The following is a 905958-nucleotide window of genomic DNA, read 5'->3' as shown; positions in this document are numbered from 1 at the left end:
GCTGCGTTCGCCGAGCCGCCTACGGGGCCGAATCAGGTGTGGCAGCTGGATTTCTCTGAGTTCGAGACCACCCGTGGTGGGATCTGGCGGATCGCCGGGTGCGCGGACTACTACTCGAAGTACGAGTTCGGCTGGCACCTCGCGACCACCTGCAACGCCGCCGATGCCGAGCTCGCCGTCCGGATCGCGATCGCCGAGGCCGAGCGGCTGGCCGGTGGCGTGCCGTTGGCCGAGCAGCTCACCAACCCCGAGACCGGGCACATCAAGCGGATCAAGGTGGTCACCGACAACGGTGGCGCCTTCAAAGGCAGCAGGTTCGCCGCGTTCATCGCCTCTCGCCCCGAGCTGCTCCACATCCGCACTCGGCGTCGCTCACCCGGCCAGAACGGCGTGCGGGAACGGGCATTCGGATCGCTGAAGTACGAGCACCTCTACCGGATGGAGATCGACGACGGGCAGACCCTCGCCGCCGAGGCCGAGCGCTACCGGCACGTGTTCAACCACATCCGCCCCCACGAGGCACTCGGCATGCAACGACCGATCGAGATCCACCAGCAAGATCAACAAGCACAACTTTCATCCAAGAAAACTGAGCCAGATTCTTGACGCGGGACACCGACCTCGTGCACAGCCTGTCCGAGCACAGTCAGCGCGATCTCGTGCTCGCCCAGGAGCTGTACAGCCTGGCCGCTCGCCGGCCGGAATACCGGGAACTCACCCACGAACGGACGCGCCGTAGCCGTGCGCACCTGGAGAAGCACTTCGACCCGGACACGGCCCGGCAGCTCGACGCCCTCGTCGAAGGGCTCACACTGCACCGTGCCCTCTCCCAGGATCCATACGACCACGCGCTCACCCTCGACGCCGTCGTCCGCATCACCACATCCGGGTAGCGGGGGCATCCGGCCGCTCGGTCTCAGCGGTCGCTTTCACCCCGGGCTGCGAGTGCCTCACCCAGTTCGTCGGCGTGGCGGAGGGTGCGGACCAAAAAGGGCACGGCGAACGCGGTCGGTGAGCGTTCCGCCCCGCGTGCCTTGGCGGCCTCGCGTACCTGGGCGGAGGTGCCGGAGAGGACGGCGATGGCCTGTAACGTGAGTCCGACGAGCAGGCCCAGCCGGTCGGGTCGGAGCCCGAACCGCCGTAGGGGCCGGGCACCGCGTTCGACGGCCGACACCACGTCGTCGACGCGTGTGGTCAGCGTGAACAGGTGGGCGGCGGCCAGCGCGGTCACGATCCGCAGGCTGACCACGAGCGCGCCGTACGCGCCGACCAACCACCACTGCAGCGCGAACACGAACACCACCAGCACGGCGAGACTCCGCGCCAGCAATAGGCATCGGCGAACCGGAATCCTCGCGACGGCGTAGCCGGTGGCCACCGCAGCGCAGGTTCCGCCGAGCCAGCCGGGGGAGGGCAGCGCCAGCACGACAGCGGCCAGTACCAGCAGTACGAGCAGCTTCGGCCCGGCAGGGGTGCGGTGCAGTGGGCTCGTTCCCGGCTCGTACCAGTTCACGGCATGTCCTCGGTCAGTCGACGAGTTTCCGGTAGTAGCGCAGGGCGGGTTCCGGGTCGTCGTCGGCCACGACGCGGCCTTCGTCGAGCACGATCACGCGGTCGAAGTCACCGAGCAGGTCCAGGTCGTGGGTCACCAGGACGACCTGCTGTTCAAGGTCTTCCAACACGCGTACGAAGCGCCGCTTGTTACGGAGATCCAGTAGCGTGGTCGGTTCGTCACACACGAGTACGTCCGGTTCGAGCACGAGCATCGAGCACAGCGCGAGGAGTTGTTTCTGCCCGCCCGACAACTGGTGTGCGGGGTGATCGGCGTATCCGTCGAGTCCGTATGCGGCCAGTAGTTCCGCCGCCCGCACCGCTCGATCCTTTTTGGATAGACCGCTGCGACGCAACGAGAAGGCGACGTCCTCACCGGCCGTGGGCATGACGATCTGGCTGTCGGGATTGGTGAAGACGAACCCGACCTGCCGCCGTACCGTTCGGCCGTGGCGGGCGGGGTCCAACCCGTTGACCAGGACTCGGCCGGTGGTGGGCAGGACCAGGCCGTTGATCATCCGAGCCAGCGTGGACTTGCCGGATCCGTTGGCACCCACGAACGCCACCCGGTGCTCGTCCAGCCGGAGATTCACTTCGGAGAGCACGGTACGGTCGCCGTAGCGATGTGCGACGCCTTCGAACTCGATCACCGGATCACCTCCCGCTCCGGTGCGACGCCGAGCCCGTCGCGTGCGACGCGTTGGCCGACCGGTGCCGCCGCGTGGAGCGGCCACGGCGCGACCCCGGGCGCCCGCTCGCGGTCTTCGCGCCTTCCCCGACACTCCGGTCCGTCGTCCTGGGAGCAGGGATGGCGTCCAGGAAGGTCATTCGGTGCGTCTTCCGTTTCCGGTCGCCACCAGCCGTCCGGGCAGTGCCCGGTGCGCCGCGGCCGCGATCGTCGCGGCGGCCACCACCTTCACCGCGTCCCCGGGCACGAAGACCAGTGACTGCACCGCCGCCGCGGGCAGGCCCGTGTACACGCCCAGCCATGGGATGCCGATGGCGTAGTCGGTGAGCAGCCCGGCCACGGCGGCCACCAGCAGCACGGGCAGCCGTGGCCCGCGAAGCCGGGTGGCGACGAGTCCGGCGACCGCCGCCGAGGCGAGCCAGCCCACCAGGAACCCGCCGCCGGGTCCGAGGAACGGTGCGATACCCGCCCGGCCCCCAGACAACAGCGGCAAGCCGATCGCGGTCAGGACGAGGAACAGCAGCACGGAGGCGGCACCACGCCGGGCGCCGAGGACGCATCCGGCCAGAAGCGGACCGGCGTTCTGCAGCACGATCGGCACGCCGGAGCCACCCATGTGGATACCGGGGAAGATCCCGAGCACGGCGATGAACGCTGCGAACACGACCGTGTGCGCCAGGTCACCGGCGGCGAGGGGAGAACGTGAGGTGGGCCTCGGTGTCGTGTCGATCACTGTGGAACCACCGGCGCATTGCCGTCCTCTGTGGACGCATGTTCGGTGACAGTGAGTGCTGACACGCTACCGCCCGGTTCGGCGGGAATCCGGCGCTTCGTTCTCGTCGCACCGGAAGTGACCGCCGCCATACCGACATCTGCTGCCGTCACGCCACAACCTGTCCTGCTTCGTCGGCTACCACACGGCGTCCCGGGGTGCGGGAAAGCCGGTGTGGCAGGTGCCTGCCTGGAACTCGGCTCAGTCTACGAGCCGACGCCACGGAGGCGTCGTCGTGGCGGTGTCCCGGCCGTGCCTCCGCCCGCGTCCGGTGGGAAGCCGCGGCGGCGGGTCGCGCCGAGTGCCCTGCCGTCCGATCGGCGAGACGGCAGGGCACTCGGCGGACGTCCGGTAGCGGGGTCAGGCGTCGGCCGGCGCCTTCTCCTTGGCGGTCAGCGCGTGGTCGACGCTGAAACGGCCGCCGTTGAAACCGAGTGCCAGCGCGGCGGCGGCGAGCAGGAGCACGAGTTCGATCCCGCCCTCCGAGGCGAAGAAGCCCTGCGGCAGGTGAACGAGGAACAGCGCGCCCGCCATGACGGCGGCCAGCAACACCCCGGCGAGGGGCAGTGCGACCCCCGCCAGCAACGCGAGGCCGCCCATGGTCTCGACGAGCGCGGCGATCCAGGCGGACACTTCCGGCAGTGGAACGCCCATCTGGCCGAACGAGGCCGCCGTCCCGTCCATGCCCCACTCCAGGAACTTCTGCAGGCCGTGTGCGATGAAGACGGCCCCCACCGCGATCCGGGCCACGAGCAGGACCAGGTCGCGGACTGTCTGTGTCGGCTGCGGCATCGAGTGTCTCCTTGTGGGTCGTACGGCGTGGCGGTGCGAGCGTCACGCCCGGTACCGAGGTGCTTCCCGGCCGTGGCGCAGTCGTTCGAATTTGAACTTCTTCTACAATCTAGCGAGTAGTTCAATTTCGAACAACAAGTCCGGGGAGCTACGATGCCCGGTATGGCCGGACCTCGGTGGCTGAACCGACAGGAGATGGAGGCGTGGAAAGCCTTCCTGGAGGCAAGTCACCTCGTCGAACGGCGCGTGGAGCACCAGCTGCGGGAGCGCGCCGGGCTGTCCCACCCCCAGTACGAGATCCTCGTTCGCCTCGCCGATGCGCCGGGCGGTGCTCTGCGTATGACCGAACTCGCCGAACTGGTGGTGACATCCAAGAGCGGGCTGACCTACCAGGTGGCCAAGCTCGAGGAATGGGGACTGGTGCGCCGTTATCGCTGTCCCACCGACGACCGGGGTGTCAACGCGGTGATCACCGAAGAGGGCCGGGGAAAACTGCGGGAGACCGCACCGGAACATGTCGCCGTCGTGCGGTCGTCGTTGATCGATCTGCTCGACGACACCCAGAAGCAGGCCATCGCCGAAGGACTGGACGCTGTGGTGCGGGCTCTTCGTGTGGCCGGAGTCGACTGAACGTGGTGGCACCGGGAGCGAGCCGCTGATCGATCGCGGCCCCGGCCGCGTCCGAAGCTGCGGCTTCTCCGCTACGAGCGTCGACGTGGTTTCCGTCGCCGGCCGCCCCGGGGACCGCCGGGCTGCCGCTTCTTCCCGGTGGAGCGGCGGACGGCCGCTTTGGCGCCCTTCTCACCGTCACCGTCACCGCCGCCCGCGCGGGAGCGCGTGGCCGGGGTCGGGGTCGGGGTCGGTGGGCGGCCCCGCGTGCTGTTGACGGTCCGCCCGCGGACGATGCCGATGAACTGCTCCATCAGGTCGGTGGTCTCGTCCTCCGGCCACGCCAGTGCGACGCGGGACTGCGGCGCGTCCGTGACAGGCCGGTGGGTGAGGTCCCTGCGGTGGTACAGCCGGGCCAGTGACTGGGGGACGACGAGCAATCCCACCCCCGCCGCCACCAGCGTGACGGCGTCCGCGGTCGTGGCCGGGCGTTCGATCGCCGGGCGTCCGGGCGGCCGTTCCCAGCCGAGGGTGTCGTCAAGGGGGTGGAGGACGATGTCGTCGGCGAGGTCGTCGAGAGTCACCTCGTCGGCCGCGGCCACGAGGTGGTCCTTCGGGATCACGACCACGGTCGTCTCGGTGTAGAGCGGAATGGCGTGCAACCCTGTCCGGTCTGTCGGCAACCGCAGGAGAACCGCGTCGACATCGCGGTCTCGCGCCAGTGCGGCGGCGTCGGCGGCGGGCGTCTGGACGAGGGTCAACGGAACCCCGGGCAACCGTTCCTGCCACCTCCTCACCCACTTGCCGGGCATGACGCCGGGCACGTAGGCGAGGGTGAACGTGGGCTGTCCGTCCGGCACCCGCCCAGACTACCGACCCATCCGGGACAGGCCGCGGGAGCGGCCCCGGAAAGCGGGGTGTCCACGGCCGGTCGGAGCGGCCGGGAATAGTCACGGTGAGTGCCGGGTTGTCCCCGGTATGTCCTCGCCGATTCGTGTCGCTGTCTGGTCCGACATCGCGTGCCCGTGGTGCTACATCGGTAAGCGCAGGTTCGAGGCCGCCCTGGCGGACTTCGACGGCGCTGACGACGTCACCGTGACCTACCACAGCTTCGAGCTCGCCCCGGACACCCCGGTGGACTTCGAGGGCAACGAAGTCGACTTCCTCGCCGCGCACAAGGGGATGTCCCCGCAGCGGGTCGAGCAGTTGCTGCGGCAGGTGTCGGCGGTCGCCGAATCGGTCGGACTGCACTACGACTTCGACGCGCTGCGCCACACCAGGACCCTGCTGGCGCACCAGGCGCTGCACCACGCCAAGGAGCGGGGCAAGCAACTCGAACTCGTGGAGCGACTGTTCCGCGCCTACTTCACCGAAGGCAGGCACGTCGGACGGGCCGAGGAACTGGCCGACCTGGCCGGTGAGGTGGGCCTCGACCGCGACGAGACGCTCCGGGCGTTGCAGGAGGAGACCCACGCCGACGCCGTGCGCGGCGATCTGCGGCGGGCTCGGGCGTTCGGCATCCAGGGCGTGCCGTTCCACGTGTTCAACGAGCGGTATGCCGTCTCCGGCGCGCAGCAACCCGAGGTCTTTCTCCAGGCGCTCCGCCAGGTGCGTTCCGAGGCGGTGTCGTCGTGACGGAGTCACACGCGAGGCCGGAAACGGCCGCCACCATGGAGGAGTCCCAGCCGATCGGCGGCTCCGGGGAACAGGCGGGGCCCGCCGGGGTCGTCGGCCCGTTCGTTCCGGTCGGTGTCTCGGACGCGGGTATGTGTGTGGGCGGCGTCTGCTCCCTGCCTGCGCAGACCATCGACGGAACCCCGCGGCACGAGCAGGTCGACTGAAGGCACGCCCGGCGCCGGCGCGGGTCGTTCGGGAACCCGTGGTGGCTCACTGCCGTGAACGCGGGTCGCGGTCACTGCCGACGCAACCGGGCCAGCCACGCGGGCAGGTCCACGGTGTCGCCGGAGTCGACCCCGAGCCGCTCGGCGGGCTCCCCACGGGCGACCGCGCGGTAGCGTGACCGGTCGAGACCGTCGAGTCGCCATCCTTCGGTGAACGCCTCCCGGATCGCGGTGTCGCTGATCCGGGGCCCGAAGCCCGGCTCGTCGGTGAGCGCGAGGGCGAGGACGTGTACCCACGCACCCGGTCGGCAGACACGATGCAGCGCCCTCGCGTACCGTGCGGCGTCGTCCGGGGCGAAGACGTGAAACAGCGCACTGTCCACCACGGTGTCGAAATGCTCGGTGTGGGTCGGTTCCAGCATGTCCGCCACCTGGAAGCGCGCCGGCACGCCGTGCCGCTCGGCGTTGCGCCGAGCGAGGTCGACGGCCACCTCGGAGAAGTCGACTCCCAGTACGTCGTAGCCGAGACGGGTGAGGTGGATGGTGTGTTCGCCGGTGCCACATCCGGCGTCGAGCACGCGACCGCGGACGAACCCGGCGCGCTCCAGGTCGACGATCGTGGGCTGCGGCCCACCGATCACCCAGCCGCTGGACTCGGTCCGGTAGGCGGTGTCGAACTGCTCTCGCTTCACTGACTCGTCCACGTGTTTCCCGTTCCTCGGTGAGTGCGCCATCGTATCCAGCCTCCAACCTCCACCATGGTGGAAGTCAATGCCACCGCTCGGCGGAGTTCGAGCAGGCCGGTCGGATCGTGTGACGACTTCGCGACCACCGGTATGACACCGCGGGTGGGGAGGAAGCGGTGCCCGGCCGTGTCGATTGAGCCTATTGTGGACGACTGATCGAGGTGGCACGCATCTCGGGACGCCGTCCACAGCGGTAACGACTCACCGGTCCCGGTCGCTCGGCGAGATCGCGCGCTAGGAGTCGAGGAGCGCGGTCGCGAGCTGGTCCGCGAGCGCGGCGCGGGTCGTGCCCAGCGGAGAACCGCTGCGCGCCCGCCGATGCAGGGCGGCGGCGGGACCGTCGTGGAGGTACCCCTGCGCGCCCAGCGTCTGGATGGCGGCGCCCGTCGCGGTGAGAGCCGCGGTCGTGGCGGCCAGCTCCGCGGTCAGGAACGGCTCGTCGGTGTGCTGGTCGTCGCCGGAGTTCAACGTGGCCGCGGCGCGGTAGGCGAGCGCGGAGGCGAACTCCGTCTCGGCGAACGACTCGGCGAGCGGGTGGGAGACCGCCTGGAACGTGCCGATCGGCTTTCCGAACTGCCGCCGCATGGTGGCGTGTTCCACGGCGAGGCCCAGCGCGCGGCGGGCGACACCCACGGCCTCGCAGGCGGCCATCGTCCGGAGTCCGCGCCGGATCACGGCCAGGGCCGCCGTGGTGTCGTCGGCACCGAGCAGCGGCTCGGCCGCGGTCCCGGAGAAACGCACGTCCACCACCGGACGCGTGTCGTCGAAACCGGGTAGGGCGGTGACCAGCGGCGGGTCACCACCGTCGACCACGCGAACGAATTCGGGTCCCGACGCACCCTGGGCCAGCACGACCACCTCGCCTTCCCGGTCGTGCCACGGCACGTGTCCGCACCGTCCGCGCAGGAGGAGGCCGGTCGCCGACCGGGTGATCGTGGGGCGTGGCGAGCGCTCGGCCAACCCCGCGACCGCGACGGCGCCGGTGATCGGCAGGCCTGCCGCGCCGTACAGGGGTGCCGCGGCCGCCATGGTGACGAGCCACTGCTGCGTCAGCAGGGCGTACCCGCTCTCCTCGGCGAGGACGGCCAGCTCGACGGGACCGAGGCCGGTGTCCAGCCAGCCGAGATCGGCCAGTTCCCCCCACGGGGCGTGAGTGCGTCCGGAACCGTCCCTCGACGCCGCCGCGAGGTAGTCCCGGGCGGTCTTCCTCAGCAGCTCCTGCTCCGGGCTGACGGTGAAATCCATGCTCACCGGCTCCTATCGTGCTCGGGGAAGGCCCAACACCCGCTGGGCGAGGACGTCGCGGATGATCTCCGAGGTGCCGCCTTCGATGGTGCTGGCCCGACTGCGCAGGGCGTGATGTCGCCAGCGCTCGAAATCGGGGCCGTCCTCGCCTGTGACCACGTCCAGCGCCAGTTCCGCGACCCGCTGGTCGGTGTGGGCCCAACGAAGCTTCAGTACGGACAACTCGGGTCCGGGAGCCGTGCCGCGCGCGAGGTCGCAGGCGGCCTTGTTCGCGGCCCAGCGCAGACCGGCGACCTCCGTCCACAGTTCGGCGAGGCGCCCACGGACCGAGGCGGGCAGGTCGGGGGCGCGGTGCCGAACCAGATCGACGAGCCGCGCGAACTGGTGACTCAGTTCGGCGGCCAGGCGCAGTGCGAACGTGCCGCGTTCGTGGGCGAGGGTCGTCATCGCCACGCGCCAGCCCGCGCCGGGATCGCCGAGCACCGCGTGGTGGGGTACCCGGACATCGGTGAGGTGGATCTCGCCGAAGCGTTGCTCGCCGGTGAGCTGCCTGAGCGGTTCGACGCGCACGCCCGGAAGTCTCAGGTCCACCAGCAGACAGGTCAGCCCCTTGTGCGGGGGCGCGGTCGGATCGGTCCGCGCGAGGAGGAGGCAGTGATCGGCCACCGGTGCTTCGGTCGACCAGACCTTGTGCCCGTTGAGTACCAGGTGTTCGCCGTCCCGCTCCGCGCTCGTGCGTACGGCGCTGAGGTCGGAACCGGCCTCCGGCTCCGAGAACCCCTGGCAGAAGAGGGTCTCGCCGGTCAGGATGCGAGGCAGGTACTCGCTTCGCTGCTCAGGCGTCCCGAAGGCGATGATGGCGGGGCCGGCCATCCCGAGGCCGACGACGTTGACGTCGCCGGACCGCCCGGCTCGAACCAGTTCGTCGAACACGATGCCCTCGAACGACGGGGGCAGTCCCCGGCCGCCGTAGCGACTCGGCCAGCTGACACCCGCGAACCCCGCACCGTGCAGCTCGGAGCTGAACCACTGGATGTGGTCTCGGTCGAGGGGCTGGGATGCGCCTTCACGGGCCGGGGGCAGCGAGGCGAGCCAGTCGCGCAGCGAACGGCGGAACGACTCCTCGGCCGGGCTCTCCTTCAACTCCACGGCGGCGACCGTACGACAGCGTGCTCGGCGGGGGGTACGGTTGCTGCGCACTCGCGCACAGGACCGGACCGTGCACAGGACCGGACGTCGCCATCACCGACCACGAATCCGTTCCCCGAGCAGCGGCGTGCCCGAAAGCCGACCGCCGTGAAATTCGTGTGAATTCCGGACGGTCGACCGTCCGGTGATGTCAGTACTTTTCGTGCACGGTCCTGTGCGAGCGGTGATAAGGTGGAGTCCGCCTCGACTTTCAAGAATTGAATTGAAAGGCGGGGAGCTCCCGGATATTATGGCGCCGCCCCGGTGTGGCCATCGGGCTTGGGTGCGGGGCTTCTGCTGCTGTGCCGTGTTATTCATGCGAAATTCTGCCTGAGTTTCCGCATGTCGAGCTGAGCTGCCTGTTCAACCGGGTGGATTCGGATGTTGAACGTCCGCAGGACCAGGATACTGGTCTGAATGGAGCAGTCGTGGCGGACTTCGGCTTGTTCGTGTGGTTGTTCCGAACTGCTACCGGTTCATGAGAGTTCACATTTCCTTACTTGCCGGTGAGCTCCTTCTCGACAACTATTCGGCGTGTCACCGATTGTCGTCAGCTGGAGCCGGGGGACACGGCCTTGGATGCAATTACCGGAAGGGTCGACGCTGGTCGGATTGAACCGGCACGGCCCATAGACGGATCCCCTGACGCGCTGTGCTCGCTGTTGAGCGAGCCCGAGTGGGTGCCCATCCACCTGTTGCGTCCTGCGGATTCGCCGCGTCTGTCCGGAGAGGACAACCACCACACCGAGGTGCTCGCGGAACTCGGGGGGAGCCTTCCGCCCATCATCGTCCACCGGTCGTCGATGCGCGTCGTCGACGGCATGCACCGCATGCGCGCCGCGGTCATCCGTGGTGAGGACCGGATCCGGGTCAGGTTCTTCGAGGGAGCCGAGGCGGACGCCTTCCGCCTGGCGGTGACCATGAACGTCAGCCACGGGCTGCCGCTCACCCTCGCCGACCGCCGGGCCGCGGCCTCGCGCATCCTCACGGCCCAGCCACACCTGTCGGACCGGTGCATCGCCAAGACCGCCGGTCTGTCCCCGAAGACCGTCAGCTCACTGCGGCAGCAGCTCATCGGTGACGCGGACGAGCCCGTGCGTATCGGCTCCGACGGGCGCGCCCGACCGGTCAACAGCGCTCAAGGACGCCGGATCGCGAGCATGCTGTTCGCTGAGCGGCCGAACGCGTCGTTGCGGGAGGTCGCCCGCCGCGCCGGTATCTCCCCGGCGACCGCCAGAGACGTCCGAATGCGACTCGAACGTGACGAGGACCCGGTTCCCGCCCGGCTGCGGGAGGCGGAGCAGGGCTGGCACTGCCGACAGCAGGAGCAGCCCACGGAGGAGAACACCGAAGAGCGCCGAACTCCGTCCATTCAGGCCGTGGCGGTCAAGCAGGGCCGGTTCAGGCGGAATCCGACGGCGATGCTCGCCACGCTCGCGCACGACCCGCGCCTGCGGTTCACCCAGTCCGGGAGAGCGTTGTTGATGTGGTTCCGGGCCCACGTGGTCAACTCGGACGAGTGCGAGTCGCTGATCCGCTCTGTTCCCGAGCACCTCACCGGGCGGGTCGCCCAACTCGCGAGGGAGGTCGCGGCGGAGTGGATCTCCTTGGCGAACCAGCTGGAGGACCCCGAGGCGCGCCGAGCGTTGCTGGCCTCGGCACCCGAGCAGAGGGAGCAGGCACTGTGACCGGCGCAGGGGAGCCCTGCGCGCTGGTGACCGGCGCGGCGAGGGGCATCGGCAGGGAGGTCGCGCTGCGGCTGGCACGGGACGGCTACCGGATCGCGGGCTGCTTCAGGCAGCGCGGTGAGGACGCGGCGCGCGTGGAGCGGGAACTGGCCGAAGCCGGTGCGAGGACCTTCTTCCAGCCGTGCGACGTCCGTGACGCCGATGCCGTGAGCCGGTTCGTGACCGAAGCCGAGGACGCGCTGGGACCGATCACGGCACTGGTGAACAACGCGGGCGTCACCCGCGACGCGAACACGGTGATGATGTCGCCCGAGGAATGGAGCACCGTGCTCGACACGAACCTCACCGGTACGTGGAACGTCTGCCGGGCGGTGGTGTTCCGCATGTTGAAGCGCCGCGCGGGAGCGGTGGTCAACATCTCCTCCATCGCCGGCGTCCACGGCAACGCGGGGCAGAGCAACTACGCCGCCTCGAAGGCGGGCATCATCGGGCTCACCAAGTCGCTGGCCAAGGAGACGGCGAGGGCGGGTGTGCGCGCGAACGTCGTCGCCCCCGGGTACATCGACACCGAGATGACCTCGGCGCTGCCCGCGAAGGGCCAGGACAAGGCACTGGCCGCCATTCCCCTGCGCCGGTTCGGACGGCCGGACGACGTGGCCCCGCTGGTGGCGTTCCTGCTCTCCGACGAAAGCTCCTACATCACCGGTCAGGTCTTCGCCGTGGACGGCGGGATGGTGCTGTGAACCCGCCGTCTCCGCTGCCGCCCCCAGCGGCGTCCCCGGTCGTCCTCCGGCGGCTCGACGCGGTACCCGACGACGACGGCACCACGGTCACCGCACAGGTGCGTGTGGACCCCGCCGACAGGTACCTGGGGGGCCACTTCCCGGGAAACCCCGTGTACCCGGGGGTGTTCCTGCTCGATCTGCTGGAACGTGCCGTCCTCGCCGTCCTGCCGGAGAACAGCCGGTTGCTCGGAGTAGAGTCGGCGCGGTTCACGACCCCGGCCCGCGACGGCGACACCGTGGAGCTGTCGGTTCGCGTGCCGCGTGGTGAGCCGGGACGCCCCCGCACCGTCCGGGCCGTCTTCACCGGCCACGGGGAGAGATTCGCCACCATCCGCGCCGTGTTCGGACACCAGGAGGCGCCGTGACACCGGGGCACGCTGATCTCCACCGGTTACTCCCGCATGGGCATCCGATGGTGCTCGTCGACGCCGTCGACCATCTCGTGCCCGGGCGCGAGCTCGTCGCGACGAAGGCGGTCACGTTGAGCGAGCCGTGCTACGAGGCGCTGGACGGCACCGCCGCGAACACCGCCTGGGCGTTTCCGTCCTCGCTGGTGGTGGAGTCGTTCGGACAGTCGGCCGTACTGCTCTGGCGGGCCACCCACGACGCGGACCTCACCGCGACGGGGGTCGTGCCGATGCTGGCGGTGATCCGCGACTGCCGGTTCCTCGGGCGGGCCTACCCGGGTGACGTGCTGCGCCACCACGTGCGACTCGAACACTCCGGTCCGAACACCGCCATCGTTTCTGGGCATACGGCCGTGGGCGGGTGCACGATTGCGGCGTTCGGCGAGTTGATGGCGGTCACCGCGACCGCCACCAACCGGGGACGAGCGGACTGATTCCCCTCGCACGAACGGGAAGTCGACAGGACAAGGAGCGTTGCGGTGACCGATGTGGACGAGCGGAAGGCCGAACTGCGCGAGCTGGTCGCGGACGTGCTGGAGATCGAGCCGGAGGAGCTGACCGATCACGGAGACTTCGCCGAGGACTACGACGGCGACTCGCTGCGCGCGATCGAGATGCTGGCGCGCATCGAACGTAAGTACAAGGTAGAGATTCCGCAGCAGGAGTTGGCGACCATGCGCAACTTCGACTCGGTCTTCACGGTGGCGGCGAACTACGCCGGATGGCGCGTGTAGGCATGACCCGCGCAGTGATCACGGGAATCGGCCCGGTGTCGAGCATCGGCATCGGTGCCGCCGCGTTCGAGAGCGGGCTGCGCGCGGGGCACTGCGGCATCGCACCGATCACCAGTTTCGACACGACCGGCTTTCCCCGGATCCTCGCCGGAGAGGTTCGGGCGTTCGATCCGGACTCGATCCTGCGGCGCATCAATCCCCGTGAGTGGGGCCGGTCGAGCCAGTTCGCCGCCGCGGCGGCCCGCCTCGCCGCGCGCGACGCGGGCCTGCAGTGGGAACGGCTCGACCTCGACCGGGTGGCGGTGGTCATCGGGACCACGAGCGGCGAGGCGAAGGCCACGGAACTGTACGGACAGTATCTCGCCGAGGGCGGCTTCGACGCCGTTCCCGACGAGATCGCTCAGAACCTGCCCGCCGACCGGCTCTCCGCGGCGGTCAGCGCGGAGCTGGACGCGCGTGGTGAGTCGATGACCATCGCGACGGCCTGCTCCGCCAGCAACTACGCACTCGGCTACGCCTACGACCTCATCACCAGTGGTGAGGCCGACGTCGTGTTCAGCGGTGGTGCCGACTCGGTCTGCCGCTGGGCGCATGCCGGGTTCCTGCGGCTCGGCGCGGTGGCGGGCGAGGCGTGTACCCCGTTCGACCGGGACCGCGCCGGAATGGTGACCGCCGAGGGCGGCAGCGTGCTGGTGCTGGAGTCGGCCGATTTCGCGCGCGGGCGCGGTGCCGTGCCCTACGCGGAGTTCCTCGGTTACGCGTCCAACTGCGACGCCAACCACATGGTGACACCGGACGCGGGTTCGATCGCCGACTGCATGCGTGCCGCACACGCGAACGCCGGTGTGGAGCCGGGGGACGTGGACTACGTGTGCGCGCACGGGACGGGAACCCCGGCCAACGACCTCACCGAGGCACGCGCACTCCGAGAGGTGTTCGACGGTGACGTGCCTCCGGTGAGCTCGATCAAGTCGATGCTGGGTCACACGATGGGAGCGGCGAGCGGCTTCGGTGCCATCGCCTCCGTGCTGGCGGTCGCGCGCGGGTTCCTGCCGCCCACCATCAACTGGTCCACCCGCGACCCCGAAATGCCCTGGCTGGACCCGATCCCGAACCAGCACCGCGAGGCGAAGGTCCGCGTCGTCCAGAACAACGGTTTCGCCTTCGGCGGCAACAACGCGATCGTGATGCTCGGAGCGGCCTCATGAACACCATGGCCATCACCGGGGTGGGCACGCTGAGTGCCGCCGGGCGGACACCGACGGAACTCGCGGCGGCACTGCGCGGTCCCGCGGCTGTTCCCGGGAACACGGAGGAAACGGACCCGGAGTCGTTGCCCGGCGGACCCGGTCTCACGGTGAGCGACTTCGACATCCGGACCGAGCTCGGTCGCAAGGGAACGAGCTTCTTCGACCGCAGGACCGGGCTGACCGTCGTCGCGTGCAGGCAGGCGCTCGAGGACGCGGGCATCGATCTCGGCACGCTCGATTCGACGAGGATCGGCATCGTGCTCGGCACCACGGCGGGCAGTGTGCGGTCCTCCGTCGACTACGCCGTGGACACGTTCGTCCAGGAACGGCCGTACATGGTGAACGCGGGCCTGTTCCCGACGACCGTGATGAACTGCGCGGCGGGACAGGCGGCGATCTGGTTCGGGCTGCGGGGTGTCAACGCCACCATCGCAGGTGGCGCCATGGCACTGATGAGCGTGCTGCGCTACAGCGCGAACCTGCTCCGCACCGGGCAGGTCGACATGTTGCTGGCCGGTGTCATCGACGAACTCAGTCCGCACGCGGCGTGGCTGGCCCGCACCGCGGGACTGCCACCGGCCACGTATCCGGGGGAGGGCGGTGCGATGTTCGCGCTCTCCACGGGGGGCGGGACCGACCCGGATGCCGAGATCCTCGGGGTGGCGCTCGGTTTCTCGGCCACGTTCGCCGACCGGCCCGCCGCGCTGGGTGGCTGTGTGCGCCGGGCGCTGGCCTCGGCCGAGCGTGCGGGCGCCGGTCTCGGCAAGGGCGTCACCGCCGCATGGGTCCGTCCCACCGCGGACGAACGGGAGGACAGGGCGATGTGGCGTGAGGTGTGCCGCGAGCTGGCCGCCGCGGGTTCGCCGAAGCCGGAGTGCCTCACGACGCAGGCACACGCCGGTGACTGCGGTTCGGCGACCGCCGCGCTGGACCTGACGGCGGTCCTCGGACGGCACCGGGACAGCCCCGAGCGTGACGGGGAACTCTCGATACTGGTCTCGCACTCGCCCGACGGGGCCGTCGGGGCCACCGTGGTGAGGGGATGGTCGCGTGGCGCGCATCGTCGCTAGCGCCGTGCGCACCTGCTTCGGCGACGGCGCCGCCACGTTCGGAGCGCTCCTCGAGGGTCGTAGCGGAGTGGGGCCACTACGGCACGTCGACGCTGCTTCGGTCAACGTGACGCGAGCCTATCACCCGGCCGACGACGGTCCCGAGCCCCGATACGGTGCGAGCCGGCTGCTGACCTCCGTCGTGGCGCGTGCGCTGGCGGACGCCGGTGTGGACGCCGGAACCGAGCGCGTGCCCGTCGTGGTCGGCACCGGCCTTCGCGAACTGCGTGCCGTCGAGCGGTGGGCCGAGGGCAGGGACGAACTCGAACTGCATCGGCTGCACTTCGGCCCCTGCCTCGCCGAGCTGGGCGAGGGACTGGGCCCGGTGATCACGTTGTCGAACGCCTGCAGTGCGTCCGGTCACGCGCTGGCGCTGGCCCAGGACCTGGTCGACTCCGGTGCCGCCGAGCGGGTGGTCGCGGCGGGCACCGACGTGATGACGGCGTCGATGCTCGCGATGATCGGGCGGGTCACGCCGGCTCCGACGACACAGGTGCGGCCCTTCGACGAAAACCGCACGGGTGTGCTGCTCGGCGAGGGCGCCGCCGCCGTGGTCGTCGCGGCCGGGACCGCCGGGCCGGGAGAAACGGGACTGCTCGCCACCGGGTTGTGCTGCGACGCGCACCACGAGACCGCCCCGGACGTGGCGGGCATGGTGCGGTCGATGCGGGACGCGTTCACGCGAGCGGGGGTGGGTGCCGAGGAGGTCGATCTCGTCGTCACCCACGGCACGGGAACCGAACAGAACGATCCCGCCGAGCTCCGCGCGTTGCGGCGCGTCTTCTCCGGGCCGCGCCGCCCCGTGCTCACCGGGGTGAAGGGCGCGGTCGGGCACACCTCGGGCGCGGCGGCGCTGGTCAACGTCGACGTCGCCATGCGGGCGATGCGAGCGGGCCGGGTACCGGGTGTCGTCGGGTTGCGTGAGGCGATCGGGGAGGCGGACGGGTTCCGGTTCGCCCACCCCGCCGAGGTGCCGCTGCCGGTGAGGGTGGCGCAGGTCAACGCCTTCGGCTTCGGTGGGGTCAACGCCGTCACCCTGCTGGCCGCTCCGGAGGTGGCAGCGTGAACCGGCTGGTCGCGATCACCCGGCGGGCGGTGTGCCTTCCCGAGCCGGTCCCCGGTACGCGCACGGAACACTGGGAGCCGGACCCCGTCCCGCCTCCGGAACGCGCCGCCGAACTGCTCGGGCGCAAGGGACTGCTGGCCAAGGAACCGGCGACGAGGATGGCGTTGTGCGCGGTGCACCGGGCGTTCGGCCTCCCGGAGCGGGCACCGCGCCGCTCGGCGGAGGAGATGGATCCGCGCACCGCGGTGATCGTCAGCTCCAACCTCGGCAACGTCGCGACCGTGGCCGGGCTCGGTACCGCCCTGCGCGACGGCGGCGTGCGTGCGGTGAGCCCGCTCGATGCGCCCAACGCGTCCAGCAACGTGATCGCCTCCACGGTGGCGATCTGGTTCCGGTTCGGCGGTCCGAACCTGACCGTCTGTTCGGGCCACTCCTCGGGACTCGACGCCGTCGGGCTGGGCAGGTTGCTGCTGCTGTCCGGCCGGGCCGGCCGGGTCGTCGTGGTGGGTGTCGAGCCACGCGACGAGGTGACCGACGCCCTGCTCACCCGCGCCACCGGTGCGCCGGGGGTGCCGGTGGCGGCCTGCGTCGTACTGGAGGCAGCGGGGCACGCCGAGGACGGCGGAGCGTTCCTGCACGACGTCATGGTCGAGTCCACCGCACACGACAGCGGGCTCTTCGCCGATTCGACAACACACGGGAGAGTCACAGTGGACACTGGGAGTGGAGGGCGCGGTTACGGCGCCGAGGGTGTGCTCCAGGTCGCCGTCGCGGCGGCCGTCGTCGCCGCCGACTCCACGGTGCGTTCGATCACCGCGGTGTGTGGTGCTCCGGAAGAGGGTTTCCGCTCCACCCGGATCACCGCGGGGCGCGGATGAACGCCGAGGTACGTCCGAAGCGGCTCGGCCCGTCGCGGCCGGATCGCCCCCTGGCCGTGTTCGTGCACGGGCTGGAGGACGACTGGCGCTCGTGGCGGTCCGTGTCGGAGTCACTCGGTGACGGCTGGGACACCGTGGCGCTCGACATGCCCTGGCGCGCGGGCAACGACTACGGCTGGCGGTGGACCGCGCCGCCCGCGTCGTGGATCGCGACCGGTCTCGACCGGCTCGACCGCAAACCCGACCTGCTGGTCGGCCACTCGTTCGGGGCGAACGCGTCGCTGGAGGCGGTGGCACGGGAGTACTGCGGCGCGGGAGCACTCGCGATGATCGTTCCGTTCTACCGTGCTCCGGAGCCCCGTCCGACCTGGCGGACCTGGAACCGTTCCCGTGAGGCGTTCGAGTTCCAGATGCGGGAGGCCGTGCGGGCGCGGCTCGGCGGACGACTCGAACGGATCGGCGAGGCGCTCGTCGAGTCGATGACCGACAAGGTGTTCGAGCGGATCGGGTTGACGGGCTTTCTGGCCGTCTTCGAACAGTACGTGGCGAGCGGGCACCTTCCCATGGAGTCGCTCGGCATCCCGGTCCTCGTCGTCGCGGGCGAGCGCGATCCCGGCGCGTCCCGCGCGCAGCTGTCCAGGCTCACCGGCGCGCTGCCGGACGCGACCCTGACCTGGCATGCGGAGTTCGACCACTTCTGCCACATCCGGCATGCGGAACAGGTTGCCGAGCTGCTGACGCGGTTCGCGGCGTCACCCACCGCACACCGAGCCGAAAGGAGCGAAGACCGATGACCGCTGAACCGCTCGCGCGGGAGGTGGAGGAGCGCAGTGTCGTCACGCACCTGCGCCCTCGTTACGAGAGCGCCAACATCCGCACGTGGATCGGGTTCAAGCAGTTCATGCAGCTGGCGCAGGAGGCCGTGCTCGGCTGGTTCCGCGAGCGGGATCTCGGCCCGCAGCGGCTGTTCCACGAGTACGGCGTCGGGCTGCGCGTGCTCGACTCCTCCGTGCTGCTGCCCGCCACACTGGAGGTGGACGACGAGGTGACCGCCGAGGTCACCCGCACCGGCGGCGCCACGTTCACCGTGCGGTTGCGGACCGGTGGTGAGAGCCCTGCGCGGGTGTTGCGGGGCAGGCTCACGGTGGCACTGGTCCCGGAGGCGGCCGCCGAGCGCCACGGTGCCGAGGTGCCCGAGGAGTTGCGGGCGCTGCTCACCTCCCCGGTCGCCTCCGAGGAGATCGCGGGACGGCCGGGGGAGTTCTCCTGGGACTGGACGGCGCGTTACTTCCACTGCCACTACTCGGACGTCGTGCAGCACTCGACGTACGTGGCGGCGATGGAGGAGGCGGTGGACCGCTACCTCGCCGCGGTCGGCCTGTCGGTGCCGAGGTTGCTCGCCGAGCGTGGCTGGATCCCGGTCGTGTCGAGGGCCAGGGTCGCGGTGTACGGCGAGGCGCGCATGGACGACGTCGTCCGAACCACGTTCGCCGTGGACGACATCGTGGCCGGGCGCGCGTTCGACGGCCGCATGACCTGTCACGTCGTCGAGGGAGACCACACCAGGCTGGTGGCGGCGGGCACGATCCTGCACGGTTACGCGGTGACCCGCGGCGAGTCCGTCGGTCAGCTCGCGGAGCTGGACGAGGAGACGGTGGAGACGCTGCGGCGAGGTGAGGGCCGGTGAGCGCACGCAGGCCACGGGTGCACTTCTCCTTCCGCAGCCCGTTCAGTTGGATCGCCATGACGAAGCTGCTGGGCGCCGTGCCCGATCTCACCGAGAGGGTGGAGCTGCTGCCGTACTACGACCCGGACGAGCGCACCACGGCGGCGTTGCACGAGCGTGGCGCCGACTTCCACTACCAGCAGATGAGCAAGGCCAAGCACCTGTACATCCTCTACGACGTGCGGCGCCAGGTCCGCAAGCACGGGCTGACCATGACGTGGCCCGTCGACGTGGACCCGTGGTGGGAACTGCCGCATCTCGCGTGGATCCGAGCGACCGAACTCGGCAGGGGAGCGCAGTTCTACGCCGGGATCACCGCCGCCCGGTGGGAGCGCGGGGAGAACGTGTGCACGCCCGAGGTGGTACGGGCGGTGGCCGAGGCGGCGGGACTGCCCGGCGACGAACTGGTCGCCGCGCCCGACGATCCCCGGCTGCGCGAGGCGGGCACCGAGGCGCTGGTGCGGGCGTACGAGGACGACGTGTTCGGGGTGCCGTACTTCCGGATCGGACGGGAGCGGTTCTGGGGGCTGGACCGGGTGGACGACTTCGTGGCCGCGCTGACCGGCGAGCCTGTGCCCGAGGTGCCACCCGCGCCGGCGGCCGTGCGGGACCTGGTCGGTGCGTACGACACCGACACGGCGGGAGGCTGCGGATGACCTCCCGCGCCGTCGTCGTCGACGCGGTGCGGACGCCGATCAGCAAGCGCGGCGGTGTGCTGTCCGGAATGCGCCCCGCCGAGCTGTTGCGGACCGTGCTCCTGGAGCTGTTGCGCCGCAACCGTCTCGAACCGTCCGCCGTGCAGCAGATCGTCGGCGGCTGCGTGACCCAGGTCGGCGAGCAGGGGTTCAACGTGACCCGCTGCGCGTGGCTGTCCACCGGGCTCGACCACACGGTGCCGTGCCTCACGATCGACGCCAGCTGCGGGTCGGCGCAGCAGGCGAACGAGCTGATCCGCGCGCAGATCGACGCGGGGGTGCTCGACCTCGGCATCGCGTGCGGTGTGGAGAGCATGAGCCGCGTGCCCGCGGGAGCGAACATTCCCGGTGGCAAGCGTGACTACCAGACCGACGACTACCCCTGGGACGACCCGCCGGGCCTGCAGTTCGGGGGTGCCGAACGCATCGCCCGCAGGCAGGGCCACACCCGGGAGCAGCTCGACGCCTTCGGGGTGCGGTCGCAACGCCTCGCCGCGGCGGCTCGCGACCGTGGCGTGTTCGCCGAGGAGATCGTGCCGGTGGAGACCCCGAACGGCGTGGTGACCGAGGACGAGGGAATCCGGGACTCGACGCCGGAGACCCTGGCGACGTTGCGGACGACCCTGCGGGAGGGCCTGCACACCGCCGCGACCACCTCGCAGGTGTCGGACGGAGCCGCGGCCGTGCTGTGGATGTCGGCCGAGCGGGCACAAGCACTCGGCCTTCGCCCGATCGGCCGCGTGGTGGGGCACACCTTCGTCGGGGCCGATCCGTACTACCTGCTCGACGGCCCCGTCGACGCGACCCGGGCGGTGCTCGACCGGACCGGGATGGCGCTGGCCGACCTCGACCTCGCGGAGGTCAACGAGGCGTTCGCGAGTGTGGTGTTGTCGTGGGTCGAGCGCACCGGCGCCGATCTCGACCGCGTCAACGTCAACGGGGGAGCGATCGCGCTCGGGCACCCGATGGGAGCCACCGGAGCCCGGCTGGTCGCCACCGCGCTCGGCGAACTGCGCAGGCGCGACCGCGAGCACGCGCTCGTGACGATGTGCTGCGGAGGATCACTCGGTACGGCCACGGTGCTGCAGCGGCTGTGACGGTCCGGGACGGTCCGGGACGGGCTAGACAGGCCGGATCCGACGACAGGGGACAGGTATGACGGAGACGCCGGCCGTGGTGGAGGTCGATCGCACCCTCACCCGAGGCGAACTCGACGAGATGGTGGACCGGTTCGCCACGGCACTCGCCGCGCACGGGGCGGGGCCTTCGGGACGGGTGGGCTGGATCATGGCCAACCGCGCCGAGGTGCTCGCCGTCGCGCTGGCCGCTCGCGGACTCGGCGCCCCCGTGGTGGCGTTCGGGCGGCGGTGCACGGCGGAGGAACTGACGGGCCGGATCGCGGTCGCCGCACCGGCCGTGATCGTCGTGGACGGTGCCGAGCGACAGCGGGTCCAGGACGTGGCGGACGGGGTGCCGGTGCTCGACGTGACCGAACCGCTGCCGGAGGGGGCCGGGCTCGTGGCGGCCCGCGCCGAGCCGACCGGTGACACCGACCGGCTCGGCGCGGGCGCGTCCCTGCTGTTCACGTCGGGCACGAGCGGCCGCCCCAAGGCAGCGCTGCGGACGAGGGGCGACCGGCGCCTCGCCGAGCGGATCGCCAACGGCTTCGGTCTCGGGGCGAAAACCCGCTTCCTCGTGTCCGGACCGCTGACCCATTCGGGCCCCTGGACGTGCGCGCTGATGTCCCTGTCCCGAGGCGGCACCGTCGGACTGCTACGCGGGTTCGATGCCGAGGCGTGGCTGGACTTCGCGTCGGAGCACGGCATGAACAGCGGATTCCTCACCCCCACCCAGCTTCGACGGCTGGTCCGCGCGGGGCGGGACCGGCGGGATCGGCTTCCCACACCCACCCACGTCGTGGTGTCGGGTGAGCCGTTCCCCGACGCGCTGAAGCGGGAAGCGGTGCGCCTGTTCGGGCCCGGCTTCGTCGAGTGTTACGGCAGCACCGAACTGGGGCCGACGACCGCGCTGCACGCCCGCGAGTTCGCCGACCACCCCGGCTCGTCGGGGCGACCGTTCGACGGTGTCGAGGTGGCCGCTTTCCGCGACGGGCGACGCCTCGGAGCAGGGGAGGAGGGCGTGCTGCACGCGCGGACACCGCTCGCCTTCGACGGCTACGTGGGCGGCGACGAGCGGCTCGGCACGGCTCGCCGCGAGGAGCAGGCTCCCGGCGGCGGTTGGCAGACCGTCGGTGACGTGGGCTTCGTCGACGCCGACGGCTATGTCCACGTGACCGGACGTGCCGACGACATGATCATCAGTGGTGGCGTGAACATGGTGCCTGCCGACATCGAGGCCGTCCTGGGCGGGCATCCCGACGTGCGGGAGTGCGTGGTGTTCGGTGTGCCCGACCCGGTGTGGGGACAGCGTGTCGCGGCGGCGGTGGTCAGCGACACCGACCTCGACGCCGCCCAGGTGCGGGACTGGATGCGGGGCCGGATCTCGGACGACAAGCGACCCTACGACGTGCTCAGGCTTCCCGAGTTGCCGATGACCGCGAACGGGAAGGTTTCGCGCCCCGCACTGGCGGCGATGCTGGCCGCCGTGCGGGGCGCCGACGGGTGAGCGGCGCCCCGCGCTCACGAGCGGGCGCGAGGGCGGGAGCCTTTCGGCACCGTGCCGATGGCCGCGTCCCCTCGCAGTGCCGCCAGCCTTTCCGGCGAGTAGTCGAGCCATTCGGTGAGGACCTCGTCGGTGTGCTGGTCGAACATCGGTGCGGGCCCGTCCGCCCGCAACGGTTCGCCGTCGAGGGCGACCGGGATACCGAGGTAGGCGCGTTTTCCCGCCACCGGGTGGTCGACGAGTTCGAGCATCCGCTGCGCGGCCAGCGTGCCCGAGTGGAACAACGACCGAATGTGCTGGACGGCCACGCAGCGGGCACCGGCCGCGCGCAGCGCCTCGCGAACGGCGTCGGTGTCCCGGTGTGCCGCCCACGCGGTGAGTGCCTCGCTCAGCGCTGTCCCACCGGTCCCACCGTCCCGTTCGAGAAGTTCGCGCACGGCACGTGCCTGTTGCTCCGTGGCCACCACGTAGGCGAGGTGGCCGTCGGCGGCCGACAGCACTCCGGCGTCGGCCGCGCCCGGCTCCGCGTTACCGAGCCTGGCCGGTGAGCGGCCCTGCTGTCCCGCGAGGACGACACCCTCGCCGAACTGCAACCACAGGGCCTCCTGCTGGGAGAAATCGATGGCGGCGCCCGGACCGCCTGCCGCGCGCGCGGCCAGCGCGGCCAGCACGGCCACGGTGGCGTGCACGCCGGAGACCGCGTCGGGGTAGTAGGTGGGGCTCGTCCGAGCTCCCTCCCCGGGCGAACCGAACCTCGCCGCGAAACCGCCCATGGCCTCCGTGAGCATGCCGAAGCCCGGCATGGCGCGGTCCGGGCCGACCGCGCCGAGCGCGGGCATCGTGATGTGCACGAGCCCGCGCTCCACCTGTTCGCGGACGAAGCCGTCCAGACCACGGTCGGCGAGTACGCGGTGGTTCATGTTGACCACCAGCACGTCGGCCGCCGCGACCAGCTCCCGGAAGACCCGCGCCCCGTCCGGCCGGGACAGGTCCACCGACACGGCGCGCTTGCCGCGGTTGAGGCTGTTGAACTGTGCCGAGGCGTCGTAGGTGACGTCGGTGGGAGCGTGCTGCTCACCGGGTGCTGTTCCGAGGTCCCGCAGGCGGAACCGGGTCCGCCACCCGTCGGGATGCGCGCCGGCCTCGACCCTGATGACGTCGGCTCCGGTACTCGCCAGGAACCGGCCCACGAACGGGCCCGCCCACGCCCAGGTCAGCTCCACGACACGCAAACCGTTGCGTACGGGCCACAGTGGCCGGGAACGTGGTCGGCGCGGCTGGAACCACCCGTCGTCCTCACCGCGCCGGGCGAGTCGCACCACGGTGGGCGCGGTGGTGTTCTCCACCCGCCAGGGCCGCACCGGGATCGGCCCCCGCGCCGCGCCGGAGACGGTGCCCACGAAACCGCGTTCCCGCAGATGCGGGTCGGTGAGCACGTCCTGCGCGGACAGCACCATGCCTGCCGACCAGCCCGACTTCAACGCGAGGTCGAAGATCTCCCGCCGGGTCCGGGCGAGATACCAGTCGGCGATCTCGGCGCGCAGTTGCTCGCGGTTGCGCCAGCGGTCTCGCCAGCTGAACCTCGGGTCCAGCACCAGGTCGGGGCGGCCGTACAGTTCGCACTGGGTGGTCCAGTCCTTGCCGCGCACCGTGCCGGGCACGACGTAGCCGTCGGCGCACGCGAAGGCGCCGGAGGGGAAGGTGTTCGTCTGGAAACCCGCCTGGCGCACCTCCTCCTCGCGCTCGTCGCCGTGGGGTGCGGTGACCCCGTACAGCGTCGCCGCGGCCTGGCACTCCACCGCCGAGCGCGCCGCGCCGACCCAGGTCACCTCGGCTCGGCCGTGCCTGCCGAGACCGGCGAGTGCGGCAGCGGCCGCGTACGCGCCCGCGAGGTACTGGGACTGCCAACCGGGGAAACGCCACAGTTGACCGTCCTGCTCCGTCGCCGCCAGCAGACCGGACGCGGCCTGGACGAGCAGCTCGTCCGAGGGGCTGCCCGGGTCGTCGTGGCCGGTACCCCAGGCCGTGACGGAGACGAGCATCGGCGGGTCCGCCACCGAGCCGGTGTCCTCCCACGGTCCGAAGTCCCGAGCGACCCGGTCGCTGAGCACGACGTCGGCCCACGCCAGACCCTCCTCAGGCGTGATCGACTCCGCGCCGACCGAGCGTTTGCCCGCGTTGAGGTGGACGAACAGCGGGCTGGGTGAGACCTGCGGCCCGCCGTCGACCGGGATCGTCCTCGCGGGATCGCCCTCGGCCGGCTCGACCTTCACGACCGTGGCGCCGAGCATCGCCAGCAGCCGCCCCGCGTACGGGCCCGCCACACCGGTCGCCACTTCGAGCACCCGCAGACCGGCCAGCGGCGCGTGCGGTGTCGCCGCGTTGTCCATGCAACCCATGCCACGCACGATCAGGTGCGGCGCCGGTGCGGGCAACACTTCCGGTGCCGTTCGCGGCGCGTTGACACCACACCGCGGAAGCGGCGAGCGTGAGCGCGACCGGGTACGGGAGGGCGCGATGACGTTGCGGATGTACTGGTTTCTGCCGCTCCACGGTGACGGTCGTGACCTTGCCGAAGGCCGTGTCGGCAACGGACAGCGACGTGAACGCCGGCGGGATATCGGTCTGAACTACCTCGCGCAGGTCGCCAGGGCCGCGGAGGGGCAGGGTTTCGACGGTGTGCTCGCGCCGTTCGGACTGTTCTGCGAGGACCCCTGGCTGGTGTGCTCCGCGCTCGCCGCCCACACCGAACGGCTGCGCTTCATGATCGCGCTGCGGCCGGGCCTGATGGCGCCCACGCTGGTCGCGCAGATGTCGGCGACGTTCCAGCGCCTGTCCGGCGGCCGGTTGCTGCTCAACGTGGTCACCGGAGGTGACCCGCAGGAGCAACGCCGCTACGGCGACTTCCTCGACCACGCCAGCCGCTACGACCGTACCGAGGAGTTCCTGGCCGTGCTGCGTTCGCTGTGGCAGGGCAGGACCGACTTCGAGGGCGACCACTTCACGGTGGCGGGCGGCCGGGTGATGCGCCCGCCGAGCACGTGGCCGCGCATCTTCCTCGGTGGGTCGTCCGAAGCGGCGATGCGGGTGGCGTCGCGGCACGCCGACGTCTACCTGTGCTGGGCCGAGCCGATCCCCCAGCTGACGGCGCAACTCGCCCGCGTGCGGGAGCAGGCGGCGGTCACGGCGCCGGACCGCACCCTGGAGTTCGGCACCCGGCTCCACATCATCAGCCGCGACCGGGCCGAAGACGCCTGGGCCGTGGCGAACAGCGTCCTCGAACATCTCGACCCGGAGCAGATCCGGGACGCGCGGCAGCGGATGTCCACCGCCGACTCCGTGGGCCAGCGCAGGATGGCCGCACTGCACGAAGGCGACGCGTCGAGCCTGGAGGTGGCCCCCAACATGTGGACCGGCTTCAGCCTGATCCGCCAGGGCCCCGGACTCACGCTCGTCGGCTCGCACACCGAGGTGGCCGACCGGATCACGGAGCTGCACGAGGCGGGCGTCGAGCACCTGATCCTGTCGGGACAGCCGCATCTGGAGGAGGCGTACTGGGTGGGTGAGGGGGTGCTGCCGCTGTTGCGGGAGCGCGGCGTGCTCGACCCGGGCGAAGCGACGGCTCCGGTTCCTGCGCAGGTGGCGGGAGGCGGAGCCTGATGGCGACGGGGCAGTCCCGGCGGCCCATCCGCACGATCGAGGAGGAGCGGCTGCGGCGCAAACAACGCCTCGCGGCGACGTTCCGGCTCTTCGCCGAACGGGGATTCGACGAAGGTGTCGGCGGGCACGTCACCGCCCGCGACCCGGAGCGCACGGACCACTTCTGGATCAACCCGCTCGCCGTCCACTTCGCCCACGTCAGGGTCAGCGACCTGCTGCTGGTCGCTCCGGACGGAACGGTCGTCGAAGGCGAGGGCCGGATCAACCCGGCCGGGTTCGCCATCCACTCCGCCGTGCACGCCGCCCGCCCGGACGCGGTGGCCGCGGCCCACACGCATTCGCTGCACGGCCGCGCGTTCGCCGCGCTGGGCCGGCCGCTGCTGCCGATCACACAGGACGCGTGCGCGTTCTTCGAGGACCACGCGGTGCACGACGACTTCTCGGGTGTGGTCACCGACAAGGAGGAGGGCGAGCGGATCGCCGGGAGTCTCGGCCCGTTCAAGGCGGTGATCCTGCGCAACCACGGTCTGCTCACCGTCGGTGGCACCGTCGAGGAGGCGGCGTGGTGGTTCCTCACCATGGACCGCTCCTGTCAGGTGCAACTGCTCGCCGAGGCGGCGGGTGAGCCGCACCTGATCGACCCGGCTTCGGCGCGGCACACCTACGGCACCATCGGCACTCCCGAGATGGGCCGGTTCAACTTCCGCCCCCTGTACGCCGACATCGTGCGCCGTCACCCCGACCTCCTGGACTGAAACGGATGCCGACCATGCCCACACCCGACGACGTCCGCACCACCTCGATCGCCGACGCCGCCGCCTACCGGCAGGGACCGCCACTCGCCGAGTTCGCTCGGCTGCGCTCCCAGGCACCCGTGGCGTGGGTGCCCGAGCCCACCCGGCGGCTGCGCTCGGGATCCGGCTTCGTCGAACACACCGGAACCGGCTTCTGGGCGGTCACGCGGCACGAGACCGTCGTGGCGGCGTCCCGGCAACCGACGCTGTTCTCGTCGGCGGCCAGGGGAGCGTTCCTCAGTGACCCCAAGTCGTGGGCCGATCTGGAGCGTTCCCGGCAACTGCTGATCGGCATGGACCCGCCGGAACACGGCGTGCTGCGGCGCCGGATCGTCTCCGCGATGCCGACCCGTGCCGCGCTCGCCCAGTCGATCCACGACCACGCGGCCTCGCTGGTGTCGGCCTTCGTGGCCGAGGGCGGTGGGGACGTCGTGGCCGACGTGGCCGCCGAACTGCCGCTGCTGGTGCTCGCCGACCTGCTGGGTGTGCCGAGCCAGGACCGGCACCTGTTCTTCGAGTGGAGCAACAACCTCGTCGGGTTCGACGACCCCGACATCGGGGGCAACGACGTCACCACGTTCACCCGCACGATCGCGGAGGCGTTCGGTTACGCCCGCAGACTGGCGAACGACCGTCGTCGTTCGCCGCGTGACGACTTCGTCAGCGCACTCGTCACGGGACCCGAACCGCTCGACGAGTCGGCGTTCTGCCACGCCTGGTTGCTCATGGTCGTCGCGGGCAACGAGACGACGCGTCACCTCATCTCCGGAGGGATCGATCTGCTGCTGGAGCACCCCCGGCTGGCGGAGCGGTTCGTCGCCGGTGCCGACGTGTCGAAGGCCGTGGACGAGATGCTGCGGTGGGTCACCCCGATCATGCAGTTCCGGCGCACGGCGACGGCGGACACGGAACTGGAGGGCCAACCGATCGCCGAGGGCGACAAGGTGATCCTCTACTACATCGCGGCCAACCACGACGAGACGGTGTTCGACAGCCCCGAGGTTCCCGACCTCGCCCGCGACCCGAACCCGCATCTCAGTTTCGGTGTCGGCCCGCACTTCTGCCTCGGCGGGCACCTCGCGCGGCAGGAGGCCGTGGAGCTGTTCACGGCGCTGCGGCCGCACGTGGCGCGGCTCCGGCGGGCGGGGTCCGGGTCGCGTCTCGCGTCGAACTTCATGAACGGCTTCAAGGAACTGCCCGTCACACTGGGCCGATGACCGAGGGGGCGTGTGGAACAGCGGGAGTTCACCGCGTGGCTGCGCTCGCCACGTGAGAGTACCGGGATCCGGTTCGCACACCGCGACGGCTGGGACCACTGGCCGTACCCCCGTCTGGCCGGGCTGGCCGGACGGTTCGCCGCGGTGTACCGGTCCGAGGGAGTGCGGGAGGGCGACGTCGTCGCGATCCTGCTCGACACCGGGCCGGAGTTCGTCGCCGCCCTCTACGCCGCCGCGGCGGTCGGCGCGGCGGCCGCGCCCGTGGCTCCGCCTCCACTGTTCGGCCCGGCGGCGGAACACACACTGCGGATCGAGGCCGTGCTGGACAACGCTCGGCCCACCCTCGTGGTGACGAGCACGCGGCATCGGGGCCACACCGGTGATCGTCGCGCTCTGATCGCCGAGGAGATCGCCGAGGAGGCCACATCGGCTATGACGGGGGCCGGTCGGCACACCGGGGGACGGCTCACCGGCGAGCCGGTGGGCCTGCTCGCACCGGCTGAGCCGGACCGCACGGTGCTCGTGCAGTTCACCTCGGGGTCCACGGCCTCGCCCCGCGGCGTCCGCGTCTCCGAAGGAGCTCTGGCCACCACACTCTCCACGCTCGGCGGGTGGCTCGACCACACACCGGACACGCCCACCGCGTCGTGGCTGCCGCTGCATCACGACATGGGCCTCGTCGGCTGCCTGCTCGGTCCGGTGGCGCACCAGGCGGATCTGTGGTTGCTGCCGACGGCGGAGTTCGTCCGCAGGCCCCTCCGGTACCTGCGCTGTTTCTCCGAACACCGGGCGGCCCTGTCCGCGATGCCCGTGTTCGGGCTCGACCACATCAGCGCGCGGGTCCGTCCCCGAGACCTCGCCGGGGCGGACTTCTCCTCGTGGCGGGTGCTGATCCTCGGCGCCGAACGGATCGACCCCGACTCGCTGCGCCGGTTCCACGACCTGCTCGGGCCGCACGGCTTCGACCCGGCCGCGTTCGCGCCCGCGTACGGGCTGGCCGAGGCGACCCTCGCGGTGACGGGAACCCCGGCCGGACGTGGCTGGCGTTCGCTGACCGTGGACCCGGCCACGCTGGTGCCCGGCGCGCGGGTGGTCCGTGCCGACGTCCCGGCGGCGCGCGAGATCGTCAGTTGCGGTCCTCCGCTGGGCCGTGCCCGGGTTCGGGTGCTCGACGACCGCGGCGATGCGGTGGACGACGGTGTCGTCGGTGAGATCAGCGTGGAGGGGCCGATGGTGGCCTCCGGTTACGTCGGCGATTCCGAGGCCACGGGGTCCCGCCTGGAGGGGAGCGGGGTTCGGACCGGCGACGCGGGTTTCCTCCTCGACGGCGAGTTGTTCGTCCTCGGCAGACTCGGCGACGCGATGAAGATCCGCGGCCGGACGGTGTACGCCGAGGACCTGGAGGCGGTACTGGGGCACGAGGGTGCGCGCCCCGTGGTGGCCCTCGGTTCGCGGGCGGCGCGACCGGTGGTGCTGGCCGTGGTCGGCACGACGGAGTCCGGAGCGCGGATCGAGCGGATCCGCTCGACGCTCGATCGTCTCGGTGAGGGAGCGAGCGTGGAGGTGCGGCGCGTACCGGCGGCGCGCGTGCCCCGCACGACGAGCGGCAAGCCGCGTCGGCGTGAACTGTTCCGCCGGTTTCTGAACGGCGAACTCGACGAGGCGGGCAGCACGGTCGGGGAGTTGGCGAAACCTTGACTGCCACAAGGAGTTTTTGTGACCGTCGCCGCATGCCGCGGGGCAGCGGCCTTGGGCGCGTCGTCCGGTTTTTCGATCTCGATGAGGGAGAACCATGCTCGAAGGAACGGTGCCGGTGCCGCGCGAGTTCGCCGCGCGATACCGGCGGGAGGGCTACTGGATCGGTCGAACCCTGGCCGACCTCGCCCGGCCGCAGGCGCGAACGGACGGCACGAGAACGGCGGTGGTGACCGCGCGCGAACGCCTCACCTACCGTGAGCTGGACGAGCGCGCCGACCGCCTCGCAGCGGGATTCTCCTCGCTCGGCTTCGGCGCCAACGACCGTGTGGTCGTGCAGTTGCCGAACCGGCCCGAGTTCGTCCTGACGTGCCTCGCGCTCTTCCGCCTCGGGGTGATCCCCGTGCTGGCGCTGCCGTCCCACCGCCGTGACGAACTGGTGAGTCTGTGCGAGCACACCGAGGCGGTCGCCCTCGTCGTACCCGACGTACACCAGCGGTTCGACCACCGGACGCTGGCCCGCGAGGTGAGGGACGGCGTGCCCGGCCTGAAGCACCTGTTGGTGGCCGGTGACCCGGACGGCCTGACCGGGCTCGCCGAACTGGCGGAGGCGGCACCGTCCGAACCCGAGACACCGGGCCCCGAACCGTCCGACGTCGCCGTGCTGCTGCTGTCCGGCGGCACCAGCGGGCGTCCCAAGCTCATCCCCCGCACCCATGACGACTACGCGTTGCAGGGCAGGTTGTCCGCCACGGCGATGAACTTCGACGAGCGCGGCGTCTACCTCGCCGCCCTGCCCGCCGCGCACAACGCGGCGTTCGGCTGCCCCGGCGTGCTCGGCACCCTCCAGGTCGGTGGCACGGTGGTCCTCGCGGGCAGCCCCAGCCCCGACGAGGCGTTCCCCCTGCTGCACGGCGAAGGGGTCACCCTCACCACCCTGATGCCCGCCCACCTGTCACTGTGGACGGAGCTCGCCGACGTGCTGCCGTCTCGCGCCGAGGGACTCGTGGTGGAGGTCGGTGGCGCCATGCTCGACCCCGAGGTGGCGCGCAGGGCGGAGGCCGCGCTCGGTGTCACGGTGTCACGGTGGTTCGGCATCACCGAGGGCGTCATGTGCTGTACCCGTCCCGACGAGCCGGAGGAGCTGCGGCTGGGCACCGACGGGCGACCGTTGTGCGAGGCCGACGAGATCCGGATCGTCGACTCCGAGGGCCACGACGTTCCCGACGGCCACGACGGCGAGCTGCTGCTGCGCGGCCCGTACACGCTGCGCGGCTACTACCGCGCGCCCGAACACAACGCGGCGTCGTTCACCGAGGACGGCTTCTTCCGCACCGGGGACCTGGCCCGCAGGACACCCACGGGCCACCTCGTGATCTCGGGCCGGATCAAGGACGTCATCAACCGGGGCGGGGAGAAGGTGTCCACGGCCGAGGTCGAGCGGCACGTCCGGTCACACCCCGCGGTCGCCGAGGTGAGCGCCGTCGCGGTGCCCGACGCCTCACTGGGCGAGAAGTCCTGCGTCTTCGTGATCCCGGTGCCGGGAACGGAACCGCCGACCCTGTCGGACCTGCGCACGCATCTGACGCAGCGCGGCTGCGCCGACTACAAACTGCCCGACCACCTGCGCCTGGTGAGCGAGCTGCCGAAGACGCCGGTGGGGAAGGTCGACACGAAGCGGCTGCGGGCCGAGTTCGTCGCAGGCCGGAAGGAGCCGAGCCATGTCACGGACTGAGGGATCGCTCGACCGCGTTCGCCGGGGGGTGGCCGAGGCGCTCGGCCTCGCCCCGGAGGAGATCGGGAACGACGACGACCTGCGTCACCTCGGCCTGGACTCCCTCGCCGTGATGCGGCTGGCGACGCGGTGGAAGTCCGAGGGGCTGGACGTGTCCTTCGGCGAGCTCATCGAGTGGTCCACGCCCGCGGAGTGGGCGGCACTGCTCGACCGGACCGCCGGTGAGGAACCGGTGCCGGAGCCCGAGTCGACGGAACTCCGCGCCACGGCCCCGCTCGTGTCACCACCCGAGTCGTCGTTCGAGCTGACACCACTGCAGCACGCCTACCACTACGGGCGGTCCGAGGCACTCGCCCTCGGCGGTGTCGGGTCCCACTTCTACGTCGAGTTCGAGGGCGACGCCGTGGACCCCGACCGGCTGGCCGACGCGGTGCTGTGGCTACAACGACGCCATCCCATGCTGCGGGCCCGCTTCGGTGACGACGGTCTCGGCCGCGTCCGGCCGACCGGGGCGTGGTCCGGTCTAGTGGTCGACGATCTGCGTGAGCTGTCGGAGGACGAGCGGGCGGAACGGCTCGCGCGCACGAGGCACCGGCTCGTGCACCGCAGGTTCGCCGTGGACAGGGGCGAGGTCTTCGACGTGCGGCTCACACTGTTGCCCGGCGGCCGTGGTCGGGTGCACGTCCAGATCGACATGCTCGTCTGCGACGCGACGAGCTTCCGCATCCTGCTCGACGAACTCGTGCGCCGCTACACCGATCCCGGATTCGACCCGGCGCCCCCGGCGGTGGACTTTCCCGCGTACACCGTCGCGGCCCGCGCCGCGACCGCGCGGGCGAGGGAGCGGGCCGAGGCGTACTGGCGCGAGCGGCTCGCCGAACTGCCCGACTCCGGGCCCGCCCTGCCCTACGCCCGTGACCTCGCCGGGATCTCGGGGCACACCACGATCCAGCGCTCGTTCAGCGTTCCCGCCAGGGCGCGCCGCACGTTCGCCGCCCGCGCCCGGAGTGCCGGGCTCACCGAGTCGTCCCTCGTGCTGGCCGCGTTCACGGAGGTGCTGGCGGCCTGGAGCGAGCGGGACCGGTTCCTGCTCACCGTGCCCTTCTACGGTCGCGAGCCGGTTCACCCCGAGGTCGACACGATGGTCGGCGACTTCACGGGCATGGTGCTGCTCGACGTCGACGCGGGCGAGCCGATGCCGTTCGCGCGGCGGGCGCGGGCGTTGCAGGACCGGCTGCGTGCCCGCCTCGCGAACGCCGCCTACTCCGGCATCGACGTGCTCCGCGACCTGTCGCACCGGGACGGCGAGGCCGTGCTGTCGCCGATCGTGTTCACCAGCGCGCTCGGTCTCGGTGAGCTGTTCGAACCCGAGGTGCGCCGCTGCCTCGGAGAGCCCGTCCACTCGATGTCGCAGAACCCGCAGGTCGCCATCGACGTGCAGCTCACCGACCGGCAGGGCGCGCTGCACGTGCACTGGGACATCGCCGACGGCGTGTTCCTGCCCGGGGTCGCCGACGCGCTGGTGAACGCCGTCTCGGCCCTCGTGGAGTGGGCCGTCGAGTCCGAATGGGACGTTCCCGCACCCGATCCGCGCGGGGTGCGGCCGGAGGACCGGCCCGGCTTCGTCGACGACTCGCCCGCGCCTTCCGGGACGCTGCACGATCCGGTGTTCGCCATGGCCGCGCGCACGCCGGACTCACCCGCCGTCCTCGGTCCGGACGGCTCGCGCGGTTACGCCGAGCTGACTTCGGAGGCGCTCGCCGTCGCGGGTGGACTCGTCGAGCGGGGAGTGCGGCCGGGCGATCTCGTCGCGGTGTGCCTGCCGAAGGGCGTCGAGCAACTCGCCTGCGTGCTCGGCGTGCTCGCGGCGGGCGCGGCCTACGTGCCGATCGGCGTCGAGCAGCCACCCGCACGGCGCGAGCGCATCCTGCGTCGTGCGGGCGTCACGCACCTGATCACCCAGGCTCCTCGTCGAGAGGGCACGGACCCCGGGGTTCCCGTGGTGTCCCCTCAGGAGCTGCGTTCGGCGGAACCGCTCGAAGCGCCCTGCCCGAGGTCCGGCGAGGACCTGGCGTACGTGATCTTCACGTCGGGTTCGACGGGGGAGCCGAAGGGGGTCGAGATCACCCACGCGGCGGCGCTGAACACGATCGTCGCGGTCAACGAGCGCTTCGGTGTCGGGCCGGGCGACCGCGTACTCGCCGTGTCCGCCCTCGACTTCGACCTGTCCGTGTACGACCTGTTCGGGATGCTGTCGGTGGGCGCTGCGCTCGTCACCGTCACCGAGGACCAGCGCAGGGACGCCCGCGCGCAGAGCGAACTCGTCGCCGAGTACGGCGTGACGGTGTGGAACACGGTGCCCGCACTGTTGGAGATGCTGCTCGTGGCGGCGGACGACGGCAGCCTGTCGACACTGCGGACCGTGCTGGTGTCCGGTGACCGGGTGCCGCTCGACCTCGCCGAACGGCTGCGCCCGCACGCCCCGGACGCCCGCTTCGCCGCGCTCGGAGGCGCCACCGAAGCCGCGATCTGGTCGAACTTCTACGAGCCCGGGCCGGACGGTGTCGTGCCGGCCGTGGAGGCCGGTGAACCGGCGTGGCGCTCGATGCCGTACGGCTTTCCGCTGCCCCGGCAGCGGTTCCGGGTGGTCGACGCGCGCGGCCGCGACTGCCCGGACTGGGTCACCGGCGAACTCTGGATCGGCGGTGCCGGTGTCGCGCTCGGCTACCGCGGCGACCCCGAGCGCACCGCCGAGCAGTTCCCGGTGGTCGACGGTGAGCGGTGGTACCGCACCCGCGACCTCGGCCGCTATCGGACGAGCGGAGTCCTGGAGTTCCTCGGCCGCGCCGACAACCAGGTGAAGTTGCGCGGCCACCGGATCGAGCTCGGCGAGGTGGAGGCGGCGCTGTCCGGCCACCCGGGCGTCGACGCCGCCGTCGCGCTCGTGGTGGACGCACCGAATCCGTATCTCGGCGTGGTCGTCACCACCGCCGAGCCGGACGCATTGGAGTCCGAACAGGTGCTGCGGCACGCGGCCGAGCACCTGCCACCGCCCATGGTTCCGGAAACGGTCGTCGCCGTGGCGGCCCTGCCGTTGACCCCCAACGGCAAGACCGACACGGGCGCCCTCACGACGCTGCTGAGGCAGCAGCGAGAACGCGGACAGGACGCCGGGGGCGGCGAGCCCATGGGGCCTGCCGAGCGGCTCGTCGCGGAGGTGTGGGCGGACCTGCTCGACGTGCCCTCGGTGCGCCGGGACGACAACTTCTTCCTCGCGGGCGGCGACAGCATCATCGCGACGCGAATGCTGGCGCGGCTGCGGGACCGCGGTATCGAGGTGCCACTGCGCAGGCTGCTCGACCATCCGGTCCTCGCCGAGTTCGCCGAGGGGCTCGTCTCCACCGGACAGGCATCGGCGCCCGTCCTCGCCACGGACCCGGAGAACCGCTACGAGCCGTTCGGAGCGACCGAGACCCAGCGGGCGTACTGGCTCGGCCGCTCCGAACAGTTCGCCCTCGGCGGTGTCGGCTCGCACTGGTACTGGGAGTTCGACGGTGTCGACGTCGATCTACCCAGGCTGGAGGACGCGCTCAACGGGCTGATCGAACGACACGACATGCTGCGGGCCGTCTTCGACGAGGACGGGCGGCAGCGGGTCCTGCCGGTGGTCGAGCGGTTCCGCATCCCGGTCACCGTCACCGACGACCGGGGGGAGCTCGACCGGCTGCGCGACCGGTTGTCCACCCGCATCGCCGATCCGGCACGCTGGCCGCTGCTGCACGTGGAAGCGGTCACGATCGGGAGGAGCACCCGCCTCGCCTTCAGCTTCGACTACCTGGTCCTCGACGCGCTCAGCATCGTGGTGCTGCTGCGGGAGCTGGCCGTTCGCTACCGCGACCTGGAGGCACCCCTGCCACCACTGCGCCTGACCTTCCGCGACTACGTCCTCGGGGCCACACCACCCGCCGACGAGGTGGCGAGGGCACGCGAACACTGGCTGGAGCGCCTCGACGACCTGCCCCCCGCGCCGCGGTTGCCGCTGGCGGCCGACCCGGAGGCGATGGTCGCGCCCAGGTTCACCCGGCTCGAGGCGCGGCTCGAACCGGAACAGTGGCGACGGCTCACCGCGCGCAGCCGCGAGCACGGGGTGACGACGTCGGCGGTCCTGGCCACCGCGTACGCCACCGTGCTGTCGCGGTTCAGCGACCGCGCCGATCTCACGCTGAACCTCACCGTGTTCGATCGCCGTGACGTCCACCCCGACATCGACGCGGTCGTCGGCGACTTCACGTCCCTTGTGCTGGTGCCGTTCCGGCCCCGGCTCGGCGCGGGCTTCGCCGAGCACGCGCTCGACGTGCAGCACCGGATCTGGGAGGCCATGGAGCACCGTGCCGCGTCGGCGCTGTGGGTGCTGCGGGAGCTGGCCAGACGCACCGGTGACGCGGCGGTGACCATGCCGGTGGTGTTGACCAGTGCGCTGGGCGTCGCCCGCGACGACGAGCCGTTCCCGTTCGGTGAACCCGTGTGGGGACTGTCGCAGACCCCGCAGGTATGGCTGGACAACCAGGTCGCCGAGCGCGCCGGTGGCCTGTCGGTGACGTGGGACGCCGTGGAGGGCCTGCTGTGCCCCGGCGTGCTGGAGACGATGTTCGCCGCGTTCGTCGGCCTGCTGCGGCACCTGGCGGACGGCGACTGGGACGGCCCGTCGGTCACCGTCACCGGCGCTGCCGCATCCCCTCCGGTTCCCCTGATCGGCGCGCCACCCGCTGTGGTGCCCGCCACCGGCACGGGCGGTCTGCACGATGCCTTCTTCGCCGCCGCCCAGCGCGATCCGGACGCGACGGCGCTGGTGACGCCGGACGGCGCGGTGAGTTTCGGTGAGCTGTCCCGGCGGGCGCTGGCCGTGGCGGGTGGACTGGCCGCGGCGGGTGTCGGGCGAGGGGACGTGGTGGCCGTGGTGCTGCCGAGGGGGGCCGACCAGATCACGGCCGTCCTCGGTGTCGTCGCGGCGGGAGCGGCGTACGTGCCGGTCGGGGCCGACCAGCCGGCGGCACGCCGGCGCAGGATCGTGGAGAACGCGGGCGCGAAGCTGGCCGTGACCGAAGCGGCCACCGCCGACCTGCCGGATGCCGTGGTCTTCACCGACCTGCTCGCCGTGTCCCCGCTCGCCTCGCCGGTGCCCGGGAAGGACGACGATCTCGCCTACGTGATCTACACGTCCGGTTCGACGGGAACCCCCAAGGGGGTCGAGATCACCCACTCGGCCGCGCTCAACACGGTCGCGGCGATCACCGACCGCTTCGGGGTGGACCACACCGACCGGGTGCTCGCGGTGTCGGCCATGGACTTCGACCTGTCGGTCTACGACGTCTTCGGGGTGCTGGGAGCCGGTGGCGCGCTCGTGCTCGTCGGCGAGGACGCCCGGCGTGACGCCCGCACCTGGGTGAGGCTGGTGCGGGAACACGGGGTGAGCCTGTGGAACTCGGTGCCCGCGCTGTTGGAGATGGCGTTGACGGTGGCCGACCCGGGTGATCTGGCAAGCCTGCGCACGGTGCTCGTGTCGGGGGACTGGGTTCCCCTGGATCTCGGTGTTCGGCTCGCCGAGCACGCCCCGGACGCCCGCCTGGCCGCGCTCGGCGGTGCCACGGAGGCGTCGATCTGGTCGAACGTCCACGACGTCACGGGCGTGCCGTCGGTCGAGCCGGGCGAGCCGCCGCTGCGTTCCGTGCCGTACGGCCGTCCGCTGCCCGGGCAGGCGTACCGGGTCGTCGACGAGTTCGGCCGGGACTGTCCGGAATGGGTCACGGGGGAGCTGTGGATCGGCGGTGCGGGTGTCGCCCGCGGCTACCGAGGTGATCCGGAACGCACGGCGGACCGCTTCGTGGAGGTCACCACGGAGGACGGGCGCGTCGAACGTTGGTACCGCACCGGTGACCTCGGCCGGTACCGCCCTGGCGGGGTGCTGGAGTTCCTCGGCAGACGTGACACGCAGGTCAAGATCCGGGGACACCGCATCGAACTCGGTGAGGTGGAGGCCGCACTGCTGCGCCATCCCGCTGTGGAACGAGCCGTCGCGGTGGTGCTGGAGCGCCCCGCCGCGCACCTCGCCGCCATGGTCACCACGGTGGAACGCACGGACACCGACGCGTACGCCGCGCTGCCCGACCTGCGGGCCCGGCTCTCCGACGAGTTACCGGCGCACATGGTGCCGGACCGCGTCACCTCGGCCGCCACGCTGCCACTGACCGCCAACGGCAAGATCGACCGCAAGGCCGTGACGGCCGCGCTCACGGAGTCCTCGGACGCCGCACCGCTCGTGGAGCCCCAGGGCGAGCTGGAGACCGAACTGGCCGCGCTGTGGGCCGAACTGCTCGACGTACCCACGGTGGGCCGCACCGACAGCTTCTTCCTCCTCGGCGGGGACAGCCTGCTCGGCACCCGCCTCGTCGAGCGGATGCGACGCCGGTTCGGGATCGGGATCTCACTGCGTGAGCTGACCTCGGCTCCCACGGTGGAGCGGCTCGCCGCCGTCGTGGAGGACCTGCGTGGTTCCGAGGCCGACATGGAAGAGGGAGTGCTATGACGATCACCGCAGGGCAGAGCCCCGCCGTGGAGCTGCTCACGGAACTCGAAGGTCTCGGTGTCGTGCTGTGGGAGGAGGACGGCCGGCTGCGTTATCGCGCCCCGCGCGGCGTCATGACCGAGGAGCGTCTCGGGCGGCTTCGGGACCACAAGGAGGACGTGCTCGCGGCCCTGAAGGCCGCCGACGCGTTGCCGGAGGTGCGCCCCGATCCCGCCGCGCGACACGAGCCGTTCCCGCTCACCGACGTCCAGGCCGCCTACCTCCTCGGCAGCCGCTCGTCCTTCGCCTACGGCGGGGTCGGCTGCCACGGCTACGGCGAGGTCTCCTACCCCACGTTGGACCCCGAGCGGTTGCGGACGGCGGTCGCCGAGCTCGTCGCCCGGCACGACATGCTGCGCGCCGTCGTGGACGCCGACGGAAGCCAGCGGGTCCTGCCCGACCCCGGCGTGCCCGAGGTGCTGGTACGGGACCTCCGCGGCCTTCCGGTGAGGGAGGCGGAGGAGGAGCTCGCCCGGATCAGGAGGGGCTGGGAACACCGCGAGTACGATCCCGGCACCTGGCCGCTCTTCGGTTTCGGCCTGACCCTGCTCGACGAGGCGGCGCTGCTGCACGTGTCGTTGAACTTCCTCATCGCCGACTTCGTGAGCATCCAGGTCCTGCTCGCGGAACTGCACCAGCTCTACACGGACCCGGCGGGTGCGCCGCCACCACCCGAGCTGACGTTCCGCGACTACCTCGAGGCCGAACGTCGGATGCGCACGGGACCCGCGTTCGAACGGGCCCGCGACTACTGGATGTCGCGTGTGGACGATCTCGCGCCCGGACCGGCACTGCCCGTGCTCGACAGCGGGCGCACCACGGAGGGCGACGTACGGTTCGAGCGACACGCGGTGCGCGTCGAACCCGACGCGTGGGCCGCGCTGTGCGACCGCGCACGTCGGCACGGTGTCAGCCCGTCCGGTGCGGTGCTCGCCGCGTTCGCCGAGGTGATCGGCAGGTGGAGCCGTACGGCCCGGTTCACCCTCGATCTGACCCTGCTCAACCGGGAGCCGCTGCACCCCGACGTCGGCAGGCTGGTCGGCGACTTCACCGGCATCGAGCTGCTGGAGGTGGACACGGCGGCGGGTGGCTGCCTCGCCGACCGGGCGAAGGCCCACCAGGAGCAACTGTGGCGCGACCTGGAGCACCGGCGGTACTCGGGGATCGAGGTGATGCGTGAGATCGGGCGCAGGCGCGGACCGGACGCCGCCCTGTTCCCGGTGGTCTATACCAGCGCGATCGGGCTGGGCGACGGTGAGCACGTCGGCGCCGACGAGGGCGGCGAGTTCGTGCGTGGTCTGTCGCAGACCCCGCAGGTGTGGATCGACTGCCAGAACGTCGAGCGCCGGGGCGGTCTGGACACGAACTGGGACGTCCGCGTCGGCGTGTTGCCCGCCGACATGGTCGACGACATGTTCGCCGCATACGCCGACCTGCTGTCCCGGATGGCCGAGGACGACGAGGCGTGGACGCAGCCCTTCCCGGTCGCCCTCCCCGCGGAACAGCGGGAGCGCAGGACCGCGCTGAACGACACGGCGGCGGACCTGCCTCTGACCACCCTCGGGGCCGGGGTGCTGGCGCAGGCGCGGCGGACCCCCGAACGTCCTGCCGTGATCACCGGGAACACCCAGGTGACCTACGGTGAGCTCCTCGGCCGCGCCGATGCCGTCGCCGGAGCGCTGCGGGAGGGCGGGGTGCGGCGCGGTGACCTTGTCGGCGTCGTCCTGGACAAGGGCGCCGACCAGGTGAGCGCCGTGCTCGGGGTGCTGCTGGTGGGCGCGGCCTATGTTCCGGTGGAGACCTCCCAACCCGTCGCCCGGCGCGACGGGATCCTGCGCGACGCCCGGGTGCGGGCCGTCGTCACGACGTCGTCCGTGGCGGAGCCGCCCGCCGACCTCGTCGTGTGCGTGGACCGGCTCGGACCCGGCCGCGCGTCGGTCGCGGAGGTGCCGGACCCGCCCTCGGACCTCGACGACGTCGCGTACGTCATCCACACCTCGGGTTCCACCGGCAAACCCAAGGGTGTCGTGGTGAGTCACCGGTCGGCGGCCAACACGGTCGCCGACCTGCTCGCGCGCTACGGCATCGGTCAGAACGACCGGGTTCTCGGGCTGGCGGCTCTCGGTTTCGACCTGTCGGTGTTCGACGTGTTCGGCCTGCTGAGCGTCGGGGGAGCCCTGGTGCTGCCCGACCCGCACCGGCGCGCGGACCCGTCCCACTGGGCCGAGTTGGTGTGCGACGCGGGGGTGACCGTGTGGAACTCGGTGCCCGCCCAGATGCAGATGCTCACCGACTACCTGTCGTTCGCCCCCGACTCGCTCCCCGCACGGCTGAGGCTGGTGCTGCTGTCCGGTGACTGGGTGCCGCTGCCGTTGCCCGACCGCATCCGTGACCTGCTGCCCGGCGCACACGTCGTGGCGCTCGGTGGGGCCACGGAGGTGTCGATCTGGTCCATCGCACACGACGTCGTGGAGCGCCCCGTCCCCGCCGACTGGAACAGCGTGCCCTACGGGCGTCCGTTGGCGAACCAGACCGTCCACGTCGTCGACGAGCGCATGCTGGAGTGCCCGGACGGCGTGCCGGGGGAGATCGTCTTCGGTGGTGTCGGCGTCGCCCAGGGCTACCTGCACGATCCCGAGCGCACCCGCGACCGGTTCGTCACGTGCCCGCACACGGGGCAACGCCGGTACCGCACCGGCGACCTGGGGCGTTACCTGCCCAACGGGGAGGTCGAGTTCCTCGGCCGCACCGACGCGCAGGTGAAGATCCGGGGCCACCGCATCGAGCTGGCCGAGGTCGAGGCGGGCGTCGTGGCCGCACCGTCGGTGTCCGCGGTCGCGGTGGTCGCGTACGGCAGCCAGCCCCTGGAGCGGTCGCTCGTCGCCTTCGTGGTGCCCGAGGGTGGCGAGGGCACCGCCCAGTTGGATGTGGAGGCGCTCCTCGACGACGTGGCCACGCGGCTTCCGGAACACATGCTGCCCGCCAGGGTCGAGGTTCTCGACGCGTTGCCGCAGACCGCCAACGGCAAGGTCGACCGCGCGGCACTGGAGCGAAGGCTCGCGCCCCGCCGGACCTCGGGTGAGGCGCCGATGGGAGCGTGGGAGTCGGCGATCGCCGCGTGCTGGGCCGACGTGCTCGGCTGCGACGAGGTCGGCAGGGACCAGGACTTCTTCTTCCTCGGTGGCGACTCACTGCTGGCCGCGCGGCTGGCGGGACGGCTCCGGGAGGAGCTGTCCGACGGTGAGCTCGAGTTCGACGAGGTGCTCAGGGCGCTCCTGGAGGGTGCCACCGTGGCCTCGCTGGCCGAGCTGCTGCGGCCCGCGGCGGGGACACCCGACGTTTCGGCGACCCCCGCCACGCCCCGCGACCGCACGCCGGAGCGCACCGGAACCGAGGCGGCGGCCGTCTCACTGGTCGATCTGGGTTCGGTGGGCGAGGAGCCGCTCACCGTGCTGCTTCCGGACGGCACCGGAACTCACGGGGTGTTCGACCCGCTGGTGCGTGCGCTGGCGGGCACCACGAGCCTCGCGCTGGCCACCGTGGCCGATACGCGGGCCTTCCTCGACCGCGCTGCCGAGGAGCTGCCCGAGTGGGCGGCGGAGCGCTACGCGGAGGCCATCGCGGCGAGCGGCCAGCAGCGCGTGCGGCTGGTGGCCTACGATCTCGCGGGCCGGGTCGCGGTGGACACCGCCCGGCTGTTGCTCGACGGCGGCGTGGAGGTGACCGACGTGGTGGTCGTCGGTGACGACCCCCCGTCGCAGGCGCTGGCTCACGGCGACGAGGCGCACCGCGTGCTCGCCTGGTCGCTCGGACTGGCGGGTGAGGGGCGGGACCGCGCTGGCCTGGACCTCTCGGCGCCGGTGAGCGACGACGTGGCCACGACGCGGCGGCTCGCGGCCGAGGCGGGCTGGGACGGTGACGTGGCCGCCGTGCTGCCGCTCTACCGGCACTGGCTCACCGCGGTGGCCGCGGACCGGCAGGACGACCAGCCCTATGTCGGTGACCTCACCGTCGTACGGGCGGGTGAGGCCGACCACGACGAGGTACGGAGTCGCTGGGAGGAGCTCTGTCTCGGAGACGTCCGCGTCGTGGAACTTCCGGCAGCCACCCCCGCGGAACTGTTGCGTCCACCCCTCGTCGAGGAACTCGCCGATCTGCTGCTCACGACGGACGTTCGGCCGGGGGACGCGCGGTGAGCGGCCTGGTCGCGGTGCTGGGCGCCAGTGGCGGAGTCGGCCTGCACACCGCCCGCCAGCTGGTGCGGTCGGGAGTCGGACTGCGGCTCGGAGCGCGGCGCCCGGAGGTGATGCGTTCGGTCGTTCCGCCGAACGCCGAGACAGCCGAGACCGCGGGGACCGTCGAGGTCGTCGCCGTGGACCTGTGGGACGACGCGGCACTGGCCGAGTTCTGCGCCGGGGCTTCCGTCGTGGTGAACTGCGCGGGACCGTCGTACGCGGTGGTCGACCGGGTCGCACTCGCCGCGCTGGCCTCCGGTGCCCACTACGTCGACCCCGGTGGTGACGTGCCGCTCTGGCGTGCCCTGTCGCACGAGGACTGGGCGGCCAGCGGCCTCACCGCCGTCATCAACGCGGGGCTGATGCCCGGACTGACGAGTGTGCTGCCTCACTGGCTGGCGGAAGGCATGGTCCAGCGCCGGTCGCTGACCGCGTACGTCGGCCTGCTCGACCGGATGACACCGGTGGGGGCTGCCGAGTACCTGCTCACCCTGGCGGGCGAGCACGGCGAGGCCATGGCGGCGTGGCGGGACGGACAGCGACGTTCCCGCGCGCTGGGGCCGGTCTCGGGAGTGCGGGTGCCGTTCTTCTCGTCCCCCGTGGACCTGCAGCCGTACCTCAGCCTGGAGACCGAGCGACTCGCCTCGTCCCTTCGTTTGTCCGAAGTGGACTGGTGGAACGTGTTCGACGGCGAGGGCCACGTGTTGCGGACACTGGCCAGACTCCAGGCCGACGGCCTCGACGGTGACCTCTCGGCCTCGGCGCGGCTGCTGTGTGAGGCCGCCGAACTGGATCTCTTCGGCCGCACGCCCTACCAGACCCTGGTGTTCCAGCTCGACGGCACCACGCGGGACGGTACTCCGGAGAGCCGCACGGCACTGCTGCGCGGCACCGACACCTACGCCCTCACGGCGGCCGTCGCGTCGTTCAGTGCGAGGCGACTGCTGGAGGGCGCGGAGCCGCCCGGAGCCCAGCACGTCCAGGACGTCGTCGACGCCGACGCGCTCTGCGCCTGGCTGCGGGAACAACCCGAGGTCACCGTGCTGGAACGGTTCACGTCCCCCACGACCTCGGACGGCACCGCGGAGCGGTCCGAGGTCGTCGACGACGTCGAGGAGGGAGTGCTGTGACACCTGCGGAGCGGCCGCCCGCGGTGGTCTGCGGCACCGGCTTCGGCCGGGTGTACCTGGAGGCGCTCAGCCGCCCGGACAGCCCCTACCGGCCCGCCGGAGTGCTCGCCAGGGGCAGCGCGCGGTCCGTCGCGTGTGCCGAGCACTACGGGGTGCCGCTCTACCGCGACGTCGACGAGGTGCCCGACGACGTCGCCCTGGCCTGTGTCGTGGTGGGTTCCGGACTCGTCGGAGGGCCGGGCGCGACACTCGCGGAGCGGTTCCTCACGCGGGGTGTGCCCGTGTTGCAGGAGCACCCCCTGCACCCCGACGAACTGGCCTCCTGCCTGCGCGTCGCGCGACGGCACGGCACCGTGCACCACGTGGACACGCTGTTCGTGCACGTCGAGCCCGTGCGCCGGTTCGTGGCGGCCGCGCGGCGGTTGCTCACGCGGCAGCCCGCGCTCTTCGTCGAGGCGACGTGCGCCTACCAGGTGCTGCAGACACTGCTCGAGGTGCTCGGCGAGGCACTCGGCGGCGCGCGTGCGACCGGACTGACCGCCGCGCCCGGCGAACCCGGCCCGTTCCGGACGGTCTCCGGCGAGCTGGCGGGAGTGCCGTTCGCGCTGCGCGTACAGCACGAACTCGACCCCCGAGCGCCGGACAACCACGCGCACCTGCTGCACCGTGTCACGATCGGTACGGAGGGCGGGCAGCTGACACTCGTCAACACCCACGGGCCCGTGGTGTGGACCCCCCGGGCGCACATGCCCACCGACCTCGCGACGGCGGTGCGCCTGGGTGACTCCGCCGCCACCCACCTCGACCTGCCCAGCGCCCGGGTCGTCGGACCGGCGGAGGCGCCGAGCTACCGCCACGCGCTCGCCGAGTTGTGGCCGAACGGCATCCTGCGCGCGATCACCGCGTTGCGCCACGACGTCGTCGCCGGCGACGGGGGCAGGGCCCACGGCCAGCGACAACTGCTGCTGAGCCGCCTGTCCAGGAAGGTGAACGAACTGCTCGGTCCCGTACGGTTGATCCACCGGCCCGATCCGGAGGTGCTCGACGTGGACGATGTGCTGGCCGGAACCGAGCCGACGACGGGAGCACGCTGATGAGCGCGACGAGAGCCGACACCTGGCTGCGGCGGTACCGGCCGAGTCCGCGACCGCGACTGCTTCTGGTGTGCCTGCCGCACGCCGGGGGCTCCGCCCAGTTCTACCGGACGTGGGCGTTGCGGTTCCCACCCGGTATCGAGGTGGTCGCCGTGCAGTACCCCGGCCGGGCGGAGCGGAGTCGCGAGCCTTTCCGCACCGATCTGCGGACACTGGCGGGAGAGGTGGCGACCGCTCTCGACACCGAACTCGGTGAGGACGCCACGACGGTGCCGGTCGCGCTGTTCGGGCACAGTCTCGGAGCGGCGGTGGCGTTCGAGGTGGCGCTCGCGCGGTCGCGAAGCGGTGCCCCTCCCGTACACCTCTTCGTCTCCGGCCGTCCGGCACCCGTGTGGCCCGGCGTGCGGCATCTCGCCGGCGACGACGAGATGTGGGAGGACGCGTGCAGGCTCGGCGGCACACCGGCGGAGCTGGCCGACGATCCCGACGTGAAGGCGATGGCGTTGCCCGCGCTGCGGGCCGACTACGCGCTGAGCGAGACCTACACGGGTGATCCCACCGCCACCGTCGAGTGTCCGATCACGGCGCACGCGGGCCGCGAGGACCCCGAGGTCGATCCGGACGCGATGAAGGCGTGGGCGGCGTGCACCACGGACCCCGACTTCGAGTTGCGCACCTACTCCGGTGACCACTTCTTCCTGGTACCGATGCGCCACGCCGTCGTCTCCGACGTGCTGCGCCGCCTCACGCCGCACCTGCCCGGTCAGCTGTGGCCGTCGACCCCGTGACGGCCACAGCCGACCGGCATCAGGAAGTGCCCGCGACGAAGTACCACTGGTGGCCTTCGGGGTCCGCCGCGCCGTAGGAGCGGCCGTAGTCGCGGTCGGTCAGTTCGGCGACGACGCGCGCCCCGGCCGCCACGGCGGTCTCGTAGTGCGCGTCGACGTCGCCGACCGTCACCAGTTGCATCTGTGTCGGATGCCCGATCGCGGCCGGGTTGCGGAAGTCCTCGCCCGGGTAGCCGAGCATCACCGTGCCTTCCCCCGCCGCCAGTTCGGCGTGGACCGCCCGGCCCTCGTCGTTCTCACTGCGGTGGCGCAGCGTGAAACCGAACGCCTTGGTGAGCCATTCGACCTCCGCGTCGATGTCGGAACACAGTAGGTATGGCACCACGCTCATACCGCTCTCCCTTCGACCAGCGGGAACGCCCCCGTGGGGATGACCCGCGTCACCTTCAGGTCCGCCCCGGCGAAGATGTCGGCCAACTCCTCCCGGGAACGGCACCTGCCCTGTCCCATCGCGAGCACGTACAGGTCGTGCAGCTTGCCGGAGTCGTGCCGGTTGTCCGACCGGACGACGCCGTCGAGCACGAGCACGCGCGCGTCCGGCTTCATCGCCCGGCGAACGGAACGCAGGATGCGCGTGCACTCGTCGTCGGTGAAGTCGTAGAACACCCGCTTCAACAGGTAGGTGTCCCCGCCCGAGGGCACCGACTCGAAGAAGTCGCCGCTGACGATCTCGCACCGGTCGAGCACCCCTTCCCGTTCCAGCACGGTGCGGGAGCCGGGAGCCACGTCCGGCAGGTCCAGCAGGACGCCCCGCATCGCCGGGTGTGCCTTGAGGATGCCCGCGATCATCTGGCCGGTCCCGCCGCCGAGGTCGACGAGGGTGCCGGTACGCGACCAGTCGTAGACCCGAAGCACGGCCGGGATCTCCAGGGTCGCCATGGACCACATGTTGTGCTGGTAGCGCTCGTGGTGCTCGGGGTGCTTCGCCGTGTACTCCCAGAAGGTCGTGCCGTGCACGTGCTCGAACGCCGACTCGGCGTTCCGCACCCCGTACTCCAGTTCCGCCACGGCGTGCACGTCGGCGGGGGAGAGCCGGTACATCCCGCGCATCGAGTACGGGTGCCCGTCGCGCAGCAGATCGGACACCGGGGTCAGGCTGAACCGGTGTGACCGGTCCTCGTGGAAGACACCGTTGGCGGTCAGCGCGCGCAGCACCCGGTACAGCGACGGTCCGTGGGCCCCCACCTCCTCGGCGAGGTCCTCGGCCGTGCGCGGGCCGTCGGCGAGCGCGTCGGGCACGCGCAACTCGACGATCACCCGTAGCGCGATCGGCGTGACGTAGTCACCGATGCGGACCAACTGGTTCATCGCGGCGACGTCGGCGGTCTCGTCCGTCGTCGCGGCGTTCGTGTCCACGGTCATGTTCAGACCTCCACTCCAAGCTTGCGCAGGATCTTCACGCCGTCGGCGTACGTTTCGAGGTCGACGATGTCGTCGAGGTCGAGCTCGACGCCGAAACACTCCTCGATCCGGGCGACGAGCTGCAGATGGGTCACCGAGTCCCAGCCGCTCGTCTCACCGCGTCGGCAGCTCGCGGGGTCGGCGGGCGGTGCCCCGTCCTCGTCGACGAGACACTCGGTGAACACCTGCCGGAGCCGGGTCTGCGCGTCCACGTCGAGCTCGTCGACACCGGTGTCGTTCTCGGCTGTCACTGCTGTCCTTTCCTGCCGCCGTCGCGGCCGTCGTGAGGGGCGAGTGTCGGGGCGGGTGTGGGGCACCGCTACGGTCGCCGGCCCCAGCGCACCATCGTCGCGGCCCAGGTGCAGCCGGTGCCCGAGGCGACGAGGAGCACGTGGTCGCCGGGGTCGAGCCGGCCCTCCCGCGCGGCCCTGTCCAGGGCGAAGAGGGTGTCGACACCGGTCATGTGCCCGGTGTCGTCGAGATAGACCGACCGTGCCACATCGACCCCGAGCGCGTCGAGCAGAGCCTTGTGAGCGGTGCGTTTGACGTGTGAGGTGCAGACGAAGTCGATGTCGTCGAGGGTGAGTCCCGAGCGGGTGGCCGCGCCCCTGGCCGCGGCGGTGAGCTGGTTGAGGGTGATGAGCAGAAGGCCCGCCATGGACGACGGGTTCTCCACGCGCAGGACGTGGCGCTTCGCGTCGACCGACTCGTGGCTGACCGGCTCGACGGTGCCGCCCGCGGGAACCATGGCGTCGTCGGCGAAGCGGCCGTCCGTGATCATGTGCGAGCCCAGGACCTCCACCTCGGGAGGTTCGTCCACAGGGGCCAGTACCGCGCCCGCCGCGCCGTCGCCGTAGGTGAACAGGAACTGCGACCAGCGGTCGCTGTGCTCGATGAGTGCCGACTCGCGGGAGGCACCCACCGCGAGTACCGGTCCGATGTCCGGCTCGGCGAGCAGCATGTTGCGGCACACCCGCATCGCGACGGGACCGCCACAGGAGACGTAGTCGAGCTCCAGCGCGAACGCCCGGGTGCAGCCGAGGTTGTGGGCGATCTTGGGAGCGGCCTGCCAGACCGCGTAGTCCTTGAACGTCGATCCGAAGTAGACCACGGCTCCGATGTCACCGGGGTCGACTCCCGCGGCGGCCAGCGCGCGTTCACCCGCGGCGGTCGCCAGGTCGGAGACGTGCTCGTTCTCGGCGGCGAGGTGTTTGCCGTTGAGGCCGAACTTGCCGGTGATGGTGGACTCGCGCATCCCCACCAACTCGGCGAGTTCGCTCGCGGACTGCCTGCGGCGCGGCAGGTAACCGCCGGTGCCGAGGATCGCGACGTGCGTGCCCATCTACGCTCCCAGGAACTCCGTGACCAACCGCGTGAGTTCGCGCGGCTGCTCGATGAACGCCCCGTGGCCGCAGTTGCCGATCTCCCGGTACTCGGCGTTCAGCAACCGGGCGACCTCACGGGCGCCCGAGGCCGGGGTGAGCACGTCGTGCTCGAACCCGATGACCCGGCACGGCGTACGGATGGCCGCGATCCGCTCCGGACTCGGCTCGTGTCGCCGCGACGCGGCGGTGAGGCCGGGAACGTTGTGCCCCTCGGTCGGGGGTAGTTCCAGCACCTGACGGATGGCACCGGTGAACGCGTCGCTGGCCAGCCGCCGTGGCCCGAACATGAGCCGCGCGCGCAGCAGCATCTCGGTCAGCGGAGGCGGGTCCGTCTCGCCTGCGGCGACACGGGCGAGGAACTCGTCGTGCATCTCGGCCGAGGCGAACGGGTGCGTGGTTCTGGTACCGCCGAGCACGGCGCGTTCGACGAGGTCGGGGCGTTCGGCGAGCAGTTCGAGCGTCACGTTCGCGCCGAGCGAGTAGCCGTAGACACGCAGCGGTGCGAGTTCGCACTGCTCCAGCAGGGCGATCAGGTCGGCGGTGAGTTGTGAGACGGTGTAGTCGCCGGGCGGCACGGTCGACGGTGGGATCCCTCGGTACTCCACGGTGATCAGCCGGAACCCGGCCGCGGTGAAACGGGGGCCGATGAAGCCGCGCATCAGCTCGGCGCTGTGCGGCCCGCCGAGCATGAGCAGGTCGGGACCGGCGCCGTCGAGGTTGACGCTGGCGGTGATACCCGTCCGCAGGGGGACGGTGAACGTCTCGGTGGGAACCGACGGGGCGGCGGTCATGACACCATCCGAATCGAACGGGCGAACGTACTGATCTCCACAGCGGTGGCCTCCGGTGAGTCGAGGGGGCCGCCACCGCAGTCGATCGTGCGCAGCGTCGCCGAGGGCAGGCCACGAGCGACCGTGCGGGCGGCGTGGGGGGAGGTGACGGCGTCGAGCGTCGAGGCCAGCACGAGGCACGGTGTGGTGACGGCCGCCAGGGTCTCCGGTTCGACCTTCGTGCGGGCCGCGACGTCGAGGACCGCACGCTCCGCCGCCGTTTCCGGTGGCCACGCCGACAGCCGGTCCAGCAGCTCGGCCAGAACGGTGTCGTCCGCGAGCCGGGAAGGGCGCAGGAGGCTCGCGGCGCGCAGCAGCGCCAGTGTCCTCGGGTTCACCGCGCGGTCACGGCCGGTGAGCTCGGCGGCCTCCAGTTCCTCCAGAGCGCTCGGGGTCGTGCGCGCTCCCGACAGCACCGCGCACTCCGACGCGTCCGGTGTCACCGAGAGCAGATCGAGGACCACGAGGGCGCCTGCCCGGTCTCCGAACAGGACGGCGGGCCGAGGGCCCGCGGCGAGCCGCTTGCGCAGAGCGGCCGCCATTCCCGCGACCGTGCAGGCGGCCGGGTCGCGAACGAGGTCTGCACAGCACACGACGTCGAGGTCCAGCCCGGCCTCCCGCAGCGTCGGAGCCAGTGCCTCACCGACGAGCGCCACTCGGTAAGCCGGAGCGCCGACGAGCACGGCGCGAGCGGAGGCGCCGGTCATCGGGCCGCCGCCGTCGTCCCGGCGGCCCAGCCGAAGGCGACGGCGAGCCCCAGCGTCATTCCGGAGGACAGGATGCCGGGTCCGATCACGGAGTCCGCGGCGTTGCCCGCGGCGAACAGGCCGTCGATGGGCCGGCCCGACCAGTCGAGGACTCGGCCGTGTCCGTCCGTGCTCGGCCCGCCCTTGGTGCCGACCATGCCGGTGCGGACGGGAAGTGCGAAGAACGGGGGGCGTTCGATGGTGCCGAGGTTGGGGTGGGGCGCGGTCGGATCGCCGAGCCCGCGGTCGTAGGCGTGCGATCCGCGACCGAACTGGGAGTCCACACCGGACTCGACCGAGCGGTTGAACGTGGCGACGGTGTCCGCCAACGCCGCCGCGTCGACGCCGACATGCTCGGCCAGAGCGGTGAGCGAGTCGGCGGAGACCGCACCGTCCGGCAGCGCGGACCCGGGGGGCGTGCCCGCGAGCGCGTACCGCTCCCGGTAGCACGCGTCACCGATCACGTAGGCGGGCAGGTTCCGGGGCCCGCCGGTGGCGGGGTCCGTCTCGGTGAAGGCGAGTGCGCAGTTGTGGCTGGCTTCGTTGACGAAGCGGCGACCCGCCGCGTTCACCCAGATGGCGTGCGGCAAGGCGCGCTCGGCGATCATGATGTCCGCGCGCGGGGTCGCCGCGTCGTCGTCCCAGGTGGCCTTGCCGACGATCACGGGCCAGCACCAGCTCTCCGACAGGTGGCCCAGCATCGCGCCCGCTGCCGCGGCCATCCGCAGCCCGTCACCGTTGCTGACCGGTGGGGAGCACGGAACCGGGTCGGGGAGGTCGAGCAGCCGCCGCGACATCTCGTCGTCATGCTCGAACCCTCCGGTGGCGAGGACGACCCCCCGGCGTGCGGTCAGCGTGCGCTGCTCACCGTCGTGATCGGCGACGACCCCGGTGACGCCGCCGCCGGACCGGACGAGGTCGAGGACCCGGCAGCTGCGGCGGATCCGGACACCGGCGTCGGCGCAGCCTCGCAGCAGGCCGATGACGAGTCCCACGCCGAGGGTCACCTGTGAGTCGCGCATCCGCTGCCCGATGAGATCCATCGGCGGGGCACCCCCCGACATCATCCCGGACGCGGCGACCTCGGCGTTGGTCAGTACGGCGGGGTAGGGCGGGGACCACGTCCACTGCTCCCACGGCGTGAACGGGCCCGTCCCGACCGGGGCGACCTCGAGGTTGCGGCCACGCGGACGCCCGCCCGGATGCTCGGCGAACGAGTCCGGTGTGTCCATCGGGACGAAGCGGAGCGGCGTGTGCTGCTCGATGCCGCGCACCGCTTTCGGCGCGACGTCGAGGAACGCGTCGATGAGCGCGGGGTCGCGGTGCGGCGAGTGGTCGACGCAGTAGGCGCGGGCATCGGCCAGGGCGTCCGACTCGCCGAGTTCGGACATGTGGTGGTTGCGGGGGATCCACACCTGCCCACCGGACACCGACGTGGTGCCGCCGAGCCTGGCGGACGCCTCCAGCACCGCCACGCCTGCTCCGGCGGTCGACGCCGCGAGCGCTGCCGTGAGTCCCGCGGCTCCCGATCCGACGACGATGACGTCGAAGTCGGATTCCTGGTCGGCAGCGGTCACATCGTCCCCCTTGGTGACACCGGTGGCTCGTACCGGGGTGAAGGTAACACCGAACCGCCGGGTCCACAGGTGATCGGCCTACGCCGTTCAACCTGCCCGTCGTGCCCCGGGCCGCCGTTCCTTGCCCTGACGTGCCGGGACTGGTGACACTCCCGGCGTGGACACGTACGTGTCGGGCCTGCCCCCGAAGTTCGACGCACTGGACCGGGAACTGCTCGTCGACCCCTACCCGGTGTACACGCGGTTGCGGGAGGAGTCGGCGCTGTGCCGCGGCGGCCCCGCCACCTGGGTCGTGACACGGTACGCGGAGGTGTCCGCGCTGCTGCGGGATTCGCGCGTCGGGCACGAGTTCCCCGAGCGGCTCGGCCGTCCCGACATGGTGCTGGGCACGCAGCCGAACTTCGAACTGCCGACCATCGTCTCGGCGATCGAGCCACCCGCGCACACGCGTGTCCGCGGTGCGCTGAGCCAGGCGCTCACACCGCCCGTGGTGCGGCGGATGACAGCGCTCATCGAGCGCACCGTCCACGAACTCCTGGAGCCCGCCCTGCAGCGCGGCTCGTTCGACGCGGTCACCGACCTGGCTTTCCCACTGCAGACCGCGTTGACGTGCACGCTGGTCGGCGTGCCGGAGGAGGACCGGGCGGAGGTGACCCGCTACGGCGTCGAGCTCGGCCGGTCGCTGATCCTGTTCCCCTTCGTCTCCCCAGAGCTGGGCAACGGCGTGCCACAGGCGCGGTGGCTGCGCGAGTACGTGACCGGCCTGGTGCGGGCCCGGCGCGCGAAACCGAAGGACGACCTCGTGTCCACGCTCGTGACGAACGCGGACCGCACCGGCGAGCTGTCGGACGACGAGATCGTCGACAACGTCGTGTTCCTGTTCTTCGCCGGATTCGAGACCTCGATCCACGTGCTGGCGAGCGGAATCGCCGCGCTGCTGGCCTTCCCCGACCAGCTGGGCCGGCTGCGGGAGGATCTGTCCCTGATGCCGACCGCGGTGGAGGAACTCGCCCGCTACGACGCGCCGATCCAGTGGATCGCCCGGGTCACGAAGGAACCCGTCGAGATCGCGGGACGCACGTTACGCGGCGAGCGCGTGCTGCTGCTCCTGCTCGCGTCCGCCAACCGTGACCCGCGTCAGTTCCCCGACCCGGACCGCCTCGACGTCGGGCGGAAACCGAACGGGCACCTGTCGTTCGGGGCCGGTATCCACCGGTGCATGGGACTGCACCTGGGCCGGGCGCAGGTCTCGACGTCGCTGCGAGTGCTGCTGGAACGTTGCTCACGACTGGAACCCGCCGGGGAGCCCGTGGTGCGACCGCATCCCAACCTGCGCGGGTACTCCGCCGTGCCCGTCGCGGTGCGCGCGGCATGAGCGGCGGCGCGGGAAGGAGCCCGCTTCCCCCGAAGTTCGACGCGCTCGACCCCGACGTACTGCGTGATCCCTACCCGCGCTACCGCGAGCTGCGTGACGCGGGACCGCTGTGCCGTGGCGCTCCCGGCACGTGGATGGTCACCCGCTATGCCGAGGTCCAGGCACTGCTGACCCACCCCGCGCTGACCAACAGCCTGCCCCGGGGAGCCGGGCGTGACCTGCCGCTGTTCGGCACCGGACCGGCGGGCGAGTTGTCCGGTCGGATGATGAGCGCACTCGACGGGGCCGACCACGACTCCGTGCGGCGGGTGGTGCACAACCGGATCTCCCCGGCGGCGGTGGCCCGGTTGCGCGGCTTCGCCGCCGAGGCGGCGGCCCGGCTTCTGGAGCCGCACGCCGACGGCACGCCGTTCGACCTCGTGCGGGACTTCGCCTACCCGTTGCAGGCCGAGGTCGTCGCGCGTCTGATCGGTCTTTCCGACGAGGACCGGCCACTGGTGTGGCCGCCCGCGCTACGCCTCGGGCGCACGTTCATTCCCTACCGCATCCCGACCGCCGACCAGGTCGAGAAGGCCGACGAGATCACCACCGGACTGCGCTCGTTACTGGGAGCGAGACTGGCCGAGCGCACCACCGCGCCGCGGGACGACCTGCTGACCGACTTCGCCGGTGCCGTGGCCGCGGGGCGGATCTCCCGGGAACTGGCCGTGGACAACCTGGCTTTCCTCTGCTTCGCCGGTTTCGAGACGACCATGAACGTGCTCGGTTCGGTGAACGAGCTGCTGCCCGGCCGATCCGGGGAATGGCGGGTGATCGCCGAGGACCGCGACCTGATCCCCTCGGCGGTCGACGAGCTGCTGCGTTTCGACGCGCCCGCGCAGTACACGATCAGGCTGACGTCGGCTCCGCTGTCCGTGGGCGACCGAGTACTGCGACCGGGGCGCATGGTGCTGCTGATGATGGGGTCGGCGAACCGGGACGAGCGGAGGTTCGTCGACCCGGACCGGCTCGACGTGCGGCGCAAGGACCTCCGGCACGTCGCCTTCGGCGGCGGACCCCATCACTGCATCGGCAGAGCGCTGGGTCGCGCGGTGTGCGAGGAGGCGATCGGTGCGCTGGTGACCCGCTTCCGGGAACTGGACCTCGCGGCGGAGCCGGTGCGGGCACTGCACCCGAACTTCCGCGCCCACGAGTCGGTGCCCGTGCTGGGCAGGCCTCGCTGAGTCCACCGGGCTCGGACGTGACAACGTCACGGAAATCTCTGCCCGGCGGTCTTCTGCCGACAGCTCGAACGACGAGAAGGGACCCGGCCACCGAACGGCCGGGTCCCTCGTTCGTGTCGGCGCCTCAGCGCGGGACGATCTCCATCATCGGGAACATCATCGTGCGCACCACTCTGGCGAGCCGTAGCCCGGACTTGTCGAGGAGCGCCTCGATCTCCTCCAGCGAACGCAACCCTCCGCCGGCCATCGTCAGCAGGATCAGGTCGTAGAGCTTGCCCGCGTTCAGCTCGTCACCGGGCTCCGCGACGGGTTCCAGCAGCAGCAGCCTGCTGTCCGGTCGCATCGCGGAACGCAGGTTGCTCAGCAGCGTGCGGGCGTGGTCGTCGTCCCAGTGGTAGAGCACCCGCTTGAGCAGGTACGCGTCCGCGCCCTGGGGAATCTCGTCGAAGAAGCTTCCTCCCACGACGGTGCAGCGGTCTCGTACACCCGCCGCCCGCAGGACCTCGTCCGCGCCCGCCACCACGTGGGGGAGGTCCAGCAGGGTGCCGTGCGTGTCGCGGAACCGCCGCAGGATGCCCGCCAGGAAGGCGCCGTTGCCGCCACCCGCGTCGACGAGCGAGCCGATGGTGGCCCACCCGTCGTAGGCAGGCAGGATCGTGCGCAGTTCCAGCCTGGTCGCCGCGCGCTGGGTGCCGTCGAAACGGTGGGCCTCCTCCGGCCGCTCGGCCATGTGCTCCCAGTAGCCCTGGCCGTGCACGTGCTCGAACGCCGAACCCCCGGTGCGCACGCTGACGTCGAACCTCGACCACGCCTGGATGTCGGCGGGGATGAGCGGGTAAGCCTCGCGCATCGACAGTGGATGGTCGTCGCGCAGCGGCTCGGACAGCGCCGTGTGGCCGAACAGCCCCGGCTCCACCTCGGTGAAGATGCCTCGCGCGGTCAGTGCGCGCAGCAGGCGAAGCAACGCGCGCGGGTCGGCGCCCACGGACCGCGCGATCTCGTCGACGGTGCGGGGCCCGTCGGCCAACTCGTCCGCGATCCGCAGTTCACAGGCCACCCGGATGGCGAAGGGAACGACGATGTCGGCGAGTTCGGTCAGTCGCATCACGGAGGGCACGTCGAAGCGCGGGTTCCGCGACCGCGCCTCGGTCGCCTCACTCCCGGCCGGCGATTTCACCGCGTCCAGCCAGATTGTCGACGACGTGCTGCTCGACCTTCGCCACGGTGGTGATGGCGCGCGCCACCGTCTCGTCGATCGGGGGGAGGTCGAACTCGTCCTCGAGGGTGAAAGCCAGTTCCAGCAGTGCCAGTGAGTGGAACGACAGGTCTTCCACGAGGTTCATGTCACTGCGGATCTCCACGTCGCCCCCGGGGGCGACCTCCGCGATGATGCCGCGGATCGTCTGGCGGACTTCTTCCTCGGAACGCTCCTCCGCGACCGCTTCCGTCATGATGTGCCCCTCACTTCGCGTGTGGACTCGTGGGATTCTCCGCTGATGTCGAGCACGTTAGGTGTCCGGGCCGATGTGGACAACGTGCCGTGAACGGCTTTCCGGTGCGGCGTCCGGTTCCATCTCAGGACCCGACGGCGTGGACGGGCAGCCGGTGCAGCCCCCGCACCACGGGATGCCGCCTGACCCTCGGTCTGCGGCCTCCCGCGCGGGGAGTGGGCGCGTGGGGCAGGATGCGTTCGACACGCCCCGCGATCGTCAGCTCGGCGACGCGGTCGAGCAGGGTCTCCAGCACCACCCTGGCTTCGAGCCTGGCGAGTTGCGTACCCAGACAGAAGTGGATCCCGGTGCCGAAGCCGAGATGCTCCCGGGTCGACCTGCCCGGCAGGAACCTGTCGGGATCGGGGAACCGGTCGGGATCCCGGTTGGCGGAGCCCTGGAGCAGGAGCACCCTGGCACCTTCGGGAACACGTGTGGCTCCGATGTCGCATTCGGCCAGTGTCAGGCGCCAGACGGCCTGGACGGGGGCGTCGAACCGGAGTGCCTCCTCCACGGCGGGGCCGATGAGCGTTCGGTCGGCACGGACCCGCTCGGCCTGCTCGGGATGTTCCAGCAGGGCCAGGCACAGGTTGGTGATGAGGTTGGTGGTCGTCTCGTTGCCCGCGATGAGCAGCAGTGTGCAGAACGCCTGCCGTTCGGTGTCGGTGAGGTCCTCGCACAGTGTCAGCCTGCTGATCAGATCCTCGCCGGGGGTCCGCGTACGCGCCGCGACCGTGTCGGCGAAGAACCGGTTCATCTCCCAGGTGGCGACCGCGATGTCGCGCGGCGGCATGTCGAGCCCACCGATGGTGGCGTCCGACCACCGTTTGAAGTCGCCGTGGCGTTCGGCGGGGACACCGAGCATCTCGGCGATGATCGTGATGGGAAGCGGGCCCGCGATGTCCCGGACCAGGTCGGCCCGGCCTGCGTGGGAGGCCGCGAGCAGGCGGTCGACGAGTTCATCGGTGACCTCGCGGACGCGGCTTTCGAGGTCCCGCACCGTCTTCGCGTCGAAGAACCGGTTCACCGTGCGACGCAGGGCCGTGTGCTCGGGAGGGTCGGAGTTGAGCAGGAAGCGCGCGCCGTCGGGCGAGCCGCCGGGCGGCGCCGACGAGAGCACGTCGTGGTTGCGGAAAGCGGCCGACACGTCCTGGTGGGTGCTGACCAGCCACGCGTCCAGCTCCGGCGAGTAGACGGCGCCACCGGCTTCCCGCAGGCGGGCGTAGTAGGGGTAGGGGTCGCCGGCGACCGCCGGGTGGAACAGGTGCTCGGCGGTGGTCCCGGCCGGGTCCGCGTCACGTCGGGTCATGGTTCACCACGCCAGGGACGGGTCGATCTCGCCGACACGGGTCGCGCCGAGGAGCTTCACGGATTCGCGCGCCGTGGTGGCGTGCTGGGTCAGGGTGTGCACGTCGCGCAGCCGGCGTTCGGTCGGTGCGCCGGTGTAGGCGGCGGAGCCGCCCGCGAGGGCGTGCGCGGTGTCGACGGCGCGGGTGACGGCGGAGGCGATGTGGTGGAAGCCGCCACGCACGAGTGCCCGCTCACCCGGGCTGGGATCGGTGCCCGCCTCGGCGTGGGAGTGGAGCAGCTCCGCCATCCGTTCCAGCAGGCATCGTGCCGACTCGACCTCCAGCAGGGCGCCGCCGAGGCGGTCCTGGAACACCGGTGACTCCGCGAGCGAGCGCGGACTGAACGACGGCCGTTTGCCGGCCTCGGCCAGCGCCACGACCTCCTCGATCGCGCCCGTGGCGATTCCGACGCCGCTCGCGGCGACCATCATCCCGCTGTACTCCACCGCGGGCACCCGGTAGGCCGGGCGGTCCAGCGTCGGTGTGGACCCGCTGAGCACGGCGGTGCGCTCCTCGGGACAGTCCGTTCGGCGCACGACGACGTCATGGCTTCCGGTGCCACGCAGTCCCGTGGTGTGCCAGGTGTCCTCCACGGTGTACTCGTCGGGCCACAGCAACGCCATCCTGGTGTGCGGCGTCCCGTCGGAGCCCTCCGGCACACCGGGTCCGAACGCGACACATTGACCGTAGAACCAGGACGCGTGTCCGATCCCGGAGGCGAAGGGCCATTGGCCCGACACCCGCCACGTGTGCTCGCCGCGCCGGGCCTTGCCCTTCGGAGCCGCCGCCCCGGCCCCGACGACGTCGCACCCTCCGGCGTACACCGCGTCGATGGTGCTGCGGGGGAACCTCGACAGAACGACCTGAGCCATCGCCGCCTGCCCGACCACCCAGCCCACCGAGCCGTCCGCCGTGGCGAGTTCCCGCACCACGGCGACCACGTCGGGCAGCGGCAGCTCGTCACCGCCGTGCTCGCGGGGTGCGACCATGCGCAGGCAGCCCGCGGCGGCGAGTGCCTCCAGCAGTTCGCCCGGCAGCCGCCGCTGGTGTTCGACGTGCTCGGCGCACGCCGTGATCTCCGCCGACAGCGCACGGGCCCGTGCGGCGGTCGTGGGTACCATCTGCAGTCCTCCAGTCCGATGTGTCCTCCGCCCGCGCGCCTGCGGGCACGCGCTAGCCCGTCGCGGTGTCCGGGGACGGCGCCGGGCGGGTCGGGTACGGCAACCTGGCGTTGCCCGCGCCCCGGTACCGCTCACGCAGCGTGGCTTCGGCAGGGTCGTAGGCGGTCCGGAAGAGACCACGCCTCCGCAACTCCGGTACGAGCAGGTCGCAGATGTCGTCGATACCGGTCGACGGGGGGAAGGGAACGAGATTGAACCCGTCCACACCGGCGATCTCCCGCCACGTCTCCATCTGGTCGGCGACCTCGCTCGCCGAGCCGCAGAGCATGAACCGCCCACCACGCATGGGCAGGTGCACCGTGGAGACCGTGCGCCGGACGTCGCCGACCGTCCACTCACGGCTGGGATCGGTGCGCCGGACGGCGTCGAGTGCGCTGCGGGAACCCTGCACGGGAAGTTCCGACAGAGGCAGCTCGTCGGGGTGACCGGCCAGGTCGATGCCCGTCCAGCCACACCACTTCGCCAACCTGCCCTCGGCGCTGTGGAAGCGGTTCATGAGCTCCAGCCGTGCCTTCGCCTGTTCCTGGGTGGCACCCACGACCACCGGCATGCCCTGGAGCACGGTCACCGACGAGGGATCCCGGCCCGCTTCGGCGACCCTGCGTCGCAGGTCGGTCACCACTTCCGCGCCCCGGCGGGGATCGGCCAGCGTCACGAACACCACCTCGGCGTGCTCGGCGGCGAACCGCAGGCCGCGTCCCGAGGTGCCCGCCTGGTACAGCACCGGGGTACGTTGGGGGGTCGGCGCGCACTGGTGCGGACCTCGCACGTCGAACCAGCGCCCGTGGTGGTCGATCTGGTGCACCCGCTCCGGGTCGGCGAAAACCCCGCCCTCGCGATCGATCCGCACGGCGTCGTCGGCCCAGCTCCGTTCCCACAGCGCCCTGACCACGGCCAGGTACTCGTCGGCCCGGTCGTAGCGCTGGTCGTGCTCCAGGAACTCGCCGATGCCGTTCCCGGACGCCGACCGCAGGTAGGACGTGACGATGTTCCAGGCGATCCGGCCCCCCGTGAGGTGGTCAAGTGTGGAAAGTACCCGGGCGCACAGATACGGGGGGTGATACGTGGTCGAGTACGTGACCGCGAAGCCGAGCCGGTCGGTGACGGCGGCGAGCGCCGGAATCAGCGGCACGGGATCGATGGAGGGGATCTGCACGCCGTTTCGGACGGCGGCCGCCCACGAACCCTCGTAGACGTCGTAGGTACCGTGCACGTCGGCGAAGAACAGCGCGTCGAAGCACGCGTCCTCCAGCTTGCGCGCGACCGACGTCCAGTACTCGAGGCTGCCGTAGCCTTCGGCCGTGCGATCGTCCGGATCCCGCCACAAACCCTCGAATGACGGCACGGGGGCGCATTCTGTGAACAGGTTCAGGTGCACGCGGCGAGGGTAACGACGGCTTCGGTGGTGCGAGGCCAGTTCGTGAACGCGGCAGGCGGCTCAGCCCGCCAGTGCCTGCAGTGGCATGGCGGGGGAGCGGGCGACGAGCGCGGCGGTGGCGAGGTAGCGACGGAGCAGCGAGGCGGGTAGTCCGGCGGGGAAACGTCCGGGCGCGGCGAGCAGCACCACCCGCATCGCGGCACCCACCGGAATCACCCCGATCTCGAGCCCGAACCTCCCGCCGACACCGTCGGGGACGAGCGCTTCCACTTCCACCGGTCCCGCCGGGACGGAGTACACCCGGTCGTTGATCATCTGGAAGACCACCTCGTCGGCGCGGGCGTCGATCGCCTCCGAAGCCGGACGCGGTACCAGGTGGTAGGGCACCTCCTGGTGGCGTACCGCGCCGGACACGGTGTCGTGGACCTCGCGGAGCAGGTCCACGAAGGTGCCGGCACGGGGAATCCGGGAACGGAGCACGAGCAGGTTGGCCAGGAAACCGACCGTGCCCGCCGTTTCCGCCGCACCGCGGTTGGCGAAGACCGACGCGATCGTGAGGTCCCGCTGCCCTGTCGTGGCGTGCAGAACGGTGTAGTGGATCGCCAGCAGCACCGTGAAGAGTGTCGTGCTGTGGGTGCGTGCGACATCACGCAGGGCCTCGGCCAGCTCGGCGCCGAGCTCGCCGCTGACCGTCCCTCCGGGATCGGCGTCGGCGCCGGGGCCGGGGCCGGGAAGGCGAGTGAAGCGGACTCCGCCCAGCCGCCGTGTCCAGTAGTCGAGTTGCTCGGCGATCTGCGGGGAGGCCAGTCGCTTTTGCTGCCACCGGGTGAACTCGCGATAGGTCAGCGACGGTTCCGCAGCGGAGGGCGGGGCCGTGCCGGGAGCAGCGCCTGCCAACTCGACCAGGCGGCGGAACAGCAGGGCGTTGGACGTCGTGTCGGTGGCGAGATGGTGCAGGTTCAGGCACAGTACGTGGTCCTCGGCGCCGACCCGCCACAGCGTCGCGCGCAGCGGCCACACGGCGGGGTCGATCGGGCGGGCGAGTTCGGCGGCCATGGCCTCGGACAGGGCGGTTTCCGGGTCGTCGCACTCGTCGAGCGCGACGAAGGTCAACGCCACGGGGGCCGGAGGGTGCACGACCTGCCGTAGCCGGTGACCGCCGCCCTCGTAGGTGGTTCGCAGCGTCTCGTACTCGGTGACGAGCCGGTCGAGCGCGGACTGCCAGACGGCCGTGGGCAACGGGCCCCGCAGCCGGGCGAGCACGGGCAGGTTGAGCACCGAGGGATCGGGGCTGTGCCGGGCGAGTGCCCACAGCATGCGCTGGCCGAGCGACGCGGGAGCCCGCACCGGTTCGTCCGGCTCGGGGCTCGTCCGTGCGGTGATCTCGCTGCTGCTGGACCGGCTCATGGCGGCGACGGTATCGGCCGCGTCCCCACGGCAGCGAGCGATCGCGTATCGCTTGCCTTCCGCGCACCGGCGTGATGAGGATGCGCCCATGTCCCGGTTACAGGTTCAGGGCGTTCTCGAGTCGGTTCTCGACTGGCAGTACGAGCCGACGCACCAGTCGCTGCGCGCGTTGTACGAGCGGGCGAAGAGTGCACAGTGGAGCGCCGAGGACGACATCGACTGGTCGATCGAGGTTCCGTTCGGCGAACCGCTGCCCGACACGTCGTGGTTCTCCGTGGCGGCCTTCTCCGCCTCTCCACTCGCACACGGCGGCAAGCCCCTGTGGGACGCCTTCCAGTGGGAGCTGCAGTCGTGGATGGTCTCGCAGTTCCTGCACGGGGAGCAAGGAGCGCTGGTCGTCGCGGGCAGACTCGCGGCGACCCTGCCCGACCTGGAGAGCAAGTACTGTGCCGCGAGCCAGGCCGTCGACGAGGCCAGGCACGCCGAGGTGTTCTCCCGCTACCTGCGCGAGCACGTGCCCGAGCCCTACCCCATCGCGTCGTCTCTGGAGACGCTGCTCACCGACATCCTGTCGGACGCGCGGTGGGACATCACGGCCCTGGGCATGCAGATCCTCGTCGAGGCGCTGGCGATGGCCGCGTTCCGGCTCGCCGACCGCACGTTCCACGACGCCCTGATCCGTATGATCGTCAGGCTGGTGGCACGCGACGAGGCGCGGCACGTCTCGTTCGGCGTGCTGTCGCTGGAGGGAATCTACTCCGAACTGACCACGGCCGAGCGGGCGGACCGCGAGGAAGTGGTGCTCGAGGGTGCCGCGTTGATGCGTAGGCGGTTCCTGCTGGAGGACGTCTGGGAGCGGCTCGGTATCGACACGTCGGCCGGGGTGGAGTTCGCCGCCACGAACGAGCTGATGGTGGCCTATCGCCAGGCGATCTTCGCGCGCGTGGTGACGTCGCTGGGACGTATCGGGCTCATGACCCCGAAGGTGCACGAGGGATTGTCCAAACTGGATCTCCTTGGTTACTCGTCCGCGCGGGCCGCGGCGGCGGGACTGGGCACGCGGTCATGAACGGTGGAAACACGGCCTCGCTCGGTGGCGCGGCCCGGGCACAGGCGCTGTCGGCGAGACTGTTCGCGGCCAGTCTCGGTGCGGGCGAACTGATGACCGTCTACCTCGGGATGAAGCTGGGCCTCTACGCCGCACTGCGCGACGCACCCGCGCGGGCCGACGAACTCGCGGAGCGGACCGGGGTCGCGCCCCGCTACGCACGAGAGTGGCTCGAACAGCAGGCCGCCGCGGGCTTTCTCGACGTCGACGACGCCGAGGCCGGCGTGACGGAGCGACGCTACACACTGCCGAGCGGGCACGCCGAAGCCCTGCTCGACGACACGAGTCCGTTCGCGGTCGCCCCGCTGACCCTGATGCCGGTGGGGGGCATGGGCCCGGTGCTGCCCCGCCTGCTCGATGCCTACCGCAGTGGTGAGGGAGTGCCGTACGCCGACTACAGCGCGGACTTCCGCGGCGGGCAGAGCGGGCTGAACACCCACGTCTTCCGTACCCAGCTGCCGGGGTGGATCCGACGGGCTCTGCCCGACCTGCATGCCGTTCTGGGGCGTGAGGGCGCGAGACTGGCCGACGTCGCCTGCGGCACGGGGACCTCCAGCTTCGCCCTGGCCGACAGCTACCCGGCCCTGCGGGTGTGCGGGTTCGACGTGGACGAGCCGTCGATCTCCGTCGCGCGGGCCGAGGCGGTGCGGCGGGGTGTGGGCGAGCGGGTGCGGTTCCACGCGGTCGACGTCGCCGACGTCGCCGCCGTGCCGGACGGGGACGGCTACGACGTGGTCACGGTGTTCGACGCGCTCCACGACATGCCGGATCCGGTGGCGGTGCTTCGCGGTTGCCTCCGCCTGCTCGCGCCGGGCGGGACGCTGCTGCTGATGGAACCGAGGGTGCGGGAGACGTTCCAGGCCCCGGCGGACGAGATCGAGCGGTTCTTCTACACCGTCAGCGTGCTCCACTGCCTGCCTGTCGGGCTGTCCACCACACCGTCGGTGGGCACCGGCACGATGATCCGCCCGGCGCTGGTGCGCGAGTACGCGACCGAGGCCGGTTTCGCGAGCGTGCGGGTGGTCGACGTGGCGCACCGGTTCCACCGCCTGTATCGCCTCTCGGCGAACTGAGCGAGCCCGTGCGGTCCGTCCTACGCGGCGAGGAACGTCACCGGAAGCCGGGACAGCGAGCGGAACGACGTGGTGCGCCTGCGCTGTGGCGTGCCCGCCGGCACGAGACCCCGGCACCGGCGCGCGAGGCGGTCGAACACGATCCTGCCCTCCAGCCGGGCCAGCGCCGCACCGAGGCAGAAGTGGGCACCACCACCGAAACTGACGTGCGGGTTGGGGCTGCGGGTCACGTCGAGCCGGTCGGGATCGGCGAACACCCGCTCGTCGCGGTTGGCCGAGCCGAGGAGCAGGACCAGCAACCGTCCGGGGCGGAAGGTGTGGCCGTGCAGCGACATCGGCTCACGCACCAGCCGCGCCACGGCCTGGATCGGCGCGTCGAACCGAAGGAACTCCTCGACAGCCGAGGGGACGAGGTCCGGGGACTTCCGCAGCAGTCGCTGCTGGTCCGGGGCGTCGAGCAGGGCGGCGACGCCACTCGCGATCAGGTTCATCGTGGTCTCGAAACCCGCGAAGAACAAGAACACCACGTTGTCGACCACCTCGGCGAGGTCGACCGGGCCGCCGTCGGAGGCCGGCGTGAGCAGGTGGGAGAGCACGTCGTCGCCGGGCGAACGCAGGCGCTCGGCGGCCAGTTCTCCGATGTAGTCGCGCAGCCACGTCACCGCGGCGTGCGTGGCGGCCCGGTCGGGTTCGGCGACCACGAGACCGAAGCCGCGAGCGAGGTCCACGGCGTGGGGCCGCACGAGCTCGCGGTCCGCCGCGGGAATCCCGAGAAGTTCACAGACCACACTCACCGGCAGCGGGAAGGCCAGATCCTCGACCACGTCGCAGTGGCCCCGGTCGAACGCCGGCTCCAGCAGATCGTCCACCATCGCGCCGATCCGGTCGGACAGTGCCCGGACGGCGGCGGGGCGGAAGGCCGGGTGCATGGCTCTGCGCAGCCGGGTGTGGTGCGGCGGGTCACGGTCGAGCAGGATCCGGGAGAAGAACGACACGGCGGGCCCGTCGCCGACGGACATCCGGTGGTACTCGACCGGGTATTCCGTTCCCAGCCGGGGATCCGCCAGACACGCCGTGACGTCGGCGTGGCGCGTGAGCACCCATTGCCCCGTCCCGCCCCGGCACACCGGGCCGTGCGCGCGCAGCCGTCGGTAGACGCTGTACGGATCGGCCAGAACGGCGGGATCGTGCGAGTCGAAACGAGGAAGAGTGCTCCGGCGAGTCGGGCTCATGCGGCGACAGTAGGAACACCGTCGGCGGCCGGACAAGCCGAGCCGCCCGGCGTCGAAGAAGTCGGTGAGGAACCCAGGAGGGACGAGGCGACATGCAACCGCAGCGGGACGAGGCGACGGACCTGACCGGCAGGGTCGCGGTGGTGACGGGGGCCCTGCGCGGCCTGGGCAGGGAGACGGCGCGCGGACTGATCGAGAGGGGAGCCCACGTGGTGCTGGCGGGTCGGGACGCCGAGCGTGGCGCCGCCGCCGTGGCAGATCTGTCCACAGAGGATGGCTCGGGGGGAGAGGCCTCCTTCGAGCACCTCGACACGTCGTCGTTGGCGAGTGCCGCGGCCTGCGCGGACCGGTTGGCCGCCCAGTTGCCGAGGATCGACCTCGTGATCGCCAACGCCGGTGTCATGGCGGTGCCGTTCGCCCGCAGCGTCGACGGTGTCGAGTCGCAGTTCGCCACGAACTACCTCGGCCACTTCGTGCTGGTTCGGCGGTTGCTGCCCACGTTGCTGTCCTCGGGCGGAGGACGGGTGGTGACGGTGACGACGAGCACCCCGGTGCTGCGTCCGATCCGGTGGGACGACCCGAACTTCGAGACCGGCGAGTACGACCCGTTCGAGGCGTACGGGCAGAGCAAGGCGGCAGCCGTGCTGCACGCGGCCGAGCTGCACCACCGGTTCGCCGCCGAGGGGTTGACGGCGGTGTCCGTCGCGCCCGGCGTGGCGGTGACCGATCTCGGCAAGCACCTGACCCGGGACCAGGTGAAGTACCTCATGTCGCTCGTACCTCGGGATCCACAGAGCCGCCGCCGGATGCGCCCGAGGACACCGGCGCAGGGCGCGGAGCAGATCCTGTGGGCCGCCACGAGCGACGACGCGGCGGCGGGCGGGTTCTGCGAGGACTTCGCGGTGCACGAACGTCCTCGCGAGGCGGGCGGGCCGGAGGCGCCGACACGGCTGTGGGAACTCTCCGAGCGGATGGTCGCGTCCGTGCTCGGTGACGGTGTTCCGGGCTGATGGACACCGGGCGGTGTGCCGGGTAGAAAGTGCGCCGGACCACTGTGGACACGGCCACTGCGGAGGGAGGCAGCCATGGGGTCCGAGACCCTGGTCGCACCGGGGGCCCGGCTCGTCGGCTCGGTCGAGGGGCGCGTACTCGAGGGAGCCGGCCTGCGCCGGGAGATCGACCGGGTGAAGACGGCTCTGGACCGGCTGCCCGGTGGAGCGGTCGCGTCACGGACGGCGCCGTGCCTTCCCTCGGTGCTGCGGCTGCTGGCCGCGTTCGAGACCGGCAGGCCGATACTGCTCGTGCCGCCCCGGCTGTCGGCGGGGCAGGCCGCCACCCTCGCGGAGGCGTTCGGCCTGCGGGCGGTACTCGGTCTCGACGACGTCGAGCCGGTCCGGGAGGAACCTCCGGCCGGGTTCCGCGTGGACGACGATCCGGAACTGTCCGGCTGGGTGCGTTCCGGCCGTCTCGACGTGACCCCGCACGACGACCTCGCACTGTTGCTGACCACGTCGGGGTCGACAGGGGCGGCGAAGGCGGTGCGGTTGTCCGCGGGCGCTGTGCGGGCGAACGCCGTGTCCATCGGCCAGGCACTCGGTATCGACGGCCGCCAGGTGGCACCGACCAGCCTGCCCCTGCACTACAGCTACGGGCTCTCCGTGCTGACGAGCCATCTGCTGGTGGGCGCCACGGTGGTGCTGTGCGACGGCGGCGTGCTCTCGCCGCGTTTCTGGCGCGCGGTCGACGAGCACGGCGCGACGTCGCTGGCCGGTGTCCCCCACACCTACGAGACGCTCGACGGCATCCGCTGGCGACCCGGCCGGAACCCGACGCTGCGCACCCTCACGCAGGCGGGGGGCAGGCTGGCGCCCCGGCTCGTGCGCCGGTTCGGCGAGCTCGCCGAGGCCGACGGGTTACGCATGTTCGTCATGTACGGACAGACGGAGGCCACGGCCAGGATGACCGTGCTGCCTGCGGAACGGCTGAAGGACAAGCTCGGTTCGGTGGGGCTCCCCATCCCCGGCGGCCGCGTCGACATCGACGACGGGGAAGTGGTCTACCACGGTCCCAACGTCATGCTCGGTTACGCGGAGGGGCCCGAGGACCTGGCACGCGGCGACGAGCTGGGCGGGACGTTGCGCACCGGCGACCTCGGCAGGCTCGACGAGGAGGGCTTCCTGTGGCTGACGGGGCGGCGCAGCCGGGTCGGCAAGGTCTTCGGCACCCGGGTCGACCTGGACGTCGTGGAGCGGGCACTGGACGACGTCGGTCCGGTAGCGGCGCTGGACGCCGACGACCGCGTGGCCGTGTGGTCGGCGAGCGGCGCGGGCGAGGACGAGGTGCGGGCCCGGCTCGTGCGCGAGTTCGGGCTACCGAGAGCGGGTTTCCTCGTTCACCACGTCACCGCGTTGCCTCGGCTGCCCAACGGCAAGATCGACTATCAGCGGCTGCGCGCCACCGACCCTGGGCGGACCCGATGACGACCCCACCGGAGCCCGCTGTGCACTCCCGCCGCGCGGAGCTGTTGCCCGACCTCGTCGAGCTGGTGGAGTACCACCGCCGGCACTGTCCGGAGTACGCGCGGATCCTCGCCGCCACCGGACACGAACCCGGCCGGCACTACGCCGCCCTGTCCGACGTGCCGTGGCTGCCGGTCCGGCTGTTCAAGAACCACGTGCTGCGCAGTGTGGCCGCCGACGCGGTGTCCTCGGTGCTGACGTCGAGTGGCACGACCGGCAAGCCGAGCCGGATCCACTTCGACGCACCGGCGGCCCGTGCCCACCAGCGTGCTCTGCTGAACACGTTGCGCCCGCTGCTCGGCGCCAGGAGGCTGCCGATGCTGGTCGTGGACTCGGCGGCCCAGGCGAGGCGGGGCGCGACCCGGTCGGCCAGGGCGGCGGGAGTACTCGGCCTGATGAACGCCGGGCGTGACCACACGTTCGTGCTGGATGACGACGACCGGCTCGATGTCACCGCGCTCCACGGTTTCCTGCGCCGCCACGGCGGCGAGCCGTTCCTCGTCTTCGGGTTCACCTACCTGGTGTGGACGCGCCTGATCCGGCCCGCGGAACAGGAGGGGCTCGACCTCTCAGGTGGGATCCTGCTGCACTCCGGGGGCTGGAAGCGGCTCACCGACCAGGCCGTCGACGCCGCCGCGTTCCGGGCGGCCGCGGCGCGGGTCGGCTTGAGCCGCTCGCACGACTTCTACGGCATGGTCGAGCAGATCGGGGTGGTTCACCTGGAGAGCGACGAGCCGGGGCTGCTGTCCCCGCCGCAAGGGGCCGAAGTGATCATCCGCGATCCGGTGACATGGCAGGAGGCGAGGCCCGGTGAGACCGGGCTCGTCCAGGTCCTCAGCACGCTGCCCCGCTCGTACCCGGGACACTCACTGCTCACCGAGGATCTCGGTGTGGCGCACCGGGTGGACGGCCGTACCCGCTTCACCGTGCTGGGCAGGCTGCCCCGTGCCGAGGCCCGGGGCTGCAGTGACGCGGGGGTGGGTTCATGAGCGTGGTGACGCCCGCTGCCGGTGGAGCACCGACCGAGGTGACGCTCCTGCTCGACGAGCTGGCCCGGCCGGGGAGGCCGTTGGAGGTCGGCGACATGCGAGTCCGGCCGTTCCTGACGGACCTCGCCTCCCGATTGCTGTCGCCCTCGACGACCCGGCAGCACCCCGATCTCGCGGCGCTCGGCTTTTTCCTGCGCGACACCGCACTGACGGGTCTGTTGTCCCGGCTCGCCACCCGCGACGGTGAGGTGCGGATGCCCCGTGGTCTGGTGTTCCACATTCCACCCGCCAACGTGGACGCCTTGTTCGGATACTCGTGGGCACTGTCACTGCTCGCAGGCAACAGCAACGTCGTGCGGCTCTCGGAGCGGGCCTCGACCACCGCCACCGCGCTGGTGGAGGCGGTGACCGACGCGCTCGCCGAAGCGGACCCCGATCTCGCCCGCACCCAGCACTTCGTCCGCTATCCGCGCGACAGCACCGTCACGGCCACCCTGTCCTCGGCGTGCGATCTCCGCGTGATCTGGGGCGGTGACGCCACCGTCACGGCGATCCGGCGGCATCCGCTCGCGCCGAAGGCCCGCGACCTCACCTTCCCCGACCGATCGTCACTGGCGCTGTTCGACGCGCGGGGCTGGGCGGCCGCGCCGGAGTCACAGCGCAAGGCCGCGGTCCGGGGACTGCACGACGACGTGTTCCTGTTCGACCAGGCCGCGTGTTCCTCCCCCCGGACCCTGGTGTGGGTCGGTGGTGAGGACCTCGTACGGGAGGCGAGTGCCGAACTGGTGACGTTGCTGCGGCAGCGGGTCGCCGAACGAGGCACCGGTGTCGACGCGGCGATGGCCGTGGAGAAGCACGTGGCCGCCTACGGGCTGGCCGCGACGTCGGTGGTGCGCCGGGTGCGCTTCCACGGCAATGACGTCGCCGTGCTGGAGCTGGCGCCCTCGGCGGAGCTGCCCCGGACCTGGCTCGGGGCGGGCACGCTCGCCGAGGTACGGCTCGACGACCCCGGCGACCTGGTCCCGTTGCTGCGGCGGCGTGACCAGACGATCGTCCACTTCGGTTTCGAGTCCGAGGTGCTGGCGCGACACGCGCGGGCGTTCGCCGCCTGCGGTGTCGACCGGCTGGTACCCGTGGGGGAGGCGACGAGGTTCGGCGCCGTGTGGGACGGCTACGACCTGCTGCACGAGTTCAGTCGCCTGGTGACGGTGCGCGTATGACCGCCCCGGTTCCCGCCCGGCTGGGCGTTCACGCGGAAGCCGGTCACCCGGTGTGGAAGGTGCTCGCCGACCTCGGCGAGTTCTTCACCGTGGTGGCCGGACCGGACCAGGACATCGACGCCGCGTTCGTGGTGGACGGTGGGGAAGCGGCGGCCGAGCGGGTCGAGGAGTTGCTCGGCTCGGGTGTGTCCGTGCTGGTGCAGCCCCCGTGGGGCAGCCGGGCGGTCACGTCGGCCCTGCGTACGGCACGGAGGGCTGGGGCGCACTTCGCTCTGCTGGACCTGGCGGAGGCGGTGGGGCCACTCGCCGAGGTGGTCTCCGAGCGCATCGGCCGGGGCGACGTGGCCGAGGTGGAACTGGTGACGTCCCCCGCGGGGCTCCACACCGCGCTACGTGTACTGCACGGACTCCTTCCGTCACTGCGGCCGTGGCGGCTCGTGGCCAGGGCACCGGAGTTGCTGGCCGGCACGGTCGGCACCACCACCGTGACGCTGGTGGTGCGGACCGAGGGCGGTACCGCCGACCTCGTTCCCGACCGGATCGCCGTGAGGGGAGCCGCCGGGACCGTGCTGGCCTCCCCGGACGGGCTGACGTGGCTACCCGGTCCGTTCGGCGGCAGACCGGAAGCCGTGAGCAGGCGACCGGATCTCGGGTCCGTGCTGCACCGGCAGCTCACCGCCCTCCACACCTCGGTGGGGGAGCGGACCGGGGCACGCGACGTGGCGGCGGCCCAGCTCGGTCTCACCGTGTCCCGGTTGGCCGACGACGTCACCGACTCCCTCACCGCCGCCGAACACCCCCGGTTCCCGGCGGGGCTGGCCGACGAGGCACATCGAGCGGGGCTGGCCCACGTCACAGACCCGGAACCCGCGGTCGCGGCCGGGAAGGAGGCCGAACGTATCGCCCTCGCCACGATGGCGCGGGTGCTGGCCGACGCGTGCGCGGACGGACGAGCACGCACGGTGGAGGAGATCCTGTCCGAGGCCCGCGTCGCGCCCGGTACGGCGTGGCTCGTGCGGAGGTGGCTCGCGGTGCTGGTCGAGGAGGGGGTGTTCGAACTCGACGGCGGCCGGGTCCGTCCCGTTCCCACCATCCCCACGGCGAGTGCGGAGGCCGATCTCGAACCGGTGTACTCCGCGCTCGGTTTCCCCGCGACCGTCGGTCGGTTCCACTCGCGGGTGCGCTCCCGGCTGCCCGAGCTCGTCCGGGGTGAGGTGGCCTTGAGCTCGCTGCTGTTCCCCGGTGGCGACACCGGAATCGCCGAGGCCCTCTACGGCGAAGGGTGGGCGAGTCGCTATCTCAACGCGGCCGCCGCCCGTGCCGTGGTCACGGCTTTGCGCGGTGTCGACGGCACCGCCACGGTGCTGGAGCTCGGCGCCGGGGTCGGCGCCACGACCAGAGTGGTCCTCTCCGAACTCGACACCGCCGGGTTCGACGAAGTCCGTTACGTCTACAGCGACATCTCCCGCCTGTTCCTGGTCGCCGCGGCCCGCTGGGACGCACACCGGCACCGGGTGCGTCCCGCGCTGCTCGACGTCAACGACGACCTCCTGGCGCAGGGTGCGCCCTCGGCCTCCGCGGATGTCGTGATCGCCGGACACGTGCTGCACAGCGCTGTCGATCTCGGTCGCACACTGCGCTCGGTACGGGCCACCCTTCGGCGAGGCGGCACGCTCGTCGTCGTCGAGTCCACGGTGGAGAACTACGCCCTGCTCGCCTCGATCCAGCTGTTGCGGTCGGCCGACGAGACGGCGCCGCTGCCGGGCTCCGCCGACGGGCGGGCACGGAAGGGCCGCATGTTCCCCGACCTCGACGGTTGGCGGAGTGCGCTGGCATCGGCCGGGTTCACGGTGCAGGCCTGCCTTCCTCCGGCGGACCACCCCGGGGCCGGGCTCGGGCAGGCACTGATCGTCGCCACCGCGACCTGACCGCTCTCGGGGAAGTCGGTGTCCACGCGCCCGGGACGCCCGTTCGGGCCGGTTCGGCTCGGTCCCGCTGATCGCGATGGACACGGCAGCCGATGGCACGGCGTCCGACCGGTGGCTCACGCCGGTGTCACCGCCCTTCCTCCAGCACGCCGACAGGGTGCGAGCGAACAGTATTTGCGGTGGTCAGGGCGTCGTGGACGCCGGTAATGCCCGGTCGCCGGGCCGCGGCAACAGCGGTGTCACGCCGCTGGGCGGACACACTCCCGGGTTCGGCCAGCAGCAGGAAGCGTTGCTGTAGGTGATCAAAGTCTTCACACTGGGTGATTCACGCTGGACGTCTTCGTTCGAACGGGTGAGGTTTCACTCGGGTGTTGCTCCATTGGGCTTCCGTTCGTCGCGGGAGAAGGGGCACCCCTTCCTCCGCACCTCTAATTAGGTTAGCCTTCCCTATGACTGCACGATGATCACTGACCGATCGGAGGGTTCGATCGGTGAAGGGAGGTCGGTCCCGGGCGCGATCGCGAGAACTCCATCGAGTCACCGTTCGGAGGGGTTTCCGGTGGTCACGGTGATGGTGGTTCGGCCGCGAGGTGGTCGCGCCGTGATGTGCGCCGTCGAACTCGTCGCAGGGTGCGAGCTCGCCACGTCGCGCGGCGACCGCAACGGTGTCCTTTGCGGACTGTCGGACCCGGCATGGCCGTGGTTGGTGCGATGTCGACACCACCGAAAGCGTGGTCCGCGGCGAGACGACGTCCGGACATGTTCCCGTCCGCGCCGGAGATGCCGGCGTGACGTGGTGGTGGCGGTGGTCGTGAGAGCGACCCGCGGGGTGTGTTCTCCGATCGGGTCCGCCAGGCCGATCGCAAGGGCTCGTGGTCGTCGGAGTGTGGCCGGGTGAGCACTGGTCGCCGGTGTCCAATGTGTTCGGCGACCGGCGTGGATGGCGTGGTGGGGCAGGGATTCGTCGGTGCCGTCGTCGCGGTGTGAGGTGAGTCTCGCCGGTTTCCTCCGGTGGTCGTCTTGTCGGCGATCCCCAAACCTGGTTAGGTAAGGCTAACCATAGTAATTGTGGGGGTGGTGAGATGTCCTCGTCTGTGCTGGCCCGCCCGAGGCCCACGCACCGGGCGGCGGACCTGCTGAGCGCGTATCTGCCCGGGTCGTTCTACTACTCCTCGCCGGGCGGCACCGTGCTCGCCGACGGCGTGCTGCGGTCCGTGCGGGCCGAATCCGGGCGGCGTGCCGAGGCGGTCGCCGCGGAACTCGCCGCGGCGGTGGCCGACGGCGTGGTGGAGCCCATCGTCGTGGGGGCGCTCGGGTTCCGCCCCGATTCCGAGTCCAGTCTGGTCGTCCCGGCCGTCGTGCGCAGGGCTTCGGCGCCCGAGAGTGGAGACGGCGCGGTGCTGTCGCGGCAGGATCGGCTCGGCCCGTGGGACATCACGCCTCGGCCCGAGCGGGAGGCGTACGCGGCGGCCGTGGTCAGGGCGTTGCGCAGGATCGAGGACGGGGAGCTGGAGAAGGTGGTGCTCGCGCGGTCGCTCGAGCTCACCGCCGACGCACCCGTTCCCGTGCCTCCACTGCTGGCGCGCGTGGTCCAGGCCAATCCGGCCGCGCACGCGTTCGCGGTGGACATCACCGCGGTGGGTGATGCGGCCCCGCGCACGCTGGTCGGTGCGAGCCCGGAACTGCTGGTGTCGCGCAGGGGCGTGACCGTGGTGGCCAACCCGCTCGCGGGGTCGCGGCCCCGGAGCACCGACGAGGCGGAGAACCGGCGTCGCATAGCCGAGTTGCTGTCGTCGGACAAGGACCGGCGGGAGCACGCCCACGTGGCGGCGCAGGTCGCCGAGGTACTCGGGCGGTTCTGCGGCGAGCTCGACGTCCCCTCCGAGCCGGAGGTGATCGGGACGCCGACCATGTGGCACCTGTCCACCCGCATCACCGGGACGCTGGCCGATCCACGGGACCCGGCGACGTCGTCGCTGGCGCTGGCCGAAGCGCTCCACCCGACGCCCGCGGTGTGCGGCACGCCGACCGCGTCCGCCCGCGACCTCATCACCGAACTCGAACCGGACGACCGCGGCTACTACGCGGGGCTGGTCGGGTGGACCGGTGCGGACGGCGACGGCGAGTGGGTGGTCACCATCCGGTGCGCCGAGGTGTGCGACCGGACGGTGCGCGTGTTCGCCGGAGCCGGGATCGTCGAGGGTTCCGACCCCGCCGCGGAACTCGCCGAGACGAGCGCGAAGTTCCGCACGCTGCTCGGCGCGCTCGGGGCGGAGGAGACATCGTGAGCACATGTTCCGCCGGTCCCGACCACACCGCCTGGCCCGACGAGGTGGCGGCCCACTACCGCGCCGCCGGGTACTGGCGAGGACAGACGTTCGGAGCGCTGCTGACCACGCTCGCCGCCGCGTACGCCGAACGCCCCGCGGTGGTCGGGGAGCGCGCGGGCCAGGTCACGCGATGGACCTACGCCGAACTCGACGAGCGGGCCCACCGGCTGGCCGCCGGGCTCGCCGCCCTCGGGCTCCGCGCCGGGGACCGGGTGCTCGTGCAGCTGCCGAACGTGCCCGAGTTCGTGTCCGTGATCTTCGCGTTGTGGCGGCTCGGCGCGTGGCCGGTGTTCACGCTGCCCGCCCACCGGCACACCGAACTGCGGTACTTCGCCGAGAAGGCCGAGGCGAGCGCGATCGTCACCGTCGCCGAGCACGAACGACACGACCACGCGGCCACCGCCCGCGCCGTCGCCGGCGAGGTGGACAGCCTGCGGGAGGTGCTCGTCGTCGGCTCGCCCGAGTTCACCGAGTTGGGTGCCACCGAACCTCGCGAGTTCGATGATCCGGACCCGGAGGGGGTCGCGTTCCTGCAACTGTCCGGAGGCAGCACCGGGCCGTCGAAGTTGATCCCGCGCACGCACGACGACTACCTCTACAGCGTGCGCGAGAGCGCCCGGATCTGCGCGCTGCGGCCGGAGAGCGTGTACCTGGCGGCACTGCCCGTGGCGCACAACTTCCCGCTCAGCTCGCCGGGCGTGCTCGGCGCGCTGCACGCGGGCGCCACCACGGTGCTCTCCCCGCGCCCCGATCCCGATGTCGCCTTCCGGCTCATCGAGTCCGAGCGCGTGACGATCAGCGCGGTGGTGCCGCCGCTGGCGGCGGCGTGGGTGCAGGCGGCGGCCCGCACCGACCGGGATCTGTCCAGTCTGGACGTTCTCCTCGTCGGGGGCGCCAAGTGCGCGCGGGAACTGGCCGAACGCATCGGTCCCGCGCTCGGCTGCCGGTTGCAGCAGGTGTTCGGCATGGCGGAGGGGCTGGTCTGCTACACGCGGCTGGACGACCCGGACGAACTCGTGCTCGGTACCCAGGGGCGGCCGATCTCGCCGGACGACGAGATCCGCGTCGTCGATCCCGGCGACCCGGACGCGACGTCGGCCGACGAGGTCGCACCCGGTGAGGTGGGAGCACTGTTGACCCGGGGCCCCTACACCATCCGCGGCTACTACCGCGCGGCCGAGCACAACGCCACCGCGTTCACCGCCGACGGGTTCTACCGAACCGGTGATCTCGTGCGACGGCACCCGTCCGGGCACCTCGAAGTGGTCGGACGCGCCAAGGAGCAGATCAACCGGGGCGGCGAGAAGGTCTCCGCCGAGGAGGTCGAGAACCACCTCATGGCACATCCGGGGGTTCTCGACGCCGCGGTGGTCAGCGTGCCCGACGAGTACCTGGGGGAGCGCACGTGCGCCTACGTCGTCCCCGCCGACGGTGCCCACCCGGGCGAGGCGGAACTGCGCCGGTTCGTCCGCGAACGTGGCATCGCGGCCTTCAAGGTCCCCGACCTGGTGGTCGTGGTCGAGAGCTTCCCGGTGACCGGTGTGGGCAAGACGAGCAAACGCGAACTCCGGGCCGCGCTCGCGGCTCTGGCCAGGAACAGGTGATGTGGGTGTCGCTTCCGAGAATCCAGCCGTACGCCCTTCCCCGCGCGGCCGAGCTCCCGGCCGGGCGGGTGGACTGGCGGGTCGACCCGTCGCGGGCCGCGCTGCTGATCCACGACATGCAGCGCTACTTCCTCGCCCCCTACGTGGGAGCGCCGATCCCGGACGTGGTGGCCAACACGGCGGCCCTCGTCACGGCGTGCCGCGAGGGCGGGGTGCCGGTGTTCTACACGGCCCAGCCGGGTCGCCAGGCTCCCGCCGACCGCGGGCTGCTGACCCAGTTCTGGGGGGAGGGGATCGGAGCGGTCATCGACTCCGACCCCGGCGCGGCCGACGTCATCGACGAACTCGCCCCCTCGTCGCACGACGTCGTCCTGACCAAGTGGCGCTACAGCGCCTTCCAGCGCAGCACCTTCGCCGACCAGCTCGCCGCGGCCGGGCGCGACCAGCTCGTCGTCACCGGCGTCTACGCCCACATCGGCTGCCAGGCCACCGCGCTCGAAGCGTTCATGCGCGACATCCGGCCGTTCCTCGTCGCCGACGCGGTCGCCGACTTCTCCCGCGCCCACCACGACCAGGCCTGTTCCTACGTGGCCCAGCGCTGTGGCGCCGTCAACACCACCGCCGACGTCCTGGCCGCCCTCGCGGCCCCGATCACCACAGGAGTGAGCTGAATGAACGACCAGCCCGGGCTGTCCGCCGAGCGAGTGCGCGCCGACGTCGCGGAGCTGCTCGGCAGGGAACCGAACGCGCTCGCTTCGGAGGAGAACCTCCTGGACCTCGGTCTGGACTCGATCCGGATCATGAGCCTCGTCGAGCGCTGGCGGGCCGCGGGGGCGACCGTGGAGTATCCCGACCTCGCCGAGCGACCCGAACTGGCTCACTGGATCACCGTGGTCACCGGTGGAGCGGCGGCATGACCCGTACCGACCACCGGCACCGCCACCTCGACCGCATCGCCGAGGTGCGCGCGGGCACCGTCGCCGAGAAGGTGGGCTATCCCATCCACATCCGCACGGCCGAGGTCCTGCGTACGCGCGCGCTCGGGAGCGGGTTGATCCGCGTCACGCTGGGCGGGCCAGGTACGGAGGGGTTCGAGGCTCACGCACCGGACGAGCACGTCAAGCTCGTGTTCCCCGACTCCGACGGCGTGACCCGGCTGCCCGAGCCGAACGGGCTGATGCTGCGCTGGCCCCGTCCTTCGCCGACGGCCCGCGAGTACACGGTGCGCGCCTACGACCCGATCACCGGTGAGCTCGACATCGACATCGCCGTGCACCCAGGTGGCCTCGCCTCCGGGTGGGCGCGCTCGGTGCGGCCGGGGGAGCGCGTGCACGTCGCCGGGCCACCGGGTGGGCTGATCGTGCCGTTCGTCTACGACCGGTACGTGCTGGCCGGTGACATCACGGCGCTGCCCGCGATCGCGCGCTGGCTGGAGGCCCTGCCGCCGACCGCGGCCGGGTGGGCGGTCATCGAGGTGGCCGGTCCCAGCGAGGAGATCGACCTGCGTCCGCCCGCGGCGGTCGAGGTGCGCTGGCTGCACCGGGGCGACCGGCCGCCCGGCTCCACGGATCTGCTCGAACGCGCGGTGCGCGCCCTGCCCGTCTCGACGGACGAACGAACCTACGTGTGGGTGGCCGGTGAGGCGGGGACGGTGAAACCGCTGCGCCGCTGGGTGCGCCACGAGCTGAGACTCGCCCCTCACGACTACGACGTCACCGGCTACTGGAAGCGCGGGGTCGCCGACTACGACGACCACCACGACGACCATGACCACCACGACGATCACTGACCGTCCCGGCGTGCCCGGCGCCGACCGACCGAACACGTGTGCCAGGCCGTCCCGGCCTGCCCTGGACAACCGAGGAAACCACCGATGTCACTACGCAGACCACTGAGCCCGGCGAAGAGCCTCATCGTGGCCACCGTGCTCGCGCTCACCGCGACCGTGGCGGGATGCGCGTCGGGTGGAGGTGAGCAGGCCGCCGCGCAGGACGGAAGCACACGCGTCTTCACCGCCGACAACGGTGACATCACCATCCCCGCCGACCCCCAGCGCGTGGTCGCCACCGGATACGCGGTGCCCGCACTGATCGAGGCCGACGCACCGCTGGTCGGCATCTCCACCTGGAAGCGCGGGGAGCCCATGATGACCGAGGAGGACCTCGCCACCTACGACGAGCTGCCGAAGGTCGCGGGCGAGTCCGCGGCGGAGACCAACTACGAGGCCATCGCCGAGGCCGATCCGGACCTCATCGTCATCGGTGTGCCCGCTCCGGTGCTCAAGGACGTCGACGTGGAGCGGCTCGAGTCGATCGCCCCGGTCGTCGCCATCGGACCGACCGTTCCGTCGGCGTGGCGCGAGCTGTCCCGCAAACAGGCCGACGCCGCGGGCGCGCTGGAGAACTTCGACGCCATCAAGGCCGAGTACGAACAGAAGGCTGACAAGCTGGCGAAGAAGTACGAGGACGTGCTGCCGAAACTGAAGTTCGCGCACGTGGGCGGCTACGGCCAGGTCGAGAACGGCAACTTCCAGCGGGAGTTCGACGGTTCGTGGGGCACCAACGTCGCCAACGACATCGGCGCCACGTACTACGGCCAGGTCAGGGAGAAAGGGGAGGGATCGCGCGCCGTCAGCGAGTATCCGTCCATCGAGGAGTTGCCCTCGGCTCTCGGCGAGGCGGACGCCATCACCTACACCGTGAACGCCGACGGCTCACTGCCGGAAGCCGTCAGGTACGTGACGGAGTCGGAGCTGTGGAAGAACCTGCCTGCGGTGAAGGCCGGTAAGGCCTTCCCGATCCGCTACACCGAGGCCGCGACCTACCGGCAGGCGATGCGGACTCTGGACGCCCTCGACGAGGCCTTCGCGCCCCTGCTGGACCAGTGACGATCGCACCTCCAGCTCCGCGTTCCGCGGCGAGAACGGCCCGTGTGGGCGTTCTCGCCGCGGGCCTGGCGATGCTGGTGCTCACCTGCGTCGCGAGCTTCGCCGTCGGCGCGGAGGCCGTGCCACCCGCCGAGGTGGTCCGGGCCTTGTTCGCGTTCGACGCCTCCGGCGAACACCTGATCGTGCGCGACGTGCGCCTGCCCCGCACGCTCCTGGGGATCGCGGTGGGCGCGGCGCTCGCGGTGGCCGGGTCACTGATCCAGACGCTGTCGCGTAACCCGCTCGCCGAGCCCGGTGTGCTCGGTGTGACCCAGGGGGCCGGGTTCGCGCTCACCCTCGGCTCAGCGCTCGGCCTCGCGGCCACGGCCGTGGGGGAACTCGTCGCCGCGGTGGTGGGAGCGGTGCTGGCCACGGCGCTCGTGTACGCGGTGGGACGCCACTCGACGTTGCGCCTGCTGCTGGCCGGGGTCGCGTTCAGCGCGGTGCTGCAGGGACTGTCGTTGGGGATCCGGCTGGTGTCGCCGGACACGCTCGACCGGTACCGGTTCTGGTCGGTCGGTTCACTGGCGGGGCGGGAACAGACGGAGCTGACGCTGCCGCTGGCCGCGATCGCCGCCGGACTGGTCGGTGCGCTGCTGCTGGCCCGCTCGCTCAACGCGGTGGCGCTCGGTGACGCGGTCGCGCACACCCTCGGCGCGAACGTCGCCAGGGTCCGCACGCTCACGCTCGTCACGATCACGGTGTTGGCGGGAGCGGCCACCGCCGTGGCCGGACCGATCCTGTTCGTCGGGTTGATCGTGCCGCACCTGCTGCGCAGGCTCACCGTGGGCTCGGTGCCCTGGCTCGTCGGCTACTCGATGGTCGCCGGGCCGATCCTGTTGCTCGTCGCGGACACGATCTCGCGAGTGCTGCTGCCCACCGGCGAGGTGCCGGTGGCGATCGTCACCGCGTTCCTCGGTGGGCCCGTGCTCATCTGGGCCGTCCGGCGTTACGGGGCGGGGCTGTTGTGAGCGGGTCGGTGAGCACGGTCGCGGTGCGCTTCCGGGGCCGAGCGTGGTTCGTCGAGCGGCGGACGCTGGTGCTGGCGGGCGTGCTCGTCGTCGTCATGGTGGGGCTCGCGTTCGTCGGGCTCTCCTACGGCTCGACCTGGAGCACGCCGGGTGAGGTGCTGGCCGCGTTGACCGGAACCGGGGACTCCAGCGTCGTCATCGTGGAGTGGCGGCTGTCGCGTGTGGCCGCCGCGATCGTGTTCGGCGCCGCGCTCGGCGTGGCCGGTGCGATCTTCCAGAACCTGACCCGCAATCCGATGGGCAGCCCGGACGTCATCGGCCTGGACGCCGGGGCCTACACGGGCACCCTCGTCGCGTTGACGGTCCTGGCGGGCTCGTCGGTGCAGCTCGCCTTCAGCTCGGTGGTGGGCGGACTGGTGGCCGCCGCCGTGGTGTACCTGCTGTCGCGTTCGAACGGGTTGTCCGGGCTTCGGCTCGTGGTGATCGGCATCGCGGTCAACGCGATGGTCACCGCGTTGAACTCGTGGATCGTGCTGCGCGCCGAACTCGAGGTCGCGATCGCCGCCGTGGGATGGAGCTCCGGTTCGCTCAACGGTGTCGACTGGGCGGATCTGACCGTTCCGTTCACGGTGATCGCCGGACTGCTGGCGGTCATGGCGTTCGCGGCGCACACCATGCACCAGTCGGCGCTGGGCGACGCGGTGGCCGTGGCGACCGGGGTCGGTCTGGACCGGCTGCGCCTGCTCCTGGTGCTGATCGGCGTGGGCTGCACCGCGACCGTGACCGCCGTCGCGGGCCCGATCGTGTTCATCGCCCTCGCGGCGCCGCAGATCGGACGCAGGCTCGCGAGGGCGCCGGGGATTCCGCTGCTGCCCGCCGCGCTGACCGGGGCGGTGCTGCTGCAGGCCGCTGACCTCATCGCCCAGATGCTGCTGGCCCCGGTCTCCCTCCCCGTCGGTGTGGTCACCACCGCGATCGGCGGGGGCTATCTGATGTGGCTGCTGGCCCAGGAGGTGAGGCGGACGTGACCGCCCGGTTGCGTGCTCAGGACCTGACGCTGCGCTACGGCGAGCGAGTCGTGTCGACCCGGCTCAGCCTCGACGTGCCCGACGGCGCCTTCACGGCGGTGGTGGGCCCCAACGGCTGCGGCAAGTCCACTCTGCTCCGAGCGTTCGTGCGGCTGTTGCGGCCCGCCGAGGGCAGTGTGTCGTTCGACGGCCGGGAGGTCGGCGGCTACCCGGCGAAGGCGTTGGCGCGCTCACTGGCGTTCCTGCCCCAGGACCCGCTGGCCCCGGAGGGCATCAAGGTGCGGCAGCTGGTGGCGCGAGGCCGTTACCCACACCAGTCGCTGCTGTCGATGTGGACACCGGAGGATGAGCGGGCTGTCGCCGAGGCCCTGCGCACGGCGCGGATCGAGGACCTCGTCGACCGGCCGGTGCAGGAACTCTCCGGCGGGCAGCGCCAGCGGGTCTGGGTGGCGATGGTGCTCGCGCAGCAGACGCCGTACCTGCTGCTCGACGAGCCGACGTCGTTCCTCGACATCACACACCAGTACCGGCTGCTCGACCTGCTGGCCGGGCTGCGGGACGAGGGCCGCACGGTGATCGCGGTCCTGCACGACATCAACCAGGCCTGCCGGTTCGCCGACCACCTCGTCGCGATGAAGGAGGGACACGTCGTCGCCGAGGGCGCGGCGGCCGACATCGTGGACGCGGCGTTGATGAAGGAGGTCTTCGACCTGCCGAGCGTCGTCGTGGCCGACCCGGTGACCGGCACCCCGATGGTCGTGCCCGAGTGAGAGCGCACCCAGGCACCGGCGGACGAGTGCCGGCCGATCGATCCAGGGAGTGAGAGTGAGCACGGTCCGAGAGCAAGCCCCTACGACTGCGCGGACTCCGGCCGGTACGGCTTTCGAGCTGACCAGTGCACAGCTTGGTATCTGGAACGCGCAGCGGCTGGAGCCGGAGTCGCCGTACTACCTCGTCGGTGACGTCGTGCAGATCCGCGGCCCGAAGCCCGTCGACGTCGACCGGCTCGCCGAGGCGATGGTGGGCACGGTCGGTGACGCGGAGTCGCTGCGGCTGCGGTTCTTCGAGACCCCGGACGGGCCGCGCCAGGTGGTGTCCGACGAGCCGGTGAGTCCGCCCCGCGTGCTCGACGTCAGCACTGAACCCGACCCGGTGGCCGCGGCGGACGCGCTGGTCGTGCGCGAGCGGCTCGCCGCAGCGGAGGCGTGTCGTGGGATGGTGGACCGCCCGCTGTACTCGCAGACGATCATCCGGTTGTCCGAGCAGGAGGTCTGGTACACCCAGTTGGGGCACCACCTGCTCTTCGACGGCTACAGCGCGGCCATACTCGCCCGTCGGACCGCGGCCCGCTACACCGCCCTCGTCCGGGGCGAGGCGCCACCACCGTCGTCGTTCGGTACCTTCGCCGAGTTCGTCCGCGCCGACCGGGAGTACCTCGCCGGTGACCGGCCCGAGCGGGACCGCGCGTACTGGGTCGACCGGCTCACCCCGCTGCCCGAGACGGCGGAGTGGACCGCAGGCGCGTCCGGAGCGCCGTCCGACACCGTGTCCGCCCAGGCTGCGCTGTCCTCCACCGAGTTCGCCGCGCTGCGTGCCTTCGCCGACGAGGTGGGCGTGAGCTGGGGCGACGCGCTGCTCGCCTGCTACGCCGCGTTCCTGCACCGGGCGTTGGGACGCACCGACGTGGTGTTCGCTCTGCCGCTCATGTGCCGCACCAGCGCCGCCGAGCTGCGCACCCCGGGCATGGCCGTGAACGTGCTGCCGCTGCGGGTGGAGGTGCGGAGCTGGGACCGGTTGGACGTGCTGGCCGCACGCGTCGCCGAAGCGATGCGGGAGATGCGTGCGCACCAGCGTTACCGCGGTGAAGACCTGCCCCGCGACCTGGCCGTGCCCGGAGCGGGCGCGTTGCTGCACGGCTGCGGCGTCAACCTCAAGGCCTTCGACCTCACCCTCGACTTCGCGGGTGCGGCCGGTGTCCTGCGCAACGTCGCGGGCGGGCCGCCCGAGGACATGGGCCTCAGCGTCCTGCCAACCCGGGACGGCGGCCTGTTGCTCGGGTTCGAAGTGGACGCCCGAACCCACGACCGGGACGCCGTCGAGGCCCGGCTTTCGGCCGTTCGCCGACTCGTCACCGAACTCCCCGGACCGGAGCGGCCCGCCGTGGGGCAGGTCGAGCTTCTCACCCCGGAGAGGCGGCGGGACCTGCTCGCCGCGTGGACCCCGGCCGCGCCACCCGGCACGCCACGGGACGTCCCCGAGCTGCTCACCGAGCTGGCCACGACCCGCAGTGGCGAAACGGCGCTGGTGCACGGTGCCGACCGTCTGGACTTCGCCGAGCTCGCCCGCCGCGTGCATCGACTCGCCCGCGCACTCCGGGCCCGGGGGATCGGGGCGGAGGACGTGGTGGCGCTGGCGCTGCCCCGTTCGGCCGACCTCGTGGTCGGTCTGCTCGCGGTGCTCGACGCCGGCGCCGCCTTCCTGCCGCTCGACCTCGCGCATCCCGCCGACCGGCTGCGGACCCTGCTGGCCGACGCGCGCCCGTCACTCGTGCTCACCTCGGGTGCTTCGCCGGGTGTGGACACCGACGTGCCACGACTCGTGCTCGACGCTCCGGCCACGGTCGCCGAACTGGGCGCGTTGCCGGACGGCCCGCTCGCCCCGCACGAGCTGTCGGCCGAGCGCCACCCGGAACACCTGGCATACGTCATCCACACCTCCGGCTCGACCGGGAAGCCCAAGGGCGTCCAGGTTCCGGTTCGGGGTCTGCGCGCGCTGCTGCACCACCACCGATCGACGATCATCGCGGACACCGCCGACACCGCTCGCCCCGTGGGACGGCGACTGCGGGTGGCGCACACCTACTCGTTCGCCTTCGACTCCGCTCTCGACCAGTTGTCGTGGCTGCTGTGCGGGCACGAACTGCACCTCTACGACGCCGAGGTGACGAAGGACGTCGACGCGCTGCTGGCCGCCTTCGCACGTGACCGCGTCGACGTCGTGGACACCACGCCGTCCCTGGCCGCACCACTGGTCGAAGCCGGACTGCTCGACGGCGCACACCGGCCGTCGCTGCTGGTACTCGGTGGTGAGGCGACCCCGCCCGCACTGTGGCGGCGGATCGCCGAGTCCGGGATCGCCGCGCGCAACATGTACGGCCCGACCGAGGCCACTGTGGACAGTGTGAGCGCGCCGCTGGACGCGGGCGAGCCCGTGATCGGACATCCGCTCGCCGGGATGCGGGTCTACCTGCTGGACAACGCGTTGCGGCCGGTGCCGCCGGGCGCGGTGGGGGAACTGTACCTGGCCGGACCGCAACTGGCGCGCGGCTATCTGAACCGACCCGCGGGTACGGCCGAGCGATTCGTCGCGGACCCGTTCTGCGAGCCCGGGACTGTGGCGCCTGGCGCCTCCGTGGGGGGTGGTGGCCGGGTGACGGGTGGAATTGTGGCGCCTGGCGCCTCCGTGGGGGGTGGTGGCCGGGTGACGGGTGGAATTGTGGCGCCTGGCGCCTCCGTGGGGGGTGGTGGCCGGGTGACGGGTGGAATTGTGGCGCCTGGCGCCTCCGTGGGGGGTGGTGGCCGGGTGACGGGTGGGAGGATGTACCGCACCGGCGACCTCGCCCGCTGGGTGCCCGGCAGGGGCTTCGTCTACCTCGGCCGGGCCGACGGCCAGGTCAAGATCCGGGGCCACCGGGTGGAGGTCGGCGAGGTCGAGGCTGCGCTCGGCGCGTTGTCCGGGGTGAGCGCGGCGGCGGCGCTGGTGCGTCACGAGACCGGATCACCGAGGCTGGTCGGCTACGTCGTGCCGGAACGTGACGCTGTCCTCACTCCCGAGTCGGTGCGTGACGCGCTCGCCGATCGCTTTCCCGATCACCTGGTACCCGCGGCCGTCGTCGTGCTCGCCGAGCTGCCGCTCACCGTCAACGGCAAACTGGACCGGGCCGCCCTGCCCGCGCCACGCTCGGCGAGCGGTGGCCGCGCCGCCTCCACGCTGCGGGAGCGACTGCTGTGCGCGACGGTCGCCGAGGTGTTCGGGCTCGACGAGGCCGGGCCGGACGACGACTTCTTCGCCCTCGGCGGTGACAGCATTTCCGCCATCACCGTGAGCAGCAGGCTCCGGGCGGCCGGGTTCGAGCTCCGGCCACGGGACCTGCTGGCTCGCCGTGAGCTCGGCTTCCTCGCGACGCGCATGTCCGAACTGGACAGCGGAGCCGGTGAGGTGGTCGACGACCCGGTCGGCACGGTGCCCGCACCGCCCATCGTGCGGGGGCTGCTCGACCCTCATCCGGATCCGCGCGTGGTGGCCGGATACGCGCAGTGGACCGCCGTGTCGATGACCTCGCCCCTGCGGGTGCCGCACCTGGTGGCCGGCGTGCGTGCGGTGCTGGACCGGCATCCCGCGCTGCGGCTGCGGCTGACCGGGAGACCGGGTGAGCTGGAGGTGCTGCCTTCCGGAGCCTCCGGAGCTGGGGACGTCGAGCGGATCGTCAGCGAGGTCACCGAGCCCATCGAGGCCATCGGGGATGAGGAGAGCCTGGCCGCGATCGCCGCGAGGCTCGCGGGTGAGCTCGATCCGGCGGCCGGGGCCGTGTTGCGTGTCGCGCTGGTCAGGGCCCGCGACGGAGCCGGTGATCGGCTTCTCGTGCTCGCTCACCACCTCGTGGTGGACGGGGTGTCGTGGCGGGTGCTGTTGCCCGACCTGCACGCGGCCTGTACGGCGGCCAGGGACGGGCGGCCCGTCGAGCGGTCCACACGGGGAACGTCGTGGCGCAGGCACGCGACACTGCTGGCCGAGCAGGGCCGCACCGGAGCCCGGCGCGCCGAACTCACCTACTGGCGGCGGGCGCTTGACCCCGACTGCCGCCCGTTGCGGTGTGCCGCCCTCGATCCGGCTCGCGACACCGCCGCCACCGGGAGGCGCACGGTGACCCTCGCCGCGCCGGAAGTGTCCGACGTGGTGCTGACCGCGCTCCCCAACGCCTACCGCGCCGGTGCCGACGAGGTGCTGCTGGCGGCACTCACCCTGGCGCTGCGTCACTGGCACCATCGCCGGGGGACACCAGCCGCCGACGCGATGACGATCATGCTGGAAGGCCACGGTCGCGAGCCGCTGGCGGCGGATGTGGACCTGTCCCACACGGTCGGTTGGTTCACCAGCGAGTTCCCGGTGCGCGTCCCCGCCGACACGGTGGGTACCGAGGCCGAACTGCGTGACGCGCTCGCGGGTGGCGAGGCGGTGGGCCGGTTGCTGCGGGCTGTGAAGGAGGCCCGTCGGGCGGTGCCCGACGGCGGTGTCGGCTTCGGGGTGCTGCGTCACCTCGACCCGTCGATCGCACCGGAACTGGCCTCGGCCGGTGCGCCCGAGGTGCTGCTGAACTACCTGGGCCGATTCACCTCCCCGGCGGGCGAGGACTGGCGGTTGCCGGACGGCGACGCCTTCTCGGTGATCGAACCTCCGGGCAAGGCGCTGGAGCAGGTGCTCGCGCTCAACTGCTTCGTGCGTGAGACCGGCGCCCCGCGGCTCGCCGTCGAGTGGACGGCCGCGGAGCGGTTGCTCGATGCCGAAACGGTTCGGGAGCTGCAGGACGCCTGGGAGGCGGCGCTGGCCGCGCTGGCCGCCCACGCGGCGCGGATCGGGCCCGACGGCGGTGGACTCACCCCGTCGGACCTGCCGCTGGTGAGGCTCGACCAGGCCGACATCGACGCCCTGGAACGGCGACGGCGGATCGCCGACGTGTTCCCCGCGACGGCTCTGCAGGTGGGGCTGTCGTTCCACACCCTTGCCAGGGACACCCGCGACACCGACGTGTACGTCGTGCAGGCGGTGTTGTCGCTGACCGGGGACCTCGACGCGGCGAGGCTGGCCGACGCCGCCCGCGAGCTGCTACGCCGTCACCCCGCACTGAGGGTTCACCTCGCCACCACGGCGGCCGGTGAGGTCGTGCAGGTGGTGCCCGCCGACGTCGACCTGGACTGGGAGCGGATCGACCTGAGGGACACCGGGGACCGGGATGAGATCCTCACCGCGCACTGCAGTGCCGAGCTGGAGAGGCCGTTCGACCCGGAGACGCCGCCGTTGCTCCGGTTCCGGCTGTACGAGCTGGGGCCGCGTGAGCACCGCTTGGTGCTGACCAACCACCACGCGCTGCTGGACGGCTGGTCGATGCCGCTGCTCGGGCGCACGCTGCTCGCCCTGTACGCCGAACTCGGTGGCGGTCCGGAGGTGCCCGCAGCGGCATCGCTCTCGGCCTACCACCACTGGCTCGCCGACCGCGACCGGGACGCCTCCCTGCGCGCGTGGCGCACCGCGCTGGCCGGGATCGACGAGGGCACGCGGCTCGCCCCCACCACCGTGCGGCCGCGGGTGGACCGTCCCGGGCGGACCACGATCGGACTCGGCCGCGAGTTCAGCGACCGGCTCCGCGCGTTCGCGCGGGAGCGGGGCATCACGGTGACGACGGTGTTCCAAGCGGCGTGGGGACTGCTGCTGGGCAGGCTCACCCGGAGCCGCGACGTCGTGTTCGGCTGCCCGGTCTCCGGCAGGCCCGCCGAGGTGGACGGTGTCGAGTCGATGATCGGACAGCTCGGCAACACCATCCCGGTCCGGGTGCGCCACGCTCCGCACGAACCGGTGGAGGAGCTGCTCGCCCGCGTACACGCCCAATCCGTGGAACTCACCGAACACCACCACCTCGGGCTGCCCGACATCCAGCGCGCGGTCGGGGTGGGCGAGCTGTTCGACACGATGCTGGTGATGGAGAACTTCCCGTTCGCCGGACGCGGGCCCATGCCGGTCGAGTCGGGACTGGAGCTCTCCGGCGTGCGGATCAGCGACGCCACCCACTACCCGCTGACGGTGGTGGTGATCCCCGACGACGAGATCACCGTGGGGCTCGGCTACCAGCCGCACGCGTTCGACGAGAACACCGTGCGCGACTACGGGCGCTGGCTGTGCACGCTGCTGACCGAACTCGTCGCCGACCCACGCCGCCCGGTCGGGCGAGTGCCGATGCTCGACGCGGACGAGACCGAACGAATGCTGCGCGTCGGCACGGAAACGCGACCGCAGCGCCCGCGCGGGCCGTACCTGGCCGAGTTCGGGGCGTGGGTGCGGCGCAAACCCCACGCCGAGGCCGTGGTGTGCCGGGACCGACGGCTCACCTACGCGGAGCTGGACCGGCTGGCCAACCGCCTCGCGCACGCGTTGCTCGCGGCCGGAGTGCGCCAGGAGGATCCCGTCGCCGTGCTGCTCGGCCGGGACGTCGAGATGATCGTGACCCTGCTCGGCGTGTTGAAAGCCGGTGCGGTGTACCTGCCGCTCGATCCGGGTTATCCGCGTGACCGGCTCGCCTACATGGTCGGTGACGCGCGGCCCGTCGCTTTCGTCACCGACTCCGCGGCGCTGGAGACGCTCGGCGGCACGGTGCCCGGCGAGTCCGACGGGGTGGTGCTGCGGGTGGACGACCCGGCCGTGCTCGGCGACCCGGCACGGCCGACGGACCGCGACGACGACCCCGAGCACGCGCGCTCCGGACTCACCGACGACTCGCTCGCCTACGTCATCTACACCTCCGGTACGACGGGCAGGCCGAAGGGCGTCGCCGTGCCGCACCGTGGCATCCCCGACCTGATCGCGTTGCAGGAGGACGTCGTCGGTGTGACCGAGCACGACCGGTACCTGCACTTCGCGTCGACGAGCTTCGACGTGGCGTTCTGGCAGACGATGGTGCCGCTGGCCTCCGGCGGGACACTCGTCGTCGCGCCGGAGGAGGTCCGCGTGCCGGGCGAGGAGCTGTTCGACTACATCGCCGAGCAGCGGGTGACCGGGGTGAACCTGCTGCCGTCGTTCCTGGCGGCGGTGCCGGAGGAGCACACCGTGGACCCGGACGTGTTCTTCGTCGTCGGCGCCGAACGGCTCGACGTGGAACTCGCCCGGCGCTGGGGCGAGGGACGCCGGGCGCTGTTCAACGCCTACGGGCCCACCGAGGCCACGATCAACGCGGTGACCTGGCGCTACGAACCCGGCGAGTCGGGCACCGTCCCGATCGGACGGCCGGACCCGAACGTGCGCGCCTACGTCCTCGACGACGGGTTACAGCCGGTTGGCGTCGGTGTTCCGGGGGAGCTGTACCTGGCCGGGCCGAAGCTCGCCCGCGGTTACCTCGGACGGCCGGGCCAGACGGCACAGGCCTTCGTGGCCGACCCGTTCGGTGCCCCAGGAGATCCGGGGGGCGGGAGGATGTATCGCACCGGGGACGTGGTCTACTGGCGGCCCGACGGGCAGTTGGTGTTCGTCGGCCGAGCCGACCGGCAGGTCAAGATCCGTGGATTCCGGATCGAGCTCGGCGAGATCGAGTCGACCCTCGCCCGGCACCCGGACGTGCGGGGCTGCGCGGTCCTGGTCCGCGACGGCCGGCTCGTGGGCTACGTGATCCCCGCCGGGGGCGCGGCGGTCGACGCCGACGCCCTGCGCGAGGACCTGCTGGCCACGCTGCCCGACCACATGGTGCCCACGGCTTTCGTGACGCTCGACCGGCTGCCGCTCACCCCGGGCGGCAAGCTCGACGAGGCCGCGCTGCCCGCACCCGAGTCGGGCCCGGCCTCGCCTTCGCGAGAACCGGCCACCCGGGCCGAGGAGGTGCTGCTCGACATCGTCCGTGAGGTACTGGGCGACGACGGGATCAACCTCGACGACCGCTTCCTGGAGATCGGCGGCGACAGCATCGTGTCGTTGCAGGTGACCTCGCGTGCCCGCCGGCAGGGATTGCGGCTGGGGCCCCGGGACGTCCTCGACGGCGCCACGATCGCCGGGATCGCCGCCCGCTGCGCCGAAAGCGACCCGGGCGACGCCTGTGGCACCGTCGTCGGACCGGCCACCGGCGACGCGCCGCTGACCCCGGTGATGCTCGATCTGCTCCGCCGCTGCGCGGAAGCGCCCGGCGGTGTGGAGGCGGTCCGGGACTTCTGCCAGTGGACGGAGATCTGCGTTCCGGCGGACGGATCCCTCGAAGTGTGGCGGGCGGTGCTGGACGGCCTGCTCGAACGGCACGACGTGCTGCGGGCTCACCTGGCCCCGGGCGAGCCCGACCCGGTGCTGCGGATACCCGGACCGGGCGCGGTCACCGCGGCCGACGTGCTCACCCGCGTGACCGCGCGACCCGGCGAGGACGTGCGTGCCCTCGTCGACGCCGAGATCGCCGCCGCTCGCGCTGAACTGTATCCGTGGAGCGGGCCGCTGTTGCGCGCCGTGTGGGTGGATCGCGGACCGGACGCGCTCGGCAGGCTCGTGCTGGTCGCCCATCACCTTCTGGTCGACGGGGTGTCCTGGCGCATCCTGCTCGACGACCTGTCGGCCGGGTACGCCGCCGTGACCTCCGGTGCGGGCGGCCTGGCCAGGCCCCGGCGTGGGGAGCCGTTTCTCGGGTGGGCCCGTGCCCTGCGCGCGGCGGCGGAGAGCCGGCGGTCGGAGCTGCCGCACTGGCGGCGGATCGCGGACCACGCCGGAACCTCCGAACCGTTGTCGGCGGTGTCCCGAGTCGAGTACGACGCGGCCCGGGACACCGGCGCCACCGCGGTACACCACGAGCTCCGGCTCGACCCCGAACTCACGCGCGCCCTGCTAGCGGCGGTGCCCTCGGCCTACCACAGCACACCGGACGCCGTGTTGCTCACCGCGCTGGCCCGGGCGGTCGGGCAGTGGCGCGGCCGGGCGCCCGAGCTGTACGTGGCGCTGGAGAGCCACGGAAGGCCCGCACACAGCCCCGACGAGACCCGTGAGGTGGACCTGTCGCAGACGGTGGGCTGGTTCACGGCCGTGCATCCCGCCTGGATCGCCGTGCCCGAGGGCTCGCCGGCGCGGGCGCTGAAGGCGGTCAAGGAACAACTGCGCGCCCAGGGCGACGGTCTCGGCCACGGCATCCTGTCCGCGGCGGGGGAGCCGGAGTTGCGCGCGGCACCCCGGCCCGAGGTCAGCTGGAACTACCTGGGCCAGTTCGCCCCCTCACCGGCGGAGGAACGGCCGTGGCAGGCACCGCCGGGAACGACACCTTTCGGGTCCGGGGGCGACGCCCTTCCGCTGCCGTACAGCCTCATGGTCGACGCGATGACGTGGGACGACGGTGACGGCACCGCGCTGCGGATCCGTTTCACGTGGCCGCGCGCGTTGTTCGCCGACACCGAGATCGCCGCACTCGCCGGGATCCTCCGCGACCACCTCACCGCGCTCGCCTCCGATCCGGACGTCCTCGCCGGAGCCGGACGCACCCCGTCGGACTTCCCGCTGGCAGACCTCGACCAGTCCGCTGTGGACGAACTGGAACGGCGCTATCGCGTGGCCGACGTGCTGCCGCTGGCTCCGTTGCAGGAACTCATGTTGCGGTACTCCCGCGCATCGGCGGGCGGAGCCGACCCGTACATCGTGCAGGCCGCGTTCTCGCTGGTCGGTGAGGTGGAGGTGAAGAGCCTGCACGCCGCCGTGGGCGACCTGCTGGCCCGGCACCCGAACCTGGGCGCGGCGTTCCCGGACGAGCCTGGCCTGGAGGCGGTGCAGGTGCTGCTCACCGACGCCGAGCCGGACTGCCGCCACGTCGACCTGTCCGGGGTGACCGACGCGGCGGAGCAGCAGCGGGCCGTCGAGCGGGTGCTGGAGGACGACCTCGCGGAGCGGTTCGACCTCACCTGCGGCTCAGCGGTGCGGTTCACCGTCGTCCAGCGTGGGGCCGAGCGCTTCGAAATCGTGCTCACCAGTCACCACGTGCTCTCCGACGGCTGGTCGGCGCCGCGGATGCTCGGGGAGGTCTTCGCCGCCTACGCCGCGCGGGTCCGGGGCGAGGACCCGGCGCGGGTCCTGCCCGCTCCCGTCCCGTTCACCCGGTACCTGCGGTGGCTGGCCGATCGCGACCGCGAGGCCGAGCTCGCCGTCTGGCGGGAGGAGGTCCGCGGACTGGGCGAGGGGAACCATCTCGTCGGCGACCGCCTGCCTGCCGAGGCCGTGACCGAGTTCCCCGCGCCGGTCGTGTTCGACGTCGAGCCCGGCCTGGTGCGCGCACTGACCGTCGCCGCGGCTGCCCACGGCCTCACCGCGAACACGCTCGTGCAGGGCGCGTGGTCGGCCGTGCTGGCGGCCCGGTCCGGGCGCCGGGAGGTGTGCTTCGGGACGATGGTGTCCGGACGACCACCCGAAGTGGACGGAGTGGAGGAGGTTCTGGGGCTGCTCGCCAACACCGTCGCCGTCCGGGCCCGGCTCTCCGGGTCGGTCGCGGAGACCCTCACCGACCTGCAGGCGCGGCAGCAGGTTCTCGCCGAGCATCCCGCCGTCCCGCTCACCGAACTCGAACGGGCGGTCGGTGTGCGCCGTCTGTTCGACAGTCTCCTGGTGTTCGAGAACTATCCGATGGATCCGGCCGGACTGGCCGAACCCGCACCGGGCCTGCGGCTCGTGGGAGCCCGGTTCCGCGAGTTCACGCACCATCCGGTGACGGTCACCGTCATGCCCGAGGGCGCCGGGTGGCGCGGGATCGTCGGTCACCGCCCCGGCACGGTGACCCGGGCGGACGCCGAGACGCTGGCCGCGTCGCTGCGACGGGCGTTGTGCGAGCTGAGCCGCCCCGGCGTCCTCGACGCCGACGTGACCCGCCTGCTCGACGTCTGCGCGGACCCTGCGGGGCAGCTGTGAGCGGCGGGGCCGACCGCGTCGACGGCCGGCTGCTCGGCATGGCGTTCGTGCTCGTGCTCGGCACGTTCATGGCGTCGCTGGACTCGACCATCGTCAACATCGGGATGAGGACACTGCGAGTCGAGTTCGGAGCCTCGCTCACCGAGGTCCAGTGGGCGGGCACGGCGTACCTGCTCGCCGTCGTGGCGGCGGCACCGACGTCGGGCTGGCTGGCGGAGCGGTTCGGGGCTCGGCGGACGTGGCTGGGCGCGTTGCTGGTGTTCCTGGCCGGGTCTGCGGCCTGCGCGTTCGCCTGGTCGATCACCTCCCTCGTGGCGTTCCGGGTGCTGCAGGGAGTCGGTGGGGGACTGCTGCTGCCCACCGGGCAGGCACTGCTCGCGGCCGTAGCCGGTCCAGGGCGCACGGGGCGGATCATGAGCATCGCCGGAATCGTCCCGATGCTCGCGCCTGTGCTGGGACCGCTTCTCGGCGGTGTCGTCCTGCGGGTCGCCGACTGGTCCTGGTTGTTCTACGTCAACCTCCCGACAGGACTGGTCGCGCTGGTGCTCGCGCGCAGGCTCGTCCCACGGGTGCCGCCGTCCGGCACCGGGCACCGCTTCGACGTCCGGGGAGCGCTTGTGCTCTCCCCGGGACTCGCTCTCCTCGTCTTCGGCCTCACCGAGCTGGCGTCGAACCGGTCTGGCATAGGCGTGGCCCCCGTGGCGATCGCGGTCGGTGCGGCCATGCTCGTCGTGTTCGCCCGGCACGCGCTGCGCACGCGCACCCCGCTGCTCGAGCTGCGCCTGTTCACCACTCCGCCGTTCAGCTCGGCCGCGCTGGCCCTGTTCGTGGCGGCGGCGTCGGTGTTCGGCACGATGTTCCTGCTGCCCATGTACCTTCAGGCGGGCCGCGGTCTGACGGCGTGGGACACGGGGCTGCTGCTGGCCCCTCAGGGTGTGGGCGCGGCACTCGGCTCGGTCGTCGTCAACCGCACGATCGACCGGCTCGCGCCGCGCACGATCGTGGTCACGGGTTTCGCGATCGTCGTTGTCGCCACGGTGCCGTTCACCCGGCTCGACGGCCTGCCGGACGCGTTGCTCGTGTCCGCCCTGTTGGTACGCGGTTTCGGCACGGCGATGATCGCGTCACCGGTGATGACCGTGGTCTACGGCAGCGTCGACCGCGAGCTCCTGCCGAGGGCGGCGAGCGCGTTGAACCTGCTGAACTACGTCGGTGGAGCGCTGGGCACCGCGGTGGTGGCGGTCCTGCTCGAACTCCGCGTCACGGCCGAGGCGCCGGACGTGGCGAACGCGTTCGGCACCACCTTCTGGTGTGTGCTCGGTCTGTGTGTGCTGGCCCTGCTCGGGGCGCTGCGCCTGCCCGGGAACGGACCCGGCGGGCGGGGCTCCCGGCTCATGCCCGCAGGGTCGCCCCACCGTCCACGTAGAGGTCGTGCATCGTGATGTGCCGGGCCTGGTCGGAGGCCAGGAACACGACCGCTGCGGCGATGTCGTCCGGCTCGGCGATCCGGCCGAGCGGGATACCCACGCGGTAGCTGTCCAGGTCCCCCCGGATGACCGGATCGGCGCCCTTGTCCGTCCACATCGAACGCTGCATCGGCGTGTCGGTGGAGCCCGGAGCCACGATGTTGCAGCGGATGCCGTACTCGGCGAGTTCGAGACCGAGGCACTTGGTGAACATGGTGGCGGCCGCCTTGGAGGCGGCGTAGGCGGCCATGCCGTGACGCGGTACTCCGGCGGCGTTGGAGGACACGGTGACCACACAGCCGCGCCGCCGGGGAACCATCCGCCGGGTGACCTCGCGGGACACGGTGAACACCCCCGTGGCGTTGACGCCGAACGTGTGTGCCCAGTCCTCGTCGGAACATTCCGCAACCGGCCCGGTGCGCAGCACTCCCGCCACGTTCACGAGAACGTCGATGGGGCCCAGCGTGCGTTCCACGTCGGCGACGACGTCCGCGACGGCCGACGAGTCGGTGACGTCGGCTGTGAATCCGGTGATTCCGGCTTCGTTCTCGTAGGCCGAACGCACGTCGGCGGATCGGTCCGCTGCGGCCACGACGGCCCCGTTGTCACGCAGCGCTCGCGCCACGGCCGCGCCGATTCCCTGTCCCGCACCGGTGACGAACGCGATCTTTCCGGCGATTCCCTCTTGTCCCACGACGCCCCCGCCAGCTCGTTGCCGATCGGACCCGAAAGTGTTCAAGCCGATTTGGTACCACGTTCCGGCGTGGTTGTCGGTAGCCGTGGAAGAAACGCCACAGTGAACGCGAGAACGGCCACGGGCGGTGCCGACCCCCCGGGGGGAGGGATCGGTCAACTCCGCCCGTGGGAAGCCGTGGCCGTCCTCCGCGTCACCGGGTCCGCACGACGGTGTTCGTCACCGCGTTCCCGGAAGTACCTCCTGTGCCTTCGTCTTGGCCCCCTGCACGAGGACGTGCCAGGCGTTCGGGTCGCCCTTCAGCAGAGCTTCCGTCATCGACTTGATCTGGTCGAACGTCGCGTGCGGGGGAATGGGCGGCAGTTCCGGGTCGCAGTGCACGTCCAGCACGGCGGGACGGTCGGCGGCGAGCACCGTGTCCCAGGCGGGGCCCAGCTCGGCCGGGTCGTCCACGGTGATGCCCTGAAGACCCACGAGTCTGGCGAACTCGGCGTAGGAGACGTCGGGCAGGTTCTGCGACTCCTCGAACTTCGGTGCGCCGCCCATCGCCCGCAGCTCCCACGTGACCTGGTTGAGGTCCCGGTTGTTGAACACGCACACCACCAGCCGTGGGTCCTGCCACAGGTGCCGGTAGCGGGACATCGTGATCAGTTCCGCCATGCCGTTCATCTGCATCGCGCCGTCACCGACGAGTGCCACGACGGGCCGGTCGGGGTGGGCGAACTTCGCGCCGATCGCATAGGGCACGCCCGGGCCCATCGTGGCGAGGGTGCCCGACAGTGAGGCCCGCATGCCGTCACGCAGCTTCAGGTTGCGGGCGAACCAGTTCGTCGACGACCCGGAGTCCGCCGTGACCAGCGTGTTCTGCGGAATCCGCTCCGACAACTCGTGCACCACGCGCATCGGATTGACCGGGTCGGCGTCGAGCATCGCCTGGTCTCGAAGAGTGGTCCACCAGTCGGCGACGTTGCGCTCGACGGTGTCCCGCCACGACCGGTCGGTCTTGCGCCGCAACAGCGGCAGCAGCGCACGCAACGTCGCCTTGGCGTCGCCGAGGAGGTTGACCTCGGTCGGATACCGCATGCCGATCATGCCGCCGTCGATGTCGATCTGCACGGCCCGCGCCTGACCGAACTCGGGCAGGAACTGCGAGTAGGGCAGGTTGGACCCGACGATCAGCAACGTGTCGCAGTCGCGCATCAGCTCGTAGCTCGGCCGGGTGCCGAGCAAACCGATCGAGCCGGTCACGTACGGCAGCTCGTCCGAGAGTACGTCCTTGCCCAGCAACGCTTTCGCGATACCCGCACCGGTGAGGTCGGCGACCTGCTTCAGCTCGTCGGTGGCGTCACGTGCGCCCTGCCCGGCGAGAATCGCCACCCGGCTGCCCGCGTTCAGCACCTCCGCGGCGTGCGCGAGTTCGTCCTCGTGGGGAACCAGCACCGCCTTCGGTGTGCTCGGCGGGCTCGACGGCACCTGCTTGAACACGTGCTGAGGCGGTGTGTACTCCTGCTCCTGCAGGTCCGCCGGGATGATCAGCGCGGTGGGTGCCCTGCGCGACAGCGCGGTGCGGAACGCCCGGTCGAGGGCGTTGGGCAACTGCTCGGCGACGTTGACCTCCACCAGGTATTCCGACGCGACGTCCTTCATCAGCGACTGGAGGTCGACCTCCTGCTGGTAGCTGCCGCCCATCGCGCTGCGCGCGGTCTGACCGACGACGGCGACGACGGGCACGTGGTCGAGCTTCGCGTCGTACAGGCCGTTGAGGAGGTGGATGGCACCCGGGCCGGACGTCGCCATGCACACACCCACGTTGCCGCTGAACTTCGCGTAGCCGACGGCCTGGAAGGCGGACATCTCCTCGTGTCGCGACTGCACGAACCGCGGTTGGTTGTCCGCTTTCCCGAACGCGGCGACGATGCCGTTGATGCCGTCGCCGGGATAGCCGAAGACCTGGGCCACGCCCCATTCCCGCAGCCGTCGCAGCAGGTAGTCGCCGACCGTGTCGGTCATCGATGTGCCTCCTCACCGTGTACCGCGCTTCCGGTTGGGAAGAGCTGCCGAGGAGACGGCTACCCGGTCGGGTCCTGTTCAATCACCCTGGCCGGTGATCCGGTCGCGGGACCGGCGGCGGGACGTGGGTCGCCGCGGACTCCGCATGCGGCCATGGTTCGGGTGTCCACCGGTGTCGATTCCGGTCGTGGTCGTGTTCACTGGAAACACGCGGCTACGTGGGAGATCGCGGTGGTTCACGACCGCACGGGGTGTCGCCACGTGTGGTCGGGTGTGGCGACACCCCGCCGCGGCGGTGTGCTCAGGGACAGTTGGTCGTGCGCCGCAGGTTGGTCTTACCCCAGTAGATGGGGCTGCCGTCACGGAACTTCACCTTCTGCGCCGCGCCGTTGAGCTTCTGCTCGTAGTGCAGGTGCGGTCCGGTGGAGCCACCGGTGCTGCCGACCCGGCCGATCATCGTCTTCTCGGTGACGCGCTGACCGACGGAGACGTCCTGCGAGCTCAGGTGCGCGTAGAGCGTCTGCCAGCCGCTGCCGTGGTCGATCACGATGTAGCGCCCGTAGGAGGTGCTGCCCGTGTTGGCGACCCTGGACACGGTGCCGGGGGCGGAGGCGTAGACCTTCCAGCCGTTGTCCTCCGGGTAGTGGTTGAAGTCCACGGAGTTTTGTGGGTTGTGGTTGGTGCGGGTGCCGGCCTCCCACGTCTCGCCACAGGGGAACGGCAACCAGAACTGACCCGTCGTGCCGGGGTTGAACTGGTGCGAGGCGTTGTTGTTCTTCAACGTCGCGTTGAGGTTGCCCTTCGCGCCGGGGGCGAAGTCCTGGTACGCGCCGCCGTAGTAGGAGTTGTAGTACACCCGGACCTTGACGCCGCTGCGGTTCCACACCGACGCGGCGTTGTTCTTGACGCACAGCCCCTGGCCGTTGCCTGCGCCCTTGAACTCGTAGCAGGTGGGTTGGGTGCTCCCGTAATTGGCCAGTGAGCCCGTGAAGTCCGAGACCGAGCCTTCGTTGTTGCTGTTGTAGTAGTAACAGAACTCGCCGCTGTTGCAGACACCGTCACGTGCCGCGGCGCTGGCCGGTGCGGTGGACACCATCGTGAGTCCCGCAGCGGTGAGAGCCGCCGCGGCGACCCCGACTGCGGTTTTCTTCCAGTTCGTCAGTCTGGCCATTCCGACTCCAATCTGGTGCGGGGTGTCCATACAACGACAAGGAAGCCGGAGTGGTACGGCGAAATAGAAGAATCGAAAATCGCCGTGATTGACGTAGCTGTCGAAACGCGAATTTCACGTCTGCCGCAGAATGACTGTTTCGTCCGGTCCGGAACCGAGCGTGGGAGCAGGCGGGTTCCCGCCCAGAGAGCGGTCCGCCGCCGCGGGGCGTTTCCCCGGCGCGTTCACGATTACCGTCGACCCTCACTGGTAATCCGACGGGGTGACCGCAGGGGCGGTCATGCGAACACGATGGACACAGAGGGTGAGGTATGAGCAGTCGGGACCGGTTTCCACCCCGCGTCAGGTGCCGGTCACGCGGAGACGGGGCGTGTGATGGTGCGACTCACCCGTAGTGATCTGTCGTCTCCGGGGGTGCGCAGGCGCAGGCGAGGCCGTGGATTCGAGTACCGAGCCCCGGACGGGCAGCCGCTCCGTGACCCGGAGGCACTCGCGCGCATCCGGAGCCTCGCGGTGCCGCCCGCGTGGCGGAAGGTGTGGATCTGCCCCAGCCCGGACGGGCACATCCAGGCCGTCGGCTACGACGACGCGGGTCGGCGCCAGTACCTCTACCACTCCGAGTGGCGCCGCGCCCGCGACGAGGAGAAACACGACCGTGCCCTGGCCCTGGGGAAACACCTGCCCGAGGTCCGTGCACGTATCGAGGCCGATCTCGCCGGTCGTGGGTTCGAGCGGCGGCGGATCCTCGCGACGGCACTGCGGATGATCGATGTGGGCGTGTTCCGGGTGGGCAGCGAGGAGTACGCGGAGAGGAACGGCTCGCGAGGCGCCGCGACGTTGTTGCGTGAGCACGTGCGAATCCACGGGGACGAGTTGCTGTTCCGGTTCCCCGCCAAGGGCGGTGTCGACGCCACCGTGTCACTGCACGACCCGGCCCTACGCCGGGTGCTCGCGTCGCTGCGGCGGTGCCGTTCCGGGAGCGACCGACTGCTGGTCCACCGGTCCGCGGACGGTTGGCACGAAGTGCGCGCGGACGAGATCAACGAGCGCTTCAAGGAACTCGCCGGGGAGGAGTTCACCGTCAAGGACCTGCGCACGTGGAACGCCACCGTGCTGGCCGCGGTCGCGTTCGGCACCATGGACGTGCCGCGCTCCCAACGCGCGCACAAGCGGGCCGTGGCGTCGGTGATGAGGGAAGTCGCCGAGGAACTCGGCAACACGCCCGCCGTCGCCCGGCGATCGTACGTGGATCCTCGCGTGATCAGGGCTTTCGGCGAGGGCACGACCATCGCCCGCAGCATACGCTCGGTGGGCAGCGCCGGATGCCTCGACGAGGCGAACCGTGCCCGCTTGGAACGCGCGGTGATCCGTATGATTCAGAAGATCGATCGGTGAGACTCGAACGGCGGAGCGGGCCGAAGAACCCACCCACCCAGGGGGCCCACACCGTCACAGCACTTGGTGACAGGAATCCTGCTTTCTGTGCCGATGCGTGCCAAGGCGACCGACGAAGTCCCTCCCGTTCGCGTCTGCCGCCTCCGGTCCGTCGCAGCGGTTGCCCCCTGGACACCGGGAGGCCGCGCCGAGTGTGTCGGCGCGGCCTCGATGGAGCGATGTCGGCGGCCCCGAGGGTCCGTTCGTCATTCCTTTTTGAGCTTGTCCTGGGTCGCCCCGGCCATCTTCTCCATGGTGTTGGGCAACTCCGTGGTGCCGTAGAACCGCGAGTCCGGATGGGTGGGGGGCGGCATGGGGGCGCTGGTCGTGGGACCCTCGTGGTAGCTGAACTCGCCGTTACCGTCCGGAGTCGGCCCCGACGCCCACGGCCCTTCGGATGCCCGCTGCCCGTCGCTGAAGTTCAGGTACTGGTACGAGACCTCCCGGTGTTCCTTGTTCTGCGGGAAGTTGCTGGGCACCGGCAGGTTCTCGGCGCCTTCCTCCCGCAGTTCGGCCGCCGCGGCTATCCACTGGTTCTGGTGCATGGTGTCGCGCGCCAGCAGGAAGGCCAGCATGTCCCGCACACCGTGGTCGTCCGTCATGTGGTACAGGCGGGCGACCTGAAGTCGTCCCTGCATCTCGGCGTTGGCGTTCGACGTGAAGTCCGCCAGCAGGTTGCCGCTCGCCGTGATGTAGGTGCCCTGCCACGGATTGCCCATGCTGTCGACAGGGCGGGCACCGGCACCCGCCACGATCGCGTGCTGCAGGTCCGTGCCACCGATGACCGCCGCCACGGCCGGGTCGGCCTGGACGGCCTCTTCGGTGATGCCCAGCGGTGACTTCTCCAGCAGCTGAGCGATCATGGTGGCGAGCATCTCCACATGTCCGAACTCCTCGGCGCCGATGCCGAACACCAGGTCCCGGTACTTGCCCGGGATGTGCATGTTCCAGCCCTGGAACATGTACTGCATCGCTACCGTGATCTCCCCGTACTGGCCGCCCAGAACCTCCTGCAGCTTCCGTGCGTAGACGGCGTCAGGCTGGTCCGGGGTCGCCTTGTACTGCAACTCCTGCCGGTGAAAGAACATCGGGGGGATCCTCTCCTCGTCTTCGCTGGGCACCGTTTCCCCGGTGAGGCAGTTGAGGTCATTCCCTCTGAGGTGGTGCCTAAACCGGCTCTGGCCGTTCGGCTGCGCGGTGACCCGGCAGCCATGAACCCGAGGCTCCTCGTGTCCGTACCACCACGGACTCGACATCGAACGGCCCCGGGCCGCACCCGGAGGACCTCGCACGAGTGTCGGTACGGACCGGTCGCCTGCGTTACGACGACCCGGAGTTGGCCGGGTAACTCCCGTCGGTGAGGACTGGCCGCGGTGTCCGGTTTGCCTCATACTGTCGGGCGAGGGGAGTACTTCCTCGAGTCGACCTGGTCAGTACGGGCATCCACTGGTGCCCCCGGGCGGCTGCCCGTGGCGGCGAAGGAGACCTCAAACGAAAACGTGTTCGAGGAGGTTCGTGTGCTCAGCGCTGCTGCGCCCCCCGGTGCGCCGGAGTCGGTCGGGTCCCCGCTGTTGTGGGCGATCAGCATTGCCGTTCTGCTGGGGCTGCTGGTCATGGATTTCGCCGTCACTCGCCGTCCGCACGAGGTGAAACTCGGGGAAGCGGTCGGCTGGTCGGTGTTCTACGTCGTCCTGCCGGTGCTGTTCGGACTGTGGTTGTGGGTCGACTACGGCGGCACGCAGTCACTGGAGTTCTTCACCGGATACCTGGTGGAGAAGTCGCTGTCGGTGGACAACCTGTTCGTGTTCATGCTCCTGCTGACCGCGTTCGCGGTGCCGGAGGCGCTGCAACAGCGGGCGCTGCTCTACGGCATCGTCGGCGCGCTGGTGCTGCGCGGAGTGTTCATCGCGCTGGGGGCGGCGATCCTGCAGGCAGGCACCTGGGCGTTCCTGCTGTTCGGCGCGATCCTGGTCGTCACCGCGGTGAAGATCCTCAAGGACGAGGTGCGCGGGAGGGGGCACGAGGGCCCCGACATCTCGGAGATGCGCTCGGTGCGGCTGTTGCGCAGGCTGATGCCGGTCACCGACGACTACCGGGGCAGCAGGCTGACGGTGCAGGAGGGTGGACGGCGCATGCTCACGCCGTTCGCCGTGGTCGTGGTGGCGATCTTCGCCACCGACGTGGTGTTCGCGGTTGACTCGGTTCCCGCCGTCTACGGCATCACCGAGGATCCGTACCTGGTCTTCACCACCAACGCCTTCGCGCTTCTGGGACTGCGCGCGCTGTACTTCGTGCTGCGCTCGACGCTGCGCAAGCTGGCGCACCTCAACTACGGTCTCGCCATCATCCTGGCACTGATCGGCGTCAAACTGGTGCTGCACTGGGCTCACGGCATCTGGCCCAGCGTGCCGGAGATCCCCACCCTCGTGTCCCTGCTCGCCATCGTGGCCATCCTGGCGACCGTCACGCTCACCAGCATCTACGCCCGGCGCCGAAGGGAGGACGAAACGGTCGAGAAGTGATCGTGCACCCTGGCGTGCTCACCCCTGCCAGGGCCCGGCCTCGTCACGGCCGCAGGCACGCGTCCGGGCCGCGCCTATGCGTCGTCGCCGCTCGAGGACGACTCCAGACTCCCACTGGAGCTCGTAGTGTCTTCGAGCAGCGCGTCCGCGTTGCCGTCGTCCTTCAGCGTCACCCCCGACCGGCCGAGTTTCCTGGCCCCGGTGACCAGCCGGAGGACGATGGCGGCGGCTTGTGCGTAGGCGAGACCGTCCGGTGGATGAATGTTCGACACGCAGTTGCGTTCGGCGTCGGTACGGCCTGGACGCGGCTGGTGGGTCAGGTAGACGCTGAGGCTGTCGGCGACCGAAAGACCAGGACGTTCCCCGATCACGACGAGCACGGTGGTCACGCCGAGTGCCGCACCGATGTGGTCGCCGATCGCCACCCTGGCCTGCGTGGCGACGACCGGAGCGGCGACCGAGCACACCGGGCTCAGTTCGTTCACCAGGGCGGACAACAGTGGTGCTCCGTGGACCGCCAGCGCCCTCGGGGACAGGCCGTCAGCGAGCACGATCCCCACGTCCGCTCCGTCGGGAGCCACCGCGTCAGGGTCGACGGGGACGCGGCCGAGGTCGGGTCGGCGCAGGTACTCCTCCCGGTCGCGGGCCTGGCTGTGCACGACGGTGGGCTCGCCCGCGCCCAGCGCGGCCACGTCGGCGCACAACGCGGGGATGTCGACGGTCTGGTGGATGGCGTCGCGGGCGTTGGCGTGGTCGGCCCGGAACTCGAGCACTCGCCGCAGCGGAACGGCGTCGCCGGTGCGCCCGAGACCGATTCGAGCCTGGGTGAGCCGTCGCAGCGGAAGCCACGCGTCCACGGGGGTGGACTCCCCACCCGTCACGGGATTCGGTTCGTTCACAGCCCGCTCACCAGCTCTCGCAGGGGTGAGGCGTCCAACGTGGTCGGAAGCACCCTGCCGAGGTCGTCGGCCAGGCCCAGACCTCGCAGCCACCGTTCGAACTCCGGTGCGGGGCGCAGTCCCAGCAACCGGCGAGCGTAGAGCGCGTCGTGGAAGGCCAGGCTCTGGTACCCCAGCATCACGTCGTCGGCACCGGGCACGGTGATGACGAACGCGCAGCCCGCCGCCGCGAGCAGCGTCAGCAGGACGTCCATGTCGTCCTGGTCGGCGACGGCGTGGTTGGTGTAGCAGACGTCCACCCCCAGCGGCAGGCCGAGCAGCGCGCCGCAGAACCGGTCCTCCAACCCGGCTCGGATGATCTGCTTGGCGTCGTAGAGGTACTCCGGCCCGATGAACCCCACGACGGTGTTCACCAGCAGTGGTTCGAAGGCTCGGGCGACCGCGTAGGTCCGGGCTTCCAACGTCTGCTGGTCGACGGGCCTGCCACCGGCACCGAGGTGGGCCCCGGCGGACAGTGCCGAGCCCTGCCCGGTCTCGAAGTACATCACGTTGTTCCCGACCGTCCCGCGCCGCAGCGAGCGGCCCGCGTCGTGGGCCTGGGTCAGCAGGTCGAGGGAGATGCCGAAACCGCGGTTCGCGGCCTCGGTCCCGGCGATCGACTGGAACACCAGGTCCACCGGAACGCCCTCGTCGATCAGGTCGATCGTGGTGGTGACATGCGTCAGCACGCAGGACTGCGTGGGAACCCGGTACCGTTCGCGGATCTCGTCGAGCAGGCGCAGCAGGTCGGCCGTGCGGCGGGGAGCATCACCGGCCGGGTTGACCCCGATGACCGCGTCACCGCATCCCAGGAGCAGCCCGTCGAGTACCGCGGCGGCGATTCCACGCGGATCGTCGGTCGGATGGTTCGGTTGCAGCCGGGTACTCAGCCTGCCCGGAAGGCCGATGGTCGTGCGGAACGCGGACGTGTTGGTGACGGCGTGGGACACGGCGATGAGGTCCTGGTTGCGCATCACCTTGGAGACCGCGGCGACCATTTCCGGTGTCAGGCCCGCGGCGAGCGCCGACAGTGCCGTGCCCCCGCCCTCGCGCGCGGCGGTGGCGAGCAGCCAGTCCCGGAACCCTCCGACGGTCAGGTGTGACACGGGCTCGAACGCCGCCGCGTCGTGACCGTCGATGATCAGCCGGGTGACCTCGTCGTCCTCATAGGGGATCAGGGCGTCGTTCAGGAAAGTGGTCAACGGAATGTCCGCGAGCACCCATTGCGCGGCGGCGCGCTCACGATCCGATTCCGCGGCGCAACCGGCGAGTTCGTCGCCCGACCGCCGGGGCGTGGCTTTCGCCATCACCTCGACCAGGCTGGGGAACGTGTGGTTGATCCCTCGGATCTGCTGGCTGTACACGCCCCTCGCTTTCTCGGCACGGACGGACGCTGAATTTCGTATGGTACGTCAGCCGTGGTGATCCAACCTCGCGGAAAGAGCGGGGAAACATTCGGCCGATCGACGATTCCGGATATCCGTACGCCTGATCGGGGGACTGGTCGACATGTCGAATGCCGACCATTTCGGAGCGCGACCTCCGGACACCGGTTCCCTGCGCTGGTTCGAGGCGGCTTCCGACCTACGAGGACGCGTCACCGGGTGGGGCGTCGTCGGCGTGTCCGAGCGGGCGGAACAGCAGTTGCAGGTCACCGTCGGCGAATACGCGCCGCACACCGATGTGGTACACGGGTTCGAGGACCTCCGGGCACAGCACCTCGTCCGGTGTGCCGGTCGCTCGCACTCTGCCGTGGTCGAGCAGGACCAGTTCGTCGCAGTACCGGGCGGCGAGATTGAGGTCGTGGAGAACGACGATCGTGGTCACCGAGAGAGTGCGCACAAGCTGAAGTACCTCGTGCTGGTACCGGATGTCGAGATGGTTGGTGGGCTCGTCCAGAAGCAGGTGGTCGGCTTGTTGCGCGAGTGCTCGCGCGATCAGTACCCGCTGCCTCTCACCTCCCGACAGCCCGATGAAGAGGCGGTCGGCCAGGTGGCGGGCACCGACCCTGCTCAGCGCGGCCGCGGCGATCCGGTGGTCCGCCCTGGAGTAGCGCTGGAAGGCCGTCAGGTGCGGTGAGCGTCCCATGAGGACTGTCTCGGCCACCGTCAGCGGGACTTCGGTGGAGTCCTCCTGCACGACGACAGCGAGTCGTCGGGCCAGTTCCCGCTGGGGCAGGGTCGCCACGGCGGCGTCGTCGAGGCTGACGAGTCCGGCACGTGGAGTGAGTGCGGCGTAGAGGGTGCGCAGCAGGGTGGTCTTGCCGCTGCCGTTCGGCCCGATCAGCCCCACGAACCGACCGGGGCGGACTGTCACCCGCACGTCGTCGAGGACGAGTGTGCCGTCGTAGGCGAACGAGACGTGGTGAGCGGTGATCATGATCCGGCACCGAAGGTCGCGTGGATTCGCTCCAGACCGTCCACCGACAGTGGGGTGGGAGGCTCGGCGAAGTTGAAAAGCTGTACGAGGACGGCGCCGTCGCGCACCGCCTTGAGTGCTCCGGCGCCGGGAAGGTCGGCCACCGCGTCCCTCACCGCACCGGGATCGCCGTCGCTGTGGAGCAACACCAGCACATCCGGGTTCCTGCCGATCAGGTCCTCCACCGTCACCTCGAAGACTCGTTCGTCGACGTCGGCGTAGACGTTGGTGAACCCGGCGGTCTCGAGTTGCGGATGCGCCATGCTCTCGTTGCCGTAGGCGTAGACGGGCCCGCCGCCGACCGTCGGGTACAGCACCGCCGCTGTTCGCGCGGGTTCGCCGGCCACGGCTTCCTCCACGGCCGAGACCCGTTCCTGCAACGACGTCACCAGCTCCGCTGCCTCGGATCGCCGGTCGAAGAGCCGACCGTAGGCGGTGACCTGGTCGTAGACGTCGTCGAACGTGGTGGCCTCCACGCCCGACGGGCACATGGTGGGGTGTACCAGCGCCCTGATGCCCACGTCGGCGAGCGCTTCGCGGGAGACCCCGTCGGGCAGTCCGAGAACCAGGTCGGGCTGCTGCTCGATGATCACTTCCGTGGAGAGTCGCAGGTGCCCGCTCGGGTCCAGGTCCTCGCCGAGGGAGGGAACGGCCTGGATGGCCGCGTTGGTCCCGGCGTCGTAGTACTCGGGTGGGAACGCACCCGCGCGTAACACCACCGAGTCCAGCACCCCGAGTGCCCGCATCGTGGGGACCGGTGCACTCTCCAGCAGGACGACCCGCTCGGGAGGCGTCTCGAAGGTGACGTCGACACCGCAGTTGGTGATGGTCACCGGGTGGTTCCCCGGTCCCGGTGCCGGGTCCGGCCCGGTGATAGCCGGTGTACCGCAAGCGGTTCCGAGGACCGCGATCGTCGACGTGGCTGCGAGGGCGGCGGGACGGCGGGGGCTGCGGCGCATGGGCTCGTTCCTTCGGTGTCGGGAGACGTCAGGTGCTCGCGGCGTGGAAGCGGCGGACGAGGAGGAGAAGGAACGGAGCGCCCACGATGGCGGTGACGATGCCGATGGGCAACTCCCGGGGGTACAGCGACACCCGTGCCAGGACGTCCGCCCAGACGAGGAAGACGGCCCCGAGGAGCGCGGCCACGGGAACGACCCGGCCGTGTGCTGCTCCGACGAAACGCCGCGCCAGGTGGGGGACCACCAAGCCCACGAAGCCGATACCGCCGGACGCGGCCACGACGGCCCCCACGCAGAGCGAGACCAGAACGAGCAGCCGCACCCGCAACCGGGTCGGTGAGACACCCAGGGTGTGTGCGGTCTCGTCACCGACCGCGAGAGCGTCGAGGTGCCGGCTCCCCAGGGTCAGTACGGCCACGGTGGCGCAGACGACCACCAGCACGGACACCAGCGGCACGCCCCACCGGGCGAGGCCGAGGGAACCCAGCAACCAGAACAGGACGGAGCGCGAGCCTTCGGCGGAGTCGGAGGCGAAGATCAGGAACCCGGTGGCGGCGTAGAGCGCGTAGCCGACGGCGACCCCGGCCGTCAGCAGCCGCAGTGAGGTGATCCGGCCGCCTGCCCGCGCGACGGCGAAGACCACGACGGACGCGGCGAGCGCGCCGAGGAACGCGCTCGTGGACAGGGCGTTCTCCCCGAGCCCCGCTCCGAAACCGAAAAGGATGGCTCCGGCCGCGCCGGTCGATGCTCCGGACGTGATGCCGAGCAGGTAGGGGTCGGCGAGCAGGTTGCGCACCATCGCCTGGAGTGCGACGCCGCACACCGCGAGCGCGGCTCCGACCGCGGCGCCGAGGAGCACGCGGGGCAGCCGCACCTGCCAGACGATGGCGTCCTGCGGGGCGGTCCAGCTCCACTGCGCGGGCGTGCCGAACGTGTGGTGACCGATGATCTGGACCACGGTTGACGGCGACAGGCCGATCGCGCCGATGCCGACCGCGAGGACGACCGTGGAGGCCAGGGCGAGGCCGAGACCGCTGATCCAGAGCCGGCCGTGGCGTCGCCGGGCACTCCGACCGAGGTCGTCGGTCGGTGAACGGTCGTGGGCGTCGGTCCGCGTGGTCGCGGTCAAGGCCGTCACCTCCCTCGGCCCGGTGAGGTCGGATGCGAAGAGTGAGAGCGCAGTGACAGTCAGTACGACATGGTCGCAGGTGCGACAAAGTCGCGTCAAGGAGCCGTGAGTGTCGGCGACCGCGGCGTTCCCGGAGGTCAGCGGGCCGTGCCGCGACACCCCACGCAACGCCCCGACAGGGCGATGTGAGCGGGGTCGAGTTCGAACTCACCGTCGCGCGCGAGCCGCTCGACCACGGGGTTGAGCAGGTCGCCGGGGAGGTCGACGATCCGGCCGCAGTCGCGGCACTTCGCGTGCAGGTGCGCGGGACGGGCCGGGTTCAGCGCGAGGTGATAGGTGCTCGCCCCGTCCCCGATGCGGACGTGGGTGACCACGCCGAGTTCGGACAACGTGTCCAGGGTCCGGTACACGGTGGCGCGGTGAACGGTGGGGTGGTGCTCGCGCACCCACCGCAGGATTTCCTCCGCGCCCGGATGGCCGCCGATGCGGGCGAGGGCCTCGATGACGGCGCTGCGGGCCCCGGTGATCCGCTGTCCCCGGGCCCGGAGCAGGCCGAGCACGGCGTCGATGGCCTCCTGGGGGCGCATCCCCAGAGCGCGAGCGTGGGCAGTCATGCGCCCAGTCTCGCCCTCCCGGCCTGCCGCGGGCCAGTGACCGATCTTCCCCGGACGGAGGCACTTCCGTACCCGGCCGCGGTCTTTTGCCTGCTCAGGGACACCGGCAAAAAGTGGCCGCCAGATGGCCCTTCCACTTATGCACGGCGAGACCCAACATTGGACCACGCCGACGACGGGGTGGCGTCGGGAAAGGGGATCCTGGGGTGGCGAGCGAGACAGCAGCGGGCATGTTCGGCGTGTGGGACGGGTATTTCGGCCTGCCCGCTCCGCCGGAGGGCGGCGTGAACTGGGAGGCGTACAGCCACGAGGAGCTGTACCAGATGTTGTGGCAGGACGCCGACGTCGCCGACGTCAGCGCCATCGCCGCGGAGTGGGCCGGACATCGGGAGGCGCTGGCCAACCATGCCGAGGTGCTACGCGAGCAGCGCGCCGCGTTGCTCGCGAGCTGGGAAGGCACCGGAGCGGAGGAAGCCGCGCGCAGGCTCGACGTACTCGCCGAACGGATGGAGGAGATCGCCGAGCTGGCCCGTGCGGGGGAGCGGGCCGCGGCACAGGCGGCCGACGCGCTGGCCGCGGCGAGGGCGGCGATGCCGCCACCACCGGGCGAGGTGTCCGCTCCCATGAACGACGCGATGACGAGCTGGGCGGAGCTCACGACCGTTCCACCGTCGAGTGCGCCCGCGAGTCAGCCGGAGGTGTCGTCGACTCCCGTGGCTCTCGACTCGGAGCACGTGCCGGCCACCGGAGCGGAGATCCTGGCCGCGCAGGACGCCGAGGGTGAGCAGCGGTACCAGGAGTTGCCCACGAGACCGGCGACCTCGACGTCCAGTACGTCCAGCACGTCCGGCTCGGACCTGGGCATGGCCTTCGGTGCGGTGGGTAGAGCCGAGTTCAGCTTCTACGTCGGGGCAGGTACCACGGACCTGCAGAAGCAACAGGCCGTCCGGGCCATGCAGACCTACGAGTCCAGCCTGACCAGTTCGAGCCAACTGCTCGGCCAGGCCCAGGGCTCGATCCAGTCGGCCACCACGATGTCGACGTCCTCGACCATGCCCAGTGGTTCAGCCGGTGCGTCCGGCGAGACCGGCGGCACACCGTCGTGGCAGAGCCTCACCGGCTCCGGTGGCGGCACCACCGCGGCCAGGGGACTGGCAGCGGGGTCCGCGCTGGGCACGTTCGCCGGTGGTGCGGGGATCGCGGCGGGGCTGGGTGCGGGCATGCGAATCGGTCCTGCCGGGCATCCGCTGGCCACGGGCCTTCGGGTCGGTGCCATGACGATGCCGGGTGGGTCCGCCGCGAGTGCCGCGCAGCTCGCCGCCGAGTCGGCCACGGCGCGTTCGGGCGCGATGGGAGGAATGATGCCACCCGGCGCGGGTGCGCGCGGCACGGCCGAGGACGAAGAGCACGAGAACCAGATGCCGACGATCGATCACCAGTTGTTCCCGGTCGAGGAGCCGGGCAGCGAGGTCGTGATCGGCCTTCCCCCGGAGGAGAACCGGTGAACGACGGCAAAGGAATCAGACTCGAACTGGATTCGCTCGAGCTGCCGATCACGACGCTGACCGAGCTGGGAGATCTGGCCGGTGAGCTGGTGAGCACCGCGAGCCGACTGGCGATGCGGTTGCCGATGCTCGGTACCGCACCACCCGCCGTGCACCTGGCGATGCGGCTGCGCGAGGCGGCGGGCAGTTCCGGCCTGGAGGGCGCGCTCAAGAGTGCGGAGCGCGAAGTGCGCGAATACGGGAAGATGCTCGAACAGGCCAAGGCGAAGTATCAGGAGCAGGACGCCCGGTCCGGCGACGACCTGAAAGTCAAGGACGTACCTACCGACGCGGCCGGCGCTCCCCGGGGGGACGCCGCCGGCTCGGCGGGGCGGTCCTCATGACGGTCACGGCCCACCAGGGTGTGAGCATCGGCTTGCTGGAGCTGGACCTCCTCGCCACCTACGCGGGCACGCGCCCGCCGTTCCCACTGAGGGCGCCGTCGTTCGGCCGGATCGAGGACGAGCGCAGAACCCTGCTGGCCTCGGCGGGCCGCACTCTGGCCGAGAGAGGACTCGCCAGGGAGCACGGGCCGGTGGGGGTCGCGGCGGAGCTGGTCACCGCACTACGCGAGTACCGGAGCGCGGTCGACCTCGTCGTGGTCGCCGGTGGCACGGTCACCGGCGTCGTGGCCATGAGCTACGGTCCCCGAGCCGTGGTGTGCCGCCAGTCGATCGGCGGGACCCCCGGGCCGGTCAGCGTCGAGCGGATCGCCACGGACTCATTGTCCGATGAGGTCATCGGTCACATCCCGAAGGTCGAGGCCGCGCCCACGATGCCGATCACCCTGCCTCCGGGGGTCGTCGGGGACGCCACCCGATTGCTCGAGAACACAGCCGGTGCCGTGGCTCCCCGGGAACGAGTGCGCGCACTGGTCCGGGAACGTGGGGGAAACGCCGACGCCGTCGACATGCTCGTCAGCCTGTTGCCGTCCCTGGTGGGACGTGGGCAGCTCGGTGCCGTCGTCCGGCGCGCGGGCGGCGTGGTCGAACGCCCCCTCGAACTGTCGTGGCTGGACAGTCCACGTGGTCGGGTGCGGGTGAGCAGGGACGGCAACGGTTGGACGAGCGTCAACCCCCTGCGGCACAGCGATCTCGTCCGGTTCGTACGGGACGCGACAGCGTCGGCGAACGGCTGACGCCGAGGCACACGGCAAGCTCCGACACCGGGGAAGAACACTGGGGAAGAGAAGAGGGACCATGGACGCAGCACAGTGGCTGGCCGACTACCGCGACAGGCTGGAGCGGATCGCGCACGGCGCGCGCCAAGCGCAGGAGAACCTACGGCAGGTCGGCGCGACGGCGAGCTCACCGCGGGGTGAGGTGACGGTGTCGGTGAACGCCACCGGCGCGCTCGAGGACGTCAAGCTGACGCCCATGGCGCGCAAACTCGAAGCCCACGCGCTGGCTGAACTGATCGTCGCCACCGCGCGCGAGGCCCAGCGACTCGCCTCCGGGCGGATGGCCGAGGTGATGGCGGGCTACCTCGGCGACGGCCCCGCGCTCGCGGAGATCACGCAGCATCTGCCCTCGGAGGTCCGGCGATGACCACGCCGCGGTCGTACACCGTCGAACCAGAGCAGCTGCGCGCGCACGCGGGCAGGCTCGCCGCGCACGCCGATGCGTTGTCCTCGGCCGGCTCGGCACTTCCGGGCGAGATGAGCGCTTCCTCGCTGGGGGCGTTCGCACAGTTCATCACGGCGGGGATCGGCGCGGCGATGGCGGAGACGATGGACGCCTTCGCCGAGGCCGCGGACACACTGGACAAGGTCGGTGACGGGATGCGGCGAGCCGCCGACCGGTACTCCGACACCGACGACGAGCACGCCACCGGTCTCACCGACATCGGGGCCGGCCTGGAGGAGGGCGTCCGATGACCTCGCCGACGACGCGACCACACGCCCGGTCCCAGGACGGCGCGGGGCAGGGCCACCCCGACGGTCCGCGGCTCACCGGTGACTCCGAGCAGACCGCGGCGGACATCAGCGCGGCGCTGTCGCAGCTACGACTCCTCCGAGACACCGTCGGCAACAAGGAGTGGCTGTCGGCCGAACTCGCGGACGGGTCCGCCGCTCCGCTCGGCACGCTCTCCTCCACGGCCAGCCCACTGGCCGCCCTCTCCGATGCGGGCTGTGGCTTCCTCCACCCGATGATCTCGTTCCTCGAGGAACCGCTCGGCCAGTTGCGCGGTGAGCCGGACGCGGTGTCGGGGCCTGCCGGCCAGCACGACACGGCCTCACGGCAAGCGGCGTCCGTCGCCGACGACTACCTGTCTACTGTGGACAGGGAGACGAGCGAGTGGTCGGGTGACGCCAAGACGAACTACCTGCAGACCGCCACGAAGCTCACCGACGGGGTGCTGTCGATCGCGGAGACGGCGGGTACCAACGCGAAGGCGATGATCGCCGCGGGCGAGGTGGTCGCACAGGCCATCGAAAGGATCACCGAGGAGATCACCAAGGCCGTGGGCAGGATCGTCCCGATCATGACCGAGGCGATCGCCGCGGCGCCCCTGACCGGTGGGGCGAGCATCGCGAAAGCGATCCCGGAATGCGTGGCCATCGCAGCCGAGCACGGCGGGGTGATCGCGGCGCAGCTGGCGGCGCTGCTCGCCAGCGGCGACAACCTGGTGAAGCTGATCGAGGGCGCGGTCGGTGCCCTCAAGGTCGTCCGGGAAGGGCTCAAGGTCATCGGCGACCTCGCCGGCGGCGACTCGCCCGGTGCCGCCTCCGCGGTGTCCGCCGGGTCGGACCCGGACGGTGAGTCCAGCGGTATGCGCGGACCCCAAGGTGAGCGTGAGACGTCGAAGAGCGAGCACGGCAAGCAGCTGGACAGCGACGACCCGGACAACAACCCCGGCGAGCTGGACGACCCGCTGGCAGGTGAGTGGATTCCGATCAGGGGGAACGAGGAGGTCTGACCGGGAACACCGCGGCATCAGCCCGCGAGCAGGACTCCACTGTCGAGACGCAAGCCACGGTCGGCGACCTCGCGTACCGCCGGGTCGTGGGTGACGGCCACCACCGCAGTGCCCTCGTCGGCCACGCGCCGCAGCAGCGTCAACACCGCGTTGGTGGACGCGGAGTCCAGGTGCGCCGTCGGTTCGTCCACCAGCAGGACCGACGGCCGCAGGGCCACGGCGCGGGCGAGCGCGACGCGCTGTTGCTGACCGAAGGACAGCTCGGCGGGGTATCGATCGGCCAGTTCCGCCACGCCCACTTCGTCGAGCACGGCCGCCACCGTGGCCTCGATCCCGTCCGTCGGCCCGGGTCGCAGCCGAAGTGGCAGCGCGACGTTCTCGGCACAGGTGAGTTCCTCGGCCAGGCCCAGAGCCTGCGGCAGTACCGCGCACACCCACCACGGAGCACCGTGAGCGGGCCGGCCGTGGAAGGTCACGGTGCCCTCGTCGGGAGTGTCGAATCCGGCGAGCACCGTGAGCAGTGTCGTCTTGCCCGAGCCCGACCGGCCCGTGATGGTGACGATCTCACCTGCCTCGGCCCGCAGGTCCGCGCCACGCAGAACCTCGACCTCCTCGCCCGCCACGGGGAAGCGGCGTCGCAGCCCCTCGGCGTGCAGGGCGGGTACGCGCTCCCGGGGAGGTGAGGTCTCCGGCTCGGTACGTCCCACGGTCATCGTTCGCCCTCCTCCGCCGACACGCGCCCGGCACGGAGCCGGACGACACGGGAGCCCTGCCTGATCAGTCGTTCGTCGTGGGAGGCCACCACCACGGCGACACCTTCGGAACGCAGCACGGCGATGGCGTCGAGGACATGGTCCGCGGAGACGTCGTCGAGCTGGGACGTCGGCTCGTCGGCCAGCACCACCGGCGTTCTCCTGGCGAGCGTGCAGGCGAACGCCAACCGCTGTTGCTGCCCGCCGGACAGCGCCGTGATCCGTGATCGGCTCGTCCCGCCGAGCCCCAGGCGCTCCAGCAGTTCCTCCGGCTCGCATCGCCGGTTCGCCGACTGGGCGGCGGCATGGAGGTTGTCGGCCACGGACAGGTGCGGCACCAGGTTGTCGACCGGGGTCTGGAACACCAGGCTGATCGAGTCGCGGCGCAGTGTCCTGCGGCGGCGTGGCGAGGGGTCGACCGGTGTGCCGCGGAAGACCACCCGGCCGCGCGTGGGGGCCTGGAACAGCGACAGGACGCGAAGCAGCGTGGACTTCCCGGACCCCGACGGTCCGGCGAGGACGGTCAGGCCCGACCCCGGGATGGTGAGCGTGACGTCCTGGAGTCCGGTCACGGCCTCCTCACGCGCGGAGGGCAACGGGTAGTCCACACCCACACCGGCCAGTTCGTAGATCGGGGCGTCAGTCACGCAGCAACTCCGCGACTCGGGCGGTGCGCACCGAACGCACCGCGATCCAGCAGGCCACGGCCACCACGGCCGCGCCGAACGCCACCACCGTCACGACGAACGGGGCAGGCGCGGGCAGCTCGGACGACGGCGGCAACCACCGGGCGGGGTCGAACCGCCGCACCGACACGGCTGCCACCGTGATGCCGCAGACGAGACCGACGGTCACGGCCACCAGAGCCACCGTGCCGAGTTCGGTGGCGTGGCTCGCCCACAGAGACCGGGGCCGCAGCCCCATCCGCATCGCGAGCGCGCCGGAGAGCATGTTCTGCCGCCGCCGCACCTCCACCGCGATCAGCAACGACAGGGCGGCCGCCACACCGAGTACCACGCCGAGCAGCGCGACGAAGGAGAACGTCCACTCCACGACGTAGAACGGCAGGGCGTCGAGTGCGGTGTCGCGGTCGGCCGGGTTCATGTGGACGACACCCGCCTCCCTCAGCGCGGTACCGACCTGTTCGACGGAGAGCGTGGACAGCACGGCCCACTGCGGTACCTGGCCGATCCGTTGTGCGTCCAGGACGGTGCGCGACACCAGGTAGCCCGACTGCGCCCCCAGCATCGGGGCCACCTCGACGGCCCCGACCGCGCGGAGCTTCCCCAGTGAGGTGTCGGCGGTTGCGGAGGCATCACCGACCCGGATCGCCGGCACGGTGTCACCGGACGGCGTGGTGAGCAGGCCGAGCAACCGGTCCAACTCCTCGCGGGGCAGGTGGTCGACGTACGCGGCGGTGGTGAACGTCGCGGGGTCGATCACGAGGACCTTGCCTGCCTCGCCGACGCCCAGGGTTCCCACCACCGTGCTCGTCGAACGCACGGGTTCCGGGAGCGGAGCCTCGCCGCGGCCGACCGCGTTCTCGACGTCGGTGCGCGACTCGGCCCCCACGAAGACCCCCGACTTCTCCGCGAGCGCCTGTTGTTGCCCCGCGGCGATGGAGGAGCCGACGGCCAGCGTGCCCACGGCGAGCACGGCGACCACCAGAACTCCCGTGACGGGAGCCCGTCCGTGCGCGAGACGGCGCACCGCCCACTGCAGTGCGGGCCGAGACCACCAGCGCATTCGGTGGGAGGCGCGCAACGCCCACCACGCGAGGCGTGCGGTCACCAGCCCGACCGTGAGGACCACCGCCACGGGATAGAGCAGTGCGAGCGGGTCGATCTCGGGTACGGGTCCGGTAGCCGCGACATCGCCGTAGCGGGGTAGCCGGGACCAGCCCAGCACGGCGACCCCCGCCGTGAGCAGCTCCCACGGCACGAGGACCAGCCGGCCCTTCCGCCGCCGGGGTGCGGTGAGCCCGAGGCCGAACTCGCGGTGGGCACGCACGGCCACCACCGTCACCAGCAGCGCCAGTGAGACGAGCAGTGTGCCCGCGGCCACCGCCGCGCCCGCGAGTTCCGCCCCCGGTCCGAACCGGCCCGGCGGAGCGTAGAGCGGCAGGACCACCCTGGCGAGCACCGCACCGGCCACGCCACCCGTCACGACCGCGAGCCCCAGCTCCGCCGAGGCGAGCAGACCCACGGCCAGGGGGCCGTGTCCCCGGGCGGAGTGCAGCCGTACCTGCGCGTGCCTGCGGTGATACCACTGGAGGGCCACCGTGGCGGAGCCGACGAGACCCACGCCCACGCTGAGCGCCGCGAGCGGCAGGATCGACCACGCCACCGTCGCCTGTGCCCGTTCGGCCAGCTCGGTCGAACGCGCGAAGGGCACGGACAGCAACGCGTCCCCGAGGCCCTGCGCGGTCAGCTCCTCCCGGACATCGGCGAGCAGGGCCTCGGCGCGACGTCGCGTGTCCTGAGCCTCGGCGAGGGTGGACGGCGCGGCGGTGGGGAAGGTGATCGTGAGTCGTTCGAGAGCGGAATGCCGCCGGGTGGCCTCGTCGAAGGCGGCGCGGTCGGTGGCGAACACGACCGAGCCGGTCGCGATGTGGTCCACCAGGCGGTTCTGCACGGCGAGGTCCTGCACCGAGCACCACCAGCGGGGTGCGGGGTTGTAGAGGTCGGTGTAGACGCCGGTGACCGGCGGCCAGTCGGCGTTGGTGGCCCGGCTGCCCGGTCCGAGGCCCGCGAAGTCCGCCAGATCACGGCCCAGCCACAGTCCGGCGTCGTCGCCGCCACGCACCTGGGACAGGTGTTCGGTGCCGCCGTCGCGGTAGGCGAGCCGGACGTCGTAGCCCTCACCGCCGCCGAACTCGACCCCTCTGACCAGACCGCTGAACAGGCTGACCGTGGGCGTGCCGAAGCCGTGGGCGGCGGCGTGCCGCGCCACGGCTTCGGTGACGGTCCGCACCTCACCGGGTTCGACCCTCGGCTTGGTGATCACGGGACCGTAGGAGTCCGGACAGACCGTCCCGGCCTGGTAGTCGAGGGTGGAGCCCGCCGATGCCGAGACGTGCAGTACCGCCCCCATGCCGAGGAAGCACGACAGCAGCGCGGTGACGGCGGCCGCCACCAGGGTGAGTGGACTCGACAACGCCGCTCGCGGCGCGGTGGTCCACGGCAGCCGGGGCGCCGGACGCGATGGTGGTCTTCGCCATGCGGGCATGCCGCATGCTAGCCGCTTTCCTGATCACCACGACAACGACGCCGATACCGCCTCAGCCGTTCTCCCGCCACCACTGCTGCCCGGAGTCCGGCAGGGTCGACACCGGGTCGTAGTAGGGATAGCGACGACGCAGCGCCTCCGGGTCGTCGTACTCGATGCCGGTGCGGTAGTTCTTCGTCCAGTACGAGATGCCGCGTTCGCGGTCGTACTCGGCGATCTGGTGCACCCACCGCTTGCCCACGTACGGCACGTCACACACGATGCGCGGGGTGGCGTAGCCGGGCAGGTAGCCCATGATGGCGTGCTGGAGTTCCTGCGCCTCCCACACCGCCAGCCGCCAGTGCTCGGCGTTGGGGATCATGTCGCACATGTAGAAGTAGTACGGCAGGATGTTCGCCTCGCCCTGCAACGCGAAACACAGGTCGAGCAGGTCGGCGGGAGTGGCGTTCACACCGCGCATCAGCACGCCCTGGTTGCGCACGTCCCGCACCCCGACGTCCAGGGCGGCGCGGGTGGCCTCGGCGACCAGCGGGGTCACCGACTGGGCGTGGTTGACGTGGGTGTGGATCGCGAGGTTGACGCCGCGACGGCGCGCGGTACCCGCCACGCGGGCGAGCCCCTCGACGACCTTGGGCTGGAGCCAGTGCTGCGGCAGACCGGCGAGTGCCTTGGTGGCGAGCCGGATGTCGCGCACGGTCTCGATGTCGAGCAGTCGCATGAGGAACGCCTCGAGCTGGTGCCACGGCACGTTCGCCACGTCACCGCCGGAGACCACCACGTCGCGCACGCCCGGCGTGCGCTTCAGGTAGTCGATCATGGCGTCCTGCCGGTCGACCGGCTTCAGCGTGAGCTTGTGCTTGTCGATCTGCGGCGTGGAGTTGCCCACCAGGTCCATGCGCGTGCAGTGCCCGCAGTACTGCGGGCAGGTGGACAGCAGCTCGGCCAGCACCTTGGTGGGGTAGCGGTGAGTCAGGCCCTCCACGACCCACATCTCCGCCTCGTGCAGCGAGTCGCGCTGCGAGTGTGGATGGCTCGGCCAGTCCGGGTGCCGGTCGCTGCGCAGCGGCATCATGTAGCGCCGGATCGGGTCGGCGTAGAAGGCGTCGGTGACCTTGGTCGGGTCCGTGCCCGCGTGCGGCGCCATGGTGTTGAGCATCTGCGGCGGCAGCAACATCGACATCGTCGCCATCTGCTGCTGGTCGGCGACGAGGTCGTCGTAGAACCGCTCGTCCAGCAGATCGCCCATGACGGCACGAAGCTGCTTGACGTTCCGTACGCAGTGGACGCGTTGCCACTGTGCGTCGCGCCACTCGGCCTCCGTCACGTCGCGCCAGCCCGGAAAACGCCGCCAGTCGGGTTCGACCAACTCGACGCGCCGATAGGTGTAGGGCTGTTCCGCGAGCTCGGTAGCAGGTTCCTGGGTGGCAGTCACTTCTGCTCCTCAGTCTCGACTACTCGTGGAAATTATCCTGTCATATCCACTCATGAACGCAAAACTTATCGTGTCGGCGAGGGTGGCAGACTCAGGGGCGTGAGTAGCAGCAACACGACGCTCCTGGTGGGCGGCCGCATCCACACCCCGAGTTCGCCCGACGCCACGGCCATGGCGGTCACCGACGGCACCGTCGTCTGGGTCGGCCAGGACGCGCCCGGGCGTGCGCTGCATCCCGACGCCGAGGTCGTCGACCTCCACGGCGCGTTCGTCGCTCCGGCGTTCGTGGACGCCCACGTGCACGCCACCAACACGGGTCTGCACCTCACCGGACTCGACCTCACCGGCGTCCGCGACGCGGCCGGACTCCTCGCGGCCGTCCGGAAGGCCGCCACTCCCGGCGAGGTGCTGCTCGCCCACGGCTGGGACGAGACGACCTGGACCAGTGCCCGGCTGCCCAGCCGCGCGGAACTCGACGAGGCCGCGAGCGGGGTGCCCGTCTACCTCAGCCGGGTCGACGTGCACTCGGCGCTGGTGTCCAGCGCGCTGCTCGACCTCGTACCCGACGTCGAGCGGGCCGAGGGCTACTCGCCCGACGGCCCGCTGACCCGCGCCGCCCACCACGCCACCCGCAAGGCGGCGTACGGGGCGATCACGTCCGAGCAGCGGGAGCGCGCCCAGCGAGCCTTCCTGAAGGCCGCCGCGGCGGCGGGCGTCGTCAGCGTCCACGAGTGCGCGGGCCCCGACATCTGCGGCGAGGACGACCTGCGCGCGCTCCTGCGCGTCGCCGCTGAACCCGGGTTCGTCGAGGTGGTGCCGTACTGGGGGGCGCTCGCCGACACCGCCGCGCTCGACCTCGCCCAGGAACTCGGGCTCCGCGGTCTCGGCGGCGACCTGTTCGTCGACGGCGCCCTCGGGTCCCACACCGCGGCACTGACCGAGCCCTACGCCGACCTGCCCCACACCGCGGGCGCCCGCTACCTCGACGCGCGGGCCATCGCCGACCATGTCATCGCCTGCACCGAGGCGGGGTTGCAGTCCGGGTTCCACGTCATCGGCGACGCCGCCGTGGCGGAGGTCGTCGAGGCGTTCGCCCTCGCCGAGGAGGAGGTGGGACAGCGAGCGCTGGCCAGGACGGGACATCGGCTCGAGCACGTCGAGATGATCACGCGGGAACAGGCCGCCGCCCTCGCGCGCTGGAACGTCACCGCCTCCATGCAGCCCGCGTTCGACGCGCTGTGGGGCGGTACGGACGGCATGTACGCCACCCGGCTGGGGCCCGACCGCGCCGCCACACTCAACCCCTTCGCCGCGCTCGCCGCCGAGGGCGTCTCCCTGGCGTTCGGCTCCGACGCTCCCGTCACCCCGCTCGATCCGTGGGGGAGTGTGCGGGCCGCCGTGCACCACCGCACCCCCGGCTCCGGGATCTCCGCCCGAGCCGCCTTCAACGCCCACACACGGGGAGGTCACCGTGCCGCCGGGGTGAACGACGGTGTGACCGGCAGCCTCGTCCCCGGCGCACCGGCCCACTACACGGTGTGGGAGGCCGACGAACTCGTCGTCGCCACGCCCGACACCCGTGTGCAGCGCTGGTCCACCGATCCGCGGTCGCGGGTGCCGGGGTTGCCGCCGCTCGATCCCGACGCCCCGCTGCCGCGGTGCGTGCGCACGGTCCGCGCCGGAGAGGTCATCTACGACGGCGACGGTGCGGACCGGGTCGGTGGTGAACCTTCGGCCGCTCCCACCAGGGCATAGGCTGAGCGCGTGACCGCCACGGCCTCACCGCCGGACGCCCCCCGGGGCGCCCGCCTCCAGTCGCCCGGCACGGCTCCGCCGACTCCTGCCCGTCGCCGCCCGTGTCGTGCTCGCCGCGGGGTCCGGCCTGCTGTTCTGCGCCGGGTTCGCCCCGCGCCCACTGTGGTGGGTGGTGCCCTTGGCCTTCGCCGGGCTCGGCCTCGTGCTGCACGGGCGCCGAGTGTGGGGCGCCGCGGGCTACGGGCTGGTCTTCGGGCTCGCGTTCTACCTCGCGCACATCGTCTGGATCCAGGACTTTCTGGGGGAGGAGTTCGGGCCCGCGCCGTGGCTCGCGCTCTCCGGCGTGCTCGCCGCCTACGTGGCGTTGGCGTGTGCCCTCATGCCGATCGTGTCCCGGCTGCCCGGGGCGCCGGTGTGGCAGGCACTGGTGTTCCTGCTGCAGGAGTCGGCTCGGCTGCGCTGGCCGTTCAACGGCTTCCCCTGGGGCCGGGTGGGATTCAGCCAGCCGGAGGGTGCCTACCTGTCCCTGGCTTCGCTCGGCGGCGCACCGCTGGTCGGGTTCGCTGTGCTCGTCACCGGGTTCGGGCTCGCCCAGCTCGTGGTGCGCGTCCGCGCCGGCGGTGTCCGCCCGAGCCGGGCGTGGGCCGCGCCGGCACTGGCCGTGCTTCTCCCTCCTCTGGCGGGGCTGGCCACCTGGCCCAGCGTCGACACGGCGCAGGAGGCCGGTACCCGCACCGTCGCCGTGGTGCAGGGCAACGCGCCCGATGTCGGCATCGGCCTGCTCGGGCAGCGCGACACGATCCGCGCCAACCACTTCGCCGAGAGCGCGGACCTGCTCGACGGCATCCGCTCCGGCGAGGTCCCTCGCCCGGACCTCGTCGTCTGGCCGGAGACGGCCACCGACGTCCGAGGCCCCGACCCGCAGCTCCAGACGCTGGTCGACGAGTTCGGCGTCCCCGTCCTCGTCGGTGCGCTCTACCAGCCGCCGGGCAGCGACCTGACCGAGAACGCCGCGCTCGTGTGGGAGCCCGGTGCGGGGATCACCGACCACTACGTCAAGCGGGAACTCGTGCCGTTCGCCGAGTACGTGCCGATGCGCGACATCGCCCGCTGGTTCACGCCGTTCGTCGACGACACCCGGGACATGCGATGGGGCGGCGAAGGCGCCGCCCTCGACGTCGCGGGAGCCCGGATCGGGGCGGTCATCTGTTACGAGGTCGCCTACGACTACGTCGCCAGGGACAACGTCCTGGCCGGGGCCGAACTGCTCGTCGCGCCCACCAACAACGCCTGGTTCGGGCGTGGGGAGATGAGTTACCAGCAGCTCGCGATGTCGCGGGTACGCGCGGTCGAACACGGCCGTGCCGTCGTGGTGGCGGCCACCAGCGGGGTCAGTGCCGTCGTCGCGCCGGACGGCGGTGTCACCCGCTCCACCAGCCTCTACACCGCCACGTCAATGGTGGCCGACGTGCCCCTGCGCCAGCAGACTACGCTGTCGGATCGACTCGGTGCGTGGACCGAGTACGCGCTGGTCGGGGCCGCGCTCGCCGCTGTGGTCGCCGGGTTCGTGCTCCGGTCGCACCCGAGCGGGACCACAACGCGCGCAGATGCGACAGAAGGGGAGCAGCATGGCGGAGGGGACACAGCACAGGGATGAGACTGACCCGGTGCTGGTGATCATCCCGACCTACAACGAACGGGAGAACCTCCCGCCACTCGTACGCCGCCTGCACGCGGTACTGCCGCAGGTCCATGTGCTCGTGGTCGACGACGGCAGTCCCGACGGCACGGGGGAGGTCGCCGACAAGCTCGCGGGGGACGACGACCGCGTGCACGTGCTCCACCGCACGGAGAAGGCCGGTCTCGGCGCCGCCTACATCGCCGGGTTCCGCTGGGCGCTCGAACGCGACTACGCCACCGTCGTCGAGATGGACGCCGACGGCTCGCACGCCCCCGAGGACCTGCCTCGGCTCCTCGACGCTCTCCGCGACGCCGATCTCGTGATCGGCTCCCGGTACGTGCCCGGTGGGGCGCTCGTGAACTGGCCGCCCCACCGGCAGCTGTTGTCGCGAGCCGCCAACCTGTACTCGCGGATCGCGCTCGGGGTGCCCGTCGCCGACATCACGGCCGGGTTCCGCGCCTACCGCCGCCGGGTGCTCCAGCGGCTGCCGCTGGACCGGATCGCGTCACAGGGCTACTGCTTCCAGATCGACCTCACGTGGCGCAGCGCGCAGGAGGGGTTCCGCATCCTGGAGGTGCCCATCACCTTCACCGAGCGCGAGCTGGGACAGTCGAAGATGAGCAGCGCCATCATCGGCGAGGCCATCCTCAAGGTGGCGCAGTGGGGGCTGAAACGCCGTGGCGACCAGGTGCGGGCCTGGCGCGACCGCGTGCGCCGCTGACGCGCAGGGCGGGGGAGGTGCGCCGGACACGCTGAAGGCCACCCTCCCGGTCGGGGAGGGTGGCCTTCACAGCACGGGTGGAAGTGCGGTCGCTACACCTAGCGGCCCCTGCGGTTCTTGAGCTCGGCGAGCCGCTCGTTCAGCAGCTCCTCCAGCTCCGGAATCGACCGCCGCTCCAACAGCATGTCCCAGTGCGTCCGGGGCGGCTTCGTCTCCTTGGGTTCGGGTGCTCCGCCGTTGACGATCTCCGACTCGCTGCCGTGCAGTCTGCACTCCCAGGTGGAGGGAATCTCCGCGTCGTCGGAGAACGGCACCTCGAACTCGTGGTTCTTCGGGCACCTGTAGCGCACGGTACGTCGGGGGGCTAGGTCGTGATTGCGGTCGGTCTCGTAACTGACCGCACCCAACCGGCTTCCACGAAGAACACGGTCGGCCATGATGGGTCCTTTCGGTCGGCTCCCGAAGGAGAGCCCGGGCGGTGCTCACCCTGTGCAACGACGGGAGTCGTCGGTTGAATTCCCAACAACACCGTCGTTACGCATGATGAACTACGTCACCCGCGTGAAAACTGCTTTTTCTCAGGGGAGGCGCTGCGCATCACACTGTGACGCGACAACGACAACCCCGCTCCTCATATCCCCCGCCTGGGTGAGAAGGCTCCGGCTGTTCAAGCCAACTGGAGTTGCCCTGGACCGGACGCGTCCGGCCCCACCTCGCCAAGACGGAAGTGCCGTCGACAAAGTACCTGGTAACGGACGGTAGCCGTCTCCGTCGACGAGCGTGTCGTGTCGGAGTTCACCTCACCGGTGGACACGGCACCGCCCGCGTTCGACGTCGTGTCGGCCACGAACACCGTGTCGCCGGTGCGTAGGACGACGCCGTCGCGGACCCGGGCGTTGAACCGGCCGGGCCTGCCGCACCAGCACAGCACCTCCACCTGTACGGGCTGGAGCTCGTCCGCCAGCTCGAACAACCGTCGGGCGCCCGGGAACAGTTCGCTGCGGAAGTCGGTCGCGATGCCGAAGCAGTACACGTCGATGCAGGCCTCGTCGGCGAGTTCGGTGAGCTGCTCCACCTGGACGGGCGACAGGAACTGCGCCTCGTCGACGATCAGGTAGTCGACGTGCTTGCCGCGTTCCCACGCCTGCCGCACGACCGCGCGTACGTCGGTGCCGGCCTCGACCTCCAGTGCCTGCCGCGTGATGCCGATGCGGCTGCTGATCTGGGCGGCGCCCGACCGGTCGTGGCGGACCAGCAGCAGCCCCTGCCTGCCCTGTCTGGCGAGGTTGTGGTCGATCTGCAGCGCCAACGTCGACTTGCCACAGTCCATCGGGCCGTAACAGAACTTGACTCTGCCGGTCACCGGCATGTCCCGGCGCCATGCCGCGGCGGGCACGGGGGAGAGGGCGTCTGTCGGGTCGGTGTCGTCGTCATGCGGAGCGGTCACGACGAAGCACCCTATCCGTACGCGGTGTCGCGGCTCTCGCAACACCGCGTACGGCTACAGCACCGACGGTTCGGGGTTACCGACCTCCGCGATCGCCCGCCGCACCGGGATCAGCGCCACCAGCACGAACCCGACGACGAAGAACACGAGCAGCGCGATGATCGCGTAGCGGAACGAACCGGTCGCCTGGCCGACGCCGGCGAACAGCAGCGGTCCCAGCCACGACGTGCCGCGCTCACCGATCTCGTAGAGCGAGTAGTACTGCGCTTCCTTGCCCGCCGGGATCATCTGGCTGTACAGGGAGCGGGACAGTGCGTTGGTGCCGCCCAGTACCAGGCCGATGCCCGCCGCGACGGCGTAGAACTGGAACTGCTGGCCCGCCTCGATGAAGTACGCCGAGGCGACCACCACCATCCACACCGCGAGGCTCGCCAGGATGGTCTTCTTCGCACCCCAGCGTCGCGCCACGAGTCCGTGCAGCATGCCACCGACGTAGGCCACGAACTGGATCACGAGGATGGTCGCGATGAGTACCTCGTTGTCGAACTTCAGCTCCTCGGAGCCGTACTGCGCCGACACGGAGACCACTGTGGAGATCCCGTCGGTGAACACCAGGTAGGCGCCGAGGAACGCCAGCGTCAGGGGGAACGCCTTCGCCGCGCGCAGGGTGTCGCGCAGTTCCACGAACCCGGCCTTCAGCACCGAAGCGCCGTGCTCGTGACCGTGAGGCGGTTGTCGTTCGGTCAGGCGGCGCAGCGGGACGAGCGTGAACAGTGCCCACCACAGTCCCGAGGTGAGGAAACAGATCCGGACGGCGAGCGACTCGCTGATGCCGAAGGACTCGTGGCTGAGGTAGAACACCAGCTGCGCCGCCAGTGCGACTCCGCCGCCGAGGTAGCCGAACGCCCAGCCACGCGAGGACACGTCGTCGCGCTCGTCGGGGGTCGCGATGTCCGGGAGGAACGAGTAGTAGGTGACGATCGAGGCGCCGTAACCGATGTTGCCGATCATGTACAGTGCCACGCCGAGTTCCCAGCGGTCGCCGGAGACGAAGAACAGCAGCGCCGAGGCCGCGGAGCCCAGGAACGCGAAGAACCCCAGCATGCGCTTCTTGTTCTGGCTGCGGTCGGCGATCGCTCCCGTGATCGGCAGGATCAGTACCTGGATGACGGTGGAGGCGGCGAGGAGGTATCCCCAGAGCGATCCGGCGGGGAACGTGAGTCCCAGCAGGCTGATGTCGCAGTTGACGAGGTTGTTCTCCACGCCGTGCTCGTCGACGCAGGGGGTGGGGCCGTTGCGTTCCGGATGGGACTTGGCGTCCAGTGCGGCCACCGAACTCATGTAGAGGGCGCCGAACACGGTGATCACCGACGTGTAGAACGTCGAGTTCGCCCAGTCGTAGAAGTACCAACCCCACTGTTCCCGCCGACGCTGCCGCTTGTCGGCCGTCGGTGACGGGCCACTGCCCACGGTGCTCATCCGGGCTCCTCGCTCGGTGATCGTTCCAGGTGAGCGGAGACTACTCGGCCGCGCCGCCCGGCGGAGCGGCGACTGCCGGACCGCAACGTCGTCGTCATTCCCGCATCACCGCGCCGACACCGCCACGTGCCGGTCCACGCGTCCGAGCACCGGCGGTCCCGCCGTGTCCGGTGCCTTCCAGGCTTCCAGGCGTCGCGCCGCGAGCATACGAGTAAATCGTATAACGACCTATACGGCAGGGCTTTGTGACGCTTTCCCGACGGAGCCGGCCAGCCGCTCGGCAGGAGCTCGCACCCTATCGAGCGGCTCCAGAGGCTCGTGGGCGAGCACGAGCCGTTCACCGGGAGCGCAGGTACTCCTCCCAGGTCACCCTGGGCACCTGCGGTCCGTCGTCGGGGCCGTTGTTCGCCAGTCCGTTGCGGCCGAGGTAGTACATGCCGACCTGCTTCTGCGCGGGTGTGGACAGATCGGTGTCGTTCACCGCGATCGCGTGGACGTGCCACGGCCAGTCGCCCTGGCTCGGGCTGCGCAACCACGCCGCGAAACCCACTCGCCGCAGCGCGGTGACCAAGGCGGTTCGCTGGGCCCGTGTCAACGCTTCCGCGTCGAGGTCGACGGCGCCTCCACCGTCGTGGGTGCCCGCGGAGGTGGGGTCGTTGCCCGGAGAGTACGAACCCTGTTCGACCACGAGCGGGATTCGCGAGAGTCTCGTGGCCTCGTCGAGCATGGCGACCGTGCGGGTGTTGAACGGAAAGCCCTGACGAGTCGTGCGGGCCCCCGGGGTGAGGAGACGGGTCAGCGAGAACCGTCCCTGCGCGAGCGTGGTGAGCGAGGTCCTGCCAGGCAGCCCGTTGGCCGCCAACCCGGTGTATCCCAACGATTCCTGCCACCGCGCGTACGCGGCCCGCGTCGCCGTGCCGAAATGCCCGTCCACGTACTGGCGCGCCAGCAGTCCTCGGTCGGCGAGTGCCTGTTCGACCAGTCGCACGCTCGTCCCCGCCCCCGGGGTGAGCCCCGTGCCGCTCTTCACCGGGTCCAGTTGCGCGGCGAGCACCACCATTTCCATGTCGGCCGCCGCGCCCGCGGTGGCGACGTGCGGAGCCAGCACGGTCGCCGCCGCGATCCCGGGAACCATGGCGAGAAAACGGCGACGATCGAGGTGGCTCGGCATGGTGTCACTGTCGTCCGGTCACATATATTTTTCGTACAAAACCGGCCTCACCTGCGGCTTCTCTTGCTTTCCCGTTCACCTCGGCCGCGTGGGCAGCCGGTCGAGGTGCTCCGAGTCGCAGGACCGTGGGGCATTGACCGGGTCGCACCGGGCGGGTGTGCCGCCGGGGACGCGGGCCACGTAGTCACTTCCGTGCCTGGCGGCGAGTCCCACGGCGGGGAAGTCGGTGCTGATGATCTGGGCTCCGCTGGCCAGCGCGGCCTCCAGTCGCGACGTGTCTCCGGAGCGGGCCTCGGAGAACGGCACGTCGGCGCGCGTGCGCACGAGGTAGCCCGCCCGCACGAGAGCGCGGATCTCGTTCTCGTGGGAGCCGGTGGGGTCGTTGCGCTGCACGTAGGCGGCGTCGGGTTGACCGGGGTTCGAGTTCGTGAACAGGACCCTGCCTTCGAGGCTGGGCCTGCCTCGCAGGTAGTTGTCCCGCGCGGGGCCTCGGTTGTTGTCCATCAGGAACAGCACCGTGCCGCGCGCCTGACGCAACGTCGGCCACCCGCCGGAGAGCACCGACTCCTCCAGCGTGCGGCCGGGGAGGCGGACGTCGTCGGGTGTGATCATGTCGTCCTCGCCGAACACCGACCGGATCTCGGCGTCGACGGCGTCGAGGTTGGCCTCGTTCCACGGCGGGCTCTTGGGGCCGCCGAGTGCTTCCTTGGCGGGGTCGGTCCGCTTGAACTCCAGCATGACCACGATCGGGACGTGCCCCGGGTTGGCTTCCGAGAAGTCGCGGACCTGCCGCAGGCAGGTGACGAGCGTGGCGCACGACGTGCCGTAGTCGTGGTCGGCCCAGTGCAGCACCTTGGTGCCGGGGCGCCGCATCGCCGGATCCTCGATCGGTCCGAGGCCGGCTTCCGTGCGCACCAGTGGTTGGGGGTAGAGGCCGCCCTCGGGGTCGGGGAAGAGGTCGAGTTCGATGCTGCGGACCGCCTGCTCGGTGAGCTGGTCGGGGATCGACGCATGCGAGTAGGCGAGGTTCCACCAGTTCCGGTCGGTGCGCTGCTGCACCGCCTTCTCCTCGTCGGTGAGTTCGCGGTGGTAGCTGTTGTGGGTGCCGACGGCCTGGATGTGGTTCAGCCGCACGACCTCGCTTCCGGCGCGTGGGCTCTGGTGGGCGTCGCCCGGCGTGGGCGCGAGGAGGAGTCCGGTGGTGGCGGCGACCGCCGCCACGGTGAGGTGTGTGCGGAATCGGTGTGGGGGCATGGCCGCTCCTGTCACGACAGGATCGTCTTTGGGGAGGAATGGTGCGCCGCGCCGGTGAACGCCTCGCGGCGGGATCGTGACCTCCGGTCGACAGCTCGAAAGACACGCGGGTGGGTCGCGACAGAGCCGTATAACGCTCTATATGCGGAGGTGTAGTGAACAAATCTGTGTCAGGCGACCTCGGAGGCTGAAAGCCTCGTACTCGCCGTGGCCGAGGTGATCACTTTGAGTGATCTTGTGTCATGGATGCTCACATCGCTCGACCGATAAGTACATACAAGGGCGTGAGCGAAAACCACTGCGTCCGCGCCTCTCGTGGCTTCCGAGCCCTTGTCCCCGCCCCCGCCTGGTCACAGCTTGTCCAACACGGGGTCCGTGCTTCTCACACCGCGCAGGAACGGCTGCTGCACCAGGGCGATTCGGGCGGTTGGGTGCTGCTGTGTGTGTCCGGCAGGCTCAAGGTCGTCTACGCCGAACCCGACGGGCGAGAACTTTTGATCGCTGTGCGCGGCCCCGGTGACGTGATCGGTGAGTTCTCCGGTTCCGACGGCCATCCCAGGTCGGCCACCGTCGCGGCGATCGAACCGGGCATCACCTCGAAGCTTTCCGCGCGGCGGTTCACCGACCTCGTTCGGCGGCTCGGCCTTGAGCGGCATCTGAACAGCTACATCCTCGGCAAGGTGCGGGAAAGCGCGGCTCATGCCTGGCAACTCGCTCACCTCACCACGGCGGCGCGCCTCGCCGACCTCGTCGCAACCCTCGTTGAGGCGGCGGGTCCGGACCACCCCACCCCGACCACGATCGCGATGTCACAGGAAGAGCTCGCCTCCGCGCTGGGCCTGGTGCGCTCGGCCGTCACACCGGTGCTCGCCAGGTGGAAGGCCTCGGGACTGGTGCGGATCACCCGGGGCCGCTTGGAGGTGCTGGACCTCGCCGCGCTCGCCGGCTCTGTGTCCAGTTCTGGACAGAACCGCCCGTGAGAGCGCGGCAACCTGATCTCTCGTCAGGAAGGCGCACCCGGGAAGGGACAGGGATGGAGCAGGAACTGTCGCAAGACCGCGGCTTCGGTGAACTCGTCGGAATCCTCGCGGTGGACGTCCGGCGCTTCAGCGCCCACAACGACGCCCAGCAGAAGACGATCGTGGACCTGTTGCCCGTGGTCCTGCGGGACTCCGCGACGAAGGCGGGGCTGCGGCAGTTGTGGGACGGGCACGGCTTCCGGGCCTTCCGGGGGGACGGCTATCTCGTCGGGGTACGACCCGAGTTGGTGGGTGCCGTCGTGGACAGGTACTTCGACTCCCTGCAGAACGAGCTGCGCCGCAGGGCGTGTGACCTACAGGCAGCCGGGGTGCGGCTGCGGTTGCGCGCGAGTCTGCACCTGGGGCCGGTGGAGTCGTTCGACGTGCTCGTCACCGACTCACCGCACGGCAGGGTCATGGTCGAGGCCGGGCGCATGGTGGACGCCGCGCCCGTCAGGGCGCTGCTGGACCACTCCGACGCCGAGGTCACCTTCGTGGCGTCCGTGATCTCCCGCTCGGTGATGGAACACGTCGTGGAGGCTGGCAGGTGTCTGCGGAAGCCGAGTGAGTTCGTCGAAACGTCGTTGAAGGTGGACGCGAAGGAGTACGAGGGAACGGGTTACCTGCGGGTGCCGACGCCGTCGGGTGAGCTGCTCACTTCGGGGCTGCTGGCGGTGCAGCAGCGACCGGAGGCGGAGGTGACCGAATCTCCCGAGGCAACCCGGAATGACGGTGGTGACACCAGCTCGTCCAACGTGGTCAAGGGGACCGTCGACACCGTCTCGCAGGTTCGGGATGTGCGAGGGGGCTTCGGCAACGGGGCCGTGCGCGGCGTCAGCGGTGGGATGGTGGTGACCGGGAACGGCAACGTCGCGGCGGGCCGGGATGCCAACGTGAACCGGTCCACGACGACGCAGGAGTTCTCGGGGACGTTCTTCACCCAGGGGGACGGCAACTTCGGGCCGGGCAGCGGGCGGCGTGTCGCTGACGACACCCGGCCCGCGGGGCGGTGAGGGGCGTGGAACTCGACGATCTCGACGCGTTCGGCATGCTTGCCGACGCCGAGCCCGCCGGACCAACGCCGGTCACCGCGACGCTCGGACAGCACGACGAGCACGCCCAGCCCGCACCTTCGACGAGCGTCACCGGGGACGGCAACAAGTTGGCGCAGCATGACGTCAACGACTACTCGTGGAACTTCGCCATCGAATCCGCCGTCATCCTGGGGACAGGGGAACCCGCCCGGGTGCGGCAACGCAGTGGGCGAGGGCTTCAGGACCCGGAGGCACTGCGGCGGCTCGCGCGCCAGTATGTGGCACCACCGGGACTGCTGGGAGACGACCCTGGCACCGCCTTCCGCGTTCTCGACGAACGGAACGTCCTGTTCCTGACCGCGGAGAACCGCAGCGGTGGGCAGTTCGCGGCTGGGCTGCGGCTGGGGCACGAACTGCGGAAGAAGTACCCGGGGCTCGCCGTTCGTGAGGAACTCCTCGATCCGGGCTTCCGGCTGAGCGAGCACGACCTGTTGGGCAAGCAGGGGAGCACCGCACTCGTGCTGGATCTCCGGGAGGCGGGCGAGGATGTCGGTGAGCTCCGTCGGAGCCTGGTGGAATTCGCGCGGGTACTCGAGAAGCGCCGGAGCTTTCTGATCCTGATGGTGCCGCGCAACCAGGTTCGCGAGTTCGACGAGACCTTGCCCGGCCGGGTGCACCACCTGGGCAAGCCGCCGTCTGTAGAGGTGCTCGCCCGTTACCTCGACGGAGTGGACGCGCACACCCTGGTGCAGGAGGCTGGCTGTGCCGAACAGCTCGAACACCTGTGGCCGCCCGGGGTGAAGGAGGTCGCCGAGGCGGTCACGGATCGCAGCCGTGAAGGGGAGACTCCGGCCGAGGCGCTGCGCACGGTCCTCGACAAACAGCGGTACGGCTGGGCTCCGGCGCTGCGCAAGGAGATCCGCAAGCGGCAGGAGAACGGTGACACCGAATGGCTCGCCCTGCTTGTGGCCTCGGCCGTGCTGGAACATGCCGAACCCCAGCACGTCGTCACCGCGGCCGATCAACTACTGGCCGCCAACGGGGTGGACACCGCGAGCGTGGCGCCGCTGTTGACTCCGAGCCCGTACGCCCGGTTGCACGACTTCGCCTCTGAGCACTTCGACCCGGCGAGCAGGAAGTTCCGGCCCCGCGGCTTCGCCACCGAGGTGGTGCGGCATCTGTGGCGGGAACATCCGGAGCTTCGCCAGTTGCTGCTCGACTGGTTGGCTGGCCTGCCACGGCAGATTAACGACCTCGGACGTGAGGAACTGGAGCGGATCGCTGACCGTTCCGCCGACCTCGCAGCCGAGGGAGGCCATCGGGTGGCGCTCGTGCTTGCGCGGCGTTGGGCGACGACTCACGCGGGGCGGGTGTCCCACGGGCAGCAGACCTCCGACCGGTGGCCGGACCGCCGTCGTCGGTCGATCGCAGTGCGGTTGCTGACGGCTACCGCCACGGACTCGTCGCTGGGCAGGGCGGTCCGGCAGGAACTGTGGGAATGGTCGAGGAAGTCCGACGCCGATCTCCAGTTGCTGACGGCCGAGGTGTGTGCGGGGATCGGTCAGTTCTTCCCGCGCGTCGCGCTCACCCGGCTCAAGCACCTCGCCGGTGCGAGGAACCCGGACGTGCGGAAATCCGTTGTCGCCACGCTGGGGCAGCTCGCGGAGCAGCTCGGCGTCTCGGCGTTTCTCGGCTATCTGACGGAGTGGTTCGACAACGCCCCGCCGCCGAGGTTGCAGTTGCTGGCCGACGCGGCGGCCGAGTTGTTTGAGACCCGTGCCCGCGACCTCGCCGCCAGCACGGCCGCGGCGTTCTGGGAACGTGCGCTCGACTCCATGCCGCCCGAGAATCTCCGGACCGCGGTCGACGGCTGGCTTCACGCGGCAGACGGTGCTCCACCCGAGCAGCGGGAGAGCCTTGTGGAGCTTCTCGTGCGAGCGACCGGCGCCAGCTCGCTACGCATTGCGCAGGTCCAGTACGCCAGCCGGAACGATCGAATCTTGCCGGACCTGCGCTCGTGCGGCTCGCAGCAGCGGGCCGAGACCGTGCAGTTGCTGTGGACGCGGCTGGACGAGGTCGATCCCGTGTGGGGGAGGGAGGGCGGCCTGTGACGAATTCGGGTATTTCCTGGCTGCGGCAGCTCCGAGCGGGAAGGGCGGGCAACGGCACGTCTGTGGGGAGTGGCCACACCTGGCAGGGTTGGCCTTCCCCCACTCGTGCTTCCGGAGAGCTGCCGTTGCCGAGTGCGGACGAACACCTCTTCTTCACGGCCGAGATCGTCTTCGAGGCGTGCTGGTGTGGCAACGAGGCGGCCCCGGCCGCTCTCCTCGACATCGCGAGGGAAGGCATCACCCGGCGGGCCCGCGAGGTGAGCAGGCGCCGGACTCTCACCGCTTCGGAGCAGGTGCGAGGTGAGTTGAACACCGCCCTGTTGAAGTGGGGCTGGGTTGCGGAGACGCCGGTGCAGGCACGGGGGCACTGCGTGTCGGTCAAGGCTGACCCGGAGTTGGTCGAGGCAGTGGCAGGACGGGAGCAGGCTCTCGCACAGCAGGTGGCGCTGTCCTGGCGAGCCAGGGATCGGGCCCTCCGGATCGAACAGATGTGTGCGCTCCTGCTCGACCCGCTGCGAGCGACCGCGTCATGGTTCCTCGACCACCCGGACAACCCCGATGAGCTGGTGTCGATCGCGCGGCAGTTCCAGGAACTGCGGGGGATCCTGGAGGCCGAGCAGCGAGGGGAGAGCGTGGGCGGGCTTCTCGACGAGCTGCTGGCCGGGGCTGACGAGGCCGTGAGGCTGCGACTGTCGAACGTCTTGCGGAAGGTCTTCTCCCAGTACGGGAGAGCGGACTTGGCGACTCGCCTCCGGCCTGGGGAAGACGATGAGGCATCCGGGACAGAGGTGTGAGCGGGCTTGTAAGAGAGAGGACTGGAATGGATCCGGTGTGGGAGGCGGTGGCGACCGCGCTGGCGGGGAAGGCCGGTGAGGCCGCCGTGGCGGGTGGCCGCAACGCGTGGGAAGCGCTCGTGAAGCTCGTGCGTACGCGGTTCGGCGACGACGTGGGTACGGCGGTCCCGAGCGAGGCGGGGGAGGGCCGGCCCGCGGCTGGTGCCACGGTGGAGTCCATGGCCCACGAACTCGCCGAGGCCGAGCGGGAGGATCCGGAGTTCGGTAGGCGGTTGAGAACCCTGTGGGAGCAGGTGGGCGATGTGGGGGCCCGCTCAGGAGAGGTGGTCAACCAGGTGTCGGGGCTGGTGTTCGGTCCTGTCGTGCAGGCGCGGGACATCCAGGGCGGGTCGTGGGTGGGTTCGCGACCGGATCGGCGAAGCACCGAATGACACACCTGGATGTATAACGTCCTATACGCTGGGGTTTGCGGGATCTTGTCCGATCGACCTGGCAAGTCGATCAACAAGCGTTCGGACCGTTCCGAAAAGCTCAGGAGGCTCCTCGACCTCGAACGGAAAACCGAGTACTGCCACCCACAGTGCGAGTTCGTCGAGGGAGTTCGAGCCCACGTGCAGTACGCAGGAACGGTCGTCGCGGGCTTCCAAGGTGCCGATCGTCGGGGCGATCCGGTCGGCGGCGACCTCCGCCGGGACGTGCAGTACGAAACGCCCGTGGTAGCGGTAGGCGCGGGTGGTGATGCCGAGGGCGGTCGCGGCCGCGGCCTCGGACTCCGGCAGGGGGCGGGGTGAGAACCGGGGGCCGGCCGGGATGCGTGGGCGGAGCCGGTCGACCCGGAACCGTCTCCAGCCGGATTTGTCCACGTCCCACGCCAGTAGGTACCAGTGGCGCCCACTGTGCACCAGCCGGTGGGGCTCGACCCGGCGGAGACTGCCGGTGCCGGTGTGGTCGGTGTAGTCGAAGCGGAGCTGTTCATTGGCATGGCAGGCCGCCGCGACGGTCGTGAGTACGTCCGGGTCCACGCCGGTGGCTCCGGACGGCAACGACGTCGTCACCGCCTCCAGCGTGCGGACGCGGTGTCGCAACCGCGTGGGCAGCACCTGGAGCAGCTTGGCCAGCGCCCGCATCGCGGTGTCCTCGATGCCGGTGACCGCGCCGCTGCTCGCGGTGCGCAGGGCCACCGCGACCGCGACCGCCTCGTCGTCGTCCAGCAGCAGGGGTGGCAACCGTGTCCCCGGACCGAGGCGGTATCCGGGGACACCGCTGCTCGCCGTGACGGGGTAACCGAGCGCGCGCAGCTTCTCGATGTCCCGCCTCACCGTGCGCACGTCCACGCCGAGCCGGGCGGCGAGGTCGGCGCCGGTGTGGTCGCCGGCGACCTGGAGCAGGGACAGCAGACGGAGCAGTCGGGCGGAGGTTTCCAGCACGCCTGTCAGTCTGGCTCACCGCGAAGGTCGTCCCGTGGCTGTGTCCACTCCCGTGCCCGTGACATGGTGCGCTGCCGGGTAGTCAGTGTCATGGCTGACTGGACCGGCATGTTCACCCTGGAGACCCCACCGCTCGAACTCTTCCTGCGGGGAACCGTCATCTATCTGACGCTGCTCGTGCTCATGCGCCTTGTCGGGCAGCGGGAGGCCGGTGGGCTCGGGCTCACCGACGTGCTGATCGTCGTGCTCATCGCGCAGGCCGTCGGCGGTGGCCTCATCGGTGACTCGCAGAGCCTCACCGATGCCGCCGTTCTCGCCGCGACCATCCTGCTGTGCAGTGTGGTCGTCGACGCGGCCGCGTACCGCTTCCCCCGGCTCGCGGCGTGGACCAAGGCCCGGCCGCGACTGCTGATCGAGCACGGGCGAATCAACCAGGCGGTGCTGCGACGGGAGTTCATGACGACCGAGGAGCTGCGCAGCCATCTGCGGTTGCACGGCATCGAGGACCTCACCGAGGTGCGACGTGCGTACCTCGAACCGAACGGGATGATCAGCGTGCTGACCGACGTGGGCGGGACAGAAACAGTCTCCCGACCGCCCGGGGTGTGACGGGTCCGAGTCGAGGAAAAGACAACCGAGGAGCTAGGGCGGTAGTTGTCCTCTTCGACCCATAGTGTCGATGCCATGAAGACCAGCACGGAGATCGCTCCCTTCTCGCTCGACATTCCACAGGCCGACCTCGACGCGCTGCACGCCAAGCTCGACGCCACCCGGTGGCCCGCCGCGCTGCCCGGCGGCGGCTGGGACACCGGGGTGCCCGTGGCGTGGTTGCGGGAACTCGCCGAGTACTGGCGGCACGGTTACGACTGGCGGAAGGCTGAGGAGGAACTGAACACGTTCCCGCAGTTCACGACCACGATCGACGGGCAGAACATCCACTTCCTGCACGTGCGTTCGGCGCGGGCCGACGCGACGCCGCTGCTGCTCACACATGGCTGGCCCGGTTCGATCGTCGAGTTCCTCGACCTCATCGGCCCGCTCACCGATCCGCGCGGACACGGTGCTCCGGACGCACCCGCGTTCCACGTCGTCGTGCCGTCGCTGCCCGGGTTCGGGCTGTCCGGTCCGATCACCGAGGCGGGTTGGGACAGCACCCGGATCGCCAGGGCGTGGGCCGAGCTCATGCGGCGGCTCGGCTACGAGCGTTACGGTGTGCACGGTGGTGACATCGGTGCGGCCGTGTCCCCCGCGGTCGGCAGGCTCGCCTCGGGCGCGGTGGTGGGGGTGCACGTCAACGGCACTCCCGGCCTGCCCCCGATGTCGATTCCCGAGGACGAGCGGGCTTCGCTGTCCGATGTGGAACGTGACAGGCTGCGGCGCATCGAGGCGTTCATGCAGGAGGAGTTCGGCTACATCGCCATCCAGTCCACACGCCCGCAGACACTCGGCTACGGCCTGTGCGACTCACCGGTGGCGCAGCTCGCGTGGATCATGGACAAGTTCCGCGAGTGGACCCACCCGCGTGAGGCGCTGCCCGACACCGTGATCGACCGCGACCGACTGCTCACCAACGTGATGCTGTACTGGCTGACGGGCACGGCGGGCTCGGCCGCCTATGTCGGCTACGCGCAGGACGCACCGTGGGGCGCGGTCAAGGAGAACTCGGGTGTCCCCACGGCGGTGATCGTGTTCGCTCACGACGTCGGCATCCGCCGCTACGCCGAGCGGGAGAACACGATCGTCCGCTGGACCGACGTGGACCGGGGTGGCCACTTCGCCGCGCTGGAGGAACCCGAGTTGCTGCTCGCGGACCTGCGTGAGTTCTTCGGCGGCCTGACCGGCTGAAGCGCCGGGTGTGCGAACGCCCTGCTGTTAAGGCACGAGACAGCAGGGCGTTCGTGGCTCACCAGGGGTAGCCGCCCTTGGGGCGAACGCCCTCGAAGTCGGTGTCGAGCGCACCGTCGTGGTCGATGACCGACTCGTCGTGTTGTTCGGGATCGACCGTCTGGTTGTGCGCGACCTGGTCGCTGTAGGCGATGCGGCCCTCGCCGTCGAGCACGATCGTGTCGCCACGATTGACGGCCGCGTTCACGAGTTCCGCCAGTTCCTCGGGGCTGGCGTCGGGGTTCTGGACGGCGATCTGGCGGCCGAGTTCGTTGTTGTGCAGGTCCATCGCCTCCGACTGCATGTCGTTGGTGGCCCTGCGCTCGTGGGAGGTGGCGAACGCCTCGGCCCACTCCTCACCGAATTCCTGTGTCATCCGCGCGTTCCAGTACGCGTGCCGGAACGCGTCCGTGTGGCTGTGGGTGGTGTGTTCGAGGTGGGGGAACCGCTCCTCGCTCACGACGTAGGCTTCCTGCTGCACGCGGTACCACGTGTACATCTCGTCGGGGCGCAGTTGCCGGAACAGTTCCAGTTCCTCGGCGTTCCAGTTGCTCGACGGGATCTCCTTGCCGAATTTCTCCAGGATCGGGTTGATGATGTCGGCCAGATCCGGCGGTGGGAACTTCACCTGCGGTGAGGCGGAACCGGCGACCTGGTACTGCCGCAGGATCTCCTCCAGTGAACGACGTCCCCGCGGTGTCTCGCCGACGAGCTCGCTCAGGGCGACACCGCCGTAGAGCACGGTGCTCAGGTTCTTCGTCGCGTCCGCGGTGTTCTGGTGCAGTGCCGAGTACACGTCCGCCGCTTCTCGGAGGGTGGTCGCGGCCTGGTCGGCGAGGTCGGCCGCTTCGGGTTCCTCGCCGGTGAGGGCGGCGGCCCTGTTGGACAGATCTGCGAGATGTCCGTGAAGGCCGCTGTGCCGTTTGTGCGCGTCACGCGTCGCGTCGGCCAGAGCGGTGAGCACGCGCGCTGTGGTGCGCAGTGTCTCGGCCTCTGTCTCGGTGGCCTCGCGCTCGGTCTCGACGCGTTCGACGGCCTTGTCGGCTGCTTCGCCCTCCCACGCCTCGCGGAGGCGGCCGACGATGGGGGTGAGGGATTCGGCTGCGGAGTCGAGGTCGTCGGCGGCCCGGCCGCAGGCAACGCCGAGGTCCTCGATGCCGTCGGGATCGCCGGGAATCTCGGCTGTGGCGGTCACTGCCGACGACAGGACCGTGGCGACGTTGTCGGCCGTGACCTCGCCGGACCAGTCGTGAAGACGTTTGGCGAGGGAGTGCAGTTCGCTCTCGGGAAGCTGCCCCATGTCAGTTGCCTCCGAACAGGTCGGTGATCTGGTCAGGGACGACGCGGTCGATCGCCTCGCTGACCGCGTCCTCGACGCGCTCGTAGGCGGAACGGCCCTCCCGGATCGACTCGGCGACGCCGGCGTATTTCACGGCGCGGTCGTGCAGCAGAGCGGCGACGCCGGAGCGCACGTCGGAGAAGGCCGCGCCGCATTCGACGGTGGCGAAGGCGGCGGCGCCGTCACCGGTGCCGGAGTTCCAGGTCTCGCGAACCGAGCGGACGTCGGATTCGATGTCATCGACGGAGGACGCGATGTCCCCGAGATCGTCGTTGGATGTGAAGAAGCCCGTCACTGCTGTCCCCTCAGCTCGTGAGTCCGTGACCGACGATCGTATCGGGAGCATCAGGGCAGGACGGGCGTTTTCGGAATCTTTCTTCGCTCCGAGGTCACCGTGGGGCGGCTCCCGTGCTCACGCGGCGGTGTGGCTTGGTGAATCGGCGCGTGAGAGAAGCTGACCCCGGTATGCCGCGAGGCGGCCGGTCCGGTTGACGGTGAGAGCGCCGACGAGGTGTCCGTTGCGGTGGTAGCTCACGTCGAGGCGTCGCCCTTCGGGGTCGTGTTCGTGCACGCGGACCTCGTCGTGCAGCGCGGGAAGGCCGACCGAGCGGATCCGGGCGTCGTACAGGTCGGACCAGAACGACGGCACACCGGTGAACGCGGGCGGGTCGTCGGGGGCGAGGAGTGTGCGCGCCGCTGCCGTGCCCTGTGCCACGGCGTTGCTCCAGTGGCCGAGCGGCATCGCTCGGCCCTCCGCGAGTGGTTGGGGGACCCGCGCCACGTCACCGGCCGCCACGACGCCCGGCACCACGGCTCCGTGGACGTCGAGGGCCCTCAGGTGGCGGTCGCAGCGCACACCCCGCTCGATGTCGAGCCCGGAGCCGGTCAGCCATCCCGTGGCGGGGACGGCGCCGAGGGCGAGCAGCACCACGTCCGCGGACAGCGCCGTGCCGTCGGCCAGTTCGACGCCCGTGAGGTGGCCTTCGCGTGAGCGGAACCGGGCGACGGTGGTGCCGGCGCGCAGGTCGATTCCCGCCGCACGGTGCAGTGCGGCCACGAACGAGCCCGCTACGGTACCGACGAGGTGGTCCAGTGGCTGTTGCCCGGAGTGGACGAGGACGACCTCCACTCCTCGGGCGCGAGCCGAGGCCGCCACCTCACTGCCGAGGAAACCGCCACCGACGACGACGAGTCTGCGGCCAGGTCGCAGGTGCGCGCGGAGGGTGGTGGCGTCGTCGCGGGTCCGGAGGGTGACGACGCCGTGGTCGGGAACCTGTGTCGGGTCGGGCCAGCCGCGCGCGTGCGCGCCCGTGGCGACGAGCACACCGTCGTAGTGCAGGCGTGTGCCGCCGGCGAGGGTGAGCACTCGGTGGTCCGGCTGGAGCCGTACGGCCGACGTGCCGAGTCTCCATTCCACGTCGAGGTCGTGAGGCACGGGCAGGGCGGGGTCCGGTGCGATGTCGGAGGTCAGTAGTTGTTTGGACAGTGGTGGGCGGTCGTAGGGCGGGTGTGCCTCACCGCCCACGACGGTGAGGCGGCCGGTGAAGCCGTTGTGCCGCAGCGACTCGGCCGCGCGCAACCCGGCGAGGGACGCGCCCACGATCACCAGCTGTTCGGCGGTCACGGGGCGGTCTCCGTGACGGTGATCGCGCGCACGGGGCAACTGGCCGCTGCCGCCGTCACGCGGCCGAGCAGGTCGGCGGGTGCGGTGTCGGCGTGGACGAGGCGGTCGTCGTCGTCGAAGGAGAAGACCTCGGGAGCGGCGAACACACACTGGCCGTGACTCTCGCACAGGTTCATGTCCACGTGGATGCGCATGGGTGATTCCTTTCCGGGTGGGAGTGGAGCGGGAGGTGGGATTCAGCGCGTGGGCGGGTTGAACCGCGAGAAGGCGGGCTCGCTCCACCGCAGGGGGCTGGCGTGGGTGATCTCCCGGACCGCGTCGATCGAGAACTCGACGAGACGCTGGGCGCCGGGGAACCGGGCGGCAGAGTCCGGCTCCCACACGGTGCGGGCGGTTCCGGTGAGGTGGAGTGCCGTGCCCGTGTCCCAGCCGGGAAAGACGAGCCCCGCCGAGGGGTTGACCGCGAGGTTGCCGAGGGTGAGGAACATGGCGTTGCCGACGTAGTCCGGCCAGCGCAGCGTGGTGGGGGAGAGCACGTCGACGAAGCCCGGATTGCCGCCTCGGTGGGAGGCGTCCGCGTCGCCGGTGTCGGAGGCGGTCGCGACGAAGAAGGTGTCGGCCGCCCGGATCATGTCCTGCTGGTCGGGGCGTAGTGAGGTGCTGTCGGTGATGCGGCGGTCTTCCGGCCGGACCGCTCCGGTGCGGAGTACGGGCTGTCTTTTCTGGATGTACTTCGGGCAGTTGGCGATGACCTGGTCGAGGTCGATCTCCATCCGGTCCGTTCGCGCGACGGCGCGGCCGTTGAGCCGCATGCGACGGCGTGTCGCCGGCTCGATGGCGATGGCGCCGAGCCGCAGCGGCCGGTGTGGCGCCGTCCGGGCGATGGCGTCGGCCAGCGGGTCGCCGGGATGGGGCACCGCGTCGATGACGAGGCGGTCGGGGGCGGGTGTGTGCAGGAACCCGGGGTCTCCGGTGAGCTGGGTCGCCCAGAGCCTGCCGTCGGTGTCGGTCGCGCCGATGACGATCATGGGCTGTGTGGCGAGGAACGCCGCGGCCACCTCGGGAACGGCGTGATGGATGCCGCCGAGGGAGAACCGAGCCTGGTCACTGAGCCCGGCGCGCTCCTGTACCGCGAGTTCACCGCTGTGGTAGGTGGCCACGGCTGTCCTTTCCGGTGTTCGGATCGATCAGAAGAACCCGCAGGTGGGGGCACCGGCGACCGGTGCGTCCGCGGGGTCGGCGCCCGTGGGCGCGTAGATCTCCAGGCGGATGCCGTCGGGGTCGGTGAAGAAGATTCCGCCGGACTCGCCGTTCTCGCCGTGCGGTACGACGCCGTCGTAGGAGAACTCGGCGCCGAGCTCGCGCAGCACGTCGGCCTTGGCGTTCACCTCGTCCATGGTCTCGACCTGGAACGAGAGGTGGTGCAGGCCCGGTGTGCTGGGGCTGAACGCGCCCTCGCTCTGCTGCCACAGCGTGACGAGCAGTTGCCCGTCCCTGCCGAGGAAGGCCCACCTGCGACCGTCCTCCTTGCCCTCCGCCATCACCTCGAAGCCGAACACGGTGCCGTAGAAGGCGAGTGACCGATCGAGGTCGGTCACGTTCAGTCCGATGTGTCCGGTGGTCAGCTTGCCGTCAGGGGCCACAGTCATCACATGCCTTGGGTCGGTGGTCGCGATCCGTCGCAACCGTTGAAACGGACTTTAACGGTTAGAATTGAAGGCGTCAACCGGTGATCCGCGGATCATCGGTTAGGCTCGGGTGGTACGGCCGCGAAAACCGACCCTCGGAGGATGAGTCCGGTGACATCCGCAGCGGACCCGCGCCCGCTCACCGGCGAGCCGCTGTCCATCGACCTGCTCAACACCCGCTGGATCGACGGCACCGGCCACCACGACCTGCTCGCCGACGTCGAGGGCCTCGCCGTGTGGCTGGACTCGCCACCCGTGCGCCGGGCGCTCGGCGACCTCGTCGCAGGCGCCGACCGCCCCACCCTCGATCGGTTGCTGCGGGCGAGGGCGGCGTTGGACGGTCTGGTCGCGTCGTCGCCGGACTTCGACGGCGACGCCCTCGCGGCGGCGAACGCGGTCCTGTCCCACGGCTGGACGACCCGGTCGCTCACCGCCGAGGGGCCACTCAGCGCCGTCCGGGTCGAGGAACCCTCGTGGGGGCCCGCGTGGGCCGCGGTCGACGACTTCCTCCGGCTGCTCGGCGAACACCCGGAGCGCATCCGGGCGTGCGCGAACTCCGAGTGCGTTCTGTACTTCTACGACACGTCGAAGAGCGGCAGACGTCGCTGGTGCTCGATGGCGGGCTGCGGAAACCGGGCCAAGGCCATGCGGCACTACCAGCGCACCACTCGCAACTGAACGCCGTCCCGGTGCCGCTCGTGCGCCGAGCGACGGCCAGGGAAGCGACTCCGTCCGCGCCACGCTCAGGCGCCCGGGGAGGTGACTCCGCTTCCGGAGTCGGCCGGAGTCTCCGTCACCCCCGGGCGGCCACACCGGCCTTCGCTCGCTGTTGCAGTGCCTCGTCGGCGGCGCTCAGGGCCAGGCGTACCGCGCCGAGGACCACGGCCTCCTGGCCCACGGTCGAGGCCGCCAGTCGTGGTGTGCGGACGCAGACGTCGGAGATGTGCTTCTCCAGCCGGGGCAACAGCAGGTCGCCTGCGCTCGCGAGCCCACCACCGAGCACGATCATCTCGGGGTCCACGGTCAGCGTCATCGCCACCGCCTGCCGGGCGAGCACGGCGCAGAACTCGTCGACGATCCTCACGGCGTCGGCCTCGCCGGCTCTGGCGCGATCGAGGATGCGACCGGTCACCCGGTGGTCGTGGGACCGCCCCGAGTCGCCCGTGGCGGGGCCGAGCAGCAGCTCGCGTGACCGCTCCCAGGTCGCGAAGTCGAGCAGGCCGATCTCGCCCGCCGCGCCGCCGAAACCGCGGTGTACCCGGCCGCCGAGGACGAGCCCCGCGCCGATGCGTCGTCCGATCAACAGGTAGACGAGGTCGTCGACGTCACGGGCGACGCCGTGTGCGCGTTCGGCGAGCGCCGCCAGGTTGGCGTCGTTGTCCACCAGCACGGGGCAGGGGAACGATCGGGAGAGCCTGCGAGCCAAGGGGAAGTCGACCCAGCCCGGGATCACTGTGGACAGTGTGACGGTGCCGTCCGAGGCGATGATGCCGGGGCAGCCCACGGCCACCGCCATGACGCTCGACCGGTCGACGCCCGCGGTGTTCAGGCAGCGGGTGCCGACGTCGCGTACCACGGAGAGCCGGGCGTCGGCGTCGAGGCGCGGATCGACTCGGGTCTCCGCCACGTGCACGGTGTCGCCGTTGAGGTCGGCGAGGACGCCGAGGACCCGGTGGGCGCCCACGTCGAAGCCCAGGACGTATCCGCTGTCGCCGCGGAACACGAACCGCCGTGCCGGTCGGCCGACCCGGCGTTGCCCGCGCGCCTCGTGCTCGGCCGCCCAGCCCTGCGCGACGAGGTCGTCCACGGCGGCCTCGACCGTGGGGCGGGAGAGTCTCGTGACGCGGGTGAGGTCGGTGATCGTGGCGGGACCGGATTCGCGCAGCGCGGACAGCACCGCCACGGAGTTGATCAATCTCAGGAGCGACTGGCCGCCGCCCTCGGGACGCGAAGTGGACACGAACTCTCCCTTGACCGGACGCCAGCAATCGTAGACCATGCCGTATTAATTAAAGGAAGTTTCCTAAATAACTGCCTGGGAGGACCTGTGCCAGCGCCGGTCACCATCGCCGTAGTCGGGGCGGGTGTGCGAGGACGTACCTACGCCGCGTGCGCCGCGGCCACGGGCAAGGCGAGGGTCGTCGCCGTCGCCGAGCCACGCGCCCAAGCCCGTGACACGCTCGCCACCGAGCACGACATCCCGTCCGACGCCGTGTTCACCGACTGGCGCGCGCTGCTCGACAAGCCCCGCATCGCCGACGTCGCGGTGATCGCCACCCAGGACGCGGACCACGTCGAGCCCGCCGTCGCGCTGGCGCGCCGGGGCTACCACCTGCTGCTCGAGAAACCGATGGCCACGTCGGAAGCCGACTGCGAGCGCATCGTCACCGCCGCCGAGGACGCCGGCGTGCTGCTGGCCGTGTGCCACGTGCTGCGGTACATGCCGTACTCGCGGCGGCTGAAGGCCATCGTGGACAGCGGACGCATCGGCGACATCGTCAGCGTCGAGCACCTCGAACCGGTGGGGTGGTGGCACCAAGCGCACTCGTACGTGCGAGGCAACTGGCGGCGGGAGGACACCTCCACGTTCATGCTCATGGCCAAGTCGTGCCACGACCTCGACTGGCTGTCGCACCTGATCGGCAGGCCCGCCGTGCGGGTGTCGTCGTTCGGCGGGCTGTACGAGTTCCGGCCCGAACGCAGGCCCGAGGGCGCCGCGGACCGGTGCCTGGACTGCGCCGTCGAGTCGACGTGCCCGTACTCGGCACCCCGGATCTACCGGCCCCTGCTCGCCGAGCCCGACCGGCTGTGGCCGCTGTCGGTGCTCACCGACGACCGGACCGAGGAGGGGTTGCTCGCCGCTCTGCGCGACGGCCCCTACGGGCGGTGCGTCTACGCCTGCGACAACGACGTCGTGGACCACCAGGTGGTCAACCTCGAATACACCGGTGGGGTCACCGCCTCGTTCACCATGACGGCGTTCACCCCGCTGGACTTCCGGAAGACCCGGATCTTCGGCACCCGCGGTTCGATCGAGGGCGACGGTCGCTCGATCACCGTGCACGACTTCCTCCACGGCACCGAGGTGATCGACGTCGGCGTGTCGGAGGGAGCCACGGCCGACGACGGGCACGGCGGTGGCGACCAGGCCCTGGTCGACGCCTTCGTGGAGGCCGTGGCCACCGGCGACGCCGGAGCGATCCTCTCGAGTGGCAGGGAAAGCCTCGCCACGCACCAGCTCGTGTGGGCGGCGGAACACGCACGGCGCTCCGGCACCGTCGTCACCCTGCCCGAGCCCACCACTCCCACATCCTCAGCGGCCCACATGGAGGTGGCACGATGAAAACGGCGACGATCGCCCGGATCGCCGCGGCGTTGACCGGCGTCCTCGTGGCGACGGCATGCGGTTCGGACCCAGGCGGTGAGGCCCAGGGCGACCCCGACGGACGTGGCCCCATCACGTTCGCCACGATCAAGGACGGCACCGGCACCGTGCCGGAACTGGTCGAGCAGTGGAACGCCGAACACCCCGACGAGAAGGTGACGATCGTCGAGCTGCCCGAGGGCGCCGACGGCCAGCGGCAGAAACTCGTCCAGCAGGCACAGACGGCCTCCGACTCCTACGACGTCATCACCATCGACCTGCCGTGGAACGCCGAGTTCGCCGCGCGCCGCTGGATCACCGAACTGCCGAAGGAGTCCTTCGCCGTGGACGGGTTCTTCCCGGCGGCGCTGGAGGGCTCGCAGTACCGGGGCAAGCTGTACTCGATCCCGCACTTCACCGGCTCGGCCATGCTGTACTTCCGCGAGGACCTGCTGGAGAAGGTGGACGCCGAGCCGCCGACCACGTGGGACCAGATGTGGGAGGTCTGCGAGCAGGTACTCCAGCTGCCCGAGGCGAAGGGCATGTCCTGCTACGCGGGCCAGCACGACAAGTACGAGGGCCTCACCGTGAACTTCGCCGAGGCCGTCGCCTCGGCGGGCGGGCAGGTCTTCGACGAGACGGGCAAACCGACCGTCGACACACCGGAGGCCGCCGAGGGTCTCGGGTTCCTCGTCGACGGCTTCCGCGAAGGACGCATTCCCGCCGACGCCATCACCTACAAGGAAGAGGAGGGCCGCCGCGCCTTCCAGCAGGGTGAGCTGGTGTTCCACCGCAACTGGGCCTACATCTACAACCTGGCGAACGCCGACGACGGCTCCTCGAAGGTGGCGGGGGAGTTCGGCGTCACCGTGATCCCCGGCCTGGACGACGCCGGTGTGTCCGCGCTCGGCGGTAACAACCTCGCCGTGTCGGCGTTCTCCACCAAGCAGGCCACGGCCCGTGACTTCATCGCCCACCTGACCAGCCTGGACGTGCAGCTGAGGCACGCGAAGGGCTCGGCGTACCCGATGACGCGCACCGAGGTGTACTCGGATCCGGGGCTGCAGAAGCAGTACCCGTACCTGACCGTGCTCAAGGAGGGCATCGAGCGGGCGCAGCCGCGGCCGTCGATCGTGCGTTACGGCGACGCCAGCACCGTCATCCAGACCCACGTCTACGCCGCGCTGAAGGGCGAGAAGTCGGTCGACGACGCCCTGGCGGCCATGCAGCGGGAACTGACCGAGCTCACGCAGGGGTCCTGAGGTCGATGGCACGGTCGAGTCAGGGGCGCACGGCGGCGCTGCTGCTGTCCCCGACGGTTCTCGTGCTCGGCCTGGTGGTGGGATATCCGCTGCTGGCCGCACTGCGAGAGTCGCTGTACCGCAGCGGTGACGAGATCGACGAGTCGGGGTTCATCGTCACCGGGGACCGGTTCGTCGGTGCGGACAACTTCGCCGACGCCTTCACGGGTGACCGGTTCTGGAACGCCTTCGGCAACACCACGTTGTTCACGGTCACCACGGTGACCGCCGAGGTGATCATCGGTGTGGCGATGGCGCTCGTCATGCACCGGGCCATGCGAGGCCGGGCTCTGGTGAGGGCCTCGATCCTCGTGCCGTGGGCGATTCCCACGGCCGTCGCGGGCCTGCTGTGGCAGTGGATCTTCCAGTCGAACGGCGTGGCCAACGCCGTGCTGGGCACCGATCTGCTGTGGACGGCCGACGGGTGGGCCTCACAGCTCGCGGTGATCATCGCCGACACGTGGAAGACGGCGCCGTTCGTCGGTCTGCTCGTCCTCGCGGGGTTGCAGCTGATCCCGAACGACGTCTACGAGGCCGCACGGCTGGACGGCGCGAGCGGCTGGCAGCAGTTCTGGCGCGTCACACTGCCGCTGGTGAAACCTGCCCTGCTGGTGGCGGTGCTGTTCCGGCTGCTCGACGCGCTGCGGATGTTCGACCTGCCGTTCGTTCTCGTCGGAGCGCAGAAGGCGTCGGTGGAGACACTGTCGATGCTGGCGTGGGACGAGGCCAACCAGGTGCGGTACGGGCCCGCCGCGGCCTACGCGGTGCTGCTGTTCTGCTACATCGCGGTGGTGGCGTTCGTGTTCGTCAAACTGCTCGGCGCCGACCTGCTGGGTGAGCGCCGAGCCCGCAGGACCTCGGAGGTGTCGGCGTGAGCACGACCCGGTCCGGTCTCGCCACGGGAACGGTCGGCGCGACCGTTCGCCGTATCGCGCCCTATGCGGGCGTCGCGGTGATCATCCTGTACTGCCTGGCGCCGTTCTACTGGATGGTGGTGTCGAGTTTCCGGCGCACGAGCGACATCTTCGACCTCTCGGCGCTGCCGTCACCGTGGTCGCTGGAGAACTACCGCGCCGTGTTCTCCGGCGACAACGAGTTCGGTCGCGCGCTGCTCAACAGCCTGCTCGTGGCCGGTGTCACCACCGCGGCCACGATCGTGGTGGCGACACTGGCCGCGTACGCACTGGCCAGGTTGGAGTTCCGCTTCAAGAACGCGGTGCTCGCGGTGGTCATCGCGACCTCGATGTTCCCCGGGATTTCACTTCTCGTACCGCTGCTGAAGCTGTTCACCGACATCGGCTGGATCAACACTTACCAATCGATGATCGTGCCCAACCTCTCGTTCGCGCTGCCACTGGCGATCTGGTATCTCACCACGTTCTTCCGCCAGTTGCCGTACGAGCTGGAGGAGGCGGCGCGAGTGGACGGCTGCACACCTGGGCAGGCGTTTCGCAAGGTGATCCTCCCGATCGCGGTTCCCGGCGTGTTCACCACGGCCATCATCGTGTTCGTGGTGGCCTGGAACGAGTTCATCATCGCGCTCACCATGGTCAACGACCCGTCGACGCAGCCGGTCACCGTACGGATCTCGCAGTTCGTCGGGGTGGCCGCGCACGACAGCCCGTTCGGCACCCGCATGGCCGCGGGCGTCATCGCCACGGTGCCGCTGGTGATCGCGGTTCTGATGTTCCAGCGGCGCATCGTCGCGGGACTCACGTCGGGGGGCGTGAAATGACAGTCGACGACGGGAGCAGTGATGCCGCCCCAACCTGATGCCCTACCGAACAGACGTGACTTCCTCGCCCTGGCGGGGCTGAGCACGGCCGCTCTCGCGCTCGGCAGCGGCATGCCCGTCCACGCGGCCCAGTCCGCGGCACCGTCGTGGGGCCGCGTACCGGGCGAGCCGTTCACCCTCGGCGTGGCCTCCGGCGATCCCGAGTCCACGAGCGTGGTGCTGTGGACACGGCTGGCTCCCGATCCGTTGGCCGCCGACGGCCACGGCGGGATGCCCCGGGAGAACGTCGACGTGCACTACGAGGTGGCCGAGGACGAGCGGTTCTCCCGCGTCGTCCACCGCGGGCGCGCCGTGGCGACGCCGGAGCTGGCGCACTCCGTCCACCCCGAGGTCCACGGGCTGCGTCCGGGACGCGAGTACTTCTACCGCTTCCGCGCGGGTGACCACATCAGTCCCGTCGGCCGCACCCGCACGGCGCCGGGCCGCCACGACCGCGTGGACGCGCTGCGGTTCGCCAGCGCGTCGTGCCAGGCGTGGTACCACGGTCACTTCACCGCCTACCGCCATCTCGCCGACGAGGACGTCGACCTCGTGTTCTTCCTCGGCGACTACGTCTACGAGTACGCGATCAACGACGGCAACCTGTGGCGGCGGGGCGTGGACCTCGACCCCGTGCACGACACCACGGTGCGGACCCTGGAGCAGTACCGCCTGCGGTACGCGCTGTTCAAGACCGATCCCCACCTGCAGCGCGCGCACGCCCTGGCGCCCTGGGTGTCCACCTGGGACGACCACGAGGTGCAGAACAACTACGCCGACGCCCACTCGCAGTACGGCATCTCGGTGTCCGACTTCGAACGGCAGCGGGCCGTGGCCTACCGCGCCTACTACGAGAACCTGCCGCTGCGGCGATCCACCCTGCCGCACGGGCCGGACATGCGCCTGTACCGGCGGCTGCGGTGGGGATCGCTGGCCGACGTGCACGTGCTCGACACGCGCCAGTACCGTGACGACTTCCCCGCCGACACCAGCGCGGGCGGTGAACACACCGACCCCGAGCGCTCCATCCTCGGCCGCGAGCAGGAGCGGTGGCTCGACCAGGGACTGCGGCGGTCGTTGGCGACGTGGACGGTGTTCGCGCAGCAGGTCGTCATGGCGCAGATCGACCGCGACACCGGGCCGGGCCGCACGTTCAGCATGGACCAGTGGGACGGCTTCACCGCCAACCGCGGCCGGGTGTTCGACGCCGTGCGCCGCTACGGGGTCGACAACCTGGTGGTGCTGACCGGCGACATCCACCGGCACGTCGCGGCCGACCTCAAGGCCGACTTCACCGACCCGGACTCGGCCACGATCGGCTCCGAACTCGTCGTCGGTTCGGTGGGCTCCGACGGTGACGGCGCTCCCACGGACAACTACACGGACCTGTGGCTTTCGAACCCGCACGTGAAGTTCTACGACGGTCGCCGGGGCTACCTGGTCGGGGCGATGACGCCGCGGGAGCTGACGGCGGAGTACAAGGTGGTCGACTACATCGAGCGGGACGACCGGGCACCGGTGTCCACTGTGGCGCGGTTCGTCACCGAGGCCGGCAGGCCGGGTCTGAAGCGGGAGGCGTGATGAGTGCGAGCAACGGCACGGTGCCGTCGGTGGTCGACCTCTCCGCGAAGGGTGACATCGGCCGTATCGAGGCGAGTTGGACGGCGCGGCGGCAGTACCAGCCGCTGGTCGACCACTTCGCGGTGTACGCGGCGAAGCACCGCGACTTCCGTCCGTCGGCCGACACGCTGATCGGCAAGACGATCGACACCCACTTCCGGCACGACGGCCTCGGGCCCGCGGGGCAGACCTGGTACTACCGGGTGGTCACCGTGGCCGCCTCGGGGCAGACGAGCGCACCTGCCGGGCCGCTGCGGGCGACCTCGGCGGAGTCGGTGACGGTGTCGGGTACTCCGGTCGCGGTGATCGGCGACTTCGACCGCAGATCGCTGGAGCTGGCGCTGGCTCCGAACGGCTACGGCGACTACCTCGACAGGTTCCCGAACGGCGCCGACTACACCCACGGCGTCAGCACCCCGGGGACCGACTGGCCGTACCTGCACCCCGGACCCTCCGACCGGTGGGCGGGCAGCAGGGCGCACACCTTCCGCCTGCGTTTCACCCTGCCGGAGAAGCCCGCGACCGACCTGGCGCTGGCGATCTGGCTGATCGACACCCACGCCAGCATCCCGGGAGTGCTGGAGATCTCCTGCAACGACACCGCCGTGGCCGGGATCGAACTGGAGAAGGGTGCGACGAAGGGCTCGTTGCAGGGCGACGCCACCGTCCCCGGCAACCCGCTCGTGCCGTCCATCGTGGAACTGCCGCTGCCCGCCGACGCGGTGAAGGCGGGCGAGAACGTCCTCACCCTGCACAAGGGAGAGGGCTCCTGGCACGCCTACGACGCGCTCGGGGTGTTCGCCCCGCGCCGGTAACTCCTCCGATCCGGTCCCCGCCGACCGTTGGCGGGGACCGGATCGGAGGGGGGAGACCGTGAGCACGGCTTGCCACATCATGTCAACGGTCGGATACACGTTGTTATCGTCGGGTGCATGTCAACCGAACTGGGGGAAAAGGAATCCGATGACGGCACGGGCTCGGCGCCCGCCCGACGTCGTCGCTTCGGCCGGGTAGCGCGGGGAGCACGCCCGCACTGGCGGGGCGCCACCTCTGCGCTGCTCGCGCTGACCGCGGCGCTCGTGGCGTGGAACACCGCTGACCAACTGGTACCGGGTGTCGGTGGCGAGCTGGCCGGTCAGCTCGCGGTGAACGGGGTACTGGCCGTGGCGATCGCGGCGGTCGTCACGGGCCTGCTCTTCGTGACGGTCGGACGACGAGCGGCTCTGCCCTGGACATACACGGCCACGTTGCTGATGAGCCTGGTGCTGCTACTGACACTGGGGGCGGGCGCGACTCGGACCGGGTACTTCGCCGCAGTGGGAATCCTCGTCGTCGGGGTCTCCCTGCTCGGCGGCGCCGTCGGCGGCCTGCTGCCCCACCGGGGCCGCCGACCATTGCGGAGCAGGGACCCGCGCGTCATCGCGTTCGCGCTCGCGGTGCTGGTGGTCGGTGGGCCCGCAGGGTGGCTCGTGACGGCAGGGCAGAAGCCGGTGACCGTGGTCGACGACGGCGAGGCGACACACACGCTCGGGCGGAACCCGGCGGCAGCGGGCCCGCACTCCGTCGCCGAACTCACCTACGGCAGCGGACACGACCGCCGCCCCGAGTACGGCGCCGACGCGGACCTGACCACCGACTCCGTCGACGTCTCCGCGCTCGTCACGGGATGGAACGAGGACCGGCACGACCTGTGGGGGTTCGACGCGGACGCCTTCCCGGTCAACGCCCGCGTGTGGTACCCGCAGGGCGACGGCCCGTTCCCGCTGGTACTGCTCGTGCACGGTAACAAGAGCAACGCCACCTCGTCGGAGGACGGATTCCGTTACCTCGGTGAGCAGCTCGCCAGCCACGGGGTGATCGCGGCGTCCGTGGACCAGAACTTCCTCAACACGGGCGTGCTCGACCGCAGCGGCGGACTGCGGGGCGTGGAGCAGGTCCGTGCCCGGATGCTGCGCCACCATCTGACCGTGTGGAAAGCGTGGACCGAGCAGGACGGTAATCCGTTCACGGGCAAGGTGGACCTCGACGCCGTCGGGCTACTCGGGCACTCCCGTGGTGGTGAGGCCGTCGCCGCGGCCGCCGAACTGCTGCAGAACGAGCGAGTGGACGGTCTGCGGGTGCGGTCGGTACTCGCCCTCGCGCCGTCCGACGGCCAGTCCACTCCGGACGGGCAGGCCGTGACGTTGCGTGACGTGAACTACCTCGTGCTCCAAGGCTCCCACGACGCCGACGTGGTCAGCTTCGGTGGCCTGAACCAGTACGAGAGGGTCGAGTTCACCGGCGCCGAGTACCGCTTCGCCGCCTCGTTGTACATCGAGCGCGCCAACCACGGTCAGTTCAACAGTCGCTGGGACCGGCACGACGTCGGGTACGGGCTGCCGAAGCTGTTCCTCGACGACGACGCACTCCTGCCGGGCGAACAACAGCGCCGCATCGCGAAACTCTACGCCACCGCCTACTTCACGGGCACACTCGGCGGCGAGACCGCCGACCTCGCGCTCTTCCGTGACCATCGTGCGGCCGCGTCGTGGTTGCCCGACACCAACTATGTCAGCCGATTCACCGACTCCACCGCCGTCGTGGCTGACGAGGAGTCGGTGCGGATCGACGGGGCCGAGGAAGCCGTCCTGTCCCCGTTGCCACTACGGTCGGGGCCCGGTGAGGACGTCATGCACCACGTGGAATGGGCCGCCGAGCAGCGCCCTGTGGTCACCGCTGCGGCGAAGGCACGACCGGGAATCGACGCGGTCGTCTTCGACGCCGTCGCCACCGGCGAGTCCGGCACCGTCACGGTGCGGCTCACCGACGCGACCGGGGAACACGCCGCCGTGCCGCTGGCCGACGTGCGGCCACTGCACACCGCAGTACCGGGACAGTACCTCGTTGCCCCATGGCTGCACACGCTGCCGGTGACCGAACCCGTGCCGCAGACCCACCGCGTTCCCGTGGAGAGCATGACGAGGCACAACCCGGCGTTCTCCCCCGAGGAGTTGACCTCCGTGGAACTCGTGTTCGACGGCGAAGGAGGCGGATCGGTGTTCGTCGGTGACATCGGTGTGACCGGCGGGCGGCCCGCGTAGCCGGAAGCAGCCACGGCCGTCCTACCGCGGGCGATCTGGTTGATCGACACCCGTGCCGGTATCCACGCGGCACCACCACAGCCCGCCGGTGCGTTGCGGGCGGGCGAGCACGTCCTCACCCCGCACAGGGGAGAGGGCTCCTGGCACGCCTACGACGCACTGGGCGTGTTCGCCCCGCGCCGGTAACCGTCGTGATCCGGCCCCCGCCGGCCATCGGCGGGGGCCGGATCACGGGTGACGTTGTCACGCAACCGATCGAGAAGCGCCTCCAGCTTGTCCGTCTGCTCCGAGTCGAGGCCCGAGTGCAGCCGTCGGTCGAACGCCACGGCGGCGTCACGCATCCGTCGGAAGGCGGCTTCCCCCTCCGCCGTGAGTTCGACGAGGTGCACCCGCCGGTTCCCGGGGTCGCGCCGCCGCGTGAGCAGCCCACGTTCCTCCAGGTTCGTCAGGTGTTGGGTGAGCGTCGCTCCGCGGATGCCGATGGTGTCGGCGAGGTGGCGCTGGCTGGCGCCCGAGCCCGCCTTCAGTGACATGAGGATGAGCCACGCGGGTCTCGACCCTCCGACCTCGGCGAGCGCGTCGTCGAACGCCTGACTCACCGCCTTGGCCGTGCGGGCGAGGCGCAGTCCGAGCGGGGGGCCGTGTGGGGGTACCGGCATGACGATCAGTGTACCCACCACCGTTCGTAACCTAATAAATTGACGCCTAACGGTTCGGTACCTAACGTCGGTGGTATGCGTATCAGCATGGCGCTCACCGACTATTCGGTGCCTGGTGGGCCCGCCGAGCTGGCCCGGCACCTGGCCGGTGTGGCGCGAGCCGCGGAGGACGCGGGCCTCGACACGGTGTGGGTCACCGACCACCTGGTCCAGGGGGATCCCGCCGACAACCCGGACGAGGCCATGCTCGAGGCGTACACGACGCTGGGGTTTCTGGCCGCGCAGACCCGCACCGTCCGCCTCGGTGCCATGGTCACCCCCGTCACCTACCGGCAGCCCAGCGTGCTCGTGAAGGCCGTGACGACCCTCGACGTGCTGTCCGGAGGACGGGCGTGGTTCGGCGTCGGTGCCGGATACCACAAGGCGGAGGCACAGACGATGGGACTGCCGTTACCGCCCGTCGCCGAGCGGTTCGACCGGCTCGACGAACTGCTTCGGCTGGCTCTGCACATGTGGTCGGGCGACGACACGCCCTTCCCCGGCCGCTACCACCGGCTCGACCGCGCCGTGTGCAGCCCGCCGCCCCTGTCGCGGCCGCATCCGCCGATCCTCGTCGGCGGCATGGGAGAGCAGCGCACGCTGCGGCTGGTGGCCCGTTACGCGGACGCGTGCAACCTCTTCGACATCCCCGACGGCGGGCGGACACTGCGACACAAGCTGGAGACGCTGGCGGAGCACTGCAGGACCCAGGGCCGCGACGTCGACGACATCGAGGTCACGGTCAGTACCCGACTCGAACCGGGGGAGACCCCCGAGGCGTTCACGCGGCGATGCCAGGCGCTACGGGAACTGGGTGCCGAGCACGTCGTCGTGCTCGCGGACGGCCTGTGGACCGAGCAGGCCGTGGGCGTGCTCGCGGACGTGGTCGAGTCGCTGGGGAGGCGGCGATGACCCGCGCGGCCGCCCCGACCGCCACCGGCACGGCGACACCGCGCAGGCTCGGCCGACGGGCCAGGAAGACCACACTCGTGGTCCACATCGTCACGGCCGGTGTGTGGCTCGGGCTCGACGTGGCCATGGCGGTACTCGTGGCCACCGCGTGGCTGACCGACGACCGGTTCGTGGTCACGGCGTGCTACACCGCTCTGGCGGCCGTCACCGGGTGGCCACTGCTCGCCGCGGGAGTCGGCTGCCTGCTCAGCGGAGTCGTACTCGGACTCGGCACCCGTTACGGCCTCGTGCGCTACTGGTGGGTGGTCGTGAAGCTGGCCATCGCGGTGGTTTTCGTGGCGCTCGTGGTCGTCCTGCTCTGGCCCGCCGTCGAGCAGGCGGCCGGACAGGGCCGCGCGGCGGGCGGAGCGCCCGCGACCGACGTCGCCCGGGCCCTGCTGTTCCCGCCGATCGTGTCGACGACCGGCCTGCTCGTCGCCACGACCCTGGCGGTGCTGAAACCGTGGGGACGCATCCGGCGCCGCTGACGCCCGCACACAGCCCGTGCAGTCGGTCAGCCTCGCCAGTCCCGGCTGTCTTGCCTCAGCAGCTCGTACTCCACGTCGCCGTGCTCGGAGCCGGGGATCGGCTCGGGCCAGTCCTCGTGGAACGTCCGCACGTGACGCAGTCCGGTCTTCTCCAGCACCCGGCGGGAGCCGTGGTTCACCGCCATCGTCGTGGCGTACACCCGGTGCACACCGAGCTCGGTGAACCCGAGACGGACCAGTGCCTGTGCCCCCTCGGTGGCCAGACCCCGGCCCCAGCACCGGCGGTGCAGCCGGTATCCGAGCTCCACGTCGTCGAGCGCGTCGGCCTCGGAAGGCCGGAACTCGAACCAGCCGAGGAACGCCCCGTCCGAGGAGGACTCGGCGGCGAACACGCCCAGCCCGCCGAGCCGGTCGTAGTCCGACACCAGCGACGGCAGGGTCCGGCGACGCACCACCTCGGCGGGCACGGGCCTGCCGTTGCCGACGAAGCGCATCACGTCCGGGTCGCCGTGCAGCGCGGCCAAGTCGTCGCCGTCCTCGGCGGTGAAGCGGCGAAGCACCATGCGTTCCGTGACGCAGAAGACACGCATGTGTCGACGGTCGCCTGGGCGGGCGTCCGCTGCAACCGATTTTCGGTGTTCTTCCTATGATGTGTCGGCCCGCCGCGATCATGAGCGAGCACACGGGGAAGGAGCGGCGACATGTCCGCGAACACCGATTCCGCCACGCCCGACGAGGAGCCGGCGGCGACCGCCTACGAGGAGCGCGGCGAGGTCGGGTATCGGAGATCCCTGTCGCACCTGCAACTGCAGATGATCGCGTTCGGTGGCGCGGTGGGTGTGGGGCTCTTCCTCGGACTCGGTGAGCAGCTGAGTTCGGTCGGTCCCGGCCTGATCCTGTCGTACCTGGTGGTCGGGGCGCTCGTGTATCTGCTGATGCGGGCACTGGGTGAGATGACGGTGTACCGGCCGGCGACCGGTGGCTTCGTCTCCTACGCGCGGGAGTTCGTGGGGCCGAGGTTCGCGCACCTGACGGGCTGGATCTACGTGACCGTCGCGGTGCTGGTCGGCATCGCCGAGATCTCCGCCGTCGGCGTCTACACCGCCTACTGGTTCCCGGACGCGCCCGCGTGGCTGTCACCGCTGGTGGCGCTGTGCCTGGTGTTCGGCACGAACGTGTTGACCGTGCGCGCGTTCGGGCTGATCGAGAGTGCGGCGGCGGCGATCAAGGTGATCGCGATCGTGCTGTTCCTGGTCACCGGTGTGCTCGTGGTGCTGTTCGGTGGCTCGGGCGCACCCGAGGCGAGTGTGACGAACCTGTGGGAGGGCGGGTTCCTGCCTCACGGGGTGTGGCCGGTCGTTCTGGTGATGCAGGCGGTGGTGTTCTCGTTCTCCGCCGTGGAGGTGACCGCCACGGCGGCCGGTGAGGCGAAGGACGCCGCGAGGTCGATGCCCAAGGCCGTGCGCGGCGTGGTGTTCCGACTCGGCCTGTTCTACATCGGGTCGGTGCTGGTGCTGTCGATGCTGCTGCCCACCGACCACTACAGCGGTGACGAGTCGCCGTTCGTCACGGCGCTGTCGAGCCTCGGCGTCCCCTATCTCGGCGGCATCATGAACCTGGTGGTGTTGAGTGCCTCGCTGTCCGGTGTCAACGCCGCCCTCTACGCGACGATCCGGTTGCTACGTAACCTCGCGGCCCACGGCTCGGCTCCCAAGGCGACCGTGTTGATCGACCGCAGGGGAGTGCCGACGGGAGCGCTGGCGTTCACCAGCCTCCTGTATCTGGTCGGGGTGGTGCTCATCCTGTTCGCCGACGCCGGGTCGGTGTTCTTCCTCGCGTTGGACGCCGCGTCGGTGGGCATCCTTCTCGCCTGGATGGCGATCTTCGTGTCGCATCTGCGCTTCCGCGCGAGGGTGCGGGACGGCTCCATCGCGTCGGTCGACTTCCGGATGCCCGGCTTCCCCTACACCGACTGGGCCTGCCTGGCCGTCCTCACGGCGATCTTCTGCTCACTGGTCTTCGACAGCGGCACGGCCTACGCCGGGCTCATCGCCACGGTGGCGCTGCTCGCCGTCCACGGGGCGACGTACGAGATCGCCAAACGCCGGGTCGCCCGCAAGGGCCTTCCGGACGTGACACCCGTCGGGCGGGCGAGGGGCTGATCCCCTCGCCCGCCCGACGGGCCCGGTCGTCACACCTTCTCGGCGGTCCGCTCCGGGTCGTTCTCCCAGCACTGGATGCCGCGCACGTCCGACATGGTGTCGCGCGTGAACACCGGGTCCAGGCCGTTGCGGCGCTGCTGCTGGTAGTCCTTGAGCAGCCGCACCACGAGCGCCCCGAGCGGGGCCACGGCGAGCAGGTTCACCACCGCCATCACGCCCATGGTGACGTCGGCGAGGCTCCACACCACCTCCAGCGAACTCACCGCACCCAGGAACAACACGCCGAGCACCGCGAGCCGGAACAGCGGCACCACGCGGTCGTCGCCGGTGAGGAACCGCAGGTTGGCCTCACCGTAGAACGTGTTGCCCAGCACGGAGGTGAAGGCGAGCAGGAACACGATGACCGTCAGCAGGTGCACGGCCCACGCCCCGAGGTTGGCCTCCAGCGCGCTCTGCGTCAGCGACGCGCCGACCTCCTCGCCGTAGACGGGGTCGGAAACGAGGATGATGAACGCCGTGATGGAGCACACGATCAGCGTGTCGAAGTAGACGCCGAAGGTCTGCGCCAGCCCCTGCTTGGCGGGGTGACTCACCGCGGCGCTGGCACCGGCGTTGGGCGCGGAACCCATGCCCGCCTCGTTCGAGAACAACCCGCGGCGGATGCCCTGCATTATCGCCGTGCCCACGGCAGCGCCGCCGACCTGCTCGAAACCGAACGCCGAACCGACGATGTCGGCGAACACCTCGGGCACCTTCTCCAGGTTCATGCCCACCACGACGAGACCCACGAGCAGGTAGATCAGCGCCATGAACGGCACGGTCAACTGAGCGACGTGGGCGATGCGGCGCACACCGCCGAACACCACGGCACCCACCAGAGCCACCAGCAGCAGCCCGACCACCGGCGCCAGCCAGCCCTCGGCCTCCGCGGCGCCGGTCGCGGTGGTCACCGAGTGCGACACGACGTCGGCGATACTGTGGGCCTGCACCATGTTGAAGCTGAAACCGAACGTGAAGATGATGACGACCGCGAAGATCACACCCAGCCACCGGGCGTTGAGCCCGTACTGCATGTAGTAGGCGGGACCACCGCGGTATCCGGAGCGGTCGCGGACCTTGAACAACTGCGCGAGCGTGGACTCCGCGAACGCGAGCGAGCTGACGACGATCGCCATCAGCCACATCCAGAACACCGCACCCGGACCGCCCACGGCGATGGCGATCGCCACGCCCGCCACGTTGCCCGTGCCGACGCGCGCCGCCGCGGAGATGGAGAAGGCCTGGAACGACGAGACGGCCTTCTTGCCGTCCTGGGCCCGCTCCGGCTTGCTGCGAAGATCCCGGATCATCTGGGGCAGCATCCGGAACTGCACACCCGCGGTGCGCACGGTGAAGTAGAGCCCCAGTATCACCAGCAGCGGGATGACGAGGTAGGTCCAGAAGACGTCGTTCACCTCGCCGATGGATTCCATCAGCGCGTCCATGCGCTCGCTCCTCACCTTGTGGGTAGTCGAGGACTTCGATAGTCGCGACAGTGTACGCAGGTGACGACGTGGTCCATCCCACGCACGGCGTTCAGGGACGCACGATCTCCCTCACGATGCCGAGCCGCACCAGATCGGCCGGGCGCAACCGGAGCTCGTCGGCCGTCGCGGGGACTTCGAGCGCGCTCCGTTTGAGGATGGCCGCCGCGGCCTCCGGCGACGTGACGGAGAAGTAACCGTCCGGAGTGGCCCACAGCCGGCCCGGCGCGGCGAACGCCAGCGCTCCACCCGAGCCACCCTCCCCGATCAGCACGCTCGTCACGGGGACTCGCGCCGAGGCGATCGCCTCGAACAGGGCCGCGATGGAGGGCCCCACACCGTCGCGTTCGGCGGTTCCGTCGGCCGCCGCACCCGGTGTGTCCACGAGGGTGAGCACCGGGACACCGAGCCGGTCGGCCATCCGCACCAGGCGAGCCGCCGTGCGGAACCCGGCCGGGCGCGTGGCCGTGCCGCACTGCGCGGCGTAGGCGACGGCGGCGCCGTCCCGCCACCCGAACCCGCACAGCACCCCGTCGTCCACACCACCGGCCCGGTCCCCCCGGACCGGCTCCCGCCACGCGAAGTAGGCGTCCAGGTACCGCGCCGCGCGAGGCCGTTCCGGCGCCCTGGCCCGGATGACCGCCTCCCAACCGGTGCGGGATGAACCCGCGCCGCCCAGCGCCCTCGGAGGCTCCGCCGCCCGCGGGGCCGGAGTGGTGAGCAGCCTCAACCACCGCGCCAGCGCGTCTCGCAAGCGGCCCCGCTCGACGATCTGGTCGACCTGCCCCGTGTCCCGGTGCGCCTCGGCGGTGTACGCGCTCGCGTCGCCCCCGGGCCGCACGCGCGAACCGGCGAACCCCACCTGGGCGCCCGGCAGCGCCAGCACCACGTCGGCGCCGGCACCGAGCGTGGCCCACCCGCCACCGGTCGTGGGATCACACAGCACGGACACCTGGGGCAGCCCGGCCACCCTCGTGGCCGCGACCTCACGGGCCAGCACGTGGAGCTGGGTCAGGGCGCGCATGCCCTCCTGCATCCGGCTGCCGCCGGTCGCGATCAGTGACACCACCGGAAGTCGCCGCTGCCGCGCACGCTGGAACGTCAGCGCCACCCGGTGACCCACGGCCTCACCGATCGAACCGCCGAGGAAGCCGAACTCGAACACCACGAGCGCGACCTCGGTGTCCCCGATCGTCGCGCTGCCGCACACCACCGACTCCGGCTCGCCCGTGCGCTCGGCCGCCCGGGCCCGCGCGTCGTCGTAGCCGCGCCAGCCGATCGGTCCGTCCACGAAAGCCCCGCCCGGGGTCTCGGGCAGCCACTCGGTGAACCGCGTCGCTATCGAGTCGATGAGACCGCGAGCCGATTCAGCCATGCAGCGCCCGTTTCATGACCTTGCCCATGTCGTTGCGGGGCAGCGCGTCGAGGAACCGCACCACGCGGGGCCGTTTGTGCGGGGTGAGCAGACGCGCGACGTGCTCGGCCAGTTCCTCCTCCGCCGGTGCGGTTCCGCGCGGCACCACCCACGCCACGATCCGCTCTCCGAGGTCGTCGTCCGGCTCGCCCGTCACGGCCACCTCGGCGACACCCGGGTGTTCGAGCAGCGCGTTCTCGATCTCGCCCGCGCCGATGCGGTATCCGCCGCTCTTGATGAGGTCGGTCGCCTTGCGTCCCACGATGCGCACATACCCGTCCTCGTCACGGACAGCCATGTCGCCGGTGCGGAACCACCCGTCGTGGAACGCCTGCGCCGTCGCGTCGGGGCGGTTCAGATACTCGGTGAACAAGTTCGGACCCCGCACCTCGATCTCGCCGACGGTCTCGCCGTCACGCACCTCGATCGGCGTGCCCCGCTCGTCCACCAACCGCAGCTCCACCCCGCGCAGCGGCAACCCCACCGTGCCCGGCCTGCGTTCACCGTCGGCCCGCACGCTCGTGTTCATCAGCGTCTCGGTCATGCCGTAGCGTTCGACGACCCGCTGCCCCGTCGCGGCGGTGATGCGCTCGTGGTCGCGCACGGGCAACGCCGCCGAGCCCGAGACCAGCAGGCGAGCCCCGGCCAGCGCCGCCGCGAGTTCGGGGTCGTCGTCCACCTCGTTCGCGATGCGGTGGTACATCGTCGGGACGCCGAACATCATGGTGGCGCCGGTGGTCAGCTCCGCGGCCACGGCGGCGGGGGAGAACCGGCCGACGTGGCGCACACTGCCGCCCCGCCGGAGCGGTCCGAGGACGCCCAGGATCAGCCCGTGGACGTGGAACAGCGGCAAGGCGTGCACCAGCACGTCGTCGGCCGTCCACTGCCAGGCGTCCCGCAGGGCGTCGAGCGTGCTGGTGACGGCGCGACGGGGGAGCACCACGCCCTTGGGGGCGCCGGTGGTGCCGGAGGTGTACACGATGAACGCCGGTGCCTCCCCGCCCGGCTCTTCGGGCAGCGGCTCCGCCTGCTGCGTCCGGTCGTCGAGGGTGACGTCCAGCCGGGTCACGGTGTCGAGGCCGGAGGGCAGGACGGTGCCCGGCTCGACGAGAACGAGGCCCGGCCCGCTGTCGGCGACGATGTGCGCCAGTTCGCGTTCCCCGATCTTGGGGTTGATCGGCACGGCGGGCACACCCGCGAGCAGGGCCGCCACCGTGCCCACGGCGGTCTCCAGGCTCGGCGTCGCCCACACCGCCACCCGCGGCGGCTCGCCCACCGCCGAGCGGATGCGGTGGGCGAGCGAACCCGCGACCCGGGCCAGTTCGCCGTAGGTCAGGGCGCGGTCGCCGAACCGCAGCGCGGGTTCGTCCTGGGCCGTGTGCAGGGCGGGGAAGAGCACGGTCACCGATCTCCTTGTCGTCGAGTTCCGGGCACGGTCGGGGCGGGCTCAGCCGAAACCGGGCACGATCAGCATCAGCCACACCGCGGCGGGAGCCGCGGCGACGACGATGCCGCCGTACACCAGCAACTGCCGGAAGAAGCGGTCGCGGTCGACGTGCTGCGCGCTCGCCAGCACGAGGGCACCGTTGGTGGAGAACGGGCTGACGTCCACCACAGTGGACGCCACCGCCAGTGCGGCGATCATCGCGACCGGACCCACCGCCCCCTCCAGCAGGAACGGCACGGCCAGCGGGATGAGAGCGCCCATGATGCCCACCGACGAGGCGAACGCCGACACGATGGCACCGATGTAGCAGATCAGCAGCGCGGCCAGCAGCGGGACACCCACCTCCGACACGGCGTTGCCCGCGTATTCGATGGTGCCCATCTCCTGCATCACTCCGACGTACGTCAGGATGCCGCAGATCAGCAACACGGTGGGCCACGTGATCTGCCCGATGGCCCGCTTGCTGGTGTCGGGCCAGAACACGCTGAGCAGCACGGCGAGCGTGATCGCGGTCAGCCCCACGTCGAGGTCGAACCCCAGTGCGCACACCACGAGCGCGACCAGTGCCGCGAGGGTCGCGCCCCGCACGGGCGTCAGCGTGGGTGGCTCGGCGTCCGGTGCGCCCTCGGCCGACGCACCGGACGCCGAGGTACCGCCGGAAGCCGAGCCCACGGGGGCGAACCGCCGGATGGACACGGCTCCGGCGCGGGTGAGCTTGAGCCCGCCGCAGACGACGAACACGATCGCCGCGATCGCGAGGTTGGCGACGAGGCTCGCCAGGAAGAGCACCAGCTCGTTGCCGGGCAGTCCCTCCCGGGCCACGATGCCGTTGACGATCGAACCGTAGACGCTGATCGGGGAGAAGCCGCCCGCCTGAGCGCCGTGCACCACCATCGCGCCCATCAGCAGTGGGCTGATCCGGTACTCCGCCGCGAATCCGAGTGCCAGCGGTGCCACGATGGCCACCGCGGCGGGACTGACCGCGCCGATGGCGGTCAGCGCGGCGGTGATCACGAACATCACCCAGGGGACGAGGGCGAGCCGTCCGCCCACGAGTCTGATCGACGCCTGTACCAACCAGTCCGTGGTGCCGTTGGCCTTGGCGATCGCGAAGAGGTACGTCACCCCGACGAGCACGACGAACAGGTCACCCGGGAACCCCGCGAAGATCGCGTCGGCGTCCATGTCGGCCACCAGCGTGCCCACGCCGAACGCGGCGGCGAACGCGAGCGCCCCCATGTTGACGGATCTGGTGGTGGCGACGAGGAACACCACAGCCAGAACGATGATCGCGACGACTTGGGGGGACATACGCGAAGGCTCCCGTCTTTGGGCTCGCTCAGGTGCGTCCGAGTGGCCTGGTGGCTCAGTGGCTGAACCACTTTGCGTGAGCCGGACCACACCTGTCAAGATCCTTCGTGGCTCGGTGGCTGAGCCGGTCGCGCCGCCCGCGCGCTGCTAGGCTGCGGTGACCGAACCGGCGGGGGACCACGTGCCGAAGAGGGAAAACGAAGTGTCCGACGCTCTACGTCCGATGGCGCGGCCGAGGCTGTACGAACAGGTCGTCGAGCGGCTGCGCGAGTACGTCGCCCACTCCCGGCTGCGTGCCGGAGACAGGTTGCCCGCCGAGCGAGAGCTGGCGCAGCGGCTCGGAGTGAGCAGGGCGTCGGTGAAGCAGGCCGTCGTGGTGCTGGAGGTGCAGGGGCTGGTCGAGACCCGGCACGGCGGAGGCAGCTACCTCGTTCGCGACACTCTCGACGTCGAGCCGGTGGAGCAGCTCGTCGCGCGACGGCAGCGGTTGCCCGACGTCCTCGAAGCGCGCGAGGCGATCGAGACGAAGCTCGCCGAACTCGCCGCCGAGCGCCGAACGCACGAGGACCTCGACGAGCTGGAGTCGGCCCTGTCCCATATGCGTGCCGAGATCGAGTCGGGTGGACACGGTGTCGAGGGCGACCGGCGTTTCCACGCCGCGGTGACTGCCGCGGCCCGCAGCGCGCTGCTCGCGGAGTTCATGCACTCCATCTCCGAGCAGATCACCGAAAGCCGCACCGAGTCGCTGCGCCAGCCCGGAAGGCCCCACCGCTCGCTGCGTCAGCACCAGGCCATCTTCGACGCCATCAGCGTGGGCGATCCCACGCGCGCGGCGGCGGCCATGCGCCGCCACGTGCGCACGGTGGCGAAGGTTCGGCTACTCGACTGGGACCCGGACGAGGACGCCTGAGAGCGGTCGGTGACCGGTCATACCTTCCGTACGGTCACACCCGCTCTGATCAGTGCCTCCGTCTCGTCGTCCGGGGCTGCTCGGTCGGTCACGACGGCGTGCAGGTCGGCGGCGGGGGCGACGAAGGCGAGGGCGGTGCGCGTGAACTTGGTGGCGTCCGCGACGGCGATGACGCGATGGGCCGAGGCGATCGCGGCACGCTTGACCGCGGCGTCGTCGAGGTCGTAGGCGGTCAGACCGTGTTCCGCGCTCAACCCGCAGCAGCCGAGCACCGCCGTGTCGAAGCGGAGGGAAGCCAACGCCGCCATGGTCAGGGGGCCGGTGAACGAGAGCTCACCCGGCCGTGGTCGGCCACCGGGGACCAGGAGTGTCAGGTGTGGCGCGCCCGCCAACGCATTCGCCGCGTGCAGGGAGAGCGGCATGACGGTGACACGGCGCTGTTCCAGTGCGCGAGCCACCTCCAGGCAGGTGGTGCCGCTGTCGAGTACGACGGACTCGCCGTCGGCGAGCAAACCGGCGACCTCGGCGGCGATGCGCTGTTTGGTCTCGGGAGTCTCCTGCACCCGGAGCGCGAACGGTGCTTCCTCGCCGCGTAACAGCAGTGTGCGGGCGCCTCCCCGGTATCGCTCCAGCACCCCCTGGGCGGCCAGGGTCTCGAGGTCCCGGCGGATGGTCATGGGGGAGGCGCCCGTGAGTTCGGCCAGTTCGGCGACGCCGATGCTGCCCGCCTCGCGGACGGCCAGGGTGATCCGCCTCAGCCGGTCTGCGGTTGCCATGCTCGGTATTGAACAAAAATCTCGTTCGAAAATCAAGATATCGAACAAGGAAGCTGTTCGATATGTTCACTAACATGGATCGATCGCTGCGGGCCGCGCGGCTGGCCACCTTCGTCTACTTCGGTTTGAACGGCTTTCTCATGGGGATGTGGATCGTCCACATCCCCGCTGTGGAGGAGCGAGCCGGGATCAGTCACGCCGTGCTCGGCTGGCTTCTGCTGCTACTCGGTGCGGGTGCGTTCGTCGGCATGCAGCTCGCCGGCCCGCTGGCCGACCGTGCCGGTGCTCGCGTCGTGGTCCCGGTCAGCGCGGTGCTGTGCAGCGCCACCCTCCTCCTGCCCGGCCTGGCCTCCGAGAGCTGGACGCTGGGAGCGGCGCTGCTGGTGTTCGGCTTCGGCAACGGGTGTCTGGACGTGAGCATGAACGCTCATGCCGTCCAGGTGGAGTGCGGCTACCGGCGGCCCGTCATGTCGGCCTTCCACGCCACGTTCTCGATCGGTGGAGTGCTCGCCGCGCTGGCCGGGGCGCGCACTCTTGGGTGGGGTTGGAATCCGGCGGTGACTCTCGGCGCGGTGGCCGCGCTCGGTGTCGTCGTCGCCGTGCTGTTCACACCCGCACTGTTGTGTCCCGACCCGGTCCAAGGCTCGCGGGCTTCCGAGGCGGTGGGGTCCCGGCGTCGGACTCCCCGACGTGTCTGGCTGCTGGCCGGGCTCGCGCTGGCGCTGATGCTCTGTGAGGGCGTGGCGAACGACTGGAGCGTGCTGCACCTTCGGGAGGTCCTCGGCGCCTCCGAGGCCACCGCTGCCCTCGCCTACGGTGCCTTCGCCACGGCCATGACCGCCGGGCGCCTGCTCGCCGACCGTGTGACCGCGCGTGTCGGCCCGGTGGCCGTACTCCGCTACGGCGCCGTCGCTGCCGCGTTCGGTCTGACGGTCGCCGCGCTGTCGCCGTGGACACCTCTCGCTCTGGCCGGTTGGGCAGTGTTCGGACTCGGCCTCTCCGGGTGTGTGCCCCAGATCTTCAGCGCGGCCGGACACGCCGATGTGGACGCCGCCGGAGCCAATGTCTCCCGGGTCGCCGGGCTGGGCTACCTGGGCATGCTCGCCGGGCCCGCCGTCATCGGCCCGCTGACGCAACTCGTTCCGCTCAACCTGACCTTCTTCCTGCCTGTGGCGCTCTGTTTGGTAGCCGCGGTCACGGCAGGGCTCCTGTGTTCCGAGCGGGCCACGCCCGTGGCCGCGGAAGCGCGGTAGTACGGCCGGTGCCGGTGTCGTGGCTTCCGGGACATGCCGGGACGTGCGGCGGTCACCAGTGCCGGCTCAGGCCGTCGAGCAGGGCTCGCACCGGCACGGCCGGGTCGAAGGCGGGGTCGGGCAGCGTGCACTGGTGCAGCAGCAGCCCGTCCAGCAGGGAGCGCAGCGCGGCGAAGTCGCGCTCGGGGTGGGTCGAACCCAGTCGCTTCAGCCACGGCGCCCCCCAGGCCTCGAGGCGCCGTCTGCGTGTCTCGATCTGGGCGCGGAGGTGCTGGTGATGCGCGGCTTCGAGGAAGATCGCGTGTCGGGCCAGTGTGGCGGTACGGGCGGTCGTCGCGAGTTCGTCCACGAACTGGGTCACGGCGTCGGCGAAGCCGTCGAGAGTGAGCGTGATGTTGGCCAGATCGGCCGAGAACAGCCCCCATGCCTGCTCGTCCTGGGCCACGAGCCGGTCGAGAACGCCCGCGACGAGCGCGTCCCGGTTGCGGAAGTGGTTCGAGGTCGACCCCTCGGGCAGCCTGGCTTCCGCGTCGACGGCCCGGTGGGTGAGTTGCCGCGTGCCCTGGGTGCCGAGGACGCGGATCGCGGCGTTGAGTACCTGGTCCTTCCGTGTGCTCACAGCCGTACACTACACCCGTAGTAAGGATCACTACATCCGTAGTACGGTGGCGGAATGGAAGCACGGATAGTCGGTGGCGGAATCGCGGGGCTGGCAACGGCGGCTGGGCTGACGCGCGCGGGCTGGCGGGTGCGCGTGCACGAGCGCGCGGAAGCTCTGGCGGACGACGGCACGGGCCTCGGCATGTGGCCGAACGCCGTACGGGCTCTCGGCGAGCTGGGACTGGCCGATGAGCTACGCCGTCGTGGTGAACCGCAGCGGCCGGGCGTGATCCGGCGTTGGGACGGACGGACCCTTGCCGAGATCGACACCGACCGCATCCGTCGGCGTACGGGTGAGGACGTGTACGTGGTGGCGCGGCCGGAGTTGCTCGCGCTGCTGTTCGAGTCGTTGCCCGACGGTACCGTCCACTTCGGCCGGGAGGGGACGGGCGACGCGGACGTGCTGATCGGCGCCGACGGCGCGCACAGCGCGGTTCGGCGGCGACTCTTCGGCGCGCGTCACGGCCTGCGCGACACCGGGCTCACGGTGTGGCGCGGGGTGGTCGGCGCCGGTGTGCGCAGTGCGGGCGAGGTGTGGGGGCCGAAAGCCAAGTTCGGCTATTCACCGCTGACGGCCGACCGCACCAACTTCTACGCCGTTCTGGAGACGCCGCCCGCCCGACGCGGCCCCGCCGAGGAACACGCGTCCCTGCTCGCGCACTTCGGCCGGTGGCCGGAGCCGGTCCCTTCGGTGCTGCGGCAGGCGAGTCCGGACGAGCTGCTCCGTCACTCCCTGCACTACCTCGATCCGCCGTTGCCGAGCTACGTCGTCGGAAACACCGCCCTCGCGGGCGACGCCGCCCACACCATGACACCGGACCTCGGGCAGGGCGCGTGCCAGGCACTGCTCGACGGGCTGACGTTGGCCCGCTGCCTCGCGCGGGCCTCGACCGCGGCCGACGTGCGGGCGGCGCTGCGAGAGTACGACCGGCGGCGTCGCAGGCCGACTCAGCGCATCGCGACGGCCGCGCGTTGGCTGGGGCGCGTCAGCACGGCGCGACGGGGCACCGGGGTCCGCGACGCGGTGGTGCGCTCGGCCGCCGTCCTGTCCGGGTGATCGGACGGCGCTTCACTCCGCCAGCTCCGCCGCGGCCTCGGCGAGGTCGGCGGTGAGGGTGGCGGACAGGGCGGCGTCGCGCTGCACGCTGTTGCGGCGTTCCCAGTAGCCGCGGGTGGTGGAGGCGTGGGCGTGCCCGGCCCACTCCTGCACCTCCTGCAACGGCTTCCCCTTGTCGAGCAGGGCGGTGATGGCCGTCGCCCGCAGCACGTGCGGGGTGACCTTTCGCGGTTCGCGCAGCCGGGCGTGGCGGGCGAGTCGCCGGGTGATGCTGATGAGCTGGTGACGGTCGCGTCGCAACCCTGTTTCCGGGTGGACGAGCACGGGGCCGGTGAGTCGGCCGTCGAGGTATGCGTCCAGGTGCCGCGCGGCCGTGTCGCCGAGCCTGCGCCGTACCCACCGGCCTCCCTTGCGGGCCACCGACAGCACGGGGGGCACGTGGGCGCGATCGAGGTTGTCGATGTCGAGGGAGACCACTTCGGACTCCCGAAGTCCCTGGGTGAACAGCAGTTCGAACACCAGGTGCTCCTCGTGGTCGGAGCACGCGGCGGCGAGCGCGGCGACCTCCGGCAGCTCCAGGACACGGGTGGCGCCGGGTGGACGGCCGTTGGTCGAGGTGCCGATCGGGGGTGCGTGGGTGGCCAGGTGTACCGGGTTCTCCACGGCGAGGCGGTGCGCGCTGCGGGCGTGGTCGAACAACGACGACAGTGCGGAGAGGTAGCGGCGCTGGGTGCGCGCCGACCAGCCCTTGCTCTTGGCGTAGAGCGACCAGGCGGTCACGGTGTCGAACGTGACGCCGTTCAAAAGGTCTGCGGGGCGGCGACCGGTGGCGGCGCTGAACCACTCGGCGATGCGGCAGACGTCCTCGGCGTAACCGCGTTTGGTGTCCAGCGAGCGGCGCTGGTAGCTGGACAACCAGTGCAACACCACGCCGAACGTGGTCCGGTCCAGCGACCGCGACAACGCCTCGAGCCGCTGCGCGCCGATGTCGGCCACCAGTTGGTGGCGCACCGCGTCGTCCACCTGGCGGGCCGACAACCCGGGGGAGGGGAGGGCCAGATGGGTGGGTCGCAGCACGGCGCCGGGAACGGAAAGGCCGGTGCGCGGGGACGTCATCATGGTGTGGTCGAGCGGGTCCATCATGCTCCGGTGAGCAGGGAGCGCGTGCGGGCGGGTGCCCATGGCGGGATCTCGTCGAGGATGTCGGCGAGGGTCACGCTTCCGAGGCTCCGCCGCCATGCCTCGTGGGCGTCGGCCATCTTCGCGGCGAGCACGCAGGTGTCGCGACAGTCCTCAGGCGACAGTGCGCCCCGGCCCTGCTGCCGGATCTCGTGGCACTCGTAGGGGGAGGCTCCACCGTCCACGGCTTCCACGATCTGCAGGAGCGTGATGTCGGAAGCCGGGCGGGCGAGCCGGTAGCCGCCTCGCGGCCCCGTCGTCGCGGCGAACACGCCGGCCTTGGCGAGAGCCTTCAGTTGCTTGGCGAGATACGGTGCGGGCAGATCGTAGTAGTCCGCGAGCTGTGCCGCCGACACGGTGGCTCGTGGTTCGAGCTGCGCCAACGTCGTGGCGCAGTGCAACACCCATTCCGTACTCACTGGCAGCTTCACGCGTCCAGTGTATCGGAGATATTGTGGATCTGTTAAGTCTGCGATACTGTCGTGTTCCCGATACACGAAGGAGATCGTCATGCGAATCGCGGTTGCCGGTGCCACGGGCAACATCGGGGCTCTCACCGTCGCCGTCCTCGAACGCGACGGACACGAGGTCGTCCGCATCAGCCGTTCACTCGGCGTGGACCTGCGCACCGGCGAAGGCCTGGACAAGGCGCTCGCCGGAGTCGACACCGTCGTCGATGCCATCAACATGACCGCGTCCGACGAGGCCACCACCGTGGAGTACTTCGGTGCCACGACCCGCAACCTCCTGGCCGCGGGCGAACGGGCCGGTGTCCGCCACCACGTACTGCTCTCGATCGTCGGGATTCACGGCGTCGACGGCAATGCGCACTACGCGGGCAAGCGGGAACAGGAGCGGCTGGTGGAAGCCGGGCCGCTGCCGTGGACCATCGTGCCGTTCACGCAGTTCCACGACTTCGCCGCGATGGTGACGGGGTGGACCGAGCAGGACGGTGTGGCCACGATCGCGCCGCTTCTCGTGCAACCCATCGCGCCGTCCGACGTGGCCGAGATCCTCGCCGAGGTCGCGACCGGAGAGCCCCAGGGCCGCCACGTCGACGTCGCCGGACCCGAGCCGCACGACCTCGTCGACATGGCAAGGCGAACCAACCAGGCGCGCGGACGGGAGGTGAAGCTCGTGCCGACGTGGTCGGGGGTGTTCGGGCCCTCCATGGCGGGCGAGGTGCTCCTGCCCGGCAAGGACGCGCGCGTCGCCCCGACCACGTTCGACGAGTGGCTGCGTACTCAGGAGCCGATCGCCGGGGCGTGATCGGCGTTCAGCCGAGCCAACTGGTCGGCGCTGAGTTCGGTGTCGAGCGCGGCGAGGTTCTCCTTCAGGTGCCGGATCGACGTGGTGCCGGGGATGGGCAGCAGGTGCGGCCCACGGTGCAGCAACCATGCGAGCGCCACCTGGTTCGGGGTCATGCCGTGCTCGGCCGCGACCTCGCCGAGCGAGGGCACCGCCGCGTGGTCGAACGACAGGGGGAAGAACGGCACGAACGCCGTGCCGGAGTCCCGGGTGTGTTCGACGACGGCGTCGTGGGAACGGTCGGTGAGGTTGTAGAGGTTCTGGACGGCGGCGATGGGAGCCACGCTCCGCGCCGCGTCGACCTGCTCGGCCGTGGCTTCGGACAAACCGAGATGCCGCACCTTCCCGGCGTGGACGGCATCGGTCAGCGCGCCCACCTGTTCGGCGAGGGGATAGGCGGGATCGATGCGGTGCAGGTACACCAGGTCGATGACGTCGCGGCCGAGGCGGCGGAGGCTGAGTTCCACCTGCTGGCGCAGGTAGTCGGGATGTCCGAGCGGCACCCAGGTCGCGGGGTCGGGCCGCACGACCCCGACCTTGGTGGCGAGCACGACGTCGGACACTCCGGCCAGAGCCTCACCGAGCAGCCGTTCGCCCTCCCCGAGTGCGTAGGCGTCGGCGGTGTCGAACAGGTTCACCCCGGCGTCCGTGGCCTCACGCAAGAGTCGCGTGAGGTCGGCGCGGTCGGTGGGCGCGGCCCACACCGGCGCGCTCGCTCCGCGGCGGTTCGCCGGCTCGTCGGCGAACCGCATGGTGCCAAGGCCGATACGGCGCACGTGGAGGTCGCCGCCGAGTTCGAAAGTCGTGGTAGTCATGGCGAAGAGCATCGATGCTGACATGCATGAGAGGGGCAAGGCGAGAGTGAGCCAGAACACGCGAAGGACGCTGCGGATCGGTCAACTCGCCGCCGAGACCGGGGTGAGTGCCCGGTCGCTGCGCTACTACGAGGAGCAGGGCTTGCTCACGCCGTCCCGAACCCCGTCGGGGCAGCGACTCTACGACGAGTCGGACGTCGAGCGTGTTGGTCGTGTCCGGCGGTTGCTGGACGCCGGTCTGTCCACGACGGTCATCGCGCAGGTGCTGGCGTGCTCGTGCGGGGGTACCGGTGATGTCGAGCCCTGCCTCGATCCGCTGCTGCGGGAGGAACTCGCGCGGCTTGACGCGAGGCTGGCCCAGCTGGCGTTCCACCACGGCCGGCTCCGCGAGCTCGTGGAGCGCGGCACGGCGCCGGTGAGCGGTGATCGGCCGCATGACCCCGGCCTGCTGCTCAACCGGCCGACGACGGGAAACCGGTGTCGCCGTGCAGGCGTGACCGGCACTCCTCCCACAGTCGGGACAGCAGTGCCGACCGGGCGTGTTGTCGCCGTCCATCCGGAGTCTCGGCGTCGAGTCGCCGTTCCCGAGCCAGCACCAGCGCCCGGTTGAGCAGGAACGGCACCTCGATGCCCGCCTGTTCGGCGATCCGCTCCACCCGTGCGGACGCACCGGGCGTGGTGGCGAGGACGGTGTGGAGCAGCGCGAGGTCGAGCCCCGGCAGATACAGGCCGGTGAACTCGAAGTCGACCAGCACGCACCCGCCATCGCGCGGGATCAGCAGGTTGGGCGGGATGGGGTCGCCGTGGTTGGGCTGCCACGGCATCCCGTCCCGGGACACTTCGGCGAGCAGGCGGTGCAGGGCCGCGTGGTCGCTGTCGTCGAGGAACCCGAGGCCGTGGTACTTCGCGATCCGGGCCGGGTAGTCGAACACCGTACGCAGCACCCCGGACGGCGGTGTCCACCGGGCGAAGACCGAGACGGTGTCCACGGCGGACTCCACCAGCGGTGGGGGAAGTGAGCGCGGAGCGTATCGCCGGGTGCTCACCGGATCGCCGTCGATCCGTTCCAGCACCAGCGAACACCGGCCGTCGGTGTGCACGAGGGCGGGGATGCGCACCGGTGGCGGGTTCTCGGTGAACACCAGGTACAACCGGATCTCCTCGGCGAACGTGCTCACCCACGGCTCGGCGTCGGTACGCAGTGTCTTGACGACCACGGGGTTGCCGCCCCGGTGGCCGAGGGCGAGACAGGACTTGTCGGTGACCCGCAGCACCTTCTCGACGACGGTGCCGCCGAGGTCGGGGTTCGTCGGTTCCGGCACGCCGTCCATGGTGGCCCTTCCACGGGCGGTCTGCCGTGACCGGCACCGTTCCGGCTCGCTCCGGGCATCCGGTCCTGCCGGGTCCGGTCGCGTGAGACGACCGGACGGTGTTGAGCTGCGTCACATGTCGCTGGGGCGGGAACTCGCCATGCCCCGCACAACGTAGGGAGGGACAAGGACAAAACCGACATCACCACTGCGAAGGACGTCCATGGACCCCTCCCGAAGTACCGGCAGCGCCCTCACCGGGCGCTGTTCCTGTCCGCCGTTCGCCTGGGACCTGACTCCCGGCGTGCGGACCGACCGCCGCCGCGAGGCGGTGGCCGACTCGTGACTGTGGTGAACATCCTGCTCGGACTCCTCGTGGTACTTCTGCTGACCGCGGCGACGGGCTACTTCGTGGCTCAGGAGTTCGGCTACATGGCCGTCGACCGCTCACGGCTCAAGGCGAGCGCGGCGGCCGGGGACGGCGGCGCGCGGCGGGCGCTGGACATCACCCGCCGCACCTCGTTCATGCTCTCGGGTGCGCAGCTCGGCATCACAGTGACGGGGCTGCTCGTCGGCTACGTCGCCGAGCCGATGATCGGCGCCGGAATCGGTGAACTGCTCGGTGGCGTCGGCGTTCCCACGGCGGTCGGCGTGGGGGTGGGAACCGTGCTGGCGCTGTCGCTGTCCACGGTGGTGCAGATGGTCTTCGGTGAACTGTTCCCGAAGAACCTCGCCATCGCCCGGCCGGAGCCCGTGGCTCGCAGGCTGGCCTGGTCCACCCGGCTCTATCTCGCCGTGTTCGGCTGGCTGATCCGGTTGTTCGACCATGCGTCGAACTTCCTGTTGAGGGCGTTGCGCATCGAGCCGGTGCACGACGTGGAACATGCCGCCACGCCGCGGGATCTGGAGTACATCGTCGCCGAGTCCCGGGAGACGGGGGACCTGCCCGAGGAGCTTTCCACGCTGCTGGACCGGGTGCTCGACCTGCACGAGCGGACCGCCGAACACGCCATGATTCCGCGAACCCGGGTGACCACCGTCCCGGCGGGTGCTCCGGTGGACGAGGTGGTGGCTCTCATGGCGTCCGGGCACTCGCGTTACCCCGTGGTGCGCGACGGGGTCGACGATGTCGTCGGCGTGGTGTGCCTGCGGGACGTGCTGGAATTGGATCCTGGGGATCGGCGTACCACGGAGGTGGCGGACATCGCTCGGGAGCCCGTGCTGGTGCCGTCGTCTCTGCCGCTGACCCAGGTCGTCGCCCGGCTCAGGGCAGCGGGTGAGCAGCTCGCCTGCGTGGTGGACGAGTACGGCGGCCTGGGCGGGGTGATCACGCTGGAGGACATCGGCGAGGAGCTGGTCGGCGAGATCGCCGACGAACACGACCCGGCCGGGCACGAGCAGCCCCGGATCGATGAGGACGGGTCGTGGGTGTTGCCGGGCACCACGCACATCGACGAGGTCGAACGCCTGCTCGGTCTGGACCTGCCGACTGGGGACTACGAGACGATCGCGGGTCTTCTGATCACCGAGCTGGGCACGCTTCCGGAGCCGGGGGACACCGTCACCGTGACGCTGCCGGGAGAACCCGGTGCGGAGGACGAGCCTCGGGCGCGGTTGACCGCCGTGGTCGAGGACGTCGACCGCCGGGTTCCGAGGACGGTGCGGTTGCGGCGGCACGACGCCACGACGGCCCGGGAGGTGAACCGGTGAGCGAGCTGAGCCCGTGGGCCGCGCTGGGTGTTTCCGCGGCCGTCGTCGCGCTGAGCGCCTTCTTCGTCGCGGTCGAGTTCGCGTTGATCGCGGCCCGCCGCTACCGGTTGGAGGAAGCCGCCCACACCAGCCCTTCCGCGCGGGCGGCGTTGCGGAGCGCCCAGGAGCTCTCCCTGCTGCTGGCAGGGTCGCAGCTGGGAATCACGTTGTGCACGCTCGCCCTGGGGGCGGTCGCCAAACCCGCCGTGCACCACATGCTCACTCCCGTGATGGAGGGCTGGGGGCTCCCGGCGACGAGCGCCGACGTGCTCGCGTTCGTGGTGTCGCTCGTGGTGGTCACGTTCGTGCACCTCGTGGTCGGTGAGATGGCCCCGAAGTCCTGGGCCATCGCCCATCCGGAGAAGTCGGCGACGCTGCTGGCGATTCCGATGCGGTTGTTCATGTGGGTCTTCCGGCCGGTGCTGGTGGTCCTCAACGGAACGGCGAACTGGTGTCTGCAGCGGGTCGGCGTGCGGGCGGTCGACGAGGTCGGTGCCGGGCACACGCCCGAGGCGTTGCGGCAGCTGGTGGAGCATTCGGCTCGGACGGGCACGCTCGATCCACATCGGCGTGACCAGCTCGCCGCCGCCCTGGAACTGCACTCCCGGCCGTTGCGAGAGCACGCGCGGCCGAGCGAGGACGTCGTCGCGGTGACCCCGGCGGCCGACGTCGCGCGGATTCAGGCGACCGCGCGGGCGAGTGGGCACCTCCGGCTCGTCGTGAGAGCAGGGGACCGGGCCCGGCCGCTGGGTGTGGTCCACGTACGGGACACGCTCACAGCGCCGACCGGGACGACGGCTCGCGACCTGATGCGCCCGGTGCTCGCTCTGCAGGCCACGACACCGGTCCACAGTGCGGTGAGCGTCATGCGGGAACGCCGAAGTCACCTGGCCGTGGTTCTCGACGGTGACGACGTCACAGGGATCGTGACTCTGGACGACCTGCTGGAACCGTTGCTCACAGTCGGTGAGGACCGCCCGGCCGCGTCAGGTTCGTAACTCTCCTCAGCGAGGGGTCTCACCGGGCTCCCGGGAGGGCCCGGTGAGACCGTCCACCACGAGACCGTGGCGTGAGAGGACGTGGCCGGTAACGAAACGGGAACCACCCGACCTCCAAAATGTATAACGCTCTATACGGCAGGGAGTTGTGCGGCCGTCCCGGAGCGACTGCGGGAATTCCTGCGGCACGTTCGCCCGCGTACGTTCCTCAGCTCCCGTCGAAACGCGCTGTCCAATCCGGTGCCGCACCACGGGCGGTGACGTCGATTCACCCAAAGGTCTGGACGAATTCAACGTGAGGGCCGTCTAACCTGCGAGGTAACCCGGTGGCTGGTCCGTGGACGCTCGATGTTCTGCCTCCGGGACGCCTGCTGTTCAGTTCGGTCCGGAATCGTCTTGTGGGCCGGTCACAGCGGCCGGTACCTCCCCGACGACTCACCGGAGGTCAGTGAAAGTGAGGCCCTCAGTGCGAGAACCGAGGAAGGTCCGCGCTGGAGTCACCGCGCTCGCCGCTCTCGCGGTGGTCGGCTCCGGCACCGTGATCGCCACCGCGCCGGACGCGGTGGCCGACCCCGTATCGACATGGAACGACTCCGCCTACCGCGGTCAGGTCGAGGTGGTCCGCGCGCAGGACGGAACCGAGCGTTCCGTCCTGCGCGGCAAGGTGTTCGTGGACCGTGACCGCGACAGTGTCAGCGACGCCAACGAGCGGGGGTTGCGTGGTGTCCTGGTGTCCAACGGCCGGGATGTGGTGACCACCGACTCGCGAGGGCGCTACGAGCTGCCCGTGTACGACAACATGACGGTGTTCATCACCCAGCCGTCCGGGTATCAGGTTCCGGTCGACGAGCACAACGTCGCACAGTTCCACTACAACCACCTGCCGGAAGGATCCCCTGACCTGCGTTACGGTGGTATCGCGCCGACCGGGCCGGTGCCCGCCGCCGTGAACTTCCCGGTCGTGCGCAGCCGCGTCACGCAGGACCGGAAGCAGCACTGTGTCATCGGCGGTGACCTGCAGACGTACGACAAGACCGAGGTCTCCTACGCCCGCAAGGGCGCCATCAACGATCTGGCGCAGCGCAGCGACTACCAGGGCTGCGGCACCCTGTTCATCGGTGACGTCGTGGGTGACGACCTGTCGCTCTACCCGGACGTGAAGAACCTGACCAGCGTTCTGAACGGGCCCGCCCGCTTCCTGCCCGGCAATCACGACCTCGACTTCGACGCCGAGACCGCCGAGCATTCGTTCGACACCTTCCGGGCCCAGCTCGCGCCGGCCTACTACTCCTACGACGTCGGCGACGTTCACGTCGTGGCGTTGAACACGGTGCGCTACCCGTGCACGCCGGACGTCGACAACGCCGACGGGTTGCGTCCGAACTGCGACGACCCGGAGAACAAGCCCGCGTACAACGGACGGCTCGACGAGCGGCAGCTCGCGTGGTTGGAGCAGGACCTGGCGAGAGTCCCGAAGAACAAGCTCGTCGTGATCGCGAGCCACATCGGACTGCTCAACTACGCTGACGAGGGCAGTCCCGTGCACCAGGTCGACCAGGTCCGCGAGGTGTACAGGTTGTTGGAGGGCCGCAAGGCCGTCGCCGTCAGCGGGCACAGTCACTCCATCGAGAACATGAGGACCGGGGATCTCGCCAAGGGCTGGCGGGACCTCTTCGGTCTTGAAGGGCTGCCGTTCCCGCACATCACCGCGGGCGCGATCTCCGGGGACTGGTACTCCGGTCAGCTCACCGAGGACGGTTATCCCGTCGCGGTCGGCCGGGACGGTGGTCGACCGGGTGTGCTCACGCTGGACATCAAGGGGAACTCCTTCACCGAGCGGTACACGGTGACAGGGCAGAGCGACCAGGTGCAGACGCAGTTGGGATTGAACACGCCCACCTACCGCGACTGGTACGTCGCCCGGCAGGAGTGGAACCGCACGCGTGACGGCGCGGCGCCGGAGTTGGTCGAGCCGACCGTGGTGAGCCGGGCCGACCTGAAGGGAACCACGTGGCTGACCACGAACTTCTGGATGGGGTCCACCGGTTCCACGGTGGAGGTGAGCCTCGACGGTGGACCGGCCCGTAAGGCGGTGCGCACACAGCGGATGCGGGGTGAGGACCAGTTCGTCGGTCCCGAGTGGTCGGACCCGCATGCCGTCGCTCAACAGCTGGTCCACGGCGGCAGCCTCGCCGACCGGTCGATGCATCTGTGGCGGTTCGAGCTGCCTGCCGATCTCGCGGTGGGTGCGCACGAGGCGAAGGTCACCGCGACCGACGTCCACGGTCGCACGTTCACCGATGTTCTGGCCTTCGAGGTCGTGGAGCAGCGGTAGTCGGACAACGTCGGAAGTACCGGCGCAGGGGGCCGTCACCAGGAGTGGCGGCCCCCTGCCGTGCGTTCACCGCAGTCGACTCCGGGGGTCGCTGACACGCGACGGCGGCCGTGTTCTCGACGGATCTCGGGACCGCTTCCCGCGCTGGCGAACCGGCGGATTTCCGGAATGCGGAGGTGTTCTGACGTGATCATCGGTACCTCGTGGACTCGCCGCAGCCGGTGGGGCAGGGGAGGGGACTGACCTGCCTGTTGCTGGCCGTGGGAGCGACCACTGGCGGTTCGTAACGCGGGAGAAGGTCGCCGGGCGGATCTGCCGCGACGTCAGGTCCGCCCGGCGATGTCGCGTGGCTGCGAGAGTTCGCTGACACTCGAGTGGTGTATAACAACCTATACGGCCGGGCTTTAAAGGACAGTTTCCCCATACAAAGCACCGCCCAACCGCCCAATCGCTACTGAAGCAAGGAAAAGAGGAGCCGAACGAGGCCGGCGGCGACTTCCTGTCGAACCGGCCAGGTGACGCCGATTTCGGCGAGGGCGGCCGGCGCGAGAAACAGGACCGAGCGGAGAACGAGCCATGGCACTTCGCGGTGTGGAGGTCGGTCGGCTGCCGCTTCACCGCTGGTAGGGGCGGTGTGTCATCGGCGAGTGGTCTGGACATCTGATCGATAAAGGGCTGGACCAATTGGGCGGTCTTGCTTGATCGTGGTGCGGCTTGCCCGCACGATTCGGTGGACGTGCCCGGCACACGTGTGACCAGATCCCGGCTTTCCGGAGGGACTGCCATGCCTGTCGAAAGACCGCGTGACCCGCATGCACGCACTCGAACATCCCGCCACCGACGCTGGACCACGGCCACGCTGGCCGCCGCGCTCGTGACAGCCGCGTTTCCCTCAGCGTCCTGGGCCGCGCCCGAGCCTGCCGAGGGCCCGGTTTCGGTGTGGCCCGCGCCGCGCGAGCTGACACACCGTGACGACGGTTTCCCGCTCACTCCGGTGGTGGGGCTGGTGACGTCCGGGGACGCCGACGCGGCCACGGAGAAGGAGGTGCGGCGGGTTCTGCGTGAGGTCGGGGTACGGCGGATCGTCCCGGCACACGACGGCTCGCGCGCTCCCGTGACCGTGTGGCTGGGTGACGGCGATCGGGTGTTGTCCGAGCTGGGTGTGGCCGGTGCCGACGCGTTGGCGGCCGAGGGATTCGTCGTCGCCGCGGGACATGACGACGACGGGCGTGGGCAGGTGGTGCTCGACGGTGTCGACGCTGATGGCACGCACTACGCCACGCAGGTGTTCGAACAGGTCGTGCGGCCGCGCCGGGGTGCCGACTGGGTGCCGGGTGTGGAGGTCAGGGACTGGCCCGCGATGGCGTACCGGGGGGTGATCGAGGGGTTCTACGGCACACCGTGGTCGCACGAGGACCGGCTCGCGCTCATGGACTACCTCGGTGACCATCGCATGAACACCTTCGAGTACGCGCCCAAGGACGACCCGTATCACCGGGAGCGGTGGCGGGAACCGTATCCGGAACAGGAGTTGGCGAGGCTGGGCGAGTTGGTGGACCGCGCCGCGGCGAACCGGGTGGACTTCACGTTCGCGCTGTCGCCCGGGCTTTCCGTCTGTTACTCCTCGCAGGACGACTTCGAGGCGGTGGTCGCGAAGTTCGAGGCGTTGTACGGGTTGGGGGCGCGGTCGTTCAACATCCCGCTCGACGACATCGACTACAACGCCTGGCACTGTGACGCCGATGTGGAGCGGTTCGGTACCGGGCCCGGTGCGGCGGGGCGTGCGCAGGCGCATCTGTTGAACCGGGTGCAGCGGGAGTGGGTCGAGGCGAAGGGTGACGTGGCGCCGTTGCAGATGGTGCCGACCGAGTACTACAACGTCGCCGAGTCTCCCTACAAGCGTGAGTTGCGGGAACGGATGGACAGCGACGTCGTGGTGATGTGGACGGGCACCGCTGTGGTCCCGGAACGCATCACGGTGGCCCAGGCGGAGCGGGCGCGGCAGGTGTTCGGGCACGAGATCCTGATCTGGGACAACTATCCGGTCAACGACTATGCGGCGGGGCGGTTGTTGCTGGCGCCGTTCTCGGGTCGGGAGAACGGGTTGTCGGAGCAGGTGGCGGGGATCGTGTCGAACCCGATGAACCAGGCGGCGTTGAGTGAGCTCGCGTTGTTCTCGTTCGCCGAGTTCGGGTGGAACGACGTCGACTACGACGCGACGGAGTCGTGGGCGGCCGCGACGGTGGAGTTCGCGGGTGGTGATGCGGAGCTTGCGGCCGCTGTGCGGGTTTTCGCCGACCTGTCGTGGTATGACGGGACGCTGCACCGGGTGCGGTCGCCGCGGCTGGCGGGGGAGATCGACGAGTTCTGGCGGGTGTGGCGTTCGGGGCAGCGCGCCGAGGCGCGTGCTCGGCTGGTGGAGGTGTTCGACTCCTACGTCGCGGCGACGGTGGAGCTGCGGGGCTTGCCCGATCCGCGTGCTCGGGTGGAGATCGATGCGTGGTTGAGGGCGGCGGATCACTGGCTTGCCGCTGGTCGGGCGGCTTTGGACATGCTCGCCGCCTATGAGGCCGATGACCGTGGTGTCGCGTGGGAGCACCGTGGTCGGGTCGCGTCGCTGGTGGAGCAGGCGCAGGCGGTCCGTGACGACAAGGCGCCGCATTCGTCGACGTGGCCGAAGATCGCCGATGGTGTGTTGGACTCGTTCCTCGCGGAGGCGAACGGTCTCGTGGACGAGTGGTTCGGTGTGGGTGTGGGGCGTCCGGTCGCCGAGGTGAGTCTTCCGACGTATCAGCAGCATGTGCCGGCGAACATGGTGGACGGGGATCCGGGCACGTACTTCTGGAGTTCGCGTGCGTCACGGGTCGGTGACCATGTGGGTGTCGATCTGGGTGTGGTGACGGAGATCGGGCGCATCGATGTGCTGATGGGGAAGTCGGGTAGTCCGGACGACTACTTCCGTGAGGGAGTGTTGGAGTACTCGGTGGATGGTGAGGTTTGGACGGCGTTGACCACGGCGTCGGCGTCGGAGGTCGGTGTGGCCGCTCCGGAGGGCACGCGGGCGCGTTACGTGCGGTACCGGGCGACGGCGGACGGTGCCGGGTTCTGGCTTGTGGTGCGGGAGTTCGCGGTGGAGACGCCGGAGCTGGTGTCGTACACGGTGGAGGCCGTGCCGCCGGGTCGTGAGGGTAGTGGTGCGGGCAGGGTTGTCGACGGTGATCCTGCGACGGCTTATGTGGCGGCTCGGCCTGCGGAGTCGGGCGAGGCGCTGGTCGTGAGGTTGTCGCGGGTGCGGCCGGTGGAGCGGGTGGTGGTTCTGCAGGATCCGGGGGCGCCTGTTTCGGCGGTGGTGCAGGTGCGTGAGGGGCCGGGTGAGTGGGTGACGGTGGGCGAGTTGTCCGGTGGGTACACGTCGGTGGACGTGGGTGGTGTGCCGGTGGGTGAGTTGCGGTTGGTGTGGGCCGGTGGTGCGCAGCCGAGGGTGCACGAGATCGTGCCGGTGTTCGGCGGCTGACGGGTTGGGTGGTCGTGCTGCTGTCGTGGTGGTGCGACCACCTGGCGGCCTGTGGGTTTTCGGGTGCGGTGGGTTGTCAGGGGGCGAAGACCGTGCTGGCCAGGGTGACGTGGACGGCTGTGCCGCCGAGGATGCTGAGTAGGGCGTTGCGGCGCCACAGGTGCAGTCCGGCGGTGACGGCCAGGGCCGTGAGTGGGGCCAGAGCGCGGAGTTGGGGTAGCGGTAGGTCGCGCAGGCAGTAGACGACCAGGATCATCATGACGCCGGCGGGCATGCGGGTGCTGAGGAATCGGATGGTCGCGCTGGCGCGGAGGGGGGCGAGGGCGGTGAAAGGCAGGGCTCGCAGGGCCCAGGTGACGGCGGCGGCGACGAGGACGGCGGCGACGGCGTGGAGGGGGTCAGGCACGGTTCCGTCTCCTGGCGGTCGTGAGGTGTCGGATCAGCAGTCCGGCGGTGAACAGGGTGAAGGCGGCCAGGAGCAGTTGGTTCGGGAAGAGAATGCGGGCGGCGACGGCGCTGAGTAGGGCGAGTGCGGGGGTGGGCAGGTCGCCGTGTAGGTCTTTCAGGGCGTCGAGGGTGAGGACGGTGAACAGGGCGGTCAGGGCGAAGTCCAGGCCGGTGATGCCGTCGGGGATGAGGGTGCCGAGTAGGGCTCCGGCGGTCGCGCTTGCGGCCCAGTACAGGTGCATGAAGAACTGCAGGCACAGGATGCGTCGGCTGGGCCAGGAGTGGGCTTCGTTTCCGGCGGTCAGGGCGTATGCCTCGTCGCTGAGGGCGAAGGTGCCGTAGGCCTTGCCGAGGCGGCCGGTCAGGCGGTGCAGGGGGTAGGACAAGGCGTAGAAGACGTGCCGGACGTTGACCATGAAGGCGGTTCCGGCGATCGTGGCCAGTGGGGCGGTGGTGGTGACCATGCCGATGAGCAGGAACTCGAACGAGCCGCCGTAGATGAGCGTGGCGGAGAGTCCTGCCCACCACCAGTCGAGGCCGGACTGGGTGGTGAGTGCTCCGAAGGCGAGGCCGAGCGGGACGAAGGCCAGGCCCACGGAAGTGGAGTCACGGAGGGCGGCTCGTACCGGGGACGGGGTTGGTGGTGGCGGGGTGGCCGCCGACCGGGATTGGCCTCTGGCATCGGCGGGACGTATGGGCATGGGGACATTCTAGGAATGTTTGTGTCTCATATGGTTTCCTGTTGTGGCTCTATCATGGCGGTATGGGCAATGAAGTGAGCATTGACGCGGTGGATTGGGAAATTTTGTTTCAACTGCGTCAGGACGGGCGGTTGACGAACGTCGAGCTGGCCAAGCGGGTCGGCCTGACCCCGCCTCCTTGTCTTCGCCGGGTCAAGCGTCTGGAAGAGGCCGGTGTCATCGCCGGCTACCGGGCTGTCATCGATCCCGAGGCGCTGGGTCGTGGGCTGGAAGTCCTCGTCGACGTCGAGGTCGGTGCCGGTGATCTCAAGACCTTCGAGGAGTTCGAAGCCACGGTGGCCTCCTTCGAGGAGGTCGTCGAGTTCCGCCGCATGTACGGCCGCCCCGACTACTTCCTGCGTGTCGCGGTCGCCAACCACGCTGCCTATGAAGCTTTCCTCACCAGCAAGCTCAGTGGTCTGCCCGCTGTGCTGCGCATCGAGTCCCACCTCACCATGAAGAAGATCAAGGCCTGCGACTGAGTCCGGGGGAGGAAGCAGGTGGTCCTGCCGTCTTCTCGGTCGCGAGGTGGGGCGTTTCGTGTCGGCGGGGCCCCGGCGAGGTCACTGGTGTGTGGGGCAGGGTGGTGCGACGGTGTCGAGGTCCACGGTCGTGACCGTGCCGCCGAAGCCTTCCTCGCGGTAGCGGCGGCACGCCTCGGCGACGTTGTCGGGGTCGACCGCGTAGTCGACCGCCAGTACCGTCTTGCCCGCGTCGCGCAACGCGCGGACGTGGTCGAGGTTCTCGGTGCAGTAGTCCTGCACGCACGGCCGGTCGGTGTCGAGGAAGAACAGGTCTTCCATGCCGATGCCGTCGATCGCGTCGACGTAGCCGTCGACCTCTCGTAGCTCGGGCGCGTTCTGCGGGAAGACGAGGAACTCCGGGTTCTGGGTGTGGGCGTGTTCGGCGATTCTCATCACGAGGTCCGCCATCGCTTGGCGCAGGCTCTGCCTGCTGTGGTGTGGCAGTCCGGAGAGGTCGATCTGCTCGTAGGCGATGAGTGTGTCCAGGTACACGCCGTCGAATCCGGTTTCCATCGCGCGGTCCAGGCGGGGGCGCACGGTGTCCTGCCACCATCGTTGGTCCCAGTACCGGACGAAGTGCTCGCCGGGCCAGGACGGCACGTCGCTGAGCAGCAGGTCGGTTTGCCGGGTTCGGATGTGGTCGAACTCCGGCCGGAAGTCCTCGATGGACCCGATCTCGAAGTAGGCCAGCACCGTCTTGTCCGAGTCCCGTAGCCGCGTGATCTCGTCGGTGGTGAAGTAGCCCTGCCGGCCGTCGCGTGCGAGGTCGATGACGGCGACGTCGTGTGGCGCTTCGGTGAGTGCGTCGAGTTCGCCGTCGGGGTAGCCCTGGAGTTGGTAGGCCATTCGGGGCGTGGGTGGTGGGTCGGTGGGCTCGCCGGGGCTCGGCTGGCAGGCGGCCAGCGCCACCGTGAGGGCGGCGAGCAGCGACGATAGGTGGTGTGTGGTGGCGGTGGCGCCACGGCGCATCGGGACCCCCGGTTTCGATCCGCCGCATTGTAGCGAGCGCAGGCTGCGCACGCGTGTCCGTACTTCCTGTACGCGCTGTTGGGGTCAGGCGTCGGGTGGCTGCTCGGTGCCGGTCCTGTGGTGATCGCTGTCGCGGTCGCCGGGCCGGGGTGGGCGGTCGTGTTGGTCGGTGAGGATGCGATCGAGGCGGGCGTGGGCCTGCCGTAGCTGGTCGGTGAGCTCGGCGATACGCGCGTCCTTGTCGGTGGCCGCGGCCTGTGCGGCTGTGGCCTTGGCTTCGGCCACGGAGCGTGCGGTGCGTTCGGCCGCGAGCTGTTCACGGATGGCGTCGAGGTCGGCGCGCAGTGTCGTCGCGTCCTCGCGGGCCGAGATGAGGTCGGCGCGGGTCTGGTCCAGTGCGGCGCGGAGCGTGTCGTTCCGGGTGGTGGCGGCGGAGAGGCGTTCCGTGGCCGTCGAGTGCGCCGTCGTGAGCTCGTGCAGCTCGCGGTTGGTTGCCTCCAGTTGTCGGGCCAGGTCGTCGCGTTGGGATCGTGTGGCGTCCAGGTCCTGTCGTGTCCTGTCGAGTTCGGCGGCCAGGGTGTCGCGAGTCCGTAGTGCCGCCTCCGCGGTGGACTCCGCTGCTCCGCGGGCGCGTTCGTGGTCGGCGATCGCCGACCACGCCTGGTTCTTCACCGTCTCGGCCTCGGCTCGCGCGTGCTGGGCGGCGAGTTCGGCCTGTTCCCGCGCGGCGCGGTCGTCCCGGGCCTGTGTGAGTGCCTGGTCTCGGGCGCGTTCGGCCTGCTCGGCGCGCTGTTGGGCTTCTTCGGCGTCGGAGCGGGCTGCCAGTGCCTGCTCTTCGGCGTGTTTCACCTGTGCGAGTGCGTGTTCCTCGGCTGTGGTGAGCCGCTGTCCCATGTCGGTGAGCGCTGCCAGCAGGGGAGCGGACGCGGTCTCGAAGGCCTCGGCCGCTCGGCGCAGCTCCACGAGTGGTTCCACCACGGCTGCTGTGCGCGCGGCCCGGCGTTGTCTCGAGGCGGCGTCGGCGTGGGACTTGCAGCAGTAGGACGACGGTCTGCCGCCTTTGCGTCGCCCGTTGGTGTCCACCGCGGGTGGCGGTAACGGGTTGTCGCAGCCGTCCAGCGCGCACACGCCCTGTGGGTTGTTCTCCCGCGCCGGTTCGGCGCTCACCAGCTCCTCGACCACCCGTCCAGTTTCGCCCACGCCGTCGCGCGGTCAGGCTCCGGGCGGTGCCGCCGTGCCTCCGGCGCTGTCGTGTGAGGCGGTTTCGGAGGTGGGGATGATGCTGATGCCGCCCGAGCTTTCCAGGATGGCGTACTCGATCTGGTCGAGTCGCAGCAGTCCTTGCTGGTTGCGGGCCACGGCGAGTATGTCGTCGACGCTGATGTGTTCCTTGCGCAGGTGGTGTTGCACCGGCCTGCCGTGTTCGACCAGCACCACCGGCGCTCCCTCGATCAGCCTGTTGACCTTTCTGGACTTGAACTTCAGCAGGTCGGCGACGCGGTCGAGGAACACGAGCGTGATGATCGCCAGTGCGGCCGTGGTGATGGAGAAGTCGTCGCCGAGCAACGCCTGCTGAGTGGCTTCACTGATGACCAGCAACAGCACCAGGTCGACGGTCGTCACCTGCGCCATGGTGCGTTTGCCCGTGACCCGGAACAGCACCACGATGACCAGGTAGATCGCCAGTGCCCGTACCACGATGTCCACGACGCACCCCTCCCGGTCACGGGTAGACGAGCTGCCGGAAGTGCGCGGGAGCCGCGGACGAGCCGCCCACCGTCGCGTCCAGCATGCCCATCCCCGAGGTGGGGCGCAGGTCGAACGTCACCGTCAGCGGGCCGTTGCCCCGTACGGGGAACTCGTAGACGAGGCGGTCACCCTCGGCGGTGACCGTGTCGGGTTCCGGGGTGGTGGCCATGATCTCGTTCTCGGACAGGTACTCCTGGGAGATGGACAGCCGGATCGAGCCTTCCCGCGCGCTTCCCGGGGGGAACCGCACCTGCAGCGTGGTCTCCCCGAGGTTGCGTACGAATCGTTCGTAGTCGACCTGCAGCCGTCCATCGGCGCCGGTGGTCTGCGCCTGGCTGCTCACGCCGCCGCCCCACACGCCGGCGAGGCCGGCCGCCACGATCAGCGCCATCCCCGCCCAGGCGATCCGGTTCACGACCCACTCGCGGCGCTGGGACGACGGGTCCTCGTCGATGAGGTCGGCGATGTCGGAGTCGTCGCCGGAGTCGCTCACCCTGCCTCCTCCCACACGGAACGGGCAGGTTCTTCCCAGCGGCGCCGGTTCCGAAACCACGGTGCCGGCGAGCGGGTTCGGCCTGGCCGGATTGTCGTACCGGTGCGCTAGCCTGCCGGGCCGTGACCGACCGACCTTGCGAGGGTTCCGCGCTGCACGTGATGCGAGTCCACTACACCGGCACGGAGGCCGACGCCGCGCCGTTCGTGGCGGCACACGTCGAGTACCTGCGACGGCACCACGCGACGGCACCTTTCTGGTGTCCGGCCAGACCGTGCCGTCATCGGAGGGCGGGGTGATCGTGGCCCACGGTGTCGACCGCGACACGATCGAGGCCATCGCCGCGCGGGACCCGTTCGTGGTCGCCGGGGTGGCGCAGTACTCGATCACCACCGTGATCGCGGGTCGTGTCCATCCCGGCTTCGTGGACTTGTTCACCTCAAGGTTGTGAGGCCGGTGACTGCCCACGCCGTCGAGAACCCGGGGGAGTGAAGGGTCGGTGCGTGGACCGCATTGACGAGGAGATTGACGAGGAGTTCGAGCAGCTCCGCCGGTTGGCCCGCCTCAGGTCCGACAACCCGGTACGAGCCGACGAACTAGCCGCTGGTGGATCACGCGGTCTCGGCATGCGCTTCGCCACGGCCGCACTGGCTTGATGGGCCGTGGATGCCTGTCGTGTCCGATTTCGGTCACCCGGGTGGATGTCTTCGGTGTGGCACGATCCATAATCGATTCAGAACCGGTGCCCGTTCTGGTTACCGTGGACACCGTCTGTGAAGCGCCAGCGTCGGCCGCTTTCCTGCTGAACCGCTGCCCGTCGACGTTCCCCGCGCACTGACGCGCTCCGTCGGCGCAGCGTGAACGACACGTCCGCACGTTCGCTTCCGGAGACAGCCATGTCCTTCGCCCTGCTGGCCCTGGCCATCGCCGCGTTCGGGATCGGTACCACCGAGTTCGTCATGATGGGGCTGTTGCCCGACGTCGCCGCCGATCTCGCGGTGTCCATCCCCGATGCGGGCGGCTACGTCTCGCTGTACGCGCTCGGGGTGGTGATCGGCGCGCCGCTGCTGACCATCCTCGGGATGCGGACCCGGCGCAAGTCCCTGCTGCTGAGCATGCTCCTGCTGTTCACGGCCGGGAACCTCTTCTCGGCCTTCGCGTCGACGCACGGGCTGCTGCTCGCGGCGCGGTTCGTGTCCGGCCTGCCGCACGGCACGTTCTTCGGCATCGGGGCGGTGGTGGCCGCCGACCTGGCGGCCCCGGGCAGGCGGGCGCAGGCGATCTCCACGATGTTCCTCGGCCTGACCGTGGCCAACATCGTCGGTGTCCCGCTCGGCACCCTGCTGGGACAGACGTTCGGCTGGCGTTGGACCTTCGGGCTGGTCGCGCTGATCGGTGTGGCCGCGCTCGCCGCCGTCGCGGTCCTGGTGCCCGCGCAGCCACGGCCCGCCGACGTCAGCCTGCGCGGCGAGCTGCGGGCCTTCCGCAGCCCCCAGGTCTGGCTGGCCTTCGCCGTCGTGGTGTTCGGCTTCGCCGCCACGTTCTCGTTCTACAGCTACATCAAACCGGTGCTCACCGACGTCACCGGCTACTCGCCGACCGCGGTGACGGTGCTGCTGGCGTTGTTCGGCGTCGGGATGACCGTCGGCACCGCCGTCGGCGGTCGTCTGGCCGACCGGGCGCCGCTGCGGACGCTGTACGTGTTCCTCACCGCCCTGGCCGCGAGCCTCGCCCTGTTCGTGGTCACCGCGCACCACGCGGTGCTCGCGCCGATCACGGTGCTGCTGATCGGCGCGACCGGATTCGCCGCGATCCCCAGCATCCAGACACGCATCCTGGACCACGCCCGGGAGTCACCCGCACTGGGCTCGGCCAGCGTCCAGTCGACGTTCAACATCGCCAACGCCCTGGGCGCCTACCTGGGGGGCTTGGTCATCGCCGCAGGGTTCGGGCTGACGTCGCCGAGCTGGGTGGGGGCGTTGCTGGCGGTCGTCGGCCTCGGCTTCGCGCTGCTGTCCGGGTGGCTGGAACGACGGTCGCAGCCCGCGGGCCCTGTTCGGGCACAGCACGCCGGTGGGCCCACCGACTACGCCACGGTGGGCCCACCGTCTCCCGAGTGATCGATCCGGTGACCGGCCGGGGAGGGAGAACGGAGTTCGGATCCGGGTCCATCGCCCCGTCGCGATCCGGGCCGAGTGGGGCGCCCGCGGCGCCACGCCTGTTCAGGGCCACCGCGTTCACGACAGGTGGTGCACCTCCGCCAACCCGTACACCGGGGTGGGAACGCCCTCGTAACGAGCCTTCAGCTGCAACGCCAGGTACAGCGAGTAGTGGCGTGACTGGTGCAGGTTCCCGCCGTGGAACCACAGTCCCGGTTGCCGGGTGGGCTTCCACATGTTCCGCTGCTCGCCCTCCCACGGCCCCGGGTCCTTGGTCGTGTCCGAACCGAGGCCCCAGCACTTGCCGACCCGGTCGGCCATCTCCTGGCCCGCGAGGTCGGCCACCCATCCGTTCATCGACCCGTAGCCGGTGGCGTAGACCACGAGGTCGGCCTCCAGTTCCGTGCCGTCGGCGAGGACGACGCCCGTGTGCGTCAGGTGGTCCACCTCGCCGTGCGCCAATTTGATCTTTCCCTCGGCCACGAGCTCCGACGCGCCGACGTCGATGTAGTAGCCCGAGCCGCGCCGCAGGTACTTCATGAACAGCCCGGAGCCGTCGTCACCCCAGTCGTGCCAGAATCCGGCCTTCTCCAACCGCTCGTAGAAGTCCGCGTCCCGCTGCCGGATCCGCTCGTAGATCGGGATCTGGAACCGGTGCATGATGCGGTAGGGCTGTGACGCGAACGTCAGATCGGCCTTCTCGGTGGTCATGCCCGTGGCCAGCGCGCGTTCGGAGTACAGGTCGCCGAGGCCGAACTCCATCAGCGAGTCCGACTTCACCACGTGTGTCGGGGAGCGCTGCACCATGGTGACGTCCGCGCCGTGCTCCCACAGCGCGGCGCAGATGTCGTGTGCGGAGTTGTTCGACCCGATCACGACGGCTTTCCTGCCCGCGTAGGCGTCGGGGCCCGGATGCTGTGACGAGTGGTGCTGGTCGCCCTCGAAGACGTCCATGCCGGGGAACGACGGGATGTTCGGCTTGCCCGACATGCCCGTGGCGAACACCAGGTGGCGGGGCGTGAGCACGACCGTTTCGCCGTCACGCTCGACGGTGACACTCCACTGCTCCGTGCGCTCGTCCCACGACGCCGCCGTGGCCTCGGAACGCGTCCAGTAGGGCACGTCCATCACCCGCACGTACATCTCGAGCCAGTCGGCGATCTTGTCCTTCGGCGCGAAGACCGGCCAGTTCTCGGGAAACGGAAGGTAGGGCAGGTGGTCGTACCAGACGGGGTCGTGCAGGCACAGGCTCTTGTAGCGTTTGCGCCACGAGTCGCCGGGGCGGTCGTGGCGTTCCACCACCAGCGCGGGCACGCCGAGTTGGCGCAGCCGTGCGCCCAGGGCGATGCCGCCCTGCCCGCCCCCGATGACGACGACGTAGGGCTGGCGTTCGTAGCCGAGTTCCCGCGCCTCCCGCTCGCGTTCCTCCGCCCACGACCGGCGACCCCGCACGACACCGTGCTCGACGCCCTTGGGGCGGCGTTCCCGTCGGGGTTCCTCGAACCCCTTGAGTTCCTGGAGTGTGGTGAGCAGCGTCCACGCACCGTCGTCGGTCAGCCGGAGATGCCCTTTGCCCCGGCCGGTGGCGGTCTCGAACTCCAGCCACGCCTCCGTGACACCGTCGGCCTCGGTCGGGGTCTCGGTGGTGTGGAAGCCCGACGGACAGGTGTGGTCCAGGCACGCGCCGAGCATGTCCGCGACTCCGTCGCGGCCCTCCACCGTGGTGATGTTCCAGGTGAACGACACCAGGTCGCGCCAGTAGCTGTCCACCGCGAACATTCCGGCCGCCGCCTCGACGTCACGGGCCGTCAGCGCGGCCTCGAACCGCTCCAGCCAGGCGTCGACGCGGGCCTGCGGGGAACTCGCCTGCGCCGGCCGGTCGGTGATCTGTGTCATTGCCGCTCCTGTCCTCGCCGCCTGCGATGTAGGCGTCGATCACACGGCAGGGGCGCATCGGGCGGCAACGGTTGCAGCGGATTGCACACCTTGGCCGGGTCGCGGAGGGCACTTATCCTCGGATCTCTCGACGCAATGGTGCGGGAGGTGGACCGTGGCCGTGCCCAGCGCTGTCCCTCCGGGGCGGAGCCTGCCAGCCCACGCGCGTGATCTCGTCCGCATGCACGACGCCGTCATCGCAGGCGGCCGCCCCCCGCTAAGTCCTCGCGCGGTGGTGTCCCGGTCGTGGTCCCGCGTGCTGCGCCTCGGGCTGAGAGCCGACGGGCTCAACACCCGCGGCTGGCGCAGCGACGCGGAGCTGGCCCGCAGGCGGGAGACCTCGCCGCTGCGCGACGTCGTGGCCGACCTCCGGCAGGCGGTCGCCGCGATGGCCGACGCCTCCCAGGTGCTGCTGGTCGTCACCGACCGGGACGGCGTCATCCTCTGGCGGGAGGGCGCCTCCGCCGTCCGTCGCCGCGCCGACCGCCTCGGGTTCGCGGAGGGAGCCGAGTGGAGCGAGCGGTGGGTGGGCACGAACGCGATCGGTACCGCGCTCGTCGAGGCCGCGCCCGTGGAACTCCTCGCCGGGGAACATTTCGAGCGGGGGCAGCACTCGTGGTACTGCACCGCGTCCCCGGTGCACGATCCGCGGACGGGCGAGCTGCTGGGCGTGATCGACCTCAGCGGTCCCGCGTTGACCCTCCATCCGGCGATCGGTGCGCTGGTCGACATGGGACGCCGGCTCGCCGAGTCGCAGGTCCGGCACCGGCACCGGCAGCGTCTGGACCGGTTACGCCGGGCCGGTGAGCCGCTGCTGGCCTCTGGGCCCGGCCTGGTGGTCGACGGCGACGGGTGGGTGGCGGCGAGTGCGGGCGTGTGGGTGGGGGAGCGGATCGCCGCTCCGAGCGGCCGCGAGCCGATCGCGGTGCCCGGCCTGGGAGCGTGTGCGCCCGAGCGTCTGGGGGAGGGCTGGCTCGTTCGTCCGTCGGGACAGGACCGGACGGTGTGGCTCGACCTGGACCTGACCGCCGCACCGGCGCTGACGTTGCGTGGCGGCGACATCGGCTGGACGCGTCCGCTGACGCGGCGGCACGCCGAGATCCTGACGCTGCTGCACCGGGCGGGCCCAGCCGGGTTGTCGGCGGAGGGGTTGAGCCGGGCGCTGTACGGGGACGCCGAGCACGTGGTGACGGTGCGGGCCGAGGTGTCCCGGCTCCGGCGGTTGCTGGGGGCACTGGTCACCACCCGGCCGTACCGCCTGGCCGACGGCGTGCGGATGACCGTCCGGCCGGGCGATCCGGGCAGCGGTAGCGTGCTCACCCGCGGGCCGGGTCGGGCTCCTTCCTCCTGCGGTGGTGCCGTTCCCTCCGCAGCATCACGGCGTCACGCAGGTTGACAGGCGACGCATGGCAGGAGCTTCTGCGAGGGTCGACGCCGCGGGGCACCTCGACGGACTCGCCCCCGAGCCCCGGCACCTGCCGTGGTCGGGACCAGTCGCCGTTCCGCCGCGACTCCGGTGCCGACCGCCCGCGAATCAGAGCCTCAGAGCGCGGGAGCGAGGCCCTCCCAGCGGACCACCCAGCCCTCGTCCGGGAAACCAGGGGCCGACCCCGCCGGTCCGGGGCGGCCCCTGACGCCCTGAGGTCCTTCGGGCGAGTCCCCCCATCCCGCGCACATCATCGCGACGGCGTAGAGCAGGCCACCGGCCGCCGGGAAGTACGGCGAGGGCACGCCACTTTTGCCGCTCGCGGGCAGACCCGTGTCGGTGAACCCGAACCGTTCGTGCAGCAGGTAGTCCACCGCGGTGCCGGGATCGCCGAGGCGGGCGGCGTTCATCGCCAGCAGCGGGAAGTCCCAACTGTAGAGGTTGCTGACCGGCCAGGTCTCGCGGACCTTGCGCGTCGTCGCCCGCATGATCCCCACGTCGACGCCGTCGCCGGGCAGCATGCCGAACGGTGCGACGGGGTCGGGGTGGTTGGTGTTGTGCTCGGTCCACATGTTCTGCACACCCTCGTAGAGCACGTAGACACCGTCCTCCACCGGCAGTGGCGCGAGGCCGTCGAGCACCTCGTCCCAGCGGGGGTCACGGCGCAGTCCCAGACGCTCCCGCCACCGCTGGGCGATGCGCAGTCCGAAGCGCCAGTAGGACAGCTCGAAGGCGGGGTTCAACGTCTCGGCGGGCGGGTTGCGCTCGTTGCAGCACATGATCGGAGGTCCGATGACGAACCGTCCGCTCTCCTCACGGTGGGCGAACGAGGCCATGAACTCCGCGGTGTCGTGGACCACCTCGCGCCACTTCAGCAGGGTGCGCCGCCCCGGGTGCGCCTGGTGATCGAGTTCGGCGAGGAAGACGGGATGCGGCTGTTGCCAGATCAGCAGGCAGGTCGGTGTCCCCGGTGACTCGCGGCCGATCGCGTCGCCGTGTGTCGTCGTCATCTTCGGCCACCGAGCACCGTGAAACCCCTGGGACCGCGCCAGCCGCCGAGCGGTGGGGAGCAACCGTTCGTAGACGTCGACGCTTCGGTTCAGCAGCGGCCAGCGGTTCCAGAGCGCGTACTGGAAGGCGTGCCACCAGTACATCTCCATGTGGAACTTGCCGTACCAGCCGTTGTTGACCAGACCGGACTCCTGCGCGGGGTCGTTGCCGGCGTCGTTGACGGCCAGGTGGTACTGGCTGAGGACGACCCTGCGTTCGAGCTCCCGCCAGCGTGGATCGGTACTCGCCGAAAGATCGATCGCCCCGCCGCTGCGCCAGTACCGCGGCCACCACGCCGCGCTCTGGTGCACGACCTCGGCGGCGGTCGGCACCCGGTCGGGAGCGGCGGGAGCGAAGAGCGCGGCCACGTCCAACCGGTTCCCACGGCCGGTGACCTCGTATCGGTGCCGTCCCGGATCGCACCGGACTATCTCGGCACCGGGTGAGAGCGCGAGGCCGACCCGGTAGCGGGTGGCGTCCATCGTGTGCGTGACCACCGCCGTGCGGCCGCGGCGACTCAGGGCGGTGGAATGGAGTTCGGGGCGGTCCCACAGTCCGACGTACGGCGCCTCGAACTTGCTGCGGCCCGCTGTCGTGGCGTACGGGAAGTCCAGGAACACCGCCAACCGACCGAGCCCCACGAGGTCGGATTCCACACGCGCGGCCACGACGTCCTGCCCCGGGTGGCAGGCGGTGAGGACCGTGATCGCGTGGCCCTCGAGCCGGAACCTGCTGCGCAGAAGTCCTGTCCAGGGATCGAGTTCCTGGACGACGTCCGTGAGGTCACTCTCGACGGCCTCGCTCCCGTCCTCCCTGAGCAGTCGCAGACCGATCCGGCCGAGGTTCACCCGGTGCGGGTTCTCGCGTAGCCAGTTGTGCAGTTCCGGCTCGGCGTCGTCATCGGTCCAGTAGTACACGTCCCGGCCGTAGGTGTCCCAGATCGTGCCCCGGTAGTCCGAGATCCTCTTGCCCGGTGGCAGGGCGTCGACGTGCCAGCCCCAGTCGGAGAGCGTGTTGAAGGGCACGAAGGTCTGCAGCCCGGTCACGTCGGCGCCGAAGGCGAACCGGCCGTTGCCGACCTGGGTCGGCAGTTCGGGATCGCTGTCGTGGCGCACCACCCGGTGGCGTGCCACGACAGCGGCGCGATCGACACGGGCGCCAGGACGGTCGGTGCCGGGTGCGGCCGCGGCTGCCTCCGCTTCGAGGATCCGGGACATCAGCGTCGCGGAGGTCGCTGCCGCGATGCCCTTGATGACGGTTCTGCGAGAGTGCTGCTGGTCGGTCACGAACGATTCCTTCCTCGGACGGGTATGTCCCCTGTGCTCCGAAGCCGGGAGGGCGTGCCACCGAATCGCTGAAACGTTTCATTCCACTGTGAGTGCCGTCACAGTACAGAGTTCGGGTCTCGGCGACAACCCCGGTGGAGCCCGTCTGACCGTGTTCGGCCATCGGAGCCGGGCGCGGTCTTGACAGCGGTCGCCGTCGCGTACTTCACTCGATGAGCCCGAAACCGGTTTCTCCTGGTGTGTACGGACCGTTCCGACTCACTCCCACCGTCACCTCGTCTCGCCTGCCGGGGAGAAACCGAGCGTGACCGTGGAGAAACCGCTTTCACCTCGACGAGGAGGTTGCCGCATGCGGATGTTCGGGAAGGCCCTGGCTTGTCTGATCCTGTCGGTGGCGTTGGCGGTGCCCGCCGTGCCCGCTGTGCCCGCCGCGGGCTCCACGATCCCCGATCCCACCACCGGAGCCGGGCAACCGGGGAATGAGCCGGGCCGCGTGCCCATGGGATGGGACCTCGCCGCAGAGATCCGGGACCGTGTCGTCCCGCCGGACTTCCCCGACTTCGAAGTGTCGATCACGGACTTCGGTGCGGACCCCACCGGGGAACACCTGAGCACGGCGGCGTTCCGGGACGCGATCGAGGAAGTCAGCGCGGCGGGTGGAGGCCGCGTCGTCATCCCGGCAGGCGAGTTCCTGACCGGTGCGATCCACCTGCGCAGCAACGTCGAGTTGCACGTCGGCAGTGGCGCGGTGGTGCGGTTCAGCCAGAACCCGGACCACTACCTTCCCGCCGTGTACACCCGCTGGGAGGGCGTCGAGCTGTACAACTACTCGCCGTTCATCTATGCCAGGGGGGTCGAGAACGTCGCCATCACGGGGTCGGGTGTCCTCGACGGGCAGGCCGACGAGAAGCACTGGTGGAACTGGAGCGGCTCCACGCAGGCCGAGGACCGGGAGACGTTGTTCCGGATGGGGGAGCAGGGCGTGCCCGTCGAGCAACGGCGGTTCGGCGCGGGCCACCACCTGCGGCCCAACTTCGTCCAGTTCTACGACAGCCGGAACATCCTGGTGCAGGGCGTCACGTTGAAGAACTCTCCGATGTGGATGATCCACCCGGTGTTGTCGCACAACATCACCGTCGACGGGGTCGTGCTCGACAGTCCCGAAGGACCCAACAACGACGGGGTGAACCCCGAGTCCAGCCGGGACGTGGTGATCAAGAACTCGCGGTTCGACAACGGGGACGACTGCATCGCCATCAAGTCCGGCCGCAACGCCGACGGCCGCAGGATCGGTGTGCCGAGCGAGAACATCCTGATCGAGAACAACCACATGCAGGACGGTCACGGCGGCGTGGTCATGGGCAGCGAGATGTCCGGCTCGGTGCGCAACGTCTTCGCCCAGCACAACGTCATGGACAGCCCGAATCTTCACCGCGCGCTCCGCATCAAGACGAACTCGGTGCGCGGCGGGATCGTGGAGAACGTCTATTTCCGCCACAACACGGTCGTCGAGATCGGTGACGAGGTCATCCGGGTCAACTTCTTCTACGAGGAGGCGGACAGCGGCCCCCACACACCGATCGTGCGCAACATCCACATCGAGGACCTCCGCAGCGACAACGGGGAGTACGCGCTGTACCTGCGCGGGTACGAGCGTTCCCCGGTCAGCAACGTCACCGTCACCGACTCCGTCTTCACCGGGGTGGAGCACCCGCAGCTACTGGAGAACGTGCAGGGGCTGCGGATGAGGAACGTGACGATCAACGGCGAGAGTCACGACACCGGGCACGTCTGCGACGGCCGGGTCTGGAGCGGATACGTCCTCACCGGCGTCACCGACCGCGCCCTCGACGAGGGCCGGTGCCTGTCGGATCTCATCGCCGACGACGGGGGCTGGCGTTCCCAGGACTTCTACCGCGCCCATGTGAACCGGGTGACCGCGCAGCTGGTCCACCAGGGTGCCATCACCCCCGCCGAGCGTGGCGAGCTGCGGGAGGCTGCCCGGCAGCCGGTGAGCTCATGAGCCTGACCTCGTGCGCGGCGGGGCGTGGTGCCGGGCCGCGCGTACGACCACCGCACTCGAACAGTCACCCGATCGTCGTTTCTCCCTGTGGAAGGTGATGCGGATGCCACGCGTCCTGCCTCTCGTTCTGGCCCTGTCGCTGGCCGGCTCCGCCGGGTCCGCGGTCGCCGCGCCGGCGAGCACACCGAGTACCGACTGGCACCATGCCGCGGAGATCGTGCGCTCCATCGACGAGCCCGACATCCCCGCACGCACCGTCGACGTGACCGACTACGGTGCCGTCGGAGACGGCAGTACCGATGCGCGTCCCGCGATCGAGGCAGCTCTGGCGGACATGGAGCGGGCGGGTGGTGGCCGCGTGGTGCTCCCGCCGGGAACCTGGTTCAGTGCGGGTCCGATCCGGTTACGCAGCCACGTCGACCTGCACGTCAGCAGCGGAGCCACGCTGCGGTTCAGCGAGGATCCCGCCGACTACCTGCCCGTGGTGCCCAGCCGCTGGGAAGGAACGGAGATGTTCGGCTACTCACCCCTGCTGCACGCGCACCGCGTCCACGACGTCGCCGTCACCGGTGGCGGGCTGATCGACGGCAACGCCGAGGACGGGTTCGCGGCCTGGCGCGAGTTGCAGGGCGAGGACCAGCAGGCGTTGCGCCGGATGGGCAAGGAGGGCGTTCCGGTCGAGGAGCGGGTCTTCGGCGAGGGGCACTACCTCCGGCCGAGCATGTTGCAGTTCTACGAGTCCAGCGACGTGCTCGTGGAGGGCGTGACCATCGTCGACGCACCGATGTGGGTCAATCACTTCATCTACAGCGATGACATCACCGTGCGCGACGTGACGGTGAAGACCCACCGTCCCAACAACGACGGTGTCGCCATCGACTCCAGCAGCGACGTCCTGGTGGAGAACAACGACTTCCAGGGGATCGGTGACGACTGCGTCGTGGTGAAGTCGGGGCGGGACGAGGACGGCCGGAGGGTCGGCAGGCCCAGCGAGAACATCGTCGTCCGCGGAAACAGGATGAGCGGCACCGAGGGCGGGTTCGCGATCGGCAGTGAGATGTCGGGTGGTGTGAACACCGTGTTCGTCGAGAGGAACACCATGGACACCATCGGTTCCGCCCTCTACATCAAGGCGAACCTCGACCGCGGCGGTGTGGTGGAGCGAGTCCGTATTCGCGACATCACCGTCGGTACGGCGGAGAAGGTGCTGCGGTTCCAGACCGACTACTCCGGATACCAGGGTGGGAACCATCCTCCCGCCTTCCGCGATTTCGTCGTGGAGAACGTGCGGGCGGGCATCGTGAGCGACGCGGCGATCACTGCCGTCGGGGTGCCGTCGTCGCCGGTGCGGGATGTCACCGTGCGCCGGATGTGGGTGGACCAGGCCAGGATACCGCTCGAGCTGAAACACACCGAGAACGTCCACCTGCACAACGTGTGGATCGGGGGCCAGCGGATGGACGACGCGGAACCGACGGCAGGCTGATCGCCTCGAAAGTCACCGGACCCGCGCCCTCACCACACCGAGAAGCGCCCCCCCCCCCCGCGAGCGCCACTGCGACACGATCGGCCGATGTCGGCAGACGCCGGGCGCGGGAGACTGAGCACCGTAACGACGAGGTCGATGTCACCGAGGGGTGTCGATGCCGACGGTCGTACTGCTGGGAACGTTGGACACCAAAGGCGCCGAGTACCGATTCGTGCGGGACAGACTGCGGGAAGCCGGGATCGGAACAGTACTCGTCGACTGCGGCGTCCACGGCACCGACGTCGCCGGGGTCGACATCGACGCGCCCGCGGTGGCCGCCGCCGCGGGCGCGTCGCTTCCGGAGCTGCGTGCCGCAGGCGATCGCGGGACCGCGGTGACGGCGATGGCCGCCGGTGCGAGGAAGACGCTCGCCCGGCTGTGGGAAGCCGGGGACCTGGACGGTGTGGTGGCGCTGGGAGGGTCGGGCGGCACCGCGCTCGCTGCCCACGCCATGCGTGCCCTGCCGGTGGGGGTGCCCAAGTTGATCGTGTCCACCGTCGCGTCCGGGGACACGCGCCCCTACGTCGGGTCGCAGGACCTCACGATGATGTACTCGGTTGCCGACATCGCCGGGATCAACCGGCTCACCGCGCGGATTCTCGGCAACGCGGCAGCGGCGATCGCGGGCATGGTGCGTGCCCCCGTCCCGGTGGCACCACGGCGTCCCGTCGTCGGCGCGACGATGTTCGGCGTGACCACGCCGTGTGTCACGGCCGCCCGGCAACGGCTGGAGGCCGACGGTTACGAGGTCCTGGTGTTCCACGCCACCGGAACCGGAGGCACCGCTCTGGAGGGGTTGGTGGGGGACGGGACGGTCCACGGAGTCCTCGACATCACCACCACCGAGCTGGCCGACGAGCTGGTGGGCGGCATCATGAGCAGCGGACCGGGGCGGCTGGAGACCGCGGGTCGGCTCGGCATACCGCAGGTGGTCTCCCTGGGCGCACTCGACATGGTCAACTTCGGACCGATCGACACGGTCCCGCCCCACTTCCGCGACCGCTTGCTGTACCGGCACAACCAACATGTCACCCTCATGCGCACGACACCGGAGGAATGCGCCCAGCTCGGCCGCACACTGGCCGAGAAGCTCAACGCCGCCACGGGGCCCGCCGCCATCTTCGTGCCGTTGCGAGGTGTGTCGGCGATCTCGGTCGAGGATGGGGTCTTCCATGACCCCGAGGCGGACACGGCGCTGTTCTCGGCTGTGCGGGAGACTGCCGACACCGCTGTGGTCGATCTGGTCGAACTCGACACCCACATCAACGATCCCGCGTTCGCCGGAGCCATGGTGGAATACCTCGAAGCGGCGGACACCGAGTGAGGACGGGAGAACGGTCGATGAACCGCAGGGACGTGCTGTCCGGACTTCGTGGCGTCGCCGAGCGCGGTGGCGCGATCATCGGTGCGGGAGCGGGAACCGGGTTGTCGGCGAAATGCGCCGCGGCCGGGGGCGCGGATCTCCTGATCATCTACAACTCCGGGCGCTACCGGATGGCGGGACGGGGCTCGCTCGCGGGTCTCCTGCCCTACGGTGACGCCAACGCCATCGTGCTGGACATGGCGCGTGAGGTACTGCCGATCGTGCGTGACACTCCGGTACTGGCCGGTGTCTGCGGCACCGACCCCTTCCGGCGGATGGACGTCTTCCTGCCCGAAATCCAGCGCCTCGGGTTCGCCGGAGTCCAGAACTTTCCCACTGTGGGCCTGATCGACGGGATCTTCCGGGCCAACCTCGAGGAGACCGGAATGAGTTACGACCTGGAGGTGGAGATGATCCGGCAGGCGCGGGACCTCGACCTGCTCACCGCGCCGTACGCCTTCACCCCCGAGGAGGCGGAGAAGATGGCCGCCGCCGGTGCGGACATCCTCGTCGCCCACGTGGGGCTGACGACCTCCGGCACGATCGGCGCGCGGACAGCCGTGGACATCGACGAGGCGGTGTCGCGCGTGCAGGCGATGCGCGACGCCGCGGCGGCCGTCGACCCGAACGTCCTCGTGCTCTGTCACGGCGGGCCGATCGCCACACCGGACGACGCCGCCTACGTACTGCGGCGCACGCGCGGGGTCGTCGGCTTCTTCGGGGCGTCCAGTGTGGAACGCCTGCCCACCGAGCACGCCATGACCGAGAACATGCGCCGGTTCAAGGCGCTACGCCACGCCACGGCGACGTAGGCCGCGAGCGCCGCTCGATGCCGACACCGGAGAGGAAGCCGGCGGGCGGAACCCGGTGTTCCCGCGGGCCCGGGGCCCAACGGTGCACGGCCTACCCGATGGAGCCCACGTCACCCTGATGCCCACACCCTTCGGATCCACGGGCGACTACCGCCGGCTCGCCTACGCCGAACTCGAGATCTTCGCCGACTACAACAGCTTCAACATCCACGACGAAACCCTCGACTTCGACCCCAGCGACGACTTCACCGACCTCCTCATCGACAACCTCATCGCCGCCGAAGCCGGCGGCATCGGCATCGGCACCGCCCACCGCATGACCGTCCCCGTGATCTTCGAAGCCCGCACCACCGAACCCACCCACGACCCCGAAGCCTGGGACCACATCGCCGAGGCCAGCCTGCACGTCGACAGCGGCACCCTCGTCATCGCCACCTTCAACATCACCGAGAAGTCCCCCCGGATCCAACTGCCGCCCGGCGACTACCGCCTCCGGGCCTACTACACCGGGTTCGACACCATCAGCCCCGACGGCATCGACGGCCTCGACCGCTACTACCTCATCGCCTGGCCCGCCCCACCCGCACCACCCGCAGTCCTCAAACGCTACCCACACCCCCTGCCCGGCGGCTGAGCCCTCACCGCACGCAGGCAGGCAAACTACGATCAGCGTCCATGGACCAGCCGAGATGTGAAGCGGGCCCAAGGGCGAACGCCAGCCGGGTGGTGGTGAAAGCGAAGCATGCTCGGCTTCAGGCGGGGGAGCCGCACGTCGCTCCGCTGGTCGAGTTGGCCGACCGCATCGCCATCGCGCGTGGCTTGCCAGCCGGGCGTGCCGAGGTGCCGTACCCGGACCCCGACGGCGGCGGTATCCACGCCCGTGCGCTTTTCTTGCTCAGCGATCCCGGACCGGCGACAGACCTCGACCATGCCCGCGGTAACGGCTCCGGCCTGCTGTCGATCGACAACGACGACCCGACCGCTCAGCGCCTGTGGCTGGCCTACAAGGATGCCGGGCTGGAACGCCGACGGTGCCTGCACTGGAACGCCGTGCCGTTCCCCATCACGGGCAAGCAACCCTCCGCCGCCGAGAAGAACGAGGCGGCGCTCTGGACCATTGAGCTGCTCACCACGCTGCCCCACTTGCGCGTCGTGGTGCTGATGGGCCGGGTAGCCGAAGACAGCTGGCATCGGGTGACCGCGCAGACCACCACGCCCGACGTTCGCGTACTGAACACGGTCCACCCCTCCAACAGAGGCATGAACGGTGGGCTGGGAAAGACGGCGAACACGAAACGCCTAGCAGCGGTGGTGACTGAAGTCGCCGCTGTCCCGCGTCAAGAATCTGGCTCAGTTTTCTTGGATGAAAGTTGTGCTTGTTGATCTTGCTGGTGGATCTCGATCGGTCGTTGCATGCCGAGTGCCTCGTGGGGGCGGATGTGGTTGAACACGTGCCGGTAGCGCTCGGCCTCGGCGGCGAGGGTCTGCCCGTCGTCGATCTCCATCCGGTAGAGGTGCTCGTACTTCAGCGATCCGAATGCCCGTTCCGCACGCCGTTCTGGCCGGGTGAGCGACGCCGAGTGCGGATGTGGAGCAGCTCGGGGCGAGAGGCGATGAACGCGGCGAACCTGCTGCCTTTGAAGGCGCCACCGTTGTCGGTGACCACCTTGATCCGCTTGATGTGCCCGGTCTCGGGGTTGGTGAGCTGCTCGGCCAACGGCACGCCACCGGCCAGCCGCTCGGCCTCGGCGATCGCGATCCGGACGGCGAGCTCGGCATCGGCGGCGTTGCAGGTGGTCGCGAGGTGCCAGCCGAACTCGTACTTCGAGTAGTAGTCCGCGCACCCGGCGATCCGCCAGATCCCACCACGGGTGGTCTCGAACTCAGAGAAATCCAGCTGCCACACCTGATTCGGCCCCGTAGGCGGCTCGGCGAACGCAGCCTTACGGGCCTTGGCTAGCTCTCGTCGTTCAGCCTGATATTTCGTGGACTGCAACAGATTCCGCCGCCGCATCGCCCGCTCCACGGTCGAAACGGACACCTCGTGTCCATCGGCGCGCATCAATGCGTGGATCTTGCGGTGTCCCCACGCCGGCCAGGCCTGGGCATACTTCTCCACGACCGGCTCGAACGCCTCGACCGCCGGTGCCGGCCATGGGCCCTTCGGCGGGTTCCCGGCGCGCTGTTTGCTGATCCAGCGGGTATAGGTGCGGCGCGGGATGCCGATCAAGGCCGTGAACCTCGAGACCGGCATCGCCGCGTCTTGGCGAATCACCTCGAGGTCCTCGAAGGGGCCAGCCGCTCCGCGGAGCGCTTCCACACCCGCAGCTCGACATGCGCCTCGCCCAGTGCCGTGGTCAACTCGTCGATCTGGGCCTGCAACTGCTCCTCACGACTCGAGGGACCGGCCTTACCGCCCTCGGCAACCCCGGCCCGGCCGCCCTCGAGGAACTGGGCCTTCCACCGCGACACCGACTGCTCCGAGACCTTGTTCCGCCGAGCGGCCTCGGCGATCGTCATCTCCCCGGACAGCACGCTCAGCACGATCCGGATCTTGTCCTCCACCGGGAACACCGGGGGACGGCTCATCGTCATACCTCCTGCTCAGGAACCTACATAACCCCTGAGCCACAAAGTCTGACGCGCGACAGTTCGCCGCGATCGACAGCTCATGCGCCGACACCTGATCCCGCATGTGCCGGGCGACCTGCGCGGGGCCGAGCAGCGTGCCGTTGGCGAACACGGTTAGGACGTAGCGGGCCATCGCGTCGCGGATCTTCGGGTCCGATCCTGATGCCGGCCCGAAGTGTCGGGGCCAGCCGACCAGGTGTGCGGTGCGGGCCAGGATGTCCAGCAGGCCGCGTTCGGGCAGCCGCTGGTGGATCGACTCCTCCAGCGCCAGCGCGGACGGGCGCCGGTCGGCGCCCTTGCGGCGGCGCAGGACCGGGCGGCCGTCGGCGAAGGACAGGTCGGTGTTGTGCGGGAACCCGGCGTCCACCACCGCGGCGATGTCGCCCAGCGCCGCCCGGTAGTGCGCCGTGAGCTCCTTCGGGTCCGAGGGGATCCCGGCCTGGCCGCAGAACTGCTCGGCCAGCGGGACGCACTCGTCCCAGGACATCAGCTGCGCGTGCAGGTTGGCGTAGGAGTTGGCGCCGACCACGGCGATGTCCCCGGAGCGCAGCTCGGAGGCGAGGTAGGAGAACACGCACACCTCCAGGTGGCGGCGCACCAGCTTGCCCGGCTGGTCCTTCACCACCAGGATCTTGCGCCACGCCTCGGTGACGAAGTCGATGTCGATCGCCACCGTCACCGCGTCCGGCCCGTGCCCGACGGTGACCTTTTCCGGGACGTACTCGCCGGTGCGGCCCCGGATCGCGCGCAGGAACTCCACCGCGTCGGCCACGCTGTGATCCGCGCTGGTCGCCTCCAGTTCCAGCGTGTCGAGCAGGGTGAACAGTGCCGAGCGGTGACTCTTGTAGAACTGCTCCAGCAGCGGCAGATAATTGTTGCCGTGGTGCGCCGACACCGCCTCGTGCGCCGCCGACAGCTGCTCCACCCCACCCGCATCCGTCAGCGTCTTCAGCAGCAGACGCCCGACTCGCTCGGCCACCGCGGCCGCGGCCTCCGGCGAGACCGTGCCGTCTTCGGTCACTGCGGTGGCTTCCCGGGCGCCAGCCAGGACGTCGCCGAACACGTCCAGCAGCCGCTCGGACTCGGCTCGGTGCTGTTCGTGCAGCTCGACCAGCCGCTCCCTGCCCTTCTTGTGGAGCACGGCCATCCGCTTGCAGAACATCGTCGCGACCTCGTCCCGAGCCGTGGTCCGGCACTCGTGGATCAAACTCGCCAGCAACGTCCACCGCTTCGCCTCGCCGATATCCCGCATGTCGCCGACGTCGGTCACCCGCGCCTCCCCGGCGAAATGCGCGATCTTCGTCGCCGGGATGCCGTCGAGCCACTGCTCGGTCGCGCCGAGCTCGTCCAGCGCTTGCAGGTGGGCCAGGCGAAGCTTGAACTTTCCCACCGACGCCGCCTTCGCCGGCGTCTTCAGCCGGTCAAACTCGCTGCGCCGCGATGTCGGGTCCAGCCACAGCAGCCGCGCGAGCCGCCGCCGGTCCGCCGCGTCCAGCCGGGTCGCGACCAGCCCGAACAACGCGGTGTTCGTCTCGGTGCGGATCGCGGAGACCATCTTGTCCAGCGTGGTGAACCCCGGCAGCTCGCGCCGTGCCCGGACCAGCTCCTCCAGCGCGACGTTGATCAGGTCGGCCGGGTTGTCCTTCGTGGTGACCGCCTTGCGGATCGCTTTCTCGGCGATCGCGCGTGCCTCGGCGGGCTTGTAGACCACATTCAGTCGGTCACGGACGTAGTCACGGTGGCGACACAACGTCCGATCCGACTCGTGCACCGCCAGGACGTCCTCGGCCAGGCCCAGCGCGGCCCGGACATGGTTGATCACCACCACCGGCACGTCAGCCAGCTTCGGGAAATGCCCCAGCCGCTGGTAGCACTTCAGCAGCACCACCAACGCCAGGAAGTTCGGCTCGCCCTGACTCCGCCCCCGAGCCCACTCAATCTCGCCGGCGACCGGCGTGAACGCCTCCGCCAGCTCACGGACCGACACCACCCGCTTGAACCGCGGATAGGCGGTCCGATCGATCGAAGCCACCCAGCACCCCAGGCCCAGCCAGCGGACGTAACCCAGCGCACCCTAACCAACACCCGCCGCACCCACGTCACACGGGCTCTCTAACGATCTCTAGCGCCCTCTACCAGGCACTACCCGACCACTTGGCAGGTTTCTCCCGTATCCCGGCGGTCCCCCTAGGAGAAGGTGACGCCCGCGCAGTCCGGGCACAACGGCCCGGCGGGCTCGCGGCGGAACACCGCGGCTAGTTGGCCGCAGCAGTGGCAGTGCTCGTGTGTGAGCCGTACCGCGTCCACACAGGACAGGCAGACCGGGCCCTCCGGCCAATGTCGTTCGGCGCGGGCGGTGGTTCCGCATCGGGTGCAGGGGACCTGGGCGGCCAGGTAGCACGGCACGCACCTGGCCACACCGTCCGTAGCTGGCACGGACATCGACGGTCGTTGCCCGCAGTCGGTACACGGCGGACCGGGCCGCACCACTTCCCAGCACGCTTTGCACCACGGTCCATTATGGTCACGCGCGCACACCACCTTGTGGACGCCGCAGCCCGAGCACGGTTCGGCCAGCGTCTGGCGGCGGCAGCCGTCGCACCACGGTTCGCCGTCGGCGTCGCGGTAGGCCACCAACCTGGTCCGGCCGCAGTTGTGGCACGGCTGGCGTGGCCCAGCTTGCTGGGCGCAGGCCCGGCAAACCCCCGTGCTCAGAATCCCGACCTTGCGGGTCTTCCCGCAGCGCGGGCACAGCACCTCCGGCGCACGCCGGTTGTCGCACTTCTCGCACAGTGGCCCGTCCTCGATGAGCCGAGCCGCAGGCTTGTCCTCGCCGCAGTCGATGCACCGGCGCAGCGGCCGTTGATGCCCGCGCTGCCAACACCGCCGGCACACCGGCCGTTTCTCGTCGTCGCGGACGGTGACCGGCGCCGTCTGGCCGCATCGTGAGCAGGGCTCGGCCAGATGCGTCCGGCGGCATCGTTCGCACCACGCTCCTTCCTCGGTGTGGGCGGCGGCCAGCACGACCTTGCCGCACATCCAGCAGGGCTCGCGGGGAACGGTCTTGCGGTGGCAGGTGTAGCAGACCCGGCCCTGCGGGCTGTTCTTCGTGGCCTTCATCGTCCGCCCGCATACCGAGCAGGGCAGCGGGACGCGCCGCTCGCGCTGCCAACACCGCGAACACACCGGCTGCCCGTAGCGCCGCGCGGGCACCCGCCCCGACCGACCGCACAGCGAGCACGGTTCGGCCCGGCGCTTTCCGTTGCAGTTCTGGCACCACGCCCCCTCCGCCGTACGTCCAATCGGAACGGTCAGACGGCCACACCCGACACAGCTCTCCTTGTCCCGGCGGGCGTGGTAGCAGGTATGGCACAGCCCGCTAGCGACCAGAGATCGGTCGCATCCACAGCTGGCGCAGACACCTCGCCCTTTCCCCACGTGCGTGACCCGGTGTCCGGTCAGCTCTCGGCGTCGAAGAAGTCCGCGGACAACAACGGCATGTCCGGCACGGCCGGCCGCGGACCCCGGCGAGCCGGCTCCTCGGTGGCCGATTGCGGCTCGACCTCCACCGCCAGGTCCTCGAAGCGGCAGTCGAGGATCTTGCACAAGGCCAGGATCAACTCGATCGGCATCTTCGGCGGACGTTCGGTGCTGACGAGCCGGTAGATCGAGCTGCGGTCGAACTCGAAGCCGTACTTGCGCAACTCCGGGATCAGCTTCGTGGTGGTGTACCAGTTCTTGCGGACCGCCATCAGCTCACGCAGCCGCCACTCGTAGCGCGGCTGCCGGACCTGCACGTCGTCGTTCTGCTCGTCCGGTCCTTGCCGGGACACCGCGTTCATCGCACCCTCCTCCGGCGGCCAGCAGGCTCACCTGACGTGTGATCGCTGAAGTCGTCGTCCATCTCCGCCTCCGTCTCGGCCATCGCGAAGGCGCGTTGCAGCACGGCTTCCTCGGCACCGCGTCCAGGTGCTCGCGGACCTTTAGGTTCTTGAAGTCGCTGCTGACCGCCGTGTAGATCGCCGTGGTCGCCGCGTGGGAATGACCGACCTGGTCAGTGACGAACTGCCCGTCATAGCCGGACTCGATCAGCCTGGTCACGTACGTTCTCCTTCTTCCCGCACTCGGCGTGTGCGGTGGGGTTCGTGTGGCGATTGAGCAGGGACGGCCTTTGTGACTTTGTTCGCCGCGCCAGCGACGGCTCTCAGGCTGCGCGTGGCCTGGTGTCGTGTGCGCGCTTGTTGGTGTGGCTGCTGATGCGGAGTTCGAGCCGCACGGTTTGGTTGTGGCAGCGGTACAAGGCGCGTGGGTCGAGCCAGTCGGCGTCCCGGTTGTCGTCCGGCGCGAGGCCGACGGCGGTGGGTATGCCGAGATCGGCATCGGTGTCGGTGAACAACGTGCCGGCGCCGAGCGTGATCTCCTCGCCGACCGTCGGCGTGACGGGTGCCAGGGACCGCGCTATGTCGCCACAGTGCTCGGAGCGACGTGTCTCGACCACGATGGCGACGAGTCGTCCCGGTTGGCCGACGGGTGCGTTCTCGAACGAGACGTAGTCCTCGGCATCCGGACCGGTGAGCAGGAACACGGTGCCGTAGCGGTCGGACTGGCGTTCGAACCTCGGCCACCACAGTTGGCCCTGGCCGAGCTCGATCGTGGCTGTCTCCTCGGTGTGTCCCGCGGTTGCGGCTTGCTCGGCGGCGGTGATGATCTCGGCCATGGACAGGTCGTTGCGGAACCGGTGCCCGATCTCGGCTTCCAGCTCCGCGTACTCGGCGGCCAGTTCCGGGCGTAGTTGTGCGGCGCGAACCAGATCCGCGCGGCTGGCGAGCACACAGAGGGAGCACGACAGGCGGGTCATGCCCTGGTCGTAGGCCGGGTGGTACGGCACACCTGACGCATGGATGCGTTGCCATACCTGGGTTTCGGTCCAGTCGTGGATCGGAAGCCAGGTGTCGACAGTGCGCCGGCCGCTGCTGGCAGCCTCGCCACGACTCAGGCGAGCCTGCTGGCGCAGAGCAATACCGTTCCGCGTCGAGTTCTCACCTCTCGCGATCACTCATGGTGACTGTCGCTGCCGGGTGAAACTGACCCGGTCTGACCAACCGCTCGGGTCCAGGACGTGGGTAAGCGGGTCAGTGACCGAGGGGCGTGGTCAGGGATTGCGTGCCGAGGGGGGCTCGCCGCTGATGGCGCGCCAGGCCGCGTCGGAATCAACGGTGTCGGCGAGGTCGTGGTTGGTGAGTACGGCGAGCGCGTCGATGGCTGTCAGCCAGTCGCGGCTACGCCGGTGCACCTCGTCGCTGGGGTCGTATCGGTTCAGGACGACTAGCACCTCGTGTCCGGTGAGGGCTCGCGCGGCGAGGCGCACCTGGGACACAACTCCTAGGACAGGCTCGGTGACCAGTAGCACGAGGTCCGGTCTCACCCGCTGCGCCAGTGAGAGGGTGTCGCCGTCATGGGCGATTGGTGAGCACAGCCCGCCTGCGCCCTCGACGAAGCCGATGGCGACGTCTGAGGGCCAGTCGAGTTCGGCGACGAGGTCGTCGAGCAGGATCGGAGCCAGTTGTAGGGTGTCGGCGGCCATCGGTGGCGCGAGGGGTACCGGGTACCACCGGTGTGGCGGGCACACCGTGTCGGCGGGCGTGTCAGTTGCCTCGCCGAGCACGGCGGCGTCGGTCGCGGTATCACCGGGTGTGAACGACTGCGCCGGTTTGCGGGCCGCGACCTCGATGCCAAATGCTCGCAATCGTCGCGACAAGGCGGCGGTCACCCAGGTCTTGCCGACCTCGGTGCCGGTGCCGGTGACCAGGATGAGTCGGCTAGGTCGGGTCATGGAGCGCCCACCGGGTCAACCAGCCGAGATCTTGCCCAGTCTGCGCCAGGGCACCTGCCCTGATCAGTGTGGAGGTGTTGGATGTCCTCGTGGCCCATCATGATCCCTGTTGGCGCAGGGGCGCGGCCATGGCGTGGTAGCCGCCGTCGACGTGGAGGATCTCGCCGGTGATAGCGCGGGCGAGGTCGGAGAACAGGAAGCAGACGGCGTCGGCCACCGGGGTCGAGTCGGCTGGGTCCCACCGCAAGGGCGAACGGGTTGCCCAGGCGTCGAGCAGGGCTTCGAAGCCGGGGATGCCGGTGGCCGCCCGGGTATGGATCGGCCCGGCCGCGACGAGGTTGACCCGGATTCCGGCAGGCCCGAGGTCGCGTGCGAGGTACCGGTTGAGCGACTCCAGTCCGGCTTTGCAGACGCCCATCCAGTTGTAGACCGGCCACGCGGCGCTGGCGTCGAAGTCGAGCCCGACCAGGCTGGCGCCGGAGGGTGGGGCGAGCCGGTTCACCGCCGCGGCGAGCGCGGCGAGGGATACGGTGCTGGTCTGGAACGCCAGTCCGATCCCTTCGGGGCGGGCGTTGAGTAGGGGGCCTTCCAGGGCGTCGGCGGGTGCGAAGGCGATGGCGTGCAGGGCGCCGTCGAGTCTCTCCCACCGCTCAGCGATCGTTGCGGTGAGCCGGGCGGTGTCGTGGGAGGCAGTGGCGTCGAAGGGGATGACGTCGATGTCGCCGGTGAGCTGCGCTGCCGCCGCACGGGCCCGATCGAGATCGCGGGGGAGCCCGGTGAGCAGCACCTCGGCGCCGAGTTGTTGGGCGCGGCGGGCGACGGCGAAGGCGATGCTGTCGGTGGTGACGACCCCGGTCACCAGGATGTGCTTGCCGTCCAACACAGTGCGGCTCCTTCGCGGGGGTTGGTGTGTGCGGCCCGGCAGGCGTGGGTCGTGACCGCTTGGTGGACGTCGATGGCCCGGCGGATGCAGGGTCCGGTCGTGGCGGTGATTCCTTCGACAGGGCGGTCGGCGCTGGCGGCACCGCCGATGCGCCCCGCAGGCCGTGCCGCCGGCACGGCGATGGGAGAAAAGCCGGATCGCTCGCGTGACATGATGGTGTTTGCGTCGGGTGGGGCTGCTCATCGTGGGGTGGCGCCGACGAGCGCCCCCTGCGAGGCGCAGCCGACGAGGCGGCTGTACTTGGCTAGGAAGCCGTTGCCGGTCGGGGCAGGGGGTGGGTGCCAGCGGTGACGGCGTCGTTCGAGTTCGGCAGGGTTGACGTCGAGATCGATGGTGCGTGCCGGGATGTCGATCATGATCGGGTCGCCGTCGGCGACCAGCGCCAGCGGCCCGCCGGCAGCGGCCTCGGGGGCGACGTGGCCGACGCAGAGGCCGGTGGTGGCGCCGGAGAAGCGGCCGTCAGTGACCAGCGCCACCTGGTCACCCAGGCCGGTGCCGCGGACAGCGGCGGTGACGGCGAGCATCTCCGGCATTCCCGGTCCGCCGCGTGGGCCTTCGTACCGGATCACGATCACCTCGCCTGCGGTGAGGCGACCGCCTGAGACGTAGCCCATGGCGGCGTCTTCGTTGTCGAAGACCCGGGCTGTGCCGTGGAAGCGGTCGACGGTCAGGCCGGCCATCTTGACCACCGCGCCGCTGGGGGCGAGTGCCCCGCGGAGGATGGCCAGGCCGCCGTCGGGGCGGAGCGGGTCATCTGGCGTTCGGAGGACCGTACCGTCGGGTTTCGGGGCTGCGAGTTCGGCGAGGTTCTCGGCCAGGGTGGCTCCGGTCACGGTCAGGCAGTCGCCGTGGAGCAGTCCGGCGTCCAGCAGCGCGGCGAGCACTGCGGGCACGCCACCGACCTGGTGCAGGTCGGCCATGACGTGGCGCCCACCGGGACGGAGATCGGCGATGTGGGGGGTGTGTCGGCTGATCCGGTCGAAGTCGTCGAGGGTCAGGCGGACGCCGGCTTCGTGGGCGATGGCGGGTAGGTGCAGCGCGGCGTTGGTCGACCCGCCCAGGGCCATGACCACGGTGATGGCGTTCTCGAAGGCTTCGCGGGTGAGGATGTCGCGTGGGCGGATCCCGGCGCGCAGGGCGGCGACGGCGGCCGCTCCGGTGTCGTGGGCGATGCCGGGGCGTGTGGGGTCGATGGCGGGGGCGGATGCCGAGCCGGGCAGTGCGATACCGAGGGCTTCGGCTTCGGCGGCGATCGTGTTGGCGGTGTACATGCCGGCGCACGATCCGGCTCCTGGGCACGCGGCGCGCTCCAGCTCGTCGAGGTCGTCGGTGCTGAGCAGGCCGCTTGCCTGCGCGCCGACGGCCTCGAACACGTCCTGGATCGTCACCGGCCGACCCTGCCAGCTCCCGGGGAGGGAGGAGCCGCCGTACAAGAACGCCGTGGGTACGTTGAGGCGTGCGGCGGCCATGAGCATCCCGGGAAGGCTCTTGTCGCAGCCGGCGATGGTGACCATCGCGTCGAGTTGTTCGGCCTCCATGACACACTCGACCGAGTCTGCGATGAGGTCCCGGCTGGGAAGGGACGCGCGCATGCCGCGGTGCCCCATGGCGATCCCATCGGACATGGCGATGGTCGAGAACCGCATCGCCACCCCGCCCGCCTTCCTGACCCCGTCGGCCGTCGCGCCTGCCAGGCGGTCCAGGGCGATGTTGCAGGGTGTGAGGTCGTTGGCGGCCGCGGCCACACCGATCTGCGGCCGGGTGAAGTCCTCGTCGGCGAACCCGACTGCCCGCAGCATCGCCCGGGCCGGTGCTCGGGTGACGCCGTCGGTGACGATTCGGCTACGGTGACGCGGGTCCATGTCTTCTCCCGGCTTCGCTTGGTCAGCTCGGCCCTTCATTGGCCCTGGCCTCGGGTGAATGCGGGTTCGCCGTCGAAGGCGTAGAGTCCTTCGGTCTTGATCGGTTCGATGCCGTGCTCGACCATGCGGGCCTGGAGGGCGACGACCTCGGCGGCGGTGGTGGTCCCGCGCGGGTCGAGGAAGCGGCATCGCCAGTGGTCGGTGAGCAGGGTCTCGGGCGCGCCGCCTGGCCAGACCTTCTGTCCCCGGTTGGAGATCATGTCAAGGTGCAGGGGTGCGGCGAACGGACGAAGCTTGGCGGCGAGTTCGTCTGGGGTGGTGTCTGGGCTGTGGACGAACACGTCGACGCCGAGCTGGGTCTTGGCGGCAGCGGATCGGCCCGCGAGCTTGACGGTGATCGGCCTGTGCTGGGCGTAGTGCGTTGCCGGCAGCCGGGTGGGTTCTTGGCCGAGACGGTCGATGACCGATGCCGCGAACGCCGTGGTGCCGACCTTGGAGGTGCTGGTATCGGGCTCGTAGATGTCGTAGGTGTGGATGCCGTCTTCGATGGTCCGCAGCCAGGCGTTGTGGACTCGGCTCGCGACGTCGGCTTGTCCGATGTGGACCAGCATCTGTACCGCGGCCAGCAGCAGCCCTGAAGGATTCGCAACGTCTTGGCCGGCTCGCCGGGGGGCGGATCCGTGGATGGCTTCGAACATGGCGACTCGCTCGCCGATGTTCGCGCTTCCGGCGAGGCCGACAGATCCGGCGATCTGGGCGGCGACGTCGGAGAGGATGTCGCCGTAGAGGTTCGGCAGGACGACGACGTCGAACGCCTCGGGGGTGTCGGCGAGCTTGGCCGCACCGATGTCGACGATCCAATGCTCTGCCTGGATATCGGGGTAGTCGGCGGCGACCTCGTCGAACACCCGGTGGAACAGGCCGTCGGTCATCTTCATGATGTTGTCCTTGGTGAACGCTGTCACCTTGGTTCGCCGATAGGCTGTGGCGTACTCGAAGGCGTAGCGAATTACCCGCTCGCATCCCTGCCGGGAGATGAGCTTGAGGCACTGCACGACCTCGTCGGTCTGGCGGTGCTCGATGCCGGCGTAGAGGTCCTCTTCGTTCTCCCGAACGATGACGACGTCCATGCCAGGGTGCTTGGTGGCGACGAACGGTGCGTAGGCGACGCATGGCCGGACGTTGGCATAGAGACCGAACGTCTTGCGCACGGTGACGTTGAGGCTCTTGAACCCTCCGCCTTGCGGGGTGGTGATGGGCGCCTTGAGGAACACACCCGTGCGGCGGATCGACTCGAGCGCCTCGGGAGTGACGCCGGCGGGGTTGCCAGCCTGATAGACCGACTCTCCGATGGTGATCGTGTCGATGTCAAGGGCCGCGCCTGCGGCGTTGAGCACCGAAAGGGTGGCTTCCATGATTTCCGGACCGATTCCGTCTCCGTGGGCGACGGTGATCGGTGCGGATGTGGAATGCGTGGTCATGCTGCTCCTGAGACCGAGGACGTGACGGGACGGGACGCTGGATGGGCTAGGGGCGAGTCGTGGCGGTGCCGCGTGCGAGCCGGCATCCGGCGCTGGTCGTGCCGCACGGTCCACTGATGCCCTGCTCTGGGTCATCGATGTACCAGTGGGTCGCGACCAGGCGCGGGTAGCGGCTGCCGAGTTCGGTCAGGGTGGCGTGGACGGTGTCGCGGGAGTCGGTGTGCGCGAAGACCGGAAAGAACGCTCCCGGCAGGCTCGCTGCGGGCGCCGCGCCTTGCACCAGGACATCGAGGATCAGGCGCCGTCGCTGGTGGGGGTTGTGTGCCTCGCGCAGGGCGGAACCGTCCAGCCAGCACAGCGACCACAGCCCGGACACCGAGGAGGAGGTCCGGATCCCCACCGGCACTGCTGGCGGGCGCCCTTCCGTGGGGTCCCCGACGGCGCATCCGCAGGTCTGCACATGCTCGCCGCACGGGAACAACGTGGGCAGGTCCGCGTCAAGCTCGCGGCGGATCCAAATCCCGAGCAGGGCGTCCCGCTGAGCTGGATCGCCGCCGTAGCGCCGGTGGTGGACCAGGTAGTCGCTCGCCTGCTCGACGGCGACCTCGGCGTGGTCCACACTTGAGATCAGTAGAAGCGCGCTCATCGGGTACCTCTCTTTCCAAGCGGCTCTGTTACGTGGGGAGTTAGGACAGGTCGTTCCGGGTGGGACGCCGCCATCGGGTGGTGTGGAGCGGTCACGGGAGCGCCTGCCGGGATGTCGGTGCTGGCGTGTCGGTGCTGGGGTGCCAGGGCTGCCACCCGGTGGGGGTGTAGCGGTGCCACGGGTCGTCGGGCTGTTCCCGTGCGGCGAGTCCAATCCAGTCGTGGCTGAACATGTGGTGCAGCATTGTGTGGCGGGCGATGAGGGTGTCCAGCCTGGGCAGGGGTGCCTGCACGATGGCGAGCAGGCGTTGCGGTTCATGTCGGGCGTGGTGGCCGTCGGTGAGGGACTGCCAGGGCAGGCCGGGCTGGAGGTCACTGGTGTGGCCGGTCATGACGCCCAGGCCCCCACCGGTGACGTTGTGCAGGGTTTTGCTGCCGGCGCCGAAGGACTGCGGGTCGACGGTGGCGAAGTAGTACTGGCTGTTGATCCAGTGTGCGACGACGAGCGGCGCGGTGAGGATTGTTTCCAGGACGGTGCCGGTCGGGTCGAGGTCGGGATCGTAGTCGTGGAGGAACACGCGGCTGTGCAGGTCGATGCCGCGGGTGAGGGCGCGGGGCGCGATGAGGAAGGCGGCGTTGTCGGCGAGACCCCATTCCGGGAAGACCTGGGCCCAGTCACGGGCCCGGGCGCGGGTGTGGCGCGCCGCGTGCCGCGGGCGGGGCCGGGTGGGTGCGCCCGGCAGGATGGCGCAGCGTTCGGCGGCCAGCCGGGTGCCGGCCGTGCGGAGGTCGGCGGTGAGCCTGTCAGCGTCGCGGCGGTGGGTGGCGGGCAGGAGGTGGGTGTCCAGCAGGCGTACGGTGTCGGTGGTGGTGTCGTGTTCGGCCGGGACGAACCAGGTGTCGTCGGGAACGGTGATGCCGCGGTCGGCCAGGTGAAGGCGGACCTGCGGATCGTTGAGCAGGGCGGCGGCCGTGCGGGCGTTGGGACCTCCGGGATGTCCCCCGCAGGCGCCGCAGTCCAGCGCGGCCTGGTAGGGGTTGTTGTCGGTGTGGGCGCGGTGCCCGCAGAACACGACCAGCCGCGCGAACCCGCGGGTCAGGCCCATCAACGTCAGGATGGTTTCGGCGGTCGCGGCACGCTCCTCGGGGGTGAGCGCCTCGGCGATGGAGATCTCGGTCTGCGGCTCGGGCGTGATGCGGCGGGCCCACCACGCGCCTGTGGCGCCGGCGGCACGGGGAGTGAAGGTCTTGGCCGCGGCCAGCGGCCCGGCCAGCCAGCCGGCGGCTTCGGCGAGGGCGAACGGCGCCAGCAGGTCGTCCTTGGCGGCGTGCAGGGAGTGCTCGGCGGCGGCGAGCACCCTGCGGCCGGCCAGTGACCGCTCGGCCGCGCGCCGCCGACCAGGGGCGGGGTGCTCGGTGAGGGTGTGGCGAGGCGTGATCGGGCCGGGACACTGGGTGCGAGCGGCACCCCCGGCGAGGTCGCGGTAGCGCATGGCGACGGCGAAGAAACCGGCGAAGCCCAGGGTCTGGTAGCTGCCGAGGACCTCCAGGTGGCGGCGCAGTCCTTCGGAGCGGGGATCGATGCAGCACACCACCTGCGCCCGCGGTGGGGCTTCGGGCAGTTCGGGCTGGGGCCGGCCGAGGATGCGCAGCAGCAGCCGGCTCCGGTAGTGGTCCTCGTAGGCGTCCAGCCAGACCAGCGCCCGCTGCTGGATCGGCAGCTGGTCGAGCAGCTCCACCAGCTCGCTCCGTTGGGCGGCATCGGTGTCGGTGACTTCCAGCGCTCCCAACAGGTGGTAGGCCCGGTCGTGCGGGTCGACGGTGGCCTGCCGGGTGTCGAACCGGCTCGCGGAGGCCCAGGACCACGCTGTGCCGGGAGCGTGGGAGCCGGCGAGCGCGGCGGCTTCGACGGCCAACCGCAACGCGAGGTAGTCGACGAGGTCGATGCCGCTGTCGGGCCGCTCGCCGCGCCACCGGACGTGGGCGGCGAAGCCGGGCAAGCAGGCCAGGTGGGCCTGCAGGTAGCGGGTCCGCTGGTCGTCCGGGACACCGAGCGCGGCCAGCGCGTCCAGGATGGTGTGCTCGGCGCGTTCGGGCAGGTGCCGCAGCCGCGCCCGCACCGGCCGCGGCAAGGTTCCGTCATGGGCGGCCAGCGCCCGCCACGCCGAGTAGAAGCCGCGGTCACGACCCGGCATCCGCCAGGTGGACTGGCCTTCGTCCAGGTAGGCCGCGCACCACTGGATCGTGTGGGTGTTGAGCAGGGCGGCCACCTCCGGGGCCAGTGCTTCGGCCGCGGTGCGTGCCTGACGGCGCGGCGGTGGACACGCGATGCCCTGGTGCAGATCGGCCACCAGCAGGTCGACCGGGTCGTAGGCGCGGTTGCCGAGAGTGAGCGGGCCCCGCTGTAGCGCCGTGGGGTGGCGGCGGGCCAGCGCGGCGCGCAGGTCGTCGTCGGTGATCCGGCCGCGCTGCCAGGCGGCACGTAGCCAGGTCTCGTCTGGGGTGACTCGTGCTCCGAGCAGATCCGCGGCGGTGGTGGCCGCGTCGGCGAACGGGCGGTCCAGCAGGCCGGACAACGGGTTGACCGCGATGAAGTCCGCCAATGGCCAGGTCGGAGCCAGGAATCCGGCCGCGTCGGCGATCTCGGCGCGCACTGCCGCCTGCTGTGTGGCGACGTCAGAGACGGCATCGGGGGCGAGGTTGGTGGCGGGGCCGGTGGTCATGAGTGTGAACCCTCCTGCGCGAGCACGACGCGACAAGTGGCGGAACGTGCGACCGTGGAGAACAGGGGAAGCCACGCGTGCGGGACAGCCGGTGACTCACCTGTCATGGCGGCGACCCGCTTGCGCGGGATGCCGTCGAGCGCGTGGGGGCGAGTCACGCCCGAGCTCCTTCCAGTTGGGGAACCGGCCGCGGACGCGGTGTCGGTACCAGCCGTGGCGGGTGACCCCAGGCGGCGGTGTACGTGCGCTGCTGCCCGGCGGACAACGCCGCCACGTACAGCCGGTCGCGCCACCGGCCCAGACCGACCGCGGGTGCCAGGTGGAGCAGCAGCGCACCGGCCGCCAGCACCGCCACCACGGTCGCGAGAACCCAGGCCGAGACAGCGGCGGGCCCGCTTGCGGGCAGGCTCGGGGCCAGGAGCTCGGTGACCGCGCCCACCAGGGCCAGGTACCCGATCGCCACGCCCGGCAGCACGATCACCACCGTGACCAGCGCGCCGCCGGTCGGGTGACGACGCAGCCAGCCCCACGCCAGCCGCGCGGCGGTGGCCACGGCGAAGAGCGACAACGCGACGCCGCCGGCATGAAGGGGTAGCAACCAGGCCGCCACCCCGACCGCCGCGACGGCGGCGACCCCGGCGAGGACAGCGACCTGCGCTGCGCGGGCAGGAGCCAACCGAGGCGCGGGAGGAGCCGCAGTGTGGCCAGCGTGCCGCTGCACGGCCGACCCCGAGCCGAGGAACAGGGTGGCTTTGAACAGCCCGTGCGCCACCAGGTGCACCACCGTCGCGGCGTAGAGGCCGAGCCCGCAGGTCATGAGCATGAACCCCATCTGCCCGATCGTGGAGTGCACCAGCGCCCCTTTGATGTCGGGGCGGGTCAGCATGATCGCGGTGGCGGCCACGACGCTGGCGGCTCCGATGGCGAACGCCAGGTGTGTCGCCACCGGCGCGGCACCGACGATCGGCGACAGCTTCACCAGCAGCACCCCGCCGGCGTTGACCACGCCGGCGTGCAGCAGAGCCGAAACCGGGGTCGGTGCCGCCAGGGTCGCCGGCAGCCATCGGTGCCAGGGCAGCTGCGCGCACCGCACGGCCGCGGCGACCACCAGCGAACAGGCCACCACCGTGCCCACCGCACCGCCGAGGGCCGCGTCGCCCTGGTGGCGCAGGTCGAGATCCCCCCAGACCGTGACCGCGAGGACAACCCCAGTCCACAACGCGGCGTCCCCGGCGACGACGGCACGGGTGGTGCGCCGTGCGGCATCGACGGCCGAGGGCGCCGGCCGATACATCCCCACCAGACGGCACAAGATCACCCCGGTCAGCGTCCACGCCACCGCCAGGGTGACGAGAGTCGCCGCGGTCACCATCACCGTGGTCGCGGCGGTCAGCGCCCCCGCCGCGACAGCGAAGCGGGCCGCGGCCGGATCGCCGTGCAGGTAGCGGCGGGCGAACGCCTGGACCACGGCGCTGACCGTGCACACCAGCAGCAGAACGATCGCCCCGACGTGGTCGACCACCAGCCCGGTCCAGGCTCGCCCGTCCGGGTTGGCCAGCACCATCGCCACCGGCCCGCCGACTACCACCGTCACGGCCAGCGTCCCCGCCAGCGCGGTGGCCACCAGCGCCGCACCCGCACCCAACGCGGGCGCCAAGCTCCGTAGCCGCCGGATCGACCCGGCCATGGCCGCAACAGCGGGAAGGGCCACCAAAACGAGCAGCGTCACCCCTGTCACGCCGTCGTACCTTCCTGACCCGCGCGCGCCGCCGCGCCGCGCGTCGCCGGGGCTCCGGCGAGGTCGGTGGCGCGCGGCTCAGCACCGGTGCCCGCAGCGGGCTCGGGCGGCGAACCGAGGTGTTCCAGGCAATGCGGAGGCAACGCACGCCCGTCGAAACCCCCGATCCGCACCCGGACGAACTCGTCGTGGACCACGCAGTACAGCGACCGCCCCCGTTCCAGCTCCCGGGCGATGTAGGCACCCACGCTCTGCGCGGCCCCCCGCCGCACGCCCGGCGGGCTGGTGTCGATCACCACGTCCGGCGGCGGCGAGGCCCACCGGTGCGCCCAGCGCCGCGCCACCTCATCGGCCGCGCGCTCGCCGGTCAGTACGCCCGCCATCTCGGCGTCGACCACCGCGCCCACCTCCCGCAGCAGGTTCTCCCACGGGAGCGCCATCTCCTCGTCGCCCATGACACCCACCTCCCAAGCACGCTACCAATGACCTGTGTTCTAATACGCGATATGAATCATACGACATTGATGACGTGCTTTGGCAAGCGTGACATGCGTTACCCCCGACGAGGTACAGTTGCGGCCATGCAGGAGTGGACGTTCTTGACCAATCACGCCCACGTACTGCTGTGCGTGGTGCGGGATCCACAAGTTCGGTTGCGGGATGTGGCCGAGGTGGTGGGCATCACCGAGCGGGCGGCGCAGCGCATCGTGGCCGACCTCGTCGAGGCGGGCTACCTGGAACGCACCAGGGAGGGGCGGCGCAACCGGTACCGGTTGCATCCGGATTTGCCGCTGCGGCACCCGATGGACCGTGACACCGCCATCGGGCAGCTCGTGGCCCTGCTCACCGGCATCGACGCCCGATCCGGCAACCTCGTGTAATGCTCGCCGTGCACCCCTACGCGGGCGCACCGGTCGCGATGGCCACCCGACACGGCAAGCAGCGAGCCCTCGCTGCCGCCCTGGCGCGGATCCCCGGCATGCGGCTTGTGCTCGCCCACGATGTGGACACCGATCAGCTCGGCACCTTCACCGGTGAGATCCCCCGCGCCGGGTCGGCGGCCGAGACCGCGGTCCGCAAGGCGCGCCTCGCGATCGAGTCGACCGGCCTCGGACTCGCCGTGGCCAGCGAAGGCTCCTTCGGCCCGCACCCGGTCGCGCCAATGCTGAGCGCCGGCCAGGAGATCCTCGCCTTCCTCGACACGGTGCGGGACGTCTGCATCCTGGAGCGCCGAACCACACCGACGAACTTCAGCCACACCACGACCCGCCGCCTCGACGAGGAAACCGACGCCTACCTGGCGCGCGTCGGTTTCGGTGCCCACGCGGTCATCGTCCGTCCCCACAGCCCCGCCGACGTGCGGGCTCCAGGCCCCATCTGCAAGGGCATCCAGACCCGTGCCGACCTCGATGCGGCGATCAGCCGGTGCACCGCGCACTCCACCGATGGCCTGGCGCGACTGGAGACCGACATGCGCGCGCACGTCAACCCCACCCGCATGCGGGAGATCAGCGTGCTCGCCCACCAACTCGCCTCGCGTCTGGCCACCCTGTGCCCGGCCTGCGGCACCCCCGGATTCGGCCCGGTGGACCGCGAACCTGGTCTGCCCTGCGGCACGTGTGGCGAGCCCACCCGCCTGACCCTGGCAACGATCCACGGGTGTGCCCGCTGCCCGCACCGCGGCCGCCACCCTCGCGATGACGGCCAACGACGTGCCGATCCCACGTTCTGCGAATGCTGCAACCCGTAACCCCCGGACACCACCCCCGCAGACCCACCCGGCCGGCCCCAGCCACTGCACGTCCGAAGGAGCGTCACCACGATGATCCCCCTGACCGCCGCCGCGATCGCCGCGGCCACCGACGGTCACCTCGTCCCGGGGACCGACCCGTCGCTGCTGGTGACCGCACCCGCCAGCATCGACTCCCGCCAGGTCCACCCCGGCGGCGTGTTCGCCGCCCTCCCCGGCCGGCGCACCGACGGGCACTACCACGCATCAGCGGCCCTCGCCGCGGGAGCCGCCCTGGTGCTGGCCGCACGCCCGGTGCCCGCCCCTGCCGTCCAGGTCACCGACGTGACCCGCGCGCTCGGCGACCTGGCTCGCCACGTGGCAGACCGACTGCCGGCCACCGTGATCGGCATCACCGGGTCGAACGGCAAGACCACGACCAAAGATCTCGCCACCCAGGTCCTGGCACACCACGGCCCGGTCGCCGCCACAGACCGCTCCTTCAACAACGAGCTCGGTTTTCCCCTCACTGTCCTGCGCGCCACCCCCGACACCCGCTACCTCATCCTGGAAATGGGCGCCCGGGGCCGTGGACACCTCAGCTACCTGTGCGGCCTGGTCACCCCCCACGTCGGGGTCGTGCTCAACGTCGGCACCGCCCACCTCGGTCAATACCCCGACGGGCAAACCGGGATCGCCGCGGCCAAAAGCGAACTACTGACCGGGCTCCCCTCTGCAGACCACGGTGGGCTGGCCATCCTCAACGCCGACGATCCGCTCGTCGCCGCGATGGCCCCGCTCACCCCCGCCCGCACCCGCTGGTGGAGCCAGCGCCCCCACCCCAACGGCGTATACGCCCGAGATGTGCACGTCACGCCGCGCGGCCGGGCGTGCTTCACCCTGCACACTCCCGAGGGCACGGCACCCGTCACGCTCCGCCTGACCGGCCGGCACCACGTCGGCAACGCCCTCGCCGTCGCCGCCCTCGCCCTCGGCCTCGGCCTTGACCACCACACCATCGCCGATGCCCTGAGCGCCGCTGAACCCGCCAGCGGCGGGCGCATGCAAACCATCGTGCGGGGCGACGGGGTCACGCTCCTCCACGACGCCTACAACGCCAACCCCGACTCCATGGCCGCCGCGCTGACCACCCTGAGCACCATGTCCGCCCGCCGCCGGATCGCCGTCCTCGGCGAGATGGCCGACCTCGGCGACCACGCCGCTGGCGCCCACCACCACCTCGGCGTGCTCGCCGCACGCGCCGGCCTCGACGTCCTGATCACCATCGGCACCCGGACCGCGCCTCTGATCGCCGACGCGGCCGACACCGAGCACAGCACCCTCGACATCATCGCCGTTCCCGACAGCCAGGCCGCCCACGACGTGCTAAGTCGAATCCTTCGTCCCGACGATCTCGTCCTGATCAAAGCATCCCGCGCCGCCCACCTCGAACACCTCGTCGCCGCGCTCAGCAACCGCTGAGCAGCCCGGAGTCGCGGCCGTCTGGCTGCGCGACCCGGCCGCTCGGCGGAGCCGATCCGCGATCGCCAATCCGAGCCCGTCCGGGGTAGGAACCGAGGCCACCACGACCTCGCACTCATGCCGGTCGAAGTCACGGAGGAACTCGAAAAGCCGCCGCGCGTACCGCGCACCCGAGTCCGGCACCGCGATAACGCGCTGCCCGGCACACGCACCGGCACCGCCCGCGAACTCGGGCGGCAGCAGGACGCCGACGCGCCGGCCCTGCGCTGCCAGGTACTCGGCGTGGCCGATCACCTGGCCCGGCTCGACCAGGACAACCCGTGCCCTCGGCGCGTAGTGCGACGGATGCTGGCCCGGAACGCGTACGGCACTCCTCGCCCGCACCGGCACGGAGCAACCCAGTGCGCGCTCAAGATCCTCTCGTGTCACGCCGCCTGGGCGCAGTATCGCAGGTGCGCCGGTGAGGTCGACGATCGTGGACTCGACACCCACCGCACAGGGGCCGCCGTCCAGCACGTAGTCGACGTCGGCGCCCAACCCGTCGCCAACATGAGCAGCCGCCGTGGGACTGACCGAGCCGAAACGGTTGGCCGATGGCGCCGCCACACCGCCACCGAACGCCGTGAGCAGCGCGCGGGCGACCGGATGGTCGGGCACCCGCAGCGCGACCGTCTCCAGACCGCCGGTGACCGCGCGGGGAACACGGCGGCCCCGACGAAGAACCAGGGTCACCGGGCCAGGCCAGAAACGGTCAGCGACGCGGCGCGCCGCGTCGGGCACCTCCGCGACCCAGTCGGGGAGCTGACGCGCCCCGCTGAGGTGCACGATCAGCGGGTGCGTCGAGGGCCGCCCCTTCACGGCGAAGACACGCTCCACCGCGTCGACGTTCTCCGCGTCCGCGCCGAGCCCGTACACGGTCTCGGTCGGGAACGCGACCAGCCCACCCGCGCGCAGGGTGCCAGCAGCGCGTTCCACATCGAGTCCCACGCGCTCAGGCGCGATGCCTGGTTGATCCGACATCACCCGTTCACCCCTCACCACTGCAGTCTGACACACCACCGGCTCGCGCGATCACCGTTGCCCCCGCGCCGCCGGACCCATTTCGAGACCGGATCTCGTACCCTCTCTTCCCGATCAGCACGCGCGGCGCTCAGCCCGGGCAGCACGGGTGGTCACGTCACCAGCGCTCGCACGACGGGCAGCGCCTCGCCGATCACATAGAGCGACCCGGTAACTACCGTGAGCGTGCTATCATTCGCCGCCGCCGCGCGGCGCACCGCATCACCCACATCCGCCTCGACCGCGACCGATCCTGCGCCCACCGCCCGCGCGGCGGCGGCGAGCCTGGCGAGCGGCACCGCTCGCGGTGTCCGGGGCGAGGTGCAGATCACCCAGTCACCAGCCCCGACCCCCAGGGCACTCAGAAACGCCTCCGGCGCGCGGGTCCCGGTCATACCGACCACCACGGTGCGGGAGACGCCGTCGAACCGCTCCCGCAGCGCCCGTGCCAGCGCGGTGGCCGCTTCCTCGTTGTGGGCGCCGTCCATCAGCACAGGGCCGGGGGTGTGGACAAGCTCAAAGCGGCCCGAAGCCCGCAGCGCCCCGCAGACCGCCCGCACCACCTGGTCGGCCACCGGCCGGGCCAGCCACACCTCGGCGGCGGCCAACGCCGTCGCCGCGTTCGCCGCCTGCCACGGTGCCAGCAGACGCAGGAAAACGTCGTCATAAGTCGCCCCGGGCGTGAACAGCGACACCGTCCGGCCATCCGCGACCGGCGCGTCGGCGGCCACGCCGAAGTCACGATCCACGGTCACCACGCGCGAGGGGCGGCGGCCCAGGAACGGCGGGTGCATGGCCGGGTCCGCTTCGGCTAGCACCACGGTCGCGCCCTCAGGAACCGCGCCAGCCTCAGCCACGGCGTTGTCCCACCGCGTGTCACCGAAGTACTCGACGTGGTCGACGCCCACCGACGTGACCACCACCAGGCCGGCGCCGAGCGCGGCGGTCGCGTCGCCGCTGCCACCCAGACCGGTCTCGACCACCGCGACATCAACACGTTGGTCGGCGAACCAGCCCACCGCGGCCGCGGTCATCAATTCGAACCAACTGGGCCGCCCCAGCTCTGACGCGGTGCGCTCGTCCGCCACCAGCGGGTCGAGCACCGCCGCCAACTCGTCGTCGGTGATCGTGACACCATCGATGGTGATCCGCTCCTGCGGCCGGTGCAGATGAGGACTGGTGTACAACCCGACCCGCAGTCCACTGCCCGCCAGCACCGCGGCCAGGATCCGGGCGGTCGTGCTCTTGCCGTTGGTGCCGGCCACCAGGATCACCGGCACCCGCTGCTCGGGCCGGCCGAGCGTGCGCAGCAGCCGCTCGATGACCACGGTCGTCGGGGCCTGCGACACCACCCCACCAGCAGCGACCCCCACCCCCCGCTCATGGTCGACGTGACCGTCCAGCCACTGCCATACCCCGGCGCGCCTCACGCCACCGATCCTAGATCCACCCCCGATCAACCTTGACAGCCACATTCCGGCCAGTGACACTGCGTGCAGAGGGGAGTACTTCCCTAAGTGTCTGCCTGGTCAATACGGACACCCCATGGTGTCCCCGGGCGACCGCCCTCACCAGGGTGAAGGAGACCTCGAACGTCGTCCGTGCGCGGAGGTCTTCGTGCCCTTTCATCCCGTGGTGTCGTCTCTGTCCGTGGCCGCGCCCGCCGACTCGGTGGGGTCCTCGTCGATCGGGTCGCCCTGGTTGTGGGTCGCCAGCATCGCCGTAATACTCGGCCTCCTCGTCACCGATTTCGCCGTCACCCGCCGTCCCCACGAGGTGTCGATACGGGAAGCGATTGGCTGGTCGGTGTTCTATCTCACGCTGCCCGTCCTGTTCGGGATCTGGCTGTGGGCGGTGTTCGACAGCGGGCCGGCACTGGAGTTCATCACCGGCTTCGTGGTGGAGAAGTCACTGTCGGTGGACAACCTGTTCGTGTTCATGCTGATCCTGGCCGGGTTCGCGGTCCCGTCCCCCATTCAGCAACGGGTGCTGCTGTACGGCATCGCCGGTGCCCTGGTCCTGCGGGGCATCTTCATCGCGGCGGGCGCGGCGCTGCTGCAGGCAGGCACCTGGGCGTTCCTCCTCTTCGGCCTGATCCTGCTCGTGTCCGCGGGCAAGATCCTGCACGAGGTGCACACCGGTTCGGCCTTCGCGGGCCGCGACGTATCCCAGATGCGTATCGTGCGACTGCTCCGCAGGTTCATGCCCGTCACCGACGACTACCGAGGCACCCGGCTGACCGTACGGGAGCACGGACGACGCGCGCTCACGCCGCTTGCGGTGGTGGTCGCCGCGGTGTTCGTGACCGACGTGGTGTTCGCCGTGGACTCGGTCCCCGCGGTCTACGGCATCACCGCGGACCCCTACCTGGTATTCGCCACCAACGCCTTCGCGCTGCTCGGCCTGCGCGCGCTCTACTTCGTGCTCCACGCCACGCTGGCCAAGCTCGTCTATCTCAACCACGGCCTGGCGGTCATTCTCGCGTTCATCGGTCTGAAACTGGTGTTGCACTGGGCCCACGGAATCTGGCCGGCCACCCCGCAGATCCCCACGCCGGTCTCCCTCGCTGTCATCGTGGCCATCCTCGCCGTCGTCATCGCGGCGAGCCTGCGCACCCGCCGCCGAGCCGAGCAGCACGTGATTGAGGCCGAGCAGCACGTGATTGAGAAGGACTGACCATGTTCACCATGCTCACCGGATTCCTCATCGACATCGCTGTCACGGCACTCATTCTGCTGGCGTTGGTCATCACCTGCGCAGCGTTGGTGCCGCCCCGCCCGCCACGATGAACACACGCCGTCCCGGGTGGCGTGTCAGTGTGGGGTGCGAAGCGAGAGGGGCGCTGGTCGTCGCGAGGTCCTGTCCGCACACCGCCCGGCCACGCCACGTAGCCCTTGCCAGGGCGTGCTTGGTGGTGCTGGCGTCGGTGGCGTGAGGTTTCCTGGACCCGCGCGGTGGGGCGGCGGGTGCCTGCGCCGGATCCGGGTCGGCCAGATCGTGTTGACGACGCGGGGCTTGGTCGTTGAGGTACTCCCCCTCAACGTCGAGAATGACGAACTGTGGTTCGTTTACCAAGGGTGGCGAGTTATCCGGTGCGGCGACGACGCGGAGGAGTCGAGGCGCCGTCAGCCGAAGCATCACGAGCATCGTCAGGGGTGGCGGGACCGACGGCGGTGATGAGGTCGGCGATGCGGTGGTGGGCTTCCAGCGGGTGGCGCAGATGGCCGTCGGGGTTGATGCGGTAGTGGTTGCGGCGGCCGACTTTGGTGCGCTCGATGTAGCCGCCCTGGATGAGGTCGGTGAGGATGAGCTGGACGGCGCGGGTGGTGATGTCGCGCGTCAGACTTTGTGGCTCAGGGGTTATGTAGGTTCCTGAGCAGGAGGTATGACGATGAGCCGTCCCCCGGTGTTCCCGGTGGAGGACAAGATCCGGATCGTGCTGAGCGTGCTGTCCGGGGAGATGACGATCGCCGAGGCCGCTCGGCGGAACAAGGTCTCGGAGCAGTCGGTGTCGCGGTGGAAGGCCCAGTTCCTCGAGGGCGGCCGGGCCGGGGTTGCCGAGGGCGGTAAGGCCGGTCCCTCGAGTCGTGAGGAGCAGTTGCAGGCCCAGATCGACGAGTTGACCACGGCACTGGGCGAGGCGCATGTCGAGCTGCGGGTGTGGAAGCGCTCCGCGGAGCGGCTGGCCCCTTCGAGGACCTCGAGGTGATTCGCCAAGACGCGGCGATGCCGGTCTCGAGGTTCACGGCCTTGATCGGCATCCCGCGCCGCACCTATACCCGCTGGATCAGCAAACAGCGCGCCGGGAACCCGCCGAAGGGCCCATGGCCGGCACCGGCGGTCGAGGCGTTCGAGCCGGTCGTGGAGAAGTATGCCCAGGCCTGGCCGGCGTGGGGACACCGCAAGATCCACGCATTGATGCGCGCCGATGGACACGAGGTGTCCGTTTCGACCGTGGAGCGGGCGATGCGGCGGCGGAATCTGTTGCAGTCCACGAAATATCAGGCTGAACGACGAGAGCTAGCCAAGGCCCGTAAGGCTGCGTTCGCCGAGCCGCCTACGGGGCCGAATCAGGTGTGGCAGCTGGATTTCTCTGAGTTCGAGACCACCCGTGGTGGGATCTGGCGGATCGCCGGGTGCGCGGACTACTACTCGAAGTACGAGTTCGGCTGGCACCTCGCGACCACCTGCAACGCCGCCGATGCCGAGCTCGCCGTCCGGATCGCGATCGCCGAGGCCGAGCGGCTGGCCGGTGGCGTGCCGTTGGCCGAGCAGCTCACCAACCCCGAGACCGGGCACATCAAGCGGATCAAGGTGGTCACCGACAACGGTGGCGCCTTCAAAGGCAGCAGGTTCGCCGCGTTCATCGCCTCTCGCCCCGAGCTGCTCCACATCCGCACTCGGCGTCGCTCACCCGGCCAGAACGGCGTGCGGGAACGGGCATTCGGATCGCTGAAGTACGAGCACCTCTACCGGATGGAGATCGACGACGGGCAGACCCTCGCCGCCGAGGCCGAGCGCTACCGGCACGTGTTCAACCACATCCGCCCCCACGAGGCACTCGGCATGCAACGACCGATCGAGATCCACCAGCAAGATCAACAAGCACAACTTTCATCCAAGAAAACTGAGCCAGATTCTTGACGCGGGACAGTGATGCCGACCTTCTGGGCGATGACGGGCAGGGTCTGGTGCGGGTCGGCGGCCAGGCAGAGCAGCACGTGGGCGTGGTTGCTCAGGAACATCCACGACCCTGGCGTCTGCGACGCGGCGGCGTCGGCCGGTTCCGCACCAGCATCCACCACGCCAGAATCCACCGTGCCGGAGTCGGTGGGATCCGAGCCCGCTGGGGTGGGGAGGGCGTGGTCGGGTGGGGGTTCGGCAGGCCGCATGGGGCCGACCATAAGGCATTCCTTCCACTCTCGATGCCGCTGTCGGCGCGGGGTCCGGATCGGCGGGGAGCTGCTCGACCGGGTGTGATCAGACCAGCATCGCGTCGGGCAGGGTGTGCTCGTCTGCGCGGCGGATCCGCAGCCGAGGTTGAGTGAGGCCGAGCAGGTACTGGCAGGTCGCAGGCGTGAGGAGCTCGGCGCGAGGATGGGCGGGCAACACGAGCACGTCGGCGTCGTGCACTCGGCACAGTCGCAGCAGGGCGGCGGCCACGCGCCGATGCCGGCCGCCCGGCCCGCGACGGTGATGCCACGCGGTGGTGTGGATCCGCACGCCCCGCTCGGCCAGCCCGGATGACGGGAGCCGTGACAGCGCGGGAGCGAGCGCCGCGGCGGTGACCTGCTCCCGGCGGACCTGCTGCCAGGCGATCAGCCGCGCGTTGAGCGTGAGCCCCGGCGGCGGGTGCAGCACGGCGAGCACGAGGTGGCCGTGGTCGGCGATCAGTTCGACCGCCGCGGGCAGCTCGGCGGCCGGCGCGGGATCGGTGGCGTCGACGACGCAGACGAGGGTTGTGCACTGGGCGGGCATCAGCGGACCTGCTTTCCACGGCACGGATCGAGGAGGCCGCGCGCTGGCCTCATTTCCAGATTGACGAAGTACGGTTCGCCAGTCAAGCCTTGACAGGCGAACCGTACTTCGTCATTCTGGTGGTGCGGAGGGGAGTACCCACCACGTCCGGGATCGTCATTACGGCAGTTCGATGGCTGCCCGGTCCCGGCGCCACCGGACCCAGCGCACGTGCTCTGGCGGTTGGGGAGACCTCCGGTTTCACTCGACGTGACCGGAGGTGCTTGACTGTGGTTGTTCCGTTGTGGGCGTGGGCCGCGGTGCTCGGCGTGATCCTGGTGATGCTCGCGATCGACCTGTTCGCCCACCGCCGCGCACACGTGGTCGGGGTCCGCGAGGCCGCCGCCTGGTCGGCGGTGTGGGTCGCGCTCGGCCTCGGGTTCGGCGCGATCGTGTGGTGGGCGTGGGGCAGCGAGTTCGCCGCCCAGTACTTCGCGGGCTACGTGATCGAGAAGTCCCTCGCGGTGGACAACGTGTTCGTCTTCGCGATCATCTTCGGCTACTTCGCCGTTCCCCGCGAGTACCAGCACCGCGTGCTGTTCTACGGCGTGCTCGGCGCACTGGTGTTCCGGGCGGTGTTCATCGCCGCGGGCTCGGTGCTCATCGCGTCCTTCGCCTGGATCCTGTACGTGTTCGGCGCCTTCCTGGTCGCCACCGGTGTCCGGATGGCCGTGCACCGCAACGAGACCATCGACCCCGACCGCAGCGTCGTGCTGCGCCTGTTCCGCAAGGTCATCCCCACCACCGAGGAGTACCACGGGCAGAAGTTCCTGGTGCGCCAGGCCGGGCGCTGGGTGGCCACCCCTCTGTTGGCGGTGCTGGTGCTGGTCGAGGTCACCGACATCGTCTTCGCCGTCGACTCCATCCCGGCGATCTTCGCCATCACCCAGCAGCCGTTCCTGGTGTTCACCTCCAACGCCTTCGCCATCCTGGGCCTGCGCGCCATGTACTTCCTGCTCGCCGACCTGATGCACCGCTTCATCTACCTCAAGCTAGGCCTCGCCCTGGTGCTGGTGTGGGTCGGCATCAAGATGCTGCTGCTCGACCTCTACAAGATCCCCACCTGGTTCTCGCTGGCCGTGGTCGCCCTCCTGCTCGCCGTCGCCGTCACGGCCAGCTGGATCCGCACCCGCACCACCCCGGCCACCCCAGCGGCTGCCTCTGCCGATTCGCTGGCCGGTGCGGAGCCCGACACGGTCACGACCGAGCCAGCCCAAACCGGGGCGGCCGCAGCCGAGACGGCCCCGTCCTCGCCCACTGGCCTGTCGACGCGCGACTGACGCGCGTCGACCGCCCCGGTGCCGCCCACCGCTCACTCCCCCCACCAGCGGTGGGCGGCACCACCCCACAGACCCAGCCCATCCGGAAAGGAACCCGCTCATGCGCATCTCGACTCGATGGACCTCTGTGCTGCTCGGCGTGGGCGTCGTGGCGGCGATCAGCGGCTGCGGCGCTGTCCAGCAGGCCGGCGACACCGCCGGTTCGGCCGCGGACACCGTGACCGGCGCGGTCGCCGCCGCCGAGGTGTGTAGCGACGCGCTGGCACTGGTCGCCAACCCGCCCGACCTCAGCGCACCGCAGGCCGCACTGGACCAGGCGCACACCACCGCCACCGAGCTCACCGACCTGGCCGCGACCACCAGCGACACCGACATCGGCCGCGCCATCACCGACCTGGCCGCCACCCTGCAGACGGCCACCCTGGACACCCTCACCAGTGCTCCAGCCGCCTGGCTGCAGACCAGGGCCGATCAGGCCGCCGCGCTCACCACCGCCTGCGCGCCCTGACCAAGTAGGGTCACGGGCACGACAGGAAGCAGCCCGTGATGAGCACCGTCGGCGACCCCGCTGAACGTTCGTCGGTCGTCCCTCCCTTCCAGGTGAGCGGCCCACTCGCAGGCGAGGTCAGGTTGTCGAGAGCTCCACCCCAAGCTCCTGGGCGAGGGTTTCCTGGGTGAAGCCGAGAGCCTCGCGCCGTGCTGCGAGAGCATCTCGTCGTATTGTCGCGCGTCAGACTTTGTGGCTCAGGGGTTATGTAGGTTCCTGAGCAGGAGGTATGACGATGAGCCGTCCCCCGGTGTTCCCGGTGGAGGACAAGATCCGGATCGTGCTGAGCGTGCTGTCCGGGGAGATGACGATCGCCGAGGCCGCTCGGCGGAACAAGGTCTCGGAGCAGTCGGTGTCGCGGTGGAAGGCCCAGTTCCTCGAGGGCGGCCGGGCCGGGGTTGCCGAGGGCGGTAAGGCCGGTCCCTCGAGTCGTGAGGAGCAGTTGCAGGCCCAGATCGACGAGTTGACCACGGCACTGGGCGAGGCGCATGTCGAGCTGCGGGTGTGGAAGCGCTCCGCGGAGCGGCTGGCCCCTTCGAGGACCTCGAGGTGATTCGCCAAGACGCGGCGATGCCGGTCTCGAGGTTCACGGCCTTGATCGGCATCCCGCGCCGCACCTATACCCGCTGGATCAGCAAACAGCGCGCCGGGAACCCGCCGAAGGGCCCATGGCCGGCACCGGCGGTCGAGGCGTTCGAGCCGGTCGTGGAGAAGTATGCCCAGGCCTGGCCGGCGTGGGGACACCGCAAGATCCACGCATTGATGCGCGCCGATGGACACGAGGTGTCCGTTTCGACCGTGGAGCGGGCGATGCGGCGGCGGAATCTGTTGCAGTCCACGAAATATCAGGCTGAACGACGAGAGCTAGCCAAGGCCCGTAAGGCTGCGTTCGCCGAGCCGCCTACGGGGCCGAATCAGGTGTGGCAGCTGGATTTCTCTGAGTTCGAGACCACCCGTGGTGGGATCTGGCGGATCGCCGGGTGCGCGGACTACTACTCGAAGTACGAGTTCGGCTGGCACCTCGCGACCACCTGCAACGCCGCCGATGCCGAGCTCGCCGTCCGGATCGCGATCGCCGAGGCCGAGCGGCTGGCCGGTGGCGTGCCGTTGGCCGAGCAGCTCACCAACCCCGAGACCGGGCACATCAAGCGGATCAAGGTGGTCACCGACAACGGTGGCGCCTTCAAAGGCAGCAGGTTCGCCGCGTTCATCGCCTCTCGCCCCGAGCTGCTCCACATCCGCACTCGGCGTCGCTCACCCGGCCAGAACGGCGTGCGGGAACGGGCATTCGGATCGCTGAAGTACGAGCACCTCTACCGGATGGAGATCGACGACGGGCAGACCCTCGCCGCCGAGGCCGAGCGCTACCGGCACGTGTTCAACCACATCCGCCCCCACGAGGCACTCGGCATGCAACGACCGATCGAGATCCACCAGCAAGATCAACAAGCACAACTTTCATCCAAGAAAACTGAGCCAGATTCTTGACGCGGGACATGTTGGCGAGGGCGCGGTAGAGCGAGGCGACTGAGGGGTGCTGGCCGGTCTTGGTGGGTCAGTTTCTTGACGATGTCGGGCATCTGGGTGCCTTTGTCGCGGGGCGCGGGCGAAGAACCAGCATCTCTTCGTCGATGACTTTCGGGTGCCGCCGTGGTTGCCGTGTGCGGTGGCGGCTTACTTACCTTCGAGGGTTCTCGTGGATGTAGTCGCGGTCGAACTGGGTGGTGACGGCGAGCACGGCGAAGAGCATGGAGCCCATGCCGCGCGGGTCGTAGATCCCGTCAGTGGTCGGGTGAGCAGCTCCTCTAGCCGCACCCCGGCGTTCTGGAGCTGGGCGGAAAGGGTCATCAGCTCGGTGGCGTTGCGGGCGAGGCGTTTCGTCTCGTGCACTGTCAGGAGCACCGGTTGGTCTGGTGCGGCGGTCTTGATCTCGTGGGCGAGGGTGAGTGCCTTTTCCAACTCGGGGCGGATCTTGATGTGGGTGCTGATCTCCTCGGAGAACACCCGCGTGTAGTGCGCGGCCGCGAGCGCGTCGAGCTGGGACTGTAGTTCTTGGGTAGCGGTGGAGCAGCGGGCGTAGCCGATGCGGATGGGCGTCCCGTTCGTCTCCGGTTTTACTGCGACCATCTCCGCGCTCGGCATCCTGCTACGCCTGTCCGCGTCGGTCCACAGAACGACGGAACAAACACGCTGGTGGCCCCTGGAACTGCTACGCGGCGCTCCGAGCGCACCGTCACTAAATACCCGCAGATCCGAGGGTGAGCTGTGCTCGGTGAAAGGCGAAATGCTTCGCTGGATAGCGGTAGACGTCGGCAAGGGTCATGTGGTCGCGGAAAAACGGGTCCCACCGAGTCGGAAAGTGCATCCCGCGCGCTAGCTCCGCGTCACTCGCCCGGTCGAGGCTGCGGTGTAACGCGGCGATGATGTGGTCGAACCATGCGTCCATGAGACGCGGGGTGAGCAGACCGCCACCGCAAGACCCCCAGTAGTTGAGGATGTGGAACAGCCCGGTGGCCGAGTTCAGCGACCAGGCGAATATGCGGCTGATCGGGTCGGGCAGGCGCCCGAAGGCGCGCACGAGCACGAGGAGAGCACGCACCACCTGATAACCGAACAGCAGATGGAACAACAGCTGCTGGTTGGTCCACCGGGTGCCACGTGACGGTCGGCGCAGGTCCTCAACTGTCGCGGCCGCGACCAGCTCGTGGAAGGCGGCGCGATCTTGCTCCCACTGCTCGTGCACGACCTGGCGCTGCATGACCTGTCCTCCCGGTCCCGCCTATAGGTTGGCACGACCGAACTGAGGCTCGCCTCAGCGCCCGGGCGTGCGCGCGTCGCGTAGGTCGCGGCGACTGACACGGCGACCATCTCGTCACGGCCGAGGCGCTGGCCGCCGAATCCGGAGATGCCTGGAAGCAGTATGCGACGGGCGACCATAGTCGGTGCCGGAGAGAAGGAACACGATGACTGTTGACGACGATGCCGCACCTGCGGTCAGACGCCAGTCGCCGCCGATGGTGTTCGTCGCAGGAGCGGCAGTGGGGCTGCTCTGCCGGGGCATCATGGCAACTGTGAAGGTTGAGCTGTTCTATTTCGATGGATGCCCGAACTGGCGCCTCGCCGAGGAACGTCTCCGCGAGGCCCTCGCGGCCGCGGGCCTCGCCCCACTGGAGATCTATCACCGCACCGTCGAGACGAAAGCGGAGGCCGAAGCGCTGCATTTCCCTGGATCGCCCACCATCCTCATCGACGGGCTCGATCCTTTTCCCTCACCGCCCCAGACCCATGGGTTGTCCTGCCGCATGTACGCCACGCCAGCGGGGCTTGCCGGCGCACCCACCGTGGAACAACTCGTCCAGGCGCTCACCAACGCACGCTGAGTTGCTGTCCTACAGCACCGGGAATAGGAATGTCAGCCGCGGGGGGCGTACATGATGACCGCGACTCCGGCCAGGCAGATCAAGGCGCCGATGACATCGAATCGGTCGGGTCGATAGCCGTCAGCGATCATGCCCCAAGCCAGCGATCCGGCGACGAACACGCCACCATAGGCGGCCAGGATGCGCCCGAAGTGGGCGTCGGGCTGCAACGTCGCCACGAACCCGTACAGGCCGAGGGCGATCACTCCCGCGCCGATCCATATCCATCCTCGGTGTTCCCGGACACCTTGCCACACCAGCCAGGCGCCACCGATTTCTGCGATGGCAGCCAGCACGAACAGCACGATTGAACGCAGGACAAGCACGACGAATCTCTCTCGGACGACGACGCAAGCGGCTGAAGGCCGCACGTCGAGGGTAGTCAGTCGGTGGTGCCGAACACCTCGGCCAGCAGCGGCGCGGCGTCGGGTGAGGCGTGGACCTTCAGCTCCACCCGACCGTCTCGCAGCCGCACTGCGAATTTGAAGAAGGCGCAACAACGTTGTTCGGCAGCGGCGAGCTCGGCCACTGGCCCGGCCCGTTCGGTGGGCAGGCGGAACAATAGGCCGTCGTCGACGTTTTCCCGTTCGGCTCCGGCGAGCAGTTGCCGCCATTGGGCGATGCGTGCGGCCTGGTTTTCGGCGGTCAACGTGCACGCGATGGGAGCGGGCTCCGGCAGGGCTGGTGGCCGGCCGAGGCGGACGCCGTTGGCGCGGACGGCTGCTAGACCTTCGCGGGTGCCTTCGGTGATGAGTTCGCGGATGAACTCGGGCCAGCACGGCGAAGACGTGGAAGACCAGGCGGCCGCCTGGGGTGGTGGTGTCGAGGTTCTCGTGCGGCGAGGTGAATCCGATCCCGCGGCGACGCAGCTCGCTGACCAGGGACAGCAGGTCGGCGAGGCTGCGGCCGAGGCGGGAGAGCTCCAGGACGACGAGGTGTCGCCTTCGCGGAGGTAGTCAGGCACGCCCACAGCTCGGGTCGTTCGGCGTTCTTGCCGAACAGCTTTTCCTCGAACACCCGGATGCATTCGGCGCCGGTGAGGGCGTCGCCCTGGCGGCGCAGGCTCTGATCCCGGGTGGAGACCCGGCGTAGCCGACGTGGGCGCCGCCGCCGATCGCGTCGAGCGGGTCGCCGTCCAAAACGAGGTCAGCTGGGGTGTCGATCATCGGGCACATTCCATGATCGCGAGCAGCCCGACTGTACGACAAAGGGTCCTGATCAGGTTGTTGGATACCCCGATTTAACACGTTTTTCCGGCACTGCGGAGCCGGTCTGGAGCCCGGTCGGCGGCCTGGTCGAGCTGCGTGTTGAGAAACGTTCCTTTTCTGAACAGGTGGTTCAAGGGTCCCGGCGTTGGCTGTTGTCGGGGTTGGTGTGGTTTTCGATGATGCGGCAGACGACGGCGTTTTCCCCGCGGCGTTGGCTGTCTCGGGCGGCCTGGCGGGCACTGGCCAGTGAGCGGCGGAGCTGGCGGAGCTCGGCGAGGGTGCGGTCGATGTCGGCGATGTGGGTGTCGAGGAGTTCGGTGACGTGCCCGCATGGGGTGGCGCCGTCGCGCTGCAGGTTGATGATGTTTTTGATCTCGGGCAGGGTCAGGCCGAGGGTTTTGGCCTGGCGGATGAACTGCAGCACGGCGACGTCGTTGTTGCTGAACAGGCGGTAGCCGGCCTGGGTGCGTTCGGCGGGTGGCAGGAGTCCTTTGGCTTCCCAGAGCCGGACCGCTTTCGCGCTGACGCCGGCAGCTTTGGCCGCGGTTCCCACGGTCATGTCCATTACGGCTTCCTTCACGGGTGAGTTCTTCCTTGACCTTACCCCTAGGGCAAGGTTCTAGCGTGTGGCACGAGGGCAAAAACCGCAGGTCAGAAGAGAGGAGCGCGTGGTCGTGGACACGCTGGTGTTGCGGGTATCGGGGATGTCGTGCGGCGGGTGCGAGCAGCGGATCGGCGCGGTGCTGCGCCGGGTTGAGGGGGTGCGGGAGGTCGCGGCGGATCACACCACTGGGGCGGTGCGGGTTCACGTCGGTTCGGCGCTGCTCGATCGCGGTGTGCTGGCCGAGCGGTTGGAGTCCGCCGGTTACGAGGTGGTCGAGGGGACGGGACGGTGAGCACCGCGGTCGCGGCACAGCCGGAGTTGTGGGCGGCGGAGTCCAGCCCTACGCCGGGGCATGAGCGGATTCGGGCGCGGATTTCGGGGCTGCATTGCTCGTTGTGCACCGGCACGATCGAGAAAGCCTTGGGCCGGCTGGAGGGTGTGGGCACGGTGGCGGTGAGCCTGACCCACGAGCAGGCCCTGGTCGACTACGACCCAGCCATTGTCGAGCCTGAGCGGATCTTGGGCACGCTGCGCGATATCGGTTATGAGCTGTACGACCCGCGTAAGCTGCGCCCCTTCGAAGACGAGGAGCGTGATCTGGTCCGCGAAGGCCGCCGGTTGTTGGCCGCGATCGCCGCATCGTTGGCGGCGATCGGGTTGATCGCCGAGGTCACCGGTATCTGGTCGGTGCTGGTGCCGTTGAGCGTGATCGTGCTGATGGTGCCGCTGTCGTATGCACTGCTACGCCCTGCCGGTACGGTCAAGGCCCTATTCGGGGCGACCGGGATCGTGGCGCCAGGGGTGGCGGCTTTAGCGGCCCGCGCCACCGGGGTGCTAGGGCCGCCTGTGGTCGGTTGGGTGGCCGGGGCACTGGCCGTCGGGGTCGTGGTCGGGGTGGCTGCGCACATCCTGCGGATGGCCTATCAGTCCGCGCGGCGCGGGATTCTCAACCAGCACGTGCTGCTGGAGATCGGCGCGTTCGCCGGCATCGCCGGCGGGATCATCGGGCTGACCGGGATATTGCCGGGCTATCCCACGGCGGCGTTCTTCGCTGTGTCGGTGCTGGTGGCCAACTACCACATCTTCTCGGAGTGGCTGTCGCTGCTGGTCAAGACCCGCTCCAGCCAGTCGATCAAGAAGCTGCTGGACCTACAGCCCGACCTGGCCCGCCTGGTCACCGACGACGGCAGCGAGTCGGAGGTGCCCGTCGAGCAGGTTGAGGTGGGTCAGCTGGTGCGGGTGCGGCCCGGCGAGCGCATCCCGCTGGACGGGCGCATCCGCTCCGGGTATTCGGCCATCGACTTCTCCCTGGTTACCGGGGAACCAGTGCCTGTCGAGCGCGGAGTGGGCGAGGAGGTCGTGGGTGGGGCGATCAACGGCACCGGCAGCCTGCTGATCGAGGTCACCGCCACCGGGGCGGAAGGATTCCTGGCCCAGGTGGTACGTCACGTGGAGGACGCCCGGGCGCTCAAGCCCGGCATCCTGCACCTGGTCGACAAAGTGCTGCGCGTCTACACCCCCACCGTGCTCACCGTCTCCGCGATCGCTCTCCTGGGTTGGCTGGGCGCTAGCTGGGCGATCTCGGGGCAGCCGGATGTGCACCGGGCCGTGTTCGCCGCACTCGGGGTGCTGGTGATGGGCTACCCGTGCGCGGTCGGGATCGCCGCGCCGCTGGCGATCGTGCGCGGCACCGGGCACGCCGCCGACCGGGGCATCATCATGCGCACCGGCGAAGCGTTCCAGACCTTCCGGCTGGTGCGCCGCGTCGTGCTGGACAAGACCGGCACCCTCACCCAAGGCCGCCCCACCGTACGCGCTGTCGAAGCCGCCGACGGCGACACCGCCGGGCTACTGGCACTGGCCGCCGCGGCCGAGCACCACTCCGAACACCCCTTGGCCCGCGCCGTCGTGACCGCCGCCGAGGACGCCGGCGTGACCGTGGGCCAGGCGCATGAGTTCGAGTCGATGACCGGCTCCGGGGTGCGCGCCACCGTCGACGGCCAGCACGTCCTGGTGGGCCGCCCAGGACTGCTCACCGACACCGGCGTGGACCTGACCGGAATGTCAGACTGGATCACCGCACAGGAAGCCACCGGGCACACCGTCATCGTGGTGGCCGCCGACCAGGCGCTGCGGGGCGCGCTCGCACTCGGCGACCAGCTGCGGCCCGACGCCGCCGAAGCGGTCGCGGCCATGCGTCAAGCGGGGATGGACCCGGTGCTGGTCACCGGCGACAACCACCGCGCCGCCCGCCACGTCGCCGACCAACTCGGCATCACCGAGATCCACGCCGGGGTGCGCCCGGAGGGCAAGGCCGCAATCGTGCGCGAGCTACAGGCCGACGGCACCCGGGTAGCCATGGTCGGCGATGGCATCAACGACGCACCCGCCCTGATGCAGGCCGACGTGGGCCTGGCCGCCGGCGGCGGCACCGACATCGCCGTGGAATCCGCCGACATCGTGCTCCTGCGCGAAGACGTCCACGCGGTGCTCGACGCCCGGGAGATCAGTACCCGCGCCTACGGGCGCACCCGGGCCAACGTGGGCTTGGCCTTCACCTTCAACGGCCTGGGCATCCCGCTGGCTTCCACCGGGCTGATCTCCCCGGTGTGGGCCATGATCGCCATGGCCGCCTCGGTGACCACGATCTTCCTCAACTCCTTCGGCACCCGCCCCTCCCTGCTGACCAACGCCATCGCCAGCGTCGGCCGCTCCCGCAGCGCAGCAGGCCAGCAGTCCCCCGAACCGGCGGTGCCCTGACCGGCCACGACAACACCAGATCTCTCCTGACATCACCCGCTGCCGGCGCGCAGGGATCGACCTGCGCGCCAGCAGCGGAAGACCTTGAGCTCTTTCCATCTTGGTTTCAGCTGATTTGGATGAGCGCTGTCACGGCTTTGACCAGGTCAGTTGCTCGACTGGGGCAGCTGCGGATCTTGCGGAGGATGTGCCAGGACTTGAGTTGCGCGTTGGCCCGTTCGCCCGGACCACGCAGGCGGGCGTGTGCGGCGTTGACTTGCTTTTGTGCGCGAGACAGGCGCCGGTAGCGGCCGGTGTCGGGGTCGAGGCGCGTCGGCGCTGCGGAACCCGGATCGTGGGCCCGCCACCCTGGTAGGCGGTATCAGCGATGACACGGACCCCGATGGTGTTGAGCCTGTCGATCAGGCCGTGCTCGCGAGCGGCGCCCATGTCGTGCCGTGCTCCGGCAAGTGCGGGTGAGGCCCAGATCAATCTGCCGGCAGGGTCTGCGATGACCTGCACGTTCACGCCGTGCCGTTTGTGCTTGCCAGAAAAGAACGCGCGGTCATAGCCCGAGGCCGTGCCGACCCGGTCGATCGACAACAACGTGCCGTCGAGGACGACGAATGCCTTGCGGCGGGCGACATCGAGCGCCTTGTCCAGCGTCGGCGCGGTGGCGGCAAGAACGTCGGTGCCTTCGTGGACGTAGCGGAACACCGTGGTGGTGCCTACTCCAAACCCACTGGCCAGGGCGGTGTAGGTCTCGCCCTTGTTCAAGTACGCGAGCACGAGCAACGCCTGCTCGCCAGCCGAGAGCCGCCGCCACCGACTTCCCATCACCGCGCGGCGATGACGGAGCGCGTCAGAAAAAACCTGCAGGGCACGCTTGGATACGGGCATCGACGAGTGGTAGACAAGCACTCTGAAGCTCCTGGTCGGACGAGTTGATCTCAGCAATCGCCCGTCTACCAGGAGCTTCACCCATTCCAGCGGCACCACGCCGTCATCCTGCCAGCCTGATCCTCAACAGGATGGAAAACGCTCCTTGTCCAGAAACTCTCCGCCCAAGGAAAAGACGTGTCTGATCCACTGACAAGGCCCGCCGCACCGCGGGGGATGCTGGCGCTGCTGACTGCTGCCGCATTTGTGATCTGCGCGCAGAAGTGAACCAGCGGGTCGCGCGGCATCGACCGATCGTAAAGGGAGCCAGACTTTCTAACGACGCAGAGGCTGGGGCGAGTGCTTAGCAGCTTAGACATCTGGTCGGCCCCAAGATGGTCGGGTCTCGTGCGTGCTGCCTGTGATGTCAGATCGAGGTGGCATAGTCGTTCCCGTGCCTCACATCATGCGGCAGGACACCAGCCGCGTTTCCGATCTCGACCTTGGTTTGGCGACGTATGCCGACTCAGTGCACCAACTGATCGCAGGGCTCGCTGAGGATGAGATGCCGGATGTCGAGGTCGATCTCCTCTGGACCCCGGACTTCGTCGCAACCACGCAGGAGATCCTCGATGTAGCCCGAGTAGATGGCGGGCAAACAGTCACGTACGGGGCTGATCGACTCGGCGGGACGGCCGTGGCCAAAAACATCGCACAGAGCGCGGACTCGTCCCGGGTAACGATCGTTGTGAACCACAACGTGCTCAGCACCGCGGTTGATGAGCAGACCACCGCGCACTCGATCTTCGTGTTGGCACACGAACTCACCCACCCGCTGATCAACCGCATGCGTGCCGATTCGGGTGTGCTCGATGACGTGCCGTTCCCCTCAGAAACTCCAACGGAATTGGCCAGGAGCATCACACGTACGGCAACCGATGAGTACCGCGCGGACCGAATCGCGAGCATCATTCTCGGCCACTTCGCTTCTGCCGAACAGGATGGCGAACGGGTTCGGCTCCACCAGGGACACATATGGGCTGGTGTCGAGGACTACCGTGAGCAACTCGCACAGGTCCTGGACTCGCATATTCACCCTGGCTGGCCTGACCTTGTCCAGAGCTATCGGGAATGCCGGACGAGCCTCGACGCCCTGTGGAGGCAAGTGGTTACGGAGACCGACCAGGTCTTCACCCTCCTCGCCCACGCGCAAGCCTGCGAGGACGCTTCCCAAACTGGTGGGCCCTTCGCGGGTCCGATGATGACCAGCAACCCAGGCGCCAGCCTTTACCTTGAACCTGCGTGGACACAAGTTCTGACCGCAGTGCACGACACATCCCTACTGCCCTCACGCGAAGACTTCGCCGCTGCGGATCTGGCCGTGGCCAGGTTTGGAGAGGTCGCGATCAAGTCGATATGGGAGGAGCTGGGTCTCACCTTCGATGAGTACGAAGACCGTTCGTACTACATACATGTGGCACAACCGATGCGGTAGGCAAGCACGCCGTTCGTGATCGACGGGTCACCAGGTGCGGGTGAGAGCTCACCAGGCTCAAGCCTCGGTTTACTTGCACCCGTGAGGTCACGGCTTCCATTCAGTTCACCGAACCTGCGGCCGCCAGCTAATCCGGCCGGAATCGCTGTTCACAGCAAGCCGGAAACCGGGCACTGGGCGATGAGGGACGGCACCGTGGAGGTCGCGCGAACGTGGGCGGCGGCCGACGGTGCGACCCAGTCGAAGAGCTCCTCGATGTCGCGTAATCGGTCATGAAGACCGGAGGTTGTCGAGAAGACCGGCTCGTTGTGGGCGAGGCGATTGCGGAACTTGTTGATGCGGGCGACCCGCTCGTGGACTTCGCCGCGCGTGGGGGTGCCGTGGAAAGCACGCCGGAGCATCGGCGTCCAGAACGTGGCGGTCCGGTCGCGGTCGGTGAGCTTGACCCAGAACCCGAACGTCGTGGCCGCGAGGACCTTGCCGTGGTTCGGGGTCGCGCCGAGGCCACGCTTCGCTGCGGTGAGCGCCGCCACGCTGCCTTTGTTCAGCTCGACCTGCTTGGTGACTGCCCGGCCATGGCCCTGTGTCCGGCGAAACAGGTCGCTGTCGGGATCGACCGACCAGTTCGGGAAGCGCTTGCTCAGCTCGCGGTCGTAGGCGTTACGTAGGGCTACCTCGAGGTGGCAGGTGTCGACCAGAGCTGCGGCTGCCAGCTGGCTATTCCAGCAGTAGAGCTCAAGCGCTAGGTCGCGGTCCTGGTTGCAGGCAGCCAGGTAGGTATTCAAGCGGGGAGCACTCAGCCATGATTGCAAGTCGGCCATGGAGAGCGTCGAACGTGCGCCTTGGGCGGTGGCGGCCATCACGGTGTTGGTTTGCTCCCCGGCTGTCACATGCGTATCCTAGGGGCATCGCCCCGCGGCAACTGTCCTCTGGCGCGGCTCGAGAGAGCCGGGTTAGGCACCGCGGGGCTTAGTCATTTCTGCAGCCAGTTCGAACAGGGGCGCGAAGTGGCTTCGAGCTCGCTGGCCAGGTGGTCGCCGACGTCGACATCATTCTGTGCGGACGCTGCCGGTGTGACGTGATCGAGCACGTTCGCACCGAACCGCCGCGCTGACGTCGCGGGCCCGGCCGTGGCTGGATGCTCGGAGCCGTGCCAGGTGAAGGTGAAACCGGCCTTAGCAAGCTCCTCACACGCCGCCAGAGCCTCCACGCCGATGCCGACGTCCGTGACCAGCGCGAGCGCCTAGCCCCGATGCGTCGCGGAACTTCCGCTAGTGATCTCTCGTGCCCGCTGAGCTGCGTGTTCGTCAGGTGCCCACAGCCAGGTCATGCGCGGGCTGGTGGAGACCTGTAACTCGGTCATGTCACCACCGTCGGCAACTGCCCGCCCAGCTCAGCGATAGCGTCGATGACCGTCCCACTCTGCTCCAGGTCTCCATCGACGGTCCAGCCGTAGTACGTATCGGTCGGCCATCGGGTGCACATCGGCCAGGATCGCGTCGACCAGGACGGTGAGATCTTCGTCGTTGTCCTCGGTGCCGCTGCTGCTGCCTTGCAGGCTCCACTCCGCGTGCCAGGACACGTAACTATCCTCGGGATCGTCGTCGCATACTGTCCGGAACAGCTCAATCTCCACTCCGCGTTTCGGAAGCCGCGGTCCGCTTTGGCTGCACGGCGTTCACGAGCGCGGCGAAATTGACGGGATTCAGTCACCCCAGGGGTATCGGCAACACGGTCCGCCTACTGGAGAACGCGAAGGGCAGCGCGAGGCGCGTTCCTCAAGCCTGCGGGGCTCGTCGAAGGAGATCGTCCATGCTTCGCCGAGCAGCGACTGCAGCTGCGCGTGCGCCTCGTGCACTATCCGCGTACGGGGCCGTGTTGTCTCGCTCATAGCCATGGCAAGTTAAGTGATGAGGGGCGAACCCAGCCATTGAGTGATGCTGCTGGGCGTTCCGGTAGCGCACACAGACAACAACGTCAGCGCTGGTCACCTGCGCACGACCGGAAGTAGCCCCATGGTCTCTGACCGTACCTGTGAAAGCGCAAGAGTTGATTTTTGGCTTCCGCTACCGGAAAGCCTGATAGGGGAGGTCGGCCAGTACGGCACGCAGTTCACCGATGGTGCGTGCCTGAGTGGCTTCATTGCTGCGCTGCTCGAATTCGTCCAGTGTCAGCCGCCCGGCAGCGACATGCGTCTGCAGCGTTTCGATGACCTGTTGCCGATCGACATCCGCGGCACGTTGACTGTCGGGGACCGATGTCTCGCGAATCGGCTCGGCTGGGCGCGGTGGCGGGGTGAGACGATGCTGTGCAGTGGGTGCAAGCAGCCTCCGAGCAGCCCACATGCCACCAGCGACAAGGACCACTAGCGCCACCAGGCCAATGATCGCCCAGATGAGTGTCCCGGCCATCATACCGCCCATCATGCAACCCATCGCGGCGACTGCCTTCCACCTGCATGCCGTTACCTGGGGCAACACGCCCTGAGCCCGAGGCTTCCTCGGTCAGCGTGCCTGCTAACCAGTATCCGCCTGCTCTTTGCCGGCTGCCGCTGGTGGAGCGCCAGCCGACGAGACGGACGCAAGGGCGTGTTAGCAGCGGGCCAAGGCCGTATCACATCCACGACCTTCCGTGGCGGTGCCCGGCCGGGCGTGGGTTCAGCAGCATTTGTAGCCGCAGGCCTCGGGCGGGCCGCCCGGGTCGTCGCAGCAGTAGGTCAGCATCAGGATCATCTCCTTTTCGGTGTGGATGCTGGTGTGGTGTGCAGCGCGGCGAGGATGAGTAGCGCGGCGCCGCCGATGATGAGCGCGTCGGCGAGGTTGAAGGTGGGCCACCAGCCGGTGTGTAGGTAGTCGGTGACCACGCCGTCGATGCCGCGGTCGGCGAGGTTGGCCACGGCTCCGGCCAGCATGGTGGCCAGGCCGAGACGCGTGGCGAGGTTGGCGGTGGGGGCGGTCCGCCAGGCGAAGACCGCCAGCCCGGCGGTGATCAGTGCGGTGGCAGTGAGCACGATCCAGCTGGGCAGGGTGGCGCCGAGGCTGAAGGCGACGCCGGGGTTGTAGGCCAGGCGCAGCTGGAGCAGTCCGAGGTCGATGGAGTGGCCGTCGGCCAGCGCGTGGGTGGTCCAGGTTTTCACCGCGAGGTCACCGGGGTTTCGGTGCGGGTCACGCCGAGGCCCCCACCGGCGCGGGCCGTGCCGCCACAGGCGTGCCGCCGGGCAGTGTGGGTACGGCCTCGGGGAACAACGGAACAGCCATTAGCGCTAAGCGGAGCATCTACAGGCAAGATGATCTCCGGTGCTTGCCCGCCGGTCTGACTCGAAAAACAAGGGGCCTGTCGTGCCTTGTAAGCGATACGTCGACCGGTCGGGCGGGTGCCACCGGCGCGGCCGGTGGCGAGGATGTGGCCTGATAGGAGCCCGAGCGATCCCACTGTAGTTCTGCCCTCCATCGCAACCGGTTGTGCTGGCCGGAAGGTCATCGAGTTGCGAGGAGGACACGTGCCCGCTGGTGTGCAGGATGCCGACGTTGTCGTGACGGTGGGAGTCGACACGCATTCCGAGATCCATGTTGCGGCAGCACTGGACCAGTTCGGGCGTCTGCTGGGCACCACAATGGTCCCACCACCACCGCCGGCCATGACCAGCTCGTGTCCTGGGCGACCGGATTCGGCGTGCTGCACTGCTTCGGCTTGGAAGGCACCGGCTCCTACGGCGTCGGTCTGGCCCGCCATCTGCGGACGCAGAGCCTGGAGGTCATCGAGGTAGTCCGGCCGAACCGGCAAACCCGCCGGCGCGCTGGCAAGACCGACGCGGTTGATGCCGAAATCGCGGCCCGCGTGGTGCAATCCGGCACTGTGCTGGGTGAGCCGAAGACCGCCGACGGCTCGGTGGAGATGATCCGCACGCTGCGGATCGCCCGCCGTTCTGCGATGAAGGCCCGCACACAGACTGCGAACCAGCTCCGCGCCGTGCTCATCACCGCCCCTCAACAGCTGCGTGACCGTCTGCGGAAGCTGTCCATGGCGCAGCTGGTCGTCACCGCCGCGCGGATGCGACCGGGCGCGATCACCAGCCCGGAAGCAGCCTGCAAACTCGCGCTGAAGTCGCTGGCTACTCGGTATCAGCAGCTCAGCACGGAGATCGACGCTCTCGACGGCCAGATCGCAGAACTGGCCAAGCAGGCAGCCCCGGACCTCGTCGCGATCAAAGGCGTGGGCACCGACATCGCCGCCGCGCTGCTCGGGCCGCCGGAGAAAACCCCGAACGCCTGCGATCGGAAGGAGCATTCGCGCACCTCTGCGGCGTCTCACCGATCCCCGCATCCTCCGGCAAGACCAACCGCCACCGGCTCAACCGTGGCGGAAACAGGGACGTCAACCGGGCTCTGCATCTGTTCGCGATTGGTCGTCTGAGCAACGACGCCAGGACCCGCACCTACGCCGCTCGACGCACCTCAGAGGGCAAGTCCAAGCGGGAAATCATCCGGTGCCTCAAACGCTACCTGGCGCGCGAAGTCTTCAAGGCTCTCACCAGCCATAACACCGCTCTAGCAAGCAAATCAAGGCCGCCGAACTACGAGCCGCTTGACGCATAGGGGCATCGATTAGCCGTGTCGGTGCTGGTCAGGGTGTCGTGGTAGCTGGTGGATGATCTGCTTGGCTGGTGGCCCGGTGTTGGCCTGCGGAGGTTGTTGGTGAGGATGTGCCCGTCACTGATCGTTTCGGGGGTGGGGTGGTGTCTGGGGTGTCCACGAGGTTCTTCTCTGATGAGGAGATCAGGCGGCTATGCACGTTGCCGTGGCTGGGTTTCGTTCCGGACGGCGTGGGCGCGTTGCGGTGCAGCTGGGTGTTCCGATCGCGGATCTGGCCGGGTACGGGGCGCAGAAGCAGACCCGTGCGGGCCGGACGGAGTGGAAGGATCTGGAGGAGTTCCTGCTCGCGCGTGTGGTCGAGCACGACGCGCCGAGCGTGTTGTTCCGGCTGGGGTACCCCTGCTATTGCGTTGATCATCGCGCAACGCCGCCGTGGATGCCAAAGCATTCTGGTATCGGCGAGAGCGTGTGTTGAGGGTTCATGCGCTGAATCGTGTCCGCGAGGTGTTATCGCCTCCTTCGCAGCGCTCGAGGTGCGGGAACCCGCGGTCCACGGCAGTCTTCTCGTCCATAACCCTGTGCCCTGTGCTCGAGTACGAGCCGCCAGCATCGCCGGTGCCGCACGAGTCCGCCCGACTGTGTGCTCGCCGCAGCGGGGTCACCAGTCCGTCTATAAGTCATCACGTTTGTCTACTAGGAGGTGGCGTCGTCGCTGGAGATCTCGCCCACGTGACGGGGACGCTGGTGTGAGTGTGCTGCGGCCAGGATTCCGACGACGGCGAGGATGGTCAGTCCGCGTTCGGTCCAGGGTCCGAGGCGGTCGGCCAGGGTTGTGGTGTGGCGTAGGGGAACGTCTTCGATCAGGGATGCGGTGGTGAACATGTCCGTGATCTGGGCGAGACTGCCATCGGGCCGGATGATCGCGCTGACACCGCTGGTGGCTGCGACGATCACGGCTCGGCCGTGTTCGACGGCGCGCAGACGGGACATGGCCAGTTGTTGGTAGGTCATCTCTCCGCGGCCGTACCAGGCGTTGTTGGTCGGGACGACCAGGAGCTGGGCGCCCTGGTTGGTGGCTTCGCGGGAGACGTGGTCGTAGGCGGCTTCGTAGCAGATGGCGATGCCGACGGTGGTGTCGGCGATGTCGAGAACGCCGGGTCTGGTGCCTGCGGTCAGGTCTGTGGTGTCGGCGAACGGAGTGAAGAGGGCGGCGATGGACCGCAGCGGTATGTATTCGGCGAAGGGAACCAGTTCCTGCTTGGCGTAGCGCTGGCCCTGGCCGGTGTGAGGGTCCCAGGCAATGACCGCGTTCTGGCTGGACCCGGTGGGCGGCTGGTACAGCGCCCCGATCAGTGTCGGTGCGCCGAGGTCGGCGACGATGTTGTCGATGGCCTGATCGGGGCCGGTGATCTCGGTGGCGGTCTCCGGCCACACCACGAGGTCCGGTCGGGGCAGCGCGCCGGAACGGATTCGGGTCGCCAGCTCCTGACTGGCCTGGAGGTGGTGGCGGCGCAGGGTGGAGCGTTGCCCGAGTAGCCCGAGTCCTATGTTGGGGGCGTTGCCCTGCACAACGGCGACGGTGCGGGTGCCGTCTTGCGGTTCGGTGCCGACCGTGGGCCACACCAGGAGCGCGGCGATGACGGGCACCAGGGCTGCCGAGACTGGTGTACACCACGCCGGGCTGGGTCGAAGCCCGTGCTCGTGGACGTGTGCGATCAGAGCGGCCAGCCCGAATCCGGTGAGTAGCACGGCGAAGCCGACCAGCGGGGCGCCGCCGATCGACCCCAGGGACAGGAACGGGCCGTCGACCTGGCCGAAGGCGACTCGGCCCCACGGAAATCCGTTGAACGGAAACCGGGAGCGGACTGCTTCCTGGGCCAGGAACACCAGCGCCATCCATAGCGGCGCGGCGGGCAGCCGGCCGACCAGGGGCAGCAGTGCGCATGCGGCCGCCACGAAGGCGGCCATCACCGTGGACAGCGCCAGCCAGGGCACGGGGCCGAGTTCGGCGCCGAGGAAGTCCTGGATCCAGAAAAGGTGCGGCAGGAAGAACGCCAGCCCGAACACGAACCCGTAGCCGGCACCGGCCCGGGCGCGGCGTCCGCGCAGGGCGAGGCCGAGCAGCGCGAAGGCCACCGGTGCCAGCCACCACCACGGGCGGGGCGGGAAGCTGACGGCCAGCAGCAGACCCCCGGCAGCGACGCTGGTGATGGAGACCACCCACCGTCGCTTGACTTGGGAAGCCCCGACACTCTCGTCCCGCGCACGGCCGGTCGACTGCGTGCCGGTCTCGCCCGACCCCTGCGCGGGGAGCACCTGGCTCATTTCTGCCCTGTTCCGGTGGTGTCCTCGTCGGCAAGGGAGCGGCTCAGGGTCTGCGTGAACTGCTCGACAATGTGGAAGGGCGTGGGGTGCTCGGGCGCGACGGATGGTGCCGTCGCGCCCGAGCACATAACAGCACGGCTCCAGTGGTGGTGGCGACGGCGAAACCGGCGATTCCGAGCAGCGGGTTGGGGTTGGGAAATCCGAATATTTCGGCTTGTGGAGTGCACATGGTGCCACAGCTGAGGATGGCCCGACGAAGCTTTCATGTTCCGGGTCATGGGCACACCGTTCCTTCAAGAATTCGGGCCGCTGGGTGTTAGAGCGGGGTGGTGAATCCGGCGATGGGGCCGCGTAGCACGGCGACCAGGTCGGCCCACAGGCCGGTCACCAGCAGTACACCGACGCAAAGCAGCAGGACCCCGCCGGTGATCTGGACAGCCCTGGTGTGTCGGCGAAGCCATCCGGCGGTGGTGACCGCCCAGCGGGCGCTCACCGCGAGCAGTACGAACGGCAGGCCGAGGCCGAGGCAGTAGGCCAGTACGAGGAGGACACCGCGCCAGATCGGTGGTCCGGCCTCGGTGCCGCTGGCCAGTGCGATGACACCGGCCAGGGTTGGTCCCAGGCAGGGGGTCCAGCCCAGGCCGAAGACCGCGCCGAGCACAGGTGCACCCCACAGGCCGTGCTGGGGACGGTGGCGCAGCCGGATGTCGCGCTGCAGGGCGGGGATGAGGCCGAGGAAGGCCAGGCCCATGGCGATGGTGACCACGCCGCCGATGCGTTGCAAGAGTGGTTCGTTGGCCAGCAACGCATCCGACACGCCGAGCACGGTGAGCACGGCCGCGCCGAACACGATGGTGAAGCCAAGCACGAACAGCAGAGCCGCGCCGGCGACCCGCCAGCGGTCACGGCGGCGCGCGGCCGTTTCGGCCTCGTGCACCGCAGGTGCCTCGGCGCCGACCAGTCCGGCCAGGTAGGCCAGGTAGCCGGGAACGAGGGGGATGATGCAGGGTGAGGCGAAGGAGACGGCGCCGGCGGCGAAGGCCACCAACGCGGCCAGCAGCAGCGGTCCCGTGATGGCCAGGTCGGTGAGAGTCACGGCCGACCCCCTGTGGTGGGTGATGAGGCGGCTGGTTGTTCGGCGGCGATGCGCTGCACCACGGGCAGCAGGTCGGACTCCAGCAGAGCGGTCAGGAACACCGCCGCCACCCGGTGCTTGCGGTCGAGGATGATCGTGGCGGGCACCACGCTGCGGGGGAAGCCCTTCAACGCCAGCAGCGACCGGCCGGCCGGGTCGTACAGCGAGGGATAGCTGACCTTGAAGTTGGTCATGAAGTCCTGGGCGGCGCTGCGGTCGTCGCGGACGTTGACGCCGAGGAACTGCACCCCGCTGTCCTTGGTTTTGGCATAGACCGTTTCCAGGTCATCGGCCTCGGTACGGCAGGGTCCGCACCAAGAGCCCCACACGTTGAGCACCACAACCTTGCCCGCGTATTGCGATAGGGACAACTCGCGGCCCGGCTCGGTCAGGCTTTCCCCGGACAGCTGCACCGCTCCGCGCTGCTCGGGAGGATCATAGAAGATCTTGGTCTGGCCGCCGGGGGAGGCGAACTCGAAGCTGCTGCCAGTGGTTGCGGGGCCGCAGCCACTGGCCACCACCAAAACGACAGCGGCGGTGGCTCCGGTAATCCTGCGGCGGAACTTAGTGCGCCAGTGCTGAGAGTGGCGACGGGGCGTGCGGCTGGGAGCGCACCGCATGGTGGCGGACCGCCGTCGGCGTGACAAGACGGCTATACGGAAAGGATTCACGGGAAGGTACCTCCGGGCGACCTGGGCAGGCCAAACGTGGCCAACGACTCGACGTCAGACACCGCATGTCCTGCCTGGACAGGGTGGGGACGTGCGTGGAGTCGTCTACGTGCGCAGGACGCAGAGTTGCGAAAGCCGGGGAGCGCCGGTACGTGTCCGGTGCGCGAATCGCGTCGGGGTTGTCGGCGGTGGTGGCGCGGTGACCGCGCCGGGCCGCAGCAGCCAGACGAGTAGGAACAGCACCGCCAGCATGGCCAGGCACAGTCCGACAACACCACCGAGATCATTTGGTGATCCCGTGGTGTCGGCCGGGGCGGCCCATGCGGCAGGCTGCGTTGGCGCTGGAAGGTGGTTGCCCGACAGCAAGAGCGACACGCAGTCGCCGGTTGTGTCCGCGGCGGGCTGTGGTGCGGAGTGCACCGGGGTGCTGCCACTGCTGTGCTCAGCATCCGAGACGAGCACCGGGGTGCAGGGCGTTGCCATCGCCGTCGCGTTGCCGCACAGGGCGCCTTGCAGCAGTGCCACCAAGGTGAGCGCGGCGAGCACGGCGACGAGCCGCGCGAGGCCAGCTCGCACGGCCCTTGGGGCGCTCGTTCCGTCAGGCACGAGCATGAGGGTAAAGGCTGGTCGGCGGTGCCTGACCCACACCCCCGCACTGCGGACACCACCGACGTGCAAGCTCGCCCGACGCTCGCGGCGGTTGTTCACCGGAGCGGGACGATCCTGCGGTACTCGCCGCCAGGTGACTGCTGCGCCCGTTGCTCGACGCCTTCCACGGTGACGTCGTCGAAGTGGCGGCAAGGGCTGAACTGGCTGCTCACCGCCTGCCACACCCGGGTCGGCATCGGCGCCGGCCGCCGTGTGCAACCGCAAGCTGTTCGGTGTGGTCTGCACGAGTAGGAACATCTCAGCCCCCGGGGATGCGGTCGATCAGCGAGCCGAGCACGAGCGGAGCGATCGTGACCCGCTCGCCTGTCGGGGTGGTGAAGGTGAGGGTGCCGGCAGTGCGACCTTGGACCCGCAGCCCAGGCAGCGGGTCGCTACACGGGCAAGGCGTCGGGCCGGGCCAGCACCCTCTCGTCGAGGTCGTGCGCAGGAGCGGCTGGATGCGGATGACAATGACGTCCCAAGCCACGATGAACCAGGCCAGCCAGCGCGCGAGCCCACGGCGGACCAGACGCGTCTCACCTTGCTGTGTCCTAGCTGATCACCCCGAACCGGTCTCGACCGTGCGTTCGGCGTGCATAGTGGCGAGCACGAGGGCGATCGCGCCGAGGGTGATGAGCACGTCGGCGCCGTTGAAGGTGGGGAACCAGCCGGTGTGCAGGTAGTCGGTCACGACGCCGTCGGCGACACGGTCGATGAAGTTGGCTAGCGCGCCGGCCAGCATCATCGCCAATGCCGCCGACAGGGCCAGGGTGGCGGTGCGGGTCGTGCGCCAGGCGAACACGCCCAGCCCGGCGGTGATCAACCCGGTCACGGTGAGCACGACCCAGGCGGGCAGGGTGTCGCCAAGGCTGAACGCGACACCGGGGTTGAACGCCAGCCGCAGCTGGATGATCCCGAGATCCACCGCCTGGCCGTCGGTCAGGCCGCGCTCGGCCCAGGCTTTCAGGCCCAGGTCGAGCGCGGCCAGCACGACTACCGCGCCGATCAGCGCGAGTCGTGCACGGGGTGCCCGTGTGGCGGGGGCGGGGTGACCGGTGGTCACGAGGACGCCCCCACCGCCGCAGTGGGGACCAGCGGCGCCTGCCGGTCGCCGGGGGTGATCGCCAAGGGCTTGGCGCGGCCGGCGCGCACCCCGTTGGCGATGACCACAACCTCGGCCACCTCGTGCACCAGCACCACCGCCGCCAGGCCGAGCACCCCGAACAGCGCCAGCGGCATCAAGGCGATGATCAACCCGAGGGAGAGTCCGACGTTCTGCAGCATGATCCGGCGGGCGCGGCGGGCGTGGTCGAGGGTGTGGGGCAGGTGCCGCAGGTCCTCGCCCATGAGGGCGACGTCGGCGGTTTCGATCGCGACGTCGGTGCCCATGGCGCCCATGGCGATGCCCAGGTCGGCGGTGGCCAGGGCGGGGGCGTCGTTGACACCGTCACCGACCATCGCCATCGACCGCTGGCTGCCCAGTTCGCTGATGATGCGGGCCTTGTCCTCCGGGCGGAGTTCGGCGTGCACGGTGTCGATGCCGGCTTCGGTGGCCAGGGCGGTGGCGGTGGCGTGGTTGTCGCCGGTGAGCATGGCGACGTGGTAGCCGCCGGAGTGCAGCCGGGTGATGACCTCGGCGGCTTCGGGGCGCAGTTCGTCGCGGACGGCGATCGCGCCGATCACGCGGCCGTCGTCCTCAACAAGCACGGCGGTGGACCCGGCTTGCTGCATGCGCTGCACGTCGGTGGCCAGCGGCCCGGCTTCCAGCCAGCCGGGGCGGCCCAGCCGCACCGGGCGGCCGTCGAGCTGGCCGGTCAGCCCGGCGCCGGTGACCGCCTCCACCTCGGCCGCGGGGGTGATCGTCTCGCCGTCGACGGCAGCGAGGATCGCGCGGGCCAGGGGGTGTTCGCTGCGGGCTTCCAGCGCCGCGGCCAGCTCCAGCACCCGCTCGCGCGGGGTCCCGTCGGTGGTGGCGACGTCGACCACGGCAGGCTGGTTGCGGGTCAGGGTGCCGGTCTTGTCCAGCGCCACCCCCCGCACGCGGCCGAGGGCCTCTAGGGCGGCGCCGCCCTTGACCAGCACACCGTGCTTGCTGGCCGCGCCGATCGCGGCGACGACCGTGACGGGGATGGAGATCGCCAGCGCGCACGGCGAAGCGGCCACGAGCACGACCAGGGCGCGTTCGATCCAAGTGCCCGGGTCGCCAAACAAGCTGCCCAGGCCCGCGATGAGCGCGGCGGCGATCATGACGCCGGGTACCAGGGGTTTGGCGATGCGGTCGGCCAGGCGCTGGCTGGCGCCCTTGCGGGACTGCTCGGCCTCCACGATCCGCACGATCCGGGCCAGGGAGTTGTCCTCGGCGGTGGTGGTGACCTCGACCTCCAGCACGCCGGTGCCGTTGATCGACCCGGCGAACACCTCACTGCCGGGACTGGCTTCGACCGGCACGGACTCGCCGGTGATCGCGGAGACGTCCAGCGCGGTGCGGCCGGTGCGGATCACGCCGTCGGTGGCGATGCGCTCCCCGGGTTTGACCAGCATCCGGTCCCCGACCCGCAGCTCCGAGGGAGCCACCACGGTCTCGCTGCCGTCGCGCAGCACCGTGGCTTCCTCGGGGACCAGGGACAGCAGCGCCCGCAAGCCCCGGCGGGTGCGGGCCAGGGAGTATTCCTCCAGGCCCTCGCTGATGGAGAACAGGAAGGCCAGCATCGCGGCCTCGCCGACCTCACCCAGGATCACCGCGCCGACCGCGGCGATGGTCATCAGGGTGCCCACCCCGATCTTGCCCTTGACCAGCCGCTTCAGCGTGGAGGGCACGAAGGTGTAGGCGCCGGCGACCAAGGCCAGCGCTTTCAGGGCGAGCGCCAGTGTTGAGCCCGCTCCGGCCCACTCCACCGCGTATCCGGCGATCAGCAGCACCCCGGCGATCGCGGCGAAGCGCAGTTCGGTGACCTGCCAGAGCCGTTCCGGTTCGTGCTCTTCTTCCTCGCCGGTGCGGGGTTCGTCGCTGCCGCAGCCGCAGGCGTCGCTCACCGCACGACCTCCTCGTTCTCGGTGTCGCCGGTGGTGTCGGTGCCGTAGGTCGGGCACAGCGCCACCGCGTTGCCGGTCGCGGCCAGCAGCGTCTCAGCCGAGGCCAGCAGGTCCATCAGCTCCGGGCGGGCCAGGCTGTAGAACACCTGCCGACCCTGCGGGCGGCCCACCACCAGCCCGCAGTCCCGCAGGCACGCCACATGCGCCGACACCGTCGACTGCGCCAGCCCCAGTTCAGCGATCAGGTCGGCGACCCGGGCCTCCCCACCGCTCAGGCGCTGCACGATCGCCAACCGGGTGGCGTCCGAGAGGCTGTGAAACAACGCGACCGCGGGATCCAGGCCCGCACCCACCGCACTCGCTGCGAGACATCCGTCCCTAGTATTTATCGCCATACGGCGATGATAGCAGGGAGAAATGATGGAATCGAGGTTCGGCGATCAACCAGTCAGGTCGAGACCGTGCCGGGGAACTCTCGGGCCCGACGCCGCCAGCCACTGGGCGACCGTGGCCGCCGTCGGTGAGCGGGCGGTGTGGTCCGCCGCGCCGTGTGCCGGCCGCACGCCGCGGAGCTGACGATGTGGCAGGGCACCGTGGCTTTGCGGCCGGGTCGGTTGGTTTACGCCGGTCAGGTAGGCGACGCGCACCGGCACCGGCACGCGGCGGTGCAGCTCGTGCTGGCCACCGAGGAACTCGTGTGGCTGTGTGACGGATCCGGTGCCCAATGGCGGGGCCGTGCGGCGGTGATTCCCTCCGGGGCCGAACACGAGATCGCTGGTGGCGGGGCGGGGGTGCTGGCCTGGATTGATGCTGATGGGGCGCTGGGCCAGGCGTTGACCGCGCGGGTACGGCGCACCGGGTTGCCGGTCGGCTCCGTGGCCGCGTGGGCATCCGCGGCGCAGCCGCTGCTCGACACCAGCCTCGCCGTCGGTGACTCCGCCAGCGGGATGGTCGACCAGGTTCTCGCCACGCTGGCTCCGGCGGGCGCGCCTGCCCCAGTGTCGTTGCACCCCGCGCTGCGGCAGGCGATCGCGGTGTTACCCACCATGCTCGACCAGTCTGTCCGTCTGGAACGGCTCGCCGCGGCCGTGGGGATCTCGGCCAGTCGACTCGGTCACCTGTTCAGTGACGAACTCGGCTTGCCGTTTCGCGCGTATGTGCGGTGGGCGCGCTTGCAGCGCGCGATCGATCACGCCCGGCTAGGCGGCACACTCACCGAGGCCGCCCACGCCGCCGGGTTCGCCGACAGCGCCCACCTCACCCGGGTCTGCCACGAGATGTTCGGCCTGGCCCCGTCAGGGTTGGCCCGGGCCGTGCACTGGCACCGGCGGCGCGCTGTGAGTGGTTAGCGAGTTTGTTCAAGCCACACGGGGTCCTCAGCCGCCACGCTCAGCAGCATGCGCACACTGATCCGATACGGTTACGTGCCCTTCATGCTCCTGGCCATCAACGGCACCGGCATCGCCATCCTCTCCTCCGGCGGCCACAAACTCTGGCTTCTCGGCCTGCTGCTGCTGGCCATCGCAAGCTCCTTCGCCGCCGAGCGCGTCCTGCCCTATCGGCAAGACTGGAACACTTCACACGACGACAGCCGACGCGACGCCCTCCACGCCGCGGTCAACGAAACCGTCACCCTCGGTAGCGTCGCCGCCCTGCCGATTCTCACCGCCATCGCCTCGATCGACGGCGTCTGGCCCCATGACTGGCCTTTCCTCGTGCAGGTGCTCATCGCGGTACTCGTGGCCGACCTCGGCATCACCCTGGTCCACCTGGCCAGCCACAAAATCCCCGCCCTGTGGCGGTTTCACGCCGTGCACCACAGCGTCAAACGCGCCTACGGCTTCAACGGACTGATGAAACACCCCCTCCACCAGACCATCGAAACCGCCGCCGGAGTCGCCCCCCTGATCCTGCTCGGCCTGCCGACCAGCGTCGCCTACGCCCTCGCCCTCTGCGTCGCGGTCCAACTGCTCCTCCAGCACTCCAACGTCGACTACCGAGTCGGCCCCCTGCGCGCCGTGCTCGCCCTCAACCAAGCCCACCGCTTCCACCACCTGAAATGGGCCGGCATCGGCGACGTCAACTTCGGGCTGTTCACCCTGATCTGGGACCACCTACTCCGCACCTACTCCTACGACCCCGAACGTCGCTTCACCAGCGACGACCTCGGCATGGCCGCCAAACCGCACTACCCCAACGGCTACCTCGCCCAACTCGCCGAACCCTTCCGCCCCAGCGGGGCTTGCACCACCGACCAGCCACACACAAACCCACTGCCCCAGGTAAAGCCCGGCGCAGCACCTCACTGACCGACGTCGAGCCTGCTCATCGTTGGTCGTGGTTACAGGAGGCGGCGTCGGTGCCGCAGCAGTCCACGCTCATACCGGATCCGCCTCCACCTCGGGCGCCGTGGTCGCCGACAGCAACTGCTCCCCCGAGGGCGCGAGCCGATACATCACCAGCTTGCCGTCCCGGCGCGAGCTCACCAGTCCCGCTGCGCGCAGCTGACGCAGGTGGTGTGACACCAGTCCTTGCGATGAGCCGACGATCCAGGCCAGATCGCACACACACAGCTCGGTTCCGACCAGCAGGGCATGTGCGATCCGCAGCCGGGTCGGGTCGCCCAGCGCCCGCAAGCGTGTCGCCTGCCGGTCGAGCGGGTCGGCCTCCGGAAGCGCCGCACGCAAGCTCTCCGCGTGGTCGAAGTCGATACACAGCAGCTCGCACCGGTCATCACTCATGAGGCTCAAACTAACGAGCGTCAATATGTTCGGGCGAGCACGTATAGAGTTCGGACTCGAGCGGCCAAAAGCTGGCCGAGGCGAGGATGAAGGTGATGACGCGCAATCTGAAGGTCACGATCGTGCTGGCAGCGGTGGCCACCGTGGCCGTGGCAGTTCTGCTGGTCGCCACCCGCCCGGACACCGCACCGCCGGCGGAGGCTCACGGGAAGAACACGAACGCCGAACTGCTCGTCCGTCCCGACAGTCATCGACTGTCCTCGGCTTCCGACGACAAGGTCACCCTGGTCGAGTTCCTCGACTTCGAATGTGAAGCCTGCGGCGCGGCCTACCCGGCCGTGGAGCAGCTCCGCGAGGAGTACGCGGGCCAGATCACCTACGTGGTCCGGTACTTCCCCATCCCCAGCCACCCGAACGCCGAACTCGCGGCATGGACCGCGCAGGCAGCAGCCGAGCAAGGCAAGTTCGAGGCCATGTATCAGATGCTGTTCGAGAACCAAGCCGAATGGGGACACCGTAAGCAACCACAACGGGACATGTTCCTCGGCTACGCACGGCAGATCGGGCTCGATCTCGAGCAGTTCCGTGAAGACTGGGACAGCGCGGCGACCAAGGACCGCGTGCGGCGAGACCAGGCCGATGGCCAAGCCCTTGGAGTCCAGGGCACCCCGACGTTCTTCCTCAACGGCGAGATGATCGCACCACAGTCCCTGGATGACCTACGAACCGCAGTCGAGTCCGCGCTGGCCCGACCGTGACTACCGCACCAGAGGAGCTGGCATCCGGGCCGGACCGGAACGCGGCTCCGGAAACACGCTTCTTCCTGACGCGCGCGGCCGCGTGGGTGCTGGCCGTGGGTGGCGCGGTTGGCTCGCTGGCCGCGGTGGCACTGTTGATCGAGAAGATCAACTCGCTGGCCGATCCGAACTACATTCCTCTCTGCAGTATCAATCCGATCTTGTCGTGTGGCTCGGTGATGTCGACACCACAGGCGGAGGTGTTCGGGTTTCCCAACCCGATCATCGGCGTGGTTGCCTTTCCCGTGGTCGCCACCATCGGGATAACGGTGCTCACGGGAGCGCGTCTGCCGCGGTGGTTCTGGCTTGGTCTGCAGGCGGGCACCCTCTTCGGGGTGGGGTTTGTGCACTGGCTGTTCGTGCAGAGCGTGTACGAGATCGGTGCCTTGTGCCCGTACTGCATGGTCGTCTGGGCGGTGACCATTCCGATCTTCTGGTACACCACCCTGCACAACCTCGCCGCCGGAAACCTCCCGCTCCCGACAGCGCTGCGCCCGCTCTCGGGCTCGCTGCTCCGCTACCACGGTGCGATCCTCACAACGTGGTACCTCATCCTCATCGCCCTGGTTGTCCCGCGTCAAGAATCTGGCTCAGTTTTCTTGGATGAAAGTTGTGCTTGTTGATCTTGCTGGTGGATCTCGATCGGTCGTTGCATGCCGAGTGCCTCGTGGGGGCGGATGTGGTTGAACACGTGCCGGTAGCGCTCGGCCTCGGCGGCGAGGGTCTGCCCGTCGTCGATCTCCATCCGGTAGAGGTGCTCGTACTTCAGCGATCCGAATGCCCGTTCCCGCACGCCGTTCTGGCCGGGTGAGCGACGCCGAGTGCGGATGTGGAGCAGCTCGGGGCGAGAGGCGATGAACGCGGCGAACCTGCTGCCTTTGAAGGCGCCACCGTTGTCGGTGACCACCTTGATCCGCTTGATGTGCCCGGTCTCGGGGTTGGTGAGCTGCTCGGCCAACGGCACGCCACCGGCCAGCCGCTCGGCCTCGGCGATCGCGATCCGGACGGCGAGCTCGGCATCGGCGGCGTTGCAGGTGGTCGCGAGGTGCCAGCCGAACTCGTACTTCGAGTAGTAGTCCGCGCACCCGGCGATCCGCCAGATCCCACCACGGGTGGTCTCGAACTCAGAGAAATCCAGCTGCCACACCTGATTCGGCCCCGTAGGCGGCTCGGCGAACGCAGCCTTACGGGCCTTGGCTAGCTCTCGTCGTTCAGCCTGATATTTCGTGGACTGCAACAGATTCCGCCGCCGCATCGCCCGCTCCACGGTCGAAACGGACACCTCGTGTCCATCGGCGCGCATCAATGCGTGGATCTTGCGGTGTCCCCACGCCGGCCAGGCCTGGGCATACTTCTCCACGACCGGCTCGAACGCCTCGACCGCCGGTGCCGGCCATGGGCCCTTCGGCGGGTTCCCGGCGCGCTGTTTGCTGATCCAGCGGGTATAGGTGCGGCGCGGGATGCCGATCAAGGCCGTGAACCTCGAGACCGGCATCGCCGCGTCTTGGCGAATCACCTCGAGGTCCTCGAAGGGGCCAGCCGCTCCGCGGAGCGCTTCCACACCCGCAGCTCGACATGCGCCTCGCCCAGTGCCGTGGTCAACTCGTCGATCTGGGCCTGCAACTGCTCCTCACGACTCGAGGGACCGGCCTTACCGCCCTCGGCAACCCCGGCCCGGCCGCCCTCGAGGAACTGGGCCTTCCACCGCGACACCGACTGCTCCGAGACCTTGTTCCGCCGAGCGGCCTCGGCGATCGTCATCTCCCCGGACAGCACGCTCAGCACGATCCGGATCTTGTCCTCCACCGGGAACACCGGGGGACGGCTCATCGTCATACCTCCTGCTCAGGAACCTACATAACCCCTGAGCCACAAAGTCTGACGCGCGACAGTGGATACGCACCGACCTGTGCACCGAAGCCCTGCGCCTCGGCCGCATGATCGCCGAACTCGCCCCCACCGAACCCGAAGTCCACGGCCTGGTGGCACTGCTCGAAATCCAAGCCTCCCGCACCCGCGCCCGAACCGGACCCACCGGCGAACCGATCCTGCTGCCCGACCAGGACCGCTCCCGCTGGGACCGACTACTCATCCGCCGCGGCCTGACCGCCCTCGACCGCGCACTCACCCTCACCGACACCCCCGGCCCCTACGTGCTGCAAGCCGCCATCGCGGCCTGCCACGCCCGCGCCGCCACCCCCGACGACACCGACTGGCACCACATCACCGCCCTCTACGAGGCGTTGGCGCGGATCAACCCCTCACCCGTGGTGGAACTCAACCGAGCCGTCGCCATGTCCATGGCCCATGGGCCAGCCGCCGCGCTCGAACTGGTCGACCAGCTCACCGACGAACCCGCACTCGCCCGCTACCACCTGCTGCCCAGCGTGCGCGGCGACCTGCTCACCAAACTCGGCCGCCACGCCGAAGCCCACCACGAGTTCACCCGCGCCGCCGAACTGACCCGCAACGCACGCGAACGCGCACTGCTACAGCAACGCGCCCGCGACGCCGCCGCACGCTCAACCGACAGCGGCGCCGAACCACCGAGGTAGCCGGTCGAGCAGCTCCTGCTGGTCCTCACCGGCCCACGCCACGTGACCGTCCGGCCGCAGCAACACAGCGGGCACGTCCAGCTCGTCGCTGACGTCCACGACGTGGTCGACCCGATCCGCCCAGCCCGCCACCGAAAGCCGACCGGTCTGATCGAGCAGCAACCCCCGACCACCGTGCATCAGCTCGTACAGGCCGCCCCGCTTCAACCGCACCTCCCGCATCCGCCGACCGAGCAGCTCGTGCCCCTCCCCGAAGTCGTAGCGAACCCCGATCGCGGTGATCTTCTCGATCAGATACCGGTTCACTTCCTCGAAGTCCATCAGCTCCGCCACCAACCGGCGCACCGCCTGAGAACCCGGATCGAGGGACATCAACTCCATCTGCGCGCGGGTGTTGTTCAGCACGTCGGCGGCCACCGGATGCCGTTCGGCGTGATAGCTGTCCAGCAACCCCACCGGCGCCCAGCCACCCACCTCGGCGGCCAGTTTCCAGCCGAGGTTGAACGCGTCCTGGATACCGAGGTTGAGGCCCTGCCCACCCGCCGGCGGGTGGATGTGCGCCGCGTCGCCCGCCAACAGCACCCGGCCGACACGGTAACGCTCGGCCTGCCGCGTGGCGTCACCGAAACGGGAAAGCCAGCGCGGTGAGTGCACGCCGAAGTCGGTGCCGGCCACCACCCGCAGCTGCTGCTTGAACTCCTCGAACGCCGGTGGGGACGTACGATCCTCGGAAACCCCCGCGGCAGGCACGACGACGCGATACACCCCGTCTCCGGCGGGCCCGACACCGAACCGCTTCTGAGTCTTGCGGACTTCGGCCACCACAGCGGCCACCGTCTCCGGCGGCACGGCCACCTCCATCTCACCCAGCAGGGTCTCGACCCTGGCGGGCTCCCCGGGGAAACCGACACCAAGCAGCTTGCGCACCGTGCTGCGGCCGCCGTCGCAACCGACGAGATAACGCGACCGCAACCGCGCACCCCCACCGGCCAGCTCGACGGTCACCCCGCTCTCGTCCTGGCTCAGCCCGACCACCTCGCAGCCACGCCGAATCTCGGCACCGAGCTCGGCGGCACGCTCGGCCAGCAGGCGATCAGTGATGGTCTGCGGGATGCCGAGGACATAGGGATGCGCGGTGTCCAACCGCTCAGGCGAGGGTTTCTCGATACCGGCGAAGAAACCACCCACCGGGTACTGCCGACCGTGCGCGAGGAACCGCTCCAACAAACCGCGCTGATCCATCACCTCGATACTGCGCACGTGCAGGCCGAGCGACCGGACCACCCTCGTCGGCTCCGCCTCCTTCTCCAGCACGAGCACGTGCACGCCGTGCAGCCGCAACTCACCGGCCAGCATCAAGCCGGTCGGCCCGCCACCAACAACGATCACGTCGAACATCGAATCCCCTCCCTGACCGCGCTCTCGACCCAGCCGCTTTCGTACGGTCCGGCGGTGCCGTCCCGTGAACCCCGTGACGGCGAAGAGCGCACACATTTCGCGAACCAGGATTTCCGCAGGTCCTGGCCTTGGACGGGAATTCTGCGGCACGACCCGGGCCTTGCCGCAAGTCCCCCCACGCGCGGTACAGTGAAAACGGCGGAAGACGAAGTCCTCGTTCGCGGCGTCCGCTGTGGACGAAAAGACCCTCCCGGCCGCCACCCACCCAGAACGACAGGAGAGCGACCCGGTCAGCATCCGGTCGATCGGTGACCGGACCCGCGCTCGCTCGCCACGAGCCCACCCTCCCGCCGCATCGCCACCCCACACGACGCGGCGGGAGGTCTCAGCGGGCGACGAGCCGCTCCAACTCCGGGTCGGTGAAGAAGGCCCGGTTGGAGTAGGCGAACCGCACCGCCAACGCCAGGTTCGCGGCGCGGGCGACGGGCGCCTGCGTATCGCCCGGGGTAGCCAGACAGTCGAGTATGAACGGTCTGACACGCGCGACGAACTTGTCGAGCGTGCTGGCACTGGTCCCGGCGTGGGCGGCGATCTGCCCCCGGTTGTCCAGCCCCAGCGCCAGTGCCTGCCACAACCGTAGTTGCGTACGGGTGCCACACACGGTGTGGAGACGCAGGTGATCCGGGCGGAAAACGTAAGGACGAAGAGGTCCCAACGGCGGGTCCTTCCCGTCCAACAGGTCGCAGATCGTCTCGGCCTGACTCTCCGGCGGCGACGACTTGCTGATCCAGGTACTCGGCTTGTGCGGGCAGAGTTCGAACGCGGCCCGCAGCATCAACTCCCTGTTACCTTCGACGTCCGCCGTGTACAGCGCTGTTCTGGTGGCCGGCGTGTGCTCCGCCAACAACCGCAGCGCCGTCAACCCGTGACTCTGTGAACCACCCGCACGGTGCGCGCCGAAATCAAGATCCACCAGTGCCAGGCTGTAACCTCGCCCCAGAGCCGAGGCGAGTTCGACGGTGGCGGGGATGTCATCCGGACTGGTCACCTGCGTGACCTCGAAAGCCAGACGCCCCGACACGACAGCGGCATGCCGGTTGAGCATGCCCTCGATGCTGTACTCGATGGTGCCCAGGTCGTCGACGACAAGAATGTTCCGGACCGCGGTGGGGTCGTTCGACTCGTGAAGACTCTCAGCCAAAGGCAGTCACCTCCCGGCTGTGAGGGACGGGAGAGCCAGTTTCCCAGAAGCCGGTGGTAGCTGTCAGTGATTCGCCGAAACCGGTGTGTGCCGACAGCTCAAAGCGCCAGCCACGTCGCCCGAACCTGCGCCCCACCGGCGGGAGAATCGCTGAGGTCGAGGCCCCCACCGCGCCGACGGAGCCTCCGGTCGAGCACAGCCAGACTCGAATCTGCCCGGCTCAGCGGTGTGGTGGCGTCGAAACCACGGCCGTCGTCCTTCACGACCACGGTGACCCGACGCCGTGAACCCTCCCTCGTGGTGCTGACCGAAACCCGGATCCCGAACATCAGCCTGCCCTGCCGATTGGCCTCCCGCACCGCGTTTCCACACAGGTCGCCGAGAACGATCTCGAGCAAACTCAGATCGGTCGGCCGTAGGGGAGAGCCCTCCTCCAGAGAACGCTCCACCGACACCTCGATCGCCGAACTGTCGGTGGCGAGAGCGAGGCAAGTCGACTTCACCCCGTCGAGGACGTCGTCGATGCCCACACCACCGTCCTCCCGGAACGGATACCTCCGCAACGACTCCACCTGGTGCATCAGGCTATGCCAACTCGCCTGGACCTCCGCCGACTGCGAATCGAGATCCAGCTGATGGGAAAGCAGACGCAACTGGTTCTTGACCTTACTGTGCAAAGCGCTCGACACCGCGTCGGAAAGGTCCTTGCGCTGGTCACGCAGAGAATCCGGAAGAGCCGTCAACAGCGAGTTCACCAGACTGACGTCCACGTAAAGACGCACCATCAAACCAGCGATCACCACAGCCCCGTCCGGCCCCACCGACGCCGTCGGCGCACACACCCGGTAGAGCGCGAAACCGGCGCCCGCCAACGCCAGCGGCAGCAGGAACCGGAACCACGCGAGCCCACCACGCCCAGCCAGATCCGGCTGGTACCACGCCGGGTCGATGACGTACTGGGAGCACGGGAAGTACAACAGCATTAGCGTGAACGCGATCGACCACTCCACAGGGGCCACCTCACCCACGGACGGAGCAACCCACGCGGTCAACGCGGTCATGGCGAGCAAGCTCGCACCCTCAGCGGCCCCCGGAACATCCACCGCGACCCGCCTTTCCCGCGCGGTGCGACGCAGATAGGCGGACAACCAGTCGAACACAGCGCGGTCGCGCATCCAGTCCAAGACACCATCGTGGTGATGAGCCCACGCGGCCACAGCCGCCACCACACCCGCCGCCCCGGCGGCGACAACAGCGCCCGCTACACCCCCCGCCTCCCCGGAGGCGTACAGCGGAACCGCCAGGAACACCGTCCACAACAGGGCCACGACGAGCCTGCTCAACGCCATCCGCCGGTAGAAACCGTGCAGTGCACGCCGGACCATCACCGCGTGGTGCATGGTGTTCAGGTCCGGGTGGTGCGCCGGAGCCAGCACCCGCTCACCGAACAACCGGTCCCGTAGCGACAACACCGCACGCGCCGAAGGCATGGCCACGATTATGGTTCATCCCGACTCTCACCCGAAAGACAAACATTCCCATCCCGCGATACAAAACTTTGCCGCCGACCGGGTAAACCAAAACATTGCCCGGACAAGCCCTCCTGAAGAAACTGGAAAACACCGGAAGGCGCCAAACATCGCGCACGTCCGGGAACCGTAGAAGTTATTTCGGAAATGGGGGAAACGTCATGTCCACCGACCACTTCACGCTCTTCCAGGAAGCACTCGGAAGCACCGACCGACCCACCAAGGTCATCCTGTTCGCCGACCTCGCCGGATCCACGGAGATGAAAGACCGATCGGGAGAGGTCGGCTGGCTTCCCACCATCGGGAAATTCCTGGACATCACCACGGAAGCCACCACCGAGCACGGCGGAACGGTGGTCAAGTACCTCGGTGACGGCACCCTGGTCGCCTTCGACGGAGAAAACGCCGCGGAGGCGATCTGCTCCGCCATCCGCATCCAGGAAAAGCTGCGCTTCGCGAACTCCCAAGGAGTTCTCAACGACTGTCTCGCCACCGTCGGAATCGCCACCGGGCGAGTCGTCGAATACAAGGCGCCCGGCGGGGGCCTCGACTACGTCGGCTCCGTGGTCGACCTCGCCGCACGGCTCTGCTCCGCCGCCGCACCCCAAGCCATCTGGGTGGACAGCGCCACCGTCGCGTCCGCGAACATGAGTAAGGTCTCCTCCCGAATGGGCATCGCTCACGACTACTCCCCGGACGACTATCTCTCCGAGGAATGGCGCGTCGAACTCAAGGGATTCTCCAAGCCGATCAAGTACCGGGAAGTCATCTGGCGCGGAAAGCCCTTCGGGGCCACCAACGCGCTCGTCGACGAGATCAGCGAACGCACCAAGACACAGACGAACCACCAAACCTCCACACGCCCCAACGACTTCTGCGAAGGCGTGGTCAGGAAATGGGACCCCGAGCAGGGGAGAGGCTTCATCTCCACAGTCTCGGACGGGGACTACTACCTCGACCGCCGCCACGTCGCCAGCGGCGAAGACCTCGTCGAGGGACGCTCGGTCAGGTTCGTCCTGCGGCCGCCGTTCAAAGACGGCGGCCGCCCCGTCGCCGGCTGCGCCATCCAGGAAGGACACCACGTGCGTGCCACCTTCCAGCGCATCTTCGCGCACAAGGGATACGGATTCGTCGACGTCCGCGACTCGCTGGGCAACCAGCAGAGCCTCTTCCTCTACCTCGGCGACGACACGGTGAAACACCGCCCCGGAGACACGGTGACGGTGGAGGCAAGCCGTAACCACAAGGGAATCTCCGCCCGAATCGCCGACGAACCCCAGACCACGGGTGGTGCGGATGACGATCAGTGAGCCGCGGACACCCTGGAGCGTCGAATCGGCACTGTCAGAAGTACGCACCGAGCTGGGACGCACGGACCAGAAAGCAGCGACCCTGCTCACCCTGTTCTCCGTCATCGCCGCCGGCCTCATCGCCGGCTTCGCAGGCAAGTCCGGACTGTCGTCCCTGTGGAACGGCGTGGAATGGATGGCCTGGACAGGGATCGCCCTCCTGGCAGCCAGCCTCACCCACCTGCTGATCGGCGTCCGCCCGAGCGGCGCCACCCGCTCGAAGGACAACGGCAGCGGCTACTTCGCCCGCTACGCACACTACGTCGACCAACCGGACGCACTGCGGGAACACCTGGCCACCACGGCCACCGAGGACGAACGGTGCCACCAGCTCGTCGCGCTGTCCGTCCTCGTCACCCGCAAGTACCGCCTCATCGCCCGGGCGGTCGACCTGCTCGGCGGCTCACTTGTACTGATCGGCGCAGCCGTGCTGATCGACATGCTGTACCAGCAGTGAGGTGAAAAGAGGTGACACGTGGTCTGTGCCCGCCGGCGGGCGACTCGGCGGGCACAGACCGCCCACCCCGAACGACAGGGGAGGGGAGCGGCATCACACCGACGGCCAGCTGCCCCGCTCGATCAGCAACTCCCGCAGCAGGTCCGGCCGATCGGTGACGATCCCGTGCACACCCAGATCGAGCAGCGAACGCATCCGCTCCTTGTCGTTGATCGTCCAGGTGTGCACCTCGACACCCAGCCGGTGAGCCGCCGCGATGAACGCCTTGTCGACCACCGTCACCGGCCCCCGGCGCAACGGCACCTGCGCCAGCACACCCCGGCTGAACGAACCGAGACGCAGAAACGGCAACCAACCGTCCGCCCGCAACAACGCCGCCGACCGAGGACCCAGCGACGTCAGCAGGCGAGGACCCGCCAGCTTGCGCAGCCGGGCCAACCGCGTCTCCGAAAACGCCGCCGCCGCCACCCGGTCGAACGCCCGCTGCCGCCGCACCACCCGCACGAACGGCTCCACAGCTGCGTCCGACTTGACGTCGATGTTGAAGAACACGTCCGGCAACTCCTCCAGGACGTCCTCCAAACGCGACACCGGCTCACGCCCATCGATCTTCGCGTGCCGAACGACGTTCCACGGCTGCCGCAGGATCGCGCCCGCCCGATCGGTGGTGCGGTCGAGAGTCGGATCATGGTGGATCACCACCGTGCCGTCGGCGGTGGCGTGCACGTCCGTCTCGACATAGCGGTAGCCCTCGGCCACAGCACGCCGGAACGCGGACAGCGAGTTCTCCATCCCCGCCAGATCACCCACGTGCCAACCACGATGGGCGAAGGCACGCGGCGGCGGGGCTTCGAGATAGGGGTGCACGGCTGTCATGGACACCAGTCTGCCTCCGCGGCGTGGCCGCGGCATGAGTACGTGACGAACAGCTAAGGTCGCGCGAGATGAACGACAACCACGCAGCCCAGCACGCCACCAGCGAAACGTCACGTGACGAAACGATGGCCGTGGCGCGGCGCGCGTCAGCGCCGGAGCACTGCGGCTGGTGTGGGCGCCGCATCGACCGGTCGAGCACGGTCGGCCGCCGACGCCGATACTGCGGCCACGCCTGCCGCCAGCGCGCGTACGAACGGCGTTCGGCCGTGGAGCGCAGCGGACTGCCCACGGACGCGGTGATCCTGTCGACCACCGAGGTCGCGGCACTGCAGGACCGGCTGTTCCAGCTGCGGTGCGCGGCGGAGGACGTGGCGACCGCGGCACGAGAAGGCGCCGACCCGGAGGAGCTGCGGGAACTGGCGAACGAACTCGCACGCACGGCACACGAACTCGAACGACTGCGCTGAACCGACCGCACGGACCAGGCGAAACGAGCGACGTTCACCGCACTGTCCCGCCCCGTCAGAAAAAGCCGATAATGTACATTATGTTAAGTAGAGTTCGCGCGTGCCCACCGAGTGCTCCCCTCCGCCAGGCCAGGCGGAACCCGGGCAGCCGCGCGCCCACCCGCCTCGGTACGGGCGGACACGCGACCGGAACGCGTCAGGCTATCGACCGACGGGCCGGACACCACGGTCGAGCTGGAGGTAGTCGATGTTGAAGTTCTGGAAGCCCTCGGGCATGCGGACCACCAGATCGTGAGTCCCGGCCCGCAGGTGCCGCGTCTCCAGCGGCTGGAGCTCGAAAGCACCGTGGTGGGTGGTGTTGCCGATCTCGTGCGGGACCCCCGCCTTGCCGTCCCACTCCAGAACCACCGTGCCCGCCGGCGAATACGGTGACGACACCCGCGCCGAGACCCGGTACCGCCCCGTCTTCGGAACCTCCACCTGGTAGCGGATCCACTCGCCACCACGGATCCAGTTGACCCCGACGGCACCGCGGTTGGAGCAGATGTCGACCCCCTCGTCGAGCCGCATGATCGTGCAGCGGTTGGGGTCGGTGTCGTGGTAGGCGACGCCCTCGCCGCCGGTGACGTAGTCCTCGCCCTGGATGCGGATCGTGCGGTCCCTGCCGGGCAGGAACCCGTACCGGTCCAGGTTCCCGCCGTCGCGCCAGTAGTCGAGCGCCTCGATGTTGTCGGTCTGGATCATGCTCGCGCCGAACTCGTCCACGAGTCGCTTCCAGCCCAGGTCCTCGTCCCGCAGCGACGACTCGTCGGTCATGCCCGCGGCAAGCGACTCCCACATCGAGTTGATCCAGACGCGGCTGGTACGTCGGACCTCGGCGAGTGCCTCGGGCTGCACCTGCGCGTCGGTGACCTCGTCGAAGGTGATCTCGTAGGCGACGGGGTCCTCGGCGAAGGCACCGATGCTTGCGGCGTTCGCGTCGCCGACCACGTGCATGTAGAGCGCGTCGGGGTGTGCCTTTCTGAACGTGTCCACCTCGGCGACCGGTGCGCTGCTCTTGAACAGACCGTGGTCGACGGTGTCGGTCCTCGCGAGGACGCGGTAGATGTCCTCGCGGATCGTCCAGCCCTTGTCGAGGTTGACGAACGCGCGGCCACGCAGGACTTCGAGCGCCTCCTCGAGGGTGGGCACGCGGTGGTCGGTGAGTGGGGCCTGGGCGCCTCCGAGTCCCTTCTTGAGGCGCAGGTTCTTGATCTGCGCGAGGGTGAGGTCGGCGACGGCGCCGGTGCCGTTCGTGGTCCGGTCCACGGTGGTGTCGTGCATCAGCACCAGGTGGCCGTCCTTGGTGCGCATGATGTCGAGTTCGACGATCTCGGCGCCGTCGGCGATCGCGGCCTCGATGGCGGCGATCGAGTTCTCCGGGGCCTGTCGCCACTGGGCCCGGTGGGCGGCGATCATCAGGGGCGCATCGGCGCTGTGGTCGTGCAGCGTGGCCACGAGCTGCGACCACTTCGGTGCCCGCTCCGCGTGGGCGGCCGGGGCCACGAACGGCATGGTCAGGAGCAGCAGTGCTGCCGGGACGAGGCTCCGCGCTTTGCGCAGCATGAAGGGTTCCTTCCTCAGGGCGTGCGATCCGCGTCGGATCGGTACCGGGACTTCCGGGATCGTCGCCGAGTGGATCGACGGCGTGGTGGCACGACCGTGGACGCCGAGCCACCTGATCATGAACGAATGTTCGCGCGGGGTCCCCTTCTCGCACTGTTCCTCTGCCGCGCACCCGGAATGTGAATCCATGTCGTGTATTGTGCATTCCACGACTTGGGTATGATCTTGACGTGGCGAAACCGGAACGGCTGTCCGACGTCACCGTACGTGACGCGACACTGGAATACCTGGAGATCCTCGAACGGCGTGTGATCCGCTCGCAACTCAGCGCCGCCACGCTGACGTCCTATCGCCGCGACCTCACCGAGTTCACCACTCTCCTGGGCCCGGACACCGACCTGGACTCCATCGAGGCCGACGATCTGGAGATCGCGTTGACCAGGTTGGCCAAGGCGCCCGACCGTCGTTACCGCGTGGGTCTGAAGATCGCCGAGGACGGCTCCACTCCCCCGGGTCGGGGCCCGTACTCGCTGGCGCGGTGGTTCGCGGCGGTGCGTGGGCTGTTCCGCTGGGCCGCCGACAAGGGTTACGTGCAGGTGGATCCGACGTTGAAGGTCACGCCGCCCCGCACGCCGAGCCGGGTGGCGGGTGCGCGGGTCGGGCTCCGGCTCGACGAGGCGCTGGTGTTGCGTGGGGCGCCGTCGGCGCGTTCGTCCGGGCAGTTGCGGGCTGACCAGCGGCTGAGTCTGCGAGACGAGGCCATTCTGCGGTTGCTCGTCGAGTCGGGTCCGCGCGTGTCGGAGTTGTGTGGTGCGAACCGGAGTGACATCCGGTTGCACGAGGAGACGCGCACGCCGGTGCTGCACGTGCGTGGCAAGGGGCGTAAGGACCGTGACCTGCCGTTGTCGAAACCCACGGCTGAGCTCATCGAGCGTTACCTCGCCGAGGAACGGCCCTCTCCCCCGGTGCCGCGGTCGGCGCACGATCCGGTGGAGCGTCGCCGTATCGACGACGCCGCGGGGGCGTTGTTCGTGTCGATCCGGGGTTGGCGGTTGGCGCCGAGGGACGTGCAGCGCATGGTGCAGCGTTACACGAAGGAGTTTCTGGGTCGGCGGGCGACGCCGCATTCGTTGCGGCACACGGCGTTGACGATCCTGGCGCGTGCGGGTGTGGACATCGCGACGGTGGCGCAGATCGCGGGGCATGCGAGTCTGTCGACGACGTCGGTGTACATGGACGACTCGATGAGTGCGGCGGCGGAGGCGATCGAGGAGTCTCCCCTGGCGCAGCCGTGAGGTGTCGTGGGCGGTGTGGCCCCTGGGTGGGTGGCGGCCGGGGCCGCCGTCGGGACGGGTCTTCCGTCGCCTGCCGGTGACGAGAGTGGTCTCCGTGTTGTCGGACCGTTCGGCAGGCGGGCGCGTACGCTGCGGCGATGGTCGAGTACGAGCTCGTGGTGGAGCGGTTGCGCGCGGCGGGGTGTGTGTTCGCCGAGGAGGAGGCGCGGCTGCTGGTGGCCGCCGCGGCCGATGAGGTGGCGTTGGCGCGGTTGGTCGAGCGGCGGGTCGAGGGTGTGCCGTTGGAGCATCTGCTGGGGTGGGCGGAGTTCGGGGGGCTGCGGGTGGCGGTCGAGCCTGGGGTGTTCGTGCCTCGGCGGCGCACGGAGTTTCTCGCGGAGTCGGCGGTGGCGTTGGCGCGGGCGGGGTCGGTGGTGGTGGATCTGTGCTGCGGGGCGGGGGCGATCGCGGCGGTGGTGGCGGCGTCGGTGCCCGGGGTGAGGTTGTTCGCGGCGGATGTCGATCCGGTGGCGGTGCGGTGTGCGCGGCGGACGTTGGCAGGTACCGGTGCGGTGGTGTGTGAGGGCGATTTCGACGCGGCGTTGCCGGAGGGGCTCCTGGGTGGGGTGGATGTGCTGGTGGCGAACGTGCCGTACGTGCCGAGTGAGGCGGTGGAGTGGATGCCGTCCGAGGCGCGGCTGCACGAGCCTCGGACGGCGCTGGACGGTGGGGGTGACGGGTTGGACGTCGTGCGGCGGTTGATCGGGGTCGCGCCTCGGTGGTTGGGGTCGGGCGGTCGGGTGTTGTTCGAGGTGGGGTCGGCGCAGGTGGAGGCCGCGGTGGCGGAGGTGGAGGCGGCGGGTTTGGTTCCGCGGGTGCGCTCGTGTGCGGAGCGGGAGGCGACGGTGGTCGTGGGGGCTCGTTGACGGACCGAGCCGGTGTGGGTGTCGTGTCCGCAGCCTGTGTCCGGGTGTTCGCGTCGCACGTTGCGGACATGCGTGCGTGAAGTGCGGACACGGTCGTTTATTCGGGTGATCGGGGGGAAGTCACCCGGGACCACGACGTCATGGATTGGGGTGGGCGGCATGGTGACCTACTCGTATCGGTGTCGGGAGTGCGGGGACTTCGATGTGCGGGCTCCGATGGGTGAGGCCGCACCTCGGCGTTCGTGTCCTCGGTGTGGGGCTTCGGCCGCGCGCCGGTTCACCGTTCCGTTGGTGCGTCGTGGTGATCCCGCCGTGTGGCGGGCGGTGGAGAGCACCGAGCGGAGTGCTGAGCAGCCTGACGTGGTGTCGGGGCCTCCGCCGGTGTCCGGGGCGGCGCGGGTGAGTCGGGATCCTCGGCACGCGCGGCTGCCTCGACCGTGAACTGGCACGTCGTGAGGGGGTTCTCCCATGCCTGAGGTGAAGTTCAGTGTCGATCAGTCGCGTCGGTTCGCCGAGCAGGAGGTGCGGGGTCACAACCGGTGGCATCCTGATGTGCCTGCGGCGGTGACGGTGCGTCCCGGGGACGAGTTCCGGGTGGAGTGCCGGGAGTGGTTCGACGGCACGATCTACAACGACGATTCGGCGAACGATGTGCGGGATTGTGACCTCTCGATGGTGCACCAGTTGTCGGGGCCGATCGCGGTGGAGGGTGCCGAGCCTGGGGATTTGTTGCTTGTGGACATTCTCGATCTGGGTCCGGTGCCGCAGGAGCAGGGTCCGGTGGCGGGTCAGGGTTGGGGGTACACGGGGATTTTCGCGCGGGACAACGGTGGGGGGTTCCTGACCGATCATTTTCCCGACGCGTACAAGGCGGTGTGGGATTTCCACGGGCAGACGGCGACGTCGCGGCATCTGCCGGGGGTGTCGTTCGTGGGGATCGCGCATCCGGGGTTGATGGGGACGGCGCCGTCGGCGGAGTTGCTGTCGCGGTGGAACGGTCGTGAGGGTGATCTGATCGCGACGGATCCGTCGGCGGTGCCGCCGTTGGCGTTGCCGCCGGAGCCGCACAACGCGTTGCTGGGGTCGTTGTCGGGTGAGGAGTTCGATCGGGTGGCGGCGGAGGCGGCGAGGACGGCGCCGCCCCGGGAGAACGGTGGGAACCAGGACATCAAGAACCTGTCGCGGGGTTCGCGGGTGTTCTATCCGGTGTTCGTGCCGGGGGCGAAGTTGTCGTTGGGTGACCTGCATTTCAGTCAGGGCGACGGGGAGATCACCTTCTGCGGCGCCATCGAGATGGGCGGCTACATCGACCTGCACGTGGATGTGATCAAAGGTGGGATGGAGGCGTACAACGTGGAGACTCCGCTGTTCATCCCGGGCCGGGTGGAGCCGCGGTATTCGGAGTTCCTGGCGTTCGCGGGGTTGTCGGTGACGGAGTCGGGTGAGCAGCGGTATCTGGACTCGCAGTTGGCGTACAAGCGGGCGTGCCTGCATGCGATCGACTACCTGACGACGTTCGGGTACACGCGGGAGCAGGCGTATCTGTTTTTGGGTGCGGCGCCGATCGAGGGCCGGTTGTCGGGTGTGGTGGACATTCCGAACTCGTGTGCGACGGTGTATGTCCCGGTGGATGTGTTCGACTTCGATCCGAGGCCGTCGTCGCAGGCGCCGAGGAAGGTGGACCGGGGTCAGTGTGCGGTGAGCAGCGGTTGAGGCCGCTCCCCCGGCGGGTCGGATCGTTGTGGTGGGGCGGGTGTGTCCGCCCCACCACGTTCCCGTGTGGGCGTCAGGCGTTGGACAGCAGGTCGCGCATCTGGTCGGGACCGTAGGCGTTCGCCCACTTCACTCGCAGTGTTCCTCGGGTCTGGCTTTCCAGCGTGAAGGCCGCGAGTTTCTCCGTGTCCGGTGCTTCGATGACGCAGACGATGTCGTAGGGGCCGCCGGGGGTCCAGTAGATGTGGGAGATCGTGACGCCCAGGCGTTCGGCGAGTTTGGTGGTGGCCTCGTACCGTTGCACCGTTTCCCGGTACGTTCGTGCGCCCTCGTCGGTCCACTTCAAGAAGCCGATGGCAGTGGTCATGGCCGGTTCATCCTCTCTGTGAACACCGATCCGAATCCCCAGAGTCGAAAATGCCGGGAGTGCTGGGGAGGGTCGAAAGTCACCGCACCGGGTCGGTCGTGGTGTCAGGGCAGCATGCTCAGGTAGTGGGGGCTGTGCATGAGGCCGAGGATGTTGCCGAAGGGGTCGGTGACCGAGGCGGTGACGAAGCCCGCTTCGCGGTCGACGGGGGCTTCGTGTTCGGTGGCGCCTTTGGCGAGCAGGGTGTCGTAGGTCTTCCGCACGTTGTCGACGTGCCAGTAGGTGACGGCGCCTGCCGGGTGTGGTGGTGCGGGGTGGGGTGCGTGGGCGCGGGCGATGATGCCGAGCTCGTGCTGGAGGTCGCCGAGCCGGTATTCGAGGTAGGCGGTGGGGCCCTGTAGCGGTCGGACGAAGTAGGGCTCGACGCCGAGTACGTCGGTGTACCACTCGCGGGCGGCGTCGAGGTCGTCGGCCTGGAAGACGACGGTGGACAGTCCTCGCAGCATGGGGTTCTCCCTGGGTCGTGTGGTCGCTGGGTCCATGGTGCGGGGGCTAAGTGCTCATCCTGTGCGCACTTTTTCGCGCGAGGATGGGGGGATGCGTGCGGATCGGTTGGTGGCTGCCCTGTTGGTGTTGCAGGCGCGGGGTCGGGTGACGGCGTCGGAGTTGGCTGAGGAGTTGGAGGTGTCGGTGGCGACGGCGCGGCGGGATCTGGGGGCGTTGTCGTCGGCGGGGGTTCCGGTGTATGCGCAGCCGGGGCGTGGTGGGGGTTGGTCGCTGGTGGGTGGGGCGCGCACGGATCTGACCGGGTTGACGGAGGGTGAGGCGCGCGAGGTGGTGTGGTCGGTGGCGCGGGCGATGTCGCGGGGGTCGGTGTCACCGGAGTTGCGGGCCGCGTTGCGGAAGTTGGTTCGGGCGTTGCCGGAGCCGATGCGGGAGCAGGCGTGGGCGGCGTCGGGCTCGGTGGTGGTGGATCCGGCGGGGTGGGGGCGGTCCGAGGGGGCTCGGCCGGAGGTGTTGGGGGTGTTGCGGCGGGCGGTGGTGTCACGGCGGGTGGTGCGGTTGGTCTACGGCGAGCGGCGGGAGCCGCGGGTGGTGCATCCGTGGGGGCTCGTGGAGAAGGAGGACGTCTGGTACCTGGTGGCGGGCACGGACGCGGGGCGGCGGACGTTCCGGCTGGATCGGGTGCGGGATGTGGAGGTGTTGGAGGCGGCGGCCGAGCATCCCGAGGGGCTGGATCTGGGGCGGGTGTGGGACGAGGTGGTCGGGGAGGTGGAGCGGCGGCGTTCTCCGGTCGGGGCGACGGTGGTGGTGGATCCGGGGTTGGTGTGGGTGTTGCGCAGGCAGTTCGGTCGGCACTGCACGGTGGTGGACCAGGAACAGGCGCGGGTGCGGGTGGCGGCGCACACGTCGCGGTCGGTGGCCGAGCAGCTCGCGGGGTGGGGCGCGCTGCTGGAGGTGGTGGAGCCGGAGGCGGTGCGGGCGGAGCTTGCCCGCATCGGTGGTGAGCTCGTGGCGCGGTACGGGTGAGGTGAGGTGGACGCGGTCCGCCTCACCTCACCCGTGTTGTGGTCAGCGCCAGTGGAGGGTTCCGTCGACGCGTTGCCCGGCGACGGTGACGCCGTCGAAGGTGAGGTCTTCGACGTTGTCGAGGATCATCGGGGTGTCGGTGTGGGCGACGGTGATGTTGCGCAGTGTCACGTCGCGTAGGGGCGCGGCGTCGGGTCCGTGGATTTCCAGCAGTGTGTCGGCGCTGGTGACGGTGAAGTCGGAGAACACGATGTCGCGGTAGACGGGTGGGAAGTCGCCTCCGAGTTCGCCGGGGTAGTCGAGCTGGAACCAGATGAGCCGTTCGAAGGAGTCGATGTCGAAGTTGCGGACGCGGATGTGTTCGACGGTGCCGCCGCGGTCGAGGTTGCCCTTGAACCGGATGGCGGCGGCGCCGGAGCGCAGGGTGTTGTCGGTGAAGTAGACGTGGCTGATGCCGCCGGACATCTCGCTGCCGAGGGCGATGCCGTCCTCGCCGCCCATGTCGTTGTGGCGGACGACGACGTTGCGGCTGGGTCTGCCGATGTCCCGGCCGTCCTTGTCGCGTCCTGACTTGACCACGACGGAGTCGTCGCCGGTGCGGAAGGTGTTGTGTTCGATGAGGACGTCGGTGCTGGAGTCGACGTCGACGCCGTCGTTGTTGGGGTTGTGGGAGTCGACGGTGAGGCCGCGGACGACGGCGTCGTCGGTGTAGACGAGGTGGTTGATCCAGAAGGGCGAGTTGCGGACGGTGTAGTCGGCGAGCAGGACGCGTTCGGCGTCGAAGATCTGGATCATGCTGGGGCGTAGGTGGTGGCCTTCGCCGAACTGGCGTTGCTCCAGGGGGACGCCGTCGAAGCCCATGCGGCGCAGTGCTTGTACGTCGGCGTCCTGTTTGTCGGTCCAGGTGTGGAACTCGCTGTCGGGGTTGCCGTCGATGACACCGTTGCCGGTGATGGCGACGTCGTGGACGTCGTGGGCGTAGATGAGGGGTGAGTAGCCGTACATCTCGGTGCCTTCCCACCGGGTGTGGACGGCGGGGAGGTAGTCGGCCGGGTCGGGTCCGAAGATCAGGTGGGCGCCGTCGGAGACGTGCAGTTCGATGTGGCTTTCGAGGTGGAGGGGGCCGTCGGAGCGCCAGGTGCCTTCGGGGAGGACGACGCGGCCGCCTCCGTCGGTGTGGGCGGCGGCGATGGCGGCGGTGATCGCGTCGTGGGAGTCGGTGCGGCCGTCGCCGACGGCGCCGAAGTCGGTGACGAGGTAGTCGCGGTCCGGGATGGAGGGTGCTGCGATGTCGCGGACGATGCGCATGGCGTGCGCCCAGTCGCCCCGCTCCCCCGGCACCTGTTGGTCGGCGGCCGCGCCGGCGGTGAGGGTGGTGGCGAGCAGCACCGCGGTTACTACTGCTGTAGTGCGGGTGGGGGTCATCGGTGGCTCCTCGCGCCGTGGTCGATGGTCTCGTCGTAGGGGGTGCCGTTGATCGTGACGTTCTCCAGGGCCAGGCCGCGGACGTGTTCCAGCAGCATGGGTGTGGTGACCTCGGAGAACGTCGAGTCGCGGATGGTGACGTCGGTGACCGGTGAGCGTTCGTAGCCGCGCAGGTAGAGGGCGAACTCGCCACCGACACTGTGGACGTTTTCGATGTGGAGGCCGCGCACGGTGGGGGTGAAGTCGCCGGTGTCGCCTTCCTCGTAGTGGAAGTTGACCCGGATGACGGCGTCGGCCACTTCGGGGATGTCGTTGTCGCGGAAGTAGACGCCCTCGACGGTGCCGCCGCGCACGGAGTTGGTCTTGATGCGCAGGGCCCGGTCGAGGCGGGGGCTGTCCATGACGTTGCGCTCGGCGAAGACGTTGCGCACGTCGCCGGACATCTCGCTGCCGATGACCACGCCGCCGTGGCCGTCGAACATGCGGTTGTCGTGGATGACGATGTTCTCGCTGGGCACCCCGATGCGGCGGCCGTCGGCGTTGCGGCCCGACTTGATGGCGATGCAGTCGTCGCCGTTGTCGAAACTGGAGTTGCGGATGACGACGTTGCGGCTGGACTCGGGGTTGACGCCGTCGCTGTTGGGGCCGTCGGGGCTGTCGAGGGTGACGCCGTCGACGATGACGTTCTCCGACAGCACGGGGTGGATCATCCACATCGGTGAGTTGGTGAGGGTGACCCCGGAGACCAGGATGTCGGAGCTGCGGTAGAACTGGACGAAGTTCGGCCGCAGTTTGCTGTCGGTGAAGCGGCGCTGTTCCACGGGGACGCCTCGTTCGGCCATGGCGTGCAGGGCGTCGCGGTGTTCGGTCTCGATGACGCCGCCGCGCCCGTCGGGCTCGGTCTTCCACGGCCACCAGTGCTGTGGGTTGGCCTGGCCGTCGAGCACGCCGCCGCCGGTGATGGCGACGTCGTGGACGCCGTGGGCGTAGACGAACGGCGAGTAGTTGTAGAGCTCGATGCCTTCCCAGCGGGTGTGGACCATGGGCAGGTAGTCGGCCGGGTCCTGGCTGAAGCGCAGGGTGGCGCCGCGGCTGATGTGCAGTTCGATGTTGCTGCGCAAGTGGATGGCGCCGGTGTGGTACTCCCCCGGTGGCACGACGACCTTGCCGCCGCCCTTGCGTGCCGCGGTGGCGATCGCGGCGGCGATGGCGTGGGTGCTGTCGCGGTGCCCGGTGGGGTCGGCGCCGTGGTCGGTGACGGTGAACCGGCGTTGCGGGATGCGGGGTGGTTTGACGGTGCTGCGGATCTCGTCGGCCAGTTCCCAGCCTTGGGCGGTGGGAGCCGGGGGTGGTGGCGGTGCCGGTTCGGCGGTCGCGAATCCGGGGTGGGCAGAGGTGGTGAGGGCCGCCACGACGAGGGTGGCGGTGAGGAGGCGGGTGAGCGGAACGGCCATGGGATCTCCTCGCTTGAGCACTCGGCGTCGAGCACGGTCGGCGGAGCTGGAGAGCACGCTCGCTGATCCGGTCCCACAGGTGGGAAACCGGTTTCCGACGGAATCACACCGCCGGTGGGACTGTCAACGGCCGATGGTGCGGACCTCCCCGTTCACCTGGGGCGCGACGCCGGTACGGGCGCGTGGCGGTGGGCTAGCATCGGGCCTTCCGTGAGGCATGGGGATGAAACCGGTTCCACCCCAGGCCGCAGCAGGTGGGAGGGGCGCATGGGCAGACCACAGCGGACGCGGACGGTGACGATCCGGGACGTCGCCCGGGCGGCCGGGGTCTCCCCTGCCACCGTGTCACGCGTGATGAACGGGCAGGCCAAGGTGGCCGCCGAACTCGCCCAGCGGGTCCAGCGGGTGGCCGGATCCCTCGGCTACCGGCCGAGCGCGCTCGCGCAGGGCCTGGCCACCGGCCGCACCGGTCTGGTCGCCATCCTCGTGCCCGATCTGGGCAACCCGATGTTCCAGTCGGTGTTGCGCGGCATCAGCCGGGCCGCGAACGCGCAAGGGTACCGGGTCGTGGTCGGCGACAGCCACGAGACTCCCGGGGAGGAGCCGGTGCTGGCACGAGAGACCCGGTTGCGCACCGACGGGCTGGTGTTGTGCTCGCCACGCGTGGCCGACGACGAGTTGTGTGAGCTGGTCGACGGGTTGCGACCCCTGGTGCTGGTGAACCGTCAGGTGGCTGGCCTGGACGTTCCGACGGTGTGGGTGGACTACGCGGCGGGGGCGCGTGCGGTGGTGGCGCACCTGGTGGGGCTCGGACATCGGCACGTGGCGTACCTGGCGGGGCCGACGGCCAGTGTGTCCAACCGGCAGCGGTTGGACACACTGCGGGCCTGCGTGGGTGAGCGGTTCCGGTTGAGCGTGCTGGAGTGCGGGTCGATGCACGACGACGGGTACGAGGCGGCGGAGCGGGCGCTGGCCACGGGTGCCACGGCGCTCATCGGCTACAACGATCTCGTGGCGCTGGGGGCGCTGGCGTGGTTGCAGTCCGCCGGGGTGGCGGTGCCCGGGCGGATGAGCGTGGTCGGGTTCGACGACATCCCGTTCGCGAGGTACACCAATCCGGCGTTGACGACGGTCGCGGTGCCGCAGGAGGAGTTGGGCCTGCAGGCGTGGGCGCGGCTGTCGGCGCCGTTGCACGGGCTGCCGTCGCCTGGCGACGTGTGTTTCACGCCCCGGTTGGAGGTGCGGGCGAGCACCGGTCCGGTCTGCGGGTGAGGTTCAGCGTGTGGTCGTGACGAGGAGGTTCAGCAGTGCGACGAACGCTGGTTCCGGGCGGGCGAGCGACCGCGGGGCGCCTTTGCCGCTGCTGTCCGCGCTGTTGACCCAGAAGACGGTGCCTTTCCCGACGGTGCGTCGAGTGACCAGCGGAGTGTTCTCGTCCCTGTCCCAGACGTAGAGGAATTCGACATCGTCGTTCCATTCACCCACGATCACCTCGTTGTCGGTGAGTGAGAACGTTTCGGGCGCGCGGGTTCGCAACGTGTTGTGGGTGGTGGCGCGCGGCCCGTCGTCGACCCGCACGTAGCGAACGCGTTCGCGGGTTCTGGAGAAGTTGTCGAGGGCGCATCCGGCGAGTCGTTGGAGATGTTCGTTCCTGGAGCGGCGGTAGATGACGTCGTGGCCGAGAACGAGGCAACCACCGTTGTGGACGTAGTTGATGAGCCGGCGTTGGAGTCGGACGCGGTCGCGCTTGTCCGTGTCGAGTTGGGTGACATCGGTCAGCAGCACGAGAATGGCGAGCACGGCTTTCGGGGAGAACGAGCATCGGCCGAGGTCCACGCCGTCGCGGACGACCTTGACCTTCACGCGCCGGCCGTCGGCGCGAACGGTGGTTTCGAGGTGGTTGGCCAGGGTGCGAGAGGTGTGCAACTCGTCGTCGCAGTCGGTGTAGAGGACGATGGTGGTGCCGCCGGTCAGGCGGCGGAGTCCCACGCGGGTGCGGCGGTACAGGCGAACGGACCTGGCATACAGGTCGAATCCCAGGAGTCGGCCCAGGAAGACGATGAAAACGGCGATCAGGTTGATCGCGACATCCGATATTGCTTCGCCCACCTGATGTCACCCCCAGACGGTGGAAAAGCGTCCTACGACCGTATGGGCGGGCGCATGTTTTCGAAAATCACGTTGGCACCGTACCGGAACGCGCGGTGATGTTGCCGCGTTGTGCGCACGGTCCACAGCAGGAGCGGGACACGCAGCGTTCGACGCCACACCGACACCCACGCGCTGGGCATCGAGTCGACGTCGAAGGCCAGGAAGTCGGGGCGGGTGACGACGTTGGCCGCCATCGAGCGCAACAACGCTTTCTGCGCTCGTGGCAGGGAGTGGTCGGTGAGTGCTCCGGCGAGCTGCCCGCGGAGCACGCTCGGTCGTTCCCGGCGGAACCAGTCGACGATGCGCGGGTCGAAGGACTGGACCGCCACCGGGCCGCGGTAGGTGCGCAGCAGCTTCGCGACCGCGGGTCCGATCTGGTGTGCGCGGGTGCCGGGTTTGATCTCGACGAGGACGGGGACTCGCCCGTCGACGAGGTCGAGTACGTCGTCGAGCAGCGGGACGGTGGCGTCGGTGCCGAGAAGCGTCAGGCGGGAGACCTCGGTGGCGTCGAGCGCGGCGACTTTCGCGTTCGTTCCCGTCATGCGTGCGAGGTCGTCGTCGTGCATGACGACGAGTCGGTTGTCGGCGGACGGGTGGATGTCCAGTTCGACGCCGTAACCGGACCGGAGGGCCGCTTCGAAGGCGGGCATGCTGTTCTCCGGTCGCCGGTCGTCGTGTAGACCGCGGTGGGCGATCGGTGTGGTTCTCAACCAGTCGGCGCCTGCTCTGTGCACTCTGCCCTCCTGTCGCCGTGCGTCAACATAGCGGAGAGGTGGGTGAGGCCTGTGCGGTCCGGTGGTCGCTGTCCCGCCGGGCGTTCGCGCGTGATCGTGCTTTCGCGCGAACGCCCGGGCCGGACCCGCGGCGCGAGCTCGGCGGGAGCGTGCCTGGCGGCTACGCGACCGTGCTCGCTCGCACCGGTTCACCCTCGCCCGGCGGCGCGGCTGAGCGACTCCCAGCGTTCGAGGTCGGCCTGCCGTTGCCGGGAGATGTCGCGCACGAGGTCGAACGAGGTGCTGCCGAGGATCACGCGCCGGGGTGGTTCGGGCATGGCCACGATGTCGCGGACGACGCCGGCCGCCTGGGCGGGGTGGTCCTGGGCGCCCTCGCTCCACATCGCGGCGAGTTCGGCGCGCAGGTCGGCGTAGACGGGGTCGGGTTCGGTGGCGGTGGTGCCGCGGGTGAACAACTCGGTGTCGTAGCCACCCGCGTTGAGGACGGTGACGGCGATACCGAACTGGGCGACCTCCATGGCCAGGGCTTCGGTCATGGACTCCAGGGCGGCCTTGCCCGCGGCGTAGAGGCCGACGCTGGCGTGGCCGCCGACCGAGCCCATCGACGAGACCTGCAGGATGCGTCCCCCGCCCCGGCGACGCAGGTGGGGAACGGCGGCCTGGGACACCCAGAGGGCTCCGAAGAAGTTGGTGTCGAGGTGCGCTCGGGCCTGCTCCTCGCTGGTCTCCTCGATCATGCCGTAGTGGAACTGGCCCGCACTGTTGAGCACGACGTCGAGTCCCCCGAAGACGCTGGCGGCCTTGTCCAGGGTGGACATGACGGCGGCGCGGTCGGACACGTCGAGCGGAAGTGTCACGAGCGCGCCGTCGTGGGCGGCGACCAGATCGTCGAGGGGGCTGACGTCGCGGGCGGTGGCGACGACCCGGTCACCGCCTGAGAGTGCGGCTTCGGTGAAGGCGCGGCCGAGTCCGCGGGAGGCGCCGGTGACGAACCAGACGCGGGTGGCGGAAGAGGTGGTCATGGAACTCCTTTGCGAGACGAGACGTTTCGTTCCGGTTCACTATGCGGCCCACACCTCCGCTTGTCAAGACGGTGCGTCTCGTCTCGTTGTAGGGTGTGCCACATGTCGTCCCCTCAACGCTCGTCCCGTCGCAGTGAACGCTCCCGGCGCGCGATCCTCGACGCCGCCCGCGAACTCGTCGTCGAACTCGGCTACGCCAAGGTCAGCATCGAGGCCATCGCCACCCGCGCCGGAGTCGGCAAGCAGACGATCTACCGGTGGTGGCCCTCCAAGGGCGCGGTGGTGTTCGAGGCGGTGCGTGCCCTGAGCGAGAACACCGACGGTGAACTCGCCCTGCCCGACACCGGTGATCTGGAAGCCGACCTCAAACTCGTGCTGCGTGCCACCGCGGCCGAGTTCGCCGATCCCGCCTTCGACGCGCTGATCCGCGGCCTGACCACCGAGGTGGCGCACGATCCCGAGCTGGCCGCCGCCTACGCCGAGCACACCGCGCGACTGGAGGAGGCGAAGCGGCAGCGGTTGCGCAGCGGCCAGCGGGCCGGGCAGCTCTCCCCCGACGCCGACCTCGACGTCGCGCTGGAACTGCTCTACGCCCCGCTGTTCCACCGCTGGCTGCTGCGCACCGGCCCGTTGACCGCCGACTACGCCGACACTCTCGTGGAGGCGGTACTGCGCGCCTTCCCGCCTCCGGCGAGTGTCACCGCTTCCTGATCACCTCGTACAGGCTGGGCCAGCCGTCCTTGCCGTGGCCCGCCGCGATGGCGCAGTGGTAGTAGGACTGCACCGCACGAGGCAGCGTGGCGTCGACACCCGTGGCGTCGCTGGTGCCGACGATGTGGTCGGCGGTGGCGCCCATCACGGTCGCCGACGCCCCGTCGCCCGGGTACTCGCCGCGTTCGAGCTGCTCGGCGACTCCCCGCAGGAAGTACGACATCGTGTCGAACGTCTCCGTGGCGTAGGGCGCGAACGTCGGCTCGGGCACACCCGCGGCCCGCCGCAGCCGTGACCCCCCGAGCCGTCGCGCTCGGCGTGGAGGGACTGGCCGGGGTCGAAGCCCTCGCGGGCAACACCCGGCGGGCACGACGGCTGCTCGCGGTGGCCGCCCGCATCCGCGCGGGTGTGGGCACGCCGTTGCGGCACGGCGAGCGAGGCGACGTGGACCGCATCGCCACCCGCGTCGCCGAGGCCGAAACCGGTGTCGGCGTGCGGTGACGGCCTCACCGCGCCACGGTGAGTGACCGGTTTCGGTCATCACATCCCACGTTTCGCCGATACCGCTCGGCAATGGTGTGTACCACTGTGGATCTTCTCGGACCTTCACCGAGGAGGGTGACGATGCCCGTGTTCCACCGCAGGACCGTGTCACACCGCGTGACCACCAGGATCGCCGGACCCACGGCCGTGGGCGTCGCCGCCGTGCTCACCACCGGGCTGACGACCGTGCCGCACCCGCTCGCCGCGGCCGACACCGAGCTGATCCCGGTGACCGTCACCGAAGGCACCAACCTCACCGCCGCCGCCGCGCCCGACGGCAGCGTGGTCATGGACCTGCAGGGCCTGCTCTTCCGGGTTCCCGAAGGCGGCGGGAAGGCCGAGCGGCTGACTGGTGTGGAGGCCGAAGCCGCGCAGCCCGACGTGGGCCCGGACGGCCGCATCGCCTACCAGGGCTACGCCGACGGCCGCTTCCACGTCTGGATCACCGGGCCCGACGGCAGCGACCCGGTACAGCTCACCCACGGTGGGTTCGACGACCGCGAACCGAGCTGGTCACCGGACGGCCGCACGATCGCGTTCTCGTCCGACCGCGGCGGCTCCTACGACATCTGGACCGTCGACGTCGCCACCGGCGAACTCACCCGCCGCACCGACGCGCCCGGCCAGGAGCACACACCGGCCTGGCATCCCGACGGGCGGAGCCTGGCCTACGTCGCCGACGAAGGGATCGCGGCCGTCGCCGCCGACGGCACCACCCGCACCCTCGCACCCGCACCCGGCGGCGGGGCGACCCTGCACGCTCCCTCCTGGTCGCCGGACGGCGAGCACCTCGCCTACGTGCGCCACGACGGCACCCGCGCCGACCTCGTCGTCGACGGCCGGGCCGTCACCGACGGCGAGGACGTGTTCCTCTTCGCCGCCGAATGGCTCGACGACCACCGCCTCCTCTACACCGCCGACGGCGCGCTCCGCACCCGCGACCTCGACTCGGGGACCACCCGCGACGTGCCGTTCGAGGCGACGTTCGAGATCCCGCGCGCCGACTACCGGCGTAAGGACCACGACTTCGACGACCGCTCGCGCCACCGCGTGCGCGGCATCCTCACCCCGGCGCTGTCACCGGACGCGCGGCACGTGGCGTTCGTCGCGCTGAACGACCTGTGGCTCATGCCGCTCGACGGTGAACCCCGCAGGCTCACCCACGACCGCTTCGCCGAGAGCAACCCCGTGTTCTCCCCCGACGGACGCTCCCTGGCCTACGCCGCCGACCGTGCGGGCACCCCCGACCTGTATGTGCGCGACCTGCGCAACGGCCGGGAACGCCGCGTCACCGCGCTCGACGGCGCCGAGACCTCCCCGGCGTTCTCACCCGACGGCACGAAGCTCGCCTTCCAGGACCAGGCCGGCGCCACCTACGTGCTCGACCTGCGCACCGGCAGGGTGCGGCAACTCGTTCCGTCACTGTTCGGGCCCGGCCGCCCGAGCTGGTCGGCCGACGGGAAGACCCTGGCGTTCGCGGCGGTCAAACCGTATTCGGCGCGGTTCCGGGAAGGCACCAGCCAGATCCTCACCGTCGACGTCGCCACCGGGAAGCAGACCTTCCACGCCCCGGGCGAGGAACACGCCTCGATCTCCACGCGCGGCGACGACGGCCCCTCCTGGTCGCCGGACGGGCACTCGATGGCGTTCGTGGTCGACTCCACGTTGCGGATCATGCCGGTGGACGCCGACGGCACCCCCACCGGAGCTGCCCGCGAACTCAACGGCGAGGTCGCCGACGCGCCCTCGTGGAGCGGCGACTCCACCCGGCTGCTGTATCTGTCGAACGGAACACTGCGGCTGGCCGACGCCACCACCGGCGCCGCCCGCAGCATCGACGTGCCCCTGCACTACCGCCCCGACGTCGCGCGAGGCCGCACCGTCATCCACGCGGGGGCGTTCTGGGACGGCAAGAGCCGGCAGTTGCGCCACGACGTCGACATCGTCGTGCAGGGCAACCGCATCGCGTCCGTGACCCCGCACCGCGCCGGCTCCCACCACCGCGGCCGGTTCGTCGACGCCTCCGACCTCACCGTGATGCCCGGGCTCATGGACTCCCACGTGCACCAGGAGTACGAGTCCCGCTTCTACGGCGACCGCCAGGGCCGCGTCAGCCTCGCCTACGGCATCACCTCCACCCTGTCGGTGGGCGACCAGGTGTACCGGGCGATGGAGGACCGCGAGTCACTCGACTCCGGCGCCCGAGTCGGCCCCCGCTTCTACGCCACCGGCGAGCCGATCGACGGCTCCCGCGTCTACTACAACTTCATGCGCCCCACCACCAGCGACGCGCAGGTGGAGCGTGAGCTGTCGCGGGCGGAGGCCCTCGACTACGACATGATCAAAACCTACGTGCGGCTGCCCGCCGACCGCATGCGTACCGTCATCGACGCCGCCCACGAGCTGGGTGTGCCCTCGGCGTCGCACTACCTGTCCCCGGGCGCGCACCTCGGCCAGGACGGCACCACACACCTGGCCGCCACCCAGCGGCTCGGCTACGCGCGCACACTCACTGCCACCGCCACCTCCTACGGCGACGTCGCCGCCCTCTACGGGCAGGGCAAGCGCTCGGTGACGGCCACGCTGTTCACCACCGAGTTCCTGCCCGCCGAGGAGATCGCCGCCGACCCGCGGCTGGCGCTGTACCCGTCGTGGACCCGCGGGAAACTGCTCGCGGAGACCCGTGACAACACCACCACACCGTCCGACCCGGACTGCGACACCGCCGACTGCCGCGAGGTGCGCGCCCTGCGGGCCGTCGCCGACGCGGGAGGCCGCGTTGTCGCGGGAACCGACTCGCCGCTGGCGTACGTGGGTGTGGGCCTGCACGCCAACCTGCGCGAACTCGTCGGATACGGCTGGACGCCGTACGACGCGCTGCGCACCGCCACCGCCAACGCCGCCGAGAACCTCGGTGTCGCCGACGACGTGGGCACGCTGGAGCAGGGCAAGGTCGCCGACCTGATCATGGTGCGCGGTAACCCGTTGCGCGACATCGACGCCGCGATGAACGTCGAGGCCACCATGGTGGGCGGGCACCTGCACACCCGCGACGAGCTGCTGCGGCCCTACACCCGCGACCACAGCGCCACCCCGGCCTCCGCGGTGTCACCAGCCTCGGAAGAGGACAACGAGCCCGCTGCGGCCACGGCGGTGTCGGAGTGGGCGGATCCCCACGCCGGGTCGCGTTACTGGTGGCACGCCCCCGACGTGGTCGCCGACGCCTACGACCACTCCTGCAGCGCCTACGACCACCTCGGTCACTCACATGGTCACTCGTGAGGCGACGATCATCGACACCCGACCGGCTCGGTGGCAATGAGGAGAGTCCTCGATGCCACCCGGCCCAGCAACACGGGACGGCATGCCGTCTTCGAGAAGTCGCTCGTTCGATCCGGTCGGCGGCCGAACGGGCCTGGTGGATGTCGGTGGCGCCTCAGTACTGGACCAGACCGCCGACCGGGACGGGATCGACGTGGCCGGTCGCTGGAAGGGTCCGCGCCAGGGCGAGACCGATGTCCACCAGCGATGACCGGCGCAGGCGAGCGACCTCGGGGGTCGGGGTCCAGGCCGACTCGACGGTTTCGCCGTTCGGCTCAGGCCGGAGTCGGCCGCCAAGGATACGGACCTGGTAGAAGACGCCGACATTCTGGTGCTCGACTCCCGCGTGCGCCGCGGCCGCGGGGATCACCCTCGAATCCACGCCCAACAGTCGTTCGACCACCGCCTCGCAGCCGGTCTCCTCGGCGACCTCCCGGATCACCGCGTCGAAAGGATCCTCCGCGTGCTCGACTCCGCCGCCCGGGAGGGTCCAGTTGTTCGACGAGTGACGGGCGAGCAGCACCCGCCCGTCCTCGATGCACACCGCATACGCCGCCAGCCGGAAACTTCCCCGCTTCAGCTCGCCGGTGCTCGTCTCGGCCGCGCCGTCCGTCTCGTGACTCATGGGAGCATTGCACCATCCCGGCCCGATTCGACTCGGCACTCGATCCGGCTGATCAGGCGGGGACGTGCTCCAGGTCGGCGCCGCCGAAGGGCGGGTAGTGCTCGCCGCCCGTCCGTTCGGCTGCGGCGATGTAGTCGGCGAGTGCGCTGCGGGAGCGGGCGAGCCGGTCCAGCTGCTCGTCCAGCCGCCGCAGCCGGGATCGCATCGCCGCCAGCAGTTCCGGGCACCCGAGCAACTCCGGGGCCTCCCCGGTCGCGCAGGGCAGCAGGTACGCGATGTCCTCGGACGACAACCCCGCACCGAGCAGGTGCCGGATCTGCCTCACCCGCAACACGGCGCTCTCGTCGTACTCGCGATAGCCGTTCGCGCTCCGGTCCGCCTCCAGCAGGCCCTGAGCCTCGTAGTAGCGCAACTGGTGGGCGTTGACGCCCGTCCGACGACTCAGTTCGCCGATCCGCACCGAAACCTCGCTTGACCTTCACACCGGTATCAACGTCGACGATGCTGCCATGAACGACAACACCGACACACCCGTGACAGTCCTCGGACTCGGGCTGATGGGCCGGGCACTCGCCGGCGCGTTCCTGAAGGCCGGGCATCCCACGACCGTGTGGAACCGGACGCCGTCCAAGGCCGACCAACTGGTGGCCGAGGGCGCCCGGCTGGCACCGACGGTCGGCGACGCCCTCCGAGCCGGTTCCCTGACGGTTGTCTGCCTCACCGACTACCAGGCCGTGCACGAACTGCTCGGCGCTGCCGACAGTGAACTGGGCGGCACCATGGTGGTCAACCTGACCTCGGGCGACTCGACTCAGGCCCGGGACACCGCCCGTTGGGCCGAGCAGCGAGGGGCTCGCTACCTGGACGGGGCCATCATGGCCATCCCGTCGACGATCGGAACCGTCGAGGCGGTGATTCTGCACAGCGGGCCGCGGGCGGACTTCGAGACGCACGAAGCGACGCTCGGCGCGCTCGGCACCGTCGACTACCTGGGCGCGGACCCTGGGCTCGCGTCCCTGTACGACGTGGCGGGCCTGGCCATGATGTGGAGCGTCCTGAACGCCTGGCTCCAGGGAACCGCCCTGGTCCGCACGGCGGGCGTCGACGCCGCGACGTATGCGCCGTTCGCGCGGCGGATCGCGGCCGCCGTGGCCGAATGGCTGCCCGGCTATGCCGAGCAGATCGACAACGGCTCCTTCCCGGCCGAGGTCTCGGCTCTGGAAACCGACGTGCGGGCGATGGCACACCTGGTCGAGGAGAGCGAAGCGGTCGGCGTCAACGCCGAACTGCCGAAGCTGATCAAGGCGATGGCCGACCGCGCGATCGCCGCCGGGCACGGCGGGGAGCAGTATCCCGTGCTGATCGAGGAGTTCAGCAAGCCCACGGAGGGTTGAGGCGAGCGCGGACGGTGGCCCCCTTCGGCTACCGTCCGCGCGGCTTCTTCGCGTCGGTCCAAGCGACCGTGTTCAGGTCGACGCGGAGAGTACACCCCGTGCTTCGGCCAACGCGAAGCCCAGCAGGTTCAGCCCCTGCCACTGTCTCGGGTCCTCGACACGCGGATCGTCGGCGGCCAAGCCGATCCCCCAGATCGGATCCACCGGGCTGGCCTCCACCAGAACCCGGTCTCCGGTGCCGAGCAGGAACCGGCGCAGATCGGCGTGCTGGCCGAACTTCGCAAGGCAGCCCGCCAGCACGATCCCGTACCGGCACTCCTCCCAGCGGCGCTGGTCGAAGCCCCGCACGCCGCGCCCCAGCTCCTTGGCACGGTGCGGGTGGGGCGCCCGCAGGATCTCCTCCGCGCTGTCCCGGTCGCCGAACAGCATCGCCTTGCGCCACATCATGTAGTGCTCCGCAGTGGCGAACTCCCGGCCGTCGACGGTGAACGGAGCGGGCCACCACTGGCTCAGACAGCCACGCCCGACTCGGCCGTCACGTTCGGGCCGATGACCCCAGAAGAACAGGAACTTGACCCGCTGCCCCTGCCGTATCCGGCTGATCACCTCTGCGACGGCTGCTGACGGAGTGTCCACAACGGTGATCATGCCTGTTCGGCACGGCGGCAGGCGACCGAGTTCCTGTCGGCAGCCCACAGCTACTCGCCCGCGTACACCTCCCGCAACCGGGCCAGCTCGTCGGAGTCCACGACGATGTCCAGTGAGCGCAGCACGTCACCCAGCTCGTCGGGAGTGACGCTCTTCGACTCGGTCGGCCGTCCGTCGGCGTACTCGACCTGGTAGCCGCGGCCGAGCAGCTTGCGGCAGTTCCCGTGGTCCTTGCGCTGGACGATGAGCCGCCGCGTGAACGGTGATTTGGGGTGTGTGGCGATGTAGTGGTTGGCGACGACGTAGTCGACGAACCGCTGCGGTGTCTCGTCGAAACCGTGCGCGACGTGCCAGCCGTCGTCGTCGGTGGGTGTCTCCAACAGCCAGTGGCGCCCCTCCTGCCGGAGCCGGAACGGCCACCCGCCGTGTTCGGTGCGCGCACCGTCGGTCAACGGCAGCGGCACCAGTAACCCCGACCCGAAACCCACGTCGGCGAGGAACCGTTCGTCGCCGACACTCACGAGCGACAGCAGGTGTGTCAGCGGCGCGTCCGGCTTGTCGAACCCCACCCGCGCCATGCAGCGGACGACGTCGTAGCCCAGCCGTTCCAGCGCCGCCGCGAACAGCAGTCCGTGTTCGAAACAGTACCCACCGCGTTGCCGGTGCACGAGCTTGTCGGCGATGTCGGGCAGCTCCAGGCTCGGTGTCCGGCCGAGCACGACGTCGACGTTCTCGAACGGGATCGTGCGCACGTGCGCCTCGTGCAGGGAGGCCAGCGCCTCCGCCGACGGGGACGCGGCCGGTTGGCCGATGCGGCGGAGGTAGGCGTCGAGGTCGAGCGTGTCGATCCGCCAGTCGAGGGCCGGGGCCGTCGTTGTGCTGGTCGTGGTGGTCGTAGTGGTCATGGCGTTCACGACGTCACCGTCGCACCTCGACCGCACTGGAGGTCAAGCGCCACCGCCCTCGAACTGCATAGTTGCTGCACGCAACTTTTTTCGTTAGCCTTGTTAAATACCCGATCTCTGTCCGGGAATCCCCCTGCCCGAAAGGAGCCACCACGTCCGCGCCCTTTAGCCCGCCCCCGCCCAACACCGTGTCGATGCCGCACCGACAGATCCTCAAGGCGTTCACCGGCCTGCTGTCCGCCCTGCTGGTGGCGATGCTGTCCTCCACCATCGTCTCCAGTGCGCTGCCCACCATCCTCGCCGACCTGCACGGCACCCAGAGCCACTACACGTGGGTGGTCACCGCGATGCTGCTGACCTCCACCGCCACGACGCCGATCTGGGGCAAACTCTCCGACCTGTTCAGCAAGAAGGTGCTCTACCAGACGGCGATCGTGATCTTCACCGTCGGTTGCGTGCTCGGCGGGTTCGCCCAGTCCATGCCGCAGCTCATCGCCTTCCGCGCCCTGCAGGGCATCGGCATGGGTGGGTTGCAGGCGCTCATCCAGGCCGTCATCGCCGCGATGATCGCGCCACGTGACCGTGGTCGCTACGCCGGCTACATCGGCGCCACGTTCGCCGTCGCCACCGTCTCCGGCCCGCTGGTGGGAGGACTCGTCGTCGACTCCCCGCTCGGCTGGCGCTGGTCGTTCTGGGTCTGCGTGCCCATCGCCGTCATCGCCTTCATCCTGCTCGGCCGGACCCTGAAGCTGCCCGTGGTCAAGCGCGAGGTCTCCATCGACTGGCTCGGCGCCACCCTCATCGTCGCGGGTGTGGCCCTGCTGCTGATCTGGGTGACCCTCGCGGGCAAGGACTTCCCCTGGTGGGGCCCGCACACGGCCGCGTTCCTCGGCGGTGCCGTGGCCATGGTCGCCGCCGCGATCCTCGTCGAGAGCCGGGTGCGGGAGCCCGTCGTGCCGCTGCACCTGTTCCGCAACCGCACGTTCACCCTCGCCGTCGTCGGCTCGCTCGCCGTGGGCACAGCCATGTTCGGCGGCACCGTGTTCCTCGTGCAGTACTTCCAGACCGCGCGCGGCTTCTCCCCCACCGCCGCCGGGTTGCTGACCCTGCCGATGGTGCTGGGCATGGTCGGCTCCTCCACGATCGTCGGCCGGATCGTCTCGCGGGTCGGACGCACCAAACCGTTCCTCGTGGCAGGCTCGCTCGTCCTGCTCGTCGGCCTGTCACTGCTGTCGCAGGTCGACCACGACACCAACCTCTGGTGGATGGGCGTGTCCCTGGCGCTCATGGGCATCGGGGTGGGATCGGTCATGCAGAACCTCGTGCTGGCCGCGCAGAACACCGTCGGCATGAGCAACGTCGGTGCCGCCACCGCCACCGTGACGTTCTTCCGCACCCTCGGCGGCGCCACCGGCGTCTCGGCCCTCGGCGCCGTGCTCGGCATGCGCGTGACCGACCTCGTCACCGAGTCCCTCACCGCGCGGGGCCTGCCCGCAGGCGGCGGGCTCGGCACCGGCGGCGGCACCCTCGACGTCGAAGCCCTGCCCGCGCCGGTGCGGGAGATCGTGCGCACCGCGTACGGCGACGCCACGGGAACGCTGTTCCTGCTGTCGGCCTGCGCCGCCGTGATCACCGTGCTGGCCGTGGTCTTCATCCGGGAGACGCCACTGCGCGAGACCCTCGACCTCGACGAGGAACCACAGCCGGTGCGGGCACCTTCCGGGCACCGCCCGCCCTCCACGCACGTGGCCAACCCGCGTCTCGCCTGCACCCGGCCTCGGACCGACCCCCGGCCCGAGACCCGGCGGCCGACGCCCGGAGCGCACCGCCCGGCCGCCCCGCGCGTCCCCACCACCCGCGACACCTGAGTCGCGGACGGAGTGTGACCAGGGCGCCGCGCCCGGCCGGCCTCGGCAGTGTCGCCGTCGCCGGCCGGTGAGCCGGGTGGCCGTCGTGGTCGTACCTCCGGCGAACACCTCGGTGCCAGCCGCCGGTGCCTCGGCCGAGGTGTTCCCCCGATTCAGCGAGCCGGGCGGTCCGGCTCCGGCAGAGCTGGTTCCAGCAGGGAGACCAGGCGGGCCGCCACCGTGGAGCTGTCGGCGCCACTGGTGTCGACGACGACGCTCGGGTCCGTGAGCCGCGAGCGAAGCGTGCGCGCCTCCTCAGCGGCGCGCTCGGCGAGTCGGCTCTGTCGCCACGGTGGCACGGCGGCCAGTGAGTCGCCCGCCAGCCGTGGGCCTTCTCCCCGGGCGCGACACGCGACACGCTCGGCCAGCTCGGCGGGCGAGGCGTCCAGACGCACGGTGGTGACGTCCTCCCCGGCGAGTGCCTGCTCGTAGACGTCGGGAGCGCCGCGCGCGACGACGACCAGGGCTCGGGCACCGGCTTCGCGGTAGCCCTGCCAGACCCTGATCAGGTTCTCGGCCTTGAGCCGCATCCCGGTTTCCGGTGCGGAGAACCCGAGTTGGTCGACGTCGACGTAGGCAGCGGCCATGCCGCGTTCCCACAGCGTGCTCAGGACTTTCCAGCCGACCGTGGACTTGCCGACGGCGGTAGGGCCGACCACGAGTAGTACCGGTACCCCGCCGGGCTTGCCGTCGATGGACTGCGCGGGGCACGGACGCGTCTCCGGCGTTCTCCTGACTCCGGTGTGGTCGGCCAGCACGTCGGCCAACGCGTCGGCGACCTCGTCCGGCGACATCGCGGAGGTGTCCAGCGCGACACCCACGTCGTTGTGGTCGAGCGCATCGGCCACCGACATCAGCTCGTCCAGTCGCTCGGCCGAGGAGCCGCGTCCCAGGTAACGACGTCGCAGCTCGTCGCGGTCGCAGCGCAGACGAACCAGGGTGAAGTCCAGATGCCGAGCGTGCCGCACGTACGGGTCGATGCCGCGATGTGGATCGGAAATCCCGGACACGACCAACTGCTGCGCGCCGTGCCGCGCGAACGTGGCCAGTACCTCGACAAGGATGGTCGCCTTCAGCCGATGGCGCTCCGGATCCGTGGGCAGGACCGGAGCGAACAAGCCCAGTTGGTCGATGTCGACATAGGCCACTCGGTGCCCCGCCGAGCCCATCCGCGTGTAGAGCACCCAGGCGGCCGTCGACTTGCCCACCCCGGGTGCCCCGGACACCCACAACACCGGCACAGGCCGCACTTTCTGTTTCCTCCCCAACCACCCCGACCGGACACCGTCGAGGATCGACCACCTGAGCGCGGCACCGCAATCTGTTTTGCGACCCCGTGGGTCCGCCGAGGGCCTGGGGGTGGGACGACTTGGAAAGGGCCGCGCGGCGAGCGGGTCGGCTCTGCCTGTGAGCACGAGCGTGGTGGCCCCGATGCCGCCCGGCCGTCTCTGCGGGGGGAACGGCCGGGCTCTCCCTCGTGGTCAGACGCCGAGCAGTTTCCGCAGCTCGGCCACGTGCCCCTGAGCGTTGACGTCGTAGAGGGCGTGCTCGACGACACCCTCCTCGTCGAGCACGAACGTCGACCGCAACGGACCCGTTCTCGTCCGGCCGTCGACGGTCTTCTCACCCCACGCGCCGTAGCGCTGATGCACCACGTGGTCCTCGTCCGGCAACAGTGGATACACCAACCGCTCCTGGCGGGCCCACTCCCGCAACCGCTGCGGCGAGTCCGGCGAGATGCCGACGACCGCGTACCCCGCGGAGCGCAGGGAGGCCAGGTTGTCCCGGAAGTCGCACGCCTCCGTGGTACAGCCGGGCGTCCCGGCCGCCGGGTAGAAGTAGATCACCACTTTCGACCCGCGCAGCGACGCCGGCGAGACGGTGTCGCCGTTCTGGTCCGGCAGGGCGAACTCGGGTGCCCTGTCACCCCGGCGAAGTCGCACTCTCCGCATGCGGATTCTCCTCCGTCCCGTGCTGTCAGTGTGTCGGCAGGCCCGCTCGGCCCAGCGTGGCGTGCCGGTTGACGTCCTTGTAGAGCAGGTAACGGAACCGGCCCGGCCCGCCCGCGTAGCAGGCTTGCGGGCAGAAGGCCCGCAGCCACATGAAGTCGCCTTCCTGCACCTCGACCCAGTCCCGGTTGAGCAGGTAGACGGCCTTGCCCTCCAGCACGTACAGCCCGTGTTCCATCACGTGCGTCTCGGGAAACGGGATCGAGGCTCCGGGTTCGAAGGTGACGATGTTGACGTGCATGTCGTGGCGGACGTCGTCGGGGTCCACGAACCGGGTCGTGGCCCAGGCGCCGTTCGTGTCCGGCATCGCCACCGGCTCGATGTCGCGTTCGTTCACCACGAACGGTTCCGGCACCCCTACTCCCGCCACCCGCTGATACGCCTTGCGGATCCAGTGGAACCGGACCGGCTCGTCACCGTCGTTGCGGACCGTCCATTCGGCGCCGGGCGGGAGGAACGCGTAGCCACCCTCCGCGAGGGGGTGCGGTGTCCCCTCGATCGTCACGAGCAGCTCGCCGCCCACGACGAACAGCACGCCCTCGGCGCCTGCGTCCGGTTCAGGTTGTTCGGAACCCCCGCCAGGGGAGACCTCGACGAGGTAGTGGGAGAAAGTCTCGGCGAAACCGGACATCGGCCGGGCGAGCACCCACAGCCGCGTGCCGGTCCAGAACGGGAGGCGGCTGGTCACGATGTCGGTCATCGTGCCGCGCGGAATCACCGCGTAGGCCTCGGTGAACACAGCACGGTCGGTGGTGAGCTGTGACTGTGGAGGAAGCCCTCCCGTGGGTGCGTAGTACCGCCTGTTCATGCTGCCGTCCTCCTCGCCTTTTTCGTTCACTTCGTCTCCCTGCCGGTCATGCGTCAACCCGGGTGAGCAGACGTCCACGCGGCGAGGCGGCGAGATCCACCGGCTCACCCCGCAGCCACGTCCGTCGCACCACCCCAGCCAGCCGACGCCCGTCGTACGGTGTGATCGCGTTGCGGTGGTGCAGGGTGGTCGCGTCCACGACGAACTCCCCGTCCGGTGCGAACACACAGAGGTCGGCGTCGTAGCCGGGGGCTATGCGGCCTTTGCGGTGCAGCCCGACCAACGCGGCCGGCGCCTCGGACATCCAGCGCACCACGTCGGGAAGCGCCACCCCGCGCCTGCGCGCTTCGGTCCACACCACGGGAAGGCCGAGCTGGAGTGACGAGATCCCGCCCCACGCGGTGCCGAAATCACCGCTGTCGAAACACTTCAGGTCCGCGGTACTCGGCGAGTGGTCGGTGACCACGAGGTCGAGCACGCCGTCCCGCAGCGCCTCCCACAACCGGTCCTGGTTGTCCCGCTCCCGGATCGGCGGGCAGCACTTGTACTGGGTCGCTCCGGCCGGTACGTCCTCGGCCGTGAGAGCGAGGTAGTGCGGGCAGGTCTCGGCGGTCACCCGCACCCCGTGTTCCCGTGCCCGGGCCAGGACGGGCACGACCTCCGCGCTGGACACGTGCAGGATGTGAACCCGGCACCCGGTCCGCTCCGCGAGTTCCACGACCCGGCGCACCGCCCGGTTCTCCGCCTCCCGGGGCCGGGAAGCGAGGAAACCGTCGTAGTCCGTGCCCCGGCAGGCGGGCGCGTGGTCGATCGTGTCGTGGTCCTCGGCGTGGACGATCAGCAGCCCGTCGAACGACGCGATCTCCCCCATCGCCGCCTCCAGCTCGGCGGACGCCAGTGGTGGGAACTCGTCGACCCCCGAGTGCAGCAGGAAACACTTGAATCCGAACACCCCGGCCTCGTGCAGGGCGCGCAGTTCCGCCCGGTTGCCCGGTACGGCGCCGCCCCAGAACCCGACGTCCACGAACGCCTGCTCGGCGGCGGTCCTCCGCTTCGTCTCCAGCGCCGGAACGTCGACCGTGGGCGGAAGACTGTTGAGCGGCATGTCGACCAGCGTGGTCACGCCCCCGGCGGCGGCGGCCTTCGTGGCGCTCGTGAAGCCCTCCCATTCGGTGCGGCCGGGATCGTTGACGTGGACGTGCGAGTCCACCAGCCCGGGCAGCAGCACCTCGTCGGCGGCGAGGTGCACCTGCTCCGCGCCCGGCACGGCGGTGTGCAGAGACTCGATCCCGACGATCCGGCTTCCCCTGACCACCACGGAGGCCGCCGTCTCCCCGGCCGGGGTCACCATTCGGGGCGCCCGGATCACCAGGTGGTGGTCGTTCCCGCCTTCCTTCCTCACCGTTGCCTCCGTCATGCGTCACCACCGGCGGAAACACCGCTGGGGTAGTAGTCGGGATCGTCGAGTCGGTAGCGGCCGACAGCCTGCGTGGGTACGTGCTGGGGCACCGCACCGGTGGCCGCCAGTTCGCCGAGCGTCACCGCGACGATCGACTCCGCGTCCACCCCGAAGTGCCTGCGCAGCGCGAACCTCGTGTCCGAGCAGCCGAAGCCGTCGGTGCCCAGTGAGGTGTACCTGGCGGGGACCCACGGCCGGATCTGGTCGGGCACGGCCCGCATCCAGTCACTCACGGCGACGACCGGGCCGCCGGCCTCGGCCAGGGCGGAGGTCACGAACGGCACACGTGGAGCCTCACCGGGATGCCGCCGGTTCCAGGCCTCGCAGTCGAGCGCGTCACGGCGTAGTTCCGTCCAGGACGGTGCGGACCACACGTCCGCGACCACGTTCCAGTCCTCGGCGAGCAGCGCCTGCGCACGCAAGGCCCACGGCACCGCGACCCCCGACGCCAGGATCCGCGCCCTCGGCGCGCCGGGGGCACCGCTCTGCCCGGCCGAGTACCGGTACAGACCTCTCAGCAGCCCCGCGACGTCGAGGTCTTCCGGCTCCGGCGGCTGCGGGTAGGGCTCGTTGTAGACGGTGAGGTAGTACCAGACGTCCTCGGCCGCCTCGCCGTACATGCGGCGCAGCCCGTCACGCACGATGTGCGCCACTTCGAACGCGAAGGCCGGGTCGTACGACACGCACGCCGGGTTGGTCGAGGCCAAAAGCAGCGAGTGCCCGTCCTCGTGCTGCAAGCCCTCACCGTTCAGCGTGGTGCGCCCCGCCGTGGCGCCGAGGAGGAAACCCCGGCCCAGCTGGTCGGAGAACGCCCACGCGGCGTCACCGGTGCGCTGGAACCCGAACATCGAGTAGAAGAGGTAGACCGGAACCATCGGCTCGCCGTGCGTGGCGTAGGACGTGCCCGCGGCCGTCACCGAGGCCATCGAGCCCGCCTCGTTGATGCCCTCGTGCAGGATCTGCCCGGCCTCGGACTCCTTCCACGACAGCAGCAACGCACGATCCACCGACTCGTAGGTCTGTCCGTGCGGCGAGTACACCTTGGCGTTGGAGAACAACGGGTCCATCCCGAAAGTGCGGCCCTCGTCGGGAACGATCGGCACGAACCGGTGCCCGATCCCGGGATCGCGCATCAGGTCCTTCAACAGCCGGACGAACGCCATCGTGGTCGCCACCGGCTGTGTGCCCGAGCCCTTCCGCAGACCCGCGTACACCTTCTCCGGTGGCTGCGGCAGGGGCTTGGTGACGTTCCGGCGCTCTGGGACGAAACCGCCGAGCTCGCGGCGGCGGTCGAGCACGTAGCGGACCTCGTCGGAGTCCGGGCCGGGGTGGTAGTAGGGCGGCAGTCCGTGCGCCACGCCGTCCTCGATGGCCTCGTCGGTGATCGGGAGCTGCAACCGGTCGCGGAACGCCTTGAGATCCGCGGCGGACATCTTCTTCATCTGGTGGTTGGCCATGCGCGACGCCATCGAATGCGGCAGCGTCCAGCCCTTCACCGTGTGGGCGAGGACGACCGTCGGTTGCCCGGTGTGTTCGGTGGCGGCCCGGTAGGCGGCGAAGATCTTGCGGTAGTCGTGACCACCGCGTGGCAGCCGCTCCAGCTCGTTGTCGGACAGGTTCTCCACGAGAGCGGCCAGCCGCGGGTCGCGGCCGAAGAAGTGCTCGCGGATGTAGGCGCCGGACTCGGTGGCGTAGGTCTGGAACTGGCCGTCCGGCGTGGTGTTCATGGCGTGGACGAGCACGCCGTCGCGGTCGGCTGCGAGCAGTTTGTCCCACTCCCGGCCCCACACGACCTTGACGACGTTCCAGCCGGCTCCGCGGAAGAACGACTCCAGCTCCTGCATCACCTTGCCGTTGCCGCGTACCGGTCCGTCGAGGCGTTGCAGGTTGCAGTTGACGACGAAGGTGAGGTTGTCCAGCCCCTCGCGCGCCGCGAGCCCGATCGCGCCCAGCGACTCGGGTTCGTCCATCTCGCCGTCGCCGAGGAAGGCCCACACGTGCTGGTCGCTGGTGTCCTTGATACCGCGTGCGTGTAGGTAGCGGTTGAACCGTGCCTGGTAGATGGCGTTGATGGGGCCCAGCCCCATCGACACCGTGGGGTACTCCCAGAATTCCGGCATCAGCCTCGGGTGCGGGTACGACGACAGTCCCCGGTCACCCCGGGACAGCTCCTGACGGAAACCGTCGAGCTGGTCTTCCCCCAGCCTGCCCTCCAGGAACGCGCGGGCGTAGATGCCCGGGGAGGCATGGCCCTGGATGAACACCTGGTCGCCGCCTCCGGGATGGTCCTTGCCTCGGAAGAAGTGGTTGAAGCCCACCTCGTAGAGGGAGGCGGCGGAGGCGTAGGTCGCGATGTGACCGCCCACCCCGATCTCGGGACGGTTGGCGCGGGTCACCATGACAGCGGCGTTCCACCGGATGATACGGCGGATACGCCGTTCGCGGTCCTCGTCTCCGGGAAACCACGGCTCGTGTTCGGTGGAGATCGTGTTCACGAAGTCGGTGGCGGGCAGCGGCGGCACCCCGATGTGCAGGGCCCGCGCCTTCTCCAGCAGCTTCACCATGAGAAACCGCGCCCGGTACGCCCCCTGCGCCGCGACCACCGTGCGCAGGGAGTCGACCCAGTCGCGGGTCTCCGCCGGGTCGACGTCGGGGAGCTGGCTGGCCAGGCCTTCACCGACCACCGGGTGCGGTGCCGACGGCCGGACGGGCGAGAGAGTCAACGATCGGTCCCTTTCTCGGAGATCTGAGTCAGGTGCTCGGCGGCGATCCGCTCGCCGAGAGCCCGCAGCAGGGGGGGTGCGTTCCGGAAGCAGGCAGCCAGGTCCGGTGCGAGTTCGGCGAGCGCGTACGCGGTGCGGATCCCGGCGACGCGGAGGCGTTGCGCGGGGAGGTTGTTCGTGCCGCACACCGCGACCACGGGCACGCCCGCGGCGGCCGCGGCCCGCGCCACCCCCACCGGGGCCTTGCCGCGCAGGGTCTGTTCGTCGAGCGCGCCTTCCCCCGTGACCACCAGGTCAGCGCCCGGCAGGTGCCGCCGGAACCCGACCAGGTCCAGCACCAGCTCGATGCCGGGGCGCAGGGCGGCGTCGAGCACGGCGAGTCCGGCGAAACCCACTCCGCCCGCCGCGCCCGCTCCGGGAACGTCTCGCAGATCGCGGCCGGTGGCGTGGGCGACCACGTCAGCCCAGCGAGTCAGGGCGGTGTCGAGCACAGCGACCTGCGCGGGATCCGCGCCCTTCTGAGGTCCGTACACGGCCGCCGCCCCGGCTGGCCCGGTCAACGGATTGTCGACGTCGGAGGCGATGGTCACCGACGCTCCCCGCAGGGTGGCGTGCAGGCCGGTGAGGTCCACGGTGGTGACTTCGCTCAGCGCTTCCCCGCCGGAGCCGACCGGCCGTCCCCGGGAGTCCAGTAGACGTGCGCCGAGGGCGGTCACCAGACCGGCTCCGCCGTCGGTGCTCGCGCTGCCGCCCACACCGAGGACGATGTCGCGGCAGCCCGCCGCGAGCGCGGCCGCGACCACCTCGCCGACTCCCCGGCTGGTGGCGCGCATCGGCTCGCGGCGGGTATCGGGCAGGCGACTCAGCCCGCACACGTCGGCCAGCTCCACCACCGCGGTGGTTCCGCGCCGCGCGTAGCGGGTGCGCGCGGGCTGTCCGGTCGGGCCGGACGCCGTCACGGGTACCTCGGTGAACCCGGCGGCGAGGGCGGCGGTGAGCGTGCCGTCCCCTCCGTCTGCCACGGGTGTACAGCACACCCGGGCGTGTGGGAGAACCCGTCGCACCCCGTCACCCACCGCGTCCGCGACCTCGGCGGCTGTCAGCGATCCCTTGAACTTGTCGGAGGCGATGAGCACGGACGGCATAACGGGTCCCGGTTCCTTTCGGCTTGTTCAGTCCAGCGGCGAGATGGCCGTCGGAGCGTGTTCGCGGCGTTCGGCGAGTTCCTCGAACTCCACGACGTCGTCGATCTCCATGCCCATCGACACGTTCGTGATCCGTTCGAGAACGACCTCCACCACGACCGGCACGCGCTGTTCCTCGGCGAGGGTCTTCGCCTTCTCCAGCGCGGGCCGGATGTCTTCCGGTTCGAACACCCGCAGCGCCTTGCAGCCGAGCCCCTCGGCCACCTTCACGTGGTCGACGCCGTATCCGCCGAGTTCGGGCGCGTTGATGTTGTCGAAGGACAGCTGCACGCAGTAGTCCATGTCGAAGTTCCGCTGTGCCTGCCGGATCAGCCCCAGGTAGGCGTTGTTCACGACGACGTGGACGTACGGGATGTTGAACTGCGCACCGACGGCCAGCTCCTCGATGAGGAACTGGAAGTCGTAGTCCCCGGACAGGGCGACGACCGTGGAGTCGGGGTCGGCGGTGGCCACCCCCAGCGCGGCGGGGACCGTCCAGCCGAGGGGGCCCGCCTGACCGGCGTTGATCCAGTGCCGGGGTTTGTAGACGTGCAGCAACTGCGCGGCCTGGATCTGCGAGAGCCCGATCGTGGTGACGTAACGGACGTCAGGACCGAACGCCCGGTTCATCTCCTCGTAGACGCGCTGAGGTTTGATGGGAACGGTGTCGAAGTGGGTCTTGCGTTGCATCGTGCGGCGACGTCGCCTGCACTCCTCCGCCCATCCGGTGTAGTCGGGCAGGCGCCCGTCCCGTTTCCACTCGCGTGCGACCTCGACGAACAGTTCCAGTGCGGCCTTGGCGTCGGACACGATGCCGTAGTCGGGGGCGAACACCCGGCCGATCTGGGTCGGCTCGATGTCCACGTGCACGAACGTGCGGCCCGCCGTGTAGGTGTCGATACCGCCGGTGTGCCGGTTGGCCCACCGATTGCCGACACCGAGCACGAAATCGCTCGCCAGCAGCGTCGCGTTGCCGTAACGGTGGGAGGTCTGCAGGCCCACCATGCCCGCCGTGAGCGGGTGGTCGTCGGGGATCGTGCCCCATCCCATCAGGGTGGGGACCACCGGTACCCCGGTGGCCTCGGCGAACTCGACCAGCAGGTCCGACGCGTCGGCGTTGATCACACCACCGCCGGAGACGATCAGCGGCCGGTCGGCCGCGACGAGCATCGACAACGCGCGCTCGATCTGCTTGCGGGTGGCCGCCGGTTTCACCACCGGCAGCGGCTCGTACGTGTCGGGGTCGAACTCGATCTCCGCCAGTTGGACGTCGAGTGGCAGGTCGATGAGCACCGGCCCCGGTCTGCCCTCGCGCATGATCTGGAACGCCTTGGCGAAGGTGCCCGGAACCTGCGCCGGTTCCAGCACCGTCACCGCCCACTTCGTGACCGGCGCGGCGATCGAAGCGATGTTGACGGCCTGGAAGTCCTCCTTGTGCAGCTTGTCGACCGGCGCCTGACCTGTGATGCACAGGATGGGGATGGAGTCCGCCGAGGCGGAGTACAGGCCGGTGATCATGTCGGTGCCGGCGGGGCCGGAAGTGCCGACACAGACGCCGATGTTGCCCGCCTCGGCACGGGTGTAGCCCTCGGCCATGTGCGACGCGCCCTCGACGTGCCGGGCGAGCACGTGGCGGATCCCGCCGTGCGCGCGCAGAGCGCTGTAGAACGGGTTGATCGCCGCGCCGGGCAGGCCGAACGCCTGCGTGCTCCCCTCCTTCTCGAGGATGAGGACCGCCGCGTCGACGGCTCGCATACGTGCCATGGTTTCTACGTCCTTTTCGGTTTCGACGGATCGGGCGTCGGACGCCCGGGATCAGCGGTCGGCGCGGCCGCTCAGGCGCTCGACGCCGCGCAGCAGGCCCGAGTGGTCGAGTTGGCCGTCGCCTGCGGCCTTCGCGGAGGCCATGAGCTGGGCCACCAGCGCGCCGACGGGGACGACGACACCGGCTTCGCGGGCGGCCGCGGTGACGATCCCCATGTCCTTGTGGTGCAGCTCGATGCGGAAGCCGGGCTCGAAGGAACGCGTCAGCATGTTGCCCTTCTTCTGCTGCAACACGGCGGAGCCGGCGAGTCCGCCGCCGAGCACGGTCAGGGCGGCCTCGGTGTCGACGCCGTACGCCTCCAGGAACACGACGGCTTCCGACAGGGCCTGGATGTTGGCCGCGACGACGAGCTGGTTGGCGGCCTTCACCGTCTGGCCCGAACCGTTGGGCCCGACGTGGACCACCGTCTTGCCGACGGTGTCGAACAGCGGCCGGGCCTCCTCGAAGTCCGCGGCCTCACCGCCGACCATGATCGACAGTGCGGCGTTCCTCGCTCCCGCTTCACCACCGGACACCGGCGCGTCGAGCATCCGGAAGCCCCGGCGCCGCGCCTCCTCGGCGAGGGTGACGGTGACGTCCGGCCGAATGCTGGAGAAGTCGATCACGAGCGTGCCCGGCTTCGCGTTGTCGAACACGCCGTCCTCGGCGGTCAGCACCTGTTGGACGTCCGGGGAGTCGGGCACCATCACACAGACCACGTCCGCGTCCGCGACCGCCTCCGCGATCGAGTGCGCGGCTCGGCCTCCGGCGTCGGTCAACGGCTTGGTCTTCTCCGGGGATCGGTTGTAGCCGACGACGTCGTGTCCCGCGTTCGCGAGGTGCACCGACATCGGACTACCCATGATGCCGAGGCCGACGAAGGCGATGTTCGTCATCGTTGTCTGTCCTTTCCGGACGTTGTAGGGGGTGGTGGGTCAGGCGCCGCGCCGCTCGCGCGGCAGCCAGTCGAAACCGTCGGCGGAGGCTCCGGTCGGCTTGTACTCCAGGCCGACCCAACCGGAGTAGCCGTTCGCCTCCAGATCGGTGAGTTGCCGGTCGAGCGGCAGCTCACCGGTGCCCGGCTGGTTGCGGCCGGGCGCGTCCGCGAGCTGCACGTGCGCCACCCGGTGGGTGTGGTCCGCGATGACCTTGTCGACGTCGTCGCCGTTGACCGCGAGGTGGTAGAGGTCGGCGAGCAGGCCGACGTTGGTCGCGCCCGTGTCGTCGCGGACCCGGTCGATCACCGTGAGCGCGTCGGCGGCGGTCTTCAGCGGGTACCGCTGCGCCCCGCTGACGGGCTCCACCAGCACCGTGCCGCCGATGCGCGCCACGGCCTCCGCCGCGAACGCGAGGTTCTCCACGGCGAGGTCGTCCTGCGCTTCCGGGTCACCGTCGACACGGTTGCCGTAGAGCGCGTTGAAGCCCTTGGTCCCCAACCGCTCGCCGATGCCGACGACCACGTCGACGTTGTCGCGGAACTCGCCGGAGCGGCCGGGCCACGACACGAGACCCCGGTCGCCGCCGGGCATGTCACCCGCGAAGAAGTTGAGGCCCACGAGTTGGACACCGGCGTCGGAGACGGCGGTGACGAACCGGTCGACGTCGGCGTCGCTCGGGACGGCCTCGGGGAACGGCCACCAGAATTCGACACCGCCGAACCCTGCGGCCTTCACGGCAGCGGGCCGTTCGAGCAGCGGCAGTTCGGTGAACAGGATCGAACAGTTGACCTCGAAGCGAAGGGAGTGCGTCACGGAAGTTGCCTCTTTTTCCATCTCCCCCGCGGGTCCGCGGGAGATTCGTCGTTCGTCAGGTTGCCTGCCCGTCGGCGGGCCGTGGCCTGCTGCGCGGCACCGGCCTTGGCTCGCCGCGGATGTCGTCGTCGAGTGTGTCCCCGAACCGCTCCCTGCTCGTCTCCGCGGCCTCGAACACCGAAGCGCCGGCTCTGTTGCCGATCTTGAGTTCGTTGAAGGCGAGATTGAGTACGACGGCGACCACGGCCGTGGCACTGATGCCCGAGTGCATCACCACGCCGAGCCAGTCCGGGAACGAGTTCCAGAACTCGGGCGCGGCGATGGGGATGATGCCGATCGCCATCGAGACCGACACGATCACCATGTTCAGGTTGTCCTGGTAGTTCACGCGGGCGAGCGTGCGGATGCCGCTGGCCGCCACGGACCCGAACAGCACGATGCCCGCGCCGCCGAGGACCGGGTACGGGATGGCCGCGACCACGGCGCCCACCACCGGCAGCAGGCCGAGCACGATGAGCACTCCACCACCGACGGCCACGGCGAACCGGCTCTTGATGCCGGTCAGCGCCACCAGACCGACGTTCTGCGCGAACGCGCTGCACGGGAACGCGCCGAACACCGGGGCGACGGCGGTCGCTGCCATGTCGGCACGCAGCCCGCCCGCCACTCGTTTCTCGTCGACCTCGGTGCCCACGATCTCACCGATGGCGAGGATGTCGGCCGTGGTCTCGATCATGATGACCACGACGACGATCGTCATCGACACGATCGCACCCACTTCGAACGTGGGTGCGCCGAAGTGCAGCACCCGCGGCAGGGAGAAGATCGCCGCCTCGCCGACCTGGGAGAAGTCGGCCTTGCCGGTGAACACCGCGACCACCGTGCCTGCCACGAGCCCGAGTAGGATCGACAGGCGCGAGATCGCGCCCTGGAACGCTCTGCTGATCACCAGGATGACCAGCAGGGTGAGGCCCGCGTAGCCGATGTTGCCCATCGACCCGAAGTCCTCCGCGCCACTGCCGCCCTGCGCCCAGGTGAACGCCACGGGCATGAGGGACAGGCCGATCACCGTGATGATCGTGCCCGACACCACGGCCGGGAAGAGCCGCACGAGTTGCGCGAAGAACGACGAGGCGACGAGGCCGATCAGCCCGGCGACGAGGATCGCCCCGAACACCGGGCGCACGCCTCCCTCGGAGGCGATCGCCACCATCGTGGAGACGCTGGCGAAGGAAGCGCCCTGCACGACCGGGAGCCGGCTGCCGAACGGGCCGAGTCCGATCGTCTGAACGAGCGTCGCGAGTCCACTCACGAACAGGCCCGCGGTGACGAGCAGTGCCAGGTCGGTCGCGGACAGGCCTGCGGCGCCGCCGACGATCAGCGGGGGCGCGATGACCCCGCCGTACATCGTGAGGATGTGCTGGGTACCGTAAGCCAGCAGCTTCGGGAAGGGATAGGTCTCGTCCTCCGGCCGCCCACGGTACTTCGAGGAGCGCTTGAACAGCCCCATTGCTGATCGCCTCCTTCGAGGTCACACCCAGGCGGGCACGGCGTGCCAGGCGGATCCGCGCTCGGACGCGTCGTCACGCACGACGCTGGCTTCGATGAGCCCGTACGGACGGTCGGCCGCGTAGAACACCTCGCCGGGGTTGTCGACACCGAACGGCGAGAGGTCGACCAGGAAATGGTGCTTGTTCGGCGCGGAGAACTTGATCTCGGCGACCTCGGGGTGCTTCTCCAGCACCGCGTGCCCCATGCCGTAGAGGGTCTGCTGCAGGGCCCGGGAGTGGATCTCGGCGAACTGTTCCAGCAGCAGGCTCCGGATCGACTCGAACGTCTCGTCCCAGCCCACGTCGGTGCCCTCGTAGCGCCACCGCGCCACCAGGGAGGTCGCCAGGATCCGGTCGTCGGTCTCCTCCAGTGTGGTGTACCGGTCCTTGAGGAAACCGCGGAACTCCGAACCCGTCGACTTCAACAGTGTCAGGTCCTTGATCCCGGACACGACGTGGGCGGTGCGGTCCGGGCCCCGTCCGTCCACGTTGACCACAGTGGTGCGGGTGCCGAGGCCGCCCTGCACGAAGGAATGGTCGTGATCCCTGCCGTCCACGTCGATGCGCTGCCAGGGCATCTCGTCGATCTCGATGCGGGCCCCGTCGGCGGCGGGGGTCTGCGCGACGAAGTGGTCGGCCAGGGTGAGCGCGAAGTCCTCGATCGCCCCCACACCCTTCTCCTTGGCGAAGGAGAAGACGGTGTTCTTCTGGGTGTCCGTGGGCAGAACGTCCTGCTGGTCACCGTCGATGTGCGCGGCGGAGAAGTCACCGCGCAGGGCGCTCGACACGGTCAGGTCCCGAATCTCGTGCCGGGACGTGCCCCGGTACACGCGCACGAGGTGGTTCTGCGCTTTTCCGTACTGGTTGGGGCCCAAGACGATGGCCATGAGGCTCAGCTCCCTCGGTAGGTGGAGTAGGCGAAGGGACTCAGCAGCACCGGGACGTGGTGGTGCTGCCCGGGGTCGGCCACCAGGAAGGTGATGCGGACCCGGGGGAAGAACCCGATCTGCCCGGTGGCGGCGAAGTACGTCTCCGTGTCGAACACGAGCTGGTAGGTCCCCGCCTCGACCCGGTCGGGGCCGAGCTCGGGAACGCGCCCGTCGCTGTTGGTGGTACCGACGGCGAGCAGGTCGGACCGCGGTGTGCCGTCGGTCTCGACGACGAGCCGCTCCAGGCGTACGGGCACGCCCGTCGCGGGCCTGCCGAGCGCCGTGTCGAGTACGTGCGTGGTGATGGCGCTCATGCCGCCGTCACCAACTTCCGCACGCGCAGGGCCGCGATCTTGCGCAGCTCGTCGGCGACGACCTCGGCCTCGCGCTCGGGATCGTTGCCCAACCGGGTGCGCAGCGCCGCGAGGATCCGCTCCGCGGACAGCCCGGTGGCGCAGATGAGGAAGACCCGGCCGAACTTCTCCTCGTAGGCCCGGTTGCCCTCCACCAGCGCCTGCTGGGTGGCGTGGTCGCGTCGCACCGTGGACTGTTCCTGCCGCGACCATGCCGATTCGACGTTCGAGCCCTCGGCGCGTTCCCCGATCCGGGGGTGGGCGGCCAGGGCCCGATCGATCTCGTGTGCTTCGAGTGACGCCGCCGCCTTGTCGGCGGCGGCGACGAGTGCGTCGGCGTCGGGATACGGGCGGCCGGCGCTGACCGTTTCGGCCCACCTCGGTGCGTCGCAGCACGCGAGCAACGCGGCCATGAGGCGCTCACCCGTCGCGGCGTTGAATTCCTCCAGAGTCACCCGCACTCCTCTCGCATTGCGGAATTTTGATTCCGGCAAACGAAAGGATGACGTGTGGGTCATCACTACGTCAACAGTTTGTTGAAAAATTAGGCCGAGGGAATTCTGGATCGATCAAGTGTCGAGGCGACGTCAACCCCGACATCGACGTCATGCCGGATCAGCTTCGAAAGCGGTTCAGGTAGTTGTACACGGTGAACCGGGTGACGCCCAGCGCTTCGGCCACGGTTTCGGCGGACTTGCGGTAGTGGAACGCGCCGCGTTCCTCCAGCAGCCGCACGGCGCGCTGCTTCTCCGCCCGCGGCAGGTCCGCCAGCGGCCCGCCCAGTTCGGTGGCCACGTCGTCCAGCAGCGCGTTCAGGCCCGCACCGGTGTCGGCGCCCGGCAGCCGGACACCGGCGACGGTGCGGCCCTCCCACCGCAGCGGTACATCCGACGGCGACATCTCCTCCACGGCGACGACGCGGCCGTTCACGCGCTCCACCAGCGGAAGCACGGCGGCGACGAGTGGATGGACCACGGGATCGGAGCCGACCTGTTCGGGACCGGTCGCCTCAGACACCGAAACGCCCTCCCATCGCGGACCCCGGTCCCTCGTCGGCCTTCTCGACCTGGAACGTCACGCGCGTCGCCCCGCTCGCCAGCGCGGCCGACACGATGCGTTCCAGAGCCGGCAGCAGACGATCGTCCTCACCGGACACACCGGTGCCGAGCGGTCCGAAGTCCACGGTGAGCCCGGCGTCCTCGGCGGCGCGGAGAGCCGCTCGCGCATGAGCAGGCGGCTCCCCCTCACCGACGAACGGTTCCGTGGTGAATTCCGCGTTCAGCCGCATGCCCGCAGGTTACCGGGAGGCGACGCCTTCTCGGGGTGTCGCCGGGCCAGCACGGCGAGGCGGCCCGGGTCCAGGCCGGTAGCGGCGGCGATCTCCTCGGCCGTGACCCCTCCGCAGTCGACGCCGCGGAGCACGAACCCGGCCAGGGCCGCGGCCGTGGCGGGTTCGTCGAGATAGCCCGAGTCCCCTCCGCCGACGTAGGCGCGCAGGCGGGCGAGCGCGTCCCCCAGCCCCGCCCGGTAGAAGGTGTAGGTCGCCAGGTAGCGGGTCGGCAGCTGCGCCGGATGGAGGTCCCAGCCCTGGTAGAAGCCGCGTTCCAGCGATCGGCGCACCAGCCGGGCGTGCAACCGCCACGCCGCGTGCACCGCTGCCCGGTCGCCGACGGGAAGCACGTTGGTGGACCCGTCGGAAAGGAACACGCCGGTGCCGGCGGCGGTCACCTGCATCACCGCCTTGGCGTGGTCGGCGGCGGGGTGTTCCATGCTCTGGTAGGCCGCCGCGATCCCGCAGGAGGCGGAGTAGTCGTAGGTGCCGTAGTGCAGCCCGGTGCACCGGCCGGCGGAGGCGTGCACCATCCGGGCCACGAGCACCGTGCCGTCCGGCCCGAGGATCGACTGCGGTGTCTCGACCTGGATCTCGAACCGCAGGGTGCGCGCGGGCAGTCCGTGCTCGGCCTCCAGCCGCTCGCAGACGAGCACCATCGCCTCGACCTGCGCCACCGACGTGACCTTGGGCAGGGTGAGCACGAACCCGTCGGTGAGCCCGCCCGCCGCATGCAACGCCTCGACGAACAGTCGCAGGGTCCGCAGCCCGCGCCGCCGGGTGGCCGCCTCGAAACTCTTGAACCGGATCCCGTGGTACGGCGGAGCGGAGCCGTCGCGCACCGCCGTCGCGAGCGCCCGCGCGGTGGCCGTCACCGCGGCGTCCTCCTCGGCGTCGGGCCGCGTACCGTAGCCGTCCTCGAAGTCGATGCGCAGATCCTCGATCGGTTCCCGTGCGAGCTTGTCCCGCACCCGCGGCCACACCTCACAGACCGTTTCCGGTGTGATCCCAGTGATCTCGCCGAACTCCTCCGGCGTGGTCACGTGGTCGTCGAGCGCGGCGAGGGCCTGGCGACCCCACTCGGCGGGGAGCGCGCCGGTGTAGCGATCGCCCGGCACGTACACCGTGTGTACGGGTTGTCGCACGCCCCGGTCGCCGGGGAACCGGTCGGCCAGCTCCTCGTCGGAGTCGGCAAGGCGCATGTCGAGCTCGTCGGCGAGAGTGTCCACTGGCGCAGCACCTTTCTCGATGTCGTCGGCCATCGGTCGGGAATCGGTCATCGGGGCTCTCCCTCCGATGACCCGGCGGCGCGGACGGCCGCGGCGACCGCGGGGGCGACCTGGGGATCGAACACCGAGGGCACGATGTAGGCGGCGTTGAGTTGCTCCGGCTCCACGGCGTCGGCGACGGCCCCGGCTGCGGCGAGCATCACCGCGTCGGTGATCTCGTGTGCACCGGCGTCGAGCATGCCCCGGAAGAACCCCGGGAACGCGAGCACGTTGTTGATCTGGTTCGGGAAGTCCGACCGGCCCGTGGCCACCACGGCGGCGTGTTCTCGGGCAGCGAAGGGATCGACCTCCGGATCGGGGTTGGCGAGGGCGAAGACGATCGCGTCGTCGGCCATCGTGGCGATGTCGTCGCCGGTGAGCAGGTTCGGCGCGGACACCCCGATGAACACGTCCGCGTCCGCGAGCGCCTCGGCGAGTGTGCCGGTGGCGTCGCGGGGGTTGGTGTGCTCGGCGATCCACTTCCGCGCGGGGTCGAGCCCGTCCCGGTCGCGGTGCACGATCCCGCGGCGGTCGCAGGCGACGATGTCGTGTACGCCCTGGGCGAGGAGCAGCCGGATGATGGCGTGACCGGCCGCGCCGACCCCGCTCACCACCGTGCGTATCGCGCCCTTGTCCTTGCCCACGACGCGCAGCGCGTTGGTGAGGGCGGCCAGCACGACGATGGCGGTGCCGTGCTGGTCGTCGTGGAAGACCGGGATGTCGAGCTCCTCGCGCAGCCGCCGCTCGATCTCGAAGCACCGGGGCGCGGCGATGTCTTCGAGGTTGATCCCACCGTAGCCGGGGGCGATGGCCCTGACGATGTCAACGATCTTGTCCGGATCCTTGGTGTCGAGGCACACCGGCCACGCGTCGACGCCCGCGAACTGTTTGAACAGCGCGGCCTTGCCCTCCATCACCGGCAACGCGGCGGCCGGGCCGATGTCGCCGAGACCGAGCACGGCCGATCCGTCGGTGACCACCGCGACCGTGTTGCGCTTGATGGTGAGCCGCCGGACGTCCTCGGGGTTCTCCGCGATGGCCCGGCAGACCCGGGCGACGCCGGGAGTGTAGGCCCGGGACAGATCGTCGCGATGCCGCAGCGGCACCTTCGAGTTGACCTCGAGCTTGCCGCCGAGGTGCAGCAGGAAGGTTCGGTCGCTGACCTTGCGCACCGACACCCCCTCGACCTCACCGAGCGTCGCGGTGATGGTCTCGGCGTGGTCGGCGTCCGTGGCGTCGCACGTGATGTCGACGACGATTCGGTCGGCGTGGGACTCCACGACGTCGAGCGCGGTGAGCGCTCCGCCGGCGCGGCTCACCGCCGCGACGAGGCCACTCGTGGCACCGGCGTCGGCCGGTGCGTCGACGCGCACGGTGATCGCGTAACCCGGACTGGTTCTCGACATCACACCTCGCTAGCGAGACGGGAACGACTGGGCACAGGAAACCCCTTGTTTCCACTATGCGGATGCTAATGTCTGCATGGCGGAAAAACAACGCTCAAGATCCGGTGTCGGGGTCCGAGCAGGTCTCCGCTGGCTGTCCGGCCCGCGCCGTCCGGGTGGCGGTCGGGTACCGAAGACCTGCTCGGGGTGGTCCGGCGTTGAGCGGGCGCAGGCAGGACGCCGCACGACCTCTGCGCCGCTGTTGAGTCTCAAGTCGGTGGGCCGCCATCGAAGCCCGCGGCGGGCGCCCGGTCCTCGGCCACGGGAGTGCGCTCGCGGCGAGGACCGGTGGCGTCGGAAGCGCACTCCGGGTGGTGCGCTTCCGGCTGGGAGCCCGCTTGGCGTCGTCGCCCGCGTGGACGGAATGCGTCACGTGCGGTGTTCGTAGTCGGTGAGCAAGGCGCTGAGCAGGTCGGCGAGTCGCTCTCGGTCGTCCTGGTCGAGGGCGCGCAGGAAGTCGGCTTCGTTGGCGAGGTGGCGGGGGATGAGGTCGTCGATGGTGGCGAGACCCTTCGGGGTGAGCTGGACGCGGACGACGCGGCGGTCGGAAGCGTCGCGTACCCGTTCGACCAGCCCTTTGGCCTCCATGCGGTCGATGCGCAGGGTGATGGCACCGGAGGTGACCAGGGAGGCGCCGAGGATCTCCCCCGCGCTGAGCCGGTAGGGCTCGCCGGCTCGACGCAGCGTGCTGAGCACGTCGAACTCGCCGGGGTCGACGCCGTGCCGGGTGAGGAAGTCCTTGATCGCCTTGTCCCACAGTCGGGAGAGGCGCATCAGGCGCCCCACCACGGCAATCGGCTCGAAGTCGACGTCTGGGCGCTGCTTCCGCCACTGCTCGACAACACCGGCCACTGCGTCCGCCATGAGTCACACCTCACAATTATCTGAGCACTAAGAGTCTTGCTGATCAACTAGTTCTCCTGCTTTTATCTAGCGCTAAGATTATCAGCACTCAGAGAAGGAGGGGCGATGCGATACGCCTCCGCACACGGGAGCCGCGTCCATTACGAGGTGGACGGCACCGGTCCCGGTCTGGCGCTGGTCCACGGCATCGGCGGCGACGCCGACAAGGTGTTCGCTCACGTCACAGACCACTTCAGCGGCTCCCGGACAGTGGTCCGGCCCAACTTCAGTGGCAGCGGCGGCACCACCGACGACGGTGGGCCGCTCAGTATCGAGCTGATCTCCGAACAGGTCACGGCCGCCGTCCGCGCCGCCGTGGACGGTCCCGTGGACGTGCTGGGCTTCTCCCTCGGCGCCGTGGCCGCCGCCGCGGTCGCGGCACGGCACCCCGACCTGGTGCGCCGCCTCGTCCTCGTGGCCGGTTGGTCGCACACCGCGGGCCCGCGCAACCGGTTCTACTTCCAGACCTGGCGCCGCCTGCTCCACACCGACCGCGAGCTGCTCAAGCGGTTCACCGCCCTGACCGGATACAGCGCGGCCGTCCTGGACCACTTCGGCCACGACGGGCTGGCTCATTTCCTGTCCGACCCCTGGCCGCCGGAAGGCATCGCTCGCCAGATCGATCTCGGACTGGACGTGGACATCCGCCCGTTGCTGCCGACCATCCAGGTGCCCACCCTGATCGTCGGCTTCGGCCGGGACGCCATGGTTCCCGTCGAAGAGTCCCGGCGGTTGCACGAGGCGATCGCGCGCAGTGAACTCGCCGAGATCCCCGATCAGGGGCACATGGACTGGTTCGTCCGACCGGAACCACTGCTTCGACTCGTCGACGGATTCCTCGACTGACCAACCGCAGCCCGTGCCTGTAAGGACACCCCACCGAAAGGAAGATCATGACGACATGACGACAACCGACGGCCTGACCGGCGTGGCCAGCCAGGTCACCGTGCTCGGTCTCGGTGACATGGGATCGGCGATCGCCAAGGTGTTCGTGAACCGCGGATACCGCACGACGGTGTGGAACCGGACGGCGAGCAAGGGCGCGCCGCTGGTGGAGGCTGGTGCCACGGCGGCCGCGACGGCCGCGGAGGCGGTGGCGGCGAGCCCGCTCGTCGTGGTCTGCCTGCTCGACAACACAGCGGTGGAGCAGGTGCTCGGGTCCGTCGACGCCGCGGTCGCGGGCAGGGTGCTGGTGAACGTCACGAGTGGGTCTCCTGCCCAGGCGCGGTCCAACGAGCGCTGGGCGAGTGAGCGCGGCGCCGAGTATCTCGACGGCAAGATCATGGGGGATCCGCCGTATGTGGGTACGCCGAACATCGTGTTCCCGTTCAGTGGTGCTCGCAGGGCGTTCGAGGCCCACGAGTCGACGCTGCGGGTACTGGGCAGTGTCGAGTACCACGGCGAGGACCCCGGGGCGGCGGCGGTGGAGTTCATGGCCCAGGTCGCGGTGGCCTACGAGCTCCTCATCGGCTTCCTGCACGCGTTGAGACTGGTCCAGGCGGAGGGCGTCGACGTGGCGGAGTTCGCCGAGCGGGTCGCCGGCTCGTTGGGCGCTTACCCGCCGTTGTTGACCTCGTTCGGGCAGGCCGTCAAGAACGGCGAGTACGGACCCGACCTCGGTTCGCTCGACGTCCAGGCCGCGCTGATGGACGACATGATCAGCCATCGCGAATCCATGGGCGTGGAAGCCGTACGCATGCGCGAGGTCAAGGACCTGATGGACCGCCGCATCGCCGACGGCCACGGCGACCAGGGATTCTCGAGCCTGTTCGAGGTGATCACGAAGCGACGGTGACGCTCATGCGGTGCCACGGTGCTGTGCCTGCCTCGGGCGAGGGCCCGGGGCAGGTGGTCCGGCCGCCGTCGACGAGCGGGTCAGGACCTCGAAGGCTCAGCGCCGGTTTCCGTTCCATGGTCCTCAAGTCCAGGTTCCCCTCCCCTGTCGGAGGAACTTCTCGCACAGCGGTTCACTCCGGCGCCCCGACACACCGCCCGGTCGCCACACACGTGCTCGCGGCCCGCCACGCCTGGGGCGCGGGTGGCGTGTGGTCAGGACACCGCACTCGCCGGTGTCTCGGCGGCGTTGACGAAGCCGACCAGTTCGGTCGCGAAGCCCGGAGCGCGCAGTGCGCTCATGTGGTCCCCGGGGACCCTGCGCACCACCGCGGAGCGCAGGGCGCCGGCGAGCAGCTCGGGCCGCGCGGCGAGCGGGTCGTCGTCGCCCGCGAGCACGAGCGTGGTGGCCTCGATGCGGTCGAGAGGAATGGGCCGGGCGTGCACGGAGGCCGCCTGCGCCGCCAACGCCACCCGGTCACCACCGATCGCGTCGGCGAAGGCTCGGAACGAGGCAGCCGGGGAATCGGCGACCGAGGCCGGATCGTCGGACCGCAGCACCTGGACCAGAGTTTCGGCGGGGATCACCCGTGTGTCCACCCCGCCGAGTTCCACCACCCCGGCGCCCACTCCACCGACGACCAGGCGCCGGACGCGCCGGTCTCGAACCGCGGTGAGCAGCGCGACGACCGCGCCCATCGAATAGCCCACCAGATCGACCTCGGGTTCCGCGAGCACGTCGATCAGCGTCGTGACGTCCTCGGCCATGCGTGCCTCGCCGTAGTAGGCAGGGTCGTGGGGCTTGCCGGAGTCGCCGTGACCTCGGGCGTCGATCGTGGCCACGCGGCGTCCCGCCTCGACGAGCTTCCTGACGATGCCCGGCGCCTCCCAGTTCGTCCGGCCGCTGGCGACGAAACCGTGGTGCAGCAGCACCAGCGGCAACTCGGAGTCCTGCTCCCAACACCGGTAGGAGATCTCGACACCGTCGGTGGCCCGGAAGCACGGCATAGAGATGGTCCTCCCTCAAGCGACTGTCCCGCTGTCCTCGGCCCGGCCAGCCTACCGACGACCTCGGCGGTCGATGATGCGCTGGCCGTAGCGGAGACGTGCGGCACTTCGGGGTGGCCTGACGTGGACACCCGCGGCTGAGCCCATAGTCGAGTGGATGGCGGGCATTGCGTTGCGTCGCCGTGAGCGCCTACTCGCCGATGCGCTTCCGTGCGGCCTTGAGCGCCGTCTCCAGCGCCTGGTCCGCCGGGACGGGTACGTCGGGGATCACTCCGGTGCCTTCCCAGTTGGTGCCGGTGACACTGTTGACGGTCCGGGCGGTCGGCACGGTGACAAGAATGTGCTCGGTGATTGCATGACGGGCTGTCGGGTGCGCGCCGCCACGCGTCGTCTCGCCGACGAGGACAGCTCGCTTGTGCGCCTGAAGGGTGTAAGCCACGTCCTCGCCGCCGGAGAACGTGATCGCGCTGGTGAGCACGTAGACCGGGCGGTCCGTGTAGCGTGGTGCGGGCAGGTGCGGGAGCGTCCAGAACTGCCGTGTCACGCCGGTGGAGCGCTCGAAGATGTCGTTGAGGTGTACCTGGTCGTCGCCGAAGAAGTAGCTGCACCACATCGCGGCTCCCTCTGGAGCGCCTCCGAGACATGCGCGGAGGTCCACGACGAGCGCGGAGCTGTGGGCGACCAGTTGCATGGCCGCTCCGATCGCGGCGGCGCCCTCAACGGCCGAGGCAATGCTCCGGACGTCGATGAGCCCGATGTTCCCGTCCACGTGTTCGACGCGGCGAATCCCCTGGTTCTCCGCTCTGAGCAGCGCGAGGAACGCGGCCCAGCCATCGTCTGCGGTCTGTGGATCCAGCGACTGCGGCTCGTCCGTCCAGAGCAGCCGCAGATGCTTGTCCGCGCATACCTCCTGGAGGTGAGCGGTCACGGTTTCGCAGAGAACCGGACCGTCCACGTTGTCGTACTCACCCGCCGCGAGGCGGCGCCGGATCGCGGCGTCGATGTCCACGGCTTTCTCGGGGAAGACGTACTCCGCCGTGATCCGATCCAGGGCCCGCCTGATTGTCTGTTCGTTCGTAAGCACAGCGGGCCACGCTACATCGTGGACAGCTTCGTGTGTCAGCTTCGGAAAAGCCCGATGTCGCCTGCCGACGTACGGCGCGGTCCTGCCACAAGCGACACAGGCCGAGACCTGAAACGGATGGCAGCGTCTGCGCGCCGCACTAGCGTCCTCGGCATGGACGTTCTCAAGGAACTGCGCTGGCCGCTTGTGCTCGGTCTGGGCGTTCTCGCCCTCGCTCGTCCGGTGGTGAACACCGTGTTCGACCACATCGACGCCGACCGCCCCGCAGGCCTGCCCGTCATCCTGACGAGCGTGATCACGGTCCTCTGGATCGCCGCGGTCGGGTTCAGCGCCGTCACCCGCCCCGTGTTGACCCTGGTGTGCACCGGACTGGCTTACGCGGTGCTCTCGACCGTACTCAGCGGCGTTCTCTCCCCTCTGCTCACCGGTGAGCTGCAAGGCCCCTTGGCCAAACCGTTCGCGATCGTCCCGATGCTGCTGGTCAACGGCTTGTGGGGTGCTGCTGCGGGGAGCCTGGCGCTCCTGCTGCAGCGTGCCCGCGGCGTCCGTCCGCCCACCGGCACACCGTCCGCATGACGACAGTGCTCGGGGCGCGACCGGCTCCGTTGTGGCGCGCGACACACCACCGATCCCCATCGTGCGCCGCGACGGTCACACGGTCGGTACCCCGCCGAGGACGAAAGGCGATCGAGCATGGGCGACAACACGGGCGACAACGTGCAGGCACTGGTACTCGCCGCCGTGCGTGACGGCGACCAGGCCGCGTTCGGTGAACTCACCGACCGCTACCGGCACGAACTTCGCGTGCACTGCTACCGCATGCTCGGCTCCCGTGACGACGCCGACGACATCGTGCAGGAGACGCTGCTGCGCGCGTGGCGGCGCCGGCAGACCTACCAGGGACGGTCGACGTTCCGCGCGTGGCTCTACAAGATCGCCACCAATGCCTGCCTCGATCTCATCGACGAGCGGGGGCGCGTCGCGCGGCCCTACCGGTCCGCGCCGCTGGCCGGGAATCCCGCCTCACCGCCCACGGAAGTGCCCTGGTTGCAACCCGCGCCGGAGGCGTTGTTCGCCGCTCCTGACGCACCGGCCGAGACCGCCATCGCCCGCGAGACGGTCGAGCTCGCGTTCCTCGTCGCGGTGCAGCGGCTGCCGGCGACCCAGCGCGCCGTGCTCATCACCCGCGACGTGCTCGGCTGGCCCGCAGCCGACACCGCCGCGCTGCTCGGCACCAGCGTCGCGGCGGTCAAGAGCGCTCTGCAGCGCGCGAGGGCCACCCTGCGCGAACACCTGCCGCCCGACCGCGGCGCCTGGAGAGCCAGCGCCCCCACCCGCGACGAGCGGGCGCTCGTCCGCCGCTACGTCGACGCCCACGAACGTGCCGACCTCGACGTCCTCGCGTCGCTGCTCGCCGACGACGTGCGTCTGACCATGCCGCCGTACCCGGCGTGGTTGCGAGGGCGCGATGCGATGCTGTCGTTCACCCGCGAGGTCTTCGACCCGGACTCGACGTGGTACCACGGGCAGTGGCGCAGCGTCGTCACACGGGCCAACACGCAGCCCGCCGTCGCCCACTACGTCGAACGCCCCACCGCCGACGAGACCCGGTCGCTGCCCGGCACGTTCCGCGCCCAGGTGCTCGACGTCCTCACCGTCGAAAGTGGACGTATTCGCGCGGTCACGTCGTTCGAGCCGCGTCACTTCGCCGCGTTCGGCCTGCCCCTGGTGCTGTCGTGAGCCGCGAACGAGTCGTCCTCGCCGCGGGTGAGACCCGGCCCTACGACCGGAACGCGTGGGCGGGGCTGCTCGTCGTCGTCGCCGCCGGCGAACTGGAACTGGAGACCCTCCACGGCCTGCGGCAGCGGTTCGGCCACGGCAGCGTGCTGTCGCTGGCCGGGCTGTCCCTGCGGCTGCTGCGTGCCGTGACGCCCACCACGCTGATCACCGTCCGCCGTCGGTGAAGCGATTCCTTTTCCCGCTCGGCGCCGTCACACCCTCAAGGACAGACACCCCAGCACGAAAGGCAGCTCATGCCCACGACCTCCACCACCGACACGGTCGTCACCCGTGACGGCACGCCGATCGCGTTCCAGCGCAGCGGCCAGGGGCCCGCCGTCGTCCTCGTGGCGTCCGCCCTCGCCGACCGCCGCGACACCCGCAAGCTCGCGGCGCTGCTGTCGCAACACCACACCGTCGTCAACTACGACCGACGCGGACGCGGCGCGAGCGGGGACCACGCCCACTACGCCGTCGAACGCGAGATCGACGACATCGCCGCACTCGTCGAGCAGGTGGGCGGCTCGGCGGCGCTGTTCGGCAGCTCGTCCGGCGCCGTGCTGGCGTTGCGCGCCGCGGCCGCCGGTATCGGAGTGACGAAACTGGCCCTGTACGAGCCGCCGTTCGTGGTGCGCCGCGACAGCGGGTTCGGTCCACCCGCGGACTTCGGCGAACGGCTCGCCGCGCTGCTGGCCTCGGGCGACCGGGCAGGTGCCGTGCGGGCCTTCATGACCGAGGCGCAGGGCATGCCGTCGGCCCTGGTCACGATGATGCGGCTCGTTCCGGGTGTGTGGTCGACACTGACCGGACTCGCCCACACCCTGCCCTACGACCTCGCCGTCATGGGCGACACCCAGCAAGGCAGGCCGCTGCGCGCCGAGGACTGGGCTGCGGTGACGTGCCCGACGCTCGTGCTCACCGGCGGCAGGAGCCCCGCCGGATTCCACGACGCCGCCCGGGCGCTCGCCGACCTGCTGCCGCACGCGGAACACCGCACACTTCCCAAGCTGAACCACGGTGCCGTGATGCAGGCACCGCGCAAGCTCGCTCCCGTTCTGACCGAGTTCCTCCGCTGAACCGCCTCCGGAAAGGAAACCCATGACCACGATTCGCGACCTCGATCGCCTCACCGGCACCTGGACCGTCACCGGTGGCGCCACCGGCACCGTCACCTACACGTGGCTCGACGGCGGCCACTTCCTCGTCCAGCACATCGATCTGCACCAGAACGGGCAACACGTGACCGGGATCGAGATCATCGGCCACCACAGACCCTTCGGCGCCGAGCAGGCGGACCCCGACGTCACCTCCCGCTTCTACGGCCGCGACGGCGAGACGCTCGACTACGTCTACGACATCGACGGCGACACCCTCACGATCTGGGGAGGCCACCGCGGCTCTCCCGCCCGCTACCGGGCCGACTTCGACGCCGAGGGCACCACGCTGTCCGGCGAATGGGTGTGGCCGGGCGGCTCCTACCGCGCGACCCAGACGCGGGTCCGCTGACCACGCCACCCGCCCGGCGTTGACCTTGCCCCGGGGGCAGGCCACACGCTTCCCGGCACCGGGCGAAGCGCCCGGGGCGAGGAGGAACCCATGACGACACTGAGCATCGGCGAGTTCGCCGCCGCCTGCGGGCTCACACCCAAGGCGTTGAGGTTGTACGACGAGCTGGGGCTGTTGCCCCCGGCGAGGGTGGACGCGTTCACCGGCTACCGGCACTACGGCACCTCGCAGTTGGACCGTGCCCGGCTCATCGCGTGGCTGCGCGGCATCGGTATGCCGCTGTCCCGTATCCGGCTCGTCTGCGACCTCCCGGCGACCGCCGCGGCCCAGGAGATCGGCACCTACTGGCGGCAGGTCGAGGCCGACGTGTCCGCACGCAGGGAGACCGTGGCGTTCCTCCTCGACCGACTCTCCGGAAAGGACGACGACATGTCCGTCAGCCACCCACCTGTGCGACTCGAGCACGCCACCGCGCTCGACCGGGGTCTCGTCCGGGCCCGCAACCAGGATGCCGTCCACGCGGACGGCATCCTCTTCGCCGTCGCCGACGGCTTCGGACTGCCCGAGGAAGCCGGGGAACCGGGTTCCTCCTCGGCCGACGCGGCGCTGCGTGCGTTGCGCCGGACTGCCTCGGCGGTGCCTCCTGCGCGGCTCACCACCACGCTCACCACGGCGTTCCACACTGCCAGGGCGGCCGTGAGCGAGTTCGCCACCGCGACGTCCTCACCGCGAACCGGTACGACACTGACCGCGCTGCTGTGGGCGGGAGCCGACCTCGCGATCGCTCACATCGGCGACTCGCGGGCCTATCTGCTGCGGGACGGCGACCTGTCCCGCATGACACAGGACCACACCTACGTGCGGTCACTCGTCGACGAGGGCAGACTCACCCCGGCCGAGGCCGAGACACACCCCGACCGCACCCGGCTGCTGCGTGCCCTCCACGACGGCGAAGGCGCCGAGCCCGACCTGCACCTGCGACGCGCCAGGCCGGGCGACCGCTACCTGCTGTGCACCGACGGCCTCCACGCCGTCGTACCCGACCTGCGAGCCGCGCTCACCGGCTCCCGGCCCCAGGAGGCGGTCGAACGGCTCGCCGCCGAGGCCCACGCGGCAGGCGCACCCGACAACCTCGCGTGTGTGGTGGTCGACGTCCACGGCGCCGACGGCTGAACACCCGCGGCACACAAACCCGTTTTCGAATCTCGAAACAGACCGAGCCCACCGAGGGAGGTGCGTGGCCGGGAGCAGGCGCGTCCAGCGTCCGGCGAAGGAGCCCCGCACCAGCCCTGACGCGGCCATCTCGCGTGGCAGCCCGCCGACCGCGCGCAGCTGACCTGCGCGTGAACTCTTCGCATACGTGAGCGTGCACCTCGACGAACCGCCGCCACCGCCCCTCGGCCGCCGCTAGCATCCCCGCGAAACGATCACGGACTGGAGTGGGGCATGGACGGCTACGGTGTCGATCTCGACAGCCTCGTGGCGACCGGCGAGGCGTTCGTCGAGCTCGCCGACGCGGCCCGCGGGGCGAAAGCCGAATTCACCGGGCGCGTCACCGGACACGACGGGGCCAACGAGGGCTTCACCACGGCGAGCGAGGCGAAGTCCCTCGCCGGAGCCTGGGAGTACCAGATCGAGGATCTGTGCAAGCGCACCGCGATGGCGGGCGGGCTGCTCCAGGACAGCGCCGACGGTTACCGCGCCATGGAGCAGGCCGTGCTCGACACCCTTCCCCCGCTGAGTTCCACGGAGTGATGCGCCGTGGTCTCCTTCCGCGACCTGCGTGACGCCGACCCGTCGGCCTTCGACGACCTCGCGGAGGCGTGGTCCCGGCTGGCCGAGGAACTCACCGCCACCTCCAGCGACGTCAAAACCACGGTCGGCGGCCTCGACGGCTGGCACGGCCAGGCCGCCGACACCGCCCGCACGCACTTCGAGGACGTCCGTTCCTCCTACGACACCGCCGCCGAGTACATCGAGAGGATCCCACGGGCACTGCGCAACCTCTCCGACGTGGTCACCGGGGCCCAGCGCACGGTCGACGACGTGGTCGAAACCGTCGACGCCTACCGCTCCTTCTCACTCGACCCCGACACCGGTGAGGTCCGCGCCGACTCCGGCGGCCTGCTCGACTGGCGCAGCGACGAGGAGAAGGCACGCGACCGCAACACCGCACAGGAGCTGACCGACACCGTCCGGTCCGTGTTGACTGCCGTCACCGAGGCAGACCAGGTGGCGACCGCGGCACTCGCGCAGGCACTGCCCTCGGCCGCGGGACTGGAACTCGAAGCCATCGGTGAAGGCAACGTCCTGCATCCCGCCGACCTGCCGGGCGACGACGCGTCGCCGCAGGAGGTCAGACAGTGGTGGGACAGTCTCACCCCGATGGAGCAGGAGTCCGCCATCTACACCCACGGCGACGTGATCGGCGGTCTCGACGGCATCCCCGCCTCCGACCGAGACCGCGCCAACCGCGTCCGCTTCGCCGAGGAACACGCGGAACTCACCGCCAGGCGCGACGAACTCGACGAGCTCGGTGACGACCGCACCGAGGACCAGGACCGCGAACTCGACCGCGTCAAGGACACGCTGCGCGGGCTGGACGCCATCGACGAACGGCTCGAAGCCGAACCCGGCGACACCCAGCCGCGCGCCTACCTGCTCGACTTCTCCACCGAGGGCAACGGTCGCGGCATCGTCGCGCTCGGCAACCCCGACACCGCAGACAACGTCGTCACCTCCGTGCCCGGCACCGGATCCAACCTCTCCGGCATCGGTGGTGAACTCGAACGCAGCCAGCTCATCCTCGACGAGGCGAACCGGCAGTCCCGCCACAGCGACACCGCCGCCATCACCTGGGTCGGCTACGACGCACCGCAGGACCTCGGCCAGGCCACAGACGACGACTACGCCCGGAACGCGGCCGACGACCTGCGCGACTTCCAGGAAGGCCTGCGTGCCACCCACACCGGCGACGGTTCCCACAACACCGTCGTCGGCCACAGCTACGGCTCCACCGTCGTCGGCCACTCGGCGCAGGGCGAACGACTCGACGTCGACAACGTCGTGTTCATCGGAAGTCCCGGCGTGGGCGTCGACCACGCCTCCGAACTCGACCTCCCCGACGACGCCGGTGTCTACGCCAGCACCGCCGAGAACGACATCATCCGCGGCACACCGACGTTCATCCACGGTCCCCAACCCATCGGGGAGGACTTCGGCGCCGAGGTGTTCACCTCCGATCCGGGAACCGAGGGCGACTGGTACACCGGGGGATACTCCACCGAGGCACACTCGGAGTACTGGAACCAGGACTCGGCATCGCTGCGCAACATGGCCACCATCGTCGTCGGCGGGCAGCCCGACTGAGCGGCCGAGCGCGGCGAGAAGGGACACACGTGATCCGAAAGGCGGCGGCCCTCGCCTGCCTGCTGCTCGTCACCGCCTGCGGCGGTGGCGGGGACACGACCCCGTCCGGCACGGACGCGACAGCACCAGGGAGCGACATGCGCACGATGACCGAGGACGAAGCCGCCCAGCGCGCCGAGGAGCACATCCGGCGGGCCGTGGCCGCGCTGCCGGTGGAACCGACCCTGACCCTGCTGCGAGCCGACTCCGCCGAATGCCTCGACCCCACCGACGACGGACCCCGCGGCCGCTACGAGGTCGGCAGGTCGTACTGGCTGGACAACCTGCCCGAAGGCCGCAACGCCGAGTTCGTCGACGCCCTCCACGAGTACTGGACCTCGAACAACTTCCGCGTCCTGGCCGACAAACGCGACGGGCACGACCGGTTCGTGTCCGTGGAGAGCAACGACGACGCCTTCCGCATGTCGGTCAAGCAGAGCGTCGAGGGCGACCTGTCGCTGGGTGCGTCCTCACCGTGCGTCTGGCCTGACGGCACCCCGCCCGAAGGCGTGGAGGGCTAGGTGTTGCGGGCCTGCGGGCCAGAGGATCGTTGACGGTGGCGGCGCCAGTTCGAGGCTGGCCGAACTTCACCTCGTGGAGCGTGAGGCCTCGCTGCTGAGCGGTGCTTGCGGTCGTCGGGTGATCCCGTTCGGCAGCGAGGCCCCGTGACGTGCGGTCAGTTCCTCCGCAGGACAGTGGTCGTATCGACGTTCGCGGGGGCACCGTGTGAGTCGGTGGGGCGTAGCTCGGCGAGCGGAAGCCCGCTTTCGTCGACGAGAACAGAGTGACCCTCGTTCGGGGCGAACGCGTGCCGTTCGCCCCACTGACGCATCGCCACGATGACCGTGAAGAGGTCGCGCCCCGCGTCGGTGAGTGCGTAGAGCTGCCGGCGTCCTGAGGATGCCGTCTGTCGGTCGAGGATGCCGCGCTCGACCAAGCGCCGGAGGCGGTCGGTGAGGATGTTGCGCGCGATTCCGGTGCGGTGCTGGAAGTCGGTGAACGATCGTGCGCCGTCCATCGCGTCGCGAATTATCAGCAGGCTCCACCGTTCCCCGACGAGGTCGAGCGTGCGCGCGACCGGGCAGGTGGGGTCGGTCCAGGACACGTCGACGCGGCGCGTCGCCTGAGTCACGGCTCCTCCCAATGAGTTGCGGATTGAAACCATTCTGCCGTACGGTCCGATCAGTTGCAATTTGCTACTGATCGGAGAGATGTCGGTGACTCTCACGTTCGGCCGGAGGATGCTGCTCGCGACGATCTGCTCGGTTGCCGTGGCGGCGATCTACGTCGCGCAGCCCTTACTCACCCAGGTCGGTCACGAGCTGGGGGTGCCGGAAGCCGATCTGGGATGGATCGTGGCAGCGGGGCAGGGCGGCTACCTGATCGGCCTGGCTTTCCTCGTACCTCTGGGGGACATGCTCGATCGGCGTAAGCTCATCGTCGGTCATCTGCTCCTCGCCGCGGTCGGCATGGTGCTGGCAGCGGCCGCGACCCAGCTCTGGCTTCTGCTCGCCGGGATCGCCGTCGCGGGCCTGTTCGCGGTCGTAGTCCAGATCACCGTCGCGTTCGCCTCGGACCTGTCGACGGCAACCGATCGGGGCCGCACGCTCGGAGCCGTCACTTCCGGCGTCATCATCGGCATTCTCGGTGCGCGCGTGTTCGCGGGAAGTCTCGCTGCGCTCTGGGGGTGGCGAAGTGTCTACGCGGCACTCGCCGTGCTGGTCAGCGCTCTCACCCTCCTCGTTCTGAAGTCGCTGCCGACCGACCGTCGCTCCGTACACGCGACGTATGGCGAGGTGCTGGCCTCGCTCGGTCGTCTCTTTCGGGAGCGTCTGTTCGTCTCGCGCGGACTGATCGCGTTCTTCCTCTTCGCTTCCTTCGGCACACTCTGGAGCGGCCTGGCGTTACCGCTCGCGGCTGAACCGTGGCACCTGAACACGGCGCAGATCGGCCTCTTCGGAATCGCCGGGCTCGCCGGTGCCCTAGGGGCTGCGCGAGCGGGGCGATGGGCTGACGCCGGTCGCGCCGATCTCGTCACGGGGGGCGCGCTCGTACTCCTGGCAGTGTCCTGGTCGGCGTCCGGACAGGCGACCTGGTCGCTCTGGCTGGTCATCGTCGGTGTGGTCGTCCTCGACTTCGCGGTTCAGGCGGCGCACGTCGGTAATCAGCACCTGCTCACCACCGTGTATTCACACCGGACGAGCAGCGTCATCGGCGGCTACATGCTCTTCTACTCGCTCGGTTCCGCCCTCGGAGCATCCGCCACCACCACGGTGTATTCCGCCGCGGGGTGGACGGGGGCCGCCTTTCTCGGAGCTGCCTTCGCTCTCTGTGGGTTCCTCGTCTGGGTCGTCAGCCAGCGCGCGGTCGCGCGGGTGCGACGAGACGTCCTCTGTGATCACGGTTCCTTCCGGCTCGCCTCGGCCCAGAGGAAGAATCGACCGTGCCTCGTGCAAACGCGTCGCTGTTCGTCGAAGGCAGGCGTCGGCTGATCGAGAGGAGCGTGTCCGGCGGGCCCCGTGGGCGCTACTTGCGGTCGAGCAGAGTGTCGAGGGTGATCTGTCGCTGGATGCGTCGACAGGTACACAGGAACGGGTCGACACCGCCGCCGCATAGTCCGCCCCACACGGGGTACGCCGCAGGACAGGGCGACCGTCGGAAGCGGGGAGGACGACAGTGACGGAGTCGGCGAAGTCGCTGAGGATCGGGGCGGGCGTCGCCGTCGCACTGGGAGCCGCGACGGGTGCTTCTCTGGCGGCGAGACGCCGCCGCACCCAGAACTCGACCCGGAGATGGCTGGTGGTCACGGTGAACACCACTCCCGACAGGGTGACCGCCGACGGTCGGCTGGTGAAGGCTGTGGCGGGTCTCGACGAGGACGTCGAAACCCGCGTCACCCCGGCACCGGGCCTCCGCGGGACCGAGGTGGCGGTGCGGTTGCGGACCCCGCCGCAAGGGGGCCTGCTCCGTCGAGCGAGGGGCCAGGACCCACGGCAGGAACTCCGGCGTGCGCTGCGCAACCTCAAGTCCGTCATCGAGACCGGCGAGGTCATGCGCCCCGACTCCCCACCGACGACGGGTAAGCCCACGCCCGGCGGAAAACTGGTGCGCTTCGCGACACGCCGCGCAGGAGGAGAGGGACGACTGTGAAGGCGCTGTGCTGGCAAGGGGTCAACGAACTCAGCACGGAGACCGTGCCCGACCCGCAGCTCGTCAACGACCAGGACATCATCGTCAAGGTCCGCTACAGCACCACCTGTGGCTCGGACCTGCACCTCATCGGTGGTTACATCCCCGCCATGCAGGCCGGCGACGTGCTGGGGCACGAGTTCCTCGGCGACGTGGTCGAGGTGGGGCCGGGTGTGCGGCGACATCGGGTCGGCGACAGAGTCGTGGTGGCGTCCTTCATCGGCTGTGGCCGGTGCTGGTACTGCGAGAACGGCCTGTGGTCGCTGTGCGACAACAGCAACACCAACCCGGGTATCGCTTCGGCGCTGTTCGGCTACGAGCCCGGCGGTATCTTCGGCTACTCCCACGCGATGGGTGGCTTCCGAGGAAGTCATGCCGAGTACATCCGGGTACCGTTCGCCGACTACGGGGCCTTCTCCGTGCCACCCGAGGTGGACGACCGGAGCGCGCTGTTCGTGTCGGACTCGGTGCCCACCGGGTGGATGGGCGCCGACCTCGGCGGTGTCCGCCCCGGCGACGTGGTGGCCGTGTGGGGTTGTGGCGCCGTCGGGCAGATGGCCGCCAGAGCCGCCATGCTGCTCGGTGCCGAACGGGTCATCTCGATCGATCGCTATCCCGAGCGGCTCGCCATGACCGAACGCTACATCGGTTCGGAGACCATCGACTACACCCGCACGGACGTCGGTGCGGAGCTGCGTGAGCGGACCGGTGGCCGTGGGCCCGACGTCTGCATCGAAGCCGTCGGCATGGAAGCGCACAGCGCGGGACCGCACCACCTCTACGACCAGGTCAAGCAGCAGCTGCGACTCCAGACCGACCGGCCGACCGCCGTCAGGGAGGCCATCCACGCCTGCCGTAAGGGTGGGATGGTGTTCATCCTGGGAGTCTTCGGCGCGGTCGTCGACAAGTTCCCACTGGGAGCTGTGATCAACAAAGGTCTCACCGTCCGCGGCGCTCAGCAACACGGCCAGCGCTACATCCCCATGCTGCTCGACCGCATCGCCTCAGGCGACATCAGCACCGCCCACCTCGTCACCCACGAACTCTCGTTGGACCAGGGCCCGCTGGGCTACGAGTTGTTCAAGAAGAAAAAGGACGGTTGTGTGCGGGCGATCTTCGACCCGACTCGCTGACCCGCGCTCCCGCCCCGCGCTCCCGCAACGCGTGAAGCTCGAAAGCCCGTTTTCGTCCGCGGCCGACCTCTCAGGAACGTGCCTCACGTTCCTCGGGCGGTTCCGGATACACGTTGCGCCGCCGCTCGACCGCCGTCGCCAAAACGCCAAGCCCGATCATGCCGAGCCCCAGGCCGAGGTGCAGCCAGTCGTCGGCGCTGTTGAGCGGCACGAAGTTGGCCGCGCTGTCGTCGTGGGTGCCGACTCCGTAGATCCACAACAACAGGTAGACGCCCCCACCGCCGATGAGGTACCCCCGCGAGGCCGTCGCCCGGGCGGCCGCCGCGACACCCGCGACACCGAACAGCAGATGCACCAGGTTGTGCAGGATCGAGACGGCGAACACGCCGAACAGGAACGCGTCCGAATCGGGGCCCGCGAACGTCATCTCGCCGACCCCCTCGGTGATTCCTGGGATGAAACCGGCGATGCCGACGAGGACGAACACGATTCCGACGGCGAGGGAGAACATCCGGACGAGACGGTGGTCGTACTGCGTCCGGTGACTGGCATCCTCCGACACGGCCTGCTCCTTCTCGGTGCCTGCTTCCCTCTCCCGGTGCGGGTCGGGAACGGGTGGTCGTCCTTCCAGCCCGGCTACCCGCGACAGCGGCATCCAATCGCTACGGAGCACGACACCGGGGTGGTGGCGGGACGCCCCGCCACCACCCCGGCGCTGTGGAACCGTGGTTCAGCCTGTGATCAACCTCAGGCCGTAGGCGTTGAGGACCTCGTTGACGGGCTGGAAGTACGTCGTGCCGCCCCAGGTGCAGTTACCGGAGCCACCGGAGGTCATGCCCTGGGCCTGGTTGCCCGAGATGAACGAACCACCGGAGTCACCCGGCTCCGCGCACACGTTCGTGCGCGTGAGGCCGTACACGGTGCCCTCCGCGTACCGCACGGTCTGGTTCTTGGCCTGGATCGTGCCGCAGTGCCAGCCCGTGGTCGAGCCCGACCGGCACACCGACGAGCCCACCGGCGCCTCGCTCGAGCCGGACACGACACGTGCGCTGCCGTTGTACATGTTCACCCACGGGCGCAGCGTGTCACCGGAGCCGGTCTGGACGAAGGCGTAGTCGTTGCCGGGGAACGACGAACCGGCGAAGCGGCCCGTGGGCGAGGAGGTGGAGGTGCCGGTGGTGCCGCAGTGGCCCGCGGTCACGAACCCGCCCTGCACCGCGAACCCGATCGAGCACCGTCCGCCACTACCCATGTAGTAGGCGTTGCCGCCGATGATGTCCATGAGCGCGCGCGGCGATTCCTTCGACTCCACGACGGCCACGGCATCGGCGTCCACACCCGCGCGGTCCACGAACCGCTCGGCCTGCTCGGCGGTGCCCACAGCCGTGGTCACCACGACCGAGTTGGCCTCGACGTCGACGTACCAGCCGGTGACCGATTCGGGAGCGCTGTTCTCCTTCGCGTCGAGCGCGGCCGCGGCCTGCTCCAGGTCCGCGACGGTGTGCTCGACGAGCCGCGGCTTGGCGCCCGCCGCCCGCACTTCGTCGAACTCGGCGGCGTCGGTCACGCCCACCACCAGCTTGCCGAGCGCGGCGTCGTAGTGAGCGCCCGCGAAGTCGGCTCCGAGGTCCGCGGTCACGGCCTCGTGGACCTTGCGGGCTTCGGCCTCGCTGCGCAGACGCTGCTCGGCCTGCTCCTTGGTGAGGCCGAGGTCGCGCTGCATGGCCTTGACCACCGGGTCGGCCTCGGTGGTCGGGACCACCGAGTCGGGTGCTGCCGGTGCGGCGGTCGCGGGCAGGGTGAATGCCATTGCCGTTCCCGCTGCCAACGTCACGGACGCGATCAGGCGTGCCGCGGTTTTGCGATTCATCACTTTCCTCCTGGGGGCGAGGATTGCGTCGTTTTTCGACGACTGCTGGAGTATGCCGCGCCCGAAATGCCCGCACAGCCGCTCAATGGTTCGCGACGAATGGTCCGGATTGGGCTGAGAGGATCACGACGAAAGTGGGAAAAAGACGATTCCCGCGCCTTGAGCCATCAGATTGTGGAAACGGAGTGGACAGTTCCTCCGACCGGTGACACGAAAAAGCCCGCCCACTGGACGAACCAGCGGGCGGGCCGTAACGCCGGGTTTCAGCCGCCGAAGGTGTCGGGGTCCGGGCCCACCCGGACACCGGTCTCCAGCGCCGTGATGGTGGCGACGTCCTCGGCGGACAGCTCGAAGTCGAACACCTCGATGTTCTGCTTGATCCGGGACGGGGTCACCGACTTCGGGATCGTGACGTTGCCGAGTTGCAGGTGCCAGCGCAGCACGATCTGCGCCGGGGTCCTGCCGTACTTGTCGGCCAGCGAGGCCAGCGTGGTGTCGTCGAGCAGTCCCTTGCCCTGCCCCAGCGGGCTCCACGCCTCGGTGGCGATGCCGTGCTCGGCGTGGAACGCCCGCAGCTGCTCCTGCGGCAGGTTCGGGTGCAGCTCGATCTGGTTCACCGCCGGCACCACGTCGGTCTCGTCGAGAAGGCGGCGCAGGTGCGGAATCTGGAAGTTCGACACCCCGATGGCCTTGGCGCGGCCTTCGGCGTGCAGGCGCTGCATCGCCTTCCAGGTGTCGACGTAGCGGTCCTGCGACGGGACCGGCCAGTGGATCAGGTACAGGTCGACGTAGTCGAGCCCGAGGTGGGTGAGGCTCTCGTCGAACGCCGCGAGCGTGCTGTCGTAACCCTGCTTGTCGTTCCAGAGCTTGGTGGTGACGAACAGGTCCTCCCGGGCGACCCCCGACTCGGCGATGGCCCGCCCGACGCCCTCCTCGTTGCCGTACACGGCGGCGGTGTCGATGCTGCGGTAGCCCGCCCGCAGCGCCTCCAACACCGGCTCCACGACCTGGTCGGGCGGCACCTGGAAGACGCCGTAACCCAGCTGCGGCATCGCGGCGCCGGTGTTCAGGGTGATGTTCGGAACCTGTGTCATGGGATGGTGCTTCCTTTGCCGGTTGCGGTTCTGGTGGCGGCCTGACGGCCCCACATCATTGTGGTTGATGACGAACCGATTCAGCTGCGTCCGCATTCCGCGATGTGTCCCACGCCGCAGGCGACGCTCGCGGATGGTGCCCCGTCGTCGCAGCGGCCGGCCGGGCGGCTGTCGTGCCCTGGCGCGTCCCCTCGGCGACGGCTGGACGACGACTCGCTCACCGCGGCACTCGGCCGAGTGACCTGGTCACGCCACACCGGAGGACGTGAAGCACCACAGGCCCTGCGGCAGTTCCCCTGCCAAAACCCCCGGAGCGGCGAAGGTGCGCGGTCGTCGGACGACACCTGCACGTGAGTGGTCGTGATTGGCGAGTCTCAGCGGGGGTATGAGAGCAGAGGAACCACCCGGACCGGGTGCCACGGGCTCCTGTGCCGGGCCGCTGTGCGGTGAACGATCTGTGTGAGGTGCTGACATGTCCCAACCCGATCAGGCCACGAGGAGCCGACCGGCGGAGCGGGCTTCCAGCGACCCGTTGTCCTCCGATGCCGGCCGCATCAGCGTGTCCCAGAGCGTGGTCTCCAAGATCGCGGGCGTGGCCTGCCGGGAGATCAGCGGGGTGCACGACATGGGGACGACCGGTGGGCGCACGGTCGGCGCGATACGGGAACGCATTCCCGGCAGCTCCGGCCCCAGCGTGTCCCAGGGGGTCGGAGTCGAGGTCGGTGAGACCCAGGCGGCGATCGACCTGGACATCGTGGTCGAGTACGGCATCTCGATCGCGGAACTCGGCAGGAGCATCCAGCGCAACGTCAAGCAGACCGTCGAGCGGATGACCGGGTTGGAGGTCACCGAGGTCAACATCAACGTGGACGACGTGTACCTGCCGGACGAGGGACAGGAAACGCCACCGAGGGTGTCATGACCGCACCGCGCGGTCCTGGGCTCGTGGACGGTGTCGACGTCGACAGAGTCGCCGACACCACCCGAGCCTGCCCGGGAGTTCTCGGGCTGGAGGGCGGTGTGGCCAGGCCTGCCCAGGCGCCCGCCGTGTCGTATCTGCCCGGACGTACGGTGCCCGGTGTCCGGGTGGAATCGGACCGCGTGACCGTGCAGGTCATCGGCGAGTGGGGTGTCCCCATCCCGGAACTGGGCAGGCGCATCCAGGCGGCTGTCGCGCCGCACGTGGCGGGACGGCGGGTGGACGTGATCGTGGCCCGTCTTGCCGGAGCGCCCACCGAGCGCGCCGATTTCGAGTTCGAGTTGTGAAGGTGAGGACCATGACCCGCGCGTACATGGGAACGCTCGTCGGGGTGGCGTTCGGTCTTGCCTGGGCCTTCGGCGGTTTCGGGCAGATGCTGATCGTCCTGTTCGTGACGCTGATCGGCTACGTGATCGGCAAGGTCCTCGACGGGGACATCGACGTCTCCCGCTTCGTACCGGAACGACGCCAGAGCCGATGAGCGGCCAGCAGGACACCGCCCCGATCTCGGTGGGACAGGCCCGGCCGGGCCGCACGGAGTTCGGCCGCATCGACATCAGCGAGGACGTGGTCGCCAAGATCGCGGCGCACGCGGCGTCGGAGATCGCGGACGCCGGTTCCGCCGCGGTCGGCAGGCTCGGCCGGGCGCTCGGGCACCGGAGGACACCAGGTGTGCGGCGCACGAGCCTCGCGGTGGCGCCGAAGACGGTCGCGCGGGTCGACGGCGCCTCCGCTCGCCTGTCTCTGGTGATCAGTGTCCGGTGGCCCGCACCGGTCCCGCGCGTCTGCGCGGCGGTGCGCAGGCACGTCGGTGAACGCGTCGCGGAACTGACCGGACTGGTGATCACCGACATCGACATCGAGGTGACCGACCTCGCCACGGGGTCGACAGCGCGGACACGGACGGGGGACGAGGAGAGCGCATGAGGTTGCTCAATCGATTGCTGGCCACTCTGCTGTGTCTCGCGCTCATCGCCGGGAGTGTCCTGGTGATCGCCGAGGTGATCGCGGCCCTGCTCGACCGGGGACCGGCGGTGTGGGACTGGCGGGCCACTCAACGGTGGGCCGACGACACCGTGTGGCAGGACGTCGTGGTCCGGATCGTCTGCGTGGCGTTGCTCGTCGTCGGCCTCGTCCTGCTGGTCGCCGAGGTCAAGCGCCCCCGGCTGCGCCGCCTTCCGGTCGACCACGGGGCCGAGGCCGACTCCGGAGTCCGGCCGGTGGACACCGCCTACACTCGCCGCGGCGTGGCGGCGGCGGTGCGCTCGGCCGTGGCCGAGGTCGACGGCATCCGGGCGGCACGCGTGAAGGTGAAACGTCGCGCGGTGAAGGTCTCGGCGACCACGGGCAGCCACAACAAGGCGATGGTGCGCCAGCTCGACCGGACCGTGACCGAGGCAGCCCGCGAAAGCCTCCGGCGGCTCCAGTTGCGCTCGGCACCCTCGGTCTCGGCCCGCACACGGAGCGCATGATGCACGCCGACCGCACCAACCGCACCATCCTCCTCATTCTCGCCCTCGTCCTCGTCGCCGCGGGCGGCCTCGGTGGGGCAGCCTCCTTCGGCGTGTTCGGGAGCGGGTTCCAACGCCGGTCCCTGACCGACAACGTGGTGGCCGACTACGTCGGCCGTAACGGCTCCTGGCTCTGGCCGGTGGTGGCCGTTGTGGCGCTGGTGCTCGTGCTGCTGTGCCTGCGGTGGCTGCTGGTGATCCTCTTCTCCACCGACCGCACCGGGGACCTGGTGGTTTCAGCCGAAGGGCCGGGACGCACGATCCTGCTGTCCGACGCCGTGACGCGCGCCGTCACCGAGGAGATCGAGAGTTATTCCGGTGTGTCCTCGGCCGGTGCCCGGGTGATCGGTGATCCCGACGACTTCGAGCTCGTGGTCACCGCCACCGTCGAGAACAGCGCCGACCTCTCGGCGGTACGGCAGCGGATCGAGACGGAAGCGCTCGCCCACGCCCGAGCGGCCCTGGACGACCCCGGACTGCCGATCCAGCTCGATCTCACCGTCACTACAGCACGGTCGGCCCGCGTCAGCTGACGCCCCCGGGGTCGCTCCGTCTCCAGCCTGGACCACCGCGGCCGACGAGGCGACGGATGCCGCGGCGCGGGTTCGAGCCGGTCCGGAGGCGGCTGCAGGGGTCGGCGCCGCACGGACGATGCCGCCCCTCCGTCACTGTCAGGCCAGCGCGGCCTCGATGCGGGCGGCGGCAGCCACCACCTGCGTCCCGTACCGCGCACCGGGACTGGGTTCGAGTCGCTGGATCGGCGCCGACAGGCATACCGCGGCGACGACGTCGCCGTGCAGGTGCACGGGCGCGCTCACGGAACCCACTCCCGGTGCGCGGCCCTGCATGGTCTCCACCCAGCCGTGCCCGGCGGGATCGCGCTCCCCCAGCAGCACCTGCGCCGACGAGCCGTGCGGCAGCGGGAGCAGGCAGCCCTCCGGCTGACTGGCCCGCAGCTCCTCGCCGCATTCGACACTCACCACGCACAGGCGGTGGTCGGCACGTCGCACCCACAGTTGCACGCACTCCCCCGCCGTGGCGCAGAGTTCCTCCAGCACCGGGCGGGCGACCTCGGCCAGCGCGGAGGTGGCGAAGCGGGGGCCCAGGTGGAAACGGCCGTCGGTGTCACGCCGCAGCAATCCGTGCGCCGCGAGCGCCGTGACCAGCCGGTGTGCGGTGGACACCGTGAGCCCCAGCGCCCTGGCCAGCTCGCTCGTGCCCATCGGGCGGCTCTCCACGCAGTCCAGGATCGCCACCGACCGGTCCAGGACACCGACACCGGTGGTGGAGGAGCCCTTCACGACCGGCTCCGCACCACGGCCGGCGTGGCGGGAACCTTGGCCAACGCCGACGGCAGTTCGTGTCCGACCAGCCCGGCCAGCTCGTCACGCAACGGGCCGAGCTTCGCGGTGTCGATGCCGGTGTCGATGCCTTCCCGGTGGAACAGGTGGATCAGGTCGTCCGCGGCGATGTTGCCCGTGGCACCGGGCGCGAACGGGCAGCCGCCGAGACCGCCGAGCGCGGCGTCGAACCGGCGCACACCGTGACCGTAGGCCGCCCACGCGTTGGCCGCCGCCATGCCGTAGGTGTTGTGCAGGTGCAGCCCGATCCGCTCGATCGGGAACACGTCGCGCACGGCGGCGAGCGCGCGTGTGACGTCGCTGGGCGAGGCGGCGCCGATGGTGTCGGCGAGATGCAGTACCTCGACGCCGAGGTCGGCGTAGTGCCGGGCCACGCGCACCACCCTTTCGACGGGGGTGTCCCCGTCGAAGGGACAGACGAACGCCGTGGCGATGCAACCCTCCAGGCGGATCCCGGCCTCGCGCAGCACGTCGGCGGCACGCGCCAGCCTGCGCATCACCTCGTCGGTGCCCGCACCGGAGTTCGCCTCGCTGTGACCCTCGCTGGCCGACATGACCAGGCGTGCGTGGCGCGCTCCCGCCGCCACGGCTCGACGGGCGCCGCGTTCGTTGAGCACCAGCGTGTGGCAGGCGGCCCGCTGGTCCGCGAGACCGGCGACCACCTCGCCGGTGTCGGCCATCGTCGCCACCCTGGCGGGGTTGACGAACGCCCCGACCTCCAGGCTCGAAAAACCCGCTTCGACCAAACGTGTGGCGAAGCGGATCTTGGCCTCGGTGGGCACGACCACCGGCTCGATCTGTAGCCCGTCGCGCAGGGACACCTCGGTGATGAGCACCATGTCAGATCACTCCCTCGGCCCGCAGGTCGTCGGTCTCCGCCGCGGAGTAGCCCAGTTCCGCGAGCACCTCGTCGGTGTGCTCACCGAGTTCCGGTCCCAGCCACCGGGTCCGGCCCGGGTTCTCGGACAGCTTCGGCACCACTCCGGGGAAGACCACCTCGCGCGTCTCGTCCCCCTCGATGCGCACCCGGTGCCGTTCGTGCATTCCCCTTGCCGCGAAGTGCTCGTCGGCGACGATGTCGGGAATGTCGCAAATGGGTCCACTCGGGACGGACGAGTCCGCGAGTGCGGTGAGAACCTCCCGGCTGTCCCGCTGCCTCGTCCAGTCGTTAATGGCCTCGTCGATCTCGTCGGCGCGTCGTACCCGGCCCACGTTGCTCGTGAGTTCCGGATCGTCGGCGAGGTCGGCCCTGCCGACCAGCCGCATGAGGCGGTCGAAGATGGCGTTGTTGTTGCCGCCGACCACCACGTAACGACCGTCGGCGCAGAGGTACGTGTTCGACGGCACCACACCCGGGATCGTCGCGCCCGTGGCCTGCCGGGTGACGCCGAACGCGTCGTAGTCGGGCACCGACGACTCCATCAGCGAGTACACCGCCTCGTACAGGGCGACGTCGACGGTGTCGCCACCGTCGCCCGCACGCCGCCGCAGTAATCCCAGCAGCGCGCCGATCACCGCGTACAGGCCTGCCACCGAGTCCGCCAGGCTGACCCCGGTGCGCACCGGCGGCATGCCCGGGTAGCCGGTGAGGTGGCGCAAGCCCCCGAAGGCCTCGGCCACCCCGCCGAAACCCGGCCGGTCACGGTAGGGGCCGGTCTGCCCGAACCCGGAGATCCGCACCAGCACGGCGTCCGGGTTGACGCGTCGGATCTCCTCGGGGCCGAGGTTCCACCGCTCCAGGGTTCCGGGCCGGAAGTTCTCCAGCACGATGTCGGCGTCCGTGACCAGCCGCCGAGCGACGTCCTGTCCCTTGGCGGAACGCAGATCGAGCGTCACGGAACGCTTGTTGCGGGCCATGGTGCGGAACAGCAGTGACACGTCACCGCCGTGCAACCGCCAGGTGCGTAACTCGTCGCCTGTTCTGGGCCGCTCCACCTTCACGACGTCGGCTCCGAAATCGGCCAGAATCCGGCCTGCCGTGGGGGCCGCGATGAAGTTCCCGAGTTCCACCACCCTGACCCCGGTCAGTGGACCGTTGCCACTGCGTGTCATCAGCTCGTCTCCAGCTCTCGCAGGTCCGTGCGATGTCCGTCTTCGCCAGTCCCCGCGTCGCTTTGCCAGTATTCGGCAAACGTCTTGCTCTATCTGGCAAGGGGCCAACATAGTCCCGGGCTCGCGGACAAAACAAGGCCTTGATCTCGGCGGAACGAGGGCTAGACTGCGCCCGTCCGTCTTCGTCGCCGCGCGAGTGCACCGATCCACTCGCGGCGTCCACAGTCGACGCGCGCGATGCACAACAGGAGTCGGTGTGGAGCCGACCCGACGGAAGCGGACCCGTATGTCAGACATCGTTGTCTTCGCCAACACCGCGATCACCATCGTCGGTGTGGTCGTGCTCATCCTCAAGGCGAAGGTCAGCCCGGCCATCGCCCTCGTCATCGGCGCGCTGTATCTGGGGCTGGTCTCCGGGCTCGGCCCCGAGAAGACCATCACGTCGATCACCACCGGCTTCGGTGACCTGATGGCGGAGGTCGGACTCCTCATCGCCTTCGGCGTGCTGCTCGGCTCACTGATGACCGCGCTCGGGGCCATCGAGAAGCTCGTGGCGCTGCTGGTCCGGACCTTCGGCCCACGCGCGTTGCCCTACACGTTCGGAAGCACCATCGGCACGGTCCTGCAATCGATCTTCGCCGACGTCCTGCTGGTGATCACGGCTCCGCTGGCGAGCCGCCTGTCCCGCCAGATCGGCCCCTACGGTGCGGCCCGGATGTGCGCGGCCATGGCGCTCGGCATCGAGGTCGGCCTGGTGTTCGTACTGCCCGGCGTGGGGGCGGTCGCGCTGGCCGGGGTGATGAACCTGTCGTTCGGCACGATGTTCGTCTTCGGCGTGGTCACGGCCGTGTTCACCATCGTGACGACGCTGGCGCTGTTCACCGCGCTCGCCAAGCGCGGCCTGTGGAAGCCCGAACTGGACGAGACCGAGGAGCTGCCGGTCGCCGAGGACGTGGAGCAGCCCGTCCCGGAGGGTGGCGAGGACGGGCGTGGGCTCCCGCCGCTGCGCCTGTCACTGGCCCCGCTGCTGCTGGCACTGCTGCTCATCGCCTTCGGTGCCATCGCCGAGATGGTGGGCTTCACGTCCCCGGTGGTCGACCTGCTCGGCAACCCCGTGGTGGCGCTGCTCATCGGCCTCGTCGGGGCGCTCGTGGTCGCCCGCCGGACCCTGCCCGCCGAGCGTTCGGCGGCAGCGTTCCGCCGCGGTTTCCACGAGAGCGGGCAGATCCTGATCCTGACCGGCGTGGGCGGGTCGCTCGCGCAGACCGTCAAGGACATCGGTCTCGGCGAGCTGCTCAAGGGCTACTTCTCCACCAGCACGGTGCTACCGCTGCTGCTGGTGTGGCTGGTGGCGGCCGTGCTGCACATCGCGATCGGCTCGGTGGTGCTGGCCTCGATCACCGCGGCGGGTGTGCTCGGGCCGGTGATGCCGCTGCTGGGCATCGACCCGGTCTTCGTGGCGCTGGCCGCCGGAGCGGGCTCGCTGTTCGTCATCCACGCCACCAGCAACACGTTCTGGCTGTTGCAGACCCTGCTGCCGCAGACGACCCGGGGCGCGCTGAAGTCGGTGACGTTCACGGTGTCGTGTGCGTCGGTGATCGCCATGGTGCCGATCCAGCTCATGGCGCTGGTGTTCTGATCACGTCCGCGGCACGGCGGAGGGATCCATGTAGATGAACGACCACTGGTGGCCGTCATGTACTTGAAGCCCTCGTCGTCCGCCTCGCCCAGTGACCGAGCTCCGGCCTCGATCGCCTTGTCCGCCAGCTCGTCGACTTCCTGCCTGCTGGTGACTCAGCCGCGTCCGTCGATCTCCCGCCAGAACCGGTCGACCCGGGCGTTGAAGAGGTCCGGCACTTCCTGGAACGGCTGGTGCGCCTCGCCCGGCAGTACCTCGAAGACCGCGCCCGGGATGGCTTCGGCGACCTGCCTGCCGAGGTGGGGCGGCGTGGCGAGGTCGAGCTCACCGGCCAGCACGAGCGTGGGCGCGGTGATGCCGGGCAGCCGGTCGAGGGTCTCGTGGGTGGCGAACGGCGCGAGCTGGCTCTGGAACGCCTCCGCGGACTGGGGATGCGGGAAGGCCAGCGCCTCGTCTATCAGCCGGTCGACCGTGCCGTCGGCGTGGGCCCGCCGGGTGTAGATCCACAGGTAGAACGCTTCCAGCATGGCCCGTTCGTCCGGTGCCCGGTCCACCATCCAGTGCCAGAATCCCGTCATACGGCGGAAGTAGGGATCGGGGCGGGAGAACGTGCTCATCAGCACGAGACTGCGCACGAGCTCGGGGTGCCGCAGCGTCAGCTCCTGGGCGATGAGGCTGCCACCGGAGAACCCCGCGACATGGGCCGCGCGCACGTCGAGTGCTCTCAGCACCGCCGCGGCGTCGTCGGCCATCATCGCGACGGTCAACGGCTCGTCGGGTAGGGGCGTGCGGCCCGCACCGCGGTTGTCGAAGGCGGTGACCCGGTAGTAGTCGGACAGTCCGTCCAACTGTGCCCGCCACGCTTCGGCGGGGTCGCCGAGCCCGGCGACGAGGAGCACGTCGGGGCCCTCACCCCGCCGTTCGACCCAGATACGGGTGCCGTCCGCATCGATCATTTCGCCCGTCATGGAACCTCCCCGGGGTGGGTTTCGTGGATGAGTGACGACGGAGCCGCATAGCGGCGCCGGGAATAGACCCGGGGTGCCTCCGCCCATCGGGCCCCGCCGGGCATCAGCCGGGCGTGCGTTCGAAACCCGCGAGCAGCTCCTCCAGCGCCTGCTGGTCAGGGCCCACGAACGCGCGCGAGCCGGGAGCCGCGGCCAGCATGTCGAGCATCGTGTCGGTGCGACCGATCGCAGGCGGCAGGTGGGTGCTGAGGACGAGTTCCGGTTCCGTGACCTCCAGCGGTCGGATCGTGGCGAGGTATGCCGCGCGGTCCACGTTCTCGATCCACGGGCTGTCCACCGTCGCCCACAACAGTTGCGCCGCCCGTAGCTCGTCCGGCGGCACGTCGAAGGCGTCGTTGCCGCCGGCTATGTCGGCGCTGGCCATCGGTGCTCCGAAGCAGTCCGAGCTGAAGCAGGCGCGGGAGCGCGGGTCGTAGAAGCCCACTGTCGCCGGGTTGTCGAACAGCGGCGGACGAAACGCGAACAGCGTGCGGTCGCCCACGTCGAGTGTCTGGCCCGGGTTGACCAGGAACACCCGGTCGAGAGGCAGCGGCCGTTCGGTGGACATGATCCCCATACCGAGGAACGTCGTGACCACCTTCGCGGGCGGGGCGGCGTCGAGAAGGTCGAACAACGCGCCGGTGTGGTCGCGATCCGGATGCGTCAACCAGATCCACCGCACGTCGCTCGGGTGGATGACCGAGCCGAGTGCTTCCATGAACCCGCGCCCGGGCAGGCTGAGTCCGGTGTCGACCACGACGGGTTCGGCCGCTCTCAGTACGAACGCGTTGACTGGCAGGAAACCGAGTCCGGGCACGGCGAGTGGATCGCTGAGCATGCTGATGTCAGGTGCGATGTGATGGATTCGCATGAGGTTCTCCGTCGGGAGCGGTCTGCGGGCGTCGATGTCGCCTCCGCCGTCTCTGCACCTCGGTAAGCACGGTGCGAACACCGCGACGACGAGCACGGCGAGTACCCGACCGTTCGGATGCTCGTCCTGTGGTGGGGCAGCGTCAAGGTGGGGCGCCGTCCGAAGCGGATCGAGTGGGTGTGCCCACGGGATGTGACGCGTGGCGCATGAGCTGCCGAAACACCCGCCCCATGTGGGTTATACGCATTGTTAACAGTTCGCTGTCACGAACGACGTTCGAAGGAAGGCACGAACGCTTCTGGCGTTGCTCGAACCAGGGCCACGACACGGCTACGACCTCGAACGGGCCTACGACGAGCGTTTCGCCCAGGGCAAGCCGCTCGCCTACGGCCAGGTGTATTCGACGTTGTCCCGGCTGCTGCGCAACGGCCTCGTGGAAGAAGCCGGAGTCGAGCAGGGCGCGGGACCGGACCGCAAGCGCTACACAGCTTCCAGGTCTGCTCCATCGACGGTCAGGCCGGTTCGGTGCGCGGCGGGACCGGGAGGGTTCCGTTGTCGTGGAGGTGCGTGCGCGCCGCGGCGATGGCCTCGGGGGTGGTCGCGAAAACCCGTCCTTCCTCAGCGAGCCGGGTGATCACGCCCAGGGCCTCCAACGGCTTGTGGTGGCCGTCCCGGATCCCGGAGACGTAGACGACGATGCCCCGGTGCTCGAGCTTCTCGATGGCGTCCTTGAGCACAAGCGCGCCGCTGGCGTCGATGGTGGTGACGCGGGACATCCGCAGGATCAGCGCCGACATGTCCGTGACGTCGGGCAGCTCCAGCAGGAACCGGTGCGCGGCCGCGAAGAACAGCGGCCCGTCGATGCGGTAGGCGACGATGTGCTCGGTCAGGAGGGCGTGCTCCTCGTCGGTCGTGGCGCCGGGGAGGTCGCCGATGAGGTCGACCTGGTCGAGCCGTGCCTGCCGCGCGATGGACCGCAGCGCGAGCGTGCCCGCCATGAGCATGCCGAGCAGCACCGCGTAGACGAGGTCCAGTACCACGGTGGCCACGGCCGTCGAGACGAGTACGACCGCGTCGGGCCGGGTCGCCCTCGCCATCGCCTTGACGCTGCCGACCTCGACCATCCTGACCGCCGTGGCCAGCAGCACGCCCGCGAGCGCGGCCAGCGGAATCGCCGACACCAGGGGCGCGGCGGCATAGACGATGACGGCGAGGACGGCGGCGTGGGCCAGCGACGCGAGCCGCGAGCCGGCTCCGGCTCGCACGTTCACGGCGGTGCGCGCGATCGCGCCCGTGGCGGGCACACCGCCGAACAGCGGGGCCGCGAGGTTGGCCAGACCCTGCCCGAACAGCTCACGGTCGGGATCGTGTTTCTGCCCCACCGTCATGCCGTCCGCGACGGAGGCCGACAGCAGCGATTCGAGAGCGGCCAGTGCCGCCACGGCGAGCGCGGAGGGCAGCAGCGCGGAAACGGTTCCGAGGTCGACGAAGCCGAGCGACGGTGCGGGCAGCCCGGCGGGTAGCTCACCGATCGGTGTCACGTTCCATCCGACGAGTTCGACCACGACGGTCGCCGCGGTGATCGCGAGAATGGAGAACGGTACACCCGGACGCCAGCGGGCACCGGCGAGCATCACGACCGCCACCGCCACCGCCACGACCACCGACGTCCAGTCCGGGTGCCGGGCGAACGCCTGGACGGCCTGCCAGGTCGACGTGAGGACGTGCTCGCCGCCGACCTCCCCCACACCGAGCGCGTTCGGGATCTGCTGCAGGCCGATGACACAGGCGATACCGAGGGTGAAGCCTTCCACCACCGAGGCGGGGATGTAGCTCATGAACCGCCCCGCGCGGGCGAACGCGAGCACGACCAGGATGACGCCTGCGATCAACCCGACCGTGAGCACACCCCCGGCACCGTGTGCTGCGGCGATCGGAACGAGGACGACGGTCATCGCACCGGTGGGTCCGGAGACCTGCACGTTCGACCCGCCGAACACCGCGGCGAGAGCACCGGCGACCACGGCGGTCGCCAGCCCGGCCTCCGCGCCGAGTCCCGAGGACACTCCGAACCCGAGCGCCAGCGGCAGCGCGACGATCGCCACGGTCAACCCGGCAAGCAGATCGCGGCGGGGATTGCGCCGGATCGCCTGGATGTCGGCGCGGCCGGGCAGCATGGACCACAGCCGCTGCCACGCGGCGGGCGACGTTCGGGTCATCGGGTGTCTTCCGCGCGCAACTCGTCGAGCAGTTCGTTCTGCCCGGCGAGCATCTCGGTGAGGATTCGCCGGGCCGCCCGCATCAGGTCGGCGACGTCACCACCGGCGAGCGCGTAGACGACGGTCGTGCCGTCGCGCGTGGCTGTGACGATGCCCGAACGCCGCAGCACGGCCAGCTGTTGCGAGAGGCTGGGGGCCTCGATCTCCATGGCAGCCCGGAGTTCGTGGACCGGCTTGGGCCCGTCCTGGAGTAGTTCGAGGACCCGGATTCGCACCGGGTGGCCGAGCATGCGGAAGAACTCGGCCTTCGCCTGATAGAGCGGTACGGGCACGGCACTCCCCACGCCTCGGGAACAGTGGCCGCTCCATCATGTGAGAAATTGCAGAATTATGCAATTGTGCTTCTGGTCACCGCGTGTCCTTCCGAGGTGCCGGGCCCGGTTCTGAGGTCGGGACCCGGCTGCCACGGGAGTTACCCGGCGGAGGGGGTGGCTGCCGGGGCGGGCCGGTAGCACAGGCAGACCACACCGGAGGGGAAGGTCGTCGTGTTGAGGAGTTCCAGCCGGACGGGCCCGAGGCCGTCGAAGACCCGTGGCCCGGCCGCCCACAGGTAGGGGCTGACGTTGAAGCGGAACTCGTCGACGAGGTCGTGTGCGATGAGGTCCCGGGTCAGTTCGCCCGCGCAGGGAACGATCAGGTTGCCGTCGTGTTCGTCCTTGAGTCGGCTCACGCTCTTGACGAGGTCGCCGTCGAGCAGGGTGGCGTTCCATTCCAGTGGACCGGTCAGCGACCGGGACGCGACGTACTTGGGCATGCCGTTCATCCGGGCCGCGTACGCCTCGAAGCCGGGGACGTCGGCGAGTTGGGGCCAGGCGGCGGACAGTCCCTCGTAGGTCTTGCGCCCGAGCACCATGGCGTCGGCCGCCTGCCACATCTCCAGTCCGGCCTGCATGCTGCCGGGGTCGGTGACCAGCCATCCCTGCGGTTCGGGTGCCGGTGCCTGGAAGGCGCCGTTGGCGGTCACGGCGATGTTGACGATCAGTCGTCCCACGAGAAGCTCCTCGCGTCGGTGGTGTGCTCGGTGGTGTCGGTGCCGTGTGGGTCCGCGGTGAGGGTCGCCGCGAGCTTGTCCAGGCTCTGGCCGAAGCCGATCTCGATGCCCGCGATGAAGTCGGCGGAGTCGACGGTGCTGCCGGTGATCCGCCAGTGGGCGTCGAGTTCGGTGCCGGTGCCGGTGCCGGTGCCGGTGCCGGTGGCTCGGAGGTCGAGGGTGACGTGCGCGGTGAAGGCGGTGCTGCCGTCGGGAAGCAGCGGGGAGAGCCGGTAGGCGATGCGCTCACCGGGGCGCAGGTCTTCGACGACTCCCTCCGCGCGTCCGGCGACCGGGTCGGAGCCGCCGGTGTCCTCGGCGTCGCGGTACTCCTGGACGATGCGCCCGCCCGGTCGTGCCTCGAAGACGAGTTCGGAGACCCGCAGGTCGTCGGGTGTCCACCAGCGGGTGAGCAGTGCGGGATCGGTCAGGTGGCGCCAGACCGTCTCGGGGCTGCCCGCCAGCGACCGGCCGAACCGGAACGAGCGGCCGTCGGCCCACCCCGGTTCCCCGGCGGCGCGCCGTTCCACATCGAGGCTTGCCTCGTAGCGGTCGTAGGTCTCGCGCGGACCACCGATCTGGTCGGCGGTGTCGGCGAGCCGGTTCAGGGTTGCCGCCAGCTCCCGCAACGGGCCGGGCCGGAGGGCGTAGATGCGGCGCTGGCCGCTGCGCTGGGAGGTGACGACACCGGCGCGTTCGAGGGTCTGTAGGTGTTTGGTCGTCTGTGGCTGGCGGGCCTCGGCGAGCTGGGCCAGCACACCGACCGGGCGCGGCCGTTCGGCCAGCAGCCTCACGAGTCGCCAGCGGGCCGGATCGGCCAACGCGGCGAGGAGCGGAGTGTCCATGGACGGAAGTCTTCTTGAGGAAGAATATTCCCGTCAAGGAATAAAAGCTTCTCATCGGAGCGGACCCTCCCGGGCGACACATCGAAGTAAAGGTCGACTGCCGGGCGCCGATTCCCGTGTCCGACCTGCTCACGTGGTGTATACGCCTGGTGAATACACCGAGTGTATAGTTCGGGGCACAGGTGCTGATCCAGGAAAGGAGGGTCCATGTCGGTGTCACGAACGCTTCTGGCGTTGCTCGAACCGGGGCCACGACACGGCTACGACCTCAAACGGGCCTACGACGAGCGTTTCGCCCAGGGCAAGCCGCTCGCCTACGGCCAGGTGTACTCGACGTTGTCCCGGCTGCTGCGCAACGGCCTCGTGGAAGAAGCCGGAGTCGAGCAGGGCGCGGGACCGGACCGCAAGCGCTACACCATCACCGACGCGGGCGTCACGGACGTGGACAGCTGGCTTGCCACGCCGGAGGACCCGCAGCCGTACCTGCAGAACACGCTGTACACCAAGGTGGTCCTGGCGCTGCTGTCCGGCCGCAGCGCCCACGACCTGCTGGACACGCAGCGTTCGGCCCACCTGCGCCTCATGCGCGAGCTGACCCGGCGCAAGCGCGACGGCGACCTGGCCGACCAGCTCATCTGCGACCACGCACTGTTCCACTTGGAGGCCGACCTGCGATGGCTGGAACTCACGGCGGCCAGGCTCGACGCGTTGAAGGAGGCGGTGCGCTGATGGCCGAGTCACTGCTGGTGGGCCGCGACCTGCACAAGGCCTTCGGCCCCACACAGGCTCTCCGAGGCGCCGACGTCGCTGTGCACGCGGGCGAGATCCTGGCGGTCATGGGGCCGTCCGGTTCGGGCAAGTCGACGTTGCTGCACTGCCTCGCCGGCATCATCGCGCCGGACTCCGGCACGATCCACTACCGGGGCCGCGACCTGGCTGCGATGAACGACGGCGAACGCAGCGCGTTGCGCCGCACCGAGTTCGGGTTCGTCTTCCAGTTCGGCCAGCTCGTCCCGGAACTCACCCTGCTGGAGAACGTCGCGTTGCCGCTGCGGCTGGGCGGTGTCCGACGCAAGGCGGCGGAGGCCACGGCACGGGAGTGGCTGGATCGCCTGGAGGTGGGCGAGCTGGGCGACCGCCGACCGGGCGACGTCTCCGGAGGGCAGGGGCAACGCGTCGCGGTGGCGCGCGCTCTGGTGACCAGGCCGAAGGTCGTGTTCGCGGACGAACCGACCGGGGCTCTGGACTCGCTCAACGGCGAGAAGGTCATGCAGCTGTTCACCGACGCCGTGCGCGACACGCAGGCCGCCGTCGTGCTGGTCACCCACGAAGCGCGAGTGGCCGCGCACTCCGACCGCGAGATCGTCGTCCGTGACGGCCGGGTGGGTCACCCGGAGCTGGTGGCATGATCCGCGACCTGTCGCTGGGGCTCCGGCTGGCCGTCGGGGGCGGCCGGGTCTCCGGCCAGGCCCTGCTGAGACTGGCCATGACCACACTGGGGGTCGCGCTGGTCGTCACGGTATTGCTGGGGGCCGCGTCGGTGATCAACGTCGTCGACGAGCAACAACAGCGGGAAGCCGGGCAGGTCCCGCTGACCGAACCGCAGTCGGGTGTCGACCCGCTGTATCGGCTCGACTGGTTCATCGACGCCGGGGAGGACTACGTCCAGGCCGTCGTCGTCGCGCCGAGCGGGGACAACGCACCGGTGCCGCCCGGTCTCGACCGCATTCCCGACCCTGGTGAAGTCGTCGCCTCCCCCGCAGCCGCGGAGTTCCTGGCATCTCCCGAGGGGCGGCCTGCGCAGGCTCGCATCGACGGCACCGTGGTCGGCGAGGTCGGCAAACCGGGCCTGACCACGGCCAGCGACATCGTCGTCTACGTCGGAGCGCCGCTGGAGGAGCTGCGGACCGCGGAGGACGTGGAGCAGGTCTACGGGTTCGGAACGGAACGCAGCGGTGTGGAGCTGAACGTCACCACGGCGGCTCTCGTCACGCCGCTCGCGGTCATTCTGCTGCTCCCCTTGCTGATCTTCGTCACCACGGCGTCCCGGATGGGCGCCGCGCAACGGGAACGCCGGCTCGCGGCGTTGCGGCTGCTGGGCGTCAGCAGCCGTCAGGTCCGCCGGATCGCCGCAGCGGAGTCGCTGCTCGGTGCTCTCGCCGGGCTCCTGGCCGGTGGCGCGCTGTTCGCGGTGTTGCGTCCGCTGATCGGCCGGGTCGAGCTGTTCAGCCTGCGGTTCTTCCCCGAGGACTTCACCCCACCCCTGCCCGCGGCCGTGGCGATCGCGGTGCTCGTGCCCGCGCTGGCCGTCGGCGCGGCCGTCTTCGGGCTGCGCCGCGTCGTGGTCGAGCCGCTCGGTGTGGTCCGCCAAGGCCGCACTCAGCGCAGGAGGATGGGCTGGCGCTGGACCATCGCCGGGCTCGGTGCCGCACTGATGGCCGCGACCCTCTTCGTGGAGGAACGATCCGACACCGAGCTCGTGAGTATCGTCCTGGCCACCGGCAGTGGCCTGCTGCTGGTCAGCGTCGCGGCGTTGCTGCCCTGGGCGGTCGAGAGGCTGGTGGCCCGATTGCGCGGCGGCTCGCCCGCGTGGCAGTTCGCCATCCGCAGGCTCCAGCTCGAGAGCGGAACCGCCAGCCGGGTCGTGTCGGGACTCGTGGTCGTGCTGGCCGGGGCCATCTTCGTCCAGACCCTGGTCGGCGCGGTGGGCACGCAGGAGCCTCGGGGCAGCCGCTGGCAACCCACACCGGCTGTGGCAGCGGAACTCTTCTTGCCCGCTGAGCACGTCACGGAGGCACAACACCTGCTCGCCGACACAGCCACGATCACCGACACCCACCACGTGGTGCGCGCGACGCTCGAATCGGTCGACGACTCCGGCGAGGGCGCGTTCGTGGAGATCGGTGACTGTGCGGCCCTGGCGACCCTGGCGGATGTCGGCGCGTGCGCCGACGGTGACGTGTTCGTCGTCGGCACCGACGAGGGTGCTGACAGCGCCGACGTTGAGCGGCACGCCGGTGAACCGATGCGGTTCGTCGACTACACGACTGACGAACCGGGATACGGTCCGGCCTGGACCGTGCCCGGCGACGCTCGCCCCGTTCCCTCGGAGAAGGCGACTCGCGCGGTCGTCGGGAGTGTGCTGGCCACTCCCGGAGCTTTCGCGGGCATCGAGATACCGGACGCGCAGCAGATGCTGTACGTGATGGGCGACGGTGACCGCACCGCCACCTACGAGGCGGCAGCGGTGGCGATCAGCCCGTTGAAGTGGGACGTCGTCATGACGTCAGGGCCGGGCATGTTCGAGACCGAGCGGCTCGACGAGGTGACGAGCACGATGAAGGGCCTGCTGCTCACCGCATCGCTCTTCGTGCTGGCCGTGGCCGCGCTCTCGCTGCTGTTGCTGTCGATCGAGCAGATCGTCGAGCGGCGCCGCCCACTCGCGGCCCTGTCCGCGTCGGGTGTTCCGCTGTCGGTGCTGGCGCGCAGCGCGCTCTGGCAGAACATCGTTCCCGTCGCGGTCGGCGTGGTGCTCGCCGTGGGCGCGGGACTGGCCGTCACCCTGCCCACGCTGCGCTACCTCGGCCTGGACCTTCGCCTGGACGTCGGGCTCGTGGGGATGGTATGTGGGGCCGCCGTCCTCGCCGTGCTGGTGGCGACGGCGCTCAGCCTGCCCTTGCTCCGGCAGGTGACCAGGTTGGACGCGTTGCGGTCCGAGTGAGGAGCACGGGTGGTGCGGCGGGGTTCGCCCCCGCACCACCCGTGCTCGGCGGCGTCAGGCGGTGACCTGGTCCGCTACGCCGGGGTTGTTCTCCCCCGGCACGGACAGCGCGGGCAGGCCGTTCTCGATCTGCTCGCGGTCCGGTTCCAGCCACGGCGGGAGCTTGAGCGCGCGGCCCAGCTCCAGCAGTGGCTCGTCGGCGGTGAACCCGGGTTGGTCGGTCGCGATCTCCAGCAGCGTCCCGCCGGGTTCGTGGAAGTAGATCGACCGGAAGTACTGGCGGTCGCGGATCTCGGTGACGTCCTCGCCGCGGTCGACGAGTTCGTCGCGCCAGCGCTCCTGCGTGGCGTCGTCCGGCGCGCGGAAGGCGACATGGTGCACCGTTCCGCCCGCCACCAGGCCGCGTGGCGCGGTGGCGTCCACGAGTACGTCCACCAGGGCGCCGGGTTCGCCGTCCCCCGCGGCGAAGCGGAGTCTGGGCCCGTACTGCCCGGTGAGGCTCAGGCCGAGTTCCTCCAGCATCGAGGCGGTGCCGGACTCGTCGGCGGTGGACATGGTCACCGAGTGCAGTCCCCGCACTGCGTGCTCGGCGGGGACGATGCCGTTGTCCCACGGTGCGCGCGGATCGTCCTGCCGGTGGGCGACGAGCATCAGTTCCAGCCCGTCCGGGTCGTGGAAGGTCAGGGTCGCCTCGCCGTCGCGCTCGACGACCTCACCTGCGTCGGTGCCGTGCTGTCGCAGGTGTCGCCGCCACCAGCCGATCGACTCCGCGGGCACGGAGAACGCCGTGGTGGTGGCCTGGCCGTGCCCGCGCCGCCCCGGCGGCACCTTCCCGAAGGGGAAGAAGGTCAAAAGGCTGCCAGGCCTTCCCTCCTCGTCCCCGTAGTACAGGTGGTAGACGTCGGGGTTGTCGAAGTTCACCGTGGTCTTGACCAGCTGGAGCCCGAGGGTCCGCAGGTAGAAGTCCGCGTTCGCCTGCGGGTCTCCGGCGATGGCCGTGACGTGGTGCAGGCCGCTGCTCGCGAGTGTCATGGAACAGTCCTCAGACGCTTGCCGTCCGGCTTCAGTCCTGCTTGATGGCCGAGATCTCGAACTCGAGGACGACCTTGTCGCTGACCAGCACGCCGCCGGTCTCCAGGGCCGCGTTCCAGGTGACACCGAAGTCCTTGCGGTTGATGGTGGTCGATCCCTCGAAGCCGACGCGGACGTTGCCGAACGGGTCGAGGGCCTGACCCTCGAAGGTCAGCGGGATGGTGACCTGCCGTGTGACGCCCTTGATGGTGAGGTCACCGGTGACGTCGAAGCTGCCCTCTCCGGTCGAGGCGATCCCGGTGGACCGGAAGGTGATCTCCGGGTACTCGTCCATGGCCAGGAAGTCGTTGCTGCGCAGGTGCCCGTCGCGGTCGGCGTTGCGGGTGTCGATGCTCGCGGCCTTGATGACGAGCTCCACCGACGAGTCGGCGGGGTTGTCGCCGTCGATCCTGGCGGTGCCGTCGAACTCGTTGAACGCGCCGCGCACCTTGGTGACCATGGCGTGTCGGGCCACGAAGCCGATGCGGGTGTGCGAGGGGTCGATGGTGTAGGTGCCGGTCAGCTGTGTGTAGTCCACGCTCGCGGTCATGTCCGTGCCTCCAGATTGTTGACGTGTCATCCTGACACCTCCTCCAACATAGGTGACGCATCAACAATTCCCGGTAGAATGAGATTCATGACACGCTGGCTCGACGATCACGAACAACGCGCCTGGCGCGGCTACCTCACGATGCACGCCCAGCTCACGGCGCGCCTGAGCCGTCAGCTACAGGCCGACTCGGGCCTGTCCATGTCCGACTTCGAGGTGCTCGTCCAGCTCACCGACCAGCCGGAACCCCGCATGCGCGTGGGACAGCTCGCCGCGGCGCTGCAGTGGGAGAAGAGCAGGCTCTCCCACCACCTCGCCCGCATGCAGAAACGCGACCTCGTCTGCCGCGAGGACTGCCCCAGCGACGCCCGCGGTGCTTTCGTGGTGCTCACCGCCCGTGGCCGTGAGGCGATCGAACAGGCCGCGCCCGGCCACGTCGACACCGTGCGCGACCTGGTGTTCGACCAACTGACCCCCGACCAGGTCACGGTGTTGGCGTCGATCGCCGAGCGCGTCCTCGACCGGCTGGAGGCCACTGCCCCGGACGCCGGGCTGGAACGTGTGCCCCGTGGCCCCCAACGTGGCGCGGTGTGAGGCGTCCTTCCAGGTATGACGGTGCACAGGGAACTCGCGTGGGACGGGTGCGTCAACGTTCGCGACCTCGGGGGGCTGGGGAAGATCAGCCGCGGTGCGGTGGTCCGTATGGAAGCCCCGACACACCTGAGCGAACGCGGCTGGGCGGCGGCCTGGGGCCACGGAGTGCGCACAGTCGTCGATCTGCGCAACTCCGACGAGATCGTGCCGAACCGGGTGCCGACGCCGCCGGGTATCACGACCGTGCGGGCGCCACTGGACCCAGTTGGGACGCCGTTCTACGAGCATTGGATGGAGATCGACAGACTCGCCTCGCCGTTGTACTTCCCGGTGCTACTGGCCGAACACCCGGAGCTCGTGATCAACGCTGTGCGGGCGGTCGCCAACGCGGCACCGGGCTGCGTGGTGTTCCACTGCGCCGGCGGCAAGGACCGGACCGGGTTGCTCGCCCTGGTGTTGCTCGCGCTGGCCGGGGCGACACCGGAAGACATCATCGCCGACTATCTGCTGACCTACCACCGGATGAAACAGCGATTCGACGAGCTCGGCGTCCGTGATCAACTCACTGCGGTGAGTGAATTCCTCGCTGAACACGGCACCACCATCGAGAACTCACTGACCTCGACGGTCGAGTCACTGACCATGCCCGAGTTCCTTCTGGAGAACGGTCTGTCCGAGACGGAACTCGCCGCCCTGCTCACCCGCTTGGCCACCTGAAAGGGCGCCCGCGCGGCTTCCGTCAGGACGCGAGACTCCGACGTCTTCCGGACCAGTTCGACGTCCAGCGCGGCATCGCAGAAGTGACCGACCGTGGTCGGGACAAGTTTTCTACCTCCGTTGGGGCTCAGGCGCAGACCATCGCGGCGCCTGAGCCCTAGTGCTGGTGGTTGCCGCCTCGCAGGGCGAACGACAAGATGGCTCAAAACCCAGACCTGACTGGCCCGGAACTCAAGGAGCGGCACTATGTCGGACAGGGCAACCGTCATCATCCTGATAACGCTGGCGGTAACCGCAGTCACGACTATTGTTGTTGGAGTTCTTTGGTATCTCCTGAGGGGACCCCGGGCCGGAGATGGTACCTATAGATTCCATGCCACCGGCGGCAACGGCAATTTCGCTGTCGCCGGATCGTCTATGCCAGTAGTGCTTTACGGGAGGCGACTGGAATAAGACCCACTGTGCATCTCTTTCAGGGTTGCCGCGATACTCGCCGAAGGAAGATATCCACAATAACCTGCTCCGGGGAGCATGGAGAGTGCCCCATCAGCCAACCTCCCCGGCTTCCCTCTGCACCATGCCACTTTCGTCGGAGTAATGGCAACGATCATGTCCCATGGGTACTGTTGCAACAGAACAGAATGGGAAACTGATCACACCATTGCGTCATCGATGCTCTCGTAAACGGAAGAGGCCCCTGCTGCGCCAACATGGTCTTTAATTCCATAGCCGTTGCCCAAACTGGACACCAAGACGAACCCTTAACCGCAACAGGGAAAGTCGTGGTGACTGGGGACGAGATCGGTCCAGACTGGCCAAGTCGCGTGCGAAGTTCGTAGGTTTTCTCCGCTACATCCGCCGCAGGAAAGTAGAATACGGTCCCGCGCGGCTTCCGTCAGGACACGAGATGCCCCGGCGCGGCCAGCCGTGCCGGGGACGAGAGCCCTGCGGGCGTTCCGGCGTGGTCCCACAGTTCCAGGGAGATCTCCGGCGACAGTGCGTGAAGGAAGTCGCGCGCGTCGAAGATCTCGCCCGCGGACGCGACACCGACCGTCCTGGTCCGTCCGGCGAGGATGCGGTCGACCGCTTCCACCGCGAGGGACGCACTGACGGCGTAGATGTCCTGACCCCTGGCCACAACGCGTCGTTCATCGCCACCGGAGCGCACGACGACGTCGACGAGGAAGGTCTGGTCAGAGCGCCCACGCTCGTCGACCGCGGTCGGGGTCGGTGTCTCGGAAGCCGACACGTCTCTCGCCGCCTCGACCGTCATGTAGGTGCGCACCTCGGGGACAGGCAGGTGACTGGGGATGGTGACGACGTCGGCCATCGTGAACTCCCCGATGACGTCCCGGGGCCCCATCGGGTCGGGGAACGGCCATTCCAGGGTCGGCGGCTCGTCCTGGCGGTACTCCAGCCGTCCGTTCGTGTAGCGGACGCGTCGGCCGCCTCGCCGTTGCCGGGAGACGGCGCCCGCGGCCCGCGTCCCGGCGGTGGGGTGCCACCCGCTCAACGCGTATGCGACGTGCACTTCGTCGGCGACGGTCCAGTCACCCATCGCGGCGGTGGTCAGCAGATCACCGAGTCCACCGTAGAAGGCCATCGCAGGGACGATCACCGACCCGGCGGCGCGGGCACGGTCGGTGAAGTGTGTGAACGTGTCGACGTTGGCTTCGATCTCGGCCGCCACGTCCACGTACGGGATCCCCGCGCGCAGAGCCGACTCGATCACGGGTGCGGCCGTCGTGGCGTACGGACCGGCGCAGTTGATCACCGCCGCCGCGCCGGACAGTGCGCGGTCGAGCGAGGCCGGATCATCGACCGTCGCCGGGCGGGCGTCCAGTCCGGACTCGACCGCTGCCAGTGCCGCCAGCTTCGCGGCGTCGCGGCCGGACAGGATCGGGACGAACCCGCGCCTTTTCAACTGTGACACCACGAAACGCCCGGTGTGTCCGTATGCGCCGAACACCACCACCGCAGACCCCGCGTTCATGAACTCTCCCTGCTCGAACCATCCGCTGTGTTCTCTCGGTCCCATCCTGGCAAGGGCGAACGTGGCCTACGAGTGTCTGGAACGCCATAATCCATACAATTCCAGACATGACCACTGTCGCGTTGGCCGTCACCGACGGGATGTTGCATTTCGAACTGGCCTTGGCGTACGAGGTCTTCGGCGCCGTTCCGGCCAGCGTGGCGGTGCCCTGGTACCGGGTGTTCGTGTGTGGCCCCGGCCCGGTGCGGGCCGGCCGGTTCCGGCTCGACCCCGATCACGGTCTCGACCACCTGACGCGCGCCGACACCGTGATCGTCCCGGGCTGGGCGGACGTCGACGAGGAGCCACCCACCGACCTCGTCGACGCGGTGCGCGCGGCACACGAGGCGGGTGCACGCGTGGCCGCTCTCTGCACCGGCGCCTTCGTGGTGGCCGCCGCCGGGCTGCTGGACGGGCGACGCGCGACCACGCACTGGGCGCACACCGGAACCCTGGCCGCCCGGTATCCCCAGGTGACGGTGGACCCCGACGTCCTCTACGTGGACAACGGCACCGTGCTGACCTCGGCGGGCAAGGCCGCCGCCATGGACCTGTGTCTGCACCTGGTCCGCCTCGACCACGGTTCGTCGATCGCCAACACCGTGGCCCGCCGCCTGGTCGTGCCGCCACACCGGGACGGTGGGCAGGCCCAGTTCGTCACCACCCCCGTGCCCCCTCCGGACAAGCATCCGCTCGCCGACCTGTTCGCCTGGGTGCTCGAACGACTGGACCACCCGCTGACCGTGGAGGACCTGGCCCGCCAAGCGCGGATGAGCTCCCGCAACCTCGGTCGCCACTTCAGATCGGTGGTCGGTACCACCCCGTTGCAATGGTTGCTGATCCAGCGGATCCGCCATGCCCAGACGTTGCTGGAGACCACTGACGACAGCATCGACGCCATCGCCACCGCCACCGGCATGGGCACCGCCACAACGCTGCGCCGACACTTCAACCGCACGGTCGGTGTTCCTCCGGACACCTATCGCCGCACGTTCCGTTCGCGGACCCCTGCCGTCCCGCAGGGCCGGGTGCCTCACGGCAGGGCTGTCGAGTTCTGAGACAGAGCACTGTGGCGGACACCGGGGAGGTCACCGCAGGCCCGAGCGGCACCACGCCACAGCTTCGGCCTCAGCCGGAGCGCAGCGCCTGGTCGAGCAGCGCGCCCGGCGCCAGCGTCGCGGTGACGTAGCCGAGGCTCGTGACCCGCTCGGTAGCCGGGGGCTCTGGATCGAGCACCACCGTGGCCGGGTCGCTGACATCCTCCAGCACACGCAGGCCCCGGTAGTAGGCGAGCAATCGGTCATCCTCCGCGTGCGGGCCGTAGCCGCGCAGGAACGCCTCCTGTTGCCGCTGCGTGACGAGTCGTTCGGCGAACACACCGCCGCCGAGAACGAACATCAGATCCCGTTCCGGCGGGGCGAGCACGGCGTCGTCGAAGTCGATCAGCGCCACCGTGTCGGCTCCGGTGACGACGAGGTTGCCCAGGTGCGGATCGGCATGACACGGCACGGCGTTGAGATCGTCCGCCCGAGAGGCGAACCACTCCCCCAACCGCAGCGTGTCGTCGCGCACCACACGCAGCTCCGCCCGCCGCTGCCACCACACGGCGCGGAGCCGCGTGAGGCAGTTGTCCTCGGCCGGGCCGGCCGTCCGGGTCAGTCGCGCGTCGATGTCGTCGAAGACGTCGACCCAACGCGACGGGTCGAAGTCCTCGCGCGGCAGCCACCGGCGCAGCTCGCAGTCGACGGGCAGACCGTGGAGTGCGGAGAGAAGGCGGCCGCACGCGACCCAGTGCCCCTCCTCCGGAGCGACGTCGACCGCGCTACGACCGGCGACCCACTCCACCACTGACAGCCGCCGCCCACCCGCGGCGGCCCACAGCGCGCCTGCCCGGGTCCGCACCGGCATCGGTGCCGCCCCCGGGCAGGCGGTGGCGAGAGCGGACGAGAGTACCAACCCCGCCGGAGACCCGCCGGCGGTCCACTTGACCGCGTACTCGCGACCGTCGTGGCCGCGCGCCTTCCACAACGACGCCGCCCGGTCGGCTCCCGCGTCCACCGGGACGAGTTCACGGACGTCGAGGGCGTAGTGCTCACTCAGCAGTGGTCCCGGGTCGAGTGCGGTCATCGTGCCCGCAGCCTACCGACGGCGACGTGTCACCTGTCCGGACCACCCGAGGGGTCGTCCTCCCAGCGCAGGGCCTCGACCAACCGCGTCTCGACGATCGGCGACATCGTTTCCAGGTAGGTGGCGGTGACGTGGTTGTCGTCCATGTACACGAGCACGTTCCCGATTACCGGCGGGCAGGTCTCGGCGTTGCAGAAGTAGTCACTGAAGTCGAGGAACGACACATTGGGCGGCACGTCGTCGAGCCCGGCATACGGTGGTTCCGGGGCCAGCAACTCCGCTCTCACCCCCGAGCAGCGCGGCGCGTCCGCACCGTGTTTCTGCACGCACTCCGACGGCTCGAAGTCGTATCGGGGGCTGTCACGAATGGCCACCACCGGGATGCCCGCGGCGTCGAGGGCCCGCCACTGCTCCACGTAGCCGGGCGGGGTCCACTCCGTCAGCCCCACCCGCACGTCACGCGTGGCCATGGTGATCACGGCGTCCGGCCGGGTCTCGATGATCTCCTGCAGCACGGCGGCGTTCCACACGCGGCAGTCCTCCTCGGCTGCGTCGGTGGTGAACGGGCAACCGCCCTTGCCCATCGAGATGACCTGCCAACTCCGACGGTCGACGATCGGGCGCAGCGCGGCGATGTACTGCTGGGAGTGCGAGTCGCCCACGACGACGACCCGCCGCACCGGCTCCCCCACGGGGTCCACCGTGCAGATACGCAGCTCCTCGTTCTTCGGCGAGTAGCGGCACTCCTCTTCGCCGAAGCTGTCGAACTGCTCGGGCAGGGCCGCATACGGCGGGAGGACCGGCTTACCGGCGTCCACCAGCGGCGCGCGGGCGTGGAGCGCCTGAGCCCCGAGTGTTTCGTTCTCCTCGGCGGCCACGGTGAACGACGCGCGCTGCGCCGTGACGAGCTGCCAGCTTCCCGCTGCCAACAGCACCGGCAGCAACGCCAGGATTCCGAAACGGTAGGCACCCCACGGGGTCGCCGTCACCATGCGCGCGTTGCGGGCAGGCTGCTCCACGAAGCGGTGGGTGAGCACCGCGAGCACCACCGACACACCGATCACGACGGCGCCCTCCACCACGCTGACCGTCTCCTGGTCGCGGGTGGTGAGGAAGAACAGCAGGATCGGCCAGTGCCACAGATACAGCGCGTAGCTCAGATCGCCCATACGCACCAGTGGCCGCGCCGACAGGAACCGGTCCGCACCGATCCGGCTGTCGGTGGCGCCGGCCACGAGCACCAGCACCGCCGCCAGCGTCGGCCACAGAGCGGCGTAGCCGGGGAACACCGTGCCGACCTGCAACACGAGCCCGCACGACACGAGCGCGAGCACACCGACCCAGCCGCAGACGATCCGCACCACCCGTGGCACCCGGACCGCGTCGATCGTCAGGGCCGTCAATCCGCCCAGCGCGAACTCCCACACCCGCGTGGCCGAGTGGAAGTACGCCAGCGGCTGGTTCGTCGCCGTCAGCCAGACCGAGTACGCGAGCGACAGCGCGAAGGTCACGGCCAGCGCCGCCACCAGCGAACGACGCAGCGTCCAGCCCGCCCGCCGGGCGAGCAGCGCCACCATCGCCACCAGCAGCGGCCACACCAGGTAGAACTGGCCCTGGATCGACAGTGACCAGAAATGCTGCGTCAGGCTTGCCGTCGAGTGCTGGGCGAAGTAGTCGGCCGAGTCCGCGACCAACTGCCAGTTCTCGAAGAACAGCGCCGACGCCACGACCTCCCTGGCCGTCTGCATCCACCGGTGTTCCGGCAGCACCAGCACGGCGACCGCCATCGTCACCAGCAACACCGTCAACGCGGCCGGGAGGAGGCGCGTGAGCATCCGCCCCCACATGCGCCGGAACTCGATGCGGCCCCGACAACCCGCCCGGTACAGCTGTCCGGTGATCAGGAACCCGCTGATCACGAAGAACACGTCCACACCACCGGACACCCGGTCGAGCCACACGTGGTAGACGACCACGAGCAGCGCCGCCAGAGCACGCAGCCCCTGGAGCTCGGGCCGGAACTTGCGGGGTCGTGTCGACACCGGGTCGGCGCTCACACGCGGGGGTAACGGAACGGACACAGACAACTCCTGCAACGCCTCTTGCCAAGGTTCAGCGCGCTGACGGTACCGGTCGTGGGAAACCGGCGTCGTCCCGTGTCCGACGGGGTGTGCCCGACCGAACAATCCACCGGCGTCTCCGCTACCCGAGGTGTCCGGATGGTGGCACCACCCGTCGGGGTGGCGCGGGACCACGGGAGTGTGTCTCGTGTCCACGAAGGGGCAGGACCACGAGCTTCGTGACGCGGTCCTCGGTGCGATGGTGGCCTGGTATCAGGCGCCGGCTGCCTCGTCGGGCGTTTCATACAGCGGCCAGACCTCGACCACACCGTGGGCGACCGCGCACGGAGTCCGAGAGGCCATCGCCACCGCCTCTTCCAAGCTGGAGGCTTCGATCAGCGCGAAGCCCGCGACCGGCAGCGCGGACCGCAGGAACGGTCCCTCCACCGTGTCGGTGCGGGCGGCATCGTGGTTGCGGACCTGGACCGGCCTTCCCGCGATTCCCATCCGCGCACCGCCGGCACGTAGGCGGTCGTCCTGTGCGTGCGCCTCGGCCCGTACGGCGGCGTCGGTGCGGTCGTAGCCGTCCTGATCGCCGTAGCCGATGGTGATGAACGTAGGCATGTGCATCCTTTCCCGGTACTTCTGCGACGAGTCCGTCACTGAGATGGACACGGTTCGGCGACCGAATTCATCGGGCCACGCCTCGCCGATCCGGAGATGAGCGGACGGCATGCCGTGACCCGGCCGTGGCCGGACCAGCGACGGCCGGGCGACCGAGGGATTCCGACAGCGCGGTGGACAACCCACGGGCGATCGGCATCGACATCCCTCGGCTACGGCTCGGGCGGTGGAACGGCGAGGCCCGTCTTGATCGGGTCGAGCACGGGCAGCGTGTCGTAACGCCGCACGTTCTCGTCGTTCAAAAACAGCCGGTCCGACAGCACACGGCACTCGGTGAGGCTCTCGGCGACCAGGACGACGACGTAGTCCCACGGCCCGGCCACGTCGTAGCACTGCTGCACACGCGGTTCCGCCCGCATGCGCGAGCGGAATTCGGCGTGGTGTTGCGCGGACTCCCGGTCCAGCGTCACGAGCACCACGGCGAGAGTGGTGGCGCCGAGCACCGTCGGATCGAGGACGGCGACCTCGCGGGCGATGACTCCGGCGGCGCGGTAGCCGCGGAGCCGGCGCTGGACAGCGCTGGGGGAGAGACCGACCTGCTCGCCCAGTTCCCGCAACGTGCGGGAGGCGTCCTCCTGGACGAGCCGCAGCAGCCGGTGGTCGATGGAGTCCGGTACGAAACGCACGCAACATTTTTGCGCTGCGGCGGCAATCTTTACAATCGCGGTCACCACGCGCCGGTCTGGCGTTGCCGTGTCGTCATCAATCCCGTTCGTCATCGGAGGCGCACGCATGCCCGGTATGGACCTCGACCTCTCGCGGATCGCGGACGCGTCGAGCCTGATCGACCCGGTCTTTCTCGACACGCCGCAGTTCGTCGACGAGCAGCTCTGCGCCGCGCTCGGCAGGCGGGTGGTCGTCAAGGTCGAAACCCTCAACCCGCTGCGCAGCTTCAAGGGGCGGGGTGTGGACCTGCTCGCGCGCGAGTTCGAGCCGGGCACCCGCCTGGTGTGCGAGTCGTCCGGCAACTTCGGCCAAGCCGTCGGCTACGCGGCGGCCAGACACGGCCTGCGCGCGGAGGTGTTCGTGCCCGCGGGCGTCAACCCGGTGAAGCTGGCCAGGATGGTTTCCCTGGGTGTCCGCGTGCACGAGATCGGTGACGGCCGCGCCGAGGAGGCCGCCCGCGAGTACGCCGCCGCCCAGCCGGGCAGCGTGTTCGTCGAGGACGGCCTGCACCCGCGCATCTCCGAGGGCGCGGGCACCATCGGCGTCGAGTTGCTCGCCGTAGGCGCGATCGACACGGTGGTGCTGCCGGTCGGCGACGGCGCGCTGATCACCGGCGTCGCTCGCTGGATCAAGGCCCACGCCCCGAGCACCCACATCGTCGGAGTGTGCGCGAAAGGCGCGCCCAGCATGGCCGACAGCTGGCGAGCCGGGCGCGTGCTTCCGACAGAGCGTGCCGACACGTTCGCGGAAGGCATCGCGATCAGTTCGCCGATCCCGGAATCGGTGCGCCGCATGCGCCTGCTGGTCGACGACATGGTGGTCGTGGACGACGCGGACATGCTCGCGGCCATGCGGACGGCACTGGACAACCTCGGTGTGCTGCCCGAACCCGCGGGCGCGGCCGGTCTCGCCGCCGTCGCCACGCACGACCTGCCGGGCGAGGTGCTGGCGACCGTGATCACCGGGGCGAACGTCTCCCCCGCTCTGTTCGGCGACGTCCTGGCCGCCGCCTAGCCGTGGAGTGACCGAGCGTCGGAAGGCACTGCTGCCGGGTGGGACCCGGCGGCTCGGCTGGCCTTCGGGAGGATCGGTCCGGGGTCTGGCGACAGCACGTTCCGTGACGTAGGTGACTGATCACGCAAGAGCGGGATCTCGTGCTGATGATCCTCGTCCGATCTGCTTGCCAGGGAATGGCCTCCACACGGGTGCTGCATGTGTCTTTCACCCCGGCACCGACGAGATTGCGCCCGCTCTGATCTGCCGACCGGGCGCAATTCCGTCAGTGAGTCATCCGACTGTTTCCTCGGACGGAGAGGCGGGCATGGCAATACGCCAAGCAACCACTCCAGCGGCCGTCAGCCCTGCGACGGCGAGGAGACTGCTCGTGAGGAACGGGTCGATGTCAGCCAGGGCGGGGGCGAACCCGATGCCGACGTAGAGGGTGGTCCCGGTGGACCCTCCGAGCTGGTCGGCGGCTCGCTGGATGCCGGATGCGATGCCGGCGTCGTTCTCGGTAACCCCGGTCACCGCGGTGTACTGCAAGCCGACAAGCCCGAAACCCATGCCTGCGGCGATGAGGAGCATCGCCGGAATCATCGCGAGGGCGTTCGCTTCCAGGTGTGTGGCGAGGGCGAGGGAAGCCATGGCCAGCACCGTGAAACCGATACCGGCCAGGGTGCAGACCTGGGCGCCCCAGCGTCCGAGCAGTTGCGGAACGAAGACGGACGCCGCGATGAGAGCCACGGCAAGGGGCAACATCGTCAGGTCCGCTTCGAGAGGACTCAGCCCCAGCTGGTCCTGCAGGTAGTAGGTGAACAGCAGGAACGATGTGGACAGTGCCGCGCTCAGGAGGGCGGTTGCAAGGTTCGCCAGGACCCGTGGTCGACTGCGGAAGAACCTGAGCGGGACGAGCGGGTTCGCCGCGCGACGCTCAACCATGACGAACAGGATTCCGGCGATCACCGCGCCGGACAGCGCCGCGGACGGTAGCCATGGAAGCGAGCAGAAGCGCTCCGGGCCATTCCAGCGGGGGTGCGCCTGACCGGCGGATCAGCCGGAACGAGGAGGATCACCGCGCAGAGCACGACCAGGACGAAAGGTACGGACACGACTCTCTGAGTGCCCTGACCATCAGCACCGGCATTCGACCCCATCCTGCGGAGAAGAGCCGTGGTCGTCTGTGACTTCGACGAAGCCGTCGCTGTCCGCTCACCACCTCGTCTTCCTGCCGTACATCCTGGTCAGAACCGGTTCTCCGCTGTCCGCCGTCCCGGTGCCGGCCGTGTGGGAGCCGTCGATCGTGTTGGAGGGTCAGGGCGCCGACGCACCGTGTGGCTGGCGCCGGCCGAGGAGCTTCCTGAGATGTAGAGGCTGCTCCACCAGATGACGGCCTCGAGCGCCAGACCAAGCGTGCCGATCACGCACCGGTACCCCTGGTCGTGCAGGAACTGGAGTTCAGCGACCAGGGACGATGAGGGCTTAGCTCATGATCTGGCACGGATGTTGCTCAAGGCGTCCGATCCCGGGGAGGAACCGTCCGACGCGGGCGGCGTAGTCGCGGTATTCCGAGCCGTGGACGTGCAGCAGATGAGGCTCCTCCACGGCTCGGACCTGGATCTGGACCGCGACCACCAGGATCACGAACGCGGCGATCGTCACCGGGTCGCCCGCCAGGAGTGCGAGCCCCGCACCGGTGGCGATCATCGCCGTGAAGACGGGGTTGCGCACCCACTCGAAGGCGCCGGTGGTGACCAGATCGGTACTTTCCTGCGGGTCGACGCCCACGCGCCACGACGTGCCCATCACGTGCTGCGCGAGCAGTGTGGCCGCGATGCCTGCCGTCGTGAGGGCGAGTCCGGTGCCGTGCACCGCGCCATGGTCCAGTACGGCGATCGCGGAGACCACGCCGAGCAGTTGGAGCAGTGGTCCCGACAAACCGAGGGCCAACGCGAGGACGAACAGCACGCCGCCCCACCACCCGGCGCCGAAGGGGCGGCCGCTGACACCGCGGAAGCCGGTGGAACCGGTGTGCCGGTACTGCAGCAGGCTGCGGACTCCGAACGCCGTCAACAGGTAGCCGAGATACAGGCCGAGGGCCACTACGGTCACACCACACTCCCGTCAGTAAGAAGACAATGATTCAGTGCTTGCTGTTATATCAGTAGCAGCTGTACTGTTGCGGCCATGCTGATGTGTGAGACTCGGGAGTCGGCTCTCGCCCGGTTGGGGCGGGCACTGGCCGATCCGACCCGCTGCCGGATCCTCGTGGCGCTGCTGGACGGCGTGCAGTATCCGGGCAAACTCGCCGCGACACTCGGCCTGACCCGGTCGAACGTGTCCAACCACCTGTCCTGCCTGCGTGGCTGCGGGCTCGTGGTCGCCAACTACGAGGGTCGCCAGGTCCGCTACGAGCTGGCGGATCCACACCTGGCCCGCGCCCTGAGCGAACTGGTGCAGGTGGTGCTCGCGGTGGACACCGACCAGCCCTGCGTCGACGACGAGCCCGCCGTGTCGGCGGCAACCGATGTGGCGGGGAAAGTGGACGTGGCCCCATGACCGGAGAGGACACCGGCCACCGCCGCGGCCTCACGGCCACGCCGTCGGCATCCGACGGATGCACCGACGGGTGCCGCACTGCCGCCCCGGCCACTTCGGACGGACTCACGCCGCAGCGGCGCGCGTTGTTGTCTCGCCGGATTCGCCTGCTGGTGGCGGCCACGATCACCTACAACGTCATCGAGGCGGTCATCGCGATCGCGGCCGGGACGTTGGCCTCGTCGACCGCGTTGATCGGCTTCGGGCTCGACTCGGTGATCGAGGTCGCCTCGGCGGCGGCCGTGGCATGGCAGTTCGCGGGTAGGGATCCCCAAGCGCGCGAGCGTGTCGCGTTGAGGGTGATCGCGGTGTCGTTCTTCGCGCTCGCCGCCTACGTGACGGTGGAGTCGGTGCGCAGCCTCACCGGCGCGCAGAGCGCGGAGCACTCCACGGTCGGCATCGTCCTGGCCGCGGTGTCGCTGGTGGTCATGCCGTTCCTGTCCGCCGCGCAGCGCCGGACAGGTCGTGAACTCGGCTCGGCGAGCGCGGTCGCGGACTCCAAGCAGACACTGCTGTGCACGTACCTGTCCGGCGTGCTGCTGGTGGGCCTGCTGCTCAACTCCCTTCTCGGCTGGTCGTGGGCCGACCCGGCCGTCGCGCTCGTCATCGCCGCGGTCGCGGTCAAGGAAGGTCGCGAAGCGTGGCGCGGGGATGCCTGCGGCTGCGCTCCGCCCAGCCGCTGAGCAGCGCGCCCGGCACCGTTTCGGGAGGGGCTGCCGGTCCAGACCTCGGTGCTGCCGGTGGGCCGTTCAGCCCTTCGCCTGCCGCGCCGCCTGCGCGAACGACCTCATGTCGGGGAACTCGAGGTCGTAGGAGTACTCCGCCTCGGGTTCGGGCGTGGCGCCCCAGCCCGGACGGTCGTGACGGCGATTGATCCACACCGACGGCAGCCCGTGGCGCTTGGCGGGCACGTGGTCGTGGAAGAGGCTCTGAGCGACATGCAACAGCCGCTCACGCGGCACGCCCATTTCCTTCAGGGCCTCGTCGAGGGCGTCGAAGTGGTTCGGAGCCGGCTTGTAGGCCTTGACGTCCTCGGCGGTGATGACCCGGTCGAACTCCACACCCAGGCGCCGGTTCGATCCCGCGAATCCCTCGCGGTGCACGTTGGACAGGATGACGAGTTTGTAGTCCCGCGCCAGGGAGGCGAGCGCGTCGGCCGAGTCGTCGAAGGCAGGCCAGTCGGGCACCGAGTCGCCCAGACGCTGCGCCCACTCGTCGCTCACGGGCCGTCCGAGCCTGTCCCCGGTGCGCCGGAACGCCTCCGCGAGAATCTCCGAGTAGAGCGCGGCGGGCGTGTCCCGCACGGCCTGGGCCTCGTTCTCGGCGTAGGCGACGAGCAACTCCTCGTCGGTCAGGCCCAGACCGGCTTCCTTCGCCCATGGAGCCAGGACGGCGGCGATACCGGTCTCCCAGTCGATGAGCGTGCCGTAGCAGTCGAAACTCAGCGCGTCGTAGTCAGCGAGGTTCATGGGATCTCCTTGTGCGGTCACCTGGTGCGGACGTTGTCGAGTCAACTGATCCTGGCGTTGTCGAACGTCGTGTCCCGCGCATCACGTGTCTCCCGCGACCGCGACCGAATCGTCCACGGTTCGCAGCGCCAGGTCGCGAGCGTGGCGCAGCAGTCGGGCGTTGCCTTCGAGGCCCGCCCGGACCATCGCGCCCTCCAGCAGGAAAGCGAGCTGGTCCGCCAGGCCGGCAGCACGCTCGCCCGCCAACCCCGGAAGTTCCGAGACGTGGGAGGCCAACAGTGCCGCGACCTCCTCCTTGTGTTGTCGAACGACTTCACGGCCAGGAGCTCCGGCGGGGAGTTCGGCCGCCGCGTTGAGCAGCCCGCACCCACGGAACCCGTGCGCGTAGGCCGATTCGGCGTGATCGAGGTAGGCGTCGAAGACGGCGGCGATCCGTGCGCGGGCATCGTCTGCTCCGGCCAGCCTGCGGCGGTAGAGATCCAGCCACTCCTGGTGGCGGGCCTGCAGATACGCCAGGACCAGCTCGTCCTTCGACGCGAAGTTGTTGTACAGGCTCATCTTCGCGACACCGGCCGCGGCGGTGATGGTGTCGATGCCGGTTCCGTTCACGCCGTGGGCGTAGAAGCACTCGGCGGCCGCGTCCAGCAACCGCTGCCGCGCAGGACTACGCGAACCGGGGCCGGCTCGTGTACTCGGGCCCCGGCGTTGCCGCTGTCCACTGTCGGACATGGTCGGAACTCCTCGCGTTCGATTAGGTAGATCAGTCTACCTAATCGTCGGGACGAGGCAAGATGCCGCAGCAGCCCGAGATGGGACAGGTGGTGCGACCGCACACCTGATGGTGGTATCGGCGGTGTTGAAGACTGCGGCTTCATCACTGTCAATGGTCGGGGCGAGCCCGGTCCAGAACTCCGCGCCGGTGTCCCGGGCGGAGGACGAACTCCGGCCACGGTGCACACACGACACTGCCGGACCGCACAACAGGCGTAGTGTGCCTGTTGTGCGGTTGCCGGTCCGCCGCTTCGTTCGACGAGGGAACCGAGGTGCTGGGGATGAGCGAGACCGACCCGCCGGTCATCGGGGACGCGTTCGGTGCCGCGCTGGCCCGCTGCTGGGCCTCGGGTGCTCGGCCCGGTGCCGCTTTCGAGATCGTCGAACGCGACGACGGATACATCGGTGTCACCGACATGGCCCGCTACTTCGGCGGCCGCGACTCGTGGCCGGACCTGGAGCGTGCCGCGCTCACCGACGTTCGAGGCCGCATCCTCGACGTCGGGTGCGGTGCCGGTCGCCATGCCGTGCCGCTCCGGCAGGACGGGCACGAGGTCGTCGGGCTGGACTCCTCCCCCCTCGCTGTCGCGATCACTCTCGAACGCGGCGCACCCGCGGTGTCGGGCACCGCTCAAGCCGTCCCCGCCGGGATCGGCCGCTTCGACACGATCCTGATGCTCGGCGGCAACCTCGGCCTGCTCGCCGACCCTGAGACCGCCGTGGTCACACTCACCGAACTCGCCCGGATCACCGCGCCGGGCGGGCAGCTGCTGGGCACCGGCATGGACCCGTACCGCACCGAGGATCCCGCTCACCTCGCCTACCACGACCGCAACCGCGCCAGGGGCCGCCCGGCGGGGCAGCTGAGGATGCGTGTCCGTCACGGCAGGCTCGCGACACCATGGTTCGACTACCTGCTGGCCGCCGCTGACGAACTCACCGACCTGATCACGAGTACTCCGTGGACCCTGAACTCCATCGAAGAACACGGCGCCGGCTACGCCCTCAAACTCGACCTGGCCGCACCGACGCCCGCTGCTGTGCGCCCCGGCCCGGAGACGTCGTGAACCTCGACTCGGTCCGGTTGAGCTTTCCGAGCACGACGTGTGGCTGGGAAGCCTGTCGTGGTAGGTCGGTCGTTCCGAGTGACCGTGGCATCGAATACTCGTTTCCCCACGGCATCGAGGTCGTGCCAGGGTCGGCCGGTGACCGCCTCATCGAACGAACCCGCCCCGCGAGACACACTCGACCTGCTGCGCTGGCAGTTCGACCTGACCTGGTCGCTGTTCGAGTACCACCTGGAGCGGCTTGAAGTGGACGACTTCCTGTGGGAACCCACCGCGAACTGCTGGACGGTACGCCTGGCCGACGACGGGACATGGGTGCCGGACTGGGCGGAGAGCGAACCCGATCCCGTTCCCGTACCGACCATCGGTTGGCTGAGCTGGCACATCGGCTGGTGGTGGAGCGTGGCCATCGACCACGCTCATCGCAGAGCGCCTCGGCAGCGGAGCGACATCGTCTGGCCGGGCGCGGGCAAGCCGGCCGTCGAGTGGCTACGCGGTCTCCGTGCGGACTGGCTGGAGGCACTGGACCGGTTCACCGACGCCGGGCTGGGCTCGACCGCCCCGTTCCCGTGGCAGAACGACCCGCGCCACACCGTCGCACACATGATCGCCTGGGTGAACGCCGAACTGATGAAGAACGCCGCGGAGATCGGCCAGCTCCGCCTCCAACGAGCTGCCGACCGCGCGTCGACTCGAACGGAAACGATGAAAGTCCGGCCCGGCCTGCCCGGCGACCACTCGACGGCCGGGCAGGCCGGGCACTTGGCGGCTTCCGCCGGTCAGCGGGAGAACTCGCGGTTGAACAGCCGCCTCGACCAGAGGTAGCCGCCGAGGGCGATGAGGCCGCACCAGATGAGTGCGAGCCACGCGTGGTTCCCGAGCGGCCGGTCCATCAGCAGGCCGCGCAGGGTCTCGATGATCGGCGTGAACGGTTGGTACTCGGCGAACCAGCGCAGCCCGGCAGGCATGGAGTCGGTGGGGACGAACCCGCTGCCGAGGAAGGGCAACAGTATCAGCGGCATGGGCAGGTTGCTCGCGGTTTCGACGCTCTTGCTCACCTGGCCGAGCGCGACGGAGAGCCAGACCAGTGCGAAGCTCACCACCAGCAGGAAACCGGCCGTGGCCAGCCACGCGCCCAGCCCTGCGGTGGGCCGGAACCCGACGAGCAGCGCGACGCCGATCACGACAGCCAGGGCGAACATCGCTTGGATCACGCTGCCGAGGACGTGCCCGGTCAGCACCGAGACGCGGGCGATGTGCATGGTGCGGAACCGGGCGATGACGCCTTCGGTCATGTCCATGGCGACCGAGATCGCGGTCCCCTGGACCGTGGCCGCCACTGTCATCAGGATGATCGCGGGCGTCACGTAGTTGGCGTACTCGGCGCGCCCGCCTGCGATGTGCGTCGATTCGCCGATCCCGGCGCCGAGCGTGCCACCGAACACGTAGACGAACAGCAGCAGGAAGACGACGGGCATCCCGACGAGCATCAGGGTCATCGACGGGTATCGCAGCATGTGTCTGAGGTTGCGGCGCAGCATCGTCGCCGAGTCGCGCAACGGGTGGAACTTCAGAGCCACCGGGGAGGGGCCGGTGAGGGCGTGGGCACTCATCGAGTCAGCACCTTCTCGTTGGTGGGATCGCTGGTGAGGGTGAGGAAGACGTCGTCGAGATCGGGGGTGTGCACGGACAGCTCCTCGACCTCGACGGCCTGGCCGTCGAGCCGGTCGATCAGGGTCTTCAGCGAGCGCAGGCTGCCGTCGCTGGGCACCCGCAGGGTGAGCGCGTCGTCGTCGCGTGAGGCCTGCCCCAGTGCGCGCAGGGCCGTGTCGAGGCCCTGCTGGTCGGCGAACCGCAGGCGAACGTGTCCGCCGGGGATGCGGCGCTTCAGCTCGTCCGCGGTCCCCTCGGCGACCAGCCGGCCGTGGTGGAGTACGGCGATCCGGTCGGCCAGCTCGTCGGCTTCCTCCAGGTACTGCGTGGTCAGGAAGATGGTGACTCCGTCGGCCACCAGTTCCCGGACGATCCGCCACATGTTCCGGCGGCTACGCGGATCCAGTCCGGTGGTCGGCTCATCGAGGAAGATCACTTGCGGGCTGCCGACCAGGGTCATCGCCAGGTCGAGGCGCCGCCGCATACCTCCGGAGTAGGTCGATGCCGGTTTCCTGCTCGCGTCGACCAGGTCGAACTGTTCGAGGAGCTGGGCGGTGCGCCGCCGCCTTTCGCTCTTGGCGAGGTGGTTCAGATCCGCCATCAGCAGCAGGTTCTCCTCGCCGGTGAGCAGGTTGTCCACCGCCGAGAACTGACCGGTGACCCCGATCGCGGCGCGCACCGCGTCGGGTTCACGGGCGAGGTCATGACCGGCGACCTGGACGTCACCGGCGTCAGCACGGATCAAAGTGGACAGAATCTTGACCGTGGTGGTCTTCCCCGCGCCGTTGGCACCGAGCAACGCGAAGATCGTTCCCCGCCGCACGTCGAGATCGAGACCGTCGAGGACGACCTGGTCGCCGAAAGATTTCCGTAGCCCGGTCGCGGTGATGGCCTGCCGGGAGCGGTTGCTGGTCATGGTTTCCTTCCCCAGTTCCGGAAGTGGCTCAGGAGCGGCGGATCGTGATGTCGCCGTAGGAGGTGCGGCCACGCACCTCGACGGTCTCGTCGGCCTCTTCGGGCCGGACGGCGTTCTGCAGCAGGTTGTGAACACGCCCGCAGTCGGTGTTCACCTCCAGCCAGGCTGCGGTGCCCTCGGCGATGCCGATCTCCAGGTCGCCCATGGCGGTGCCGAGGGTGACCGAACCGCGGGCCACCTCGCCGAGGCGGATGCTGCCGTTGGACGTCTTCGCGTCGACATCCGCGCCCGCCCGGTCGACGGAGATGTCGCCGTTGGCCGCGCGCACCCGCACCTCACCGGTGATCGCGCCGATCGTGGTGTCACCGTTGGAGTTCTTGATCACCGCGGTGCCCTCGACCTCACCGACCTGGACCTTTCCGGAGCCGGTGGAGATCTCGGCGTTGCCGGTGACGCGGTCGGCGGTGACGTGACCGGCCGACGTGTCCAGGCGCAGCGGACCGGTTCGTTCGAGCCGGACGTTCCCGGCGGAGGTCTTGAGCCTGCACTCCCCGACCCGACCGGTGCAGTGGATGTCGCCCATCTGCAGTTGTGCGGACACCTGGGAACCGCTGGGCAGTTCGACGGACACGTCGACCGACCTGGTCTTACGGGAGAAGTCGAAGACGCGCGCCTTCGGGCCGGTGACCCGGAGTGTGCCGTCGGTGTAGTCGACACGGACCTGCTGTGCGGCTTTCACGTCGGACTCGTCGGTGGCGTCGCTCGGGCGGACCTCGACGACGGTGTCGGTCCGGTCGCTCGCGGTGATCCGCACCTCGCCGACACCGAGTTCGAGTGCGGCGGAAATCGGTGCGGGCGTCTCGTATTTCGGCATGGTTGTCTCCACAACATGGGTAGGTGAGTCATCCCCGCAGGTCGGGGGCGTGGTGTGAGAAAAGCGGGCGGTGGGGCTAGCGCACCCAGCCGGTGAAGCGCTGCTTGGCCCGCTTGCCGCCGCGTGGCTCCGGACGTTGCTCGCGAGCGGACTGCTGCAGGGCAGCGGCTGCCGCCCGGACCAGCCAGGCGTTGACCGAGCGTCCCTCCCTGGTCGCGGCTTCCTCGATCGCGGTCTTGAGCTGCTCGGGCATGCGCACGTTGATCCGTGCGGTGGGGCCTTCCTCGGCGATCAGCAGGTCGCTGTCCGGCGCGTTGTCGACCGTCGCCGCGGCGTCCTCGTCCGCGACATCGAACGGCTCGGCGGGTGGCGGGGTCACGACGAAACTCGGATCGCGTCCGCGCAGGCGCAGCTCCACCGAGCCCGGGGCCAGGTCCCGGGTGATCTCGTCGGCGGCGGCCGACAGCGCGTCCAGCAGTGTCATCCGGATCGCCGATTCGAGCGACCCGGTCAGGCGCTCGACCAGCGCACGCGCCTCTTCACCACCGGTTTCGGCCAGCGTGGCGAACTCACGTCCGAGGTTGCTCACATACGAGGTCAAGTCCATGGCATCACTATGGCACACAGATGGCACCCATACAAGCCATTATGGCTCAATATGGCATCATTCGTGGCGCCAATTGGTGTCCGTTGCTGGAAAAGCACTGGTCAGCGTCGTGTTCAGAAGAGCGAAGCCGCAGTTCACTACGAAGACGGTGTCCCCGAACACGGCCAGGCCACTCAGGCGGCACACCCGTCAGCGACGATCACTGCCCGCGCACCCGGTCGACGCCGACGGGGTCGGGCAGCAGCCGGGGCACCACCCGGACGTAGACCACCATGCCGACCACCTCCACCAGGGTCTGAGTGACCACCACCAGCGCGGTGATCGCGAGTCGATCGGGAAGCGCCAGGGCCAGGGGCAGAACGACCAGCGAGTTACGGGTCGCGCCGGTGAACACGACCGCCCTCCCGGCCGGAACGTCCAGCCGGAACAGGCGAGCGACGGCGAGTCCGGCGAAGGCCATCACCACGAGGAACAGCACGTAGAACGGCACGACGGGAGCCACCGCGGCCAGACCGTCGCCCAGCTTGGGCACCTGGGAAGCCACCACTGTGAGCAGGGTCGCGGCCATCAGCGGCACCATCGTCGTGCCCACCGCGTCGGCGACCCGCTGACCCGTCGGCCTGCGCGCCGCCCAGCCCTGGGTGAGCCAGGCCAGGGTCAGCGGGATGACGATGAGCACGATGAACGCTTCGACGAACGGGCCGATCTCGACGACGTCGGCCAGCTCCGGGCCCAGGAACAGCAGCAGATATCCAGGCAGTAACGCCATCTGCACCAGCAGCAGCAGGGGCGTGGCCGCGAGCAGTTTCCCGCTGCTGCCGCCCGCCAGTCCGCTGAAGGCGATGACGTAGTCCACGCACGGGGCCAGCAGGACCAGCAGCACCCCCAGGCGCACGGCCTGGTCGGCGGGCAGGAAGGCGAACATCGCCGCGACCACCAGCGGCACCACCACGAAATTCACCACCAGGGCGGCGCCCAGGAACCGGCCCGCCCGCAGGGAGTGGCCCAGCTGGGCAACAGGCACCTGCAAGAACGTCACATAGAGCAAGGCGGCGAGCACCGGGTTGATCGCGTACTCCAGTCCCGGCCCCGCACCGGGGGCAATCCAGCCCACCAGGGCCCCGACCGCGAGCGCACCCACATAGACGGCGACCTGGTGACGTTCCATACCTGCGACCAGGCCGGATGAGGACGACAACGATGGGCTCCTTGCGGCGTCGTGTGACGGCAGACCGGAAGACGGCGGCGAAGCGCGGGTGGTCAGGTCGCCGAGGTGAACAGTTCGGTGAGCAAAGCGGCGCCCTCGGCAGGGGCACGTACCTCCAGCCGCAGCACCGGGCCATCCAATTGCAGCCGGAAGTCGAAGAACGGGCAGCACCGCTGCTCGGCGGCGGCCAGCGCGGCGATCGCCCCGGCTCGCTCAGCGGGCACGACCAGGCGCACCCCGTCGTCGATCTCCTCACGTCCGGCCCCGGACAACAACCGCTGCCACTGCCCGGCCCGCTCGGAGAGAGCCTCGCCGGTCAGGGAACACGCCACGGCCGCCGTGCGCCACCGCTCGGCTGTCGCTTCGGCCTTGCTCGGACGCGAGGACGTCACCGGCGGCCCCACTGTCTCGCTGGGCGAGAGGAAAGCGCACCCCGGGTCGCAGCGACCGCTGCGGTTCGGCAGCGCGTCCAGATGCTCCAACGCCCGGTGCAGGACGGCGGTGAACGCGGTCAGCTCCGTCATGCGGCGCTCGGCATCCGCGATCCGGGCGGTGAGCCGGGGCCGCAGGTCGGCCTTCACGTCCTTGCAGGCCCCCGACTCCCACACCCGCAGCAGCTCGGCGATCTCCTCCAGCGGCAGCCCGAGATGCTTGGCCGCGCCGATGAACGCCAGCCGGTCCACGGCGTCCTCGCCGTAGAGGCGGTAGCCGGCCGGAGTCCGCTCGGCGGGCAGCAGTCCCGCGGTCTCGTAGAACCGCAAGGTCGTGGCCGGGGTACCGGTGCGTTCGGCAAGCTGAGAAATCCTCATCGTGCCCACCCCATGACGGTAAACCTTCGAGTCGACTGGAAGGTCAACCCTGCTTCGGGGCCGGGTCACCCGGCGAGGCAAGGAAGACCCCGGCCGAGATGCCGGTGCTCAGCGCCGTGGGGTTCGTCAGCAGCGCGGACACCGCGTTCCCCTCGCCTCGGCTACCTCGCTACGTCCGGTCGAGCAGCGTGAGGTAAGCGTCGAGCTGGGCCGCCCCGGCGAGAAGGTCGCGGCTGCGCGTGGTCAGCCGGTGTTGCCAGGAGTCGAGGAAGGCGCTCAACGCCTCCGCCCCACCGGCTTCGCGCAGTGATGCGATGAACCGCGCGATCTGGTGCAGCAGGTACCCGCCCCGGCGCAGTTGCCGTGCGATCTCGGCGTCGCGCACGCAGTCCGGTCCGTATTGGCGGTAACCCGTCGTCCGGTCGCGTTCGGGGCGGAGGATGCCCTCGGCTTCCCAGGTCCGCAGCGTCGCTGGGTGAACGCCGAGTCGGCGCGCGAGTTCGCCCACGGTCAGAGGACGACCGTTGACGGGAGTGGGTGTGGTGGTGGACAGAGCACCGAGGGCCGTCGCGACCTCGATACGGGTGTCGCGTTCGGCGAGCAGCGCGACGTGTGCGGCGTCGACGAGCCGGTAGGCGGACTCGGTGTCGCCCCGGTTGAGCGCACGCATGATCTCCACCGCCTGCTGGTGTCCGTGGCCACGGCGCAACGCGAGGAAGGCGCGCAGCGCCTGCGCATGCAGGGGCGTGTAGCGCCGGTAGCCGGTCTCGCTGCGTTCGGTCGGCGGGAGGACGCCCGCGTCACCGTAGTTGCGGATCGCCTGTGCGGACAACCCGTGCTCCCGGGCGAGGTCGATAGGCCGCAGCTTGCACCTCCGATTGAGGCTTTGTCCTCGACAACCCTGGTAAATGTCGCAGGAGTTTCACTCGGATATTCAACGATACGGTCGAGGATAGTTCCTTTTCGAAAAGAGGTGTTCATGTCCACGGAACTGCGTGGAATCGGCCGTCAACTCGACTCCCCGGCGAGCCTGGGCCGTGCCATCGACGAGTTGATCGCCGCACGAACCGAGCCGCCTACCCTGTTCGCCCTCGGCGAGCCAACGCACGGTATCGAAGCGTTCCCGTTGCTGCGCAACGAAATCCTCGACCAGCTCGTCCAAAGGGGATATCGGTCGGTCGTGTTGGAGACGGATGTCTTCGCCGCGTCCGTGGTCGACGACTACGTAGCCGGGGCATCGGCGGATGTCGACACGGTGCTCGCGACCGGATTCAGCCACGGGTTCGGCGCCGTGCCGGGCAACCGCGAACTCGTCGAATGGCTCCGCGCACACAATGCCGACCGCGCGCCGCGGGATCAGGTCCGCTTTCACGGCTTCGACGCGCCGACGGAGACCTACAGTGCGCCGAGCCCGCGACGCGCACTGTTCGCAGTCACCGACTACCTGCCCGCGGCGCTGCGACCCGAGTCGGTCCGCGACCTCGACGCGCTGCTCGGTGAGGACGCGGACTGGGCGAACGAGGCGGCCGCGTTCGACCCGGCGGTGTCCATCGGCGACTCCGACCGCGCTCGTGCCCTGCGCATCGTCGCCGACGACCTCGCCAGCGCGCTGCGCCGCGCGGCACCCGGCCTACGGCCCACCGACCCGGTTGGCTACGACCACGCGCTCGCGCACGCGCGCACCGCCCAGGGCCTGCTGCGCTATCACGCGGCCATGGCCACCCCCGCGCCCGGCCGTATCGCGACCCTGCTCAGCCTGCGCGCCGAGATGATGGCAGACAACCTGCTCGCGATCGTGGCAAAGGAGCGGTCACGCGGGCCGAGCCTGGTCTTCGCGCACAACGTGCATCTCCAGCGCGCGCAGTCCAATATGCGGATCGGCGAGCACGCCGTGAGTTGGGGCAGCGCCGGCGCACTCGTCGGACTCACCCTCGGCGAGCGCTACCTGTTCGTGGCAACCGACGCCGCCCCCGACAGCGCTCCCGGCACCTTCCAGCACATGCTGGCCGAGGCGACCACCCGACGCGCCCTGTTCCCGGCACCGGCCCTGCGCGCCGCGCTCCCCCCGGCGATCGACGCGGGCGAACCGATCGTGTCCGGCCACATCCCGCTCGACCCGGCGGACCTGGACGGCGCCGACGCGGTCGTCTTCGTCGCCGACACCGACGGAAAACGGCACCGGTACTGGTAGCGGCACAGCCGCTCATTCGCCGGCTCCGGCGTAGGTCAGTAGAGCGGTTCTTCGGGGGCAGGACTGCCTCGCCGGTGGGCCTCGCTCGTGAGGTGGCAACCGGTGCTGAGGCTGACGATGGTGTTCTTGGCCGTCCCGAAGATCAACTCGGCGCCGTACGGGTCGTAGAGGGCCACTTCGTGATCGCCGGGCCGGTCGACCACGGTCCGTGGGTCGGTGAAGCCCTTCTCCGCGGCCAGCTCGGTGACGAGCTCCACGGCACGAGGCCAGTCCTCGTCCGCGAGGTTGCCGGGCGAGCGGCTCGCGGCGATGTGGCGGACCTCCGCCTCGCGAACGGTGGACAACTCGCCCGGGCACGCGGAACCGCTGATCGGCTCTTCGGCGTCGAGGACGAACGGCTCGAGTCCGAGGTCGCTGACCAACCGGTTGCGGACGAGCTCGAGCAACGCGAGGTAGTCGCGCTGCACGGTCTCGATGTCGGGCCGGTCCAACAGCTCGTTGAACAGGGGGTTCACTGATCCGTCCTTCGCTGGGTCGGAGCCGCATCCGGTCACGAACAGCGCGACGGCGGATGCGAGTGCCGTGAGCAGGTGTCTTTTGTGCATCAGTCCGAGAAGGGCTCCGTCAGGGTATCGCCGAAGCCCTTCTCGGCGCCCTCTACGACTCGGTCCGACAGGCCTGCGGTGATGACCGCCATGTTGTACTGGCTGGTGCTGCCGTCGTCGAGATACGACGTGTGGCCGGTGACGCCCGTCAGCACGTGCCCGTCGCCGGGGTGTCGTGACTCGGCCGAGGAACCGTACTGCATACCGTCCATGTGGCTGGGGTCGATGCCGAACCGGCGGAGATCGCCCACGGCGTCGTTCTTCGCTTCGATGTAGGTGGAGTGACCGTCGGGGACCTTGACGTCCTCGAGGTCGTCGGTGCCGATTCCCGGCGAGCCGAAGAACACCGCATCGTCCACCCCGGTGTTGTTCTGGAGCGCGAAGCCGGTGGTGGTCGAACCGTAGGAGTGGCCGAGCGCGGTGAGGTGGGCATCGGTGTCCCGCGCGGTGTCGATGCCTTGCAGGAACGGGGTGAGTTTCTCCGCACCGGCCTTCGCGGCGCTGTCGAGCGCCACCGAGTTGTCGGAGAACAGGCTGCCCAGCGTGAGCTGCGGGGCCTGGTAGCCGATCCAGGTGACGGTGGCGACCGTGCCGCCGTCACCGTAACGGTTGAGTTCGTCTTCGGCCCGCTTCTGGAGGTGGTCCATGTTCGAGTCGTAGCCGGCCATGCTGTCCGGCACGTTGGACGTCAGGCCGGGGACGAACACGGAGACGTGGTCGGCGGTGTCGACGTTGCCGTTGGCGATGGCCGCCTCCGCGCGCTCGCTGTCCGTGTTGAACAGCAGGAGCTGCCGCTCACCCGGCCTGGCAAGGGTTTCCTCGATCGCCTTGATCGACTCGAGTTTCTCCTTGACCCGGTCGAGTTTGTCGTCCGTGTCGGTGAACACGCCCCCGAAGAGGTTGTCGTCCAGGTCGGCCTGCAAACGGCGGGCCTCCTCCTGTAACCGTTCCTTCTCACTGACCAGCAGTGCGCGGTTGGCCTCGTCCCTCGCGGTGAAGGGGACCCCGTCACGGTTGCCGATCCACTCCGGATGGTTGGTGATGACGTATTTCCGCTCCTCGTCGGAGAGCGTGTCCCACCATCCGGCGTTGTCCCCGGGCGTGCCCTTGCCGCTGGGCGGTTCCAGCACCGACAACACACCTTGGCGTTGCCCAGCCTCCGCCGCCGCGGCGAGCGTCGTCGCGCCGTCGTCCCCGATCTGCCCGCTCGCGACCTTGCCCAGTACTCCGGCGAGGTCGGAGTCGATGTCGTCGGCGCGGCGGAGGATCTGCTCCACGCGGTCGACGAGTTCGGCGCGGATCCGTTCCCGTTCGCGCCGCACCTCGTCCTCCTGCTCGGCGGGCACCGTCCGCGGTGGTGCGACGTCCTTGACGGAACCGTCGTCACCGATGGCGAACCCGTTGGCGGAGGCCAGGCCGTCGACCTCCTTGACGGCGTGCCCCAGACCGATGACGGCGTCCGCCGTCCGGCCGATCGCCGAGCGGGCGGCGGAAACCTCGGCGACGAGGTGTTCCATCCGGTCGATGATGGCCTTGTGTTTGCCTTTCGCGGAGTCGGCGGCGTCGCCGGCCCACTCCGCCGGGGTGCCCGTCGCGGCGAACTCGTCGGACAACCCGAGCAACGTGTCCGAACGGCGCTTGAGCTCCTGCTCGGCCTCGTCGAGCGGATCGGGGCGCCACTGTCGCACGTCTCCGTAGGTGGCCATCAATCCGCCCCCGTGCCACCGAACGCGGCGCTCGCGGCGTCTTCGTTGGCGCTGTAGTCGTCCGCCGCCGAGTTCAGCGCATCAGCGTAGTCATCAGCCTGCCTGACCCATCCGGTGAGCGCGGAATGCCACGTCTTGCCCACAGCGTCGAACGACTGTACACAGCGCGATCCGGGCATGCCGGCTCCAGCGCCGCGAACCGCCCCGACCAGATCGACGGCGGACACCTGTTCGGATGCCTTGCGCACCGCCACCGCAGCGGTCCGCAGGGCGCCGATCTCCGCCTGGTACCCGTTCACCCGGTACCTCCCCCATCATGTCCGCCCACACGGGCGCGAACGATTGCAGGAATGATGCCACTCACCGGCGAGCGTGCGCAGCAAAATCATGGCGAAGAGCCCGGTCACCGTCCTGATGCCGCTGGAACCAGTCCGGGGAGACCGTTTCACGCTCGTCCGTTCGGATATCGCGGTCGCTCCGGCCTGTTCAGCACCTTCAGGCCGTTCTTTCCTGCCGTCGCAGCGGCGCACTGCCCCTCAGCAGGCTCGCCGGGCGCGGCGTCGTTGTCGGCCGCCGGATCGGCGGCACCATGGCATCTTCCGGTCAAGACAGACCCGCTCCAGAAGGCACGGAGCTAACGTTCGCAGGCATGAACCCACTTCGACGTCCTCGTCTCTGGGGGCGGCTCGCGTCCTCCGTCGCGCTCGGCTTCGCGCTGTGGCTCCTGCTGGTCCCCCGGATCGCGCTCTACTACGTGGGTGAGGGCGGAGCGCCCTACGACGTCGATGTCAAGTACGCGTGGGGCCGCGGCACCAGCGACCAGGTCATGATCCTGCCCGCCGACCTGCTCGGCGAGGACGACCCGGTGATCGGCGGCGGGACGGTCGGGCTGGTCACCAGCGTTCGGCTCAACTGCGGTCTCGTATTCACCTCGGGCGACAACGAGGCGGACAGCCCCGGCGGGCCGGCGGCTTGCTCGGAGGTCGAGACACCGCGGCTGCTCACCGGTATCGGACTCGGTGTGCTCGGTGTCGCCGGGTTCGTGCTCGCCCGTCGGCTCCCGTCGACCCGGCACGAAGCAGAGCACGCATAGGAGGCGCCATGTCCACACAAGATGGTTCTGGGTCGACCTGCGGCCAGAGGTTTCGAGGCCCGCTTGTAAGCAGCCAACAACAAAGCCCACACCATCGCGAGCACACCGGCGGTGACGATTCCGTAGCCATCCGCACCACGACACCCTCGGTCCCGAGGGCAGACGTGGTACTACCGGGTGGTGACGGTGGACGCCGGGCCGCTGAAAGCCGACTCGGGGGCCGGGCACAATACTTCTCACCCCTGCGGAAGGCCGAGGGTTCCTGGCACGTCTACGGCGCGCTGCGTGTGTCGCTCCTGCTGTAAACCGTTGGCGTCGGACCGGGTTCTCAACGCCTACTCTTCCCTCCGCCCCCGCTACCACGCCGCTTCCGCTTCTTGTTGTCGCCGCACGCGACGAGGAAAGGCGCGGTGAAGAAACCGACAAGAAGGGCTCGGCGGTTGACTCGCTTGGTCATCAAAGTCTGCTCCCCAAGGATGTGTCGACAACAGCGCGCCGGAGAGTAACGCACACCGATTCCGTGCACGCCAATCCCCTTGTCTTCGGTCAGCACGGTCGTGCTCGTCATCGGGTTCGCCTTACCGGTCTTGTCACCACCGACCATGTTGAGAACCGATACTGCCCACCCGGCCTGGGCCTCCCGAAGGCAGCCGCCGATGAGCTCGGCTCATGGCTTAGCGCTGTCCACCGTTCCGATGTTTCTCAAGCTCCGATCAGCACAGTATCGGCATCCCACTTTCGCCTCGTGCGCTGGGAAGCAACGACGGAACGCAGGCTCAGTGGTTGAGGCGGAGCCATCCGGCGTAGCTGGCCGGATCGGAGCTGAATCGGCGAGGCGGACTGACCAGCACGGCGGTGGTGTCGCGCACCATCGGGTGCGGGCGGGTTTGCTGAGATGTGATCCGGTGTGCCTGCTGCGACGCCGTCGGCGAGGCGTCGCGGTCGCCGTGCAGCAGGTGGGCGCGAGTGAGGTCGATGTAGTGGTGTCCTGGGCGGGGGCGAGGCATGGGGTTGGAGAGGCTGCCGAACACCGGCAGCCTCTCCAACGACTGTCGGGTGAAGCGGCTCCGCGCTGGAGCGCGAGGAGGACGGTCACCCGAGAGGCGGAGAAGAGTTCGGTCGGTGTCACTGTTCGCTTTCTGGCGATGTCAGAATGGTCCGGGTGGATGAATGGATGACAGCCGTCGTCCTGGTCGCCCATGGCGAGCTCGATGTCCTGCAGTTACGTCAGGATGTGCCCGTGCCGCAGCCGGGTGCCGGTGAGCTGTTGGTGCGGGTGAGTGCCGCGGCGGTGAACAACACCGATATCTGGACCAGGCAAGGTGCGTATGGCCTGCCCGGACAGCCGGACGCGCTTGCGGGATGGCGGGGCGCAATCGCGTTCCCTCGAATCCAGGGCGGCGACATCGCCGGCACGGTCGCCGCCGTCGGCTCCGGAGTGTCCAACGATCTTGTTGGGCGACGGGTTCTGGTCGATCCGGCGTTGTATCGCGACGAGAGCGCGCAGGCGCCGCCCGTCGGGCTGCTGGGCAGCGAGGCCGACGGCGGGTTCGCCCAATACGTCGTGGTGCCGGCCGCTCAGGCCTACGACATGGCCGACTCGCCGCTCTCGGACGAGCAGCTGGCATGCCTTCCGGTGGCCTACGGCACCGCGATGGGCATGCTCGAACGCGTCGAACTCCACGACGGGGAGACGGTGCTGGTCACCGGCGCTTCCGGCGGAGTGGGGCTGGCACTGGTGCAGCTCGCGGCCGCGCGCGGCGCCACTGTCATCGCGATCACCAGCCGCTCCAAAGCCGACCAGGTCAGTACCGCCGGCGCAGCCCACGTCCTCGCCCGTGACGACAACGATCTCGCTTCCCGGATTCGCGCACTGAGCCCCGCCGGGCTCCCGGTCGTCGCCGACGTCGTCGGCGGGCGTTTGATCGAACAGCTCCTGCCCCTGCTGGCCGACGACGGGCGGTGGGTGATCGCGGGGGCCGTCGCCGGGCCAGTGGTGTCGTTCGATCTGCGGCGTCTCTACCTGCACAACCGGCGGCTGATCGGTTCGTCCATGCACACCCGCGAGCACTTCGCCAAGCTCGTCCAGGCCGCCCGCACCGGAAGGATCAGCCCCCGCATCGCTGCGCGCTATCCGCTTGCCGAGATCCACCAAGCGCAACGACGATTCGTTCAGGGTCAACACGCTGGCAAGATCATCATTCGACCCTGAAGTGCCTCGCAATCCCCCCACTCCGGGACAGAGCCGGAGGTTCACCTCAAGGCCAAGCCTGCCGATGATCTGCGGGCGGCCGAACGTGCGGGATGGACACCCGCCAGAGCTCCAGCCGGATGACCCTTTCCGGACGCCTTTGTCCGTGTCAACTTGCTCACGCTAGCCGGGCTGGAGCGTTCTCCTTCACCTGCACCGCTGGTTCCCCTGGACGAGTGAGCCCTCCACTGCAGCCTGGTCCTGTCCTGCAGGAGGAACGGATGCGCTGCGTGGTCCCAGGCGATCCACCGCTCGGCGTCGGCACCGCCACCTTCACACGGTCGGTGGCGCCTGCGCCGCGATCCGCAGCGACTCGGCCATCGTGAGGAACGGGGCCCACGTACCAGCCAGTCGCTCGACGGTGAAGCCCGCCGAGAGCAGGTAGGTAGCCGCCGTGATGACCTCCCCCGCTTCCTCACCCACCATGTGAACGCCCAGGATTCGCCCCGCTCCGGGCTCGGACACCAACTTCAGGAGGCCGTTGGTGCGTTGACTGACCATCGCCCTGGGCACGAAGGCAAGCGGCAACTCGCGCGTTTCGTACGGCTGCTCCGTGGCCTCCACCTCGTGAGGTGTCAGACCGACCGATGCTACGGCGGGCGAGGTGAAGGTCACCCGGGGCACAGCGGTGTAGTCCAGTGTCCGGGGGCTGTCACCGAAGATGTTGGACACGGCCGTGACGCCCTGGGCACCGGCCACGTAGACGAACTGCCGCTGTCCCGTGACGTCTCCTGCTGCCCAGATTCGCGGATGGACAGTGCGCAGGTGCTCGTCGACGGTCACCTCACCCCGCGGGCCCAACTCCACTCCGACAGCGTCGAGATTCAGGCCGTCCGTCGCCGGGCGTCGCCCAGTGGCGACAAGGATCTTCTCTGTGGGAATCCTCAGCTTGTCGCTGCCGACCGTCACTGTCGCGAGGACGCCGGTCCCGGTCGGCTGCACGCCGGTCAGGTTCGCGCCGGTCAGGAAGTCGATCCCGTCATCGGTCAACGCCTGCTGCAAGGTCGCGGAGATGGACGGGTCCTCGAACGGGGCGATCCGCGGGGCCAGTTCGACCACGGTGGTCCTGGCCCCCAGGCGGGAGAACAACTGGGCCTGCTCCAGACCGATCGCGTTCCCGCCGACCACGAGCAGGGACTCGGGGACCCGGTCCAGTGACATGGCGCTCGCGGACGTCAGATGGTCGACGTCCGCGAGGCCGGGGACGTCCGGGATGAAAGGCTGGGCACCAGTGGCGATGAGGACGTGCTCCGCGGAGATCGGGGTCTCCTCGCCGTTCGGCCCGGTGACCATCAGCGTGGGACGTTCCTGTCCGGAGGGTGTGAAGGACGCTGTCCCGCGCAGGAGAACGATTCCTGCCTGCTCGGTCGCCTTGACGTGGTCCTTCTCCCGCCGCTCGCGGATGAATTCGTCCTTGGCCTCTACCAGTAGCGACAGGTCGACGGGTCCGGCTGAGGTGAGGATGCCGGGGAATCGGTTGTTCTGGGCCGATGCTCGTGCGGCAGCCGCGGCGAGCATGTTCTTCGAAGGGATGCACCCGACGTTCAGGCAGGTGCCTCCGGGAGCGGCTCGCTCCACCATGGCGACCGACTTGCCGCGCCGTCGCGCCTCCGTCGCTGCGGCCTTGGCCGCCGATCCTGCTCCGATGACCGCCAGGTCGTAGATCTGGTCTTGACTGTTGCTGTTCATCACGGGCTCCTGGGGAGAGGTACAGATCAGACCGCGTTGTGGGCCTGTTGGGCGCTGCCGGGCGAGGACACACCCTTCGGTGTGCTCCCTCACTCGATGGACGTGATCACTTCCAGGCGCGGTCGAGGAAGTCGGCGATCAGGGGGCGATCTCCGGCAGGTGGGTGTCGAGGGCGAAGTGGCCGGTGCCGAAGAGGTGGAGTCCGGCCTCGGGCAGGTCGCACAGGTAGGCGCGGCCTCCGGGCTCGAGGAAGAACGGGTCGTTGCTGCCTCAGGCGATGAGCGTGGGCGGGGTGTGCCAGCTGCGCTTGCCAGCGCTCGGACTTGTCGAGGAAATACTGGTCCAGGATCCAACCGTCCGGGGCGATCATCCGGTAGCGAGAGCCAAGAACGTCGGTGAGGCGGCGGAACTGGTGCGAGGCGGAGGGGAAGCCGTGCAGGAGCAGCACAGGTGCAGCCGCCCTGTCGGCAGTGACTCACGGTGGAAGGCCCGGACACCGTCGACGTCGATGTGACGGTGGGCCGTGCGCATGATCCGATCAGACGTCATCCTAATCCCTTCAGGTGTTGATAACGCATTAGCGCTCGACGACGTCATGCTAATGCATCAAAGACTGAGATAGCATTAGCCTATGAGTGATGGGGTTCTACTCGTGGGCGAGCCGCTGGCATTGGACCTGGTCAACACCCGGTCAGCCGTCGGTGACGCGCTCGCCACACCGGAGGGTCTACGCGGTTGGCTACTCCTGGAGGCCGACCGGCTACCGGAGATGCCGCAGGAGATCACCGGGCGGGAACTGGAGGCCGTGCGCGCACTGCGGGAGCACACCGCACGCACGCTCGACCACGTCCGCCGAGGTGTCCGCCCCCGTAGGGCCGACATCGGCGCACTGAACCGGTTCCAGCGCGCAGCGCCCGCCATCAGCGAGCTGTCATGGCGCGAGACGGGGGTCGTTGCCACCCGTCGGCGCCTGGGGTCGGCGAGTGAACGGCTGACGGCATGGCTCGCCGAGGCCGCTGCCGACTTCCTGGCTCGCCCGGACGTGGCCAAGGTGCGCGAGTGTGAGGCCGACGACTGCATCCTGCTGTTCCTGCCGGCGCATCCCCGCCGTCGCTGGTGCTCGGCCGCCCGGTGCGGCAACCGAGCCCGGGTCGCTCGCCACTACCAGCGCCACAAGGCCGGATAGGCGAAGCCCCGCAGTCTGACTCGGGCCCCGCGGCCGATCCGACGCTCTCCCGGTGACCCGGCTCACTCCCGACGGAGTCGGCACGTCGCGGGAGGGCCGGGCCTATCGCTCCCCTGCCGCGTGCTCATCACCTCATCCGTTTGACACCGGCAACCAGGGTTGATACCCCTACGGGGTGGGGGTACGGAGAGTCTCTCGGTGAGCCAACTGCCCCGAGTGCCGGAACAGACTTCCCCAGACCATGTGAAGGAGTCGGTGTGACGACGAAAGCGGAACGGCGGAGAGTGTTGATACCGCTGTTGGTGATCGCTACCGCGCAGTTGATGCTGGTGTTGGACGACTCGGTCGTGAACATCGCGCTGCCGAGCATTCAACAGGCACTCGGCGTGGACCCGGTGCACCTGCCCTGGATCGTCAACGCCTACATCCTCGCCTTCGGTGCCCTCTTGCTCCTGGGCGGCCGGATCGGTGATCTGTGGGGGCGGCGCCGCACCCTGCAGACCGGCATCGCGATCTTTGTCCTCGCCTCGCTGGTGGGCGGTTTCGGGCAGAACGCCGCGATGCTCGTCGGCGCCCGGGCGGTGCAGGGGTTGGGCGCTGCGCTGGCCTCACCGAATGCCCTGGCGTTGATCGCCACCACCTTCTCCGAGCGCAAGACCCGGGACAGGGCGTTGTCGCTGTACGGGGCGATGTCCGGGCTGGGCGTCGTGATCGGCCTGCTGCTCGGTGGTGTGCTGACCGGCACCCTCGGCTGGCGGTGGGTGTTCTTCGTCAACGTCCCGATCGGCCTGCTCGTCCTGCTCGGCAGCCGTACCCTGGTCTCCGCCGACAGCCATGAGGGTCAACTCGGAATCACGGGCGCGGTACTGGGCACCGGTGGGATGGTCGCGCTGGTGTACTCGATCACCCGTTTCGGTGAGGACGGACTCACCGACCCGCTCGCACTCACACTCGTCGGCGTGGCCGCGGCGCTTCTCGCGGTGTTCGTCGCCACGCAGGCCCGCAGTCACAGTCCGCTGGTTCCGCTGAGCCTGTTCCGGGACCGCAACCGCACCGGGGCCTACGCGACCATGCTGCTGCTGGCCATCGGCCCCATGGGAACTCTCTACGTCATCACCCTCTACCTGCAGAAGGTTCAGCAGTTCAGCCCGATGCAGACAGGGGCGGCGTGGTTACCGTTCGCCGCCGGACTCGTGCTCGGCGCCGGGATCGCCCCGAAGCTGCTGCTGCGTGCCGCGCCACGCCTGGTCGCCGCCCTCGGTGCACTGCTGAGCGCTGCGGCCGCCTTTTGGTTCTCCACGATCACCGTCGATACGGGCTACTGGCTGCCTCTGGCGCCGGCGATGTTCGTCCTCGGGTTCGGCTTCGTATCAGGTGTCCTCGCGCTCACACAAGCCGCGGTCTACCGCGTCGACACGGACAAGGCCGGGATCGCCTCGGCCCTGCTCAACTCCGCTCAGCAGGTCGGCGTCGCTCTCGGTCTGGCTGTGCTCGCCGGCATCGCCGCGACCGTCTCCGCCGGGCCCGAGCACGCCGGGGACACCGCGGGAGCCGCCCTTGTCACCGGATACAGCACCGCGCTGGCCGTCGCCTCCGCGTTGCTCGTTACCGCGGGCGCACTCGCCCTCGTCACTCTCAACGCCCGGCCGGTCACCGAGACCGAGCAACACGGCACCACGACCACCCGCAGCACAACGGCAGCCTGACGAACGGCAGGCGGGCCCCAGATCATGTCCGGGGCCCGCCGAACGTCGTTGTCAGGTTCGTCCCTGCGAGTGGAGCGGCCGGGCATCACGTCGAAGCCTGGCGGAGAAGCCCTCACGCGGGGACCGCCCTCGACTCAGAGCGCGGCGCGGCCCTGTGTGGCCGAGGAGACGAGGTCGCTCTTGGGAAGGTCGCGCCCGGCGAGGACGGCGGAGGCCCACGTCTCGGTTTCGGTGACCGCGGCCCAGTTCGAGTGCAGTAGCGTCATCACCGTCTCGTGGACCTGCCGTGCCGGTGCCGTTCCCGCGTCGTTGGCGAGGTGGATGGCGCCGGTCGCGTCCGAGAGCACCTCGACTCGGAAGCCGAGGGGTTCGGCCGCGGCAGCGGACGTGAGGACGCAGTTGTTGGTCATATAGCCGACCAGGGTCAGCGTGTCGATCTCGTTCTCCCGCGCCCATTCCGCGAGGTCGGTGGCGGCGAAGATGCTGGAGAAGCTCTTGACCACGCGCTTCGACGCCACTCCTGCGCGGCGCTCGACCTCCGGGGAGAGCTCCCAGCCGGCAGAGCCCGCCGTGAAGACCGGGGCACCGGCGGGGTACTCGTGCTGGACGATCACGACGGGCACGTCCGCCTGCTCGGCGACGTCGACAGCGCGCAGGATGCGGGCGAGCGATTCGTCGCGAGGCGGGTACTGGATGGACAGTGGTCCGCCGAAGTACTCCTGCTGCACGTCGATGAGGACGAGGGCCCGGCGTGGGGCGTTCATGGTGTTCTCCTTGGTCGGACGGGTGCGGCGTGGATAACAGCGCCGGAACCCATCCTCGCCTCGGAAAGGGCATTACAGTGAGTGGCAGAGAAGCAGATGTTCGATGAAATCAGGACAAGTCTTGCGCATCGCCGTTCACGCTTTCGAGAAGATCACCGCGTTCCACCTCGCCGCGCCGCTGCTCGTGTTCGGCGAAGTGTCCCGGCAGGGTCTGGCGACGGGATGGAGCACCACGGTGTGGAGCGCGCACGGGTGTCCCGTTCGTACAGAGGAAGGGATCGTGATCGACGATCTCGCCGGGGCCGGAGCGGCGGACTCGGCCGACTTGCTCGTCTTCCCGTCTTGGCCCGATGACTTCCCGGAACCGGACGAGCGGCTCGTCGGCCTGATCCGCGCCGCACACGAACGTGGAGCTGTGATCGCCGGGCTGTGCCTGGGCGCGTTTCCCGTGGCGGCAAGCGGCGTGATCGACAATCGCGCGGCGGCCACGCACTGGGCCGCGGCCTCCCGGTTGTCCGAACGCTACCCCGCTGTCGACGTGCGCGCGGACGCCCTCTACCTGGATCACGGCGATGTGCTCACCTCAGCCGGTACGGCCTCTGCTCTCGATGCCTGCCTTCACGTCGTCCGCACCCGTCTCGGATCCGCCGCGGCCGCTGCTGTCGCTCGCCACCTCGTCATCGCACCACACCGGGAGGGCGACCAGGCCCAGTACATCGACCGTCCTGTCCTCGGTCACGCGACGGGCCCCATCGGGGAGACCATCGAATGGGCGCTCGCCCACCTCGATCAGCGTCTTTCCGTCGACGCTATGGCCGCCCGCGCACGCATGAGCCCGCGCAACTTCTCCCGCCGCTTCCACGAGACGACCGGGATGAGCCCGGCCAGGTGGGTGCTCACCCGCAGACTCGACGAGGCCCGCCGACTGCTGGAGACGACCACCTGGCCCGTTTCCCGCATCGCCGAAGTCTGCGGATTCGCCAGCACGGTCACCTTCCGGCAGAACTTCGTCGCACACTACGCGACCACGCCCACGTCCTACCGATACCGTTTCACCGACCGCGGCGATCAGGAAGCTCGACGCCTCGCCTAGCCCCAGCAGCGCCCGCGCGAAGCTGCCGGAAGGGCGAGGGGACACGGAAAGACTCGTCGGAGTACGTCCGGTCGCTCACGTCGGATACGGGCGCCGTCGCGATGGGCCGAGTCCGGTCGTGGCGGTGTCCTCGACGGACAGATCGGGGCCTCCAGACGCGGGTGAGCCGGGACCGCCAAGCAGGGTTGACCTTCAAGCCGGGTCGAAGGTCTACCGTCGTGGGGTGAGCACGATGCGGATCTCCCAACTGGCCGAACGCACCGGTACTCCGGCCACGACCTTGCGGTTCTACGAGACTGCGGGGCTGCTGCCCGCCGCGCGGACTCCGGCCGGCTACCGGGTCTACGGCGAGGACGCTGTGGAGCGGCTGGCATTCATCGGCACGGCCAAGCAGCTGGGATTGCCGCTGGAGGAGATCGCCGAGCTGTTGCGGGTGTGGGAGTCGGGAGCCTGCAAGGACGTGAAGGCCGACCTGCGGCCCCGGGTCTTCGCCCGGATCGCGGAGGTCGAGCGGCGCACGGCGGAGCTGGTCGCCTCCGAGCAGCAGTGCTGCCCGTTCTTCGACTTCCTCCTGCAGCTGGACGGCCCGGTGCTGCGCCTCCCAGGTCCGCGCCCCTGCCGAGGGCTCCGCCCTGCTGGCCGAGCTGTTCACCCCAGCCTGACCACTCCCCCGCCGCCGCGTCCGGCCTGCCATCACACAACCCCGCAAGGAGCACCGACGTTGTCACCCGCATCCGGCCTGGTCGCAAGGATGGAACGCCACCAGGTCGCCGTCTACGTGGGAGCGCTGGCGGCCGGGGCCCTGCTGGGCTGGGGTGCCCCCGGTGCGGGACCGGGGCTGGAGCACGTCCTCACTCCGGTGCTCGCGGCTCTGCTGTATGTGACGTTCTTGCAGGTACCTGCCGCTGAGCTGGGCCGCTCCCTGCGGTCCGGCCGGTTCCTGGCCGCAGCGCTGGTGGTGAACTTCGTGGTGGTGCCGCTGGTGGTCGCGGCGATGTTCGCCTTCCTGCCCGCCGACCGGGCCGTGCGCCTGGGAGTGCTGCTGGTCCTGCTGACGCCGTGCGTGGACTACGTCATCGCCTTCAGCGGTCTGGCGGGCGGCAGCAGCAGACGACTGCTCGCGGCAACGCCGTTGCTGCTGGTTGTGCAGATGGTGCTGCTGCCCGGCTATCTGCTGCTGTTCCTGGGCGCGGAGTTGGCCGACGTCGTCGAGATCGGCCCGTTCGTCGAGGCGTTCGTCGTGCTCATCGTCATCCCGCTGACCCTGGCCTGGCTCACCCAGGGTTGGGCCGCGCGCAGGGCAACGGGTCAGCGGGTCGCCGACGCGGTGGGCACGACGATGGTCCCGCTGATGGCCGCGACCTTGTTGACGGTGGTGGCCTCCCAGGTACCCAAGCTGGGTGACGACCTGGCCGCGGTGGCCCATGTCGTGCCGTTCTACGTGCTCTTCCTGGTCGCCATGGCCATTGCCGGACTCGCCGTCGCTCGCCTGTTCCGGCTGGACGTTCCGGCCGGGAGGGCGATCGTGTTCACCGGCGCGACCCGCAACTCGCTGGTCGTTCTGCCCCTGGCCCTGGCACTCCCCGATCAGCTCGCGGTCGCCGCGGTGGTGGTGGTCACCCAGACCCTGGTGGAGGTGGTGGGCATGGTGGTCTACGTCCGGGTGGTGCCCCGGCTACTGCCTGCCCCCGCCGGCATCGAACAGCCGCCCGGCCAGTGAGCACCGCTGTCGGCACCCCGCCTGAGTGATCTGGCCGGGAGGTCCGGACCGATCAACATCACCGGCTTGACCGTCGTGTTAGCCGTGAGGTCGACGATCGGGGCGGCCGCCGAAGGAGCGCTACGCCCGCAGTTGCGCTGGTCGGACAGGACCACGCGGTAGCGGTCCGGGTGGAACAGACTCCGCTGGATCTTGCTCGTCCGCGTAGGTCCGCAGCGCTCTCGGTGAGGGTTGAATCGGTCTCGTCGTTGCCGGTCGCTTCCGTGGTCGTTCGGTTCAGTGTCTCGAGGTCGGCGATCGCGTTCGATGGCGGAGGATTTGGTCTGCCCGCCGCCGAGGTACTCGTTACTGCGCTGGCCGCGGCCCGTCGTGGTGGATGCTGGCTCACTCCTCCTGCCAGACCGAATACTCGTCCGTGGCCGTGTTCGCCGCGACCAGGAAGTGTGACGGGAGATAGCCGCACCGGCCCTTTGTCACAGCGGGGGGTCGAGGCAGCAGTGGTATAGCCGTTGGGGTTAAGCACGAAATCCGTTCGCGGGAAGCGAGTTCGGAGTTCGGCTGTCACAGGGTGCAGGCGTAGCCACCGGACACGTGAAACCTGTTATCGGGCGGAGGATCCCGGCGCGTAGCTCTGGTACCAGCCACGGGGCACGAGTGACGCTGGGACGACCGACGAGGTCGCTGTTCCGGACGAGAGGAATGTTCATGACTCTGATCAAGGCTGCGCGGGCAGGTCTGGCTTTGTGCTGCACGGCACTCGCCTGCTTGCTCGCTGTTCCGGCCGCCGGCGCGGAGAAGGAGACACAGCTGGACTGGAGTCCGCACATCTACGGCGACGACTGCACCATCTGGAGGGACAACGGCTGGTTCTCGTGGGAATTGCCCGACAACGCCCCGCCGGACCTGCGGATCTACTTCTACCCGAACCGCTCCTACGGGCACACCGACCGGCCCGCGGCCGACAAATACGTCGAGTTGCCGAGGGGAAGGAGTTGGTATGTCTTCTTCTCCGACGGCAGGTACGTCACCCGGCAGACGATCGCCACCCTTGGCAGCGAGTCCTTCCCCGGCCCGTGCCAGACCTCGATCAGCGGGAACGGCCCCAGCGGGTCCTCGTGGCCGCCCTGACCCGCTCTCGAACAACGAGCCCACCTTCCACGAACTGAGGACGTTCTGACAGCTGCCCAGGCGACGGTCGATCGCCTGGGCAGCTCTCTTTTCAAGACCGCTGTTTCATGGCTTCGGGCTTGGCCTGTGGAGACAACGGCAACGCGACGTCCGCCGGGGAACCCGCAACGGCGCACTCACCAGGAACGCATTGAGCGACTGGATGCCGCCACCCCCGCTCGGGACTGCACCTGCCGGGTGCTGTGGAAACGCCCGGGTCCACCTCGTCCCTCGGTCTGGACCAGACCGCCGCCCTCAAGGCCCACGCCGGTATCGAAACCCTGTTCGACCCACCTGTGTGCGTATGCCACGCGGTCTGCCTCGGCGGCCACCGAACCGTCACCACCCACGACACCCGCCTGGACAACCTTCAGCTCTATCCCGAGGCGATACTGCGCCGCGCCGAACGAGGTCGTCCGAAGTGGAATGAGGCGCTGTATTGGCCGTAGCCTCCCGATCTCGCCCGGGTGTGGGTGATTGAACGTCGTCGCGCACTGCGATGCCCCGAGAGCGAGGAGTCGTGTTTTCGCTGGTAGGCGGGCTGGTGTGAGGGGGCGCGGTCGGGATGCCGCCTTGGTTCACGCAGACCGGTGTGTAACGGTTCAGGGGCGTAGACAAGTAACTACCGGGGAAAGCCCGGTTCGTCCGGGTGAGGGTCGTGAGCGGCTACGGCGCCAGGTGTGCACCGATGGTCACCGAGCCGTCGTGGTGGATGCTGGTCCACGCCTCCTTCCACGTCGAATACTCGTCCGCGCACGTCCTGATCCGGCGGAAAACCGGGCCACCGCCTCGAAATGAGCAACGACCGAAGCCCGACGGGATCGTCCCGGACTTGTTCCGCATCTCTCCGTGCCGTCTTCGAACAGCGCCCGGGTCTCGATCAGGCCTTCCGGCTCCCGGCCTGACCGTCAGGTGCCGGTGTGGTCTGCTCAGGAAGGGCAGAGACGTGATCGTGCGCGTGGTCCGCTGCCGGGCTGGGCCTGAACCAGCCGCGGACGAGCGCGATCAGGGAAGGTCCTCCGCGGAGGCACCACAGGGCGATGACCGGATCGCAGATGGCGCATGCCAGGGACGTGTCGTGGGCGAACGGCAGGATCGGGTTGCCCTTGAGGTGGTGGGCGATGTCCCATGCGGTGTGGAGCAGCCAGCCGATGCCGATGAAGGTCCAGGACTCCAGGCCGCGGTAGGCGACGTAGGCCATGAGCGCGACGAACGGGAGCTCCCACGGGCCGAATCCGCCCCCGCTCAGATAGGCGGCGCCGGCTCCGCCCACCATGATCGCGTTGAAGCGACGTCGGTGCGGTTCTTTGATCAGGGACATCAGCAGGCAGTAGATGATGCCGACGATCACCGGTGACACGAGGCTCATGAGGGGATGACTTCTTTCTCCTGGGCGCGGGCCGAACCGCCGCGGTCGAGCTGTCGCAGCGCGAGCAGCCCGCCGACGCCCGGAACGAGGGCCAGGACCTTCACGGCGGCCGGGGTCTGTTTGAGGCGACATGTCGCGATCACGACGAACAGGTAGGCACAGCCGTGAGTGGGGCCCATCAGGGACGAAACGGGTGGGAGGTGGACGGTGAACATGTTGGCCAGCATCACGACCAGGGAGATCAGCTCGGCGTGGGCCGCGATGCGCAGGGGGCGCGGAGACCGGAGAGGCATGGTCACACTCCCGTGGTGGAGCCGGGGCGGACGATCATCAACACGGTGACGGTGGCCCACAGCAGGTTGAAGACGCCGGTGAACATGGCCAGTCGGCCCGGCCTTAGGGGAGCCGACGGCGTGGGGGGACCCGTCACCTCGGCCAGGGCACGGTCCTGGGCGGGCAGGATGAGCAGGGCCAGGACACCGACGGCGGCCGCGGTGAGCAGGATCGAGGTGATCAGCCAAGCGTCGCCGAGGACGCCGAGGCTGCTGGCCGTGGCGAAGCCGAAGAGGGGGACGGCGATGCCGACACCGGCGTAGACCCGGCAGATGCGGTGCAGTGTCCGCAGCGTCGTCCGGGCGTCACCCGCATCGGCGTCACCGAGGGCGCGGCGCAGCGTCGCGGGGAACATGCTCGCGGCGACGGTGACGGGGCCGACGGCGATGATGGCGGCCAGGACGTGCAAGGACAGGAAGAGTTTGGTCACGCCTGGCGCTCCCAGGCGGTCCAGCGCTCACCGGTGACCTTCGAGACCGGAAGGCGGTCGGCCCGGGACGTGCCCCCGAGAGTGTCGTCGACCATCACGTCGAACGCCGGGTCCAGCCGCATGGGCTTGGTGGTGGCCTGCTGCCACTCGCCGATGCCCACCCCTTCCTCCGTCACCTCGCCGGGTCCGCCCATGCTGCCGGAGGCGCCGGGCACCAGGAGCATGTCCGCCCGTTCTCGGCCGGGGGCGCCTGCGGTGCGCAGCGCCGGCCCCCCGGTGTCGCTGATCACCTCGCGGCGGCCCTCCGTGGCGACCGGCTCGACGGTCACCGCGCCGTCCGATGCCATGCCACCGGCGTGCAGCATCTCGCCGGGGGCGGCGACACCGAGCGGGTCGAAACCGCCGCACAAGACAACCTGGATGTGCATGGGGTGTTCCTTCGGGATCGATTTCTCTCCGACGCGCCGAAGTCAACCTCTTGCCAGTCCGACCGGCCAGTGGCATGAGTGACAGTTTTCAACGGGAAATTGCCACGAGCTTTCGAGAGCTGTGAAAGTGCGATGACATGGGGCTGCCCGGATATCAGTCCGGATCCGTCCTGCGGTGAGGAGGCAGGTTCTGGCCATGCACACAGTCGCCGTTCTCGCGCTGGAGCAGGTGATCCCGTTCGACCTGTCCACCCCGATCGAGGTCTTCTCGCGGACCCGCCTGCCCGACGGGCGGCCGGGCTACCAGGTCCGGGTGTGCGCCGAGCACGACGAGGTCGACGCCGGAGTCTTCGCCCTGCGTGCCCCCTGGGGGCTGGATGGCCTCCCGGACGCGGACACGATCATCGTGCCGGGCGTCACCGATCCCACGGCCCCGCTCTCCCCCGCCGTACGCGACGCGCTGCGGTCGGCCGCCGCCGACGGCACCCGGATCGCCTCCATCTGTGCGGGCACCTTCCCCCTGGCCGCCACCGGACTCCTCGACGGGCTGCGCGTCACGACCCACTGGCGTGCGGCCGGGCTTCTGGCCGCCCTCCATCCGAACGTCGACGCCGACCCGGACGTCCTCTACGTCGACAACGGCCAGTTCCTCACCTCGGCCGGCGCGGCCGCCGGCCTGGACCTGTGCCTGCACATGATCCGCCGGGACTACGGATCGGCGGTCGCCGCCGACGCCGCCCGCCTGTCGGTGATGCCGCTCGAACGCGAGGGCGGTCAGGCGCAGTTCATCATCCACGACCATGACCCCGCGCCGCAGGGCTCCGAACTGGAGGCGTTACTCGCCTGGCTGCGGGAGAACCTGGCCCGCGACCTCACCCTGGCCGACATCGCCGCGCAGTCCGGGACCAGCATCCGGACCCTGATCCGGCGGTTCCGCGAACAGACCGGCACCACCCCGCTCCAGTGGCTCCACCGGGCCCGCATCCGCCAGGCACAGCACCTGCTGGAAACCACGGAACACTCCGTGGAGCGCATCGGCGGCCAGGTCGGTTTCGGCTCGCCCACCACGTTCCGCGACCGCTTCAAACGCATCACCGGCGTCAGCCCGCAGACCTACCGCCGCACCTTCAGCTGAACCGGTGGCTCGCAGCCACCGCCGATCCGCTCACCCGGCGCCGATGGCTGTTGCGTTGCGCCCAGGGGTTCCGGCCGGTGTGTCAGCCGACCATGATCGCTCTCGCCGGGTTTCCGGTACCTCGGCCACGCACTCCCGGTGTGTGATCGCCGTTGCCGCGGTGCTCGTCTCAGTCTGCTGGGAGTCGCCGTAGGACTCGCCGAAACTCAGCCCGGATACGAGGTATCCGGGCTGAGGACCGACAGAGTGGCCCGCTGTCCGGGAAGACCGGCCTCGCTGGAGCGTGCGGTAGACGGTCGGCCCGGAGCCGGAGAACAGCTCGGTGAGATCGGTGATCGAGTAGTCGCCGCTGGCGTGCATCCGGTGCGGCTCGGCCTGCTGCTTGGGGCTGAGCTTGGCTGTTCGCCGCGGAGTGTGCCTTGGCGGGTGCGCATACGCAGCAGGGTGACCTCGAATTCGGCGAGGGTGACCAGGACGTTGAAGAACATCCTGCCCATGGGGTCGGCCGGGTCGTAGACCTGCCCCAGCGAGAGCGTGATGCCGCGCTCGGCCAGGCCGCCGATGGCTCGCGTGTCGGGTACCGACCGAGCAAGGCGATCGAGCTTGGGCACCACGAGGGTGTCGCCAGTTCGGACGGCGGCCAGGGCCTGATCCAAACCGGGGCGTGCTCGCTTGGTGCCGGTCAGACCGTGGTCGAGATGGCTCCGGTCGTCGGCGTCGCCGAGTTCGGTCAGCCGGCCGCGTTGGGCGGTGAGGTCCTGTTCAGCGGTGGAGCAGCGCTCGTGGCTCCACCCTGCGGCCGTGGCGATCGGCGAGAGCTGTCTCAGTTGCGGCTACTTGTAGCGTGCTCAAGCCGAGCAGAACTGGTCCGCCCCGCGCACGGCCTGACCGCTGTCCTCGGTGTCTGGCGGCGGGTAGCTGTTGCGCAGCGTGAAGGCATACGGGGTGGGGCCGTGGATACGCAGATGGCGGATGCGGTCCTCGGCTTCATCGGTGGTGGGCCGGTGCCCGGTCGGCACCCACCAGCAGGCGGTGTAAGCGGTGCTCATGCGCTGGAACCACTCGCGGCGCCGCTTGAGGACTTGGCGGTGCAGCTCGCCGTAGACAAACGCCGTCAGGTGCTCGACATCGCGCCACACCGACATGTTCACGATCACCCCGGCGCTGTCGCCGACGTCCCAGTCGAACGCGCGCACCGCGGTGGCGTCGCCCTCGTCGGTCTGCAACCGCCACACGAAGCCCGGCGCTGCGTCTGCTGCGGCGTTGACCGGTTCGAGTGCGGCCACGAAGTCGGCCAACTGCGGATCATCCAGCGGAGCCAAGAGCCGGGCGACGTTGACCTGGGCGAGTTCGAACGGCATGCGCGACAGTCTGCCCGATCATCGAGCGCGCTCGCCATGACTCGGTGGTCACGGCGGCCGCAAGGCGATCCGCTCGCGTACGGGTGTCGTGGCGGGCTGGTGCTCAGAAGAGGGTGGCGCCGATGCGCAGCGGCCGGTGCGGTGCTCGCGGCACCAGGCAGCCACGGCCTCTCACCGGGACGCTGTGGGCGTGCCTGTCCCTACGCGAGACCACGTGCCACATAACATCCATTGTGTGGCACGTAAGTTTTTAGTTTCGCGTGTCGTGTTTCTGTTTCACGTATCGCGTGCGCGAAACATGGGGCGTAGAAAGTCCCTGGTGGGCCCGGAACTCCCGAAGCTGTCCTGAGCCGCAAAGTAACTGATGAGTAGGTTTACCCCTGCGTGCGTAGCTATCACCCCAGCGCCGGACTGAGTTTGGGTGTCGGGAAACGGTCGTTTGCCGACACCTCGGACGAGCCGAGCGTTTTCGCAGGTGACCCGTGTCGACAACTCGCGTCGACAAACAACGTCGGCAAACGGTGTGATCGACTATTGTCACGCTGATGGAGATCGGCTACATGCGCGTGTCCACCGGCGACCAGAACCCCGACGCCCAGCGCGACGCGCTGATCCGCGCCGGCGTCGCCGAGGAGAACATCTACGTCGACTACACCTCCGGCGCGAAGTCCTCCCGGCCACAGTGGGACGTGGTGAACAAGGTGCTGCGCGCTGGAGACGTGCTCGTATGCACCCGCCTGGACAGAGTCGGGCGCTCGACCGCGCATCTCGTCTCACTGCTGGACGAGTTCCGCAGGCGCGACGTCGCGTTCCGGTTCCTGGAGCAGGGCATCGACACCACCACCGCTGAAGGTCGGATGGTCTACCGGATGCTGGCCGCCGTCGCCGAGTTCCAGCGCGACCTCATCGTGGCCAACACCCACGAGGGCCTGGCGGCGGCCCGCGCCCGTGGCCGGAAGGGCGGTCGGCGACCGAAGCTCACCGCGTACCAGGCCGAGCTGGCCCAGCAGCTCTACGACGCACGCGAGAAGACCGTCCAAGAGATCGCCGACCTGTTCACCGTGCCCCGCAGCACGGTCTACGGCTATCTCAACAAGTCCGACCAGCCCTCTGGCGTTTAGCGGGAGGGCTGGTCGGCTGCTCCTCACACCCGGTGGTGAGAGCTGTGTACATGACTGGGCAGCACCCGTCCGACAGACTGGTCGCGCTCGTGCTCAGCCACCCCGGTCAGCCAAGCCGCAGCCTGCGGGATGCCGTCGAGCAGGATGTCGACATCGCCGGCGGGTTGAGTGTCGACGACCTCGGCGTCGAGCTTGTAGCTGGTATCGGCAGCACCGTTGAACGCTCGTAACGGCAAGAGCCTCCGCGGTCATATGGCGGTGGGCGCAGACACCCCGACCAACCGAATCAATGCCGCGCCAGCCGCAGATTCGTCGAGACGTCCACCCGCTTGGCGTATTTACCAACGTCCGGTGCCGCCGCTAACTTTTGGGATTCACTCGAACTAGTGATGGGGGTATTACAGTAGATGCGAAGACCCTTCCTTGTTATCGCCATGGTGATTGCGTCACTTTTTGCGACGAGTGGCGCGGCACTCGCAAGTCAAGAAACGGCGAGCAACGACGAAGAACTCGTCTACCAGTCCACCTTCTATTTCAAGCAGAACCCTGACGGCTCCGTTTCTCCAACCCAATATCCGACAGGATGTGGTTTGACGGTGCTGATTTCTCGCGTTGGGAACTTCATCGACGGCGACGTCATCACTGGATGTAACTTCGCTGTTGCGAGTATCGAGCACAGCATCGAGATTCAACGGAGTCGCTGGTACGGGTGGGAAACCATGGCTACCCTGCCGTCTGATATTAGGTTCAACACCAGCAGCCACAGTAGTTTTCAGAACTACAACTGCGCGGGTACTGGGATCCACGACTTTCGGGTGATCGGGCGCGGGCAAGTCATCCCATACGGCGGCTCACCGGCGACTGCCGCAGCATACGACCAGCTAAACGAGCAGAACTGCGGATAGAGGCGCACTTGGCTTCTGGTGCCGGGTAATTGTTCTCCGGCACCAGAAGTCTGCTACTCTCTCTTCCGAGAGCATCGCTCGTGCGCGGTTGAGAGCCTCCTCCAGCGACTCCTGCCCTCGCAGATGGTCTTGCGACAGTGCCGCATATCCGTGGGCTGTCATCGCAGTCAACAGGTGACCAGTGTCGATCATATCGCGGCCGTCGCTCTCACTCAGTGTCCGCGCCTTGGTGAACAGCTTCTTAGCATCGTTTGAGTAGGTCACCGGGTCATGCTCGGCGGCTTGCTCTGGCCATGAGTTGCTTTGTCCTTCGGCTATAAAATTCTCAGACACTCCCAGGTCTTTCAGGGCAGCCAGGGCGATGCCTGTAGCCTGTCCCAGGCCGATGGCGAGGTGGGCGACATCGACGTGCGCGCAGCGCTTCTCTTTCGCGTCGAGCATCGCGATGCGGAGCACTTCTATCGCTGGCGCACTGAACTTTTCGAACATTGATCACTCCGAGTTCCGTCGTGTCCCGCGCCCTCGCTGGTCGTTCAACACCGGTGATGGCGACCTGTACCCCATGCGCTCAATCATGCCAAAGGTTGGCCTAGCTGCTCTGTGGGTTAGCGGCGGGTGGACCACTGATGGTGGTGTGGTGTCGGTGATCGCGCTGTTGGATTCGTTCCGGCACCAATCACCGTACGGGCGCGGCCTCACTCGCTTTCCATCAGTTAGAGCTGCTCGATGCAGCACTGAGTCCTTTGCTGCATGTCGACTCCCTTGTACATCAGTGCGTGACTACCTCACCACCGGTTCCCGCACTGGCACCGCGGCCAGGTCGAGCCGGGTGTCCATGTCCAGGCGAAACCGGCCGTAGGGGTTGATGTGGGTCCAGAACAGCGGGGTCAGGGCCCGACGTTCGTCCGGGCCGATGCTGTCGTGGAACTCCGGCGCCTCGAGCACGGCCTGGAGCAGCAGCGTGTTGATGTGCACCAGCGCTGACTGAAGCAGGTGCAGCGCCAGCATGGAGACTTCGGCGTGTTCACGATCAGGGCCGGTGAGATCGCCATCCTTCCCGTAGAAGATCACGGTGTTGCCAGAGTTCCACTGTTCGACCACCTGCAACCCACCGTGAATCTCCCGGCGCAGATCCGGGGAGGCAAGGTAGTTGCAGGCGAAGATGGTGCGCACCGCCCGGCCCAGCTCCTCCAGAGCCTGATAAGTGGGGTGTTTCGGCCCGCCGCGAGTGAACCGGCGCAAGATTGACTCCGACTCCGCGGTGCCCAGCCGCAGGGCAGTGGCGTACTTGACCATCTGGTCGTACTGCTGAGCGATCAGCTCCCACCGGATCGGCCGGGTCAGCACCGGCCCCAGCTGGCCGTAAACCTCGCCGTCATCGGGTCGGTACAGGCGAATCGAGCCGATGTTCTTCAATCGGGGCAGCAGCCGGAACCCGAGCAGCTCGGTGAACGCGAAACCCACCACCGACGCGCCGTGGGTGTCGACGTAGTTGGTGTCGATCTCGACGTCGGTGCAGTGCCGCAATAGCCCCTCGATCATCGCCGCCACCTCGGAGGAGGAACAGTGCTTCAACTGGGAGTAGATGCAGGTGGAGCGACGTTCGACGTGCCAGTAGATCATCACCCCCGGCCCGCCGTAGCGCTGATGCCACTCGGTCATCAGGTTCGACTCCCACGAGCCGAACTTCTTCGAATCTGAGGCGCACGCGGTGCCCGAGCCCCACCAGTTCGGGTCTCGCACCTCGAACGTGGCGTTGACCAGCTCAGCGATGGCCCGCCGTAGGTTGTCGCGGGTGATGAAATGCCTGCGTACATGCCGCAGCGCCGCCTCGGTCTCGCCATGCTCCCCGGTGGCCACAATCGCCTTGATGCCCATGTTCGTGCCCAGCGCGAATAGGCACAGCAGCAACCGCCGACGCAGCGTGTCTCGGTCGATCACCTCCCGAGAGGCCACCGAGGTGAACTCAGTGGTGAACTCGGTCAGAAAGTCGGAATCCTTGAGCACATCCAGCAGGTCAAGGGTGCCCCACCGGCGAGACACCTCGTCTTTGATCGTCTGGAGCCGCTGCGGCTCGGGCAGCCGCTCGAGCTTGGGCACGGTGATCCACGGCTCGCCACGCCGCGTGATGATCTTCACCCCGCCTGCTGAGCCGTCCACCAGCGCCCGGTCCAGTCGAGCCAGCGCGTCGGCCATCCGGCGTTGCAGGCCGGTAATGAACTCGGTCGGGTCGGTCGGCTGCCGCAGCGCGGCGTAGTGCACCTCACGACTGGCCTCGAAATCACCGGGCAAGTCCTCTTCCGGGTTACGCCACCGGTTGCCCCCGACTACATAGATCTCTCGCCGGCGCAGCGCGTCCCGCAGCGCGACCAGCACGCACAGCTCGTACGGGATGCGTTCGATCCGGCCACGCTCGTCAACCACCGCTTCCCGCCACGCCTTGGGCACCACCCCATCGATCGGCACCGCCGCGCCTTCCGCGTAGAAGCGGACCTTGCCGTCGGTGGCCGCGTAGCGGGCCAACAGGTCAAGCGCCTGCATCACTGGCCGATAGGCGGTGTTGTTGCAGCGAAACTCCAGTGCCGACAGCAGCGGCGGCAGCATCCGCCGGTAGTGATTCGAGTAAGAGCTCCGCAGCACGGTGCGTACTCGGGCCTGGAATACCTGCTCGTTGGCCTTCGCTTCCTTGACAAGCTCTCGTAGGGTCTTCTCACCCACCACCGGATACAGCGCGGTCCGCACGGCCTCGTCGGGGTGCTCGACGGCGGCCTCGGCCAGCCGGAACAGGATGCTTTCCTTGCCTCGCACCCGCCGCAGGTCCTCGGTCAGTTCCCGCTCTACCCGCCGATCCGCCCGCGTATTGACCTTGTGAATCAGACCGATGAGCAAGTCCACCAGAGCGTCGGTGATCTCCGCAGCCCGCACCCAGCACAGCGCGGCCAGAAGGGTCAGCCGCACGGACCGCGGTGCTGCCCGCAGGTCCGAGGGATAAGAGCGTGCTGCGCGCGCACGCCATGCCTCCATCAACTTTTCTGACGCATCGGCAAACAACCCCGCCGGCAGGTCCAGAGCTCGCACCGCGGACAGCTTGTCGATCTCCCTCAACAGTGTCTCTAGTCCGACTTGGCCGGGGTCGGCCTTCAACTCCGCCAGCAACCCACCACGTCCGGGACCGGTGTCGTCGCTCAGCAGTGCTTCCAGCCGTTCAGCGCATTCGGCATCCAGCCGGGAACAGGTCAGGTCGCAGAACCGCTTCTCGAACGCTGCCCGGGCCGAACCGACGATCCGGTCGATCCGGCCCGGCGGTTCGATCCGCTCGGTGCGGCACCGTACCAGCAGCGCCGCACGCAACTGTTCTTCCCGCAACTCAACCGGGCAGACTTCCTCGGCCAGCCACCCCGCGAGCTTGTCCTCATCACCCCGTGTGAACTCGCGGAACCCGAACGCGGCACGCACCTGCGCCCGGTGATACTCAATCGTCCGGCCCGACCACTCGTAGCCAGTGAACACCTCCGGGTCCACCTTCAGCTGCTCGGCGAGATACACCACCGCCGCAGTCGGCACCTCCGACGCCGACCGCGGGAACCGCGCCTCGATCTCGAAGAACTTCAACAACACCGCGAAGCCCAGGCGCGTCGCGCCGGTCTTGTTGCCCACCAGCGACCAGTCCTCGCCGACCAGCGTCCACGACGCCACCAGCTCCTCGTCCGACCACTCCATCTGCATGGCACCGGACCATAGAAGACCGCTGTAATACAGCTCACAGCGAGTCGGCTACTCACTGGTTACTTTGCGGCTCAGGGCAGCTTCGGGAGTTCCAGGCCTACCGCGAGGGTCAGGAGGACCAGCTCGGCGCGCTCGGCCTGGTCCTCAACGCCGCGGTGCTGTGGACGACCCGCTACCTGGACGCCGCCGTCGAGCAACTGCGTGCCCTGCCCGCCGAGGAGCGGGAGCACGATGTTCTGGACACCGACATCGCCCGGCTCTCCCCGCTCAAGCACGCCAACCTCAACTGCCTGGGCCGCTACAGCTTCCGCGCTGCTGTCCCGGCCGGTGGCGGGCTGCGCCCGCTGCGCGACCCGGCTACGGCCGAGCAGGACGAGGACGAGTGAGCACAGCGGTGCCAGCGGCTACGGGGTTGATGGATGCCATGGCGCGTCGGCCCGGGTGGACAGCGCGCCGGCGGCCAGTTGAAGGGCATACACCGGCCGTTCGTCGTCGGGGACGACGCCGAGGAAATGGTGGCCGGTCATGTGGCACCAGGCGGGCAGATCCAGCGGTCCGGCCGGGTCGGTGGCGATGACGTGGACGATGGTGCCCGGGTCGGCGCCGTCGATCTCCTTGCGCAGGCGCAGCAGGAGCGTGACGCACAGCAGGCCGGTGCCGTCGACGGTGATGCCGGGCGCGGGGGCGTCAGGGATCGTGGGCTTCATCGGCGGTAGGCGGTGGCGGCGATGGCGGGCAGGAGGGCGAGGGAGAGCGCACCGCCGGTGAGGGCGAGGGCGGGGTAGCTGGTGGCGGCGACCATGATGCCGGAGGCCATGCCGCCGGTGGCGCCGGCGATCGCGATGGAGACGTCGACCAGGCCCTGGGTCTTGGCGCGGGTGGCGAGCGGGACGGTGTCGGTGATGATCGCGGTGCCGGAGACGAGGCCGAAGTTCCAGCCCAGCCCCAGCAGGGCCAGGGCGAGGGCGAGGAGGGTGACGGAGTCACCGGGCGCGGCGGCGGCGAGGAGGCCGGCGGCGAGCAGGGTGATGCCGGAGGCGGCGGCGATCTTCATGCGGCCGTAGCGGTCGACGAGCCAGCCGGTCAGGGGCGAGGGCAGGTACATGGCGCCGATGTGGATGCCGATGACGAGGCCGGAGGCGGCGGTGGAGTGGCCGTGGTCGTGCATGTGCACCGGTGTCATCGTCATGATCGCGACCATGACGAGCTGGGTGAGGATCATGACGAGCGCGCCGAGGACCACGCCGCCGCGGCCCTTGCTGGTGTCGGCGTCACCGCCGTCGGCGGCCGGGTTGGTCGCGGTGTCGGCTTCCTTGGCCTGGGCGACGGCGCGGGCCAGGAGCAGCGGGTCGGGGCGCAGCCACAGGGCGAGGACGAGCGCGGCCATGGCGTAGGCGGCGCCGGAGATGACGAAGAGTCCGGCGAGGTGGGGGATGTGGAGGTGTTCGGCGAGGGTGCCGGCGGGGGCGGCGAGGTTGGGTCCGGCGACGCCGCCGAGGGTGGTGGCGACCAGGACGGTGGAGACCGCGCGGGCGCGGTGGTCGGCGGGGGCGAGGTCGGCTCCGGCGTAGCGGGCCTGGAGGTTGGTGGCGGTGCCGGCGCCGTAGACGAACAGGGCGATGAACAGCAGGACGGGGTTGTCGAGGACGGCGGCGGTGATGACGCCGGCGGAGCCGAGGGCGCCGGTGAGGTATCCGGCGGTGAGGCCGGGGCGGCGTCCGCGGGCTTGGGAGATGCGGCCGACGGTGACGGCGGTGAGGGCGGAGCCGGCGGTAAACAGGGCGCTGGGCAGTCCGGCGAGGCTGGTGGTGCCGAGCATGTCCTGGGCGAGGAGCGCGCCGACGGTGACGCCGGCGGCGAGACCGGCGCCGCTGAGGATCTGGGAGGCGACCAGGACGCGCAGGATCCGGGGCTGGGCCTGGGCGGGGTCGGGTATGGAGGCCGTCGTGCTGGTGGGCGCGGTGCTGGTCATGTCTCTTTTCCGGAGCGGCGGTGAGCGGTGCGGGACCGGCCGGGCGGGCCTGGCCGGTCCCGCCAAGGGGGCGGCCGTGGCACCGGCCCGGCGCCGAATGAAGGGCGCTGTGGGTCGGTGCACGGGGTGGGTTCAGTCGGTGTCGAGGGCCTGGGCGAGGTCGGCGATCAGGTCGTCGGCGTCTTCGAGACCGACGGACAGACGGACCATGCTGTCGGCGATGCCGCGCTTGGCGCGCTCGGCCGGGTCCAAGCCGTGGTGGGTGGTGGTGATGGGCTGGGTGACCAGGGACTCGACTCCGCCGAGGCTGGGCGCGATGGCGAACAGCTGCAGCCGGTCCACCACCGCGGCCGTCTGATCGGCGTTCGCGTCCAGGACGGCGCTGAGCATGCCGCCCCCGCCTCGCATCTGCGCATCCACGATGCGCTTCTGCTCGCCGGTGGCCAGCCCCGGGTAGTGGACGCGGGCGACGCGCGGGTGCGTCTCCAGGAAGGCGGCGACGGCTGCGGCGGTGTCGTTCTGCGCGCGGACCCGGACAGGCAGGGAGCGGATGGAGCGGGCAAGGAGGAAGGCGGTCTCAGGAGCGATGACCTGGCCGAGGTTCTTGCGCCACCCCATCACCGGGGCGAGGTGCTCGGCGGGGCCGGTCAGGACGCCGGCGGTCAGGTCGGAGTGCCCGCCCAGGTACTTGGTCGCCGAATGCACGACCAGGTCCGCACCATGCTGCAGCGGGTTCTGGTTGACCGGGGTGGCGAAGGTGTTGTCCACCACCGTCAGCGCGCCGACCGTGCGGGCCTGGGCGGCGATGGCGGCGATGTCGAAGACGGTCAGGGTGGGGTTGGCCGGGGTCTCGAAGAACACGATCCGCGTCCGACCGGTCAGCACCTCGGGCAGCCGGTCGACCTCGTCGGCGCGCAGGAACGTGGTGGTGATGCCGACCTGCGGCAGGTTGTCGCCGAGGAGCTCGAACGTGCCGCCATAGACCTCGCCGATACACATTATGTGGTCGCCGGTACGGCAGTGGGCGAGGAAGGTGGCGGCCTCGGCGGCCATGCCGGAGGAGAACGCCAGGGCCTGCTCACCGCCTTCGAGGTCGGCGAGCTTGGCCTCGGTGGAGCGGATGGTGGGGTTGAGGCCGTAGCGGGTGTACAGATTCCCGGCCTTGCGGCCTTCGACGACGTCGAGGAGGTCGGCGGTGGTGGCGAACGCGAAGGTGGAGTGGTTGTAGAGCGGGGTGTGGACGGCGCCCTCGGCGTCGCTGAGTTCGCCGGCGTGGACACTGCGGGTGGACAGTCCGTGCGCGCTGGTCTCGGTCATGCCTCTCCTGCTGTTCGTCGGAACCTCTTGCATCGGGCCAGTCGGCCCGGTCACTGCGCGCCAGCCGCCCGGATGAGGGCAGCTGCCGCCGTCTCGATGTCCTCGGCCGTGCTCCAGCGACCTAGGGACAGCCGCAGCGCGCCGAGCGCGCGGGCCGCGTCCAGTCCCATGGCGGTGAGTACCGGGGAGGGGGTGTGGGTGCCGCTGTGGCAGGCCGAGCTGGTCGAGGCCGCGATCTCACCGACAGCGGCCAGGAGATCGTGGCCGAGAGCGCCGTCGACGCTGACGTTCAGGGTGTTCGGCAGGCGGTTCTTCTCCGGCCCGTTGAGGTGCACGCGGCCGGGCAGACCGACCGCCAGCCGCTGATGGAGATCGTCGCGCAGAGCCGCGACGCGGGCGGGAGCGCCGGAGGCCAGCTCCTCGGCCGCGAGCCGCGCGGCGGTGCCAAGCGCGACGGCCAGGGCGACGTTCTCCGTTCCCGCGCGCAGGCCCCGTTCCTGCCCACCGCCGTAGACGACGGGCTCCAGCCGTACGCCGTCGCGCACGTACAGGGCGGCGGCGCCCTTGGGCGCGTACATCTTGTGCCCCACGATCGTCAGCAGGTCCACACCCAGCTCGCCCACGTCGAGGGGGATCTTGCCGACGGCCTGGGCAGCGTCGCAGTGGAACAGCGCCCCGCGCTCGTGGGCGAGCGCGGCGAGTTCCGTGACCGGCTGGAGGGCGCCGGTCTCGTTGTTCGCCGCCATTACCGACACCAGCACCGTGTCCTCGCTGAATGCGGCGGCAAGGGCGGCGGGCGCAACGAGCCCGTCGCCGTCGACCGGCAGCACGGTCACTCGCGCGCCGTGCAGCCGCTCAAGGGCCCGGCACGTCTGAAGGACGGCGGGATGCTCGGTGGCCTGGGTGATCACGTGCGGGTGCGGGCGGCCGGAGGCCAGGAGTGCGCCGCGAAGCGCGAGCAGGTCGGCTTCGGATCCCGAGCCGGTGAACACGATCTCGCCGGGCCGCGCGCCGATCAGACCGGCGACCTGGGCGCGGGCCTCGGCCAGGGCCCAGCGTGGCGTGGCGGCGTAGGGGTGGTTGCTGGAGGGGTTGCCGAAGAAGCAGGCCAGGTAGGGCATCATCGCCTCGGCGACCCGCGGGTCGACCGGGGTGGTGGCGTTGTAGTCGAGATAGACCGGCCCCTCGGCCAGCCCCGGGTGCGGCGGGAGGTCGCCGCCCGGGCGGGTCACGTGAGGTCCGCGGCGTCGACGGGCAGCTCCGACAGGCGCCACTCCAGCATGCCGTCGTTGAGGCGGATCGCGCGCCGGCCGCGGTCGGTCAGCAGGCGCACGGCGTCGTAGGCCAGGACGCAGTACTCGCCGCGGCAGTAGACGACGATCTCCAGGTCCTCGGGCAGCTCGTTGATCCGCTCGGCCAGCTCGTCGACCGGGATGGAGAGGGCGCCGGGGATGTGCCCGGCCTGGTACTCCTCCACCGGCCGCACGTCCAGGACGACGACGTCCCCGGCGGCGATCCGAACCTGCAGTTCCTCACGGCTCAGCTCGGCGGCGTTGTCCTCGCCGAGGTAGGCGTCGCGCGCGGCGGGCACGGCGGCCTGGTGGGTCTCGGCGACCTTGCGCAGCAGCGCGAACAGCTGGGCCACGTCGTCACCGGCTAGCCGGTAGTGGATGCGCACGCCCTCGCGGCGGGTGGCGACGAAACCGGCCTGCTTGAGCGTCTGCAGATGCGCCGAGGCGGTGGTCAGGTTCAGCCCGGCCGCCTTGGCCAGCGCGTCGACGGTGCGCTCGCCCTGAGCCAGCAGATCCAGCAGCTCCAGACGCTTTCCGCTGGCCAGCGCCTTGCCGCTGGCCGCGAACGCGTCGTAAAGCCGCGCCTTCGCCGCGCTCTTCGTGTTCTCCGACATGAAATCCTCCATAAATCCATGGATTATGGTAGTTGAGTCTGGTGGGTGTGACCACACGCCCCCGTTCCCGAGATCTTGGAGGACGCCGTGGGCTTCGCGGACGATCACCTCATCCCGCTGGTCGACGAAGGGCTGGGCAACAGCGCCTACCTGCTCGACCTCGGCGACGGACGCGCCCTGGCCATGGACGCCAGCCGCGACCTGCGCACCTTGCGGGCGGCAGCCGAGCGGCGCGGGCTGCGCATCGCGTTCGCGGCGGACACGCATCTGCACGCCGACTTCCTCTCCGGCGCCGTTCAGCTCGGTCACGACACCGGCGCCACGATCCTGGCCTCCGCCGCCGGGCGCCGGGCCTTCGACCACCAGCGCCTGGCCGACGGCGACGAGGTCGACCTCGGCGGACTGACCCTGCGGGCCCTTGCGACCCCCGGCCACACCGACGAGCACCTGTCCTTCCTCCTCCTCGACGGCGCCCGGGAGCTCGGGGTGTTCACCGGCGGGTCGCTGATCGTGAACTCCGCCGCCCGCACCGACCTCCTGGGTGCCGACCGCACCGAGGAACTGGCCCGTGCCCAGTACCGGTCGCTGAAGCGACTGACCGCGTTGCCGGATGCCACCGGGGTGTGGCCCACGCACGGTGCCGGATCCTTCTGCTCGGCGCCGCCCGGCACCGAGCGCACCACCACCATCGGCGCGCAGAAGCAGGCCAACCCGCTGCTCGCCGCACCGGACGAGGACACCTTCGTGGCCCAGTTGATCGCGAGCCTGGGCACCTACCCGACGTACTTCGACCGCCTCGGCGAGATCAACCGGCGCGGCCCGGCCGTGCTGACCGCCCAGCCGCTGCTGCCCGCCCTGGGCGCGCAGCAGGTACGGGCCCTGATGGCCGACGGCGGCCATGTCGTCGACGTCCGCCCGGCCGCCGACTACGCAACCGGCCACATTCCCGGATCCCTGTCGATCCCGCTGCGCGAGCAGTTCGGCACCTGGCTCGGCTGGCTCCTGCCCGACACCGCGCCACTCGCGTTCGTCGTCAACGACGACCAGGACCTGAGCGAGATCGTCTGGCAGGCGTACAAAATCGGCTACGAGCGTCTCGCCGGCCGCCTCGCCGGCGGCATGGACGCCTGGCTCGCCGACGGCAATCCCCAGAGCACCACCGCGTTCGTCACCGCCGACCGTGCCGCCGGCCGTCCCTACGTCGACGTACGGCAGGAAGCCGAGTTCGCCGCCGGACACGTCCCCGGCTCGCTGCACATCGAGCTCGGCGCCCTCGTCGAGACTACTGCCGACGCACCTGCCGGCCCGGTCGTGGCCTGCGGGCACGGTGAACGCGCCATGACCGCCGCCAGCCTCCTGGAGCGCGCCGGCCACACCGACATCGCCGTCCTGGACGGCGGACCGGCCGACTACACCGCCGCCCACGGCCAGCAGCTCGCCCAGGGCACGGAGGACACCCGTCCGTGAACACCACACCCACCACCACAACGCCGACCGACGCCGCCGGGCGCCCCGTACGGCTCGGGCTACGGGAGAACTGGCTTCAGTTCACCCTGCTAGTCGTTGTCAACATCTGCGTCGGCGGCCTGGTCGGCCTGGAGCGCACCACCGTCCCGCTCATCGGCTCCGAGGCCTTCGGCCTGACCAGTGACCTGGCCGTCTTCTCCTTCATCATCGCCTTCGGCCTCACCAAGGCGTTCACCAACCTCGCCGCCGGCGCGCTCACCGCCCGTTTCCGCCGCAAGCAGCTGCTGGTGGCCGGCTGGCTGCTCGGCATCCCCGTCCCCTTCGCCCTCGCCTACGCGCCGTCCTGGGGCTGGATCGTCGCCGCCAACGTGCTGCTCGGCCTGAACCAGGGCCTGACCTGGTCGATGACTGTCAACATGAAGATCGACCTTGTCGGCCCCTCCCGCCGAGGGCTCGCCACCGGCCTGAACGAAGCCGCCGGATACACCGCGGTCGGCGTCACCGCCCTGCTCACCGGTTATCTCGCCACCAGCTACGGTCTGCGCCCCGTCCCCGAACTCATCGGCGTCGTCTTCGTTGTCGCCGGCCTCGCCCTCGCCCTGATCGTCCGCGACACCGCCGCCCACGTCGCCCTCGAACTGGCCAACCACACCAAGCCCCTGCCGACGGATGAGGACACCGGTCTGAAGGCCACCTTCACCCGCACTTCCTGGCACCACCGCTCCCTGCGCGGCGCCAGCCAGGCCGGGCTGATCAACAATCTCAACGACGGTCTCACCTGGGGCGTCTTCCCCCTGCTGTTCACCGACCACGGCCTCGGACTCGCCGCCGTCGGCCTGATCAAGGGGCTGTACCCGATCCTGTGGGGGCTCGGGCAGATCCCCACCGGCCACCTCGCCGACCGCATCGGCCGCAAACCCCTCATCGTCTACGGCATGCTCGTCCAGGCCGTCGGCTTCGTCCTCGCCCTCGCCCTGCTGGACCGGCCGCTGCTCGCGGGTGTCCTGTCCGCGGTCTTCCTGGGCTTGGGCACCGCCATGGTCTACCCGGCCCTCATCGCATCCATCTCCGACCACGCCCACCCCGCCTGGCGGGCCAACGCCCTGGGCACCTACCGGTTCTGGCGGGACATCGGCTACGCCGCCGGGGCCCTCGTCGCCGGTATCGTCGCCGACGCCCTCGGCCTGAACGCAACCGTCATCGCCGCCGCCGTCCTCACCGCCGCCTCGGGACTCCTGGCAGCCCGCTGGATCACCGAGCACAGGCCCGACACCCGCTGAACGAGCATCCTGCCCCGGCCGCTAACGGGGCAGGACACGGACAGCTCCAATTGTTCTCACAAACGGTCCTTTGCGCGAGCAAGATCAACAGCAGGCCACCGAAGCCTCGCCGGACCCGGATTCGTTCCCAGAACCCGTTCTCAATCAAAAGCGGGACGGGCCCCCTTCTGAGACTTGCATTGTGCGAAAATCCGGTTCCATGACGGCCCCTCAGCAGCCTTCCCCGACCGACCGGTCGGACGCGGACGACGTCGAACAGCACGCCTGTCCGAAGTGTGACGCGCAGCCCGGCTCGCCGTGCCGCTCGCGCGGTGGCGCGGTCGCCTCCGCCTACCACACCCGCCGCTTCACGATGGTGTCCCGGCTGAAGAAGGCGTTGCGGGTGCCGACCCCCGCCGACCGCAGACCGGGCCGACCTTGGCGGCCGGGCACCCCACCGCCGACGCCGATCGACCCAGACCTGCCGAGCGCGGACATCCGCATCGGGTACGCGAGGTGCTCGACCCTCGGGCAGGAACTCGACTCCCAGCTCGACGCGCTCAGCAAGCACGGCATCCCGAGGGACAAGATTTTCAGCGAGAAGATCAGCACCCGGGTGCGGGTCCGCCCGAAGTTCGAGGAGGCCCTCCGTACGGCGCGGGAGGTCAAGGCGCACGCCCCGCACTGCCGGGTCATCTTCACCGTGTACGAGATGAAGCGCCTCGGCCGCGACGCTGCCGAGCTGACCGCGCTCGCCGACCACCTCACCGCGCACGGCCTGGTCCTGGAGATGCTCGCCGGGCCCCTGCCCGGCATCTACGACCCCACCGGGCCGGGGAAGGTGCTGTTCGCGTTCTTCGCGGCGATGGCGGAGACCGAGCGGGAGAACATCCGGGAGTCGACCCTGGAGGGACTCGACACCGCGGCCCGCAAGGGCAAGCACGGCGGCCGGCCGCCCGTCATCACCGACGACATGCTCCACACCGTGCTGCGGCGCCGCGCGGGCGGCGAATCCGTCGAGCAGATCCAGCCCGACCTGATCATCCCCATCGGCAAGCGCAAGGGACAGAACCCCTCGGTGGCGAGCATCTACCGGGCGCTCGCCGAGCACGCCAAGCGCGAGGCGTACCCAGAAGCCGTCGAACAGGCCCACGCCGACTTCGCTGCCCTCCAGACCGAAAACGTTCCCGAACCCCGGACCGAGTCACAGCCCGTACAGTGACTCGGCTTCGGCGGCTCGGGAGCACTTAGCGCTAACGGCTGTTCCGTTGTTCCCCGAGGCCGCTGTATGGGCGACACCCTGGTCAAGGACGCCGGTGTGCCACCCGAAGACGCGGATGCCGCAGGTATGACCAGGTTCCGGTCTCGCCTCGCACGTCGGCCGGATGCCACCTCGTTCGGCTCGCCTGCTGGAGCCGAACGACAGGTCCGTCCGCGACCAGTCCTGCTGCGCACCACCTGGCCACCGGCTTTCCATAGGCAACCCCTATGGCGCCTGCTCATTTTTCGTCTTTGCCTCTCAATCCTTCCCGAACCTACGGTGAAAACAGCTAGACGAGGCGAGACGTGTACCGCGGTTCCCTGGAACCAACACCCCGCGCACATCGCCCTTTTACGGTCGAGCGGCCCGGCAGGGCAATTGAGAGGGAAAGCGAAATGGCCACGGCTGAGAATGATTCAGGAGCGCGAGGATTCACCGGAAAGCGGGTTTTGGTCACGGGCGGTTCGCGCGGAATCGGTGCGGCGATCGTGCGCCAGTTCCTGGACGCGGGAGCCGAGGTACTCACGACCGCCCGGTCGAAGACGAGCGCGGTGCCGGAGGGCGCCGCCTTCGTGGAGGCCGATGTGCGGACACGGACCGGCGTGAAAGCAGTGGCCGAGGCCGCGCAGGAGGCGCTCGGCGGAGTGGACATCCTGGTCAACAACGCGGGTGGAGCGCGGCCCTTCCGGAACGCCTGGGACATCCCCGACGAGGAGTGGCAGGACCAGCTGGACCTGAACTATCTGGCGTCGGTGCGACTGGACGCGCTGTTGACTCCGGAGATGCGTGAGCGGCGTTCGGGTGCGGTCGTGCACGTCTCCACGGTCGCCGTCCCCACCTCCGCACCAGCGTTCCTCCACTACACGGCGGCGAAAGCGGCGCTGCAGAACTACAGCCGGGGACTGGCTCTGGAACTGGCCCCGTTCGGAGTCCGGGTCAACGCGGTGTCTCCCGGCAGGACCACCACCCCCGGCGGGAAGGCAACGCGGAAACAGTGGGCGAGCCTGGCCGAGGGACCGAGCCAGGACGACACGTCCCCTCCGCTGGGACGCGACGGTCGGCCCGACGACATCGCCGACGCGGTGCTGTTCCTGGTATCGGACCGGGCGAGCTGGCTGACCGGGAGGAACCTTGCCGTGGACGGCGGCGAGTTCCCCGTGGGGTGACGCCGACGAGGTGAAAGCAGGAGCTGAACGAGGAAATGACGAAGTGAGGGTATCGGAAATGAACGACACGTACAGCGGCAAGAACGCAGTGATCACGGGCGGCAGCAGCGGCATAGGTTTCGCGACGGCGAAGCTGCTGGTGGACGCCGGAGCCCGCGTGGTGATCACCGGCCGTTCCCAGACCACACTCGACGCCGCCACACAGCGACTCGGCAAGAACGCGCTGGCCGTCCGGGGCGACGTGGCCTCACTACCCGACCTGGACGCTCTGGCTGCCCACGTACGAGACCACCTCGGCACGGTGGATGCGCTGTTCGTCAACGCGGGCATCACGGGCGCCATGCCTTTCGCCTCGATGACCGAGGAGGTGTACGACGAGTCGTTCGCGGTCAACGTCAAGGGTGCCTTCTTCACCGTGCAGAAGATCGCCCCGCTGCTGAGCACGGGCGCCGGCGTCGTTCTGACCACCTCGGCCGCGAACGTCATGGGCATGCCGGAGGCCAGCGTCTACGCGGCCGGGAAGGCAGCGCTGCGCTCGTTCGCCCGCAGCCTCTCCCGCGAGCTTCTTCCGCGCGGAATCCGCGTCAACGCGATCAGCCCCGGTCCGGTCGACACGGGAATTCTGGAAAACACCATGACCAAAGAGGCGGCAGACCGGTTCAAGGCAGAACGGGTCGCGGAGAACCCCATGCGTCGATTCGGGACTCCGGAGGAAGTCGCCAAGGCGGTAGCGTTCTTGGCTTTCGACGCCACTTACACCGCGGGCGCCGAGCTGGTCGTGGACGGAGGAACCACCCAGTTGTGAGTAGGCGCTGACCCGTTGCTCGAAAATCCGGTGTAGTGCCAGGCCTCTTGACGCAGGAATTCGAGCAAGGCCGTTTCCGCCGGCCCCGCCCCGGGCCGGACCGCGGCGACGGTGGGCATGGAGACGGCGGGGAAAACGGGACGAGTGAGGTGTTCGAACCCGGGAGGCACCGCCGAGGTCGGAACGAGCGTAATCCCCAGGCCGTGAGCGGCCCAGCGCACCGCCGTCGCCGTCTGCGACACGCGGGCGACCGTGGTCGGAGCCAACGCGTTGCCCCACAACACATCCCGAAGCACACCGTCGAGCGCACTGTCGTGGTCGAACCTGATCCACGGCTCCCGCTCCAACACGCGCAGCTCGACCCGGTCCCCGGCGAGCTGCGCGCGCTCGGGACTCATCACCACGACGAACTCCTCGTCGCCCAGGTGGTGACCCACGTACAGATCCCCCTTGCACGGCCCGGCCATCAGTCCCAGGTCCACCACGCCCCGGCGCGCCAGCCGCTCCAGCTCGGCGGGATTCGCCTCCTCGAACACGGTGATCTCCAATCGCGGGAAACGGCGACGCAACGCGCTCAGTGCGCCCGGAAGCTGCCGCGTGCCCAGGCCCATCTGCGCCGCGACCACCAGCTCGCCCTCCAGCTCGTCGGCACCGGCCTGCGCCGTCGCCTTCGCCCGCCGCGCCGCCCTCACCGCGACCTCCGCGTCCCGCAGGAACGCGCGACCGACCGCGGTGGGCACCAGCCCGGTCGGTGTGCGGGCGAACAGCGTCACACCGAGTTCCCGCTCCAGGCCGCGAATCTGCTGGGACACCGACGGTTGGGCGACATGCAACAACTCCGCCGCTGCCGTCACCGATCCGGCGTCGGCCACAGCCAGGGCATACTCGAACCGACGAAGAGTCATCGTCTTCCGCCCCCCCTTGGGGTGCCACCGGGATACGCGCGAAAGGGGCAATGAGCTTTTGAACCTGCTGGTCGTCGAGTGAGCGGGCGTGGCGACTGGGCGAGGTCTCCGTGTCGGTAGAGCCGGGTAGATAACGGTAGAGAGCCCGGGCGGCCGGGTGTTGTGGGTGCTGGCTAGGGTGCGCTGGGTCACGTTGGTTTCGGTTCGGGGTCTGGGCGTTGGCGGCGATCGATCGCACCGCGTATCCGCGGTTCAAGCGGGTGGTTCCTGCTCGGGAGCTGGCTGAGGCGTTCACGCCGACGATCGGCGAGATCACTTGGGCGCGGGAGAAGACGCAGAACGATCCGCATTTGCTGGCGCTGCTGGTGTGGTTGAAGTCGTATCAGCGGCTGGGGTATTTCCCGAAGCTGGATGAGGTCCCGTCGGTGGTGGTCGAGCACGTGCGTGGGGTGCTCGAGCTCGCTACCGAGGTGGTTCTGGAGCATGATGCGGATCGGACGGCGAAGTGGCACCGGGGGCTGGTCCGCTCGTTCGTGGGGGTGAAGTATGACGCGGCCAGGGCGCGGCGGGTCGCCGGGGAGGCGATCCGCAAGGCGGTCACGACGAAGGATAACCCGGCTGACCTGATCAATGTGGCGTTGGAGGAGCTGGTCCGGGCAGGGTGCGAGCTGCCTGGGTTCTCGACGCTGGACCGGATGGCCGCGGCGATCCGGGCGGAGACGAACACCGCGCTGTACGCGATGGTCGCGCCGCGGATCGACTTGGCCGGCAAGGCCCGGCTGGGGCGGTTGTTGTGGCTGGATCCGACGTCGCGGCGCAGCGAGTTCGACCGGCTGAAGACGTCGGCGAAGGCGGCGACGCTGGGCAAGTTCAAGTTGCGTCTGGCCCACTTGCAGGAGCTGGACGCGCTCGGTCCGACCGAACGGTGGCTGGACGGGATCCCGGCGACGAAGCTTGCGCACTTCGCCGGTGAGGCTCGGGTGACCGATGTCGGGGACATGCGGGATATCGGCGAGGCGAAGCGGCTGACGTTGTTGGCGAGTTTGATCCACGAGTGCCGGACCACGGCTCGGGACGAGGTCGCGACGATGTTCTGCAAGCGGATGGCCGTGCTCCACAAGAAGGGCAGGGAGCGGCTGGTCGAGCTGCACGAACAGCACCGAGCCGAGTCCGAGCGGCTGCTGGACGTGTTCGGCGACGTCCTGGCTGGCGCCCGGGAAGCCACCGCAGTGACCGAAGACGGCACGGTCTCGCCGGAGCCCGCGGCCGGGGTGGCCGAGCGGGTCGGGCGTCTGCTGCTGAAGACGCTGGCGGATGCGGGTGGGGTGGAGCAGCTGTCGGCGGCGCACGAGGTGGTGTCGGCGCATCACGGCAACAATTATCTGCCGCTGCTGGAGCAGTTCTACAGGAGTCACCGCTCGGCACTGTTCACCCTGCTCGACACGCTGGAATTGGAGGCGACCAGCGCGGATCACAGCGTGGCCGACGCGGTGGAGTTCCTGCGCGCGATTCGGGGTCGTACCGGTGAGTACGTCCCGGAGAAGGTGACGGTCTGCCGCGGGGAGGATGCGGTGACGGTGGCGATCGACATCGACTTCGTCACCGAGGCGTGGCGCAAGATCCTGGTGGTCAAGGACCGGCCGGGCAAGCTGGTGCGCCGCCACCTGGAGGTGTGCGTGTTCTCCTACCTCGCCTCCGAGCTGCGCTCCGGGGACATCGCCGTGGTCGGCGCCAACTCCTACGCCAACCTGCACGCGCAGCTGATGTCCTGGGACGAGTGCGCGCCGCTGGCCGAGCAGTTCTGCGGCCAGGCCGGGATCCCCTCGGACCCGAAGGAGCTCACGGCGCACTACCGGGCGGCGCTGGGCGACATCGCCGCGGTGGTGGACGCCGGGTTCCCGCACAACACCGACCTGTCCTTCGCCGACGGCCGCCCGGTCCTGCGCCGCCGCAAGGGCGCCGACCGGCGCCCGTCCGCGCTGGCGCTGGAGGAGTCGATCCACCAGCGGCTGCCCGAACGCGGCCTGCTGGACATCCTGGCCCGCACCGCATACCTGGTCGGCTGGCCCCGACACTTCGGGCCGGCATCGGGCTCGGACCCGAAGATCCGCGACGCGATGGCCCGCTACGTGTTGACCGTGTTCGCCAACGGCACGCTGCTCGGCCCAGCGCAGGTCGCGCGGCACATGCGCGGCCAGGTGTCGACGCATGAGTTGTCGATCGCGGCGAACAAGCACACCACCTGCGCCAAGATCGACGCCGCGTCCACCGATGTGATCAACGAGTTCGCAAAGCTCGACGTCGCCGGGATGTGGGGGGACGGCCGGGCGGTGGCGGTGGACGGGTCGCAGGTGGAGACGTGGGAGAACAACATCCTCGCCGAGTCCCACATCCGCTACGGCGGGTACGGCGGGATCGCCTACCGGCACATCTCCGACACCTACATCGCCCTGTTCTCGCGCTTCATTCCGTGTGGGGTGTGGGAGGCCGTCTACATCATCGAAGGTCTGCTGCGCAACGACTCCGACATCCAGCCCGACACGATCCACGCCGACACCCAAGGCCAGTCGCTGCCGGTCTTCGGACTCGCGGCGCTGCTGGGATTCGACCTGCTCCCACGCATCCGCAACTGGGCGGATCTGAACTTCTACCGGCCCAGCGCGGACGCGCGCTTCGAGCACATCGACTCGCTGTTCGGCGACAACGTGATCGACTGGGGACTGATCGAGACGCACTGGACCGACCTGCTGCGCACCGCGATCTCGATCAGAGAGGGACGCCTGTCGTCGGTGACGCTGCTGCGCCGATTGGGCAACAACTCCCGCAAGAACCGCCTCTACCGGGCGTTCCGCGAGCTGGGCCGGGTGATCCGCACGATCACGCTGCTGCGATTCCTCGCCGACGCGCAGCTGCGCGAGCAGATCACCGCGATCACCAACAAGGCCGAGGCGTTCCACGGGTTCTCCGCGTGGCTGCGCTTCGGCGGCGAGGCAATCGGGCGCAACGACCCGGACTACCAGGAGAAGATCATCAAGTTCAACGAGCTGCTCGCGAACTGCGTGATCTACTCCAACGCCTGCGACATCACCGCCGCGGCCAACGCCCTCGCTGGCGACGGGCACCCGATCGACCCCGACGATCTGGCCACCATCTCCCCCTACATCACCCACACCATCCGCCGGTTCGGCGACTGGGTGCTGGACCTGTCCCCGCCAGACGCCATGCCGGTCACCACGCTCGACCTGGTGCCGGGTGCACTGTTCCCCGGCGACATCACCGCGGCCGCAGCGCCGACCGTCACCGCGCCGCACCGGGTGCGGCAGCGCGTCACCGCGAAGAAAGGTTCCTGACGGCCACCTACCAGCACGCGTTCGATCAGCGCGGTGGTTCGCGATGGTGGCGCGCGACGTCGTGCCGTGCGGCCAGGGCTCTGATCTCGCGCAGCGTGCCCAAGATCTGTTCGGGCTCGGCAATGTCGGGGTCGTAGTCGACCAGGACCTGCTCGCTCACCGCCACCGTGCCCACACCCTCCAGCCGGCCCAAGGCCTTCTCGATCGTGCCGGTGCACAGCGAGCAGTGCAGCCCCGCGATCCACGCCCGAATCCGCTCATGCCCCGGTCAACGAGCAGCTCAGGTGGTCGAGGGCTTAGCGCCAGTTCCGATGTGGGTTTATGCCCAAGTGCCAGCGACAGCCTGGCAGCAACCCGACCCAGCCGGATCACCGGTCAAAGAATTACAGTTCTGATATTCCTTAAGCCCCTAACCGCTCACGGCGTGCGGGCGGTACCAGTGCACGGCCCGGGCCAACACTGACGGGGTCAGGTCGAATTCACTGTTTGCCGGTCGTGGAGTTGGTCGGTGAGGTGGTTGACGGCGGCTTTGGCGGTGCGGCCGGCGCCGACGAGGGTGGCGGAGGCCCACCCGGTCCAGTCTCCGTAGCCGAGGAGGTGCAGGCGGGGCTCATTGATTGAGCGGGTGCCCTCGGTGAGCGGGACATCGCCGTCCTGGCCGAGGCCGAGGGGCGCGAGGTGTGTGAGGTGGGGGCGGAAGCCGGTGCACCAGATGATCGCATCGCAGGCCAGTTCGGTGCCGTCGCTGTAGGCGATCCCGTGCTCGGTGAGGGAGTCGAACATCGGGTGGGCATGTAGGACGCCGCGGTCGCGGGCGTCGCGCACGCTGGGCACCATCACGATGTCGCCGAGACTGCTGGCTCCGCCGGTGTCGGGGATGCCCGCGCGACGGGCTGCTTCGCGCTGGGTGGCGACGTCGAAGAGCACTCGGCCGTCCACGTCGTCGGGCATGAACCGTGGTGGGCGGCGGGTCACCCAGGTTGTGTCGGCGACGGTGGAGATGTCGGCCAGGATTTGGGCGGCGGAGTTCCCGCCGCCCACGACGACCACTCGCTGTCCGGTGAAGTGCTGGGGCGAGCGGTAGTCGACAGTGTGCAGTTGCTGGCCGGTGTATCGCTGCTGTCCCGGCAGGGACGGTTGGTGGGGCGCGGCCCAGGTGCCTGTGGCACTGATCACGGCCCGGGCGTTGAACACGCCCTGGCTGCTGTGGACTGCCAGCCACTTCCCTGCCTGGTGCACGGTCTGAACGCGGACCGGCCGGTGCACGGGAAGCTGGTAGCGCTGTTCGTAGGCGGTGAGGTAGGCCACGACGTGTTCGGCGGTGGGGAAGTCCTCGCCGGGTTGTGGGGGCATCCACCATCCCGGCAGGGGGCTGTATTCCGCTGGGGAGAACAGGCGCAGCGAGTCCCAGTAGTGCTGCCACGCGCCGCCTGGTTGTTGCTGGTCGTCGAGGATGACGAAGTTCAGGCCGGTTCGCCGTAGGAAGTAGCCTGCGGCCAATCCGGCCTGTCCGCCGCCGATCACCACGACGTCGTAGTGCTGGTTCGGCTCGGTCGACGTGGTGGACGGTCTCATTGCAGGCACAAACACATCCTTGTTTTTGGTGGCGACACGCCGTGCGGGGTGATGTCGGGTGCGGCATGGCTGGCGGCCGGCAGTCGGGGGCGCCGTCGCAAGCAATCGTGTCGTTTCGGCACCCGGGTGGCCGACGACACGCTCCGATGCCGCTGCCCGAGCTTGTCTCAATGCTTCGATTCCTGTCAAATTAGAGTCATGTCTAAACAACAGTTTCCGGTCGCGGATACCGGCGAGCCCTACGTGACCCAGGTGATGGGCGAGCCGTTGACCGCGAAACAGGCCGTGGATTTGGCCAGGGCGTTCAAGGCGATCGGGGATCCGGTGCGGTTGCGCCTGTTGTCGCTGATCGCCTCGCATGTCGATGGTGAGGCGTGCGTGTGTGACGTGGCCGGGTCGTTCGAGTTGGCCGGGCCAACGATCTCGCACCACCTGAAGGTGCTGCGCAAGGCGGACCTGATCGAAGGAGAGCGGCGCGGAACCTGGATCTACTACCGGGTGCGCCCGGAGGCGCTGCGGCTGCTGGCGGAGTCGCTGCTGCTGCTGGCGGAGTCGCAGCGGTCCGCTGTGGGGGTGCCAGCGTGACGCAGGCCAGCGAGCAGGCGGTGGCGGCGCGGATGTCCATGCTGGATCGGTTATTGCCAGCACCGTCGACACCGGTCTAATCCGCTCCCAATGGGAGGAGATGCTGCGCCTGGCCGCGTCGCTGAAGTACGGGCACACCACCGCCTCGCTGGTGGTCGGCAAGCTGCACGCGGCCTCGCGACGCTCAGCGATCGCGCAGGCCCTGGTCGAGTTCGGCGGCCTGCAGCGCACCATCTACGCGCTGCGCTACCTCGCCGACGAGGCCTACCGGCGGCGGATCACCCACCAGCTCAACAAAGGCGAAGCGCTGCACTCGCTGCGCCGCGACCTGTTCTTCGCCCACGAAGGTTCGGTGCGGCGGCGCCACCACGAGCAACAGACCGAGCAGGCGCTGTGCCTATCACTGGTGGTCAACGCGATCACCATCTGGAACACCGCCTACCTCGAACTCGCGCTCGCCCACCTCGCCAACACCGCGGACGGATCGACCGCGACCTGCTCGCGCACATCTCCCCAGCGCTGATGGAGCACGTCAACCCGTACGGCACCTACGAATTCCCGGTCGAAGCCGAGTACACCCGCACCGGATTCCGGCCGCTGCGCGACCCCGGCACGACGTAGCGTGAGCGCCGTGCCGGGGTCGCGCTGACCTTGAAGTAGGTGGCGCGAAGCCGGCGGTTGTGTCAGCGATGGGTTGTCATGCTGATGCGGCGGGCCAGTTTCTTGGCGGTGGGCCAACCCTGCTTCAGGTGCCGATGAGGGTGAGCCATCCGGCCAGGGCGGCGAGCGTGATGAGTAGGACGGGGATGGTGAGCACAATGCCGGTGCGGAAGTAGCGGCCCCAGCCGATGTGCATGCCCTTGCGGTCGAGCACGTGCAGCCATAGCAGGGTGGCCAGGCTGCCGATGGGGGTGATTTTGGGTCCGAGGTCGGAGCCGATGACGTTGGCGTAGACCATGACCTCGTGGGTCATTCCGGTGGCGCCGACCGCGCCGATGGCCAGGGCGGCGATGAGCACGGTGGGCATGTTGTTCATGATCGACGACAGCACGGCGACGGTGATTCCGACGCCCAGGGCGGCGGTGAGCACGCCGTGGTCGGCGAAGAACCCGAACAGTTTGGCCAGCTGGTCGGTCAAACCCTGGTTGCGCAGGCCGTAGACCACGAGGTACATGCCGATGCTGAACAGCACGATCTGCCACGGGGCTTCGCGGATGACCTTGCCGACCGGGATCCGCCGCGGCCCGATCGGACGGTCGTCATCCGGAATTGTCGTGCTTGCCGCGAGGTCGCCCGCATCGGCGGTGTTGCCTGGATCACCGACCGGATGGCTCACCGCGGTCCCGGCTTTCCCGGCGCCGACCGTCGCGGTCACCGGCTGCCGAGTGGACTGGGAGAACAGGAAGGCGGGCCGGCGTGCGGCCACGGCGATGAGGATGATCGCGGCGGCTCCGGCCACGACCGACAGCGGGATCCCGAGTGGTTCGGCACTGAAGTAGCCGATCAGCAGCAGGACGAGCACCACCCAGCCGGCGCGGAAGGTCGTCTGGTCGCTGATCGCCGAGGCTGGGTGGCGTAGCGCGGTGGTGTCGTAGGTCTTCGGGATGGAACGGCCGAAGTAGAGCAGCAGCATGGCGAGGCTGGCCAGCACGGACACGATTCCCACCGGGACCATGACGGCGGCGTAGCGGGCGAAGCTGATGCCGAAGAAGTCCGCCGAGACGATGTTGACCAGGTTGGACACCACCAGCGGCAGGCTGCCGGTGTCGGCGATGAACCCGGTGGCCATGACGAAGCCGAGCGTGGCTTTCGGGGAGAAGCGCAGCGCGAGCATGATCTGCATGACGATGGGGGTGAGGATCAAGGCGGCGCCGTCGTTGGCGAAGACTGCGGCGATCGCGGCCCCGAGCAGCACGATCAGGACAAACAGCAGCCGCCCGTGTCCGCGTCCCCAGCGGGCGACGTGCAGCGCGGACCATTCGAAGAAGCCGCACTCGTCGAGGATGAGGGAAATGATGATCACCGCGACGAAGGCCAGGGTGGCGTTCCAGACGATGCCCACCACCGTGGGCACGTCGGAGAAATGCACCACCGTGGTTGCCAGGGCCACCACCGCGCCGCCGAGCGCGCTCCAGCCGATGCCCAGGCCTCTGGGCTGCCAGATCACCAGGGTGAGCGTGGCGAGGAAGATCAGGACTGCTGCCACCGTCATGGTGTTGTCGTCTCTCCTGTGCTGATGAGTTGGAGCCGGTGGTCGGCGCCCACGTGGGCGCCGACCACCGGCGAGATCAGTTTTCGCCGCCGGCCAACAGCGTGAGCTGCTCGGCACCCACCGGTGCCGTGGCACGCCAGGGCAACACGACGGTGCGTTCGGCGTGGTCGGTGGCGACTACCACGAACCGGTTACTGGCCGCGGCCACGGTGCGGGCGAAGGCGTGGAAGACCGCGATCTCCTCGGTGCACGGTGAACGCAAGTCTTCCACGAGCAGCGCCCGTCCGTGCTCGTCCAGGTGTGCTCCCGCCGGGTCCACCGACGGCCCGCACATCCCCGTCGAACAGCACATCGCCGGGTCGTAAATCTCGACAGCAGCCATCACTGGCCCCTTCGCCTTCGGAAGCACTGCGGCAGCCGACCTTACATCGACCGCAGCTGATTCATCAAAACATACTGATATGACGCATTCGCTTACAGCAGGGACCCGTCTTGCCGGGGAGCACAAAAGAGCAGGGCACATGGGATCTATGGCGCCTCGGGGAAGGCTTGACACCGGCCCGGCCATGGTGGTGTCATCAAAATATGTTGATGCCTCCTGTCGCTGCAGCTGACCAAGACGTCCGTGGCCACGCTGCGGACGTGCAATCAGGAGGAGTCGCCGACGCCGCGGTGAAACTCTTCGGGGATCCGCTGCGCGCGGAGATCGTGCGCCTGCTCGCACGCGAGCAGATGTGCACCTGTCACCTCGTGGACGACACCGGGGCGCGGCAGTCCACCATCAGCTACCACCTGCGTGTTCTTCGCGAAGCGGGCTTCGTCGCGGCCGAACCACGCGGCCGGTACACCTACTACCGGCTTCGCCCGGAAGCGTTGAGCATGCTCACCTCCGGTATCGCGGATCTCACCGTGCAGGCACACCAGGCCCAAGCGGTGCGCCGCCCCTGCCCCTGACCCACCCCAGGATTCCATCAACTCCACTCGATGGGAGCGCACTCAGGCAGACACCACGCGAACCGACACTTGCGGCACTGGACTCCAGGCGGCCGACCATGCCCACACCACCCAACGACCACCACGACACCGAGGAATACAGGCTGGCTGATCCACACGTCACCGAACTCCTCGACCGCGCCGCCGCCGACCTGCAACCGCAGTTCAGCGGCATCTTCGGCGCGGAAACCATCCGCGCGGTGCTGGCCGAGTCGTACACGCGGCTCCACGCCACCGCTCGGGTGCACACCCATCTCGCCACATCGGCGACCCCGCTTCGCCCGCGAACGCCTGACCGCGATCGCCAAGAACCAAGGAGACCTCGTGTCCTCGACCCCCGAAGTGCTGTTCGTCTGCGTGCACAACGCGGGCCGCTCCCAGATGGCCGCTGCGCTGCTGCACCACCACGCCCAGGGCCGGGTCACCGTTCGCTCCGCCGGATCCGCCCCCGCCGAAAGCGTCAACCCCGCCGTGGTGGAGATCATGGCCGAGCTCGGCATGGACCTGTCGCAGGAGTTCCCCAAACCGCTGACCACCGACGCGGTCGAGGCCGCCGACGTGGTGATCACCATGGGGTGCGGCGACGCGTGCCCGATCTTCCCCGGCAAGCGCTACCTGGACTGGCAGCTCGAGGACCCGGCCGGCAAGCCGATCGAGCAGGTGCGGCCCATCCGCGACGAGATTGACCGCCGTGTGCGAGAGCTGCTGGCCGAGCTGGTGCCCGCAGGATCCTGACAGTGTGGGGCCAGCTCGCGAGCTGGCCCCACACCCCGATTCCCCCGCATATCGCGCCTACGGTGTCAGGCGACCGGCTCCGCGGACGTGCGCGGCCAGTGCGGCCATGACGTACTCGGCGTCGCGGTGCACTCCCCGCAGGGTGTTGGAGGCGAACGAGCGCTGGAACTCCAGCCCCACATACACCAGCCCGAGGTGCGTGGTGGAGATGCCGCCGGTGTGCTGGGGCATCCCCTCGACCACGGCCCCGAGTGGCTCGAGGTAGTCCAGGTGCGGGCGGTAGCCGGTGGCCAACAGCACCGTGTCTACCGCCTCCCGGGTCCCGTCGGCCCAGACGATCGAGTCTCCATCGAAGGCGGTGAACATCGGGCGGCGGTCCAGACGGCCGGTGTCGAGGGCGTGACGATACTCGCCGGTGTCCAGCACCAGCGTGGTGGACACCAGGCGCGCCAGCCACTCCGGTGGCAGGTCGTCGAATCCGGTGTGCCGCAGCCAGTAGTGCAGGTCCTGCCCGTCGTGCCGTTGCGGCATGAACGCGAGAGGCTGCCGGGTGGCCAGCGTGACCTCGGCGACCTCGGCCAGCTCGTAGCCCACCTGCACCGCCGAGTTGCCGCCGCCAACCACGACGATGCGCTGCCCCGTGTACGGCTTGGGGTTGCGGTAGTCGGCGACGTGCAGAATCTCGCCGGTGAAGCCGTCCTGGCCCGGGAACACGGGACGGTGCGGGTTGTCGAACGACCCGCTGGCGGCGACCACCCCGGCCGCGGGCAGGGTGTCGCCCGCCTCGGTGTGCACGGCAAACACGCCGTGGTCGTCGGTGGTGACCGCGGTGACCCGCGTGTTAGTGCGGATCTCCACGTCCAGACGTGCCGCACAATCGCGTAGGTGGGCGGCGACTTCGTCCCGGGTGGGATAGCGCTCGGGATCGCCGGGGAAGGCAGCGTCGGGTCGGCCGCTGTAGCCGGCCGGGGAGAACAAGGTGAGGCTGTCGTAGTAGCGCGGCCACGACCCGGTCGGCTCCGGGCTGGCTTCCAGAACCACCGGGGCCAGGCCGCGCTCCACGGCGGCGCGGGCTGCGGCGAGCCCGGACTGGCCGCCACCGATGACGATGACATCGTGCATGAGTTCTCCCTCAGTTCTTTCGGGGATTTGACCGTTGTTGATGAGCCGCTGGATGAACGGCTGCCAGGCTGATCTCTCCTCCGCACCGGCCCGGCGCGGAGGAGACGACGAGTCCGTTTGGTCGGGGTCAGGTGGCTGTGGTTTTCGAGGAGGTCGGGGCCGTAGCGAGGGACAGCAGCGCCGCCACGGCGGTGAGCGCCCCCAGGAGCAGGAAGGTGGCGGAGTATCCGCCGAGCAGCCCCGCCAGGGCCGCCCCGGCGAACGGAGCCAGCGCCATGGTGACGGTCAGCGGCGCCGACAACAGGCCTGTGAGCCGCCCGTAGTGGGTCGCTCCCCACCGGTCGGTGACCGCGGTGGCCTGCAACAGCGTGAACACTCCACGCGCCATCCCGGCCAGCACCGAGGCCACGATCAGCGCCGCCACCGTGGTGAGCATCCCCAGCAGCGCGGTGGTGGCGGCCATCGCGGCCAGGATCACCGCGGTCCGCGTCCGCACGGTGGTGTGGCGGGTCAGGGCGGCGTAGCCGAGGCGACCGGCGACCTGACCAACGCCGCCGAGTCCGAGCGCGATGGCCGCGGTGCCGGTGCCGATGCCGCGTTCAGCCAGCAGCGGCACGAGGTTGATCACGACCGCGAAGGTCGCGAACGCCGCCACACTCAGCGACACCACCAACAACACAAACGCTTGGCTGCGCGCCACGCGCGCGGGATCCACACTGTGAGCGTGCTGCGGTTCCGGCCGTGGCGCCGGCGGCCACGGCAGCCGAAGTCCGAACCAGTGCCCCGGGATGGTAATCACCGCCAGGATCGCGGCCAGCACCAGGTAGGTGCCGCGCCAGTCCAGCTGCGCCGACACCACCGCCGCCAAGGGCGCGAACACGGTGCTGGCCAATCCCGCGACCAGGGTGAGCACGGTCAGCGCCCGGACCCTGTTCGGGCCGTGCCAGCGGGTCAGCGCCGCGAACGCCGGCGGGTAGAGCACCGCCCCCATCGCCACCCCCGCCACCACCCAGGCGATGACAAACCACGCCAGGTTCGGCGCGAGGGCGACCGCGACGATCGCGGCCACGGCCAAGACCGACCCGGCGGTCATCGCACTGCGGGGGCCGTGTTGGTCCAGCCACCGTCCGACCGGGATCCCGACCAGCGCGGCAACCAGCTGGCTGGCCGACAACGCCGCCGTCAACCACGTCGCCGACCACCCGGTGGCGGCCGTGATCTGCCCGGACAGCACCGGGAACGCGTAGTACAACACGCCCCAACTGGTGATCTCCGTGGCACACAACACCACCAGCACCCGCCGCAATCCCGCGGATGTCGGCACAACCTCCTCGACCGGCGCCGGCGACCCGCCCACGCCGGTCAGCGGGCAGCCGGCGCCGACAACGACACCGTCTGCGGCTCAGCAGGGGCACCACAGCAGCCGGCGTCGGCGTCGGCGTCGGCGACCGCAGTGTCGAGCTCGCTCAGGCCGGCTCCGCTGCACACCCCCGTCTCGGGCAGCACCAGCTCCACCCGCTCGGCCGATTCCCGGTCCCCGGCCAGCGCCGCCGCGATCGAGCGCACCTGCTCGTAGCCGGTCAACGCCAAAAACGTCGGCGCCCGCCCGTAGCTCTTCATCCCGGCCAGGAACACGTTCGGCTCCGGGTGCGCCAACTCCTTCGCACCATGGGGGTAGACGGTCCCGCATGAGTGCACGTTCGGATCGATCAACGGGGCCAGCGCCACCGGCGCCTGCAACGTCGCATCCAGCGCCAACCGCAGCTCCGACAGCCACGACAGATCCGGGCGGAACCCGGTCGCCACCACGACCTCGTCCACCGCCTCCACCACCTGCCCAGTCGAGGACCGCAGCGTCAAGGCGCCCGTCGCGTCGTGTTCCACGGCTTCGGTGCGGAAACCACGTACGACCTCGATGCGCCCGGCCTCGACCGCCGCCCGCGCACGCATCCCCAGCGCACCCCGCGCCGGGAGCTGGTCGGCCTCACCACCACCGAACGCTGACCCGACAGCCTCGCGGCGCAGCAACCACGTAATCCGCGTCGACGGGTGCCGCGCGGCCAGCTCGGCCAAGCCCACCAGCGCGGTCAACGCCGAGTGCCCGCTGCCGGCGACCACCACGTGCCGCCCCGCGTACCGCGTGGCCACCGCGTCGTCGCCTAGGTCGGGCATCAGGTAGGTGATCCGGTCGGTGGCCGCTGCCTCACCCAGTGCGGGCAGCCCGTCTCCGCCCAGCGGATTGGGTGACCCCCACGTCCCCGAGGCGTCGATCACCGCCCGCGCGGTGATGCGCTCCGGCGTGCCGTCGGACGTGTGGACGTGCACGGTCAGCGGCTCGGACTCCCGGCCCGCATCCACCACCCGGTCCCGGCCCCGGCGGGCGACACCGGTGACCTCGGCACCGAAGCGGACCCGCTCACCCAGTGCGTCCGCCAGCGGCCGCAGATACTGCTGCACCCACTCACGCCCCGTCGGATACGTCGTCTCATCCGGGTGTTGCCAGCCGTGCGTCTCCAGCAGCCGCCGCGCCGGTGGGGCGACCAGCTCGCCCCACCGGGAGAACAACCGCACGTGTCCCCACTGCGCCACCGCCGCCCCCGCGTGCGGGCCGCGTTCCAGTACCAGCGCGGGCAACCCGCGCTCGACCACCTCCGCCGCCGCGGCCAGCCCGACCGGCCCCGCTCCCACAACCACCACCGGTGACCCGGTCATACGACAGCCCCTTTCATCGACTCGGATCGATTGAACAAGGCGAACATTATCGACCAAACTCGATGAAGGCAACCATCGAATCACATCGATACAATGGCGGTATGCCGATCGCCCTGCCTCAAGCACAGCTTCTGCCCAGAAGCCAGGCCACCACCTACGCCGACTGGTTCGCCTGCCTGGCCGAACCCGTGCGCGTCAAGCTCCTGCACGCCGTGGCCACCAGCCCGCAGGGCATCACCATCGGTGCACTCACCGAAATCCTGGGCACCAGTCAGTCCACGACCTCGCACCACGTCCGCAAGCTTGCCGACATCGGTTTCGTCCACGTCCGCAAGGACGGCACCGCCAGCGTCGTCACGATCAACGAAGCCTGCTGCTCCGGACTCCCGCACGCCGCCGACGCCGTCATGGGCCTACTCGGACCGCAGCCCTGCTGCCCCGACAACCTCCCCGCCGACGTCACCGTCCGCGCACTGCGACCCGGCGATTGGCCGACCGTCCGGCGCATCTACCGCGAAGGAATCGCCACCGGCCTCGCCACCTTCGAGACCACCGTGCCCAGCCGCGCGACCCTCGACGCCACCTGGCTGCCCGACCACCGCTGGGTCGCCGAGATCGACGGCACCGTCGTCGGCTGGACCGCCGCCACCCGCGTCTCAACCCAGGACTGCTACTCCGGCGTCGCCGAAACCTCCGTCTACGTCGCCGAGGGCCACCGGGGCCGCGGCGTCGGCAAAGCACTGCTGCACAAACAAGTCACCGCCGCCGACGCCGCCGACCTGTGGACGCTGCAAACCTCCCTTTTCACCGAGAACCGGGCAGGCATCGCCTTGCACCACACAGCCGGCTACCGCACAGTCGGCATCCGCGACCGCATCGCCCAGCTCAACGGAGCCTGGCGCGACACCATCCTGCTCGAACGCCGATCCCCGGTCCGCTGAAACCCACCCGAAGCAACACAAACCTCGACAAGCCCCGCCAAGCCACCCATCCAGCTTCGGCTCGAACACCCACACCCCGCAGGCCAGCCAGCAGCTCACGTGTGGTGCGGAAAGCCGCCATCGGCGACACGGGCGGCGAAAACGCCGACATACACAAGCTCCACCAAGTAACGGCATCGACACCAAGATCATGTCTGCTCCAGCCGTTTCCTGCCGCGATACCGGTGCCGCCTACCGCTCCCAGGCATCTCCGGATTCGGCGGCCAGCGCCTCGGCCGTGACGAAGTGGTCGCCGTGTTAATCGCCGCGACCTACGTGCGACGCACGCACGCCCGGGCGCTGAGGCGAGCCTCAGTTCGGTCGTGCCAACCTATAGGCGGGACCGGGAGGACAGGTCATGCAGCGCCAGGTCGTGCACGAGCAGTGGGAGCAAGATCGCGCCGCCTTCCACGAGCTGGTCACGGCCGCGACAGTTGAGGACCTGCGCCGACCGTCACGTGGCACCCGGTGGACCAACCAGCAGCTGTTGTTCCATCTACTGTTCGGTTATCAGGTGGTGCGTGCTCTCCTCGTGCTCGTGCGCGCCTTCGGGCGCCTGCCCGACCCGATCAGCCGCATATTCGCCTGGTCGCTGAACTCGGCCACCGGGCTGTTCCACATCCTCAACTACTGGGGGTCTTGCGGTGGCGGTCTGCTCACCCCGCGTCTCATGGACGCATGGTTCGACCACATCATCGCCGCGTTACACCGCAGCCTCGACCGGGCGAGTGACGCGGAGCTAGCGCGCGGGATGCACTTTCCGACTCGGTGGGACCCGTTTTTCCGCGACCACATGACCCTTGCCGACGTCTACCGCTATCCAGCGAAGCATTTCGCCTTTCACCGAGCACAGCTCACCCTCGGATCTGCGGGTATTTAGTGACGGTGCGCTCGGAGCGCCGCGTAGCAGTTCCAGGGGCCACCAGCGTGTTTGTTCCGTCGTTCTGTGGGCCGACGCGGACAGGCGTAGCGGGATGCCGAGCGCGCGGAGGTGGTCGCTCAGCGTTCTGAAGGTCCGTGGTTGACCAGGGCGCCGGCCGGTGAACTGCCACCGGCCGCATGCGCGCATCGACGAGCCCGACCAAGCAGGGATGTCAAGGGTTCGGGAACAGGCGATGCCCGACATCGTGAAGAAGCTGATCACCAAGACCGGCAAGAACGCTGGCCAGCACCCCTCAGTCGCCTCGCTCTACCGCGCCCTCGCCGACAACGACGCCTGGCCAGCAGTGTTACGGACTCATTGCACCTTTCGCTCGTATCCCGGCGGTCCCCCAAGCCGGCCAAGCTCGCCCAACGGCCCGCCCTGCGCGCACTGGTGGAGGCCAAGCTGGCCCTGTGCTGGTCGCCCGAGCAGATCGCGGGCTGGCTGCGACGCCAACTTCCCGGCGACGCCTCCATGCAGGTCTCTCGCACGAGGCGATCTACCTCTCGCTCTACGACCCGCGCCGCCGCCAGACGATCGACCGCAGCCTCACCCAGCGGCTGCGGACAGCCCGTCCCATGCGTCGGCCGAAGATCGCCCGAAAACCCACCCAGCCGCAGATCGGCTTGCATCTTCACGTCGCTGGTCAGCCGGATCTGCCGCCACAGTTCGGGCTCGTTGATGGTGCCGCGCGTGCGTGTCTTCGGTCTGAGCGTGCCCCCGGGGGTCATCTCCATGTAGGAGGCGCTGGTGACGAAGGTGCGGGCCCATGCATCGAAGCGGGGCAGGTCGTGTCCCAGGCGCCGCAGCCACAGGTAGACCTCGGAGAACTTGCCGGTCCACGGTGTGGCGGTGGCGAGGACGACCCGGGCACTGCCGTGCTGCTTCTGCAGCCACGCCAGCTTCATGTCCAGGTCAATACTGCGATGTGCGCCCTCGATCGCGAGATCGGGGATGGCGCTGTTGACCATCCCGTTCTTGTAGTTCTGTGCCTCGTCGACCACCAGGTAGTCCACACCGGCATCAGCCAGGGTCATGCCCTGCACGTCCCGCTCGATCTCGGCCAGCCGACTCTGGAGGCGTTGCTCTGCTGACTCCATCGCGTTTTCCAGGCGTTTGGTCATCGATGGGCCGAGGGAGTCGATGTGGCTTCTCTTCTCGACCTCGAGCGCGTCGAGCTCGGCGCGCAGGAAGTCTTCCTGGGCGTCCTCGGGCAGCGGGATACGTTGGAACGCTTCCTTGGTGATGATCACGGCGTCCCAGTCGCCGGTGGCCACACGGGCGACGAACTCGGCGCGCCCGTTGCGGCCCTTCTTCTTGTCGTCGGCCAACTCGGCACTGCCTGCGGTGAGGAGTCGGGCGTTGGGGTAGGCCTGTAACCACTGCCGTTCGAACTGCTCGGCGATCGAGTCATTGGGGACGACGACCGTCGGCTTGGTGACCAGCCCGCGGCGGCGGCGCTCCATCATCCCGACGATGATTTCAAGGGTCTTGCCGGCGCCGACGTCGTGCACCAGGCCGGTGGCGGGCTGGTAGATGATGCGGGCCACCGCTTCCTTCTGGTGTGGACGCAACGGGGGGGCCGTCTGAGACAGGCCCGGCAGGGACAGCTCCACGCTGGAGAAGTCCGCGGGAATCTCGGCGTTGAATAGCTCGTTGTAGCGGCGCATCACGCTCGCCGCGCGGCTGGTGTCTTCCCAGATCCAGTCGGCGAATCGGTCACCGATCTCGGCCGCCTTAGGGCTGTCCCGTAACTGCTGGTGGCGGGTGAGATGATCTTGCCGTGTCTGGTGTGATCACAGCGTCTGAGCCCTCCTGGATAGCCCCGTTCACCGGGCTGAGCCCGCGCCAGTTCGGCAAGCTGATCACCGCTCTGCGGCGTGAGGGTGCGGACCCGGTGCGCAAGGGGCGGCCCTGGAGCCTGCCACTGGAGGACCGCGTGCTGCTGGTTGCCACCTACTGGCGGACGAACCTGACCTTGCGTCAACTGGCCCCGCTGTTCGGGGTGTCCAAGTCGGCCGCCGACCGCATCATCGACCACCTCGGGCCCGCGCTTGCGCTCCAGCAGCGCAAGCGGTTCCGTACCGACACCGTGCTGATCGTGGACGGTACCCTGGTCCCCACCCGAGACCACACCATCGCCGAGCAGTCCAAGAACTACCGATACTCCACCAACCACCAGGTCGTCATCGACGCCGACACCCGACTCGTCATCGCGGTCGGCCGACCCGTCGCCGGCAACCGCAACGACTGCAAGGCGTGGGAGTCCTCCGGCGCGAAAGACTCCGTCGGTAAGACCACGGTCATCGCCGATGGCGGCTACCGGGGCACCGGCCTGGTCATCCCGCACCGCCGCGAGAAGGGCCAGGCCGAACTTCCGGCATGGAAGAAGGAACACAATGCCTCTCACCGCAAAGTCCGTGCCCGCGTCGAGCACGTCTTCGCCCGGATGAAGGGCTGGAAGATCCTGCGCGACTGCCGACTCAAAGGCGACGGCGTTCACCACGCCATGCTCGGCATCGCCCGCCTCCACAACCTCACCCTCACCGGATGACACAGAAACCAGCAGGCACCCAGCACGTCAGCGACCATTTACGGGACAACCCTTAGGCCGTTTACCCCAACAACACCTCGCGGCTGTTAGTTTTCGTCACTGTGAGCTTTCGACTGGTCGCGCACCGTTTCCACGTATTGGTGGTCGCTGCCGCCTTCGCGGTGCTCGTGCCATTCGTCGCCCTGCACCTGGTACTGCTGTGCGAGCCCCATTCCCCCACCGAGAGCCACCACGGGCATAACACGGGGCGCGCGGCCGTTGTCGCGCAGCATTCGGCGCACCTCGGACACTCCGCGAACACCGACTGCCACCCCGGTCATCCCGACCAGCAACACGTCCTCACCGAGACCGGCCATGCGCTGCCCCGCTCCGAGGGCACGCTCGACGGCTTGGCCGCGCTCGGGGCTCTGGCGATCGTGGTGTCGGTCGTCACCCAGTCCGGTCCCTGCATCCCCCGGGGCTCGCCGTCTGTAGGCCACCGCACACACCGACGAACCGGACGCACCCTGCTTCTCGATCTCTGCATCGCACGGTCCTGAGCGCGCCGGCCGTGCCGAGAACGATCTCGGCACGGCCACCGGCTGCACTCCTCAGACCGCTGTTTCTTGCCGCATTTTCGAGAAGGATCGACACAGGGATGAACCACACGCTTCTCAGCACACCGCCGATGACCTCGTCACCGGCCCAGCTCCTCAGCCCGGCCGCACGCTGCCATTCACCAGGGCACGCCGTCGGTAACACGCCCGTGCTGTGGATCGGGGAACCGTTCACCGGCTCCCGCCGCGGTTTCTGGGCCAAGTTGGAAGGCGCCAACCCCGGCGGTATGAAGGACCGCCCCGCCTTGCACATGGTGAAAAGGGCCAGGGAACGGGGCGAGCTCGCGCCCGGTGCGATGATCGTCGAATCGACCAGCGGCACTCTTGGCCTTGGCCTGGCCCTCGCCGGGATTGTCCACGGGCACCCCGTCACGCTGGTCACCGATCCCGGCATGGAACCGATCGTGCGCCGCATGCTCGCCGCACACAACGCCCGGGTGGATCTCGTCACGCAGCCTCACCCGACCGGTGGCTGGCAGGAGGCGCGGCGTGAGCGTGTCCGGCAACTGCTCCAGACCGAACCTGGTTCGTGGTGCCCGGACCAGTACCAGAATCCGGACAATGTCGAGGCCTACGCCTCGCTCGCCACGGAGCTCATCGGCCAGCTCGGCCGCATCGACGTCCTGGTCTGCTCGGTCGGTACTGGCGGGCACTCGGCCGGGGTCGCCCGGGTGCTGCGGGAGTTCTGCCCGCACCTGCGGCTCGTCGGCGTCGACACCGTGGGCTCCACGATCTTCGGTCAGCCGGCCGCCCCACGGCTGATGCGCGGGCTCGGCTCCAGCATCTACCCCCGCAACGTCGACTACCCCGCGTTCGACGAGGTCCACTGGGTTGCCCCCAGAGAAGCCGTGTGGGCGTGCCGGAGGTTGGCCTCCACCCACTACGCGAGCGGTGGCTGGAGCGTGGGAGCGGTCGCGCTCGTCGCCGGCTGGGCCGCCCGCACCAACGACCCCGACACCCGGATCGCAGCGATCTTCCCCGACGCCCCACACCGCTACTTCGACACCATCTACAACGACGACTACTGCGCCAAGCACGAGTTGCTCGGCCCGGCACCGGCCTCCGAACCCGACACGATCAGCACCCCGTCAGAACAGGTGGTGCGGCACTGGACGCGGTGCGCTCACGTCGTCGACCCCGTGACAGCGCAGGAGGCCCTCGTATGAGCCAGCTCGTGAGCCAGTTCCGCACGTTCGACCGGCCGAGCAAGCTGTTGATGGTCAACCAGTTCGGCATCAACGTCGGCTTCTACATGCTGATGCCCTATCTGGCCGGCTACCTCGCCGGACCGCTCGGCCTGGCCGCGTGGGCGGTCGGCCTGGTGCTCGGCGTGCGTAATTTCTCCCAGCAGGGCATGTTCCTTCTCGGAGGAACACTCGCCGACCGGTTCGGCTACAAGCCCCTGATCATCGCCGGGTGCGTGCTGCGCACCGGCGGTTTCGCGCTCCTGGCTATCGTCAGCTCGCTGCCCGCCCTGGTGATCGCCTCCGCGGCCACCGGCTTCGCGGGTGCCCTGTTCAATCCCGCGGTGCGCGCCTACCTCGCCGCCGACGCCGGAGACCGCCGGGTGGAGGCCTTCGCCCTGTTCAACGCCTTCTACCAGGGCGGCATCCTGCTGGGCCCGCTCGTCGGCCTGTCCCTGACCGCGCTGGACTTCCGGCTCACGTGCCTCGTGGCGGCCGCGGTGTTCGGCGCGCTGACAGTGCTGCAGGCACGCGCGCTGCCACAGCACCCGGCCGACCGCGGCCCAGACCGCCGTTCTGTCCTCGCCGAATGGCGAACGGTCGTCGCCAACCGCCAGTTCGTTCTGTTCTCCCTGGCGATGATCGGCTCGTACGTACTGTCGTTCCAGGTCTATCTGGCGCTGCCGCTGCAGGCACGGACGATCGTGGAATCCGAGGCAGGCAGCACCGCCCTGGTCACGTCGCTGTTCGTGGTATCCGGCGCGGTCGCGATTGCCGGTCAGCTCAGGGTGACCGCGTGGTTCAGCAAGCGGTGGGGGCCCGGCCGCAGCATCGTCGTCGGGATGATGCTGCTGTCCGTGGCGTTCGTCCCGCTCCTGCTCGTCCCCGGCGCCGCCACCGTTGGGCCCGTATTGGCCGGAGTGGCCGTATTGCTGTCGGCGGCCCTGCTCGCGCTCGGCACGATCGCGGTGTTCCCGTTCGAGATGGACACGGTCGTGCGCCTGTCCCGCAACCACCTCGTCGCCACCCACTACGGCTTCTACAACACCGTCATCGGTGTGGGCATCCTGCTGGGCAACCTGTTCACCGGCACCGTGTTCGGCCTGGCCCACCAAGCCGGATGGCCACAGCTGATCTGGGCCGGGCTGACACTCATCGGGGCGGGCTGCGTGCTGGCGCTGCACCTACTTCACCGCAACCGCCAGCTGACCGTCGAACCTGCCGTGCAACCGATGAGGTAGCCGGGCCACATCGGCAGAACAGCATCGAGACGTCGCTATCCTGGCTGGCATGAGGAGGAGTACGCGCAGCAGTGTGCCGCAGTGGTTGCTGTTGTGCGTACTCGCTCTCGCAGTGCTCGGCATGCACCACGTCGTCTCGACATCCCACCTGCCCGCAGCCGGAGAGGCCCACGTGGCCGACACCACCCACTCCGGCGGCGCAGCGGAAGGGCACAGCCAGTCGTCCACCGACTCGACGCCGAGCGACCCGGCGCACGACGCACTGCATTTCTGCCTCGCCGTGCTGTTCACTGCTGGCCCTCTGCTCCTGCTCTCCTCGCGGCTGAGGTCCGCACTCCGGGATGCGCGCAGTCTGGCAGCGGCCCTACTCTGCTGCGCCCAGGTCCCGCGGACTCGCGAGAGATCCGTGCTCACGGGGAGAACTCTGCTCACATCCGTCTGCATTCTGCGTATTTAGAGGTCACGGCTTGTCACCCTGAGCTCACGACAATCGTCTTCCGACAACGCAGACAGAAGGAACCAAGACCACCGATGAAGAAATACCTCATCGGGGCGAGCGCGGCCGCCCTCCTCGCCCTCACAGCCTGCGGCACCGGCGACACGTCCGCCGGGGACTCGAACCAGAACACGCCACCGACTGCGGCCGGCGAGGCCCAGCAGAGCAGTCACAACGACAGCGACATTGCTTTCGCCCAGCAGATGATCCCGCACCACGAGCAGGCGGGCGAGATGGCAGACCTGGCGCTGGAACGCTCCACCAACCCGAATGTGAAAAGTCTCGCTGAGCGGACCACAGGCGCGCAGGATCCCGAGATCCAGCAGATGACCGGGTTACTGAAGAAGTGGGGCGTGTCTGCAGCGCGCGATAAGTCCGATATGACGGGGATGATGAGCGGCGAGGAGATGCGGCAACTGGAACAGGCGACCGGCTCCGAGTTCGACGTCATGTGGCTGCAAATGATGGTCCAGCATCATCAGGACGCGATCGAGATGGCCAAGACAGAGCTGGAGGAAGGCAGCGACGCCGACGCCAAGGCACTCGCCCAGCGCATCATCGAGACGCAAGAGGCTGAAATCCGCGAGATGGTGGGATTTCTCCCTCACTGACCGGCCAATGGGCGGTGCGGGAAGCACACCTTTCCGTACCGCCCCACGGTCGGCTTTCCGCGGGTGGAAAGTCTCTACCACTGCGAACCGTTGTTCAGCCGGGAGAAGGCCGCCACACGCCGTTCTGGCGGCACAGCTCGGTCGCCACTTTCCAAACCACTAGTATCGATAGTAGGCCGTTTTGACAGGGGATCTCGTTAGCAAGATGGCGGGAGGCGCGATGTTCAGGCTCGGCGGGCGGGACACCCGATGATGAACGTGCTGTGGGGCGCAGACGGGCCCGCCGAAGCCGGAGAGACCTGTTCTGGCAGCCCTGAGGGAACGCTGTTGCGCTTCTTTCACACAGCGTCCAAGCACGACACCGTGCACATGCGTAACACGCTCTCCTGGAAGGCCAACGGGCAATGACGCTGGCTTTGGCCCTGCTGGTGGGAACCATCACGGCCGGATGGCTCGTGCCCCAGGGCTTACGACGCGTCGATCTCCGCCGCCGAGACCCGCGGTCCCTGCTCGTCGCCTGGCTTGCGTCGATCATAGGTGTCGCGGCAGCCGGGACGGCGGGCGTTGTCCTCCTCTTGACGCCTCGCCACGGGCCTGCCGATTCCCTCACGTGGGCGTTGAACCGATGTCTGGCAGCCTTGCAGCACGGCTCCCCACCACGGTTTGAGGACCTGCTGGGTATCACCAGTGCCGCCCTCCTTGGGAGTGTCGTCGTGCGCTGCGCTGTCGTCACGTCGCGCGAACTGCTGCGGCTACGGCGGGCAAGCCGCAAACGGCTCTCGGTGCTGCGATTGGCCGGGCGGCCGGATGCGGCCACGCCGAACACGCTCTGGCTGGCGCACGATCGGCCGCTGGCGTTCAGCCTTCTCGGCCGGCCTGGCGTGATCATCGCGACGGAAGGCCTGACCCGGCACCTGCCCGCCGACGCGGTTACCGCTGTGCTGGCGCACGAGCGTGCTCACCTGAGAGGGCGTCATCACCTATTGATCGCGGTTATGGACAGCCTGCGGCGCACGCTGCCGTTCATTCCGCTATTCCGGCAGGCGCCAGCAGCCATCCGCGAGCTCGTGGAGCTGGCCGCGGACATGTCGGCAACTCGAGTGTGCGGCCCCGCTGCCGTCCGTGCCGCGCTGCTGGCTGTCTCCGGGCACGACGCGCCCAGCGTGGCCCTGGCCATGGGACGCGATACGGTCCGCGTGCGGCTCGCTCGCCTGGAGCATGTGGCGCAGGCGCCCGGGGGCGCCCGCAGAGTGCTGTCCTGTGGTGCGGCCGGAGCCCTGGCCACCGCCGTCCCGTTTGTGATCGGCCCGTCGCTGCTGCTCGCCCTGGCGGTGCTGGCCTGCCCAGTCGGCGGCTGACACGACCGGACTCGACCTCGCCTTGCCCATGGCCTCGGCAGCCACAACGGCATACCCCCTCCGAGAGCCGTACCGGCGAAAGACTCCTTCGGGCTCGACCGGCTCACCCCGTAGTGCGAGCCGGTCTGTCCGCGGCCGCACGAGGACCGCGGCGCCCATCACAGCCCGGCTAACGCCGGGAGCCGATGTCGCGTACCGCGGCGCAGAGCGTCGCGAGCTCCTCGCAGGTGTTGTAGTAGTGCACTGACGCGCGCACGAGCTCCTCGAGCCCGCGATTCTCCATGTCCAGTCTCGTCGAGGGGGTTCTGGACACGCTGACGTTGATCCCGTGTGCGCCGAGCGCGGCCTGCACGTCGGCTGGCGCGATGCCGTCGACCGTGAAGGACACGATCCCGCACCGTTCGACGCCCGCGTCGTGAACCGTGACTTGGGGCAACCGGGCCAGGCTCAGCCGGAGCTCGTCGGCCAGCGCGTATACGCGTCCTCGGATGCGGTCCAGTCCCCACCCGAGGGCGTAGTCGATCGCCGCGCCGAGGCCGAGTTTGGCCGCATAGTTGCACTCCCACGACTCGAAACGACGGGCATCGGGACGTATCCGGTACTCGTCGCGAGCAACCCATGTGGCGGCGTGCAGATCGAGCATCGGCGGCGCCAGCTCGTCGAGCACCTCCCGCCGGACGTAGAGCAGGCCCGTGCCGCGGGGGCCGCGCAGGTACTTCCGGCCGGTCACAGACACCATGTCGCAACCGATTTCGTCGACATCGAGCGACATCTGTCCCGCCGACTGGCACGCGTCCAGCAAGTACAGCACACCGGTGTCCCTGGCGACCTTGCCCACCTCGGCGGCGGGGTTCACCAGCCCACCGTTGGTCGGGACATGGGTCAGCGAGATAAGCCGTACCCGCTCGTCGACCAGGTCCCGAAGTCTTGGCACCGAGATCTGCCCGGACTCGTCGTTGGGCACGACATCGACCCGCAGGTCGTAGCGCTGCGCCAGCTGGAGGTAGGCGATGAAGTTGCTGGCGTACTCGGCCTCGCTTGTCAGGATCCGATCACCAGCACGGAACGGCACGGAGTAGAACGCCATGTCCCACGCCCGGGTCGCGCTGTCGACCACGGCGATCTCGTCGGTACGGCAGCCGAGCAGGCGTGCCGCCGAACCGTAGACGTCCTTGATCTCCTCGGCGACCAGCGTTGCGGCTTCGTAACCGCCGACACGAGCCTCAAGCCTCAGGTGCGTGATGGTGCGGTCGAGCACCGGCGTCGGCATCAGGGCGGCACCGGCGTTGTTGAGGTGGACGACGTTCTCGCAGCCCGGGGTCTCCCGCCGCGCTCGCTCCACGTCGAAAGTGTGCACCGCGGTCGCCGTCATATGACCTCCTCACCGACCCGCGCGGCCGGAACGTCCGTGGGCAGTGCTGAATGATCGACAAGCCGGAGGAACGAGCGCACCCGTTCCTTGGCAGGTCTGGTGAAGAAGGTCTCGGGCGCGGCCTCCTCGACCACGACACCACCGTCCATGAACACGATGCGATCGGCGACGTCACGGGCGAAGTGCGTCTCGTGGGTGACGATCACCATCGTCATCCCATCAGCGGCCAACTCCCGGATGACCTGGAGCACCTCGGCATGCAGTTCCGGGTCGAGCGCCGATGTCGGCTCGTCGAAAAGGACCACCTGCGGCTCCATCGCCAGCGCCCTGGCGATGGCAACCCGCTGCTTCTGGCCGCCCGACAGCCGTGAGGGATACACATCGCGCTTGTCGGCCAGCCCGACCCGGTCGAGCAACCGCTCGCCGAGGGACACGGCCTCGGCGCCCGGCAGCCTCCGCACCTGCCGGGGCCCCTCGATTACGTTCTCCAGGGCCGTCATATGCGGGAACAGGTTGAACTGCTGGAACACCATGCCCGTCCGCTGCCGGGCCTGCTGCATCAGCCTCGCCCGCCCGCGCCGGTCCCGCCGCACACCGCACTGGAAAGCGCAGTCGCAGATCCGCACGTGGCCGGCATCAGGTTCCTCCAACAGGTTCATGCAGCGCACCAGTGTGGTCTTGCCCGACCCGGACGGGCCCATGAGCACGACGACCTCGCCGCGCTCCACCGAGAGGTCCACGCCCCGCAGCACCTCCAGATCGCCGAAGGCCTTGTGGATGCCTGTGAGTTCGATCGTGGCCGCGGTCATGCGTATGCCCTTCCCATTCGCCTCTCCAGCATTCCCTGCCCGACGGACAGCAAAGTGTTGATCAGCCAGTAGAGCGCCCCGATCATCAGGAACGCTTCCATGTACCGGAAGTTCGCGTTACCGATGCTCTCCGCCACTCGCGTGAGCTCTACAACGGTCACGACCGAGGCGAGCGACGTGTCCTTCATCAAAGCGATGAACCGCCCACCCACCGCGGGCGTTGCGATCCTGATGGCTTGCGGGAACACGATCCGGCGGAAGGTCCGCCAGTAGGGCATCCCGATCGAGGAAGCGGCCTCCCACTGTCCTTTGTCGACACCAAGGATACCGCCGCGGAAGTTCTCGCTGAGGTACGCCCCCGCGAACAGGCTCAGCGCGAGAATCGCCGACGGGATCGGTTCGAGTTGCACCCCGAGCTGCGGCAGACCGAAGTAAATGATCATAATTTGGATCAGCAGCGGGGTGCCTCGGAACACCGACACGAACGTGATCGCAACACCCCTGAGCACTCGGAAATCCGAGATGCGGGCTAGAGCGACGAGGGCGCCCAGCACGGAGCCGAGCACGAACGACACCACCCCGAGCAGCAGCGTCACGCCCAAGCCCTTGATCAACATCGGGAATGAATCGACCAGCATGTCCATGGCTGCCCTTAGCCTTGCTCCGACGGTAAGGCTTTCAGCTCCGGCACCATGTCCAGCCCGAGCCATTGCCGCGAGATGCGACTCAACGTGCCGTCGGCGATCATGCCCGCGATCGCGGCGTCAACCTCTTTCCTGAACTCGGGCGAGCCCTTGCGGAAGGACATCCCGTTGACTTCGCTTTCCAGCAGCTTGCCCACCGGCTTGACCGCCAAGTCGTTTTGCTCGGCCAGGTAGCTGCCCTGAAAGCGGGAGACCAACATCGCATCGGCATTGCCTCGGGCGAGATCGGTCAGGCCCAAGGTCGCATTTTGGTAGGTCTTGACCTGCGCGCCCGGAATCTCCTCCCTGGCGAACTGCTCCTGGGTGGTGCCGGCAGACACGGCCACCACCTTGCCCTCCAGATCGGACAGTGAAACGATGCCACGGTCGTCGTTGGGAACAAAGATCGCCACACCGTTGACTTGGTACGGCCTGGAGAATCCAACCTGCTGCTTGCGCTCCTCGGTGATCGTCTGACCGGAGATCACAATGTCGAAGCGCCCCGCTCGAACGCCCTCGATGAAGCTCTGGAAGTTCGACGCCACGAATTCGACGTTGTCCACCCCGATCCGGCGGGCCACCTCATGCGCGACGTCAACGTCGTAACCCGCAGGCTTGCCGTCGTCCAAGAAGTTCCACGGCGGGTTAGCCTGGGTCAGCGCGACCCGCAAAGTGCCACTGTCACGCACGTCCGCCAACACATCGGTGGATCCCCCGCCTGAGCAACCCACGAGAACGGCGCTGGCCGTGGTGAGCAGGAGTGCGAGACCCCTTCGCATTCGCCCGACTTGTGACATTCCTTGACCTCCCTCTCGGCGGCAAAGCCGCGGCAAGACGGTGCAGCCCGAAGGCCGCCCGTTCATTCGCCGGTTCGGTCGTGCTTTCCGTCACTCGATCGAGTGACGGAACACTATGCCGGGGTGGGGTATAGAGTCAATGGTCCACATGAGGGCTTTTCGGAAATGACAGCTCGCGCGCCAGACAGGAACGGCCGGAAAACAGCACACTTTCGGCTGTTCGAATGCGTTGTCACTACGGAGACTGTCGGCTGGCGCAGCCGTACCGTCTATGACAGCGCCACGGACGGCAGGCTACGTCTCCCAGCACCCAGAAGGTGTAGCAGCGGTGGACATTTCGGAGCGGTGAATCCACGCGCGGCCGTTCAAGTAGGCCGGCAACCTCCGGTCGCGCACATACGCCCACGCCACCGTATGACCACGGCCACGAGAAGCGCGGACAGCGAGATCACCGCGAGGACCGGCTGGATGGGTGCCCACACTCCCAGCGCACCGGAGACCCCGAGCACGCCGATGACGAGCTTGTTGCAGACCGGGCATCCCACGGCGAACGCTGAGAGCAGCGAAGAGCCCAGGACCCGTGTCCGGCCACGGGCGTTCGCGACCTGAGGAACGATCGCGAACCACAGTCCGGTCAGCAAGACCGTCAGGACCAGAGCAGGGTACTCCCACCAGCGCACCGGGGTCATCCTGGTGAACCAGTCGGTGTCGATCACATCGGTCGGCACACCCACGACGACGGCGCTCAGCAGCGCCGCTCCGACTCCCCTACCCCACCGCCACGACCGCATGTCGGCTGCGTCCCGCACCTGCTCGTCGGCGGCGTTGTCGACGTGCTGCAACTGCCTCACCGCGCCCTCTCATCTTCACTGTGGCCAAAACTACTATGGTTGATAGTACACCGGCGGCCACCGGGCAGGCGCGAGATGCGCCGGCCTGTCGCGACTACACCGCCTTCCGCGACCGGCTACCAGCCGCATTGGTCGACTGCACCGGTTGGCTTGCGCGGCCCCAGGCGGCGCGGCGCAGCAGGCGCAGACCGTTGAGCCCGACGATGACGGTGGAGCTTTTGTGCCCGGCCACGCCGAGCGCGAGTGGAAGGGTGCCGATGAGGTCCCAGAGGACGAGGCCGATGATGAAGGTGGCGGCGATGATGAGGTTGGCGATCACGACACGGCGGGCGCGGCGGGACAGGGCGATGACGGTGGGGATGGCGGTGAGGTCGTCGCGGACCACGACGGCGTCGGCGGTCTGCAGGGTTAGGTCGGAGCCCGCTCCGCCCATCGCGATCCCGGTGTGCGCGGCGGCCAGGGCCGGAGCGTCGTTGATGCCATCACCGACCACGGCCACTCGCTGCTCATCCGTTTCGAGTTCGCGGACGGCGGTGACCTTGTCGTCGGGCAGCAGCTCGGCGCGCACGTCGGTGATACCGACCTGCTGCGCGAGCCGGACGGCGGCGGCGGCATTGTCGCCGGTGAGCAGCACGGGGTCGGCGCCGGTCAACCGGGTCACTGCAGCGACGGTGGGGGCGGCTTCGGCCCGCACCTGGTCGGTGATGCCGAGGACGCCGATCGGGCGGCGCTCGCAGAGCACGACCACGGCGGTGTGCCCGCGCTGCTGGAGTTCCTCGACGGCGGCGGTGGCCGCCGCGGTGTCGGCCGTGCCGTCGATAGTGGGGAGCAGCGCGGCGGGAGAGCCGACCTGGATGAAGTGGTCCTCAATCAGAGCGGCGACCCCCCGGCCGGGCCGGGCGGAAAACTCGTCGGCGGAGGGCAGATCAAGGCCACGGTGACGCGCAGCACGCACGATCGCGGCAGCGAGCGGATGCTCGCTGGGATGTTCAGCGGCGGCGGCCAGCCGCAGCAGCTGCTCTTCGGTGAATCGGGTACCGCGCAGCGGGCAGATCTCGGTGAGTTCTGGAGTGCCGTGGGTGAGCGTGCCGGTCTTGTCGAAGGCGACCCGCGTGGCGGCGCCCAGTTGTTCCATCACCACTGCGGACTTGACCAGCACACCATGGCGTCCGGCGTTGGCGATGGCCGCCAGGAGTGGCGGCATGGTGGCCAGTACCACGGCGCAGGGCGAGGCAACGATCATGAACGTCATCGCCCGCAGCAGCGACTCCTGCAGTGCCTCGCCCAGCAACAGCGGGATCACGAACACGGCAATGGTGGCCGCGACCATGCCCACCGAGTAGCGTTGCTCGATCTTCTCGATGAACAGCTGGGTCTTGGCCTTGGTCTGGCTGGCCTGCTCCACCATGGTGGCGATCCGGGCCACTACGGAGTCCTCGGCGCGCCGGTTCACCCGCACTCTCAGCGACCCCGTGCCGTTCAAGGTGCCGGCGAACACTTCGTCGCCGGTGGTCTTGTCCACCGGCAGCGGCTCCCCGGTGATCGTGGCCTGGTCGACCTCGCTCGCCCCGGCCACCACGGCACCGTCGGCGGCAATCCGCTCGCCCGGCCGGACCAGAATCAGATCCTCGACCTCCAGGTCAGCGGCCTGCACGCTCTCCTCGCCACCGTCGCCGGTAAGCCGGGTCGCGGTGTCCGGCGCCAAGCCCAGCAGCCCCCGCACAGCGTCTTCAGTCCGCGCGGTGGCCAGCGCCTCCAGCGCGCCCGAGGTGGCGAAGATGACGATCAGTAGCCCGCCGTCTATCCCCTGTCCGATCGAGGCAGCCCCGACCGCGGCGGCGACCATCAACAGGTCCACATCCAGCGTCTTCTCGCGGAGGGCTTTCAACCCTGCCAGAGCCGGCTCCCACCCGCCGGTCACATAGCAGGCCAGGTACAGCGCCCACCAGAACCACGACGGCCCACCGAGCAGCTGGACTGCCAGCCCGGCCAGGAACAGCACCAGCGCCGCAGCCGCCCATCGCACTTCGGGCAGCGCAAGCAACCGGGTTCGCTGTGTAGCTGTTCCTGGCCCGGAAGGTCGCGCGCTCCGACAAGCCTCCAGGGAGGCTCTGTGCTGGCCAGGGCTTCTACCGGGGCATGCCGGATGTGGCAGCTTCCTGCATGGCCACGAACTGCCCGTGCCAGGTGTGATACCAGGCTGCTGAGGCGTGCGCGTTCACCGAGATCATTCCGACGATCTGGTTATCGCGGAGAGTGTGCAGGGTGTAGTAGCCGGGGAATGCGGTGGCGTCAGCGGCGTGGAGCCCGGGGCGGTTTTGAGTCAGCCATTGATCCGCGATCCGCAGCGCTTGGTCGGGTGTCACCGATGGCGGACTGGATTGCGGCGTGGTGCGCGTCATCCCGTAGGCGGTGTTCCACATCATTGCCGGGCCCATTTCCAGTTGAGTGAAACCACTGGCAGGATCAATCAGGACCTCGGTGGCGCCGCGGCTTTGTGAATCCAGGAGCTCGGCGTAGTAGCCGTTGCTGAACTGCATGACCTCCCCAGTACGCAGTCCGCGTTGCTGCCCGAACTGGTCGGCGGCGCGGCGCGCATCGTCGAGAGACCGCACGGGTCCGTGTCCTGGTGCGCCTGACATCATCCCGCCGTGACCAGACATCATCGGCATTCCCCCATAGCCGGGCCCATTGACCGACCCACCCACGCCCGTGCCGCCGACAACCCAGACAAGCGAGGCGACCAAGGCTGCGATGGCGAGGACCAACACGGACAGTGGCAGCCAACGGTCGCGCAGTACGGTCATCGCGGGGGTTCCCGATGCCGTTCGGCCAATGTTTCCCGCGCCTGCCGGTAGGCGTCCGCATCGATCTCGCCAGCGGCGAACCGCCGCTGCAGGATGTCCTCGGGGGTCTCCGGACGGTCTCGGTTGTCACGCCCCCGGAATCCGCCCCGGGTCAACGCAACAACGGCCCAGACGATCAAGCCAATCAGCACGAGCCAGATCACCGGCATGACCATCATCCACCACGCCGCGCCGGGCCCGTAACCCCACATCATCGCGACCACCCTTCGACAACCTGCGGTACCTAACGTTCAGCGCCGCGACCCTCAGAACTAGAGACATTCGTCCCTTTGATGGGGACCAAGAACGAATACCTGCCCGGCATGTGATGTGGTGACGCACGAACGGCCACGGCCACGCCGCGCCCGCAGTGGTCTGCGTGTCCACCGAAGCGGGAACGGGTCCAGCATTCGCTGTCGTGTGCGCGTTTCCGCAGGCCGAGCCCTCGCCGACTACGCAGGCCTCCACAGACACCATCCCTGGTTGTTGCTCACGCTCGTGGTGTGTCTGCTCGGGCTGGTCGGCACACCACACCGAGGGGTGTCTTCGCCGGCAAGCTCACAGTGTTCACCGCCGCATTCGACGCCGGCCTCACATGTTTGGTCGTGCTCGCCGCCGTGAACACTGTCGCCAGCCTCTTCTACTACCTCTGCTGGATTTCCCCCGCCATACGCGCCCGGAGCACGACACACCAACACCGCGACCGCCTACCTCGCCGCCACCGCGTCACTCGGCGTCGGGCTCCTCACCGGTCCCCTCCTCGCGGCGCTGCGCGGGAACCTCCTCACCGACTGAAGTGCCAGGCTCCTCAAGCGCTCACGGCGGACAGCGCCTCCGATCTCCCACGTCACCACCGAAGGCAGCGTTCATGTGTCCCAGGATGGTGGCCATAACTTCACCGTGCGCCCGCAGTTCCGGTGACCAGGCTCATGCGACCGAGCACGGGCAGAGAGAATCGGGTCGGCGTGCTTGTACGCTTGGTCGAATGGCGACGAACGATCGTGGTGATGGAGAGTCACGGTGACCGACCCCAGACGCCGGGGCGCGATACTGCGCTGGTTGCTGGTCTGTTCCGTGTTGCTCGGGCTGGTCATCATGCACCACGTCGTGAACCAGCACATCGAGCACGGCGACCCCTCGGCCACTGTCCAGCAGGTCACCACCGAGCACGACACCGCCGGGCACGATGACTCCTCAGCACCCTCGCACGAAGGCTCATCGGTACTGGCCCATCTGTGCTTCGCCGTGCTCGTCGGCTCGATCGTCCTGCTGATCACCGTCCGGCTCATCCGCCGATTCCGGGACACCGTCACCAGACCCAGGCCCCTCGCCGACCGGACCGGTGGTGGGCGTGCTCCCCCGAGCCCCCTACCTACCCCGGACGGGTTCGCCTACGACCTCTGTGTGCTGCGGCTGTGATGTCACCACGTCGGGCGAGTTCATCGAGCTCGCGCGGCGTCCCGGCAACACAATCGACCTACCTACACAGAGGAAACAATCACCATGAAGAAGTCCTTGACTTACGCTGCCCTCGTCACCGCGGTAGCCGCGGCGCTCGCCGCCGGATGCACTGGAGGCAGCGACGGCACGGACACCGCCAATAACGCCGGCTCCCAGCCCAGCACAAGCGCGTCAGCTGAACAGGCCACTCACAACCAGGCGGACGTGACCTTCGTCCAGGGAATGATCCCCCACCACGAGGGCGCCATCGAGATGGCCGACCTCACTGAGGGCCGCACCGACAACCCCGACATCCTCGATCTCGCCGAGCGCATCAAACAAGCACAGGGACCCGAGATCGACCAGTTGAACGGCTGGCTCGACGCCTGGGGCGTCAACAACGACATGCCCGGGATGGACCACGGCGACATGGGGCATGAGATGCCCGGAATGGGTGCCGAGGACATGAAGAAACTCGAACAGGCCAACGGCGCCGAGTTCGACCGGCTGTTCCTGGAGTTGATGATCGAGCACCACCAGGGCGCCGTTGACATGTCCGAAACAGTGCTGGACGAGGGCAGCAACCCCGAGGTGAAGGAACTCGCCCAGCAGATCATCGACGCTCAGGAAGCAGAGATCAACGAGATGCGATCACTGCTGGAAGGCTGAGCGCGTTCCACAACACATCACTTCCGGGCCTGCGAACCCACCTACCGGGTGAGTCCGCAGGCCCGGTCTTACGACGACATCCCGACGCGAAGGACCCTCCCTTGCCGCGCACACATCGTGTCCTGCCCTCGCTGGCTCTGCTCCTCGTCCTCACCGCGGCATGCGGTGGCACAGGCGAGACCGACACCACCACCTCGACTGCCCCGCCGAGCACAGCCCCCACCACGGCGGTAGCCGACAGCGATCACAATCGCAGCGACATCGAGTTCGCCCAAGACATGATCCCGCACCACGAACAGGCCGTCGTGGTCGCCGAACTCGCGCTGGAACGCGCGGCCAGCCCCGAGGTGAAAGACCTCGCGCAGCGCATCAAGGACACTCAGAACCCCGAAAAGAACGGACTGCTGGCACAACTGAAGTTGTGGGACGAAACAGTCACACCGGGCGGCGCGAGCGGCGAACACGACCACTCTCACCTCATGCCCGAGGAGACATTCCAGCAACTCCAGCAGAGCACGGGCCCGGCATTCGACACGCTGTGGCTGCAAACCATGATCGAACATCACCAAGGCGCCGTCGACATCGCACAAGCGCAACTCCGCAACGGCAGCGACACCCTGACGTCGATGTACGCCCAAGACATCGTCGACCGGCAGAGCAAGGAGATCGAAGAGATGACGGCACTACTGGGGCAGTAGGACACACGGAGCACAAACCGCGTAGTCATGCCAAGCTACTCATCGCACAAACTGGCCGGCGTCGAGCGGTCTCAGACCAGGTGGCAGCCTGCCGGCGTTACTGCCGCACTGCATTCTTCGGGTCCTCGATTCGCTGCCGTCCGACACCGACGATGGCCTGGAGAAGCAGGGAGGGGCGCGTACCCACGGAGTTGACGAAGATAGTGGTGACCGAGGCTGCCATGGCGACCATCGCCCAGACCGGGTACACCAGGCCGGTCGTGGCGAGCGGGACGCCGATGCCGTTGAACAGAAACGCCAGGGCAATGTTGCCGCGGGCGTGCCGATAGGCGCGGTCGCTGATGTCGCGGGCATCCAGCACGGCACCGACCTGGTCGTGCAGCAGCACGATGTCGGCCGGTTCGACGGCGATGTCGGTGCCGACGCCACTGCCGACAGGTCGGCCCTGGCGTCGGTCAGCAGGCTGGGTCGCCCCGACACGGTGGCATGCACGCCAGAGCCGGTGACCGACTCGGACTCCTCCGGCTCGCCGACAGTGAGGCCGCGGTGTTGCGCAGCGGCCACGGGTAACACACGGATCGTGAATACTTCCGCCACTGACGGGGAATACCCGTGCCTGGTATTGCATGTCGGCCGAGGGAGTAGCGCATGACCGTCACCGGTGCGCTCGTCTTGCTGGCTGTGACGTTGGTGGGTGTCGCCGGTCTCTACGGCATCGCTTTCGCCGCCCGTCTGAGCGGCACCAGGGCTGACGTCTACCCGTTCCTCTCCGGACACCCGCCTACCGAGCATGCAGTGTCGCGGTACCACGTCCGTTGGTACACCGTCTCGATGATCTACCTCATCTTCGACATGGAGATGGTGTTCATGTACCCGTGGACGCTGGTCGTCGCGGAGAAGGGCACGTCGGCGGTCGTGGAGATGTTCGTGTTCCTCGCGATCCTTTTCGCGGGTGTCGTCTACGCGTGGCGTGAGGGGGCACTGCGATGGGCCTGACCGGGTGGTTGTTGCGCCACACGCCGCCCCGGCCGTTGGTGACGGCCACACCGGGCGGCACCGCTGCCCGGCTCGCCGTCGAACGGGTGCTGCGTGAGCGCGGCTGGCACGAGGCGGCGAGTCCCGCCGAGGCGAATCTCCTGCTCATCGCGGGCCCGCTCGACGACGACCTGGGGCCGTATGTGGAAGCGGTGTGGGCGCAGCTCCCTCGGCCACGCGCGCGGGCACAGATCGACTCCGCGGCGGCCGCACCGTCCGCAGTGAATGAAGTGGTCGCCACCCTCCGGGACACCGGTCTCCAGCGCCACCAGGCCGACGACGCACCGCCCGAGGGTCATGACATCGGCCATGAGCAGCAGGGACACCAGAATCACGAGAGCCACGAGGACGGCGGGCACGAGGACAACGAGGCCGGCGCCGACAACGGGCACCAGCACGCCGGGCACCAGCACGAGAACGAGAGCCAGAACAAAGACGAGAACGGCGACGGCGGTCACCAGCACCACGACATGGGTCACGACATGGGTGGCATGGACATGCCCGGCAACGTCGCGATGGCCGATCGGGGCGAGGACCGGGACGGGCTCACCCTCGACCGGGTGCATCTGCCGCTCGGCCCGGTGCTGCCGAACTGGCCCGCCGGGCTCGTCGTGCACAGCACCCTGCAGGGTGACACCATCCAGGACGCGACCGTCGAGACCGTGGGCTGTGGGCGTGACCCGTACCTCCATCCGTTCTGGACCGGTGACACCTACCTGATGGCCGCTCGGCGCCTCGACTCGTGCGCCCGCCTCCTGTCGGTCGCGGGCTGGGCCGACGCCGCGGCCACCGCCCGCCGGTTTCGCGACGAGATACTGCCCGGCGGCTGGTCGGTGCGGCCGGAGAACATAGCCCCGATGCTCTCGGCATGGGCGCGGCGCGTCCGCCGCTCGCGTGTCCTGCGCTGGTCCCTGACGGGGGTCGGCGTCACGCCTGATGTGCCCTCGACCCCGCCGGGTCTACGCGGCGACACGCTCGCCCGGTTACACCAGTGGCTCGACGACGCCGAGCGAGCACTCACCGGCACCGTTACGCCGTCCGATGAGGACGACCGTGCGCGTGAGGCCAGATGGACGCTCGACGCGCTGCCTGGCCTCCTCACGGGGACGGAGTTCGCCCTGGCCCGGCTGCTGGTGGCCAGTCTCGATCCCGACCTCGATACCGTGACCGCCGAGGTCGCTCATGGTTGAGGCGATCGGGTGGCCCGGCGCGTTCCTCCTGCCCGTGGTGCTGGGTGTGCTGGCGCTGGCGGCCGCCGCATTCGACGCGCACCTTGCCGCCCGCGCGGCCGGGACCTCGGATACGACCCGGTTCAGTGCGACCGTCACCTCGCCACTGCGGGAGACAGCGGGCCTGCTCGTGCAGCAACGACGACGCACCCTGGCAGCTGACACACTGCTGTGGCGGGGCGCGGGCGTCACGCTGGTCGCGGCGGCCCTGCTCGCGTCTCTCGTCACGCCCCTGGGGAATTGGGCTGTCGGGGACAGCGCCGTCGGCATCGTGTGGTTCAACGCGATGGAAGTCGTCGCCTGGGCGGCGGTGTGGCTGGCGGGCTGGGGCGGCAACTCCGCGTACGGGCTCATCGGCGGGTACCGGTTCCTGGCGCAGGGACTGGCCTACGAACTGCCGCACATGTTCGTGCTCACCACCGCGGCGATCGGCGCCGGTTCGCTCCGGGTGAGCGACATCGTGACGGCACAGCAGAACCTGTGGTTCGCCGTCTGGATGCCAGTCGCGTTCGTCGTGTTCCTCATCTCAGTGCTCATGATGGCGTTCTTCCCGCCGTTCGACGCGCCACTTGGCCGTGACATCGCCGGAGGGGCGGCCGTCGAGATGTCCGGCGCGGACCGGCTGGTGTTCGGCGCCGGTCGCTGGCTGCTGCTCGTGTCCGGCGCGGCGATGTCCGTGCCGCTGTTCCTCGGTGGCGGCCTCGGCCCGGTACTCCCCGGCTGGCTGTGGTCGCTTGTGAAGACCGTGGCGGTACTCGCGGTCCTGGTGTGGGTGAGCCGTCGGCTGCCCACCATCCGCATGGAGCGGTTCGAGGAACTGTCGTGGATCGTCCTGATACCGCTCACTCTGCTGCAGGCTCTGGTCGTGGCCGTGGTCGTCCTGGCCCGCACATCGTGACATGAGGAGGTGGACCGATGTGGACACAGATCGCGTTCTGGCTGTGCGCGGCCGGTGCCGTCATCACCGGAATCCTGGTGTTCCGAGTGGATTCCATGGCCAGGGCCACGTTCTCGCTGCTCGCGTCGTTCGTGTTCGCGGGACTGGCGTTGCTGCTGGTCCACCTGACCTATCTGGGTGTGCTCGTCATCCTCATGATGATCATGGAAATGCTCATCATGGTGGTCTTCATGGTGATGTACATGATGAATCCGGCCGGGTTGATGCCCATGAGCATGGTGCACAACCCGAAGGGCTCACTGGGGATCGCCGTCGGTACGTTCGCCTTGCTTGTGGTGGGCATCTACCTCATCGACTGGCCCACGTCGCAGGCCTCACCACCGCCCGACACCACGAGGCAGCTGGGTGAGGCGCTCATGGGCTCGAAGATGCTCGTGATGATGGTGCTCGGGCTGGCGTTGTTCGCCGCGATAGTTGTCACCGTCGTGCTGTCGACCCACCGGGGACGCTACGACCGCTTCGGCGACCGGCTGGACCGCACTCGACCGCGTGACCCCGTGCGGGGAGGTGTCGGCCGATGACGCTGCAGGACTACCTGCTGCTGGCGGCGGCGCTGTTCAGCGTCGGGGTGTACGGCGCGCTGTCCCAGCAGTCCATCGTCATGGTGATGATGGGCCTGGAACTGATGATCAACGGCGTGCTCGTCGGCGGTGCCGGGTTCTGGTACTTCACCTCGCCGGTCCGGCCGGACGGCCAGGTGCTCGTGGCGGTCGCGGTGACCGCGATGGCCATCGAGATGGCAGCCGGGTTCGCCGTGGCCACGGCGCTGCTGCGGGCCCGTGACGTGGACATGACCGACATGGCCGCCGACCTGAAGGACTGACGGGCATGCTGTGGTCACTCTTCGGGCTGCCACTCGTCGTTGGCGTCGCGCTGCTGGTGGCCGGCCATCGGGCCGACCATCATGCTGCGGTGGTGTCGATCGCGACGTCCGTGGTGACGCTGGGGATGTCGATCGCGGTCGCGATCATCCGCCCGGCGATGTCGGTGCCCTACCTGCGCGGCATCACGTTCGGGCTGCGGGTGGACGGGCTCTCGGCGGTCCTCGTGGTGACCGTCGCGGTGGTGACGCTCGCCGTGCTCGTGTTCGCGGCGGGCGAGTTCGGCGCGGGCGAGGCGCAGGCGCGCTACCACGGGCTGATGCTCGTGTTCGCGAGCGCGATGCTGCTGACAGTCACGGCCACCACGCTCGTCACGCTGCTCATGGCGTGGGAGGTCATGAGCGCGATGTCGTACGCGCTCATCGGGTTCCACTGGCGCCAGCGCCGGCGCGCCGCGTCGGGCACCGTGGCGTTCCTCGTCACCCGGGCGGCCGATCTCGGCCTCTACGTGGCGGCGGGCGCCGCGCTCGCGGGTGGGGCGAGCGGTCTCACGCTAGACGCGCTCGCAGGACTGCCGGACGGCTGGCGGGACGTCGTGGCCGGGGGCGTGATCCTTGCCGCGGCGGGGAAGTCGGCACAACTGCCGTTCAGTTTCTGGCTGGCCCGCGCAATGGACGGCCCCAGTTCCACCTCGGCGCTGCTGCATTCGGCCACGATGGTGGCGGCTGGGGCGTACCTGCTGCTGCGGCTGGAGCCACTGCTCGCGGCCACCCCCTGGGCGTCCCCGCTCGTCGCATGGTTGGGCGCGGTCACGGCGCTGGCTCTGGGTGCAGTCGCGGTGGTGCAGACCGACCTCAAGCAGTTGCTCGCCGCGTCGACGTGTTCGCAGGTGGGTTTCATGGTGCTGGCAGCCGGAACGGGTGGCGTGGCGGCTGGCAGCGCGCAGCTCGTGGCACATGCGCTCACCAAGAGCTTGCTGTTCCTGACGGCCGGGGCGTGGCTGATGGCACTCGGCACCAAGCACCTGCCGGATCTGACGGGCGTGGCACGGCGCTACCCGGTGGTAGGAACCACGTTCACCGTGGGCGCGGTGACGCTCGCCGGGCTGCCCCCATTGTCGTTGTGGGCGACGAAGGACCAGGTGCTCACGGCCACAGTGCCGTCCGCACCGGCGCTGTATCTCGTCGGTCTCGCCGCTGCCGCGCTGAGTGCCGCCTACGCGATGCGGGCAGTGACGTTGGTGTGGTCGCCGCCCACGGCGGAACCGCGGTTCGACACCGAGCACCCAGGCACGCGCCACGTCAGACGGGCGCAGAGCGTGGTGCTGCCGCCACTGGCGTCCGGGGCCGCGCTGCTCGGCGTGCTCGCGGTGCCCGACGTGTGGTCGGCGTTCGCCAGGCTGGTGTCCCACGGCCGGGAAGCCACCCCGGAATGGTGGGAGGCCGCCGTCTCCGCCGCCGTGGCGCTGGCCGCCGCCGCTGCCGCCGTCGCCGTGGTCCGCCTCCGTGGTGACGTGCCGGAACAGGACGGGCTGCTGCGCTGGCTGGGTCTGGAAGCATTCGCGCGCGAACGGATCGCCCGTCCCGCCGTGGCAACGGGGCAGGTACTCGCTCGATTCGACGACCAGGTGGTGGCCGGTGCCGTGCACGGGACGGCCGCGCTCGGGTTGCGGCTGGCCCGCATGACGACGCTGCGCTGGGAACCGGTGGTGGGCGGCGCCGTGCGCGGAGTCGCCGGTGGTGTTCGGCGGCTCGGCCACCTCGCGCGCCGTCCGCAGACAGGGCAGCTCCACCAGTACTACGCCGAGATCGCCGTCCTGCTCACGGCGCTGGTCGTGTTGCTGATCGTGTTGTGACCAGGGTCGAGAAGGTGAGGTGAACGTGCTCAGCGTCGTGGTGTTCCTGCCGCTCGCGGTCGCGGCCGGGCTCGTGGCCATGCCACGGGTGAGTGACAGGGTGGTGCGCTCGGTCTGGATCGCGACCACCGCGGCAGATCTCGCGTTGGTGGTGGCGCTGTGGATCGGGTTCGCGCCGGGGCCATCCGGATTCGCCTACGAGGTGAACCAGCGCTGGATTCCGACCGTGAGTGCGGGATACCACATCGGGGTCGACGGGCTGAGTCTGCCGCTGGTGGCGCTCACGGCGGTACTGTTTCTCGCCTGCGCGCTGTACTCGCTGCGCCAAACCCACCGGATGCGGGCATTCGCGGCGCTGTTCTTGTTCTTGCAGACGGTGTGCCTAGGGGTGTTCGTCTCCCTGGATCTCATCCTGTTCTTCGTCTTCTTCGACCTGTCCATCGTGGGCATGTACTTCGTGATCGCGCTCTGGGGACACCGCGGTGCGGCGCGCGCAGCACTGATGTTCTTCCTTTACACGTTCCTCGGCTCGCTGGCGCTGCTACTCGGCTTCATCGGCCTGTACGTGGCCTCCGACCCCCACACCTTCGACATCGTGGCCCTGACCGCGCAAAATCCGCTCGCGGGCGGAGGAATCTTCAGCGTGCTGGTGCTGCTGGCGATCCTGGTGGGCCTGGCCGTGAAGACACCGACGGTGCCGTTTCACACCTGGCTGCCTCCCGCGCACACCGAGGCACCCGCTGCGGGCTCGGCCATCCTCGCCGGGGTGCTGCTGAAGCTCGGCACCTACGGGTTCGTGCGGATCGCAATGCCGATCCTGCCGGGCACCTGGCGCGACTACTCACCGGCCATCGTCGCCATCGGTGTAGCCGGTGTGCTGTACGGGGCGTTCGTCGCGTTGGGACAGAACGACCTCAAACGGATGGTCGCCTACACGTCGGTGAACCACATGGGCTACATCCTGCTGGCTTTTGGGGCGGCCGGGCTCGTCGCGACGTCGGACGCGCAGGCACACGACCTCGCGGTGACCGGTGCCGTCACACAGATGGTGAGCCACGGGCTCATCACCGGAGCGCTGTTCCTGCTCACCGGGGTACTTTACGAACGCGGCCGCACCTACGACATGGACGCCTACGGGGGCCTCGCGGCGCGCACGCCCTGGTTCGCCCGGGTCACCGCCGTCGCCGCGTTCGCATCCCTCGGACTGCCCGGATTCTCCGGGTTCATCGCGGAGTTCCAGATCTTCACGGGCGCGTTGGGCCCTGTCCCGGTCGCCACGGCACTGGCTGTCGTCGGCATCCTTGTCACCGCGGCCCTGTTCCTGCGCGCCCTGCAGCGGGTCTTCCTCGGACCGGCGCGTGCAACCGGTAAAGGTGACATGGCCGACCTCGCGGGCGCCGAGGCGGCCGCCATCGTGCCGCTGCTGGCACTGGCCGTCCTCATCGGAGTATTTCCCCGGTTCCTGCTGGACGTGATCGAGCCCGCCGCCCGGGTCGTCGGAACGCTGGTGAGCCGCTGACATGCCCCGCACGATGCTCGCCGACCTGAGTCTGATCCTGCCGGAGTTGTTCCTCACCGGCGGTGCCGTGTGCGGGCTGCTGCTGGGCTCGTATCTGCCCCGGCGCTCCCAGTGGCTCGTGGACGCGTTGGCGGGTGTGGTGTGCGTCGCCGGTGTCGTCGCCACCGTGGTGGGCTGGCCGAACGGCGGCACGACGGTGTTCGAGGGCGCCTACGCGCTCGATGTGGCCACGGCTGTGGTGCGCATCGTGGTGCTGGTATCGGTGCTGCTGGTACTGGCGATCTCGGGCGAGTTCCGTGGCCACGCACGGAAAAGCGAGTTCGTGGTGTTGCTGCTGCTGTCCGCGCTCGGCACCATCGTGCTCGCCGGCGCGAACGACCTGCTGCTGCTCGTCGCCGCCTTCCTGCTGGCGAGCGTGCCCCTCTACGCGCTCACCGGGTTCGCGAAGGACTCCCCCGGCACCGAGGCGACCATGAAGTACTACCTCCTGAGCGCACTCGCCGGAACGGTGATGCTGTTCGGGGTGATGGCCGTGTTCGGCGTCGGCGGCTCCACCGGCTACGCCCGACTGGCTGAGACCCTGCCCACGACACCCGCCGCAGCCGTCGCCGCCGGTGCCGTCCTGGTGCTGGCCGGGCCGATGTTCAAGGCGGGCGCGGTACCCGTGCACTTCTGGGTACCCGACGTCACGCAGGGCGCCCGTCCCCCGGTGTCGGCGCTCGTCACCACGATTCCCAAGATCGGTGCACTGGTGGCGGTGTACCGCCTCGTCGCGGCCGTGCTCGCGCCGACGGCGCTGAACTGGCCGCTGCTCGTGGCCGTGGTCGCGGCCGCCACGATGACGCTGGGCAACCTCGCCGCCTTCTTCCAGGACAACGTCCGCAGACTGCTCGCGTACTCGACGATCAGCCAGGTGGGCTACCTGCTCATGGCGGTCGCCGCCGCCGGCGCGTCCACCCTCGCGTTGCCGAGCCTGCTGCTCTACCTCACCGCCTACGCCGTGACGAACCTGGGCGCGTTCGCGGTCGTGGCGGCACTGCCCAACGCCGAGACCCTGACCGACTATCGCGGGCTCGTGCGGCGCCACCCCTGGTTGGCGATCAGCCTCGTGGTGTGCCTGCTCGGGCTCGTCGGCACCCCACCCACCGGCGTGTTCGCCGGCAAGCTCACCGTGTTCACCGCCGCGTTCGACGCGGGGTTCGGTTGGCTCGTGGCCGTCGCCATCGCCAACACCGTCGCGAGCCTGTTCTACTACCTGCGCTGGATCGCGCCCGCCGTGCGCCCCGAACCCCTCACGCTGCCGACCAACCACGGAGCCGCCGGCGCCGCCGCGGTCGCGGCCGCCGTGTCACTGGCGCTCGGGCCGCTCGCGGGGCTCGTCCTCGCCCCGCTCGGCCACCCGCTCACTCTGCTGCCGTGACGATGCCCCACGTCTCTGGCCTCCCGGTAGCAGGCGCCGAAAAAACAACTCTCAGCCGTGCACGCGCTGGTCAGCGGGTGTCGCGGCGTATCTCGTCGTCAGCGACCTTGTCGACGAGCAGGGTGTAGAAGGAGGGGATCCGAGGGCACCATCCCGGCCTCGGGCCGGGTGGTTGCGCTGCTGATCTTGCTCTACGCCCAACCCTGGTGAAGATCGCGCGGCTGACCACCGATGACGTACTGCGCGGCGAGGACCAGGTTCTCATCCACCTTGGCGACCCACCGACATCGGTTCCGCAGCCCTTTGCCGGCGTGTTGCTCGACTACCTCGGAAACCGCTCCAACATGACCATCGCGACCAATATGCCTGTGGCTGTGCAACCTTGGCCTGCCCAACATCGATGCCCGCACCGCCACGATCTGTCAGCCACTCCGTGAGGCACCTGCATCGGTCGTCACGGAATGCTCGGCTACCACCCCGTCACTGTCGAGACTCTGGCCGTCAAGCCCGGGATGATCTGGCAGCGGCAGACAGGAGGCGACCACAGTCGCAAGGTGAGCTGGCTGTGGTGGCGGGGTGGGGCGTACATGCTGCGCATCCTGTGTCCCCGCTAGCCGATCAGGCTGGACCAGTAGGGCCAGAATGCTTGACCGACCATGTCGCGCGTCAGACTTTGTGGCTCAGGGGTTATGTAGGTTCCTGAGCAGGAGGTATGACGATGAGCCGTCCCCCGGTGTTCCCGGTGGAGGACAAGATCCGGATCGTGCTGAGCGTGCTGTCCGGGGAGATGACGATCGCCGAGGCCGCTCGGCGGAACAAGGTCTCGGAGCAGTCGGTGTCGCGGTGGAAGGCCCAGTTCCTCGAGGGCGGCCGGGCCGGGGTTGCCGAGGGCGGTAAGGCCGGTCCCTCGAGTCGTGAGGAGCAGTTGCAGGCCCAGATCGACGAGTTGACCACGGCACTGGGCGAGGCGCATGTCGAGCTGCGGGTGTGGAAGCGCTCCGCGGAGCGGCTGGCCCCTTCGAGGACCTCGAGGTGATTCGCCAAGACGCGGCGATGCCGGTCTCGAGGTTCACGGCCTTGATCGGCATCCCGCGCCGCACCTATACCCGCTGGATCAGCAAACAGCGCGCCGGGAACCCGCCGAAGGGCCCATGGCCGGCACCGGCGGTCGAGGCGTTCGAGCCGGTCGTGGAGAAGTATGCCCAGGCCTGGCCGGCGTGGGGACACCGCAAGATCCACGCATTGATGCGCGCCGATGGACACGAGGTGTCCGTTTCGACCGTGGAGCGGGCGATGCGGCGGCGGAATCTGTTGCAGTCCACGAAATATCAGGCTGAACGACGAGAGCTAGCCAAGGCCCGTAAGGCTGCGTTCGCCGAGCCGCCTACGGGGCCGAATCAGGTGTGGCAGCTGGATTTCTCTGAGTTCGAGACCACCCGTGGTGGGATCTGGCGGATCGCCGGGTGCGCGGACTACTACTCGAAGTACGAGTTCGGCTGGCACCTCGCGACCACCTGCAACGCCGCCGATGCCGAGCTCGCCGTCCGGATCGCGATCGCCGAGGCCGAGCGGCTGGCCGGTGGCGTGCCGTTGGCCGAGCAGCTCACCAACCCCGAGACCGGGCACATCAAGCGGATCAAGGTGGTCACCGACAACGGTGGCGCCTTCAAAGGCAGCAGGTTCGCCGCGTTCATCGCCTCTCGCCCCGAGCTGCTCCACATCCGCACTCGGCGTCGCTCACCCGGCCAGAACGGCGTGCGGGAACGGGCATTCGGATCGCTGAAGTACGAGCACCTCTACCGGATGGAGATCGACGACGGGCAGACCCTCGCCGCCGAGGCCGAGCGCTACCGGCACGTGTTCAACCACATCCGCCCCCACGAGGCACTCGGCATGCAACGACCGATCGAGATCCACCAGCAAGATCAACAAGCACAACTTTCATCCAAGAAAACTGAGCCAGATTCTTGACGCGGGACATTTTCTTCGCGCGGGTGATGCGCTGGGCCATGGTGGGTTCGGGGACGAGGAAGGCGTGGGCGATCTCGGCGGTGGTGAGGCCGCCGACGAGGCGCAGGGTCAGCGCGACGCGGGCTTCGGTGGAGAGCACGGGGTGGCAGGCGGTGAAGACCAGCCGCAGCATGTCGTCGGTGATGTCGCCGTCGAGGCCGGGGAGTTCGGGCTCGGTGTGGGTGGGGGTCTCCCGGCCGAGTTCGTCGATTTTGTGTTCGAGTCGTGTGCGCCTGCGTAGTTCGTCGATGGCGCGGCGTTTGGCCACGGTCTGCAGCCATGCGGCGGGGTTGGTCGGTACGCCGGAGTTCGGCCACTGTTCCAGGGCGGAGACGAGGGCGTCCTGGGCCAGTTCCTCAGCCATTCCGAGGTCGTGGGTCCAGCTCGCGAGAGAGGCGATGATGCGGGCGGATTCGATTCGCCACACCGCGTCGACGGTGCGGCGCACCTCGGTTGTGTCCACGTTCGTGTATCCAACCAGGTGCGCCGCTTCGGTCGGCGCTCGGCGTCGTCAGTGCGACAGCTTCTCCCGCATGCGTGCTTCGGCCTCCCTCACCTCGGGGGTGAGCGCGTCGCCGAAGTCCTCCTCGGTGAACACGCGGCGGATCTCGATCTGGCCGCCGGGGCCGAGCGGGGCGCGGCGGGCCCACTCGACGGCTTCTTCGCGGGAGGAGACCTCGATGACCCAGTAGCCTGCGACGAGTTCCTTGGTCTCGGCGAAGGGGCCGTCGATGACGGTGGGTGTGTTGTTCTCGTCGAAGGTGACGCGGGCGCCGTCGGAGCTGGGCGCCAGGCCGTTGCCGTCGAGCATCACACCTGCCTTCACGAGCTTTTCGTTGTAGGCGGTCATGTCGGTCAGTTCCTTCTCGGTGGGCATCTCGCCGGCCTCGGAACGCTCGTCCGCCTTGACGAACATCAGGTAGCGCATGGTGGGTGTCCTTTCCGCTGTGGGTGGGCTTGGTGCCCGTCCTTTCGTATTCCCGTCGAACGGGCGCCCGTCTTTTCGACACCTTCTCCGAAGTTTTTTCGCCGGGCTGAGCGTGCGCGGGCCCACAGCCGCCCCGTCGCTAGAGTTTCGTTCATGTTTTCCCGCTTCGTTGCTCTGGGTGACTCGTTCACCGAAGGGGTCGGTGACGACGACCCCTCCTCCCCCAATGCGGTGCGCGGATGGGCTGACCGGGTCGCCGAGCAGTTGGCCCACGCGCACGAGGGGTTCGTCTACGCCAACCTCGCCATCCGGGGGCGGTTGTTGCATCAGGTGCTGGCCGAGCAGTTGGAGCCCGCACTGGAGATGAAGCCCGATCTGGTGACGTTGTATGCGGGTGGGAATGATCTGATGCGGCCGAAGGTCGACGTCGACGCGTTGTGCGACGACTACGACGTAGCCGTGGAGCGGTTGGCGGCCACGGGAGCCACGGTGGTGCTGTTCACCGGGGTCGACGGTGTGGAGGACCCGATCTTCCGGCGGATGCGGGGCCGCACCGCGGTGTACAACGAGCATGTGCGGTTGATCGCGGCCCGGCACGGCGCGCTGGTGGTGGACATGTGGGCGCTGCGGGCGTTACGGGACCGGCGGTTGTGGTCGGCGGACCGGATCCACCTCAACACCCACGGGCATGTGCTGATCGCGGCGACGGTGCTGGACACGCTGGGTGTCGAGCACGGCATCTCCCCCACCCCGCTGGGTGAGGCGGTGGTGTTGAGCCGGGCGCAGCAGCGGGCGCAGAACCTGCGGTGGGCTCGGGAGCACGCGTTGCCGTGGATCGGCAGGCGGTTACGCGGTGCGTCCTCGGGTGACGGGTTGCGGCCGAAACGGCCGAGTCTCGCGCCGGTGGTTCTCGGGGAGGCCGCGGTCCGGAACTGATCCGCTCGGCTCGCGAGGCGTTGATCTTCGTGGCACCGTGGGGCGGTGTTCGAGAACTTCGAGGCCACGTTCGTCCCCGTCGAGGACGCGTCGATCTTCGTCCGTCACGGCGGGCAGGGCTCGCCCGCGGTGCTGTTGCTGCACGGCCATCCCCGCACGTCCGCGACGTGGCACAGGGTCGCTCCCCTGCTGGTCGATCGGGGGTTCACGGTGGTGTGTCCGGACCTGCGGGGCTACGGCCGCTCGCGGGGGCCGGCACCCACACCCGATCACGTCGGCTACTCCAAACGTGCGGTGGCGAACGATCTGGTGGCGGTGATGCGCGCCCTGGGGCACGACCGGTTCGTGGTCGCAGGCCACGACCGGGGTGGGGCGGTCGCGCTGCGCCTGGTACTCGATCACCACGACGCGGTGTCGCGGGTGGCTCTGCTGGACTGCCTGCCCCTCAGTGAGCACCTGTCCCGCGTCGATGCGACGTTCGCGACGCAGTGGTGGCATTGGTTCTTCTTCGCCCAGCCGGAGATCCCCGAACGCGTGATCAATGCCGATCCTGACAGCTGGTATCGGGGCGATCCGGAACGGATGGGCCGCGAGAACTACGAGGAGTGGCGTGCCGCCACCCGTAACCCTGACGTGGTGCGGGACATGTTGGAGGACTACCGGGCAGGTCTGACGGTGGATCGTCGGCACGAGGAAGCCGACCGGGCAGCCGGGGTGCGGGTGCGGTGTCCGGCGCTGATCCTGTGGTCGTTGCGGGACGACCTCGAGGACCTGTACGGCGATCCGGTGGAGATCTGGAGAACGTGGGCGCCTGATGTGCGGGGCCACGGTATCGAGTCCGGCCATCACATGGCTGAGGAAGCGCCGCAGCAGCTGGCCGCCGCGCTGAGCGAATTCTTCGGCCGGGCACGCGGTTGAGGGCGTGGTGGTGCGGGCGGCGGCGTACCGGCCCGCACCACCACGTCAGTGGGTCACTGCCGTCCGAAGGGCGGGCCCTGCGGCGGCATCGGTCCGCCCTGCTGCGGGGGCGGGTAGCCGCCCTGCTGCGGGCCTGTGAACGGCGCCCCACCGGCCGGGGGCTGCGGAGGCGCGGCAGGCGGCGGTGCCTGCGGTGGCGTGGTTTCGGTGGTCCGCTCCTGGTCGTGGGCCTGAGGCGGGCCTGCCGGTCGGTCGCCCTTCAGCGCGGACACCGCCGGCGGAGTGGAGCCACCGGTGTTCAGGGGGCTGGGCACCTCCTGCCGGGCGACGGCCTCGGCTTCGCGCACCGCTTCGGCGACCTTCGGGTCGGTGGAGGTGTCGAACCACGCCGACACTTCTTCGTCGTCCATCGACGGTGAGGGGGTCTCCTCGGCGGGCGGTTCGTAGCGGAACACGCCGTCGTCGCCCTTGGCCCCGAACTGGCGGGCGAAACCTTCGAGTGCCTTGCCGAAGTCGCTGGGCACCAGCCACACCTTGTTGGCGTCGCCCTGCGCCATCTGCGGCAGGGTCTGCAGGTACTGGTAGGCCAGCGCTTCCGGTGTGGGCCTGCTGGCCTTGATCGCGGCGAACACCTTCTCGATGGCCTTGGCCTGCCCCTGCGCCTGCAGGTAACGGGCGGCGCGCTCACCCTGGGCGCGCAGGATGCGGGACTGCCGTTCCGCCTCGGCGGACAGGATGGCCGCCTGCTTGGAGCCCTCGGCGGCGAGGATCTGGCTCTGCTTCTGGCCCTCGGCGGTCTTGATGGCGGCTTCCCGCTCACCTTCGGCGGTGAGGATCATGGCGCGCTTCTCGCGGTCGGCGCGCATCTGCTTCTCCATCGAGTCCTGGATGGAGGGCGGCGGGTCGATCGCCTTCAGTTCGACCCGCGCCACGCGGATCCCCCACCGGCCGGTGGCCTCGTCGAGCACGCCGCGCAACTGGTTGTTGATCTGGTCACGCGAGGTGAGCGCGTCCTCCAGCGACATGCCGCCGACCAGGTTGCGCAGCGTGGTGGTGGTCAACTGCTCGACACCCACGATGTAGTTCGAGATCTCGTACACCGCCGCGCGCGAGTCGGTGACCTGGAAGTACACCACCGTGTCGATCGAGACGGTGAGGTTGTCCTGGGTGATCACCGGTTGGGGCGGGAACGACACGACCTGTTCCCGCAGGTCCACGCGGGCGCGCACCTTGTCGAGGAACGGCACCAGGAAGTTCAGTCCTGGGCCGGCGACCGTGCGGAACCGGCCGAGTCTTTCGATGACCGCCGACTGTGCCTGTGGAACCACCATCAAGGCCTTCGCGATCGTGATGATCACGAACAGGGCGATGACGGCGACCACGATCCATGTTGTCGCGTCTTCCAAGACCCTCTCCTAACTGCCGTTCGGTTGTGGACACCGCGTGGGGGCGATGTCAGGGTGCGGCCGAGACGACGGCGGTCGCGCCGGAGATCTCCACGACCGTCACCGTGGTCCCGGGCTCGATCACTTCTGCTTCGGTCAGGCTGCGCGCCGACCAGACCTCGCCGGCGAGTTTGACCTGACCGCCGGCGCTGTCCACCACGGAGATCGTCACCGCGCTGGTGCCCAACAGCGCCTCGGTGTTCGTGCGCACGCCCGTCCCGGCGAGGAACCGGCGTTTCAGGGCGGGCCTGGCCAGGATGAGGAGCGCGGCGGAGGAGGCGGCGAACACGAGCACGTCGACGATCGGGTTGCCGCTCAGCGCCGCGGAGCCTGCTCCGGCCAGTGCTCCGATGCCGAGCATCACGAGAACGAAGTCCCCGGAGAGCACCTCGGCCGCGACCAGGACGAGTCCGACGATGAGCCAGATGATGGCCGCTGTCATGGGCTTATGCTCCCAGATCGGCGATCACTACACCGAGTAGCGCGCAGGCCGTGTCCCAGCCGTTATCTCGTCGCGGGCGTCACGGCGTGTCTTCGGTGACGAAATCGATCAGCCGTTCGACCGCGCCCAGCAGGGGTGTTTCCAGATCGCGGAAGCTGCGCACCCCCGCGAGCACGCGCCGCCAGCCCTCGCCCGGTTCGCCCCAGCCGAGTACTGAGCACACCCCGGTCTTCCAGTCCTGTCCCCTGGGCACGGTGGGCCAGGCGGTGATGCCGACACTCGCGGGTTTCACCGCCTGCCACACGTCGACGTAGGGGTGTCCGGTGACGAGTACGTGGTCGTGGTCGATCGCGGCCACGAGCCGGGACTCCTTGCTGTCTTCCACCAGGTGGTCGACCAGCACCCCGAGTCGCCTGCCCGGAGCCGGGTCGAACGCGGCGATCCGCTCGGCGAGGCCGTCCACACCGTCGAGGGGTTCGACGACCACGCCCTCCACCCGCAGGTCGTGGCCCCACACGCGCTCGACGAGTTCGGCGTCGTGCAGGCCCTCCACCCAGATGCGACAGCCGCGGGCGACGCGGGCGCGCAACCCGTCGACGCGCACGGAGCCGGACGCCGAGCGTGACGGCGCGGCGCGAGCCGTCACGCGGGGCGGTACGAGCGTGACGGGGTCACCGTCGAGCAGGAACGCGGCGGGCCCGAACGGGAACACCCGGTGGCGGCCGTGGCGGTCCTCGAGCACGACACCGCCGGGTTCGCAGCGCACCACCGCGCCGCAGAACCCGCCCGCCGCTTCCTCGACCACGAGCCCGGGCTCGGCGGGCACCCGGGGAACCTGCCGCCTGCGGCGCGACGTGGCCAGCACGTCGTCATACGAGTGGGAACGCACGGGCTGTGACCGTAGTCGGCGTGGGCGCCGGGCGCTCGCCGCCACGCCGGGCCGGGCTGTCACGTCCGGGGGCGGGGCGCTACGGTGATCACCGGTGTGCCGGGAAGTCTGGTCGGCGTCGAGATACCGGAGCCAACACGAACGGACGTGACCTCGCACATGCCTCACCGGCGCACTGCCTCATCCCCGGGGAATCTCTCGATCTATCGCACATCCGTGGGCCGTGACGCGGTCGCGCGCTGGTGCCGGGATCGGCTCGACGCGTGGCCGCTGACGCACGAACGACACGAGATCACGGTCGACGGTGCGGTGACGCACGCGGTGACGGCGGGCCACGGGGACCGCACGGTGGTGGTCGTTCCGGGCACGAACACCTGCGCGGCCGTGCAGTACCCGCTGGTCGCGGCGCTGGGCCGCCGGTGTCGTGTGGTGGCGGTGGACCTGCCCGGCCAGCCCGGCCTGAGCAGCGGCGACCGGCCTCCGGCCACCGACCGGCTCGCCTGGTACGGCCGCTGGTTGGGGCAGGTGATCGAGAAGGTCACCCACGGCCCGGTGACGGTGCTCGGGCACTCGCTCGGCGCGGCGGTCGCGCTGGCGTGCCCGGCACCGCAGGTCGAGCAGCAGGTGCTGCTGTCCCCCGCCGGTGTGGTGCCGCTGCGGGTCACTCCCGGGGTGGCGCTGGCGGCGGCGGGCTGGGTGGTCCGGCGAGCGGACTCCGGCAGCCGGCGGTTGCTGCGGGTGATGCACGCCCCCGGCAACCGTCCGCGCGCCGAACTGGTCGAGTGGATGACGCTGGTGGCCCGGCACGTGCGGTCGAGCGCCGATCCGGGGCTGCTGCCGGTGCCGGACCGGGACGTGCGGCGCACCGTCGCGGTGGGGGCGGCGGACGTGTTCCTCCCACCGAGCCGCCTCGCACCGCACGTGCGCCGTGCGCTCGGTGTGGAGGTGAGGGTCGTGGACGACGCCGGGCACTTCGTCACCGACGAGCGCCCGGACGCGGTCGCGGCTCTCGTGGACGGCTAGAACAGCGGCCAGGGCAGGGCTCGCCAGTCCTGGCCGGGCGCGGGGAAGACACCGGCTGCCAGGAGGGCGTCGGCCCGCTCGGCGACCGCGTGGATCTCGGCTGCCGTCAGGTGCGGCTCGAGTGCCGCCCCGAGGTCGTGGTCGAGGGCGAAGCGCAGTTTGCGGAGTTTGTCGACCATGTCGTCGGGCAGCGGTTCGCCGAGCCAGCCCCACAGCACCGTGCGCAGTTTCGGGTCGGTGTGCAGGCAGACGCCGTGGTCGACGCCGTAGACGAGGCCGTCGGCGCCGTGCAGCACGTGCCCGCCCTTGCGGTCGGTGTTGTTGACGACCACGTCGAGCGCGGCGAGTTCCCGGACACCGGGGTGGTCGGCGTGGGCGAGTACGGCGGGGTTGCCGTCGGCGTCGTGGGCGTGCAGGACGACCCGCCACCCTTCGGGCACCTCGTCGAGCGGGCACACCTCGACGAGGTCGTCGTCGGCGGTGTCGACCCACAGCTGCACCATGCCTTCACCGAAGGGCCCGTCCCGCAGCACGGTCGGGGGCACGTGGCCCAGACCGATGGTGTCCGAGATCAGGTAGGTGGCGGTCTCCCGCCCGGCGAGCGTGCCGTCGGGGAAGTCCCACAGGGGCCGCTCCCCCGCCACCGGCTTGTACACGGCGCCCGCGGTGAGCCCGTCGAGTTCGACGGTGCAGAACAGGGTGAGGTTGGAGGCGTCCACGAGCCGCCCCTCCACGTCCAGCGTGCCGTGCGCGACCAGTTCAAGGGCCGCGGGGTCGCTCGCCTGCACGTGCTCGACCAACGCGCGGTCAGTCCTCGTCGGCCAGCTCGGCGCCGCGCCGGTATCCGTTCTGGCGGGGGCAGATGTGCCCGGCCGGGTCGAGTGGTTCCCCGCACAGCGGGCAGGGTTTCCGGCCTGCGTTGACGACACGGTCGGCGCGGACGGCGAACGCGCGGGCGGCGACGGGGGTGAGGAACACCCGCACGGCGTCGGGTCCTTCCTCGGTGTCGTCGAGCACGACGGCCTCGTCGATCTCCGTCTCGGTGATCGCGAGCAGTTCGATCACCACTGCCTTGCTCTCGGCGTCCCAGCCGAGCCCCATCGTGCCGACCCGGAACTCCTCCTCCACGGGCACGTCGAGGGGGTCGTTGTCGACGACCTCGTCGTCGGCCTCGTCGCCGATGTCGGCTCCGAACCGGCTGGCGATCTCCTCCAGCAACGACGTCAACCGCTCGGCCAGCACCGCGACCTGCTGCTTTTCGATCGTCACGCTGATCGTGCGCGTGTCCTCGCGGACCTGGAGGTAGAACGTGCGGTCGCCGGGTTGCCCGACGGTGCCCGCGACGAAGCGGTCGGGTTGACGGAAAACGTGAATGACACGAGCCATGGCACCTACGACCCTATGCCAACTCCCCCGATCGAGCGCGTTCGGGGGCTGGAGTCTCACGCAAGATCTTCTAGGCTGGCGCAATGCCTTCGATCGCGCCCTACGGCAGTTGGAAGTCCCCGATCAGTGCGCACGACGTCGCCGCGGCCGGTGTCACCCCGCACTGGGTGGACGTCGTGGACGACGCGGTGTGGTGGGCGGAGTCGCGGCCCGCGGAGAACGGGCGGGTGGCGGTGATGCGCTTCCTCGACGGCGCGACCGAGGAGGTGCTGCCCGCGCCGTGGAACGCCCGCAACCGCGTGCACGAGTACGGCGGTCGCCCGTGGCTGGTGGTCGGTGACCTGCTGGTGTTCACGCACTGGGACGACCAGCGCGTGTACGCGCGGGATCTGCGTGACGGTGCCGTCACGGCGCTCACCCCGCGACCCGACCGCCCGCACGGGGTGCGGTTCGCCGATCTGCGGCCGGGCCCTGCCGGTGAGGTGTGGGCGGTGCGCGAGCGGGTGACCGGCGCGGGACGCACCGACGTGGCACGCGATCTGGTGGCGGTGCCGCTGTCCGGCGGTGAGCCGCGGGTGCTGGCCGCGTCGCACCACTTCCTCACCGCGCCGCAGCTCTCCCCCGACGGTCGTCACGCCGCGTGGCTGGGCTGGGACCACCCCGCCATGCCGTGGGACTCGACGTCGTTGTGCGTGGCCGAGGTGACCGCTGACGGCACGTTCGGGCCGCACCGGGTCGTGGCGGGCGGCGACGGGGTGTCGGTGTGCCAGCTCGACTGGGACGGGCCGGGCGCGCTGCTGGTGATCGCCGACCCGGACGGCTGGTGGGTACCGCACCGGCTCACCCTCGACGGTGACCGGACGTCCCTGACACCGTTGACGACGGTCGAGGCGGAGATGGGCGGCCCGCTGTGGAAGCTGGGGTCGCGGTGGTCGGCCGCGCTCGGCGGAGGCAGGCACGCCGTGCTCACCGCGCACGGCCTCGGGGTGCTCGACGAGGTCACCGGAACGCTCACCTGGCCGACGGAGGAACTCACCGCGTGGACACCGACACTCGCACGCCACGGCGACGGCGTGGTGGGGGTCGCGGCGGGTCCGCGGCGTGGCGCGACCGTGGTGCGGGTCGATCTGCGCGACGGCACGGTGGCCGACCTGACCGACCCGCCGCCGACCCCGCCCGCGCAGTACCTGCCGGTGCCGCAGGTGCGATCGTTCACCGCCGACGACGGCAGCCGCGTCCCCGCCTACGTGTACGCGCCGCACAATCCCGACCACACCGGCCCCGACGGGGAGAAACCGCCGTACCTGGTGCACGTCCACGGCGGTCCCACCGGGCGCAACCACGCGGTGCTCGACCTGGACTTCGCCTACTTCACCAGCCGAGGGATCGGTGTGGTGGCCGTGGACTACGGCGGCTCCACCGGCTACGGCAGGCGCTACCGCGAACGACTGCGAGGCCGGTGGGGTGTGGTCGACGTGGCCGACTGCGCCGCCGTGGCGCGGGCGCTGGCCGACGAGGGACTCGCCGACGCGCAGCGGTTGGCGATCCGGGGCGGCAGCGCGGGCGGGTTCACCGCCGCCGCCTCCATCACCTCGGTGCGCACCTACCGCGCCGCCACCGCGAGGTACCCCATTCTGGACCTGCTGCCCTGGAGCAGCGCAGGCGGCGAGACCCACGACTTCGAGTCCCGCTACGTCGAGGGCCTGGTGGGGCCGCTGCCGGACACCGACGGCCGCTACCCGGCCCGCTCACCTGTGCACAACCTCGACTCGCTCGCCGGTCCCGTCCTGCTGCTCCAGGGATTGGAGGACGAGATCTGCCCGCCCGAACAGGCCGAACGGTTCGTGGCCGCCCTGCACGGCAGCGGCATCCCGCACGCGCTGGTGACGTTCGAAGGCGAACAGCACGGCTTCCGCAAGGCGGAGACGATCGTGACCGCCCTGCGCACCGAACTCGCCTTCTACGGGCAGGTGTTCGGCTTTGCCACCCCGGAGGTGCCGCCTGTGGAGCTGCGGCACTGACACGAGGAGGCGGACGTGGAGGTGAGCGTGCCCGGACTGGTGCGGCCGGTGCGGCCGGGGGACACCGTGGCGCTCGTGGCGTGCGCGGGCCCGGTGGACACCGACGCGCTGCGCTGCGGGGTCGCGACACTCGAGTCCTGGGGCCTGCGGGTGCGGCTCGGCGCGACCGTGCGCACCCGCCACCCGACGTTGGACTACCTCGCGGCCACCGACTCCGACCGCGCCCGTGACTTCGAACGCGCCTGGCTCGACCCGGACGTGACCGCGGTGATCGCCGCCCGCGGCGGCTACGGCAGCCAGCGCATGATCGAGCTCGTGGACTGGGACGCGCTGCGCCACGCGGAACCCACCGTGTTCGCCGGGGCCAGCGACGCGACAGCCCTGCACGCGGCGATCGCCGCCCACGTGGGCACCCCGACACTCCTGGCGTCGATGCCGGCCACCGCCTACTTCGACCCGGTGGCCGCCGAACACCTGCGGGTGGCGTTGTTCGACCCGCCCGGCGCGCGGCAGCTGACCAGTCCGAAGGCGGAGACGCTGCGTTCCGGCCATGCCCGTGGCGTGCTCGTGGGCGGCAACCTCACGGTGCTCGCGGCGAGTGTCGGCAGCCCGGAGTTCCGCCCGGCGCGCGGCGCGATCGCGGTGCTGGAGGACATCGGCGAGGAGCCCTACCGCATCGACCGGATGCTGACCCAGCTGTTGCGCGCGGGCTGGTTCGACGGGGTGGCCGGGCTCGCGCTCGGGTCGTGGACCGACTGCGGGGTCGACTGCGACGTCGTGCGGGAGGTGCTGCGCGACCGGCTGGCCTCGCTCGGGGTGCCGACGGTGTGGCGGCTGAACATCGGACACCACCCGGGTGCGCTCGCGGTGCCGTTGGGGGTGCCCTCCGAACTCGACGCCGACACGGGCACCCTCACCGTCACAGCAGGGGTGTGAGGCCGCTCCGGCTCCGGCAGCGCAGGACGCCTCGGCTGCGGGGTTTGGCGTCCTGTTTTCGGGCGAGCGCGGCGTCGATCCGTTGCCGCTCGGCGTCGCGGAGCTTCTGGTAGTGCTCCGCGACGGCCTGGTCACCGACCTTGCCGGCGGCTTCGGCGGCGGCCCGCAACACCAGCAGGGGCAAGCCGGGCACGTCGCGTGCCTGACGGTCCGCCTCGACGAACACCGCCTCGGCCAACTCGCCCTCTACGGACCCGGCCAAAACGCCCACAGCACCTTCGCCCACCGCACCGCGTTTCCGTCGCAGTCATCGCCGTCGTCGCCGTCGGCACCCGTGGCCCGCTCGTAGCGCAGCTCACGCCATACAGCAGGCGAGTCCCGCATCCGCGCCAACTCGCGCCGCGCAGCCTCCCTCATCCGTCAAGGACCCACCATCATCGGTGTCTGATCGCACCCCATACGGCAGACCCGTCCGGTGCGTTCGGGCGACCCCGCTGGTGGCGACCCGCCTACGCTCGCGGGTATGCGCATGGACGTGGCGACGGCGCGGCGGCTGTTCGCGTCGGCGCGGGTGGCTCGCCTGGCCACCGCGGGCGCCGACGGGGTCCCGCACCTGGTGCCGGTGACGTTCGCCCTCGATGGCGACGACGTGGTGTGGGCCGTCGACGCGAAGCCGAAGACGACGACGGCGCTGCGCCGGTTGCGCAACATCGCCGCGCAACCCAACGTGTCGCTGCTGGTGGACCACTACGACGAGGACTGGTCGAGGTTGTGGTGGGTGCGCGTCGACGGGCACGCCACCGTCACTGGCGTAGAGGACGAGTCGGCGGTGGCGGTACTGGTGGCGAAGTACGAGCAGTACGCGCGCACCCCACCCGGCGGGCCTGTGGTGCGGGTGCGGGTCAGGACGTGGCGCGGCTGGTCGGCGGCCCCTCAGCCTGTCCCGGATCGGTCTCACTCGCCGCGGTGACCGGCTGTCGCCGCCACACCCCGATCAGGCCGAGCGGGTCGGGCTTGAGCAGTGAGGCGGCACCGTAGAGGCTGGCGGCGATCACGCCGATGATGAACCACCAGTCGTAGAGGCTCTGCTCCCCGGTCGGGTAGTACACCAGCACCAGGAACATCGACACGGCCACCACGACGGCGAGGTGCACGCGCCGCCACGGGAACGCCGACAGGATCACGAAGCCCCACGTCAGGTACCACGGCAGCGTCGGCGGCGAGAACACCGCCACCGCGAGCAGCGTGACACCCATGCGCAGGATGGCTTCCCTCCCGCCGTTGCGGGCCAGCCACCACTGCCACACCATCACCGCGGACAGCGCCACCCACGCCAGGCCGCGCGCCACGGTGACGAACGGCGACACCGGCACGTCGACCACGAGGTTGACCAGGGTGTGCGCGATCTCGCCGAGCCCGGTGGGGAAGTTCAGCCAGTTCGCGATGATCTGGGGTGCCTGCAGGCCGGCGACCCAGCCCAGGTTGAACGAGCCCAGCGACACCCACGTGCCCGCCGTGAACACCACCGCGAAGATCGCCAACGACGGGGTGACCGCCTTGACGAACCGCCGGAACAGACTCTCCTCGCGTGGCAGGTGGTTGGCCCACACCCACACCAAAAACGGCAACGCCACCGCCGCGGTCGGCTTGATCAGCATGCCCACCGTGACGAGCGCGATGGCGAGCGCGTGTTTGCGTTCCAGCGCGGCCCACACGCCGACGGTGAGGAACGCCAGCATCAGCAGGTCGTTGTGCGGGCCACCGACCAGGTGGATCACCGTCATCGGACTGGCCACGGCCAGCCACATCGTCACCGGCAGCCGCCCGCCGAGGTGGCGCACCAGCTTCGGCAGCGCCCACAGCATCCCGGCCAGCCCCAGCAGCAGCACCACCCGGGTCAGGATCACCCCGGCGATCATGTTGTTGCCGGTGACGCCGACGATGTTCTCGGCCACCAGCAGGAACAACGGCCCGTACGGGGCGGGGGTGGTCTGCCACAGCGGGTGCACGTTCTGCACCACGTCGGGCAACACGTCCAGCGCGGCGGGCCCGTAGTCGTACGGGTCGAGCCCGTGCAGCAGCTGCGCCCCCTGCCCGAGGTAGGAGAACACGTCCCGCGTGAACAGCGGCGGCGCGATCAGCAGCGGCGCCATCCACGCGAACGCGGCGACGACGATGGGTCTGGTGCCGATGCGGCCCGCGAGCGCGTACCGGCCCAACCGCACCCACGCCCACACCACCAGTCCGAAACCGACGTAGAGCACGGTGGTGGCGAGTGCGTGCCCGTGGCCGTAACGCATCCACGACAGTGGCCCGGCCCCGATGACCGGGTCGCGCACGAGGATGCCCCCGGCGCCCAGCGACGCGAGCATCAGCACCACACTGCCGATGACACCCATCGCGATCGTGCGGTACGGGAAACGAGCCGTTTCCCCGGCACGGGCCTCAGCCCGTGCTCCTGCGGTCTCCTCCGCGGGCGTCTCGGCGCTCGGCGCGGAATCGGTCGTGGTGGCCATACTGCGTTCTGAGGTTACACACCGCGACGGAATGCGCTCGCCGAAGGTGTCGGCAACGCCTCCAGCAGCGAACCGGTGTACTCGTGCCGCGGGTTGAGCAGCACCTTCTCCACCGGTCCGTGTTCGACGATGCGGCCGTGCCGCATCACCGCCACGCGGTCGGCGATGGCCCACGCCAGCCCGAGATCGTGGGTGATCACCAGCGCGGCCAGCCCGAGGTCCTGCCGCAGCCGCAGCAACAGCGCCAGGATCTCGTTGCGCACCGTCGCGTCGAGTGAGGCCACCGGTTCGTCGGCGATCAGCACGCTGGGCTCGCACGCCAACGCTCCCGCGATCACCACGCGCTGCCGTTGCCCGCCGGACAACTCGTGCGGCAGGCGCGACAGGAACTTCTCCGCCGGCCGCAGCTCGGCGGCCTCCAACGCCGCGACGACGATGTCCCGTTCGGCGCCGGCGAGGCCGTGGATGCGGGGGCCCTCCGCCACCGCCTCGTACACCGTGTGCCGCGGGTTCAGCGCGCTGGTGGGGTCCTGCAACACCAGTTGCACCCGCCGCCGGTAGGAGCGCAGCCCCGACACCGACGTCGGCAACAGCGCCCCGTCGAACAGCACCGACCCCGACGTCGGCCGCTGCAACCCCAGCAGCGTGCGCGCCAGCGTGGTCTTGCCCGACCCGGACTGCCCGACCAGCGCCACGATCTCGCCGGGCCGCACCCCCAGATCGACCCCGTCGACCGCGCGCACCACCCGCCGCGAACGATCACGGAACGTCACCACAAGGTCCCGGGCGGCCAGAAGTTCACCACCCGCTCCCTCCGCGTCACCGCTCCTGGTCTCACGGTCAGTGACCATCCGGGTGTCCGGGTCGCCGATCCGGTGGATCGCGGCGGCCAGCGCGCGCGTGTGTTCGTGGCGGGGCTGACCGAACACCTCGACCGACGGCCCTTCCTCCACGATCTCACCCCGGTACATCACCGCGGTCCGCGCGCAGGTCTGCGCCAGCACCCCCAGGTCGTGGCTGATCATGATCAGTCCGATGCCGCGCTGCGCCACCAGCTCGCTCAGCAGGCGCAGCACCTGGTCCTGCACCACCACGTCCAACGCCGTGGTCGGCTCGTCGGCCACGATCAACTTAGGCTCGCACGCCAACGCCATCGCGATCATCACGCGCTGTTTCTGCCCACCGGACAACTCGTGCGGGTAGGCGCCCGCGCGTTCCGGTGGCAGGTCGACCTGCCGCAGCAACTCCGCCACCCGGTCCTTCGTGGCCCCGTTCGCGGTGGTGTGCAGCCGGATCGGTTCGGCGATCTGCTCGGCGACCGTGCGCACCGGGTTCAGCGCGTGCATCGCGCCCTGGAACACGATCGACGCCGACGACCACCGCATCGCCCGCAGCCGCCCCCACCGCATGGTGTTGACGTCCTCGCCGTCCAGCAGCACCTCACCGGTCACGGTCGCCGACTTCGGCAGCAGCCGCAGCACACTCATCGCCACGGTCGACTTGCCCGACCCGGACTCGCCCGCGATGCCCAGCGTCTCACCCGCCCGCAACGTGAGGTTCACGTCCCGCACCGCGGGCACCTCCCCACCCGAGGTGCGGTAGGTGACCCCCAGGTCACGCAACCGGAGCAGGGGCGTCTCCGACTCCGGTGACTCGGACGTGGTCGGCGTCATCACTGTCCCTTCAACCTCGGGTTCAGCACCGTCTCCAGCGCCCGACCCACCAGCGTGAACGACAACACGATCACCACGATCGCCAGTCCCGGCGGCAACAGGTACCACCACGCACCCGCGCTCACCGACCCCGACGACAACGCCGTCTGCAGCATCGAACCCCACGACACCGCGCTCGGATCACCCAACCCGAGGAACGCCAGCGTCGACTCCGCGATGATCGAGTTCCCCACCACCAACGTCGTGTTCGCCAGCACCAGCGGCAGCACCGCGGGCAGCACGTGCCGCCCCAGCACGTGCCCGTGCCCGCCGCCGAGCGCGCGAGCCCGCTCCACGAACGGTCTGCTCTCGATGGTCAACGTCTGCGCCCGCACCAACCGCGCCGTCGCAGGCCACGACGTGACCCCGACCGCGAGCACGATCGTGGCGACGCCCTGCGGCAACACCGTCGACAGCGCGATGGCCAGCACCAGCGACGGCAGCACCAGGAAGAAGTCGGTGAACCGCAACAGCACCGCCGACACCCACCCGCCGAAGTGCCCCGCCACCAGACCCACCAGCGTGCCGATCACCACCGACAGCACGGTCGCCGCGAACCCCACCAGCAGCGACACCCGCGCGCCCCACAGCGTCAGCAGCAACACCGAGCGGCCGTCCACGTCGGTGCCCAACGGGAACTCCAGGCTCGGCGGCTGCAACGGGGTCCCCGGCGCGGTGGTGACGTCCAGATGCGCCTCGTTCGTGAACAACGGCGCCGTCACCGCCAGCACCACCACCGCCGCGAGCACACAAAGCCCCACCAGGCCACCACGCTCGCGGCGGAAAGCGGTCCACACCGAGACGGCCGCCGCCCGCCGCCGCTGCCACACAGGAGAGGTCATGACTCACGCACCCTCGGGTCCAGCACCCGGTACAGCAACTCGGCCACCAGGTTCATCACCAGCACCGATCCCGCCAGCACCACGAACACGCCCTGCAACAACGGCAGGTCCGGGCCCCGCAACGCCTCGTACGTCAACAGGCCCAGCCCCGGCCACGAGAACACCGTCTCCACCGTGACCGTGCCCGACACCACCATCCCGAACTGCAGGAACACCAACGTCACCGTCGGCAACAACGCGTTCGGCACCGCGTGCCGCTTGCGCACCAGATCGTCACGCAGGCCCTTCGCCCGCGCCGTCGTCAGATAGTCCGCGCCCATCTCCTCCAGCAGCGACGACCGCATCACCAGCATGTACTGCGCGTAGATCACCGCCAGCAACGTCACACACGGCAACACCAGGTGATGGGCCACGTCGAGCACCTGCGCCACCGGATCGTCCGGAATCACCGGCGACCGCATCCCCCGGCTCGGGAACAACCCCTGCGTCGCGATCAACAACAGCAGCCCCAGCCAGAACTGCGGCACCGACCACAACGTCAACGCCACCCCGGTGTTCACCCGGTCGAACGCGCTGCCGCGCCGCCACGCCGCCCGCACCCCCAACCACAACCCGAGCGCCACCGCCAGCACCGTCGCCGTGCCCACCAGCAACAGCGTCGGCCAGAACCGCTCACCGATCATCTCCGCGACCGGCCGGTTGTACATGTAGGAGGTGCCCAGATCACCCCGCAACAGCCCCAGCACGTAGTCCAGGAACTGCTCCGGCATCGGCTTGTCCACCCCGAGCCGCTCCCGCAACGCGGCCAACTGCTCCGGGCTCGTGGGCCGGTCCCGCGTCATCGTCGCCACCGGATCACCCGGGATCATCCGGAACAGCAGGAACCCGAGCACCACCACCAGCGCGAAACTCGCCAGCGCCCCACCCAGCTTCACCGCGACGAAACGGACCGTCGAAGCTACCGAGCCCCCGTCAGCGGCACCGCGCCGATCCGAACCCTCACGGCCCGGACCCGGCGCGGCATCGGACGACGTCAACGTCACGGCCGACGTCACTCCCTGTCGTCGATCGAGGACCGGCGACGCACGACCACGGTGCCCCCGACGGCCACCAACGCCAGCGCACCCGCACCCAGCGCGACCCACACCCCCGCCGACAGGCCCGAGTCACCGTCGCCACCGGCCGTGGCCTCCACCGGCTTGGCACCGTAGAAGCCCCAGTAACCGGTCTGCTCCATGATCTGGCCCTCACCCTCCGGCTGCTGCACGAAGCCGGTGAACCGGTCCGACCGGTAGGCCTCCAACACGTTGTCGTAACCCAGCACCAGACTCGGAACCATCTCGTAGTAGCGGGCCTGCGCCTGCTTCACCAGCTCCGCCCGCTTGGCCGGGTCCAGCTCCGCCGCCTGCCGGTAGTACAACTCGTCGTAGGTCTCGTCGCAGAAGAACGCGTTGCTACTGCTGCTGCCCGACGACGCCGGCAGCGCCGCGCACGTCTGCTTGCCCAGGATGTAGTCCGGGTCCGGGTTCGTGCCCCACCCCGAGAACGCGAGATCGTAGTGACCCGACGACGTCGTCTCGTCCACCTCGTTGTCCGACACCAGGTTCTTCGTCACCGCGATACCGACGTCCTTCAACCACGACACCAGGTAGTCACTCGCGCGCTGCGCATAGTCCTCACTGGCGCGACCGGTCAACCGGAACTCCAGCCGCCTGCCCTGCGAATCCACCCGGACACCGTCCGGACCGCGCTCGTAACCCGCCTCGTCCAGCAGCGCGTTCGCCGCCTGTGGGTCGAACCGGTAACGCACGTCGTCGGTGGGCTCGTAGTGGAAGTCCGCGTAGATCGGCGGCACCAACCCACCCGGCAACTCGCCGTAACCGCCGAGCACCTTCTCCACCAGCACCTTCGGGTCGATCGCCATCGCGATCGCCCGACGCACCTTCACGTCCCGCAACGCCGGGTGCCCGTCACCGATCTCGTCACCCTCGGCGTTACGCGCACCCGGGTTCATCAACAACTCCCGGTACCGCCGCCCGGACGCCTGGTTCGTCTCCACCCCGGGCTCGTTCTTCAGACTGTCGAACTGCGCCTGCGTGAGCCGGTTGATGAAATCCACCTCACCGTTGCGCAGCGCGTTCACCGCCGCGTCGGCGTTCTCGAACTTGATGAAGTGCAACTCGTCGTAGGCCGGAGCGCCCCGCCAGTAGCTCTCGTTCGCCTTCATGCGCACGATCTCGTTCGGCCGGTACTCCGCGATCAGGAAAGGCCCACTACCGACACCCACCACGTCGATGCCGTCCGTGGCCGGGTCGTGCATGTCCCCGACCTTCGACCACACGTGCTCCGGCACGATCGGCACGTCCAGCGCCGTCATGCTCGCCTGCGGCTCCCTGGTCTCGATCACCAGCGTGCGGTCGTCCGCCGCGGTGACCTTCTCGAAGTTCTCCACATATCCGCCGTTGGCCTCCGCCGCCTTCGGATCGGACATGATCTTGTTGAAGGTGAACGCGGCGTCGTGCGCCGTCACCGGCTCACCGTCCGACCACGTCATCCCCTCCCGGATCGTGAACGTCCACGTGAGCTTGTCCTCCGACGCCTCCCACGACTCCGCCACACCACCCGTGGGCGTCGCGTCCTCCGACGACGGCAGCGTCAGGAACTCCCACGCGAACCGGCCCACCATCGTGCTCGACGCGAAACTGGCCGTGAACGGGTTGAGATGATCGATCTCCTGCACCAACGCCACCCGCAACACCCGAGGAGACCGCTCCTGCGCCACGGCCACGGGCGCCAGCGACCCGACCATCAACAACGCCGCGGCAACCGCGCCCAAGGACGCGACCCGACGCCGAAAGCCAGACCAACTCACTGTGTACACCTCACTGCACTCCGAGAGGATGCCGAAGCGGAAAAGTAACCACTCCCCACCGCATAATGTCAACGATTTGCTGTCACCGGTGTGCAACCTGTGACATCGCGGCTAGGTTGGACACCCGTGAGAATCATGATTTCCGCCGACATGGAAGGCGCCACCGGTGTCACCTGGACAGACGACGTCGTCCCCGGCACCGAACAATGGCAACGCTTCCGACGCCTGTTCACCGGCGACGTCAACGCCGTCATCGCAGGCCTCGCCGACGGCGGCGCCACCGACATCCTCGTCAACGAAGCACACTCCTCCCAACGCAACGTGCTCCTCGAAGACCTCGACCCCCGCGCCCACATGCTCACCGGCCGCCACAAACCACTGTCGATGATGGAGGGCATCGACACCGGCGTCGACGGCGTCGTCTTCCTCGGCTACCACGCCGGAGCAGGCTGCGACGGCGTGCTCTCCCACACCTACCTGCCCAACCAGATCACCGGCGTCTGGCTCGACGGAGTCCCCGCCAGCGAAGGCCGCCTCAACGCCGCCCTCGCCGCCGAATACGGCGTACCCGTCCTCCTCGTCAGCGGCGACGACAAAACCTGCGACGACGCCCACGACTACGCACCCGACGCCGAAGTCGTCGCCGTCAAACAATGCGTCAGCCGCTACGCCGCCGTCTGCCTCCCACCCTCCCGCACCGCCGCCGACCTCACCGCCGCCGCCACCACGAGCATGCGCCACGCCGGACGGGGAAACCCCACCACAACAGCACACCACATCGACGTCGAATTCGACGCCAGCCACCTCGCCCAGGCGGCCGCCGTCATCCCGACCGTCGAACAGACCGGCGTCCGCACCGTCGGCTTCGACGCCGACACCATGACCGACGCCATGAAAGCCTTCAAGATCGTCACCGCCATCGCCGACGGCGCCGTCCAAGGCAAATACGGCTGACACACCCACAACCCCACACCACAGGCAACCCCACAAAGGCGGTGTAACCCACAGTGACAGCCGACGTCGTGGATCTCTGCGCACAACTGATCCGCATCGACACCACCAACCACGGAGCCGGCGACGCACGCGGAGAACGCGAAGCCGCCGAATTCTGCGGCACCACCCTCGCCGACGCCGGACTCCAACCCACCATCCTCGAATCCGCACCCCGGCGCGCCAACGTCGTCACCCGCGTCCCCGGCGACAACCCCGACCTACCCCCACTCCTCATCCAGGGCCACCTCGACGTCGTCCCCGCCGACGCAGGCGAATGGACCGTCGACCCGTTCTCCGGCACCGTCGCCGACGGCTACGTCTGGGGCCGCGGCGCCGTCGACATGAAGGACTTCTGCGCCACCGTCCTGGCCGCCGTCCACTCACTGGCCACCACCGGACGCCGCCCCCGCCGCGACATCGTCCTCGCCTTCGTCGCCGACGAAGAAGACCGCGGCGAACACGGAGCACACTGGCTCACCACACACCACCCCGACCTCTTCGCCGACTGCGCCGCCGCCATCAGCGAATCCGGCGGCTACACCTACCACGTCCGCGCCACCGACGGCCGCAAAATCCGCCTCTACCCCATCGGCACCGCCGAACGCGGCACCGCCCACCTCAAACTCACCGCCCGAGGCCGCGCCGGACACGGCTCCCGCCGCAACGACGCCAACGCCGTCACCCGCCTCGTCACCGCACTCCACGCCCTGGCCGCCCACGACTGGCCCGTCGTCCTCACCCCCACCGTCGAGGCGTTCCTCCAACGCACCGGAAAAGCCCTCGGCGTCGACATCGACCTCCACGACATCGACACCACCCTCGACAGACTCGGCGACGCCGCCCCCCTCGTCGAATCCACCGTCCGCAACAGCGTCACACCCACCGTCCTGACCGCCGGCTACAAGGTCAACGTCATCCCCGGCACCGCCGAAGCCCGCGTCGACGGCCGCGTCCTCCCCGGCACCGAAGACACCCTCCTGTCCCAGGTGGACGCCCTCATCGGCCCCGACGTCGAACGTGAGTTCCTCTCCCGCAGCCTGCCCGTCCAGGCCCCCGTGGACTCGCCGTGGTTCGACGCCATGAGCAACGCCCTCCACTCCCAGGACCCCGACGCCGTCGTCGTGCCCTACTGCCTCGGCGGCGGCACCGACGCCAAAGCCTTCAGCCAACTCGGCATCGACTGCTACGGCTTCGCCCCACTGTGGCTACCCGAAGGATTCGACTACCGCGCCATGGCCCACGGCGTCGACGAACGCGTCCCCGTCGAAGGCCTCCGCTTCGGCACACGCGTGCTGGAACACCTGCTCCTCCACGCCTGACCCGGCAAACGACGGTCACGACCTCTCCACCCGGACGTCGTGACCGTCGCCACCGGACAGAAACGCCGCCAACTCCCGACCCTCCTCCACCACAGCGACACGCTCGTCCCGGCACAAGCGCCGCAACGGAGTGACGACCACCGCTCCCTCCCCGACCCTCCAGGTCGCAGCGACCCTCCCGTCGACCAGAACAACCCGTTCACCGGCCACCGACAATCCACGATGGACGTCATCGACGATCCGCCCGCGATCGCGGTAACCGAGAAGCGCGTTGTCGAACGCGGGCAGAAACCGCACCGGAGCAGGCGTGTCAGGACCAGGACGCGGAGCACCGGGAAGATCGAGCAACTCACGACCCCGCTCGTCGCGGAAAACGACGAGCTCCTCCCGTATCGAGGCCACCGCAGCGGGCAGACCGGCAAGCCCACACCACGCGCGCAGATCGGCCGACGCCGCAGGACCGAAGGCGGCCAGGTACCGCCGCACCAACGACTTCCCCACCGGATCCGAACCATCCCCCACCAGCGGGTCCACCTCACGACCCACCCACGAGGAAAGAAGCACGTGACGCACACCCGCCGACGTACGCCACAACCCACGCGGCGGTCTCTGCACCACCGGGACAACGGCGACCACCATCTCGCCCAGCGCCCTCGCCGCCACACCGGGCCAGCGGTCGGCGAGCGCCTCGACGATCTCCCTCGTCGACCGGGGCTCACCGTCGGCCAGCACCTCCCGGCCCGCCGCCGCCAACGCGTCGAGATCCACCCCGTCGAGCTCACGGCGATAGACGCCGAGCACCCGCTGGCGCAGCATCGCATCATGCCGCGCCCGCCACGCCACGGCGTCGTCCGCGGTGAGCAGGTGAACAGTGCGGCGCATGAGGTGAGTCCTCACCACCCGCCGACCGACCAACAACTCGTCCAGCACCGCCGGATCGAACGCACGCAGCCGCGACCACAGCCCCACGAACGGCTCCTGCGGCTCCTGCGCCTGAAGACCACACAGATGCGCGACGGCCTCGCGGACAGGCAGCTCGGCGCGCTCGAGCAGCAACTGCCGGGCCAGCGTCGCACGGTTCAGAGCCCGGGCGTCCAGAACGGTCATCGACTTCGAATCCTCCCGCGTCGCTTCCGGAATACACGACGACGATCGCAAACAAAGCGGACGCTGCCTGACCGCTTTGCCCGCGACCTCACCGCCCGTACGCAGGTTGCGGACCGCCACCGCAGGACGAGGTGATCATGACAACACCGCTCAATCGGTTCAGGTGAGGTGACGCACCCGCCCCGCTGCGAGAACGGCCGATAACATCCCGGGTACAAGCACTGAAACCGTCAGCAGGAGAACGTCATGACGCAGGCCCCTGTCAACGTCACCGTCACCGGCGCCGCCGGCCAGATCGGCTACGCGCTGCTGTTCCGCATCGCGTCCGGCCAGCTCCTGGGCCAGGACAAGCCGGTCCGGCTGCGACTGCTGGAAATCCCGCAGGCGGTGAAGGCGGCCGAGGGTACCGCCCTCGAACTGGAGGACGGCGCCTTCCCACTGTTGGCGGGCATCGACATCTTCGACGACCCCAAGCAGGCCTTCGAGGGCACCAACGTGGCCCTGCTCGTCGGCGCCCGCCCCCGCACCAAGGGCATGGAGCGCGGTGACCTGCTCGAAGCCAACGGCGGCATCTTCAAGCCCCAGGGCGAGGCCATCAACGCCGGCGCCGCCGACGACATCAAGGTGCTCGTCGTGGGCAACCCCGCCAACACCAACGCCCTCATCGCCAAGGCCCACGCGCCCGACGTCCCCGCCGAGCGGTTCACCGCGATGACCCGCCTCGACCACAACCGCGCCATCGCACAGCTCGCCAAGAAGCTCGGTGTCCCGGTGTCCGACGTCAAGAAGATGACCATCTGGGGCAACCACTCCGCCACCCAGTACCCCGACATCTTCAACGCCGAGGTCAAGGGCCGGAGCGCGGCCGAGGCCGTCAACGACCAGGCGTGGCTGGAGAACGAGTTCATCCCGCGCGTCGCCAAGCGTGGCGCCGAGATCATCGAGGCGAGGGGCGCGTCGTCGGCCGCGTCGGCCGCCAACGCCGCCATCGACCACGTCTACGACTGGGTCAACGGCACCCCCGAGGGCGACTGGGTCTCCATGGGCGTGCCCTCCGACGGCTCCTACGGTGTCCCCGAGGGTCTGATCTCGTCGTTCCCGGTGGTCTGCAAGAACGGCTCCTACGAGATCGTGCAGGGCCTGGAGATCAACGACTTCTCCCGCGCCCGCATCGACGCCTCCGTCGCCGAGCTCTCCGAGGAACGCGACGCGGTGACCAAGCTCGGCCTCGTCTGAGTCGAGTCGACAAGGGCCATCTTCCTGAGCGATTCGTTCGGGAAGACGGCCCTTTGTTGTCTCGGTCGGCCCAAGGAGAATCCGCCCTTTCAAGCCCAGACGTATAGGGCGTTATACAACTCGGGTGTCGCGGAGCGCGCCCAGCTGCCACGATGGAAGGGCGACACCCGACAGGCGACCATCACGGCACAGCCATGGACGCGACGACAGCGCAGGAGCAGTTCACCGCCTACGGCCTCTCCCACTGGGTGGTGCTCGCCGTGTTCGCCCTCGGTTGCCTCGCCCTCGTCCTCACAGGCCGAGCCCACCGCCACACCCCCACCGAACGCCGCACCAGCCGCACCTTCGGCGCCGTGCTCCTCACCATCCACGTCGGCGCCCTCGGCTACACGGTGTCGTCCCGTGACTGGGACCTGCTCGACACCATCCCCCTACACCTGTCCGACCTCGCCGGTTTCGTCGCCGCGTACGCGTTGTTCACCCACACCCGCTGGGCCTACGCGCTCACCTACTACTGGTGCCTCACACTCTCCCCGCAGGCCCTGTTCTCCCCCGTGCTCGACGCCCCCGACTTCCCCCACCACGAGTTCCTGGCGTTCTGGGCCCTGCACCTGCTCGTGATATGGGCCGCCGTCTACCTCACGTGGGGCGTGGGACTGCACCCCACGTGGCGCGACTACCGCACCACCGTCAAAATCACCGCGAGCTGGGCCGTCCTCGCGATGGCCTTCAACAGCGTCACGGGCACCAACTACGGCTACCTCAACCGCAAACCCGCCACCGGCTCGGTGCTCGACGCCCTCGGCCCCTGGCCCTGGTACGTCGTGATCGAAGTGATGCTCATCCTCGCCGCCTGGGCCCTGCTCACGTGGCCCTGGACCCGACGGACGCGCTCGGACCACTATCGCGACAGCGTGGGCGACCTGCCGAACTGACCCGGCCGCCCACGCCGGCCCCGCTACGCTCCCGTCAGGCCCCGGCGCTTCAGCAACGGCTCGATCTCCGGGTCGCGCCCCCGGAACGTCCGGAACGACTCCATCGGGTCCTTGCTGCCGCCCCGCGCCAACAGCTCCCGCCGGAAGTGGTCGCCGTTCTCCCGCGTCAGGCCCCCGTTCTCCCGGAACCACTCCACCGTGTCGGCGTCCAGCACCTCGCTCCAGATGTAGGAGTAGTAGCCCGCCGAGTAGCCGTTGCAGAAGATGTGCGCGAAGTACGTGCTGGCGTAACGCGGCGGCACCTCCGGCACCGCCACTCCTGCCTTCTCCAGCGCCTGCGCCTGGAACGCGGCCACGTCGTCGACCGTCGTGTCGGCGTCCAACGTGTGCCACGCCAGGTCCAGCAGCGACGCGGCCAGGTACTCCGTCGTCGCGAAGCCCTCGCCGTAGGTGCGCGACTCCCGCAGCCTCTCCACCAGATGCTGCGGCAACGGCTCACCCGTGCGGTGGTGGCGGGCGTAGTTGTCCAGCACCTCCGGCCACAACACCCACATCTCGTTGACCTGCGAGGGGAACTCCACGAAGTCCCTCGGCACGCTCGTGCCCGCCAACGTGGGGTACCGCGTGTCCGACAGCAACTCGTGCAGGGCGTGGCCGAACTCGTGGAACGCCGTCACCACCTCGTCGAAGGTCAGCAGCGTCGGCTCGCCCGCCGGCGGCTTGGTGATGTTCAGGTTGTTCACCACCACCGGCTTGCGGTCCAACAACCGTGAGGGCACGCGGTAGGAGTTCATCCACGCACCGCCCCGCTTGGAGTCACGCGCGTAGTAGTCGCCGAGGAACAGCCCCAGCGGACCGCCGTCGGCGTCGAACACCTCGAACACCCGCACGTCGGGATGGTAGGTCGGCAGGTCGTCACGCTCGGTGAACGTCAACCCGTACAGCTTCGTCGCGGCGTGGAACACCCCGTCCCGCAGCACCCTGTCCAGCTCGAAGTACGGGCGCAGCTCGGCGTCGTCGACGTCGAACCGACGCTTACGGACCCGCTCGGCGTAGAACGCCCAGTCCCACGGCTCCAGCGGATGGTCCGAACCGGACCGCGCGACCTCCTCGACCAGCTCGGCCGCCTCGGCGCGGGCGTTGGACACCGCCACCGGGGCCAGCCGGTGCAGCAGCTCCGTGGCCGCCCGCGCCGTGCCCGCCGTCTGGTCCTCGATCACGTACTCGGCGTGGTTCGCATAACCCAGCAGCGCGGCCCGCTCCGCCCGCAGCCGCGCGATCCGCGTCAACACCGCCTTGTTGTCGTGCTCGTTGCCCCGGTTGCCGCGCGTCACCGAAGCGCGGAAGAGCCGCTCTCGCAGCGCCCGGTTCTCAAGCGACGCCAGCAGCGGCTGCGCCGTCGGCAACGACAGCGTCAGCAGGTACTTGCCGTCCTCACCCCGGGCGGTGGCCGCCTCGGCCGCCGCCGCGATCGTCGCGTCCGACAGGCCCGCCAGCTCCTCGCGGTCGGACACCAGGACCGCGAGGTCGTTCGTGTCGGCCAGCAGGTTGTCCTGGAAGCGGGTCGACAGCGACGACAGCTCGGTGTTGAGTTCCCGCAACCGCTCCTGGTCGGCCTCCGGCAACGCCGCACCGGCACGCACGAAATCCAGGTGGTAGCGGCGCAACAGCCACGCCGACTCGGAGTCCAACCCGAGCGAGTCGGCGTCCTCGTACAGCCTCTCCACGCGGGCGAACAACGCCGGATTCAGGTGGATGGCGTCCGAGTGCGTGGCCAGCTTCGGCGCGATCTCGGCGTGCACGGCCCGCAGGGTGTCGTCGGTGTGGGAGGCGTTGAGGTTGAAGAACACCTCCGAGACCCGGTCGAGCAACTCGCCGGAGCGTTCGAGCGCCACGATCGTGTTGTCGAACGTCGGCGGCTCCGGATTGTTCGCGATGGCCTCCACCTCGGAGATCTGCTCCGCCATTCCCGCCTCGAACGCGGGCAGGAAGTGCTCGCCCGAGATCCGGTCGAACGGCGGCAGCTCGTACGGCAGCTCACTCGCCGCCAACAGCGGGTTGTCCGCAGTCGTCACGATCAATCCTTTCGTCCTGTCGATCCTCCGACCTCCGCGTCGGAGGAGAGCCCGCCGTCCCTGCGCCGCCGCTTCGGCTTGGGCGGCACGATCCCGCTCAGCTCACCCCCGCAGTCGTTCATCCGCAGCACGAACGGCCGGATCTCGGTGTAGCGGATCACCGACACCGACGCCGGCTCGACGACCGTGCGCTGGAACAGGTCGAGGTGCTGGCCGAGCGCGTCGGCCAGCACCGCCTTGATCACATCGCCGTGGGTGCACGCCAGCCACACCGAATGCTCACCGTGCTCGGCCGTGATGCGCTCATCGTGCTCCCGCATCGCCCGCACGGCCCGTGTCTGCATCTGGGCGAGGCTCTCCCCGCCGGGGAAGACCACGGCCGACGGCTGCGACTGCACCACCTTCCACAGCGGGTGCTTGGCCAGCTCCTTGAGCTCTTTGCCCGCCCACTCGCCGTAGTCGACTTCGGACAGCCGGGCTTCCGTTCGCTGTGGGAGCTGTCGGTCCTTCAGCAGCGGCGCCACCGTCTGCCTGCACCGCAGCAACGGCGACGTCAGCACCGCAGCCAGTGGCACGTCCGCCAGGCGCGTCACCAACCCCTCCGCCTGGGCACGGCCGGTGTCGTCCAGACCGACGCCGGGGGTGCGTCCGGCCAACACGCCCGCACTGTTCGCCGTCGACCTGCCGTGTCTGAGCAGGATCACAGTAGCCACGACGCCACCCTACGGCCTCACTCCCGCTGCCCCACCGCGTCGGTCACGGCCGGGCCCGCGTCGGGATCCAACACCCCGGTGAAGACCAGTACCAGCACCAGCACGCCCAAGGCGACGCGGTAGATCACGAACGGCAGGAAACTGTTCTTCTTGATGTAGGACATCAGCCACGCGATCACGGCGTACCCGACGCCGAACGACACGATGGTGGCCAGCAGGGTCGGGCCCACACCGGGTGCGTCACCCTCTCCGATGTCGGTGAGCTTGTAGGCGCCCGAGGCGAGCACCGCGGGCACCGCCAGCAGGAACGCGTACTCCGCGGCGTCCGCACGCTTGTAGCCGAGCAGCAGCCCGCCGGTGATCGTGCCGCCCGACCGCGACACCCCGGGGATGAGCGCCAGCGCCTGCGCGAAGCCGTAGGCGAGGCCGTGGGGAACGGTCAGCTGGTCGAGTTCCCGGTCCTTGCGGCCGATCCGGTCGGCGAGCAACAGCAGCAGACCGAACACGATGAGCGTCGTGGCCGTCAGCCGCAGGTCGCGGAACACGCTCTCGATGCGCTCCTCGAACAGCAGCCCCAGCACCCCGATCGGGACCGATCCGACGATGATGAGCCAGCCCATCTTCGCGTCCGGGTCGGAGCGGTACTCACGCTTGGTGAGCGACAGGAACCAGTGGTGCAGGATCCGGCCGATCTTCCTGCTGAAGTACAGCAGCACCGCGAGCTCGGTGCCGATCTGGGTGACGGCCGTGAACGCGGCGCCGGGGTCGTCCCACCCCGCGAACGCCGCCGTCAGGCGGACGTGGGCGCTGGAGGAGATCGGGAGGAACTCCGTCAACCCCTGCACGAGCCCCAGAACCAGAGCCTCGAACCAACCCATCAGGCCACTCCCGCCTTCTCCAGTGCCTCCAGGGCCGTGCGCAACGCGGCGGGGGCGTTCTCCGGGGCCACGAACGGCAGCACGCTGAGCGTCGTGACACCCGCCTCCGCGAACGCGGTCATGCGCTCGGCGATGCGCTCGACCGGGCCGAGCAGCGACGTCGCGTCGAGGAACTCCAGCGGCACCGCCGCCATCGCGCCCTCGTAGTCCTTGGCCAGGTAACGCTCCTGCACCTCGGCAGCGGCGTCGGCGAAGCCCATCCGCACCGCGAGGCGGTTGTAGAAGTTCTTGTCCCGGCTGCCCATGCCACCCAGGTACAGCGCCGCGTAGGCGCGCACGGAGTCGGCGCACACCGTCCAGTCGTCACCCGGCACCAGCGGCACCGTGGGCGCGACGTCGAGGTCGGCGAGCGTGCGACCGGCCCTGGCGGCACCGGCGGCGACGTGATCGAGCTGGGTGGCCGCGTGCTCGGGCGAGAAGAACACCGGCAGCCAGCCGTCGGCGATCTCTCCGGTGAGTTCCAGGTTCCTGGGCCCGATGGCGGCGAGGTAGGTGGGGATGCGCTCCCGCACCGGGTGCATCGTCAGGGCCAGTGCCTTGCCCGGGCCGTCGGGCAGCGGGAGCTGGAAGTGCTCGCCGGCGTAGCCCACCCGCTCGCGCCGCAGCGCCATCCGCACGATGTCGACGTACTCACGGGTACGGCCGAGCGGGGCGGTGAACCGGACCCCGTGCCAGCCCTCGGACACCTGTGGACCCGACACGCCGAGCCCGAGCCGGAACCGGCCGCCGGAGAGCGTGTCCAGTGTCGCGGCCGTCATGGCCGTCGCCGCCGGGGTTCGCGCCGGGATCTGCAGCACCGCGCTTCCGATGTCGACGGACGAGGTCTGGGCCGCGATCCAGGAGAGCACGGTCGCCGCGTCGGACCCGTACGCCTCCGCGACCCACACCACCGAGTAGCCGAGCGTGTCGGCCTCCTTGGCCAGAGCCAGGGTCTCCGCGCCCTTGCCCGCACGCCAGTACCCGAGGTTCAGTCCCAATCGCATCCGACCTGATGAAACACCGCCCTCATGGGGCTGATACGGGGTCAAGACGTCTCCCACCGTTGAAGCGTTGCCGACCGGTTCGACTTCCGTTGGTCTGTCAGCGGCACGATATCCACCGCCCCGAGCTGCGTGAGAGCGTCCCCCGCGCGACCCGAAACAGCGCACTACTCGCGAGTATCCCGATCATCGCGCACGGACCCGACGAGACCACCACAGGGCAGGCAGCTCGGACTCGACCGCCGGTGCCCCTTCCGAAACCGCTGTGGCGGCGTCCCGCCACCGGCGGGCGGGATGAGCCTTCGACACCATCGGGCGATGACGCGCCGCCCGACATGCCTTGGTCACGAACCCGCACGGGCGACGGTTAGGCTCTGGCGCATGGAAAGCCGTCAGCTCGGCACCTCCGGCCTGCGGGTGTCGCGGATGGGGCTCGGCACCCTCTCGTGGTCGACCGGCACCGACGCCGAGGACGCCGCCAACCAGCTCTCGGCGTTCGTCGACGCGGGCGGAACCCTCGTCGACACCGCCGACATCTACGGCGACGGTGAGGTCGAGCGCCTGCTGGGTTCGCTGCTGGGACACCTGGTGCCCCGCGATCACGTGGTACTCGCCACCAAGGCCGTCGCTCGCAGGGCCGACGGCCCGTTCGGGGGCGGCGCCTCACGCGGAGCGTTGCTGTCGGCGTTGGACGGCTCCTTGCGGAGGCTGGGGGTCGACCACCTCGATCTGTGGCAACTGCACGCGTGGGACGCGGCCGTGCCGATCGAGGAGACGCTCTCCGCCCTGGAGTACGCGCTGCGCAGCGGCAAGGTCCGCTACGTCGGTGTGTGCAACTACACAGGCTGGCAGCTCGCGACGGCCGCCTCGGCGCTCGCCGAGGGCCGGATCGTGTCGATCCAGTCCGAGTACTCCCTCCTCGAACGCGGCATCGAACGCGAGGTCGTGCCCGCCGCCACGCACCACGGGATCGGCGTACTGCCGTGGGCGCCGCTCGGCCGTGGCGTGCTCACCGGCAAGTACCGCACCGGCACCCCGGCCGACTCCCGCGGCGCGTCCACCGCCTACGCGGGCTACGTCGAGCAGCACCGCACCGAACGCGCGGCGCGCATCGTCGAGGCGGTCGTCACCGCGGCCGAAGGGCTGGGCACCTCGCCGCTGTCCGTCGCCCTGGCGTGGGTGCGCGATCGACCCGGCGTGGTCGCCCCCATCGTGGGCGCCCGCGACAAGAGCCAACTCGCCGGCTCGCTCGCCGCCGAGAGCCTGACCCTGCCCACTGCGATCAAGGCGGCGCTCGACGATGTCAGCGCCATCGAGTTCGGCTATCCGGAACGGTGGCCCGCATGAGAACACGCACGAGTCTCCCCAAACTCACCTTCGCCGCGCTGGCCGCCGCCCTTGTGGTGCCGCTGGCGGCCTGCTCCGGTGAGGAGGAGGTGACCGACGAGCTGCAGGTGATCGACAACCCCACCGCGGCGACCGCGCCACCGTCACCGGAGACCACGACCGCACCCGAGGGCTCGGTGATCGACGTCGACGGTGACGTCACCGCCATGGCCACGGCGCAGGAGAACGGCGCCGTCGCCGTCGCCGTCGCCGACCCGGCCAGGGTGCTGCTCTACGACCGCGACGCCCTCGCCGGGCCGGACCCCGAGCCCACCGTCGTGGAACTGCCCGGCCCGGCCGAGGACCTCACCGTCGCGGGCGCCGAACTGCTGGCGCCCGTACCGTCCGAGAACGCGCTCGCGCGCATCACCCTCGACGGTGAACTGCGCGTCACACCCGCGAAGGGCGAGCCCACCGGCGCGGCCGTTCTCGACGGTCGCGCACTGCTCAGCCTGCGCGACCGCAAGGGCGTCGGCGTGCTGGACGACGGCCGCCTGGAGCCGGTGATCGCCGGTGGCCTGAACAGCGCGGACGACGTGGTGGTGGTCGACGGGAAACCCATCGTGCTCGACCGGTTGCGCAGCGCCGTGTTCGAGGTTGACATCGAGGGACAGGACATCGGCGTGGGCCTGCGCGCGGGCCAGGGCGCCACGAACGTGGTCACCGACGACTACGACCGGGTGTTCGTCACCGACACCCGCAGCGGCGGCCTCCTGGCGTTCTCCGTCGACCCGCTCCTGCTGCGCCAGCTCTACCCGGTCCCGGGCGGTGTCTACGGCATGGCCTACGACTCCGAGCGCGACCTGCTGTGGGTGACCCTGACCGCACGCAACGAGGTCGTCGGCTTCGACGTGCGCGGCGAGGAGCCCACGGAGCGGTACCGCTATCCCACCGTTCGCCAGCCCGATTCGGTTACCGTCGACTCAGAGACGTCCCGAGTCGTGGTGGGCTCGGCGACCGGGGAAGGGATCCAGGTGATCACTCCATGACGAACGCGGAAGCGGTGGTGGACGGCGATTGGGAGTACCGCCGGGTGCAGTTGCCGCCCGGTGTGTCCCGGCTCTCCGCGACCGTGCAACTGTCGATCCAGGCCGAGTTCTCGGGCTGGGAGCTGTCCAACGTCCGGTTGTTCTCCGACGGCACGCGGAAGGTGTGGCTGCGCAGGCGGCGCTCACTCGCGGCGGGACTGCTGCCCGGGATCATCACCTGAGCGTCTCGGCACTGCTCCGGTCACCGCGCGCTGCCCTCAGCGCACCCCCGGCCCACCGTGGCCGGTGTGCAGGAGCCCGTGCGGGTCGGCTCGGCGCCTGACCTCCAGCAACCGTGCGTAGTCGCCGGGGGAGAACCCGGAACGGAGCTCGTCCGGGCCCAGCTCGCGGAACGCGAAGTTGAGCCAGCGGCCCAGCGCGGTGTCGGCGAACAGGGCGAGCGCGTCGTCGTGCAGCTCTCGCACCAGCTCCTCCTCGCCCTCGGCCACCAGGGAGAGGATCGACACGAGGTAGCGGGCGTCGCGGTGGCCGACGGCGTTCGCGGCGCGGGGTGGCCTGGCGAGAGCTCCGCCCAGGTGTCGCAGCCCCGCCACGGTGAACACCCGCGCGGAGGGTCCGGCCGCCTTCGTCAGCCCGGCGAGCGCTTTCGGGTCGAGCTCGCGTACGAGGACGTTGTCGCCTCGGTAGGGATGCGGCTGCTCCGGTTCGTCGAAGATCGTCCCGGCCCGCGGGTACGGGAGTTCGGCCAGCGTGTCCCGCAGGATCGGCCCGCACGCACGGAGCGGCTCCACCACGGCGCTCCCCTCGCCGGGTGAGCCGAGGTGGACGATCCGGAGGTGGGCGATCGACCGGCCACGCAGTTCCCGCGGCAGCTCCGGCACGTCCGGGTAGGTCAGCAGGGACACCGCGGAGGTCATCTCCTCCGGGACGTCGGCGGTCCACCGCCGCCAGGCGTCCAGCACGTCGGGAGCCTGCTCGACGTCGACCAGCAGGCTGCCGCCGTAGACGTGGGTGACCGGCACCAGGCCGATCTCCATGCCGGTGACCACACCGATGTGCCCTCCCCCACCGCGCAGAGCCCAGAACAGGTCGGGCTCGGACTGCTCGGTCACCTGCCGCAGCCGCCCGTCGGGAGTGACCACGTCGAGCCTGTGCACGTGGTCGGCCGCGAAGCCGTACCGGCGGGCCAGCAGGCCCAGCCCGCCGCCCAGAGTGTAGGAGACGGCGCCGAGGTCGGGGAAACTCCCGGACAGCGGTGCCAGTCCGTGGGGGGCCGCCGCCTCGACGACGTGACGCCACGTCGCTCCGGCCTCGACCCACGCGGTGCGGGACTCCGGGTCGATCCGCACGCCGGTCATGCGTCGCGTGCTGACCAGCAACCCGTCGGTGGGCACGGCGTGGCCGTGTCCGGTGGCCTGGACGGCGAACGGCGTCCGGTGAGCGGCGGCGTACTCCACGGCGGCGCTCACGTCGTCGGCGCAGGTGGCGGCGACGATCGCGGTGGGGCGGTGCGGGTGGTGCAGTTGGAACCCGGTCCGCTCGGCGTCGTAGCCGCTGGACGCGGGGCTGAGCACGGCGCCGCGGACGCGTGCGGCGAGCCGCTCGATGTCGCTGTTTCTGTCGGTCATGCCCGGCACGCTAGGAGCCGTTGCGGACAGGAGTTGTCCGCAAGGCGAGGCATTGTGTGTTCGTGGTGAACCAAGGAGGTGACCGGGTGAGCGAGAGCATGCCGTCCCGCCTGCTGCGGCTGCTGTCGCTGTTGCAGGCGCGGCGGGAGTGGTCGGGCGCCGAACTCGCCGCCCGGCTCGGAGTCACCGACCGGACCGTGCGCCGCGACATCGACCGGCTGCGCGCACTGGACTATCCCGTGCGGAGCGCTCCCGGCACCGCGGGCGGCTACCGGCTGACCTCCGGCCGGAACCTGCCCCCGCTGCTGCTGGACGACGACGAGGTCGTGGCGGTGGCGCTCGGCCTGGTGACGGTGGCGGGTGCCGGGGTCACCGGGGTCGCGGAGAACGCCGTGCGAGCCCTGACGAAGCTGGAACGTGGTCTGCCCGGCCGGCTGCGGCCGAGGCTCGCGGCCCTCGGGGGCAACGCCGTGGCCGTGGCGCCGGGTGAGGCCCCGGGAGTGGACCCGGCGGTGCTGGCCGTGCTCGCCTCCTGCTGCCGTGACCGGGAGATCGTGAGTTTCGACTATCGCGGTCGAGCCGGCGTCGACAGTGCGCGGCGGGTCGAACCTCACCACCTGGTCACCATGCGGGGTCACTGGTACCTCGTCGCCTACGACCTCGAACGGCGGGACTGGCGCTCGTTCCGCGCCGACCGCCTCGCCCACCCTGCGCCCACACGCCACCGGTTCGTCCCTCGGAGACTGCCCGCATCGGACCCGGCGGCCTATCTGACCCGGTCCTTCGCCGCCGCCGAGTACCGGCACAGCGCCCGGCTGGTGGTGTCGCTTCCTGCCGAGGAGGTGCGACGGCGGGTGTTCTCCAACGTGCCGGGCGAGATCGAGGCCACTGGCGCGGACACGTGCGCCGTGCGGCTCAGCGCGGAGGCGGCCGAACTGGTCGCGCAGTACGTCACGGTGATCATGGCGCTGGACGCCGACGTGACACTGGTGGCCGCCTCCCCCGAGGTGGGGCACAGGCTGCGGTCGGTGCGTGACCGGCTCCCGAAGTGAACGGGTCGTCGGCTCAGCGGAACCGTTCGGGATCGCCCGCGCCCTCGCGCACGACCTCCGGTGCGCCCTCGGAGAAGTCGACCACGGTGGTGGGTTCCACGCCGCAGTCGTCGGAGTCGAGCACGACGTCCACCACCGTGTCGAGACGTTCCTTGATCTCCCAGCCCTGCGTCAGCGGTTCGTCCTCACCGGGCAGTAGCAACGTGCTCGACACGATGGGCTCACCGAGCTCCGTGACGAGCGCCTGGGCCACGGCGTGGTGTGGGATGCGCACCCCGACCGTCTTCTTCTTGGGGTGCGCCAACTGACGCGGCACCTCTTTCGTGGCGGGCAGGATGAAGGTGTACCGGCCGGGCACGGCCGACTTGATGGCCCGGAACGCCGCGTTGTCGAGGTGGACGAACTGTGCGAGCTGCGCGAAGTCGCGGCACACGAGCGTGAAGTGGTGTCGTTCGTCCAGTTTGCGGATCGTTCGGATGCGGTCCATGCCTTGCTTGTTGCCCAACGCGCAGCCGAGCGCGAAACAGGAGTCGGTGGGATAGACCACGACACCGTCCGAGCGCAGGATCTGCACCGTCTGCGCGATCGCGCGCGGTTGCGGGTTCACCGGGTGTACGTCCACATACCTCGCCACGCGCCCCAGGCTAGGGGCTTCCGGCGGGAATGGCCACCGTCAGCGAACCTCGACGAACCACTCGCGGCCCAGGACCAGCCCGAACACCGGCGCGGGCAGGCGCACGAGCAGCCGGAACACCGACGCCATGCGGCCCTGTCCGTTCACTTCGGACTCGTGTGCGGCCAGCGCGGCCTGCTTGCGCCGCGCGAAGCGCCGCACGGTGAAGGAGTGTGTGATCGCCGCTCGCGGGCTGTAGACACCGGCGAGAGTCGTGTCGTCGAATCCGGGCGCGATTCGAAGCACACGGAGCAACCGTGCGACTCGGACGAGCGCGTCGCGCGGCATCGTCGCCTCCAGCAGTCGCACGGACCCGGCGAGCCGGACGGCTCTCCGGCCGACCTCGTGCACCTTCACGTGGTCCCGGTGGCCGTAACCACCGTTCGCGTCGTAGCTCAGGAGCACGTCCGCGTTCTCCTCCCGCAGCAGTGCTGCCAGGCGCCGCGCCGCCTCCTCGGTGTCGGCCCGCGCGAACCGGGTGCGGTCCGGCGGGTCCGGGCAGAGGACGGGCCCGTGTCCGCTGTCGGCGTAGCCGAGGTGTTCCACCCGGGCCACGCCGAGAACGGCCGCGCTGGCACGCAGTTCGGCCAGCCGGGGCGCGCCTCCGGCAGGCACGCGGTCCATGAGCCCGTCGGTGGCGACCACCAGCACCACCCGGTGACCACCCGCGGCGGCACGGGCCAGCGTGCCACCGGTCAGCAGCACCTCGTCGTCGGGATGGGCATGGAACGCCACGATCGTCGGCATGGTCCCCATCCTGCCCCGGCGGCCGACGGTGGCTGGCAGAATGTGCGCACATGACCGAACAACCACAGCGCCCCCAGGTCGACCTGTCCCGACGACGTCTGCTGTCGGTCGCTCTCATGACGGTCGTGGGGATCGCGGTGTTCGTGATCGCGATGGTCACCACCGAGCCGAACTGGATGATGTGGTTCTTCGGCATTCTCATGCTGGCGTCCGCGCTCGCCTTCTGGGTGACCTACGCCCTGTACCGGCTCAAGCAGCGCGACACCGGGCAGTGAACCCGCCGGTCTCACCCGGTGCGCCGCGTCGTCACCCGCCGGTACACGCGGCGTGCGACTTCGGCCGCCGGTGAGGCCGAGACCGCTGTCCGCGCCGCGGCCACCACTGCGCTCCAGGCGGGCCGGGACCGTTCCTGCGCTGGTTCCGGTTCCTCCGGTGTCCGGCTCACCAGGCGGGCGAGTGTGTCGACGGCGACCTCCAGCAGCTGCGCGTCGGTCACCTCCCGGTACGGCTGTCCGTCCGCCGGGCCGGGCAGCAGGTCGTCGAGGTCGCCGACGACGTCGTAGCCCGCGGCGGTGATCTCCTCGGCGAAGCGGCGCGCCGTGTGGGCGGCCCAGTCGTGCGCGTCCAAGGGCAGTCTCGGCCGAGGTGAGCGGCGCCGCGCCAGGATCGTCGCCGCCAGGTCGTCCTTGACGACAGCGGCGTAGTGCGGCCAGTCGACGTCCTCGCCGAGGGCGGCGTTGACGCGGCGCAGCAACTCGGTCTCGACGTGGCCGAGGGAGTGGTTACGCCTGCCCAGATCCGTGTCGAGCACACCGGGGTCGAGCCCGAGCACGCCGGCGAAGCGCTCCCACAGCACGCGCGTCGAGGCTCCGCCCCGGGGAACGGTCACCACGTGCACGCGGTCGGGCGGCAGCGACTCGCCCCACGTCCGCAGCACGCGGGGCAGGTCCTGATAGTCCCAGAACACCCGGCCCGTGTGCGTCAGCTCGGGTGCGCGCACGGCGTCCAGCAGCTCGGTGAATCCGGTGGTGTGCCGGGTCTTGACGTTCTCCTGCCACACCGACGGCACCTGGCGCGCGAAGTCCCGCGCGGTGCAGACCACGTGTATCTCGGCGTCGAACCCCGAGGTGACCCGCCGGGCCTCCTCGGGGGAGGCGGCGGCGAGCAGTTCCGAGGAGAACACGGCGTCGCCGGGCCAGGATCCGACCGACTCGGCCAGGCGCGACCACGAGCCCGCCACCCCGGGTTCGTCCCACTGCCGGTACCGCTGCGCGTGCACGTCCATGGCGGCGCGGTGCTGCGCGGCCTCGTCCTCCCCCGGATACAGCAGCCCGTGCGTCGCGAGCACGTTCCGGTGGTGCCACATCAGCTCCTGCAGCGATGTGGTGCCGGTCTTCGGAAGGCCGATGTGGAGGAAGACGCGCCGGGCGGCCTTCGGCGGGGTTGCTGAGGTCATTTCTGAGGGCATTGCCCCCGCATCGTAGTCACACGAGTCCCAGCACATCATCTGGCCGCGTGTACCTCTATAGTGCGAATCTCCACCGAAACGAATGCGAATCGTTACATCGGTTCGCTGTGTTCGCCGACGAGGAGGAACGACGCATGTCACCCATGCCGGCCGTCGCACTCGAAACGGGCGCCACCGTGTGGCTGACCGGCCTGTCCGGGGCCGGGAAGTCGACCGTGGCCCGCACCATCGCCGACGCCGTGCGCACCAACGTGGAGGTGGGCGTGCTGGACGGTGACGACCTGCGCGGCACGATCTCCTCCGACCTCGGGTTCTCCGCCGACGACCGGCACCGGCACGGCGTCCGCGTCGGCTACGTCGCCGAACTCCTGTCGCGGCACCGCGTGCTGACCCTCGTGCCCGTGATCGCGCCCTACGCGCGCACCCGCGAGGCGGTCCGCGCCCACCACGAGCGACAGGGCACACCGTTTCTGGAGGTGCACGTCAACACCCCACTGACGGAGTGCGCGCGGCGCGATCCGAAGGGCCTCTACGCCCGCGCGGAGGCCGGAGAGATCAACGGACTCACCGGTGTCGGCGACACCTACGAGGTACCCGCGGAGCCGGACCTGCGCGTAGACACGAGCGTGGTGACGCCCCGGCAGGCGGCTGAGACGGTGATCACGCTGTTACACAGGCGTGGTCTTCTGTCCACAATGCACCCCCCGTCGGCGGTTGACCTGCGACAGTGACCCACACCGACCTGCCCGACCCCACACTCGACGCGCGATCACTGGGCTACGCTCCCTCCGACGGCACCCTGGTCCGCGACGCCCCGTTCCTCTCCGACGTGCTGCGGGAGACCAGGAGCACCTACCTCTGGTGGGCTTGGGGGGCTCCGTTGTTCGCCCTCCTGGTACTCGGCGCCCTTCTCTTCGGTGGCCCGTGGATTCCGTCGCTTCTCGCGCTGGTCGGCGTGCTGCTGCGTTGGGGTTGGGTGTTGTGGCGCCTGCCGTTTCACCCAACCCTCACTGAGGTGGCCGAGGTGCCGATCCGGTCGGCGCACCTCGCTGCCGACGACATCGTGCTCACCCGGTGGTTGACCGCTGTGCGCGTCGACACGCCCGCGGGTGAAGGATGGGTGCACGGGGCTCCCACGCTCCCACAGGGAACTGTTGTTGCGGCATCGGCGCGTGCACCTCGTCGCTCGACCCGGCTCGCGGCGCGTGTTGCTCCTGGTTCCCGGCTCGCTCGCCGTGCTGGGGGTGCGACTGCGCGACGCTCCTCCACGGGGCGGCCACCCCAGCCCACTCCACCGGACCATCTCGTGTCCGCCGTCCCGGCCCTGGACGAGGGGCTCTCGCTGTGGGCCCGCTTCACCGTCCGAGCCACCCTCCTGCTGGCCGGACTCGCGGTCGTGCTGGGCGCCGCGATGGGGACGCTGTCCTTGCTACCGCTGTTCGACGCCCGGCCGGATGTCGATCCCGTATGGAGCGTGATCGGGCTGCCCGTCGCCGTGGTGTGTGTCCTCTGGAGTCTCCGAGTGGCGTGGTCGACGGCCTCCCTGGACCGGCGATTCCGCCGGGCTCGCGGCTGGTGGTCGTTGCCCGCCCGCGTCGATGAGCTCGGTGTGGACGGCCCCGAGCGCTACACGTTCACGGCGACCGTGTGGCATCCCGCTGGGCAGGCCGAGCAGGTCACGGCATCCGGGTCACCCGCGGACTTCGTCGCAGCCGTGGCGGAGACGGGTGTGCTGTGGGTTCTCGACTCCACCCTGGACGCGCCGGTCTGGACCGTGGGTGTGCCCGGCCACCCGGTGTTGACCGTCGTCGGCCGCGGGTGCTGAACACCGTCGAGTGATCGGGCACCACGGGTGTCAGGCGCGTTGCTCGGCCTGCACCAGTGCCCGCTCGGTGAGCACCCGGGCGAGGTGTGCGCGGTAGGCGGCCGTGGCGTGGGGTTCGTCGGCGGGGCTCGTTCCCTCGGCGGCCAGGGCCGCGGCCTCGACGATCGACGCGCCGTCGGCCAGGGCGCGTTCGGTGGCCTCGGCCCTGATCGGCGTGCCCGCCATGTTGATCAGACCGACGTTGCGGCCCTGCACGGCGACGCCGACGATGGCCCAGTCGATCGCGCGGCGCGTGAACTTCTCGAAGCCCCACCCCGCGTCGCCTCGCCGGGGCAGGCGGATCTCGGTCAGCACCTCGTCGGGTTCGAGCGCGGTGGTGAACGGCCCGAGGAAGAACTCCCCCGCCGCGACGGTGCGCTCACCGTCACGACCGCGCACCACGAACTCGGCGTCGCAGGCCAGCAGGGCCGCGGGCAGGTCGGCCGCGGCGTCGCCGTGTGCCACGGAACCGCCGATGGTGCCGCGATGCCGCACCTGCGGATCGCCGATCACCCCGGCCACGTGCGCCACCAGAGGCGCGTGCTCGGCCAGCACAGGATCGCGCACCAGGTCGTGGTAGCGGGTCATCGCCCCGATGGCGACGACGTCACCGTCGAGGCGCACGTACGACAGCTCCGCCAGCCCCGCGATGTCCACGACGATCTCCGGCGCGGCCAGCCGGAGCTTCATCAGCGGCAGCAGCGAGTGCCCACCCGCCAGTAGCTTCGCCTCGTCCCCGTGTTCGGCCAGCACGGCCAGCGCATCGTCCACGGAGGACACTCGACGGTAGCGCAGGGTCGCCGGGATCACTTCTCGACCTCCTGCCCGGACGCGGCCATCACCGCGTTGACGATGTTGTGGTAGCCGGTGCAGCGGCAGAGGTTGCCCTCCAGGCCCTCGCGCACCTGCTCCCGCGTCGGCTCGGGGTTCTCCTTCAGCAGCGACGCCGCCGCCATGATCATGCCGGGGGTGCAGAACCCGCACTGGAGGCCGTGCTGCTCCGAGAAGGCCTCCTGCAGCGGGTGCCGCTGGCCGTCCTCGCCGGGCAGCCCTTCCAGTGTCGTGACACGATGGCCGTCGGCCTGCGCCGCCAGCACCGTGCACGACTTCACCGACTCGCCGTCGAGCAGCACCGTGCACGCTCCGCAGGAGGTGGTGTCACAGCCGACGTTGGTGGCGGTGAGCCCGGCGACGTCGCGCACGAAGTGCACGAGCAGGGTCCGGTCCTCGACCTCCTCGGTCACCGTCCGTCCGTTGATCTCGATCGTGACGCGCAACGCTGTCAGTCCGCCTTCCCTACTCGCGTCGGTGCCTGTGCTGCTGCCTCTGATATCGCCTCCCACACCCGCAGTGGGGTCGTGGGCATGTCGACGTGGGTCACGCCGAGGTGTGACAGCGCGTCCACCACCGCGTTCTGCACCGCGGGGGTGGAGCCGACCGTGGCCGACTCGCCGATGCCCTTGACCCCGAGCGGATTGCGGTCGGTGGGCGTGACCATGTCCACCAGTTCGAAGTCGGGCAGCTCGGCGGCCGTGGGGAACGAGTAGTCGGCGAGCGTGGCCGTGGTGGGGTTGCCGTCAGGGTCGTAGTGCATGACCTCCAGCAGTGCCTGGGCCGCGCCCTGCGCGAGGCCGCCGTGCCGCTGCCCGGTGAACGTGACGGGGTTGAACACGGGGCCCGCGTCGTCGACGGCGACGATGCGCCGCAACGTCACCTTGCCGGTGAGTGTGTCCACCTCCACCACGGCCAGGTGCGCGCCGAACGGGAACGTGGGCGACACCTCGTCCGCCCACACGTCGGCCGACAACTCGCCGTCGCCGGCGCGTTCGGCCAGCCGCGCCCAGCTCACCTCGCCCGCCGACGCCGCGCCCCGCACCCGCCACGTGCCCGAAGCGGTGTCCAGTTCGAGGTCGTCCGGGGAGGCCTCCAACTCGTCGGCGGCCAGCCTGCGGGCCTTCTCGATCACCGCGTCGGCGGCCTTACGCACCGCGGACCCGCCGTACTGCAGCGACCGCGACCCCATCGTGCCGACACCCTTGGGGATCTCGTCGGTGTCGCCGTGCCGCACGGTGATCTTCTCCATGGGCACGCCGAGCCGGTCGGACAGCAGCATCGCGAACGTCGTGTGGATGCCCTGCCCGTGCGGCGACACGCCGGTGTAGGCGGTGACGGTGCCGTCCGGGTTGATCTCCACCCGGCCGCTGTCGCCGCGCGCGTCGGCTCCGGTGATCTCGACGTAGGCCGACATCCCGAGTCCCAGCGCGATCGGGTCGCCCTCCGCCCGCCTGCGGGCCTGTTCCTCCCGCAGCTGGGCGTAGCCGGCCGCCTCCAGGACCTTGTCCAGAGCCGCGGCGTAGTCACCGGTGTCGTACGTGGCGCCCGTCGGCGTCGTGTGGGGAAACGCGTCGGGCGGGACGACGTTCTTCCTCCGGACCTCGGCCGGGTCGACGCCGATCTCGGCGGCGAACAGATCCATCGCCCGCTCCACCGCCGCGGTGGCCTCCGGCCTGCCCGCGCCACGGTAGGCGGCGATGGGAGTGGTGTTGGTGACCACCGCCCGGCTGACCGTCTCCACCTTCGGGAACCGGTACACGCCCGGGGCCATCATCTCCGTCAGCGTCGGCAGGTACAGCGTGCGCGGGTAGGCGCCCGCGTCCTGCACGACCTCCAGCCGGAACGCCAGCACGGTGCCGTCGCGGCGACCCCCGATCGTGACCGTGTTGCGCTGCGCCCTGCCGTGCGTCATCGACGTCAGGTTCTCGCTACGGCTCTCCGACCACCGCACCGGGCGGCCCGCGCGGCGCGCCGCCCACGCCAGCACCACCGGCTCCGGGTCCGTGCCGATCTTCGCGCCGAACCCCCCGCCGACGTCGGGAGTGACGATCCGGACTTCTCCCGCGCCGAGGCCGAGTCCCTTCGCCACGGTCGAGCGGGCGAGGTGGGCGTTCTGGGTGGACAGCCACAGGGTCACGCGACCGTCGTCGCCCCAGGCGCACGCCGCTCCCCTGACCTCCAGCGGAGCGGGCGCGACCCGCTGGTTCACGATGGTCCGGCTGACCACCACCTCGCAGTCGGCGAAGGTGTCCTCGGCGAAGTCACCGCCATGGGTCTGGACCACGTTGCCGTCCAGCTCCGGATGCAACACCACCTCGCCGGACAGGGCCGTCTCGATGTCCGCCACGACGTCGAGCGGCTCGTAGTCCACGTCGACGAGTTCGGCCGCGTCCGCGAGCTGGTACGGATGCTCGGCGAGGATCAACGCCACGGGTTCCCCGACATAGCGAACCACGCCGTCGGCCAGCCACGGCTGCGGCACCGGCCCGGCACGCCCCGGCGCCAGGTCGAGATCGGCGGCGGTGTACACGGCGACGACGCCGGGCGCCGAGGAGGCCTCCGAGGTGTCGATCGAGGTCACGGTCGCGTGCGCGATCGGACTGCGCACGAACATCGCGTGGACGGCGCCGGTGAGCGCCTCCTCACGAAGGTCGTCGATGTAGGTGCCACCCGTCGTGATGAGTTTGTCGTCCTCGACGCGGACCACCCTGGTACCGACGATGCTCACTGTAAGCCTCCCACTACGACTCCGGCGACGATCATGCCGAAGATCCCCAGCGGGCGCCAAGGCCGGACTCGTATCTCACACACACGTACGCAGCTCGGGGGCACGCCGCGCGTGGTCCCGGGAAGCCTCAGGCGAAGGCGGCACCCGCGAAGTGCTCGTGCAGGCGAAACGCGGTTTCCCGCTGGTGTTCGGCACGCGTGAACAGTGCGTCCAACTCCGCCGGATCCAGCCTGCCGTCCCGCTGGGCCCGCGACCGCAGGCTCCGCCACAGCCCGGCCTTGGCCGTGACCTGCATGGCGAGTCCCTCCAACTCCAGCACAGGGCTCGACGGCGACGACGCCAGCACCCGGCCGTTGAGCTTGAGTCTCCCGAGCTTCTCCGCGGCCCACGCCGCGGTGGCCTTGTAGGCGCGGACGGGCACTTCCAGATCGGCCATGATCCTGCGCAGCGTCCGCAGGTCCTCCGCCAGTTCCTCGGCCAACGCGGCCAGGTCGGCCGCCTGGGCCGAGCCGCGCTGCTGGGAGGCCAGCCGCCGGGCCAGTTCCGCGCCACCGACGGCGGCGGCGTGGTGGTCGTTGAGGTAGGTCGCCAGGACGAGGTCGACGGTGTCGGTGCCGAGCATGGCCGCCGGATACCCGCTGCGCCGGTTCCGACACGCGCCACTCCCCGACAGCACCACCACGCGCGACCCCACCGGGAGCGGCGTCAGTCCGAGTACAGCGCCGCGTGCGCGGCGCGCATCAGCCTGCCGTAACCCGCCCCGGTCACGCCCGCCCTCGCGAGCGCGGCCTTCGCGGCGTTGGCCCCGGGTCCACCATGGACGGCACCACCGGGGTGGGCCGACGCGCCGGCGAGATACAGCCGGTCGATCGGCGTGTCGGAGCGGCCCAGCCCGGGTACCGGCCGGAAGACGAGCTGCTGGTGCAGTGCCGCCGTTCCCGCGTTGATGGCACCACCGACCAGGCTCGGCTCGGTGGCGTGCAGATCGGCGGGACTCATCAGGTGCCTGCTGCGGACACGTTCGGTGAAGCCGGGCGCGTGCCGTTCGATGATGCGTTCCATCCGGTCGGCGAACCGGCGCGTCCGGTCGGCGTCCCACTCCAGTCCCTGAGGCACGTGCGTGTACGCCCACGCCACCTCGGTGCCCTCCGGTGACCGCGTGGGGTCGCTGGTGGTCATCTGGCCCAGCACGAGCAACGGTTCGACCGGCACCCGTCCCGAGGTGAGTTCGGCACTGTAGCGGGCGAGGCCGTCGAGGTCGTTGTCCAGATGCACCGTTCCCGCGCGAGCGGCATCCGGGTTGCTCCACGGAATGGGCCCGGACAACGCCCAGTCCACCTTGATGGTCGAATCGTCCCACTGGAAGCGGTCCAGATCGGACAGCAGGCGGGCGGGAAGGTGTTCCCGGCCGACCAGGTCCAGGTACAGCGAAGGCGCGGGCACGTCCGCCAGCACCGCCCGGCGAGCCCGTACGAGACCACCGTGGGCGTCCTGCACCCCGAGCGCCCGGCCTCCGGCCACCAGCACCCGGGTCACCGGACGTGAGCACTCGATGCGTCCGCCGCGCGTGCGCAGTCGGGTCGCCAACGCGTCCGCGAGGCCACCGGCTCCGCCCTCGGGCACGGGGAAGCCGACGTCCTGGCCGAGCATGCTGAGCAACCAGCCGAACACCGAACTGCCCGCCGCGAGGGGGCCGAGGTCACTGTGCAGCGCGTTGCCCGCCAGCAGCAGCCGCGCTCCGTCGCCGTGGTAGGTCTCCGTGCCGAGCGTGCCCACCGGGGTCGCCAGCATGCGCGCGAACCTCAGCCCGTCAGCGACACCGAGCGTGCGCGCCAACCGCACCGCCGCGCGAACCGGTGGAAACGGTGTGAACAGCAGATCGAGAAACGGTTCCTTGACCCGCAGCCACTCGTCGAACTGCCTCCGCCACGCCTCACCGTCCCGAGGGTCGAACGCGGACACCGACGCGGCCGTGGCGTCGAGATCGCGGGACAGGAGAGCGACCCGGTCGTCGGGCAGCACGTGCGCGAGCACGGCGGGCGCGTGCCGCCAGCGCAGCCCGTACTGTTCCAGGTCCAGCCCACGCATGACCGGCGAGGCGACGGACATCGGGTAGAAGGCGCTGAACACGTCGTGCCGGAACCCCGGTTCGGTCAGTTCCGCGGTGCGGACCGCTCCCCCGACATACGGCGTGGCCTCCAGCACCAGGACGTCCCAGCCCGCATCGGCCAGCAGGTTGGCGGCCACCAGCCCGTTCTGCCCGGCTCCGACGACGACGGCGTCCACCGTGCCGTAGGCGCTGCTGTCCGACCCCGGTGCCTCCACGGCCCTTGACGTACCCACTGGGCGAAACCCTACACACACCGCGAAGCATGCGGCCCGCGTTTCACCGCGACCGCGCCCGGGGATCTCCCAGGACATGGCAGTGGGCCCGAAAATCGTCGTGACCGGAGCGACCGGCAACGTCGGCACGGCATTGCTACGGCGGCTCGCACTCACCACCGACCGGCACGTGGTCGGCATCGCCCGGCGGGCCCCCACCGCCGCCGGCGAACCGTACCGGCATGCCGACTGGGTCTCGTGCGACCTCGGCGACCCCGACGAGGCCGCACGGCTCACCGCCGTCCTCGACGGTGCCGACGCCGTCGTCCACCTCGCGTGGGCCATCCACCCTCGGCGCGACGACCCGCCGATGTGGCGTACCAACGTCGCGGGCACCCGCCACCTGCTGCGCGCCGTGGCCCGCGCCGGCGTGCCCAAGCTCGTGGTGGCGTCGTCGGCGGCCGCCTACTCACCCGCGCCGCGATGGTCACGGGTGAGCGAGGGCTGGGACCGCGGCGGCATCGACGGCAGCGCCTACAGTCGCGGCAAGGTGTGGCTGGAACGCCGCCTCGACGAATTCACCCGGCAGCACCCCGACATCACCGTGACCCGCCTGCGGCCGTGCGCGATCCTGCAACACGACGCGGCAGGCGAGTTCGCCCGCTGGCTCCTCGGCAGGCTGGTACCGGGCCGCTGGGTCGGCAGGCCATGGCTCCCACTGCCCCTGTGGCCCCATCTCCGCGCACAGATCGTCCACGCCGACGACGTCGCGGCCGCGGCCGTCGCCGCGCTCGACCGCGACGTGGAAGGCGCTTTCAACCTCGCCGCCGAACCCGTGCTGCATGCCGCCGACATCGCCACCGCGGTCGGCGGTTACCGCCTACCCGTGCCCAAGACGATCATGGCGGTCGGCAGCAGTCTCGCGTGGCGGACCGGGCTGCACCCACTGCACCCCGGCTGGCTGGAACTCCTCGACAAGGCCTCCCTCGTCGACACCACCCGCGCGAGGAACGAACTCGACTGGGTCCCGGCGCACGACGCGATGGAGACGGTGACCGCCCTGGCGTCCGGGCTACGCGAACACGCGGGCACATCGAGCGCCGCACTCGCGCCGGAGCCGACGGCACCGCTGTGGCGGCGCTGGACCTCGGCGTCGTGGGGCCGGCCCAGCCACCAACCGCAGGGCTGACGGTCATCCGGAGGCGAAGCCGGGCCGGGACCTCCCCTGCCCTCTGGACTCCCGGTTCACGGCGATGTCCTCCAGCCTCGCGAGCGCCTCGACGTTGCGGGGCTTGAGGAGGAGCGCCTGCACGGGCGCCGGGAGAAGCGCCGCCGGGCCGCTGACCGCCTCCTCACCCATGGTGACCCTGGTTCCCCGGTCGCCCTCGGGAGTCAACGTGAGACGGACCCGCCCTCGCCCCAACACCCACAGCCGCGCCGTGAGCTCGATCATCCGGCCCGGGTCGACCGCTGTCACCAGGGAGACGTCCGGCACCAGCAACGGCCACATCCCCGCCTTGTGGTGAATGCGACTGCCCTCGGCGGGCCAGGCCGCGTCCACGTCCCTGATGTGCGCGTTGCCGACCACCCACCCGGCATACGTCCAACCGTCGGCGAGAACTTCGTACACCCGCTCCGGCCGCACGGGCATCAACCGACTCACCTCGATCATTTCCGCTCCACCTCCACGTCCGCAGTACCCGGACCGCGACCAGTTGACTCCTGTCGTGGGCGAGGTGATCCGGACTGCACACGGTTCACCGCCGTCACCCGGCGCCGTAGAGTGTGGCTCTCGATTCGACGTCGAAGGGGGATCATGAGCACCCGACGTGGTCCGATCGCGGCACTCGCCGACTTCGTAGCCCGGTGGTTCGCGGTACTCGTGGTGGTCGGCGGGTTGGTCGGGCTGGTGTTGCCCGCCCAGACGGCGGTGCTCGCGGACGCCGTTCCCCTGCTGCTCGGCGTGATCATGTTCGGGATGGGACTGACGTTGCGGGTGAGCGACTTCGCGCTCGTGCTGCGACGCCCCTGGGCCGTCCTGGTCGGACTGTGCGCGCAGTTCCTCCTCATGCCGCTGGCGGCGGTGGCGGTCAGCTGGCTGTTCGGGTTGTCCGGCCTGCTGCTGGCCGGGATGGTGCTGGTCGGTGCCGCGCCCGGAGGCACCGCGTCCAACGTCATCGTCTACCTCGCCCGCGGCGACGTCGCCCTGTCGGTGACGCTCACGTCCGTCGCCACGATGCTGGCACCGCTGATCACTCCCTTGTGGGTGTTGTGGCTCGCGGGCTCGGACCTGCCCGTGGGTTTCGGGGACCTGTTCTTCTCCATCGTGCAGGTGGTGCTCGTCCCCGTGCTGGCGGGCGTGGTCGTGCGTGCGCTGGCAAGCCCGTTCGTGGAGCGGATGACGCCGTACCTGCCTCTGGTGTCGGTCACCGGCATCGTCGTCGTGGTCGCCGGGATCGTCGGAGCCAACGCCGACGCGGTGGCCACCAGCGGACTGTTGCTCGTCGGGGCGGTCATCCTGCACAACGGGCTGGGACTGGGGCTGGGCTACCTCACGGCGAAGGCCCTCCGGCTCGACGAGACCGCGTGCCGCGCGGTGAGCGTGGAGGTCGGGATGCAGAACTCCGGGCTGGCGGCCAGCCTCGCGACCTCCCACTTCGCCCCTCTGGCCGCGTTGCCCGCCGCGCTGTTCTCCGTGTGGCACAACGTGTCCGGCTCGGCGTTGGCGACCTACTGGGCCAGGCGTCCGGCTCGCGAACCCCGGCAGCAGTCCGCCTCGGCGTGACACCGGGGGATCACGGTTCGGCGCTGTCCTCGCCGAGATCGAACGGGAAGAACTCGAACCGCAGGATCTCGTGGCGGGCGACGGCCCGCAGCACCCCCGCCGTGTCACGGCGGCGCAGCCCGTCCAGGGTGCGGGCGAGTTCCTCGGCAGCCCGGGCCGGATAGCCGTCGGTCTGTGCCAGCGTGCGGTGCAACTGGGAGATCTCCCAGCCGTCCCCGCTGCCACTGCCCGCGGGCACCGCGAGCGTGATGTCGAGCAACCAGCGCGACGGTTTGCCCGTCAGCGCGGGCGTCTGGTGACTCTCGATGCCCGCGATGTAGTCGGCTCTGACCAGACCGCCGGTGATGGTGGCGACCCAGATGTTCTCCAGCCCCATGTCCGTGCAGGTACCCGGAGGTGGGGCACTACATACGTGGTGCGAACCCGCAGGGGTCTTCCAGGCCCCTACGTATAGGCCGTTATACACACTCGATTGTCACCCGATCCGGTGGTTGCCGCTCCGTTACCGCCGGGAGCACGGCGTCACCGGAGTGGCCGACGCTCGCCGACGGATTGGTCACCGCGGGAACGGGTACCACAGCCGAGATGATGCTCCCTCGACTACTACGCGCCTCCGAGTCCGTGGACCGCCTCGACGGCGTGACCGAGAAACTCGCTCACCGCCTACGCCGCCTGTTGCGGGGCAACGTCGTGGACGATGCCCTGCGAGGTGCCTGGATCGGGCACCCCGCGCACCCGCTCATCATCACCGTGCCCATCGGGGCATGGGTCTGCTCCGCAGCCTTCGACGCGCTCGGCGACCGCGAGGCCGCACGCCGGCTCATCGCCATCGGCGCCCTCACCGCACCGGCCGCCGTCATCACCGGACTGGCGGAGTTCTCGCACCTGTCCACCGTGCAGCGACGCGTCGGCGCGCTTCACTTGACAGCCAATCTGGTGGCACAGACGTGTTACCTTGCTTCGCACCGCTGCCGGACCCGGGGCTCCCACAGCGCCGGAATACTGTGGAGTGCCCTCGGCCTGGCCGCGGTCGCGGCGGGCGGCGCGCTCGGCGGTCATCTGTCCTACGCACTCGGCGCGGGCGTGTACGAGTGGCAGGAAGGCCCCGAGCACTGACCCCGCGGTCGTGATCTCGAGCGACCACGCCGAGGAGGTCCTGGCATGACGGTGACCCTCGTCCACGGAACGTCCTTCTGCGTGTGCGGAGACGACGGCGAGTTCGGCGGCACGCTCGCCCAGGGGACGTTCTACCAGGACACCCGAATACTGTCCGGCTGGAACCTGCGGGTCGACGGCAAACCCGTCGAACCGATCACCGTGCAGACACCCGAGCCCTTCCACGCCCGGTTCGTCGGCCGCGCCCACTCCGGCGAGGGCGAAGGCGAGAGCTCGCTGCTGGTGCGCAGGGAACGCTACATCGGCGGCGGCATGCGCGAGGACCTCATCCTCCGCAACTACGGCCGCACGAAGGTCACCTGCACCGTCAGCGTACGAGTGGCCGCGGACTTCGCCGACGTGTTCGAGGTCAAGGCGGGACGCATCCGGGACAAGGGACACCACGCGGTGGAGGTCACCGGCACCGGACTCCACCTGACCCGCTACCTCGACTCCACCAGCAGGGGTGTGCGCATCACCGGGCAGACCCTGGACGGCAGCGCCGCCGAGTACTCCCGCGACCGCGTCAGCTTCCGTGTCACCGTTCCGCCCGGTGGGGAATGGTACGCCTCCGTGGGCGCTCTGCCCGTCATCGACGGCACACCGATCACCCCGCTGTTCCCGAGGGAACGCCCCGTCGAACACTCGCGCCCCGCCGTGCTCGCCCGCCGCTGGCGCGAGGAGAGCCCCGTGCTGCGTTACTCCGACAACCGCTCGCTCGCGAACACCCTGCAACGCAGCCGCGAGGACCTCGGCGCCCTGCGCATGTTCGACCCCGACCGCCCCAACGACGTCGCCATCGCCGCGGGCGCGCCGTGGTTCATGGCGCTGTTCGGGCGTGACTCGCTGCTCGCGTCTCTCATGTCGCTGGCGATCGACCCCGCACTCGCCCTCGGCACCGCACAGACCCTCGCCCATCACCAAGGCACCAAGGTGGACCCGGACAGCGAGGAGGAACCCGGCCGCATCCTGCACGAGGTGCGCTTCGGAGCCGACATCTCCCTCGCCCTCGGAGGCAGCCACATCTACTTCGGCACCGCGGACGCCACACCGCTGTTCGTCATGCTGCTCGGCGAACTCAGCCGCTGGGGCATCGGCAGGGACCGCGTCGAGGCGCTGCTCGGGCACGCCGACCGCGCACTCGACTGGATCGACCACTACGGAGACCGCGACGGCGACGGCTTCGTCGAGTACCACCGCGCCACGGAACGCGGGCTCGTCAACCAGGGCTGGAAGGACTCCTGGGACGGCGTGAACTTCGCCGACGGCACCATCGCCCACTCCCCGATCGCGCTGTGCGAGGTGCAGGGCTACGTCTACGCGGCGTTCGTGGCGAGGGCGGAGATGGCCGAGAACTTCGGCGACCACGAGGGAAGCGGGTACTGGCGGCACCGCGCGGCCGAGATGAAGAAACGATTCAACGAACGGTTCTGGCTTCCCGAACTCGGGCGTTATGCGCTCGGTCTCGACGGCGACAAACGCCCCATCGACTCCGTAGCGTCTAATATCGGTCACTGCCTGTGGACAGGAATCGTCGACGAGTCCCGCGCCGCCTCCGTCGCGGATTCCCTGTTGTCACCACAAATGTTCAGCGGCTGGGGAATTCGCACCCTGTCCACGGACATGGGCGCCTACAACCCGATGAGCTACCACAACGGCTCCGTGTGGCCGCACGACAACGCCCTCATCGCGGCGGGCCTCATGCGCTACGGGTTCGTCGAGCACGCCCAGCGCGTCGCCGTGGCCGTCTTCGACGCCGCACAGGCCTTCGACGGCAGGCTTCCCGAGCTCATGTGCGGTTTCGACCGCTCCGAGTACGACACGCCCGTCCCCTACCCCACCTCGTGTTCGCCGCAGGCGTGGGCGTCGGCCGCACCGGTGCACCTGCTACGCACGCTGCTGCGCTTCCAGCCCTCACTCCCCCACCGAAGACTGCGGGTTTCCCCGGCACTTCCGGATTCCTTCGGAGCGTTACTGATCGATGACGTTCCGCTCGGAGGAAGCCGCATTTCCATCGAAGCGAAGGGAACCGACGTCCGCGTCGGACACCTGCCTTCGGGGATCGAATTGGTTCATTAGGTAGAAGGACGTTCGGGACCTCGTCGTTTACCCCACCGCCCCACGGGAATTGGGGCCAACATGAGGCAACCCAGAATCGCCATGATCGCTCCCCCGTGGTTCGAACTTCCCCCCACCGCCTACGGCGGCATCGAAGCCATGGCCAGCGATCTCATCGAACAGCTCACCTTGCGAGGACTGGACATCACGCTCGTCGGCGTCGGCCGCAACGGAACACCCGCCGACTTCGTGCCGACGTACGACCGACCGAACGAGGACCGGCTCGGCCAGGTGCTTCCCGAGGTGACCCACGCCGCGGAGCTGACCGACATCATCGAGAAGATCGACCCCGATGTCGTGCACGACCACAGCCTCGCGGGCCCGCTCATGGCACGCGGCCGCACCATGCCGACCGTTCTCACAGCCCACGGGCCCGTGAACGGCGAGATGGGCCGGTACTACCGGGGGCTGGGCGACAGCGTGCAGCTCGTCGCCGTCTCCGACGCCCAGCGACGGCTCTCCCCCGACCTCAACTGGATCGGCACCGTCCACAACGCCGTGCGCGTCGAACGGTTCCCCTTCCGCGAGGACAAGGACGACTACGCCCTGTTCCTCGGCCGGGCGTGCTCGGAGAAGGGCATCCCCCAGGCCATCGCCGCCGCCCGGCGCGCCGGTATCCACCTCAAGATCGCCGCGAAGTGCCGCGAACCCGAGGAGAAGGCGTACTTCGACCGCGAGATCGCTCCGCTACTCGGCGAGGGTGTGGAATGGCTCGGCGAAGCCGACCGCGCCCGCAAGGTGGAACTGCTCCAGGACGCCCGCTGTCTCGTCTTCCCCGTCTGCTGGGAGGAACCCTTCGGCATCGTCATGGTCGAGGCCATGGCGTGCGGAACACCGGTGGTCGGCTTCCGCCGGGGCTCGGTGCCCGAGGTCGTCACCCACGGCCGCACCGGATACGTGTGTGACGACGTCGAGAGCCTGGCCCGGGCCATCGGCCGCGTCGGCGAGCTCTCCCCGCACGACTGCCGCAGGGAGGCCGAACTGCGCTTCGACGTCGACATGATGGCCGACCGCTACGCACGGATCTACCAGTCCGTGCTCTGAGGCGCCGCCTGCGTCTCCTGCGCCACCCCCACCACCGGGTACCGAAGCCACGTGTCCACCAGGCCCTGCTGCTCCACACCCGGCCGGGAGTAGTCGCACACGCCGTCGGCGAAGGTGGCTCGCAACCGCTGCCACTGCTCGTCGGTGAAAGCGACGTCGTAGTCCGCCGGATCCACCGGTTTGAGACTGCACTTGATGATGTCGGCCGTCACGCTCTCCCCCGCGACCTCACGGGGGAAGGACGCCGACGGGTACCACTGCTCGCACTCGCTCGCCGGATCGCGGTCCAAGGGCTGTGCCACGAAGACGGGCTCCTCGTCACGGGAGTGGCAGCCCTCCCGCAGTGCCGCGGGTTTCGCTTCGGCGATGTCGTCGATGTCGAAGGGAGCCGCACCTGACCTGTCCAGATTGGTCAACCACCGGTCCATGTTGACGATGGCACTGCGCAGGAGAGGACTGCGCGTACTGAACCCGCCGTAGCGGTTGTCCTCCAGCAGACTGACCTGGTTGGCCGCCGAACCGTTGGCCTCACGCAACCGTTCCCGCATCGAGAAGGTGTGGTAGCGCACGTGAATGTCGCCGTTCGGACTGTCGTCGGTGTACGCGCGGTAGTCGATGATCGGAACCGTGGCGAGCCCACCGCCGCCGTTGGTGAGCCGCCCGGTCCGGTAGGCGACGCGGATGGCCTCACGGTCGCCCTTCGTACGCTGCGGCACGAGGTTGGCGTCGTGGTCGAAACCACCGACGTTCGCGTTCAGGTCGAGGAACGCATCCACCGTGATGGTGCCGTCGTTGAGCGCCTCCAGACCGTACTGGATGCCCACGTTGTCGAGCGGCCGGCGCGCGAACCCGGTCTCCGGGTCGCGGCCGTACACGTTGACCGCGTGGTCGTACACCCCACAGCGCACGCCGTCCGGGTTGGTCTCCGGGTGGTACCGCTGGTCGGCGGGCACCATGTCGCAGTACGCCGTCGGGGAGATGCGGCGGGCGCCGACGGCCACGTTGGGAGCCGTCTCGTACCGCAGGAAGCCCGTGACCGCGCGCTTCTGCTCCCCGGACCAGTCGAGGTCGGTCCTGGTGAAGTACTCGTGCAACAGCCAGGCGTCCGTGATGAAGTTGACCGTGCCGAAGCCCACCTCGGGGAACGAGCAGCCCACGATGATGCCGTCGAAGATGCCCGGGTAGTTGTCGACGATCTGATGCGCCTGGTAGGCACCTCCCGAACACCCGTATCCGATGGTGTGCTCGATCGGGCCGTGGCGTTCGACGAAGCGTTCCTTCACCATCATCGCCGTCTCCGCCGCCGTGACGTCCGCGCAGTTGGCGCCGTAGACGTTGAGCGACGACGACATGACGCCGTAGCCGCGGCTGAGCATGAAGTCGTCGGTGACCCCACCGGTGGTGTTTCCCTGCCGGTACCAGCCGTTGACGCAGCCGCCGCCGAGCGTGTAGATCACCCGGCCGTTCCAGCCCTCCGGCCGCGCGGCGGGCCCGGGCTCGGGTTCCGTGAGCGGGTCGTGCAGCACCGTCGTCTGGTAGATGCCGCGGTTGAGGGTGCCGGTCTCCATCCGGACCACGTAGGGCACGCGCTGGCCCTCGGAGGTCGTGGTCATGGCGAGATCGTCCGGGTGTTCGGTGGCAGCCGCAGGCCACGGGGCGAAGGAGCCGCCCGTGGTGCGGTAGAAGTAGTCCACCCTCGTCTCGATCGAGCAGTTCTCGTCGATCGGCTCACCGAGTGTGCCACCGACGACCGGCAGGCGGAATTTCGTGGTCTCGCAGGCGAACGGCTGCTGGTGGGGTCCGGAGAAGACAGGCCCCTCGGCGGGGTGGTTGGTGAGGGTGAGTTCGCTGCGCGGACGCCCGCGTCCGGGCACGGAGACCACGACGTCGTTGCGGCCCTCGCGCAGGCCGTTCACCCGGCCGGTGAGGGTCCTGCTCCGCTGGTCCGTGGTGAACCGGTCGGTGACGTCGACTCCGTTGACGTGCACGGTGACGGCGGCCAGAGGCAGCCTTCTCGAGACCGTGGCCTGGAGCAGCGCGTCGCCCGCGGTGACCATGTCGGCGCGACCCGACAGCACCCGCAACGACAGCTCGCCGCGTCCCTCGGCGGCACTCTCCACGGGCGACAGCACGACGACCAGCGTGGACACCAGCGTCATCACCGCCGCCGGGACGGCACCCCACCTCGTCGAACCGCGTCTCACCGGACCTCCCCCTGCCGACAGCGCCGCTGTACTGTAGCCGCTCGGTTGCATCCGGTAATGATCCGTTCGGGTGCACCTGGCCTCAACCCGGCCGAGCACCGTCCCGGAAGTGCGAACACGCGTGCACCGGCTGCGGACACGGTGCCGTCGGTGGTCACGTCGGGGTGGGCGGCCTGATCGCTGCGTACAGCAGCATGTCCACGCGCCTGCCGCCGATCTCCTGGTGACTGCGCAGCAGTCCCTCCCGCTCGTAGCCCGCGAACTCGGCCGTGCGTACGGAGGCGATGTTCCAGGGCTCGATGTAGAGCTCGACCCGGAACAGGCCGGGCAGTGTCCAGGCGAACCGCGTGAGGGCGCTGAGCGCCTGACCAGCCACCCCTCGGACCCGACTGCGGGGGTGCGACGCTAGCCCGCGCTCACCCTCCCCGCCGCGGGCGCCGTGAAGTTGAGACCCGTTGCGCCGCCAGGCCTGGGAAGGCACGCGCGCTGTGTTCCGCCTCGCGGTGGTCGAACTGCACGGCGGCACCCGCCCGGAGAGCGTCCTCGCACCGCTGCACCCCGTGTCGTGGGAGAACACGGCCGCGAGGTTGCACGCCTACGTCGACGGCCTCACCCTCCACGCCAGCCGCTACCCCGAGCAGAACCCGCCGGAGGCGGTGCGCGACGCGCTGAGCTCCTACCTCGCCACGCTGACGGACTGAGCCGCACGCCCGGGCGACTGCCCACCCAGGACGGCGTCGGTGGCGGCGCGCACGAACTCCCGCACCCGCGCGATGGTGTTGGCCTCCAGCCAGACGAAGCCGCGTTCGATGGGCGGCGCGTCGTGGAACGGCACGTAGACGAGGTCCGGCCGCGGGTGGTAGCGGCGGGTTTCCTCGCCGACCGGAAGGACACCATGGCCCAGCGCGACGAGCGACAGCATCTCGGAGAACGTCGCCCCCGCGGGGCCCACGGGAACCGGCCTCCCCGACGGTGTCCGCTCCGGCGTGCGGTCGCGTTTGAACCCAGCCGACGTCACGGCCGGGTACTGCACCACCGGGTGATCGCCCAGCACCTCCAGTGACACGGACTCGTGGCGGGCGAGCGGATGGCTCGCCGACACCGCCAGCAGCCTGCGTTCGGTCAGCAGCGCCGGACCACATGCCATGCCGTCGAACGGGTACGACGCCAGCAGCAGGTCCACCGAACCGTCGAGCAGACTCGCCCTGCTGTTGGACAACTGCACCTCCACCACGCGGACCGTGCAGTCGGGGTGCCGCCGGGAGAACAGACCGGCCGCGGCGCTCACCACAGGCGCCCCCCACTCCCCGAGGAAGGCGACCTTCAGCTCCCCCGACACGCCCCGGCCCGCGTCGGTGGCCCGGCGCACCGCCTCCTCGATGCCGTCGACCAGGGGCCGGAGGTCGTCGGCGAGGCGTTCCCCGATCGCGGTCAACCGCACCCGGCGGCTGGTGCGCTCGAACAACGGCGCACCGATCCTGCGTTCCAGTCCCTTGACGACGTGGCTGACCCGGCCCGTGGTGACGTGCAGCCGCTCCGCCGTGCGGCCGAAGTGCAGCTCCTCGGCGAGCGTCAGGAACGTCTCGAGCTCGTACCGTTCGAGCATGTCACCCCACATCGTTGACTCAGGATCAACGATCGTAGCCCGATCACGCCTTGGTCCGGGCCGCGGTACGGACCATCGTTGACGTCGTGAGCACCGCGATCCCGAAGGAGTTCCCGACCATGCGGCCCCAGAGGGCCGCCGGCTTCGTGCCGCTCACCACCAGTGTGGCGCACCTGCACCACCAGCCCGCCTGAGACCACCGGCTCTTTCCGGAAGAAGGAGAAACCATGACCACCGTGGCCGACTACGTGGCCTCGCTTCAACCACCGCTGCGGCAGCTCGCCGAACAACTGTGCGCCCTCGTCGACGACGCACTGCCCGAGGCCACCGGCGCGCTCTGGCACGGCCACCCGACCTGGAGCCTCGGCGAGCGGCCGGGCCGCCGACCCGTGTGCCTGGTGAAGGCGCACACCTCGTCCGTGACGTTCGGGCTGTGGCGGGGAAAGGAGGTGTCCGACGGGTCCGGACGGCTGCGGGCCGGTTCGCGCGCGATGGCGTCCGTGAAGCTCGGCGACACCTCCGACCTCGACCACACACTGTTCACCGACTGGCTCCGCCAGGCCTACTCGTTGGAGGCGAAATGAGTGTCGTGCGAGTGACCGGGTTCGACCACCTGGTACTCAACGTGGCCGACGTGGAGCGCTCACTGGCCTTCTACGTCGACGTCCTCGGTCTCGAACCGGTGAGGGTGGACGAATGGAGGGCCGGGCGGGTTCCGTTCCCGTCGGCCCGGGTCGACCGGAACACCATCATCGACCTCGTGCACGGGCCGCGCGGCGAGTCCAACGTCGACCACCTGTGTCTCGTCGTCGCGCCACTCGACTGGCGGGAGGTGATCGAGTCCGGCGTGTTCACCGTCGACGAGGGGCCGGTGCCCCGATTCGGCGCCCGGGGCACCGGCCAGTCGATCTACGTGCGCGATCCGGACGGCAACTCGGTCGAGTTGCGGTACTACCCGCAGGACACGTGAGCGGTCCGGGGACAGCGGTCAGGCCGGGATGACGACGGCCTGACCGCTCACCCGCACTCTCGGATCGGCTGGCTCGACCTCGACCCGAAGTTCACTCGGCCGTCCCATGTCCTCCCCCTGGTGGACGACGTAGGTCGCGGGCGCGGTGACGTAGCCGAGCCGCCGCAGATAACCGCCGAACGCCGCGGCCGCCGCTCCGGTGGCGGCGTCCTCCACCACACCGCCCACCGGGAACGGGTTCCTGGCGTGGAACTCGCCGGGCGCGCCCGGGCAGAACAGGTGCACGGTGGTCCAGTCCTCGGCTCGCATGAGGTCGCCGAGCGCGTCGAAGTCGTAGTCGAGGTCGGCGAGCCGTTCGCGCGAGGCGGCGGCCAGGACGAGATGGTCGTTGCCACCGAAGGACACGTGTGGTGGGAACCGCGGATCGAGGTCGGCCCGCGACCAGTGCAACGCCGTCAGCGCGGCGTCCACCACCGCCTCGTCGGCCGGGCGCGACGACGTGGCCACGCTGGTGAGCGTGGCCCGTGGAACATCGGCGTCGGCGGTGGTGACGTCCACGGGGACCTCACCCGCCTTCGTGGTGAACACCAGCCGCCCCGGGCCGAGTCTGCGGCCGAGTTCCACCGCGGTGGCCACGGTGGCGTGGCCGCAGAACGCCACCTCCGCCCTGGGGCTGAAGTAGCGCAGGTCGAACCGTCGCCGCTCGGGATCACCGCCGGTGATGAAGGCGGTCTCCGAGTACCCGACCTCGGCCGCGGTGGCCAGCATCTCCGCGTCGTCCAGTCCCGACGCCTCGCACACCACGCCCGCCGGGTTACCTCCGGCGGGGTCGGTGGTGAACGCCGCGTACCGCAGCACTTCCGCGCCGGGCCCCGGTTCCGGCGTCATCGCTTCCTGCCCACCCCCGCGAGTCCGCGCGAGCGCGCGGGCTCACCGCTGTACGGGTCCTCCCCGGCGGGGCGCCACTCCGGCAGCCACACCAGGCCCGGCTCCACCATCTCCAGGCCGTCGAAGAACGAGGCGATCTCCTCGCGCGGGCGCGGCATCGCGGGGCTGTTGGTCTTCTTCGCGTACGACTCGGTCAGCTTCTTCGACACCTTCAGCGTCTCGGTGTCCGACGGGTCGACGTGGATGTGGGACAGGGCCAGCAGACTGCCCTCGGGCAGCCGATCGCGGTAGTAGGCGAGCACGCGGCCCGGCTCGGTCTCCGGCGGCATGAAGTGCAGCAGTGCCACCGCGAGCAGCGCGATCGGTTTCGTCTCGTCGATCACCCCGGTCTCGAGCACCCGCTCCCACAGCAGCGCACCGTCGAAGAAGTCCGCGTCGATGGCGCGGTGGCGGTCCGGGTCCGCGGTCCGTTCGAGCAGGATCTCCGCGTGCGCCTGGGCGATGGGCTCGTTGTCGATGTACACGACGCTGCACTCGCCCGGCGCGACCTCGTCGGCGACCTCGTGCACGTTGCCCTGTGTCGGCAGCCCCGACCCGATGTCGACGAACTGGCGAACGCCCTGCTCGACGGCGTAGCGCACCGCACGTCCGAGAAAGGCCCTGTTCGACACTGCGAAGTCGCGGATGTCGGGAAGCAGCCGCAGCTGTTCCTCGGCGAACGCCTGGTCCACCGCGTAGTTGTGCACACCCCCGAGCAGGTAGTCGTACACCCGGCCCACCGACACCTTGTTCACCGACTCAGCGAGCCGGTCGGCATTGCTCGCCGACATCGGACACACGCTCCTCTGCCATGATCATCCGTAGTACGCCCACAGTGTGCCCTCTCACTCGACGAGGGCACACACCGAGTCACCCCATCGCAACACAACCGCGAACTACTGAACCATCCCGGCGGGCGTGTCCGCACTTCCTGAGCGCGTGTCCGCAGTCTGTGTACGCGTGTCCGCACTTCCCGTACGCCGATCGGACATCCGAGCTCCGGCGTATAGGTCGTTATACAGAACGACTCGCGCGGCAGCGAACGACCATCGAGTCGGTAAGCCCTTCCGCACAGGCCTGATCGCTCACCGCGCTCCACCCTTCATCCGCGCGTCGTCGGGATCGAACAGCGGCTTACGGCCCACGCGCGCCACGGTGGCCGGATAGCGCTCACCGAGGTACTCGACCGACAGCCGCGTGCCCTCGACGGCGAGTTCCCGCGGCAGGTAGGCGAACAGCAGGTACGTGCCCAGCGACGGTGCCGGCCCGGCGCTCGTCACCTGCGAGGGCCGCCCGCGGCGATCGACGATCCGCTCCCCTGCCGTGGTCAGGACCGGCTCACCACCCTGGGGGTAGCGCACGACGCCGTCGGCGTCCACGTGCTCGTGCGGCGCGCCCATGCCGAGCGTGCAGAGCACGGCGGCGGGTCCGCTCTCGCGCGCGGCCAGGTAGGCCTCCTTGCCCACGAAGTCGGCGGACTTCACCTTCGGCAGCGCCAGCCCCGCCTCCACGGGGTCGTGCTCGGCGTCCAGCTCCGCACCCATCAGGCGGTAGCCCTTCTCCAGCCGGCCCGTGGTGCCGTACACGCCGATGCCGGCGGGCACGACACCGGCGGACACGCCCGCCTCCGCGACGACGTCCCACAGCCGCTGCCCGAACTCGAACGGCGCGTGCAGCTCCCACCCGAACTCGCCCACGTAGGACACCCGCAGCGCCAGCACGTCCACCGTGTCCACGGTGATCCGTCTGGCCCGTCCGAACGGCAGCGCGGCGTCCGAGACGTCGTCCTCGGTGGCGGCGGTGAGGACGTCCTGGGCCCGCGGCCCCCACAGTCCCAGCGTGCACACCGCCGAGGTGACGTCGGTGAGGACCACCGAACCGTCGTCCGGCAGGTGCCGGGTGAACCAGAACGCGTCCCGGGCGCCGTCGGCCGCGCCGGTGATGACGCGGAAGTGTCGCTGCCCGAGCCGCACGATCGTCAGGTCGCTGCGGAACCCGCCCTCAGGCGTCAGCACTGGTGTGTAGACCAACGAGCCGACCGGCCGGTCCACCTGAGCGACCACGAGATGTTGCACGTAGTCGAGAGCCCCCGGCCCGGCGACGTCGAACTGCGCGAACGCCGACACGTCGATCATCGCCCCACGCTCGCGCATCGCCAGGTGCTCGGCCTCGACGGTCGGCGACCACCAGCGTGCGTCCCACTCGTGTTCGCGCCGCGGCACCCGGTCGCCGAACTCCTCCAGCAGCGGCGCGTTGGAGTCGTACCACTGCGGGCGCTCCCACCCGCCGACCTCGAAGAACACCGCGCCCAGGTCGGTCTCGCGCGCGTGGAACGGCGAGACGCGCTGCGGTCGGACCGACTCCCACTGCTCCCTCGGGTGCACGATGCCGTAGGTCTTGTTGAACCCCTCCGCCGCTCGCGCGCGCACGGCGGCCCTGGTGCGCTGGTGCGGGTAGAAGCGGGCGATGTCGGCGCCGTGCAGGTCGATCTCGGTACGGCCGTGGGTCATCCACTGCGCGAGCATCCGCCCGACGCCCGGGCCCTCCTTGATCCACACCGCGGCCGCCGACCACAGCCCCCGCACCTCCGGGGTCTCCCCCAGTACGGGCGCACCGTCCGGAGTCAGCGACAGCAACCCGTTGATGGCATGACGGACCTCGGCGTGCGGGGTGTCGAGGATCGACCCGAACAGGGCGCGCGCGTCCTCCAACTGCGGGGCGAAGTCGGCCTGAGTGAACGGCAGCTGCGTCGGCGACAGCGCCGCGGCCTCGATCGAGGGGATCTCCTCGGGATCGTGCAGGATCGGCCGGTGCGCGTAGGAGCCGATCTCCAGGTTCGCCCACTTCTGCCGCTCGTACATCATCGCGTCCATGTCCCGCACGAGCGGGTACGCGATCTCGGTGTGCGTGCGCTCCAGCTCCGGGATCGGTCCGACGTCGATCATCTGGTGCACGGCCGGAGTCAGCGGGATGCGCGCTCCCGCCATCGCCGCGATGTGCGGACTCCACACGCCGCACGCGACCACCACCGTGTCGGTGGCCACCTCCCCGGCGTCGGTCTCGACGCCACGGACCCGCCCGTCCACCACCCGGACGCCGGTGACCTCGGTGTTCGGCACCACGGTGAGGGCTCCCAGCTCGCTCGCCTGCGCCCGCAGCGACGCCCCGGCCTCGACGGGGTCCACCACCGCGACCGACGGAGTCCAGAAACCCGCGAGCACGAGGTCGGTGTCCACGAACGGCACCAGCTCCCCCACGCGCGCCGCGTCGACGAGTTCCGCCGCCACACCGTACGCGCGAGCCGACGCCACCCGGCGCCGCAACTCGTCGACCCGTTCCGGAGTGCGAGCGAGCTCCAAGCCACCGCACGTGGTGAGCACGCCGAGCTTCTCGTACTGACGCATCGAGTCCACCGTGAGCGCGGTGATCTCCTTCGAGTGGTCCACGGGGAAGATGAAGTTCGACGCGTGCCCCGTGGACCCGCCCGGGTCCGGCAACGGTCCCTTGTCGAGCAGGACGATGCGCCGCCAGCCCGCCTCGGCGAGGTGATAGCTCACCGAGTTGCCCACGATCCCGGCTCCGATGACGACGACGTCGGCCTCGGCGGGAAGCTCACTCATGGCCACCTCCTGTGTTCCTGCGGGACACCCGCACCCGGTGTTCCTGCGGGACACCCGCACTCGGGCATCCCTCACGCCAGTCCCACCACCTGACCGGCGTCGTCGATGTCGATGCGTTCCGCGGCCGGGTGCGACGACAGGCCCGGCATCGTGCGCATCTCCCCGCAGACGGGGTAGACGAACCCCGCCCCGACGGAAGCCCGCACCTCCCGCACCGGAAGCCGCCAGCCCGTGGGCGCGCCCTTGCGGCTCGGGTCGTCCGACAGCGACAGGTGCGTCTTGGCGATGCACACGGGCAGCGAGCCGAAACCACACCGCGTGTAGGTGTCGAGCTGCCTTCGCGCGGTGGGGCTGAGTTCGATCCCGTCGGCGCCGTACATGCGCCGCGCCACCACGTCGATCTTGTCCGCCAGCGGCAGCTCGTCGGGATACAGGTACCGGAACCCACCGTCCTCCTCGCAGGCCGCGGCCACCGCGTCGGCCAGTTCGGCCGCACCCTTGCCGCCCTTCGCGACGTGTGTGCTGACGGCCGCCCGAACCCCCTCCTCGTCCGCGATGTCGAGGATCGCCTGGTGTTCACTGTCGGCGTCGTCCGCGAAGGCGTTGACCGCCACCACCGGTGTCACCCCGTGCGCGCGGATGTTGGCGAGCTGCTTGCGCAGGTTCGCCGCCCCCGCGTACACGTCGTCGGGGTTCTCCCGCAGCATCTCCTCGGGCAAGGGCTTGCCCGCCACCACGCGGTACCGGCCCGAGTGTGCTTTCAGCGCGCGGACGGTGACCACCACGACGGCGGCGTCGGGAACGAGACCGGACGCGCGGCACTTGATGTTGAAGAACCGTTCGGCCCCCATGTCGGCCCCGAAACCGGCCTCGGTGACGAGGTAGTCACCGCAGCGGATACCGATGAGATCCGCCAGCACGGACGAGTTGCCGTGCGCGATGTTGCCGAACGGTCCACAGTGGATCAACACGGGGGTCTGCTCGACCGACTGCATGAGGTTGGGCTTGACGGCTTCCCGCAACTGCACGCACATCGCTCCCGCCGCCCGCAGCTGCTCCGCCGTCACCGGGGCACCCGCCCGGTCGTAGCCGACGACGATCCGCCCGAGCCTGCGCCGCAGGTCCGGAAGCGACGAGCACAACGCCAGCACCGCCATCACCTCGCTCGCGGCGGTGATGTCGAACCCGGTCTGCCTCGGGATTCCGTCCTGCCTGCCGCCGAGGCCGGTGACGATCTGGCGCAGGTCCCGGTCGTTGACGTCGAGCACCCGCCGCCAGGTGATGCTGTACGGGTCGATGTCGAGCGCGTTGCCCTTGTGCAGGTGGTTGTCGAGCATCGCCGCCAGCAGGTTGTGGGCGCTGGTGACCGCGTGCAGGTCGCCGGTGAGGTGCAGGTTCACGGTCTCCATCGGGACCACCTGCGCGTAGCCGCCACCGGCCGCACCACCCTTGATGCCGAACGTCGGCCCCATCGACGACTGCCGGATGGCGATGACGGCGCGTTTGCCCAGATGGGCGAAGCCCTGTCCGAGCCCGACCGTGGTGGTTGTCTTTCCCTCGCCCAGAGGGGTCGGCGTCAGCGACGACACGACGACGTACCGGGCCTTCGGCCGGTCGGACAGTTCGGCCACCGTGTCCAGCGACAGCTTCGCGGCCGCGTTCCCGTAGGGCTCGACGAGGTGCGGCTCGATGCCCATGCCCGCCGCCACGTCGACGAGCGGTTTGCGGACGGTGTTGCGGGAGATCTCCAGGTTCGTGGGCATAGCCGCTCGCTCCTCACTCGGCGCGGGGTGGACGCACCGCGTCCAGCCACTCGGCGGTGGCGGTGACACGGTTGAACGTGTAGAAGTGCAGCCCGGCGGGCGCGCAGTCACCGCCGGCCAGCTCCCCGGCGAGCGCGGTGAGGAACCGGCCGGGGTCGTGGCGGTTGGGCCGGGCGAGTCCGGCGAGGACCGACCGGTTCTTCCGCAAGAACGACAGGGAGTCCCCGACGCCGATCCGGGAGCCGATCCGCAGCAGGGTTCCCGGGTCCACCACACCGGCCAGCCCGATCCGCACCGGCAGCGTCACACCTCGCTCACGTGCGGCACGGAGGAACCGGCACACGACGGTCGCGTCGAAGCACAGCTGGCTCACCGCGTAGTCGGCGTGGGACTGCTTGGCCGTGAGAGCGGTCCACAGGGCGTCCTCCGGGATCGTCGGGTGCCCTTCGGGATAGCACGGCACGCCGACGCGCCGCGGCCTGCGGCCCGACTCCTCGATCGCCCGCAGCAGTGACAGGCCGTCACCGAACGGGCCCACCGGGGTTCGCGCGTCTCCGGCGATCACGAACACCTCGTCGAGACCGGAACCCGCGAGCCGGTCGAGCACGTCGCGCAGGTGGACAGCGTCGTGGAGCTGCCGGGCGGCGAGGTGGGCGACCGCGTGCAATCGCTGCGCGGCGAGCTTCTCGCACAACTCCACCGTCGCGTCGAGGCCACGCGACGGCGAGGCGGTGACGGTGACCGTCGTGCCCTCGGCCAGCCGCGCCGTCTGGTCGAGCACGCCAGGCAGTGGCAGCACCTCGAACCGCGCCTCGGGCAGCCAGGGAGCGAGGGCAGCGGGTACCTCGAAGGGGCGTCGTGCGTGGTCGCGGCGTCTCATCGTCGACCTCTCACCCGGCTTTCAGTGCTTCGGCGTTTCCTTGCGGGGGTCGACGAACGGCTTGTCCACCACCCTCGCCTCCCGGCGGCCGGTGGGGGTCGCGACGGTGACGTGCGTTCCCACACCGCTCAGTTCCACCGGCACCATGGCCAGGCCGATGTTGGCGTCCAGCCGGGGTGAGTGACACGCGCTGGTCACCGCCCCCACCGGCTGCGCTCCGCCCGCGAACACGTCGAACGGCTCGACCATCGATCCGTCGTTGTAGCTGCCCAGCGGTGTGCCCTCGATCTCCAGCCCCACCAGGAGCCTGCGCACGCCCTCCGCCCTCACGCGGCGCAGCGCCTCCTTGCCGACGAAGTCGGCCTCCTGGTCGAGGTCGACCATCCAGCGGTAGTCGTAGCCCACCTCGAGCGGGTTGGTGTCGAGCGTGATGTCACAGCCGTAGGCCAGCATGCCCGCCTCGATGCGGCGGATGTGGCAGGGGCCGATCGGCCGCAGCCCGTAGGGCCTGCCCGCCTCCCACACGCGGTCCCACAGCCGCTCGGCGTGGCGGGAGGCGTCGAGAAGATAGATCTCGTAGCCCACCTCGCCGGAGTAACCGGTGCGGCTGACCACGACGCGCATGCCGTCGAGGTCGTACTCGCGCAGCCGGTAGTACGGCACGTCCAGGATCGACGCGCCGAACAGGTCGCTCAGCACGTCCTTCGCCTTGGGGCCCTGCACCTGCAGCGGCGCGGCGTCGGCCTCCCGGATCGTCACGTCCCAGCCGCCCGCGTGGGCGAGTCCCATCGCCCACAGCCCCACGTCACTGTCGGCCAGTGAGAGCCAGAAGCGGTCGGGCTCCAGCCTCAGCAGCACGGGGTCGTTGACGATGCCGCCGTCGGGCGCGGTGACGAACACGTACTTGCACTGCCCCACGTCACACTTCGTGAGGTCGCGGGGTACGAGCATGTTGGTGAAGTCGAACGCGTCCGGGCCCGTGATCTCCAGTTGGCGTTCGACGCCGACGTCCCACAGGGTGACGCCCTCCAGCAGTGCCCAGTACTCCCCGACGGGGTCGCCGTAGTGCCGTGGGTGATAGGTGTGGTTGTAGACGCTGTAGCACGCGGCCCCGTGCGCACGGGATTTCCAGAAGTAGGGCGACTTCCTCAGTCGTGGGTACAGCAGGATGGACGGCTCCGGTACGACGGTGGCCCCGGTTCCGGACGACACGGCGGGGGACTGCCGCGTGAGGGACGGCTGAACGACCTCGGCCATGGGGCACCTCTATTCACGCCCTGTCGACGATCTCGGTCACGCTCGCAAGGTGAGCCCTGCGGGTACGCTTGTTGCGTATTGCGCATCGAGTTTCGATATGCACAACTCCAGTGTGATCCAGGACACGCCGCAGCGTCAACCTTGATTCGATCGCGAGCTCGCGACAGCGTGGTAGATCTCCTCGAACCGCGTCAGCGTGCGGTTCACGTCGTGGGTCAGGGCGATCGTCCTGCTCAGCCCTCCCATACGACGCCGGAGGTCGGCCGAGGTGAGGATCGCGTCGAGCGCGGCGGCCAGCCCGGCGACGTCCCCCGGCTCGACGAGGTAACCGTTGTCCTCGTGGGACACCAGGTGCGGTAGCGCGACGGCGTTGGCCGCGACGACCGGCAGCGCGCAGGCCATGGCTTCCAGCGTCGCGATGCTCTGCAGCTCGGCCACCCCCGGGATCGCGAACACGTCCGCCGCCCGGTACACCGTCGGAAGCCGCTCGTCGGGCACGAAACCGAGGAACCGCACGCGGTGCTCGACACCCTCTCGCGCGGCGAGGAGTTCGAGTTCAGCGCGCCGCGTGCCGGTGCCCGCGAGCACGAGCTGGGCGTCACCGACCGACAGCCTCGGCAACGCGCGGACCAGCTCGTCGAGCCGTTTCTCCGCGTCGAGCCTGCCGACGTAGACCACCGTGGGCACGTCGGGGAGCCCGAGTGCTCGGCGGTGGACGTGAGGCGGCGCCGTGTCCGGCGAGAAACGCTCCGTGTCCACACCGCACGAGACGGGTTCCACGGAACCCGCGAAACCGTTCGCGGCGAGCAGGTTCGCCGCCGCCCTCGTCGGCGTGGTGACGTGGTCGGCGCGGTCGTAGACGCGCCGGAAATCCCGCCACGCCACGTCGGCCACCGGCCGGTGCAGGCGACGCGGGAGGTAGGGCAGCAGGTTGTCGGGCATGAAGTGGTTGGTCGCCACGACGGGAACGTCCTGCCGTGCGGCCGCGCGGACGGCCGCACGGCCGATGGTGAAGTGATCCTGTGTGTGCAGTACGTCCGGCCGCACCGACGCGACGAGTCTGCGCAGGACCGCAGGGACTCCGGGCGGTGGCACGAACCGCACGCTCGGGTGGATGACGAGCGGTACCGAGCGCAGCCGGTGCAGGCACACACCGGACTCACGCACGGTCTTGCGGGGCCCCGTCTCGGACGCACAGACCACGTGCACGTCGTGCCCGCGCGTGGCCAGCCCCGTGGCGAGGCGATGCGCGAAGAAGGAGCTCCCGCTGACGTCAGGAGGGTAGGTGTCGGTCGCTATCAACACGCGCATGATCAGTGTGTCCAGTGGCTTTCACGAGGTACGAGCGGGCGAGCACGACGACGCCGACCACGATGACGGTGGCCGACAGCCCCATCCAGGCCGCCGCCGTCGCCGTGCCGGGCAGGGGCTCACCCAGCACGAGCACGCCGACGGTCGCGGCCGCGACGGGGTCCGCGATTTCCAGCATGGCGAATGTGAGCGCGAAGCGCCGCATGCGGTACGCGTGCTGCTGAGCGAGTCCCCCGGTCGAGAGCAGGACGACCACCAGAAGGGTGGGCCAGTCCCAGATCGCGGCGGGCTCGGTGAGCATCCGGTGCCCGATCGTGCTCACCAGCGCCGAGCCGACCCCGAACGTGATCCCCGCGGCGAACGCCAGCGTGCCGGCCCGCACGCTGGCCGAGTACACCAGCCACGCGACCAGCACCGCCGCGCCCGCCGAAACGAGCGTGACAGCGGCGAGCAACACCGCGATCGACGTCGGCAGGCTCGGGTCCTTACCGCCGTGCGGCAGCGCGAACAGCAACCCGGCCAGCCCGGCCACGATGGCCACTCCGCCGAGCGCCTCGGACGGGCGCAGCCTGCGGTGGTCCAGCACCGCCTTGACGATCAGCGCGAACAGCAGTCCGCTGGTTCCGACCGGTTGGACGACACTCACGGGCCCGTGGCTGAGCGCCAGCACGTGCAGGCCCACACCCGCTCCCGCGAAGGCGGCACCGAGCAACCAGCGGGGTTGCCGCACGAGTCTCAGCAACCACCGAACGCCCCGGCCGCCCAGGAACCGCATGCCGACCACGACCCGTTCCTGCAGCGCGGAGCCGACCGCGATGAGGAACGCCCCGACCACCGCGAGGGTCACCGCGACCATGAGCACGCTAGTCCTGCTTCCCGGTCGACACGGGCACCACGGCCGGGGAGAGCGCGTCCGGCGTCACGTCGCAGCCCCTCCCACGGGCGGCCGAATACCCCGGTCAGCCGCCGGATATACCTGAGCGCGGGAGGTGGGGAACGGCGAACCCGGTGAGACGTGACCGGAGCACATACCGTGGAGACGTGCCCAGGACATGGTTCACCGTCATCAGCGACGTGATCGACCGTGCGCACCTGACGGGAGGCGAGGACCTGGCGGTGATCGCCGGCCAGGCCACCGCATCGCTGGGCATCGAGCTCGGGTTGTACCTCGTGGACCTGCCACAGCGGCACCTGCATCCCCTACCCCCGCACCGTGGGGACCCCCTTCCGATCGACTCCACCGTCGCGGGTCGCGCGTTCCGGCTCGTCGAGATCTACGCCGTACGCGACCGGCAGACGGGTCGCCCGACGCTGTGGGTGCCGGTACTCGACGGCGCCCACCGGGTCGGGATGCTGTCCCTCGCGCTGCCGGAGGACACCGACGCCGACGACCCCGAGCTGCGCGGATCCTGCTGGACGCTGGCCGGCGTGCTCGGTCAGACGGTGATGTCGAAACTCTCACAGAGCGACCTGCTGCACCGGACCCGCAGGCCCAAGCCGCTGTCGGTGTCGGCCGAACTGCTGTGGCAGCTCCTCCCGCCGCAGACGCTCGCCAACGCGAACATGACCGTGAGCGCCGTGGTGGAGTACTACGACGAAGCCGGAGGTGACGGCTACGACTACGACTCGGGCGAGCAGCGCGGCTACGTGGCCGTGTTCGACGCGACGGGTCACGACCTCCAGGCGGGACTGGTGTGCTCGACGGCGTTGGCGGCGACCCGCCATGCGCGTCGCGGGGGCTGTGAGCTGCCGGAGATCGCCGACCGCGCCGACCACGTCGTGCGCGCGAACACCTCGCACAGCCGGTTCGCCACGGCCCTGCTCATGGAGCTCGACTTCACGACCGGAGTGTTGACCTACCTCAACGCGGGTCATCCACCACCCGTGCTGCTGCGCAGCGGGCGGATGGCCAAGCAACTCGCGCACGGGCGGCGCCTGCCCCTCGGCCTCCAGCACCTCGACACCGCCAACCCCTCACCGCCACCGGCCACCGAACGGCTGGAGCCCGGGGATCGCCTGCTGCTGTACACCGACGGGGTGACCGAAGCCCGCAACGACCGCGGTGAGCACTTCGGACTCCGACGGCTGATCGACCTCGTCGAGCGCCACAACGCCGCGGGCTTCCCCGCCCCCGAGACGCTGCGCAGGGTCGCCCACGCCGTGCTCGACCACCAGAGGGGCCAGCTGCACGACGACGCCACACTCCTCCTGGTGGAATGGCCGACCCCGAACCACCCGCGGTTACTCCCGGCGGAACGGGCACCCGTCCTGCACTGAGGACGCGCTGACGACGAGTTCGGAGAAACCGTGTGCGCGGCAGCCCGTTCCCGTGTCAGGGTGTCCCGGTCGGACATTCGTAAGGGGGCACGACGATGAAGCTGGCCGAGGCCCTGGCCGCCCGCGCGGACACGCAACGACGTGTTCAGCAGCTCCAGCGCCGGATCGCGAACAACGCCCGCTATCAGGAGGGTGAACCTCCGACCGAGGACGCGTCCGCCCTGCTGGCCGAAGCCGTCGAGGCGTGCGCGGAGCTGGAGGATCTGATCCGCCGCATCAACCGCACCAACGCGAGCACCCGGCTGGGCACCGGCACGGTGACCGACGCCCTGGCGCGCCGGGACGTGCTGCGGATCCGGCACGGTCTGCTCACCGCCGCCGCCGACGCCGCGGCGGGCAAGGACGGCCAGGGCTACGGCCGCCAGCTCCGCTCGGAGCTGCCCTACGTCTCCGCGCTCGACGTACGCGAACTCCGCGAGCAGGCCGACCGGGTGGCCCGGGAGATCCGCGAGGTCGACCTCGCCGTCCAGCGCGTGAACTGGGAGGCCGAGTTGGCGGACTGAGACCGGCAGCAGGTAGTCGTCCGGGAAGCGAACACGACACCGAGGCCGGCGGTTCCTCCGGCTGCCTGGTGCGCCGAGGGCGGTGCGGGAGTTCGACTCTCCCATGACAGCGCAGGCCCAGCAGCGCGCACAGGTGACCGCGCAACGCGCACATCGCATCACCATCGTGTTGGTCCCGGACGGCGAGGGCGGGTACGGGGACCGAGCTGCCGCGGGGTGGCCGTCATGACCTGGCGGCCACCCCGCACCATCACTCACCGTCATCTGACGACGAGTGAAGTGCCGGCACGTCGAGATGTTGGTCACGTGCACTGGCCGTCCCACTCGTGCCCGCCGCTTCCGCTGGGGCAGGATGAGCGCACTCGCGACCGCACGACGAAAGGCTCCCGGTGACCGACGCGACCACGCCACTGCCCACCGCCGACCTCGTCGACGAGCACGGAGACCGGCTCCGGGTGTGCGACACCCAGTTCCGGCAGTTCGGCGGACACCGTGCCTTCTGCGGGCGCGTCCGCACGGTCTCGTGCCACGAGGACAACGGACTGGTGCGGGAGCTGCTGCGCACGCCCGGCGAGGGCTGCGTGCTGGTGGTGGACGGCGGCGGTTCCGTGCACACCGCGCTCACCGGGGACCTCATCGCCGCCTCGGCGGTCGAGAACGGCTGGGCGGGCCTCGTCATCAACGGCGCCGTGCGCGACAGTGCCACTCTCGCCGGGCTGCCGATCGGGATCAAAGCACTGGGCACCAATCCGCGTAAGAGTTCGAAGGCGGGCCGCGGAGCGGTCGACGTCCCCGTGGGGTTCGGCGGGGTCACGTTCACCCCCGGTGACGTGCTCCACGCCGACGACGACGGGGTCGTGCTGCTGCCGACCGACTGACGCCGACCCCCGGGACGGGCTTGACTTCACCCCCCATGATCCCCGAGATTCGTCTGGACCAATCGGAGATCACGGCGAGGTGGTCGCATGGCACGCTTCGGTACCCGGCTGGCCGCGCTGTCGGCTTTGGCCAGTGTGACCATTGTGGGCGCTGCGGGCGTCACACCGGTGGCCGCCCACGAGCCGGCGGTTTCGCCGTCAGGCGCGACGCCAGTGGTCTCCCCCACGCCCCACCACCTCGTCCGCTCGGGCGACGACGTGGTCGTTCCGGGGCGGGTGGACGTCGTCGTGGACGACGACACCGACGCCGCGGCACTGGAACTGCTCCGCGACGTGTTGCACGACCGCGGTGTGGACCGGGTCCGGGTGCGCGACGCCGACCGCCCCGGACGTGCCCCGCTGACCATCCGTCTGGGATCCGCGGAACGCCCCGACGTGGCGTCCGCGCTCGGTGACACCGAGGTGCCCGAGGCCGCGGAGGGCTACGCGCTGCGCGTCGACGACTCCGGGCACGCGCTCGGCACCGTGGCGATCGGGGGTGTCGATCCCGCCGGGCAGTACTACGCCGTGCAGACGTTCCGGCAACTGCTCGCGCCCAGCGACGACGGCGGCGTGCGTGTGGCGGGCGTGAGCGTCTCCGACTTTCCCGCCATGCCGCTGCGCGGCACCATCGAGGGCTTCTACGGCTCACCGTGGACCCACACCGAGCGCCTCGACCAGCTCGCGTTCTACGGCGACGTCAAGTTCAACACCTACGTCTACGCTCCGAAGGACGACCCGTACCACCGCGACCGCTGGCGCGAGCCCTACCCCGCCGACAAGCTCGCCGAACTCGGGGAGCTGGTGCGGCAGGCGGGGGGACCACCACGTACGGTTCACGTTCGCGCTCTCCCCCGGAACGTCCATCTGCTACTCCAGCGACCAGGACCGCGCGGCACTGACGGCGAAGCTCGAAGCCCTGTACCGGCTCGGGGTGCGTAGCTTCTCGATCCCGCTCGACGACATCGACTACACGACGTGGAACTGCGAGGCCGACCGCGAGACCTACGGCGAGCCGGGCCGGGCGGCGGCCGCGACGGCGCAGGCGGACCTGTTGAACGGCGTGCAGGACGGGTTCGTGGAACGGCACCAGGGTGTTCGTCCGCTCCAGACCGTTCCCACCGAGTACGGGGACCTGAACGACACCGAGTACAAGCGAGTGCTGCGCGAGGAACTGGATCCGGCGGTGGTCGTCATGTGGACCGGGCCGGACGTCGTGCCCGCGAGCATCGCCGTCGGGCAGGCGGAGCAGGCCTCCGCGCTGTTCGGCCGCAACGTGTTCCTGTGGGACAACTACCCGGTCAACGACTTCGGGCAGTCCGCGGGAAGGCTGCTGCTCGCGCCCTACGACAAGCGGGAGCCCGGGCTGTCGCGGGCACTGTCGGGTGTGGTCTCCAACCCGATGAACCAGGCCGCCGCCAGCAAGATCGCGTTGTTCACCGTGGCCGACTTCGCCTGGAACGACCACGACTACGACCGCGACCGCAGTGCGCGGCAGGCCGCCGCGTACCTGACGGGCGACGACCCCCAGGGCGTCGCGGCGCTGTCGGTGTTCACCGACCTCAACCACCTCGCGCCGACGTTCGGTTCCGAGCCCTGGCAGCGGCAGGCGCCGCGGCTGAGCCGGCAGCTCGACACCTTCTGGGCCGCCTACGACGACGGTGACCCCGGTGCGCTGCGCGACCTGCGCGCGCTGGCCGAGGGCGTGGCGACGGCACCGGCGACGATCCGGGCCACCGTGCGTGACGAGGCGTTCCTCGACGACGCGGCGAACTGGCTCGACGCCACGGCACTGTGGGGGCGGGCGATGCGGGAAGCCGCCCGGCTGCTGGAGGCCGTCGCCGACGACGACGCCGCCGGGGCGGAGCAGGCCCGGCAGCGGATGCGCGCGTTCGCCGACGACGCGGGCGCGATCCGCTCGGTGCCGGGCGAGAACCGCGTCGAGGGACCGGTGCGGATCGGTGACGGCGTCGTCGACGCCTTCCTGGAGCGGGTGGAGGCCGAGCACGACGCCTACCTCGGGCTGCCGCCGCTGCGCAACGTGGCGCGCGACGGCGCCGCCACGCAGATCTCCGACTGGGCGCCCGTCTACGCGGCGGCGAAGTCGGTCGACGGCGACGTGAACAACTTCTCCACGACGTCGGGCTCGGAAGCGCAGCCGTGGTGGCAGGTCGACCTCGGCCGGTCCGTCGCGGTGGAACGGATCGAGATCTACAACCGGGTCGACTGCTGCGCCGACCGGGTACGGGACTACCACGTTCTGGTGTCCGACCGGCCGTTCGCGGACTCGCTCGACGAGGCTCTGCGCGACGAGAACGTGGTCGCGCACCACGAGACCGAGCAGGCGGGCAGGCCGACGACCGTCGAGTTCCCCGCCACGGGCCGCTACGTGCGCATCTGGCTGTCCTCGCCCGAACCGCGCGAACTCAACCTCGCCGAGGTCCGCGTACTCGCCCGAGACGTGACCTGAACACCGTGTCCGCAGTCTGTGCACACGTGTCCGCAGTCTGTGCACACGCCTTCGCAGCACACGGCGGGAACACCTGTGCAGGAACTGCGGACACGCGTACGGGAGCTGCGGACACGGCGGTGGTCAGGGACAGCCAGGGACAGTCGGGGACAGTCAGGGACACAGCCGGGTGACGAGGTCCGCCCACCCGGCCTCCAACCGGGGCAGGTCCATCCCGCGCAGGCGGAGCAAGTGGTTCGTCAACGCGGTGTCGAGGAAACCGAGCAGGGTGTGGGCCAACAGCTCGGCGTCGACGCACGGGTCGAGTTGCCGGACGAGCATGGCCACGTGCGTGTGTCGGACGTGGTGGGCCGGGACGGTGAACCGCCGGTGGGGATCCGTCACCGCGGCGATGTAGAGATCCAGGTGCTCCTGCTCGTGGCGCAACACCGCCGAGCCGAACGCCGTCAACCGCAGGCGGGGTTCGGCGCCCGGCCCCAGCGGAGGCGGACCGCTCAGGAAACCCTCCTGCAACGCGCGTTCGGCCCGGTCGAGTAACGCGGTCAGCAGGCCGGTGCGGTCGCCGAAGTGGCGGAACACCGTGCCCTTGCCGACCGACGCCTCCGCCGCGACGGCGTCCATCGTGAGGTTGCCCGCACCGTGGCGCGCGGCGACGCGCATGGCGGCGTCGAGGACCCGGGCCCGGTTACGGACGGCGTCGGCGCGCTGCCGTCCGTGGTCGTGGATCGGCACGAGTGGCAGGACGTCCGGGGCACGCTCGGGCGCGGCGTTCGGCGACGGGGACGGTCGGGACACGCCCGCAGCGTAACCCGGGCCACGTCCTGTTGACCACTGTCGACGATCGGTGTTAAACCCGAAACGGACTACGGTCCGTTTTTATGACGGCGGTGACGACGCAGGGCCGCCGCCACGTCCCCAGCGTTTCCAGCAGGCAGGAGTTTCGATGTCCATCCGCGTTCTCGCGCTCGTCGGCAGCCTCCGGGCGGGCTCACACAACCGGCAGTTGGCCGAAGCAGCGGTCAGGCACGCGCCCGACGGTGTGTCCGTCGAGATCTACGACGCGCTCGCCGAGGTGCCGTTCTACAACGAGGACCTCGACACCGAGTCAGGCGCGCCCGAGCCCGCGAACCGGTTGCGTACCGCCGTCTCCGGTGTCGACGCGGTACTGCTGTTCTCGCCCGAGTACAACGGCACGATGCCCGCCGTGTTGAAGAACGCGATCGACTGGCTCTCCCGCCCGTACGGCGCGGGCGCTCTCCAGGGCAAGCCGACCGCCGTGGTCGGCACCGCACTCGGGCAGTACGGCGGCGTGTGGGCGCAGGAGGAGATCCGCAAGGCCTTGGGCATCGCGGGAGCCAAGGTCGTCGACGAGGAGCCCCTCGCCATCCCCGGTTCGCTGAACCGCTTCGCCGAGACACACCCCGAGAACGACACCGAGGTGATCGAGAGCCTGCACAAGGTGCTCGGCAGGCTCACCGCCGACGTCGCGGCAGCCTGACCCGCTCGCACGCGTGTCCGCACTCCCGTACACGGACCGCGGACGCGCGTGCGGAGGCAGGGTCTGAAAACCCCTCTCTGGCCGTGCGCTGAGGACCTGCCGTCCCCGGTGGACGGCTTGCGAGTGCCGCCCGGACCGGCCCGAATGTCTTGATCCTGCTCCGCGGAGCTGCTCAAATTCACACACTGAGGCCAGGTGAGCGGGAGCCCGAACAAACTCCTGGTCCTACCGCAGTCGCCTCAGGAGGCTTCGCGCAGCAGTCAGACGGCCTCCAGGACGAAGAACAGGAAGCACAGGAAGGCCGGCTTGGCCGCGAGTTCGTCGGGAAACCGCTCGTGGGCGCCCGGCGCTGGGAGTGGTTCGCTGACGACGGCGGTGCGGAACCCGGCGGCGCTGAAGGCGTCGGTCATCGCGTGCAGCGGCCGGTGCCAGTAGGTGAGCACGGCGTTCTGGCCGTTGAAGGTGTACTCCTCGGACCACTGGCAGGTCGCGAAGTAGTCGGCGTCGGGATGGACCAGCTTGAAGACGAAGGGGTGGTTGACGGAGGCGATCAGTCGGCCGCCGGGTCGCAGCACACGCCGCAACTCGGCCAGCGGTGCGGTCCAGTCCCGCAGGTAGTGCAGCACCAGGGACGCGACGACGTCGTCGAACGCGCCGCCGGGAAACGGCAGCGGCCTGCCCAGATCGGCGACCCGCAGGTCCGCGTCGGCACCGAGCCTTCGCCGGGCCAACTCCACCATCTTCGCGCTGGAGTCGAAGCCGGCCACGATGGCGCCCCGCTCACGCAGCGCGGCGAACAGGGGACCGGAACCGCAGCCGACGTCGAGAATCCGCCGACCGGCCACCTCCCCGGCCAGGTCCATGATCGCGGGTCGCGCGTAGTAGGCGTTGATGAGGCTGTCCTCGTTCTCCACCGTGTACGCCTCGGCGAAGGTGTCGTAGTCGTTGGCCAGGGGCCCGTCGGCGGGCCCGGCCGAACCTTCGGGGACGGAAGACATGTGGGCCAGCCTGGCATGCCCGGCCTGTCCGCGTCCCGGTTATGCGCCCGATCGGCCCGCGAACCGGTGCGAAAACCCGCTCTCCTCGGTCGCGGACAACATCCGCCCGCCCGTGCAGCGACCGCGCCCCTGGCAGGGCCGACCCGCGCCTCCAGGTTCATACACGACGAAAGCGCCGTTTCGGCCGTGCTCCTGCCACGAGGACGGAGCCGCTGCATTCGGCCCTACTCACGCCCACAGAGGATCTGCTCGGTCGATGACGGAGTGCCAACCGACCGGGGAGCATCGCCATCACACTGGAGCAGTCCTGCGGGGTGGGTGATATAGGGGTCGAGACCTTTCCCGTCCGTTCGCCGCCGACGTCCGTTCTAGTGGACGCGTGATCGGCGTTCGAGGAGGACGGTGTCATGCCAGGCGCCACCGAGCCGGCCGATGCGTTCGCGGATGCCGACGGTGCGGTAGCCGGCCGCGTGGTGCAGCGCGATGCTGGCGCGGTTGTCGGTGAAGACGGAGCTCTGCAGTGTCCACAGGCCGGCGGCGTCGGCGGCGGTGACCTGTTTGTGCAGCAGTGCTTTACCGACGCCGCGGCCACGATGGGCCTCGTCGACGTAGACGGAGGTTTCGGCGGCGCCGGAGTAACAGTCCCGGGGCGAAGCGGGGCTGGCGGCGGTCCAGCCGACGACGGTGCCGTCGATCTCGGCGACCCAGCGTTGGTCGGGAAGCCAGGTCGCGTCGAGGGTCGCGCGACTCGGCACGCTGGTCTCGAAGGTGGCGAGGCCGGTGGCGATGCCCTCGCGGTAGATGCGCCGGACGGCCGTCCAGTCCTCGGGCCGCAGTGCGCGGACGGTGATGTCAGGGGGCGGGTTGCCGGAGCGGGGAGACTGGGATCCGAGCAGACCCAGGACGGCGTCGGCGGCGTGCGGCAGTCTCGAGCAGCAGGCTTCGTCGACGGTGACGACGCTGGTGGTGCCGCGCTTGCCGATACGAACGAGGCCGAGGTCTGCGAGCTTACGGACGTGGCGCGAAGTGGTGGACCGGCTGGTTCCCAGGATCTCGGTGAGCGCTCCCACGGTGAGGCCGTGCGGGCTGGTGGCCACGGCGTGCAGGAGCCGCACCTGCACCGGTGCGCCCAGACCGGTGAACCAGTCGGCGTAGGTGGTGGCCTGGTCGGTGGAGAGGAGCTGGGCTCGGCGCACGGCGATCGGCATGGACGTCTCCACGCTCAGACCGTGGACACGGTGGGACGGTTCGCTCCCACCCGCGCGGGGAGAGCCGTGAACGCTTCCAGGCGGGCGGTGCCGTCGTAGCCGCCGTCCGGCTCGGACAGGCCGAACAGGGCACCGACGGTGGGGGCGACGTCGGCCGTGGTCGCCGCCACCGAGGACACGTGGCCTGCCCGTACGGCCGGATGCCCGCCCGTGACGAAGAACGGGATCGGCTCGGTGGCCGGATGCCCGTGGTTGCCCGGGATCGGGTTCGACCACAGGTCCGGGTCGGTGAACCGCCACCCCGCCCGGCAGTAGACCACGAGGTCGCCCGCGCGCGGGCCGAGCCGCAACTCCTCGGGCGTGTGCACCGACAACACGCCGTCGGTGCCCTGCGCCACGCGCCGCATCCGCGTCACCGCGTCGGCGCGTTCCGCGTCCGGTCCGGTGAACGTCAGCAGGTTCGCCCCGCCGTTCTGGGCGATCGCCACGCGACCCGCCAGCATCGGGTCGTCCTCCATGCCGGGGCTCAACGACACCACCCGGTGCGGCATCGACCAGTCCATCGAGTGGTCGGCGAGGACGACGAGCACGCTGGACTCCCAGCGGCCGGTACGTCGCAGGAACGCCGTGAAACCCTCCACGAGGTTGTCGGTGGACATCAGCGCGGCCGTGCGGGCGGCACGCAGCGTGGTCCCGGTGAGGTCGACGTGTCCCACGCGGTCCACGTCACCGAGGTTGACGAAGGCGAAATCCGGGTCGGTCTCCGCCACCGTGGCCGTGAGCGCGGTGAGGGTCGCCAGGTCGGGTGCGTGGTCGCTGATCGGGATGACGGGGAACGGCTCCCAGCGCACCGTCGCCCGCTCCCCCACGATGCCGTACAGGTACTCCTTGCTCAGCACGCTGGCCGTGGTGAGCCCGTGTTCGGCCAGGCGCTCCAGCACTGTCGGGGCCCGCAGGTCGTCGGCACGGTCGAGGGTGCGCACCTCGCCGAGTTCCGGGTCGTGGATCGAGTTGGCCGGGACACCGGTGCGGTCGGGTCGCATCCCCGTGATCATCATGACGTGGTTGGGCAGCGTCTCCATCACCGGCAGCGACCGGGCCACGGGGAACGCCGTGCCCCCCTCCCGCAACCGGTACAGGGTCGGTGTGGTCGCGGGGGTGATCTCGTCGGGCCTCAACCCGTCGACCACCAGCACGTACACGCGGGGACGCGGGGCGCGCTCGGCTCCCAAAGCCGGCAGAGCTGCCGCGCTCGACAGCACCACCGCGGCCGAGGTGCCGGTCGCCACCCGCAGGAAGTGACGGCGGGTCACGCCGGTGGTGTCGCTCATCGAAGGGCCTCCCGGGTACGGGTCACGCGCTGGGTTCCTGCGGCCACGCGGTAGGACACGGAGTGCCGGGCCTCGCTGGCCGGGTCGGTGCGGTCGTGCAGCGTGTACCAGTCCATCTGGACGGCACTCGGGGACACCTCCAGCACCGAGTAGCCGTGCGAGTCGAAGTCCAGGTACCTGACGTGGGGGTTGGCGAGCCGGATGGCCGATTCCACGGCCAGCGACGCCGTTCTCGGTGGCACGCCGAGGAGGTCGTCGAGGTTGTCACTCGTGACGGAGGTGCAGACCAGTTCCGTGCCCACCGAGTTGCGGTTCAGCGGATACGTCAGCGGGTCGGCGGGCAGCTCACACGCCCAGCCCGAGTGGATGTCCCCGGTGAGGAACACCGTGTCGCGCACACCGTGGTCGCGCAGTGCCCGGAACACCGTCGCGCGGTCTGAGGTGTATCCGTCCCACTGGTCCACGTTGTACGGCACACCCTCGATGGGACCGAGAAGTTCGGCGAGGGCGTGGAACTCGCGGGTGGACAGTGTCGAGGGGAACCGCACCGGCGAGATCATGACGGAGTTGCCGACGAGCTTCCACTGCGCGGTGGCGGTGACGAGTCCGTCGGTGAGCCACCGAAGCTGTGTCTCACCGGCGATGGTGCGTTCGGGGTCGTGGATGCCGCGGTCGAACGGGTGGGACACCTGTTCGCTGCGGTAGGTACGGAGGTCCAGCATGGACAGTTCCGCGAGGTTGCCGAAGGTGAGCCTGCGATAGAGGTGGCCGCCCGGTTCGTACCGCACGGGCATCCACTCGGCGTACGCCTGCTGCGAGGCCGCGCGCCGCTGCTCCCACGTCCCCTCGTCGGGCTCGGTGTGGTTCTCCGCACCGCCGGACCAGGCGTCGTTGGCGGACTCGTGGTCGTCCCAGGTCGCCACGAACGGCACGCGCGCGTGCAGGGCGGCCAGGTACGGGTCGGTCTTGTACTGGGCGTGCCTGCGCCGGTAGTGCGCCAGCGTCGTCATCTCGACGGCGGGGTCGTGCGGGCGGACGGCACTGCCGTCGGAGGGCACCCCGTACTCGTAGAGGTAGTCGCCGAGGTGGACGACGAGGTCGAGGTCGTCGCGTTCGGCGAGGTGACGGTAGGCCGCGAAGTGCCCGGCCTGCCAGTTGGAGCACGACACGACGCCGAAGCGGAGCCGATCGACGACGGCACCGATGGCGGGCGCGGTACGGGTGCGGCCCACGGGCGAGGCGCTCGCGCCGTACCGGAAGCGGTACCAGTACCACGTCGCCGGTTCCAGACCCGTGACGTCGACCTTCACGGTGTGGTCACGAGGGGCCCCCGTGTGGGCGGCGCCCTCGGCGACCACGGCGGTGAACGTCTCGTCGAGGGAGACCTCCCACCGAACGGCCACGTCGGGCCCGACGCCCGTACCGGGCCGCGCCTGCGGTGTCGGGGTCACGCGGGTCCACAGCAGCACGCCGTCGGGCAGTGGGTCGCCCGATGCCACGCCGTGGGCGAACGGAGTGGCATCGGCCAGCGCCGCCGGTGCGGCGGCCACTCCGACGCCCGCAGCCACGAGTGCGCCTGAGGCTCGCAGCACGGTGCGTCGGGGCAGCGGAGCCCGGGGCGGCGGGGAGGAACGGCTGTCACGGGGCGGGAGTGCGCTCACGGCGACGCACTCTGCCGTATCCGCGACAGCCTGTCACTACTGACAGGTAACCGTTCAACGAGATTTCAACTGTCCGGAGCAGCGTCCCGCCTCCCCGACCGACGACGGGCGGAGGAGACCGAGAAGCCGTACCACTGGCGAGCGAACCTCATCGATACATCGGATGTATTGACCTCATTGCCGACCAGTCAACAGCTCCGACAGGCCGAAACAGTGGAGAATAGGTCTAGACAACCCCTCATGACCATGGTGTAGTAGCCCAACGGATCGGATGTATCCCGCTGCCAGGAGGGCTCATGCCACTCTCACCAGGGACTCGTCACAGACGCCGCACACGGGCCACGGTGGCCCTGGCCGCGGCCCTCTCCCTGCTCACCGTCACCGTTCCCCCGGCAGGCGCGGCCGAGCCCGGGACCCACCTCGACGTCGCCTACAGCGGCTCGTTCTCCTCCGGTAACTCCTACACCGCCGCCACTGGTGAGACGATGGGCGGCAGCCTCACCAGACGCTCGGGTTCGGAGACACTCGAACCCGGCCGGGGCCTGTCGCTCGGCGGCGGCCGCGACGGCGCCGGGTTCGAACCGGCCGAGCTGTCCCTCGGCGACACCACGATCGACGAGGGTTTCGTCGCCGAGATCGTGTTCACGCCCGACGACACTCAGGCTCCACTCGCGACCGTCCTCGCCGTGGGCGGCAACCTGAGCGTGCGGTACCAGGACGGTGCCCTGCGCTACGGCTACGACACCTTCGTGGACGGCCGGTGGGTGAGCCGCGTCCGAACCACGGAGCCACCCTCACCCGGTGAACAGCACGTCCTGTCGGTCGCCTACCTCCCCGAGGGCGACGGGGCGCGGATGCTCGCCTACCTCGACGGCGCCCCACTGCCGACCGTCGCACCGGACGGGGGCAGAGCCGCACTCGCGGGCGGACGGTCCGAGCTCGTCGGGATCGGCAACGACGTGCATCCCGCCGCACTCGGCCGCGGGTTCGCGGGCAGCGTCGGCAAGACCCGGTTCGCCACCGTGACCGGCCCGTTCGATCCGGACATGTTCGCCTACCAGAAGGTGCCGGGCGAGACGCGCACCATGCTTCGCACGGCGTTCTCCGGAGGGCTCGACGGCACGACCTACCGGGCCGGCCTCGGCGAGGTCGTCGAGGGCTCCCTCACCGTCACCGGTGGGCAGGTGACCTCACCCGGCTCCGCGGTGCTCGACGGCGAGGACTCCGCCGTGCGCTGGTCCCTCGCCCCGCTCGGTGAGAAGCCGCTGTCGCGCTCCCTGCTGACGGAGGTCGTCACCGGCCCCGACCTGCTCGCCTCGGAGTCGACGGTCGCCGACCTCGGGGGCGCGGTCCGCGTCGAGGCCACGGGCGAGCGGACCGTGCGCCTGGTCGCCGGCGCCCACAACGCCACGTACGAGCTCGGCGAGCCCGACACCCGTGACGGCGTGCCGTACCACCACCTGGTGTTGCACAGCGACATCGACGACAACGGTGACGGCACCGTCAGCCTGCACGAAGGCGGCGACCCCCTCGGCGAGGTGATGACCGTCAGCGGGGTCACGGCGTCCCGGGGCGATCTCACCATCGGCGCGGGCGGCCGCGGCACCGTCTACGGCACGGCCGTGACCAGCGGCGGTGACACCGGTGAAGCTCGGCTCGGGCGACTGCCCTGCACGACTCCCCCGCTGGAGGAGGCCGACCGCGTCGCGATCACCAGTGGCGAGTGCGCGCCCTCGCTGCTGTCGAAGGCGTCGTCACTGCGCCCCACCGAGCGGCAGGTGAGCTGGCAGGAGGCCGAGCGCACCGCGTTCCTGCACTTCGGAATGAACACCTTCACCGGCAACGAGTGGGGGCACGGCGACGAGGATGCCGAGCTGTTCCAGCCCGCCGAGCTGGACACCGACCAGTGGGCACGCGTACTGGCGGACAACGGCTTCCGGTACGCGATCCTCACCGTCAAGCACCACGACGGGTTCGTGCTCTACCCGTCGCGTTACACGGACCACGACGTCGCGGCGAGCTCGTGGCGTGACGGCGGGGGTGACGTACTCCGCGAGTTCGTGGACTCGGCGCACCGGTACGGGCTCAAGGTCGGCGTCTACCTCTCCCCGTCCGACTGGAACCAGTACCACAAGGGCGTGTTCGCCAACGGCTCGGCCAAGACGCCACGCACGATCCCGACGCTCGTGCCGGGCGACGACCGGGCGGGCGAGGACCTGCCCACCTTCACCTATGACGCCACCGACTACGGCGGCTACTTCCTGAACCAGCTCTACGAGGTGCTCACCGAGTACGGTCCCGTCGACGAGGTGTGGTTCGACGGCGCCGACGGCGGCATCCCGGGCGCCGACCGGGAGAAGTACGACTTCGCCGCCTACTACGACCTCATCCGGAAACTGGCGCCGGAGGCGACCATCGCCGTCACCGGGCCGGACGTGCGCTGGGTCGGCAACGAGAACGGGCTCGCCCGCGAGAACGAGTGGAGCACGGTAGCCGTCGGCACCACGGAGAAGGGCAACCAGTACGTCGTCCCGTCCGGGCAGGCACCGGAGATCGGCACCGACCGGGCACTCGTGGCCGCCGGTGAGGAGGGCGCGAGCGAACTGGTGTGGTGGCCCGCCGAGGTGGACGTCTCCATCCGGCCCGGCTGGTTCCACCACGACGACCAGCAGCCGAAGTCGGTCGAGCACCTCCGCGACATCTACTACAGCTCCGTGGGGCGCAACTCGGTGCTGCTGCTGAACATCCCGCCGGACCGCTCGGGCCGGCTGCCCGCGGCGGACGTCACCCGGCTGGCGGAGTGGAACGCCCGGCTCCGGCAGGACATGCCGGCGGACCTCGCGCTCGGCGCGGACGTCCGTGTGCAGGGCGCCCCGGCCCCCGAGGTCACCGACGGCGACGGCAGGACCTCGCACGTCGTCGACGCGGGCACCCCGGTCGAGGTGGTGTTCGACGGGCCCACCACCGTGGACCGGCTCTCGTTCGGGGAGGACATCGCCGACGGCGGCCAGCAGGTCCGCGAAGTCGCCGTCGACGTGCGGGCCGGTGACGGGTCCTGGCGGCAGGTCGCCACCACCGGAACCGTCGGCTACAAACGTGTCCTCGCTCTGCCGGAACCGGTGACGACCGAGGCGTTGCGCGTGCGTGTCACGTCGGCACGCGGTCCCGTGCACCTGGCCACCGTGTCGGCGTACGCCTCGACCACGGAGCCGGTTCCGCCGCCGAGTACGTACCACGTCGACTGCGGTGCCGAGCGCGCCGGGCCCGGTACGGCGAAGGCCCCGCTGAACAGCCTCGGACAGCTTCGGGAGCTGAACCCGCCCGCAGGCTCCACGGTGTTGCTCAAGCGCGGCAGCGCCTGCCAGGGCCCGCTGGAGCTGTGGGGCTACGGCACCGACGAGCGTCCCGCGAGGCTCGGGGTGTACGGCAGGGGCGCGCCGCCCGCACTGCCCGGCAGTGCCACGGTGCTACCGGAGCTGCGGGAGCGCGGCTGGGTCATCGACCCAGTGTTGAACGCCTCGGCGCACGTACCGGTCTCCGGTCGCTGAGAACCGGCACGGCACGGGACCGGGTGCGGTCTCGTGCCGACCGGCGTCAGTCGTCACGCCGCCACTGGTAGAACACCGTGGCCATCGCGTCGGCGGGCGAACGCCACGTGTCCGGATCGTAGGGCCGGATGTAGGGGTCCAGGGCGGCGCTGAGCTCGCGGAAGTCACGGTCACCGCGCACGCTCTCGATCCTGTGGTCGACGTCGTGGTCCGATTCGATCAGGTGGAAGTACAGGCCGTGGTAGCGGAACAGGGTCCGGGCGCGGACGCCGACCCGGTGCGGCAGGGAGCCCGCGTCCGAGTCGGCGAACAACGCCGCGACCTTCTCACTGTCGGCCTCGGCCATCCTCGCGACGATCAACGTCCGGCTCATGGTGCCTCCGACGCCGGTGTTCCGGAGCCGGGCGCGGGGAGCGCGGCGGCTTCCGCCTCCAGTACCCGTTTGATGGCGTTCATCTGGATCGGCGTGTTGGCGTTGATGCGCTCGGTCATGGCCGCGTCGTCGACCGGGGCGTCCGGTTTCATGGCGAAGTCCTGGGTCCACCGCATGAGCACACCGCCTTCGACCTCGTGATAGGTCCAGCGGATACGCATGTACTCGAACGGCCCGGTCTCGACCCTGCGCGCCACGACCGTGCGGTTCGCGGGATCGAGTTCGCGTTCGGACACCCACGACCAGACCCGCCCCTGCTCGTCGGGGAACATGGTCAGCCGGAACCTGACGCGGTCACCCGTGTCCTCCAGCACCTCGGCCTTCGAGTACTCCGTGAACAGGTTCGGCCAGTCGGCGACGTCGTTGGTCCGGTCCCAGACGAGGTCCATCGGCGCGTGGACGATGACCTGGTTCTCCGTGTGTCCCGGCATGTCAGGCCGCCTCCCGCAGGGTGTCGTTGAGGATGGTGAGGAACTCCCGCACCGAACGCGTCTCCTGCGCCTCGGCGGGGAGGGCCACGCCGCGGTTGCGTTCGATCGCCGTGATCACGCCGAGGAGTGCGAGCGAGTCGAGACCGAGGTCGTCGAACGTCGTCGCCGCGGTCAACTCGGCCGTGTCGACGCGCACCCCACTGCTCGACGACAGCAGCTCGCCGAGTTCCTCCATCGTGATGACCGGACCACTCATGTTGTCCTCCGTTCGTCGGATTACGCACTCGCTGCGAGTACGAGTGCGGAGCTGAAACCACCGAAGCCCCTCGCGAGCACCAGCGCGTGCCGCAACGGTCCTCGCCGGGGCGTTCCGGTGACCACGTCGGCGGCCACGGCGACGTCGTCCCCGGCCAGCCCCGGAGTCGGCGGGACCACGCCGTCACGCAGCGCCAGGGTCGCGGCGGCCACGGCGAACGCGCCCGCCGCCGAGTACGCGCGGCCGAGTCCCGCCGAGGGCGCCGTCACCGGAACCCGGTCGAACGCGGGTCCGAAGACACGCCGCAGGGCGGCGATCTCGGTGTGGTCGGCCGAAGGCACCGCCATGCCGTCGGCGAACACGACGTCGATGTCCTCGGGCGAAACGTGCGCGTCCGCGAGCGCGAGCCGGATCGCGGCCGCGAGAGCCTCGGTGGCGCGCCGCCAGTAGTCGCGGTCGTTCACCGCCCACTGCGATCCGGTGAAGGTCGCCGCGTGCCCGGCCACCACCGAGAGCGCACGCGCGCCCCGGTCGCGGGCGTGTACCGCGTCCTCCAGCACCACCACCGCACCGCCCTCGCCGGGCACGTAACCCGAGGCATCGTGGGAGAACGGCCGGTACGCCGCCGGGGAGTCGCGCTCGCTGAGCAGGCCGGAGCGCAACTGGCAGGTGAGCGCGTACGGACTCACCGGGGCCTCCGTGCCGCCGCAGACCTGCACGCGGCAGCCCCGCCGCACGGCCCGGCGGCCGTGAGCCACGGCGTCCAACCCGCCAGCGGACTCGCTGCTCACCACCGCACACGGGCCGCGCATCGTGTTACCGATCGAGATCTGACCGGTGGAAGCGGCGTAGAACCACGCGATGGACTGGTACGGACCGACGTGGCGTGGCCCGTGCGCCCACAGCGCCTCGATCTCCCGCTGCCCGAACGCGTTGCCGCCGGAGCCGGCCGACGTGGTGACGCCGATGTCGAAGCTGTCGCAGGCTCGCGGGTCGAGCGAGGCGGACTCCAGTGCCTGCCGGGTGGCCTCCAGCGCGAACTGCGTCCACAGGTCCGTCTGCACCACGATGCGCGGGTCGAGGGTGAGTGAGGGATCGAACCCGGTGACCTCCCCCGCGTACCGGACGGGATAACGGCTCGGGTCGAACCGGCTGATGCGCCCGACACCACTCGCACCCTCCAGGGTGGACCACCAGAAGTCGCCGGTGTTCGAACCGGTGGGAGCCACCACCCCGAGTCCAGTGATGACCACATCGGTCACCGCGCTCTCCTTCCCGCCGCGTCCAGCACCACGGCCGACTGGAACCCCCCGAACCCACTGCCCACGCTCAGCACCAGGTCGACGCCCTGCTCGCGGGCCTCACGCGGCACGTAGTCCAGGTCGCACTCCGGGTCGCGGTGCTCGTAGTTCGCCGTGGGCGGCACGACACTGGTGTCGATCGCGAGCACGCACGCGACGAGTTCGAGGCTGCCGATCGCGCCGAGGGAGTGCCCGATCATCGACTTGATCGAGCTCATGGGCGTCCGGTACGCGTGCTCGCCCAGACCCCGCTTCACCGCCGCGGTCTCGTGCCGGTCGTTCTGCTTCGTGCTCGACCCGTGCGCGTTGACGTAGCCCACCTCGTCGGGTGCCGCCTTCGCCGCCCGCAACGCCGTCGTGATCGCCCTGGCCATCTCGATGCCCTCGGTGGTCAGCCCGGTCATGTGGTGGGCGTTGCCGAAGGTCGCGAACCCGGCGACCTCGCAGTACACCCGAGCACCCCGCCGGCGGGCCCGCTCCAGGTCCTCCAGCACGAGGACCGCCGCACCCTCGCCGAGCACGAAACCGTCGCGCAGTGCGTCGAACGGCCGGCTCGCCGCCTCCGGCTCGTCGTTGCGGGTGCTGGTGGCCTTGATCGCGTCGAAACAGGCGACCGTGATCGGGGAGATCGGTGCGTCCGACGCACCCGCGATGACCACGTCCGCGGCGCCCTCCTCGATCGCCATCGCGCCGTAGCCGACGGCGTCGAGCCCCGACGTGCACCCAGTCGAGATGGTGCGCACCGGCCCCCGCACTCCGTGGGCGTCGGCGACCTCCGCGGCGAGGGTGCTGGGTACCAGTGCCTGGTACAGGAACGGGTCGGCACGGCCTGGATCGACGAGCCACTCCGCTCCGCCGCCGGACACCTGGACGTACCCCTCCTCCAGCCGGATCGTCGAGCCGACGGCCGTTCCCATGCTCACCCCGATCCGCCACGGGTTCACCGGGCCGAGTTCGAGCCCGGAGTCGTCCACCGCCTCGCGTGCCGCCACGAGCGCGAACTGCACGTGCCGGTCGAGTCGGGCGACCTCGGCGGAGGTGAGGCCCTCGCCGATCGGGTCGAAGTCGCATTCCGCCGCGATCCGCGACCGGAAACCCTGCGGGTCGAACAGCGTGATGCCCCGCGTCGCCGTGGCGCCGGAGGTGAGCAGGTCCCAGAAGGCCTTCACCCCGATCCCACCCGGCGCCACGACACCGAGGCCGGTGACGGCGACCCGGCGTGTCATCTGCCACCTCCGGTGTCGACACCCGACGTGGCGGGCGCCTCGGTGTCCACATGTCCGAGTTCGGGACGCGGCGCGAGAGGACCGAGTTGGAAGACCACGCGAGCGGGTTCGGACCCCACGTTGCGCAGCCGGTGCCGGGTACCCGGAGGAACGAGGAGCGCCGACCCACGACCGAGGTTCCACGGCTCACCGTCGAGGTCGACCGTCAACTCGCCGTCCGCCACGTACAGGAACTCCTCCGAGTACGGGTGGTAGTGCTCGGCGATGCGCTCCCCCGGCTCCAGCCGTGCCACCCCCAGGAACCCGGACACCGAACCCGCGTTGCGCGGGCTGAGCAGTGTGCGGATCTCACCACCTCGGCGGCGGTCCGCGGCGATGTCCGACTCGTGAACGCGAAACAGCGGGCGGTCGGCCGGGCGTTCGTGCACGCCGGCGGGGCCCTCCTCGACCGTGTCCACCATGATGCCTCCCACAATCAGCTCGACGACGGAAACTCGGCGCCTTCCGCGGCGTCACCCGCCTCGCGGTGGGTCACCAACGTCAGACGTTGCTCGGCGAGGAACCTCGCGCGGCCGGTGGCCGTGGAGAGGTTCCAACCCGGTTCCAGCAGCTCGGTCAGTGCCTTCGCGGTGGGGCCCCCGAGGACGGCCGGGCCGAGGCGGTCGATCGCCTCGTCGGGATCACCCTCCACGTCGAGGACCCGGATCACGAGGTCCCCGTGGCGGAACACGGTCGTACCCACCAGGCCGGTACGCAGGGCGGTGCCCAGCGGCAGGGACTGTCCCCACTCGAACATCTGCGCCGCCGCGTCACCCCTGCCGGGCCGGACGGGGTAGCGCAGGGCTACACGCGTGCGGCCCGCACCCGATCCGGGCCGGTACGGCCTGGCCTCCTGGTGCACCACCCGCGTCATCATGGCGCGGCGGAAGAACCAGCTCACGGACTCCGGATCGCTGAAGTCACGAGGACGGACCAGCAGCGGGTTGAGCTGCTCCTCGGTCTTCCGAATCGCCGGATCACTCGCCAGGTGCCGCATCACCACCGGCAGCGGACCCTCCACGTCGATCACCCGCACGACGTGGTTCTCCCACAGGAACACCGACGTCGCGAGCAGTCGGCAACCACCGCCGATCTCGGTCTCCGGCCGCGGGTAGCCGGCTAGTACCCGGCGCACCTGGTCCTCGCTTCCCGGTAGCACCGGGAACGTCAGAGCATGTCGTTCCATCGATCTTCCCTCCGTGTCAGCGCGGCCCGGTTGGGTGACTTTCCCGAAAGCCGGCTCCGGGTGCCTCGCGGACGGTCTCGCGCCGTACGACGTAGCGCAGGGATCGCCGCTGCGCGACGGCCGCCATCATGGGTGCCGCCAGCTCGCGGTGTTCCGGCGTGCTCTCCCAGGCCAGGAAATCCTCGGCACTGCGCCACTGGCTGGTGATCAGCCAGTCGTCAGGGGTTTCCGTGGACTGACACACCTGATCGCCCAGGTGTCCGGGAACGCTCGCCACGGCCCAGCGCACGGCCTCGTAGGCTTCGAGGAACTCCTTCTCTGCTCCCGGTTTCAGGGTGAGCAGGAACAGCACGCGGTACCCGGCCCGGTCGGTCATGTGCTCCCCTTCGGTCGGATTCGGGACACTGTGGACGGATGGCCACGCTCAGCTCGCCCGGCGGAGCGGGAGGCCCGGTGGTGTCCGCACGGAAGCGGCGACCTCGGCGACCCGACGGCCGAGCTGCTCGGCCGCGTCCGGGGTCGGCACGTCGGCCTTCCCCGCACCACCCGCGCTCACCACGAGCAGACACCCCCACGAGAACAAGCTCTGGTAGAGCTCCGGCGAGTGCACCGGGCCGGCATCGCTGCCGTCCACGACGGTGAAGCCGGAGACGACCTTGCCCTCGAGACGTACCCGCGTACGCAGCCGCGCCGCGGTGCCGACCAGTCTCCGGACGGGTTCGGTGACCGAACCGCCGCGAACCGCCGCGCCCAGGACGACCCCGTCCGCCCACACCAGGGCTTCGAGCGTCTCGTCCAGCGGTGCTGTGTCCTTCTCTGGCAACCTGCGCAGCCTGGTGTCGGCTCCCGCGGCGAGCGCACCGGCGTGCACCGCCGCCACCGTGGACTCGACGATGTCACCCGCTCCGGAAAAAATGATTGCCACACGAGCCATCGTGATCCCCTCGCCGCTATTTCCTTTTCAGACTCGCGCACGAACGTTTCAGGAGTCAATACGGAAAACGGTGGACACGAATATTCGAACGAAACGGGAACGATTCACAAAAAAAGAATACGGAATCGATCCGTATCGATCTCGCCGCCGCCGGAATAATCTCGGCGAGAATCAGATTTCGCCGCGGTCCGGCCGCGAGGCCAGAGCCCGGTCGATGCGGTCGAGCATGTCGAGCAACTGAATCCGCTCGTCCTCGGACAGCAATGTCAGCGCGTCGGCCTCCAGAGCTCGGGTGACCTCCGGGACGGCGCGCCGCAGCGCGTCTCCCTTGCGCGTCAACCACACCCGCACCCGACGACCATCCTCCCGGTCGGCCTCCACCCGCACGAGCCCCGCGTCGGTCATGCGCCGTACCGCACGGGTCACCGTGGGAGCCTCGACGGAGATCCGCGCCGCTATCTCACCCGGAGTCAGCCCATCGCGTTCCCACAGACAACCGAGAATGAACTCCTGTCCGGAATGCACCCCGTGCCGCACCAGTCGCCGCTGCGCCTCACTGCGCAATCGCCGGGAGACGAGGTTGATACGGGAAAGGAACCCGTCCGTTCGTTGGCGCACGTCCAGCATGCTACTGATCAAGCAGCCGCGTGTGGACGCTCATGATCGATACGGTCGGCCCGGGAGGTCAGGCGGGCCCATCGAGTACTCGCTCACCCACGACGTGTCCGGCGAGGACATGACCGACGATGCGGGCGGCCCGCTCGCCGTGGCAGCTCTCCGGTTCCTCCTCTCCCAGCACGACACGGGAGAGCACCGAGCCGACGATCATCGTCACCAGCGTCTCGACGTCGCTGTCCGCCGTGAGCTCCCCGCGACGGTCACCACGGCCGAGCACCTCGCGGATGGCCGCGACGCGCGGCTCGACCACCAGCCGCAGGTAGTGCCCGTGGAGTTCGGGCACGCCCATCAGGCGCGGCAGCAATCGCGCCGACCGCGACTCCGCAGCCCACCGGCAGAGTTCCTCCACCAGTGCCGTCAGGTCCCGGCGCACGCCGAGGCCGGCGACCCGGACCGGCGGCTCGGCAAGCGACTCCAGCGCATCGAGCAGTACCGCCTCCTTGTTCGGCCAGCGCCGGTAGAGCGTCGCCTTGCCGACACCCGCCTTCGCGGCGACGGCTTCCACGGAGAGCGCGTCGACGGAGACCCCTTCCTGCAGCAGCTCCAGCGCGGCGCGAAGGATCGCGCGACTCGCCCATTCGCTACGGGGCCGCCCCGGCGGGCGCCGGTGGCGCGGTGGCACGGCCTCGAAGGCATCCGAGGCGGGTCTCTTCACGGCGGTGGGCCGGGCCGGGTGCGGGGCGACCGAGGATTGCGGGCGCGGCGGGAACGGTTGCGGATCCATTCAGACCACCTCGTGGATGCGTCGCCGCGTACCACCGCCCACCGTGGCCCCAGGTCCACCGGGGTGCCCGCGCAGGCACGACCGTCCCGCCCTCGCCTCCGTCCCCAGCACGGCAAGACATCTCGTCGAGACCATTCTTTGCGTCCCCCTTGCCCTGTTGCGAAAACCGTCGGCGGAAAAACCGCGACCGAACCAGGGAAACGTGAAACAGATATCTGCATTCACACGCTTCCGAAGTCCCGGAGTCATGAGAAACCCGAAGACGACAAACAAGTATAACTCCGGTCGAGACCACTTACTTAGCCAGCTAATGAAGCCGAGGGTCCTCGGAGGTGAATCTCGTTCACGCTGGGTCGTTCGTCAATCGCCCAGCTTCGCGAGCAGCGACCGCAACGACGCGTACTCCGATCCGCTCAGGTTCGCCACGAGCCGCTCCTCCGCCCGCAGCCAGAGCGCCTCCACCGTCGCGCGCGCCATCCAGCCGTGGTCGGTGAGGAACACCCGGCTGCCCCGTTCTCCCGGCCTGCGCTCCCGCTGGACGAATCCCGCACGTTCCATGCGCTGGAGCATCCTGGTGATCGTCGCCGGCGCGGCCTGCACGCGATCGGCCAGCTCCGACTGCGTGAAGCCCCGGTCGTCCCACTGCTGGAGCAGCACCTGCTCCTGGCCGCTGTACATCCCGAGGGCCGCGAGGTCTCGCGCCAGCTCGGTGCGACGCTGGCGGGCCAGCAGGACGAGCCAGTACAGCGCGGTCTCGGTGAGACAGTTGCCGCCACGGTCGTGCGCGGGCGTGCACCGGCCGTACGGCAGGGGCGCGGCCCTATCCCGCTCCACGGGTCCTCCCGACCGCGCCGGCCGAACGGCCCGGGACGTTCGCCGCCCGCCGACGACGGGCGGACCGGCGCAGGCACCGGTTCCCGCGGCACCGCCGTACCAGCGGCCGCCCGGCCTCGTGATCAGTCACCGCGCCTCCCGAACCGTCGGGCAACAGCTTCGGCGCGGCGTGGGTGGACGTCAAGTCCGCGTGCCCCCTTCGGGGCACGCGGACTTGCCCAGATCGTCCATAGTGACTAATCACCGGATTCGCCGCGATCCGCAGGTCCGTGGCATCGGCCGCATCGCTGGGCCAGGTGGGCTATCTCCGGCTCCGCACCTGGTGTGCCACCACGTGATCAATTAGCGTGAAAGCGCTATCTCAGCCGTGCAGCGCGAGGGAGGCACACCATGCAGGACACCGAGAGGGAGCTCTGGACGACTCCCGACTTCGTGGAGTACGACACCCCCATGGAGGTCACGGCGTACTTCGGTCGGATGGAGTAACGCCCACGACGGTGGGGAGGCACGCCGCGGCCTCCCCACCACCGTCCCCACCCCGCGACCCCGGAGACCGCCATGCCGTCTTCCCCCACGATCGCCGCCCCGGCTCCGACCCACCCCGCTCCCCCGCTGCCGGAGCAGGACTTCGTCACCGCGCTGAGAGGGCTGGAGCACCGCTACTGGAGTTCGCACCCGTTCCACCGGCGCCTGCACGACGGCGACCTCACCCGCGAGGAACTCCGGCTGTGGGCGGCCAACCGCTGGTACTACCAGCGCATGCTGCCGCAGAAGGACGCGGCGATCATCAGCAACTGTCCCGTCCCCGAGATCCGCCGTCTGTGGCTCGACCGCATCGTCTACCACGACGGACGCACCGACGGCGAGGGCGGGACCGCACGGTGGCTGCGCCTGTGCGAAGCCGTCGGGCTCTCACGCGAGGAGGTGCTCGACGAGCGACACGTGGCCCCCGGCGCCCGCTTCGCGGTCGACGCCTACGTGACCTTCGCCAGGACACGCCCCTGGGTGGAGGCGATCGCGTCGGGGTTGACGGAGATGTTCTCGCCCGCGCTCATGCGGCGGCGTGTCGGTGACATGCTCGCGCACTACCCGTGGATCCGCCGCGAGGATCTGGCCTACTTCACCGACCGCATCGACGCCGTCAGCGATGAGGGCAGGCAGACACTGGACATCGTCGTGCGCCACTGCGTGACACAGGAGCAGCAGGACGCCGCAGTGGCGGCGCTCGCGTTCAAGTGCGACGTGCTGCACGCGCTGCTGGACGCCGTCGAGAGCGCGGCGAGGAGGTAGCCGCGGTGGACCCGCGGGCACGGCCCACGCTGCGGCGGGGCGTACGGCTGACCTACGACCGGACACGGGAACGCCACGTCGTGCTGTTCCCGGAGGGAGTGCTCGTGCTCAACGACACCGCGGCCGCGGTGCTGCGGCACTGCGACGGAACCATCGACGTCGACAGCATCGTCGGGGCGCTGCGCTCGCGTTACGAGGGGGTGCGCGCGGAAGACGTCCACGCGGTGCTCGACCGGCTGGCCGACCGCAGGGTGGTGGCGTGGACGTGACCGCGAACCCACCGATCGGCCTGCTGGCGGAACTGACCCACCGCTGTCCACTGAGCTGCCCGTACTGCTCGAACCCCGTCGAACTCACCGCGCGGGATTCCGAGCTCGGCACCGCCGAATGGACGTCGGTGTTCGGTCAGGCCCGCGACCTCGGGGTGCTCCAGGTGCACCTGTCCGGAGGGGAACCGCTGACGCGCCGCGACCTGCCGGAACTGGTGAGCACGGCAGCCGGGCTCGGCTGCTACGTCAACCTCGTCACCAGCGGACTCGGGTTGACCCGCGAGCGACTCACCGACCTCGTCGACCGTGGCCTCGCACACGTGCAACTGTCGGTGCAGGCCGCGACTCCGGCCCTGGCCAACCGGATCGCGGGGGTGAAGGCCCACGACCACAAACTCGCCGCCGCGCGCCTCGTCCGTGAACTGGGGCTGCCGCTCAGCGTGAACGTGGTGCTGCACCGTGCCAACCACGACGAGCTGGCCGGGATCATCGCTCTGGCCGAGCGCATGGAGGCCGACCGGCTCGAGCTGGCGAACACCCAGTTCTACGGTTGGGCCGCGCTCAACCAGCCCGCGTTGCTCCCCACCCGGGAGCAGCTCGCCGCGGCGGAGGCCGTGGTGCGGGACGCGGCGGAGCGGTTGCGTGGCCGAATGGAGATCGTCTACGTGCTCTCGGACTACTACGAGAGGTTCCCGAAACCGTGCATGGGCGGCTGGGGCGCGCACCAGCTCACGATCGCTCCCGACGGCACCGCACTGCCCTGTCCGGCGGCCTCGGCGATCACGACACTGGAGTTCGACAACGTGCGTGACACGCCACTCGCCGACATTTGGTACCGCTCGCCCGCGTTCACCGCCTACCGGGGCGAGGGCTGGATGCGGGAACCCTGCCGCAGCTGCGAGCGCCGGACGATCGACTTCGGGGGCTGCCGCTGCCAGGCGTTCGCACTCACCGGTGACGCCGCCGCCACGGACCCCGTGTGCCACCGCTCCCCCGACCGGCACCGCGTCGACGCGCTGCTCGACGCACCGGCCACACCGGGCGAGTTCGTCATGCGAGGGCGGGTATGAGGGTCGTCGTGCTGGGCACCGCGGCCGGCGGTGGAGTACCGCAGTGGAACTGCGCCTGCGCGAACTGCTGCTCGGCCCGGGAGGGCACCACCGTGTCGCGCACGCAGGACTGCCTCGCGGTCAGCGGCGACGGCACGGAGTGGTACCTGGTCAACGCCTCCCCGGACATCCGCCACCAGCTCACCGCCTGCCCAGCGCTGGTCCCGGGGCCGGGGCCGCGGCAGACACCGCTGCGGGGCGTGTTCCTGACCGACGGCGAGTTGGACCACACGCTCGGACTGTTCCAGTTGAAGGAGGCCGAAGGCCTGCGCGTGTGGGCTCCGGCGGCGGTGCTGGGCAGCGTGGCCGCGCGGAAGATCGTCGACTCCTATCGCCCGTGGGAGTGGGAGCCGCTGGACGGCGGCGTGCTCCTCGGCAACCTGCGGGTGGACGTCCTGGCCGTGAGTGACAAACGACCGAAGTACGCGGCGGACGTCGTCGCGGAGGGACCGTGGGTGGTGGCCTACCGCTTCACGGACACCGCCACCGGCGGCGCACTCGTGTACGCGCCGTGTCTCGCGCAGTGGCCGGAGGGCTTCGACGAGTTCTGCGCGGGAGCCGACTACGTCCTGCTCGACGGCTCCTTCCACGAGCCGGAGGAAATGGCCACGACCACGCACGGCGACGTCCCCTCCCCCGCCCAGAGCGCCATGGGACACCTTCCCGTCGCGGGCCCGAACGGCAGTCTCGCCCGCATCCGCCGGATGCCCGGCCGCACGCGATGGCTCTACACACACGTCAACAACACGAACCCGGTCCTCGACCCGTCGTCGGCGGAAGTCGCGACGATCGTCGAGGCGGGCGCCGGTATCGCGACCGACGGGACGGTACTACGGCTGTAGTGAACGGTGGAGGGATGGAAGTTCCCGAACGGCCGGGCCCCGGCCCCGCTGCCTTCGAAGAACACGGAGGGACAGGGTGGACACAGGGCCCGGCGCACCGCCTACAGCGCTCCGGCCAAGCGGTTGGCCAGCAACGTGGTGAACCGCTGCGGGTCGGGCAGTTCACTGCCCTCGGCCAGCAGCGCCATGCCGTACAGCAGCTCGGCCGTCTCGGCCAGCGCGGTGGCCTCGGCACCCGCCGCATGGGCGTCGCGGAGCCCGGTCACCAGCACGTGCTCCGGGTTCAGCTCCAGGATGCGCTTGGCCACCGGCACGTCCTGCCCGGCCTGCTGGTACATCCTCGCCAGCGCGGGCGGGATGTCGTAGGTGTCGCCGACCAGACACGCGGGCGAGGTGGTGAGCCGGTTCGACAACCGCACCTCCTTGACCTGGTCGGCCAGCGTGGTCGTCAGCCATTCCCGCAGCGCGTCGAAGCTGCTCTCGTCGACCTTCTTCTCCGCGCCGGTCTCCTCGTCGCCGTCGGCGCCGAGGTCGACCTGGCCCTTGGCGATCGAGGTGAACGTCTTCCCCTCGTACTCGCCGACCTGCTCGACCCAGAACTCGTCGATGGGGTCGGTGAGGACGAGCACCTCCAGTCCCTTCGCGCGGAACGCCTCCATGTGCGGTGAGTTCTCCACCACCGCCCGCGAGGCCCCGGTCAGGTAGTAGATGTGGTCCTGGCCGTCCTTCGCGCGGTCCACGTAGTCACGCAAGGTCGTCAGTTCGTCGGCCGAGTGGGTGGAGGCGAACGACGCGATGTCGAGGATGGCCTTGCGGTTGTCCGGGTCCTCGACGAGGCCCTCCTTGACGACGCGGCCGAACTCCCGCCAGAAGGTGTCGTAGCGGCCCCGGTCGTCGGTCATCATCTCCTTGACGGCACCGAGGACCTTCTTCACCAGACGCCGCCGCATGAGCCGGATGTGGCGGTCCTGCTGCAGGATCTCGCGCGACACGTTGAGCGAGAGGTCCGCGGCGTCCACCACGCCCTTGACGAAACGCAGGTAGTCCGGGACCAGCGCCTCGCAGTTGTCCATGATGAAGACACGCTTGACGTAGAGCTGCACCCCGCGCTTGGCATCGCGGTAGTACAGGTCCATCGGTGCGCGCGACGGCAGGAACAGCAGCGCCTGGTATTCGAACGTCCCCTCGGCCTTCACCGAGATGGTCCGCAGCGGGTCGAGCCAGTCGTGGCTGATGTGCTTGTAGAACTCGCGGTACTCCTCCTCGGAGACCTCGTCCTTCGGCCGCGCCCACAGGGCCTTGCGGGAGTTGAGCGTCTCCCACTCGTGCGTGGTCCTGCCGTCCTCGGTCTTCTCGGTCCGCAACCGGATCGGCCAGGTGACGAAGTCGGAGTAGCGCCGCACGATCTCGCGCAGCACGGACTCGGAGGTGTAGTCGTGGAGCTGGTCCTCCGCGTCCTCGGGCTTGAGGTGCAGGGTGATCGTGGTGCCCACGCCGACCTCGGTCTCGTCGGTGACGGCCTCCACCGTGTAGGTGCCGCTGCCGTCGGACGCCCAGCGCGTCACCTCGGTCTGCCCGGCCTTCCTCGTCACGAGCGTGACCGTGTCGGCGACCATGAACGCCGAGTAGAACCCGACGCCGAACTGTCCGATGAGTTCACCGGTGGCCGCGCTGTCGGCGTTCTTCGCCTCCCGCAGTTTCTTGATCAGCTCACCGGTCCCCGACTTCGCGATCGTGCCGATGAGCCCGACCACCTCGTCGCGCGACATGCCGATGCCGTTGTCGCGGATGGTGAGCGTCCGCGCGGCCCGGTCGACCTCCAGGTCGATGTGCAGGTCGTCGATGTCGATGCCGTCGGCACCGGCCAGACTCTTGTCGCGGAACGTCTCCAGGCGCAGCTTGTCCAGCGCGTCGGAGGCGTTCGAGATGAGCTCACGCAGGAAGATGTCCTTGTTCGAGTAGATGGAGTGGACCATCAGTTGCAGGAGCTGGCGGGCCTCCGCCTGGAACTCGTGCGTCTCGATCTGAGCAGTCACTCAAGTCTCCTCGTGGGAAAACCGAAGGTCGGGCTGGGGCCACGAACGCGGCCTCACCGGGCAGTATCTCGCGCGTGCCCGGAGCGGGAACAGCGTCCCCCGCTCACCCGGAAAGCGGTTTACACCTTGCGCGAGCATGACGAAAATCACCGGCCATGCGCAGGAGCCTGCTCTCGTTCACCCTCGCCGCCGTCACCGTCGCGGCCACGCTCACCGCTCCCGCCGCCACGGCGGCGAGCACGGGCCACGAGGAGATCGACTATCACGAGTGGTCGGGTGTGACCGCGTTCCGACACGGGGAGGCCGACGGGGTACGGGCCACCGGCACCGGGCTCCGGCTCACCCGGCCGACACGGGCCGGCGACGGCTCGGAGTACGGTCGCTGGACGTCGCCGTGGTACGAGCAGGGCTTCGACGCCACCGAACTCGTCGCGTCCTGGAACGCCACCACGCCGGACGGTACCTGGGTGACGATCGAGGCCGCCGCGCGCACCGACACCGGCGAGCACACGGCCTGGTACGTGCTGGGGAAGTGGGCGTTCGGCGACGACGACATCGAGCGCACCACGGTGGCCGGGCAGCGGGACGAGCACGCCGCCGTGTACGTGGACACGCTCGCTGCCGCCGACGGCGTGTCGTTCCGTTCGTACCGGCTGCGGGTGACGCTGCACCGCCAGGAGTCCTCGTCGGCCACGCCGAGGGTTCGCGCGGTCGGCGCGATGACGTCGGCGGTGCCCGACCGATTCACGGTTCCCACGTCGAGGCCCGGAGTGGCCAGGGGGATCGAGCTGCCCGTTCCGCGCTACGCGCAGAACCTCCACTCGGGCAACTACCCTGAGTACGGCGGAGGCGGTCAGAACTGGTGCAGCCCCACGTCGACCGAGATGGTCGTCGAGTACTGGGGACGCGGCCCCGAGGACTCGGAGCTGTCGTGGTTGCCCGACGACTACGTGGACCCGACGGTGGCCCACGCCGCGCGCCACACGTACGACTACTCGTACGAAGGCACGGGCAACTGGCCGTTCAACACGGCCTACGCCGCTCACTACGGGTTGCGCGGCCACGTCACGCGCCTGCACTCGCTGGCCGAACTCGAACGCTACGTCGCCAGGGGCGTCCCCGTCGTCACGTCGGTGTCCTTCCTGGAGAGCGAACTCGACGGCGCGGGATACGGCACCGACGGCCACCTCATGGTGGTCGTCGGCTTCACGCCCGAGGGCGACGTCATCGTCAACGACCCGGCGTCCGACACCAACGAAGGCGTGCGCAACGTCTACCGGCGCGACCAGTTCGAGACCGTGTGGCAGCGCACCCAGCGGCGCACCGCTGACGGCGGGGTGGCGGGCGGTCCGGGTGGCATCGTGTACGTGATCCACCCCTGACCCTTCTCCGGCGGCTCAGAGCCTCAGGTCGTACCGCGCGAGCTCGGGGTTCGCCGCGAGGACGAGGGTGTCCTGCACGTGGACGAACCACCGGCCTGCGAGGTCGCAGCCTGCCTCGTGTGCGCCGCCACCACGAGCGCGGGGGCGGGTCCACGTACCGGGCCAGAGCGAAGGTGACCAGCCAGTCGTGCACCTCGGGCGGCGACAACACGTGGTTGGGCGCGGCCGCGAGCTGGTCGCGTACCCGCCGCGGCGTCGTGCTGTCCCGCAGCCGGGCCGCGTGCCGAAGCCGGAACCCGTCCGACGCCGCCCGGTCGGCATAGACGTCGACAGGTGCGCGAGAGTTCGCTCGTCACCGTCCTCGCCCTCGAGGACCCGCACGAGCCGGTCGGCGTGGTGGTGCAGGGTCGCGGCGACGTTCGTCCCCATCCGCACCGCGACTCCTCCAGCGACGGCGACGGCGTCGAAGTAGTCCGGGGTGACGTCGTGCCAGGCGGTGTCACCGGTCATCGGCACCACACCGTCGTACGAAGGCCGTACCGTTGCAGGGCAACGGCGAGCTCCTCGGCCTGTGCCCGGCTCGCGCGCGCGGCGACGTCGGCCCACCGCCCCCAGTGCACCGTCCGGGTCATATCGATCGCCTCCGGCCAGGGGAGGTCACAGAGCCGGTGCAGAACGTCCATCACCACGAGGGCCGAAGTGACCTCGTCGTTGTGAATGCGGACAAACCACTCACTCGTGGACACGAGCGCATCATGCCACGAGCCCGGTGCCTCGTCGCCGAACTCCCCAGCGACAGTCGTGGACCCCATGCCCTTCCCTGCCACCGGCGACTGCTCGCACGGCCGCGGACGCCCCGGGCCGTGCGAGCCTGCGTGGTGCCGGGACGGTCAGGAAAACTGGATACCTCCGTCGATCATCACCGACTGCCCTGTCATGTAATCGGAGTCTGGCGAGGCCAGGTACGACACGAACTTGGACACGTCCTCCGGAACCGACACCCGGCCGAGGTGGATCAGTTCCGAGTACTTGCTGATCGCCGCACCCTTGCGCAGCCCCTCGTTCTCGGCGAGCTTCTCGTCGATGTAGTCCCACATGGCGGTGCCCACGATGCCCGGACAGTAGGCGTTCACCGTGATGCCGTGCTGGGCCCACTCCATCGCGGCGGCCTGCGTCAGTCCCCTGACCGCCCACTTCGACGCCGAGTAGTGGCCGAGCAGCGGGAACGGCCGGTAGCCGACGATCGACGCCGCTCCGATGATCTTGCCGCCACCACCCTGGGCGATCATCTGCCGGGCCGCGGCGGTGTAGCACAGGTACACGCCGCGCAGATTGATCGCCATCAGGTGGTCGAACTCCTCGGACGTAACCTCCAGGAGCGGTTTGACGTGCGCGATACCCGCGTTGGCCACCATCACGTCGAGGTGGCCCAACTCGCTCACCACGCGCTCCACCATCGACTCCACGGCCTGCGGCTCCGACACGTCGGCGACCACGGCCGCCGACCTCCTGCCCAGTCCGGCGATCTCGTCGGCCACCTCGTGAAGCCGCGCCTCGCCTGCCTCGACGTCGTTGACGGCGACGTCGAGACCGTCCTCGGCCAGGCGCAACGCGATCGCCCTGCCGATACCCCGTGCCGCGCCCGTCACCAGCGCGACGCGCGCCTGCCCTGCTGTGGTCATGTCCGTTCTCCTTCGTGGGGTGGGTTGCGCTGCCGCGGACACGTCAGCGTTCGGGAACGGCGAGCTCCCCGAGTTCCGACCAGTCGTCCTGCTCGACGGTGGTGTTGACGATGCGAGGGGTCTCGGCCAGGCGCGGAGGCAACATGCGCTGCGCGGTGCGGAAGTGCTCCGACTGCACGTGGGCCGCCCCGGCGTCCTCGTCGCGGAAGGCCTCCACGAGGACGTACTCCGTGGGGTCGTCGACGCTGCGCGACCAGTCGAACCACAGGCAGCCCGGCTCGGCGCGGGTCGCCTGAGTGAAGTCCGCGCTGATCTCCGGCCACCGGTCGGCGTACTCGGGAAGCACCCGGAACTTCGCGGTGATGAAAATCATCGGGTTCCCTTCGTCGTCACGGCACGAGAACCGCTCGACCGCGGACCCGGCCCGTGTCGAGGTCGTCCAGCGCGTCCTGAAACCTGTCGAGTGGGTAGGTGGCGGTGTGCAGCCGGACGTGTCCCTGGGCGGCCAGCACCATGAGTTCGCAGAGATCGGTGTACGACCCGACGAGGTTGCCGATGAAGTTGATCTCCGAGGCGATGATGTCAATGGTGGGCACGTCGAGGTTCTCGCCGTAGCCGACCACGTGGTAGTCGCCGGCCCTCCGCAGCATGCGCACCCCGTCGGCGGTCGCTCCGCCCTCGCCGACGAAGTCCACGACGACCTCGGCGCCGTGCCCGCCCGTGAGATCGAGGACGTGCTCCACCTGCGAGCCGTCCGCGACGACACCGTGGTCGGCCCCGACCTCGCGACCGAGGCCGACCGCGTCCTCGTTGCGGTCCACCACGATCAGCTCGGCGGCCGTGAGCGCCTTCAGCACCTGGATACCGATGTGCCCGAGCCCGCCCGCCCCGATCACGACGCAGCGGTGGCCCGGCCGCAGCGTGCGCGCGGCCTTGGCCGCCGCGTGGTAGGCGGTCAACCCGGCGTCGGCCAACGCCGCGACGTCCGCGGGCCGCAAGGCCGGATCGAGGGTCACCACGCTGCGCGCCGAGGTCTTCACGTACTCGGCGTATCCGCCAGCCGTGTCGATGCCCGGGAACAACGACTGCTCACAGTGGACATCGTCACCGGCGCGGCAGGCCCGGCACAGACCGCACGTGACCAGCGGGTGCAGGATCACCGGGTCGCCCTCTGCGACGTTGGTGACCGCGCTGCCCACCGCGTGCACCCAGCCCGCGTTCTCGTGGCCGATCGTGTATGGCAGCGTCACGCCGGACTTCCGGGCCCACTGGCCCTCGAGGATGTGCAGATCGGTTCGGCACACACCGGCCCCACCGAGCTTCACCACCACGTCGTACGGCGAGGTGATCTTCGGTTCCGGTACGTCGGTCAGTCGTGGCGGCTCGCCGTATCCGACGACCTGGACAGCCTTCATGGGAGTGTCTCCTTCACTGAGGGTCGAACTCTGCGGCCCGTGGCGTCTGCTCCCTCTCCGCGCCCGGGTAACGCGTGCGGAGCAGGCCACGGCAGAAGTGCGCGTTTCCGTCGATCGAGATGCGCACGGAACGCGCGTACCGCAGCCGCACGGGCAACTCGTGTTTCGGATAGGACTGCCCGGTGTCATCGACGAGGACACGCGCTGTCGGTGCGACACCGAGTCCCAGTGCCTTCCGACGACGGAGCAGGCTGTCACGCGCTCGTCCTTCGGGAAGGTCACCGAGGGCCACGCCGTGCAGGTCGTTCTCGGTGAGTCTCGGGTCACCCCGCAGCAGTTCCGTGAGCGCGCGCTCCATGGCTGCCGTGTGGGCCTTCCGGCGAAACGTCAGGCGCAGTTCCTCCAGCCCCTCGCTGGCCTCCGGACCGAAGGTCCCGAGGTAGCCCGCGTCGGCGGCCAGGCCGCGGTTGATGCGGTCGGAGTCGTGGTGGTCGTCGAGGAAGACCACGGCCCGCCGCACGGAGTCCAGTCGCTGGAGGGCGTCCTTCGCATCGGCCGCCATGAGGTAGGCGAAGTTCGGGGAACAGAACGACGTCGGCAACCTCAGGTGCACGATGACCACACCGTCCTCCGTCGCCTCCACGGAACGGACGAACCCGAGATCGGTGACGGGTTCGTCGAGCTCGGGGTCGTAGACCTCGTCCAGCGCCGAGCGCGCGGCGCGTTCGAGAGTGACCGCCTTCATGTCAGGCCGCCACGGGCGCGGGCAGGCGGAGCTCGACGGGCACGTCGAGGTCGTACATGGCAGCCGCGTTCAACCCGAGGATCTTCTTCTTCTGCTCCACCGTGATCGGTGGGTACTCCGTCATGTCCTCCGGAATCTGGAAGTCGACGAACCGCTCGATCAGCCACTTCGGCGTCCAGAGGGCGTAGTCGCTGGAGAACTGGATCCGGTCCTCGTCCAACCAGTAGAGCAACTCGCCGATGATCTGCGCGAAGTAGCGGGGGCGTGTGTGGATGAACGGGATCACCACGGCGAGGCCGGCGTGCACGTTCGGTTCCTGCGTCGCGATCCAGCAGAAGTCCTCCAGGCGCGGCAGGCCGCAGTGCTCGACCACGAAGTTCAGGTCGGGGAAGTCCGTGGCCGCCTTGTCCACGTCGGCGACGTCGAAGGCGTCCCGGTCGAGCGGCCGGATGGTGGGTCCCTTGTGGATGTGGATGTTCCTGATGCCCAGTTCCCGGCAGAGTTCCAGATAGCGGTAGGTCCAGGGGTCGTCCATCTTGTACCCGCGCGAGTCACCCTGCCATTCGGCGGTGTAGAGCTTGACGCCCTTGAGCCCGAAGCGCTCGGCGTCGCGCCGCAGCGCGTCGAGGCCGGCCTGCTCGAACCGCGGGTCGAAGAAGTGATTGTAGGTCAGTTTGTCCGGGTACCGCTGGGTGAGCGCGAACGCCTCCTCCGTCTGTCCGAACCCGGTGCGGTAGAACTCGCCGAGATGGGCGGGCTGGAAGATGGCATGGTCGACGTGGCCGTCCTCGAACAGGTCCTTCATCAGCCGCTCGCCGCCGTAGTACAGGAACTCGTCGTCGTACGACCACCGCTCCGACTCCGGACTCAGGTTCCGGTGGTAGTCGTAGAAGCAGTCGATGAACTGCTTGCCGTGAATGTTGCGCTGGTTCTCGGGACGGGCGTCCCAAAGTGCGATGTGCGCGTCGACGATGAAGTAGCGCTCGCCGTCCTTGGTGTACATGGCACCTCCGCGTGCTGGCGACCGTGAGCTGGTGAGAACGCACGCTAGGAGAAGCCGGAGTGATCGGGGAGTTCTCGGGCGTCTCACTTTGAGACACGCGGAAACCGCCGCGTTCGCGGTGCAGGGGTTACCGTGAGGCGAATCGACGCGACGAGGCGTCTTCGTGGAGGTCGCGATGGGAACATACGCCGGTCCACTGCCCACGGACACGCGCACTCGCAGGAGTGTGGTGCTACCACCGCGACTGCGGGCGTCGTGGCACCGCAGCGCCCGCTACGGACTGTCGGTGGACGAGCTGCACCCGGTCTTCACGGGATCGGTCGACACCGGATCGCTGCTCTACGAGTGCGGTGACGAGGTGCTGCGCGGACTCCAGACCACCCTGGCCAACGAACCGGTCAGCCTTATGATCACCGACAGTGACGGGCTGGTCCTGAGCAGGTTGTCCCACGACAAGTCCATCCTCCGATCGCTCGACGACGTGAACCTCGCTCCGGGGTTCTACTTCGCCGAGCGCAATGCCGGCACCAACGGGCTGGGGCTGGCACTGGCTGATCGCGCGCCGTCGCTCGTGCGGGCGGACGAGCACTACTGCACGGCGCTGCATGGCTATACCTGCGCTGCCGCCCCGATTCTCGATCCCGTACGCGGCGACGTGGCGGGTTCCGTGAATCTCACGACGTGGTCCGACTCGTCCTCCGAACTGCTTCTGGCGCTGGCACAGGCGGCGGCGGGCAACACCTCGGCGCTCATGCTCGCGCGCGGTATGGGCCGCCAATCGAGGCCCGCACCGAGGGGCGAGGTGTTCCGGGTCTACGCCGATTCACGACAGGTGCGCCCGGCGTACGCGGAGCTGTCCGTGCCATGGAGGCGGGCGGTGGCCGAGGCCCGCGGCGCGTTCGAACGCGGTGGTGTGGTGGCGGTGGTGGGTGAGCCCGGCTCGGGCAAGACGGCCCTGGTCTCCCTCGCCCGGCGCGAGTTGCGTCGGGAACGCCTGCTGAGCGCACGGCCACCCGCTCCGGACAACGTCGAGCCGTGGCTGGCGCTGTGGGCGCCCGAGCTCGGCAAGGACAGCACCTGTGTGATCGTCTCGGGGGTCGACGTCCTGCCGGCGTGGGCGGCGACGGAACTCGCGCAGTTGTTCGGCGAGGTCCGCACGACCGACGGGAGGCTCCAGCCGTTCGTCGTGACCGCCGCGCACCACGAGGCGATCCCCGACGACCTGCGGCCGTTGGTCGACATGGTCGTGGAGGCGCCACCGCTCCGGGACCGGCCGGACGACGTGCTGCCGCTGGCCCGTCATTTCGCGCGGCGCGACTGGGGGAGGGAGACCGACTTCACGCCCGCCGCGGCGCGGGCGCTGAGCACCTACGAGTGGCCAGGCAACGTGCGGCAGTTGCGGCAGGTGATGCGCCGGGCAGCGGCCAGGGCCACCTGCATCGACGTGCGTCATCTGCCCGCCGAGGTGTTCGCGAGTCCCTCACGCCCGTTGAGCCGCCTGCAGGCGCTGGAGCGCGACGAGATCGTGCGGTGCCTGACCGAACCGGGCACCACCGTGGCACGGGCGGCCGCGCGGTTGGGGATCAGCCGCGCGACGATCTACCGCAAGATCGCCCAGTACGACATCAAGGTGCCCCAGCGTCCGTAGGACCGCACCTCGCGGGTACGGGCCTGGAGACGGCGTCCTGCGCCCGGGCGGGTGGCCCGGCCTGCGGACCGGTGAGGTGGCCGCGTCGGCCACACCCACGGGGGTGAACTCCCACGGCCTCGCGCGGCGACGTGGTGCTCACCCCACCGGTCCGTGCCCGTGTGGGGAGTCGGATGGCGCCGAGACGGTTTTCGGCGGCGGCAAGTCCGGCCGCGCATCACAGGGGCGGTCGCACACCCCGCGCGGTGAGGGAACGCCCGACCTGGTCATCACCAACGTCGTCGTGCTCGACCACCGGGGGATCGTCAAGGTGACGTCGGCGTCCGCGACGGCCGCTTCGTCGCGGTCGCCAAGTCCGGTAATCCCGGCATCATGTCCGGTGTCCACCCCGGCCTGGTGGTCGGTCCGTCGACCGAACTCCTCAGCGACACGGGGATGATCATGACGCCCGGTGCCGTCGACACGCATGTGCACATGGTGTCCCCGGCCATGTGCCGGGTGGCGCTCGAGGCGGGCATCACCACGCTCGTCGACGGGGGGCCGGCCCCACCAGCGGTTCACAGGCCACGCTCGCCACACCGGGAGCGTGGTGGCTGGAACGGATGTTCGAGGCTTTCGACCCGTGGCCGGTCAACGTGGCGTTCCTCGGCCGAGGCACCACCGTGTCACGGGAGGCACTGCTCGAACAGGTCCGGGCCGAGGCGGCGGGGTTCAAGTGCCACGAGGACCGGGGTGCCATTCCCGCGGTGATCGACGCCGCCCTCACCGTGGCCGACGACTCCGGTGTGCAGGTCGCGGTGCACAGCGACACGCCCAACGAGGCAGGCTTCGTCGAGGATCTCATCCGGACCGCTGGTGGCCGGACCTTCCACAGCTACCACACCGAAGGCGCCGGCGGCGGCCACACCCCGGACATCATCCGTATCGCGGGTGAGCGCAACGTCCTGCCCTCATCGACCACACCCATCCGGCCGTTCACGGTCAACACGGTCGACGAGCAGCTGGACATGGTCCTCGTCGCCCACCACCTCAACCCGAAGGTGCCGACCGAGCTGGCCTTCGCCGAGAGTCGCGTGCGGACGACGACGATCGCCGCCGAGCAGCACGCGAGCACCGAGGTGCGTCTCTTTGCGTCGGGAACACGCTCCAACCCCGGCAGCCTGCCGCTCCACCGCGATGCGGGCACACGCACTGCTCGCCACGGAACTCCTTCACCCGCCCGGCAAACCGGGGCGCAGTGCGGTCACCACGCTACGTTCCCAACCTCCGCTGACGCTGCGGCACACTCTGGCCAAGGAATCGACCCGTGGACCACGGGCCCTCACGGCGAGCAGCCCCGGATGACGACCGTCGTCCACGTGGCCGAGGACGCCACCCTCGTCCGGCTGGCCGATCCCTCATCGCCGCCCGCGACTGCCATCACCTCAATGACGTCCGCGGACGTCCGCGTCGACCTCGATCCGGGTGCGCGCCTGCTTCTACGCGAGGAACTGCTCCTCGGCAGGTACGGTGAGCAGCCGGGCACCGTGCGCCAACGGACCCGCGTGCGCTTCGGTGGCCGCCCGCTGTACCACCAGGACCCGCACATCGGTCCCGCGGCGCCCGCCTGGAACAGTCCCTCGGTCGCCGGCGACCACACCGCCCTCGGCTCCGTCCTCCTCGTCGATCCCGCCTTCGACGAGCGGCGACTCCGTACCCGGATCCAGCCAGCCGGTGCCGCCGCGCTCCCGTTGGCGGGACCCGCCGTCGTGCTCACCGTGCTCGCCCATGACGCCCTCTCGCTACGGCGGCAGCTCACCTGTGGACTGTCCGAAAACGCCACACCAGCCGTGCCACATCCGGCTCCGGGCAAGGAGAATTACCATGCCTGAGAGCAACACGACCAAGAACGAACCTGTCCGAGCGCTGCGGCTGGGCGTGGCGGGACCGGTCGGCACGGGCAAGAGTTCGCTGATCGCCACCCTGTGCCGCGACCTCGCCGACGAGTTCCGCCTGGGAGTCCTCACCGACGACATCTACACCGACGAGGACGCCCGCTTCCTCCGTTCCGCGGGAGTCTTGCCCGCAGAACGGATCCGAGCGATCGAGATCGGAGCCTGCCCCCACACCGCCATCCGCGACGACGTCAGCACGAACCTGCTGGCCGTGGAGGACCTGGAACACGACTTCGCGCCGCTCGACATCGTGCTGGTGGAAAGCGGCGGCGACAACCTCACCGCGACGTTCTGCCCGGCTCTGGTCGACGCGCAGATCTTCGTTCTCGACGTGGCGGGGGCGACGTCGCCCGCAAGGGCGGCCCCGGCATCACCCGTGCGGACCTACTCGTCATCAACAAGATCGACCTGGCACCGTACGTCGAGGTCGGCGTGGGACGGATGGTGGCCGACGCCGTCCGCTGCCAGAGCGGGCGCGCCGGTACTTCCCCTGTCCCGGGAACGCCGGAACACGGTGGAGGATCTCTGCACCCGGGTCCGCGCTCTGCACTCCGCGTTCCGGAGTGGACAGCACGCTCCGATCGACCCCGGCCCCATGGCCCCCACACCCACGTCCACACCACGGCCGACGGTGCCGGAAGCCACAGCCACTGACGGCAACACGCAGGCCACCGGCAGGACCGAGAGGAGTCACCGCGCGCATGTCGTCACCAGTTCACAGGTAGTCCGTACAGCGACAGCGGCCCCGGGAGGGGCGGAAGGAACATTCGGTGACGGAGAAGTCGTCCGGTGACTCGGTGCGCAACATCTCCGCCCAGCTCGGCGCCCTCGTACGTGACGAAGTGCAGGCGGCACTGGAGTAACCGCGGATGAAGACGCGGCAGGCGAGCGTGGCGGTGCTCTCCCGGCGCCCGCTGGGGTGCTCGGCCCTCTACGTCGGAGGCGCGTGTGGCGTTGTCCTCATGGCTTTCCCGTACCATGCCGCCCTGGTCGGCCTCGGCGCCACCGGTGCCCGAACAGGCTCTCGCTGGCGTGGAAGGCGAAATGCGTGCCATCACAGAAGCAGCCCGTCACCGCCCCGAATACGGTTCGACCGCCGCGAACGCCAGGGTCTTCCCGCCGACCGCCATGGCCGCGGACGACCGATCCTCCCCGTTCCTCCTGCCAACCAGCCGACAAACCTCCAACCGATTACCACAAACGGCCCTGTACGAACAGGAGTCCACACACTAGCGTCCCTCAGAGCCCACACTATTCAACACAACTGGACAGGAGCAAACAATGCCCTGGTCAGCAGTACGCAGCGTTGCGGCGGTGGGAGCCATTGCCGCGGTCGTCGGCACCTCGGCGACCGTTCCCGCCACCGCAGACGACAGCACGTGGAGTGTGACCGGCCCCGGTTCGGACCTGACCGCCGTGGTCAGCCTGTCCGACGGAGCCCCCTCGCTGGAGGTCACGCGCGGGGGCCGGACCGTGCTCCCCGCCTCCGGTATCGGTGTCCTGACCGAGGACACCGACCTCACCGACGACCTGACGTTCACGGGACGCTCCGACCGCACCGTGGTCGAACGCTACCGGACGACCACCGGCAAGGAACGGAAACGGCACACCGTCATGCGGGAGACGACGCTGTCGTTCACCGCCGAGGACGGCACACCGCTCGACCTCGTGGTGCGGGTGGCGCCCGACGGCGTCGCCTACCGCTACCACCTGCCCTCCCCCGACGGCACGGCGATCGTGCGCGAGGCGTCGTCGTGGACACTGCCCACCGACGCTCCCGCCTGGATGCTCGACTACAGCTCGTGGTACGAGGAGCCACGGTTCGAGGCCACGGCCGGCTCGGTGCCGAGCGGCGACTTCGGCTACCCCGCGCTGTTCTCCACCGCCGGTTCCTACGTCCTGCTCACCGAGTCGGGGCTCTCCTCGGACTATCCCGGCAGCATGCTCACGCACGAACAGGGCAGCGGCCGGTACCAGGTCGGCCTGGTGGAGCGGCCGCCCGCCTCCAGCGGTCCGCTGTCCACACCGTGGCGCGTCGCCGTGGTGGGTGACCTCGACACCGTCACGGAGTCCACTCTGGTCGACGATCTCGCCCCCGACTCGCGTGTCGCCGACACGTCGTGGATCGAGCCGGGCACGGTGGCGTGGTCGTGGCTGCCCGAGCACGACAGCCCGCGCGACCCGGAACGGCAGCGCGACTACATCGACTACGCCGCCGAGCACGGCTGGTCCTACGTTCTGATCGACGAGGGCTGGGACGCCTCGTGGGTTCCGGAGGTCACCCGGTACGCCCGCGCGAAGGGCGTGGACGTGCTCCTGTGGTTCCGGTGGTGGGAGGTCGACACTGCCGAGGAGATGGACCACTGGTTCGGACTGCTGAACGACTGGGGCGTCAAGGGCGTCAAGATCGACTTCATGAACACCGGCGAGGGCCACGGCGAAGGGGTGTCACGGCACGACTGGTACGAACGCGTGCTCGCCGCCACCGCCGAACACCGCCTGCTGGTCAACTTCCACGGCTCGACGCTGCCGAAGGGCATGCAGCGCACCTGGCCGCACCTGATGACCTACGAGGCCGTGCGCGGAGCCGAGTACTACTCCTTCAGCGGCGACCACCAGGTGACGCCTGAGCACAACACCACGCTGCCGTTCACCCGCAACGTCGTGGGTTCGATGGACTACACCCCCGTCACGCTGTCCCAGGACAGTCGCTTCACCTCCGACGGTCACGAGATCGCCCTGCCCGTGGTGTTCGAGAGCGGGCTGCTGCATCTGGCCGACCGGCCGGAGGTGTTCCCCCGGTATCCGGACGCGGAGCGTTTCCTCGACCAGGTACCGGCGGTCTGGGACGAGACGGAACTGCTCTCCGGCGAGCCCGGTTCCGAGGTGGTCCTCGCGCGGCGCCAGGGCGACCGCTGGTTCGTCGGTGGCATCGCGGCGGGTGACGCGCGCACGCTCTCGGCGTCGCTGGACTTCCTGGGCCGCGGTGACTGGCGCGTCGACCTCTTCCGGGACGGCGAGGACGGCACGGGCGTGGTGCGCGAGTCGCACGTGCTCGACCGCCACGACGAACTCACCGTGCCCGTCGCCGACAACGGGGGCTTCGCCGCGATCGTCTGCCGCGCCGACCGCCACCGGGATTCGTGCGAGCGGCCGGTGCCGACGGTACCGGACACGACGCTGGACCTCTCCGCCGAGTCGGCGACCGTGCCGGCCGGCGGAAGCGTCCGGATCAGCGCCCAGTTCACCCTCGACGAGGGCGAGCGCGTGCACGACGTGTCGTTGCGCCCCTCGGTGCCGGAGGACTGGCACGTCGAGGGAGAGGTGGTGCGGGCTCGCTCGCTGCGCGCCGGCGAAACGCTGTCGGGCACCTGGACTCTCGTCGCGCCGCAGGACGGCCCGCGGGGCCGCGTGGACCTGCCGCTGGTCGCGCAGTACCGGTTGCCGGGCGGGTCCGGGCACGGAGAGCCGGTGCACGTCGAGCGGGCGGTCGACGTACTCGTGCCGCCGGACGTGCCGCGTGGCGAGGTGTTCGTCAGCGACCTGCCGTTCCTGTCGAGTGGCAACGGCTGGGGTCCCGTGGAGCGCGACGCGTCCGTCGGTGAGCAGGAGGAAGGCGATGGTGCCGAGCTGACCATCGGCGGCACGACGTACGCCAAGGGGCTCGGCGTGCACGCGCCGTCGTCGGTGGAGCTCTACCTCGGTGGCGCCTGCACGAGACTCACCGCCGAGGTCGGGGTGGACGACGAGGTGGGCGATCAGGGTTCCGTGTCGTTCGAGGTGCGGGGTGACGACGAACAGCTCGCCGTCACCCCGACGCTGCGCGGCGCGGACGGGGCTCACCTGCTCGACGTCCCGGTGGACGGGGTGCGACTGCTGACGCTGTCCGTCCACGACGGCGGTGACGGAGTCAACCACGACCACGCCGACTGGGGTGGCGCGCGGCTGGTCTGCACAGCCTGAGGAACCGGGGTGCCGGGCCACGTACCCGGCACTCCGTCTCATCCCTTGGACGCCGAGCTCAGTCGAGACCCGGTTCACCCGACAGGACTCCCGCACGGGCCGCCGCGACGCCGAGCTGGAACCGGGTCTCGACCCCGAACCGCTCGTAGAGCCCGGTGATGTACCGGCGGAGCGTGCGGGTCGAGATGTCCAGCCTGCGCGCGATCGCCTCGTCCGACCGGCCAGTGCTCAGTTCCACGAGCACCAGTAGTTCGATCTCGCGCCAGACGTCCTCGTCGTAGTCGTACTCCGACACCGGCAGCGCCCGGTCCCACGTGTCCTCGAAGAGCTGCTCGAAGAAGCCGACGATGTTCGGTTCGCGGGCGATGACACCACCGTCGTGCCGGGAGCGCAGCAGCAGCACCGCGACCCGGTCGTCGATGAGAATGACCCGGCTGGGAACCGACACCGTCGTCCGGAACTGGCCACCGATCTCCTGGATGCGCCTGAGATAGCTCAGCCCCTCCCGCTGCCTCCGCGCCGTGTGCGGGTAGATGGAACGGATCTCGAGCCCACGGTCGTACAAGGCGCGGTCCGTCGAGAAGTCCACGCCCGCGACGCCGTCCGAAGCGACCGTGGGGTGCATGGCCCGCACGCTGTGCCGGGCGGTCGCGAGCAGCTCGGTGAGCTTGGTCTGCGTTTCCCATGCGTCGGTGAGTTTCTCGATGCCGACCGTCGACCGGTGGTCGAGTGTGTCGCTCATCATCGCGGTCTGCAACTCGTCGAGGACGCTGTTCAACGACGTGGTCTGCCTGCTCAGCTTCGCGTACTCGGCGCGCAGTTTCGACAGGAAACCGAGGAAGGCGAGGTTGGGCGCGACCGCACGCCACCGCCGGGGCTGGGTGGACAGCGGCTGCACCAGTTTGGACCCGGCCAGCTCGTCGAGGACCCGAGCCACCGTGTGCTCGTCCAGCCCCGTGGCGGTGCAGCAGTCGGACAACGACGCGGAGCCCTGAAGAAGGGACAGGTAGACCGCTATTTCCACGTCGGTGAAGCGGCACGCCACGTCGGGATCGTCGTCCGGGCCGTGCTCGTCACTCATGAAACTCCCGCGGGTCTCGCCTGAACGCTTCTCGACACCGCTTCGACGTGGCCACGGGCTGCTCGGTTCCCCTGCGTGGGGGCCGGTGTTCGACCGGCCCCCACGCCGAACAACCACACACTGATCGCCCGGACATTCCCCTGATCCTCCTATTAGGACTGACATGGGAAGCGTGGTTCGGCCCCGCGACAGCCTTCCCGAGTCCATGCCGAGCGCCCGTACGGCCGCAGGAGGTGTTCCGTTCAGCCGTCCGGCGTTACGACGTTCGTCGTAGTTTCACGCATGTGGACAGAAGAGCGGCGACGAGCCGGACAGAGGTGACCACCGGATGACTCGTGTGCGACACAACGCTCCGGATATGAGAATCGTTCATGAATTAGGCCTTTCGGAGGAGCCCGAAAGTCGGCTGTGTCCCATTCCTGACAGGCTGTGACCTTTTCCGGCCAGCACCAGCGCTGGCATGGCGATCACGCCGTGCGGTTTCCTGGTGCCGCCACCGACCGGCCCCCTCAGGACAGGGATTGCAGAGGCATGGAACTCACAGCCGTCACGCGACCCGCCCGCACGGGCCAACGGTCTGTGCTGCCGTGCCCGCTCTCCCCTCGCCACCGATGCGCCCGAAGAGGGCACGGTCCGAGCACGCCGAGGCCCGGCCGAGAAGTCTGTGTACCCGACGAGAGTTTGGAGTATGGAATGGACGAGCGACAGTTCCGCGCGTTCGTGTCGATCGCCGAGGCCGGACGAATGGACGTCGCGGCCGAGGCGCTGGGCTACTCGCAGCCTGCGATCAGCTACCAGATCAAGTGTCTGGAAACCAGTCTCCGCGCGAAGCTGTTCACTCGGGACTCCACCGGAGCAAGACTGACCACACAGGGGCAGATGTTGCTGCCCGCCGCGCGCGCGGTGGTCACGCTGTTCGACAGCATCAAGCAGACGTTCAACGCTCCCGGCCCCCCGGAGTCGGCCGCCAGGACGGTGACCACGCGCAACCGTGTTCCGGCCGCCCGGGGCACCGCACGCGCCGCGGCGGTCAGCCGCCCCCGCCGCCCCGTCGAGCAATAGACGCCGCACCCCGTCGGCGCTCCCGCACGGCGGCCGGGCAGCGGGGACACCCCGTCACCCCTACCGACTCGACCGAGCACATCGTTTCCCTACCGTTACGGTGACACTCACCCGGCCGCCGCCCAACCGCAATTCGAACACTTCAATGCCCTACTACAGGTGTCGTGGCCCCCGGTCGGGTCACCGTAGATAACGTTCCTCCTGCACCAGGAGGGTGAGCGCGTCCCCGGCCCGGTCGAGGAGCTCGTCGAAGGCATCCGTCCCACCCGCGACGCCCGCCTCGAACGCCGACAGCGTCGGCCACCACAACTGCCGCACCCCACGGAAGGGCGGCTCGTCACCGTGGACGAGCCGGGACGGCCGGTTACGTACGTGGCGCAGCGCGCCGATGCGACGGCCGAGGTCGACGTCCGGCTCCCCGGCCCAGTCGGGGCTGCCCCCGGTGCGCACGAACTGCACGAGCTTCACCGACACCGGGCGGTCGAGGTGAAGCCACAGAGCGTCGGCGTGATCGGCGCCGTCCTGCTCGCTCGCCCTCGGGACGAGCACCTCCTCCTCCGTCGCCATCCACACCAGCCGGGAGGAGTCGACGAAGACCGGCTCGTCGGGTTCCACGTGCCGCTCGTAGTAGGGCTCCTCCCCGAAGTGCATCGCGTCGTGGACGGTGTCGAACACCGCCTCGGTGATGCCGTCGAACTCCGACTGTGCCGGGCCGAGGCGGTCGGTGTGAAGGCGATGACTCAGCGCATAGTGCCGTAACGTGGGCACCCGGCTCTCCACGGTGGCGTGCGGGTGCCGCCAGTGGTCGTGGAACTCCCGTGGCGCCATGCCGCGCTTGCGGGGCACCAGAACGAAAAAGTGGATCATCGGACCACCCCACGAGGCGTGCGTGCTCTGCCTCCAGGGTAGGAGCCGGCGGCCCTGCGCACGCGCCGGTCGGGCGGCTACCGGGTGAACGGATGCTGAGCGGCGAGTTCCTCCGGCGCGGACAGCCGCCACGCCTCGTACAGCAGTTCCTCCAACTCGTCGGCGTCGATCCGGGGCAACCGCACGACCACCCAGCCGAACCCGCCCATGGTGAACTGCACCTCGAAGACCTCCGGCCGCTCGGCCACCAGCGCGGCCTGCTCCAACAGCGTCTGTTTCAGGCCGACCGTCTCGGTTCTCGGCCAGTGATAGCCGAACCGTGTTCCGTGCACGCTGAACGCCGTGTAGTCGCGCACGGAGTCCCTCCGGACGTCGACGAGTCCGTCGATGATCCGCTGCAGCGCAGTCGCTGACACACCCATGCCGGTCATCCTGCCGGATACCGCCGACATCATCGCGCCGCTCCACAGTGGCGGGTCCGTCCGGACCGCTGTCGCGGCCGGGGCCGATCCCCGCGACACGGCGCGCGAGACCGGCCCCTGTGGCTCACTCCTCGAAGTCCATTTCCTCCTCGTCGCCCTCGAAGACCTCCTCCATGACCTCGCCCAGCACCATGCCCCCGACGACACCGGCGGCCGCGCCCGCGATGACACCGCCCATTCCGGGGCCCCGGCGCTCGTGATGCTGGTGGTACTCATCGGGGTGGCCGTACTGGCCCGGGTGACCGTAAGGCCCGGGGTAGCCGCCGAACGCCGGGTTACCGGGGTGGCCGCCGAACGCCGGGTTACCGGGGTGGCCGCCGAACGCCGGATTGCCGTGGTGGCCGGAGGGGCCGCGCTCCGCTGCCTGTTCGAGCCACTGCCCGATCAGGCCGACCCAGTCCTGGTTCTCGGCATCGACGTGCGTGGTCGAGAACCGGCCGAACGTGTCGCCACCCTGCCGGAAGAGGCCGCCGCGCTTGTCCGCCTCCAGCACCACGTGGAGCTCGTGAGGCGTGGCGACGAAGGTGAGTTCCACCTGGTTCAGCCGTCCGGAGAACGCCGCGGGCGGGTAGAACTCCAGCTCCTGGAAGAACGGAAGCTGCTGCGGCACACCGTACAACCGGCCTGCCTCGACGTCGGCGCTGTGGAAGTGGAACCCCAGCCTCCCGAACGCGTCGAGCACCGCGTCCTGAGACGGCAGCGGGTGCACCTCGACGGGGTCGAGGTCGCCCTTGTCCGGAGCTCCGGCGATCACCAGTTCCGTGCGCACCCCCACGGTCATGCCGGGCAGCTGACCGCCGCCCACGGCGGTGATCGGCGCCTCCCACGGGATCATGAGCTGGAACGGCACGGTGACGAGCTGCTGTGCGGGCACACGCACGCCGTGCTGGACGACGACACGGTGGAACTCACCGGTTCCCGCGAACTCGTGGTCGCCGCTCTCCACCTCGACCCTGGTCACCAGCGACAGCGCGATCTCACCGATCTCCGCGTCGTTGCTGCCGCCCTGGATCCGCACCTGCCCGGTGACGGCCTGTCCGGGCACGGCGTGCGGGGTGTCCAGCACCGTGTCGACGGACGGGCCGCCGACGCCGAACGCGCTGAGCAACCGTTTGAACATGGACGGTGTCCTCCTTGGAGGTCGGGATACCTGCACTGTGTGACGAAAATGTGACACAGAGCATACCGACCGCGATTGGTCACCGCCCGTAATCATGACCATGGTCACGATCGCGTGCGTTATCGACGGCTTTGCCGGTTTCATACCGGATCGACCGGCACCGAGCTCTCGGGCGGCCTGCCGTGGGCGAGGCCTCGGGCCCGACGGGCCGTCGGGTCGTCAGCACACGCTGTCGGACGGCTTCGGCACACCGAGCCCGAACAGCGGGCGCAGCTTCAGGCCCACCCACGTGCCCGCGAGCGCGAACACCGCCCACAGCCACCCGTGGAGGCTTCCCGTGGAAATGCCGCCGAGGTAGGCACCGATGTTGCAGCCGCCCGCCAGCCGCGCGCCCACGCCCATGAGGATGCCGCCGAGCACGGCCGCCACCGCGGTGCGCCAGGGGATCGTGGTGTGCAGCTTCCAGGCTCCCGCCGCCGCGGCGGCGACGGCCGCGCCGAGGATGATGCCGATGTTGGTGAGGCTCGTCTTCTCGGTCAGCACCGGATTCGCCAGCAGTTCGGCGTAGCGGTCGGACTGCCAGAACTCCCACGTCTCGGGGTGCAGACCGACCAGCTGCAACAGCTTGGCTCCCCACAGGGCGAACGCCGTGGTGACACCCCAGATGCCTCCGGAGACCAGCATCACGGCGGCGGCCAGCACACCGAGCACGACGGCTCCGGCCAGCTTCGGCCACGAACCGCGCACGACGCGGGCGAGCCCCGTGGCCGACGGCACGGCACCGAGGGGCGGCGGGTTGCGCCGGGCCTGCACCAGTCGGCTCACCACCACGACGGCGACCAGCGCGGCCACCGTGGCCGCCCAGCTACCGAACCAGCCGAGGTGGTCGGACAGCAGCACCCCCGGCACCTCCGGCCAGCCGTCGAACGCGGGGAACGCCCACGTGTAGAACACCGACCCCACGACGAATCCGCCCAGTGTGAGCAGGATCGTCGACTGGCCCGACCCGACCGCGAACAGGGTTCCCGACGCGCACGCCCCTCCGAGTTGCATGCCGACGGCGAACAGCGCAGCGCCTACGAACAGGGGCAGGCCGATCGCTCCGGCCGACGGCGACGGCGTGGAGCCGAACAGCCCGGCACCGCTGGCCACCACCAGCGCGATGAGGGTGCTGGCGGTGCCCAGGAGCAGGGCATGGGCCCGCAGCCCCTCCCCGTTGCCCACGGAGATCAGCTGGCGCCAGGCCGAGGTGAACCCGAACCGCGAGTGGAACAACGCCACGCCGAGCCCGAGCCCGAGCCCGAGCAGCGCTGCGAACTTCCCGCCGTGGGCCGACCAGACGTACCAGCTCAGCCCCACGGCGAGCAGGCCCGCGACGAGGAGAGGACCACGCGTCACACGGCCGAGCCGCTCCGGCGGAGGTGCCGCGACGGAGGTCGGTGAGGAGAGCAGGGCGGTATGACGCACCCTGGTCGACGTGTGGTCAGTCGGTGTGGACACGGACACTCCCAGCGCGAAAAGCCTGCGATCGTACGTCCGCGAGGCTAGTTCGCGCTGAAACCGCGTCTCACGATATGGATTACGCCGAAGCCGGCGTGGGCGCGCCTCCGACCGCGCGATGCATCGCCTCCACCAGCGACGTGGGTTCGGTGACGACTGCGGCCGCATACGCGTCGGGCCGGACCAGCCACAGTTCCCCGTCGCGCGCGCCGAGTGTGTCGGCCACCACGCCGTCCCGGTCGAACTCGGACAGCGACAACACCCGCACCGGCCAGGGCGCCGACGACACGTCGGGCAGTTCGGCACCCCGGGCCGCGAGCACACAGAACCCGTCGCGGAGCAGCTCCCGCAGCCGCGTGGCGCCCGACGCGGACACCGGCACGTCGGGCACGAGGATGCCCGGGCCGGGCGACGGCACCCGCCCCCTCGGAGGGCGGCCCGCGAAGGGGCGGGTCACGTCCGGCGTGGTGAGCGGTGAGGCCACGTACCAGAACGGCTCGGAGAACCGGCCGGAGTCCACCCGTGCCCGCAGTGCGGGGTCGGTGGCCGCCCCCGCCAGCACCGACTCGCGCAGGGCCCGCTGCTCGTCGTCGTGAGGGACGAGGAAGTTCATCGTCGCGGTGGTGACATCGAGGTTCTCCACCGCAGCCGCGTGCCGCTCGGCGTGGTAGGTGTCGAGCAGACTCTCGTCGGCCCAGCCGCGCAGCACGTACGCGAGCTTCCAGGCGGCGTTCTCGGCGTCACCCACACCCGAGTTCAGGCCGCGCGCACCGAACGGGGACATCAGGTGCGCGCAGTCACCGGCCAGCAACACCCGGCCCACCCGCAGGCGGTCGGCCACCCGGGAGTGGAAGCGGTACACCGACTTCCACAGGATCTCGTAGTCGGCCTCGCCCACGATGGCCCGGACGCGGGCGTGGAGCGCGCCGCTGCGCTCCTCGGCGGCCAGGTCGTAGTCGCCTGGCACCTGCCAGTCGATCCGGAACGTCGAGCCGGGACAGGGATGGATGAGCACCTGGCGCCCCGGGTTCCAGGCGGGGTCGAACCAGAAGCGCCGCTCCCGCGCCCATCCGGGGAGGTCGGCGCGGATGTCGCAGATGAGGAAGCGGTCGTCGAACGAGTGTCCCCCGAACCGCACGCCCAGCGACCGCCGCAGGTCCTCGCAGTGCGCGCCCGTGCAGGCGACCGCGTAGTCGGCGACGACGTGCGAACCGGTGTCGGTGACGAGCCGGACCGTGTCGGTGTCCTGCTCGATCCGGGTGACGCGGTGCCCCCACCGCACGTCGATGAGCGGTTGCCCGGCGATTCGCTCGTCCAGGATCTCCTCGACCCGGGACTGCGAGATGTTCACGAACGGCGGGAACACCGACGTGCCCGTGTCGGCGAGGGTGAGGGAGAACAACTCGGCGTCCCTGTGGAACGTCCGCGCGGTCGACCACGTGACGCCTTCGTCGGCGATGCGGCGGCCCGCGCCCACGGACTCCCACACGTCGAGGACGTCGCGCTGCTGGCAGATCGCCTTGGAACCCACCGTGTCGCGGGCCGGGCGACCGTCCAGTAGCACCACGGGCACGCCCCAGCGCGCGAGCAGCAGCGCCGTCGTCTGCCCCACCGGCCCGTTACCGATCACCGCCACGCTGCGGTCTCGCACGGTCATCGCCTCCGTCGGCTCAGTCCTGCAACAGGTCCCAGACCTCGCGGTCGCGTTCGGCGGTCCAGATCACGGGCCGTTCGATGCCGGACAACTCGTCCCAGAGCCGTGACACGTCGAACGGCAGGCAGTGTTCGAAGATCGGCCACCGACCGTAGCGCGGGGCCAGTGCCTCACGCGTGCGCTCGAACGCCTCCTTCAGTGTCCCCCCGGCGTGGTGCACGGCGCCGACCTCACGGATCATGACTCGCAGGAAGTCGCGGGTCTGCTCGATGGCGGCGTCCACGGCGTCCCTGCCCCGGCTCACCGCGCCGCGGCCCCCCACGAGCGCGTCGGCACCGAACGCCTTCACGCGGTCCAGTGTCACCGACGCCCAGTCGTGGTGGTAGGCGTCTCCCGTGTACAGCGCGGCCTCGGCCTCCACGAGGTCGCCCGCGAACAGGACGCGATGCTCCGGCAGCCAGGCCACGATGTCGCCCTCGGTGTGCCCGCGACCGCAGTACTGCAGGACGAGATCACCGCGATCGCCACCGAGGTCGATGGTGAGCCGGTCGGAGAACGTCAGGGTCGGCCACGTCAGCCCCGGCACCGAGTCCGCGGCCTTGGCCAGCCTGGGCATCCGCGCGAACTCGCTCTCCCAGTCCTCGCGCCCGCGCTCGGCCACGAGCGCGCGGGTGTTCTCGTGTGCCACGACCACCTCGGCGTCGAACGCCGACGCGCCGAGCACGCGCACCGCGTGGTAGTGCGACAACACCAGGTAGCGCACGGGTTTGTCGGTGTGCTCCCGGAGCCGGGCGAGCCAGTCGCGCGCGGCCACCGGCGTGGCCATCGCCTCGAAGCAGACGAGGAAGTCCTCACCCTCGATCGCGCCGACGTTGGGGTCGCCCTCCGCGGTGAGCGCGTAGACGCCGTCGGCGAGCACCTCCAGCGTCTGTTCCTTGTCGTCCAGATCCGCCGACGAGGCGAACGCCTTCCGGCCCACGACGCCACCTCCGATGGTTAACGTCTTAACTATCTCCGCGCCAGAGACTAGAGCCTGACACGGCGGAGCGGAAGACGTCGCCCGAATCGAATGCCGTTCTCCCGTCCTCCGGAACACCGCTCCAGAGGACTACCCGGCCCAACACACGGCACCGCTTCACCTGTCGTGACGCCGGCCCGAACCGTGGTCTTCGGGGGCTGACGAAAGGTGAGGTGTGTGCTTAGTATCTGCGAACCCACCGCGTCCCCCCGAACAACGGAGTTCCCATGGCCGCACCGTCGTCGGCAGCCGCACGGCCGAAACTGTCGAGCGAGGAACGCAAGGTCCTGCTCAGCACCCTCGCAGGCACGTCGATCGAGTGGTACGACTTCTTCATCTACGCCCAGGCCGCGAGCCTGGTGCTCGCGCCCCTGTTCTTCGCCCCGGTCGGCGAGACGTCCCCCGGTCTCGCCACGATCATCTCGCTGGCCACCATCGGCATCAGCTTCCTGTTCCGTCCGCTCGGCGCCATCGTCGCGGGGCGCTACGGAGACAAGTTGGGCCGCAAGAAGATGCTGGTTTTCACCCTGGTGACGATGGGTGGCGCGACCGCCCTCATCGGACTGCTGCCCACGTACACCGACATCGGTCTCGCCGCGCCGATCGCACTGATGTCGCTGCGCATCGTCCAGGGGTTCTCGGCGGGTGGCGAGTGGGGCGGTGCCGCGCTGATGTCGGTGGAACACGCGCCGCTGAACCGGCGTGGACTGTTCGGCGCTTACCCGCAGATCGGTGTCCCCATCGGACTGATCCTCGCCACGGGTGTGCTGTGGTTGATGACGACCATGACCACATCCGAGCAGTTCGAGGCCTGGGGATGGCGGGTGCCTTTCCTGCTGTCCGTGCTGCTGGTGGGGCTCGGCTACGTCATCCGGCGCTCGGTGGAAGAAAGCCCCGTGTTCAAGGAGATGCTGGAGCGCAGGAAGGAGTCGTCGGCACCGCTGCGGGACCTCTTCCGCCGCAACGCCAGGGAAGTACTGCTGACCGCGCTGGTGTTCGTGGCCAACAACGCCGCGGGCTACCTCGTCATCGCGTACTTCATCTCCTACGGCACGGCCGAGCTCGGGCTGCCACGACCGTCGGTGCTGCTCGCCACCGTGTTCGCGTCGTTCGGCTGGCTGGTGTTCACCCTCTACGGCGGCGCGCTGTCCGACCGCATCGGCCGCGTGAGGACGTTCCAGGTCGGTTACGCGTTCGTTTTCGTGTGGATGGTGCCGATGTTCCTGCTCATCGACATCGGCAACATCGTGGTGTTCGCGCTCGCCATCTTCGTGTTGACGTTCGGACTCGGGTTGTCGTACGGCCCCATGTCGGCGATGTACGCGGAGCTGTTCCCGGTGTCGGTGCGGTACTCGGGCGTGTCGATCGGGTACGCCCTCGGCGCGATCCTCGGCGGTGCGTTCGCGCCGACGATCGCCGAACTGCTCATGCAGAGCACCGGGTGGTCGGGCTCGGTGGGGCTGTACATCATGGTGCTGTGCGTGGTGTCCTTCGCGGGAGTCACGGCGATCAAGGAACCGAAGGGAGCCGACCTGGGCCTCCCCCGCCGCCCCTGACAGCGTGTCCGCAGCTCCCGTACGCGTGTCCGCAGCGTGCGACGCGGACACGCTGGTTTGCGGGGGTGTCGGGGCGGGCAGTTACCCGCCATGGACACCGCGCTCATCCTCGACGTGGACGGCACACTCGTCGACACGACGTATCACCACGCCATCGCCTGGTACCGCGCGTTCGCCGAGGTGGGCGTGACGGTGCCGGTGTGGCGCATCCACCGGGCCATCGGTATGGGAGGTGACAAGCTCGTCTCAGCGGTCGCGGGCGAGGAGGTCGAGGCAGCCCACGGTGATCGGGTACGGGAACTCTGGAAGGCCGAGGCCGACCGCCTGATGCCCGAGGTCCGCACGTTCGACGGTGCGGTGGAACTGCTCGACGCCGCCGCCGAGCAGGACCTGCCGGTCGTGCTGGCCAGTTCCGGCAAGCCGGACCACGTCGACCACTATCTCGACCTGCTGGACGGCAGACGCCGTGCGGTGGCATGGACGAGTTCGGCGGACGTGTCGGAGACCAAGCCCGCACCGAACCTCCTCGACGCCGCCTGGGAGCAGGCGGGGACGGAACGCGCTCTCGCTGTCGGGGACTCCGTGTGGGACTGCGACGCGGCAGGCGGGATGGGCATACCGGCCGTCGCCGTCCGCACCGGAGGGTTCGGTGTCGAGGAACTGACCAGCCACGGGGCCCGCGCCGTGTACGACGACCTGCACCAGCTGCGCCAGGACCTCCCCCGTCTGGTGGGGCTGGCCACCGCACCGTCACCCTCCGGGCGTGACACCCGCCGGAGCGGGTGAAGAACTCGGCCCGTCGAAGGCCTGCTGTGCTCGCGCCGGTATCGGGACGCCTGCGAGGGGGCCCATCCGCCACAAGACCGGTCATCCGACAGATGTCCGACCGTATCCGCCGCTCGTAACGTCCGGAAACATGGATCTCGACCGGACGAAGAAACCCGGCCTGCCCGCCCGGCCCCACGCCGGCACCCTGCCCGTCGACGAACGGGACGACGCCGCGTTGCGCGCGCTCGTGCGGGACATCGAGACGGGGTTCAACGACAAACGGCCCGACGTCCTCGACGGCGCGTTCACCGACGACGCCGTCGTCGTGGTGCCGGACGGCACGCTCATCCGGGGTTGGGAAGCGCTGTACGCCTACCACACGCGGCGACTGTCGTCGGTGGTGCGCGACTGGCGGATGCACGTCAGCGTACTCGGCCTGGCGCGCCTCGATCAGGACACAGCAGTCGTCCACATAAGACAGGACATGAGGACGCCCGAAGGGTCGTTCGCCAACCACGGGACGCTGGTGGCCGTCCGCAGGGATAGCCGGTGGTGGATCGGCGCGTTGCACAACACCAACGTCGAGGCGTGAGAGGAGCGACCATGGTCATGGTGGTGTTCGGCGCCCGGGGCAACGTCGGCCGGTCGGTCGCCGCCGGTCTGCACGCGGCGGGGCACCGGATCCGGGCGACCACGCGCGGTCCGGGCACGGCGGGCTTCCCGCCCGGCTGGGACGTCGTGGGCGCCGACCTGAGCCGTCCCGACACGCTGGCACCGGTCCTGGCGGGTGCCGACGGCGTGTTCCTCTACGCCGTTCCGGACGGCGCGCAGGGGTTCGTCGAGGCCGCCGAGAGGGCGGGAGTACGTCGCGTGGTGTTGCTGTCGTCCGAGGCCGTCACCCACGACGGCGCCCAGGACTCCCCTGTCGCGCGACAACACCGCGTCGTCGAAGTGGCCCTGGAGAACTCCGCGCTCGACTGGACGTTTCTCCGTGCGGGCCTGTTCGCGGCCAACGCCCGGTGGTGCTGGCAGCGATCGATCCGCCGGGAGGACGCCGTGCGCCTGCCCTATCCCGACGCGCACACGGCCCCCGTCCACGAGCAGGACCTCGCCACGCTCGCGGTCGCCGCGCTGACCCGGCCGGGACACGAACGCCGCACCTACCGGGTGCACGGGCCGGAATCACTCCCACTGACCGAGCAGCTGCGCCACCTCGCTGAAGCGCGGGGACGCGCGATCACGGTCGAACGGGTGACGCCCGAGCAGGCGAGAGCGGAGCTGGCCACCACCATGCCGCCGGTGGCGGTGGAGGCCACGATGGCGCTCTGGGCCGCCCAGGACGGCGTTCCCGCCGAGGCTTCCACCATTGTCGAGGAGGTCACGGGACGGCCGGGACGGACGTTCGCCGAGTGGGCCCGCGACCACGCCGCCGACTTCCTGTGACAGCGGGCTCCGGGACCGGTGTGCCGACCCGACGAGGACCGACGGGCCGGCACACGAGGGAGTTCCGCCTCAGTCCGAGCTGGAGCCGGTGTCCCAGCCGTAGTCCGGCAGCCCGAAGAAGTCGTCACCGTCGAGTCGGTCGACCTCTCCGGAGGCCATCGCCGCGAGCAGCGACTCGACACCGGTCCGCACCGTCTGCACGAGCATGCCCTTCTGCTTCTGGCCCAGGTCGTCCTGCTGTCCACGTACCTCGAACAGCACGGTGGCCGACCCGTTCAGCGCGAAGGCCGACCGGCCCTGCCCCGCGTACTCCCGCTCCTCGGGGTGGAGGTAGCGGCCGACCGCGGCCAGTGGCGACTGCGGCCCGTACGCGTCCTGGAGGCCTCGGGCCACCGCGAGGGCGTAACGTCGGGACTTGTCCTGGTCGAGCAACGGCCACTGCTCCCGGTAGGCCGCGCCGTCCTCGACACCCAGGGGCGGGTAGTCGAGGGCGACCGAGATGAGTTTGCCGTCCTGGGGGCCACCGGTGAGGCGTCCGCACGGGCCCATGTGGTGCAGGTCCACGACGGCGTCCACCGTGCCGAACTCCTCGCGCAGGGCGACGTAGACGTCCCGGATCGCTCGGGACTCCGGAGCCAGGAAGAAACCGGCGTCCACCTGCCTGCCCGGCAGGTCCGCCGCACTCGGCCGGTAGTCGAGGTCGGGGTTGAAGTCCCGGTTGAGGTCGAAGCCGGGCAGCGCGATGCCGTCACCGGTGAGGCTGTGGTACCAGGCCCGGGGTGCGTCCGCGAGCTGCGGGTACCGCGCCACGACCTCGTCCCACGACAGGACGTTGATCCTGCGGTTGAGCTCACCGCCGTCCGGGTTGACCATGGGCAGCGCGACCAGGGTCACCTCGGAGAGCAGGCGTTCGGTCGCCGGGTCGGAACTCGTGCCGAGATCCCGCAGGATGCCGAGCAGCGCCTCGGTCCCCGTGCGTTCGTTGCCGTGGATGGCGCTCTGCACCATCAGCACCTTCTCGCCCGTGCCCACTCTCGCGGACCAGAGCTCACGGCCGAGTGTGCTCGTTCCGATCTGCTCGACCTCGACTCGTCCCGCCGACGTCTGCTCGATGGTGTGGAGTGCGCGTCCGAGCTCGGTGTGGTCGGTCCATCCGCTCCACTGTGGATCGTCATGGACCTTGCACGCACCGTTTCCGGGGCCCTCCGGTTGCGCCGCCGACGCGGATACGGCGGCGAGTCCGGTCAGCGCGATCGAGCCGGCCGCCGCGAGCGCCAGCGGTGCCCTCCAACGCGCCGGGTGACGTCTGTGTCCGCTCGGGACCGCGGGGGATTTCCGGGATCGGTGTCGCGACTGGCTCAAGCCGTCCTCCTGAATGCACGATGCTGTGGGTCGGGTTCGTCTCTGTCGAGTAGCAGCCAATAGCGGCGAGGACTCCCGCCACAAGAGCCGATCGGGCGGTGATCGTGTTGCTCCGGGTAGAAGCGACAGAGGGCGCCGCGAACCTTGTCATCCGCTACGGACCGGTCGACACGCAGCGGCCCCGCCCGCTCCACGCATCGGATGAGTCGGCTGGGATTGTCCGATAGCGGCCACACACATCCAGGTCGCACCATTGACTGTGATCCACGTCTCTCCGTAGGTTGACGTAGAGATCCGATGTATGTGCGCCACAACGCTGGTGGAGGCCGACAATGACGTCGAAAGTCACCCGGACGGTAGCCGTTCTCGGCAGCGTGGTCGCGGCATCGGCCGCCCTGACGGCCCCACCGTCATCCGCCGCGCGGGCACAGCAGCTCGAAACCTCCGGCGACTACCTCCCCACCCCGGATTCGTTGTCACGACACGAGGCGCCGGAGTGGTTCCACGATGCCAAACTGGGCTTCTTCATCCACTGGGGACCGTACTCGGTACCCGCCTACGCACCGGACGGTGGAGGCGCGCGTCAGGGCTCCGACCGGTACGCCGAGTGGTACTGGTACGAGATGAACCATCCGGGCAGCCCCACCCACGAGCGCCACGCGGAGCGCTACGGCACCGACTACCCGTACGACCGGTTCATCGAGGAGTGGAACCCACACCGCTTCGACCCCGAGGAATGGTTGGACCTCTTCGTCGCAGGCGGGGCCAAGTACTTCGTGTTCACGTCGAAACACCACGACGGTGTCGCCCTGTGGGACACCGACACCACCGACCGCGACACCGTCGCGCTGGGCCCGAACCGCGACTTCGTGTCCGAGTTGTTCACCGCCGCGGAGGACTACCCGCTCAAGAAGGGGCTCTACTACTCGCTGGCGGAGTGGTACCACCCCGCCGGAGGCTGGGTGCCGCCGCGCGGCCACAGCCTGGAGGAGGGACCCGTGAACCCGTACACGGGCGAGCCGATCCCCTACTCCGGCTACACCCCCGTCGACGACGACGTCCACGACCACCAGTACCCGCAGATGCTCGAACTGGTCGACCGGTTCGACCCCGACATCATGTGGTGCGACATCGGTGAGCACGTGCCCCACAACAGCAACGAGTTCATGGCCCACTACTTCAACCAGGCCGAGAACCGGCCGACGCCCAAGGAGGTCACGGTCAACGACCGGTGCGGCAACGGTGTCGCCGACTTCACGACACCCGAGTACCGCACCCAACGCGGCATCGTGACGGACAAGTGGGAGGCGACACGGGGCATCGGGCACTCCTTCGGATACAACGAGCGGGAGGACGTCGAGGACTACCTCACGTCCGAGGAGCTGATCCACAGTTTCGTCGACACCGTCAGCAAGAACGGCAACCTGCTGCTCAACATCGGCCCCAGGGCCGACGGTTCGATCCCCGAGGTCCAGGCCGACCGCGTCCGCGCCCTCGGCGACTGGCTCGCCGTCAACGGCGAGGCCATCTACGGCAGCACCCACTGGTCCCACTACGACGACCGGCACAGCGCCGTTCCGGTGCGCTACACCGCGCAGGACGACGCGCTCTACGCCACCGCGCTCGCCTGGCCAGGCGAGGAACTGACGCTCTCCGGTGACCTGCCGCTGGCTCCGTCCAGCCGCATCACGCTCCTCGGCTCGGACGGTGAGCCGCTGCCGTGGACGCGGAACGACGGCCGCGTCACGGTCACCATGCCGGACGAGGGAGCCGACGCCACCCGCAGCGACCACGCGTACACGTTCAAGATCGTGACGCCCGGACTGTCGCAGCCCCTGCACACGGCGATCGACGTGCCGTCGCAGCCGGAGGATGGTGAGCCCGTGCGGGCCCGGATCTCGCTGACGAACCCGGGGCCACGCACCTCGCCGTCGGCACGAGTCCGGTTGGCCGTCCCCGAGGGCTGGAACGTGGAGCCGAGGTCGCACACGGTGGCGCCGCTGCGCCCCGGACGGTCGCACGGCCTCACGTTCACCGTGACGCCACCGTCCGACGCCGTGCCCGCCGTCTACCGGCTCGTCGCCGACATCGCCGTGGGCGGGGTGCGTTACCAGCCCGCCGATTCCATCGTGCTGACCGACCTCGTGAAGGTGGTGGAGCCTGAGAAACTCTCGACGGTGGCCATCGCGGAGCCCGGTGCGCAGGCGTACGTGGATCGCGACTGGCGGATCACGGACCTGCCCGCGGAACTGTCCGGTGGCGTCCTGGTCGCGGGCGCCAACGACGACAAGCAGGTGATGCCCGGTCCCATGTCGATCGTCGACGGGCGGGCGAGGATCGTGGGCGGCGACGTCACACTGGCGCGGACGGGCCACGAGTGGACCGACTACAGCTACGAAGTCACCGTACGCCCCACCACCCGCGGCGCGGGCTGGGTGTTCCGGAGCCCGGACCGCCGCAACGGGTACATGTGGCAGCTGTACCCGGGTTCGGGGCTGACTCCGCACCTGCTGCGCGACGGGTCGTACACCAAGCTGGCCGACACGATCCCGCTCGACGTGGTCGCGGGCCGGGACTACCGCGTGCGCATGGAGTTGGAAGGCTCCACGATCCGGACGTTCGTGGACGGTGTCCTCGTCGACGAGCGGACCGACGACACGTTCCCGGCCGGGACCGTCGGTTTCCGCGAGGCAGGCAACGAGGTGGGCGAGTTCGACGACGTGTCGGTGCGGGACGCCTCCGGCACGGTCCTGCTCACCGACACGTTCGACGACGGAGTGGGTCAGTGGGCCAACGACGCCTTCGCCGACTACCTCGTGCTGGATCTCGCCCGGCCCGCGACGGTGTACGTGGCCTTCGACGAGCGGGGTGCGCCCGAGGCCGGGGCGTGGTGGCCGTCGTGGCTGCGGGACTTCACCAGAACCGATCTGGTCGTCCGCACGAACGACCCGTCGGGGACCGGGCTGGTCGTACTGGCGGCCGAGTTCCCGGCGGGACGGGTCGTGCTCGGACCCAACTCCGCGACGTCTGGGCAGTCGAGCAGCTACCTCACCGTCGTGACCGAACGCTGACGGCCTGTTGCTTTCGGGCAGCGCCTGCGTTCGACCTGGGCACGGTGCAGTCCCGGACGGCCCACGTACTCCGGACCGTCAAGGCGGTGACCCTCAACGGCCAGTCGGAGCGTCACCGTCACCTGGCCAGGAGCGACGAGCCCCACTCTGACGCGTCCACCGCTCCCGACGCGGCTGGACGGGCCCGTGCACGCAGCCACCTCCGCTGGCCGGTCGTCGGACCGTCCGCCCTCGGATCGACGATCGCCCACCCCGATCGCGCCGCTCTGAGCGTCGCCCTGCGGTGCAGGGCGTTCTGCCCTCTTCGTTCTTCCGGACCTATGCGCTGTTCCAGCCTGTCCGCACCGCGCCCCGAGCAGGTCCAGGCAATCCGAGTCGTCAGGCCGCGGGGAGCCCGATGTCGACCAGCCACTGGATTCCGAAACGGTCGATGCACATGCCGAACTCGTCGCCCCACATCTGCTTCTCGAGTGGCACGAGTACGGTCGCGCCCTCGGCGAGCTTCGCCCAGTAGCCGCGCAACGCCTCGACGTCGTCACCGCTCACGCTCACACCGATGTTGTTGCCCGGCTTGTGTTCCTGGTCGGAGGGGACGTCGGCGCCCATGAGGGTGAATCCGCTGTCGGTCTCCAGCACGCTGTGCATGATCTTGTCGGCGTCCGGGGAGTCCTCCGCCGCCCCGTACTGCCCGAAGGTGTCCAGGGTCAGGTTCCCTCCGAAGACGCTCCGGTAGAACTCCATCGCCTCCCGGGTGTTGCCGGGGAAGCTGAGGTAGGGGTTGAGCCGAGAGAACATCACGCGCTCCTTGCCGTGCGGAATGCGGTGCCTGGTTCCAGGCTAGTTCCGGGCACCGGCGACCGCAGGGATCACGCGCCCTCCGGATTCGTCCGTCGGGTGGCGGCGATGACCTTGCCGAGCATGCCGTGGAGTTCCTCGAGTTCTGAGACCTCCATGCCGAGCCGTTCGACGACCTGATAGGGGATCTTCTCCGCTTCGGCGCGTAGCGCCTTGCCTGCATCGGTGAGGTCGACGGCCAGGGAGCGCTCGTCGGTGGGATCGCGGTCGCGCGTGACGTAGCCCAGTGCCTCCAGTCGCTTGAGCAACGGCGACAGCGTCGCCGGTTCGGCACGCAGGAGCTCGCTGAGCGACTTCATGGAGCGGGGTGTGTGCTCCCACAGCGCCAGTAGCACCAGGTACTGCGGGTGGGTCAGCCCGTGCGGCTTCAGCAAGGGCCGGTACAGCCCGATGACGCTGCGGGAGGCGACGGAGAGCGCGAAGCACACCTGCCGGTCGAGCGCCAGCGGGTCCTCTCCCAGGTCGATCTGCATCACATCATCCTAACTAGTTAGTGCACTAAATGTTAGGGTGCTGACATGGCAGGCAAGGTGCTCCGCCCTGGTCCGCACCGCTGGTTGTGGTACGCACTTGGTGGACGACTCCCCGAGGCACACCGGGAATGGGTGCTGCACGACGTCACCAGCAAGACCTGGCTCTGGCGGCACGGTCTGCGGACGACGTTCCTCATCGGCCCGCTGAGCGCGGTGTGGCTGCTGCTGCCCGGCCCGCTCGGCCTGCGGCTGAGTCTCGTCCTGCTGGCCCTGCTCGTGGGCTACTTCTACTCGTTCGCCTTCGCGGAGGAGAACGCCGAGCACCGCCTGACCAAGCACGGCTACGACTACGGCACGGGCAAACGCATCCGCGCCGCCGCCAAGGCAGAGGCCGAGGCCGACGTCCGAGAGCGGTACCTCGCCCGCTACCGGCAGCCGGAGTGAGCCGACGGGCACCCATGGCGGGACGGACCCGCAGCCGACACCGCGCACGGTTCCCGATGCGCCACGACACGAACGTCTCCTCCTGAGGGACTCGCCGCCGAAGCAGCGGAATCGATAGTCCACTCAGGACCATCATGCGAGGACCGGCTCCACGAGGATCAGCACCGGCCCGATGAATACGGTGACGACGCGGAGAAGCGTTTCCGCCACGAAACGTCACATCACATTCCCGTTTACCGGAGAAAGGGAACACATCCCTTCTGTGACGACCGCCATTGCGATCACCAGCGGATTCCGCCGACGATTGCGGCGCCCGGGCCGTTCCCATGCGCTGACCTCGGAGGATTCCCGTGTCGTATCCGCGTGCCCTCTCCAGGTGATCGAATGTCGTTGAACGAGGAGGAGCTGAACACTCTCAAGCAGCTGGAACGGGAATTACGGACCGACGATCCTCGACTGGATCGTTCCCTGCGCCGCATGATGTCACCCGAGGACACCGCGTCGATGTACCTGGTGCTGGGAGTCCTCGGCGGCTTCGCGCTCGGGCTGGCCCTGCTCGTGGCGGGCTGGGTGCTGCTCGGGCTCACGGTCGCGGTCGTCGGTACCCTGTGGCCGCTCCGGTGGGCGTCCCAACGATATTTCCACCCCGTGTGCCGCCACCTCGTACCGAACACCGAGGAGCCCTGCCCTCGCTGCGGCATGAGGTGAGGTCCGGAGGGATGCCCGCTCGAACCGGCACGGCTCAGACGTACCGGGGCCGCCCGGCGACGTAACCGAAGACGAGCTGCGTGACCACCACGACGAGCAGGAACACGAACGGCACGGTCCAGCCGTCGGTGACGTCGTGCAGCAGACCGAACAGGAACGGCCCCGCGGCGGCCAGCAGGTAGCCGAAGCCCTGCGCCATTCCGGACAGGGCGGCCGTGTCGGCGCTGTCCCTGGCTCGCAGCGCGATGGTGGTGAGAGCCAGTGCGAACACGCTCATGCCGAGGCCCAGCAGCACCGACCAGAGCAGAGGTGAGGCCGACGGCGCGAGCATCAGCCCGAGAATGCCCGCGATGCCCAGCAGGCCGAGCCCCACGCTCCACCCGCTCAGGCTCCCCCAGCGACCGGCGATGGCCGGGACGACCAGACTCACGGGCAGCCCCAGCAACGACACGAGGCCGAGCAGCAGGCCCGCGTCGCCCCGGCTGACACCCGCGTCCATGAGGACCTGGGGCAACCAGCCCATGACGATGTAGGCCAGGCACGCTTGCCCGCCGAAGAACGCGGTGACGACCCAGGCCAGTGGCACCCGCAGCAATGACCTCCGGTCGGCCCCGGAACCCTCCGGGGTGTCCTGCCTGTCCCGCAGTACCGAGGACCCCGTTGTCGCGACCAGCCACGCCACCAGACCCGCCGCTGCCAACACCGCCCAGCTCGCCAGCGCGCCCCGCCACCCGCCGAAGACCGGCTCCAGCGGGGGCGTCACCGAAGAACCCAGCGCAGCACCCCCCTGTAGCGCGGCGGTGTAGACGCCGGTCATCAGTCCGATCCTCACGGCGAACGACGCCTTGATCACCACGGGGATCAGGACGTTGGCCAGTGCGATGCCGGTGCAGGCCACCAGCGTTCCACCGAGCACCACGAACGGACCGCCGAGTACCCGCAGTACGAGCCCCGCGGTCAACGCCAGCATCGCCGCCGTGACGGCGGCCCGCAGGCCGATCCGCCGGGCCAGGAGCGGTGCGGCGAGGCCGCCCACGGCGAAACACAGCCCGGGCAGCGTGGTCAGGATTCCGGCCCAGGTCTCGGAGGAACCGAGGCCGTCACGCATCCTGTCGAGCACCGAACCCACCGAGGTGACGGCGGGTCGCCGGTTGAGCGCCGCCAGCACCACGGCGACGGCCAGCAGACCACCGGCGAGCGTGAAACCCGTCCGGCCGCCCGACGAGTCCGCCGCGACTGTGGACCCGACCGGTTCGATCACATCCACCCGCGCGGACGCCTCAGGCTTGATCGACATGTCCAGAACCGTAGCCAAGTCCGGAAGACAAATGAAGAAGAATTTCACCGTTTCACTGTCCACATGACACACTGCGGCAGGTGAAACGGGACCGGCGGAAACGGATACGAAAATCTGACTTTCTGGCCCCCGGGCAACGGTTCGGCGGCGATCCGAGAATCCACGCCGAACGCTGCGCGGCGTGGACTGCGACGTGGACCGTCACACGAAGGCTTCCGGGTGGCGCTCACGGAACTCGTGGTCAGCGCACGTCTGGAGCATGTCCTCCTCTCCGCTTCCGGGAAGGCCGGCGCTGTGAAAGCGATACCGGAAACCGTTGAACCCCGGATTCTGACGCCGATCGCGTTCGCTCGGCCATGAAGGTGACGCATCTTGGGAACGCGAGCGGAAGTATGACTCTCCCGCTCGCCCAACACCGCTCTCGGCGCCATTCCGTCGCGCGAAAGGGGCGGCGGCATTACCTCACCGCCGCCCCGGAAACGAATTCGACCTCAGACCTGGTTTCCCGCTTCGGCGACCAGTATTTCCACAGCCTCGTCGTTACGCTGTGTCTCCGGTTCGATCCGCTCGTCGGGCGGGTAGAATCCGTCGAGCCCTCCCCCGCCCGCCGGGTACATCTCGAACGTCAGGCTCAGGATGTCGTGCTCGGCCCACATCCAGTCATTGATCGACCCGTCCGTGATGTACAGGTCGCTGGACTGCTGCGGGGTGTAGCCGTTGCTCGCGGCGAGCCGCTCACCGACCTCCTGGAAACGGCGGGCCTCCTCGGGCGTCATGGTGTCGTTCGCGTCGTCGTAGGTGTAGCCGTACGGCCACAGGACCAACTCGGAATAGCTGTGGAAGTCCAGGTGGGCCTTGATCTGCTGTGTCCCACCGACCACACGGGACTCGACGAACGACGCGACGGCCCGTGTCTCCGGCGCGGAGAAGGCCGAAGGACCGCGGTAGGTCTCGCTGTACGGCGACCCACTCGAACCGCCGCAGCAACCCCACTGGTAGCCCCAGTTTCGGTTCAGGTCGGTCCCGTTGCCCTGCCGGTTCTTCCGCCAGCCCTTGTAGCGTCCGTTCTCGATGTCGTACTCCGCGCCGTCCGGATTGACCGTCGGGATCACGTAGATCTCGCGCGTGTCCACCAGCTCCGTGACCGTGGGATCGCTGCCGTACTCGTCGGTGAAGCGTTCGACGATGCGCAGGCACATCTCGGTGGTCAGGTGTTCCCTGGCGTGCTGGTTGCAGGTGAAGAGGACCTCGGGCTCGTCCTCGTCCTGGCCCGCGTTGTCGCTGATCTTCACGAGGTGCAGCGAACGCCCCTCGTACGAGGAGCCCACGTCCGACAGCGACACGATCTCGCCGTGTTCGTCCGCCGTGTTCCGGAGGACCTCGGTGAGTTCACCGTAGGTATGGTATCCCTCGTCCCCTGCGGGGAACTCGTCGGCCGACGCGACCACGTCCGGGCTGCGCTCGGCGAGTAGTTCCTCGACGTCAGCGATTTGTTCGAGAGCGATCCCCCGCTCTCGCAACGCCTGTGCCTGTGCGGGGTTCGCGGCGAACGTCATCACCCCGTCGTGCGTGCCCCAGACGTCGACGCCCGAGCGCGCGATCTCCGTCCGTTGCGCGCTGTCCGTACCCCGCACCTCGTACAGACCGCGATCGCTGTCGTCCTGCGCTGCGCCCGCCGGCGCAACCGATACGGCCAACAAGAACAGTCCCGCTGCTGCGGCCAATCCCCGACTCAGTGTTCCCATGTTGTGAGGCTGTCCGAGCCTGAGGACGGCGACAACCCGCCGAAAGTCGGAACCGACGACGGCGGGTTTCGCCCTGTGAGGCGCCGGTTCGAGAACGCCGGATGAGTCCTTTCAGGACTTCTTCGGGTGTCACCCCACCAGCGCACGCCAGGTGACGGCACCGGCGAGGCCGTCCACGACCAGCCGGTTGACGCTCTGGAAGTTGCGCACGGCGGTGTTGGTGACGGAACCGAAGTCGCCGTCGACGACCAGGCCGGCACTCCGCTTGTTCAGCGCGGTCTGCAGAGCTCGCACGTGGTTGCCGTTCGCGCCCTGCCGGAGGGAGTAGATGATCTTCGGCCAGGTCTTCGGCCCGACCTGCCCGTCGGCGACGAGCCCGTTCCCGCTCTGGAAGTTCTTCACCGCGCCGGTACTGGTCGGTCCGAGCCAGCCGTCGATCTGGAGACCGTATCCCCGCTGGTTGAGCAGGTACTGGATCGCCCTGACGCGCTGTCCCCGGGCGTCCGGGTCGATACTCGACCACCCGCCCCCGAGGTCCACGCCCCGCGCGGCCATGAAGGAGACCGGGTTGACCACCGCGCCCAGACCGCCGCTGTGGGTCTCGAAGTGCAGGTGTGGACCGGTGACGTTGCCGGTGGCCCCCATGTCACCGATGCGCTGCCCGGCCGAGACCCGCTGGTTGAGCGAAACCCGGTACGCGTTGAGGTGACCGTAGTAGGTGTACTGCCCGTTGCCGTGGGAGATGACGATGGCGTTGCCCGTACGGGCGGGCAGTCCCCCACCCCAACCGCGCCGGATCACCGTGCCACCCGCCGCGGCGTACACCGCCGTCCCGGTGGAGTTGGTGATGTCCTGCCCCGCGTGCGATCCACCGCCTCGCGGCGCCCCGAAGTGGCCGCCGTTCGGGAAGTAACCGAGCGCCGGATTGCACCACGCCCCGTTCCTGAGCGTGGCCGCCTGGGCCGCGGGCAGCCCGAGCCCCAGCAGGCCGAGCCCCAACCCCAGCCCGGTTCCGGCGAGCAGCGTCCGCCGGGACACTCCCCGACCGCGCGGGTCTGAGTCGTTCACGCCGGCGCTGCCGCCGCAGGATTCACACATGTCGGTCCCTCCCCGATTCGTGTGTCAGACCGCCTTCGACGGAGTCCGAAGTGTACGAAGCGGATCGGAACGGAGGCGAAGGATGACAGAAGTTTTGCCGATACCCTTGACCGTGCGCCGGTTTCACGAACAATGTGCACAAACGGGAGTCGGTCGCCTCGACCGTCGTCCCGCAGCGGCACCGGCTACGGGCGGGCCGGACGCTTCTCCGCTCACGGGGCGCGGCGTACCCGCACGACGCTGTCCTCCCTGCGCCCCGGGCGGCCGTCGGGGTCGGCCACGTCCGTCTCGACGACTTCGGCCACCTCCACGGTCCACTCGTCAGGAGGCAGGCGGAGCGCCTCGACGATCTCTCCGACGGTCGGGAACCGGTGCTCGAACGGCGGCGACTCGACCCACGAGGGCCATCCGGCGTGGCTGCCGATGAGCAGAACACCGCCGGGCGCCACCGCGTCCGCTGCTCGGCGCAGGATGCCCTCCCGCTCGCCCTCCTCGGCGACGGGTGAGTGGAGGAACTGCGCGGAGACCAGGTCGAACGATCCCTCGGGCATCGACCGCACGAGGTTGTGACGCTGCCAGATGATGCGGTCGCCGACCCCGGCGTCGGCCGCGTGAGCGGCAGCCCGGCGCAGCGCCGTGTCCGACACGTCCACGGCGGTCACCCGCCATCCCTGCCTCGCCAGCCAGATGGCGTCACCGCCCTCGCCGCAGCCGAGGTCCAGGGCTCTCCCGGGAGTCCAGGACGCCACCTCCCGCACGAGCAGTGGGTTGGGCCTGCCGCTCCACACGGTGTCCTTCTCCTCGTAGAAGTCTTCCCAGAACCGTTCGGCGGACCGCGTCTCACCGTGGGGACCGTGACTGTGCTCGTGCCTCGTCGTCATGCCCTCACGGTGCACCGCCAGGACGCGCGCTTTCCAGTTTTGTTGCCGCTCCGGCAAATTCCGCGCGGAACGTCAGTCCCGCGCGGGTGGAGTGTCCACCGGAACGTCGAGCAGTCGCAGGAACGCCGTGGCGGCGGGCCTGGGGTCGGAGCGGCTCCAGACCAGGTACTCGACCCGTTGCGGGGCGTCGCTCACGGGCACCGTGGCCACCCCGGTGAGTTGGGGCACGAACTCCGAAGGGAGCATCGCCACACCGAGTCCCTGCTGCACGAGCCGCACCATGATGTCCACCGCACCGACCTCCAGAGCGACCTCGCGGTCGGTCCCAGCGGCCTCGAAGGCCAGGTCGGATTGGGTGCGGCCCGCCGAGCCGGCCGGAAAGTCCACGAAGACCTCCGACGCCAGCCTGCGCAGTCCCACCTCGGCTTCGCCGGCGAGCGGATGGTCGGGCGCGACCACGGCGACGTGCCGGTCCCGCGTCAGTTCGTGCACCCGCACACCGCGCGGTTCGGCGGTGGCGGGCAGGCCGAGGAACGCGAGGTCGAGGTCGCCCTGCTTCACCTGCTCGACGAGGTTCGGGCTGCTTCCCAGGCGCAGCTGGACGCGCACCTGTGGATACCGGGTGTGGAACTCCTTGAGCGCGGCGGGCAGGTCGACGGCCGCGACAGTGGGGATCACGCCGAGCGTGAGCCGCCCTCGCACCTCACCGAGCGCGGCGGCGACGTCGGCGACGGCACGCTCGGCGGCCTCGAGGCACCGCCTCGCCGCCGGGAGGAACGCCTCCCCCGCGGCCGTCAGCCGGACGCGGCGACTGGTCCGGTCGAACAGCCTGCCGCCGAGTTCGCGTTCCAACCGGGCGATCTGGTGGCTCAGTGCCGACTGGACCACCAGGCAGCGCTCGGCCGCCCTGGTGAAGCTCTTCGTCTCGGCCACGGCGACGACGTAGCGCAGTTGCTGCAACTCCATACATTCATGATCGAGCACGATCAATCGCATGACAAACATGCATTGGACTCATTGATCGAATCCCCGAACACTGAGGTCATGGCAGTCCTCTCCCCGCCTCAAGCGATCACCGGCCACGCGGGCCGTACGGCGATCACGGCGCTCGCCCCCGCCGTGTGGGGCACGACCTACGTGGTCACCACCGAACTCCTGCCGCCGGGACACCCCCTCTTCGCCTCTCTCCTGCGCGCGCTGCCCGCGGGGCTCATCGCGCTCGCGCTCACCCGGACACTGCCTCACGGCGTGTGGTGGGGCCGGGCGGCGATCCTGGGCGTACTCAACATGGGCCTGTTCTTCCCCCTGCTCTTCGTCGCCGCCGAACGGCTTCCCGGTGGCATCGCCGCGACACTGTCCGCGAGCCAGCCGGTCATCGTCGTGGCGCTGGCCGTACTGTTGCTCCGCGAACGGCCGTCGGCGTGGCGTACCGCGTGGGCGGTCGCCGGTGTCGTCGGCGTGGGGCTGGTGGTGCTGCGGCCCGGCTCGGCGGCGTTCGACCTCGTGGGGGTTCTCGCGGCGCTGGGCAGTGCGGCCAGCATGGCGCTCGGTGTGACCCTGACCAAACGCTGGGGGCGGCCGAAGAACGTGGGCCCCACCGCGTACGCCTCGTGGTTGCTCACCGCCGGTGGCCTCTTCCTGCTGCCGGTCACCCTCGTCCTCGAGGGAGCGCCGCCCGCCGTCGACGGCCCCGCCGTACTCGGCTACCTCTGGCTGGGCCTGGTCGGCGGCCTGCTCGCCTACATCCTGTGGTTCCGGGGGATCGCCGAGCTGCCGGTGACCTCCGTCGCCCTGCTCGGCCCGCTCTCCCCGATCGTCGCCGCACTGCTCGGCGTGCTGGTGCTCGGACAGACCCTGGGGCCGATCCAGCTCGTGGGCTTCGCCCTCACCATCGTGGCCGTCACCGCCGGGCAGTGGTCACCACGCAACCGCCGCACCCCGGTCCGGGAAACCCCGAAGGAAAGGAACAACCAGTGAAACTCGTCGTTCTCGGCGCCACCGGCATGGCAGGCTCCCGAGTGGTCACCGAAGCGCTCGCCCGTGGCCACGAGGTCGTCGCCGTGTCCCGCAGCGGCGCGTCCGACACATCCGGGGTGACGTCCGTCCAGGGCGACGTCACCGACGTCGACCGCATGAAGTCGCTGTTCGCCGGCTCCGACGCGGTCGTGAGCGCCACCCGCCCACGGCGCGGCGAGGAGCACACGGTGCCCGCGACGACGACGGCGTTGCTCGACGCCGCGGCGGCCGCCCGCACCCGGGTCGTCGTGGTGGGCGGCGCAGGGCCGCTCCGCAGCCCCGGCCGCCCCGGACTGCTCGTCCTCGACGACCCTCGTTATGTCGAGGACGCGTGGCGAGACGCGGCCGTCGCGAGCGTCGAACAGTTCCGTGTTTGCCAGGCACACTCCGCCGACTGCGTCTACCTCAGCCCCGCGGCCGTCCTGGAGCCCGGCGTGCGCACCGGTCGCTACCGGCGCGGCGGGACCACGCTCGTCGCCGATCCGGACGGCACGTCCCGCATCTCCGCCGAGGACATGGCGGTGGCCGTTCTGGACGAGGTCGAGAAACCCGGCGGGCAGCCGCACGTCGCCGTCGGGTACTGAGTCCGGCGGCCCCGCGCCTCCGGGGTGGGCCGCACCGCGGGTCCCGAACGACGAACGCGGAGCGGCTCCCGTGCCGGTGACGGACATTTCGGACCACCCTGTTCACGGAGGGAGAACAGATCACCCACCGGGCGGGAAACACGTCGCTCCCGCCATCCTGTCACGCTAAGGGCTGTCCCGTAACTGCTGGTGGCGGGTGAGATGATCTTGCCGTGTCTGGTGTGATCACAGCGTCTGAGCCCTCCTGGATAGCCCCGTTCACCGGGCTGAGCCCGCGCCAGTTCGGCAAGCTGATCACCGCTCTGCGGCGTGAGGGTGCGGACCCGGTGCGCAAGGGGCGGCCCTGGAGCCTGCCACTGGAGGACCGCGTGCTGCTGGTTGCCACCTACTGGCGGACGAACCTGACCTTGCGTCAACTGGCCCCGCTGTTCGGGGTGTCCAAGTCGGCCGCCGACCGCATCATCGACCACCTCGGGCCCGCGCTTGCGCTCCAGCAGCGCAAGCGGTTCCGTACCGACACCGTGCTGATCGTGGACGGTACCCTGGTCCCCACCCGAGACCACACCATCGCCGAGCAGTCCAAGAACTACCGATACTCCACCAACCACCAGGTCGTCATCGACGCCGACACCCGACTCGTCATCGCGGTCGGCCGACCCGTCGCCGGCAACCGCAACGACTGCAAGGCGTGGGAGTCCTCCGGCGCGAAAGACTCCGTCGGTAAGACCACGGTCATCGCCGATGGCGGCTACCGGGGCACCGGCCTGGTCATCCCGCACCGCCGCGAGAAGGGCCAGGCCGAACTTCCGGCATGGAAGAAGGAACACAATGCCTCTCACCGCAAAGTCCGTGCCCGCGTCGAGCACGTCTTCGCCCGGATGAAGGGCTGGAAGATCCTGCGCGACTGCCGACTCAAAGGCGACGGCGTTCACCACGCCATGCTCGGCATCGCCCGCCTCCACAACCTCACCCTCACCGGATGACACAGAAACCAGCAGGCACCCAGCACGTCAGCGACCATTTACGGGACAACCCTTAGGCTGGCCGTTCGGGGAAGCCATCACCGCGACAACGTCGTCCGTTCGGCGTCTCCACCGATCCCGTCGCGAACCTACCTGGGACAAGGCTGCCATTTTCATGATCGACAGAGCTCGCACCGAACCGGTGTCCGACCGTGATTCCACCACCCCCCGGAGCGGCCCGTTGATCGCGGTGTTGGTCGCTTCGGCGTTCGTCATGATCCTCAACGAGACGATCCTGAGCGTCGCGCTGCGCGACCTCACCGTCGAACTGGGGGTCACCACCACGACGGTTCAGTGGTTGACCAGCGGGTTCCTGCTGACGATGGCGGTCGTCATCCCGACGACCGGCTTCCTGCTCGAACGCTTCACCCCTCGGCACATCTTCCTCGCCTCCCTGAGCCTGTTCAGCACCGGCACTCTGCTCAGCGCGCTCGCCCCGGGCTTCGGCGTCCTGCTGGCGGGCCGGGTCGTGCAGGCCTGCGGCACCGCCGTGATGGTGCCGCTTCTGATGACCTCGGTGATGCGCCTCGTGCCGCCCCAGCGGCGGGGAGCGATGATGGGCACGATCACCATCGTCATCGCCGTCGCACCCGCGGTGGGTCCCACCATCGGTGGTGCCCTGCTGTCCTCTCTGGGCTGGCGCTGGATGTTCTGGCTCGTGCTCCCGCTGGCGCTGTCCGCGCTGGCCTTGGGTGCGAAGTGGTTCCGGCTCGACGGTCACACGCGGAAGGTGCCGCTCGACATGGGGTCGGTACTGCTGTCCGCGCTCGGGTTCGGTGGTCTTCTCTACGGCCTGGCGTCGATCGGTGAATCGGGCGGTCAAGGTCATGCGTTGCCGCCGTGGCTGCCCGTCGTGGTCGGCGTCGCCGCACTCGCCGTGTTCACCTACCGGCAGGTCCGCCTGCAACGCGACGACCGCGCGCTGCTCGACCTGCGGCCGTTCACGTACCGCAGTTTCGTGTTGGGCGTGACGTTGACCGGCCTGGTGTTCATCTGCCTGCTGGGAGTGGGCTCGATCATGCTGCCGCTCTACCTGCAGACGGTGCTGAACACCAGCACGTTCGTCAGTGGGCTGGCGGTACTGCCCGGCGGTCTGGTCCTCGGGCTCCTGGGCCGCCCGGTGGGCGCGTTGTTCGACCGGCTGGGTTCCCGGCCGCTGGTCATCCCGGGCGCCCTGGCGATGGCCGGTTCGCTCTGGCTCTTCACCACGCTCGGCCCCGGTTCGCCGTTGGAGGCGGTCATCGCCATCCACGTCCTGCTCATGACAGGTCTCGCCTTCATGATGACCCCGCTCATGACGGAGTCCCTCGGCGTGCTGCCCGAGCACCTGCACTCGCACGGCAGCGCGATCCTGTCCACGCTCCAGCAGGTCGCGGGCGCGCTGGGCACCGCCGTGTTCGTCACCGTCGCCGCTCTCGGCAGCGCCGAGGACGCCGTCAGCCCCGACGCCGACGGCCTGCGCCTCGCCTTCGTCACCGCGGGCTGCATCGGGGTGGCCGCTCTGGTCGCGGCGCTGTTCACCCCCCGTCGCAAGACGGCTGAGGACCCGACCGGTTCGGACGAGCACGGCGAACCGGTGAACACCGCCGCGGCGACAGCCCACGACACCCGATGACGAGGGTCGCGCGCTGACCGAGTGTGCCGGGTCGCCGTGGGCGTAGCGTGGCGGTGTGCGCCGCGAACCACGCCGCCGCTGGGCGGGGCGAGCGCTCGCTCCGCTCGCGGGCGCGGTCCTGGCTTGCTCCCTCCCCGGCGCGGGCCTGTGGTGGCTGGCATGGACCGGTCTCGTACCGCTGCTCGTGCTGCTCGCGCGCGCCCACTCCTACCGCGACGCGGCCTGGCTGAGCTGGGCCGCCGCCGTGGGGTTCTTCCTCACCGCCCACCACTGGCTCGTTCCGCACCTGGGCATGTTCACGGTTCCCGCGCTGGCGGCCGTCGGACTCCTCTGGGTTCCGTTCGGCCTCGGCGCGTACCGGGTGTTGCGGCCCCCGCTGTCCTGGGCGAGAGCCGCGCTCGGCCTGTCGTTCCTGCCCTGCCTGTGGGTGACGCTGGAAGCCCTGCGCTCCTGGAAACACCTCGGCGGCTCGTGGACCCCGTTGGGGCTGGGGCAGTGGCGGACACCGCACGTGCTGGACGTGGCAGCGCTCGGCGGTGTGTGGTTGCTCAGTGCACTGGTGGTCGCGGTGAACGTCGGCGTCGCGGTCGTCGTCCTCCCCGGCGCCCATGGCCGGGCGCGGCTGCTCGGCGGTTCCGCTGCGCTGCTGTTCGTCGTCGCCGGCACGGTCCACGGTGCCCTCCACACGGCTTCCCCGGCGACCGGGCACGTACGTGTCGCCGGGGTGCAACCCGGCCTGGTCTCGGACAGCCTCGCCGAACACCTCCGGCTCACCGATCAACTCACCCGCACCACGGCGGACGTGGTGGTGTGGGGCCAGAGCAGCGTCGCGCTCGATCCGTCACGGCGACCGGACGTGGCGATCGGGTTGCGCCGGGCCGCCGAATCCGCGGGCGGGCATCTCCTCGTGAACGTCGACGCGCAGGGCCCAGACGGGCGCATCACGAAGTCCACCCACCACTACCGTCCCGACGGCGTCGCAGGCACCTACCGTAAGCAGCGGCTGGCGCCGTTCGGGGAATACGTGCCCCTGCGCCCGCTGCTCGGCCCACTCCTGGGGCACACCGACGCCGCACGGGTGGACCGGGCGCCCGGCGACACACCGACCCTGCTGCGGGTGGGGGACGTCCGGCTCGGCCCGCTGATCTCGTACGAGTCCACGTTCCCCGACCTCCGGCGCACGCTCACCGCCCGGGGGGCGGACGTGACGGTGGTGCAGGGCTCCCTCACCACGTTCCACGACACCTGGGCTCAGCGGCAACAGGCGAGTGCCGAGGCCGTCCGGGCCGTCGAGTCCGGACGCTCGACCGTCCTCGTCAACTCCAGCGGAACGTCCGCGGCCTTCGACGCGGACGGCCGTCTGCTGGCCTGGGTGCCGCCGACCCACCGTGGCACCTTCACCGTCAGCGTGCCTCTGCACGAGGGCCTCACCCCCTACGTCCGGTGGGGAGACTGGTTCCCGGTCCTCGCCACCGCTGTGACCGGGGTGACGGCGGCGCTGCTGTTCGTCGCGCGTCGCCCGCGCGACATCCCGGCGTGTCCGCAGGTTGTGAACGCGTGTTCGCAGTTGCCGTACGCCCCCTCCGCCTCCGGTGCTCCTCCCCGGCCCCGCCACCCGCACGGCGGCGGGGCGTAACCTTGATCAACCGGGGCCGCGTCGGGCCCTGTCGTGACAGGAACTGGGGAGGGGAGCCCGATGGCGACCTGGGGTGATCTGGTGGCCTACATCCGGGAGAGCTACGACGTGGTCCGCGACGAGCCGGACGAGATCCGCGTCCGGATCTCCTACGAGGATCGGCGGGCCCAGGTGGTGATCATCGCGAGGGAGGTTCTCGACCGCAGGGAGGAATGGGTACAGATCGCGACGCCGTTCGCCCGCGTCGACCAGGTCGACCTCCAGGAGGTGCTGACCGAGATCGGCGACACCATCGTGGTCGGCGGAGCGGTGCTCATGGGTGAGCATCTCGTGCTGCGGCATTCGCTTCCTCTGGTCAACCTCGACATCAACGAGTTCGTCGACCCGCTCGAACTCGTCACCGGCTCCGCCGAACTCCTGGAGGAGCAGTTCACCGGACGCGACGACTACTGACCCACCAGGCCGGGCGTCCCGGACCCGAGCTGTAGGGGCAGGTCTTACGAAGCGGCTGCAACAGTCGTGGCTGTGCCGGCCACTCAGGGTCGGAAACCGTAGTACCGACCTGAGTGGAGAGTTCGTTGGCCCTCGTCGACGAGACCGCCGCCGGCACCCGCGCGGCCGTGACCGACCAACCCCGACGATGGCGGCCCGGTAGGGGGACGTGGAACCTGGCTGTGGTGGGTGGGTGTGTGGCGTTGTTCGCGCTGCTCGCCTGGAACAGCCGGTGGATCGCCGACGACGGTCTCATCGTGCTGCGCACGGTACGGCACCTGCTGGAAGGCCACGGCCCCGTCTTCAACGTCGGTGAGCGCGTCGAGGTGAACACAAGTCCACTCTGGACATATCTGCTCGCGCTGGTGGGTATGTCGGGCCTGCGCCTGGAATGGCTCTCGCTCGCGGTCGGTGGGTTGTGCGCTGTCGCCGGGCTCGGTCTGGCGCTCGACGGCACCCGCCGGCTGCACGGCACCACGGTGGTGCTCGCCCCCGCCGGTGTCCTCGCAGTCCTCGCGATGTCGCCGTTTCGCGAGTTCGCCACGTCCGGCCTGGAAACCGGCCTGGCCTTCTGCTGGCTCGGCGCGGTGTGGTGGCTGCTCGTCCGCCTCGCCCGCGATGACGGTGGGCGCCACTGGCCCACGGCTCTGGTGATCGGGCTCGGCCCTCTCGTCCGCCCCGAGTTCGCCCTCTTCACCGCCGCCGGGTTCGTCGCGCTGCTCGTCGTCACCCGCGCCCGCCGCGGCCCTGCACTCCGTCTGGCGCTGGTGGCCGGGGCACTGCCCGTGGCCTACCAGGTGTTCCGCATGGGCTACTACGGCCTGCTGACACCGAACACCGCCCTCGCCAAGGAAGCGTCCACACCGCGGATCGACCGGGGCTGGCGGTACCTCACGGACACCGTCGACACCTACCTCCTGCTCGTTCCGCTACTCGCGCTGGCAGTCGCTCTGGTGGTGACCGTGCGCCGGCGCACGGTGGCCGGGCTCGGGGTGGCCGTGCTCGCTCCCGTGCTGGTGCTGACGCTGTACGTGGTGTGGATCGGCGGCGACTTCATGCACGCCCGCATGCTCCTCCCCGCGATCTTCTGCCTGCTGCTGCCCGTACTCGTCCTCCCCGCCACACCCCGCGCACTGCTTCCCCTCGGCGTGGTCGGTGCCTGGACGGTAGCGGCGGGCTGGTGGCTCCACGTCCCCTACAGCCCACAGGAACCGGCGGGTATCGGCATCAGCGACGAACGAGCCTTCTGGGCCTACTCCACCCGTCAGGAGCATCCCGTGCTCGCCGAGCACTTCGCCGAGGTGCCGATGATGAGCGCCCCGCTCGACACGCTGCACGCCCAGGATGGACCCGTGATCGTCGCTCACGGCGAAACCGGATGGCAGGCCCATCCCACGACCCTTTCCCACAGCACCGTGGTCACCTGCTGCATCGGTGCCGTGGGCATGCTCACCGACTCGGACGTCCGCGTGCACGACTCCCTGGCACTCGCCAATCCCCTCGCCTCACATGCCGAACCCCGCCCCCAGGGCATGGCCGGACACGACAAACACCTCCCACCGGCATGGGATCTCGCCGACGCCGGAACGCCGGGCGCGGGGCTGGCCGACGCCCGCGCCGCCCTCGCGTGCCCGGAGGTGCGGGACGTCCTCGCCTCGGTGCGCGAGCCGATGAGCCTGGAACGGTTCTGGGACAACCTCACCGGCGCGTTCCACCGCACTGGTCTCCGTTACGACCCGGACCCGGCAGTCGCGAAGACCTGTGGTGCCGCCGTGGGCTGACGGCGCCCGCGTCCACACCACGGCGGCACCGACGCCCGGCTACGCTTCCGGCCGTGGACTTGTTCAGCGCACCGACCCTGCTCATCGAGCATCCCGGCGGGTTCCGCAACGCCCTCTGGCGCACGACGTACGACGTGTCGGTCTACGACGAGCACGACCGCTCGCTGGCCACGGTCGGCGAGCGGTCCGCACCACGAGCGCTCTCCCTGGTACGGGCGACCGGGTTCTCCGGGCACACGTCGTTCGACCTGAAGGTCGAGCTGCCCGACGGCCGGGAGGTGCTGGGCATCCGGAAGGGCTTCTCGGTGCGCCACACGCGGGTGGAGGTCACCGACGGCTCGGGAACGCTCCTGGGCTCGATGCTGAAGCGGGGCTCGGACATCGCCCTCACCGACAGCACCGGCGCTTCACTCGGCAGTCTCGGCGAGTTCGCACCGCTGCGGGTCGGGGCACTGGCCAAACGGGACGGCCGCAAGGTCCGGCGGGACGTGCTCCGCCTGCATCCGGACCTCGGCTCACCCGCACGGCAGCTCGCCATCGCGGCGGCGCTGGCCTGGGACATCGTGCACAACCGGGGCACCACGAAACCCTCTGGGTCCGCGTGGCCCGCGGGCTGAACGCGAGGACTCACCAACCCCGGCGCATGATGGACCCGCCCTCCTCGTCGTCGCCCCGGGCGGCCTCGATGATCGAGTCCGGGTCCTGGCCCTCCCGTAGTTCCTGGTGGGCCCGGGCGAGGTCGGGCAGCGAGGCCGCCATGGCCGCCTGGACACCTTCGTCGTCGAGCGCGCGACCGGACGTGATGTCGGACCAGGACAGCTCGCCCTCCTTGATGCGCGAAACCAGCTCCTTGAGCTCGCGCGGGGCGCGGGCACTCTCCGCGTGCCGTTCGATGGCGGCGAGATCCCGCTCGGAGAGGCCGGGCGAGCGCGACTGCACGCGGCTCGCCTCGGAGGCTGCCAGGTCGACGCCGGCGAGCTTGGCGTCCACGTCGGCGACCAGCTCGTCGAGCCGGGCCTTGTCGTAGAAGGTCATCGCGCACCTCCGGTGCCACCGGTGCCGGGACTCGGCGACGGTGATGGAGCGGGAGAGGGGGAAGGCGAAGGGGAGGTTCCTGTGCCGGTGGGTGTGGAGTACCGGCCTGTCGCGGAGTTGACGGCACCACCCAGCTTGTAGCCGTTGTACGCCGCGCCCAGAGCACCCGACTTGGCCGCGCTGAGCCCGTTGTCGTAGGTCTCCCGGCCCTGCTGGTAGGAGTCCAGCACGTCGAGCGCGTCGTTGACGTCCCGGATGTCCTTGATCTTCATCAGTGCCGTGCCCATGGCCACGATGCCGTCCACCATGCCCTGCACGCCCTCGATCAGCGTCTGGATCGAGATGATGATCTTGCGGATGGCGTCGACGATCTGGATCGCGTCGTAGACCATCCACACCGCCTTGCCCCAGCCCACCACCGGGATCCACGCGGTCATCGCGGCTTCCATGAGCTTGGTGACGAGCTTGTCGAGCAGCGACAGAGCGATGCTCGTCGCCGTGCGGCACGTGTTCGCCATGCTCTTGAACCTGTCGCCGATGATGCGGGCGACCTGTGAGTCGGCCTCGATGGCCAGCGCCCACATGGAGTCCATCCGGCGGGCGAAACTCGACGCCCCGTCGCCCTGCCAGTGCTCACCGAGCTGGTCGACGCCCGCGTCGAGGTTGCGTCGGACCGAGTCGAGCGCCTTGGACACCTGGTCCCACGCGTGCGCGTTGGCGTCGATCTTCTCGAAGTCCCCGAGCAGCGGGTTGATCAAGGCTTCGACCAGGTTCTCCCCGGTCACCTTCTCGTAGATCCAGTTGACCCCCTGGATCTTCCAGCCCGCCTTCTCGATGAGTTCCTTCGTGCTCTGCCTGCCCGGACGGTCCTCCGGTGCCGTGGCCAACGCGGCTGCCGGGTCCTCGACGTCGGCGTAGGCGGTCACTGGGCGCCTCCCACGACCGGAGCACCGGGCACCGCGTTCAGGCCCTGCTCGATGAGGCCGAGATTGTCGCCGTTGGCCTTGTCCCTCTTCCGGTAGGCCTCGGCGGCCTTCTGGAGGCCCGACGCGTCGTTGGTCAACGTCCTGTTTCCGAAGTCGAGGGTGCGACCGTAGAGGTCCGCGACCGTGGTCACCACGGGGACCAGCAGAGACAGCAGTCCGGTGAACCCGGAGGTGTCGCCGCCCTTGGAAACCGCGTGCTCCTTGATCGTCAGGAAGTGTTCCGCGTTCCGTGTCATCAGTTCGGCATAGCCGTCGAGCTCGTCGGGCTCGACCTTGAATCCTTCTGCCACGGGGCCCTCCTCCGCACCGTTGGGTGACCGTTGGACGCAGGAGGCCCGCCGCGGGTTCCGGGTGCCCGCGACGAAAGCGTGTCGTCAGGAAACCACCATGGCCGGAGCGCACCCGCGGGTCTCGATGTGCACCCCGTCGACCAGCCGCCCGCCGGACGTCGCCACGGCGGACAGACAGAAGCGCACCCACATGTTGAGCTGCACCTCCTTCGCCAGGCGCAGGCGCGAGTACAGCATGTGCACGAGGCGGGTGCTGGGCCGGGCCCAGAGTTCGATCTCGAAGACCAGCTCCTCGCCGTCCCCCCTGGCCTGGAACTGCACCTGCCCGGCTTCCAGGTGACCGCGCAGGGTCATCAGCCGCAGGGACGTGGCGTCACGGTGTGTCACCCGGACCGGACCGTTCCACGGCCCCGGCATCTCCACCACCAGCTCGTCGCCGACATCGAGCCCCCGGTTCTCGACCCCGTCGGCGTGAATGTCGACCACCTCGGTGGGCACGAAGTGTTTGAAGTCGCAGACGACGCGGTCGACGAGCTGGTCGGCGTCGAGCTCGGCATCCGCGATGCGTGCCTGGAAGCGGCGGTGGAACAGGGGCCCGTAGCCGTCCGACGCGAGTTGCGCGCGGCCGTCCACCGCACCGGACGGCACCGGCGGAGGACTGTCCCGCTCGTCGCCCTGACACTCGTTCCGGTAGAGGGGCGTGGTCTCCCAGAGGTAACGCCACGTGACGAGCGCCGTACCCAGCAGCCACCGTGCGACCACGGCGCCCATTCGACGAGGTCGCTGCATCGGTGTCCTCCAGGTCTCCGGACTCCCAGAATCGGGTACAGACTCGAATACCCGCACACCACACGCTGACACGAGTCGACAGGGGAGACGCACATGGTGGTTGGACTACTGCATCGAGTAGGGCTGCGCAGCGACCACTTCCACCTGGCCTCGCTGGTCACGATCACGCTCTGCGTGGGCCTGTGGGTGCGTGCCAAGACGGTGGACCAGGCTCAGCGGGGCAACGCCGAGCGGCGGGCGCTCTTCGTGGGGCTGTGGCCGCCGACGATGTGGTTGATCGGCGACTCGTTGAAGGACTACGAGTGAATCCGGCGCGTGACTGGGTCTTCGGGCGCCTGGACACCACGCGGGCGTGGGCCGACCTCGCCGACGCGGGCATCAACTACTCGGTGACCGAGGTCCGCCGCCCGACGTGGAACATCGACACGCACCGAAAGGAACTGCCCTCGGAGCGGCCGGGTGAGCCGGAACCGGAGGGGTCCTGGGCACTGGCCTGCCGGCTGGTGCACGACTACGAGTTCTCGCCGCCGGAGATCGTCCGGGCGCTCTACGATCCGGCGACCCCACTGCTGGGCCGCGACATGCTGCTGGAGGCCCGGTTCCACATGATGCACTTCTACTGCGGCGTCCGGATCACCGAGGTGGTCGACGAGACCCGCGACAACGGCGACCGGGTCTGGGGCTGGGCGTACGAGACGCTGGACGGCCATCTGGAGCGGGGCAAGGTCACCTACGAGGTGGTGAAGCACCAGCACTCGGGTGCGGTCGAGTTCGTGGCGTCCAGCTACTCACAGGGTGCTCCGACGCTGGACCGCATCACGTTCCTGGGGTGGCGCGTCTTCGGCCGCCGCACGCAGCTGCGCTTCTACCGCCGCTGCGGGGAACGGCTGCGCGCCTTCGTCGAGGCGGGGTTGCGCGGCGAGCGGGTGCCCGCCGGGCCTCCGCTGCGGGCCGGTCGCCTCGTTTGCGCGCCGACGGACGCCGCCGCCCACCGCTGGGACGCCCTGGCGCTGCACCGCGTCGCGCCGGGCTGAGGGCGGGCGACTCAGCCCCTCGGGGTGGCCGGGGCCCAGTTCCTCGACGCCTTCCGGGCTTCGTCCACCGTGCCCACCCGGCGGGCGTTCGCCCGCTTCTGGCGTGGTCCGGTTTGCGCCCGCTTCCACCATCGCCTGACGGACAACCATGTGGCTGTAGACGGACTCGGCGACACTGCGATGGACCGCGCTTGTACCCCTGAGAGCGTGTTCCGCGAACCCTTCTCCGCCGTGAGCGGGGGTCGGTGTGGTGGATCGCAAGGCGGAGGAGGGAGGCGTGCTGGAGGTGCGTCCCCCTACTGTGACCGCAAGCAGCGTGCCACAGTAGGGGACCCAACGCGGTAAGGCGCCGCACCGAGTCCCGCGCAGCAGGTAACCGAGGGTTTTGAGAACAAGCTCTTATCCCCTCGAAAGGAATCCAACGACGCTCGAAAGATGCGAGCCTGATACCTGTAGAGGGCTAGGCCCGGCCGTCAATAGGGTTCCGCCCGAGAACTCTTCCACAGACAGTCCGGGCCCTTCAGCTGCCGCTGGCTTTCGAGCCTCCGAAACATACGTCATCCAGCCACCCACCGGACGCCCTGGATTTCCCTCCTGAGCCACACGCATTGAGTAGTTCGCAAACGTTGCCCACTGCGGATTCCACGCCTCAACTACCGAGCAAAAAAAGACCTCGCAACCCCTGGGTCATACAATTCAGCAGCGGCTCCCACCGGTTCAGGAAGCTCCAGCGTGAAGTAGTTCTTGACAGAACTCGTCGCCGGGCTCGCACCGCATGTGGTGCTGAACGAGACCGGGACAGGGTTCTTGTTCCACAGCGACACACTGAACCCGAGCTCGCTGATGACCCGGCCATCAACATCCGTACGATCACGACCACCTACGAGCATGGCCTCCAAAACATCCACACTGGTCGCCACGGGGTTGCCGGAGGCGGCGGACTTGCTCCTGCCCTTACGGAACCACGTCGCCAAGGCTGGGTGCACCACCCCCAGCTGACTCAGACAAAGAGCCAGCCGCCGGGCGCACTCATTGGCCGACTCGACTCGGGGCCCCCAATAGGCACCTACGTAGAACATGTCCGCAGCCTCCACGACCTCCACCCTCCTCCTCGCGGAACGGGGCGTCGCCCTCGTCGCCATCAAGGAACTCCTCGGTCACACCCACATCGGCGTCACCACCGGCGTCCACGTACGACTCCCTCCAGCGCCGAGTCCACTGACGCCCTCGGCCCGGCCGACGAACCCCCACACCTTGACTACCCACCGGCCGTAGCCGTCGTCCGCTGACGTTGCTACCAAACGCCAGAGAAGCCCCGCCGAGGAACCTCTTCGGCGGGGCTTCTATTTCAGGGAGGCGTAACTCACGGAGCGAACTCTCAGGTTGCGCCCCTCTATGCTCGATCAAACCATGATGTCGAACCCCAGTGCGCTCGAATATCTGCTCGCCCATCCCTTGGCTGACGCCAGAACGTCCATAGACCTTCCGGTTGAAAGCCGAAGCGAGCCTTGTTCCAGGCACCCCTGAATCCAGGGCTCCAGACCAGGGGAACCAATGTCACGCGCCAGCACCAGGGCCTGCACGAGGCGAGCCGGATAGTTGGCTACAGGAAGCCAGGCATAGAGTTCACCTCGCTGCACATCTTCGTAAGAAGAAAGCAGCAAACACAGTTCGGTGCGATTAGCTACGAACTGAGTCGCTCGCCCCAACCCTTCCCGAAGAAACACCTCCAGCGATCTGTCGACCGTCTGCGGCCATGGCACTTCGTTACTTGAGCTGCGAATCGGAACGGACATGCTCCCGTACTTCTCCAGGGCCGGGCCAAACTTGGCGTCACCCACGTTCAAGTGCCAGGCCAGCGTCCCCGCAGCCTCTTTGGAGATCCACCCCAGGTATGCCAGCCCATGAGCCTCCCAGCGCACATCTCCCCTTCGCGACATGTCAGCCCCGGCAGGGACAGCACCGAGCTCCATAGCCGCACGCAACACGGCCGGGGCAGTCAGCGGCTTAGCCACCCAACATCACCACTTCGTCCATCTGCTTTCCTATCCGATGCCGACATTTCACGCGACCGATAGTCAACTCCGACAGTGGACTTTCGGAAAACTCCGAAGAAAATCGGATCCAACCCTTCCGAAGCGGATTTTACCTGAGGGTCGAAACAGTTCAATCCAAATCCGTTTGAAACCTGCGCCACATAGGCAGACGTCACATCTGCTCCATTCCACGCAAGCGCAATGTAAACGCATGGCCCACTTGCCCACCGGAAAGTGGCGTTGCAACCCAGGGCGTATCGTCTCCGGTATCCCTATCAGGCCAGCGCTCAGTGAGGGCGGCCAGAAAGTCAGCGACGACACTTACCACCGGAAACAGCTCATCGCCATCGAGATAATCGTCGTACAGGCGGTTATGCACCCCAGCTGCTTCACGATCACTGGACGGCACATCCCCTTGCCAAACCGCAAGGTCGTAGCTCGCTTTCCATTCACCTCGTCTCGCATGCAGTAGAGCTTGGCGCTTGCCAATACTCCTTTCCTGACCTTTCCACCATGCCTTCGCCCCGCCATAAAGGCAACTCTGCCAATCGCCGCCGCGCCGTAGATCGCCGTTTAGGTGCGGTCGGCCACCTCCGGCGCCCGGCGGCTACGCCCACGTATGACTCCGACTCCAGCGTGACGCCAGCGAAGCCCTGGAGCACGCCCTCAGTGGCCAGGACGGCCGTGACGCCCCGCCTGCGGCAGCCGCTGTCTGCTGACGCTGCCGTCAGCATTGCCCTCAAGGCACCACGAGTCCCTCTCCAAGAGCTACAAGAAGAATGGCCTCGTCATTTCACTTCGACACCCGAAAGGAATGGAATTGGCCTTCAGGCCAACCAAGGGATGGCGTTACTCAACTGTCGAGAACCATCCGCTGCGCGGCTCAAGCAAACGCCCCAGAGAGACCAAATTCCTGCACTCGGCAACGATTTCGTCCAAGCTTTCCAAGGGTTCCTCGTCGAGGCTCACCGAAAGCCTTCTAATCCTCCAGGCATCAAATATTTCCGTCCCTTCCTCCAGAAAGTCCATGTCAATCTCGGCGCCGCTGGACTCAATGAAAAGACATCCAAAACCGTGAACGTTGTATTCAATACCTTCCTGGATGAGCCCGGCTTTCTCCAGAGCTCGCGACCGATACAGGTAGAGGATGCTAGCCAGCCCCTGACCACCCGGGTGGAAGCGCTGAACAGCGCTGCGCACCCGGGAAAGGGCCTGCAAGTACGCCTCGACTTCCCTCAAAGGCTGGCTTGTCATCGACACCCCGGTCTCTTGTACTTATTCACTAGACGGTCCGTCCCCACCTCAGCCCAAGCAGTTGTAATGTCATCATTCCTCCAGGATACCTGGCACGAATGTCAGCATCCGAAAGTAAACGATACGGCACGTCAATCCTTACACGCTTCGCCGCGGCAACACGGTGGTGACCGTCCAAGACGTACAGATCATCACCGATCTTCGCCACGGATACCGGATCGCCCTGCCAGCCATTCTGCTTCATTCTGATACCACCGCGCACCCATGTTCACGTTGCCACTTGCCGGGTCGGTGTACTGGTGCTGGAAACCCGACGCCGGCTGCGTTCCCGCCTCGGCCTGCCGCTCCCCGAACGGACTGAACGACCGCGACCCCGCCAACACACCACCCTGACCACCCCCAACGGCAACCCACCCGGCGTGTAGGTGTACTCCCCCTGCCCATCCGAGGCGACCTTGATCCCCGACCCCACATAGGGTTCAAGTCCTCCGTGAAGCCCGGCGGAATCACACTCTGCACCGTGCCGTCCGCATCCCGCAGCACCACGGCGCCGTCGCTCAGCTCGGCGTTCAGTCCCTCCAACCACAGGGGAAAGTCCCAGGTAGTAGGAGCATCCGGTGACTTCAGAACGATGGCTTCCTTCACACCGACCGGTGTCACCTCGACCTTGAGACCGGCCTCGGGGCGAAGCTCCGTCGGCAGGCTTCGAGGTGTGTTTGCCGACCTCGACCGTCGCGGCGGTCGAGGTCGCTGACGCCAAATGGCTGCGGCCTGCTGCGGTGCCCCACTCCTGCTCGGGGATCTCGCCTTCGGCCAGGCCGACACCGTTGCCCCACGGCAACGCGACGATCAGCCCGGCCGTGACCACCGCGACCAACATCAACGTCAACGTGCGCAACGCAGCAGACACCGACCGGTGGCCATGGAACCCCCTGCACAACAGCGCGCGGATCAACCCCATGGCCACGTCTCATGCCACCGCGGTCACCCTGCGCCCGACAAACAAGCGGTGTCCGATACCGAAGTCCTGACTGGACTGGCGTGGTGAGGCCGCATCCGATCCCGTCGAGGCTTGCGATGACGTTCCGGCCGACAGGGCCGGAACGCGGTGATCGGCCGGGCCCGCGCGGCTGGTTCCCAGTCACCGCGTCCGAGGAACCGAATCCAGCGGCCGCCCCGTCACCCTCCCACTGCACACCGGTCCACTTCGGGGGAACGCTCACCTGGTGGGGGCGGACGCCTCGGCGTCGACACCGGTCGCCGGGGACCAGCGGCGCCCGTCAGCGGTGTCAGCGGCGCCCTCGGTGTCTTCGGTGTCTTCGGCCACCCAGCGCAGCAGGTCTCCCGGCTGGCATTCGAGTGCCTCGCAGAGCGCGGCGAGCGTCGAGAAGCGCACCGCCTTGGCACGGCCGTTCTTGAGCACGGCCAGGTTGGCGGGTGTGATCCCGACACGGTCGGCGAGCTCGCCCACGGACATCTTCCGCCTGGCCAGCATCACGTCGATGTCCACGGAGATCGGCATCAGATCACCCCTGCCAACTCGGCCCGCATCCGGCCCGCCTCGGCCTCGCGTGCGACGGCCTGGGCGAGCAGCATCCGGAGTACGAGCACGATGAGGGCAACGCCCAGTACCGCCACGACACCCCCGCACAACAACAAGATCATTCCTGGGGCGACGGCGTCACCCGGCACGTGGTGGTTCGCCGACGCGAGGACGGCCGTCAGCGCGAACAGCAGGAGAGCGGCCACCACGATCGCGCCGATGACGACGTGCACGTAGCGGAAGGCCCCGTGGGAGAACACGGTTCCGCGTCGCACCATCGACACCAGCCGCCACACGCAGACCAGGACGACCTGCACCGCGACCACGCCCAGAAGTACGAGCACGACCACCGGGACACGCAGGTACGACAGGCTCGGGGCGAGCTGCTCCAGATCGACTGCCAACAGCGGCACGAGCACTGTCTGCACGAACACCGATCCCGCGAGCAGTACCGCGAGTACGGCACGCAGCGCGGGCACCATCAGTTTTCCCATCGCCCCTCCATCGATCGAACAACGATGAGAATCTATCGAAAAACGATAGAACTCGGCAAGCGTTCCGGCGACACGGCACAGCCTTCAGCGCAGTATGGGATTCGATCGTTCGCGGGCCGCCGTCGGGCCGCAGTACCGGCGATCGGCGCGGCCCCGACGGACCCTCAGTCCAGCGGTTCCAGTTCGATACGGACCAGTTTCGTCACCTCGTCGTACAGTGCGGCGAGTTCGTCGTGGTCGGTGAATCCGGCGACGAACACGTTCACCGCGTAGACCTCCTGCTCGCCGCTCAAGACCTGTCCCGGCGACACCGTGGTGACGATGCTGATCACTTCAGGCAGCTCCCGCACGGCGTCGAGGCCGTGGATCGCCACCAACCGTCCACCACCAGGCGGGTAGACGATCAGCTCGCCCAGCGGCACGGGAATCCGGTTCCCGGCAGGCGCCGGGCGCGGCAGGCCGGCTGCCGCCGCCACGAACTCGGCGAACATGTCGACGCCGGTGTGCAGCTTGATCAGTTCCGCGGTCGCGCCTCCCACGGGACGGCCGGCGTTGATCTCCACGATCGTCGGCCCGGCGACCTCGTCGTCGATGACCTCGACGTGTGCGACGGTGTTGTCCAGGTCCAGCGCGAGTACCGAACGCACGACGACGTCGGTGATCGCCTCGGCGCGCTCGCCGGACAGCGTCAGCGGTGGGCAGGCCATCGCCAGCTCGAAGGCGCGCTCGTCGATGAGCGGTTTGTCCACGATGGCCACAGGCTCGGCGACGCCGTCGGAAACCACCACGTCGACCATGTACTCCGGTCCACGCAGTAGACCCTCGACGAGGAAGACCCGTCGTGGGTCGAGCGAGCCGCCCGCGCGGTCGGCCACCGGCCGGTGATAACGCGCGTCTGGTGCTTCCGGCAGGCGTCGCGCCAGCAGCGCGCATGCCTGCGCGAGCTCGTCGGTCGACCGTACGGTCCGCACCAGGGTGCTCGCCGCGCCGTTGACCGGTTTCACCACTGCGGGCAGCCCGACCGACTCCGCTACCGCGGTGGCTTCCGAGGTCTCGGAGACGAGCGCGTGCCGAGGACCGGGCAGGCCGGCCTCAGCCAGGAGCTGCCGCACCGCGAACTTGTTGTGGGCCAGGCGAAGCACGTCGGCCGGGCACCGGCCCACGCCGAGCAGTTCCGCGGCGCGGGCGGCCGTGGCGATGATGTCCTCCGCCGCGGTGAGCACGCCCGCGGGCCTCGCCCCGCCCGTGGCCGCGCGGATCCGTCCGGCCACCTCCTCGGCATCGCGGATGTCGGCGATCACACACACGTCGTCGGCCAACCCGGCCAGGTCGGCGTGCTCGTGTTCGGCCACGGCGGGTGTGACCACCGCTGCGCGCAGACCGAGCGTGTGCGCGGCGTCGACCACGCTCGAAAGCCAGTGCGCGGGGGTCTCCCGGAGCACGAACACCGTTCTCCCCGCCTCGTTCACGAGGTCTCCTCCAGTTCGAACCGGACCTTCTTCGCCGCCTCGTCGTACAGGGTGGCCAGGTCGTCGTGGTCGGTGAACCCGGCGACCACGAGGTTCACGCCGTACACCTCCTGGTCGTCGTTGACCAGTTCGCCGGGGGTGAGGGTGGTGACGACGTCGATGACCTCGGGAAGTTCCGCGACCTCGTCGACACCGTGGACGGCCACGAGCCGTCCACTCTCTCGCGGGTAGAGGATCAGCATGCCGAGCTGGATGGGCAGCGACGGCGCCTCCCGCTTCGGGGGTGGCGTGCCGAGAGCGAGCGAGGTCGCCTCGGCGAACACGTCGACGCCCGTGCGCAGTTTCGCCAGCAGCGGCATGATCGACCCGGCCGGGCGGCCCGCGTTGATCTCCACGATCGTCGGCCCGGCGACCTCGTCGTCGATCACCTCGACGTGCGCGACGGTGTTGTCCAGGCCGAGTGCCCGGATCGCCTCGCACACCGCGTCGGTCACCACCTTCGCGCGCTCGGTGGTCAGCCCGAGCGGCGGGCAGGACAGTGCCAGCTCGAACTTGTGTTCGTCGATCAGCGGTTTGTCCAGCAGTTCGACCGGTTCCACCTCACCGTCGCGCACCAGCACGTCGATCGCGTACTCCGGCCCGCGCAGCAAGCCCTCCACCAAAAAGACACGGGTGGGGTCGAGCTCCGGTTCCCCGGCGCGGCCGGAGACCGAGCGGTGGTAGCGCGGGTCGGTCGACTCCGGCAGCCGGGTCGCCAGCAGCCGGTAGGCGTCGGCGAGTTCGGTCACCGTGGTCACGGTGCGCACGAGGTTGCTGCCCGCGCCGTTGACGGGTTTGACGATCGCCGGTAGCCCCACGTGATCGGCGACGGCGGTGGCCTCCTCCGCGTCGCCGATCAGCGCGAACCGTGGGCCGGGCAGCCCGGCCTCGGTCAGCACCCGGCGTACGGCGTGTTTGTTGCGGGCGACGGTGAACACCTCGGCGGAGCACCGAGCCACGCCCAGCGCTTCCGCTGCCTGGGCGACCACGGCGACGAGTCCGTCCGAGCCGGTCATCATCCCGGCGGGCCGCGCCCCACCGGTCGTCTCGTGCACGGCGACGAGGAGTGTGCCGAGATCATGGACGTCGTCGACCGCGACGACTCCGTCGACCACCTCGGACAGCGCGGCCGCCTCCTCCTCCGGCATGGGAGGTGCGAGCAGCACCGCCCGCAACCCGGCCGCGTGGACGGCGGCCGCGGCCTCACCGACCCAGTGCCCGCGTGACTCCCGCACCAGCAGTGCCGTGCGTGACCAGTCGGCCGTGCTCCGACTCATCGGTTCGTCCCTCCTGCCAGTGCGGGTGTGCGTTCGCTGTCGTCGGTGTCGTCGGTGTCGTCGCGTCCCGGTTTCCCGGTGTCCTGACTCGCCTTCCGCTCCCGTTCCTGTGCACCGACGAGGTCGTCGGGCAGCGAGTCGGGGACCTCGGTGTCGAAGCGGCGCAGCAGCCGCAGTGACAGCCCACCGAAGTTGACCGCCAGCATGAGCAGTCCGAACACGACGTAGGCCAGGCCGGTACCGCGCCCCTCGCCTGTGCCGAGCAGCTGACCGACCGAGTCCGCGAGCGATCCGCCCGGCACCATCATCGGCTCGAACAGGCCGACGGCCAGCGGCGCGAGCAGCGCGAAACCGAGCGGCAGCGTCGACCAGGTGATGGTCTGGTTCAACGCGAACACGCGGCCGTGGAACCGCTGCGGCACCTTCACCTGCACGATCGTCGCGTAGATGCCCTGGGACATCGACATCGACATGGCCATCAGGAACACGCCGACCGCCACGACGACGAACACCGGCCGCAGCCCCATGATCAGGCATCCGGTGGCGATGCCCATGTTGCCCACGAGCACACCGATCATGCGCCGGTTCTTCGGGCCGCCCCACAGTGCCATCGCGATCCCGCCGCACACGGCGCCGAGCGCCTCGGCCAGCGCCACCTGGGCGACGTCGGTGACGGTGCCGAAGGACAGCACCAGCGGGGTCATGAGCACCATCGCGGGGGCGAGGAACACGTTGGCCAGCGCGAAGTAGGCCAGCATCGTGCGGAAGCCCTTGTGGTTCCACGAGTAGTGCAGCCCGTTGCGGATCGCGGTGAGCAGTGGTTCCCTCGGCCGCCAGCCCAGCAGGTCGGGGAACCGCACCAGCAGCAACCCGACGATCGCGAGCAGGTATCCCGCCATGTCGATGAGGAGGATGCCGTGCAGCTCGACCACGGCGAGCAGCCCTGCCGCGATCACCGGCATCAACAACTGCGCGAAACCGTTGCTGATCTGCGCCAGACCCATCGCGTGCCCGAGGTACTGCTTGGGTACCAGTTGCGCGATCGAGGACTGGTAGGCGATGCGCTGGAACGACCCCGCGATCGAGCCCAGCGGCACCATCAGGTAGATCAGCCACAGCGGATGGATCCCGTTGAGCAGGAACAACGCGAGTGCCAGCTGGACACCGCCCGCCGTGGCACTGGCGATGATCATGATGCGTCTGCGGTCCACCCGGTCCACCAGCGCACCCGCCACCGGCAGGATGACCACACCGCCCAGCAGCACCAACGCCCACAGCAACCCGAGGTTGGTCACCGATCCCGTCTGGGTGTAGAGCCAGATGGGCACGGCGAACGAGGTCAGCGCGGCCCCGGTGGTGGACACCAACTGGCCGATGGTGATGGTGACGAACCGGCCCATGCTCGGCCGCACCTTCGGTGTGTCGTCCACGGTGACCTCGTGGGCGTCGTGCAGCGCCCAACCCGCGTCCTCGCCGCGGGTGGCGACGTGGAGTTCGCTGGATTCGCCGACCTGCCCGGCACGCACGGCCGGATGGACCCGCGTGACGATCTCGGCGAGTTCGTCGGCGCGGTAGCGCAGGAAGAAGTGCCCGGCCTGGTCGAGTACCACCAGCGCGGTGGTGTCGGTGAGGAACTCCCACTCCCGGTAGCGTTCCTCGTAGTAGTCGGTGACCGGGTCCTCCGAGCCGACCACGGAGATCATCGGCGCCCGCAGTTTGGCCACGCGGCGGTCGAGCAGCTCGCTGAAGTACTCCTCGGCGGCCCGGCTGTCCTCCCGCATGTTGCTGATGATCCGGTCGGCCTGCTCGGGATCGAGGTCGTCGGTGTCGACGCCCATGCCCTTGAGCCAGTTGGAGTAGAAGCGATTGCTGCGCAGTTTCTCCAACCTGGTGCGCAGTGAGCCGACCACGCCCCTGATCCGGGCGAACGGGAAGATCGCTCCGATGTAGACGACTTCCAGCTCCCGGCCGCGTTCCTCCAGCCTGCGGGCCACCCCGACGGCGAGCGCGTTACCGACACCGCAGTGGCCGTAGACGGCCAGGGGGCCGTCGATGCGTTCGAGAATCTCGTCGGTCAGCCGTTCCACGAGTTCGTCGAACGGCATCGCCTCCTCGGACAGGCCGACGTCGTGGCCGGGGATGGCCACGGAGTACAGCGAGTACCCCTCGGGCAGCGCGTCGGCCAGCGGTTGGTAGACGATCGCGCTGCCACCGCCGTAGGGCACGCAGACATAGGTCAGCGTGCGTTCGCCCGCCGGGACGGGCTTGGTGAGTTCGTAGAGCAGCCTGCGGGGGCCGTCGTCGGTGCCGGCGTCACCGTCGACGAACTCGGCGAGGGTGCGGACGGTGCGGTTGCCGAACAGGTCCATGACGCCGACCTGACGAGCACCGTCACCGAACTCCTTGCCGATGCGGGCGACCACCTGGGTGGCGAGCATGGAGTGCCCGCCGAGATCGAAGAAGTCGTCGTCGACGCCGAGTTCGTCGACCCTGAGCACGTCCCGCCAGATGTCGGCGAGCCGTAGCTCGGTGGGTGTCGTGGGTACCACGAGTTCCTGGCTCGTGTCACGGCTCGCGACCGGCGCGGGCAGCGCCTTGCGGTCGAGTTTGCCGTTCGGGGTCAGCGGCAGTTCCTCCAGCGCGACGAACGCGGCGGGCACCATGTAGTCGGGCAGGGTGCGCTTGAGCGCGTCCCGCAGCGTCGCCGCGTCGCCCTGTCCCACGACGTAGGCGACGAGCCGCTGGTCACCCGGGGAGTCCTCCCTCACGAGCACCGCCGCGTCACGGACCCCGGGTCGGTCGCGCAAGGCGCTTTCGATCTCCCCGAGTTCGATGCGCAGACCGCGCAGCTTCACCTGGTGGTCGATACGGCCGAGGAAGTCGATCGTGCCGTCGGGGCGCCACCGCGCGAGGTCGCCGGTGCGGTACATGCGCTCGCCGTCGGGGTGGAAGGGGTCGTCGACGAACTTCTCGGCCGTGAGTTCGGGGCGTGCGTGGTAGCCGTGGGCGACGCCGACCCCGGCGATGTGCAGTTCGCCTGCGACTCCGATGGGGCACGGGTTGCCGTGCGGGTCGAGAACGTGGACGCGGACGTTCTGGATCGGAACCCCGATCGGCACCACGCTGACCTCGGCGAGCGCGTCGGCGGTGCAGTGCCAGGCGGTGACGTCGATCGCGGCCTCGGTGGGCCCGTACAGGTTGTGCAGTTCGCAGTGCGGCAGGCGGGCGGTGAAGTCCCGCGCCACCGCCAGCGGCAGCTCCTCCCCGCTGCACACCACCCTGCGTAGCGCCGTGCACGCCTCGACGCCGTCCCCGGCGAGGAACAGGGTCAGCATCGACGGTACGAAGTGGGCGGTGGTGATGCGTTGGGAGATCAGGAGGTCGCGCAGGTAGGTGACGTCCTTGTGGCCGCCGGGTTCGGCGAGCACCAACCGTGCGCCGGTGAGCAGTGGCCAGAAGAACTCCCACACCGACACGTCGAAGCTGGCCGGGGTCTTCTGCAGCACCACGTCGGTGCCGTCGAGCCGGTAGGCGCGCTGCATCCAGTCGAGCCGGTTGACCACGGCACGGTGCCGGTTGGGCACGCCCTTCGGCTTACCGGTGGAGCCCGAGGTGTAGATCATGTAGGCGATGTCGTCCGGCCCGGCCACGGGTTCGGGCGCGGTGCCGGGCAGCGCGGCGAGTCGCCGTACCTCGTCCTCCTCGTCCAGCACGAGCACGCTCGCCTCACTGGCCGGAAGCACGTCCCGGAGCTCGGCCTGCACCAGCACCACGGGCGAGGCGGAGTCGGACACCATGAACGCCAGCCGCTCGGCCGGGTACTCCGGGTCCAGCGGCACGTACGCTCCCCCGGCCTTGAGCACGCCGAGCAGCGCGACGACCAGTTCCACCGACCGCTGTGCACACACGCCCACGAGAGTGTTCGGCCCGACGCCGAGGTCCCGCAGGCGGTGGGCGAGTTGGTTGGCGCGCCGGTCGAGTTCGGCGTACGACAACGACTCGTCACGGAAGGTCAGGGCCACCGCGTCGGGGGTGCGAGCCACCTGCTCGGCCACCAACGCGGCCAGTGTGGTCTCCGGGACGTCGACCACCGGACCGGCCGCGCTGCGGAGCACCAGCTCCCGCTCCCGGTCACCGAGCAGGTCCAGTTCGGACACCGGGCGGTCGGCGTCGGTGACGATCGAGCGCAGCAGGGTCACGAGGTTGTCGGCCATCCGCGCCACGGTCGCCTCGGTGAACAGGGCCGTGTTGTACACGAACTTGCCGAGCAGCCCACCCGCGACCTCCACGGCGTGGAACTCGAAGTCGAACCGGGTGGCGGGCGCGTCACCGGGTTGCCAGCGGAACTCGACGTCCGAGGAACCCGCCTCCGCCAAGCGGCCCATCTGGTAGTTCTGCAACGCGAACAGCACCTGGAACACCGGTGAGCGGCTGACGTCACGGGAGACGTCGAGCGCGTTCACCAGCTTCTCGAACGGCACGTCGGCGTGGTCGAAGGCGTCCAGCACGATCCGCCGGGTACGGGTGAGCAGTTCGGTGAACCCCTCGTCCCCGGCGACCCGGGCCCGCAGTGGCAGCATGTTGACGAACATGCCGACCACGCCCTCCAGCTCGGGCAGGCTCCGTCCGGCCGCGCTGGAGCCGACGGCGAAGTCGTCCTGGCCGGAGTACCGCGACAGCAGTACCTCGTAAGCGGCGAGCAGGGTCATGAACAGCGTCGCACCGTGCCGCTCCCCCAGCGCCCGCACGTCGGCGAGCAGGTCGGCGTCGACACGGAACTCGTACGCGGCGCCGTCGAACGTCTGGGTCGCGGGCCGCGGCCGATCGGTGGGCAGCTCCAGCGGCTGCACACCCTCCAGCGCCCGGTGCCAGTGCTCCAGCTGCTTCTCCAGCGCCGCTCCGGTCAGGGTTTCGCGCTGCCAGCGCGCGAAGTCGCCGTAGCCCACGGTGAGTTCGGGGAGCGTGGCGGCGTTCCCGGCGCTGAGAGCGTGGTAGTGGGCGGCGAGGTCACGCAACAGCAGGTCCACCGACCAGCCGTCGCCCGCGATGTGGTGGGTGCACACGACGAGCAGGTGGTCGTCGGCGGCCAGGCGCACGAGTGTGGCCCGCAGCAGCGGACCGGCCGTCAGGTCGAACGGTTCGGTCGCCGCCACCTCGACCGCCCTCAACGCCTCGGTCTCGTCGGCGGCGTCGACCAGTGTCAACGGCACCGGGACGCTCGGCTCGATCCGCACGTGCGGGCGGCCCTCGTCGTCGGCGGGGAACCGCATCCGCAGCGCCTCGTGCCGTTCCGGCAGCGCCCGCAGGGCGGCGTGGAGCATGTCGGTGTCGAGGGGGCCGGTGAGCCGGATCGAGATCGGGATGGCGTAGGCGGCGGTCCCGGGAGCGAACTGCTCCATGAACCACACGCGCTCCTGCTGGTAGGACAGCGGGACGTCGGCGCCGTCGGGCCGACGCGGGATCGTCGGCGCCGCGGTGGCGCGGCGACGGAGCCGTTGTTCCAGCAGCGCGCGGCGCGCTGCCGCGCGGGCCGGGTCGTCGATGGTCGTCATGCGCGCTCGTTTCTCTGCTCTTCGGCCAGCAACCGCTGGACCTCCTCGTCACTGAGCTCGTCGAGAGCGGCGAGCATCCGCTGTTCCACCTCGGCGGCGAGTCCCGCCACCGTGGACAGCGAGAACAGCTCGCGCACCCCCAGTTCGACGGCGGTCTGCTGCGTCAGGCGCGCGAGCAGCCGCATCGCCGACAGCGAGTTGCCGCCGAGGGCGAAGAAGTCGTCGTGCGCCCCGACCCGGTCCACGCCGAGCACGTCGGTGAACAGCTCGGCCACCAGTTCCTCGGCCGCTGTGCGGGGCGCGACGAACGGTTGCCCGCCGCCACGCTCGGGTGCGGGCAGGGCGGCCCGGTCGAGCTTGCCGCTGGGAGCCACGGGCAGGGCGTCCAGCACGACGTAGCCGGTGGGCACCAGGTAGTCCGGCAGCGCCCTCCGCAGTGCCGAGCTCCACGCGGCCACACCGTCGGGGTCTGCGGCCGGGGGTCCGACGAGATAGCCGACAAGGTTGCCGTCGCGGACCGCCACGGCCGCCTCCCTCACGCCCGGCAGCGTGCGCAGGGCGGCTTCGACCTCACCGGGCTCGATGCGGTAGCCCCGCAGAGCGATCTGGTCGTCGCCACGGCCGAGGTAGTCGAGGGTTCCGTCGATCCGCCACCGCGCCAGGTCACCGGTGGCGTAGACCCGCCCTCCCGCCACCTCCAGCTCGGGGAAGCGTTCGACGGTCGACTCGGGGCGACCGAGATAACCGCGCGCGAGCTGAGGGCCCGCGACGTACAGCAGACCCACCACACCGGGCGGCACCGGACGCAGTCGCTCGTCGAGCACGTAGACGCGCACGTTCGGCATCGGCCTGCCGATGCTCACCGGTCCGGGAGGGAGGGGCTCACCCGGGGTGAACCGCGCCGCCACACACCCCACCGTCGCCTCGGTGGGACCGTACTCGTTGGTGATCGTCGTGTCCGGATACCGCTGTCGCCACGCGGCGACGGCGTCACCGGTCAGCGCCTCACCGCCGAGCACCAGGTCACCGGAGGGGAACTCCTCCTCGGACAGCAGCGCGAGATGGGTGGGAGTGGCCTTGACGAACGTCGGCCGCCCCGCCGCCGCGTCCACGATCGTCCCTCCCGCCAGCAGTGGGCCGAACAGCGTGGTCACGGTCAGGTCGAACGACGCGGACGTGTGCAGCAGGGCCCGGCCGGACAGGCTCGGGTACTGCCGGCACGCCCACGACAGGTAGGCGACCACGGCGCGGTGTTCGACCTGAACGCCCTTGGGCCGTCCTGTGGAACCGGACGTGTAGAGGACGTAGGCGAGGTCCCCGGCCTGTGCCGTCGGCGGAGGGTCGTGCTCCGGCAGCTCCGCCCACTGACCGGGGTCGTCGAGGGCGAGGACGGTGGGCCCGTCCTGGCCCGCCGGGCCGGACGCCGCCCAGGCGGGAGGCAGCTCGACGGTGCCGGAGGTGAGTACCGCACACACCGCCGCGTCGGCCGCGATCAGGGCCTTCCGCTCGGCGGGATGGTCGGGGTCGAGCGGCACGTAGGCCGCCCCGCTCTTGAGCACGCCCAGCAGCCCGACGAGCAGGTCCGCCGAGTTCGGGGCGCACACCCCGACCACCGTGCCCGGAGCCGCGCCGAGCCCGCGCAGTCGGTGTGCGACCCGGTTGGCCGCCGCGTTGAGCCCGGCGTACGTCAGCTTCCGTCCGCCGAAATCGACGGCGACAGCGTCCGGAGTGGACCGTGCCCGCTGCTCGACGAGCCCGTGCACGGTGGCGGTGTCCGGATACGGTTCGGTCGTGTCGTTCCACGTGTGCAGTACCCGCTCGCGTTCGGTCTCCGACAGCAACGGCAGGTCGGACAACGTCAGCCGCGGGTCGTCGAGCGCGGCTGACAGCACCCGCAGGTAGCGCTGGACCAGCGACTCGGCGGTCGCGCGGTCGAACAGGTCGGTGCGGTACAGCAGCCGTCCCCTGTCGCGGGTCAGGTCGACGGTGAGGTCGTCCTGTGCCGTGGCGTAGGGGATCGGTTCCAGCCCCGAGTCGGGGATGAAGTTGAACCCCAGCTGGTACAGCGGCTGCACTCCGGCGTCGCGTTCGGTGACCACGGTCTGGGCGACGAGCTGGAAGGGCACCTGCCCGTTGTCCATCGCGTCGAGCAGCGCCGTCCGTGCCCGGCCGACGAGGTCGGCGAACGTCGGGTCGCCGCCGCAGTCGACGCGGATCGCGAGCTGGTTGACGAACATGCCGACCAGCGGCGCCAGCTCGGGCAGGTCCCGTCCCGCCACCGGCACGCCGACGACCACCTCATCGGCACGGGAGATCCGTGACAGCAATGCGACGTATCCGGCGAACAACACCAGGAACGGGGTCGCCGAAAGACGGCCGCCGACGTCCGTGGCGCGTTCCAGCAGCCCCTCGGGCAGCACGAAGTCCACCTGGTCCCCGTCGAACGTGACCTTCGCGGGGCGGGGCCGGTCGGTGGGCACCGTGTGCACGGACGGCATCCCCGCCAGGTGGGCACGCCAGTAGTCGAGCTGCCGCGCCAGCGCACCCGCCTCGACCTGCCCGCGTTGCCACGCCGCGTAGTCCGGGTACTGGATGGCCGGCTCCGTCCACCGAGGTTCACGCCCCTGGTGGACGGCGTCACACGCCTCGTTGAGGTCCCGGGCGAACACCACCACCGACGTGGCGTCGAAGACGGCGTGGTGCACCACGAACGTGAGCACCCACTCGTCCTCGGCCAGCCGGCACAGCAGCGCCCGCCACAACGGCGCGGCGTCCGTCGGGATCGGCCGCCGCGCCACGGCCAACGCCAGCTCCGCCGTCCGCTGTTCCCGCTCGTCCTCCGGCAGCGCACGCAGGTCGTGCACCTCGGGCTCGATCGGGACGTCGGCCCGCACCACCTGCACCAGCGCATCGCCGTCGAGCACCAGGCACGCGCGCAGGATCTCGTGCCGGTCCACCACCAGGCCGAGTGCCCGCCGCCACTGCTCCGCGCTCAGCGGCTGGTCCTGGCGGATCTGGCACGGCAGGTTGTAGACCGCCGACGCCGGGTCGAGCTGGTTGGCCAGCCAGATCCGTTCCTGGCCGAAGGAAGCCGGAAATCTCCATTCCTTCGTGTTCTCACTCATGTCGCCGCTACCGCTTTACCTTGGGGATGGTGGTGGTCTGCTGCTCCGGCTGGGTCCGCTGCGTGGTCCGTTCCGGCGCGGGGTCGGCCTCGGCGGTGAGCTCCTCGATACGCGCGGCCAGCTCGGCCACGGTGGGTGCTTCGAACAGGGCTTTCATCGCCAGCCGCGCGCCGGTCGACTTACGCACCTGGGCGATCAGCTGGATGGCCACCAGCGAGTTGCCGCCGAGGGCGAAGAAGTCGTCGTGCAGCCCGATCCGCTCGACACCGAGGACCTCCGCCCACTGGCGGGCGATCTCGATCTCCAGCTCGGTGCGGGGCGCGACGTAGCCGTCGGCGTCCCCCTGGCCCGGCTCCTGGGTGGCGGGCGCGTCGGTCTGCCCGGCCTGCTCCAGTTCCTCGGTGGTCACGCGGCGGGCGAACAGGTCGCTCACCGGGCGCGTGTTGACGACCACCTGCGGTCCGAGTTCGGACGACAGGGCTCGCAGGAACGCCTCGGCGCCGTCCACCGGACGAATCCCGCCGGTGTCGGTGTCGCTGTCCGGTGTGGCCGGGCGGGAGCTCAGCCCGCTGTTCACGGCCGCCTGGTCGACACGCCGGAGCACGAAGTCGGCGATCTCCACCACGGTCCTGCCCGACTCGTCGCGCAACGTCACATCCGCCGCGATCACCTCGTCACCGGCCGAGTCGCGGTAGGTGAGGTGGCTGGTGAACGTGCTGGGCAGCGGGCCGTGCACGACGACGCGCCCGTAGCTCAACGGCAGGTAGGTGCCGCTGCCCCGGCCCCGGCCGAACGCCGTGGCCACGTCCAGCAGTGCCGGGTGCAGACCCCAGGCCCCGGCGTCGCCCGCCGCCGCCTCGGGGGCGCTGATCTCGGCCAGCTCCTCCCGCTCACCCAGGTAGTGCGTGCGCAACGCCGCCCAACGCGGCCCGAAGGTGACCATGCTGGTGCGACCCATGCCGAACGCGTTGTCGTCGTCGAGCACCCGGCAACGCGCCGTGATCCCCGCGACGTCCACCGTGTCCACCGTGTCCACCGTGTCCACTCCAGACTTGTGCGTGGCCGCGACCCAGCCCGCCGAGCCCTTCACGTGCACGGTGGTCACTCCCGCGATCCGGCTGGTGACCGTGAAGTCGGCCCCGTCGAACTCGACGCGGTACTCCGCCGAGGCGCCGTCCGGCACCGCGAACGGGTCGAGGAACACCACGTCGCGCAGCTCCACGACATGTCCCTGTCCCGGTGAGGGCAGCACCTCGGTCGCCGCGGCCCGCACGGTCTCCAGGTGCGCGGTCCCCGGCACCACCGGAACGCCGCCGATACGGTGTTCGTCCAGCACCCAGTGCGTGGCCGCCGACACCAGGCCGTGGCAACCGGACTCGGTGCGGGCGGTCAGGACCGGGTGCTCGACCACACCACTGGCCACCGAACCACCGGAGGTGCGGATGGCGGTCGGCGCGGCCACCTCGGCGGCCATGCCGACCTCGGCCCAGCCGCCCCAGTTGTGGGAGACGACGCGGCACCGCCACCCGTGGTCACCGCGCGCGTAGGCGTCGAGGAAGTTGTTCGCCGCGCAGTAGTCGACCTGGCCGAAGTCGCCGGACACGGCGGTGACCGACGAGCACAGGGCGACGAAGTCCAGCGGCAGGTCCGAAAACACCTCGGCCAGCGCCACGGTGCCCGCGAGTTTCGGGGCGAGCACGGCCTCGGCCACAGCCCGCTCCTTGACCTCCGCGACACCACCACCGGGCACACCCGCGGCGTGCACGATCCCGTCGAGCCCACCGAACTCCGCCTCGGCCAGAGCGCGGACCTCCCGCAGCCGACCGGTGTCGGCGACGTCGGCCGCGACCACCCGCACGACCGAGCCCGCCCTCTCCATACGGCGGATCGCCAGAATCGCCCGTCCGGTGCGGCTCGTACCGCCGTGCTCGGCGAGGTGGGCGTCCCACTCGTCACGCGGCGGCAGTCCGGTGCGGGTCACCAGGATCAGCCGGGCCCGCACACGGCTCGCGAGGTGCTCGGCGAGGGTGATGCCGATGCCGCCGGTGCCGCCGGTGATCAGGTAACGGCCGCCGTCCCGCAACGCGGGTGTGACGCCGTCGGTGCTCGGCACCTCCACCTGGGCGTAGTCGAGCATCCAGCGGCGGCCACCGCGCAGCGCGACCTCGGCCACCGCGTCGGCGGGTCGGAACAGCTCGGCGACCACACCGGCCCGGAGATCGGCCGGGTCGAGATCGATGCGGCGCACCACCGTGCCGGGGCTCTCCAGCGACACCACCCGCGCGATGCCGGCCAGCGTGGCGTGTTCGGGCCTCGTCAGGTCGGTACCGGTGACATCGGTGGTGCCCGTGGACAGGATGTCGAGCCGCGCCGACTCACCTCCCAGAGCCTGGATGAGCGCCAGCAGGCTGAAGAAGCCCCGCTCCTGGGCGGCCATCACCGGCTCGCCCGCCTCCGGCACCGCCCACGCGTGCACGAGCCGGTCCGGTCGGTCGTCCCCCAGCGCGGCCAGCAGCGCGTCGTAGTCGCCGCGCTCCCCCGGCCGGACGGTGAACCCACCCTCCGTGGCCGCGAACGCCTCACCGGGCCGCACTTCCACCACGCTCACCCCGGCCTCGCGCAGCAGTTCGGGCAGCACCTCGTCGTCGACGAACGCCAGGCAGCGCTCGAACGGCTCGCGCCGCAGATCCGGTTCGGCCTGCCGCCAGGTCGGCACCGCGAACCACTCGCTCAACGGCAGCGGCCCGCTCGGTCCCTCCGGTCGCCCGGTGACCGCCTGGGTGCCGGTGGTGTCCGGGTCGATCCAGTAGCGCCTGCGCTCGTAGGGGTAACCCGGTAGCGACACGCGGTGGCCACCGGACTGGAACGCCTCGGCGTCGAGGTCGACTCCAGCCGTCCACAGTGCACCGGCCGTTCCGTAGAGCGTTTCGACGTCGCCGAGCCTGTCGGTGCGGCCGGGCAGACTCGGTTGCGGCACCGGCATGCCCTTGGGCACCTGGCCGCGCGCGAGCCCCACCAGCTGGTGGCCGGGACCGCACTCGACCAGCGCCCACCGCTGCCCCGACTCGAACAGCGTGCGCACGCAGTCGCCGAACCGCACGGCCTGGCGCAGGTGCGCGGCCCAGTAACCGGGATCGGTGGCCTGGGCGTCGGTGATCCAGTCGCCGGTGAGGTTGGACAGGAACCGCACGGTGGGAGCCTGCCGGGGCACGGCCGCGACCGCTTCGGTGAACTCGTCGAGGATCGGCTCCATCATCGGCGAGTGGAACGCGTGCGAGGTCACCAGTTCACGGCTGTTCACGCCGGACCGCTTGAGCTCGCCCGCGAACGCGGCGACCGCGTCGGCGGGCCCGGCGACCACGCACGTGCCCGGGCCGTTCACCCCGGCGATCGACAGGGTCTCCGGCAGCCGGGCCACGACGGAAGCCTCGTCGAGCTGCACGGCCAGCATCGCGCCCGGCGGCATGGACTGCATCAGCTCGCCCCGCCGCACCACCAGGTGCAGGGCGTCGGCCAGGGAGAACACCCCGGCCACGGTCGCGGCCACGTATTCACCGATCGAGTGCCCGATCATGGCCGCCGGTCGCACACCCCAGCTGCCCCACAGCCGGGTGAGAGCGTATTCCAGCACGAACAGCGCGGGTTGGGTGTAGCGGGTCTCGCGCAGTGTCCGCTCGTGAGCGCGGTCGAACATCACCTCGCGAATGTCGGACAGGCCGCCACCGCTTGCCAGCAGCGCGGCGCACTCGTCGACAGCGGTGGCGAACACCGGTTCGCCGCGGTACAGCTCGGCGCCCATCCCGGCGTACTGGGCTCCTTGCCCGGAGAACAGGAACGCGACCTCGGTGCGCGTGTCGGTGACGACCCCGGTCGTCAGGCGGCGCGGGTCGCGCAGGCCGTCCACCGCGTCCTCCGGGTCGCGCGCCACCACCACGGCCCGGTGCGGGTACTCGGTGCGTCCCGCTCCCAGCGTGTAGGCCACGTCGGTCAGATCGAGGTCGACGTCGGCGGCGAGCCTTTCGGCCAGCGCTTCCACCGACGCCGTCAGTGCCGTCGCGGAGTTCGCCGACAGGCGCAACAGGTACGCTGACCTCGGCTCCCTCGTGTGGTACGTCGGCGGCGCTTCCTCCACGACCACGTGGGCGTTGGTACCGCCGACCCCGAACGAACTCACCCCGGCCCGGCGTGGCGTGTCCCCGGGCTCCCATTTGATCACCTCGGTGGCCGGGTAGAACGGGGTGCCGGGGAAGTCGATGGCGGGGTTGGGTCGCCGGTAGTTGATCGTCGGTGGGATCAGCCCGTGCTCCATCGCGAGGACCGTCTTGATCAGTGAGACGACACCGGCCGCCTGCGACAGGTGCCCGATGTTGGACTTGACCGACCCGATCGCACACCACCCGGTGTCGGCCACGCCCTCCGCGTACACGGTGGACAAGGCGGTGATCTCGATCGGGTCGCCCAGCGCGGTTCCGGTGCCGTGGCTCTCGACGTAGGTGATCGTGCGTGGGTCCACACCGGACATCGCGACGGCGTCGGCGATGGCGTCGATCTGACCGGACACGCTCGGCGCCGAGAAGCCGACCTTGGTGGCACCGTCGTTGTTGATGGCGTTGCCGCGGATCACGGCGCGGATGTGGTCGCCGTCGACGAGCGCGGCGGACAGGCGTTTGAGCAGCACGACCCCGGCACCGCTGCCCCACACGGTGCCGTTGGCTTCGGCGTCGAACGCGCGCACGTGCCCGTCCGGTGAGGTGAAGCCGTCCACTCCGAGGTAGCCGACTCCGTGTGGGATCTCCAGGTTCACCCCGCCCGCCAGCGCCATGTCGCACTCGCCGTTGCGCAGCGCCTCGCATGCCAGGTGTACCGCCACCAGCGACGTCGAGCACGCCGTGTAGACGGCGAGGCTCGGGCCGCGCAGGTTCAGCTTGTACGACACCGACGTGGTGAGGTAGCTGGGCTGGTTGCCGGTGGCGATACCGATGCCACCGTGCTGGGAGTCCATGATCCGCTGGTTCCGGAACAGGTTCTCGATCAGGTAGGACGTCTGCCCCGCGCCGCCGTACACGCCGATGGAGCCCGCGTACCGCGCCGGGTCGTAGCCCGCGTCCGTCAGCGCCGCGTGGCAGGACTCCAGGAAGACCCGGTGCTGCGGGTCGGTGATCTCGGCTTCCCTGCTGGTCATGCCGAAGAGCTCGGCATCGAAGTGGTCGAACTCCTCCACGACGGTGGTGGCGTTGACCCAGCTCGGGTCGTCGAGGTCCTCGGGCTTGGCACCGCGTGCCAGCAGTTCCTCACGGCCGGCGGGGGTGACCGATTCGACTCCGTCGACGAGGTTGCGCCAGAACTCGGTCAGGTCGGCCGCCCCCGGGACGCGGGCGGCCATGCCCACGACGGCGATCGGTTCGACGCCCGGCGCGTCGGTGTCGACGTCGGGCTCGGGGTTCGGCTGGGTCACGTCACTGCTCCTTCTCGGGGGTGCTTCTCGGGCGGCCTGCCCGTCGTGGTCTTCGGGACTGCAGGCGGTCGCGCCGAGCCGCCAGTCGTCCGGCCGTGCGCGCGGTCCGGTCAGCGCGGGCGGTTCCGTGCAGGTGGGCGGCCAGCGCCCGGATGTTGGGGTGGGTGAACAGGTCGACCAGCGGGATCGCGCGACCGAGCTGGGCGCAGACCCTGGCGTGGACCTCCGCCATCGCCATCGAGTGACCGCCGGCGTCGAAGAAGTTGTCGGTGGGACGGACGGAGGCCACCCCGAGGACGTCGCACCAGATCGCCGACAGCGTCCGTTCGGTGGCGGCGACCGCGGCCGGGTCGGCGGTGTCCGCCTCGCCCGCTCCCCCCTGCCGCACCGTAGGGCGGACGGCGCGGGCACCGGGTGCGAACTCCCGCACCGCCGGGCGCGGCAACTCCGGCGCGCCCTCGCCCACGGGACGCTCGGGCGCGGTCGCGAGCGCGGCCACCATCCCCAGGTAGTCCTCGGCCAGTCCCGCCATGCGGGCGGCGTCGAACAGGTCGGGGTTGTACAGCAGTTCGATGCCGTGCTCGGTGACGTAGACGGTGAGGTCGAACGGCGAGCCCGGTTTGTCCACCGGTATCCATTCGGCCCTCGTCCCCGACAGGTGCAGCCGTGGTTCGGCGAAGTTGAGGACGTTGAACATCACCTGCACCAGCGGCGCGCGCGAGGCGTCGCGGTCGACACCGAGCTCCGTGACCAGTCGTTCGATCGACGCGGCGGGGTGCGCGGTGGCGGACAGCAGTTCCTCGCCGCACCGCCGTGCCTGGGTGACGAAGCTCGCGGTCTCGTCCGTGTGCAGCCGAACCGGCAGGATGTCGACGAAGAATCCGGCCACCTCCTGGCAGGCCGCGAGCTGCCGGTCGGCGACGACGGTGGCGACCAGGTGGTCCGTCGAGCCGGTGAGCCGGTGCAGCAGGTGGCCGAACCCGGCGAGCAACACCCCGGCGACCGTGGTGCCCGCGGCGGTGGCCACCTCCCGCACGGCCTGTGCCGCACCGTCGGGGAACGGTCGGGACAGACTCGCGCCACGGTAGGTCTGCACGGCGGGACGCGGCCGGTCCCTCGGCAGCTCCAGGGTCGTCGGCGCATCCTTCAACCGGTCGGCCCACCATGCCAGGTCCACCGGTTCGCGCCGCCGGTCCCGTTCGGCCCGCCAGGTGGCGTAGTCGGCGAAGCCCACCTCGGTGCGGGACAGGGACCGGCCGGTGTAGGCGGCGGCGAGGTCGGCACACAGCAGATTCTGTGACCAACCGTCGAACACCGCGTGGTGCAGGGTGAGCCCGAGGACGTGTTCGTCGGCTCCGAGTCGGTACAGCGTGGCCCGCCACGGCGGTTCGCTGTCCAGTTTCACCGGCGTCGCGGCGTCGGCCGCGAGCCTGCGCCGCACGACGGCCGCCCGGTCGTCACTGTCACTGATGTCGCCGATGTCACCGCTGTCGCCGCGGTCGTCGAGCGAGACGACGGGCAAGGGGACGTCGGTCGCCGGAAGGCACTCGGCCCGCGGCACCCCACCGGTCGAGCGGATCCGCCACCGCAGCACGTCGTGGCGCTCCGACACCGCCCGCAACGCCGACCGCAACGCGGTGACGTCGAGGTTCCCGGTGATCCGGAAGGCGATCGCGATGTTGTACGGCGCGGCGTCCGGGGCGAGCTGGTCGAGAAACCACAGTCGTCGTTGCGACGGCGACAGCGTCGGCGGGTTGCCTGTGCTCAGGTCCGGCCCGGTGAGCGCGGGTGCCTCCGCGACCCGCCGAGTGAGGCCGGAAAGCGTTCGCCCGTTCAGGACGTCCTCGACGGTGACGTCGGTGGCGAGTTCGGCCCGCAGCGCGGCCACCAGACGCATCGCCGAGATCGAGTCGCCCCCGGCGAGGAGGAAGTCCCCGCCGGCGTCCGTGCCGAGCACGCGGCTCCACACGTCGGCCACGACCCGCTCGATCGACGAGTCCGTGTGAGCGACCGCGATGTCCTCACCGGTACCGTCGCCGCTCGGCAGAGCCTGCTCCGCCATGGCCCGCAGAGCACGGCGGTTCAGCTTCCCGGACGCCGCGTCGTACGGCAGGGTCGCCAGCCGCCGGATCACGGCGGGCCGCATGGCCCCGGTCAGCCGCCCTCCCGAGAGAGCGTGCAGGTCCTCGTCGGCCGGTGCGCTCTCCGGCGCCACGAACGCGACGAGCCGGGTGCCACCGGCTCCCGTGACCGCCTCGACGGCGGCGGCGTTCACGCCCGGCACGTCCGCGAGCGCGGCTTCCACCTCACCCAGCTCGATTCGCTGGCCTCGCACCTTGACCTGCCGGTCGGCCCGGCCGACGAATTCGATCAGTCCGTCACGCAGCCGCACCAGATCACCGGTGCGGTAGACCCGCTCACCGGAGAACCCGGCGCTCGGATCGGCGACGAACCGTTGCCGGGTCAGCTCCGGATTGCCGAGGTAGCCGTGCGCCACACCGGGGCCACCGATGAGCAACTCCCCCACCTCGCCCGGCGGCACGGGCGTGAGGTGGGAGTCCACCACGTACGCGCGGTGGTTCGGTGTCGGCCTGCCGATGGGCACCGGATCGACCGGTGTGTCACCGACCTCGTGGGTCAGCACGACGACGGTGGTCTCGGTGGGACCGTAGGCGTTGACGAATCGTCGTCCCGGAGCCCAGCGTGCCGCCAGCTCCGCGGGCACCGGCTCACCACCACAGGCGATGGTCCGCCAGCCGGGCACGGCGGCGGGGTCGAGCAGGGCCAACAGCGTCGGTGTGATGAAGCCGTGGTCGACCTCGTGTTCGGTCACGAACCGGCGTAGTCGTTCCGGGTCGGCCCGGTCGGCGGTTCCGAGCAACTGCACGGCCCCGCCCTGTGCCAACGGCACGAAGACGTCGATGGTGAACGCGTCGAAGTTCGGCGACGCGATCCCGAGTCCCCGTGTCGTGGGTCCGACCCCGAACACCTCGGCCCAGCCGGTGACGAACGCGACGATGTTGCGGTGTGTGGTGAGCACTCCCTTGGGGCGGCCCGTCGACCCGGAGGTGTAGAGCACGTGAGCGGTGTCGTCGGCCTTCGCCGGGCACTCGAACGGCTCGACGGCACCGTCACGCGGCAGGTCCACGGCGCGCACGCCCGGCACCGCGCCGAACTCCGCCACGGCGGCGTCTCCGATCACCAGCGACACACCCGCGTCGGTCAGGATCTCGGCCTGCCGGGTGGCCGGACCACCCGGTTCCAGGGGTACGTAACAGCCGCCTGCCAGCAACACACCGAGCACAGTGGACACCAGGGCGGGGGTGCGGTCGTTGCACACGCCTACGCGTGTCCGGCGTCCCACCCCGTGCTCGCGCAGCACACCCGCGACCCGCCAGGCGTCGGCCACGAGCTCGCGGTAGGTGAGCCGGACGTCCCACTGGCGCACGGCGAGCGCGTCCGGGTTCCTGTCGGCCTGCGCGAGGACCAGATCCGCCAGCGTGGTCTCCGGAAAGGACAGCGGTACCCCTTGGGCGGCCACCGTCGGTGTGGTCTCGTCCACCCACACTCCCCCTGTTCGTTCGGATCGGACTCGGACCTGCTTCACTCCCCTCGCACCGCGACGGCGGCGCGCAGATCGGCGCTCAGCGCGGCGACCAGCTCCTCACAGGACTCGCGCAGGAAGAAGTGACCGCCGTCGAGCACGGTCAGGTGGAACCCCGCGGCGGTGTGCGGCGCCCACGCGCGCACCTGGTCCAGCGGCACGGCGTGGTCGGTGCGCCCGGCGAAAGCCACCACGGGCACCTCGATCGGAGGCCCGGGTACGTACTCGTAGTCGTCGATCCGGGCGAAGTCCGCCCGCAACGCGGGCAGCACCAACTCCATCAGCTCCGGTTCGGCGAGCACTTCCGCCGGGATCCCGCCACCGTCGGCGACCTGACGGACGAGTTCGTCGTCAGGCAACCGGGACAACCCCAGAAACGGGCCCGGGGTGCGGACGTGCGGCGCCCGGCAGGCGCCGGCGTACAGCCGCACCGGCAGCCGTGCGCCGGTCCGGCGCAGCCACCGGATCACCTCGAATCCGACCAGCCCGCCGAGTGAATGCCCGTAGAGCGCGAACGGGCGGCTGTCGTCGTGGGCGGCGAACGCCTCGGCCAGTTCGGTGAGGTCGAACTCCGGGTCCTCACCGAACCGCCGTTCCCGGCCGGGCAGGGCGACCGCATGGACCTCGACGTCCGGCCCGACGAGATCGGGCCAGTCATGGAACACGCTCGCCCCGCCACCGGCATAGGGCAGGCAGTACAGCCGGACAGCGGCGTCCGGCCTGGGTCGACGAGTAAAGAACCAGCTATCCACGAGCACCCTTCACCGGTGGGTCGATCCAATGTCTGCGACGTTGAAACGCATAGGTCGGCAGCGGGATCCGGTGAGCGGAGCGGTCCTGCCAGTGCGCGGCCCAGTCCACCTCGTCGCCCGCCACCCAGCGGGCCGCCTCGTCCGACACCGGTCCCGCTTCCCCTGCGAGGTCGGTGTCCTCGTCGAGGAGCCGGTCGAGCGCGGTGATCGCGTCGGGCAACGTCTCCGCCACCACCGCGGCCCGGCAGCCGAAGGCCCGCCGCCCGACGGCGAGTGTGTAGGCCACGTCGGCGAGCGCGGGCGGCGGCGCGGTGCTGGTGAGATGATCGCGCAGGCGGGCCACGGCCTGCCGGAGCGCGGTGCGGTCCCGTGCCGACAGGGGCAGCACGTGTGGTCCCGGCGCTGTGACGGCGGGAACGGGCGGTGGGGCCTGCCGCACCACCACGTGCACGTTGGCGCCGCCGACGCCGACGGAGTTCACGCCCGCCACGCGCGGCTCGTCACCAGTCCAGTCGATCGGTTTGGTGGGCACCGAGAACGGGCCACCGTCGAGCCGGACTTCCGGATGCGGACTCGTGAAATGCAGGTTCGGCGGGATGACCCCGTACCGCACCGCGAGCACGGCCTTCATCAGCCCGGCGATGCCGGAGGCCGCGTCGAGGTGACCGATGTTGGTCTTCACCGACCCCAGCGCGCGTTCCCGTGCGGGCGCGGCTTCGGCGAAGACCCGGTTGAGGGCCTCGACCTCGATCGCGTCACCGAGCGGGGTGCCACTGCCGTGGGCCTCGACGAAACCGACCCGGTGCGGCTCCACCTGAGCGATCGCCAGCGCTTCGGAGATCGCCGCCGCCTGCCCCGCCGGGCTCGGCACCGCGTAGCCCGCGCGGTTCGCACCGTCGTTGGTCATCGCCCAGCCCGGCAACACCGCGTAGACGTGGTCGCCGTCGGCGAGCGCGTCGGCGAGCCTGCGCAACGCGACGACGCCGACCCCGGATCCGAACCCGGCGCCGTCAGCGGCCACGTCGAAGGCCCGGCACCGGCCGTCCGCCGATGTCATCGGGCCACGCCGCGACCGGGGCCAGGTGACGCTCACGCCCCCGGCGAGGGCGAGGTCGCACCGGTAGTCGGCGAGGTTCTGCGCGGCCGTGCACACCGCCGCGAGCGAACTGGAGCACGCGCTCTGCACCGCCAGCGTCGGGCCGGTGAGGCCCAGCCGATACGCCACCTGGCCCGGAAGGTGGTCGGTGAGCTGGCGGCCCAGCAGGTGCGCCTCCCAGTCGTCTTGATCCACGTGGCCGGTGACCTCGGGATTGCCGAACAGGTGGAACAGGAAGTACCGGTTCACCGAACTCGCCGCGAACACCCCGACCGGGCCCGCCTCGGTCGCCGGGTCCCGGCCCGCGTCCTCCAGTGCCTGCCAGGCGGCCTCCAGGAACAACCGGTGCTGCGGGTCGGTGAGGGCTGCTTCCTCTTCGGTGAACCCGAAGAACCCGGCGTCGAACTCCTCCAGTCCGTCGAGCCGCCCTCCCGCTCGCACGTAGTCGGGGTCGGCGCGCAGGGACGCGCCGATGCCGAGGGCGTCCAGTTCCCCGTCGCTGTAGTCGTGGATCGAGTCCACGCCCGCGCACAGGTTCCACCAGAACGACGCCACGTCCGGCGCTCCGGGGAACCGGCCTCCGAGGCCGACCACGGCGATCAGGTCACTGGGCGTCTCACCGTCGCCGCCGTCGTCGAAGGGCGGTGCCGCATGACGCTCTTCCGGAACGAACCTTCCGGCCATCACCTCGTCGAGATGGTCCGCCTGCGTGGTGACGGTGGGATGCGCGAACAGGTCCACCAGCGCCACGTCCACACCGAAGCGGGCCCGCAGCCGGACCTGCACCTCGCCGAGCAACAACGAGTGCCCGCCGACGTCGAAGAAACCTTCCGACAGGCCTACGCGGTCCCGGCCCAGCACGGCACACCAGATGTCGTGCACCTGCCGCTCGGTCTCGGTCATCGGTTCCGCCGCAGCGGCGACGTCGTCGGTGCCGCCGGTGTCGAAACGGGGATCGGGCAGGGCCCGCTCGTCCACCTTGCCCGTGACGGTGAGGGGGAACTCGGCCACGACGGTCACGGCGGCGGGCACGGCGTAGCCGGGCAGCCGCCGGGCCACGGCCGCGCGCAGGTCGGCCGGTTCCGGACGGTCGACACCGTCGGCCACGATCACGTATCCCAGGAGCACACCGTCGCGCGCGATGACCCGCGCTGACGACACTCCGGCAACCTCGGTCAGGCATGCCTCGACCTCGCCGGGTTCCACCCGGAAGCCACGCACCTTCACCTGGCGGTCGAGCCTGCCCAGGCAGACCAGCGTCCCGTCCTCCTCACGCCGCCCCAGGTCGCCGGTCCGGTACCGGCGGCGACCGTCCTCGGTCGTTCCGAACGCGGCGGTGTCACCGTCGAGGTAGCCGGTGAGCAGGTGGTGTCCGCGGACCTCGATCTCCCCGGTCTCGGGGTGCAGGTCGAGCGCGAAACCGGGCAGAGCTGCTCCGATGGGCAACGGCCCGCTCGCCCAGGGGTCGAGTTCGGCGACGGGTAGGTGGTACTGCGCCGCGAAAGTGACCTCGGTGGCGCCGTAGCCGTTGACGAAAACGCAGTCGGGCGCGAACCGGTCCGCGCCGCGCCGGACGTCGTCGTAGGTGGCTTGCTCGCCTCCGAGCAACACGGTCCGCACGGCCGGCAACCGGCCGTCTCCCAGGGTGTCGAGCAGGTACCGGTACACCGTCGGCGTCGAGTGGTAGACGGTGACGGCGTGCCTGGCGAGGGCGCGCACGGTGTGGTCGATCCCGTGGGTACGGACGTCCACCGGGACCACGGTGGCGCCGGTCAGCAGTGCCGGGAAGAGGTCGGGGATCGCGGCGTCGAAGGAGAACGACGCCAGCAGGCTCAGCCGGTCGGACTCGGTGATCGCGAGGCTTGCGATCTGGTTGTCCACCACGTGCGCCAGGTTGCGGTGGGTCTGCGCGATCGCTTTGGGCTTTCCCGTGGAGCCGGACGTGAACAACACGTACGCGAGCTCGTCGGCGGCCGTCCCGAGCCCCTCGGCGGGAAACGGAGCGGTGAGGTCGCCATCGGCGACCACCACGTGGCGGTCGCTGCCGTGTGCGAGGGCGGCGGCCACCGCCGCGTACTCCGGCGTGGTGAGCAGGACCTCCACGTCCGCCGCAGTGAGCTGGTGTTCGAGCCGGGCGGTCGGGAACTCCGGGTCGAGCGGCACGTAGACGCACCGGGCGGCCAGCGTCCCGAGGATGGCGGCGATCGAGTCGGTGCCGTGTCCGGTGACCAGACCCACCCGGGTACCGGACCGCGCTCCCGCGTCGGTCAGGAGCCGGGCCCGCCCACCAGCCAGTTCCGCCAATCGGGTGTAGGTGACCTCGCCGGTGTCGGTGGCGACCGCGGTACGCGTGGCGCAGCGGCCAACGGTGTCGGCGAACCGGCCGACAATCCCCCCGACCATCGTCAGCCGCGTCCCAGGGAACTCTGTGAGCAGGGCAAATCAGGTGGTGCGGTCACTCTCACTCGGACTCCCGGGGCGCACTCAGGGCGAAAAGTCACGCAAGACTACGTCCAGAGAATTGAAACCGGGACAGCCTCGGGAAAAATGAGTGCCAGTGACGGAGGGTCACTAGCCCGCAAGCCAGATCACCCATTGAGCCGAATGGCCCTACTATCCGTAACCAGTCACCACCCGAACACGATCCGTGTCCTTCCCGCGCCCCTCGACACCAACGGAACGTCCAGGCAGAGACGCGCTGGGGGCTGGCTCCCATGCGCTGAACCAGTTCCCGCTTCAGCACCACCACATCCGACGAGCACCGAGCCGGAACCGCTTGCCGTAGCGGCACTCGATTCGAGCGAATCGAGCAGATTCGTTGTGAATGTGCTTGATCCGGACTACTTTTGCGCACGATCACGCAGAATCCAGTGAAGGAGCGCGGATGCCGGGGCTTGCCAGGAGACACACCGTCAGAGTCGTCACCGCCGCCCTGCTGGCGATGGTTCCCACCGTGGTCCTGCCCGGTGGAGCGTCGATGGCCGAGGGAACCACGCTCCCGGCCGCCGCGGTGCCCGGCGCGGCGTGCGAAGGCCTCGCTCGTAGCCTGACCGCCCGGGCCACCGACGTGGAGAAGGTCGGTCAGCTGTTCGTTCCGTGGGTCGCACAGTCGACGGCGGACGGGCCGACGGAGCTGGAACGACGCCGGATCCAGGAGCGCGGCTACGGTGCGTTCAACTTCAACGGTGGGACGCTGCACGGACCGGAGCACGCGGCGCGCTACACCAACCAGTTGCAGGAGTGGGCGGCCGACACCCGGCTCGGCATCCCGGTACTGCCGACGATGGACATGGAGATCGGCGCCGCGCACAGGTTCTCCGTCATGGGGCCCGGCCGCGGCGTGGCCACCCCGCTGCCCTACCCGATGGGACTCGGCGCCACCCGGGACATCGCGGCGGGTACGACGAGCGCGCGGATCACGGCCCATGAGGCCCGCGCCGTGGGGTTCGCGATGAACATCGCGCCGGTCGCCGACGTGAACACCAATCCGGAGAACCCGGTGATCGGAGTCAGGTCGTTCAGCGAGGACACCGGTCTGGTGTCGGAGATGATCGCCGCGCAGGTGAAGGCGTACCAGGCGAACGGCGTGATCGCGATGCCCAAGCATTTCCCCGGCCACGGTGACACCAGCCTGGATTCGCACACCCACCTGCCCACGGTGTCGTACGACCGCGAAACTCTGGAGCGAGTGCACCTGGCGCCGTTCAAGGCCGCCATCGACGCGGGCGCCGACTCGATCATGACCGCGCACGTCGTGGTCGAGGCCGTCGATCCCGAGCTGCCCGCGACCCTTTCCAAGAAGGTGCTGACCGGGTTGCTCCGCGAGGAGATGGGTTTCGACGGACTGATCGTCACCGATTCCATGTCGATGGCCGCGATCCGCGAGCGATGGGGCATGGGCGGCGCAGCGGTGATGGCGTTCCAGGCCGGCGCGGACATGATCATGGCCAGTGACGACGAGTCGTACGACGCCATCCTCGCCGCGGTGCGGTCGGGTGAGATCACCCGGAAACGACTGGACCAGTCGGTGCGGCGCGTCATCGAGTTGAAGTGCGAGTACGGGTTGTTCCGCGACCGGTACGTCGACCCCGCACGGGCCGCCGCGGCTTTCGGCACGCCCGAAAGCCTGGACGCGGCCGAACACATCAGTCGCGAGTCGGTGACCCTGGTCGCCAATGACGGCACCCTGCCCTTGTCTACCGACGGATCACAGCGAATCGTCGTCACCGGCGTCACCCACGGCGGAACCGCTGATCAGCTTCCGAACCTGGTGTCCGAGACCGAGGCCCGAACCGGGGCGACAGTCGCCGACCACGGCTGGCGGTTCGGCAGTCAACCGAGCGAGGCGAAGATCGACGAGGTCGTGCGGGCAGCGGAAGCCGCTGACGTCGTCATCGTCGGAACGTTCTCCAAGGCCACGCCACCGGCCCAGCAGGTCGAACTCGTGGAGGCGCTGGCAGCCACGGACACACCCGTCGTCGTGCTCTCGCTCGGACTCCCGTACGAGCTCACCGACTACGGCGACGTGGACGGGGCGGTCGCGACCTATGCCGTCGACCTGTGGGGCTCCCCCTCACGGAGCGCGGTGCTGGCAGGCCTGGACGTCGTGTTCGGCGCCCAACCCGGTGGGAGACTGCCGGTGACCCTCGGCGAGCACTACCCGTTCGGGCACGGGCTCACCTACTGAAAGCCGGTCGCCTTCGGTATCACCGCGGTCCGGTGGTCACAGTGGACACCGACAGAGCGTTGTCCAGCGCCCGATCCGTGGCCGACGCGGTGGAAACACCTCACCACGTCGGTCACGGACGGCAGAGGTCTACTGGTCGAGTACCAGCCTCGCGCAGCCCTACTCCTCGCGGGACACAGATCATTCACCGTCTCGTTCGCGTCCTGCTCGACCGGCGTCGGAATCGAGCGGCTACCCCGTCACCGCCGAGCCGTCGCCCGTGCGGCCGGATCTTCGGGGCGACGCTCCACCTGCACTTGCGGTCCGAAGCGGACGCCGTGGAACTCGTGCGTGCCCGCGTACCGGGACCGCGCCCGCTTACGTGGTTCCGACGCGCCCACCGCCTTGGAGTTCACGGCGACGGAACAGGCGCTCACGAGACGGCGGTCGCCACCGGTAGCGGCTGTTGGAAATGCTCGACCCGCCACAGCTGGGGCAAGCCGTCGCACGGCCGGGCCGGTGGGCTGACCGGCAGGGCGTGGTCGTCGAACTCCCGGTGCGGGTGACGGCGGACCACCACCCGCACCGGGACGGACTCAGTTCTGCCGGGAGAGGTCGTTGTCCTTGGTCTCCTCGACGAAGTGCAGCGCCGCGAGACTCAGCAGGCACATCGCGACGAGGAACAGCATCACGTACGTGACGGACCCCCCGGCGGCCGCCGCCAGAGACGCCACGATCACCGGCGTGAACCCGGCACCGAGCAGGCTGCCGATCTGGTATCCGAGAGACGCCCCGGTGTAGCGGGACCTGGTTCCGAACTGCTCGGACACGAAGGCGGCCATCGGCCCGAACGTCAGTGACTGGCACAGCGACAACGCCAGCAGGAACCCGACGATCACCAACACCGTGTTCCCCGATCCCATCAGCAGGAACACCGGGTACGTCAACGCGATCATGCCGACCAGACCGGCGAAGATGACCTTTCTCCTACCGAGGCGGTCGGACAGCGACGCGGCACCCAGAATGGCGAAGATCGCGAAGAACTGGCTGATCGCGAACGCTTGGAGCCCCGCGGACTCGCTGATCCCGTGACTGACGGCATAGTTGACGCCGAAGGTCGAGAACAACGCCTGGATCACGAAACCCGCGGTGACGACCAGTCCGGCCAGCAGCAGGTTCCTCGGCCTCCGCAGGATCGCCAGCAGCGGTATCGGCTCCCTCTCCGTCCGCTGCTCGTCCTGCACCCGCATCGCCTCCTCGAACAGCGGGCTTTCCGACACCCGCTTGCGGACGAACAGGCCCACGACCAGCAGCACCGCCGAGAACAGGAAGGGGATCCGCCAGCCCCAGGACAGGAACTGCTCCTCGGGCAGTGACGCGGCCAGCGACAACGCCACGGTGCCCAGCAGCGCACCGGTCGGCCCACCTGCGTTGGCGAACGAGGACGCGAAACCGCGGTGCCGTCCCTTGACGTGCTCCAGTGCCATCAGTGCCGAGCCTCCCCACTCGCCACCGATGGCGATCCCCTGGATCGCCCGTAACACGACCAGCATCACCGCTCCCCACGTCGGAATGGCGGGTACCAGTCCGATCAGGAACGACACCATCCCCATGATCACCATGGAGAGGATCAGCATCTTCTTGCGGCCCACCCGGTCCCCGAAGTGACCGAACAGGATCCCGCCGAGAGGACGGGAGACATAGCCGGTGGCGAAGGTCGCGTAGGACGCGATCAACGCGACGGTCGGGCTGAGGTCGTTGAAGAACACCGGCCCGAAGACCACAGAGGATGCTGTGGCGTAGAGGATGAAGTCGTAGAACTCGATGGTGCTGCCGAGATAACCCGACAGCACCACGCGCCGAGCTTCCTTGCTCCGAGCGGCATCGCTCGTGGCGCCTTCCTCAGCGATGAGGGTCATGGACGGTTCCTAAGGGGAGGAGTGACGGTCAGAATGGATAGCCGGCTACGTCCCGGCGCGCAGTGATCCAGCGCGTCTCGGTGAACGCCTCGATGTTGTGGGTCGCACCACCGAAACGCATGCCGTTACCGGAGGCCCCGAAACCGCCGAACGGGATGTTCGCCTCGTCGCCGACGGTCTGGTCGTTGATGTGCGCGATACCGGTGGGGATCGCCTCGGCGAGTTCGAGGCCCCTGCCGATGTCACGGGTGAAGATGCCCAGGGACAGGCCGTACTCCGACTCCGACGCCAGTGCCACCGCTTCGTCCTCGGTGGCGAACGGGACGACGGGTGCGACGGGGCCGAACACCTCGTCCGCGTAGGCGGGAGCGGTGGTGGGCACGTCGGCGAGCACTGTCGGCCGGTAGAACAGGCCCTCGTACGTGCCGCCCGCGGCCAGGCGCGCACCCGCCTCGACCGACGCCGTGACCATACCGTGGATCTTGTCGAGCTGACCCTGGTCGATGATCGGGCCGAGAGCCACCTTCCCGCTCATGGGGTCGCCCACGGGCAGTGCCTCGGCCTTCGCGGCGAGCTTCGCGACGTACTCCTCGTACACCGACTCGTGCACCAGGTGGCGGCCCGTGGTCATGCAGATCTGGCCCTGGTGCAGGAACGACCCGGCGGCACCGGCCGACACGGTGGCATCGAGGTCGGCGTCGTCGAGCACGACGATCGCGGAGTTACCACCGAGTTCCAGGTGCACCTTCTTCAGGTTCCGAGAGGCGCTGGCACCGACGGTGCGCCCGGCCCCGGTGGAGCCGGTGAACGAGATGACCGGCACGCGCGGGTCCTCCACCAACGCCGCGCCGACGTCGGCGCCGCCGGGCAGCACCGACAGCACACCCGCGGGTAGCCCGGCCTCCTCGAAGACGCGGGCCAGCGTCACCCCGCCCGACACGGCGGTGCGGGGGTCGGGCTTGAGCACGACGGCGTTGCCGAGGGCCAGCGCCGGTGCGACCGAACGGATGGCCAGTACCAACGGGAAGTTGAACGGTGAGATCACACCGACCACCCCGACCGGAACCTGCTTGGAGAAACTCATCCTCGGGGCCTCGCTGGGCAGTACCTGGCCGAGCGGGTGGGCGGGCAGCGCGGCGGACTGGTAGCACTCCTGTGCCGCGATGTGCGTTTCCAGCTGTGCCTTCGGCCGCAGCGACCCGGCCTCCCGCACGATCCACGTCTCGATCTCGTCGGCGTGCCGTTCCCACAGCTCACCGGCACGCCGGAGGACGGCCGCCCGTTCGGTGTGCGGCAGCGCGGCCCAGGCGCGCTGGGCTTCGGTGGCGCGGGACAGCGCGGCATCGAGGTCGCCGGTGTCGGCGATGCCGACACTGCCCAGGGTGGCGCCGGTGGCCGGTTCGGTGATCTTCGCTTCGCCTGCCGATCCGGTCACCCACTCGCCCGAGTAGATCTTGCCCTGCCAGGCGGCGTTGTCGAGAAAACTCATCACGGGACTCCTTTGTCGATCGCTCGTGCTGACACCGCCGGTACGGCGGCGACAACCGCGTTACCGAGATCGTGCCGAGTCAACTGGGGACCGTCCGCGGGGGTCGTCCGCGGAGCAGCCCGACAGCCCGCTCGGCCGTGGCGATCACGGTGGGATGGATGTTGGCGCTGACGACCTTAGGCATGATCGACGCGTCGACGACGCGAAAGTTGTCGAGGCCACGGACCCGGCACTGCGGGTCCACCACCGCACCGGGATCGTCCTCAGCGCCCATGCGTGCGGTCGAGTAGGCGTGCACCCCGTCCTTGACCTGAGCGAACACGGCGTCACGGCCCCGAGGTGCGGTGGCGAACACCCACCCCGTGCCGGGATCGACGACGTCGTGGGTGCCGGCGCTTCGCACCGTGCGGCCGTCGACGAGCATCGCGGGTGCGGCTGCTGCCGGGGCTTCGTCGCGGGTCGGCACCGCGCTGTCGGGTGAAACCATCACCAACTCCTTTGTCAATGAGGTTGCGGGAGCGCTCGGGTCAGCGTTCGGTTCGCGTGATCGCGCCTCCATCGAGCAGGACGCTCGCGCCCGGGACGTTCCAGTCCTCCAGCACCGTCCGTGGGTCGGTGTCGCCGGGCCCGGGGGGTGGGTCCGGAACCCCGGTGGGCGTGCGGCTGAACCGGGGCGCGGGTGCTGGTTCCGGGTGCCCGTCGCGGTCGAGGAAGGTGCCGCGGGCCACCAGGTGTTCGGCGTGCGGGGCCTCGGTCATCGACAGCACCGGCGCCACGCAGGCGTCGGTGCCCTCGAATCGTGCGGCCCACTCGTCGCGGGTACGCGTGGCGAACACGGCCGCGAACCGTTTCCGCAACCGCGGCCAGCCCGCGCGGTCCCACTGCCCGGGCAGGTCGGCGCCCGTGAGGCCGAGACCGTCGAGCAGTTGCGCGTAGAACGGCGGCTCCAGCGCGGCGACGGCGACGTGCTTGCCGTCCGCGGTCTCGTACACGTCGACGAACGGGGCGCCGCTGTCGATGAGGTTGGTGCCGCGCTCGTCGTTCCACGCCCCACCCGCCAGCAGCGAGTACGGGTTGGCCATGAGGTGCGCGACGCCGTCGACGATCGCGGCGTCGACCACCTGGCCGCGACCGGAGCGCTGCGCCTCCCACAACGCCGCGAGGATGCCCGACACCAGGTACAGGGCGCCGCCGCCGAAGTCGCCGACGAGGCTCAACGGCAGTTGCGGTGGGCCACCCGCGCGGCCGATCGCGTGCAGGGATCCGGTGATGGCCTGGTAGGTGGGGTCGTGCCCGGCACGCTGCGCCCACGGCCCGTCCTGGCCCCAGCCGGTCATGCGGCCGTAGACCAGGGCCGGGTTCCGGGCCCAGCAGTCGGCGGGGCCGAGACCGAGCCGTTCGGCCACCCCGGGCCGGTAACCCTCGACGAGCACGTCGGCGTGTTCGGCCAGTGCCAGCACCACCTCGGCGCCGTCCGGATGCTTGAGGTCGACGTCGAGCGTCCGTTTGCCACGCTGCAGGGTGTCCCGTCGCGGGTCGATCGGCATGGTGAACCCGGCGTTCGGGCGCTGGACACGCACGACGTCCGCGCCGAGGTCGGCGAGGAACATGGCCGCGAACGGCGCGGGGCCGAGCCCTGCGAGTTCCACCACCCTGAGGCCGGTGAGCGGTCCGGCTGCGTGGCTGCCCATCACCGCACCGTGCGGGGTTGCTTGCCGGGGGTGATGTTGGCGGCGATGAACTCCTCGTTCAGTTCGATGCCGAATCCGGGGCCCTCGTTGGGATAGAGCTTGCCGTCGGAGAAGATCGGCGGGTTCTTCGCGATGTCGTTCTCGATCGGCTGTTTCTCGTTCTCCCACTGGCCGTGGATGATGAGTGGGCCGAGGTTCTCGTGGACGAACTGCGACGCCCAGTTGTTCGCGATCATGAGGTGGGCGGACGGGCTGGCCTCCAGGCCGGAGCCGATCATGCAGCCGCTCATCACGGGCAGATCGGCCAGCCTGGCCATGGTCAGCCACCGCTGCGCCTTCAGCAGACCGCCGGCCTTCTGCATCTTGATGAACAGGCCGTCGGCGGCGCGACGATCGATGATCTCCTTGATGTCGTGCAGTTCCTGCGCCGACTCGTCGGCGAAGACGGGGGTGTCGATCCGGGCGCGCAGGCGGGCCATGCCCTCGATGTCCCAGTGGGGCACCGGCTGCTCGATGCAGTACATGCCGTAGGCGTCGAGCCTGCGCATCGTGCGCAACGCCTGCTCGTAGGTCCAGAACCCGTTGGCGTCCACCACGATGCGGGCGTCGTCGCCGAGCGCCGCCCGCACCTCGCGGACGTTGTCGACGTCGTGGTCGGTGTTGCCGTCGGACTTGAGCTTGATCAGAGCGAAGCCCTGCTCGACGGCGGTGACGGCTTCGCCGACCACCTGGTCGACCGGTCCGGCGGAGACGACCCAGCCCTGCACGGACGCCTCGGTGTTCCTGCCGCCCAGCAGCTGGTACACGGGCACGCCGAACGCCTTGCCCTTCAGGTCGTGCAGCGCGAAGTCGACCGTGGCCTTGGCCTGGTTGTTGTCGCGGACGAACGTGTCCATCTGCCCGACGATCTTCTCGATGTCGCGGGGATCGGCGCCGATGAGGAACCGGGGCGCGATGTGCTCGCAGATCATCCCCATGATCGATTCCTGGATCTCACCTCGGTACCAGGTGGAGGTGTCGCCGGAGTCCGCGTAGCCGACGAGCCCGTCGTCGGTGTGGAGCTTCAGCAGCACGCTGTGGATGTGGGTGATCCTCGTGCCGGGCATCAGGAACGGCCGGGTCAGCGGCGTGGACACCGGGACGGCTTCGACCTTGACGATCTTCATGAGTTCTTCTCCTGACGGACGGTGGCGCCCGCGGCGCGCAGGGAGTCGATGGCGGCGTCGTCGAGACCCGCCTCGCGCAGCACCTCTTCGGTGTGCTCACCGAGGAGCGGTGCCCGGCGCGAGACCGCGCCGGGAGTGGCGGAGAGCTTGGCCGGGATGCCCACGACCACGGTCTTGCGGCCGGTCCCCGGGTGCTCGACCTCGGGCAGCATGTCCCGCGCGGCGAAGTGCGGGTCCTCGAAGATGGCCTCGGCGTCGAGGATGGGCGCGAGCGGCACCTGGCCGCCCAGCAGCTCCATGAGTTCGGCGACCGTGTGCTGCTCAGTCCAGGCGTTGAGGATCTCGTAGACCTCGTCGCGGTGGACCCAGCGGTTGTGGTCGGTGTCGAACCTCGGGTCGTCGATGAGCTCGGGCCGACCCATGATCGTGCACAGCTTCGTCCACTGGGGACGATGCGGGGCGCCGAGGGTCACCTGGCCGTCCTTGGCACGCACCGTGTCGAACGGCGCGAAACCCGCGAGCTGGTTGCCGATCGGACGCGGTACCTGCCCTGTGGCGGCGTAGTTGTTGACGACCACTTCGGACACCGCGAGCACGCTGTCGACCATCGCGACGTCGACGTACTGCCCCTTGCCGGTGTGTTCGGCCTCCCGCAGAGCGGCGAGCGTGCCGAACGCGGCGAACAGTCCGGGCACGGTGTCACCGAGACCGGAACCGACGCGCACGGGTGTGTCGGCGTCGGGTCCCGTGATGCTCATCAGGCCGCCCATCGCCTGCGCGACGATGTCGAAGGCGGGCCAGTCGCGGTAGGGACTCTCGCCGCCGACCTCGTCGCCGAACCCCCGGATCGACGTGTAGACGAGGCGCGGGTTGCGGGCGGACAGCGTCTCGTAGTCGAGCCCGAGCCGCTGCATCACTCCCGCGCTGAAGTTCTCCACCAGCACGTCGGCGCCCTCGACGAGGCGGAGCAGCACGTCGCGCGCTTCAGGCTTCTTCAGGTCCAGCACGATGCTGCGCTTGTTGCGGTTCGCCGACGCGAAGGTGCCTCCATAGGGGCGGTGGGTGTCGTCGTCGGCGAACGGGCCGTTGTTGCGCATGAAGTCCCCGCGCGGAGCCTCGACCTTGACCACGTCGGCGCCGTGGTCGGCCAGCACGGACGTGCAGAAGGGTCCGGCGAGTGCCTGGGTCAGGTCGATCACCCGCACGCCCCGCAGTGCGCCGCTCACCGGGTCGCCTCCCGGCCCAGCAGCGCGCGGCTGATGACGACCTTCTGGATCTGCGGTGTGCCCTCACCGATCTCCAGGCCGGAGACGTCGCGCAGCATGGCCTGCAGCGGCAGTTCCTCGGAGTAGCCGAGATGGCCGTGCAGCACGATGCAGTCGCGGATGGTCCGCAACGACACGTCGGTGGCCATCAGTTTGGTCATCGCCGCTTCCTTGGTGAACGGCTTGCCCGCGTCCGCCAGCGACAGGGCGCGGTAGGTGAGCCAGCGGGCCGCCTCCAGCCGGGTGGCGTGCTCGGCGATCGGGAACGACACACCCTGGTTGGCGGCCACGGGGCGACCGAAGGCGTGCCGGGTCTTGACGTGCTCGATGGTCATGTCGAGTGCCTTGCGGGCCACGCCCGTGGACATCAGCCCGATGACGGACCGGGTGTAGTCGAACTCGGCCATCACCAGGCGGAAGCCGTCACCGATCCCGCCGATCACGAGGTGGTCGGGCACCACCACGTCGTCGAGGAACACCCCGGCGCGGCCGAGTGGTTTCCAGCCGGGATCGTGGAACCTCTGCATGCTCACGCCCGGGGAGTCCAGGGGCACCAGGAAGGCGGTGACTCCGCTGGTCCCCTTCGTCTCGCCGTGCACCTTGGCGAAGGTGACCATGCCTTTGGCGTGGGGCGCGAACGTGATGGACGTCTTCTCCCCGTTGAGCTTCCAGCCGCCGTCGACGCGCTCGGCGCGCATCCGCATGGCCATCGCGTCGGAGCCGCTGCCGGGCTCGGTCAACCCGAGCGCGACGATGTGCCGCCCCTCGACGATGCCGGGCACCCAGTCGGCGGCGACGTCCGGGGGGAGGAACCGTTCGAGCAGCGGGCCGGTGAGGTTGTCGGTGTAGGCGAGCTGGGAGAGGTAGAAGTCGGCGTAGGCCAGCTCCTCGTGGGCGATGCCGAGGTGAACCTTGGTCAGCTCCTCCCCGATCCGGCCCTGGCCGCCGAACTTCTCGGACACGCCGAGCCCGAGCAGCCCCTGGGCGGCCATCTTCCGCGCGAGGTCCCACGGGAAGTCCTCACTGTGGGCGCGGCCGAGGTAGCCGTCGGAGAACGGCGCGGCGAAATCGCGGACCCATCGGGCGAACTCGTCGTAGTCGGGGTCGAAGAAGACGGGCGGCGAAGGCGCGGCGTCGGTCATGCTCGAAGTCCTCACTCTCGGTGGTGGTCGGCGACACACCCCGGAGGCGCACAGGACAGGCGGCAGCACATCCCCGGGCGGGCCGGCTCACCTCATCGGTGGCTGATCAGAGCATCACCCCGAGCCGATCAGCAGAAAAGCACAAAGACCTCAGGAGGGACGTGAGGAAAACTCAAGAGCGCTGGTCAGCGCCCTTCGGCGGCGGCGTAGCGGTCGACGGCGAACCGGATGAACTCGCGTGTGACCCGGCTGAGCAGCACATCCTGCTTCCAGGCGATGAGGAGCCGCACCGGCTCCAGACGGGGGTCGCCGATCGGGCGCGCCACCACACCGAGCCCGCCGTAGGTGGTGTTCAGCTGCGGCTGTTGCAACATGATCGTCCAGCCGAGGCCCCAGCCCACGAACGCGCGGACGGTCTCGTAGTTCGCGGTCCGGTAGGCGACGGTCGGGGTGAACCCGGCGGCCGCGCACACGCGCATGGCGTGCTCCGCGCTGGGTGCGGTGTCCAACAGCACCATGGGTTCGTCGGCGACCTCCGCCAGCGCCACCGGACCGGCCTCCCCGGCCAGCGGGTGATCGTTGGCCACCACCAGCGTGGGGTGCCGGGTGAGCAGGGTCGCGCTCTGCCAGGTCGGCGGGACGTCGAGGTCGTAGACGATCACCGCGTCCAGCTCGCCACTGTCCAGTTTGGTCGCCAGTTCGTCGGCCGTCGCCTCGTGGAAGCGGATCGTGACGGCAGGATGCAGCTCGGTGAACCTCGCCAGCAGCGGCGGCAGGACGGTGGGTCCGACGGTCGGATAGCACCCGATCGACAACGGGCCCGCCGGCTCGCCACCGCTGTCGGTCGACCCGGCTTCCATCTCCGACGCCTGTTGCAAGAGCACCCGGGCACGAGCGAGCATGGCCTGGCCCGTCGGCGTGAGCTGGACGCCGTGTGCCCGTCGTCGCACGCACAACTGCGTGCGCAGAACCTTCTCCAGGTCACTGATCGTCAGCGACACGGCCGAGGGTGACACCATCAACAGCGACGCCGCCGCACTGATCGTGCCGGTTTCGGCCACGGCGACGAACGCGGACAGTTGCCGGAACGTGAACGACGGTGTGCGGTCGAGGCGGGACACGCCGCCGAGAATAGTCAGCCACCGAGCGTGTCCCCTCGAACGACGGCGGCTCGGGTGTGATCCGGCCCGCCCGAGTCAGGCTTCGTCGCCGACGGCTCCGCTCTCGGTGAGGCCGGGAGGGCAGGGTGTCGGGGATGCCGGGGATGCCGGGGATGCCGGGGATGCACTGCCCCGCCTCCGGTCACGGTCTCGATCGATCGCGTGCGCGAGTCGCAGTACCCCGAAGTCGGGGGACGAACACCGACACGAGGGTGGGCGGGTCAGTCCTTCAGCGGGTCGTGACCCCAGTTCATCAGCGAGTAACGCCACGGCGTGTCCGACACGTCACCGTCCGGACGCTGAGCGAGGTGCCGGTGCACGTAGGAAACCACCTTGCGCATGTGCGCGGCGTCGTCCTCGCCGAGTTCGCTCTTCTTCGCCCGAAGCAGCGCCACGATGCGCCGCCCGGACTCGTGTCCCGTGGATTCCCCGCCGGAGCTCTTGTCGCCGACGCCGCGCGACTCGGGCGTGTCCAGCCAGTCCTCCAGTTCCCTGGCCGTCATGTTGACGGCGTCGTTCCAGTCGTCCCAGACCTCGTCCACCGCGTGTGCGCTCACGGCTCCGACCTCCCGTCGGATCAGCGCCACGGCAGTGTCACCGTGGCGTTCTCTCCTTCCCTACCCCGACGGCCGTCCGGCCACTCGGATACGGCCGGTCTTGCGTTCACTTCCACTGACCCCTAACGTACAACCATATGGTTGTAGATGGACTCAGTGACGCCGAGGCGGACCGCCTCTTCCACGGGCTCGCCGACGCGACCCGGCGCGACATCGTCGTGACGGTGCTGCAGCGGGAACAGTCGATCTCCTCGCTCGCCCGCCGGTACGACATGAGCTTCGCCGCGGTGCAGAAACACGTGGCCGTGCTCGAACGCTCGGCGCTCGTGGTTAAGCGGCGCCGGGGCAGGGAACAGCTCGTTCACGGCAATCCCGACACGCTCCGCAAGGCCGCTCGCCTGCTCGACGCGTACGAGACCCTGTGGCGGCACCGCGTCCAGGCCATCGACGCCCTCGTATCCGAAGAAGACAGGAGCTGACAATGCCGGTCACCAGCGTCTACAAGGACTCGCAAACCTTGACCCTCACGCTCGTCGCCGAGTTCGCGGCCCGCGTCGAGCGCGTCTGGCGGGTCTGGGAGGACCCGCGCCAGCTCGAACGCTGGTGGGGCCCGCCGACCTGGCCCGCGACGTTCGAGCAGCACGACTTCACCGTCGGCGGCCGTTCGCTCTACCACATGACGGGACCTGACGGCGACAAGTCACACGGCTGGTGGCAGATCACCGCCATCGACGCGCCCCACCGCCTGGAGTTCGACGACGGCTTCGCCGACGACAACGGCGAACCCAGCTCCGACATGCCTTCCTTCCACTGCGTGGTGACCCTGGAGCCCGCCGGGTCCGGCACCCGCATGACCACGGTGTCGCACTTCGCCAGCGTCGAGCAGCTGGAGCAGTTGCTCTCGATGGGCATGGAGGAAGGCATGCGCGAGGCCATGTCGCAGATCGACGGCCTGCTCGTACCCACCGCGGGGTAGGCCGAAGTGGTACTCGTTCTCCGGCCCGCGGCCGTTGCGGTGTCACGGGCCGGCACCGCAACGGCCGTTCGCGCGTCCAACCCAGGACACACTGCACCGCCGCCGGGCGAGGCGTCCGTCCACCCTGTCTCGCCCGTCGCGTGCTCTCACCGTTGACCTCGGTGCCACGACACCCGGCAACGTCGATCAAGCCTCGACACGCTTTTCAGCGGTCGTGGGCCGTCAACCACGGTCGTGCGCCAAGACGATCAGCCGAGACGACACGTCCTTCGAATCAGTCGCACCATGGGGCGGTAAGGGCATGTCAGTGGTTCGTGCGAGCCTGCTGCCAGGCACACTCGAACTCCGCCGGATCGATCACCTGAGCATCGAACTCCGGCTGACCGAGGATCTCGTTCAGGGACCGAGGGAGGGGAATCTCCGCGAGACCGACAGCTTCGTTCTCACGAGTTTCGTCCGCCCATTCGGCTCGTCCATCACGGTAGAACTGCACCTTCCGGGTCTCGTATCCATCGGCGTCGAGTTCACTGAGAAAAAGCACCGGCTCGTCCGGGGACTCGTGCTCCCATGCAACCTTGACGTATCTCATCTCGCTGGACAAGCACTCCCCTTAAGTTCATCGAAGTATGTCACCGTCACAGCTGGACCCAACGTGCCGGCCAACCGAACCGCCGACCGAGGTCCCCGGGAGGCGAACGTTCGCTCATCCTCAACCGGCTCGAACACGGAACTGACAGAATCGTCCGTTGCTCACACCGATCCGATCATTGGCGCAACTCTCTTGAGACCTCGGAAACCGATGAATCGTTTGGGTTCTCATCCCCGTAGCAGCCGCCAACCCTGCACACTCAAAGCGGGTAGCAACGGTAGTCCGCCATGACTTTCACCTTTACAATTTCTGAACTCGTACACGACGACTACTGTCCACCTCGACTGCCGTCATGTGGCACGTCACACAACGTCGCGCAACAATCTCCTCGCATGATGGCGGTTACGTTGAGAAACCCAATCCACGCTCGCGACCTCAGACAGAAGTTCGCGGTATCTCCCGATCCTCATGTCACTAATCCAGTTGAGAGCCAAACCAACCCAGTAATCTGAGCGCATGGCCAGTGCAACGAAGGGAAGCGCATCGAGCGCGAGACCGACAGCCAAGGACCCGGGTGGAACGCCTAGCTCATCCTCCCTTCGCGACAGCTCGTCAACCAGCACCCCATACTCGCGTTCAAGCAATGGGAGAAGGTACACGAGACCTTTTGGGCCGACCCTGCAGGGCGCCCTTCCACTGCTCCCGATAAGAACTTCGCCCCGGCTTCCCAGAAGTACCGCCGAGTACCTCCCCAAGGGGACGACGAAGGTGGTGCCGTCAGACGGTACGCCCGGCGCCAATTCCATCACCTTCCATGGCCAACTTACCGAGGGCCAGAACTTGTCTCCACGGAATTCATCGTCCCTGGCCCCTGAAAGCGTCCCGAACATCGCCGGTCGACATCTTATGATTCCTGTATCGAGAAGAAAGGACTACACGATCACGATCGTTTAACAACAGACGCCCCCGACGTCTCAAGATCGACCACACCGCGATCTCGAAGATCGTCCAAACACGCTCTCCATAGCGTCGGCCGTTCCCGACCAGATACGCTCTCCATCTTTCATGCACCGCCGCATACTCGTACTCGCCACCCGACGGAGGCGGCATGTAGCGGACGAACCCCGCAATCTCCCCCGGGTACCCGAACTCGAAATAAAGAACTTCAACAACCTCGAAGGGGTTCGACAACTCGTTGTGATGCTCGTAGGTCCACGACAGCGCGACGAAGAGCCAGGCGCGAAACTCCGCAACCGAGACGTCAACACGCCGCAATAAAGCCTCCATCAGCAGAGGCAGCTCTGCCGATCTCTCACCAGGAAACAGGAGAGCAATCCTTTCCTGGATATCGTTCTCAGGCCCGACCAAGTCGTACAACCTCACCGCGAGGGTGACCACTTCACCATCATGGAGAACACCGTTGTGGTAGCCCCACAGGATTTCTGGCCAGCGTGGAATCATCCTGCGCAGCGCATAGTCCAGCGGAACCTCGAACGAAGCCTCACCACTATGAGGCAGCGGAAATCTCACCGCAACTCCCGGCTCCCCTTCGCCAACCCTCAGCAGCGCACGGTGACGAGCGCGTGCTCGCCAGGCGAGGACAGCCTATCGATGACACGCGTGGTGTGGCTCCTCAGCCCCTTGTCATACTCGCCGTCCGCCAGCTTGACAGCTCAACGGGCTCCTACGGTTCCCAGCCGCTCAGGTCAGCCACCTCTTCAATGGAGACCGCTAGTCGCGTACTGAATTCCCTGGATGCTGCTTTGACGCGGGGAACAATCGAGGCGATGCTCGCTTTCGGGGTTCCCTCCCTGTCGATGCCGGCAAGGAGGTCAACCACCTCCCTCTCAGCACTGATCTCCATTTGTTGAAGCAGCCCAGGAGGCGGCGGCTTCTCCCCGTATCCCACAATGACAACCTGTTCCCCAGCCAGCGTGGAGTCGAGCATCGCAAGAAGCGTCCTCACAGTGTTGACCGACAGCTCGGCCTTCGCCACAGTAGGTTCCAATGAAACGGAAATGGCATTGCCAACAAGCGACAGAGACTGGTCAACAAAGAACTCCGGCTGCGAGGTGTCATCCTCGTCGTCGTTGTAGCCCAGCTCAAGGTCATCCAATGCATCAGCGCACTCGTCATCAACGGGTTCGCCAGCAGCTGACATCCAAGCGAGCCTTAGCGTCTCCTCCGCCCATGCAACGTTTTCTGTCGTACCCAGAACTCTACAGAAGGCTACCCCTCGCTCGGCAGCAGCAGCACAGATAAGTACCAGCTCAGAATCCGAAGCGTTCGAGATCGCCTGAAGTTCTGGCGATGTCGTCATATCTTTCAGCCTCTGACTTTCCAAGGGATGACGCGCGGAAGAGTTCCGCGAAGTTCGACCACAGATATCCACACCTCTACTGTGATTCCGTACACGTTGAGCCCGGATCGGCGTCCGCATCGCCGCAGAGCATACTTCTAAGCAGCTGCCCGAGGACGACGAAGAGTCACCTTTGTGGACCCGTCGAACTCGCCAAAATCCTGATAGCTGTAATCGTACACCCCGGTCGAGTCGGTGTCGATTCCGCAAAAATAGCGGACCCCTGGAGCTTTCCAGTAGATGTGATCGAGATTCGCCAACCCTTCCTTCATTTGACAGATGATTCCCGGCTGGCCAGGTGAGAACACCGCGAGCAAATGAGAACGAGACCCCAAGCTTGATCGCATCGCCTGCGCCACGAATTCCGGTTCACCCATTCCAGCAACATCAATCACCATGTGATCGATTCCTCGCCAATCCAGCCGTGTCGGCAACCACGCCATGCTCAGGAGGTAGTCATGAAAGGCGGAACAGGCCTCGACCGGAGCGACTGAGGCGCGTCCGGATTCGATCCACTGCTCCAGGTGTTCACTATCCATGTATTTCATTGCCAACCTAAGGGCTGTCCCGTAACTGCTGGTGGCGGGTGAGATGATCTTGCCGTGTCTGGTGTGATCACAGCGTCTGAGCCCTCCTGGATAGCCCCGTTCACCGGGCTGAGCCCGCGCCAGTTCGGCAAGCTGATCACCGCTCTGCGGCGTGAGGGTGCGGACCCGGTGCGCAAGGGGCGGCCCTGGAGCCTGCCACTGGAGGACCGCGTGCTGCTGGTTGCCACCTACTGGCGGACGAACCTGACCTTGCGTCAACTGGCCCCGCTGTTCGGGGTGTCCAAGTCGGCCGCCGACCGCATCATCGACCACCTCGGGCCCGCGCTTGCGCTCCAGCAGCGCAAGCGGTTCCGTACCGACACCGTGCTGATCGTGGACGGTACCCTGGTCCCCACCCGAGACCACACCATCGCCGAGCAGTCCAAGAACTACCGATACTCCACCAACCACCAGGTCGTCATCGACGCCGACACCCGACTCGTCATCGCGGTCGGCCGACCCGTCGCCGGCAACCGCAACGACTGCAAGGCGTGGGAGTCCTCCGGCGCGAAAGACTCCGTCGGTAAGACCACGGTCATCGCCGATGGCGGCTACCGGGGCACCGGCCTGGTCATCCCGCACCGCCGCGAGAAGGGCCAGGCCGAACTTCCGGCATGGAAGAAGGAACACAATGCCTCTCACCGCAAAGTCCGTGCCCGCGTCGAGCACGTCTTCGCCCGGATGAAGGGCTGGAAGATCCTGCGCGACTGCCGACTCAAAGGCGACGGCGTTCACCACGCCATGCTCGGCATCGCCCGCCTCCACAACCTCACCCTCACCGGATGACACAGAAACCAGCAGGCACCCAGCACGTCAGCGACCATTTACGGGACAACCCTTAGTTCCGGGGAACCTGTTCAAACCCCACGATAGTCGCACCTGGTCCTGCCCCCAAGATGATGGCTCTCTTTCAGCCGGAACCGCACTGAACGACGCGCTCGGGAAAGATCACGCGCCGCCCACTACCTCAGATGACATCCATGTCACGCGTTCCGTGACCGAGGGCGGTCGAAGGTCCCGACCTTGGTGCGGTACTTCAGCCCACCATGAATATCGACGAATATCTCCACAACGAAGTCCGGGAGAGCACCTGCGGACGGATTTCCGTCAGGTCCACGACCCCCAGGCTCTGCTTGCCAATCCACCAGGTGGACGACCGCAGCATACCTACCGCTATCGAGTGGAATTTCCACCTTATCCGCGTCGATGTAATTTCCTACGGCTTCCAGCCCACCGAGTTCCAATACTCCATCTGAGACGAGCAGGTAGGGATCGGAAGAGGTGAGGAGGTAGGATCGCTCCCGTTCACTCAGAATTCCGGGGGTTTCCACGCCACGCACGGTGACCTGGAACACCCCATTGCCTCCGACGTTGATCGGAACGAAGGCACCGGCTGCGATCTGCCGTTCAAGAGCAGAGTCGTCCGATACCTCACTCTCCCACTGCTCCAGTTCGTTGACGTGGTCAAATGCGCTCGCACGCCAGACGCCAAACAGTCCGGCGCTGGTCGCCACAGCGTGAGAGACATCCAAGTCACGCAACTGCATCGCTCTTCCCATCTGACGTTGTCCGAGTGCCGTCGCAGCACCGGAACCCTGTCAAGTTACGCCGAGCAGGAGCGTTAGCCCACCCAACAATACACGCGTGTACGTGGTTCCCGTTCCTCGCGAGTCAAATCAACAAGACTCCTCAGAATAACCGAAGCGACAGGCAGCTCGACCTTGGTTCCGTCAACCGCTTTCTCACCCACCCACCAACGGGCCAACTCGCTGACTTCGGAATCCGAAGCGGCGGCTAGGGAATCCACGAGCCTCTCAGAGAGCAGGAGGACCGACGCCCCTTCACCGTCTTCCGCGACCACTTCAGGGAAACCTGCCGCAAGGAGGGAACCGAATGAAACTCCTGTAAGGTGGGACTCCCAGTCCAAAAGAGCTTCCTCGGCGTCAAAATTACCGAAGAAGAGACCGCGGGATGACGAATCAGGACCGAAGGCAAGAGCGTCGACTGCACTCTCGTTCGTCGCCACGAAGAACTTGACAACAGTACTCAATGTCTACACCTCACCGCTTGTCATGTGCTGGCCGGAGCCGCTCATCCCACTGCCGAACCCAGCCGCCCACGGCTCCCGAAGTTGTCGGATCCACGGATCGCGGAACCCGCATCTCCGGGGGAAGCCAGTAGCACCCGGGCTTGCGGCCAGTCGTTGGCAAGCGCTCGCGCCAGGACGTCTCGTTCCACACGCCAAGTGTCACTATCAAAAGCGACAAGATATGTCGTTGACACTGCCTGGTCCTATCTCACAACCGCTGAGGCAAGGATGCCTTGCTCCCACATCAACCCTTGGAAATATGACACCGCATCAGATCGGCCCCATCGTCTACCTAGTCGCGACCTTTCTCCGAACAAACTCGGGAATGCTGACTCTCGCACGAAGGGACTACGCTCAGGCTCCTCAATCAGCGCGCGTATCGCGACCGCTGAACTGAAGCCCTGATCCCGAAGCGTCTGACGGCCCGGCCGACTGACGGTCAGCTACGGACCAGCCCGCCTGAATCCCGATTCGGTGGTGACCTTCTTGCGGGAGTTCTCCGGATTACACGTGCGCCTGGGTAAGTGGGCCGGACCGAGCCACCACAGCTGTGCATCAGCACCGAAATACCCTCGGCCGCCACCTGGTAAGTGTGGCTGCCGTCGAGCCTGAGGTTGTGGAGCTTCGCGATCACTGGACGGCACATCCCCTCGCCAAACCGCCGGGTCATAGCTCGTCTTCCACTCACCTCGTCCAGCGAGCAGTAGAGCTCGGCGCTTGCCAACGCTCCCTTCCTGACTCCTTCTAGCATGCCCATGCCCGCCATAAAGACCATGTGGCGTCGGCCTGTGGGAGCAAACCGTACTCTTCGAACCCCAGCTACTCAGTTGGTGCACCGCGAAACCGGATTTCCGCCGACCCAAAGCTACCCATACACAGCCGGCAAGGGGCGCAGCTGATCCCAAGAAACCTGAAAGCCCATACCGTCAAGAACCACGGAAAGGTCAGCAAAGGGCGAGACCCCTACACCCTGCCCGGACCACCATACCGCCTCACATTCATCACATACCCAAATTTCGTCCCGCGTCGACACAACCCTATAGTGACCAACCGAGCCTTGATCGCAGCGGGGACATACGATGTAATCCTTCATCGCGGGAACACCTTAATAACCACCTTCGCGCCTGGCGCAGAACTGTTCGGTGACGGACACAACGCGCTCCACTCGAACCCAGCCCGACCCGACATCAGCTCGGGCGCGAGCAAGACGGCTGCCTGCCGGAGGGCACCTGTCGTTGCAATTCAGCAGACAGGAACCGCATGAATCCCTCGAAGTCTCGGGCGATCACCTGTACCCCATACTCCCCTACCACGTAGGCATCACCTATGAGGGACCCGCCTTCCAGTCGGACAACCTCTCCGGTTTGACGATCGACGGCAAACAACGCACCACCACCGTCAGAGCCGAACACGACGACAGTCCGACCGGGCACGCCGCTCAGCCGCGTTGGTTGAGCACCACGCACCCCCGCGACCACGCACTCGGCCTCATCGACAAAGAACCCCGGACCGACATCAGGAAAAGAGATCCTCGAAACATGCGAATAGAACTCGATCAGATCTCTCACACCCGCGCCACTCAAGACCGCAGCGAGCGCATCGCGACCGCTATCATCAGTGGACCTTAACACATAGTGCTCACCCGGCGGATACCCATACACATCCTCGAACCCCGCAACGAACCGTGACGCCAGGCGCGCCATCTCATTGACCCAGCTATCGACGTTCGATCCAGTAATAGACACCATATTCCTGTCAACCTGACCCGTAAGTCCTCAATTTGAGCTCGCGAAGGGTTCGGGTTCGCCGCGAAACCATTTCATTGGTTATCTCAGCCGCCTGACCCAGGGAGCAGCCAGTCTCCACCCACCGGGACTCAGTATCGAATAAACGAGTTCTCGAACTTCGCGAATGCACTGGAGATCAGATTGGTATCGAGTTGTCCGTTGACCCATCGGAGCAAGAACTCCGAGCATGACAAATCGAAGAATTCCCAGTCTCCATCATAATCCTGGACCGCAATTCGCTGACCAGACGGAGAGGAACCCTCCTTAGAGATTACCCAGTAGATGTACTCACCGTCACCAGTGCTTGCCCAGGCGATCAGCCTGTCACTTTCCCGGTCAATCGCAGCAGGAACCTCTTCCCCAGCACCCCAGAGGAGCTCCAACGCCGTTTCCCGCTCAATCGCCCAGGATGCAAGATCATAAGGCTCCCCTCGCCCTCGGGGTGAGTGAATCCAGATATGCTGGTCGAAACTCCCACCCCCGAACGTATCGATCATTTCTCGATAATCCCTTGGAATCAGAACACGAAACTCTTCAGGGACACTATTCCAGTTCACCCCACCCAGCGCCTGCGGATACGAGACATTTGCCCATCGCGCCAACTCCGCCACAGACACTTCAAGTCACCTTTCCTATTGACGACTATGACATCCAGAAGAACCTTGTGTTTCCACACACAGAAAGCGCACCCCCAGAGGAGAGGATTGCTTCCAAGTAAATCGGTGTTGCCCTGTACAAATATTTTCACCGACCCTGACGGCTCATGAACCCGAAGCTCGAACCCCGTATCACCTCGACACCAAAGCGCCCCATGTTGTGGACCCGCTGGCATGCGGTCCGGGTCTCGATGTGTTGGATCTGGACCCAGCTGCCGGAGCCGGTGCGCAGCCAATCACCACGCTGCAACTCCCGCATACTCAGGGTTCACAGGACAGTGCGTCACTGTAGCGATCTCCGCGATCCGCTCCGGTACTGCTGGAGGCCGACGCGGATCATGACGCCAGAGTCCGTCTCGGTCACGAGCCGCCAGCCTACGCTTAGCCGTTTCCATTTCCGCAAGAAGCGCCGACCAATCAGACACCGCCACCCCTGTTATCCACCAGCACGAACCTCTTAGGACTGCATCCCACGGGGCAGCGTTGCCCCTGGGCAGAAAGACTACTATTCACCCGATTCGTCATATCGATCCAGGTTGGAGGCATCCCATGGCCCCTCTCGAAATTTCACAACATGTTATTAGCTACGGCCGATTTACCGATTCACCCGAAGGCGCTCTTCCAGGATTTCCAGTGAAATCTCACCTTGCACCCATGCGGTGACGTATTGCAAGTCATGAACCGAAAGGCGAAGGTCGATCGAAGCACCTGAGCCAGCCGGAACGGCGCCAACCTCAAGCTCGGATGCTTGTCGACTAGAAGATCGGCGATCTCTGCGATGCTGCACCCAATTCCATGGTACTCGACGGCCAAGCTCGTCAATCGTTCAATCTCCTCGTCCATCAATTCCTCATCTTCGGAATGTGGCAAGAACTTGATGGAAGTCCGGGACTCGCTGGAGCAAGCGACGGAATCAGAGGAACTGCAATTGTTTCCTGAACTGTCGGAGCTCTGCGCGAGAGTTGAAGTGGCGGATGCGCGGTTCCGTCCTATGTTGATCCCGGATGCGTTCCCTCGAATGAATAGGGCTTTGTGGTGGGCGCGTGGCATAGTGCGATATGGGCGGAAGCGTTTGGTGGAAAGTTTGCGTCGAGAATACGGTATTGAGATCGACGAGATGGAATTACCCGATAACTGCGGGAGCGAACCAGTAGCCTCGCTGCGGGTGGGTCTTAAGACCACCTCAACACAAGATCGTGAATACCTAACAGGTCTCATTCAAGAATCTCAAAGGTGAATCGCTCAGATGGATCCAAATGCTCCTCTTCCTGGGCGAGATCATTAAAAATATTAACTATTTTACTAAACGATTCTCCACCAAGGGCGGACCGACTACGGGAAGCATGCTCCCAGCGAACATGAACGGGGCGCTCCACGTCGCGACAAAGTCGGTCCCAAAGGGCATCGAAGTTGCTTCCATAATATGGGCCGAAATCCAACACTTCCGACATTCGAGAGTGAAAATCCCACAGTGTTCGAATCTTTCTCCCATCAAGTACTACAACACCCACAACCTACCTCCAATTCGAAACCCTGCAGAAGCTTTCATAATAAGTCGTTGTAGATGGCGTGGGTTTGCGCGCCCAGTGGATCACACGTTACGAGCCATGTGCCGGCCTGTCCGGTGCGACGAAGAGGTGTTTGTAGCAGCACAGGGCCGCGACCAAGGCAAGAAAGGGCAGGTAGTTGCGAGGGTGGCGTTCGTAGCGAGGGCTGAGACGACGATAGCCAGACGGCTAGGACATGATGCGTTCGATGCCCCAACGGTGCCGCCCTAACCGTTGGCTGGACTCGATGCCTTTGCGGGCGGTCCGGACGCCAATGTTCAGGCCCCATAGCCACTTCCGCAGGGAGGCACGTCATATTCCTTTCCGCATGGAGGCGCTGGGGCTTGAAGTACCGGCCGTTATGAGGTCGCGCCTCGTGTGGGGAACCGTGATCATGGACTTCAGTGTGAGGGTGTCGTGGGTGTTGGCTGCGGAGAGGCCAGTGAGAAGGGGCAGTCCGTTCGCATTCGGTGGGGCTCCTCGCATGCAGTCGCAGCTCGGGGCGATATCGGCCAGAAGGCTACCGAGACTCGCCCTCGCTGACGGGCCGCAATACAGCTATCAAACTGTCGATCGTGGTCTGATCCTCTTCCCTCTCGCCGGCGTCGACCCAGCTCTTCCAGAACCAGCCGTCTGCGGGCAATACCAGTTCCAGCGCCTGAATCGCAGACGAGGCGAGGGGAGAAGTAAAGGGCTTCGACAGCCATTCCGTGATACTCGGATATCCCTCTTTCCAAGCCAAGGAACGCCCGGCTGGAACATTGGCCGCAACCACAGCGGCAGCAGCCATTACTTCCTCAGGCAGCACAGACGAGGGTGGACTTCCGCCCACCTCAATGGCAGCACGGAACGTACGCTCAACGACTTCCAGACGCTGTGGTGCGGGCTGTTCTTCCAGCTCATCGAGGAAGTCCTCTGCTGTGTCGCTGTCGAACGGGCCTGCCCCCAGCTTCCCATCACAAACTCCAGTAGGGACTCACGGAAGGTATCCCCTCCGATTGGAACTTCGCTCTCTGGGCCTCTTCGGTTCAAGAAAGTCCCACCCCTCGCCTTTACCTCTTCCATCATCGTCTGCTCCATCCGGCGAATCGCCGTCTTACTTGTACCGCCAGGCAGAGTGAAGTAAGTGACGTTCACCACGTCGTCGGCTGTATATCCGGCCTTGCGGACCGCATGCTTGGACCGCATCGACTTATTCACTCGCTCCCTGATGCTTGATGTGGGGCTTCCTACGTACTTCGTCCCGTCATTCAGGTGAATGGTGTAGATACCCGGCGCCTCCGGCACGTCGAACCGAGTTCCCGGCAGCGTCCCTGGCTTGCAATTCGAATTGTGGACGAGGACCGGTGTGGCCCCTTCCACCACGTGGTAGGTGTGGAGGTCGTCGACGGTGAGGTTGTGGACCCGCTGCGCTTCGGTGCGGATCTTGATGCTCTGGACTTGGACCCAGCTGCCGGAGCCGGTGCGCAACCAGTCACCACGCTGCAACTCCCCGGCCGGAACCCACTCGCCCTGGTCGGCAACCCAGAACGGATGCCCATCGGTGGCAGTGATCGTCTCCACCGCCTCACCAGCCTCACCATCGACGTCGACAGTGACCTCGACCAGCCGCTTCTACCCCGCACCGGTGATCATGGCCGTCACCTTCCGCGACACCGACTCCCCGGTCCCCGGATCAGTAGCCAACACCCGGTCACCAAGCTCGACCTCCTCGATCGGCTTGGCCGACCCGTCCGCCATCACCACCTTCGTGCCCGGCACAAAACTGTTCGACGTACACGACGCACTCCACTCAACATCAGCCCTACTCGTACCCGGCGAAGGGCCACCCCTCGGCGCGCTGATAGGAACATGGGTGGTGATCGCATCAGCGAAATCGTCCGCACTCGACTCGGGCAACACCACACCCAAATCAATCGGCGCACTGTTCTGAACAGCATCAAGGCGTTTGCGGATCTCCGGCGACAACGTGCGAGTCGGCTCCGGACGCTTGTGCGGAGTCAGAACATCCCGACGCACCCGCGCCGCCCGCGCCGCAGCCGCGTCCGACGACCTCGCCGCCGCCATCGCCGCCGCAGCCGCATGTGCCTCCGCCCGCGAACCAGCCCGAACACCGCCCTTGCCCAACGCGCCGCTGACCGCACGCGCCACCGCAACACCACACCGGCCACCACACAGCGAAAACGCCCGCTTCACCGCAGCCTTCAGACTCTTCGTGAAGTTGCGCCAACTCTGACCGACCTGGTCAAAGAACCGCTTCGCTTGCGGCCCCGTCAGGACAGTCTTCGGTGCCTTCACCGACGGAGACGGCGCCTTCCCCGCCTTGGCAGCTGCCTTCCCGCCTTTGATGAGCTTGGCGGCCTTACCCCACGGAGTCAGACCCGCAACAGCCCAACCACAACCACTCCACGACCCGCCCAAACAACTGACGACATCGTTGTAACCGCTGATCTCCTTGATGCCCTCCCAGAGCCCACTCCAGGAGAAATAACCATTCGGATCAATGCGCCCGAGCGGGTCTGCGCTCGCATACGCGTAGCGGTTGCTGTTGTTCAGGTCCCGGGGGTCCAGGCCTGCGGTGTCGCGGCTGGCGAACGTGCCCGTGCCCGGCTGATACCACCGCGCACCCATGTTCACGTTGCCACTGTCGGGATCGGTGTACTGATACTGGAAACCCAACGCCGGCTGTGTTCCCGCCCCAGCCTGCCGCTGTCCGAACGGACTGTAAGACCGCGACCCCGCCAACACACCCGTACCCGGATCAATCAACCCCACCAGGTCGGTGTGCACATCCGTCCACGCCAACGCCGACACACCACCCTGGGCCACCCCCAACGGCAACCCACCCGGCGTATAGGTGTACTCCCCCTGCCCATCCGAAGCGACCTTGATCCCTGACCCCACATAGGTCAGTGCGCGACCACCGGCGCTGACCAACCGGTTCAGCGCGTCATAGCGGTAATCGGTCCCACCATCGGCGACCAACTCGTCGAACGCGTTGAACTCCACCAACGTCGACACACCATCACTCGTGCGCGACGCCAACGTCCCCCGCGGCGTGTACGAATACTCGACACCCGCCTTCGACAACAACCGGTTCCGCTCGTCGAACACCGCCGAAACCGCGCCATCACGCGTCAGATTCCCCGCCGCATCCCACTCATAGGTGTGCACCGCGCTGCCGTCATCCCACGACACCAACCGACCCGCCCGGTCATAGCCGTAGACATGCTCCGCAGCACCCGCCACACCCTCGGTGTGCTTGGCGACCAGGTGGTCCTCGTCGTCCCACTCGTAGGTGATCGACGCGGTCTCCGCGCCGTCAGGCCCCATCACGGTGTCGGACGCAATGCGACCCAGCTCGTCATATCCATACGTCCGCGTCGCAGCGCCGACTCCATAGCCGACACTGGTGACACGCCCGGCCTCGTCGTAGTCGTAGCCCAGCGTCGCGCCCGTGGCCGCGTCGAGAGCGGTGGCGAGCCTGCCCGCCGCGTCGTAGGAGAACGAGCTCGTGCCCGCCGACGTGGTGACACTCGTCGGCAGACCGTCGGCGTCGTAGGTGAAGCTCGACTCCCCCGACGGTCCCGAGGCCGTGACGAGATTGCCGCGGTCGTCGTAGGTGAAGGTGTTCTCGCCGTTCGGCGCCGACGCCGACACCATCCGCCCCGCCGCATCGTAGGTGAACACCCGGTCCGGCGTCACCACGCTCGCACCGCTGCCGACCTGCTTGACGAGGTTGCCCTGCGGGTCGTAGCTGTGGGCGATCGTCACCCCGCCCGGCTTACGCAGCTCCGCCAGCCGCCCCGCCGCGTCGTAGCTCGCCGTGTAGGTGCGGTCGGCCGCCTCCGGGGTCTGCTCGGTGGCCGGTTCGATCGTCGACTCGGCCATGTTCCACGCGTTGACGGTGAACACCGTGGTGTTGCCGTTGCCGTCGGTGGCGCGGGTGATGTTGCCCGCCCGGTCGTAGCCGTAGCTCGTGGTGATCGACTCGTTGTCCGACACCGGACGCGTGATCGACGTGAGCCGGTTCAGCGCGTCGTAGGTGTAGGTGGTGGCAGCACCCAGCGCGTTCGTGACCCGGGTCGGGTTGCCCGCCCGGTCGTAGGCGAACTCCCGGGTCCGTTCCACCGTGCCGTCCGGGCCGAAGTCCGACACCGACACCTGACGGCCCGCGCGGTCGTAGTCGATCTCACTGCCGCGCCCGGTGGCATCCGTGCTCGACACCAGGCGACCCGCGCCGTCGTAGGCGTTCGTGGTGGTGTTGCCCAGCCCGTCGGTGACGGTCAGTTCGTTGCCGAGATCGTCGTAGGTGGTCTCGACGACCCGGCCGCCCGGGCTGGTGACGGTGGCGACGTTGCCCAGCTCGTCGTGCGTGTAGCGCGTGGTGAGGATCCGGGTCGGCTCCGGGACCGTCTCCACCACGGTGCTCGTGATCTGCCTGCCGAGCTTGTCGTAGGTGGCGTGGGTCTGCGTGCCCCGCGGGTCGCTGGTGGACAGCACCTCGCCCAGCGGGTCGTACGTCGCGATCCACGTGCCGCCCGCCTGCCCGTGCAGCGCGGGCGGATCGGTGACCCGTCGCTGGTTGCCGAGTTCGTCGTAGCCGTAGGTGGTGGTGTGGCCGAGTTCGTCGGTGCTGGCCACCACGCGTCCGGCCGCGTCGTAGTCGAGCGAAGTCGTGGCCGTGATCGGTTCAGCCGCACCGGGAGGCAGGTAGTCCGGCTTGCGGAGCTCGACCGGTCGTCCGGCGCGGTCGTAGCTGGTGTGCGTGACGTTGCCACGCGGGTCCTTCAGCTCCGTTTCCTCGCCGAAGGCGTTGTAGCCCACCGTGGTGACGGGGGTGGCGGTCACCGCGTGGTTGCCGTGCGACTCCGCCTCCACCGGCGGCGCGACCTGGGTAACCTGCCTGCCGAGCGCGTCGTAGGTGAAGCGGGTGGTGAACGCCTCCGGGTCTGCTCCGGTCGCCGTCCCACGCGGATCGACCACCGACCGTACGAGACCGGCCTCGTCGCGGTGGGTCAGGGTGAGCAGCGACTCGGACCCGGTGTGCACGGTGCGACCGGTCTCCCGGCCGAGTTCGTCGTGAGTGAACTCCACGTCGCTGTGCACGGAGCCGTCCGCGTCGCGGCCGATGACGCGCGTGACGTTGTCGGCGTCGTCGTAGGTGGTCTCCTCCTCACGCAGCACGTCGTCGCCTTCGCGGTCGGTGCGCCGCACCGGCCGGTCGGCGTTGTCGTAGACGGTGGTGGTGGAGAACCGGCCCTCGCCGTAGGCGTGGGTATCGACCTGTCCCGTACCGGTGTAGGTGTACGTGGAGAGTTCGACGTCGCGTGTCTCGCCCGTGCTCGGATCGGTGTAGTCGAGCAGTGTCTCCGAGGCGAGCAGGTCGTCGTCGTAGTACGTGTACGCGGTGGTGCGGCCCATCGCGTCGGTGACACTGGCCAACCGGCCAGCCGGGTCGTAGGCCCGGGACTCCAGCACCACGTCCCGCGCGGGCTGCCCGTCGCCGGTGAAGCCCTTCACCGTGCGGGTCGCGAGCTGGTGGCGGGCCTTCGTGTACGTGGTGAGGAACTCGGTGCCCACCGGGTTCACGGTCCGCACCACCGCACCGAAGTCGTCGTACTCCGTGGTGGTCACACCGCCCTCGGGGTCGGTGACGGTATGCACGCGGCCGTGCTCGTCGTAGGTGTAGCTGGTGGTGCGGGCGGGGTCGTGGCCGGCCACGTCGGACACCGTCGTGGACGCCAGCGTGCCGTCCGGGTTGTAGACGTTCGTGGTGCGCTGCTGGTGTTCGGCTCCGGTCACGGCGTTGGTGGTGGCCGGGTCGGTCTGCTCCACGAGTCGTGAGGCGCCGTCGTAGCGGTAGGTGGTGGTCGCCGAGCCCTCCGGCAACGCGGCCGAGTTGACGGTCTCCGAGATCACCCTGCCGAGGCCGTCATGGGCGTACTCGGTGACCATGCCCGCAGGGTCGGTGACGCGCGCGAGGTCACCGGCGCTGGTGTAGGCGTAGCGGGTGACGTTGCCCGCCGGGTCGGTGGTGGTTTCGAGCAACCACGCCGGCTGTGTTCCGCCGCCGACGGCGGGTTCGGATCCATCGGTGTAGGTGTGGGAGGTCGTGCGCTGCAGACCGCCCGTGGCACCTGGTTGCAGGACCGACGAGACGAGCCCGTTGCCGTGCAGGACGTAACGGGTGGCGTACCGGTCGTCCGAGTTCGACGTGGACCGGGCGTCCCGCGCGAACGTGACGCTGTCGTTTCGCGGGTCCAGCGGGTCGTCGGGGTTGACGAAGTACTCCCGGTAGTTGGTGTAGCAGGCTTCGCTGCTCTCGTCCCGGCACCGGGTCGTGGACAGCCGGTTGCCGCGCTCGTCGTTGACGTAGGTGACCGCGTGGCCGTTCTCGTCCACGATTCGGCGGACGAAGCCGCCCTTGTCGTACTCGTACAGCGTCGTGCCCGCGCCCTGGAGCGTCACCGACATGACACGACCGCCGCGCGTGGGGTCGTAGGTGTAGACGGTCTCCTGCCCGGCCGGGTCGGTGGTGCGCACCTCGGTGGAGGCGGTGCTGGCCGAGTAGTGTGCGGCGATGCTCGCCGAGTCCAGCGGCCGCTGGTAGACGGCGACCTCACCGATCGAGCCGTCGAAGTAGGCCCAGTCTCGCTCGCCGATGCTGGGCCAGGGGAGGTTGGCGGTCCACCCGGTGCCGACGAACGCGTGCGTGCGGTAGTTCAGGATCTCGCCGTCCAGGTGATCGACGAGGTTCCCGTCGAGGTACAGCCACTGGCGCGTGCGATCGGCCGAGAGCACGGCGTGGTGCCACTCGCCGTCGTTGACGGCCTCGGCGGACACGATGCCCTTGACCGAGTTGTTCCAGAAGTGGCCGTGGAGCTTGCCGTCCGTCCCCACGTACAGCACCGGCATGGAGCCGCTGGACGAGGCTTCCCCGGGCCTGTGGTCGGCGATGGAGAACAGCACCCCGCCGTCGGCCGACGTCGTCTTGAACCACAGCTCCACGGCGAGCCGTTGCCGGCCGTGGATCTCGTTGTCGGGCAGCCGCACATGGCTCGCGGTGCCGTCGAAGTTCGCGGCGTGAGCACCTCGCATCACCGGTTCGGCGCCCAGCGACACGTCGTGGTAGTTGCCGAGAGTCGTGGTGGCGTCCGGTTCCGCGTGCCGAGCCGTGTCACCATCCTCGAGCCCCCACCTGGTGTGTGGGCCGGTGGCCCGCACCGCGTCCACGTAGGCAGCGAGGTCCGTCCGTGCCGAGTGGTGGGCGGCGATCCGTTCGGCGCTCAGCGCGTGGTGATACACCGCGACCTGGGCGATCGAGCCGTCGAAGTAGGCCCAGTCGCGGCTGCCGATGGCGGGCCAGGGGTGGTTCGGCGTCCAACCCGTACCGACGAAGGTGTGGACCCGGTGATTCGAGATCGTGCCGGAGAGCGAACCGATCGCCGCGCCGTCGAGATACAGCGTCTGTGTGTCGACGCTACCGGTGAGCACCACGTGGTGCCAGTCACCGTCGTTGACCGTGGTCGGACTGCTGATTCCGGCGACTGTGCCCTGCCAGAAGTGGCCGTGGAGCTTGCCGTCCGTGCCCACGTACAGCACCGGCATCGACCCGTTGGATGACGGCTCCCCGGGTTTGTGGTCGGTGATGGAGAACAGCACGCCGCCGTTGGCCGAGGTCGTCTTGAACCACAGCTCCACCGACAGGCGGCGAGCACCATGGATGGTGTCGTCGGGCAGCCGCACGTAGCTCTCGGTGCCGTCGAACGTGCGCGCGGAGCCGCCCGGGAACGGGCCGTCTACCCGACCGCCGGCACCCCGGTGGTAAACGCCACGCCGCAGGTCGGGATTCGAGTGTGCCTCGACGTCTTCGGCCTCGGACATGCGCCAGTAGCTGCCCGGTGTGGATTCGCGTACCGCCGAGGCGTAGCGGAAACCGTCGCCTTCGACGGTGGGCTTGCCGTAGGTCCGGGTACCTCCGTTGCCGTCGACGTAGGTGGTGACGCGGTCGGCGATGTCGTCGTACGTCAGTTCGGCTGCGACCGCACCGCCGGGTCGCGTGACGCTCGTCAGCCGATCGGAGACGGCTCTGGCGGCGTAGTGCTCGGCCACGACGACCGGGGCGAGCGGGTGCTGGTAGAACGCCGCTTCGGCGATGGCTCCGTCGAAGTAACTCCACGGCCCCGGCGGCTCCGCAGGCCATGCCCGGTCGTTGACCGCGCCCACGCCGAGGAAGTTGTGCGGGTCCAGGTTGGCGAGTTCACCGGAGAGCGTGCCGATCGCGGTGCCGTCGAGGTAGAGGGTCTGGGTGTCGAAGGCTCCGGTGAGCACGACGTGGTGCCACCGGCCGTCGTTCACCGCGCCGGGACTGGCCATGCCTTCGACCTGGTTGTTCCAGAAGTGGCCGTGCAGCCTGCCGTCGGTGCCCACGTACAGCACCGGCATCGACCCGCTGGGGGCGGCGTCCCCCGGCTCGTAGTGACTCGTCGAGAACAGCACCCCACCGGTGGTGGAGGTGGTCTTGAACCACAGTTCCACCGATGCGTAGGCGGAGTTACGTACCAGATCGTCGGGGAGCTGGACGTAGCTCGTGGAGCCGTCGAACACGGCGGCCGTGGCCGGGCTGCCGGCAAGCGGTCCCGGCTCCTGTCCGAGCGTGACTCCGGTAACGGTGCCGTCCAGGCTTCCCCAGAATCCGGGGACCTCGCTGGTGGCGGTGGTCCCGTCGGTCTCGGTCAGCCGCCAGTAAGCGTGCGGGTTCGCGTCCCGCACCACCGTCGGATAGTGGGAACCGTTGTCGTAGGCATACGTCGTGCAGGCGTCCGTGGGATCACACACGGCCGTCAGGCGGTCGCCGTCGTAGCTGTAGTTCCAGCTCAGCTCGGGGTCAGGCCCCGTGCGCACCTCGACGACATGGCCATCGGCCCAGGTGAAGTGCAGAGTACGGCCCGACGCGGCATCGGTGGCACGCTCCAGGGTTCCGTCAGCCCGGTAGGTCAGTTCCTGCACGTGGCCCACGGCGTCGGTGATGGACACGAGCCTGCCGTTGACGTCGAAGGAGTACCTGTCGCCGTTCTTGAACCGGAGCAGCCACCCGTCCTCGACCGCGACGAGGCTGAGGCCCTGGCCCGGCGGGGCCGCGTAGCTTCCGTCGGGGTTCGTTCCGAAGCGTGCCTGCCTGCCGTCCGGGTAGGTGACGAGCACGGTGTCCGTGTCGTCCTCGGAACGCACGCGGGTGTCCCAGCGGGTGGCCCAGCCGGAACCGAACGCCAGCCCCTGACGGGGATCGAGGCTGTTGTAGGTGCGGATCACCGACAGGTCGGGTCCCGGTACCGAGACCGTGGCATCGGTGACCTGGGTCGAGTAGTTCCCCACGCCAGGGTCGACGCCCTCGGTCGACGCGAGGTGGCTGGTGATCGAGGGTTGCGGTACCCGCGTCGACAGGTAGGCAGGCAACGTCCACGGAGTCGCGTCCTCGGTGTCGCTGATCTGACCGTGCCAGACGTAGTCCTCGCTCCACTTCAGCGTGCCTTCCGGCACCGTCCAGCGCGGCGTGCTCTGCCATCCGGACTCGGTGCAGTCCTCGCCGGACGCAGCACAGATCTTGAAGTTGTACTGCAGCGACTTGCCGGGGTGGGTGTCGCGGTCGCGGCCCTTCATCACCAGAGTCGGCGTCAACGTCGCCGCGTTGAAGTTGCTCATGCCACCGCGGTCACCTTGCGCCTGACGAACAAGCCAAAACGCCCGGAAAATTAGCCGCCGCAACCACGCAGCTCAAGAGACCCTGAGCACGAAAACCGAACAGTCGCAGCAACGATGCGTGATCGAGACCGTAGAGCCACTCACAGCAATATCGAAGCCTCCACCTGACTCCAAACCGGGGAGACACAACACACAACGATTCGCCCAAGGGTCGTATGTGGATACTGCCGCCAAGCCGGGGAGCCCACGATCGCCTTGGGCCGTGTACCGCTTCCGGAGCCGGGCTTGAAGGAGTCGTGACAGGGCGAGGCCGACCTACCGTTGGCCATCACGACAGGTTCTGCTCATGTGTCGGCAGCTATCCGGCTCGACGTGTCATCGGGTCGCGAAGACGTTCCGTCTCGTCGGCGAGCGCGGGGTCGGCGACGGCCTCGGCGATGGTGCCATAACCCGCCAACGCCCCCGGTACGCCAGCAACGAGTGCGTGCCGTCGAGCATCCGCAGCTTCACCGCCTCGTAGGGCGCCACATCGGCAATACAGTTGACTTGTATGCAATACATCTGTATGGTCCAGGCGTATGAATTCGGTTCTCGGCTCCGGTGACCGACCGCCGGAGGACCTCACAGCCCGCGCCAGGATCAGGGACGCCGCGCTGGCTCAGTTCGCCGAGCACGGCATCAAGGGCGCCACGATGCGGGGAATCGCCGAGGCGGCCGGGGTCTCCCTCGGGTTGGTGCAGCATCACTTCCGGTCCAAGGACGCCCTGCGGAAGGCATGCGACGATGCGGTGGTCGAGGAGTTCCGCCGACGGCTGACACGCCACGTCGCCGAGGACACCCTCGGCGAACCGGGCACCTTGGCCGCTCTCTACGCGACCAGCGGTCCGCTTCTGCGTTACCTCGCGCGGGCCTTGGTCGAGTCACCGGCCGAGGGTTCCCCCGCCACAACGGTGTTCGACGAGCTCACCGCGAGCGCCGAAGAGTTTCTCAGCCATACGTGGCCGGAGCGCTTTCCCCCCGGCTCGGCCAGAGTTCGTGACGCGGCGGCGGTGATGGCGGCGATGCACAGCGGAACGATCGTGCTGCACGGTCATCTCGCCAGACGTTTCGGTGTCGACCCGCTCGACCGTGAACACGCGAGCCGCATCGGCCTGGCCATGCTGGATCTCTACGCCTCGATGGGCGAGTTCACCAAGTCACCGGCCGGTGAGCGCATCCGCGAGTCCGCCACGGAGCACGCCGCGGGACACCACGGAGACCTCGACGACCCGGGAGGGCGAGAATGAGGACACACCGCATCGACCACCTCACCCCGATCCAGAAGACCCTGTTGATCACGTTGAAGGGCCGGGCGCTGGACAGCCGGGCGAAGAACCCGATCCTGCGGGACCCGATGGCCGCCGATCTCGTACACCGGCTCGACTACGACATCGACACGGTGAAGCTGGGACCCGGTGTGCGGGACGCGATCGCCATCCGCACCAGCATCCTCGACCGAGCCGTGGACGACTTCGTGCGCGCACATCGTGACGCCGTGGTCGTCGAACTGGGCTGCGGCCTGGAGACCCGCATGGTCCGCTTCGCTCCCCCGGCCACAGTGGACTGGTACGATGTCGACTTCCCCGAGGTCATCGCGCTGCGCAAGGAGCTGATGCCGCAGCACGAGAACGCCCACGCGGTCGGTGCCTCACTGCTCGACCCGAGTTGGACCGACCGGATCCCGCGCGATCGCCCGACGATCCTCGTCGCGGACGGCCTGTTCGGGTTTCTCACCGAGGAAGGGAACAGGCGCGTGCTGGCGCGCATCACCGACCACTTCACCGGCGGCGAGCTCGTCTTCAACGCCTACACCAGGATCGCCGCCCGGATGACCGGCTACTACACCCGGTCGGTCGGCATGCCCACGGAGTTTCGCGGATTCGGCTTCAACGACCCGCACGACGTCGTGGCACTCAACCCCAGGCTGGCCTTCGTCGACGAACAGACCGGCGCCGCCGCGCCCGAAAGCCAACAGCTGACACCCCTGTACCGCCTCCTCGCGCGTTGGTTCGCCCACTGGCCCGCACAAGCCCGCCGCGGCGTCTGGGTGGTCCGCTACCGCTTCTGACCCGACCACACGTGTCGACGGGACCGCAGCCGCGTGGCGCGCGCTCGACATCGCACCGCTCAACGCACGTCGGCAACCCGGGCCAGCAGTTCCGCCACCGACTCCACAAGCGCTGCGCGCAACGCCGCGTGGTCGGGCAGGTCCTCGCCGAACACCTCCCCCACCGACAGGAGCCCGTCGACGATCACGCGCGGTGCGTCGGCTGCGCCCGCTGCCGCGCGGAGACGTTCGGCGAGCGGATCGTCGAGCGGCAACGGCCTGCCGTGCCGGTCCGCTCCCACCGCGACGTACACCATCCACGCGGCCACGGCCCGGACCGCCCGCACAGGCATCGCACCCGCGGCCAGCCGATCGCGGATCGTGCCGAGCAGGCGCAGCGGCAGTTTCTGCGACCCGTCCATGGCGACCTGCGTGGTGCGGTGCCGCAGGGCCGGGTTCGCGAAACGCTCCAGCACCTGCTTCCGGTAGGCGGTGATGTCAACGTCGTCGGGGACGGTGAGCGTCGGCAGTACGTCGTGCTCCATGAGCTTCACCGCCTCGTCGGCGAGCGCGGGGTCGGCGACGGCCTCGGCGATGGTGTCGTAGCCCGCCAACGCGCCCCGGTACGCCAGCAGCGAGTGGGTGCCGTTGAGCATCCGCAGCTTCACCGCCTCGTACGGCGCCACGTCGGTGGTCAGTTGCGCGCCCACGGCCTCCCAGGCCGGGCGTCCCGCGGCGAAGTCGTCCTCGATCACCCACTGCCGGAACGGCTCGCCCACCACGACCGCCTCGTCGGCCACCCCGAGCGCGGCGCGCACCTCGGCGCGGTCGGCGTCGGTGGTGGCCGGCACGATGCGGTCGACCATCGTGCTCGGGAACCGCACGTGATCCGCGACCCAGGCCGCGAGCGCGTCTCCGTGCGGCAGGCGGGCGCAGGCGTCGAGTACCCGCGACCGCACCACGTTCCCGTTGCCCGTGAGGTTGTCGCAGGAGAGGACCGTGACCGGCGCGCCCGACGTCGCCCGCCTCGCCGCGAGCCCGTCCACGAGCTGGGTGATCACGCCCGAGTCGGGGTGGTAGCCCTTCTCCGTCACGGTGAGGGACACGATCCTCACCTCCGGGTCGGTGAACCGGGTTCGCAGCCGCTCGGGTTCGGAACGGGCGAAGAGCACGTCGCGGATCGTCCCGACCACGCGGCACGACGTCGCGGTGTGGGAACGTTCCAGGACCGTGAACAGGCAGTCCTGAGGTCGGAGCTGGTCGACGACGGCGGGCGAGCGCTGGGTGACTCCGCAGATGCCCCAGTCACCGCCCGCGTCCTCGGTGAACACCGCCTGGTGGGCCCGGTGGAACGCGCCGGGTCCGAGATGGAGGATGCGGACCGTGTCGGGCCGGTGGGCGACGTCGACGGTGGTCGGTGACAGGCGCGGCACGGTGCCCGTCACAGGACCGCCCCCAGCTGCCACGGCACCATCTCCTCACCGCCGAGCCCGAGTTGCTCACTGAGGCTCCGCCTGCCGGAGGCCACGTCGAGCAAGTGGTCGTAGACCTGCCTTCCCAGCTCGGCCACGTCGACTCCGTTCTCGACGATCGGCGAGCAGTCCACGTCCATGTCGCCCGCCATGCGAGCCGCGGTGTCGGCATTGGTAGCCAGCTTCACGGTCGGCACCGGGCGGCTGCCGAAAACCGAACCGCGGCCCGTGGTGAAGCAGACGAGGTTCACACCACCGGCGACCATGCCGGTGACCGACACGGGGTCGTAGCCGGGCGTGTCCATGAACACCAGGCCTGGTGTCGGGATCGGCTCGGCGTAGCCGCAGACGGCCTCAAGCGGGCTGCGCCCGGCCTTGGCCACCGCTCCCAGCGACTTCTCCAGGATCGTGGTGATGCCACCCTCCTTGTTGCCGGGTGAGGGATTGCCGTCCAATGTGGTGCCGTGGTCGCGGGTGTAGTGCTCCCACCAGGTGATGCGCTCCAACAGGGCGTCGGCCACCTCCGGTCGCACGGCTCGCTGCGCGAGCATCCGTTCGGCACCGTAGATCTCCGGTGTCTCGCCGAGCACGCTGGTGCCGCCCGCGGTCACCAGCAGGTCGGAGGCCACACCGAGCGCCGGGTTGGCGGTCAGGCCCGACCACGCGTCCGAGCCGCCGCACTGCAGGCCCAGCACGAGATGCTCGACGGCGACCGGGCGGCGTCGCGTGCCCGCAAGGTGGGCGCCCATGTCGCGGACCAGCTTCTCGCCCCGGCTGATCGCCTCGACGGTGCCGCCCGCGTCCTGGATGGTGTAGGACTCGACGGGCACGTGGCCGGCCACGCCCAGTTCGGCCATCAGGGAGTCCACCGCGTTGACCTCGCATCCGAGTCCGACCACCACGAGAGCACCGATGTTGGGGTGCCGGGCGTAGCCGCTCAGGGTGCGCCGCAGCAGCCGCCAGCCGTCACCGTCGGCCGCCATGCCGCAGCCGGTGCCGTGGGTCAAGGCCACCACACCGTCCACGCCGTCGAGCTCGGCGACCTCGTCCTCCGTGCGCCGCACGATCTGCCGCGCCACGGTGGCCGAGCAGTTCACGGTGGTCAGCACACCGACGTAGTTGCGGGTGGCCACGGACCCGTCCGGGCGCACGATGCCGTCGAACGTCCGGCGCAGGTCGGCGGGCGGTGCCGGGACGTCCGCCACCGCGCCCGCCGAGGCGAACGCGGACGCCTCGCCGGGCATCGCGAGGTTGTGGACGTGCACGTGCTCGCCCGGGGACACGTCCCGGGTGGCCACACCGATGACGTGGCCGTACTTGCGGACGAGTTCGCCCGCGGCGATCTCCCGCAGAGCGACCTTGTGTCCGCCCGGGACGTTCCCGCGAGCCACGACCGGCTCCCGACCCGCCACGGCCAGCGGGGTCCCGTCACCGCAGCCACGCAGCACCACCGCCACGTCGTCGTCCGGCGCCAGCAACAGGGCATCCGGGTTCACACCCTCACCTCCTCCACCGCCGCACGGCTCTGCGCCAGTGTCGGCAGGAATCCCGTTCCGCCCCGGCCCTGCACCGACAGGGAGGCGGCCGCCGTGCCGAGTCGCACGGCGCCGAGCAGGTCGTCACCGAGAGCCAGCCGTGCGGCCACGGTGCCGGCGAACACGTCACCCGCGCCCGTCTGGTCCACGACACGCGGTGGCGGCGGCGCGGGAACGTCCACGGCACCGGTCGCCGTTCCCACGAGCACGCCGTCGGAGCCCCGCGTCAACGCGACCGCCGACGCGCCGAGCGCGCGAGTCGCGGCCACGGCGTCGTGCGGGGTGGCCTCGGTGGAGAGTCCCAACAGCGACCACGCCTCGTCCGGCCACGACGGCGTGACCAGCTCGGCCAGCGGGGCGATCCGGCGCAACGTCGCGGCCGCCTCCTGCGCGCTCGTCAGGCGGGGCCGGTAGTTCGGGTCGTAGACGAACCGGCGCGCGCGTTCGGCGGCGTGCAGCACGGTGGCGGCCGCACTCTCGGACACCGCGGCGGTGATCCCGCTGGAGAGCACCACACCGGCGCCCTCCACGGCCCCTGTGACGTCTTCCGGGCGCAGGGCCGAGCCCGCACTGCCCGACCGGGCGTAGGCGAACTGTCGCCGCCCCGAGGGATCACTGTGTGTGAAGTACACGCCGTGCTGGCCGGGCACCCGGATCACGGTGCCCGCGTCGATGCCGAGTTCGGTCACCTTCGCCACGAGGGCGTCTCCGAGCTCGTCGTCGGGCACGCGGGCGAGCAGCGCCGTGTGGGCCCCGGCCGCGGCGGCGGCCGCCGCGGCGTTGAGCGCGTCCCCGGAGAACGCCAGCCGTACGGACGCGCCGTCGCGGAACGGCTCCGTCGTGGACACCTCGACCAGCGGCTCCCCCAGCACGAGGACGTCGGGGCACGCCGTGTTCGACGTGTTCACTGTGTCCGCACTGCTCACCAGGGATGCACCGTCCCGTCCTCCAGCCGGTTCACGGGCAGGTACGCCTGGCGGTACGGGTATCGGGCGGCGACCTCCTCGTCGATGTCCACTCCCAGCCCCGGCTCCTCGCTGGGGAACAGGTAACCGTCGGCATAGTGGTAGCCGTGCGGGAACACCTCGTCGGTGGCGTCGGTGTGCCGCATGTACTCCTGCAACCCGAAGTTGGGGATGCTCACGTCGAGGTGCAGGGCGGCGGCCATGCACACCGGCGACAGGTCCGTCGCGCCGTGCGAGCCCGAGCGCACGTGGTGCAGGGCCGCGAGGTCGAAGATGCGCCGCAGGTGGGTGATCCCGCCCGCGTGCACGACCGTGCAGCGGATGAAGTCGATCAACTGGTTGCGGATCAGGTCGGCGCAGTCCCAGATCGAGTTGATCACCTCGCCCACCGCGATCGGGGTCGTGGTGTGCTCGCGGATGAGCCGGAACCCCTCCTGCAGATCGGCGGGCACGGGATCCTCCAGCCAGAACAGCCCGTACGGTTCGAGGCTGCGACCCAGCCTGGCGGCCTCGATCGGGGTGAGCCGGTGGTGCACGTCGTGCAGCATGCGCAGCTCGGGCCCGAACTCCTCGCGGGCACGGGCGAACAGCGTGGGCACGAACTCCAGGTACTTCTCGGTCGAAAAGACGTTCTCCTCCGGCACCGTGCCGCGCGCGGGTTCGTAGAACATCTTGTCGGCGCTGACCCCGTAGGTGGAGGGCAGCCCGGGAACACCGCACTGCAACCGCACGGCGCGGTAGCCGAGGTCGACGAACCGGGCGACCTCGCCGAGCACCTCGTCGACGGTCTCGCCGTTGGCGTGGCCGTAGACGGTGACGCCCTCCCGGCTGCGCCCGCCGAGCAGTTGGTACACCGGCAATCCCGCGGCCTTGCCTTTGATATCCCACAACGCGGTGTCCACCGCCGCGATCGCGCTCATGGTCACCGGCCCGCGCCGCCAGTACGCGCCCTGGAAGAGGTACTGCCAGGTGTCCTCGATGCGGTGCGGGTCGCGACCGATCAGCAGCGGAACGACGTGGTCGCGCAGGTACGCGGCGACGGCGAGCTCCCGACCGTTCAGCGTGGCGTCGCCGACACCCGTCAGCCCCTCGTCGGTCTCGATCTTGAGCGTGACGAAGTTGCGGCCCGGGCACGTCACGACGACCCGGGCATCGGTGATCTTCACGGTTCGGGCTCCTCCTTCACGCGGGCCACCAGCTGCGTCGGGTTGACGAAACGCAGGGCGATCACGAGCAGGACCAGCATCATGAGGGTGTAGATGACGGCCATCGCGTCCACGGACTGCTGCGCGCGGATACCCGCCGCCGACATCGAGTGGAACAGCGCCACGATGAGCGTCTGCGAGTCGGGGCCTGCGGTGAGGAACGTCAGCTCGAACATGCCGACGGTGCGCACGAGCACGAGGATGCCCGCCGCGAGGATTCCGGGGATCAGCAGCGGGGCGAGGATGCGCACGAACACCGCGCGCAGTCCCGCACCGCACATCCGCGCCGCCCGCTCGATCGACGGATCGATCTGCTCGATGAACGGTGTCATGGTCATGATCACGAACGGCACCGACGGCACCAGGTTGGCGAGGACCACGCCGGAGAGGTTGCCCGCGAACCCGAACTTGTAGAGCACGGTCGCCAGCGGGATGCCGTAGGTGATGGGCGGCATGAGGATCGGCAGCAAGAACGCCAGGTAGACCAGCTTCTTGCCGGGGAAGTCGCGGCGCGCCAGCACGTACGCGGCGGGAACGCCGATGAGCAGCGAGAGCACCACCACGGCCGCCGCCACCTGCACGGTCACCAGGATGAGTTCGCTCAGCCCGAAGTCCTGCCACGCCTCGGTGTACCAGCGGGTGGTCATCCCCTCCGGCAGCCAGGCGTCGAACCAGCGCGTGCCGAACGAGTTCACCACCACCGAGGCCACCACACCGAGCAGGCCGACGAGGAAGAACGCCACCCCGCCCCAGACCAGCCAGGCGCCGGGACTGGCCACCATCCTGCGCCGGGAGCGAGTGCCGGAGGTCAGTCGAGGGATCGTCGGGGTCGTCATCCCTTTCCTCCCGTCGAACCGGTGTAGAGGCGGGACCGCCACAGCAACACCACGCCGACCACGACGAGCTCGACGGCGCCCATGATCATCGCGATGGTGGAGGCGAACGGGTAGTCGTACTGCTCGTAGGCGGCCTGATAGGCGGCGATCGAGATCACCCGGGTCTCCCCCGACGGATTACCGACCAGGATCGCCGACGGGAACACGCTGAAGGCCAGGACGAACGTGAGGCAGAACGTGGTGGCCAGGCCGGGCGCCAACAACGGCAGCGTGATGTGCCGGAACCGGTCCCACCAGCCGGCGCCGAGCGTCGCCGCCGCCTTCTCCAGGGACGGATCGATTCCCGACAGGTACGACGAGATGAGCAGGAACGCGAACGGGAAACCCGTGATGACCAGGGAGAAGAAGACGCCCCAGTAGTTGTTGATGAGACGCAGCGGCTCGTCGATCAGCCCGATCGCCTGCAGCGCCCGGTTGAACCACCCCGACGGGCCGAGGAAGTTCAGCAGCCCCTCGGCCGTGAGCACCGTGCCGAGCGTGATCGGGACGACGAGCACGATCATCAGTAGCCGCTTGCCACGGAACCGTCCCCGCATCCGGTAGGCGATCGGCACCGAGGCCAGTACGTTCAGCAGCGCGGCCGGAACGGCGAGCACCAGGGTCTTCCAGATGGTGCTGAACTGGTAGGGGTCGGAGAAGAACCGTGCGTAGTCGGCGAAGGGGCCGCCGCCGTTCTGCGGCTGGAACGACAGGCCCAGTCCGTAGAAGAACGGGTAGACGAACAGGCCCACGATGAACACCACGGCGGGCAGCAGCAGGAGCAGCTGCCGGTCTATGCCGCGTTCGGCGAGTCGGTGCCGCAGGGCCGGACGAGGACCCGGTGACTTCTGCCCCCGGCTCTCCTCCGGTGGCGCCGCGGTGACGGGTGCCGCGGCCATCACGCCGGCTCCTGTCCCGGCAACGCCGGCGCGCTCCCCGGCTCCCCGCTCGCCGTCCCGTCGTCGGGGAACACCAGCAACCGCTCCACTGCCACACCGAGCACGACGTCGTCACCGGGCGCGAGCCGGTGCGGTGTGCGCAGGTGCAACCGCACGCCCGACTCCGTCCGCGCCTCGACGGCCAGTTCGCGCCCCTGGTACTCCACCACCTCGACGGTCGCCCGGAAGTGGTTCGGCCCGGAGGTGCCCGGCTCGGACACCGTGACGTCCTCGGGCCGGACAGCGGCCACCACCGCGGCACCGGGCGTGAGGTCGCCGACCTGGCTGCCCACGAGGCTCAGTCCGTCGCCCTCCACCCGTGTCCCGTCACCCGTAGGCTCACCCGCGGTGAGCCGGATCAGGTTGCGGTAACCCATGAAGTCGGCCACGTGCTGGTTCACCGGCCGGTTGTGCAGGTCCTCCGGGGTCCCGATCTGCTGCACGGTGCCGTCACGCAGCACCACGAGTCGGTCGGCCAGTGACAGTGCCTCCTCCTGGTCGTGCGTGACGTAGACCGTGGTCAGCCCCAGGCTCTGGTGCAGCCTGCGGATCTCCGTGCGCATCTCCAGCCGCAGTTTGGCGTCCAGGTTGGACAGCGGCTCGTCCATGAGCACCAGCGAGGGTTCCAGGACGATGGCCCGCGCGATGGCCACGCGCTGCTGCTGGCCACCCGACAACTGGCCGGGGAGCTTGTGGGCGTGTTCCTCCAGCCGCACGAGGCGGATGGCCTCGTCGGCCCTGCGAGCGACCTCCGCCTTCGGGAGCCGCTGCATCGTCAGTCCGAAAGCGACGTTCTTCCTCACCGACATGTGCGGGAAGAGCGCGTAGTTCTGGAACACCATGCCGAACCCGCGCCGCTCCGGTGGCAACACGTCGATGCGTGTCTCGTCCTGCCAGATGCTGCCCGACGTGAGCGGCAGGAGCCCGGCGAGGCAGTTCAGTGCGGTCGACTTGCCGCACCCCGAGGGACCGAGCAGGGCGATGAACTCGCCGCGCCGGATCTCCAGATCCAGGCCTTCGAGCGCGGCCGTCCTGCCGAAGGTGCGCCCGACCCCCTGCAGGCGCAGTGTCGAGAACGTCTCGGTCCGTCGGGGTGCCGCAGGCGCGTCGGTGTCGCCGCGATGTGACCCAGTCATGCAACCTCCACTCCCGCTGTTCCGGCGTCGCGTCCGGCGCCCGGGATCATTCGTCCACCTTCGCGCCGCCGATCTCGCGGTCCCACCGGTCGAAGGCCTCGACCATCGTCTTGGCGTCGAGGGGTGTCTCCTTCGGGTTGCCGGCGATCAGCTGGTCGTACTCCGGCCTGCCGTAACGCCGGATGACCTCCTGGCTCGACTCGGGCGCCATGGAGATGTCCACGCCCTTCACCGCCGGGCCCGGATAGAAGTAGCCCTCGTCGTAGGCCTTGGCCTGCTGCTCCTTGGTGAGCATGAACTGGATGAGCTGCAACGCCGCCGCCTGCTGGTCGGCCGTCGCCCCCTTGGGGATGACCGCGTAGTGAGCGTCGGTGACCCAGTGGAAACCTTCCAGGGTTCCGATCTCCGCCTCGGCGGGCACGGTGCCCAGTGCCCGGGGGTTGATGTCCCACCCCGTGGTGGTGACGACGATGTCGACGGTGCCGTTGGCCAGGTCCGTCATGGTCTGTGTGGTGCCCGACGGGTAGCGGTCGACGTAGGAGTTCAACTCGGCCAGGTAGTCCCACGTCTTGTCCCAGCCGTTGACCGGGTCCCTGGGGTCGGCGTCCCCCAGGATGTACGGCAGGCCCATGAGGAACGTCCGGCCCGGACCGGAGTTCGACGGCCGCGCGTACTCCACCTTGCCGGGGTTCGCCTTGGCGTAGTCGAGCAGCTCCTGTGCCGTGCGCGGCGGGTCCGGCACCCGCGAGGGCAGGTACTCGATCAACGGTCCCGACGGATAGTACGTCACCGTCACACCGTGTCCCTGCGCGAGTTTCTGCATCTCGGCAGCGGGCTCCAGGTAGTCGTCCATGCCCGGGAGCCGGTCGGCGTGCTTGGGCAGGATCTCCTCCCACAACCCCTGCTCGATACCGGCCGACAGTCCGTCCACACCGGTCAGCACGAGTCCGATGTCGACTCTTCCCGCGTTCTGCTGGGACTTGACCTTGCCGATCAGGTCGGGAGCCGGTGCCTTGCTGTAGGTCACGCCGGAGACGATGTCCGGGTGTTTCTCGACGAACTCGTCGATCATTCCCTGGGTGAGTTGGAGGTTGCCCGCCACGTCGAGGATGTCGAGGGTGACGGGACTCGAGGGTTTGTCCGGGATCGGCCCGGCCGCCTGCTGGGGGCCGGGGCTTTCGGGCGCGCCGCACGAGGCGGCCAGTAGTGCGGCGGCAAGTGCGCCCGCCACGATGTTCCTGCGCATCGGTCGAATCCCTTCTGTGACGCCGAGCAGCCTTTGGTCGGCGGGAGGACTTTCCGATTACGGACTTCGTCGGGCGACCGTGGTCGTGTCCCGAACCAGCAGTTGTGTGGGGACCTCGCGGCGCGGAGCCCGGACTCCGGGCTCGTCCAGCAGCTTCAACAGCAGCTCGACCGCCGCGCGACCACACTGCTCCTTGGGAACCGACACCGTCGTCAGGCCGGGAGTGAACATGCCCGCCAGCGGGATGTCGTCGATGCCGACGACACTGATCTCCTGCGGAACCGCGATCCCACGGGAGGCGAGCCGGCTCATCAGTCCCATCGCGACGAGGTCGTTGTAGGCCACCACGGCGGTGACCTTCGCGGCGACGACGAGGTCGGCCGCGGCGACCCCGCCCTCGAACCGTGGAGGCACGTGTCCGACCTCCACGAGTTCGACGCCCTCGGCTTCGGCCGCCAACCGGATGCCACGTGCCCTCTCCCGGTTCGACCAGCTACTGCGCGGCCCCGCGACGTAGCCGATCCTGCGGTGTTCCAGCGCGGCGAGGTGTGCCATGGCCTGCCTCATCCCGTCGACGTTGTCGATGGTGATCGCCGGGACCTGCGCACCGCGCCGGTTCACGGCGACCACGCACGAGCACGTCGCGGCCGCCCGCATGTCCTCCGTGCTCATGCGCGGTGAGCACAGGATGATGCCGTCCACCTGCTTCGCCAGTGCGCGCACCAGGCCGAGTTCGGCGGTGGGATCCTCGTCGGTGTCGGCGAGGAACACCGAGTAGTCGGCTTCCCGCGCTCGGGCCTGGACGCCCTTGACCACCTCCGGGAAGAACGGGTTGGCCAGGTCGGGCAGGATGAGGCCGAGGTTGCCCGTGCGACCCGTGATGAGCCCCCGAGCCGCCCGGTTGGGCACGTAACCGAGCTCGTCGGCCACCCGCAGCACGTGCTCACGAGTACGCGGATCGACCAGCTCCGACCCCGACAGCGCACGGGACACCGTCGACGCCGACACTCCCGCGGCCTTCGCCACGTCTCGAATCGTCACTGCCATGACGTTTCCCGCCCGCTTTCCGTGAGGGACGTGCATCCTCGCACGTGTCCGACGCATCGTGCAATCGTTTGCAACTCCTTGTCAACACCGGATTTCGTTCATGCTTGATCCAGCAAGGTCGCCCATGCAACCCTTTTCATCACCCTCATCGACGCGGAGGAAACCAGCACATGGCCACACCGCTCGTCCTTCACCCCGACCGCGCTCTTCCCGCCGACCCCGCCACCCGGGACGTCGCCCGACGCCTCTACGCCGCGACCCGATCGCTGCCGCTCGTGTGCATGCACGGCCACGTGGAAGCCCAGGTCCTGGCCGACGACACGCCGTTTCCGGACCCGGCGCGGCTGCTCGTGGTGCCCGACCACTACGTCACCCGCATGCTGGTGTCACAGGGGATAAGGCTGGAGGACCTCGGGGTTCCGCGACGTGACGGCGGCGCGGTGGAGACCGACCCCCGGGCGATCTGGCGACGACTGTGCGCCAACTGGCACCTGTTCCGGGGGACGCCGTCGCGGTACTGGTTGGAGCACGAACTCTCCGAGGTCTTCGGAGTCCGAACCCAGCCGTCCGCCGACACCGCCGACGACATCTACGACCAACTGGCGATAAAACTGTCCGATCCGGACTTCCGGCCGAGGGCGCTGCTGCGCCGCTTCAACATCGAACTCATCTCCACCACCGACCCGGCCACGTCGGACCTACGGCACCACACCCGGCTTCGCGAGGACGGCCTCGGCGAACAGGTGATTCCCACGTTCCGGCCCGACGCCGTCGTGCACGTGACCCACGAGGGCTGGGCGGAGCGCATCGAGGAACTCGGCGGGCTCACCGGTGTCGACACCTCCGACTATCCCGGGTTCCTCGACGCGTTGCGCAGGCAGCGGGAGGCGTTCGTCCTCGCCGGTGCGCTGGCCACCGACCACGGCCACCTGGGCACCGACACCACACCCCTCGACGACGCCGAGGCCGCGCGCATCTACGCCGCCGCGTTCGAGGGGAAGGTGACCCAGGACGAGGCCGAGGCGTTCGCCGGGCACATGCTGTTCGTCATGGCGGGGATGTCCTGCGAGGACGGGTTGGTGATGCAGCTTCACCCCGGAGTGCGGCGCGACCACCACGACGGCATCCACCGGGCCTTCGGCCCCGACAAGGGTTTCGACATCCCGGTGGCCGCCGAGTTCACCCGCGGTCTTCGACCTCTGCTCAACGAGTTCGGCCACCACCCGAACTTCCGGCTCGTCCTGTTCACCGTGGACGAGACCGTCTACAGCCGTGAGCTGGCACCGCTGGCCGGTGCCTACCCCTCGGTGCGGCTGGGCGCGCCGTGGTGGTTCCTCGACAGCCCCGACGGTATGCGGCGCTTCCGCGAGCTGGCGACCGAAACGGCCGGTTTCTACAACACCTCGGGGTTCGTGGACGACACGCGTGCCTTCGCCTCCATCCCGGCGCGGCACGACCTCGCCCGCCGGATCGACGCGGGATACCTGGCCCGCCTCGTCACGGAACACCGGCTCACCGAGGACGAGGCCGTCGAGACGGCCGTGGACCTCGCCTACCACCTACCCCGAATCGCGTACCGGCGCCCGAGGAACCCGTGAGCCGAAAACTTTCGGTTCGATGAAACACGTTTCACCGCTTACGGGCTCTTGACGAGCGGCGTGGGCGTTTCCACACTCGTTCGAGAACGACAAGGTGATCAGCTCTCGTGGTGTCCGCAATGGACACCCGTGTTCACCTGAACCGATTTCCTCCCGGCTGCTCTCCACGTTCGGCGACACGGCAAAGGAGCCCGCGAGATGAGGAGACGTCCGCGACACCGGAGAGCAGCGTTCGCGCTGCTCGTTCCGGTCGTGCTGGTAGCGACCCTGCTGACCGGCGCGCCCACGATTCCCGAAGCGTCCGCGACACCCGCCCACCACTACAGTGGCTCGGACCTGTGGCTGCGTTACCCGCCGATCAGCGATCCGGCGCTTCGAAAGCGGTACGCGAAGTCCGCCACCACCGTCATCGTGCAGAACGCCGGGAAGAACCCGGTCCATCGGCACACCCGTGACCTGCGGATGGAACCGGGTTCCCGGGAGCACCTCGTGGCGACGTCCCTCGAAGCGGCCAAAGACGAGCTGGCGAGAGGTCTGGAAGGGCTCCTCGGCAGGGAGGTGCCCGTCAGCACGAAACCGGGACAACGCGTTCCGGACGGAGCCGTCGTGGTGGGCACGCCGGAGACCTCGCAGCTCGTGCGGCGGCACGCTCCCTCCGAGGAGCTCCGGACAGTGGGCGACGAGGGATACCTGATCCGCTCGGTCTCCCGCGGACGACACGACTTCACCGTCATCGCCGCCAACACGGAGATCGGCGCGCTGTACGGGACCTTCGCGTTCCTGCGGCGGATGCAGACACAGCAGCCCATCACCGGCCTGGACGTCACCGAGAAGCCCAGGATCGCCAACCGGCACCTGAACTACTGGGAGACCGAACGGCTCTACGCCGGCAACGACGCCACCGGCACCGGCGGTTTGAACGGCGAGAACGGCGCCGTCTTCAACTTCGCGGCCACGGGCGAGAGCGCCGACCGCAACCTGCCCGTCATCCTGGACCGCTACCTCGTGGTCGCGCGCGCACTGGCCTCGGTGGGCGTCAACGGCATCACGATCAACAACGTCAACGCGGACAACGCCTACCTGACGCGCGAGTACGTGGAGCAGACGGCCGCGCTCGCCGACGCGCTGCGGCCCTACGGGATCAGGGTCGCGTTGTCCGTCAAGTACACCGCACCCACCGACGAACGGTTCGCTCCCGACACCCTCACCGAGGACCAGCTCGACCCGTACGGCGCGGAGTTCCGTGACTGGTGGCACCGGAAGGCCGAGCACATCCGGGACGCGATCCCCGACTTCACCGGCTTCACCGTGAAGGCGAACTCCGAAGGGCAACCGGGGCCGCAGGACTTCGGCTACGATCACGGTGACGGTGCCAACGGCATCGCCGCCGCCCTCGCACCGCTCGGGATGACGGTGTACTGGCGCACGTTCGTCTACAACGCCGACGTCGACGACGATCGGCTCAAGCGCGCGTACCTGGAGTTCGGCCACATCGACGACGAACCCCAGGACGACGGGTCGACAGGGCGGTTCGCGGACAACGTGTTCCTCCAGACCAAGAACGGACCGCTGGACTTCCAGGCCCGTGAGCCGTTCAACCCCATGTTCGGGCGCCTGGAGAACACCAACCAGGCGCTGGAGTTGCAGATCACCCAGGAGTACACTGGCCAGAACACGATGCTGTGCTATCTCGGCCCCATGTGGCAGGAGGTGCTGCGCACCGACACGTACACCACCGACGAACACGGTGAACTTCTCGACGACCGCCTGGTCGGCCACATCGTGGACGGCACGGCCCAGGGCCATCCGGACACGGCGATCGTGGGTGTGGCGAACCTCGGCAACGCCGACAACCTCACGGGCCACCACTTCTCGCAGGCCAACCTGTTCGCCTTCGGTCGTCTGGCCTGGGACTGGACGCTGGACTCGGAGCGGATCGCCACCGACTGGGTGCGGATGACGTGGAGCAACGACGACCGCATCGTCGACACGATCGTGCGGATGATGATGGGTTCCTGGGAAGCGCTGGTCAGCTACCAGACACCTCTGGGCGTCGCGCACCAGTTCGCCGACGGCGAGCACTACGAGCCGTACCCGTCCCAGTGGTTCATGAAGGACGACTGGAGTCCGGTCTACTACAACAAGGCCGACAGCGCCGGGCTCGGCTACGACCGCTCTCCCACGGGCAGCGACTTCACCGCCCAGTACTTCCCCACCCTGGCCGAGCGCTACGGCGACATCGAGTCCACTCCGGAGAACCTGCTGATGTGGTTCCACCACGTGCCGTGGGACCACCGGATGGACAACGGCCGGATCTTCTGGGAGGAGCTCGTGTACCGCTACCAGATGGGCGTCCAGTACGTGACGTGGATGAGGGAGACGTGGGATTCGCTGAAGCCGTCCCTCGACGCGCGCCGATGGGCCGAGGTGCGGGACAAGCTCGTCCAGCACGAGATCGACGCGGCCGACTGGCGCGACACCAACGTGGAGTACTGGCAGGAGTTCAGTGGCAGAGAGATCCCGGTGGACGACGGGCCGCTGTCGGCCACGTTCGTCGTGAACGGAACGGAACACGGTGGGTTCGACCTTTCGGCCGACAGTTACCGGATCCCGGTCGCGGCAGGAGGATCGCCGACGATCACCGAGGTGCGGACGGCCGACCTCGACGCCCGCTACGAGATCGTCTCGCAGGCCGACAACGTGCCCGGGACGGCGGTCGTCAAGGTCACCGGGCAGTCGTTCTTCGGGCCGCTGGTGAAGAACTACGTCCTCGAACTGGTGCCCGACACCACCCTGGCGAGTCTGTCGGTCAACGGCGCGCAACCGGCGTCGTTCGACCCGGACGTCCACCACTACAACACCCTGCTGCCGCCCGATGCCGAGTCGGTGGCGACGGTGGAGGCCGTGGCCCACGACCCCGCGGCGACCGTGCGCGTGGAGCAGGCCGACCACCCGACGGGGCGCGCGACTGTCACCGTGACCAACGGCGGCTCCTCGACGGTGTACACAGTGGACTTCGGCACCGCTCTGGACGGCAGTGACGAGTTCGACCCCGGCGAGCTCGACGACCGGTGGCGGTGGGTGCGGCACGACGCCGACGCCGTGCGGCTCGCCGACGGCGCACTCGTCATCACCGCGCAGCAGGGCGATCTGGAAGGAGAAGCCGGGTCGGCGAAGAACCTCGCGCTGCAGGAGGTCGACGGCGACTGGACGGCGGAGTCGAGGCTCGTCTTCTCCCGGCCGCTCGCCCACGACAACGAGCAGGGTGGACTCGTCGCCTATGCCGACGACGACAACTACGTCAAGCTCGCGTGGGAGATGGCGGACGAGAAAGCCGAGATCAACAAGCTGCGCGTCGTGCTGCTGACCGAGGAAAGCGGCAAGGCGACGAGCATGGAGGTCACCGGAGCCGACGCCCAGCGCATCGTGGGCGAGGACGGCGCCATCTGGCTCCGGCTCGTGAAGCTCGGGAACACGTACAAGGCGTACTACTCCGGCGACGGAGAGGTCTACCGGTTCTTCGGGGCCACCACGCTGAGCGCCGAACCCGCGCACGCGGGGTTGGTGGCGTTCAACGGGCCCGCGACGTCCACCGGCCTCGACGTGGCCTTCGACTGGTTCCACATCGACAGCCACGGCGATCCGGTACCGGCTCGCTGAACGGAAATCCGGTGCGGCCGCAGTCACCCGGCCGCACCGGATTTCTTCACCCGGCTGCCGGATGCCGGTGGCATCGACGGAACCGATGGTGCGACGGCATGGTCAGTCGTCGAGCAGCCACCGCCAGCCCTTACGACGCACCACCAGGAACAGCCCGGCCACCAGCATCAGCGCGTGCCCCATGACATGCAGTGCTTCGGGCATCGCGACGTAGTTGAGCACGAACCAGCTGTTCGAGTCGGCGAACACGTTGTTGATCAGCCCTCCGCCTCCTTGAACCAGCAAGGCCAGACCGATGACCACGACGACGGCTCCCACTGTGCCCCTCCCCACTCTGTTCAATACGTTCGTATTGATATACTGAAGACATTACCGAGCCCGGATTGGTTCGTCAAATCAATACGAACGACTTGGAAAAGGCAGTGATGGGGAAGGACAGAAACGCGGTCCGCGGTCTCGGTGCCGCGCACGAGCAACGGCGCCGGGACATACTGGACGCGGTCTTCGCGATCGTCGACACCGAGGGAACGGAGCAGGTCAGCATCCGCCGTGTCGCGGACGCGGCAGGGGTTTCCGTCGGCCGGGTCCAGCACTACTTCCGCACCAAGGACGACCTGCTGGCCGAGGCGTTCACGACGATCAACAGCCACGGCACCGACCGTGTGCGCGAACGACTTTCCAGCGAGGACAGCGCCGCCGATCCCCGGCGCGTGCTGACCGTGGTGCTGGGCGAACTCATCCCCCGCACAGCCGACGACTGCCGACTCGTCCGAGTCGCGCAGGCATTCGAGACGTACGCCCACACTCGACCGCAACTCAGGGAGCGGCTCACCCAGGGCTACGACGAACTCGCGGCCCTCCTCGCCCACCTGCTCCACGCGAGCGCGGACCCGCAGACCGGCGACACCGAACACGTTCCGGCGACTTTCCGCACCGACGCGTACGAACTCCTCGCCCTGGCCACGGGCCTCGCCGGGCTCGTCGTCACCGGCAACCTCGACGCACGGCAGGCACACACCATCGCAACCACACGCCTCGACGAGGTGCTCAGCGCACGACGCGGAACCGGTTCCCAGCACCGGTGACTCCCGGCTCGGTCTCCCTCACGGGCGGGATCGCGCCGTTCTGGCTCGGTGACAGGCGACCGAGCAGTCAGTCCAGCAGGTGCTCCCGGCCGAACATGGCGGCGGCCGCCCGTGCGGTGGGCGTGCCCGCGTCGAGGTCCGCGCCCGCCTCGCGGAGCACGGCGACGACCTCGTCCTCACCCTTGAACAGCGCACCGGCGATCGGTGACTGGTCACGTGCGTTGCGCCGGTCCGGATCCGCGCCACGTTCCAGCAGCACGCGCACCGTGGCCGCGTGGCCGTGGTAGGCGGCGAGCATGAGCAGGGTGTTCCCCGCCGGGTCGGCCACGTCGACCGGCAGTCCGTGGTCGAGGAACTCCAGCAGCTGCGCGGTGTCACCTTCGCGCGCGAGGTCCATGGCGATCGCCACGACGCGCTCGACCTGCTCCGGCGTCAGTCCACCCTCACTCATAACCCACCTCTCCGAGATTCTTCGCCTCGACGAGAACACCGCCCCGCACGGACGAACCACGCGGGGCGGTGTCTTACGCGACAGTGACGTCGGCCTTTCGTCAGAGCTGGCCGGCCTGCAGCGCCTCGATCGCCTTGCGGACGCCCTCGCCGTAGGCGGGGTCGGCCTTGGTGCAGTTGGCGATGTGCCGCTCGATGGTCGCCTCCGAGGCGCCGTTGATGGCACGCGCGGTGTTCTCGAACAGCGCCTGCTGCTGCTCCGGCGTCATGTTGCGGAACAGGATGCCGGGCTGCTCGTAGTAGTTGTCGTCGTCCTCGCGGTAGTTGAACCGGTCGGCGACCGCACCCACGGCCAGGCTCGGCTCGCGGTAGGCGGGCTGCTCCTGCCAGCGGCCGTAGGAGTTCGGCTCGATGCCCGGCGTGGAGCCCTGGTTGCCGTCGACGCGCATGGCACCGTCACGGTGGTAGGAGTTGACCGGGCACCGCGGCGCGTTCACCGGGATCTGGTGGTGGTTCACACCCAGGCGGTACCGCTGCGCGTCACCGTAGGAGAACAGCCGGCCCTGCAGCATCCGGTCCGGTGAGAACCCGATGCCGGGGACGACGTTGGCCGGGCTGAAGGCGGCCTGCTCCACGTCGGCGAAGTAGTTCTCCGGGTTGCGGTTGAGCTCCCACTCGCCGACCTCGATCAGCGGGTAGTCCTTCTTGGACCACACCTTCGTGAGGTCGAACGGGTGGTACCGGTAGGTCTCGGCGTCGGCCTCCGGCATGACCTGGATGTAGAGCTTCCACTTCGGGAAGTCGCCGCGCTCGATCGCCTCGTAGAGGTCACGCTGGTGCGACTCGCGGTCCTTACCGATCAGCGCCTCGGCCTCGGCGTCGGTGAGGTTCTTGATCCCCTGCTGGGTGCGGTGGTGGAACTTGACCCAGAAGCGCTCACCCTCGGCGTTGATCATGCTGTAGGTGTGCGAGCCGAAGCCGTGCATGTGCCGGTACGACGCCGGGATGCCGCGGTCCGACATCACGATCGTCACCTGGTGCAGCGACTCGGGCAGGTTGGTCCAGAAGTCCCAGTTGTTCTCGGGGCTGCGCATGTTGGTGCGCGGGTCACGCTTCACCGCGTGGTTGAGGTCGGGGAACTTCAGCGGGTCGCGGAAGAAGAACACCGGGGTGTTGTTACCGACGATGTCCCAGTTGCCCTCTTCGGTGTAGAACTTCACCGCGAAACCACGGATGTCGCGCTCGGCGTCGGCCGCACCGCGCTCACCGGCGACGGTCGAGAAGCGGACGAACAGGTCCGTCTTCTTGCCGACCTCGGAGAAGAGCTTCGCGCAGGTGTACTGGGTGATGTCGTTGGTGACGGTGAACGTACCGAACGCACCGGAACCCTTCGCGTGCATCCGGCGCTCCGGGATCACCTCGCGGTCGAAGTGCGCGAGCTTCTCCAGGAACCACACGTCCTGCAGGAGCATCGGACCACGGGGGCCGGCGGTGAGGGAGTTCTGGTTGTCGGGAACCGGCGCACCGGCGACGGTGGTCAGCGGCCTCTGGTTGTTCTCGGGCAAAGCACACTCCTCGTCGGGTTCTTCTTCTCGGAAGGTGATCATTCGTCGTGTGCGAGGCAGGCAGGACAGGTGCCCCAGAAGGTCACCTCGGCCTCATCGACCGCGAACCCTTCCGGGTTCTCGGCGTGGAGGCAGGGAGCCTCACCCACCACGCAGTTGACGTCGGCAATGGAACCGCATTCGCGGCAGACCAGGTGGTGATGGTTGTCCCCCACACGGGTCTCGAACCGGGCGGGCGACCCGGCCGGTTCGATACGGCGGACCAGACCAACGTCGGTCAGCGCGCGCAGGACGTCGTAGACGGCCTGGGTCGACACCGAACCAAGCTCACGGCGGACGGCTGTTGCGATGGTGTCGGTGTCCGAGTGGGGGTTGGCCGCGACCATCGTCAGCACGGCGACCCTCGGACGGGTCACCCGCAGTGCTGCCCCCCGTAGCAGGGCGGGGGCGTCGATGATTGCCACGGCGGAAGCCAACCAGCTTTTCTGGAACAAGTCAAGTTAGACACCGGCAGGACTTCGGAACCCACGACGGCGGAGACACGAACACGCTGGTCGGCTGCGGTGCATCCCCGTCTGGGGCTTACACCACTCACCCGTTCGCGGACCGCGACCGCCGCCCTACCGGTGCCACGCCCGCACACCGAGGGTGCCCGTGCTGCCGACGTCGATGTGCAGACCGTCCGGGTACTGGCCTCCGGCTTCCACCGGCTGCCACGGCCGCCCCTCCGCCGGGGCGATCGACAGGGATTCACCGACCTGCGGCGCACCGTTGCCGGTGACCGTGTTGCGCCACATCAGCTGCGTCTCGGCCGTCTCACCGGGCCACAGTGTCAGAGGCTCGGGCGGGGCGTCGAAACCCTCGACCGTCGCGATACCGGCCGACCCCCGCGCGACCTCGACCTTCAACGGCTCGCCGTCGGTGTCCAGCACACGCAGCAGCGGATACCCGTCGAGGTCGTACGGACGCTCGCCACAGTTGGTGAGGCGAAGTCCCAGGACACGCAGGCCCGTGGCCGCTTCCGAGGGCCCGGCCGCGACCCGGACACCGCTTTCCGGGCATGCGGTCGCCACCGTCGGCTCAGGTGACGACGGCGGAGCAGGCAGTTCCGGCACGGCGGTACAGGCAGAGGTGACGAGCAGGCTCGACAACACGAATCCCCAGCGCTTCACCGCCACATCCTCTCGCATGGGCACAAGGCGGACTTCGCCCGTCTGCGGGACGGCGAAGCACACCCCTCTGGGGCACGGCGACGAGGCTCTAAGCGAAGCTTCCGCCCGACCGCGGAACCTGTCCCTCGTCAACGAGGTGACGGCCCGCGCTGGACCAGGGCGATGGTGCCCCTCATCTGCCGCGCGTTTTCCGGTCTGGGCCAGTTCCGGGACGAACTCCGTGCGCCCTCCGCCCCTCCGCTGGTTCTCCCTCATCAGTTCCCGCAGGAAGGTCGACTCGCCGAATTTGACCGTGCCCACCGTTCCGGGCCGGTGACGAGCAGCGGCGGCGGAAGCGAGCCGAGATAGGTGCTGCGCACCCGGATTCCGCACCGCCGGGCGCACCGTGCGAAGCGACGGTGGGCCGTTCGTGCGGTGCTGGTCGGCGGCCGTGTGAAGACCGGTGACGCACGGGCCGGTCTTCGCCACCGTGAGACCATGGACCGCTCACTGGATCAGCTCAGGCGACGGCTGCTCATCCAGTGCCGCCCGTCGCAGGCGGACACAGCCGCCGAGATCGCCGACGCTCACGACGGTGGTCTGGTCCTCACGGGGGCCGAGCCGGAGGCCATCGTCCGCAGGCTCCGCCGCAGGGGATTCGGCGGCCCGATCCTCTGCGACGCCGACCGGTATTCGGGGAAACGCCGGGTGAGCGCAGGACGTGGGATTCGCCCCGCATGGTGCCGGCGGCAACACGATCTCGGCCTGATCGCAGTCACCGACTCCGGCTATCTCGCCACGGGGAACTGGCCGGGCCTCCGCACGATCCTGCGCGCCGCGTCGAAACAGCGGGGCCCGGTCATCGCCATGTTGCCTCTGGCCGCACGCTGGTTCTTCAAACGCCCGGTGGTCGAGGCCATGGCACGGGAACTCAACGCCTACGGCGTGCCCGTCGCGGTGGCCCTCGAACATGCCGGAGACCCGTTCGGGACTCAGTACGTGGTACGCCACTTCCTCCACCTGCTCCGGACGACCACCGTGCCGGTGCTCCTGCTACGCAGCGACGTCTCCGCCATCGGCGCCCTGTGCCACGGCGCCCACGCCGCCGCGATCGGCACCACGAGCGCGCTCCGCCACTTCCATCCCGTGACACCGCACGGCAGACCTCGCCCGCCGGGAGTCTCCGTCTTCATCCGGCACCTGCTCAGCCATCACCGGCTCGACACGTGCGAAACCGTGTTCGCCGACACGCCGGACACCAGTCAGTTCTGGCTCTGCGACTGTGTCGTCTGCGACGGAGCCACACCCGCCCGGCTTCGCGCGGCCGGCGACCCCGCCACCGTGGCGTTGCGCCATTCCCTACATTCCCAGTTTCTCCTGCACCACGAACTCTTCCACCGACCGCGCACCCACGAGCAGTTGGCCAGCGCCTGGCACGAGAACTGCAGCCACGCGCTGTTCCTCCATCACCAGGTCGCCGAACACGTCGACCACTGGCGCACACCCCTCAACGTGAGAAGCTGGTACGCCGTCACCGACGATCCCCTGCAGCGCGCCACCATTCCTCGGCAGCCCACGGACCGGGCACTCCCCTCGCCACAACCGTCCGAATGACGCACCGCGACTCCGACCCTGTGACATCACAGCCCCGTCGTATAGGCCGTTATACACGTTACGGAGTCATGACTGGGGGCGCTCGGTGCCTGATTCGGGGTCGGACGGCTCGACCTCGTTCTCCCGATCGAAGCGTGGCCACAAGCTGTCACCCATCTCCCGCAACCGGGCCGCATCGATGACCACGAATGGTCACCGGCCTCCGTCGACGGTCGACTCACATTTGTCCAGCGCTGCGAAACCGACCGGGGCACTCGGATGGACGCGGATCGAGCAACGGCCCTACTCCGGCGGGCGGTCGCCGCCACTGGAACCCCCAACACCGTGCACCGCGTCAGCTTCCCGGGGGACGGCGTGTTGACGTGTGTGATCGGGAGCTGCACACGCTGGCTCGCAATACCCGGAGCGATCCCCGATGGGTCCCGCGACGGCGCAGCACAGTGAACCGCGACCTGGACGCCGAGATCGCCGAGGCGCGGTGGTCGAACGGTGTGCCCGCTCCAGGTCGCCGTCCACGACTGGCTCACTGAGCGGACCGACGAGGCGGAGCGGGCACTACCGGAGCTTCACGGCAGGCACGTCGAGCCGGTCCCCAGACGATCGATCCGGCCCGACGTCCTCCCCTCCCCCGCTGTTCTGAGCACGGGCGTGGCCGTCACCCAGCCGCCGGGTCGGCGAAGCTCACTTCCGGGTAACTCGGCGAAGGGTGGTCCAGCAGGGGTTGCGGTTCGCCGCGCAGATGCAGGTCGAAGAAGGCTCTCATGTAGGTCCGGGTGATCGCCGCGCCGCGCTCCGCCTCGGTGTCCGCTCCGAGGTCGAGCCCGAGCTGTTCACCGACGACTCCGACGTCGGTGAACGACGCGTGTTCCATGCCCGCCACCAGCAGCCACCGCTTCCAGCCGGTCAGCCGGGGCCAGCTCTCCTCCCAGGACTCCACCGCTTCGTCCGGGATGCCCGGGGTGTAGGTGTTCTGCCTGCCCAGGAGCAGGACCGGACGGGACAGCCCCGTGTCGGCGACCGGGTTGTGGAGCATCCCGTCGACGTCGATCCCCGCCCTGATCCGGGAATCGGCGTGCATGGCCTGGAGCGCGCTCGCTCCGCCGACGGAGTGACCGCCCATGGCGATGCGCGACCGGTCGATCAGGTGCGCACCGCACCAGCGGGATCGGGGGCCGGTCAGTTCGTCGAGGACGAACGACACGTCGGCGGCGCGGCCCCGCTCCAGCTTCCGCCAGAACTCCGGGACGTACTCGCCGCAGGCCTCACAGGTGGTGACGCGCCCGTCGGGGAAGGTGGTCGCCACGTTCTCGTAGGTGTGGTCGACGACCGCGACGACGTAGCCGTGGCTCGCGAGGTCCTCGCCCAGCGTGCTGAGCGTCGCCCGTGGCTTCTTGAAACCGGGCGACAGGACGACCAGCGGCAGGCTGTGTGGACGCCCGGCCGGTCGCGCGCCGACGACCGCATGCGTCCGCACCGTGGTGAGCACGTCGGGCGGCACACCGGTGATCCCGTCACTCTCCAGCAGGAGCTGTGACTCTCTCGCCGTCATGTACTGCTTCGTCGGTCCGTGCGCCGACGAAGCCGGGTAGAAGAGGGAGACCATCAGTTCCCGGTGGTCCTTCGACGGAACCCACGGGTCGGGACGCGACGTGTCGGTGAGGTGGAGCGAGGTCGTACCGACCGGGTGCCGTCCGGTCGGGTCGGGCAGCCGGAGCTCGGTGTCGGCGGGTCCGGCCGAGGCCGGTGTCGCGGACAGGGCAACGGTGATGGCAGTGAGGGCGGTGATGGCGGTGACGACGGCGAGGCCGCGCATGGTGTTCCTTTCGTCCGGAAATTCAGGCCAGGCGGTGTAGCCGCCGGAAGCAGAACCACGTGAGCGAGGCCGACAACACGAGGAACAGTGCCGTTTCCGCCCACTGGAGGGGCCAGAAATGACCGGCCGGTTGGTAGCTGAGGTGCTGGCGGTAGCCGAGGCCGGACAGGCCCGAAACACACTCGGCGATGCTGCGACGGCTTGGGGCCTCGTCGTACTCGCCTGGTGGCGGTGGCAGGCAGTCCCGCATGGCCGCAGGCAGCGGGCTGACCGTGTTGCCCGCCCGGTCCACCGTCTCGTTGGCGAGCACCCACGCACCGGCGGGTTCGGTCACGGTCAGCGATTCGAGCACGCCGTCCTCGTCCGCCCTGATCTGCCAGATGTTGGACGCCGTGATGGCGACCGTTTCCTCTGTCGCGGGCAGAACGTGTGGCCGTGCGAACAGTGGGACCGCCACCTGCACGGCGGCGAACAGGACCAGCGTGACCGCCATCGCCGGCACGGTGCGCCGCAGGAGCATTCCGATCGCGACCCCGAGCACGAAGGCGAAGACCGCGTAACCGACGGGGACGATCCCGCGAGCCCCGAACAGCAACGGTTCCATCCGCGACGGGAGGAAGCCGCCGCTGAGCCACTCACTTCGTAGCGCGTCGACCGGAGCCGCCCACCGGCTGACCACCAGGCTCAACAGCCCCGCCACCACCATGGCGACCGGGACCCCCACACCCAGCTTGGCCGCGAGCCAGCGGCTTCGGGTGACGGTCTGGTTCCAGACCAGGTTGTGTGTGCCGTTCTCCAGTTCACGCGTCACCGTGGGAACACCCCAGAAGACACCGATGACGGCAGGCAGCGCGTACACCAGGAGCGCGCTGGTGGAGAACAGCGGGCCCGTGCTGGCGAGGTCGATGTGGCCGGTCGTGTGGTCTGCCACCAGGAGTACCACCGCGATCACGACCACCGAGACGAGCACCGACAGCGCGCCCACCCGTAACTGGCGCCAGGTCAACCAGATCATCGCAGCACCTCCAGGGAGGGCCGGATGACCGGGTTTTCCAGGTACGCGAGCACCAGGTCCTCCAGGGTGAGTCGCCCGACGGTCCACACCGGATCGAGTACCGGGGCCTCGGTGCGCACGAGCACGGTGGTCTGCCGGTCGGTGTGGCTCGCGGAGATGACCTGCTGGGCATCGGGAAGGGTGTCGAGGTCGCGGCGGGGACCGCTGAGACGGCAGTGCGTGGCGAGCAGGTCCTCGACGTCACCCACGATCCGCACCGTCGAATTCGTCAGCACCACGAGGTGGTCACAGATCCGTTCCAGGTCGCCGATGTCGTGTGACGACATCAGCACGGACAAACCGTGCTCGGCGACGGCCTCCATGAGGTCCTGCAGGAACTCACGCCGCGCGAGCGGGTCGAGCGCCGCGACAGGCTCGTCCAGCAACAGCAGCTCGGGACGCTTCGCGATACCGAGCGTCAGCGCGAGCTGCGCACGTTGGCCGCCCGAGAGCTTGCCGGCCTGCCGCGCCGGGTCGAGCCCGATACGCCTGATCCGCTCCCGAGCGAGCGCGTCGTCCCACTTCGGGTTGAGCCTCGCACCCAACCGCAGGTGCTCCTCGACCGTCAGCCTCGCGTAGACGGGGGCGCTCTGCGCGACGTAGCCGACCCTCGCCAGTTGGTCCGGTCCGCTTCCGGGCACACCACCACAGACCTCGATGGTGCCGGTCGTCGGCGTCACCATGCCGGCGGCAAGGCCGAGGAGTGTGGACTTTCCGGCTCCGTTGGGGCCGACCAGCCCGGTCACGCACCCGGGAGGAATGTCGAGCGTGCACTGCGACAACGCCCATGTGCTCTTGTATCTCAGGCCGAGCGCACGGGTTCGCAGGCCGCTCACGCGATGTCCTCGCGGGCCTGCGAACGGAACGTCGTCAGGAACAACGCCTCGATGCTCTCGTCGTCCAGCCCCGCTCGGCGAGCCTTGGCGAGCCACCGCTTCAGGTCCTGGCGCAGCGCCGCGTGGGCGGCGAAGGAGGCACTCACGAGCGTTCGCGTCACGAACGTCCCGACGCCGGGCTTGGCGGCGACGAGTCCCTCGTGTTCGAGCTCGCGATAGGCCTTGAGCACCGTGTTGGGGTTGATCGCCAAAGACGCCACCACGTCCTTGACCTTCGGCAACTGGTCTCCCTCGGCGAGCAGGCCCAGTCGTAACGCATGCCGCACCTGCTGGACGAGCTGCTGGTACGGGGACAGGCCCGACCTGGCGTCCAGGTGAAACTCGATCATCGATCACCACCACTATTTATCTAGGTTCCTAGTACTATAGAGGAAGTGGTGGATGTCCGGGCAAGGCCGGGCGGAAACAGCGCTGGACATGACGACGCGGCCGGCCGAACAGTGCGTTCGACCGGCCGCGTCGCAGAGGGAGACGGAGCGAGGGTGGGATCAGTCCCTGCTCGCGCCTGCCTGCGGTTTCTTCTGTTCCTGCTTCCCGAGCAGCGAGTGCCGCTTGCTGTAGGCGAAGTACACGATCACACCGAGCGCCATCCACACCAGGAACCGCAGCCACGTCAGCACGGTGAGGTTCAGCATCAGCCAGAGGCAGGCTGCGATCGCCAGGATCGGCACGAGCGGAACCCACGGAACGCGGAAGCCACGCTTGAGGTCGGGGCGCTTCTTGCGCAACACCAGCACACCCGCCGACACCAGGATGAAGGCGAACAGCGTGCCGACGTTGACCATTTCCTCGAGTTTGCCCGCGTCGAAGAAGGTGGCGGCCACGGCCACCACGACGCCGACGAGGATGTTCACACGAACCGGGGTGCCGCGCGATCCGGTCTTGGCGAGCTTGCGCGGGAGAAGCCCGTCACGCGACATCGCGAACAGCACGCGCTGCTGACCGAGCAGCAGCACCATGACCACCGTGGTGAGGCCGGCGAGCGCGCCGATGGAGATGATGTTCGCCGCCCAGTCGACGCCGTGGAAGGAGAACGCCGTCGCCAGTGTCTTACGGCCCTCCGGATCGGCGTCCGTGGCCAACTGCTCGTAGGGCACCATGCCGGCGACCACGAGCGAGGTGGCCACGTAGAGGATGGTGACGACCGCCAGCGAGCCGAGGATGCCGCGCGGCACGTTGCGCTGCGGGTTTCGGGTCTCCTCGGCGGTGGTGGCCACGACGTCGAACCCGATGAACGCGAAGAACACCAGCGAGGCACCGGCCAGGAGGCCGAACGCACCGTAGACGCTGCCGGAACCACCGGCGAGCACGGAGAACAGCGACTGCTCCACACCGGTGCCGGCCTCGCCGCCCTCGGCGGCGGGCGGGATGAACGGCGTGTAGTTGTCCGGGCTGATGTAGGCGATGCCCATGAAGATCACGAACAGGATGATCACAACCTTCAGCGCCGTGATCACGATGCTGAACCTCGACGACAGCTTGGTGCCGAGGGTCAACAGGGTGGCCAGGATGATGACCAGCAGCAGCGATCCCCAGTCGACACCGATCCCACCGATCTCCACGGTGGTGGCGACACCCTCACCGAAGAGCACCACCAGCACTTCCTGCAGGTAGACCGACCAGCCCTTGGCCACCGCGGCCGCGGCCACCGAGAACTCCAGGACGAGGTCCCACCCGATGATCCAGGCGAGGAACTCGCCGAACGTGGCGTAGGAGAAGGTGTAGGCACTACCGGCGACAGGCACCGTGGACGCGAACTCGGCGTAGCACAGCGCGGCGAGCGCGCACGCGATGCCGGCGAAGACGAACGCCAGCGCCACCGAGGGGCCGGAAATGTCGCCCGCGGTGCGCGCGGTGAGCGTGAAGATACCGGCACCGATCATCACGGCGACGCCGAAGACCATCAGGTCCCAGGCACCGAGGTTCCGTCGTAGCCGGGTATCTGGCTCGTCGGTGTCCGCGATGGATTGCTCGACGGATTTGGTCCGCCAGATACCGTTGCCGGGCACGGTTTCCTCCTTGAAAACGCCTGGCTTGCAGAATCGGTGGTCAACCTAACGGGTTACAGTGGCGTGCGCCAGGAGCAATTCTCGATCCCAACATTCATTCGTGCGGGTGTGTCTCGTCAGCCGATCGAGTCGATACGCCATGGGCAGAGATTCACCCCACGCGCTCGGCACGGAGCCGCCGTAACGAACGCGCCACGTGCTGAGACCGACGCTTCCACGGCCGGGCTCACCCACACCGAGCCGGGTGCCTTGTCGACGACCTCGGTGACACGACCCGCCCTCACCCTCATCCTCGATGATTCGGTAGCGGCCCGCTAACGCAGCTCCGCCGCCACGGTCAGCCGGATCTGCGCCGCCAGCCACGCCGCCGGCTCCGCACGCGCCCCCCACGCACGAAGCACGGCCCCGCACCCGGCCAAGCCGACCCGGTCACAGCGCGCCGCGACGTCGCTCACCCGGTCGGCGAGTGTGGGCGGCAGGTGCCGCAGACCGCGATGAGCGGCCTCGGCGAGCACGGAAAGCCCTGCGTCGAGTACCCCGGTGAGCGGGTCGAGCTCGGGTGTCCCGGCGGGCACGAGAGTCGTGGCGTCCGGCTCCTCGAGGTCGAGGACGCCCACTCCGGTCGCCGTGCGTACGGCGACCGGGTCCAGCACCAGCGTGCCGCGGGCGCGGCGCACCGTACCCGTCACAGCGGTCGGCCCCTCGGCGAGCAGCCGGGCCAGGGTGTCGAGTGCGGCCGGAGCGTCGGGCCGGTGGGTCAGCGAGATCGTCACGCGGGCTCCGTCTGGAGTGCCGACGACCGCCTCGAAACGTTGTGCTCCCGGGTCGTAGTCGGTGTCGAGGACCTCGACGACCGGCAGGACCCGCATGTGCTCGGCGGCTACCCGGGCGCGCACCAGACGTGGCGGGGCCGCGGCGAGGTCGGCGAGCAGGGCCGCGACGTCGGTGACGGCGAGGTCGTCCCAGGCGTCGCCGACCGGAGTCACCGCCGTACGCGAGAGCCCGCCGCCGCCGAACCGGACCGTTCGGCCGGCCGAGCGGACGGCCGCCTCGCTGACCACGTTGCTCCGGGCCAACGCCGCGAGCGTGGTCCCGGCGACCCGGCGCACCCCCACCGGGGGGCTGCCGGGTCTGCGCTCCCAGCGCTGCTTCAGCACCAGAACGGTCCCGGACCCCGGATGCGCGAGGTAGACATCCGCGGTGTCCTCCTCCTCACTCCGTCCGGCCCGGGCTCCCAACGCGACCAAGCGCACCTGCTTGAGCGGGGTTTCCGCGGGTTCGTCGGCCCCCAACGACTGCGCCGACGGAGGCACCCGGATACGCGCGTGCGACTCGGCGATCAGATCGGCCACCCGGACGGGCTCGTGGGCGGCAGCGCGTCGCTCGTAGGCGTCGAGCTGCTCGACCAGCTCGCCCAGTACCGCGACCGGCCATCTCAGCCCCGCCCTGTCGAGCGCGGCTCGCTCCCGGCGCAGCGCGGCCGTCAGCACCGGTCCGGCGGTGGCCACGCCGTCGAGCAGCAGGTCGTTCACGACGGACGCTGTGGAGGACAGATCTCCCACGCCCGAGGCTCCGAAGTCGACCACGGTGTCCCTCGTCTCCGGAGCGATCCGGTCCGCCTCCCGGAACACCCACACCGCCAGGACCACCAGGGCAGGCCGAGCGGACTCGCGCGCGTCGCAGTCGATGTAGCCGAGGTCTCCGGGCACGAGGAACCGGACGGTGGCCGCGGGCAACTCCACCGACAGCGGTTCGCGGTGTACCCGCGCGGACAGTCCGGCCTCGCGCATCCTGCGGGCGGTGGCCAGCGCACGCGCCCCGAACCGCGCCGTCAGTTCCTCGTCGGTCACGTGCCCCGGGGACCAGGTGACGGCCTGGCCCCCGGGCTCTTCCTGCCGCCCGCCGGCGGAGTCAGCCGGCGTCTCGGGTTCCTGAGTGCGCTGGTAGGCCAGGACCGCGGCGAGCAGGTGCCTGCACACGCCCGGTGCACCGCACGAGCACGTCCCGCCGTCGAGACCGGTAGCCGGTGGCAGCACCGAGGCCGTTCCGTCGGGGTAGGAGGCGGTGACGGTGCCGTCATCGGAGACCTCGATGCCGACAGCCGTGGACTCCCGCCTCGCCCGTTTGACCAGGCCGCGATTGGCGAGCGCGACCAGTGCGTCCTCGGTGAGCGCCCGCAGGTCGGCGCGGTTCATCGGCCGATCCGTTCCGCGACGAAGGAGGCGAGTTCGCCCGGCGTCATGGCCCCGACGTGCGCACCGGCGTCGGCCAGGCGCTGGGCCAGGACACGGTCGTAGTCGGGTCTGGCGTCGGGGTCCAACGCGGCCAGGCACAGGACGTGAGTGCCCTGCTCGACCAGCCCCTGGACGGTACGCACGAGGGTGAACTCGTTGCCGCCTTCGTAGAAGTCGGAGACGATCGCGACCACGGCGCGACGGGGCGAGTCGATCAGGTCGGCTCCGTAACGGGCGGCGCGGGCGATGTCGGTGCCGCCGCCGAGCTGCACTTTCATCAGTAGTTCCACGGGATCGGTGACGTCGGCGGTCAGATCGACGACGTCGGTGTCGAAGGCGACGAGATGCGTGCGCAGCCCGGGGACACCCCACAGACATGCGGCGGTGACCGCGGAGTGGATGACGGAGCCTGCCATCGACCCCGACTGGTCGACCAGCAGGACGAGTTGCCAGGGCTCGGTGTGCCGTTCGGTGCGGGAGGTGAACCGGACCCGTTCGACGAGCAGTCGCTTGCTGTCGGGCTGGTAGTGGGCCAGGTTGGCCTTGATGGTGCCCTGGAAGTCGAAGTTGCGGGCCAGTCGGAAGTTCGACGGTGTGGGCCTGCGCGTCCCGGTCAGGCTGCGCCGGACTTCGGTGGTCAACTTCGCCAGCAGCTCCTGGACGACCTGCGCGACGATCCGGCGAGCCAGGGCGAGCACGCGCGGGTTCATGAGGTGCTTGGTGCGCAGCACCGCACGCAGCAGAGCGGGATTCGGTTCCACGCGTTCCAGCACGTCCGGGTCGGTGACGACCTCCTGGATGTCGTAACGCTCGACGGCGTCACGTTCCAACCGTTCGATGGTGCGCCGGGGAAACAGCCGGTGCACGTCGTCCAGCCAGTCCACGGTGGTCAAGGTGGACGCGCCGCCGCCTCCCCGGCGGATGCCGCGCCGCTCCAACTCCTCGTCCCGCCCGTACAACCAGGCCAGAGCGGCGTCCCGTCCGGCGTTCTCCGCGTCCAGCGGCACCATGCCGCTCGCGGGCTCGCCCAGGATGAGACGCCAGCGCTCCAGGTCCGAGATCACCATTCCTCCAGCCCGGCGTTGCGCAACACCTCGTCCACGGCCGCCTCCAGCGCCACGCCCTCGGCGACGACCGCGGGATCGGCCCGCAGCCGCAGCAACGACCGACCTGATCCGGCGAGTCCCCGACGGTGAAGCAGCCCGTCGGCGACGGCGGCGCGCTCACTCGGCGGGAAGAACCCGAACGCCTGCCGCAACGCGGGCAGCGCCACCAGGAACTCGTCCTCGGACAGCCCGGTCACGACGTCGTCGAGCACACCGATCAGCTCGTCGTTACCGAGAACCTCCTCGCGTGCGACGGCGAACAGTCCCGCCAGCCAGTCGCCCACGGTCCCCGGATCACGTGGCACCGCGGCAGCGGCGTCGACCCCCGCCCCGAGCACCCAGCACAGTCCGAGGCCCGCTCCGCGCAGGTCCGGAGGGGCGGTTCCCTCGGCGATGCGGGCACCCACCTCGGCGGCGACATCCCGCTGGACGCCCGCGACCTCGGGCGTGTGGGTGACCGCGTCACGCACCGCCGCGATCGCCCGCAACCTGGCAGGCTCCGCCGGGGCGGGGCCTGCCCGCAGGCTCTCCGCCAGCCACAGCACCCGAGGGGCCGCGGCGGCCACGACCTCGCCCAGCAGCGGGCTGCCCACCGCCCCGAGCAGCCTGTCGTGCCGGTACAGGCCGACGGCACCGGCCAGTGCCTCGCCCAGCGGCCCCAGCTCGCGGGCGTCGGTCACCGCGTGGGCCAGTGTCCCTCCCAGCTCGGCGCCCAGGTCGGCCAACCCGCACAGCACGGTGTCGAACAGCGTGGTCGCGACGATGTCCAGCGCCCCTCCGTCGGCCTGTTCCCGCAGCACCGCGGCGGCGGCCTCGGCAAGCGTCGGGCCGTGCGCGGAGGCCTCGACGAGCGCGGGCACCCGCAGCTCGGAGGGCTCCAGCGTCCACTTCTCCACCGACACCGGGTCACCGCCGGACGACGGCCCGCTGTCGCGACGGAACCCGGGAACGCCGAGCACACGCAGCCGGTGCAGGGTACGGCTGCGCTCGGTCTCCCTGGTCAGGTCGAGCGTCAGCTTCCGCTCCCCGTCGAGCCCCAGAACGTGCAGCTCGTGCGTGACCGCGGTCAGCAGCGGCGGAGCCGGGGTCTCCGGATGCAGGACGCCGACCCGGTCTCCGGTCAGCGCGGCCAGCATCTCCACCACCACCGGATGCGCGCCCGGTTGCAGTGTGCCGCGTACCGACCAGGGCAGCGGCTGGTCGAGCGCGTCGGACACCAGGGCGCTCACCAGCCCGTCGAGCACGTCGGCGCGGACAGGCTGCGGGTGGCCGCGCAGGGCTGCCAGGCCGTCGGCGAGGGTTCGGGCGGCGATCAGGTCCGCTGTGGACACCACCTGCTCGCGTGCCCGCAGCCGGGTCACCACATCGGCGATCAGTCCGGTCGCCGCCTCGGCCGGCCCGGACTCCCAGAGGCGCTGGTAGTAACCGGGCGAGGGCATTCCGGCCTGGTAGCCCGCGAAGGCGTCCAGGCGGCGGTGGGAGTACGGCACGAGGTAGCTACCCGCGTCCTCGGGAACGTCCGGGGGTGCCGGCCAACCGTGCTCACCGTCGTCCACCGCGCACAGTGCCTCCAGTGCGGGACGGTGGAAACCACCGGTCACCACCAGGACCGGGCCGTCGCCCTCGCGGACGGCGGCCCGCACCCACCCGGCCATGTACGCTTCCCGCTCGGTGTCGCACTCACCCGCCTCGGCCTCCCCACGCACCAGGTCGAAGTAGGTGTCAAGGCGCTCGGCGAGGTCTGTGGATTCGCTCTCGGGCCGCGACTCGACCACGTGATCCCACAGAGTGTCCACGTTGTCCATGCCGAACGCGCGGCAGAGCCGGTCGGTGACCTCCGTGTAGCGGCGTTCGGCGTCGGCATAGCGGTTACCGTGGTCGTGCCGCTCCGCGAACGCGGGGTGCCAGGCGGGCAGGTCGATGAACCGCACCCGGGCGCCCGCCGCACGACCGCTGGTCAGCGCCACCCACTCCGGGGAGTAGTCGCAGAACGGAGTCCACGACACGTGTTCCCCACGCCGGTAGCTGAAGATCGCCACCGGTGGAGTGTGGCCCAGCAGCAACTCGTCCATGCGGGGGTTGAAGTCAGCCGGTCCCTCGACGAGCACATGCGCGGGCCGCAGCGCGTCGATCGTGCGTTCCACCAGCCTCGCGCACGCCGGGCTGTGGTGGCGCACGCCCAGGAACGTCAACTCCTTCATCGGGGCATCCCCTCACCCGGACAGCCGGAACCGCGCGCGGTGCAGTTCGGACCAGGCGCCCGCCCTGCCCTTGCGGGGCACCTGCTGTTCGAGGTAGCGGCGCAGCTTGGCCAGATCGTCGGGGTTGTCCTTGGCCGCCGTGCCCGCCAGGCACTCGACGACGTCCTCGGCCGTTCCCGGCTCCCCTCGCAGGTACCAGCCGCGCAGACCGACCGCGTGCGCCACCGACACGGCCTCGGCCGTGCTCATCACCGTGGACAGCCGTTCGGTGCCGGTGCGCAGCTCACGGAAGACGGTGACGAGCACCTCCAGGACGTCCGGCCGCTGCTGCACCGGCACGCCCGAACGCGACAGCAGGTTCGCCGCCTCCGCCTCGACCAGTGCCAGCTCGGTTTCGAGGTCGGGGATGGGAAACACCGTCTCGAAGTTGAAGCGGCGTTTGAGCGCGGCACTCATCTCGTTGACGCCCCGGTCGCGGGAGTTCGCCGTGGCGATGACGTTGAAGCCCTCCTTGGCGAAGACCATCGCGTCGGGCCCGGTCAGCTCCGGGATGGCGATCACCCGGTCCGACAGCGGCGACAGCAGGGTGTCCTGCACCTCCAACGGGCAGCGGGTGATCTCCTCGAAGCGGACGATCCTGCCCTCCGCCATTCCGCGCAGCATCGGCGCGGGCACCAGCGAACGCGGCGACGGTCCTTCCGACACCAGCAGGGCGTAGTTCCACGAGTACCGGATCTGGTCCTCCGTGGTGGCCGCGCCGCCCTGGATGGTGAGGGTGGAGTCACCGCACACCGCGGCGGCGATCAGCTCCGACAGCAGCGACTTGGCCGTGCCAGGTTCGCCGACCAGCAGCAGTCCCCGGTTGGTGGCCAGGGTGATCAGCGACCGGTCGACCAGGGACGGATCACCGACGAACTTACGGGTGATCCCCCCGGCCTCGTCGCCGAGGACGAACCGGCGGGCCGCGTCCAGGCTCAGCCACCAGCCGGGTGGGCGCGGCCCGGAGTCGTCGGCACGCAGCCGGACGAGCTCGTCGGCATAGCGCACCTCGGCGGGAGGACGCTGCATCTGCTCTGCCGTGGTGGTCATCGCCCCAGCACCTCCGTCAGGTCGGCCATCAGCTCGCACTCCGACACCGGGTCCAGCGTGCCGAACGGGTCGGTGTTCCTGCCGCTCCAGTAGTAGCCCTTGACCGGTTCCAGGGTGACCGCGTCCACGCGCTGGTCGGGGAGCTCCATCAGTGCGCCGACGGCGATGCCCGGATCCAGGTGGAGCACCACCACCCGGCCGTCGGGCAACGGCTTGGTCATCCACGGCTCGACGCCTGCGTCCTGCGGTTCCCCACGCTGCCACCCGCGTCGCAGCAGACCCAGCAGCGTGCCTACGGCAACCTCGACGCCTTCGAACCGGGTCAGGCGCGACTTTCCGCGCTCCTCCTCGGTCAGGCGGTGCACCGGGCGGCCCAACTGCGGGAACGGTTGCAGGATCTCGTAGTCGGCGAAAACCTCCGCCCACGCGGTCAGCGTCTCGCCGAGGTGCAGCGGGTGCGGAACACCGACCACCGCGTCGTCGGGCAACGTGAACGTCTCGTCGTCCACATCGGCCAGGGTGCGGTCCTCTGCGACGCGGAAACCGGTGGTGTGACCACCGTCGAAGACCGCCCACACCAGCCTCCGCACCACGTGCCACAGCAGTGGATGGGCGACGAACAGCTCCTCGAACTCCGCGGTACTCCACCGGCGCTGCGACACCATGGCCTGCTCCAGCCTGCGGAGCTGGTCGGCGGCGAGGGTGCGGGCGTCCTTCTTCAGCGCGCTGAAACGCTTGTACGCGGCCGGGGCGATGTCGGGATCGTCCTTGGCCCCGGGTTTGGGCAGGTTCTTCCGCGGAGTCCCGTCCATGTCGAGCACGTACGGTTTGAGTTGTTCGTCGAAGCCGACGGTGAACCGGCGGGGACCGTAGTCGAGTACCAGACTGCCGTCGGAGTCCAGGCCGAGGTCGGGCACGAGACGGTCGGCCAACTGTTCGGCCGAAAGGCCGAGGTCGGCAGCGACCTGCGCGATCTTCTCCCCTGCCTTCTTCTTCAGGCCCGCGAACTTCACCTTCTGCGCGATGCCGTTGAGGTGCATCAGGGCCACGTCGGTGCCGATGGCGGCCAGCGCGTCCAGTCCCGCGACGGCGCGCTGGTGGCCGCCTTCACCGGGCCAGGCACGGATGACCGGTGCCAGTGCCCGGACGGTGTCGTCGTCACCGAGGTGCCCCAGGGCGGGTATCACCCAACCGTCCTTGCTCGGGTAGCCCGCGGCCTGCCAGCGTTCGAACACGCCCCACACGAACGCGGGCAGCGCACCGGGTGCGGCCACCTCGGCGACCTGGTCGAGGCCACCGTAGGGCTCCCCGGGTTTGCTGAGAGCGAGCATCGTCAGCACGTCGGCCGTGGCCTCGATCGACAGGGCCGTCTCACCGTCCCGCATCCGGATCTGCGGCAGCAGGCCCGGGTCCGCCCAGTCACCGACCTTGGGCAGGCTGGCAGGCAGGTCCTCCAGCGGGTCGCGGGTCAGCAGCGCCTCGATCCCCGCTACGGCTTCGTCGCCGTAGCGGCGGGTGGCCGTCAGGATCGCGCCGGGCCCGGTACTGCGCGCCACGAAGCGGATCGCGGCCTCGGCTGCGGCGCGTTGCCTGCCTGCCTTGCCCAGCGCCCTCGGCACCAGCAACGCCGCGCCCTCCGCGCCGTGCCGGGAGAGCCAGGCGCGAGCATGTGGGCGCACGGATTTCGACCGCGCCAGGCCGTCCGCCATCAGGTCGGCGACCCGGGCATCCAGCACCGGGACGAGCACCGCGAACGACTCGGCCGCGGTCCGGTCGGCCGCGGAGACCAGCGGCGTGACCGCGGCCTCGCCGAACTTCCCCAGTAACGCCCGGCCCCAGTCGCCGAACGACCACAGGCCTCGCGGCCTCCACCGGGACAGCACCGGCAACACGAGTTCCGTGGGCGCGCTCAGCAGGATGTCCGGATCCTGGAAGGGGTGGCCCGACCCCTCGGCCACGGCTTCGAGCCGCGCGGACCAGTCGGTCTCCTTTCTGGAGTACCGATGCCGGATGGCCAGGGCCGCCCAACGCTCCCGCTCACCGTCGAGCCACACCAGCCGCGTCTCCTCGGAAGCGTCCAACTCCACGACCACCGGCTTGGTACGGCGGCGGGGTCGTTTCCACGGCGGGCTGGACAGCACCGGTGGCAGTGCCTCCACGGGCGCGTCCGGCACCCGCTTCGCCGACTCGGCCACGGCGGCCACGACGGCAGCGGTGTCCGGGTCGAGGCCGGTGGTGTCGGCCAGGTCCGGATTGCTCAGCAACAGCGCGCGCAGCAGCGGTTCGCCGCCCTTGGTATGGGCCAGCACACGGCGAGCGCGTTTCGGGAATCGTTTCATCGCCTTCAGCACGGCGGGCTGCACGTACTTGCGGTCCAACCGGTCGACCAGCAACCGGAACGCCTCGTCGGTGGGCAGCTCCGCCAGTACGGACAGCAGTTTCCGGGTGATGTCCGCGCCGCCGTCGCTGTCGACCAGCTCGGCCAGGAACGGTGCGATGTCCGGGCCGACGGTCAGTACCAGGGTCGCCAGGCTCTGAGGTGAGCGCTCCAGGTTCCACGGTGACAGGTGGTGTTCGATCGCGCGAAGCTGGTCCACGGTGCTGACCGCGCAGGTCCACATCCATTCGTCCGTGGAGTAGTCCGGCGGGGTTCCGACCGCGTCCCGAAGGGCTTCGTCCACCCACCCGGCCTCGGTGGGTACGAGGTAGGCGGCGGCCGCTCGGGCGGCCTTGCTCGCCCGATGGTCGGCGATCCTCGCGACGGCCGCGGCGTACTCCACGTCGGTCGCTTCCGCCAGCGCCACCCGGACCTCGGTCAGGATCGGCCGGCCGAACCACCACCAGCTCAGCGCCTCGTCCTCGTCTCTCCGTGTCAGAAACGGCTTGTTGTCCTCAACCCGGATCGAGATGGAAGCCAGTGCGGCGGCGGCCTCGGCCGCGAACACGACGCCGTGGTGGGTGATCCAACCGGCTCCGAAGAGACCCGGCTTGGCGCTGTTGCGGTACCACGAATGCGCGGTGGTCGCGTGGACGGCCGCACCCACCGGGTCCGCCTCGCCCGCCAGGTAACGGTGAGCGGCATCGCGGAGTTCGGGATCGGTGTCCGGGGAACGGAACGCCTGTCCCCCCTTCGCGGCGTCCCGTTCGAGGTGGTCCGCCAGGAAACCGGCGGCAGCCGGGTCGGGGCGGCGTTCGGTGACCAGGCGATCACGGCGTGCGAGAAAGCCGCGGGTGAGCGCCGGAGACGGGACGAAGGCGTCCTCGTCGAGGTCGAACACGGACTCGTGTTCACCGCTCGGTACCGGCACCGACTCCTCGGTTTCGTCTCGTGGTTCCGTGTCCTGTGGTTCCGCGCCCTGCGGTTCCGTGGCGGACTCCGAGTAGCCCTTGCGGACCTTCTCGGCGATCTGTTTGTCGAGAAAGGACTGAGCGGCCGACTCGTCACCGAACTCACGGCGATTGCTCTGGCCGCCGGTGCCGATCCGGCCCCATCGGACAGTCACTGTGCACCCGTCGCGCGCCCCCTCCCAGAACTTCGCCGAGGTGCCCTTGACCAACTCCAACCGACGCACCGCGTTCCCTTCGACACCGTTGTTTCGTTCGACTGTTCGTTCGATGCCGGAGACGTTAGCCGCAGCCCCCGACAAACCGGGCGGCCTCCCCGTGGCCGGACGGGCGGCAGCACTCGTCACAGGGTCCCCGGCAGAAGTGTCGGTGGGTCGTCCTAACGTCCCGGACGACGTTGCCGGGTTGGAAGGACGAGTGGGATGTCTGTGCCATGGCGGGAGACGGCCGGTCACGGCTGGCGTGACCCGGCCGAAGTGGAAGCACGGCTGGCCGAGGGCGCTGACGTGAACGCACGCCTGACCGGTTCGAGCACTCCGTTGCACGAGGCGGTCCTCAACGAGGCACCGGTGGAAGTCGTGGAAACCCTGCTCGCACACGGCGCGCGGGTCGACGCGCGCGACGCGTCCGGTGCGACCCCGCTGTGGCTGGCGGTGCGGTACGGCCACCGCGATGCCGTCGAGGCCCTGCTCCGTGCGGGAGCTGCTCCCTGGGCCCCCGTCGTGTCGGGATGGTCGCCCGGCCGCTACGCCCTCGACGGGCCGCTCGCGGATCTTTTCCGCGGCCTTCCCGGCGCCCCGGCGATCACCGACGCCGAGCGGCTGGCCCGGCAGCGGGCGAACTCCCTGATCCACTCCTACAGCTGGGTCGGGGACTGGTTCGTCTACCTGTCGGACGTCACGTTCGTGGCGGGGTTGACGGAGGCCGAGGCCACCCGTCGATTGGGAGCCGATCTCGACCGGTGTCGCCCGGCCCGCAGTCCCTACCACGGCCTGTGGGACGAACCCGATCCGGACACCGTCGAGGAAGGCGACGAAGAGGAACCGCCGGGTCACTTCGACGTCTACCTCGGCTCTCACGACGGTGGTGTGTGCCTGCTCGGCCAGGGCGCGGCGACGTCGGCGGCATGCCGGAGCCTGTCCGAGGGAACGCGGCTGGCGACCGTGTTCCTCAACGAGGCCAAGGCGATCTGCAACGTGCGATGCTGGGAGGACGGCGCGGAACGGTATTCCACAGATCCGGTCGACCTCGCCCGGAACGACCGTGAGGAGGAGTGGCTCTACCGGTTCGGTGACGCCGCACACCACTCCGCGTACGAGGCGAGGGCCCTCGCTCTCATGTCCCACCACACCGGAGTCGGGATCACCGAGGAGTGGCTGCTCCACGGCCCGATGCGTGGGATCGTCCTGCCGGGGCCCTGAGCGGCGTCAGGCGGGGGTCGAGACGGCCGTGCTCAGGGTTTCCCGTGCGACGAGCACACCTCCGACGAAGGCGATCGGGAAGACGATGAGCGCGGCGAACGGGATCATGCACAGCAGCGACGCGGGCAATCCGAGGCCGAGTGCGAGGCCCCGCCGTTCGCGCAGCGCCAACCGCCGTTGCCGGAGATCCATCCCACGCCGGTAGAACGACACCGCCACCAGTTCGAGGGCGAGGAACCACGCGGCCACCAGCGCCATGAGCACGGGCACCACGGTCTGGCCCACCACCGGGACGAACCCGGCCACGAACAACGGGAGTGTGAACATGAGCGACCGCAGCATGAGCAGGACGCCGTCGCGCAACCCGACCCACAGCAGTCGCCACCACGGGAGTTCGACCTCACTCGGTGCACCGCCGAGGTCGTCCTCGACCTTTTCCGCGATGTGCTCGTAGAACGGGCCTCCCACGGCGAGCGTCAGTGCCGAGAAGCTCACCATGCCGACGACCACGGCAACGCTGACCAGTGCGACACCGGCCGCGATCCGGACGGCTACCCGCCAGCCTTCTGCCCAGTCGTCCGCGAAGGGAGTGACCAACGCCGACAGATCGTCGATCCAGTAGGCCAGCGCGACCAGCCCGCCCGCCAACAGCACCGTGGTCAGCACCACCGGCAGCGCACCGATCAACAGCAACCTGGGTGACCGGAGCAGAATGCCCAGCCCCCGCCCGAAGAACCGGACGCCCCTCATGAAGTCCCGCACGGGTACTTCCTACCAGGGCGCATGATCGCTTACGCCGTCGACCCGGCGGGGCCTCCCGGCCTTCGGCTCCGGTCCGCGAACGAGCACGCCTCGGGGCGCAACACCCGTCGGAACTCACGCAACATCGAGATCCGGTCGTCGACGTACTCCAGCGCGAGGGCGAACAGGACCGGGTCCACCGAGCCGTCCGGCAGCCGGTCGAGTGGCCGGGCCAGGTCGTGCACGTGGAACTTCCCCGAGGGAACGCGTTCCCGGCCCAACTCGATCATGCGCGGGCTCAGGTCCAACCCGAGCACGCGAGCGCCCCGCGCCACCGGTTCCTCCGCGTACAGGCCCGGACCGCGCGCCGCGTCGAGAACCGTCCGCCCGCTCACGTCGCCCAGAAGTTCCAGGCAGGCCGGCCGGTCGACGTAGGCGTTGTGGAAGCCGTCACGCGCGTGGGCCGGGAACTCGTCGACGAACAGTCGTACTGCGGATGGGAGCTCACTGCGTCGGTCACGGGCCCAGTATTCCGCTTCCCCGGTCCCGGCAGTCCGGCCATGAGAACCTCACGCGCTCGACAGCCGCCACAGCGACGTCACCTCGTCGCGACGGGCCCGGTGGAACGGATCGGTGCTGTCCGTGACCCGCCGGTGTCGCGGTCGAGTGTCGAGTGTGCCCACCACGCGCAGTCCTGCCGCCTCGATCAGGTCCGTCAACTGCCGGCGGCTCCGCAAGCCGAGGCGTTCGGCGAGGTCGGAGAGGACGAGCCAGCCTTCGCCGCCGGGCTCTAGGTGGTCGGCGAACCGGGTCAGGACGTCGCGGAGCATGCTGCCCTCCGGATCGTAGACACCCAGTTCGAGGGCCGAGGTGGGCCGGGCGGGCAACCATGGCGGGTTGCAGACGACGAGATCGGCACGACCCTCCGGGAACAGGCAGGGACCTGTCACGTCGATGCGCGCGGCGAGGCCGAGCCGACGGGCGTTGTCGCGCGCGCAGGCCAGCGCGCGGGGACTGACGTCGGTGGCCACGACCCGCTCGAAACCCCGCCGGACCAGGACGGCGGCGAGCACCCCCGTCCCCGTGCCGAGGTCGAAAGCGGTGCGGCGGGCCGCGGGTAACGGGGCCCGAGCGAGGAGATCGACGTACTCACCACGGACGGGCGAGAAGACCCCGTAGTGCGGATGGATGCGCGCACCCAGCGCCGGAACCTCGACGCCTCGAACTCGCCACTGGTGTGCTCCGATCACGCCCAGAAGTTCGGTGAGCGACACAGCCATCGGCCCCTGACTAGGACCGTACGCCGCGACGCAGGCCTGTCGGACATCCGGCGAACGGCGCAACCTCAGCGAGTAGTCGTCGCCGAGCAACACGAGCAACCTGCCCAGCACACGAGCGCGGTGGTCGCGGAACCGCCGGTGGCGATGGAAGGACTCAGCGGAACCGTCCGCGGCCCCTGGGGATTTCCGTTCGACGCGACGGCGCATCGCCTGCATCAGCAGGCGCGCGTTGTGGTAGTCGCCGCGCCACAGCAGCGCCGTGCCCTCGCAGGCGAGGCGGTAGGCGATGTCGGCTCTCATGCGGTCGTCCGCGACGACGATGCGCTTCGGCGGTGGGGCCGCGTTCTCGGAATGCCAGCGGACACAACGCTCGGTGTGGCCTTCGTTCCAGTGGATGTCGGGCACGACGTACTCCTCGTGGTCGGACGTGCGGATGGCACGAAGCACTTCGACGAGGAGCAGGCGAACCGTCCCGCGCCGCGCGCGGGGTGAGCCGGAGTGCAGGGAGGGCTACCGCTGCCGCGTCGAAGCGTACGAGGAGATGTCGCCGAGAACCGAACCGAGAACCATGACCACGCCCTTCGAGAGCTGCCGCCCAAGGCTGGCACAACGCTGAGCCGGTGCGCAAACCGATTCCCGTCCACTGGCGGGCCGAGCGTGGTCAGCCGACGCGCACCTCGCCGCCACTGTTCTGCGCGCTCTCGCCCCGACGTACGGCGACCTGCGGATCACTCTCGGACGCGAGGCAAGGTCGTGACACCGTCGGTCCCGCACTTCCGAAACGGGCACACCCGTCCGCACACGCATCGCGGGCGGGTTCCCGGCCTTGGCTTCGGCGGTACGACAACGGCCTGGACCCGGCCGCCGATCGCGTTCGTGGCGAGCACGGACGTCGCATCAGGACCGACACCGGCTGGGACCGTCGTGCCGCTCGGGGGTTCACGCCCACGGCGAACGACTCCACTCCGCGTCAGCCGATCGCCGCTCCGCCGCACACGCTCAGCACCTGTCCGGTGACGTAGGCGGCGCCCGGCGAGGCGAGGTACGCGACGGCCGCGCCCACCTCCTCGGGTGTACCCATCCGTTTGATCACCTGGTCGTCGAGTGCATAGGTGACGTTGCTGGTCAGTGCCGTGGCGATCGGGCCGGGGGCCACCGAGTTGCAGGTGATGCCGTACGGGCCCACCTCCTTGGCGAGCCACTTGGTGAGCGCGATGACACCGCCCTTCGACGCCGCGTACGCGGGGCCGGACCGGCCGCCGCCCTCGCCACCGGAACGCGGACCTCCCATGATCCCGGAGATGGAGCTGACGTTGACGATGCGGCCGCTGCCCTGCCCTGCCATGTGCGGGTGGACCGCGGCGCGGCAGTACAGGAACGTACCGCGCAGGTTCGTGTCCAGGTCCCGGTACCACTCCGGTTCGGTCAGCGTGTCCAGTCCGGACCGGCTGGCCGTTCCGGCGTTGTTGACGAGCACGTCGATCCGGCCGAACCCGTCGACGAGCTCGTCGACGGAACGCCGGACGTCGTCCTCGTCGCGGACGTCCACCCTCCGCGAGGCGAAGCGCTGCCCGGGGAACTCCTCGCGCAGCGCCGAGGCGACGTCCACCGGATCGGCGAGGTCCACCACGAGCACGTCCGCTCCCTGCCCCGCGAGCACCCTGGCGGTGGCCGCGCCGATGCCGCGCGCGCCGCCGGTGACGAGCACCACCCGGCCGGTCAGGTCGAATACGGTCATGTCCGTCCTCCTAGAAGCCGAGCAGATCCGGAAGCCAGTTGGAGATCGCCGGGACGTAGGCCACGAGCAGGACCACCGCGAGGCCTGCGACGAAGAACGGGCGGATGCCGCGCACGACCTCCACCAGCGGAACCCGGGCGATACCGGCCGCCACGAACAGGTTGATGCCCACCGGTGGCGTGATCAGCCCGAGAGCCAGGTTCACGACCATCATCACGCCGATCGTCGTGACGTCCACACCGACCTCCAACAGGACCGGCGCGACGATCGGGACGAAGAGGTAGATCGCCGACACCGCGTCGATGAACGCACCCGCCACGAGCAGCAACACCACCGCCAGCAACGTGATGAGCACGCGGTTGTCGGTGAGTCCGAGCAGCGCGTCGGCGACGTTCGACGCGATGTCGTTCACCGTCACGACGTAGCCGAACACCGACGCCGCGCCGACGATGAGCATCACCACGGCCGACTGGGACGCGGACGTGACGAGGATGCGGTACAGCTGCCTCGGCTTGATCTCCCGGTAGAGGAACAGGCCCACGAGAAGCGCGTACGTGGCCGCGACGACCGCCGACTCGGTGGGTGTGACGATGCCGCCGTAGATGCCGCCGAGGATGATCAGGGGCACGAGCAGACCGGGGACCGCCCTGCCGAACGTGCCAGCGAATCCGCCCGCCGGCCGAGACGGCTCGCCGTCGGTGGCCTGCTCCCCGTCGGCCCGCTCCACCGTGCCCGCGACTCGCGCGGCTCCCGGGCCTCCGGTGGCCACGGTGGCCGCCTTTCTCGGCAACGTGAGGCACGCGAGCACGAGTGCCACGGCCAACAGGATGCCCGGCACGATCCCGGCCACGAACAGGCGCACGATCGACACGCCCGCGTAGTCACTGACCACCACGGCGAAGATGATGAACGCGATGCTCGGCGGCACGATGATGCCCATCGACCCCGCACTGGCCATCAGCGACGTGGCGTGGCGTGTGGCGTAGCCGTGCTTCACGAGTGCGGGGATGAGGATGGAGCCGATCGCGGCGACGGTGGCCGGGCCCGATCCCGAGATGGCCGAGAAGAAGAAAGCCGCCAAGATCACCACGATCGCGAGGCCGTGCTTGCGACCGCCCACACACGCCTGCGCGAAGTCGACGAGCCTGCGCGAGATCCCCGCGTACTCCATGATCACGCCGGCGAGGATGAAGAACGGGATGGCCAGCAGGGTCTCCGACGACACGGACGCGACGAAGACGTTGGGCACCAGGGACAGCTCGCCCAGGCCGCCCATCACCACCAGCGAGCACACCGCCGCACCGCCGAGCGCGAACGCCACCGGCACTCCCACCAGCAGCAGGAGGAGGAACGATCCGAAGAGCACGATTCCGATCACCGTTCGGCCTCCTCACTCGGCGACTGCTCCACTGTGGAGGCTTGGAAGCCGGAAACTCCCGCTTGGACCGCCCGGTACACGCCGAGGAGCGCGCCGATCGGAAGCGCGATCGTGAACACCCACTGCGGAACACCGATCGACGGGGTGGCGCGGCCCCGTTCCGCCTGCTGCAAAGCCATCTCCAGCCCGAAGAGCAGCAGCACCGCGAGGAAGGCGAGCACGGTGAGCGTGATGACGACGGTGAGCACGCCCCGGACCACTCCGGGGACGTGGTCGTACAGCGCGCTGAAACCGAGGTGCGCGCCTTCGCGCAGCCCGATCACGGCTCCCATCATGACCATCCACACGGCGAGGTTGACGGTGAGCTCGGAGGTGAAGGCCAGCGAGGCGTTGAAGAAGTACCTGCTAAGGACGTTGACGAAGGCGACCACGGCCACGACGGCGAAGGGCACCGCGGCCAGGAGATTCTCGACGAGCGCGAGGCGACGGGCGAACACGGCTCAGCGCTCCGGGGTCACGGCGTCGGTCAGGGCGGGACCCCAGACTTCGGCGTACTCGTCGTAGAGCGGGCGCACGGCCTGCCGGAACCGGTCCACCTGCTCGTCGGTGAGTTCGGTGACCTCCATCAACCGTGACTGCTCCGCCACCTGGGCCTGTTCGAGCTTCCGGTTGGCCTGGACCTGGAACTCGTTCGCCTCGCGGGCCGCGTCCAGCACGATCTGCCGGTCGGCCGGGCTGAGCGAGGTGAACAGCTCCTGGTTCATCCCGAGGATCAGCGGATCGTAAACGTAGTTCCAGATCGTCAGGTACTCCTGCACCTCGGCGAGTCCTGCGGAGGAGATGACGTCCATCGGGTTCTCCTGCCCCTCGATGGTCCCCTGCTGCAACGAGGTGAAGACCTCCGAGAAGTTCATCGTGGTCGGATTGGCCCCGAGCGACCGGTACACGTCGGTGAACAATCCGATGCCCGGGATGCGGATCTTGATGCCCTCGAGGTCGGCGGGCGTGCGGACGGGCCGGACGTTGTTGGTGATCTGCCGGAAACCGCTCTCGCCGAATCCGAGCATCGTGACGCCGAACTCGGCGCACAGCCGCTCGTACGCCTCGCGTGCGCCGCTGTCGATCGCCCGGTCGGCTTCCTCGTGGTTCTGGTAGAGGAACGGAGCGTTGATCGCGCCGAACCTGGGGTCGATACCCGCGTAGATGATCGTGGAGTTGTAGGAGAAGTCCTTGTCCCCGTTCATCAGTTGCTCGACACCCGCGGCGGGATCTCCCGCGGAGAGCTGCTCACCGGTGAAGACGCGCAACCGCATCCGGCCGTCCGATTCGCGCTCCAGCGTGTCGGCGAAGCGTTGCGCCGCCTCGTACCACGTCGAGGACTCGCCGGTGGTGACGGTCATGGTCCAGTCGTGGACCGGCCCACCCGGCGCGGCGGTGACCGACCCGCACGCGCCCAACGCGAGGCAGGCCAGCACGGCGACGCCGCGCAGGAAACGCATCGACCTCATTGTCCGCTCCTCGTCCGCCCTGTCGCAGGGCACACCGATGGTGAGAGACGACACTTGAGCATGTCAATCACTTGACGCGATCAGCGGTCCACGATGTGGACCCATTGCCATCCGTCGAAGTTGGCCGCATGATGGCGTCCCATGAGGCCTGATGCGGATCCGAAAGCCCTGAGCGATCGGAGTCGGATCGCCAGGCGGTCCGCATCGTGGACCCTTGCCCACGCGATCGAGAGCGGGCAGGAACCGGCGGGTGCGCAGAGCATCCAGCGCGCTCTGGTGCTGCTGAACCTCGTCGGCGTCCTGGCCAGAGACCGGCCCGAAGGTGTCTCCCTGTCGGAGCTCACCCGCGTCAGCGAACGACCCAAGGCCAGTGTGCGACGCGTGCTGCTGGCACTGGTGCAGGCCGGTTACGTCGAACAGGACCCCGTGACGTCGCGCTACCGGCTCGGGTTGCAAGCCGCCGTGCTCGGAGAACTCGCCAGCCGCGGCGCCGATCGGCTGGGCAGCCTCAGCACGGACAGTCTCATTCGACTGTCCGATGTATCCGAAGACACGGCTTTCCTCACCGTGCGCCACGGAAGCTACGCGGTCTGCGCGCGAAGGCAGGAAGGTCCCGGCCCGATCCGCAACTACGCGCTCGCGGTGGGGGACCGCCATCCGCTCGGTGTCGGAGCTGGCAGCCTCGCCATCCTGAGCGCGTTGCCGGACGACGAGGTCGACGCCGTGCTGGCCACGACCGCGCCCGCCCGCACGCACTATCCCCGCTTCGACGACGACACGCTACGGCGCCTCGTTCGTCGCACGCGCACGGCGGGATACGCCCTCAACGACGGTCTGGTCGTTCCCGGTTCGTGGGCGATCGGCGTGGCCGTGAACGACGGGACGGGCCGTCCCGTCGCCGCGCTCAGCGTCGCCAGCATCGCCGAGCGGCTCGGTGGGCAGCGACGCGAGGAGTTGGCCGAGGTCCTGAGACGCGAGGCCGAGACCGTACACGCCGCACTGGCGGCGACGAACGAGTCCATTCGGGAGGGATGAACCATGACGACCTCGCCCAGCATGATCGGATGGGCCCACTCGACGTTCGGCAGAGCCGACGAACCCGACGTGGAGACGCTGCTCGCCGGTGTCACGGGCACGGCCCTCGAACACGCCGGTGTGGAGCCCGGTGACGTCGACGGCGTGTTCGTCGGGGTGTTCAACGGAGGGTTGTCGCGCCAGGGTTTCGAGGCAGGCCTGGTCGGCGTGGGGCTGCCGGAGCTCGCCGGAGTGCCCGCCGTACGCGCCGAGAACGCCTGCGCCACCGGCTCCGCCGCGCTGTACGCCGCACTCGATTTCGTGCAGTCGGGCCGGGGTGGCATCGCGCTCGTGGCCGGCGCCGAGAAGATGACCACGGCCGAGCCCGAGGTCCTGAACGACGTGCTGCTGACCGCCTCCTACCGCAGGGAGGAGGAACACGCGGGTAGCTTCGCCGGAGTCTTCGCCGGGCTCGCACGCACGTACTTCGACCGCTACGGCGACCACCGCCGGACACTGGCCGGGATCGCCGCCAAGAACCACCGCAACGGCGTCGACAACCCACACGCCCACCTGCGCAGGGACCTCGGTCTCGACTTCTGCGACGAGGTGTCGGCGCGCAACCCGCTCGTCGCCGACCCGTTGCGGCGAACCGACTGCTCGCTGGTCTCGGACGGCGCGGCGGCGGTGGTGGTGGCCGCGCCCGGCATCGCCGCCTCGGCCCCACGCGCCATCACCTGGCGGGGCCGCGCCCACGCGAGTGACCACCTTCCCCTCAGCCGCCGGTCGGACGTGCTGGAGCTGGCCGGCGCCAGGGCCGCGTTCACCCACGCGACGGAGGAGGCGGGGATCACGCTCGACGACCTGGACCTGCTGGAAACCCACGACTGCTTCACGATCGCCGAGCTGCTCCAGTACGAGGCGTTCGGGTTGACGGAGCCGGGCAAGGGCGCCGCCGTGGTCGCGGACGGCACGGTGGAACGCACCGGCGACCTGCCCGTCAACCCGTCGGGCGGCCTCAAGGCGAAGGGACATCCGATCGGCGCGACAGGCATCTCCCAGCACATCATGGCCGCGCTGCAACTGACCCGGGAGGCGGGCGACATGCAGGTCGACGGCGCCGAACTGGCGGGGGTGTTCAACATGGGCGGCGCGGCCGTCGCCAACTACTTCTCGGTCCTGGAGCGGATCCGGTGAGCGCGGGGGGAAGGCGGGCGGTCAACCTGGCACGGCTGCTCACCGCGACGGCGCGCAGGCTGCCGGAACGGGACGCCCTCGTCCAGGGCGCGCTGCGGCTGACGTGGCGGGAACTCGACGCGCGCGTGGGCGCCGTGGCCGCCGAGCTGCGTTCACGCGGCATCGGCCGGGGCGACGCGGTGCTCGTGCACTCGCCGAACCACGTCGAGCTGGTCGAGGCGATGTTCGCCGTCTGGCGGGTCGGGGCCGTGTTCGCTCCCGCCAACTACCGGCTGACACCCTCCGAGGTCGCCGGGCTGGCCGAGCTGGTGCGTCCCTCGGCACTGCTGTGTCACGCGGACCACGGCGAACACGCCGACGCCGTCGCGGCGGCCACGGCCGACCTGCGTGGCGGCACGCTGTGGATCGGTGCCGCACCGGGCACCGCGAACGCTCTGGCGTCCCTGCCCTCCCCCGGCTCGCGGCAGTCGGACGAGGTGGTGTGGGAAGGCGACCACGCCTGGTACTTCTTCACCTCGGGCACGAGCGGCAGGCCGAAGGCGGTGGTGCTCACGCACGACCAGATGGGCTTCGTCGTCAACAACCACCTGTGCGACCTGATGCCCGGGCTGACCGAGACCGACGCCCAGATCGTGGTGGCACCGTTGTCCCACGGCGCGGGCGTGCACCTGCTGCCGCAGGTGGCGCGGGGCGCCAAAACCGTCCTGCCCACCTCACGCGGTCTCGACCCGGCCGAGGTGTGGCGGCTGGTCGAGGCCGAGAGGGTCACCAACGCCTTCACGGTCCCCACCATCCTGACCACGTTGACGAGGGCGCCAGAGGCCGAGCGCCACGACCACCGCTCACTGCGCTACGTGATCTACGCGGGCGCCCCGATGTACCGCGCGGACCAGGTGCGGGCGCGCGAGGTGCTCGGGGACGTGCTCGTGCAGTACTACGGGCTCGGCGAGGTGACCGGCAACATCACGGTGCTGCCACCCGCGCAGCACGACCGTCCCTCCCCGGAGGGGGTGGAGTTCGGCACCTGCGGCTACCCGAGGACGGGCATGCAGGTGAGCATCCAGGACGACGAGGGCACGGAGCTGCCCGCCGGGCGGCAGGGGGAGATCTGCGTCGCGGGCCCCGCCGTGTTCGCCGGATACCTGAACGACGCGCAGGCCGACGCCGCGGCGTTCCGCGACGGCTGGTTCCGCACGGGTGATCTGGGGTTGCTCGACGACGAGGGCTACCTCTACGTCACCGGGCGGGCCTCCGACATGTTCATCTCCGGAGGGTCCAACGTGTACCCGAGAGAGATCGAGGAGAGGCTCCTGCGGCACCCGGCGGTGGCCGAGGTGGCGGTCGTGGGCGTACCCGACCCGAAGTGGGGCGAGGTCGGTGTCGCGGTGTGCGTCCCCGCCGACGGCGATCCGGCCACCGACGAGGAACTACGAACATGGTTGGCGGACACACTCGCCCGGTACAAGATCCCGAAGCGGTTCGTGTGGTGGGACGGCATCCCCAAGTCCGGCTACGGCAAGGTGGTCAAGCGCACCATCCGGCAACGCCTGGAGCACGAGGGAGCGGCCTCGTGACGGCCCGGCGCGCGGGTGTGCCCCTGGTGCATCCGGGGCCCCCGGCGGCCGAGCGGATCGTCTCGGTGGCCACACCGGTGTCGGTGGTGCGCGCCGAACTCCCGGCGGGCTCGGTGGTCGCCGACGCCCTGTGGGAACTCACCCGGTCCGCGGGCTGCCGCGGTGCCCACGCCGAACTCTCCCACGGCTGTTTCGGCAGGCTGCGGTACGTGCATCCCGCGATCGGCGCCGACGGCGCGCCGCCCGCGACGTTCAGTGAGACCGTCGAGCCCGTCGCGCCGGGGTTCGTGGTGGGCGGATCCGCGGCCGTGGGCATGCGCGAGGGTCGTGGCTTCGCCCACGTCCACGCCACCTGGCTCGACGGCGAGGGGCGGCTGCGGGGAGGCCACCTCCTGCCGGAGACCACCGTGGGGGACGTGCCGATCCAGGTGACGCTGCGGGCCCTGCCGGGTGTCGCGCTGGTGAGCGACACCGACCCGGAGACCACGATGCCCGTGTTCACCCCGCACCCCGTGCCGTGTGGTGACGTCCCGGGGCCGCGCGCGGCCGTCTCCCGCGTCCGACCTGGTGTCGACCTGCACGAGGCGGTGGCGACCGTCGCCGCCGAGGCGGGGTTCGACTCGGCCGTGGTCCGTGCCAGCCTCGGCAGCGCGGTCGGCGCCCACCTGCGCCGAGGCTCCCGGCTGGTGGAGGTGCCGTGGCCGGCCACGGAGTTCGCCACGCTCACCGGGACGGTCCACGGCGCGGGCACGGCACGCCCCCGGATCGTGCTGGCCGGGTCGTTGGTGGACCTCGACGGGCGGGTGCACACGGGTGTGGTCGTGGAAGGCCGCAATCCGGTGGCGGTGACCTTCGAACTCTATCTGGAGGAGGCGGATCGTGCCGCGGGGTGAACGGCTCAGGGACCGGGTGGTCCTCGTGTTCGGCGGTGGGGGCGGCGAACACGGCGTCAGCAACGGGCAGGCCGCCGCCATGACCTACGCCCGCGAGGGCGCGATGGTGGCCGTGGCCGACCTCGATCCCGAGGCCGCCCGGCGCACGGCCGACGCCGTCCGCGGCGAGGGTGGCACGGCGACGGCCCTCACCGCGGACGTCACCGACGGCGACCAGGTCGCCGAGGCCGTCCACCGGACCGCCGAGGTGTTCGGCCCGGTCGACGTCCTGCACAACAACGTGGGCGTGACCGTCCTCGGCAGTCCCGTCGAGCTGAGCTACGAGCGGTGGCGGCGGGCGTTCGCGCTCAACGTCGACGGCGTGTTCCACGCGTGCGGGCAGGTGCTGCCCGGCATGGTCGAGCGGGGGCGGGGCGCCATCGTGAACGTGTCGTCGGTCGCCGCGCTGCGGCACGTCGGCTACTCCTACCCCGCCTACATGGCCGCGAAGGCCGCCGTCAACCAGCTGACGGTGTCGCTCGCGCTCACCTACGCATCCCACGGCGTTCGCGCCAACGCCGTCGCGCCGGGCTTCATCGACACGCCCCTGGTCCGGCAGCAGCTGGCGTCACAGGCGGACTCCCTCGACGACCTGCTCGCCGCGCGCCACGCACAGAGCCCCACGGGACGGATGGGCACCCCGTGGGACGTCGCCAACGCGAGCCTGTTCCTCGCCTCCGACGAGGCCGCCTACGTCAACGCCGTCTGTCTCCCCGTGGACGGCGGGCTGTCGATGTCCTGCGCGTAGGCGACGCGGTTTCCGCGGCCGCCACGCCGGGAAGCGTCCGGGGTAACGTCGGCGGCTGTGCGAGCACAAGGTCCCGACATCTCCTCGGCCACCCGTGCGCTGGCGGAGGCGTTGCTCACCGAGGTCGACACCCTCATCGAACGGCTGCTGGCGGCGATCTTCACCGACAACCCGGCGTGGACCGACTACAGCCCTGTCCCGCGCGACGACCTGCGGGAGGGCTGCCGCGACTACCTCACCCGGGTGCTGGAGGTGCTCGGCGGCCACGTCGGCAGGCCCGTCTCGGACGACGACGTCGCGGCGGCCATCGCCCGGCATCGGCTGGCCCAGGGCGTGCCGCTGGAGGTGATGCTGCGAACGTTCCGGCTCGGCGGCCGCATCGTGTGGGAGGCGCTGCTGGAACAGGCCGCCCGAACCGGGGTGCCGCCCGCCGCCGTGCTGGAGGCGGGCACGGCCACCTGGACGGTGATCGACCAGCTGTCGTCCGCGCTGTCCAGCGCGTACCGCGACAGCGAGCTCGACCGGGTGCGCCGCGACGAGCAACGCCGCACCGCGCTGGTGGAGGACCTGCTCGGCGCGCGCGCCCACGACGTGGCGTTCGCCGCCCGCGCGGCGCAGGAACTGGAGCTTCCCGCAACGAGTGCCTACATCGCGGTGGTGGCCGACGTCGGCCCCGACGGCATCGCGGCGCTCGCCGGCCCGAGGACGGCGCTCCGCGCGGTCGGCATCCGTTCCGTGTGGCTCACCCGCGTCGACACCCTCGTCGGGTTGGTGGCACTGGAGCACCGCTCCCTCGGCGAGGTGCTCGCCCGGTTGCGCCCCCTCGCACGCGGGCGAGCGGCGGCCTCGCCCACAGTGCCCGAACTGGCCGAGGTGAGCACCGCCCACGCCCTCGCCCTGGTCGCGCTGAGCACGGTCAGGCCGGACGATCCGGGGCTCGTGTCCCTGGAGGAGCGCTATCCCGAAGCTCTCCTGGCCCGTTCGCCCGACCTGACGGACCGGCTCCTGGCGCGCAGCCTGGGCGGAGTGCTGGAACGGCCCGCCCGCGAGCGGGACGTCCTGCTCCGCACGCTGGCGGTCTGGCTGGAGGAGGACCGGTCGGCGGCCCATGCCGCGGCACGCCTGCACTGCCACCGCAACACCGTGCTCAACCGCCTGCAACGGGTGTCCACCCTGGTCGGCAGACCGCTGCACGGCAGACGAGCCTACGTCGAGCTGTCCCTGGCACTGTCGGCGCTGGAGCTGCCGGGCGAACCACTCTAGAGGTGTGCCGACTGGGCACTGCGCCCAATTCCGCGTCGCGAACACTGGGCCGCGCGGCATGGTGGCGGCCCGTCGCGTCTACGAGACTCGTGCCATCCGGCGATCACCGCGACACGGGTGCGGTCGCCGTCAGTGACACGAAGGAGCACGAGGACGTGCGGGAATTCGATCTGCTCGTGATCGGCGGCGGGCCGGGGGGCTACGTGGCCGCGATCCGGGCCGCCCAACGCGGCCTCTCGGTGGGCCTGGTGGAGAAGGAGCGCCCCGGCGGGGTGTGCCTGAACTGGGGGCTGCATCCCCACCAAGGCCATGCTCCGCTCGGCGGAGGTGTTCCAGACCGTGCGCGACGCCGAACGCTACGGGGTCGTGGCCGAGGTCGCCGGGGTCGACTACGCGGCGGTGCTGCGACACCGCGACGACGTCGTGCGTACCCTCACCGACGGTGTGGCCGGATTGCTCAAGGCCAACGGAGTCACGGTGATCGAGGGCCACGCCCGGTTCACCGGTCCGACCACAGTGGACGTCCACACCACCGGGCCGTCCCCCGTCGCGCCCGGCGGGCCCCGCTACGCCGCCGAGCCTGGCGAGCAGGTCGAGAGCGTGACCGCGCGGCAGGTCGTCATCGCGACGGGCTCCACTCCCGCGCGGCTGCCCGTGCCCGGCGCCGACCTGCCGGGAGTCGTCACCTCGGACGGCGCGCTCGGGCTCACCGAGATCCCGGACCGCATCGTGATCGTCGGCGGCAGCGCGGTCGGTGTCGAGTGGGCCAGCCTGTTCGCCGCGTTCGGCAGTGACGTCACCGTCGTGGAGATGCAGGACCGGCTGGTGCCGGCCGAGGACGCCGACGTCGGCGCGGCGCTGGAGCGGTCGTTCACCGCCCGCGGCATCACCGTGCTCACCGGGTCCACGGTCACCGCGATCACCGAGGCGGGGGCGGAGGCGCCGTTGCGCGTCGCCGTCGGCGGTCCGCGCGAGCGGGAGGTCGGCGCCGACGTCGTCCTGGTCGGCGTCGGCCGCCGGCCCAACACCGCGCACCTCGACCTCGCCACCGCCGGGGTGACCACGGACGACCGCGGTTTCGTCGTGGTCGACGACCGGATGCGCACGAACGTCGAGCACGTGTTCGCGATCGGCGACGTCACCGGCAGGGCCCTGCTCGCGCACGTCGCCTCGCACCAGGGACTCGTCGCCGCGGACATGGCCGCCGGGCACGACGCTCGCCTCGACTACGACGTCGTGCCCGCCGCGACGTTCTGCCATCCCGAGATCGCCAGTGTCGGCCGCACCGAGGAAGCTGCGCGCGCGGCCGGGTACGACGTCGTCACGGCGAAGATCCCCTTCGCCGCGCTCGGCCGCGCCCGGTCGTACGGCGACACGGAGGGCTTCTGCAAGGTCGTCGCCGACCGGCGTCACGGCGAGGTGCTGGGCGTGCACGTCATCGGGCCGTCGGCCAGCGACCTGATCACCGAGGGAGCTCTCGCCCTGAGTCTGGAGGCGACGCTCGACGAGCTGGCTCACACCATCCACGCGCACCCGACGCTCGGTGAGATCGGGATGGAGGCCGCTCTCGCCGCACTGGGCCTGCCGGTGCACGTACCGCCGAGGAGCCCGAGGAGCACACGATGACCGAAACGATCGAAGCGTCCCGGCCCGCCCTTCCCGGCGAGGACCCCGAGACTCTGCGCCGGTACTACCGCGACATGGTGCTCGTCCGGCGCTTCGAGGAGCGCGCCGCACAGGGCTACACGCAGGCGAAGATCGGTGGCTACTGCCACCTCAACCTCGGCGAGGAGGCCACGGTCGTCGGGCTGCTGGCCGCGATGCGCCCGACCGACTACCTGTTCACCAACTACCGCGAACACGGCTACGCACTGGCCAAGGGCATCGAACCCGGTCGTGTGATGGCCGAGTTGTACGGTCGCACCACCGGCACCTCCAAGGGCTGGGGCGGCTCGATGCACCTGTTCGACGTCCCCTCCCGGCTCCTCGGCGGGTACGGCATCGTCGGAGGGCAGCTGCCCCTGGCCGTGGGCGCGGCACTCGCGGTGGACTACCGCAGGGACGACGACGTCGTCGTGTGCCAGATGGGTGACGGCACCACCAACATCGGCGCGTTCCACGAATCGCTCAACCTCGCGGCGCTGTGGCGGCTGCCCGTGGTCTTCGTCGTGATCAACAACAACCTCGGCATGGGCACCACCGTCGAACGGTCGTCGGCCGAGCCCGAGTTGTTCCGGCGGGCGGCGGCGTACCGCATGCCCGGGGAACGGGTGGACGGCACGGACCTGCTCGCCGTGCGCGACACGGCTCGGCGGCTGATCGACCAGGCGCGCGAGGAAGGGACCCCGGCGCTGCTGGAGACCGTCAGCCACCGGTTGAAGGGACACTCCGTCGTCGACCCGGCCAAGTACCGCAGCGAGACCGAGATCGCCGCGGCGCGGGCGGCCGACCCCCTCATCCGGTTCCGCGCTGAGCTCGTCGCCGCGGGCGTCGTGGACGACGACGGCGCGGACGCCCTCGAACAGTCGGCGGCCGAGGAGGTGGACGCGGCGGTGGCCTTCGCCGAAGCCAGTCCGCACCCCGAGCCGTCGAGCCTGTTCGACCACACCTACGCCACTCCTGTGCGCGGCGAGGACCGCCGCCTGCCCGCCGACCCGCTCTTCTAGACCGCGAAGGACCCACTGTGCCCGTCATCAGTTATCGCGAAGCACTGCGCAACACGTTGCGTGAGGAGCTGCGCCGGGACGACGACGTCCTGCTCATCGGCGAGGAGATCGGCGTCTTCGGGGGCTCGTACAAGATCACCTCGGGGCTCCTGGAGGAGTTCGGGGAGAAGCGCGTGCGCGACACCCCCATCGCCGAGGAGGGCTTCGTCGGCGCCGCGGTCGGCGCGGCGATGCTCGGTCTCCGCCCGATCGTGGAGATCATGACGATCAACTTCTCCCTGCTGGCACTGGACCAGATCGTCAACCACGCGGCGAAGATCTACGGCATGTTCGGCGGGCAGACCAGCGTGCCGATGGTCATCCGGACCCCCGGCGGCGGCGGTCAGCAGCTCGGCGCCACCCACTCGCAGAACATCGAGCTGTACTACGCGTTCGTGCCCGGCCTCAAGGTGGTCGCCCCGAGCACGCCCGCCGACGCTCGCGCGTTGCTTCTCGCCGCGGTGCGCGACGACGATCCCGTTCTCTTCCTCGAAAACCTCGCTCTCTACAACACCAAGGGAGAGGTCCCCGACGACCTCGGCCCCGCCGAGATCGGCAGGGCGGCGGTGGTGCGGGAGGGGACGGACATCACGATCGTCGGTTACTCGCGCATGGCCGCGGTCGCCGTGGAGGTCGCCGACCGGCTGCGTGACGAGTCCGGCGTCTCGGCCGAGGTGATCGACCTCCGCAGTCTCCGCCCACTCGACCGCGAGACCCTGGTGGCCTCCGCCCGCAGGACCGGGTGCGTGGTCGTGGCCGAGGACGACTGGCTCACCTACGGCGTCGGCGCCGAGATCGCCGCGTCGATCTCGGACGGAGCCTTCGACCATCTCGACGCCCCCGTGCGGCGCGTCGCCGCGGCGGAAGTCCCCCTCCCCTACGCCAAACCGCTCGAGACGGCGGCGCTCCCGTCGGCGGAGTCACTGCACACCGCCGTGCTGGAGACGCTGGCCGCGATCGGCCGGCGCTGACCCGACATCCGTGAGGACGACACATGCCCGAGATCACCATGCCCAGGCTCTCCGACACGATGGAGGAGGGCGTCATCGTCACCTGGCGCAAGCAGGTGGGTGACGAGCTCCGCCGTGGCGACGTCGTCGCCGAGATCGAGACGGACAAGGCCCTCATGGAGTTGGAGGCCTACGACGACGGCGTGCTCGAACGCGTCCTCGTCGCCGAGGGCGACCGCGCCCCCATCGGCACCCCCATCGCGGTGGTCGGGGACGGCAGCGGCACGGCCCCCGAAACCGAGCCGGTGCCCGTGTCCGCACCGGCTCGGGACACCACACCCGCGTCCCTCCGGCCCGCTCCCGGCGCACCGAATGCCCCCGGAGCCTCGTCCCCCCGGCCGAAGTCCTCCCCCCTCGCCCGCAAGATCGCCCGTGAGCACGGGATCGACCTGAACACCGTCGAGGGGAGCGGCCCCGGCGGCCGGATCATCCGCAAGGACGTCGAAGCTGCCGTCACCACATCACCCGCACCCGCCCGACCTGCCCCGGCGGCCACCTCGCCGGCCGATGCGGTGTCCACAACGGACGCCGACGAGATACCGCTGACCACCGTGCGGCGCGTGGCCGCCCGGCGGCTCACCGAGAGCAAGCAGCAGGCCCCGCACTTCTACCTCACCACCGCCATCGACGTCACCGACCTGCTGACCTTCCGCACCACGCTGAACGACACGCTGCGGGCCGCGGACGGCCCGAAGGTCAGCCTCAACGACCTCATCGTGCGGGCCGTCGCGGTCACGCTGCGCGCCGACCCGTCCGTCAACGTCTCGTTCGCCGGGGACACACTGCTACGGCATCGTGGCGTGCACCTCGGGGTGGCCGTGGCCGTGCCGGACGGGCTGGTCGTCCCCGTGGTCCGCGACGCCGACCGCAAGAGCGTGTCCGAGATCGCCGCCGAGACGCGGGAGAAGGCGAGCCGTGCCAGGGAGGGCCGGCTCCGCGCCGACGAGATGTCGGGCGGCACGTTCACCATCTCCAACCTCGGTATGTACGGCATCGAGCAGTTCGCCGCGGTGATCAACCCGCCGGAAGCCGCCATCCTCGCCGTGGGCGCCGCCTCGGAGGAACTGCGCCTGGTCGACGGCGAGGTCGTCGCGCGCTCGATCCTGCGCGTGACCCTGTCCGCCGACCACCGGGCGGTCGACGGCGCCACCGGAGCGAGGTTCCTGCGGCAGCTGACCGCCCTGCTCGAACAGCCGCTGCGCATCGTGGCCTGACCGGACACCACCGACGACAGGAGTGAGACACCGATGTCCACCATCGCACCAGGCGAACGCAAGCCGCTCCGGTTGGAGGTGCGCAACAGCCGGACTCCCATCGAACGCAAACCCGAGTGGATCAAGACTCGCGTGCGGACCGGGCCCGAGTACGTCGCCCTCCGCGAGCTGGTGCGCCGGGAAGGGCTGCACACCGTCTGCGAGGAAGCCGGGTGCCCCAACATCTTCGAGTGCTGGGAGGACCGGGAGGCCACGTTCCTCGTGGGCGGTGACCGGTGCACGCGCCGCTGCGACTTCTGCCTCATCGACACCGGGAAGCCCGAGCCGCTCGACCGCGACGAGCCGCGCCGTGTGGCGGAATCCGTGCTGGCGATGGACCTGAACTACGCGACGGTCACCGGCGTGGCCCGCGACGACCTCCCCGACGGCGGTGCCTGGCTCTACGCCGAGACCGTGCGCCGCATCCACGCGGTCACCGCGGGCCGCGCCGCCGGGCAGACCGGAGTGGAGCTGCTCGCTCCGGACTTCGAGGCCGCTCCCGGTGCGCTGGCCGAGGTGTTCTCGGCCCGCCCCGAGGTGTTCGCCCACAACGTCGAGACCGTGCCCCGCGTGTTCCGGCGCATCCGGCCGGGCTTCCGCTACGAGCGGTCGCTCGACGTGCTCACGCGGGCCCGGGAAGCCGGGCTGGTCACCAAGTCGAACCTGATGTTGGGTCTCGGCGAGACCCGCGCCGAACTCAGCGAGGCGCTGCGGCGCCTCCGTTCCGCGGGGTGCGAACTGATCACCATCACCCAGTACCTGCGCCCCTCGGTACGCCACCACCCGGTGCAGCGCTGGGCGAAGCCGGAGGAGTTCGTCGAGCTGCGGGAGGAAGCCGAGGCCCTCGGCTTCTCCGGCGTCATGTCGGGCCCTCTCGTGCGCTCGTCCTACCGGGCGGGAAGGCTCTACCAGCAGGCCGTCCGACGGCGCGGGCCCGCCTCGAACGGTGACCAGCCGTGAGCGTGCCCGTGGCGTGCCTACGCAGTTTGCGCACTGTTCGCGCCCCACGGCGGCACCGGGTGGGGTGGAATCCCGGCGAGGCGTAGCGTGGGATCCGCCGACGACCCGACACATTCGGGAGGCGACCATGGATTCGTCCGCGGTGTCGAAGTGGCGTCTCGAAGGCGTGTGGTTCGACGTCTGCAAGTGCTCGATCCCCTGCCCCTGCTCCTTCGCCCAGTCCCCCACCTACGGCGACTGCGACGGGGTGCTCCTCTGGCACATCCGTCGCGGTCAGTACGGCGACACGCGGCTGGACGGGCTCAACGTGGCCATGCTCGGGTCGTTCACGGGCAACGTCTGGAGCGGTGAGCACACCGACGCCTACGCGGTGGTCTTCTTCGACGAACGCGCCGACGAGGAGCAGCGCGCGGCGTTGCAGACCGTGTTCGGTGGTCAGGCGGGTGGCTGGCCCGCGCGGTTCTCGTCCATGTTGAACGCGGAGATGCGCGGAATGGAGTTCGCTCCGATCGAGGTGTCGATCGCCGACGACCTCGCCACCTGGGGGGTGCGGGTGCCCGGCAGGGCGGAGGCACGGGCCGAGGCGCTGACCGGCCCGACCTCGTCCCCCGACGCACGGGTGCAGGTGCACAACCTGCCCGGCGCCGAGGTCGGTCCCGGCCAGCCACCCGCCACGTGGGGCAAGGCGGTCGTCGACCGCGCCGACGCCTACGGCTACCAGCGGGATCGCTCCGGCAACTCCAGCAAGCTCATTCCGTTCGACTGGTCGGGGCCCGACTGAGCATGACCCGGCAGGCACTCGGGCGTGGCATCCCTTCGGTCCGCGCGTGGACCCGGGTCGAGTTGCTGCTCGCCGCGCTCCTGCTCGCTCTCGCCGCGACGGCGTGGGTGCTCACCAGCGTGCTGGCGATGCCGGACATGCGGCTGGGCATCCTCTCCGGATCTTCGCCGATGGAGCCGGGCATGGCCTCGATGTCCGTCGGCCTGGGCCTCTTCGTGCTGACCTGGGTGGTGATGATGGCGGCCATGATGCTGCCCGCCGTCACCCCGTTCACGGTCGGGATCAGGAGGCTGGTGTCCGCGGGGTCGCGCACGCGCGTCATGGTGGCCGGGTTGACGGTCGGGTACCTCGTGGTGTGGAGTGCCGCCGGGGTGGTCGCGTACGCGGTCGTGCGCGGCTTCGACGCCGTGGTGCAGGCCGGGAGCACGACCTCGGTGAGAGCCGGAGCGGTCGTTCTGCTCGCCGCGGGCTGCTATCAGTTCACCCCGCTGAAACGGTGGTGCCTGGTGCGTTGCCGCTCGCCGCTGGCTCTGGTCATGCGGCACGGTCCACAGGCGGCGCGCGGCCCCGGGGGAGCGCTCGCGGTCGGTGCGCGCCACGGTGGTTACTGCGTCGGTTGTTGCTGGGGGTTGATGGCCGTCCTGCTCGCGGCGGGCGTGATGAGCCTGGTGTGGATGGCCGTCATCGCGGCGGTGATCACGATCGAGAAGGTGCTGCCCCGCCCCGACCTGACCAGTCACCTCGTGGGAGCGGGCCTTCTCGGCGCGGGTGTCGCGTTGTTCGTCGCTCCCGGCCTCGTCGCCGCCCCCATGTGACCGTTCCCGAGTCGGCGAGGGGCGTCCGCGAGTCCGGAGTGGAGCACGCCGACACGTGAGCGGACACCGCTCGCCGCTGCCGGGAGGATCGCTCCGTGTGTCCGGACGACTACGTAAAACGATCTTCCCAAACTTACTTCGGATGCCGTATAAAGTTCGCCATGTCTCATCCAGCCGAACGGTCGGCGCCGACCGGGCAGGAAGCGCTGCGCCGCATCCGCACGGGCGCCGTGCTGGCAGCGCTTCGGGAACACGGTCCCGTTTCCCGGACGGAACTGGCCGAGCTGACCGGCTACCGGCCGTCCTCGCTCACGGTGATCGTTCGGGACCTCATGGCCACCGGCCACATCGTTCAGGTCGGCACCGCGGGTTCGTCGGGTGGACGACGCCCCCACCTGCTGCGGTTCAACCCGTCCGCCGAGTCGCTGGTCGCGCTCTCCCTCGAAGGCGAGCAGGCCAACGCGGCCGTCGTCGACCTCTCCGGGGAGCTGCTCAGCGGCCACAGCCGCCGTGTGGACCCGGCCGAACCCCTCGGCGATCTGGTCGCCGTCGTCGCCGAGGCGCTCGACGCGAACCCGCAGCCCCGGCCCAGCCGCGTGGTGTTCTCCCTCCCCGGTGTCGCCACCGAGAAGGGAGCGGTCACCCTCTCCCCCGTCCTGCGCGCCCTCGGGGAGGACTCGCTGGCCGCGATGCTGTCCGACCGGCTGGGCCTGCCGGTGCAGATCGAGAACGACGTGAACCTCGTCGCCCTCGGGGAACGGGAGCGCGGCGCGGCGACCGATGTGGACGACCTCGTGCTCGTCTACGTCGGCTACGGGATCGGCGCCGCCGTGGTCAGCGACGGGTCGCTGTGCCGGGGAGCGGCAGGCTTCGCAGGCGAGATCGGTTTCCTGCCCACGAGCGTTCCTCCCGGCCCGCACACCGGTGACCGCGGTCCCTTCGAACAGCGGTGGAGTGTTCCGGGAATCGGTGCCGCGCTGTCCGAGCTGGACGGTCACGAGAGCCGGGACCCGGTCGCCGCGCTGGCGGCGCGTGTCGCGGAGCCCGCCGTGGCCTCACTGCGTCGCCAGGTCATCGAGGCATGGGCCTTCGCCGTCGTCGTCTGCTCGTGCGTGACCAACCCGGCCCGCGTGGTTCTCGCCGGAGCCGCACCCCGGCTCGGCGATGCCGGGCTCACCGAACTTCGCGACCTCGTCCGGGCGGCGGCACCCTCCGCTCCCGAGGTCGTCTACGCCGAACTCGGACCCCAGGCCCTGAATGTCGGGGCCGTCTCACCTTCCCTGTTGTCCCACGCTGCGAACCCCGCGCAGCCATTGCCACGAAAGGGCAGCTAGATGCGCAGAATCCTGACCCTCCTGTCCGGCGTGCTGCTACTCGCCGGACTCACCGCCGGCTGCGGACTCCAGTCCGCCGGAGACGGCGGCGGACTGACGATCTACACGGCCCGGGACAAGGGTCTCGCCGAGAAGGTGGTGCGGGACTTCGAGGCCGCGCACCCCGAGTACGAGGGCAAGGTCCGTCTGCTGACCCTCGGCGCGCAGGAGGCGTTCGAACGCGTCTCGGCCGAGAAGGGCCGTCCGCAGGCCGACATCTGGTGGGGCGGCACCCAGCAGCAGTTCACCCTCGCCGCGGAGCAGGACCTGCTCGCGCCCGCGCCCCAGGATGTCCGCGAGACCGTCCCCGAGCGCTACCGTGACGCGGAAGGCCGCTGGCTGGGCGAGATGGTGCTCGCCGAGGTGATCTTCTACAACGAGAACATGCTCAGCCCCGAGGAAGCGCCGAAGGACTGGGACGATCTGGTCGAACCCCAGTTCAAGGACAAGATCATCATTCGCGACGTGGCCGCCTCCGGCACCATGCGCAGCATCTACTCGGCGATGATCGCGCGGGCCGACGACACCGAGGCCGGCTACGACTGGCTGCGCAAGCTCGACGCCAACACCAAGGTCTACGCCGCCAACCCGACCGACCTGTACCTGCGGATCCAGCGCGAGGAAGCGCCCGTGAGCGTGTGGAACCTGCAGGACGTACTGCTCCAGCAGCAGAAGCACGACGCACCGTTCAAGCCGGTCTCGGCGGCCTCCGGGGTCCCGCAGCTGGTCGACGGGGTCGCCAAGGTCAAGGGCGGCCCGAACGGCGAGGCCGCGGACGCGTTTTTGAAGTTCCTGCTCCAGCAGGACACCCAGAAACAACTCGCCGAGGAGTACTACCAGATTCCCACCGTCGAGCTCGAGCAGGAGCCGAGCTGGCTCGCCCCGCTGAAACTGACCGAGATGCCGGTGGACTGGGACCTGGTCGCTGCCAAGGAGAAGGAATGGATCTCCTACTGGAGCGAGAACATCAAGAACGAGCAGTGACCACACCGGTGCCCGTGTGGAGGAAACCCAGCCCATGATCCCCGTTCGCCTCGACCGAATCAGCAAGAGCTACGGCTCTGCGGCGCCGGTGGTGCACGATGTCGACGTCACCATCTCCGCCGGTGAGTTCTTCACCCTGCTCGGCCCGTCCGGGTGCGGAAAGTCGACGACGCTTCGCATGATCGCCGGATTCGTGTCGCCCACCAGCGGTCGCATCCTGTTCGACGGCCGTGACATGACGGCCGTCCCGCCGAACAAGCGCGGCACCGGCATGGTGTTCCAGAACTACGCCCTGTTCCCGCACTACGACGTCGCCCAGAACGTCGCGTACGGGCTGGTGTCACGGAAGGTGGCCAAGGAGGAGCGCCGTCGGCGGGTCGCCTCCGCCCTGGAGTCGGTCGGGCTCGGCGGCTACGCCGAGCGCCGGATCGACCAGCTCTCGGGCGGTCAACAACAGCGGGTGGCGCTGGCTCGCGCGCTCGTGATCGAGCCCGCCGTGCTGCTGCTCGACGAGCCGCTGTCCAACCTGGACGCCAAGCTGCGCGAGGAGATGCGCACGGAGATCCGTCGAGCCCAGAAGAACGCGGGTATCACCAGCGTCTACGTCACCCACGACCAGGGTGAGGCGATGGCGATGAGTGACCGCATCGCCGTGTTCGACGCGGGGAAGCTCCACCAGATCGGTACGCCTCGCCAGGTCTACCACCAGCCGGCGTCGGCGTTCGTGGCCCGTTTCATCGGACGCAGCAACGTGCTGCCCGGTGAGGTCGTCGGCCGGGAGGGCGAGCGGGCGGCGGTGAAGCTGGACAGCGGAGCGACGGTGCTGGCCGGGCATCCCGAGGACCTCGGGGTCGACACGGGCGAGTCGGTCGCCGTGTCGGTCCGGCCGGAGCATCTCACATTCGCCGAGCCCGGTGACGGGATCTTCGACGCCGTCGTGCGGGGCATCGAGTTCACCGGTTCGAGCTGCCAGTTCGACCTGCTCGCCGGTGAACTCGAACTGGCGGTCACCGTGGCCGACCGAGCCGACCTGCCGCGGCCCGGGGACAGGGTGGGCGTGCGGGTGGAACCCGGGCGCGCCTGGGTGGTGCGGCCATGAGCGCTCCGGCCACCACACGACCCACCAGCGCCCAGGACGCTCCGCCGCCTGCCCCGCCCAGGCGGCGGAGACTGTTCGCGCCCGAAGGCGACCGGTTCGTCTACGTGCTCGCGCTCCCGGTCGTCGCCGTCCTGCTGTTCCTGGTGGTCATCCCGATGGCGACCACCGCGGGGACCTCGGCGGGAGGCGAGGGCTTCGCGGCGAACTACGGGAGCCTGTTCGGCGGCGCCTCCGGCCGGGCGCTGCTGCTGTCGGTGGTCACGTCGCTGGCCTCGGTGGTGTGCTGCGGTGTCATCGGCACGCTGCTGGCCGTGTTGATGCACCGGTTCGACTTCCCGGGGCGACGACTGCTGTCGGTGTTCGCGGTCCTGCCGATGGCGCTGCCGCCGCTGATCGGCGCGGTCTCCTTCGTGCTGCTGTACAGCGAGACCGGAATCGTGCCCCGGTCGCTGAGCGAGCTCTTCGGTATCTCGCCGTCGACCACCTCGGTGGGGGGCGTGGCCGGGGTGATCCTCGTGCACGCCTTCACCATGTACCCGTACTTCTACCTGTCGGTGTCCGCGGCGCTGGCCGGGCTGGACGGCTCGCTGGAGGAGGCGGCCACGAACCTCGGGGCGAGCCGGGCCAGGGTGTGGCGCACGGTCCTGCTGCCGATGCTCACCCCCGCGCTGGTCTCCGGCGCGCTGTTGACGTTCATGATGTCGATGGCGTCGTTCACGGCCCCGCAGCTGTACAACGTGCAGACCCTGACGATGGAGATCGTCTCGGCCCGCACCTCCGGCAACCAGGCGCTGGCGGCCACCCAGGCGACGGCGTTGACGGTGGTGTCCATCGCGTTCCTGGTGGGGATGCGCTGGTACCAGGGTCGCCGGGTGCACCGCAGCCTGTCGAAGGGCCACCCGAGTCCGCGCCGCTCCCCCGGTTCCGTACTGGGCAAGACGGCGGCGGGTGTCGGGAGCCTGCTGCTCACCATGCTGCTGATGGCGCCGGTACTGGTGATCGTGCTCGTGTCCTTCTCGGTCGACAGCTCGTGGACGACCCAGGTGCTGCCCAGCGAGTACACGCTCGACAACTACGTACGGATCTTCACCGATCCGCAGAGCCTCCTGCCCATCTCGGTGAGCCTGCAGATGAGCCTGCTGGCGACGGCGGCGGCGATCCTCGTCGGTGCGGCGACGGCGTGGGTGGTGGCCCGGTGGAAGCTGCCCGGCCGGTCCGTCCTCGACGTGATGATCATGCTCCCGTGGGCGTTGCCGGGCACGGTGATCGGTGTGAACCTCGTGACCGCGTTCAACGAGCCGAACGCGGGCAACCTCGGTCTGACCCTCGTGGGAACCCTGTGGATTCTGCCGGTCGCCTACTTCGTCCGGTTCGTGCCCCTGGTGTTCCGCTCGACGAGCGCCTCGCTGGACCAGATGGATCCGTCGCTGGAGGAGGCCGCCCGCAACCTGGGGGCCGGGCCGCTGCGCGTGCTGCGCACCGTGACCCTCCCGCTGGTGGTGCGCGGTGTGCTCGCCGGAGCGCTGCTGGCCTTCGTGGACGGCGTGGGAGAGTACGTCGCGTCGGTGGTCGTCTACCCGCCGGGGTTCCCGCCGATGTCGGTGGAGATCTACAACCGGATCTACTCCTCCGAGTTCGGCAGCGCCGCCGCCTACGGCACGTTGCAGATCGTGTTGATCCTGGCCGTGCTCGTCCTGTCCAACCGGCTCGGTGACGGGCCACGCAAGAAGTCGGCCGGTGCCACCGCGCTGCCGGTGGGCTGACCTTGCGCCACAACGGAGAAAGTTGTCTCATGCCGAAGCTGTCCACGTACTGGCAGAACCACCTCAGGGTCGCGTTCGAGGAGTCGGCGCCCCAGCTCTACCGCCCCATGCTGCAGGCCAGCCTCGCGCACGTCGTGATGCTCGCCGAGCAGGGTCTGCTGCCCGGAGAGCGCGCTCGGGCACTGCTCGGCGGGTTGCGCGAACTCCTCTCGGCCCCCGACGACCGGCTCGTGTTCGACGGCAGCGTCGAGGACGTCTACTACCTCGTCGAGCAGCGGCTCGCCGAGGCCGCGGGCGTCCAGCGCTCCGAACTGGACGTGCAACTCGCCCGCTCCCGCAACGACCTCGACGCCGGGGTCTTCCGCATGGTGCTGCGCGAGAACGTGCTCGAACAGGCACGCCTGGCGTGCGCGGCCGCCGAGGTCGCCGCGGCGCAGGCGGACCGGCACGCGGACGTGCTCATCGTCGGATACACCCACCGCAGGCCCGCACAGCCGACCACCCTGGGCCACGTACTGGCGGGGTACGCCGAAGCGCTGCTCAGCCAGGCCGGCGAGCTGCTGTCCGTCTACGACGAACTCAACGTCTCGCCCCTCGGGTCGTGCGCGTTCGCGGGCACCGACCTGCCGATCGCGCCCGACCGGCTCACGGAGCTGCTCGGGTTCCGGGAGACCTTCACCTCGTCCTACGAGGCGGTGGCGGGCGCCGAGCACCTCGTGCGGACCGCCGCGGTACAGGCCCGCATCCTGGCGAGCGGGGCCCGGATGGCCCGCACCATGCTGGACTGGATGACGTTCCGCTGGATCGTCACGCCCGACTCCTACTGCCAGGGCTCCAGCATCATGCCGCAGAAGAAGAACCCGGTGGTGCTCGAGCACATGTGCTCGATGGCAGGTGCCGCGGCGGCCGACCTCGCCGCGACGGTGAACAACGTCGGGGCGGCCTGGTACGAGGACTCGAACAACGCCACCACCGACGTGCAGCAGCACCTGTGGCGGGCCGGGGACCGGGCGGTGCGCTTCCTCACCCTGATGCACGGCCTGCTGACGGAGATCACGCCCCTGGAGCCACCCGCACCGGAGGAGGTGGTGGCCACGGGCGCCACCACGACGGCCGTCGCCGAAGCGCTCGCCGCGGCGGGCGTACCCTGGCGCGGCGCGCACTCCGTCGTCGGCGCGCTCGTGCGTCAGGCGCCTCCCGCGGAATGGACCACGGAGCTGGTGGCGAAGGCGATCACCGAGGCCGGCCTGGGTGAGGCCGACGACGCCGTCGTGGAGGCCGCGCTCGCCGCCGGGTTGCGTCCGCAGCAGGTGCTGGACCGGCCGCAGCCGGGTGGTCCGGGAACGGAGGCGGTGCGGCGCACGGCGCAGCGGGTCACCGAGCGCGCGGGCACGCTCACGACCGAGTTCGACTCCCGCCGGACCGAGTTGCGACGGGCCGAGGACGCGCTGACCTCCGCGGTCGACGCCGTGCTCGCCGGGGATCGGAGGTGACCCCGGCCGTGCCGGAAGGCCCTCGCGCAGATCGCATCACCGTCGTCGGCAACGTCAACCTCGACGTCGTCGTGGCCGGGGTGGCCGAACTCCCACCGCCCGGCACGGAGCGGATCGTTCCCTCGATCGCCGTGCGGCCCGGTGGGTCCGCGGCCAACACCGCCGTCACCCTGGCCAACCTCGGGCGCAGCACCGTGCTGGTCGGGCGTGTCGGCGACGACGGCACGGCCCGCCTGCTCGACGAGGAACTGAACCTCCCCGGCCTGCACACCCACCTGGTCCGCGCGCCCGGCGAGTCGACCTCGGTGACGGTCGCGGCCGAGGCTCCCGGACACGACCGCGCGTTCCTGTCCGCGCTCGGCGCGCTGGCCGACATGGACGCCTCCGCCGTGCCCGCGGAGGCGTTGGCCACCCGGTTTCTACTGCTGTCGGGCTACTTCCTCCTTCCCGTCATGCGGGGCGAGCGAGCACGGGAGCTGTTCTCCTCGGCACGCCGGGCCGGGGCGCGCACCGCGCTGGACACGGGGTGGGACCCCGGCAACTGGTCGGCGGGAACCCGCACCGAGGTGCTGCGCCTGCTGGAACTCGTGGACGTCTTCCTGCCGAACGCCGACGAGGTGTGCGCACTGGCCGAGAAGTCCGATGTGGACTCCGCTGCGCGTACGGTGGCCGAGAGCAGCGGGACGACGGTGGTCGCCAAGTGCGGCGCCCGGGGCGCGCTGGTGGTCACCCCGGACGGTTCGGTCACCGAATGCCCGACACCGCGGGTTCGGGTTCAGGACTCCACCGGTGCCGGTGACGCGTTCAACGCGGGCCTGCTGCATCGGCTCGCCGACGGCTCGTCCACCGTCGAGGCGGTGGGCTACGGAGTCCGGGTCGCGGCCACCGTGATCAGTCGTCCCTCGCACGACCGCCGGTTCTCGCCCGCCGACGTCCTGCCCGAGCAACGCGACGAGGTGGTGTCACGGTGACCGTCCCCACCGTGCAGGGGATCGAGGTGATCGACTTCCACCTGCACTTCCGCATCGAGCACGATCCGGCGACCCGGGACCTCTCCGGCGGTCAGTTCACCTGCTCCGACCACGACGAGGAAGCACAGCGCCGACGCGGGGAACTCGTGGCCGCGCAGTCGGCTCGCTGGCGGCGCGCGTGGGACTTCCCCGACCCGCAACCTTCGGGTGAGCGCACCTGGCAGGAGGAGGCCGACCTCTGGCTCGGCGAACTCGACCGGTACGGCATCGCTCACGCCACGTTCGTCACCGGGTGCGGTGACGACCGGGTCGCCGAGCTCGTGGCCAGGAACCCGCAGCGCTTCTCCGGCATGGCGAACCTGCGCGACCTGACCGAACCGGGAGCAGCGGAGCGGCTTCGGCGCTCGATCACCGAACTCGGCTTGCGTGGTCTGAAGCTGTTCGCTCCCCTGCTGCCGCACCGGATCGACGATCCGGCCGCCGAGGAGGTGTGGCGGGTCGCGGCCGAACACGGCATTCCCGTGCTCATCCACTTCGGACACTGTGGTTCGAGCGGTGGTATCGCGCACAACGCGCACATCGAGCCCGCGTGGCTGGAACCGGTCGCCAAACGGTTCCCCGGAATCCCGTTCGTGATCCCGCACTTCGGGGTTCAGCACGTACAGCAGGTGCTGTTCCTCGCCTGGGCGTGTCCCAACGTTCACGTGGACACGTCCGGCTCCAACCAGTGGGTTCGCTGGATGCCGTACAAGCTGACGCTGGAGGATCTGTTCCGGCGTTGTTACGAGACGATCGGGCCGGACCGGATCGTGTTCGGCAGCGACTCGTCGTGGTTCCCGCGCGGCTACTGCTACCGCTACCTCGCCGACCAGCTGCGGGTCTGCCACGAGATGGGCATGCCCGAAGCGGACCTCGCGAAGGTCTTCGGGGGCAACGCCGCCCGCCTGCTCCGACTCCCCCGACAAGGACACTCATGACGACACAGACCGAGCTCGGCGCGTGGATGGCGCAGGAGATCGCCGAGCAGCCGAAGGTCCTGGCCGACCTGGTGCGCGACCGGGCGGCTCTCCGCCGGACCGCCGACCACGTCCGGCGATTCCGGCCGAGATTCGTGCTGTTCGCCGCACGCGGTTCGAGCGACCACGCCGCCCTCTACGGGAAGTACCTGGTGGAGGTCGCACTCGGGCTGCCCGCCGGGTCGGTGTCACCGTCGACCACCACGCTGTACGGGGCTGAGCCGGACCTGCGCGACGTGCTGCTCGTCACGGTCAGTCAGAGCGGTGGCTCACCGGACCTGGTCGAGGTGACCGAGTCCGCCCGCAGCCGGGGCGCGCTGACGGTGGCCGTGACCAACACCCCGGACTCCCCCCTGGGAGCGGTCGCCGAGCACACGCTGGACATCGGTGCCGGACCGGAGCGCGCGGTGGCCGCCACCAAGACGTACACGGCGAGCCTGCTCGCGCTGTACCTGCTGGTGCGGGAGATCCGCGACACCCCGGAACCGCCGGACGCGGACGAGCTCGGCGAGTTGGCGCAGCGCTGCCTCGACGCAGGCGTCCAGCGGGTGGACGCGGTGGCGTCACGGTTGCGGTTCGCCGAGCGCGTCGTCACCACCGCGCGTGGCTACTCGCTGGCGACAGCCGCCGAGGCGGGGTTGAAACTGGCCGAGACCAGCTACCTCCTCACCCGCTACTACAGCGGCGCCGACCTGCTGCACGGGCCGATCGCGGCGGTCGGATCCGGTACCGCCGTGCTCGCCGTCTGCGGAACCGGGCCGGGTGGCCGGGCGATGTCCGAGGTGCTCGACCAGCTCACGACCCGAGGTGCCGAGGTGTTGCGGACCGGACCGGAGGCCGAGCACGACCTCCTCGTCCCCGCGCTGAGTGAGGACCTGGCGCCGGTGCTGGAGGTGTTGCCGCTGCAGCAGCTCGCGTGGCGGCTCGCCGTCGAGCGTGGCCTGGACCCCGACCGCCCGGACGGTCTGCGCAAGACCACCGAGACCCGGTGAGCAGGAGCCGTCGCCGGACGCCACATCCCACCGGGCGCCGGCGACGGCGACGCCTTTTGCCGCACAGCCCCGGGTTCGGACCGGATGCCGTGTCCGGTTGCTGTCACGAGCGCGCGCCCGCACGGTCCGGATGGTTACCGTCGTCCGGTCGGCTGAGCGGAAGGACTGGTTCGATGCGCATTCACCCGGCTGTCGCCTTCGTCTGTGTCGTCCTGGTAGCGGGGTGCGCAACCGGGGAGGCACCCCGGCAACATCCGGAGAAACCCCGACCGGACAGGGCGCTCGTCTCCTGGGCGGAGACCGTGTGCACACAGGCGAAGACCCTCGACGGTCTCCGCTCGCATGCCGACTCGCCGTACTACGCCATGCAGGTGGAGTCCGAAGTGTCCGGTGTACTGGCAGAGTTCTCCGCCCTCGAGGACTCGGGCGTCCGGCAGGCCGACGACTACGTCGCCGCGCTGGTGCGCGACCTCGAACGCCTGCGGGACGAGCTTTCCGCGGACGGTGACGGTAACTCCCCCGACTCGCCCGAGGAGTCCCGCGTCACCGAGCTCGTCGAGGGGCTCGGGCTCCAGGAGCCGAGGGTCGCGGCGCTCGCCGAACGGTCGAAGGAGCTCGCGCCGTCGGTGCATCTCGCTCCCGGCTGCGCGCCGCTGGAGCGGCCACCGGCGATGTCCACCCTCGCGACCCGCGACCTGGTGCTCTGGGCGGACACGATGTGCCGGACACACACCTCCGTCACGACGATGCCGGGACCGGGCGACGAACTGTTCGAGCACCCGCGGTTCGCCCCGTTCGAACAGTCGGACCTGGCGTCGTACCTCAGCTCCGTGCCCGGCAGGGTGGAAGTCCTCGTGGAGCCCGTGGCCGGGCTACGCGACACCGGGGTTCCCGTCGCGGACGCCTACCGGTCCCGTCTGCTTTCGGCGTTGCGCGAGGCCCGGGAGTCGCTCCCGCACGCGGCATCACCGCTCGACTACTACGACCTCTCGGTCGAGGAACTTCGTGCGAGAACGCGGGAGGTAGCCGACACGGTCGCGGCGATCGCGCCCCGCGACCCGGACCTGCCCGGCGTCGCCCGCCGGGATCCCGCGCTGTCCGCCGCCTACGACCTCGCGCCACACTGCGAACCTCCCGAGGCTCCGGCGTCGGCGTCCACGACCACCCTGCCCGCCGCGGAGAACGGCACCGACGTCGACGCCTGCGAGGACGGCACGTGCCAGATCGAGGTGTCCGCGCCCGTGGACGTCACCGTGAACGGGACTCGCTTCACGGTCGCCGTCAGCGACAGGACGGTGTGGATCAGCAGCGGCAGCGGCCTGATCAGGCTCACCGGGTCCGGCACCGGACGGTTCGGTGGGGAGGGGTCGACCGTCGTCTTCTCCGTGGCCGCGTCGACCGACACCACGGCGGTACTGGACGTGTCGACCGAATGACGACGGCGCGGCCAGGTGCTCATCCTGCCCCACCGGCCACCGGCAGGTCGTAGGTGCGGCGGATGCTGCTGCCGAGCCTGCGGATGTCCGCGCCGTAGATGTGCAGTGACACGGCCTTCTCGTCACAGCTGTTGCGGACGCGGTGGATGTCGCCGGGCGGGTCCAGCGCCGACACGGCCCCGGCCACGTTGACCGACTCGCCGGTGCGCACGAGGCGCGGCTGCCCTGCCACCTCGCGGATCTCGTAGACCTCCTCGGTCTCCTGCCCCTCGACCACTCCCGTGACACACCACGAGACGTGGTCGTGGACGGGAGTGGCCTGGCCGGGCAGCCACACGAGCGCGACGATCGAGAACGCGCCGTCCGGCTCCACGTGCACGATGTGCTGGGTGTAGTGGTCCGGATCGTGTTCGCGCAGGTGGCCGGGCAGCGGCAGGCCCGCCGACAACCGTTCGGACAGCAGTCCACCGACGCGGCGGGCGGCCACGGACGCGTCGGTCTCGCCTCGGACGGCCTGGCGCACCGAGGCGACGAGGCCGGCGAACTCGGTGGTCAGCGGCTCGCTCGTCTGCGTGGTCATATGGTCTTCTCTCCCTCCTCACCGCCGCCGGGATCGCCGACGACGACAGGTCGATCTCCCCGAGCATGGCCAATACGGAGCGGGGACGAAAGATCCGGCTCGCCGAAAGGACCGGAGCGGACACCGGGTGGTGGTCAGGCAGGATGGGGTCATGACGGATCGACCTCGATGGTTCACCGACACCAGGCCAGGCCACTCCGAGTGGTACATCGAACGCTTCCGGACCATGGCCCGTGAGGGCGCCGACCTGGAAGGCGAAGCGCGCCTGATCGACGCGATGGTCCGGCCGGGCTCACGGATCCTGGACGCCGGCTGCGGTCCCGGCCGGGTCGGTGCGGCTCTCCACCGACGCGGGCACACCGTGGTCGGCGTCGACGTCGATCCGGCCCTGATCGAGGCCGCCGCCCACGATCATCCGGGGCCGCGCTGGGTGGTCGGTGACCTGGCGAGCGTCGACCTGGCCTCGCTCGGGGAGGAACCGTTCGACCTCGCCGTGGTGCCCGGCAACGTGATGGTCTTCCTCGCCCCGGGGTCCGAACGCACGGTGCTGCGGCGACTGAGCGCATGCGTGCGGCCGGGCGGCCGGATCGTGGTCGGCTACCGGCGCGAGGACACCTACCCCTACGCACGGTTCGACGAGGACGTCGCCACGGTCGGGCTGCGGCTCGAACACCGGTTCTCCACCTGGGAACTCGATCCGTTCACCGACGAGTCCGACTTCGCGGTGAGCGTGTTGCGAGTGAGCTGAACACCGCTGCGGCCGACGGATCTCCTGCCCGCGCCGCGGTCTAATGCCGCGGTCGCGGACGACGTGATCCTCTCACCTGGTCGGGCTGGACCGCTTCGGGCTTCAGCGGGGACACGGAGCCGGGGTTCGTCACCTGCCACACCTCGTGGTCGAGCGCGTCCTCGGCCGCGGACGCTGCCGGGGTGCTCCTGGGATCGGCCATGGCGATCGGACGGTAGCCGCTCGCCGTGGGGTTCGCCACGGCGGAACGCCCCCGCAGCCGGGCGGGAACACCCGGCGTGGTGGGTTTCCCCACCCGTCGCCGGCCGCCGTCCAGTGGCTGTGCGGTGCCGGACCGCCGACCACCCGCGCGGCCTGCCGTCGGCATCATGGGCGGCATCATCATGGGCGGGAACATGCGACCGGCGCCGGACGCCACCGAGGGACTCGCGCCACCTGCACCGCTCATGCGTTCGGGCGGCTGCGGGGCCTGCGGCACGGCCTCCGACTCGGTGATCGGGACGGGTTCGGCGACCTGTTCGATCCGTTCCGGGACTCGCGAGTCCGGTGGGGCGCTGCCGCCGAAACCCGCCGATGAGCCGTACGCACTCGCGTCGAACGGGACCCCCGCCGTGCCCGACGACCGCGGGTCCGGCGCAGCGGAACCGGGCGCCCCCGGGCGGGAAGCGTGCCCTCCCCTGGCCGCCGCACCGGGAGGAACGGCGATGAGCCCCGGCAGTGCGACGCTGCCCGGCGGCAGCCCCGCGCCACCGGCGGGGTCGAGCAACACGGAAGGCGCCGGAACGCCGGCGGGCGCTCCCGCGAGGGTGGGCCCCAGGGGAGTCGTCGATGGACAGCACCCGTGCGCCGGGTTCCCTGCCCCGACACCGTCTACCGTGGTCGCCATGAGTCGCGGCTCGTCACCAGCGGCGGCGAGCACGGCATCGGAGGCGGCCTGGAAGTACCTGCCGAGCTCGGCGAGGCGGGCGGTGGTCTCCTGCTGCCCCGTGGCGGTCATCCACCCGGCGCCACCCACCATCCTGGCGTGGGTCAGCTCCAGCTGCCTGGCGAGGTCGTCCAGCGCCCGCCACGGCCGGTGCTCGTCGAGCCGTGACAGCATCTCGTCGACCAGAGTCTTGCGCCGTACGACCTCACCGACGAACCGTTCCCCCGTCGAGTCAGTCCATTGTGGACTAAGGCAGTCGAGTTCGTGACGCAGTGAGTCGGACAGCTCTCGCAGCCTGTCGGCCACCGCGCGCCACATGCGGCCTGCCTGTTCGACACGGACGAGGTGCGTGTGGATCTCGACATCGACCAGGTCCGTATGCACTCGGTCAGGGTTCATGCCCGTTCCTCCGCAACGACGCCCAGCACCGCGCCCGCGACGGCGTGCGCCCCAGCTCGGTCGGTGGTCAGGTAGTCCTCCGCCGCCACGGCGGCGGCGCCCTTCAACGTCGCGACGGCGTCCGCGGTCTCGGTGAGGAAGGCGGTGAGGGCGAGAGTCGACACCGCGTCGGCGGCGGCGAAGACCCCGCACCCCGGCAGGACGCCGTGGCAGGTGGTGGGGTCGGGCGGATCGGCGACCACATCGGCGGTGACCGGCTCGGCGAGCCGCTCCGCGAAGCGGCGCATCGCCTCGGGGTCACCGTGCATCTCGTCACGTGCTGGGCACATACGGTTCTCCGTTCACACGTCGTCGTGGCGGGGCTCGGAAGGGTCGGACTTGGGCAGCCAGGCCAGCTGCACGAGCCGCGCGGTGTGCCGGCGACTGACCAGCCACGCCCTGCCCTGGGGAAGGAGCTGCGGTTTCATCCCGCCCAGCAACGGCCCCTCCTCCTTGTCGCCGGACATGAGCAGCCCCGGGGTTCCGATGTCCCGCAGCCGCGAGAGGAACGGTTCGAACAGTGCCCGGCTCGCGCCTCCGGTGCGGCGGGCGAGCACGACGTGCATGCCGATGTCACGGCCATGGGGCAGGTAGTCCAACAACGGCAGGAACGGGTTCTCCATCTGACTCACCACGAGGTCGTAGTCGTCGACCAGAATGAACAGCTCCGGCCCCTGCCACCAGCTGCGGTCACGAAGCTGTTCCGGCGTGACATCCGGCCCGGGCAGCCGCACGGCCATCTCGTCGGCCACCTGTCGCATCAGCCGCGACGTCGAGCCCCGGTCGGTGCCGTACCCGATCAGATGCTCGGACTCGACGTCACCGAGCAGGCTGCGCCGGTGATCGATGACGAGCAACCGCGCACGCCGAGGTCCGTAGCTGTCGGTGATGGCACGCGTGAGCGTCCTCAAAAACGTCGTCTTGCCCGCTTCGGTGTCACCGAGCAGTACGAGGTGGGCGTCGGCGCCGAAGTCGAGGCGAACCGGGCCGAAGTCGTGCTCGGCGATACCGACCGCGAGCCGGTGGGCGGCGGCGTCGTGCGCCCCGGACAGCTCGTCGTACGGCAACGTGGTGGGCAACAACCGCACCGAGGGCGCGGGCGGACCCTGCCATGCCGAGGACACGGTCTCCACGAGCCCCCGCACGCCGTCGGCGAGCTCCGTGGGGTCGTCGACGCCGTCGATACGTGGCAGCGCGATCAGCATCTGGTGCCTGCTCGTCGTGATTCCCCGCCCCGGCGCGGACGCCGGGACCTTGGATGCCGAAGCCCGGTCGACCATGCTGTCGACCGGGTCGCCGATACGCAGCTCCAGCCTGCTGCCGAACAGGTCGCGGATGTTCATGCGCAGGTCGAACAGCCGGGCGGCCGAGACGACCACGTGGACGCCGTACGACAGGCCGCGCGCGGCGATGTCGGCCACCACCGACTCCAGGTTCTCGAACTCGTTGCGCAGGGTGGCCCAGCCGTCGATGACGAGGAACACGTCGCCCCATGGGTCGTCGACGAGCTTCTCACGTCGCAGCCTCCGGTAGGCGTGCATGCCGTCGATCTCGTGCGTGGCGAAGTACCGCTCCCGTTGCGTGAGCAGGGTTCGTACCTCTGCGATCGTGCGCCGCACCGCTCCGACGTTCTGCCTGCCCGCGACGCCGCCGACGTGGGGCAGTCCCCGGACCGAGCCCAGCGTTCCACCGCCGAAGTCCAGGCAGTAGAACTGCACCTCACGAGCGGTGTGGGTGAGGGCGAGGCTGGCGATGAACGACCGCAGTGCGGTGCTCTTGCCGGACTGCGGCCCCCCGATCAGCAGCACGTGCCCCGCCGATCCGGACAGGTCCAGCACCAGCGGATCGCGGCGCTGCTCCAACGGCCGGTCGATGATCCCGATCACCGCACGCAGGGCGCCCGCCAGCCGTTCGTGCGTGGAGCCGAACCCTCGGTCGTCACCTCGGGTCAGGTTCGGCAGCAGCGCGTCCAGCGTGGGAGAGGAGGCCAACGGAGGCAACCAGACCTGGTGGGCGGGTTTACCACGACCTCGCAACCGTCCCACGATGATGTCCAGCAGGCTCTCCCCGACCACGTCCTCGTCGGGCGGCTGCTCCGTCTCGGCCTCAGCGTCGGCTGAGGGTGGGAGGTACCGCGTCGAGTAGTCCAGCAGCGTCACGGCGACGTCGTCACCGTCGTCGGTCGCGCCCCGTTCCTGCACGGCCCGCGCTCCGGACACGTAGGCGGAACGGAAGCGGACCATCCCGCTGTCGGTCCTCAGGAACCCGTGTCCGGGCGCGCGCGGGAGCGTGAACGCGTCCCCGACTCCCAGCACCGTGCGGCTTTCCATCTCGGAGAACGTGCGCAGACCGATCCGGTACGACAGGTGGGTCTCCAGGCCCCGGAGTCGTCCTTCCTCGAGCCGCTGACTCGCCAGCAGAAGGTGCACGCCGAGGGACCGCCCGACCCGGCCGATCTGCACGAACATGTCGATGAAGTCGGGCTTGGCGGACAGCAGTTCACTGAACTCGTCACAGATCACGAGCAGCGTCGGGACCTCCGGCAGTGGAGCACCCGTGGCGCGGGCCCGTTCGTACTCGCGCAGCGAGGCGAAGTTGCCCGCGGCGCGCAGCAGTTCCTGCCTGCGGAGCAGCTCGCCGTTGATCGCGTCGGTCATCCGGTCCACGAGATGCAGCTCGTCTGCGAGGTTGGTGATGACCGCGCTGGTGTGCGGCAGCGTGTCGAGGGTCGCGAAGGTCGCGCCGCCCTTGAAGTCGACGAGTGCGAAGTTCAGCGAACTCGGCGGGTGGGTCACCGCCAACGCCAGCACGATCGTCCGCAGGAGTTCACTCTTGCCGGAGCCGGTGGCTCCGATGAGCAGTCCGTGGGGCCCCATACCGTCCTGGGCCGACTCCTTCAGGTCCAGCTCCACCGGCGTGCCGTCGGAACGGATACCGAAACGGATGCGAAGCCTGTCCTTGGTCGGTCGCCGGACCCAGGTGCCGGCCACGTCGAACGTGCGGGGATCACCGATTCCGAGCAGGTCGGCGAGGTCGAGGTCGGCGTTCATCGGCTGGTCGGCCTTCCCACCCGCCCTCGCCCTCAGCGGAGCCAGCTGCCGGGCGATCCCTTCCGCGGTCGGCACGTCCACGGCGTCGGCCTGCCCGAGTTCGACGATCCCCTCGATCGTCTCGCTGGCCAGCGCCCCGTCCTGCCCGACGTGCAGCACGATGGCGGAGGGATCGAGCGCACGAGGTGGGGCGGAGCGGAGGTCGACGATCGTGACCCCTTCGAGCCCGCCGTCGGCCATGAGCGTGTCCGAGCCCGCCGTCGAACCACCGTCGAGGACCACGACGACGTGAGGCAGGGCGTCCCGGGTGTCGACCGCGGGATCGAACCTGCGCCGTTCCCCCAGCACGTCGTCGATCATCGCTTCGATCGAGACGATCGAACCCGCCATCAGCCGCAGCGGTCCGACGAGATCCTGGCGGTCCGGGTGCAGGGCGTGCGGCAGCCACTTGAGCCACTCCCAGTCCCTGTGCGCGTCCCCTCCCAGACACACCGCGATCCGCACGTCGTCCGGCGACTGCAACGCCGCGAGCTGCACGAGCACCGCCCGCACCAGTGCCATCGACCGGCTGCGGTCACCGCGCACGTAGACACGGCTGAACCCGTTGACGGCCATGGCCAGCGGCAGTCCCGGGACGGCCGTGTAGGTGGTGAGGAACCGCCGGAGCGCCAGTGCCGACAGCGGGTCCAGTTGCTCCAGCGGTTTGGCCTCCGGCGGCACGAGTGTCATCGCCGGGCTCTGCGGTCCCGTACCGATGCGGGCGACTCCGAAGTCGGCGTCGACGGCTCGGCGCTCCCACAGCCGGTAGCTCATGACCAAAGACAGCAACGCCGCGGGTTCCGGGTGGAGGTAAACCATGACGTCGCGCTGCTTGTGGACGGCGCGGACCAGCCGCAACCGGTTCCGGCTCAGATGCCGGAGATAACCTCGGCGCTCCAGGCCCATCTCGCGTTTGCCGGGGCCCGCGGAGTTGAGTAGCGCGAGCACGAGCATGCCCAGCATCCCGACCCCGAACAGAGCGAAGATCACCAGCCGGAGCACCCCGGAACCCTGCCCGAAGTCGCCGGAGAACATCAGCATCATCGCGGCCATCATGGCGAGCATGGGGAGCACCATGAGCAGCTGCGTCCACTGCCTGCCGGACGGCTGGGGGATCTCGGGCGGTGATTCCAGGACGAGTTCCCCGGAGGGTGGCTCCGGAGCCGGCCGGCGCGCCGGCCTGCGCACCACGACGGTGGCCATCACGATCCCTTCTCGCCCCGTAACACCGACGTCGGTGATTGTCTCGGGATCTCCGTGCGGTCGGCGGGTAGCTGGCAGGAACGTGCCGCGTACGCCCTCCGAGGAGTGGCGCCGGGCTAGCGTCGTCCGTGCCCGTTCGACTGTCCCGGATCCGGGTCCACTGCGGGCACACGGACGGCGTAAGCCGTATGGACGAAGGGAGAAGGCTGTGTTCGCTGGTGGCGGTCTGATGGACGCCAACACAGACACACTGGCGCGAGTGGTCCAGATGGCTGCGGTGGTGGTGCAGGAGATCGAAGGGCACCGCAGCAGGCTGGAGGGCGAAGTGAACTCCGTGATCCCCGCTCAGTGGAACATGGATCAGTCACGGGCCCTGCTCGTCGCGCACAGGAAGTGGGACGAGGCCATCCGGAACCTGTGCCAGAAACTCGAGAAGCTCGGCGAGGACACGCGACTGTCCATGAACGACTACCTCACGGTCGATCAGGAGGGCGCCTCGTGCCTGAACGGTGTCGGTGACGGTGGCGACTTCGGCGGTGGCGGCGATTCCGGTCGCGACGGCGGGGACGGCGGGGACGACGGGGACGACGACTCCGACGACGGTGGAGACGACAGGTCGTCCTCCGACACCTATGCCTTCGCGGGGCTGCTTCGCGCCCTGTGAGGGACCGACATCCACGATGGGAGGGAGTGAGACGATGACCAGGAAACTCGCGATGTTCGGTGCCCTGGACGGCCTTTCGATGAACATGAACGGTTGTGTCCAGGGTGTTCAGCAGTCGATCGACACGTGGGGCCAGGCCTGCGGCATGACGCAGGCCGACTGGACCGACCAGGCCGGCGGGCAGTTCGCCGAGATCAGCAGGGCGTGCCAGCAGGTGATGGCCGCGGGTCAGGAACTGATGCAGGCCATGAGCCAGGGCGTGCAGACCTGCAACCACGAGAACATGGCCGCCGTGCAGCGGTCCTGTGGCCGGATGGGCGGCTACTAGCAGCACACGAGAGTGTCCCGGTGCGTCCCGGCGCGCCGGGACACTCTTCCCGCCGTGTGAATCCCCTGGCCGGAAGGTGACAGCCCGCTCCACGCGGTACGCGCACACGGCAAGACTGAAACACCGCAGGACACGCACAATTCCAGTCCCGAGGAGTTCGAGATGTCGACGCCGTCCGGTGAGAGTTCGAGCCTGACCAGCGAAGGCGAAAACGCAGGCGGTCAACCCACACCGTCCACGCCGGAGCCGAAGTCCTCGCAGGACGCACCCGACGCCGGTGCACAGGCGAGCGAGGAACCGCCCGCAGCTGAGGAAAACCCCGCCGAGAGTCCGGTGCCGGACGCGCCCACGGGCGAGGGTGCGGACACGGCGGCAGAGCCGACGCCTCCTCCCGCACCGCCCGACGATGGCGAACCGCCCTCCGCCGAACCAGCGCCGGAGGGTGGTGCCCCGGCCCCTTCCGGGGAACCCGGTGCCGCCGGAGAAGCCGCTGGCGGTACCGAGCCCGGCTCCGGCTCGGACAGCGCCACGCCGCCGGGCGATACGGGCAAGCCAGGCACTGAGGGCGACACGACGTCACCCGGACAGGAAACCGCGACCGAGGGTGACAGGCGAAGCGCCGGTTCCTCCCCCGACGCCGAAAGGCCGAAACCGGACGAGGAGCCCGTGCCGGGCCTCGTCCCCGGCGCGGAGATCGTGCCCGCCGGGGACGAGTTCAAAACGGCCGTGCAGGCTCAAGCGCCGGCCATCAGCACTCCGGCGTCCATTCTGGAAGACCTCGGCCAGCAGTGGCGAGACACCGGCGCCGACGCCGAAGCGGCACAGGCCGAGGGTACCGGCGGCATGGACACGGTCACCCGATCCTGGGACGATCCCGCTCTCGACGAGGTGCGACGCCGGACGGCTCCGTTGCTCGGCGAAACGACCGCGGTGCGCGATTCCGCGAGGGCGATGGACGAGCAGGTCCGGCGCGCGGGCGAGCAGGCCAGAGCCGCCTCCGAGGAAATGGAACGGAACATCGAACGCCAGGCACCGGGATACTACCTCGCCACCATGACCCTTCCGCCCGGCGAACGCGAAGTCGCGGCCCGGAGCATCATCGACATCACAGCGGCCGAGAACCGGGACATCGCGGGCCAGGCAGCGGACAACATCACGAACGACCCCGGCTGGCAACGGGTGGAAACGCCGCCTGTTTCCGAGGGCCCCACTCCACAGGTTCTCGCTCAGGCCGACATCCTGGCGAACAGCACCGCCGGCGTCGGCGGCTGGAAAGCCGCCCAATACCTGGAAGGTAGGGCGGACTTCTGGTCCAGGGTGGCCGAACTCTCCAGCGAGTACGCAGCCGACAATCCCGGCAACGCGGCACACAGGCTGAACGAGATCCGTGGAGCGACCGATGCGCGCTGGTACTCACATCTCGGCAAGGTCGCCGACAACGTGGGCAAGTTCGGGGGGCCCGCACTCGGAGCACCTCTCGCCTACCTCGGTTACAAGAACGACATCGAGAGCGGGGAGTCGTTCGAACAGGCCGCCTGGTCGAACGGAACGGGTTGGGCCGCAGGCGCTCTGACGGGGATCGCCATCGGCACCACGGTCGGTGGCCCGGTCGGCGCCATACTCGGTGCCCTCGGCGGAGCTGCAGTCGGATCTCTGACCTCGGGTGCCGTGGACTCCTACTTCGAGACGGGGACCTTTTCGCCTGCCGACGACGACCTCCCACAAGCCTGAGCGCCTCCTACGCAGAACGAATCTCACTTCCGGCAGCACACCAAACACGAGTGGAGTTCGGGATGACGGCAGAAGCCCACGAGCACACCGCTTCGAACCGATCCGAGGAACCGTTCGTCTACCTGCCCTGCGCAACCCACGTCGACGACGTGGCTGACGCGATCGTCGAATTCCGACGTCTGACAGACGACCGCCTGGCGCTGATGGCTTACACGTCACTCCGTCAGCTGACGTCCTGCTGTGGTGAGCAGCAACCGTGGTTGGCGCTACCACCGTCAGCGCTCGAGTATCTCCGTCAGGTGCAACCGTTCGACCTGGTTCTGTTCGACGTCGTCATTCCGCAGGAGCACCGGACGATTCCGCCGAGCTCGCGACCGAAGCACTCGGGCACATGACACAGGAAAGGAACAGATCATGACCCGATACGACATGGACCCCGACGGGGTCACCCATGGGATAAGGCGGCTTCGGGCGGCGGGTGAGACGTTCGGTTCCGCGTGGCAGAGCCGCCGGGAGGCGCTCGCGGCCGGTCTCTCCGGTGTCGGCGACGACGTCGTGTCGCAGGCGTTCCGGGCCAGGTACCTGGCGATCGCCGAGCGTCTGATGGCACGTGCCGACGCCATACCGACCTCGTATCGCAACATCTGTGACGACGCACAGTGCTGTGTCGACGACTACCTGGCGACCAACGCGCAGGGCACGAGCGACGTCCGCCGCCTCACCGGCGTCGACACCACGTCGGACACGGGACGTGTCCAGTAGACCGTCGAAGACTCACCGAGGAGGAGATCATGACACGGCCGGTCGTCGACTTCACCGCGCGAAGAAGGGCCAGCTACGAGAAGCTGCGTGACGACCTGAGGGAGATCCGGGCGAGGATCGACGACATCGAGGCGACCGCCGACTCGCCGGACGGGCTCGTCAGCGTCACCGTGGTGGGACGCGGCGAGCTCGGTGAGCTATACCTCGATCCGCGCATCTACCGCACGAAGGACTCGCAGGCACTCGCCGCATCCATTGTGGACACCTTTCGCGATGCCGTCGAGCAGGCGCGGGAACAGCTCTTCGACATCACCCGCGAGTACCTGCCGCCTGAGGCGACGCCGGAGAACACCGACGTGCACACGGATCCCTTCATGCACCAGCTCGACAGGCGGATCGAGGGAGAAGTGTGACGACCCCGACGCCCGGGAGGTGACCGTACGCACCGCGGTGGGCGCGGCATGCGCCGACGACGTCGCGTGCCGGGTGGCGGGCTCCGGAGGAACCGGAACGAGCACTGGGGAGACCGCTGACGATGACGAACGACCACACACGTAGGGCGTGCGGGTCCCGGGGGAGAGCAGTGGCCGTCGCATTCGCGGCGGTGGTGTTCACGACCACCGCCGCGAACACCACCGTCGCGGGCGCCGCGCCACCGCGCGGCGCGTGCGACAGCCCCGCCCCGGCGAGTCCCACCGTCACGGAGGTGCCCTGGGCGCAGCGGACGCTCGACGTTCAGGCGGTGCACCGGCACGGAACCGGAGCCGGAGTGGTGGTCGCCGTGGTGGACTCCGGCGTGGACGCGGACCACCCGCAGCTGCGGCAGCCCGGCAAGGTGCTGCGCGGCCAGGACTTCTTCCTGGTCGGCGACCTGCCGGGCAGCTTCGACTGCGTGTCGCACGGCACCGCGGTCGCCGGCATCATCGCCGCCGAGCCCGTCGAGGGGGTCGGGTTCACGGGTCTCGCGCCGGACGCCACGGTGCTGCCGGTGCGGGTCAGTGACAGCGACACCAGTGACGGCGCGAAGCAGGCCATCGACCCGAAGGTGCTGGCCCGTGGCATCCGGTACGCGACCGACCACGGTGCCGACGTCATCAACCTCTCCGTAGCCGGTGGACTGGACGACGAGTCCGTGCGTGCCGCGGTCCGGCACGCGGTGGTCAACGACGTCGTCGTGGTGGCCGCCGTCGGGAACGCCCAGCAGGGCACCACCGCGGGACCGGCCACCTTCCCCGCGGGCTACGACGGGGTGCTCGGGGTCGGGGCGGTCGACATGTCCGGAACCCGGCTGCCGAGCTCACAGATCGGTCCGCAGGTGGACCTGGTGGCTCCTGGTGGAGATGTCCTCAGCACCGCCCGCGTGGGTGGACACCAGTACCGGGAAGGCACCAGTTTCGCCGCCCCGTTCGTGTCCGCGACGGCGGCGCTGGTGCGCTCGGCCCATCCCGAACTCTCGGCGGAGGAGATCGCGGAGCGCATTCTCGCGACCGCGAGCCCGGCACCGGGTGGGCAGAACAGCCCCGCCTACGGCGCCGGGCTGGTCAACCCCTACCGAGCGCTCACCGAAGGGCTCTCCGACTCCGCTCCCGCCGCGCTGCCTCCCGCACAGCGGGCCGCACCGGACCCGGCGGCAGTGAGCCTCTCCGCGTGGTGGGAGGGCAGCATCGAACACGCCCGCACCCTGCTCGTTCTCGTCGCGGTGGGCGTGCTCGCGGGTGCGGCGCTGGCGGTGGTGCGGGTGCGGGGACGCCGCAACCGCTGGCAACCCCGGCGCACCGTCCTGCCTCCGGCCCGGCCGGTGGGCGACGATCTGCCGGAGGAGATGTTCCTCGTGCCCCGCCCACCGGTCGAGCACTGACCGAGGGACCACGGACCCCGCTCAGGGTCTCAACGCCTGGGCGGGGTCCAGACTGCTGCCCAGCGGTACCCGGGCCACGATGCCCGCGGGCAGCCGGACGGGTTCGACGTCGCCGTAGCCGAGCAGGTCCAACACCTCCCGGCTCGGCAGCGGGTGCGCCCGGCCCTGATCGGTGACCACCATCAGCGTTCCCGCGTATGCGCCGGCCGCGGGCATGGCCTCGACCAGCACGGCCCGGCCCGGCTCGACGTGGACGTGATCGGCCAGCGGCATCCCGTGTTCGGTGTTGCGGGTGGTGGCCACCGTCGCGACGTCGGTGAGACGGGGATCGACCCGCAAGGTCGGCACGGTGGCACCGGGCTCGTAGGTCACGCAGAGACCACCGCCTCCCGTGATCCGTGGCCGCTTCGTGGGCGCCGCCCCCGGTCCGGGCCGCTCGACCGGCGTCCGGCGGGCTTCGGCGGCCGCGGCGGGGCTCAGAGCGATGCCGAACGGCTCGCCGTCCTCGTACGCCTTCCTCGTCGCCGGGTCCGCGCGCTGGATGTCGTACTGCATCGGGGAGATGGCTCGCAGGCGCGTGGCTTCGGCGAGGTAGTGCTCGCGGCCGCCGGAGGTCCGCACGACGAGCAGCTGCCCCACGCGGACGTCGCTGCGCGTCGGGACCGCGGACGACGGCTCACCGACGTCCTCCAGGGCTACCGGTGCGATCGGCTGCCCCAGGGGCAGGACGTCCACCAGCGCTCTGGTGGCCCTGGTCTTCGGCTCGGACTGCAACGCCAGCCCCACCGCCACCGTGTCGGGCCGGTGGATGGGATGCCGGTAGCCGCCCGCGATCAGGTACTGCTCCCCGCCGCCCGGAACCTCGGCGAGCACGGCGGCGTCCGCCAGTGGCCGACCACCCGGGGCCGGTGTACCCGCCAGCAGCACGGATTCGTCCACAGTCGACCCGCTGCCGTCCGGCCGGGACCGTGAACACAGGCTCCACCCGCCGGTGAGCAGCAGATCCGGCTCGGGCAACGCGTCCGGCGCGTCGGCGATCCCGATACGGGGTCCGCGGGGTACGCCCGCCAGCGACGCGCTCGACACGGACAGCGTCTCGGCATGCTGACCGAGGGCCAGCAGAGCCGAGGTGTGGTTCTCCACGGGATGCAGCACACCGTCCAGGTAGACGTACTGTGCGCCGGACTCCTCGGCCACGATCACCGCGGGCCGGTCGCGCCACGCCGTGTTCCCGCCGGGGTTGAGCAGGCCGTACACCCACACGGCGACGAGGGCGAGCACGCCGAGGACGACGCTGCCCACGGCCGCACCGCCGGGACGGCGGAACGGTGGCTGTTCCGGGTCGGGATCGCGCGTCACCAGCGCGGAGATGACGCGCTGGGCAAGGAACTGGTGTGCCTGGAGCAGATCACGTTTGGACGCCACGACCTCACCCGCCCAACCCGCGCAGGTGCCCGTACAGGCCCAGTACGGCGCACAGCACCGGCACACAGGCCAGCACGACCACCACCTCGGCCAGTTCGGCGAAGCGGCCGAAGAACGGGCCGGCCTGCCTCCTGCTGTAGGCGAGGCCGGCCAGAACCGCCACCCCACCGGCCACGACCAGGCAGGGCGCCGTGATGACGAGCAGGCCGCCCGCACCGGACATCAGGGGGCCCGCGGCGAGCGCGCCCGCCCCGGACACTCCCGCGAGCAGCAGCGGTGCTCGGTGCCGCAGCGCCGGGTACAGGCGGGCGCGGAGGCAGAACCCGGCCGCCAGCACGGCCAGCAGCACGGTGACCGACGTGCTCGGCTGTCCCGCGAGGACGACCTGGCACAGCACGACGGCGGTCGCCGCACCGACGATCATGCCGGTCAACAGCTGGTCGGCCCGCAGCACGGCCGCGTAGACGGCGTGCCGGGGTGGCTGAGGGTCGTCCCGCACCAGGTCGGCGGTGGTGCGGGGCAGCACCGGCATCGGCACCCTGCCCAGCCGAGTCGCCAGTGGACCGAACAACGGCGAGAACAACAACACCGCCACGGTTGCCACAGCGGCACCGTCGGCACCGTCGAGCGCCTCCAGGGTCGCCAGCCACGACGCGAGTGTGCCGACCACGCCCGCGGTGATGCCGGCGAGGAAGATCTCGGCCCGTTCCACCACGCCGAGATACGCGAGGGCCGAGGCGACGAGCAGCGCGCCGCACGCGGCAAGCAGGTGCGGTGCGCCGAATCCGGCGGGCTGTGGTCCGGTACCGAGGAGCAGGCCGCCGCCGCTGAAGCCGAACGGCAGCGCCAGCACCGCGCCCCCGCGAGCAGCGTCGCGCAGAGTCCCAACGCCACCCATGCCGGCGTACTCCACGGTGGCCCCGCCCGCACGATCGCCAGCAGGGCCAGCAACACGGCGACGCCTCCTGTCGCCAGGCCCGCCGCACGGGTGTGCGTGGGTCCCCACAGTCCCCCGGTTCGGTCCGCCCCCGCTGCGATCGTGCCGGCCAGGTCGTCGTACTCGAGTTCGGGCCAGTGCAGGCGCCTGGGAACCAGGTACAGGATCTCGCCGTCGTGGATTCCGTACGCGCCGAGCGACCGGCCTAGTTCGAGCGCGCTGCCGTCGGCGCGCCGCAGCAACCAACCGCCGTCGGTGACGCCGTCGTCGGCCAGTGTCTCGCCCGCACGTCGCAACAGTCCCGGCAGGGTCTCGGCCACTGTGGAGTGCTCCGGCACGGCGAGGTCGAGGCGACGTGCCGGTGCGTCGATCGTCACCCTCACAAGGTTGGTGATGGCCATGCTGTTCCCTTCGGTGCCGCCGACCGGCGGCAGCAAGCTGCCGTCCGGGCCCTGTCCGTCACTTCCGGCGCTTACGATGGCCCCGCGAGGACCGCAGGGGAACGGGCACGGCAACTACCGGACATGCCGTCCGGTGCGCCAGGAAGACCTGAGGATGGGACCTTTCGACTCCGACGACCTGGTGTTGCTCGGCACCGGGCCCGTGGCCGCCGTGCACGCCGGCGGCACCGCGGGTGTGCGAGGCGGGTTCGCGCTGAAGGTCTATCCGGGACCGCTCGACCCACGCGCCCGCAGCGATCTCGAAGCCGAGGTGGGCCTCCTGGCGGGCCTGGGTCCGCAGGCACCCGTGCTGGCGGTGGACGACGTTGCCGAACTGTCCGACGGCCGCTGTGCGCTGCGTATGGAACTCTGCGCGCGGTCGCTGTCGGAACTCGTCGGCACGTCGGGGCCCTTCCCGGTTGCCGACGCGCTCGCGCTTGGCAGCGTCGTGGCGACCGCTCTGGCCGCCGCTCACTCGGCCGGGCTCGTGCACGGCGGTGTCTCCCCCGGCAACGTGCTGTTCCGGTCGTCGGGTGAACCGGTGCTCGCCGACTTCGGCGTGACGTTGCGGCGTGAGTTCCCCTCCGAGACCGGCGCCGTCGCCTATCAGGCTCCGGAGACACTGCGCCTGGACGTGCGGGACGAGCGGGCGGATCTCTACGGGCTCGGAGCCGTGCTGCACTTCGCGCTGTCGGGCACGCCGCCCCACCCGGGCAGGCCGGGCGAGTCGGTGGACGAGCGGCTGCTGCGCGTGCTCAGTAGCGACGTACCTCCCCTGGACCGAACCGACCTGCCACCCGGGTTGGTGCGGTTGCTCGCCTCCCTCCTGGCGCGGAACCCGGACGCGCGGCCGCCGGACGCGGCGACGGTGGCGGCCATGATCGACGCCCTGCGCGGGCCGGTGCCCGCCGAACCCGAGTTCGACGACTTCGGCGGCGCCCCGGCCGGCACGTCCGTTCCGGGCCCGTCCGACACCGTGACCGTCTCCCCCTCCCGGCAGCGACCGCCTGCGAAGGCGGCACCGAGGGGACGAAACCGGCGCGCGAACCGAACGGCGAACCGGACGAGAACGCCACACGCGGCCGTCGCCGTGGGAGGCGTCGTCGTGCTCGCGACCCTGGCCGTCGCGCTGCTCGTGCTACAGCCGGACCGGCTTCCGGGGCACGAGAAAGCCGAACCCGCCCCGGTGCCCGTGGCGGTCTTCACCCCCACGCGGTCGGCGCCCGGCACCGCACCGGCACGGATCGAACTCGACGATCCGGTGGATCGGGGTGACTACGTCGAGCTGTCGTGGCGGAGCAGCGAACCGCTCGACTTCGCGGTGGAGATCGCTGCCCTGGGCAAGCGCAGTGACGCGATCGTCGTGGGAGAGGTCAGCGGGTACCGGCTGCGCGTCGACCCGTCCCGGCCGTACTGCTTCCGGATCCAGGGTGCCTCCGACGCCGGGGTGGTGGAGAGCGAAGCCAAACCGATCCGGAACGCCACCTGCCACGGCTGACGGCTCCGCTGACACTCCGCGAGCACGCTGTCATCAGAAACTCATGTTCGTGCTGGAATCGTCGTCGCATGTTCTTTCCCATTCCCGGTGGCGTGAGGACACCGCGATGACGGCCGGACTCCGGCCGCTTCCCGAGGCGGGCAACGGACGCGTCCGGTGGGCTGCCGCCGAGCGGACCACCCCCGGTCCGCCGCGATCGGGACGGCACCGGTCGCTGAGGCTGCCGGTGCTGCGTGTCGTGTGCTGGCAACTCTGCCTCGCCACGGTGGTGGTGGCGGTCGGCAGCCCCTGGCCGGCACGGTGGGGGCTCCTGCTCGGCGCCGCGACGCTGCTGGCCCTGTCCGGATCGCGGGTACGGGGGCGCTGGCTGTCCGACGCGCTGGTGTCCGTGGCCCGGTTCCGGTTGCGGCGGCACGATCGTGACCTCGACGGCCTGTCCCCGGACGAGTGCGGTCGCGTCCTGCTGCGTGCCCTCGTGCCCGGAGCCGGCGTCCACACCGTCGAGCTCGCGGGCCGGCCCGCCGGCGTCGTGAGCCGCGGCGAGGAACTGGTCGCCGTGACGCGACCGGTCGGCGACGACACCGCCGCGTTCGTGCGGCTCGTGCTCTCGGGCTCCCTGCCGACCGACGCCGATCCCGGCCCGCCCCGGCCCGGCGTCCGCTCCCAACTCGTGCTGCACCGTGGACCACAACCGGGAGAGGTGACCCGGGTCTGGCTGACGGTGCGCGCGATGCGTGACCCGAACCTCGCGACCGACGCCGAACTACTGGTCGCGCTGAACAACACCGTGCGCAAGCTGCATCGGGCCCTCCGCGAAGCAGGTCTGGGCGCCGTCGCGTCGACCGAGACGCAGGTGCTCGCGACGCTGCTCGCGCTCACCCACGTCGGAGCGGGCCGTGGCACGGTCCGGGAAGAACGACGGCACTGGCGGGCCGGGCACGTCTCCCAGGTGGGGCTCCGGGTGACGGGGCTGGCGGAGCACTCGCCGTCCGCTCGTATGCAGGTGTTGCACCACCTGCTGGCCGCCGTGCCCGGAAGCGCGTGCACGATCGCGATCACGGTTCCCGGGCACTCGGCGGTCCTGCGCGTGGCCGCCATGACCGACGCCACCGTCGACGCGGCGGTCGAATGGTTGGTGCGGCTCGCCCCGCCGGGCATCCGGCTGGAGCGTATGGACGACGAGCACGCACCGGCCGTCGCCGCGTCGTTGCCCATCGGCGGAGGACCGCGATGACGCCCGCACACTGTCCGGGGAAGCGGCCCTCGGTCGCCTCACCCGTGCGGACCGATCGTCGGGACGGGCGGGGGTCCGTGCCGGGCGAGGTCCAGAAGGGCGTCGACGTCGAGGTGCCGTTCGACGAGGTCGCCGAGCAGGTCGAGCCGCGCCTCGCGACTGCGGCCGAAGCTGGCTTCCGAGGCCGGGAACGAACGGCCACGTGCCCCGGCGGCCAGGTTCAGCAGGGCCGTGCGCAGCGCGTCCGACTCCAGGCTGCCGTGCCACATCGTGCCCAGCACCCTGCCGACGCGGGCGCCGCCGAGGAACTCCTCGGCGGAGGAGTCGCGGGTGATGCGGCCGTGGTGGATCTCGTAGCCGGACACCTCGGCGCCGAGGGCCGTGCCGTGGGAGAGCCGCAGGGTCTTCTCCGGTGAGAAGGTCGTCTCCACCGGCAGCAGGCCGAGACCCGGGACGCTCACCGGGTCGGCGGTTTCGACGCCCTGCGGATCGTGGATGTGGCGGCCGAGCATCTGGAAACCGCCGCAGATGCCGAGCACGGCCCGCCCGGCCTCGGCGTGCCGCACCAGGGCCCGATCCAGCCCTCGCGAGCGCAACCACGCCAGGTCGGCGACGGTGGCCCTCGTGCCGGGCAGGACGACGAGGTCGGCGTCGTCGAGGTCGTGCGGGTCGGCGGTGAAGACGACCTCGACGCCGGGTTCCAGGCCGAGGGCGTCCACATCGGTCGCGTTGCTGACGCGCGGCAGGCGGACGACGACGACCCGCAGCGCCGCCCCACCGGCACGCGGACGGTCCCGCAGGGGGAGCGTGTCCAGCGTGTCCTCGGAGTCGAGCCACACGTCCGGCGTCCACGGCAGCGTGCCGTAGACGCGGCGACCGGTGAGTTCCTCCAGCCTGCGCAGTCCCGGCGCCAGGAGGGTGTCGTCGCCGCGGAACTTGTTGACGACGAAGCCCGCGACGAGCGCCTGGTCCTCGGGTTCCAGCAGCGCCACGGTGCCGTAGAAGGCGGCGAACACACCACCTCGGTCGATGTCACCGACGAGCACGGTGGGAACGTCGCCGTGCCGGGCCAGCCCCATGTTCACGTAGTCCCCCGCCCGCAGGTTGATCTCGGCGGGGCTGCCGGCCCCCTCACAGACGACGAGGTCGAACCGGTGGAGCAGGTCGCGGTAGGCGGCGTACGCGGCCCGCGCGAGGTGCGCCCGCCCACCGGGGAACTCCGCCGAGGTGATGTCCCCCGCGGGCTTTCCCATGACGACGACGTGACTGCGCTCGTCGCCGCCCGGTTTGAGCAGGACCGGGTTCATCGCGGCCTCCGGCTCGACCCCGGCGGCGAGTGCCTGGACCCACTGCGCCCGGCCGAGTTCGGCGCCGTCGGCACAGACCATCGAGTTGTTCGACATGTTCTGGGCCTTGAACGGAGCGACCTTCAGTCCACGCCGCGCGAACGCCCGGCACAGCCCGGTGGTCACGAGGGTCTTGCCCGCGTCGGACGTCGTCCCGGCGACGAGCAGCCGCCCCGTTCTCGCTCCGTGTGCGTCCACGCGGTGAGTATCGCCGAGGTCGCGTAACGGCCGGCACCCTGCCGGACACCGCCGGGCTGAGCGGCCACACCCGGTGCCAGCTTTCGAACGTCGCGTTGCTCGTTCTGCGGGAAATCGACAAAAGGACCTCGACTTCGGAGCAGAAGGCTCTTATCGTCACGTCCACGACGCGTCGGCAGCTCAGTGTTACCCGGTGATCGACCGCACGGAGCCAGTGAACGTGCCCGACGGGCACGGGCCCGGGCCTGCCCATGACAGCACCACGACACCAGGAGCATGAATGCAGCCGAGATCGTCCCCCCGTCGCCTCCCGAGACGCCTGACCACCCTGGTCGCGGCCGCGGCCGTGACGAGTGGACTGGGCCTGCCCGCAGCGACCGCCCAGGAACCCGGCGCGCAGGCCGAACTCCCCCCGCAGGAGCCGGGTGTCACCCTGCGTGTCTTCGACGTACAGCAACCGATGAACGAGATCTGCACCCTCAAGGCCGGGCAGACACCCAACGTCGACCGGTTGATGCCCGACATCGACTGGAGCTCCGCCGAGGACTTCGGAGGCATCGGCGACTACTTCGTCTCCCACGCCATCGCCAACCTCCACGTTCCGGAGGACGGCCAGTACACGTTCCGGCTCACCAGCGACGACGGCTCGCGCCTGACCATCGGCGACGAGGTCGTCATCGACCACGACGGCCTGCACGCCGCCGAGCCGAAGGAGGGCACGGCCTTCCTGACGGCAGGCCCCCACCCACTGCTCGTCGAACACTTCGACTCCGCGGGCGAGCAGCAGGTGACGCTGGAGTGGCGGCCACCGGGTGCGGCCGGCTTCGAGGTCGTGACCGACTCGGTCCTGAGCACCGAGGCCGACGTCGTGCGCGTCACGGCACCGGGCCGCAAGGAGTGCGAGAGCGGCACCGACACGCCGGGCGACGGGATGCCCCTGACCGACGTGCACCCCAACTACACGCTCACCGACCTGCGCCCCGAGGGCTTCGAGCCCCAGGTGTCGGCGATGGACTGGATGCCCGACGGCCGGCTGGCCATCGCGACGTGGGGCGGCACCGACAACGTCACGGGCGAGGTCTACCTGCTGGACAACGTCACCGGCGACACCGGACCGGAGGAGGTGACGGTCACCCGCGTCGCCGAGGGGCTGAAGGAGCCCATGGGGCTCAAGGTCGTCGACGGCACCATCTACGTGTCGCAGAAACACGAGCTGACCGAACTGGTGGACGTCGACGGCGACGACGTCGTCGACGAGTACAACACGGTGGCGACCTGGCCGTTCAGCGACAACTTCCACGAGTTCGCCTTCGGCCTGCTCTACCGGGACGGGTTCTTCTACCTGAACCTCTCCGTGGCGATCAACTACGGTGGCGCCACCACCGACCCGCAGCCCTCGGAGAACCGCGGCACCACCATCAAGGTGAACCGCAGGACCGGCGAGGTGTCCTACATCGCGGGTGGTCTCCGCACCCCGAACGGCATCGGCTGGGGACCCGGCCGGGACATCTTCGTGACCGACAACCAGGGCGGCTGGCTGCCCGCGTCCAAACTCGTCCACATCAAGCAGGACCGTTTCTTCAACCACTACACCAATCCGGACGGCCCCTTCGACGACCAGCCGGTCACCCGGCCGGTGTTGTGGCTGCCGCAGAACGAGATCGCGAACTCCCCCAGCACCCCGCTGTACGTCGAGAAGGGTCCGTTCGCCGGGCAGATGCTGTTCGGTGACGTCACCTACGGGGGCATCCAGCGCGCGTACCTGGAGAAGGTGAAAGGCCAGTACCAGGGTGCGGTCTTCCGCATGACCCAGGGACTCGAGGTCGGGGTCAACCGGATCACGAGGGGCCCGGACGGTGCGATCTATCTCGGCGGCCTCGGCGCGGGCGGCAACTGGGGCCAGGCGGGCAAGCTCACCTACGGCCTGCAGAAGCTGACCCCCGCCGGTGACAACGCGTTCGACATCCTCGCCATGCGCGCGGTGCCGGGCGGGTTCGAACTGGAGTACACCCGGCCGTTGTCGGAGGAGACCGCGCAGGATCTGGCGGCGCACTACCAAATCACCCAGTGGCGGTACGTGCCGACGCCGAGCTACGGCGGTCCGAAGGTCGACGAGGAGACGCTGCCCGTCACGTCGGCGACCCTGTCGAAGGACGGCAGGAAGGTCACGCTGACGATCCCGGGTCTGCAACCCGACCGGGTCGTGCACGTGCGCTCGCCCCGGCCGTTCACCTCCGTCGACGGTCAGTCGCTGTGGAGCACCGAGGCGTGGTACACGCTGAACCGCATCCCCGGTGCGGAACCACCGGTCACCACGTACGAGGCCGAGGAGGCGAAGCTCTCGGGCGGCGCGGCGATCGACACCGACCACACCGGCTACTCGGGCGGCGGGTTCGTCGACGGCTACGGCACCGAAGGCGCGTCCACCACCTTCCACGTCACCGTGGAGAAGGGCGGCACCTACGACGTCGGGTTGCGCTACTCCAACGGGCCGAACCCGTTCCAGGGCACCAAGACACTGGGCGTGTCGGTCAACGGCCGCGAGGTCACGCGAACCCACCTGCCGAGCACCGGCGACTGGGAGAGCTGGTCGACCGGGACCGAGTCGTTGAAGCTTCGGGCCGGAGCCAACACCATCACCTACACCCACGGTCCTGACGACACCGGCCATGTCAACCTCGACCTGATCACCGTCCATCGGAAGGGCGAGCGCATCACCCTGTTCGACGGTGAGAACCGGGGCGCGTGGCAGCACACGGACGGCCGCACCGCACAGTGGCCGCTCGTGGACGGGGCGATGGAGGTGTGCTGCGGGGACATCCGCACCGAGCAGGCGTTCACCGACTTCCGGCTGCACGTGGAGTTCTGGCTTCCGGAGTATCCGCCGGACGTCACCGGACAGGCCCGCGCCAACAGCGGCGTGTACCTGCAGGAGCGGTACGAGATCCAGATACTCGACTCCTACGGGAAAACGTCCTTGGAGCCCAACGAGGCGGCCGGGATCTACAACGTCAAGGCCGCCGACGTGAACGCCGCGACACCGCCCGAGACCTGGCAGTCCTACGACATCACGTTCCGGGCCGCCCGGTACGACGAGGCCGGGAACAAGGTCGACGACGCCAGGGTCACGGTGGTGTGGAACGGGGTGACGGTCCACGACAACGTGGCCGTCGACGCCCCCACCGGTAACGGCAGGCCGGAAGGACCTGCCGCGGGAGCCATCCGGCTGCAGGACCACGGCAACGAGGTGCGCTACCGCAACATCTGGATCGAACCGCTGCACTGAGTGTCAGGCGTCGCCTCGGGCGACGACACGACCAGGTGAGGGCCGCCTCGGGATGCGGGAGCACCCGGAGGCGGCCCTGCGCTTCGCGGCTACGTGCGCTTCGTGCGTTGCCGCCCGAAGCGGCCGTTTCGCCGGGACGTGGCCTCGGGATGGGGAGCCTCCAGCCCACCGCTCTCGGTGGGAGGGGCGCCCTGCTCCGCCTTGGCGCGCTCCAGCGCCGCGGTCTCCTCCGGCGGGTCCGGCTTCCACAGCGTGCCTGCCACCGGCTTGCCCGCCGTGCCGAGCTTGTTCATCTTCTTCGGCACCGGCGCGCCCTGGTACTCCAGCGGCACCGCGTGCCCGTCGTACTTCGGCCCCAGCGGCTGGTGCACCTCGATGAACTCACCGTGCGGCAGGCGCCTGATGATGCCGGTCTCCACACCGTGCTCCAGCACCTCGTGGTCGGATCGCTGCAGACCCAGGCAGATCCGGTAGGTGATGAAGTACGCCAGCGGCGGCAACAGGAACAGACCGATCCGCCCGGCCCAGATCAAGGCGTTGAGGGAAAGGCCGTACTCGAGCGCGATGATGTCGTTGAACCCGGACAGCTCCAGCACCATGAAGAACGTCAACGCCATGACACCGAGGCTGGTCCTCACCGGTGCGTCACGGGGGCGTTGCAGCAGGTTGTGATGTGCCGCGTCCTTCGACGCCCTCCGTTCGATGAACGGATAGGCGATCAGCAGGGCGAACAGGACGCCCATCCCGCCGACTCCCGCGAAGAAGGGCTGCGTCACCGCGTAGTTGCCGAGGTCGAGCTCCCACGGCGGGAAGATCCGCAGGAGGCCGTCCGCCCAGGCCAGGTACCAGTCGGGCTGTGACCCCGCGGACACCTGCGCCGGGTTGTACGGCCCCAGGTTCCAGATCGGGTTGATCTGGAACAGCCCTGACATCAGCGTCAGGAAGCCGGTCACCACGAGGAACCATGCGCCGCCCTTGAGGGCGAACACCGGCATGATCCGCACGCCGACGACGTTGGTCTCCTTGCGCCGCACGCCCGGAAACTGCGTGTGCTTCTGATACCAGACGAGGGCCAGGTGCACGGCGACCAGCGCCAGCATGACGGCCGGAATGATCAGGATGTGCAGGGCGTACATCCTCGGCACGATGATGTCGCCCGGGAACTCGCCGTCGAACAGCGCCCAGTGCAGCCAGGTCCCGATCACCGGGATGGAGAGCACGATGCCCGACAGGGTGACGCGGATACCGGTGCCTGAGAGCAGGTCGTCCGGCAGCGAGTAGCCGAAGAAGCCCTCGAACATGCCCAGGATCAGCAGCAGCGCACCGATGACCCAGTTGGCCTCGCGCGGCCTGCGGAACGCTCCGGTGAAGAACACCCGGAACATGTGCACCATCATCGAGGCGACGAAGACCAACGCCGCCCAGTGGTGCAGCTGCCGGATCAGGAGGCCGCCGCGGACCTCGAACGAGATCTCCAGTGTCGACTCGAACGCCCGCGACATCTCGACGTCCTGCAGATTCCGGTAGGGACCGTCGTAGACGACCTCGGCCATCGAGGGGTCGTAGAACAGCGTGAGGTAGATCCCCGACAGGATCAGGATGATGAAGCTGTAGAGGGCCAGCTCACCGAGAAGGAACGACCAGTGGGTCGGGAACACCTTGTTCATCTGGTGGCGTAGCGCCTTGGCCATGAAGTACCGACGGTCGGCCTTGTCCCCGGACTCCGCAGCACGCCGCCGAAGGAAACCGGAGCCCTTGGTGGGTGTGGTCAGTGAGCTCATCAACCGCTCCGCTCGGCCGTGGTGGCTCCTGCTCTGTCGACGATAAGCCGGATCGCCGCACGTCGCAGCGGACGCGGCACGGTGGCGGCACCACCTCGCCACAGCGGGAGGACCGCCAGGGACTCGGCGTCGGCGAGGAGACGCCGCGGCGCCCCGCGTACCGGCCCACGGCAGTGCCCTTATGGTTGGCGGGTCCATGTACCGGCGCCGACAGGTGGTTCCATGGCCCAACTCGTTCCGGTGGATCTGGTCGTCGACGTGCTCACCGCGGCGCTGGGGGACAACGCCGACGACCACACCGACGAGGTCGCCCGGCTGCTCGCCGAGGCCGACCTCCCCGAAGACGTCGCAGGCCGCATCGGCGCCGAGGTGCGAAGGCTGAAGGCCACCGCCGCACGCTGGCGACGCCGCGGCCAGGAGCTGGCCGCGCTGTACTCGACCGCCCACGAGCTGGCTCAGCTGCGGGACGTGGACGAGCTGCTGGAGCGCCTGGTGCAGCGCGCGCACGACCTCATCGGCACCGACGTCACCTACCTGTCGGAGTTCCATGTCGCGAGCGGTGAGCTGAGGGTGCGCACCACGCTCGGCACCGTCGCGCCGTCGTTTCCGAACCTGCGGGTGCCTCCCGGCATGGGACTGGCGAGCATGGTCGTCGACACGCGGAGCCCGCAGTGGACGTCCAGTTACGCGGGGATGACGCAGGCGCCGCACGACTCGGACATCGATGCCGCCGTCGCGGCCGAAGGGCTGGTGTCGCTGCTGGGCGTGCCGCTGCTCGCCGGTGACGAGGTGCTGGGCGCGCTGTTCGCCGCGAACCGTATCCCGCACACCTTCACCCACGAGGAGATCTCGCTGCTGTCGGCTTTCGCCGACCACGCCGCCGTCGTGCTCCAGACGGCCCGGTTGCTCGCCGACACCCGTCGTTCGGACGCCGAGACCCGCAAGGCCTACGGCGAGCTGTCCCGGCACGTCGAGGCCATGGAGCGCGCGAGCCGGGTGCACGAGGACCTCACCGCCCTGGTGTTGCAGGGCGGTGACGCCACCGACGTCGCCGATGCGCTGGGCAGGGCGTTGCGGTGCACGGTCACGATGCTCGACGCCGAACTGCGTCCCCACGGGGGTGCCACGCTCGACGAGGGCGAGGTGCGGGAGGCGGTCACCCGCAGCAGGCGCAGCGGTCGCTGCGTCTTCCTCACGACTCCCGACGGGCACAGCAGGGTGGTCGTCGCCGTCGTGGCGGGGTCGACCCTGCTGGGTGCGCTGGTGCTCGACCAGGGTGCGCTCGCGTTCGGTCCCGTCGAGCAGCGGACGGCGGAGCGGGCCGCGCAGATCACCGCGCTGTTGCTGCTCAAGCAGGACGCCGTGGTCGAGGCCGAGCAACGCCTGCGCGGTGATCTGCTGGCCGACCTGCTCTCCGGCGACCCGGCACGGGTGCAGCCCGCCGTCGCGAGAGCGGTGGCGCGCGGGGTGCACGTCGAGCGGGTGCGCTCCGTGGTCGTGATGGCCGTGGAGACCGATCACCGCAGGGCGGTGGTCAGGTCGGCGGGCCGTGCCGTCGGGCCCGGCGGTCTGGTCGGCGAGCACGCCAACCGGGTCGTCGCCCTCAGCCCGGAGGCGGACCCGGCCGCGACCGCGAGGTCGGTGCACGCGGCGGCGACCAGGGCGGTCGGCGGCGGTGTGCTGGCGGTCGGCGCTCCTGCGACCGGTGACGCGGCCGGCCTCCGCGAGCGGCACGAGGCCGCCGAGTCGTGCCTGCGTGTGCTTCCGGCACTCGGTGTCCGGGACGGCGCTGTCACCACCGACGAGTACCTGCCCTACACCGCGCTGTTCGGTCCCGGCGAGGATCGGGTTGCCGCGTTCGTCGACGCGACGATCGGACCGGTGCTGGCGTGGGACGACGGCCGCGGCAGCGCCCTGTTGCCGACTCTGGCCGCCTACCTCGACAACCGGTGCAGCCCGGTGGCCACCGCCAGGGCCCTGCACCTGCACAAGAACACCGTGCTCCAGCGGTTGGAACGGGTCACCGACCTGCTCGGCGAGCAGTGGCAACGGCCCGACCGACTGTTCCGGATCGGCATCGCGGTGCGACTGCACACCCTGACCAGGACCATCGGCCCAGCGTGATCTCGGTAAGTGTGGATGTTCGGTCCATACTCCTGGGGGCCAGCACGGCTTAGCGTGTGGCGAGCCGAACCGCAGCCACGCCGAAGTGGGAGGACTTCCATGCCGCGCACCAGCCGGATCCCGGGTTTCCGCGATCTCTCCGTCGAGGAACGACGCGCCGTCGTCGCCGAGACGGTCGGGGTGGCCCCGCAGTCACTGGCGGTGCTCGATCCCGAACAGGGGTTGGGGGTCGGCCTCGCCGACCGCCTCGTCGAGAACGTCGTCGGGGTGCTCGGCGTGCCCGTGGGCATCGCCACCAACTTCGTGGTCAACGGTCGCGAGCTGCTGGTGCCCATGGCGACGGAGGAGGCCTCCGTCGTGGCGGCGGCCAGCAACGCCGCCAGGATCGCCCGGGTGAACGGTGGGTTCACCACGTCGGCGACGGCGCCGATCATGCAGGCGCAGGTGCAGATCGTCGGTGCCCCCGACCCCGAGGGAGCGCGACTGCGCCTGCTGGAGCACCGTGACGAGCTCATCTCCCTCGCCGGCGCGCAGGACCCGCTGCTTCGCGAACTCGGCGGCGGCGTGCGGGACCTGACGGTGCGTCTGGTCCCGTCCCGGGCGGGCACGTACGTGGTGGCGCACCTGCACGTCGACGTGCGCGACGCGATGGGAGCCAACGCGGTGAACACGATGGCCGAGGCCGTCGCCGCCCGCGCCGGGGAGATCGCCGGTGGGCGCACGCTGCTGCGCATCCTCACGAACAAGGCGGACCTGCGGCTCGCCCGCGCGCGGGCGGTCTTCGACGCCGACGCGCTCGGAGGCACCGAGGTCGTCGACGACATCGTGCACGCCGCCGCGCTCGCGGAGGCGGACCCCTACCGCGCGGCCACCCACAACAAGGGCATCATGAACGGCATCAGCGCGGTCGTCCTCGCGACGGGCAACGACACACGCGCGGTGGAGGCGGGGGCGCACTCGCACGCCGTCTCCCCCGACGGTCACTACACCTCGTTGTCGAGGTTCGAGAAGAACGCCGACGGGGACCTCGTGGGAACCCTGGAACTGCCCATGGCCGTCGGTCTGGTCGGCGGGGCCACGAAGGCGCATCCCGTGGCGAAGGCCGCGCTGTCCGTGCTCGGCGTGGCCTCGGCCACCGAACTGGCCGAGATCATCACCGCGGTGGGGCTGGCACAGAACCTCGCCGCCGTGCGGGCGTTGGCCACCGAAGGCATCCAGCGCGGGCACATGTCGCTGCACGCCCGCAACGTCGCGACCACCGCGGGAGCCACGCCCGAGGAACTGCCGACCGTCGTCGCCCGGCTGATCGCCGACAAGGCGGTGCGGGTCGACCACGCCGAGCGGGTCCTCGCCGAACTGCGCGCGAACGCCTGACCCGGCCGCCCCGCCGTTCCCCGTGACTTCCCCGCCTTCCCAGCTTCTCCGACTTCTTCGACCTTCCCGATGCCACGAAAGGCCAGCGCCATGCCGACCGACTACGGGACCACGCCGTTGGAAGGCCTGCCGAGCCGGGTGACGATCTGGGAGGTCGGCCCCCGGGACGGCCTGCAGAACGAGAGCGCGCTCGTACCCGTCGAGGTCAAGGTGGAGCTCGTGGAACGGCTCGTCGACGCCGGGCACACGATCGTGGAGACCACCAGCCTCGTGCACCCGAAGTGGGTGCCGCAGCTCGCCGACGCCGAGCAGGTGTTGCGCGGACTGCCCCGCCGGGACGGGGTGCGCTACCCCGTGCTGGTACCCAACGAGCGGGGCCTGGACCGGGCGCTCGATCTGGGGGTCACCGACATCGCGGTGTTCGCCAGTGCGACGGAGTCGTTCGCCAAGGCGAACCTCAACCGCACCGTCGCCGAGTCACTGCGGATGTTCGCGCCCGTCGTCGCCCGCGCCCGAGAGGCCGGCCTCGGCGTGCGAGGGTATCTGTCCATGTGCTTCGGCGATCCGTGGGAGGCGGCGGTGCCCGTCGAGCGGGTCGTCGCCGTCGCGTCGCGGCTCGTGCGGCTCGGCTGCACCGAACTCAGCCTCGGCGACACGATCGGTGTCGCCACCCCGGGCCGGGTCGCCGCCGTACTCGACGCGCTCACCGAGGCCGGGATCCCGGTGGAGCGGACAGCGGTGCACTTCCACGACACCTACGGCCAGGCTCTGGCCAACACACTCACCGCGCTGCGGCGGGGCGTCACCATCGTCGACGCCTCCGCGGGCGGGCTCGGCGGCTGCCCCTACGCTCGCAGCGCCACCGGCAACCTCGCCACCGAGGACCTCGTGTGGCAGCTCGACGGACTCGGCATCGACACGGGTGTCGACCTCGGCAAGCTCGTCGAGACCAGTGCGTGGCTCGCCGCCGAACTCGGCCGCCCCAGTCCCTCGCGCACCGTCCGGGCCCTCACCGGAGGCTGACGCGAGCACGCCCATCACAACGGAGGAAACCGTGGCCACTACCCCTGCCGTCACCGGTGACGGCAACCGAGACACCGGCCCCGTGACCGGTCCCCGACCAGCGGAGCAGCCGTACCGGATCGTCTGGAACGACGCCGTCGACCTGCGCCACCTCGCCGCCTCGATCGTGGTGTGCGTGGTCATCGGCCTGCCCGCCTACCTCGTGGCGGAGGCGGTTCTGGAGGCGAACCTGGAACAGACCTCCCTCGCCGGAGGCTACGCGCTGCTCGTCGGGCTCGCGGGCTGTGTGGTGGGCGCCGCCGTGTGCACGCGGTTGTTCCCGCCCAAACGCGTGCTGGCCGAGGACGATTCCACCGACCGGGTGGAGGCGCTGGCGGAGCTGGAGACGATGGGCGGCACGCCCGAGTCGTTCACCGGCCTGCCGAAGGACGTGCAGGACGAGATGCGGTCGCTCGGTCTCGCCCCGAAGCCGGAGGAGGGAAGATGATCGTCGCCGACCTGATGTGGGCGCTGGGCATGGGGTTGCTCGGCGCCGTCGTCTTCGCCGCCATCGGCCTGGTGTCGGGAACGGACGAGACGTCCACCCTGGCGCCGATCACGCTGCTCGTGGTGCTCCTCGGCGTGCCGCCCGCGGGCGTGCTGACGTTCTTCATCGCCGGCGCGGTGGCCAAGCACATGACCCACGCCATCCCGACGACGCTGCTGGGCATTCCCGGTGACACGACGGCGGTGCCGCTGCTCGACGACGCCACCGCGATGCGCAGGCTCGGCGCGCCGCACATCGCTCTGCGCAAAGCCCTCGCGGGAGGGTTCCTCGCCGCGCTGATCTCCGTGCCGATCGCCGTGGGTGTGGCGTCCCTGCTCGCCCCGTTGGCCGAACCGGTCACCGCGGTCGCGCCCTACGTGTTCGTGGTCGCGGCGGCGTTCGTCGCCTACTTCTCGCCGGGCCGCTGGGCCAGCCTCGTCGCGATCGTGCCGTTCGCGTTGCTCGTGGCCGCGCTCAACGGGCTGGCGTCCGACCAACTCGGTTCGTCGCTGTCGATCAGCTTCTTCCTCGGGATCGCGATCGGCCCGCTGGTGGTGGACCTGCTGCTGTCGTCGTCCCGGTCGGGGCGTGAGACGCTGCCGCGCAGTGGGGTTCGCACCGTGTGGCTCGCGCCGGACGTGGGAACCGGCAGCCGATGGTGGCCCAACCCCCTCCGGGTGCTGAACCGCCGCCAGGCCGCCACCACCGTCGTCGCCGCGGGCGCCACCTCGACGACGTTCATGCTCAGCCCCGTCGCGGCCACCGTGCTCACCGGTGAGGTCGTGGGCTCCCGCATCAGGCACCCGTACCAGCGACTGTCCACGTTGATGGCCGTGAAGAACGGCACGACCGAGTCGACCTACCTCGCCGAGACGCTGATCCCGCTGGTGGCGTTCGGCCTGCCGCTCAGCCCTGTGGCGGCGGGCCCCGCATCGCCCCTGTTCAACGCACCGCCGGTGTACACCGTCGACGGCGAGGGCGGCGGTGTGCACAACCTGCACACGCTGCTGGGTTCCTGGGAGTTCCTGGTGTTCGGCCTCCTCGGGGTCGTCCTCGCCGGGCTGATCGCCTACCCGTTCGCGATGCGCTACGCCAGGGCGGCCAGCGCGTGGGTCTCGCGCGCCATCAGCCACGAGGCGCTGATCGGGGCGTTCGTCGCGTTGATCGCCGTGGTGTCGTGGTACGAGGGCGGGCTGCTCGGTTTCGTCGTCAGCGTCACCGTCGGTGCCGTGGGTGGTCTGGCCAACAAGTTCCTCGGCATGACGTCCGGGGTGCAGTTCATGGCGTACTACGTGGCGGTGCTGTCCCTCCCGCTGGTGCTCGGCTAGCACGCCTGGTACACCGAAAGCCCTCGGCGTCCCGTCACGGTGGCGCCGAGGGCTTCTCGTCATGGCCCGGCCGGGCCGGGTGACACCGACGGCGGCGCTTTCAGAAAGGCTGGTCGACGGTGTAGTGCACGCCTTCGAACTGTTTGCGCCAGGCCGTGACCTCCGGTGCGATCCTCGCCGGGTCGCCGTCCGGGTCCAGGCCGGCGACGATCAAGCCGGCCAGGTGCGCCATGTCGGTGGACTTCATCCCCAGCCGCACCAGTTCGGGAGTCCCCATTCGCAGGCCGTTGACGTCACCGTCGACTTCCTCGTCGGGCAGGCCGATACCGCAGGCCAGCAGGTTCGCCCGACGCAGTCGCCGCGCGGCGTGCTGGCCCCCGCCCCAGCGCTGGGCGCGGAGCGCGAACTGGTGCGACCGCGTGGGCCCCTGCGCGCCGGTGAACACGGGTGCGCCCGCTTCGAGCAACTCGTCCGCGAGTCGCGCGGCGGCCTCGGTCATCGCCGTGGCGTAGGCGCGACCCGCGACCTTCCAGTCGAGCATCGTCACGGCCAGGGCGGCCACCCTGCCCGCGTCGAAGTTGGCCGTCAAGCCGGGGAAGGCGATTCTGTCGACGCGTTCGGCCAGTTCGGGATCGTTGGTCACCACCGCCCCGCCCGCAGGCCCGCCCAGGCTCTTGTAGGTACTGAACGTCATCAGGTGCGCCCTTCGTCCAGGGGATTCGGCCAGGCCCGTCCGGCGACGAGGCCGCACAGGTGCGCCGCGTCGAAGAGCACCTTCGCGCCGACCTCGTCGGCGATGTCGCGGATCTTCCCGACCGGATGCGGATACAGGTTGAGGCTGCTTCCGACGGTGATCAGTTTCGGCCGCACCTCGTGCGCCAGGTCCCGGAGTGCGTCGACGTCGACGGTGTAGCCGCCCGAGTCGGCGGGAGCGGCGACCGTTCTGATCCGGTACTGGCCTGCCGAACCACCCGCGTGGTGTGTCACGTGGCCACCGATGGCGGGTGGCGGCGCGATGATCGTGTCACCCGGCTCGCAGGTGGCGAGAAACGCGTACAGGTTCGCTATCGCACCGGAGGGCACGCGCACCTCGGCGTGGCGGGCCCCGAACACCTCGGCCACCAGTTCGGCGGCGATGACCTCGATCTGCTCGATGGCTTCCAGTCCCGTCTCGTACTTGTCACCGGGGTAACCGAGGGAGGCCCGCGAGCCGAGGTGCGCCGAGAGCATCGCCTCCGCCCGGGGATTCATGATGTTCGACGCCGGGTTGAGGTTGATCGATTCGACGTCGTGGATCCGGCGGTTCTGCGCCACCAGCCGGTCCAGCTCGACGAGCAGGCCGGCCGGCGTGGAGCCTGCGGCCGCCTCCGCCAGCGTGCGGACACGGGTCTCCGCCTGTTCGGGAACCCAGGGCCGGTGGCTGAGTGCGGGGGTCATCTCGGTGCTCCTCTCTGCGGGGCGAGGCGGACCACCTCGCCTGCCGGATGCTGACCTTCGAACGTAGCCAGCGGACGAGGTCGAGCGCACCGGTCGAAGGCCCGGAGTCGTGGCGCTTTCCGTACGGTTCGAAAACCGGTGTGCGACGCAGGAGGGTCTTCGAGTGCCGTTGCCGCCCGAACCCGGAACAGAGCGCGGGCACCTTTCGTCGCCGTTGTCGGTGACATCCGGGTGAGCGGTTTCGTTCGGTCGGAAACGACGTCGGGCACATACCATTCGGATGTGACGGAGGAGCGTCCAGCGGGCTCCGGCATGCCACTCACCCCTCGGCCCGCACTCGTCGATGCCCACCACCACCTCCTCAACCTGGAGGCGGTGGAGTATCCCTGGATCCGGCAGCGGAGCCCCGTGCTGGAGGCGCTGCTGGAGAACTACTACGACATCGCCTGCGACTACTCGGTCCCCGACTACCTCTCCGACGTGTCAGGGGAACGTCTCGTCAAGTCGGTCGCGTGTGAGTTCGGGGCGGCCGATGCCGTCGCCGAGGCCGAGTGGGTACAGCGAGAAGCGGACGACCACGGGTTCCCCCACGCCTTCATCGCCGGGGTCGACCTCACTTCCCCCACGCTCGCCGACGTGCTCGCGCGCTACCGGGACATGCCGGTCGTGCGTGCGGTGAGGCAGCCACTGTACTGGGCCGACGATCCGCTCAAGCGGCTCGGCCCCAGGCCGGACCTGGTGACAGACCCGGCCTGGCTGCGTGGTTTCGAACTCGTCGCGGCACACGGCTTCACCTGGGACCTGCTGCTCTACGACGAGCAGCTGCCCGCCGCCCACGAGCTGCTGCGGTCGTTCCCCGACACCCGCTTCGTGCTCGAGGCGGCGGGGTGGCCTCTCGACCTGAGCGAGGACGGCTTCCGGCGTTGGGAGGAACGCCTGCAGGCGGTGAGCGAGCACCCGAACGTGACGGTGAAGGCGCAGGGGCTCGCGCTGCTGTTCGGCCCCTCCGCCGAGCGGATCCGCCCGTGGGTGCGCTCGGTCGTTCGCATCTTCGGGCCGCGCCGGTGCATGTTCGCCGGACACTTTCCCGTCGACCGGCTGCTCTGGAGCTTCGGCGAGCTGGTGGACGCCCTGCTGGCGGTCCTCGACGAGCTGAGCGCCGACGCACGAGCGGACGTCTTCTCCGGGTGCGCGGTCGAACAGTACGGACTCGCCTAGGCGGTTTCGTTCGGACCACGTCCTGCCGCACGCCGAGTGTGTGGCAACAGTGGAGGTCCCGCGGCCCTGAGCCGATATGCCGGGCTGGCTAAAGTGGTCGCCATGAGCGAGCCTCCCGAAACCTTGACCGTATCGCCGGTGCTGCTCGGTGTGGGTGGCGGGGACTGGTTGCCTGTCACCACGGGCGAGTCGGGAGCAGCCGTCTTTCGCAGCGCGGACGCCACCCGGTACGCCAAGTGCGTGCCCGCCGCGGATGCGGCCAGCCTGAAGGCCGAACGCGACCGGATCACATGGCTGAACGGTCAGGATGTACCTGGTCCTCAGGTGCTCGACTGGCACTCCGGTGACGTGGGCGCCTGCCTGGTGACCAGTTCCGTCTCCGGCGTACCTGCTGATCAGGTGTCTGCTGAGGATCTGCGGGCCGCCTGGGAACGCATCGCGGACACGGTCCGCCGACTGCACGAGGTGCCCGTGTCGCAGTGCCCGTTCCGCCGGGACCTGGACGCCATGGTCGCCGTGGCGCGCGACGTCGTGGCCCGTGACGCCGTCAACCCGGATTTCCTTCCCGTCGAACAGCAGAACACGCCCACTGCGGAGCTGCTGGAGCACCTCACCCGGCAGGTCCCACGGCGACGAGAGCAGGAAGGCGCTGACACGGTCGTCTGCCACGGGGACCTGTGCCTGCCCAACATCATCCTCGATCCACAGACCCTGAACGTGTCAGGCTTCATCGACCTGGGCCGCCTCGGGCTGGCCGACCGCTACGCCGACCTGGCACTGCTGCTCACCAACGCGCGAGAGACATGGATGGACGAGGAGCGGGCGCGGGCTGCGGACCTGATCTTCGCCGAAAGGTACGGCATCGCCCTCGACCACGACCGCCTGCGCTTTTACCTCCATCTCGACCCGCTCACGTGGGGCTGATCGATTTCGGGAACCATCGAGCGGACCAGAGGGAGATACCGGCGAAGCCGGTGGCCCGCCACATACTGGTGAGCCGACGTCATGTCCTCGCCGTCGCCGACCGGGCTCACTGCTGACCGGCGAACCGGGCGGGCCGCAGGGCGGGCAGCTCGGCGGGGTCGACTCCCTCCCACCGCTGGGGCCGGAAGTCGGCCAGCAGCTCGCTGGGCTCACCACCGAGCACCTCCTGCGCCGCCAGCCTGCCGAGCAGCGGTCCGAGCGTGATGCCGCTGTGCGTGGCCATCGCGTAGACCCGGCTGCTCTCACCCAGGAATCCGCACACCGGATGCCCGTCGGCGGGCAGGGACCGCTGCCCCACTCGCAGCGACTCCAGCCGGGCTCCCTCGGTGCCGTCGACCAGGCCGGCGAGCCTGGCGAGCAGGGTGCGGGCGTGTTCGCCGTCCGGGGAGGGCCGCTTCGCGGGATCCGCGTCGACGTCGAGGTCCAGGCCCTGCACCACCAGGCGACCGCCGCCGTCGGGCCGGACGTTGAGCGTCGGGGTGGTCAGCACCCGGTCGACGCGGGCGGCCACGGGCGTGGTCCAGCCCAGGAAGCCGACCGTGGCGGACCCCGCGACGTCCGGGGAGGCCATGGGAATCCGGTGTCCGGCGAGCGCGCTCACCGACTCGCTCCACCGTCCGGCTGCGAGCACCACGGCGTCGGCCCGCACCTCGTCGCCGTCGGCCAACTCGACGCGGACACCGTCGCGGCTCTCCGTGAGGCCGACGACCTCCGCGGGGCAGCGCAGCACGGCTCCGGCGTCACGGGCCTCGCCCCACAACCTGGCGAGCAGCAACGAGGGCAGCACGTACCCCTCGGTCGGGTAGTACGCGACGTCCCGCACGCCCTCCGGGACGCGCAGATCCGGCACGAGTTCCCTGGCGGCACGCGGCGTGATCCAGTCCACCGGGTAGTCCCGGTCCCGGAGCCGCGCCACCGACCGGGCAAGGCGTTCGGCGCCCGCCTCGTCTCCGGCCCACTCCAGGTTTCCCGTCCGGTGGAACCACGCGGGCTGTCCGTTCCCGGACCGCGCCAGTACGGAGTGTTCCTCCATTCCGGCGACGTTGAGGTCGTGGTAGGAGCGCGGGTCCTTGCTGTGCGAGTTGACCCAGGCGAAGGTGGTGCCCGTGGTGCCCGCGAGCGGGCCGCTGCGTTCGAGCACGGTCACCGATGCGCCTGCGTGCGCCAGCGCCCGCGCTGCGGACGCGCCGAGCACGCCCAGTCCGACGACTGCGATTCTCATGACGTCACCTCCGTGACGGTGTGGTCGGTGGACGGCTGCCTCGCGCCGCCCGTGAGGTAGGTGAGCAGGACGAGCGCGACCGCCGACGCTCCGATGCCGTACACGGCGTACGGTACGGCGGTGTCGGCGAGGTGGGCGATGCCGCACCCGAGCACACCGGCGAGCATGCTGCCGATCGCGGCCGTCGGCGTGAGCCGCCGGCGCCGGTGCAGCAGGTAGCCGAGGAAGATCGGCGCGGCGAGCGCGGCGGCCGAGTAGGCGTAGGTGGCCACGAGCCAGTCGAGAGCTTTCGGGAACAGGATCGCCAGGACCGCGGCCAGCGCCGAGACGCCCACGGTGATCAGCCGGGACAGTGGCACCAGCTTCCGATCGCCCGCGTCACCGCCCACGATGTTCTGGTAGACGTCCCGCGTGAGGTTGGCGACCACCGACTGCAGTGCCGCGCCGGTCGTGGACACGATGGTGGAGACGAGGAAGGCGCCGAAGACGATGAGCAGTGCGGACGGCAGCTGAGCCAGCAGCCAGCCGGCTGCGTCCTCCTCGTTCTCCAGACCGGGGTTCATGGCGTGCACCGCCAGGCCGAGGCATCCGGCGTAGAGGCCGCCGATCAGAAGCGTCAGCCCGGACAACGCCAGCCCGCGCCGCGCGTCGGTGACCTTCTTCGTGGCGAACACCCGCTGGTAGTAGAGCTGGTTGGTCAGTGTCCCCGGAACGATCGCGGCGAGCCAGAGGAAGATCTGCTCCCAGCCCGCCGCGGTGAAGCCCTCCAGGCTCCACAGCCGTTCGGGCACGGTGGCGGTGATCTCCGACCAGCCGCCCGCGAGGTGGACGGCGTAGAACGCGGTACCGAGCGACATCACGATCATGAAGAGACCGAAGACGAAGTCCGTCCACGCCACCGACGTGAGGCCGCCGGGAAGCACGAACAGCAACGACGCCACCATGATCACCACAATCAGCACGGTGGGCGAGAGCCCGGTGAGCTGACCGAACAGCTGCGCGAAGGCCACGAACTGCGTCGCCAGCCAACCGAACGGCACCACGAGCGCGGCCAGCGCGGCGATCGCGGTGACGAGTTTGTGCTCGCCGAACAGTCGGGTCACGATGTCCGGAACGGTGGTGAACCGCTGTTCCCGCAGCCAGCGCGCGATCAGCGCCAGCACCAGGAAGCCCACGATCACGCAGACTTCGTAGACGAAGACCGACCATCCCGACCGGTAACCGATACCGACGTGCGCGATGAGCACGCCGCCACCGGTGGCGGTGGCGAACTGGGTGATGACGACGACGATCAGGGGAAGGGATTCGCGGGCCGTGAGCCAGTCGGCGGACGTCTTCGCTCTGCGTCCGAAGTAGACGGACATGGCGAGTCCGAACCCGATCACGGCGAGACTTGCGACGACGATTCCGACGATCTGACCGGTGGAACCAGTGGGCATGGCTCTGCCTCCAGGGCATGGGCAGGGAGAGAGCAGGCGTTACGGCCGCGTGGTCGACGCGGAGTGCGTGGGGTGTGGGGCTCAGGCGAAGCGAGCCGGGTCGAGCCTGTCGATGTCGTGCGAGGTCGTCCCGGTCAACACGAGTTCGGCGGCGAGTTCGCCGAACACGGGGGCGAGCTTGAAGCCGTGCCCGGAGAATCCGGTGAGGACGGTGGCGTTGGCGCAGCCGGGGACCGGACCGAGCAGGGCGTGGTCGTCGGGCGTGAAGCCCTCGACGTAGGTGCCGATCCGGACCGGGTGTGGTACCACGCCGGGCAGCAGACGTTCGGCGGCGGCCGAGGCCCTGCGGACGAACTCCACGTCGGCGGTGCGCGGCAGGTGGTCCGGATCGTCCAGCACAGGCCAGCCGAGATGGTGCGGAACGATCTTGATCGCCGCTCCGTCGAGTGCGGGGAAGCAGGAGAAACCGGCCTCCCGGTGTCGACGGATCGCGATCGGCAGCCGATTCGGCCGGTGCGCGGCCACGTCCCGCGCCGCGAACCAGCACGCGGTGATCAGGCGGGCCTCCACGGGCGACTCCCGCAATGGGGCCAACCGCCGGGCCCAGGGGCCAGGCGCGAACACCACGTGGTCCACGTCGTAGACGCGCTCGGCGCTCCGGATCCGCCATCCCCCGGCGGTCTCGGTGACGTCGTCGACCGGGTGGTACGGCAGTAGCCGGGCGCCCGCGGCCTCGGCCGCCCGCAGCGCGGCCTGCACCGCGGGCTCCGGCCGCAACACACCGGCGGCCGGATCGAGCACGGCGATCTCGTCGGTGTCCAGCCGGTGCTGCGGGAACCGAACACCGACCTCGGCGGCGTCGAGTACCTCGTGGTCGAGACCGCACTCCTCGGCGCACGCCCGCACGGCCGCGACGTCCGGGTCGTCGGCCGGGCCGATCGTGAGCCCACCGCACAGCGTGAGCAGGGCGCTGCCGGTGGCGGCTTCGAGTTCCCGCCACAACTGCCCGGAGCGCTGCAGCAGCGGAACGTACTCAGCGCCTTCCTTGTAGACGGTGCGGAAGATGCGGGACTCACCCGCGGAGGCACCCCGGTCGTGGCCGGGCGAGTAGGTGTCGAGGGCGAGGACCTCGGCGCCACGGCGGGCGAGGTGCCAGGCGGTCATGGCGCCGATCACGCCGGTACCGACGACGGCGACGCGCGGAGATGGGGACATGCTCACTCCTGGGGCGCGGGTGCCCGAAGGGACACGGGAAGCGTGCGGGGAATGTCAGGCGGGGTCGGTGACGGGGAGCACCGACTGCTCGATGAAGAACTCCACCAAATCCGGCCGGAACAAGTGCCACATCGCCTCGGCGAGGCGGCCGTCGACGAGCCAGGTCAGCCGACGCAGCCGGATCACCGGGCGGCCGGGTTCACAGGCGAGCTGCCGGGCTTCGGTGTCGCCCAGCAGCACGGGGTCGATGTAGACCCGGGACGTCGCCGCCGGGATGCCGTGGCGGGCGAAGTAGTCGTGGACGGTGAGGTGTGCGAGTTCCTCGTCGAGCAGTGCGGGCGCCAGCGCGAAGGGCACCGCGGACAGCTCGATGGCGATGGGGTTGTCGTCGGTGTCGAACTTCAGACGGCGCAGCTGGTTCACGGGTGTGTCGTCGTCGACACCCGGCAGGGCGACGTCCGCCTCACGGGCGGGAACCACCGCCGCCGTCTCCACTGCGTGCCGTCCCGGGATTTCCGGTCCGGACAGCGTCGGGTTGACCAGTCGCAGCAGGTTCTCCCGGCGAGCGGTCTGGGCGACGAAGGTTCCCCGTCGCCGATGGCGTTCGACCAGCCCGGCCTGGGCGAGTTCGTTGAGGACCCGCTGTGCCGTGGAGCGGCTGATCGAGTGGCGCCGTTGCAGCTCGGCCTCGGTGGGCAGCCGGCTGCCGGGTGGCAACTCCCCCGAACGGATCCGCTGTTCGAGCTCCGCTCGAATGCGCAGGTACGTCGGTGTCGCCATGCCGGAAAACTAGCCGACCTCAATTGACCGGTCAATAGCCTTTTTGAATGGTCGAATTCTGGACCGGTCACGGGCCCTCGCCGGCCCAAAGCGTTCTCTCGCCACGTTCCGCACGATGAGGCAGGATCCTTCCCCATGGAACGAGACTTCGAGGCCGTCATCGCCCGCGAACTGCGACTGCTCGATCCGACGGTCAGGGCGGATGACGACGCGGTGCGGGAACTACTGCACGACGACTTCCGCGAGTTCGGCTCCACGGGCAGGGTGTGGGACCGCCGGTCGATCGTGGAAGCGACGAGAGCGGACACGGCAGAGCGCATAACCGCCGAGGACCTCCGCCCGGTGCGGTTGGGACCGGACGCGATCCTGCTCACCTACACGGCCCGCCGCGGCGCGGCCGCCTCGCTGCGGACGTCGGTCTGGACCCGTTCCGCGGGGACGTGGCTGCTGCTGCACCACGCTGGAACAGCCGTGCGGACGGACGCGTAGTCACACTGTTCGGCTACCGTGACCGCTGCTCCGGCCGCCGTAGTACCTATCCCGTGGGTGTCACACGCTCCAGGCCCGCGGTCCCAGCGGCCGGTGTCCGCCGCTGCCTCGTACGTGCACTGCAGGAACTCGAGAAGCACGTCGTCGGGTTCGCGCGCGGCCCGCACAGCGGTGCGGGGAAGCACGAGCTCGCCCGGCCCCTCGTCGAACCGCACCGCCGAGAGGCCGGCTCGTCTCCTGCGACAGCCCCCGGGTTCCGGGCACGCGTAGGCCCAGAAGACGCCCTCTCCCTCACCGCCCGGCCAGTACCCGCTAGCTGCTCACCTCCTGCGAGTAGGCCTCGTGCATCACGTGGGGACCGCAGTTCGGCACCCCACCGGGACACGGTGGGGCGGACCTGCGGGAGCGAGAGGTCGTCAGTCCACGCCCGGCGAGGTAGAGCGGCGTGTTCCACCAGTGGTTGGTCAGCGGCGTGCGGGCGATGCGGATCTTGCCGATGACCTGCAGCCAGAGGTCAGGGCGTCCCGGGTCGGCTGCCGGTCCGCCACCGGAAGTGTGGGCCACGAGGCCTGCACACGCACCACCGTCCTCAGCTGTGCGACGGTGCGGGCGTTGCCGACGCGACGTCGAAGAGCCGCGCTTCGGGATAACACCACCAGTTCTCGCCCGGCTCGAACGACCGTACGATCGGGTGCTCGGGCTGGCTGTGCCCGTGAGCCGTGACGTGCCGGTTCGGCGAGCTGTCACAGCAACCGACGTGTCCGCACGACATCCAGATGCGCAGGTGCACCCACGCATCACCGGTACGAAGACGTTCCTCACAACCGTCGGCCTACGGCTCGACCTCGTTCACCAGGCCGACGTGCTCACAGGGGCCGTCCATGTGCCTCTCCTGAACCTGGTGTCACCTCGCTTCGGGACTACCCGGCAGAAACCCGGGTATGCGGGCGCGTGGAGTCACCAGGCGGGCCGTCGGCACGGACTCGCGTGCCGTGTCAGACACCCGAGCGGTTGCGGGACGCTTCGAGCGCCGCGGCCAACGTCTCCGTGTCGTGTGGACCCACGTGCCGCACCGCACCGACGAAGAAGGTCGGCGTGCCCCTCGCCCCGCTGGCTTCCGCGCTCGCCAGGTCCGCTCGCACCACGGCGGCCGTCTCGTCGGCCTCCAGATCCCGCAGGAACGTCTCGACGTCCAGCCCCAGCTCCGAGGCGTAACCGACGACGTCCTCGAAATCGAGCTCGTCCTGGTGGTCGAAGAGGATGTCGTGCATCTCCCAGAACCTGCCCTGCCGCTGCGCGGCCACCGCGGCACGCGCCGCGAACTCGGCATGGGGGTGCACGTCCGCCAGCGGCAGGTGCCGGAACACGTACCGCAGGTTCGGGCCGAATCTCGCCCGCAACTCGCGGGTCACTCCGGTGGCGCGGGAACAGAAAGGGCATTCGAAGTCGCCGTACTCGACGAGCGTGAGCGGAGCGTCGGGTGCGCCCCGGATGTTGTCCCTCGCCGCATCGACCGGTGGGTCGAGACGGCGAGGCAGGTCCGCGTCGGTCCGTCCCCCGAACCGCGCGGCTACCCGGAACGCCACCCAGCCCACGGCCGTCGCAAGCACCGCCGCGAGCAGCACACCGACGGTTGCCTGGTCACGCAAGGCCGGATCGTCGAACGCGAGCCAGGCGATGAGCAGCGACACCGTGAACCCGATGCCCGACAGCGCCGCGCCACCGAAGACGTGTCCGAGCCCGACACCCCGGGGCAGACGGCCAACGCCGAACCGAACACCGATCACCGTGCACACGCTGATCCCCACCAGCTTGCCGACCACCAACGCGACCACCACCGCCCACGTCACACGTGAGCGGAGTGCCTCGGTCAACATGCCGTGACGAAGGTCGACCCCTGCGTTGGCGAGAGCGAACAGGGGCACCACGACGTAACTCGCCCAGGGGTGCACGGCCGCTTGGAGCCGCTCGTTCACCGAGATCGCCCGCTCCAGCCCCGAGCGTGCCGTGCGACCGACGTCGACGCGCGGCGACTGCCGGAACGCGCGGAAGCGAAGCGCCGCCCGCTCGACCTCCTCCCGAACGGGGTTGTGGGCGCCCACCAGCAGCCCACCCAGCATTCCGGCGATCGCGGCGTGAAGCCCGGACTCCACCGTGGCGAGCCACAGCCCGACCACGACGACGACATACGGGGTCGCGCGCCACACGCCGACCCGGCCGAGCGCCCAGAGCACTCCACCGAACAGCAGCGCGACGAGCAGCGCGAGTAGATCGATCGACTCGGAATAGAAGATCCCGATCACGCTGACGGCCATGATGTCGTCGATCACCGTCAACGTGAGCAGGAAGACGCGGAGCTGGGTGGCGAACGCCGGTCCCACCACGGCGAGCGCGCCGAGCAGGAACGCCGTGTCGGTCCCGATGACCACCCCCCAGCCGTGCCCGGCCTCCCCTCGGGGCATCAGGAGGAGGTAGAGCACCGCGGGGACCACCATCCCCCCGAGTGCCGCGACCACCGCGATCGCGGCCCGTCGTCGGTCGGTGAGCTCCCCGACGGAGAACTCACGACGAACCTCCAGCCCGACCGCGAAGAAGAACAGCGCCATCAGGCCGTCGACGACCCAGTGCTTCAGGTCCATCGACAGATCCCAGCCCGCCAGTGAGAGGGACAACTCCGCGCCCCACACGGCTTCGTAGGTGTCGGACCACGGCGAGTTCGCCCAGAGCAACGCCACCACCGTCGCGGCGAGGAGCAACGACGCGCTGCCCGCCTCGGTGCGGAGGAACCGACGCGCCGGAGTGGGGACCTGTCCCGGCAGCGCCCGCCGTTTCACGCGGGTCTGCCTGCCTGCGAATCCGCGGGCCATTCAGTCCGTGACCCTGCTCGCCGGGAGCCGGTATTCCAGGTCGTGGTAGTCCGGGTGGTTCTCCAGCCACACGCGGACGAACGGGCAGAGCGCGAGAACCCGCAGTCGCCGGCTACGCGCCTGATCCAGCACGGCCCGGGTCAGCGCGCCTCCGATTCCCTGCCCTTCCAGCGCAGGGTCGACCTCCGTGTGGGTGAGGACGAGCACCTGGTTCATGTGTTCGTAGGCGGTGAAGCCGAGAACCGTTCCCTCGCGCACCGCCTCGTAGCGCTGCCGCTCTGGGGAGTCGATCACCTGCAGGGCCATCTCTCACCTTCCCTCGCGGTGGGTCAGCCTGCTCGCAAGCACCAGTGATCTTCGTCGAGGCGCCGGTTGCGTTTCTGACGAACGAGCCTACGCACGTCACGCAGTCCCGGCAGGGCGTCGGCCGCAGCCCTCCGACCGAGCAGTGGCAGGCATCGTCTTCGCGTCGGCACTGCCGATCGTGTTGGGATCGCCTCGGGCGACCACGCCACGCAGTCCGTCGGAACCGCTGCGCTCCCGCGACTACCCGAGAGTGCTGGTGCTTTCGGGCTCGTTCGATCTGCCCGGCGTAGAAGGGGCGTCCTCTGTGGACGGTTTCCGCGCCGAGGGTCCCCGACTTGACGAGCGGTTACCCGGGCACGTCGGACGGTCTGGTGTAGCTGCGGAGTTGGTCCGCGCTCAGGTAGGCGTCCGTATGCTCCAGTTCCCGCAGCGTCGCGGGCTGGTTGGCGAGGAAGCCCATGCGGACGTAGTCGTCCCCGGACGTGGCGTTGAGCACCCAGTTCGTCAGCACTCGCGCCCTGGCGACGGACGTGTGCAGGGCGACCATGTGGTAACCGCGCGTGACGGCCTGCGCGGGCAGGCCCGTCAGCGGCACGCCGAGCGGATTCGCCACCGCGTCCGTACCCCCCAGATCCACGACCAGCCCCATGTCCCGGTGCTGGTACGGCTCCATGGGCTGGCCACGGAGCGTGGCGGCGACGTTACGAGCGACCGCCCGTCCCTGCCGCTGCGCGTGCTGTGCGGTGGGTGGGCAGACGGCACCGTCGCCCTTGGAGATGTCGGGCACCGCGGCGGCGTCCCCGACCGCGAACACACCGGGACGTTCCGGGACGTCCATGTTCTCGGTGACCTTGAGCCGTCCGCGCACGGTCTCCGCGCCGAGCGTGTCGATCAGCGGGCTCGGCCGCACCCCCGCGGTCCAGATGAGGGTGTGGCACGGCAGCACTCGGCCATCGGTCAACCGCACGGTCTCCGCGTCGGCCTCGGCCACCGACACGCCGAGCGAGACGTCGATGCCGCGTTGTCGCAGCAGGTCGGTGGCTTTCTCACCCAGGTCGTCACCGAGTTCGGGCATCAGCTTGGGGGCGATGTCGACGAGGTGCCACTTGATCGCGTGCGGATCGAGCCCCGGGTACCGCCCTGCGGCCGCGGACGTGAGCCGGTGCAGCGCGGCCGCCGTCTCCGTGCCCGAGTAGCCGCCGCCCACCACGACGAACTGCAGGCGGGCCTCCTGCTCATCGCGCTCCGGTGCGGCCGCGGCGATGTCGAGCTGCGCGATCACGTGGTCACGCAGGTACGCCGCCTCGGCGAGGGTCTTCATGCCCCGGGCGTGCTCGGCCAACCCGGGGATGTCGAAAGTGCGTGTGACGCTGCCCGGTGCGAGTACGAGATACTCGTACGGCTCGACGCGAATCCGCCCCGACAGTCCCCGGACGACGCAGACCTTCGCGTCGAGGTCCACCCCGAGCGCCGCGCCGGGCGCGACCCGGGTGCGCCGCAACAGCCTGCGCAACGACACCGCGACCGACTGCGGTGTGAGCATGCCTGCCGCCACCTGAGGCAGCAGCGGCAGGTAGAGCTGGTAGTTACGCGCGGCCACCAACGTGATCGACGCTTCGTCCGGGGTGAGCAACCGTTCCAGTCGGCGCACGCACTCCACGCCGGCGAACCCTCCGCCGACCACCAGGATGCGCGGTGGTTCCATGGCTTCCTCCTGGGTTCCTCCGTGAAGGGCGACCGCACGGGGCGCCGGAATGCCTGGCTGATCGGCTACCACCGCCGCCACGCCGGGAAACCCGGCGACGCGGACGGCGGTCACAACCCAGTCCGCCACCGTGCCTGCGGCTTCAGCACTCTCCCCGGCGGTACAGGCCGACCTGCGGGGGTGGGCACTCGACAGAGAGGCCACGTCACTCGATCGGGTGGAGAGTCGATAACGAACAGGCCCGTCCGCGTCATGCGGTGCGCCTTCCTCCGTATACGGGCGGGTGCTTCCCACCCGCCAATCCGTTCACTTCTCTCAGGAAGGCCATGTTCGTGTCTGACACATCCCGGAACCTCGCGATCGGCGTGGGCGCCGTCGTCGTCCTCGCCGTCATCGGAACCGTCACCAACGGTGGCGAGGGCGAGGTGAAGACCACCACCGCCAGTGCCGACACCAACATCGCGGCCGACATCGGCAGTGGCTTCGAGGAAACCAGCGAGGCACCTTCCACGGCGGAGGTGCCCGACGTGGAGGGTGAGCTGTTGTCGACCGCCTACGGCGAGCTGGGCGACGCCGGTTTCCGCGACGTGGAGGTCGTGCCGGTGGACGGGCACGCTGTCGCGATCAACTACGCCAACTGGAAGGTCGTGGAGCAGACCCCTACCGGCAGGCGGGACACGGACACGGAGATCCGGCTGAAGGTCGTGAAGACCGACGAGGCCGAGTCGTCGTTCTGTTTCGACGGCGACTGCTGAGTCCGCCCTACCGGCTTTCGCTCCCGGCACCGGTGAGGAACCAGTTCACCGCTCCCGCGGCGGCGACGATCGCCGCCGCCAGGACGGGGAGCAGGAGGGCCGGGTGCGTTCCGGCGCGCTCGGCGACCTCACCGGTGACGGCGGCACCCAACGACTGACCGACGATGACCCCTGATCCCAGCATCGTCATCACGGTCGCCGTGCGCCCGGCGGGGCTGCGGGTGGCGCCGAAGCTGTACTGGGTGACCAGGGTCGGGCCGATACCGACGCCGATGAGCGCGAGGGCGCCGATCATCCCGGGAACGTCCTCCACGAGCAGGAGCAGCAGGCTGCCCGTGAAGAGGATCGCGGAGAACGTCGCCCAGCGGGCGCGCATCGAGAACCGCGCGGGCAGGAGCGCGACGCCGAGAGCGAACGCCGCGGAACCGATGCCCATCACCCCGTACATGAGTCCGGCCTGCTCGGAGAGGCCGCGGTCAGCCATGAACGAGGTCAGCGAGGTGAGCATCGTGCCGAAGAAGGTGCCGACACCGAAGATCCCGACCACGACGACGAGCAGGCGAACACGGAACAGTTCGCGTACCGGGGACGGCGCCCTCCCGTCCGCACCACGGGCGGCAGCGACGAGACGGCCACTCGGGTGCAGGGCGAACGCGCCGACGAACAACACGGTGAGCGCGGCGGCCCCGACCAGTGGCGCCCACGGCGCGACGGCGGAGGCGAGCAATCCGACGACGAACGGCCCGATGACGAACACGGTCTCGTCCGCTGCGGACTCGTACGCCATGGTCGACGAGAGGGTCCGCGCCCGGCGGGCGGGATCCATCCGCTCGGTGATCAGCGTGACCAGGCGTGAGCGTGACAGCGGCGCGACCTGGGGCGCCGTGGCACCGATTCCGAACGCGGCCACCAGGACGGCACCGTCCGGGGCGTCGCTGTAGGCGACCACCGCGAAGGCGAGCAGCATCGCGGCGTTCGCGGCGGCGAGCACGAGGAGCACTCGCCGCTGTCCGAAACGGTCGGCGGCCGCACCCAGGAGCGCGCCGAAACAGGCGGTGCCCGCGCCGACGGCGGCCGAGTTGAGCCCGCCGAGTGAGATCGACCCTCGGGCGGAGACGACGAGGGTGAGGACACCGACGACCATCATCGCGAACGGCAGACGCGCGACGAAGGCGATGAGGAAGTAGGGCAGTCCCGCCGTACGGAGCAGGGTCGGGGCCGACGAGGGCAGGGGCTTCTCGACCGTCTGGGTCACGGAACACCTCCACGGACGCGGTGGTTGAGTGCCGCCGCTGTCCGTCGGGGTCCCGACGGCCGGTAGATGCACAGCCAACTGGCCGCACCCCTGGTGCGGCCGCCGAAGACTCTACCGGTCGACACGGTGCGGGTTCCACGTGGTGAGCACCACCGGACACCGGCCCCACCGCGGAGGCACCGGCGGAGCGGCCGGGCTTCCCTGGGCCGGACGCATGTCGTGATTACTCACCGCACAATTCCGGGTGCTTTCTGTAAAGATGGTGTGCTCACTATTCGCCTCTCGGGACAGGAGGACGGGATGGCACGTCTTTCAGCACGCCGACGGCTCGGCAGAGCACTCGGTTCGGCAGCGGTGGTCACCGCGCTCGTCGCCGGGCTCACCGCCGCCACCACGGCGGTCGCGGCACCGCACCGGTCGGATGACCCCCGCTCGTGGGAGCGTGCACTCCGGGAGGAAGTGGACGCCGCCAGCGCCGCGCGGATGAGCGAGGCGATGTCCGTCCACCCCGGCCTCGTGGGCACCGAGGGTGCCGCGCGCAGGGCGGAGTACTCGGTGGACATGCTGACCTCGTGGGGGCTGGACGCGAAGCTGGAGAGCTACGACGTCTACGCCTCCGTGCCGAGGGACGTCTCCGTGACGATGACCGGTCCCGAGCGGCGGGCGTTGGAGGTCAAGGAGCCGCCTTTCCCGTGGCACGAGAACTTCGACGACGTCGTCGTCGGCTACAACGCCTACTCCCCCGCCGGTGACGTCACCGCCGAGGTGGTCTACGTCAACTACGGGCTGCCCGAGGACTACGCGAAGCTCGAAGAGCTGGGCGTCGACGTCGAGGGCAAGATCGTGCTGGCACGGTACGGGAACAGTTTCCGTGGAGTGAAGTCGAAGGTCGCGGAGGAACACGGCGCGGCGGGCGTGATCCTGTACTCCGACCCCGCCGACGACGGCTTCACGCGAGGCCCGGTCTACCCGGACGGTCCGTGGCGCAACGCCGACGGCATCCAGCGTGGCAGCGTGCAGTACATCTTCACCTACCCCGGCGACCCGCTCACCCCGGGCGAGCCGTCGATCCCCGGCACGCCGCGACTCGACCCGTCCGAGGCGGAGAACCTGCCCGGGGTTCCGACCACCCCCATCTCCTACGGACAGGCCCGGCACCTGCTGGCCGCGCTGGAAGGTCCGCGGGCCCCGGCGGGCTGGCAGGGTGGTCTGGACCTCGACTACCGGATCGGCCCGGGCCCCACCACCGTCGATCTCGACCTGGACATCGACTACGAGCGGATCCCGGTCAACGACGTCGTCGTCGAGATCCCCGGCTCGGTGCACCCGGAGCAGAAGGTCGTGCTCGGCGCCCACTACGACTCCTGGACCTACGGCACCAAGGACGACGTGTCGGGGTGGACGACCCTGATGGAGACCGCCAGGGCGATGTCGACACTGCTCGACCGGGGATGGCGGCCCGAGCGCACCATCGTGCTGGCCGGCTGGGACGGCGAGGAGTACGGCCTGCTGGGCGCCACCGAGTGGGCGGAGCAGCACCGGGCCGACCTGATCGAGAACGCGGTGGTCTACCTCAACATGGACGGCGCGGGCGGCGGGAGGAACTTCTCCGCCGGCTCCGTGCCCGCGCTCGACGAGGTACTCGTCGACATCGCGAAGACGGTCGAGGATCCCCACCACGGCACGGTGTACGCCAACTGGCAGCAGTCCTCGGGCAAGCAACGGCCCGTGCCGGACAGGCTGGGCAGCGGCTCGGACTACACCGCGTTCCTCGACCACCTCGGCATCGCGTCGGCCGACTTCGGGACGTCGACGCCCTCGGGGGAGTACCACAGCGCCTACGACGACCTGCACATGATGCGCAACTTCCTCGACCCCGGCTACACCTATCACGCGGTCGCCGCCGCCTACGCCGGGACGTTCGCGTTGCGCATGGCCGACTCCGACGTCCTGCCGATGACCTACTCCGACTACGCGGCCGAGGTGGTACGGCACCTGCGGGCGCTGGACGAGGCACAGGCCGACGCTGCCGTGGTCGACCTCCGTCCCGCCTACGACGCGGCCCGCGACTGGCGGGCGGCCACACGGCAACTGGAGAACGCGGCGGTCCGTGCCGAGGGCCACGGCCTCGACGCCGTCAACGACGCGCTGATCGCCCAGGAACGTGCCCTGATCCAGGAAGAGGGGCTGCCCGGCCGCGAGTGGTTCAAGCACATGGTCTACGCCCCCGGCCTCTACACCGGCTACGCGGTGCAGCCACTGTCCGCGATCGACGACGCCATCGCCGCGGGAGACGCCGCCACGGCGGCGAAGTACCGGGACCTGCTCGTCGAGTCGATGGAGCAGGCCGCCGACGTCGCCCGCCACGCCGCGATGCGGTGAGCGCTGCCGGAGCGCTTCCGGGGAGGAGGTGCTCCGGCGGCGCCCGCTCTGTCGGGCTACGAACCCCTCACCCGAAGGTCTCGTCGAGCGCGCAGGTCAGGTCGGCGATCAGGTCGTCCGGGTCCTCGATACCGACCGAGAACCGCAGATGGCCCCACTTGCGGAACTCCTCCGGGTAGTGCGCGACCCGTGGCCCCTCGGTGCCGACGTGCACGATGAGGGACTCGTCGTGGCCGAGCGACACCGCCGAGGTGATGACACGCAGGTTCGCGACGAACCGGTTCTGTGTCTCGGGATCGCCCGCGACGGCGAACGCCATCATCGCCCCGTAACCACGACCGCCGAACTGCCGTGTCGCGACGTCGTGCTGCGCGTGGTCGGGCAGTCCCGGATACGCCACGTAGGCGATGCGCGGGTCCTCCCGCAGCCGGGCCGCGATCCGCGCGGCGGAGGAGTTCTGCTGGCGCAGGCGCAGCGGCAGAGTCACGGAACCACGGGTGATCAGCCACGCGTTGAACGGCGAGATCACCCCGCCCACGTCCACCATCGCGTCGTTCTTGATCGGGGCGATCAGCTCGGCCGAGCCGATCACCGCGCCGCCCATCGCGTCACCGTGTCCGTTGATGTACTTCGTCAGCGAGTGCACGACCAGGTCCGCGCCGTCGGACAGCGGCCGGTACAGCGGCGGTGGGGTGAACGTGGAGTCGACGACCAGGATCGCTCCCGCGTCGTGCGCGATCGACGCCACCGCGGCGATGTCGGTGACCTTGGTGGTCGGGTTGGCGATGGTCTCGACGTGCACCATCCGCGTGTTGGGCCGGATCGCCGCCCGCACGGCGTCGAGATCGGTCATGTCGACGAAGGTGGCCTCGATACCGTAGCGAGCCGGCAGCAGCTCGGCGAACAACCGCCAGGTCGCCTCGTAGGTGACGTCGGCGACGACCACGTGGTCACCCGTGCGCAGGTGGGTGAAGAACACCGCGTGCAGCGCGGCGACTCCGGACGCCAGCACGACGGCGTCCTCGCCGCCTTCCAAGGCCACCAGCTTGTTCTGCAGCGCGAGCTGGTTGGCGCCCGAGTTACGGGTGTAGAGCGGGACGTCGGTCCCCGACCAGCTCAACTGGGCCGGGTCCTCGGGCAGCGCGTAGGAGTTGGCCATGACGATCGGGGTGCGGATCGCCCCCGAACCGGCATCGATCTCGTTACCCGCGTGAACGGCGTTCGTCGGGAACGACAGCGTGTCGGGCAGACGTTTGTCCGGTCGGGTTGTCATGCGCCCATTCTCGATCGGGAAGGCCGCCCTCGGAGGGGCGTACCACGCACTGGAACGGGGTGACCGATCGACCACGGACGGCGCCGAGGAGTCGACGCGTCGTCGGTGTTTCGACCCGTTCCTCGGTGGTAGGTGGCCGGTGTGGCCGACAGGCGGCCACTCACACGCGGAGGTGACGACCATGCGGCAGCTGCCGTCGGTATCGCTGGACGAAGCACGCGAGATCATCGCGGCAGGTGAACGCAGAGCGCGGGAAGTCGGGCAGCCGGCCAACATCGCGGTGGTCGACGCGGGCGGCAACCTGGTCGCACACGCGCGCATGGACGGCGCCTGGATCGGCAGCATCGACATCTCCATCAACAAGGCCTTCACCGCCCGCGCCTTCGACATCCAGACCGGAGACCTCGCCGACAACGCGCAACCCGGATCGCAGTTCTTCGGGATCCACGTCTCCAACAGGGGTCGGGTGATGGTCTTCGCGGGCGGGATCCCGCTCCAGCAGGACGGCCAGGTCGTCGGCGCCGTGGGCGTCAGCGGCGGGACCGGCGAACAGGACCAAGCCATCGCCGAAGCCGCGGTGGCGGCGTTCCGGCCCGCGGGGTGACGCTTTGAGGGCTTCGCGTCCGGCGACCGCCCGTGCTCATCCGGCACCGCGCACCGGTTTCCCGGGACACGTCCGTGGTCCGGTCGGCTATGGGATCGCCGCGGGACGGCGGAGGCGGCCGTCGTGCATCTCGGCGACCTGGTCGACCGCGGTGAGGTGAGTGCGGTCATGGGTGACCAGGACGGTCGCCGTGGCCTGTTGGTGGGTGAGGCGGGTGATCACGTCCATGACGGCGGCGCCGCGTTCGTGGTCGAGTGCGCTGGTGGGTTCGTCGACCAGGAGAACGGTGGGGTCGTTCACGAGAGCCCTGGCGATGTTGACACGCTGACGCTGACCGCCGGAGAGCTGATGCGGCCGTCGGTTCGCCTGGTCGGCAAGGCCGACGGCGTCGAGAATTTCGAGGGCCCGCTTCCGGACACCGCGCGGTTTGCGGCCGTCGAGCTGTGCCATGACCTGGAGCTGTTCGGCAGCGGTGAGGGAAGGCAACAAGTTGGGCTGCTGGAAGACGATCCCGACCTTACGGCGACGCAGGCCGGTCAGTTCTCCCCGGCTCAGGCCCGCGGTGTCGGTGCCGTCGATGACGACGGTGCCGGTATCCGGGGTGATGAGGGTGGCGGCGACCGCGAGGAGGCTGGACTTGCCGGAGCCGGAGGGGCCGACGACCGCCGTCAGGCTACCTCCGGGCACGTCCAGGCTGACGTCGTCGAGGGCGGTCAGGCGGGAGTCACCGTCGCGGTAGGTGAGTGTGATACCGGTCAGACGCAGACTCATCGGGCACTCCCCAGAGCGGTCAGCGGGTCGACGGAGGTGATGCGGCGGACGGACACGGCGGCTCCGAGCACGCCGAGCGCGATCAGCACGAGCGCGGGGACGAGGATGGTGGCGGGCGTGAGGACGAACGGCACGGCCGATCCGGAGACGACGGCTCCGAGGCCTGCCGCGATGCCACTGCCGACGAGCGTGCCACCGACCAGCAGGACGGCGGCCTGCCCGAGCGCGTCCCTCAGCAGACCAGCTGTGGAGGCGCCCAGTGCCTTGAGCACGGCGACGTCGGCGCTGCGCTGGATGGTCCACACGGTGAAGAAGGCACCGATGACGAGTGCGGAGATCACGAACAGGAAACCGCGCATGAGTTGCAGCGAGCCGTTCTCCGCCGCGTAGGAGCCGATCGCCGACAACGAGTCGTCCCTGGCGACCGTTTTCGTGCCCGCTGCCAGGTCGGCGGCGGCCAGATCGGTGCCGGGGGCGGCGTTCAGCGCGATGACAGTGGCGGTCGGCTCGCCGGTCGTGGCCGGGCGGGGCGCGACCGCCTGCCAGGTGGTGAGACTGGACCAGACGACGGGAGTGTGGCTGAAGGAGGCGTCACCGCTCACCGCAGCGACGGTGACCGGCTGCCCGGCGAGGGTCACGGTGTCGCCCACCACCACGCCGAGGTCCTCGGCGGCGGTGGTGGACAGCACCGCCGCCTGGTCGTCGATCCGGCCACTGTCGGGCGCGAGCGGCGAGCCGGGCCGGACGCCGAAGGCGGACACGGTGACGCTCCTGTCGCCGGCAACGGCCTTCGTGGTGCCGATACCCAGCGGTTCGGCGTCGGTCACGCCGGGCGTCGTGGCCCACTGCCGCCACTGTTTCTCGGTCACGGTGGAGTTCGCGTACGACAGCCCCTGCCTCGCATCGGGCGCCCCGAAGGCGATCCTGTCGGCGGGCAGTGACGTGATCGCTGAGACGTTCCGCTGGCCCAGCCCCTCGGTCAGCCCGGACAGCAGTCCGACCAGCAGGGTGATCAGCACGATGACAGCGCCCACCAGAGCGAAGCGCCCCTTGGCGTACCTGAGATCTCTCCAGGCGACGAACACGATCGGTTGCCCTTCCTAAACGAAGCGGGATGTCATTCCACGGTGGCCGCCGCTCCCTCCGGACGGCATCCGACGCGGGTCGGCAATCGGCACGACGAAAAGCGGCAGGCCGGTTCTTACTTTCGACGGAGGCCCGCTCGCGGGTTTCTCCCTAGGCTGGAAGGACTGTGAACACCACCGCGCCGGCCCTGACCCCCACCACTCGTGCTCTGGCCTGGTGCTTGCACCTGCTGGTGCTCGGGCTCCTCGTCCTGGCCGCCGGACGGGCCGTGGCCGCGGGTGACCCACGCGCCGGAGCGGTCGTGGCGGCGGCCACGGCATGCGGTCTGGTGTACGCGGTGGGCCCCGTACTGCCACACGTCAGGCGTTCCCGGCGGGCCGCCGCGCTTTGGCTGACCGCCGTGGGGGCCGCCTGGCTGGTGTTGCTGGCCCTGTCCGCCGACGGTGTCTGGGTGGCGTTCCCGCTGTACTTCCTCCAGCTCCACCTGCTGCCGCGCCGCGCCGGGCTGGTCGCCGTGGTGCTCACCGCGGCGGCGGCCGTCGCGGGCTTCGCGGCGCACCAGGGTTCCTTCGGCGCGGCGATGGCGATCGGGCCCGCTCTCGGTGCCGCCGTGGCGGTGGCGGTGGTCAGGGGATACCAGGCCCTGTACCGGGAGAGTGAACAGCGCAGGCGCCTGATCGAGGAGCTCACCGACACCCGCGCCGATCTGGCCGCCGCGCAGCACACCGCCGGTGTGCTGGCCGAGCGCGAACGGCTGGCCCGCGAGATCCACGACACCCTCGCGCAGGGACTGTCCAGCATCCAACTGCTGCTGCGCGCCGCCGAACGAGCGCTGCCCGGCACGCCGGAGACCGCCGCCGGCTACGTGGACCAGGCACGGCAGGCCGCCGTGGACAACCTCGCCGAGGCCCGCCGGTTCGTCGCCGCCCTCGCCCCGCCCGCCCTGGAGGACACCACCCTCGCCGGTGCGCTGGAACGCCTGTGCGCCACCACCAGCACCCGCCACCCGATCACCGCGCGGTTCCGGCTCTCGGGCGAGGCCGTACCGTTGCCGACCGCCCACGAGGTCGCGCTGCTGCGCATCGTCCAGTCCGCCATCGCGAACACCGTCCGCCACGCCCACGCCACCAGCGCCGAAGTCACCCTCCGCTACCTCGGTGACCGCGTCGAGGTGGACGTCGTCGACGACGGACGCGGCTTCGTGCCCGGCCGCCTGCCCTCGGCCGGCCCGCAGACCGGTGGGTTCGGGCTCGCCGCGATGCGAGCCCGTGTCCAGTCCCTCGGCGGGACCTTCACCGTCGACTCCGCACCCGGGCGGGGCACCGCCCTCACCGCCCGGCTTCCCGTCGGGCACCCCACCACAGCCGCATCCGAGGACCACCTGTGACCGACACCGACACCGTCATCCGCCTGCTCCTCGCCGACGACCATCCCGTCGTCCGTGCCGGGCTGCGCGCCGTGCTCCAGACCGAACCCGGCATGGCGGTGGTGGCCGAGGCCGCCACCGCCGAGGAGGCCGTCGCCCGCGCGGCCGGAGGCGACATCGACGTCGTCCTCATGGACCTGCAGTTCGGGGGTGGGATGAGTGGCGCCGAGGCCACCGCGGCGATCACCGCGCGTCCCGACGCTCCCCGCGTGGTGATCGTGACCACCTACGACACCGACGCCGACACCCTGCCCGCCATCGAGGCCGGTGCGACCGGCTACCTCCTCAAGGACGCGCCGCCGGAGGACCTGGCCGCCGCCGTCCGCACCGCCGCCGCGGGCCGCACCACGCTCGCACCGGCCGTCGCGGACCGGCTGCTGCACCGGCTGCGCTCCCCCGGCACCTCCCTGACCCGGCGCGAGACCGAGGTCCTGACGCTGGTCGCCGCGGGTCTGTCCAACCACGCCATCGCCACCCGGCTCCACCTCACCGAGGGCACCGTCAAATCGCACCTGGCTCGCGTCTACACCAAGCTCGGCGTCGACTCCCGCACCGCCGCCGTCGCCACCGCTACCGAACTCGGCCTCATCCGCCGCTAGCTTGAGTTTCGACCTTCCGGCTTCTCGCGCCAGAGGCGCTTGAATCTCGCTGCCCGTACGCGCAGTGATCGTCCTGCCGCGCCTGTGTTGATCTTTTGCCGGTCAACCTCATCGGCTTCCCCTGTACCTCGGACGGAGGAAGGCTGGACGCACTCAAGTTAAGGGGATCGAGGCCTCGCCAACCGCCACGAGCAACTCGATGGGAAACTCCGGGTCACCCTGTCCGACGGCGAGTCCGATCCACCTGTCGACTTCCGGCCGCCACCAGACGAGCATCTCGCCGCTGAGCTGGCAGAGCTGGTTCATCGGCTCCGGAGCTAGGCTCTGACTCCAGAGATACCGTTCCAGATCGATCGGCTTGGGCCCGCCCCAACGCGCCGTCAACGCAGTCACCAGCGTTTGGAAAGTGGCCTCGACTTCCTCCCTGGCCGCCTCGACGGTTTCTTCGCTGCGGTCGTCCCAGAAGTCCTGGCTGGCCTGGAGAACGCACACGTGGTAGCCAGGCCCGCCGGAGCGATCCTTCTCTTGCGTGTGCGTCCCGGGAAAGGGCAGGGCGAGCAGGCTCTCGACCATGGCGAGCCGATCTTCCTTACCCATGTCTTGAGGTTAGCGAGCCGGCGAAGGTCCACGGACATCGCACTAGCGATCTTCGAAGACGGATCCCGGCGTTCCGGTGCCGTGCCGGGCGCCACGGACGGCGAGGGCCCGGCCGCCCCATCGGGACGGCCGGGCCCTCGTTGTTCACCCGCTGCGGGAAGGGGCTCACTTCTTCTCGTAGTACGCCTTCTCGATGCGCTCACCGATGGTGGCGTCGATGTTGCGCCAGTACTGGAAGGCCCGCGACAGCACGGGCTCCTCGACACCGTCGGCCAGGCTGCCGGACACCGTGTCGACGAGGCGGTCACGCTGCGCGTCGTCGAACACCTCGCGCACGAGGGTGCCCGCCTGGGAGAAGTCGTCGTCCTCCGGGTGCAGCGAGTAGGCGCTGCGCACCATCTCGCCGTCGGACTCCCAGCCGTCCTCCACCGGGCCGGTCTCGTCGGCCCACGGACGACCGTAGGAGTTCGGCACGTAGACCGGGGCCCTGCCGGAGTGCTCGAACGCCATGTTGCCGTCGAAGGTGTAGGAGTTGGTCTTCACCTTCGGCCGGTTCACCGGCAGCTGGAAGTAGTTCGTGCCGATCCGGGCGCGCTGGGCGTCGGCGTAGGCGAAGGTGCGGCCGAGCAGCATCTTGTCCGGCGACACACCGATGCCCGGCACGAGGTTCGACGGCGCGAACGCGGCCTGCTCGATCTCGGCGAAGAAGTTCTCCGGGTTCCGGTTCAGCGTCATGGTGCCGACCTTGATGAGCGGGTAGTCCGCGTGCGACCACACCTTGGTCAGGTCGAACGGGTTGAACCGGTAGGTCTTCGCGTCGGCGTACGGCATCACCTGCACGTACAGCGTCCAGCTCGGGTACTCGCCACGCTCGATGGCATCGGAGAGGTCACGCCGGTGGTACTCGGCGTCCTTGCCCGCGAGGCGCTCGGCCTCCTCGTTGGACATGCACTCGACGCCCTGGTCGGACTTGAAGTGGTACTTCACCCAGAACTTCTCGCCCTCGGCGTTGACCCACATGTAGGTGTGGGAGCCGTAGCCGTTCATGTGACGCCAGGTGCGCGGCAGGCCGCGGTCGCCCATCACGTACGTGACCTGGTGCGCCGACTCCGGGTTCAGCGTCCAGAAGTCCCACTGCATGTTGTTGTCACGCAGACCGGTGCCCGGCATGCGCTTCTGGGAGCGGATGAAGTGCGGGAACTTCATCGGGTCACGCAGGAAGAACACCGGCGTGTTGTTGCCGACGAGGTCGTAGTTGCCCTCGCTGGTGTAGAACTTCAGCGAGAAACCACGCACGTCGCGCCACGTGTCGGGCGAGCCCTGCTCACCGGCCACGGTGGAGAACCGGGCCAGCATCTCGGTCCTGGCGCCCTTCTGGAACAGCGCGGCCTTCGTGTACCGGGAGACGTCCTCCGTGGTCTCGAAGACGCCGAACGCCCCCGCGCCCTTGGCGTGCGGGTTGCGCTCCGGCACGCGCTCCCGGTTGAAGTGCGCGAGCGTCTCGACCAGCCGGACGTCGTGCAGCAGCAGCGGTCCGTTGCTGCCCACGCTCAGCGAGTTGCGGTCGCTGACGGCGGGTGCGCCGTTCTCGCGCGTCGACGGCGTCTCGTGGTACGGGGTGCCCGTGGTGTCGGACATGCGTTCTCCTTTTAGGAAGCGGAGTTGGACAGGCAGGAGGGGCAGTAGCCCCAGTAGATGACCTCGGCCGAGTCGATGAGGAAACCGCGGTCGTCGCTCGCGTGCAGGCACGGCGTCTCACCGACGGCGCAGGGCACGTCGACGACGTCACCGCAACCCCGGCACACGAGGTGATGGTGGTTGTCGCCGGTGGCGATCTCGTACCGGCTGGGTGAGCCCGCGGGCTCGGTGCGCCGGAGGATTCCCGCATCGGTGAGGGTGTGCAGGATGTCGTAGACCGCCTGTGTCGACACGGCTCCCAGCCGGTCGACCACCCGGCTGCGGACGGTGTCCGCGTCGGCGTGGGGACTGGCTTCGACCACCTCCAACACCGCCAGTCGCGGAGCGGTGACCCGCAGCCCGACGTGGCGGAGCAGGTCGTGGTGGGAGGGTCGCATGTCTCCAGGTAAGCACCTTTTCTGGAATCATTCAAGAAAATGACCGAGTCCAGAACGGTGAACCCGAACACACGTTCCCATCCGTGGCCAGTCCGGTACTCGGTGCGTGCTCACGTCGCCTGCACCAGGGCGGCGTACAGGGTCAGACCAGGCCCGAACGCCATCGCGACCCCGTAGCGTCCCGCTCGGGGACGGCCACCGCACCGCAACGCCTCCAGCACGAGGAACACCGTCGCCGACGAGCAGTTGCCGTGTTCGGCCAGCACGTGCCGGGACTGCGCGAGGGCGGCGTCGGGCAGTGCCAGTCCGTCGCCCACCGCCTCCAGGATGCGAGGCCCTCCGGGGTGTACGGCCCAGGCGTCGACGTCCGCCGGGGTGAGGCCGTGCCGGGCGAGCAGCCCGGTGATCATCGGGCCGACGTGGCGGGACAGCACGTCCGGGACGCGGGGGGACAGGCCCATGCGGAACCCGAGGTTGGTGACGTTCCAGGTCATGTGGTCGGCGCCCGCCGGGTCGGTCAGCGCCGCGATGTCCACGATCGCGAGCGCTCCCCGCGTGGGTTCCGGCCGCACGACCACCGCGGCCGCCGCGTCGCTGAACAGCGAGTGCGCCACGGCCTGGTCCAGGCTTCCGGTGGCCGGTTGCAGGTGCAGTGAGGTGAGTTCCAGACACAGCAGCACCGCCGCCTTCCGCCGGGCCACCACGAAATCCGCGACCGCGCCGAGACCGGGGATCGCCGCGTAGCAGCCCATGTGGCCGATCAACAGCCGCTGGACGTCGGGCGGCATCCCGAGGTCGGTGGTGACCCGGATGTCCAGCCCGGGTGTGGTGTAGCCGGTGCAGGAGGCCACCGCGAACAGCCCGACGTCCTCGGCGGCCAGACCACTGTCGGCCAGGGCGGCGGCCACCGCGCTCGCTCCCAGCGGGGGCGCCTCCCGCGCGTAACGCCGCATCCGCGCCTCGGTCGACCACGTCGACACGTCCTCGACGAGAGGGTTCACCGCTGCGTGACGTCGACGCACCGTGGAGGACCGGAACACCCGTCCCGCCGCCCGAGCACCGGAGAAGTGCCGGGCGAAGAAGTCCTCCCACAGCGTCTCCTGGTCGACGCGAGCGGGCGTCGCGATCCCGAAACCGGTGAGGTGGGCGGTCGTGCTCACCATCGAGGAGTCGCCGTATCCCGTTCGGGGTCACCGCCCAGCGCCGCGACTCCGAGCCAGTCGGCGCAGACGTCGGAGGTCGGTGGTTGCAGCGCGCCGCATCGGGCGTCCCGGAAGATGCGTTCGAGGGGGTGACCACGGCGGGTGGCCGACGTGCCCGCCGCCTCGAGCATGCTGGTGGCGACCTGCGCGGCCGTGTCACCGGCGAGCAGTTTCGCCCGCCAGGCCGCACGACGTGTCTCCTCCGCTCCGGGGTCGGCGTCGACCCGCCGTGCGGCCTCGGTGACGGCGAGGCGGGCCGCGGCCACCGCCGTGTCCGCCCGCCCGATCCGTGCCCGCGCGGCGGGCAGGTCGTTCAGTCCTCGTTCGGTCAGGTGCGCCGAGGCGGCGTCGACCGCGGACTGGGCCACCCCGACGTAGACCGCCGCGTAGGAGGCGACCAGCCAGTGCGGCATGACCTGCGCCAGCAGGAGGGTGAGCCCTTCCACCCCACCGAGCAGCGCGTCGGCGGGGACGGTGACGTCCAGGTGCAGGTCGTGGCTTCCGGTGGCCCGCATGCCCAGCGAGTTCCACGTCGGTTCGACGGTCACTCCGGCGCAGGCCGGCACGAGGAAGTACGACACGACCGGCCGGTCGTCCGGGCCCGGTTCCGGGGCCCGGGCCGCCACCAGGTAGGCGTCGGCGTGTCCGGCCCCGGACACGAACGCCTTGGAGCCGGTGATGTGGAACCCTCCGGCGGTCCGCTCGTAACACGTCGTCAGCCGGGACAGTCGGGAGCCGACGCCGCGCTCGCTCATGGCCACGGCGTAGAGGGCACCGGCGGCCGCGTCGGCGAGGATCCGGTCGCGCGCGGCGAAGTAACCCGGCGGTGCCCCCATCGACCGGGCCACGTCGTCGGGTGTGTGCGCCAGCGCACCCGTCACCGACGCGTGCATGTTGAAGATCAGGGCTGTCGCACCCGATCCGGCGGCGAGTTCACTCGCGACGGCGGTGTAGTCGGCGAAGCGGGCACCGGACCCACCGAGCCGGGTGGGCACCATCAGTCCCAGCAGCCCGGCCGCGCGCAGGTCGTCGAAGTCGGCCTGAGGAAAGGAGGCCAGCTCGTCGTACTCCGCGGCGCGGCGCGCCAGCCCCGGAGCCAGTTCCCGCGCCGCCGCGGCCGGACTCGTTCGCTTCGTGCTCGTCATCCGCGCCGCCCCACAGCCTGGAAGAGCACCGCCGTGGACCGCGTCGGCCGCATCCGGACGTGGTCGGTGCGTCCGGCCAGCCACCGCACGGAATCGGTGAGACAGGGTCTGAGACCACGCAGCCGCAGCCTCACCCCGTGAGCCGCGCATTCCCGCACGAGCGCGGCACGGTCGACGAACAGCACAGGATCATGGATTCCTCGTGGCGGGCCGCCGGGAACCCGCTCGGCCACCGTCACCGCGAGGAAGCGCGCCGCCGCCGTCGCGGCCAGAGTGTCGATCACCAGCAGCCCTCCGGTGCGGAGAAGCCGACAGGCTTCGCCGACGGCCCTCGCCAGGTCGGTGACGTGTTCGAGAATCTCCCCGGCGGTGACCACGTCCGCGCAGCCGTCGGCCAGGGGAACGCGCAGCACGTCACCGCGGACGGCGGTCACGCCGTGGCGGGCGGCCTGCGTCAGCGCGGAGGCGCCGAGGTCCACCCCGATGTGGTGGTAACCCTTGCCCGCGAGGTGTGGAGCCAGCAGCCCCGCGCCACAGCCGAGGTCGACCAGCACCGCGCCGGGGCGGTCGGCCGGCGGCACCAGGTCCGCCCGGGCGGCGGCCAGCCAGTGCAACGCCGCGAACGCCCCGCGAGGCCGCCACCACTCCCCCGCGAGATCGTCGTACTGTGCCGGATCGTTGCGGCCTCGGAACAGCTCCGGGTGAGAACGCCGCCGCGTCCGGACCTCCGGTAAGGCAAGCACTCCTGCAGTGTCACCGATCCCGCCGCTGCCGGCTGGCCACGGAAACCGTCATGGTGAGCCACTCACCCCACGATCGTGTGACCGGCCGTGAGCAGCAGGGCGAGGTCGAGCAACGCCACGGCCAGCACCGCACGAAACGGTGCGCGCGACCCTCCCCGGCGGCCCAGCAGGAAACCCGTCACCAGCACCGCCGTGGCCAGTACCGGGACGACGACCGCCACGAACGGCTCCACCGACGCCGCCACCGCGAGGACGAGCGAGGCGGTCAACAGCAGGGCCGCTGCCGCGACCCGGCTCCCGGCGGCACCGATCCGGTGTGGCAGCCCCCGAACGCCGGTCACCGCGTCGGCGGCGAGGTCGGGCAGCACGTTGGTGAAATGCGCTCCCGCACCGAGCAGCGCGCCTACGGCGGGCAACCACCAGGGTGGTGCCGGCGCGCCGGGAAGCCCGAGCACCACGAAAGTGGGAAGCAGCCCGAACGAGAGTGCGTAGGGCAGCACCGACAGCGGCGTCGACTTCACGCCGAGGTTGTAGCCCCACGCCGATGCCACGGCCAGCAGGTGGACCACACCCGCCACCGGGCCCGACGCGAGTGACGCGGGCACGCACACGACGGCGGCGGCAAGCGTCGCCAGCGCCAGAGCGCGCCGCGAGACCGCGCGGGTGACCACGGGCTTGTCCCGCCGCCCGGCCAGCCGGTCACGGTCGGCGTCGAGGAAGTCGTTGAGCCACCCCACCGAGAGCTGTCCCGACAGCACCGCCACCGCCACCGCGACCACCCCGGCACCGTCCCGTCCGGTGCTCAGCGCCAGCCCCACGGCGACGGCCGTGACGACCACGGTCGGTTCCGGATGGCTGGCGCGCACCAGAGCCACGGCGTGTGCTGCGAGACCTCGCACGAAACGCAGTCTGACACGGCGGGCCCGCGCCGACCGGCGGGCGAGCAGTCCCCTTCGGACGCGAACACCCGTGTCGCTGCGAACCTCCGCCCAGGCGGCACCACGGTTCACCCCACAGTGGCGACCCGTCCGGACGAGACCGGGCGGAGCGGCACCGGATGGCACACGGAAACGGTGAGCGGTCACGAGTGCACCATCCGGTCCACCGTGTCGAGGATGTCGTCTTCCTGATTCGAGAGCCACGAAAGTGTGGCGTTGGCGAACTGCAGTGCGCCGACACCCGCGTGCTCCCGGAACACCCGGCGCAGGGCCGCTGCGCGCTCGTCGGAGGGAGGATGGTCGGTGACCACCAGGGCCTCGGGGATGTCCTGGACCTCGTTCCGCACCCGGGTCACGAGGTGGTCGATGGCGAAGAAGAGAAACGGCCCGGCGAGCGCCAAGTTGGCCCAGAGCCGGTCACGGGATTCGAGACCACGCAGTACCAGCAGCGCACCGATCTCGTCGGCCTCGAACTCCTGGGACCGCGTTTTCCGGATCAGCTCGCCGGACTCGGTGCGGGTCCGCGACACGTCCAGGTGGCCGGCCAGGAGGTGTCCCAGCTCGTGACTGATGACGAACCACTCGGTCGCCCGGGTCAGGTGGAATCCGCTCGCGCTACGGGAGTCGAGCGGAATACGTCCGCCGAGCCGGGAATCCCCCTGAAAGATGTACGCGACGACGGCCCGTGCGATGACCGCGCGTGCTTCCTCCCTGCGGCGGGTCAGCTCGGCGGTGGGATCCTCGAACGAAAACTCCCCGGCGATGGCTCGGCTGCGCGAACTCGCTCGATGTCAGAGATTCATGTCACCCACAAGTATCTCGAATAGGTTGCCGCGGACGCGGAACGACACGACCTCTCGCGATGAGCAGGTTGGCCCTCATAGTCGTGTGTCGCTCGCGGACGGCACGCGACAGGCACGGACCCTTCCGTCGGCAGACCTGCCAGTGTATCCACGAAATCTCCGTTGTGTAGCAGAAAGTGCGGCTGTCCGCATCAGCGCGTCGGTCACTCACCGGTTCCACGGACGCGTCCTCCGCCAGCCCCGAGCCACCCTCGAGGCCCGGGTCCGGCACCCGGGCCAACCGACCCCACGGGACAGTTGGATCACCACCTTCCGGTGCCTCCACATCCTCGGCTGGCCGCAGTTCCCATCCCTCCGGCCAGGTGTGCGCACCGTTGAGGGGTGCTATCGCGCCGTCGAACGAGATGCGCTTGCCGAACGTCACGCCTTCGAACGAGGCGATGCCGAAGCCGCTCGGGACATCTCCGAGTTTGCCGACGCCGAGGCCGAAGATGGCTTCGTCAAAAGAGGTCTCGCCGAGGAATTTGGCACCTTCGAACCAAGGGACGCAGAACCCAGCATCCTCAAAGGAGGTGCGTCCGAAAAACCGGGCTCGTCTGAAGCCTGTCGTCTCATGGAGGAGGCAATGGGTGAGGTTGAGGTCGTACAAGTCTGCCCCGGCCAGATTCACAGACAAGACGTTGTCCCAGTACTGCGCTGACACGGGCCTACCTCTCCACGGGCTGGAGTGGACGTGCTCGCGCAGCAGCTCCTGCACAGTCAGCCGCACTTCCAGCTCTTGGCGCAGCTCGGCGGCTTCCTCTTCACGCACGTTGGCCGCCTCAGGATCGCGGAAGGGCATGCGCAGGTAGGCGCACCACACGTTGACGATCGCCTGCCGCTGCTCGGGATAAGTACGGCCCAGCCTCTGCAACGCATACAAAGCACCGAGCCGCACCGCGGCACTGTCGTGGCCGAGCTGTTCGACCGCAACGGTGTAAAGCTCGGTCATCCGCTGCTGTTGCGAATCCTCCTCCGTCGTACGCTGCCGCCGCACCGCCAACAGCAACGTGCACACCGCGCCCACACCGCCTGCGGCCGCCAACCCGGTCCGGATAGCGTCGGTCCGGGCCTTGGTCTCCTCGGCCACCGCCGAGATCCTGTCCTTCGCCTCGGTCGGTGTCGGGAACTCGGGCGGCCACGACCACCACATCACACCCGCCCCGATACTCACCGCTGTGACGGCGCAGAAGCCTACCCACCACCACGACAACCGCCGATGCTTCCGGGTCGCAGCCTCCTTCCGAAGACGACGACGCCACAACCATCCCCGCCACCAGAACCCTAACCGCGATTGGGCCGCTCGGACTCTCCACTTCACGACAGCACTATGCCGCGCGCGTGATCACGTGTGGCGCGAACGCCTGATCCTCACCGAAGCGGGCCATTCTGCGCGGCCTCCGCGCGGAGCAAGATGTGCTGCGCAGTGCCTCTTCACCGCCCGGCCCGCGGAGCAAGATACCGAAGAACTGTCAGATCGCGGCCGACGACGTCGTCGGCCGCTGGCAGCATGAGGGCACGTCGCCGGAGGAGGGGGCCTCGGGCCGGCGGGCCGGAGTCGAAGGGGCGGCGATGGCGGTGAGGGGATCGAGCACGCGGGGTCAGGCGGCGGCTGGGCAGGGGCGGCGGCGGTCACGGACCTCGGTGTGGTTGACCGAGCGGGAGTGGGCTGCGGTGTGCGCGGCCGCGGCGGTGGCGGGGAGGAAGCCGGGAGCGTGGATCTCGGCGACCGCGGTGCAGGCCGCGTCCCGCCGCAACGCCGGGCGTGACAGAACCGAGCGGGCGGTGGTGGAGCGGTTGATCGAGCAGCTGTGGCAGCAGCGTCGGGGTGCTGGCCAACATCGGCGGCAACCTCAACGACGTCGCCAGAGCGGCGAACTCGACCGCCCTGCACAGGCGATGTCGATCATCGCTTTCCAGATGGCCGCGATGTACCTCGGCTCCGCCGTCGGCGCAGCACTCGGGGCGCGCTGCTCACCGCCGGAATCGGGGCGGCCGACCTCGCCGCATGGGCGCTGGCCCCCGCCGTGCTCGCGCCGGCGCTCACCGGGTGGATCGCGACGCGGGCTGCGGCGGACAAGGCACCTCACGCCGCACAGTTGGAGGCATGCAAGAGCGTCGCATGATCGATTATCCGATGGTGCTACGACCGTCGACACGAGAACCCGTGGCCGCGAAGGCCGCGGGTTCTCGATGGTGCAGAACCTTGCGATCACGAGCGCCGACACGCTGCTCGTGCACGGAGCTGCGGGGAATGTCGGGTCCGCGACCGTGCGGATTGCTCTCGACCGGGGTCCCCGCGTCATCGGCACGGCCTCTGCCCACAACCACTCGTACCTGCGTTCCCATAGGGGACGATCCCCGTCCCCTATGGGAACGGACTCGTCGCCGCGACCCGGGCCGTGCTCGTTGAGGGTGGCCGTGCGGTGACGGCGTAGGGCGACGAGCACTCCCGCGCCGCCAGCATTCCGTGGGTGCGGCACCCCGACGATGAACTGGAGCAGACCGTCGCGATCGCCGCGCGAGGCGGGCTCACTGTCAAGATCGGCGAGACATCCCCCCTGGCGCGAGCAGCCGACGCCCTGCGGCTGAGTCTCACCGGTCGCCCAGCAGGGAAGATCCTCCTCACACCTTGATCTCTGTGGGTCATCGACAACCCGTTCGGCACCGCGACGCATGGACCGTAGGCACGGCACCGGACTGACGATCTCGCCGGCCTCAGACACGCAGGCCCCGCTTCGGCCCGGGCCCGACGAGGCCGACCAGCAGCGAGGCCAGCGCCACGGCGGCGGCCGTCCACAGCAGCGGCACGATGCCCGCCCCTTCGACCACGAGACCGCCGGCGAACGCACCGAGGGCGATGGAGCCCGTGAACACGCCGACGTAGAGGCCGGTGACGTGCTCGACCCTGTCCGGGGCGGCGGTGGTCATCCACAGCTGCGCACCCACCGAGAGCCCGCCATAGGCTACGCCCCACACAGCGATCGCGAGCCCCGCGACCAGGGCGCTGGTGCCGAAGACGGCGAGGATCGCCAGGGCGAGGCTGATTCCTGCCGCGAGCAGCAGCACCGTCAGGCGCGGCTTGCGGCCAGCGGCGGCTCCGGCGGCGAAGTTGCCGATCAGCCCGAAGACCCCGTAGAGCAGAAGCAGCAGTGCGATCGCGTTCGCCGACATCCGCGGCAGCTCCTCGAGCGCGGGCCGCACGTAGGTGTACGCGGCGAAGTGGGCGGTGACCAGCAGCACGACGACGGTCAGTCCGGTGATGACCGCTGGCCGCGCCAGCGAGGCCCGCTGCCCGGTCTCCACGCGATTGTCCGTCGCCTCGGGACGGCGCAGGACCGGCAGCGCGAGCAGCAGGGCTGCCGCGGCGACCAGCGCGATGGCCGCGAGGGAGCCGAAGGCGGCCCGCCAGCCGAAGGCGTTGCCGACGAAGGTGCCCAGCGGCACACCGAGCACCGAGGCCGACGCCACCCCGCTGACGGCGAACGACACCGCCAGGGCGATGCTGCGGGGCGCGACGAGCCGGGTCGCGACCGCCGAGGCCATCCCCCACACGACTCCCATGCCGACGCCGAGGATGACACGCGAGACCACGAGCATGCCGAAGCCGCCGGCGATCATCGTGAGCCCGTTGCCGATCGCGAGCACCACCATCGCGACAGCGAGCACGACGCGGCGGTCGAGGTTCCCGAGCAGGCGGGGCACCACGGGGGCGGTGACTGCCGAGACCAGGCCGGTGATCGTCAGGCTCGTCCCGGTCGCCCCCGCGGAGATGCCGAGCCCCTCAGCCATCGGGGTGAGCACACCGACCGGCAGCATCTCGGAGGTCACGACCAGGAACGTCGCCAGCGTGAGCACGCCGACGGCGACCCACTGGTGCAGGGAGGTCCGCTCGCCACGGATCGCATCGGGGGAAGTCACAGAACAGCTCATGCCCTCCACTCCATCGTCTGCAAGGGGCGGGAACAACGCCGATCTCCTCATCGATCGATGAGCTTGGCTCATCGATCGGCTGGTAGGCTCATGGGTCATGAGCGCAGGGCTGACCACGATGCACCAAGCGCATCTGCAGCAGATCGAGTGCCTGATCACCCTGGCCGAAGAGCTGCACTTCGGGCGCACCGCCGAGCGGCTCGGACTCTCGCAGTCACGGGTCAGCCAGCTCATCGCCACCCTCGAATCACGGGTCGGGGCCCGGCTCGTCGCCCGCACCAGCCGCAGAGTCTCCCTGACCCGGGTCGGCGCGCAGTTCGTCAAGGAGGTCCGCCCCGCCTACCGGGGTCTGCTGCGCACCTTCGACCGCGCCCGGGAACGGGCGATGCGCGGAGCCCTGGAAGAGCTGCGGATCGGGTTCACCGGCATGGTCTACGAGGAGATCACCGCCACCTTCCGCGCCCTGCACGACCAGCACGGCGTGGCCGTGCACACCCACGACCTGCCGCTCGGCTCGCCCTTCGCCGCCGTGCTGGGCGGCGAGGTCGACGCCGTGATCGTCGAGCTTCCCGTCCACGAACCCGAACTGACGGTCGGGTTCCGGTTTCCCGCCCAGGACCAGTTCGTCATGCTCAGCGCCGAGCACCCGCTGGCCAACCGGGACGCCCTCGACGTCGAGGACCTCGCCGAACTCGATCTGCTGCACCGCACCGGCGACGCCCCCGACTACTGGAAGGCCGCCCGCACCCCGCCCGTCACGCCCGGCGGAGTCCCGATCCTGTCCACCGCGGGCATCACCACCATCCAGCAGGGCATCACCCTGGCCGCCTCCGGCCGGTACGCCATGCTCGCCTGCCGCCCTCTGGCCGAACACCACGAACGCAGCGATCTGCGCTACCTCCCTGTCCGCGGCCTTGAGGCCACCAGCCAGCTCGGGCTCGTCTGGCGCACCGACCACTCAAGTCCGGCGCTCTTCGCCCTCGCCGAGCTCCTCGAACGCGCGAGCCTGGCGACGAGCGGGTAGGAACTGTCATCGCTACGCAGGAGCGAGCTTGAGCGTCGGGTCGCCGTCCACATCGCCCTCTTCGCCAGCCAGGTGTTCGCCCTGCGCCGTCTACGGCTCGCTGGATGAGCTCTGTGCACTTGGGTGAGCCGGACTCGGTGAGAGGATCATGTCTGCTCCGAGACGACGCACGCGGTCTCGGCGGGGAGAACGAAGCCATGACGACGAGGCAACGCGTCCCACTCACTCCAGGCCGGGTGTGGGAGATCACGACCGTGCATGGCACCCGGCACCTCGTCGACCTGCGCGATCCCGACGGCTGTGTGCGGCGGATGCGGATTTCCGGTGATGGCCGACCGGAGCACAACGTCGACGGCCAGTGGCAGGGACGGGTCGGGACCGTGCACTATCCCGGAGCGCCCGAACCTGAGCCGACAGACCTCGACGGCGCAGCAGCGGATCGCGCGACGCCACGAGGTCGTCATCAGCGAGCCCTGCGTCTTCCTCGGACCAGGTTTCGGCGACTACTACCCGACCGCGAACATCCTCGCTGTGCGGGCGCTCGACGATGGCGAGATCCCGCCCCTGGGCAAGGTTGCGTACGAACCTGTCGATGACCCGGACGACGCTGTCGACTAGTAATTCAATACCCGTTCACGCCGAACGGTGGCGCGACACGGACACGTGCCAGACGCGAGTCGAACCCGCCTGCCGCGCCGGAGAATGGAGCCATGGAACGGCAGATCGACTTCTCGCGTGACCGGCACATGCTGTGCGGGGGCTGCGCTCAACGATTCCTCGTCGGTCTGGACTGGACCGACCGATGGGAGCCGACCCAGCCGTCGGGCTGACCGCCGAGACCCGGTTGCGGATGGGTGGAGACCAACGGGTCGCCGCTTGGACCGAGCGTCAGCGAGCGAAAGCTCTCCACGCCGGCACGTACGAGGCTGCGATCCACAACATGCTGTGGCGCATCGATGGTCAGGCCGATCACAACAGGCAGTTCTACCTGTACCGCGTTCGCCTCAAGCCGACGGTCGCCGTGAGAGAGGGCTGGGTCGTCGAACCCGGCGACTTCGTCGGCGCTATGTCGCTGTAGGAGGTCCGCCCTTCAGAGATCGATATCGTCCTGCCGGGCTCGCTGTGATATCCGCGGTAGTCGATGAGCCGGCCGCTACGGCAACGTTTTCGGTGGCGCGGTCTCAGGGATTGTCGTCGCGGGAGCGTCGGTACGCCATGGTTCCCGCGGTGGTGATGTGGACGGATCACAAGCTCAACCCCGCGTCGGGAAACAACGTCCCCGGACATCACACCTAACCGAAACTGTCACCTATTCGTTCAGCAGACCCCTGCTCACGATCGTCTTCGTGGCTTCCTCGCCGTTGGCCCGACTGGGCCGCCTGCCCGACGCAGGGTTACGCTCAAGCCAGCTCGTACGCGCGCTCGGTCTTAGACGAGGTCGTAGGTGATGCGGACGAGGCCCTCGTCCGTCACGTGCGATCCGCGCACGCGCAGCGAGCGTTCTGGTGTGCCCTCCCCGAAGAGGGGCAGGCCGTCACCAAGGATCACCGGCGCGATCGACACCGTCAGCTCGTCGATCAGCCCCTGACGCAGGAAGGACCGGATGGTCACACCCCCGTCGACATAGACCTCGCTCGCACCCCGAGCGGACAGCCGGTTGGTCGCCTCGTCGACGGTCCGGACCAGCTCGATGTTGCCGTCGTCGGTGTCGAGGGCACTGCTGAGCACCAGCGTCGTCAGGCCGGGGAAGGGCCAGTCGCCGAAGGTCAAGACCTTCTCGTACGTACCTCGCCCCATCACAAGAGTGTCGATGTCGGGGAAGAACGTCTCCCACACAAGCGCGGGGTTCGCTGCGCTCGTCGTGACGTGGCCTCTGTCCGTCGGCAGACTCTCGAGCCACCTCACATCCCCATCCGGTCGGGCAATGAATCCGTCCAGGCTCATGGCCAGGAAGGAACGACCACGCCAGGTGCGGTTGTGTGTCATCGGCTCTCCTCGGAGGTTGTGGATGTGCCGACGGTAGCAAGCGCGGCCGTGATCTCCTCCTGGGGCGGAAGCGAATCCGGGTCCAGGAGCGCCTGCATCGCGAGGCCGACGACGAGCGCGTGGACAACGCTGCCCACCGCTTCCCCTCGTTCCCCCGCCGCCTTCGGGCCGGCCCCGTCCAGCACGAGTCCGGCCAGCTCCCGTCGAGCCTCGGCCGTCGCGTACGCCAGCGATTCGCGGATATCCTCCGCGAAGGCGGCGTGTGCGAAAGCCTGGACGCTCGCGACGAGCAGCTCCCGGCGCTCAGGCATCGACGACAGCAGTGCGCGGAGGGCGATGGCGAGCCGCTCCGACGAGCTGGCTGCCTGCGCGTTCTGCACGGCATCCGTAATGAGGTCGCCCCATTCGCTCTGAGCCTCGATCGCCGCGAGGTTCATCAGTGCGTCCTTTGATCCGAAGTGGTACCCGATCGACGCGAGGTGCGACCCGGCCGCCGTCGCGATGTCGCGCGCGGTGGTGCGGTGGTATCCCTTCTCGACGATGCAGTGCTTCGCGGCTTTTAGCAGGTCCTCACGTTGGCTCACGACGCCATGCTATCGTACGTACGTCAAATTGAATGGACATACGAACGAAAAGTGAGAACGTGTCCTCCACATCCCCGCCCCATGCACCTGCCACCGCGAGGACGTGGGTGGGTCTCGTGCTGCTACTTCTGCCCGCCCTGTTGGTCTCCATGGACATCTCGATCCTGTTCGTGGCCGCACCGGAGATATCCGTCGCACTGGAGCCCACTGCTTCGCAGATGGTGTGGGCGATGGACATCTACGGCTTTGTGATCGCGGGTCTGCTGCTGCCGATGGGAGGCCTCGGCGATCGGATCGGGCGACGGCGGCTGCTCATCATCGGCGCGGTCCTGTTCGGCATCGCTTCCGCATTCCTGGCCTTCGCGCCGACGGCGGAGATCCTCATCGTCGCAAGAGCGGTCCTCGCCGTCGGCGGAGCCACGCTCGCCCCCTCGACGTTGGCGTTGATCCGAGACATGTTCACGGCAGAGCGACAGCGAGGCATCGCGGTGTCTGCGTGGACGGTGGCGTTCGCCGGCGGGTCGGTGCTGGGACCCATCGTGGGCGGGGTACTGCTGGAACACTTCTGGTGGGGATCGGTCTTCCTGGTGAACGTGCCCGTGATGCTGGTGCTGGTCTTGGCAGCGCCGTGGTTGCTCCTGGAGTCTCGCAGCGCCACGCCGCATCCGTACGATCTGCCAGGAGCCGCGCTCGTGACGGTGAGCATCGTCGCGGCGGCGTTCGCCGTGAAGCACACCGTCTCTGCGGGGCCCGGCGCCGCATCCGCGGCCGCCGCCGTGATCGCTGCGATCGGGGTCACCGCCTACGTCCTGCGCCATCGCCGCATCGCCTACCCGCTGCTCGACGCATCGCTGTTCCGCAACAGGCGCTTCAGCTCCGCGGTGGCAGCCAACGCGGCGATCGCATTGGCCCTCACCGGTCTCGGCTCCCTCGCGTTCACTTTCGTGCAGACGACCCACTCGTTCAGTGCGCTGCAGGCCGCGATGTGGGCCCTCCCCGCGTTCGCCGGCACGCTCCTCGGTGCCGGTATGGCCGCAGCGATTCCGCTCCGCTTCCCCCGTGCCGCGATCCTGGTTGCCGGCGTGGTGATCGCCGGAGTCGGGTTCTGCGTCGTGGCCTGGTGGGGGGTGCCGGGTACACTTTGGACGTTCCTCTTCGGCTACCTCGTGATCACGACCGGCGCCGGTCTCGCCACCCCGACGGCAAGCACCCTCATCCTCTCGGAGGCCCCGCAGGCCCGCACGGGCAGTGCGTCCGGCCTGGCTGAGAGCAGCACCGAACTCGGTGGCGCGATGGGAATCGCGATTCTCGGGACGGCGGCGGCGACGGTGTACACCCGCGTCATGCAGGAACTCGCGCCGTCGGAGCCCCGCGCGTTCGAGACGGTCGCCGGCGGCATGGAGGTCTTTCGGGGCGACGCAGAGATGCTGCAGGCGGTGATCGCGGCCTACGGGGACGGCGTCGTCACCGCCTCGCTGATCGGTGCCGGTGTGTGCCTGCTCGCGGGCGTCCTGCTGGCCTTCGCACTTCGGCGACGTTCAATCGGGTCCCGCGGATGACCCGAAGTCGCCTCCTACCCATGTGATACAGAGCACGAGCGGGTGCGAACGAGCGAAGGAGAGAGAAGATGACCGACGACACATTCCTGAACGGCGTCGCGGACGCTCTTGCGGCTCTGCCGGCTGTCGAGGGCGTCGCGCTCGGCGGCTCGCGCGCTCAGGGTACCGCCGGAGCCGACAGCGACTGGGATCTCGCGATCTACTACCGAGGCGCGTTCGATCCCGACCACCTGCGCGCCATCGGATGGGAAGGCGAGGTGTCCGCCATCGGCGGGTGGGGCGGAGGCGTGTTCAACGGGGGAGCCTGGCTCACCATCGAGGGACGCAGGGTCGACGTGCACTACCGCGACCTCGATGTGGCCGAAGCGGAGATCGCGCGGGCCCAGCGTGGCGAGTTCGATGTCGAGCCCCTGATGTTCCACCTCGCGGGCATCCCGACCTACCTGATCGTCGCGGAGCTCGCCCTGGGGCGGACGCTGCGCGGGGAGGTGCCGGCCGTCGACGACTACCCCGCCGCGCTGCGTCGTTCCGCGGCGGCGCGGTGGTCGCAGATGGCGGAGCTCACCCTCGGCTACGCCGCGGCGAATCACGCCCCCCGCGGCATGGTTACCCAGTGCGTCGGATCGATCGCGATCGCCGCATGCCAGTTTGCCCATGCTGTCCTCGCCGCGGAGGGCACATGGACGACGAACGACAAGAGGCTCCTGCATGCGGCCGGCCTGCAGGAGATCGACGCGGTGATCGCGGCGGCAGGCGACGACGCGCTGGCGGAGGCCGTCGCGCGCGCCGGCGCCCTTGCCCGCGCCCGCCTGGAGAGCGCGACCGCTCGGATAGCCGGCGGGACGGACGCGGCATGACCGCCAGCCGCGAGCGGGGATCCGCGGCCGAGTGGCCCGGTCAGGAGCCGCGCGATGCCGACGCCGCGTGCCTGGCCGCGCTCGTCGCCCAGCCGGCCGTGCGTCGATTCGATCCGCAGCGGACCGTCTCCTCAGCGACGGTGGCTCGCCTCGTCGACATCGCCCGTCGGACCGGATCCGCGCGCAACCGGCAGCCGTGGCGCTTCGTCGAGGTACGAGACCGGGGCACGCTGGAGCACCTGTCGCGCCTTGGTGCATACGCCCAGTTCCTCGCGCGGGCGCCCGTGGCTCTCGCGATCGCGTCTGAGGACAACGGGTTCGCCGACACGGAGTTCGATGTCGGTCGCGTGACGCAGACGATCGTGCTCGCTGCGGCCGCGCACGGTCTCGGGTCCTGTCCCGCAACGCTCTACCCCTCGAGCAACCTCGATGAGGCGAGGAAGGCCCTGGGCCTGTCCCGGGCTTGGCTGCCCCGACACGTGCTCGCGCTGGGGTACCGGCACGAGGGTGCTCCGCCGCGGGGCGTGAGCACGGTGCCGCGTGGGCGGCTCCCTCTCGACGCGCTGCTCAGCCGGCGCCCGTAGCCGCTTCCGGAGGCACGGCTCGGCTCGCGCGGCCACCTGCCTCAGGCGAACGCGTCGGGCGCGGTGGCCAGCAGAGCCAGCAGCCAGCCTGCCTGACCGGACGCATGCCGGCCGGGCGCGCCGCCGACGTCAGGCCGCCAGGTAGGCGAGCAGGTGGCGCACGAGGGTCTCGGGCTTCTCCTCTGCGATGAAATGACCGCAGCCCGGGATCGCCTCCCCGAAGGCTCGTGGGGCGAATGGCTTCCAGGCGGCGACGACATCTCCGCGCGGAAGCCCATGCTCCCCCCAGAGCACCTGAACCGGCAGATCCAGGATGCGACCGGCCTCGGCATCCGCGAGATCGTCGGCGAGATCGCCGTCGGTGGCGCGGTAGTCATCGAACCCGGCTCGCAGTGCTCCGGGTCGGGAGAACGCCTCCACGTAGTGCGGGATGGCGTCGTCGAGCGCAGCGCGCTCGACCGCCCAGCGCTCGAAGAAGTACCCCAGGTAACCGGCGACATCGGCGCCCGCGAGGCGCTCGGGAAGGTCCGGCTGCTCGTGGAAGAGCCAGTGCCAGTAGCCCTTGGCCGCGCGGGGACCGCCCTGGTGCATGGTGTGCAGGGTCGGAGCAATGTCCAGCAGCGTGAGGTGGGAGACCATCGCCCCATGGTCGAGCGCCAGGCGATGCGCCACCCGCGCGCCGCGGTCGTGGCCCACTAGGCGCATGGTGTCGTGGCCGAGCGCGTGAACCAGCTCGACGACATCCTGCGCCATGCGTCGCTTGCGGTAATCGCCGACGACCTTGTCGGTGTGTCCGTACCCCCGCAGATCGGGAGCCACGACGTCGTAGTGCTCGGCGAGCGCGGGGAGAAGCTTGCGCCAGCAGGCCGAGGTCTGGGGCCAGCCGTGCAGCAGGACGAGCAACGGACCCTTCCCTCGCCGCTCGTAGTGCATGGTCAGTTCTGACAGGGCGATGGAAGGCACGCTCTGTTTCTAGCCATCTGACGGGGTTAGGTCAAGCGCGCGTCGGCGTACGCTAGCTGGATGGGCCGTCGCGACTGGCTTTTCACGGGTGGGGCGCTCAGCATCGACTTCGTCAACACCCTGCGCGAGCGCTGGTCCACACGTCCTCGCGACACGATCGCCGATGATCAGGAGCTGGCGGAGTGGATGCGCTCCGCCGGCCTGCCGCTCTCCTCCGCTGAGGACGGAGCGGGGGCACCGAGAGGCCTTCCGCCTCCGCGATGCGCTGGAGGCGCTCTTCGAGCGCAGGGCCGAGCCTGAGCACCTGGATCGCATCAACTCCGCGGGTTCTCGCTCACAACGAGTGGTTCAACTCTCCCACGCTCTACGACTCCATCGCCGCGTTCGTGCAACCCAACACCTCCTCCGTCGGTCGGGTGCTACGCAGCGCCCGTGAGTTGCTCGAACGAGAAACGGGTTCCAGCTCGATCCAGGGCTACCAGGCCGGCCCGGAACGAGCCGCGCTCATCGGCGGAGCGGTGTACGAGGCCTTGCGGCAACACCGCATCAGCTACGTCAGCACCCAGGCGTCCTTCGAACGCACAGGCCAGAAGGTACGTACGACCTCCGCCGTACTACGCGAGCAACTGGGCAACTGTCTGGACCTGTCCGTCACGTACGCGGCGTGCCTGGAAGCGGCAGGCTTGCATCCCCTCGTCTTCATCGTCTCGGGCCATGCCTTCGCCGGATTCTTCCTCGACGAGGAACGGCTTCCTGAGACCGTCTCGCTCGACGCCAACCATATGACCAACCTTGTCGAGGCGCGCCGCGCGATCGCGGTCGAGCTGACCGGGGTGGGGCCGGGTCGGGATTCGATGTCGTTCGCCGACGCCGTGGCGGCCGCGGACGCGCATTTCCGTGCCGACGACCACACTCTGCTCGGCATGGTCGACATCGCTCTGGCACACCGCAACGGCGTCAAGGCCCTGCCGTCGCAGGACCGACTGCGCGCGGACGAACCCGACATCGAACAGCCCCCGGCCAGGACCACGCTGGCGCTACCGGCCGAGCTTCTGCGGTCGGGTGCACTGCGCGGCGAGGAGAACCTCGCCGTGCGCGGTGGTGACGACGGTGCGCCCGAGCGGATCAAGCAGTGGCGCAAGGCGTTGCTCGATCTCAGCCTGCGCAACCCGCTACTGAAACTCCCCCGTACCGGCAAGGGTGTGGACCTGCACGTGCCCGTCAGCGCGCTGCCCGTACTCGACGACCTCGTACACGCCGGAAAGCCGGTGCGGCTGGTACCGGAAGACCACATCGGTGGCGTGGACCGGATGCGCCGCGTCTCCCGGGCGCAGGAACTTCCCGATGACGTCCTCGCCGAGGAACTGCGGCGTGACCACCGCATTCACGTGGCGGTGTCCGACCACCGCTATGTGACGAAGATGCGAGCTCTGCAACGCGAAGCGCGCACTCTGCAGCAGGAAACCGGCAGCAACTACCTCTATCTGACGCTGGGAACGCTCGTGCATCCCGGGCCCTCCGGCGAGGCACACGCACCGCTGTTCCTGCTTCCCGTCCGCATCGACGGAGGCACGGGCCACAAGCCGTACACGATCGTGATCGACGGTGACGAGATCGCCACGCCGAACTACTGCCTCATCGAATGGCTACGTGTCCGACACGGCGTGCGCATTCCCGAACTGGAAAACCCGATCCTCGACGAGGACGGTATCGACATCGACCGTTCTCTCGAAGCGATCCGCACCAGCCTGGTCGAGAACAACCTGCACTACCGCATCGACGAGCGCGCGAGTCTACGCCTGTTGCAGTTCTCGACGTTCCAGATGTGGCGAGACCTCACCGACCACTGGCAGCGGTTCCTGGACAATCCCGTCGTCCGGCATCTGGTGGAGAAGCCCGGCCACGCCTTCGTCGATCCTGTCGCCGGGGAGGACTCGTTCGACGAAGGCCGGTTGCACCTGCCCATCGCCGCCGACGGATCACAGCAACGGGCGATCGTCATGGCTGCGCAGGGGCGGTCGTTCGTTCTCGAAGGACCCCCCGGCACCGGCAAGTCGCAGACGATCACCAACCTGATCGCCCATGCCATGGCACAGGGCAGGACGGTGCTGTTCGTCGCGGAGAAACAAGCCGCGCTCGACGTGGTCAAACGCAGGCTCGCCGCGAACGGACTCGGCGACTTCTGTCTCGACCTGCACGGCCGGAAACAGTCGTTGGCCAGTATCAAGGCACAGTTGCGCACAGCGCGGGCTCGCACCGCCCGGTTCGACGAGCACGGCTGGAACGCGACGGAAGCGGCGTTCCGACGCAGCTTCACCAGGTTGCGGGGCTACCCGGCCAAGCTGCACTCCCCCAACGCGGCCGGGATGTCCGTATGGTCTGCCTACGCGGCATCCACCGTGCACAGTGAGGGCCCGGTTGCCGACGTACCTACCGCGTTCTTCGCCCTCGACGATGAGCGGCGTTCCCAAACCGAGACCGCCGCTCGGGCTCTGCCCACAGCCGCCGAGTCCGCCCGGTTGCGGTCTCACCATCCATGGGCGATCAGCGGCCTGCGGGACGTTTCCGGGGTGAGCGTGGCCGAGCTTGTGCAGGCCGCTGAAGACCTGGCCGCAGCTCAGCAGCGATTCCACGAGTTGCCGCCACAGCTACGGGACCGCCTCGCCGCACTGCCCCGGCCCCAGTACGCCGGTGCCGCGCTTCCCACCGCCCGGCTGTCCGCGTCGGGAAGGCTGCCCGGCCCGCAGGACACAGCGGCAGCCGCCGTGCCGGGATGGGACGACATGGTGGCCACGCTGCTCAGCGACATCGACAGGTTCCGGCTCGACCACGCCCGGGTTCTCGCCACGTTCCGACCCGAGTTGTTCGTCCACGCCGACCTGCCCACACTGGCAGCGGAAGCGGCCGACGCCGACAAGGGTTTGTTCGGTAGGAAGAAGAGGAAGCAGGCTCTCACCGAACGGCTGAGCCCCTACCTCGTCGCCGGCGCCGAACTCGACCCGGATCGGGTTGTTCCTGTGATGGCCGAGGTGATGGCGGCCCGCGAGGCGGCGGCTTGGCTGTACCAGCGAGCCCACAGTGTCGCGGGCCTGTCCCTGCCACTCGACTGGACACCGGTGCTGCCCAACGCCGTCACCGCGGTTCACGAGCGGCGTGACGCCCTCATCACCGCGCGCACCCTGCGCGCCGACATGCCGGGGCTGTGGCAGGCCCTCGGTAGTCTCGGCACGGCCACGCCCGTGGAGGTGCTCGAACGGTTCGTGTCGGCGTGGGGCCGATGGTTGTTGCTGCTCAACGTGAGCGATGAGGAGTTCGCTCTGTGGAGCGAAGGCCGGGGTTGGGCACATGCATGGGAGACCGACGGCGCCGTCTGGCTCGGTGAGTTGCGGCAACAAGGTCTGCTTCCGTTGCAGCGGTGGGGCACTCTGCTCGCCCACACCGACGTGCTCGCCCGGTGCGGTCTCCACGAATTCCGCGAGCGGGTTCTGCGTGGTACGTTGCCTGCCGCGGAACTCGAACTCGCGTATCTGCGGGGAGTGGCACGATCAGCGCTCCAGGAACGTCTCGACGGGAACGGGCTGCGCTTCTTCGACGGCGAGGATCACGAACACCACGTCCGCGAATACCTCCGGCTCGGTGGCGAGCTGAGGACGTTGCTGCCCGAACGCATGGCGACCGAGATCGTCAGCAGGCGGCCTCGGCTGGAGGAGAACGCCCGAGACCGGGGAGGTGAGTTCCTGCGTCACCTGAAGCCGTCTCGCCGTGGTGGTCGTAACCATCTTTCCTTCCGGCAGTTGCTCGCGAAGTACCCGGACACGGTGACCGCGCTGACCCCGTGCTTCCTGATGAGTCCGGCGTCGGTGGCCACGTTCCTCGAACCGGGAGCGATCGAGTTCGACCTGGTGGTCTTCGACGAGGCTTCCCAGATCCGGGTGGCGCAGGCGATCGGGGCGATGGGCAGGGCCCGGTCGGTGGTCGTGGTCGGCGACTCCAAGCAGATGCCGCCCACGAGCGTCATGGAAGCCGGTCACGGCGATCTGGACGACGACGCACCGACCGACGACGACACCACGGCCGCGCTCGCCGACCTGGAGAGCATTCTCGAGGAGTGCGTGGAATCCGGGCTGCCACAGGAGTGGCTGACCTGGCACTATCGCAGTACCGACGAAACACTCATCACGTTCTCGAACCACCACTACTACGAGGGCAAGCTGCACAGTCTGCCCGCTCCCGGCGGACCGGAGGACGCGGCGGTGACGTGGCGGCGCGTCGACGGTGTGTTCGACCGCGGCAAGCGTGGCACCCGTACCAACCGGATCGAGGCGGAAGCGGTCGTCGACCAGATCGGCCATCTGCTCGCCGGGCAGAACACGGGCAAGAAGAAGCAGTCCATCGGGGTCGTGACATTCAACGTCCAGCAACGGGACCTGATCCTGAACCTGCTGGAGGAGAGCTCCGATCCCCGCGTCCAGGCGGCACTGGCACGAGAGGACGAGCCCCTGTTCGTGAAGAACCTGGAGAACGTGCAGGGCGACGAACGGGATGTCGTGCTGTTCTCGCTGGCGTTCTCCCTGGACGACAACGGCAAACTACCGCTCAACTTCGGGCCGTTGACCAGGGCGGGTGGGGAACGCAGGCTGAATGTCGCCGTGACACGCGCTCGGCAACGGGTGATCTTGTTCAGCTCCTTCGATCCGAAGGACATCGACCTGTCGCGGACGAACGCGACCGGAACCCGGCATCTGCGGGCGTACCTGGACCTGGCCGCCCACGGTTTCGACCAGCTCGGCCAACCACAATCCCACGACACCCCTGGTGGCGAACGCGTTCTGGACGAGGTGGCGCAGACACTTCGATCCCGCGGTTACAGGGTGGCCACACACTTCGGGCTGTCCCAGTTCACCGTCGACCTCGCTGTCCGGGAACCGGGCAGTGACCGCTGGCAGGTCGCGGCGCTGCTGGACGGACCGGCGTGGGCGTCGAAACCGACGGTGGCCGACCGGGACGCGGCTCCACAACTGCTTGGAAAGCTCATGCGCTGGCCCGCGACCGTGCGGATCTGGCTGCCCGAATGGATCAGGAACCAGGACGCGGTCCTGGACAAGATCGAACGCGCGATCAAGGAGGCATCGGCTGCTCAGGCACGGACCGACACAGCCGACACGGGTGCCGAGACGCCCAGGGAGACCGAACAACCGACGCGCATCCTGGCACCGATTCACCGGGACGCCGAGAAAGCCTCGCCCGGACCACAGCAGCACGAGGCAGAGGTGATCGAGGAGGCCGACGAAACGGAGGCTGTGAAGGGCATCGTGGCGCTCCCCGAAGCCGACGCGGGGACGGGGTTCATCGCGAACCAGGCAACCACGGTGCGACCACGACCACTTTCGCCATCGACCGGGAGTGATCCCCGGTCACGCGACGACGAGTCGATGCGTGAGGCCGCCGCACCCGTGGACGGCCCTGCCCCGTTCGTGCCGTTCAAACCGGAGATCGTCGGATCGAAGGAGGACTTCGAGGCTCTGCCGCACGACAAGCGGGTGCGACGACTGGTGGCCGACCTGTTCATCGAGATCACCCGGTTCGAAGGCCCGGTCGAGATCGGTCGACTGGCGAACGCGGTCGTCAGGTCCTTCGATTTCAGCCGGGTGCGACAGAACCGCGAACAGGAGGCGCTGGTCTGTCTGCCGAGGAGTCTCCGCAAGCGGAAAAGCGGTCTCGGCGTGTTCGTCTGGCCACCGCACCTTGACCCGGACACCTGGTGCGGCTATCGCGTGACGCAGAGGCCCGGCGACCGCAAGGTCGGCGAGATCGCACCGGAGGAGATCACCAACGCCATGCGAGAGGTGCTGACCTCCGAGCAGCCGACGACGGAGGAGAAGCTCTTCCGTGCGACGCTGGAATTGCTGGGCCACCGGAGCCTGACACAGCAGGCCCATGACGTTCTGAGCAAGGCGTTGAAGTTCGGTGTGAGGGAGGGTCGCCTGCCTACCGAGTGACCGGAAGGCGAAGCGGACCATCCGGCTTCGTGGGGCCCGCACGGGCGCGGGCCCCACGAAGCTCACGCGTTGCGGAAGAACCGGTCCAGCACGCGTGTGCCGAACTTCAGCGCGTCCACGGGAACGCGCTCGTCGACGCCGTGGAACAGCGCCGAGAAGTCGAGGTCGTCCGGCAGCTTCAGCGGCGCGAACCCGAAGTTGCGGATCCCGAGCTTCTGGAACGCCTTCGCGTCGGTGCCTCCCGACAGCATGTACGGCAGCGTGCGCGCACCGGGGTCCTCGGCGAGCACGGCGGCGCTCATCGCGTCGACCAGCGCACCGTCGAAGGTCGTCTCGACCGGCGGCAGCTCCAGCCACTCCTTCTCGATGTCCGGGCCGAGGATCTCGTCGAGCTCGCGGTTGAAGGCCTCGACCCGACCGGGCAGGATGCGGCAGTCGACGGTGGCCTCGGCCGTGGACGGGATGACGTTGGCCTTGTACCCGGCGTTGAGCATGGTCGGGTTGGCCGTGTCACGCAGCGTCGCGCCGATCATGCGCGAGATGTTGCCGAGCTTGGCCACCGCGCCCTCGATGTCGTCCTCGGGGAAGTCCCAGCCGGTGATCTCGGTGACGCCCGCGAGGAACTCGCGCACCGAGTCGGTCAAAACGAGCGGGAACCGGTGGTTGCCGAGCCGTGCCACGGCCTCCGACAGCTTCGTGACGGCGTTGTCGTGGTGCAGCATCGAGCCGTGGCCCGCCGTGCCACGCACCCGCAGCGTCATCCAGCGGATGCCCTTCTCGGCGGTCTCGATGAGGTAGGCACGCACGTTGTCACGCAGCGTGATCGAGAAACCGCCGACCTCGCTGATGGCCTCGGTCGCGCCCTCGAACAACTCCGGTCGGTGCTCGACCAGCCACTGCGCGCCGTACTGGCTGCCCGCCTCCTCGTCGGCGAGGAACGCGAAGATGATGTCACGCGGCGGCACGATGCCGTGGCGCTTGTAGTGCCGCGCCAGGGCCAGGGACATGCCGACCATGTCCTTCATGTCCACCGCCCCGCGGCCCCACACGTAGCCGTCCTGGACGGCTCCGGAGAACGGGTGAACCGACCACTCGGAGGGGTCGGCGGGTACGACGTCCAGATGGCCGTGCACGAGCAGCGCACCCCGGCTCGGGTCGGCGCCCGCCAGGCGCGCGATCACGTTGTGCCGGCTCTTCGCGCCGGACTCCACGTAGGTGATCTCGTAGCCGACCTCGGTGAGCTTCTCGGCCACGTATTCGGCGGCCTCGCGCTCGCCGGCCAGCGTCGCCGGATCGCCCGTGTTGGTGGTGTCGATGCGGATCAGCTCGCTCGTCAGCGTGACGGCTTCGTCGGCGGCCTCGTCGATCAGATTGGGTTCGGTCACCGCACCTTCCTATCATTCGCGCAGGTGAGCTCGCTGTGGGCGCGAAAGGGCACCCCCCGTGCACGAGCTGTTCGGGCGTCCGCTACTCTATTCCCCAGCAAGTCCGAGTGGCGGAATGGCAGACGCGCTAGCTTGAGGTGCTAGTGCCCGTAAAGGGCGTGGGGGTTCAAGTCCCCCCTCGGACACTCTGAGTGCCAGGTGATGAACCGGTCGTCGCAGGCGGCCGGTTCTTTTGTTTCTTAGTGCGCTTCCAGGCGCGGCGCCGCACGACGACGGCATGGACACACGAAGCACGCCGAGCCGAGTCTGGTACCGCGTAGGGTCACCCGCGTGGAGGGACGGCAGCGCAGGGGCGAGGAGAAGTGGGCGGACAACCCCCGGCTGAACCTATGGACCGCCGCACAGGCTGCCGCCTTCGAAACACGCTCCCCGCTCGACAGTGGCGGATGGGATTTCAGCATCGAGTCCCTTGACCGGCTCGAGGACCTGCTGCGCCGCCGCTTCGCTTCCTACGAGGACATCATGGCGGCCCATGACACCGAGCTCGTCAGCGTCGCCGCTTGGTACCTCGGAGAGGTCCACGTCCGCCACTACGGGGCGCAGTGGCGGTGCCGGCCCGAACCCGATCCCCAGGGTCTCGGAAACGATCAACCCTATGTCACCATCCCCGTCAGCCGCGCCGACGAGTATCCCCCGGCCGACGACGACCCCGACGGGGACGGCCGCCCCCTCACCGTCCCCGTCAACGAACTGGACGCCCTGTTCCTGCGCGGCCCCGGTCACCATCTCCGCGACACCCTCACCCGCTACCGGCCCCGGACCTGGTGACCACCCGCCGCGCTCCGGCCCGCCGTCGTGTCGACCGACGGCACGTAAGGCGAAGGACCCGTCCTACGGTGACAGAGACATCGAGTAGCACATGCTCGTTCGCGACGCGGCGTGCGGTGGGCTCGGCCTGTGCCAGTTCACCGCGCGGGCATTCCCCTTGCCGCTCACTGATGTTGACTTCCGGGTGTAACGGAACCCGTGAGCCCGCGTCAGTCCGTGTATGCCGCGGCCGCTGTCACCGGTTCTTCCCCCAGATCGACACGTGCTTGGTGCTGTCAGCCGTGAACTCCGAACGATCCCAGTCGGCCCAGCGGTGCTTCAGGCTCATCCCGGCTATGCGCGCCATGAGGTCCAACTCGGACGGCCAGGCATACCGGAAGGGAATGCGGCGGAACGACCCCTTCCCGTCCGGCGACACGGTGACGTGGTTCGAGGTGAACTGCTGCGTCACGACGTCGTACTGGTCGAACCCGACATAGCCACCACTGTCGGCGGCGGGCGCCACCTCGAACGGGACCGTGTCCTGCCCGGGCGGCAGGCGACGCAGGTCCGGCAGACTCACCTCGACGAGGAACAGCCCGCCCGACCGCAGGTGCGCGGCCGCATTGCGGAAGACGTCGACCTGCCCGTCCTGTGTGGTCACGTTACTGATCGTGTTGAACACCAGGTAGACCAGCGAGAACCGACCGGCCACCCGCGTCGTCGTCATGTCGCCGATCGTGACCTCGACCGCGTCACCGCCCGGCTTGCTCGCGATGCGCGCTGCCATCGCCCGGCTGAGCTCGATGCCACTCACCGGCACCCCGCGAGCGGCCAACGGCGCGGCGATGCGCCCAGTCCCGACAGCGAACTCGAGTACGACTCCATCAGCAAGATCCTCGAGGACATCGACCACGGGAGTCACCACCTCGGGCGCGTTCGCGCCGCCCGGAGCGTCGTACCCTGCGGCCACGCTCTCGGGAAACCAGCCGTCCGCCGGATCGTCTCCCGCATTCCGGTATTTCGTCACGGTCGCCAACGCTACGCCCGCAACGGCCCCCGCCCACCCCGATTTCGACGCCAGTAAGAGCGGGCTCGGCAATTGCCGAAGATCTGCTGGAGGTGTGACCAGCCGTGATCCCGCCAACGCGGCGCGGTCACCGACCGTGTCGGACTCACGCCGTACGCTACGCGGCGATGGCTACACGAGGCATAGAAGGCGCGTACCAGGGTGCGCTCCGGGCGTTCCAGAACCCGATGCTCGCCCTGCTTCACCAGACGCACGCGCCGTTCGTGGTGACGGTGCTGGCGATGGTCTTCACCGCGGAGCGGCCGAGCGTGGCGGTGGCGGACGCGCACGCGGAGATCAACGACGCCCTCGACCAGTTGCGGGCCGCGGGCTACGGGGACGAGGACAACCAGCCGTTGCCGGCTGGGAACGCGCGGGACCTCTGCAGGCAGTGGGTGCAGGCGGGCTGGTTGGTGCGGCAGGTGTCCGACGACGACGTCGAGGTGTACCGCCTGTCCGCGTACGGCGTCGGTGCGCTCGAGGTCGCGGGCCGGGTCGGCGGAGTGCGAACCAGGGTGTCGGAGTCGCGGGTCAGGACACTGCTGGAAGCGATCGAGCGGCTCGCGCAGGACGCCGATCCGGACGTGATGGCCCGGATCGCGCGTCTCCACGAAGAGATCCAGCAACGTCAGAAGGAGCTCACCCGGCTCGAACGGGGCGGCACAGTCGAGACGGTCGCCGACGAGCAGCTGCTTGAGGCGGCCGAGAACGTGCTGCACCTGGCGCGGGAACTGCCGGCGGACTTCGCCCGCGTGGCCGAGTCGATCAAAGCCGTCCAGCGCGACGTCGTCGCCGAGCTGCGGCACGACGTGCGGCCGACCGGTGAGGTCCTCCGGGAGTACCTGGATCGCGGCAAGCGAATCCTGGACGCGACCCCGGAGGGCCGTGCGTTCGCGGGGGCGTTGCGGCTGATCGGTGATCCGGCGCAGATCCATAACCTGTGGAGTCAGCTGCGAACAGTGCTACGGCACAGGTTCACCGATCTGCTGCCGGAGCAGCAGCGGCGGGAGCTCACCGAGATCTCGCGCCGGGTCGAGCAGGGCGTCAGTGAGGTGCTGACCGCGCAGCGGCAGGCATCCCATGTGATCACCACCCAGGTACGCAACCACGATCCGATGCGGGACCGCCAGGTCGACGAGCTGCTGAGGAACGTGATGGCCGGTCTCCACGAGTGGGTCCCCGGTTCACGCCGCGGCGAGGCCGTCGAGCCGCTCCGTCGTCTACCGGTGGCCGACGTCGGGCACCTGCGGCAGCGGATGAGTGACCTACGGCCGCCGCAGCCGCCCGCGCCGTTGCGTGAGTGGGATGAGACCGAGGACGTGACGACCGCGGACACCCGGGCATGGGGTGGCCCCCGGTACGCCGCACTGCAGGCGCACTTGGTGACGTTCGCGGGCGACGCGGAGAACGTGGATGTCGCGGCGGCCTTCCGCGCGGCGGACGAGGATCTCCAGCGGCCGGTCGACCTGCTCGGTTTGCTGGAGATCGCACACGACTCCGGGATGACCGAGACAGCCGAGGTCGCCATGGTCGACACGGTCCGACCCGACGGGACCAGGCGACGGTTCGCCCTCGGTGGTGTGGTGGCGGCGAACCCGGCGAGCGCTGACGAAAGCGGTGACCGATGAGTGAGCTCGATCCCGGCGACGGCTGGTCGGCCGGCTCGACCGCCGGGTTCATCGACCCGGTTCCGATGGAGGACGATCCGACCGAGTTGTTCCCCGGGGACGCGGGCACGCTCGACGCGGACGTGCGGCGGGTGTTGGTCCAGTTGTTGCGTCGCAAGTTCCTGTTGGCCGAGAAGAACCCGGCGCAGTGGCGCACGTTGCTGGAGAACCAGCAGATCATCGAGTCACGGATGCACGACCTGTTCGTCCGTCTTGTGGTCGATCACGACCGGGGCATCGCGTACAAGCAGCAGGTGCGTTCGACGGAGCTGGACGTGCCGATCCTGCTCAGGGACGAGCCCTACAACCGGGCCGAGACGTTGGTGCTGGTGCACCTGCGGACCGTCTTCCAACGGGAACGCGGCACGGGAGAGACGTCCGCACGCGTGGACATCGAGGAGCTGGAACAGACCGTGCTGACCTACTTCGATCCCAACGACCACAACCTGGCCCGCACCCAACAGGAGGTTCGCAGTGCGGTGCAGCGGCTGGTCACCGAAGGCCTGCTCGTCGAGGAGTCCGCGGGCCGGTATCGGATCACCCCGCTGGTGGAGGTCGTGCTGAGTACCGCGAAGCTCGCCGAGTTGGAACAGTGGTTGCGCGAACGAAACGAGGCCACGGCGTGAGCATGATCGACACGCTGTTCGGGTTGATCCCGGCGGCATCGCGGGGCCAGCAGTGGGTGGCACGGGACCTGCAACTGGTGAACTGGGGCGGCTACGACGGGTATCACACCGTGCGTTTCGCGCCTGGCGCGACCCTGCTCAGTGGCGGTTCGGGCTCAGGTAAGTCGACGCTGATGGACTCCTACATCGCGTTGCTCATGCCGCATACGACTCCTTTCAACGGGGCGTCCAACGGCGGGGTGGTCGGCAGACCCCGGGGCAAGGATCAGCGCAACATCCTCTCCTATGCGCGCGGCAAGCTCGACGAGTCCCGAGCTGACGGTGAGACGAAGGTGCGGGTGCTGCGCGGAGACGGCCGCGATACCTGGTCGGCCATCGCGATGACCTGGGTCGATCACACCGGTGCCGAGTTCACGGCGCTCCGCGCCTGGTACGTTCCGTCGTCTGCCCGCACCCTCGACGACGTCGTGGCGGTGCGCGCCACCTGCGACCACCACTACTCACTGCGGGCGTTGGAAGGCCCGGCGGGCAAGCGGCTCGCCCGCACCGAGGTCGAGGCGACCGGATTGACCTGCTTCGAAACCGACCGGGACTTCACCGCACGGCTCCACACCACGCTCGGCATCGGCGCCGCGGGCGACGGACACAAGGCGGTCGCGCTGCTCGGTCGGATCCAGGCCGGCCAGCAGATCACCACCGTCGACGCCCTGTACAAGACGATGGTCCTCGAAGAACCGTCCACTTTGGCCACTGCGGACGCGGTGGTCCAGCAGTTCGACGAGCTGTCCGAAATCCGGAAGCGGATGATCGTCGCTCGCCAGCAGGTGAAGGCGTTGACTCCGATCCGCGAGCATCGCCGCGCCATCGACGAAGCGGAGGAACAGCTGCGACTGATCGACGCGGTCGGCTCGTTCAGCGAGGCGTCGTCCCCTGCCGCGTTGTGGCGTCATGAACGTCGGCTCGATCTCCTCCGCGCGGCCGAGAGGGACCTGGCCCGACGGCACCGCCGGGCCAAGGAGGAATTGAGGGAGACCAACGCCCTCGTCGAAGCGACCGAAGCGCAGTGCGAAGGGGCGGCCGACACGCTTCGCGCCTCCGGTGGTGACCGCCTGGACACCGCGCTCCGGGAGTTGCGTGGCGTCGAGCAACGGTTGCTCGACGTCGAACGAGCACGGAAGCAGCTGGACCGGGCACTCGACACCCTCGGCACTACGGTGTCGACCGGCGAGGACTTCGCCGCACTGGTCGAGACGGCCCATCGGTCCCTGGCCGACACGGAAGCCAGGCGAACCGCCCAGACCCGGTTCGCCGAGGCGATGGCGGAGAAGAAGCAAACCGAAGCCGAACTGGCCGAGTTGCGCGCCGAGCACAAGGCGGTCAAGTCGCGGAGGGGGAACATCCCGACCGAGCTGCACGCGGCTCGCGCGGCGTGGGCCGAGGCCGCCGGCCTGACGCCGGACGACCTGCCGTTCGTCGGCGAGCTGATCGAGGTCAGCACCGAGTTCGAGCCGTGGCGCGAGGCGTTCAACCTGGCACTCGGCGGGTTCGCCACGCGGATGCTCATCGACATCGGACGGTTGAACGCGTTCCGAGAGGCCATCAACAAGGTCAGGACAGCTCGACGAGTGCAGTTCGAGGGCGTGCGCACGGGGTTGCGCGACGAGGTCGGACTCAACGCGAAGACGCTCCCCGGCAGGCTCGACTACCGGCCGTCGCCGTTCACCGCCTGGCTCAAGAGCGAGCTCGCCCGCCGGTTCGACTTCGTCTGTGTCGAGACACCCCGGCTGCTCGCGCAGTACCCCAAGGCGCTCACGATCGACGGGCAGATGTCGCAAGGCAGTCGGGGCGCGCACGGCGGCCACGGCCGCGCCAACGTGCTCGGCTTCACCAACAGCAGGCTGCTCGCCGACCTGGACCATCGGATCGGCCTCGCGCGCCACCGCCTCGACGAGGCCGTCGCTTGGGTGTCGCGGGCGGAGGACGAGCTCAACTCGTTCGAGGCCAGGCGTGCGGCCTACCGGACCCTGACCGAGTTGTCGTGGGACCAGGTGGACGTCGAGTCGGTCCAGGCGGAACGGGACCGGTGGAACCGTGTCGTCGACGAGGTCCGCGCAGGCAATCCGAAGATCGACCAGCTGCAGCGACAGGTGGATGAGCTCAAGGAGCGGGTCAGGGACCTCACCGAGCGCGCAGGTCAACAGAAGAAGACCGTGGAGGTGCTCGGCGAGAGCTGGGAGGCGACCGTCGACGAGGTGGACCGCGCCCAGTCGGCGCTCGACGCGGCCGCGGAGACAGGCACGGTCGTCCTTCCGGAACACCAGGAGTACCTGGAGGCGTTGTTCGACAGCGTCCCGGACAGCGCCACCCCGGCGACGGAGCTCGCGGAGTTCGACGCGGCGGTGAAACTGGCCACCGACAGACTCGTCGCCGACCGACGCTCGGCGACGGAGACGATCGGCCGGTCGAGGAAGGCGTTGGAGGACACGTTCTCGACGTTCCTCGAACGCTGGCCGAACCCGAACCTCGGTACCGACCCGGACGCCTCGTACCGCGACTTCGACCGCGTACTCACCGACCTGGAGACCAGCGGTCTGCACGAGCTGGAGGCCGAGTGGAGGGACAGTCTGCTCAAACTGTCCGGCAACGACCTCACCGGCCTGGACAGCGAGCTGGCCGCCGCGGTTCGGGAGATCCGTGACCGGATCGACCCGGTCAACCGCATCCTCGCCGAACTGCCGTTCGCCGACGACAACCACCGACTGCGCATCGACCCGCAGGAGAGCCATTCCACGGTGCGCGCCCGGTTCCGCAAGGAGCTGCGCGACGTTCGCGCCTTCATCGACCGGGCGGAAACGGACGCCGACCGGGAACGCGCCTATCACCGGATGGCCAAGGTGATCGACCGGATCCGCCGCACCGCCCCCGACTTCGCCGACCTCGTCGACGTCCGCAACCACGTCCGAATCAGCGCCGAGAAACGGGACCTCGACGGCAGGCACGTCGCCGTGTACGACCACATCGGCGAGAAGTCCGGGGGCGAGTCGCAGGAACTGGTGGCGTTCATCGTCGGTGCCGCGTTGCGGTACCAGCTGGGTGACGCGGGCGCCGAGCGTCCCCGCTACGCCCCCATCTTCCTCGACGAAGCGCTGATCAAGGCGGACGCGCGCCTCACCGGCCGGGCCATCGGCGCGTGGCGCGGACTCGGTTTCCAGCTGATCATCGGCGCTCCCAACGACAAGCACAGCGCGATCGAGCCACACGTGGACGCGGAGTACCTGATTCTCAAGAACTCCGAGGGCCGATCGTGGGCGAAGCCTCTGGTCGGGGTTGGTGACGAATGAGCGCACTCGTCAACCCGGAGGACGCCCTGACGGCGGTCCGCCGCAAGCTCGGCCAGAAGTGGGCGGAAGCCGTGTGCGCGGGCTTCGGCGTCGGCGACCGGGTCATCTTCTCCGTTCCGCTTCGCCCCGGCGTGTCGACGGGCAAGGCCGTCGAGCAGCTCGGGCACGCCGCATGGCACGAGTGGCACAGGCGTTGGCGTGAGTTCGCGAGCCGGCTTCCCGCCGGTGTCGAAATCGTTCGCAAAGCGGTGACCATCCGTGGAGTCGCCGGTGGTTTCCCCGCGACGCTCAAGGCGGATCTGGACGGTGCCGTCACGCTCCTCGCCGACACCCGCACCGGTGCTGAACCACCCACAGTGGACATCCGCCGTGCCCGTGAGCTCGCGTCGGCGCTGCGAGCCGCCGGCGCGACTCTCACCCCGGCCACGCTCCGGGCTGCCTACCGTCTTCGGGCCATCGACGTGGAGGTGCTGCTGGGCGCCGTGACCTGGTTACGGCAACACCCCGATGCCGGCACCTGGACCCTGCGGCAACTCCCGATCCCAGGTATGCACACCAAATGGCTGGACTCCCACGGCGCACTGCTGCGCGATGTCGCTGGACGTGACGTCCGGGAAGAGGTCCGGCCCCGGCTGACCGTCACGCACCTGACCTATGTCGACCCTGACCACGCTGCATCGGGCCGCCGCAGGCACGACGCCTGGACAACCGGTGACGTGCACGACATCGCCTACCGGCCGCGCGTCGTCCTCGTCGTGGAGAACCGAGACTCCCGCCTCTGGTTCCCGCCGGTCAGGGACACGATCGTGGTCGAGGGCGGTGGGAAAGCCGCAGCCGCCCTCCTGGGAGGAGTGCCCTGGATCCGTGCCGCGGAGCACATCGTCTACTGGGGCGACATCGATGCGGACGGGTACGCGATCCTCGACCGGTTTCGCGGCACTCTGGCCGCACCCGCACCGGACGGGGCTCCGGCGAAGCCGGTCACCTCCATCCTCATGGACGCCACCGACCTGCATCACTACGCCGAGTACGGCGTTGACCACGACAAGAACGGTCGTCCTATCAAGCCGTCACCGGAGCTCTTGCCACACCTGACCGAAGCCGAAAGAACCGCGTACGACACCATCGCGACCGCGGGCCCCACCCCGTTCCGCCGGATCGAGCAGGAAGCCATCCCCCTCGCCCACGCCGTGACCCGGCTGCTGCAGGTCGTGGACGGCCAGGGGTGAGCGGGCGAGGACACGAGTACACCGCTGTCCAGGTCCCTCGGCGAGCACCTGCCGCATCGGCACGGGCTCACGCTGGTACTTCGACGCGGTCGCGGGGTTCCAGCGTGAGTCGACAGCTGTGCCTGCACCACTGGTCGCTGTCGCCCCGGCGCCGACGCCGTCCTTGTAACACATCGGCAGAGGCTGACCCACCCGCCCTCTCGCGACCACACCACACTCCGGCAGCGACCACGGCGTTGATCTGCCGGTCTGCCGGTCTGCCGGTCCCCTGTCATCACTGGTACACCCGAGGGAACAGCGCGCAGCGGCCGCGCCCCGAGCCTCCCCGCTCTCGGCAGCAGAATTGTCGGTGGTGGCCGATAGTCTCCTGTGGAGCCTCGCCGGGGAGCACGGTGAGCGGTGTGAGCCAAGGGAGATAGTGCGTTGTCCGTTTGGGAGAGATCCAGCACGGCGCGGGTGTTACTGCCCGCTCGCCCACGCAAGCTGGCCAAGGTCCCGTTCGTCGAGTTGACCGACGGGCGTGTGCAGGGTGTGGTGTCGAGCGGATCGGATCTCGGGCGGGTCTACGTCTCCTCAGTGGAGGCGAGCAGTTACGCCTTTTCCTGCAGTACCAACAACAATCGGCCCTGTGGTGGTGCGCGGGGTACGTTCTGCAACCACATTCCGGCCCTGCTCAACGAGGCGGTGCTGCAGTACGGCGGCGAGCGGGTTGCCCGTTATCTGCGGGTCGACGTCGCTGACGAGGTGACCGGACAGCTGATCGCCCTGGAGATGAGTAACACCCAGCCCACACCGGCAGACAGCAGCGCCGCCGCGACCGTTTTCAGCAGGTTTCTACGTCACCTCGCCTACCTGGAGCTCACTCCGACCACCGCGCCATTGCCTGAGATGCAGTGGTTCCCGCCGACCAGGGCGGTGGTGTGATGCGGGCCGACCTGCTCGCCGGGGATATCGCCGGACTCGGCGAGGCGTTGGCGGTGGTCGATGCCTGTGATCGGACACTCGTCGACGGGCTGCTGCGTCCGCAGCCCGACCAGGTCGCGGCACTGACCGAGTTGGCGGACGGTGTCGCAGGCACACCGCTCGCCGGCCCGGTCGCCGAAGCCGTGGAGAAGGTGGCGGTGGGCGCTGCGAGCGAGGATCACCTCGTCGTGATCGCCGCCGCCCGCACCGCACTGCTCGGCTCGGTCCACGACGCGTTGGTGGCACGGATCGACGAGGCCACAGGCCGTCCGCGTGGCGAGGAGATCGCGAGCGAGCCCGGGCAGCGGCAGATGCCGAACCTCCTTGGGGCGGCACGGTCCTGGCTGTCCGATGTGGCTCGCACCGGGTGGCGGGGCATCGATCATGACCTGGTGTCCGGATCGGCTCAGGTCGTCTCCGCGATGTTGCCCGATCCGGAGCTACGCCGTCTCGCTGTGCTGCTCGACGGCTTCGCCGCGGAACTCGCCGCTTCCTGTCCCGACACAATGCTCGACCGCGTCCCGGTTCGCCGCTGGGGTGATCTGTGGTCTCGCGCAATGGTGTTGACACTGCCCGGCGCGGCCGACGTGCCCGCGATCGAAACGGTCACCGGACGACTCCTGCCACTGGGTGTGGACATGCACGAGCACGCCACAGCCGCGCAGGCACAGGTGCACGCCGTCTTCGAACCCGAGGACGGCGGCACACCCCGGCTCGTGCGTGCCAGTGTGTCGGCGCCGAAACCCGACTCCGTCGTCAGCGCCGGCATCTGGCAGCTGCTGCGCCCGCACCTGTCACTTCTGACCGCCGTCAGTGAGGGCCGGTCGATGGACGTCGACGGCATGCCACTCACCTCCGAAGGCGATCTGCTCTGGAGCGATGAGCACGCCCGCCCCGGGGAACCCGCCGAGCCGTTCACCACCGCACGCGTGGTGTTGCCCACCGCGACCACCTCGGCGACCGCTCCGCTGAACCGACACCCTGCCCACATCGCCGTGCCGGTCTTCCTGGAGGGCTACACCGCTGACGAAGACGACGACGTGCTGACGTTCACTGTCGCCGGGCATCGGTTGTCCGTGGAGACCGACCGTCTCCCGGTCGCTGGGCCGCTCACCCCTGACGGAGTCGCCGCGTCGACCGCGTGTATCGGACTGCTCCGCTGGGATGACGGCACGTTCGTCGTCCAGCCGCTCGCTGTGGAAACCACGGTCAAGCGGAAGAAGGGTGTTGCGGTCCAGGCTGGAGCGTGGGCCGGGGGTACCACCGACAAGAACGGCATCAAGGCCGAGAAGGCCGCTACCACCGCCGTCACGGTGCTGCGGGAGCGGGCGGGAAGGTTGTTGCGCAAGTGACGTCCCACGACAACCGGCGCCAGGTCCTGTACTGGCGGCTCCTGGCGCGGCTCTTCGATCCTGAGGAGCGGGCGTCCCTGGAGGCGGCAAGTGTCGCCGTCGTCGACGACATCGGCCTGCCGAGCGCGCTGCTGGACCCTCACGTGTCCGTCGACGCGGTGGTGCAGCGTCACCCCGAACTGGCCGCGGAGTTCGATCACCTGATGGTACGGGACCCCGATGCGGAACGCGACGGCGCCGCCGAGGTGTCGCGCGCGGCACTCGTCTCGAAGGTGCTGCTCAACGTGTTCGCCAACCGCTCCGGCACGGTGACCGCCGAACAGCTGTCGCAATGGCAGGCCGACACCGGCTGGCTCGAACGAGCGCTGGGGTGTGCACCGGGGAGCCTGCGCGGCGGCCGTTCGGGGCAGAGGACCAGCGGTGGTGGGACGAGCTCCGACCTCGACACGCTGCTCCCGGACATCGGCCCTGAGTTGGCGAATCTCGAGGCCGACCTCATCAAGCGCATGCACCTGCGCGAGGTCCTCGCTGATCCCGCACTGGCCGCACACCTGACCCCGAGTATGTCGCTGATCGAGCAGCTGCTGCGTGACAAGAACAACCTCTCCGGGATGGCGCTCGCCAACGCCAAGGCACTGATCCGCCGGTTCGTCGACGAGGTCGCCGAGGTCCTGCGCACCGAGGTGGCGAAGGCGTCCGTCGGCACAGCGGATCGTTCGGTTCCGCCGAAACGGGTGTTCCGCAACCTCGACGTCGACCGCACGATCTGGAAGAACCTGGTCAACTGGAGCCCCGACGAGGAACGGCTCCATGTCGATCGGCTCTACTATCGCCATACCGCACGTAAGACGACGCCGCAGCGGTTGATCGCGGTCGTCGACCAGTCAGGGTCGATGGTCGACTCGATGGTCAACTGCGCGATCCTCGCGTCCATCTTCGCGGGGCTACCGAAGGTGGACGTACACCTTCTCGCCTACGACACACAAGCTCTCGATCTCACGCCCTGGGTCCATGACCCGTTCGAAACGCTGTTGCGGACCAACCTCGGCGGCGGAACCGACGGCATGGTGGCCATGGAGCTGCTCCGACCGAAGATCCCCGAACCGCGTAACACCGTCGTCGTGTGGATCTCGGACTTCTACGAATCGCGAGTCGAGCAGCTGTTCGACTCCATGACCGCGATTCATCGGTCCGGCTCGAAGTTCATTCCCGTCGGTTCGGTGAGCAGCACCGGCCGTGGTGCTGTCAACCCCTGGTTCCGGGAACGTTTCAAGGATCTCGGCACGCCGGTGATCTCCGGCCATGTCAGCAGACTCGTGCACGAACTCAAAGCTTTCCTCACCGCCTGACACAGAAAGGTCTTGTGCATGTCGGACTTGTTGCGCGCTCCCGCCGAGGTCAAGTATGCGGAGGAGTTGGACTGGCTGGAGTCGATCGACGACAGCCCTAAACCGTTCGCCTGGCGACTGTCTCCGAAGATGGTCCGCCTGTTCATTCTGGGCTCCGAGCGGGCCGACGGTCTGGACAGGGAGATCTCGCAGAAGTGGTTCGGCGACCGCAGTTTCGTCGAGCGGGCCATCGTCACGCTGGCGTCCGACCGCGGCCTCCTGCTGATCGGTGACCCGGGCACCGGCAAGAGCTGGTTGGCCGAACTGCTGGCCGCCGCGATCTCGCGGAACTCGACGCTCGTGGTGCAGGGCACGGCCGGCACCACCGAGGACCAGATCAAGTACTCGTGGAACGTGTCGATGGTCATCGCGAAGGGCCAGTCGCGGGAGTCGATGATCCCGTCACCGATCATGACCGCGATGGAACAGGGTGCCATCGGCCGCTTCGAGGAACTGACCCGTTCCACGAGCGACGTGCAGGACGCACTGATCTCGATTCTGTCGGAGAAGTACATCTCGGTGCCCGAGCTGGACAGCGACAACATCGTGTTCGCCAAGCCCGGCTTCTCCATCATCGCGACCGCCAACAGTCGGGACCGCGGTGTCAACGATCTGTCCTCGGCGTTGAAGCGTCGGTTCAACTTCGTGCGCATTCCGGTGGTGACGAACAAGAAGAGCGAGGCGGAGATCGTCCGTTTCCGCACCGAAGAGCTGCTGCGTCGCCACCAGATCGAGCTGGACGTGCCGCCGACGCTGCTGGACGTGCTGCTGCGCAGCTTCGCCGACCTGCGCGCTTCGGCTGCCTCTGCGGGCAGCGACGACGAGAAGCTGGAGTCCGCGTTGTCCACCGCCGAACAGATCGGTGTGTTGGAGGACGCGATCCTGCACAGCAACTTCTTCGGCGAGCGCGCGCTGACCGCCCGCACCCTCGCCTCCTCCCTCGTCGGCTCGCTGGCGCGGCGTGAACCCGAGGACCTCGCCATCCTGAACAAGTACCTGCACGGTGTCGTCGAGCCGCGCAGCAAAGACGAAGGTGGAGACTGGCCGGACTTCCTGGAGGGCGGCCGCGACGCGATCGCCACCCTGTCATGACCGAGTTCGATGCGCTGCGCACGCAGCTACGGGAGGCCGCCGCCGCGTTCGCGGACGGGCCGGACGCCCTGGAGGGACTCCTGCTCGGCATCGTCGACGACGTCGACCGCGCGATCCGGGAACGGTTGGAGATCTTCCCGGTTTGTCATCACTCGCCCGCGTCGGCCACCGCGATGGCCCGCCGGCTGCGGGAGAAGCAGCCGAAGGTGGTCTACCTGGAGCTGTGCGAGGACATGGCACCGCTGTTGACCGAACTCCGCAACTGCCGGCTTCCGGTCGCGGTGCAGGCGTTCGCGAGCGAGGTCGACGGGTTTCCGCCCGAGTGGGCTCCGCTGTCGGTGGTCGCGCCGATCACCGAGGCCTCGGCGGAGTACCAGGCGATCGCGTACGCGTTGGACACGCCTGGCGTCGAGCTGGTCCTGGTCGACCGGTCGTCCGATCACGTCTTTCAGTGGGAACGGAGACGGACGCCGCCGGACACGAGGCCCGCCGACCCGGATACGGCGCCACGCGAGGAGGAGGCGCTGCACGGCGACGCGATCGGCGTCGAACTCGGTGATCTGCGGCCGCGGTTCGCCGAGCTGGAGGAGCACCTGCTGCACCACGGTAGGGTGCGGCACTGGTCGGAGTGGTGGCACCAGTACGTCGAACTGCCGCTCGGGGACAGTGACCACGACACCTACCGGCAGGTGATGTTCCTGATCGGCAGTCTGTTCCGGCGTCTCGCACCCGGGGACTCGCACCGGATCCGGGTGGACGAGGACCGCGAACGGTACATGTGGACACGCATACGGGAGCACCTCGCGACGACCGGTGGTGCGCCGGAGGACGGCCTTTACGTGTGTGGCGCGTTCCACGCCGCCAGCCGGGTCGCGGAGTTCGGCGTCGACGGCACCGACACCTTCGGCATCAGCCCCAGAAGCGCGAGCACGTGGCAGTACGGGCTGATCCCATCCAGCCATGCGGCCATCGAGGCACAGTTCGGTTTGGCTCCCGGCTCGGTGTCGATCGCTGCGACGGAGTGGGCGAAGAACGTCAAGCGCTCTCGAGTGAAGCCGTTCCGGCTGGCGGGGCAACTCGGCGGTGGCAAGCGGAAGAAGACCAAGGCGCTTCCTGACCCCGCGCCGGCCCTCACGCCGTCGGACAACCTGACCGGCTTCCTGCAACGGCCACCTGTGCTCGACCGCTTGGACGAAGCCGAACTGCTGGACTGGTCCGTGGAGGTCGTACGGGCCGCGCGCCGCAACGGTTACCTCGCCGCGACCGCCGACGCCATTGCCGTGTTCGAGACGTCGATCCTCCTCGCGGGGATGCGCGACCGGATCAAGCCCACCCCGTACGACTTCCAGGACGCGGCGATCACGTGTCTCGAGAAGGACGCCGTGCCGGGACGCCGGGACGTGCGCCGCATCGTCGAAATCATGATGGGCGGCGACCGGCTGGGCCAGGTCGGCTACGACGCGCTGCCACCCCTGGCCCGCGACGTTCACGACCGGCTCGCGCCGTTGAAGCTCTCCCTGCAGCGACGCGGCGTGCAACGGGCGTTGCTCGACATCGCGTCGAACCCGGAACTGGAACCGTGCTCGGACCTGCTGTGGATGTTGCGGTATCTGTTGCCGCACGGCGCGGCACGGCCGATCATGGGGCAACGGCGGCTGGGTGAACGCCCGATCCAGGAGTCGTGGGACCTCGCGCTGGGCACGCACCAGCGAGCACTCATCGAGCTGGGTTACGAGGGCGTCAGCGTCGAGCAGGTGATGGAGCAACGCCTGCGACGGAGCGCCTACGACTCGCGGTCGACCGCGGCGACCGTGCTGGCGGCCGTCGAGGACGCGACCCTGTACCTGCGCGGTTCCCGACTCGCCGACGAGCTGGGAACCCGAGCGCTGCAGGTCCTGGCGACCGAACGCAGCGTTGACGGTGCACCGGAGGTGCTGCGGCGGGTGCGGCGGCTGTTGGCGTTCTACCGAACCAGCGAACCGGTGTTGCCCCCGTGGATCGAGTCCTTCGTCAAAGCCGGTTACGCGCACTACTGCACCCTGCTGCCGACCGCGTTCACCGACGAGCACACGAGTGTCGATCAGGTAGCCGCGATGCTGGGCTTCCTGTTCAGCATGGAAGGCCTGGCGCTGTCGCTGGGCTGCGACCGGGCACAGCTGGAACTGGCGGTGTCACAGTCTCACCCGGAGGAACCGGCGAAGGTGGCGTTGTTGTGGTCGGCGCAGGTGCAGCTCGGAAAACTCACCCGGGCTGAGTTGCGCGCGACATGCGACGAGCTGCTGGACAACCCGCTGGTGCTGCCCGCGTATCCGCGGTACCTCAGCGGGTTCGTGCACGCCCTGGAACCCGTGCCGGGTCTGGTGGACTTCGTGGTGGAGGTGGTGTCGAACGCGTTCGCCCGGCTGCCGGATCACGTTCTGCTGCCGTGGCTGCCGATCCTGATCACCACGTTGAGGGCCGGAGGCACCGAGCTGGCTCCGCTGCTGATTCGCGAGTCCGATCGAATCTTCCCCAGCAGGCTCGCGGAACTCGACGAGTGGGTGCCGCCGTGGCTGGCGGAAGATGTCATCCCGGCCGCACCGCGTGCGCAACGCAGCCGTGGTGTCTCACTGTTGGCTGCCTACCCGGCAACCTGTGACGCGGTCGCGAATCTCCTCTGTTGTGACGCCACCTGGGAGGGCAGTAGTGGCACGAGCGGCGTCAGCCTGGTCGGTCGGTATCCGGACACGGCGAAGACACTCGGGGAACTGTTGAGTCGCTGACCCGGTCGTTCACCTAGCGATCGCACAATGGTCGACATCGAGGACACACGGGCTCGCCCGGGAGCTACTGGATCAGCATCAGCGGCCGTCCGTGGAACTGGCCTCGAGGCGATCGGGGCCGGTTCCGGTCACCGCGCGTAGAGGACGGTTGGGAACCGCTGACCACGCTGTGGTTGTGACGGGTTCTTGACCCCACACACGTGGCCCCATCGGCACGGAGTCACCGGGCTTCGGACGGACGGGTGGTCATTCACGGATCGTTTCATGTCATGCCGTTTTCGGAAACGGCGTGCTGAGTGGTCTCGTGCCGATGCGCGCATCGGTTCTCGACCAATGCCATCTGCCGAAAACCTGCGGGACCGGGATTCCGAGCTTTTGACACGTTGGCGTTCGATCAGGGAGCGGTGGTCAGGCGGTCCCCTACCGGGTGCGGTGAGCCTGCTCGGAGAGGGGACCCGGATCGAAGGCGAAAGGAGCGTCCGCGGAACCAAGCGAACGCGAGTGAGAGGTTCGTGTCAACGGTTCGCCGCAGACCGGCCCGTTCCGACGACCACCTCACCTGCGAGCAGGCTGCGCGTCGTTCGGCGTCACTGGTCCGGAGCAGCCGTCAACGAGTCGCTCCTTGCTACTCCTTTCGGGTGTGGCAACCCGGTTTCCCCGAGGTTCCCAGCCAGCTGACCAAGAATCTCGTTACACCGACGAGAGGAGGACGATGGCCGAACAAAGATGGGTGACGCTACCGGATGGAAGAAGAGTTCCAGTCAACAGAACGAAAGGGCGGGGCGCACCGGTCGCGCTGGCGGTCGGCACCGCGGTGGCGCTCGGTGCGTCGGGCGGGATTGGCGGCTTTTCCACGGTGGGTGGATCGTCGGGTGGCTCCGCCACCTTGTCCGCGGCCGAGTCCGCCGTGGTCCGCAACATCGAGTCCCACCTCCCCAGGGCGAAACGGATGGCGAGGCAGGGCAATTCCCAGAGCGCCTGGAAACAGCTCCGGATGCGCAAAGGTCCGGAGCGACATGAGAACGCCGTCGAGTGCGTCTCTTTCACCTTCGGGCAAGTGCAGCGATTCTTCCTCACCACGCCCTGCCGAAGCCTCGAACGTTGGCAGTACCCGGTCACCGATGAGGCAGGCAACACGATGCTGGTGGCCGTTTCCAAGGTGACCATGCGGCGAACGTCACAGGCTCGGCGATTCCGTCGCCTCATCGACGAACACGGCACCGGCGACATCCACCCGATCGCACCACTCGTGCCGTTCACCGGTCACCACTACGACTCGAAGACCAGGGGGCGGTCAGTGGTCCTCGCCGAGACCGAACCACTCACCGGAAATCCCTCCGCAGCGGTCCTCCAGGCCACCGCCGAAGCAGCCACCGCTATCACCCCGTAGCCACGAACACCGCAGACCCCGTCAGCGGAGAACCTCCGCATGAGCGCGTGGTGACCTCGCCCTCACGTCGACGACGTCACCCGATCCCCTGGGGTTGGTGGTCACCGACACACGGACTCGCGGGATCGCGGGCGCTCAGCGACCTCGGCTCGCGAGCCACCTCTGCCCGAGAACGGCCACGAGCCGTGCCGGATGCGCTCGGTGCAGGACGGTTCGCACGTTCCCGGACCGCTCTGCCGACGTGGCTGTTTCGCACGGTTACTCGCACGACGGGTCTGGGAGGTCCGTGTTCCCGCGCCAACTCTGCCGGACAGGACCCGCGTTGTCGGCTACCGACATCGTTCCCGTCTCTGGGCCGCCATCCGGATTCCTCACGGGGTCCCGTGGCACGCGTGAGCTACTGACGCCCCCTCCGGTGCGGTTCCGTCCGCACGATCCGCATGCCTCGCCGGGCCCCCTGACGGTCGGTCATGGTCACGTTGCGCCAGCTCGCGAGTACGGCACCGGCGAGCAGGCGACGGCGCAGCCGGGCCGCGTTGCGAGCGTGCCGCGCGAACGACCAGCCGAGGAGAACCCGGCCACGGTGGTGCTGCCCTGCCAGAGCCTCGTTCACCGTGCAGTCGATCCAGAGCAGGTGCCTGCTGCGCCCGGTGAGAGCACCGAGTACGACGAACGCCGCCCTGGCGATGGCGCCGGTGGCCGGATCGTGCACCACCACCGGCCCAGGGGCACGGATCGCGGCCGACACGAGTCGCAGGATGTGCAACACGTGCACGAGCGGCCGGTAGTAGGAGTAGGCGGTGCCCGCAGGGAAGAACGCGGCCAACCTCGCGCGCACGTGGTCGGTGTCGAGCAGAGTGACCTCCGGGTCGACGGCGGCGTCTCGCAGAAGGGTGCTCTTGCCTGCCCCGGGCAGACCGGCGACCACGAGCAGTGCGCGGTTTTCAAGGGGCAGGACCAGCCGGTCGGATGTCACAATCTCCACGAAAAGCCCAACGTGCGAAGGGACCGTGACGTTCCCCCGCCCGGATCGCATGAGCTCACGGGTCACGGAAGCCCACGCACCACCCGTGGAACGGTGGTCGCGCGGCACGTCCGCGACCACGCGACCAGCGGGGACGCCTTCACCGTGACCACCTACGGCCAGTCCACGATGCGGGGTCGCTGAGCGCGTTCCCGGCGCCGGGTGCTTGCTACGGCCCTCAAGGGCCACCGCCGAGCACCCGTTTTTCGCTATCGTGATCGCACGGCGCGGATCTTCAGTGGGGGTTCACATGGGCATTTTCGACGGGATGCTGGGCAATGCTTCGCGTACCGATCCCCGTGCGGCGACGCGGGAGTTCGGGCGGCTGCTGGCGCAGGGAGAGCAGATCCATGCCGCCTACCAACTGATCCGGGACTCGTTCCTCTTCACCGACCGGCGCCTGATCCTCGTCGACAAGCAGGGTGTGACCGGCCGAAAGGTCGAGTACCACTCGATTCCGTATCGCGGCATCACCCACTTCTCCGTCGAGACCGCCGGTACCTTCGACCTCGACGCCGAGCTGAAGATCTGGCTTTCCGGAAACTCGGAGCCGATCACGAAGCAGTTCGGCAAGGGAGTCGACGTCTACGAGGTCCAAGCTCTCCTGAGCACCTACGTGACACGCTGATCGAGTACGCGACGCCCGAGCGGGATCTTCCGAGTTGTGTCGATCACGCCAGGTACAGCTCACCGTTGCCGAGGTCGACCTCGCCAGTGGAGCCGGTGGAGCCCATCCGGAACTCGATGTCGCCGGGCCCGAATATGGTGGTGGGTGCGGTCGGTGACCACACCTGGGCAACGGGACGAGCCCGGCCGATCCACGAGATCAGCCGGGCTCGCCCGTGCACAGCGGAATCAGGACAGGTCGAACCGGTCCAGTTCCATGACCTTCGTCCAGGCCGCGACGAAGTCGTTGACGAACTTCTCGCGCGCGTCGTCGCCGGCGTAGACCTCCGCGAGGGCCCGCAGCTGCGAGTTCGAGCCGAAGATGAGGTCGACCGGGGTGGCCGTCCACTTCAGCTCGTCGGTCGCCAGGTCACGGATCTCGTAGACGTTCTCCTCCGACTCCGACGCCTTCCACTTGGTGCCCGGCGCGAGCAGGTTGATGAAGAAGTCGTTGGTGAGCACGCCCGGCCGCTCGGTGAGCACACCGTGCCGGGTGCCACCGTAGTTGGCACCCAGCGAGCGAAGGCCGCCGACGAGGACGGTCATCTCCGGCGCGGTCAGGTTCAGCATGTAGGCGCGGTCGACCAGCAGCACCTCCGGCTGGAGCTTCTCCCCGGAACGCAGGTAGTTGCGGAACCCGTCGGCGCGCGGCTCGAGCACCTTGAACGACTCGACGTCGGTCTGCTCCTGGGTGGCGTCGGTGCGACCCGGGTGGAACGGCACGGTCACCTCGACGCCCCCGTCGCGCGCGGCCTTCTCGACGGCGGCCGAACCGGCCAGCACGATCAGGTCGGCCAGCGAGATCTTCGCGCCGCCGGCCTCGTTGAACTCGCGCTGGATGGTCTCGAGCTTCTCCAGCACCGGCGCGAGCTGCTCGGGCTGGTTGACCTCCCAGTTGCGCTGCGGCTCCAGGCGGATCCGGGCGCCGTTGGCGCCGCCGCGCTTGTCGGTGGACCGGAAGCTCGCCGCCGACGCCCACGCGGTGGTGACCAGCTCGGCGGTGGACAGGCCTGACTCCAGGACCTTCGCCTTCAGGGCGGCGATGTCGGCCTCACCCACGAGCTCGTGGTCGACGGGCGGAACCGGGTCCTGCCACAGCTGCGGCTCGGCGACCCACGGGCCCAGGTAGCGCGTGACCGGACCCATGTCGCGGTGCAGCAGCTTGTACCAGGCCTTGGCGAACGCCAGCGCGAACTCGTCGGGGTTCTCCAGGAACCGGCGGGAGATCGGCTCGTAGATCGGGTCGAAGCGCAGCGCCAGGTCCGTGGTGAGCATGGTCGGCTTGTGCTTCTTGTTCGGGTCGTACGGGTCCGGGATGATTTCCGGCGCGTCCTTGGCGACGTACTGCTTGCCGCCGCCCGGGCTCGTCGTGAGCTCCCACTCGTAGCCGAAGAGGATCTCGAAGAAGCGGTTGCTCCACTCGGTCGGCCGGTCGGTCCACGTCACCTCGAGGCCACTGGTGATCGTGTCCGGGCCCTTGCCGCTGCCGTGGGTGCTCATCCAGCCGAGGCCCTGCGCCTCCAGCGGGGCGGCCTCGGGCTCGGGGCCCACGTGGTCGTCGGCGACACCGGCGCCGTGGGTCTTGCCGAAGGTGTGGCCACCGGCGATCAGAGCGACGGTCTCCTCGTCGTTCATCGCCATGCGGGCGAACGTCTCGCGGATGAAGTGGGCCGCCGCCCGGAAGTCCCCGCTGCCGCGGGGGCCCTCGGGGTTGACGTAGATGAGGCCCATCTCGGTCGCGCCCAGCTCGGGCACCATCTCGGTGTCGCTGACGTAGCGCTCGTCGCCCAGCCAGTCGTCCTCCGGACCCCAGAAGATCTCCTCGGGCTCCCAGACGTCCTCCCGGCCGAAGCCGAAGCCGAAGGTCTTGAAGCCCATGGACTCCAGCGCGACGTTGCCGGCGAACACGAGCAGGTCGGCCCACGAGATCTTCTGGCCGTACTTCTGCTTGACCGGCCACAGCAGTCGGCGCGCCTTGTCCAGGTTGGCGTTGTCGGGCCAGCTGTTGAGCGGGGCGAACCGCTGAGCGCCGTCACCGGCGCCGCCGCGGCCGTCGTGGATGCGGTAGGTGCCCGCGGCGTGCCAGCTCATCCGGATCATCAGGCCGCCGTAGTGACCGAAGTCGGCGGGCCACCAGTCCTGCGAGGTGGTGAGCACCTCCACGATGTCGCGCTTGAGGGCCTCGACGTCGAGCTTGGCGAACTCCTTGGCGTAGTTGAAGTCCTTGCCCAACGGGTTGCTCTTGGAGTCGTGCGCGCGCAGCACCGACAGGTCGAGCTGGTTAGGCCACCAGTCGCGATTGGTGCGCGGACGGCCACTCGACTTCGGCGTCGGCGAGTCGATGGCCGGGTTCTCGCTCTCGCTGCCATGCGAGGTCACCGAGTCGTGCGCGACCGGGCATCCGGCCGCCGCCTTCTTGTCCACCCCCTGTGCACTCGAGGGGGTGCTGGCCTGGGTATCGCTCATCTACTTGCCTTCCGAGCTGGCGATTTCGCGGGAACTGCAGCGGCCGAGCAGTCGGGGCAGATGCCCCAAAAGACGACCTCCGCCTGGTCGATCACAAAGCCGTGATCGTCCGAGGCGGTGAGACAGGGGGCGTGCCCGACGGTGCAATCGACGTCGGCGATCGCACCGCAGGAGCGGCAGACGACGTGGTGGTGATTGTCGCCCACCCGTGACTCGTAGCGGGCGTTCGTGCCGGCCGGCTGGATGCGGCGCACCAGCCCGGCTTCGGTGAGGGCCCGCAGCACGTCGTAGACAGCCTGGTGGGACACCGTCGGGTGATCGGCGCGCACCAGTTCGATCACCGTTTCGGTGTCGACGTGCGGGTGGTCGCGCAGCGCGGCCAGCACCGCCAGGCGGGGGCGGGTCACACGCAACGAGACCGCCCGCAGCTGGGCCTCGAAGTCCGACGTCACGCGGCAAACCCTAGAGCACCACTCTGGAACGGATCAAGTTAGAGGGATGGGCGTGTCTGGGTCGCGACCTCATGAAGTTCCGGGCCTCGCCCCGCACTGCGGGGCCGTGCCCCGGACCTGTCCTGCGGCAGGAGTCGGCTTGTGGCTGCCACAGCTTCTCGCCACCCTACTGCCGCACGTTGACGGCCTTCGGCGGCTGTCCGCTGCCCGTCAGCTCTCATGTCGGACAGTCCTCGGCGCACACCTGTGGGTGCCGGCGCCGGGTTGTTCCCCGACATCTCCCCGGCGAGAACAGAGAGCCGCTTCAGGGGACCGGCCTCACAGCTCACTGGGAGCTCCACCGCGTGGACCGATCATTCGTGATGAGACGTGGTTCGGCGGCCGGATCACGGCAGGTACAGGTCGCACGGTCCGGCGTCGATGACGTCGATCGCGGTGCCGGAATGCTCGGCCAGCCACGCCTCGAACCCGGCTACGTCGGCTTCGGTGACGGCGACGGTGAACGTGACGTCCGGACCGTAGTCCACTCCCCGCAGACGGTAGGGCGAGTTGCGCAGGTGATTCTCCAAGCGTCCGGCGCGGTCGTGTGGGACCGCCAGCAGCAACTCCCGATGGCGGACCCGGCGGAGCTCGCCGACAGTGTCCAGCGTCGCGGCGAGTACACCCGAGTAGGCACGGACCAGGCCACCGGCGCCGAGCTTGACACCACCGAACCAGCGCGACACGACGGCCACGACGTCGGTCAGGCCACGCTGGGTCAGCACCTCCAACATCGGCACACCCGCCGTGCCCGAGGGCTCGCCGTCGTCGTTGCTGCGAGCCGTGAGCCCACCGGTTTGGGGGTCACCGATCCGCATGGCCACGCAGTGGTGGTTGGCGTTCGGCCCGGCTCGCCGGACACGGGCGATCACCGCGGCGGCCTCGGCGACGTCGGTGACCCGGGCGACGGTGCACAGGAACCGGGACCGCTGGATCTCGACCTCGTACTCCCCGTCGCGGGCGATCACTCGCATTACCCACCTCGAACACCGCCCCGATGTCTCCGCTCAACCGCCGCCTCGATCCTACGCCGCGCTGACCGCGAGGACGTCACCCGGAGACCCGGAGTCGGTCGGCCACGACGCGGACCGTTCCGGCCGAGGCCACGCTCCGCACCAGCGGCACGACAGGCGTCAACGGGAGTAGACCTCCAGCTCCATGATGCGGGAGTAGGCATGGTCGTTGGAGTCGTGCACCACGACGCGCACGGCATCGGCGATGACGGGATCGAACGTCGAGGTCACCTTGCCCGCGATGTTGCCGCGGACCCGGTCCACGGTCTGCCATGCGCCACCCGTGCGCACCTGCACGTCGAAGTCTCGGATACCGAAGCGGCCCGCCGGGTAGCGTGCCGAATCGAGGGTGTACGTCTCGATCCGGCCGATCGACACGGACCGGCCGAGTGCCACCGAGTAGTCGTCGGGAAACACGCTTCGGGTGCCGTCGTTCCAACCCGTGCTGATCGACCAGTTGTCCGGGTTCCGGTCTCCGTCGACCGCGCCGCACAGCCGGAAATTGCCGTGTGTGGACGACGCAGCCGCCTGCTCGCCCAGCGCGAGATTGTCGCCTTCCTTCTTGCCGGGCAACGGGAGCACCCGCACCGGCACGGTGAGCCGCGTACGATCGGCCCGCACGGTCACCGTGTAGTCGCCGGGAACCGCGGTCCGCGGCGCCGTCACGCCGACCCGGGCGGTCACCGTGTGATCCGGATCCCACGCCGGTAGCCACGACGAGACGACGCCGCGCTCGAGCCCGACCGGGCCGCTCGCGTTCAATTCCGCGTCGACGTAGACGCCGTGGCCGCCCGTGTTGGTCATCCCGAGCGTCAGGGAACTCGGCAGGCACGGCAACCCGACCACCTCGACCGGCTGCGGGCTCGCGGTGAGTTCGATCGTCGGGCGGCCGCCCGACGCGCTCTGTGCGGGGCTCACGACAGTGAGACCCAGAACCGCGGCAGTGGCCGCGACGGCGAAGACGGAACGTCGCATGTGATGACTCCTCGGTTCAGACGGTGTGGACGGTGGGGTCGCGGTCCTCCACGGCGAACCTCGCCCGGCTCGTCACGGTGCCGCCGGGCACGGTCACCCGGTCGACGACCCGGAAGTCCGACACCCACCGGGCCCGGTCGACCTCGCACCGCACGTAGCCGCGCTGGAAGTTGCCGAACTTGACGTGTGGATTCTCGGCGAGGATCGTGCGCCCGCCCTCGTCCAGATCCTCACCGTCCCCGGCGGAGCTGATCGAGGTGCCCACGAACTCCGTGCCCACGACCGGTGAGGCGTCGTCGGCGTAGTCGGGACGCAATTCGGAGACCACGCTGCGGTGCAGGTCGCCCGCGATGCTGACCAGATTGCGCACACCCCGTTCCGCCGCCCCGCCGAGGATCCGCTTGCGTGAGGCCACGTAGCCGTCCCAGGTGTCCATCGGCACGAGGACCTCCGGCCCGGCCTTGGTGTCGAGTTGCGCGATGGCGGTCTGGTGCGCCAGCACCTCCCAGCGGGCCGAGCGCTGCGCCATACCGTCGAGCAGCCAACGCTCCTGTTCCTTGCCCGTGATCGTCCGATTCGGATCCAGCGAGCCCGGATTCGGGGCCTTGGTGCCGTCACCAGCCGCCTGGTCGTCGCGGTACTGACGGGTGTCGAGCAGGTTGAACCGGGCGAGCGTGCCGTACTGGAACCGGCGGTAGAGCCGGATGTCCGGCCCGGACGGCGACTGCGCGGCCCGCACCGGCATGTGCTCCCACCACGCGCGGAAGGCGTTGGCCCTGCGGACGAGGAACTCGTCTCGAGGTGCGTCGTCCTGTGAGATCGGGCCCGCCCAGTTGTTCTCCACCTCGTGGTCGTCCATCGTGACGATCCACGCTGCCGAGGCATGGGCGGCCTGCAAGTCCGGATCGCTCTTGTACAGCGCGTACCGCCCGCGGTACTCGTCGAGGGTGACGGTCTCGCGCGCGAACTCGTCCGGAACGGGTTGCCGCCGGACACCGGCGTCGGTGCCGACCCCGATCTCGTAGAGGTAGTCGCCGAGGTGGAAGACGACGTCGTGGTCGTGCGCGGCCAGGTCGCGGTAGGCGGTGTAGAAGCCGTCCCAGTACGCCTGGCAGGAGGCGAACGCGAACGCCAGGCTCGCAGGCGACTGCCACGGGGCGGGTGCCGTGCGCATACGGCCCACCGGGCTGACCTGTCCGCCGACCAGGAACCGGTAGTAGTAGTGCCGCCACGGGCGCAGACCACGCACATCGACGTGCACGCTGTGGGAGGCTTCCCGGCGCGCCACGGCGACACCGGACCGGACGATCGTGCGGAACCGCTCGTCCTCGGCGACCTGCCAGCGCACGGCGACCGGACGCGCGGCCATACCGCCGAAGGGCGCCAGCGGATCGAGCGCCAGACGAGTCCAGATCACGACCGCGTCCGGCAGCGGGTCGCCCGCTGCGACGCCCAGGGTGAACGGGTACCCGCGCAGATCCTCCTTCTCGACACCGGAGGCGGTCGAAGCCGTGATACCAGGCAGGGTGCCCGCGATGGCCAGTCCCGCGGCCGCGCCGGTGAGAGACAGGAATCTGCGCCGCGGCGAGGATCCGAGATCAAGTGTCACGAGCAGGAAGACTATGGCGCAGGCGGGACCGGGTCACCAGCGCCGAAGTGAAGGGCGGATGAACCGATGGAGTGCTAGCCGTTTCCGGGCACAGCGGACTCTGCGCCCGGAAAGTTCTCGCGACCCCGGGCACCGGGGCTTCCCTGCCGTTCCGGTCCCTCTCACGAGTTCTCGTGCGGCGCCGGTACCAGGCCGAGCCGTGGCCCTGCGCGATACCGGCACCGCACGGAGCGGTCCGCGACGGACCGCCCTACTCGGTCACCTCGAAGACGAGGGTGTCGGTGTAGGACCGACCGTGGACGTCGGTCGCGGTCACCTCGGCGGTGTGCTCGCCGACGGCGAGGTCGGCGGGCAGCTCGAGCCGCCACAAGTGCATGGAACGATCGGCCAGGCCACCGCCGTGGACGAACTGCTCCTGGATCGCCGCCGGGTCGGACCATTCCGCCCCGACGCGCGGGGTCTCGCCCCGCATCCGCTGGGTGCGGACGGCTTCGAAGGGTTCCCCACCGTCGATCTCGACCTCGACGGTGGAGCCGGTGGAGCCCATCCAGAAGTTGGTGGTCAACCAGGTGGTGCCCGCGAGATCGTCCCTCGAGACGGTGAGCGGGTTCCCGAGAGCCGGGGCCGAACCACGGGGCTTGCCGACGTTCTCGGCGTACCAGGCGCGGTAGCGCGGGGTGTTCAGCCCCAGGGCCAACTGCCAGGACTCGTCAGCGCCGCGGACGGTGTAGCGTTCCGTGATCCTGTCGTTCTCGATGTCCAGGGTCAGCACACCGGGAGGAGTGCCGTCACGCTGGATCGCAGTCGGATAGCCTTCCTCCAGGACCCTTCCCGCGTACCAATGTCCCGACACCGCACCGACGGTGAGATGGGTGAACGGCAGCCCCTCGTCTCCGACGAGGTCCTTCCATCCGGCCATCAGGTCACCCTCACGCAGGTTCTCCGACATGTGGGTGTGCCCGGCGACAGCCACGACCTCACGGCCCTCGAGGATCTCGTAGATCTCCTCAAGCTGCTTCGTCCGGTGGGAGTCGCTGTAGTAGAACTCGAGTAGCGGGCTGTGGGAGGCGAGCACGATCACGCGGTCCTTCGGCACCTGTGCGATGTCCCTGCGCAGCCACTCGAGCTGCCGCTCACCGAGACCGTACGTGTAGTCGCTCTTACGGGCCGGTCGTTTGGTGGGGTACTCGATCGAGTTCAGTGCGACGATGTGCGCCTTGCCCGAGTCGTACGAGTAGTACGCCGGTCCGAGCTTGGCGCGGAACGTGTCGAAGTTGTGTTCGCTCTCCGGAGCGTCGAAGTCCAGGTCGTGGTTGCCGGGCAGGAAGCGGGCCGGGCCGTTGAGCATCCCGGTCAGCTCGCGGGTCCGCGAGTAGAGCGAGAGATCGTCACCCACGACGTCGCCGATGAACAGGGCGCCGCAACCGGCGTAGTCGGTGCGTTGGGCGAGGTCGGCGAAGACGCCGTTGCGAGCGTACTCGACCTCTTCCAGGTTGTAGGTCTGCACGTCGGCGCCGATGGCGCAGTGCTGCTCGGGGGACCGGGTGAGCGCGCTCTTGGCCAGCGGGAAGTTCACCTCGTCCGGAAGCGGACCGGTCGGGGCGATGCCACCGTACTTCAGTTCCGGAGAGCCCTCGGGCAGGTGGTGGTAGAAGAACTGGGCGACGTTGTCCTCGTCGACCGGCACCTGGTAGCCGCGGGGCTGAGTGACGAAGACGGTCATGTTGTCGTAGACCGGAAGCTCGTACCGGCCGTGGCTGTCGGTGGTGGTGACGTCGCGTCCGTTGGACACGGTCACTCCGCCCAGGCCCTGCTCGTTGGTGTCCCGAACCGAGTCCCGGTCCTTGTCGACGAAGACCACGCCGTCGAGGACCTGCTGGTTCTCGTCGGGGCCTTCGACGACGTCGACGCCACCGCGGTAGGCGGTCTCCGCCCAGGGCTCGTCACCGGGGGCGGCAGTGGCGGCGGGCACCAGCAACGTGCCGCAGGCAGCGACGGCGAGAGCGGTCGCGGCAAGGCGGGGTGATCGGAGAAGCAGAGCTTCGGGCGGTCTGGAATTCATGGTCACGTGGCTCCTGTCGGACTTCCGGCCGACCCTCCGGTCGGCCGCCGGGCGTGACGTTCCCAACCGTTGGTGAACAGAGATCGGCAGTTGATCAACGCGGGCGAGGAGCATGCCCGACGATTGGTCGAAGTCGCTCGGGAACCGCGCGTCCGGATCACGAGCGGCGCCGTACATCCACCCCGGCCTCTGCCGCGGCACGACGTGAGCCACCCCCAACACCTTGCCCGGCGAGCGGTCGTCGTCCCACCGACGGTGTCGAGCTTCGCGTTGCCAGGGCCGCTCCCCTCCGGCTCCACGTCCACACGCATGGCACGGGCATCCGGGGCCACCGAGCGCGAAACCGGCGTGACGGACCGGGAGCGCCAGAGCGTCGCTCGGCAAACTAGGTGATCGTCGGTCCCGGACCCGGCGACCCCGAACTCGTCACCGCCCAAGCAGCGCGTGTCCTGGGCGAGGTCGACTATTGCCGGGTTGAGCAGCATCCAACTCCTCGCCGCCCGCCACGGACTCGTCCTCAACACCGTCGGCGGCCCGATCACCATCACCACGGGCCGCCTCCTCACCGACGCCGACCACGGCGACAACCTCCTCGTCCTCGACGGCGCACTCACCTGCCGCCGGCTACCGGACCCGGATGTCTGGCATCTGTGGCGGGCGCCAACCTCGGCTCTTCGGACGAGGGGCTCGTGGCCGGAAGGCTCGGTGACGTCATCGACGACGCTGACACGCCACTCGTCAGGGGCCGTCCGACGGGGCCTGACGAAGCCGGCACCGAGGTCGTGCGAGCGTCTTGGCGACACCCCGACCGAACACGGAAAGTGTCCAGGAAAACACCCGTTAGGAGAGATCAATCCGAGCACTGTGTGTGATACACCTCTGTGCCTGATGCTCACGAGACGTGCGCGCCCCAGGAAGGAGGCGTTACCGGATGCCGAACGGGTGATCTGAGGCGCGCCCACCTCCCACGGCATCACCCGACGACGACGTTCGGGAACACGGGCGACTGACGGGCCGGCCGCACTCAACGCGGCACGCGACGGACGTTCTCGTCCGATCGAACACACACGCGCAGGAGCACACATGGCAACGGTCGGACATCCACCGGTCGAGGCGAGCGACAAGACGAAGTGGACACCGGGCAGGATCGCGCTCTGGGTGGCGATCTCCCTGCTCGGTGGTGTCGCCTGGACCATTCTCGCGTTGGCCAGAGACGAGCACGTGAACGCGATCTGGTTCATCTTCGCGGCACTGTGCTCGTACGCGATCGCCTACCGGTTCTACGCGAGGTTCATCCTCACGAAGGTCCTCAAGGCCGACGACAAGCGCGCCACTCCGGCGGAACGGCTGGAGAACGGCGTCGACTACAACCGCACCGACCGCCGGGTGCTCTACGGGCACCACTTCGCGGCCATCGCGGGCGCCGGACCTCTGGTCGGCCCGGTGCTCGCCGCGCAGATGGGCTACCTGCCCGGCACGATCTGGATCATCGTCGGTGTCGTCTTCGCGGGTGCCGTGCAGGACATGGTGGTGCTGTTCTTCTCGATGCGCCGCAACGGCCGGTCCCTCGGGCAGATGGCACGCGACGAGATCGGCCCCGTCGGCGGTGTCGCGGCTCTCGTCGCCGTCCTGGCCATCATGATCATCCTGTTGGCGGTGCTCGCGCTGGTGGTGGTGAACGCGCTCGCCGAGTCGCCGTGGGGCGTGTTCTCGCTCGCGATGACCATCCCGATCGCGTTCTTCATGGGCTTCTACCTGCGATACCTGCGACCGGGCCGGGTCACGGAGGTCAGCCTCATCGGCTGCGCCCTGCTGCTGTTCGCCATCGTCGCGGGCGGCTGGGTCGCCGAGTCGTCCCTGGCGCCGGTGTTCACGCTGGACAAGGTCACGCTGGTCTGGTGCCTCATCATCTACGGTTTCCTCGCCTCGGTGCTGCCCGTGTGGATGCTGCTGGCGCCCCGGGACTACCTGTCGACCTTCATGAAGGTCGGAACCATCGGCCTGCTCGCGGTCGGCGTCCTCATCGCGATGCCGACCACCACGATGCCCGCGTTCACCGAGTTCGCGTTCAACGGTGAAGGCCCGGCGTTCGCGGGGTCACTCTTCCCGTTCGTGTTCATCACCATCGCCTGCGGCGCGTTGTCGGGCTTCCACGCCCTGGTCTCCTCGGGAACCACGCCGAAGATGGTGGCCAAGGAACGGCAGGTCAAGCTCATCGGCTACGGCGGGATGCTCACCGAGTCGTTCGTGGCGATCATGGCGCTGGTCGCGGCGTGCGTGATCGACCAGGGCCTGTTCTTCGCCATGAACTCGGCGTCGGGAGCCACGGGCGGCACGGCCCAGGGCGCGGCGCAGGCCGTCAACGGGCTCGGCCTGCCCGGTGTGTCCATCACGCCGGAGGAGCTCGATCAGGCGGCGGCCGCCGTGCAGGAGGAGTCGCTGGTGTCGCGCACCGGCGGCGCACCGACGCTCGCGGTCGGAATCTCGGAGATCCTCGGCGGAGTCTTCGGCGGCGCGGCGGCGAAGGCGTTCTGGTACCACTTCGCGATCATGTTCGAGGCTCTGTTCATCCTCACCACGGTGGACGCCGGGACGCGCGTGGGCCGGTTCATGCTGCAGGACACCCTCGGCAACGTGGTGCCGAAGTTCAAGGACACGTCGTGGCGGCCGGGGGCGATCCTGGCCAGCGCGGTGATCGTGGCCGCGTGGGGTTCGATCCTGTTGATGGGCGTCACCGACCCACTCGGCGGCATCAACACGCTGTTCCCGCTGTTCGGCATCGCCAACCAGTTGCTGGCCGCCGTGGCGCTCGCCGTGTGCGTGACGATCCTGTGCAAGACCGGCCGGGTCCGCTACGCCTGGGTACCCGGCATTCCCCTGGTGTGGGACGTCGTCGTGACGCTCACGGCGAGCTGGCAGAAGATCTTCAGCAGTGACCCGAGCATCGGCTACTGGAGCCAGCACAACGCCTACAAGGACGCGCTCGCCGCGGGTGAGACGTCCATGGGTCCCGCCGAGAACGTGGCGCAGATGGAACAGGTCGTGCGCAACACGTTCATCCAGGGCAGCCTGTCGATCCTCTTCGCCCTGCTGATCGTGGTGGTGCTCGCCGACGCGCTCCGGAAGTCGATCAGCGCCGTCCGCTCCGGCCGGATCAGTGACACCGAACATCCGGCGGAGGAGTCGCACGTGTTCGCACCGTCCGGGCTGTTCGCCACGGCCGAGGAGAAACGCCTCCAGGCCGAATGGCGGGAGTACGAAGCCGAGCACGAGCCCACAGCGGTGCGGACGTGACCGGCCGCAACGACACCCGCCGCCTCGGCCTCACACGGGCCGGGGCGGCGTTCGCCCGCGGGTGGCGTGCCGTCAGCTGGTACGTCAAGGAGGTCGTCGGCGAGAACGACTACGACCACTACGTGGCACACCTGCGACGGCACCATCCCGATGCGCAGCCGGTGTCCCGGCGCGAGTTCGAGCGGGCGAAGCTGGACCGTATGGCCAGCGACCCCCGGGCTCGCTGCTGTTGAACGACGGTCCGGACGGCCCGGCCCACGACGGCGACTCCACTCGCGCCGAGGTGGCGCTCCGGCTCGTGGGCGCCGGTCAGTAGGTCAGGCCGGTCCCGAACGGGTACTCGTCGCCCGCCGTCACGGGTGACCGCCCACGCGGCGCGGCGTGGCCGGTGAGGCCGTCGGCGAATCCGGTGAGCACGGTTTCCGGGAGATCGGAGTAGGTGTCCCGGTCACGTGCGTGGTCGGACGTCCGAGACTCGCTGTGCTCGGGCACGGCGGGCCTCGGCACACTCCCCCGGTTTCGCACACAGCGCGAGCGGGTAACAATGAGGACCCGGACGTCGTGCGGGTGAGGAGTGCTATGGGCTTGGGGAAGCGGCTCCGCTCGTGGCCGGTGTACCGGCAACTGGCGGGATCCGACCGGTTGGGTCGGGGGAAGGCGGCGGAGTCCGCCCGCTCGGCGGCGCTGACTCCGAGGACCGCCTCCGCCGACCGGGTGGTCAGCTCGGTGTGTCCCTACTGCGCGGTCGGGTGCGCGCAGAAGGTGTACGTCAAGGACGAGCAGGTCGTCCAGATCGAAGGACACCCCGACAGCCCCATCTCGCGGGGACGGTTGTGTCCCAAGGGCTCGGCGAGCAAACAGCTCGTCACGGGGCCTCAGCGCGCCGACCGCGTCCTCTATCGCGCGCCCTACTCCACGGAGTGGCGGGAACTCGACCTCGACACGGCGATGGACATGGTCGCCGACCGCGTCCTCGACGCCCGGGCCAAGGGCTGGGAGGACGCCGACGAGCACGGCAACCCGCTACGTCGCACGATGGGGATCGCGAGCCTCGGTGGGGCGACCCTCGACAACGAGGAGAACTACCTCATCAAGAAGCTCTTCACGGCGTTGGGGGCCGTACAGATCGAGAACCAGGCCCGTATTTGACACTCGGCCACGGTTCCCGGTCTGGGAACCTCCTTCGGTCGCGGTGGCGCGACGGACTACCAGCAGGACCTGGTCAACTCCGACTGCATCGTCATCATGGGCTCCAACATGGCCGAAGCCCATCCGGTCGGGTTCCAGTGGGTCATGGAAGCCAAGGCCAGGGGTGCGACGGTCATCCACATCGACCCGCGGTTCACCCGCACCAGCGCCCTGGCCGACATGTACGTCCCGCTGCGCGCGGGCACGGACATCGCCTTCCTCGGAGGGGTGATCAACTACATCCTGTCGAACGAGCTCGACTTCCGGGAGTACGTCACCGCGTACACCAACGCGTCGTTCCTGGTGAGCGAGGAGTACCGGGACGCGGAGGACCTCGACGGCCTGTTCAGCGGATACGACCCGGAGACGGGTTCGTACGATTCCGGCACGTGGCAGTACGAGAGTGTCCGCGCCGGCGACGGTGAGGGTTCCGCGGGTTCGAAGGCCAAGCAGCAGTCCTCGTCGTACCAGTACGGGTCCGGTGGGCCGAAGGTCGAGGGTGGGGCACGTCGCCTCGCGGCGGACCCGTCCCTGCAACACCCACGGTCGGTGTACCAGATCCTCAAGCGGCACTTCGCGCGCTACACCCCCGAGGTGGTCGAGTCGATCTGCGGAGTCCCCGTCGAGCAGTTCCTCAAGGTGTGCCGGGCCTGGACGGCCAACTCCGGGCGCGAGCGCACCGGCATGCTGGTGTACAGCGTGGGGTGGACCCAGCACAGTGTCGGTTCGCAGTTCATCAGGGCCGGCGCGATCATCCAGTTGCTGCTGGGCAACATCGGCAGGCCGGGCGGAGGTGTCGTCGCCCTGCGCGGTCACGCCAGCATCCAGGGCTCGACGGACATCCCCACCCTGTTCAACCTGCTTCCCGGCTATCTCCCGATGCCGGACGCCGAGGCTCATCCGGACCTGGAGAGCTACGTCGCCGACGTGCGCGGTGACCTGCAGAAGGGCTACTGGCGCAACGCCGACGCGTACCTGGTGTCACTGCTGAAGGAGTACTGGGGTGAGGCGGCGACGTCGGACAACGACTTCTGCTTCGACTACCTGCCCCGCATCAACGGCGACCACGGCACCTACCGCTCGGTCATGGACATGATCGACGGCAAGGTCTTCGGGTACTTCCTGCTGGGGCAGAACCCGGCCGTCGGTTCGGCGCACGGCCGGCTGCAACGGCTGGGGATGGCCAACCTGGACTGGCTGGTCGTACGTGACCTGACGATGATCGAGAGCGCGACGTTCTGGAAGGACTCGCCGGAGGTCGAGACCGGCGAGATCGACCCCGAGCGGTGCCGGACGGAGGTGTTCTTCTTCCCCGCCGCCTCCCACGTCGAGAAGTCGGGCACCTTCACCCAGACCCAGCGCATGCTGCAGTGGCGGGACCAGGCGATCGAACCGAGCGGTGACCGGCGTTCCGAGCTGTGGTTCTTCTACCACCTGGGACGGCTGCTCAGGGAGAAGCTCGCCGGGTCGACCGACGACCGCGACCGGCCGCTGCTGGACCTCGCGTGGGACTACGAGGTGGAGGGCGACGAACCGTCCGCCGAGGACGTGCTGCGACGCATCAACGGACACGACCTGCGCACGGGCCGCGTCGTAGGCGGCTACACCGAGCTCAGGGCGGATGGCAGCACGTCCTGCGGATGCTGGATCTACAGCGGGGTGTTCGCCGACGGCGTCAACCAGGCCGCGCGGCGTAAGTCCCGGCTGGAGCAGGGGCCGTACGAGTCCGAGTGGGGCTGGACGTGGCCGATGAACCGCCGGGTCCTCTACAACCGGGCGTCGGCCGACCCCGACGGCCGGCCCTGGAGCGAACGCAAGGCCCTGGTGTGGTGGGACGCCGAGCGCGGCGAGTGGACCGGCTACGACGTGCCGGACTTCGAGAAGCACAAACCGCCGGACTACCGCCCGCACGACGGGGCGGTGGGGCCCGAGGCACTGCGCGGCGACGACCCGTTCATCATGCAGGCCGACGGCAAGGGCTGGCTGTTCGCGCCGAGCGGGTTGCAGGACGGGCCGCTGCCCACGCACTACGAGCCGCACGAGTCGCCCGTGCGCAACCTGTTGTACGGCCAGCAGGGCAACCCGACGCGCAAGGTCTACGGTCGCCCGGACAACCCGTCGAACCCGGCTCCGCCCGAAGCCCACGGCCAAGTCTTCCCGTACGTCTTCACCACGGCGCGGCTCACCGAGCACCACACGGCGGGTGGGATGAGCCGCCAGCTGCCGTACCTGGCGGAGCTGCAACCCGAGTTGTTCGTGGAGGTCTCGCCCGAGCTGGCGGCCGAACGGGGGCTGGAGCACCTCGGCTGGGCACACGTGGTGACCAGCCGGACCGCGATCGAGGCGCGGGTGGTGGTCACCGACCGCCTGACCCCCCTGCGGATACAGGACCGGGTGGTCCACCAGGTCTGGCTGCCCTACCACTGGGGCCACACCGGTGTCGTCAGCGGTGACGTGGTCAACGACCTGTTCGGGATCACGCTGGATCCCAACGTGTTCATCCAGGAGAGCAAGGTCGCGACCTGCGACGTCCGGCCGGGACGCCGTCCGCGTGGGCGCGCGTTGCTGGACTACGTGGCCGACTACCGCAGGCGTGCCGGAATCACACCGGAGACCGGGGTTCGCATCGCCACCGCCGACGCGCTCGACGTGGTGCACACGGAGTCTCCGCGAACCGAGGAGACGCAAACACGGGAGGAGCGATGAACTCCGAGCACAGCCTGTACGGACCGCTCGACGATCCCGCCGGCGACGCGGGCCACGCGGACCATCCTCCCCGGGTGGGCTTCTTCACCGACACGTCGATCTGTATCGGGTGTAAGGCCTGCGAAGTGGCCTGCAAGGAGTGGAACCTGGTGCCCGACGACGGGTTCGACCTGCTGGGCATGTCGTTCGACAACACCGGCATGCTCGGGGCGAACTCGTGGCGGCACGTCGCGTTCATCGAGCAGGAACGTCCGCTCGGCGGACAGGACAGCGGCGGGCTGCACGCCCTGCCGACCGGGCCGTCGGGCAGCCAGGCCGCCGCGGACGCGGCCGCCTCGGTGATCGGCCAGGCCGAGCACCGCGGCGGGCGGCTCGGCACCGAACCGGCCGATCTGGGCATGCCCTCGTTCGAGCTGCCCGGCGCGAACAGCGGCGCCGAGAGCCGCACCGACTTCCGGTGGCTGATGAGCTCGGACGTGTGCAAGCACTGCACCCACGCCGGTTGCCTCGACGTGTGCCCCACCGGAGCGCTCTTCCGCACCGAGTTCGGCACGGTCGTCGTGCAGGAGGACATCTGCAACGGCTGCGGCTACTGCGTCTCCGGCTGCCCCTACGGCGTCATCGACCGGCGTGAGGACGACGGCCGGGCCTGGAAGTGCACGCTGTGCTACGACCGGCTGCGAGACGGCCTGGAACCGGCGTGCGCCAAGGCCTGTCCCACCGACTCGATCCAGTTCGGACCGTTGGACGAGTTGCGCGAGCGGGCGCAGCAGCGGGTGAGCCAGTTGCACGACCTCGGTGTCACCGAGGCCCGCCTCTACGGGCACGATCCCAACGACGGGGTGGGCGGTGACGGGGCGTTCTTCCTGCTGCTGGACGAGCCGGAGGTGTACGGGTTGCCACCCGATCCCGTGGTCCCGACACGGGACCTGCCCGCCATGTGGAAGTACGCGGCCATGGCGGCCGCCGCGTTTCTCGGCACGGCGGTGTCGGCTTTTCTGGGACGAGGTGGACGGTGACCCGACGGGAAGATCGGCTGCGCGAGCCGCGTAGTGACCGGGACGCGGCCGACACGCATGCCCGCATGTTCGCGCGGCGCGGTGAGCGGCGCGGCGATGATGGGAGCAGGGAACCGGCGACCGTGCCGCGTGCCGAGTTCCGCTCCTACTACGGCCGCCCCGTGCTGAAACCACCGGTCTGGGAATGGCTGATCCCCGCGTACTTCTTCACCGGCGGGCTGTCCGCCGGCACGGCCGTGCTGGCGGCGGGCGCGGACCTGACCTCCCGTCCCGCCCTTCGGCGGGTGGGCCGCGTGAGCGCACTGGCGAGTCTGGGGGCGAGCACCTACCTGCTCATCGCGGATCTCGGGCGGCCGGAACGCTTCCACCACATGCTGCGGGTGGCACGCCCGACGTCACCCATGAGCGTCGGAACGTGGATCCTCGCCGCCTACGGGCCCGCGGCGGGCCTGGCCGCGGTGTCCGAACTGGTGCCGAAGCCGCTGCGCCGCAGCCTGCCCGCGCGGCTGCTGCGGCGTCTGGCGAGGCCCGCGGGACTGTCCGCGGCGGCCGTCGCCCCGGCCGTCGCGTCCTACACCGCCGTTCTGCTGTCGCAGACGGCGGTTCCCGCCTGGCACAGCGCCCACTCGCATCTGCCCTTCGTCTTCACCGGGTCGGCCGCGGCCAGTGCCGGTGGCCTCGGGCAGGTCCTCGTCCCGGTGGAGCAGGCTGGGCCCGCCCGCGCGTTCGCCGTCAGTGGCGCCGCGATGGAGTTGGTGGCCTCGAAGCTCATGGAACGTGGCCTCGGGCTGGTCGGTAAGGCGTACTCAGAAGGTAGGGCGGGCAGGCTGCGGAGCTGGTCGCACCGGCTCACCGTCGCGGGAACGGTCGGCTCGCTGCTGGCCGCACGACGCAGCCGCGCGGCCGCCGCACTGTCCGGACTCGCCCTGCTCGGCGGTAGCGTCCTGCAGCGTTTCGCCGTCTTCCGAGCTGGCGTCGCCAGCACCGAGGATCCACAGTACGTCGTCGTTCCCCAGCGGGAGCGGCTTGCCGAACGGGCAGCGGCGGGCGGAGAGTACGAGCGCTGACGTGGTGACGCTCCCCCACGGTGGAAAGGGCGGCCTGGTGTGGTGAGTGGACCGTCGTCGCGCGTGGGGTCACCCACCGTCGATCGCACGCGGTGGCGGTGATCCGCGCCTTCCGGATCACCGGCAGAAACCCGGAACCACGTCTCCGGCCGAGTGGCCGTCGAGAGCTTCGGAAGCCCCATGCGACTCGTGCGGGTTCGACCGACCGGTGATTTCCGGCAATGCGCCGAGGCTGGACTTCCGTTTCCTCACGTTCTGCGAGGAATTTGACAAGGAATGGATAATAGAAAGTCGGCTCTCCTCCATTGAACAATGGGGAACCGCCGAACTTAGTGCCAGTTTATCCACTGCGAGGGGAATGTGTCAACTCAGGGGTACGACGAGGAATTGCGGGCCGAGCGCGACTACGTGGCCGGGCTCTACACGCGGCTCGACGCCGAGCGCGTGCGGGTGAAGGCCGAGTACGACGCGGCGCTGCGGGGAACCGGCGGAACACCCATGGAACGGGATGTCGCGGTGCGCGCGTTGGCCAAGGAAAGGAAACGGCTGGACGTCTCGGACAGCGGGCTGTGTTTCGGCCGGCTGGACACCCTGTCGGGCGAACACCGGTACATCGGCCGGATCGGCCTTTTCGACGAGGAGGACTCCTACGAACCGGTGTTGCTCGACTGGCGGGCGCCTGCGTCGCGCCCGTTCTACGTCGCCACCGCCGCGAACCCGGAGGGCATGCGTCGCCGCCGCCAGTTCCACAGCCAGGGGCGCCGGGTGGTCGATTTCACCGACGAGAGGTTCGGTTGTCCCGGCGCTGACGAGCGGGGCGACGCCGCCCTGCTCGCGGCGGTCAACGCGCCGCGCGGTGAGGGAATGCGCGACATCGTGGCGACGATCCAGGCCGAGCAGGACGAGATCATCCGGCTCGATCACCCTGGGGTGCTGGTGATCGAGGGCGGTCCGGGCACCGGGAAGACCGTGGTGGCGCTGCACCGCGTCGCCTACCTGCTCTACACCCAGCGAGAGCGGATGGAACGCCACGGTGTGCTCGTGATCGGGCCCAGCCCGACGTTTCTGAACCACATCGGCCGCGTGCTGCCGTCGCTCGGAGAGTCCGACGTGGTCTTCATGACCACCGGAGACCTCGTGCCCGGCCTGCGCGTCACCGCCGAGGACACTCCGGAAGCCGCGCGGCTCAAGGGCTCGCTGAAGATTCTGGACGTCCTCGCGGCGGCGGTCGCCGACCGGCAGCGACTGCCCGAGCAGCCGGTGCCGATCGAACTGGCGGACGTCACGGTGCGGATCGACGCCGAAACAGCCGAGTGGGCCAGGGACGAGGCACGCGCGAGCGGGCTGCCGCACAACGAGGCTCGCGCGGTGTTCACCGAGATCGTCACGTATGTGCTCACCGAACGGGCGATAGCGCGAATCGGCCGGGGCTGGCTGACCCGGGACGATCGGGAAGCCTGGGAGGACATGCGGGCGGAGTTGCTCTCCGAACTCGCGGACAGCGACGAGTTCACCGCCGCGCTCGACGAGCTCTGGCCGATACTGACACCGGAGGGACTGCTGGCGTCGCTGTACACCTCTCCCGAACGGTTGCGAGCGGCAGGCGCCGACCAGGCGCTGTTGCGCGCAGAGGGTGATGCCTGGACGGTGTCGGACGTGCCGCTGCTCGACGAGCTGGTCGACCTGCTGGGCAGGGACAAGGCGGCGGAGAAGTCAGCCGAGGCGGCCGCCGAGCGGCAACGGAGGGCCGAGGCCTCCTACGCCGCCGGTGTGCTGGACACCCTCGTCGACCGCCAGGACTCGATGGACGACGAGGACCACCTGTTCGCCACTGACCTGCTCTACGCCGAGGACCTGGCGGATCGCTTCGGCGAGCGTGACACCCGCGACCTCGCCGAACGCGCCGCCGCGGACCGGGACTGGACGTACCGGCACGTCGTGGTCGACGAGGCCCAGGAACTGTCCGAAATGGATTGGCGGGTGCTGATGCGGCGCTGCCCGAGCCGGTCCTTCACGGTGGTCGGCGATCTCGCCCAACGTCGGTCGGTCGCCGGAGCGACCTCCTGGGGCAGGATGCTGGATCCTTACGTGCCCGGTCGCTGGGTCTACCGGCCGTTGTCGGTGAACTACCGCACCCCGTCGGAGATCATGGCGGTCGCGGCCTCGCTGCTCGCCGAGTTCGCGCCCGACATCCAGCCGCCGGAGTCGGTCCGAGCATGCGGTGTCAGGCCGTGGTCGAGGCAGGTCACCGAGGACGAACTGCCCGCGGCGATCGACGAGTTCGTCCAGGCCGAAGCCGGACGCGAAGGCACCAGCGTCGTGATCGGGCCACCGGGTGTGCCCGGCGCAGTGCTGCCGTCGGAGACGAAGGGCCTGGAGTTCGACGCCGTCCTGGTCGTGGAACCGATGCGGATCCTCGCCGAGGGGTCCCCGCGGCGCGGCCGAACTCTACGTCGCCCTCACCCGCGCCACCCAGCGCCTCGGAGTCCTGCACCACGGCCCGCTACCGCGGGTTCTGGCCGGACTCGCCCAAGTCGAGGCGCCCGCGTGCGCCGGTGATCCACGGTCGGCGTAGCGACCCGCGTACGGCCGACCGTACGCGAACTCGGGAACCGGCGACGAGAACGGCGGTGATAGGCCGGTGCGGCGATCGCGTCGCACCGGCAGCCGCCGTTCGCGTTGGAGAAACCGCGTCGGTCCACTCGGACGGGCGACCGAGTGCCGGCCCGAACGACGACCGACGAGCATGTCCCGGCTCCCGGCGGGGCCCGCCCGGGTGACCTGACAGCACGTCCTCGCCACCGACGCGGACAAGACGACGGGCCTGTCCCGCATCACTTGGGAGCGGAATGGGTAGTCCCTGCCGACCATGCCACGACAGCGGCGCCCGGCGCGTGGTGGGCAGGCACACCGCCCGGACACGCCGCGCACTTCTCAGCACTGACGGAGGAGACGAACGTGCCCGGCGAGGACGGCGCTGCGCGGAATCCCGGCCTCAAGAAAGTGATGGGCCCCAAGCTACTGCTCTTCTTCGTCATCGGGGACATCCTCGGGACGACGATCTACGCGCTGACAGGCGAGGTCGCGGGCAAGGTCGGTGGAGCACTGTGGGTCCCCTTCCTGGTCGCCTTCGTCGTCGCGTTCCTCACCGCGTTCAGCTATCTGGAGCTGGTCGGGAAGTACCCGAAGGCCGGAGGCGCGCCGCTGTACGTGCACAAGGCTTTCGGTGTGCACATCCTGACCTTTCTGATCGCTTTCGCGGTGATGAGTTCGGGGATCACCTCGGCTTCGTCCGCCGCGCAGGCATTCAGCGGTGACTACCTGGAAGGGATCTTCGGTGAGGGCGTGGCCGGGTGGTCCTGGCTCGTGGCGATCGGATTCCTGCTGGTCCTGGCGGCGATCAACTTCCGCGGCGTCGGGGAGTCGCTCAGGATGAACGTGGTGCTGACCTGTGTGGAGCTCACCGGGTTGGCCATCGTGATCGTCATCGGGGGCTACGCGTTGCTCACCGGGGAGCACAGCGCCGACGTGGACCCGGACCCGGGGCGGCTGCTGGAGTTCAATCCCAGCACCTCGCCGGTACTGGCCGTCACCTCGGCGACGGCACTGGCGTTCTTCGCGATGGTGGGTTTCGAGGACTCGGTGAACATGGCCGAGGAGACCAGGAACCCGGCCAGGGCGTTTCCCCGGGCACTCCTGCTGGGCATGGCCATCACCGCCACGATCTACCTGGCGATCGCGCTGATCACCTCGACGCTGGTGCCGAGCGACACTCTGGCCACCTCGGACGGGCCGCTGCTGCTGGTGGTCGAGGCCGCTGCCCCGTGGTTCCCACCGCTGCTCTTCTCGCTGATCGCCCTGTTCGCGGTGACCAACACCGCCCTGATCAACATGATGATGGCCAGCCGGCTCGTCTACGGCATGGCACAGGAGGAGATCATCCCGAAGCCGTTCGGGCTGGTCCACCGCACCCGGCGCACACCGTGGACGGCGATCCTGTTCACCAGCCTCGTCGCGGTGGTCCTGGTGAGTTCGCTGGAGATCGCCGACCTGGGCAGTACCACGACGTTGCTGCTGCTCGTGGTGTTCACGGTGGTGAACGTCGCGGTGCTGGTGCTCCGCAGGGACAAGGTCGAGCACGAGCACTTCCGAGCGCCCACCTGGGTGCCGGTGCTCGGTGCGCTGAGTTGTGCGTTCTTCGCCAGCCCGCTGTCCGGCAGGCCTGCCACCGAGTACCTCGTCGGAGGCGTCCTGCTGGGCATCGGCCTCGTCTTCTGGGTGGTCAACTTCCTTGTCGGGCGCCGCCTGGCGTTCGACCCGTCGAAACTGGGCAAGTGAACCCGTTCGGCAAGCGCCGGTTCTCCGAGTCGGTACCCTTGCGGGGGATTCAGCGCCGGTTGTACAGACGCATGGTGATGGTGCCGAACCCGACCGTCAGCACCGCGGCGGCCGCCAACGTCCATGTGATCGCACCCAGGTCCCACGTTCCGTGCATGGCGCCGCGCACCGCCGCCACGACGTGCGTCACCGGGTTGACGTCCACGAACGCCTGGAGCCAGCTCGGCATCGTGTCCGGTTCGACGAGCACATTGGACAGGAACGTGCACGGGAATAGCACCATCGAGCTCACGCCCATCACGGCCTTCTCGCTGCGCAGTAAGAGCCCGAGCACCGTCCAGATCCACGAGAACCCGAACGAGAACACGACGAGCAGCGCGACATCGGCCAACACCCCGAGCACGCCTCCGGCCGGTCGGAACCCGATCACCAGACCGACCAGCACGATCGTCGTCGACGCCGTCGTGTAGCGGAACACGTCACCGAGCAGCGCACCCACCAACGCGGCGGGCCGCCAGATCGGCAGCGTGCGGATGCGGTCGAACACCCCCTTGGCGATGTCGACGTTGATCCCCATTCCGGTGTACATCGTGATCACCATGACGCTCATCACGAGAATGCCCGGCAGCAGGTACTGCACGTACTCGTCGGCCGATCCGGCGAGCGCTCCGCCGAACAGGTAGGTGAACATCAACGTCATGATCACCGGGAACACGGTGACGTCGATGAGTTGTTCGCTGTCGTGCTTGAGCTTCAGCATGGCGCGCCACCCGAACGCCAGCGACGCGGCGAACGCGCTCGCGGGGGCGGGGCGCCTCCCGTCCGCGAGCACGGCCCGCAAAGCCGATCCGGTGTCCTGCGCGGGCGTCCCGTGTTCGGTCGTGGGCGCGGCGGTCACGCCGGTACCTCCTGGTTCGTCCGTTCGGTGAGCGAGAGGAACACCTCGTCGAGGGTCGGGCTACCGAGCGCGAAGTCCTCGACGCCGATGCCTCGCCGGGCGAGTCGGTCGAGCGCCCGCGCGGCCCGGGTGGCGGTGTCGTCGGCGGCGGCGCCACCGCGGACGCGGGCCGTCACGACCGTGGGGTCGGCCCCGAGTCGCGCGGTCACTCCGAGAACGCTGCCGAGCACGTCGGCCGCCTCCGTCCGCTGGTCGGCATCGCGCAGCCGGACCGTGACGGAACCCGCCCCGACGGAGGCCTTCAGCTCGGCCGGGGTCCCCTCGGCGATCACCTTGCCGTGGTCGATGACGGCGAGCCGGGAGGCGAGCCGGTCGGCTTCTTCGAGGTACTGGGTGGTGAGCAGAACGGTGGTGCCCAGCGCGACGATCTCGCGCACGATGTCCCAGATCTGGTTGCGGCTGCGCGGGTCGAGGCCGGTGGTGGGTTCGTCGAGGAACAGTACGTCCGGGGTGACCACGATGCTCGCGGCGATGTCGAGCCGCCTGCGCATGCCACCCGAGTAGGTCCTGGCCTGCTTCTCGGCGGCTTCCGTGAGACCGAACGTCTCCAGCAGGGCGTCGGCGCGGCGCCGCGCCACACGCTTGGAATGACCGAACAGCCTGCCCAGGAGCACGAGGTTCTCCCGACCGGTGAGCCCCTCGTCGACGGAGGCGTACTGGCCGGTGAGGCTCACCCGCGCCCGCACCCGGTGCGGTTCGCGCTGGACGTCGTACCCCATCACGGTCGCTGTGCCGGCGTCAGGCCGTAACAGGGTCGCGAGCGTGCGCACCGTGGTCGTCTTTCCCGCGCCGTTGGGGCCGAGCAGCCCGTAGACGGTGCCCGCGGACACGGCCAGGTCGACCCCGTCCACCGCACGCTTCGGACCGAAGCTCTTCACCAGCCCCGCCGTCTCGATCGCCAGTCCACCGCGCTCATCGGCCACCGTGCGTCCCCTTCTCCCTCGGCGCCGGACCAGGCAGCGACCGGGATACTCCGTCCGTCGCGGGTCCTTCGCACGCCATCACGGAGACGATGGCACTCGCCGTCCGCGCCCCGCCACCGGTTTTCCGCGCGGCGTCCCCCGGGAGTCGTTCGGCTGCGGGACGCTGGCGACGGGGTTCGCCACCGCGGTCCGTGGACCGGACCGCTGAACCGGAGCCACGTCGACGGTGGCCGTGCGGTCTCGTGGCGACCGACCACGCCCATACCGCCACCGTGCTCTTACGCCACTCCGTACCGGGGTTCAGGCCGCGACCGGTGTGTTCTGTCCCGTGCGGATGCGCCAACCCTGCTCGTCGCGCGTCATCACGAAGACGATGACACTCGCCGACCGCGTACCGGGACCGGTTCCCTCAGCGGGCCAGGTGTTCTCCTGCCGCGCGTGTACGACGGCGACGTCACGGGCGAGCAGCGCGACGTTCTCGACCGTGAACGTCGCCCGCACACCTCGCAGTGGTCCCTCGAAGACGGACTTCTGCGCGCGGTGAAGGTCCTCCGCGCCGCGCACCAGGTTGCCCGCCACGTTGACGAACACGGTGTCGGGTGTGAACAGTCCGATCATCGCGTCCGCGTCACCGTCGTCGAAGGCCCGCTCGTAGCGTTCGACCACCGCCATCAGGTCACTGTGGATGTTGTCGAGGTTCATGGCACCATCCTGAAACCTCCAGCATGGTCGAGATCAAGTCCCGGTCGTGGCGCTTCGCTCCGCCGCTGCGGTGATGTTGCGTACCATGCCGCCGAAGACCAGCGCGTGGAACGGCGTGACGGCCTTCCAGTAGAGGTGCCCCGCGAATCCTCTTGGCACGAACACGGCGCGCTGCCGATAGCGAGCACCGCCGTCGGAGTCCGGCCGCACCGACAGCTCCAGCCAGGCCTGCCCCGGCAGCCGCATCTCCGCCCGCAACCGCAGCAGCCGGGGGCGGTCCACCTGCTCCACCCGCCACCAGTCGAGTGCCTCCCCCACCCGCAGTGTCCGAGGATCCCGGCGTCCTCGCCGGAGCCCGACCCCACCGCCCAGCCGGTCGATCCACCCGCGGAGTGACCAGGCGAGCGGAAACGAGTACCAGCCGGTCTCACCGCCGATGGACTCGACGACGTCCCACAGCGCGTGCGGGTCGGCGCCGGTCCGTCTCTCCCGCACGTCGGTGTACACGGAACCCCCGGACCAGTGCGGGTCGAGCGGCATCGGCTCCGACGGGTCACCGGGCGTGGCGTCGGACCAGCGGGTGGGCACGTCGGCGTCGCGCACCCGGGCCAGCGCCAGCCGGATGGCCCGGTCGTACCCGGTCAGCCCGCCCTCGGGGTCGTCGATCACCTCGGCGACCGAGTGGTCCCGGCACACGACCTCGTGCACAAGCGACTCGACGAGCGGCACCGCGATGGCGCGGGGCACGGGCGTCACCAGGTTGACCCACTGCGCCGACAGCCACGGTGTCAGCACGGGCACCACGAGGATCACCCGTCTGCGCAGTCCGGCCACGGCGGCGTAGCGGCGCAGCATGTCGAGGTAGGTCAGCACCTCGGGGCCGCCGATGTCGAAGGAGGCGTTGATCCGCCCGGCCGCGGTGGCAGCGCCGACGAGATAGTGCAGCACGTCGCGTACGGCGATCGGCTGAATGCGGTTGCGGGCCCAGCGCGGCGTGACCATGACGGGCAGGTTCTCCGTCAGGTAGCGCAGCATCTCGAAGCTCGCCGAACCGGAACCGAGGATGACCGCGGCCCGCAACTCCACGGTGGGCACCGGGCCATCCCGCAGGATTCGCCCGACCTCGGATCGCGACGCGAGGTGCGCTGACAGCGGTCCTGACTCGGGGACTATGCCGCCGAGATACACGATGCGCGACACTCCCGCCCGCCGCGCGGCGTCCGCCACGATCCGCGCCGCCTCACGGTCGATGTCGGCGAAACCACGCTGGGTCAGGGAGTGGACGAGGTAGTAGACGACGTCCTGGCCGCTCATGGCTGCGGTGACACCCGCGGCGTCGGTGACGTCCGCGCGCACGACGTCGACCCGGTCGCGCCAGGGCACCTCCGCGAGCTTCACCGGGTTCCTGGCCACAGCGCGCACCCGGTGTCCCGCCGCCAGCAGTTCGGGCACCAGACGTCCGCCGATGTAGCCGGTGGAACCGAACACCACACATCGCATACCGCTGTCCCTCACCGTCCGCGCGGACCGACAGAGTCCGTTCGAGGTCCGTTCGGGCAGAGTGTCCGGTGGAGCACCCGCTTCCGCCACCACGCGGCCCGGATCACCCCAACGGGTCAGTCGCCGCGGACCCGGTCAACAGCCGCAACCGGCGCTCGGTGTCGCTGCCCCGCTCCGCCGTGTAGAGCACGACCCGGAGGTGACCCTCGTACTCGGTGAGCACGTCGCAGTGGAGCGTGAACAACCCGAGCCGGGGGTGCGCGACCGTCTTGGTGTGCCGGGTGTGGGCGCCGACGGCGTGGGAGTCCCACAGCCGCGCGAACCGGGGACTGACCTCGCGCAGGTCCCGCACCAGCGCGCGCACCTCCTCGTCCCGCGGATACCGGCCGCTCGCCGAACGCAGGTCGGCCACGGCCGCCCGCTCGAACGCCGCCGCCTGTTCAGGAGTGGTCACGACCCGGCCGGTGTCTCCGGTGAAATGCCGCCACAAGGCGTTGCTCTGGCGCCTCGCGGCCGACGGCGTCTCACCGGTGAGCGCGACGAAGGCGTCGTTGCAGGCGATCAGGTGCCACGCGGCGTCGTGGACGGCGACGGGCACGTCCCCGAGACGGTCGGTCAGCCCGCGCACCGCGTCGGGCACCTCGGTGACCAGTCGTCCCGCCGTGGGTGGGGCCTGGCCCGCGAGGCGGAAGAGGTGGTCCCGCTCGGGCTCGGACAGGCGTAGCGTCCGCGCCAGTGCGGTGAGCACGGGGGCGGACGCCGACGTGGCCCGCCCCTGTTCCAGCTTCACGACGTAGTCGACGGAGATCCCGGAGAGCAGCGCGACCTCCTCGCGCCGCAGCCCGGACGCACGGCGGCGCGCCCCGGCGGGAAGACCTACCGATGCCGGTTCGACGCGCTCCCGCCATCGGCGCAGGAGGATTCCGAGCTCACGCTGCACTCTCCCAGTGTCCCAGGGTGGTACCGGCCGTCCCAGGACGGACGACCACTATCCGCACCGAACCCGGGCCCGCCACGCTGGGGGCATGACGATCACTGTGATCACCGGTGCGACCAGGGGGCTCGGCCGCGAGACGGCCCGCCGCCTCGTCGCCGCAGGCCACACCGTCCACCTCGGCGCACGGGACGTCGAGCGGGGTCGGCGTGTCTGCGACGAGCTCGGGGCCCGTCCGCTGCCGCTCGACGTCACGTGCGAACGTTCCGTCCAGGCCGCCGCCGACCACGTGCGGGAGGTGAGTGGGCGGGTCGACGTGCTCGTCAACAACGCGGGCATCGCCGGGGCCCACCTGCCCGCTCCCGAACTCGACGCGGAGAGCCTGGCGCGGGTCTTCGAGACCAACGTGTTCGGCGCCGTGCGGACCCTGCGCGCGTTCCTGCCGCTGCTCCGGCGCAGCTCCGCGCCGGTGGTGGTCAACGTGAGCAGCGGCCTCGGTTCGCTCGCCGCTGCCTGCGCGCCGGAACAGCACCGCGACACGGTGCCCGCCTGGCTGCCCGCACCGGCCTACGCCGCGTCCAAGGCCGCCCTCAACATGCTGACCGTCCAGTACGCCCACGCGCTACCAGGGATGAGGATCAACGCCGTCGACCCGGGTTACACGGCCACCGACTTCAACGGCCACACCGGCACCCAGACCGTCGAGGAAGGCGCCGAGATCATCGTCCGGCTGGCCACCGTCGGTCGCGACGGCCCGACCGCAGGCTTCCACCAACTGAAAGGAACGGTTCCGTGGTGACCGACCACTCCGAGCAGGCTCGCACCGTGGACGTCGTCGTCGACTTCGTCTGCGTGTACTGCTACCTCGCCTTCACCCGCTTCCGGCGAGCGGCGCAGCGGTATCGTGACCGTGGCGGCACGGTGCGGGTGCGGTTCCGGCCGTTCCAGCTACGCCCGGACGCCTCGCCCGACGGCGAGCCGGTGTTCGCGGTGCACGCCCGTGAACGGGGCGAGGCGTTCGCCCGCCGGGTGGCCGCCGACACCACGATCGGCACGGCCGACGGGCTGGACATCCGGCTCGGCGGCGCCGTCTTCACCAACACCGCCGACGCGCACCGGCTCGTCGCCACGGCGGCGGAGCAGGGCCTCGCCGAGGAGATGGTTCAGCGTCTGTTCCGCGCGTACTTCGCCGACGGCGTGAACATCGCCGACGCACACGTGCTCGACCGGTTGGCCGCCGAGGTCGGCGTCACACCGGGCACCGGTGACCCCGGTGACCCCGACGCGCTGCACCGGGCGCTCGCCGAGGTGCGCGCGAGCGGGGTGAGGACGGTGCCGTCGTTCCGCTTCGACGACGGCACCGTGTTGGAGGGCGAACGCACCGAGGACGAGTTCGCCGCGGCGCTGAGCCGAACGACCTCGTCCGCGCGTCACCGCAGGGCCGAACCCACCTCCTCGCAGAACCGGGCGACCTCGTCCGGGGTGTTGTAGTAGTGCACGGAAGCCCGGACGAGTTCGTCGAGCTCCCGAGCCGCCATGTCCCACGGCGTCGAGGACGCGTAGGAGACACTCACGTGGATCCCACGCTCCTTCAACCTTCCGGCGAGTTCGTGGGCGGGCAGCGTCTCGGCGCGGAACGACACGATGCCCGAGCGGTGTGAGCCGATGTCGGTCACCGTGACACCGGGCAGCTCGGTGAGCCGGTCGCGCAGGTGCTCGGCCAACGCGGTCACGTACTCGTGTACCCACCGCGGACCCACGTCGAGGTAGTAGCGCGCCGCCTCGCCGAGGCCGAGCACGGCGGCGACGTTGCGCTCGAACAGCTCGAACCGGCGGGCGTCGTCACGCAACCGCACCCGGCCGTCCTCGAACCACGCCGAGTCCAGGTCCACGTGCACGGGGTTCAGCCGGTCGAGCACCGAGCGGCGGACGGCGAGGAACCCCGTGCCGCGGGGAGCGCGGAGGTACTTGCGGCCGGTGGCCGACAACGCGTCGGCGCCGACGGTGGCGAGGTCGAGCGGAACCTGACCGGCGCTCTGGCACGCGTCCACCAGGAACAGAGCCGGACTGCCCGCCACGACCGCACCGATGCGTTCCACGGGTTGCACGAGGCCGCCGTTGGTGGGTGCGTGCGTGATCGCCACCATGCGGACGCGGTCGTCGAGCATCGTTTCCAGCATGTCCAGGTCGATGTCGCCGTCGGCGGTGCTCGGCACCCGGTCCACGGTGACACCGTGGACCTGTGCCGCGGAGAGCATGGCGATGAGGTTGCTGGAGTACTCGGGCGCGGCCGTGAGGATCCGGTCCCCCTCGCGCCATGGCACGGCGGTGAACACCGACAACCACGAGCGCGTGGCGCTGTCGGTGATGGCGATCTCGTCCGGCCGGGCCCCCACCAGCCGCGCGATGGCGGCATAGCCGTCGGCGAGTTCGTCGCTCACCTCGGCGGCGGCCTCGTACCCGCCGATGCGCTCCTCCAGCCGCAGGTGCCGCACCACACGATCCACCACCTGCCGGGGCGGCAGCGAGGAACCCGCGTTGTTGAAGTGCATGACGGCCTCGCACGCGGGAGTGTCGGCACGCAGCCGCGCGACCTTCTCCCGGGTGCCGCTGTCATGGATCAAGGGCCGCTCCCCTCGTGACCGCACGGCGGCCGCCGTGCGGGGCAGGCATTGTGATCACCCGCCACACTACCCGGCCGGGGAACGGGCCACCCGTTTTTCGGGGGAATAACGTCGCCGACCGACGGAGTGCCATTAGAGCAGCGCACCAGGCCCGGAGTGTTTTCCCGTCTTTTCCGCCTCGGCACGCGCCGTGGAAATGGGTGGAGGGTCCCCCACCCGTTCCGGCCAACGGAATCACCCGACATCACTCGACTCACTCGGTGCCGCGTGCGCCCGCTTCCGCGCGGCACGAGGGCCCCGCCGTCCTCGCTGGACACGAGCTCCACAGTGCTGCCCGAGCAAACACGCTCGAGCGGAAGTCATGATATAGCGCGGAAAACCCGGACGTACGGGGCGGCGACCGAGCCGGCGCGCCGACCGGAGCCGGGTCCGGGCCCGAGCGCCACGGGACCCCCCACCTGGGACGAATACGCTTCGCTTCCCCACAACTGCGGCGCGCATTCCCGAAGCCCGGGCGAACGTGAGCGGGGAACCGGACAGGGCCGTTTCCATTTCGCCGGATAACACAAACGGCGCCTGCTCGGCCCCCATGACCGTCGGGTACACTTCTCGGCCAGCAGACTTCAATTCATTCGCCGACCCGGCGCGAAGCAGGAGGAACTGGTGGCGCAGCAGATTCTTGTCTCCCTCGTGGACGACCTCGACGGGTCCGAGGCCGACGAGACGGTGCAGTTCGCCCTCGACGGTGTCACCTACGAGATCGATCTGTCGGCGGAGAACGCCGGGGAACTGCGGGACGCGCTCGCCCAGTACATCGAGCACGCCCGCCGGTCGGGTGGCCGGAAGCGGACCGCCACTCGCCGCCGAGCGGGCGGCCAGACGCCCACCCGTTCCTCGTCCGCCGAACGCGAGCAGAACCAGGCCATCCGCGCGTGGGCTCGCAAGAACGGCTACGAGATCTCCGACCGCGGGCGCATTCCGTCCGAGGTCGCGGACGCCTACCGCAAGGCTCACTGAGCACCGTCTTCGTTCCTCCCGGCTCCGCGCCGCCCACCGCCGCGTGAGCCGGGATTTCCGGCCCCTTCCTCGCGGGCACGCGCGGTGCCGCATACAGTGAGCGCGTGAGCACAGATTGCCTGTTCTGCCGGATCGTCGAGCGTTCCGTGCCGGCCACCGTCGTGCACGAGACCCGACACGGTGCTCGCGTTCCGGGACATCGATCCCCAGGCCGAAACGCACGTCCTGGTGATCCCCAAGGAGCATCACCCCGACGCCGCGGCCATGGCGGTCGCCGATCCACAACTCGCGGGAGAGGTGCTCGCGGTCGCAGGTGAGGTCGCCAAGATCGACGGCGTGGACGCGTCCGGTTACCGACTGGTCTTCAACACGGGCGCGGACGCCAACCAAACGGTCTTTCACGCCCACTGTCACGTGCTGGGTGGCCGCAACCTCACGTGGCCTCCGGGCTGAGGACCGGTCCTGGGGAGGAACGTCAGATGATCGACATCGCCGATCGGCTCACCGCGACCTACCGCGAGGTGCGCGCGACGACGGAGACCTCCGAGGTCGCCGAGACCGCCGAGACCTCCGAGTCCTCCGCCTCCGGTGGGTCCGCGGCGTCGGAGCCCCACGGAGACTCGGCCGCCGGGTGCGGTCTGGTGCTGCGACGGCGGTTCCCGTGTCCGCCCGAGACCGTGTGGAGCGCCGTGACCGAAGCCGACCGCCTCGGCCGGTGGCTGGCCCCGGTCACGGGCGAACTGCGCGCGGGTGGCACGTTCCACGTCGCCGACCACGCCGACGGGACGGTGCTGGAATGCGTGCCACCGCACCTGTTCGCCGTCACCTGGGGCGGTGACGCACTCGTGGTCACCGTGCGGCTGGCCGCGGACGAGGCGGGCGACACCGTGCTCGAACTGGTCCATACCGGTGTCCCTCGCGACGGCGCGGTGCGTCACGGCCCAGCCTGGGACGTGGCCATCGCGAGCCTCGAACGCTTCCTCACCGGGGACGCCGGAGAGGAACCCGCCGCGTGGCGCGGCTCCACGGAGGTGCAGACCTTCGCCCAGCACTCGGTCAGCGCGTGGGTCAAGGCCACCGAGGTGAGCGGCGTCGCGACGGCCGAGGACCTCACCGACGCGGTGCGCGACTGCCTGCGGCGACTGGCTCCGGACCTGACGCGGCCCTCCACGGCCTGAGTCAGCCGCTCAGCTCGCCAGCCAGCGGGCCGGGTCCTCCACGAGCCGCCGGGTCACGGTCGCCGCGGCGGCCAGTGCCACCGCGTCGCCCCCGAGAGGCGAGGCGCGCACCAGCGGCTCCCTCTCGGGGTGTCCGCGGCCGAGTTCGTCGGCGACCTGCTCGGCGAACCGGGCGCCGAGTGGGGCCAGGTGTCCACCGAGCACCACCGTCGCCGGGCCGTGTACGACCAGCAGGCCCGTGAGGGCGCCGCCGAGTGCCGAGGCGGCCCGCCGCAGCGCCGCGCGCACCTCCGGAGCTTCCGAGCGGGCCAGTCCCCGCATTCGACCGTCGCCGCCGGGCAGGCGGGACGCCACGGGCGTGTCCGGGTTCTCCGCCCGCAACAGGGCCCGCGGTCCCGCCACGGTCTCCAGACAACCGCGGGCCCCGCAGCGGCAACGATCACCACCACGCCGCACTCTCACGTGCCCCAACGGGCCCGAGGGACTGCGGTCCCACCCCTCGCCCGTACCGACCACACCCACTCCCAGCGACAGCTCCCCGCCGACCACCACCAACGGCCGCGCGGCGTCCGCCCCGCCGAACCACCGCTCGGCCAGCGCGGTGAGCCGGAAGCCGTCGTGCACCGACACGGGGATGACCCCGCCGCTCAGCTCCGCCAACCTGTGGGTGAGCAGCCGGGACAGCGGGACGTCGACCCAGCCGAGTTCCGCCGACCGCACCCGGTCCTCCCCGTCGACCCGGCCGGGAACGCCGACCGCGATCCCCGCGGCCACCGTGTCCCGCGCGTCGGCCGAAGCCAGCAACCTGCGCAGCACGGGTTCGGCGGCCTTCACCACCGCTGCCGGATCACCGTGCAGGTCGTCGACTCGCCGCAACGCGCGGTCGCGCACCCGGCCGGTGAGGTCCAGCAGGCAACCCGCGACGTGGTCGGCCTCGATCTGCACTCCGACGCCCACCGGCCCGGACGCGTTGACCACGAGGTGTGTGGCGGGCCTGCCGGGGCCGCTGTGACGTGCCGTGCCCAACTCCCGCACCAGTCCGGCGTCGAGCAGCTCGCCGGTCAACTGGGTCACGGTGGTCTTCGTCAGTCCGCTCCGCTGGGCCAGCTCGGCGCGGGACACCGGGCCGTGACCGGCGATCAACCGTGACACGAGCGCCAGGTTGTGGGCGTGCTGGCCCACCTGACGAGCCGGTCTGGCCCAGTCCACGACCTCACCTCCATGTGATTAGTCAGTCCACTGGACTATCGAACTCTAGCCACGATCGGGTGAAGCGCGGTAGACAGTGGCGCACCGCGAGCGGTTCGAGCTCGCCAGCAGGAGAGGAACAATCCAGCATGGCCGAGGTCTCCTTCGTCGAAGCGTCCCGACTCTTCCCCGGCAACCCTCCCGTGCGCGCGGTGGACAAGCTCTCCCTCGACATCGCCGACGGTGAGTTCCTGGTACTCGTCGGGCCGTCCGGCTCCGGCAAGTCGACCGCGCTGCGGATGCTCGCGGGCCTGGAGGACGTCGACGAGGGCGCCATCACCATCGGCGGCAAGGACGTCACCGGGGTCTCCCCCAAGAACCGGGACATCGCGATGGTGTTCCAGTCCTACGCGCTGTACCCGCACATGACGGTGGCGGAGAACATGGGGTTCGCCCTCAAGATCAAGCGGGTGCCCAAGACGGAGATCGCCGAACGGGTCGCCGAGGCGGCGCGGCTGCTGGACCTCACCGACTACCTCGACCGCAAGCCGAAGGCGCTCTCGGGCGGTCAGCGTCAGCGGGTCGCGATGGGACGCGCCATCGTCCGCGAACCCGCCGTGTTCCTCATGGACGAACCACTGTCCAACCTGGACGCCAAGCTCCGGGTCGAGACCCGGGCGAACATCACCGCACTGCAGAGCCGGCTGGGCACCACCACGGTCTACGTGACCCACGACCAGGTGGAGGCCATGACGATGGGACACCGGGTGGCGGTGTTGAAGAACGGTGTGCTCCAGCAGTGCGACACCCCGAAGGCGCTCTACGACACACCGGCGAACGTGTTCGTGGCCGGGTTCATCGGCTCCCCCGCCATGAACCTGACCACGGTCCCCCTCACCGACGGTGGAGCCAAACTGGACGGTCTCACGGTGCCCGTGGCGCGCGACGTCCTCTCCGGTGACGCCGCCGGCCTGCGCGAGGTGACCGTGGGCATCCGGCCGGAGGGTCTGCGTGCCGCCTCGGCTGACGAGCCCGCTCTGGAGCTGAAGGTCGAACTGGTGGAGGTGCTCGGTTCCGACGCCTACGTGTACGGGCAGGTGGACGTCGGCGGCAGGCACGAGCGGTTCATCGTGCGGACGGAGGCCGACCGGACCCCGTCGTTCGGACAGACCATGCGCGTCACGCTGCGGCACGCCGACGCCGCCCACACGTTCAACCCCGAGAGCGGTGTGCGGCTCGGTTCCTGATCGTCGGTCTCACGCCCCGAGCCGGGTGACATCGATCAGGGCGTGAGGCCGGCCAGCGGCGTGTCCGCGAGCCACCCGGCGTCGCGACGCGGGTCGCTCCCGCGATGCCGGTGACCCTCGAACCCGGACAGGAAAGTCCGCTGGAAGTACGTCGACACACCAGGGGCGGGTTCAGGCTTCCCAGGCACCCGCCCCTGGTGATCGTGTCACTGGAAGTGCGGGGCGACAGCCACGACGGCCACTGTCGTGCACCGGGCACGTCAGGCCCCGTGCTCACCCCGGTAGGAGACCGATTGACTCGCAGGAACGTCGAGAGCGCCGACGTGGAGATCGTCGACTTCGGTGATGTGGTCGCTGACGAGCGAGTGATCGAGTTTCACCTGCGCCGGGGCGGAAACGACGAAGCGGTTTTCGCGGTCGTCGTTCCGGAAGGCGGCGACTGGTCGTCGGCGATGTTCAGCGTCGATCCCCGAGCCGGGGACATTCCGGTGGCTGTCGTGGAACAGGCCCTGGCGGTGGCTCGGGAAATGGTGCGGGGGTGACGCGCTCCCAGGACCGGCGATCGGATGCTCGCGCGGCACTCGGTCCCCGGCGGGCACGCCCGAAGCGATGAATCCGGGCGCACCGGGTTGTCCTTCCGGGTACACCCCACGTGGAAGGAGTGCGACATGGGCATCGTACGGTGGCACACCATGCTCTCGGTGGACGGTTTCGTCGCCGGCCCCGGCGACGCGATGGACTGGGCCTTCGCCTATCCCGACCCGGTCCCCGAAGCGGAGGAAGTGATCGAGCGCACCGGTGCCATCCTGTGCGGTCGTCGCACCTACGACGTCGGCCGTAAGCCCGGGCAACGGCAGGAGGCCACCGAACCGTTCGGTGGTGCGTGGCACGGGCCGCAGTTCGTGCTCACCCACCGGCCTCCCGCCGACGAACCGGACCCGTCGATCACGTTCCTGTCCGGTGACGTCGAAACCGCCGTCCGCACGGCGCTGGCCGCGGCGGACCGCCGTGACCTGCTCCTGCTCGGCGCGGACGTCGCCCGCCAGTGCGTCGAGCGCGATCTCGTCGACGAGCTGCTGGTGCACGTCGCTCCGGTCCTGCTCGGCGCGGGGGTACGGCTGTTCACGCGGAAGGGCGCACCGGTGCCGCTGAGCCCACCCGAGGTCACCACCGCCGGGGTCGTCACCACCCTGCGTTTCCGCCTGCGCTGACCCCGCGGTGTGCGTAGCCGACGGGCGAGCGGGTATGGACCCGGGTGTGGTCCTCTCGGGAACGGGTGCTGACCGTGACGGCACGGATGGTTCCGCGGCTCGTGCGGCACCCCGTGTGGCAGGCGGGCGGGCCTCGTGACGGAGCCGGGCAGGGAGTGCTGCTCGTTCCCGGTTTCGGCTTCGGTGACTGGAGCCTGCGTCTGCTGCGCTCGTGGCTGACGGCCCGTGGGTACCGGTCCCTCGGTACCCGCACCGGACTGAACCTCGGGTGCACGGCCACGCTGGTGGACCGGGTCGAGCGCCGGCTGGAGCACCTGGCCTGCGTCACCGGTCGCCGGGTGATCGTCGTGGGGCAGAGCCGGGGCGGCTGGCTCGCCAGGATCGCCGCCGTCCGCAGACCCGACCTGGTGCGCGGGCTGGCGATGCTGTCCTCACCCGTGCTGGACCCACTCGGGGTTCACCCCCGAGGGGTCGAACTCGCCCGCACACTGGTGCGAGCCTCCGGTTGGGGTGTTCCCGGCCTGCTCGACGCCGACTGTCTCGACGGCGACTGCTACCGCACGAACTCGGCGCTGCTGCGGGCACCACTGCCCCGGCAGGTCCCGGCCGTGTCGGTGTTCTCGCGTCGCGACGCCGTGGTGCCGTGGTGGCTCTGCCAGGACCCGTGCGCCGACTGTGTCGAGGTGGGCAGCTCGCACATGGAGATGGGCCTGGATCCGGAGGTCTACGCCCTGCTCGGCGAACGGTTCGCGCGCTGGAGCGCCGACCCGAGACCCACGCCGTTCTCGGTGCGCTGAAATGCGCGTCGGGCCGCGCCGTCCGGCACCGTCTGACACCGACTGACTATGCCCCTCACGCGGCCACCGATCGGTCAGTGCCGGACCGAGCGGGGTGACCACTCTCGCGGTGGAGGGCCGACGTCCCGCTCCCGGACGGGCCGCAGGCGGGCGTGGACCTGTCCGGGCCCTGGCCCCGACCGGGAGGCGAGGGCGTCGGCGACGAGGCCGGTGGCGAAGGCGTAGACCGCCTTGTGCAGGAGGTCGACGACGAGCTCGTCACGCGGCCACGTCCACGGCGGGGCGCCGACGCCGGTGGCGTTTTCGAAGGTCTGGTCGTTGGTCAGGCGCACCGCGAGGAACAACAGCGACGACCAGGAGCCACGCAACCCGGCTCCGGCCATCACCCCACGCACAGCGCCGAGCAGAGCACCCTGCCCCGCGTGCATGGCGAGGTTGCGCCGCCAGGCCCGTCGCCCACGGGCGTGCGCGAGGCCGAGCAACCGTTCGAGTGTTCGAGCGGGAACGTAGGAGTCGGGGCGGCCGGTGACCCGTTGTTCCAGCTTCTCGGCCAGTGTCATGGCGGCGACGCCGACCGCGCCGGCGGCGACACCAGCCGCGGCCGAGCGCCCCCACGCCATCCTCACCTGTCGCACGGATGTCCTCGCTCGTGTAGTCGTGTCGGAGTGGACGGGCCGGTCCGCCCACTCCACGCGACGAACCGGCCCCACGCCGCGGACGCCGGACCTGCCGTCCCCCGCCCCGCGGCGCGACGGGGAACGTCTGTCAGACTGCCTCGACCGGTGCACCAAAGGGCAGGGCCGAAGGGCCCCGATGGCGCGTCTCCCACCGGGTTCACGCCGCGCTCCGGGTGTCCGGCACCTCGGGTGCTGGTGGTGCCCGCACGGCGTCGAGTGCCGCATAACAGCCGGGGCACAGAAGCCAGTGGTTCCGGACGGCGACGAGGGTGGCCTCGCAGTGTTCACGACACTGCGAGCAGTGGAACTCGATCGCCGTGGCGAGACTGTAGAGATCCGCGTCCGGCCGAACCGGGTAGGACGCGAGGATCTGCGCCGCCATGCCGTCGGCGAGCATGATCCGGTGATCCGGTTCTCCCACGACGTGGGCCTGGTCGGTTCCCGTCTGCGGGATCTGCGGCGCCATGCTCATGGTGGCAGACGTACCCCTGTCAGGGGGCGGCAAACGGTACCGGCGAGCATGGTTCGTATCACCCGATCGATCCAGACCAGGCGACGAGGAGGACGTCTCGACCCAGCGCCTTCCTGAACGGACCACGGTGGACACTCGGCCGGGTGAGCGCGGTCAGGCAAGGCGCTCGGCAAGCCGGTCGAGAAACACTCGCTGTGCGACCACGACCTTGGCCTTCGCCCGTTCGAGGTCGAACCACTCGACGCGATCGAGCTCGGGGAACTCCCGCACGACTCCCGAGCCCCTCGGCCATTCCAACGCGAAGGTTCCCGGCACCACCGTGTCCGGGTCCAGGTCACCGTGCAGAGCGAACGCCGTCACGACCTTCCCCCCGGCCTGGCGCACCTCACCCAGCGGCACCAGTTCGCCTTCCGGCGGCGGCAGGCCGAGCTCCTCGGTGTACTCCCGGCGCGCCGCGACCTCGGGCGTCTCGTCCGGTTGGTACTCACCTTTCGGAATGGTCCACGCCCCCGCGTCACGCCTCGTCCAGAAAGGGCCGCCCATGTGCCCGAGCAGTACCTGTGTCGTGCCGGCGACGACGCGGTGCAGCAGGATTCCCGCGCTGCGACGAGGCCGCCGGGTCATCGACGTGCGGCGCTGCCGTCCGCGCCCGCCACCTCCCACCCGCGCAGCCGTTGCGGTCCGACGGTGTACTCAGGATCGCCGGTCGGCACCTTCCCCGCTTCGAACAAGTCCCACTTCGTGAGCACCGGGGCTGCGAGCCGCGCGACGGAAGGGTTCGGCAGGTTCCCATGCGCGGGCTGAGCCCGAAACCGCTGTGTCACCGGTACCTCCGCCTCCCTCACCGGATCACCGTTCGTGACCGCGCACGGCCACACAGTGTGTGTCCGCCGCCACCTGGGTACCCCGCTCATGTCCGTTCACACAGGGTGAGGAGGGCGATGCGCTGTGACGGCTGTGTCCTCGGTTTCCTCGGCGTACCCGGCGTCCGGAGAGAGAAGCATCCGGTTCCACGGCGACGCGCCGGCGATCGTCTGCGGTGAATGCGGATTCCGCACCGCCAGAGTCGCGTCGCTGCTCGACTCCGCCGGTAGGGACGCGGGCACCGTGGTCGTGTGCGTAGCGTGCCAGGAGCGGGAACGAGCCCACGCCGCATCCGCCGCCCGGCGCGCGGCGGAGCGTGCGGCGCGCCAGACCGTTCTTCCCCGTGGGCGGCGCGCTCCCGTGACCCGTACCGTCGCACTCCCCCGTACGCCGCGCCGCACGCCGGGGACACGTGGTGACCGCACAGAGTCCTTCGGCTCTGTCTCCGGCCGGGCGCCGTCGGCATCGTGACAGCATGCGGTCACTACTGGTGTACGAGTCCATGTTCGGCAACACCCGCGCGGTCGCCGAAGCGGTGGCCGACGGGCTGCGGCGACACGGCGCCGTGGAGATCGTGGAAGTCGGCGACGCGCCCGACACGGTGGAGGGCGTGGACCTGCTGGTGATCGGCGCGCCGACGCACGCGTTCGGCATGAGCCGACCGGCCACGCGCGACGACGCCGCCCAACGCGCCCGCGCCGCGAACGCGCCACTGGTGTCGCGACGAGACGGTGTGCGGGAATGGGTGGCTCGGGTCCGGCTGTCGTCGCCGGTGAGACTCGCCGTCTTCGACACCAAGGTGGCCAGGCCACGTCTGCCGGGTTCGGCGGCCAAGGCAGTCGCGAAACGACTTCGTGGAGCACCTGTCGAACTCGCCGCCGAGGCGCGGCACTTCCTGGTCGTGGACACCCTCGGCCCCCTCGTCGACGGCGAGACCGAACGGGCTCGGGAGTGGGGCGCGAAGCTGCCGGCTCGTGTGCCGACCCGCTGAGCGCGGCTCCCCGGCCCGGCGCTCACTCGGGCGAGGCGGATTCCAGCGGCCCCGTGCTCGCGGCTCCGACGGGTGCCTCCTTGCCGGGGTGGACCCAGAGCACCACCTCGGCTCCCTCCACCGCTCCGGCTGCTCCGATGGGGCGTTGCGCGGTCACGATGCCGGACATCGGCAGCTCACCGCCGTCCGGCGGCACCGGGTTCAGGCCGGCCCGTCGCACGATGTCACACGCGTCGTCGGCCCCGAGACCGACGACGTCAGGCACCTCGGTGACCGGACGAGGTCCACGCATACCGCCAGTGTAGGGCTCACGACCGCCGAAAGCAGTCCGCGATCGTGAGCCCTCGTGTCTTCAGCCCGCGCGCTCGATCTCGGCGCGCACCTCGTCCATGTCGACCTGCTGCACCTTGTTGATCAGGTCTTCGAACGCCGGAGCGGGCAGCGCGCCCGGCTCGGCGTAGAGCACCACACCGTCGCGGACCGCGAGCAGTGTCGGGATGGAGGAGATACCGAACGCCTGCGCGAGTTCCACCTGAGCCTCGGTGTCCACCTTGCCGAAGGTGATGTCCGGGTACTGCTCCGAGGCCTGCTCGAACACCGGGGCGAACGCCCGGCAGGGCCCGCACCAGGCAGCCCAGAAGTCCACGAACACCGTTCCCCGCGCACCGACGATCTCGTTGAAGTTCTCGCTCGTCAGTTCGACTGTCGCCACTTGTACTCTCCTGTCGTCGTGGACGTCACTCCGGTCAACAGCTGAGCCGGGCCCACAATTCCACGCCCGTCCGGCGTGTCCGCAGGTTAGGTACGGGTGTTCGCACTTCCGTCTACGTGAAGTGCGAACACCCGATCACAGGCTGCGGACACGACGGCGGCGATTCCGTCGGTGAGCGCCGGGCGGCCGTCACCGGTTTCGCCGCCCGCGTGGCGGGTCACCCTTTGCGGGACGTGTCGCTGCCCGCAGGAGGTGGCCGGTGGCCGAGAACGTCTTCGTGCTCGGGCTCGACGAGCGCAACGCCGAGCTGCTGCACCGGCTGCCCGGCGCGCGAAACTACCGGTTTCACGCGCTGCTCGGCGTCGACGAGGTGCGCATCGGCTACAGCGACTTCCGGAGCTGCCTGACGCGGGCGTGCGAGCGGCTCGACTCCTTCGACGGCTCCATCGACGCCGTCACCGGCTACTGGGACTTCCCGGTGACGTCACTGGTGCCGGTGCTGTGCGAACGCTACGGGCTGCCCAGCACCAGCCTGGAATCGATCGTGAGGTGCGAGCACAAGTACTGGAGCAGGCTCGAACAGTCGCAGGTGACCGACGCCTGCCCCCGGTTCGGCCTGGTGGACCTGCACTCCGACCCGCCGCGCCTGCCGGAGGGCCTGGAGTACCCGGTGTGGCTCAAGCCGGTGAAGTCGTCGTCGTCCAAGCTCGCCTACCAGGTCGGTGACGACCGTGGGCTCGCCGAGGCCGTGGAGGGGATCCGGGAAGGGATCGGCAGTATCGGCGGCCCGTTCGACGCGGTGCTGGAGCGCGTGTCGCTGCCTCCGGAGGTCGCCGAAGCCGGCGCCAGTGCGTGCCTCGCCGAGGAAGCCGTCAGTGGCGCGCAGATCACCGTGGAGGGCTACCGCCACCACCACGAGCCGCACGTGTACGGCGTGGTCGACTCGGTGTGCTACCCCGGCACGCCGAGTTTCCTGCGCTACCAGTACCCGTCCACGCTGCCGGAGGAGGCGGTGCGGCGGGTGTCGGACATCGCGAAGGCCGTCGTGGTGCGGATGGGGCTGCGGTCCACCACCTTCGACATCGAGTTCTTCGTCGACACGACCGCGGGCCGCGTGTGGGTGCTGGAGGTCAACCCTCGGTTGTCGCAGTCGCACGCGCGCCTGTTCGAGGCGGTCGACGGGGTGTCGAACCTGCACTGCATGGTGAGTCTCGCCCTCGGCGAGGACCCGAGGATGCCGCGGCGGGAGGGCTCCGCCGCCGTGGCCGCGAAATGGTTCCTGCGGAGATTCGCCGACGGGATCGTGCGCCGCGTGCCGAGCCCCGAGGAGGTCGCCGCGGTCGAACGCGACCTCGGTGTTTTCGTGGACCTCACGACGGAGAAGGGCTCGCGGCTGTCGGAACAGTACGCGCGCGACAGCTACAGCTACGAACTGGCCGACATCCACGTCGCAGCGAGCAGCGAGCAGGAGTTGAACGACAGGTACGAACGCTGCGTGTCCGCGTTGCGCTTCGAGATCGACGACGTCTGACCGGGAGGTTCTGCCGTGCGCACAGTCACCTCGCTGCCGCACGCGGTCCGTAGGGACGACCACGTGTGGATCCCGCTGGCAGACGGAACCCGCCTGTCGGCGAGGGTGTGGCGACCGGTGTCCTCCGACACCGACCCGGTGCCCGCGATCTGCGAGTTCATCCCGTACCGCCTGAACGACCTGACGGCCCAACGCGACTCGATCCATCACCCGTATCTCGCCGGGCACGGCTACGCGGGCGTGCGGGTGGACCTGCGGGGCAGCGGCAACAGCGACGGTGTCCTCGCCGACGAGTACCTGGAACAGGAGCTGGCCGACGGCGAGGAGGTGCTGGCGTGGCTGGCCGCCCAACCGTGGTGCGACGGCAGCACGGCGATGATGGGCATCTCGTGGGGTGGCTTCAACGCGCTGCAGATCGCGGCGCGCCGCCCGCCGAGTCTGAAGGCCATCGCGACGCTGTCGTCCACCGACGATCGTTACGCCGACGACGTGCACTACATGGGTGGCTGTCTGTTGTCGGACAACCTGTCGTGGGCGTCGACGATGTTCGCCTACAACTCGTGCCCGCCGGACCCGGCCGTGGTGGGGCGCCGCTGGCGTGAGATGTGGCGGGAGCGGTTGGAGCACTGTGAGCCGTGGCTGGTGGAGTGGCTGCGCCACCAACGCCGCGACGACTACTGGCGACACGGGTCGGTGTGCGAGGACTACTCCGCCGTGGGGTGCCCGGTGCTGGCCGTGAGCGGGTGGGCCGACGGGTACTCGAACTCCGTCTTCCGGCTGCTGCGTCACCTGAGCGTGCCCCGGAAGGGTCTGATCGGACCGTGGTCGCACAAGTACCCGCATCTCGGCAAACCGGGCCCGGCCATCGGGTTCCTCCAGGAGCTGGTGCGCTGGTGGGACCACTGGCTCAAGGGCGTGGACAACGGCGTGATGGACGAGCCGATGCTGCGCATCTGGATGCAGGAGAGCGCCAAACCCGCCACCGCGTACGAGCAGCGGCCCGGCCGGTGGATCGGCGAGCCGTCGTGGCCGTCTCCGCGCATCGAGCCCACCGAGTTCACGCTCCTGCACAACCGGCTCGTCAAGGGACCCACCCCGGACGACGCTGGGGACGGCACCAGCGCCGACGAGCCGCTCACCATCGAGTCGCCGCTGTCGGTGGGGCAGTTCGCGGGCAAGTGGTGTTCGTACAACGCCCCGCCCGACCTGCCCTACGACCAGCGGGAGGAGGACGGCGGGTCGCTGGTGTTCGACACGGACGTGCTCACCGAGCGGCACGAGATCCTCGGCTCGCCGGTGGTGAACCTGGAGCTGAGCTGCGACCGGCCGAACGCGATGGTGACGGTGCGGCTGTCGGACGTCGCCCCGGAGGGCAGGGCCACGCGCGTGAGCTACGGCCTGCTCAACCTCACCCACCGCGACGGCCACGCCCGCCCGGCACCGCTCGAACCGCACCGGCGCTACCGGGTGAGCGTGCCACTGAACGGGGTGGCGCAGGCGTTCCCGGCAGGCCACCGGGTACGCATCGCCGTGTCGACGTCCTACTGGCCGCTGGCCTGGCCGCCGCCCGAGCCGGTGCGACTCACGGTGTTCCCGGGCCGGAGCTCGGTGACGTTTCCGGTACGGCCCGCCCGAGACGGCGAGGTGAGCCCCGAACCGTTCGACGACCCCGAGGGCACGCCGCCTACGCCCACCCGGCGGCTCCAACCCGGTGACGGGCGCTGGACCGTGTCACGAGACCTCGTGAACTACAGCTCGGCCCTGGACGTGGTGAAGGACCTCGGTGTGCTGCATTTCGACGACATCGACCTCGACGTGCGCAGGCGAGCCGACGAGCACTACGAGTGGGTCGCCGACGACTTCGACTCGACGCGCGGCAGTGTGGACTGGACCATGCGGTTCACGCGCGGGGAGTGGGACGCCGCCGCGGTCACGCACACCACGCTCACGTGCACGCCCACCGAGTTCGTCGTGCACGCCAGGCTGGACGCCTACGAGGGCGGACAGCGGGTGTTCTCCCGGAACTGGCACACCTCGGTGCCGCGCGATCACGTGTGAGGGCGGCGCAGCGTGCGCGTGCCGTCGGACGCGCGCCGGGTACGGCCCTCGGCGTCGAGGCGTTCGAGCAGTGGCACGGCGACCCTGCGAGTGGTACCGAGAGCGCGTCGTGCCTGACTGACGGTGAACGGCTCGGGCAGCCCGGTCAGCACCCGGACGGCCTCGTCGAGCGCGCCGGGTGCCAGCACCACCCCGTCGGCGATCCGCAGCAACCTGCCCGCTCGTTCGGCGGCGGCGAGGTGCTTCGGACCGAGCCCGACCTCGGCGAGGTCGCCTGCCTCGGGCGCGGCGAACGGCTCGCGGGCGAGTCGCCGTTCGACGGCCCGCACGGCCCGCTCCACGGATTCGGGCAGGCGCGGCGTTCGCGTGGGATCGGCCACGACACCGTCACGGACGGTGAGTCCGGTGTCGGCGAGGGCGGCGTCGAGCAACTCCTCGGGAACGTCCAGCGTGTGGCGCAGCGACTCGACGGGCAGTCCGGCCGACAACGGATGACGCTCACGCCAGTCGGACACCAGCTCGGCCACACGCGTGGCGAGCCGCCGAGGCAACTCGTCGGCGACCGCCCAGCGTCCCACCCGGGCCCCCGGAACGGTCCACCCGAGTGCGTGCAGCTCGGTGATGGCGACCGCACCGTGCCTGCGCACGTACGCGTCGGCGGGATCGTCGCCGGCCAGCTCGGCGGCCCGGGCCCGGGCCGCTCCCCTGCGCCGCAACGCGGGCGGGCGGGGATCCAGGACGTCGAACCCGGCGGGAACGCTGTGCTCGCCCGGGTCGCGTAGCAGCCCGCGATCACCGGCTCGCAGCGGCAGTTCCCGGGCAAGGGTCAGCCGCGCCAGATCGGTCCCGAGTGGACGGACGCGACAGGGAACGGCGGCGGCACCGACGTGGGCGACCAGGTCCCGGTGCAGGTTCTCCGTCTTCTCTCCTCGCAACCGGACGTCGAGCTCGCGCGTGTGCCGCCACGCGCCGGGTGCGAGCAGCGCATCACCCCGGCCGACGTCGCGGTGGTCGAGACCTCGCAGGTTCACCGCGACGCGGGCGACCGCCTCCACGGTGTCGTGGTCGCGGCCGAGCGACTGCAGTCCCCGCACCGGGTAACGGCGGCCGCTTCGACCGAGTTCGAGGTCGTCGCCCACCGACAGCGTCCCCGCGCCCAGGGTGCCGGTGACGACCGTGCCCGCGCCCCGGACGCTGAACGACCGGTCGACCCACAACCGCACATCGGCGTCCCGGTCGGGGTGTGGAAGCCGGTCCCCCAGCGCGGCGAGTTCCGCCCGCAGCGCGGCGAGTCCTGCACCCGTGCGCCCGCTGACCGCGACGGCGGGGACGCGGCCGAGGCTCGTGGGGGTGATGCGGTCGAGCGCGGAGGCGAGGACGGGCGCCGGGTCGGCCCGGTCGGCCTTGGTGACTGCGAGCACGCCGTGTCGCACGCCGAACGCGTCGAGCGCGGCGAGGTGCTCGCTCGACTGGTTCTGCCAGCCCTCGTCGGCGGCCACCACGAACAGCACGGCCGCGACCGGTCCGACCCCGGCGAGCATGGTGGGCACGAACCGCTGGTGCCCCGGCACGTCGACGAACGCGAACGACCGGCCGGAGATGTCCGTCCACACGAACCCGAGATCGATCGTCAGGCCGCGACGACGCTCCTCGTCGAGCCGGTCGGGCTCCATCCCGGTCAGCGCCCGCACCAGCGTGGACTTGCCGTGGTCGACGTGCCCGGCCGTGGCTACGACGTGCATCGCGTCACGGCCTCCACCAGGCGTTCGTCGGCGTCGGTCGCGATGGCACACAGGTCGAGCAGGCACCGGCCGCGTTCGAGTCGCCCCACCACGGCGGGTTCGGACATACGCAGCGTCCGCGCGTAGTCGGCGGGCAGGCTCACCGCGGCACTGGGCAGCTCCACGCCGGGCGCGCCGCCACCGCCGACGGCGGCCGTGGTGGACACGGCGACGGCGTCCACGCCCCGGCGGACGAGCATGGCGGCGAGGCGTTCGGCGCGGGCCCGGAGCGTCTCCGGTGCGGTGTCGAGGAAACGCCGCACGGGCGGCACGGGGCCTCGTACGGTGGCCTCCAGCGCCGCGAGCGTCAGCTTGTCCACCCGCAACGCGCGCGCGGCCGGGTGTCGCCGCAGTCGCCGCACGAGCTCGTGGTCGCCGAACAGCAGGCCCGCCTGCGGGCCACCGAGCAGTTTGTCGGCGCTGGCGGTGACCACGGCGGCGCCGTCGGCCAGCGCGCTCGCGGCGTCGGGTTCGTCGGGGAGCCGGGGGTGCGCCCGCAGCAGCCCGGACCCGATGTCGGCCACCACCGGCACGCCGAGCTCCGCCAGCCGGGCCACCGGCACCTGGGAGGTGAAGCCGCTGACCCGGAAGTTCGACGGGTGCACCTTGAGCACGAAGCCGGTGTCCGGCCCGATCGCGTCGGCGTAGTCGGACAGGTGGGTCCGGTTGGTGGTGCCGACCTCCCGCAGGCGGGCTCCGGTCGAGGTGACGAGGTCAGGGATGCGGAAGGAGTCGCCGATCTCGACCAGCTCCCCGCGGCTGATCACGATCTCCCTGCCGGGCGCGAGCACGAGCGCGCACAGCAGCAGTGCGGCGGCGTTGTTGTTGACGACGTGCACGCCGTCGACGCCTCCCGCCTCCGGCAGGGCCTCCGCCAGCGCGGCGAGCGCGCCTCGCCCCCGCCGGGCCCGGCCGCCCTCGCCGAGGTCGAACTCGACGTCCGTGCTCCCCGCCGCGGCCCGCACAGCCCGCACCGCGGCCTGCGACAGCGGGGCGCGTCCCAGATTGGTGTGGACGAGCACGCCGGTGGCGTTGAGCACCTCCCGCATCGACGAGGCCGTGGCGGGCAATGACGCCACGGCCTCGTCGGCGACCGCCTCCGGATCGATCTCGCCCGCCCGCGCACGGCCCTGGGCCGCCGTGATCGCCCGCCGGACGAGGCCGCGGCCGAGATCCTCCACGGCCTTGGCCAAGCGGGGTTCGGCGAGCAGGTCGTCGGTGCGCGGGATGCGCCTGCGGGCGTCAGCGGTATCAGTGGCGCCGGGGACGCTGGACACATCCGCCTCCTCCCGCGCACCGATCATCGCGGAGGCGAACGGGAATCGAACCCGCCAACGACGGTGTCCGCCGTTCAACGGTTTTGAAGACCGTGCCGGTCACCAGGCCGGAAGCGCCTCCCTGGGACATACCGACATCGTGCCAGCAAGATTCACATCGTGCAGCGCGAGGCCGTTGGGGGCAGCATGAGGAGCATGGCCCACCGACTGACCCAGTACGCCCACGGGGGCGGCTGCGCCTGCAAGATCCCGCCCGGCGAGCTGGAGGACATCGTGCGGGGTCTCGCCGGTACCGTGCCCGACTCCCCCGCCGGGGAACTGCTCGTCGGCCTCGACGGTGGTGACGACGCCGCGGCCGTACGCCTCGACGGCGACCGCGCCGTGATCGCGACCACGGACTTCTTCACTCCCGTCGTGGACGATCCGTACGACTGGGGGCGCATCGCCGCGACCAACGCGCTGTCCGACGTCTACGCGATGGGCGGCACGCCGCTGGTGGCGCTGAACCTGCTGTGCTGGCCGAGGGAGACCCTGCCGTTCGAGCTGGCGACCGAGGTGTTGCGCGGCGGCGGGGATGTCTGCGCCAAGGCGGGCTGCCACCTCGCGGGCGGTCACAGCGTCGACGATCCGGAACCGAAGTACGGGTTGGCGGTCACCGGCCTGGCCTCGGCGGAGGCGTTGCTGCGCAACGACGGCGGGCGACCCGGCCTGCCCCTGTCGCTGACGAAGCCGCTCGGCGTGGGCGTGCTGAACACCCGGCACAAGGCGACCGGGGAGTCGTTCCCCGAGGCCGTCGAGGTGATGACCACCCTCAACGCCGACGCCGCGAAGGCGGCCGTGGCGGCGGGACACCGGTGCGCCACCGACGTCACCGGGTTCGGGCTGCTGGGACACCTGTACAAGCTGGCGAGGGCGAGCGGTGTGACCGCGGTGGTGGACTCGGCCGCGGTGCCGGTGCTGGACGCCGCGCGCGCCGCCGTGCGGGAGGGTTACGTGTCGGGCGGGACGCGGCGCAACCTCGACTGGGTGCGCCCGCACACCGACCTGACGTCCGTGTCCGAGGAGACGGCGTTGCTGCTGGCGGATGCCCAGACCTCGGGCGGGCTGCTGGTGGCGGGGGAACTGCCGGGCGCGCCCGTGATCGGTGAGCTGGTGCCGAGGGGTGAGCACGTCGTCGTGGTGCGCTGACGCGGGTCGCGTCGTTATCCACTGACGCGGGTCGCGTCGTCCTTCACTGACGCGGGTCGCGTCGTGGGGTGCTGACGCGGTTTGTCCGCCGCGGACAGGGGAACGCGGTGAGCGGGACGACCCCACCGCGAAGGGAGGAGGACCCATGGCCGAGGCGGACCGCACAGCAGGCCCCAAGGGCAGCAGGGGAACCAGCCGCGGCGATCCCTCGATCGACGAACCACCACGCGCGCTGTCGGACGGGTTGGAACTGCGCTCTCCGGCGTTCAACGACGGCACGCTGATTCCCGACCGGTACTCCCGCCAGGGCGGCAACGAAGCGCCTCCACTGCAGTGGACGCACGTGCCCGACGGCACGGAGGAGCTGGCTCTGCTGTGCGAGGACCCGGACGCTCCCGGCGGGGTGTTCACACACTGGGTGGTCACGGCGATCCCGCCCGACGTGACGAGCATCGAGGACGCGGCGCCGAGCAACGCCGCGCTGGGCCGCAACAGCTTCGGGGAGCTGGGGTGGGGAGGCCCGCAGCCGCCGGTGGGCGATACCGCGCACCGTTACTTCTTCCGCCTCTACGCCGTGGACCGCCCGCTCGGTCTCGGCGAGGGCGCCACGGCCGAGGACGTGCACGCCGCGGTGGAGGACCACACCCTCGCCACCGGCACGCTCGTCGGCCTGTTCGCCCGCTGACCCCGCCGGAGGTCCGGCGGGGTCAGCGGGCGAGTTCTCACGGCGCGGGTTCGACGTGCACGACCTTGGTGGCCGTGAACTCGTCGAGCAGCTCCGGTCCGTAGCCGTAGCCGTGCCCGCTCGCACGACGGGGGTGCGCGGCCCCACCGGGCGCGCCACCGAACACGGCGTTGACCTTCACCGTGCCCACCGGCAGCGCACGCCACGCCCGCTGCGCGTGTTCCATGGAGCGGGTCAGCACCGTGGCCGCGAGGCCGTAGGCGTCGTCGCGGGCACGGGCGAGTCCCTCGGCGAAGTCGTCCACCACGCACACCGGCGCCACCGGGCCGAACGTCTCCTCCCTCATGACCCGCATTCCCGGATCGCAGTCGGTGAGCACCGTGGCGGGATAGCGGGAACCGGGCCCGTCGGGCACCACGCCCCCCGCCCGCAGCCGGGCGCCCGCCGCCACGGCCTCGGACACGTGCGCGTGCACGGCGTCCCGGTGACGGGTGTCCACGAGCGGCAGCACACCGGTGCGGTCGGCGGCGGCCGTGAGCGCTTCGACGAAGGGCTCGGCGATCTCCCGGTGCACGAAGACGCGCTCCACTGCCACGCAGATCTGCCCGCTGTTGGCGAACGCGCCCAGCGCGGCCTGCTCGGCCGCCCACACCGGGTCGACGTCGGCATCGACGAGCAGCGGGTCGTTGCCGCCGTTCTCGAGCAGCACCTTCGCGCCCGTCCTGGCCGCGGCTGCCGCCAGCGACCGCCCCGTGGCGGTGCTGCCGACGTGGGCGATCACGTCGACGTCCGTGTGCCCCGCCAGCCACGAACCCACGGTGCCGTCACCCGCGAGGTGCCGCACCACGCCCTCGGGGAAGTGCGGCCGGAGCACCTCGCCGAACAGCAACCCGGTGTGCGGGCAGCGTTCGCTCGGTTTGGCCACCACCGTGTTGCCCGTGACCAGCGCCGCTCCCACCAGCCCGCAGGCCACGGCGACGGGGTCGTTCCACGGTGTCAACGTCACCACCACGCCGCGCGGCTCGGGCACCATCAGATCGGTCGCCGACGGTTGTCCCAGGAGCGCGCGCCCGCGGTGCAGCGGGCCGAGTTCGGCGTACTGGCGCAGGGTGGACACTCCCGCGAGCACGCCCTCGCGCGCCTCGGCCGCGGGACGTCCGGTCTCCGCCTCGTTGAGCTCGGCCAGGTCGTCGGCGCGGTCGGCGAGCGCGTCGGCGGCGGCTCGCAGCGCCGCCGCACGCGACTCGGCGGGAGTCCCGGCCCAGCCCGCGAAGGCGGACCTGGCCTTGGCGACGGCGGCGGCCACCTCCTCGGGCGTGGCCATGGCGATCCGGCCGACGAGGTGGCCGTCGACCGGGTTGTCGATGCGGATGGCGTGGGCGTCGGCGGATTCGGCCGACGACAGGTCGTGTTCGACTGCGAGATCGGTCATCGGGAGTGCATCACCTCACGGGGTCGGCGACGGCAGCGGCGTCGGCGCGGGCGGTCGGTCAGCTCTTCGAGAACTCCGCGCTCACGGCGTTGGGACCGTCGTAGGTACGGTCGGGGATGTTCTCCAGATGGCGCAGCACGTCGTCGTCAGCGCCCTTCTCACGGGCGTGCCGGACGAGGTCCTCCTTGCCACACGGGTAGTCCACGCCGGACAGATACTTCTGCATCTGTATGGGGTTGGGCTGGGACATGGTCTCACCTCCGCGCGGGGCATACCCACGGTGAGTCGCGGGTAACCGGGCACGGTGGACGCCGAACCCGAGGAGTTGCTCCGGACCGCGATGCGCGTGTCGAACACGCTGCGTGCCCATGGCATCCGGTTCGCGCTGGCCGGAGGGTGCGCAGTGTATGCGCACGGTGGGCCCGCCTCGGACCACGACGTGGACGTCTTCGTGACCGAGGAGGACGCCCCGGTCGCGCGGAAGGTGCTGGTCGCGGCGGGTATGCGGGCGGTCGACCCTCCCGAGAACTGGTTGATCAAGGTCTACGACGGCGACCGTCTCGTGGACCTGATCTTCCGCCCGAACGGCAGGCCGGTGACACCGGAGCTGCTCGACCGTGCGGAGGAACTGCGGCTGGGGGCCACCACCGCGCCGGTGGTGCCGGTGACCGAGCTCATGGTCGACAAGCTGCTGGTGCTGGAAGGCCACCGCTGCGACTTCACCCCCTTGCTGCCCATCGCCCGCGCCGTCCGCGAACAGGTGGACTGGTCCGCCGTGGCCAGGCGGACTGGCGCGTCGCCGTACGCGCGGGCGTTCCTGGTCCTGCTGTCCGAGCTCGGCATCACCGACGGGCGCGAACTCGCCCACGCGAAAGGAGCACCTCATGTCCGGCCACGATCCCGGTGAAGGCCACCGGCATCCCGAGTACCTGGCGGCGCGGTTGAGGCGGGCGCTCGCCGAGGACGAGCGCACCGCCGAGCTCGGTATCCAGGTGGACGTCCGGGGTGACCACGTCTATCTCACCGGCACGGTGTCGTCCCAGACGTGCAAGGAGAGCCTGGACGCCGTCCTGGTCGAGCAGGAGCCGGAGCTCCGCCTGCACAACGACGTCCGCGTGGTGGAGGCGACGGCACCGGACGACGCCGAGGTGTTGCGATGATCAGGATCGCGGCGGTCGGGGACGTGCACCTCGGCGAGAACGCCCAGGGCAGGCTGCGTCCCGCACTCGAGAACCTCCGGGAACGCGCTGACGTGCTGTTGCTCGCCGGCGACCTCACCCGGCACGGCACCCCTGCGGAGGCACGCATCGTCGCCCGCGAGTTCGCCGACCTCGGGCTGCCGGTGCTCGCGGTGCTCGGCAACCACGACTACCACGCCGACGCCGTCGACGAGGTCACGGCCATCCTCGACGGTGAGGCCGGGATCCGGGTCCTGGAAGGCGACGGGGTGGTGCTGCCCGTCGACGGCACCAGGCTCGGTGTCGCGGGTGTGAAGGGCTTCGCAGGCGGGTTCGAGGGCCGGTGCGCCAGTGCGTTCGGCGAGCCGGAGATGAAGGTCTTCGTCGAGCACACGGTGGACATCGCGGACTCCCTCCGGTCGGCGCTGAAGGAACTCGACGCCGACGTGCGTGTGGCCCTGATGCACTACTCCCCCGTGCCCGACACCCTGCACGGCGAACCGCTGGAGATCTACCCGTTCCTCGGGGCGTACCAGCTGGGCGAAGTGGTCGACGAGGTCGGTGCGGCGCTGGCGGTCCACGGCCACGCCCACTCCGGCTGCGAACACGGGGTCACCCCCGCGGGCGTCCGCGTGCGCAACGTCGCTCAGCCGGTGATCCGCTCGGCGTACGCGCTGTACTGCCTGGAGGACCACGCGCCGCCCGCTGCGGGAGAGCACGCGTGACCACGGGCGTGGTGTGGGACGGCGCCGCCGACCTGCCGACGGTGCTCGTGTTCGATCCGGCCCCGCCCTCGGGACCGGCCGAGCTGCCCCCGGCCTGGCGCGCTCTGACCGACCGCAGGCAGGTCGTGTGGTGCCGGTTCGCGGTGGACCGTGCGCTGGCCGAGGCCGACCGGCTGCTCGGTGATCCGGACGCGTTCGGCAGGCCGATCGACGCCGTGGTCCACGGCGACCCGTCCGACGTGCTCGACGTGCTGCGCAGACACGCGGGTCCTCTGCGCGCGGTGGTCGTGGTGGACGCCGAACCCGGTGCGGTGTGGGAGGTGCCCGGCGTTCGCGTCGTCACCGTCGGGCGGTCGCACACCCCACCGCGCGCGATCACGGGCGACGCCGTGTCCGCGGACGTGACCGGGGCCCTGGACGCGCTCGACGCCGACGACCTCGGAGAAGCCGTAGGACCCGAACGTCAGCAGGAAAGGACGGACACCGATGAGTGACCGACGTGACGAACTACCGCTGCCCGACTACGACCACCTGCCCGTGCCCGCGCTGCGGGACCGGATTCGCTCGCTGACGACCGAGCAGCTCGAACGGCTGCTGGCCTACGAGCAGGAGCACGCCGACCGGATGCCCGTGGTGACGGCGATGCGGGCGAGGCTCGACCAACTGGCCCAGGGAGCGACCCCGACGGAGGGGCGGCACGACGTGCGGCCCGAGCAGCACGGCGACACCCGGCACGGCTCGGTGGTCGGCGACGACACCTCGGGCCCCCCGGTGAACCCGCCGCCACACGGTGAGCCCTCCCAGCCCGCCAAACCGAAGGGCGACCGGCAGGTCTGACCGGCTCGGTCAGCCTTCCTCGTCCTCGTCGGGCTCGTCCTCGTCGGGCTCACCGAGGTCGGTGATGTTGAGAACCGTGTCGGTGTCGATGAGGGCCCGCCCGTCCTGCACCACCATGCCCAGCTGGTGCGTCTCACGGGTGACGGAGTCCTCGGTGACGAACTCGATCTCCACCTCGACGATGTGCCCGCTCACCGCCGTGGGACCGCCGACGATGCTCACGGCCTCGATCTCCGACCAGAAGTCCCGGTAGCTCTCCTCACCCTGGGCCTGCAGGCCCGGACCCAGCGACTGCCAGCCCTGCTCCACGTTGTCGGGCATGAGCGTGTAGTAGTCGGCGACGGCCTTCTCCAGCTCGGCGGGGCTCAGGGGCTGCGAGGTGGGCGGCGAGCTGGACTCCTGCGAAGCGGCCGTGGTGGGGTTCTGCGAGCCGGCGGGCGACGTGGTCGCCGGGGATGTCGGGGCGCTCACGCTGATCGAACTGTCCCCGCCCGAGGCGTTGGCCCCCGTGGAGTCGTCCGGACCGTCCGAGCCGCTCACGAGCAGCTCGGCCACCAGGATGCCCACGGCCGCCGCCGCGAGAACGGCGATGGCCGTCGTCGCGATCCGCGCACCGGACCATCCCTGCTGTCCGGCGTCGGATCCGCTGGCCGGAGTCGGGGTGGGGCGGACGACGGGATGTCCTCCCGTCGGCGGGCGGTCCTGACGCTGCTGCGGTGCGGCGGGCGGCGCGGGCATCGGCATCGACGTCGGCGTGCGGGGGCCGGGCTGCTGCTGCGGCTGCGGCGGGGGTGTGGCCGGGATCGCCGCGACTGCCGCCGGATGGAGGTCCACGCGCGTCGAACCGCGCACGGGCCCCGGAGGCAGCGTGGGAGCGTCGAATCCGTCGGGGCGGCCTTCGGCCACCGCACGCAACGCCGCCTCCGCCTGTGCCATCGTCGGGCGCGTCTGCGGTTCGGGGTGCAGCATCGCGCGCAACGCGCCGTCCAACGTCCCCGCCTGGCGCGGGGGGATGATGTTGCCCGCGGCCACCACATGCAGCATCGCGATCTCGTTGCCCGGGTTCTCGAACGGCGGCCTGCCCTCCACTGCCGCGTACAGGGTGGCGCCCAGGGAGAAGACGTCGGCGGCGGGGCCGGGCTCCGCGCCCCGGGCCGTCTCGGGCGACAGGAACGCGGGTGTGCCCGCCAGCAGGCCCGTGCTGGTTACGGTGATGTCGCCCGCCGCCCGGGAGATCCCGAAGTCGGTGATCTTCGCGATGCCGTCGTCGGCGATCAGGATGTTGCCGGGTTTGACGTCACGGTGGATGACGCCCGCCTCGTGGGCGTTGACGAGCGCCGCCGCGACCTGCGCGCCGATGCCCGCCACCTCGGGCGGCGGGAGCACGCCGCGCTCGTCGAGCAGGTCGGACAGGCTCCGCGACGGGAGGTACTCCATCACGAGTACCGGGTGGCCTTCGTGGTCGGCGACGTTGTAGACCGAGATGGCGTTGGGATGTTGGAGCCGGGCGGCGATACGGCCTTCGCGGAACGCCCGCTGTCGCGCCTTCTCCGTCTCGGTGGCGTTCAGGCCCGGAGGCAACAACAACTGCTTCACGGCCACCGGCCGGTCGAGCCGTACGTCGACCGCGCGCCAGACGACCCCCATCGCACCGCTGCCGATCTGGTGTTCCAGCCGGTAACGCCCGGCGATCAGTGTTTCGTCGCCCTCACTCACCTGTGGCCCCTCCTATCACCCCGACAGACTAGAGCGTCACGATCACAGCATCCGCCCAGGCCCGGCAAGCCGCTCGGCCATTCAGAGCATTCGAAGCGGCCCACACAAGGGTCGCGTTTCTGTTTCACCCCAAAGGGGTAATTGCCTGACGTCCGTGACTCCGGGACCGAGGAGACGTTCATGAAACGCGGCGCGCAGACCGCCGCCGCGGTCATCGCGGGGTATCTGCTGGGACGCACCAAGAAGATGCGCCTTGCCCTGATGATCGCCGCGGCCGGAGCGACAGGAAAGCACGGCACGAACCCGACAGGGCTACTGCGGGCGGGGCTTTCCCGCCTGAGCGACTCGGCCGAGCTGGGCAAACTCACCGACAGCGTGCGGGGTGAACTGTTGGACGCCGCCCGCGCGGCGGCCACCAAGGCGGCGACCTCACGCATCGAGTCGTTGAGTCAGAAGCTCACGGAGAGTTCCGACGGCGGAGCCTCGAGCGACGAGGCAGGCGAGGCAAGCGAGGCGGGCGAGGCAAGCGAGGCAGGCGGGGAACAGGACTCCGGCGAGCAGAGCCGCCGGGCCCGTACCGAGTCCGATGCCGAGTCCGACGCCGAGTCCGCTGACGAGGAGCCCACGGAGCGAACGGAACCCACCCGGAGGCCGGGCGTTCGCAGGCGTCCCCGCAGCGCCACCGGAGAGGACGACGGCTCGCAGTCCCGGAGCCGCCGCTCGACCTCCGAGGGGAACCGCCGACCGACCCGGAGGCGCCCTGCGGCCTCCTCGGCCGACTCGGACGCAACCGCCTCGGGCGACAGTGACGCCGGGGACACCGAGGACACCGACGACCGGCCGCGCACGCGGGCCCGCGCGTCGGCAGGGCGCTCCCCCGTCCGCCGGACCGGGAGGTGAGCGATGACCAGGGCAGCACGCGCGGTGAGTGACAAGGCGAGAAACGCCGCGGACAAGACCGCAGGGAAGGCCGGCAAGGCCACCGGAAAAGTCACCGAGAAGGCCACCGACGCCACCTCCGGCGGTGCGCTCTCCGGGGCGCTCGGCACGCTCGCCGGTGCCGTCGCCAACAAGGCGGTCTCGTCGGTGACGGGCAAGGTGAGCCAGTCGGCCCAACGACTCACCGACTACGCCGAAGGCCGGGGTGACGGCGGGCTGATGACGGCACTGACCGGAGCCAAGAAGCTGGCCGAGGGCAAAGGGCCCGTCACCACCGCCCTCAGCATGGGCGCCTCCAAGGTCGGTGACACGGTGAAGAAGGCGTTCGGTGGCGGCTCGGGCAAGAAGGGCGGTGGGCTGAAGCTCACCAACATCATCGAGTCGATCGACGTGGGTGTGCCCGTTGAGGTGGCCTACGACCAGTGGACGCGGTTCACCGACTTCCCGTCCTTCATGAAGAAGGTCGAGAACGTCGAGCAGGAGTCCGACGAGAAGCTCACGTGGAAGGCGCAGGTCCTCTGGTCGCACCGGTCGTGGAAGTCCACGATCACCGACCAGGTCCCCGACGAGCACATCGTGTGGCGGTCGGAGGGCGAGAAGGGCTACGTGGACGGCGCGGTGACGTTCCACGAGCTGGCGCCTCGCCTCACCCGCATCCTCGTCGTGCTCGAGTACCACCCCCAGGGCTTCTTCGAGCACACCGGGAACCTGTGGCGGGCTCAGGGCCGCCGTGTCCGGTTGGAACTCAAGCACTTCCGCCGTCATGTGATGACCCAGACGCTGTTGAACCCGGACGAGGTCGAGGGCTGGCACGGCACGATCCACGACGGTGAAGTGGTGGACGACGGCAGCGACGGCAGGTCCCGCGACCGCCAGGACTCCGAAGAGCCCGAGTCCGAAGAGGACTACGGAGACGATTACGACGACTACGGCGAGGACGCCGACTACGACGAGTCCGAAGAGGACGAAGAGGATGAAGAGGACTCCGAATACGAGGACGGCGAGGAAGAGGCCGAAGGTACCGACCGCGAACGGCCCGGTCGGCGGACTCGCGGTCGCTGACGAGGAAGGAGGGCACGCTTGACCACAGCAGTTGCCGCGACCGGAGGTGGCGGGAGCCCCTCGCCCTCGGGTCTGGCCGACGTCATCGACACGATCCTCGACAAGGGGCTGGTGATCGACGCCTACGTGCGGGTGTCACTGGTCGGAATCGAACTACTCACAGTGGACGCTCGGATCGTGGTGGCCAGTGTGGACACGTATCTGCGGTTCGCGGAGGCGACGAACCGGCTTCAGGTCGCCGACGACGACAAGAAGGGTCTGCCCGAACTCATCGACGACATGAACTCCGGGGCCGCGAAGTCGCGAACGAAGGGCGCCCTGGAGGCGGCGGGCGACAAGCTGCGGGACGTCCTCGGTGAGACAGAGGAAAGGAGGTCCTAGATGACGCGGACAGCGACCCGGCGGACGGAGTCCAACGACGACGGCAGCGCGAGCGGGACCGCGATCTACGTCTACGGCATCGTCCCCTCCGACGTGGAGACGGACTCCGAGGTGAAGGGCATCGGTGATCCACCGAGCCCGATCGACACGGTCCGGCACGGTGACATCGCCGCCCTGGTCAGTGAGATCGCGGTGGACCGACCCCTGGGCACCCCGGAAGACCTCACCGCGCACGCCCGAATCCTGGACGCGTCCGCGGGCGAGGTCCCCGTGTTGCCGCTGCGGTTCGGCGCGGTGCTCACCGACCGCGACGCGGTGACGAAGGAACTGCTCGCCGAGCACCACGACGAGTTCGCCGCGGCTCTCGCCGAGCTGGAGGGCAAGGCGCAGTACCTCGTCAAGGGCCGCTACGACGAGCGTGTGATCCTCGGCGAGATCCTCTCCGAGAGCTCCGAGGCCCAGCAGTTGCGGGACGCCATCCGGGACAGGCCCGAGGAGGCCACGCGTAACGAACGCATCGCCCTCGGGGAACTGATCGCGAACGCCATCGCCGCCAAACGTGAGCACGACACCCGGAGCGCTGTCGAAGCACTGGGGGAGCTCGGCGTCGACGTCGCGCTGCGTGAGGCCACGCACGAGCGGGACGCCGTCTACGTGGCGTGCCTCGCCGAGGTGTCGGCCCAGAGCGACCTCGAGCGGCTGGTCGACGAACTGGCGGAGCGCTGGGGCGAACGCGTGGACCTGCGGCTGCTGGGGCCGCTCGCGCCCTACGACTTCGTGCGTACGGCACGGCCGGGCGGTTGAGGCACGGCCGTGCCGCAGGACGGAAGGAGGCACCGACGTGGGACTCGTGACAATGCTTCTCGGCCTGCCGCTGGCACCGGTGCGCGGAGTGGTGTCCCTGGCCGAGGTGATCCGCGAGCAGGTGGACCGGGAGCTCTACGACCCCGCGTCGGTGCGTCGCGAGCTGGAAGCCGCCGAGGAGGCCCGCGCCAGAGGCGAGATCACCGCCGAGGAGGAGGCCGAGATCCAGCAGCGGGCCCTCGGTCGGCTCACCGGTTACGACGGCGGTGACGCGACCGCCGGAGAAAGGTGACGGCCATGCCCCCGGACCTCGACGAGGTGACCGCCGCGGAGGCCGCCGAACTCGCGCTCGGCCACATCGAGCGGCTCACGCGGCGGCAACCGCTCGGCGTCACCTCCCTCAGTCCCACCGACGTCGGGTGGGTGGCGGAGGTGGAGGTCGTGGAGGAGAGCCGCGTTCCCTCCACGGCCAACATCCTCGGCCTGTACGAGGTCGACCTGGACGCGGGCGGCGAACTGGTGTCCTACCGCCGGGTCCGCCGCTACGCGAGAGGCCGCACCGACTGGTGAAAGTGGGAGAAGGCAGGAGTACATGACCTCATCAGGGCGCCCGGGTTCGGCACTGACGTCGTCAGTGGGCTCGGCGGCGAGCCACCAGCCCGCCAACCTCGGTGACATCCTGGAACGGGTCCTCGACCAGGGACTCGTCATCGCGGGCGACATCCAGGTGAACCTGCTCGACATCGAGCTGCTCACGATCAAGCTCCGCCTGGTGGTCGCCTCGCTGGAGACCGCCAAGGAGGTGGGCATCAACTGGTGGGAGAACGACCCGTGGCTCACCGGCAACAACGGTGACCGGCAGGGCGAGCGGAGCAGGCAGAGCGCGCTGGAACGGGAGAACCGGGAACTGCGCAGGCGACTCGAGGCGCTGGAGGCGAACTCCTCCGCCGGGCAGGTGGAGGCGGGCACCCCGCGTGCCGAGGACGTGATCGACGCCGAACCCGTAACGGAGGAGGCGCGTGATGAGTGAGCCCGCGGCGACGACCGGCCTGTGGCTGTACGCGGTGGCTCGGGGACTCGGTTCGGCTTCGCTCGACGATCTGCGCGGGGTCGCGGGTGCCGAGGTGCGTGCCGTCGCGGTGGCCGGTGAAGGCGCCGGGGAAGGGACCGGGGAAGGAGCGCTGACGGCGGTGGTCAGTCCGGTGCCGCTCACCGAGTTCGGTGAGGATGCGCTGCGGCGCAACCTGGAGGACCTCGACTGGCTCGCCGCGACCGCCCGCGCCCACGACACGGTCGTGGCAGCCGTGTCCGGTGTCGCGTCGGCCGCGGTGCCGCTGCGCCTGGCCACGGTCTGCTTCGACGAGGAGCGCGTGCGCACACTCGTCGAGGAGAGCCGGCACGCGTTCACCGCCACGCTGGACGCCCTGACGGGCCGCACCGAGTGGGGTGTGAAGGTCTACACCGACCCGGTGAAGCTCGCCGAGTCGGCCGAACCCGCGGAACCGGCACCGTCCTCGTCGGGCGGGTCCGGCGGGTCGGGCGCGGCCTACCTGCGCCGCCGCAAGGCGGCCCTGTCGGCCAGGGAGACGGGCGAACGGGTCGCCGCCGAGCACGCCGAACGATTGCACGCCCGGCTGGCGAGCGCGGCGGTGGCGCACCGCCGGCATCCTCCTCAGGATCCGAAGCTGTCGGGCGAGCGGGATCACATGGTGCTCAACGGCGCGTACCTGGTCGACGACGACCGGGCGAGCGGGTTCGCCGAGCTGGTGCGGGCACTCGACGCCGAACACGAGGCGGTGCGCGTGGAGCTGACCGGGCCCTGGCCGCCCTACTCGTTCGCGGCCGTGGGGCAGGCGGAGCAGTCGTGACCGGACCGTCACTCCCCGACACGGGAGACCTTCTCGACTCGGCGGTGAACTCGGCCCCCGTCGCCGCACCCGAGCGCCGGATCGCCCTGGTGGACCTGCTCGACCGGGTACTCGCGGGCGGTGTGGTGCTCACCGGTGAGGTCACCATCTCCATCGCCGGCGTCGACCTCGTGCACGTGTCGTTACGAGCACTGATCACTTCGGTGAGCACCCTGGAACGAGGAGGTCGGCCGTGAGCGAGCCCACCGGTGACGCACGCCACCGAAACCCGCTCGCCGAGCGCATCGACTCGGATCCCGAGTCCGTCGAACACGGCCTGGCGAGCCTGGTGTTGACCATCATCGAGCTGCTGCGCCAGCTCATGGAACGGCAGGCACTGCGCCGCGTCGACGCGGGTGATCTGACCGAGGAGCAGGTGGAACGCATCGGCCTGACCCTCATGAAGCTGGAAGAACGCATGGAGGAACTCAGGGAGCACTTCGGGCTCGACCCCGAGGACCTCAACATCGACCTCGGCCCCCTGGGCCCTCTGCTCGGCGATGGGTGAGGCGTTTCCTATGCTGTCGCGCCATGGGTTGGTTGTCAGGCGCACAGCAGGCCGACTACGCCCGGCGTGATCTCAGCATCCTCGCCGAGCGACTCCGCGCGGCCGGGGTGAGCGTGTCGGCCCTCGGTCCCGCACGGCTCGCCGGTCTCGACCAGCACGCGGCCGCGGTGCGCGACATCCTGACGATCGACGGCGGCACGCTGGGGATCGTGGAACTCGCCGCCTACGCCCAGGGCGCGCTCGACGCCGCGGCGGAGGCCGGGTGGACGCCCGAGACGCACACCCCCGCCACCGGATGCGCCACCACCGAGTGGATCGTGTTGCGGCTGCTCGCGGTGTGCGCCCTCGCCGACGCTTCCTCCGCCGACGACATCCCCGACATCGACCCGCTGCTGTTCACCTGAGCACACGGCGCTCGTCACCTTCCCGGTCAGGGCGTCGGACGCTGCGAGGTACGCGTCTGCTCCTCCGGCGTCTCGATGGGTTCCGTCTGCGCGCGGCTGACGTCCTCCCTGCCGCGCTGGTATGCCTCGGCCTGCGCCCTGGCGTTCGGCATCTCCTCCTCGGCTCGGCCCAGCCACCGCTCCCACCTCTGCTGCATCGGCCGCATCAGACCGCCGCCCACACCGATGGCGAGGATGGCACCGACCGTCGCGAGCACCGCGATCAGCACCGGGGTCGTCACCGTGGTGGCGATACCGATCTGGTTCAGGGCGGCGATCACCCCGAGACCGATGATGACCACCTGCGCGGCCGTGGCGAGCGTGCGACCGTAGCTCAGCCCGCCCAGCGCGCTGCTCATGATGTCCTTGACGGCGCTGGCGATCGCGGCTGCCACGACGACGATGACGATGGCGACGATGGCCCTTGGCAACCAGGCGACGATGGCCGCGAGCATCGAACTCACGGGGTTGGGACCGAAGACGCCGAACGCGATCTGCAGTGCGATCAGCAACACGGCGTAGTACACGATCGCCGCCACGAGACTGCTCGCGTCGTACTTCGACCGATCCAGGGCCTGCTTGATGCCGCCGCGCTCCACGGCACGGTCGAAGTTCAGGCGCTCCAGCACGAGGTCGACCAGCTTGCGCAGCCCCTTCGCCACCAGCCATCCGATGAGCAGAATGACCAGGAACGCGGCGAACTTCGGCAGGAAGGTGATGACCGACCGAAGCGCGTCGTTGAACGATTCCGTGATGTTCATCGGTGTTCACGTCCTTTCCGTGGCCGGCCGGTCTTACCTCGTCACGCGGACAGGGCCACTCGGATCTTGACGCCGGGCCACCTGGGTTCGTCGGCTGTGCGGTGGATTACCCGGTTTCGGACGCCACACCCACGAACCGCAGGCCCCTTTCGAGACCAAGAAGCAACCCGCCAGAGTGAGGAACGGAACACAAACCCCGAAAACAACCACCAATAGCACACGGTAAGTGACGGCATATCCACAGGTCGTTGTCACCGTCCGGCGGAAGCCACGCCATAGTGTGAGCGCCCGCGAGCGGAGGTGGACGTGACCGAGGTCGACTACTACGCAGTGCTGGGCGTCGAGCGTGCCGCGTCGACCGCGGAGATCAAGTCGGCGTACCGGTCCCGTGTCCGCCGGGCTCACCCGGACGCGGGTGGCTCGGCCGAGGAGTTCCAACTGCTGCGGCAGGCCTACGACACGCTGTCCGACCCGATGCTGCGGGCCGCCTACGACCGCCGAGGCAGGTGGCCGGCGCTGGCCCTGGCCGCGGAGAGGCGCGCCGCTCGCCGAGCCGAGCCCCGCCGGTTCGGCGAGGACCCCGACTTCGTGCCCCCCACCCCCACGATCGACGTCCGTGACCTGCCGTGGTGGGATCTCGTGGAGGGTGCCTTTCGAGTCCACTACGCCCACCCGGGCTCCCCTGGCCACGCTCCCGCGGGAGGCGCGCTGCTGGGGGCCGCGCTCCTGCCGCTTCCGCTGGTGGTGCCGTTCGCCTTCTCGGCGTGGCTGGCGGCGGTGTGGGCGCTGCTCGTGGTGTCGGCGGCGGCGACCGGGGTGCTGCTCGTGCGAAGGCACCTGGAGTCGTTGCGCGCGGTCCGGTCGTTCCGCAGCGAGTTCGGCGACCGCATCGTGTTCGGCACCCCGGGTTCCGAGGACGACGAGGTGGCGCAGCGGCTCACCGCCGAGGTGTTCCAGCGCTACCTCACCCGGCTGCCCGGCGTGCGTATCTTCCACGGTCTCGCCTGGCCCGACTCGGTGTTCGCCGACATCGACCACGCCGTGCTGTGTGGACGCAGGCTCGTGCTCGTGGAGTCGAAGTCGTGGCTGCCCGGCCACTACGGTCTCGCCGACGACGCGACACTGACCCGCAACGGTCGCCGGTTCCGCGGCGGCGGTACCCAGCTATCCACCAGTGTGGAGGCCTTCCGTCGGCTGCTTCCCGACGTGGAGGTGCGGGGCGCGCTCGTGCTGTACCCGAGCCGGGAGGGTGAGATCACCACCGACGACTGGACCCCGGACGACCTGGCCGACCTGGACCACCTCGACGTCCCTCCCCCGATGACACCCGAGCAGTTCGTGCGGTTGCTGGGCGACTGGCTGGCTGCGGAACCGGTCACCGTCGACCGACACGTCTTCCGCACGGTGCTGGGCCAGGTGGTGGGCTCCTCCACCGCGTCGCGCACGTGACGCCGAGGAAACGGCGACGCCGCTAACCTGTCGCCACCGCCCGCCTCCCGGAGGAGCCCTCCATGACGCACAGTGGCCGTGACGCCGGCAAACTCGCGACGAGACCCCCCGTGGTACTGGCCGCGCTGGCGGCACTGATGGGCGGCGCCGTCGTCATGGGGCTGCTGCACGTCATGCCGTCGAGCGCGGGGGTCGACCCGGTGCGACGCACGATCAGCGAGTACGCCCACGGTCCGGACAAGTGGCTGTTCGACACGTCGGTGCTACTGGTGGCGCTCGGTTCGGCGGGGGTGTTCGCCATCGTGGCCGGGCGCGGTCTGATCCGCCCCGTGTCGGCGAGCACGGTGTTCGGGGGGCTGTGGGTGCTCGGGCTCGTGGCGGTCGTGGTGTTCCCCAAGACGGACTGGTCGGTGGGTCCGAGCGTGGGGGGCACCATCCACCGCTACGCCAGTGTGGTGGCCTTCGTGTGCCTGCCGATCGCCGTCTGGTCGGCCGCGAACGCCGTGTTCGGCCCGTCGTCCCGGCTGCGCGTCGTGGCGCGGCTGCTCGCACTCGCGTCGTTGGCGTGGCTCGGCGTCATCGTCGGCGCCGTCCTGGTGATGCTCGCCGGTGGTGAGCCGTGGTGGCGGTCGATCCCGCTCGGGCTCGTCGAGCGGCTGCTCGCGGGCACGGAGGTCGCGGCCGTGCTGGCGCTGACACCGGGTCTGCTGCGCGTGGACGATCTCACCCCCGAGTCGGTCGATCCCCTGGTACGGTGCTAAGCGCACGCTTACCCAACTCAACGAAGAGAGGGGACTTCGGAGCGAACGGCTGAACCGCTCAGAGGTCCGAACAGGAGGATTGCAGTGACCGACTCCCCCTCCCGCGTCGCCATCGTGACGGGCGCCGGACGCGGCATCGGCGCCGAGGTCGCCCGGCGGCTCGCCTCCGACGGGTTCGCCGTCGCGTTGCTGGACCTGGCCTCCGACGCCGTGAAGGCGGGCGCTGACGCGATCAACGCCGACGGTGGTCGCGCGATCGGCGTGGGCGTGGACGTGTCCGACGCCGAGTCGGTGGACGCGGCCGTGACAGCCGTGGCCGACCAGCTCGGCGCACCCACGGTACTGGTGAACAACGCGGGTATCACGCGGGACAACCTGCTGTTCAAGATGACCGAATCCGACTGGGACTCGGTGATGGACGTGCACCTGCGAGGCTCGTTCCTGATGAGCCGCGCGGCGCAGAAGCACATGACCGAGCAGGGCTGGGGCCGCATCGTCAACCTCTCCAGCACCTCCGCGCTGGGCAACCGGGGGCAGGCCAACTACGCCACCGCCAAGGCGGGCCTGCAGGGCTTCACCAAGACACTGGCCATCGAACTCGGCAAGTTCGGCGTCACCGTCAACGCCATCGCACCGGGCTTCATCGAGACGGACATGACGGCGGCCACCGCCGAGCGCCTCGGCGTGCCGTTCGAGGAGTTCAAGAAGGCTGCCGCCGCGGAGATCCCCGTGCGGCGGGTGGGCAAGCCGTCCGACATCGCGGGCGTGGTGTCGTTCCTGGTCAGCGACGACGCGTCGTTCGTGTCCGGCCAGGTGATCTACGTGGCGGGCGGGCCGAAAGCATGAGCGGGCCGCGCGTCTTCTCCGACCTCGAGGCGTTCGCCGCCGCGGTGGGCGAGCCGCTGGGCACGAGCTCGTGGCACGAGGTCACGCAGGAGCAGGTGAACCTCTTCGCCGACGCCACCGGCGACCACCAGTGGATCCACGTCGACCTCGAAAAGGCGGCCGAGGGCCCGTTCGGGGCGCCGATCGCGCACGGCTACCTGACGCTGTCGTTGATCCCCAAGTTCATCGCGGAGGTCTACCGCGTCGAGGGCCTGCGCATGGGCATCAACTACGGCCTCAACAAGGTGCGGTTCCCGCAGCCGGTGACGGTCGGTTCGCGGATCAGGGCGCACGCCGAGCTGGTCTCGGTCACGCCAGGGGCCCAGGGTAGCCAGGCCGTGGTGCGGTGGACCATCGAGATCGAGGGCGCCGAGAAGCCGGCCTGCGTCGCCGAGACCGTCGGACTGCTGGTGGCGTAGCCCGCCCGGAACGTCGGAGCACGAAGCCCTCGCGGGCACGGTACCGACCGATCGGTACCGTGCCCGCCACAACCAGGAGATCACATGAGCGAGGAGAACCCACCCGGGCTCGACCTGGACCGCCTGCGTTCCCATCTCGACTCCGAGCGACCCGGCCTGGTCACGGGACCGTTGCACGCGCGGCTCGTGGAGGGCGGCCGGTCGAACCTGACGTACTTCGTCGGCGACGGCACCCACCGGTGGGTGGTCCGCCGCCCGCCTCTGGGCCACGTCCTGCCCACGGCCCACGACATGGGCCGCGAACACACGGTCATCAGCGCGCTCGGCCCCACCGAGGTGCCCGTGCCGCCCACCGTGCTGCTGTGCACCGACGAGTCGGTACTCGGTGCGCCCTTCTACGTCATGGACCACGTCGAGGGCACGCCCTACCGGCGCCGCGACCAGCTCGAAGCCCTCGGAGGTGACCGCACGAGGCGGATCGCCGAGGCGATGATCGACACGTTGGCGCGGCTGCACGCGGTGGACTACGCCTCGGTGGGGCTCACCGAGTTCGGCAGGCCGGAGGGCTATCTCGAACGGCAGTTGCGGCGCTGGGGCAAGCAGCTCGACGCCTCGCGCAGCCGCGACATCCCCGGTGTCGACACGTTGCGGGAACGCCTTTCGGCTCGGCTCCCGGGGTCGCCCGCACCGACGATCGTGCACGGTGACTACCGGCTCGACAACCTTCTGGTCGGCGCCGACGACGAGATCACCGCCGTGCTGGACTGGGAGATGTCCACGCTCGGCGATCCGCTCACCGACATCGCCCTGCTCATCGCCTACACCGAGGGCGAGGCCCTCGGCGACGAGATCAGCAGCGTCGCCACCGCCCCGGGGTTCCCGCGCGTCGGCGACCTCGTCGCCCGCTACACGGCCACGTCCGGGCGGGACACCTCGGCGATGGCCTGGTATCTCGGGTTCGCGTTCTTCAAGCTCGCCGTGATCCTGGAAGGCATCCACTTCCGCCACAGCCAGGGCAAGACCGTCGGCGAGGGATTCGACCGCATCGGAGCGAGTGTCGCGCCGTTGGTGGCGCGCGGCAACGCCGTCCTGGAGGAGGACTGATGGACTTCGCGTACGACGCCACCACCGAGCGCTATCGCGAGCGGTTGTCCGCGTTCCTGGACGAGCACGTCTACCCCGCCGAGCCCGTGCTGGCCGAACAGACGAGGGCCGCCGACGACCCGTGGGCTCCGCTGCCTGTGGTCGAGGAGCTCAAGGCGGAGGCCCGCAGGCGCGGTCTGTGGAACCTCTTCCTGCCCGGCGAGCGCGGCGCGGGACTGACCAACGCCCAGTACGCTCCGCTGGCCGAGATCACCGGCCGCAGCCCCCACCTCGCTCCGATCGCCACCAACTGCGCGGCACCGGACACGGGCAACATGGAACTGCTGTCGGAGTTCGGCACGCCCGCCCAGCAGCGGCAGTGGCTGGAGCCGCTCCTCGAAGGGGAGATCCGGTCGGCGTTCGCCATGACCGAACCCGATGTCGCGTCCTCCGACGCCCGCAACATCGGCACCCGCATCGAGCGTGACGGCGACGAGTACGTGATCACCGGGCGCAAGTGGTTCATCTCCGGTGCCATGAACCCGCACTGCCGGGTCTTCATCGTCATGGGCAAGACCGACCCGGACGCCGAGCCGCACCGGCAGCAGAGCATGGTCCTCGTCCCGCGCGACACCCCGGGTGTGGAGGTCAGGCGCGCGATGACCGTGTTCGGCTACGGCGACGAGGAGGCCGGCGGCCACGCCGAGATCGTCTTCGACCGCGTCCGCGTCCCGGTGGAGAACCTCGTCGGAGGGGAGGGCGAGGGATTCGCCATCGCGCAGGCCCGCCTCGGCCCCGGCCGCATCCACCACTGTATGAGGGCCATCGGCATGGCCGAGCGCGCCATCGAGCTGATGTGCCGCCGCGCGGTGTCCCGGGTGGCGTTCGGCAAGCCGCTCGCCGAACAGGGTGTGGTGCAGGACTGGATCGCCGAGTCCCGCGTCCGGGTGGAACAGCTACGGCAGCTCGTGCTCAGGACCGCGTGGCTCATGGACACCGTGGGCAACAAGGGCGCGCACACGGAGATCCAGGCCATCAAGATCGCCACGCCGCGTACCGTCGAGTGGATCATCGACAAGGCGATCCAGCTCCACGGCGCGGGCGGGGTGAGCCAGGACTTCCCGCTGGCCTCGCTGTGGGCGGGAGTGCGCACACTACGGCTCGCCGACGGCCCCGACGAGGTGCACAAGCGCTCTCTCGCCCGGCGGGAACTGAAGAGGTACCTGTGATGGACGAGAACACGGTGACCTCACAGGAGCGGGACGAGCTCCGTGAACGGGTGGCGGAGTTGCTCGCCGAGCACGACCCCGCCACCACCGACCGGCTGGACTTCCTGCGGGCTCGGTTCGACGCGGGACTGGCCTGGGTGCACTACCCCGTCGGACTCGGCGGCCTCGGCCTGGCACGGAAGGCGCAGGCGGTGGTCGACGCCGCGCTCGCCGACGCGGGCGCGCCGCACAACGATCCGCGTCGCAACGGCATCGGTCTCGGCATGGCCGCGCCCACGATCCTCGCCGTCGGCACCGAGGAGCAGAAGCGTCGGTTCTTACGTCCGTTGTGGACCGGCGAGGAGATCTGGTGCCAGCTGTTCAGCGAGCCCGGGGCGGGCTCGGACCTGGCCGCACTCGCCACCAGGGCCGTGCGCGACGGGGACGACTGGGTGGTGAACGGCCAGAAGGTCTGGACGTCGTCCGCGCACAACGCCCGCTGGGCGATTCTGATCGCTCGCACGGACCCGGACGTACCCAAGCACCGGGGCCTCACGTACTTCGTGTGTGACATGACGGCGCCGGGCGTCGAGGTGCGCCCGCTGCGGCAGATCACCGGCGAAGCCGAGTTCAACGAGGTCTTCCTCACCGACGTGCGCATCCCGGACGCACACCGGCTCGGTGGTGTCGGCGAGGGCTGGCGGGTCGCGCAGACGACGCTGATGAACGAGCGCGTGGCCATCGGCGGCAACGTCGCGCCCCGCGAGAGCGGCATGCTGGGTCGCGTGGTGGAGACGTGGCGGACACGTCCGGAGCTACGCACCGCGGAGCTGCACGAGCGGCTGCTGCGCCTGTGGGTCGAGCAGGAGGCGTTCCGGCTCGCGGGAATACGGTTGCACCAGCAGCTCGCGGCGGGTTCGCCGGGTCCGGAGGGGCTCGGCGATGAAACTCGCCTTCGCGCGGCTCGCACAAGCACTGTCGAGTCTGGAACTCGACCTGCTGGGCGAGGAGGGCTTGCGTTACGACGACTGGTCGTTGCGCAGACCGGAGCTGGTCGACTTCACCGGCCGGGGAGCGGGCTACCGCTATCTGCGGGCCAAGGGCAACTCCATCGAGGGCGGCACTTCGGAGGTGCTGCGCAACATCGTCGCCGAGCGGGTGCTCGGGCTTCCCGCCGAGCCCAGGGTGGACAAGGACGTCGCGTGGAAGGACCTGCCCCGATGAGCACACCCGACCTGCTGTACTCCGGCATCGAGGCCGACCTGCGAGCCACGGTCCGGGACGTGTTCGCCGACCGTGGGCTCCCCGCGTCGCTCGTGTCAGGCATGGACAGCGAACCGGCCTACGACACGGCACTGTGGCGGACGCTGGCCGCCGACCTCGGCCTCGCCGGGCTCCCCGTGCCGGAGCACCTCGGTGGCCAGGGAGCGACATGGCGCGAGACCGCTCTGGTGCTGGAGGAACTCGGCCGCGCCGTCGCGCCGGTCCCGTTCTTCGGCAGCGCGGTGCTCACGACATCGGTGTTGCTGAACGCGGACACCGGTGCCGAGCCGGTGTCCGCGCTGCTGCGGCGGCTCGCGACGGGCGAGGTCACGGCCACGCTGGCCGTGCCCCTGTCCACAGCCCCGCACGCGGACTTCCCGACTTCGGTGAAGGCGGAGGCGAGGCTGCTCGACGGGACCGTGACGACGGTGGCCGACGCCTCCGTGGCCGACGTCCTCGTCGTGCCCGCCGTGACCGCCGACGGTCCCGCGCTGTTCGCGGTGGACACCTCCGCGGGAGTCGACGTCGACGAGGTGACGTCGTTCGATCTGACCCGGCGGGTGGCCGACGTCCGGCTGCGGCAGGCACCGGCGCACGAACTCGCCCGCGGCATCGCCGCCACCGACGCGCTGGCGCGAGGACTGCGCACCGCGGCCGGGCTGCTGGCCTCCGAACAGCTCGGAGTGGCACAGTGGTGCCTGGACACGACGGTGGAGTACGTGCGGCAACGCCACCAGTTCGGCAGGCCGGTCGGCTCGTTCCAAGCGCTCAAACACCGGCTCGCCGACGTCTGGCTGGAACTGGTGGCCGCTCGCGCCGCCGCCCGCTACGCCGCCGAGGTGCTCGGTGCCCCCGACGCGTTCGGCTCCGGCTCCGACGTCGAGGTGGCGGTGGCCGTCGCGCAGTCCTACTGCTCCTCGGTGGCGGTACACGCCGCAGAGGAGCGATCCAGCTACACGGTGGCATCGGCATGACCTGGGAACACCCGGCCCACCTGTATCTGAAGCGCGCCAAGGCCGACGAGCTCGCCCTGGGTACCCCGGGCCGCCACCGCGCAGCCCTTGCCGGAGTGGTGGGCCTGCCGTTGCGCTGAAGCCGGTGGTCGCCGAACGAAACCCCGCAGCGCTACGGCTGCGCCGGTGACGGCATTGCTATCGAATCGCCCGCGGCCGAGAGTTCCGCACCCGGGTGCGGTAGGCGCGCGGGCGCGCCGTCGGGCCGGTACTCGAAGTGCCACCACTCGTTGTCGTACACGCGGTAGAGGTGGTACTGCCGACCGTGTCGCTCCAACCAACGGGCTCCCTCGACGGGGCGCACGTCCACCGCTGTTCCCTCGACGTGCCGGGACTCGGACACGGGCAGCACCCGGCGCCGCGCCGCCGTGTCCGAACCGGCACGGCACAGCTCCTCGGCATACAACCGCTGTTGTGTCGCGGCGTCCCGGTAGCCCGACGTGAGCCCGATCAGGACGCCGTGACGCCAGAGGGCCTCCGTGCGGGCGGCCGCGAACGCCGCGCGGGTCGCGGGGGTGAGTCCGGTGAGCCGTTCGCCGGGAAACCGCGCCGCCAGCGCCCATTCGCACGCACGTTGCCTGCCTCCCTGTGACGCGAGTACGAACGCCACCGGCGACAGGACGACCGCCAACAGCCGCGTGACGACGCGGTACCCATAGTCCCGGCGTCGTTCGTCGTGAGTGCGCACCATGCTTTCTCCCCCTGCTCGCCCCGCCCACTCGGCTCACTCGACGAGGGCTCGGGCCAGCACGCTCGCGGTCCGCGCGACCAGCTCGTCGTCCCACTCCGCGCCCTCGACGTGCTTCGTCGACAGCACGGCCAGCACCAGCGGGGCGCCGTCGCCCGTCCACGCCACGCCGACGTCGTTGGCCGTGCCGTAGCCCCCGGAGCCCGTCTTGTCGGCGAGCCGCCAGTGGGAGGGCAACCCGGCACGGAACCGCGTGTCGCTCGTGACGCTCTCGGTGAGCCAGGTCGTCAACCGTTCCCGGTCGGCGGGGCACAGAGCCCGACCGAGGACCAGGCGCCGGTAGTCGGCCGCGATGGCGGCAGGCGTGGTGGTGTCCCGAGGATCACCTGGAACGGCGTCGCTGAGCTCCGGCTCGTACCGGTCCAGTCGGGTGACGGGATCACCGAGCGAGCGGCAGAAACGCGTGACGCCTCCCGGACCTCCGAGCCGGCGCAGCAGCAGGTTGGCCGCGGTGTTGTCGCTCTTCCGGATGGCAGCGGCACACAACTGCTCGACCCGCATCCCCCTACCGACGTGGTTCTCCGTGACGGGCGAGTTGGGCACCAGGTCGTCCTCTGTGTAGTGGACCCAGCTGTCGAGGAACTCGCCGTCGTGGTCGAGATCGCGGAGCACGGCTGCGACCGCAAGAGTCTTGAACGTCGAGCACATCGGAAACCGCTCATGCGCTCGGTAGGAGACGACAGCTCCCGATCGGATGTTGATCGCGTGCACGCCGAGCCGGGCGGCGTGACGGGACTCCAGCGCGCGCAACTCCGCCCGCACCCCCTGCGGAACCACTGTCGGGGCACCACTCCCCGGCACGGCGAAACCCACCGTGGCCAGGCCTGCGGTGACCGCCAACCCAGTACGGAGCAGCGAACGGCGGGAGAACTGGGAACTCATCGGCGTACCTCCAATCTGCTCGGATCTGCGATGACCGGGTTCCACCTGAGCCAAGCAGCGCCCCCTCGCCTATGTCCAAGAGAGATATTCGTGGCACCCATAGCGTTCTGATATAACCGCTGGTGTGGACCTACTCGCGCACCTCGAGGCGTTCGTCGCCATCGCCGAGGAGGGCAGCTTCTCCGCTGCCGCCGACAAGCTCTACGTCGCGCAGCCGGTGTTGAGCCGAAGGATCAAGACACTCGAACAACACCTCGGTGGGACGTTGTTCGACCGCACCCGCCGCCGGGTCGGCACGACCGACTTCGGTGTTCTGCTCCTCCCCCATGCTCGCGACGTGCTGAGTCGGGTCGACCACCTGCGCCAGGTGGCCTCGACGGCGCTGTCCACTGCCACCCACGCTCTCGGCGTCCCGCCCGACACCGACCCGGCGGGCCTGGCTCGTGTGATCCGGGCCGGGGCCGACCGCGGTGTCACCATCGGCGTGCGCGAACTGTCCGCCGAGGATCGGGAACACGGCCTGACCGACGGATCGTTGGCGTTCGCGGTGCTGCGCGTGGCGCCGGAGACCGCGTCGCTGCGCGTGGCGCTCGGCCTCGCCACCGCATCGCACAGCGGTCCCTCCGGGCGTGCGGTGCACCTTGAGGACCTGCGGCCACGGCGGGGCGCGGAGGGCCCGCCCGCACCGATTCTCACCACCGGCGAGGACGAAGTCCCCTTCGCCGCCGAACGTCTCGCCAAGGCCGCCGCCCGAGCCGGCATCTCCACCGGCCGGATCAGGTCCGCCACCTCGGCCGCGGCCGTCGCCGACGCACTCGCCGGCGCGGCCATGCTGCTGTGCACGGCACCGTTCGCCCGGCGGCACGCACTGTCGTGGTCGCCGCTCGCCGATACGGCTTTGCACCGCGGATACGAGTTCGCGCTCTCCTCCCGCCTGACCGAACGACGCGGCGCGCCCGAGGTCACGTGGCTCGGCCCCCTCGTGGCCTCGGCGCTCGGCGCGACATCCGGCCCCGGCGGGGTGGAGCCCGACACGGCCCCCAACGACCACAGTCACCACGCTCGTATCCGGTTGGCGGCCCGAGGATGAGTTCCGCCCCCGCGTACGTGGCGACGTCTGCGGATCTGCTGGACGTCGCCGAGTCGATCGCCGGGCACTGGGCCGAGGTCGGCGCCCTGGGACACCTGCTGGCCCGCAACCTCGACACCGGCGAGGAGCTCGGCTTCGACGCCGACACTCCCGTGCCGCTGGCCTCGGTCGTCAAGGTGCCCCTCGCTCTGGTGGTCCTCGACGAGATCGCGCACGGGCGACTCGACGCCGCTCTGCCGGTGACCATCCCCCCGGAGGCGCGGAGCGTCGGCCCCACGGGTGTGGCCGCGTTCCGTCACCCCGCGACCCTGGCGGTCGGCGACCTGCTCTACCAGACGCTGTCCGTCAGCGACAACGCCAGTGGCGACGCCCTGTTCGACCTCGTGGGCGTGGAGGTCGTGGACGAGCGCCTCCAGCAGTGGGGTTGTCCAGGAATCCGGGTCCGCCACCGACTCCAACGCATGTACGACTGCGCGGCGGGGATCGCGGG

General features: G+C 69.7%; 821 protein-coding genes, 2 tRNA genes and 21 pseudogenes (2 of these 844 only partly in view). 408 read left to right on the top strand and 436 right to left on the bottom strand.

Going from position 1 to position 905958, the window contains the following annotated elements:
• Both SACCYDRAFT_RS14015 and SACCYDRAFT_RS14010 read left to right on the top strand, forming a co-directional pair.
• On the top strand, positions 1–606 hold the 3' portion of the coding sequence (locus tag SACCYDRAFT_RS14015) for an integrase core domain-containing protein (RefSeq protein WP_198284920.1). 312 nt of this gene lie to the left of the window's left edge; the window shows 606 of its 918 coding nt (coding positions 313–918); its start codon lies beyond the left edge, outside the window; it ends in the stop codon at positions 604–606.
• Complete coding sequence (locus SACCYDRAFT_RS14010; protein ID WP_198284926.1) at positions 603–893, top strand: TetR family transcriptional regulator C-terminal domain-containing protein; 291 nt, start codon at positions 603–605, stop codon at positions 891–893. Before SACCYDRAFT_RS14015 ends, SACCYDRAFT_RS14010 begins: the two co-directional genes overlap by 4 nt.
• Before the next feature lie 23 nt (positions 894–916).
• On the opposite strand, the gene SACCYDRAFT_RS14005 is transcribed toward SACCYDRAFT_RS14010, so the two are convergent.
• From SACCYDRAFT_RS14005 to SACCYDRAFT_RS13990, 4 genes are all read right to left on the bottom strand, one after another.
• Complete coding sequence (locus SACCYDRAFT_RS14005; protein WP_005457049.1) at positions 917–1513, bottom strand: energy-coupling factor transporter transmembrane component T family protein; 597 nt, start codon at positions 1511–1513, stop codon at positions 917–919.
• A 13-nt stretch (positions 1514–1526) separates the two neighbouring features.
• Positions 1527–2201 (bottom strand): energy-coupling factor ABC transporter ATP-binding protein, encoded by a 675-nt coding sequence (locus SACCYDRAFT_RS14000; RefSeq protein WP_005457048.1) that lies wholly within the window; start codon positions 2199–2201, stop codon positions 1527–1529.
• A 174-nt stretch (positions 2202–2375) separates the two neighbouring features.
• Positions 2376–2972: a biotin transporter BioY gene (locus SACCYDRAFT_RS13995; RefSeq protein ID WP_005457047.1), complete on the bottom strand. Its 597-nt coding sequence runs from the start codon at positions 2970–2972 to the stop codon at positions 2376–2378.
• Between the two features lie 399 nt (positions 2973–3371).
• Positions 3372–3803 carry a DoxX family protein gene (locus tag SACCYDRAFT_RS13990; protein WP_005457046.1) on the bottom strand — a complete coding sequence of 144 codons (432 nt, stop codon included), beginning with the start codon at positions 3801–3803 and terminating at the stop codon, positions 3372–3374.
• 153 nt (positions 3804–3956) lie between these two features.
• Between SACCYDRAFT_RS13990 and SACCYDRAFT_RS13985 the strand changes: the two genes are divergently transcribed.
• Positions 3957–4433 (top strand): MarR family winged helix-turn-helix transcriptional regulator, encoded by a 477-nt coding sequence (locus SACCYDRAFT_RS13985; RefSeq protein ID WP_005457045.1) that lies wholly within the window; start codon positions 3957–3959, stop codon positions 4431–4433.
• 71 nt (positions 4434–4504) lie between these two features.
• Here the strand turns inward: SACCYDRAFT_RS13985 and SACCYDRAFT_RS13980 are convergent, their stop codons facing one another.
• Positions 4505–5224, bottom strand: coding sequence for a LysR family substrate-binding domain-containing protein (locus SACCYDRAFT_RS13980; RefSeq protein WP_052309200.1), 720 nt, complete (start codon positions 5222–5224; stop codon positions 4505–4507).
• A gap of 166 nt (positions 5225–5390) precedes the next feature.
• On the opposite strand from SACCYDRAFT_RS13980, the gene SACCYDRAFT_RS13975 reads away from it, so the two are divergent.
• Both SACCYDRAFT_RS13975 and SACCYDRAFT_RS13970 read left to right on the top strand, forming a co-directional pair.
• A complete protein-coding gene (locus SACCYDRAFT_RS13975) occupies positions 5391–6047 on the top strand; it encodes a DsbA family oxidoreductase (RefSeq protein ID WP_005457043.1) in 657 nt (218 codons plus the stop codon).
• Positions 6044–6253 (top strand): hypothetical protein, encoded by a 210-nt coding sequence (locus SACCYDRAFT_RS13970; RefSeq protein WP_005457042.1) that lies wholly within the window; start codon positions 6044–6046, stop codon positions 6251–6253. The genes SACCYDRAFT_RS13975 and SACCYDRAFT_RS13970 overlap by 4 nt, the downstream gene beginning before the upstream one ends.
• Before the next feature lie 71 nt (positions 6254–6324).
• On the opposite strand, the gene SACCYDRAFT_RS13965 is transcribed toward SACCYDRAFT_RS13970, so the two are convergent.
• The 3 genes from SACCYDRAFT_RS13965 to SACCYDRAFT_RS13955 form a co-directional block, all read right to left on the bottom strand.
• Positions 6325–6957 carry a class I SAM-dependent methyltransferase gene (locus tag SACCYDRAFT_RS13965; protein WP_043536479.1) on the bottom strand — a complete coding sequence of 211 codons (633 nt, stop codon included), beginning with the start codon at positions 6955–6957 and terminating at the stop codon, positions 6325–6327.
• 276 nt (positions 6958–7233) lie between these two features.
• Positions 7234–8244, bottom strand: coding sequence for an acyl-CoA dehydrogenase family protein (locus SACCYDRAFT_RS13960; protein ID WP_005457040.1), 1011 nt, complete (start codon positions 8242–8244; stop codon positions 7234–7236).
• A gap of 12 nt (positions 8245–8256) precedes the next feature.
• Complete coding sequence (locus tag SACCYDRAFT_RS13955) at positions 8257–9393, bottom strand: acyl-CoA dehydrogenase family protein (protein WP_005457039.1); 1137 nt, start codon at positions 9391–9393, stop codon at positions 8257–8259.
• 701 nt (positions 9394–10094) lie between these two features.
• On the opposite strand from SACCYDRAFT_RS13955, the gene SACCYDRAFT_RS13950 reads away from it, so the two are divergent.
• The 14 genes from SACCYDRAFT_RS13950 to SACCYDRAFT_RS13885 all read left to right on the top strand — a co-directional run bounded on the left by SACCYDRAFT_RS13950 (position 10095) and on the right by SACCYDRAFT_RS13885 (position 22395).
• A complete protein-coding gene (locus tag SACCYDRAFT_RS13950; protein WP_043536477.1) occupies positions 10095–11120 on the top strand; it encodes a ParB/RepB/Spo0J family partition protein in 1026 nt (341 codons plus the stop codon).
• Positions 11117–11863: a 3-oxoacyl-[acyl-carrier-protein] reductase gene (gene fabG / locus SACCYDRAFT_RS13945; protein ID WP_005457037.1), complete on the top strand. Its 747-nt coding sequence runs from the start codon at positions 11117–11119 to the stop codon at positions 11861–11863. Before SACCYDRAFT_RS13950 ends, fabG (SACCYDRAFT_RS13945) begins: the two co-directional genes overlap by 4 nt.
• Entirely contained in the window at positions 11860–12270 is a 411-nt protein-coding gene (locus SACCYDRAFT_RS25480) for a hotdog family protein (RefSeq protein ID WP_005457035.1), read from the top strand. Before fabG (SACCYDRAFT_RS13945) ends, SACCYDRAFT_RS25480 begins: the two co-directional genes overlap by 4 nt.
• Complete coding sequence (locus tag SACCYDRAFT_RS13935) at positions 12267–12746, top strand: 3-hydroxyacyl-ACP dehydratase FabZ family protein (protein ID WP_005457034.1); 480 nt, start codon at positions 12267–12269, stop codon at positions 12744–12746. The genes SACCYDRAFT_RS25480 and SACCYDRAFT_RS13935 overlap by 4 nt, the downstream gene beginning before the upstream one ends.
• A gap of 45 nt (positions 12747–12791) precedes the next feature.
• Complete coding sequence (locus SACCYDRAFT_RS13930; RefSeq protein ID WP_005457033.1) at positions 12792–13046, top strand: acyl carrier protein; 255 nt, start codon at positions 12792–12794, stop codon at positions 13044–13046.
• A gap of 2 nt (positions 13047–13048) precedes the next feature.
• Positions 13049–14254, top strand: a complete 1206-nt coding sequence (locus SACCYDRAFT_RS13925; protein ID WP_005457032.1) for a beta-ketoacyl-[acyl-carrier-protein] synthase family protein — start codon at positions 13049–13051, stop codon at positions 14252–14254.
• Positions 14251–15366, top strand: coding sequence for a beta-ketoacyl synthase N-terminal-like domain-containing protein (locus tag SACCYDRAFT_RS13920; RefSeq protein ID WP_005457031.1), 1116 nt, complete (start codon positions 14251–14253; stop codon positions 15364–15366). The genes SACCYDRAFT_RS13925 and SACCYDRAFT_RS13920 overlap by 4 nt, the downstream gene beginning before the upstream one ends.
• A gap of 106 nt (positions 15367–15472) precedes the next feature.
• Positions 15473–16471, top strand: a complete 999-nt coding sequence (locus tag SACCYDRAFT_RS13915; RefSeq protein WP_232283676.1) for a beta-ketoacyl synthase N-terminal-like domain-containing protein — start codon at positions 15473–15475, stop codon at positions 16469–16471.
• Positions 16468–17349, top strand: coding sequence for a beta-ketoacyl synthase N-terminal-like domain-containing protein (locus SACCYDRAFT_RS13910; RefSeq protein ID WP_005457029.1), 882 nt, complete (start codon positions 16468–16470; stop codon positions 17347–17349). The genes SACCYDRAFT_RS13915 and SACCYDRAFT_RS13910 overlap by 4 nt, the downstream gene beginning before the upstream one ends.
• Entirely contained in the window at positions 17346–18143 is a 798-nt protein-coding gene (locus tag SACCYDRAFT_RS13905; RefSeq protein ID WP_005457028.1) for an alpha/beta fold hydrolase, read from the top strand. The genes SACCYDRAFT_RS13910 and SACCYDRAFT_RS13905 overlap by 4 nt, the downstream gene beginning before the upstream one ends.
• Entirely contained in the window at positions 18140–19036 is an 897-nt protein-coding gene (locus SACCYDRAFT_RS13900) for an acyl-CoA thioesterase (RefSeq protein WP_005457027.1), read from the top strand. The genes SACCYDRAFT_RS13905 and SACCYDRAFT_RS13900 overlap by 4 nt, the downstream gene beginning before the upstream one ends.
• On the top strand, positions 19033–19731 hold the full coding sequence (locus SACCYDRAFT_RS13895; protein WP_005457026.1) for a 2-hydroxychromene-2-carboxylate isomerase: 699 nt from the start codon (positions 19033–19035) through the stop codon (positions 19729–19731). The genes SACCYDRAFT_RS13900 and SACCYDRAFT_RS13895 overlap by 4 nt, the downstream gene beginning before the upstream one ends.
• Positions 19728–20867, top strand: a complete 1140-nt coding sequence (locus SACCYDRAFT_RS13890; protein ID WP_005457025.1) for a steroid 3-ketoacyl-CoA thiolase — start codon at positions 19728–19730, stop codon at positions 20865–20867. Before SACCYDRAFT_RS13895 ends, SACCYDRAFT_RS13890 begins: the two co-directional genes overlap by 4 nt.
• Before the next feature lie 37 nt (positions 20868–20904).
• Positions 20905–22395 (top strand): class I adenylate-forming enzyme family protein, encoded by a 1491-nt coding sequence (locus SACCYDRAFT_RS13885; protein WP_332306975.1) that lies wholly within the window; start codon positions 20905–20907, stop codon positions 22393–22395.
• A gap of 14 nt (positions 22396–22409) precedes the next feature.
• On the opposite strand, the gene SACCYDRAFT_RS13880 is transcribed toward SACCYDRAFT_RS13885, so the two are convergent.
• Complete coding sequence (locus SACCYDRAFT_RS13880) at positions 22410–24782, bottom strand: CoA transferase (protein ID WP_198284925.1); 2373 nt, start codon at positions 24780–24782, stop codon at positions 22410–22412.
• A 127-nt stretch (positions 24783–24909) separates the two neighbouring features.
• Here SACCYDRAFT_RS13880 and SACCYDRAFT_RS13875 point away from each other — a divergent pair, with 127 nt between their 5' ends.
• The 10 genes from SACCYDRAFT_RS13875 (at position 24910) to SACCYDRAFT_RS13830 (ending at position 45362) form a co-directional block, all read left to right on the top strand.
• Positions 24910–26052 carry an LLM class flavin-dependent oxidoreductase gene (locus tag SACCYDRAFT_RS13875; protein ID WP_005457022.1) on the top strand — a complete coding sequence of 381 codons (1143 nt, stop codon included), beginning with the start codon at positions 24910–24912 and terminating at the stop codon, positions 26050–26052.
• Positions 26052–26807, top strand: a complete 756-nt coding sequence (locus SACCYDRAFT_RS13870; RefSeq protein WP_005457021.1) for a class II aldolase/adducin family protein — start codon at positions 26052–26054, stop codon at positions 26805–26807. Before SACCYDRAFT_RS13875 ends, SACCYDRAFT_RS13870 begins: the two co-directional genes overlap by 1 nt.
• A gap of 14 nt (positions 26808–26821) precedes the next feature.
• Complete coding sequence (locus tag SACCYDRAFT_RS13865) at positions 26822–28063, top strand: cytochrome P450 (RefSeq protein ID WP_005457020.1); 1242 nt, start codon at positions 26822–26824, stop codon at positions 28061–28063.
• Positions 28064–28075: 12 nt separating this feature from the next.
• On the top strand, positions 28076–29761 hold the full coding sequence (locus SACCYDRAFT_RS13860) for an AMP-binding protein (RefSeq protein ID WP_005457019.1): 1686 nt from the start codon (positions 28076–28078) through the stop codon (positions 29759–29761).
• Between the two features lie 94 nt (positions 29762–29855).
• Positions 29856–31493 carry a (2,3-dihydroxybenzoyl)adenylate synthase gene (locus SACCYDRAFT_RS13855; RefSeq protein WP_005457018.1) on the top strand — a complete coding sequence of 546 codons (1638 nt, stop codon included), beginning with the start codon at positions 29856–29858 and terminating at the stop codon, positions 31491–31493.
• Positions 31480–38076, top strand: a complete 6597-nt coding sequence (locus SACCYDRAFT_RS13850; RefSeq protein WP_005457017.1) for a non-ribosomal peptide synthetase — start codon at positions 31480–31482, stop codon at positions 38074–38076. The genes SACCYDRAFT_RS13855 and SACCYDRAFT_RS13850 overlap by 14 nt, the downstream gene beginning before the upstream one ends.
• On the top strand, positions 38073–42311 hold the full coding sequence (locus tag SACCYDRAFT_RS13845; RefSeq protein ID WP_005457016.1) for a non-ribosomal peptide synthetase: 4239 nt from the start codon (positions 38073–38075) through the stop codon (positions 42309–42311). The genes SACCYDRAFT_RS13850 and SACCYDRAFT_RS13845 overlap by 4 nt, the downstream gene beginning before the upstream one ends.
• Positions 42308–43480 (top strand): saccharopine dehydrogenase NADP-binding domain-containing protein, encoded by a 1173-nt coding sequence (locus tag SACCYDRAFT_RS26645; RefSeq protein ID WP_005457015.1) that lies wholly within the window; start codon positions 42308–42310, stop codon positions 43478–43480. Before SACCYDRAFT_RS13845 ends, SACCYDRAFT_RS26645 begins: the two co-directional genes overlap by 4 nt.
• Complete coding sequence (locus SACCYDRAFT_RS13835; protein WP_005457014.1) at positions 43477–44574, top strand: Gfo/Idh/MocA family oxidoreductase; 1098 nt, start codon at positions 43477–43479, stop codon at positions 44572–44574. Before SACCYDRAFT_RS26645 ends, SACCYDRAFT_RS13835 begins: the two co-directional genes overlap by 4 nt.
• Positions 44574–45362 (top strand): thioesterase II family protein, encoded by a 789-nt coding sequence (locus SACCYDRAFT_RS13830; protein WP_005457013.1) that lies wholly within the window; start codon positions 44574–44576, stop codon positions 45360–45362. The genes SACCYDRAFT_RS13835 and SACCYDRAFT_RS13830 overlap by 1 nt, the downstream gene beginning before the upstream one ends.
• Before the next feature lie 19 nt (positions 45363–45381).
• Here the strand turns inward: SACCYDRAFT_RS13830 and SACCYDRAFT_RS13825 are convergent, their stop codons facing one another.
• The 7 genes from SACCYDRAFT_RS13825 to SACCYDRAFT_RS13795 all read right to left on the bottom strand — a co-directional run bounded on the left by SACCYDRAFT_RS13825 (position 45382) and on the right by SACCYDRAFT_RS13795 (position 51361).
• Positions 45382–45753: a VOC family protein gene (locus tag SACCYDRAFT_RS13825; RefSeq protein ID WP_005457012.1), complete on the bottom strand. Its 372-nt coding sequence runs from the start codon at positions 45751–45753 to the stop codon at positions 45382–45384.
• Entirely contained in the window at positions 45750–46784 is a 1035-nt protein-coding gene (locus SACCYDRAFT_RS13820) for a methyltransferase (protein WP_005457011.1), read from the bottom strand. The genes SACCYDRAFT_RS13825 and SACCYDRAFT_RS13820 overlap by 4 nt, the downstream gene beginning before the upstream one ends.
• A 2-nt stretch (positions 46785–46786) precedes the next feature.
• Positions 46787–47074 (bottom strand): acyl carrier protein, encoded by a 288-nt coding sequence (locus SACCYDRAFT_RS25475; RefSeq protein WP_005457010.1) that lies wholly within the window; start codon positions 47072–47074, stop codon positions 46787–46789.
• 68 nt (positions 47075–47142) lie between these two features.
• Positions 47143–48165: a 3-oxoacyl-ACP synthase gene (locus SACCYDRAFT_RS13810; RefSeq protein ID WP_005457009.1), complete on the bottom strand. Its 1023-nt coding sequence runs from the start codon at positions 48163–48165 to the stop codon at positions 47143–47145.
• Complete coding sequence (locus SACCYDRAFT_RS13805; RefSeq protein WP_005457008.1) at positions 48166–48999, bottom strand: alpha/beta fold hydrolase; 834 nt, start codon at positions 48997–48999, stop codon at positions 48166–48168.
• Positions 48996–49745, bottom strand: a complete 750-nt coding sequence (locus SACCYDRAFT_RS25470) for an alpha/beta fold hydrolase (RefSeq protein WP_005457007.1) — start codon at positions 49743–49745, stop codon at positions 48996–48998. The genes SACCYDRAFT_RS13805 and SACCYDRAFT_RS25470 overlap by 4 nt, the downstream gene beginning before the upstream one ends.
• A complete protein-coding gene (locus SACCYDRAFT_RS13795; protein ID WP_005457006.1) occupies positions 49742–51361 on the bottom strand; it encodes an FAD-dependent oxidoreductase in 1620 nt (539 codons plus the stop codon). The genes SACCYDRAFT_RS25470 and SACCYDRAFT_RS13795 overlap by 4 nt, the downstream gene beginning before the upstream one ends.
• 157 nt (positions 51362–51518) lie before the next feature.
• On the opposite strand from SACCYDRAFT_RS13795, the gene SACCYDRAFT_RS13790 reads away from it, so the two are divergent.
• Together SACCYDRAFT_RS13790 and SACCYDRAFT_RS13785 are read left to right on the top strand one after the other, a co-directional pair.
• A complete protein-coding gene (locus tag SACCYDRAFT_RS13790; RefSeq protein WP_083844758.1) occupies positions 51519–52736 on the top strand; it encodes a cytochrome P450 in 1218 nt (405 codons plus the stop codon).
• On the top strand, positions 52733–53959 hold the full coding sequence (locus tag SACCYDRAFT_RS13785; RefSeq protein ID WP_005457003.1) for a cytochrome P450: 1227 nt from the start codon (positions 52733–52735) through the stop codon (positions 53957–53959). The genes SACCYDRAFT_RS13790 and SACCYDRAFT_RS13785 overlap by 4 nt, the downstream gene beginning before the upstream one ends.
• Positions 53960–54083: 124 nt before the next feature.
• On the opposite strand, the gene SACCYDRAFT_RS13780 is transcribed toward SACCYDRAFT_RS13785, so the two are convergent.
• The 6 genes from SACCYDRAFT_RS13780 to SACCYDRAFT_RS13755 form a co-directional block, all read right to left on the bottom strand.
• The gene (locus SACCYDRAFT_RS13780) at positions 54084–55064 is read right to left on the bottom strand and encodes a methyltransferase (protein WP_052309198.1); all 981 of its coding nucleotides are present in this window, start codon (positions 55062–55064) and stop codon (positions 54084–54086) included.
• 49 nt (positions 55065–55113) lie between these two features.
• Positions 55114–55410 (bottom strand): acyl carrier protein, encoded by a 297-nt coding sequence (locus SACCYDRAFT_RS13775; RefSeq protein WP_005457001.1) that lies wholly within the window; start codon positions 55408–55410, stop codon positions 55114–55116.
• Positions 55411–55534: 124 nt separating this feature from the next.
• A complete protein-coding gene (locus SACCYDRAFT_RS13770; protein WP_005457000.1) occupies positions 55535–56758 on the bottom strand; it encodes a cytochrome P450 in 1224 nt (407 codons plus the stop codon).
• 3 nt (positions 56759–56761) lie between these two features.
• A complete protein-coding gene (locus SACCYDRAFT_RS13765; protein ID WP_005456999.1) occupies positions 56762–57919 on the bottom strand; it encodes an acyl-CoA dehydrogenase family protein in 1158 nt (385 codons plus the stop codon).
• Between the two features lie 52 nt (positions 57920–57971).
• Complete coding sequence (locus SACCYDRAFT_RS13760; RefSeq protein ID WP_005456998.1) at positions 57972–59357, bottom strand: LLM class flavin-dependent oxidoreductase; 1386 nt, start codon at positions 59355–59357, stop codon at positions 57972–57974.
• 60 nt (positions 59358–59417) lie between these two features.
• Positions 59418–60764, bottom strand: coding sequence for a condensation domain-containing protein (locus SACCYDRAFT_RS13755; RefSeq protein ID WP_005456997.1), 1347 nt, complete (start codon positions 60762–60764; stop codon positions 59418–59420).
• A gap of 88 nt (positions 60765–60852) precedes the next feature.
• Here SACCYDRAFT_RS13755 and SACCYDRAFT_RS13750 point away from each other — a divergent pair, with 88 nt between their 5' ends.
• Both SACCYDRAFT_RS13750 and SACCYDRAFT_RS13745 read left to right on the top strand, forming a co-directional pair.
• Entirely contained in the window at positions 60853–61833 is a 981-nt protein-coding gene (locus SACCYDRAFT_RS13750; protein WP_005456995.1) for a ferritin-like domain-containing protein, read from the top strand.
• Positions 61830–62945 (top strand): class I SAM-dependent methyltransferase, encoded by a 1116-nt coding sequence (locus SACCYDRAFT_RS13745; protein ID WP_005456994.1) that lies wholly within the window; start codon positions 61830–61832, stop codon positions 62943–62945. The genes SACCYDRAFT_RS13750 and SACCYDRAFT_RS13745 overlap by 4 nt, the downstream gene beginning before the upstream one ends.
• A gap of 20 nt (positions 62946–62965) precedes the next feature.
• Here the strand turns inward: SACCYDRAFT_RS13745 and SACCYDRAFT_RS13740 are convergent, their stop codons facing one another.
• Positions 62966–64177 (bottom strand): cytochrome P450, encoded by a 1212-nt coding sequence (locus SACCYDRAFT_RS13740; RefSeq protein WP_005456993.1) that lies wholly within the window; start codon positions 64175–64177, stop codon positions 62966–62968.
• A 92-nt stretch (positions 64178–64269) separates the two neighbouring features.
• Between SACCYDRAFT_RS13740 and SACCYDRAFT_RS13735 the strand changes: the two genes are divergently transcribed.
• From SACCYDRAFT_RS13735 to SACCYDRAFT_RS13655, 17 genes are all read left to right on the top strand, one after another.
• Entirely contained in the window at positions 64270–65187 is a 918-nt protein-coding gene (locus tag SACCYDRAFT_RS13735; RefSeq protein WP_005456992.1) for an SDR family NAD(P)-dependent oxidoreductase, read from the top strand.
• A gap of 75 nt (positions 65188–65262) precedes the next feature.
• Positions 65263–66657 carry an AMP-binding protein gene (locus tag SACCYDRAFT_RS13730; RefSeq protein WP_005456991.1) on the top strand — a complete coding sequence of 465 codons (1395 nt, stop codon included), beginning with the start codon at positions 65263–65265 and terminating at the stop codon, positions 66655–66657.
• Positions 66654–67685 (top strand): LuxE/PaaK family acyltransferase, encoded by a 1032-nt coding sequence (locus SACCYDRAFT_RS13725; protein ID WP_005456990.1) that lies wholly within the window; start codon positions 66654–66656, stop codon positions 67683–67685. Before SACCYDRAFT_RS13730 ends, SACCYDRAFT_RS13725 begins: the two co-directional genes overlap by 4 nt.
• Complete coding sequence (locus SACCYDRAFT_RS13720; RefSeq protein ID WP_005456989.1) at positions 67682–68905, top strand: acyl-CoA reductase; 1224 nt, start codon at positions 67682–67684, stop codon at positions 68903–68905. Before SACCYDRAFT_RS13725 ends, SACCYDRAFT_RS13720 begins: the two co-directional genes overlap by 4 nt.
• On the top strand, positions 68902–70833 hold the full coding sequence (locus SACCYDRAFT_RS25465) for a class I SAM-dependent methyltransferase (RefSeq protein ID WP_005456988.1): 1932 nt from the start codon (positions 68902–68904) through the stop codon (positions 70831–70833). Before SACCYDRAFT_RS13720 ends, SACCYDRAFT_RS25465 begins: the two co-directional genes overlap by 4 nt.
• A gap of 76 nt (positions 70834–70909) precedes the next feature.
• A complete protein-coding gene (locus tag SACCYDRAFT_RS13710; protein WP_043536472.1) occupies positions 70910–71131 on the top strand; it encodes a hypothetical protein in 222 nt (73 codons plus the stop codon).
• A 784-nt stretch (positions 71132–71915) separates the two neighbouring features.
• The gene (locus tag SACCYDRAFT_RS13705) at positions 71916–73121 is read left to right on the top strand and encodes an isochorismate synthase (RefSeq protein ID WP_005456986.1); all 1206 of its coding nucleotides are present in this window, start codon (positions 71916–71918) and stop codon (positions 73119–73121) included.
• Positions 73118–74767 carry a (2,3-dihydroxybenzoyl)adenylate synthase gene (locus SACCYDRAFT_RS13700; protein ID WP_005456984.1) on the top strand — a complete coding sequence of 550 codons (1650 nt, stop codon included), beginning with the start codon at positions 73118–73120 and terminating at the stop codon, positions 74765–74767. Before SACCYDRAFT_RS13705 ends, SACCYDRAFT_RS13700 begins: the two co-directional genes overlap by 4 nt.
• Entirely contained in the window at positions 74767–75438 is a 672-nt protein-coding gene (locus SACCYDRAFT_RS13695; RefSeq protein WP_005456981.1) for an isochorismatase family protein, read from the top strand. Before SACCYDRAFT_RS13700 ends, SACCYDRAFT_RS13695 begins: the two co-directional genes overlap by 1 nt.
• Positions 75439–75684 carry a phosphopantetheine-binding protein gene (locus SACCYDRAFT_RS13690; protein ID WP_005456979.1) on the top strand — a complete coding sequence of 82 codons (246 nt, stop codon included), beginning with the start codon at positions 75439–75441 and terminating at the stop codon, positions 75682–75684.
• Positions 75681–76556, top strand: a complete 876-nt coding sequence (locus SACCYDRAFT_RS13685; RefSeq protein WP_005456977.1) for a siderophore-interacting protein — start codon at positions 75681–75683, stop codon at positions 76554–76556. Before SACCYDRAFT_RS13690 ends, SACCYDRAFT_RS13685 begins: the two co-directional genes overlap by 4 nt.
• An 84-nt stretch (positions 76557–76640) precedes the next feature.
• Entirely contained in the window at positions 76641–77654 is a 1014-nt protein-coding gene (locus SACCYDRAFT_RS13680; protein ID WP_005456975.1) for an ABC transporter substrate-binding protein, read from the top strand.
• A gap of 44 nt (positions 77655–77698) precedes the next feature.
• On the top strand, positions 77699–78664 hold the full coding sequence (locus SACCYDRAFT_RS13675) for a FecCD family ABC transporter permease (protein ID WP_005456973.1): 966 nt from the start codon (positions 77699–77701) through the stop codon (positions 78662–78664).
• On the top strand, positions 78661–79692 hold the full coding sequence (locus tag SACCYDRAFT_RS13670; protein ID WP_005456971.1) for a FecCD family ABC transporter permease: 1032 nt from the start codon (positions 78661–78663) through the stop codon (positions 79690–79692). The genes SACCYDRAFT_RS13675 and SACCYDRAFT_RS13670 overlap by 4 nt, the downstream gene beginning before the upstream one ends.
• Positions 79689–80462, top strand: a complete 774-nt coding sequence (locus SACCYDRAFT_RS13665; protein WP_005456969.1) for an ABC transporter ATP-binding protein — start codon at positions 79689–79691, stop codon at positions 80460–80462. The genes SACCYDRAFT_RS13670 and SACCYDRAFT_RS13665 overlap by 4 nt, the downstream gene beginning before the upstream one ends.
• A gap of 55 nt (positions 80463–80517) precedes the next feature.
• A complete protein-coding gene (locus tag SACCYDRAFT_RS13660; RefSeq protein ID WP_005456967.1) occupies positions 80518–91365 on the top strand; it encodes a non-ribosomal peptide synthetase in 10848 nt (3615 codons plus the stop codon).
• Positions 91362–92807, top strand: coding sequence for a DHA2 family efflux MFS transporter permease subunit (locus tag SACCYDRAFT_RS13655; protein WP_005456965.1), 1446 nt, complete (start codon positions 91362–91364; stop codon positions 92805–92807). The genes SACCYDRAFT_RS13660 and SACCYDRAFT_RS13655 overlap by 4 nt, the downstream gene beginning before the upstream one ends.
• On the opposite strand, the gene SACCYDRAFT_RS13650 is transcribed toward SACCYDRAFT_RS13655, so the two are convergent.
• The 3 genes from SACCYDRAFT_RS13650 to SACCYDRAFT_RS13640 all read right to left on the bottom strand — a co-directional run bounded on the left by SACCYDRAFT_RS13650 (position 92758) and on the right by SACCYDRAFT_RS13640 (position 96706).
• Complete coding sequence (locus SACCYDRAFT_RS13650; RefSeq protein WP_005456963.1) at positions 92758–93525, bottom strand: 2,3-dihydro-2,3-dihydroxybenzoate dehydrogenase; 768 nt, start codon at positions 93523–93525, stop codon at positions 92758–92760. The genes SACCYDRAFT_RS13655 and SACCYDRAFT_RS13650 overlap by 50 nt on opposite strands.
• 219 nt (positions 93526–93744) lie before the next feature.
• Positions 93745–95535, bottom strand: coding sequence for a thiamine pyrophosphate-requiring protein (locus tag SACCYDRAFT_RS13645; protein WP_005456961.1), 1791 nt, complete (start codon positions 95533–95535; stop codon positions 93745–93747).
• A 301-nt stretch (positions 95536–95836) separates the two neighbouring features.
• Positions 95837–96706: a peptidoglycan DD-metalloendopeptidase family protein gene (locus SACCYDRAFT_RS13640; protein WP_005456959.1), complete on the bottom strand. Its 870-nt coding sequence runs from the start codon at positions 96704–96706 to the stop codon at positions 95837–95839.
• A 375-nt stretch (positions 96707–97081) separates the two neighbouring features.
• Between SACCYDRAFT_RS13640 and SACCYDRAFT_RS13635 the strand changes: the two genes are divergently transcribed.
• The gene (locus tag SACCYDRAFT_RS13635; RefSeq protein ID WP_005456957.1) at positions 97082–98101 is read left to right on the top strand and encodes a DNA topoisomerase IB; all 1020 of its coding nucleotides are present in this window, start codon (positions 97082–97084) and stop codon (positions 98099–98101) included.
• Between the two features lie 245 nt (positions 98102–98346).
• Here the strand turns inward: SACCYDRAFT_RS13635 and SACCYDRAFT_RS13630 are convergent, their stop codons facing one another.
• A complete protein-coding gene (locus SACCYDRAFT_RS13630; RefSeq protein ID WP_005456955.1) occupies positions 98347–99228 on the bottom strand; it encodes a manganese catalase family protein in 882 nt (293 codons plus the stop codon).
• 429 nt (positions 99229–99657) lie between these two features.
• Between SACCYDRAFT_RS13630 and SACCYDRAFT_RS13625 the strand changes: the two genes are divergently transcribed.
• Positions 99658–100662 carry a TerC family protein gene (locus SACCYDRAFT_RS13625; protein ID WP_005456954.1) on the top strand — a complete coding sequence of 335 codons (1005 nt, stop codon included), beginning with the start codon at positions 99658–99660 and terminating at the stop codon, positions 100660–100662.
• Between the two features lie 74 nt (positions 100663–100736).
• Here the strand turns inward: SACCYDRAFT_RS13625 and eutC are convergent, their stop codons facing one another.
• From eutC to SACCYDRAFT_RS13595, 6 genes are all read right to left on the bottom strand, one after another.
• On the bottom strand, positions 100737–101561 hold the full coding sequence (gene eutC / locus SACCYDRAFT_RS13620; RefSeq protein ID WP_005456952.1) for an ethanolamine ammonia-lyase subunit EutC: 825 nt from the start codon (positions 101559–101561) through the stop codon (positions 100737–100739).
• Positions 101558–102964, bottom strand: a complete 1407-nt coding sequence (locus SACCYDRAFT_RS13615) for an ethanolamine ammonia-lyase subunit EutB (RefSeq protein WP_005456950.1) — start codon at positions 102962–102964, stop codon at positions 101558–101560. The genes eutC and SACCYDRAFT_RS13615 overlap by 4 nt, the downstream gene beginning before the upstream one ends.
• A 220-nt stretch (positions 102965–103184) precedes the next feature.
• Positions 103185–103979 (bottom strand): ABC transporter ATP-binding protein, encoded by a 795-nt coding sequence (locus tag SACCYDRAFT_RS13610; protein ID WP_005456948.1) that lies wholly within the window; start codon positions 103977–103979, stop codon positions 103185–103187.
• Complete coding sequence (locus SACCYDRAFT_RS13605) at positions 103976–104851, bottom strand: ABC transporter substrate-binding protein (RefSeq protein WP_232283675.1); 876 nt, start codon at positions 104849–104851, stop codon at positions 103976–103978. Before SACCYDRAFT_RS13605 ends, SACCYDRAFT_RS13610 begins: the two co-directional genes overlap by 4 nt.
• Before the next feature lie 154 nt (positions 104852–105005).
• The gene (locus tag SACCYDRAFT_RS13600; protein ID WP_005456945.1) at positions 105006–106106 is read right to left on the bottom strand and encodes a FecCD family ABC transporter permease; all 1101 of its coding nucleotides are present in this window, start codon (positions 106104–106106) and stop codon (positions 105006–105008) included.
• A gap of 137 nt (positions 106107–106243) precedes the next feature.
• Positions 106244–106720, bottom strand: coding sequence for a Fur family transcriptional regulator (locus SACCYDRAFT_RS13595; RefSeq protein ID WP_005456943.1), 477 nt, complete (start codon positions 106718–106720; stop codon positions 106244–106246).
• A 206-nt stretch (positions 106721–106926) separates the two neighbouring features.
• Here SACCYDRAFT_RS13595 and SACCYDRAFT_RS13590 point away from each other — a divergent pair, with 206 nt between their 5' ends.
• The 6 genes from SACCYDRAFT_RS13590 (at position 106927) to SACCYDRAFT_RS13565 (ending at position 111183) form a co-directional block, all read left to right on the top strand.
• Positions 106927–108225: a hypothetical protein gene (locus SACCYDRAFT_RS13590; RefSeq protein WP_005456941.1), complete on the top strand. Its 1299-nt coding sequence runs from the start codon at positions 106927–106929 to the stop codon at positions 108223–108225.
• Positions 108222–108608, top strand: a complete 387-nt coding sequence (locus SACCYDRAFT_RS13585) for a hypothetical protein (RefSeq protein ID WP_005456940.1) — start codon at positions 108222–108224, stop codon at positions 108606–108608. Before SACCYDRAFT_RS13590 ends, SACCYDRAFT_RS13585 begins: the two co-directional genes overlap by 4 nt.
• The gene (locus SACCYDRAFT_RS13580; protein ID WP_005456938.1) at positions 108605–109402 is read left to right on the top strand and encodes an ESX secretion-associated protein EspG; all 798 of its coding nucleotides are present in this window, start codon (positions 108605–108607) and stop codon (positions 109400–109402) included. Before SACCYDRAFT_RS13585 ends, SACCYDRAFT_RS13580 begins: the two co-directional genes overlap by 4 nt.
• A gap of 61 nt (positions 109403–109463) precedes the next feature.
• On the top strand, positions 109464–109811 hold the full coding sequence (locus SACCYDRAFT_RS13575; RefSeq protein WP_005456936.1) for a YbaB/EbfC family nucleoid-associated protein: 348 nt from the start codon (positions 109464–109466) through the stop codon (positions 109809–109811).
• Positions 109808–110140: a type VII secretion target gene (locus SACCYDRAFT_RS13570; RefSeq protein WP_005456935.1), complete on the top strand. Its 333-nt coding sequence runs from the start codon at positions 109808–109810 to the stop codon at positions 110138–110140. The genes SACCYDRAFT_RS13575 and SACCYDRAFT_RS13570 overlap by 4 nt, the downstream gene beginning before the upstream one ends.
• Positions 110137–111183 (top strand): WXG100 family type VII secretion target, encoded by a 1047-nt coding sequence (locus SACCYDRAFT_RS13565; RefSeq protein ID WP_005456933.1) that lies wholly within the window; start codon positions 110137–110139, stop codon positions 111181–111183. The genes SACCYDRAFT_RS13570 and SACCYDRAFT_RS13565 overlap by 4 nt, the downstream gene beginning before the upstream one ends.
• 17 nt (positions 111184–111200) lie before the next feature.
• Here the strand turns inward: SACCYDRAFT_RS13565 and SACCYDRAFT_RS13560 are convergent, their stop codons facing one another.
• The 4 genes from SACCYDRAFT_RS13560 to SACCYDRAFT_RS13545 are packed head-to-tail and all read right to left on the bottom strand — an operon-like array spanning position 111201 to position 116595.
• Positions 111201–111896, bottom strand: a complete 696-nt coding sequence (locus SACCYDRAFT_RS13560; RefSeq protein WP_005456932.1) for an ABC transporter ATP-binding protein — start codon at positions 111894–111896, stop codon at positions 111201–111203.
• Positions 111893–112582 (bottom strand): ABC transporter ATP-binding protein, encoded by a 690-nt coding sequence (locus SACCYDRAFT_RS13555; RefSeq protein WP_005456930.1) that lies wholly within the window; start codon positions 112580–112582, stop codon positions 111893–111895. The genes SACCYDRAFT_RS13560 and SACCYDRAFT_RS13555 overlap by 4 nt, the downstream gene beginning before the upstream one ends.
• On the bottom strand, positions 112575–115163 hold the full coding sequence (locus SACCYDRAFT_RS13550) for an FtsX-like permease family protein (RefSeq protein WP_052309111.1): 2589 nt from the start codon (positions 115161–115163) through the stop codon (positions 112575–112577). The genes SACCYDRAFT_RS13555 and SACCYDRAFT_RS13550 overlap by 8 nt, the downstream gene beginning before the upstream one ends.
• Before the next feature lie 52 nt (positions 115164–115215).
• On the bottom strand, positions 115216–116595 hold the full coding sequence (locus SACCYDRAFT_RS13545; protein ID WP_005456926.1) for a KamA family radical SAM protein: 1380 nt from the start codon (positions 116593–116595) through the stop codon (positions 115216–115218).
• Positions 116596–116694: 99 nt separating this feature from the next.
• On the opposite strand from SACCYDRAFT_RS13545, the gene SACCYDRAFT_RS13540 reads away from it, so the two are divergent.
• The 3 genes from SACCYDRAFT_RS13540 to SACCYDRAFT_RS13530 all read left to right on the top strand — a co-directional run bounded on the left by SACCYDRAFT_RS13540 (position 116695) and on the right by SACCYDRAFT_RS13530 (position 120752).
• Complete coding sequence (locus SACCYDRAFT_RS13540; RefSeq protein ID WP_005456925.1) at positions 116695–118350, top strand: amidohydrolase; 1656 nt, start codon at positions 116695–116697, stop codon at positions 118348–118350.
• A gap of 106 nt (positions 118351–118456) precedes the next feature.
• Entirely contained in the window at positions 118457–120007 is a 1551-nt protein-coding gene (lnt, locus tag SACCYDRAFT_RS13535; protein WP_005456923.1) for an apolipoprotein N-acyltransferase, read from the top strand.
• Positions 119979–120752: a polyprenol monophosphomannose synthase gene (locus SACCYDRAFT_RS13530; RefSeq protein WP_005456921.1), complete on the top strand. Its 774-nt coding sequence runs from the start codon at positions 119979–119981 to the stop codon at positions 120750–120752. Before lnt (SACCYDRAFT_RS13535) ends, SACCYDRAFT_RS13530 begins: the two co-directional genes overlap by 29 nt.
• Before the next feature lie 98 nt (positions 120753–120850).
• On the opposite strand, the gene SACCYDRAFT_RS13525 is transcribed toward SACCYDRAFT_RS13530, so the two are convergent.
• The 5 genes from SACCYDRAFT_RS13525 to SACCYDRAFT_RS13505 form a co-directional block, all read right to left on the bottom strand.
• On the bottom strand, positions 120851–121189 hold the full coding sequence (locus SACCYDRAFT_RS13525) for an RNA polymerase-binding protein RbpA (protein WP_005456919.1): 339 nt from the start codon (positions 121187–121189) through the stop codon (positions 120851–120853).
• 230 nt (positions 121190–121419) lie between these two features.
• A complete protein-coding gene (locus tag SACCYDRAFT_RS13520) occupies positions 121420–122199 on the bottom strand; it encodes a thymidine kinase (protein ID WP_005456917.1) in 780 nt (259 codons plus the stop codon).
• A gap of 54 nt (positions 122200–122253) precedes the next feature.
• Positions 122254–123678, bottom strand: a complete 1425-nt coding sequence (locus tag SACCYDRAFT_RS13515) for an MFS transporter (RefSeq protein ID WP_005456915.1) — start codon at positions 123676–123678, stop codon at positions 122254–122256.
• 337 nt (positions 123679–124015) lie between these two features.
• Complete coding sequence (locus tag SACCYDRAFT_RS13510; RefSeq protein ID WP_043536468.1) at positions 124016–124849, bottom strand: peptidoglycan-binding protein; 834 nt, start codon at positions 124847–124849, stop codon at positions 124016–124018.
• A 75-nt stretch (positions 124850–124924) separates the two neighbouring features.
• Positions 124925–126103, bottom strand: coding sequence for a phosphatidylinositol-specific phospholipase C1-like protein (locus tag SACCYDRAFT_RS13505; RefSeq protein ID WP_005456912.1), 1179 nt, complete (start codon positions 126101–126103; stop codon positions 124925–124927).
• 242 nt (positions 126104–126345) lie between these two features.
• On the opposite strand from SACCYDRAFT_RS13505, the gene SACCYDRAFT_RS13500 reads away from it, so the two are divergent.
• From SACCYDRAFT_RS13500 to SACCYDRAFT_RS13480, 5 genes are all read left to right on the top strand, one after another.
• On the top strand, positions 126346–127083 hold the full coding sequence (locus SACCYDRAFT_RS13500) for a Crp/Fnr family transcriptional regulator (RefSeq protein ID WP_005456910.1): 738 nt from the start codon (positions 126346–126348) through the stop codon (positions 127081–127083).
• Positions 127084–127136: 53 nt separating this feature from the next.
• Complete coding sequence (locus tag SACCYDRAFT_RS13495; protein ID WP_005456908.1) at positions 127137–128135, top strand: hypothetical protein; 999 nt, start codon at positions 127137–127139, stop codon at positions 128133–128135.
• 5 nt (positions 128136–128140) lie between these two features.
• The gene (locus SACCYDRAFT_RS13490; protein WP_232283674.1) at positions 128141–130267 is read left to right on the top strand and encodes a hypothetical protein; all 2127 of its coding nucleotides are present in this window, start codon (positions 128141–128143) and stop codon (positions 130265–130267) included.
• A 125-nt stretch (positions 130268–130392) separates the two neighbouring features.
• Positions 130393–131061, top strand: a complete 669-nt coding sequence (locus SACCYDRAFT_RS13485) for an inositol phosphate phosphatase SopB (protein ID WP_232283673.1) — start codon at positions 130393–130395, stop codon at positions 131059–131061.
• Positions 131062–131087: 26 nt separating this feature from the next.
• Positions 131088–131492 (top strand): hypothetical protein, encoded by a 405-nt coding sequence (locus tag SACCYDRAFT_RS13480; RefSeq protein ID WP_005456902.1) that lies wholly within the window; start codon positions 131088–131090, stop codon positions 131490–131492.
• Between the two features lie 21 nt (positions 131493–131513).
• Here SACCYDRAFT_RS13480 and SACCYDRAFT_RS13475 read toward each other — a convergent pair whose 3' ends face one another.
• On the bottom strand, positions 131514–132488 hold the full coding sequence (locus SACCYDRAFT_RS13475) for a helix-turn-helix transcriptional regulator (protein WP_005456900.1): 975 nt from the start codon (positions 132486–132488) through the stop codon (positions 131514–131516).
• A gap of 108 nt (positions 132489–132596) precedes the next feature.
• Here SACCYDRAFT_RS13475 and SACCYDRAFT_RS13470 point away from each other — a divergent pair, with 108 nt between their 5' ends.
• The gene (locus SACCYDRAFT_RS13470; protein ID WP_005456898.1) at positions 132597–133097 is read left to right on the top strand and encodes a DUF421 domain-containing protein; all 501 of its coding nucleotides are present in this window, start codon (positions 132597–132599) and stop codon (positions 133095–133097) included.
• A gap of 75 nt (positions 133098–133172) precedes the next feature.
• Positions 133173–134333, top strand: coding sequence for an epoxide hydrolase family protein (locus SACCYDRAFT_RS13465; RefSeq protein WP_005456897.1), 1161 nt, complete (start codon positions 133173–133175; stop codon positions 134331–134333).
• 58 nt (positions 134334–134391) lie between these two features.
• On the opposite strand, the gene SACCYDRAFT_RS13460 is transcribed toward SACCYDRAFT_RS13465, so the two are convergent.
• The 6 genes from SACCYDRAFT_RS13460 to SACCYDRAFT_RS13435 all read right to left on the bottom strand — a co-directional run bounded on the left by SACCYDRAFT_RS13460 (position 134392) and on the right by SACCYDRAFT_RS13435 (position 138984).
• On the bottom strand, positions 134392–135672 hold the full coding sequence (locus tag SACCYDRAFT_RS13460) for a WXG100 family type VII secretion target (RefSeq protein WP_005456895.1): 1281 nt from the start codon (positions 135670–135672) through the stop codon (positions 134392–134394).
• 1 nt (position 135673) lies between these two features.
• Positions 135674–136006 carry a hypothetical protein gene (locus SACCYDRAFT_RS13455; protein WP_005456894.1) on the bottom strand — a complete coding sequence of 111 codons (333 nt, stop codon included), beginning with the start codon at positions 136004–136006 and terminating at the stop codon, positions 135674–135676.
• 117 nt (positions 136007–136123) lie between these two features.
• Positions 136124–137335, bottom strand: a complete 1212-nt coding sequence (locus SACCYDRAFT_RS13450; protein ID WP_005456893.1) for an NAD(P)/FAD-dependent oxidoreductase — start codon at positions 137333–137335, stop codon at positions 136124–136126.
• Complete coding sequence (locus SACCYDRAFT_RS13445) at positions 137332–137529, bottom strand: ferredoxin (RefSeq protein WP_005456892.1); 198 nt, start codon at positions 137527–137529, stop codon at positions 137332–137334. The genes SACCYDRAFT_RS13450 and SACCYDRAFT_RS13445 overlap by 4 nt, the downstream gene beginning before the upstream one ends.
• A gap of 42 nt (positions 137530–137571) precedes the next feature.
• On the bottom strand, positions 137572–138495 hold the full coding sequence (locus SACCYDRAFT_RS13440) for a pyridoxamine 5'-phosphate oxidase family protein (RefSeq protein WP_005456891.1): 924 nt from the start codon (positions 138493–138495) through the stop codon (positions 137572–137574).
• 27 nt (positions 138496–138522) lie between these two features.
• Entirely contained in the window at positions 138523–138984 is a 462-nt protein-coding gene (locus SACCYDRAFT_RS13435; protein WP_005456890.1) for a VOC family protein, read from the bottom strand.
• A gap of 150 nt (positions 138985–139134) precedes the next feature.
• On the opposite strand from SACCYDRAFT_RS13435, the gene SACCYDRAFT_RS13430 reads away from it, so the two are divergent.
• On the top strand, positions 139135–139701 hold the full coding sequence (locus tag SACCYDRAFT_RS13430) for a CGNR zinc finger domain-containing protein (RefSeq protein WP_005456889.1): 567 nt from the start codon (positions 139135–139137) through the stop codon (positions 139699–139701).
• A gap of 115 nt (positions 139702–139816) precedes the next feature.
• Here the strand turns inward: SACCYDRAFT_RS13430 and SACCYDRAFT_RS13425 are convergent, their stop codons facing one another.
• Entirely contained in the window at positions 139817–140983 is a 1167-nt protein-coding gene (locus SACCYDRAFT_RS13425; protein WP_232283671.1) for an ROK family transcriptional regulator, read from the bottom strand.
• A gap of 87 nt (positions 140984–141070) precedes the next feature.
• Between SACCYDRAFT_RS13425 and SACCYDRAFT_RS13420 the strand changes: the two genes are divergently transcribed.
• The 7 genes from SACCYDRAFT_RS13420 (at position 141071) to SACCYDRAFT_RS13390 (ending at position 150162) form a co-directional block, all read left to right on the top strand.
• A complete protein-coding gene (locus tag SACCYDRAFT_RS13420) occupies positions 141071–142366 on the top strand; it encodes a Gfo/Idh/MocA family protein (protein ID WP_005456886.1) in 1296 nt (431 codons plus the stop codon).
• The gene (locus SACCYDRAFT_RS13415) at positions 142363–143649 is read left to right on the top strand and encodes an ABC transporter substrate-binding protein (RefSeq protein ID WP_005456885.1); all 1287 of its coding nucleotides are present in this window, start codon (positions 142363–142365) and stop codon (positions 143647–143649) included. The genes SACCYDRAFT_RS13420 and SACCYDRAFT_RS13415 overlap by 4 nt, the downstream gene beginning before the upstream one ends.
• A gap of 5 nt (positions 143650–143654) precedes the next feature.
• Positions 143655–144563 (top strand): carbohydrate ABC transporter permease, encoded by a 909-nt coding sequence (locus SACCYDRAFT_RS13410; protein ID WP_005456884.1) that lies wholly within the window; start codon positions 143655–143657, stop codon positions 144561–144563.
• Positions 144560–145423, top strand: a complete 864-nt coding sequence (locus tag SACCYDRAFT_RS13405) for a carbohydrate ABC transporter permease (RefSeq protein WP_005456883.1) — start codon at positions 144560–144562, stop codon at positions 145421–145423. Before SACCYDRAFT_RS13410 ends, SACCYDRAFT_RS13405 begins: the two co-directional genes overlap by 4 nt.
• A gap of 21 nt (positions 145424–145444) precedes the next feature.
• Positions 145445–147043: an alkaline phosphatase D family protein gene (locus SACCYDRAFT_RS13400; RefSeq protein ID WP_005456882.1), complete on the top strand. Its 1599-nt coding sequence runs from the start codon at positions 145445–145447 to the stop codon at positions 147041–147043.
• Positions 147043–147897, top strand: a complete 855-nt coding sequence (locus SACCYDRAFT_RS13395) for a polysaccharide lyase family protein (RefSeq protein ID WP_005456879.1) — start codon at positions 147043–147045, stop codon at positions 147895–147897. The genes SACCYDRAFT_RS13400 and SACCYDRAFT_RS13395 overlap by 1 nt, the downstream gene beginning before the upstream one ends.
• Positions 147898–148014: 117 nt before the next feature.
• On the top strand, positions 148015–150162 hold the full coding sequence (locus tag SACCYDRAFT_RS13390; RefSeq protein ID WP_005456878.1) for an alpha/beta hydrolase: 2148 nt from the start codon (positions 148015–148017) through the stop codon (positions 150160–150162).
• A 149-nt stretch (positions 150163–150311) separates the two neighbouring features.
• Here SACCYDRAFT_RS13390 and SACCYDRAFT_RS13385 read toward each other — a convergent pair whose 3' ends face one another.
• The gene (locus SACCYDRAFT_RS13385; protein WP_043537269.1) at positions 150312–150821 is read right to left on the bottom strand and encodes a MarR family winged helix-turn-helix transcriptional regulator; all 510 of its coding nucleotides are present in this window, start codon (positions 150819–150821) and stop codon (positions 150312–150314) included.
• A gap of 75 nt (positions 150822–150896) precedes the next feature.
• On the opposite strand from SACCYDRAFT_RS13385, the gene SACCYDRAFT_RS13380 reads away from it, so the two are divergent.
• Both SACCYDRAFT_RS13380 and SACCYDRAFT_RS13375 read left to right on the top strand, forming a co-directional pair.
• Complete coding sequence (locus SACCYDRAFT_RS13380; protein ID WP_043536464.1) at positions 150897–151772, top strand: TIGR03560 family F420-dependent LLM class oxidoreductase; 876 nt, start codon at positions 150897–150899, stop codon at positions 151770–151772.
• Positions 151769–152299: a hypothetical protein gene (locus SACCYDRAFT_RS13375; RefSeq protein WP_005456874.1), complete on the top strand. Its 531-nt coding sequence runs from the start codon at positions 151769–151771 to the stop codon at positions 152297–152299. The genes SACCYDRAFT_RS13380 and SACCYDRAFT_RS13375 overlap by 4 nt, the downstream gene beginning before the upstream one ends.
• A gap of 26 nt (positions 152300–152325) precedes the next feature.
• Here the strand turns inward: SACCYDRAFT_RS13375 and SACCYDRAFT_RS13370 are convergent, their stop codons facing one another.
• Entirely contained in the window at positions 152326–152889 is a 564-nt protein-coding gene (locus SACCYDRAFT_RS13370) for a GNAT family N-acetyltransferase (RefSeq protein ID WP_005456873.1), read from the bottom strand.
• A gap of 111 nt (positions 152890–153000) precedes the next feature.
• Between SACCYDRAFT_RS13370 and SACCYDRAFT_RS13365 the strand changes: the two genes are divergently transcribed.
• A complete protein-coding gene (locus SACCYDRAFT_RS13365; protein WP_005456871.1) occupies positions 153001–154461 on the top strand; it encodes an amino acid permease in 1461 nt (486 codons plus the stop codon).
• Between the two features lie 29 nt (positions 154462–154490).
• Here SACCYDRAFT_RS13365 and SACCYDRAFT_RS13360 read toward each other — a convergent pair whose 3' ends face one another.
• The 4 genes from SACCYDRAFT_RS13360 to SACCYDRAFT_RS13345 all read right to left on the bottom strand — a co-directional run bounded on the left by SACCYDRAFT_RS13360 (position 154491) and on the right by SACCYDRAFT_RS13345 (position 160156).
• Entirely contained in the window at positions 154491–155945 is a 1455-nt protein-coding gene (locus tag SACCYDRAFT_RS13360; RefSeq protein WP_005456870.1) for an alanine/glycine:cation symporter family protein, read from the bottom strand.
• Between the two features lie 91 nt (positions 155946–156036).
• A complete protein-coding gene (locus SACCYDRAFT_RS13355) occupies positions 156037–157359 on the bottom strand; it encodes a carboxyl transferase domain-containing protein (protein WP_005456866.1) in 1323 nt (440 codons plus the stop codon).
• The gene (locus SACCYDRAFT_RS13350; protein WP_043536463.1) at positions 157352–158803 is read right to left on the bottom strand and encodes an acyl-CoA synthetase; all 1452 of its coding nucleotides are present in this window, start codon (positions 158801–158803) and stop codon (positions 157352–157354) included. The genes SACCYDRAFT_RS13355 and SACCYDRAFT_RS13350 overlap by 8 nt, the downstream gene beginning before the upstream one ends.
• Before the next feature lie 42 nt (positions 158804–158845).
• Entirely contained in the window at positions 158846–160156 is a 1311-nt protein-coding gene (locus SACCYDRAFT_RS13345) for an SLC13 family permease (protein ID WP_005456864.1), read from the bottom strand.
• A 202-nt stretch (positions 160157–160358) separates the two neighbouring features.
• Between SACCYDRAFT_RS13345 and SACCYDRAFT_RS13340 the strand changes: the two genes are divergently transcribed.
• Positions 160359–161066 (top strand): FadR/GntR family transcriptional regulator, encoded by a 708-nt coding sequence (locus tag SACCYDRAFT_RS13340; protein ID WP_043537268.1) that lies wholly within the window; start codon positions 160359–160361, stop codon positions 161064–161066.
• A gap of 17 nt (positions 161067–161083) precedes the next feature.
• Here the strand turns inward: SACCYDRAFT_RS13340 and SACCYDRAFT_RS13335 are convergent, their stop codons facing one another.
• Positions 161084–161842 (bottom strand): DeoR/GlpR family DNA-binding transcription regulator, encoded by a 759-nt coding sequence (locus tag SACCYDRAFT_RS13335; RefSeq protein WP_005456857.1) that lies wholly within the window; start codon positions 161840–161842, stop codon positions 161084–161086.
• 74 nt (positions 161843–161916) lie between these two features.
• Here SACCYDRAFT_RS13335 and SACCYDRAFT_RS13330 point away from each other — a divergent pair, with 74 nt between their 5' ends.
• Complete coding sequence (locus SACCYDRAFT_RS13330; protein WP_043536458.1) at positions 161917–163095, top strand: MFS transporter; 1179 nt, start codon at positions 161917–161919, stop codon at positions 163093–163095.
• Positions 163096–163147: 52 nt separating this feature from the next.
• Here the strand turns inward: SACCYDRAFT_RS13330 and SACCYDRAFT_RS13325 are convergent, their stop codons facing one another.
• On the bottom strand, positions 163148–163714 hold the full coding sequence (locus SACCYDRAFT_RS13325) for a TetR/AcrR family transcriptional regulator (RefSeq protein ID WP_005456854.1): 567 nt from the start codon (positions 163712–163714) through the stop codon (positions 163148–163150).
• A 54-nt stretch (positions 163715–163768) separates the two neighbouring features.
• On the opposite strand from SACCYDRAFT_RS13325, the gene SACCYDRAFT_RS13320 reads away from it, so the two are divergent.
• Positions 163769–164812: an FAD-dependent monooxygenase gene (locus tag SACCYDRAFT_RS13320; protein WP_005456851.1), complete on the top strand. Its 1044-nt coding sequence runs from the start codon at positions 163769–163771 to the stop codon at positions 164810–164812.
• A gap of 12 nt (positions 164813–164824) precedes the next feature.
• Here the strand turns inward: SACCYDRAFT_RS13320 and SACCYDRAFT_RS13315 are convergent, their stop codons facing one another.
• The gene (locus tag SACCYDRAFT_RS13315; RefSeq protein ID WP_052309196.1) at positions 164825–165928 is read right to left on the bottom strand and encodes a tyrosine-type recombinase/integrase; all 1104 of its coding nucleotides are present in this window, start codon (positions 165926–165928) and stop codon (positions 164825–164827) included.
• Positions 165929–165951: 23 nt separating this feature from the next.
• On the bottom strand, positions 165952–166422 hold the full coding sequence (locus SACCYDRAFT_RS13310; protein ID WP_005456847.1) for an RrF2 family transcriptional regulator: 471 nt from the start codon (positions 166420–166422) through the stop codon (positions 165952–165954).
• Positions 166423–166501: 79 nt separating this feature from the next.
• On the opposite strand from SACCYDRAFT_RS13310, the gene SACCYDRAFT_RS13305 reads away from it, so the two are divergent.
• Positions 166502–167260 carry an SDR family oxidoreductase gene (locus SACCYDRAFT_RS13305; protein WP_005456846.1) on the top strand — a complete coding sequence of 253 codons (759 nt, stop codon included), beginning with the start codon at positions 166502–166504 and terminating at the stop codon, positions 167258–167260.
• Here the strand turns inward: SACCYDRAFT_RS13305 and SACCYDRAFT_RS13300 are convergent.
• Positions 167236–168114: an aldo/keto reductase gene (locus SACCYDRAFT_RS13300; RefSeq protein WP_157606510.1), complete on the bottom strand. Its 879-nt coding sequence runs from the start codon at positions 168112–168114 to the stop codon at positions 167236–167238. The two genes, SACCYDRAFT_RS13305 and SACCYDRAFT_RS13300, sit on opposite strands and share 25 nt — an antisense overlap.
• Between SACCYDRAFT_RS13300 and SACCYDRAFT_RS26945 the strand changes: the two are divergent.
• Positions 168050–168322: pseudogene (locus SACCYDRAFT_RS26945) on the top strand (MerR family DNA-binding transcriptional regulator); the annotation flags it as partial. The gene SACCYDRAFT_RS13300 and the pseudogene SACCYDRAFT_RS26945 sit on opposite strands and share 65 nt — an antisense overlap.
• Before the next feature lie 244 nt (positions 168323–168566).
• On the opposite strand, the gene SACCYDRAFT_RS26940 reads toward SACCYDRAFT_RS26945, so the two are convergent.
• Entirely contained in the window at positions 168567–169445 is an 879-nt protein-coding gene (locus SACCYDRAFT_RS26940) for a phosphotransferase (RefSeq protein WP_005456839.1), read from the bottom strand.
• Between the two features lie 321 nt (positions 169446–169766).
• Between SACCYDRAFT_RS26940 and SACCYDRAFT_RS13290 the strand changes: the two genes are divergently transcribed.
• The 4 genes from SACCYDRAFT_RS13290 to SACCYDRAFT_RS13275 all read left to right on the top strand — a co-directional run bounded on the left by SACCYDRAFT_RS13290 (position 169767) and on the right by SACCYDRAFT_RS13275 (position 178020).
• Complete coding sequence (locus SACCYDRAFT_RS13290; protein ID WP_005456836.1) at positions 169767–171134, top strand: hemolysin family protein; 1368 nt, start codon at positions 169767–169769, stop codon at positions 171132–171134.
• Entirely contained in the window at positions 171131–172171 is a 1041-nt protein-coding gene (locus SACCYDRAFT_RS13285) for a hemolysin family protein (RefSeq protein WP_005456834.1), read from the top strand. The genes SACCYDRAFT_RS13290 and SACCYDRAFT_RS13285 overlap by 4 nt, the downstream gene beginning before the upstream one ends.
• A gap of 466 nt (positions 172172–172637) precedes the next feature.
• Positions 172638–174506: a calcineurin-like phosphoesterase C-terminal domain-containing protein gene (locus SACCYDRAFT_RS13280; RefSeq protein ID WP_232283668.1), complete on the top strand. Its 1869-nt coding sequence runs from the start codon at positions 172638–172640 to the stop codon at positions 174504–174506.
• Between the two features lie 784 nt (positions 174507–175290).
• Positions 175291–178020, top strand: a complete 2730-nt coding sequence (locus SACCYDRAFT_RS13275) for a beta-N-acetylglucosaminidase domain-containing protein (RefSeq protein WP_005456830.1) — start codon at positions 175291–175293, stop codon at positions 178018–178020.
• A gap of 76 nt (positions 178021–178096) precedes the next feature.
• Here SACCYDRAFT_RS13275 and SACCYDRAFT_RS13270 read toward each other — a convergent pair whose 3' ends face one another.
• Positions 178097–178426: a branched-chain amino acid transporter permease gene (locus SACCYDRAFT_RS13270; protein WP_005456828.1), complete on the bottom strand. Its 330-nt coding sequence runs from the start codon at positions 178424–178426 to the stop codon at positions 178097–178099.
• On the bottom strand, positions 178419–179168 hold the full coding sequence (locus SACCYDRAFT_RS13265; protein WP_005456827.1) for an AzlC family ABC transporter permease: 750 nt from the start codon (positions 179166–179168) through the stop codon (positions 178419–178421). Before SACCYDRAFT_RS13265 ends, SACCYDRAFT_RS13270 begins: the two co-directional genes overlap by 8 nt.
• 62 nt (positions 179169–179230) lie before the next feature.
• Between SACCYDRAFT_RS13265 and SACCYDRAFT_RS13260 the strand changes: the two genes are divergently transcribed.
• A complete protein-coding gene (locus SACCYDRAFT_RS13260; RefSeq protein WP_005456826.1) occupies positions 179231–179689 on the top strand; it encodes an Lrp/AsnC family transcriptional regulator in 459 nt (152 codons plus the stop codon).
• 81 nt (positions 179690–179770) lie between these two features.
• Here SACCYDRAFT_RS13260 and SACCYDRAFT_RS13255 read toward each other — a convergent pair whose 3' ends face one another.
• The 4 genes from SACCYDRAFT_RS13255 to SACCYDRAFT_RS13240 all read right to left on the bottom strand — a co-directional run bounded on the left by SACCYDRAFT_RS13255 (position 179771) and on the right by SACCYDRAFT_RS13240 (position 182942).
• The gene (locus SACCYDRAFT_RS13255; RefSeq protein WP_005456825.1) at positions 179771–180700 is read right to left on the bottom strand and encodes an endo alpha-1,4 polygalactosaminidase; all 930 of its coding nucleotides are present in this window, start codon (positions 180698–180700) and stop codon (positions 179771–179773) included.
• 84 nt (positions 180701–180784) lie between these two features.
• The gene (locus SACCYDRAFT_RS13250) at positions 180785–181867 is read right to left on the bottom strand and encodes a coiled-coil domain-containing protein (RefSeq protein ID WP_005456824.1); all 1083 of its coding nucleotides are present in this window, start codon (positions 181865–181867) and stop codon (positions 180785–180787) included.
• A 45-nt stretch (positions 181868–181912) separates the two neighbouring features.
• On the bottom strand, positions 181913–182407 hold the full coding sequence (locus SACCYDRAFT_RS13245) for a DUF421 domain-containing protein (protein WP_005456823.1): 495 nt from the start codon (positions 182405–182407) through the stop codon (positions 181913–181915).
• Between the two features lie 16 nt (positions 182408–182423).
• A complete protein-coding gene (locus SACCYDRAFT_RS13240) occupies positions 182424–182942 on the bottom strand; it encodes a hypothetical protein (RefSeq protein WP_005456821.1) in 519 nt (172 codons plus the stop codon).
• Positions 182943–183064: 122 nt separating this feature from the next.
• Here SACCYDRAFT_RS13240 and SACCYDRAFT_RS26935 point away from each other — a divergent pair, with 122 nt between their 5' ends.
• From SACCYDRAFT_RS26935 to SACCYDRAFT_RS13230, 4 genes are all read left to right on the top strand, one after another.
• Positions 183065–183241: a hypothetical protein gene (locus tag SACCYDRAFT_RS26935; protein ID WP_232283667.1), complete on the top strand. Its 177-nt coding sequence runs from the start codon at positions 183065–183067 to the stop codon at positions 183239–183241.
• Positions 183238–183393: a YciI family protein gene (locus SACCYDRAFT_RS26930; protein WP_232283666.1), complete on the top strand. Its 156-nt coding sequence runs from the start codon at positions 183238–183240 to the stop codon at positions 183391–183393. Before SACCYDRAFT_RS26935 ends, SACCYDRAFT_RS26930 begins: the two co-directional genes overlap by 4 nt.
• A 52-nt stretch (positions 183394–183445) precedes the next feature.
• Positions 183446–183598 (top strand): hypothetical protein, encoded by a 153-nt coding sequence (locus SACCYDRAFT_RS26385; RefSeq protein WP_005456819.1) that lies wholly within the window; start codon positions 183446–183448, stop codon positions 183596–183598.
• Between the two features lie 240 nt (positions 183599–183838).
• Positions 183839–185062 carry an MFS transporter gene (locus tag SACCYDRAFT_RS13230; RefSeq protein WP_005456817.1) on the top strand — a complete coding sequence of 408 codons (1224 nt, stop codon included), beginning with the start codon at positions 183839–183841 and terminating at the stop codon, positions 185060–185062.
• Between the two features lie 117 nt (positions 185063–185179).
• Here SACCYDRAFT_RS13230 and SACCYDRAFT_RS13225 read toward each other — a convergent pair whose 3' ends face one another.
• Positions 185180–186997 (bottom strand): flavin-containing monooxygenase, encoded by a 1818-nt coding sequence (locus SACCYDRAFT_RS13225; protein WP_005456814.1) that lies wholly within the window; start codon positions 186995–186997, stop codon positions 185180–185182.
• A gap of 154 nt (positions 186998–187151) precedes the next feature.
• Between SACCYDRAFT_RS13225 and SACCYDRAFT_RS13220 the strand changes: the two genes are divergently transcribed.
• Positions 187152–188432, top strand: coding sequence for a helix-turn-helix domain-containing protein (locus tag SACCYDRAFT_RS13220; RefSeq protein ID WP_005456812.1), 1281 nt, complete (start codon positions 187152–187154; stop codon positions 188430–188432).
• A gap of 146 nt (positions 188433–188578) precedes the next feature.
• On the opposite strand, the gene SACCYDRAFT_RS13215 is transcribed toward SACCYDRAFT_RS13220, so the two are convergent.
• Positions 188579–190798 (bottom strand): hypothetical protein, encoded by a 2220-nt coding sequence (locus SACCYDRAFT_RS13215; protein WP_005456811.1) that lies wholly within the window; start codon positions 190796–190798, stop codon positions 188579–188581.
• Between the two features lie 349 nt (positions 190799–191147).
• Between SACCYDRAFT_RS13215 and SACCYDRAFT_RS13210 the strand changes: the two genes are divergently transcribed.
• From SACCYDRAFT_RS13210 to SACCYDRAFT_RS26380, 6 genes are all read left to right on the top strand, one after another.
• Positions 191148–192821 (top strand): glycoside hydrolase family 28 protein, encoded by a 1674-nt coding sequence (locus SACCYDRAFT_RS13210; RefSeq protein ID WP_005456810.1) that lies wholly within the window; start codon positions 191148–191150, stop codon positions 192819–192821.
• Between the two features lie 103 nt (positions 192822–192924).
• Complete coding sequence (locus SACCYDRAFT_RS13205) at positions 192925–194307, top strand: glycoside hydrolase family 28 protein (RefSeq protein WP_198284922.1); 1383 nt, start codon at positions 192925–192927, stop codon at positions 194305–194307.
• A gap of 157 nt (positions 194308–194464) precedes the next feature.
• Positions 194465–195673, top strand: a complete 1209-nt coding sequence (locus SACCYDRAFT_RS13200; protein ID WP_005456808.1) for a Tm-1-like ATP-binding domain-containing protein — start codon at positions 194465–194467, stop codon at positions 195671–195673.
• 17 nt (positions 195674–195690) lie between these two features.
• Complete coding sequence (locus tag SACCYDRAFT_RS13195) at positions 195691–196524, top strand: phosphoenolpyruvate hydrolase family protein (RefSeq protein WP_005456807.1); 834 nt, start codon at positions 195691–195693, stop codon at positions 196522–196524.
• Positions 196525–196642: 118 nt separating this feature from the next.
• Complete coding sequence (locus tag SACCYDRAFT_RS25460; RefSeq protein ID WP_005456806.1) at positions 196643–197158, top strand: hypothetical protein; 516 nt, start codon at positions 196643–196645, stop codon at positions 197156–197158.
• Between the two features lie 41 nt (positions 197159–197199).
• A complete protein-coding gene (locus SACCYDRAFT_RS26380; RefSeq protein ID WP_005456805.1) occupies positions 197200–197907 on the top strand; it encodes a uracil-DNA glycosylase in 708 nt (235 codons plus the stop codon).
• On the opposite strand, the gene SACCYDRAFT_RS26925 is transcribed toward SACCYDRAFT_RS26380, so the two are convergent.
• The 14 genes from SACCYDRAFT_RS26925 to SACCYDRAFT_RS13120 form a co-directional block, all read right to left on the bottom strand.
• A complete protein-coding gene (locus SACCYDRAFT_RS26925; RefSeq protein WP_232283664.1) occupies positions 197862–198029 on the bottom strand; it encodes a hypothetical protein in 168 nt (55 codons plus the stop codon). The genes SACCYDRAFT_RS26380 and SACCYDRAFT_RS26925 overlap by 46 nt on opposite strands.
• A 20-nt stretch (positions 198030–198049) precedes the next feature.
• On the bottom strand, positions 198050–198778 hold the full coding sequence (locus SACCYDRAFT_RS13180) for an IS3 family transposase (RefSeq protein WP_232283663.1): 729 nt from the start codon (positions 198776–198778) through the stop codon (positions 198050–198052).
• Between the two features lie 17 nt (positions 198779–198795).
• Positions 198796–199044, bottom strand: a complete 249-nt coding sequence (locus tag SACCYDRAFT_RS13175) for a helix-turn-helix domain-containing protein (protein ID WP_232283662.1) — start codon at positions 199042–199044, stop codon at positions 198796–198798.
• Positions 198935–201187: a DUF4158 domain-containing protein gene (locus SACCYDRAFT_RS13170; RefSeq protein ID WP_005456804.1), complete on the bottom strand. Its 2253-nt coding sequence runs from the start codon at positions 201185–201187 to the stop codon at positions 198935–198937. The genes SACCYDRAFT_RS13175 and SACCYDRAFT_RS13170 overlap by 110 nt, the downstream gene beginning before the upstream one ends.
• 1426 nt (positions 201188–202613) lie before the next feature.
• Positions 202614–202997: a helix-turn-helix domain-containing protein gene (locus SACCYDRAFT_RS13165; protein ID WP_005456801.1), complete on the bottom strand. Its 384-nt coding sequence runs from the start codon at positions 202995–202997 to the stop codon at positions 202614–202616.
• A gap of 362 nt (positions 202998–203359) precedes the next feature.
• Complete coding sequence (locus SACCYDRAFT_RS25895; RefSeq protein WP_083844754.1) at positions 203360–204211, bottom strand: phosphoadenosine phosphosulfate reductase domain-containing protein; 852 nt, start codon at positions 204209–204211, stop codon at positions 203360–203362.
• Positions 204212–204307: 96 nt separating this feature from the next.
• Positions 204308–204988 (bottom strand): ATP-dependent dethiobiotin synthetase BioD, encoded by a 681-nt coding sequence (bioD, locus tag SACCYDRAFT_RS25450; RefSeq protein WP_005456800.1) that lies wholly within the window; start codon positions 204986–204988, stop codon positions 204308–204310.
• A gap of 97 nt (positions 204989–205085) precedes the next feature.
• Positions 205086–205871 (bottom strand): enoyl-ACP reductase FabI, encoded by a 786-nt coding sequence (fabI, locus tag SACCYDRAFT_RS13150; RefSeq protein WP_005456799.1) that lies wholly within the window; start codon positions 205869–205871, stop codon positions 205086–205088.
• Between the two features lie 239 nt (positions 205872–206110).
• Positions 206111–207793, bottom strand: a complete 1683-nt coding sequence (gene ilvD / locus SACCYDRAFT_RS13145; protein ID WP_005456798.1) for a dihydroxy-acid dehydratase — start codon at positions 207791–207793, stop codon at positions 206111–206113.
• Between the two features lie 35 nt (positions 207794–207828).
• Positions 207829–209274: an NADP-dependent isocitrate dehydrogenase gene (locus SACCYDRAFT_RS13140; protein WP_005456797.1), complete on the bottom strand. Its 1446-nt coding sequence runs from the start codon at positions 209272–209274 to the stop codon at positions 207829–207831.
• A 46-nt stretch (positions 209275–209320) separates the two neighbouring features.
• A complete protein-coding gene (locus SACCYDRAFT_RS13135) occupies positions 209321–209920 on the bottom strand; it encodes a hypothetical protein (protein WP_005456790.1) in 600 nt (199 codons plus the stop codon).
• Positions 209921–210011: 91 nt separating this feature from the next.
• Positions 210012–212642, bottom strand: a complete 2631-nt coding sequence (locus SACCYDRAFT_RS13130) for a DUF2309 domain-containing protein (protein ID WP_005456785.1) — start codon at positions 212640–212642, stop codon at positions 210012–210014.
• A 154-nt stretch (positions 212643–212796) separates the two neighbouring features.
• The gene (locus SACCYDRAFT_RS13125; RefSeq protein ID WP_005456783.1) at positions 212797–214380 is read right to left on the bottom strand and encodes a proton-conducting transporter transmembrane domain-containing protein; all 1584 of its coding nucleotides are present in this window, start codon (positions 214378–214380) and stop codon (positions 212797–212799) included.
• Complete coding sequence (locus SACCYDRAFT_RS13120; protein WP_005456782.1) at positions 214377–214835, bottom strand: hypothetical protein; 459 nt, start codon at positions 214833–214835, stop codon at positions 214377–214379. Before SACCYDRAFT_RS13120 ends, SACCYDRAFT_RS13125 begins: the two co-directional genes overlap by 4 nt.
• A gap of 126 nt (positions 214836–214961) precedes the next feature.
• On the opposite strand from SACCYDRAFT_RS13120, the gene SACCYDRAFT_RS13115 reads away from it, so the two are divergent.
• The 3 genes from SACCYDRAFT_RS13115 to SACCYDRAFT_RS13105 all read left to right on the top strand — a co-directional run bounded on the left by SACCYDRAFT_RS13115 (position 214962) and on the right by SACCYDRAFT_RS13105 (position 217591).
• A complete protein-coding gene (locus SACCYDRAFT_RS13115) occupies positions 214962–215261 on the top strand; it encodes a helix-turn-helix transcriptional regulator (protein ID WP_005456781.1) in 300 nt (99 codons plus the stop codon).
• Positions 215261–216130 (top strand): DUF6671 family protein, encoded by an 870-nt coding sequence (locus SACCYDRAFT_RS13110; protein ID WP_005456780.1) that lies wholly within the window; start codon positions 215261–215263, stop codon positions 216128–216130. Before SACCYDRAFT_RS13115 ends, SACCYDRAFT_RS13110 begins: the two co-directional genes overlap by 1 nt.
• Before the next feature lie 72 nt (positions 216131–216202).
• The gene (locus SACCYDRAFT_RS13105; RefSeq protein WP_005456779.1) at positions 216203–217591 is read left to right on the top strand and encodes a UDP-N-acetylmuramoyl-tripeptide--D-alanyl-D-alanine ligase; all 1389 of its coding nucleotides are present in this window, start codon (positions 216203–216205) and stop codon (positions 217589–217591) included.
• Here SACCYDRAFT_RS13105 and SACCYDRAFT_RS13100 read toward each other — a convergent pair.
• Together SACCYDRAFT_RS13100 and SACCYDRAFT_RS13095 are read right to left on the bottom strand one after the other, a co-directional pair.
• Entirely contained in the window at positions 217496–218611 is a 1116-nt protein-coding gene (locus SACCYDRAFT_RS13100) for an L-threonylcarbamoyladenylate synthase (RefSeq protein ID WP_005456778.1), read from the bottom strand. The genes SACCYDRAFT_RS13105 and SACCYDRAFT_RS13100 overlap by 96 nt on opposite strands.
• A 152-nt stretch (positions 218612–218763) precedes the next feature.
• Positions 218764–220080 (bottom strand): bifunctional folylpolyglutamate synthase/dihydrofolate synthase, encoded by a 1317-nt coding sequence (locus tag SACCYDRAFT_RS13095; RefSeq protein ID WP_005456777.1) that lies wholly within the window; start codon positions 220078–220080, stop codon positions 218764–218766.
• Positions 220081–220294: 214 nt separating this feature from the next.
• On the opposite strand from SACCYDRAFT_RS13095, the gene SACCYDRAFT_RS13090 reads away from it, so the two are divergent.
• The 4 genes from SACCYDRAFT_RS13090 to SACCYDRAFT_RS13075 all read left to right on the top strand — a co-directional run bounded on the left by SACCYDRAFT_RS13090 (position 220295) and on the right by SACCYDRAFT_RS13075 (position 223294).
• The gene (locus SACCYDRAFT_RS13090) at positions 220295–221326 is read left to right on the top strand and encodes a TerC/Alx family metal homeostasis membrane protein (protein WP_043537254.1); all 1032 of its coding nucleotides are present in this window, start codon (positions 220295–220297) and stop codon (positions 221324–221326) included.
• 373 nt (positions 221327–221699) lie between these two features.
• Entirely contained in the window at positions 221700–222026 is a 327-nt protein-coding gene (locus SACCYDRAFT_RS26375; protein ID WP_043536454.1) for a hypothetical protein, read from the top strand.
• A gap of 15 nt (positions 222027–222041) precedes the next feature.
• Positions 222042–222359, top strand: coding sequence for a helix-turn-helix domain-containing protein (locus tag SACCYDRAFT_RS13080; RefSeq protein WP_005456432.1), 318 nt, complete (start codon positions 222042–222044; stop codon positions 222357–222359).
• Between the two features lie 17 nt (positions 222360–222376).
• On the top strand, positions 222377–223294 hold the full coding sequence (locus SACCYDRAFT_RS13075; RefSeq protein WP_198284920.1) for an integrase core domain-containing protein: 918 nt from the start codon (positions 222377–222379) through the stop codon (positions 223292–223294).
• 336 nt (positions 223295–223630) lie between these two features.
• Here the strand turns inward: SACCYDRAFT_RS13075 and SACCYDRAFT_RS13070 are convergent, their stop codons facing one another.
• Positions 223631–224128 (bottom strand): hypothetical protein, encoded by a 498-nt coding sequence (locus tag SACCYDRAFT_RS13070; RefSeq protein WP_005456773.1) that lies wholly within the window; start codon positions 224126–224128, stop codon positions 223631–223633.
• Between the two features lie 269 nt (positions 224129–224397).
• On the opposite strand from SACCYDRAFT_RS13070, the gene SACCYDRAFT_RS13065 reads away from it, so the two are divergent.
• From SACCYDRAFT_RS13065 to SACCYDRAFT_RS13050, 4 genes are all read left to right on the top strand, one after another.
• Positions 224398–225447, top strand: a complete 1050-nt coding sequence (locus SACCYDRAFT_RS13065; RefSeq protein WP_005456772.1) for a TerC family protein — start codon at positions 224398–224400, stop codon at positions 225445–225447.
• A gap of 100 nt (positions 225448–225547) precedes the next feature.
• Complete coding sequence (locus tag SACCYDRAFT_RS13060; RefSeq protein WP_005456771.1) at positions 225548–225955, top strand: bacteriophage spanin2 family protein; 408 nt, start codon at positions 225548–225550, stop codon at positions 225953–225955.
• Between the two features lie 274 nt (positions 225956–226229).
• On the top strand, positions 226230–226547 hold the full coding sequence (locus tag SACCYDRAFT_RS13055; RefSeq protein WP_005456432.1) for a helix-turn-helix domain-containing protein: 318 nt from the start codon (positions 226230–226232) through the stop codon (positions 226545–226547).
• 17 nt (positions 226548–226564) lie between these two features.
• A complete protein-coding gene (locus SACCYDRAFT_RS13050; RefSeq protein ID WP_198284920.1) occupies positions 226565–227482 on the top strand; it encodes an integrase core domain-containing protein in 918 nt (305 codons plus the stop codon).
• A gap of 186 nt (positions 227483–227668) precedes the next feature.
• Here the strand turns inward: SACCYDRAFT_RS13050 and SACCYDRAFT_RS25880 are convergent, their stop codons facing one another.
• Entirely contained in the window at positions 227669–228136 is a 468-nt protein-coding gene (locus SACCYDRAFT_RS25880; RefSeq protein WP_198284921.1) for a recombinase family protein, read from the bottom strand.
• A gap of 94 nt (positions 228137–228230) precedes the next feature.
• Positions 228231–228752: a DinB family protein gene (locus tag SACCYDRAFT_RS13040; protein ID WP_005456770.1), complete on the bottom strand. Its 522-nt coding sequence runs from the start codon at positions 228750–228752 to the stop codon at positions 228231–228233.
• A 205-nt stretch (positions 228753–228957) separates the two neighbouring features.
• On the opposite strand from SACCYDRAFT_RS13040, the gene SACCYDRAFT_RS13035 reads away from it, so the two are divergent.
• Entirely contained in the window at positions 228958–229374 is a 417-nt protein-coding gene (locus SACCYDRAFT_RS13035; RefSeq protein ID WP_005456769.1) for a DF family (seleno)protein, read from the top strand.
• 32 nt (positions 229375–229406) lie between these two features.
• On the opposite strand, the gene SACCYDRAFT_RS13030 is transcribed toward SACCYDRAFT_RS13035, so the two are convergent.
• The 4 genes and pseudogenes from SACCYDRAFT_RS13030 to SACCYDRAFT_RS13020 all read right to left on the bottom strand — a co-directional run bounded on the left by SACCYDRAFT_RS13030 (position 229407) and on the right by SACCYDRAFT_RS13020 (position 231186).
• Positions 229407–229739, bottom strand: a complete 333-nt coding sequence (locus SACCYDRAFT_RS13030) for a YnfA family protein (RefSeq protein WP_005438185.1) — start codon at positions 229737–229739, stop codon at positions 229407–229409.
• 56 nt (positions 229740–229795) lie between these two features.
• On the bottom strand, positions 229796–230062 hold the full coding sequence (locus SACCYDRAFT_RS26915; protein WP_050983442.1) for a hypothetical protein: 267 nt from the start codon (positions 230060–230062) through the stop codon (positions 229796–229798).
• A gap of 151 nt (positions 230063–230213) precedes the next feature.
• Positions 230214–230294, bottom strand: a pseudogene (locus tag SACCYDRAFT_RS26910) (recombinase family protein); the annotation flags it as partial.
• Positions 230295–230751: 457 nt separating this feature from the next.
• Positions 230752–231186, bottom strand: a complete 435-nt coding sequence (locus SACCYDRAFT_RS13020) for a heavy metal-responsive transcriptional regulator (RefSeq protein ID WP_005456767.1) — start codon at positions 231184–231186, stop codon at positions 230752–230754.
• Between the two features lie 61 nt (positions 231187–231247).
• Here SACCYDRAFT_RS13020 and SACCYDRAFT_RS13015 point away from each other — a divergent pair, with 61 nt between their 5' ends.
• Together SACCYDRAFT_RS13015 and SACCYDRAFT_RS13010 are read left to right on the top strand one after the other, a co-directional pair.
• Complete coding sequence (locus SACCYDRAFT_RS13015) at positions 231248–231517, top strand: heavy-metal-associated domain-containing protein (protein WP_232283661.1); 270 nt, start codon at positions 231248–231250, stop codon at positions 231515–231517.
• On the top strand, positions 231514–233985 hold the full coding sequence (locus tag SACCYDRAFT_RS13010) for a heavy metal translocating P-type ATPase (protein ID WP_005456765.1): 2472 nt from the start codon (positions 231514–231516) through the stop codon (positions 233983–233985). The genes SACCYDRAFT_RS13015 and SACCYDRAFT_RS13010 overlap by 4 nt, the downstream gene beginning before the upstream one ends.
• 106 nt (positions 233986–234091) lie before the next feature.
• Here the strand turns inward: SACCYDRAFT_RS13010 and SACCYDRAFT_RS13005 are convergent.
• A pseudogene (locus SACCYDRAFT_RS13005) lies at positions 234092–234885 on the bottom strand (transposase family protein).
• Positions 234886–235297: 412 nt separating this feature from the next.
• Here SACCYDRAFT_RS13005 and SACCYDRAFT_RS13000 point away from each other — a divergent pair.
• Positions 235298–236338, top strand: coding sequence for a hypothetical protein (locus SACCYDRAFT_RS13000; RefSeq protein WP_232283660.1), 1041 nt, complete (start codon positions 235298–235300; stop codon positions 236336–236338).
• Between the two features lie 149 nt (positions 236339–236487).
• On the opposite strand, the gene SACCYDRAFT_RS12995 is transcribed toward SACCYDRAFT_RS13000, so the two are convergent.
• The 5 genes from SACCYDRAFT_RS12995 to SACCYDRAFT_RS12980 form a co-directional block, all read right to left on the bottom strand.
• A complete protein-coding gene (locus SACCYDRAFT_RS12995; RefSeq protein WP_005438202.1) occupies positions 236488–237228 on the bottom strand; it encodes an Abi family protein in 741 nt (246 codons plus the stop codon).
• Positions 237229–237311: 83 nt separating this feature from the next.
• Entirely contained in the window at positions 237312–237548 is a 237-nt protein-coding gene (locus SACCYDRAFT_RS12990) for a hypothetical protein (RefSeq protein ID WP_043536451.1), read from the bottom strand.
• Positions 237549–237731: 183 nt separating this feature from the next.
• Complete coding sequence (locus SACCYDRAFT_RS26370) at positions 237732–237920, bottom strand: hypothetical protein (protein WP_157606509.1); 189 nt, start codon at positions 237918–237920, stop codon at positions 237732–237734.
• Positions 237921–238404: 484 nt separating this feature from the next.
• Complete coding sequence (locus tag SACCYDRAFT_RS25870) at positions 238405–238773, bottom strand: DUF1707 SHOCT-like domain-containing protein (RefSeq protein ID WP_083844752.1); 369 nt, start codon at positions 238771–238773, stop codon at positions 238405–238407.
• A 293-nt stretch (positions 238774–239066) separates the two neighbouring features.
• Positions 239067–239474: a signal peptidase II gene (locus SACCYDRAFT_RS12980; protein WP_005438210.1), complete on the bottom strand. Its 408-nt coding sequence runs from the start codon at positions 239472–239474 to the stop codon at positions 239067–239069.
• Between the two features lie 375 nt (positions 239475–239849).
• Here SACCYDRAFT_RS12980 and SACCYDRAFT_RS12975 point away from each other — a divergent pair.
• Positions 239850–240933: pseudogene (locus SACCYDRAFT_RS12975) on the top strand (IS110 family RNA-guided transposase).
• A gap of 190 nt (positions 240934–241123) precedes the next feature.
• Positions 241124–241405 carry a DUF4158 domain-containing protein gene (locus tag SACCYDRAFT_RS12970; RefSeq protein ID WP_005438214.1) on the top strand — a complete coding sequence of 94 codons (282 nt, stop codon included), beginning with the start codon at positions 241124–241126 and terminating at the stop codon, positions 241403–241405.
• Positions 241406–241623: 218 nt separating this feature from the next.
• Here the strand turns inward: SACCYDRAFT_RS12970 and lnt (SACCYDRAFT_RS12965) are convergent, their stop codons facing one another.
• The 8 genes from lnt (SACCYDRAFT_RS12965) to SACCYDRAFT_RS12940 form a co-directional block, all read right to left on the bottom strand.
• On the bottom strand, positions 241624–243255 hold the full coding sequence (gene lnt, locus SACCYDRAFT_RS12965; RefSeq protein ID WP_005438215.1) for an apolipoprotein N-acyltransferase: 1632 nt from the start codon (positions 243253–243255) through the stop codon (positions 241624–241626).
• A 316-nt stretch (positions 243256–243571) separates the two neighbouring features.
• On the bottom strand, positions 243572–244351 hold the full coding sequence (locus tag SACCYDRAFT_RS12960) for a cytochrome c biogenesis CcdA family protein (RefSeq protein WP_005438216.1): 780 nt from the start codon (positions 244349–244351) through the stop codon (positions 243572–243574).
• Positions 244348–245010 carry a TlpA disulfide reductase family protein gene (locus tag SACCYDRAFT_RS12955; protein ID WP_005438217.1) on the bottom strand — a complete coding sequence of 221 codons (663 nt, stop codon included), beginning with the start codon at positions 245008–245010 and terminating at the stop codon, positions 244348–244350. The genes SACCYDRAFT_RS12960 and SACCYDRAFT_RS12955 overlap by 4 nt, the downstream gene beginning before the upstream one ends.
• Before the next feature lie 156 nt (positions 245011–245166).
• Positions 245167–245667, bottom strand: a complete 501-nt coding sequence (locus SACCYDRAFT_RS26365) for a hypothetical protein (protein WP_157606507.1) — start codon at positions 245665–245667, stop codon at positions 245167–245169.
• A gap of 98 nt (positions 245668–245765) precedes the next feature.
• On the bottom strand, positions 245766–245906 hold the full coding sequence (locus tag SACCYDRAFT_RS26360) for a hypothetical protein (RefSeq protein WP_157606506.1): 141 nt from the start codon (positions 245904–245906) through the stop codon (positions 245766–245768).
• A 362-nt stretch (positions 245907–246268) separates the two neighbouring features.
• Positions 246269–246772 (bottom strand): signal peptidase II, encoded by a 504-nt coding sequence (gene lspA / locus SACCYDRAFT_RS12950; RefSeq protein WP_005438219.1) that lies wholly within the window; start codon positions 246770–246772, stop codon positions 246269–246271.
• Entirely contained in the window at positions 246769–248742 is a 1974-nt protein-coding gene (locus SACCYDRAFT_RS12945) for a heavy metal translocating P-type ATPase (RefSeq protein WP_005438220.1), read from the bottom strand. The genes lspA and SACCYDRAFT_RS12945 overlap by 4 nt, the downstream gene beginning before the upstream one ends.
• Positions 248739–249137 (bottom strand): ArsR/SmtB family transcription factor, encoded by a 399-nt coding sequence (locus SACCYDRAFT_RS12940; RefSeq protein ID WP_005438222.1) that lies wholly within the window; start codon positions 249135–249137, stop codon positions 248739–248741. Before SACCYDRAFT_RS12940 ends, SACCYDRAFT_RS12945 begins: the two co-directional genes overlap by 4 nt.
• A gap of 183 nt (positions 249138–249320) precedes the next feature.
• Here SACCYDRAFT_RS12940 and SACCYDRAFT_RS12935 point away from each other — a divergent pair, with 183 nt between their 5' ends.
• Together SACCYDRAFT_RS12935 and SACCYDRAFT_RS12930 are read left to right on the top strand one after the other, a co-directional pair.
• The gene (locus SACCYDRAFT_RS12935; RefSeq protein ID WP_005438224.1) at positions 249321–250091 is read left to right on the top strand and encodes a helix-turn-helix transcriptional regulator; all 771 of its coding nucleotides are present in this window, start codon (positions 249321–249323) and stop codon (positions 250089–250091) included.
• Between the two features lie 48 nt (positions 250092–250139).
• The gene (locus tag SACCYDRAFT_RS12930) at positions 250140–251051 is read left to right on the top strand and encodes a sterol desaturase family protein (RefSeq protein ID WP_005438226.1); all 912 of its coding nucleotides are present in this window, start codon (positions 250140–250142) and stop codon (positions 251049–251051) included.
• Positions 251052–251120: 69 nt separating this feature from the next.
• Here the strand turns inward: SACCYDRAFT_RS12930 and SACCYDRAFT_RS12925 are convergent, their stop codons facing one another.
• On the bottom strand, positions 251121–251483 hold the full coding sequence (locus tag SACCYDRAFT_RS12925) for an ArsR/SmtB family transcription factor (protein WP_005438228.1): 363 nt from the start codon (positions 251481–251483) through the stop codon (positions 251121–251123).
• A gap of 86 nt (positions 251484–251569) precedes the next feature.
• Here SACCYDRAFT_RS12925 and SACCYDRAFT_RS12920 point away from each other — a divergent pair, with 86 nt between their 5' ends.
• Positions 251570–252241 (top strand): DsbA family protein, encoded by a 672-nt coding sequence (locus tag SACCYDRAFT_RS12920; RefSeq protein ID WP_005438230.1) that lies wholly within the window; start codon positions 251570–251572, stop codon positions 252239–252241.
• On the top strand, positions 252238–252903 hold the full coding sequence (locus SACCYDRAFT_RS12915) for a vitamin K epoxide reductase family protein (protein ID WP_005456761.1): 666 nt from the start codon (positions 252238–252240) through the stop codon (positions 252901–252903). The genes SACCYDRAFT_RS12920 and SACCYDRAFT_RS12915 overlap by 4 nt, the downstream gene beginning before the upstream one ends.
• On the opposite strand, the gene SACCYDRAFT_RS12910 is transcribed toward SACCYDRAFT_RS12915, so the two are convergent.
• Together SACCYDRAFT_RS12910 and SACCYDRAFT_RS12905 are read right to left on the bottom strand one after the other, a co-directional pair.
• On the bottom strand, positions 252858–253775 hold the full coding sequence (locus SACCYDRAFT_RS12910; RefSeq protein WP_198284920.1) for an integrase core domain-containing protein: 918 nt from the start codon (positions 253773–253775) through the stop codon (positions 252858–252860). The two genes, SACCYDRAFT_RS12915 and SACCYDRAFT_RS12910, sit on opposite strands and share 46 nt — an antisense overlap.
• Positions 253776–253792: 17 nt before the next feature.
• Positions 253793–254110 (bottom strand): helix-turn-helix domain-containing protein, encoded by a 318-nt coding sequence (locus tag SACCYDRAFT_RS12905; RefSeq protein WP_005456432.1) that lies wholly within the window; start codon positions 254108–254110, stop codon positions 253793–253795.
• Between the two features lie 59 nt (positions 254111–254169).
• Between SACCYDRAFT_RS12905 and SACCYDRAFT_RS12900 the strand changes: the two are divergent.
• Positions 254170–254835: pseudogene (locus SACCYDRAFT_RS12900) on the top strand (RNA polymerase sigma factor); the annotation flags it as partial.
• Here the strand turns inward: SACCYDRAFT_RS12900 and rox are convergent.
• The 3 genes from rox to SACCYDRAFT_RS12885 all read right to left on the bottom strand — a co-directional run bounded on the left by rox (position 254803) and on the right by SACCYDRAFT_RS12885 (position 258924).
• Positions 254803–256233, bottom strand: a complete 1431-nt coding sequence (gene rox / locus SACCYDRAFT_RS12895; RefSeq protein ID WP_005456759.1) for a rifampin monooxygenase — start codon at positions 256231–256233, stop codon at positions 254803–254805. The pseudogene SACCYDRAFT_RS12900 and the gene rox sit on opposite strands and share 33 nt — an antisense overlap.
• A gap of 385 nt (positions 256234–256618) precedes the next feature.
• A complete protein-coding gene (locus tag SACCYDRAFT_RS12890; protein ID WP_005456755.1) occupies positions 256619–257434 on the bottom strand; it encodes a response regulator transcription factor in 816 nt (271 codons plus the stop codon).
• Between the two features lie 98 nt (positions 257435–257532).
• Positions 257533–258924 carry a sensor histidine kinase gene (locus SACCYDRAFT_RS12885; RefSeq protein ID WP_005456753.1) on the bottom strand — a complete coding sequence of 464 codons (1392 nt, stop codon included), beginning with the start codon at positions 258922–258924 and terminating at the stop codon, positions 257533–257535.
• A 200-nt stretch (positions 258925–259124) separates the two neighbouring features.
• On the opposite strand from SACCYDRAFT_RS12885, the gene SACCYDRAFT_RS12880 reads away from it, so the two are divergent.
• Positions 259125–260273, top strand: a complete 1149-nt coding sequence (locus SACCYDRAFT_RS12880; protein WP_005456752.1) for an adenylate/guanylate cyclase domain-containing protein — start codon at positions 259125–259127, stop codon at positions 260271–260273.
• The gene (locus tag SACCYDRAFT_RS12875; protein ID WP_005456751.1) at positions 260260–260769 is read left to right on the top strand and encodes a Pycsar system effector family protein; all 510 of its coding nucleotides are present in this window, start codon (positions 260260–260262) and stop codon (positions 260767–260769) included. Before SACCYDRAFT_RS12880 ends, SACCYDRAFT_RS12875 begins: the two co-directional genes overlap by 14 nt.
• Positions 260770–260862: 93 nt before the next feature.
• On the opposite strand, the gene SACCYDRAFT_RS12870 is transcribed toward SACCYDRAFT_RS12875, so the two are convergent.
• Positions 260863–261645 carry a glycerophosphodiester phosphodiesterase family protein gene (locus tag SACCYDRAFT_RS12870; RefSeq protein ID WP_043536449.1) on the bottom strand — a complete coding sequence of 261 codons (783 nt, stop codon included), beginning with the start codon at positions 261643–261645 and terminating at the stop codon, positions 260863–260865.
• Between the two features lie 68 nt (positions 261646–261713).
• Between SACCYDRAFT_RS12870 and SACCYDRAFT_RS12865 the strand changes: the two genes are divergently transcribed.
• The gene (locus SACCYDRAFT_RS12865) at positions 261714–262112 is read left to right on the top strand and encodes a hypothetical protein (RefSeq protein WP_005456749.1); all 399 of its coding nucleotides are present in this window, start codon (positions 261714–261716) and stop codon (positions 262110–262112) included.
• Positions 262113–262313: 201 nt separating this feature from the next.
• Here the strand turns inward: SACCYDRAFT_RS12865 and SACCYDRAFT_RS12860 are convergent, their stop codons facing one another.
• Entirely contained in the window at positions 262314–263717 is a 1404-nt protein-coding gene (locus SACCYDRAFT_RS12860; RefSeq protein WP_005456748.1) for a glycerophosphodiester phosphodiesterase family protein, read from the bottom strand.
• Between the two features lie 230 nt (positions 263718–263947).
• On the opposite strand from SACCYDRAFT_RS12860, the gene SACCYDRAFT_RS12855 reads away from it, so the two are divergent.
• From SACCYDRAFT_RS12855 to fmdA, 4 genes are all read left to right on the top strand, one after another.
• On the top strand, positions 263948–265012 hold the full coding sequence (locus tag SACCYDRAFT_RS12855) for a tyrosine-type recombinase/integrase (protein WP_005456747.1): 1065 nt from the start codon (positions 263948–263950) through the stop codon (positions 265010–265012).
• A 137-nt stretch (positions 265013–265149) separates the two neighbouring features.
• Positions 265150–265917 carry a putative protein N(5)-glutamine methyltransferase gene (locus SACCYDRAFT_RS12850; protein WP_005456746.1) on the top strand — a complete coding sequence of 256 codons (768 nt, stop codon included), beginning with the start codon at positions 265150–265152 and terminating at the stop codon, positions 265915–265917.
• A gap of 159 nt (positions 265918–266076) precedes the next feature.
• Positions 266077–266358 (top strand): FmdB family zinc ribbon protein, encoded by a 282-nt coding sequence (locus tag SACCYDRAFT_RS25860; RefSeq protein WP_005456744.1) that lies wholly within the window; start codon positions 266077–266079, stop codon positions 266356–266358.
• Positions 266359–266385: 27 nt separating this feature from the next.
• Positions 266386–267630: a formamidase gene (gene fmdA, locus SACCYDRAFT_RS12845; protein ID WP_005456742.1), complete on the top strand. Its 1245-nt coding sequence runs from the start codon at positions 266386–266388 to the stop codon at positions 267628–267630.
• Positions 267631–267703: 73 nt separating this feature from the next.
• On the opposite strand, the gene SACCYDRAFT_RS12840 is transcribed toward fmdA, so the two are convergent.
• A complete protein-coding gene (locus tag SACCYDRAFT_RS12840) occupies positions 267704–267997 on the bottom strand; it encodes a GYD domain-containing protein (protein WP_005456740.1) in 294 nt (97 codons plus the stop codon).
• A 104-nt stretch (positions 267998–268101) separates the two neighbouring features.
• The gene (locus SACCYDRAFT_RS12835; RefSeq protein WP_005456738.1) at positions 268102–268503 is read right to left on the bottom strand and encodes a VOC family protein; all 402 of its coding nucleotides are present in this window, start codon (positions 268501–268503) and stop codon (positions 268102–268104) included.
• Between the two features lie 91 nt (positions 268504–268594).
• On the opposite strand from SACCYDRAFT_RS12835, the gene SACCYDRAFT_RS12830 reads away from it, so the two are divergent.
• Positions 268595–269527 (top strand): helix-turn-helix transcriptional regulator, encoded by a 933-nt coding sequence (locus SACCYDRAFT_RS12830; RefSeq protein WP_005456736.1) that lies wholly within the window; start codon positions 268595–268597, stop codon positions 269525–269527.
• 42 nt (positions 269528–269569) lie between these two features.
• On the opposite strand, the gene SACCYDRAFT_RS12825 is transcribed toward SACCYDRAFT_RS12830, so the two are convergent.
• Positions 269570–270952, bottom strand: coding sequence for a glycoside hydrolase family 28 protein (locus SACCYDRAFT_RS12825; protein WP_005456733.1), 1383 nt, complete (start codon positions 270950–270952; stop codon positions 269570–269572).
• Entirely contained in the window at positions 270949–272406 is a 1458-nt protein-coding gene (locus SACCYDRAFT_RS12820; RefSeq protein ID WP_005456731.1) for a glycoside hydrolase family 28 protein, read from the bottom strand. The genes SACCYDRAFT_RS12825 and SACCYDRAFT_RS12820 overlap by 4 nt, the downstream gene beginning before the upstream one ends.
• A gap of 267 nt (positions 272407–272673) precedes the next feature.
• Between SACCYDRAFT_RS12820 and SACCYDRAFT_RS12815 the strand changes: the two genes are divergently transcribed.
• Positions 272674–273678, top strand: coding sequence for a LacI family DNA-binding transcriptional regulator (locus SACCYDRAFT_RS12815; protein ID WP_005456728.1), 1005 nt, complete (start codon positions 272674–272676; stop codon positions 273676–273678).
• A 3-nt stretch (positions 273679–273681) separates the two neighbouring features.
• On the opposite strand, the gene SACCYDRAFT_RS12810 is transcribed toward SACCYDRAFT_RS12815, so the two are convergent.
• The 3 genes from SACCYDRAFT_RS12810 to SACCYDRAFT_RS12800 form a co-directional block, all read right to left on the bottom strand.
• The gene (locus SACCYDRAFT_RS12810; RefSeq protein WP_005456726.1) at positions 273682–274515 is read right to left on the bottom strand and encodes a type 1 glutamine amidotransferase family protein; all 834 of its coding nucleotides are present in this window, start codon (positions 274513–274515) and stop codon (positions 273682–273684) included.
• Positions 274516–274547: 32 nt separating this feature from the next.
• Complete coding sequence (locus SACCYDRAFT_RS12805; RefSeq protein WP_005456724.1) at positions 274548–275291, bottom strand: glycerophosphodiester phosphodiesterase family protein; 744 nt, start codon at positions 275289–275291, stop codon at positions 274548–274550.
• A gap of 188 nt (positions 275292–275479) precedes the next feature.
• Positions 275480–276313 carry an SDR family NAD(P)-dependent oxidoreductase gene (locus SACCYDRAFT_RS12800; protein WP_005456722.1) on the bottom strand — a complete coding sequence of 278 codons (834 nt, stop codon included), beginning with the start codon at positions 276311–276313 and terminating at the stop codon, positions 275480–275482.
• A 102-nt stretch (positions 276314–276415) separates the two neighbouring features.
• On the opposite strand from SACCYDRAFT_RS12800, the gene SACCYDRAFT_RS12795 reads away from it, so the two are divergent.
• Positions 276416–277024 (top strand): TetR/AcrR family transcriptional regulator, encoded by a 609-nt coding sequence (locus SACCYDRAFT_RS12795; RefSeq protein WP_005456720.1) that lies wholly within the window; start codon positions 276416–276418, stop codon positions 277022–277024.
• On the opposite strand, the gene SACCYDRAFT_RS12790 is transcribed toward SACCYDRAFT_RS12795, so the two are convergent.
• On the bottom strand, positions 277011–277295 hold the full coding sequence (locus SACCYDRAFT_RS12790; protein WP_232283657.1) for an imine reductase family protein: 285 nt from the start codon (positions 277293–277295) through the stop codon (positions 277011–277013). The two genes, SACCYDRAFT_RS12795 and SACCYDRAFT_RS12790, sit on opposite strands and share 14 nt — an antisense overlap.
• Before the next feature lie 20 nt (positions 277296–277315).
• On the opposite strand from SACCYDRAFT_RS12790, the gene SACCYDRAFT_RS26635 reads away from it, so the two are divergent.
• Both SACCYDRAFT_RS26635 and SACCYDRAFT_RS12780 read left to right on the top strand, forming a co-directional pair.
• Positions 277316–277525: a hypothetical protein gene (locus SACCYDRAFT_RS26635; protein ID WP_198285058.1), complete on the top strand. Its 210-nt coding sequence runs from the start codon at positions 277316–277318 to the stop codon at positions 277523–277525.
• 123 nt (positions 277526–277648) lie between these two features.
• Positions 277649–280849 (top strand): amidohydrolase family protein, encoded by a 3201-nt coding sequence (locus tag SACCYDRAFT_RS12780; RefSeq protein WP_005456718.1) that lies wholly within the window; start codon positions 277649–277651, stop codon positions 280847–280849.
• Positions 280850–281003: 154 nt separating this feature from the next.
• Here SACCYDRAFT_RS12780 and SACCYDRAFT_RS12775 read toward each other — a convergent pair whose 3' ends face one another.
• Together SACCYDRAFT_RS12775 and SACCYDRAFT_RS12770 are read right to left on the bottom strand one after the other, a co-directional pair.
• A complete protein-coding gene (locus SACCYDRAFT_RS12775; RefSeq protein WP_005456714.1) occupies positions 281004–281513 on the bottom strand; it encodes an NUDIX hydrolase in 510 nt (169 codons plus the stop codon).
• Positions 281514–281565: 52 nt separating this feature from the next.
• The gene (locus SACCYDRAFT_RS12770) at positions 281566–281973 is read right to left on the bottom strand and encodes a MerR family transcriptional regulator (RefSeq protein WP_005456713.1); all 408 of its coding nucleotides are present in this window, start codon (positions 281971–281973) and stop codon (positions 281566–281568) included.
• A gap of 49 nt (positions 281974–282022) precedes the next feature.
• On the opposite strand from SACCYDRAFT_RS12770, the gene SACCYDRAFT_RS12765 reads away from it, so the two are divergent.
• Positions 282023–282907, top strand: a complete 885-nt coding sequence (locus SACCYDRAFT_RS12765; RefSeq protein WP_005456711.1) for an NAD(P)-dependent oxidoreductase — start codon at positions 282023–282025, stop codon at positions 282905–282907.
• A 72-nt stretch (positions 282908–282979) separates the two neighbouring features.
• On the opposite strand, the gene SACCYDRAFT_RS12760 is transcribed toward SACCYDRAFT_RS12765, so the two are convergent.
• On the bottom strand, positions 282980–283555 hold the full coding sequence (locus tag SACCYDRAFT_RS12760) for an NADAR family protein (protein WP_005456709.1): 576 nt from the start codon (positions 283553–283555) through the stop codon (positions 282980–282982).
• Positions 283556–283605: 50 nt separating this feature from the next.
• Positions 283606–284460 carry an arylamine N-acetyltransferase family protein gene (locus SACCYDRAFT_RS12755; RefSeq protein WP_005456707.1) on the bottom strand — a complete coding sequence of 285 codons (855 nt, stop codon included), beginning with the start codon at positions 284458–284460 and terminating at the stop codon, positions 283606–283608.
• A gap of 194 nt (positions 284461–284654) precedes the next feature.
• Here SACCYDRAFT_RS12755 and SACCYDRAFT_RS12750 point away from each other — a divergent pair, with 194 nt between their 5' ends.
• On the top strand, positions 284655–286328 hold the full coding sequence (locus tag SACCYDRAFT_RS12750; protein WP_043537249.1) for an MDR family MFS transporter: 1674 nt from the start codon (positions 284655–284657) through the stop codon (positions 286326–286328).
• A gap of 152 nt (positions 286329–286480) precedes the next feature.
• Here SACCYDRAFT_RS12750 and SACCYDRAFT_RS12745 read toward each other — a convergent pair whose 3' ends face one another.
• From SACCYDRAFT_RS12745 to SACCYDRAFT_RS12660, 18 genes are all read right to left on the bottom strand, one after another.
• A complete protein-coding gene (locus tag SACCYDRAFT_RS12745) occupies positions 286481–287617 on the bottom strand; it encodes an AAA family ATPase (RefSeq protein WP_005456704.1) in 1137 nt (378 codons plus the stop codon).
• Positions 287618–287848: 231 nt separating this feature from the next.
• Positions 287849–288319 carry a thioredoxin-dependent thiol peroxidase gene (bcp, locus tag SACCYDRAFT_RS12740; protein ID WP_005456703.1) on the bottom strand — a complete coding sequence of 157 codons (471 nt, stop codon included), beginning with the start codon at positions 288317–288319 and terminating at the stop codon, positions 287849–287851.
• A 25-nt stretch (positions 288320–288344) separates the two neighbouring features.
• Positions 288345–289184 carry a bifunctional allantoicase/(S)-ureidoglycine aminohydrolase gene (locus tag SACCYDRAFT_RS12735; RefSeq protein ID WP_005456702.1) on the bottom strand — a complete coding sequence of 280 codons (840 nt, stop codon included), beginning with the start codon at positions 289182–289184 and terminating at the stop codon, positions 288345–288347.
• Between the two features lie 46 nt (positions 289185–289230).
• Positions 289231–290601 carry an allantoinase AllB gene (gene allB / locus SACCYDRAFT_RS12730; RefSeq protein WP_052309103.1) on the bottom strand — a complete coding sequence of 457 codons (1371 nt, stop codon included), beginning with the start codon at positions 290599–290601 and terminating at the stop codon, positions 289231–289233.
• Positions 290598–293366: a pyruvate dehydrogenase (acetyl-transferring), homodimeric type gene (gene aceE, locus SACCYDRAFT_RS12725; protein ID WP_005456693.1), complete on the bottom strand. Its 2769-nt coding sequence runs from the start codon at positions 293364–293366 to the stop codon at positions 290598–290600. The genes allB and aceE overlap by 4 nt, the downstream gene beginning before the upstream one ends.
• Complete coding sequence (locus SACCYDRAFT_RS12720; protein ID WP_005456691.1) at positions 293363–294511, bottom strand: glycerate kinase; 1149 nt, start codon at positions 294509–294511, stop codon at positions 293363–293365. The genes aceE and SACCYDRAFT_RS12720 overlap by 4 nt, the downstream gene beginning before the upstream one ends.
• Before the next feature lie 27 nt (positions 294512–294538).
• A complete protein-coding gene (gene gcl / locus SACCYDRAFT_RS12715) occupies positions 294539–296314 on the bottom strand; it encodes a glyoxylate carboligase (protein ID WP_005456689.1) in 1776 nt (591 codons plus the stop codon).
• 51 nt (positions 296315–296365) lie between these two features.
• A complete protein-coding gene (locus SACCYDRAFT_RS12710; RefSeq protein ID WP_005456687.1) occupies positions 296366–297250 on the bottom strand; it encodes a 2-hydroxy-3-oxopropionate reductase in 885 nt (294 codons plus the stop codon).
• 39 nt (positions 297251–297289) lie between these two features.
• A complete protein-coding gene (locus tag SACCYDRAFT_RS12705) occupies positions 297290–298126 on the bottom strand; it encodes a hydroxypyruvate isomerase family protein (RefSeq protein ID WP_005456685.1) in 837 nt (278 codons plus the stop codon).
• 34 nt (positions 298127–298160) lie between these two features.
• Positions 298161–299615, bottom strand: coding sequence for a nucleobase:cation symporter-2 family protein (locus tag SACCYDRAFT_RS12700; RefSeq protein ID WP_005456683.1), 1455 nt, complete (start codon positions 299613–299615; stop codon positions 298161–298163).
• Positions 299616–299636: 21 nt separating this feature from the next.
• Positions 299637–300542: a factor-independent urate hydroxylase gene (gene pucL / locus SACCYDRAFT_RS12695; RefSeq protein WP_005456681.1), complete on the bottom strand. Its 906-nt coding sequence runs from the start codon at positions 300540–300542 to the stop codon at positions 299637–299639.
• Between the two features lie 5 nt (positions 300543–300547).
• A complete protein-coding gene (uraH, locus tag SACCYDRAFT_RS12690; RefSeq protein WP_005456679.1) occupies positions 300548–300898 on the bottom strand; it encodes a hydroxyisourate hydrolase in 351 nt (116 codons plus the stop codon).
• Positions 300895–301392, bottom strand: coding sequence for a 2-oxo-4-hydroxy-4-carboxy-5-ureidoimidazoline decarboxylase (gene uraD / locus SACCYDRAFT_RS12685; RefSeq protein WP_005456678.1), 498 nt, complete (start codon positions 301390–301392; stop codon positions 300895–300897). Before uraD ends, uraH begins: the two co-directional genes overlap by 4 nt.
• A gap of 160 nt (positions 301393–301552) precedes the next feature.
• Positions 301553–301954, bottom strand: coding sequence for a helix-turn-helix domain-containing protein (locus SACCYDRAFT_RS12680; RefSeq protein ID WP_005456677.1), 402 nt, complete (start codon positions 301952–301954; stop codon positions 301553–301555).
• Positions 301947–302225 carry a thiamine-binding protein gene (locus SACCYDRAFT_RS12675; RefSeq protein ID WP_005456676.1) on the bottom strand — a complete coding sequence of 93 codons (279 nt, stop codon included), beginning with the start codon at positions 302223–302225 and terminating at the stop codon, positions 301947–301949. Before SACCYDRAFT_RS12675 ends, SACCYDRAFT_RS12680 begins: the two co-directional genes overlap by 8 nt.
• Complete coding sequence (locus SACCYDRAFT_RS12670) at positions 302216–303529, bottom strand: DUF6986 family protein (protein ID WP_043536443.1); 1314 nt, start codon at positions 303527–303529, stop codon at positions 302216–302218. The genes SACCYDRAFT_RS12675 and SACCYDRAFT_RS12670 overlap by 10 nt, the downstream gene beginning before the upstream one ends.
• Positions 303530–303543: 14 nt before the next feature.
• The gene (locus tag SACCYDRAFT_RS12665; protein ID WP_005456673.1) at positions 303544–304941 is read right to left on the bottom strand and encodes an NAD-dependent malic enzyme; all 1398 of its coding nucleotides are present in this window, start codon (positions 304939–304941) and stop codon (positions 303544–303546) included.
• 408 nt (positions 304942–305349) lie between these two features.
• Positions 305350–305844, bottom strand: a complete 495-nt coding sequence (locus SACCYDRAFT_RS12660; protein WP_005456671.1) for a MarR family winged helix-turn-helix transcriptional regulator — start codon at positions 305842–305844, stop codon at positions 305350–305352.
• A 105-nt stretch (positions 305845–305949) separates the two neighbouring features.
• On the opposite strand from SACCYDRAFT_RS12660, the gene SACCYDRAFT_RS12655 reads away from it, so the two are divergent.
• Together SACCYDRAFT_RS12655 and SACCYDRAFT_RS12650 are read left to right on the top strand one after the other, a co-directional pair.
• On the top strand, positions 305950–306729 hold the full coding sequence (locus tag SACCYDRAFT_RS12655; RefSeq protein ID WP_005456669.1) for an alpha/beta fold hydrolase: 780 nt from the start codon (positions 305950–305952) through the stop codon (positions 306727–306729).
• A 55-nt stretch (positions 306730–306784) separates the two neighbouring features.
• Complete coding sequence (locus SACCYDRAFT_RS12650) at positions 306785–307678, top strand: NAD(P)-dependent oxidoreductase (protein ID WP_005456667.1); 894 nt, start codon at positions 306785–306787, stop codon at positions 307676–307678.
• Between the two features lie 254 nt (positions 307679–307932).
• Here SACCYDRAFT_RS12650 and SACCYDRAFT_RS12645 read toward each other — a convergent pair whose 3' ends face one another.
• Together SACCYDRAFT_RS12645 and SACCYDRAFT_RS12640 are read right to left on the bottom strand one after the other, a co-directional pair.
• The gene (locus SACCYDRAFT_RS12645) at positions 307933–308724 is read right to left on the bottom strand and encodes an alpha/beta fold hydrolase (protein ID WP_005456664.1); all 792 of its coding nucleotides are present in this window, start codon (positions 308722–308724) and stop codon (positions 307933–307935) included.
• 190 nt (positions 308725–308914) lie between these two features.
• Positions 308915–309808 carry a S41 family peptidase gene (locus SACCYDRAFT_RS12640; protein WP_005456662.1) on the bottom strand — a complete coding sequence of 298 codons (894 nt, stop codon included), beginning with the start codon at positions 309806–309808 and terminating at the stop codon, positions 308915–308917.
• A gap of 153 nt (positions 309809–309961) precedes the next feature.
• Between SACCYDRAFT_RS12640 and SACCYDRAFT_RS12635 the strand changes: the two genes are divergently transcribed.
• The 9 genes from SACCYDRAFT_RS12635 (at position 309962) to SACCYDRAFT_RS12595 (ending at position 317022) form a co-directional block, all read left to right on the top strand.
• On the top strand, positions 309962–310384 hold the full coding sequence (locus tag SACCYDRAFT_RS12635; RefSeq protein ID WP_043536442.1) for a hypothetical protein: 423 nt from the start codon (positions 309962–309964) through the stop codon (positions 310382–310384).
• Between the two features lie 117 nt (positions 310385–310501).
• Positions 310502–311548 carry an RNA polymerase subunit sigma-70 gene (locus SACCYDRAFT_RS12630; RefSeq protein WP_005456657.1) on the top strand — a complete coding sequence of 349 codons (1047 nt, stop codon included), beginning with the start codon at positions 310502–310504 and terminating at the stop codon, positions 311546–311548.
• Entirely contained in the window at positions 311545–311772 is a 228-nt protein-coding gene (locus tag SACCYDRAFT_RS12625) for a hypothetical protein (protein ID WP_005456655.1), read from the top strand. The genes SACCYDRAFT_RS12630 and SACCYDRAFT_RS12625 overlap by 4 nt, the downstream gene beginning before the upstream one ends.
• Positions 311773–311841: 69 nt before the next feature.
• Positions 311842–312663, top strand: a complete 822-nt coding sequence (locus SACCYDRAFT_RS12620) for an alpha/beta fold hydrolase (RefSeq protein ID WP_005456653.1) — start codon at positions 311842–311844, stop codon at positions 312661–312663.
• A gap of 22 nt (positions 312664–312685) precedes the next feature.
• The gene (locus SACCYDRAFT_RS12615) at positions 312686–313093 is read left to right on the top strand and encodes a hypothetical protein (RefSeq protein ID WP_005456647.1); all 408 of its coding nucleotides are present in this window, start codon (positions 312686–312688) and stop codon (positions 313091–313093) included.
• A gap of 90 nt (positions 313094–313183) precedes the next feature.
• Positions 313184–314266 (top strand): MerR family transcriptional regulator, encoded by a 1083-nt coding sequence (locus SACCYDRAFT_RS12610; RefSeq protein WP_005456645.1) that lies wholly within the window; start codon positions 313184–313186, stop codon positions 314264–314266.
• A 273-nt stretch (positions 314267–314539) separates the two neighbouring features.
• Positions 314540–314848 (top strand): hypothetical protein, encoded by a 309-nt coding sequence (locus SACCYDRAFT_RS12605; protein WP_005456644.1) that lies wholly within the window; start codon positions 314540–314542, stop codon positions 314846–314848.
• 6 nt (positions 314849–314854) lie between these two features.
• The gene (locus SACCYDRAFT_RS12600) at positions 314855–316462 is read left to right on the top strand and encodes an alpha/beta hydrolase (protein WP_005456643.1); all 1608 of its coding nucleotides are present in this window, start codon (positions 314855–314857) and stop codon (positions 316460–316462) included.
• Positions 316463–316491: 29 nt separating this feature from the next.
• Positions 316492–317022 (top strand): hypothetical protein, encoded by a 531-nt coding sequence (locus SACCYDRAFT_RS12595; RefSeq protein ID WP_005456641.1) that lies wholly within the window; start codon positions 316492–316494, stop codon positions 317020–317022.
• A 155-nt stretch (positions 317023–317177) separates the two neighbouring features.
• On the opposite strand, the gene SACCYDRAFT_RS12590 is transcribed toward SACCYDRAFT_RS12595, so the two are convergent.
• Positions 317178–317633: a winged helix-turn-helix transcriptional regulator gene (locus SACCYDRAFT_RS12590; RefSeq protein ID WP_005456637.1), complete on the bottom strand. Its 456-nt coding sequence runs from the start codon at positions 317631–317633 to the stop codon at positions 317178–317180.
• Positions 317634–317718: 85 nt separating this feature from the next.
• Between SACCYDRAFT_RS12590 and SACCYDRAFT_RS12585 the strand changes: the two genes are divergently transcribed.
• The 3 genes from SACCYDRAFT_RS12585 to SACCYDRAFT_RS12575 all read left to right on the top strand — a co-directional run bounded on the left by SACCYDRAFT_RS12585 (position 317719) and on the right by SACCYDRAFT_RS12575 (position 320823).
• Positions 317719–318993, top strand: coding sequence for an MFS transporter (locus tag SACCYDRAFT_RS12585; protein WP_005456635.1), 1275 nt, complete (start codon positions 317719–317721; stop codon positions 318991–318993).
• 184 nt (positions 318994–319177) lie between these two features.
• Positions 319178–319651: an SRPBCC family protein gene (locus SACCYDRAFT_RS12580; protein WP_005456633.1), complete on the top strand. Its 474-nt coding sequence runs from the start codon at positions 319178–319180 to the stop codon at positions 319649–319651.
• Positions 319648–320823, top strand: coding sequence for a zinc-dependent alcohol dehydrogenase (locus SACCYDRAFT_RS12575; RefSeq protein ID WP_005456631.1), 1176 nt, complete (start codon positions 319648–319650; stop codon positions 320821–320823). Before SACCYDRAFT_RS12580 ends, SACCYDRAFT_RS12575 begins: the two co-directional genes overlap by 4 nt.
• A 70-nt stretch (positions 320824–320893) precedes the next feature.
• On the opposite strand, the gene SACCYDRAFT_RS12570 is transcribed toward SACCYDRAFT_RS12575, so the two are convergent.
• The 3 genes from SACCYDRAFT_RS12570 to SACCYDRAFT_RS12560 all read right to left on the bottom strand — a co-directional run bounded on the left by SACCYDRAFT_RS12570 (position 320894) and on the right by SACCYDRAFT_RS12560 (position 323787).
• Positions 320894–321334 (bottom strand): DUF4383 domain-containing protein, encoded by a 441-nt coding sequence (locus SACCYDRAFT_RS12570; protein ID WP_052309191.1) that lies wholly within the window; start codon positions 321332–321334, stop codon positions 320894–320896.
• A 219-nt stretch (positions 321335–321553) separates the two neighbouring features.
• Complete coding sequence (locus SACCYDRAFT_RS12565; RefSeq protein ID WP_005456627.1) at positions 321554–322693, bottom strand: S1 family peptidase; 1140 nt, start codon at positions 322691–322693, stop codon at positions 321554–321556.
• 263 nt (positions 322694–322956) lie between these two features.
• Positions 322957–323787, bottom strand: coding sequence for an aldo/keto reductase (locus SACCYDRAFT_RS12560; protein WP_043536439.1), 831 nt, complete (start codon positions 323785–323787; stop codon positions 322957–322959).
• A 472-nt stretch (positions 323788–324259) separates the two neighbouring features.
• On the opposite strand from SACCYDRAFT_RS12560, the gene SACCYDRAFT_RS12555 reads away from it, so the two are divergent.
• The 6 genes from SACCYDRAFT_RS12555 to amaP are packed head-to-tail and all read left to right on the top strand — an operon-like array spanning position 324260 to position 326810.
• A complete protein-coding gene (locus SACCYDRAFT_RS12555; protein WP_005456624.1) occupies positions 324260–324709 on the top strand; it encodes an Asp23/Gls24 family envelope stress response protein in 450 nt (149 codons plus the stop codon).
• Positions 324706–325053 (top strand): Asp23/Gls24 family envelope stress response protein, encoded by a 348-nt coding sequence (locus SACCYDRAFT_RS12550; protein WP_005456622.1) that lies wholly within the window; start codon positions 324706–324708, stop codon positions 325051–325053. Before SACCYDRAFT_RS12555 ends, SACCYDRAFT_RS12550 begins: the two co-directional genes overlap by 4 nt.
• Positions 325054–325064: 11 nt before the next feature.
• Positions 325065–325247, top strand: coding sequence for a DUF2273 domain-containing protein (locus SACCYDRAFT_RS12545; RefSeq protein WP_005456620.1), 183 nt, complete (start codon positions 325065–325067; stop codon positions 325245–325247).
• The gene (locus tag SACCYDRAFT_RS12540) at positions 325244–325693 is read left to right on the top strand and encodes an Asp23/Gls24 family envelope stress response protein (RefSeq protein ID WP_005456618.1); all 450 of its coding nucleotides are present in this window, start codon (positions 325244–325246) and stop codon (positions 325691–325693) included. The genes SACCYDRAFT_RS12545 and SACCYDRAFT_RS12540 overlap by 4 nt, the downstream gene beginning before the upstream one ends.
• Positions 325690–326238: an alkaline shock response membrane anchor protein AmaP gene (locus tag SACCYDRAFT_RS12535; RefSeq protein WP_005456612.1), complete on the top strand. Its 549-nt coding sequence runs from the start codon at positions 325690–325692 to the stop codon at positions 326236–326238. Before SACCYDRAFT_RS12540 ends, SACCYDRAFT_RS12535 begins: the two co-directional genes overlap by 4 nt.
• A complete protein-coding gene (gene amaP / locus SACCYDRAFT_RS12530; protein WP_005456610.1) occupies positions 326238–326810 on the top strand; it encodes an alkaline shock response membrane anchor protein AmaP in 573 nt (190 codons plus the stop codon). Before SACCYDRAFT_RS12535 ends, amaP begins: the two co-directional genes overlap by 1 nt.
• Positions 326811–326948: 138 nt before the next feature.
• On the opposite strand, the gene SACCYDRAFT_RS12525 is transcribed toward amaP, so the two are convergent.
• The 3 genes from SACCYDRAFT_RS12525 to SACCYDRAFT_RS12515 are packed head-to-tail and all read right to left on the bottom strand — an operon-like array spanning position 326949 to position 329690.
• Positions 326949–327578, bottom strand: a complete 630-nt coding sequence (locus tag SACCYDRAFT_RS12525; RefSeq protein ID WP_005456605.1) for an IclR family transcriptional regulator — start codon at positions 327576–327578, stop codon at positions 326949–326951.
• A complete protein-coding gene (locus SACCYDRAFT_RS12520; protein WP_005456604.1) occupies positions 327575–328477 on the bottom strand; it encodes a hydroxymethylglutaryl-CoA lyase in 903 nt (300 codons plus the stop codon). The genes SACCYDRAFT_RS12525 and SACCYDRAFT_RS12520 overlap by 4 nt, the downstream gene beginning before the upstream one ends.
• Position 328478: 1 nt before the next feature.
• On the bottom strand, positions 328479–329690 hold the full coding sequence (locus SACCYDRAFT_RS12515) for a CaiB/BaiF CoA transferase family protein (RefSeq protein ID WP_005456602.1): 1212 nt from the start codon (positions 329688–329690) through the stop codon (positions 328479–328481).
• A gap of 286 nt (positions 329691–329976) precedes the next feature.
• Here SACCYDRAFT_RS12515 and SACCYDRAFT_RS12510 point away from each other — a divergent pair, with 286 nt between their 5' ends.
• Entirely contained in the window at positions 329977–331329 is a 1353-nt protein-coding gene (locus SACCYDRAFT_RS12510) for a GntP family permease (protein ID WP_043536432.1), read from the top strand.
• A 155-nt stretch (positions 331330–331484) separates the two neighbouring features.
• Here the strand turns inward: SACCYDRAFT_RS12510 and SACCYDRAFT_RS12505 are convergent, their stop codons facing one another.
• Together SACCYDRAFT_RS12505 and SACCYDRAFT_RS12500 are read right to left on the bottom strand one after the other, a co-directional pair.
• Positions 331485–332297 (bottom strand): alpha/beta fold hydrolase, encoded by an 813-nt coding sequence (locus SACCYDRAFT_RS12505; RefSeq protein ID WP_005456600.1) that lies wholly within the window; start codon positions 332295–332297, stop codon positions 331485–331487.
• Between the two features lie 103 nt (positions 332298–332400).
• Complete coding sequence (locus SACCYDRAFT_RS12500; protein WP_005456599.1) at positions 332401–333207, bottom strand: MBL fold metallo-hydrolase; 807 nt, start codon at positions 333205–333207, stop codon at positions 332401–332403.
• 298 nt (positions 333208–333505) lie between these two features.
• Between SACCYDRAFT_RS12500 and SACCYDRAFT_RS25855 the strand changes: the two are divergent.
• Positions 333506–333721, top strand: a pseudogene (locus tag SACCYDRAFT_RS25855) (PadR family transcriptional regulator); the annotation flags it as partial.
• On the opposite strand, the gene SACCYDRAFT_RS12495 reads toward SACCYDRAFT_RS25855, so the two are convergent.
• From SACCYDRAFT_RS12495 to SACCYDRAFT_RS12480, 4 genes are all read right to left on the bottom strand, one after another.
• Positions 333720–335426 (bottom strand): SulP family inorganic anion transporter, encoded by a 1707-nt coding sequence (locus SACCYDRAFT_RS12495; protein WP_005456598.1) that lies wholly within the window; start codon positions 335424–335426, stop codon positions 333720–333722. The pseudogene SACCYDRAFT_RS25855 and the gene SACCYDRAFT_RS12495 sit on opposite strands and share 2 nt — an antisense overlap.
• On the bottom strand, positions 335423–335758 hold the full coding sequence (locus SACCYDRAFT_RS12490; RefSeq protein WP_005456597.1) for an ArsR/SmtB family transcription factor: 336 nt from the start codon (positions 335756–335758) through the stop codon (positions 335423–335425). Before SACCYDRAFT_RS12490 ends, SACCYDRAFT_RS12495 begins: the two co-directional genes overlap by 4 nt.
• Before the next feature lie 140 nt (positions 335759–335898).
• Complete coding sequence (locus tag SACCYDRAFT_RS12485; RefSeq protein ID WP_005456596.1) at positions 335899–336477, bottom strand: dihydrofolate reductase family protein; 579 nt, start codon at positions 336475–336477, stop codon at positions 335899–335901.
• The gene (locus tag SACCYDRAFT_RS12480; protein WP_005456595.1) at positions 336465–337361 is read right to left on the bottom strand and encodes a metalloregulator ArsR/SmtB family transcription factor; all 897 of its coding nucleotides are present in this window, start codon (positions 337359–337361) and stop codon (positions 336465–336467) included. The genes SACCYDRAFT_RS12485 and SACCYDRAFT_RS12480 overlap by 13 nt, the downstream gene beginning before the upstream one ends.
• Before the next feature lie 207 nt (positions 337362–337568).
• Between SACCYDRAFT_RS12480 and SACCYDRAFT_RS12475 the strand changes: the two genes are divergently transcribed.
• The 3 genes from SACCYDRAFT_RS12475 to SACCYDRAFT_RS12465 are packed head-to-tail and all read left to right on the top strand — an operon-like array spanning position 337569 to position 341082.
• Positions 337569–338090: a PadR family transcriptional regulator gene (locus SACCYDRAFT_RS12475; protein ID WP_005456594.1), complete on the top strand. Its 522-nt coding sequence runs from the start codon at positions 337569–337571 to the stop codon at positions 338088–338090.
• On the top strand, positions 338090–338770 hold the full coding sequence (locus SACCYDRAFT_RS12470; RefSeq protein WP_005456592.1) for an ABC transporter ATP-binding protein: 681 nt from the start codon (positions 338090–338092) through the stop codon (positions 338768–338770). Before SACCYDRAFT_RS12475 ends, SACCYDRAFT_RS12470 begins: the two co-directional genes overlap by 1 nt.
• The gene (locus SACCYDRAFT_RS12465) at positions 338767–341082 is read left to right on the top strand and encodes an FtsX-like permease family protein (protein ID WP_005456590.1); all 2316 of its coding nucleotides are present in this window, start codon (positions 338767–338769) and stop codon (positions 341080–341082) included. Before SACCYDRAFT_RS12470 ends, SACCYDRAFT_RS12465 begins: the two co-directional genes overlap by 4 nt.
• Before the next feature lie 54 nt (positions 341083–341136).
• Here the strand turns inward: SACCYDRAFT_RS12465 and SACCYDRAFT_RS12460 are convergent, their stop codons facing one another.
• Entirely contained in the window at positions 341137–342114 is a 978-nt protein-coding gene (locus SACCYDRAFT_RS12460; RefSeq protein ID WP_005456588.1) for a ring-cleaving dioxygenase, read from the bottom strand.
• 31 nt (positions 342115–342145) lie between these two features.
• The gene (locus tag SACCYDRAFT_RS12455) at positions 342146–342703 is read right to left on the bottom strand and encodes a YceI family protein (RefSeq protein WP_005456586.1); all 558 of its coding nucleotides are present in this window, start codon (positions 342701–342703) and stop codon (positions 342146–342148) included.
• 87 nt (positions 342704–342790) lie between these two features.
• Here SACCYDRAFT_RS12455 and SACCYDRAFT_RS12450 point away from each other — a divergent pair, with 87 nt between their 5' ends.
• Both SACCYDRAFT_RS12450 and SACCYDRAFT_RS12445 read left to right on the top strand, forming a co-directional pair.
• Positions 342791–343297 carry a MarR family winged helix-turn-helix transcriptional regulator gene (locus SACCYDRAFT_RS12450; RefSeq protein WP_005456584.1) on the top strand — a complete coding sequence of 169 codons (507 nt, stop codon included), beginning with the start codon at positions 342791–342793 and terminating at the stop codon, positions 343295–343297.
• A gap of 15 nt (positions 343298–343312) precedes the next feature.
• A complete protein-coding gene (locus SACCYDRAFT_RS12445; RefSeq protein WP_005456581.1) occupies positions 343313–344014 on the top strand; it encodes a tyrosine-protein phosphatase in 702 nt (233 codons plus the stop codon).
• 895 nt (positions 344015–344909) lie between these two features.
• On the opposite strand, the gene SACCYDRAFT_RS12440 is transcribed toward SACCYDRAFT_RS12445, so the two are convergent.
• Positions 344910–346007 (bottom strand): saccharopine dehydrogenase NADP-binding domain-containing protein, encoded by a 1098-nt coding sequence (locus SACCYDRAFT_RS12440; RefSeq protein WP_005456572.1) that lies wholly within the window; start codon positions 346005–346007, stop codon positions 344910–344912.
• 107 nt (positions 346008–346114) lie between these two features.
• Between SACCYDRAFT_RS12440 and SACCYDRAFT_RS12435 the strand changes: the two genes are divergently transcribed.
• On the top strand, positions 346115–347104 hold the full coding sequence (locus tag SACCYDRAFT_RS12435; protein WP_005456571.1) for a helix-turn-helix domain-containing protein: 990 nt from the start codon (positions 346115–346117) through the stop codon (positions 347102–347104).
• Positions 347105–347174: 70 nt separating this feature from the next.
• Here SACCYDRAFT_RS12435 and SACCYDRAFT_RS12430 read toward each other — a convergent pair whose 3' ends face one another.
• From SACCYDRAFT_RS12430 to SACCYDRAFT_RS12415, 4 genes are all read right to left on the bottom strand, one after another.
• Complete coding sequence (locus tag SACCYDRAFT_RS12430; RefSeq protein WP_005456569.1) at positions 347175–348173, bottom strand: phosphotransferase enzyme family protein; 999 nt, start codon at positions 348171–348173, stop codon at positions 347175–347177.
• Positions 348174–348202: 29 nt separating this feature from the next.
• Positions 348203–350254, bottom strand: coding sequence for an acyltransferase family protein (locus SACCYDRAFT_RS12425; protein WP_005456568.1), 2052 nt, complete (start codon positions 350252–350254; stop codon positions 348203–348205).
• 252 nt (positions 350255–350506) lie between these two features.
• A complete protein-coding gene (locus tag SACCYDRAFT_RS12420; protein WP_005456567.1) occupies positions 350507–350857 on the bottom strand; it encodes a YciI family protein in 351 nt (116 codons plus the stop codon).
• A 212-nt stretch (positions 350858–351069) separates the two neighbouring features.
• Complete coding sequence (locus tag SACCYDRAFT_RS12415) at positions 351070–351543, bottom strand: Lrp/AsnC family transcriptional regulator (RefSeq protein ID WP_043536428.1); 474 nt, start codon at positions 351541–351543, stop codon at positions 351070–351072.
• Between the two features lie 106 nt (positions 351544–351649).
• Between SACCYDRAFT_RS12415 and SACCYDRAFT_RS12410 the strand changes: the two genes are divergently transcribed.
• On the top strand, positions 351650–352597 hold the full coding sequence (locus SACCYDRAFT_RS12410) for a threonine ammonia-lyase (protein ID WP_005456565.1): 948 nt from the start codon (positions 351650–351652) through the stop codon (positions 352595–352597).
• Positions 352598–352870: 273 nt separating this feature from the next.
• Here SACCYDRAFT_RS12410 and SACCYDRAFT_RS12405 read toward each other — a convergent pair whose 3' ends face one another.
• Positions 352871–353521, bottom strand: coding sequence for an MFS transporter (locus SACCYDRAFT_RS12405; protein WP_198284987.1), 651 nt, complete (start codon positions 353519–353521; stop codon positions 352871–352873).
• 540 nt (positions 353522–354061) lie between these two features.
• Positions 354062–354691, bottom strand: a complete 630-nt coding sequence (locus SACCYDRAFT_RS12400; protein ID WP_005456564.1) for a methyltransferase family protein — start codon at positions 354689–354691, stop codon at positions 354062–354064.
• A 75-nt stretch (positions 354692–354766) separates the two neighbouring features.
• Between SACCYDRAFT_RS12400 and cmtR the strand changes: the two genes are divergently transcribed.
• Both cmtR and SACCYDRAFT_RS12390 read left to right on the top strand, forming a co-directional pair.
• Positions 354767–355138 carry a Cd(II)/Pb(II)-sensing metalloregulatory transcriptional regulator CmtR gene (gene cmtR / locus SACCYDRAFT_RS12395; RefSeq protein ID WP_005456562.1) on the top strand — a complete coding sequence of 124 codons (372 nt, stop codon included), beginning with the start codon at positions 354767–354769 and terminating at the stop codon, positions 355136–355138.
• Positions 355135–355860 (top strand): cation transporter, encoded by a 726-nt coding sequence (locus tag SACCYDRAFT_RS12390; protein WP_005456560.1) that lies wholly within the window; start codon positions 355135–355137, stop codon positions 355858–355860. The genes cmtR and SACCYDRAFT_RS12390 overlap by 4 nt, the downstream gene beginning before the upstream one ends.
• A gap of 66 nt (positions 355861–355926) precedes the next feature.
• On the opposite strand, the gene SACCYDRAFT_RS12385 is transcribed toward SACCYDRAFT_RS12390, so the two are convergent.
• Positions 355927–356646: a haloacid dehalogenase type II gene (locus SACCYDRAFT_RS12385; RefSeq protein ID WP_005456558.1), complete on the bottom strand. Its 720-nt coding sequence runs from the start codon at positions 356644–356646 to the stop codon at positions 355927–355929.
• Positions 356647–356727: 81 nt separating this feature from the next.
• Positions 356728–357375, bottom strand: coding sequence for a TetR/AcrR family transcriptional regulator (locus SACCYDRAFT_RS12380; RefSeq protein WP_005456556.1), 648 nt, complete (start codon positions 357373–357375; stop codon positions 356728–356730).
• Positions 357376–357698: 323 nt separating this feature from the next.
• On the opposite strand from SACCYDRAFT_RS12380, the gene SACCYDRAFT_RS12375 reads away from it, so the two are divergent.
• Positions 357699–358484 (top strand): class I SAM-dependent methyltransferase, encoded by a 786-nt coding sequence (locus SACCYDRAFT_RS12375; protein ID WP_005456554.1) that lies wholly within the window; start codon positions 357699–357701, stop codon positions 358482–358484.
• 138 nt (positions 358485–358622) lie between these two features.
• Entirely contained in the window at positions 358623–359309 is a 687-nt protein-coding gene (locus SACCYDRAFT_RS12370; RefSeq protein ID WP_005456553.1) for a DinB family protein, read from the top strand.
• Here the strand turns inward: SACCYDRAFT_RS12370 and SACCYDRAFT_RS12365 are convergent.
• From SACCYDRAFT_RS12365 to SACCYDRAFT_RS12335, 7 genes are all read right to left on the bottom strand, one after another.
• Positions 359264–360097 (bottom strand): ABC transporter permease, encoded by an 834-nt coding sequence (locus SACCYDRAFT_RS12365; protein WP_005456551.1) that lies wholly within the window; start codon positions 360095–360097, stop codon positions 359264–359266. The genes SACCYDRAFT_RS12370 and SACCYDRAFT_RS12365 overlap by 46 nt on opposite strands.
• Positions 360094–361053, bottom strand: coding sequence for a daunorubicin resistance protein DrrA family ABC transporter ATP-binding protein (locus SACCYDRAFT_RS12360; RefSeq protein ID WP_005456544.1), 960 nt, complete (start codon positions 361051–361053; stop codon positions 360094–360096). Before SACCYDRAFT_RS12360 ends, SACCYDRAFT_RS12365 begins: the two co-directional genes overlap by 4 nt.
• A gap of 28 nt (positions 361054–361081) precedes the next feature.
• Complete coding sequence (locus tag SACCYDRAFT_RS12355; RefSeq protein ID WP_005456542.1) at positions 361082–361927, bottom strand: DUF4097 family beta strand repeat-containing protein; 846 nt, start codon at positions 361925–361927, stop codon at positions 361082–361084.
• Between the two features lie 76 nt (positions 361928–362003).
• The gene (locus tag SACCYDRAFT_RS12350) at positions 362004–362534 is read right to left on the bottom strand and encodes an Arc family DNA-binding protein (protein WP_005456540.1); all 531 of its coding nucleotides are present in this window, start codon (positions 362532–362534) and stop codon (positions 362004–362006) included.
• 199 nt (positions 362535–362733) lie between these two features.
• Complete coding sequence (locus tag SACCYDRAFT_RS12345) at positions 362734–363702, bottom strand: bile acid:sodium symporter (RefSeq protein ID WP_043536426.1); 969 nt, start codon at positions 363700–363702, stop codon at positions 362734–362736.
• A gap of 92 nt (positions 363703–363794) precedes the next feature.
• The gene (locus SACCYDRAFT_RS12340; RefSeq protein ID WP_005456536.1) at positions 363795–364550 is read right to left on the bottom strand and encodes a MerR family transcriptional regulator; all 756 of its coding nucleotides are present in this window, start codon (positions 364548–364550) and stop codon (positions 363795–363797) included.
• A gap of 169 nt (positions 364551–364719) precedes the next feature.
• Positions 364720–365415: a MerR family transcriptional regulator gene (locus tag SACCYDRAFT_RS12335; RefSeq protein ID WP_043536424.1), complete on the bottom strand. Its 696-nt coding sequence runs from the start codon at positions 365413–365415 to the stop codon at positions 364720–364722.
• A 114-nt stretch (positions 365416–365529) separates the two neighbouring features.
• Between SACCYDRAFT_RS12335 and SACCYDRAFT_RS12330 the strand changes: the two genes are divergently transcribed.
• Entirely contained in the window at positions 365530–366741 is a 1212-nt protein-coding gene (locus tag SACCYDRAFT_RS12330) for an erythromycin esterase family protein (RefSeq protein WP_005456529.1), read from the top strand.
• A 35-nt stretch (positions 366742–366776) separates the two neighbouring features.
• Here SACCYDRAFT_RS12330 and SACCYDRAFT_RS12325 read toward each other — a convergent pair whose 3' ends face one another.
• The 3 genes from SACCYDRAFT_RS12325 to SACCYDRAFT_RS12315 are packed head-to-tail and all read right to left on the bottom strand — an operon-like array spanning position 366777 to position 369351.
• The gene (locus SACCYDRAFT_RS12325; protein WP_005456527.1) at positions 366777–367346 is read right to left on the bottom strand and encodes an LppA family lipoprotein; all 570 of its coding nucleotides are present in this window, start codon (positions 367344–367346) and stop codon (positions 366777–366779) included.
• The gene (locus tag SACCYDRAFT_RS12320; RefSeq protein WP_005456525.1) at positions 367346–369052 is read right to left on the bottom strand and encodes an alpha/beta hydrolase; all 1707 of its coding nucleotides are present in this window, start codon (positions 369050–369052) and stop codon (positions 367346–367348) included. The genes SACCYDRAFT_RS12325 and SACCYDRAFT_RS12320 overlap by 1 nt, the downstream gene beginning before the upstream one ends.
• Entirely contained in the window at positions 369052–369351 is a 300-nt protein-coding gene (locus SACCYDRAFT_RS12315) for a type VII secretion target (RefSeq protein WP_005456523.1), read from the bottom strand. Before SACCYDRAFT_RS12315 ends, SACCYDRAFT_RS12320 begins: the two co-directional genes overlap by 1 nt.
• 350 nt (positions 369352–369701) lie before the next feature.
• Between SACCYDRAFT_RS12315 and SACCYDRAFT_RS12310 the strand changes: the two genes are divergently transcribed.
• Positions 369702–370145 (top strand): hypothetical protein, encoded by a 444-nt coding sequence (locus SACCYDRAFT_RS12310; protein ID WP_005456522.1) that lies wholly within the window; start codon positions 369702–369704, stop codon positions 370143–370145.
• A gap of 776 nt (positions 370146–370921) precedes the next feature.
• Here SACCYDRAFT_RS12310 and SACCYDRAFT_RS12305 read toward each other — a convergent pair.
• A complete protein-coding gene (locus SACCYDRAFT_RS12305) occupies positions 370922–371191 on the bottom strand; it encodes a hypothetical protein (RefSeq protein WP_157606502.1) in 270 nt (89 codons plus the stop codon).
• 107 nt (positions 371192–371298) lie between these two features.
• Between SACCYDRAFT_RS12305 and SACCYDRAFT_RS12300 the strand changes: the two genes are divergently transcribed.
• Entirely contained in the window at positions 371299–372357 is a 1059-nt protein-coding gene (locus SACCYDRAFT_RS12300) for a zinc-binding dehydrogenase (RefSeq protein ID WP_232283825.1), read from the top strand.
• 312 nt (positions 372358–372669) lie between these two features.
• Here SACCYDRAFT_RS12300 and merA read toward each other — a convergent pair whose 3' ends face one another.
• Positions 372670–374085, bottom strand: coding sequence for a mercury(II) reductase (merA, locus tag SACCYDRAFT_RS12295; protein WP_005456519.1), 1416 nt, complete (start codon positions 374083–374085; stop codon positions 372670–372672).
• A gap of 631 nt (positions 374086–374716) precedes the next feature.
• Between merA and SACCYDRAFT_RS12290 the strand changes: the two genes are divergently transcribed.
• Positions 374717–375271 (top strand): CGNR zinc finger domain-containing protein, encoded by a 555-nt coding sequence (locus SACCYDRAFT_RS12290; protein WP_005456518.1) that lies wholly within the window; start codon positions 374717–374719, stop codon positions 375269–375271.
• A gap of 257 nt (positions 375272–375528) precedes the next feature.
• Positions 375529–376977 (top strand): MFS transporter, encoded by a 1449-nt coding sequence (locus tag SACCYDRAFT_RS12285; RefSeq protein ID WP_005456516.1) that lies wholly within the window; start codon positions 375529–375531, stop codon positions 376975–376977.
• A gap of 134 nt (positions 376978–377111) precedes the next feature.
• Here SACCYDRAFT_RS12285 and SACCYDRAFT_RS12280 read toward each other — a convergent pair whose 3' ends face one another.
• Complete coding sequence (locus SACCYDRAFT_RS12280; RefSeq protein WP_005456514.1) at positions 377112–377741, bottom strand: cysteine hydrolase family protein; 630 nt, start codon at positions 377739–377741, stop codon at positions 377112–377114.
• 121 nt (positions 377742–377862) lie between these two features.
• On the opposite strand from SACCYDRAFT_RS12280, the gene SACCYDRAFT_RS12275 reads away from it, so the two are divergent.
• The 5 genes and pseudogenes from SACCYDRAFT_RS12275 to SACCYDRAFT_RS12260 all read left to right on the top strand — a co-directional run bounded on the left by SACCYDRAFT_RS12275 (position 377863) and on the right by SACCYDRAFT_RS12260 (position 382170).
• On the top strand, positions 377863–378834 hold the full coding sequence (locus tag SACCYDRAFT_RS12275) for a GlxA family transcriptional regulator (protein ID WP_005456513.1): 972 nt from the start codon (positions 377863–377865) through the stop codon (positions 378832–378834).
• Positions 378835–379066: 232 nt separating this feature from the next.
• A pseudogene (locus SACCYDRAFT_RS26900) lies at positions 379067–379369 on the top strand (MerR family transcriptional regulator); the annotation flags it as partial.
• 216 nt (positions 379370–379585) lie between these two features.
• Positions 379586–380554, top strand: a complete 969-nt coding sequence (locus tag SACCYDRAFT_RS26625) for a bile acid:sodium symporter (protein ID WP_043537242.1) — start codon at positions 379586–379588, stop codon at positions 380552–380554.
• A gap of 705 nt (positions 380555–381259) precedes the next feature.
• A complete protein-coding gene (locus tag SACCYDRAFT_RS12265) occupies positions 381260–381682 on the top strand; it encodes a hypothetical protein (protein ID WP_005456509.1) in 423 nt (140 codons plus the stop codon).
• Positions 381683–381924: 242 nt separating this feature from the next.
• The gene (locus SACCYDRAFT_RS12260) at positions 381925–382170 is read left to right on the top strand and encodes a hypothetical protein (RefSeq protein WP_005456508.1); all 246 of its coding nucleotides are present in this window, start codon (positions 381925–381927) and stop codon (positions 382168–382170) included.
• A gap of 431 nt (positions 382171–382601) precedes the next feature.
• Here the strand turns inward: SACCYDRAFT_RS12260 and SACCYDRAFT_RS12255 are convergent, their stop codons facing one another.
• From SACCYDRAFT_RS12255 to SACCYDRAFT_RS12240, 4 genes are read right to left on the bottom strand one after another with little or no spacing between them, the layout of a single operon-like run.
• On the bottom strand, positions 382602–383090 hold the full coding sequence (locus tag SACCYDRAFT_RS12255; protein ID WP_005456506.1) for a DUF6010 family protein: 489 nt from the start codon (positions 383088–383090) through the stop codon (positions 382602–382604).
• A complete protein-coding gene (locus tag SACCYDRAFT_RS12250; protein WP_005456505.1) occupies positions 383087–383383 on the bottom strand; it encodes a hypothetical protein in 297 nt (98 codons plus the stop codon). Before SACCYDRAFT_RS12250 ends, SACCYDRAFT_RS12255 begins: the two co-directional genes overlap by 4 nt.
• A 2-nt stretch (positions 383384–383385) precedes the next feature.
• Complete coding sequence (locus tag SACCYDRAFT_RS12245; RefSeq protein WP_005456504.1) at positions 383386–383853, bottom strand: DUF2269 family protein; 468 nt, start codon at positions 383851–383853, stop codon at positions 383386–383388.
• Complete coding sequence (locus tag SACCYDRAFT_RS12240; RefSeq protein WP_005456503.1) at positions 383850–384281, bottom strand: type 1 glutamine amidotransferase family protein; 432 nt, start codon at positions 384279–384281, stop codon at positions 383850–383852. Before SACCYDRAFT_RS12240 ends, SACCYDRAFT_RS12245 begins: the two co-directional genes overlap by 4 nt.
• A gap of 196 nt (positions 384282–384477) precedes the next feature.
• On the opposite strand from SACCYDRAFT_RS12240, the gene SACCYDRAFT_RS12235 reads away from it, so the two are divergent.
• Positions 384478–385416, top strand: a complete 939-nt coding sequence (locus SACCYDRAFT_RS12235) for a GlxA family transcriptional regulator (RefSeq protein ID WP_005456502.1) — start codon at positions 384478–384480, stop codon at positions 385414–385416.
• 206 nt (positions 385417–385622) lie between these two features.
• Here SACCYDRAFT_RS12235 and SACCYDRAFT_RS25835 read toward each other — a convergent pair whose 3' ends face one another.
• Both SACCYDRAFT_RS25835 and SACCYDRAFT_RS12230 read right to left on the bottom strand, forming a co-directional pair.
• Positions 385623–386150, bottom strand: coding sequence for a recombinase family protein (locus SACCYDRAFT_RS25835; RefSeq protein WP_232283852.1), 528 nt, complete (start codon positions 386148–386150; stop codon positions 385623–385625).
• Positions 386151–386264: 114 nt separating this feature from the next.
• Positions 386265–386777, bottom strand: a complete 513-nt coding sequence (locus SACCYDRAFT_RS12230; protein ID WP_005456501.1) for a DUF3291 domain-containing protein — start codon at positions 386775–386777, stop codon at positions 386265–386267.
• Positions 386778–387322: 545 nt separating this feature from the next.
• Between SACCYDRAFT_RS12230 and SACCYDRAFT_RS12225 the strand changes: the two genes are divergently transcribed.
• Positions 387323–387898, top strand: coding sequence for a recombinase family protein (locus tag SACCYDRAFT_RS12225; protein WP_197322146.1), 576 nt, complete (start codon positions 387323–387325; stop codon positions 387896–387898).
• Positions 387899–387921: 23 nt separating this feature from the next.
• Here SACCYDRAFT_RS12225 and SACCYDRAFT_RS26620 read toward each other — a convergent pair whose 3' ends face one another.
• Complete coding sequence (locus SACCYDRAFT_RS26620; protein WP_197322145.1) at positions 387922–388134, bottom strand: hypothetical protein; 213 nt, start codon at positions 388132–388134, stop codon at positions 387922–387924.
• A 171-nt stretch (positions 388135–388305) separates the two neighbouring features.
• Between SACCYDRAFT_RS26620 and SACCYDRAFT_RS26355 the strand changes: the two genes are divergently transcribed.
• Positions 388306–388803, top strand: coding sequence for a hypothetical protein (locus SACCYDRAFT_RS26355; RefSeq protein ID WP_157606501.1), 498 nt, complete (start codon positions 388306–388308; stop codon positions 388801–388803).
• Here the strand turns inward: SACCYDRAFT_RS26355 and SACCYDRAFT_RS25830 are convergent.
• The gene (locus tag SACCYDRAFT_RS25830; RefSeq protein WP_005456500.1) at positions 388780–389292 is read right to left on the bottom strand and encodes a Clp protease N-terminal domain-containing protein; all 513 of its coding nucleotides are present in this window, start codon (positions 389290–389292) and stop codon (positions 388780–388782) included. The two genes, SACCYDRAFT_RS26355 and SACCYDRAFT_RS25830, sit on opposite strands and share 24 nt — an antisense overlap.
• Before the next feature lie 291 nt (positions 389293–389583).
• Positions 389584–392529 carry a Tn3 family transposase gene (locus SACCYDRAFT_RS12210; RefSeq protein WP_005456499.1) on the bottom strand — a complete coding sequence of 982 codons (2946 nt, stop codon included), beginning with the start codon at positions 392527–392529 and terminating at the stop codon, positions 389584–389586.
• A 95-nt stretch (positions 392530–392624) separates the two neighbouring features.
• Here SACCYDRAFT_RS12210 and SACCYDRAFT_RS12205 point away from each other — a divergent pair.
• A pseudogene (locus SACCYDRAFT_RS12205) lies at positions 392625–392915 on the top strand (Tn3 family transposase); the annotation flags it as partial.
• A gap of 18 nt (positions 392916–392933) precedes the next feature.
• On the opposite strand, the gene SACCYDRAFT_RS12200 reads toward SACCYDRAFT_RS12205, so the two are convergent.
• The 5 genes from SACCYDRAFT_RS12200 to SACCYDRAFT_RS12180 form a co-directional block, all read right to left on the bottom strand.
• Positions 392934–393236 (bottom strand): sulfurtransferase TusA family protein, encoded by a 303-nt coding sequence (locus tag SACCYDRAFT_RS12200; protein WP_005456498.1) that lies wholly within the window; start codon positions 393234–393236, stop codon positions 392934–392936.
• Complete coding sequence (locus tag SACCYDRAFT_RS12195) at positions 393233–394501, bottom strand: MFS transporter (protein WP_005456496.1); 1269 nt, start codon at positions 394499–394501, stop codon at positions 393233–393235. Before SACCYDRAFT_RS12195 ends, SACCYDRAFT_RS12200 begins: the two co-directional genes overlap by 4 nt.
• 132 nt (positions 394502–394633) lie before the next feature.
• Positions 394634–395818 (bottom strand): trans-sulfuration enzyme family protein, encoded by a 1185-nt coding sequence (locus SACCYDRAFT_RS12190; RefSeq protein WP_005456495.1) that lies wholly within the window; start codon positions 395816–395818, stop codon positions 394634–394636.
• A 50-nt stretch (positions 395819–395868) separates the two neighbouring features.
• On the bottom strand, positions 395869–397050 hold the full coding sequence (locus SACCYDRAFT_RS12185) for a cysteine desulfurase family protein (RefSeq protein WP_005456494.1): 1182 nt from the start codon (positions 397048–397050) through the stop codon (positions 395869–395871).
• Positions 397047–397724 (bottom strand): ArsR/SmtB family transcription factor, encoded by a 678-nt coding sequence (locus tag SACCYDRAFT_RS12180; protein WP_005456493.1) that lies wholly within the window; start codon positions 397722–397724, stop codon positions 397047–397049. Before SACCYDRAFT_RS12180 ends, SACCYDRAFT_RS12185 begins: the two co-directional genes overlap by 4 nt.
• Before the next feature lie 87 nt (positions 397725–397811).
• On the opposite strand from SACCYDRAFT_RS12180, the gene SACCYDRAFT_RS12175 reads away from it, so the two are divergent.
• The 5 genes from SACCYDRAFT_RS12175 (at position 397812) to SACCYDRAFT_RS12155 (ending at position 403682) form a co-directional block, all read left to right on the top strand.
• The gene (locus SACCYDRAFT_RS12175; RefSeq protein WP_005456492.1) at positions 397812–399191 is read left to right on the top strand and encodes an MBL fold metallo-hydrolase; all 1380 of its coding nucleotides are present in this window, start codon (positions 397812–397814) and stop codon (positions 399189–399191) included.
• A complete protein-coding gene (locus SACCYDRAFT_RS12170; protein WP_005456491.1) occupies positions 399188–400471 on the top strand; it encodes an MFS transporter in 1284 nt (427 codons plus the stop codon). The genes SACCYDRAFT_RS12175 and SACCYDRAFT_RS12170 overlap by 4 nt, the downstream gene beginning before the upstream one ends.
• 199 nt (positions 400472–400670) lie before the next feature.
• Positions 400671–401672: a recombinase family protein gene (locus tag SACCYDRAFT_RS12165; RefSeq protein WP_005456490.1), complete on the top strand. Its 1002-nt coding sequence runs from the start codon at positions 400671–400673 to the stop codon at positions 401670–401672.
• A 434-nt stretch (positions 401673–402106) separates the two neighbouring features.
• Positions 402107–402877 (top strand): oxidoreductase, encoded by a 771-nt coding sequence (locus SACCYDRAFT_RS12160; protein ID WP_005456489.1) that lies wholly within the window; start codon positions 402107–402109, stop codon positions 402875–402877.
• Between the two features lie 58 nt (positions 402878–402935).
• Complete coding sequence (locus SACCYDRAFT_RS12155) at positions 402936–403682, top strand: SDR family oxidoreductase (RefSeq protein ID WP_005456487.1); 747 nt, start codon at positions 402936–402938, stop codon at positions 403680–403682.
• Here SACCYDRAFT_RS12155 and SACCYDRAFT_RS12150 read toward each other — a convergent pair.
• Entirely contained in the window at positions 403631–404587 is a 957-nt protein-coding gene (locus SACCYDRAFT_RS12150; protein ID WP_005456485.1) for a LysR family transcriptional regulator, read from the bottom strand. The genes SACCYDRAFT_RS12155 and SACCYDRAFT_RS12150 overlap by 52 nt on opposite strands.
• Before the next feature lie 218 nt (positions 404588–404805).
• On the opposite strand from SACCYDRAFT_RS12150, the gene SACCYDRAFT_RS12145 reads away from it, so the two are divergent.
• A complete protein-coding gene (locus SACCYDRAFT_RS12145; protein WP_005456483.1) occupies positions 404806–407937 on the top strand; it encodes a Tn3 family transposase in 3132 nt (1043 codons plus the stop codon).
• A 25-nt stretch (positions 407938–407962) separates the two neighbouring features.
• Here SACCYDRAFT_RS12145 and SACCYDRAFT_RS25825 read toward each other — a convergent pair whose 3' ends face one another.
• Both SACCYDRAFT_RS25825 and SACCYDRAFT_RS12140 read right to left on the bottom strand, forming a co-directional pair.
• Positions 407963–408169 (bottom strand): heavy-metal-associated domain-containing protein, encoded by a 207-nt coding sequence (locus SACCYDRAFT_RS25825; protein ID WP_269744658.1) that lies wholly within the window; start codon positions 408167–408169, stop codon positions 407963–407965.
• A 236-nt stretch (positions 408170–408405) separates the two neighbouring features.
• Positions 408406–409521, bottom strand: a complete 1116-nt coding sequence (locus SACCYDRAFT_RS12140; protein WP_005456477.1) for an ArsO family NAD(P)H-dependent flavin-containing monooxygenase — start codon at positions 409519–409521, stop codon at positions 408406–408408.
• Between the two features lie 189 nt (positions 409522–409710).
• On the opposite strand from SACCYDRAFT_RS12140, the gene SACCYDRAFT_RS12135 reads away from it, so the two are divergent.
• Both SACCYDRAFT_RS12135 and SACCYDRAFT_RS12130 read left to right on the top strand, forming a co-directional pair.
• Positions 409711–410097 (top strand): ArsR/SmtB family transcription factor, encoded by a 387-nt coding sequence (locus SACCYDRAFT_RS12135; protein ID WP_005456476.1) that lies wholly within the window; start codon positions 409711–409713, stop codon positions 410095–410097.
• Complete coding sequence (locus SACCYDRAFT_RS12130; RefSeq protein WP_157606595.1) at positions 410078–410620, top strand: Tn3 family transposase; 543 nt, start codon at positions 410078–410080, stop codon at positions 410618–410620. The genes SACCYDRAFT_RS12135 and SACCYDRAFT_RS12130 overlap by 20 nt, the downstream gene beginning before the upstream one ends.
• Before the next feature lie 222 nt (positions 410621–410842).
• Here the strand turns inward: SACCYDRAFT_RS12130 and SACCYDRAFT_RS12125 are convergent, their stop codons facing one another.
• Together SACCYDRAFT_RS12125 and SACCYDRAFT_RS27200 are read right to left on the bottom strand one after the other, a co-directional pair.
• On the bottom strand, positions 410843–412309 hold the full coding sequence (locus tag SACCYDRAFT_RS12125; RefSeq protein ID WP_005456475.1) for an arsenic transporter: 1467 nt from the start codon (positions 412307–412309) through the stop codon (positions 410843–410845).
• Between the two features lie 76 nt (positions 412310–412385).
• Positions 412386–412691 (bottom strand): arsenic metallochaperone ArsD family protein, encoded by a 306-nt coding sequence (locus tag SACCYDRAFT_RS27200; RefSeq protein ID WP_082245335.1) that lies wholly within the window; start codon positions 412689–412691, stop codon positions 412386–412388.
• A 260-nt stretch (positions 412692–412951) separates the two neighbouring features.
• Here SACCYDRAFT_RS27200 and SACCYDRAFT_RS12115 point away from each other — a divergent pair, with 260 nt between their 5' ends.
• From SACCYDRAFT_RS12115 to SACCYDRAFT_RS12110, 3 genes and pseudogenes are all read left to right on the top strand, one after another.
• Positions 412952–413263, top strand: a complete 312-nt coding sequence (locus tag SACCYDRAFT_RS12115) for an ArsR/SmtB family transcription factor (RefSeq protein WP_005438407.1) — start codon at positions 412952–412954, stop codon at positions 413261–413263.
• 98 nt (positions 413264–413361) lie between these two features.
• Positions 413362–413514: pseudogene (locus SACCYDRAFT_RS27260) on the top strand (arsenate reductase ArsC); the annotation flags it as partial.
• 112 nt (positions 413515–413626) lie between these two features.
• Complete coding sequence (locus SACCYDRAFT_RS12110) at positions 413627–414037, top strand: arsenate reductase ArsC (protein WP_005456474.1); 411 nt, start codon at positions 413627–413629, stop codon at positions 414035–414037.
• Between the two features lie 57 nt (positions 414038–414094).
• Here the strand turns inward: SACCYDRAFT_RS12110 and SACCYDRAFT_RS12105 are convergent, their stop codons facing one another.
• From SACCYDRAFT_RS12105 to SACCYDRAFT_RS12095, 3 genes are all read right to left on the bottom strand, one after another.
• Positions 414095–415159: a flavin-containing monooxygenase gene (locus tag SACCYDRAFT_RS12105; RefSeq protein ID WP_005438404.1), complete on the bottom strand. Its 1065-nt coding sequence runs from the start codon at positions 415157–415159 to the stop codon at positions 414095–414097.
• 127 nt (positions 415160–415286) lie between these two features.
• On the bottom strand, positions 415287–416483 hold the full coding sequence (locus SACCYDRAFT_RS12100) for an MFS transporter (RefSeq protein WP_005456473.1): 1197 nt from the start codon (positions 416481–416483) through the stop codon (positions 415287–415289).
• Between the two features lie 38 nt (positions 416484–416521).
• The gene (locus SACCYDRAFT_RS12095; protein ID WP_005456471.1) at positions 416522–417871 is read right to left on the bottom strand and encodes an NAD(P)-binding domain-containing protein; all 1350 of its coding nucleotides are present in this window, start codon (positions 417869–417871) and stop codon (positions 416522–416524) included.
• 101 nt (positions 417872–417972) lie between these two features.
• On the opposite strand from SACCYDRAFT_RS12095, the gene SACCYDRAFT_RS12090 reads away from it, so the two are divergent.
• Positions 417973–418812: a helix-turn-helix domain-containing GNAT family N-acetyltransferase gene (locus tag SACCYDRAFT_RS12090; RefSeq protein WP_198284986.1), complete on the top strand. Its 840-nt coding sequence runs from the start codon at positions 417973–417975 to the stop codon at positions 418810–418812.
• A gap of 397 nt (positions 418813–419209) precedes the next feature.
• Positions 419210–419731 (top strand): DinB family protein, encoded by a 522-nt coding sequence (locus tag SACCYDRAFT_RS12085; RefSeq protein WP_005456469.1) that lies wholly within the window; start codon positions 419210–419212, stop codon positions 419729–419731.
• Positions 419732–419991: 260 nt separating this feature from the next.
• On the opposite strand, the gene SACCYDRAFT_RS27325 is transcribed toward SACCYDRAFT_RS12085, so the two are convergent.
• The gene (locus tag SACCYDRAFT_RS27325) at positions 419992–421443 is read right to left on the bottom strand and encodes a DEAD/DEAH box helicase family protein (protein ID WP_005456468.1); all 1452 of its coding nucleotides are present in this window, start codon (positions 421441–421443) and stop codon (positions 419992–419994) included.
• 113 nt (positions 421444–421556) lie between these two features.
• Here SACCYDRAFT_RS27325 and SACCYDRAFT_RS12075 point away from each other — a divergent pair, with 113 nt between their 5' ends.
• The 7 genes from SACCYDRAFT_RS12075 to SACCYDRAFT_RS12040 all read left to right on the top strand — a co-directional run bounded on the left by SACCYDRAFT_RS12075 (position 421557) and on the right by SACCYDRAFT_RS12040 (position 427813).
• Complete coding sequence (locus SACCYDRAFT_RS12075) at positions 421557–422327, top strand: IS5/IS1182 family transposase (protein WP_005456203.1); 771 nt, start codon at positions 421557–421559, stop codon at positions 422325–422327.
• Positions 422328–422428: 101 nt separating this feature from the next.
• On the top strand, positions 422429–422866 hold the full coding sequence (lpqS, locus tag SACCYDRAFT_RS26345) for a putative copper homeostasis (lipo)protein LpqS (RefSeq protein WP_157606500.1): 438 nt from the start codon (positions 422429–422431) through the stop codon (positions 422864–422866).
• Positions 422867–422964: 98 nt separating this feature from the next.
• Complete coding sequence (locus SACCYDRAFT_RS12065) at positions 422965–424089, top strand: PLP-dependent cysteine synthase family protein (RefSeq protein WP_005456466.1); 1125 nt, start codon at positions 422965–422967, stop codon at positions 424087–424089.
• Positions 424086–425348, top strand: a complete 1263-nt coding sequence (locus tag SACCYDRAFT_RS12060) for an MDR family MFS transporter (protein ID WP_005456465.1) — start codon at positions 424086–424088, stop codon at positions 425346–425348. Before SACCYDRAFT_RS12065 ends, SACCYDRAFT_RS12060 begins: the two co-directional genes overlap by 4 nt.
• 49 nt (positions 425349–425397) lie before the next feature.
• Positions 425398–425805: a hypothetical protein gene (locus SACCYDRAFT_RS12055; protein ID WP_005456464.1), complete on the top strand. Its 408-nt coding sequence runs from the start codon at positions 425398–425400 to the stop codon at positions 425803–425805.
• Positions 425806–425879: 74 nt separating this feature from the next.
• Positions 425880–426455, top strand: a complete 576-nt coding sequence (locus SACCYDRAFT_RS12045; protein ID WP_005456463.1) for a DUF305 domain-containing protein — start codon at positions 425880–425882, stop codon at positions 426453–426455.
• Between the two features lie 404 nt (positions 426456–426859).
• Complete coding sequence (locus tag SACCYDRAFT_RS12040) at positions 426860–427813, top strand: M56 family metallopeptidase (protein ID WP_005456461.1); 954 nt, start codon at positions 426860–426862, stop codon at positions 427811–427813.
• A gap of 169 nt (positions 427814–427982) precedes the next feature.
• Here SACCYDRAFT_RS12040 and SACCYDRAFT_RS12035 read toward each other — a convergent pair whose 3' ends face one another.
• The 8 genes from SACCYDRAFT_RS12035 to SACCYDRAFT_RS12000 form a co-directional block, all read right to left on the bottom strand.
• Positions 427983–429185 carry an aminotransferase class V-fold PLP-dependent enzyme gene (locus tag SACCYDRAFT_RS12035; protein ID WP_005456460.1) on the bottom strand — a complete coding sequence of 401 codons (1203 nt, stop codon included), beginning with the start codon at positions 429183–429185 and terminating at the stop codon, positions 427983–427985.
• Positions 429182–429994, bottom strand: coding sequence for an amino acid ABC transporter ATP-binding protein (locus SACCYDRAFT_RS12030; protein WP_005456459.1), 813 nt, complete (start codon positions 429992–429994; stop codon positions 429182–429184). Before SACCYDRAFT_RS12030 ends, SACCYDRAFT_RS12035 begins: the two co-directional genes overlap by 4 nt.
• The gene (locus tag SACCYDRAFT_RS12025) at positions 429991–430638 is read right to left on the bottom strand and encodes an amino acid ABC transporter permease (protein WP_005456458.1); all 648 of its coding nucleotides are present in this window, start codon (positions 430636–430638) and stop codon (positions 429991–429993) included. The genes SACCYDRAFT_RS12030 and SACCYDRAFT_RS12025 overlap by 4 nt, the downstream gene beginning before the upstream one ends.
• Positions 430639–430646: 8 nt before the next feature.
• A complete protein-coding gene (locus SACCYDRAFT_RS12020; RefSeq protein ID WP_232283823.1) occupies positions 430647–431378 on the bottom strand; it encodes an ABC transporter substrate-binding protein in 732 nt (243 codons plus the stop codon).
• Positions 431379–431839: 461 nt separating this feature from the next.
• Complete coding sequence (locus tag SACCYDRAFT_RS12015) at positions 431840–432325, bottom strand: hypothetical protein (RefSeq protein ID WP_005456456.1); 486 nt, start codon at positions 432323–432325, stop codon at positions 431840–431842.
• 94 nt (positions 432326–432419) lie between these two features.
• A complete protein-coding gene (locus SACCYDRAFT_RS12010) occupies positions 432420–434369 on the bottom strand; it encodes a heavy metal translocating P-type ATPase (RefSeq protein ID WP_232283822.1) in 1950 nt (649 codons plus the stop codon).
• Between the two features lie 85 nt (positions 434370–434454).
• Positions 434455–435132, bottom strand: a complete 678-nt coding sequence (locus tag SACCYDRAFT_RS12005; RefSeq protein WP_005456451.1) for a hypothetical protein — start codon at positions 435130–435132, stop codon at positions 434455–434457.
• Complete coding sequence (locus tag SACCYDRAFT_RS12000; protein WP_005456450.1) at positions 435129–435386, bottom strand: SHOCT domain-containing protein; 258 nt, start codon at positions 435384–435386, stop codon at positions 435129–435131. The genes SACCYDRAFT_RS12005 and SACCYDRAFT_RS12000 overlap by 4 nt, the downstream gene beginning before the upstream one ends.
• A gap of 805 nt (positions 435387–436191) precedes the next feature.
• On the opposite strand from SACCYDRAFT_RS12000, the gene SACCYDRAFT_RS11995 reads away from it, so the two are divergent.
• From SACCYDRAFT_RS11995 to SACCYDRAFT_RS11985, 3 genes are all read left to right on the top strand, one after another.
• Positions 436192–436590 (top strand): DUF6153 family protein, encoded by a 399-nt coding sequence (locus SACCYDRAFT_RS11995; protein WP_005456448.1) that lies wholly within the window; start codon positions 436192–436194, stop codon positions 436588–436590.
• A gap of 84 nt (positions 436591–436674) precedes the next feature.
• The gene (locus SACCYDRAFT_RS11990) at positions 436675–437280 is read left to right on the top strand and encodes a DUF305 domain-containing protein (RefSeq protein ID WP_005456446.1); all 606 of its coding nucleotides are present in this window, start codon (positions 436675–436677) and stop codon (positions 437278–437280) included.
• Positions 437281–437381: 101 nt separating this feature from the next.
• Positions 437382–437978, top strand: a complete 597-nt coding sequence (locus tag SACCYDRAFT_RS11985) for a DUF305 domain-containing protein (RefSeq protein ID WP_005456444.1) — start codon at positions 437382–437384, stop codon at positions 437976–437978.
• Positions 437979–438075: 97 nt separating this feature from the next.
• Here the strand turns inward: SACCYDRAFT_RS11985 and SACCYDRAFT_RS11980 are convergent, their stop codons facing one another.
• Positions 438076–438366: a hypothetical protein gene (locus tag SACCYDRAFT_RS11980; RefSeq protein WP_040927630.1), complete on the bottom strand. Its 291-nt coding sequence runs from the start codon at positions 438364–438366 to the stop codon at positions 438076–438078.
• A 260-nt stretch (positions 438367–438626) separates the two neighbouring features.
• Between SACCYDRAFT_RS11980 and SACCYDRAFT_RS11975 the strand changes: the two genes are divergently transcribed.
• From SACCYDRAFT_RS11975 to SACCYDRAFT_RS11930, 12 genes are all read left to right on the top strand, one after another.
• Positions 438627–438974: an NADH-quinone oxidoreductase subunit A gene (locus tag SACCYDRAFT_RS11975; RefSeq protein WP_005456442.1), complete on the top strand. Its 348-nt coding sequence runs from the start codon at positions 438627–438629 to the stop codon at positions 438972–438974.
• Positions 438965–440203 carry a DUF4779 domain-containing protein gene (locus tag SACCYDRAFT_RS11970; protein WP_005456441.1) on the top strand — a complete coding sequence of 413 codons (1239 nt, stop codon included), beginning with the start codon at positions 438965–438967 and terminating at the stop codon, positions 440201–440203. Before SACCYDRAFT_RS11975 ends, SACCYDRAFT_RS11970 begins: the two co-directional genes overlap by 10 nt.
• Entirely contained in the window at positions 440196–441140 is a 945-nt protein-coding gene (locus SACCYDRAFT_RS11965; RefSeq protein WP_005456440.1) for an NADH-quinone oxidoreductase subunit H, read from the top strand. The genes SACCYDRAFT_RS11970 and SACCYDRAFT_RS11965 overlap by 8 nt, the downstream gene beginning before the upstream one ends.
• Positions 441141–441157: 17 nt before the next feature.
• Positions 441158–441721: an NADH-quinone oxidoreductase subunit J gene (locus SACCYDRAFT_RS11960; protein ID WP_005456439.1), complete on the top strand. Its 564-nt coding sequence runs from the start codon at positions 441158–441160 to the stop codon at positions 441719–441721.
• Entirely contained in the window at positions 441718–442023 is a 306-nt protein-coding gene (locus SACCYDRAFT_RS11955) for an NADH-quinone oxidoreductase subunit NuoK (protein WP_005438241.1), read from the top strand. The genes SACCYDRAFT_RS11960 and SACCYDRAFT_RS11955 overlap by 4 nt, the downstream gene beginning before the upstream one ends.
• A 5-nt stretch (positions 442024–442028) precedes the next feature.
• Complete coding sequence (locus tag SACCYDRAFT_RS11950) at positions 442029–443876, top strand: proton-conducting transporter transmembrane domain-containing protein (protein WP_005456438.1); 1848 nt, start codon at positions 442029–442031, stop codon at positions 443874–443876.
• Positions 443877–443901: 25 nt separating this feature from the next.
• Positions 443902–445395 (top strand): complex I subunit 4 family protein, encoded by a 1494-nt coding sequence (locus SACCYDRAFT_RS11945; RefSeq protein ID WP_043537235.1) that lies wholly within the window; start codon positions 443902–443904, stop codon positions 445393–445395.
• A gap of 1 nt (position 445396) precedes the next feature.
• Positions 445397–446815 (top strand): NADH-quinone oxidoreductase subunit N, encoded by a 1419-nt coding sequence (locus SACCYDRAFT_RS11940; protein WP_005456434.1) that lies wholly within the window; start codon positions 445397–445399, stop codon positions 446813–446815.
• Between the two features lie 206 nt (positions 446816–447021).
• A complete protein-coding gene (locus SACCYDRAFT_RS26340; RefSeq protein WP_157606499.1) occupies positions 447022–447252 on the top strand; it encodes a hypothetical protein in 231 nt (76 codons plus the stop codon).
• A gap of 24 nt (positions 447253–447276) precedes the next feature.
• Positions 447277–447429 carry a hypothetical protein gene (locus tag SACCYDRAFT_RS26615; protein WP_005438234.1) on the top strand — a complete coding sequence of 51 codons (153 nt, stop codon included), beginning with the start codon at positions 447277–447279 and terminating at the stop codon, positions 447427–447429.
• A 104-nt stretch (positions 447430–447533) separates the two neighbouring features.
• Positions 447534–447851 (top strand): helix-turn-helix domain-containing protein, encoded by a 318-nt coding sequence (locus SACCYDRAFT_RS11935; protein ID WP_005456432.1) that lies wholly within the window; start codon positions 447534–447536, stop codon positions 447849–447851.
• 17 nt (positions 447852–447868) lie between these two features.
• The gene (locus tag SACCYDRAFT_RS11930) at positions 447869–448786 is read left to right on the top strand and encodes an integrase core domain-containing protein (RefSeq protein ID WP_198284920.1); all 918 of its coding nucleotides are present in this window, start codon (positions 447869–447871) and stop codon (positions 448784–448786) included.
• A gap of 10 nt (positions 448787–448796) precedes the next feature.
• On the opposite strand, the pseudogene SACCYDRAFT_RS25810 reads toward SACCYDRAFT_RS11930, so the two are convergent.
• Both SACCYDRAFT_RS25810 and SACCYDRAFT_RS11920 read right to left on the bottom strand, forming a co-directional pair.
• Positions 448797–449306, bottom strand: a pseudogene (locus SACCYDRAFT_RS25810) (RNA polymerase sigma factor); the annotation flags it as partial.
• Positions 449307–449336: 30 nt separating this feature from the next.
• A complete protein-coding gene (locus SACCYDRAFT_RS11920) occupies positions 449337–449753 on the bottom strand; it encodes a YciI family protein (RefSeq protein WP_005456430.1) in 417 nt (138 codons plus the stop codon).
• A 153-nt stretch (positions 449754–449906) separates the two neighbouring features.
• On the opposite strand from SACCYDRAFT_RS11920, the gene SACCYDRAFT_RS11915 reads away from it, so the two are divergent.
• Positions 449907–450689 carry an SGNH/GDSL hydrolase family protein gene (locus tag SACCYDRAFT_RS11915; protein ID WP_005456429.1) on the top strand — a complete coding sequence of 261 codons (783 nt, stop codon included), beginning with the start codon at positions 449907–449909 and terminating at the stop codon, positions 450687–450689.
• 45 nt (positions 450690–450734) lie between these two features.
• Positions 450735–451607: an alpha/beta fold hydrolase gene (locus tag SACCYDRAFT_RS11910; RefSeq protein ID WP_005456428.1), complete on the top strand. Its 873-nt coding sequence runs from the start codon at positions 450735–450737 to the stop codon at positions 451605–451607.
• 53 nt (positions 451608–451660) lie between these two features.
• Here SACCYDRAFT_RS11910 and SACCYDRAFT_RS11905 read toward each other — a convergent pair whose 3' ends face one another.
• From SACCYDRAFT_RS11905 to SACCYDRAFT_RS11895, 3 genes are all read right to left on the bottom strand, one after another.
• The gene (locus SACCYDRAFT_RS11905; protein WP_232283849.1) at positions 451661–452938 is read right to left on the bottom strand and encodes an SPFH domain-containing protein; all 1278 of its coding nucleotides are present in this window, start codon (positions 452936–452938) and stop codon (positions 451661–451663) included.
• A gap of 124 nt (positions 452939–453062) precedes the next feature.
• Positions 453063–453494 (bottom strand): NfeD family protein, encoded by a 432-nt coding sequence (locus tag SACCYDRAFT_RS11900; RefSeq protein ID WP_005456425.1) that lies wholly within the window; start codon positions 453492–453494, stop codon positions 453063–453065.
• Positions 453495–453573: 79 nt separating this feature from the next.
• Complete coding sequence (locus tag SACCYDRAFT_RS11895) at positions 453574–454383, bottom strand: DUF3097 domain-containing protein (RefSeq protein ID WP_005456423.1); 810 nt, start codon at positions 454381–454383, stop codon at positions 453574–453576.
• A gap of 216 nt (positions 454384–454599) precedes the next feature.
• Between SACCYDRAFT_RS11895 and SACCYDRAFT_RS11890 the strand changes: the two genes are divergently transcribed.
• Positions 454600–455406 carry an alpha/beta fold hydrolase gene (locus tag SACCYDRAFT_RS11890; protein WP_232283821.1) on the top strand — a complete coding sequence of 269 codons (807 nt, stop codon included), beginning with the start codon at positions 454600–454602 and terminating at the stop codon, positions 455404–455406.
• On the opposite strand, the gene SACCYDRAFT_RS11885 is transcribed toward SACCYDRAFT_RS11890, so the two are convergent.
• The gene (locus tag SACCYDRAFT_RS11885) at positions 455403–456206 is read right to left on the bottom strand and encodes an SCO1664 family protein (RefSeq protein WP_052309099.1); all 804 of its coding nucleotides are present in this window, start codon (positions 456204–456206) and stop codon (positions 455403–455405) included. The genes SACCYDRAFT_RS11890 and SACCYDRAFT_RS11885 overlap by 4 nt on opposite strands.
• 7 nt (positions 456207–456213) lie before the next feature.
• Positions 456214–456792, bottom strand: coding sequence for a DUF3090 domain-containing protein (locus SACCYDRAFT_RS11880; protein WP_005456419.1), 579 nt, complete (start codon positions 456790–456792; stop codon positions 456214–456216).
• An 83-nt stretch (positions 456793–456875) separates the two neighbouring features.
• Between SACCYDRAFT_RS11880 and SACCYDRAFT_RS11875 the strand changes: the two genes are divergently transcribed.
• Entirely contained in the window at positions 456876–458813 is a 1938-nt protein-coding gene (locus tag SACCYDRAFT_RS11875) for a S9 family peptidase (RefSeq protein WP_005456418.1), read from the top strand.
• A gap of 15 nt (positions 458814–458828) precedes the next feature.
• Positions 458829–459749, top strand: a complete 921-nt coding sequence (locus SACCYDRAFT_RS11870; protein ID WP_005456417.1) for a S66 peptidase family protein — start codon at positions 458829–458831, stop codon at positions 459747–459749.
• Here the strand turns inward: SACCYDRAFT_RS11870 and SACCYDRAFT_RS11865 are convergent.
• Together SACCYDRAFT_RS11865 and SACCYDRAFT_RS26335 are read right to left on the bottom strand one after the other, a co-directional pair.
• On the bottom strand, positions 459733–460011 hold the full coding sequence (locus tag SACCYDRAFT_RS11865) for a hypothetical protein (protein ID WP_043536412.1): 279 nt from the start codon (positions 460009–460011) through the stop codon (positions 459733–459735). The genes SACCYDRAFT_RS11870 and SACCYDRAFT_RS11865 overlap by 17 nt on opposite strands.
• Complete coding sequence (locus SACCYDRAFT_RS26335) at positions 459996–460166, bottom strand: hypothetical protein (protein WP_157606498.1); 171 nt, start codon at positions 460164–460166, stop codon at positions 459996–459998. The genes SACCYDRAFT_RS11865 and SACCYDRAFT_RS26335 overlap by 16 nt, the downstream gene beginning before the upstream one ends.
• A gap of 106 nt (positions 460167–460272) precedes the next feature.
• On the opposite strand from SACCYDRAFT_RS26335, the gene SACCYDRAFT_RS11860 reads away from it, so the two are divergent.
• Positions 460273–460719, top strand: a complete 447-nt coding sequence (locus SACCYDRAFT_RS11860) for a TIGR03668 family PPOX class F420-dependent oxidoreductase (RefSeq protein WP_005456412.1) — start codon at positions 460273–460275, stop codon at positions 460717–460719.
• Here SACCYDRAFT_RS11860 and mptB read toward each other — a convergent pair.
• From mptB to SACCYDRAFT_RS11835, 5 genes are read right to left on the bottom strand one after another with little or no spacing between them, the layout of a single operon-like run.
• Positions 460652–462265 (bottom strand): polyprenol phosphomannose-dependent alpha 1,6 mannosyltransferase MptB, encoded by a 1614-nt coding sequence (gene mptB / locus SACCYDRAFT_RS11855; protein WP_005456411.1) that lies wholly within the window; start codon positions 462263–462265, stop codon positions 460652–460654. The two genes, SACCYDRAFT_RS11860 and mptB, sit on opposite strands and share 68 nt — an antisense overlap.
• 14 nt (positions 462266–462279) lie before the next feature.
• The gene (nikE, locus tag SACCYDRAFT_RS11850; RefSeq protein WP_005456410.1) at positions 462280–463938 is read right to left on the bottom strand and encodes a nickel ABC transporter ATP-binding protein NikE; all 1659 of its coding nucleotides are present in this window, start codon (positions 463936–463938) and stop codon (positions 462280–462282) included.
• Positions 463938–464819 carry an ABC transporter permease gene (locus SACCYDRAFT_RS11845; RefSeq protein WP_005456409.1) on the bottom strand — a complete coding sequence of 294 codons (882 nt, stop codon included), beginning with the start codon at positions 464817–464819 and terminating at the stop codon, positions 463938–463940. Before SACCYDRAFT_RS11845 ends, nikE begins: the two co-directional genes overlap by 1 nt.
• Entirely contained in the window at positions 464816–465874 is a 1059-nt protein-coding gene (locus SACCYDRAFT_RS11840) for an ABC transporter permease (RefSeq protein ID WP_005456408.1), read from the bottom strand. The genes SACCYDRAFT_RS11845 and SACCYDRAFT_RS11840 overlap by 4 nt, the downstream gene beginning before the upstream one ends.
• Complete coding sequence (locus SACCYDRAFT_RS11835) at positions 465871–467628, bottom strand: ABC transporter substrate-binding protein (protein ID WP_408640305.1); 1758 nt, start codon at positions 467626–467628, stop codon at positions 465871–465873. Before SACCYDRAFT_RS11835 ends, SACCYDRAFT_RS11840 begins: the two co-directional genes overlap by 4 nt.
• A gap of 198 nt (positions 467629–467826) precedes the next feature.
• Between SACCYDRAFT_RS11835 and SACCYDRAFT_RS11830 the strand changes: the two genes are divergently transcribed.
• On the top strand, positions 467827–468645 hold the full coding sequence (locus tag SACCYDRAFT_RS11830) for a M55 family metallopeptidase (RefSeq protein ID WP_005456406.1): 819 nt from the start codon (positions 467827–467829) through the stop codon (positions 468643–468645).
• 53 nt (positions 468646–468698) lie between these two features.
• Positions 468699–470003, top strand: a complete 1305-nt coding sequence (locus SACCYDRAFT_RS11825) for a M20/M25/M40 family metallo-hydrolase (RefSeq protein WP_005456405.1) — start codon at positions 468699–468701, stop codon at positions 470001–470003.
• A 15-nt stretch (positions 470004–470018) separates the two neighbouring features.
• On the opposite strand, the gene SACCYDRAFT_RS11820 is transcribed toward SACCYDRAFT_RS11825, so the two are convergent.
• A complete protein-coding gene (locus SACCYDRAFT_RS11820) occupies positions 470019–471110 on the bottom strand; it encodes a winged helix DNA-binding domain-containing protein (protein ID WP_005456403.1) in 1092 nt (363 codons plus the stop codon).
• A 246-nt stretch (positions 471111–471356) separates the two neighbouring features.
• On the opposite strand from SACCYDRAFT_RS11820, the gene SACCYDRAFT_RS11815 reads away from it, so the two are divergent.
• Together SACCYDRAFT_RS11815 and SACCYDRAFT_RS11810 are read left to right on the top strand one after the other, a co-directional pair.
• Complete coding sequence (locus SACCYDRAFT_RS11815) at positions 471357–472346, top strand: malate dehydrogenase (RefSeq protein ID WP_005456401.1); 990 nt, start codon at positions 471357–471359, stop codon at positions 472344–472346.
• A gap of 194 nt (positions 472347–472540) precedes the next feature.
• Complete coding sequence (locus SACCYDRAFT_RS11810; protein ID WP_005456400.1) at positions 472541–473281, top strand: YwaF family protein; 741 nt, start codon at positions 472541–472543, stop codon at positions 473279–473281.
• 23 nt (positions 473282–473304) lie between these two features.
• On the opposite strand, the gene SACCYDRAFT_RS11805 is transcribed toward SACCYDRAFT_RS11810, so the two are convergent.
• The 4 genes from SACCYDRAFT_RS11805 to SACCYDRAFT_RS11790 are packed head-to-tail and all read right to left on the bottom strand — an operon-like array spanning position 473305 to position 477990.
• Positions 473305–475356, bottom strand: coding sequence for a M3 family metallopeptidase (locus tag SACCYDRAFT_RS11805; RefSeq protein WP_005456398.1), 2052 nt, complete (start codon positions 475354–475356; stop codon positions 473305–473307).
• Positions 475357–475358: 2 nt separating this feature from the next.
• Positions 475359–476069 (bottom strand): histidine phosphatase family protein, encoded by a 711-nt coding sequence (locus tag SACCYDRAFT_RS11800; protein ID WP_005456397.1) that lies wholly within the window; start codon positions 476067–476069, stop codon positions 475359–475361.
• Between the two features lie 17 nt (positions 476070–476086).
• A complete protein-coding gene (locus tag SACCYDRAFT_RS11795; protein ID WP_005456396.1) occupies positions 476087–476947 on the bottom strand; it encodes an undecaprenyl-diphosphate phosphatase in 861 nt (286 codons plus the stop codon).
• Positions 476947–477990: an LLM class F420-dependent oxidoreductase gene (locus SACCYDRAFT_RS11790; protein WP_005456395.1), complete on the bottom strand. Its 1044-nt coding sequence runs from the start codon at positions 477988–477990 to the stop codon at positions 476947–476949. The genes SACCYDRAFT_RS11795 and SACCYDRAFT_RS11790 overlap by 1 nt, the downstream gene beginning before the upstream one ends.
• Before the next feature lie 378 nt (positions 477991–478368).
• On the opposite strand from SACCYDRAFT_RS11790, the gene SACCYDRAFT_RS11785 reads away from it, so the two are divergent.
• The 3 genes from SACCYDRAFT_RS11785 to SACCYDRAFT_RS11775 are packed head-to-tail and all read left to right on the top strand — an operon-like array spanning position 478369 to position 480583.
• Positions 478369–479334, top strand: coding sequence for an aldo/keto reductase (locus SACCYDRAFT_RS11785; RefSeq protein WP_005456394.1), 966 nt, complete (start codon positions 478369–478371; stop codon positions 479332–479334).
• A complete protein-coding gene (locus tag SACCYDRAFT_RS11780; RefSeq protein WP_005456393.1) occupies positions 479331–480362 on the top strand; it encodes a YncE family protein in 1032 nt (343 codons plus the stop codon). The genes SACCYDRAFT_RS11785 and SACCYDRAFT_RS11780 overlap by 4 nt, the downstream gene beginning before the upstream one ends.
• A complete protein-coding gene (locus SACCYDRAFT_RS11775) occupies positions 480359–480583 on the top strand; it encodes a DUF5703 family protein (RefSeq protein WP_005456392.1) in 225 nt (74 codons plus the stop codon). The genes SACCYDRAFT_RS11780 and SACCYDRAFT_RS11775 overlap by 4 nt, the downstream gene beginning before the upstream one ends.
• Positions 480584–480619: 36 nt before the next feature.
• Here SACCYDRAFT_RS11775 and SACCYDRAFT_RS11770 read toward each other — a convergent pair whose 3' ends face one another.
• The gene (locus tag SACCYDRAFT_RS11770) at positions 480620–481990 is read right to left on the bottom strand and encodes an FAD-binding oxidoreductase (protein ID WP_005456391.1); all 1371 of its coding nucleotides are present in this window, start codon (positions 481988–481990) and stop codon (positions 480620–480622) included.
• Between the two features lie 86 nt (positions 481991–482076).
• On the opposite strand from SACCYDRAFT_RS11770, the gene SACCYDRAFT_RS11765 reads away from it, so the two are divergent.
• Positions 482077–483042: a helix-turn-helix transcriptional regulator gene (locus tag SACCYDRAFT_RS11765; protein WP_005456390.1), complete on the top strand. Its 966-nt coding sequence runs from the start codon at positions 482077–482079 to the stop codon at positions 483040–483042.
• Between the two features lie 13 nt (positions 483043–483055).
• On the opposite strand, the gene SACCYDRAFT_RS11760 is transcribed toward SACCYDRAFT_RS11765, so the two are convergent.
• Together SACCYDRAFT_RS11760 and SACCYDRAFT_RS11755 are read right to left on the bottom strand one after the other, a co-directional pair.
• Complete coding sequence (locus tag SACCYDRAFT_RS11760) at positions 483056–483676, bottom strand: L-threonylcarbamoyladenylate synthase (RefSeq protein ID WP_005456389.1); 621 nt, start codon at positions 483674–483676, stop codon at positions 483056–483058.
• Positions 483677–483715: 39 nt separating this feature from the next.
• Positions 483716–484462, bottom strand: a complete 747-nt coding sequence (locus SACCYDRAFT_RS11755; RefSeq protein WP_005456388.1) for a PIG-L deacetylase family protein — start codon at positions 484460–484462, stop codon at positions 483716–483718.
• Positions 484463–484512: 50 nt separating this feature from the next.
• On the opposite strand from SACCYDRAFT_RS11755, the gene SACCYDRAFT_RS11750 reads away from it, so the two are divergent.
• Complete coding sequence (locus tag SACCYDRAFT_RS11750; protein WP_005456387.1) at positions 484513–484737, top strand: hypothetical protein; 225 nt, start codon at positions 484513–484515, stop codon at positions 484735–484737.
• An 11-nt stretch (positions 484738–484748) separates the two neighbouring features.
• Here SACCYDRAFT_RS11750 and SACCYDRAFT_RS11745 read toward each other — a convergent pair whose 3' ends face one another.
• Entirely contained in the window at positions 484749–485918 is a 1170-nt protein-coding gene (locus SACCYDRAFT_RS11745) for a hypothetical protein (protein WP_043536408.1), read from the bottom strand.
• 146 nt (positions 485919–486064) lie between these two features.
• On the opposite strand from SACCYDRAFT_RS11745, the gene cysC reads away from it, so the two are divergent.
• Both cysC and SACCYDRAFT_RS11735 read left to right on the top strand, forming a co-directional pair.
• Positions 486065–486661, top strand: a complete 597-nt coding sequence (cysC, locus tag SACCYDRAFT_RS11740) for an adenylyl-sulfate kinase (RefSeq protein ID WP_005456385.1) — start codon at positions 486065–486067, stop codon at positions 486659–486661.
• Entirely contained in the window at positions 486658–487755 is a 1098-nt protein-coding gene (locus SACCYDRAFT_RS11735) for a hypothetical protein (protein WP_005456384.1), read from the top strand. The genes cysC and SACCYDRAFT_RS11735 overlap by 4 nt, the downstream gene beginning before the upstream one ends.
• A 30-nt stretch (positions 487756–487785) precedes the next feature.
• Here the strand turns inward: SACCYDRAFT_RS11735 and SACCYDRAFT_RS11730 are convergent, their stop codons facing one another.
• The 5 genes from SACCYDRAFT_RS11730 to SACCYDRAFT_RS11710 all read right to left on the bottom strand — a co-directional run bounded on the left by SACCYDRAFT_RS11730 (position 487786) and on the right by SACCYDRAFT_RS11710 (position 493699).
• Positions 487786–488604 (bottom strand): FAD binding domain-containing protein, encoded by an 819-nt coding sequence (locus tag SACCYDRAFT_RS11730; RefSeq protein ID WP_005456383.1) that lies wholly within the window; start codon positions 488602–488604, stop codon positions 487786–487788.
• Positions 488601–489071, bottom strand: coding sequence for a (2Fe-2S)-binding protein (locus tag SACCYDRAFT_RS11725; protein WP_005456382.1), 471 nt, complete (start codon positions 489069–489071; stop codon positions 488601–488603). Before SACCYDRAFT_RS11725 ends, SACCYDRAFT_RS11730 begins: the two co-directional genes overlap by 4 nt.
• A gap of 5 nt (positions 489072–489076) precedes the next feature.
• A complete protein-coding gene (locus tag SACCYDRAFT_RS11720) occupies positions 489077–491356 on the bottom strand; it encodes a xanthine dehydrogenase family protein molybdopterin-binding subunit (protein WP_005456381.1) in 2280 nt (759 codons plus the stop codon).
• A gap of 127 nt (positions 491357–491483) precedes the next feature.
• On the bottom strand, positions 491484–491978 hold the full coding sequence (locus SACCYDRAFT_RS11715) for a hypothetical protein (RefSeq protein WP_005456380.1): 495 nt from the start codon (positions 491976–491978) through the stop codon (positions 491484–491486).
• Between the two features lie 83 nt (positions 491979–492061).
• Positions 492062–493699 (bottom strand): phytoene desaturase family protein, encoded by a 1638-nt coding sequence (locus SACCYDRAFT_RS11710; protein WP_005456379.1) that lies wholly within the window; start codon positions 493697–493699, stop codon positions 492062–492064.
• A 76-nt stretch (positions 493700–493775) separates the two neighbouring features.
• Here SACCYDRAFT_RS11710 and SACCYDRAFT_RS11705 point away from each other — a divergent pair, with 76 nt between their 5' ends.
• The gene (locus tag SACCYDRAFT_RS11705) at positions 493776–494867 is read left to right on the top strand and encodes an NAD-dependent epimerase/dehydratase family protein (protein WP_043536406.1); all 1092 of its coding nucleotides are present in this window, start codon (positions 493776–493778) and stop codon (positions 494865–494867) included.
• A 3-nt stretch (positions 494868–494870) separates the two neighbouring features.
• Here the strand turns inward: SACCYDRAFT_RS11705 and SACCYDRAFT_RS11700 are convergent, their stop codons facing one another.
• Positions 494871–495350, bottom strand: a complete 480-nt coding sequence (locus tag SACCYDRAFT_RS11700) for an SRPBCC family protein (protein ID WP_005456377.1) — start codon at positions 495348–495350, stop codon at positions 494871–494873.
• Between the two features lie 144 nt (positions 495351–495494).
• On the opposite strand from SACCYDRAFT_RS11700, the gene SACCYDRAFT_RS11695 reads away from it, so the two are divergent.
• Positions 495495–496463, top strand: coding sequence for a bile acid:sodium symporter family protein (locus SACCYDRAFT_RS11695; protein WP_005456376.1), 969 nt, complete (start codon positions 495495–495497; stop codon positions 496461–496463).
• 10 nt (positions 496464–496473) lie between these two features.
• On the opposite strand, the gene SACCYDRAFT_RS11690 is transcribed toward SACCYDRAFT_RS11695, so the two are convergent.
• Positions 496474–496839 (bottom strand): hypothetical protein, encoded by a 366-nt coding sequence (locus SACCYDRAFT_RS11690; protein ID WP_005456375.1) that lies wholly within the window; start codon positions 496837–496839, stop codon positions 496474–496476.
• 209 nt (positions 496840–497048) lie between these two features.
• Here SACCYDRAFT_RS11690 and SACCYDRAFT_RS11685 point away from each other — a divergent pair, with 209 nt between their 5' ends.
• The 3 genes from SACCYDRAFT_RS11685 to SACCYDRAFT_RS11675 are packed head-to-tail and all read left to right on the top strand — an operon-like array spanning position 497049 to position 500780.
• Positions 497049–497579, top strand: a complete 531-nt coding sequence (locus SACCYDRAFT_RS11685) for a DUF2231 domain-containing protein (RefSeq protein WP_005456374.1) — start codon at positions 497049–497051, stop codon at positions 497577–497579.
• Between the two features lie 45 nt (positions 497580–497624).
• On the top strand, positions 497625–499697 hold the full coding sequence (locus SACCYDRAFT_RS11680; RefSeq protein ID WP_005456372.1) for an amylo-alpha-1,6-glucosidase: 2073 nt from the start codon (positions 497625–497627) through the stop codon (positions 499695–499697).
• A 60-nt stretch (positions 499698–499757) separates the two neighbouring features.
• The gene (locus SACCYDRAFT_RS11675) at positions 499758–500780 is read left to right on the top strand and encodes a glycosyltransferase family 4 protein (RefSeq protein ID WP_005456371.1); all 1023 of its coding nucleotides are present in this window, start codon (positions 499758–499760) and stop codon (positions 500778–500780) included.
• Here SACCYDRAFT_RS11675 and SACCYDRAFT_RS11670 read toward each other — a convergent pair.
• Together SACCYDRAFT_RS11670 and SACCYDRAFT_RS11665 are read right to left on the bottom strand one after the other, a co-directional pair.
• A complete protein-coding gene (locus SACCYDRAFT_RS11670; RefSeq protein WP_005456370.1) occupies positions 500762–502984 on the bottom strand; it encodes a DUF6351 family protein in 2223 nt (740 codons plus the stop codon). The two genes, SACCYDRAFT_RS11675 and SACCYDRAFT_RS11670, sit on opposite strands and share 19 nt — an antisense overlap.
• A gap of 154 nt (positions 502985–503138) precedes the next feature.
• Positions 503139–503360, bottom strand: coding sequence for a GNAT family N-acetyltransferase (locus SACCYDRAFT_RS11665; RefSeq protein ID WP_408640301.1), 222 nt, complete (start codon positions 503358–503360; stop codon positions 503139–503141).
• 79 nt (positions 503361–503439) lie between these two features.
• Here SACCYDRAFT_RS11665 and SACCYDRAFT_RS11660 point away from each other — a divergent pair, with 79 nt between their 5' ends.
• A complete protein-coding gene (locus SACCYDRAFT_RS11660) occupies positions 503440–503685 on the top strand; it encodes a TetR family transcriptional regulator C-terminal domain-containing protein (RefSeq protein ID WP_083844747.1) in 246 nt (81 codons plus the stop codon).
• On the opposite strand, the gene SACCYDRAFT_RS11655 is transcribed toward SACCYDRAFT_RS11660, so the two are convergent.
• Positions 503661–504590 carry a LysR family transcriptional regulator gene (locus tag SACCYDRAFT_RS11655; protein WP_052309098.1) on the bottom strand — a complete coding sequence of 310 codons (930 nt, stop codon included), beginning with the start codon at positions 504588–504590 and terminating at the stop codon, positions 503661–503663. The genes SACCYDRAFT_RS11660 and SACCYDRAFT_RS11655 overlap by 25 nt on opposite strands.
• 227 nt (positions 504591–504817) lie before the next feature.
• Here SACCYDRAFT_RS11655 and SACCYDRAFT_RS11650 point away from each other — a divergent pair, with 227 nt between their 5' ends.
• Together SACCYDRAFT_RS11650 and SACCYDRAFT_RS11645 are read left to right on the top strand one after the other, a co-directional pair.
• Positions 504818–505174 carry a DUF1801 domain-containing protein gene (locus tag SACCYDRAFT_RS11650; RefSeq protein WP_005456368.1) on the top strand — a complete coding sequence of 119 codons (357 nt, stop codon included), beginning with the start codon at positions 504818–504820 and terminating at the stop codon, positions 505172–505174.
• A complete protein-coding gene (locus SACCYDRAFT_RS11645) occupies positions 505171–505560 on the top strand; it encodes a VOC family protein (protein ID WP_005456367.1) in 390 nt (129 codons plus the stop codon). The genes SACCYDRAFT_RS11650 and SACCYDRAFT_RS11645 overlap by 4 nt, the downstream gene beginning before the upstream one ends.
• An 18-nt stretch (positions 505561–505578) precedes the next feature.
• On the opposite strand, the gene SACCYDRAFT_RS11640 is transcribed toward SACCYDRAFT_RS11645, so the two are convergent.
• The 8 genes from SACCYDRAFT_RS11640 to SACCYDRAFT_RS11605 form a co-directional block, all read right to left on the bottom strand.
• Positions 505579–506448, bottom strand: a complete 870-nt coding sequence (locus SACCYDRAFT_RS11640) for a PhzF family phenazine biosynthesis isomerase (protein WP_005456366.1) — start codon at positions 506446–506448, stop codon at positions 505579–505581.
• Entirely contained in the window at positions 506445–507278 is an 834-nt protein-coding gene (locus SACCYDRAFT_RS11635; protein WP_005456365.1) for an SAM-dependent methyltransferase, read from the bottom strand. Before SACCYDRAFT_RS11635 ends, SACCYDRAFT_RS11640 begins: the two co-directional genes overlap by 4 nt.
• Before the next feature lie 294 nt (positions 507279–507572).
• Positions 507573–510107: a GcvT family protein gene (locus SACCYDRAFT_RS11630; RefSeq protein WP_005456364.1), complete on the bottom strand. Its 2535-nt coding sequence runs from the start codon at positions 510105–510107 to the stop codon at positions 507573–507575.
• A gap of 71 nt (positions 510108–510178) precedes the next feature.
• Positions 510179–511870, bottom strand: coding sequence for a formate--tetrahydrofolate ligase (locus tag SACCYDRAFT_RS11625; protein ID WP_005456363.1), 1692 nt, complete (start codon positions 511868–511870; stop codon positions 510179–510181).
• 13 nt (positions 511871–511883) lie between these two features.
• Positions 511884–512750 carry a methylenetetrahydrofolate reductase gene (locus SACCYDRAFT_RS11620; RefSeq protein ID WP_005456362.1) on the bottom strand — a complete coding sequence of 289 codons (867 nt, stop codon included), beginning with the start codon at positions 512748–512750 and terminating at the stop codon, positions 511884–511886.
• Between the two features lie 21 nt (positions 512751–512771).
• Positions 512772–514007, bottom strand: a complete 1236-nt coding sequence (locus SACCYDRAFT_RS11615; RefSeq protein ID WP_005456361.1) for a glycine cleavage T C-terminal barrel domain-containing protein — start codon at positions 514005–514007, stop codon at positions 512772–512774.
• Between the two features lie 135 nt (positions 514008–514142).
• Positions 514143–515318 (bottom strand): glycosyltransferase, encoded by a 1176-nt coding sequence (locus SACCYDRAFT_RS11610; protein WP_005456359.1) that lies wholly within the window; start codon positions 515316–515318, stop codon positions 514143–514145.
• Positions 515281–516180 (bottom strand): DMT family transporter, encoded by a 900-nt coding sequence (locus SACCYDRAFT_RS11605; RefSeq protein ID WP_005456357.1) that lies wholly within the window; start codon positions 516178–516180, stop codon positions 515281–515283. The genes SACCYDRAFT_RS11610 and SACCYDRAFT_RS11605 overlap by 38 nt, the downstream gene beginning before the upstream one ends.
• A 179-nt stretch (positions 516181–516359) precedes the next feature.
• Here SACCYDRAFT_RS11605 and SACCYDRAFT_RS11600 point away from each other — a divergent pair, with 179 nt between their 5' ends.
• From SACCYDRAFT_RS11600 to SACCYDRAFT_RS27185, 6 genes are all read left to right on the top strand, one after another.
• Positions 516360–517595, top strand: coding sequence for a PP2C family protein-serine/threonine phosphatase (locus SACCYDRAFT_RS11600; RefSeq protein ID WP_005456356.1), 1236 nt, complete (start codon positions 516360–516362; stop codon positions 517593–517595).
• Between the two features lie 95 nt (positions 517596–517690).
• On the top strand, positions 517691–518158 hold the full coding sequence (locus SACCYDRAFT_RS11595) for a DIP1984 family protein (protein WP_005456355.1): 468 nt from the start codon (positions 517691–517693) through the stop codon (positions 518156–518158).
• Positions 518159–518261: 103 nt separating this feature from the next.
• Positions 518262–518387: a hypothetical protein gene (locus SACCYDRAFT_RS27195; RefSeq protein WP_269744653.1), complete on the top strand. Its 126-nt coding sequence runs from the start codon at positions 518262–518264 to the stop codon at positions 518385–518387.
• A gap of 160 nt (positions 518388–518547) precedes the next feature.
• Entirely contained in the window at positions 518548–519036 is a 489-nt protein-coding gene (gene rraA, locus SACCYDRAFT_RS11590) for a ribonuclease E activity regulator RraA (RefSeq protein ID WP_005456354.1), read from the top strand.
• Positions 519037–519123: 87 nt separating this feature from the next.
• Positions 519124–520017: a beta-N-acetylglucosaminidase domain-containing protein gene (locus SACCYDRAFT_RS27190; protein WP_269744652.1), complete on the top strand. Its 894-nt coding sequence runs from the start codon at positions 519124–519126 to the stop codon at positions 520015–520017.
• Complete coding sequence (locus SACCYDRAFT_RS27185; protein ID WP_269744656.1) at positions 519941–521545, top strand: beta-N-acetylglucosaminidase domain-containing protein; 1605 nt, start codon at positions 519941–519943, stop codon at positions 521543–521545. Before SACCYDRAFT_RS27190 ends, SACCYDRAFT_RS27185 begins: the two co-directional genes overlap by 77 nt.
• Positions 521546–521698: 153 nt before the next feature.
• On the opposite strand, the gene SACCYDRAFT_RS11580 is transcribed toward SACCYDRAFT_RS27185, so the two are convergent.
• A complete protein-coding gene (locus SACCYDRAFT_RS11580; protein WP_005456352.1) occupies positions 521699–522340 on the bottom strand; it encodes a TetR/AcrR family transcriptional regulator in 642 nt (213 codons plus the stop codon).
• Between the two features lie 148 nt (positions 522341–522488).
• On the opposite strand from SACCYDRAFT_RS11580, the gene SACCYDRAFT_RS11575 reads away from it, so the two are divergent.
• Positions 522489–523043, top strand: coding sequence for an NADPH-dependent FMN reductase (locus tag SACCYDRAFT_RS11575; protein WP_005456351.1), 555 nt, complete (start codon positions 522489–522491; stop codon positions 523041–523043).
• A 260-nt stretch (positions 523044–523303) separates the two neighbouring features.
• On the opposite strand, the gene SACCYDRAFT_RS11570 is transcribed toward SACCYDRAFT_RS11575, so the two are convergent.
• The 4 genes from SACCYDRAFT_RS11570 to SACCYDRAFT_RS11555 all read right to left on the bottom strand — a co-directional run bounded on the left by SACCYDRAFT_RS11570 (position 523304) and on the right by SACCYDRAFT_RS11555 (position 528148).
• Positions 523304–524041: a class I SAM-dependent methyltransferase gene (locus tag SACCYDRAFT_RS11570; protein ID WP_005456350.1), complete on the bottom strand. Its 738-nt coding sequence runs from the start codon at positions 524039–524041 to the stop codon at positions 523304–523306.
• Positions 524042–524409: 368 nt separating this feature from the next.
• Positions 524410–525249 (bottom strand): helix-turn-helix domain-containing GNAT family N-acetyltransferase, encoded by an 840-nt coding sequence (locus tag SACCYDRAFT_RS11565; RefSeq protein ID WP_005456349.1) that lies wholly within the window; start codon positions 525247–525249, stop codon positions 524410–524412.
• Positions 525250–525263: 14 nt separating this feature from the next.
• A complete protein-coding gene (locus SACCYDRAFT_RS11560) occupies positions 525264–526580 on the bottom strand; it encodes an alkaline phosphatase family protein (protein ID WP_005456348.1) in 1317 nt (438 codons plus the stop codon).
• The gene (locus tag SACCYDRAFT_RS11555) at positions 526577–528148 is read right to left on the bottom strand and encodes an alkaline phosphatase D family protein (RefSeq protein WP_005456347.1); all 1572 of its coding nucleotides are present in this window, start codon (positions 528146–528148) and stop codon (positions 526577–526579) included. Before SACCYDRAFT_RS11555 ends, SACCYDRAFT_RS11560 begins: the two co-directional genes overlap by 4 nt.
• Before the next feature lie 389 nt (positions 528149–528537).
• Here SACCYDRAFT_RS11555 and SACCYDRAFT_RS25440 point away from each other — a divergent pair, with 389 nt between their 5' ends.
• Positions 528538–531789 (top strand): alpha-L-fucosidase, encoded by a 3252-nt coding sequence (locus SACCYDRAFT_RS25440; RefSeq protein WP_005456346.1) that lies wholly within the window; start codon positions 528538–528540, stop codon positions 531787–531789.
• A 46-nt stretch (positions 531790–531835) separates the two neighbouring features.
• Here the strand turns inward: SACCYDRAFT_RS25440 and SACCYDRAFT_RS11545 are convergent, their stop codons facing one another.
• From SACCYDRAFT_RS11545 to SACCYDRAFT_RS11495, 12 genes are all read right to left on the bottom strand, one after another.
• Positions 531836–532162, bottom strand: coding sequence for a TcmI family type II polyketide cyclase (locus tag SACCYDRAFT_RS11545; protein ID WP_005456345.1), 327 nt, complete (start codon positions 532160–532162; stop codon positions 531836–531838).
• Positions 532159–532653, bottom strand: a complete 495-nt coding sequence (locus SACCYDRAFT_RS11540; protein WP_005456344.1) for an SRPBCC family protein — start codon at positions 532651–532653, stop codon at positions 532159–532161. Before SACCYDRAFT_RS11540 ends, SACCYDRAFT_RS11545 begins: the two co-directional genes overlap by 4 nt.
• 1 nt (position 532654) lies before the next feature.
• Positions 532655–532909 carry an acyl carrier protein gene (locus SACCYDRAFT_RS11535; protein ID WP_005456343.1) on the bottom strand — a complete coding sequence of 85 codons (255 nt, stop codon included), beginning with the start codon at positions 532907–532909 and terminating at the stop codon, positions 532655–532657.
• Between the two features lie 20 nt (positions 532910–532929).
• Positions 532930–534171, bottom strand: a complete 1242-nt coding sequence (locus tag SACCYDRAFT_RS11530; protein WP_005456342.1) for a beta-ketoacyl synthase N-terminal-like domain-containing protein — start codon at positions 534169–534171, stop codon at positions 532930–532932.
• Positions 534168–535436 carry a beta-ketoacyl-[acyl-carrier-protein] synthase family protein gene (locus SACCYDRAFT_RS11525; RefSeq protein WP_005456341.1) on the bottom strand — a complete coding sequence of 423 codons (1269 nt, stop codon included), beginning with the start codon at positions 535434–535436 and terminating at the stop codon, positions 534168–534170. The genes SACCYDRAFT_RS11530 and SACCYDRAFT_RS11525 overlap by 4 nt, the downstream gene beginning before the upstream one ends.
• Positions 535433–535897, bottom strand: a complete 465-nt coding sequence (locus SACCYDRAFT_RS11520) for a cupin domain-containing protein (RefSeq protein ID WP_005456338.1) — start codon at positions 535895–535897, stop codon at positions 535433–535435. The genes SACCYDRAFT_RS11525 and SACCYDRAFT_RS11520 overlap by 4 nt, the downstream gene beginning before the upstream one ends.
• A 14-nt stretch (positions 535898–535911) precedes the next feature.
• Entirely contained in the window at positions 535912–536661 is a 750-nt protein-coding gene (locus SACCYDRAFT_RS25435) for a SchA/CurD-like domain-containing protein (protein WP_083844746.1), read from the bottom strand.
• Between the two features lie 16 nt (positions 536662–536677).
• Positions 536678–537037 (bottom strand): antibiotic biosynthesis monooxygenase family protein, encoded by a 360-nt coding sequence (locus SACCYDRAFT_RS25430; RefSeq protein ID WP_052309096.1) that lies wholly within the window; start codon positions 537035–537037, stop codon positions 536678–536680.
• Between the two features lie 48 nt (positions 537038–537085).
• Positions 537086–537595, bottom strand: a complete 510-nt coding sequence (locus tag SACCYDRAFT_RS11510) for a flavodoxin family protein (protein WP_005456336.1) — start codon at positions 537593–537595, stop codon at positions 537086–537088.
• 171 nt (positions 537596–537766) lie between these two features.
• Complete coding sequence (locus tag SACCYDRAFT_RS11505) at positions 537767–538222, bottom strand: MarR family winged helix-turn-helix transcriptional regulator (RefSeq protein ID WP_005456335.1); 456 nt, start codon at positions 538220–538222, stop codon at positions 537767–537769.
• Positions 538223–538280: 58 nt separating this feature from the next.
• Entirely contained in the window at positions 538281–538997 is a 717-nt protein-coding gene (locus SACCYDRAFT_RS11500; RefSeq protein WP_005456334.1) for a TetR/AcrR family transcriptional regulator, read from the bottom strand.
• Positions 538998–539357: 360 nt separating this feature from the next.
• Positions 539358–539831, bottom strand: coding sequence for a MarR family winged helix-turn-helix transcriptional regulator (locus SACCYDRAFT_RS11495; RefSeq protein WP_005456333.1), 474 nt, complete (start codon positions 539829–539831; stop codon positions 539358–539360).
• Between the two features lie 390 nt (positions 539832–540221).
• Here SACCYDRAFT_RS11495 and pqqA point away from each other — a divergent pair, with 390 nt between their 5' ends.
• The 5 genes from pqqA to pqqB all read left to right on the top strand — a co-directional run bounded on the left by pqqA (position 540222) and on the right by pqqB (position 543341).
• Positions 540222–540317 (top strand): pyrroloquinoline quinone precursor peptide PqqA, encoded by a 96-nt coding sequence (pqqA, locus tag SACCYDRAFT_RS11490; RefSeq protein ID WP_005456332.1) that lies wholly within the window; start codon positions 540222–540224, stop codon positions 540315–540317.
• Between the two features lie 72 nt (positions 540318–540389).
• The gene (gene pqqC / locus SACCYDRAFT_RS11485; protein WP_005456331.1) at positions 540390–541121 is read left to right on the top strand and encodes a pyrroloquinoline-quinone synthase PqqC; all 732 of its coding nucleotides are present in this window, start codon (positions 540390–540392) and stop codon (positions 541119–541121) included.
• A gap of 5 nt (positions 541122–541126) precedes the next feature.
• Positions 541127–541390 carry a pyrroloquinoline quinone biosynthesis peptide chaperone PqqD gene (gene pqqD / locus SACCYDRAFT_RS11480; protein ID WP_005456330.1) on the top strand — a complete coding sequence of 88 codons (264 nt, stop codon included), beginning with the start codon at positions 541127–541129 and terminating at the stop codon, positions 541388–541390.
• On the top strand, positions 541381–542460 hold the full coding sequence (gene pqqE, locus SACCYDRAFT_RS11475) for a pyrroloquinoline quinone biosynthesis protein PqqE (RefSeq protein WP_005456329.1): 1080 nt from the start codon (positions 541381–541383) through the stop codon (positions 542458–542460). The genes pqqD and pqqE overlap by 10 nt, the downstream gene beginning before the upstream one ends.
• The gene (gene pqqB / locus SACCYDRAFT_RS11470) at positions 542457–543341 is read left to right on the top strand and encodes a pyrroloquinoline quinone biosynthesis protein PqqB (protein ID WP_005456328.1); all 885 of its coding nucleotides are present in this window, start codon (positions 542457–542459) and stop codon (positions 543339–543341) included. The genes pqqE and pqqB overlap by 4 nt, the downstream gene beginning before the upstream one ends.
• Before the next feature lie 101 nt (positions 543342–543442).
• Here the strand turns inward: pqqB and htpG are convergent, their stop codons facing one another.
• Positions 543443–545377: a molecular chaperone HtpG gene (gene htpG, locus SACCYDRAFT_RS11465; protein WP_005456326.1), complete on the bottom strand. Its 1935-nt coding sequence runs from the start codon at positions 545375–545377 to the stop codon at positions 543443–543445.
• 155 nt (positions 545378–545532) lie between these two features.
• Between htpG and SACCYDRAFT_RS11460 the strand changes: the two genes are divergently transcribed.
• On the top strand, positions 545533–546759 hold the full coding sequence (locus tag SACCYDRAFT_RS11460; RefSeq protein ID WP_005456324.1) for a C39 family peptidase: 1227 nt from the start codon (positions 545533–545535) through the stop codon (positions 546757–546759).
• 15 nt (positions 546760–546774) lie between these two features.
• Here the strand turns inward: SACCYDRAFT_RS11460 and SACCYDRAFT_RS11455 are convergent, their stop codons facing one another.
• The 7 genes from SACCYDRAFT_RS11455 to SACCYDRAFT_RS11425 all read right to left on the bottom strand — a co-directional run bounded on the left by SACCYDRAFT_RS11455 (position 546775) and on the right by SACCYDRAFT_RS11425 (position 551604).
• The gene (locus SACCYDRAFT_RS11455) at positions 546775–547269 is read right to left on the bottom strand and encodes a hypothetical protein (RefSeq protein ID WP_005456322.1); all 495 of its coding nucleotides are present in this window, start codon (positions 547267–547269) and stop codon (positions 546775–546777) included.
• Positions 547266–547571 (bottom strand): ATP-dependent Clp protease adaptor ClpS, encoded by a 306-nt coding sequence (locus tag SACCYDRAFT_RS11450; RefSeq protein ID WP_005456321.1) that lies wholly within the window; start codon positions 547569–547571, stop codon positions 547266–547268. Before SACCYDRAFT_RS11450 ends, SACCYDRAFT_RS11455 begins: the two co-directional genes overlap by 4 nt.
• A gap of 78 nt (positions 547572–547649) precedes the next feature.
• A complete protein-coding gene (locus tag SACCYDRAFT_RS11445; RefSeq protein ID WP_005456320.1) occupies positions 547650–548441 on the bottom strand; it encodes an acetoin reductase in 792 nt (263 codons plus the stop codon).
• A 43-nt stretch (positions 548442–548484) separates the two neighbouring features.
• A complete protein-coding gene (locus tag SACCYDRAFT_RS11440) occupies positions 548485–548814 on the bottom strand; it encodes a putative quinol monooxygenase (protein WP_005456319.1) in 330 nt (109 codons plus the stop codon).
• Positions 548815–548830: 16 nt separating this feature from the next.
• Positions 548831–549856 (bottom strand): NAD(P)-dependent alcohol dehydrogenase, encoded by a 1026-nt coding sequence (locus tag SACCYDRAFT_RS11435; RefSeq protein WP_005456318.1) that lies wholly within the window; start codon positions 549854–549856, stop codon positions 548831–548833.
• Positions 549857–549869: 13 nt separating this feature from the next.
• Entirely contained in the window at positions 549870–550601 is a 732-nt protein-coding gene (locus tag SACCYDRAFT_RS11430; protein WP_005456317.1) for a metal-sulfur cluster assembly factor, read from the bottom strand.
• A gap of 1 nt (position 550602) precedes the next feature.
• The gene (locus tag SACCYDRAFT_RS11425; protein WP_005456316.1) at positions 550603–551604 is read right to left on the bottom strand and encodes an amidohydrolase family protein; all 1002 of its coding nucleotides are present in this window, start codon (positions 551602–551604) and stop codon (positions 550603–550605) included.
• A gap of 175 nt (positions 551605–551779) precedes the next feature.
• On the opposite strand from SACCYDRAFT_RS11425, the gene SACCYDRAFT_RS11420 reads away from it, so the two are divergent.
• The 5 genes and pseudogenes from SACCYDRAFT_RS11420 (at position 551780) to SACCYDRAFT_RS11405 (ending at position 559149) form a co-directional block, all read left to right on the top strand.
• Positions 551780–553252, top strand: a complete 1473-nt coding sequence (locus SACCYDRAFT_RS11420; protein ID WP_005456315.1) for an AAA-type ATPase lid domain-containing protein — start codon at positions 551780–551782, stop codon at positions 553250–553252.
• Positions 553253–553328: 76 nt separating this feature from the next.
• Positions 553329–553612, top strand: a pseudogene (locus SACCYDRAFT_RS27320) (hypothetical protein); the annotation flags it as partial.
• A gap of 131 nt (positions 553613–553743) precedes the next feature.
• Positions 553744–555123 (top strand): urease accessory protein UreD, encoded by a 1380-nt coding sequence (locus SACCYDRAFT_RS26860; protein WP_232283819.1) that lies wholly within the window; start codon positions 553744–553746, stop codon positions 555121–555123.
• Positions 555116–555759 (top strand): annotated as a pseudogene (gene ureG / locus SACCYDRAFT_RS26855) (urease accessory protein UreG); the annotation flags it as partial. The gene SACCYDRAFT_RS26860 and the pseudogene ureG, both read left to right, overlap by 8 nt.
• Before the next feature lie 708 nt (positions 555760–556467).
• Positions 556468–559149: a glycoside hydrolase family 97 catalytic domain-containing protein gene (locus tag SACCYDRAFT_RS11405; protein ID WP_005456311.1), complete on the top strand. Its 2682-nt coding sequence runs from the start codon at positions 556468–556470 to the stop codon at positions 559147–559149.
• A 58-nt stretch (positions 559150–559207) separates the two neighbouring features.
• Here the strand turns inward: SACCYDRAFT_RS11405 and SACCYDRAFT_RS11400 are convergent, their stop codons facing one another.
• On the bottom strand, positions 559208–560230 hold the full coding sequence (locus SACCYDRAFT_RS11400; protein WP_005456309.1) for a helix-turn-helix transcriptional regulator: 1023 nt from the start codon (positions 560228–560230) through the stop codon (positions 559208–559210).
• A 693-nt stretch (positions 560231–560923) separates the two neighbouring features.
• Here SACCYDRAFT_RS11400 and SACCYDRAFT_RS11395 point away from each other — a divergent pair.
• Positions 560924–561292, top strand: coding sequence for a LysR family transcriptional regulator (locus SACCYDRAFT_RS11395; RefSeq protein ID WP_005456307.1), 369 nt, complete (start codon positions 560924–560926; stop codon positions 561290–561292).
• A gap of 180 nt (positions 561293–561472) precedes the next feature.
• Here the strand turns inward: SACCYDRAFT_RS11395 and SACCYDRAFT_RS11390 are convergent, their stop codons facing one another.
• The 6 genes from SACCYDRAFT_RS11390 to SACCYDRAFT_RS11365 all read right to left on the bottom strand — a co-directional run bounded on the left by SACCYDRAFT_RS11390 (position 561473) and on the right by SACCYDRAFT_RS11365 (position 567894).
• Positions 561473–562159, bottom strand: coding sequence for an EthD domain-containing protein (locus SACCYDRAFT_RS11390; protein WP_005456305.1), 687 nt, complete (start codon positions 562157–562159; stop codon positions 561473–561475).
• A 77-nt stretch (positions 562160–562236) separates the two neighbouring features.
• Positions 562237–562581 carry an MmcQ/YjbR family DNA-binding protein gene (locus SACCYDRAFT_RS11385; protein ID WP_043537224.1) on the bottom strand — a complete coding sequence of 115 codons (345 nt, stop codon included), beginning with the start codon at positions 562579–562581 and terminating at the stop codon, positions 562237–562239.
• Between the two features lie 124 nt (positions 562582–562705).
• Entirely contained in the window at positions 562706–563761 is a 1056-nt protein-coding gene (locus SACCYDRAFT_RS11380) for a sporulation protein (RefSeq protein ID WP_005456300.1), read from the bottom strand.
• A gap of 219 nt (positions 563762–563980) precedes the next feature.
• Positions 563981–565261 (bottom strand): YeeE/YedE family protein, encoded by a 1281-nt coding sequence (locus SACCYDRAFT_RS11375; protein WP_005456299.1) that lies wholly within the window; start codon positions 565259–565261, stop codon positions 563981–563983.
• Positions 565262–565340: 79 nt separating this feature from the next.
• Positions 565341–566918 carry an FAD-dependent monooxygenase gene (locus SACCYDRAFT_RS11370; RefSeq protein WP_043536397.1) on the bottom strand — a complete coding sequence of 526 codons (1578 nt, stop codon included), beginning with the start codon at positions 566916–566918 and terminating at the stop codon, positions 565341–565343.
• 13 nt (positions 566919–566931) lie between these two features.
• Positions 566932–567894, bottom strand: coding sequence for an MBL fold metallo-hydrolase (locus SACCYDRAFT_RS11365; protein WP_005456296.1), 963 nt, complete (start codon positions 567892–567894; stop codon positions 566932–566934).
• Between the two features lie 266 nt (positions 567895–568160).
• Here SACCYDRAFT_RS11365 and SACCYDRAFT_RS11360 point away from each other — a divergent pair, with 266 nt between their 5' ends.
• The 4 genes from SACCYDRAFT_RS11360 to SACCYDRAFT_RS11345 all read left to right on the top strand — a co-directional run bounded on the left by SACCYDRAFT_RS11360 (position 568161) and on the right by SACCYDRAFT_RS11345 (position 571700).
• Positions 568161–569489: an MFS transporter gene (locus SACCYDRAFT_RS11360; protein ID WP_005456294.1), complete on the top strand. Its 1329-nt coding sequence runs from the start codon at positions 568161–568163 to the stop codon at positions 569487–569489.
• Positions 569490–569579: 90 nt separating this feature from the next.
• Positions 569580–570275 carry an HAD family hydrolase gene (locus SACCYDRAFT_RS11355; protein WP_005456293.1) on the top strand — a complete coding sequence of 232 codons (696 nt, stop codon included), beginning with the start codon at positions 569580–569582 and terminating at the stop codon, positions 570273–570275.
• A gap of 130 nt (positions 570276–570405) precedes the next feature.
• Entirely contained in the window at positions 570406–570849 is a 444-nt protein-coding gene (locus SACCYDRAFT_RS11350; protein WP_005456292.1) for an SgcJ/EcaC family oxidoreductase, read from the top strand.
• The gene (locus tag SACCYDRAFT_RS11345; protein WP_232283817.1) at positions 570846–571700 is read left to right on the top strand and encodes an NAD(P)H-binding protein; all 855 of its coding nucleotides are present in this window, start codon (positions 570846–570848) and stop codon (positions 571698–571700) included. Before SACCYDRAFT_RS11350 ends, SACCYDRAFT_RS11345 begins: the two co-directional genes overlap by 4 nt.
• A 69-nt stretch (positions 571701–571769) precedes the next feature.
• On the opposite strand, the gene SACCYDRAFT_RS11340 is transcribed toward SACCYDRAFT_RS11345, so the two are convergent.
• Positions 571770–573062, bottom strand: coding sequence for a M14 family zinc carboxypeptidase (locus SACCYDRAFT_RS11340; RefSeq protein WP_005456289.1), 1293 nt, complete (start codon positions 573060–573062; stop codon positions 571770–571772).
• Between the two features lie 332 nt (positions 573063–573394).
• Here SACCYDRAFT_RS11340 and SACCYDRAFT_RS25425 point away from each other — a divergent pair, with 332 nt between their 5' ends.
• Entirely contained in the window at positions 573395–576133 is a 2739-nt protein-coding gene (locus SACCYDRAFT_RS25425; RefSeq protein WP_005456288.1) for an alpha-L-fucosidase, read from the top strand.
• Positions 576134–576511: 378 nt separating this feature from the next.
• Here SACCYDRAFT_RS25425 and SACCYDRAFT_RS11330 read toward each other — a convergent pair whose 3' ends face one another.
• Positions 576512–576928, bottom strand: a complete 417-nt coding sequence (locus SACCYDRAFT_RS11330) for a VOC family protein (RefSeq protein ID WP_005456287.1) — start codon at positions 576926–576928, stop codon at positions 576512–576514.
• 71 nt (positions 576929–576999) lie between these two features.
• Positions 577000–577461, bottom strand: a complete 462-nt coding sequence (locus SACCYDRAFT_RS11325) for a MarR family winged helix-turn-helix transcriptional regulator (RefSeq protein WP_005456286.1) — start codon at positions 577459–577461, stop codon at positions 577000–577002.
• 45 nt (positions 577462–577506) lie between these two features.
• Between SACCYDRAFT_RS11325 and SACCYDRAFT_RS11320 the strand changes: the two genes are divergently transcribed.
• Positions 577507–577905 carry a DUF5313 family protein gene (locus tag SACCYDRAFT_RS11320; protein WP_005456285.1) on the top strand — a complete coding sequence of 133 codons (399 nt, stop codon included), beginning with the start codon at positions 577507–577509 and terminating at the stop codon, positions 577903–577905.
• Positions 577906–578289: 384 nt separating this feature from the next.
• Entirely contained in the window at positions 578290–578613 is a 324-nt protein-coding gene (locus SACCYDRAFT_RS11315) for a DUF3040 domain-containing protein (protein ID WP_005456284.1), read from the top strand.
• A 34-nt stretch (positions 578614–578647) separates the two neighbouring features.
• On the opposite strand, the gene SACCYDRAFT_RS11310 is transcribed toward SACCYDRAFT_RS11315, so the two are convergent.
• From SACCYDRAFT_RS11310 to SACCYDRAFT_RS11290, 5 genes are all read right to left on the bottom strand, one after another.
• Entirely contained in the window at positions 578648–579910 is a 1263-nt protein-coding gene (locus SACCYDRAFT_RS11310) for a CynX/NimT family MFS transporter (RefSeq protein WP_043536395.1), read from the bottom strand.
• Positions 579911–580401: 491 nt separating this feature from the next.
• Positions 580402–581655 (bottom strand): M14 family metallopeptidase, encoded by a 1254-nt coding sequence (locus tag SACCYDRAFT_RS11305; protein ID WP_043536393.1) that lies wholly within the window; start codon positions 581653–581655, stop codon positions 580402–580404.
• Positions 581656–581784: 129 nt separating this feature from the next.
• The gene (locus SACCYDRAFT_RS11300) at positions 581785–582753 is read right to left on the bottom strand and encodes a peptidoglycan DD-metalloendopeptidase family protein (protein WP_005456281.1); all 969 of its coding nucleotides are present in this window, start codon (positions 582751–582753) and stop codon (positions 581785–581787) included.
• A gap of 212 nt (positions 582754–582965) precedes the next feature.
• Positions 582966–583634, bottom strand: coding sequence for an SAM-dependent methyltransferase (locus SACCYDRAFT_RS11295; RefSeq protein WP_005456279.1), 669 nt, complete (start codon positions 583632–583634; stop codon positions 582966–582968).
• A gap of 72 nt (positions 583635–583706) precedes the next feature.
• On the bottom strand, positions 583707–584600 hold the full coding sequence (locus tag SACCYDRAFT_RS11290) for a LysR family transcriptional regulator (protein WP_043536392.1): 894 nt from the start codon (positions 584598–584600) through the stop codon (positions 583707–583709).
• Positions 584601–584678: 78 nt separating this feature from the next.
• Here SACCYDRAFT_RS11290 and SACCYDRAFT_RS11285 point away from each other — a divergent pair, with 78 nt between their 5' ends.
• The 8 genes from SACCYDRAFT_RS11285 to SACCYDRAFT_RS11250 all read left to right on the top strand — a co-directional run bounded on the left by SACCYDRAFT_RS11285 (position 584679) and on the right by SACCYDRAFT_RS11250 (position 593397).
• A complete protein-coding gene (locus SACCYDRAFT_RS11285; protein ID WP_005456274.1) occupies positions 584679–585611 on the top strand; it encodes an EamA family transporter in 933 nt (310 codons plus the stop codon).
• Positions 585608–586234: an NAD(P)-dependent oxidoreductase gene (locus SACCYDRAFT_RS11280; protein WP_005456268.1), complete on the top strand. Its 627-nt coding sequence runs from the start codon at positions 585608–585610 to the stop codon at positions 586232–586234. Before SACCYDRAFT_RS11285 ends, SACCYDRAFT_RS11280 begins: the two co-directional genes overlap by 4 nt.
• Positions 586235–586446: 212 nt before the next feature.
• Positions 586447–587217 (top strand): IS5/IS1182 family transposase, encoded by a 771-nt coding sequence (locus SACCYDRAFT_RS11275; protein ID WP_005456203.1) that lies wholly within the window; start codon positions 586447–586449, stop codon positions 587215–587217.
• A 154-nt stretch (positions 587218–587371) separates the two neighbouring features.
• Positions 587372–588871 carry an MDR family MFS transporter gene (locus SACCYDRAFT_RS11270; RefSeq protein ID WP_005456267.1) on the top strand — a complete coding sequence of 500 codons (1500 nt, stop codon included), beginning with the start codon at positions 587372–587374 and terminating at the stop codon, positions 588869–588871.
• Between the two features lie 55 nt (positions 588872–588926).
• Entirely contained in the window at positions 588927–590507 is a 1581-nt protein-coding gene (lnt, locus tag SACCYDRAFT_RS11265) for an apolipoprotein N-acyltransferase (RefSeq protein ID WP_005456266.1), read from the top strand.
• A gap of 60 nt (positions 590508–590567) precedes the next feature.
• The gene (locus tag SACCYDRAFT_RS11260) at positions 590568–590960 is read left to right on the top strand and encodes a hypothetical protein (RefSeq protein ID WP_005456264.1); all 393 of its coding nucleotides are present in this window, start codon (positions 590568–590570) and stop codon (positions 590958–590960) included.
• Positions 590961–591073: 113 nt separating this feature from the next.
• On the top strand, positions 591074–592780 hold the full coding sequence (locus SACCYDRAFT_RS11255) for a glycosyltransferase family protein (protein WP_052309094.1): 1707 nt from the start codon (positions 591074–591076) through the stop codon (positions 592778–592780).
• Between the two features lie 53 nt (positions 592781–592833).
• Positions 592834–593397 (top strand): hypothetical protein, encoded by a 564-nt coding sequence (locus SACCYDRAFT_RS11250; RefSeq protein ID WP_005456262.1) that lies wholly within the window; start codon positions 592834–592836, stop codon positions 593395–593397.
• Positions 593398–593407: 10 nt separating this feature from the next.
• Here SACCYDRAFT_RS11250 and SACCYDRAFT_RS11245 read toward each other — a convergent pair whose 3' ends face one another.
• The 4 genes from SACCYDRAFT_RS11245 to SACCYDRAFT_RS11230 all read right to left on the bottom strand — a co-directional run bounded on the left by SACCYDRAFT_RS11245 (position 593408) and on the right by SACCYDRAFT_RS11230 (position 595880).
• Entirely contained in the window at positions 593408–593815 is a 408-nt protein-coding gene (locus SACCYDRAFT_RS11245) for a hypothetical protein (RefSeq protein ID WP_005456261.1), read from the bottom strand.
• On the bottom strand, positions 593812–594741 hold the full coding sequence (locus SACCYDRAFT_RS11240) for a WXG100 family type VII secretion target (RefSeq protein WP_005456260.1): 930 nt from the start codon (positions 594739–594741) through the stop codon (positions 593812–593814). The genes SACCYDRAFT_RS11245 and SACCYDRAFT_RS11240 overlap by 4 nt, the downstream gene beginning before the upstream one ends.
• Complete coding sequence (locus SACCYDRAFT_RS11235) at positions 594738–595091, bottom strand: hypothetical protein (protein ID WP_005456258.1); 354 nt, start codon at positions 595089–595091, stop codon at positions 594738–594740. The genes SACCYDRAFT_RS11240 and SACCYDRAFT_RS11235 overlap by 4 nt, the downstream gene beginning before the upstream one ends.
• An 84-nt stretch (positions 595092–595175) precedes the next feature.
• The gene (locus SACCYDRAFT_RS11230; protein ID WP_005456251.1) at positions 595176–595880 is read right to left on the bottom strand and encodes a DUF1990 family protein; all 705 of its coding nucleotides are present in this window, start codon (positions 595878–595880) and stop codon (positions 595176–595178) included.
• Between the two features lie 93 nt (positions 595881–595973).
• Between SACCYDRAFT_RS11230 and SACCYDRAFT_RS11225 the strand changes: the two genes are divergently transcribed.
• On the top strand, positions 595974–596186 hold the full coding sequence (locus SACCYDRAFT_RS11225; RefSeq protein ID WP_005456249.1) for a hypothetical protein: 213 nt from the start codon (positions 595974–595976) through the stop codon (positions 596184–596186).
• A complete protein-coding gene (locus tag SACCYDRAFT_RS11220; protein WP_005456247.1) occupies positions 596183–596914 on the top strand; it encodes a DUF1990 family protein in 732 nt (243 codons plus the stop codon). The genes SACCYDRAFT_RS11225 and SACCYDRAFT_RS11220 overlap by 4 nt, the downstream gene beginning before the upstream one ends.
• Before the next feature lie 653 nt (positions 596915–597567).
• On the opposite strand, the gene SACCYDRAFT_RS27315 is transcribed toward SACCYDRAFT_RS11220, so the two are convergent.
• The 4 genes from SACCYDRAFT_RS27315 to SACCYDRAFT_RS11215 all read right to left on the bottom strand — a co-directional run bounded on the left by SACCYDRAFT_RS27315 (position 597568) and on the right by SACCYDRAFT_RS11215 (position 600204).
• Positions 597568–597993, bottom strand: a complete 426-nt coding sequence (locus SACCYDRAFT_RS27315; RefSeq protein ID WP_408640304.1) for an Imm52 family immunity protein — start codon at positions 597991–597993, stop codon at positions 597568–597570.
• Positions 597994–598317: 324 nt separating this feature from the next.
• Positions 598318–598755, bottom strand: a complete 438-nt coding sequence (locus SACCYDRAFT_RS26320; protein ID WP_157606495.1) for a hypothetical protein — start codon at positions 598753–598755, stop codon at positions 598318–598320.
• A gap of 367 nt (positions 598756–599122) precedes the next feature.
• Entirely contained in the window at positions 599123–599329 is a 207-nt protein-coding gene (locus tag SACCYDRAFT_RS26315; RefSeq protein ID WP_157606494.1) for a hypothetical protein, read from the bottom strand.
• A gap of 470 nt (positions 599330–599799) precedes the next feature.
• Positions 599800–600204, bottom strand: a complete 405-nt coding sequence (locus SACCYDRAFT_RS11215) for a DUF6896 domain-containing protein (RefSeq protein WP_005456244.1) — start codon at positions 600202–600204, stop codon at positions 599800–599802.
• A gap of 716 nt (positions 600205–600920) precedes the next feature.
• On the opposite strand from SACCYDRAFT_RS11215, the gene SACCYDRAFT_RS26310 reads away from it, so the two are divergent.
• Positions 600921–601235 carry a hypothetical protein gene (locus SACCYDRAFT_RS26310; RefSeq protein WP_157606492.1) on the top strand — a complete coding sequence of 105 codons (315 nt, stop codon included), beginning with the start codon at positions 600921–600923 and terminating at the stop codon, positions 601233–601235.
• Positions 601236–601423: 188 nt separating this feature from the next.
• On the opposite strand, the gene SACCYDRAFT_RS11205 is transcribed toward SACCYDRAFT_RS26310, so the two are convergent.
• From SACCYDRAFT_RS11205 to SACCYDRAFT_RS11160, 10 genes are all read right to left on the bottom strand, one after another.
• Positions 601424–601726 (bottom strand): helix-turn-helix domain-containing protein, encoded by a 303-nt coding sequence (locus SACCYDRAFT_RS11205; protein WP_005456242.1) that lies wholly within the window; start codon positions 601724–601726, stop codon positions 601424–601426.
• Complete coding sequence (locus tag SACCYDRAFT_RS11200) at positions 601726–602241, bottom strand: DUF2975 domain-containing protein (protein ID WP_005456241.1); 516 nt, start codon at positions 602239–602241, stop codon at positions 601726–601728. The genes SACCYDRAFT_RS11205 and SACCYDRAFT_RS11200 overlap by 1 nt, the downstream gene beginning before the upstream one ends.
• Before the next feature lie 164 nt (positions 602242–602405).
• The gene (locus SACCYDRAFT_RS11195) at positions 602406–603710 is read right to left on the bottom strand and encodes an ATP-grasp domain-containing protein (RefSeq protein WP_005456240.1); all 1305 of its coding nucleotides are present in this window, start codon (positions 603708–603710) and stop codon (positions 602406–602408) included.
• Entirely contained in the window at positions 603707–605026 is a 1320-nt protein-coding gene (locus tag SACCYDRAFT_RS11190; protein WP_005456238.1) for an ATP-grasp domain-containing protein, read from the bottom strand. The genes SACCYDRAFT_RS11195 and SACCYDRAFT_RS11190 overlap by 4 nt, the downstream gene beginning before the upstream one ends.
• Positions 605023–610578 carry a non-ribosomal peptide synthetase/MFS transporter gene (locus SACCYDRAFT_RS11185; RefSeq protein ID WP_005456235.1) on the bottom strand — a complete coding sequence of 1852 codons (5556 nt, stop codon included), beginning with the start codon at positions 610576–610578 and terminating at the stop codon, positions 605023–605025. Before SACCYDRAFT_RS11185 ends, SACCYDRAFT_RS11190 begins: the two co-directional genes overlap by 4 nt.
• The gene (locus SACCYDRAFT_RS11180; protein ID WP_005456234.1) at positions 610575–613703 is read right to left on the bottom strand and encodes a non-ribosomal peptide synthetase; all 3129 of its coding nucleotides are present in this window, start codon (positions 613701–613703) and stop codon (positions 610575–610577) included. Before SACCYDRAFT_RS11180 ends, SACCYDRAFT_RS11185 begins: the two co-directional genes overlap by 4 nt.
• A 7-nt stretch (positions 613704–613710) precedes the next feature.
• Positions 613711–619158: a type I polyketide synthase gene (locus SACCYDRAFT_RS11175; protein WP_005456233.1), complete on the bottom strand. Its 5448-nt coding sequence runs from the start codon at positions 619156–619158 to the stop codon at positions 613711–613713.
• Position 619159: 1 nt separating this feature from the next.
• Entirely contained in the window at positions 619160–622720 is a 3561-nt protein-coding gene (locus tag SACCYDRAFT_RS11170) for a non-ribosomal peptide synthetase (RefSeq protein WP_005456232.1), read from the bottom strand.
• A gap of 41 nt (positions 622721–622761) precedes the next feature.
• Complete coding sequence (locus SACCYDRAFT_RS11165) at positions 622762–623514, bottom strand: thioesterase II family protein (RefSeq protein ID WP_005456231.1); 753 nt, start codon at positions 623512–623514, stop codon at positions 622762–622764.
• Positions 623507–627013 (bottom strand): beta-ketoacyl synthase N-terminal-like domain-containing protein, encoded by a 3507-nt coding sequence (locus tag SACCYDRAFT_RS11160; protein WP_005456230.1) that lies wholly within the window; start codon positions 627011–627013, stop codon positions 623507–623509. The genes SACCYDRAFT_RS11165 and SACCYDRAFT_RS11160 overlap by 8 nt, the downstream gene beginning before the upstream one ends.
• A 481-nt stretch (positions 627014–627494) precedes the next feature.
• Here SACCYDRAFT_RS11160 and SACCYDRAFT_RS11155 point away from each other — a divergent pair, with 481 nt between their 5' ends.
• A complete protein-coding gene (locus SACCYDRAFT_RS11155; RefSeq protein WP_005456229.1) occupies positions 627495–629297 on the top strand; it encodes a glycoside hydrolase family 3 protein in 1803 nt (600 codons plus the stop codon).
• Between the two features lie 575 nt (positions 629298–629872).
• On the opposite strand, the gene SACCYDRAFT_RS11150 is transcribed toward SACCYDRAFT_RS11155, so the two are convergent.
• From SACCYDRAFT_RS11150 to SACCYDRAFT_RS11110, 9 genes are all read right to left on the bottom strand, one after another.
• On the bottom strand, positions 629873–631195 hold the full coding sequence (locus SACCYDRAFT_RS11150) for an MFS transporter (protein ID WP_005456228.1): 1323 nt from the start codon (positions 631193–631195) through the stop codon (positions 629873–629875).
• 28 nt (positions 631196–631223) lie between these two features.
• Entirely contained in the window at positions 631224–632684 is a 1461-nt protein-coding gene (locus tag SACCYDRAFT_RS11145; RefSeq protein WP_005456227.1) for a benzaldehyde dehydrogenase, read from the bottom strand.
• Positions 632685–632763: 79 nt separating this feature from the next.
• Positions 632764–633171, bottom strand: coding sequence for a GMC oxidoreductase (locus SACCYDRAFT_RS11140; protein WP_198284984.1), 408 nt, complete (start codon positions 633169–633171; stop codon positions 632764–632766).
• 40 nt (positions 633172–633211) lie between these two features.
• On the bottom strand, positions 633212–634375 hold the full coding sequence (locus SACCYDRAFT_RS11135; protein WP_005456226.1) for a CaiB/BaiF CoA transferase family protein: 1164 nt from the start codon (positions 634373–634375) through the stop codon (positions 633212–633214).
• Complete coding sequence (locus SACCYDRAFT_RS11130; RefSeq protein ID WP_005456225.1) at positions 634375–635541, bottom strand: mandelate racemase/muconate lactonizing enzyme family protein; 1167 nt, start codon at positions 635539–635541, stop codon at positions 634375–634377. The genes SACCYDRAFT_RS11135 and SACCYDRAFT_RS11130 overlap by 1 nt, the downstream gene beginning before the upstream one ends.
• Positions 635538–636767 (bottom strand): CaiB/BaiF CoA transferase family protein, encoded by a 1230-nt coding sequence (locus SACCYDRAFT_RS11125; protein WP_005456223.1) that lies wholly within the window; start codon positions 636765–636767, stop codon positions 635538–635540. Before SACCYDRAFT_RS11125 ends, SACCYDRAFT_RS11130 begins: the two co-directional genes overlap by 4 nt.
• Positions 636764–637948 (bottom strand): acyl-CoA dehydrogenase family protein, encoded by a 1185-nt coding sequence (locus SACCYDRAFT_RS11120; RefSeq protein ID WP_005456222.1) that lies wholly within the window; start codon positions 637946–637948, stop codon positions 636764–636766. Before SACCYDRAFT_RS11120 ends, SACCYDRAFT_RS11125 begins: the two co-directional genes overlap by 4 nt.
• A gap of 185 nt (positions 637949–638133) precedes the next feature.
• Positions 638134–639069: a LysR substrate-binding domain-containing protein gene (locus SACCYDRAFT_RS11115; protein WP_005456220.1), complete on the bottom strand. Its 936-nt coding sequence runs from the start codon at positions 639067–639069 to the stop codon at positions 638134–638136.
• A 260-nt stretch (positions 639070–639329) separates the two neighbouring features.
• Complete coding sequence (locus SACCYDRAFT_RS11110; protein WP_005456218.1) at positions 639330–639665, bottom strand: DUF3140 domain-containing protein; 336 nt, start codon at positions 639663–639665, stop codon at positions 639330–639332.
• A 137-nt stretch (positions 639666–639802) separates the two neighbouring features.
• Here SACCYDRAFT_RS11110 and SACCYDRAFT_RS11105 point away from each other — a divergent pair, with 137 nt between their 5' ends.
• Positions 639803–640144, top strand: a complete 342-nt coding sequence (locus tag SACCYDRAFT_RS11105) for an ArsR/SmtB family transcription factor (protein WP_005456216.1) — start codon at positions 639803–639805, stop codon at positions 640142–640144.
• A 2-nt stretch (positions 640145–640146) separates the two neighbouring features.
• Positions 640147–640641 (top strand): SRPBCC family protein, encoded by a 495-nt coding sequence (locus SACCYDRAFT_RS11100; protein ID WP_005456214.1) that lies wholly within the window; start codon positions 640147–640149, stop codon positions 640639–640641.
• 304 nt (positions 640642–640945) lie between these two features.
• On the opposite strand, the gene SACCYDRAFT_RS11095 is transcribed toward SACCYDRAFT_RS11100, so the two are convergent.
• From SACCYDRAFT_RS11095 to SACCYDRAFT_RS26305, 4 genes are all read right to left on the bottom strand, one after another.
• Positions 640946–641242: a DUF6881 domain-containing protein gene (locus tag SACCYDRAFT_RS11095; RefSeq protein WP_232283815.1), complete on the bottom strand. Its 297-nt coding sequence runs from the start codon at positions 641240–641242 to the stop codon at positions 640946–640948.
• A gap of 843 nt (positions 641243–642085) precedes the next feature.
• Positions 642086–642760 carry a DUF2247 family protein gene (locus tag SACCYDRAFT_RS11090; RefSeq protein ID WP_005456211.1) on the bottom strand — a complete coding sequence of 225 codons (675 nt, stop codon included), beginning with the start codon at positions 642758–642760 and terminating at the stop codon, positions 642086–642088.
• 154 nt (positions 642761–642914) lie between these two features.
• Positions 642915–643550, bottom strand: a complete 636-nt coding sequence (locus SACCYDRAFT_RS11085) for a hypothetical protein (RefSeq protein WP_157606490.1) — start codon at positions 643548–643550, stop codon at positions 642915–642917.
• Positions 643551–643687: 137 nt separating this feature from the next.
• Positions 643688–644143 (bottom strand): hypothetical protein, encoded by a 456-nt coding sequence (locus SACCYDRAFT_RS26305; protein WP_157606489.1) that lies wholly within the window; start codon positions 644141–644143, stop codon positions 643688–643690.
• A 48-nt stretch (positions 644144–644191) separates the two neighbouring features.
• Between SACCYDRAFT_RS26305 and SACCYDRAFT_RS11080 the strand changes: the two genes are divergently transcribed.
• Complete coding sequence (locus tag SACCYDRAFT_RS11080) at positions 644192–644962, top strand: IS5/IS1182 family transposase (RefSeq protein ID WP_005456203.1); 771 nt, start codon at positions 644192–644194, stop codon at positions 644960–644962.
• 197 nt (positions 644963–645159) lie between these two features.
• Here the strand turns inward: SACCYDRAFT_RS11080 and SACCYDRAFT_RS26300 are convergent, their stop codons facing one another.
• The 8 genes from SACCYDRAFT_RS26300 to SACCYDRAFT_RS11065 form a co-directional block, all read right to left on the bottom strand.
• Positions 645160–645723, bottom strand: coding sequence for a hypothetical protein (locus SACCYDRAFT_RS26300; protein ID WP_005456202.1), 564 nt, complete (start codon positions 645721–645723; stop codon positions 645160–645162).
• A 74-nt stretch (positions 645724–645797) separates the two neighbouring features.
• Positions 645798–646226: a hypothetical protein gene (locus SACCYDRAFT_RS26295; RefSeq protein WP_157606488.1), complete on the bottom strand. Its 429-nt coding sequence runs from the start codon at positions 646224–646226 to the stop codon at positions 645798–645800.
• Positions 646227–647452: 1226 nt separating this feature from the next.
• Positions 647453–648010 carry a hypothetical protein gene (locus SACCYDRAFT_RS26290; RefSeq protein ID WP_232283814.1) on the bottom strand — a complete coding sequence of 186 codons (558 nt, stop codon included), beginning with the start codon at positions 648008–648010 and terminating at the stop codon, positions 647453–647455.
• A gap of 131 nt (positions 648011–648141) precedes the next feature.
• Complete coding sequence (locus tag SACCYDRAFT_RS25415) at positions 648142–648669, bottom strand: SMI1/KNR4 family protein (RefSeq protein ID WP_005456196.1); 528 nt, start codon at positions 648667–648669, stop codon at positions 648142–648144.
• Between the two features lie 1253 nt (positions 648670–649922).
• Positions 649923–650219, bottom strand: coding sequence for a barstar family protein (locus tag SACCYDRAFT_RS25410; protein WP_005456191.1), 297 nt, complete (start codon positions 650217–650219; stop codon positions 649923–649925).
• Between the two features lie 556 nt (positions 650220–650775).
• On the bottom strand, positions 650776–651153 hold the full coding sequence (locus tag SACCYDRAFT_RS27305; protein ID WP_408640303.1) for a DUF4259 domain-containing protein: 378 nt from the start codon (positions 651151–651153) through the stop codon (positions 650776–650778).
• On the bottom strand, positions 651045–651863 hold the full coding sequence (locus SACCYDRAFT_RS26605; RefSeq protein ID WP_269744655.1) for a polymorphic toxin-type HINT domain-containing protein: 819 nt from the start codon (positions 651861–651863) through the stop codon (positions 651045–651047). The genes SACCYDRAFT_RS27305 and SACCYDRAFT_RS26605 overlap by 109 nt, the downstream gene beginning before the upstream one ends.
• Before the next feature lie 6 nt (positions 651864–651869).
• The gene (locus tag SACCYDRAFT_RS11065) at positions 651870–659960 is read right to left on the bottom strand and encodes a LamG-like jellyroll fold domain-containing protein (protein ID WP_005456186.1); all 8091 of its coding nucleotides are present in this window, start codon (positions 659958–659960) and stop codon (positions 651870–651872) included.
• Positions 659961–660538: 578 nt separating this feature from the next.
• On the opposite strand from SACCYDRAFT_RS11065, the gene SACCYDRAFT_RS11060 reads away from it, so the two are divergent.
• Together SACCYDRAFT_RS11060 and SACCYDRAFT_RS11055 are read left to right on the top strand one after the other, a co-directional pair.
• Positions 660539–661246: a TetR/AcrR family transcriptional regulator gene (locus SACCYDRAFT_RS11060; protein ID WP_005456181.1), complete on the top strand. Its 708-nt coding sequence runs from the start codon at positions 660539–660541 to the stop codon at positions 661244–661246.
• The gene (locus tag SACCYDRAFT_RS11055; RefSeq protein ID WP_005456180.1) at positions 661243–662067 is read left to right on the top strand and encodes a class I SAM-dependent methyltransferase; all 825 of its coding nucleotides are present in this window, start codon (positions 661243–661245) and stop codon (positions 662065–662067) included. The genes SACCYDRAFT_RS11060 and SACCYDRAFT_RS11055 overlap by 4 nt, the downstream gene beginning before the upstream one ends.
• A gap of 59 nt (positions 662068–662126) precedes the next feature.
• On the opposite strand, the gene SACCYDRAFT_RS11050 is transcribed toward SACCYDRAFT_RS11055, so the two are convergent.
• The 9 genes from SACCYDRAFT_RS11050 to SACCYDRAFT_RS11010 are packed head-to-tail and all read right to left on the bottom strand — an operon-like array spanning position 662127 to position 672465.
• The gene (locus SACCYDRAFT_RS11050) at positions 662127–663512 is read right to left on the bottom strand and encodes a mannitol dehydrogenase family protein (protein WP_005456179.1); all 1386 of its coding nucleotides are present in this window, start codon (positions 663510–663512) and stop codon (positions 662127–662129) included.
• Positions 663488–665014, bottom strand: coding sequence for a UxaA family hydrolase (locus SACCYDRAFT_RS11045; RefSeq protein WP_005456177.1), 1527 nt, complete (start codon positions 665012–665014; stop codon positions 663488–663490). Before SACCYDRAFT_RS11045 ends, SACCYDRAFT_RS11050 begins: the two co-directional genes overlap by 25 nt.
• Entirely contained in the window at positions 665011–665979 is a 969-nt protein-coding gene (locus SACCYDRAFT_RS11040) for a sugar kinase (protein WP_005456176.1), read from the bottom strand. Before SACCYDRAFT_RS11040 ends, SACCYDRAFT_RS11045 begins: the two co-directional genes overlap by 4 nt.
• Positions 665976–667184, bottom strand: a complete 1209-nt coding sequence (gene manD / locus SACCYDRAFT_RS11035; protein WP_005456175.1) for a D-mannonate dehydratase ManD — start codon at positions 667182–667184, stop codon at positions 665976–665978. The genes SACCYDRAFT_RS11040 and manD overlap by 4 nt, the downstream gene beginning before the upstream one ends.
• Positions 667181–668059 (bottom strand): ABC transporter permease, encoded by an 879-nt coding sequence (locus SACCYDRAFT_RS11030; protein ID WP_005456173.1) that lies wholly within the window; start codon positions 668057–668059, stop codon positions 667181–667183. Before SACCYDRAFT_RS11030 ends, manD begins: the two co-directional genes overlap by 4 nt.
• Positions 668056–668997, bottom strand: a complete 942-nt coding sequence (locus tag SACCYDRAFT_RS11025; protein ID WP_005456171.1) for an ABC transporter permease — start codon at positions 668995–668997, stop codon at positions 668056–668058. Before SACCYDRAFT_RS11025 ends, SACCYDRAFT_RS11030 begins: the two co-directional genes overlap by 4 nt.
• Positions 668997–670172 carry an ABC transporter ATP-binding protein gene (locus tag SACCYDRAFT_RS11020; RefSeq protein WP_005456168.1) on the bottom strand — a complete coding sequence of 392 codons (1176 nt, stop codon included), beginning with the start codon at positions 670170–670172 and terminating at the stop codon, positions 668997–668999. Before SACCYDRAFT_RS11020 ends, SACCYDRAFT_RS11025 begins: the two co-directional genes overlap by 1 nt.
• 46 nt (positions 670173–670218) lie before the next feature.
• Entirely contained in the window at positions 670219–671418 is a 1200-nt protein-coding gene (locus tag SACCYDRAFT_RS11015; RefSeq protein ID WP_005456166.1) for an extracellular solute-binding protein, read from the bottom strand.
• Positions 671419–671475: 57 nt separating this feature from the next.
• A complete protein-coding gene (locus SACCYDRAFT_RS11010) occupies positions 671476–672465 on the bottom strand; it encodes a LacI family DNA-binding transcriptional regulator (RefSeq protein ID WP_005456165.1) in 990 nt (329 codons plus the stop codon).
• A gap of 170 nt (positions 672466–672635) precedes the next feature.
• Here SACCYDRAFT_RS11010 and uxaC point away from each other — a divergent pair, with 170 nt between their 5' ends.
• Positions 672636–674063 carry a glucuronate isomerase gene (uxaC, locus tag SACCYDRAFT_RS11005; protein WP_005456164.1) on the top strand — a complete coding sequence of 476 codons (1428 nt, stop codon included), beginning with the start codon at positions 672636–672638 and terminating at the stop codon, positions 674061–674063.
• 198 nt (positions 674064–674261) lie between these two features.
• Positions 674262–677723, top strand: a complete 3462-nt coding sequence (locus SACCYDRAFT_RS11000; protein ID WP_005456163.1) for an alpha-glucuronidase family glycosyl hydrolase — start codon at positions 674262–674264, stop codon at positions 677721–677723.
• A gap of 102 nt (positions 677724–677825) precedes the next feature.
• Here SACCYDRAFT_RS11000 and SACCYDRAFT_RS10995 read toward each other — a convergent pair whose 3' ends face one another.
• Positions 677826–678041, bottom strand: coding sequence for a hypothetical protein (locus SACCYDRAFT_RS10995; RefSeq protein ID WP_005456162.1), 216 nt, complete (start codon positions 678039–678041; stop codon positions 677826–677828).
• Positions 678042–678148: 107 nt separating this feature from the next.
• Here SACCYDRAFT_RS10995 and SACCYDRAFT_RS10990 point away from each other — a divergent pair, with 107 nt between their 5' ends.
• Positions 678149–678808, top strand: a complete 660-nt coding sequence (locus tag SACCYDRAFT_RS10990) for a TetR/AcrR family transcriptional regulator (protein WP_005456161.1) — start codon at positions 678149–678151, stop codon at positions 678806–678808.
• A gap of 67 nt (positions 678809–678875) precedes the next feature.
• On the opposite strand, the gene SACCYDRAFT_RS10985 is transcribed toward SACCYDRAFT_RS10990, so the two are convergent.
• The 4 genes from SACCYDRAFT_RS10985 to SACCYDRAFT_RS10970 form a co-directional block, all read right to left on the bottom strand.
• Positions 678876–679259, bottom strand: coding sequence for an ankyrin repeat domain-containing protein (locus tag SACCYDRAFT_RS10985; RefSeq protein WP_005456159.1), 384 nt, complete (start codon positions 679257–679259; stop codon positions 678876–678878).
• A 100-nt stretch (positions 679260–679359) separates the two neighbouring features.
• A complete protein-coding gene (locus SACCYDRAFT_RS10980) occupies positions 679360–680823 on the bottom strand; it encodes a catalase (RefSeq protein ID WP_005456158.1) in 1464 nt (487 codons plus the stop codon).
• 38 nt (positions 680824–680861) lie between these two features.
• Positions 680862–681287, bottom strand: coding sequence for a Fur family transcriptional regulator (locus SACCYDRAFT_RS10975; RefSeq protein WP_043536376.1), 426 nt, complete (start codon positions 681285–681287; stop codon positions 680862–680864).
• Between the two features lie 156 nt (positions 681288–681443).
• Complete coding sequence (locus tag SACCYDRAFT_RS10970) at positions 681444–682013, bottom strand: DUF4232 domain-containing protein (RefSeq protein ID WP_005456155.1); 570 nt, start codon at positions 682011–682013, stop codon at positions 681444–681446.
• Positions 682014–682472: 459 nt separating this feature from the next.
• Between SACCYDRAFT_RS10970 and SACCYDRAFT_RS10965 the strand changes: the two genes are divergently transcribed.
• Positions 682473–683588, top strand: a complete 1116-nt coding sequence (locus tag SACCYDRAFT_RS10965) for a beta/alpha barrel domain-containing protein (protein WP_005456154.1) — start codon at positions 682473–682475, stop codon at positions 683586–683588.
• A gap of 655 nt (positions 683589–684243) precedes the next feature.
• Here SACCYDRAFT_RS10965 and SACCYDRAFT_RS10960 read toward each other — a convergent pair.
• The 10 genes from SACCYDRAFT_RS10960 to SACCYDRAFT_RS10915 form a co-directional block, all read right to left on the bottom strand.
• Entirely contained in the window at positions 684244–685401 is a 1158-nt protein-coding gene (locus SACCYDRAFT_RS10960) for an alpha/beta hydrolase family protein (RefSeq protein ID WP_005456153.1), read from the bottom strand.
• A 22-nt stretch (positions 685402–685423) separates the two neighbouring features.
• Positions 685424–686416: an ABC-2 transporter permease gene (locus tag SACCYDRAFT_RS10955; protein WP_005456152.1), complete on the bottom strand. Its 993-nt coding sequence runs from the start codon at positions 686414–686416 to the stop codon at positions 685424–685426.
• Positions 686413–687291: an ABC transporter ATP-binding protein gene (locus SACCYDRAFT_RS10950; RefSeq protein WP_005456151.1), complete on the bottom strand. Its 879-nt coding sequence runs from the start codon at positions 687289–687291 to the stop codon at positions 686413–686415. The genes SACCYDRAFT_RS10955 and SACCYDRAFT_RS10950 overlap by 4 nt, the downstream gene beginning before the upstream one ends.
• Positions 687288–687680 carry a GntR family transcriptional regulator gene (locus SACCYDRAFT_RS10945; RefSeq protein ID WP_005456150.1) on the bottom strand — a complete coding sequence of 131 codons (393 nt, stop codon included), beginning with the start codon at positions 687678–687680 and terminating at the stop codon, positions 687288–687290. The genes SACCYDRAFT_RS10950 and SACCYDRAFT_RS10945 overlap by 4 nt, the downstream gene beginning before the upstream one ends.
• Positions 687681–687839: 159 nt before the next feature.
• Entirely contained in the window at positions 687840–689360 is a 1521-nt protein-coding gene (locus tag SACCYDRAFT_RS10940) for an amino acid permease (protein WP_005456149.1), read from the bottom strand.
• Between the two features lie 314 nt (positions 689361–689674).
• The gene (locus SACCYDRAFT_RS10935) at positions 689675–691555 is read right to left on the bottom strand and encodes a hypothetical protein (protein WP_005456147.1); all 1881 of its coding nucleotides are present in this window, start codon (positions 691553–691555) and stop codon (positions 689675–689677) included.
• Positions 691552–692661 carry a VWA domain-containing protein gene (locus SACCYDRAFT_RS10930; protein ID WP_043536374.1) on the bottom strand — a complete coding sequence of 370 codons (1110 nt, stop codon included), beginning with the start codon at positions 692659–692661 and terminating at the stop codon, positions 691552–691554. Before SACCYDRAFT_RS10930 ends, SACCYDRAFT_RS10935 begins: the two co-directional genes overlap by 4 nt.
• Positions 692655–694901 (bottom strand): DUF5682 family protein, encoded by a 2247-nt coding sequence (locus tag SACCYDRAFT_RS10925; protein WP_005456145.1) that lies wholly within the window; start codon positions 694899–694901, stop codon positions 692655–692657. The genes SACCYDRAFT_RS10930 and SACCYDRAFT_RS10925 overlap by 7 nt, the downstream gene beginning before the upstream one ends.
• A 12-nt stretch (positions 694902–694913) precedes the next feature.
• A complete protein-coding gene (locus tag SACCYDRAFT_RS10920; protein WP_005456144.1) occupies positions 694914–695990 on the bottom strand; it encodes an ATP-binding protein in 1077 nt (358 codons plus the stop codon).
• Positions 695987–699553: a DUF4132 domain-containing protein gene (locus SACCYDRAFT_RS10915; protein WP_232283812.1), complete on the bottom strand. Its 3567-nt coding sequence runs from the start codon at positions 699551–699553 to the stop codon at positions 695987–695989. The genes SACCYDRAFT_RS10920 and SACCYDRAFT_RS10915 overlap by 4 nt, the downstream gene beginning before the upstream one ends.
• 204 nt (positions 699554–699757) lie before the next feature.
• Here SACCYDRAFT_RS10915 and SACCYDRAFT_RS10910 point away from each other — a divergent pair, with 204 nt between their 5' ends.
• Complete coding sequence (locus tag SACCYDRAFT_RS10910; protein ID WP_005456141.1) at positions 699758–700756, top strand: ankyrin repeat domain-containing protein; 999 nt, start codon at positions 699758–699760, stop codon at positions 700754–700756.
• Positions 700757–700762: 6 nt separating this feature from the next.
• On the opposite strand, the gene SACCYDRAFT_RS10905 is transcribed toward SACCYDRAFT_RS10910, so the two are convergent.
• The 7 genes from SACCYDRAFT_RS10905 to SACCYDRAFT_RS10875 all read right to left on the bottom strand — a co-directional run bounded on the left by SACCYDRAFT_RS10905 (position 700763) and on the right by SACCYDRAFT_RS10875 (position 707401).
• A complete protein-coding gene (locus SACCYDRAFT_RS10905) occupies positions 700763–701518 on the bottom strand; it encodes an EI24 domain-containing protein (protein ID WP_005456140.1) in 756 nt (251 codons plus the stop codon).
• A 29-nt stretch (positions 701519–701547) separates the two neighbouring features.
• Positions 701548–701892 carry a class I SAM-dependent methyltransferase gene (locus SACCYDRAFT_RS10900; RefSeq protein ID WP_232283811.1) on the bottom strand — a complete coding sequence of 115 codons (345 nt, stop codon included), beginning with the start codon at positions 701890–701892 and terminating at the stop codon, positions 701548–701550.
• A 174-nt stretch (positions 701893–702066) separates the two neighbouring features.
• Positions 702067–703182, bottom strand: a complete 1116-nt coding sequence (locus SACCYDRAFT_RS10895; protein ID WP_005456139.1) for a methyltransferase — start codon at positions 703180–703182, stop codon at positions 702067–702069.
• Positions 703183–703747: 565 nt separating this feature from the next.
• Positions 703748–704515 carry an SDR family NAD(P)-dependent oxidoreductase gene (locus tag SACCYDRAFT_RS10890; RefSeq protein WP_005456138.1) on the bottom strand — a complete coding sequence of 256 codons (768 nt, stop codon included), beginning with the start codon at positions 704513–704515 and terminating at the stop codon, positions 703748–703750.
• 10 nt (positions 704516–704525) lie between these two features.
• The gene (locus SACCYDRAFT_RS10885; protein ID WP_005456137.1) at positions 704526–705893 is read right to left on the bottom strand and encodes a TRAP transporter large permease; all 1368 of its coding nucleotides are present in this window, start codon (positions 705891–705893) and stop codon (positions 704526–704528) included.
• Entirely contained in the window at positions 705890–706390 is a 501-nt protein-coding gene (locus tag SACCYDRAFT_RS10880) for a TRAP transporter small permease (protein ID WP_005456136.1), read from the bottom strand. Before SACCYDRAFT_RS10880 ends, SACCYDRAFT_RS10885 begins: the two co-directional genes overlap by 4 nt.
• A 3-nt stretch (positions 706391–706393) precedes the next feature.
• Complete coding sequence (locus SACCYDRAFT_RS10875) at positions 706394–707401, bottom strand: DctP family TRAP transporter solute-binding subunit (protein WP_005456134.1); 1008 nt, start codon at positions 707399–707401, stop codon at positions 706394–706396.
• A gap of 141 nt (positions 707402–707542) precedes the next feature.
• On the opposite strand from SACCYDRAFT_RS10875, the gene SACCYDRAFT_RS10870 reads away from it, so the two are divergent.
• From SACCYDRAFT_RS10870 to SACCYDRAFT_RS10765, 23 genes and pseudogenes are all read left to right on the top strand, one after another.
• Positions 707543–708436: an IclR family transcriptional regulator gene (locus SACCYDRAFT_RS10870; protein ID WP_005456133.1), complete on the top strand. Its 894-nt coding sequence runs from the start codon at positions 707543–707545 to the stop codon at positions 708434–708436.
• 3 nt (positions 708437–708439) lie between these two features.
• A complete protein-coding gene (locus SACCYDRAFT_RS10865; protein WP_005456131.1) occupies positions 708440–709612 on the top strand; it encodes a thiolase domain-containing protein in 1173 nt (390 codons plus the stop codon).
• The gene (locus SACCYDRAFT_RS10860) at positions 709609–711186 is read left to right on the top strand and encodes an acyl-CoA synthetase (RefSeq protein ID WP_005456128.1); all 1578 of its coding nucleotides are present in this window, start codon (positions 709609–709611) and stop codon (positions 711184–711186) included. The genes SACCYDRAFT_RS10865 and SACCYDRAFT_RS10860 overlap by 4 nt, the downstream gene beginning before the upstream one ends.
• Positions 711183–712079: a PCC domain-containing protein gene (locus SACCYDRAFT_RS10855; protein ID WP_005456127.1), complete on the top strand. Its 897-nt coding sequence runs from the start codon at positions 711183–711185 to the stop codon at positions 712077–712079. Before SACCYDRAFT_RS10860 ends, SACCYDRAFT_RS10855 begins: the two co-directional genes overlap by 4 nt.
• The gene (locus SACCYDRAFT_RS10850) at positions 712066–712866 is read left to right on the top strand and encodes an SDR family NAD(P)-dependent oxidoreductase (RefSeq protein WP_005456126.1); all 801 of its coding nucleotides are present in this window, start codon (positions 712066–712068) and stop codon (positions 712864–712866) included. Before SACCYDRAFT_RS10855 ends, SACCYDRAFT_RS10850 begins: the two co-directional genes overlap by 14 nt.
• Positions 712867–712923: 57 nt before the next feature.
• A complete protein-coding gene (locus SACCYDRAFT_RS10845; protein WP_005456125.1) occupies positions 712924–714129 on the top strand; it encodes a PucR family transcriptional regulator in 1206 nt (401 codons plus the stop codon).
• Between the two features lie 2 nt (positions 714130–714131).
• A pseudogene (locus SACCYDRAFT_RS27255) lies at positions 714132–714377 on the top strand (FAD-binding protein); the annotation flags it as partial.
• A gap of 61 nt (positions 714378–714438) precedes the next feature.
• Positions 714439–715755, top strand: a complete 1317-nt coding sequence (gene lpdA / locus SACCYDRAFT_RS10840) for a dihydrolipoyl dehydrogenase (protein WP_232283810.1) — start codon at positions 714439–714441, stop codon at positions 715753–715755.
• Complete coding sequence (gene pdhA / locus SACCYDRAFT_RS10835; protein WP_005456123.1) at positions 715752–716795, top strand: pyruvate dehydrogenase (acetyl-transferring) E1 component subunit alpha; 1044 nt, start codon at positions 715752–715754, stop codon at positions 716793–716795. The genes lpdA and pdhA overlap by 4 nt, the downstream gene beginning before the upstream one ends.
• 17 nt (positions 716796–716812) lie before the next feature.
• Positions 716813–717805 carry an alpha-ketoacid dehydrogenase subunit beta gene (locus tag SACCYDRAFT_RS10830; protein ID WP_005456121.1) on the top strand — a complete coding sequence of 331 codons (993 nt, stop codon included), beginning with the start codon at positions 716813–716815 and terminating at the stop codon, positions 717803–717805.
• Positions 717806–717828: 23 nt separating this feature from the next.
• A complete protein-coding gene (locus SACCYDRAFT_RS10825; protein ID WP_005456120.1) occupies positions 717829–719058 on the top strand; it encodes a dihydrolipoamide acetyltransferase family protein in 1230 nt (409 codons plus the stop codon).
• A 33-nt stretch (positions 719059–719091) separates the two neighbouring features.
• Positions 719092–720030: pseudogene (gene lipA, locus SACCYDRAFT_RS10820) on the top strand (lipoyl synthase); the annotation flags it as partial.
• A 154-nt stretch (positions 720031–720184) separates the two neighbouring features.
• Positions 720185–720838, top strand: a complete 654-nt coding sequence (locus SACCYDRAFT_RS10815) for a DUF1326 domain-containing protein (RefSeq protein WP_005456115.1) — start codon at positions 720185–720187, stop codon at positions 720836–720838.
• Between the two features lie 2 nt (positions 720839–720840).
• Positions 720841–721653, top strand: a complete 813-nt coding sequence (locus SACCYDRAFT_RS10810) for a DUF2182 domain-containing protein (protein WP_005456114.1) — start codon at positions 720841–720843, stop codon at positions 721651–721653.
• 161 nt (positions 721654–721814) lie between these two features.
• Entirely contained in the window at positions 721815–722987 is a 1173-nt protein-coding gene (locus tag SACCYDRAFT_RS10805) for an ROK family transcriptional regulator (protein WP_043536369.1), read from the top strand.
• Positions 722988–724010 carry an extracellular solute-binding protein gene (locus SACCYDRAFT_RS10800; RefSeq protein ID WP_005456112.1) on the top strand — a complete coding sequence of 341 codons (1023 nt, stop codon included), beginning with the start codon at positions 722988–722990 and terminating at the stop codon, positions 724008–724010.
• Between the two features lie 34 nt (positions 724011–724044).
• Complete coding sequence (locus SACCYDRAFT_RS10795) at positions 724045–725109, top strand: ABC transporter ATP-binding protein (RefSeq protein ID WP_005456109.1); 1065 nt, start codon at positions 724045–724047, stop codon at positions 725107–725109.
• Positions 725106–726872, top strand: coding sequence for an ABC transporter permease (locus SACCYDRAFT_RS10790; RefSeq protein ID WP_005456098.1), 1767 nt, complete (start codon positions 725106–725108; stop codon positions 726870–726872). The genes SACCYDRAFT_RS10795 and SACCYDRAFT_RS10790 overlap by 4 nt, the downstream gene beginning before the upstream one ends.
• Before the next feature lie 29 nt (positions 726873–726901).
• A complete protein-coding gene (locus SACCYDRAFT_RS10785) occupies positions 726902–728365 on the top strand; it encodes a lyase family protein (RefSeq protein ID WP_005456097.1) in 1464 nt (487 codons plus the stop codon).
• An 8-nt stretch (positions 728366–728373) separates the two neighbouring features.
• Entirely contained in the window at positions 728374–729336 is a 963-nt protein-coding gene (locus SACCYDRAFT_RS10780; RefSeq protein ID WP_005456096.1) for a carbohydrate kinase family protein, read from the top strand.
• Positions 729333–730313, top strand: a complete 981-nt coding sequence (locus tag SACCYDRAFT_RS10775) for an amidohydrolase family protein (protein WP_005456095.1) — start codon at positions 729333–729335, stop codon at positions 730311–730313. The genes SACCYDRAFT_RS10780 and SACCYDRAFT_RS10775 overlap by 4 nt, the downstream gene beginning before the upstream one ends.
• On the top strand, positions 730310–731344 hold the full coding sequence (locus SACCYDRAFT_RS10770) for an SIS domain-containing protein (protein WP_005456094.1): 1035 nt from the start codon (positions 730310–730312) through the stop codon (positions 731342–731344). Before SACCYDRAFT_RS10775 ends, SACCYDRAFT_RS10770 begins: the two co-directional genes overlap by 4 nt.
• Before the next feature lie 173 nt (positions 731345–731517).
• Positions 731518–732780, top strand: coding sequence for a hypothetical protein (locus SACCYDRAFT_RS10765; protein ID WP_005456093.1), 1263 nt, complete (start codon positions 731518–731520; stop codon positions 732778–732780).
• 19 nt (positions 732781–732799) lie between these two features.
• On the opposite strand, the gene SACCYDRAFT_RS10760 is transcribed toward SACCYDRAFT_RS10765, so the two are convergent.
• Positions 732800–733360: a cysteine dioxygenase family protein gene (locus tag SACCYDRAFT_RS10760; protein ID WP_005456092.1), complete on the bottom strand. Its 561-nt coding sequence runs from the start codon at positions 733358–733360 to the stop codon at positions 732800–732802.
• Between the two features lie 151 nt (positions 733361–733511).
• Between SACCYDRAFT_RS10760 and SACCYDRAFT_RS10755 the strand changes: the two genes are divergently transcribed.
• Positions 733512–734108, top strand: a complete 597-nt coding sequence (locus SACCYDRAFT_RS10755; RefSeq protein ID WP_005456090.1) for a class I SAM-dependent methyltransferase — start codon at positions 733512–733514, stop codon at positions 734106–734108.
• Positions 734109–734148: 40 nt separating this feature from the next.
• On the opposite strand, the gene SACCYDRAFT_RS10750 is transcribed toward SACCYDRAFT_RS10755, so the two are convergent.
• The 3 genes from SACCYDRAFT_RS10750 to SACCYDRAFT_RS10740 are packed head-to-tail and all read right to left on the bottom strand — an operon-like array spanning position 734149 to position 739763.
• Positions 734149–735432 (bottom strand): hypothetical protein, encoded by a 1284-nt coding sequence (locus tag SACCYDRAFT_RS10750; protein WP_005456089.1) that lies wholly within the window; start codon positions 735430–735432, stop codon positions 734149–734151.
• Complete coding sequence (locus tag SACCYDRAFT_RS10745) at positions 735429–735761, bottom strand: hypothetical protein (RefSeq protein ID WP_005456087.1); 333 nt, start codon at positions 735759–735761, stop codon at positions 735429–735431. Before SACCYDRAFT_RS10745 ends, SACCYDRAFT_RS10750 begins: the two co-directional genes overlap by 4 nt.
• Before the next feature lie 12 nt (positions 735762–735773).
• Positions 735774–739763 (bottom strand): type VII secretion protein EccC, encoded by a 3990-nt coding sequence (locus SACCYDRAFT_RS10740; RefSeq protein WP_005456085.1) that lies wholly within the window; start codon positions 739761–739763, stop codon positions 735774–735776.
• Between the two features lie 229 nt (positions 739764–739992).
• Between SACCYDRAFT_RS10740 and SACCYDRAFT_RS26845 the strand changes: the two genes are divergently transcribed.
• The 7 genes from SACCYDRAFT_RS26845 to mycP all read left to right on the top strand — a co-directional run bounded on the left by SACCYDRAFT_RS26845 (position 739993) and on the right by mycP (position 745106).
• Positions 739993–740427, top strand: a complete 435-nt coding sequence (locus SACCYDRAFT_RS26845; protein ID WP_232283809.1) for a WXG100 family type VII secretion target — start codon at positions 739993–739995, stop codon at positions 740425–740427.
• 34 nt (positions 740428–740461) lie between these two features.
• On the top strand, positions 740462–740755 hold the full coding sequence (locus tag SACCYDRAFT_RS10730; RefSeq protein WP_005456083.1) for a hypothetical protein: 294 nt from the start codon (positions 740462–740464) through the stop codon (positions 740753–740755).
• A gap of 666 nt (positions 740756–741421) precedes the next feature.
• Complete coding sequence (locus SACCYDRAFT_RS10725; RefSeq protein ID WP_157606485.1) at positions 741422–742486, top strand: hypothetical protein; 1065 nt, start codon at positions 741422–741424, stop codon at positions 742484–742486.
• 62 nt (positions 742487–742548) lie between these two features.
• Positions 742549–742881 carry an SAV_915 family protein gene (locus tag SACCYDRAFT_RS10720; RefSeq protein WP_005456081.1) on the top strand — a complete coding sequence of 111 codons (333 nt, stop codon included), beginning with the start codon at positions 742549–742551 and terminating at the stop codon, positions 742879–742881.
• A gap of 19 nt (positions 742882–742900) precedes the next feature.
• Complete coding sequence (locus tag SACCYDRAFT_RS10715; protein ID WP_005456080.1) at positions 742901–743248, top strand: hypothetical protein; 348 nt, start codon at positions 742901–742903, stop codon at positions 743246–743248.
• A 29-nt stretch (positions 743249–743277) separates the two neighbouring features.
• On the top strand, positions 743278–743661 hold the full coding sequence (locus tag SACCYDRAFT_RS10710) for a YbaB/EbfC family nucleoid-associated protein (RefSeq protein ID WP_005456079.1): 384 nt from the start codon (positions 743278–743280) through the stop codon (positions 743659–743661).
• A gap of 122 nt (positions 743662–743783) precedes the next feature.
• A complete protein-coding gene (gene mycP, locus SACCYDRAFT_RS10705) occupies positions 743784–745106 on the top strand; it encodes a type VII secretion-associated serine protease mycosin (RefSeq protein WP_005456078.1) in 1323 nt (440 codons plus the stop codon).
• A 21-nt stretch (positions 745107–745127) separates the two neighbouring features.
• On the opposite strand, the gene eccB is transcribed toward mycP, so the two are convergent.
• From eccB to SACCYDRAFT_RS26840, 3 genes and pseudogenes are all read right to left on the bottom strand, one after another.
• The gene (gene eccB, locus SACCYDRAFT_RS10700; RefSeq protein WP_005456077.1) at positions 745128–746531 is read right to left on the bottom strand and encodes a type VII secretion protein EccB; all 1404 of its coding nucleotides are present in this window, start codon (positions 746529–746531) and stop codon (positions 745128–745130) included.
• A 4-nt stretch (positions 746532–746535) separates the two neighbouring features.
• On the bottom strand, positions 746536–747429 hold the full coding sequence (gene eccD, locus SACCYDRAFT_RS10695) for a type VII secretion integral membrane protein EccD (RefSeq protein WP_005456076.1): 894 nt from the start codon (positions 747427–747429) through the stop codon (positions 746536–746538).
• Positions 747430–747683: 254 nt separating this feature from the next.
• Positions 747684–747869: pseudogene (locus SACCYDRAFT_RS26840) on the bottom strand (EsaB/YukD family protein); the annotation flags it as partial.
• A 154-nt stretch (positions 747870–748023) separates the two neighbouring features.
• Here SACCYDRAFT_RS26840 and SACCYDRAFT_RS10690 point away from each other — a divergent pair.
• Positions 748024–749406: a serine/threonine protein kinase gene (locus SACCYDRAFT_RS10690; protein WP_005456075.1), complete on the top strand. Its 1383-nt coding sequence runs from the start codon at positions 748024–748026 to the stop codon at positions 749404–749406.
• A gap of 106 nt (positions 749407–749512) precedes the next feature.
• Positions 749513–750640, top strand: coding sequence for a hypothetical protein (locus SACCYDRAFT_RS10685; protein ID WP_005456074.1), 1128 nt, complete (start codon positions 749513–749515; stop codon positions 750638–750640).
• A gap of 38 nt (positions 750641–750678) precedes the next feature.
• On the opposite strand, the gene SACCYDRAFT_RS10680 is transcribed toward SACCYDRAFT_RS10685, so the two are convergent.
• The gene (locus SACCYDRAFT_RS10680) at positions 750679–752184 is read right to left on the bottom strand and encodes a cobyric acid synthase (RefSeq protein ID WP_005456058.1); all 1506 of its coding nucleotides are present in this window, start codon (positions 752182–752184) and stop codon (positions 750679–750681) included.
• Positions 752185–752464: 280 nt separating this feature from the next.
• Here SACCYDRAFT_RS10680 and SACCYDRAFT_RS10675 point away from each other — a divergent pair, with 280 nt between their 5' ends.
• Positions 752465–755470, top strand: coding sequence for a family 16 glycoside hydrolase (locus SACCYDRAFT_RS10675; protein ID WP_005456057.1), 3006 nt, complete (start codon positions 752465–752467; stop codon positions 755468–755470).
• Between the two features lie 89 nt (positions 755471–755559).
• Here the strand turns inward: SACCYDRAFT_RS10675 and qcrB are convergent, their stop codons facing one another.
• Positions 755560–757251, bottom strand: a complete 1692-nt coding sequence (gene qcrB / locus SACCYDRAFT_RS10670; RefSeq protein WP_005456056.1) for a cytochrome bc1 complex cytochrome b subunit — start codon at positions 757249–757251, stop codon at positions 755560–755562.
• Between the two features lie 222 nt (positions 757252–757473).
• On the opposite strand from qcrB, the gene SACCYDRAFT_RS10665 reads away from it, so the two are divergent.
• From SACCYDRAFT_RS10665 to SACCYDRAFT_RS10645, 5 genes are all read left to right on the top strand, one after another.
• A complete protein-coding gene (locus SACCYDRAFT_RS10665) occupies positions 757474–759375 on the top strand; it encodes a helix-turn-helix domain-containing protein (protein WP_005456055.1) in 1902 nt (633 codons plus the stop codon).
• 15 nt (positions 759376–759390) lie between these two features.
• The gene (locus tag SACCYDRAFT_RS10660) at positions 759391–760749 is read left to right on the top strand and encodes a hydroxymethylglutaryl-CoA reductase, degradative (RefSeq protein WP_083844740.1); all 1359 of its coding nucleotides are present in this window, start codon (positions 759391–759393) and stop codon (positions 760747–760749) included.
• Positions 760750–760839: 90 nt separating this feature from the next.
• Positions 760840–761772 (top strand): hydroxymethylglutaryl-CoA lyase, encoded by a 933-nt coding sequence (locus SACCYDRAFT_RS10655; RefSeq protein ID WP_005456053.1) that lies wholly within the window; start codon positions 760840–760842, stop codon positions 761770–761772.
• Between the two features lie 31 nt (positions 761773–761803).
• The gene (locus tag SACCYDRAFT_RS10650; RefSeq protein ID WP_005456052.1) at positions 761804–762259 is read left to right on the top strand and encodes a hypothetical protein; all 456 of its coding nucleotides are present in this window, start codon (positions 761804–761806) and stop codon (positions 762257–762259) included.
• Entirely contained in the window at positions 762256–763626 is a 1371-nt protein-coding gene (locus SACCYDRAFT_RS10645) for a tripartite tricarboxylate transporter permease (RefSeq protein ID WP_005456050.1), read from the top strand. Before SACCYDRAFT_RS10650 ends, SACCYDRAFT_RS10645 begins: the two co-directional genes overlap by 4 nt.
• 100 nt (positions 763627–763726) lie before the next feature.
• Here SACCYDRAFT_RS10645 and SACCYDRAFT_RS27180 read toward each other — a convergent pair whose 3' ends face one another.
• Positions 763727–764320, bottom strand: a complete 594-nt coding sequence (locus SACCYDRAFT_RS27180; RefSeq protein WP_269744651.1) for a hypothetical protein — start codon at positions 764318–764320, stop codon at positions 763727–763729.
• Positions 764320–765063 carry a beta-eliminating lyase-related protein gene (locus tag SACCYDRAFT_RS27175; protein WP_269744650.1) on the bottom strand — a complete coding sequence of 248 codons (744 nt, stop codon included), beginning with the start codon at positions 765061–765063 and terminating at the stop codon, positions 764320–764322. Before SACCYDRAFT_RS27175 ends, SACCYDRAFT_RS27180 begins: the two co-directional genes overlap by 1 nt.
• Positions 765064–765345: 282 nt before the next feature.
• Here SACCYDRAFT_RS27175 and SACCYDRAFT_RS10635 point away from each other — a divergent pair, with 282 nt between their 5' ends.
• Positions 765346–766281 carry an amidohydrolase family protein gene (locus SACCYDRAFT_RS10635; RefSeq protein WP_198284981.1) on the top strand — a complete coding sequence of 312 codons (936 nt, stop codon included), beginning with the start codon at positions 765346–765348 and terminating at the stop codon, positions 766279–766281.
• Between the two features lie 102 nt (positions 766282–766383).
• Positions 766384–767205 carry an APH(3'') family aminoglycoside O-phosphotransferase gene (locus tag SACCYDRAFT_RS10630; RefSeq protein ID WP_005456047.1) on the top strand — a complete coding sequence of 274 codons (822 nt, stop codon included), beginning with the start codon at positions 766384–766386 and terminating at the stop codon, positions 767203–767205.
• Between the two features lie 106 nt (positions 767206–767311).
• Here SACCYDRAFT_RS10630 and SACCYDRAFT_RS10625 read toward each other — a convergent pair whose 3' ends face one another.
• The 4 genes from SACCYDRAFT_RS10625 to SACCYDRAFT_RS10610 form a co-directional block, all read right to left on the bottom strand.
• Positions 767312–768487, bottom strand: a complete 1176-nt coding sequence (locus SACCYDRAFT_RS10625; RefSeq protein ID WP_005456046.1) for an NAD(P)/FAD-dependent oxidoreductase — start codon at positions 768485–768487, stop codon at positions 767312–767314.
• A complete protein-coding gene (locus tag SACCYDRAFT_RS10620; RefSeq protein ID WP_005456045.1) occupies positions 768484–769926 on the bottom strand; it encodes a sodium:solute symporter family protein in 1443 nt (480 codons plus the stop codon). The genes SACCYDRAFT_RS10625 and SACCYDRAFT_RS10620 overlap by 4 nt, the downstream gene beginning before the upstream one ends.
• An 81-nt stretch (positions 769927–770007) precedes the next feature.
• On the bottom strand, positions 770008–771141 hold the full coding sequence (gene solA, locus SACCYDRAFT_RS10615; protein ID WP_005456043.1) for an N-methyl-L-tryptophan oxidase: 1134 nt from the start codon (positions 771139–771141) through the stop codon (positions 770008–770010).
• A 54-nt stretch (positions 771142–771195) separates the two neighbouring features.
• Positions 771196–771921 carry a GntR family transcriptional regulator gene (locus SACCYDRAFT_RS10610; RefSeq protein WP_005456042.1) on the bottom strand — a complete coding sequence of 242 codons (726 nt, stop codon included), beginning with the start codon at positions 771919–771921 and terminating at the stop codon, positions 771196–771198.
• A 135-nt stretch (positions 771922–772056) separates the two neighbouring features.
• Here SACCYDRAFT_RS10610 and SACCYDRAFT_RS10605 point away from each other — a divergent pair, with 135 nt between their 5' ends.
• The gene (locus SACCYDRAFT_RS10605) at positions 772057–772410 is read left to right on the top strand and encodes a nuclear transport factor 2 family protein (protein WP_005456041.1); all 354 of its coding nucleotides are present in this window, start codon (positions 772057–772059) and stop codon (positions 772408–772410) included.
• Here SACCYDRAFT_RS10605 and SACCYDRAFT_RS26835 read toward each other — a convergent pair.
• From SACCYDRAFT_RS26835 to SACCYDRAFT_RS10580, 6 genes and pseudogenes are all read right to left on the bottom strand, one after another.
• A pseudogene (locus SACCYDRAFT_RS26835) lies at positions 772296–772712 on the bottom strand (DUF5996 family protein); the annotation flags it as partial. The gene SACCYDRAFT_RS10605 and the pseudogene SACCYDRAFT_RS26835 overlap by 115 nt on opposite strands.
• A gap of 10 nt (positions 772713–772722) precedes the next feature.
• Positions 772723–772974 (bottom strand): DUF5996 family protein, encoded by a 252-nt coding sequence (locus SACCYDRAFT_RS26830; protein ID WP_043536364.1) that lies wholly within the window; start codon positions 772972–772974, stop codon positions 772723–772725.
• 25 nt (positions 772975–772999) lie between these two features.
• Positions 773000–773293: pseudogene (locus SACCYDRAFT_RS26600) on the bottom strand (UBP-type zinc finger domain-containing protein).
• 112 nt (positions 773294–773405) lie between these two features.
• Entirely contained in the window at positions 773406–775277 is a 1872-nt protein-coding gene (nhaA, locus tag SACCYDRAFT_RS10590; RefSeq protein WP_005456040.1) for a Na+/H+ antiporter NhaA, read from the bottom strand.
• Positions 775278–775583 carry a GNAT family N-acetyltransferase gene (locus tag SACCYDRAFT_RS10585; RefSeq protein ID WP_005456039.1) on the bottom strand — a complete coding sequence of 102 codons (306 nt, stop codon included), beginning with the start codon at positions 775581–775583 and terminating at the stop codon, positions 775278–775280. It abuts the gene before it with no gap.
• 346 nt (positions 775584–775929) lie between these two features.
• Positions 775930–777288, bottom strand: a complete 1359-nt coding sequence (locus SACCYDRAFT_RS10580) for an NAD(P)/FAD-dependent oxidoreductase (RefSeq protein WP_005456037.1) — start codon at positions 777286–777288, stop codon at positions 775930–775932.
• Between the two features lie 326 nt (positions 777289–777614).
• Between SACCYDRAFT_RS10580 and SACCYDRAFT_RS10575 the strand changes: the two genes are divergently transcribed.
• Positions 777615–778043, top strand: a complete 429-nt coding sequence (locus SACCYDRAFT_RS10575) for a hypothetical protein (protein ID WP_005456035.1) — start codon at positions 777615–777617, stop codon at positions 778041–778043.
• 7 nt (positions 778044–778050) lie between these two features.
• Here SACCYDRAFT_RS10575 and SACCYDRAFT_RS10570 read toward each other — a convergent pair whose 3' ends face one another.
• Positions 778051–779298: an MFS transporter gene (locus SACCYDRAFT_RS10570; RefSeq protein ID WP_005456034.1), complete on the bottom strand. Its 1248-nt coding sequence runs from the start codon at positions 779296–779298 to the stop codon at positions 778051–778053.
• A gap of 300 nt (positions 779299–779598) precedes the next feature.
• On the opposite strand from SACCYDRAFT_RS10570, the gene SACCYDRAFT_RS10565 reads away from it, so the two are divergent.
• Complete coding sequence (locus tag SACCYDRAFT_RS10565) at positions 779599–781680, top strand: M28 family peptidase (RefSeq protein WP_005456033.1); 2082 nt, start codon at positions 779599–779601, stop codon at positions 781678–781680.
• Between the two features lie 67 nt (positions 781681–781747).
• Here the strand turns inward: SACCYDRAFT_RS10565 and SACCYDRAFT_RS10560 are convergent, their stop codons facing one another.
• Positions 781748–782953 carry a trans-sulfuration enzyme family protein gene (locus SACCYDRAFT_RS10560; RefSeq protein WP_005456032.1) on the bottom strand — a complete coding sequence of 402 codons (1206 nt, stop codon included), beginning with the start codon at positions 782951–782953 and terminating at the stop codon, positions 781748–781750.
• 181 nt (positions 782954–783134) lie between these two features.
• On the opposite strand from SACCYDRAFT_RS10560, the gene SACCYDRAFT_RS10555 reads away from it, so the two are divergent.
• Entirely contained in the window at positions 783135–783557 is a 423-nt protein-coding gene (locus SACCYDRAFT_RS10555) for a GlcG/HbpS family heme-binding protein (RefSeq protein ID WP_005456031.1), read from the top strand.
• 87 nt (positions 783558–783644) lie between these two features.
• On the opposite strand, the gene SACCYDRAFT_RS10550 is transcribed toward SACCYDRAFT_RS10555, so the two are convergent.
• Together SACCYDRAFT_RS10550 and SACCYDRAFT_RS10545 are read right to left on the bottom strand one after the other, a co-directional pair.
• Positions 783645–784328 (bottom strand): ABC transporter ATP-binding protein, encoded by a 684-nt coding sequence (locus SACCYDRAFT_RS10550; RefSeq protein WP_005456030.1) that lies wholly within the window; start codon positions 784326–784328, stop codon positions 783645–783647.
• On the bottom strand, positions 784325–785413 hold the full coding sequence (locus tag SACCYDRAFT_RS10545) for an ABC transporter permease (protein ID WP_005456028.1): 1089 nt from the start codon (positions 785411–785413) through the stop codon (positions 784325–784327). Before SACCYDRAFT_RS10545 ends, SACCYDRAFT_RS10550 begins: the two co-directional genes overlap by 4 nt.
• A gap of 167 nt (positions 785414–785580) precedes the next feature.
• Here SACCYDRAFT_RS10545 and SACCYDRAFT_RS10540 point away from each other — a divergent pair, with 167 nt between their 5' ends.
• A complete protein-coding gene (locus SACCYDRAFT_RS10540) occupies positions 785581–786801 on the top strand; it encodes a sensor histidine kinase (RefSeq protein WP_005456026.1) in 1221 nt (406 codons plus the stop codon).
• On the top strand, positions 786798–787439 hold the full coding sequence (locus SACCYDRAFT_RS10535; RefSeq protein ID WP_005456024.1) for a response regulator: 642 nt from the start codon (positions 786798–786800) through the stop codon (positions 787437–787439). The genes SACCYDRAFT_RS10540 and SACCYDRAFT_RS10535 overlap by 4 nt, the downstream gene beginning before the upstream one ends.
• Before the next feature lie 153 nt (positions 787440–787592).
• On the opposite strand, the gene SACCYDRAFT_RS10530 is transcribed toward SACCYDRAFT_RS10535, so the two are convergent.
• The 9 genes from SACCYDRAFT_RS10530 to SACCYDRAFT_RS25400 form a co-directional block, all read right to left on the bottom strand.
• A complete protein-coding gene (locus SACCYDRAFT_RS10530) occupies positions 787593–788036 on the bottom strand; it encodes a hypothetical protein (RefSeq protein ID WP_005456022.1) in 444 nt (147 codons plus the stop codon).
• 165 nt (positions 788037–788201) lie between these two features.
• Positions 788202–789674, bottom strand: coding sequence for a catalase (locus SACCYDRAFT_RS10525; RefSeq protein ID WP_005456021.1), 1473 nt, complete (start codon positions 789672–789674; stop codon positions 788202–788204).
• An 11-nt stretch (positions 789675–789685) separates the two neighbouring features.
• Positions 789686–790111: a Fur family transcriptional regulator gene (locus SACCYDRAFT_RS10520; RefSeq protein WP_005456020.1), complete on the bottom strand. Its 426-nt coding sequence runs from the start codon at positions 790109–790111 to the stop codon at positions 789686–789688.
• 110 nt (positions 790112–790221) lie between these two features.
• A complete protein-coding gene (locus tag SACCYDRAFT_RS10515; RefSeq protein ID WP_005456019.1) occupies positions 790222–791274 on the bottom strand; it encodes a type III polyketide synthase in 1053 nt (350 codons plus the stop codon).
• Entirely contained in the window at positions 791268–792458 is a 1191-nt protein-coding gene (locus tag SACCYDRAFT_RS10510; RefSeq protein ID WP_005456018.1) for an acyl-CoA dehydrogenase family protein, read from the bottom strand. The genes SACCYDRAFT_RS10515 and SACCYDRAFT_RS10510 overlap by 7 nt, the downstream gene beginning before the upstream one ends.
• Positions 792455–793201, bottom strand: coding sequence for a class I SAM-dependent methyltransferase (locus SACCYDRAFT_RS10505; protein WP_005456017.1), 747 nt, complete (start codon positions 793199–793201; stop codon positions 792455–792457). Before SACCYDRAFT_RS10505 ends, SACCYDRAFT_RS10510 begins: the two co-directional genes overlap by 4 nt.
• A gap of 62 nt (positions 793202–793263) precedes the next feature.
• Entirely contained in the window at positions 793264–794100 is an 837-nt protein-coding gene (locus tag SACCYDRAFT_RS10500) for a UbiA family prenyltransferase (RefSeq protein WP_043537200.1), read from the bottom strand.
• Positions 794101–794282: 182 nt separating this feature from the next.
• Entirely contained in the window at positions 794283–794669 is a 387-nt protein-coding gene (locus SACCYDRAFT_RS10495; protein ID WP_005456014.1) for a hypothetical protein, read from the bottom strand.
• 274 nt (positions 794670–794943) lie between these two features.
• A complete protein-coding gene (locus SACCYDRAFT_RS25400) occupies positions 794944–796071 on the bottom strand; it encodes a pentapeptide repeat-containing protein (RefSeq protein WP_157606483.1) in 1128 nt (375 codons plus the stop codon).
• Positions 796072–797455: 1384 nt separating this feature from the next.
• On the opposite strand from SACCYDRAFT_RS25400, the gene SACCYDRAFT_RS27300 reads away from it, so the two are divergent.
• A complete protein-coding gene (locus SACCYDRAFT_RS27300) occupies positions 797456–797617 on the top strand; it encodes a zinc-binding dehydrogenase (protein ID WP_157606482.1) in 162 nt (53 codons plus the stop codon).
• An 82-nt stretch (positions 797618–797699) separates the two neighbouring features.
• Here the strand turns inward: SACCYDRAFT_RS27300 and SACCYDRAFT_RS10485 are convergent, their stop codons facing one another.
• The gene (locus SACCYDRAFT_RS10485) at positions 797700–798914 is read right to left on the bottom strand and encodes an MFS transporter (RefSeq protein ID WP_043537198.1); all 1215 of its coding nucleotides are present in this window, start codon (positions 798912–798914) and stop codon (positions 797700–797702) included.
• A gap of 97 nt (positions 798915–799011) precedes the next feature.
• On the opposite strand from SACCYDRAFT_RS10485, the gene SACCYDRAFT_RS10480 reads away from it, so the two are divergent.
• The 3 genes from SACCYDRAFT_RS10480 (at position 799012) to SACCYDRAFT_RS10470 (ending at position 801016) form a co-directional block, all read left to right on the top strand.
• Positions 799012–799938, top strand: coding sequence for a LysR family transcriptional regulator (locus SACCYDRAFT_RS10480; RefSeq protein WP_005456010.1), 927 nt, complete (start codon positions 799012–799014; stop codon positions 799936–799938).
• Between the two features lie 258 nt (positions 799939–800196).
• Positions 800197–800556 (top strand): hypothetical protein, encoded by a 360-nt coding sequence (locus SACCYDRAFT_RS10475; protein WP_157606481.1) that lies wholly within the window; start codon positions 800197–800199, stop codon positions 800554–800556.
• Positions 800557–800740: 184 nt separating this feature from the next.
• Positions 800741–801016, top strand: coding sequence for a hypothetical protein (locus SACCYDRAFT_RS10470; protein ID WP_005456000.1), 276 nt, complete (start codon positions 800741–800743; stop codon positions 801014–801016).
• Between the two features lie 350 nt (positions 801017–801366).
• Here SACCYDRAFT_RS10470 and SACCYDRAFT_RS10465 read toward each other — a convergent pair whose 3' ends face one another.
• Entirely contained in the window at positions 801367–801882 is a 516-nt protein-coding gene (locus SACCYDRAFT_RS10465; RefSeq protein WP_232283843.1) for a dihydrofolate reductase family protein, read from the bottom strand.
• A gap of 38 nt (positions 801883–801920) precedes the next feature.
• On the bottom strand, positions 801921–802508 hold the full coding sequence (locus SACCYDRAFT_RS10460) for a TetR/AcrR family transcriptional regulator (RefSeq protein WP_005455992.1): 588 nt from the start codon (positions 802506–802508) through the stop codon (positions 801921–801923).
• A 116-nt stretch (positions 802509–802624) separates the two neighbouring features.
• On the opposite strand from SACCYDRAFT_RS10460, the gene SACCYDRAFT_RS10455 reads away from it, so the two are divergent.
• The 3 genes from SACCYDRAFT_RS10455 to SACCYDRAFT_RS10445 all read left to right on the top strand — a co-directional run bounded on the left by SACCYDRAFT_RS10455 (position 802625) and on the right by SACCYDRAFT_RS10445 (position 805508).
• The gene (locus tag SACCYDRAFT_RS10455; protein WP_232283807.1) at positions 802625–804067 is read left to right on the top strand and encodes an MFS transporter; all 1443 of its coding nucleotides are present in this window, start codon (positions 802625–802627) and stop codon (positions 804065–804067) included.
• A 68-nt stretch (positions 804068–804135) separates the two neighbouring features.
• The gene (locus tag SACCYDRAFT_RS10450; RefSeq protein ID WP_005455990.1) at positions 804136–804924 is read left to right on the top strand and encodes a nucleotidyltransferase domain-containing protein; all 789 of its coding nucleotides are present in this window, start codon (positions 804136–804138) and stop codon (positions 804922–804924) included.
• Positions 804921–805508: a nitroreductase family protein gene (locus SACCYDRAFT_RS10445; protein ID WP_005455989.1), complete on the top strand. Its 588-nt coding sequence runs from the start codon at positions 804921–804923 to the stop codon at positions 805506–805508. The genes SACCYDRAFT_RS10450 and SACCYDRAFT_RS10445 overlap by 4 nt, the downstream gene beginning before the upstream one ends.
• Positions 805509–805637: 129 nt before the next feature.
• Here SACCYDRAFT_RS10445 and SACCYDRAFT_RS10440 read toward each other — a convergent pair whose 3' ends face one another.
• Complete coding sequence (locus SACCYDRAFT_RS10440) at positions 805638–806471, bottom strand: alpha/beta fold hydrolase (RefSeq protein ID WP_005455988.1); 834 nt, start codon at positions 806469–806471, stop codon at positions 805638–805640.
• Positions 806472–806531: 60 nt separating this feature from the next.
• Here SACCYDRAFT_RS10440 and SACCYDRAFT_RS27295 point away from each other — a divergent pair, with 60 nt between their 5' ends.
• Positions 806532–806771, top strand: a complete 240-nt coding sequence (locus SACCYDRAFT_RS27295) for an ABATE domain-containing protein (RefSeq protein ID WP_083844739.1) — start codon at positions 806532–806534, stop codon at positions 806769–806771.
• Complete coding sequence (locus SACCYDRAFT_RS10435; protein WP_005455987.1) at positions 806732–812470, top strand: DUF4011 domain-containing protein; 5739 nt, start codon at positions 806732–806734, stop codon at positions 812468–812470. Before SACCYDRAFT_RS27295 ends, SACCYDRAFT_RS10435 begins: the two co-directional genes overlap by 40 nt.
• 62 nt (positions 812471–812532) lie before the next feature.
• Here the strand turns inward: SACCYDRAFT_RS10435 and SACCYDRAFT_RS10430 are convergent, their stop codons facing one another.
• Positions 812533–813855, bottom strand: coding sequence for a M20/M25/M40 family metallo-hydrolase (locus SACCYDRAFT_RS10430; RefSeq protein ID WP_005455986.1), 1323 nt, complete (start codon positions 813853–813855; stop codon positions 812533–812535).
• 101 nt (positions 813856–813956) lie between these two features.
• Between SACCYDRAFT_RS10430 and SACCYDRAFT_RS10425 the strand changes: the two genes are divergently transcribed.
• Positions 813957–814040, top strand: a tRNA-Leu gene (locus tag SACCYDRAFT_RS10425).
• Positions 814041–814185: 145 nt separating this feature from the next.
• On the top strand, positions 814186–814683 hold the full coding sequence (locus SACCYDRAFT_RS25395) for a hypothetical protein (RefSeq protein ID WP_005455985.1): 498 nt from the start codon (positions 814186–814188) through the stop codon (positions 814681–814683).
• 235 nt (positions 814684–814918) lie between these two features.
• On the opposite strand, the gene SACCYDRAFT_RS10415 is transcribed toward SACCYDRAFT_RS25395, so the two are convergent.
• Positions 814919–815692 carry a methyltransferase domain-containing protein gene (locus tag SACCYDRAFT_RS10415; protein ID WP_005455984.1) on the bottom strand — a complete coding sequence of 258 codons (774 nt, stop codon included), beginning with the start codon at positions 815690–815692 and terminating at the stop codon, positions 814919–814921.
• Between the two features lie 167 nt (positions 815693–815859).
• Between SACCYDRAFT_RS10415 and SACCYDRAFT_RS10410 the strand changes: the two genes are divergently transcribed.
• The 10 genes from SACCYDRAFT_RS10410 (at position 815860) to SACCYDRAFT_RS10365 (ending at position 831541) form a co-directional block, all read left to right on the top strand.
• Entirely contained in the window at positions 815860–817359 is a 1500-nt protein-coding gene (locus SACCYDRAFT_RS10410) for a DUF3375 domain-containing protein (protein ID WP_005455982.1), read from the top strand.
• The gene (locus SACCYDRAFT_RS10405) at positions 817356–818024 is read left to right on the top strand and encodes a DUF4194 domain-containing protein (RefSeq protein WP_005455980.1); all 669 of its coding nucleotides are present in this window, start codon (positions 817356–817358) and stop codon (positions 818022–818024) included. The genes SACCYDRAFT_RS10410 and SACCYDRAFT_RS10405 overlap by 4 nt, the downstream gene beginning before the upstream one ends.
• Positions 818021–821365, top strand: coding sequence for an ATP-binding protein (locus SACCYDRAFT_RS10400; protein WP_043536359.1), 3345 nt, complete (start codon positions 818021–818023; stop codon positions 821363–821365). The genes SACCYDRAFT_RS10405 and SACCYDRAFT_RS10400 overlap by 4 nt, the downstream gene beginning before the upstream one ends.
• Positions 821362–822594, top strand: coding sequence for a Wadjet anti-phage system protein JetD domain-containing protein (locus tag SACCYDRAFT_RS10395; RefSeq protein WP_005455976.1), 1233 nt, complete (start codon positions 821362–821364; stop codon positions 822592–822594). Before SACCYDRAFT_RS10400 ends, SACCYDRAFT_RS10395 begins: the two co-directional genes overlap by 4 nt.
• Before the next feature lie 456 nt (positions 822595–823050).
• A complete protein-coding gene (locus tag SACCYDRAFT_RS27350; RefSeq protein ID WP_043536357.1) occupies positions 823051–823518 on the top strand; it encodes a hypothetical protein in 468 nt (155 codons plus the stop codon).
• Positions 823488–824909 (top strand): hypothetical protein, encoded by a 1422-nt coding sequence (locus SACCYDRAFT_RS10385; RefSeq protein WP_005455972.1) that lies wholly within the window; start codon positions 823488–823490, stop codon positions 824907–824909. The genes SACCYDRAFT_RS27350 and SACCYDRAFT_RS10385 overlap by 31 nt, the downstream gene beginning before the upstream one ends.
• A complete protein-coding gene (locus SACCYDRAFT_RS10380; RefSeq protein WP_005455970.1) occupies positions 824906–826258 on the top strand; it encodes a VWA domain-containing protein in 1353 nt (450 codons plus the stop codon). Before SACCYDRAFT_RS10385 ends, SACCYDRAFT_RS10380 begins: the two co-directional genes overlap by 4 nt.
• Positions 826259–826276: 18 nt before the next feature.
• Entirely contained in the window at positions 826277–827389 is a 1113-nt protein-coding gene (locus tag SACCYDRAFT_RS10375) for an ATP-binding protein (protein WP_005455968.1), read from the top strand.
• On the top strand, positions 827386–830151 hold the full coding sequence (locus tag SACCYDRAFT_RS10370) for a DUF5682 family protein (protein ID WP_005455966.1): 2766 nt from the start codon (positions 827386–827388) through the stop codon (positions 830149–830151). Before SACCYDRAFT_RS10375 ends, SACCYDRAFT_RS10370 begins: the two co-directional genes overlap by 4 nt.
• Before the next feature lie 712 nt (positions 830152–830863).
• Positions 830864–831541, top strand: a complete 678-nt coding sequence (locus SACCYDRAFT_RS10365; protein WP_005455964.1) for a hypothetical protein — start codon at positions 830864–830866, stop codon at positions 831539–831541.
• Positions 831542–831938: 397 nt separating this feature from the next.
• Here SACCYDRAFT_RS10365 and SACCYDRAFT_RS10360 read toward each other — a convergent pair whose 3' ends face one another.
• On the bottom strand, positions 831939–832526 hold the full coding sequence (locus SACCYDRAFT_RS10360) for an AAA family ATPase (RefSeq protein ID WP_043537192.1): 588 nt from the start codon (positions 832524–832526) through the stop codon (positions 831939–831941).
• 289 nt (positions 832527–832815) lie between these two features.
• Between SACCYDRAFT_RS10360 and SACCYDRAFT_RS10355 the strand changes: the two genes are divergently transcribed.
• Positions 832816–833193, top strand: coding sequence for a PH domain-containing protein (locus SACCYDRAFT_RS10355; protein WP_005455959.1), 378 nt, complete (start codon positions 832816–832818; stop codon positions 833191–833193).
• Between the two features lie 227 nt (positions 833194–833420).
• Here SACCYDRAFT_RS10355 and katG read toward each other — a convergent pair whose 3' ends face one another.
• The 6 genes from katG to SACCYDRAFT_RS10325 all read right to left on the bottom strand — a co-directional run bounded on the left by katG (position 833421) and on the right by SACCYDRAFT_RS10325 (position 841847).
• Complete coding sequence (gene katG, locus SACCYDRAFT_RS10350) at positions 833421–835697, bottom strand: catalase/peroxidase HPI (RefSeq protein ID WP_005455957.1); 2277 nt, start codon at positions 835695–835697, stop codon at positions 833421–833423.
• Positions 835694–836149, bottom strand: coding sequence for a Fur family transcriptional regulator (locus tag SACCYDRAFT_RS10345; RefSeq protein WP_005455955.1), 456 nt, complete (start codon positions 836147–836149; stop codon positions 835694–835696). Before SACCYDRAFT_RS10345 ends, katG begins: the two co-directional genes overlap by 4 nt.
• A 386-nt stretch (positions 836150–836535) precedes the next feature.
• Positions 836536–837162 carry an IMPACT family protein gene (locus SACCYDRAFT_RS10340; RefSeq protein WP_005455953.1) on the bottom strand — a complete coding sequence of 209 codons (627 nt, stop codon included), beginning with the start codon at positions 837160–837162 and terminating at the stop codon, positions 836536–836538.
• 159 nt (positions 837163–837321) lie between these two features.
• Positions 837322–838176: a galactose-binding domain-containing protein gene (locus tag SACCYDRAFT_RS10335; protein ID WP_005455951.1), complete on the bottom strand. Its 855-nt coding sequence runs from the start codon at positions 838174–838176 to the stop codon at positions 837322–837324.
• A gap of 16 nt (positions 838177–838192) precedes the next feature.
• Complete coding sequence (locus SACCYDRAFT_RS10330) at positions 838193–839785, bottom strand: alkaline phosphatase D family protein (RefSeq protein WP_005455947.1); 1593 nt, start codon at positions 839783–839785, stop codon at positions 838193–838195.
• Positions 839786–840035: 250 nt separating this feature from the next.
• Positions 840036–841847 carry a calcineurin-like phosphoesterase C-terminal domain-containing protein gene (locus SACCYDRAFT_RS10325; protein ID WP_005455945.1) on the bottom strand — a complete coding sequence of 604 codons (1812 nt, stop codon included), beginning with the start codon at positions 841845–841847 and terminating at the stop codon, positions 840036–840038.
• A gap of 1083 nt (positions 841848–842930) precedes the next feature.
• Here SACCYDRAFT_RS10325 and SACCYDRAFT_RS10320 point away from each other — a divergent pair.
• Entirely contained in the window at positions 842931–845141 is a 2211-nt protein-coding gene (locus SACCYDRAFT_RS10320; protein ID WP_005455942.1) for a carbon starvation CstA family protein, read from the top strand.
• Positions 845138–845374: a YbdD/YjiX family protein gene (locus tag SACCYDRAFT_RS10315; RefSeq protein ID WP_005455940.1), complete on the top strand. Its 237-nt coding sequence runs from the start codon at positions 845138–845140 to the stop codon at positions 845372–845374. The genes SACCYDRAFT_RS10320 and SACCYDRAFT_RS10315 overlap by 4 nt, the downstream gene beginning before the upstream one ends.
• Before the next feature lie 76 nt (positions 845375–845450).
• Here SACCYDRAFT_RS10315 and SACCYDRAFT_RS10310 read toward each other — a convergent pair whose 3' ends face one another.
• Positions 845451–845633, bottom strand: coding sequence for a hypothetical protein (locus SACCYDRAFT_RS10310; protein WP_005455938.1), 183 nt, complete (start codon positions 845631–845633; stop codon positions 845451–845453).
• 87 nt (positions 845634–845720) lie between these two features.
• On the opposite strand from SACCYDRAFT_RS10310, the gene fdh reads away from it, so the two are divergent.
• From fdh to SACCYDRAFT_RS10280, 5 genes and pseudogenes are all read left to right on the top strand, one after another.
• Entirely contained in the window at positions 845721–849035 is a 3315-nt protein-coding gene (gene fdh, locus SACCYDRAFT_RS10300) for a formate dehydrogenase (RefSeq protein WP_005455936.1), read from the top strand.
• The gene (locus tag SACCYDRAFT_RS10295; protein WP_005455933.1) at positions 849032–850054 is read left to right on the top strand and encodes a 4Fe-4S dicluster domain-containing protein; all 1023 of its coding nucleotides are present in this window, start codon (positions 849032–849034) and stop codon (positions 850052–850054) included. The genes fdh and SACCYDRAFT_RS10295 overlap by 4 nt, the downstream gene beginning before the upstream one ends.
• Positions 850051–851121 carry an NrfD/PsrC family molybdoenzyme membrane anchor subunit gene (nrfD, locus tag SACCYDRAFT_RS10290; protein ID WP_005455931.1) on the top strand — a complete coding sequence of 357 codons (1071 nt, stop codon included), beginning with the start codon at positions 850051–850053 and terminating at the stop codon, positions 851119–851121. Before SACCYDRAFT_RS10295 ends, nrfD begins: the two co-directional genes overlap by 4 nt.
• 360 nt (positions 851122–851481) lie before the next feature.
• Positions 851482–853696, top strand: a pseudogene (gene helR, locus SACCYDRAFT_RS10285) (RNA polymerase recycling motor ATPase HelR).
• A 383-nt stretch (positions 853697–854079) separates the two neighbouring features.
• Complete coding sequence (locus tag SACCYDRAFT_RS10280; protein ID WP_005455927.1) at positions 854080–855459, top strand: APC family permease; 1380 nt, start codon at positions 854080–854082, stop codon at positions 855457–855459.
• A gap of 49 nt (positions 855460–855508) precedes the next feature.
• On the opposite strand, the gene SACCYDRAFT_RS10275 is transcribed toward SACCYDRAFT_RS10280, so the two are convergent.
• From SACCYDRAFT_RS10275 to SACCYDRAFT_RS10255, 5 genes are all read right to left on the bottom strand, one after another.
• On the bottom strand, positions 855509–856357 hold the full coding sequence (locus SACCYDRAFT_RS10275; protein ID WP_005455924.1) for an ABC transporter permease: 849 nt from the start codon (positions 856355–856357) through the stop codon (positions 855509–855511).
• Positions 856354–857340: a daunorubicin resistance protein DrrA family ABC transporter ATP-binding protein gene (locus SACCYDRAFT_RS10270; protein WP_005455923.1), complete on the bottom strand. Its 987-nt coding sequence runs from the start codon at positions 857338–857340 to the stop codon at positions 856354–856356. The genes SACCYDRAFT_RS10275 and SACCYDRAFT_RS10270 overlap by 4 nt, the downstream gene beginning before the upstream one ends.
• Positions 857341–857640: 300 nt before the next feature.
• Entirely contained in the window at positions 857641–858042 is a 402-nt protein-coding gene (locus tag SACCYDRAFT_RS10265) for an SgcJ/EcaC family oxidoreductase (protein WP_005455922.1), read from the bottom strand.
• 33 nt (positions 858043–858075) lie between these two features.
• Positions 858076–859542, bottom strand: a complete 1467-nt coding sequence (locus tag SACCYDRAFT_RS10260; RefSeq protein ID WP_005455921.1) for an SDR family oxidoreductase — start codon at positions 859540–859542, stop codon at positions 858076–858078.
• Between the two features lie 103 nt (positions 859543–859645).
• Complete coding sequence (locus SACCYDRAFT_RS10255; RefSeq protein ID WP_005455920.1) at positions 859646–860482, bottom strand: helix-turn-helix transcriptional regulator; 837 nt, start codon at positions 860480–860482, stop codon at positions 859646–859648.
• Positions 860483–860567: 85 nt separating this feature from the next.
• Between SACCYDRAFT_RS10255 and SACCYDRAFT_RS10250 the strand changes: the two genes are divergently transcribed.
• Positions 860568–861275, top strand: coding sequence for an SDR family NAD(P)-dependent oxidoreductase (locus SACCYDRAFT_RS10250; protein ID WP_005455919.1), 708 nt, complete (start codon positions 860568–860570; stop codon positions 861273–861275).
• On the top strand, positions 861272–861967 hold the full coding sequence (locus tag SACCYDRAFT_RS10245) for a DsbA family protein (protein WP_157606480.1): 696 nt from the start codon (positions 861272–861274) through the stop codon (positions 861965–861967). Before SACCYDRAFT_RS10250 ends, SACCYDRAFT_RS10245 begins: the two co-directional genes overlap by 4 nt.
• Here SACCYDRAFT_RS10245 and SACCYDRAFT_RS10240 read toward each other — a convergent pair.
• Positions 861907–863100 (bottom strand): aminotransferase class V-fold PLP-dependent enzyme, encoded by a 1194-nt coding sequence (locus SACCYDRAFT_RS10240; protein ID WP_005455917.1) that lies wholly within the window; start codon positions 863098–863100, stop codon positions 861907–861909. The genes SACCYDRAFT_RS10245 and SACCYDRAFT_RS10240 overlap by 61 nt on opposite strands.
• Before the next feature lie 663 nt (positions 863101–863763).
• On the opposite strand from SACCYDRAFT_RS10240, the gene SACCYDRAFT_RS10235 reads away from it, so the two are divergent.
• The 3 genes and pseudogenes from SACCYDRAFT_RS10235 (at position 863764) to SACCYDRAFT_RS10225 (ending at position 865295) form a co-directional block, all read left to right on the top strand.
• Complete coding sequence (locus SACCYDRAFT_RS10235; RefSeq protein ID WP_005455916.1) at positions 863764–864117, top strand: histone-like nucleoid-structuring protein Lsr2; 354 nt, start codon at positions 863764–863766, stop codon at positions 864115–864117.
• A gap of 104 nt (positions 864118–864221) precedes the next feature.
• Positions 864222–864570, top strand: a pseudogene (locus SACCYDRAFT_RS10230) (histidine triad nucleotide-binding protein).
• Between the two features lie 26 nt (positions 864571–864596).
• Positions 864597–865295, top strand: a complete 699-nt coding sequence (locus SACCYDRAFT_RS10225) for an SRPBCC domain-containing protein (protein WP_005455914.1) — start codon at positions 864597–864599, stop codon at positions 865293–865295.
• 9 nt (positions 865296–865304) lie between these two features.
• Here the strand turns inward: SACCYDRAFT_RS10225 and SACCYDRAFT_RS10220 are convergent, their stop codons facing one another.
• A complete protein-coding gene (locus tag SACCYDRAFT_RS10220; protein WP_005455912.1) occupies positions 865305–866504 on the bottom strand; it encodes an ROK family transcriptional regulator in 1200 nt (399 codons plus the stop codon).
• Positions 866505–866632: 128 nt separating this feature from the next.
• On the opposite strand from SACCYDRAFT_RS10220, the gene SACCYDRAFT_RS10215 reads away from it, so the two are divergent.
• The 4 genes from SACCYDRAFT_RS10215 to SACCYDRAFT_RS10200 all read left to right on the top strand — a co-directional run bounded on the left by SACCYDRAFT_RS10215 (position 866633) and on the right by SACCYDRAFT_RS10200 (position 869738).
• Positions 866633–867730, top strand: coding sequence for an ABC transporter ATP-binding protein (locus SACCYDRAFT_RS10215; RefSeq protein ID WP_005455910.1), 1098 nt, complete (start codon positions 866633–866635; stop codon positions 867728–867730).
• Positions 867731–868023: 293 nt separating this feature from the next.
• Positions 868024–868272, top strand: coding sequence for a hypothetical protein (locus tag SACCYDRAFT_RS10210; RefSeq protein WP_005455909.1), 249 nt, complete (start codon positions 868024–868026; stop codon positions 868270–868272).
• A 126-nt stretch (positions 868273–868398) separates the two neighbouring features.
• Entirely contained in the window at positions 868399–868941 is a 543-nt protein-coding gene (locus tag SACCYDRAFT_RS10205; RefSeq protein ID WP_005455907.1) for a dihydrofolate reductase family protein, read from the top strand.
• A gap of 44 nt (positions 868942–868985) precedes the next feature.
• Complete coding sequence (locus SACCYDRAFT_RS10200) at positions 868986–869738, top strand: esterase/lipase family protein (RefSeq protein ID WP_005455906.1); 753 nt, start codon at positions 868986–868988, stop codon at positions 869736–869738.
• 74 nt (positions 869739–869812) lie between these two features.
• Here SACCYDRAFT_RS10200 and SACCYDRAFT_RS10195 read toward each other — a convergent pair whose 3' ends face one another.
• The 3 genes from SACCYDRAFT_RS10195 to SACCYDRAFT_RS10185 all read right to left on the bottom strand — a co-directional run bounded on the left by SACCYDRAFT_RS10195 (position 869813) and on the right by SACCYDRAFT_RS10185 (position 871511).
• The gene (locus tag SACCYDRAFT_RS10195) at positions 869813–870358 is read right to left on the bottom strand and encodes a hypothetical protein (protein WP_005455905.1); all 546 of its coding nucleotides are present in this window, start codon (positions 870356–870358) and stop codon (positions 869813–869815) included.
• A 214-nt stretch (positions 870359–870572) separates the two neighbouring features.
• A complete protein-coding gene (locus SACCYDRAFT_RS10190; protein WP_005455904.1) occupies positions 870573–870887 on the bottom strand; it encodes a hypothetical protein in 315 nt (104 codons plus the stop codon).
• Between the two features lie 153 nt (positions 870888–871040).
• Positions 871041–871511 carry an NUDIX domain-containing protein gene (locus SACCYDRAFT_RS10185; protein ID WP_005455903.1) on the bottom strand — a complete coding sequence of 157 codons (471 nt, stop codon included), beginning with the start codon at positions 871509–871511 and terminating at the stop codon, positions 871041–871043.
• Positions 871512–872226: 715 nt separating this feature from the next.
• On the opposite strand from SACCYDRAFT_RS10185, the gene SACCYDRAFT_RS10175 reads away from it, so the two are divergent.
• Positions 872227–872742, top strand: a complete 516-nt coding sequence (locus SACCYDRAFT_RS10175) for a flavodoxin family protein (RefSeq protein WP_005455900.1) — start codon at positions 872227–872229, stop codon at positions 872740–872742.
• A gap of 22 nt (positions 872743–872764) precedes the next feature.
• Here SACCYDRAFT_RS10175 and SACCYDRAFT_RS10170 read toward each other — a convergent pair whose 3' ends face one another.
• Together SACCYDRAFT_RS10170 and trxA are read right to left on the bottom strand one after the other, a co-directional pair.
• A complete protein-coding gene (locus tag SACCYDRAFT_RS10170; RefSeq protein ID WP_005455898.1) occupies positions 872765–873034 on the bottom strand; it encodes a PASTA domain-containing protein in 270 nt (89 codons plus the stop codon).
• Between the two features lie 60 nt (positions 873035–873094).
• Positions 873095–873454 carry a thioredoxin gene (gene trxA, locus SACCYDRAFT_RS10165; protein ID WP_005455897.1) on the bottom strand — a complete coding sequence of 120 codons (360 nt, stop codon included), beginning with the start codon at positions 873452–873454 and terminating at the stop codon, positions 873095–873097.
• A gap of 259 nt (positions 873455–873713) precedes the next feature.
• Here trxA and SACCYDRAFT_RS10160 point away from each other — a divergent pair, with 259 nt between their 5' ends.
• Both SACCYDRAFT_RS10160 and SACCYDRAFT_RS10155 read left to right on the top strand, forming a co-directional pair.
• The gene (locus SACCYDRAFT_RS10160) at positions 873714–874985 is read left to right on the top strand and encodes an ATP-grasp domain-containing protein (RefSeq protein WP_005455896.1); all 1272 of its coding nucleotides are present in this window, start codon (positions 873714–873716) and stop codon (positions 874983–874985) included.
• 15 nt (positions 874986–875000) lie between these two features.
• Complete coding sequence (locus SACCYDRAFT_RS10155) at positions 875001–877043, top strand: CocE/NonD family hydrolase (protein ID WP_005455895.1); 2043 nt, start codon at positions 875001–875003, stop codon at positions 877041–877043.
• Here SACCYDRAFT_RS10155 and selB read toward each other — a convergent pair.
• From selB to SACCYDRAFT_RS10140, 3 genes are all read right to left on the bottom strand, one after another.
• Positions 877034–878785: a selenocysteine-specific translation elongation factor gene (gene selB / locus SACCYDRAFT_RS10150; RefSeq protein WP_005455894.1), complete on the bottom strand. Its 1752-nt coding sequence runs from the start codon at positions 878783–878785 to the stop codon at positions 877034–877036. The two genes, SACCYDRAFT_RS10155 and selB, sit on opposite strands and share 10 nt — an antisense overlap.
• On the bottom strand, positions 878773–880128 hold the full coding sequence (gene selA, locus SACCYDRAFT_RS10145; protein WP_005455893.1) for an L-seryl-tRNA(Sec) selenium transferase: 1356 nt from the start codon (positions 880126–880128) through the stop codon (positions 878773–878775). The genes selB and selA overlap by 13 nt, the downstream gene beginning before the upstream one ends.
• A 2-nt stretch (positions 880129–880130) precedes the next feature.
• Positions 880131–880222, bottom strand: a tRNA-Sec gene (locus SACCYDRAFT_RS10140).
• A 65-nt stretch (positions 880223–880287) separates the two neighbouring features.
• Between SACCYDRAFT_RS10140 and selD the strand changes: the two genes are divergently transcribed.
• Both selD and SACCYDRAFT_RS10130 read left to right on the top strand, forming a co-directional pair.
• Positions 880288–881289, top strand: a complete 1002-nt coding sequence (selD, locus tag SACCYDRAFT_RS10135; RefSeq protein WP_005455888.1) for a selenide, water dikinase SelD — start codon at positions 880288–880290, stop codon at positions 881287–881289.
• 145 nt (positions 881290–881434) lie between these two features.
• Entirely contained in the window at positions 881435–881974 is a 540-nt protein-coding gene (locus tag SACCYDRAFT_RS10130; protein WP_005455887.1) for a YbhB/YbcL family Raf kinase inhibitor-like protein, read from the top strand.
• A gap of 37 nt (positions 881975–882011) precedes the next feature.
• Here the strand turns inward: SACCYDRAFT_RS10130 and SACCYDRAFT_RS10125 are convergent, their stop codons facing one another.
• Positions 882012–883406 carry an aldehyde dehydrogenase family protein gene (locus SACCYDRAFT_RS10125; protein ID WP_005455886.1) on the bottom strand — a complete coding sequence of 465 codons (1395 nt, stop codon included), beginning with the start codon at positions 883404–883406 and terminating at the stop codon, positions 882012–882014.
• Positions 883407–883464: 58 nt separating this feature from the next.
• Positions 883465–883656: a DUF2795 domain-containing protein gene (locus tag SACCYDRAFT_RS10120; protein ID WP_005455884.1), complete on the bottom strand. Its 192-nt coding sequence runs from the start codon at positions 883654–883656 to the stop codon at positions 883465–883467.
• A gap of 54 nt (positions 883657–883710) precedes the next feature.
• Here SACCYDRAFT_RS10120 and SACCYDRAFT_RS10115 point away from each other — a divergent pair, with 54 nt between their 5' ends.
• Genes SACCYDRAFT_RS10115 through SACCYDRAFT_RS10095 form a run of 5 tightly spaced genes read left to right on the top strand, consistent with a single transcriptional unit; the run spans position 883711 to position 886146 of the window.
• Positions 883711–884313, top strand: a complete 603-nt coding sequence (locus SACCYDRAFT_RS10115) for a nucleotidyltransferase (RefSeq protein WP_005455883.1) — start codon at positions 883711–883713, stop codon at positions 884311–884313.
• Positions 884291–884566 (top strand): BON domain-containing protein, encoded by a 276-nt coding sequence (locus tag SACCYDRAFT_RS10110; protein WP_005455882.1) that lies wholly within the window; start codon positions 884291–884293, stop codon positions 884564–884566. Before SACCYDRAFT_RS10115 ends, SACCYDRAFT_RS10110 begins: the two co-directional genes overlap by 23 nt.
• Positions 884563–885309: a metallophosphoesterase family protein gene (locus SACCYDRAFT_RS10105; RefSeq protein ID WP_005455881.1), complete on the top strand. Its 747-nt coding sequence runs from the start codon at positions 884563–884565 to the stop codon at positions 885307–885309. Before SACCYDRAFT_RS10110 ends, SACCYDRAFT_RS10105 begins: the two co-directional genes overlap by 4 nt.
• Positions 885306–885803 carry a hypothetical protein gene (locus tag SACCYDRAFT_RS10100; RefSeq protein ID WP_005455880.1) on the top strand — a complete coding sequence of 166 codons (498 nt, stop codon included), beginning with the start codon at positions 885306–885308 and terminating at the stop codon, positions 885801–885803. Before SACCYDRAFT_RS10105 ends, SACCYDRAFT_RS10100 begins: the two co-directional genes overlap by 4 nt.
• On the top strand, positions 885796–886146 hold the full coding sequence (locus SACCYDRAFT_RS10095) for a hypothetical protein (RefSeq protein ID WP_005455879.1): 351 nt from the start codon (positions 885796–885798) through the stop codon (positions 886144–886146). The genes SACCYDRAFT_RS10100 and SACCYDRAFT_RS10095 overlap by 8 nt, the downstream gene beginning before the upstream one ends.
• Before the next feature lie 9 nt (positions 886147–886155).
• On the opposite strand, the gene SACCYDRAFT_RS10090 is transcribed toward SACCYDRAFT_RS10095, so the two are convergent.
• Entirely contained in the window at positions 886156–887862 is a 1707-nt protein-coding gene (locus SACCYDRAFT_RS10090) for a serine/threonine-protein kinase (RefSeq protein ID WP_005455878.1), read from the bottom strand.
• A gap of 180 nt (positions 887863–888042) precedes the next feature.
• On the opposite strand from SACCYDRAFT_RS10090, the gene SACCYDRAFT_RS10085 reads away from it, so the two are divergent.
• Genes SACCYDRAFT_RS10085 through SACCYDRAFT_RS10035 form a run of 11 tightly spaced genes read left to right on the top strand, consistent with a single transcriptional unit; the run spans position 888043 to position 893867 of the window.
• Positions 888043–888762 (top strand): hypothetical protein, encoded by a 720-nt coding sequence (locus tag SACCYDRAFT_RS10085; protein WP_005455876.1) that lies wholly within the window; start codon positions 888043–888045, stop codon positions 888760–888762.
• 3 nt (positions 888763–888765) lie between these two features.
• Positions 888766–889863 carry an SRPBCC family protein gene (locus SACCYDRAFT_RS10080; protein WP_005455874.1) on the top strand — a complete coding sequence of 366 codons (1098 nt, stop codon included), beginning with the start codon at positions 888766–888768 and terminating at the stop codon, positions 889861–889863.
• Between the two features lie 18 nt (positions 889864–889881).
• On the top strand, positions 889882–890244 hold the full coding sequence (gvpJ, locus tag SACCYDRAFT_RS10075; protein WP_005455872.1) for a gas vesicle protein GvpJ: 363 nt from the start codon (positions 889882–889884) through the stop codon (positions 890242–890244).
• On the top strand, positions 890245–891048 hold the full coding sequence (locus SACCYDRAFT_RS10070; RefSeq protein WP_005455871.1) for a GvpL/GvpF family gas vesicle protein: 804 nt from the start codon (positions 890245–890247) through the stop codon (positions 891046–891048).
• A gap of 37 nt (positions 891049–891085) precedes the next feature.
• Positions 891086–891340 carry a gas vesicle protein GvpG gene (locus SACCYDRAFT_RS10065; protein ID WP_005455870.1) on the top strand — a complete coding sequence of 85 codons (255 nt, stop codon included), beginning with the start codon at positions 891086–891088 and terminating at the stop codon, positions 891338–891340.
• Positions 891341–891345: 5 nt separating this feature from the next.
• Entirely contained in the window at positions 891346–891618 is a 273-nt protein-coding gene (gene gvpO, locus SACCYDRAFT_RS10060) for a gas vesicle protein GvpO (RefSeq protein ID WP_005455869.1), read from the top strand.
• 22 nt (positions 891619–891640) lie between these two features.
• Entirely contained in the window at positions 891641–892078 is a 438-nt protein-coding gene (locus tag SACCYDRAFT_RS10055) for a gas vesicle protein (protein ID WP_005455868.1), read from the top strand.
• Complete coding sequence (locus SACCYDRAFT_RS10050) at positions 892071–892916, top strand: GvpL/GvpF family gas vesicle protein (RefSeq protein WP_005455867.1); 846 nt, start codon at positions 892071–892073, stop codon at positions 892914–892916. The genes SACCYDRAFT_RS10055 and SACCYDRAFT_RS10050 overlap by 8 nt, the downstream gene beginning before the upstream one ends.
• Positions 892913–893152 carry a gas vesicle protein gene (locus SACCYDRAFT_RS10045; RefSeq protein ID WP_005455866.1) on the top strand — a complete coding sequence of 80 codons (240 nt, stop codon included), beginning with the start codon at positions 892913–892915 and terminating at the stop codon, positions 893150–893152. The genes SACCYDRAFT_RS10050 and SACCYDRAFT_RS10045 overlap by 4 nt, the downstream gene beginning before the upstream one ends.
• Positions 893149–893463, top strand: coding sequence for a gas vesicle protein K (locus SACCYDRAFT_RS10040; protein ID WP_005455865.1), 315 nt, complete (start codon positions 893149–893151; stop codon positions 893461–893463). The genes SACCYDRAFT_RS10045 and SACCYDRAFT_RS10040 overlap by 4 nt, the downstream gene beginning before the upstream one ends.
• Before the next feature lie 23 nt (positions 893464–893486).
• Positions 893487–893867 (top strand): DUF6401 family natural product biosynthesis protein, encoded by a 381-nt coding sequence (locus SACCYDRAFT_RS10035; protein WP_005455864.1) that lies wholly within the window; start codon positions 893487–893489, stop codon positions 893865–893867.
• A 26-nt stretch (positions 893868–893893) separates the two neighbouring features.
• On the opposite strand, the gene SACCYDRAFT_RS10030 is transcribed toward SACCYDRAFT_RS10035, so the two are convergent.
• Positions 893894–894667, bottom strand: coding sequence for a mechanosensitive ion channel family protein (locus tag SACCYDRAFT_RS10030; protein ID WP_005455863.1), 774 nt, complete (start codon positions 894665–894667; stop codon positions 893894–893896).
• 306 nt (positions 894668–894973) lie between these two features.
• On the opposite strand from SACCYDRAFT_RS10030, the gene SACCYDRAFT_RS10025 reads away from it, so the two are divergent.
• From SACCYDRAFT_RS10025 to SACCYDRAFT_RS09990, 8 genes and pseudogenes are all read left to right on the top strand, one after another.
• Positions 894974–896116: a J domain-containing protein gene (locus tag SACCYDRAFT_RS10025; protein WP_005455862.1), complete on the top strand. Its 1143-nt coding sequence runs from the start codon at positions 894974–894976 to the stop codon at positions 896114–896116.
• 62 nt (positions 896117–896178) lie between these two features.
• Positions 896179–896877: a DUF998 domain-containing protein gene (locus tag SACCYDRAFT_RS10020; RefSeq protein WP_005455860.1), complete on the top strand. Its 699-nt coding sequence runs from the start codon at positions 896179–896181 to the stop codon at positions 896875–896877.
• Positions 896878–896961: 84 nt separating this feature from the next.
• Complete coding sequence (gene fabG, locus SACCYDRAFT_RS10015) at positions 896962–897723, top strand: 3-oxoacyl-ACP reductase FabG (protein WP_005455858.1); 762 nt, start codon at positions 896962–896964, stop codon at positions 897721–897723.
• Positions 897720–898181, top strand: coding sequence for a MaoC family dehydratase (locus SACCYDRAFT_RS10010; RefSeq protein WP_005455857.1), 462 nt, complete (start codon positions 897720–897722; stop codon positions 898179–898181). Before fabG (SACCYDRAFT_RS10015) ends, SACCYDRAFT_RS10010 begins: the two co-directional genes overlap by 4 nt.
• Before the next feature lie 84 nt (positions 898182–898265).
• The gene (locus SACCYDRAFT_RS10005) at positions 898266–899285 is read left to right on the top strand and encodes a phosphotransferase family protein (protein ID WP_005455856.1); all 1020 of its coding nucleotides are present in this window, start codon (positions 898266–898268) and stop codon (positions 899283–899285) included.
• Positions 899285–900493 (top strand): acyl-CoA dehydrogenase family protein, encoded by a 1209-nt coding sequence (locus SACCYDRAFT_RS10000; RefSeq protein ID WP_005455855.1) that lies wholly within the window; start codon positions 899285–899287, stop codon positions 900491–900493. The genes SACCYDRAFT_RS10005 and SACCYDRAFT_RS10000 overlap by 1 nt, the downstream gene beginning before the upstream one ends.
• A pseudogene (locus SACCYDRAFT_RS09995) lies at positions 900493–901696 on the top strand (acyl-CoA dehydrogenase family protein). The gene SACCYDRAFT_RS10000 and the pseudogene SACCYDRAFT_RS09995 overlap by 1 nt, the downstream one beginning before the upstream one ends.
• Positions 901693–902828 (top strand): annotated as a pseudogene (locus SACCYDRAFT_RS09990) (acyl-CoA dehydrogenase family protein). The pseudogenes SACCYDRAFT_RS09995 and SACCYDRAFT_RS09990 overlap by 4 nt, the downstream one beginning before the upstream one ends.
• A gap of 32 nt (positions 902829–902860) precedes the next feature.
• Here SACCYDRAFT_RS09990 and SACCYDRAFT_RS09985 read toward each other — a convergent pair.
• Both SACCYDRAFT_RS09985 and bla read right to left on the bottom strand, forming a co-directional pair.
• Entirely contained in the window at positions 902861–903439 is a 579-nt protein-coding gene (locus SACCYDRAFT_RS09985; protein WP_005455853.1) for a D-alanyl-D-alanine carboxypeptidase family protein, read from the bottom strand.
• A gap of 33 nt (positions 903440–903472) precedes the next feature.
• The gene (gene bla / locus SACCYDRAFT_RS09980) at positions 903473–904378 is read right to left on the bottom strand and encodes a class A beta-lactamase (RefSeq protein ID WP_005455852.1); all 906 of its coding nucleotides are present in this window, start codon (positions 904376–904378) and stop codon (positions 903473–903475) included.
• A 124-nt stretch (positions 904379–904502) separates the two neighbouring features.
• Between bla and SACCYDRAFT_RS09975 the strand changes: the two genes are divergently transcribed.
• Positions 904503–905468: a LysR family transcriptional regulator gene (locus tag SACCYDRAFT_RS09975; RefSeq protein WP_005455850.1), complete on the top strand. Its 966-nt coding sequence runs from the start codon at positions 904503–904505 to the stop codon at positions 905466–905468.
• On the top strand, positions 905465–905958 hold the 5' portion of the coding sequence (locus SACCYDRAFT_RS09970; RefSeq protein WP_005455848.1) for a serine hydrolase. The gene runs 430 nt beyond the window's last position; the window shows 494 of its 924 coding nt (coding positions 1–494); it begins with the start codon at positions 905465–905467; its stop codon lies off the right edge, out of view. Before SACCYDRAFT_RS09975 ends, SACCYDRAFT_RS09970 begins: the two co-directional genes overlap by 4 nt.

The sequence above is a fragment of the Saccharomonospora cyanea NA-134 genome (genome assembly GCF_000244975.1).
In the GTDB taxonomy this organism is placed as follows: domain Bacteria; phylum Actinomycetota; class Actinomycetes; order Mycobacteriales; family Pseudonocardiaceae; genus Saccharomonospora; species Saccharomonospora cyanea.
Note: the sequence above shows the minus strand (reverse complement) of the source record. Positions and strands in the feature narration are given on the sequence as shown.

Excerpts from the sequence above, each read along its gene's own strand:
- SACCYDRAFT_RS11150 (WP_005456228.1), bottom strand. The coding sequence starts at position 631,195 with ATGACCCTCATCGCTGAGGAAGGCGCCACGAGCGATGCCGCTCGGAGC.
- SACCYDRAFT_RS10750 (WP_005456089.1), bottom strand. The coding sequence starts at position 735,432 with ATGAACCCTGACCGAGTGCATACGGACCTGGTCGATGTCGAGATCCAC.
- SACCYDRAFT_RS11015 (WP_005456166.1), bottom strand. The coding sequence starts at position 671,418 with ATGCGCAGGAACATCGTGGCGGGCGCACTTGCCGCCGCACTACTGGCC.
- SACCYDRAFT_RS11970 (WP_005456441.1), top strand. The coding sequence starts at position 438,965 with ATGGGCCTGACCGGGTGGTTGTTGCGCCACACGCCGCCCCGGCCGTTG.
- SACCYDRAFT_RS13880 (WP_198284925.1), bottom strand. The coding sequence starts at position 24,782 with ATGGACAACGCGGCGACACCGCACGCGCCGCTGGCCGGTCTGCGGGTG.
- SACCYDRAFT_RS13200 (WP_005456808.1), top strand. The coding sequence starts at position 194,465 with ATGCCGACGGTCGTACTGCTGGGAACGTTGGACACCAAAGGCGCCGAG.
- SACCYDRAFT_RS13565 (WP_005456933.1), top strand. The coding sequence starts at position 110,137 with ATGACCTCGCCGACGACGCGACCACACGCCCGGTCCCAGGACGGCGCG.
- SACCYDRAFT_RS13115 (WP_005456781.1), top strand. The coding sequence starts at position 214,962 with ATGCAGGAGTGGACGTTCTTGACCAATCACGCCCACGTACTGCTGTGC.
- selD (WP_005455888.1), top strand. The coding sequence starts at position 880,288 with ATGAGGAGCATGGCCCACCGACTGACCCAGTACGCCCACGGGGGCGGC.
- SACCYDRAFT_RS11380 (WP_005456300.1), bottom strand. The coding sequence starts at position 563,761 with ATGTTCAAACGGTTGCTCAGCGCGTTCGGCGTCGGCGGCCCGTCCGTC.
- SACCYDRAFT_RS11540 (WP_005456344.1), bottom strand. The coding sequence starts at position 532,653 with ATGCCGGGACACACGGAGAACCAGGTCATCGTCCACGCGCCGATGGAC.
- SACCYDRAFT_RS13230 (WP_005456817.1), top strand. The coding sequence starts at position 183,839 with ATGTCCTTCGCCCTGCTGGCCCTGGCCATCGCCGCGTTCGGGATCGGT.
- SACCYDRAFT_RS11930 (WP_198284920.1), top strand. The coding sequence starts at position 447,869 with ATGCCGGTCTCGAGGTTCACGGCCTTGATCGGCATCCCGCGCCGCACC.
- SACCYDRAFT_RS10580 (WP_005456037.1), bottom strand. The coding sequence starts at position 777,288 with ATGGAACCACCGCGCATCCTGGTGGTCGGCGGAGGGTTCGCCGGCGTG.
- bla (WP_005455852.1), bottom strand. The coding sequence starts at position 904,378 with ATGAGTTCCCAGTTCTCCCGCCGTTCGCTGCTCCGTACTGGGTTGGCG.
- SACCYDRAFT_RS11940 (WP_005456434.1), top strand. The coding sequence starts at position 445,397 with ATGCCCCGCACGATGCTCGCCGACCTGAGTCTGATCCTGCCGGAGTTG.
- SACCYDRAFT_RS10945 (WP_005456150.1), bottom strand. The coding sequence starts at position 687,680 with ATGATCGAGTTTCACCTGGACGCCAGGTCGGGCCTGTCCCCGTACCAG.
- SACCYDRAFT_RS10250 (WP_005455919.1), top strand. The coding sequence starts at position 860,568 with ATGACGATCACTGTGATCACCGGTGCGACCAGGGGGCTCGGCCGCGAG.
- SACCYDRAFT_RS10340 (WP_005455953.1), bottom strand. The coding sequence starts at position 837,162 with ATGCGAGTGATCGCCCGCGACGGGGAGTACGAGGTCGAGATCCAGCGG.
- SACCYDRAFT_RS13560 (WP_005456932.1), bottom strand. The coding sequence starts at position 111,896 with ATGACCGTGGGACGTACCGAGCCGGAGACCTCACCTCCCCGGGAGCGC.
- SACCYDRAFT_RS12375 (WP_005456554.1), top strand. The coding sequence starts at position 357,699 with ATGAGCGAGACCGACCCGCCGGTCATCGGGGACGCGTTCGGTGCCGCG.
- SACCYDRAFT_RS12240 (WP_005456503.1), bottom strand. The coding sequence starts at position 384,281 with ATGCACATCCAGGTTGTCTTGTGCGGCGGTTTCGACCCGCTCGGTGTC.
- SACCYDRAFT_RS10805 (WP_043536369.1), top strand. The coding sequence starts at position 721,815 with ATGTCTCATCCAGCCGAACGGTCGGCGCCGACCGGGCAGGAAGCGCTG.
- SACCYDRAFT_RS11285 (WP_005456274.1), top strand. The coding sequence starts at position 584,679 with ATGGCAGTCCTCTCCCCGCCTCAAGCGATCACCGGCCACGCGGGCCGT.
- SACCYDRAFT_RS11785 (WP_005456394.1), top strand. The coding sequence starts at position 478,369 with ATGGAAAGCCGTCAGCTCGGCACCTCCGGCCTGCGGGTGTCGCGGATG.
- SACCYDRAFT_RS11795 (WP_005456396.1), bottom strand. The coding sequence starts at position 476,947 with ATGGGTTGGTTCGAGGCTCTGGTTCTGGGGCTCGTGCAGGGGTTGACG.
- SACCYDRAFT_RS25460 (WP_005456806.1), top strand. The coding sequence starts at position 196,643 with ATGCCCACACCCTTCGGATCCACGGGCGACTACCGCCGGCTCGCCTAC.
- SACCYDRAFT_RS11775 (WP_005456392.1), top strand. The coding sequence starts at position 480,359 with ATGACGAACGCGGAAGCGGTGGTGGACGGCGATTGGGAGTACCGCCGG.
- SACCYDRAFT_RS13905 (WP_005457028.1), top strand. The coding sequence starts at position 17,346 with ATGAACGCCGAGGTACGTCCGAAGCGGCTCGGCCCGTCGCGGCCGGAT.
- SACCYDRAFT_RS10930 (WP_043536374.1), bottom strand. The coding sequence starts at position 692,661 with ATGGTGATCTCGGACCTGGAGCGCTGGCGTCTCATCCTGGGCGAGCCC.
- SACCYDRAFT_RS12920 (WP_005438230.1), top strand. The coding sequence starts at position 251,570 with ATGAAGGTGATGACGCGCAATCTGAAGGTCACGATCGTGCTGGCAGCG.
- SACCYDRAFT_RS10800 (WP_005456112.1), top strand. The coding sequence starts at position 722,988 with ATGCGCAGAATCCTGACCCTCCTGTCCGGCGTGCTGCTACTCGCCGGA.
- SACCYDRAFT_RS11400 (WP_005456309.1), bottom strand. The coding sequence starts at position 560,230 with ATGAGTGACGAGCACGGCCCGGACGACGATCCCGACGTGGCGTGCCGC.
- SACCYDRAFT_RS13035 (WP_005456769.1), top strand. The coding sequence starts at position 228,958 with ATGACTGTTGACGACGATGCCGCACCTGCGGTCAGACGCCAGTCGCCG.
- SACCYDRAFT_RS12970 (WP_005438214.1), top strand. The coding sequence starts at position 241,124 with ATGCACGTTGCCGTGGCTGGGTTTCGTTCCGGACGGCGTGGGCGCGTT.
- uraH (WP_005456679.1), bottom strand. The coding sequence starts at position 300,898 with ATGAGCGCCATCACCACGCACGTACTCGACACGGCGCTCGGCAGGCCC.
- SACCYDRAFT_RS11390 (WP_005456305.1), bottom strand. The coding sequence starts at position 562,159 with ATGATCCACTTTTTCGTTCTGGTGCCCCGCAAGCGCGGCATGGCGCCA.
- SACCYDRAFT_RS13470 (WP_005456898.1), top strand. The coding sequence starts at position 132,597 with ATGTTCACCCTGGAGACCCCACCGCTCGAACTCTTCCTGCGGGGAACC.
- SACCYDRAFT_RS13775 (WP_005457001.1), bottom strand. The coding sequence starts at position 55,410 with ATGACGGAAGCGGTCGCGGAGGAGCGTTCCGAGGAAGAAGTCCGCCAG.
- SACCYDRAFT_RS13355 (WP_005456866.1), bottom strand. The coding sequence starts at position 157,359 with ATGGCTGAATCGGCTCGCGGTCTCATCGACTCGATAGCGACGCGGTTC.
- SACCYDRAFT_RS11685 (WP_005456374.1), top strand. The coding sequence starts at position 497,049 with ATGATGCTCCCTCGACTACTACGCGCCTCCGAGTCCGTGGACCGCCTC.
- SACCYDRAFT_RS12760 (WP_005456709.1), bottom strand. The coding sequence starts at position 283,555 with ATGATCACCGTTGTGGACACTCCGTCAGCAGCCGTCGCAGAGGTGATC.
- bcp (WP_005456703.1), bottom strand. The coding sequence starts at position 288,319 with ATGCGGAGAGTGCGACTTCGCCGGGGTGACAGGGCACCCGAGTTCGCC.
- SACCYDRAFT_RS13695 (WP_005456981.1), top strand. The coding sequence starts at position 74,767 with ATGTGGGTGTCGCTTCCGAGAATCCAGCCGTACGCCCTTCCCCGCGCG.
- SACCYDRAFT_RS26335 (WP_157606498.1), bottom strand. The coding sequence starts at position 460,166 with ATGAGGGAGGCTGCGCGGCGCGAGTTGGCGCGGATGCGGGACTCGCCT.
- SACCYDRAFT_RS12620 (WP_005456653.1), top strand. The coding sequence starts at position 311,842 with ATGCCCACGACCTCCACCACCGACACGGTCGTCACCCGTGACGGCACG.
- SACCYDRAFT_RS12705 (WP_005456685.1), bottom strand. The coding sequence starts at position 298,126 with ATGGAAAAAGAGGCAACTTCCGTGACGCACTCCCTTCGCTTCGAGGTC.
- SACCYDRAFT_RS13360 (WP_005456870.1), bottom strand. The coding sequence starts at position 155,945 with ATGGACGCGCTGATGGAATCCATCGGCGAGGTGAACGACGTCTTCTGG.
- SACCYDRAFT_RS11815 (WP_005456401.1), top strand. The coding sequence starts at position 471,357 with ATGACGCAGGCCCCTGTCAACGTCACCGTCACCGGCGCCGCCGGCCAG.
- SACCYDRAFT_RS13445 (WP_005456892.1), bottom strand. The coding sequence starts at position 137,529 with ATGCGCATCCACGTGGACATGAACCTGTGCGAGAGTCACGGCCAGTGT.
- SACCYDRAFT_RS12405 (WP_198284987.1), bottom strand. The coding sequence starts at position 353,521 with ATGGTTGAGCGTCGCGCGGCGAACCCGCTCGTCCCGCTCAGGTTCTTC.
- SACCYDRAFT_RS12545 (WP_005456620.1), top strand. The coding sequence starts at position 325,065 with ATGACCCGCGCGTACATGGGAACGCTCGTCGGGGTGGCGTTCGGTCTT.
- SACCYDRAFT_RS12410 (WP_005456565.1), top strand. The coding sequence starts at position 351,650 with ATGCCCGGTATGGACCTCGACCTCTCGCGGATCGCGGACGCGTCGAGC.
- SACCYDRAFT_RS12510 (WP_043536432.1), top strand. The coding sequence starts at position 329,977 with ATGTCAGACATCGTTGTCTTCGCCAACACCGCGATCACCATCGTCGGT.
- SACCYDRAFT_RS13260 (WP_005456826.1), top strand. The coding sequence starts at position 179,231 with ATGGGCAATGAAGTGAGCATTGACGCGGTGGATTGGGAAATTTTGTTT.
- SACCYDRAFT_RS11525 (WP_005456341.1), bottom strand. The coding sequence starts at position 535,436 with ATGACACGCCGGGTCGCCGTCACCGGCCTCGGTGTCGTGGCGCCGGGT.
- SACCYDRAFT_RS12450 (WP_005456584.1), top strand. The coding sequence starts at position 342,791 with ATGACACGCTGGCTCGACGATCACGAACAACGCGCCTGGCGCGGCTAC.
- SACCYDRAFT_RS10050 (WP_005455867.1), top strand. The coding sequence starts at position 892,071 with ATGAGTGAGCCCGCGGCGACGACCGGCCTGTGGCTGTACGCGGTGGCT.
- SACCYDRAFT_RS10530 (WP_005456022.1), bottom strand. The coding sequence starts at position 788,036 with ATGGGTAAGGAAGATCGGCTCGCCATGGTCGAGAGCCTGCTCGCCCTG.
- mycP (WP_005456078.1), top strand. The coding sequence starts at position 743,784 with ATGACGAACGACCACACACGTAGGGCGTGCGGGTCCCGGGGGAGAGCA.
- SACCYDRAFT_RS11570 (WP_005456350.1), bottom strand. The coding sequence starts at position 524,041 with ATGTCTTCCGTCCCCGAAGGTTCGGCCGGGCCCGCCGACGGGCCCCTG.
- SACCYDRAFT_RS10170 (WP_005455898.1), bottom strand. The coding sequence starts at position 873,034 with ATGCGTGGACCTCGTCCGGTCACCGAGGTGCCTGACGTCGTCGGTCTC.
- SACCYDRAFT_RS12645 (WP_005456664.1), bottom strand. The coding sequence starts at position 308,724 with ATGCCGTGCTTCCGGGCCACCGACGGTGTCGAGATCTCCTACCGGTGT.
- SACCYDRAFT_RS13140 (WP_005456797.1), bottom strand. The coding sequence starts at position 209,274 with ATGACCACGCATTCCACATCCGCACCGATCACCGTCGCCCACGGAGAC.
- SACCYDRAFT_RS11615 (WP_005456361.1), bottom strand. The coding sequence starts at position 514,007 with ATGGCCGAGGTCGTTCAGCCGTCCCTCACGCGGCAGTCCCCCGCCGTG.
- SACCYDRAFT_RS12905 (WP_005456432.1), bottom strand. The coding sequence starts at position 254,110 with ATGAGCCGTCCCCCGGTGTTCCCGGTGGAGGACAAGATCCGGATCGTG.
- SACCYDRAFT_RS10660 (WP_083844740.1), top strand. The coding sequence starts at position 759,391 with ATGTTCGGTCCATACTCCTGGGGGCCAGCACGGCTTAGCGTGTGGCGA.
- nikE (WP_005456410.1), bottom strand. The coding sequence starts at position 463,938 with ATGACGCCGACCACGTCCGAGTCACCGGAGTCGGAGACGCCCCTGCTC.
- SACCYDRAFT_RS10875 (WP_005456134.1), bottom strand. The coding sequence starts at position 707,401 with ATGAGGTCGATGCGTTTCCTGCGCGGCGTCGCCGTGCTGGCCTGCCTC.
- SACCYDRAFT_RS26615 (WP_005438234.1), top strand. The coding sequence starts at position 447,277 with ATGCTCGGCTACCACCCCGTCACTGTCGAGACTCTGGCCGTCAAGCCC.
- SACCYDRAFT_RS12310 (WP_005456522.1), top strand. The coding sequence starts at position 369,702 with ATGAACCCACTTCGACGTCCTCGTCTCTGGGGGCGGCTCGCGTCCTCC.
- SACCYDRAFT_RS10730 (WP_005456083.1), top strand. The coding sequence starts at position 740,462 with ATGACCAGGAAACTCGCGATGTTCGGTGCCCTGGACGGCCTTTCGATG.
- SACCYDRAFT_RS11950 (WP_005456438.1), top strand. The coding sequence starts at position 442,029 with ATGCTGTGGTCACTCTTCGGGCTGCCACTCGTCGTTGGCGTCGCGCTG.
- SACCYDRAFT_RS13825 (WP_005457012.1), bottom strand. The coding sequence starts at position 45,753 with ATGAGCGTGGTGCCATACCTACTGTGTTCCGACATCGACGCGGAGGTC.
- SACCYDRAFT_RS12280 (WP_005456514.1), bottom strand. The coding sequence starts at position 377,741 with ATGAACGCCCCACGCCGGGCCCTCGTCCTCATCGACGTGCAGCAGGAG.
- SACCYDRAFT_RS13390 (WP_005456878.1), top strand. The coding sequence starts at position 148,015 with ATGTCAACCGAACTGGGGGAAAAGGAATCCGATGACGGCACGGGCTCG.
- SACCYDRAFT_RS11270 (WP_005456267.1), top strand. The coding sequence starts at position 587,372 with ATGATCGACAGAGCTCGCACCGAACCGGTGTCCGACCGTGATTCCACC.
- SACCYDRAFT_RS10955 (WP_005456152.1), bottom strand. The coding sequence starts at position 686,416 with ATGATCTGGTTGACCTGGCGCCAGTTACGGGTGGGCGCGCTGTCGGTG.
- SACCYDRAFT_RS27180 (WP_269744651.1), bottom strand. The coding sequence starts at position 764,320 with ATGACGTTCAGTACCTACAAGAGCCTGGGCGGGCCTGCGGGCGGGGCG.
- SACCYDRAFT_RS13575 (WP_005456936.1), top strand. The coding sequence starts at position 109,464 with ATGGACGCAGCACAGTGGCTGGCCGACTACCGCGACAGGCTGGAGCGG.
- SACCYDRAFT_RS12630 (WP_005456657.1), top strand. The coding sequence starts at position 310,502 with ATGGGCGACAACACGGGCGACAACGTGCAGGCACTGGTACTCGCCGCC.
- SACCYDRAFT_RS10355 (WP_005455959.1), top strand. The coding sequence starts at position 832,816 with ATGGGCATTTTCGACGGGATGCTGGGCAATGCTTCGCGTACCGATCCC.
- SACCYDRAFT_RS11010 (WP_005456165.1), bottom strand. The coding sequence starts at position 672,465 with ATGGCAGTGACGATTCGAGACGTGGCGAAGGCCGCGGGAGTGTCGGCG.
- SACCYDRAFT_RS13050 (WP_198284920.1), top strand. The coding sequence starts at position 226,565 with ATGCCGGTCTCGAGGTTCACGGCCTTGATCGGCATCCCGCGCCGCACC.
- SACCYDRAFT_RS10870 (WP_005456133.1), top strand. The coding sequence starts at position 707,543 with ATGAGGCCTGATGCGGATCCGAAAGCCCTGAGCGATCGGAGTCGGATC.
- SACCYDRAFT_RS12885 (WP_005456753.1), bottom strand. The coding sequence starts at position 258,924 with ATGCCTTCGGCGCGTGCGGTGTTGTCGCTACGGGACCGGTTGTTCGGT.
- SACCYDRAFT_RS13135 (WP_005456790.1), bottom strand. The coding sequence starts at position 209,920 with ATGAGCGCGCTTCTACTGATCTCAAGTGTGGACCACGCCGAGGTCGCC.
- SACCYDRAFT_RS13510 (WP_043536468.1), bottom strand. The coding sequence starts at position 124,849 with ATGCCGAGCCACCTCGATCGTCGCCGTTTTCTCGCCATGGTTCCCGGG.
- SACCYDRAFT_RS10685 (WP_005456074.1), top strand. The coding sequence starts at position 749,513 with ATGACGGCCGGACTCCGGCCGCTTCCCGAGGCGGGCAACGGACGCGTC.
- SACCYDRAFT_RS13875 (WP_005457022.1), top strand. The coding sequence starts at position 24,910 with ATGACGTTGCGGATGTACTGGTTTCTGCCGCTCCACGGTGACGGTCGT.
- SACCYDRAFT_RS11310 (WP_043536395.1), bottom strand. The coding sequence starts at position 579,910 with ATGTCGATCAAGCCTGAGGCGTCCGCGCGGGTGGATGTGATCGAACCG.
- SACCYDRAFT_RS12460 (WP_005456588.1), bottom strand. The coding sequence starts at position 342,114 with ATGACACTCGCGAGCAGCGGCCTGCACCACGTCACGGCCATCGCCGGA.
- SACCYDRAFT_RS12615 (WP_005456647.1), top strand. The coding sequence starts at position 312,686 with ATGACCACGATTCGCGACCTCGATCGCCTCACCGGCACCTGGACCGTC.
- SACCYDRAFT_RS11965 (WP_005456440.1), top strand. The coding sequence starts at position 440,196 with ATGGTTGAGGCGATCGGGTGGCCCGGCGCGTTCCTCCTGCCCGTGGTG.
- SACCYDRAFT_RS13985 (WP_005457045.1), top strand. The coding sequence starts at position 3,957 with ATGCCCGGTATGGCCGGACCTCGGTGGCTGAACCGACAGGAGATGGAG.
- SACCYDRAFT_RS12200 (WP_005456498.1), bottom strand. The coding sequence starts at position 393,236 with ATGAAGCCCACGATCCCTGACGCCCCCGCGCCCGGCATCACCGTCGAC.
- eccD (WP_005456076.1), bottom strand. The coding sequence starts at position 747,429 with ATGGGTGGCGTTGGGACTCTGCGCGACGCTGCTCGCGGGGGCGCGGTG.
- SACCYDRAFT_RS12155 (WP_005456487.1), top strand. The coding sequence starts at position 402,936 with ATGAACGACACGTACAGCGGCAAGAACGCAGTGATCACGGGCGGCAGC.
- SACCYDRAFT_RS10620 (WP_005456045.1), bottom strand. The coding sequence starts at position 769,926 with ATGCCCACTGGTTCCACCGGTCAGATCGTCGGAATCGTCGTCGCAAGT.
- SACCYDRAFT_RS26845 (WP_232283809.1), top strand. The coding sequence starts at position 739,993 with ATGGACGCCAACACAGACACACTGGCGCGAGTGGTCCAGATGGCTGCG.
- SACCYDRAFT_RS12095 (WP_005456471.1), bottom strand. The coding sequence starts at position 417,871 with ATGACCGGGTCACCGGTGGTGGTTGTGGGAGCGGGGCCGGTCGGGCTG.
- SACCYDRAFT_RS12605 (WP_005456644.1), top strand. The coding sequence starts at position 314,540 with ATGGACGGCTACGGTGTCGATCTCGACAGCCTCGTGGCGACCGGCGAG.
- SACCYDRAFT_RS11160 (WP_005456230.1), bottom strand. The coding sequence starts at position 627,013 with ATGGTCGGGGGGATTGTCGGCCGGTTCGCCGACACCGTTGGCCGCTGC.
- SACCYDRAFT_RS12465 (WP_005456590.1), top strand. The coding sequence starts at position 338,767 with ATGATCCGCGACCTGTCGCTGGGGCTCCGGCTGGCCGTCGGGGGCGGC.
- SACCYDRAFT_RS12755 (WP_005456707.1), bottom strand. The coding sequence starts at position 284,460 with ATGACCACTACGACCACCACGACCAGCACAACGACGGCCCCGGCCCTC.
- fmdA (WP_005456742.1), top strand. The coding sequence starts at position 266,386 with ATGCCTGAGGTGAAGTTCAGTGTCGATCAGTCGCGTCGGTTCGCCGAG.
- SACCYDRAFT_RS12955 (WP_005438217.1), bottom strand. The coding sequence starts at position 245,010 with ATGCGGTGCGCTCCCAGCCGCACGCCCCGTCGCCACTCTCAGCACTGG.
- pdhA (WP_005456123.1), top strand. The coding sequence starts at position 715,752 with ATGACCGAAACGATCGAAGCGTCCCGGCCCGCCCTTCCCGGCGAGGAC.
- SACCYDRAFT_RS11565 (WP_005456349.1), bottom strand. The coding sequence starts at position 525,249 with ATGCCGATCGCCGTGCGCCGAGCCCAGCTCCTCTCCACCGACCAGGCC.
- SACCYDRAFT_RS10205 (WP_005455907.1), top strand. The coding sequence starts at position 868,399 with ATGGGCATCGTACGGTGGCACACCATGCTCTCGGTGGACGGTTTCGTC.
- SACCYDRAFT_RS11770 (WP_005456391.1), bottom strand. The coding sequence starts at position 481,990 with ATGACCGACAGAAACAGCGACATCGAGCGGCTCGCCGCACGCGTCCGC.
- SACCYDRAFT_RS11025 (WP_005456171.1), bottom strand. The coding sequence starts at position 668,997 with ATGGCCGCGGCACCCGTCACCGCGGCGCCACCGGAGGAGAGCCGGGGG.
- merA (WP_005456519.1), bottom strand. The coding sequence starts at position 374,085 with ATGAACAGCAACAGTCAAGACCAGATCTACGACCTGGCGGTCATCGGA.
- SACCYDRAFT_RS10130 (WP_005455887.1), top strand. The coding sequence starts at position 881,435 with ATGGCCGAGGCGGACCGCACAGCAGGCCCCAAGGGCAGCAGGGGAACC.
- SACCYDRAFT_RS13225 (WP_005456814.1), bottom strand. The coding sequence starts at position 186,997 with ATGACACAGATCACCGACCGGCCGGCGCAGGCGAGTTCCCCGCAGGCC.
- SACCYDRAFT_RS12250 (WP_005456505.1), bottom strand. The coding sequence starts at position 383,383 with ATGCCTCTCCGGTCTCCGCGCCCCCTGCGCATCGCGGCCCACGCCGAG.
- SACCYDRAFT_RS12430 (WP_005456569.1), bottom strand. The coding sequence starts at position 348,173 with ATGACCGCACTCGACCCGGGACCACTGCTGAGTGAGCACTACGCCCTC.
- SACCYDRAFT_RS12225 (WP_197322146.1), top strand. The coding sequence starts at position 387,323 with ATGGAGATCGGCTACATGCGCGTGTCCACCGGCGACCAGAACCCCGAC.
- SACCYDRAFT_RS10445 (WP_005455989.1), top strand. The coding sequence starts at position 804,921 with ATGACCGCCAGCCGCGAGCGGGGATCCGCGGCCGAGTGGCCCGGTCAG.
- SACCYDRAFT_RS12420 (WP_005456567.1), bottom strand. The coding sequence starts at position 350,857 with ATGCCTACGTTCATCACCATCGGCTACGGCGATCAGGACGGCTACGAC.
- SACCYDRAFT_RS11180 (WP_005456234.1), bottom strand. The coding sequence starts at position 613,703 with ATGAGTGAGAACACGAAGGAATGGAGATTTCCGGCTTCCTTCGGCCAG.
- SACCYDRAFT_RS26375 (WP_043536454.1), top strand. The coding sequence starts at position 221,700 with ATGACGAACTGTGGTTCGTTTACCAAGGGTGGCGAGTTATCCGGTGCG.
- SACCYDRAFT_RS12860 (WP_005456748.1), bottom strand. The coding sequence starts at position 263,717 with ATGCTGCGCAAAGCGCGGAGCCTCGTCCCGGCAGCACTGCTGCTCCTG.
- SACCYDRAFT_RS12440 (WP_005456572.1), bottom strand. The coding sequence starts at position 346,007 with ATGAACGCGGGGTCTGCGGTGGTGGTGTTCGGCGCATACGGACACACC.
- SACCYDRAFT_RS11830 (WP_005456406.1), top strand. The coding sequence starts at position 467,827 with ATGATTTCCGCCGACATGGAAGGCGCCACCGGTGTCACCTGGACAGAC.
- SACCYDRAFT_RS11395 (WP_005456307.1), top strand. The coding sequence starts at position 560,924 with ATGGACGAGCGACAGTTCCGCGCGTTCGTGTCGATCGCCGAGGCCGGA.
- SACCYDRAFT_RS13385 (WP_043537269.1), bottom strand. The coding sequence starts at position 150,821 with ATGCCGGTACCCCCACACGGCCCCCCGCTCGGACTGCGCCTCGCCCGC.
- SACCYDRAFT_RS13720 (WP_005456989.1), top strand. The coding sequence starts at position 67,682 with ATGAGCGTGGTGACGCCCGCTGCCGGTGGAGCACCGACCGAGGTGACG.
- SACCYDRAFT_RS26380 (WP_005456805.1), top strand. The coding sequence starts at position 197,200 with ATGGACCAGCCGAGATGTGAAGCGGGCCCAAGGGCGAACGCCAGCCGG.
- SACCYDRAFT_RS10010 (WP_005455857.1), top strand. The coding sequence starts at position 897,720 with ATGAGCGGGCCGCGCGTCTTCTCCGACCTCGAGGCGTTCGCCGCCGCG.
- SACCYDRAFT_RS13165 (WP_005456801.1), bottom strand. The coding sequence starts at position 202,997 with ATGAACGCGGTGTCCCGGCAAGGACCGGACGAGCAGAACGACGACGTG.
- SACCYDRAFT_RS10525 (WP_005456021.1), bottom strand. The coding sequence starts at position 789,674 with ATGTCCGACACCACGGGCACCCCGTACCACGAGACGCCGTCGACGCGC.
- SACCYDRAFT_RS11900 (WP_005456425.1), bottom strand. The coding sequence starts at position 453,494 with ATGACAGCGGCCATCATCTGGCTCATCGTCGGACTCGTCCTGGTCGCG.
- SACCYDRAFT_RS11560 (WP_005456348.1), bottom strand. The coding sequence starts at position 526,580 with ATGAGCGACACCACCGGCGTGACCCGCCGTCACTTCCTGCGGGTGGCG.
- SACCYDRAFT_RS13415 (WP_005456885.1), top strand. The coding sequence starts at position 142,363 with ATGAAAACGGCGACGATCGCCCGGATCGCCGCGGCGTTGACCGGCGTC.
- SACCYDRAFT_RS11460 (WP_005456324.1), top strand. The coding sequence starts at position 545,533 with ATGCGCAGGAGCCTGCTCTCGTTCACCCTCGCCGCCGTCACCGTCGCG.
- SACCYDRAFT_RS12235 (WP_005456502.1), top strand. The coding sequence starts at position 384,478 with ATGCACACAGTCGCCGTTCTCGCGCTGGAGCAGGTGATCCCGTTCGAC.
- SACCYDRAFT_RS12210 (WP_005456499.1), bottom strand. The coding sequence starts at position 392,529 with ATGCAGATGGAGTGGTCGGACGAGGAGCTGGTGGCGTCGTGGACGCTG.
- SACCYDRAFT_RS12875 (WP_005456751.1), top strand. The coding sequence starts at position 260,260 with ATGACGATCAGTGAGCCGCGGACACCCTGGAGCGTCGAATCGGCACTG.
- SACCYDRAFT_RS13020 (WP_005456767.1), bottom strand. The coding sequence starts at position 231,186 with ATGGACATGACCGTGGGAACCGCGGCCAAAGCTGCCGGCGTCAGCGCG.
- SACCYDRAFT_RS10785 (WP_005456097.1), top strand. The coding sequence starts at position 726,902 with ATGCCGAAGCTGTCCACGTACTGGCAGAACCACCTCAGGGTCGCGTTC.
- SACCYDRAFT_RS13570 (WP_005456935.1), top strand. The coding sequence starts at position 109,808 with ATGACCACGCCGCGGTCGTACACCGTCGAACCAGAGCAGCTGCGCGCG.
- SACCYDRAFT_RS11355 (WP_005456293.1), top strand. The coding sequence starts at position 569,580 with ATGGACACCGCGCTCATCCTCGACGTGGACGGCACACTCGTCGACACG.
- solA (WP_005456043.1), bottom strand. The coding sequence starts at position 771,141 with ATGTCCCCATCTCCGCGCGTCGCCGTCGTCGGTACCGGCGTGATCGGC.
- SACCYDRAFT_RS11695 (WP_005456376.1), top strand. The coding sequence starts at position 495,495 with ATGAGCACCCGACGTGGTCCGATCGCGGCACTCGCCGACTTCGTAGCC.
- SACCYDRAFT_RS26940 (WP_005456839.1), bottom strand. The coding sequence starts at position 169,445 with ATGGACGGCGTGCCGGAACCGACGAACCCCGACCTCGGCGGCACCGTC.
- SACCYDRAFT_RS13740 (WP_005456993.1), bottom strand. The coding sequence starts at position 64,177 with ATGAGCCCGACTCGCCGGAGCACTCTTCCTCGTTTCGACTCGCACGAT.
- SACCYDRAFT_RS12040 (WP_005456461.1), top strand. The coding sequence starts at position 426,860 with ATGACGCTGGCTTTGGCCCTGCTGGTGGGAACCATCACGGCCGGATGG.
- SACCYDRAFT_RS12540 (WP_005456618.1), top strand. The coding sequence starts at position 325,244 with ATGAGCGGCCAGCAGGACACCGCCCCGATCTCGGTGGGACAGGCCCGG.
- SACCYDRAFT_RS25880 (WP_198284921.1), bottom strand. The coding sequence starts at position 228,136 with ATGCCGAGCGCGGAGATGGTCGCAGTAAAACCGGAGACGAACGGGACG.
- SACCYDRAFT_RS13505 (WP_005456912.1), bottom strand. The coding sequence starts at position 126,103 with ATGCCCCCACACCGATTCCGCACACACCTCACCGTGGCGGCGGTCGCC.
- SACCYDRAFT_RS12720 (WP_005456691.1), bottom strand. The coding sequence starts at position 294,511 with ATGCCGTCCGTGCTCATCGCCTCCGACAAGTTCAAGGGATCGCTGACA.
- SACCYDRAFT_RS11130 (WP_005456225.1), bottom strand. The coding sequence starts at position 635,541 with ATGAAGATCGTCAAGGTCGAAGCCGTCCCGGTGTCCACGCCGCTGACC.
- SACCYDRAFT_RS12165 (WP_005456490.1), top strand. The coding sequence starts at position 400,671 with ATGACGGCCCCTCAGCAGCCTTCCCCGACCGACCGGTCGGACGCGGAC.
- SACCYDRAFT_RS10710 (WP_005456079.1), top strand. The coding sequence starts at position 743,278 with ATGACACGGCCGGTCGTCGACTTCACCGCGCGAAGAAGGGCCAGCTAC.
- SACCYDRAFT_RS13765 (WP_005456999.1), bottom strand. The coding sequence starts at position 57,919 with ATGGTACCCACGACCGCCGCACGGGCCCGTGCGCTGTCGGCGGAGATC.
- SACCYDRAFT_RS13465 (WP_005456897.1), top strand. The coding sequence starts at position 133,173 with ATGAAGACCAGCACGGAGATCGCTCCCTTCTCGCTCGACATTCCACAG.
- SACCYDRAFT_RS11655 (WP_052309098.1), bottom strand. The coding sequence starts at position 504,590 with ATGCTCGAACGGTACGAGCTCGAGACGTTCCTGACGCTCGCCGAGGAG.
- SACCYDRAFT_RS10475 (WP_157606481.1), top strand. The coding sequence starts at position 800,197 with ATGGCACCCGGCACCTCGTCGACCTGCGCGATCCCGACGGCTGTGTGC.
- SACCYDRAFT_RS12190 (WP_005456495.1), bottom strand. The coding sequence starts at position 395,818 with ATGACCGAGACCAGCGCGCACGGACTGTCCACCCGCAGTGTCCACGCC.
- SACCYDRAFT_RS12765 (WP_005456711.1), top strand. The coding sequence starts at position 282,023 with ATGAACGACAACACCGACACACCCGTGACAGTCCTCGGACTCGGGCTG.
- SACCYDRAFT_RS13925 (WP_005457032.1), top strand. The coding sequence starts at position 13,049 with ATGACCCGCGCAGTGATCACGGGAATCGGCCCGGTGTCGAGCATCGGC.
- pqqA (WP_005456332.1), top strand. The coding sequence starts at position 540,222 with ATGCAGGACACCGAGAGGGAGCTCTGGACGACTCCCGACTTCGTGGAG.
- SACCYDRAFT_RS11155 (WP_005456229.1), top strand. The coding sequence starts at position 627,495 with ATGCCGGGGCTTGCCAGGAGACACACCGTCAGAGTCGTCACCGCCGCC.
- SACCYDRAFT_RS11435 (WP_005456318.1), bottom strand. The coding sequence starts at position 549,856 with ATGAAGGCTGTCCAGGTCGTCGGATACGGCGAGCCGCCACGACTGACC.
- SACCYDRAFT_RS11430 (WP_005456317.1), bottom strand. The coding sequence starts at position 550,601 with ATGAAGGCGGTCACTCTCGAACGCGCCGCGCGCTCGGCGCTGGACGAG.
- SACCYDRAFT_RS12910 (WP_198284920.1), bottom strand. The coding sequence starts at position 253,775 with ATGCCGGTCTCGAGGTTCACGGCCTTGATCGGCATCCCGCGCCGCACC.
- SACCYDRAFT_RS10120 (WP_005455884.1), bottom strand. The coding sequence starts at position 883,656 with ATGTCCCAGCCCAACCCCATACAGATGCAGAAGTATCTGTCCGGCGTG.
- SACCYDRAFT_RS13550 (WP_052309111.1), bottom strand. The coding sequence starts at position 115,163 with ATGCCCGCATGGCGAAGACCACCATCGCGTCCGGCGCCCCGGCTGCCG.
- SACCYDRAFT_RS11405 (WP_005456311.1), top strand. The coding sequence starts at position 556,468 with ATGCCCTGGTCAGCAGTACGCAGCGTTGCGGCGGTGGGAGCCATTGCC.
- SACCYDRAFT_RS11300 (WP_005456281.1), bottom strand. The coding sequence starts at position 582,753 with ATGTGTGAATCCTGCGGCGGCAGCGCCGGCGTGAACGACTCAGACCCG.
- SACCYDRAFT_RS12840 (WP_005456740.1), bottom strand. The coding sequence starts at position 267,997 with ATGACCACTGCCATCGGCTTCTTGAAGTGGACCGACGAGGGCGCACGA.
- SACCYDRAFT_RS10325 (WP_005455945.1), bottom strand. The coding sequence starts at position 841,847 with ATGAATTCCAGACCGCCCGAAGCTCTGCTTCTCCGATCACCCCGCCTT.
- SACCYDRAFT_RS10510 (WP_005456018.1), bottom strand. The coding sequence starts at position 792,458 with ATGACGAGCACGAAGCGAACGAGTCCGGCCGCGGCGGCGCGGGAACTG.
- SACCYDRAFT_RS13100 (WP_005456778.1), bottom strand. The coding sequence starts at position 218,611 with ATGTCGGATCAACCAGGCATCGCGCCTGAGCGCGTGGGACTCGATGTG.
- SACCYDRAFT_RS12635 (WP_043536442.1), top strand. The coding sequence starts at position 309,962 with ATGGACGTTCTCAAGGAACTGCGCTGGCCGCTTGTGCTCGGTCTGGGC.
- SACCYDRAFT_RS12780 (WP_005456718.1), top strand. The coding sequence starts at position 277,649 with ATGCCCGTGTTCCACCGCAGGACCGTGTCACACCGCGTGACCACCAGG.
- SACCYDRAFT_RS13530 (WP_005456921.1), top strand. The coding sequence starts at position 119,979 with ATGGCGGAGGGGACACAGCACAGGGATGAGACTGACCCGGTGCTGGTG.
- SACCYDRAFT_RS10035 (WP_005455864.1), top strand. The coding sequence starts at position 893,487 with ATGGGTTGGTTGTCAGGCGCACAGCAGGCCGACTACGCCCGGCGTGAT.
- gvpO (WP_005455869.1), top strand. The coding sequence starts at position 891,346 with ATGCCCCCGGACCTCGACGAGGTGACCGCCGCGGAGGCCGCCGAACTC.
- SACCYDRAFT_RS10575 (WP_005456035.1), top strand. The coding sequence starts at position 777,615 with ATGTTCGTGTCTGACACATCCCGGAACCTCGCGATCGGCGTGGGCGCC.
- SACCYDRAFT_RS13130 (WP_005456785.1), bottom strand. The coding sequence starts at position 212,642 with ATGACCACCGGCCCCGCCACCAACCTCGCCCCCGATGCCGTCTCTGAC.
- SACCYDRAFT_RS13690 (WP_005456979.1), top strand. The coding sequence starts at position 75,439 with ATGAACGACCAGCCCGGGCTGTCCGCCGAGCGAGTGCGCGCCGACGTC.
- SACCYDRAFT_RS25870 (WP_083844752.1), bottom strand. The coding sequence starts at position 238,773 with ATGGGTTGCATGATGGGCGGTATGATGGCCGGGACACTCATCTGGGCG.
- SACCYDRAFT_RS10105 (WP_005455881.1), top strand. The coding sequence starts at position 884,563 with ATGATCAGGATCGCGGCGGTCGGGGACGTGCACCTCGGCGAGAACGCC.
- SACCYDRAFT_RS13040 (WP_005456770.1), bottom strand. The coding sequence starts at position 228,752 with ATGCAGCGCCAGGTCGTGCACGAGCAGTGGGAGCAAGATCGCGCCGCC.
- SACCYDRAFT_RS26360 (WP_157606506.1), bottom strand. The coding sequence starts at position 245,906 with ATGCCGACCCGGGTGTGGCAGGCGGTGAGCAGCCAGTTCAGCCCTTGC.
- SACCYDRAFT_RS10625 (WP_005456046.1), bottom strand. The coding sequence starts at position 768,487 with ATGAGAATCGCAGTCGTCGGACTGGGCGTGCTCGGCGCGTCCGCAGCG.
- SACCYDRAFT_RS13075 (WP_198284920.1), top strand. The coding sequence starts at position 222,377 with ATGCCGGTCTCGAGGTTCACGGCCTTGATCGGCATCCCGCGCCGCACC.
- SACCYDRAFT_RS11705 (WP_043536406.1), top strand. The coding sequence starts at position 493,776 with ATGGCAGTGGGCCCGAAAATCGTCGTGACCGGAGCGACCGGCAACGTC.
- lpdA (WP_232283810.1), top strand. The coding sequence starts at position 714,439 with ATGCTCCGCTCGGCGGAGGTGTTCCAGACCGTGCGCGACGCCGAACGC.
- SACCYDRAFT_RS10485 (WP_043537198.1), bottom strand. The coding sequence starts at position 798,914 with ATGAGCTGTTCTGTGACTTCCCCCGATGCGATCCGTGGCGAGCGGACC.
- selA (WP_005455893.1), bottom strand. The coding sequence starts at position 880,128 with ATGATCGGTGCGCGGGAGGAGGCGGATGTGTCCAGCGTCCCCGGCGCC.
- SACCYDRAFT_RS11575 (WP_005456351.1), top strand. The coding sequence starts at position 522,489 with ATGTCCATCCGCGTTCTCGCGCTCGTCGGCAGCCTCCGGGCGGGCTCA.
- SACCYDRAFT_RS12300 (WP_232283825.1), top strand. The coding sequence starts at position 371,299 with ATGGTCCGGGTGGATGAATGGATGACAGCCGTCGTCCTGGTCGCCCAT.
- SACCYDRAFT_RS11875 (WP_005456418.1), top strand. The coding sequence starts at position 456,876 with ATGCCTTCGATCGCGCCCTACGGCAGTTGGAAGTCCCCGATCAGTGCG.
- SACCYDRAFT_RS27295 (WP_083844739.1), top strand. The coding sequence starts at position 806,532 with ATGGGCCGTCGCGACTGGCTTTTCACGGGTGGGGCGCTCAGCATCGAC.
- SACCYDRAFT_RS12345 (WP_043536426.1), bottom strand. The coding sequence starts at position 363,702 with ATGGAACGTCACCAGGTCGCCGTCTATGTGGGTGCGCTCGCGGTCGGG.
- SACCYDRAFT_RS10405 (WP_005455980.1), top strand. The coding sequence starts at position 817,356 with ATGAGTGAGCTCGATCCCGGCGACGGCTGGTCGGCCGGCTCGACCGCC.
- SACCYDRAFT_RS10920 (WP_005456144.1), bottom strand. The coding sequence starts at position 695,990 with ATGACCACCACGGCAGAGCAGATGCAGCGTCCTCCCGCCGAGGTGCGC.
- SACCYDRAFT_RS13635 (WP_005456957.1), top strand. The coding sequence starts at position 97,082 with ATGGTGCGACTCACCCGTAGTGATCTGTCGTCTCCGGGGGTGCGCAGG.
- SACCYDRAFT_RS12135 (WP_005456476.1), top strand. The coding sequence starts at position 409,711 with ATGTCTAAACAACAGTTTCCGGTCGCGGATACCGGCGAGCCCTACGTG.
- SACCYDRAFT_RS12380 (WP_005456556.1), bottom strand. The coding sequence starts at position 357,375 with ATGTCCGACAGTGGACAGCGGCAACGCCGGGGCCCGAGTACACGAGCC.
- SACCYDRAFT_RS13780 (WP_052309198.1), bottom strand. The coding sequence starts at position 55,064 with ATGCGACTGACCGAACTCGCCGACATCGTCGTTCCCTTCGCCATCCGG.
- SACCYDRAFT_RS10320 (WP_005455942.1), top strand. The coding sequence starts at position 842,931 with ATGGCAACGGTCGGACATCCACCGGTCGAGGCGAGCGACAAGACGAAG.
- SACCYDRAFT_RS11385 (WP_043537224.1), bottom strand. The coding sequence starts at position 562,581 with ATGGGTGTGTCAGCGACTGCGCTGCAGCGGATCATCGACGGACTCGTC.
- SACCYDRAFT_RS10935 (WP_005456147.1), bottom strand. The coding sequence starts at position 691,555 with ATGAACCGCGCCGACCTGCGGGCGCTCACCGAGGACGCACTGGTCGCG.
- SACCYDRAFT_RS10005 (WP_005455856.1), top strand. The coding sequence starts at position 898,266 with ATGAGCGAGGAGAACCCACCCGGGCTCGACCTGGACCGCCTGCGTTCC.
- gcl (WP_005456689.1), bottom strand. The coding sequence starts at position 296,314 with ATGGCACGTATGCGAGCCGTCGACGCGGCGGTCCTCATCCTCGAGAAG.
- SACCYDRAFT_RS12065 (WP_005456466.1), top strand. The coding sequence starts at position 422,965 with ATGAACCACACGCTTCTCAGCACACCGCCGATGACCTCGTCACCGGCC.
- SACCYDRAFT_RS11305 (WP_043536393.1), bottom strand. The coding sequence starts at position 581,655 with ATGGGAACACTGAGTCGGGGATTGGCCGCAGCAGCGGGACTGTTCTTG.
- SACCYDRAFT_RS12650 (WP_005456667.1), top strand. The coding sequence starts at position 306,785 with ATGACGACAACCGACGGCCTGACCGGCGTGGCCAGCCAGGTCACCGTG.
- SACCYDRAFT_RS11055 (WP_005456180.1), top strand. The coding sequence starts at position 661,243 with ATGAGGACACACCGCATCGACCACCTCACCCCGATCCAGAAGACCCTG.
- SACCYDRAFT_RS10740 (WP_005456085.1), bottom strand. The coding sequence starts at position 739,763 with ATGGCCACCGTCGTGGTGCGCAGGCCGGCGCGCCGGCCGGCTCCGGAG.
- SACCYDRAFT_RS11350 (WP_005456292.1), top strand. The coding sequence starts at position 570,406 with ATGGATCTCGACCGGACGAAGAAACCCGGCCTGCCCGCCCGGCCCCAC.
- SACCYDRAFT_RS11820 (WP_005456403.1), bottom strand. The coding sequence starts at position 471,110 with ATGACCGTTCTGGACGCCCGGGCTCTGAACCGTGCGACGCTGGCCCGG.
- SACCYDRAFT_RS13375 (WP_005456874.1), top strand. The coding sequence starts at position 151,769 with ATGACCCGCGCGGCCGCCCCGACCGCCACCGGCACGGCGACACCGCGC.
- SACCYDRAFT_RS11290 (WP_043536392.1), bottom strand. The coding sequence starts at position 584,600 with ATGGAGTTGCAGCAACTGCGCTACGTCGTCGCCGTGGCCGAGACGAAG.
- SACCYDRAFT_RS13210 (WP_005456810.1), top strand. The coding sequence starts at position 191,148 with ATGCGGATGTTCGGGAAGGCCCTGGCTTGTCTGATCCTGTCGGTGGCG.
- SACCYDRAFT_RS13080 (WP_005456432.1), top strand. The coding sequence starts at position 222,042 with ATGAGCCGTCCCCCGGTGTTCCCGGTGGAGGACAAGATCCGGATCGTG.
- SACCYDRAFT_RS10990 (WP_005456161.1), top strand. The coding sequence starts at position 678,149 with ATGGGGAAGGACAGAAACGCGGTCCGCGGTCTCGGTGCCGCGCACGAG.
- SACCYDRAFT_RS13070 (WP_005456773.1), bottom strand. The coding sequence starts at position 224,128 with ATGCCCGCCCAGTGCACAACCCTCGTCTGCGTCGTCGACGCCACCGAT.
- SACCYDRAFT_RS10960 (WP_005456153.1), bottom strand. The coding sequence starts at position 685,401 with ATGCGCGGCCTCGCCGTCGTCACCGCCATCACCGCCCTCACTGCCATC.
- SACCYDRAFT_RS12800 (WP_005456722.1), bottom strand. The coding sequence starts at position 276,313 with ATGACCACCTCTTCCGCCACCCGCGTCTGGTTCGTCACCGGCGCCTCC.
- SACCYDRAFT_RS27175 (WP_269744650.1), bottom strand. The coding sequence starts at position 765,063 with ATGACCCCCGCACTCAGCCACCGGCCCTGGGTTCCCGAACAGGCGGAG.
- SACCYDRAFT_RS13770 (WP_005457000.1), bottom strand. The coding sequence starts at position 56,758 with ATGACCCGACGTGACGCGGACCCGGCCGGGACCACCGCCGAGCACCTG.
- SACCYDRAFT_RS13890 (WP_005457025.1), top strand. The coding sequence starts at position 19,728 with ATGACCTCCCGCGCCGTCGTCGTCGACGCGGTGCGGACGCCGATCAGC.
- SACCYDRAFT_RS12045 (WP_005456463.1), top strand. The coding sequence starts at position 425,880 with ATGAAGAAATACCTCATCGGGGCGAGCGCGGCCGCCCTCCTCGCCCTC.
- SACCYDRAFT_RS10665 (WP_005456055.1), top strand. The coding sequence starts at position 757,474 with ATGGCCCAACTCGTTCCGGTGGATCTGGTCGTCGACGTGCTCACCGCG.
- SACCYDRAFT_RS13180 (WP_232283663.1), bottom strand. The coding sequence starts at position 198,778 with ATGCCGGTCTCGAGGTTCACGGCCTTGATCGGCATCCCGCGCCGCACC.
- SACCYDRAFT_RS13865 (WP_005457020.1), top strand. The coding sequence starts at position 26,822 with ATGCCCACACCCGACGACGTCCGCACCACCTCGATCGCCGACGCCGCC.
- SACCYDRAFT_RS13435 (WP_005456890.1), bottom strand. The coding sequence starts at position 138,984 with ATGACTGTGGCCCCTGACGGCAAGCTGACCACCGGACACATCGGACTG.
- SACCYDRAFT_RS13335 (WP_005456857.1), bottom strand. The coding sequence starts at position 161,842 with ATGGCAACCGCAGACCGGCTGAGGCGGATCACCCTGGCCGTCCGCGAG.
- SACCYDRAFT_RS11445 (WP_005456320.1), bottom strand. The coding sequence starts at position 548,441 with ATGACCACAGCAGGGCAGGCGCGCGTCGCGCTGGTGACGGGCGCGGCA.
- SACCYDRAFT_RS10030 (WP_005455863.1), bottom strand. The coding sequence starts at position 894,667 with ATGAACATCACGGAATCGTTCAACGACGCGCTTCGGTCGGTCATCACC.
- SACCYDRAFT_RS12320 (WP_005456525.1), bottom strand. The coding sequence starts at position 369,052 with ATGGCCACCTACGGAGACGTGCGACAGTGGCGCCCCGATCCGCTCGAC.
- SACCYDRAFT_RS12060 (WP_005456465.1), top strand. The coding sequence starts at position 424,086 with ATGAGCCAGCTCGTGAGCCAGTTCCGCACGTTCGACCGGCCGAGCAAG.
- SACCYDRAFT_RS11185 (WP_005456235.1), bottom strand. The coding sequence starts at position 610,578 with ATGACGACCATCGACGACCCGGCCCGCGCGGCAGCGCGCCGCGCGCTG.
- SACCYDRAFT_RS11750 (WP_005456387.1), top strand. The coding sequence starts at position 484,513 with ATGACCGAACAACCACAGCGCCCCCAGGTCGACCTGTCCCGACGACGT.
- SACCYDRAFT_RS13745 (WP_005456994.1), top strand. The coding sequence starts at position 61,830 with ATGAACGGTGGAAACACGGCCTCGCTCGGTGGCGCGGCCCGGGCACAG.
- SACCYDRAFT_RS13975 (WP_005457043.1), top strand. The coding sequence starts at position 5,391 with ATGTCCTCGCCGATTCGTGTCGCTGTCTGGTCCGACATCGCGTGCCCG.
- SACCYDRAFT_RS10095 (WP_005455879.1), top strand. The coding sequence starts at position 885,796 with ATGAGTGACCGACGTGACGAACTACCGCTGCCCGACTACGACCACCTG.
- SACCYDRAFT_RS13460 (WP_005456895.1), bottom strand. The coding sequence starts at position 135,672 with ATGGGGCAGCTTCCCGAGAGCGAACTGCACTCCCTCGCCAAACGTCTT.
- SACCYDRAFT_RS12475 (WP_005456594.1), top strand. The coding sequence starts at position 337,569 with ATGTCGGTGTCACGAACGCTTCTGGCGTTGCTCGAACCGGGGCCACGA.
- SACCYDRAFT_RS11105 (WP_005456216.1), top strand. The coding sequence starts at position 639,803 with ATGGTTGTAGATGGACTCAGTGACGCCGAGGCGGACCGCCTCTTCCAC.
- SACCYDRAFT_RS10745 (WP_005456087.1), bottom strand. The coding sequence starts at position 735,761 with ATGTGCCCAGCACGTGACGAGATGCACGGTGACCCCGAGGCGATGCGC.
- SACCYDRAFT_RS12355 (WP_005456542.1), bottom strand. The coding sequence starts at position 361,927 with ATGCCGAAATACGAGACGCCCGCACCGATTTCCGCCGCACTCGAACTC.
- SACCYDRAFT_RS13255 (WP_005456825.1), bottom strand. The coding sequence starts at position 180,700 with ATGCGCCGTGGCGCCACCGCCACCACACACCACCTATCGTCGCTGCTC.
- SACCYDRAFT_RS11260 (WP_005456264.1), top strand. The coding sequence starts at position 590,568 with ATGGCGACCTGGGGTGATCTGGTGGCCTACATCCGGGAGAGCTACGAC.
- SACCYDRAFT_RS11635 (WP_005456365.1), bottom strand. The coding sequence starts at position 507,278 with ATGTCGGCGAGCAATGCCGACCGGCTCGCTGAGTCGGTGAACAAGGTG.
- SACCYDRAFT_RS11860 (WP_005456412.1), top strand. The coding sequence starts at position 460,273 with ATGCGCATGGACGTGGCGACGGCGCGGCGGCTGTTCGCGTCGGCGCGG.
- SACCYDRAFT_RS10910 (WP_005456141.1), top strand. The coding sequence starts at position 699,758 with ATGTCTGTGCCATGGCGGGAGACGGCCGGTCACGGCTGGCGTGACCCG.
- SACCYDRAFT_RS12160 (WP_005456489.1), top strand. The coding sequence starts at position 402,107 with ATGGCCACGGCTGAGAATGATTCAGGAGCGCGAGGATTCACCGGAAAG.
- SACCYDRAFT_RS12515 (WP_005456602.1), bottom strand. The coding sequence starts at position 329,690 with ATGACACGCAGTGGCAACGGTCCACTGACCGGGGTCAGGGTGGTGGAA.
- SACCYDRAFT_RS13400 (WP_005456882.1), top strand. The coding sequence starts at position 145,445 with ATGCCGCCCCAACCTGATGCCCTACCGAACAGACGTGACTTCCTCGCC.
- SACCYDRAFT_RS10550 (WP_005456030.1), bottom strand. The coding sequence starts at position 784,328 with ATGAGTCTGCGTCTGACCGGTATCACACTCACCTACCGCGACGGTGAC.
- SACCYDRAFT_RS11690 (WP_005456375.1), bottom strand. The coding sequence starts at position 496,839 with ATGGGGCTGGAGAACATCTGGGTCGCCACCATCACCGGCGGTCTGGTC.
- SACCYDRAFT_RS12325 (WP_005456527.1), bottom strand. The coding sequence starts at position 367,346 with ATGCACAAAAGACACCTGCTCACGGCACTCGCATCCGCCGTCGCGCTG.
- SACCYDRAFT_RS11245 (WP_005456261.1), bottom strand. The coding sequence starts at position 593,815 with ATGACCTTCTACGACAAGGCCCGGCTCGACGAGCTGGTCGCCGACGTG.
- SACCYDRAFT_RS10630 (WP_005456047.1), top strand. The coding sequence starts at position 766,384 with ATGAGCGAGCCTCCCGAAACCTTGACCGTATCGCCGGTGCTGCTCGGT.
- SACCYDRAFT_RS13735 (WP_005456992.1), top strand. The coding sequence starts at position 64,270 with ATGCAACCGCAGCGGGACGAGGCGACGGACCTGACCGGCAGGGTCGCG.
- SACCYDRAFT_RS12090 (WP_198284986.1), top strand. The coding sequence starts at position 417,973 with ATGCCGATCGCCCTGCCTCAAGCACAGCTTCTGCCCAGAAGCCAGGCC.
- SACCYDRAFT_RS10985 (WP_005456159.1), bottom strand. The coding sequence starts at position 679,259 with ATGAGTGAGGGTGGACTGACGCCGGAGCAGGTCGAGCGCGTCGTGGCG.
- SACCYDRAFT_RS10335 (WP_005455951.1), bottom strand. The coding sequence starts at position 838,176 with ATGCGACGTTCCGTCTTCGCCGTCGCGGCCACTGCCGCGGTTCTGGGT.
- qcrB (WP_005456056.1), bottom strand. The coding sequence starts at position 757,251 with ATGAGCTCACTGACCACACCCACCAAGGGCTCCGGTTTCCTTCGGCGG.
- SACCYDRAFT_RS13705 (WP_005456986.1), top strand. The coding sequence starts at position 71,916 with ATGTCCTCGTCTGTGCTGGCCCGCCCGAGGCCCACGCACCGGGCGGCG.
- SACCYDRAFT_RS10195 (WP_005455905.1), bottom strand. The coding sequence starts at position 870,358 with ATGGCGTGGGGGCGCTCGGCCGCGGCTGGTGTCGCCGCCGGCGCGGTC.
- SACCYDRAFT_RS12820 (WP_005456731.1), bottom strand. The coding sequence starts at position 272,406 with ATGGCCGTTCCGCTCACCCGCCTCCTCACCGCCACCCTCGTCGTGGCG.
- SACCYDRAFT_RS11640 (WP_005456366.1), bottom strand. The coding sequence starts at position 506,448 with ATGACGCCGGAACCGGGGCCCGGCGCGGAAGTGCTGCGGTACGCGGCG.
- SACCYDRAFT_RS10555 (WP_005456031.1), top strand. The coding sequence starts at position 783,135 with ATGCGGCAGCTGCCGTCGGTATCGCTGGACGAAGCACGCGAGATCATC.
- SACCYDRAFT_RS27195 (WP_269744653.1), top strand. The coding sequence starts at position 518,262 with ATGACAGCGCAGGCCCAGCAGCGCGCACAGGTGACCGCGCAACGCGCA.
- SACCYDRAFT_RS10470 (WP_005456000.1), top strand. The coding sequence starts at position 800,741 with ATGGGAGCCGACCCAGCCGTCGGGCTGACCGCCGAGACCCGGTTGCGG.
- SACCYDRAFT_RS10480 (WP_005456010.1), top strand. The coding sequence starts at position 799,012 with ATGAGCGCAGGGCTGACCACGATGCACCAAGCGCATCTGCAGCAGATC.
- SACCYDRAFT_RS11030 (WP_005456173.1), bottom strand. The coding sequence starts at position 668,059 with ATGACGACCCCGACGATCCCTCGACTGACCTCCGGCACTCGCTCCCGG.
- SACCYDRAFT_RS13275 (WP_005456830.1), top strand. The coding sequence starts at position 175,291 with ATGCCTGTCGAAAGACCGCGTGACCCGCATGCACGCACTCGAACATCC.
- SACCYDRAFT_RS11975 (WP_005456442.1), top strand. The coding sequence starts at position 438,627 with ATGACCGTCACCGGTGCGCTCGTCTTGCTGGCTGTGACGTTGGTGGGT.
- SACCYDRAFT_RS13525 (WP_005456919.1), bottom strand. The coding sequence starts at position 121,189 with ATGGCCGACCGTGTTCTTCGTGGAAGCCGGTTGGGTGCGGTCAGTTAC.
- SACCYDRAFT_RS10375 (WP_005455968.1), top strand. The coding sequence starts at position 826,277 with ATGTCGGACTTGTTGCGCGCTCCCGCCGAGGTCAAGTATGCGGAGGAG.
- SACCYDRAFT_RS10770 (WP_005456094.1), top strand. The coding sequence starts at position 730,310 with ATGACGACACAGACCGAGCTCGGCGCGTGGATGGCGCAGGAGATCGCC.
- SACCYDRAFT_RS13845 (WP_005457016.1), top strand. The coding sequence starts at position 38,073 with ATGACGATCACCGCAGGGCAGAGCCCCGCCGTGGAGCTGCTCACGGAA.
- SACCYDRAFT_RS12555 (WP_005456624.1), top strand. The coding sequence starts at position 324,260 with ATGTCCCAACCCGATCAGGCCACGAGGAGCCGACCGGCGGAGCGGGCT.
- SACCYDRAFT_RS10795 (WP_005456109.1), top strand. The coding sequence starts at position 724,045 with ATGATCCCCGTTCGCCTCGACCGAATCAGCAAGAGCTACGGCTCTGCG.
- SACCYDRAFT_RS11190 (WP_005456238.1), bottom strand. The coding sequence starts at position 605,026 with ATGAGTCGGAGCACGGCCGACTGGTCACGCACGGCACTGCTGGTGCGG.
- SACCYDRAFT_RS11595 (WP_005456355.1), top strand. The coding sequence starts at position 517,691 with ATGAAGCTGGCCGAGGCCCTGGCCGCCCGCGCGGACACGCAACGACGT.
- SACCYDRAFT_RS11020 (WP_005456168.1), bottom strand. The coding sequence starts at position 670,172 with ATGACTGGGTCACATCGCGGCGACACCGACGCGCCTGCGGCACCCCGA.
- SACCYDRAFT_RS12470 (WP_005456592.1), top strand. The coding sequence starts at position 338,090 with ATGGCCGAGTCACTGCTGGTGGGCCGCGACCTGCACAAGGCCTTCGGC.
- SACCYDRAFT_RS12940 (WP_005438222.1), bottom strand. The coding sequence starts at position 249,137 with ATGGCGATAAATACTAGGGACGGATGTCTCGCAGCGAGTGCGGTGGGT.
- amaP (WP_005456610.1), top strand. The coding sequence starts at position 326,238 with ATGCACGCCGACCGCACCAACCGCACCATCCTCCTCATTCTCGCCCTC.
- SACCYDRAFT_RS12150 (WP_005456485.1), bottom strand. The coding sequence starts at position 404,587 with ATGACTCTTCGTCGGTTCGAGTATGCCCTGGCTGTGGCCGACGCCGGA.
- SACCYDRAFT_RS12230 (WP_005456501.1), bottom strand. The coding sequence starts at position 386,777 with ATGCCGTTCGAACTCGCCCAGGTCAACGTCGCCCGGCTCTTGGCTCCG.
- SACCYDRAFT_RS13580 (WP_005456938.1), top strand. The coding sequence starts at position 108,605 with ATGACGGTCACGGCCCACCAGGGTGTGAGCATCGGCTTGCTGGAGCTG.
- pqqB (WP_005456328.1), top strand. The coding sequence starts at position 542,457 with ATGAGGGTCGTCGTGCTGGGCACCGCGGCCGGCGGTGGAGTACCGCAG.
- SACCYDRAFT_RS12870 (WP_043536449.1), bottom strand. The coding sequence starts at position 261,645 with ATGACAGCCGTGCACCCCTATCTCGAAGCCCCGCCGCCGCGTGCCTTC.
- SACCYDRAFT_RS11140 (WP_198284984.1), bottom strand. The coding sequence starts at position 633,171 with ATGGTTTCACCCGACAGCGCGGTGCCGACCCGCGACGAAGCCCCGGCA.
- SACCYDRAFT_RS12795 (WP_005456720.1), top strand. The coding sequence starts at position 276,416 with ATGTCGTCCCCTCAACGCTCGTCCCGTCGCAGTGAACGCTCCCGGCGC.
- SACCYDRAFT_RS13830 (WP_005457013.1), top strand. The coding sequence starts at position 44,574 with ATGAGCGCGACGAGAGCCGACACCTGGCTGCGGCGGTACCGGCCGAGT.
- SACCYDRAFT_RS13980 (WP_052309200.1), bottom strand. The coding sequence starts at position 5,224 with ATGCCCGGCAAGTGGGTGAGGAGGTGGCAGGAACGGTTGCCCGGGGTT.
- SACCYDRAFT_RS11315 (WP_005456284.1), top strand. The coding sequence starts at position 578,290 with ATGTCGTTGAACGAGGAGGAGCTGAACACTCTCAAGCAGCTGGAACGG.
- SACCYDRAFT_RS12865 (WP_005456749.1), top strand. The coding sequence starts at position 261,714 with ATGAACGACAACCACGCAGCCCAGCACGCCACCAGCGAAACGTCACGT.
- SACCYDRAFT_RS11955 (WP_005438241.1), top strand. The coding sequence starts at position 441,718 with ATGACGCTGCAGGACTACCTGCTGCTGGCGGCGGCGCTGTTCAGCGTC.
- SACCYDRAFT_RS12000 (WP_005456450.1), bottom strand. The coding sequence starts at position 435,386 with ATGATGTGGGGTTACGGGCCCGGCGCGGCGTGGTGGATGATGGTCATG.
- SACCYDRAFT_RS13120 (WP_005456782.1), bottom strand. The coding sequence starts at position 214,835 with ATGGGCGACGAGGAGATGGCGCTCCCGTGGGAGAACCTGCTGCGGGAG.
- SACCYDRAFT_RS10610 (WP_005456042.1), bottom strand. The coding sequence starts at position 771,921 with ATGGCGACACCGACGTACCTGCGCATTCGAGCGGAGCTCGAACAGCGG.
- uxaC (WP_005456164.1), top strand. The coding sequence starts at position 672,636 with ATGGCCACACCGCTCGTCCTTCACCCCGACCGCGCTCTTCCCGCCGAC.
- SACCYDRAFT_RS12195 (WP_005456496.1), bottom strand. The coding sequence starts at position 394,501 with ATGACCAGCACCGCGCCCACCAGCACGACGGCCTCCATACCCGACCCC.
- SACCYDRAFT_RS10815 (WP_005456115.1), top strand. The coding sequence starts at position 720,185 with ATGGATTCGTCCGCGGTGTCGAAGTGGCGTCTCGAAGGCGTGTGGTTC.
- SACCYDRAFT_RS12025 (WP_005456458.1), bottom strand. The coding sequence starts at position 430,638 with ATGGACATGCTGGTCGATTCATTCCCGATGTTGATCAAGGGCTTGGGC.
- SACCYDRAFT_RS13730 (WP_005456991.1), top strand. The coding sequence starts at position 65,263 with ATGGGGTCCGAGACCCTGGTCGCACCGGGGGCCCGGCTCGTCGGCTCG.
- SACCYDRAFT_RS11320 (WP_005456285.1), top strand. The coding sequence starts at position 577,507 with ATGGCAGGCAAGGTGCTCCGCCCTGGTCCGCACCGCTGGTTGTGGTAC.
- SACCYDRAFT_RS12925 (WP_005438228.1), bottom strand. The coding sequence starts at position 251,483 with ATGAGTGATGACCGGTGCGAGCTGCTGTGTATCGACTTCGACCACGCG.
- SACCYDRAFT_RS13320 (WP_005456851.1), top strand. The coding sequence starts at position 163,769 with ATGGAAGCACGGATAGTCGGTGGCGGAATCGCGGGGCTGGCAACGGCG.
- SACCYDRAFT_RS12030 (WP_005456459.1), bottom strand. The coding sequence starts at position 429,994 with ATGACCGCGGCCACGATCGAACTCACAGGCATCCACAAGGCCTTCGGC.
- SACCYDRAFT_RS11135 (WP_005456226.1), bottom strand. The coding sequence starts at position 634,375 with ATGGGCAGCCACGCAGCCGGACCGCTCACCGGCCTCAGGGTGGTGGAA.
- SACCYDRAFT_RS13810 (WP_005457009.1), bottom strand. The coding sequence starts at position 48,165 with ATGGGCACGCACGTCGCGATCCTCGGCACCGGCGGTTACCTGCCGCGC.
- SACCYDRAFT_RS12035 (WP_005456460.1), bottom strand. The coding sequence starts at position 429,185 with ATGACGGCGACCGCGGTGCACACTTTCGACGTGGAGCGAGCGCGGCGG.
- SACCYDRAFT_RS10265 (WP_005455922.1), bottom strand. The coding sequence starts at position 858,042 with ATGAACCTCGACAACATCCACAGTGACCTGATGGCGGTGGTCGAACGC.
- SACCYDRAFT_RS13870 (WP_005457021.1), top strand. The coding sequence starts at position 26,052 with ATGGCGACGGGGCAGTCCCGGCGGCCCATCCGCACGATCGAGGAGGAG.
- SACCYDRAFT_RS12265 (WP_005456509.1), top strand. The coding sequence starts at position 381,260 with ATGACTCTGATCAAGGCTGCGCGGGCAGGTCTGGCTTTGTGCTGCACG.
- SACCYDRAFT_RS13395 (WP_005456879.1), top strand. The coding sequence starts at position 147,043 with ATGAGTGCGAGCAACGGCACGGTGCCGTCGGTGGTCGACCTCTCCGCG.
- SACCYDRAFT_RS13595 (WP_005456943.1), bottom strand. The coding sequence starts at position 106,720 with ATGACTGCCCACGCTCGCGCTCTGGGGATGCGCCCCCAGGAGGCCATC.
- pqqC (WP_005456331.1), top strand. The coding sequence starts at position 540,390 with ATGCCGTCTTCCCCCACGATCGCCGCCCCGGCTCCGACCCACCCCGCT.
- SACCYDRAFT_RS25465 (WP_005456988.1), top strand. The coding sequence starts at position 68,902 with ATGACCGCCCCGGTTCCCGCCCGGCTGGGCGTTCACGCGGAAGCCGGT.
- SACCYDRAFT_RS12835 (WP_005456738.1), bottom strand. The coding sequence starts at position 268,503 with ATGCTGCGAGGACTGTCCACCGTCGTCTTCCAGGCCGACGACCTCGAC.
- SACCYDRAFT_RS25425 (WP_005456288.1), top strand. The coding sequence starts at position 573,395 with ATGACGTCGAAAGTCACCCGGACGGTAGCCGTTCTCGGCAGCGTGGTC.
- SACCYDRAFT_RS11755 (WP_005456388.1), bottom strand. The coding sequence starts at position 484,462 with ATGCCGACGATCGTGGCGTTCCATGCCCATCCCGACGACGAGGTGCTG.
- SACCYDRAFT_RS11960 (WP_005456439.1), top strand. The coding sequence starts at position 441,158 with ATGTGGACACAGATCGCGTTCTGGCTGTGCGCGGCCGGTGCCGTCATC.
- SACCYDRAFT_RS11835 (WP_408640305.1), bottom strand. The coding sequence starts at position 467,628 with ATGGTCGGGTCGCTGGCGCCCGTGGCCGTGGCGCAGGAGCGGTCTCCT.
- SACCYDRAFT_RS12500 (WP_005456599.1), bottom strand. The coding sequence starts at position 333,207 with ATGCGAATCCATCACATCGCACCTGACATCAGCATGCTCAGCGATCCA.
- SACCYDRAFT_RS12815 (WP_005456728.1), top strand. The coding sequence starts at position 272,674 with ATGGGCAGACCACAGCGGACGCGGACGGTGACGATCCGGGACGTCGCC.
- SACCYDRAFT_RS10970 (WP_005456155.1), bottom strand. The coding sequence starts at position 682,013 with ATGCGAGAGGATGTGGCGGTGAAGCGCTGGGGATTCGTGTTGTCGAGC.
- SACCYDRAFT_RS10410 (WP_005455982.1), top strand. The coding sequence starts at position 815,860 with ATGGCTACACGAGGCATAGAAGGCGCGTACCAGGGTGCGCTCCGGGCG.
- SACCYDRAFT_RS11625 (WP_005456363.1), bottom strand. The coding sequence starts at position 511,870 with ATGCCCACGAACCTGGAGATCTCCCGCAACACCGTCCGCAAACCGCTC.
- SACCYDRAFT_RS12255 (WP_005456506.1), bottom strand. The coding sequence starts at position 383,090 with ATGAGCCTCGTGTCACCGGTGATCGTCGGCATCATCTACTGCCTGCTG.
- SACCYDRAFT_RS10175 (WP_005455900.1), top strand. The coding sequence starts at position 872,227 with ATGCGGTCACTACTGGTGTACGAGTCCATGTTCGGCAACACCCGCGCG.
- SACCYDRAFT_RS13680 (WP_005456975.1), top strand. The coding sequence starts at position 76,641 with ATGTCACTACGCAGACCACTGAGCCCGGCGAAGAGCCTCATCGTGGCC.
- SACCYDRAFT_RS13785 (WP_005457003.1), top strand. The coding sequence starts at position 52,733 with ATGAGCGGCGGCGCGGGAAGGAGCCCGCTTCCCCCGAAGTTCGACGCG.
- SACCYDRAFT_RS12505 (WP_005456600.1), bottom strand. The coding sequence starts at position 332,297 with ATGACGGGCGAAATGATCGATGCGGACGGCACCCGTATCTGGGTCGAA.
- SACCYDRAFT_RS13755 (WP_005456997.1), bottom strand. The coding sequence starts at position 60,764 with ATGAGCCGGTCCAGCAGCAGCGAGATCACCGCACGGACGAGCCCCGAG.
- SACCYDRAFT_RS10520 (WP_005456020.1), bottom strand. The coding sequence starts at position 790,111 with ATGCGACCCTCCCACCACGACCTGCTCCGCCACGTCGGGCTGCGGGTC.
- SACCYDRAFT_RS10020 (WP_005455860.1), top strand. The coding sequence starts at position 896,179 with ATGACGCACAGTGGCCGTGACGCCGGCAAACTCGCGACGAGACCCCCC.
- SACCYDRAFT_RS12360 (WP_005456544.1), bottom strand. The coding sequence starts at position 361,053 with ATGACCAGCAACCGCTCCCGGCAGGCCATCACCGCGACCGGGCTACGG.
- SACCYDRAFT_RS10395 (WP_005455976.1), top strand. The coding sequence starts at position 821,362 with ATGAGCGCACTCGTCAACCCGGAGGACGCCCTGACGGCGGTCCGCCGC.
- SACCYDRAFT_RS12830 (WP_005456736.1), top strand. The coding sequence starts at position 268,595 with ATGCGTGCGGATCGGTTGGTGGCTGCCCTGTTGGTGTTGCAGGCGCGG.
- SACCYDRAFT_RS12935 (WP_005438224.1), top strand. The coding sequence starts at position 249,321 with ATGTGGCAGGGCACCGTGGCTTTGCGGCCGGGTCGGTTGGTTTACGCC.
- SACCYDRAFT_RS11120 (WP_005456222.1), bottom strand. The coding sequence starts at position 637,948 with ATGACCGACGCCGCGCCTTCGCCGCCCGTCTTCTTCGACCCCGACTAC.
- SACCYDRAFT_RS10080 (WP_005455874.1), top strand. The coding sequence starts at position 888,766 with ATGACCAGGGCAGCACGCGCGGTGAGTGACAAGGCGAGAAACGCCGCG.
- SACCYDRAFT_RS12775 (WP_005456714.1), bottom strand. The coding sequence starts at position 281,513 with ATGAGTCACGAGACGGACGGCGCGGCCGAGACGAGCACCGGCGAGCTG.
- SACCYDRAFT_RS11000 (WP_005456163.1), top strand. The coding sequence starts at position 674,262 with ATGAGGAGACGTCCGCGACACCGGAGAGCAGCGTTCGCGCTGCTCGTT.
- SACCYDRAFT_RS26925 (WP_232283664.1), bottom strand. The coding sequence starts at position 198,029 with ATGGAGATCGACGACGGGCAGACCCTCGCCGCCGAGGCCGAGCGCTAC.
- SACCYDRAFT_RS12655 (WP_005456669.1), top strand. The coding sequence starts at position 305,950 with ATGCGATACGCCTCCGCACACGGGAGCCGCGTCCATTACGAGGTGGAC.
- SACCYDRAFT_RS10055 (WP_005455868.1), top strand. The coding sequence starts at position 891,641 with ATGACCTCATCAGGGCGCCCGGGTTCGGCACTGACGTCGTCAGTGGGC.
- SACCYDRAFT_RS13610 (WP_005456948.1), bottom strand. The coding sequence starts at position 103,979 with ATGATCACCGCTCACCACGTCTCGTTCGCCTACGACGGCACACTCGTC.
- SACCYDRAFT_RS12610 (WP_005456645.1), top strand. The coding sequence starts at position 313,184 with ATGACGACACTGAGCATCGGCGAGTTCGCCGCCGCCTGCGGGCTCACA.
- SACCYDRAFT_RS10755 (WP_005456090.1), top strand. The coding sequence starts at position 733,512 with ATGACGGATCGACCTCGATGGTTCACCGACACCAGGCCAGGCCACTCC.
- SACCYDRAFT_RS10720 (WP_005456081.1), top strand. The coding sequence starts at position 742,549 with ATGACGGCAGAAGCCCACGAGCACACCGCTTCGAACCGATCCGAGGAA.
- SACCYDRAFT_RS10690 (WP_005456075.1), top strand. The coding sequence starts at position 748,024 with ATGGGACCTTTCGACTCCGACGACCTGGTGTTGCTCGGCACCGGGCCC.
- SACCYDRAFT_RS27190 (WP_269744652.1), top strand. The coding sequence starts at position 519,124 with ATGGCACGCTTCGGTACCCGGCTGGCCGCGCTGTCGGCTTTGGCCAGT.
- SACCYDRAFT_RS11505 (WP_005456335.1), bottom strand. The coding sequence starts at position 538,222 with ATGCTGGACGTGCGCCAACGAACGGACGGGTTCCTTTCCCGTATCAAC.
- SACCYDRAFT_RS13060 (WP_005456771.1), top strand. The coding sequence starts at position 225,548 with ATGCGCATCTCGACTCGATGGACCTCTGTGCTGCTCGGCGTGGGCGTC.
- SACCYDRAFT_RS11535 (WP_005456343.1), bottom strand. The coding sequence starts at position 532,909 with ATGAGTGGTCCGGTCATCACGATGGAGGAACTCGGCGAGCTGCTGTCG.
- SACCYDRAFT_RS10560 (WP_005456032.1), bottom strand. The coding sequence starts at position 782,953 with ATGACAACCCGACCGGACAAACGTCTGCCCGACACGCTGTCGTTCCCG.
- SACCYDRAFT_RS13855 (WP_005457018.1), top strand. The coding sequence starts at position 29,856 with ATGCTCGAAGGAACGGTGCCGGTGCCGCGCGAGTTCGCCGCGCGATAC.
- SACCYDRAFT_RS11920 (WP_005456430.1), bottom strand. The coding sequence starts at position 449,753 with ATGCGCTACCTGATGTTCGTCAAGGCGGACGAGCGTTCCGAGGCCGGC.
- SACCYDRAFT_RS11060 (WP_005456181.1), top strand. The coding sequence starts at position 660,539 with ATGAATTCGGTTCTCGGCTCCGGTGACCGACCGCCGGAGGACCTCACA.
- SACCYDRAFT_RS12660 (WP_005456671.1), bottom strand. The coding sequence starts at position 305,844 with ATGGCGGACGCAGTGGCCGGTGTTGTCGAGCAGTGGCGGAAGCAGCGC.
- katG (WP_005455957.1), bottom strand. The coding sequence starts at position 835,697 with ATGAGCGATACCCAGGCCAGCACCCCCTCGAGTGCACAGGGGGTGGAC.
- SACCYDRAFT_RS11205 (WP_005456242.1), bottom strand. The coding sequence starts at position 601,726 with ATGCCGATCTCCGTGGACATCGACGTGATGCTGGCCAGGCGGAAGATG.
- SACCYDRAFT_RS12330 (WP_005456529.1), top strand. The coding sequence starts at position 365,530 with ATGTCCACGGAACTGCGTGGAATCGGCCGTCAACTCGACTCCCCGGCG.
- SACCYDRAFT_RS13805 (WP_005457008.1), bottom strand. The coding sequence starts at position 48,999 with ATGACCGCCGCCCCGTCGGTTCCCACCGAGACGTTCACCGTCCCCCTG.
- SACCYDRAFT_RS10215 (WP_005455910.1), top strand. The coding sequence starts at position 866,633 with ATGGCCGAGGTCTCCTTCGTCGAAGCGTCCCGACTCTTCCCCGGCAAC.
- SACCYDRAFT_RS13265 (WP_005456827.1), bottom strand. The coding sequence starts at position 179,168 with ATGCCCATACGTCCCGCCGATGCCAGAGGCCAATCCCGGTCGGCGGCC.
- SACCYDRAFT_RS12750 (WP_043537249.1), top strand. The coding sequence starts at position 284,655 with ATGCCGCACCGACAGATCCTCAAGGCGTTCACCGGCCTGCTGTCCGCC.
- SACCYDRAFT_RS11145 (WP_005456227.1), bottom strand. The coding sequence starts at position 632,684 with ATGAGTTTTCTCGACAACGCCGCCTGGCAGGGCAAGATCTACTCGGGC.
- SACCYDRAFT_RS12520 (WP_005456604.1), bottom strand. The coding sequence starts at position 328,477 with ATGGTGCTCATCACCGAGGTGTCCCTGCGCGACGGGCTACAGATCGAG.
- SACCYDRAFT_RS10565 (WP_005456033.1), top strand. The coding sequence starts at position 779,599 with ATGGCACGTCTTTCAGCACGCCGACGGCTCGGCAGAGCACTCGGTTCG.
- SACCYDRAFT_RS11745 (WP_043536408.1), bottom strand. The coding sequence starts at position 485,918 with ATGACCTCAGCAACCCCGCCGAAGGCCGCCCGGCGCGTCTTCCTCCAC.
- SACCYDRAFT_RS10925 (WP_005456145.1), bottom strand. The coding sequence starts at position 694,901 with ATGAAGGAGTTGACGTTCCTGGGCGTGCGCCACCACAGCCCGGCGTGC.
- SACCYDRAFT_RS11450 (WP_005456321.1), bottom strand. The coding sequence starts at position 547,571 with ATGGGGTCCACGACTGTCGCTGGGGAGTTCGGCGACGAGGCACCGGGC.
- SACCYDRAFT_RS26355 (WP_157606501.1), top strand. The coding sequence starts at position 388,306 with ATGCGAAGACCCTTCCTTGTTATCGCCATGGTGATTGCGTCACTTTTT.
- allB (WP_052309103.1), bottom strand. The coding sequence starts at position 290,601 with ATGACGGAGGCAACGGTGAGGAAGGAAGGCGGGAACGACCACCACCTG.
- SACCYDRAFT_RS10810 (WP_005456114.1), top strand. The coding sequence starts at position 720,841 with ATGACCCGGCAGGCACTCGGGCGTGGCATCCCTTCGGTCCGCGCGTGG.
- SACCYDRAFT_RS10465 (WP_232283843.1), bottom strand. The coding sequence starts at position 801,882 with ATGAGCCTGGACGGATTCATTGCCCGACCGGATGGGGATGTGAGGTGG.
- SACCYDRAFT_RS11225 (WP_005456249.1), top strand. The coding sequence starts at position 595,974 with ATGGTGGTTGGACTACTGCATCGAGTAGGGCTGCGCAGCGACCACTTC.
- SACCYDRAFT_RS12700 (WP_005456683.1), bottom strand. The coding sequence starts at position 299,615 with ATGGGGCTGTTCAAGCGCTCCTCGAAGTACCGTGGGCGGCCGGAGGAC.
- SACCYDRAFT_RS11520 (WP_005456338.1), bottom strand. The coding sequence starts at position 535,897 with ATGGTGGACACGGTCGAGGAGGGCCCCGCCGGCGTGCACGAACGCCCG.
- SACCYDRAFT_RS12455 (WP_005456586.1), bottom strand. The coding sequence starts at position 342,703 with ATGACCGCGAGCGTGGACTACACACAGCTGACCGGCACCTACACCATC.
- SACCYDRAFT_RS11100 (WP_005456214.1), top strand. The coding sequence starts at position 640,147 with ATGCCGGTCACCAGCGTCTACAAGGACTCGCAAACCTTGACCCTCACG.
- SACCYDRAFT_RS12055 (WP_005456464.1), top strand. The coding sequence starts at position 425,398 with ATGAGGAGGAGTACGCGCAGCAGTGTGCCGCAGTGGTTGCTGTTGTGC.
- SACCYDRAFT_RS12365 (WP_005456551.1), bottom strand. The coding sequence starts at position 360,097 with ATGAGTGCCCACGCCCTCACCGGCCCCTCCCCGGTGGCTCTGAAGTTC.
- SACCYDRAFT_RS13305 (WP_005456846.1), top strand. The coding sequence starts at position 166,502 with ATGCGAATCGCGGTTGCCGGTGCCACGGGCAACATCGGGGCTCTCACC.
- SACCYDRAFT_RS11425 (WP_005456316.1), bottom strand. The coding sequence starts at position 551,604 with ATGTACACCAAGGACGGCGAGCGCTACTTCATCGTCGACGCGCACATC.
- SACCYDRAFT_RS12005 (WP_005456451.1), bottom strand. The coding sequence starts at position 435,132 with ATGACCGTACTGCGCGACCGTTGGCTGCCACTGTCCGTGTTGGTCCTC.
- SACCYDRAFT_RS12290 (WP_005456518.1), top strand. The coding sequence starts at position 374,717 with ATGAGTGATGGGGTTCTACTCGTGGGCGAGCCGCTGGCATTGGACCTG.
- SACCYDRAFT_RS11905 (WP_232283849.1), bottom strand. The coding sequence starts at position 452,938 with ATGGTGGTTCCACAGGCACAGTCGGCGGTCATCGAAAGACTCGGCCGG.
- SACCYDRAFT_RS13480 (WP_005456902.1), top strand. The coding sequence starts at position 131,088 with ATGGATCCGGTGTGGGAGGCGGTGGCGACCGCGCTGGCGGGGAAGGCC.
- SACCYDRAFT_RS11990 (WP_005456446.1), top strand. The coding sequence starts at position 436,675 with ATGAAGAAGTCCTTGACTTACGCTGCCCTCGTCACCGCGGTAGCCGCG.
- cysC (WP_005456385.1), top strand. The coding sequence starts at position 486,065 with ATGTCACCCATGCCGGCCGTCGCACTCGAAACGGGCGCCACCGTGTGG.
- SACCYDRAFT_RS12670 (WP_043536443.1), bottom strand. The coding sequence starts at position 303,529 with ATGGCCGACGACATCGAGAAAGGTGCTGCGCCAGTGGACACTCTCGCC.
- SACCYDRAFT_RS13920 (WP_005457031.1), top strand. The coding sequence starts at position 14,251 with ATGAACACCATGGCCATCACCGGGGTGGGCACGCTGAGTGCCGCCGGG.
- SACCYDRAFT_RS25440 (WP_005456346.1), top strand. The coding sequence starts at position 528,538 with ATGCCACTCTCACCAGGGACTCGTCACAGACGCCGCACACGGGCCACG.
- SACCYDRAFT_RS13645 (WP_005456961.1), bottom strand. The coding sequence starts at position 95,535 with ATGACCGACACGGTCGGCGACTACCTGCTGCGACGGCTGCGGGAATGG.
- SACCYDRAFT_RS12665 (WP_005456673.1), bottom strand. The coding sequence starts at position 304,941 with ATGTCGAGAACCAGTCCGGGTTACGCGATCACCGTGCGCGTCGACGCA.
- SACCYDRAFT_RS13750 (WP_005456995.1), top strand. The coding sequence starts at position 60,853 with ATGTCCCGGTTACAGGTTCAGGGCGTTCTCGAGTCGGTTCTCGACTGG.
- SACCYDRAFT_RS13365 (WP_005456871.1), top strand. The coding sequence starts at position 153,001 with ATGTCCGCGAACACCGATTCCGCCACGCCCGACGAGGAGCCGGCGGCG.
- SACCYDRAFT_RS10825 (WP_005456120.1), top strand. The coding sequence starts at position 717,829 with ATGCCCGAGATCACCATGCCCAGGCTCTCCGACACGATGGAGGAGGGC.
- lnt (WP_005438215.1), bottom strand. The coding sequence starts at position 243,255 with ATGAGCCAGGTGCTCCCCGCGCAGGGGTCGGGCGAGACCGGCACGCAG.
- SACCYDRAFT_RS11455 (WP_005456322.1), bottom strand. The coding sequence starts at position 547,269 with ATGACCGGTGACACCGCCTGGCACGACGTCACCCCGGACTACTTCGAC.
- SACCYDRAFT_RS10085 (WP_005455876.1), top strand. The coding sequence starts at position 888,043 with ATGAAACGCGGCGCGCAGACCGCCGCCGCGGTCATCGCGGGGTATCTG.
- SACCYDRAFT_RS25830 (WP_005456500.1), bottom strand. The coding sequence starts at position 389,292 with ATGTTCGAAAAGTTCAGTGCGCCAGCGATAGAAGTGCTCCGCATCGCG.
- SACCYDRAFT_RS13105 (WP_005456779.1), top strand. The coding sequence starts at position 216,203 with ATGATCCCCCTGACCGCCGCCGCGATCGCCGCGGCCACCGACGGTCAC.
- SACCYDRAFT_RS12570 (WP_052309191.1), bottom strand. The coding sequence starts at position 321,334 with ATGTTCTCCCTCGCCGTCGGAATCGTGTTCGTCCTCGTCGGCATCGCC.
- SACCYDRAFT_RS10715 (WP_005456080.1), top strand. The coding sequence starts at position 742,901 with ATGACCCGATACGACATGGACCCCGACGGGGTCACCCATGGGATAAGG.
- SACCYDRAFT_RS10585 (WP_005456039.1), bottom strand. The coding sequence starts at position 775,583 with ATGGCCCTGCAGGTGATCGACTCCCCAGAGCGGCAGCGCTACGAGGCG.
- SACCYDRAFT_RS13960 (WP_005457040.1), bottom strand. The coding sequence starts at position 8,244 with ATGGATTTCACCGTCAGCCCGGAGCAGGAGCTGCTGAGGAAGACCGCC.
- SACCYDRAFT_RS13500 (WP_005456910.1), top strand. The coding sequence starts at position 126,346 with ATGGATGCTCACATCGCTCGACCGATAAGTACATACAAGGGCGTGAGC.
- SACCYDRAFT_RS12560 (WP_043536439.1), bottom strand. The coding sequence starts at position 323,787 with ATGACACAGGTTCCGAACATCACCCTGAACACCGGCGCCGCGATGCCG.
- SACCYDRAFT_RS12125 (WP_005456475.1), bottom strand. The coding sequence starts at position 412,309 with ATGACGGTGGCAGCAGTCCTGATCTTCCTCGCCACGCTCACCCTGGTG.
- SACCYDRAFT_RS13820 (WP_005457011.1), bottom strand. The coding sequence starts at position 46,784 with ATGACCGTGGACACGAACGCCGCGACGACGGACGAGACCGCCGACGTC.
- SACCYDRAFT_RS11295 (WP_005456279.1), bottom strand. The coding sequence starts at position 583,634 with ATGACGACGAGGCACGAGCACAGTCACGGTCCCCACGGTGAGACGCGG.
- SACCYDRAFT_RS11360 (WP_005456294.1), top strand. The coding sequence starts at position 568,161 with ATGGCCGCACCGTCGTCGGCAGCCGCACGGCCGAAACTGTCGAGCGAG.
- SACCYDRAFT_RS12880 (WP_005456752.1), top strand. The coding sequence starts at position 259,125 with ATGTCCACCGACCACTTCACGCTCTTCCAGGAAGCACTCGGAAGCACC.
- SACCYDRAFT_RS11330 (WP_005456287.1), bottom strand. The coding sequence starts at position 576,928 with ATGTTCTCTCGGCTCAACCCCTACCTCAGCTTCCCCGGCAACACCCGG.
- SACCYDRAFT_RS10260 (WP_005455921.1), bottom strand. The coding sequence starts at position 859,542 with ATGCGATGTGTGGTGTTCGGTTCCACCGGCTACATCGGCGGACGTCTG.
- SACCYDRAFT_RS13110 (WP_005456780.1), top strand. The coding sequence starts at position 215,261 with ATGCTCGCCGTGCACCCCTACGCGGGCGCACCGGTCGCGATGGCCACC.
- SACCYDRAFT_RS11935 (WP_005456432.1), top strand. The coding sequence starts at position 447,534 with ATGAGCCGTCCCCCGGTGTTCCCGGTGGAGGACAAGATCCGGATCGTG.
- SACCYDRAFT_RS11675 (WP_005456371.1), top strand. The coding sequence starts at position 499,758 with ATGAGGCAACCCAGAATCGCCATGATCGCTCCCCCGTGGTTCGAACTT.
- SACCYDRAFT_RS11510 (WP_005456336.1), bottom strand. The coding sequence starts at position 537,595 with ATGGCTCGTGTGGCAATCATTTTTTCCGGAGCGGGTGACATCGTCGAG.
- SACCYDRAFT_RS11215 (WP_005456244.1), bottom strand. The coding sequence starts at position 600,204 with ATGACAAGCCAGCCTTTGAGGGAAGTCGAGGCGTACTTGCAGGCCCTT.
- SACCYDRAFT_RS10645 (WP_005456050.1), top strand. The coding sequence starts at position 762,256 with ATGATCGTCGCCGACCTGATGTGGGCGCTGGGCATGGGGTTGCTCGGC.
- SACCYDRAFT_RS25470 (WP_005457007.1), bottom strand. The coding sequence starts at position 49,745 with ATGACCGGCGCCTCCGCTCGCGCCGTGCTCGTCGGCGCTCCGGCTTAC.
- SACCYDRAFT_RS26300 (WP_005456202.1), bottom strand. The coding sequence starts at position 645,723 with ATGCAGTTGCGTGACTTGGATGTCTCTCACGCTGTGGCGACCAGCGCC.
- SACCYDRAFT_RS13205 (WP_198284922.1), top strand. The coding sequence starts at position 192,925 with ATGCCACGCGTCCTGCCTCTCGTTCTGGCCCTGTCGCTGGCCGGCTCC.
- SACCYDRAFT_RS11630 (WP_005456364.1), bottom strand. The coding sequence starts at position 510,107 with ATGAGTGAGCTTCCCGCCGAGGCCGACGTCGTCGTCATCGGAGCCGGG.
- SACCYDRAFT_RS12675 (WP_005456676.1), bottom strand. The coding sequence starts at position 302,225 with ATGCGGCTGAACGCGGAATTCACCACGGAACCGTTCGTCGGTGAGGGG.
- SACCYDRAFT_RS12480 (WP_005456595.1), bottom strand. The coding sequence starts at position 337,361 with ATGGACACTCCGCTCCTCGCCGCGTTGGCCGATCCGGCCCGCTGGCGA.
- SACCYDRAFT_RS11680 (WP_005456372.1), top strand. The coding sequence starts at position 497,625 with ATGACGGTGACCCTCGTCCACGGAACGTCCTTCTGCGTGTGCGGAGAC.
- SACCYDRAFT_RS27200 (WP_082245335.1), bottom strand. The coding sequence starts at position 412,691 with ATGGCTGCTGTCGAGATTTACGACCCGGCGATGTGCTGTTCGACGGGG.
- SACCYDRAFT_RS13410 (WP_005456884.1), top strand. The coding sequence starts at position 143,655 with ATGGCACGGTCGAGTCAGGGGCGCACGGCGGCGCTGCTGCTGTCCCCG.
- SACCYDRAFT_RS13055 (WP_005456432.1), top strand. The coding sequence starts at position 226,230 with ATGAGCCGTCCCCCGGTGTTCCCGGTGGAGGACAAGATCCGGATCGTG.
- SACCYDRAFT_RS12710 (WP_005456687.1), bottom strand. The coding sequence starts at position 297,250 with ATGACGAACATCGCCTTCGTCGGCCTCGGCATCATGGGTAGTCCGATG.
- SACCYDRAFT_RS11500 (WP_005456334.1), bottom strand. The coding sequence starts at position 538,997 with ATGGATCCGCAACCGTTCCCGCCGCGCCCGCAATCCTCGGTCGCCCCG.
- SACCYDRAFT_RS11370 (WP_043536397.1), bottom strand. The coding sequence starts at position 566,918 with ATGACCGTGCGAGACCGCAGCGTGGCGGTGATCGGTAACGGGCCGGTG.
- SACCYDRAFT_RS13370 (WP_005456873.1), bottom strand. The coding sequence starts at position 152,889 with ATGCGTGTCTTCTGCGTCACGGAACGCATGGTGCTTCGCCGCTTCACC.
- SACCYDRAFT_RS11650 (WP_005456368.1), top strand. The coding sequence starts at position 504,818 with ATGACCACCGTGGCCGACTACGTGGCCTCGCTTCAACCACCGCTGCGG.
- SACCYDRAFT_RS12735 (WP_005456702.1), bottom strand. The coding sequence starts at position 289,184 with ATGAACAGGCGGTACTACGCACCCACGGGAGGGCTTCCTCCACAGTCA.
- SACCYDRAFT_RS12850 (WP_005456746.1), top strand. The coding sequence starts at position 265,150 with ATGGTCGAGTACGAGCTCGTGGTGGAGCGGTTGCGCGCGGCGGGGTGT.
- SACCYDRAFT_RS10225 (WP_005455914.1), top strand. The coding sequence starts at position 864,597 with ATGATCGACATCGCCGATCGGCTCACCGCGACCTACCGCGAGGTGCGC.
- SACCYDRAFT_RS13315 (WP_052309196.1), bottom strand. The coding sequence starts at position 165,928 with ATGACGTCCCCGCGCACCGGCCTTTCCGTTCCCGGCGCCGTGCTGCGA.
- SACCYDRAFT_RS11230 (WP_005456251.1), bottom strand. The coding sequence starts at position 595,880 with ATGCAGCGACCTCGTCGAATGGGCGCCGTGGTCGCACGGTGGCTGCTG.
- SACCYDRAFT_RS13725 (WP_005456990.1), top strand. The coding sequence starts at position 66,654 with ATGACGACCCCACCGGAGCCCGCTGTGCACTCCCGCCGCGCGGAGCTG.
- SACCYDRAFT_RS11700 (WP_005456377.1), bottom strand. The coding sequence starts at position 495,350 with ATGATCGAGGTGAGTCGGTTGATGCCCGTGCGGCCGGAGCGGGTGTAC.
- pucL (WP_005456681.1), bottom strand. The coding sequence starts at position 300,542 with ATGGCCATCGTCTTGGGCCCCAACCAGTACGGAAAAGCGCAGAACCAC.
- SACCYDRAFT_RS13640 (WP_005456959.1), bottom strand. The coding sequence starts at position 96,706 with ATGGCCAGACTGACGAACTGGAAGAAAACCGCAGTCGGGGTCGCCGCG.
- SACCYDRAFT_RS10370 (WP_005455966.1), top strand. The coding sequence starts at position 827,386 with ATGACCGAGTTCGATGCGCTGCGCACGCAGCTACGGGAGGCCGCCGCC.
- SACCYDRAFT_RS11440 (WP_005456319.1), bottom strand. The coding sequence starts at position 548,814 with ATGATTTTCATCACCGCGAAGTTCCGGGTGCTTCCCGAGTACGCCGAC.
- SACCYDRAFT_RS12340 (WP_005456536.1), bottom strand. The coding sequence starts at position 364,550 with ATGAGGATTTCTCAGCTTGCCGAACGCACCGGTACCCCGGCCACGACC.
- SACCYDRAFT_RS13900 (WP_005457027.1), top strand. The coding sequence starts at position 18,140 with ATGACCGCTGAACCGCTCGCGCGGGAGGTGGAGGAGCGCAGTGTCGTC.
- SACCYDRAFT_RS13380 (WP_043536464.1), top strand. The coding sequence starts at position 150,897 with ATGCGTATCAGCATGGCGCTCACCGACTATTCGGTGCCTGGTGGGCCC.
- SACCYDRAFT_RS12350 (WP_005456540.1), bottom strand. The coding sequence starts at position 362,534 with ATGGACTTGACCTCGTATGTGAGCAACCTCGGACGTGAGTTCGCCACG.
- rox (WP_005456759.1), bottom strand. The coding sequence starts at position 256,233 with ATGTTCGACGTGATCGTTGTTGGTGGCGGGCCGACCGGCTTGATGCTG.
- SACCYDRAFT_RS11810 (WP_005456400.1), top strand. The coding sequence starts at position 472,541 with ATGGACGCGACGACAGCGCAGGAGCAGTTCACCGCCTACGGCCTCTCC.
- SACCYDRAFT_RS11545 (WP_005456345.1), bottom strand. The coding sequence starts at position 532,162 with ATGAGCCGGACGTTGATCGTCGCGAGGATGGCCGAGGCCGACAGTGAG.
- SACCYDRAFT_RS13345 (WP_005456864.1), bottom strand. The coding sequence starts at position 160,156 with ATGTCCCCCCAAGTCGTCGCGATCATCGTTCTGGCTGTGGTGTTCCTC.
- SACCYDRAFT_RS12445 (WP_005456581.1), top strand. The coding sequence starts at position 343,313 with ATGACGGTGCACAGGGAACTCGCGTGGGACGGGTGCGTCAACGTTCGC.
- ilvD (WP_005456798.1), bottom strand. The coding sequence starts at position 207,793 with ATGGACCCGCGTCACCGTAGCCGAATCGTCACCGACGGCGTCACCCGA.
- SACCYDRAFT_RS12550 (WP_005456622.1), top strand. The coding sequence starts at position 324,706 with ATGACCGCACCGCGCGGTCCTGGGCTCGTGGACGGTGTCGACGTCGAC.
- SACCYDRAFT_RS10655 (WP_005456053.1), top strand. The coding sequence starts at position 760,840 with ATGCCGACCGACTACGGGACCACGCCGTTGGAAGGCCTGCCGAGCCGG.
- SACCYDRAFT_RS12390 (WP_005456560.1), top strand. The coding sequence starts at position 355,135 with ATGACCGGAGAGGACACCGGCCACCGCCGCGGCCTCACGGCCACGCCG.
- SACCYDRAFT_RS10515 (WP_005456019.1), bottom strand. The coding sequence starts at position 791,274 with ATGGTGAGCACGACCGCCCACCTCACCGGTTTCGGGATCGCGACGCCC.
- SACCYDRAFT_RS12180 (WP_005456493.1), bottom strand. The coding sequence starts at position 397,724 with ATGTCGGAGAACACGAAGAGCGCGGCGAAGGCGCGGCTTTACGACGCG.
- SACCYDRAFT_RS10125 (WP_005455886.1), bottom strand. The coding sequence starts at position 883,406 with ATGACCGATCTCGCAGTCGAACACGACCTGTCGTCGGCCGAATCCGCC.
- SACCYDRAFT_RS11715 (WP_005456380.1), bottom strand. The coding sequence starts at position 491,978 with ATGCTCGGCACCGACACCGTCGACCTCGTCCTGGCGACCTACCTCAAC.
- SACCYDRAFT_RS10965 (WP_005456154.1), top strand. The coding sequence starts at position 682,473 with ATGGACCGCTCACTGGATCAGCTCAGGCGACGGCTGCTCATCCAGTGC.
- SACCYDRAFT_RS12105 (WP_005438404.1), bottom strand. The coding sequence starts at position 415,159 with ATGCACGATGTCATCGTCATCGGTGGCGGCCAGTCCGGGCTCGCCGCA.
- SACCYDRAFT_RS25860 (WP_005456744.1), top strand. The coding sequence starts at position 266,077 with ATGGTGACCTACTCGTATCGGTGTCGGGAGTGCGGGGACTTCGATGTG.
- SACCYDRAFT_RS11065 (WP_005456186.1), bottom strand. The coding sequence starts at position 659,960 with ATGAGCAACTTCAACGCGGCGACGTTGACGCCGACTCTGGTGATGAAG.
- SACCYDRAFT_RS11420 (WP_005456315.1), top strand. The coding sequence starts at position 551,780 with ATGGGAACATACGCCGGTCCACTGCCCACGGACACGCGCACTCGCAGG.
- SACCYDRAFT_RS27325 (WP_005456468.1), bottom strand. The coding sequence starts at position 421,443 with ATGCGCCGCTACAACGAGCTATTCAACGCCGAGATTCCCGCGGACTTC.
- SACCYDRAFT_RS13195 (WP_005456807.1), top strand. The coding sequence starts at position 195,691 with ATGAACCGCAGGGACGTGCTGTCCGGACTTCGTGGCGTCGCCGAGCGC.
- SACCYDRAFT_RS11325 (WP_005456286.1), bottom strand. The coding sequence starts at position 577,461 with ATGCAGATCGACCTGGGAGAGGACCCGCTGGCGCTCGACCGGCAGGTG.
- SACCYDRAFT_RS11620 (WP_005456362.1), bottom strand. The coding sequence starts at position 512,750 with ATGAGACGCCGCGACCACGCACGACGCCCCTTCGAGGTACCCGCTGCC.
- SACCYDRAFT_RS13495 (WP_005456908.1), top strand. The coding sequence starts at position 127,137 with ATGGAGCAGGAACTGTCGCAAGACCGCGGCTTCGGTGAACTCGTCGGA.
- SACCYDRAFT_RS13630 (WP_005456955.1), bottom strand. The coding sequence starts at position 99,228 with ATGTTCTTTCACCGGCAGGAGTTGCAGTACAAGGCGACCCCGGACCAG.
- SACCYDRAFT_RS12535 (WP_005456612.1), top strand. The coding sequence starts at position 325,690 with ATGAGGTTGCTCAATCGATTGCTGGCCACTCTGCTGTGTCTCGCGCTC.
- SACCYDRAFT_RS11780 (WP_005456393.1), top strand. The coding sequence starts at position 479,331 with ATGAGAACACGCACGAGTCTCCCCAAACTCACCTTCGCCGCGCTGGCC.
- mptB (WP_005456411.1), bottom strand. The coding sequence starts at position 462,265 with ATGGCCACCACGACCGATTCCGCGCCGAGCGCCGAGACGCCCGCGGAG.
- SACCYDRAFT_RS11880 (WP_005456419.1), bottom strand. The coding sequence starts at position 456,792 with ATGGCTCGTGTCATTCACGTTTTCCGTCAACCCGACCGCTTCGTCGCG.
- SACCYDRAFT_RS13300 (WP_157606510.1), bottom strand. The coding sequence starts at position 168,114 with ATGACTACCACGACTTTCGAACTCGGCGGCGACCTCCACGTGCGCCGT.
- SACCYDRAFT_RS25430 (WP_052309096.1), bottom strand. The coding sequence starts at position 537,037 with ATGACCGACCGGGCCGGGTACCGCGTGCTGTTCCTGCTCACCCTGAAA.
- SACCYDRAFT_RS11610 (WP_005456359.1), bottom strand. The coding sequence starts at position 515,318 with ATGCGCGTGTTGATAGCGACCGACACCTACCCTCCTGACGTCAGCGGG.
- selB (WP_005455894.1), bottom strand. The coding sequence starts at position 878,785 with ATGCACGTCGTAGCCACGGCCGGGCACGTCGACCACGGCAAGTCCACG.
- SACCYDRAFT_RS11790 (WP_005456395.1), bottom strand. The coding sequence starts at position 477,990 with ATGCGATTGGGACTGAACCTCGGGTACTGGCGTGCGGGCAAGGGCGCG.
- SACCYDRAFT_RS12435 (WP_005456571.1), top strand. The coding sequence starts at position 346,115 with ATGACCACTGTCGCGTTGGCCGTCACCGACGGGATGTTGCATTTCGAA.
- cmtR (WP_005456562.1), top strand. The coding sequence starts at position 354,767 with ATGCTGATGTGTGAGACTCGGGAGTCGGCTCTCGCCCGGTTGGGGCGG.
- bioD (WP_005456800.1), bottom strand. The coding sequence starts at position 204,988 with ATGACCCGACCTAGCCGACTCATCCTGGTCACCGGCACCGGCACCGAG.
- SACCYDRAFT_RS10765 (WP_005456093.1), top strand. The coding sequence starts at position 731,518 with ATGCGCATTCACCCGGCTGTCGCCTTCGTCTGTGTCGTCCTGGTAGCG.
- SACCYDRAFT_RS10435 (WP_005455987.1), top strand. The coding sequence starts at position 806,732 with ATGCGCTGGAGGCGCTCTTCGAGCGCAGGGCCGAGCCTGAGCACCTGG.
- SACCYDRAFT_RS10605 (WP_005456041.1), top strand. The coding sequence starts at position 772,057 with ATGGAACGAGACTTCGAGGCCGTCATCGCCCGCGAACTGCGACTGCTC.
- SACCYDRAFT_RS12495 (WP_005456598.1), bottom strand. The coding sequence starts at position 335,426 with ATGACCCGAACGTCGCCCGCCGCGTGGCAGCGGCTGTGGTCCATGCTG.
- SACCYDRAFT_RS13515 (WP_005456915.1), bottom strand. The coding sequence starts at position 123,678 with ATGAGCACCGTGGGCAGTGGCCCGTCACCGACGGCCGACAAGCGGCAG.
- SACCYDRAFT_RS26625 (WP_043537242.1), top strand. The coding sequence starts at position 379,586 with ATGGAACGCCACCAGGTCGCCGTCTACGTGGGAGCGCTGGCGGCCGGG.
- SACCYDRAFT_RS12565 (WP_005456627.1), bottom strand. The coding sequence starts at position 322,693 with ATGAATCGCAAAACCGCGGCACGCCTGATCGCGTCCGTGACGTTGGCA.
- SACCYDRAFT_RS10185 (WP_005455903.1), bottom strand. The coding sequence starts at position 871,511 with ATGACCCGGCGGCCTCGTCGCAGCGCGGGAATCCTGCTGCACCGCGTC.
- SACCYDRAFT_RS27315 (WP_408640304.1), bottom strand. The coding sequence starts at position 597,993 with ATGTTCTACGTAGGTGCCTATTGGGGGCCCCGAGTCGAGTCGGCCAAT.
- nhaA (WP_005456040.1), bottom strand. The coding sequence starts at position 775,277 with ATGGCCCGCGGATTCGCAGGCAGGCAGACCCGCGTGAAACGGCGGGCG.
- SACCYDRAFT_RS13990 (WP_005457046.1), bottom strand. The coding sequence starts at position 3,803 with ATGCCGCAGCCGACACAGACAGTCCGCGACCTGGTCCTGCTCGTGGCC.
- SACCYDRAFT_RS10110 (WP_005455882.1), top strand. The coding sequence starts at position 884,291 with ATGTCCGGCCACGATCCCGGTGAAGGCCACCGGCATCCCGAGTACCTG.
- SACCYDRAFT_RS10450 (WP_005455990.1), top strand. The coding sequence starts at position 804,136 with ATGACCGACGACACATTCCTGAACGGCGTCGCGGACGCTCTTGCGGCT.
- SACCYDRAFT_RS10790 (WP_005456098.1), top strand. The coding sequence starts at position 725,106 with ATGAGCGCTCCGGCCACCACACGACCCACCAGCGCCCAGGACGCTCCG.
- SACCYDRAFT_RS09985 (WP_005455853.1), bottom strand. The coding sequence starts at position 903,439 with ATGGTGCGCACTCACGACGAACGACGCCGGGACTATGGGTACCGCGTC.
- SACCYDRAFT_RS12930 (WP_005438226.1), top strand. The coding sequence starts at position 250,140 with ATGCGCACACTGATCCGATACGGTTACGTGCCCTTCATGCTCCTGGCC.
- SACCYDRAFT_RS10295 (WP_005455933.1), top strand. The coding sequence starts at position 849,032 with ATGAACTCCGAGCACAGCCTGTACGGACCGCTCGACGATCCCGCCGGC.
- SACCYDRAFT_RS10865 (WP_005456131.1), top strand. The coding sequence starts at position 708,440 with ATGACGACCTCGCCCAGCATGATCGGATGGGCCCACTCGACGTTCGGC.
- SACCYDRAFT_RS10890 (WP_005456138.1), bottom strand. The coding sequence starts at position 704,515 with ATGACCGTATTCGACCTGACCGGCCGGGTGGTGCTCGTCACCGGCGGC.
- SACCYDRAFT_RS10070 (WP_005455871.1), top strand. The coding sequence starts at position 890,245 with ATGACGCGGACAGCGACCCGGCGGACGGAGTCCAACGACGACGGCAGC.
- SACCYDRAFT_RS11085 (WP_157606490.1), bottom strand. The coding sequence starts at position 643,550 with ATGACGACATCGCCAGAACTTCAGGCGATCTCGAACGCTTCGGATTCT.
- SACCYDRAFT_RS25435 (WP_083844746.1), bottom strand. The coding sequence starts at position 536,661 with ATGGAACGACATGCTCTGACGTTCCCGGTGCTACCGGGAAGCGAGGAC.
- SACCYDRAFT_RS13710 (WP_043536472.1), top strand. The coding sequence starts at position 70,910 with ATGGACACGGCAGCCGATGGCACGGCGTCCGACCGGTGGCTCACGCCG.
- SACCYDRAFT_RS11645 (WP_005456367.1), top strand. The coding sequence starts at position 505,171 with ATGAGTGTCGTGCGAGTGACCGGGTTCGACCACCTGGTACTCAACGTG.
- SACCYDRAFT_RS11200 (WP_005456241.1), bottom strand. The coding sequence starts at position 602,241 with ATGGGAAAACTGATGGTGCCCGCGCTGCGTGCCGTACTCGCGGTACTG.
- SACCYDRAFT_RS13330 (WP_043536458.1), top strand. The coding sequence starts at position 161,917 with ATGGATCGATCGCTGCGGGCCGCGCGGCTGGCCACCTTCGTCTACTTC.
- SACCYDRAFT_RS10760 (WP_005456092.1), bottom strand. The coding sequence starts at position 733,360 with ATGACCACGCAGACGAGCGAGCCGCTGACCACCGAGTTCGCCGGCCTC.
- SACCYDRAFT_RS13175 (WP_232283662.1), bottom strand. The coding sequence starts at position 199,044 with ATGACGATCGCCGAGGCCGCTCGGCGGAACAAGGTCTCGGAGCAGTCG.
- SACCYDRAFT_RS10365 (WP_005455964.1), top strand. The coding sequence starts at position 830,864 with ATGGCCGAACAAAGATGGGTGACGCTACCGGATGGAAGAAGAGTTCCA.
- SACCYDRAFT_RS12825 (WP_005456733.1), bottom strand. The coding sequence starts at position 270,952 with ATGACCCCCACCCGCACTACAGCAGTAGTAACCGCGGTGCTGCTCGCC.
- SACCYDRAFT_RS10000 (WP_005455855.1), top strand. The coding sequence starts at position 899,285 with ATGGACTTCGCGTACGACGCCACCACCGAGCGCTATCGCGAGCGGTTG.
- SACCYDRAFT_RS11845 (WP_005456409.1), bottom strand. The coding sequence starts at position 464,819 with ATGACCTCTCCTGTGTGGCAGCGGCGGCGGGCGGCGGCCGTCTCGGTG.
- SACCYDRAFT_RS13685 (WP_005456977.1), top strand. The coding sequence starts at position 75,681 with ATGACCCGTACCGACCACCGGCACCGCCACCTCGACCGCATCGCCGAG.
- SACCYDRAFT_RS12385 (WP_005456558.1), bottom strand. The coding sequence starts at position 356,646 with ATGAACCTCGCTGACTACGACGCGCTGAGTTTCGACTGCTACGGCACG.
- SACCYDRAFT_RS13850 (WP_005457017.1), top strand. The coding sequence starts at position 31,480 with ATGTCACGGACTGAGGGATCGCTCGACCGCGTTCGCCGGGGGGTGGCC.
- SACCYDRAFT_RS10675 (WP_005456057.1), top strand. The coding sequence starts at position 752,465 with ATGCAGCCGAGATCGTCCCCCCGTCGCCTCCCGAGACGCCTGACCACC.
- SACCYDRAFT_RS11915 (WP_005456429.1), top strand. The coding sequence starts at position 449,907 with ATGTTTTCCCGCTTCGTTGCTCTGGGTGACTCGTTCACCGAAGGGGTC.
- SACCYDRAFT_RS10190 (WP_005455904.1), bottom strand. The coding sequence starts at position 870,887 with ATGAGCATGGCGCCGCAGATCCCGCAGACGGGAACCGACCAGGCCCAC.
- SACCYDRAFT_RS12085 (WP_005456469.1), top strand. The coding sequence starts at position 419,210 with ATGCAGCGCCAGGTCGTGCACGAGCAGTGGGAGCAAGATCGCGCCGCC.